This is a genomic window from Blastopirellula sp. SH421 (assembly GCF_057808535.1).
This window is the reverse complement of sequence record NZ_CM173712.1, coordinates 5413732-6336477: the sequence shown is the minus strand read 5'-3', so window position 1 is coordinate 6336477 and position 922746 is coordinate 5413732. Positions and strand designations below refer to the sequence as shown.

754 protein-coding genes, 16 tRNA genes, 3 rRNA genes, 3 pseudogenes and 1 riboswitch (2 of these 777 cut by a window edge) are annotated in these 922746 nt (G+C 55.7%); of the genes and pseudogenes, 383 read left to right on the top strand and 393 right to left on the bottom strand.

Translation table 11 applies throughout. The features are described 5' to 3' along the window. Window positions 1–356 carry the 5' end (the start) of a beta strand repeat-containing protein gene (locus tag SH421x_RS25730; protein WP_488852882.1) on the bottom strand. Its footprint begins 4045 nt before the window's first position, so only the first 356 of its 4401 coding nucleotides appear in the window; it begins with the start codon at window positions 354–356; its stop codon lies off the left edge, out of view. 714 nt (window positions 357–1070) lie between these two features. Between SH421x_RS25730 and SH421x_RS25725 the strand changes: the two genes are divergently transcribed. Next, complete coding sequence (locus SH421x_RS25725; protein ID WP_488852881.1) at window positions 1071–2501, top strand: sulfatase; 1431 nt, start codon at window positions 1071–1073, stop codon at window positions 2499–2501. Window positions 2502–2602: 101 nt separating this feature from the next. Continuing rightward, on the top strand, window positions 2603–3835 hold the full coding sequence (locus SH421x_RS25720; protein WP_488852880.1) for a PQQ-binding-like beta-propeller repeat protein: 1233 nt from the start codon (window positions 2603–2605) through the stop codon (window positions 3833–3835). Between the two features lie 12 nt (window positions 3836–3847). Here the strand turns inward: SH421x_RS25720 and SH421x_RS25715 are convergent, their stop codons facing one another. The 3 genes from SH421x_RS25715 to SH421x_RS25705 all read right to left on the bottom strand — a co-directional run bounded on the left by SH421x_RS25715 (window position 3848) and on the right by SH421x_RS25705 (window position 6803). Further along, window positions 3848–4603 (bottom strand): hypothetical protein, encoded by a 756-nt coding sequence (locus SH421x_RS25715; protein ID WP_488852879.1) that lies wholly within the window; start codon window positions 4601–4603, stop codon window positions 3848–3850. Between the two features lie 142 nt (window positions 4604–4745). Next, the gene (locus SH421x_RS25710; protein ID WP_488852878.1) at window positions 4746–6560 is read right to left on the bottom strand and encodes an alpha-amylase family glycosyl hydrolase; all 1815 of its coding nucleotides are present in this window, start codon (window positions 6558–6560) and stop codon (window positions 4746–4748) included. A 72-nt stretch (window positions 6561–6632) separates the two neighbouring features. Next, entirely contained in the window at window positions 6633–6803 is a 171-nt protein-coding gene (locus SH421x_RS25705) for a DUF1328 domain-containing protein (RefSeq protein WP_488852877.1), read from the bottom strand. A 243-nt stretch (window positions 6804–7046) separates the two neighbouring features. Between SH421x_RS25705 and SH421x_RS25700 the strand changes: the two genes are divergently transcribed. From SH421x_RS25700 to tig, 7 genes are all read left to right on the top strand, one after another. Then, the gene (locus SH421x_RS25700) at window positions 7047–7781 is read left to right on the top strand and encodes an ABC transporter ATP-binding protein (protein ID WP_488852876.1); all 735 of its coding nucleotides are present in this window, start codon (window positions 7047–7049) and stop codon (window positions 7779–7781) included. A 2-nt stretch (window positions 7782–7783) separates the two neighbouring features. Beyond that, window positions 7784–10150 carry an ABC transporter permease gene (locus tag SH421x_RS25695; RefSeq protein ID WP_488856493.1) on the top strand — a complete coding sequence of 789 codons (2367 nt, stop codon included), beginning with the start codon at window positions 7784–7786 and terminating at the stop codon, window positions 10148–10150. Between the two features lie 2 nt (window positions 10151–10152). Beyond that, complete coding sequence (locus SH421x_RS25690; protein ID WP_488852875.1) at window positions 10153–11544, top strand: efflux RND transporter periplasmic adaptor subunit; 1392 nt, start codon at window positions 10153–10155, stop codon at window positions 11542–11544. Window positions 11545–11885: 341 nt separating this feature from the next. Next, window positions 11886–13034, top strand: coding sequence for a GNAT family N-acetyltransferase (locus SH421x_RS25685; RefSeq protein ID WP_488852874.1), 1149 nt, complete (start codon window positions 11886–11888; stop codon window positions 13032–13034). A 310-nt stretch (window positions 13035–13344) separates the two neighbouring features. Then, complete coding sequence (locus SH421x_RS25680) at window positions 13345–14256, top strand: PRC-barrel domain-containing protein (RefSeq protein ID WP_488852873.1); 912 nt, start codon at window positions 13345–13347, stop codon at window positions 14254–14256. A 388-nt stretch (window positions 14257–14644) separates the two neighbouring features. Then, a tRNA-Gly gene (locus SH421x_RS25675) sits at window positions 14645–14717 on the top strand. Between the two features lie 225 nt (window positions 14718–14942). Further along, window positions 14943–16412, top strand: a complete 1470-nt coding sequence (tig, locus tag SH421x_RS25670; RefSeq protein ID WP_488852872.1) for a trigger factor — start codon at window positions 14943–14945, stop codon at window positions 16410–16412. A gap of 93 nt (window positions 16413–16505) precedes the next feature. Here the strand turns inward: tig and SH421x_RS25665 are convergent, their stop codons facing one another. Together SH421x_RS25665 and SH421x_RS25660 are read right to left on the bottom strand one after the other, a co-directional pair. Then, a complete protein-coding gene (locus tag SH421x_RS25665; RefSeq protein WP_488852871.1) occupies window positions 16506–18158 on the bottom strand; it encodes a type VI secretion protein IcmF/TssM N-terminal domain-containing protein in 1653 nt (550 codons plus the stop codon). A gap of 29 nt (window positions 18159–18187) precedes the next feature. Next, window positions 18188–18817 carry a DotU family type IV/VI secretion system protein gene (locus SH421x_RS25660; RefSeq protein ID WP_488852870.1) on the bottom strand — a complete coding sequence of 210 codons (630 nt, stop codon included), beginning with the start codon at window positions 18815–18817 and terminating at the stop codon, window positions 18188–18190. A gap of 479 nt (window positions 18818–19296) precedes the next feature. Here SH421x_RS25660 and tssA point away from each other — a divergent pair, with 479 nt between their 5' ends. The 7 genes from tssA to tssG all read left to right on the top strand — a co-directional run bounded on the left by tssA (window position 19297) and on the right by tssG (window position 26705). After that, window positions 19297–20349, top strand: a complete 1053-nt coding sequence (gene tssA / locus SH421x_RS25655) for a type VI secretion system protein TssA (protein WP_488852869.1) — start codon at window positions 19297–19299, stop codon at window positions 20347–20349. A 96-nt stretch (window positions 20350–20445) separates the two neighbouring features. Continuing rightward, a complete protein-coding gene (gene tssB / locus SH421x_RS25650; protein ID WP_488852868.1) occupies window positions 20446–20955 on the top strand; it encodes a type VI secretion system contractile sheath small subunit in 510 nt (169 codons plus the stop codon). A gap of 56 nt (window positions 20956–21011) precedes the next feature. Then, a complete protein-coding gene (gene tssC, locus SH421x_RS25645; RefSeq protein ID WP_488852867.1) occupies window positions 21012–22484 on the top strand; it encodes a type VI secretion system contractile sheath large subunit in 1473 nt (490 codons plus the stop codon). Between the two features lie 95 nt (window positions 22485–22579). Beyond that, window positions 22580–23095: an Hcp family type VI secretion system effector gene (locus SH421x_RS25640; RefSeq protein ID WP_488852866.1), complete on the top strand. Its 516-nt coding sequence runs from the start codon at window positions 22580–22582 to the stop codon at window positions 23093–23095. Window positions 23096–23254: 159 nt separating this feature from the next. Next, complete coding sequence (tssE, locus tag SH421x_RS25635) at window positions 23255–23737, top strand: type VI secretion system baseplate subunit TssE (protein ID WP_488852865.1); 483 nt, start codon at window positions 23255–23257, stop codon at window positions 23735–23737. Next, on the top strand, window positions 23734–25584 hold the full coding sequence (tssF, locus tag SH421x_RS25630; RefSeq protein WP_488852864.1) for a type VI secretion system baseplate subunit TssF: 1851 nt from the start codon (window positions 23734–23736) through the stop codon (window positions 25582–25584). The genes tssE and tssF overlap by 4 nt, the downstream gene beginning before the upstream one ends. Next, a complete protein-coding gene (gene tssG, locus SH421x_RS25625) occupies window positions 25581–26705 on the top strand; it encodes a type VI secretion system baseplate subunit TssG (RefSeq protein WP_488852863.1) in 1125 nt (374 codons plus the stop codon). Before tssF ends, tssG begins: the two co-directional genes overlap by 4 nt. Window positions 26706–26758: 53 nt before the next feature. Here tssG and SH421x_RS25620 read toward each other — a convergent pair whose 3' ends face one another. Then, a complete protein-coding gene (locus tag SH421x_RS25620; protein ID WP_488852862.1) occupies window positions 26759–28123 on the bottom strand; it encodes an AAA family ATPase in 1365 nt (454 codons plus the stop codon). A gap of 546 nt (window positions 28124–28669) precedes the next feature. Between SH421x_RS25620 and SH421x_RS25615 the strand changes: the two genes are divergently transcribed. Beyond that, complete coding sequence (locus tag SH421x_RS25615) at window positions 28670–29218, top strand: REP-associated tyrosine transposase (RefSeq protein WP_488852861.1); 549 nt, start codon at window positions 28670–28672, stop codon at window positions 29216–29218. A gap of 414 nt (window positions 29219–29632) precedes the next feature. Here the strand turns inward: SH421x_RS25615 and SH421x_RS25610 are convergent, their stop codons facing one another. Together SH421x_RS25610 and SH421x_RS25605 are read right to left on the bottom strand one after the other, a co-directional pair. After that, on the bottom strand, window positions 29633–31486 hold the full coding sequence (locus SH421x_RS25610; protein WP_488852860.1) for a vWA domain-containing protein: 1854 nt from the start codon (window positions 31484–31486) through the stop codon (window positions 29633–29635). A 98-nt stretch (window positions 31487–31584) separates the two neighbouring features. Continuing rightward, on the bottom strand, window positions 31585–33054 hold the full coding sequence (locus SH421x_RS25605) for a sulfatase (protein WP_488852859.1): 1470 nt from the start codon (window positions 33052–33054) through the stop codon (window positions 31585–31587). A gap of 168 nt (window positions 33055–33222) precedes the next feature. Here SH421x_RS25605 and SH421x_RS25600 point away from each other — a divergent pair, with 168 nt between their 5' ends. Beyond that, the gene (locus tag SH421x_RS25600) at window positions 33223–34290 is read left to right on the top strand and encodes a hypothetical protein (protein WP_488852858.1); all 1068 of its coding nucleotides are present in this window, start codon (window positions 33223–33225) and stop codon (window positions 34288–34290) included. 95 nt (window positions 34291–34385) lie between these two features. Here the strand turns inward: SH421x_RS25600 and SH421x_RS25595 are convergent, their stop codons facing one another. Further along, complete coding sequence (locus SH421x_RS25595) at window positions 34386–38591, bottom strand: c-type cytochrome (protein WP_488852857.1); 4206 nt, start codon at window positions 38589–38591, stop codon at window positions 34386–34388. Window positions 38592–38803: 212 nt separating this feature from the next. Between SH421x_RS25595 and SH421x_RS25590 the strand changes: the two genes are divergently transcribed. Next, window positions 38804–40321 (top strand): sulfatase family protein, encoded by a 1518-nt coding sequence (locus tag SH421x_RS25590; protein ID WP_488852856.1) that lies wholly within the window; start codon window positions 38804–38806, stop codon window positions 40319–40321. A gap of 158 nt (window positions 40322–40479) precedes the next feature. On the opposite strand, the gene SH421x_RS25585 is transcribed toward SH421x_RS25590, so the two are convergent. After that, complete coding sequence (locus SH421x_RS25585) at window positions 40480–41694, bottom strand: toxin-antitoxin system YwqK family antitoxin (protein WP_488852855.1); 1215 nt, start codon at window positions 41692–41694, stop codon at window positions 40480–40482. A 379-nt stretch (window positions 41695–42073) separates the two neighbouring features. On the opposite strand from SH421x_RS25585, the gene SH421x_RS25580 reads away from it, so the two are divergent. Continuing rightward, on the top strand, window positions 42074–43849 hold the full coding sequence (locus SH421x_RS25580; RefSeq protein ID WP_488852854.1) for a cytochrome c peroxidase: 1776 nt from the start codon (window positions 42074–42076) through the stop codon (window positions 43847–43849). Window positions 43850–43971: 122 nt separating this feature from the next. Here the strand turns inward: SH421x_RS25580 and SH421x_RS25575 are convergent, their stop codons facing one another. Together SH421x_RS25575 and SH421x_RS25570 are read right to left on the bottom strand one after the other, a co-directional pair. Then, complete coding sequence (locus SH421x_RS25575) at window positions 43972–44385, bottom strand: hypothetical protein (RefSeq protein WP_488852853.1); 414 nt, start codon at window positions 44383–44385, stop codon at window positions 43972–43974. Further along, window positions 44382–45320 carry a DUF1559 family PulG-like putative transporter gene (locus SH421x_RS25570; protein WP_488852852.1) on the bottom strand — a complete coding sequence of 313 codons (939 nt, stop codon included), beginning with the start codon at window positions 45318–45320 and terminating at the stop codon, window positions 44382–44384. Before SH421x_RS25570 ends, SH421x_RS25575 begins: the two co-directional genes overlap by 4 nt. Before the next feature lie 590 nt (window positions 45321–45910). On the opposite strand from SH421x_RS25570, the gene SH421x_RS25565 reads away from it, so the two are divergent. The 4 genes and pseudogenes from SH421x_RS25565 to SH421x_RS25550 all read left to right on the top strand — a co-directional run bounded on the left by SH421x_RS25565 (window position 45911) and on the right by SH421x_RS25550 (window position 52916). Continuing rightward, complete coding sequence (locus tag SH421x_RS25565; protein WP_488852851.1) at window positions 45911–47587, top strand: hypothetical protein; 1677 nt, start codon at window positions 45911–45913, stop codon at window positions 47585–47587. 317 nt (window positions 47588–47904) lie between these two features. Further along, a complete protein-coding gene (locus tag SH421x_RS25560; RefSeq protein ID WP_488852850.1) occupies window positions 47905–49431 on the top strand; it encodes a DUF1080 domain-containing protein in 1527 nt (508 codons plus the stop codon). A gap of 92 nt (window positions 49432–49523) precedes the next feature. Then, window positions 49524–49586, top strand: a pseudogene (locus SH421x_RS25555) (hypothetical protein); the annotation flags it as partial. Between the two features lie 45 nt (window positions 49587–49631). Then, window positions 49632–52916, top strand: coding sequence for a PVC-type heme-binding CxxCH protein (locus tag SH421x_RS25550; RefSeq protein ID WP_488856492.1), 3285 nt, complete (start codon window positions 49632–49634; stop codon window positions 52914–52916). Between the two features lie 66 nt (window positions 52917–52982). Here the strand turns inward: SH421x_RS25550 and SH421x_RS25545 are convergent, their stop codons facing one another. From SH421x_RS25545 to msrA, 6 genes are all read right to left on the bottom strand, one after another. Further along, window positions 52983–53990 (bottom strand): nucleoside hydrolase, encoded by a 1008-nt coding sequence (locus tag SH421x_RS25545; RefSeq protein ID WP_488852849.1) that lies wholly within the window; start codon window positions 53988–53990, stop codon window positions 52983–52985. Between the two features lie 108 nt (window positions 53991–54098). Beyond that, on the bottom strand, window positions 54099–54959 hold the full coding sequence (locus SH421x_RS25540) for a hypothetical protein (protein WP_488852848.1): 861 nt from the start codon (window positions 54957–54959) through the stop codon (window positions 54099–54101). Window positions 54960–54979: 20 nt separating this feature from the next. Then, window positions 54980–55339, bottom strand: coding sequence for a hypothetical protein (locus tag SH421x_RS25535; protein WP_488852846.1), 360 nt, complete (start codon window positions 55337–55339; stop codon window positions 54980–54982). Between the two features lie 214 nt (window positions 55340–55553). After that, window positions 55554–56675, bottom strand: coding sequence for a bifunctional diaminohydroxyphosphoribosylaminopyrimidine deaminase/5-amino-6-(5-phosphoribosylamino)uracil reductase RibD (ribD, locus tag SH421x_RS25530; RefSeq protein ID WP_488852845.1), 1122 nt, complete (start codon window positions 56673–56675; stop codon window positions 55554–55556). A gap of 22 nt (window positions 56676–56697) precedes the next feature. After that, window positions 56698–58854 (bottom strand): hypothetical protein, encoded by a 2157-nt coding sequence (locus tag SH421x_RS25525; protein WP_488852844.1) that lies wholly within the window; start codon window positions 58852–58854, stop codon window positions 56698–56700. A 111-nt stretch (window positions 58855–58965) separates the two neighbouring features. After that, window positions 58966–59505 (bottom strand): peptide-methionine (S)-S-oxide reductase MsrA, encoded by a 540-nt coding sequence (gene msrA / locus SH421x_RS25520; RefSeq protein WP_488852843.1) that lies wholly within the window; start codon window positions 59503–59505, stop codon window positions 58966–58968. A gap of 313 nt (window positions 59506–59818) precedes the next feature. On the opposite strand from msrA, the gene SH421x_RS25515 reads away from it, so the two are divergent. Together SH421x_RS25515 and SH421x_RS25510 are read left to right on the top strand one after the other, a co-directional pair. Continuing rightward, window positions 59819–60772: a DUF1559 family PulG-like putative transporter gene (locus SH421x_RS25515; protein ID WP_488852842.1), complete on the top strand. Its 954-nt coding sequence runs from the start codon at window positions 59819–59821 to the stop codon at window positions 60770–60772. Between the two features lie 74 nt (window positions 60773–60846). Next, window positions 60847–61233 (top strand): hypothetical protein, encoded by a 387-nt coding sequence (locus tag SH421x_RS25510; RefSeq protein WP_488852841.1) that lies wholly within the window; start codon window positions 60847–60849, stop codon window positions 61231–61233. 108 nt (window positions 61234–61341) lie between these two features. On the opposite strand, the gene SH421x_RS25505 is transcribed toward SH421x_RS25510, so the two are convergent. Beyond that, entirely contained in the window at window positions 61342–61995 is a 654-nt protein-coding gene (locus SH421x_RS25505; protein WP_488852840.1) for a sugar-binding protein, read from the bottom strand. A gap of 438 nt (window positions 61996–62433) precedes the next feature. On the opposite strand from SH421x_RS25505, the gene SH421x_RS25500 reads away from it, so the two are divergent. Beyond that, window positions 62434–62988: a glutathione peroxidase gene (locus SH421x_RS25500; protein ID WP_488852839.1), complete on the top strand. Its 555-nt coding sequence runs from the start codon at window positions 62434–62436 to the stop codon at window positions 62986–62988. A 335-nt stretch (window positions 62989–63323) separates the two neighbouring features. Here the strand turns inward: SH421x_RS25500 and SH421x_RS25495 are convergent, their stop codons facing one another. Further along, the gene (locus SH421x_RS25495) at window positions 63324–64025 is read right to left on the bottom strand and encodes a response regulator transcription factor (protein WP_488852838.1); all 702 of its coding nucleotides are present in this window, start codon (window positions 64023–64025) and stop codon (window positions 63324–63326) included. A gap of 341 nt (window positions 64026–64366) precedes the next feature. Between SH421x_RS25495 and SH421x_RS25490 the strand changes: the two genes are divergently transcribed. Continuing rightward, complete coding sequence (locus SH421x_RS25490; RefSeq protein WP_488852837.1) at window positions 64367–66019, top strand: GGDEF domain-containing protein; 1653 nt, start codon at window positions 64367–64369, stop codon at window positions 66017–66019. Window positions 66020–66560: 541 nt separating this feature from the next. On the opposite strand, the gene SH421x_RS25485 is transcribed toward SH421x_RS25490, so the two are convergent. After that, on the bottom strand, window positions 66561–67400 hold the full coding sequence (locus tag SH421x_RS25485) for an undecaprenyl-diphosphate phosphatase (RefSeq protein WP_488852836.1): 840 nt from the start codon (window positions 67398–67400) through the stop codon (window positions 66561–66563). A 197-nt stretch (window positions 67401–67597) separates the two neighbouring features. Between SH421x_RS25485 and SH421x_RS25480 the strand changes: the two genes are divergently transcribed. Next, the gene (locus tag SH421x_RS25480; protein WP_488852835.1) at window positions 67598–70939 is read left to right on the top strand and encodes an efflux RND transporter permease subunit; all 3342 of its coding nucleotides are present in this window, start codon (window positions 67598–67600) and stop codon (window positions 70937–70939) included. Window positions 70940–70975: 36 nt separating this feature from the next. Here SH421x_RS25480 and SH421x_RS25475 read toward each other — a convergent pair whose 3' ends face one another. Further along, window positions 70976–71884, bottom strand: a complete 909-nt coding sequence (locus tag SH421x_RS25475) for a FliM/FliN family flagellar motor switch protein (RefSeq protein ID WP_488852834.1) — start codon at window positions 71882–71884, stop codon at window positions 70976–70978. Window positions 71885–72017: 133 nt separating this feature from the next. Between SH421x_RS25475 and SH421x_RS25470 the strand changes: the two genes are divergently transcribed. Further along, on the top strand, window positions 72018–72362 hold the full coding sequence (locus SH421x_RS25470) for a hypothetical protein (RefSeq protein ID WP_488852833.1): 345 nt from the start codon (window positions 72018–72020) through the stop codon (window positions 72360–72362). On the opposite strand, the gene bcp is transcribed toward SH421x_RS25470, so the two are convergent. Both bcp and SH421x_RS25460 read right to left on the bottom strand, forming a co-directional pair. Then, entirely contained in the window at window positions 72359–72832 is a 474-nt protein-coding gene (gene bcp, locus SH421x_RS25465) for a thioredoxin-dependent thiol peroxidase (RefSeq protein WP_488852832.1), read from the bottom strand. The two genes, SH421x_RS25470 and bcp, sit on opposite strands and share 4 nt — an antisense overlap. A 109-nt stretch (window positions 72833–72941) precedes the next feature. Further along, the gene (locus SH421x_RS25460; protein WP_488852831.1) at window positions 72942–73301 is read right to left on the bottom strand and encodes a DUF4870 domain-containing protein; all 360 of its coding nucleotides are present in this window, start codon (window positions 73299–73301) and stop codon (window positions 72942–72944) included. 151 nt (window positions 73302–73452) lie between these two features. On the opposite strand from SH421x_RS25460, the gene mutY reads away from it, so the two are divergent. After that, window positions 73453–74559 carry an A/G-specific adenine glycosylase gene (gene mutY, locus SH421x_RS25455; RefSeq protein WP_488852830.1) on the top strand — a complete coding sequence of 369 codons (1107 nt, stop codon included), beginning with the start codon at window positions 73453–73455 and terminating at the stop codon, window positions 74557–74559. A 6-nt stretch (window positions 74560–74565) separates the two neighbouring features. Here the strand turns inward: mutY and SH421x_RS25450 are convergent, their stop codons facing one another. Beyond that, window positions 74566–75015, bottom strand: coding sequence for a hypothetical protein (locus SH421x_RS25450; protein WP_488852829.1), 450 nt, complete (start codon window positions 75013–75015; stop codon window positions 74566–74568). Between the two features lie 42 nt (window positions 75016–75057). After that, the gene (locus SH421x_RS25445; protein ID WP_488852828.1) at window positions 75058–76086 is read right to left on the bottom strand and encodes a DUF1559 family PulG-like putative transporter; all 1029 of its coding nucleotides are present in this window, start codon (window positions 76084–76086) and stop codon (window positions 75058–75060) included. 272 nt (window positions 76087–76358) lie between these two features. Between SH421x_RS25445 and SH421x_RS25440 the strand changes: the two genes are divergently transcribed. The 12 genes from SH421x_RS25440 (at window position 76359) to SH421x_RS25385 (ending at window position 88621) form a co-directional block, all read left to right on the top strand. Next, on the top strand, window positions 76359–76898 hold the full coding sequence (locus SH421x_RS25440; protein ID WP_488852827.1) for a sigma-70 family RNA polymerase sigma factor: 540 nt from the start codon (window positions 76359–76361) through the stop codon (window positions 76896–76898). Between the two features lie 75 nt (window positions 76899–76973). Continuing rightward, window positions 76974–78584 carry a LamG domain-containing protein gene (locus SH421x_RS25435; RefSeq protein ID WP_488852826.1) on the top strand — a complete coding sequence of 537 codons (1611 nt, stop codon included), beginning with the start codon at window positions 76974–76976 and terminating at the stop codon, window positions 78582–78584. 22 nt (window positions 78585–78606) lie between these two features. After that, on the top strand, window positions 78607–81048 hold the full coding sequence (locus tag SH421x_RS25430) for a PSD1 and planctomycete cytochrome C domain-containing protein (protein ID WP_488852825.1): 2442 nt from the start codon (window positions 78607–78609) through the stop codon (window positions 81046–81048). Between the two features lie 6 nt (window positions 81049–81054). Further along, window positions 81055–82506: a DUF1501 domain-containing protein gene (locus tag SH421x_RS25425; protein WP_488852824.1), complete on the top strand. Its 1452-nt coding sequence runs from the start codon at window positions 81055–81057 to the stop codon at window positions 82504–82506. A 388-nt stretch (window positions 82507–82894) separates the two neighbouring features. Beyond that, a tRNA-Phe gene (locus SH421x_RS25420) sits at window positions 82895–82966 on the top strand. A gap of 17 nt (window positions 82967–82983) precedes the next feature. After that, entirely contained in the window at window positions 82984–83277 is a 294-nt protein-coding gene (locus tag SH421x_RS25415) for a hypothetical protein (protein WP_488852823.1), read from the top strand. A gap of 113 nt (window positions 83278–83390) precedes the next feature. After that, a tRNA-Gln gene (locus SH421x_RS25410) sits at window positions 83391–83465 on the top strand. A 37-nt stretch (window positions 83466–83502) separates the two neighbouring features. Further along, window positions 83503–83577, top strand: a tRNA-Asp gene (locus SH421x_RS25405). Between the two features lie 19 nt (window positions 83578–83596). Continuing rightward, window positions 83597–83674 (top strand) — tRNA-Leu (locus tag SH421x_RS25400). 1265 nt (window positions 83675–84939) lie between these two features. Continuing rightward, the gene (locus tag SH421x_RS25395) at window positions 84940–86043 is read left to right on the top strand and encodes a slipin family protein (protein WP_488856490.1); all 1104 of its coding nucleotides are present in this window, start codon (window positions 84940–84942) and stop codon (window positions 86041–86043) included. Window positions 86044–86129: 86 nt separating this feature from the next. Further along, the gene (locus SH421x_RS25390) at window positions 86130–86579 is read left to right on the top strand and encodes a hypothetical protein (protein ID WP_488852822.1); all 450 of its coding nucleotides are present in this window, start codon (window positions 86130–86132) and stop codon (window positions 86577–86579) included. Between the two features lie 215 nt (window positions 86580–86794). Beyond that, a complete protein-coding gene (locus tag SH421x_RS25385; protein ID WP_488852821.1) occupies window positions 86795–88621 on the top strand; it encodes an NPCBM/NEW2 domain-containing protein in 1827 nt (608 codons plus the stop codon). Here SH421x_RS25385 and SH421x_RS25380 read toward each other — a convergent pair. From SH421x_RS25380 to SH421x_RS25365, 4 genes are all read right to left on the bottom strand, one after another. Then, window positions 88618–93162, bottom strand: coding sequence for a DUF885 family protein (locus tag SH421x_RS25380; protein WP_488852820.1), 4545 nt, complete (start codon window positions 93160–93162; stop codon window positions 88618–88620). The two genes, SH421x_RS25385 and SH421x_RS25380, sit on opposite strands and share 4 nt — an antisense overlap. A 224-nt stretch (window positions 93163–93386) precedes the next feature. After that, window positions 93387–95369, bottom strand: coding sequence for an SHD1 domain-containing protein (locus SH421x_RS25375; protein ID WP_488852819.1), 1983 nt, complete (start codon window positions 95367–95369; stop codon window positions 93387–93389). An 80-nt stretch (window positions 95370–95449) separates the two neighbouring features. Further along, complete coding sequence (locus SH421x_RS25370; RefSeq protein ID WP_488852818.1) at window positions 95450–97723, bottom strand: hypothetical protein; 2274 nt, start codon at window positions 97721–97723, stop codon at window positions 95450–95452. Between the two features lie 133 nt (window positions 97724–97856). Continuing rightward, complete coding sequence (locus SH421x_RS25365; protein ID WP_488852817.1) at window positions 97857–100043, bottom strand: tetratricopeptide repeat protein; 2187 nt, start codon at window positions 100041–100043, stop codon at window positions 97857–97859. A 741-nt stretch (window positions 100044–100784) separates the two neighbouring features. Here SH421x_RS25365 and SH421x_RS25360 point away from each other — a divergent pair. Together SH421x_RS25360 and SH421x_RS25355 are read left to right on the top strand one after the other, a co-directional pair. Next, window positions 100785–101339 carry a DUF4240 domain-containing protein gene (locus SH421x_RS25360; RefSeq protein WP_488852816.1) on the top strand — a complete coding sequence of 185 codons (555 nt, stop codon included), beginning with the start codon at window positions 100785–100787 and terminating at the stop codon, window positions 101337–101339. A 123-nt stretch (window positions 101340–101462) separates the two neighbouring features. Then, on the top strand, window positions 101463–101903 hold the full coding sequence (locus SH421x_RS25355) for a VOC family protein (protein ID WP_488852815.1): 441 nt from the start codon (window positions 101463–101465) through the stop codon (window positions 101901–101903). A 293-nt stretch (window positions 101904–102196) separates the two neighbouring features. Here SH421x_RS25355 and SH421x_RS25350 read toward each other — a convergent pair whose 3' ends face one another. Further along, entirely contained in the window at window positions 102197–103294 is a 1098-nt protein-coding gene (locus SH421x_RS25350) for a serine hydrolase domain-containing protein (protein WP_488852814.1), read from the bottom strand. A 534-nt stretch (window positions 103295–103828) separates the two neighbouring features. On the opposite strand from SH421x_RS25350, the gene SH421x_RS25345 reads away from it, so the two are divergent. After that, on the top strand, window positions 103829–104290 hold the full coding sequence (locus SH421x_RS25345) for an SRPBCC family protein (RefSeq protein WP_488852813.1): 462 nt from the start codon (window positions 103829–103831) through the stop codon (window positions 104288–104290). A gap of 15 nt (window positions 104291–104305) precedes the next feature. On the opposite strand, the gene SH421x_RS25340 is transcribed toward SH421x_RS25345, so the two are convergent. The 3 genes from SH421x_RS25340 to SH421x_RS25330 form a co-directional block, all read right to left on the bottom strand. Further along, a complete protein-coding gene (locus tag SH421x_RS25340; protein ID WP_488852812.1) occupies window positions 104306–104866 on the bottom strand; it encodes a dihydrofolate reductase family protein in 561 nt (186 codons plus the stop codon). Between the two features lie 103 nt (window positions 104867–104969). Further along, a complete protein-coding gene (locus SH421x_RS25335; RefSeq protein WP_488852811.1) occupies window positions 104970–105818 on the bottom strand; it encodes a SecDF P1 head subdomain-containing protein in 849 nt (282 codons plus the stop codon). Window positions 105819–105874: 56 nt separating this feature from the next. Then, on the bottom strand, window positions 105875–108880 hold the full coding sequence (locus SH421x_RS25330) for a DEAD/DEAH box helicase (RefSeq protein ID WP_488852810.1): 3006 nt from the start codon (window positions 108878–108880) through the stop codon (window positions 105875–105877). 101 nt (window positions 108881–108981) lie between these two features. On the opposite strand from SH421x_RS25330, the gene SH421x_RS25325 reads away from it, so the two are divergent. From SH421x_RS25325 to SH421x_RS25290, 8 genes are all read left to right on the top strand, one after another. Beyond that, window positions 108982–110037 carry a twin-arginine translocation signal domain-containing protein gene (locus SH421x_RS25325; protein WP_488852808.1) on the top strand — a complete coding sequence of 352 codons (1056 nt, stop codon included), beginning with the start codon at window positions 108982–108984 and terminating at the stop codon, window positions 110035–110037. 317 nt (window positions 110038–110354) lie between these two features. Further along, entirely contained in the window at window positions 110355–110831 is a 477-nt protein-coding gene (locus SH421x_RS25320) for a TadE/TadG family type IV pilus assembly protein (protein ID WP_488852807.1), read from the top strand. Between the two features lie 57 nt (window positions 110832–110888). Next, entirely contained in the window at window positions 110889–111368 is a 480-nt protein-coding gene (locus tag SH421x_RS25315; protein ID WP_488852806.1) for a TadE/TadG family type IV pilus assembly protein, read from the top strand. Between the two features lie 56 nt (window positions 111369–111424). Then, the gene (locus SH421x_RS25310) at window positions 111425–113302 is read left to right on the top strand and encodes a pilus assembly protein TadG-related protein (protein ID WP_488852805.1); all 1878 of its coding nucleotides are present in this window, start codon (window positions 111425–111427) and stop codon (window positions 113300–113302) included. A 253-nt stretch (window positions 113303–113555) separates the two neighbouring features. Continuing rightward, window positions 113556–114167 carry a thioredoxin family protein gene (locus SH421x_RS25305; protein WP_488852804.1) on the top strand — a complete coding sequence of 204 codons (612 nt, stop codon included), beginning with the start codon at window positions 113556–113558 and terminating at the stop codon, window positions 114165–114167. Between the two features lie 63 nt (window positions 114168–114230). Next, window positions 114231–115106 (top strand): ThuA domain-containing protein, encoded by an 876-nt coding sequence (locus tag SH421x_RS25300; protein ID WP_488852803.1) that lies wholly within the window; start codon window positions 114231–114233, stop codon window positions 115104–115106. Between the two features lie 209 nt (window positions 115107–115315). After that, complete coding sequence (locus SH421x_RS25295) at window positions 115316–116191, top strand: DUF1559 family PulG-like putative transporter (RefSeq protein ID WP_488852802.1); 876 nt, start codon at window positions 115316–115318, stop codon at window positions 116189–116191. Window positions 116192–116211: 20 nt separating this feature from the next. After that, window positions 116212–116673, top strand: coding sequence for a hypothetical protein (locus SH421x_RS25290; protein WP_488852801.1), 462 nt, complete (start codon window positions 116212–116214; stop codon window positions 116671–116673). Window positions 116674–116691: 18 nt separating this feature from the next. Here SH421x_RS25290 and SH421x_RS25285 read toward each other — a convergent pair whose 3' ends face one another. Genes SH421x_RS25285 through SH421x_RS25260 form a run of 6 tightly spaced genes read right to left on the bottom strand, consistent with a single transcriptional unit; the run spans window position 116692 to window position 122923 of the window. Continuing rightward, complete coding sequence (locus SH421x_RS25285) at window positions 116692–119175, bottom strand: hypothetical protein (RefSeq protein ID WP_488852800.1); 2484 nt, start codon at window positions 119173–119175, stop codon at window positions 116692–116694. Between the two features lie 9 nt (window positions 119176–119184). Further along, window positions 119185–119634 carry an ExbD/TolR family protein gene (locus SH421x_RS25280; protein WP_488852799.1) on the bottom strand — a complete coding sequence of 150 codons (450 nt, stop codon included), beginning with the start codon at window positions 119632–119634 and terminating at the stop codon, window positions 119185–119187. Further along, window positions 119634–120062, bottom strand: a complete 429-nt coding sequence (locus SH421x_RS25275) for an ExbD/TolR family protein (protein ID WP_488852798.1) — start codon at window positions 120060–120062, stop codon at window positions 119634–119636. Before SH421x_RS25275 ends, SH421x_RS25280 begins: the two co-directional genes overlap by 1 nt. Further along, window positions 120059–120898 carry a MotA/TolQ/ExbB proton channel family protein gene (locus SH421x_RS25270; protein WP_488852797.1) on the bottom strand — a complete coding sequence of 280 codons (840 nt, stop codon included), beginning with the start codon at window positions 120896–120898 and terminating at the stop codon, window positions 120059–120061. Before SH421x_RS25270 ends, SH421x_RS25275 begins: the two co-directional genes overlap by 4 nt. Before the next feature lie 10 nt (window positions 120899–120908). After that, complete coding sequence (locus SH421x_RS25265; protein WP_488852796.1) at window positions 120909–121937, bottom strand: tetratricopeptide repeat protein; 1029 nt, start codon at window positions 121935–121937, stop codon at window positions 120909–120911. Continuing rightward, a complete protein-coding gene (locus SH421x_RS25260; protein WP_488852795.1) occupies window positions 121934–122923 on the bottom strand; it encodes a vWA domain-containing protein in 990 nt (329 codons plus the stop codon). Before SH421x_RS25260 ends, SH421x_RS25265 begins: the two co-directional genes overlap by 4 nt. A 460-nt stretch (window positions 122924–123383) precedes the next feature. Here SH421x_RS25260 and def point away from each other — a divergent pair, with 460 nt between their 5' ends. Continuing rightward, window positions 123384–123968: a peptide deformylase gene (def, locus tag SH421x_RS25255; protein WP_488852794.1), complete on the top strand. Its 585-nt coding sequence runs from the start codon at window positions 123384–123386 to the stop codon at window positions 123966–123968. A gap of 169 nt (window positions 123969–124137) precedes the next feature. Here the strand turns inward: def and SH421x_RS25250 are convergent. From SH421x_RS25250 to SH421x_RS25235, 4 genes are all read right to left on the bottom strand, one after another. Next, window positions 124138–124210: transfer RNA gene (locus tag SH421x_RS25250), tRNA-Lys, on the bottom strand. 127 nt (window positions 124211–124337) lie between these two features. After that, a complete protein-coding gene (locus tag SH421x_RS25245; RefSeq protein WP_488852793.1) occupies window positions 124338–125750 on the bottom strand; it encodes a DUF1501 domain-containing protein in 1413 nt (470 codons plus the stop codon). Window positions 125751–125762: 12 nt separating this feature from the next. Then, complete coding sequence (locus SH421x_RS25240; protein ID WP_488852792.1) at window positions 125763–129122, bottom strand: PSD1 and planctomycete cytochrome C domain-containing protein; 3360 nt, start codon at window positions 129120–129122, stop codon at window positions 125763–125765. A 140-nt stretch (window positions 129123–129262) separates the two neighbouring features. Next, on the bottom strand, window positions 129263–129835 hold the full coding sequence (locus tag SH421x_RS25235) for a macro domain-containing protein (RefSeq protein WP_488852791.1): 573 nt from the start codon (window positions 129833–129835) through the stop codon (window positions 129263–129265). A gap of 128 nt (window positions 129836–129963) precedes the next feature. On the opposite strand from SH421x_RS25235, the gene SH421x_RS25230 reads away from it, so the two are divergent. Continuing rightward, the gene (locus SH421x_RS25230) at window positions 129964–130983 is read left to right on the top strand and encodes a right-handed parallel beta-helix repeat-containing protein (RefSeq protein WP_488852790.1); all 1020 of its coding nucleotides are present in this window, start codon (window positions 129964–129966) and stop codon (window positions 130981–130983) included. Window positions 130984–131003: 20 nt separating this feature from the next. Here SH421x_RS25230 and SH421x_RS25225 read toward each other — a convergent pair whose 3' ends face one another. Continuing rightward, a complete protein-coding gene (locus tag SH421x_RS25225; RefSeq protein ID WP_488852789.1) occupies window positions 131004–132071 on the bottom strand; it encodes a lysylphosphatidylglycerol synthase transmembrane domain-containing protein in 1068 nt (355 codons plus the stop codon). Window positions 132072–132274: 203 nt separating this feature from the next. On the opposite strand from SH421x_RS25225, the gene SH421x_RS25220 reads away from it, so the two are divergent. From SH421x_RS25220 to SH421x_RS25195, 6 genes are all read left to right on the top strand, one after another. After that, window positions 132275–132347 (top strand) — tRNA-Ala (locus SH421x_RS25220). A 281-nt stretch (window positions 132348–132628) separates the two neighbouring features. Beyond that, window positions 132629–133345, top strand: coding sequence for a hypothetical protein (locus tag SH421x_RS25215; RefSeq protein WP_488852788.1), 717 nt, complete (start codon window positions 132629–132631; stop codon window positions 133343–133345). Next, window positions 133342–133584: a hypothetical protein gene (locus tag SH421x_RS25210; RefSeq protein WP_488852787.1), complete on the top strand. Its 243-nt coding sequence runs from the start codon at window positions 133342–133344 to the stop codon at window positions 133582–133584. Before SH421x_RS25215 ends, SH421x_RS25210 begins: the two co-directional genes overlap by 4 nt. 33 nt (window positions 133585–133617) lie before the next feature. Continuing rightward, entirely contained in the window at window positions 133618–134229 is a 612-nt protein-coding gene (locus tag SH421x_RS25205; protein ID WP_488852786.1) for a hypothetical protein, read from the top strand. Next, window positions 134226–135083: a hypothetical protein gene (locus tag SH421x_RS25200; RefSeq protein ID WP_488852785.1), complete on the top strand. Its 858-nt coding sequence runs from the start codon at window positions 134226–134228 to the stop codon at window positions 135081–135083. The genes SH421x_RS25205 and SH421x_RS25200 overlap by 4 nt, the downstream gene beginning before the upstream one ends. A 5-nt stretch (window positions 135084–135088) precedes the next feature. Next, on the top strand, window positions 135089–135832 hold the full coding sequence (locus SH421x_RS25195; protein ID WP_488852784.1) for a hypothetical protein: 744 nt from the start codon (window positions 135089–135091) through the stop codon (window positions 135830–135832). An 11-nt stretch (window positions 135833–135843) separates the two neighbouring features. Here SH421x_RS25195 and SH421x_RS25190 read toward each other — a convergent pair whose 3' ends face one another. From SH421x_RS25190 to SH421x_RS25165, 6 genes are all read right to left on the bottom strand, one after another. After that, entirely contained in the window at window positions 135844–136992 is a 1149-nt protein-coding gene (locus SH421x_RS25190) for a GTPase (protein ID WP_488852783.1), read from the bottom strand. After that, entirely contained in the window at window positions 136989–137771 is a 783-nt protein-coding gene (locus tag SH421x_RS25185; RefSeq protein WP_488852782.1) for a type III pantothenate kinase, read from the bottom strand. The genes SH421x_RS25190 and SH421x_RS25185 overlap by 4 nt, the downstream gene beginning before the upstream one ends. Before the next feature lie 20 nt (window positions 137772–137791). Then, window positions 137792–138793 (bottom strand): GTPase ObgE, encoded by a 1002-nt coding sequence (obgE, locus tag SH421x_RS25180; RefSeq protein WP_488852781.1) that lies wholly within the window; start codon window positions 138791–138793, stop codon window positions 137792–137794. Window positions 138794–138894: 101 nt separating this feature from the next. Further along, window positions 138895–139161, bottom strand: a complete 267-nt coding sequence (rpmA, locus tag SH421x_RS25175) for a 50S ribosomal protein L27 (RefSeq protein ID WP_488852780.1) — start codon at window positions 139159–139161, stop codon at window positions 138895–138897. Window positions 139162–139251: 90 nt separating this feature from the next. Next, window positions 139252–140247 (bottom strand): hypothetical protein, encoded by a 996-nt coding sequence (locus SH421x_RS25170; RefSeq protein ID WP_488852779.1) that lies wholly within the window; start codon window positions 140245–140247, stop codon window positions 139252–139254. Window positions 140248–140648: 401 nt separating this feature from the next. Further along, complete coding sequence (locus tag SH421x_RS25165) at window positions 140649–141125, bottom strand: hypothetical protein (RefSeq protein WP_488852778.1); 477 nt, start codon at window positions 141123–141125, stop codon at window positions 140649–140651. 230 nt (window positions 141126–141355) lie between these two features. Between SH421x_RS25165 and SH421x_RS25160 the strand changes: the two genes are divergently transcribed. After that, window positions 141356–141664, top strand: coding sequence for a hypothetical protein (locus SH421x_RS25160; protein WP_488852777.1), 309 nt, complete (start codon window positions 141356–141358; stop codon window positions 141662–141664). A 79-nt stretch (window positions 141665–141743) separates the two neighbouring features. On the opposite strand, the gene SH421x_RS25155 is transcribed toward SH421x_RS25160, so the two are convergent. Together SH421x_RS25155 and SH421x_RS25150 are read right to left on the bottom strand one after the other, a co-directional pair. Continuing rightward, on the bottom strand, window positions 141744–143135 hold the full coding sequence (locus SH421x_RS25155; protein ID WP_488852776.1) for a hypothetical protein: 1392 nt from the start codon (window positions 143133–143135) through the stop codon (window positions 141744–141746). 30 nt (window positions 143136–143165) lie between these two features. Further along, window positions 143166–143408, bottom strand: a complete 243-nt coding sequence (locus SH421x_RS25150; RefSeq protein WP_488852775.1) for a hypothetical protein — start codon at window positions 143406–143408, stop codon at window positions 143166–143168. Window positions 143409–143622: 214 nt separating this feature from the next. Here SH421x_RS25150 and SH421x_RS25145 point away from each other — a divergent pair, with 214 nt between their 5' ends. Continuing rightward, entirely contained in the window at window positions 143623–144708 is a 1086-nt protein-coding gene (locus SH421x_RS25145) for a calcium/sodium antiporter (RefSeq protein WP_488852774.1), read from the top strand. Window positions 144709–144873: 165 nt separating this feature from the next. Here the strand turns inward: SH421x_RS25145 and SH421x_RS25140 are convergent, their stop codons facing one another. The 7 genes from SH421x_RS25140 to SH421x_RS25110 form a co-directional block, all read right to left on the bottom strand. Next, window positions 144874–145884: an exonuclease/endonuclease/phosphatase family protein gene (locus SH421x_RS25140; RefSeq protein WP_488852773.1), complete on the bottom strand. Its 1011-nt coding sequence runs from the start codon at window positions 145882–145884 to the stop codon at window positions 144874–144876. Between the two features lie 128 nt (window positions 145885–146012). Beyond that, window positions 146013–146903, bottom strand: a complete 891-nt coding sequence (locus SH421x_RS25135; RefSeq protein ID WP_488852772.1) for an ABC transporter ATP-binding protein — start codon at window positions 146901–146903, stop codon at window positions 146013–146015. Then, window positions 146896–148656, bottom strand: coding sequence for an ABC transporter permease (locus SH421x_RS25130; protein WP_488852771.1), 1761 nt, complete (start codon window positions 148654–148656; stop codon window positions 146896–146898). The genes SH421x_RS25135 and SH421x_RS25130 overlap by 8 nt, the downstream gene beginning before the upstream one ends. A gap of 10 nt (window positions 148657–148666) precedes the next feature. Then, window positions 148667–150205, bottom strand: a complete 1539-nt coding sequence (lysS, locus tag SH421x_RS25125; RefSeq protein ID WP_488856488.1) for a lysine--tRNA ligase — start codon at window positions 150203–150205, stop codon at window positions 148667–148669. Between the two features lie 857 nt (window positions 150206–151062). After that, window positions 151063–151923 (bottom strand): AraC family transcriptional regulator, encoded by an 861-nt coding sequence (locus SH421x_RS25120; RefSeq protein ID WP_488852770.1) that lies wholly within the window; start codon window positions 151921–151923, stop codon window positions 151063–151065. Window positions 151924–151987: 64 nt separating this feature from the next. After that, window positions 151988–153631, bottom strand: a complete 1644-nt coding sequence (locus SH421x_RS25115) for a DUF3239 domain-containing protein (RefSeq protein WP_488852769.1) — start codon at window positions 153629–153631, stop codon at window positions 151988–151990. 59 nt (window positions 153632–153690) lie between these two features. Continuing rightward, entirely contained in the window at window positions 153691–155298 is a 1608-nt protein-coding gene (locus SH421x_RS25110; protein WP_488852768.1) for a DUF3239 domain-containing protein, read from the bottom strand. Window positions 155299–155554: 256 nt separating this feature from the next. Between SH421x_RS25110 and SH421x_RS25105 the strand changes: the two genes are divergently transcribed. Continuing rightward, window positions 155555–156271 carry a DUF1003 domain-containing protein gene (locus SH421x_RS25105; protein WP_488852767.1) on the top strand — a complete coding sequence of 239 codons (717 nt, stop codon included), beginning with the start codon at window positions 155555–155557 and terminating at the stop codon, window positions 156269–156271. A 31-nt stretch (window positions 156272–156302) separates the two neighbouring features. Next, window positions 156303–158864 (top strand): bifunctional lysylphosphatidylglycerol flippase/synthetase MprF, encoded by a 2562-nt coding sequence (mprF, locus tag SH421x_RS25100; RefSeq protein WP_488852766.1) that lies wholly within the window; start codon window positions 156303–156305, stop codon window positions 158862–158864. A 15-nt stretch (window positions 158865–158879) separates the two neighbouring features. Here the strand turns inward: mprF and SH421x_RS25095 are convergent, their stop codons facing one another. Both SH421x_RS25095 and SH421x_RS25090 read right to left on the bottom strand, forming a co-directional pair. Then, complete coding sequence (locus SH421x_RS25095) at window positions 158880–159698, bottom strand: DUF3037 domain-containing protein (RefSeq protein ID WP_488852765.1); 819 nt, start codon at window positions 159696–159698, stop codon at window positions 158880–158882. Window positions 159699–159712: 14 nt separating this feature from the next. Beyond that, a complete protein-coding gene (locus SH421x_RS25090; RefSeq protein WP_488852764.1) occupies window positions 159713–160561 on the bottom strand; it encodes a HipA family kinase in 849 nt (282 codons plus the stop codon). Window positions 160562–160840: 279 nt separating this feature from the next. On the opposite strand from SH421x_RS25090, the gene ilvN reads away from it, so the two are divergent. Further along, entirely contained in the window at window positions 160841–161329 is a 489-nt protein-coding gene (gene ilvN, locus SH421x_RS25085) for an acetolactate synthase small subunit (protein WP_488852763.1), read from the top strand. Between the two features lie 129 nt (window positions 161330–161458). Further along, window positions 161459–162463, top strand: a complete 1005-nt coding sequence (gene ilvC / locus SH421x_RS25080) for a ketol-acid reductoisomerase (protein ID WP_488852762.1) — start codon at window positions 161459–161461, stop codon at window positions 162461–162463. 82 nt (window positions 162464–162545) lie between these two features. Here ilvC and SH421x_RS25075 read toward each other — a convergent pair whose 3' ends face one another. The 3 genes from SH421x_RS25075 to SH421x_RS25065 are packed head-to-tail and all read right to left on the bottom strand — an operon-like array spanning window position 162546 to window position 165001. Next, entirely contained in the window at window positions 162546–163424 is an 879-nt protein-coding gene (locus SH421x_RS25075; RefSeq protein WP_488852761.1) for a hypothetical protein, read from the bottom strand. A gap of 33 nt (window positions 163425–163457) precedes the next feature. Then, window positions 163458–164066: a hypothetical protein gene (locus SH421x_RS25070; protein ID WP_488852760.1), complete on the bottom strand. Its 609-nt coding sequence runs from the start codon at window positions 164064–164066 to the stop codon at window positions 163458–163460. Window positions 164067–164101: 35 nt separating this feature from the next. Next, window positions 164102–165001 (bottom strand): hypothetical protein, encoded by a 900-nt coding sequence (locus SH421x_RS25065; protein WP_488852759.1) that lies wholly within the window; start codon window positions 164999–165001, stop codon window positions 164102–164104. Between SH421x_RS25065 and queC the strand changes: the two genes are divergently transcribed. Further along, complete coding sequence (queC, locus tag SH421x_RS25060; RefSeq protein WP_488852758.1) at window positions 165000–165782, top strand: 7-cyano-7-deazaguanine synthase QueC; 783 nt, start codon at window positions 165000–165002, stop codon at window positions 165780–165782. The two genes, SH421x_RS25065 and queC, sit on opposite strands and share 2 nt — an antisense overlap. A 20-nt stretch (window positions 165783–165802) precedes the next feature. Here queC and SH421x_RS25055 read toward each other — a convergent pair whose 3' ends face one another. Then, entirely contained in the window at window positions 165803–168124 is a 2322-nt protein-coding gene (locus SH421x_RS25055; RefSeq protein WP_488852757.1) for an alkaline phosphatase D family protein, read from the bottom strand. A 196-nt stretch (window positions 168125–168320) separates the two neighbouring features. Further along, complete coding sequence (gene gap / locus SH421x_RS25050; protein ID WP_488852756.1) at window positions 168321–169340, bottom strand: type I glyceraldehyde-3-phosphate dehydrogenase; 1020 nt, start codon at window positions 169338–169340, stop codon at window positions 168321–168323. A 600-nt stretch (window positions 169341–169940) separates the two neighbouring features. Between gap and SH421x_RS25045 the strand changes: the two genes are divergently transcribed. The 4 genes from SH421x_RS25045 (at window position 169941) to SH421x_RS25030 (ending at window position 172873) form a co-directional block, all read left to right on the top strand. Then, window positions 169941–170405 (top strand): hypothetical protein, encoded by a 465-nt coding sequence (locus SH421x_RS25045; protein WP_488852755.1) that lies wholly within the window; start codon window positions 169941–169943, stop codon window positions 170403–170405. A 76-nt stretch (window positions 170406–170481) separates the two neighbouring features. Continuing rightward, window positions 170482–171399: an MNIO family bufferin maturase gene (bufB, locus tag SH421x_RS25040; protein WP_488852754.1), complete on the top strand. Its 918-nt coding sequence runs from the start codon at window positions 170482–170484 to the stop codon at window positions 171397–171399. After that, window positions 171396–172268, top strand: coding sequence for an HvfC/BufC family peptide modification chaperone (locus tag SH421x_RS25035; protein ID WP_488852753.1), 873 nt, complete (start codon window positions 171396–171398; stop codon window positions 172266–172268). The genes bufB and SH421x_RS25035 overlap by 4 nt, the downstream gene beginning before the upstream one ends. 170 nt (window positions 172269–172438) lie before the next feature. Then, window positions 172439–172873 (top strand): peptidylprolyl isomerase, encoded by a 435-nt coding sequence (locus SH421x_RS25030; RefSeq protein ID WP_488852752.1) that lies wholly within the window; start codon window positions 172439–172441, stop codon window positions 172871–172873. A 97-nt stretch (window positions 172874–172970) separates the two neighbouring features. Here SH421x_RS25030 and SH421x_RS25025 read toward each other — a convergent pair whose 3' ends face one another. Then, entirely contained in the window at window positions 172971–173906 is a 936-nt protein-coding gene (locus tag SH421x_RS25025; protein WP_488852751.1) for a hypothetical protein, read from the bottom strand. Window positions 173907–174163: 257 nt separating this feature from the next. On the opposite strand from SH421x_RS25025, the gene SH421x_RS25020 reads away from it, so the two are divergent. Beyond that, entirely contained in the window at window positions 174164–177733 is a 3570-nt protein-coding gene (locus SH421x_RS25020; RefSeq protein ID WP_488852750.1) for a hypothetical protein, read from the top strand. A 49-nt stretch (window positions 177734–177782) separates the two neighbouring features. On the opposite strand, the gene SH421x_RS25015 is transcribed toward SH421x_RS25020, so the two are convergent. Next, the gene (locus tag SH421x_RS25015; protein WP_488852748.1) at window positions 177783–179102 is read right to left on the bottom strand and encodes a polysaccharide pyruvyl transferase family protein; all 1320 of its coding nucleotides are present in this window, start codon (window positions 179100–179102) and stop codon (window positions 177783–177785) included. A gap of 206 nt (window positions 179103–179308) precedes the next feature. Here SH421x_RS25015 and SH421x_RS25010 point away from each other — a divergent pair, with 206 nt between their 5' ends. The 6 genes from SH421x_RS25010 to SH421x_RS24985 all read left to right on the top strand — a co-directional run bounded on the left by SH421x_RS25010 (window position 179309) and on the right by SH421x_RS24985 (window position 182917). Then, window positions 179309–180190: a uracil-DNA glycosylase gene (locus SH421x_RS25010; RefSeq protein ID WP_488852747.1), complete on the top strand. Its 882-nt coding sequence runs from the start codon at window positions 179309–179311 to the stop codon at window positions 180188–180190. 62 nt (window positions 180191–180252) lie between these two features. Further along, window positions 180253–180315, top strand: a riboswitch (guanidine-III (ykkC-III) riboswitch). Between the two features lie 18 nt (window positions 180316–180333). Next, the gene (locus SH421x_RS25005; RefSeq protein ID WP_488852746.1) at window positions 180334–180654 is read left to right on the top strand and encodes a DMT family transporter; all 321 of its coding nucleotides are present in this window, start codon (window positions 180334–180336) and stop codon (window positions 180652–180654) included. 36 nt (window positions 180655–180690) lie between these two features. After that, entirely contained in the window at window positions 180691–180885 is a 195-nt protein-coding gene (locus SH421x_RS25000) for a CPXCG motif-containing cysteine-rich protein (protein WP_488852745.1), read from the top strand. Window positions 180886–180928: 43 nt separating this feature from the next. After that, the gene (locus tag SH421x_RS24995) at window positions 180929–181546 is read left to right on the top strand and encodes a hypothetical protein (RefSeq protein WP_488852744.1); all 618 of its coding nucleotides are present in this window, start codon (window positions 180929–180931) and stop codon (window positions 181544–181546) included. Window positions 181547–181720: 174 nt separating this feature from the next. Beyond that, window positions 181721–182269, top strand: a complete 549-nt coding sequence (locus SH421x_RS24990) for a hypothetical protein (RefSeq protein WP_488852743.1) — start codon at window positions 181721–181723, stop codon at window positions 182267–182269. A 138-nt stretch (window positions 182270–182407) separates the two neighbouring features. After that, window positions 182408–182917 carry a DUF6960 family protein gene (locus tag SH421x_RS24985; RefSeq protein WP_488852742.1) on the top strand — a complete coding sequence of 170 codons (510 nt, stop codon included), beginning with the start codon at window positions 182408–182410 and terminating at the stop codon, window positions 182915–182917. Between the two features lie 9 nt (window positions 182918–182926). Here the strand turns inward: SH421x_RS24985 and pgi are convergent, their stop codons facing one another. Further along, the gene (gene pgi, locus SH421x_RS24980) at window positions 182927–184561 is read right to left on the bottom strand and encodes a glucose-6-phosphate isomerase (protein WP_488852741.1); all 1635 of its coding nucleotides are present in this window, start codon (window positions 184559–184561) and stop codon (window positions 182927–182929) included. A gap of 277 nt (window positions 184562–184838) precedes the next feature. On the opposite strand from pgi, the gene SH421x_RS24975 reads away from it, so the two are divergent. The 5 genes from SH421x_RS24975 (at window position 184839) to SH421x_RS24955 (ending at window position 192319) form a co-directional block, all read left to right on the top strand. Beyond that, window positions 184839–185738, top strand: coding sequence for an amidohydrolase family protein (locus tag SH421x_RS24975; protein ID WP_488852740.1), 900 nt, complete (start codon window positions 184839–184841; stop codon window positions 185736–185738). 35 nt (window positions 185739–185773) lie between these two features. Further along, a complete protein-coding gene (locus SH421x_RS24970; RefSeq protein WP_488852739.1) occupies window positions 185774–186550 on the top strand; it encodes an amidohydrolase family protein in 777 nt (258 codons plus the stop codon). A 683-nt stretch (window positions 186551–187233) separates the two neighbouring features. Further along, the gene (locus tag SH421x_RS24965; protein WP_488852738.1) at window positions 187234–189609 is read left to right on the top strand and encodes a DUF1592 domain-containing protein; all 2376 of its coding nucleotides are present in this window, start codon (window positions 187234–187236) and stop codon (window positions 189607–189609) included. A gap of 33 nt (window positions 189610–189642) precedes the next feature. Further along, window positions 189643–190932, top strand: coding sequence for a DUF1552 domain-containing protein (locus SH421x_RS24960; protein ID WP_488852737.1), 1290 nt, complete (start codon window positions 189643–189645; stop codon window positions 190930–190932). A 271-nt stretch (window positions 190933–191203) separates the two neighbouring features. After that, window positions 191204–192319: an alpha/beta hydrolase gene (locus SH421x_RS24955; RefSeq protein WP_488852736.1), complete on the top strand. Its 1116-nt coding sequence runs from the start codon at window positions 191204–191206 to the stop codon at window positions 192317–192319. A gap of 80 nt (window positions 192320–192399) precedes the next feature. Here the strand turns inward: SH421x_RS24955 and SH421x_RS24950 are convergent, their stop codons facing one another. After that, window positions 192400–193596 (bottom strand): Gfo/Idh/MocA family protein, encoded by a 1197-nt coding sequence (locus SH421x_RS24950; protein ID WP_488852735.1) that lies wholly within the window; start codon window positions 193594–193596, stop codon window positions 192400–192402. Between the two features lie 346 nt (window positions 193597–193942). Here SH421x_RS24950 and SH421x_RS24945 point away from each other — a divergent pair, with 346 nt between their 5' ends. The 4 genes from SH421x_RS24945 (at window position 193943) to SH421x_RS24930 (ending at window position 198552) form a co-directional block, all read left to right on the top strand. Continuing rightward, window positions 193943–194824 carry a phosphatase PAP2 family protein gene (locus SH421x_RS24945; RefSeq protein ID WP_488852734.1) on the top strand — a complete coding sequence of 294 codons (882 nt, stop codon included), beginning with the start codon at window positions 193943–193945 and terminating at the stop codon, window positions 194822–194824. 11 nt (window positions 194825–194835) lie between these two features. Further along, entirely contained in the window at window positions 194836–195978 is a 1143-nt protein-coding gene (locus tag SH421x_RS24940; protein WP_488852733.1) for an LptF/LptG family permease, read from the top strand. Between the two features lie 13 nt (window positions 195979–195991). Then, entirely contained in the window at window positions 195992–197590 is a 1599-nt protein-coding gene (locus tag SH421x_RS24935; protein WP_488852732.1) for an ArnT family glycosyltransferase, read from the top strand. Window positions 197591–197790: 200 nt separating this feature from the next. Further along, a complete protein-coding gene (locus SH421x_RS24930; protein WP_488852731.1) occupies window positions 197791–198552 on the top strand; it encodes an FkbM family methyltransferase in 762 nt (253 codons plus the stop codon). A gap of 27 nt (window positions 198553–198579) precedes the next feature. Here the strand turns inward: SH421x_RS24930 and lepA are convergent, their stop codons facing one another. Then, window positions 198580–200394: a translation elongation factor 4 gene (gene lepA / locus SH421x_RS24925; RefSeq protein ID WP_488852730.1), complete on the bottom strand. Its 1815-nt coding sequence runs from the start codon at window positions 200392–200394 to the stop codon at window positions 198580–198582. Between the two features lie 331 nt (window positions 200395–200725). Here lepA and SH421x_RS24920 point away from each other — a divergent pair, with 331 nt between their 5' ends. From SH421x_RS24920 to SH421x_RS24890, 7 genes are all read left to right on the top strand, one after another. Further along, a complete protein-coding gene (locus SH421x_RS24920) occupies window positions 200726–202432 on the top strand; it encodes an aspartate:alanine exchanger family transporter (RefSeq protein ID WP_488852729.1) in 1707 nt (568 codons plus the stop codon). A 522-nt stretch (window positions 202433–202954) separates the two neighbouring features. Then, window positions 202955–204361: a hypothetical protein gene (locus SH421x_RS24915; protein ID WP_488852728.1), complete on the top strand. Its 1407-nt coding sequence runs from the start codon at window positions 202955–202957 to the stop codon at window positions 204359–204361. Between the two features lie 157 nt (window positions 204362–204518). Continuing rightward, window positions 204519–205019: a MarR family winged helix-turn-helix transcriptional regulator gene (locus tag SH421x_RS24910; protein WP_488852727.1), complete on the top strand. Its 501-nt coding sequence runs from the start codon at window positions 204519–204521 to the stop codon at window positions 205017–205019. 83 nt (window positions 205020–205102) lie between these two features. Next, a complete protein-coding gene (locus SH421x_RS24905; protein WP_488852726.1) occupies window positions 205103–205432 on the top strand; it encodes a hypothetical protein in 330 nt (109 codons plus the stop codon). A gap of 49 nt (window positions 205433–205481) precedes the next feature. Then, on the top strand, window positions 205482–206261 hold the full coding sequence (locus SH421x_RS24900; protein WP_488852725.1) for a hypothetical protein: 780 nt from the start codon (window positions 205482–205484) through the stop codon (window positions 206259–206261). Between the two features lie 439 nt (window positions 206262–206700). Then, window positions 206701–207585: a DUF1559 family PulG-like putative transporter gene (locus SH421x_RS24895; RefSeq protein WP_488852724.1), complete on the top strand. Its 885-nt coding sequence runs from the start codon at window positions 206701–206703 to the stop codon at window positions 207583–207585. A gap of 56 nt (window positions 207586–207641) precedes the next feature. Beyond that, a complete protein-coding gene (locus tag SH421x_RS24890) occupies window positions 207642–208043 on the top strand; it encodes a hypothetical protein (RefSeq protein WP_488852723.1) in 402 nt (133 codons plus the stop codon). A gap of 106 nt (window positions 208044–208149) precedes the next feature. On the opposite strand, the gene SH421x_RS24885 is transcribed toward SH421x_RS24890, so the two are convergent. The 3 genes from SH421x_RS24885 to dxr are packed head-to-tail and all read right to left on the bottom strand — an operon-like array spanning window position 208150 to window position 212082. Then, complete coding sequence (locus tag SH421x_RS24885) at window positions 208150–208842, bottom strand: HAD-IA family hydrolase (protein WP_488852722.1); 693 nt, start codon at window positions 208840–208842, stop codon at window positions 208150–208152. 7 nt (window positions 208843–208849) lie between these two features. Next, window positions 208850–210934, bottom strand: coding sequence for a site-2 protease family protein (locus SH421x_RS24880; protein WP_488852721.1), 2085 nt, complete (start codon window positions 210932–210934; stop codon window positions 208850–208852). Then, window positions 210916–212082: a 1-deoxy-D-xylulose-5-phosphate reductoisomerase gene (dxr, locus tag SH421x_RS24875; RefSeq protein ID WP_488852719.1), complete on the bottom strand. Its 1167-nt coding sequence runs from the start codon at window positions 212080–212082 to the stop codon at window positions 210916–210918. The genes SH421x_RS24880 and dxr overlap by 19 nt, the downstream gene beginning before the upstream one ends. Window positions 212083–212431: 349 nt before the next feature. Here dxr and ftsH point away from each other — a divergent pair, with 349 nt between their 5' ends. Further along, window positions 212432–214492, top strand: a complete 2061-nt coding sequence (ftsH, locus tag SH421x_RS24870) for an ATP-dependent zinc metalloprotease FtsH (RefSeq protein ID WP_488852718.1) — start codon at window positions 212432–212434, stop codon at window positions 214490–214492. An 85-nt stretch (window positions 214493–214577) separates the two neighbouring features. Next, window positions 214578–215591 (top strand): methionyl-tRNA formyltransferase, encoded by a 1014-nt coding sequence (gene fmt, locus SH421x_RS24865; RefSeq protein WP_488852717.1) that lies wholly within the window; start codon window positions 214578–214580, stop codon window positions 215589–215591. Here fmt and SH421x_RS24860 read toward each other — a convergent pair. Continuing rightward, window positions 215569–216567 carry a quinone oxidoreductase family protein gene (locus SH421x_RS24860; protein ID WP_488852716.1) on the bottom strand — a complete coding sequence of 333 codons (999 nt, stop codon included), beginning with the start codon at window positions 216565–216567 and terminating at the stop codon, window positions 215569–215571. The genes fmt and SH421x_RS24860 overlap by 23 nt on opposite strands. Window positions 216568–217168: 601 nt before the next feature. Here SH421x_RS24860 and metG point away from each other — a divergent pair. Next, window positions 217169–219220, top strand: coding sequence for a methionine--tRNA ligase (gene metG / locus SH421x_RS24855; protein ID WP_488852715.1), 2052 nt, complete (start codon window positions 217169–217171; stop codon window positions 219218–219220). Between the two features lie 103 nt (window positions 219221–219323). Here the strand turns inward: metG and SH421x_RS24850 are convergent, their stop codons facing one another. Then, the gene (locus SH421x_RS24850) at window positions 219324–220070 is read right to left on the bottom strand and encodes an AAA family ATPase (protein WP_488852714.1); all 747 of its coding nucleotides are present in this window, start codon (window positions 220068–220070) and stop codon (window positions 219324–219326) included. 130 nt (window positions 220071–220200) lie between these two features. Between SH421x_RS24850 and SH421x_RS24845 the strand changes: the two genes are divergently transcribed. Next, the gene (locus tag SH421x_RS24845) at window positions 220201–220914 is read left to right on the top strand and encodes a 16S rRNA (uracil(1498)-N(3))-methyltransferase (protein ID WP_488852713.1); all 714 of its coding nucleotides are present in this window, start codon (window positions 220201–220203) and stop codon (window positions 220912–220914) included. Here the strand turns inward: SH421x_RS24845 and SH421x_RS24840 are convergent, their stop codons facing one another. The 5 genes from SH421x_RS24840 to SH421x_RS24820 form a co-directional block, all read right to left on the bottom strand. Next, window positions 220915–221127 carry a hypothetical protein gene (locus SH421x_RS24840; RefSeq protein WP_488852712.1) on the bottom strand — a complete coding sequence of 71 codons (213 nt, stop codon included), beginning with the start codon at window positions 221125–221127 and terminating at the stop codon, window positions 220915–220917. Between the two features lie 128 nt (window positions 221128–221255). Next, window positions 221256–223112, bottom strand: coding sequence for a right-handed parallel beta-helix repeat-containing protein (locus SH421x_RS24835; RefSeq protein ID WP_488852711.1), 1857 nt, complete (start codon window positions 223110–223112; stop codon window positions 221256–221258). A 118-nt stretch (window positions 223113–223230) separates the two neighbouring features. Beyond that, a complete protein-coding gene (locus tag SH421x_RS24830; protein WP_488852710.1) occupies window positions 223231–223659 on the bottom strand; it encodes an RrF2 family transcriptional regulator in 429 nt (142 codons plus the stop codon). A gap of 49 nt (window positions 223660–223708) precedes the next feature. Then, the gene (locus SH421x_RS24825) at window positions 223709–224464 is read right to left on the bottom strand and encodes a phosphoadenylyl-sulfate reductase (RefSeq protein WP_488856487.1); all 756 of its coding nucleotides are present in this window, start codon (window positions 224462–224464) and stop codon (window positions 223709–223711) included. Window positions 224465–224692: 228 nt separating this feature from the next. Then, complete coding sequence (locus SH421x_RS24820; RefSeq protein ID WP_488852709.1) at window positions 224693–226330, bottom strand: cation:proton antiporter domain-containing protein; 1638 nt, start codon at window positions 226328–226330, stop codon at window positions 224693–224695. Between the two features lie 185 nt (window positions 226331–226515). On the opposite strand from SH421x_RS24820, the gene SH421x_RS24815 reads away from it, so the two are divergent. Beyond that, window positions 226516–228009: a rhamnulokinase gene (locus SH421x_RS24815; RefSeq protein WP_488852708.1), complete on the top strand. Its 1494-nt coding sequence runs from the start codon at window positions 226516–226518 to the stop codon at window positions 228007–228009. Window positions 228010–228309: 300 nt separating this feature from the next. Beyond that, the gene (locus SH421x_RS24810; protein WP_488852707.1) at window positions 228310–229353 is read left to right on the top strand and encodes a Gfo/Idh/MocA family protein; all 1044 of its coding nucleotides are present in this window, start codon (window positions 228310–228312) and stop codon (window positions 229351–229353) included. Window positions 229354–229622: 269 nt separating this feature from the next. Here SH421x_RS24810 and SH421x_RS24805 read toward each other — a convergent pair whose 3' ends face one another. Continuing rightward, window positions 229623–230108: a VOC family protein gene (locus SH421x_RS24805; protein ID WP_488852706.1), complete on the bottom strand. Its 486-nt coding sequence runs from the start codon at window positions 230106–230108 to the stop codon at window positions 229623–229625. A 427-nt stretch (window positions 230109–230535) separates the two neighbouring features. Here SH421x_RS24805 and SH421x_RS24800 point away from each other — a divergent pair, with 427 nt between their 5' ends. The 5 genes from SH421x_RS24800 to SH421x_RS24780 all read left to right on the top strand — a co-directional run bounded on the left by SH421x_RS24800 (window position 230536) and on the right by SH421x_RS24780 (window position 235485). Beyond that, window positions 230536–231072 carry an RNA polymerase sigma factor gene (locus SH421x_RS24800; protein WP_488852705.1) on the top strand — a complete coding sequence of 179 codons (537 nt, stop codon included), beginning with the start codon at window positions 230536–230538 and terminating at the stop codon, window positions 231070–231072. Next, on the top strand, window positions 231042–231629 hold the full coding sequence (locus tag SH421x_RS24795; protein ID WP_488852704.1) for a hypothetical protein: 588 nt from the start codon (window positions 231042–231044) through the stop codon (window positions 231627–231629). Before SH421x_RS24800 ends, SH421x_RS24795 begins: the two co-directional genes overlap by 31 nt. A 53-nt stretch (window positions 231630–231682) precedes the next feature. Next, entirely contained in the window at window positions 231683–233164 is a 1482-nt protein-coding gene (locus SH421x_RS24790; protein ID WP_488852703.1) for a hypothetical protein, read from the top strand. A 44-nt stretch (window positions 233165–233208) separates the two neighbouring features. Then, window positions 233209–234834, top strand: coding sequence for a DUF1559 family PulG-like putative transporter (locus tag SH421x_RS24785; RefSeq protein ID WP_488852702.1), 1626 nt, complete (start codon window positions 233209–233211; stop codon window positions 234832–234834). Between the two features lie 243 nt (window positions 234835–235077). Continuing rightward, window positions 235078–235485, top strand: a complete 408-nt coding sequence (locus tag SH421x_RS24780; protein WP_488852701.1) for a DoxX family protein — start codon at window positions 235078–235080, stop codon at window positions 235483–235485. Between the two features lie 177 nt (window positions 235486–235662). Here the strand turns inward: SH421x_RS24780 and SH421x_RS24775 are convergent, their stop codons facing one another. After that, window positions 235663–235917 (bottom strand): hypothetical protein, encoded by a 255-nt coding sequence (locus SH421x_RS24775; protein WP_488852700.1) that lies wholly within the window; start codon window positions 235915–235917, stop codon window positions 235663–235665. Between the two features lie 262 nt (window positions 235918–236179). Here SH421x_RS24775 and SH421x_RS24770 point away from each other — a divergent pair, with 262 nt between their 5' ends. From SH421x_RS24770 to SH421x_RS24755, 4 genes are read left to right on the top strand one after another with little or no spacing between them, the layout of a single operon-like run. Continuing rightward, window positions 236180–236410: a FeoA family protein gene (locus tag SH421x_RS24770; RefSeq protein WP_488852699.1), complete on the top strand. Its 231-nt coding sequence runs from the start codon at window positions 236180–236182 to the stop codon at window positions 236408–236410. Continuing rightward, the gene (locus SH421x_RS24765; protein WP_488852698.1) at window positions 236407–236631 is read left to right on the top strand and encodes a FeoA family protein; all 225 of its coding nucleotides are present in this window, start codon (window positions 236407–236409) and stop codon (window positions 236629–236631) included. Before SH421x_RS24770 ends, SH421x_RS24765 begins: the two co-directional genes overlap by 4 nt. 29 nt (window positions 236632–236660) lie before the next feature. Further along, window positions 236661–238892: a ferrous iron transport protein B gene (gene feoB, locus SH421x_RS24760; RefSeq protein ID WP_488852697.1), complete on the top strand. Its 2232-nt coding sequence runs from the start codon at window positions 236661–236663 to the stop codon at window positions 238890–238892. 38 nt (window positions 238893–238930) lie between these two features. Then, window positions 238931–239137 carry a FeoB-associated Cys-rich membrane protein gene (locus SH421x_RS24755; RefSeq protein WP_488852696.1) on the top strand — a complete coding sequence of 69 codons (207 nt, stop codon included), beginning with the start codon at window positions 238931–238933 and terminating at the stop codon, window positions 239135–239137. Window positions 239138–239167: 30 nt separating this feature from the next. Here the strand turns inward: SH421x_RS24755 and SH421x_RS24750 are convergent, their stop codons facing one another. Continuing rightward, window positions 239168–240484, bottom strand: coding sequence for a DUF1501 domain-containing protein (locus SH421x_RS24750; protein ID WP_488852695.1), 1317 nt, complete (start codon window positions 240482–240484; stop codon window positions 239168–239170). A 56-nt stretch (window positions 240485–240540) separates the two neighbouring features. Continuing rightward, window positions 240541–243897, bottom strand: a complete 3357-nt coding sequence (locus SH421x_RS24745) for a DUF1553 domain-containing protein (RefSeq protein WP_488852694.1) — start codon at window positions 243895–243897, stop codon at window positions 240541–240543. Between the two features lie 247 nt (window positions 243898–244144). On the opposite strand from SH421x_RS24745, the gene purH reads away from it, so the two are divergent. Together purH and trpC are read left to right on the top strand one after the other, a co-directional pair. Then, window positions 244145–245710, top strand: coding sequence for a bifunctional phosphoribosylaminoimidazolecarboxamide formyltransferase/IMP cyclohydrolase (purH, locus tag SH421x_RS24740; protein ID WP_488852693.1), 1566 nt, complete (start codon window positions 244145–244147; stop codon window positions 245708–245710). A gap of 22 nt (window positions 245711–245732) precedes the next feature. Beyond that, the gene (gene trpC / locus SH421x_RS24735; protein WP_488852692.1) at window positions 245733–246521 is read left to right on the top strand and encodes an indole-3-glycerol phosphate synthase TrpC; all 789 of its coding nucleotides are present in this window, start codon (window positions 245733–245735) and stop codon (window positions 246519–246521) included. A 219-nt stretch (window positions 246522–246740) separates the two neighbouring features. Here trpC and SH421x_RS24730 read toward each other — a convergent pair whose 3' ends face one another. Further along, on the bottom strand, window positions 246741–247535 hold the full coding sequence (locus SH421x_RS24730) for a TerC family protein (protein ID WP_488852691.1): 795 nt from the start codon (window positions 247533–247535) through the stop codon (window positions 246741–246743). Between the two features lie 220 nt (window positions 247536–247755). Here SH421x_RS24730 and SH421x_RS24725 point away from each other — a divergent pair, with 220 nt between their 5' ends. Then, the gene (locus SH421x_RS24725; RefSeq protein WP_488852690.1) at window positions 247756–248721 is read left to right on the top strand and encodes a sugar phosphate isomerase/epimerase family protein; all 966 of its coding nucleotides are present in this window, start codon (window positions 247756–247758) and stop codon (window positions 248719–248721) included. A 54-nt stretch (window positions 248722–248775) separates the two neighbouring features. Here SH421x_RS24725 and SH421x_RS24720 read toward each other — a convergent pair whose 3' ends face one another. From SH421x_RS24720 to infC, 7 genes are all read right to left on the bottom strand, one after another. Further along, on the bottom strand, window positions 248776–249492 hold the full coding sequence (locus SH421x_RS24720) for a DUF4190 domain-containing protein (RefSeq protein WP_488852689.1): 717 nt from the start codon (window positions 249490–249492) through the stop codon (window positions 248776–248778). A 27-nt stretch (window positions 249493–249519) separates the two neighbouring features. Beyond that, window positions 249520–250107 (bottom strand): hypothetical protein, encoded by a 588-nt coding sequence (locus tag SH421x_RS24715; RefSeq protein ID WP_488852688.1) that lies wholly within the window; start codon window positions 250105–250107, stop codon window positions 249520–249522. A 39-nt stretch (window positions 250108–250146) separates the two neighbouring features. Continuing rightward, on the bottom strand, window positions 250147–251898 hold the full coding sequence (locus SH421x_RS24710) for an ATPase, T2SS/T4P/T4SS family (protein WP_488852687.1): 1752 nt from the start codon (window positions 251896–251898) through the stop codon (window positions 250147–250149). Beyond that, window positions 251898–253043, bottom strand: a complete 1146-nt coding sequence (locus SH421x_RS24705; RefSeq protein ID WP_488852686.1) for a type IV pilus twitching motility protein PilT — start codon at window positions 253041–253043, stop codon at window positions 251898–251900. The genes SH421x_RS24710 and SH421x_RS24705 overlap by 1 nt, the downstream gene beginning before the upstream one ends. A gap of 23 nt (window positions 253044–253066) precedes the next feature. Next, the gene (hisF, locus tag SH421x_RS24700; protein ID WP_488852685.1) at window positions 253067–253837 is read right to left on the bottom strand and encodes an imidazole glycerol phosphate synthase subunit HisF; all 771 of its coding nucleotides are present in this window, start codon (window positions 253835–253837) and stop codon (window positions 253067–253069) included. Window positions 253838–254133: 296 nt separating this feature from the next. After that, on the bottom strand, window positions 254134–255204 hold the full coding sequence (locus SH421x_RS24695; protein WP_488852684.1) for a DUF1559 family PulG-like putative transporter: 1071 nt from the start codon (window positions 255202–255204) through the stop codon (window positions 254134–254136). Window positions 255205–255880: 676 nt separating this feature from the next. Then, window positions 255881–256420 carry a translation initiation factor IF-3 gene (infC, locus tag SH421x_RS24690; RefSeq protein ID WP_488856486.1) on the bottom strand — a complete coding sequence of 180 codons (540 nt, stop codon included), beginning with the start codon at window positions 256418–256420 and terminating at the stop codon, window positions 255881–255883. A 439-nt stretch (window positions 256421–256859) separates the two neighbouring features. Between infC and SH421x_RS24685 the strand changes: the two genes are divergently transcribed. The 3 genes from SH421x_RS24685 to SH421x_RS24675 all read left to right on the top strand — a co-directional run bounded on the left by SH421x_RS24685 (window position 256860) and on the right by SH421x_RS24675 (window position 262172). Continuing rightward, window positions 256860–258257: a trypsin-like peptidase domain-containing protein gene (locus tag SH421x_RS24685; RefSeq protein WP_488852683.1), complete on the top strand. Its 1398-nt coding sequence runs from the start codon at window positions 256860–256862 to the stop codon at window positions 258255–258257. 190 nt (window positions 258258–258447) lie between these two features. Further along, window positions 258448–259221, top strand: coding sequence for a hypothetical protein (locus tag SH421x_RS24680; RefSeq protein ID WP_488852682.1), 774 nt, complete (start codon window positions 258448–258450; stop codon window positions 259219–259221). Window positions 259222–259484: 263 nt separating this feature from the next. Further along, window positions 259485–262172: a bifunctional acetate--CoA ligase family protein/GNAT family N-acetyltransferase gene (locus SH421x_RS24675; protein ID WP_488852681.1), complete on the top strand. Its 2688-nt coding sequence runs from the start codon at window positions 259485–259487 to the stop codon at window positions 262170–262172. An 85-nt stretch (window positions 262173–262257) separates the two neighbouring features. Here the strand turns inward: SH421x_RS24675 and SH421x_RS24670 are convergent, their stop codons facing one another. Then, the gene (locus SH421x_RS24670) at window positions 262258–262698 is read right to left on the bottom strand and encodes a hypothetical protein (RefSeq protein WP_488852680.1); all 441 of its coding nucleotides are present in this window, start codon (window positions 262696–262698) and stop codon (window positions 262258–262260) included. A 749-nt stretch (window positions 262699–263447) separates the two neighbouring features. On the opposite strand from SH421x_RS24670, the gene SH421x_RS24665 reads away from it, so the two are divergent. Beyond that, on the top strand, window positions 263448–264893 hold the full coding sequence (locus SH421x_RS24665; RefSeq protein WP_488852679.1) for a TonB-dependent receptor: 1446 nt from the start codon (window positions 263448–263450) through the stop codon (window positions 264891–264893). 397 nt (window positions 264894–265290) lie between these two features. Here the strand turns inward: SH421x_RS24665 and SH421x_RS24660 are convergent, their stop codons facing one another. After that, window positions 265291–266901 carry an AAA family ATPase gene (locus SH421x_RS24660; RefSeq protein ID WP_488852678.1) on the bottom strand — a complete coding sequence of 537 codons (1611 nt, stop codon included), beginning with the start codon at window positions 266899–266901 and terminating at the stop codon, window positions 265291–265293. Window positions 266902–267804: 903 nt separating this feature from the next. On the opposite strand from SH421x_RS24660, the gene SH421x_RS24655 reads away from it, so the two are divergent. The 5 genes from SH421x_RS24655 (at window position 267805) to SH421x_RS24635 (ending at window position 272735) form a co-directional block, all read left to right on the top strand. Beyond that, entirely contained in the window at window positions 267805–268563 is a 759-nt protein-coding gene (locus SH421x_RS24655) for a class I SAM-dependent methyltransferase (protein WP_488852677.1), read from the top strand. An 80-nt stretch (window positions 268564–268643) separates the two neighbouring features. After that, a complete protein-coding gene (locus SH421x_RS24650) occupies window positions 268644–269099 on the top strand; it encodes a hypothetical protein (RefSeq protein WP_488852676.1) in 456 nt (151 codons plus the stop codon). Between the two features lie 103 nt (window positions 269100–269202). Beyond that, window positions 269203–271020, top strand: coding sequence for an AAA family ATPase (locus tag SH421x_RS24645; protein ID WP_488852675.1), 1818 nt, complete (start codon window positions 269203–269205; stop codon window positions 271018–271020). 86 nt (window positions 271021–271106) lie between these two features. Next, complete coding sequence (locus SH421x_RS24640) at window positions 271107–271529, top strand: GNAT family N-acetyltransferase (protein ID WP_488852674.1); 423 nt, start codon at window positions 271107–271109, stop codon at window positions 271527–271529. A gap of 129 nt (window positions 271530–271658) precedes the next feature. Continuing rightward, complete coding sequence (locus SH421x_RS24635) at window positions 271659–272735, top strand: class I SAM-dependent methyltransferase (RefSeq protein WP_488852673.1); 1077 nt, start codon at window positions 271659–271661, stop codon at window positions 272733–272735. A 127-nt stretch (window positions 272736–272862) separates the two neighbouring features. On the opposite strand, the gene SH421x_RS24630 is transcribed toward SH421x_RS24635, so the two are convergent. Next, window positions 272863–274527 carry a BAR domain-containing protein gene (locus tag SH421x_RS24630; protein WP_488852672.1) on the bottom strand — a complete coding sequence of 555 codons (1665 nt, stop codon included), beginning with the start codon at window positions 274525–274527 and terminating at the stop codon, window positions 272863–272865. A gap of 231 nt (window positions 274528–274758) precedes the next feature. Here SH421x_RS24630 and SH421x_RS24625 point away from each other — a divergent pair, with 231 nt between their 5' ends. Further along, window positions 274759–275028 carry a hypothetical protein gene (locus SH421x_RS24625; protein ID WP_488852671.1) on the top strand — a complete coding sequence of 90 codons (270 nt, stop codon included), beginning with the start codon at window positions 274759–274761 and terminating at the stop codon, window positions 275026–275028. A 413-nt stretch (window positions 275029–275441) separates the two neighbouring features. Here the strand turns inward: SH421x_RS24625 and ligA are convergent, their stop codons facing one another. Together ligA and SH421x_RS24615 are read right to left on the bottom strand one after the other, a co-directional pair. After that, window positions 275442–277478: an NAD-dependent DNA ligase LigA gene (gene ligA, locus SH421x_RS24620; RefSeq protein WP_488852670.1), complete on the bottom strand. Its 2037-nt coding sequence runs from the start codon at window positions 277476–277478 to the stop codon at window positions 275442–275444. Between the two features lie 49 nt (window positions 277479–277527). Next, window positions 277528–277908: a cupin domain-containing protein gene (locus SH421x_RS24615; RefSeq protein WP_488852669.1), complete on the bottom strand. Its 381-nt coding sequence runs from the start codon at window positions 277906–277908 to the stop codon at window positions 277528–277530. A gap of 483 nt (window positions 277909–278391) precedes the next feature. Here SH421x_RS24615 and uvrA point away from each other — a divergent pair, with 483 nt between their 5' ends. Genes uvrA through SH421x_RS24600 form a run of 3 tightly spaced genes read left to right on the top strand, consistent with a single transcriptional unit; the run spans window position 278392 to window position 283133 of the window. Next, window positions 278392–281241, top strand: a complete 2850-nt coding sequence (gene uvrA / locus SH421x_RS24610) for an excinuclease ABC subunit UvrA (protein ID WP_488852668.1) — start codon at window positions 278392–278394, stop codon at window positions 281239–281241. A gap of 12 nt (window positions 281242–281253) precedes the next feature. Then, entirely contained in the window at window positions 281254–282090 is an 837-nt protein-coding gene (locus SH421x_RS24605; RefSeq protein WP_488852667.1) for a hypothetical protein, read from the top strand. Continuing rightward, entirely contained in the window at window positions 282087–283133 is a 1047-nt protein-coding gene (locus SH421x_RS24600; RefSeq protein WP_488852666.1) for a ThiF family adenylyltransferase, read from the top strand. Before SH421x_RS24605 ends, SH421x_RS24600 begins: the two co-directional genes overlap by 4 nt. A 569-nt stretch (window positions 283134–283702) precedes the next feature. Here the strand turns inward: SH421x_RS24600 and hemA are convergent. Together hemA and ccsA are read right to left on the bottom strand one after the other, a co-directional pair. Then, window positions 283703–284977, bottom strand: a complete 1275-nt coding sequence (gene hemA, locus SH421x_RS24595) for a glutamyl-tRNA reductase (RefSeq protein WP_488852665.1) — start codon at window positions 284975–284977, stop codon at window positions 283703–283705. After that, on the bottom strand, window positions 284974–285870 hold the full coding sequence (gene ccsA / locus SH421x_RS24590) for a cytochrome c biogenesis protein CcsA (RefSeq protein WP_488852664.1): 897 nt from the start codon (window positions 285868–285870) through the stop codon (window positions 284974–284976). The genes hemA and ccsA overlap by 4 nt, the downstream gene beginning before the upstream one ends. 184 nt (window positions 285871–286054) lie before the next feature. On the opposite strand from ccsA, the gene SH421x_RS24585 reads away from it, so the two are divergent. After that, window positions 286055–286471, top strand: a complete 417-nt coding sequence (locus tag SH421x_RS24585) for a VOC family protein (protein WP_488852663.1) — start codon at window positions 286055–286057, stop codon at window positions 286469–286471. 475 nt (window positions 286472–286946) lie between these two features. Here the strand turns inward: SH421x_RS24585 and thyX are convergent, their stop codons facing one another. The 8 genes from thyX to parA all read right to left on the bottom strand — a co-directional run bounded on the left by thyX (window position 286947) and on the right by parA (window position 295265). Then, window positions 286947–287930, bottom strand: coding sequence for an FAD-dependent thymidylate synthase (gene thyX / locus SH421x_RS24580; protein ID WP_488852662.1), 984 nt, complete (start codon window positions 287928–287930; stop codon window positions 286947–286949). Next, complete coding sequence (locus SH421x_RS24575) at window positions 287905–288813, bottom strand: DNA adenine methylase (protein ID WP_488856485.1); 909 nt, start codon at window positions 288811–288813, stop codon at window positions 287905–287907. The genes thyX and SH421x_RS24575 overlap by 26 nt, the downstream gene beginning before the upstream one ends. Window positions 288814–288819: 6 nt before the next feature. Next, on the bottom strand, window positions 288820–289848 hold the full coding sequence (locus tag SH421x_RS24570) for a hypothetical protein (RefSeq protein ID WP_488852661.1): 1029 nt from the start codon (window positions 289846–289848) through the stop codon (window positions 288820–288822). Continuing rightward, window positions 289835–291793, bottom strand: coding sequence for an ORC-CDC6 family AAA ATPase (locus SH421x_RS24565; RefSeq protein WP_488852659.1), 1959 nt, complete (start codon window positions 291791–291793; stop codon window positions 289835–289837). Before SH421x_RS24565 ends, SH421x_RS24570 begins: the two co-directional genes overlap by 14 nt. Further along, window positions 291790–293046 (bottom strand): metallophosphoesterase family protein, encoded by a 1257-nt coding sequence (locus tag SH421x_RS24560; protein WP_488852658.1) that lies wholly within the window; start codon window positions 293044–293046, stop codon window positions 291790–291792. The genes SH421x_RS24565 and SH421x_RS24560 overlap by 4 nt, the downstream gene beginning before the upstream one ends. Window positions 293047–293370: 324 nt before the next feature. Next, window positions 293371–294342, bottom strand: a complete 972-nt coding sequence (locus tag SH421x_RS24555) for a replication protein RepA (RefSeq protein WP_488852657.1) — start codon at window positions 294340–294342, stop codon at window positions 293371–293373. Window positions 294343–294360: 18 nt separating this feature from the next. After that, the gene (locus SH421x_RS24550) at window positions 294361–294639 is read right to left on the bottom strand and encodes a hypothetical protein (protein WP_488852656.1); all 279 of its coding nucleotides are present in this window, start codon (window positions 294637–294639) and stop codon (window positions 294361–294363) included. Continuing rightward, window positions 294636–295265: a ParA family partition ATPase gene (gene parA / locus SH421x_RS24545; protein WP_488852655.1), complete on the bottom strand. Its 630-nt coding sequence runs from the start codon at window positions 295263–295265 to the stop codon at window positions 294636–294638. The genes SH421x_RS24550 and parA overlap by 4 nt, the downstream gene beginning before the upstream one ends. 406 nt (window positions 295266–295671) lie before the next feature. Between parA and SH421x_RS24540 the strand changes: the two genes are divergently transcribed. Continuing rightward, window positions 295672–296070, top strand: a complete 399-nt coding sequence (locus SH421x_RS24540; protein WP_488852654.1) for a hypothetical protein — start codon at window positions 295672–295674, stop codon at window positions 296068–296070. A 10-nt stretch (window positions 296071–296080) separates the two neighbouring features. Here SH421x_RS24540 and SH421x_RS24535 read toward each other — a convergent pair whose 3' ends face one another. From SH421x_RS24535 to SH421x_RS24520, 4 genes are read right to left on the bottom strand one after another with little or no spacing between them, the layout of a single operon-like run. Further along, window positions 296081–296542 (bottom strand): hypothetical protein, encoded by a 462-nt coding sequence (locus tag SH421x_RS24535; protein WP_488852653.1) that lies wholly within the window; start codon window positions 296540–296542, stop codon window positions 296081–296083. Continuing rightward, on the bottom strand, window positions 296539–296874 hold the full coding sequence (locus SH421x_RS24530) for a hypothetical protein (RefSeq protein WP_488852652.1): 336 nt from the start codon (window positions 296872–296874) through the stop codon (window positions 296539–296541). The genes SH421x_RS24535 and SH421x_RS24530 overlap by 4 nt, the downstream gene beginning before the upstream one ends. 11 nt (window positions 296875–296885) lie before the next feature. Further along, window positions 296886–297167, bottom strand: coding sequence for a type I restriction endonuclease subunit M (locus SH421x_RS24525; protein ID WP_488852651.1), 282 nt, complete (start codon window positions 297165–297167; stop codon window positions 296886–296888). 56 nt (window positions 297168–297223) lie between these two features. Next, window positions 297224–297427: a hypothetical protein gene (locus tag SH421x_RS24520; protein WP_488852650.1), complete on the bottom strand. Its 204-nt coding sequence runs from the start codon at window positions 297425–297427 to the stop codon at window positions 297224–297226. Window positions 297428–297973: 546 nt separating this feature from the next. Here SH421x_RS24520 and SH421x_RS24515 point away from each other — a divergent pair. Further along, the gene (locus SH421x_RS24515; protein WP_488852649.1) at window positions 297974–298225 is read left to right on the top strand and encodes an AbrB/MazE/SpoVT family DNA-binding domain-containing protein; all 252 of its coding nucleotides are present in this window, start codon (window positions 297974–297976) and stop codon (window positions 298223–298225) included. Between the two features lies 1 nt (window position 298226). Beyond that, window positions 298227–298610, top strand: coding sequence for a type II toxin-antitoxin system VapC family toxin (locus tag SH421x_RS24510; protein ID WP_488852648.1), 384 nt, complete (start codon window positions 298227–298229; stop codon window positions 298608–298610). A gap of 621 nt (window positions 298611–299231) precedes the next feature. On the opposite strand, the gene SH421x_RS24505 is transcribed toward SH421x_RS24510, so the two are convergent. Then, window positions 299232–303149, bottom strand: coding sequence for a protein kinase domain-containing protein (locus SH421x_RS24505; RefSeq protein ID WP_488852647.1), 3918 nt, complete (start codon window positions 303147–303149; stop codon window positions 299232–299234). A gap of 303 nt (window positions 303150–303452) precedes the next feature. Between SH421x_RS24505 and SH421x_RS24500 the strand changes: the two genes are divergently transcribed. After that, complete coding sequence (locus SH421x_RS24500; RefSeq protein WP_488852646.1) at window positions 303453–303917, top strand: hypothetical protein; 465 nt, start codon at window positions 303453–303455, stop codon at window positions 303915–303917. Here SH421x_RS24500 and SH421x_RS24495 read toward each other — a convergent pair. Next, entirely contained in the window at window positions 303882–304586 is a 705-nt protein-coding gene (locus SH421x_RS24495; protein WP_488852645.1) for an RNA polymerase sigma factor, read from the bottom strand. The genes SH421x_RS24500 and SH421x_RS24495 overlap by 36 nt on opposite strands. Before the next feature lie 563 nt (window positions 304587–305149). Between SH421x_RS24495 and SH421x_RS24490 the strand changes: the two genes are divergently transcribed. Beyond that, window positions 305150–305518, top strand: a complete 369-nt coding sequence (locus SH421x_RS24490) for a hypothetical protein (protein WP_488852644.1) — start codon at window positions 305150–305152, stop codon at window positions 305516–305518. 219 nt (window positions 305519–305737) lie between these two features. Here the strand turns inward: SH421x_RS24490 and SH421x_RS24485 are convergent, their stop codons facing one another. Both SH421x_RS24485 and SH421x_RS24480 read right to left on the bottom strand, forming a co-directional pair. Continuing rightward, on the bottom strand, window positions 305738–306637 hold the full coding sequence (locus tag SH421x_RS24485) for an ArdC family protein (protein WP_488852643.1): 900 nt from the start codon (window positions 306635–306637) through the stop codon (window positions 305738–305740). A gap of 408 nt (window positions 306638–307045) precedes the next feature. Further along, a complete protein-coding gene (locus SH421x_RS24480) occupies window positions 307046–307381 on the bottom strand; it encodes a helix-turn-helix domain-containing protein (RefSeq protein WP_488852642.1) in 336 nt (111 codons plus the stop codon). Window positions 307382–307821: 440 nt separating this feature from the next. Here SH421x_RS24480 and SH421x_RS24475 point away from each other — a divergent pair, with 440 nt between their 5' ends. The 4 genes from SH421x_RS24475 (at window position 307822) to SH421x_RS24460 (ending at window position 311600) form a co-directional block, all read left to right on the top strand. Further along, the gene (locus SH421x_RS24475) at window positions 307822–308049 is read left to right on the top strand and encodes a ribbon-helix-helix domain-containing protein (RefSeq protein WP_488852641.1); all 228 of its coding nucleotides are present in this window, start codon (window positions 307822–307824) and stop codon (window positions 308047–308049) included. 3 nt (window positions 308050–308052) lie between these two features. Beyond that, window positions 308053–308379: a type II toxin-antitoxin system RelE/ParE family toxin gene (locus SH421x_RS24470; protein WP_488852640.1), complete on the top strand. Its 327-nt coding sequence runs from the start codon at window positions 308053–308055 to the stop codon at window positions 308377–308379. 184 nt (window positions 308380–308563) lie between these two features. Then, window positions 308564–311197 carry a MobF family relaxase gene (gene mobF, locus SH421x_RS24465; RefSeq protein WP_488852639.1) on the top strand — a complete coding sequence of 878 codons (2634 nt, stop codon included), beginning with the start codon at window positions 308564–308566 and terminating at the stop codon, window positions 311195–311197. Next, entirely contained in the window at window positions 311187–311600 is a 414-nt protein-coding gene (locus SH421x_RS24460; protein WP_488852638.1) for a hypothetical protein, read from the top strand. The genes mobF and SH421x_RS24460 overlap by 11 nt, the downstream gene beginning before the upstream one ends. Before the next feature lie 9 nt (window positions 311601–311609). Here the strand turns inward: SH421x_RS24460 and SH421x_RS24455 are convergent, their stop codons facing one another. Beyond that, the gene (locus SH421x_RS24455) at window positions 311610–312230 is read right to left on the bottom strand and encodes a DUF1643 domain-containing protein (protein ID WP_488852637.1); all 621 of its coding nucleotides are present in this window, start codon (window positions 312228–312230) and stop codon (window positions 311610–311612) included. Then, window positions 312227–312796, bottom strand: a complete 570-nt coding sequence (locus SH421x_RS24450; RefSeq protein ID WP_488852636.1) for a recombinase family protein — start codon at window positions 312794–312796, stop codon at window positions 312227–312229. The genes SH421x_RS24455 and SH421x_RS24450 overlap by 4 nt, the downstream gene beginning before the upstream one ends. 1133 nt (window positions 312797–313929) lie before the next feature. Between SH421x_RS24450 and SH421x_RS24445 the strand changes: the two genes are divergently transcribed. The 9 genes from SH421x_RS24445 to SH421x_RS24405 all read left to right on the top strand — a co-directional run bounded on the left by SH421x_RS24445 (window position 313930) and on the right by SH421x_RS24405 (window position 318803). Then, entirely contained in the window at window positions 313930–314157 is a 228-nt protein-coding gene (locus SH421x_RS24445; RefSeq protein ID WP_488852635.1) for an RNA polymerase sigma factor, read from the top strand. A 215-nt stretch (window positions 314158–314372) separates the two neighbouring features. Then, window positions 314373–314639: a hypothetical protein gene (locus tag SH421x_RS24440; protein ID WP_488852634.1), complete on the top strand. Its 267-nt coding sequence runs from the start codon at window positions 314373–314375 to the stop codon at window positions 314637–314639. Window positions 314640–314714: 75 nt separating this feature from the next. Continuing rightward, window positions 314715–315062, top strand: coding sequence for a hypothetical protein (locus SH421x_RS24435; RefSeq protein ID WP_488852633.1), 348 nt, complete (start codon window positions 314715–314717; stop codon window positions 315060–315062). A 46-nt stretch (window positions 315063–315108) separates the two neighbouring features. After that, the gene (locus SH421x_RS24430; RefSeq protein ID WP_488852632.1) at window positions 315109–316587 is read left to right on the top strand and encodes a type IV secretory system conjugative DNA transfer family protein; all 1479 of its coding nucleotides are present in this window, start codon (window positions 315109–315111) and stop codon (window positions 316585–316587) included. A gap of 3 nt (window positions 316588–316590) precedes the next feature. After that, window positions 316591–317169, top strand: a complete 579-nt coding sequence (locus tag SH421x_RS24425) for a hypothetical protein (RefSeq protein WP_488852631.1) — start codon at window positions 316591–316593, stop codon at window positions 317167–317169. Window positions 317170–317198: 29 nt separating this feature from the next. Continuing rightward, the gene (locus SH421x_RS24420; protein WP_488852630.1) at window positions 317199–317429 is read left to right on the top strand and encodes a hypothetical protein; all 231 of its coding nucleotides are present in this window, start codon (window positions 317199–317201) and stop codon (window positions 317427–317429) included. A 32-nt stretch (window positions 317430–317461) separates the two neighbouring features. Continuing rightward, on the top strand, window positions 317462–318277 hold the full coding sequence (locus SH421x_RS24415) for a ParB/RepB/Spo0J family partition protein (protein WP_488852629.1): 816 nt from the start codon (window positions 317462–317464) through the stop codon (window positions 318275–318277). A gap of 2 nt (window positions 318278–318279) precedes the next feature. Next, window positions 318280–318495, top strand: a complete 216-nt coding sequence (locus SH421x_RS24410; protein WP_488852628.1) for a helix-turn-helix domain-containing protein — start codon at window positions 318280–318282, stop codon at window positions 318493–318495. A 77-nt stretch (window positions 318496–318572) separates the two neighbouring features. After that, window positions 318573–318803 (top strand): helix-turn-helix domain-containing protein, encoded by a 231-nt coding sequence (locus tag SH421x_RS24405; protein WP_488852627.1) that lies wholly within the window; start codon window positions 318573–318575, stop codon window positions 318801–318803. A 267-nt stretch (window positions 318804–319070) separates the two neighbouring features. On the opposite strand, the gene SH421x_RS24400 is transcribed toward SH421x_RS24405, so the two are convergent. Both SH421x_RS24400 and SH421x_RS24395 read right to left on the bottom strand, forming a co-directional pair. Then, window positions 319071–321176: a hypothetical protein gene (locus SH421x_RS24400; protein ID WP_488852626.1), complete on the bottom strand. Its 2106-nt coding sequence runs from the start codon at window positions 321174–321176 to the stop codon at window positions 319071–319073. Between the two features lie 267 nt (window positions 321177–321443). Then, complete coding sequence (locus tag SH421x_RS24395; RefSeq protein ID WP_488852625.1) at window positions 321444–322592, bottom strand: tyrosine-type recombinase/integrase; 1149 nt, start codon at window positions 322590–322592, stop codon at window positions 321444–321446. Between the two features lie 131 nt (window positions 322593–322723). Between SH421x_RS24395 and SH421x_RS24390 the strand changes: the two genes are divergently transcribed. Continuing rightward, window positions 322724–322796 (top strand) — tRNA-Arg (locus tag SH421x_RS24390). 36 nt (window positions 322797–322832) lie between these two features. Here the strand turns inward: SH421x_RS24390 and SH421x_RS24385 are convergent. The 6 genes from SH421x_RS24385 to SH421x_RS24360 form a co-directional block, all read right to left on the bottom strand. Next, window positions 322833–323363 (bottom strand): GNAT family N-acetyltransferase, encoded by a 531-nt coding sequence (locus SH421x_RS24385; RefSeq protein WP_488852624.1) that lies wholly within the window; start codon window positions 323361–323363, stop codon window positions 322833–322835. Beyond that, window positions 323356–323634, bottom strand: a complete 279-nt coding sequence (locus SH421x_RS24380) for a type II toxin-antitoxin system TacA family antitoxin (protein ID WP_488852623.1) — start codon at window positions 323632–323634, stop codon at window positions 323356–323358. Before SH421x_RS24380 ends, SH421x_RS24385 begins: the two co-directional genes overlap by 8 nt. Window positions 323635–323833: 199 nt before the next feature. Beyond that, a complete protein-coding gene (locus tag SH421x_RS24375) occupies window positions 323834–325225 on the bottom strand; it encodes a sodium:calcium antiporter (RefSeq protein WP_488852622.1) in 1392 nt (463 codons plus the stop codon). A 736-nt stretch (window positions 325226–325961) separates the two neighbouring features. Beyond that, window positions 325962–327194: a beta-ketoacyl-ACP synthase II gene (fabF, locus tag SH421x_RS24370; protein ID WP_488852621.1), complete on the bottom strand. Its 1233-nt coding sequence runs from the start codon at window positions 327192–327194 to the stop codon at window positions 325962–325964. A 61-nt stretch (window positions 327195–327255) separates the two neighbouring features. Beyond that, complete coding sequence (locus SH421x_RS24365) at window positions 327256–327825, bottom strand: winged helix-turn-helix transcriptional regulator (RefSeq protein WP_488852620.1); 570 nt, start codon at window positions 327823–327825, stop codon at window positions 327256–327258. 230 nt (window positions 327826–328055) lie between these two features. After that, the gene (locus SH421x_RS24360; protein ID WP_488852619.1) at window positions 328056–332744 is read right to left on the bottom strand and encodes a PVC-type heme-binding CxxCH protein; all 4689 of its coding nucleotides are present in this window, start codon (window positions 332742–332744) and stop codon (window positions 328056–328058) included. Window positions 332745–333062: 318 nt separating this feature from the next. Here SH421x_RS24360 and SH421x_RS24355 point away from each other — a divergent pair, with 318 nt between their 5' ends. Beyond that, window positions 333063–334478, top strand: a complete 1416-nt coding sequence (locus SH421x_RS24355) for a neutral/alkaline non-lysosomal ceramidase N-terminal domain-containing protein (protein ID WP_488852618.1) — start codon at window positions 333063–333065, stop codon at window positions 334476–334478. A 1-nt stretch (window position 334479) separates the two neighbouring features. Here SH421x_RS24355 and SH421x_RS24350 read toward each other — a convergent pair whose 3' ends face one another. The 5 genes from SH421x_RS24350 to SH421x_RS24330 all read right to left on the bottom strand — a co-directional run bounded on the left by SH421x_RS24350 (window position 334480) and on the right by SH421x_RS24330 (window position 342302). After that, window positions 334480–335538 (bottom strand): HAD family hydrolase, encoded by a 1059-nt coding sequence (locus SH421x_RS24350; RefSeq protein WP_488852617.1) that lies wholly within the window; start codon window positions 335536–335538, stop codon window positions 334480–334482. 13 nt (window positions 335539–335551) lie between these two features. Beyond that, complete coding sequence (locus SH421x_RS24345; RefSeq protein WP_488852616.1) at window positions 335552–337213, bottom strand: arylsulfatase; 1662 nt, start codon at window positions 337211–337213, stop codon at window positions 335552–335554. 221 nt (window positions 337214–337434) lie between these two features. Beyond that, a complete protein-coding gene (gene leuB, locus SH421x_RS24340; protein ID WP_488852615.1) occupies window positions 337435–338520 on the bottom strand; it encodes a 3-isopropylmalate dehydrogenase in 1086 nt (361 codons plus the stop codon). A gap of 162 nt (window positions 338521–338682) precedes the next feature. Then, window positions 338683–340791, bottom strand: coding sequence for a glycoside hydrolase family 32 protein (locus tag SH421x_RS24335; RefSeq protein ID WP_488852614.1), 2109 nt, complete (start codon window positions 340789–340791; stop codon window positions 338683–338685). A 278-nt stretch (window positions 340792–341069) separates the two neighbouring features. Next, window positions 341070–342302, bottom strand: coding sequence for an LL-diaminopimelate aminotransferase (locus SH421x_RS24330; RefSeq protein ID WP_488852612.1), 1233 nt, complete (start codon window positions 342300–342302; stop codon window positions 341070–341072). A gap of 199 nt (window positions 342303–342501) precedes the next feature. Between SH421x_RS24330 and SH421x_RS24325 the strand changes: the two genes are divergently transcribed. Beyond that, window positions 342502–343704, top strand: coding sequence for an SGNH/GDSL hydrolase family protein (locus tag SH421x_RS24325; protein ID WP_488852611.1), 1203 nt, complete (start codon window positions 342502–342504; stop codon window positions 343702–343704). 65 nt (window positions 343705–343769) lie between these two features. Beyond that, entirely contained in the window at window positions 343770–347195 is a 3426-nt protein-coding gene (locus tag SH421x_RS24320) for a PVC-type heme-binding CxxCH protein (RefSeq protein WP_488852610.1), read from the top strand. Window positions 347196–347256: 61 nt separating this feature from the next. Here the strand turns inward: SH421x_RS24320 and SH421x_RS24315 are convergent, their stop codons facing one another. From SH421x_RS24315 to SH421x_RS24285, 7 genes are all read right to left on the bottom strand, one after another. After that, window positions 347257–347988 carry a hypothetical protein gene (locus tag SH421x_RS24315; RefSeq protein WP_488852609.1) on the bottom strand — a complete coding sequence of 244 codons (732 nt, stop codon included), beginning with the start codon at window positions 347986–347988 and terminating at the stop codon, window positions 347257–347259. 65 nt (window positions 347989–348053) lie between these two features. Next, the gene (gene accD, locus SH421x_RS24310; protein ID WP_488852608.1) at window positions 348054–348914 is read right to left on the bottom strand and encodes an acetyl-CoA carboxylase, carboxyltransferase subunit beta; all 861 of its coding nucleotides are present in this window, start codon (window positions 348912–348914) and stop codon (window positions 348054–348056) included. 55 nt (window positions 348915–348969) lie between these two features. Further along, complete coding sequence (locus SH421x_RS24305; RefSeq protein ID WP_488852607.1) at window positions 348970–349554, bottom strand: histidine phosphatase family protein; 585 nt, start codon at window positions 349552–349554, stop codon at window positions 348970–348972. 13 nt (window positions 349555–349567) lie between these two features. After that, window positions 349568–350263 (bottom strand): ribulose-phosphate 3-epimerase, encoded by a 696-nt coding sequence (gene rpe, locus SH421x_RS24300; protein ID WP_488852606.1) that lies wholly within the window; start codon window positions 350261–350263, stop codon window positions 349568–349570. Window positions 350264–350675: 412 nt separating this feature from the next. Next, window positions 350676–356309 (bottom strand): hypothetical protein, encoded by a 5634-nt coding sequence (locus SH421x_RS24295; protein ID WP_488852605.1) that lies wholly within the window; start codon window positions 356307–356309, stop codon window positions 350676–350678. Continuing rightward, window positions 356296–357750 carry a serine/threonine-protein kinase gene (locus SH421x_RS24290; RefSeq protein WP_488852604.1) on the bottom strand — a complete coding sequence of 485 codons (1455 nt, stop codon included), beginning with the start codon at window positions 357748–357750 and terminating at the stop codon, window positions 356296–356298. Before SH421x_RS24290 ends, SH421x_RS24295 begins: the two co-directional genes overlap by 14 nt. Further along, a complete protein-coding gene (locus SH421x_RS24285) occupies window positions 357747–358349 on the bottom strand; it encodes an RNA polymerase sigma factor (protein ID WP_488852603.1) in 603 nt (200 codons plus the stop codon). Before SH421x_RS24285 ends, SH421x_RS24290 begins: the two co-directional genes overlap by 4 nt. 605 nt (window positions 358350–358954) lie before the next feature. Here SH421x_RS24285 and SH421x_RS24280 point away from each other — a divergent pair. Both SH421x_RS24280 and SH421x_RS24275 read left to right on the top strand, forming a co-directional pair. Further along, complete coding sequence (locus SH421x_RS24280; protein WP_488852602.1) at window positions 358955–359992, top strand: DUF1559 family PulG-like putative transporter; 1038 nt, start codon at window positions 358955–358957, stop codon at window positions 359990–359992. Between the two features lie 119 nt (window positions 359993–360111). Beyond that, window positions 360112–360510, top strand: a complete 399-nt coding sequence (locus SH421x_RS24275; RefSeq protein ID WP_488852601.1) for a hypothetical protein — start codon at window positions 360112–360114, stop codon at window positions 360508–360510. 39 nt (window positions 360511–360549) lie between these two features. Here the strand turns inward: SH421x_RS24275 and SH421x_RS24270 are convergent, their stop codons facing one another. From SH421x_RS24270 to SH421x_RS24260, 3 genes are all read right to left on the bottom strand, one after another. Then, a complete protein-coding gene (locus SH421x_RS24270) occupies window positions 360550–361383 on the bottom strand; it encodes a class I SAM-dependent methyltransferase (protein WP_488852600.1) in 834 nt (277 codons plus the stop codon). A 16-nt stretch (window positions 361384–361399) separates the two neighbouring features. Further along, window positions 361400–361912, bottom strand: coding sequence for a hypothetical protein (locus tag SH421x_RS24265; protein WP_488852599.1), 513 nt, complete (start codon window positions 361910–361912; stop codon window positions 361400–361402). A gap of 81 nt (window positions 361913–361993) precedes the next feature. After that, window positions 361994–363553 (bottom strand): sigma-70 family RNA polymerase sigma factor, encoded by a 1560-nt coding sequence (locus SH421x_RS24260; RefSeq protein WP_488852598.1) that lies wholly within the window; start codon window positions 363551–363553, stop codon window positions 361994–361996. A 1195-nt stretch (window positions 363554–364748) separates the two neighbouring features. On the opposite strand from SH421x_RS24260, the gene SH421x_RS24255 reads away from it, so the two are divergent. Beyond that, complete coding sequence (locus SH421x_RS24255; protein ID WP_488852597.1) at window positions 364749–365543, top strand: SDR family NAD(P)-dependent oxidoreductase; 795 nt, start codon at window positions 364749–364751, stop codon at window positions 365541–365543. Between the two features lie 121 nt (window positions 365544–365664). Then, window positions 365665–366213 (top strand): hypothetical protein, encoded by a 549-nt coding sequence (locus SH421x_RS24250; protein WP_488852596.1) that lies wholly within the window; start codon window positions 365665–365667, stop codon window positions 366211–366213. Window positions 366214–366301: 88 nt separating this feature from the next. On the opposite strand, the gene SH421x_RS24245 is transcribed toward SH421x_RS24250, so the two are convergent. Next, a complete protein-coding gene (locus SH421x_RS24245; protein ID WP_488852595.1) occupies window positions 366302–367633 on the bottom strand; it encodes a hypothetical protein in 1332 nt (443 codons plus the stop codon). A gap of 369 nt (window positions 367634–368002) precedes the next feature. Further along, complete coding sequence (gene dprA / locus SH421x_RS24240) at window positions 368003–369133, bottom strand: DNA-processing protein DprA (protein ID WP_488852594.1); 1131 nt, start codon at window positions 369131–369133, stop codon at window positions 368003–368005. A 322-nt stretch (window positions 369134–369455) separates the two neighbouring features. Here dprA and SH421x_RS24235 point away from each other — a divergent pair, with 322 nt between their 5' ends. Beyond that, on the top strand, window positions 369456–372668 hold the full coding sequence (locus SH421x_RS24235) for a PDZ domain-containing protein (RefSeq protein WP_488852593.1): 3213 nt from the start codon (window positions 369456–369458) through the stop codon (window positions 372666–372668). Between the two features lie 11 nt (window positions 372669–372679). Here the strand turns inward: SH421x_RS24235 and SH421x_RS24230 are convergent, their stop codons facing one another. Then, window positions 372680–373852, bottom strand: a complete 1173-nt coding sequence (locus SH421x_RS24230) for an ADP-ribosylation factor-directed GTPase activating protein isoform b (RefSeq protein ID WP_488852592.1) — start codon at window positions 373850–373852, stop codon at window positions 372680–372682. A gap of 304 nt (window positions 373853–374156) precedes the next feature. Between SH421x_RS24230 and SH421x_RS24225 the strand changes: the two genes are divergently transcribed. Continuing rightward, window positions 374157–374834, top strand: a complete 678-nt coding sequence (locus tag SH421x_RS24225; RefSeq protein ID WP_488852591.1) for a zinc metallopeptidase — start codon at window positions 374157–374159, stop codon at window positions 374832–374834. Window positions 374835–374923: 89 nt separating this feature from the next. On the opposite strand, the gene SH421x_RS24220 is transcribed toward SH421x_RS24225, so the two are convergent. The 6 genes from SH421x_RS24220 to SH421x_RS24195 all read right to left on the bottom strand — a co-directional run bounded on the left by SH421x_RS24220 (window position 374924) and on the right by SH421x_RS24195 (window position 379951). Beyond that, the gene (locus SH421x_RS24220) at window positions 374924–375358 is read right to left on the bottom strand and encodes a hypothetical protein (RefSeq protein WP_488852590.1); all 435 of its coding nucleotides are present in this window, start codon (window positions 375356–375358) and stop codon (window positions 374924–374926) included. A 104-nt stretch (window positions 375359–375462) separates the two neighbouring features. Then, complete coding sequence (locus SH421x_RS24215; protein ID WP_488852589.1) at window positions 375463–376428, bottom strand: DUF1559 domain-containing protein; 966 nt, start codon at window positions 376426–376428, stop codon at window positions 375463–375465. Window positions 376429–376845: 417 nt separating this feature from the next. Then, window positions 376846–377277: a hypothetical protein gene (locus SH421x_RS24210; protein WP_488852588.1), complete on the bottom strand. Its 432-nt coding sequence runs from the start codon at window positions 377275–377277 to the stop codon at window positions 376846–376848. Then, a complete protein-coding gene (locus SH421x_RS24205; protein ID WP_488852587.1) occupies window positions 377278–378171 on the bottom strand; it encodes a DUF1559 family PulG-like putative transporter in 894 nt (297 codons plus the stop codon). It lies immediately after the preceding gene. Between the two features lie 428 nt (window positions 378172–378599). Next, window positions 378600–379007, bottom strand: coding sequence for a hypothetical protein (locus SH421x_RS24200; protein WP_488852586.1), 408 nt, complete (start codon window positions 379005–379007; stop codon window positions 378600–378602). Between the two features lie 44 nt (window positions 379008–379051). Beyond that, complete coding sequence (locus tag SH421x_RS24195) at window positions 379052–379951, bottom strand: DUF1559 family PulG-like putative transporter (RefSeq protein ID WP_488852585.1); 900 nt, start codon at window positions 379949–379951, stop codon at window positions 379052–379054. 382 nt (window positions 379952–380333) lie between these two features. Here SH421x_RS24195 and SH421x_RS24190 point away from each other — a divergent pair, with 382 nt between their 5' ends. Then, window positions 380334–380768, top strand: a complete 435-nt coding sequence (locus SH421x_RS24190; RefSeq protein ID WP_488852584.1) for a hypothetical protein — start codon at window positions 380334–380336, stop codon at window positions 380766–380768. Here the strand turns inward: SH421x_RS24190 and SH421x_RS24185 are convergent. Next, on the bottom strand, window positions 380765–381028 hold the full coding sequence (locus tag SH421x_RS24185; protein ID WP_488852583.1) for a hypothetical protein: 264 nt from the start codon (window positions 381026–381028) through the stop codon (window positions 380765–380767). The genes SH421x_RS24190 and SH421x_RS24185 overlap by 4 nt on opposite strands. Window positions 381029–381117: 89 nt before the next feature. Here SH421x_RS24185 and bshB1 point away from each other — a divergent pair, with 89 nt between their 5' ends. From bshB1 to xerC, 4 genes are all read left to right on the top strand, one after another. Continuing rightward, the gene (bshB1, locus tag SH421x_RS24180; RefSeq protein ID WP_488852582.1) at window positions 381118–381810 is read left to right on the top strand and encodes a bacillithiol biosynthesis deacetylase BshB1; all 693 of its coding nucleotides are present in this window, start codon (window positions 381118–381120) and stop codon (window positions 381808–381810) included. A gap of 178 nt (window positions 381811–381988) precedes the next feature. After that, window positions 381989–382969 (top strand): hypothetical protein, encoded by a 981-nt coding sequence (locus SH421x_RS24175; protein ID WP_488852581.1) that lies wholly within the window; start codon window positions 381989–381991, stop codon window positions 382967–382969. A gap of 46 nt (window positions 382970–383015) precedes the next feature. Beyond that, complete coding sequence (locus SH421x_RS24170) at window positions 383016–383315, top strand: hypothetical protein (RefSeq protein ID WP_488852580.1); 300 nt, start codon at window positions 383016–383018, stop codon at window positions 383313–383315. 19 nt (window positions 383316–383334) lie between these two features. Then, complete coding sequence (gene xerC, locus SH421x_RS24165; protein ID WP_488856483.1) at window positions 383335–384237, top strand: tyrosine recombinase XerC; 903 nt, start codon at window positions 383335–383337, stop codon at window positions 384235–384237. A gap of 82 nt (window positions 384238–384319) precedes the next feature. On the opposite strand, the gene SH421x_RS24160 is transcribed toward xerC, so the two are convergent. Beyond that, the gene (locus SH421x_RS24160; RefSeq protein ID WP_488852579.1) at window positions 384320–384682 is read right to left on the bottom strand and encodes a cupin domain-containing protein; all 363 of its coding nucleotides are present in this window, start codon (window positions 384680–384682) and stop codon (window positions 384320–384322) included. Continuing rightward, window positions 384682–386340: a solute:sodium symporter family transporter gene (locus tag SH421x_RS24155; RefSeq protein ID WP_488852578.1), complete on the bottom strand. Its 1659-nt coding sequence runs from the start codon at window positions 386338–386340 to the stop codon at window positions 384682–384684. Before SH421x_RS24155 ends, SH421x_RS24160 begins: the two co-directional genes overlap by 1 nt. Window positions 386341–386562: 222 nt before the next feature. Between SH421x_RS24155 and SH421x_RS24150 the strand changes: the two genes are divergently transcribed. After that, window positions 386563–386895 carry a hypothetical protein gene (locus SH421x_RS24150; protein ID WP_488852577.1) on the top strand — a complete coding sequence of 111 codons (333 nt, stop codon included), beginning with the start codon at window positions 386563–386565 and terminating at the stop codon, window positions 386893–386895. Window positions 386896–386962: 67 nt separating this feature from the next. On the opposite strand, the gene SH421x_RS24145 is transcribed toward SH421x_RS24150, so the two are convergent. Then, window positions 386963–388072 (bottom strand): peptidylprolyl isomerase, encoded by a 1110-nt coding sequence (locus tag SH421x_RS24145; protein WP_488852576.1) that lies wholly within the window; start codon window positions 388070–388072, stop codon window positions 386963–386965. 55 nt (window positions 388073–388127) lie between these two features. Next, a complete protein-coding gene (locus SH421x_RS24140) occupies window positions 388128–389435 on the bottom strand; it encodes a hypothetical protein (protein ID WP_488852575.1) in 1308 nt (435 codons plus the stop codon). A 172-nt stretch (window positions 389436–389607) separates the two neighbouring features. Between SH421x_RS24140 and SH421x_RS24135 the strand changes: the two genes are divergently transcribed. Continuing rightward, window positions 389608–390705 (top strand): DUF1570 domain-containing protein, encoded by a 1098-nt coding sequence (locus SH421x_RS24135; protein WP_488852574.1) that lies wholly within the window; start codon window positions 389608–389610, stop codon window positions 390703–390705. Between the two features lie 82 nt (window positions 390706–390787). Beyond that, entirely contained in the window at window positions 390788–391750 is a 963-nt protein-coding gene (locus tag SH421x_RS24130) for a C-terminal binding protein (protein ID WP_488852573.1), read from the top strand. 41 nt (window positions 391751–391791) lie between these two features. Here SH421x_RS24130 and SH421x_RS24125 read toward each other — a convergent pair whose 3' ends face one another. The 8 genes from SH421x_RS24125 to SH421x_RS24090 form a co-directional block, all read right to left on the bottom strand. After that, entirely contained in the window at window positions 391792–392241 is a 450-nt protein-coding gene (locus SH421x_RS24125; protein ID WP_488852572.1) for a response regulator, read from the bottom strand. 73 nt (window positions 392242–392314) lie between these two features. After that, on the bottom strand, window positions 392315–392737 hold the full coding sequence (locus SH421x_RS24120) for a hypothetical protein (RefSeq protein WP_488852571.1): 423 nt from the start codon (window positions 392735–392737) through the stop codon (window positions 392315–392317). Window positions 392738–393127: 390 nt separating this feature from the next. Beyond that, on the bottom strand, window positions 393128–394531 hold the full coding sequence (locus SH421x_RS24115) for a hypothetical protein (protein WP_488852570.1): 1404 nt from the start codon (window positions 394529–394531) through the stop codon (window positions 393128–393130). Between the two features lie 189 nt (window positions 394532–394720). Beyond that, window positions 394721–395923, bottom strand: a complete 1203-nt coding sequence (locus tag SH421x_RS24110; protein ID WP_488852569.1) for a hypothetical protein — start codon at window positions 395921–395923, stop codon at window positions 394721–394723. Between the two features lie 11 nt (window positions 395924–395934). After that, window positions 395935–397107 (bottom strand): YcxB family protein, encoded by a 1173-nt coding sequence (locus tag SH421x_RS24105; protein ID WP_488852568.1) that lies wholly within the window; start codon window positions 397105–397107, stop codon window positions 395935–395937. Between the two features lie 72 nt (window positions 397108–397179). Then, a complete protein-coding gene (locus SH421x_RS24100; RefSeq protein WP_488852567.1) occupies window positions 397180–398346 on the bottom strand; it encodes a YcxB family protein in 1167 nt (388 codons plus the stop codon). Between the two features lie 12 nt (window positions 398347–398358). Next, complete coding sequence (locus SH421x_RS24095) at window positions 398359–399525, bottom strand: hypothetical protein (RefSeq protein WP_488852566.1); 1167 nt, start codon at window positions 399523–399525, stop codon at window positions 398359–398361. 16 nt (window positions 399526–399541) lie between these two features. After that, a complete protein-coding gene (locus SH421x_RS24090) occupies window positions 399542–401368 on the bottom strand; it encodes a M3 family oligoendopeptidase (protein WP_488852565.1) in 1827 nt (608 codons plus the stop codon). Between the two features lie 105 nt (window positions 401369–401473). Between SH421x_RS24090 and SH421x_RS24085 the strand changes: the two genes are divergently transcribed. The 3 genes from SH421x_RS24085 to SH421x_RS24075 all read left to right on the top strand — a co-directional run bounded on the left by SH421x_RS24085 (window position 401474) and on the right by SH421x_RS24075 (window position 404640). Beyond that, entirely contained in the window at window positions 401474–402406 is a 933-nt protein-coding gene (locus SH421x_RS24085) for a DUF4282 domain-containing protein (RefSeq protein WP_488852564.1), read from the top strand. A 217-nt stretch (window positions 402407–402623) separates the two neighbouring features. Next, window positions 402624–403217 carry a peroxiredoxin gene (locus tag SH421x_RS24080; protein WP_488852563.1) on the top strand — a complete coding sequence of 198 codons (594 nt, stop codon included), beginning with the start codon at window positions 402624–402626 and terminating at the stop codon, window positions 403215–403217. A 184-nt stretch (window positions 403218–403401) separates the two neighbouring features. Further along, on the top strand, window positions 403402–404640 hold the full coding sequence (locus SH421x_RS24075) for a cytochrome-c peroxidase (protein ID WP_488852562.1): 1239 nt from the start codon (window positions 403402–403404) through the stop codon (window positions 404638–404640). Between the two features lie 88 nt (window positions 404641–404728). On the opposite strand, the gene SH421x_RS24070 is transcribed toward SH421x_RS24075, so the two are convergent. The 6 genes from SH421x_RS24070 to SH421x_RS24045 all read right to left on the bottom strand — a co-directional run bounded on the left by SH421x_RS24070 (window position 404729) and on the right by SH421x_RS24045 (window position 411526). Beyond that, the gene (locus SH421x_RS24070; RefSeq protein ID WP_488852561.1) at window positions 404729–405991 is read right to left on the bottom strand and encodes a sialidase family protein; all 1263 of its coding nucleotides are present in this window, start codon (window positions 405989–405991) and stop codon (window positions 404729–404731) included. A 207-nt stretch (window positions 405992–406198) separates the two neighbouring features. Continuing rightward, window positions 406199–406768, bottom strand: coding sequence for an RNA 2',3'-cyclic phosphodiesterase (gene thpR / locus SH421x_RS24065; RefSeq protein ID WP_488852560.1), 570 nt, complete (start codon window positions 406766–406768; stop codon window positions 406199–406201). Window positions 406769–406806: 38 nt separating this feature from the next. Next, window positions 406807–407709 carry a PfkB family carbohydrate kinase gene (locus SH421x_RS24060; RefSeq protein WP_488852559.1) on the bottom strand — a complete coding sequence of 301 codons (903 nt, stop codon included), beginning with the start codon at window positions 407707–407709 and terminating at the stop codon, window positions 406807–406809. Between the two features lie 131 nt (window positions 407710–407840). Continuing rightward, window positions 407841–408602 (bottom strand): DUF3891 family protein, encoded by a 762-nt coding sequence (locus SH421x_RS24055; protein ID WP_488852558.1) that lies wholly within the window; start codon window positions 408600–408602, stop codon window positions 407841–407843. Between the two features lie 107 nt (window positions 408603–408709). Next, on the bottom strand, window positions 408710–410002 hold the full coding sequence (locus SH421x_RS24050) for an MFS transporter (RefSeq protein ID WP_488852557.1): 1293 nt from the start codon (window positions 410000–410002) through the stop codon (window positions 408710–408712). A 192-nt stretch (window positions 410003–410194) separates the two neighbouring features. Further along, the gene (locus SH421x_RS24045) at window positions 410195–411526 is read right to left on the bottom strand and encodes an MFS transporter (RefSeq protein WP_488852556.1); all 1332 of its coding nucleotides are present in this window, start codon (window positions 411524–411526) and stop codon (window positions 410195–410197) included. 404 nt (window positions 411527–411930) lie between these two features. Here SH421x_RS24045 and SH421x_RS24040 point away from each other — a divergent pair, with 404 nt between their 5' ends. The 5 genes from SH421x_RS24040 to SH421x_RS24020 all read left to right on the top strand — a co-directional run bounded on the left by SH421x_RS24040 (window position 411931) and on the right by SH421x_RS24020 (window position 417997). After that, window positions 411931–412872: a DUF1559 family PulG-like putative transporter gene (locus tag SH421x_RS24040; protein ID WP_488852555.1), complete on the top strand. Its 942-nt coding sequence runs from the start codon at window positions 411931–411933 to the stop codon at window positions 412870–412872. Between the two features lie 46 nt (window positions 412873–412918). Next, entirely contained in the window at window positions 412919–413308 is a 390-nt protein-coding gene (locus SH421x_RS24035) for a hypothetical protein (protein ID WP_488852554.1), read from the top strand. Between the two features lie 174 nt (window positions 413309–413482). Then, window positions 413483–415726 carry an alpha/beta hydrolase family protein gene (locus SH421x_RS24030; protein WP_488852553.1) on the top strand — a complete coding sequence of 748 codons (2244 nt, stop codon included), beginning with the start codon at window positions 413483–413485 and terminating at the stop codon, window positions 415724–415726. A 145-nt stretch (window positions 415727–415871) separates the two neighbouring features. After that, window positions 415872–416492 (top strand): hypothetical protein, encoded by a 621-nt coding sequence (locus SH421x_RS24025; protein ID WP_488852552.1) that lies wholly within the window; start codon window positions 415872–415874, stop codon window positions 416490–416492. A gap of 191 nt (window positions 416493–416683) precedes the next feature. After that, window positions 416684–417997 carry a Gfo/Idh/MocA family protein gene (locus SH421x_RS24020; RefSeq protein ID WP_488852551.1) on the top strand — a complete coding sequence of 438 codons (1314 nt, stop codon included), beginning with the start codon at window positions 416684–416686 and terminating at the stop codon, window positions 417995–417997. Between the two features lie 58 nt (window positions 417998–418055). Here the strand turns inward: SH421x_RS24020 and SH421x_RS24015 are convergent, their stop codons facing one another. The 3 genes from SH421x_RS24015 to pepT all read right to left on the bottom strand — a co-directional run bounded on the left by SH421x_RS24015 (window position 418056) and on the right by pepT (window position 421510). After that, on the bottom strand, window positions 418056–418853 hold the full coding sequence (locus tag SH421x_RS24015) for a TrkA C-terminal domain-containing protein (protein WP_488852550.1): 798 nt from the start codon (window positions 418851–418853) through the stop codon (window positions 418056–418058). 356 nt (window positions 418854–419209) lie between these two features. Further along, entirely contained in the window at window positions 419210–420100 is an 891-nt protein-coding gene (locus SH421x_RS24010) for a glycosyltransferase family protein (RefSeq protein ID WP_488852549.1), read from the bottom strand. Between the two features lie 177 nt (window positions 420101–420277). Then, window positions 420278–421510, bottom strand: a complete 1233-nt coding sequence (pepT, locus tag SH421x_RS24005; RefSeq protein ID WP_488852548.1) for a peptidase T — start codon at window positions 421508–421510, stop codon at window positions 420278–420280. Window positions 421511–421707: 197 nt separating this feature from the next. On the opposite strand from pepT, the gene SH421x_RS24000 reads away from it, so the two are divergent. The 4 genes from SH421x_RS24000 to SH421x_RS23985 all read left to right on the top strand — a co-directional run bounded on the left by SH421x_RS24000 (window position 421708) and on the right by SH421x_RS23985 (window position 428255). Then, on the top strand, window positions 421708–422244 hold the full coding sequence (locus SH421x_RS24000) for a class IV adenylate cyclase (protein ID WP_488852547.1): 537 nt from the start codon (window positions 421708–421710) through the stop codon (window positions 422242–422244). 102 nt (window positions 422245–422346) lie between these two features. Beyond that, window positions 422347–423072, top strand: coding sequence for a class I SAM-dependent methyltransferase (locus tag SH421x_RS23995; protein ID WP_488852546.1), 726 nt, complete (start codon window positions 422347–422349; stop codon window positions 423070–423072). Window positions 423073–423156: 84 nt separating this feature from the next. Then, window positions 423157–426294 (top strand): bifunctional [glutamate--ammonia ligase]-adenylyl-L-tyrosine phosphorylase/[glutamate--ammonia-ligase] adenylyltransferase, encoded by a 3138-nt coding sequence (gene glnE, locus SH421x_RS23990; protein WP_488852545.1) that lies wholly within the window; start codon window positions 423157–423159, stop codon window positions 426292–426294. A 263-nt stretch (window positions 426295–426557) separates the two neighbouring features. Further along, window positions 426558–428255: a tetratricopeptide repeat protein gene (locus tag SH421x_RS23985; RefSeq protein WP_488852544.1), complete on the top strand. Its 1698-nt coding sequence runs from the start codon at window positions 426558–426560 to the stop codon at window positions 428253–428255. Window positions 428256–428267: 12 nt separating this feature from the next. Here SH421x_RS23985 and SH421x_RS23980 read toward each other — a convergent pair whose 3' ends face one another. The 11 genes from SH421x_RS23980 to SH421x_RS23930 all read right to left on the bottom strand — a co-directional run bounded on the left by SH421x_RS23980 (window position 428268) and on the right by SH421x_RS23930 (window position 440151). Continuing rightward, entirely contained in the window at window positions 428268–429182 is a 915-nt protein-coding gene (locus SH421x_RS23980; RefSeq protein ID WP_488852543.1) for a cation diffusion facilitator family transporter, read from the bottom strand. A 134-nt stretch (window positions 429183–429316) separates the two neighbouring features. After that, window positions 429317–429760, bottom strand: coding sequence for a hypothetical protein (locus SH421x_RS23975; protein WP_488852542.1), 444 nt, complete (start codon window positions 429758–429760; stop codon window positions 429317–429319). 87 nt (window positions 429761–429847) lie between these two features. Then, window positions 429848–430234, bottom strand: a complete 387-nt coding sequence (locus tag SH421x_RS23970; protein WP_488852541.1) for a hypothetical protein — start codon at window positions 430232–430234, stop codon at window positions 429848–429850. A gap of 105 nt (window positions 430235–430339) precedes the next feature. After that, window positions 430340–431107 carry an ABC transporter permease gene (locus tag SH421x_RS23965; protein WP_488852540.1) on the bottom strand — a complete coding sequence of 256 codons (768 nt, stop codon included), beginning with the start codon at window positions 431105–431107 and terminating at the stop codon, window positions 430340–430342. After that, window positions 431107–431847, bottom strand: coding sequence for an ABC transporter ATP-binding protein (locus SH421x_RS23960; RefSeq protein ID WP_488852539.1), 741 nt, complete (start codon window positions 431845–431847; stop codon window positions 431107–431109). The genes SH421x_RS23965 and SH421x_RS23960 overlap by 1 nt, the downstream gene beginning before the upstream one ends. Window positions 431848–431995: 148 nt before the next feature. Then, on the bottom strand, window positions 431996–432430 hold the full coding sequence (locus SH421x_RS23955; RefSeq protein ID WP_488852538.1) for a hypothetical protein: 435 nt from the start codon (window positions 432428–432430) through the stop codon (window positions 431996–431998). A gap of 56 nt (window positions 432431–432486) precedes the next feature. Beyond that, a complete protein-coding gene (locus SH421x_RS23950; RefSeq protein WP_488852537.1) occupies window positions 432487–435726 on the bottom strand; it encodes an SHD1 domain-containing protein in 3240 nt (1079 codons plus the stop codon). Window positions 435727–435926: 200 nt separating this feature from the next. Further along, a complete protein-coding gene (locus SH421x_RS23945) occupies window positions 435927–436316 on the bottom strand; it encodes a DUF4112 domain-containing protein (protein ID WP_488852536.1) in 390 nt (129 codons plus the stop codon). A 68-nt stretch (window positions 436317–436384) separates the two neighbouring features. Continuing rightward, on the bottom strand, window positions 436385–436522 hold the full coding sequence (locus SH421x_RS23940) for a hypothetical protein (protein ID WP_488852535.1): 138 nt from the start codon (window positions 436520–436522) through the stop codon (window positions 436385–436387). A gap of 289 nt (window positions 436523–436811) precedes the next feature. Next, on the bottom strand, window positions 436812–437753 hold the full coding sequence (gene cysK / locus SH421x_RS23935; protein ID WP_488852534.1) for a cysteine synthase A: 942 nt from the start codon (window positions 437751–437753) through the stop codon (window positions 436812–436814). Between the two features lie 184 nt (window positions 437754–437937). Further along, window positions 437938–440151 (bottom strand): protein kinase domain-containing protein, encoded by a 2214-nt coding sequence (locus SH421x_RS23930; RefSeq protein WP_488852533.1) that lies wholly within the window; start codon window positions 440149–440151, stop codon window positions 437938–437940. Window positions 440152–440334: 183 nt separating this feature from the next. On the opposite strand from SH421x_RS23930, the gene SH421x_RS23925 reads away from it, so the two are divergent. Beyond that, entirely contained in the window at window positions 440335–440805 is a 471-nt protein-coding gene (locus SH421x_RS23925) for an FxsA family protein (RefSeq protein WP_488852532.1), read from the top strand. 165 nt (window positions 440806–440970) lie between these two features. Here the strand turns inward: SH421x_RS23925 and SH421x_RS23920 are convergent, their stop codons facing one another. Continuing rightward, the gene (locus SH421x_RS23920) at window positions 440971–441756 is read right to left on the bottom strand and encodes a hypothetical protein (protein WP_488852531.1); all 786 of its coding nucleotides are present in this window, start codon (window positions 441754–441756) and stop codon (window positions 440971–440973) included. Window positions 441757–442018: 262 nt separating this feature from the next. Between SH421x_RS23920 and SH421x_RS23915 the strand changes: the two genes are divergently transcribed. Then, on the top strand, window positions 442019–442894 hold the full coding sequence (locus tag SH421x_RS23915; RefSeq protein WP_488852530.1) for a YihY/virulence factor BrkB family protein: 876 nt from the start codon (window positions 442019–442021) through the stop codon (window positions 442892–442894). A gap of 1032 nt (window positions 442895–443926) precedes the next feature. Here SH421x_RS23915 and SH421x_RS23910 read toward each other — a convergent pair. Next, window positions 443927–445396, bottom strand: coding sequence for an FHIPEP family type III secretion protein (locus SH421x_RS23910; protein ID WP_488852529.1), 1470 nt, complete (start codon window positions 445394–445396; stop codon window positions 443927–443929). 507 nt (window positions 445397–445903) lie between these two features. On the opposite strand from SH421x_RS23910, the gene SH421x_RS23905 reads away from it, so the two are divergent. From SH421x_RS23905 to SH421x_RS23875, 7 genes are all read left to right on the top strand, one after another. Further along, window positions 445904–447247 (top strand): PhoH family protein, encoded by a 1344-nt coding sequence (locus SH421x_RS23905; protein WP_488852528.1) that lies wholly within the window; start codon window positions 445904–445906, stop codon window positions 447245–447247. A 156-nt stretch (window positions 447248–447403) separates the two neighbouring features. Beyond that, window positions 447404–448675: a glucuronyl esterase domain-containing protein gene (locus tag SH421x_RS23900; protein ID WP_488852527.1), complete on the top strand. Its 1272-nt coding sequence runs from the start codon at window positions 447404–447406 to the stop codon at window positions 448673–448675. A 296-nt stretch (window positions 448676–448971) separates the two neighbouring features. Then, the gene (locus SH421x_RS23895) at window positions 448972–451074 is read left to right on the top strand and encodes an ATP-binding protein (RefSeq protein ID WP_488852526.1); all 2103 of its coding nucleotides are present in this window, start codon (window positions 448972–448974) and stop codon (window positions 451072–451074) included. A gap of 93 nt (window positions 451075–451167) precedes the next feature. Then, a complete protein-coding gene (locus SH421x_RS23890) occupies window positions 451168–452334 on the top strand; it encodes a XylR family transcriptional regulator (RefSeq protein ID WP_488852525.1) in 1167 nt (388 codons plus the stop codon). A gap of 183 nt (window positions 452335–452517) precedes the next feature. Then, window positions 452518–453813 carry a Gfo/Idh/MocA family protein gene (locus SH421x_RS23885; protein ID WP_488852524.1) on the top strand — a complete coding sequence of 432 codons (1296 nt, stop codon included), beginning with the start codon at window positions 452518–452520 and terminating at the stop codon, window positions 453811–453813. Window positions 453814–453849: 36 nt separating this feature from the next. After that, the gene (locus SH421x_RS23880; protein ID WP_488852523.1) at window positions 453850–454797 is read left to right on the top strand and encodes a sugar phosphate isomerase/epimerase family protein; all 948 of its coding nucleotides are present in this window, start codon (window positions 453850–453852) and stop codon (window positions 454795–454797) included. 1 nt (window position 454798) lies between these two features. After that, the gene (locus SH421x_RS23875) at window positions 454799–455404 is read left to right on the top strand and encodes a DJ-1/PfpI family protein (RefSeq protein WP_488852522.1); all 606 of its coding nucleotides are present in this window, start codon (window positions 454799–454801) and stop codon (window positions 455402–455404) included. A gap of 73 nt (window positions 455405–455477) precedes the next feature. Here SH421x_RS23875 and SH421x_RS23870 read toward each other — a convergent pair whose 3' ends face one another. After that, window positions 455478–455981 (bottom strand): DinB family protein, encoded by a 504-nt coding sequence (locus SH421x_RS23870; protein WP_488852521.1) that lies wholly within the window; start codon window positions 455979–455981, stop codon window positions 455478–455480. A 462-nt stretch (window positions 455982–456443) separates the two neighbouring features. On the opposite strand from SH421x_RS23870, the gene SH421x_RS23865 reads away from it, so the two are divergent. Next, on the top strand, window positions 456444–457754 hold the full coding sequence (locus tag SH421x_RS23865; protein ID WP_488852520.1) for an MFS transporter: 1311 nt from the start codon (window positions 456444–456446) through the stop codon (window positions 457752–457754). Between the two features lie 9 nt (window positions 457755–457763). Here SH421x_RS23865 and rsfS read toward each other — a convergent pair whose 3' ends face one another. Beyond that, window positions 457764–458219, bottom strand: a complete 456-nt coding sequence (rsfS, locus tag SH421x_RS23860; protein WP_488852519.1) for a ribosome silencing factor — start codon at window positions 458217–458219, stop codon at window positions 457764–457766. Window positions 458220–458602: 383 nt separating this feature from the next. On the opposite strand from rsfS, the gene rpmI reads away from it, so the two are divergent. The 6 genes from rpmI (at window position 458603) to SH421x_RS23830 (ending at window position 463452) form a co-directional block, all read left to right on the top strand. Further along, window positions 458603–458806: a 50S ribosomal protein L35 gene (gene rpmI, locus SH421x_RS23855; protein ID WP_488852518.1), complete on the top strand. Its 204-nt coding sequence runs from the start codon at window positions 458603–458605 to the stop codon at window positions 458804–458806. 117 nt (window positions 458807–458923) lie between these two features. Continuing rightward, the gene (rplT, locus tag SH421x_RS23850) at window positions 458924–459280 is read left to right on the top strand and encodes a 50S ribosomal protein L20 (RefSeq protein ID WP_002655568.1); all 357 of its coding nucleotides are present in this window, start codon (window positions 458924–458926) and stop codon (window positions 459278–459280) included. Between the two features lie 99 nt (window positions 459281–459379). Then, window positions 459380–460408, top strand: a complete 1029-nt coding sequence (pheS, locus tag SH421x_RS23845) for a phenylalanine--tRNA ligase subunit alpha (protein ID WP_488852517.1) — start codon at window positions 459380–459382, stop codon at window positions 460406–460408. Between the two features lie 21 nt (window positions 460409–460429). Further along, window positions 460430–462451 carry a phenylalanine--tRNA ligase subunit beta gene (gene pheT, locus SH421x_RS23840; RefSeq protein WP_488852516.1) on the top strand — a complete coding sequence of 674 codons (2022 nt, stop codon included), beginning with the start codon at window positions 460430–460432 and terminating at the stop codon, window positions 462449–462451. A 258-nt stretch (window positions 462452–462709) separates the two neighbouring features. Beyond that, window positions 462710–463102, top strand: coding sequence for a type II toxin-antitoxin system RelE/ParE family toxin (locus tag SH421x_RS23835; protein ID WP_488852515.1), 393 nt, complete (start codon window positions 462710–462712; stop codon window positions 463100–463102). Next, on the top strand, window positions 463102–463452 hold the full coding sequence (locus SH421x_RS23830) for a hypothetical protein (RefSeq protein WP_488852514.1): 351 nt from the start codon (window positions 463102–463104) through the stop codon (window positions 463450–463452). The genes SH421x_RS23835 and SH421x_RS23830 overlap by 1 nt, the downstream gene beginning before the upstream one ends. A gap of 124 nt (window positions 463453–463576) precedes the next feature. Here the strand turns inward: SH421x_RS23830 and SH421x_RS23825 are convergent, their stop codons facing one another. The 3 genes from SH421x_RS23825 to SH421x_RS23815 form a co-directional block, all read right to left on the bottom strand. Beyond that, window positions 463577–463915 (bottom strand): zinc ribbon domain-containing protein YjdM, encoded by a 339-nt coding sequence (locus SH421x_RS23825; protein ID WP_488852513.1) that lies wholly within the window; start codon window positions 463913–463915, stop codon window positions 463577–463579. A gap of 121 nt (window positions 463916–464036) precedes the next feature. Continuing rightward, entirely contained in the window at window positions 464037–464990 is a 954-nt protein-coding gene (gene lipA, locus SH421x_RS23820) for a lipoyl synthase (protein WP_488852512.1), read from the bottom strand. Next, on the bottom strand, window positions 464965–465732 hold the full coding sequence (locus SH421x_RS23815) for a lipoyl(octanoyl) transferase LipB (protein WP_488852511.1): 768 nt from the start codon (window positions 465730–465732) through the stop codon (window positions 464965–464967). The genes lipA and SH421x_RS23815 overlap by 26 nt, the downstream gene beginning before the upstream one ends. A gap of 210 nt (window positions 465733–465942) precedes the next feature. Here SH421x_RS23815 and smpB point away from each other — a divergent pair, with 210 nt between their 5' ends. Beyond that, entirely contained in the window at window positions 465943–466437 is a 495-nt protein-coding gene (smpB, locus tag SH421x_RS23810; RefSeq protein WP_488852510.1) for an SsrA-binding protein SmpB, read from the top strand. A gap of 148 nt (window positions 466438–466585) precedes the next feature. On the opposite strand, the gene dgt is transcribed toward smpB, so the two are convergent. Both dgt and SH421x_RS23800 read right to left on the bottom strand, forming a co-directional pair. Next, a complete protein-coding gene (dgt, locus tag SH421x_RS23805) occupies window positions 466586–467977 on the bottom strand; it encodes a dGTP triphosphohydrolase (protein WP_488852509.1) in 1392 nt (463 codons plus the stop codon). A 140-nt stretch (window positions 467978–468117) separates the two neighbouring features. Further along, entirely contained in the window at window positions 468118–469239 is a 1122-nt protein-coding gene (locus tag SH421x_RS23800; protein WP_488852508.1) for a potassium channel family protein, read from the bottom strand. A gap of 289 nt (window positions 469240–469528) precedes the next feature. On the opposite strand from SH421x_RS23800, the gene SH421x_RS23795 reads away from it, so the two are divergent. Further along, entirely contained in the window at window positions 469529–469894 is a 366-nt protein-coding gene (locus tag SH421x_RS23795) for a DUF4259 domain-containing protein (RefSeq protein ID WP_488852507.1), read from the top strand. A gap of 108 nt (window positions 469895–470002) precedes the next feature. Here SH421x_RS23795 and SH421x_RS23790 read toward each other — a convergent pair whose 3' ends face one another. The 4 genes from SH421x_RS23790 to SH421x_RS23775 form a co-directional block, all read right to left on the bottom strand. Next, window positions 470003–470437: a hypothetical protein gene (locus SH421x_RS23790; RefSeq protein ID WP_488852506.1), complete on the bottom strand. Its 435-nt coding sequence runs from the start codon at window positions 470435–470437 to the stop codon at window positions 470003–470005. A gap of 66 nt (window positions 470438–470503) precedes the next feature. Then, complete coding sequence (locus tag SH421x_RS23785) at window positions 470504–471409, bottom strand: DUF1559 family PulG-like putative transporter (protein ID WP_488852505.1); 906 nt, start codon at window positions 471407–471409, stop codon at window positions 470504–470506. 315 nt (window positions 471410–471724) lie between these two features. Beyond that, window positions 471725–472036: a hypothetical protein gene (locus SH421x_RS23780; RefSeq protein WP_488852504.1), complete on the bottom strand. Its 312-nt coding sequence runs from the start codon at window positions 472034–472036 to the stop codon at window positions 471725–471727. After that, window positions 472029–473084, bottom strand: a complete 1056-nt coding sequence (locus SH421x_RS23775) for a DUF1559 family PulG-like putative transporter (protein WP_488852503.1) — start codon at window positions 473082–473084, stop codon at window positions 472029–472031. The genes SH421x_RS23780 and SH421x_RS23775 overlap by 8 nt, the downstream gene beginning before the upstream one ends. A 237-nt stretch (window positions 473085–473321) precedes the next feature. Between SH421x_RS23775 and SH421x_RS23770 the strand changes: the two genes are divergently transcribed. From SH421x_RS23770 to SH421x_RS23755, 4 genes are all read left to right on the top strand, one after another. Next, the gene (locus SH421x_RS23770) at window positions 473322–474377 is read left to right on the top strand and encodes a transaldolase family protein (RefSeq protein WP_488852502.1); all 1056 of its coding nucleotides are present in this window, start codon (window positions 473322–473324) and stop codon (window positions 474375–474377) included. Between the two features lie 821 nt (window positions 474378–475198). Beyond that, entirely contained in the window at window positions 475199–476875 is a 1677-nt protein-coding gene (locus tag SH421x_RS23765) for an AAA family ATPase (protein WP_488852501.1), read from the top strand. Between the two features lie 462 nt (window positions 476876–477337). After that, on the top strand, window positions 477338–478858 hold the full coding sequence (locus SH421x_RS23760; protein WP_488852500.1) for a hypothetical protein: 1521 nt from the start codon (window positions 477338–477340) through the stop codon (window positions 478856–478858). 74 nt (window positions 478859–478932) lie between these two features. Then, window positions 478933–479292, top strand: coding sequence for a hypothetical protein (locus tag SH421x_RS23755; protein WP_488852499.1), 360 nt, complete (start codon window positions 478933–478935; stop codon window positions 479290–479292). Window positions 479293–479295: 3 nt separating this feature from the next. On the opposite strand, the gene SH421x_RS23750 is transcribed toward SH421x_RS23755, so the two are convergent. The 3 genes from SH421x_RS23750 to SH421x_RS23740 are packed head-to-tail and all read right to left on the bottom strand — an operon-like array spanning window position 479296 to window position 482458. Next, on the bottom strand, window positions 479296–480315 hold the full coding sequence (locus tag SH421x_RS23750; protein ID WP_488852498.1) for an NAD-dependent epimerase/dehydratase family protein: 1020 nt from the start codon (window positions 480313–480315) through the stop codon (window positions 479296–479298). 23 nt (window positions 480316–480338) lie between these two features. After that, window positions 480339–481514: an 8-amino-7-oxononanoate synthase gene (gene bioF, locus SH421x_RS23745; RefSeq protein WP_488852497.1), complete on the bottom strand. Its 1176-nt coding sequence runs from the start codon at window positions 481512–481514 to the stop codon at window positions 480339–480341. Further along, entirely contained in the window at window positions 481511–482458 is a 948-nt protein-coding gene (locus SH421x_RS23740; protein ID WP_488852496.1) for a hypothetical protein, read from the bottom strand. The genes bioF and SH421x_RS23740 overlap by 4 nt, the downstream gene beginning before the upstream one ends. 168 nt (window positions 482459–482626) lie before the next feature. Here SH421x_RS23740 and SH421x_RS23735 point away from each other — a divergent pair, with 168 nt between their 5' ends. After that, window positions 482627–483139: an EVE domain-containing protein gene (locus tag SH421x_RS23735; RefSeq protein ID WP_488852495.1), complete on the top strand. Its 513-nt coding sequence runs from the start codon at window positions 482627–482629 to the stop codon at window positions 483137–483139. A gap of 23 nt (window positions 483140–483162) precedes the next feature. On the opposite strand, the gene SH421x_RS23730 is transcribed toward SH421x_RS23735, so the two are convergent. Then, on the bottom strand, window positions 483163–484131 hold the full coding sequence (locus SH421x_RS23730; protein ID WP_488852494.1) for a ribose-phosphate diphosphokinase: 969 nt from the start codon (window positions 484129–484131) through the stop codon (window positions 483163–483165). A gap of 68 nt (window positions 484132–484199) precedes the next feature. Then, window positions 484200–484946 carry a sugar phosphate nucleotidyltransferase gene (locus tag SH421x_RS23725; RefSeq protein WP_488856481.1) on the bottom strand — a complete coding sequence of 249 codons (747 nt, stop codon included), beginning with the start codon at window positions 484944–484946 and terminating at the stop codon, window positions 484200–484202. Between the two features lie 181 nt (window positions 484947–485127). Here SH421x_RS23725 and SH421x_RS23720 point away from each other — a divergent pair, with 181 nt between their 5' ends. The 4 genes from SH421x_RS23720 (at window position 485128) to SH421x_RS23705 (ending at window position 487239) form a co-directional block, all read left to right on the top strand. Further along, window positions 485128–485724, top strand: coding sequence for a hypothetical protein (locus SH421x_RS23720; RefSeq protein ID WP_488852493.1), 597 nt, complete (start codon window positions 485128–485130; stop codon window positions 485722–485724). Window positions 485725–485777: 53 nt separating this feature from the next. After that, entirely contained in the window at window positions 485778–486497 is a 720-nt protein-coding gene (locus SH421x_RS23715) for a hypothetical protein (protein ID WP_488852492.1), read from the top strand. A 254-nt stretch (window positions 486498–486751) separates the two neighbouring features. Continuing rightward, window positions 486752–486883, top strand: coding sequence for a hypothetical protein (locus tag SH421x_RS23710; protein ID WP_488852491.1), 132 nt, complete (start codon window positions 486752–486754; stop codon window positions 486881–486883). A gap of 206 nt (window positions 486884–487089) precedes the next feature. Further along, the gene (locus SH421x_RS23705) at window positions 487090–487239 is read left to right on the top strand and encodes a hypothetical protein (protein ID WP_488852490.1); all 150 of its coding nucleotides are present in this window, start codon (window positions 487090–487092) and stop codon (window positions 487237–487239) included. Window positions 487240–487273: 34 nt separating this feature from the next. Here the strand turns inward: SH421x_RS23705 and SH421x_RS23700 are convergent, their stop codons facing one another. The 3 genes from SH421x_RS23700 to SH421x_RS23690 form a co-directional block, all read right to left on the bottom strand. After that, window positions 487274–488968 (bottom strand): FAD-dependent oxidoreductase, encoded by a 1695-nt coding sequence (locus tag SH421x_RS23700; protein ID WP_488852489.1) that lies wholly within the window; start codon window positions 488966–488968, stop codon window positions 487274–487276. Window positions 488969–489011: 43 nt separating this feature from the next. Continuing rightward, on the bottom strand, window positions 489012–490418 hold the full coding sequence (locus tag SH421x_RS23695) for a sulfatase-like hydrolase/transferase (protein WP_488852488.1): 1407 nt from the start codon (window positions 490416–490418) through the stop codon (window positions 489012–489014). 190 nt (window positions 490419–490608) lie between these two features. Beyond that, complete coding sequence (locus tag SH421x_RS23690) at window positions 490609–491988, bottom strand: sigma-54-dependent transcriptional regulator (RefSeq protein WP_488852487.1); 1380 nt, start codon at window positions 491986–491988, stop codon at window positions 490609–490611. 411 nt (window positions 491989–492399) lie between these two features. Between SH421x_RS23690 and SH421x_RS23685 the strand changes: the two genes are divergently transcribed. Together SH421x_RS23685 and SH421x_RS23680 are read left to right on the top strand one after the other, a co-directional pair. Then, window positions 492400–493032, top strand: a complete 633-nt coding sequence (locus SH421x_RS23685) for a response regulator (protein ID WP_488852486.1) — start codon at window positions 492400–492402, stop codon at window positions 493030–493032. A gap of 167 nt (window positions 493033–493199) precedes the next feature. Continuing rightward, a complete protein-coding gene (locus SH421x_RS23680; RefSeq protein WP_488852485.1) occupies window positions 493200–493679 on the top strand; it encodes a hypothetical protein in 480 nt (159 codons plus the stop codon). 107 nt (window positions 493680–493786) lie between these two features. On the opposite strand, the gene SH421x_RS23675 is transcribed toward SH421x_RS23680, so the two are convergent. From SH421x_RS23675 to SH421x_RS23640, 8 genes are all read right to left on the bottom strand, one after another. Next, window positions 493787–494734, bottom strand: a complete 948-nt coding sequence (locus tag SH421x_RS23675; RefSeq protein ID WP_488852484.1) for a hypothetical protein — start codon at window positions 494732–494734, stop codon at window positions 493787–493789. Window positions 494735–494977: 243 nt separating this feature from the next. Further along, entirely contained in the window at window positions 494978–495184 is a 207-nt protein-coding gene (locus SH421x_RS23670; protein WP_488852483.1) for a CDGSH iron-sulfur domain-containing protein, read from the bottom strand. Window positions 495185–495304: 120 nt separating this feature from the next. After that, a complete protein-coding gene (locus tag SH421x_RS23665) occupies window positions 495305–495877 on the bottom strand; it encodes an RNA polymerase sigma factor (RefSeq protein WP_488852482.1) in 573 nt (190 codons plus the stop codon). 182 nt (window positions 495878–496059) lie between these two features. Next, window positions 496060–496425 carry a hypothetical protein gene (locus SH421x_RS23660; RefSeq protein WP_488852481.1) on the bottom strand — a complete coding sequence of 122 codons (366 nt, stop codon included), beginning with the start codon at window positions 496423–496425 and terminating at the stop codon, window positions 496060–496062. Between the two features lie 38 nt (window positions 496426–496463). Further along, window positions 496464–497798, bottom strand: coding sequence for a prolipoprotein diacylglyceryl transferase family protein (locus SH421x_RS23655; RefSeq protein WP_488852480.1), 1335 nt, complete (start codon window positions 497796–497798; stop codon window positions 496464–496466). 33 nt (window positions 497799–497831) lie between these two features. Further along, window positions 497832–498713, bottom strand: coding sequence for a pantoate--beta-alanine ligase (gene panC / locus SH421x_RS23650; RefSeq protein ID WP_488852479.1), 882 nt, complete (start codon window positions 498711–498713; stop codon window positions 497832–497834). Window positions 498714–498725: 12 nt separating this feature from the next. Beyond that, window positions 498726–499457 (bottom strand): 2-amino-4-hydroxy-6-hydroxymethyldihydropteridine diphosphokinase, encoded by a 732-nt coding sequence (folK, locus tag SH421x_RS23645; protein WP_488852478.1) that lies wholly within the window; start codon window positions 499455–499457, stop codon window positions 498726–498728. 633 nt (window positions 499458–500090) lie between these two features. After that, a complete protein-coding gene (locus SH421x_RS23640) occupies window positions 500091–500900 on the bottom strand; it encodes a carbon-nitrogen hydrolase family protein (protein ID WP_488852477.1) in 810 nt (269 codons plus the stop codon). A 123-nt stretch (window positions 500901–501023) separates the two neighbouring features. On the opposite strand from SH421x_RS23640, the gene SH421x_RS23635 reads away from it, so the two are divergent. Both SH421x_RS23635 and SH421x_RS23630 read left to right on the top strand, forming a co-directional pair. Then, the gene (locus SH421x_RS23635) at window positions 501024–501866 is read left to right on the top strand and encodes a glycosyltransferase family 2 protein (protein ID WP_488852476.1); all 843 of its coding nucleotides are present in this window, start codon (window positions 501024–501026) and stop codon (window positions 501864–501866) included. After that, complete coding sequence (locus tag SH421x_RS23630) at window positions 501866–503350, top strand: oligosaccharide flippase family protein (protein ID WP_488852475.1); 1485 nt, start codon at window positions 501866–501868, stop codon at window positions 503348–503350. The genes SH421x_RS23635 and SH421x_RS23630 overlap by 1 nt, the downstream gene beginning before the upstream one ends. A gap of 30 nt (window positions 503351–503380) precedes the next feature. On the opposite strand, the gene SH421x_RS23625 is transcribed toward SH421x_RS23630, so the two are convergent. Both SH421x_RS23625 and SH421x_RS23620 read right to left on the bottom strand, forming a co-directional pair. Next, entirely contained in the window at window positions 503381–504337 is a 957-nt protein-coding gene (locus SH421x_RS23625; RefSeq protein ID WP_488852474.1) for a hypothetical protein, read from the bottom strand. Window positions 504338–504353: 16 nt separating this feature from the next. Continuing rightward, entirely contained in the window at window positions 504354–507419 is a 3066-nt protein-coding gene (locus tag SH421x_RS23620; RefSeq protein WP_488852473.1) for a YCF48-related protein, read from the bottom strand. Between the two features lie 208 nt (window positions 507420–507627). On the opposite strand from SH421x_RS23620, the gene SH421x_RS23615 reads away from it, so the two are divergent. After that, window positions 507628–508071: a response regulator gene (locus SH421x_RS23615; RefSeq protein WP_488852472.1), complete on the top strand. Its 444-nt coding sequence runs from the start codon at window positions 507628–507630 to the stop codon at window positions 508069–508071. 178 nt (window positions 508072–508249) lie between these two features. Here SH421x_RS23615 and SH421x_RS23610 read toward each other — a convergent pair whose 3' ends face one another. From SH421x_RS23610 to SH421x_RS23525, 18 genes are all read right to left on the bottom strand, one after another. Then, complete coding sequence (locus SH421x_RS23610) at window positions 508250–509641, bottom strand: chemotaxis protein CheW (RefSeq protein WP_488852471.1); 1392 nt, start codon at window positions 509639–509641, stop codon at window positions 508250–508252. 114 nt (window positions 509642–509755) lie between these two features. After that, the gene (locus SH421x_RS23605) at window positions 509756–510232 is read right to left on the bottom strand and encodes a hemerythrin domain-containing protein (RefSeq protein ID WP_488852470.1); all 477 of its coding nucleotides are present in this window, start codon (window positions 510230–510232) and stop codon (window positions 509756–509758) included. Between the two features lie 50 nt (window positions 510233–510282). Then, a complete protein-coding gene (locus SH421x_RS23600) occupies window positions 510283–510720 on the bottom strand; it encodes a universal stress protein (RefSeq protein ID WP_488852469.1) in 438 nt (145 codons plus the stop codon). Between the two features lie 119 nt (window positions 510721–510839). Further along, the gene (locus tag SH421x_RS23595) at window positions 510840–511859 is read right to left on the bottom strand and encodes a rod shape-determining protein (protein ID WP_488852468.1); all 1020 of its coding nucleotides are present in this window, start codon (window positions 511857–511859) and stop codon (window positions 510840–510842) included. A 96-nt stretch (window positions 511860–511955) separates the two neighbouring features. Continuing rightward, window positions 511956–512168, bottom strand: a complete 213-nt coding sequence (locus SH421x_RS23590) for a hypothetical protein (RefSeq protein ID WP_488852467.1) — start codon at window positions 512166–512168, stop codon at window positions 511956–511958. After that, the gene (locus SH421x_RS23585; RefSeq protein ID WP_488852466.1) at window positions 512146–512970 is read right to left on the bottom strand and encodes a hypothetical protein; all 825 of its coding nucleotides are present in this window, start codon (window positions 512968–512970) and stop codon (window positions 512146–512148) included. The genes SH421x_RS23590 and SH421x_RS23585 overlap by 23 nt, the downstream gene beginning before the upstream one ends. Before the next feature lie 446 nt (window positions 512971–513416). After that, window positions 513417–515108, bottom strand: a complete 1692-nt coding sequence (gene lnt / locus SH421x_RS23580; RefSeq protein WP_488852465.1) for an apolipoprotein N-acyltransferase — start codon at window positions 515106–515108, stop codon at window positions 513417–513419. Between the two features lie 84 nt (window positions 515109–515192). Then, a complete protein-coding gene (locus SH421x_RS23575; protein ID WP_488852464.1) occupies window positions 515193–515630 on the bottom strand; it encodes an ester cyclase in 438 nt (145 codons plus the stop codon). Between the two features lie 125 nt (window positions 515631–515755). After that, window positions 515756–516961: a molybdopterin molybdotransferase MoeA gene (locus SH421x_RS23570; protein ID WP_488852463.1), complete on the bottom strand. Its 1206-nt coding sequence runs from the start codon at window positions 516959–516961 to the stop codon at window positions 515756–515758. Between the two features lie 8 nt (window positions 516962–516969). Beyond that, window positions 516970–517569, bottom strand: a complete 600-nt coding sequence (locus tag SH421x_RS23565; RefSeq protein ID WP_488852462.1) for an anthranilate synthase component II — start codon at window positions 517567–517569, stop codon at window positions 516970–516972. A gap of 74 nt (window positions 517570–517643) precedes the next feature. Beyond that, window positions 517644–518597, bottom strand: a complete 954-nt coding sequence (locus tag SH421x_RS23560) for a hypothetical protein (protein WP_488852461.1) — start codon at window positions 518595–518597, stop codon at window positions 517644–517646. Between the two features lie 163 nt (window positions 518598–518760). Further along, the gene (locus SH421x_RS23555) at window positions 518761–520863 is read right to left on the bottom strand and encodes a hypothetical protein (RefSeq protein WP_488852460.1); all 2103 of its coding nucleotides are present in this window, start codon (window positions 520861–520863) and stop codon (window positions 518761–518763) included. A gap of 235 nt (window positions 520864–521098) precedes the next feature. Continuing rightward, window positions 521099–521851, bottom strand: coding sequence for an SMC-Scp complex subunit ScpB (gene scpB / locus SH421x_RS23550; protein ID WP_488852459.1), 753 nt, complete (start codon window positions 521849–521851; stop codon window positions 521099–521101). A gap of 18 nt (window positions 521852–521869) precedes the next feature. After that, window positions 521870–522721 carry a sugar phosphate isomerase/epimerase family protein gene (locus SH421x_RS23545; RefSeq protein WP_488852458.1) on the bottom strand — a complete coding sequence of 284 codons (852 nt, stop codon included), beginning with the start codon at window positions 522719–522721 and terminating at the stop codon, window positions 521870–521872. A 40-nt stretch (window positions 522722–522761) separates the two neighbouring features. Then, window positions 522762–523424, bottom strand: coding sequence for a hypothetical protein (locus SH421x_RS23540; RefSeq protein ID WP_488852457.1), 663 nt, complete (start codon window positions 523422–523424; stop codon window positions 522762–522764). Window positions 523425–523452: 28 nt separating this feature from the next. Continuing rightward, a complete protein-coding gene (locus SH421x_RS23535; protein ID WP_488852456.1) occupies window positions 523453–524487 on the bottom strand; it encodes a site-2 protease family protein in 1035 nt (344 codons plus the stop codon). Between the two features lie 73 nt (window positions 524488–524560). Further along, on the bottom strand, window positions 524561–525001 hold the full coding sequence (locus SH421x_RS23530; protein ID WP_488852455.1) for a hypothetical protein: 441 nt from the start codon (window positions 524999–525001) through the stop codon (window positions 524561–524563). After that, complete coding sequence (locus SH421x_RS23525) at window positions 524979–525458, bottom strand: hypothetical protein (RefSeq protein ID WP_488852454.1); 480 nt, start codon at window positions 525456–525458, stop codon at window positions 524979–524981. Before SH421x_RS23525 ends, SH421x_RS23530 begins: the two co-directional genes overlap by 23 nt. Window positions 525459–525659: 201 nt before the next feature. Between SH421x_RS23525 and SH421x_RS23520 the strand changes: the two genes are divergently transcribed. Next, window positions 525660–526091, top strand: coding sequence for a hypothetical protein (locus SH421x_RS23520; RefSeq protein ID WP_488852453.1), 432 nt, complete (start codon window positions 525660–525662; stop codon window positions 526089–526091). Window positions 526092–526104: 13 nt separating this feature from the next. Here SH421x_RS23520 and SH421x_RS23515 read toward each other — a convergent pair whose 3' ends face one another. Continuing rightward, window positions 526105–527124: an ROK family protein gene (locus tag SH421x_RS23515; protein WP_488852452.1), complete on the bottom strand. Its 1020-nt coding sequence runs from the start codon at window positions 527122–527124 to the stop codon at window positions 526105–526107. A gap of 132 nt (window positions 527125–527256) precedes the next feature. Next, window positions 527257–528432 (bottom strand): hypothetical protein, encoded by a 1176-nt coding sequence (locus SH421x_RS23510; protein ID WP_488852451.1) that lies wholly within the window; start codon window positions 528430–528432, stop codon window positions 527257–527259. Between the two features lie 739 nt (window positions 528433–529171). Between SH421x_RS23510 and SH421x_RS23505 the strand changes: the two genes are divergently transcribed. Next, window positions 529172–529738 carry a hypothetical protein gene (locus tag SH421x_RS23505; protein WP_488852450.1) on the top strand — a complete coding sequence of 189 codons (567 nt, stop codon included), beginning with the start codon at window positions 529172–529174 and terminating at the stop codon, window positions 529736–529738. A gap of 39 nt (window positions 529739–529777) precedes the next feature. On the opposite strand, the gene SH421x_RS23500 is transcribed toward SH421x_RS23505, so the two are convergent. Next, window positions 529778–531187, bottom strand: coding sequence for a hypothetical protein (locus SH421x_RS23500; RefSeq protein ID WP_488852449.1), 1410 nt, complete (start codon window positions 531185–531187; stop codon window positions 529778–529780). 538 nt (window positions 531188–531725) lie between these two features. Here SH421x_RS23500 and SH421x_RS23495 point away from each other — a divergent pair. From SH421x_RS23495 to map, 41 genes are all read left to right on the top strand, one after another. Continuing rightward, on the top strand, window positions 531726–533396 hold the full coding sequence (locus tag SH421x_RS23495) for a sigma-70 family RNA polymerase sigma factor (RefSeq protein WP_488852448.1): 1671 nt from the start codon (window positions 531726–531728) through the stop codon (window positions 533394–533396). A gap of 709 nt (window positions 533397–534105) precedes the next feature. Next, a tRNA-Thr gene (locus SH421x_RS23490) sits at window positions 534106–534178 on the top strand. Between the two features lie 105 nt (window positions 534179–534283). After that, window positions 534284–534365 (top strand) — tRNA-Tyr (locus tag SH421x_RS23485). A 118-nt stretch (window positions 534366–534483) separates the two neighbouring features. Continuing rightward, window positions 534484–534554: transfer RNA gene (locus SH421x_RS23480), tRNA-Gly, on the top strand. Between the two features lie 84 nt (window positions 534555–534638). Then, a tRNA-Thr gene (locus SH421x_RS23475) sits at window positions 534639–534710 on the top strand. A gap of 72 nt (window positions 534711–534782) precedes the next feature. Continuing rightward, window positions 534783–535979, top strand: coding sequence for an elongation factor Tu (gene tuf, locus SH421x_RS23470; RefSeq protein WP_488852447.1), 1197 nt, complete (start codon window positions 534783–534785; stop codon window positions 535977–535979). 62 nt (window positions 535980–536041) lie between these two features. Next, window positions 536042–536114: transfer RNA gene (locus SH421x_RS23465), tRNA-Trp, on the top strand. A 112-nt stretch (window positions 536115–536226) separates the two neighbouring features. After that, a complete protein-coding gene (gene secE, locus SH421x_RS23460) occupies window positions 536227–536682 on the top strand; it encodes a preprotein translocase subunit SecE (RefSeq protein WP_488852446.1) in 456 nt (151 codons plus the stop codon). 46 nt (window positions 536683–536728) lie between these two features. After that, window positions 536729–537568 (top strand): transcription termination/antitermination protein NusG, encoded by an 840-nt coding sequence (gene nusG, locus SH421x_RS23455; RefSeq protein ID WP_488852445.1) that lies wholly within the window; start codon window positions 536729–536731, stop codon window positions 537566–537568. 146 nt (window positions 537569–537714) lie between these two features. Beyond that, window positions 537715–538140: a 50S ribosomal protein L11 gene (gene rplK / locus SH421x_RS23450; protein ID WP_488852444.1), complete on the top strand. Its 426-nt coding sequence runs from the start codon at window positions 537715–537717 to the stop codon at window positions 538138–538140. 71 nt (window positions 538141–538211) lie between these two features. Then, window positions 538212–538889 (top strand): 50S ribosomal protein L1, encoded by a 678-nt coding sequence (gene rplA, locus SH421x_RS23445; protein ID WP_488852443.1) that lies wholly within the window; start codon window positions 538212–538214, stop codon window positions 538887–538889. Window positions 538890–538944: 55 nt separating this feature from the next. Continuing rightward, window positions 538945–539469 (top strand): 50S ribosomal protein L10, encoded by a 525-nt coding sequence (gene rplJ, locus SH421x_RS23440; RefSeq protein ID WP_488852442.1) that lies wholly within the window; start codon window positions 538945–538947, stop codon window positions 539467–539469. 120 nt (window positions 539470–539589) lie between these two features. Beyond that, the gene (rplL, locus tag SH421x_RS23435; protein ID WP_488852441.1) at window positions 539590–539994 is read left to right on the top strand and encodes a 50S ribosomal protein L7/L12; all 405 of its coding nucleotides are present in this window, start codon (window positions 539590–539592) and stop codon (window positions 539992–539994) included. Window positions 539995–540350: 356 nt separating this feature from the next. Continuing rightward, window positions 540351–544094, top strand: a complete 3744-nt coding sequence (gene rpoB, locus SH421x_RS23430; protein ID WP_488852440.1) for a DNA-directed RNA polymerase subunit beta — start codon at window positions 540351–540353, stop codon at window positions 544092–544094. Window positions 544095–544195: 101 nt separating this feature from the next. Beyond that, a complete protein-coding gene (gene rpoC, locus SH421x_RS23425; RefSeq protein WP_488852439.1) occupies window positions 544196–548599 on the top strand; it encodes a DNA-directed RNA polymerase subunit beta' in 4404 nt (1467 codons plus the stop codon). A 299-nt stretch (window positions 548600–548898) separates the two neighbouring features. Beyond that, on the top strand, window positions 548899–549267 hold the full coding sequence (gene rpsL / locus SH421x_RS23420) for a 30S ribosomal protein S12 (protein ID WP_002655479.1): 369 nt from the start codon (window positions 548899–548901) through the stop codon (window positions 549265–549267). Between the two features lie 56 nt (window positions 549268–549323). Beyond that, on the top strand, window positions 549324–549794 hold the full coding sequence (gene rpsG, locus SH421x_RS23415) for a 30S ribosomal protein S7 (protein ID WP_488852438.1): 471 nt from the start codon (window positions 549324–549326) through the stop codon (window positions 549792–549794). A gap of 161 nt (window positions 549795–549955) precedes the next feature. Further along, window positions 549956–552037: an elongation factor G gene (gene fusA / locus SH421x_RS23410; protein WP_488852437.1), complete on the top strand. Its 2082-nt coding sequence runs from the start codon at window positions 549956–549958 to the stop codon at window positions 552035–552037. A 226-nt stretch (window positions 552038–552263) separates the two neighbouring features. After that, entirely contained in the window at window positions 552264–552581 is a 318-nt protein-coding gene (gene rpsJ / locus SH421x_RS23405) for a 30S ribosomal protein S10 (protein WP_002655475.1), read from the top strand. 155 nt (window positions 552582–552736) lie between these two features. Then, window positions 552737–553390 (top strand): 50S ribosomal protein L3, encoded by a 654-nt coding sequence (rplC, locus tag SH421x_RS23400; RefSeq protein ID WP_488856479.1) that lies wholly within the window; start codon window positions 552737–552739, stop codon window positions 553388–553390. A 68-nt stretch (window positions 553391–553458) separates the two neighbouring features. Continuing rightward, the gene (gene rplD, locus SH421x_RS23395) at window positions 553459–554127 is read left to right on the top strand and encodes a 50S ribosomal protein L4 (RefSeq protein WP_488852436.1); all 669 of its coding nucleotides are present in this window, start codon (window positions 553459–553461) and stop codon (window positions 554125–554127) included. A 34-nt stretch (window positions 554128–554161) separates the two neighbouring features. Next, window positions 554162–554473 carry a 50S ribosomal protein L23 gene (gene rplW / locus SH421x_RS23390; protein ID WP_488852434.1) on the top strand — a complete coding sequence of 104 codons (312 nt, stop codon included), beginning with the start codon at window positions 554162–554164 and terminating at the stop codon, window positions 554471–554473. A 61-nt stretch (window positions 554474–554534) separates the two neighbouring features. Further along, complete coding sequence (rplB, locus tag SH421x_RS23385; protein ID WP_488852433.1) at window positions 554535–555395, top strand: 50S ribosomal protein L2; 861 nt, start codon at window positions 554535–554537, stop codon at window positions 555393–555395. 45 nt (window positions 555396–555440) lie between these two features. Next, window positions 555441–555713 carry a 30S ribosomal protein S19 gene (gene rpsS, locus SH421x_RS23380; RefSeq protein ID WP_002655470.1) on the top strand — a complete coding sequence of 91 codons (273 nt, stop codon included), beginning with the start codon at window positions 555441–555443 and terminating at the stop codon, window positions 555711–555713. 52 nt (window positions 555714–555765) lie between these two features. Continuing rightward, window positions 555766–556119, top strand: a complete 354-nt coding sequence (rplV, locus tag SH421x_RS23375) for a 50S ribosomal protein L22 (RefSeq protein ID WP_488852432.1) — start codon at window positions 555766–555768, stop codon at window positions 556117–556119. A 39-nt stretch (window positions 556120–556158) separates the two neighbouring features. Continuing rightward, window positions 556159–556881 (top strand): 30S ribosomal protein S3, encoded by a 723-nt coding sequence (gene rpsC, locus SH421x_RS23370; RefSeq protein ID WP_488852431.1) that lies wholly within the window; start codon window positions 556159–556161, stop codon window positions 556879–556881. Next, on the top strand, window positions 556811–557257 hold the full coding sequence (rplP, locus tag SH421x_RS23365; RefSeq protein ID WP_488852430.1) for a 50S ribosomal protein L16: 447 nt from the start codon (window positions 556811–556813) through the stop codon (window positions 557255–557257). The genes rpsC and rplP overlap by 71 nt, the downstream gene beginning before the upstream one ends. Window positions 557258–557303: 46 nt before the next feature. Then, the gene (rpmC, locus tag SH421x_RS23360) at window positions 557304–557510 is read left to right on the top strand and encodes a 50S ribosomal protein L29 (RefSeq protein ID WP_488852429.1); all 207 of its coding nucleotides are present in this window, start codon (window positions 557304–557306) and stop codon (window positions 557508–557510) included. Between the two features lie 40 nt (window positions 557511–557550). Next, the gene (gene rpsQ, locus SH421x_RS23355; protein WP_488852428.1) at window positions 557551–557862 is read left to right on the top strand and encodes a 30S ribosomal protein S17; all 312 of its coding nucleotides are present in this window, start codon (window positions 557551–557553) and stop codon (window positions 557860–557862) included. 43 nt (window positions 557863–557905) lie between these two features. After that, window positions 557906–558274, top strand: a complete 369-nt coding sequence (gene rplN / locus SH421x_RS23350) for a 50S ribosomal protein L14 (protein ID WP_002655464.1) — start codon at window positions 557906–557908, stop codon at window positions 558272–558274. After that, entirely contained in the window at window positions 558274–558642 is a 369-nt protein-coding gene (gene rplX, locus SH421x_RS23345; RefSeq protein ID WP_488852427.1) for a 50S ribosomal protein L24, read from the top strand. Before rplN ends, rplX begins: the two co-directional genes overlap by 1 nt. Before the next feature lie 58 nt (window positions 558643–558700). Continuing rightward, a complete protein-coding gene (gene rplE / locus SH421x_RS23340) occupies window positions 558701–559291 on the top strand; it encodes a 50S ribosomal protein L5 (protein WP_488852426.1) in 591 nt (196 codons plus the stop codon). Window positions 559292–559339: 48 nt separating this feature from the next. Then, on the top strand, window positions 559340–559525 hold the full coding sequence (locus SH421x_RS23335; RefSeq protein WP_002655461.1) for a type Z 30S ribosomal protein S14: 186 nt from the start codon (window positions 559340–559342) through the stop codon (window positions 559523–559525). Between the two features lie 16 nt (window positions 559526–559541). Then, window positions 559542–559937 carry a 30S ribosomal protein S8 gene (rpsH, locus tag SH421x_RS23330; RefSeq protein ID WP_488852425.1) on the top strand — a complete coding sequence of 132 codons (396 nt, stop codon included), beginning with the start codon at window positions 559542–559544 and terminating at the stop codon, window positions 559935–559937. 70 nt (window positions 559938–560007) lie between these two features. Then, window positions 560008–560553 (top strand): 50S ribosomal protein L6, encoded by a 546-nt coding sequence (gene rplF / locus SH421x_RS23325; RefSeq protein WP_488852424.1) that lies wholly within the window; start codon window positions 560008–560010, stop codon window positions 560551–560553. Window positions 560554–560617: 64 nt separating this feature from the next. Next, the gene (gene rplR / locus SH421x_RS23320) at window positions 560618–560983 is read left to right on the top strand and encodes a 50S ribosomal protein L18 (RefSeq protein ID WP_488852423.1); all 366 of its coding nucleotides are present in this window, start codon (window positions 560618–560620) and stop codon (window positions 560981–560983) included. Between the two features lie 55 nt (window positions 560984–561038). After that, window positions 561039–561548 carry a 30S ribosomal protein S5 gene (rpsE, locus tag SH421x_RS23315; protein ID WP_488852422.1) on the top strand — a complete coding sequence of 170 codons (510 nt, stop codon included), beginning with the start codon at window positions 561039–561041 and terminating at the stop codon, window positions 561546–561548. Continuing rightward, complete coding sequence (gene rplO, locus SH421x_RS23310; RefSeq protein ID WP_488852420.1) at window positions 561548–562048, top strand: 50S ribosomal protein L15; 501 nt, start codon at window positions 561548–561550, stop codon at window positions 562046–562048. The genes rpsE and rplO overlap by 1 nt, the downstream gene beginning before the upstream one ends. Before the next feature lie 120 nt (window positions 562049–562168). Beyond that, window positions 562169–563539: a preprotein translocase subunit SecY gene (gene secY, locus SH421x_RS23305; protein ID WP_488852419.1), complete on the top strand. Its 1371-nt coding sequence runs from the start codon at window positions 562169–562171 to the stop codon at window positions 563537–563539. A 101-nt stretch (window positions 563540–563640) separates the two neighbouring features. Next, window positions 563641–564234, top strand: a complete 594-nt coding sequence (locus SH421x_RS23300) for an adenylate kinase (protein ID WP_488852418.1) — start codon at window positions 563641–563643, stop codon at window positions 564232–564234. 37 nt (window positions 564235–564271) lie between these two features. Next, entirely contained in the window at window positions 564272–565051 is a 780-nt protein-coding gene (gene map / locus SH421x_RS23295; protein ID WP_488852417.1) for a type I methionyl aminopeptidase, read from the top strand. Between the two features lie 36 nt (window positions 565052–565087). On the opposite strand, the gene SH421x_RS23290 is transcribed toward map, so the two are convergent. The 3 genes from SH421x_RS23290 to SH421x_RS23280 all read right to left on the bottom strand — a co-directional run bounded on the left by SH421x_RS23290 (window position 565088) and on the right by SH421x_RS23280 (window position 567548). Further along, complete coding sequence (locus tag SH421x_RS23290) at window positions 565088–565825, bottom strand: class I SAM-dependent methyltransferase (protein WP_488852416.1); 738 nt, start codon at window positions 565823–565825, stop codon at window positions 565088–565090. Window positions 565826–565903: 78 nt separating this feature from the next. After that, window positions 565904–567100: a BtaA family protein gene (locus SH421x_RS23285; RefSeq protein WP_488852415.1), complete on the bottom strand. Its 1197-nt coding sequence runs from the start codon at window positions 567098–567100 to the stop codon at window positions 565904–565906. 235 nt (window positions 567101–567335) lie between these two features. Further along, window positions 567336–567548: a hypothetical protein gene (locus SH421x_RS23280; protein ID WP_488852414.1), complete on the bottom strand. Its 213-nt coding sequence runs from the start codon at window positions 567546–567548 to the stop codon at window positions 567336–567338. A 242-nt stretch (window positions 567549–567790) separates the two neighbouring features. Between SH421x_RS23280 and SH421x_RS23275 the strand changes: the two genes are divergently transcribed. Continuing rightward, window positions 567791–568252, top strand: a complete 462-nt coding sequence (locus tag SH421x_RS23275; protein ID WP_488852413.1) for a YbaN family protein — start codon at window positions 567791–567793, stop codon at window positions 568250–568252. A 677-nt stretch (window positions 568253–568929) separates the two neighbouring features. On the opposite strand, the gene SH421x_RS23270 is transcribed toward SH421x_RS23275, so the two are convergent. The 12 genes from SH421x_RS23270 to SH421x_RS23215 form a co-directional block, all read right to left on the bottom strand. Next, window positions 568930–570234 carry an IS1182 family transposase gene (locus tag SH421x_RS23270; protein WP_488851338.1) on the bottom strand — a complete coding sequence of 435 codons (1305 nt, stop codon included), beginning with the start codon at window positions 570232–570234 and terminating at the stop codon, window positions 568930–568932. 1963 nt (window positions 570235–572197) lie between these two features. Further along, window positions 572198–572581, bottom strand: coding sequence for a hypothetical protein (locus SH421x_RS23265; RefSeq protein ID WP_488852412.1), 384 nt, complete (start codon window positions 572579–572581; stop codon window positions 572198–572200). 363 nt (window positions 572582–572944) lie between these two features. Further along, window positions 572945–574873 (bottom strand): sulfate adenylyltransferase subunit CysN, encoded by a 1929-nt coding sequence (gene cysN, locus SH421x_RS23260; protein ID WP_488852411.1) that lies wholly within the window; start codon window positions 574871–574873, stop codon window positions 572945–572947. A gap of 101 nt (window positions 574874–574974) precedes the next feature. After that, a complete protein-coding gene (gene cysD / locus SH421x_RS23255; RefSeq protein ID WP_488852409.1) occupies window positions 574975–575883 on the bottom strand; it encodes a sulfate adenylyltransferase subunit CysD in 909 nt (302 codons plus the stop codon). A gap of 146 nt (window positions 575884–576029) precedes the next feature. Further along, on the bottom strand, window positions 576030–576563 hold the full coding sequence (locus SH421x_RS23250) for a hypothetical protein (protein WP_488852408.1): 534 nt from the start codon (window positions 576561–576563) through the stop codon (window positions 576030–576032). Between the two features lie 110 nt (window positions 576564–576673). Then, window positions 576674–577564, bottom strand: a complete 891-nt coding sequence (locus SH421x_RS23245; protein ID WP_488852407.1) for a CheR family methyltransferase — start codon at window positions 577562–577564, stop codon at window positions 576674–576676. Between the two features lie 4 nt (window positions 577565–577568). Then, entirely contained in the window at window positions 577569–578699 is a 1131-nt protein-coding gene (locus SH421x_RS23240; RefSeq protein ID WP_488852406.1) for a protein-glutamate methylesterase/protein-glutamine glutaminase, read from the bottom strand. Window positions 578700–578771: 72 nt separating this feature from the next. Next, window positions 578772–579251 carry a chemotaxis protein CheW gene (locus tag SH421x_RS23235; RefSeq protein WP_488852405.1) on the bottom strand — a complete coding sequence of 160 codons (480 nt, stop codon included), beginning with the start codon at window positions 579249–579251 and terminating at the stop codon, window positions 578772–578774. A 2-nt stretch (window positions 579252–579253) separates the two neighbouring features. Then, window positions 579254–581950, bottom strand: coding sequence for a hybrid sensor histidine kinase/response regulator (locus SH421x_RS23230; RefSeq protein WP_488852404.1), 2697 nt, complete (start codon window positions 581948–581950; stop codon window positions 579254–579256). A 26-nt stretch (window positions 581951–581976) separates the two neighbouring features. Further along, window positions 581977–582912 (bottom strand): response regulator, encoded by a 936-nt coding sequence (locus SH421x_RS23225; RefSeq protein WP_488852403.1) that lies wholly within the window; start codon window positions 582910–582912, stop codon window positions 581977–581979. A gap of 199 nt (window positions 582913–583111) precedes the next feature. After that, window positions 583112–584875: an arylsulfatase gene (locus SH421x_RS23220; RefSeq protein ID WP_488852402.1), complete on the bottom strand. Its 1764-nt coding sequence runs from the start codon at window positions 584873–584875 to the stop codon at window positions 583112–583114. Between the two features lie 73 nt (window positions 584876–584948). Then, complete coding sequence (locus tag SH421x_RS23215; protein ID WP_488852401.1) at window positions 584949–586022, bottom strand: transglutaminase-like domain-containing protein; 1074 nt, start codon at window positions 586020–586022, stop codon at window positions 584949–584951. A 693-nt stretch (window positions 586023–586715) separates the two neighbouring features. Between SH421x_RS23215 and SH421x_RS23210 the strand changes: the two genes are divergently transcribed. Both SH421x_RS23210 and SH421x_RS23205 read left to right on the top strand, forming a co-directional pair. Continuing rightward, the gene (locus tag SH421x_RS23210; protein WP_488852400.1) at window positions 586716–590660 is read left to right on the top strand and encodes a type II secretion system protein GspD; all 3945 of its coding nucleotides are present in this window, start codon (window positions 586716–586718) and stop codon (window positions 590658–590660) included. Window positions 590661–590801: 141 nt separating this feature from the next. Further along, window positions 590802–591221: a DUF423 domain-containing protein gene (locus SH421x_RS23205; protein WP_488852399.1), complete on the top strand. Its 420-nt coding sequence runs from the start codon at window positions 590802–590804 to the stop codon at window positions 591219–591221. A 76-nt stretch (window positions 591222–591297) separates the two neighbouring features. Here SH421x_RS23205 and SH421x_RS23200 read toward each other — a convergent pair whose 3' ends face one another. The 4 genes from SH421x_RS23200 to epmA form a co-directional block, all read right to left on the bottom strand. Then, window positions 591298–592044: a hypothetical protein gene (locus SH421x_RS23200; protein WP_488852398.1), complete on the bottom strand. Its 747-nt coding sequence runs from the start codon at window positions 592042–592044 to the stop codon at window positions 591298–591300. Between the two features lie 102 nt (window positions 592045–592146). After that, window positions 592147–593571: a class II fumarate hydratase gene (locus SH421x_RS23195; RefSeq protein ID WP_488852397.1), complete on the bottom strand. Its 1425-nt coding sequence runs from the start codon at window positions 593569–593571 to the stop codon at window positions 592147–592149. A 128-nt stretch (window positions 593572–593699) separates the two neighbouring features. After that, on the bottom strand, window positions 593700–594551 hold the full coding sequence (locus tag SH421x_RS23190; protein ID WP_488852395.1) for a hypothetical protein: 852 nt from the start codon (window positions 594549–594551) through the stop codon (window positions 593700–593702). 17 nt (window positions 594552–594568) lie between these two features. After that, window positions 594569–595567 (bottom strand): EF-P lysine aminoacylase EpmA, encoded by a 999-nt coding sequence (gene epmA, locus SH421x_RS23185; protein ID WP_488852394.1) that lies wholly within the window; start codon window positions 595565–595567, stop codon window positions 594569–594571. Between the two features lie 197 nt (window positions 595568–595764). Here epmA and SH421x_RS23180 point away from each other — a divergent pair, with 197 nt between their 5' ends. Together SH421x_RS23180 and SH421x_RS23175 are read left to right on the top strand one after the other, a co-directional pair. Beyond that, entirely contained in the window at window positions 595765–596763 is a 999-nt protein-coding gene (locus SH421x_RS23180; RefSeq protein WP_488852393.1) for a hypothetical protein, read from the top strand. Window positions 596764–596819: 56 nt separating this feature from the next. After that, window positions 596820–597818 (top strand): hypothetical protein, encoded by a 999-nt coding sequence (locus tag SH421x_RS23175; RefSeq protein WP_488852392.1) that lies wholly within the window; start codon window positions 596820–596822, stop codon window positions 597816–597818. Window position 597819: 1 nt separating this feature from the next. Here the strand turns inward: SH421x_RS23175 and SH421x_RS23170 are convergent, their stop codons facing one another. From SH421x_RS23170 to SH421x_RS23145, 6 genes are all read right to left on the bottom strand, one after another. Continuing rightward, window positions 597820–599091 carry a nickel-dependent lactate racemase family protein gene (locus SH421x_RS23170; protein ID WP_488852391.1) on the bottom strand — a complete coding sequence of 424 codons (1272 nt, stop codon included), beginning with the start codon at window positions 599089–599091 and terminating at the stop codon, window positions 597820–597822. Window positions 599092–599219: 128 nt separating this feature from the next. Then, window positions 599220–599414, bottom strand: coding sequence for a small basic protein (locus SH421x_RS23165; protein WP_488852390.1), 195 nt, complete (start codon window positions 599412–599414; stop codon window positions 599220–599222). Window positions 599415–599548: 134 nt separating this feature from the next. Further along, window positions 599549–600427: a serine/threonine protein kinase gene (locus tag SH421x_RS23160; RefSeq protein WP_488852389.1), complete on the bottom strand. Its 879-nt coding sequence runs from the start codon at window positions 600425–600427 to the stop codon at window positions 599549–599551. 134 nt (window positions 600428–600561) lie between these two features. Then, a complete protein-coding gene (locus SH421x_RS23155) occupies window positions 600562–601728 on the bottom strand; it encodes a tetratricopeptide repeat protein (protein ID WP_488852388.1) in 1167 nt (388 codons plus the stop codon). Between the two features lie 64 nt (window positions 601729–601792). After that, on the bottom strand, window positions 601793–602383 hold the full coding sequence (gene clpP / locus SH421x_RS23150; RefSeq protein WP_488852387.1) for an ATP-dependent Clp endopeptidase proteolytic subunit ClpP: 591 nt from the start codon (window positions 602381–602383) through the stop codon (window positions 601793–601795). 51 nt (window positions 602384–602434) lie between these two features. Beyond that, entirely contained in the window at window positions 602435–603073 is a 639-nt protein-coding gene (locus SH421x_RS23145) for a ClpP family protease (RefSeq protein ID WP_488852386.1), read from the bottom strand. A gap of 257 nt (window positions 603074–603330) precedes the next feature. Here SH421x_RS23145 and SH421x_RS23140 point away from each other — a divergent pair, with 257 nt between their 5' ends. After that, window positions 603331–604185 carry a porin family protein gene (locus SH421x_RS23140; protein WP_488852385.1) on the top strand — a complete coding sequence of 285 codons (855 nt, stop codon included), beginning with the start codon at window positions 603331–603333 and terminating at the stop codon, window positions 604183–604185. Window positions 604186–604579: 394 nt separating this feature from the next. Then, window positions 604580–606694, top strand: a complete 2115-nt coding sequence (locus SH421x_RS23135) for a glutamine synthetase III family protein (protein ID WP_488856477.1) — start codon at window positions 604580–604582, stop codon at window positions 606692–606694. A gap of 68 nt (window positions 606695–606762) precedes the next feature. On the opposite strand, the gene SH421x_RS23130 is transcribed toward SH421x_RS23135, so the two are convergent. From SH421x_RS23130 to SH421x_RS23110, 5 genes are read right to left on the bottom strand one after another with little or no spacing between them, the layout of a single operon-like run. Next, window positions 606763–607926, bottom strand: coding sequence for a YcxB family protein (locus tag SH421x_RS23130; RefSeq protein ID WP_488852384.1), 1164 nt, complete (start codon window positions 607924–607926; stop codon window positions 606763–606765). Window positions 607927–607937: 11 nt separating this feature from the next. After that, complete coding sequence (locus tag SH421x_RS23125; protein WP_488852383.1) at window positions 607938–609062, bottom strand: hypothetical protein; 1125 nt, start codon at window positions 609060–609062, stop codon at window positions 607938–607940. A 9-nt stretch (window positions 609063–609071) separates the two neighbouring features. Next, window positions 609072–610202 (bottom strand): hypothetical protein, encoded by a 1131-nt coding sequence (locus SH421x_RS23120; protein WP_488852382.1) that lies wholly within the window; start codon window positions 610200–610202, stop codon window positions 609072–609074. Next, complete coding sequence (locus SH421x_RS23115; protein WP_488852381.1) at window positions 610203–611345, bottom strand: YcxB family protein; 1143 nt, start codon at window positions 611343–611345, stop codon at window positions 610203–610205. It lies immediately after the preceding gene. A gap of 10 nt (window positions 611346–611355) precedes the next feature. Continuing rightward, window positions 611356–611916 carry a flavodoxin family protein gene (locus SH421x_RS23110; RefSeq protein WP_488852380.1) on the bottom strand — a complete coding sequence of 187 codons (561 nt, stop codon included), beginning with the start codon at window positions 611914–611916 and terminating at the stop codon, window positions 611356–611358. Between the two features lie 161 nt (window positions 611917–612077). Between SH421x_RS23110 and SH421x_RS23105 the strand changes: the two genes are divergently transcribed. Continuing rightward, window positions 612078–612875 carry a hypothetical protein gene (locus SH421x_RS23105; protein ID WP_488852379.1) on the top strand — a complete coding sequence of 266 codons (798 nt, stop codon included), beginning with the start codon at window positions 612078–612080 and terminating at the stop codon, window positions 612873–612875. An 11-nt stretch (window positions 612876–612886) separates the two neighbouring features. Here SH421x_RS23105 and SH421x_RS23100 read toward each other — a convergent pair whose 3' ends face one another. From SH421x_RS23100 to SH421x_RS23065, 8 genes are all read right to left on the bottom strand, one after another. After that, on the bottom strand, window positions 612887–614227 hold the full coding sequence (locus SH421x_RS23100; RefSeq protein WP_488852378.1) for a hypothetical protein: 1341 nt from the start codon (window positions 614225–614227) through the stop codon (window positions 612887–612889). Beyond that, window positions 614208–614522, bottom strand: coding sequence for a 50S ribosomal protein L21 (gene rplU / locus SH421x_RS23095; protein ID WP_488852377.1), 315 nt, complete (start codon window positions 614520–614522; stop codon window positions 614208–614210). The genes SH421x_RS23100 and rplU overlap by 20 nt, the downstream gene beginning before the upstream one ends. Window positions 614523–614728: 206 nt before the next feature. After that, window positions 614729–616480: an Rne/Rng family ribonuclease gene (locus SH421x_RS23090; RefSeq protein WP_488852376.1), complete on the bottom strand. Its 1752-nt coding sequence runs from the start codon at window positions 616478–616480 to the stop codon at window positions 614729–614731. 511 nt (window positions 616481–616991) lie between these two features. Continuing rightward, window positions 616992–618740, bottom strand: coding sequence for a phosphoenolpyruvate--protein phosphotransferase (gene ptsP, locus SH421x_RS23085; RefSeq protein WP_488852375.1), 1749 nt, complete (start codon window positions 618738–618740; stop codon window positions 616992–616994). 14 nt (window positions 618741–618754) lie between these two features. Then, window positions 618755–619057, bottom strand: coding sequence for an HPr family phosphocarrier protein (locus SH421x_RS23080; protein WP_488852374.1), 303 nt, complete (start codon window positions 619055–619057; stop codon window positions 618755–618757). Between the two features lie 128 nt (window positions 619058–619185). Next, window positions 619186–619662, bottom strand: a complete 477-nt coding sequence (locus SH421x_RS23075; protein ID WP_262023680.1) for a PTS sugar transporter subunit IIA — start codon at window positions 619660–619662, stop codon at window positions 619186–619188. A 71-nt stretch (window positions 619663–619733) separates the two neighbouring features. Continuing rightward, complete coding sequence (gene hpf, locus SH421x_RS23070) at window positions 619734–620081, bottom strand: ribosome hibernation-promoting factor, HPF/YfiA family (RefSeq protein ID WP_488852373.1); 348 nt, start codon at window positions 620079–620081, stop codon at window positions 619734–619736. 276 nt (window positions 620082–620357) lie between these two features. Then, window positions 620358–622580: a hypothetical protein gene (locus tag SH421x_RS23065; RefSeq protein ID WP_488852372.1), complete on the bottom strand. Its 2223-nt coding sequence runs from the start codon at window positions 622578–622580 to the stop codon at window positions 620358–620360. 505 nt (window positions 622581–623085) lie between these two features. Between SH421x_RS23065 and SH421x_RS23060 the strand changes: the two genes are divergently transcribed. Then, complete coding sequence (locus SH421x_RS23060; protein ID WP_488852371.1) at window positions 623086–624396, top strand: BBP7 family outer membrane beta-barrel protein; 1311 nt, start codon at window positions 623086–623088, stop codon at window positions 624394–624396. Window positions 624397–624571: 175 nt separating this feature from the next. Here SH421x_RS23060 and sppA read toward each other — a convergent pair whose 3' ends face one another. Continuing rightward, complete coding sequence (gene sppA, locus SH421x_RS23055) at window positions 624572–625621, bottom strand: signal peptide peptidase SppA (RefSeq protein WP_488852370.1); 1050 nt, start codon at window positions 625619–625621, stop codon at window positions 624572–624574. A 431-nt stretch (window positions 625622–626052) separates the two neighbouring features. On the opposite strand from sppA, the gene SH421x_RS23050 reads away from it, so the two are divergent. Then, entirely contained in the window at window positions 626053–626748 is a 696-nt protein-coding gene (locus SH421x_RS23050; protein WP_488852369.1) for a sugar phosphate isomerase/epimerase family protein, read from the top strand. Window positions 626749–626871: 123 nt separating this feature from the next. Here SH421x_RS23050 and SH421x_RS23045 read toward each other — a convergent pair whose 3' ends face one another. From SH421x_RS23045 to SH421x_RS23030, 4 genes are all read right to left on the bottom strand, one after another. Further along, entirely contained in the window at window positions 626872–627606 is a 735-nt protein-coding gene (locus tag SH421x_RS23045) for a GntR family transcriptional regulator (protein WP_488852368.1), read from the bottom strand. 255 nt (window positions 627607–627861) lie between these two features. Further along, window positions 627862–630897: a hypothetical protein gene (locus SH421x_RS23040; RefSeq protein WP_488852367.1), complete on the bottom strand. Its 3036-nt coding sequence runs from the start codon at window positions 630895–630897 to the stop codon at window positions 627862–627864. A gap of 80 nt (window positions 630898–630977) precedes the next feature. Further along, complete coding sequence (locus SH421x_RS23035) at window positions 630978–631493, bottom strand: KdsC family phosphatase (RefSeq protein ID WP_488852366.1); 516 nt, start codon at window positions 631491–631493, stop codon at window positions 630978–630980. Then, window positions 631494–632585: a KpsF/GutQ family sugar-phosphate isomerase gene (locus tag SH421x_RS23030; protein ID WP_488852365.1), complete on the bottom strand. Its 1092-nt coding sequence runs from the start codon at window positions 632583–632585 to the stop codon at window positions 631494–631496. A gap of 416 nt (window positions 632586–633001) precedes the next feature. Here SH421x_RS23030 and SH421x_RS23025 point away from each other — a divergent pair, with 416 nt between their 5' ends. The 4 genes from SH421x_RS23025 to ahr all read left to right on the top strand — a co-directional run bounded on the left by SH421x_RS23025 (window position 633002) and on the right by ahr (window position 639343). Then, on the top strand, window positions 633002–634639 hold the full coding sequence (locus SH421x_RS23025) for a serine/threonine-protein kinase (RefSeq protein ID WP_488852364.1): 1638 nt from the start codon (window positions 633002–633004) through the stop codon (window positions 634637–634639). 281 nt (window positions 634640–634920) lie between these two features. Continuing rightward, complete coding sequence (locus SH421x_RS23020) at window positions 634921–636852, top strand: DUF1588 domain-containing protein (protein WP_488852363.1); 1932 nt, start codon at window positions 634921–634923, stop codon at window positions 636850–636852. Then, entirely contained in the window at window positions 636849–638183 is a 1335-nt protein-coding gene (locus tag SH421x_RS23015) for a DUF1552 domain-containing protein (protein WP_488852362.1), read from the top strand. The genes SH421x_RS23020 and SH421x_RS23015 overlap by 4 nt, the downstream gene beginning before the upstream one ends. A 137-nt stretch (window positions 638184–638320) precedes the next feature. After that, window positions 638321–639343 carry an NADPH-dependent aldehyde reductase Ahr gene (gene ahr / locus SH421x_RS23010; RefSeq protein WP_488852361.1) on the top strand — a complete coding sequence of 341 codons (1023 nt, stop codon included), beginning with the start codon at window positions 638321–638323 and terminating at the stop codon, window positions 639341–639343. Window positions 639344–639597: 254 nt separating this feature from the next. Here ahr and SH421x_RS23005 read toward each other — a convergent pair whose 3' ends face one another. Continuing rightward, the gene (locus SH421x_RS23005) at window positions 639598–642618 is read right to left on the bottom strand and encodes a vitamin B12-dependent ribonucleotide reductase (protein ID WP_488852360.1); all 3021 of its coding nucleotides are present in this window, start codon (window positions 642616–642618) and stop codon (window positions 639598–639600) included. A gap of 226 nt (window positions 642619–642844) precedes the next feature. Here SH421x_RS23005 and SH421x_RS23000 point away from each other — a divergent pair, with 226 nt between their 5' ends. Genes SH421x_RS23000 through SH421x_RS22990 form a run of 3 tightly spaced genes read left to right on the top strand, consistent with a single transcriptional unit; the run spans window position 642845 to window position 646264 of the window. Beyond that, window positions 642845–643627: a hypothetical protein gene (locus tag SH421x_RS23000; RefSeq protein ID WP_488852359.1), complete on the top strand. Its 783-nt coding sequence runs from the start codon at window positions 642845–642847 to the stop codon at window positions 643625–643627. After that, the gene (locus tag SH421x_RS22995) at window positions 643624–645261 is read left to right on the top strand and encodes a hypothetical protein (RefSeq protein WP_488852358.1); all 1638 of its coding nucleotides are present in this window, start codon (window positions 643624–643626) and stop codon (window positions 645259–645261) included. The genes SH421x_RS23000 and SH421x_RS22995 overlap by 4 nt, the downstream gene beginning before the upstream one ends. A gap of 19 nt (window positions 645262–645280) precedes the next feature. Next, window positions 645281–646264 carry a hypothetical protein gene (locus tag SH421x_RS22990; protein ID WP_488852357.1) on the top strand — a complete coding sequence of 328 codons (984 nt, stop codon included), beginning with the start codon at window positions 645281–645283 and terminating at the stop codon, window positions 646262–646264. Window positions 646265–647145: 881 nt separating this feature from the next. Here SH421x_RS22990 and SH421x_RS22985 read toward each other — a convergent pair. The 4 genes from SH421x_RS22985 to SH421x_RS22970 all read right to left on the bottom strand — a co-directional run bounded on the left by SH421x_RS22985 (window position 647146) and on the right by SH421x_RS22970 (window position 650222). Beyond that, window positions 647146–648327: an FIST signal transduction protein gene (locus SH421x_RS22985; protein WP_488852356.1), complete on the bottom strand. Its 1182-nt coding sequence runs from the start codon at window positions 648325–648327 to the stop codon at window positions 647146–647148. A 125-nt stretch (window positions 648328–648452) separates the two neighbouring features. After that, window positions 648453–649319 (bottom strand): thiazole synthase, encoded by an 867-nt coding sequence (locus SH421x_RS22980; protein WP_488852355.1) that lies wholly within the window; start codon window positions 649317–649319, stop codon window positions 648453–648455. After that, complete coding sequence (gene thiS / locus SH421x_RS22975; RefSeq protein WP_488852354.1) at window positions 649319–649519, bottom strand: sulfur carrier protein ThiS; 201 nt, start codon at window positions 649517–649519, stop codon at window positions 649319–649321. The genes SH421x_RS22980 and thiS overlap by 1 nt, the downstream gene beginning before the upstream one ends. Before the next feature lie 154 nt (window positions 649520–649673). Then, entirely contained in the window at window positions 649674–650222 is a 549-nt protein-coding gene (locus SH421x_RS22970; RefSeq protein WP_488852353.1) for a hypothetical protein, read from the bottom strand. A gap of 253 nt (window positions 650223–650475) precedes the next feature. Between SH421x_RS22970 and ggt the strand changes: the two genes are divergently transcribed. Then, window positions 650476–652170 carry a gamma-glutamyltransferase gene (ggt, locus tag SH421x_RS22965; protein ID WP_488852352.1) on the top strand — a complete coding sequence of 565 codons (1695 nt, stop codon included), beginning with the start codon at window positions 650476–650478 and terminating at the stop codon, window positions 652168–652170. Window positions 652171–652307: 137 nt separating this feature from the next. Here ggt and SH421x_RS22960 read toward each other — a convergent pair whose 3' ends face one another. The 3 genes from SH421x_RS22960 to SH421x_RS22950 all read right to left on the bottom strand — a co-directional run bounded on the left by SH421x_RS22960 (window position 652308) and on the right by SH421x_RS22950 (window position 655364). Next, on the bottom strand, window positions 652308–653294 hold the full coding sequence (locus tag SH421x_RS22960; protein WP_488852351.1) for a hypothetical protein: 987 nt from the start codon (window positions 653292–653294) through the stop codon (window positions 652308–652310). 115 nt (window positions 653295–653409) lie between these two features. Next, complete coding sequence (locus tag SH421x_RS22955; RefSeq protein ID WP_488852350.1) at window positions 653410–654513, bottom strand: glycosyltransferase; 1104 nt, start codon at window positions 654511–654513, stop codon at window positions 653410–653412. Window positions 654514–654608: 95 nt separating this feature from the next. Beyond that, the gene (locus SH421x_RS22950) at window positions 654609–655364 is read right to left on the bottom strand and encodes an alpha/beta hydrolase-fold protein (RefSeq protein ID WP_488852349.1); all 756 of its coding nucleotides are present in this window, start codon (window positions 655362–655364) and stop codon (window positions 654609–654611) included. A gap of 128 nt (window positions 655365–655492) precedes the next feature. On the opposite strand from SH421x_RS22950, the gene hpt reads away from it, so the two are divergent. Next, window positions 655493–656026, top strand: a complete 534-nt coding sequence (gene hpt, locus SH421x_RS22945; protein WP_488852348.1) for a hypoxanthine phosphoribosyltransferase — start codon at window positions 655493–655495, stop codon at window positions 656024–656026. Continuing rightward, window positions 656023–657207: a glycosyltransferase family 4 protein gene (locus SH421x_RS22940; RefSeq protein ID WP_488852347.1), complete on the top strand. Its 1185-nt coding sequence runs from the start codon at window positions 656023–656025 to the stop codon at window positions 657205–657207. Before hpt ends, SH421x_RS22940 begins: the two co-directional genes overlap by 4 nt. Window positions 657208–657230: 23 nt before the next feature. On the opposite strand, the gene SH421x_RS22935 is transcribed toward SH421x_RS22940, so the two are convergent. Further along, on the bottom strand, window positions 657231–658034 hold the full coding sequence (locus SH421x_RS22935) for a hypothetical protein (RefSeq protein ID WP_488852346.1): 804 nt from the start codon (window positions 658032–658034) through the stop codon (window positions 657231–657233). A gap of 298 nt (window positions 658035–658332) precedes the next feature. Between SH421x_RS22935 and SH421x_RS22930 the strand changes: the two are divergent. Both SH421x_RS22930 and SH421x_RS22925 read left to right on the top strand, forming a co-directional pair. Continuing rightward, window positions 658333–659283: pseudogene (locus SH421x_RS22930) on the top strand (DUF1559 family PulG-like putative transporter). Between the two features lie 113 nt (window positions 659284–659396). Continuing rightward, on the top strand, window positions 659397–659831 hold the full coding sequence (locus tag SH421x_RS22925) for a carboxypeptidase-like regulatory domain-containing protein (RefSeq protein ID WP_488852345.1): 435 nt from the start codon (window positions 659397–659399) through the stop codon (window positions 659829–659831). 38 nt (window positions 659832–659869) lie between these two features. On the opposite strand, the gene SH421x_RS22920 is transcribed toward SH421x_RS22925, so the two are convergent. Then, entirely contained in the window at window positions 659870–660724 is an 855-nt protein-coding gene (locus SH421x_RS22920; protein WP_488852344.1) for an alpha/beta hydrolase-fold protein, read from the bottom strand. Window positions 660725–660846: 122 nt separating this feature from the next. On the opposite strand from SH421x_RS22920, the gene SH421x_RS22915 reads away from it, so the two are divergent. Continuing rightward, the gene (locus SH421x_RS22915; protein ID WP_488852343.1) at window positions 660847–661617 is read left to right on the top strand and encodes an alpha/beta fold hydrolase; all 771 of its coding nucleotides are present in this window, start codon (window positions 660847–660849) and stop codon (window positions 661615–661617) included. A 25-nt stretch (window positions 661618–661642) separates the two neighbouring features. On the opposite strand, the gene SH421x_RS22910 is transcribed toward SH421x_RS22915, so the two are convergent. Then, a complete protein-coding gene (locus tag SH421x_RS22910) occupies window positions 661643–662110 on the bottom strand; it encodes a hypothetical protein (RefSeq protein WP_488852342.1) in 468 nt (155 codons plus the stop codon). 61 nt (window positions 662111–662171) lie between these two features. Further along, window positions 662172–663101, bottom strand: a complete 930-nt coding sequence (locus tag SH421x_RS22905; RefSeq protein ID WP_488852341.1) for a DUF1559 family PulG-like putative transporter — start codon at window positions 663099–663101, stop codon at window positions 662172–662174. 458 nt (window positions 663102–663559) lie between these two features. Here SH421x_RS22905 and SH421x_RS22900 point away from each other — a divergent pair, with 458 nt between their 5' ends. The 3 genes from SH421x_RS22900 to SH421x_RS22890 all read left to right on the top strand — a co-directional run bounded on the left by SH421x_RS22900 (window position 663560) and on the right by SH421x_RS22890 (window position 664871). Continuing rightward, a complete protein-coding gene (locus SH421x_RS22900; RefSeq protein WP_488852340.1) occupies window positions 663560–664294 on the top strand; it encodes a DUF2071 domain-containing protein in 735 nt (244 codons plus the stop codon). Between the two features lie 45 nt (window positions 664295–664339). Then, window positions 664340–664672: an H-X9-DG-CTERM domain-containing protein gene (locus SH421x_RS22895; RefSeq protein WP_488852339.1), complete on the top strand. Its 333-nt coding sequence runs from the start codon at window positions 664340–664342 to the stop codon at window positions 664670–664672. Between the two features lie 64 nt (window positions 664673–664736). Beyond that, entirely contained in the window at window positions 664737–664871 is a 135-nt protein-coding gene (locus SH421x_RS22890; RefSeq protein ID WP_488852338.1) for a hypothetical protein, read from the top strand. 75 nt (window positions 664872–664946) lie between these two features. Here SH421x_RS22890 and SH421x_RS22885 read toward each other — a convergent pair whose 3' ends face one another. Next, the gene (locus tag SH421x_RS22885; RefSeq protein WP_488852337.1) at window positions 664947–666110 is read right to left on the bottom strand and encodes a hypothetical protein; all 1164 of its coding nucleotides are present in this window, start codon (window positions 666108–666110) and stop codon (window positions 664947–664949) included. 50 nt (window positions 666111–666160) lie between these two features. Further along, entirely contained in the window at window positions 666161–667264 is a 1104-nt protein-coding gene (locus tag SH421x_RS22880) for a hypothetical protein (RefSeq protein WP_488852336.1), read from the bottom strand. Between the two features lie 365 nt (window positions 667265–667629). Here SH421x_RS22880 and SH421x_RS22875 point away from each other — a divergent pair, with 365 nt between their 5' ends. The 5 genes from SH421x_RS22875 (at window position 667630) to SH421x_RS22855 (ending at window position 672892) form a co-directional block, all read left to right on the top strand. Then, complete coding sequence (locus SH421x_RS22875; protein ID WP_488852335.1) at window positions 667630–669501, top strand: 30S ribosomal protein S1; 1872 nt, start codon at window positions 667630–667632, stop codon at window positions 669499–669501. Between the two features lie 232 nt (window positions 669502–669733). Further along, window positions 669734–670624 carry a sigma-70 family RNA polymerase sigma factor gene (locus SH421x_RS22870; RefSeq protein WP_488852334.1) on the top strand — a complete coding sequence of 297 codons (891 nt, stop codon included), beginning with the start codon at window positions 669734–669736 and terminating at the stop codon, window positions 670622–670624. A 111-nt stretch (window positions 670625–670735) separates the two neighbouring features. Continuing rightward, the gene (locus SH421x_RS22865) at window positions 670736–671257 is read left to right on the top strand and encodes an adenine phosphoribosyltransferase (protein ID WP_488852333.1); all 522 of its coding nucleotides are present in this window, start codon (window positions 670736–670738) and stop codon (window positions 671255–671257) included. A 22-nt stretch (window positions 671258–671279) separates the two neighbouring features. Then, the gene (locus SH421x_RS22860; RefSeq protein WP_488852332.1) at window positions 671280–672341 is read left to right on the top strand and encodes a suppressor of fused domain protein; all 1062 of its coding nucleotides are present in this window, start codon (window positions 671280–671282) and stop codon (window positions 672339–672341) included. An 83-nt stretch (window positions 672342–672424) separates the two neighbouring features. Beyond that, window positions 672425–672892, top strand: a complete 468-nt coding sequence (locus tag SH421x_RS22855) for a GNAT family N-acetyltransferase (protein WP_488852331.1) — start codon at window positions 672425–672427, stop codon at window positions 672890–672892. A gap of 26 nt (window positions 672893–672918) precedes the next feature. Here SH421x_RS22855 and SH421x_RS22850 read toward each other — a convergent pair whose 3' ends face one another. The 3 genes from SH421x_RS22850 to SH421x_RS22840 are packed head-to-tail and all read right to left on the bottom strand — an operon-like array spanning window position 672919 to window position 677082. Next, a complete protein-coding gene (locus SH421x_RS22850) occupies window positions 672919–673578 on the bottom strand; it encodes a lysophospholipid acyltransferase family protein (protein ID WP_488852330.1) in 660 nt (219 codons plus the stop codon). A 1-nt stretch (window position 673579) separates the two neighbouring features. Then, complete coding sequence (gene cmk / locus SH421x_RS22845) at window positions 673580–674236, bottom strand: (d)CMP kinase (protein WP_488852329.1); 657 nt, start codon at window positions 674234–674236, stop codon at window positions 673580–673582. Window positions 674237–674241: 5 nt separating this feature from the next. Continuing rightward, window positions 674242–677082 (bottom strand): glycoside hydrolase family 38 N-terminal domain-containing protein, encoded by a 2841-nt coding sequence (locus tag SH421x_RS22840; RefSeq protein ID WP_488852328.1) that lies wholly within the window; start codon window positions 677080–677082, stop codon window positions 674242–674244. Window positions 677083–677563: 481 nt separating this feature from the next. On the opposite strand from SH421x_RS22840, the gene pilM reads away from it, so the two are divergent. The 3 genes from pilM to SH421x_RS22825 all read left to right on the top strand — a co-directional run bounded on the left by pilM (window position 677564) and on the right by SH421x_RS22825 (window position 683745). Then, window positions 677564–679921: a pilus assembly protein PilM gene (pilM, locus tag SH421x_RS22835; RefSeq protein ID WP_488852327.1), complete on the top strand. Its 2358-nt coding sequence runs from the start codon at window positions 677564–677566 to the stop codon at window positions 679919–679921. Window positions 679922–679924: 3 nt separating this feature from the next. Further along, window positions 679925–681490 (top strand): hypothetical protein, encoded by a 1566-nt coding sequence (locus SH421x_RS22830; protein WP_488852326.1) that lies wholly within the window; start codon window positions 679925–679927, stop codon window positions 681488–681490. An 89-nt stretch (window positions 681491–681579) separates the two neighbouring features. Next, a complete protein-coding gene (locus SH421x_RS22825) occupies window positions 681580–683745 on the top strand; it encodes a hypothetical protein (protein ID WP_488852325.1) in 2166 nt (721 codons plus the stop codon). A 306-nt stretch (window positions 683746–684051) separates the two neighbouring features. Here the strand turns inward: SH421x_RS22825 and SH421x_RS22820 are convergent, their stop codons facing one another. Beyond that, complete coding sequence (locus SH421x_RS22820; RefSeq protein WP_488852324.1) at window positions 684052–685035, bottom strand: DUF1559 domain-containing protein; 984 nt, start codon at window positions 685033–685035, stop codon at window positions 684052–684054. Window positions 685036–685392: 357 nt separating this feature from the next. On the opposite strand from SH421x_RS22820, the gene SH421x_RS22815 reads away from it, so the two are divergent. The 5 genes from SH421x_RS22815 (at window position 685393) to rplI (ending at window position 688008) form a co-directional block, all read left to right on the top strand. After that, window positions 685393–685665 carry a hypothetical protein gene (locus SH421x_RS22815; protein WP_488852323.1) on the top strand — a complete coding sequence of 91 codons (273 nt, stop codon included), beginning with the start codon at window positions 685393–685395 and terminating at the stop codon, window positions 685663–685665. Between the two features lie 42 nt (window positions 685666–685707). Next, the gene (pth, locus tag SH421x_RS22810) at window positions 685708–686262 is read left to right on the top strand and encodes an aminoacyl-tRNA hydrolase (RefSeq protein ID WP_488852322.1); all 555 of its coding nucleotides are present in this window, start codon (window positions 685708–685710) and stop codon (window positions 686260–686262) included. A gap of 43 nt (window positions 686263–686305) precedes the next feature. After that, a complete protein-coding gene (gene rpsF, locus SH421x_RS22805; protein WP_488852321.1) occupies window positions 686306–686707 on the top strand; it encodes a 30S ribosomal protein S6 in 402 nt (133 codons plus the stop codon). Between the two features lie 125 nt (window positions 686708–686832). Further along, window positions 686833–687354, top strand: a complete 522-nt coding sequence (gene ssb / locus SH421x_RS22800) for a single-stranded DNA-binding protein (RefSeq protein WP_488852320.1) — start codon at window positions 686833–686835, stop codon at window positions 687352–687354. 123 nt (window positions 687355–687477) lie between these two features. Then, window positions 687478–688008 (top strand): 50S ribosomal protein L9, encoded by a 531-nt coding sequence (gene rplI, locus SH421x_RS22795; protein WP_488852319.1) that lies wholly within the window; start codon window positions 687478–687480, stop codon window positions 688006–688008. A gap of 116 nt (window positions 688009–688124) precedes the next feature. On the opposite strand, the gene SH421x_RS22790 is transcribed toward rplI, so the two are convergent. Beyond that, the gene (locus SH421x_RS22790) at window positions 688125–688259 is read right to left on the bottom strand and encodes a hypothetical protein (RefSeq protein WP_488852318.1); all 135 of its coding nucleotides are present in this window, start codon (window positions 688257–688259) and stop codon (window positions 688125–688127) included. On the opposite strand from SH421x_RS22790, the gene dnaB reads away from it, so the two are divergent. The 4 genes from dnaB (at window position 688258) to SH421x_RS22770 (ending at window position 693899) form a co-directional block, all read left to right on the top strand. Then, window positions 688258–689682 (top strand): replicative DNA helicase, encoded by a 1425-nt coding sequence (dnaB, locus tag SH421x_RS22785; RefSeq protein WP_488852317.1) that lies wholly within the window; start codon window positions 688258–688260, stop codon window positions 689680–689682. The two genes, SH421x_RS22790 and dnaB, sit on opposite strands and share 2 nt — an antisense overlap. Before the next feature lie 40 nt (window positions 689683–689722). Further along, on the top strand, window positions 689723–690439 hold the full coding sequence (locus SH421x_RS22780; RefSeq protein ID WP_488852316.1) for an arginyltransferase: 717 nt from the start codon (window positions 689723–689725) through the stop codon (window positions 690437–690439). Between the two features lie 201 nt (window positions 690440–690640). After that, entirely contained in the window at window positions 690641–692164 is a 1524-nt protein-coding gene (locus SH421x_RS22775; RefSeq protein WP_488852315.1) for a BamA/OMP85 family outer membrane protein, read from the top strand. Window positions 692165–692222: 58 nt separating this feature from the next. Continuing rightward, a complete protein-coding gene (locus SH421x_RS22770; protein ID WP_488852314.1) occupies window positions 692223–693899 on the top strand; it encodes a BamA/OMP85 family outer membrane protein in 1677 nt (558 codons plus the stop codon). Between the two features lie 12 nt (window positions 693900–693911). Here the strand turns inward: SH421x_RS22770 and SH421x_RS22765 are convergent, their stop codons facing one another. The 4 genes from SH421x_RS22765 to SH421x_RS22750 all read right to left on the bottom strand — a co-directional run bounded on the left by SH421x_RS22765 (window position 693912) and on the right by SH421x_RS22750 (window position 697800). Further along, on the bottom strand, window positions 693912–694172 hold the full coding sequence (locus SH421x_RS22765; RefSeq protein ID WP_488852313.1) for a hypothetical protein: 261 nt from the start codon (window positions 694170–694172) through the stop codon (window positions 693912–693914). A 159-nt stretch (window positions 694173–694331) separates the two neighbouring features. Continuing rightward, a complete protein-coding gene (locus SH421x_RS22760) occupies window positions 694332–695198 on the bottom strand; it encodes a methylene-tetrahydromethanopterin dehydrogenase N-terminal domain-containing protein (RefSeq protein WP_488852312.1) in 867 nt (288 codons plus the stop codon). 87 nt (window positions 695199–695285) lie between these two features. Further along, window positions 695286–695783, bottom strand: coding sequence for a formaldehyde-activating enzyme (fae, locus tag SH421x_RS22755; RefSeq protein ID WP_488852311.1), 498 nt, complete (start codon window positions 695781–695783; stop codon window positions 695286–695288). 280 nt (window positions 695784–696063) lie between these two features. Beyond that, entirely contained in the window at window positions 696064–697800 is a 1737-nt protein-coding gene (locus SH421x_RS22750; RefSeq protein WP_488852310.1) for a VWA domain-containing protein, read from the bottom strand. 294 nt (window positions 697801–698094) lie between these two features. Here SH421x_RS22750 and SH421x_RS22745 point away from each other — a divergent pair, with 294 nt between their 5' ends. From SH421x_RS22745 to SH421x_RS22735, 3 genes are all read left to right on the top strand, one after another. Further along, on the top strand, window positions 698095–699216 hold the full coding sequence (locus tag SH421x_RS22745) for an ATP-grasp domain-containing protein (RefSeq protein ID WP_488852309.1): 1122 nt from the start codon (window positions 698095–698097) through the stop codon (window positions 699214–699216). A gap of 133 nt (window positions 699217–699349) precedes the next feature. After that, window positions 699350–700423: a DUF1559 family PulG-like putative transporter gene (locus tag SH421x_RS22740; protein WP_488852308.1), complete on the top strand. Its 1074-nt coding sequence runs from the start codon at window positions 699350–699352 to the stop codon at window positions 700421–700423. 47 nt (window positions 700424–700470) lie between these two features. Further along, window positions 700471–700890 (top strand): hypothetical protein, encoded by a 420-nt coding sequence (locus SH421x_RS22735; protein WP_488852307.1) that lies wholly within the window; start codon window positions 700471–700473, stop codon window positions 700888–700890. On the opposite strand, the gene SH421x_RS22730 is transcribed toward SH421x_RS22735, so the two are convergent. Next, complete coding sequence (locus tag SH421x_RS22730) at window positions 700887–701705, bottom strand: lysophospholipid acyltransferase family protein (protein WP_488852306.1); 819 nt, start codon at window positions 701703–701705, stop codon at window positions 700887–700889. The two genes, SH421x_RS22735 and SH421x_RS22730, sit on opposite strands and share 4 nt — an antisense overlap. Window position 701706: 1 nt before the next feature. On the opposite strand from SH421x_RS22730, the gene SH421x_RS22725 reads away from it, so the two are divergent. Then, complete coding sequence (locus tag SH421x_RS22725; RefSeq protein ID WP_488852305.1) at window positions 701707–702189, top strand: metallophosphoesterase family protein; 483 nt, start codon at window positions 701707–701709, stop codon at window positions 702187–702189. Here SH421x_RS22725 and SH421x_RS22720 read toward each other — a convergent pair. From SH421x_RS22720 to SH421x_RS22695, 6 genes are all read right to left on the bottom strand, one after another. Continuing rightward, a complete protein-coding gene (locus tag SH421x_RS22720; protein ID WP_488852304.1) occupies window positions 702186–702707 on the bottom strand; it encodes a PH domain-containing protein in 522 nt (173 codons plus the stop codon). The two genes, SH421x_RS22725 and SH421x_RS22720, sit on opposite strands and share 4 nt — an antisense overlap. A 106-nt stretch (window positions 702708–702813) precedes the next feature. Beyond that, entirely contained in the window at window positions 702814–702999 is a 186-nt protein-coding gene (locus SH421x_RS22715) for a hypothetical protein (RefSeq protein WP_488852303.1), read from the bottom strand. Between the two features lie 124 nt (window positions 703000–703123). After that, window positions 703124–703420 (bottom strand): hypothetical protein, encoded by a 297-nt coding sequence (locus SH421x_RS22710; RefSeq protein WP_488852302.1) that lies wholly within the window; start codon window positions 703418–703420, stop codon window positions 703124–703126. A gap of 25 nt (window positions 703421–703445) precedes the next feature. Continuing rightward, window positions 703446–705134: an FMN-binding protein gene (locus SH421x_RS22705; RefSeq protein ID WP_488852301.1), complete on the bottom strand. Its 1689-nt coding sequence runs from the start codon at window positions 705132–705134 to the stop codon at window positions 703446–703448. Beyond that, complete coding sequence (locus SH421x_RS22700; protein WP_488856476.1) at window positions 705135–707393, bottom strand: FAD-dependent oxidoreductase; 2259 nt, start codon at window positions 707391–707393, stop codon at window positions 705135–705137. 162 nt (window positions 707394–707555) lie between these two features. Continuing rightward, entirely contained in the window at window positions 707556–708425 is an 870-nt protein-coding gene (locus SH421x_RS22695; RefSeq protein ID WP_488852300.1) for a hypothetical protein, read from the bottom strand. Between the two features lie 407 nt (window positions 708426–708832). On the opposite strand from SH421x_RS22695, the gene SH421x_RS22690 reads away from it, so the two are divergent. From SH421x_RS22690 to SH421x_RS22670, 5 genes are all read left to right on the top strand, one after another. Then, complete coding sequence (locus tag SH421x_RS22690) at window positions 708833–709861, top strand: hypothetical protein (protein WP_488852299.1); 1029 nt, start codon at window positions 708833–708835, stop codon at window positions 709859–709861. Window positions 709862–710036: 175 nt separating this feature from the next. Continuing rightward, a complete protein-coding gene (locus SH421x_RS22685) occupies window positions 710037–711764 on the top strand; it encodes a response regulator (protein WP_488852298.1) in 1728 nt (575 codons plus the stop codon). A 91-nt stretch (window positions 711765–711855) separates the two neighbouring features. Next, a complete protein-coding gene (locus tag SH421x_RS22680) occupies window positions 711856–713037 on the top strand; it encodes a metallophosphoesterase (protein WP_488852297.1) in 1182 nt (393 codons plus the stop codon). 82 nt (window positions 713038–713119) lie between these two features. Further along, window positions 713120–714550 (top strand): protein kinase domain-containing protein, encoded by a 1431-nt coding sequence (locus tag SH421x_RS22675; protein ID WP_488852296.1) that lies wholly within the window; start codon window positions 713120–713122, stop codon window positions 714548–714550. A gap of 12 nt (window positions 714551–714562) precedes the next feature. Continuing rightward, window positions 714563–715258 carry a hypothetical protein gene (locus tag SH421x_RS22670; protein ID WP_488852295.1) on the top strand — a complete coding sequence of 232 codons (696 nt, stop codon included), beginning with the start codon at window positions 714563–714565 and terminating at the stop codon, window positions 715256–715258. Between the two features lie 60 nt (window positions 715259–715318). Here the strand turns inward: SH421x_RS22670 and SH421x_RS22665 are convergent, their stop codons facing one another. The 9 genes from SH421x_RS22665 to SH421x_RS22625 form a co-directional block, all read right to left on the bottom strand. Continuing rightward, window positions 715319–715717 (bottom strand): hypothetical protein, encoded by a 399-nt coding sequence (locus SH421x_RS22665; RefSeq protein ID WP_488852294.1) that lies wholly within the window; start codon window positions 715715–715717, stop codon window positions 715319–715321. A 59-nt stretch (window positions 715718–715776) separates the two neighbouring features. Continuing rightward, a complete protein-coding gene (locus SH421x_RS22660) occupies window positions 715777–716103 on the bottom strand; it encodes a hypothetical protein (RefSeq protein WP_488852293.1) in 327 nt (108 codons plus the stop codon). A 218-nt stretch (window positions 716104–716321) separates the two neighbouring features. Beyond that, the gene (locus tag SH421x_RS22655; RefSeq protein ID WP_488852292.1) at window positions 716322–718292 is read right to left on the bottom strand and encodes a VWA domain-containing protein; all 1971 of its coding nucleotides are present in this window, start codon (window positions 718290–718292) and stop codon (window positions 716322–716324) included. Further along, window positions 718292–719197, bottom strand: a complete 906-nt coding sequence (locus SH421x_RS22650) for a DUF58 domain-containing protein (RefSeq protein WP_488852291.1) — start codon at window positions 719195–719197, stop codon at window positions 718292–718294. Before SH421x_RS22650 ends, SH421x_RS22655 begins: the two co-directional genes overlap by 1 nt. Window positions 719198–719248: 51 nt before the next feature. Continuing rightward, window positions 719249–720283: an AAA family ATPase gene (locus SH421x_RS22645; protein WP_488852290.1), complete on the bottom strand. Its 1035-nt coding sequence runs from the start codon at window positions 720281–720283 to the stop codon at window positions 719249–719251. Window positions 720284–720341: 58 nt separating this feature from the next. After that, complete coding sequence (locus SH421x_RS22640) at window positions 720342–723437, bottom strand: VWA domain-containing protein (protein WP_488852289.1); 3096 nt, start codon at window positions 723435–723437, stop codon at window positions 720342–720344. Window positions 723438–723633: 196 nt separating this feature from the next. Then, entirely contained in the window at window positions 723634–724041 is a 408-nt protein-coding gene (locus SH421x_RS22635; RefSeq protein WP_488852288.1) for a DUF1398 domain-containing protein, read from the bottom strand. A 33-nt stretch (window positions 724042–724074) separates the two neighbouring features. Beyond that, entirely contained in the window at window positions 724075–724536 is a 462-nt protein-coding gene (locus SH421x_RS22630; RefSeq protein WP_488852287.1) for a MarR family winged helix-turn-helix transcriptional regulator, read from the bottom strand. 206 nt (window positions 724537–724742) lie between these two features. Further along, window positions 724743–725672 (bottom strand): NHL repeat-containing protein, encoded by a 930-nt coding sequence (locus tag SH421x_RS22625; protein ID WP_488852286.1) that lies wholly within the window; start codon window positions 725670–725672, stop codon window positions 724743–724745. Window positions 725673–725837: 165 nt separating this feature from the next. Between SH421x_RS22625 and SH421x_RS22620 the strand changes: the two genes are divergently transcribed. Both SH421x_RS22620 and rpiB read left to right on the top strand, forming a co-directional pair. Next, entirely contained in the window at window positions 725838–726980 is a 1143-nt protein-coding gene (locus tag SH421x_RS22620) for an L-threonylcarbamoyladenylate synthase (RefSeq protein ID WP_488852285.1), read from the top strand. 31 nt (window positions 726981–727011) lie between these two features. After that, window positions 727012–727473 (top strand): ribose 5-phosphate isomerase B, encoded by a 462-nt coding sequence (gene rpiB / locus SH421x_RS22615; RefSeq protein ID WP_488852284.1) that lies wholly within the window; start codon window positions 727012–727014, stop codon window positions 727471–727473. 60 nt (window positions 727474–727533) lie between these two features. On the opposite strand, the gene SH421x_RS22610 is transcribed toward rpiB, so the two are convergent. The 5 genes from SH421x_RS22610 to csrA (SH421x_RS22590) form a co-directional block, all read right to left on the bottom strand. Beyond that, window positions 727534–728127: a pyroglutamyl-peptidase I family protein gene (locus SH421x_RS22610; protein ID WP_488852283.1), complete on the bottom strand. Its 594-nt coding sequence runs from the start codon at window positions 728125–728127 to the stop codon at window positions 727534–727536. 12 nt (window positions 728128–728139) lie between these two features. Continuing rightward, on the bottom strand, window positions 728140–729102 hold the full coding sequence (locus SH421x_RS22605; RefSeq protein WP_488852282.1) for an aldo/keto reductase: 963 nt from the start codon (window positions 729100–729102) through the stop codon (window positions 728140–728142). Between the two features lie 6 nt (window positions 729103–729108). Next, a complete protein-coding gene (locus tag SH421x_RS22600; protein ID WP_488852281.1) occupies window positions 729109–730128 on the bottom strand; it encodes a ferrochelatase in 1020 nt (339 codons plus the stop codon). Window positions 730129–730233: 105 nt separating this feature from the next. After that, window positions 730234–730306, bottom strand: a tRNA-Glu gene (locus SH421x_RS22595). A 168-nt stretch (window positions 730307–730474) separates the two neighbouring features. Then, window positions 730475–730684, bottom strand: a complete 210-nt coding sequence (gene csrA, locus SH421x_RS22590) for a carbon storage regulator CsrA (RefSeq protein WP_488852280.1) — start codon at window positions 730682–730684, stop codon at window positions 730475–730477. A 497-nt stretch (window positions 730685–731181) separates the two neighbouring features. On the opposite strand from csrA (SH421x_RS22590), the gene SH421x_RS22585 reads away from it, so the two are divergent. The 14 genes from SH421x_RS22585 to SH421x_RS22520 all read left to right on the top strand — a co-directional run bounded on the left by SH421x_RS22585 (window position 731182) and on the right by SH421x_RS22520 (window position 745499). Then, complete coding sequence (locus tag SH421x_RS22585; protein ID WP_488852279.1) at window positions 731182–731718, top strand: NuoI/complex I 23 kDa subunit family protein; 537 nt, start codon at window positions 731182–731184, stop codon at window positions 731716–731718. A 116-nt stretch (window positions 731719–731834) separates the two neighbouring features. Beyond that, entirely contained in the window at window positions 731835–732278 is a 444-nt protein-coding gene (locus tag SH421x_RS22580; RefSeq protein ID WP_488852278.1) for a DUF2203 domain-containing protein, read from the top strand. Window positions 732279–732458: 180 nt separating this feature from the next. Then, window positions 732459–733088, top strand: a complete 630-nt coding sequence (locus SH421x_RS22575; protein ID WP_488852277.1) for an NADH-quinone oxidoreductase subunit A — start codon at window positions 732459–732461, stop codon at window positions 733086–733088. A gap of 44 nt (window positions 733089–733132) precedes the next feature. Next, on the top strand, window positions 733133–733663 hold the full coding sequence (locus SH421x_RS22570) for an NADH-quinone oxidoreductase subunit C (protein WP_488852276.1): 531 nt from the start codon (window positions 733133–733135) through the stop codon (window positions 733661–733663). Window positions 733664–733729: 66 nt separating this feature from the next. Beyond that, window positions 733730–734935, top strand: coding sequence for an NADH-quinone oxidoreductase subunit D (locus SH421x_RS22565; RefSeq protein ID WP_488852275.1), 1206 nt, complete (start codon window positions 733730–733732; stop codon window positions 734933–734935). A 140-nt stretch (window positions 734936–735075) separates the two neighbouring features. Continuing rightward, window positions 735076–736380, top strand: coding sequence for an NADH-quinone oxidoreductase subunit NuoH (gene nuoH / locus SH421x_RS22560; protein WP_488852274.1), 1305 nt, complete (start codon window positions 735076–735078; stop codon window positions 736378–736380). Continuing rightward, window positions 736377–737114 (top strand): NADH-quinone oxidoreductase subunit J family protein, encoded by a 738-nt coding sequence (locus tag SH421x_RS22555; RefSeq protein WP_488852273.1) that lies wholly within the window; start codon window positions 736377–736379, stop codon window positions 737112–737114. The genes nuoH and SH421x_RS22555 overlap by 4 nt, the downstream gene beginning before the upstream one ends. Further along, window positions 737111–737446 (top strand): NADH-quinone oxidoreductase subunit NuoK, encoded by a 336-nt coding sequence (gene nuoK, locus SH421x_RS22550; protein WP_488852272.1) that lies wholly within the window; start codon window positions 737111–737113, stop codon window positions 737444–737446. The genes SH421x_RS22555 and nuoK overlap by 4 nt, the downstream gene beginning before the upstream one ends. Then, a complete protein-coding gene (locus tag SH421x_RS22545; RefSeq protein ID WP_488852271.1) occupies window positions 737446–739929 on the top strand; it encodes an NADH-quinone oxidoreductase subunit 5 family protein in 2484 nt (827 codons plus the stop codon). The genes nuoK and SH421x_RS22545 overlap by 1 nt, the downstream gene beginning before the upstream one ends. Before the next feature lie 54 nt (window positions 739930–739983). Then, window positions 739984–741795: a complex I subunit 4 family protein gene (locus SH421x_RS22540; RefSeq protein WP_488852270.1), complete on the top strand. Its 1812-nt coding sequence runs from the start codon at window positions 739984–739986 to the stop codon at window positions 741793–741795. 21 nt (window positions 741796–741816) lie between these two features. Next, window positions 741817–743523, top strand: a complete 1707-nt coding sequence (locus tag SH421x_RS22535) for an NADH-quinone oxidoreductase subunit N (protein WP_488852269.1) — start codon at window positions 741817–741819, stop codon at window positions 743521–743523. A gap of 27 nt (window positions 743524–743550) precedes the next feature. Beyond that, window positions 743551–743985, top strand: coding sequence for a hypothetical protein (locus SH421x_RS22530; RefSeq protein WP_488852268.1), 435 nt, complete (start codon window positions 743551–743553; stop codon window positions 743983–743985). A gap of 17 nt (window positions 743986–744002) precedes the next feature. Continuing rightward, entirely contained in the window at window positions 744003–744788 is a 786-nt protein-coding gene (locus SH421x_RS22525) for a TatD family hydrolase (protein ID WP_488852267.1), read from the top strand. Between the two features lie 114 nt (window positions 744789–744902). Then, window positions 744903–745499: a thioredoxin family protein gene (locus SH421x_RS22520; RefSeq protein ID WP_488852266.1), complete on the top strand. Its 597-nt coding sequence runs from the start codon at window positions 744903–744905 to the stop codon at window positions 745497–745499. A gap of 4 nt (window positions 745500–745503) precedes the next feature. On the opposite strand, the gene SH421x_RS22515 is transcribed toward SH421x_RS22520, so the two are convergent. The 20 genes from SH421x_RS22515 to SH421x_RS22420 form a co-directional block, all read right to left on the bottom strand. Beyond that, on the bottom strand, window positions 745504–746640 hold the full coding sequence (locus SH421x_RS22515) for a carboxylate-amine ligase (protein WP_488852265.1): 1137 nt from the start codon (window positions 746638–746640) through the stop codon (window positions 745504–745506). Between the two features lie 44 nt (window positions 746641–746684). Beyond that, a complete protein-coding gene (locus SH421x_RS22510; RefSeq protein WP_488852264.1) occupies window positions 746685–747908 on the bottom strand; it encodes a M20 metallopeptidase family protein in 1224 nt (407 codons plus the stop codon). A 178-nt stretch (window positions 747909–748086) separates the two neighbouring features. After that, window positions 748087–748947 carry an MqnA/MqnD/SBP family protein gene (locus SH421x_RS22505; protein WP_488852263.1) on the bottom strand — a complete coding sequence of 287 codons (861 nt, stop codon included), beginning with the start codon at window positions 748945–748947 and terminating at the stop codon, window positions 748087–748089. 205 nt (window positions 748948–749152) lie between these two features. Then, window positions 749153–749710 carry a flagellar export chaperone FliS gene (locus tag SH421x_RS22500; RefSeq protein ID WP_488852262.1) on the bottom strand — a complete coding sequence of 186 codons (558 nt, stop codon included), beginning with the start codon at window positions 749708–749710 and terminating at the stop codon, window positions 749153–749155. Between the two features lie 105 nt (window positions 749711–749815). Then, entirely contained in the window at window positions 749816–753598 is a 3783-nt protein-coding gene (fliD, locus tag SH421x_RS22495) for a flagellar filament capping protein FliD (protein WP_488852261.1), read from the bottom strand. A gap of 200 nt (window positions 753599–753798) precedes the next feature. After that, window positions 753799–757695 (bottom strand): flagellin N-terminal helical domain-containing protein, encoded by a 3897-nt coding sequence (locus SH421x_RS22490; protein ID WP_488852260.1) that lies wholly within the window; start codon window positions 757693–757695, stop codon window positions 753799–753801. A gap of 507 nt (window positions 757696–758202) precedes the next feature. Then, entirely contained in the window at window positions 758203–758424 is a 222-nt protein-coding gene (csrA, locus tag SH421x_RS22485) for a carbon storage regulator CsrA (RefSeq protein ID WP_105339260.1), read from the bottom strand. A 247-nt stretch (window positions 758425–758671) separates the two neighbouring features. Further along, window positions 758672–759172, bottom strand: coding sequence for a flagellar assembly protein FliW (fliW, locus tag SH421x_RS22480; RefSeq protein WP_488852259.1), 501 nt, complete (start codon window positions 759170–759172; stop codon window positions 758672–758674). A gap of 105 nt (window positions 759173–759277) precedes the next feature. Then, window positions 759278–763009, bottom strand: coding sequence for a flagellar hook-associated protein FlgL (gene flgL / locus SH421x_RS22475; RefSeq protein ID WP_488852258.1), 3732 nt, complete (start codon window positions 763007–763009; stop codon window positions 759278–759280). Between the two features lie 118 nt (window positions 763010–763127). Further along, on the bottom strand, window positions 763128–764831 hold the full coding sequence (flgK, locus tag SH421x_RS22470) for a flagellar hook-associated protein FlgK (protein ID WP_488852257.1): 1704 nt from the start codon (window positions 764829–764831) through the stop codon (window positions 763128–763130). Between the two features lie 37 nt (window positions 764832–764868). Continuing rightward, window positions 764869–765390, bottom strand: a complete 522-nt coding sequence (gene flgN, locus SH421x_RS22465; protein ID WP_488852256.1) for a flagellar export chaperone FlgN — start codon at window positions 765388–765390, stop codon at window positions 764869–764871. Window positions 765391–765431: 41 nt separating this feature from the next. Then, window positions 765432–765851: a rod-binding protein gene (locus SH421x_RS22460; protein WP_488852255.1), complete on the bottom strand. Its 420-nt coding sequence runs from the start codon at window positions 765849–765851 to the stop codon at window positions 765432–765434. A gap of 20 nt (window positions 765852–765871) precedes the next feature. Further along, window positions 765872–767008: a flagellar basal body P-ring protein FlgI gene (locus tag SH421x_RS22455; protein ID WP_488852254.1), complete on the bottom strand. Its 1137-nt coding sequence runs from the start codon at window positions 767006–767008 to the stop codon at window positions 765872–765874. 29 nt (window positions 767009–767037) lie between these two features. Beyond that, window positions 767038–767733: a flagellar basal body L-ring protein FlgH gene (locus tag SH421x_RS22450; protein WP_488852253.1), complete on the bottom strand. Its 696-nt coding sequence runs from the start codon at window positions 767731–767733 to the stop codon at window positions 767038–767040. Next, window positions 767733–768593: a flagellar basal body P-ring formation chaperone FlgA gene (gene flgA, locus SH421x_RS22445; RefSeq protein WP_488852252.1), complete on the bottom strand. Its 861-nt coding sequence runs from the start codon at window positions 768591–768593 to the stop codon at window positions 767733–767735. Before flgA ends, SH421x_RS22450 begins: the two co-directional genes overlap by 1 nt. A 30-nt stretch (window positions 768594–768623) precedes the next feature. Beyond that, a complete protein-coding gene (flgG, locus tag SH421x_RS22440) occupies window positions 768624–769424 on the bottom strand; it encodes a flagellar basal-body rod protein FlgG (RefSeq protein ID WP_488852251.1) in 801 nt (266 codons plus the stop codon). Between the two features lie 37 nt (window positions 769425–769461). Further along, on the bottom strand, window positions 769462–770229 hold the full coding sequence (locus tag SH421x_RS22435) for a flagellar hook-basal body protein (RefSeq protein WP_488852250.1): 768 nt from the start codon (window positions 770227–770229) through the stop codon (window positions 769462–769464). Between the two features lie 258 nt (window positions 770230–770487). Then, window positions 770488–771414 carry a hydroxymethylbilane synthase gene (hemC, locus tag SH421x_RS22430; protein ID WP_488852249.1) on the bottom strand — a complete coding sequence of 309 codons (927 nt, stop codon included), beginning with the start codon at window positions 771412–771414 and terminating at the stop codon, window positions 770488–770490. A 156-nt stretch (window positions 771415–771570) separates the two neighbouring features. Beyond that, window positions 771571–772527, bottom strand: coding sequence for a DUF502 domain-containing protein (locus tag SH421x_RS22425; RefSeq protein ID WP_488852248.1), 957 nt, complete (start codon window positions 772525–772527; stop codon window positions 771571–771573). An 85-nt stretch (window positions 772528–772612) separates the two neighbouring features. After that, complete coding sequence (locus SH421x_RS22420) at window positions 772613–773398, bottom strand: ComF family protein (RefSeq protein ID WP_488852247.1); 786 nt, start codon at window positions 773396–773398, stop codon at window positions 772613–772615. A gap of 117 nt (window positions 773399–773515) precedes the next feature. Between SH421x_RS22420 and SH421x_RS22415 the strand changes: the two genes are divergently transcribed. The 9 genes from SH421x_RS22415 to SH421x_RS22375 all read left to right on the top strand — a co-directional run bounded on the left by SH421x_RS22415 (window position 773516) and on the right by SH421x_RS22375 (window position 780802). After that, window positions 773516–774655: an LptF/LptG family permease gene (locus SH421x_RS22415; protein ID WP_488852246.1), complete on the top strand. Its 1140-nt coding sequence runs from the start codon at window positions 773516–773518 to the stop codon at window positions 774653–774655. A 160-nt stretch (window positions 774656–774815) separates the two neighbouring features. After that, complete coding sequence (locus tag SH421x_RS22410; RefSeq protein WP_488852245.1) at window positions 774816–775400, top strand: peptidylprolyl isomerase; 585 nt, start codon at window positions 774816–774818, stop codon at window positions 775398–775400. Between the two features lie 150 nt (window positions 775401–775550). After that, complete coding sequence (locus SH421x_RS22405; RefSeq protein WP_488852244.1) at window positions 775551–776969, top strand: sulfatase family protein; 1419 nt, start codon at window positions 775551–775553, stop codon at window positions 776967–776969. Between the two features lie 180 nt (window positions 776970–777149). Further along, the gene (gene rpmJ, locus SH421x_RS22400; protein WP_488852243.1) at window positions 777150–777263 is read left to right on the top strand and encodes a 50S ribosomal protein L36; all 114 of its coding nucleotides are present in this window, start codon (window positions 777150–777152) and stop codon (window positions 777261–777263) included. A gap of 165 nt (window positions 777264–777428) precedes the next feature. After that, on the top strand, window positions 777429–777800 hold the full coding sequence (gene rpsM / locus SH421x_RS22395; RefSeq protein WP_002655269.1) for a 30S ribosomal protein S13: 372 nt from the start codon (window positions 777429–777431) through the stop codon (window positions 777798–777800). 75 nt (window positions 777801–777875) lie between these two features. Further along, window positions 777876–778256, top strand: coding sequence for a 30S ribosomal protein S11 (rpsK, locus tag SH421x_RS22390; RefSeq protein WP_002655268.1), 381 nt, complete (start codon window positions 777876–777878; stop codon window positions 778254–778256). A 65-nt stretch (window positions 778257–778321) separates the two neighbouring features. Continuing rightward, window positions 778322–779308 (top strand): DNA-directed RNA polymerase subunit alpha, encoded by a 987-nt coding sequence (locus SH421x_RS22385; protein WP_488852242.1) that lies wholly within the window; start codon window positions 778322–778324, stop codon window positions 779306–779308. Window positions 779309–779372: 64 nt separating this feature from the next. Continuing rightward, complete coding sequence (locus SH421x_RS22380; RefSeq protein WP_488852241.1) at window positions 779373–780020, top strand: bL17 family ribosomal protein; 648 nt, start codon at window positions 779373–779375, stop codon at window positions 780018–780020. A 95-nt stretch (window positions 780021–780115) separates the two neighbouring features. After that, on the top strand, window positions 780116–780802 hold the full coding sequence (locus SH421x_RS22375; RefSeq protein WP_488852240.1) for a putative metallopeptidase: 687 nt from the start codon (window positions 780116–780118) through the stop codon (window positions 780800–780802). Here SH421x_RS22375 and SH421x_RS22370 read toward each other — a convergent pair. Continuing rightward, window positions 780799–781077, bottom strand: a complete 279-nt coding sequence (locus SH421x_RS22370) for a 4Fe-4S binding protein (RefSeq protein WP_488852239.1) — start codon at window positions 781075–781077, stop codon at window positions 780799–780801. The genes SH421x_RS22375 and SH421x_RS22370 overlap by 4 nt on opposite strands. 93 nt (window positions 781078–781170) lie before the next feature. Here SH421x_RS22370 and SH421x_RS22365 point away from each other — a divergent pair, with 93 nt between their 5' ends. Together SH421x_RS22365 and SH421x_RS22360 are read left to right on the top strand one after the other, a co-directional pair. Further along, window positions 781171–781746, top strand: a complete 576-nt coding sequence (locus tag SH421x_RS22365; protein ID WP_488852238.1) for an RNA polymerase sigma factor — start codon at window positions 781171–781173, stop codon at window positions 781744–781746. Window positions 781747–782131: 385 nt separating this feature from the next. Beyond that, a complete protein-coding gene (locus SH421x_RS22360; protein ID WP_488852237.1) occupies window positions 782132–782953 on the top strand; it encodes a serine/threonine protein kinase in 822 nt (273 codons plus the stop codon). Here SH421x_RS22360 and SH421x_RS22355 read toward each other — a convergent pair. The 3 genes from SH421x_RS22355 to nadA all read right to left on the bottom strand — a co-directional run bounded on the left by SH421x_RS22355 (window position 782934) and on the right by nadA (window position 787630). Beyond that, a complete protein-coding gene (locus tag SH421x_RS22355) occupies window positions 782934–785153 on the bottom strand; it encodes an ABC transporter permease (protein ID WP_488852236.1) in 2220 nt (739 codons plus the stop codon). The genes SH421x_RS22360 and SH421x_RS22355 overlap by 20 nt on opposite strands. A 4-nt stretch (window positions 785154–785157) precedes the next feature. Next, entirely contained in the window at window positions 785158–786285 is a 1128-nt protein-coding gene (locus tag SH421x_RS22350; RefSeq protein WP_488852235.1) for an HlyD family secretion protein, read from the bottom strand. Between the two features lie 208 nt (window positions 786286–786493). Further along, complete coding sequence (gene nadA, locus SH421x_RS22345; RefSeq protein ID WP_488852234.1) at window positions 786494–787630, bottom strand: quinolinate synthase NadA; 1137 nt, start codon at window positions 787628–787630, stop codon at window positions 786494–786496. Between the two features lie 422 nt (window positions 787631–788052). Between nadA and SH421x_RS22340 the strand changes: the two genes are divergently transcribed. Continuing rightward, on the top strand, window positions 788053–788913 hold the full coding sequence (locus tag SH421x_RS22340; protein ID WP_488852233.1) for an HAD-IIA family hydrolase: 861 nt from the start codon (window positions 788053–788055) through the stop codon (window positions 788911–788913). A 61-nt stretch (window positions 788914–788974) separates the two neighbouring features. Here the strand turns inward: SH421x_RS22340 and lysA are convergent, their stop codons facing one another. The 5 genes from lysA to SH421x_RS22315 form a co-directional block, all read right to left on the bottom strand. Then, window positions 788975–790246 (bottom strand): diaminopimelate decarboxylase, encoded by a 1272-nt coding sequence (lysA, locus tag SH421x_RS22335; RefSeq protein WP_488852232.1) that lies wholly within the window; start codon window positions 790244–790246, stop codon window positions 788975–788977. Window positions 790247–790355: 109 nt separating this feature from the next. Next, window positions 790356–792413 carry a thioredoxin domain-containing protein gene (locus SH421x_RS22330; RefSeq protein WP_488852231.1) on the bottom strand — a complete coding sequence of 686 codons (2058 nt, stop codon included), beginning with the start codon at window positions 792411–792413 and terminating at the stop codon, window positions 790356–790358. A gap of 56 nt (window positions 792414–792469) precedes the next feature. Next, on the bottom strand, window positions 792470–793279 hold the full coding sequence (panB, locus tag SH421x_RS22325) for a 3-methyl-2-oxobutanoate hydroxymethyltransferase (protein WP_488852230.1): 810 nt from the start codon (window positions 793277–793279) through the stop codon (window positions 792470–792472). 213 nt (window positions 793280–793492) lie between these two features. Beyond that, window positions 793493–794380: an endonuclease/exonuclease/phosphatase family protein gene (locus tag SH421x_RS22320; protein ID WP_488852229.1), complete on the bottom strand. Its 888-nt coding sequence runs from the start codon at window positions 794378–794380 to the stop codon at window positions 793493–793495. A gap of 328 nt (window positions 794381–794708) precedes the next feature. After that, window positions 794709–796219: ribosomal RNA gene (locus SH421x_RS22315) — 16S ribosomal RNA — on the bottom strand. Window positions 796220–796725: 506 nt separating this feature from the next. On the opposite strand from SH421x_RS22315, the gene aroH reads away from it, so the two are divergent. Together aroH and SH421x_RS22305 are read left to right on the top strand one after the other, a co-directional pair. Continuing rightward, complete coding sequence (gene aroH / locus SH421x_RS22310; RefSeq protein WP_488852228.1) at window positions 796726–797157, top strand: chorismate mutase; 432 nt, start codon at window positions 796726–796728, stop codon at window positions 797155–797157. A 348-nt stretch (window positions 797158–797505) separates the two neighbouring features. Then, entirely contained in the window at window positions 797506–798444 is a 939-nt protein-coding gene (locus SH421x_RS22305) for a cysteine peptidase family C39 domain-containing protein (RefSeq protein ID WP_488852227.1), read from the top strand. Here SH421x_RS22305 and SH421x_RS22300 read toward each other — a convergent pair. The 4 genes from SH421x_RS22300 to SH421x_RS22285 form a co-directional block, all read right to left on the bottom strand. Continuing rightward, window positions 798441–799031, bottom strand: coding sequence for a 5-formyltetrahydrofolate cyclo-ligase (locus SH421x_RS22300; RefSeq protein ID WP_488852226.1), 591 nt, complete (start codon window positions 799029–799031; stop codon window positions 798441–798443). The genes SH421x_RS22305 and SH421x_RS22300 overlap by 4 nt on opposite strands. A 25-nt stretch (window positions 799032–799056) precedes the next feature. After that, the gene (locus SH421x_RS22295) at window positions 799057–799629 is read right to left on the bottom strand and encodes a hypothetical protein (RefSeq protein ID WP_488852225.1); all 573 of its coding nucleotides are present in this window, start codon (window positions 799627–799629) and stop codon (window positions 799057–799059) included. 170 nt (window positions 799630–799799) lie between these two features. Beyond that, window positions 799800–801887 carry an elongation factor G gene (gene fusA / locus SH421x_RS22290; protein ID WP_488852224.1) on the bottom strand — a complete coding sequence of 696 codons (2088 nt, stop codon included), beginning with the start codon at window positions 801885–801887 and terminating at the stop codon, window positions 799800–799802. A 472-nt stretch (window positions 801888–802359) separates the two neighbouring features. Then, complete coding sequence (locus SH421x_RS22285; RefSeq protein WP_488852223.1) at window positions 802360–803415, bottom strand: tetratricopeptide repeat protein; 1056 nt, start codon at window positions 803413–803415, stop codon at window positions 802360–802362. A gap of 244 nt (window positions 803416–803659) precedes the next feature. On the opposite strand from SH421x_RS22285, the gene SH421x_RS22280 reads away from it, so the two are divergent. The 5 genes from SH421x_RS22280 (at window position 803660) to SH421x_RS22260 (ending at window position 816462) form a co-directional block, all read left to right on the top strand. Continuing rightward, a complete protein-coding gene (locus SH421x_RS22280) occupies window positions 803660–804091 on the top strand; it encodes a response regulator (RefSeq protein ID WP_488852222.1) in 432 nt (143 codons plus the stop codon). Window positions 804092–804645: 554 nt separating this feature from the next. Next, on the top strand, window positions 804646–808014 hold the full coding sequence (locus SH421x_RS22275) for a hypothetical protein (RefSeq protein ID WP_488852221.1): 3369 nt from the start codon (window positions 804646–804648) through the stop codon (window positions 808012–808014). Between the two features lies 1 nt (window position 808015). Beyond that, window positions 808016–814390 carry a hypothetical protein gene (locus SH421x_RS22270; protein WP_488852220.1) on the top strand — a complete coding sequence of 2125 codons (6375 nt, stop codon included), beginning with the start codon at window positions 808016–808018 and terminating at the stop codon, window positions 814388–814390. A gap of 159 nt (window positions 814391–814549) precedes the next feature. Then, window positions 814550–815065, top strand: coding sequence for a ribosomal protein S18-alanine N-acetyltransferase (rimI, locus tag SH421x_RS22265; RefSeq protein ID WP_488852219.1), 516 nt, complete (start codon window positions 814550–814552; stop codon window positions 815063–815065). Window positions 815066–815466: 401 nt separating this feature from the next. Next, a complete protein-coding gene (locus SH421x_RS22260) occupies window positions 815467–816462 on the top strand; it encodes a GNAT family N-acetyltransferase (protein ID WP_488852218.1) in 996 nt (331 codons plus the stop codon). 61 nt (window positions 816463–816523) lie between these two features. On the opposite strand, the gene SH421x_RS22255 is transcribed toward SH421x_RS22260, so the two are convergent. Next, window positions 816524–817192, bottom strand: coding sequence for a hypothetical protein (locus tag SH421x_RS22255; protein ID WP_488852217.1), 669 nt, complete (start codon window positions 817190–817192; stop codon window positions 816524–816526). After that, window positions 817189–817791, bottom strand: coding sequence for an RNA polymerase sigma factor (locus tag SH421x_RS22250; RefSeq protein WP_488852216.1), 603 nt, complete (start codon window positions 817789–817791; stop codon window positions 817189–817191). The genes SH421x_RS22255 and SH421x_RS22250 overlap by 4 nt, the downstream gene beginning before the upstream one ends. A 212-nt stretch (window positions 817792–818003) precedes the next feature. Here SH421x_RS22250 and SH421x_RS22245 point away from each other — a divergent pair, with 212 nt between their 5' ends. Next, the gene (locus tag SH421x_RS22245; protein ID WP_488852215.1) at window positions 818004–818774 is read left to right on the top strand and encodes a DUF1559 domain-containing protein; all 771 of its coding nucleotides are present in this window, start codon (window positions 818004–818006) and stop codon (window positions 818772–818774) included. A gap of 173 nt (window positions 818775–818947) precedes the next feature. After that, window positions 818948–819437: pseudogene (locus tag SH421x_RS22240) on the top strand (DUF1559 family PulG-like putative transporter). Between the two features lie 3 nt (window positions 819438–819440). On the opposite strand, the gene SH421x_RS22235 reads toward SH421x_RS22240, so the two are convergent. The 3 genes from SH421x_RS22235 to SH421x_RS22225 form a co-directional block, all read right to left on the bottom strand. Then, complete coding sequence (locus tag SH421x_RS22235; protein ID WP_488852214.1) at window positions 819441–819872, bottom strand: universal stress protein; 432 nt, start codon at window positions 819870–819872, stop codon at window positions 819441–819443. 184 nt (window positions 819873–820056) lie between these two features. Continuing rightward, window positions 820057–821322 carry a DUF1501 domain-containing protein gene (locus tag SH421x_RS22230; RefSeq protein ID WP_488852213.1) on the bottom strand — a complete coding sequence of 422 codons (1266 nt, stop codon included), beginning with the start codon at window positions 821320–821322 and terminating at the stop codon, window positions 820057–820059. A gap of 75 nt (window positions 821323–821397) precedes the next feature. Further along, the gene (locus SH421x_RS22225) at window positions 821398–823068 is read right to left on the bottom strand and encodes a DUF1549 domain-containing protein (protein WP_488852212.1); all 1671 of its coding nucleotides are present in this window, start codon (window positions 823066–823068) and stop codon (window positions 821398–821400) included. Window positions 823069–823750: 682 nt separating this feature from the next. On the opposite strand from SH421x_RS22225, the gene SH421x_RS22220 reads away from it, so the two are divergent. From SH421x_RS22220 to SH421x_RS22210, 3 genes are read left to right on the top strand one after another with little or no spacing between them, the layout of a single operon-like run. After that, window positions 823751–824395, top strand: a complete 645-nt coding sequence (locus tag SH421x_RS22220; protein ID WP_488852211.1) for an RNA polymerase sigma factor — start codon at window positions 823751–823753, stop codon at window positions 824393–824395. 11 nt (window positions 824396–824406) lie between these two features. Next, window positions 824407–824919: an anti-sigma factor family protein gene (locus tag SH421x_RS22215; RefSeq protein WP_488852210.1), complete on the top strand. Its 513-nt coding sequence runs from the start codon at window positions 824407–824409 to the stop codon at window positions 824917–824919. Then, window positions 824906–826069 (top strand): hypothetical protein, encoded by a 1164-nt coding sequence (locus tag SH421x_RS22210; RefSeq protein ID WP_488852209.1) that lies wholly within the window; start codon window positions 824906–824908, stop codon window positions 826067–826069. Before SH421x_RS22215 ends, SH421x_RS22210 begins: the two co-directional genes overlap by 14 nt. A gap of 54 nt (window positions 826070–826123) precedes the next feature. On the opposite strand, the gene SH421x_RS22205 is transcribed toward SH421x_RS22210, so the two are convergent. After that, window positions 826124–834340: a tetratricopeptide repeat protein gene (locus tag SH421x_RS22205; RefSeq protein ID WP_488852208.1), complete on the bottom strand. Its 8217-nt coding sequence runs from the start codon at window positions 834338–834340 to the stop codon at window positions 826124–826126. Between the two features lie 317 nt (window positions 834341–834657). Between SH421x_RS22205 and SH421x_RS22200 the strand changes: the two genes are divergently transcribed. Then, the gene (locus tag SH421x_RS22200; RefSeq protein WP_488852207.1) at window positions 834658–836310 is read left to right on the top strand and encodes an alpha/beta hydrolase; all 1653 of its coding nucleotides are present in this window, start codon (window positions 834658–834660) and stop codon (window positions 836308–836310) included. Between the two features lie 5 nt (window positions 836311–836315). Here the strand turns inward: SH421x_RS22200 and SH421x_RS22195 are convergent, their stop codons facing one another. Beyond that, entirely contained in the window at window positions 836316–837131 is an 816-nt protein-coding gene (locus SH421x_RS22195; protein WP_488852206.1) for a transglutaminase-like domain-containing protein, read from the bottom strand. Between the two features lie 188 nt (window positions 837132–837319). Next, entirely contained in the window at window positions 837320–840862 is a 3543-nt protein-coding gene (locus SH421x_RS22190) for a PVC-type heme-binding CxxCH protein (protein WP_488852205.1), read from the bottom strand. 261 nt (window positions 840863–841123) lie between these two features. On the opposite strand from SH421x_RS22190, the gene SH421x_RS22185 reads away from it, so the two are divergent. From SH421x_RS22185 to SH421x_RS22170, 4 genes are all read left to right on the top strand, one after another. Continuing rightward, window positions 841124–842410: a PQQ-binding-like beta-propeller repeat protein gene (locus tag SH421x_RS22185; protein ID WP_488852204.1), complete on the top strand. Its 1287-nt coding sequence runs from the start codon at window positions 841124–841126 to the stop codon at window positions 842408–842410. 172 nt (window positions 842411–842582) lie between these two features. Beyond that, the gene (locus SH421x_RS22180; protein WP_488852203.1) at window positions 842583–843269 is read left to right on the top strand and encodes a CerR family C-terminal domain-containing protein; all 687 of its coding nucleotides are present in this window, start codon (window positions 842583–842585) and stop codon (window positions 843267–843269) included. A 1-nt stretch (window position 843270) separates the two neighbouring features. Continuing rightward, window positions 843271–844713, top strand: coding sequence for an efflux RND transporter periplasmic adaptor subunit (locus SH421x_RS22175; protein ID WP_488852202.1), 1443 nt, complete (start codon window positions 843271–843273; stop codon window positions 844711–844713). A gap of 3 nt (window positions 844714–844716) precedes the next feature. Then, on the top strand, window positions 844717–847974 hold the full coding sequence (locus tag SH421x_RS22170; RefSeq protein ID WP_488852201.1) for an efflux RND transporter permease subunit: 3258 nt from the start codon (window positions 844717–844719) through the stop codon (window positions 847972–847974). A gap of 159 nt (window positions 847975–848133) precedes the next feature. Here SH421x_RS22170 and SH421x_RS22165 read toward each other — a convergent pair. Beyond that, a tRNA-Leu gene (locus SH421x_RS22165) sits at window positions 848134–848218 on the bottom strand. Between the two features lie 215 nt (window positions 848219–848433). Then, the gene (locus tag SH421x_RS22160; RefSeq protein WP_488852200.1) at window positions 848434–848769 is read right to left on the bottom strand and encodes a rhodanese-like domain-containing protein; all 336 of its coding nucleotides are present in this window, start codon (window positions 848767–848769) and stop codon (window positions 848434–848436) included. Window positions 848770–848889: 120 nt separating this feature from the next. Here SH421x_RS22160 and SH421x_RS22155 point away from each other — a divergent pair, with 120 nt between their 5' ends. The 4 genes from SH421x_RS22155 to SH421x_RS22140 all read left to right on the top strand — a co-directional run bounded on the left by SH421x_RS22155 (window position 848890) and on the right by SH421x_RS22140 (window position 851786). Next, on the top strand, window positions 848890–850158 hold the full coding sequence (locus tag SH421x_RS22155) for a CCA tRNA nucleotidyltransferase (RefSeq protein ID WP_488852199.1): 1269 nt from the start codon (window positions 848890–848892) through the stop codon (window positions 850156–850158). An 80-nt stretch (window positions 850159–850238) separates the two neighbouring features. Beyond that, complete coding sequence (locus SH421x_RS22150; protein WP_488852198.1) at window positions 850239–850763, top strand: hypothetical protein; 525 nt, start codon at window positions 850239–850241, stop codon at window positions 850761–850763. Between the two features lie 97 nt (window positions 850764–850860). Next, window positions 850861–851514, top strand: a complete 654-nt coding sequence (locus tag SH421x_RS22145) for a hypothetical protein (protein ID WP_488852197.1) — start codon at window positions 850861–850863, stop codon at window positions 851512–851514. Between the two features lie 101 nt (window positions 851515–851615). Continuing rightward, on the top strand, window positions 851616–851786 hold the full coding sequence (locus SH421x_RS22140) for a hypothetical protein (protein ID WP_488852196.1): 171 nt from the start codon (window positions 851616–851618) through the stop codon (window positions 851784–851786). 163 nt (window positions 851787–851949) lie between these two features. On the opposite strand, the gene SH421x_RS22135 is transcribed toward SH421x_RS22140, so the two are convergent. The 3 genes from SH421x_RS22135 to SH421x_RS22125 all read right to left on the bottom strand — a co-directional run bounded on the left by SH421x_RS22135 (window position 851950) and on the right by SH421x_RS22125 (window position 858851). Next, window positions 851950–852414, bottom strand: coding sequence for an REP-associated tyrosine transposase (locus SH421x_RS22135; protein WP_488852195.1), 465 nt, complete (start codon window positions 852412–852414; stop codon window positions 851950–851952). A gap of 140 nt (window positions 852415–852554) precedes the next feature. Further along, on the bottom strand, window positions 852555–857762 hold the full coding sequence (locus tag SH421x_RS22130; protein ID WP_488852194.1) for an MSCRAMM family protein: 5208 nt from the start codon (window positions 857760–857762) through the stop codon (window positions 852555–852557). A 54-nt stretch (window positions 857763–857816) separates the two neighbouring features. Then, entirely contained in the window at window positions 857817–858851 is a 1035-nt protein-coding gene (locus SH421x_RS22125) for a WD40 repeat domain-containing protein (RefSeq protein ID WP_488852193.1), read from the bottom strand. A 268-nt stretch (window positions 858852–859119) separates the two neighbouring features. Here SH421x_RS22125 and SH421x_RS22120 point away from each other — a divergent pair, with 268 nt between their 5' ends. From SH421x_RS22120 to SH421x_RS22105, 4 genes are all read left to right on the top strand, one after another. Continuing rightward, entirely contained in the window at window positions 859120–859818 is a 699-nt protein-coding gene (locus tag SH421x_RS22120; protein WP_488852192.1) for a metallophosphoesterase, read from the top strand. Window positions 859819–859926: 108 nt separating this feature from the next. After that, on the top strand, window positions 859927–860448 hold the full coding sequence (locus tag SH421x_RS22115; protein WP_488852191.1) for a cation transporter: 522 nt from the start codon (window positions 859927–859929) through the stop codon (window positions 860446–860448). Between the two features lie 5 nt (window positions 860449–860453). After that, window positions 860454–861554, top strand: coding sequence for a M14 family metallopeptidase (locus SH421x_RS22110; protein ID WP_488852190.1), 1101 nt, complete (start codon window positions 860454–860456; stop codon window positions 861552–861554). A 110-nt stretch (window positions 861555–861664) separates the two neighbouring features. Further along, complete coding sequence (locus SH421x_RS22105) at window positions 861665–862972, top strand: Gfo/Idh/MocA family protein (RefSeq protein WP_488852189.1); 1308 nt, start codon at window positions 861665–861667, stop codon at window positions 862970–862972. Between the two features lie 300 nt (window positions 862973–863272). On the opposite strand, the gene SH421x_RS22100 is transcribed toward SH421x_RS22105, so the two are convergent. The 3 genes from SH421x_RS22100 to mfd form a co-directional block, all read right to left on the bottom strand. Then, window positions 863273–864562, bottom strand: coding sequence for a citrate synthase (locus SH421x_RS22100; protein ID WP_488852188.1), 1290 nt, complete (start codon window positions 864560–864562; stop codon window positions 863273–863275). Window positions 864563–864792: 230 nt separating this feature from the next. Beyond that, window positions 864793–866589, bottom strand: a complete 1797-nt coding sequence (locus tag SH421x_RS22095) for a peptidylprolyl isomerase (protein WP_488852187.1) — start codon at window positions 866587–866589, stop codon at window positions 864793–864795. A gap of 95 nt (window positions 866590–866684) precedes the next feature. Continuing rightward, entirely contained in the window at window positions 866685–869918 is a 3234-nt protein-coding gene (gene mfd / locus SH421x_RS22090; protein WP_488852186.1) for a transcription-repair coupling factor, read from the bottom strand. A 147-nt stretch (window positions 869919–870065) separates the two neighbouring features. On the opposite strand from mfd, the gene SH421x_RS22085 reads away from it, so the two are divergent. The 6 genes from SH421x_RS22085 (at window position 870066) to SH421x_RS22060 (ending at window position 878998) form a co-directional block, all read left to right on the top strand. Further along, a complete protein-coding gene (locus SH421x_RS22085) occupies window positions 870066–870737 on the top strand; it encodes a DUF1349 domain-containing protein (RefSeq protein WP_488852185.1) in 672 nt (223 codons plus the stop codon). Between the two features lie 422 nt (window positions 870738–871159). Further along, a complete protein-coding gene (locus SH421x_RS22080; RefSeq protein WP_488852184.1) occupies window positions 871160–871816 on the top strand; it encodes a DUF1349 domain-containing protein in 657 nt (218 codons plus the stop codon). A gap of 723 nt (window positions 871817–872539) precedes the next feature. Continuing rightward, window positions 872540–875416 (top strand): 23S ribosomal RNA (locus SH421x_RS22075). 211 nt (window positions 875417–875627) lie between these two features. Continuing rightward, window positions 875628–875735: ribosomal RNA gene (gene rrf, locus SH421x_RS22070) — 5S ribosomal RNA — on the top strand. A gap of 285 nt (window positions 875736–876020) precedes the next feature. After that, the gene (locus SH421x_RS22065; protein WP_488852183.1) at window positions 876021–876767 is read left to right on the top strand and encodes a hypothetical protein; all 747 of its coding nucleotides are present in this window, start codon (window positions 876021–876023) and stop codon (window positions 876765–876767) included. Next, a complete protein-coding gene (locus tag SH421x_RS22060; protein ID WP_488852182.1) occupies window positions 876764–878998 on the top strand; it encodes a type ISP restriction/modification enzyme in 2235 nt (744 codons plus the stop codon). The genes SH421x_RS22065 and SH421x_RS22060 overlap by 4 nt, the downstream gene beginning before the upstream one ends. Here SH421x_RS22060 and acs read toward each other — a convergent pair. The 3 genes from acs to SH421x_RS22045 form a co-directional block, all read right to left on the bottom strand. Beyond that, entirely contained in the window at window positions 878995–880950 is a 1956-nt protein-coding gene (gene acs / locus SH421x_RS22055; protein WP_488852181.1) for an acetate--CoA ligase, read from the bottom strand. The two genes, SH421x_RS22060 and acs, sit on opposite strands and share 4 nt — an antisense overlap. 94 nt (window positions 880951–881044) lie before the next feature. Then, the gene (locus SH421x_RS22050) at window positions 881045–881806 is read right to left on the bottom strand and encodes a 3-keto-disaccharide hydrolase (protein ID WP_488852180.1); all 762 of its coding nucleotides are present in this window, start codon (window positions 881804–881806) and stop codon (window positions 881045–881047) included. Between the two features lie 13 nt (window positions 881807–881819). Next, window positions 881820–883058, bottom strand: a complete 1239-nt coding sequence (locus tag SH421x_RS22045) for a DUF6807 family protein (RefSeq protein WP_488852179.1) — start codon at window positions 883056–883058, stop codon at window positions 881820–881822. Between the two features lie 959 nt (window positions 883059–884017). On the opposite strand from SH421x_RS22045, the gene SH421x_RS22040 reads away from it, so the two are divergent. Further along, window positions 884018–885799 carry an AAA family ATPase gene (locus SH421x_RS22040; protein WP_488852178.1) on the top strand — a complete coding sequence of 594 codons (1782 nt, stop codon included), beginning with the start codon at window positions 884018–884020 and terminating at the stop codon, window positions 885797–885799. A 289-nt stretch (window positions 885800–886088) separates the two neighbouring features. On the opposite strand, the gene SH421x_RS22035 is transcribed toward SH421x_RS22040, so the two are convergent. Beyond that, window positions 886089–886844: a polyprenol monophosphomannose synthase gene (locus SH421x_RS22035; protein WP_488852177.1), complete on the bottom strand. Its 756-nt coding sequence runs from the start codon at window positions 886842–886844 to the stop codon at window positions 886089–886091. A 105-nt stretch (window positions 886845–886949) separates the two neighbouring features. Here SH421x_RS22035 and SH421x_RS22030 point away from each other — a divergent pair, with 105 nt between their 5' ends. Next, window positions 886950–888269, top strand: coding sequence for an MFS transporter (locus SH421x_RS22030; protein WP_488852176.1), 1320 nt, complete (start codon window positions 886950–886952; stop codon window positions 888267–888269). Here the strand turns inward: SH421x_RS22030 and SH421x_RS22025 are convergent. The 4 genes from SH421x_RS22025 to SH421x_RS22010 form a co-directional block, all read right to left on the bottom strand. Further along, a complete protein-coding gene (locus tag SH421x_RS22025; protein ID WP_488852175.1) occupies window positions 888236–889186 on the bottom strand; it encodes an SDR family oxidoreductase in 951 nt (316 codons plus the stop codon). The genes SH421x_RS22030 and SH421x_RS22025 overlap by 34 nt on opposite strands. A 52-nt stretch (window positions 889187–889238) precedes the next feature. Continuing rightward, window positions 889239–890783 (bottom strand): hypothetical protein, encoded by a 1545-nt coding sequence (locus tag SH421x_RS22020; RefSeq protein WP_488852174.1) that lies wholly within the window; start codon window positions 890781–890783, stop codon window positions 889239–889241. Window positions 890784–890800: 17 nt separating this feature from the next. Further along, on the bottom strand, window positions 890801–892246 hold the full coding sequence (locus SH421x_RS22015; protein WP_488852173.1) for an ExeA family protein: 1446 nt from the start codon (window positions 892244–892246) through the stop codon (window positions 890801–890803). Window positions 892247–892396: 150 nt separating this feature from the next. Then, entirely contained in the window at window positions 892397–893758 is a 1362-nt protein-coding gene (locus SH421x_RS22010) for a hypothetical protein (RefSeq protein ID WP_488852172.1), read from the bottom strand. 175 nt (window positions 893759–893933) lie between these two features. Here SH421x_RS22010 and SH421x_RS22005 point away from each other — a divergent pair, with 175 nt between their 5' ends. The 7 genes from SH421x_RS22005 (at window position 893934) to SH421x_RS21975 (ending at window position 900244) form a co-directional block, all read left to right on the top strand. Continuing rightward, the gene (locus SH421x_RS22005) at window positions 893934–894599 is read left to right on the top strand and encodes a phosphoribosylanthranilate isomerase (RefSeq protein WP_488852171.1); all 666 of its coding nucleotides are present in this window, start codon (window positions 893934–893936) and stop codon (window positions 894597–894599) included. 178 nt (window positions 894600–894777) lie between these two features. Next, a complete protein-coding gene (gene ahcY / locus SH421x_RS22000) occupies window positions 894778–896106 on the top strand; it encodes an adenosylhomocysteinase (protein WP_488852170.1) in 1329 nt (442 codons plus the stop codon). Between the two features lie 121 nt (window positions 896107–896227). Beyond that, a complete protein-coding gene (locus SH421x_RS21995; RefSeq protein WP_488852169.1) occupies window positions 896228–897550 on the top strand; it encodes a DUF1015 domain-containing protein in 1323 nt (440 codons plus the stop codon). 256 nt (window positions 897551–897806) lie between these two features. Next, a complete protein-coding gene (locus SH421x_RS21990; protein WP_488852168.1) occupies window positions 897807–898553 on the top strand; it encodes a ParA family protein in 747 nt (248 codons plus the stop codon). Then, complete coding sequence (locus tag SH421x_RS21985; RefSeq protein ID WP_488852167.1) at window positions 898546–899562, top strand: ParB/RepB/Spo0J family partition protein; 1017 nt, start codon at window positions 898546–898548, stop codon at window positions 899560–899562. Before SH421x_RS21990 ends, SH421x_RS21985 begins: the two co-directional genes overlap by 8 nt. Before the next feature lie 83 nt (window positions 899563–899645). Continuing rightward, window positions 899646–899720: transfer RNA gene (locus SH421x_RS21980), tRNA-Pro, on the top strand. Window positions 899721–899788: 68 nt separating this feature from the next. Then, window positions 899789–900244 carry a four helix bundle protein gene (locus SH421x_RS21975; protein WP_488852166.1) on the top strand — a complete coding sequence of 152 codons (456 nt, stop codon included), beginning with the start codon at window positions 899789–899791 and terminating at the stop codon, window positions 900242–900244. A 197-nt stretch (window positions 900245–900441) separates the two neighbouring features. Here SH421x_RS21975 and SH421x_RS21970 read toward each other — a convergent pair whose 3' ends face one another. After that, window positions 900442–900621 (bottom strand): hypothetical protein, encoded by a 180-nt coding sequence (locus SH421x_RS21970; protein WP_488852165.1) that lies wholly within the window; start codon window positions 900619–900621, stop codon window positions 900442–900444. On the opposite strand from SH421x_RS21970, the gene SH421x_RS21965 reads away from it, so the two are divergent. Both SH421x_RS21965 and SH421x_RS21960 read left to right on the top strand, forming a co-directional pair. Then, on the top strand, window positions 900611–900805 hold the full coding sequence (locus SH421x_RS21965; protein ID WP_488852164.1) for a four helix bundle protein: 195 nt from the start codon (window positions 900611–900613) through the stop codon (window positions 900803–900805). The genes SH421x_RS21970 and SH421x_RS21965 overlap by 11 nt on opposite strands. Before the next feature lie 192 nt (window positions 900806–900997). Further along, window positions 900998–901189, top strand: a complete 192-nt coding sequence (locus tag SH421x_RS21960; protein ID WP_488852163.1) for a hypothetical protein — start codon at window positions 900998–901000, stop codon at window positions 901187–901189. A gap of 173 nt (window positions 901190–901362) precedes the next feature. On the opposite strand, the gene SH421x_RS21955 is transcribed toward SH421x_RS21960, so the two are convergent. Further along, on the bottom strand, window positions 901363–901803 hold the full coding sequence (locus tag SH421x_RS21955) for a TIGR03067 domain-containing protein (RefSeq protein ID WP_488852162.1): 441 nt from the start codon (window positions 901801–901803) through the stop codon (window positions 901363–901365). A gap of 268 nt (window positions 901804–902071) precedes the next feature. Next, window positions 902072–903322, bottom strand: coding sequence for a hypothetical protein (locus SH421x_RS21950; protein ID WP_488852161.1), 1251 nt, complete (start codon window positions 903320–903322; stop codon window positions 902072–902074). A 318-nt stretch (window positions 903323–903640) separates the two neighbouring features. On the opposite strand from SH421x_RS21950, the gene SH421x_RS21945 reads away from it, so the two are divergent. From SH421x_RS21945 to SH421x_RS21930, 4 genes are all read left to right on the top strand, one after another. Then, window positions 903641–905362 (top strand): DUF1559 domain-containing protein, encoded by a 1722-nt coding sequence (locus tag SH421x_RS21945; RefSeq protein ID WP_488852160.1) that lies wholly within the window; start codon window positions 903641–903643, stop codon window positions 905360–905362. A gap of 176 nt (window positions 905363–905538) precedes the next feature. Further along, on the top strand, window positions 905539–905775 hold the full coding sequence (locus tag SH421x_RS21940; RefSeq protein ID WP_488852159.1) for a hypothetical protein: 237 nt from the start codon (window positions 905539–905541) through the stop codon (window positions 905773–905775). Then, window positions 905753–906235 (top strand): hypothetical protein, encoded by a 483-nt coding sequence (locus tag SH421x_RS21935; RefSeq protein ID WP_488852158.1) that lies wholly within the window; start codon window positions 905753–905755, stop codon window positions 906233–906235. Before SH421x_RS21940 ends, SH421x_RS21935 begins: the two co-directional genes overlap by 23 nt. Beyond that, entirely contained in the window at window positions 906232–906825 is a 594-nt protein-coding gene (locus SH421x_RS21930; RefSeq protein WP_488852157.1) for an HNH endonuclease, read from the top strand. Before SH421x_RS21935 ends, SH421x_RS21930 begins: the two co-directional genes overlap by 4 nt. Before the next feature lie 112 nt (window positions 906826–906937). On the opposite strand, the gene SH421x_RS21925 is transcribed toward SH421x_RS21930, so the two are convergent. Together SH421x_RS21925 and SH421x_RS21920 are read right to left on the bottom strand one after the other, a co-directional pair. Continuing rightward, a complete protein-coding gene (locus SH421x_RS21925; RefSeq protein WP_488852156.1) occupies window positions 906938–908317 on the bottom strand; it encodes a Gfo/Idh/MocA family protein in 1380 nt (459 codons plus the stop codon). Window positions 908318–908366: 49 nt separating this feature from the next. Next, window positions 908367–909785: an SUMF1/EgtB/PvdO family nonheme iron enzyme gene (locus SH421x_RS21920; protein WP_488852155.1), complete on the bottom strand. Its 1419-nt coding sequence runs from the start codon at window positions 909783–909785 to the stop codon at window positions 908367–908369. A 772-nt stretch (window positions 909786–910557) separates the two neighbouring features. Between SH421x_RS21920 and SH421x_RS21915 the strand changes: the two genes are divergently transcribed. Beyond that, window positions 910558–911499 (top strand): acyl-CoA desaturase, encoded by a 942-nt coding sequence (locus SH421x_RS21915; RefSeq protein ID WP_488852154.1) that lies wholly within the window; start codon window positions 910558–910560, stop codon window positions 911497–911499. A gap of 78 nt (window positions 911500–911577) precedes the next feature. Here the strand turns inward: SH421x_RS21915 and SH421x_RS21910 are convergent, their stop codons facing one another. Next, the gene (locus tag SH421x_RS21910; protein ID WP_488852153.1) at window positions 911578–912579 is read right to left on the bottom strand and encodes an alpha/beta hydrolase; all 1002 of its coding nucleotides are present in this window, start codon (window positions 912577–912579) and stop codon (window positions 911578–911580) included. A gap of 200 nt (window positions 912580–912779) precedes the next feature. On the opposite strand from SH421x_RS21910, the gene SH421x_RS21905 reads away from it, so the two are divergent. Both SH421x_RS21905 and SH421x_RS21900 read left to right on the top strand, forming a co-directional pair. After that, complete coding sequence (locus tag SH421x_RS21905; RefSeq protein ID WP_488852152.1) at window positions 912780–913835, top strand: glycoside hydrolase family 76 protein; 1056 nt, start codon at window positions 912780–912782, stop codon at window positions 913833–913835. Between the two features lie 41 nt (window positions 913836–913876). Further along, window positions 913877–914818: an SGNH/GDSL hydrolase family protein gene (locus tag SH421x_RS21900; RefSeq protein ID WP_488852151.1), complete on the top strand. Its 942-nt coding sequence runs from the start codon at window positions 913877–913879 to the stop codon at window positions 914816–914818. A gap of 14 nt (window positions 914819–914832) precedes the next feature. Here SH421x_RS21900 and SH421x_RS21895 read toward each other — a convergent pair whose 3' ends face one another. Together SH421x_RS21895 and SH421x_RS21890 are read right to left on the bottom strand one after the other, a co-directional pair. After that, window positions 914833–916167 carry a hypothetical protein gene (locus SH421x_RS21895; RefSeq protein ID WP_488852150.1) on the bottom strand — a complete coding sequence of 445 codons (1335 nt, stop codon included), beginning with the start codon at window positions 916165–916167 and terminating at the stop codon, window positions 914833–914835. A 34-nt stretch (window positions 916168–916201) separates the two neighbouring features. Beyond that, on the bottom strand, window positions 916202–917251 hold the full coding sequence (locus SH421x_RS21890) for an alpha/beta hydrolase (RefSeq protein ID WP_488852149.1): 1050 nt from the start codon (window positions 917249–917251) through the stop codon (window positions 916202–916204). Window positions 917252–917493: 242 nt separating this feature from the next. On the opposite strand from SH421x_RS21890, the gene SH421x_RS21885 reads away from it, so the two are divergent. Further along, window positions 917494–917832 carry an ArsR/SmtB family transcription factor gene (locus SH421x_RS21885; RefSeq protein WP_488852148.1) on the top strand — a complete coding sequence of 113 codons (339 nt, stop codon included), beginning with the start codon at window positions 917494–917496 and terminating at the stop codon, window positions 917830–917832. After that, on the top strand, window positions 917829–918311 hold the full coding sequence (locus SH421x_RS21880) for an SRPBCC family protein (RefSeq protein WP_488852147.1): 483 nt from the start codon (window positions 917829–917831) through the stop codon (window positions 918309–918311). Before SH421x_RS21885 ends, SH421x_RS21880 begins: the two co-directional genes overlap by 4 nt. 8 nt (window positions 918312–918319) lie before the next feature. Here the strand turns inward: SH421x_RS21880 and SH421x_RS21875 are convergent, their stop codons facing one another. Next, window positions 918320–919459 carry an SGNH/GDSL hydrolase family protein gene (locus SH421x_RS21875; protein ID WP_488852146.1) on the bottom strand — a complete coding sequence of 380 codons (1140 nt, stop codon included), beginning with the start codon at window positions 919457–919459 and terminating at the stop codon, window positions 918320–918322. A 185-nt stretch (window positions 919460–919644) separates the two neighbouring features. Here SH421x_RS21875 and SH421x_RS21870 point away from each other — a divergent pair, with 185 nt between their 5' ends. Next, window positions 919645–920355: an MBL fold metallo-hydrolase gene (locus SH421x_RS21870; protein WP_488852145.1), complete on the top strand. Its 711-nt coding sequence runs from the start codon at window positions 919645–919647 to the stop codon at window positions 920353–920355. On the opposite strand, the gene SH421x_RS21865 is transcribed toward SH421x_RS21870, so the two are convergent. From SH421x_RS21865 to SH421x_RS21855, 3 genes are all read right to left on the bottom strand, one after another. Further along, entirely contained in the window at window positions 920352–921164 is an 813-nt protein-coding gene (locus tag SH421x_RS21865) for a substrate-binding periplasmic protein (protein WP_488852144.1), read from the bottom strand. The genes SH421x_RS21870 and SH421x_RS21865 overlap by 4 nt on opposite strands. A gap of 129 nt (window positions 921165–921293) precedes the next feature. After that, window positions 921294–922499, bottom strand: a complete 1206-nt coding sequence (locus SH421x_RS21860; RefSeq protein WP_488852143.1) for a Y-family DNA polymerase — start codon at window positions 922497–922499, stop codon at window positions 921294–921296. Window positions 922500–922604: 105 nt separating this feature from the next. Then, window positions 922605–922746: the final stretch of an HXXEE domain-containing protein gene (locus tag SH421x_RS21855; protein WP_488852142.1), read on the bottom strand. 464 nt of this gene lie beyond the right edge of the window; 142 of the gene's 606 nt are visible here — the last part of the coding sequence; its start codon lies beyond the right edge, outside the window — the gene reads right to left on this strand; it ends in the stop codon at window positions 922605–922607.

Here is a 922746-nt window from a genome sequence, read left to right as displayed (position 1 = left end):
GTGATCTTGGCGCCGGTCGGCGTGTCGGTACCAACATCAGGATCCAACACCAGGCGAATCTGATCGCCGGTCGGAACTCCTTCTGCATCCAGATCGACGACGGTCGCCCCATTGGCGAACAAGTCCATCGAAAACTGCTGTCCCACCACCAGATTGATCTGGGGAACATCCGACAGGTTCAGATCAGGCGCATTATCATTGCCAGGAACGCCTGAAGCGGTCAGCACCACGCGTGGTTCTAAATCTTCTAGCTGCGAGATGCGATTTTTTCCCCGACGGGAAGCAATGCTGCGGCGAGACTTGGAGGAAGCGGCGCGGTCGGGACGCAATGAATTCAGATCACGGCGATTTTGCATAACGATGTTTCTTTAGGGTCTTCGGTAAATCGTGGGGGAGAACGGCTTGCGAACTGATTCCGGCAGGTCAGTCTGGGTAAGTCGCGGAGATTTTAGCAGATAGCAAGGGAAGTCAACTAATCCAATTTCACGCATGCTTTCACAGGAAAATGGCAGCATTGCTGGCGCAAATAGTGTTAATTTTGACGCCTTAGGTAGACAGGGGTGTCTGTGAGGCACAAATTGGGGCACTTATCACCGATCATTCGACTAAATCCCTCTGCTGTTGGTTCCGATCGCGGCCAATTACTTCACCCAAAATCCCAAGATTCTTGAAGATTGCGTATAGGATTTATTCCAGAAAACCTAGGTATCCCTCGCGGAGTGCGCAGCTAGCATCAATCGCCAGACATGCGTATTTCAGCATCGGTTGGTCGAGGTCTCGCTACCTCTTGCAGAAGGCTACAAACGCATCAGTTGGTGGTTATCTATTGGCTGGCCATCGATTCTTCTGTCTGGATTGAAACACCTTTGCTCCCCTAAGGCGCCGGCAAAGTTGGTGTAAAATCGCCAAATAGACAAGCGGTGATGCAGCGAGAGGTGGGCTCCTACTCCACAATCGTGACACATTTCATCCCGGCGGCGTGATTTGCGTCGCATCTCTGATCAAGGAATAATGGCGAAAACCGTATCGCCCCCGCCCTCTTCCTTCGTCTGTTGCGAGAGCCTGCTACTATGCGACACGCCCTCTTTTCGCTTTGTCTCGTAATTGCCGGCGTCGCCTCGGCCGACGCGTCCGAGCGTCCGAACTTTGTCTTCTTCCTGGTCGACGACCTGGGTTGGGCCGATATCGGGGCGAACGGCAGTACCTTTCACGAAACGCCGCATATCGACAAGCTGGCTGGCAGCGGGATGCGATTCACCAATGCTTACGCCGCGTGTCCTGTTTGTTCACCCACGCGAGCCAGCATCATGACTGGCCGGCACCCGGTTCGAGTCGATATCACCGATTGGATCCCCGGGACCAATGCCAAGCAGGTCAAAAATCACCGGTTCGAGCAGATCCATGATCGCGATGGCCTGGCGCTAGAGGAAACAACCTTCGCCGAATCTCTGCGTGACAACGGCTATGCGACCTTCTTCGCCGGCAAGTGGCATTTGGGCGACAAGGGAAACTGGCCGACCGAGCAAGGTTTTGACATCAACATCGGCGGACACGACAAAGGCTCACCTCCCGGCGGTTACTATTCGCCCTGGAAAAATCCGGTGTTAGAAGCGAAACACGATGGCGAATATCTGACCGAACGCTTGACCGCTGAGTCGATTCACTTTTTGGAAACGCGTGATCAGGCTAAACCATTTTTGCTTTACCTGGCGTACTACAACGTCCATACGCCGATTCAGCCCTACAAGAAGCGGGTCGATCACTATCAACAAAAAGCAAAGCAGTTTGTCGGCGAGACGCCCATCCAAAAAGAAGGCGCCGGTAAGTCGCGAATGCGACAAGACAATCCCGAATACGCATCGATGGTCGCTGCGGTGGATGACAGTGTAGGCGCTATCTTAGCGGCGCTGGATCGATTGAGCCTGGCCGACAACACCGTCGTCATTTTCTTTTCGGACAACGGCGGACTTTGCACGACCGGTGGAATCGGACCGACCAGCAACTTACCGCTGCGCTCGGGCAAAGGTTGGTTGTACGAAGGAGGCGTGCGCGAACCGCTGATCATTCGTGCGCCCGGCGTGACCACCGCAGGCGCCGTGTGCGAAACGCCGGTCGTTAGCATGGATTTCTTTCCCACCATGCTGTCGCTTGCCGGACTGCCTGCGCAGCCCCAATTGCATGTGGATGGCCAAAGCCTGGTTCCGCTATTGGCCGGTAAACCATCGGCAGAGGACCGCGCGTTCTATTGGCATTACCCGCACTATCACGGGTCAAAATGGACGCCGGGGGCGTCGATTCGTGATGGAGACTGGAAGCTGATCGAGTTCTACGAAGAGGATCGGATCGAACTGTACAATCTGAAGCAGGATCCCGGCGAACAGCAGGACTTGAGCCAATCGAATCCCCAAAAAGCGACCCAGTTGCGTCAAAAGCTAAAAGCCTGGCAATCCAAAATGAACGCCAAAATGCCGCAGGAGGTTGCCGGTTACAAAAAGGGTTAGCTGACTCACACGTTGCGTAATCCGGCTGAACTATTCTGATAGTGCGGTTATTCTGGGCGAGGTTTCGCCCTGTGCGTTTCACCAATAAATAGAAACACAACATGATAGCGCGACTACTGCTTCTAAGCTTCAGCTTGGCGTTGGTGTCCAACGTACTGCATGCCGGCGACTGGCCTCATTGGCGCGGCCCCTTGGATTTGGGGATCGCCGAGCCGGGACAGAGCCCGCCTGTCAGCTTTGGTGAGAGCGAACAAGTCATCTGGAAAACGCCGGTTCCAGGACGAGGGCACTCGTCGCCGATCGTGATCGGCGACCAAGTCCTGTTAACGACCGCCGATAAAACGCAGCAAACGCAATCGGTCCTCTGCTTCGATCGCGTGACCGGCAAGTCGATCTGGACGACTGTGGTCAACACCGGCGGTCTGCCGCCCGAGATTCATTCTAAGAACACGCACGCTTCGCCGACGATCGCTTGCGACGGCAAGCAATTGTTCGCCGTGTTTAATAACCATGATTCGGTACAAGTTGCGGCGCTCGATCTGAGCGGCAAAATTCTTTGGAAGAAGCAAGGGCCGTTTTTGCCGGAGCGATACAAATTTGGCTATGGACCTTCTCCGTTACTTTACGGCGACCTGGTGATCCTAGCTGCCGAGTACGAACAAGGTTACCTGGTCGCGCTCAACAAGCGAGATGGCGAGATCGCATGGAAGCTGGATCGACCGCAGATCAGTTTCTCGTCGCCGATTGTCGCTAATCTCGCCGGGCGTGATCAACTGCTGCTGAGCGGCTTGAGCAAGGTCTGCAGTTTCGATCCAAAGACGGGCAAGTTGCTCTGGTCGGTCGATGGTCCGGCGGTCGCAACTTGCGGCACGCTGGTTTGGCTGGGCGATACGGTCTTCGCCAGCGGCGGCTATCCCGAGAAAGAAACGCTCGCCGTCAAAGCGGACGGTTCCGGAGAAGTCATATGGCGCCAGCCGGTAAGGTGTTATGAGCAATCGCTGGTCGCCGCCAACGGTTATGTCTACGCGATCAGTGACGACGGCATCGCTTTTTGTTGGAATGCCGAGACTGGTGAAGAGATGTGGAAAAAACGTCTCGGCGGCTCGGTCAGCGCTTCGCCCACGCTGGTCGGAGATACGATCTATGCGTTTAACGAGCGGGGAAAATGCTTCGTCTTCAAAACGAATCCCGAGAAATTTGAGCTACTTGCCGAAAATCAGCTCGGCGACGAAACATTCGCGTCCCCTTCATTTTGCGACGGGCAAATGTTCATGCGAGCCGCTGATTCAAGCAGCGGCGCCCGGCAAGAGACGCTCTATTGCATCGGGCAGTAACGTGCCCGCTTATTATAGCTGGGGCTTGGCCGGATTATCGATCGGCTTCAGGCTGATGCCGCCAGAGGCGCGTAGCTCCAACTCGTACGTTTTCCCTTCCAGCATCTGAATGCTGGCCGCTTCGCCATGCGCAGCGCGGATGCCTTTGTCTTGGGCCGCTTTGGGATCGTTCGCCAGCTTCCAGAAGTCGGACCACAGCTCGTTCTCAAACTCGGTCGCTTCGGGGCTTTGCCCATAGACCAACGGGCGATCTCCGACGGTATCGATATCAGGCACTTCATCTGCCGATTGGGCGTCGCCAAAAATCTTGCGGAAGAGAAAGATCGACGTGTTTCGAAATGGGTCATTTTCTTCCACAAATTTGTCGTCAAATTTGACCACCCAATAGTCAACATACACGACGTTGCCTTTAACCATAAATTCACGTGGAGCGCCGATCATGTCTCCGTTGCGATCGACTTCGACAAATCGAATTTTCGAGGTCTTCTTACCCGTCTCTTCATCGATCGATTGATCGACCACGTAAAACTGGCCGATACGTCGATCTACCTTCAGCAGCTTCAGGCGTACTCCAAGCTTGTTGATCTCTTCATTTTTCAGCAATACTTCAGCGTTGAGTTCTTCTACTTTCGAAGTCGCAACTTGCAGCGCCAGCTCTTTTTCGTGGTAGACGTTATAGGCAAAATAAGAGGCAAAGCCGAGGACAACCGCCACCAACAGCGCCAACAGGGTGCGAATCGTCGTGTTAATCGTGGAAATGGTATCCATCGTTTTGGCTATGCTTTCTCGGTTCTATCTTTCCTACTGCGCCTCTCAGAATTGTACACCACTGCCCACGCCTGCGAAGGCTAAAAGAAGAGGGCCCGCTAGGGGCCCTCTCAATGATTTCGCATTGCCAGGTTTCTGGCGGTTATGTCGGATCTTGCGAGAAGATCTGAAAGCTGTAAGGAGCAAGCGCTACGGTATCCGAGAACTTCTGCCCATCATACGGCGTCGGTTCGGGTTCAATATCTCCAGCGTCATGATCGCCAAAGTCCTCACTATAGACCTTCGCGTCAGAGTTCAGTCGCAAACGCCAGACGCCATCGGCGGGAAACCCGATTTTGTAGTCGTGCAACTCCTGATTGGCGAAGTTCGCCACCACGACAACCCCATCGCCAGGGCCGCCGTCATACCAGCGACGGAACGCAATCACTTTGTTGGCGTCGTCTACGTGAAAGACGTCAATGTTTTGGCCGGTCAAACCGCGGCTAAATCCCTGGCGGTTGAGTCGCAAGTGAATCAGATCGTGATACAGTCGCTTAATACCGCGAAATTGAGTCGCTAATTTCCATGAGAGCGGTTTGTCGTCACGGAACCAACCATCCTGCAAAAACTCTTGTCCCTGAAACAGCATCGGAACGCCAGGCGCCGTAAACATCATTGCGGCGGCCAGCGTAGAACGTCGTTGGGCATAGACGTCATGCGGATGATTCGTACTCACTTCACTCACGACCCGCGCCTTACCGTTGGCGACTTCGTCATGCGACTCGCTATAGATCACGCGTTGAAACGCGTCGCCGTTGTAACGATACATGAGTGAATCGCGGACCACTTCCATCGATCGATCGGAGTCGTTTGGGATAGAGACGACGCTCCGAATCGGATGCACGAATTTGGCGTCCCATTGAGCAAGGAAGCCAGCGCCTCCCTCCTCGGGCGGCTTCGTCAACCACTCGTTGTTTTGCAGATCTTCCGCAATCAGGATCTTGCCCGGAAAACGCTTTCGGATCACATCATTGATCCAACGCGTCATGGACCATCCTTCCGGAAGTTCCGTTCCGCCGTCCACACTGCGGATGAAGAGCGTCATGTCATAGCGGAGTCCATCGACATGGAAATCCTCTAGCCACATGATCGCATTGTCGTGAATGTATTGGCGAACTTCACCGCGGCCGTAATCAGGTCGAGTGTCTCCCCACGGAGTGGTCGATTTCCAATCGTTGTAGAAATAGATCCCCCCTTTGCCATTTTCGCTCCAACCATCGAACTGCCAAATGCTGAGGTCGCTTGGTCCGAAATGGTTGTAAACGACGTCCATGATGACGCCGATCCCGCGCCGATGGGCTTCTTTTACAAAGCGTTTCAGTTCATCGGGTCCGCCGTAAACGCCTTCTACGGCAAAGATATGCGCTGGATTGTAACCCCATGAATAGTCGCCTGCGAATTCGGCCGCCGGCATCAATTCAATCGCATTGATCCCCAGATTTTTCAGATAATCGAGTTTCTCAATCGCATCGGCGAATCCGCCGGGGCCAGTTTCGTCTTGACCATGAAACGTGCCGATGTGCATTTCGTAAATGACAAGCTCGTTATACGACGGCAATTCAAACTGGTCGTCTTCCCAGTCGAAACGATGCGTGTCGTAAATCACGCTATCTCCGACTGAGTTGGTCACTTCTCGTGAATAAGGATCGATTCGCGACAGCTCTTGCTCGCCATTGCGAATCAAATAGCGATAGCGTTGGCCTGGCGTCGCATTGTCAACGTCACCATACCAAAAGCCGCCCTCTTCGTGCTGCATTGGATTCGCATCTGCGTTCCAGTCGTTGAACTCCCCAACGATGGCGACAGAGTCAGCGTTAGGCGCCCAAACGCGAAACGCCGTTCCATGGGCATGCGGGATGGCCCCCATCCCAAGTTGATGTTTGTTCTCTTCAACCGCTTGCTCTGTCGTCATCTTCATCTTGTTCTCCGCGAACCGATCCAAGGAATTAACAACCAGTCCCCAGTAATGTTCTGTTTACCGCACCAGTTATTAGACAACCGGGCGACGTAGTCCACCAACAAGCAGACTAACAATGAACATGATCACGAACACGACTGCCAAAAACTTGGCGATACCTGCCGCCATACCGGCGACGCCGCCAAAACCCAACAAAGCAGCAATCAGTGCAATCACCAGAAATGTAATAGCCCAACCTAACATGACGATCTCCTTGAAAGTGATGGAATTGTTCGCGTTGAAGAGCGAACGGATCTCTTAATAGCACGCGGCGTGCCAAACGCCGTAAGTCTATAAATAGTCTTGTTTTGGGCACATTTGTCCGTGGATATCTGATCGTGCGTCAGCCTAACAGGCTGCAAGTCAGCCGCGCCATGCGAGAAGGGGGGGTAAAGTAGACTAGAATAAAGAGATTTCACCCAACTTTTGCCGCCAGCCTGCGAAATCATGATTTCCGATTCTGACCCCACTGCAGATCGCACGGCGATTGTACGGCTGGACCATGTCGGTCGAGTCTTTACCATGGGCGAAGTGAAGGTCGAAGTGTTGCGAGATTTTTCGCTCGACATTTACGAAGGCGAGTTTCTTGCGGTGGTCGGACCCAGCGGCAGCGGCAAGTCGACCATCTTGAATCTAGTCGGGGGACTCGATCAGCCGACGTCCGGAGAAATTTTGTTTCGGGGGACCGATCTAACCTCTGCTTCCAGTCGCCGGCTCACTTCGTATCGGCGTGAGCATGTCGGCTTTGTGTTTCAGTTCTATAACTTGGCCCCCAATCTCACCGCTCGCGAAAATGTCTTGACCGCCACGGAGATCGCCCCTGCTCCGGCCGACGTCGACGAAGTGCTGGAGATGGTCGGGCTGACAGACCGAGCCGATCACTTCCCCGCGCAGCTCTCCGGCGGCGAACAACAGCGCGTCGCCATCGCGCGCGCTGTCGCCAAAAACCCAGACCTGCTGTTGTGCGACGAACCGACCGGGGCGCTGGACTACGTCACAGGCATCAAAGCATTGCGACTGTTGGTCGACGTAAATCGCCGCTTGGGCACGACAATTGTGTTAATCACCCACAACAGCGCCATCGCTGAGACAGCCGATCGCGTCGTCCATTTGCGGAGCGGACAAATTAGCGAAGTCGTGGTCAACCAGCATCCAATCGCGCCCGAAGAGGTGACTTGGTGAGCATGCTGGATCGCAAGCTTGCGCGAGATCTCATGCAGTCGCGTGGACTGTTGTTGGCGATTGTCAGCATCATCACGCTGGGGATCGGCTTGTTTATCGGGATGCAGTCGACCTATCGCAGTCTGAGCGGCGCCAAGCAAAGGTATTACGCCGATTGCCGCGTCGCCGACTTTTGGATTGATCTCAAGAAGCTGCCGTTAGCCGAGGTCGACGAGGTGCGCCAGATCGAGGGGATTCGCTGGTTGCAGCCGCGGATTCAATTTCCCGCGACAGTCGATTTAGAAAACCAGGTCAAGCCGCTCAATGGACTGGTCATCGCCATGCCTCAGCGGCGGCAACCGGTGCTAAACGACATTCTGATGGTTCGCGGAAGTTACTTTACTGGTCGACGTGACAACGAAGTTGTGATCAACGACAAGTTCGCCGCCGCCAATCGCATCTCGCCTGGCGATTGGATTCACTTGCTGATGAACGATCGTCGACAAGATTTTTTTGTCGTCGGGACAGCGATCAGCGCCGAGTTTACCTATTTGCTGGGGCCTGGAGCGCTGACGCCTGATCCCGAAAATTTTGGCGTCTTTTATGTGCCGCAGCGCTTTGCGGAAGAGGCTTATGACTTCTCTGGCGCCGCCAACCAATTAGTCGGCGCGATTGCCCCTGGGACGGATCTCGATCGCTTGCTGGACGAGATGGAGTTGCGACTTGATTCGTACGGAGTTTTCTCGGCGATCCCGCTGCAAGATTACACGTCCAACTACTATATCTCCAACGAGATCTCGCAGCTTAGCAACTTCGCTACGTTTCTGCCGTCCATATTTCTGGCGGTGGCCGCGCTGGTGCTTAACGTTTTGATGACTCGACTGGCGCGACAACAACGCACCATCGTCGGCACTTTCAAAGCAATCGGCTATAGCGACTGGGCGTTGTTCGCTCACTTTTTAAAGTATGGCGCCGCGGTCGGTCTTGCTGGCGCGCTCGGCGGATCGGCGCTCGGCATGTTGCTTGCGAAAGGGATGACCGCGCAGTACCAAACGTTGTTTCAATTTCCGGATCTGCACGCCGGCTTCTTTCTGACGACTCATTTGACTGGTCTGGTCGTCAGCTTAAGCTGCGCGATCCTCGGTTCGCTGTACGGCGCTCGCTCGGTGCTGATTTTGAAACCGGTCGAAGCGATGCGCAGCGAACCGCCCAAGCATGCCGGCCGAATCTGGTTAGAGCATCTTCCGTGGTTCTGGAACCGACTATCGGCGCCTTGGAGAGCCGCGCTTCGCGGCATGGTGCGCAATCGTGTCCGAACAGCCGTCGCCATCTTCGCGTCGCTGACCGGAGCGTCGATTTTGGTCGCTGGGTTGATGATGTACGAAGCGACCGACTATTTTATTCGCGTTCAATTTGAGGAAATCGTCCGCAGCGATATTGATTTGTCCTTCAAAGATGTGGTGGACCGTTCAGCCATTTCCGAACTACAGCACTTGCCTGGCGCGGATCTGACCGAACCAACATTCAGCGTCGCCTGTACGCTAGAAAACGGAGAACGCCGGCGACGCAGCGCCGTGCTGGGCATTGCCCCCGGCGCCAACTTGACGTCGCCGCGCGATCAGCAAGGTCGGCCGGTGATCGTGCCGGAGGTTGGCCTGACGCTAGACCGGCAGTTGGCCGAGATTCTGGGCGTCCGCCGGGGAGATGTGGTCGTACTGCGTCCCGTGCAAGGAGATCAGACGCCGTTGACTGTGCCGGTCACGCAGATTTGCGATGGCATGTTTGGTTTGAGTTGCTACGCCGATATTGGCTACTTGAACCAATTACGGGGTGAAGAATTTGCCGCCAGCGGCGCTCAACTAAAAATTAATCCAACTCCCGGCGCCCTCGACAAGCTCTATCGTGAATTGAAACAAATGCCGGCGATCGAAGCGGTCAACGCGCGGATCGATATGATCGCCAATATGCGGAAGACATTCGTCCAAGGGCAACTGGTGATGATTCTTTCCCTCGTCCTCTTCGCAGGCATCATCTTTTTCGGCAGCGTGTTGAACGCGACGTTGATCAACTTGGCTGAACGCGAGCGAGAAGCGGCCACGATGGGTGCGTTGGGTTATACGCGATGGGAAATTGGGGCGATGTTTCTGCGCGAAAGCATGCTGGCCAACGTCATCGGCACGCTGCTGGGCTTTCCGCTGGGATATCAGTTAGTCGTCTTAATGACCTATACGATCGATAAAGATCTGATCCGATTTCCGGTGGTCACTGCTGCATGGATCTATGGGGCGGTAAGCGTCGCCTCGGTCGTGTTTGCACTGACGGCGCATGCCGTCGTCCAGCGACGGATTAACAACATGAATCTCATCCAGGCTCTTCAAGTCAAGGAATAGCCATGAACACAGCACGTTCCGGTTCTCGCTGGATTAACCAAGCAACCATCGCGGCGATTGTGATTGCAGCGATCCTGGGCGGTTGGTGGGTATTGGGGCAATCGTCCGGTGTCCCGGTCGAGACCACGCGACCGCACCGCGGCCCCATCGCGCAGTATGTCGACGAGCAAGGTAAAACTCGTTTACCGCGAACTTATGAGATCACCATGCCGCTGGCAGGAAGGATCGAAGCGATCACCCTCGAACCAGGCGACGCGGTCAAAAAGGGCGAAACAGTCGCTCGGCTGGTGCAAAGCGATCTGCAAAACGAATTAGATGAAGCGGCAGCGGCTGTAGAGCGGCTGACGGCGTCGATCGCCGAAAACGCCGATACGTCAGTCGAGGACATTAGCAAAACCCAGGCGTCGCACTTTGTCGAGTCGATGAAGTCAACCGTTGCAGCGGCCAAGTCACGCATGGTCGCCGGCAAATCACGCGTCGATTATGCGCTGACCTATCTAAGTCGCGTCCAAACGCTGATACCCTCTGGCGCCAATACCCAAGATGATTTGGACCAAGCGCAACTGCGCAAGGTCGAAGCCGAGACCGACTACCAGCAGGACGTCCTGATTTATCAAGCGATGAAATCAATCGACGCCGCAACGTTGTTGTTGCCAACCTTGGTGCAACAATATATTGACCGCAAGGATCTGACGATCGAAGTCTTAAAGCAAGAAAAGTTGGAAGCCGAAGCACGGCTGCGTCAGGCGAAAACCAACCTCCAACGCGGCACGATGACTAGTCCGATCGAAGGAGTCGTCCTCGAACGTTCGATCGTGAACGAACAGCAGCTAGCCGCCGGCGCCCCGTTGCTGACAATCGGCGATTTGCGCGATTTAGAAATTGAAGCCGATTTGTTGAGTCAGGATGCGGTGAACCTGCATCACGGCTCCCGCGCCTTGATCTATGGCGCGGCGGTCGGAAGATCCCCTGACGACGGCTTGGAAGGAGTCGTCGAGCGAATTCGACCGGCTGGGTTTACCAAGCGAAGCTCGCTCGGAGTCGACCAGCAACGGGTAAAAGTGATTATTCGGCTGCGCAGCGGCGAACTGGAAAAGGTCGCCGCCGATCGGACGCTGGGAATCGACTATCGCGTTCAGGTTCGTGCAATAGAAGCCGAGAAAGACGATGCTTTGACAATCCCCCGCGCGTCGCTGTTTCGCGCTGCCGACGGCAGTTGGCAAGTGATGGCGGTTCGCGACGGGGTCGCGCGGTTGGTGCGAGTAGAAGTCGGGTTGATCAACGATCGATGGGTAGAGATCACGGCGAATCTAGGACCGGAGGATCTCGTTATTTTGGCTCCTGAGTCGAGCCTCCATGATGGGGACGCCGTGCGCTCGATTGATCCCAGTTGAGGTCGGTTTAGGCAGCGGCAAGAAAAGAAAAAACCCCCACAAACGGGGCAGTGTCTGTGAGGGTCCTCCCGGTCGCAAGCGACCAGGATATGGGATGCCGACTTCAGTGATCGGCCTATCATCTACGAGCTAAAGCTTGATTTATATTCCCGCTAGCATTTGAATTGCAAGGGAGAAATTCCACAGATTGAAAGATTCTATAGTTCGGCTGCGATCGATTATTTTCTTGAAGGGCGGTCGACGAGTGCTCCACATTCTAAGAAGATACGCCGCGTTGACTCTCTCTGTTCGGTCGTAAACGCCGTGTCCCTCGTCGATTACAAAACTTCCGGAACATTCGCATGTCATTAACCGTTGAACCGGTCGAATCGCGCCGCCAGCAAAAACAATTCATGCAACTCGCATGGGATCTCTATCAGGGGGACCCTAACTGGGTTCCGCCGTTGCGGCAGAACCACAAAGAGATGCTCAACTTTGATCCGGATCCCTTCTACGAAACCAACCAAATCCAGTGCTTTCTGGCATTCAAAGATGGCAAGCCGGTCGGTCGCGTCGCGGCGATCATTAACAACGGCCACATCGATCGGTATAAGGAGCGGCGCGGATTTTTCGGTTGGTTTGAATCAATTAACGATCAGGAAGTGACCAATGCGCTGTTCGACGCGGCCCGCGGATGGTTGAAAGAACACGATATTCTGCTGGTTCGCGGTCCTACCAATCCGTCGCTCAATCATGAGTGCGGGCTACTGATCGACGGCTTCGATTCGATGCCGACCTTCATGATGACCTACAACAAGCCTTATTATCCGGAACTGATCGAAGCCTACGGATTTCGGAAAGTCGAAGACCTCTATGCGTTTTGGGGCGATTTGAGCATGCTCGAATCGCTTGACCCAAAGTTAAAGTTTGTAGTCGAGGAAGCGAAGCGGCGCTTTCAACCAGTGCTGCGCCCGATCAATAAACGCCGCTTCACCGAAGAAGTAAAGATGTTCCTTGACATCTATAACAAGTCGTTGGTCGCGACCTGGGGATTCGTGCCGCTCTCGGACGCCGAAGTCGAGCACATGGCGAAAGGCTTAAAGCAATTGGTCGTCCCTGAGATGACTACCATCTGCGAGATCGATGGGAAACCGATTGGCGCCGTGTTTGGTTTGCTTGATTATAATCCTCGCATCAAGAAAATTGACGGGCGGCTCTTCCCGTTTGGTTTCTTGCGACTGCTGTGGAACCGCCGGAAGATCCATCGCGTCCGTCTGATTAGCACCAATGTCTTGCCAGAGTTTCAGCGTTGGGGGATTGGCCTGGTTTTGTTAGAGCGTTTGATCCCCGATAGTTTGAAATTTGGGATCCAAGAAGCGGAGTTCTCTTGGGTGCTGGAAAGCAATCATCTTTCGCGCGCTACCCTTGAGCGCGGCGGCGCCAAAAAGGTGAAGAGCTATCGCCTGTATGACTATGCTCCGACAGAACCGGCGAAGATTGAAGAGAACTAGCAAGCCGTAGTTTTAGGTCTTGCCAAAGCTAGAAAAGAGGGCGCATTTGCGCCCTTTTCGTCGTTTGCGGTGTGTTGACTCTACTACGGCCAGCGCGATCCTTGAACGATCAGGTTGACAGATGCGTCAATTTTGATTCGTCACGGCAAAGCTTCAATAAACGCCGCAATAAGCCGAGATTTGCTCACGTTTCCGCACTTTTTCTCCGCATGGCACGACCCTTGCAAAGGTAGTTATCCCAAGTTGCAGCGTGATCTCGCTGCTGAGGGAATGAACAAGCTACTAAAGGTTCTCTGAAGGAGAAACAACGATGAAACGCTTTTGGATGTCGAGCGGCCTCGCCGCCGCCCTGTTGATGAGTGCTCCGCTGTTGGCTGACGACACGACGCCTGCTACCGAGCCGGGCGGGGTGAATGTCAACGTCGACGCGCAACGAGACACAGACCGCGCTGAAACCGATACCAAGGTTTGCACCGGCGCTGACTTGATTGGCATGACCGTCAAAAACTCAGAAGGTGAAAACCTGGGAACTGTCAACGACGCTGTGGTTGATTTGAACTCGGGCAAGATTCGCTACGTCGCCATTAGTTTCGGCGGGTTTGTCGGAATCGGCGACAAGCTGTTCGCCGTGCCGTTCAAAGCGGTGACCGCGCACAAGGGGGATAGCCCTTACATCGAATTTGACGCTACCGAGAAATCGCTTGAAAACGCCAGCGGTTTTGACGAAGCGCATTGGCCCGATTTCGGCGACACCAAATGGGTGATGACGAATGATCGCTCCTACAACTATGAGCGAGAAAAAGAAGTCCAGAAGGGTGAATTGGCGACTGCTGACACCGATTCGCCGGTTGATGTGACAGCGATGCGTTTGAGCCAGCTCGATGGCATCACGGTCAAAAATCAAAAAGGCGAGACGATCGGTTCGATCCAAGACGCCGCTTTGAATTCGAAGCGTGGTAAGGTCGAGTACGTCGCACTGTCATTTGGCGGGTTTGTCGGTATCGGCGACAAACTGTTCGCAGTACCGCTGGATGCGTTGAAATTCCAGAAAGGCGATAACGAGAACTACCTAGTGATGAACGTCACTGAGAAAGAACTCGAAAATCGTCAAGGCTTCGATCAGTCGAACTGGCCCCATCATGCCGACTCGGCTTGGACCGGTAAACTGATGAAGAAGGATCGTAAGATCAACGTCGACGTCAACATTGACGGCAAGAACTAACTCGCCGTCGCGCTTCGTGGAATTTGATGTCACCCTCAGCAGAGCCGGCGCGTGTTTCGACATGCGTCGGCTCTTGCTATTGGGGGAGCCGGGGATTTTGTTTGATTTGCAGCGATAGCGTCCCTGTTGATAGCACCGCTGGGAGCTATCCTTTGCCCAAAAGATTCGGTTTTCATCCAGAATTGACGGGGGCAAATCGTCGCTTCAGCCCCGTTGACAGTCTCTGGGGAGAGCGACATAATTCGTGATTCCTGTAGGAGAAATGGTCCCATATAAGGGAGATTGTCCTACCGGAGAACATTTTAAACGGATGGCTCAGAGGGCGGTTGATTCATCGCCCAATTGACGTATAATCCGTTGTTTCCGCTGCGTGCGGCGGACTAGTATTGCGGGTGTAGCTCAGTTGGTAGAGCACAACGTTGCCAACGTTGTTGTCGAGGGTTCGAATCCCTTCACCCGCTCTTTTTTTTAAGATTAGCTCGACCTGACCCGATTTTGCTCGGCCATGTAGGGCTTAAGACTCTCAGCAGCCGCAGCGGAAGCGTTTCGATCGTCGCTTCTCTTGGATTGAAACCTGGCCCCAGCGCTCGGCGATCCGCAACTCTGGGCTTCGCAAGCCGCTGACGCTTCGGGCGGGGCTTCTAAGAAAATACATTACGCAACCTCAGTATTTGGCAAGCATTCAGATGACGTCACCGGATGAAACCACGGCGGTCGAAGCCGAACAAACGGAAGAGTCGAAAAAACTGTCACTAGAAGTGAAGGTCGAAAGCCCGAGCTCGTGCCAGCGTCACGTAACGGTGACCGTCTCGCATGAAGACGTCGAGCGTTACTTCGAAAAAGCCTTTGATGACATGGCTCCGACGGCGGCGGTTCCTGGATTTCGTCCGGGTCATGCTCCTCGCAAGCTGGTTGAAAAGCGATTTCGCAAGGATGTCGCCAATCAGGTCAAGGGTTCGATCTTGATGGACAGCATGGCTCAGGCCAGCGACGAGCAAAACTTCTCGGCGATCAGCGAACCGGACTTCAAGTTCGATGCGGTCGAACTTCCTGAAGAAGGCCCGCTGACTTTTGAGTTTGATATCGAAGTGCGTCCTGAGTTTGACCTGCCGAAATGGAAGGGGCTAGAGCTCACCAAGCCGGTCAAAACGTTTGAGAAGGCTGATATCGACAAGCATCTGGCCAAAGTGCTGGATCGCTTCAGCGAAATCGCCCCGATCGATACCCCGGCCGAAATGGACGACTTCCTGACGCTTAATATCGTCAGCAAGTTGGACGGCAAAGAAATCGCGCGAACCGAAGAGGTCAGCGTCCGTCTGCGGGATACGCTCAGCTTCCAGGACGCAAACTGGGAAGAGTTTGGCAAGACGGTTCTGGGCGCCAAAGCTGGCGACAAGAAGTCTGGCAAAGCGACCGTGAGCGAAGAGACCGACAACGACGCGCTGAAGGGCAAAGAGCTCGATCTCGAGATCGAAGTCCTGGAAGTCAAGCGTCTCGAGCTGCCCGAAATGAACAGCGAGTTCCTGAAAAAGATCGGTGACTTCGAAAGCGAAGGCGATCTACGCGACTTTGTTAAAGCCGATATGGAACGTCAGCTCGAGTATCACCAGCAGCAGCGATTGCGGGGCGCGATCACCGAACAGCTGATCAAAGACGCCGACTGGGATCTGCCGCCGGCATTGCTTCGCCGTCAGGCTCGTCGCGAGCTGGAACGTGCGATCCTTGATCTGCGTTCGTATGGATTCGACGAAGACGCGATCCGCGGTTATGAAAACACGCTTCGCCAGAATAGCTTGCAGTCAACCGAAAAGGCGCTGAAGGAACACTTCATTCTGGAGCGTATCGCCGAAGAAGAAACGATCGAAGACGCTCCGGCTGATTACGAACGCGAGATCATGCAGATCGCCGCGCAAAGCAAGCAGTCGCCGCGTAGCGTGCGTGCTCGTCTGGAGAAGCAAGGTCTGATGGACACGCTTCGCAACCAGATCATCGAACGCAAAGTGATCGAGCTGATCACCGGCGAAGCCAAGTTCACCGAAGTTCCGGCCGAAGCTGACGCTCCTGCAAGCGTCTCGCCGATCGAATTCGCCATCACCGGAGCCCCGGTCGAAGGCGCCATTCCGGAAGCTCAAGAAGAAGGTAAGTCGGAAGCCTAAGCAGACGCATAAGCTCTGCTTGGTGATTCATACAAAAAAAGCCGTTGGCGAAAATGCCAACGGCTTTTTTGTTTTCTGGAGCGACTGCGTCGATTACAGCTTGGTGATCGCAATGATCACCAGCGTCAGCACTGCGACTCCCAGTCCGGCGTAGCCGAATGCGGTCAGCCAGTTTCGCATGCGGTCGCGACTGCGTGCGTCTTCGGTCCAGCTGACAAAGTTCTGAGCATTGAAGACCAGTGTCATCACGCCTGGTAAAAAGCCTTGCTGAGTCAGGGGATCGCTGCCGGTTGCGGCCAGATACCAGCCGGTTGGAATCCAGTCGCCGTGATGCTCGGGGTAAAGCCCGCGAGTCAGGATCCGCAGGATCGCATCGCTACGGCGATCCAGCGAACTGACGAACTGATAGAGCTCTCGATTGCTTTCAATCTCGCGGCGTTGATCCCCGTGGAAGCCCTCCCGTTGTGCGAAGATTCGATAGACCAGCGCGGACGCCAGAGAGCGATTGACCCATTGGACTCCGCGGCGCAAGATCTCTTTGATGTTGCTAAAGTCGGCGGCCGGGATATTGGGGAGCTCGACGCCAAAGCGGCGACGGCGATGTTCTTCAGGAAAGCGCCGGAGCAGTTCGTCGCAGCCGCTGATCTGTTCGGCGTCGCAAAAGATCGCGGTGACCGGCCCGGCGACTTCGCTCGCTTGGCGAACTTGTTGCAGGTCGTGCTGCATCAAGACGGCGGTTTGCTGCGCGATCGCCAGGTTCTCGGTCGCATCGCCGGGGACTAACACGATCACGCCGTTGTGCGTGCAATACGGGGCGCGAGCATGGCGAATCAAATCGATCACATAGTCGAGCCGATCGAGCGTCTCGTCGATTTCCTCTTTGGTGATTTCTACGGTCGCTTTACTTTCAGTTCGGGTAGCCGTTCGGACCATCGCTTGGGCGGAAGGTTCGGCGAAAGCGAGCGCTAGATTGGACTCGGCTTCGTCCAGCTTGGATTCTACCGACGCAGCGGTCTTGTCTAGTTTCTTCTGCGTTGACGGCAGCACGGCGACATTGCCGCTATCGCTGTTCAAAAAATCGGCGTAGACCGGTTCATCGTGGGGGTCATTGCCGGAGACAACGACTTCCTGTGAGCTTGACTCTTCCGCCGCACGCGCCAGATCCTGCAACCGCGAGGCCTGCAACCCCAGCAGCGAAGCGTCACGCAGCGAAACAAAGACTCCACGTTCGTCCGCCCAGATACGCAGCGGCGCATCGGCGCCGCGGGGAGTCGGCGGCTGGCTCAGTGAAAGTCCGGCGGAGGAACAAAGATTCGCATCGCCGGCGGTTGTTTGTCCCAGCACCAGGAACAGTGGTTCGTTGACCATCGACACGCCGTTGCGCATCAGCTGGTCGGTCGCTTCGGACCAGGCATGATCCAAATCGGGATAGGGCGAAACGCTAACGCGTTGGCGCAGCAGGCGCATCATCCACCAAACTTGCCAGCCTAGCGCGTAGCCGAGCAAAAACAGAATCGGCAACCAGCTGGAGCGAATGATGGACGAAGGAAAGCGAACCGACTTCTCTAATTCCATATAGTCGTTCAGCCACCACAGCCCGATCAAGATTGCGACGATCGCCAAGCCATGGACCAGCCACAGCAGCAAGCGAACCGTCCCTTGAGCGCGAGCGGTCGCGGCGACTGGAGCTGTGATCAGATTGGCCAGGCTCGCCAACGATTGCCCCATCGAGCTAAGTATTTTCATGAACATTGCGTACGTTCCGATCTTGAGGGTTAGCGGCCGAACCAGTCGACAACGACGAACGTGAGAAACGGAGCAGCGGCTAGCCCGACGACGCACGCGGCGGCGATCATCGTTTGCATGCGGCCTTCTCCTCGCAACGGTCGAGCTTCGCAAGACGGGGGAAGCTCGGCTTCCAGCGCGACTTGCAAATCATCAATCTCACCGACGGCGACTCGCGCTCGCGAGATCCATGACGTCAGCTTCTCAGGTTGGTTACGCATTTCACCCCGAAAGCCAAGCGACACGCAAAGGTAATAGACTTCCAGCGGATCGTGCTCACCGCGACGCAGCGCCATTTCGGCTTCGTGCCAGAAACGCCAAGCGCGATCGTTGGCGCCAAACAGGTGCATCTCGATCTTTTGTTCGTTCCAGGCCGCCGTTGACTGCGGGCAATCGGTGAAGATTTCGTCAAGCCAACAAGCCAGCGCGTATTGCAAATTAACCGCCTGCTCTTCGCGGCGAGTGCTGGCGACAGCTGCGATCGAGTCACGTTGCAGCAAATCCAACAGGATTGCTTGTTCGAACTCAAGATCGACCTTCTGCTGCGACTCAAGTCGACGAAGCAGATCGAGCCCGTAGTCCATTACGGCACGTACGTCTTCAGCCAAGGGAGATTGCATGGCGTGCTTCTCGTCTAGGGGAAAAATGCTTTGTATCCGGCATGCCCAAGTGGGAGGGCAATCCGATCCAATCCCGTTACAAGCGGCGGAGCCGGTTTCGGCGACGGCATCCGCCGTTTGCAACGGATCGCAAGCGCTTCGATCTTCCGGCGTCACTCTTAATCACAAAGTGCGTCGCTTGGGAAGCTTCAATAACGCTACGGCTGCGGTGGGTCTGTGCGTATCGGCATGTGCGCGGCGACAAATCGGCGAGATCGTCCGTGCGCTGCATAGGCGTGAGTTCGTTGCAATATAGGTCGCGGTAACGGATCAGTTATCTCCGATAAAAAATTTCGCGGTTTTTGCTTCCCGCCTTTTTCTAACCTAACTTTGCCGGAACATCGGTCGGTAGCTCCTGCGGGGCAATTGGCCGGCGCCCGCCCGCTAGCCGCCGCTTCCCACCAGCGGCGCTTCCCCCCTTAACCCACCTACCAGCGACAATGGCCGAAGTAGACGTAGCCGAGCTCATTTCGCCCGTCTCCGACGATCGCCCAGCCGGCGATCCGGACGCCTATTCGCATCGTTTACACGATCAATTTCGTGAATTGCGGCGTGAAGAGGATGCGGATGACTTTGACGACATCACGCGTCCGCCGGTGCTCAAGCAGGCCGATTGGGCCGGTATTGTCGATCTTGCGCGAAGTTCGCTTTTGCACGATAGCAAGGATTTGCGAGTTGTCTGTCATTTGATCGAAGGGCTTGCTCGTACCGAAGGGATCCAGGGCGTAGCCGCCGGGCTAGATCTACTGAAAAACTTGATTGAACAGCGTTGGGACATTCTGAACCCGCCGTTGGATTACGGCCCCGAAGCTCGACTTGCTCCGCTGGCCAACTTGCTGGATGACGAAGATCGCGGCGTTCTCTTTCCGCGAACCATCCGCCGTATTCCGCTGCTTTCTAACAGCCAAGGCGTCTTGACCGCAGTCGATTGGCTGCAGTGGCAACAATCCAAAAACCCGGAAGAACAAGCACGTTTGTCGCGTATTTTGGCTGCCGCCACGCGAGAGGATGTGCAGCACGCGGCCGCCGAAACCGAGCGATCACACGCTGCGACTCGCGACATCGCTCGTCTGCTGGACGAACGACTCGGTTGTGATGCGACGGCGCTGTTGAATCTCCAAAAGGCGCTGGACGAATGTCAGCGATTGCTGTCGGCCGAACTGGTCAAACGTCCCGAACCGCGACCGCAATACGATTCCACCACCGAGGAAGGGGCGCAGCGAACTTCGTCCGCTAACCACGGTGGTTACTCCGGCGACGTGGGCGACATTGTCGTTCGCCGCCAAGACTTATATCGGCAGCTCTCGGCGGCAGCCGATCTGCTGGAGCAAATTGAACCGAACAGCCCCGCGCCCTTCCTTGTGCGTCGAGCCGTTCAACTCGGACAGTTGCCATTTCCGCAATTGATGCAAGCGATTGTTCGTGAACCGGCGGTGCTAGACGAACTACAACGTCAAATCGGCGGCTCGCAGACGACTGTGACCGCAAACTAACTCTCTGATTTCGTTTCGACGGCGAATTGACGCTCCGCAGCAACAGACGCGGCGGCGATCAGCTAAGCCGCCACAAACCTTTAAGGAACCTGACTGATGAGCGAAAGCCTGCAACACAAGCTAGATCGCGTGCGTCCTCCGCGCGTGCAAATTACGTATGACGTCGAGACCGGCGGCGCCATGGAAGTCAAAGAGCTTCCCATGGTTGTCGGCGTGATGGCTGATCTGTCGGGTCAGCCGAAGGAAGCTTTGCCGGGTATCAAGCAGCGCAAGTTTGTGCCGATTGATCGCGACAACTTCAATAGCGTTCTAGAAAAGAGCGGCGCCCGCGTTGCGATGCAGGTTCCGAACGTGTTGGAAGACGACAACACCAACCTCAGTGTTGAGCTGAACTTCAAAAACATGACCGACTTCGAGCCGACCAGTGTCGCTCGTCAGGTTCCGGTTTTGGCCAATCTGCTTGAGATGCGTGATCGCCTGAAGCAACTCCTCAGCAAGATGGAAGGCAACGACGCTTTGTGCGGCCTGCTGGACAACACGCTGGGTGACGACACCGCTCGCGATGCAATCAGCAAAGACCTTGGCGTCGCAGCACCGACCGCCTAGTTCCCGTTCCGCAACCAACGCAACTAACGCAACGAAAGTAACAGGAGAGATTCATAATGGCTGTTGAAAACGAAACCAGCGCCGGCGGAGCGGCGACTCTAGAGCTGACCCTGCTGGATCAGATTCTGGAAAACACGCGTCCTCTTGACGACGCTGAAATGGAATTGAACAAGTCGTACATCGAAGAATTCGTGCGTCAGGCCGCCAAAGACCAGAACAAGGTCTCGAAGGACGCCGCCACGAAGATCAACTTCTGGATTGCCGAGCTCGACAAAAAGCTCTCGGCTCAGTTGAACGAAATCATGCACCACGAGAAGTTCCAAGCCCTGGAAAGCAGCTGGCGCGGACTTAGCTTCTTGGTTCACGAATCGGAAACCGGCACGTCGCTCAAGATTCGCGTCATGAACGCGACCAAGCACGACCTGTTGAAGGATCTGGAGACCGCCGTCGAATTCGACCAAAGCGCGATCTTCAAGAAGATCTACGAAGAAGAATACGGCCAACTCGGCGGTCAGCCTTACGGCTTGTTGATTGGCGATTATGAGTTCTCGCGTCGTCCAGAAGATATCAACCTGTTGAAGCTGATGTCGAACGTCGCCGCTGCTGCTCACGCTCCGTTGATCTCGGCCGCTTCGCCGACGCTGTTCAACTTGGATAGCTTCTCGGATCTGCCGAACCCGCGTGATCTGGCCAAGATCTTCGAAGGCGCAACTCACACTTCGTGGCGTTCATTCCGCGATAGCGAAGATTCGCGTTATGTCGCTTTGACGCTGCCGCACGTTCTGTCTCGCTTGCCTTACGGTGAAGAGTTTAAGAAGGTCGAAGAGTTCAACTTTGAAGAAGCGGTCGACGGCAAGGATTACCACAAGTATCTGTGGATGAACGCCGCATGGGCTTACGGTGTTCGCATCACCAATGCCTTCTCGAAGTACGGCTGGTTCGCCAAAGTTCGCGGAGTCGAAGGCGGCGGTAAAGTCGAGAACCTGCCGGTTCATACTTTCCCGACCGATGACGGCGACGTCGCGATGAAGTGCCCGACCGAAATCGCGATCAGCGATCGTCGTGAGTTCGAGTTGTCCAACCTCGGCTTCCTGCCGCTGTTGCACGCCAAGAACACCGATTACGCCGTCTTCATGGGCGCCCAAAGCGCACAGAAGCCGAAGGTGTACTTCGACGATGACGCCAACGCCAACGCCGAACTTTCGTCGCGCATCAACTTCCTGTTGTGCGTCTCGCGTTTCGCCCATTACCTGAAGGTCATGGCTCGCGACAAAATCGGGTCGAACCTGGAAGTCGCCGAAGCCGAACGTTGGCTCAACAGCTGGATCAGCAACTACGTTTGCGATCCCGCCACCGCCGGCGACGAGACCAAAGCCAAGTGCCCGTTGGCCGACGCTCGCGTTGAAGTTCGCGAAGTCAAAGGCAAGCCGGGTTGGTACGAAGCAGTCGCTTGGCTGCGTCCTCACTTCCAGCTCGAAACGCTTGAAGCCTCGATGCGTTTGGTCGCCGAAGTGCCGAAGCAAGGCTAGTCAACCAACGCGGGTCGCGCCGCTTGCGGCGGCGCGCCTGCTTTTTCGTACTCTCAACATCAAACACCAGCTAACTGAAATACGGAGCCAATATCATGGCAGTCGATTACTTTTTGAAGATCTCGGACATTGACGGCGAATCGGGCGACTCGGTACACGCCAAAGAGATCGAGATCTCGGAATTCAATTGGAGCGCTTCGCAGACCGGCACCTTCGCGCAAGGCGCTGGCGGCGGCGCCGGTAAGGTTCGCATGAACGATTTCGAGTTCATGACTCGCACCGGCAAAGCTTCGCCGAAACTGATGCTCGCTTGCGCCAAAGGGGATCACATCCCGCAAGTGACCCTCACCTGTCGCAAGGCGGGCGGCGGTCAGCAAGAGTTCTACATCATCACGATGAAGGACGTCTTGATCGCTCACTATCAAACCGGCAGCCATCGCAACACCGGTTCGACCGAAGAAGGTCAAGGCTACGATGACGGCCTGCCGCGCGACTTTGTGAAGTTGAACTTCGCCAAGATCGAATGCGAATATCGTCCGCAAAAGGACGACGGCAGCTTGGACAACCCGGTCAAAGCCGGCTACGACCTGAAGGCCAACAAGCCTGTCTAAGCGACCTGGTTCGCTTGACGTCAAACTCTCGAAATCAGGCGCTCCGCGCCGCTGAGCGCCTGATTTTCCTGTTTATTGCTCGCCTCGACCGCCGTCCGCTTCTTGACCCGCCGCTGGACGCACCGCCTATTCCTCCGCTCCCCTTCCGGAGGCCCGGACATGCCGAGACCGACCCTCACCCCTGATTTGACGCCATCGATTTATGATCGCCTGGTCGACGCTTGCTTTGAAGTCGAGCCTGACAGTCGTGCGCAAAGCGTGCGCGGATTTGTGCTGGGCATCTGCCGCGATCTCGAAGACCTATTGAACACCTCCGCTTCACGTCCGGCGGAAGAAATTGACGCGCCGGCTGTTCGCGATTCGGTCTATTGTTATGGCGTCCCCGAACTGACGATGCACGATGGCGCGACGCGCGCCGATATGCTGGCTTTAGCAAGTGATATCGAAAACACAATCCGCCGCTTCGAACCTCGTCTCGACACCGTTCGCGTCAACCTTGACATGACGAAACAAAGCGTCTGGAATCGCATTTCGTTTGCGATTGAAGGAACGTCCAAAGCGTTGCCCAATGCAAAAGTTCGCGTTGCTGCGGCGCTCAACCCCACCAATCGTCGCATTGAAGTGACGCCGAACGAATCATGAACGAAACGCTCTTTCCGTACTACGAACGTGAACTGACGCTTGCCCGCGAGCAATCGCAGCAGTTTGCCCGCAAGCACCCAGCAGCCGCGGGACGCTTGCTGTTGGAAGCGAATCGTAGCCGCGACCCGCATGTCGAACGGCTCATCGAATCGTTCGCGCTGATCGCCGGCCGGATTCAAAAGAAACTAGACGATGATTTTCCGGAAGTGACCGACGCGCTGCTCGAAGTGCTCTATCCGCACTACCTGGCGCCGATTCCGTCGCTGGCCACCGTTCAGTTTCAGCCCGATCCAACCAATCCGCAAGCTTCCGGCACCCATATTGCCCGCGGCAGCCAGCTGCGTACGCAACGTGTGGGCGATGGTCCTTGCTTCTTCCGCACTTGTTACGACACGACCGTGTGGCCGATTGAAGTGACGCAAGTGGATACGCATACGCCTCCGTGGAGTACGGCGATCGAAGTTCGTCGCGACGCGATGGCCGCGATTCGGATTCGACTCCGTTGTCAGGCCGACGCCTCGTTTAGCAAGTTGCCGCTCGAATCGTTGCGCTTTCACTTGCACGGCGGCGATCAGGTGACCGCCAAGCTGTACGAATATCTGCTCAATCACTGCAATCGCGTTTCGATCCTTGCGGCGGACGACAAAAAAGGGGAGACGCGGGTTAACTTCGATCCCCAGGCGGTCATTACGCCGGTCGGTTTTCAGGCCGAAGAAGCCCTGTTGCCGTCAGCCGCGCAAGGCCAGGCCGGCTATCAATTGCTTACGGATCTGTTCGCCTATCCGGAGAAGTTCTTGTACTTTGATCTGCATGGTTTTCGCCGCGCCGCGAAGGCGAATTGGCAACGTGAAATCGACGTCTGGTTCTTTTTTGACAACGTCGAACCGATCATTCATGGCGCCGTGCATGCTGAGACTTTTCAGCTTGGCTGCACGCCGGTGATCAACCTGTTTGACAAAATCTGCGAACCGATCTCGATAGATCATCGCCGCAGCGAGTACCGCATTACGCCTGACGTGCAGCGACCCAATGAGGTCGAAATTCATTCGATTCGCAGCGTGACCACCCAAGGCGTTGACGGCGACGTCGAGTTTCGTCCGTTTTACGCCGTCGGTCACCCCAGCCGTTGGAATCCGGCCGCTCCCGACGAAGCCTACTGGCATCTGTCGCGGCGACCTTCTACCCAGCCTGGCGATGAGGGGAACGACGCGTTCCTGCAGTTGGTGGATCTCAACTTCGATCCTTGTCGCCCTGCCGACGCGGTCGCGACGGTCAAAGCTGTGTGCTCGAATCGCGATCTGCCGACCAAGCTGTATAACCAATGGGGAACGGCCGAATTTCAGCTGCAAGTTCCTGCGCCGATCAAAGCGACGCGTTGCCTGCGGCAGCCAACTCCGCCGCTGCGTCCGCCGGTGGATAACGGCAATCGTTGGCGTTTGGTTTCGCACTTGTCGCTCAATCATTTGTCGTTAACTGACAAGCATGGGATCGACAGCCTGCGCGAAATCTTGCGATTGTACGATTTTTCGACCGATGGCAATGGGCACGAACGAGCCATTCGTAACCGCCAAATGATCGAAGGGATTCAAAAGCTGACATCCGAGCGAACTGTCGCACGCGTCGGCAGCTCGCTCAAAGGGGGCTTCTGCCGCGGTCTAGAGATTCGTATCGAACTGGATGATCAAAAGTATCACGGCGTCGGCTCGTTTTTGTTCGCATCGATCCTCGAACGATTCCTGGGGCTCTACGTCAATATCAACTCTTTCACGCAGCTAGTCGCCGTTACCCAACAGCGCGGGCTGCTGAAACGCTTTGAGCCGCGGGCCGGGGATGCGATGCTGCTATGATCGCCACGAATCAACCTCCCGAGTTGCGAGCGCCTGCTGGTTCGGTCTTGGCGCGGCTCTACAAAGATCCGCAGTCGTTTGACTTCTTCCAAGCGGTTCGCTTGTTAGAGCGAAGCAATCAAGCGGTAAAGCACGAAGAGCGACGCCCTTGCGTTCGCTTCCGGGCTCACAATTCGTCGGCGTTTCCTGCGAGCGAAATCTACGATCTAGAACCATCGCCGGACGATCCGCAGGCGTGCGAGATGACGGTGACGTTTTTAGGTTTGACTGGTCCAAGCGGCGTGATGCCGCATCACTATACCGAGATGCTGCTGCGATTGCATCGCGAACTGCGCGGCCATCACAAGTTCGCACTGCGTGACTGGTATGACCTGTTTAACGATCGGCTGACACGGCTCTTCTATCGCGTTTGGGAAAAGAATCGTTTTTGGGTTCCCTATTCGCGCCGCGAGTTCGAGCAAAAAACGCCGGATGCTTTCACCCAAGGGCTGCTCAGCATCGGCGGATTTGGTTTGCCGACGCTGCGCGATCGTTTGCAACGCGAGAGTGATCAAGCCGGTGTCAGCGACTTGGCTTTGCTTCGCTATAGCGGCATGCTGGCCCAACAGCGCCGCTCGGCCGAGAACCTGCGGCGGATGCTGGTCGATTACTTTCAAATCCCGATCGAGGTCAAACCGCTGCAAGGTCAGTGGCTCGCATTGGATCAAAGCCAGCAAACCAAAATTGGCCGCCGTCGACACAATCAGCAGCTTGGCAAAACGGCGGTTCTGGGGCGGCGCGTCTGGGAACTGCAACACAAGTTCCGGCTGCGACTTGGGCCGCTGACGCTCGATCAATTTAATGAGTTCCTCCCTGCTCCGCCCGAAATGGATGTCGCTTCGCATCGCGGAACAGAAGCGTTATGTGGACAAGGTCAATGGTCGCTGGGGCAACTAACACGCGTCTTTGTCGGGCCATCGCTCGACTTTGATGTTCAGCTTGTGTTAAAGAAAGAAGAAGTCCCGCGGACGCAACTCTCGGGTCAGCCGGCCAAAGCCTCTCGGCTGGGTTGGAACGCTTGGATCGGCACGCGTCCCGCAAGCAGCGATCAGGAAAACGCATGTTTTGCGGTCGATAATTAACAGATCGTGAAGTTGTTTAGTAAAGTGGGTGGCCACTCAACTTCGATCCTCTGTCACCGGCGGCGTTTGCCGGTTTTTACGCGGCGTTTGCGTAACTTTCTAGTCGGGTGGTCTGTTTGGATAGAGTGGACTGGATCGGGCGGTGATTCGTTTTCGTATTCTGTTGCTAGAAACGTCTCCAAATCGAACGTTTGGAAGATCTCTGCCGCTCTTTGCTGGAGTGGACTGGATTCGGTTCGTTTTTTTATCTCCGCCAGCGCTGGTTTTGCCAGTGCTGGTTCCACTGGCAATTGAGCCGTTGGCTCTGCGGATGACTCAGAGGAGGAGTGGACTGGACAGCGCGCGTTTTTTTTCTGCGGCGGCTGGGCCAGTTGGTACTGAGGAGCAGCTTGCGACTTAGTGGGGGGGAGAGCGACGATTTCGCCGGCGGCTGCCAGTTGATTCCAGGTGACGCCAAAATTGGCGCCGCTCATGCCGGACCGCTGGCGGATCTTGAGCTTGGTCGAATCCTCTGGATCGAGATCGGTCATCACCGCGCGAAGTTTCTGCTGCAAGCGATCGGCATGCGACTTGGTGGCGAGTTGTGCCGTCTCTTGCTCGATCGCTGCGACCTCGCGGAGCGTGACGTTCCATGTTCGGCCGGTCGCCGCGTCGCTTTCTCCTTCATTAATATCCACTCCCCAGGCGCCGCCTAACGTCAGGGCACTTCCCTGCGTCAGCCACAAGCGATGCTGACCGGTTCCCGGCTCGTACTCTTGGCGACGATTGACCAGCAACCATTGCCGAGCCAGACCGTGACACGCGGCGCTCGCCATGTCAGAGACATGCAGTGGACGCGGCTTCAGTTCTTTGGCGGTCGGACAACAAACGATCGGCGTGGCGCCGGCCTTCAAACAACAGTCAACCAGCACGCGCAGCTGCGCCGCCTGGGCTCGGCGCGAAGTGGTGGTCAGATCGGCGACGTCAAACAACACAACTTCCAGCTGATTCCGCTCGATCCAATCTTGCAGCTGCGGCAAATTGGCGGGGTTCGATAGGTCCGCCACCTGAAGCGACCAGGCAAGTTTGTCGAGATTCAGCAGATCAATTTGGGTCGCCGCGCTCCATCGCTGCGCCAGGTCGTGCAAAGCAGAACGCGCGGCGACGCCGCCGACAAAACCGACCCGAAACGCCCGATCTGCGGCGAACTGACCGAGAAACATGCCGCCGCTCGCCAGCGCGCCGCACAAGTCGACGGCCAGCGAAGTCTTTAGGCTTTTGCTGGGCCCAACAATCACCGCAGGCTCATGCTGCTGCAACATTCCCGGCAACAGCCAAGCCAGCGGAGGCTGCTCATTGACGAGCTGCGCACAGGTCAGTTCAGTAAAACAGGGAACGCGATGTGAGCCCGTCGGGCAACCATTTTCGACCACTTGCATGAGAGACTTTTCCCTTCGTTCGCAGCGCGCACAACAAGACAGTCCACTGCCTGCAGCGACCCCAAAACGTCAACATCAGGCCAGCGTCCCCGGCCGTGTTTGCCTGTACGTAAGTATACTAATGAAGGAAATGAGAAGCAAGCACTTTTATGAGAAAGATAGTAGGGTGGGTGCAGCAAGCGATTAGCGGCAACCAATGGCAAACAACATCGCCGCTTGCGCAACCCACCGATGCCGCGGGATCGTTCAGCGGGGCCGGTGGGTTACGCAAAACCGGTGGCGTTGGTTGATGATGGTTGGATTGGTTTCGGTTTTGCTGCACCCACCCTACGGTGAATTAGTCTAGTAGGGTGGATGGAGCAAGCGATTGACGGCAACCAATGTCAATCGACATCGCCGCTTACGTAACCCACCATTGCCGCGCGATCGTTCGGCGGGTCCGGTGGGTTACGCGAAACCGGTTGTGTTTTTTTTGATGGTTGGATTGGTTTCGGTTTTTGCTACACTCACCCTCCTGGAGATTTCGTGTAACCCATCGATGATGTCATGAGCAAATACCGAAGATCACGAATTGGCCAAGTCTTCTTCTTTACGGTTGTTACCGACCAGCGACAGCCGATTTTGACCACCGATCTAGCACGTCATTGTTTGCGGGAAGCGATACATGACGTTCGAGTGGAACTGCCATTCGAGGCGACCGCCTTCGTCTTGCTCCCCGACCATCTACACACGATATGGACTCTCCCGCTGGGAGACCAAGATTTTTCCACACGCTGGAAGAGGATCAAAACTCTCTTCACGAAACAATGGAACCGTGCAGGTGGTGCATGCCAGGCTCGCAGTCAAAGTCGCGTCGAAAAGGGAGAGCTTGGAGTTTGGCAGCGAAGGTTTTTTGAGCACACCTGCCGTGATGAAGATGATGTTCGTCGCTGTATTGATTACATCCATGTGAACCCTCTAAAGCATGGACTGGTGCAGCAAGTGAGGGATTGGCCCTGGTCCTCCTTTCATCGATACGTACGGGACAGAAAATACGATCGCAATTGGGGGAGTGCGAATGTATGGTATGGGGATGAGTTTCGTGAATTTGAATGATGAGGTTGTTCGGTGGGTTGGTGTAGTAGTGTAATCGTAGGGTGGGTGCAGCAAGCGATTAGCGGCAACCAATGTCAAACAACATCGCCGCTTGCGCAACCCACCGATGCCGCGGGATCATTCGGCGGGTCCGGTGGGTTACGCAAAACCGGTTGTGTTGATTTTCGATGGTTGGATTGGTTTCGGTTTTGCTGCACCCACCCTACTGTGAATTAGTATTGTAGGGTGGGTGCAGCAAGCGATTAGCGGCAACCAATGTCAAACAACATCGCCGCTTGCGCAACCCACCGATGCCGCGGGATCGTTCGGCGGGTCCGGTGGGTTACGCAAAACCGGTTGTGTTGGTTGATGATGGTGAGATTGGTTTCGGTTTTGCTGCACCCACCCTACTGTGACTACTGCGACTCTATTGCTCTATTGCTGCTTTAACTTCTTGGTTGCTTCGACCAGTTTCAGAAACTCACTGCGATAGCTATCGTCGCCAACGTTATTGCTGACTAGTTCGGTGATCTCGTCGAGATTTACTTTGGCGTCTTGATCGCCGCCGCGGAGGAGCATTCCGTACATGGCGACGCCTGCGGCAAATTGGAAGTCACCGCTGGCTTGCGCGAAACGGTTGCCTGCGTCTTGCACTGCGACCGAGATCAGCGAACTTTCGTCTGCGTCGGGCTGTTTGTAGCGCAACTTGAGTGTCAGTAGTTCGTCGCTATCGGCGGCGGGGGTAACGTCGCGCGAGGATTGGTATTTTAGATCGTCGACCTGAGCGGTGGAGACTGGAGACTCGACCGAGGCGGGCACGATCTCGTAGAACGCGGTGACGCAATGTCCGGCGCCAATTTCGCCGGCGTCTTTTTTGTCGTCGTTGAAGTCTTGGTTGGCGAGCAGCCGATTTTCGTAGCCGATCAGGCGATAGCCGGCGACTTTGGTCGGATTGAACTCGATCTGGATTTTCACATCCTTGGCGATGGTGGTCAGCGTGCCGCTCATCTGTTCGACCAGTACTTTTTTCGCTTCGGTGATCGTATCGATAAACGCATAGTTGCCGTTCGCTTTGCCTGACAATTCTTCCATCATCGCGTCATTGTGATTACCGATCCCGAAACCGATCACGCTGAGGAAGACGCCGGCCTTGGCTTGTTCGGCCGCCATGGTAACCAGATCGCTGGTGCTGGTCACGCCGACATTAAAGTCGCCGTCGGTGCAGAGGATCACGCGATTGACGCCTCCTTTGATAAAGTTCTCGATGGCGGTTTGATAGGCGAGCGCGATCCCTTGCGCGCCGTTGGTTGAGCCGCCGGCCTGCAAGCGATCGAGCGCTTCCATGATGGTTGATTTGTTGTCCCCGCCGGTGCTGCTGAGCACCATGCCGGCGGCGCCGGCATAGACGACGATCGCGACCTTGTCATTTTCGCCCAATTGATCGACCAGCAGTTTCATCCCTTGCTTGAGCAGCGGCAGCTTGCGAGCGTCACTCATCGAGCCAGAGACGTCGAGCAAAAAGACCAGATTGCTGGCCGGGCGATCGGCGTTGTTGATCTCTTTTCCTTTAATGCCGATCCGCACCAAGCGATGCGCCGGGTTCCAAGGACAAGCGGCCGCTTCGACATTGGCGGCGAAGGGTTTATCGTCGGTGGGGGTCGCATAGTCGTAGGTGAAGTAGTTAATCAACTCTTCGATACGAACCGATCCTTGCGGCGGCAGTTGGTTGTAGTCGATCAGATAGGAGCGGATTTTGGAGTAAGAAGCGGTATCGACGTCAATCGAGAAGGTCGAAAGAGGCTCGTCGGCGACGGCGCGGAACGGATTATTTTCGAGATGCGCAAACTTGTCGCCGCCGACGCCGGGGCCTTCGCCCTGCCCCGCGACTTGGCCGGGCATAGGATTATGAAGCATCGGCATCGCTTCGCCGGCGATGGGTTGTTTTTTCGTCGCCAATTCGTAGCTTTGGACCGGTTGGCCAGATAGTTTCTCTTGAATCGCAGCGGATCGATCCCGAGCGGACATGGTGACGGGCGCGGCTGCCGGTTGCTCTACGAGGGTGGCCAGATTGCTGCTTGGCTGGGCAGCTTGCTGGTTGGCCTGCCCTGGGGCTTGATAGGCGACGTCGGCCTTCAGCTCTTCGGTGACGATGGCAGACTCGGCGTTGGGGATACTTGTCGATTGCGCTGTCTGGTTAGGGCCGTTGGGAGCACTTTTTTTTGCCTCCGGGGGACGACAACCGCAGACGGCGGCGACGGCTAGCAGCAACATGATTCGCGAAACTTGCATTGGGTTCTCCCTCAGAAAAGCTTAGGCTGCGCCGGCGCTAGGATCTGCTCGGGCAGTGAATGTTTCGATTCTCACCCAGCTAGACGAGAGACCCCGTATTACGGTTTTGCAGTTTTTTCGCGAGCCGCTTTTTGTTTCCGCAGTTCCGCAACCATTGCGGGCTGACTGGCGGCTAGATTTTCGGTGGGATCGTCGGTCTGCCGGAGGTCGTACAGTTCGGTCTGCGGCTGCTTGCCTTGGGTTTGTTTTACGATCAAACGATGTGTTGGCGAACGGACCGAGGTGGCTCCGCCCCAGTAGCTAAGTGAAACGTCATGCACCTGATCGGCTTGGCCAGTTAAAATTGGACGCAGGCTAACTCCATCCAGCGGCTTGGCAGTTTGCGTAAAGCTGGGCTGGCAGAGATCGATGAGCGTCGGATAGAGATCGATCGAGTCGACCAGCGCGTCGCAGACGCTGCCGGGCTGGGTAACGCCGGGAGCGCGGATCAGGAGCGTGCTGCGAAGCGTTCGTTCGTAAGGAGCATGTTTGCCCCACATCGCGTACTCGCCCAGATGCCAGCCATGATCACCCCAGACGATCACGATGGTGTTTTCGGCCAGTCCCAATTGATCGAGCTGGTCTAGCACTTTGCCAATCTGACGGTCGACATAACGAACGCAGGCGAGATAGCCCCGCTTGGCGTTCAGCGCGTCGGCAGTCGCGAGGGGACGGGATTTTACATAAGGCATGTCATACTTGTAGAACTCAGCGCTATTGGACCAAAATGCGGACGGCAATTTCTCCGGCGATGCAGGGGGCGTGATTTCGCGCGTTGCGACGGCTTCCCAATCTTGCTTGGTTGCCACAAACGGTAGATGCGGCTTGATGAAACCGAGTCCCAGGAAGAAGGGTTCGTCTCGTTCTTTTAAATCGCTTAATTTATCGATCGCCGCGTTGGCCAGCATGCCGTCAGGCAAATCTTCGTCGCGGGTCGCGGTAAACTCTAGCAAGTCTTGACGGCCGGTCCCGTCTTCGCGATGGCTGCCCCCTTCGTAACCAAAGAAGACGCCCCAGCCTCGTTTCCAGGGACCGTACGGCGTTGCAAGTTCGTCCCAAGCGCCGGGCATTTCGTCTCGGCCATCGCCGCGGCCGTTGTACTCATACACTTTGCCGTCGGCCGTGTGCGAGATCTTGCCGATGCATACGGTGTGATAACCGCTACGGCGGAAGAGCTCGGGCAATGTCTGAGCGCCGGCGAGCGGCGTGGGGGAAAGTTTATTCTTGCCGGCATAGAAAGCGGTGTTGGCCAGTGCGCTGGTCTGGGCCGGACTGCGGCCGGTTAGCAGGGCGAAGCGAGAAGCGCCGCAGGTCGGCACTTGCACATAGTGCCGCCGAAACAACATTGCCTGCGCGGCCAATTGATCTAAGTGGGGACTTTCGACATCGGGCGATCCATAGCAGCCTAGCTCGGTGCGCAAATCATCGACGGCGATCAGCAGGACGTTGGGCTGCTTGTCAGCGGCGACAACCGTGGCTGCGAGGAAGAGAAAGAATGCCGTGACAACAATTTTTGCGTGTGAGAACATAGCCAGACTCCGCAAGCAGGTGGGGCAGAAGGGTGCTGCTATTTTAGTCAAATTGTCGGCGAATGTCTCTGCGCTGGGGGGGAAGCCTCGGATGACGCTTGTCGAGCAGCGTAAGAGCGCGTAGATTTGAGCGGCGCCTTTGTGTTTTTCGCCGCGAGAATTGAGCTTATGACAAGCAAGTATATCGACTGGTTGATCGCCGACCCGATCCAAAACTACCCTACCGCGACGATCGCCTGTTTTGATCCGACGCGCGGCGAATTGCCGCGGCGTGCACTTGATCCCGAGCGGCTGGTCGCCTATTTAGAGAACATGTCGCATGCCGGCGCTGCGGCCGTGCTGTTGGCCGCATCCACCGGCCAGGGGCACTTGCGGACAGTGGACGAATTGGCGGAGTGGTTTTCTGTCGCGGGCCAGGCCGATGTCGGCGAGATGGTGAGAATGGCTTTGCTGCGTCCCGAAGATGGCGCCGCGGCGAATGCCCGGTTGTTGGACATCATTGTCGAGCAAGAATTTCCGGTCGTCTTTTTGCGTCCTGGCACCGATCTGCCGGCCGGTGCTAGCGATGTTGAAGTGGTCGACAACATGGCCCCGCTGTTAAAGCAAGTCGCCGACGCGGGACGCGCGATCGGCGTTTACTCGATCTCGGATGTCAGCGGGGTTCCCCTAACCGCGGCCGCGACAGAGCACTTGCTTGACCTGCCGGGCGGAGAGCGGATTGTCGCCGCCAAAATTACGGAGGCCGATTACGCTGCCAGCACGCAGCAATATTTGGCGAGCCCGCGACTGAGTCGTTTAAAAATTGTGCAGGGTTGGGATCCGCATCTCCCCCAGGCGCTGCAAGATGGCCCGAAGTATGATGTCGATGGTCGCCAGAGGGTCGGAGTTACGTCCGGGCCGATGTCTTTGGCCGTGTATCAATACAACTTTTTGCTGCAAGCGGCAGCTGAGCAGCGCTGGCACGAATTTGCGCAGTCGCAAGCGGCCGTGGCGACGATATTTGCCTCTTTGCAAGACGATCCGCAAAAGTTTGCCGACCTGCAGCGGGCCAAAGTGATCATGGGCCTGGGACAACCGCTGATCAGCGAAGTGACCGACGAGCAAATCAACCGCGTCTTCACTGCGCTAGAAAGCTTGCCGCGCGCCGAAGACCGCCGCCGCTTGGCGTGGAGTCTCGACCTGATGGGAGATGGGCCGTATCACGAACGGTTGATGTTGTTGGCCGACGCGACGTAAGGTGCGCGGCGACGCGAATGACGAAAGTCCAAGGCCTGATGTCGAAGGCGGACGGGGTTATTCCCGGAGCCAATAGACTGGATCGCGGCGCCTGGCTACTGCTGGGGAATCACATTCAGCGTATAGTACGCGGCAGCCGGAAATAGCTTCTGGCCTTCTCCGGCAACGGTGTCGTCGACGTGCAGTTCGTACACGAACCCAGCGCGGAGTTCTGAGAGTCGTAGGCGGACTTCGGTTTTGTCGGCGCTGACTTCGATGACGTCGATCGTCTCGGGGCGCGAATCGAGATCGTCGCCGCCATAGGCCGGCGTGGATTGTCGGCGATACGAATTGAGCGTATAGCTGCTTGGTTCGGCTGCCGCTGGCGCAGCGATCGGTTGCGTAAAGCGAATCACAAAGCCGTCGCTGGTGGCGCGGACTTCATCAATACCGCTGGGCATGCTTTGCGCTAATGGTCGCATGCGGACTAGCGAGCCGACATTGGCGCCTCCGCCCCAGCCGCCGTCGCGCATGTTGCCGATGACTAGTTCTCCGCTGGGCGAAACGGCGCAGGCGATTGGACCCAGCAGCGCGTTCTTTACTTCGTCGCCGGGGTCATGCGTAAAGGGATAGATGGCTCCTTGGATGGTGTCGCCGACATGGTCCAGACTCATGCGGACCAGACGACGCGTGTCATACTCGCAGCCGATCAGATCGCCTTCAAACGGTCCAAAGTAATCGGCGTCGCTTTGCTTGCGCAGCGCCTGCGGCGTTTCGAGGAAGCAGATCCCGTTGACGCTGCGCGTCCACGGATGCGGGATTGCAATGGATGGCGTGGTCTCGGGAGGAGCAAAGCCTGGCTTGCGATCGATCTTGTTGATAAAGCCGTACCGTCGGCCGGGGACGATATGATTCAGTTCGTTGAACGGGTTGTAGTTTCCTTGATTGTCGGTGACGAATAGTTCGCCGGCTTGGTTACGAGCAATCCCGATCGGAAAGCGATGCCCGGCGGTTAGTTCTTCGATCTTGAAGTAGCTGGGATCTTCGGCTGTCGGCTGGCGCGGGATCAGCTTTAGCACCACGCCGCGCCACTTGGACGCCGCCGCCGATCGTCCGTCTTGTTGACAAGCGGTCGAAACGTAATAGGCGCCATCCGCGTCTTGCGGCAAGCCCATCGCCCAGTCGTGATAGTCGGAGGTATGCCCCCAGCCATCGACCAACGTTTCGACCCGTTCGACATGACCAGCGTCATCATGAAAGATCCGCAGCAGCGAATATTTGTTGATCACATCCAGATAGCCGTCATGTGCGGCCAGGCCAAAGGGCGCCGCCAGCTCGATGTCGAGCGGAATCAGCGTCTCAGGCTTGCCATCGTGATCGGCGTCACGCACGAGCCAGATCCGCCCTTTGAGCGACGCGACCACCATGTCTCCGTTGGGGCTCCAGCCGATCGCCGTCGGCATTAGCTCGACGGTCAGCGGCAACCGCTCGGCGGACCAGCCAGGCGTGATCGTAAGCTCGGCCGCGGCGGCGATCGAGGGTTCTAATTGCGGCTTGGGAGGATAGCGATCTGCCGGCAAGCTAGAGAGATAGCGAGCAGAGAAGTTCGCCTCGTCATTTTGCGGAGTGATTTGCGCAATGCCCGAGGCAAGCAGCTTGGCGTCGCCGGCTAGGGCGATTGACATATTTTGCTTTGCGAGCGTCAGCGTATCGCCGTTGATTTCGGCAGCTGGCGATTGCTTGGAATCGAGCAATCGCAGCGCCAGTTGATAGCCGGTCGGCAGATTGGTGACTTGGAAGCCGCGGACAAAGCCGTGCGCGCCTTGTTGGTCCCAGACCGGGGTGATGGTTTGGCGCACGTGGAGTGTCAGCGGTTTGTCTTGGCCAAAGGTGAGACGATATTCGGCCGCAAGACCGCCGTCGCTGGTGCGCCGCCAACGGTCAAAGCTAGTGATAAATTGCCCGGCGGCTTGCGGAGCGAGCGTCTTTCCGTCTGGCTGCACCAGGGCGAGCTCGGGAGTTTCGTCTGCGATGTTTAGCAACTCGGCGCCGGCCAGTTCCCAAAACCACGATTTGCCTTCGCTGCGCTCGTAGGCGGCGTCTCCCAAGCTCCACGATGCGAGCCGGCCTGACTCGAGGTCAAACAGTACATTGTGCCGATTGGGCAAGCCGATCAACAGCGGCTTGATAAACTGCAAATTGCGATCGACATCACGCAGCACGTCGGTCAACACCAGCGCCGTTTGGTTATCGCTGGCGATGCCGCTGCGCCGCGCTACCCGCACGGGATTGGGTTTGGGCGGTTGAAAGCCAGGCGTATTGAGCACGGTCCAGACGGCGGCCAATTGATCATCGATCTCGTCATGCAGCACGCCGCTGACCGGCACGGTGACGCTGGGCATTTCCATCTGCGGCACAATCCGGGCAGGCTTGCGGACCCAGCGATCAAACCAGTCGCGGCGGATGCGATCTCCCAACATCGAGAGGGTTGGCCCCTTGGCGTTGAGCGGTGCGTCATTGGGGCGCCAATCACCGACTGCATGACAGCTCGTGCAGTTAAAGCCTTCGCCGCCGACCAGTCGCTGGCCGGCAATTGCTAATGCGGCCGGATCGATCTCTGAGGGATGTCCCACCAGGGGATGAGCCGGGATCCGATCTTGTTCGACCAGGTAGTCTTTCACGGCGGCTAACTCGGTTTCGCTTAGCCGGAACCGCGGCATTTGCACTTTCAGCCAAGGGCGATGCACCGGATCTTTGCGGAGGATAATATCGATCAGCGCCTGGTCATGCAGTTTGTCCCCCACGCTATTAAGCGACGGCGGCGTGAGCGTTGGCAGAACCGCGCTAAGTACTGAATCACCGGCTGCCGCTTGCGCAGCAATCGGAGCCAAGCCTTTGCCGATCCCGCGGGCATGACATGACAGGCAATTGCGCTCGCGCATGATTTGCGCTCCAGAAACTGCGCCGGCATTGGCGGCTGCTGCGGGACGTGGGCTGGGCGCCTTGTCGCGCAGATAGGTGCGAATCGCGGCTTGTTCATCTGCCGACAATGCGTAGCCAGGATGTTTCTCAGGCGTCGGCGCCGCGAGACAAGCGTCGTGCCAAAGGTCGCCGGAGGTGAGCGCCGCCAACGGCTTGCGCGCGGGGTCTTTTAAGTCGCCCGGCAAGCGGTGACACGCATCGCAGCGGTTGGCGAGCACCAGTTTGCGCCCTTGCTGGACTTGCAGCGCGTTGGGCTTGGTTTGCGGCGTGGAAGCGAGTTTGCCAGATTCGGTGAGGGTCGCCAGGTAGGCGGCCAAGTGTTTGCGCGAGTCGCCATCGAGTTGATAAACCGGCATCCGATGATCGGCGTTGAGCGCCGCTGGATCTTCTAACCACTTGGCGAAAAAGTGAGGCGGTCGCTTGGCGGCGATATCGCTGAGGTCGCCGCCGCTGAAGGGGCCAGCCGCGCCTAACTCTCCCACGCGATGACAGGCCAAGCAGCCGAGCGACTCGAACATGCGTTTGCCGGTACCGACCGAGCCCCCTTTGTCAGGCTTTCCTTTGGAACCCACCGCATCAGACTCAGCCACCAGATAAGCGGCGATCGCCTCGGCGTCCGCTGTGGGCAAGTTATAGTGGGGCATCTTGCGGGTCGACGTTTCGTTTTCGTTGGCGGCGCTGGTCAGCCGGTCCACAATCCACGGTTGCGATAGATTGCCGGCGACACGGTTGAGCGCTGGCGCTGATAACTCGGTGGCGCGATCGCCGCCATGGCACGCGGCGCAGCGATGCGCACGAACCAGATCACGGCCAGCGTCAAACGGCTGCGCGAAGGTGTCGTCGATTTCGTGGAACAGCCACTCTGGCGTGATCGGCTCTAGCGAGTAGTCTGGTCCCTCCCAATAGAGGGCGATCTGCGCGTCGGCAGCGGTCTTGGTGAACGTGACCTGCAAGGGATGCCAATCAAACTTCAGATTAATCGGTTCGGCCGTCAGCCAAGTGGGGGTCTGGGCTTCGGCGTCGAGGACAACTTTGTCTTCGATCTGGATGCGGACTTTGCCTTGGGCGTACACATGCAGCGTGTAGGGGCCCGGCGTTTTGGTCAGCAGCAACCCATCCCAGTTGGCGGTAAAGTTGCCGCGGCTCACTCTCGCGTCCGGCGCGGCGGCGCCAAATTGAAACGCAATCTGCGGATCAATGCGGCGGCACTTGGTTCCGTCAGATGCGACATAGTCGGCGATCAATCCTGAAGCGAACTCATCTTCAAATTGGGCGAAGGCGATCGAGGCCGAGCCAGTCATCAGCAGACAAACGGCGACGAGAATGCGACAAGCAGGCATGAAAAACCGCAACCAAGGAAGGAATGGGGGGAAGGATCTACGGTGTCTCTAGTTTACTACGCCGCGCCGCCAATTGCACATGATATCTCGTGATATTTAGAACAAAGGATCCGAGGAGTCAGCGGGGGAATTCGCAAACGGATTCCGCTTGGGCTAAACTGACGTGCAACGGTCCGCATTTCCCTCATGACACTTTGCCTAGTGAGCCTGTGATGAAGCACGCCTCTCCGATTCTCGCTTTGCTTGCCGCGGTGTTGTTTTCGAGCGTCGCCGCTGCTGCTGACCAGCCGAACATTCTGTTTATCATGTCAGACGATCACGCCTACAACGCGTTGAGTTGTTACGGCAGCAAGATCAACCAAACGCCGCATCTGGATCGTATCGCCAACGAAGGGATGCGGTTCGAAAATTGCATGGTCACCAATTCGATTTGCGGACCTTGCCGCGCCGTAATCTTGACCGGCAAGTTTAGTCACAAGAATGGTTTTGTCGACAATCACAGCCGTTTTAATGGCAAACAGGTGACCTATCCCAAACTACTGCAAAAGGCTGGCTATCAAACGGCGGTGGTGGGCAAATGGCACCTGGTCAGCGATCCGACCGGCTTTGATTATTGGGAAGTGTTGCAGGGTCAAGGACCTTACTACAACCCGTTGATGCTCTCCAATACCGGCAACCACAAATATACCGGTTACACGACTGACATCATTACGGATCTAGCGCTGAACTGGCTAAAAGAAAGCCGCGATCCCAACAAGCCGTTCTTGCTGGTCTACCAGCACAAAGCGCCGCATCGCAACTGGCAGCCGGGGCCGAAGTACCTGAACATGTATGACGGCGAAACGATCCCAGAGCCGGACACGCTGTTTGATGACTACGAGAATCGGGCGACGCCGGCATCCGAGCAAGAGATGACGATCGCCAAACATATGAACCCGAACGATCTGAAGCTGACCCAGCCCACGGGATTTACGAAAGAGCAACTAGAAGTTTGGAACGCTGCCTACGGACCGAAGAACAAAGCGTTTGAAGAGGCCGACCTGCAGGGGGATGAACTGGTCCGCTGGAAGTACCAGCGCTACATCAAAGATTATCTCCGCTGCGTCGCATCGGTCGATGACAACGTGGGGCGTGTTCTCGACTATTTGGACGAGAGCGGCCTGGCCGAAAACACGATTGTGGTTTACACGTCGGACCAAAGTTTTTACTTGGGTGAACATGGTTGGTACGACAAGCGCTGGATGTACGAAGAATCGTTCCGCACGCCGCTGATGGTGCGTTGGCCGAAGCAGATTAAGGCTGGCTCGACGAATGACGCACTGGTGATGAATCTTGACTTTGCCGAGACGTTTCTGGATGCCGCTGGCGTGGCGATCCCGGCCGAAATGCAAGGTCGCAGCTTTTTGCCGATGCTAGCAGGAAAGTCGATTCCTGATTGGCGGAAGAGCGTCTATTACCACTACTACGAATATCCGCAGCCGCACAAAGTAGCGCCGCACTACGGCGTTCGTACCGATCGCTACAAGCTGATCCACTATTACAAGACGGATGAATGGGAGCTGTTTGATCTAAAGCAGGATCCCCAAGAGCTGAAGAGCGTTTACTCGGATTCAGAGTACGCCGAGGTGAAGAACCAATTGAACGCTGAGCTGAAAAAACTGCGGAAGCAGTATGAAGATGACGACACCGTCGTCCAGTTTGACAAACAGGGAAACGTGAAGCCGTCGTAACGGCAGGTCATGATTCACGCACGACACGTGTTGAATGGACTGCACATACTGCGGACCCTATGGCGCAAACAAAATCCCTCGATCACCATGGCGTGCGATCGAGGGATTTCGCGTTTCAAAGGTTGACGTGCTCGTCGTGTCGCCAAACTTGTATTGAACTATCGTCGCGGTAACGGGTTCAAGATCGGCAGTGATGCTTCCTGCGGATGAAGCAACGACGGTTCCTCAAAATCCTTGGCTTTCAGTTTCACCGGAGCAGGCTCACTGCTGGTCAGCTCTTCCTGTTCGGCGGGCTGCTGCATCGGTTCCCCCTCTTCGTCGGTGATGACGATCATTGGCGGCTGGTCAATGCTGGACAGCGCTTCTTCGGGAGTGTTGGGATAGTCTTGCGAGCTAGCGACGCGGCCGTCTGGGTTCCAGCTCATCCAATTCCCGATTTGTTCCCCTTGCTTGAACGCGCCTTCGGTCTTTTTCAGGCCGTTCTCGTGCCACCACAGCCAGCGTCCATCTTCTTTGCCGGCGATGTAGGAGCCTTGAATCGCTTTTTGACCGTTAGCGAACCACCAGATGAACTTACCGACCGGCACGTCGAACTCGTATTCTCCTTCGACCTGGATTTGGCCGTTGGAGTAATAGGTAATCCATTTGCCATGGCGTTCATCTTTGCCTTGCGGCTGGTAGTCGGCCAGTTGCGCGTCCCACCAGTTATCTTGGGTGTGGGCGACCAGCGGAGCATGCAGGTAGACCCCTTCGCTTTTTTTGCGGCCCCCTTTTTCTTGATCCACTTTCGCCGCCAGCTTGCGACCTTTGATAAAGATCGATCGGCTGGGCGATTTGGCGCCGCGAGCATACTCTAGCACTTCGCCATCCAACAAGCCGTTTACATAGTTGGCTTCTTGCAGCTTGGTGCCGTCAACATTGTAGAAATTTGCTGGGCCTTGGCGTTCGCCATCGACGAAGCTGATTTCCATGATGATGCGTTGGCTGGCGTCATGAATTCCCCACACGCCGTGAAGCGCTCCCTCTTTGAAAGAAGCGGTCGACACAAACGGCGGTTTGAATTGATTAAACGGCGCCGAACGAAACATGTTTGATTCGTTGCCGCGATACCAACGAGACCAGACGCCATCGCGCTGGTTTTGTTGGAACTGGCCTTCGGCGAGCATCGTGCCGCTTTCGTCCAGATGCTTCCAGTAGCCGTGGTTTACATAGTTGCCGGCTTCATCTTGCGTTACTTCACGTTCGATTTTGATCGAGGCGTTGGGGTAACGCTCTTGGATGAGCTCGACGTCGCCCTGCGCGGCTATCGCCGGAGAGCATAACGCGACGCAACCCAACAGGGCCCAAGCAGTCGCGTTCATTGTTCGTCGCATATCGCACTCCTTTGCATTAGATCATTCCAGAAGGGCTCATCCATCGTCGCTTCGCGTTGTTGGCCCTGCAGGCCAACATTTGCGGACGAGACGACCCCTTCGGCGCCCGTCTCTTGAATCCAGTCATCCAGTAGGCATGACCGCCCCATCAAGATTCGTCCTAATAAGTGATTCGACGAGTTCCTCAGGTTTTTTCAGGTTCTTCGGTTCCTGCCGAATGAACGGCAAAAGCGCAAGCCTTCGACTGATCGCTAATGCGATGCTTAAATTGCCTAAATTACGGCAGTAATTGGCGTCATCAAATCAGCGCATGCATCGACCCTGGCAAGCTGTTACGATAGGGATGTCCGTCCTGCCATTTTCCCTCGCGATTCGCCTTATGATTCGTCTATCGATGGTTTGCCCGTTGCTACTGTTGCTGGCAGCGAGTTCTGCTAGCGCTCAATCGTTGTCCGACTATCGCTCGCCGGTCGATGTTGCGCTGGGGCCCCAGGCCGCATGGTTGTTGGCCGCCAACCAAACCTCCGGTACGCTCTCGTTGGTCGATCTGCCGTCAGGTCGCATCCTGGACGAGATCGCCGTTGGCGCCCGGCCCACCTATGTGGTGGTCTGCGGGGATGGTCAAACCGCCCTGGTCAGCGCCGCCGATGCCGGGCTGTTGGTCAAAGTGAAAATTAACGCCGGCAAGCTTCAGAAAACCGCCGAGATTGATGTCGGCTTTGATCCGCACGGGATAGCCGTGTTGAAAGACGGAACCCGAGCCTTTGTCGCGTTGCCTAGCGGACATGCGGTCGCCGTGGTCGACTTGGTGCAAAATCGCTTGATTGAGCGTTCGTATCCCGGTCCCCTGCCCCGCTATCTGGCGCTTAGCCCGGACGATTCGCGGCTGGCCGTGGGGCTGTCTGGCGACGGAACGATCGCCGTGATCGAGACGGTCGGCAATTCGACGTTGTATGCAACGCGGATCAAAGGGCTGAACATCGGCCACATGAAAACGTCGGCCGATGGCAAACAGGTTTACTTTCCGTGGCTCCACTACGGTGAAAACATTCCCTCGCCGGACAACATTCGCCGTGGATGGGTCTTGGGCAATCGGCTGGGACGCGTCGATCTGACTGAAGATGTATTGGATGAGGTGCTATCGCTTGATACCGAAGGAAACGCAGTTGCAGATGCCTTCGGACTTGATTTGACTCCTGACGAGTCGCACGTCGTCATCTCGGCTAGCGGGACGCATGAGCTGCTGTTGCTGCGTCTGACCGATCTGAAGATGTACACGATCGGCTCGACTGAGCATATTGACCAAGAGCTGCTAGACGATTCGGACCGCTTTGCGCGGATCCCGGTCGGTGGACGTCCGATGGGTTTGGAGATCACGCCGGACGGCGAGAGCGTCTACGTCGCCAACTATCTGCTGGACGCGGTGCAACAGATCGATCTGGCGACGCGGACGATTCAACGGACCATTCCGTTGGGGCCGCAGGTCGAAATGTCACTGGCTCGTCAGGGAGAAGTGATCTTCTACGACGGCGATAAAAGTTTTGACCGGTGGTACAGTTGTCATAGTTGTCACTACGACGGCGGCAGCAACGCCGAGATCTTTGATACGCGCAACGATCGCAGCATCGGCACGTACAAAACGGCCCCAGTGCTGTGGAACGTGAGCCAAACAGCGCCTTGGACCTGGCACGGTTGGCAGCAAGATCTACGCAGCGCCATGCAGACGTCGTTTACCGACACGATGCAGGGGAAAAAACTGCCAGAGCATGAGGTGGATGCACTAATCGCCTATTTCGATCAGCAGATTCCCCCGGCGAACCCGCATGCTCGCGCCGCTTCAAGTTCGCCCGCTGTCGCACGCGGCAAAGCGATCTTCTTCAGTGACAAAGCGGCCTGCAGCAGTTGCCACTGCGGTGCGAGCATGACCGACGGTCAGCTGCATGACGTTGGCACCGGCAGCAAACGAGATCGCTATGACGGTTACAACACGCCGTCGCTATTGGGCGTTTACTCGAAAGTGCGGCTGATGCATCACGGCCGAGCCCGTACGTTGCAGGAAGTACTGACCGAATATCACGCACCCGAAAATGTCGCCGGCGAAAAGCTGACCGATCAGGAGACGCGGGATCTGGTGGAGTATTTGCAGACGCTGTAGTCGGAGAGCCACCAAACGCGAGCTCGAATCCTAAAGTTGCAAGAATGCGACAAAAACGCCATCCGACTACATTTTCGGATGGCGTTTTTCTGTTCAATGGTGGAAATCAAGGCGACATAAAATCAGCGCGACTTTGGCTGCAACGGGACATCGAAATCGACAACGGCGCTTCGATTTTCAAAAACGTATTGAGTGTTGTAGGGTTTAAATAACGGCTTGCCTTCCCATGCTCCCTCAATTTGATCGGTGCCGTCAAAGCCGGCGATCATGATGGTGTGAGGCCCGGCGACCACTCCTTTTCCTGTTTTTGTCTGATAGTAGCCATTCTCTATCGTCGCGATGGCGCCGGGGCCCGAGTTGTCTTGCTCCCTGTCCGGCGTAAAGCGAATGACGCCGCGGGGAATTGCTTTTCCCTGATAGGTGACTTGCCCCTGAATCTGGTTGCGACCGTTGTTGCCGCCGCAACCGCAAGATACGACGGCTACTCCGGCAATCACGAGCCCCATGGTCAGACAGGAAAGTTTTCGTTGGATCATAGAGAAGCTCCTCCAACTGGTGCGCCGTCATTGCGGGCGCCCAACTGCTGATAAATATCAAGATTCATGGTTTCGCTCATAAATTGAACAGACCCATCGCACATCGTGAACAATGCTCCGCCTGCGTGCCAGCTGCCAAAGCATCCTGAGGAGCTGTTGCCATTGATGCCGGTATTCAGTGGATAGCGTGTGCTGGTGGTGACGGACGAGAAGCCGCTGTTATTAATGGTAAACGCCGCTGACGCCCAGCCTTCGTTGTAGCGCGTATCGGAATCGGACCAGTTTTGATAGGGGGACTCGCCAACCAAAAAGACGTTGCTGGTTCCATCCACGATGTCGCGGAAAGTGATCGCCGAGTTGAAATAAAGCACGCCGTTGTTGAAAAAAAATCGGGTGCTCGATAGTGAGCTGGTGGCACACCACGGAGTTTCCCCTCCACCTTCGACGCCGCGATAGCTGGTCAAAGGCGCCTTCGGAAAAAAAGCGTCCGAAGGACAGCGGTATTTCTCTAGCGGCAGCTCCCATTGCGCATGATTGGTGGCCGAGCCTTTGCGGTTCACGCTATACGAGGTGAAGTCTTGGCTAAAATTGAACTGGTCGTGACGGTTTGACTCTTCCAATTGCGGCAGAAGCAATACCGTCCATGGAGCTCGCATCGGCGTCGTCGCGGCAAAGTTGCAAGTGCCGCCGGGCGTTGTGATCGGCCCCGACTTTGTCCCTTGTCCTCCCAAGGGGAAACTGCCCAGCGCGTCGTGATAGGTGTGTAGTGCTAAGCCAATCTGTTTCAGATTATTGCCGCACTGCATTCGCCGCGCCGCTTCGCGAGCTTGCTGTACCGCAGGCAGAAGCAATGCGATCAAAACTCCGATGATGGCTATCACCACCAATAACTCAACAAGAGTAAAACCGCGACGCGACACTTGCGATACGTTCATAGAAATGGTTGTCCCCGTTCTGGAGTGTACAGTCAAAAGTCAGAAGCACGCGACCTAGAGCGTTAACCACAAGACTCAGTCACGTAACTCGCGCAGAGACATCAAAACATCGCCGAAGCAAAGTCGAGTTGGTGTGGCTACCGCAGGCACGAGCCATCTCCAATGACTGGAGTGGATGCGAATTCAGATTATTGACATGGATAATGAAGCATCTTCGTAGGCGGGATGAAGAAATAAATAATCTCGCCGAGCCGGCGGAAGCCTGGAACAAATCCGAAAATCTTTGTCCGGTGCGAGTCTTGGTTTGCGATGAGTCTTTCAAGGCTGTTTTCGGCCGATTGACTGCTGTGAATTTGATCCCAATGGCAGGCGGGCTGTGGGACAGATTGCTTGTGCATCTCGCCCCTTTTTCCCAGAGTGATGATGCTCATGGGTCCGGATTGATTCCCTAATGCACTACTATTTAGCGCGCAAGGGATAATAACTTTCCGCAGCTAGTTGACTCCCCAAAAGAGGAGTCTTAGATTGATATTCGCTGCTGCTTCATCTTTTCTGACTGTATCAGTCGACCCAAGGCAAGGAGGATGACGATGCGATCTCACTCACTCATCGCGGCCAGTGCATTGTTGATAGCGACACTTTTCGTGACGCCGACGTTATTGGCGCAAGGGCTGTTTGGCGGATCTGGTAACCAAGGTTCAGGATGGGGCGGCCAGTCGAATCGCGGCGGCTACTATCCAGAGCACGACAATAACAATGGCCTAGAAAAAGCGATCGTCGGCGGGATCTTTGGCGCGATCGAACAAGGAATCAAAGCGAGTAACAATAACAACAACAATGACCGATACGATCGAAATCGGCGGTATTACGACGATGAGTACAATCGGCCGCAACGCCAGCAATATTATCCGCAGCCAAATTACTATCCGACGCCTGCTCCGGCGAAAGTAGTTCCGGCGGCGCCCAAAAATGTAGCGCCGAAGAAGAATCCTGCGCCGGTGAAAAAGGTGGCGGCGGTCAAAAATCAAGTCGTCAACACCGCTAGTTTTTTGAGTCTGACCAATCAAGACATTGAGCGAGCGAATGAAAAGCTGCAAGACCAGCAAGAGGAAGAACTGGACGACATTGAAGAGGATTTGAAGGACCAACTACCTCCCAGCGACACCGATTTGATCACCCAGATGCAGCAAGCAGGCATCATGGATCCCAACATTCAAAAACAAATCTTGGAAGCCAAAAACAAAGGTGACGCGGCAACGGTGCAGATTCTTTACAACGCCAACGCCAATCCCGCTCATGCCGGAGAAGCGATCGATCTGGCGAAAAAAGTGAATCTCCAAAACGATCTGAATGACTTACGCGATCAGAATCAGAACGGCAAACTGACGGAACGTGATATAGATCGCTTCACCGATGACGTGAAAAACCTGCTTCCGCCGGGCAAGGATCGCGATCATTTGCTCGACAATCTGGCTGAGATGGGCCAAACGGCGAAAGTTCAACAGTTGCTTAACGGCGCTATCCCCAATCCCGGCATGAATGGGCTAGGCGGCGGTACGGTCACCGTGATCCACAATCCAAATCTCCCCAACGGAACCGTCATTAACCTGGGCAACGGATCGGTGATGGTCGGCACCGGCGGCAACGGTAATTTAAATGTTAGTACGTCGACGTTGGCCGGAGCGATGGGGTTGCCGGTTGCTCAATCGCTGCCGGTTCCTGAATCGGACGCAACGATTCCGACCAGTGGAGTCGTACTGCGTAACGCATCTGCCAATGGAGAGGAAATCGCCTACGTCATCAACGACAAATATGATTACTCGATGAAAGCCGGCCACCTTCAAGCGCTGGGTGACGGCAAGTGGATTATCACCTACGATCGCGGCGCTTCGTTTGGCGAAGCGAGATACACGCTGACCACCGGCACGTATGAGTTTACTCCCGGCGACAACGGTTGGGCGCTGGTATCCAAAAAGTTTCATGTCGAGATCGACAATTCAGGGAATCCAAATCCATTCAACTATGTCGTCAACAATGCCGCTTCGGTCGTCGGTCCGCATAGCGTGAAAACCCATGACAGCGCGTATCCAATCGAAGTTCGGTTTGATCGCGGTGACGGCAAAGGGGAAGAACGCAAAGTTTTGAATGGGGGAGCCTTTCAGGTTGCCGTCAGCCCCAGTGATAACCTGTGGGACCTCTATTCGACCGACGGTGCACCGGTAATCGCCGGAGACGCCGGCGCCGGGCTCAACCTGTTCGGCAACTAACCGCCGCTTAGAGGAATCAACTCGAGCTCATTGCCGAGAATTGAAATGCTGATGCGTAAAGATTCTCAGGGACGTCCAATTTGGGCGTCCCTTTTCTTTACATGCTGGGAGAAAGCCGGCTGGAAACTCGGCAAAGAGGGAAAAAAATCAGCTTAGCGGCCCGGTTTCTGGTTATCTGATTTAGTTTAGGCTAGACTTACCGTTACATCCTAACATGCGGCGAACCCATCCAGAGTCGCTGCAATTTTGGCGTTATGCACACCTCGCGCCAAAAGCTTCCCCCCGTCTGTTGCATTCAATCCTGAGAGAACGACCCTATGAAGAAATTGCCTGGTCTTCTTCTATTTGCCGCGATCATCGCGACGACCACCTTTGTTTCGGCCGTTCGGGCCGAAGAAGGTTTTAAATCGATCTTTGACGGCAAAACGCTGAAAGGTTGGCGCGGCAAAGAGCAGTTTTGGAGCGTCCAAGATGGGATGATTACGGGACAAACCACGCCCGAGAATCCGACCCAGGGAAACACCTTCCTGATCTGGGATGACGGCAAGGTCGATGACTTTGAATTGAAGTTGAAATACAAAATTGTCGGCGGCAACTCGGGCATACAGTATCGCTCGACCGATCTAGGCGACTACGTTGTCAAGGGTTACCAGGCCGACATCGACAGCGGCGATACCTACAGCGGCATCAACTACGAAGAACGGGGCCGCGGGATCATCGCCAATCGTGGGATCAAAGCGACCATCTTCGACGGCAACAAAGGAAACAAGAACGATCGGTTCGCCGAATCGGCTGACATCCAAGCCAAGATCAATAAAGAAGATTGGAACGAGTACCACATCGTCGCCAAGGGAAACCACCTGACGCATTACATTAACGGCGTCAAGACTTCGGAAGTGATCGACGAAGGCAAAACCGACAATCGTGAGAGCGGGATTCTGGCTTTGCAATTGCACGCCGGTCCGCCGATGGTCGTGCAGTTCAAGGACATTGAGCTGAAACGAACCAAGCTGGAAGACGGCAAAAAAAAAGTAGTCTTCGTACCCGGTAACCCCAGCCATGGCTGGGGACAGCACGAGCACACCGGCGGTTGCCGCTTGTTGATGTTGGCGCTGACCGAAAATGTCTCCGGCTTTCAAGCGGCGATTTATCCCGGCGGCTGGCCACAGGATCCAACCGCTTTTGACAATGCCGATGCAGTCGTCGTCTATTGTGACGGCGGCGGCGGACATCTGCTGAACGCTCACTTGGACCAATTTGACAAATTGATGAAATCAGGCGTCGGTCTGGCCTGTATCCACTACGGCGTCGAAGTTCCCAAGGGTGAGCCCGGCGACAAGTTTGTGGACTGGATCGGCGGCTATTTTGAAACCGACTATAGCGTCAATCCGCACTGGACTGCCGACTTCAAAACCTTCCCTGATCATCCGGTCGCCAACGGCGTGAAGCCGTTTTCGATCAATGACGAGTGGTACTACAACATGCGGTTTCGCAATGACATGAACGGCGTCACGCCGATCTTGTCGGCGGTTCCGCCCAAGTCGACCTTGGATCGACCTGATGGCCCGCATAGCGGCAATCCTGCCGTACGCGCCATGATTGGCCAACCGCAGCATGTTGCCTGGGCGGCTGAACGTCCGGATGGCGGTCGCGGCTTTGGCTTTACGGGCGGCCACTTCCACAACAACTGGGGCAACGAGGACTTCCGCAAGGTCGTGCTGAACGCGATCGTCTGGATCTCTGGTGAAAAAGTTCCGGCCAACGGTGTTGAGTCGAAATCGCTCTCGCAGAATGACCTGGAAGGGCTGCTCGGCCCCAACCCGAACGCGAAAAAAAAAAGCTAGTTGAGGCCCAGGCCCAAGCCGCCAAACAGCCTGCCGCTAAAGTAGATGCTGCGGATAAGGCCAAATTTCAAAGCAAAGTTGTCACCACGCAAACGCCGGGGCACGCGGTCGACGTCGACGTTGACATCACCGGTGCGAAAGAGCTTTATCTGGTGGTGCAGGATGCAGGCGATGGCTTTGCCTGCGACTGGGCCGACTGGATGGAACCGCGTCTGATTGGTCCAGCCGGCGAAAAGAAGCTGACCGAGTTGGATTGGAAATCGGCCACCACGCAGTGGCGCTCGGTCAATCGAAATCGCAACGTGGATGGCGCTCCGCTTCGCGTCAACGGCCAGCCGGTCGAATATGGCATCGGCACGCACGCCAATTCGGTCATCGCCTATGACCTGCCGCCAGGTTTTACCCGTTTCAAAGCGAAAGGGGGCATTGATAACGGCGGCAGCGATCAAGGGCAAACCTCAAGCGTTAGCTTTGCGGTCTATACGCAAAAACCGTCCGCCAAAGCGTTGAGCATTGTCGCGTCAGGCGGAATAACGCGTGAGCCCGAGGAAGCGATTGATGGGCTTGACGTTTATGACGGTCTTGAAGCGACTCTAGCTGCTTCAGAGCCTGCTTTGAAAAGTCTGACCAATCTGGATGTCGATCATCGCGGTCGCGTCTGGGTTTGCGACGTGATGAACTATCGCGGCAACAATGGCTCGCGTCCCGAAGGGGATCGTATCTTGATCTTGGAAGACGCCGATGGAGATGGGGTCTGCGAGCAAGAGAAGCTCTATTATCAAGGTCGCGACATCGATTCGGCGATGGGGATTTGTGTTCTTGGCGACAAGGTGATTGTGTCGGCGGCGCCCAACATCATTGTCTTTACCGATACCGACGGCGACGACAAGCCTGATCAAAAAGAATTGCTGTTCACCAAGACGGGGCAGCAGCAACATGATCACTCGGCTCACTCGTTTCTGTTTGGTCCCGATGGCAAGCTGTACTGGAATGTCGGCAACACCGGCCAGCATGTCTTTGATAAGGATGGTCAGCCGGTCATCGATATCCATGGCCGCGAAGTGGTCGATAACGGGCGCCCTTTCTTTGGCGGAATGCCGTTCCGCTGCAATCTGGACGGGAGCGAATTTGAAGTTCTGGCTCACAACTTCCGTAACAATTACGAAGTGACGGTCGACTCGTTCGGCACGCTGTGGCAAAGTGACAACGACGACGACGGCAACCGCGGCGTCCGCATCAACTATGTCATGGAGCAGGGAAACTTTGGCTATCGCGATGAAATGAACGGATCGAGTTGGCAGACGCCGCGCACCGGGATGAGTGATGAAATTCCGCTGCGGCACTGGCACCTCAATGATCCCGGCGTGGTGCCCAACTTTTTGCAAACCGGCGCCGGCTCGCCGACCGGTATTTGCGTTTACGAAGGTCGCTTGCTGCCACAGGTTTTTTGGGATCAAGTGATCCACTGCGACGCCGGTCCCAACATTGTTCGGGCCTATCCGGCGACCAAAGAGGGCGCCGGCTATAAGGGCGAGATGGTCGATGTTTTGTTTGGCGCGCGAGACAACTGGTTTCGCCCGGCGGACGTTTGCGTCGCTCCTGATGGCTCGCTGTTTGTCACCGACTGGTACGATCCAGGCGTCGGCGGTCATGCTCAACGCGATCTCGATCGCGGGCGTTTGTTTCGCATCGCTCCCAAGGGAGAGCGTTACAACGTGCCAAAGTACGACTACAGTACGGTCGAAGGGGCATTAGCGGCGCTTGAAAACCCTAATCTCTCGGTCCGCTACATGGCCTGGACGTCGCTTCACAACCAAGGAGTGAAAGCGGAAGAGGGCCTGCGGAAGATGTTCGAGACCCATGCCAATCCGCGCGTTCGTGCTCGCGCACTATGGCTACTTGGCAAGATCGAAGGTCGCGGCGAACATTACGTCGCGCAAGCGGTCGCCGACAAAGACGCCGACATTCGGATCACCGGTTTGCGATTGGGCAAAGAACTAAAGTTGCCGATCGAATCGCTGGTTGCAAAATTGGTCAACGATCCTTCGCCGCAAGTTCGTCGCGAAGCGGTGATCTCTTTGCGATTTGCCGATAGTCCTGAGGCCGCAAAGTTGTGGGCGCAGCTCGCCGTGCAGCATGACGGTCAGGACCGTTGGTATCTAGAAGCACTGGGGATTGGCGCGGATCTGAACTGGGACGCTTGCCTGGCTGCTTACATGGGCCAGGTCGGCGACAAGTGGGACACGCCTGCTGGTCGCGACATTGTGTGGCGCAGCCGTGCTGAACAGACGCCGGGCTTATTGGCTGCGATCATTCGCAATCGTGCTACATCGATAGAAATTTTGCCGCGCTACTTTCGCGCGTTTGATTTCCAGGCCGGTAGCGACGCAAAGAGCCAAGTCCTTGCCGACTTGGCATTCTCCGGCGCCGGTGCTGACTCCAAGACGCAATCGCTGATCTTGAGCGAAGCGATTAGTCGGTTGAACGGATTCGACGTTTCGAAGAATCCAGAGCATGCGAACTCATTGAAATCGGCGCTGCAGAAACTAGCCGGCACGCCGGTCTTTGTCGAACTGGTCGACAAGTTCAACGTGACGGATCGATTTGGCGACCTGCTGGCGATCGCTCAGCAGCAACCTTCCGAAGCGACCGGAGTCGCAGCAATGAAGGTGCTGTTGGACAAGGACCAACAAGCGATGGTTAACAATGCGATCAACGACAAAGATCTGGAGAAAGCAATCGCAACTGCTGAAGCGGTTGGCAACTCGGCTGCGGGGCCGGCACTGGGGATCATGCAGACGTTGGTCGACGATCCAGCGAAGGATCTCGCACTGCGCCGCATCGCGGTGAAGGCGCTGGCCGCCAATCGCGGCAGCGCAAACAAGCTGCTGGCGCTGGCCAAATCAGGCAAGCTCGATCCGGCGCTAATGCAAGCTGCCGCCGCTCCGCTGACCGCTTCCACTTGGCAAGAGGTCCGCGAGCAAGCGACGGCGATCTTCCCGGCGCCGCCGAGCAAGGATAACAAGCCTGTGCCGCCGCTGGCCGAACTGATCAAGATGCGTGGCGACGCCGCCAACGGGCAAAAGCTGTTCGCCGGCGAGGCGACCTGCGCCAAGTGCCACATCGTCAACGATCAGGGGAAAGAGGTCGGCCCAAACCTTAGCGAGATCGGCTCGAAACTAAGTCGCGAAGCGATGTTTGAATCGGTCTTATATCCTAGCGCCGGCATCAGCCACAACTATGAGAACTTTGCGGTCTTGCTTGACAACGGCACGGCGATCACCGGGCTACTGGTCAGCGAAACCGATGAAGCGATCACAATCAAGAATCAGGAAGGGCTGGTTCGTTCGTTCTCGCAAGACGAAGTCGAGGAGATGAAAAAACTGTCGACTTCGTTGATGCCCAATGATCTGCAAAAGCTGATGACAGTGCAGGAATTGGTCGATGTGACTGCTTACCTGGAAACGCTGAAAAAGAAGAACTAACGGTACTGCGTTACGTTTCCGATCGACAACATGAAAGTCCTTGCCGGCAGCGGCAAGGACTTTTTTTTATGGCTGCTCGCTCGGCTGATGACGCATCAGCGTCTCCAGCTCGGCGGCAACATCTTGCGCGATCGCTTGCGGCTGTAATGCTGACACAAACTGGTGCAGCCGATTATTCGACTCGGTTTCCCACTGGTGCGTGCCGTTGGCGAAGATGTGATTGCGTCCCTGGGTGACTAGCTTCCAGGGAGTGCCTGTGCCGCGGGCAGCAACCATCACGGCGATCTGATCGGCGCTGTGACGATTGTGCGGCTTGCCACCAAAGTAAAGCTCATAGACCCGACGCACCGGATTTGTCGGCGGCAGTTGTGCCAGCGACTTGCCTGTGGCGACCGCTTCGGCGAAGGCGCCTCCACCGGTGAAAGTGATCTTGGTTGGCCACTGTGTGATTGCGAGTAAGGTCGAATCGGGATCCATTTTGAAGTTGCCCCACGGGTTCGGATCAAGATCGGCCGGATAGCGGCTGCCCATGCAGACCCATTCTTTGACTTTGGCGGCGACTAGCTGGCGACCATCCAGCGGCGAATATTCATCGGCGGCAGTCGCGAGCAAGTAACGCAGGTTAGTCAGATCGCCGACGGTGACGATCACAACGCTGCCATCAGGCTGCGCGGCCAGAATACGGCGATAGAGTGGCACGGCGTCGGGCGCAGCCGCGCCGCTGGAGAAATCATGCGCGAACTCGGCTGCGATCTGGCGGGCGAACTTCGAGCCTTGCCGACTCGCGCCCTTCCCCTTCGAAACGCCGATTGGTAAATCAGGTCGACCAAAATAAGTATTAATTGCATCAACGCAGGCGCCAGACCAGGCATGGCTGGACGAGACCATTGTCCCCAAGATCTCGACTTCGCCGCGATCGGCCAGCGCATGCAAGATTGCCAACGCACCGGCGTCATCGCAGTCGCTGTCCATGTCGGTATCCAACAGGATGCGGACCGGCGGTGTCGCAAAGCTTGGGCTGTACCAGTCGGCAACGAGCAGCAGCACAAGCCAGTAGGCGAAGATCCGATACATTGGGCGATCTCGATCGACAGAACAAGGAATGCACGAACCGGTTAGAAGCAGCAAGTAGTTAACGGTAGTACTCCTTCGCCCTACATGGCGTGATTGGGCGAACAGCTTCTATGGCGATCCCATGTAACCGTCGATCGTCAAAGCTTTTTGAAATGAGCCAGAAATTTTATCTGCCAGCGTCTGACGATCAAACAATGTCGAGTCGACGTGGTACCTCTCGGTCAACAACAGGGCAAGACGTTCACCAATCCGTGAGTTTGTGTGAAGTGCTGTTTCTACTAAGAATCGTTTGACATATTGTAGGTCAAACCGGTCAGGGCTCAGCACTTCGCCGCTTGCAACGTGAGATTTCACCATGAGCGTAAGTCGCCTGGCGTCGGAGTCCGTTAAGACGCCGGTATTGTGCGTAATGTTGTGACGTAATTGCCATAAGATAGCGAGCGTAGTCGCACGCGAGCGCTCTGACGTCGGATTCTGTTTTTCGTTGGGAAACAGAAACTCCCACGGTTCGCCAAAGTGCGGCTTAAGAATGTGGCGAAATCTCTCGTTGATCGTTTGATTGCTGAGCCATGTGTCGGATTCGCACATTGCCTTGCCGACAGATCCGGCGTCGAATTGCGTCGCGAGACTTCCACCGGTCGGCGAGAACTTATCGAAACGATCGTCGATTGTGTAAGGAGCGATTGAGTCCACGCACACGATTGCAGTCTCTTTGACAAACCGTTCAAACGCCTCGACCATGCTGACAAGCACCATCCGACGCAATAAGGACATATGGCGATCGTATACGGCAGCATACACCGATTGCATAGAAACATGATCGTCAATGTACTTGATCAAATTCAGACAAGCGTTGATCCGCTCTTCAAAAGAACGAATCGGCGCATCAAGTCCAGTCGAGAGAGGATCGACATGGGTTAGAAGATCGCGAACCTTTTGATTCAGATCGATCGGCGGGCGCCCCGGCATGCTTGTCCATTCTGTGAGTCTTAGGCGTTTGCAGCTTCGGGATCTTCCGCAAGCAGCCACTGAATGCTTTCACCTTCCCAAGAGAGGAGAAAAGTTCGGGCCTTTGAGTTGTTGTCCGTGTTCGCGAGGTCGTCGATTTTTGGATGCGAAATGGATTCGCCATGGGCATGCGAACCATCGCGAGGATCAAAGATTTTGAGCCCCTCCGAGATGCGACGTAATTCGGTCGATAATTCTTCACTTGGACAAGGGAAATCAACACGCGAAGTGAGGAGCGGATCACCGTCAACCGTCCACCAGGCTTGATTTTGCCTATCCAACCACATCGCCAATTCATCGGCTCTGATCGTAAAGTACGGGAGCTTGAGTGTTTCAGACATAATAAAGGTCAGTCTGTTTTGACAACAATTCTGTACAAAAGACAATTGAGGTGAGTCAGGGACAGCTCAAGTTTATTCTACTCGCATCCGCTTCTTACGGACAACTCTTTGGTCTTGAGACATGTTTTTTTGCCTATTCCCCCAATCGTGTTTCTTTTATGAGATGCTACTGCGTGGCTTTTCTTCGCAATGCGTTTCGCCGGGCCGAAAATCGTTATTGTTTTGTAGAATGCTTACCAGCCAAGCCGTGCATCAGGACGTTATCGCCGAGTGCTTCGATGGACACGTCGCTTAGGGCCAGCGCTTCGCTCATGTCGGACCAGCCGTCGCCGCCGATCGGACTGGGCGCATGACGGCCACCGATAAGCTTGGGAGCGATGAATGCAAAGACTTCGTCAATTTGGGAGATTGCCAGAAACTGCCCGAGTAGTCCAGCGCCCCCTTCAACCAAGATATTGGTGAGCCGGCGTCGCCCCAGTTCCAGCAGCAGCGCGTCGAGTCGTTCAGCACGCTCGGCACCAGCGCAAGCCAAGACTTCGCAGCCTGCTTGCCGCAAAGCGGCGCATTTCGCGGGATCGGCGTCCGCTTTCACGGCGATCAGCACCGGCGTCTCGTTCGCGGTTTGCACCAGTTTGCTGTTCAGCGAAAGGGTTGCATCGCCGTCGACAACAATACGTAGCGGCGTGCGTAAGCCTGGGGGGCGAACTGTGAGTTGCGGATCGTCCAGTTGCGCGGTTCGACTTCCGACTACGATTGCATCCATTCGGCCGCGTAAGCGATGGACGCGTTCGCGAGCCAATTCGTTGGAGATCCAGCGACTGCTTCCCGTCTGGCTGGCCAGCTTGCCATCCAGCGTCATTGCCCATTTGGCGATTACCCAGGGACGCTGCGTAGCAAGCAGCTTGCGATAGGGAGCGCTGAGCCGTTGCGCTTCAGCTTCCAGCAGACCCACTTCGACCTTGATGCCGGCCGCTTGTAGTTGCTTGATACCGCCGCCGTCGACCTGGCCGAAGGGATCTTGCTGCGCGATCACCACGCGAGCGACCTGAGCGGCGATCAATGCGTCACTGCAGGGAGGCGTTTTGCCATGATGGCAACAGGGCTCTAACGTGACATAGGCGGTCGCGCCGCGAACGACTTTGTCACCGCAATTCGCCAGTGCGGCCCGCTCTGCGTGCGGGCCGCCATATTTAGCGTGATAGCCGCGACCGATGACCTGGCCAGCTTGAACGATGACGCAACCGACCATTGGATTGGGTTCGGCGTCGCCTTGTCCGAGCGAGGCCAATTGCAGGGCCTCGCGCATGTATCGCTCATCATCGGCGGAAAATTGCATTATGTCTTCGCCGCTCGCGCGGTTAGTCCATGCCGGGCATCCAAAGTTTCGACTTTTGCTCCTCGCCTGCCGCTGCTGCGGGGGCGGCGCTGGGATTGTCTGGAGTCCAGACTCCACCGCCAGCGGCCGGGGTCGACGCCATCGGAGGCGGGCCGCCGCCTCCCGGCGGCATGCCGGTTGGACGACCATCCGCGCCGATGATCCCAAATTGATAGAGGAGCTGCATCAAGGGGCGGGCTACTTCGGCTTCCTGCATGTGATTCTGCGTGAGGTCATTCAGCAGCATTTGCGACTCTTGAGAGTCGCGGCGCTCTAGGCGTAGGCCGAGTTCGGCCAGCTTCCACATGCCGGGCGACTGACCATCGGCGATGGCCGCCGCTTGGGCTTGCTTCAGGTAGCCGATTGCTTGATCGGAATCGCCGCAGTTTCGTGCGAGTTGTCCAAACAGCTCTCCCTTGTCGATCTGGTTGGCGAGCGACTCACGAGAGAGCAACGCTTCGGCAAAGATCCGGATCGCAGCTCGTTCGGCTGAGATCACCGAGCGGCCATAGGCTTTGACCAGATCGGCATCGTCCAGCGTGGTCGGATCAACACGACAGAGCCGGACGCTAGGCAGCGAATCAATTTCGATTTGCGAGCCAATCAACGTATCGAGCGTCGGCAACTGCAGCTTTGTACGGAGTTCGTTGAAGTCAAACTTCCACTGTTGCTGCTGTCCGGCGTTTTCTAGCACCAACACAGCGGCAGCTAGTTTTACTCGCAAGGCTGCGTCACCGACTGCTTCGCGGGGAGATTTGTCGCCGAGCGCCGGTTGGGGCTGCGCCGTCCAGTTCTCGAGTAACGCCTGACGGCGACGCTCGTGAGTCAACGCTTGTTTTTGAGCGGCCGTGGCCGAATCGGGCAGGCGCCAGCTCCAGGTCAGCACGGCTTCGGCCATTGGAATCTGGCCGAGCTGCTTTTCGGCGCCAATTTCTCCGATCGAGTCGCCGCAGATCTCGCGGAGCGTCGCGATGGTCGCATCAAACTTGTCGTTCTTCATGGTTGACAGTTCGAGCCGCGCTCCACGGTCGGTCTCTTTACCGAAGACCAGCATCTCGCCCAGCACATTTGGAGCGGTCTCGACGGTCATGCCTTCGGCTGACTCAGGTACTGCCCGATCGAGCAGCCAATAGGCGACTTTGGGCGGCGGGTTGTCTCCGTCGGCTAATTGCGAGATATCGACCGGCAGCATGTTGGCGCGATCATCGAGACGTAGCTTCTCCAGCACTGCTTCGAGGTCTTGAACCGAGAAGGGGACAGTTACCATGTCGTATTGCGGGCCGGGATCATCCGACAGCAACTGGGCGAGTGCTTCCGCTTCGACCGCGGCTTCAAAATCGCTCCGCTCGGCGGCGGCGGCGTAAGAATGCAGATAACCGATCGCCGCTGCGTTGTAGCCCAGCGTTGAGGTCAGGACGGCCAGGTTTTCTAGCAGCGCCGTATTACGGGGAGCAGTTGTTCTTAATTGCTCGAATAGGTTGATGGCTTTGCGCCAGCGACCGGCGCCTGCTTCGCCTAGGGCCGCTTCAAATTCTTCCTGCTTCGGAAAATCGCTGGGACATTCGGCCAACGAAGGATCGGTCTTCAGCAGTGAAGGGAGTTCACGCGACGAGTTGATCCGCATCAACAACTGCATCGCCATGTTGTCTTCTTCTGGCGCGATGCTGCTTTGCATCATGAGGTGAGCGCGTGCAGCGGGGATCTTGCTATCCATCAGCAGCGCTTGACCGACGGCGCCCAACGCTTCGTAGACGGCAAAGTGCAGCTGCTGCGGCGATAGTTCGAGCGCCGTTTGTAGTTCCTCAACCGCTTCGCTGGGCTTGCCGGTCGCGGCCAGATGCGAGGCATGCAGTGCGTGCGCAGCCGGGTTGTCAGGATGTTTATCGAGAAATTCGCCAATCGCAGCGGTGATATTCGCTTCTTCACCGAATTGCATTTGCAGAATCGTGCGATAGAAGAGCGGGACCGAATGATCGGGGTAACGTTCGAGCAGCTTCTGCACGACGTCGAGCGCCGCTACCCGTTGCTCGCCAGCCAACATCCGCTCGATCTTCTCCAGATCGGGAATCATCTCCGGGCAGTAGAATTTGATTTTCTTATTCGTTCCGCAGGGGGAGTTCGAATAGGGATCAATCGACATGATGACTCCGCGTATGGGTCTGGTCTCGTTCATCCGGCGCTGGAAGCGACGATCTAAGCTCGAAATGCTAACACACCTTGCGCTCGCTGACGAGCAGCGAATTGGCCGGCGCTAGTCGCCCCCCTGTTTGAGTCTGGCGGCGAACTTTTTCCGGAATTTGTCGACTTTGGGGGCAATAACCGCCGCGCAATAAGACTGGGTGGGGTGACTGTCAAAGTAGTTCTGGTGATAGTTTTCGGCCGGAAAATAGTTGGTGAGGGGAGAAATCTCGGTCACGATTGGCGCGGGAAACGATTTCGCCTGGTCCAACTGCTGGCAAAACTTCTCCGCCGCTTCTTTTTGGGCTAAGTCATGGGTGAAGATGACCGAGCGATATTGCGTGCCGACGTCGGCGCCTTGACGGTTGAGCGTGGTCGGATCGTGGGTCTGAAAAAAGATCTCCAGCAACGACTCGTACTCAATCAGCGCTGGGTCGTACTCAATCCGCAGCACTTCGGCGTGACCGGTGGAGCCGCGGCAGACCGCCTCATAAGTCGGATTGTCGGTGGTTCCGCCAGAGTAGCCTGGCTCGACATGCGTGACCCCTTCAAGGCGTTGAAAAATCGCTTCAGTACACCAAAAACAGCCGCCGCCAAAAGTTGCTTCCGCCATGGAATGAGTGCTCGCTTTGCGTGTCGCACGGGTGGATTGAAATCGCTTGCCTATTTATATCGCGCCCAACCAAGAAAGTAGTCACGCCGTGGCGGCAACGACAGGCGCCCCGCAGCGGGAGGGGTGATAATCGCCGCCTGCAGATGAGGCGGAGTGGGGGTGTTGGATGGTCTGAAAAAGAAATTATATTTTGATATTGTTGATTGACGGCATGATCGATTATTGTCTACAATCACAGTTGCCTCTTCTGTAACGGCAATTATCTCTTCGTCGTTTGTCTTCTTTACATAACTTCTTTTCCGTTGGCACTTTCATGACTATTCCCAAACGCTTCGGCTTTACGCTGGTGGAGCTGCTGGTCGTCATCGCCATCATCGGCGTATTGATCGCCCTGCTGCTACCCGCGGTGCAGCAAGCTCGTGAAGCGGCTCGACGCATGACCTGCTCGAACCACTTAAAACAACTTGGATTGGCGCTGCACAACTATCACGACACCCACCTGGTTTTTCCGCCGGGGGTGCTCGCAAGTGGTTTGAACGCTGCGCTACCGACACCACCACGTTCGATGTCGTGGATGCCGCTCCTCTTGCCATTTCTCGAGCAAGCGCCGCTGCATGATCAGCTTTCGCCTTATATGAAAACTCACAATTCGAATTCGTTCCCTTCGAATTTGATGAACACAAAGATCGAGACTCTAATGTGTCCGTCGGATCCAAATCGAGGTCAAACAGGTGAGGTTCACACGACTGATCCGCTTAATCCAGGGGATAACGATGACGGCTTCCATGGCAACTATCTTCTGTGCCATGGCAGCGAAGAAATCACGACGACGACCGATAATACGGCCAACGGAATGTTCTTCTACCTCTCAAAAACCGATTTTTCAAGTATTACTGATGGAACCTCGAATACGGTGATGGGTGCCGAGATACTGCTAGTTCCCTCTAACATCGCCGGCAAGCGAGATTGGCGCGGACGCTATTATCGCGCAGATCACCTCAGTAGTATTGTCAGTACTCTGCTTCCGCCGAATACCACCGCTACTGACAAATGCCGCACATGCCAAGGGGCTCCTGAAAGTCCGCTCTATGCCCCTTGCGTATGGAGCACTGACACGCAGGTCATTTACGCTCGCAGCCAGCATCCCGGCGGAGTGATGACTTTGTTTGGTGACGCAAGCGTACAATTTATTCCCGAGACGATCGACACGATCACTTGGAATCGGTTAGGGACGCGTGCTGGTGGTGAAGTAACCGGCGATTTTTAAGTCGAGCTTCCAATAGGTCACTTGAAGTTGTGTTTTGTCCTTTTTTCGTGGCCTTCAGCTGTGAGCAAGTCAAAATGAAAGCTTATAAATCACTTGGCTGGGGGATTGCCGTCGGAATTGTGGCATTCAGCATACTTGGCTGCGCAAAGACGGCTCCTAATGTCGCTTCTGGAGTCGTCACTATGAAGGGCGAGATGATCGAAGCCGGCGAAATCATATTTCTCCCAGTCGATGGCAAAGGTTCCGTTGGAGCAGGTCCGATCGTAAACGGCGAGTTCTCCTTCGAGTGCCAGCCAGGCGAAAAGATGGTCAAGGTCACCGCGACCAAAGAAATGGGCGTTGCGCCTGACGGTTTGCCCAACTATGTCTCCTATATACCAAAGCAGTACAACACCGAGACAAAGTTGACCGCCAAGGTCACTGAGGGTGGAGAGAACAAGTTTTCGTTTGATTTAAAGTAGTCAAACTTCGCTGAGAGATGAAAACATCAAGAGGGGAGTTCGGCTGATCCGAGTTCCCCTTTTTTGTTTCGCGATGCTTTGCAGCCGGTTGGGTTTTGGGGACGATGATCAGTCGCGTACTAGCTCACAAACGCCCCAGGTGCTGGGATCTTCGTCAAAGGGAAACTGCGTGCCGACGCTAAAGTTTTGCCAGCCTAGCTCGCGATCCATTACGGCGTAGTAGAAGCCAATGCGATCGTATTCGCTGGGATCATATCCGGTCAGCGCCGTCGCCGGGACGCAGCACTCGAGAAAGTAGCCATCCGCTTTCATTTGGCTGCGTATTCGCAACTCGCCGGGGCGGATCGGCTTGGCGTTTTCGCGGGCACGATTGATCAGCAACTGATCGGCCGCTGGTTCACGCAGGGAGTGTCCTCCCCCAGTCGGCAAAAAGGCGTATCGATGGCAGAACTTGGTCGCGCGGTGCACGTTATTGGTGGCCCGAGTATCGATCCAGATCTGGACTCCGTCGCTTTCAACGGCGCGGCTCTCTCGGCACCAAGCGGCTTGGCGCTTGCCGGAGACGTCGACCGAAAAGGCGATTCCGCGCTCGTTCCAGGCGGCGCGAACATCGGCAAACTGCCGACGTCCCTCGAGATGGCCAAAGGACTGCAGGCGGTATTCTTCTTCAAATGCAAGCGGTTTGTCGCTCCAGATCTTCGCGCGATAGCGGAGCGGCACCGAAAAATGAAACAGAAAGGGGGGAGATAAGACGGCGGACATGCGATTCTGGTCGTTAGTCAAGGAAATGCGAAACCTTCGTTCTACCGGCACACGGCCCTGACGAGAACACCCCCAAAGGGGGCGAGCAGCGGTGCGCGGTACTTTTGACTGTCTAGCGTTGTGTGAGATGCAAAACTTGTAACCCCTTTTTGCTCGGGTAGAATCAGTAGGATTGTGAGTCGCCGCGGCCCTCACCACTCTTAGAGCCTATCCGGAAACTTCAATTTGAACTGGGATCAGCGATTTTCCGCACGCGGCTGCGTTGACCTGCATCGACGAATCTAGAGGATTCGCCTGCTTCGGTCGCCTTGCCGAGCACGAAAAATCGCTGATCCCAGCCGCAAAGCAAGTTTCCGGAGAGACTCTTAGATCCATTCACCCCCTTGTCGCCGACGCTGGTCCTGATCGCGTGCGGCCATTCCTTTGGAGGAAATTGCGATGTTGCGAGTATTGTTTAGCGGCGGAGTCTTTGCCGCAGTTTTCGCGCTGGCTTCGATCGCCTCAGCTTCTGATGCGCTGCTCGAAGGCAAAGTGAAATCGCTCAGCGGCGAGAAAGTTGATCTGTCCAAGTATAAAGGCAAGGTCCTGCTGGTCGTCAATGTCGCCAGCAAGTGCGGCAAGACCAAGCAGTACAAACCTTTGCAAGCGCTGTACGAAAAATACCATGACGAAGGGCTGGAAGTGGTTGGATTTCCGTGCAATCAATTTGGTGGTCAGGAACCGGGCTCCGCGCTAGAAATTCAAGAGTTCTGCACCGACAAGTACAATGTCACATTCGACATGATGGAAAAAATCGATGTGAACGGAGCAGACACGGCCGCTGTATACAAAAAGTTGAAAAGCTTTGAGCAAGATCCAGGCGACGTGAAATGGAATTTCGAAAAATTCTTGATTAATCGCGATGGAGAAGTGGTTGCTCGTTTCCGCACCCCAGTCGAACCCGATTCGCCAGAAGTGGTCGGAGCGATCGAAGCCCAACTGAAAAAAGATTAGTCTTCGCTGTGTCATAGAACGGACCAGCGGCTTCGTCAAAATACGAAGAGCGGTTCCAATCGTTAAGAGTCGCCTTGTGAACTTCGCAAGGCGATTTTTTTGTGCGCTGATCGCAGCAAGAAATAAAGAAACCGCGTCGTCAGCAGGTTCGACGCGGTTTCGCTCGGATGAAGGGGCAGCACACCCGAGATGTTAGTGATTTAGGGTATGAAACGACTATCCGCAACTAAAGTCATCGCAAATGCCGTGTTTTACAGGCAAAAAAGCGCAGAATTTTGACGTATGATCGACTGACGACCATCTATACGGCTTCTACGGTTTCTCAAGTGCGCGTTTTAGGCGCCGCGCTGATGAATCAGTTCTGGATGAGCCAAACCTTCGTTCATCGCGAACATCAGTAATTCGTTGACCGATCGTAGGGCCAGCTTTTCTTTTAGGTCACCGACTTCTTTATTGACGGTCCGTTCGCTCAGATCGAGCGAATCAGCAATTTCCAATTGGGTCTTGCCGGACGCCAGCTCACGTAAAACCGAAATCTCTCGATGCGTCAGGGTCGCGATTCTCGACATCGGCTGTCCCGACTGCAATTCAATCAGTCGATGGGCGAGTTCTGGCGAGAAGTAGGTATTGCCGGCGGCGACATGTCGAATCGCGAGGGCGACATTGCGAATCGACTCTGAATGCTTGGAGACGATGCCAGCCGCTCCGCTGGCGATGCATCGATCCAGATACTGGTCGCGAGCAAAAGCTGTGTAGAAGAGAACCTGGCAATCGCCACCGAGCGCCTGCTGGATTTCGTAACAAGCTAGAAATGGATCGGCGCCTGGCATATGGATGTCCATCAAAACAACATCAGGGCGTTGCTGACATGCGAGAGCGACGCCTGCCTGTGCGTGTCCGGTCTGTCCGACAACTTCAATATCTTCCTCCAGTTCCAATACTCGGCCTACGCAACGCATGATCGCCTCGTCGTCATCGACCAGCACAACTCTGGGACCCCGTAATGGGTTTCCCTGTTTCACTTTGTTCGCGCTCATACTCTGCCCTTTGAGCATCTTCTAAAAACGACTGTGTGTAGCATGGCGTCCCGTGAACGGCGCTACGTAACTTTAAAAAAAATAGGTTGTAAACAAACGCTCTATGACGAATTGCGGTGATACGCAACGAGAGTCGGCAAAACGGATGTTGTCGGTTGTGGCGGATGTAGGGAAGGCGAGATGTCGATCGAGTGAAGTGCCCGGCAATTTGCGGGTATTACAGATTTCACAGTAGGTGCAAATTGACAGTTGCCCGGGGTGAACTAAATAAATGGTGTCACCACTACGCGTCCCCGTGAGACTCGTATGGAGCCCTGCTTGTACTGCACTCGGAAGATCGCATGAGCGTCTTAAATCTCGATATTCTCATAAGCATTGGCTGCACCTTCATCGGTATTGCTTGCGGATGGTTCTTGTTTGGTAATCATCCGCTTTCGCCGATCTGGTTATTGGCCAACGCAGTCGACAAACTTGTCGCCTGCTTGAGTGGACCGAAATCGCCATCTCCAGCGGCGGCGATCGAGATTCCTGCGCTTGTGGAAAAGGTTGAAATTCAAGCCGAAGAGGCGGACGCCAGCGGCGCCGCTAATATTACCGAAAATGAAATGCGACGGTTGTTGGAGCAGGTTCACGAGTTGACGGAGTCGGTTCGTACCGACGTCGGTGAACATACCGATCGGATGGTCAAGATCAATGAAGGGCTCGTCTCCCATTCGACCGAACCGAGTTCGGTGACCGACGCGATCTCGCAGTTGATCGACGCTAACAAGGCGCTCGGAGATCGTTTAAACCAAGCCGAGATGCGACTGCAACAGCAATCTCAGATCATTCAATCGCAAACGGTCGAAGCACGTACGGACGCTTTGACAGGGCTTCCTAATCGTCGTGTTTTTGATCACGAGATGACGCGTCGCATGCAAGAGTTTCAGAAATCGCGTCGACCTACGTCGCTAATCATGCTTGACATCGACCATTTCAAAAAATTCAACGACACCTACGGCCACATCGCTGGGGACGAAGTGCTGAAGTGCGCTGCACGCTCGTTAGAGCGAGTTGCGTCGACCATCGGCGGCGCCGCGATTCGCTTTGGTGGAGAGGAATTCGCGATCGTCCTGCCGGGGGCAAACATCTTCGATTCGCAAATCGCGGCCGCTCGTGTGGTTCGCGCAGTCGCTTCGATGGAAATTGTATTTGAAGGGCAACTGCTGCAGGTCACCACTAGCTGCGGCGTAGCCGAGGTCAACCTTAGTGACGATGAGGCGAGCTTGATCAAGCGGGCCGACTCGGCGTTGTACGCCGCCAAAAATGCAGGCCGTAATCGCGCCTACTGGAATGATGGTGAGAAGTCGCGTCCGGTCCTCAGCGAATCGTTACGTTCTGAACAACCGGCTGAAATGGCTGCGACAGGAATGCCGGCGGCTGAAGAGAAACGAGCTGCTGTTTCGCAAAATGGTGAATTCCGCGGGGACGTTCACCGTCGGTTAAACCAATTCAAACGAGATGCGCTGCCGGTTTCGCTGATCATCTTGGCCGTCGACAATTACGAAGATTTTGTCGCTAACAACAGCCAGCGAATCGTCAAAGCGTTCACGGATACGCTGGAACGAATGTTGCTCGCGGCGATGCGAGACATGGATCACGTGGGACGCATTTCTGACGGACGCTACGGCATCTTGCTGCCGTCCGCCAGCATCAATCGCGCTGCGGCGATTTCGGATCGGCTGCGAAAAACGGTCGAGAGATTCAAGATTCGTAAGGACGATGAGATTAGCCAATTTACGATCTCGTGCGGCGTAACCGAAGCCTTGCGAGGAGATGGTTTGGATCACATTCTGCTGCGAGCCGAAGCCGCTTTGGGGCGATCGATTGAAGCGTCCGGCAACCGCGTCGCGATGTGCGGCAGCGAGTTAGAAATTGACTCTCCCGTGTTGATTCGCCCCACCTCAGGATCCACCGACCGAAGTGAGCCTGGCGCGCCGACGACGTCTCGATAGTTGAGCGGCGGCCGTCTGGCTTGAAGACGCTAGCGAACGTTGCACGTATCCGGTGCAACTTCTTTTTTTCTTGAGGCAAAATCGCACTTGACCCATTTTCTGCGATGGCATATCTTGCCGCCTCACGACGCGGATGACAGCCAGAAAATGTTCTTTGAACCGCTTTGGCAGTGACCCGCTTCGCTTGAGGAAATAGAGTCCAGCATCGGGAATTCTACGCTGTAGTTTTCTGCGGATCGCAAATCAAACTGACTGCACGGATGCGGACAGCGAGGTTTGAGTTTTTCTTAAAGTGTGATCGTTGTGAACCAAAGACCCGCGACTCGGCCACGTCAAGGATGACGTCGGCCAAGTAGCTTCCAATCGCTCCCGGAAGAGCAACGGATCCTAAGCCCCCCTGGGATACCGAGACTTTCCGGGGGCTTTTTTTATGCGCTGACCGCGTCGCTTGCCGCGGAGGTGATCTGCTCACGAATCGTGACTGCCAACGAGATCGGAAATTATGAAAAGCGGAAGCGCTCGCCGAGACGCGGTCTGCAAGCTATCGCGTTGCTAGCCAGATCAGCATGCCGCCCCCCACCAAGAAGCACCACCACGCGAAATAGTGAAGTCTTTTCTTTTCCAGCACGCGGACCAGCAACCCGATCGATCCGTATCCGACGACGGCTGCAATCAGTGCGCCCCCTAGCAGCCAAGTGATGGATAATTGCGGTCCAGGCTGCTGATCGCCGATGCGTTGAAGGACTTCCCACACCGATGCTCCTAAGATCGCCGGCAGCGCCAGCAAAAACGAGAATGTCGCCGCTTGCTGCGGCTTTAGCTTGCATTTCAAGCCGGCCGCGATCGTCGTACCGCTACGCGAAATGCCAGGCAAGATAGCGACCGCTTGGGCAACGCCGATTGTCAACGCCCGCAGCCAGGGTAGTTGGCGGTAATCCGCGTCGCCCCCAATTTGCCGGCTGGTCCACAACAGCATGCCGCCGGTCACCAGCAGACAGCCGGCGGCGACCAGCGGACTTTGCAGCCACTGATCCAAATCGGTTGCTTTTAGGACCAGTGCCGCCGCGACGGCCGGAATGGTTCCCAACACTAAGAGTCCGATCACGCGACGATCTTCGGTAATCAGGCGCACTATTTCGCGCCAGTAATAAGCGACGATGGATGCGAACGTCCCCAAGTGGAGAAAAACGTTCAATTCGACCACATCCAATTGTTCTGGAGTCGCTCCCAGCAGAGTCGCCAAGATCACGACGTGCCCTGATGAGCTGATCGGCAGGAATTCAGCGATTCCTTGGACGATCGCCAAGGCGACAATTTGCCAAAAGGAGGTGTGCATGGCGTCAAGCAAGGTGGGGTTAGGAAGAATAGGAAAACATAGCATCCGCCGGATCGCAAGGAAGGGATCTGTACTCTAGCGCTTGGCATTTACGCACTTCCCGCGAAACATTAGTCTGGAAGGTTTGATAGCGGTGGGAACTTGTGCATCTTTTAAGTCAGATGTCCTGATAGTGCGAAGATCGTTACGATCGTCGCGAACCGTAACTGCCCCGCACCACCGCATCGAACTACTTGGCTTTGATGTCCATGCAAGAACGCCGTCCTACCTTTTTCCAGCGCTATTCGCTAATCATCTTGATGGCGGTCTTCTTCTTGGTGCCGTTCTCGCTCCGTGGTGCGCGGTTGGCGCTGGAGCGGATGAAGAATGACGTCAAGGATTGGCTCCCCAGCGACTTCAAAGAAACGCAAGACCTCGGCTGGTTCCGTGACCACTTTCTGGGCGAGCAGTTCGTCCTGGTTAGCTGGGAAGGTTGCTCTGCGGACGATCAACGTTTGAAGTTTCTGGCCGAGAAGCTTGTTCCGACGGCGCCGACCGACGGTGAGAAAAAATTTGGCGCCAAGGTTGGCGGTCATGCCGACGACTTTGCCGGCGATCGCTATGGTCTTTATCTGACCGGCAATCTCTACGAGAACTGGGGGGGCAAGCAAGAGAAGTGGCTGAAGGGAACCGGCGAAAAGTGGTACTTCATTTTGCCCAACGGCGAAATCCAAAGCTGGAACGGCGGCAGCACCATGCTGGGCGCAACCTATCGCACTTTGGAGCGTATCTTCAGCGGCGCGAATGAACTCTCGGGCGAATACGCCGCGACCGTCGATACCGAATACTACAAACGGCCCGCGACGCTGCAAGCTCACCTGTTTAAATCGGTCGTGACCGGTCCGCAGGTGCTAGCGCAACTTGCCGAGCCCGGCGGTTCGCTCTTGCGTGATCCCGAAGCGGCCGACGCCGCCGACTTGGCCGAAGCGAAACGCATTGCGCACGAGCGGCTGCAAGGCGTCTTGTTTGGTCCAGACGGCAAGCAGACCTGTTTGATCGCTACGCTCAGCGAAGCCGGCAAAGTTGATCTCCGCCGGACGCTGGGCCGAGGCTTTATGGGACGTCCGCTAGGACGGATGCGTCAACTTTGCATCGAAGCAGGCATTCCGAAAGAAGAACTGCATCTCGGTGGTCCGCCGGTCGACAATGTCGCGATTGACGAAGAAGGCGAAATCACCCTGGCACGGTTGGTTTTGTTTGCCGTCGCAGTCGGGGTCGGCTTGTCTTATCTCTGTCTGCGTAGCGTCAAGCTGACAATCATGGTCTTTTTTGTCGGCGGCGTCAGCGCGATCACCAGCATGTCGCTCGTCTATTGGTGCGGCAGTTGGCCTGACGCCATTTTGATGTCGATGCCGGCGGTTGTGTACGTGCTGGGGCTCGCAGGCGCGATCCATATCATTAATTACTACAAAGACGCCGTCGAAGAAGATGGTATCGATGGCGCTGCAGAACTAGCGGTCTCGCACGGTTGGTATCCCTGCTTGATCGCCGCGCTGACCACTGCGATTGGTTTGGGGTCGCTGGCGTTCAGCAACATTGCTCCGATCAAAAAGTTCGGCATCTTCTCGGCGATGGGCGTGTTGGCGACGTTGGTGCTGCTGTTCACCTATCTGCCGGCAGCGCTGCAGCAATGGCCTCCCAAAGCCAAAAGAGCAAAAGATGGCAGCTTGCAGGCGAAGTCGCCGATGACTATCTGGATGGAAAATTTCAGCTTGAAAGTGGCTGACTTTATTATCCTGCGTAGTACGATGGTCGCCACGATCTGCTTTGTTTCATTCATCATCTTTGGCGTTGGTCTGGCCTATATCAAAACATCGGTGCAGTTGCTGAAGATGTTTGACGCCAACTCAGAGATCATTCAAGACTACGGCTGGCTCGAAGAAAAAATTGGCAAGCTTGTCCCGATGGAATTGGTCATTCGGGTCGAACCGCAGTTGATGGGATCGATCGCAGGGGATGAGCCGCGTGCTCCAGAATCGATTGCGCAAGAGAAGTTTCAATACACGTTCCTAGAACGTATGGAGATGGCCGAGCGAGTTCAGCAAGCGGTTGAAGACGTCTTGGGCCCGCAAGGTCGCGACCTGGTTGGCAACGGCATGAGCGTCGCCACGTTCGCTCCGGTGTTGCCGGAGTCTGGCGGCACGACCCGTGATTTCGCCGTACGCGGCGCTTACAATCGCCGATTGGAAGAGCACCGCAACGATTTTCTAAAAACCGACTACCTGCGTGTAGAAGAAGCGTCCGGCGCCGAACTATGGCGCGTTAGTCTGCGCTTGGGCGCATTGCAGAACATCGAGTACGGACGATTTGTCACCGATTTGAAAGAGATCGCCGAACCGGTTATCGCCGCTTATCGCAAGCGAGACGAAATCCTTCGAACGATCGACAAGGCCAACGATGGCAAAGGCTTTGTCACCGAGCGAGTTACGATCTTAGGGCCCAACTTCATGGTCTACGATCAGGAAGAAGCTGCTCGGGACGCAGGCGAACCGGTCGAGTACAAGCTAGATCCCGAGCGAATCTATGCGATGACCTTGCGAGACCTATTGGTCAACGCGCGATTAAGCGTCAATTATTTCGACCCGATCGGCAATGCCGAGCATCCCGAGGGGAACTCTCAGGCGCGGCTCGATGCGTTGCTAAAACGCGATCAGTACTTTGTGGTCGTCTCTGACTCCAACAAGTATGACTTAGCCCAGATTAAAGCGGCTGGCAAAACGATCATCGATGCAACTAGTTATCAATACAGTCCTAGTGCTCCGCAATATTCGGTGGTCGATAAGGACTTGCCCGAACTGACGGTGATTTACACCGGCGTCGTCCCAGTCGTCTATAAAGCCGCTCGCACTCTGTTGTCGAGTTTGGTCGAAAGCACGCTGTGGGCCTTTGTGCTGATCGCACTGGTCATGGCCTGGGTGCTCAAGAGCTTTCGTGCCGGTTTGGTCTCGATGTTACCGAACGTCTTTCCGATCGTCCTGATCTTTGGCTTTATGGGTCTGGCTGGGATCGAAGTTGACATCGGTACGATGATGACTGCTAGCGTCGCGATGGGGGTTGCGGTCGATGATACGATTCACTTCCTTACGTGGTTCCGCTGGGGACTCGATAAAGGTTTAAGCCGGAATGACTCGATTCGCGAAGCGTACCGGCGCTGCGCCGTCGCGATGATGCAGACCACCATTATCGGTGGGATGGGATTAGGGGTGTTCGCCGTCAGTTCGTTTACACCGACGCAGCGGTTCGGTTACCTGATGGTCTCACTCTTAGTGGCCGCTTTGGTTGGCGACTTGGTCTTCTTGCCGTCGTTGTTGGCAGGCCCTCTCGGCGCGATGTTCCGTCCCGCCAAAAAGTCCCACCTCCAGCATGGTCCAGATGGCGCCGCAGAAGAATCGCCTCACGAGGACGACCACGACTCGCCCAGCGTAATTCCGGTCGCGATGCACCGCGGTGAAAGCGGGCAAAACGACAAAGGGCACAGCGATAAAGGACACGGTGACGGAAGCAAGCGATCCGATTCGCACTATCGCAGCGGAAAAAGCGGATAGATGCCGAAGCCGGCAGTCGATATCTCGCCAGCGACATTACCGCACGCGTCGTTTACCTTTGATCGAGATAAATCGTTCTTCCGGTAGCAGAACATTGGTGACTCGCATTCCGAACTTGTCGCCGATTTTGACCGCTTCGCCTTGAGCGATGCGGTGCTCTCCCACTTCCAAGTCGATTGATTCTTCGCAAGACTTGTCAAACTGAATGATCGAGCCGATCCCGAGTTCCGTAATCTCCCGGACTCGCATTTTTTTGGTCGCCAGTGTGACGTTCACTTCGACGGCGATCTTGAGCAAGCTCTTCGCATAGTGCGGCAAGCTGCTGTAGTTTGGTTGAGCGGTTCGTGGCGGCGGCATCACCGGAGCAGCAACTGGCGCCCGCTTTTCTTCCACGGTTAACTTGGGATCATTCTTCGGCGTGTCGGTCGGTTGCTGAGGAGCGGCGGTCGATTTGAAGATCGCATCTCCCTGTGGGGCGGGCCAAATCAACAGCGCCTCGCCTGATCCTTTTTCGCCAGAGAGTGGCAAACTGACGCATGCCGAGTTCTCGGTGCAGCCTGCTTTTTTTAGACCAGCGCGAATGTTATCGATCTTCCCCGCTTTGAAATCGAGCGGCATGAACTCTTCCGGCAGCAGCAGCATCCCCAGCTCTTGGGCTAAGGTCGCCAGCTTGCTTTCACCAGTTGCGTCTGGCTCGGCATACCAAGCAGGCAGCAGTCCGGTGCTAGCTGGGATCAAAACGATCGCCGCTTCCAGATTCACTTTCAGCACGATCGCTAGCCCAGCTTCTTCCGCTGCAACGGCGGCTGAATAGGCGCCGGCTTCACCGACCTCAAGCGTCATCGGGTTGCCCAGCGCTCGACTGAGCGCTTCACTCGCTTCATCTTTGCCAACTTGGCACGCGGCGAGAACTTCGTCTTTCAGTTTTGCGGTGAAATCTGCCATGCAACGGAACTGTTCGATCGATGGAAAGCGGCGTGGTAAAACAATGGGACGTATTCTTTGGATCGGCTGAATGGCCGCCAAGCTTTACCTAATCCTTAAAGTCGCCACAATCCGCTAGCAGTAGAACCTACGCATGGAAGATTTTCCGGGAGAAGATTCAGCAGCTGCGGACCCGTCCTCCGACGTTGCGCCGTCTCGATATCAATTCAGTCTCTGGCAGATCATGCTGCTGACCTTGCTGGTCAGTTTGCTGGCGGCTTGGCTGCGACTGCTTCCCTATCGAGAAGAGCTCGTTTGGTTTTACCTGATCTATTTTGGCGTGTTGGTCGGCTATGTGGTGCTGCGCATCCCCTATGTCGCCAGAGACGTGATCCAGGCCCGGCGGACAGCGGCAAAGAGCAAAGCAGCGGCGATCGCATTTGCGGAAGAAGCTCGCCGCCGCAAGCGGGCCGGCGAGCAAAAACGGCAAACGGATTAGCCGAGCGCGTCAAGCGCCTCGAGCACTTTCGCGTCGTGCCCTTCAACCTGAACCCGTTTCCAGACCTTGGCGACTTTGCCGGTCGAGTCAATTAAGAAAGTACTGCGCTGAATCCCCATCGAGACCTTGCCGTACATGTTCTTCTCGCGCCACGCTCCGTATTTTTCGGCCACTTTGTGGTCGACATCGGCCAGCAGCGGGAAGTTGAGTTGAAACTTGTCACGGAACTTACCATGGCTCTCGACTCCGTCGGGGCTCACGCCAAAGACCTTGGCGCCCCGCTTGGTCAGTTCCTGCTTTTGATCACGGAAGGCGCAGGCTTCTTTGGTGCAGCCCGGCGTGTCATCCTTCGGATAGAAATACAGGACGACCGGCGAGCCAATCAGATCGGCCAGCTTGACCTTGGCGCCGTCATCCGCGGTCAACGTAAACGCCGGAGCTTTTTTGCCCTCTTCAATCCAGTCCGCCATCCCTTTTTCTCCCTGCATGCGTGTCAAATCGTTGATACGGTTTATCGTAGCGATGACCGACGAAATGCACACCCTGGAGCGACGGCAATTTTTTGGGACTGGCCGCCGTTTAAAAGAAACGCATGCAGAAGGGATACTCGTACCAAATCCCTTCGTTCGCTTTCACTGCGGCGATGATCGGCGCTACGATGGCGAATGTACCTAACAGAATTAGCAGCAGAACTCCCAATCCAAACAGGCAGGTCAAAATCCCACAGGGAATCGCATAAATGATCATCGAAAGCTGAAAATTGATCGACTCGCGGCCATGATGATCGACAAATTGCGACTCATCTTTCTTGATCATCCACATCACCAACGGCGCGATGACGTTGACCAGAGGAATCGGAACCACATAGCCAGAGAACGCCAACAAATGGCACAGCATTGCGAGGGTGCGGTGCTCAGAACTGGGGGCTTCTACTTCCATAGCGGCTCTCGAGAGAAAAGTTTGGCTTACGGCTGAGTCATTCGTTGCCAGAGCGAAAATCTTGCGAAAAAAATCAAAGTCAGTTTCCGCTATACTTTATCCTCCAATTCCCTCACCCATCCATTTCGGCCACTTTTGCCGCATACCCTGCATGGACGCTTCCGCTGCTTCTATCCCGGCAATGCCCACCGCCGCTTGGCGGCAGAAATTTCAGCGGCAGATTCTCGCCTGGTACGGGGGCGCTGCGCGGGATCTCCCCTGGCGAGCTAATCGCGATCCCTACCGCGTCTGGATCAGCGAGATCATGCTGCAACAAACGCAGGTCGCGACAGTCCGAGCCTATTTCGAACGTTTCACCGCCGCCTTTCCCACCATCGTTGATCTGGCCGCGGCGGACGAAGCAGAAGTGCTGCGACTGTGGGAAGGGCTTGGCTACTACCGTCGTGCTCGGCAACTGCACGCCGCCGCCCAGGTGATCGCCAGCGACCATGCCGGCCAGTTTCCTCGCGATTTTGACGCGATCTTGGCGCTGCCTGGCATTGGGCGATATACTGCCGGCGCGATCTATTCGATCGCCTACGATCAGCCGGCGCCGATCTTAGAAGCGAATACGATTCGCCTGCATGCGCGGCTGCTCGCCTATCGCGAAGATCCGACCAAATCGGCCGGCCAGCGGTTATTGTGGCAGTTTGCCGAACATATTCTACCGGCGAGTGACATCAGCAGCTTTAACCAGGCGTTGATGGAGCTGGGAAGCGAGATCTGCACTCCCCGCAATCCGCAGTGCGGCATTTGTCCCGTCGCAAAATTATGCCAATCGCGGCTTCAGAACGCGGTCGGCGAGATTCCCGTCGCCAAAAAGAAAATGGCGTACGAAGATCGAACCGAGGTCGCGCTGATCGTTCGTCGTAAACAAGCCGTGCTATTACGACAATGCGGCCCTGACGAACGCTGGGCCGGACTCTGGGACTTTCCCCGGTTTCATGTCGCCAGCGAAGCAGAGCTGCTAAGCGGAGAACTTGCGGCGCAGTTTCAAGTACGAACCGGCCTCTCGGCCGCGATCGGATCGCGGCTAGCGACCATCAAGCACGGCGTCACCAAATATCGGATCACGCTGCACTGTCACGAAGCGGAAACTTCGACCGGAAAACTGCGTAAAGATGCAAATGCCCCGTTGGTTTGGGCGGCGGTCGACAAACTGCAGGACTATGCGCTTAGCACAACCGGGCGAAAAATCGCGCGACTGCTGGCGAAATAAGGCGGACTATTTCAGGTCGATCTCAAAGACGTTGTCTCCTTCTTTGACTTCATACTCCAGCCCGCTGGTCGAGAGTTGGCGATACTTGAAAGCGAACTCGGTCCCTTTTTTCTGGTTCTTGGGGCCTGCCGAATTGTTGAGCATTTCTTCTGCGGAAGGTTGGTTGTCGGTTTCTAGATGCGACTCTGGCGGTTGAATCATGACCCGATAGACGCCGATCGGTAGATTGCCATCGTTGAACGAATCAATCGCAAAGCTCCCGCTCTCATTCGTTCCGCCATAGGCGGCCGTTCCGCTCTGGGAATGCAGGAACACTACCTGCGTTTCCGGCGACAAGCTTTTGCCTTTGCTGGTCAGTACGCCGTTGACGCGGCCGGTCGGTCCTAGGTCATTTTGATTTTCGCATCCCAAAATCACCAAAGTGGCCAGCAAGATAAACAGGCTTCTACCATTCATACAAATCGTGATCCGTTAAAAGAAAGAAGTGGCTGGACCAATCTAGTACTGACCTTGAACCTGACCATCATCACGCGTCGCCAATTGCTTCAATGTTTCTAACTGAACCGTGTTGGCGATAAACTGCACCGATCCGTCCGCTAGACCAACCATGACTCCGCCGGGATGCTCTGAGCTAAGCGGGTTATTGGCGCCAACATTGCTGGCCATGCCTGGAAACAGTTGGTAGGCGAACGGTTGCTGGTTGGGCGAGTAGCGAACAGTATTTGTGTTGAAGCAACGCATGTCGCTACTGTTAGCTCCAGAGTCGAGATTGGGCGGATGCCCGGTGACCCGGTTGCCCATCAACCATCCATGATCCGTGCCGGACGCAGAGGGATAGCTCTTATTGCCATCGGTCCGAAGTAGCCCGCCTGACATTTCTCCCAGGATTAACGTATTGGAGGATCCGTCGGTGCAGCTATGAAAGCCGGTCGAAAAGTTCGGCAACATCATGCCGCCGCCTGAGACCAAAGTCGGTTGTCCCGAAACGGTCACCGTCGAAATGCGACTTTCGGTAAACGAAGTTGGCTCGGCGCAACCCGAAATTCCGGCGTAGTTCGCTTGCGTCTCAAAGCCATTCGAGACCGGCCCGGCGGAAGAAGTGCAACGCATCCCCGAGATCGCGCCGGCGGCCAATACCAGAGCTTTGTTTTGTCCGCCGGCACTGCCGGCGCCTTCGTTGATGTAGCCAGGGGATTCTCCGACCCACACCATCTGGTCATGCAGCGAGCCTTGCTCAAAGAAGGGGAGCAGCATTCCATAAAAGCTAGGACCAAAGCTATTGCCGCTGCCGCCGTCGCGCGGGACCGTCGAGCTGACGCTTCCCGGTGGAAAAACCAAAAACTGATCATGGTAGTTGTGCAGTGCTAGCCCCAACTGCTTCAAATTATTGCTGCACTGCATGCGACGAGCCGCTTCGCGAGCTTGCTGAACGGCGGGTAATAAGAGCGCGATCAAAACGCCGATGATCGCGATAACCACAAGCAATTCGACGAGCGTGAAACCACGACGCGAGAAGTTTCGTTTCATACCGAATCTCCGAACGAAGATAAATGAAAGAAGAGAATCGAGAGGCGCGGCAGGCAAAATTGCTCCTACCCCCTCCTATGTTTCCACCGCTGGCGGAGAAATTCCCCGCAAAAAAAGTTTTTTATCTTTGAGTTGGTGGTTTTCCTCGAAAATAGCTGGTTTTCGTCAATTCTTCGGAAATCCGTTCGGGGAAATTTGGCCTGGAAGGGAGAATAAACAGTAGAGAAGCGTAGTCGTCCCCTTTGATTGGCCTCTCCCCTGACCGACCCTCGATGCCTGAGTTTTCCGCCCCCCAAACCTCCGACCCAACTCCCTTTGTCGAGTTGATCGTTCAGCACGAGCGAGCGTTATTGCGGTACATCCGTTGCATGGTTCCTCGGCTTGAAGATGCTGAAGAGGTGTGGCAAGCATCCGCGATCGTGCTGTGGGAAAAGTTCGCCGAGTATGATACGACGCGAGACTTTCTGCCTTGGGCGCAACGATTCGCCTATTTCGAGGCGCTGAAGTTTCGTCGCACTAAGGCGCGGGATCGCATGGTCTTTTCCGAAGAAGTCATGCAGTCTGTTGCGGAGACGCATGCCGAATCACACAACATCCTGGAGCGACGCATGCAGGCCCTCCAAAGCTGCCTGCAAAAATTGTCAGCCGCTGACTTGAATTTACTGCGATCACGCTACGAGTCCGAGATGACCATCGGCAGCTTGGCGAAAAAATGCAACACGACCGCCAAGTCGCTGTACCGCAAGCTGGATCGCATTCGAGAGCGACTGGCGCAATGCGTGCGGATTCACGCTCCGCTGGCCGAAGAATAGATTGCCTTACTGCGAAATTGCCATCATGCCGCTAGGCGCATCCCGTCGTTTTTTTCGAGACCGATGAATTCTCCCATGTCACAAAAACTGGATCGTGAAGCGCGTCAGGCGATCGACCGCCTGATTGACGGATCCCTTTCTGCAGCGGAGTTTACCGCGCTGGAGCAGCGTCTGCTTAAAGAGGACGCATTTCGTCAGGCTTATGTCGAACAATCGGATTTAGAAGCAGCGCTGGAAACTCAATTTAAATCGTTGCCTGTCGACTGGCCAATGCCAGCGCCGGCCCCTGCTTACTTAAAGTACACGGCGCTAGTTCTCGCAGTCAGCATACTGCTGGTGCTAACCCTCGCGGTCTTGGTTCTGGGACGCGGCCAACCGTTGGCGACCGACTCCCAGCCGCGATCGTTAGAATTCGTCGAGGCTCGCCTGAGCGGTTTGCGCCCTGTCGCGATCGTGACCAAGATAGAAAACGCTAACGAAGCCGAAATATCGGCGCTCAAGCCTGGCGATCGTATGAAGCCCGGCGTCATGAACGTCGAACAGGGAGCGGTGCAAATTGAATTCCTCTCTGGCGTTATCGTTCGGCTTCAGGGACCCGCCGAACTGCACTTGTTGACCGATAGCAGTGCGACCCTGATCAACGGTCAAGCCGCCGCCGTGGTTCCGCCGGGAGTAAAAGCTTTTACGCTGAACGGTCCGATCTCGGCGATCGCTAGCGGCTCTAGCGAATTCACCTATGCAATCCAGCCTTCGAACGCTTGCAGCATCAACGTTTATCAAGGCGAATTGATGGCCTCGCTGTTGGGGGATAGCGGCGATACGCTGCTGAATGAACTGGTGCGCGCCGACGAAACGGCCCAATTTGTGGGCGAGACGATCCATGTCACCGCTGGCGAGTTCGCCCAAGCCGACCGTACAAGCGTCCTGCCGATCGACGAAGCCTCGCTTAGCGCTTCTAACGCCTACGCCGCGGCGATCATCGCAGACCAGCCGCTTGTCTACTGGAGGTTTGAACAAGGCGATCAGCAAGGAGACATGATCCGTAATCAGATGTCGGATCGTTACGCTGGAGTATTGCATACCGACGATCCCCAGGATCTTTATTTAGAGCAGGGAAGTCTCCATTTTGCGGCCAGCAAGCGCTCCCGCTATGTGAAATTGGCCGATCCCATCGAACAACTGAACGCTGGGGATTTTACGGTTGAGTTTTGGGTTCGTCCCCAAAGAATGCATTGGGGGACGCTGTTCGGTTGGTTGCCGCTGCAGCAGTCAGAACTGGATCGAGAAAGTCATCTGTGCGTGATCGAATACGCCAATCAAACAAACTTGGTCCATCGTCCGGCGACGATCCGCTTTCTGCTGCGCTATCCGCCGACAACCTATCAGGGGGGCATTAATGTCTTTAGTGCCGAGAGTTGCATCCCCGGCATGTGGCACCATCTGGTCGCCGTGCGCGATAGCGACGGGATTCGACTTTACTTGAACGGCAAATTGCGTGAAGTGAGCGACAATTTGATGCTGGATGATCTTCAGCCTTATACTGCAATCCTGGGGCAGCTTGATTCGGTCCGCGTAGAGCGACAATTTGATGGTCAGATCGACGAGGTGGCGATTTATCAAAAAGCCCTCTCCGCAGACGACATCAATCGTCACTACAACGTGATCTTCGGTGAGCAGACCTACTAACATTTCCGCCCAATAGATACGCATGAAAAGCATCTCTTCAATCGCAGCCTTGATGTTGACGCTACTTACCGTAGCGTGGCTCAGCTCCCCTGCCCTCGCCCAGAAAAAGCTGGACTACAATCGTGACGTGCGGCCGATCCTGTCGGAGAACTGTTTCTATTGTCACGGTCCCGATGGTGAGCATCGCCAGGCCGATCTTCGTTTGGACGAAGAAGCGGCCGCCAAGGAATACGCGCTGGTCCCCGGCGATCTCGAAGGGAGCGAAGTCTTTCAGCGGATCATTAGCACCGATACGGAAACGGTGATGCCCCCGGCCGAGTCAGGCAAAAAACTGAAGCCGGCCGAGATCGCGGTATTGAAGCGATGGATTGAAGAAGGCGCTGAGTACGATCCGTACTGGGCCTACGCCAAGCCGCAGCCGCATGCAGTTCCTCCCGTTGAGAACCCCGTGTGGTCGCATACCGAGATCGATCGCTTGCTGCTCGAAAAAATGGAATCGGCGGGGCTCACACCGTCGCCAGCCGCCGACAAGGTGACGCTCATTCGCCGTGTCACCTTCGATCTGACTGGGTTACCGCCGACGCCAGCCGAAGTGGCCGCGTTTGTCGCCGACGATTCGCCTGAGGCGCTGGAGAAAGTAGTTGACCGGTTGCTCGCTTCTCCGCAGTATGGCGAACGCATGGCGATTTACTGGCTCGATCTGGTGCGCTACGCCGATACAGTCGGTTATCACGGCGATCAGGACCACAACATCTCACCCTATCGCGACTATGTGCTCGACGCGTTCAACAGCAACCTCCCGTTTGATCGATTTACTCGTGAGCAGCTTGCCGGCGATTTGCTGCCCGGCAGCACCATCGATCAGAAGATCGCCACCGGCTACAACCGGTTGTTGCAGACGACGCATGAAGGGGGACTGCAACAGAAAGAGTATTTAGCGATCTACGCCGCCGATCGCGTCCGCAACGTCTCGCTGGTCTGGATGGGCGCGACGGTTGGTTGTGCTCAGTGCCATGACCACAAGTACGATCCATACACAATCAAAGACTTCTACTCGCTTGGCGCTTTCTTTGCCGATGTCGACGAGGCGAAGCACTTTACGATGGGCTCTAACGCGCTGCCAACCAAACGCCCGCCGGAACTGAAGGTCAACACGCGTCGCGAACGAGCCGAGCTGGCGCGTTTAGAAGCTGAACTCTCGCAGCTACGTCTCAAGTCAGAATCCAAACAGGAAGCAGCGACGACGTCCGAAGTTTCTGTCGAAGATACTGTTGCGAAAGATCAGGATAAACAGTCCGCCGAAGAAAAGCCGGTTTCTGCGGCAGAAAAGAAACTGGTCGCCGCGATCAAGCGGCTGAACGACGCCGCGCGATTGACGATGGTCACCGAGTCAATTGCTCCGCGCGAGATGCGCGTGCTTCCCCGCGGTAATTGGTTGGACGATAGCGGCGAGATCGTCACAGCGGCCGTTCCCCAATTCATGGGCAAGGTAAACACTAGCGGCGATCGCGCTACGCGGTTGGACCTGGCCAATTGGTTTGTGGATCCGGTTGATGGAGCCGGCGGTTTAACCGCAAGGGTGATGGTCAATCGGCTCTGGTATCTCTTTTACGGTGTCGGACTGTCAAAGAGTCTCGATGATTTTGGCGGCCAGGGAGAACCCCCGGTCCATCCTGAATTGCTCGACAACTTGGCGATCGATTTCTATTCGCACGGTTGGGATATCAAGCGCATGGTGAAACAGATGGTGCTGACTGCCGCCTATCAACAGTCGTCGCAGACTACGCCTGAGGTTCGTGCCGTTGATCCTTATAACCGCTACTACAGTCATCAGTCGCGGCATCGCCTTCCGGCCGAGATGGTGCGTGACAACGCGTTGGCGATCAGTGGCCTGCTGAATCTGGAGTATGGCGGACCGAGCGTTAAACCATATCAGCCGGATGGTTACTATCGTCACTTGAACTTTCCGACCCGCAGTTATCACGCGGATAAGAACAATCAACAGTGGCGCCGCGGCGTTTACGTGCATTGGCAGCGTCAATTTTTGCATCCAATGCTCAAAGCGTTTGATGCCCCGAGTCGCGAAGAATGCACTGCCCAGCGACCACAATCCAACACGCCGCTCGCCGCCTTGGTGCTATTGAATGATCCGACATTTGTCGAAGCGGCCAGAGCTTTTGCGACGCGGATTTTGACTGAGGCGCCGAAGGCCGATGCGCAACGGATCACTCACGCCTATCAACTAGCCCTCTCACGCGATCCCGACCCGCAAGAGCTGGAGATCGTGACCACCGTGTTGAATGACAATCGCGAAATTTATCAGGCCGATCCCGAAGCCGCGGCCAAACTGCTGCAGGTCGGCATCCAACCGACCGACAAAAAAGCAGATGTCGCCGAGCTCGCCGCGTGGACGCAAGTGGCCCGCGTGATTTTGAACCTGGACGAGACCATTACCCGAAATTAACTTGCCATGAATCCTAATCCACTCCATCTCTTGGCGGATCAATCGCGCCGCACGTTTCTTTCCAATGTTGGATTCGGCTTGGGCTCGACGGCGCTCGCTTCACTGCTGGCCGGCGATGTGCGGGGCGCTGGTGCGCAGCAGACGGAGGCAGTCGGTGTAGCCGGACAACCGGGGCTTCCGCATTTCGCGCCGCGCATCAAGCGGGTTATTTTCCTCTGCATGTCAGGCGGACCGTCGCAGTTTGAGACGTTCGACAACAAGCCCGAACTGACGCGGATGGATGGCCAGCCGATGCCGGAGTCTTTTACCGCTGGTCAACCCATCGCGCAGCTGCAAGGGCAGGAACTGCGTTGCTTGGGAGCAATGACCAAATTCAAGAAGTATGGCGCCGGTGGAGTTGAGATCAGCGACTTCCTTCCCTGGCACGCCAAGATGGCCGACGATCTATGCGTGATTCGCTCGATGACCACCGAGCAGATCAATCATGATCCGGCCCATACCTTTATGAATACCGGCACCGTCATCAGCGGGCGACCGTCGATGGGAGCGTGGGTGAACTATGGATTGGGCTGCGAAACCAACGAGCTACCGGGCTTTGTCGTCCTTAGCAGCGTCGGCGGACGCAATCCGCAGCCGATCGCCTCGCGCCAATGGGGAACTGGCTTTCTGCCAAGTCGCTACCAAGGAGTCGAGTTCAGCTCGACCGGCGATCCGGTCAGCTACGTCCGCAATCCGCCAGGCGTCTCCGACGGACAACAACGCCAGATTGTTGACGTCGTCGCGCAGCTCAATCGCGGCCGGCTCGACCGCTTGCAAGATCCAGAAATCGCGACCCGCATCTCCGCCTATGAGATGGCCTATCGGATGCAGATGTCGGTGCCGGAGCTCACCGATATGTCTGACGAGCCGCAAAGCGTGCTCGACATGTACGGCGCGAAACCAGGCGACGGCTCGTACGCTTCCAACTGCTTGCTGGCGCGACGTCTGGCCGAGCGCGGCGTCCGATTTATTCACCTGTATCATCGCGGCTGGGATCATCATGGCGATCTGAAAAAGTACATGGGCATCTGCAGCGGTCTGACCGACAAGCCGACCTACGCGCTGGTCCAAGACCTGAAGCAACGCGGCATGCTTGAAGACACGCTGATCGTCTGGGGGGGCGAGTTCGGTCGCACGCCGATGTTCCAAGGCAAGGGAGGCGTCGGCCGCGATCACCACATCAAAGGCTTCAGCATGTGGATGGCCGGCGGCCCAGTCCAAGGAGGAACCACCTATGGCGCGACCGACGAGTTGGGATACAACGCGGCCGAAAATGTTGTCCATGTGCGCGACCTGCACGCGACGATGCTGCACCTGCTGGGCATCGACCACAACCATTTCAGCGTGAAGTTCCAGGGACTGGATATGAAGCTGACCGGCGTCGAACCGGCGCGCGTGGTCAAAGAAGTGCTGACCTAGGGGTAGTGCTATTTATCTGCGGCATCCGCGTTCTATTCTTTCTTCTCTTTAAGAATGTTACTGGACGAGATCACCAGAGAAACGATTGCCCGCAATTTTTTTCTCCCGCCCACGAACCTTTTCGTGACTTGTTCGTCTAGTTCTCTATACCGCTTGTGAGACTGCCGCAAGCCGAGTGCTGAAAGAGAAGCCAACCCTTTACTGAGAAATACTTTCTGCGATGACGTTCACCCTGCAACAACCTGAATCTTATTCAAGCTTGGGCGATTGCCTGATGCGATCTATGACCCTCGATTTTCGCTGGTGACGCGGAGAACTTGCGCGGATGTTCTGCACAAGCCCGGGTCACAACTGACCTGGGCTTTTTTTGTGCTTACATCCAACCGACGGACGGATAGCTGAGAAGGAATAGCGCCTGGCTGAAAACCAGGAGACGGAGATTCGAGCGCTCCCCCGTCCACTTACCGGAGAGAAATAATGAACAGCCAACCCCTATTTCAACAAGCGATCGCGGCCTGTTTTGAAATTCCAAAGCAACCGGCGATCCGCACGGCTCGCATCCGCTTCCGCGGCGACGCTAACCAGCGTTACGCCGTCGTGCTGGGACCACAGGAAGCGGACGAGCCGCAGCGTTATCAGTTTCGCGGCGGCGAAGAAGTGGATGTCGATCTACGGCAAAGCCGCATCGACGGCGCCGCTTTTGAAGTGCGGCTAGGTGGTGGTCGACTGGCATTGGAAGTGTCGGCGGACTACTTCGATGAACTCGATTAAGTGACGCGGCGGCGCGCTCCCATTCTTAAACGGTGGTAGGGGAGCGCGCCGCGGAGTACGACACTCCGCTGACCACCGATTCGCTCTTTGATAATTCGAGTTCCAATTTTTTTTGCGAGAGTTTCGCTGTTGGTAGTGATGCCTGACTTTGAATCAGGTTGTCGCTGGTTCGATTCCAGCTCTCGCAGCCTTAGAAGTATCCGCAGATGCGGACAATTTCGATACGCCCTTGTAGAGCAGTCCGGAGTGCTCGCCGCTTTGTCAGAGCGGAGGTCGCAGGTTCAAATCCCGTCAGGGGCGCTACACAGTTACTTCATGCGGCACGGTACGCAAACCTTGGCAAAGCGGCGAAGCTCAGAACTTCGTGACTTTGTGAGTTCGACTCTCACCCGTGCTACTGTTTTTTTCGCGTCGGCTGGGCATTGGCTAAGCCCCGGTGGCTGTAAACCACTCGTTTTATACTGTGGCGGTTCAATTCCGCGAGCGGCGCACTCCCTGTTTTCCTCGACTCATCATTGCGGACGAGCCGGCGCTCGGTGAAGTCTCATAAGCTTCGCGCAGCGGGTTCAACTCCCGCGTCCGCTTCCAAATTTTTGCCACTAGAGCGTTTTTCACCTAGGTGTATTATTCGCATTCGTCGAGGTCGAAGTGATCTCGTAGGTTGGGTGCAGCGGAGCGAAACCCAACAAGCAGTTTGCAAGCCCAAGGTGGGTTGCGCCAGCGAGTGACGCTCAATCAGCGAAACAACTTTGTCCGCGCTTGCTCCACCCACCCTGCGATTTTTTGCGCTGCTGGTCGGAGAAAAAATGTGTACAGCTAGCTGAAAAAGCGCTCTAGCCTTCAAGCTTGGCTTGCGAGTGTGCCGGATTCGCACGCGACTTTGCGAAGGTCGTAGACCAGGTTCGATTCCTGGGTAAGCCACTTTTTTTAACGATGTTTTTTTGATGCAAGCAACGGGTAACGCGATACTCCGGCGGCGCTGCGGTCTCTTCCACAGATCGATTGGCAGTGTTCCGCGATAACGGGTTCGATGGTCGCGTTTCCTTGTGGTCGTCCAGAGAGGAAGGACGCCGGCGAGAAGCCGGAGATATGGGTTCGATTCCCATCCACTGCTCCAAGGCTATGCCAAAAGCATGGCCGTCAAGTCCGTTAGCTCAATGGTAGAGCACCAGTTTAAGGAACTGGCTGTAGCAAGTTCGAGTCTTGCACGGTACACCAACCGCCGAAAGGGACGTGACTTTCACACGATCAGTTGTCGATGCGGCGTTTTGTCGGTCTGACGCAACTATGCCAATGGGCTTCGGCTCTTTTGGCGGAGCTGCCCAGAATGACACGCGTTGGATCGGCAACACCAGAAGATTGCGGCTTTGCGGGACGACCGGCCCGCATCGAAGGTTCGATTGACTGACCCTTGCGGCAGCGATCCTGTTCGCCCTTTGGGCAAAAGGGTCGTCCAAGCAACAGGTCGCCGATCGTTCGCGATGCGCGCCCACGATCCCCCGTTGCAATAGCTGGGATCGCCGTGATCGCTCGCGTCCTGGACGGCATTTTTTAACGTTGATCCAGTCATAACCGCATGGTTTTACTGAACTGATTTTTTCCCTTTTTACTAGGAGCAGTTTCCGATGCGTTAACCAACGAGCGGAACAGGAGGTGACCAAGATGCTTTACCAGCAAGTTCAAATTCAAACGTACGAAGCAGGTCTGCACTTTGTCGACGGCGAGTTCGTCGGCGTGCTCGCGCCTGGTCGTCATCGCCTGTTCTCATGGCTACGTAAGCAGCACGTGGATATCGTCTCGCGACGTGATCCCTGGTTGCGACACGACAAGCTCGACGTGATCGCGCGAAGCGGCAAACTGGCCGATCAAGCAGTCGTGGTTGACCTGAAGGAGCACGAGCGAGCGATCGTCATGCTGGATGGACGCTTTGACCGAATCTTGAAGCCGGGCTTGTACGTGTACTGGAACGGCTTGCGCCAGGTCGAAATTGAGCGCTACGACGCGCGGGAGGTACGGCTGCAGCGCGATCACCTCTCGCGGATTGCCCGCGAGGTCTCGGTCTGCGCAGCGCTTGACGTCTGCCAGGTGCAGCGTTTTCATCGCGGCGTCTTGTTTTACGACGGCAAGTATGTCGAAACGCTCGAGCCTGGCGTCTACGCTTTCTGGAAAGAAACCGTAGATGCCCGCGTGATCGAGATCGATCTGCGCGAGCAAACGCTCGACGTCGCCGGTCAAGACATCATGACGGCCGACAAGGTGACGCTGCGGCTCAACATGGTCGCGACGTATCGTGTGGTCGATCCGCTACGTGCGACGGCCGCCTCGATTGACGTGCAACAGGCGCTGTACCGTGAAACGCAGCTTGCCGCGCGAGCGGTGATCGGTAGTCGCGAGTTGGACGCATTTTTGTCAGACAAGGAAAACGTGGCGGATGAAATTGCTGCGATCACGCGCCGCCGAGCCGAGACGCTGGGACTGGAGCTGATCACGGTCGGCGTTCGTGACGCGATCTTGCCTGGCGAGATGAAGGAGCTGTTGAACAAGGTGACGGAAGCCAAGAAGGCGGCTGAAGCGAACCTGATCTTCCGCCGTGAAGAGACGGCCGCAATGCGCAGTCAGGCGAACACGGCTCGACTGCTGGCCGATAATCCCACGTTGATGCGGCTGCGTGAGTTGGAGGTCTTGGAAAAGATCGCCGCCCAAGGCAAGCTGAACATCGTCGTGGGCGAAAAAGGCCTGGCTGATCGGATTGTCAACTTGTTGTAAATCTTGAACGCCTCGGAAGCGATAGTTTTCGGGGCGTTTTTTCGTTATCCCCCTCCATCTGCCCTCGCCGTTCACCATGCGGTACGATGAGAGAAATTCTCTCGCGTCACCTTCTGCTCTACAAAAACGTCACCGCCATGCCGACCTTGATGATTGCCCTGCAGCGGGAGATCCCGGATGTTCAGTCGTATGTACATGGGAAAGAATTGTCGGAGCGGGAAGACGAGCTTGAGCTGTTGGCTCGGTCGTTGGGGGTGACGCCGTTGATGGATTTTTTTGGTCAAGGCGCTGACGAAACCGACTTCTTTTTGGAGGACGAGTTGGAGCTGGGCGGCGGCTTTGAATTGCCAAAGCCAACTTGGTTTGCGCCGGCCGAAGGGTTAGTCACCATCGCAGCGCTGCTGGCGCACTTGGAGGCGGAGCCTAAGAGTATTTCGCCAGTCGACGCGATTCGGCGTGAACTACGACAGTGGCAATCGCTACTGCAGACGGCCGACAGACATGAAGTATTATGGCATGTCGCAGTCGATTTCTAGCGAGTAAGCCGCAACCTCTCGAAGTCTGTTTGAGAAACGGAAGCGAAATACGCGCAAATGGTAGCCTAGTGCCGAAGAAGTCGCGATAAACCGTGTCGAGAATCAACTATCAGCGCTGACGCTGTGACGTAAAATAGAATCGGGAGCAGGATCAAAGACTGCCTGCTGTCAGCTCGCCTAAATTCCATCCTCGAATGACGTCAAAAGCCCCCGCTATGCTGCGAACTATTCTTAGTGCGTTTTGCCTGTTGGCTTTCGCTTCGCTGGCCGCTGCCGCCGGTCCGACTCCGCAACAGGAGATCGATCTCCTGGCTCCTCAAGCGATGCAGCTTCTCAAAAGTTGGGAGCAGACCGATCCGGTCGCCGGCAATCGCAGCATGCATGTCGTCTACTGGACCCCTAATGATCGTGAACCGGCGCCCCGCTATCGCGAACGGTTGTCCGAGATTTTGCTCAATATCCAAAGCTTTTATGCCCAAGAGATGACGCGGCTTGGCTTTGGCCCGCGCACGATTCAATTGGATGTTGCAGCGGATGGGCTGCTGAATATTCATTTAGTGACAGGAGAAGGGCCTTACCAACAATACGATGGCCCCGATGGTCGCAAGATTCGCAACGAGTGTCTCCCCACACTGCGCCAAGCTGGTGTTAATGCCGACGAAGAGACGATCGTCATCTTCTGCAACATGGCGAACTGGGATCCTGACAAAGGGGTGATCACGCAAAACAGCCCGTACTATGCCAGCGGTACGCCAACCGGCGGCACGGCTTGGCAAGTTGACTCACCGATTCTTGATTTGCAAAAACTCAGCAACAAAGAAACGCGCGTGCGCGACGGACAGTACGGCGATATTTCGATTGGCAAATACAACTCGATCTTTATCGGCGGCATCTGTCACGAGCTGGGACATGCGTTGGGGCTGCCCCATTGTCGCGAACGACCGGATGAGCAACAGCAGTTGGGCACTGCTTTGATGGGTTCTGGAAATCGCAGCTATGGCGACAATTTTCGGGGCGAGGGTCGCGGCACATTTTTGACGCTCGCGCACGGATTGAAGCTCGCTTCGCATCCGCAGTTCTCTGGCTCGATCAAAGGTTTGAGTTCTAAAAGTGACGCCCAGGCCGACCTGCTCAAGGTCGAGACGGTGGATGGCGCCTTGGAAGTAACGGGACGGGTTACCGGATCACCGCCGGTTTACGCCGTGCTAGGCTATCTAGATCCTGAAGGCGGAAGCAACTACGACGCTTATACGACGGTTGCTGTCCCCAACAACGCAGGCGAGTTCACGTTGCGTTATCGCCCGTTGACCCCTAATTTTCGTGGGCAAATTCGGATTGATCTCTGTCAAGTGAATGGAGCGGCGACCACCTATGCCGGTGATCAGTCGCGATGGGGATTTGAGCTGGTGACCGACGCCAATGGCGAACCGCAGCTCGAAGTGATTCAGCAAAAACTGCAACTGTTGCCGCTGGTCGATGCGCTAAAGTCAAAAGATCAATCCAAGATTGAAGCAGTGAGTAAACGGTTAGCAGCCTCCAAGGATCCGTTGGTAATCGAAGTCGCGCGGCGATTGTCGGCCCCGCCTGAGGCGAAGCGTCCTCACATCTCGCCGCTTTACGTCCCTAAAGAGATCACCGAGGTTCCCTTATCTGACTGCCAACCTGAAACGGCGCACGTCGGCTATGGTCGTCCCGCCTACGATCGGGCGCCAAACGATAGTCCGCTGTTAGAAGTTCGCGGACGCATCTTCCGGCATGGAATTTGGGCGCACGCGCCTGCCCAGCATACCTACGATCTCGGCGGCGCGTGGAAGAACTTCTCCGGTTCGGCCGGAGTTGCCGGGACCAGGGGGCAAGTGATATTTGTGATCAATGCCGACGGCAAAGAGTTATGGCGCAGTCCGAAAACGAAGCCTGGCGAATTGCGTGACTTTTGGGTGGATGTTGATGGGGTTTCGCGACTGGAGCTGGTCGTGGAAGATGGCGGCGACGGCAAAGATGGTGATTGGTCGATTTGGCTAGAGCCCAGCCTAGGGCGCTAATCCTCTTCGGTCGCCGCTGAGTTTTGCAACGGATAATAACGCCAGTCAGGGCGATAGTCGGCGGTCAACTTGGTTTGCATCAAGATATCTCTCAGCAGTGAGACAGGCACAAAATTTTGGTGCATGATGGCATCATGAAATTGGCGCTCTGACATTTCGCCGGAGTCGACCAATTGCTGATGCAGCGCCCGAAACTGCAGTCCTCCCAGCAAGTAGCCTGCCTGGTAAAGGGGCGAATATCCTGTTCCGACCGAGCGACGAACTTCGCCGGCAGCGTTCGCCGGTTCAAATCCAACCCGGGCTACCAGCAGGTCAACGCACTCTTGCGGCGACAGCTTGCCTAAGTGAAATCCAAGCGAGAAGGTGATGCGAGCACAGCGGTGCGATCGCCAAACCAGAAAGCCGATCCGATCCTCCGCCGTCTGTGGAAAGCCCTGGCCGTAGAGCCGCATCTCCCAGTAGAGAGCCCATCCTTCTAGCCAAAATGGCGTACGGAACGATTCGCGATAGGTGCGATAGCGATCGGTCATAAACAGCTGCATATGATGGCCTGGGATCAGCTCGTGATGAACTGTCGCGCGGGCGAAGTGAATGTTATTGCCGCGTAAGCTTTGCAGCTTGTCGTGGTGCGTCATCGTGTCGGTCGGAAACGAAACGCTGATGACTTCGCCTCCGGTAAAGAACGGGTTCACCAATTGTCGTTCCGGAGTCATCATCTCCATGCGCCACGTTTCCTCGGCTAGCGGCGGAACCGTCATCAGATCGTGCTGCTTCAGAAACGCGATTGCTTCGTCCGAAAGAGTTTTGATCAACTGAGGCTGCTCGCCGGGGGCAACATGCATCCGCTTTACTTTTTCGACTGCGGCTCGCCAATCTTCGCCGCAGCCCATTTCTCGGGAAGCTTTCAGCAACTCGGCTTGGCACCACGCGTACTCTTGCTCAGCGATCTCCAACAGTTGCTCAGGCGAGTAAGGAATCATCTCATGCTCTAGCTCCAGCAAGAGCCGCTCGCGTCCCACCGGAATTCCTTTGATCCCACTTTCGTCAGTACTTTCTGAGCCAAGGGTATCGGCGCCACGCTGCTTTAACTGTGAAAGCTTCGCTTGGTAGTCCAGCTCGTTGCGGAAGAGGATATAGTCAATCTGATCGGCATGTGAGAGTGCGGCGAAATCAAGCTTTGTCAGCGCCGCCTGCCAGGCGGCGAAAAACTCGCCGCGTTCGGTTTCGCTGACCTCTTGCTTGCCTTTGCGAAATTGACGACGCGCGTCTTGGCGATAGGTTTGGATCGCCGCTTCCAGGTCGCCAACCGTCGGCGCAAGCAGCAGATCAATCTCCGGCGCATCGTCGGTGGAGGGCGCCGCCACGATCAAAGCTTGAAGCGCTTCATCTTCTATCGCTGGCTGCGCTTCTTGTTTTGCTACTTCTTTCTCTTGGGGTGTGGCCGATTTTAGCAGTTCGACATAGGCGGACAGTTTTGTGTCGGCGTCGGCCATCGGCTGTTTGACCCACCATGTGAATAAGGGGTCATAGCCGTTGTAAAACTGGAACCACTCTTGCATCGCAAGCTGAAGTCGCGTGGCCCGCTCTGCGGCTGCCGCCAGCATTGTTGGATCTTGCGAGGAGAACTCGTCTGCAATCTGCTGGTGAACCGTGTCGACTTGAGCGGCGATTTTCACCACGTTATCGGCGGCCTGCTCGGGATTGATTTTGTCGAACGACTGACGGGCTTCCACCAGTTGGATCACCGTATCGGCAAAAGGGAAGAACGTAGCAAGCGATTGGGTTTGACGTTGATCCTCGGCAACAATGGCCAGTTGCGAGGAGATCTCGCTTTGAAGTTGCTTAAATGACAGCTGTTCAGCCTCAGTCAAGGGTTGCGTGTCATACTGCTTAACCTTCGTCAGCCAATCGGCGTAAAAGCCAAGCATCCGTCGTTGACGCGTGGGAGACTCGCGCAGCGTGTAGCGACGTTGCAAGCTGCCGTTATCGGCGTGAAAACGTTGCGCCAGATGAGTAACACGATTGGCGGAAGCTTTGATCTTGTTCCAGTCGATCTGGTAGTCGGCCGACGAAGCTTTGGGCGGCGCGTTGTGATTCGGCAAATCCGCATCGATTAAATGCTTCACAAAGAATTGATTGCGGCGGCGCCTTCCATAGGCGCCGCCGTCGGAATGTCCCACGCCGGGCAACACCAGCAGTTCAAAGTCTTTATCGGCTTTGATTAGCGCATCGGCAAAACGAAGCGTTGATTCTGGAGGGACGTTGTTGTCCATCTCGCCGACAATCAACATCAGCGCCCCTTGCAAGCGTGCGGCGTTATCAATGTTGGAACACTCGGCGTAGTGCGGGCCGACGGGATAACCCATCCATTGCTCGTTCCACGACGCTTTGTCCATTCGATTGTCGTGACAACCGCACGACGCGACAGCGACCTTGTAAAAGTCAGGATGAAACAGCAAAGCTCCGGCGGCGTTCTGACCACCGGCTGAAGTCCCATAGATGCCGACTCGCGTTAGATCGAGCCCCGGATCTTTGGCGGCCGCCGCTTTCATCCACGCGATCCGGTCGGGGAATCCGGCATCTTTCAGGTTTTGAAAGCAGACGTCGTGGAATGCTTTCGAGCGCCCTGCCGTTCCCATTCCGTCTAGTTTGACGACGACAAACCCTAGGTCATTTAAGTCACGATAACGGTCCCGCGTGCCGAACGATTTAGGAGTATGAAAGTCATGCGGACCGGCGTAGATGTCCTCGATCACCGGGTACTTTTGGCGGGGATCATAATCACGTGGGCGATAGACAACTCCCCAGATATCGGTCTGCCCGTCGCGCCCTTGGGCGGTAAAGACCTCGGGAAGTTGGAATCCGGTTTCGGTGAGGGCAGAGATGTCGGCTGTTTCTAGAGCACAGATCAGCGCGCCATCGCTGGCACGGCGCAGCTCATGCTTCGGTGGCATATCAACGCGTGAGTACCGATCGATCAAATACTTTCTGGCGGGCGAATAAGAAATCGTGTGGTCGCCATTTCCGTCAGTCAGCGCAGTCAGTCCCGTGCCGTCAAAATTGATCCGGTAGAAGTGAACAAGATAGGGATCTTGTTCGGCGTTCATCCCGCTGGCGCGAAACCAAATCTGACGCGTTTGCTCATCGATCCGATCGATGCCGCGGACGACCCACTCACCGCGGGTGATTTGGTTTTTTAACTCGCCCGATTTCGAGTCGTACAGATAGAGATGTCGCCAACCATCTTTCTCTGAGCAAAAGATCAGCTCTTGATTCTCGAGCCACGTAATGTGCGGAACTCCCAATCCTTCATAATGGATCGTCCACAAAAACGTCTTGGATTGCTCATCAATTAAGTTTCGCACGCCGCCGGTACGTAGATTGACCTCGACCAGCCGGAACCGTTGATGCCCTCGATCGACTTGCTCATACGTCGCAGTGTCGGCGTGAAAACGAAAACGAGGAACGCCAAAATCGACCACATCTGCATCGCAGGGGATCGCTTGCTGTTGGGCGACGTCAAACAGATGCAGTTTGAACGCATCAAACTTATCGCCGGGCAACGGGTAATGACCCGTATGCAGCCGCGCGCGTCCTCCATCACGCGGTGATGACTCAACACGATAAACTTCACCGCGATCGCCGGGCGTAATTTTCAGCGCGATCAAGGTTCGCGAATCAGGCGCCCATTCCAAATGGCCATAGGGACTCTGCGAGTCGCCATCGGACGTCAACACCGTTTCCTTGTCGCCATCCACCTTGCGCAAGATCACATTGCCGTCGCGGATCACGGCTGACCAGGCGCCATCCGGAGAGCGATCGCGCGGACCGCGATTGTCGCGGGGGCGCCTCTTCCGCGCAGGTCCTCTATTTTTGTCGATGTTTTCGAGCGGCGTATCGCGGTTTGCGTGGAAGCGGGTGACCACGTCGCCAGCTTTCGTGCGAGCTTCCCATAGGTGACCGTCGTAAGTGTGTTGATTCCGTTTCTCGTGCGGCGCTAGTTGGCCGTAGGAGGTCGCATCGCCGGTTGGATTGACCCAGAACAACTCGACCGGCTCGTCCAATAGATTGTGGAACGTTAACGACATGGAGCCGTCACGATTGGAGGTAAATGTCGACTCGACCGCTTGCTTGTTGTCGAGCTGCGCTGCGTCCACTTCACGCAGCTTGTGGCTCGCCAGATCGTAGCCCCAATGCTTGTCACCGGCGCGAAAGAAGATTTGCTGGGCGTCGTCTTGAAAGCGAAGCTGCTCTAACGGCAGCTTGCCAGGCTTGGCGTTAGGAACTCCGGCGGCAGTTAACGCGGCGGCTAGCTGAGCATGATCAAACGCCGGGCGCCGCTCTGCTTGGGCGACGTCGACCAAGATGTATTCGACATCCCCAGCCGCCAGATCACGCTTGTACCAGCAGTAAGCGTCTTCAGCGAACCAGTGAGGCTCTAGTTCCAGATTGAATGCCGTAGGTCCCTGGGCGAAAGCGGAAGCCGCGAGCAAAAACAGACAGCCGATTGCGACCGGGCGAAAACTTCCTGAATACGACATCCACGCGCTCCTGGGCTTGCGTCAAGGGAACGTGCGAACGCGAGCATGCCTCGCATTCGCCTTATAGAGGCAGCGGCTGAAGTGACTCAGCAACGGATCCTCTTAAGCAATATTGACACGAGAGCGTGCTTTTGTACACAACATAATGCAGAAAAAAAGGGGGAAACGGCGTTAGGCATTTCCTGCAAAGAATCTGCGTTTTTGGGAGGAGCGTCGAACGTTGCTTATTGCAGGCCGTTTACCGTGACCCTCGTCGAGCCAAAATCCTTTCGGTCCGTTGGCCGCACGACTTTGCGCGGCAATACGGCGTGCTCAAACAGGTAATAGTTGGGATGGTTGTGTTGGGCGGCTGCGGCTTGCAGTCCTTCGTTCCGATCGACGTGCAAGATTCCGGGGATGTTGGTGCCGGATGACGCCCAGGCGGTCTTCCCTTGGTAGATGAACTCGAGCTTGGAGAAGTATTCTTGGAAGGTTACTTTGTCGTTGCCTCGTCCCCAGAAGCTGACTTCTTTGGGACCGCGATTTTCGACAGACGCTTTCAGCGTGACCTCGCCTTCGGGATCGACGATATTGCCGTTGGCCTCTAGCTGCTTGAAGAGCGTGGTCAGGATCTCTCCTTTCTTTTGCCCATCGGTGATTCCTTCGACATCCAGCCGGACTTTGACGCCGGGCTCTACCACGAAGAAGCCGGGCTGCTTGGTCGTCGCTTCTAAGTGGGCTGCCAGCGCCTCGCCGGGAAGTTGATGGCAGAGGATCGCCCCGTTGTCTCGGTCTCCCTCTGATTTGTAAAACAGAACCTTGTCGCCCAGATGGGCAATCCGATCACCGCCAGAGAAGGACCAGATCTTGACCTGGTTCTGTAAGTCGCAAAGTTCGCCGTGTGGTGACAAGATGTAACGATCGCTGAGCACGATGATCTCATCGTTGCGGCCGACATGAAACGAAATCGGAAATTGCGTTTCAAGAGCCCCGTTTTGCAAATTAATCCTGGTGATTTGACTGTTGGCCAGACAAACGAGATACTTTCCGGTCGGATCGATCCCCATCACCGGTGCGCCGGTTGCTTCAAACGGCAGCGTGCAGGCAATCTTGCCGGTCGCGACTTCAAGCGCCGCGATATGATTCTGGTGCCAGAATATCGCATACTTTTTGTCTGGGGTGATTACCGCTTTGCTGCTGATGGGGATTTGGTACTGCGGGCGTCCATCCGCGACATTGATCGCCATCATGCGATCATTTCGGCCTACCAAAAGCCGATCGCCGGCGAATTCGGCCCAGCCGATCTCTTTATCAGGCTCCCACTCGGCGTCATCAAAAGGGGTTAAACGAAAACCGCGAGCTAGTGACTTGGGACCGTTAAAGGCCCAGAGCTCCAGATGTCTAGAGTTGCCGTGTCCAAACTTGTTGTTTCGGACGGCGAAGCGGACTCCATCGTCGTGAATCGCCAGCAGCCGATAGGCTTCGCCAACATGATGCGCTTCAGACAATAGCTTGCCGCTGACCGCATCGACCAGCGTCATGTGCAGTACATGCGGTTCTTCCTGGCGGCCTTGATTCGCACGATTTGGATTGGCTGGGATCGCAGGGATGCGAATGTGCCCGACCGCATGTTCTAACTCGCATTCAAAACCAAGGAGCACGCGTCCATTCCCGCTTACTTTCATCGACTCCATTTTGTCGAAAAAATCAAATGTCGGCGGAACCGAAATCGGTTTGGTGCGCAGCTTGATTTCTGGAACAGCGGCCGCTTCGATACCAAAGTCATCTTTTTGCGCCACCAGCTGAACGCTGCGCAACGCTTTGTAATTGATCCGAATTTCTCGCGGCTCTCCGGCGGTTGCTGGTTCGGAGTCCTCGTCCGCATCCTCGTCCTGCATCGCAGCGGAAGCCTCGGGCTGAAACGGGCTTTCTTCGACCGGTTGAAAGGGATTGGCTTCCGCCGACTTCGCGAGTAACTCTTGATCGGTCTTGCTCAGCTTGTCGATCGGAATCGCGACGACCTGGCCATCTGCTTTTTCAATCCGGACCATTTTGCCGTCCTTGGAAGCAAGCTTGCCGACGATCGTGAACTTGCCGGTGATATCGGTCCAGGTGCGAGATTCTTCGGCCAAGCTGATGCCGCCGGTAAATAGCATTGCTAGCAACGCGAGCAAAATGGAACGCGGCAGAAGTCCCCGATCTCCCCGTACGAGATGGGCGGATTGCATGAGTGTGCCTCTCACAGAAAGTAAGGAATCGATGAATTCTTTACTCAATTTAATCACAAATTGAGGGGGACGCTACTTGGCTATTGCCCGCTTGCCGGAAGCGGGATACCGATCGCATTACTAACAACGGCGGTCTCTCCTTTTTTCGACATTGCGGTCAATTGAATCCCCTTCAAAGCAGCGGTTGTTACGCCTGCGGGAAGCTTGATCTCGATCATATATTCACTTTTGTCAGCCGGGACTTCGACCGCTGCAGCAGTCGCGCCGTCGGGCAAACCGCTGACCGAAATAGTAGCGGCGCCTTGGAATCCACCGGCACGCACCAACTTGCCGCTGACGTGATAAGTTGTCTCGCCGGCAAGCTGCAGAAAGATTGGCGAAGCGAGCGAGAAGCGTTGGGCGGAGGTGGTCGCCGTCGCCAGTACGTTTTTCTGATCGGCGGAGAGCAACTCGGCGACGATGGCTAGGTCCCAGCTATGATCGGCAAGGTCGGGCGGAGTAACAATCTGCACGGTCGCCGCCGTTTGATCGGCCGGAATGATGACTTCGGCCGCCAGCCGTAGCGTGCGTTCGATGTCGTCTACTTTGATCTGCTTCTTGGCGTCCTTAGGGTCAGGGACTTCTTTCTGCGGCGTGACTTGCGTGGTCAGCAATTTCAAGCGAACCGGGCCATCGGCTCCTGCGCCGCGAACAATCTGCACCGGCACGCTCAACGTTTCGCCTAGCGAAAGCTTATCACTGGCGAACGCTGTAGTCAGCGCGACGCCAAGCAGGGGTTGGCGATTGACTCCTAAGCCGATTTCAACTTCGTCTGCGGTCACATAGCCTGCGTCCGCTGGTTGGACGACAACATGTTTGACAACTTCGCGGCCGCCGATGTTCGCTTTGCCGATCAGTCGCGCGATCTCAAATTGATCGGCTGTTTTCGCCGTGATCGACAGCAGTGTCGAGGTCGCGCCTGCGGGGATGGTGGTTCCCGCTAACGCAAAGTTCGCGTGATCATCGTCCCAAGCAAGTTCGATGGGACCGCCGTATCCTCGCCGCTTGACGCTGACCGGAAGGGTCAATACTCCATCGGCCGGAACATTCCAAACGTTGGAGTCCGCACTCAAGGTAAAATCGCCGACCGACAGCGGAGTCACTTCAATGCGATAGACAAACTCCGGTCCGTAGCGTCCTTGCAGATCTCGCAGCACGATCAACAGTTTATCCGCATCGCCAGGAGCGTCGACCGTTAGGCCAGGATCTGGGGTGTTGGCTTGATCGTCATTAGAGCCGAGTCCTCCGCCTTGCGATTTGTGAGCCTCCAGCACTCCGTCGACCGGCGTACCCAAACGCTGGGCCAGAACTTCGACTCGATACTTCTTGCCGGGCAGTATGGGGACCAAATACTCGTCTCGCTCGTTTTCGGCAGTGAAGCGTCCGTTGATCGCGACCGGAGCGGACGGCGTTTCCAGGCGTTCGCCCGGTTTCTGACGCGCTTCGACAAACTCGGCGTCTTGGCTAACCAACAGCCGAGGAGCGGCGCCGGTGAAATGGGGCGTAGTGATCTGCGGTGAGACGATCGGTGCAAAATTGGGGAGCGGGGTCGCGGTTAATTTGGCTTCGCTCTGACTTGTGCTCAGCGGCTCGACTTCGGTCGCCGCTTGCCGAGCCACTCCCAGCGGAAACGCGAGGTCGGCGTACTGGAGATCGCCAACCTTCAGCCGAAAGTAGCCGGGCGCAGCACCTTTGTAGAGCGCGTCTTGCAGTTGAATCTCGTATTGTCCATCGTGCGGCAGGATCAGTTCAAGTCGCGCGTCTCCGGCGATCGATTCGTGCTGCGGTGAGAAAGCAATCTGCGAACCGCGTTCGTCGAGCAGACGCACCACTGGGCGCAACTTTCCAGCCAGACGCTGCGCCTCGACATCGACCACCACGCGTTCTCCTTGCTTGCCGGCAAACGATGTTTTGACTAGTTGCGCGCCGGTCAAATTGCCGGTCACAGCGATCGGCAATTGTTCGAGCTTGTCGGTCACTGCGGCTTGTGGCAGATCGTCGACGCCGACTTTGACAGCGGCCGAGATTCCGGTGGCGCTGCCGACCCGCAAGTTGGTAATCCCTGGGGCGACACCCGCCGGCAACGTGACGTCAAACTGCACTTGATTGGGCTTGGCCTCTCCGACGAGCGCCGCAGTGCCGCCCGACGGGAGCAATAATTGCGGTTCGGGCGAGAGCTCTGAGCCGGTAAGGGTGATGCGGGTAACGCCTCCGATTTGCAGCCCGCGCGGCGTGATGTTTTGAATCGCAGGTGCAGCCCAGCAAAGGGTCGCGAATAAAGAGCAAGCGAGCGAAAGCGATGCGGCGCGCAGCATGGTTCGGGGCTCTCTTCGAGAAGGTAGAACGGCGGGAGCTGGGGAGGGAAGTAAAAAAGGACGCCGAAGTCTTTTCGGCGTCCTCTATATTAATCGAATTTTTCCCTTGAGTCCCGCAAATTCTGGGGAAGCTCTAGTTGGCGAAAGGATCGGCAAACGGATCCGAATCATCCGCCGCCGGTTTCGTTTCGACCTTCTTAGGCGCAGTCTTACCAGCCGGCGTCTTAGCAGCCGGAGTTGTCGCCATCGGAGTCTTTACTGCTGGAGCAGCAAACGGATCGTCACCGGCCGGGGCCGCAGCGCCGAACGGATCGTCACTAGCTGGAGTTGCCGGAGCGGCATCCATGGCCGGTTTGGACGGCGCGGCAAACGGATCATCACCGGCCGGTGCCGCAGCGCCGAACGGGTCGTCACTGGCGGGAGTCGCCGGAGCCGCATCCATGGCCGGTTTGGCCGGCGCAGCAAACGGATCGTCACCGGCCGGGGCCGCAGCGCCGAATGGATCGTCACTGGCGGGAGTCGCCGGAGCGGCATCCATGGCCGGTTTAGCTGGAGCAGCAAACGGATCATCACCGGCCGGGGCCGCAGCGCCGAACGGATCGTCACTAGCGGGAGTTGCCGGAGCGGCATCCATGGCCGGTTTGGTCGGCGCGGCAAACGGATCATCACCGGCCGGGGCCGCAGCGCCGAACGGGTCGTCACTAGCGGGAGTTGCCGGAGCGGCATCCATGGCTGGTTTGGCCGGAGCAGCAAACGGATCATCACCGGCCGGTGCCGCAGCGCCGAACGGGTCGTCACTAGCTGGAGTTGCCGGAGCGGCATCCATGGCTGGTTTGGCCGGAGCAGCAAACGGATCATCACCGGCCGGTGCCGCAGCGCCGAACGGGTCGTCACTAGCGGGAGTTGTCGGAGCGGCATCCATGGCCGGTTTAGCCGGAGCAGCAAACGGGTCATCGCTGGCCGGCTCGGTGGTCGGATCGGGAACTAGCGGCATCGTCTTGGTCGGCGGTTCGCCTGCGTCAAACGGATCGTCGGTTGCCGGAGCAGCCGGGGCCGATTCCATCGCCGGTTTAGTTGGCGCGGCGAACGGGTCGTCGCTGGCCGGGGCAGCGCCAAAGGGATCGCCGTTGGCGGGAATCGGCGGAGTCGCTTCGTCTGCTTCCATTTCTGGAATGTTGTTCGGAGCTGGGGTAGTACCCGCTCCGGCGTCAAACGGATCGTCGGTTGCCGGAGCGGCCGGGGCCGATTCCATCGCCGGTTTAGTTGGCGCGGCGAACGGGTCGTCGCTGGCCGGGGCAGCGCCAAAGGGATCGCCATTGGCCGGAATCGGCGGAGTCGCTTCGTCCGCTTCCATTTCTGGAATGTTGTTCGGGGCCGGGGTGGTCCCAGCTCCTGCGTCAAACGGATCGTCGGTCGCGGGTGCGGCCGGGGCTGATTCCATGGCTGGCTTGGTCGGCGCGGCGAACGGGTCCTCGGCCGGAGTCGTCGGAGCGCCAAACGGGTCATCGCTGGCTGGCGCCGGCATTGCCGGTTCGTCGGCTGGTGCGCCAAACGGATCGGACGCCGGGGTCGCTGGCTCAGGAGTAGTCGGAGCAGGTGTCGCCGGTCCGCCAAAGGGATCATCGCTCGCCGGAGCTGGCATCGCCGGTTCGTCGGCTGGAGCGCCAAACGGATCAGACGACGGAGCCGGAGTGGCCGGAGCGCCAAACGGATCGGCACTGGCTGGCGCCGGCATCGCCGGTTCATCAGGCGTGGTCGAGGCGCCTGCTTCTACGGGCTCGGCATCACCAAACGGATCGGTCGGATCGGATGCTTTTGGTTGGACTGGCAAGTCAGCGCTGGCGGTTGCGGCGCCGTCGCCGCGAAGCACGTCTTGTTCGGCCGCTTGCAGCATTTCATAGCGTTGGCGTTCCCACTCTTTGCGAGCGATGAACTCCTGAACGCGGACTTTTTGTCGATAATCTTCTAGTTTCAAGCGCGCTGCGCCTTGGACGCGCTCCAGCGATTTGCCGATCGCGTAAGAGCGATCGGAGGTCAGCTCAAGCTTGGCGCCGGCCTGAAAATCGAGTTCGGCTTGTTCCGGGCGCCCCAAATTCCAGAGGGCGAGCCCGCGGAAGTAATAGGCCCGTGGATCTTTCGAACCTTGGTCGATGGCGGTCGAGAGCGAATTGAACGCCTCCGACATTTCGCCGCGATTGAACTGATGCACGCCTTGGCCGTAAAGCTCGACCACGATCGGCTCTTGAGCCGATACGAAGCAAGGATTTCCGAACCAGAGCAGTGCGGCGACAGCCGACGCCGAGACAACGTTCCTCGTCATCAAACGAATCTCCCTACAGATTCAAACCGAAGCGATTGAAGTGAACTTTTGACAAGAGTAGCTCTGGCACAGTCTTCTTCTGCACCCTCAGCCGGTAGCCGCCAAGCGAGGGACTCATCCTGAGATAAGAGGGGCAAAAATGCCTTACTCTAGCGATCCATTGGCACCTAGCAAAAAGCTGGCAACTTCCAGCGTATATCGTAGTTGCGCTTTTTGGTGAACACAAGCAAACCGAGCCAGTCTCCCAAAATCGAGCCCAGAACCCACCAATCGGGGCATACTGGCCGGCAGGAAGCGTTCAGGCGGAAGCGGGAATTTGGGGGGAAAGCGGACCGGACCGTGCTGTAACTTTCATAGCCCGAAGCGCGAGCGAGGGATAGATGGTCGCAGGTCAACGACCAAAGTCGAACGAGTATCAACTCGGGCAAGTGCGCAGCAAACCATCAACTCGGTCAGCTCCGATAGCCAACCAGCCCTGGCGATTTGCGCGTTGATTCTCACTCTGCTATCGACCCGAAGTCCGTGCGCGGTGTCAAGAGACAATCTTTCGCGGTGAAGAAGAAACCGGGTGTGTGACTCTCCCGGCCATCTCAAAGATGCTGGCGACGATCGCGAGTCAAGGGCTAGAATCGGCGTGCCTGGCTGTTGATGGGATTTTGATTCATAGTTTGGTGGGACGAGAATAGCTGGAAATGGGCCAGGGCCACTCGACGATAATCGCAAACGTTATGCACGGTAGATATGAACGACGAAACCTTTTGGCAAATCTTGGCTGATTCACGAACGGCCGCCTTCACGACGCTTCCCGACTCGCCCAGTGAGGATGCCATCTTGGACGCGCATGTCGCGGCGTTGAAAGTGGAACTATCGAAGCTTGAATTTCACGAGCTTGATGTGTTCACTTCGATATATCAACAAAAGAAGATCGACGCCTACCGCTGGGACCTTTGGGGAGCGGTCTATTGGCTCTTTGGCGGTTGCGGTGATGACAGCTTCAGCGATTTTCGCAGCAATCTCATTAGCCTGGGAAAAAGCGACTACGAGAAGGCGCTGGAAAACCCGGACAATCTTGTCGAAACGATGACTCGCTCCGACCTCCCCTATATGTTGAGCGAGGGATTTCAAGTTGTCGCGACGGAAGTGTACGAAGAACGGAACAGCCCCCCATCCCAACTCGCCGGTCCGAAATACCCAGAAAGGCCAGCAGGCGACGATTTTGATTTTGATGATGCTGAAGAGATCGCACGCAGGTACCCGCGAATCGTAAAAACGTTTCCCGAGCCAGGCGCTTTTTGACGGATATTGCAGAACCACGGACTCTCCCAGCGGGGACAAGGGCCGCTGGCATTTGTTTCGCGACCCCAGAAAATCCTGGTCCACTTTTTTCCATAATGATCTTAGTAGGGACAAGGAGACAACATGACCGTCAAGCGTATGGACAACGTCGGCATCGTGGTAGAAGACATCGATGCCGCGATTGAGTTTTTCACCGAGCTTGGCCTTAACCTCGAAGGCCGCGCTCCAATCGAAGGCGAGTGGGCGGATGGCGTCACCGGGTTGCGGGAGATGCGCGTCGAGATTGCCATGATGTGCACGCCGGATGGTCACAGTCGGCTGGAGTTGTCGAGATTCCTCGCGCCGTCAGTGGTCGCCGATCACCGCAAATCCCCCGTGAACGCTCTCGGTTACCTGCGTGTCATATTCACCGTGGAAGAGATCGACGATACGCTCGCACGGCTCGGCAAATGCGGCGCAGAGCTAGTCGGCGAAGTGGTCCAGTACGAAAACTCCTACCGGCTCTGCTACATTCGAGGCCCTGAAGGAATTCTCATCGGACTCGCCCAAGAGCTTGGGCAGTAGGCTTCTCGCTGAGTTTCTGCACTCTTGCACTTTGTCGCGATGGCGTGGGAAGGTCGCCAGGAAAGATTTTAGCCTAAGTTCCGTTGCCACGTCTTCGTGGCAATGAATGTGCGTGTGGTTGTTATTTACCGGCGCGTTTAATGAGTGGACGCGGATTGTCGCTTGTGAGAGGGTTTGAAATCGGATGGATTCGCCGGCCGCATTCATGGCCACGCAAGGCCGTGGCCATGGCGCCAGGCGCCATGCCCCATTTTATCTCACGTCCCGCTTGCTCTCGAACATCATCCTTGAAATCAACCGTCCATCGCCTTCGCCACGCGACGTGATGCTAGGACATAGGGATGCGGCGTGATTGCTCGGGCGGGTAGCGTTGTCAGGATCACGCATACGGTATCGCTGGTTGGGTCGGCCCAGCAGATGGTGCCTGTTGAGCCGGTGTGGCCGAAGACGTTGTCGCGGGCGGGGCCTTTGAGAGTGCTGCCGAGGTCGAATCCCAGGCCACGCGTTTTTAGGTGGGGTGGATTGTGATTCTGGATCATTAGGCGAGCGGTCTCTGGTTTCAGCATGTTGCCTTGAGGATGCAGAAACGCATCCAGAAACTTCGCCACGTCACCGGACGAGGCAAATGCTCCGCCCCAGGGGGCTCCTAATTCGCGCCAATAATCGCTGTTCCAATCCCAGGACTTGGTGGTGGGGTCGCCTGCGCCTGATTCTGGCGCCGCATGTTCGACCTGACACCGCATCAAGGACGCTTTGTCCAAGCGACCGATTCCCAGCGCCGTGTGCTGAAGCTCTAGCGGCTGAATGACCACTTGGTCCACCAACGCAGAAATGGGCTGTTCCGTGATTCGCTGTGCTACTTCCGTCGCCAGCAGGATGGCCATGCTGGAATAACTGTATTTTGACCCCGGAGTGAATAGCAACGGAGTTCGGATTGCGGCCGAGATGAATTTTGACAACGGCGCATGAGCCGCTCGCAAGCTCGCATTCTCGGGTAACTGATCGGGCAGTCCCGAGTTATGCGTCAACAGCTGTCGCATCGTGATCGCTTCGCGGCCATTGCCTTGGAACTCAGGCAGATATTTCACAACACGATCATCCAGCTTGAACTGGCCGGCATCCAACAGCGACATGACCGCTGTAATCGCGATCGGCTTGGAAATCGACCCCAGCAAAAAACTGGCGTCCATCGTCGCGGCGCCCCCGTATGCCTGAGAGAAGACGTCCTCTTTTTGACGCACGTAGATGGCAGCGGATTCTACTTGGCCCGACGCGGTCGCTTGTCGCAATACGTCAGCGGCAGTTTCAAAACGGCCTGCTTTGACGTCGGCCGAGAGCAAGGATCCCACGGTCAAGCTTAGCCCGGCTTGAAGAATTCGGCGACGGTTCATGCTTCCACTTTCGGAGTGTGATTGACTCGGTCTCTCAGTATACGAGAAGCCTGGGCGGGATGAAACTTTTTGGCCGGGCCTTTGGTCGCGGTTTTGAAGTTGCGCTATTTTAGGAAAGAACCAGAATGGAGCTATTCATTTTCTTAGGCCCGGAGGGCCGAGCTAAAATAGCCCAGGGCGCTCGTCGCGAGAGCGACGGAGCCCTGGGTAAACGTCTACCCGCTCAAACGTCAGCATTTTAGCGCGAGCGCGTTCCCAGGGTTGCGTCGCTGCGCGACTCCGCCCTGGGCTAGGTTCGCACGGCCCTCCGGGCCTAAGAAGCTGGTGCTGACGCACCTTTTTTTCTGACGGTCACCTGCTTTGCTTCACCCCTGGCGTGGCCGTGTTCCACTCTTATTTTGTGCAAATCTCGCAACTTCAAAATGGCCCGCGCTGCGTGCGGGATAGATTGGTGAACCATTTTCGCCGGCCGTCTGTCATCCTGCTTACGGAAGATGATTCGGTCGAAGAGCAAGCGATAGGCTGAGCGAATTTATGCCTGACAACTCGCGGACGTTTGAAGTTCGTGTAACGCGAAACATCGCCGCCGCCCCCGCCGCGGTTTATGACGTGTTCGCCGATTATCGCGTCGCCCATCCCCAGGTCCTTCCGCCCAGCTTCTTTAAGGGGCTGCGGATTGAGCAAGGCGGGTATGGTGCTGGCACGATCGTTTTGGTGGAGGGACGCTTTGGAAAGCCGCGTGTTCTCCGCGGCATCGTGACCGAGCCGGAACCAGGTCGTCTGCTGGTAGAGAGTTATCCAGAGCAGAACATGGTGACCTCGTTTCGTGTCGTTCCAGCCGACGCAAATAGGTCGGAGGTGACCATCTCGACCGTCATCCCGCGGCGGCCAGGCGTTTCGGGCTGGCTCGAGGAACGTGTTGTCCGTTGGTTGCTTCGCCGAGCTTTTGTTCAAGAGTTGCAGCTAGTCGCGGAGTATGTGGCTCGGCCGGTTTAGCACCCGAGCCTGTGTTTACCTGCGCGGCTGGTAGCACATTACCAACGTCCCTGAGCTGAGTTCTCGCTGGCTTACCAGCTCTAGGTCGATCGGCTTCGAGAGGCCTGCGAACAACGTGGGGCCATGGCCGGCTAGGCGGGGGTGCACTACCAATTCGTACTCATCGATTAGATCGAGCTCGGCCAGCGCCAGCGGAAGTGTGACTCCGCCGGTGAGTAGACCATTGCCTGGCTGCTGCTTGAGTTTTTGAACGGCGGTCGCTAAGTCTCCGTGGATCAACTCTGCGTTCCAATCGACCTGCTCCAGGGTGCTCGACACGACATATTTTTTGGTCGCGTTGATCGTCTCGGCGAAGGGGACCATCCACTCGGACATCCAGTCGGGCCGAACTTTGGTCTCGGCGACGGGTCGCCAAGCTTCCTCCATCATTTGATAAACCACACGACCTAACAGCATCCCATCAGCGCGGGCGATGTTCTGAGCATGGTGCTGATGCAACGCTTCGCTTGGGATGCCTGCCTGATGATCACAGCATCCGTCGATGGTCACATTAATGGAATAGCGAAGAGGTCGCATGTGGAGAGAGTCTCTTGGGATGGTTGTGGGGCGTAAGGTTTGTCTGGGCGTTGTCTTGATGACTGCATGCGTCATGGCGCCCGTGCTGGAACAAGACTGGCGATTACTTGGGAGCGATTTGCTCGGCTTCCATCAACTCAAGCGGAGGGATCTCGCCAAAAGTGGCCAGTTTGCTGGTGCGGAGCAGCTTTTTAAGTTCGGCTTCGGTAAAGCGGCCTGTTATGATGCCGCGTTCTGAAATCTTCCCGCGAATCGTGGGAGCCGAGATGATGAGGTGATCGAACACGATTGCTAAATGACGATCAAGATTCGAGCTGGTTAAATACTCCAGCCGTCTTGCCCCTTCGGTGGTCGCCGTAAACTCGAGCGATGGCTGGCCGTTGGGGTCAGGCACCAAGTAAAACGAATCAAAGTGGACCCCTTCGATGTTTCCTGGTTGCTGAATCAAAAGCAGATAACGGGCTCCATCGATCTCGCGTGTTGATTCGGGCAAAATATGGACATCGGACGCACAGCGGGTCCAGATCGCAGTCCTGCCGGCCGGCGTTTTCACCACCAAGTCGTCACTGGCTTCCGCTGCAGTAAACAGCAAGTCATCATGTTCTTTATCGGCCACAATATTCAAACTCAGATGACCCGGGATGGGCAAGCTCGTTTGACATCTCTCCGCACGTTGCTGATCGGAGCCTGGTAGTTCGATCCGAACTAAATCTTTCTCGACTTTGACCTTCACCTCTTCAATAACGCAGTAACCGCGAATCCGAGCCGCGATCCGTTGTTCTAGTTCGTTTGGCGCGAGGTCTGGGTTGTCGTCCGTGATTTTGTAAGTCAGCACATACCCGCCATCTTTGGCCAGCGTGGGCGGTTGTGGCGGTTTGGGCTCGGCGCAGCCTGATAGGATCAGGTTGGCGACAACGGCTAAGCATAGCATTCGCCAAGTAGTGCTGCGCATTGGGCTCTCCGGGGATGGGGAAGTAAACTTTTTTCGTGATACTAGCGGTGGCGACACTAGGAAAAAACTTCTTTTTCGTGATACGAGCCGCGTGGGGTGAGGCCTGCTTTTTCGGCTTCGATGCGTAGCTCTTCTCCTTCGCCGCGGAGCGAGAACATCGCTTGCCCGGGGCTGACGTATTGATTCCAATATTTCTCGTAGATCTCGGCGGTTTCTTTCTTTTTGGCCAGCGCCGTGGGCACCGCGTGCAGCATCATCATTTCGTCATTTTGTTTTTCGAGATATTGGCCCAAAAATTGGGGCAATAATTTTGACCAGAAGGTGGGCGTCGAAAAACGCAACTTCCGCGGCACCACATATCGTGGGCGATGCAGCGGGCCAAGCGACTCTCGCAGCGCCGTCGCGAATAGTTCGCTCTCTTCTTCCGTTGCATCGTCCAAAAACATGCGGACATAACCTCCGGCGCGCGATTTGACCTGCGGTCGGGCAGAAGGCGAAATCTGCTTGGTTTCGGCCAGGGCTGACAAGATCGCGGCGCCGATGCTCATCGCTAGCGATTCGTCGCTCCAGATTTCTCCTTTGGCGGCGAACGGTGGAAAGCCTTGCTGCTCGCGCTCGGCGCGATCGAGTCTTACTTCCAAGGTGGTTCGCGGCTGGCCGTGATACGGTTGGCCGATCTTCCAATGTTCGCGAGCCTGTGCGCGTTGTCCGGCGCGGACCAGCATATCGCTGTTGAGCAGGCGAACCGAGTCTTCTAGAAGTTCGGGCCGCAAATCGGTCAGCGCGGCATGGACGTGGCCGACTCCTTTTTCGATCTCGCCGTCGTCGGTCACTCCGTAGATATTGTCATGCTTTTTGCGGAAGCGAGCATAGTCGTCCAGTCCTTTGCTGAACTCTGGGGCGATGCAGACTACATCCCAGTTGTTGGCGACTTTCTCGGGGACGCCGGGGTCTAGGCGGAACGATCGCCCGCGAAGTTGCCGGACCGACATGCTGGTGGTGACGGTTGTTAAATCGATCAAAACGTTGATCTTGTTGGCGTCCCAACCTTCACCTAAGAGGCCGCGAGTGCCGACCAGACAGCGCGAAACCCCTTGTTGAAACAGCTCGGTAATCATCTCAATATAGACGCGCGGCGACCAGTCAGCGCCTTGCCCGCGAACGACGCAAAAGCCTTCTTCTTCGCCATATTCGAGCTCGACCCGAAACCCTTCCTTCTGCAGCCAGATATGCGCCACATGATCAAACTGCGCTTGGAGATCGTCATCGATCAGCACGCTGGAACCGGTGACCAGAATGGGTTGCAGTCGATCGGTTTGTTCATCTTGCAGCAGCATCCGAAATGCGGCGACGGCGCCGCCGGCTTCTTCGTCAAGCAGATCGGCCGTCTCGGGCATGACCGCGGCGGTTTTCTCGTAGTCAGCGACCACGATGGCGCGAATCGAATCTCCCAAAGCGGCCATCTCGGCATGCAGAATCGGAATGACGGCGCGCGCTTTTTCGCGCGAGTAAGCCAGCACGCGACCAACCGGCGATGCACAGGCCTGGCAGCCGGTTTCGGTTACTTGGACGCCGAGCATCCGCAACCGCGTGATAATATCGCGGCCCAACTTGTGATCGTCGGAATTGGGAGAACGCCGCAGCGCGTGCCGCACGTAGCGATCGAGGACCGGCACCAAGATCGCCATCTCAGGCGCTTCGGCCGACTGATCCCACTCGGCCGGCGGAACATCTGCCGGCAACGCCAGCTCGCGCATTTGTAAGAAGACGCGAGCCGCCGCGGCGAACTCGGGATCGCGACGTTCAAACGAGGACCAAGTGCTGAACTTTTGCGCCGCATGTTTCTTTTCGGCGAGCGAGGCATACAGCCACGCCGGCAGCGGAGCAACGCGCGGAGCGTTGGCGATGGTTGCGGCTTCTTCCGCAGGCTCTTCGATTGGATCGGCGCTGGTTGTGGGATCGGCTTCTGGATCTTCGGAGTACGCCGCTTCGGCTGAACCGACCACTTGCAGCGCTGAGAGGTCCAGCAGTTGGACGGGCGCCTCTGCGGTTGAAGTCTCTTCGACGGAGACAGACTTTACGGCTAGAGCCGGAACCACTTTCGGCGGCGCTGTACTTCCGTCACGCGGGGCGCTGGCCAGATCTACAATTTCGTGCAGCAGGTCGTCGGCGTTGGCGACGTAGCGCAGCTCGGCTTCGCTGGGGCGGACGAAATAGGCCAAGTCTTGGTAGGGCGCCAGAAACCCATCTTTGACCACCGCCGGAACCGGGACGTCATAGTCGATCGGGCCAAAGAAGGTGGAGTATCGCTCGAAGTCCTGTGGCGATTTGTTGTCGGCATCCGGCGGCGTCGCGGTCAGCCCTAGGATGACCGGGTTGTCGAACATCGCCGCTGCGTCGGCCAATACGCGTCCCCAGTGCCCGACCAAGTGATGACATTCGTCCAAGATGATCAGGCCAATCTGCTGCGTCTTGAGTCGATCGAGCGTCGCCAAAGACGAGCGATGCAGCATGTCGAGCGTATCGCCGCGCTGGCTCGCTTCGTCGCGAATTTCTTTGCGATAGGCGGATAGGCGTTGCTCGTAGTAGCTGCGATTGTGCTTTTGCAGATCGCGAATCCAGACGCTGGCCTCGGCGGGATCGCGGGCCGCTTCTTTTTCGATCAGTTTGCTGCGCCACAGATCGAGCGCCGCGTCATCCAACCCGTCGTCGCCGCGACGCGGCAGCGTGACGGATTGATAGGTGAGCGAGGTCAGAAGTCCCGGAGCCCCGGGATCGGTGCTGGCCAACAGACCGCCAGGCGGCATGCAATCAAACAAATCGGTCCGCGCCGCCCATTGCATTTGGATGGCCGAATTGGGAGACAAAACCAGCGCCGGACGCTTGACGCATTCGGCCCAAAGATACAGCCCCAAAACGGTCTTTCCGGATCCCGGGGGAGCCACCACGTAGAGTTGCCGCTCGCCCGCTTCGAGGCTGGTGCGGGCAATCTCCACCGCATCTAGCTGTGAAGGGCGCAATTTGCCGCGAAAACGAACTTGTGGGAATTGGGCGTTGGCCATCAAGCGAGTTCTCGTAAAATGAAGAGATTGCGTACAGAATTTCTGGCTGACCGTAGCCTCATCTGCCCACCTAGTTTAGTCACCAATAAGGTTCCCGCCGTATGGCTTCGCCGACACGCCGACAATTTCTTCAATCGACTGCCGCCGCTGCTGCTACCATAGCCGCATCTCCCTTGCTGCTACGCGCAGAAAACAAATCGGGCTCTGCTCCGGTTCGGGTAGGATCGGGAGAGCATACCTACGAATGTCACCATTATTGGGGCGAACTGCCGAGCAGCGTCCAGTGGGGCGCTACGCACGGCATCGCGATCGATAAGTCAGGCCTTATTTATATCACGCATCAAAACGGTGCAGGCGAGGCGATGGATGCGATCGTCGTATTTGACGCCGATGGCAAGTGCGTTCGTTCCTTCGGCAAAGAGTTTCATGGCGGCGGGCATGGGTTAGAGCTGCGAGCCGAAGGGGGGCAAGAGTTCCTCTATCTGTGCGACGTCAAAAATCGCCAAATCGCCAAGCTGGATCTGCAGGGCGAAGTAGTTTGGAAGAAAGGTTTCCCCGAACAGTCGGGCAAATATAAAGATGCCGGCGGCTATTGTCCGACCAACATCGCACTGGCGCCGAGCGGAGGCTTTTATGTAGGGGACGGTTATGGTTCGCACTATGTTCATCAGTACGACGCTGACGCCAATTGGGTCCGCAGTTGGGGTGGTCGCGGGACCAAGCCGGGCGAGCTGAATTGCCCGCATGGTTTGTATGTGGATACGCGTCCTGGCCGGGAGCCGTCGTTGGCGGTGACGGATCGGGCCAATGATCGCTTGCAGTATTTTACGCTGGATGGCGAGCATTTGAGCTATGTCGATAACCTGGTCTTGCCATCGTCGCTAGACGTGCAAGGCGAAGTGATGCTGGTCGGCGAGTTGAGCTCGCGCCTGACGTTGCTCGACAAAGACAACAAAGTGATTACCTATCTTGATGACGATCCGGCTTGGCGAGATGTGGTCAACGCCAACGGACGCGCCGTGCGGTCGCAGCGCGACAAATGGGTTGACGGCAAGTTTGTGCATCCGCATGATGCGACGTTTGACGCGGATGGCAACATCTACTTGGCGGAATGGGTCGTTGGCGGCCGCGTTTCGTTTTTGAAGAAGGTTGGCTAACGCCGAGCATTGAAAGCATGCTTTCAGCACGCGGCGTCAACCGATTGGTTGGCGCCGTTTTTTGTTTCTTGTCAGCCGAGCCGAGATCGTGAACGATCGAAGCGGCTTTGATGGCTGTGCGGGCCGCATGATCGCTACAACCGGCGCAGGGTGAAATCTGGCGTTGTTTCTTGATTCTTTCGCGACTTTCGCCGGCGTTTTGAACTACGTTTCGGTTGACGGTGAAATTGCCACTGCGGTGAATTGGCCGTCGGCTTCGCACTTGCGGCGGAGTTCTCTTCTCTGGTCCGATCCCTTTTCCTATCAACGCACGCAGTATGCTCCGAGTACGCAAACTACGAACTGCCGAACGCCGGGGGGCGACCTTGGTCGAAACCGCTTTGGTGATGCCGGTATTTTTTGTGTTTGTGTTTGCGATTATGGAGTTTGGCCATGCGACGATGGTCTCGAATGTTCTAAAAAATTCTTGTCGAAATGCGGCCCGCTGGGGCGCGGCGAGCGGAGCGACGACTGAAGAAGTTGTCGCGTACGCACGCAATCAAATGAAATCCGCCGTCAACACGAACGCGGTGACCATCCAGGTCAAAGACGCGAGTTTCTTTGATGATGGCGGTGAGCTTCCGGCGAATTCCAATGAATGGTCCGCGTTGTCCGATATCGAGTTATCGGACGCCGAGTCGCGGCAGATGTTTTTGATTCGTGCGACGGTCCGTTACGGTGACGTGACTATTTTGCCTCAGCCGTGGCTAGGAAATGTAGTGTTGGGGGGGCAATCGATCACGCGGCACGAGTAGCCTGATTGGATCTGATCGCTTGCAGCCCTAGTAATTAAGAAGAGAGGAGAGACGCTAATGTTACGTCGCAATCTAACGCATGCCGCGAATCGTCGCGGAACCGCGACGGTCGAGTTCGCTGTGATTGCGCCTCTCTTTTTGACGATGGTCATCGGCTTACTGCAGGGGAGCAAACTGTTTGACTCACATTCGGTGATGGCGCAGGCGGCGCGAGATGGTGCGCGGCTAGGCGCCATGGATCGCGCCGATTGGGTGTCGCAAGGTATTCGATCCAATGACAAAATCGCCCAAGACGTTCGTAACACGTTGGCAGTCGCTGGATTTGATCCGGACGACGTCGACGTTTTGATTGAGTTTCCTGACGACCCGGGCAACACGTTCGACTTGGATGATCCCGCAAACGATTTCAAGCTTTTTGAACTGCGCATCGAAGTGCCGCTCACGCCGCTAAGCAGTGCGCACAGCGATAATGAAAACCAATTCAAGCTAGTGAGCAAGGTCGTCTTCCGGAATAGCAAGAGCACGATTGTGCAGTGAGCTTGCCGCGATCCCGACCTAATTAAATACGCCGACTTACTGGGGAGAACTTTGCGATGATTCGTTTCGCTTTTAATTCGACTGGCCAACGAGCTGCTCGCAAAGGGATCTTTGTTGTCTTGGCCGCGATTGTGATGGTAGTGCTGTTCGGGTTTATTTCGTTGGGCATCGACACGGGCTTGATATCGCTTGAACAGGCGCGGATGCAGAACGCGGTTGACGCCGCCGCATTGGCCGCATCGCAAGAGATTACGTCGGCGGTAGCGCAGGCCGGCGATACCGGCGGAGACCCAAACTCGATTTCGATTGCTTTCGCCAAACAGATGGCGGTCGAAGTTGCTGCGGCGAACGGCGTATTTCTGAATCCCGATCGGGACGTCGTGTTTGGCAAGCGGACCTACGAGCCTGGCAGCGAAGAGTGGAGCTATGATTGGGGAACCGGGCCGTACAACGTGGTCAAGGTCGAGGCGCATCGCGATCAGCCGAATCTAGAAGCCCCCGATGGCCGTGTGCCGTTGGCGTTTGGCTGGGCGGTTGGCGTCCCTTCGGTGCCGCTGGTGACATCGGCGACCAGCTTTGTCGAAGCTCGCGACTTGGTGGTCGTGCTCGACTTTTCTGGTTCGATGAACGATGACAGTCAATTCAGAGCCATCAATCGATTGGGCAAAGAATCGATCACGCAAAACTTGCGAGACATTTTTACGTCGATGAGTCCCAACGTCGGCAACTTGCCGCTGGAGCCTGCTTATCTGACGGTGGTTGGCGCGGCTCCGACCAATGGTTGCGATTCGCAGATTCAGGTCACGTTTAAAGGGACGGAAGTGTACGTGCAGTCTACGAAGGATCTCTCCAACGTGGTGCTGCAGTTTGACAACGGCAACAGGTATAAGTTTGACAATCTCAGCCAAGGGAAGAAGGGGACCTTTCAAGGGACCGGCTATAACAGCAATCGCGAAATCACCAAGGTGTGGGTCAAGTCAGGCTGCAACGACAGCGGTGAAGGTTCGGGCTATGGCGAACGCTTTGAAGATACGAATAGCGCGGTGAAGCTTGCGTTTGGACTAAACAATCTTGCGTATCCTTATGCGTCAGGCAGCTGGGACGACTACATCAACTATTGCCGCGACGATGGCGATGTCCGCTCGGCCGGCTATCGCAACATGTATGGCGGCATCACGCTGGCCAATTACTGGTTGGCGAGAAAGTACAATTCGTGGCAGACCGAGGATCTCTGGAAGTCGCCCCACTATCCGTTTCACGCGGTGAAAAACGGGTTCACGCTGTTTCTCACTTTTTTGGATGATCTCGACTTTGGTGATGAAGTTGGCGTAATCTCCTATGACGAAAGTAGTCGCGTCGAGCATACGTTGGACGAACATGGCGTCTACGCGTCGCTGGGCGGCAACAACATCAGCGACGAATACGACACGCTAAATCTGATTCAATTTCATAAACAGGCAGGACATTACGGTTCGTACACCGGCATGGGCTACGGCGTGAATGAAGGAAGTCAACTGCTGGCCGAACATTCGCGCCATGGAGCGCGGCCAACGATGGTGCTGATGACCGATGGCCAGGCCAACCGCTATCCTCCCAATTGGAAATTGCCAAGCAACTGGGACTGGGACGACTATACCGACATGAATGGAGATGGTCACGCCGACTATAGCACCAGCGACAAGTCAAAGCAGTATGCCTTTTACGAAGCGATCCAGGCACGCAATCGGGACGTGACGATTCACACGATGAGCGTTGGCTTGGATGCTGATCGATCATTGATGACGGCGATCGCATTTGCTGGCGGCGGCATTCATATCGCAGTTCCCGGCGGAGCGACGGTGGCCGAAATGCAGCAGCAATTGCTGGATGCGTTTGGTCAGATCGCCGCCAAGGTTCCGCCGCCGCAATTGGTTTACGAGATCACGACGGATTAATACGGGACGTGTCCTGCCGGATGGTCGGCGGCGATCTTGATCGCCGTCGGCCATCCACCCTCACACCGCAGAGAAAATAGCTTTGCGATCGGTTGAGTTGTTGCGAGTGTTGCCGTTGCTGACAAAGGCCGTCCTGTCCTGGGGACGGCCTTTGTTTTTCTTGGCGCCCCCGCAGAAGATGAAATCTTGGACGGGGCTCGTTAGACTAAGAGAACCGGTTCGCCCGTTTCGCTCCTCAAAACAGAGCTCGCCCATGTTCTCTTGTCGATTAACCCTTGCCGCACTCTTGCTGCTGACTTCGCTATTAGCCGCAGGCGAGTACAATCCGGTCAAAAGCGTCGGCGACAAAGCGCCCGCCTGGAAAAACTTGCCAGGCGTCGATGGTCAACAACACTCGCTAGCCGACCTGCAAGCTAAGGAAGTGGTGGTGGTGGCGTTCACCTGCAATACCTGTCCATATGCGGTTGACTATGAAGATCGGTTGCAACGTCTGGCCGCTCGCTACACAGCGGCTGACAGTCGTGTCGCCGTGGTTGCGATCAATTGCAACCTGGTCGAAGAGGATTCATTGGAAGCGATGAAAGCCCGCGCCGCCGAGAAAAAGTTTACGTTCGCCTATCTTGCCGATACGTCGCAAGAGAGCGGCAAACAATTTGGCGCGACGCGGACGCCGGAGTTTTTTGTGCTGAACAAAAAACGTGAGATCGTCTACATGGGCGCCTTGGATGATTCGACCGACGCCGAGCAGGCGCAGACCAACTACGTGCAACTAGCGATTGACGCTGCGCTGAATGGTGAACGCCCCGCCAAGACCGAAACGATCGCGATCGGTTGCAACATCCGCTATAAACGCACGCGCCGTTAGGCGACTAGACTATATATTCCCCAAGTTGGCTCTCCCCTCCCCTGCACTTTAGGAGCTTCCCCCATGCGTATGCTTTTCACCTTTTTGTGCCTGTTTGCGTTGGCGATCCCAGGCTTAGCCGCCGAGGCGAAACTAAAAGCGTTGATCATTGATGGTCAGAACAATCACGGCGTCTGGCCCAAGACGACGCAGATGATGAAAGCCGATCTGATTGCGAGCGGCCTATTTAGCGTGGACGTTGCGACGACCCAGCCGAAATCGACCGCGGGATTTGCACCTGCTTTTAAAAACTATGACGTGGTCATCAGCAACTACAACGGTCAGGCTTGGCCGCAAGCGACGCAAGACGCGTTTGTCGACTATGTGAAAAGCGGCGGTGGGCTGGTCGTGATTCATGCGGCTGACAATGCATTTGGCGATTGGGAAGAGTACAACCGCATGATCGGGCTCGGCGGCTGGGGAGGCCGCAACGAGAAGTCTGGCCCCTATGTTTATTACGGGAAAGATGGAGAAGTCGTCCGCAACACCGATCCAGGCTCGGGCGGGCGCCATGGCGCGCAACATCCTTTTCAGATTGTGGTGCGTGACAGCGAGCACCCGATCACCCAAGGGATGCCGAAGGCTTGGATGCATAGCCAAGACGAACTATACGATCAGCTACGCGGCCCCGGCGAAAACATGCAGATCCTAGCGACCGCCTATGCAGAGCCTGGCAAAGGAGGGAGCGGACGACACGAACCGATGCTGATGACGATCCAGTATGGCGAGGGGCGCGTCTTTCACACGCCGATGGGACACGGCGACTACTCGATGGAGTGCGCTGGTTTTATCACCACATTGTGTCGCGGCGCCGAATGGGCGGCGACCGGCGCAGTGACGCAGCCGATCCCAGCAGACTTTCCGACCGCGACCGAGGAAAGCAAACGCGTGGCAAAATAGGTAGTTTCGCAAAGCATCGCACACCACCTTTGACGGGCGCCGGTTTATTCGGCGTCCGTTTTTTTGTGTCCAAAAATACTCCTGGCGGGGTAATTTGTAAGAAAATTAGGGAGTTATGAGTTTTTTGCCTGTCTCAAAACGGCCGGAGTCATAATAATCCCAGCAATATCTGCTTTTCTAAGTTCATATCTTATCCCGTAGGTTCGTTTATGGAAAAAAGACGCGCTTTTACGCTTGTGGAGCTGTTGGTGGTGATCGCCATCATCGGTGTTCTCATCGCTTTGTTGTTGCCTGCCGTCCAGCAAGCGCGCGAAGCGGCTCGTCGTATGTCATGCACAAACAACATCAAACAGCTTGTGCTTTCGCTGCACAACTATGAGTCCTCGTTTAAGGTCTTCCCGACCGGTCGACTGGGCTGTGACGGTGCTTGTAACCCTACGAATGGGCCTGGCACGAGTGGTTTTGTACTGATGTTGCCGCAGCTAGAACAAGGGGCGCTTTATGATCAGTTTGCGCCTTATGGACCGAATAATGCTTTCCCCGGAAATTTACCCAGTACCGTCCTTTCGGCGCGACCCGATGCATTCGTTTGCCCCAGTTCGACCATGCCTGCGATAGTCACGCTAAGCGGCAAAGATTGGGCGACTTCCAGCTACGCTTTTTGCTCTGGGCACTTTGGTCCCGATCAAGGAATCGGCGCCAAAGTGAAGTGGGAAAATAGCGGGTTGTTCGTCTATCGCGACTCCAAAAAAATGGCCGATGTGACCGATGGTTTGACCAATGTCTTTGTCATCGGCGAAGTGGTGGACGGTCATGACGAACGGGGCCGCAACCGTTGGGCGATTGCCGGTCGTTTAGAGGATATGCTCCGTTCGACGCGTAACCCGGTTAACACAATGCCGGGCCAAGGACAAACGACCAGTCCCTATGGAATTCCCTTGAATGCAGCGTTCGCTAGTCGTCATCCCGGCGGCGGCAACTTTGGTTTTGGTGATGGTTCGGTCGCGTTCATCGCAGAGACGATCAACTTGACTGTCTATCGAAACCTTGGACAACGCGCTTCTGGCGTACCCAAGTCTTACTAATAGGATAAGGGTCGAATCCGATGATGCGTTTTTCAACTTGTTTCGCGATCGCACTTGCGCTCGCGACGTGCGGTTGTAGTAAAAAAGGGGACGGCATCGTTCCCGTCTCGGGCAGGGTAATGATTGATGGTCAGCCGTTAGCGGCCGGTGTCGAAGGTTTTATCACGCTCGCGCCTGCCAGCGGTCGACCAGCTATCGGCAAGATCGACGGAGAGACCGGCCGCTTCACCCTGACCACTTATGAAGATGGTGATGGTGCATTGATGGGGCCACACGAAGTCACGGTCACATTGAATGCACTAGGACGCGGCGGAAATCCGGTGTCGTTGATCCCTGAAAAGTATCAAGAATTTCAGACATCGGGGCTGACTACCAAAATTGATGGGCCAACCGATTCGCTCTTGATTGAACTTGAAGGCCCCTTTCAACCCAACATCAAGACGTACGATCCGCGGGCGATGGGCGATGATCCGGGGTTCTGATCCTCTGGGGCAAATCGACTAGCGAATCGAAGCGATCAACTTCTCAAATCTCGGCTTCCACTTGGGGCCACCAAGATCGGGATAGAGCGTTTGTAAGTACTTCAGCAGCTTGGCCGCTTCAGCACTTTCGCCCAATGAAATTTGCAATTGCGCCGTTTCGTACTTCGCTTGATACCAGCGATCGGATTGCGGCTGGCTCATTTTAGCGCCGATCAGCCGCCAGATATTTAGCGCCTCGCGGCGCTCGGCGGCCGATCCTTCGGCGGCCAGCAGTTCGGCTAGTGCGACTTGCATCACCACATCTTTGGGCTGGGATTTGGCGACGGCCCGCATCTCGGCCAACGCCGCTTGGCGATTGCCGGAAGAGGCCAGCGCCTCGGCCTCATACTTTTGTAGTTGTGCTTGTTGCAGCGGCGTTAGCTGCGCCGTACGTGGTTTGAGTTGACCGATCGCTTTCAACTGAAGTTGGGCGAGTTGTGCTTTCGCGTCGCCCACTGCGGTTCGGCTGAGCTGCTGCAGCGCGGCGACCATTTGAAACAGCTTCTCGGGTTCTCCTCCACTGACGTCGGTCAGCGCGACGGCGGCGCCTTGCTGGTCTCCCCCTCCGGCCAGCGCCACGACAAGCAGCGACTGCATTCGGCCGCGCCAATCATTGGGGGCGTCCACATCGGCTTGCAGGGCCAAGCGGATGGTCGATTGGGCCGTTTCATAGGCATCTTGTCGATAAAACAGCAGCAGTTCGGCGAGCGCTTCGGCGGCGGTCCGGCGAGCTTCAGCCGAGGGCGAAGTCAGCGCGTAGGATTCGAGCATCGTTTGCACTTTATCGATGTCGCGCGGCAGCAGGGCGCCAGATACGCTGGCTTGAGCAAAATGCTCGCGAATGGCCGCGGCGGCCAGCACAGCGACTTCGGCGGCTCCAGTAAAATTCGCAGGGACCGTAAGCAATGTTTCGATCGCTTCGCCTGCCTGATCGTGAGCCATCTGGTACTGGGCCAACCAGACTCGCGCTCGCTCGGCCGTATCACTGTTGGGCCATTGCGTTAGATGCTCGCGTAGTAGATTGACATAGGTTTTATCGGTCAGAGCCGGATCAGCCCGCATTGCGAGCGATTGATAGTAGGCGGCTGTCAGATGCGTTTGAGCGGCGGTCGCTTGCGATGGAAACAAGTTGGCGAGTTGCCGCAGCCGTTTGGCGGCTGGAACGTATTGCTGCTGCTTGGCCAAAACCGCCGCGGCCGTTTGGCGAAGTTGAAACTCACGGTCGCCATCTTTCTCTTCCGCCGCAGCGGCAGCCGCGCGATCGTAGGTGGCGACAGCATCGATATATTGTTCGCGGCGAAAATAGCCATCCGCAGTCCGTTGCAGCAGATCAATGTCTTTGGAGCCTGCCGACTGGGCGTTTTGCGTTAGCAGCAATTCGGCGCGGCGTGACCAATAGGCGCCGTAAAGTTGATCGAGATCGCGAATCACCGCCGAGGCTTGCGCTTGCCATTTCGCGCCCTGGGCATCACCGCTTTTGGCGGCAGCTTGCCACAGCGCCACGTAAGTTTGAAAGTAAGCGAAGTCAAGTTCTGGCGAGGTCGCGCCGGCGAGTTGACGACCCTGGGCGATCAGTTTTTTCGCGACGGTTAGTTGGCCAGCATCGAGCGCCAAGAGAATCTGCTCGGCTTTCGCATTCAACAGTACGCTGGCCGGCGGTTTGTCCGCAGCGAGCGTGGTGATTGCGTTCTCTGCCGCTTGGTACTGCTGCAACAGCCGCAGAGCGCGAATTTCGGCCAAGCGGCTAGGCCAGGTAATCGGCGATGAGTCGCCGAGCTTGGTCAGCGGTTCAAGCGTCGACAAGACTTGCGTCAACGAATTGATTCGATCAAGACTTTCTGGCGGATACGTGAGCGCCTGATTCTCGAACGCGCGGGCCAGCTCAAACTGCAAATTGCGTGACAGGCCGGTCAGTTCTTCGCTGCTAAGTCCTGTTGCGTCGCGCTGCGTATCGGCGACGATCGTTAAGCGTTTGGCTTCGGCCAGCAGAGTTTCGAGCCGCGCTATGGACTTGCGCAATAACAATTGAGTCTGTTCGACTGGTTCGGAGCCGGGAGCGCCCAGTTCGGACTCTTGCCGGGTCAGTTCGGCTTGAGTCAGCATCGCCAAGGCGGCTTGCGCTTCGACCACCACTTGGCGTGGATCTCCGCTGAATTGTTTGGCGTATTCCGCTGGAACGCTTTGCGCGGCGTTCCACCAACGGCTCCGCTCGCCAGTGGAGGAGTTCAGCGCATGCGCGGCGAAGGTGCGTATTAATTCGCCGGCCATCACGCTCCGCTGGTCAGCATCTTGGTCGGGCGCCACCAAGCGCTGGGCGGCGTATTTTTCAGCCAGTTCAAACAGTTGCCGTTGCCGTAGGCCGGCGATCAAGCGCACATCCGGCGACTCTTCCGCCGCCAGACGACTGGCGCATAGTAGGAGTATCATTCCTAGCAGAGTGCAGATTGGGCGAATGCGTGACATAGCGAACGATCAGCTTTTCGGATCAACGGCGAATTGAATGTCTTGAAAATTGAGTTCGCGAGCCAGATCGTAAAGATCAATCACGTCGCCCACTCCGACGGCGCCATCGGCGTCAATCACCAGCGGCACGTCGTTTTTGATGCTCGCCAGCACTTGCATCAACTGACGAACCTCGGACAGTTGGTAGCGAGGTTGATCGTTCACCTTCCAGACCAGCCGACCATTTTCCTGGGTCAGACGCACAACCACTTGTTCAAAGTCGGCCAGTTCCGGTGGCGGAGGAGGCATGTTGACGCCGGTTCCCATCTGCGGCGTGATGCTGCTGGGAAGTGAGTACTCGACAACCTGAAAGCTGGCGGTCCACAAAAAGAAGACTAACAGCAGAAACACGACGTCGATCATCGGCGTCATCGAAATTTGCAAACTCTGGCGATCCACATAGGGAGAGTGACGGCGCATTAGCGAGCATCCTTCCCACGGATCACCGCAAAATTGACATTCCAAACACCGGCTTCTGCGGCGGCCAGCATGATCGGTTTGACATACTCGTACGGGACATTGCGATCACAGCGGATGCGGACTTCCAGATCGTCACCGGACTGGCTGCGTTGGAACTGCAGTCGCTGGCCGATTTCGTCCAGCGTGACCGGCTTGCCTGCCAACAAGATGCGACCATCGACTTCGACATTCACTACCACGCGCGGGCGCTGATCGTCGATGATCTCGTTGCCAGTTTCTGCGGTCGGCAGCGGTAGCGGCAATTGACTTTCTTGTTTCGCCAAATGGCTGGAGACAAGAAAGAAAATAATCAACAGAAAGACGACGTCAATCATCGGCGTCATGTTGAACTCGAATTGTCCTGGTCGCAGGTTGGCGTGGACTTTCAAACGCTGCGACCTCCCTGCGTCGCGGCGGCTGCTTGACGACGACGACGCTTGAGCGGCGTAAAGACTTGCTGCGCTTCATAGGCGCACTCGGCGACTAGCTCGTCGACCCAGTTGCGAAAGACCGCGAACGCGCCGAGCGAAGGAATCGCGACCAGTAGGCCGCCGACCGTTGTAACCAACGCTTGATAAATACCTTCCGCTAGATCGGCCGCGCCCGCTGCGCCTTGCGTGCTGGCGACTTGTTGAAAGGCGAATATCATCCCGGTCACTGTCCCCAGCAGACCAACCATCGGCGCGATATTGCCGATGACTGACAGGTACTCGATCTTGCGGAAGAGTCGCGCCGATTGCTCGGCGACAGAGTCTTCCAGCGCTTTTTCGACTCCGCTCCAACCGCTGTCGAGTTCTGAAATGCCGCTAAGCAGGACAAACGCCAGAAAGCTGGGACGCGTATGGCAAGCCTTTTCGGCCTCCTTCACGTTTCCAGCGACCAAGAGTTCGCGGACTTCCTCGGCGAGACCCGGCGGCGCCAACTCTTTGTGGCGAATCGCCATCGCATGTTCAAACACCAGGTAAGCCGCGGTCAACGAGAGCGCCAGCAAAAACAGCATGATCAAGTTGCCGACGATCCCGCCTGAGAGCAGGATGTCGATAAAGCCGGCGCCTTGCGGCGGAGCACTAGTGATGTTGGGTTGCGGGTCAGCAGCGACCGGCGTCGCATTGTCTTGCGCCAACAGCTGGGTTGCAGCGCCTGGTTGTTGCGTGGTGTACCAGTAGCCGCTGCCGATCATCGCCAGCGCGAGGGACCAGATTGTAATGCGGGTCAAATTCGCCAAGTTCGTCTCCTTACGGCGCAGCGCCGCCTGCTTGTTCCATGCGTGCGGCGGCCTCGCGACCGATCGCATTGGCGGCGGGATAGTCAGTAATAATTTCGCGATAGAGACGCTTGGCTTGCACCGGGCGTCCTGAAAGTTCCAGTTGTTTGCCAGCGCGAAGCAGCGCTTCGGCCGCCAACGGTCGATCGAGATTGTCGAGGATCGGAATCCGCAAATACTCAATCACCGCTTGGTCTGACTGTTGATCGCGGGCCAGTGCATCGCCCAGCAAAAGCCGTGGTCCGCTTTGCACGACCAGCGGCAACCGTTCAATCTCTTGACGGCGCAGGCGAAGTTGTTCGGCCGTTTGTGCTGTCGGCGGTTGAGTGCGCCACAACTGCATTGCGGCCAGCAACGCTAGTTCTTGCGGCGCCGATGTTTGTAATCGCTGCAGCGCAGTAATCGCTTGAGAACGCTCGGCGGCGCTCAACAAAAAGCTGGCCCCCATCAGTTGCGCATGGGGAGATTCGGTTTGTCCCAGCCAAGCGATGGCGGCGCGATGCAAATTGACGTCGGGCTCGCCGGTTTTCCAGGCCAGCGGCATTGCATCCAGATACGGCGTATAAGGATCGGTAGCGATCAACGCCAAGAAGGCTTCGCCGGCCGCATCATTTCGTCCGAGATTGCGTCGGCAGCGGGCCATCTCGGCGATTAAGATTCGTTTGACCCAGGGACGCTTTTCGCCGCGATATGCTTCTTGAAATGCGATTTCGGCTTCGGGGAATTTCTTCTCCGCAACCAAGGTTTGCCCCTGTAGCATCGGCTGAGGCCAGTCGGATTCGACCTTGGCCACTTTGGCTGCGGGAATCTCGATCTGGCGACCACTCAGATTCGTCATCGTCAGCGTTTCGCCGGTGTAGTCGTTGACCGTGCCGACCAAGACCTCGGGTCCCCGCGACTCGGCCGAGCGCTGCAGATAAACGCGATCTTCAGCAGCAGCGTTTAGAACGCCGGCCAGCACAACGACTAACACATACGAAATCTGCCCAGGCGAGTTCAACGTCGCGCCCCCAACTTGGAGGTGTCGATGTAAACATGCTGTCCGCCGTTTTCTTCAGCCAGGCGAACCAAAAAATTGCGGCGACCATCCGATGGCCCGACGCCAAATTCGATCGTGTTGATCACGGCGCTGCGATTGCGGCGGCGGATGTCGGCCATCTCTTGTTCGGATGGGGCGCCGTCGGCGTCGGTCAAAAAGAAGATCACTTCGGGGCTGGTCGCCAGCGCCATGTAGAGCGCCTTCAAATGGTCCGTGCCGCCGGTAGCGATGATGCTGCCGATAAATTGTTCGGCGAGCGCTTTCCCTTGCTCATCGGCAAAGACCATCCGTGGTGTTCCGCCCAACGGATTAAACGGACGCGGTTCTTCGTTGTAGAAGATGATTTGAAATTGATGCAGTTTGTCGAGATCACGCAGGCTTGCGAGCAGTTCACTTTTGGCGGCCGCCAAGGGTCGGCCTGCTGAATTGCCCATGCTGCCAGAACGATCAAAGACATATGCGAAGCGGCTGCCGGTCCCTTCGATCCCAAACACGCGGGTCTTGCCGGCGCCTTCGAGCCCGGCTTTGGAGCCACCGCCGCCATCGGTCAAACCGCTGGCGCTGGGGAGGCCGGTCATGTCCGACCCCCTGGTTTCTCCCCCTTCGCCGGTCGGCAAAAAGCCGGCCATGTCTAGCGGCGGTTGGTCGGCCGAGGGCAAGCTCTCTGACATTGCCGCTTCGGCGGTGGAGGGAGCGTTGGCCGCGTCGGCCGCATCGTTTTGATCCCCATCGACATAGTCAGTGCGGCCATCTGAACGCTCGGCCAAGACGATGCCGCCGCTACGACTTGGTTCATTCGCGGCGCCACGTGGCGCCGAGCGAATCGTGATCGCCAGCACAAGGATGACCGACGCATGGACCAGCATCGACATCAACCAAGCCGGCAGCGCAAAGCGACGCTTTGCGACTTCGCTTTCGGACTCTGGCGGATGGGTTGGGGTGATCATTTGGGGCAGTTAGTTGTTGCGTTTATGGGGGGATTAGTCGAAAACGTTCCCATTAGCCAGCAGCGCCAGCGAGGGAATTCGTCCGGCTACGCCCACACGGACTGAAGTAGCATGCCGCATTCCCTCGCTGGCGCTGCGGGCTAGTGTCCAATGTGGTTCCTATCAATGGACGCTCTGCGGCGCGGATTCTAGGGCGACGCGCACTTGGGGTCAACGTTGGATCAGCCGCAGGCAGTCGCTAGCAGTCTGGGGCCTACTCTGCATTATGTCCGGTTTTCGCGATTTGGGGACAATTTTGGCGATCGGCCCCCGCTAGGGACCAGCAAAGGATCAGGGACTGGTCGTTGGATGCCAGAGCTGAGCATCCCTCCCCCGAGCGGAGATTTCCTCTATAATTGAACGATTATCGCCATCCCCTCGGTTCCCACCTGGGAAAGGGGGCTCTTTGAGGAGTCGTCCGTTGTCGCTTGAAGTCGTCCATTATCCGCATCCCACGCTCCGTTACAAATCGAAACCGGTCAAACGGGTCGATGCCGATCTGCGGAAGATCGTCGCCGAAATGTTTGAGCTGATGTACGAGAATCGGGGGATCGGCTTGGCCGCCAATCAGGTTGATCTGCCGATTCGCCTGTTCGTCGCCAATCTGTCAGGGACCAAGGGCGAGGGGGAAGAACTGGTCTTCATCAACCCTGTCATCTCGCGCCCCAAAGGGAACGAAGAAGAGGAAGAAGGCTGTTTGAGCTTGCCGCAGGTCTTTGGCCCGGTCAAGCGTCCAGCCGAGATCCAGTTTGACGCCTACAACCTGCAAGGCGAACTCTTTAGCCAACGCATCGACGGCATGCTGGCCCGCGTCGTCCAACACGAAACCGATCACCTGGACGGGATCATGTTCTTCGACCGAATGCAGCCGGCAGCGATCCAAGAGATCGCCTACGACATCGAAGAATTCGTCATCGACTTCCAAAGCCGCCGCGACGTCGGCGGAATGCCGACGGATGAAGAGATCGCCGAGCGCCGACAGCAGTATGAACAGACGTATTGCTAAGGGGGCTTGGTAGTCGGATCGAACTGCGTGCCACGGCTCTGTGAGCCGTGTCTTGGAACGTTCGACTCCCCGCACTTCGCACGGCTCACAGAGCCGTGGCACGCGAAACTTGACCTGCCCAATCCATAAAAAAAGCCGTAAGTCCAATCTGGACTACGGCTTACTGAAGTGAGGTTGCTGGGGCTCGAACCCAGGACCTACGGATTAAAAGTCCGTTGCTCTACCGACTGAGCTACAACCTCGGGAGGGAAGCATGCCAGTTTTCGCGAAAATGGGCGGACCGTCAAGGGGGCTGACCTCTCCGCTCGGCTGCTGGATAGAGAAATAGCGGGAACTTTGGTTCGCTCGATCTGCGATTTTCGGAAATAGTTACGTCAGGATGTCGTGCACGACGTGGCCGTGGACGTCGGTCAGACGCATATCGCGGCCGCTAAAACGGAAAGTGAGCCGCTCGTGGTCGACCCCCAGTAGGTGGAGCATGGTTGCGTGCAGGTCGTGGATCATCAGGCGGTTCTCGATGGTTTTGTAGCCGAACTCGTCCGATTGACCATAGCGAACGCCCCCTTTAACCCCACCGCCGGCCATCCAGATGGTGAATGCGAACGGGTTGTGATCGCGTCCGTCGGAGCCTTGGGCGAACGGGGTGCGGCCGAACTCGCCGGCAAAGACGACCAGCGTCGAATCGAGTAGTCCCCGTTTCTGCAAGTCAGTCAGCAAACCCGCGATCGGTTTGTCGACCGTCTTGGCGTTCTTCTCGTGTCCATCTTTCAGGTTGCTGTGCTGATCCCAGCGATCGCCGTTGCCGCCGGGACAGGTCAGCTCGACAAAGCGGACGCCGCGTTCGATCAGCCGACGTGCGGTCAGACACTGGCGGCCGTAAACCTTGGTGTTGTTGAACTCGTCGTTCAGACCGTACATCTCCAGCGTCGCCGGCGTCTCGTCGCGGATGTCCATCAGCTCTGGGACGGCGGTTTGCATGCGATAGGCGAGTTCGTAGTTGCGAATCGCCGATTCTAGTTGATCGTCGCCGCCGGCGTGAGCTTGCGCGGCCCGATCCATTTGTTCGATCAGGCCCAGTTTGCGTTTTTGCAACTCGGCGGTGCGATCGGCCGGGCGAATGTTGGCGACCGGCGGATTGCCAGGATTGAAGATCGAACCTTGATAGGCGGCCGGCAGAAATCCGCTGTTGAAATTGTCGATCCCGCCAGGCGGGATCAGTCCGCCGTTCAGTACGACGAAGCCCGGCAGGTCTTGGTTCTCGCTGCCAAGACCATACGTCGTCCAGGCGCCCATGCTGGGCCGACCTTGCAAGCCGCTGCCGGTATGCAAAAAGTAGTTGGCGCTCGTGTGCTCTGGAAACTCCGAGGTCATCGAATGGATCATCGCCAGCTTGTCGGCCTGGGTTCCGAGATGCGGAAAGAGCTCGCTGATCGGCAGCCCGCTCTCGCCGTACTGTTTGAACTTCCAAAGACTGGCCAGCGTCGCGCCATTGTTGTTGAATTGCGTTGGCTCGGTCTTGGTCGGGAACGGCTTGCCGTCGTACTTGGCCAATTCTGGCTTGGGATCGAAGGTATCGACCTGCGAAGGGCCCCCGTCCATGTAGAGGAAGATGACATTTTTGGCTTTCGCCGTATGATGCGGGGCCGAAGAGGCGTCAGACGCGGCGAACGCTTTGTCGCTCAGCAGCGCCTGCAGCGCTACGCCAGCGAACCCGCACGACGCCGACTTGAGCAAAGCGCGACGCGACAGCGGCTGCGGACGATAGCGGTGACAATGCGACATGGCGGGACCGGCTTAACGGATGTAAATGAAGTCTTTGACGTTGAACAGCGCATGGGCCAAGTCGCCCCAGATCTCGGCATTGGCGTCGGCCGCTTCCGGCGCAAGTTGCAGTTGCTCGGCTCGCTCGCTGAAGTACGCGCCGGCGGCTGCGGCTTCTTCAGGGTAAGCAGGTCGACCGAGGGCGGTGACAAACATCGCATCGATCCGTTCGTTACGCGGCGTGCTCGCTTGCGCGACTTTAGCGCCCCAGCGCTGTGCTTCGGCGTAGATCATGGGATCATTCAGCAGGATCAACGCTTGGGCGGGGACGTTTGATTGGTTGCGTTTGCCGACAGTCGACGCCGGTTGCGGCACGTCGAAGGCCAGCATCGTGGGCGACAGGAAGTTGCGGCGGATCGACAGGTAAATGCTGCGGCGACCATCGCCGTCGATCGGACCGCTGCCGGGGCGACCTCGACCTTGCATGAACTCGGTCAGGTAAGTCGGGATGCTAGGGCCATACATCTGCGGATCGATGCGGCCGCTAATCGCAAGGACTTCGTCTCGGATCGCTTCGCCAGTCAACCGACGAATTCGCATCCGGTGAATCAGCTTGTTGTTGGGATCAAGCGTTTCTTCGGGGCCGCCGGGCTCGCTCGACATCGCGTAGGTTTGCGTTAGCACGATGCGGCGAATCATCTGCTTTAGCGACCAATCGTCGGCGATAAATTCGTTGGCGAGATAATCGAGCAGCTCGGGATGCGTCGGCTCTTCGCCCAGCACGCCAAAGTTGTCGACCGAAGCGACAATGCCGCGGCCCAGCAGATGATGCCAGAGCCGATTAACGATCACACGCGACGCGAACGGATTGGTAGGCGACATCATCTCGGTCGCCATTTGCAGGCGACCGCTTCCCAAAGCATCAAACTGGTGACTGCCGCCCAGAGCGACCGGCAAGCCGCGCTGGGCTTCGTCGCCTAGGTTTTTCGTCGCCCCGCGGATCATGACGTGTTCGTTTTCGCCAGAGCCATCCCACATGGCTGGGGCCATGCGTGACTGAAAGCGAATCTGCTGGACCAACTCGGCTTCTTTTGATTGATGCTCGGCCGCGATCTGACGCAGTTTGGTGTCGAGGTCACGATCATGGTCAAAGATCAGGCTGCGGTTTTTGACTAGCCAATCGGCCAGGGCTGCGGCTGCTCGCTCTGTAGGTTTGCTGATCGCCACGGCGAGCGAGTCGGCGAAGGCGAGCGCGATGTTGTCATCGGTCAGCGGTTTGTGTTGATTCAGTTGAACGCCGATCAAGTGATCGGAGGTCGGCGGCTGGTGGGGAGGAGCTGCGGGACCTTCGACGACTTTCAAGATCTCCAGCGGCTCATCCCCTTCGGGGGATAATTCGATGTGGATGCGATGCCCTTGATAGTCACGCAGGTCGTGCGTAATCCATTGCGGTTCGCCGGCGGCGTCGTGCTTCCAGGTATGCAGTGCGGCGCCATGCAGGGGACCGTTGAGCATGCGATGCGAGTCGATCACGGCGAAGGCGCGACCACTGCCGCGGACCAGGTAATAGACGCGGCCATCTTGCAGCTCGAACGTTGGTGTGCGGATGGTGCGCCCGGCTTGATCCCAACTGGCGAGTTTGCCTTGCTCGTGCTGCACGCCTTCGGCGCGACCAAGCTTGTTCCAACGCAGATCGCGGACGGCGGCGCCGTCTTGTCGAACGCCGATAGGCATCCCTTCTGGCGACAGTCGCAACTGGCCGGTCTGCTGCGGGCCAACGCCAAACGCGTACCCATTGGTGCGCCACTCTTGCTCGCTGGTCGCGTCAAAACCGATTATCCAGTGCTGCGGATAAAAATAGATATTATCCAGCGGGGTAAAAGTAAACGAGTCAATCGTCTCGCTTCGCTGGTCGTCGGCCATCGCCGCCAGCTTCCCAAACGGATGCAGCGGATGCTTGGCATCGCCGGCCGCTTGTTGCAGTTCACGCACTAAACCCGAAAGCTGTTCGACAGAAACGTCGTGTTTCTCGGCGATCGCTGCACGATCGGCGTCTGGCGTTTGCAATACTGTGCGAGCGGCTAGATAAAGCGACTTCCACTTGGTTTGATGAGCGCAGGCCGATTCGCGCAGCACTTTCGTCACTGCGGCGCGGGTCTGCTCGTCGAGCTTTGCCAATTGCTGGGCGATGGGGCCGTTATGCTCCATCGTTTCGAAGCGGACTTGGCGATACTCAGAGCTTTGCAAGAACCCAAACTGGCGATAGTAGTCGGCCTGGGAGATCGCGTCGAACTTGTGATCGTGGCACCGCGCACACGCGATGGTGAGCGCCATAAACGACTTGCCCATCACGTCGACCATGTTGTCAAAGCGATCGGCCTCGTCCTTGCGGATATCGACCGGCGAGTGGACCCATTCGCCCAGATGCCAAAAGCCGGTCCCTAGGATCGACTCGTTGAATTGCTCATCCGGATTCAGCCGCGGTTGTTCGAGCAGATCGCCGGCCAGATGCTCGATCACAAGCTTGTTGTACGGCAGATCTTGATTGAGGGCCCTGATTACGTAGTCACGATACTCGTGCACATTGGGGATGTCGTAGTCAAACTCGTGCCCGCGCGATTCGCCGTAGCGCATCAGGTCGAGCCAGTGCCGTGCCCATTTCTCGCCAAACTGGGGCGAAGCGAGCAGGCGGTCAACGACCTTGGCTTGCGCGTCTGCCGACGTGTCGGCCAAGTAGGCGTCGATATCGGCCGGCGACGGCGGCAGTCCGATCAGGTCGAAGTACACGCGGCGGAGCCAGGTGCGCTGATCGGCAGGTTCGTTCGGCGTAATCTCGTTTTGTTCTAGCTTGGCCAAGACAAAGCGGTCGATGTCATCACGGGGCCAGTCGGCGTGCGTGACTTTCGGCGGAAGCGGATGCGACAGAGGTTGCCAGGCCCAATGCGATGACTTGCGCTCGTCGAGGTCAAACACCTTTTTGACAAACGCGGGGCCCTCTTCTTTGGGCCAGGGAGCGCCCAGCTGGACCCACCGCGTCAGCGTTGCGATCTCGGCGTCGGACATCTTGGTTTTCGGGGGCATCTCGTACAGGTCGCCCCAATTGATCGCATCGATCAGCAGGCTTTTGTCAGGCTGCCCCGTTTCGATTGCGGCGCCGCTATCGCCGCCGTGGAGGATTGCCGCGCGGGAGTCGAGCCGCAGATTGCCGGCAGGTTCTTCAGAGTCCGCGCTGTGACACTCGTAGCAATTACGGGCCAAGATCGGGCGGACCTCTTTTTCAAAAAACTCGATGTCGGCTTCGGGGAACTCTTGCGGCTGGTCGGCAGCCCAGCACAGCGTCGCAGTTGACGCTGTGATCAGAACCATCAGCCAAGTTGTCTTTCGACGCGACATGCGGCGACTCGTCAGGCGGGAGGAGGACGAAAAGCATAGAGGTGGGATCAACGGACTGCCGTTGGTCCCCCTCATCCTAGCCGCCTGACCAGACAGGGTCAAAGGATTTTGCAGACAACCACCAGGACACGAAGCTGCTATTAATCCTCAAGTTGCCGACGGGGCTTGCCGCTTTCGCCAGTTAATTCTTCCAGCACATTGGCAAACACGCTATAAGGGCCCTCGCTGAAGAGGACAAAGCGAATTAGTCGCGGCTGGGTGTGATAGGGGATCCACATGATCGATGTCTGCAGTGCGATGTTGGCTGCTTGATCCAGTGGATAACCATACGCGCCGCAACTGAGTGCAGGAAAGGCAATACTGGTTGCGTCATGCGCGGCGGCAAGCTCTAAGCAGCGTAGATAGGCAGCTTCTAGCTGTTTCGCTTCGTTAGCGACGCCCCCTTGCCAGATGGGGCCGACCGCGTGGATGACATAGCGGGCCGAAAGCTTGCCGGCCGAACTAATCACCGCATCGCCGGTGGGGCAGCCATCAGGATAGCGACGGCGCGTTTCTTCCATGATCGCAGGCCCCCCTGCCGCGTGGATGGCGCCATCCACACCCCCGCCGCCGGCGAGCCGACTATTGGCTGCATTCACGACGATGTCAACGTTTTGATCGGTAATGTCACCGATTGCTAGCTCAATCCGCTGGCTTCCCCATCTTCGCTCCATTAAACTTCTCCTGCGCGGGTTGGTCTGATTGCATCAATTTTAAGAGTTAGTTGGGTCGAAGCGAAGTTTCTGCCGATGAGAGAGATGACCCGAAGTAGATTCGCCAGCAGGAAACGAGATATTTCGATATGCGACTTTGTCTGACAACCTTGGTATTTGCGCTGCTTGCTAGCGTCGCGTCTGCCCGCGATATCTTTGTCGATAACCTGCGAGGAGATGATCATCACGCGGGTGCAATGCCTGAGTTGGGATTAAATGCTGACGGCCCGGTCCGTTCCATCACCAAAGCGCTGCGAGTAGCGCGTAAAGGGGATCGGATCGTGCTAAAGAACACCGGCGTGGCCTATCGCGAATCGATCACCTTCCAGGCAGCGCATCATAGCGGATTTCCGGGGACCCCTTTTATCTTGGAAGGAAACGGCGCGACCTTGGATGGCGCAGCGCTGGTGCCGGTCGACGCCTGGGAAGTGGTGGGTGACGATTTGTATCGCTTTAGCCCGTGGCGCAAAGCATTCAACATTTTGTTTATGGATGACAAACCGCTGGTCAAAGCGGCCGTCAGCTCGAAAAAAGATCTCGCCGCGATGCAGCCGCTAGAGTGGGCGCTGTTTGACGACCATATCTATTTCAAGAGCGAGAAGAATCTCGGCCTCGGCGGGTATCGGCTTACCTATACCGGGCTGACCGTGGGGATCACGCTGTACGACGTTCGCTTCTTGAAGATCCAGAACCTGACCGTCCAAGGTTTTCAGCTTGATGGAATCAACGCGCATGACAACGCGTTTGAGGTCCACCTGGATGGGATCACTGCCCGCGGCAACGGCCGAAGCGGGATCTCGATTGGGGGCGCATCGCGGGTCGGAGTCACTCGGGCGTTGATCGGCAACAACGGAGTCGCCCAGCTGCGGAGCGAAGGCTATTGCCAGGTATCGATTGAGCAAAGCGAGTTGCTCGACAACACCGCGCCTTCGATCGACCGTGAAGGAGGCCGAGTGAAAATTGACGGCAAGGTCTATGATCCGCAACCAGCCGCCGAAGTGCAGCAAGCGACCGCCATCGAGGAGATCGCTAGTGAAGAGCTCGACGTTTATGTGCCGGTCAATTACCTCGAAAAGGTGCTGCTGCGTCTGCATGTCAGCACCAAGTAACGACGATATTCATCGCGGCGTTATTTCGCCGTCGTGCATTCGGTCGGGATTTCGACGTAAGCAGGCTCTTTGACCGGGTGGTCGTGCTCTTCTTCCGCTTCGTGCATCAGCACGCCCACTTCTTTGCGGTAGAACCAGTAATAAACGACTCCGACCAGCGCCATCAAAACAGTGATCACGCGATAGCCTAAAGCCACAATCGTACCGATCCCTTCGGCGGCCGGCGGGGTCGGCACATGCTGATACAAGTAGTTCATCGCGAGCTCAAACGTCCCCATCCCGCCGGGAGCGATCGGCAGCGCAGCAAAGACCATCGACAACGGCACAATCACCAGATGCTCGAGGATGGTAGGCGCGTCGGTAAACAGACCATGAGCGATGCAGTAGACCGAGAGCGCGAACAGGCAGTGAATCGACAGGCTCATCACCGCGATCACGGTCAACACCATCGGTTGCCGGCGATATAGCCGAATCGCGTCGATCAAATTACCGATTTTGGAGCCGACTTTCGGTAGGCCACGGAGAAACTCCGACACGCTGCCGCGGGTAAAGCCTGGTAGCAAGATCATTCCCACGCCGAGCCCGCCGACGATGGTCAGACCATAGATGATGTTCAACACCGTCAGCATTGCGGTGTCAGCGATCGAGCGATCGATCGCTAGGGTTGCGAGCGACGTGACGACCAGCAACGCGTAAAGTCCGATCATCCGATCGACCACGACCGTCGCAAACGCAGCGGCTCGATTTTGCGGGTACTCGCGGGCAATAAAGATCGCTTTGAAGAGGTCGCCCCCCACGCTGCCGGCGCCGACAAAGTTAAACAGAAAGCCCAGGAACCCCAATCGCAGCGCATCGGTCACCCGAAACGGCATTTGCAACGTCACCACCAGCAGTCGCCAGCGTAAAAAGGTGCAGATCAGCGCGGTCAACGCCAGCGCAAAGGCCAGCGAGAGGAGCCCCCAATCTTTGGGTGAATCTTGGATTTGCTGTAGTTCGCCGGCGTGATTGACCACTAAATCGCGGATCAAATAAGTTAAAATTCCGGCCGGAACCGCGAACTTCAGCAGGGTGAGGAGGGTCTTCTTCAAGGAAAGTCTGTCCAGGTAACGAGTTAAAAAAATTCGCCAGCGGCAATGTTGATCGGTGGGCGTCCTTGACACTGACCGGATCGGTTGATAATTTTAGTTCTTTGTCGCTGGACTTGTGGCCGACGTGAGGTATTTTCCGAAGTCGCTGCTTTGAAGCATTGATTACAATACTTCAAAACAAAGGGTTCGGCACAAGTATACTCGGGGGATTAGCTCAGCTGGGAGAGCGCTTGCATGGCATGCAAGAGGTCGCAGGTTCGATCCCTGTATCCTCCACTTAAAGGCCGTTTGCGAAAATTCGCAGGCGGCCTTTTTTTATGCGCTTTGCGAAAAATCTTGGCGTAGATGACGATTGTAGAGGTGGGAAGGCCGCACATGGTCCCCTTGAAAGCCGGCTCTCCCTTTCTAAGCAAGTAAACCACCAGCAGCGTCCGCTGGCCCTGTAAGCCTTTTCTGGGCAAATGTGCCTATCCCTCGTTTGCTGGACATTCGCGAGCGGGTCCCGTAGATTCAATCGTGCGCGAACCGTTGGACTCTTCTTTTCGCAAAGCAAATCTATGAATGCTGCTGCGCTGTTGTTGTGTGTGGTGATCGCTGGGGCTGATGTGCGAGAAACGATTACCAATTCCGAACAGCTGTCGGAGTTGCTGCTGCGCGGCTTCCAGAGAACGGGGAACGACGCTTGGGATATCGTCGAGCAGGGCGCTGCTTTGCGGCGAGTTGTCAGCTATGCCGGCGAGCGATTAGAACTACGCGCAGAGCTACGTGTTGTTCCTTGTCCCGAGCATCCGAATCTGATTTTGGTTGGTTATGTAGTTCCGCCGCGAGATGACAATGCGATCAGGCCCGTAAATTTCTTCGCATTGATCGATGTCGATCGCAATCTGGTGGCTCGGCAGCATGGGAAAGTGCTGCATTGTGATCTCCCGCCGCAACAGAGGCGTGAATTGAATGAGCAACTGAAAAAGCTGGGGCAGCAGTACGCCGACCTAGTCACCGCTGAGCCAAAAAAGTACGGTCTGGATGGATTGCAAAACGACTTGAAAGTGCAGTTTATCAATCCGCCGCCGATTGGATTGAAGTGCCAAGTCGATAGCTTCAATTTCGAGAACGGCGAGTTTCAATCCAAGCTGTGGGTCCTAGGAGGCGATCGCTTTACAGGGTCGGAACTTGCGATTCCTCTGCGTGATCTATTAACCAGTGAGTTGGCAATCCCCGCCGAACAATACTTCGCCGCCAAGCCAGTGTCCGCCGCTAAAAAGGAAGCCGAATGAACGCGATCGCATTAGTCCTTTGCAGCGTGATCGCGGGCGCGGATGCGCGGGAGACGATACCAACCTCGCAAAAATTGTATGAGATCCTCAATAAAACCTACGAGATTGACCAGATCCCAGGACTGGCCATCGCACCCGATGGTAATAGCCTGCAAGGATCCGAAGTGCAGGAGTTTGGTTCGGCCGAGGGAGTGACCAAGAAATTTCCGTTGGCTCATTTGCCTCGCCGCTGGACATAGAGGCCGAATTATTTGTTTGGCGAGTTCACGTTGATGGTCGTGTCATCAGAGGATCATCCCAACTTTTTATTAGCCGGTTATGTACGTTCCTGTGAATTCGATTCGATCGTCTCCGAGATTCCATTGAACGATCCTGAGTTGTCAGTCGAATCGTTTCCTAAGTTCGCATTTTGCGTACTGCTTGATACGGATCGCAATATTATCATTCCGTTAGATGATCCAACTCAAAAGCTCTTTCTGAGTGGGAAACAAGCGGCGGAGTTGGGAAATCAAATGGGAGGAATGTGGCGTAGTTATCTCAAGCAATTTGACAAGCAACAGGTCAACTCGGCGTTCTACCGAGAATATAAAGAGCTCTCGCGACAGTTTATTTCGCCCCCACAATTTAGCATCCAGGCGACCGCTGGTTTCCAGACTCGACAAGAGATGATGGGCGGCTCAGGGCATTTGGCGCCCAGCCCCAGTCGCGAATCGCCAATCAATGCGAATGTCACGGTCCACTTCCGAATCTACTACGATGGGCGAGAAGTTCGTTATGACGGTCCGACATCGATGCAAGATCTGCTCACATCAACGCTTGCCGCTACCGCAAAGGAATACTTCGCCGCCAAGCCAATGTCCGCCGCTAAAAAGGAAGCCGAATGAACGCAATCGCACTAGTCCTATGCAGCGTCATCGCTGGAGCTGATGCGCGGGAGACGATACCGACTTCTCGGCGGCTGTTTGAGGTGATTAACAACGTCTATTTGATCGATAGGATCGCGGACATTGACGTTGCGGAGGATGGCGCTAGTTTTCAGACCAAAGGGAGGGCCAATGCGGATGGAACTCCCAGCGATAACCCGTTTGCGACGGTAATCTTGTATCGCGGGAATCAATCGGCAATTTTTGTTGCTGGCAAATATCAATTGAAGGTTGTCCCTTGTCCTGCTCATCCCAACTTTCTGTTGGCCGGATACGTCGCACAGGACCGACGAGACGAATTTGGGCTATCGAGCAATGAGAGCACTACGCATCTGCTCGATTGCTTTTGCGGCTTGATCGATACCGACCGCAACATCGTGATACCGCTGGATCAGATCGAGCAGCGTCTCTATCTCACGGACGAAGAAATAAACGAGGTTCAAACGCAATGCGATTCGCTGTGGACCAGCTATCTGCAGCAGATCGAAAAGCAAACAGGTGATGATCCGTTCTATGGCGAATACCGTGAGTTGCGACGGCAGTTTATCACTCCGCCTCCGTTCGATGCGACGGTTAAATCGTACTTTACCGCCGCTTTTCCTGCTCAAGCTTTCGAGGGTGGATATTCCTCCGCCAACATTAACAAGCCGCCGTTGCGGTTGGCCGGGATGAATGTCCAGCTTCAGCTTTCCGCCGCTGAACGCAAGATTGATTACCAAGGGAAGGTTGAAATCCAAAGGCTCCTCCGAACGACAATCGCGCAGTCAGCTGCGGACTATTTCAAAAAATCCAAGCCAGCCTTGAAGAGTAAATAAATGTCATGAACGCAATTGCATTGATCCTGTGCAGCGTCATCCCCGGCGCCGATGTGCGAGAGACAATTCCCACATCGCGTCAGCTATACGAGATCATCGCGCGAACCACTTCACCGGTCCCGCACTACTACGCGGACTGGCCCAGAATCGTTTCGAATGATGGTGCAAAAATTGAGCTGTTTGGGCCGCTTGAGGACTATCCGGTTTTATCCAAGCTGAAGGAGCAACAGCCGGCTCTGGTCGCCGAATTGGTCGTGGTCCCCTGCCCTGATCGAGCTGACTGCGTGCTAGCCGGGTACTTAACGCGGTCGATCAATACGACTCGCGGCGGCGCTTTGTATACCGAGTCGTGCGTCTTGATTGATGTCACCAACGATCGCGTCTATCCCATTGTCTCTTCCGAGAGTCTGATCCTTCGGCACGGCGTAGTCCCAACTGCCGAGCGTAAGATTAGCGATTCGACGCTGCACGCTTTTGCTGGCTTGTTGGTGACCAACGTCGCCGAATTTCCCAGCCAATATGGTTTCGACAAGCAGTACAACAGATTCTTGGGCCAGTTCGAAGAACGCACCAAAGTGAAGGTCACTTGCGAAGTCGCTCGCATCGATATGGTCCTGGGGCGGGCAACGTTCTACTTGATCTTCTCTGGCGGCGAACAACGAGAGCGAGTTACCTTCACCAAACCGATCGCTGAACTCCTCGCCTCTAAATTTGCCGTTCCGGTTGAGCAGTATCTTCAGAAAGATTGAAAGATCGAGCTCTATGTCACGAGCAACGCCTGGAGCATTGCTTTCGCGGCAGGCTCATTCTTCTCGGCGATCCAACGTGCAATCTGGCGGACTGCTGCGACTTGTTCGGCCGTGAATAGCAGCGGTGATCCTGGCGCCGGCGGCGTTGGCGCCAAAGCGTGACCGATCGTTTCGATCAGCATCGGGATGCCGTCGCCGCGTTGGGCCGACACTTGTAAGCCCGGCGGGCGATGCCCGACGTTGCTGATCGGTAGATCGCACTTGTTGTGGACGACGATTCCATGCGGATATGCGTCAATCAGTTGCTGATCCTCGTCGGTCCAAGCGGCTGCTGCGTCAAACGCCAGCAAGATCAGATCAGCCGCGCTGTGCAGTTGCCGAGCACGCGAGACCCCTTCTCTTTCGATCGCGTCGTCGCTGTCGCGCAGTCCGGCGGTGTCGGCCAGTTCGACCGGCCAGCTGTCAAATGCAGCGGCGGCGGTGACGGCGTCACGCGTTGTGCCGGGCTGATCGAAAACGATCGCGCGTTCGTAGCCGACTAGTGCGTTGATCAGGCTGCTCTTGCCGACATTGGGGCGGCCGGCGATGACAACTTTCCAGGGTTGGATCAAATGCAGGCCAAAGCGCGCGGTCGCGAGCAGCGCTGTAGTGCGGAGTTGGGCGTCACTGGTTTGTTGCGAGTCGAGCAGCGCCGCGATCGACGTGAGCTCGGTTTGCAGTGCGCCGTTGTACTGATCCAGCAAATAACCAGCGGTGCGCGACGTGTGGGCACCGGCCAGCGCGATTCGAGCAGCAGCGCTGATTGGCGACGTTTCACTGCGTTGGGCGTAATCAGTCCATGCGATCTCGCGGCAGCCAGCGGCTTGCAGGTGATCCAGGATGCGGCGCGATGCAGCGATGCCGCCGTGGCAATGAACTTCGATCCGCGCCGGACCGGTGCGACTGACGACCAACTCTTCTCCCTGGCCGGCTGCCGAGTCTCGCCAGTGGCCGACCAGAATGTCGCCCACCGTACTGGCTGAAGCTTGGGTGTTGCCCAGGGGAAAGAAATGAAGATCAACGGCAGGGTCTGCGCCAGGGCCCTCGACGACGATGGTCGCAATTGCGCTGCGCCCGCTGGGGGTGACGAGGGCGGCTATTGTCTCCGCTGCTTGGTTCATCGCGGGGCCTTCGCGTTTCGTGCGGCGATGGCGACTCCGCCCAGCACCAGGTGATCGATGGTGACGCTTTCGATCGGCATCTGCGGGGCCAGTTTGGCGGCGTCGCCGCCTGCGAAGATCACTTGTGGCGATTGTCCGTTCAGTTCGGCGGTAAAGCGCGCGATCAGCTCTCGCACACCGCCGACGGCGCTATAGAAGAGTCCGCTACGCATTGCGGCGAGCGTATCCAGGCCAATCGCCGGCGGGACTTCACCAACGTCAACGGTGATCTCGGGCAGCATGTCGGTTTGCCCAGCCAGTGCTCGGGCCGCCATCTTCATGCCGGGGACGATAGCTCCGCCAAGGAAGCTGCCGTCGCTGGCAACCACGTCGACCGTGATCGCGCTGCCTGCATCGATGATGATCGCCGGGCGCTGGGGATCGCGTATTGCATTGGCTCCGACCGCTGCCGCCAAGCGATCCATGCCGACCTTTTCGGGCGCGGCGACGGTGACTTGCAGCGGCAGATCGCGGTGCGAAAGGACGCGGCATGAATCGTCAGGACGCGTCTTGCTCAGCCAGCTGGCAAAAGCTGCTTGGCCGGGACGATTGACGCTGACGATATGCCAAGTAATCGGCTGAGCAGGCGCAATGCTGGCCAGCGGCGCAAAGTCAGGCTCACGTGAGGCAGTGCTGAACGTGGAGGTCGGCGCAGGCAAAGGACGCGTGTCTGCAGCTGCAAACAGGCCGATGTGGATCGACGTGTTGCCGACGTCGACTGCTCCCCACGCGCCGCTCATGACCTTATCTCGCTCAATAATTAGATCTTTTGTCGTGCTTTGTCTAGCTCGTCGCCGGCGCGGCGCAGCAGCACGTTCAAATTTTCGCCGGTCACGGCGGAGATCAGCAGCACTTCGCCTCCGGTGATTTCGGCCAGTTTGTCGCGGACCTCTTGGCCGTCAGGCAACTCGGCTTTGGTGACGCACAAGATCTCAGGTCGAGCGGCCAGGTCGGCGTCGTACTGCTTCAGCTCATGGCGAATCGCTTTGTAGTTTTCGATCGGATCGGTGCCGTCAACCGGCGCCGGTTCGACCAGATGAATCAAGATACCGGCGCGTTCGACATGGCGGAGGAACTCGTGTCCAAGTCCTACCCCTTCGCTGGCGCCTTCGATCAAACCGGGGATATCAGCCAATACGAAGGTGCGATCGTAGTCGACCTGTACCTGACCGAGGTTCGGGAACTTTGTGGTAAATGGGTAGTCGGCGATCTCGGGTCGTGCTCGAGAGAGACGTGATAGCAGCGTGCTTTTGCCGGCGTTCGGCTTGCCGATCAAGCCGATATCGGCGATCGACTTTAGCTCAAGGATCAGCTTGCGGCGTTCCCCTTTGCCCCCTGGCGTCGACTGGCGCGGCGCGCGATTCGTCGAGTTTTTGAAGCTGAGGTTGCCGCGCCCGCCGGATCCGCCGCGCGCGGCGATCATTTGCTCGCCGGCGACGTTCAGATCTTTCATGACAAAGCCAGCGTCGGCTTCGATCACAACGGTTCCTAGCGGCACTTTAATGGTCACGTCTTCGGCCGACTTGCCGGTGCGATTGGCAGGGCCGCCGTTGTTGCCGCGATGACCGCGCCAATGCTTGGTGTGCGACATCGCCATTAGGCTGTCGACCCCTTCTTCAGCGACCAGGATGATGCTGGAACCACTGCCGCCGTCCCCGCCGTCGGGCCCGCCGTTGGGAACATACTTTTCACGACGAAAGCTCATGCAGCCGTCGCCGCCTGAGCCACCTTCGACTTCGATAACAACGCGATCTACAAACATAGTCTGCCTACGAACGAAAACAGGGATGACCCGAACTGGATCATCCCTGGTATTTTACTGTTTTGCTAGCGCGAAAGCACAATTACATGTGCTGTCGTAGGCTAGTTCGCTTCGACGGCCGCGGGGACCGGAACGATATTGATGCGGCGACCCTCTTGGTCAAACAGCACCGAGCCATCGCAAAGAGCGAACAGCGTCCAGTCTTTGCCGCAACCGACATTCTTGCCGGGGCGCCATTTGGTGCCCAGTTGACGGATAAGAATATTGCCGGCTCGAACCTTTTCGCCGCCAAACTTCTTGACGCCGCGATACTGGGGATTCGAATCGCGACCGTTGCGGCTCGAACCTTGACCTTTCTTATGGGCCATGTCACCTAACTCCTGGTATGTGATTTCCGCCGATGGCGAGAATGTGCAATTTACCTAGCGTCGCCGCAACACCGGGACGAAACTACTTTTTTAACGGTAAACCCACTCGTAGTCAACCTGACCCTGGACGCCGAACCGAATCTCGTCTTCATGTTCGTTATAGCGATCGCCGGGACGCCAAAAATTGAGCTTAAGCATCTTGGTCTGGAACGAGCGATGTGACCCGATTTTCATCGGATCAAGGTCTTCTGGCTGATCGGTCCAACGAAATGCGTTGGTCAGGCCGTCGACATAGATCGAAAAATAGTCGGTGTTGGGGTCAATGTCTTCCCAGATCGCCACGCCCCAGATACCGTTGTCGACTTCTTCGGTACTGACCGGAATATCGAAGCGGCTGATCGAAACCGTGTCGTACAAAGGGGTTCCGCCCATCTCGCGAGCTGCAATCGGCGCCATCGCCACCGGGACGAGCCGGTCGAGATACTCCTTCTTCTGATCGCTCGATTCCAGCAAAAATCGCGGGAACATGCGGATCGGCGTGGTCGAGTCGCTGGCTTGCGTCGCTTCGTAAAGCGTGTCGCCGGTCTCAAATGTGGTTGGCTTTGATTCTAGCGGGTTGCCCATGTTGCGAACGCGGAAGACCATATACCATAACATTTTACGCTGCATTTTGCCGGTCGGCTGCGGCACGTCGACTTCGATCATGCGGATCGGTTTGAACGAGAAATCGAGCCCCCAGATGTTGCGGCGATAAATGACCTTCTCGGCCATGGCCTTCAGAGTCCGCGATTCAGGCAGCGTCTCCGGCGACCAGTCGAGTCCTTGAGCACCTTGAATGAGTTCCAGGATAGGTTCAGGGCCGGTAAAAGTTTCTTCGGACCGCAGGTCCGAGGGAATGTTGGTCAGCACTCCTTCGGCAAAGACCCGGCGAGGCGGATTGTGCGGATTTTTCGGCCCCGCCGGCGCAGGCTGTGCCGCTGTAGCATTGATCGCGACTTCACCGCCGCCAGGCTGTTGAGCAACTGCCAATGGCACAGCAGCAAGGGCAAACAGTAGCAGCGCAGCGGTATTTGTACGACGCAACATGCTGGCGATTCCAGACGGGTAGAGCTATCGAAGACGAGCCAGGGCCACAAAAATGCCGTAACCCAAGCCTTTAAGTATACTTGCCTAAATTGCCCAGGGTCAAGTTTCTGAGCAAAACTGGTGGAAATCCGGAGATAGGTGGTACTTTAGTGGCCATGTGTGGGGGGGGGCTAGGTTTTCGCCGGACAAAGTTCAGGGGTGTCGCCAGATGTAGGGTCCGCTGTGCGGACCACGGGAATCACAAGAAAGCATGCAAGCATTCGAGCAGGGCAGCTGGTCCGCACAGCGGACCCTACTTATCTACTTATCTGAAGTCCCGGAAGCCCGCGTGAGATTTTTCTCATTGGGTTTGTAACAAACCGGCCAGAGTTCCGCTGTGCTAGGTAGAGACGAGACGCAACCTACCTTCCCACCACAACTTGCTCCCAGGACTTTAAGCCATGATCCACTCGACCAAAACCATCGCTGCCCTGATCGCCGTCGCACTTTTGACCTTCGCTGTCAGCGGGGCCGAAGCAGGCAACAACCGCGGTGGGTCCAACCATAAAAAACAGTTCAACAATCACCAGCACAGCCAGCAGCACAAAAACTTTCAACACAAATTCAATCACAACGCCCATATCAACAACTTCAAGCCGACCCAGCACCACAACCAACACCACAACAACTTCCACCCGACCCAGCATCACAACCAACACCACAACAACTTCCACCCGACCCAGCATCACAACCAACACCACAACAACTTCCACCCGACCCAGCATCACAACCAACACCACAACAACTTCCACCCGACCCACCATCACAATCAACACCACAACAATTTCCACCCGACCCAGCATCACAACTCGGGGCACCATCTGCACTTCGATCACCACGTGCTGAACGCGTGGCTCGGCAACTAATGTCTGGTCTACTGCAGTTCACGCCGCTCAGGCTTGCTAAGAGGGCTGCTTTCTCTCGGACTATCCGCGGGAAAGCAGCCCTCTTTTTTTGTTTAATTGCTCAGCGGCGTCACGTATGCTGAGCGAACTGCGTGAATCGTTCGGAGTCACGCCAGCAATCGAGCAGGACCGATGGTCCGATACACTGAGCAGGACCCAACGGCATGGCGATATTCGTAATCGGAGCAGTCGTCGCTGTGGTGATTGCGGCAGCGATGATCCGTCGCTGGTTAGACCTTTGGAAGGTAATTGTGAGCTATGCGATCCTATCACTGATCATGCTGCAGCCAGCCGATATGGGAGAGTGGATCTTGCAAGTCTGGCCACTGACGCTGGTCCTGGCGATCTTGGCCTGTGCGGCAGGTTGGATCGGGCAAAAGGTTGTTAGCCGTGACGACGGCTGGGGATATGCTTTTCGCCTAGCGTTGATTTTCACGCCGCTGCTGTGGGGCGCTGCAAATTGCTGGGATTAGAAGCGGCTGAGGTGCGTGGTTAGTGTGCAAGTTTTCGACTTCGCTGAGCCGATGTACCGCACCGTGGACCCGACTTTCCCTACTCTCCCGGCTGCGTCTCTTCAAACTCTCTCGGTTGGGGAAGCTCAAATTCAATTGGTGGCAGCAAAACGACTAGGTCGCACTCGTCGTACTGCCGGTCGTACCTGTCAGCGACGCGCTGGCCGTCGATAACGCTGCCGTCCGTATCATCTCCGCCGTTGTCGATGCCGTTCAGGAAGTAACTGTAGAGCAAGAAGCCAGACTCGCGGCGAGAGTAGTGCAACAGCTTGCCGGTGAACGGATCGGTGAGCAGAGGGCTCGTTTCGTCGTCGGCAATTGCTTCCAATGATTCGGGGTACTGGCCGTGTTGTAAGCGATATTTTTCGAGCAGGACGCCGGCGCGGATCAAGTGCAGATCGGTGTTGCAGCGAAACTCGCCTCCCAATAGATGAGATGCAAACGGTTTTTCGTATTGGGCAATGAAGTTCCCCAATAATTCGCCGCGCGCCCGTTGGTTGATGGTGGCTGAAAATAGATTCATTGGTTGGGCGCTGTTTTGAAATGCCGCTTCGAGTTCATCGGCTCCGCGAGTTGAAGACTGATAAGCGTCAAGTGAGTTCGGTAGCCGCGCCGCAGCGGCAGCACGGTCGTGCCAGCCATTGAGAGTCGCCATCATCGCATTGCGATCGAAGGGAGCTGAAGTAAGCAGGTCGAACGCAGGCGGAACCGAACCATCATAGAGATCTCGTGTAGCCGATTCGTCACCACGACAGATGCTCTGGCCAATATCAAGCAATTCAAAACGCCAATGATAATCAGTCACATCGGCAGCTTCATGAATTGGTTGCTGCACGGCGAGAAAGGTTTCGATTTCGGTCAACAGTTGCGCATCACATTGCCCACTGTTAAGCAGCGTCCATGTCGCATCATAGGCTCTGTCACGCAGTGCAATCGCGACCAGCAATTGGATGTACGAGGGGGCAGTCGACCGTGCGTCGCTCAGCTGATAGATGGTTTGAATATCGCGCCAAGCAAACTGCGGTTGCTGCTGTCCGATGGAGCGCATCGCGCGGATCGTTAAGCACCGGGAGATGTCTCGGTACATGTAGACGACCGCATCAATGTTGCCAAACCAAGAAACATTTTTCGCATCAAGCAACTTAGTCGAAGGTGAATAAAAGTCGGGCCTTTCACCGACCTGGTGCAATTGATCGAGCTGATGTTGTTGCGAGTCGAGCCAGTCGGATAACAGTGAAAATTGCTCGCTCCGCCAGGGCGAATTGGCCGCCGCCCGAAACGCTTCGTCGGGATCGACAGGGTAATAATTAACATCTTCATCGAGTGAGTCACGACTTAACCAGTCGCGGACTTCCGTTTGAAAAGTCCAGTCATCCAGCGAGCGCCAGCCAGAGTCGGCCGGCGGTTCGATCTGCAGAGCATCGCAAACCAACTGCTGGTGCTCCGGTGAGAGCCCGGCTGGCTAAGTCGCCTGCAGAATGACTACTGCTTTGTTTTGCTCCGGCGGAATGCGTGGTCCCTGCCGCTGTCGGATCGCCGCGACATAGTCCACGTAGCCATCGGCTGTTAGCGGCTCGGTTAGATGGGTCGTCGCTTGGGAGATCATCAACGGCCGGGCCGGACCAAACGCCAACCAAACCAGCAGTAAGAAGATCACACCCAGCGTGGAACCGATTACGAGCAGATAAACTTTCCATTTTTTCATGGCAGTGTCGTCTCAAATCGCGAGGCTACATCGGGTGGGTTGATTGTAGTCGGTGCGGCGATTGCAGGTCACGCCGATTGATGAGAAAGCTTCTTGTTCCAAGATTCTTTGCCCTGCGGCGAATTAACCAGCTAGGCCGCTTGTCGAGCATCGGCTTGACCGCCAAACTGACCCACTGATTGAATTCTTCCTTTTGCTGGAAAGCCGCCGCGCCATGTTGGGGCCTATTGTCTGGATGATTGTCGGGCTGATTGGGCTCGTGGTTGGGGGAGAGTTATTGGTTCGCGGCGCGTCGAAATTGGCGGCGCTGGCCGGGATCTCTCCGTTGATAGTTGGTTTGACGGTAGTTGCGTTTGGTACCAGCGCCCCGGAATTGGCGGTCTCGTTAAGCGCCAGTTTGCAGGGAAATACCGATATCGGCGTCGGCAATATTGTGGGGAGCAATATTTTTAATGTGCTTGCCGTGTTGGGTATGTCGGCGCTGATTGCGCCGCTGGTCGTCTCCAGCCAATTGATCCGCTTGGATGTGCCGCTGATGGTGGCCTTGTCATTTTTGATGCTGGCAATGGGATTGGACGGCCAAATCAGCCGCCTGGATGGCGGCATCTTGTTTGGTATTTTGATCCTCTATATCGGTTGGCTGATCTATCAGAGCCGCAAAGAAAAGCAAGCCGTCCTTGATGAATTCAACGGCGAGTATGGCGCCAAAGGAAAATTGAGTCTCGGCATGTTGCTAGTGCAGTTGGCGCTGATTGCGGCTGGATTGGTCGCGCTGACTTTTAGCGCGCAATGGTTGGTCACCGGCGCTAGTGAGATTGCCCGCTATTATGGGATGAGTGAACTTTTGATTGGACTGACGATCGTCGCCGTTGGAACGTCATTGCCCGAAGCGGCGGCATCGGTGATGGCGAGCATCCGTGGCGAACGCGATATCGCGGTCGGCAACATCGTGGGGAGCAACATCTTCAACATCTGCTGCGTGCTGGGATTATCGGCGCTGGTCCCGGTCAACGGGATTCCCGTTTCGGCAGCCGCACTGCAGTTTGATATCCCCGTGATGATCGCCGTGGCGGTCGCGTGCTTGCCGATCTTTTTTACCGGCTACACGATCGCGCGATGGGAAGGGTTGTTGTTCGTCTTCTATTACATCGCCTACACGACCTATTTGATTCTGGTCGCGGTCGATTCAACGTTGGTTGATCCATTTGGCGTGATGATGCTGGGGTTTGTCTTACCGCTGACGGTGCTCACATTGTTGGTGACGACGTTCCGGGCGCTGCGCAAGCCGGCGAAGGAGTAGAAGAGAGAGCGGAAATCGAAAAGCCGTAGGACAAAGGGAACAAGCGAGGAACGAGCCATTTCACTAATTAGGCGTCGCTCGATGACGTAATCCAGCTTGAACTTGCAAGCCGATTGTTGGGTTTCGCTTCGCTGCACCCAACCTACTAATTACGGTTACACCAGTCTAGCGAACTGGTGCGGCGGCGCCTGCGGCGATAGAAGAGGGGCCGGCTTCGTAGGCGGAGAACTCGCCCCAGACCGGAAAGTGATCCGAGACATCCATCGCTTGATCTTGCGTCAGGCCAAACTCTTGTTGCGTGTCAAAAACGTCGGCTGAGCCGGTGAACTCACGCGTGTCGGCGGCGAGAAAGACGAGATTGTCGTAGCTCGATTTCCGTAGCGTGTTGGTCGTTTGATCGGCGACCGTCCAGGTGATGCCGGGAACTTGCCCTAGAGCGCCGAGATGCTTGTAGTCGACGTTCAGATCACCCAGCAAAATAACGTCATCTTCTGGTCCGCTATAGCGCACCAGTTGATAGACTTCGCCCAGCGCGTCGAGCTCTTCATCGGTTTCGTCCGGATCGGTATGGATGTTGACCAGGGTGAAGCGAAACGGAGCCCGCGAGCGATCCGCGCCGATCGCGCGAAACGAAGCGACCAGTGGTTCGCGATGCAGCAAGTCGCTGGGGTCGTTGATCGTGAAGACCGAGTCGGGCTCGACTGCGATTCGGTTTTTGTCATAGATAAAAACGTACTGCTCTTTGCTATTGGAGCGTCCGAGTCGCGGGCCAACGATCGCATCGTAATTGCGGCCGGTGCTGTTGATCAGTTGCAGAAACCGCGGAATCACGTCTTGTTCGACGCTGCGTAGCTCTTGCACCGCGACCAGATCAAACTTGCGCACGATCTCGACCAACACCTGCATCGCTTCTGGCTTGTTTAGCTTGGACTGCCCGAAGACTTGAATGTTGTACGAGGCGATCCGGATTGTGTCGCCTGACGGAGGCGCAGTCACGCCGCCGGTTGTTGGCGCCTTGCCGGTAGTGACGCCGGTTGTAGGGGCATCGCTCGGCTGGGTTTGCTTTTGTTGCTGCGCGAGTTCGGCGGCGACTTTTTCAAGCTGCTCGACATTGCAGCCTGCAGCGCAGGCCAAGCCGGTGATAAATGCCAAGAACGAGAGAATGGCGGCCCGCATCGCAGCCTCCTTGCTGTGCAGAGAGCGAGAATGGATTAATAGCGCGCGGAGCGTATCAAACCAGCGGCGCCAGCAGCCAGATCAATTTCGCGAGATTTGCGAAATTGTAGTGCGCATGAAACATCGTCTTATTGCTTTTCGACGCGACCGCCGGCCAGGCGAATTACCTCGTGCCCTTGCGCGGCGATCGAGTTGTCATGGGTGACCATGACGATCGTGAGATTTTGCTCGCGATTGAGCCGCTTCAAGATCTCCATGATCTCGCCGCCGGTCTGCTCATCTAGATTGCCGGTCGGTTCATCGGCCAGCAAGATGCGCGGCTTCGCGATCAGCGCTCGTGCGATCGCGGTTCGTTGCATTTCGCCGCCAGAGAGTTCGCGCGGTTTGTGGGTGAGTCGGTGGCTGAGCCCGACCATTTCGATGAGTTCTTCGGCCCGCTTGCGGAACTGTTTGCGCGCCGCCCAATAACGCCAGATGCCGTGAGAGATCATGATCGGCGTCAGAACGTTTTCTAGCGTCGATAGCTCTGGCAACAGGTGGTAGAACTGAAAAATCATGCCAAACGCGCGGCTGCGAAGAGCGTCGCGTTGTCGCGAAGTGAACTTGTCGATCCGCGTATTGGCGAAATGGATTTCGCCGGAATCTGGCGTATCCAGTGTCCCCATTAGGTGCAACAGCGTACTTTTGCCGCTGCCGCTTTGCCCGATGATCGAGGTGATTTTTCCTTCTTCAGCGGCGAAGTCGACTCCGCGAAGAACCGGAATAGTCAGGCGACCTTTGCGGTAGCTTTTGTGAAGATCACGTGTTTCAAGCAACGGTTTCTTCTTTTTTTTGCTTGGCTTTTCGCTCGTCGTCGCTGGCGCACTCGCCGAGGCGGCGACAGCAGGCTGCGCAAATTTTGCCGGACTAATATGCGGGCCGCTTGGTTCTTTGCGGCGTGCTTCATGATCGGGCAACACGCTTTCGCGCTGCAAACGGATTTCGAGAGCGGACATGCCGTGCGATTCTGTGTTACTCATAGCGAAGTGCCTCAACTGGATGAAGTCGCGCGGCTCGCATCGCCGGCAAAACGCTCGCCAAAACGGCGATCAACATCGCGCCGGCGACAACCCAGGCAATGCTCCACGGTTCAACGATGGTCGGAATCTCGCGGAAGTAATAGACCGTCGGATCAAAGACCTCGCGACCGGTGATCCATTCGATCACCTTCGCGATGCGGTTAATATTGACGACAAAGAGCAGGCCGAGCACCATGCCGACGCCGGAGCCGACGATGCCGAGTGACAATCCATAAGCGACAAAGATGCTCATGATGCCGCCGCCTGAGGCGCCCAGCGATTTCAGAACTCCGATGTCTTTGGTCTTTTCGACGACGATCATGTAGAAGGTCGCGAGAATGCCGAATCCGGCGACCCCGATGATCAAAAACAGCAGGATATTGAGGATCGTCTTTTCCATCTCGACTGCTGATAGCAGCGGGCCTTGCAGATCGCGCCACGATTGAATGCGATACGGACTGGCCGAGGGAGGAAACGCGGCACGAAGCTTGTCGGTCGCTTGTTGCAGGTTGACTCCCTCTTTCAACTTAATTTGGATCGTCGAGATTGCAGTGCCATGCTCGGGATGAATCATGCCACGCAATCGCTGCATCTGATCAAGGGGCATGAAGGCGAACGCGGCGTCGTATTCGCTCATCTTGCTTTCATAAAAGTCGGTCACGGTGAACGTTGCGTTCATCGCTTTGGGCGGATTTTCGGCTGTGGGGAAAGTAAGTTTGACGTCATCGCCCGGGAGAACCATGAAGTAATCCTTCACTTCTCCGGTCGCCTGATCGCGATCACGAACGCTGCCGATGGCGATGCCCAGGATTAGCCCCGTTGCTTGGTTGGTCAGCGGATCGTAAGTCGATTCGGCAGGCAAGCCGCGACGCGATGAAAAAGGATCGGCGCCCTTTTTGTTCGGATCATAGAGCTCGGCGTTGGTCATCTTGTTCAGTTCTTCCGGTCGCGCTCCGGGCAGCGGCGGCGCATCGGCGTCGGTCGCGAACGGGGGTAAGACTGCCTTTGCCGGCAGCTCTTCTTCGTGATTGACCAGATCAACCGGGGCAGGTTGGGCGATACGTTTTTGGCGGAGCAGATCTTGATCGGGCCAACGGCCGGTTTCTTCAAATTCACGGAATTGCGACAGCTGCATTTCCAGCTCACGCTCGTACAGCACTTTGCCGCGGCGATGGCCCCAACCGGCGTCACGCAGGGGAGATCCTTCGTCTCCTTCGTAGCCTGACTCTTTCAGCTTGAAGTCGACGTGCTCGCGATTGGCAGGGTGTTTGAGGTATTGGGTAAAGTCGCTAACTTTGGCGTACGACTCGGGATCGATGCCGACCAGCGTCACATGCCGCGGCATCCATTGATCCCGGATCTTCATGCTGAGCATCGCCGGCACATGCCCTGTCATGGTGATGGACTCGATGTCATCGCCGGCCACGGCTTTGACTTTTGCGAGTTCTTCTTCCCAATGATAGAAGCCGTTCAGACTGTGGCTTTCTAAGACGATGTCCGACAGGATGCCATGCAAGCGCGAGTGCATCTCGTGCGAGAAGCCTGACATGACCGAGTTGACGACGATCATCGTAGCCACGCCAAGCGTGACGCTAATGATCGAAGCGAGCGCGATATAGCGCGTTCGCAGATATCGCAGGCAGAGTATCAGCTTGTACATCGCCAGTCCTTCGGCTATCTCGATGGCGGCGGCTTCCTTGCCGACGCGGATCAATCGGCAAGCTCTATTCGTGCGACGCTTCGTGCCGCAGGAGGGGGAATAGAATGATCTCGCGGATCGTTTGCGTATTAGTAAGTAACATGACTAACCGGTCAATCCCAATTCCTAAACCGCCAGCCGGAGGCATGCCGTTTCGCAGCGCTCGGATGAAGTCGTGGTCCATTTTGGCCATCGAGTCTTCGTCTGCCTGACCATCTAGTTGCGTCCGGAATAGCTTGTCCTGCAGGTCAGGATCATTCAGCTCGGTATAGGCGTTGGCGACTTCCATGCCGTTGATAAACAGTTCAAACCGCTCGGCGACCGCTGGATTGTCGGTTTTGCGCTTAGTCAACGGACAGATGCTAGCAGGGTAATCCATCACAAAGATGGGGCCCTTCAACTGATCTTCGACTTTTTCTTCAAAGATCTCGTTGCGGATGACATCGGGATGTTTGCCATCGGTAGCGAGTCCCAGATTGATCGCGTACCGCTTCACGGCCGCGTCGTCGGTCGGATCGATTCCGGTGTTCTCTTGAAACAGTTCGGCGTAGGTGCGACGCTCGAACGGAGGAGCGAAGTTAACCATCGTTTCGCCATACGGCAGGTCAAAACTAGCGCCGATTGCGTTGATCGCACCAGAGATGACCGCTTCGGTCAGATCCATCATCGAGCGATAGTCGCCGTAGGCTTGATAGACCTCGAGCATGGTGAATTCTGGATTGTGCTTGGGGCTGATTCCTTCGTTGCGATACACGCGACCCAGTTCAAAGACCCGCTCCATACCGCCGACCAACAGGCGTTTTAGATGCAGCTCTAGCGCGATCCGCATGTATAGTTCCATGCCCAGCGCGTTGTGGTGCGTGGTGAACGGTCGAGCCGCGGCGCCGCCGGCGATTGCGTGCAACGTTGGGCCTTCGATCTCGATAAAGCCTTGATCGGAGAGGGTTTTGCGGATCGATTTGACGATTTCGGTCCGTTTGACAAAGCGTTCGATCGCTCCATCGGTATGGGCCAGATCGAGATAGCGCATCCGTTGACGCAGTTCGGGATCGGTCAGACCTTTGTGCTTTTCTGGCGGCGGATCGAGGGTCTTGGTCAGAAAATGGAGCTCTTCGACGAAGATCGTCAGCTCGCCGGTCTTGGTTTTGCGCAGTTCGCCATCGATGCCGACGATATCGGCCAGATCGAGACATTGGGCGATTTGCCAATTGCGTTCGCCAACCTGATTTTGGCCGATAAAAATCTGAATTCGCCCGGTTCGGTCACGCAAATCGGCGAAAACCAGCTTGCCTGTCGGCCGCATCAGCACAATTCGACCGGCGATGCGGACCTTGGGGCCGGAGTAGGAGGTGACGTCCTTCCCCTCTTTGGATTCGGTCGTTTCAACGATTTCCGCCTCCCGAGCACGGACCTCGGCAATCGCCATCTGATCGTCAAACCGCTGCCCCCATGGGTCGATCCCCAAGTCGATTAACTGCTGCATCTTTTGGCGGCGAGCCGCTTCAAGCGCTGAGTGATTCGCTTCATCTTCCGTGACTGTCCATGGGCGATCCTTGGCGGTCAGTAGCTTGCCGATGACCCGTGTCAGCAAATCTTTGAAGTCATCTTGCGGCTCGTACATCTCGACGCGACTGGGCTTCAGCCCGGTGGGAAGACGGAGCAAATCATACATTTCGCCGGCGACATCTTCGCGATTGCCGTTGTGGTCATTTCGCATAAACCATACGCACTGAAGCAGTTGCGTCTGCTTGGCGCTCTCCAACACGATGTCTAGTTCATGCTGAGCGGTTTCTTTGGTGTAGGGATTGAGAGCGGTTTCGTTGTCCGATCCCAGACCGATCGTCAGCACAAGGGTCTCTTTGGCCTGCTGTAACAAGTCTTTGGACGGCGCCGCGCCGGGATGACCGTGATCGTCGGTATCAAAGCAGTGGTCGATGATTTCAAAGGTGACGCCAAACTGCGGTTTAGCGACGGTCTTGTTGAACTCTTTGAAAAACTTCCGCACGTCGCGGCATTCCTTGACCGTGTCGTTCGACCAGAGCAGGAAGACGTGGTACTTGGAGGGGCGTTTGGCGGGTGCGGCCATGAAAATTGCCTCAGTTGTCGGGCGAAAATAGCCACGGATCCTGTCCGCGGCGCAATTGCGAAGGATGTAACCTCAAGAACCCCAACATTTTCCAGAGATTTGAGGACGGGTCAATGCGGGCAGATTTCCGCAGGTCCTAGGGAAGAAGGGCCGGGCTGGAAGCTTTGCGGGGGGGATGCACTGCTAGCAGCTGAGCTGCGGTCGTCGGCAGAATTGGCGACATAGCGTAGCGAGGTAATTGAGCAAGGACGGCCAGATCGAGGGTCTAGCGAATCCCCGCATGCATTATCCGTGGTGTTGGTGATCGCGAAACAAAGGTAAATCAGATTGGAGAATCACGTTCCCAACGGCAAGCAGATGTCTGTCAGCCACTCTTCAGGCGGCAATTGACTCGCGTCGTTGACATAGACCTCGTATGCCGGGAAGTCGCCTGGCTCGTGGCCGCTGTCGGGGAGCCAAACCGAGAAGAACCAGCGATAGGCTTCGTGCAGCGTGTCGTAATGTCCTTGATGCCGCAGGATGGCGCATTTGCCGCTGGGGATGGTTTGGACTTGGATGTCGCCGGTTGGTTGAAAGGTGTCGTCGACCGTGAAGCCGACGTCGGCCCGCTGTTTCTCTGGTGCAGTGACCTCGGGATCATCGTGGTAGACGCCAACGCATTCGGTACAGCCGGTCATCAAATTGTTTTCGGTAGCGAATTGTAGGACGCGACCAAACGCAGGATTCAGATTCTCGAAGCCGTAGGCGCCGATAATGCGCTGATAGGCCAGTCGCCGAGCGGGTTGCGTTTCGATACGAACGTCGGAGGAAGCGTATTTGACAGTTGACACGAGATAATCCTTGATTGATGCAGGCGGATGTTCCAGCGACTGATAGTCGCTCGGGGTGACGCCGAATGTTCGAACGAAGACACGAGTAAATGCTTCGTGTGATCCATATCCGGCGTCGAGCGCGATGTCCAAAACCGATCGACGGCGATAACGCAGGGACTGAGCCGCGCGCTCCATTCGCAATCGACGAACGTAGTCATCAGCGCTCTCGCCCACGATACCGCGAAAGATTCGATGAAAATGGCACGGCGAATAGTCAGCCGCTGTGGCCAATTTTTCAAGCGACAGATCTTCGTCCAAGTGGTTTTGGATAAAAAGCTGTACGCGGAGAATCTTGGCTTCGTAGCGTCGGCGGGTCGCGTTCATACGGTCAAATACTAATATCCGGCAACAGAGCGATCTTGATCGTTCTTGCGAAATCGAAATTTTGTTAGGCCCAACCTTTTATCCAGTAGTATCCAAGTTGCTTCGATTGAGGGATTTGTTGCAGGCCTAACGCCAATTCGTGCCAATCCTGGGGGGCAATGGCCGCCAGAGCGTAATCGGCGGCGGCCGGTTCGTCGGTTGCGTATTGGATTGGTACGGGGATGAAATCTTCCCAGCGCGGCTCGCTCGGATCTCCGTAATAATAAGCGGCGGTCGCTACTTTTTGACCGATTCGCGGCGGTTCACCACCAATCTTTTTCAGGTTGTGCGCAATGATCTTGATCACTTTCTGAGAACCGGCTTTGCCGGTCGCCATGTCGGTAAAGACCGCCAGGCGCGGAGGAATTAATGAGACAACGACTGCCGGGCAAAGATTGCCGTCTTGAAACTGACTGCGCCAATGTCGATAGCGCCATGTCGAACCCCCGATGAAGAGGAGGCCAGCGATCAGGATTGCCAGCGGCGAAAATTCGGTAGCTTGAATCGATCCCGGCTTGTCATCGACCAAGACATTGAACAGAAAGACGATCATCGCCATGCTGATCGCAAGTACTGCTGCGATTGGCGTGATCAACTCAGCTGGTTGATGGATTAAGAATGTTCCCAAATTCATGCGAACGCCGGCTGGATGCGACGCTTCGGTGGGGCCTGCACCGGTATGCTGGCTAGAGCAAGGGACATAAACGGGCTCACCGCATTGAACGCACGCGATCGTCGAACCGGCAAGTTCGAGCGGCGCGGACTCTTGCGATCCGCATTTGCAATGCGTTGTTATTCCCTGGCTGACGAAACGCGCTCTTAGCGGCTGATGTTGCTCTTTGCAAACGCTCCGTCGCCGCATGCTAAGCAACTCCCGCGAACTAAACTCGCTGGTCAAACGTTTTAACAATTCTGCGGATCCGAGCGTTTGTTGCAGTTGCAACTCTTCCGCATGCAGCGGCAGCATTGTGAGGAAGCGGATCGAATGCTCGCCCATGGCCAGTTCTCCAACCACGCTGGGGAGCACCAGCGGCGCTATGAAGATCCAGCCAGCCATCAACGTTCTTGGGTGGAACGGTTGCGGTGGGGAGCCATTAGGGAGAGTATCCGATTCGGTCAGAAACTTGTTGTTTTCATGCGGAAAACGTGCTGCGACTTTCATCCAACGGAGCGGCCAATAGTTCGCTTCATTGCGAAGCGCAACGTCTTCGATCGGCCAAGCCTGGGGAAGACAAAGTATCAGCTCCGAATAGGCGCGATCTTTCGCGTCGTCCGGCGGATTCATCGGTTGATCCGCCATGCCGCACGTGACCAGCGAATGAAAGGGACGTCCCACTGACGGTTTCACCCAAAAGATATCGACCTGCTTTTGCTCATTCACTTGATCACGAAACAGACGCGCGATGGGGCCGATGTGGGTCTCGACATGCAGACTAATCGCCATCAAAAGTTGCGGATCGCGTTCGACCATCTTTCGCATCGGCTGGTTGGTCAGCGGCGATTTGTGTTCAAGGCTTGGATCAGCGGCGACAAGGATCGCCATGGTTTGGCCAGGTTCAGGAACCTGAAGCGTCGTTCCGCAAGCTTTGCAAATTGTCTTACGGCCGATATGTTTTTCGTCGACCACAAAGCCCTTACCGCAGACAGCGCAGCGGAACTCAATCGTCATTAGGGAACGCTCGAACTAGGTCGTCGAATGAAAAGGGAACGCTGATCAGCTGCGATCGATTATAGCTCAACGTCATAATTGCCGGGTTGAAACGGGCGAGGAACCTGCTTTAGACCGGCTTGCAATTGTGCCCAAATAGCATCGTCAACTTGGGTCATTGCATGCCGTATGGCGGCAGGCTCGCTGGCGCCATAAGAGATTAGAATTGGGTGAAAGTCTCCCCAGCGTTGGACCCCATCACGATTTTCAGACGCCGTCGCTGCAGTAAAGGATGCAGCCGCTACGGTGCGTTGCCCCAACTTGACTGATGCGCCATCAATCTCGTGCAGGGAGTGCGGCATTATTTTGATCACCAATTGCGGCTCGCCATCCCCGGTCGCATTCATATCGGCCAGCACTGCCAGGAGTCGCGGTTCGAGCGAAACGACAACCGCCCCGCAGGCATCGCCGTCACGGAAGTGATTGCCGATGATCCGGTAGCGTTGAATCGCGAGAGCCAAAAAGATCGGAATCGGAATTAAAAATCCCCAGTGCTGCCACGATCCCAACGCAAGCAGCAGCAAAACCGGGATTAGCCACCACAGCAGCTCCATCGGACAGTACGAATAATAGCGTAGTAAGCGAAAGCGAACCCCAGCCGGATGTGTCGCAGAGGGGCCAGCGGGGCGGTGACCAGAAATTGCGAGCGTAGAACAAGGGACATAAACCGGTTTGCCGCATCGTTGGCAAGGAATGCTTTGGCCGGCTTGTTGAGTTGCGACCTGAAAGCTCTCGCCGCACTGGCAAGTGACGTATATTCCACGCAGAGCCGACCGCTTTTTGCCCACTGCGACCAATTGGCAAAAGCTAGGGCGTTGCATGTCGATCAATTCGATGATGCTGAAATTGTCGGACAGACGATCAATTGCTTCGTCATACCCTTGCTTTAATTTGAATTCCATCTCGTCAAGATGCAGCGGCAGCATGTACAGGAAGTTGACGGTGTGATCCTCGTGCTTCATTTCCCACGACTCTTCGCCAAACATGATCGGCGGTACGAACATCCAGCATCCCATGGGTGAGCTGGCGTCAAACTCTTCAGGCGGATTGCCGCCGGGAATCGTGTGTGAGACGGTAAAGAATGTTTCGTAATCGTGAGGAAAGCGAGCCAGAATTTTCATCCAGCGAATCGGCCAATAGTTTGCTTCCTCTTCAAACGCTTGATCGCTCAGCGGCCAATCTGCCGGTAGGCAAAGGACCAATTCGGCATAGGCGAGCTCTTCAGCGCCAGGCGGCGTCGTCATGGGACGTTCGGCCATGCCTGAGGTGATCAGCGTATGATAGGGGCGATCTTGCGTCGGCTTTACGTGGAAGATGTCGACATGCACCGTATCAGAAATCATTTCGTGAAAAACGGTTTCGATCGGGCCAAAGTGTTGTTCGATATGCTGGCCGACTGCTTCGATCAGAGCTTCGTCACCCGTTGCGAGCTCGAAGCCTTCTTTAATCTTGTTGCTATGATCGTATAGCGTGCTGCCTCCGGTCGTATTGCCGGCGAGTTCGGCTTCGCCCTGATCGGGAACCGTTATCGCTGTGCCGCATGCTCGGCACGTGGTTTGGCGACCTACATGCTTGCTGTCCACTTGGAATCGCTTGCCACAGACTGGGCAAGCAAATTCGATCGGCATGAGAAGACTCCGCAGACTAGCAAAGAAGAGGGAGAGAGGAGATCGACGCCATTTTGTCGCCGCGTCGGTTGATCATACCCCCTGCTCTGTGGCAATGCAAAAAAATCAGGCAGTCGGCGGGGAGGTTCGATTGGTTGCAGTAGAACGCGGCTTATGGTCTGCTTCGAGCACCTCTGTTTTTAATCGTCGGCATGTCGGCTGCGAGGCATTTCTCGCTGCGATTCGGCCGCATTCCTACGGAGCCTGCAAGGTTTGTATGGCGAAATCCCCCAAAGTTGAAATCCGTTGTAATGTCTGCGGCAAGTCATTTCCGGAAGACTCCATTCTGCCAGCCGATTTGGTGCGTACGCCGGTGGTGTTGTTGATACGAAAGGCTTGTCCCGATTGGAATGAAGCGAGTCACATTTGCGTCACAGACCTGAATCGATTTCGGGCTGACTACGTGCAGCAATCGCTGGAGGCCGAGCGTGGCGAACTATCAGTTTTGGAAGATGAAGTTGTCAAAAGCCTGCGACAACACGAGATCTTGGCCGAAAACCCAGATGAAGAATTCGACGAGCACAAATCGGTCGGACAGCGACTTGCGGATCGCGTCGCCAGTTTTGGCGGCAGTTGGACCTTTATTCTCTTGTTTGGGGCGGTGTTGGTTGCGTGGATCGCGGTGAACTCGCTCACGCTGTTGAAGGCGCCGTTTGATCCCTTTCCCTTCATTTTGCTGAATCTGGTGCTATCCTGTCTTGCGGCGATTCAGGCGCCGGTCATCATGATGAGTCAAAATCGTCAAGAAGCGAAAGATCGCTTGCGTGCCGAACATGACTATCGCGTCAATCTGAAAGCCGAGCTCGAAATCCGCCAGCTCCATTCGAAGCTCGATTTGCTGCTGACGCATCAATGGCAACGCTTGCTGGAGATTCAGCAGTTACAAACCGATCTCTTAGAAGAGATCGCGAGTCGCGGAGCGAAAAAAACGTAGTGACACGTCGCTGAAAGTTGGAACAACGGGAATGAAACGTCTGCTTTCACGCTTGACCCCTTTGGCGGCGGTCTTGATTTTTTGCGGCGCCGCTTGGCTGTTGGGACACGAACTGCGCAACTATCATTGGCGCGATATTCGCCAAAGTTTGAATCAGATGCCGCCGCTAAAGATTGCGTTTTGCGCAGGGCTGATGATTCTGAATTATGCCGTCCTGGTTGGTTACGACCTGCTGGCGCTTGCAGCGATTGGCCGGAAGTTGCCGCTGCCGCGAGTGGCTTTCGCATCGTTTACAGGCTTCGCCGCGAGTTACAACTTTGGCGCCACGCTGGGCGGAGTGCCGGTGCGATATCGATCTTACTCGGTGCTCGGGCTCTCTTCGATCGAAATTTTGCAATTGACTTTGATGCTGGGGGGAACGTTTTGGGTTGGCGTCTTTGCAGCGGGAGGTCTGGCATTCATTTTTGATCCGTTTGAGCTTCCCTCTGACCTGCATTTGCCGTTTAAGGCTGTCGATGGGCTCGGCTGGGTGCTGCTGGCGATCGCAGCCGTTTATATGCTGATGACCTGCTTTTGGAAGAAGCCCTTTCTGGTTGCAGGCCATGAGATCCGCTTGCCGGGACCTGGGATCGCATCAGCACAACTCGGTGTTGCGGTGGCCGATATTTTGATCGCTGCCGGTTGCTTGTATGTTCTGCTGCCAGCGGACATCGGCATGAGCTATCCACAGTTTTTGGGTGTCTTTTTGCTGGCTTCGATTGCTGTCGTGTTGACGCATGTACCAGGGGGAGTTGGCGTCTTCGAACTGGTGATCCTCACTTTGACCGCTTCCACGACCAAGGACGACGTTGTCGCAGCGCTGCTGATTTTTCGCGTCATTTATTATCTGTTGCCGCTGTTCGCGGCGATTGTGTTGTTGGGGGGCCAGGAGTACCGCGTTCATCGGCAGCATGTCGATCCTATGGCGCAGCAGGCGCTACGAATCGCAACGGCTGTGCTGCCGACGCTACTTGCGTTTGCAGCATTCATGGCCGGTGTCGTGCTGTTGCTCTCAGGTACAACCCCCGGCGTCCGTGATCGCATCGCAGATCTAAAGCATTTCCTGCCGTTGCCGTTCTTAGAAGCGTCTCATTTTTTGGGAAGCGTGGCCGGCGCTGCGTTGTTGCTAACGGCACGAGGGCTGCAACTCAAGCTGGATTCGGCCTGGTGGGCCGCAAGTTTGTTGTTGATTGCCGGTATCATTACATCGCTGCTGAAAGGTTTTGACTACGAAGCTGCGATCCTATTATCTCTGGTGCTCGCCGCGTTAATCGCCTGCCGGGGGCGGTTTTATCGGAAGGGCTCGCTAGTGCATGAGCGATTCACGCCGGGCTGGATTGGGATGTTCGCGCTGGCGATCATCAGCGCTGTTTGGCTGGGATTTTTCAGTTATCGTCATGTCGACTACCGGAGTGACTTGTGGTGGGATTTCGCATTTCATGCCGACGCTCCTCGGTTCTTGCGGGCGAGCGTCGGTATCGCGGCGGTGATGCTGATCTTCACCGTCTGGAGACTCCTCTCGCGTGCGTCTGGTCCCCGCACGCAACAGCCGACACCAGAAGAGATGGCAATCGTGACAGCGATCGTCGCCCAATCGCCGAGGGTGACTTCAACCTTGGCGCTGCTGGGGGACAAACGGTTTTTGTTCAGCGAAGATCGTACTGCTTTCATTATGTACGCGGTAGAAAAACGATCGTGGATCGCGATGGGGGATCCTGTGGGGCCGGTCGAGCAGTGGAGCGAGTTGATCTGGAAGTATCGCGAACTGTGTGATCACTACGATGGTTGGCCCGTCTTCTATCAGGTTGCGCCAGAGAATCTGTCGATTTATCTCGATCAAGGGTTAACGCTGTTGAAGCTGGGAGAAGATGGCCGCGTACCGGTTCGCGAGTTTTCGATCGCCGGCAATCACTACAAGAGCCTGCGGTCGACTCGCAACAAGTTGCAAAAGTCTGGGTACGCTTTCGAGATCATTCCACGCAGCGAAACCGCCCCACTGATGCCGCGGTTGAAAGAGATCTCCGACGGATGGCTCGCCGAAAAGCATGCAGCGGAAAAAGGCTTTTCGCTGGCTTACTTTGACCAAGCGTATCTCAGCAACTTTGATATCGCCGTGATTCGCAATTCCGACAGCATCGTCGCGTTCGCTAACATTCTGGCAAATCAACCGCGAGAAGAAGCGTCGATTGACCTGATGCGTTACGACTCTTCGATCCCTGGCCTGATGGACTTTCTTTTTATCGAGCTGTTGCTGTGGGCGCAAAAGCAGGGGTTTGAGTGGTTCAACTTTGGGATGGCTCCGCTTTCTGGAATCGAGGATCGTCATCTAGCGCCGCTTTGGAACAAAGTCGCCGGCCTGGTCTATCGCCACGGCGACCACTTCTACAGCTTTGAAGGTTTGCGCGCCTACAAATCAAAGTTCAAACCGATCTGGGCCCCTCGCTATTTGGCGTCGCCAGGGGGCTGGGCGTTGCCGCAAGTTTTGGCCGATACGACCCGTCTAATCGGCCGTCATCGGCCGGTCACAAGCGGGGAAGAAGCCGATTTGGGCTAAACCGGGCAGCGGCGCTCAATTTTCCTTGGGATGATCTTTGCCTGTTCGGCGAATATCGTCGATGAGTGTGGGGATCTCATTAGCTAAGTAGAGTTTGACATTGTTCTCTTCAAGCACACGGCGGACGGCGGAAGGTGATTCCTCATCGCCCGGGAAGAAATGTCCAACGACAACGAGCTTTTGTGCCCCTCGCTGAGCATCATCGTTCTTGTAAATCGAACGTCCTTCAACAGCCCACTTAAAGGCTGTATTCAAAGAAGCGTCTGTATTAGCGCCCTGAAAGCGAACGGGGGTGATTAAATTGAAGCGACCATTTTGGAAGCCAAAGGGAATGTCAATTTCTTTTCTCAGGACAGGGACTTCTACTTTCAACGCATGAACGATCTTATTTCCTATTCCGGCATCTAGAAATTTCTGGTCCAGCTCCTTTTTGAGATTATCACGTTTCTCTCTAAGTGGTCTTTCCCCAAGGAGTTCCGAATACAACGATTTCAATTCGACCTCAGGATTCGTTATGCGAATCGACTTGGGATCAGAGAGCTGAATCGTGTTTGCACGCGTCGCGATGAACTCCTTTAATGCCTCCAATGAGTTTATTTTAGAGCAACCGTCGGTTAGAGATTCTTCTAGGGATTTTTTGATCGAGTTGATTCGTTGCCAATCGTGCCCTGACTTTCCAAAGAACTGCTTGATGCGACGATTGTTTTTGGACATCAGAGCTTGAAGAAATCCGCTCTGTGGACAAAACAATAGAACGCCCACATTGGCCGCTTCGAAACGACCAAGATCAGGACAGTATTGGATAACGCTATAGTAGCCTTTTTCAACTGTCATTTTCTTACGGCTCCTCATTTTTCGTTGTTAAACAGTTTTCCTTGAGGCCAGAAAATGCTTACGGCATTCTCAGCCAAGAAATCAGCACGTCCAACAATTAGATCAATCAGGGCGTCTGCTGCTTGTTTTGATACTTCCCACTCTACAGGTATATCGCCTAGGGACTGACGAACGATATCCTTTTGAATCAACTCCAGATCTGCCGCTGCTTGCTCGACAAGATCTTGCTGCAGGTAATTACTGAATTCAGGGAACCGCCCGAACGGCTTCCGGCTCTTAATTCTATCTATATTTGATAGTTTGGTCGTCCAAGGATGTCCGCAGGAGAAACAGTGAGTGTGATCCATGGTCTTCAGCTGAAACTTCCCCTGGGGGGCGTCTTCGCTGAGGAAAACATTGTCTCTGTTAATTCTCGCTCGTGGAACGGCAGAGTCCACTGATTCAGAATAACGGTCGCAATTCAAAACCCAGGTATCAAACACGACCAATCGCGAAATTGCCTCCGGATTCATGAGCAGCTTCAGTTGGCGTTCTCCACCGCTCCAGGGCACGCCATATTCTTCTCGTGTGATAAATGCGGGTCCTAGTTCCGCATTTCTTTCAAACTCCCCTCTAGGGTTGGAGAATGGTATTTCCGTGAACTCATCAACACGGATAATTGCCCAGTCAAAAACCGGCAACTTAAACCAGGCTGCCAACTGTGTAGCAACTACTTCTGCTGCTAAGGTGTGCGGTCCCTCAGGAGCTCCCATTGCCTTCAGGTATCCACGCCCTTTATCCGTATCGACGAGTGCCGGGCGGGCGCTACTCGAAAAACCGCGTATAAATCTGCGAATTTCCGTTGGCTGCCATGATTGGCTCATTATCAGGTACTTTACGAGATGCTCTGAACACCTTTGGTCACTATGCGCTTTATGCCAACTGATCATACCCCCTATTTAGAGGCAATGCAAAGCCATGAGTTTCTCGTTTTAAGGCGAGTTTCGCCAACCTTAAATCCCGATGAAACCTGACTTTACGTCGACGTAAAGTTGCTGCGAAATGGGGTGAACCTCCCGGGTGTCTGGGGGTCTCGTCTACTTGTTCCCGCTTACAGCGGCAGCTATCATGCGGGTTTATTCTGACTCTACTGGGAGAAACTGATGCGACACGTCCTTTCGGCGGTCGTCCAGAACGTGCCCGGGGTGCTTGCGCACATCTCGGGTATGCTGGCTTCGCGTGGCTACAATATTGATTCGCTGGCGGTAGGGGAAACTGACGTACCCAACCTGTCGCGGATGACCTTTGTAGTCGTAGGCGATGATCAGGTACTAGAACAAGTTCGCAAGCAGCTAGAGAAGATTGTCACCGTTGTTCGCGTTCTTGACGTCAGCTCGCAAGACTTTGTCGAACGGGACTTGATGCTGATCAAGGTTTCGACCGCTGGCGGCAAACGCAGTGAGATTCGCGAACTAGCCGACATCTTCCGCGGTCGCATTGTCGACGTTGGCGCTGAAGAAGTTGTGATCGAAATGTCAGGAACTGAAAACAAGATCATCGCGTTTATCGAAAGCGTGCGACCGTTTGGAATTATCGAGCTGGTTCGCACCGGTCGAATCGCGATCGTCCGTAGCGGTTGCAACATCGAATAAGCCGATCGAATAAACCATCGCCAAGCCGCATCGCGCGTCTTGGCAGTTCTCTTATATGCTCGCAGGGTTCCGGCCTGGGGTCGCCCTGCTTTCCGTCTACCCGTTTTGTTGCGTAACAGGAATTTTTCAATGCCCGCCAAGATTTACTACGACAATGATGCCGACCTTTCCGTCTTGAAGGATAAGACGATCGCTATTTTGGGTTATGGGTCGCAAGGACACGCCCAAGCTCAGAACCTGCGCGATAGCGGCTGCAATGTCGTAATCGGGCAGCGTCCTGGCAGCGCCAACTTTGATCTGGCCAAGAAGCACGGCTTCGAGCCGATGTCGATTGAAGACGCTGTCGCCAAGGCTCAGGTCATCAACATCCTGCTGCCGGACGAAGTCCAAGGCGACATCTACAAAGCCCACATCCGCGACAACCTGAAACCGGGCGACGTGTTGATGTGCTCGCACGGCTTTAACATTCACTTCGGTCAGATCGACCCGCCCAAGGGTGTCGATTGCTTGCTGGTCGCGCCCAAGGGCCCAGGCCACTTGGTCCGTAGCGAATATGTCGCCGGCGGCGGCGTTCCGGCGCTGATCGCACTGGGCGAAGGCGCCAGCGAAACGACTCGCAAGATCGGCTTGGCTTACGCCAAGGGGATCGGCGGTACGCGCGGCGGCGTCATCGAAACCACCTTTGCCGAAGAGACCGAAACCGACTTGTTCGGCGAGCAGGTCGTGCTGTGCGGCGGCGTCAGCGAACTGGTCAAAGCCGGTTTCCAAACGCTAGTCGACGCCGGCTATCAAGAAGAGATGGCCTACTTCGAGTGCATGCACGAACTGAAGTTGATCGTCGACCTGTTCTATCAGGGCGGTCTGAACTACATGCGTTACAGCATCTCGAACACCGCCGAATTTGGCGACTACTCGACCGGCCCGCGGATCATCACGGATGAAACCAAAGCCGAGATGAAGAAGGTGCTGACCGAAATCCAAGACGGCACCTTTGCCCGTAATTGGATCCTGGAAAACCGCGCCGGCGCTCCCCGCTTCAAAGCGATCCGCCGCCGCGAACGCGACCTACAACTAGAGCAGGTCGGCAAGCGTCTCCGCAAGCTGATGACTTGGATTGACTCGAAAGAAGTTTAATCGCTTCGCTCGAGTGATGCAGTAGATACAAAACGCGGTCGTCCTGTTGGGACGGCCGCGTTTTTTTAATGCGCCGGTGTTGCTATTTCTTCTGCTGAGGGAAGTGAGGATCAACGGTTGCCCAATACGTAAGTCGCTGCCCTTTGGAAATTAGAGTGCCTGGCTCTTGCTCGCGAGGCCATTCCTCAAGGAGTTCGATCAGTTCATCGTAGTGGTTGACAATGTCGTCGATGCTACCGATCTGGATGGGGGTCAGTGTCTCAAATGCGCCGCCGCGCCCCAAGCAAAGTAGGCTGGGAATACTGCTAGGCGGAGTAAAGTTGTAGCGGAACTGCCATGGTCCGATTTGGTGGATGTTCATTCGGTCTAGCAAGTCGGACGATTGGCAAGTTTGAAATTCACTGCTGGGCTTGAGTCGGACGAAAGTCTCAGGCCGTCCAGCAAGCGAAAACTGAATTTCATCTACATAAAATGCACCACGAAAATGATGTCCTAGGACAGAGACATTATCGATCGATCGCATCTTCCCCAGGTTGTACAAGTACCGATCACGTTCTTGAAAGTATTCGTTTCGGCTGGCGCCATAAAAGGCGGCTCCGCCCGCGATTATCAGCGTTATGTACAAAATCGCAGCCAGCGGAAACTGCAGTCCCACTAGCGGTGGAGAGTTGTGATAGTAACGACAAAGCACCAGCGTAACGCCGCCCAAAATGCCGGGAACGAAGAACAGCAAGAAGAGTATCGGCTCAACCTGATCGCTTCTCTGCACAAACAAGTAAGTCAGCACGAGGCCCCAGTAAGTACCCGCCGCAAAACACAGCCACCCCAAAATGCGAGCCGCTAACAGGCGTCGTGTCAGCGCCAACAAATTGCCCAGCAACCCAGCCGGCACGCCGATCGCCAGCGACAGCAGCACCACCGGCATATACTGGATGTCGGGAAACAATCTAGCGAGTTGCATGAGGAGCATCCTGCTTGTGGATCGAAATCGTCACTAGCGCTGCGGAGAATAGTCTGGGTCCTTCTCTACCCAATACTCAACGGTTCGATCCTCCAGTTCCAATCGTCCCGGCTTCGCTTTGCGCGGCCATTTCTCGAAGAGCTTCACCAACTCATCGTATTGCGTGACCACATCTTCGACAGACTCGATTTTTATCGGAACGAAATTGGGCATGTTCAGCTCTTCACCAAAATAGAGACAAGAGTGCCCAGAGCCGCTTCCCAAGACAGTCGGGGTGCGGAAAGTGGTTACGCAGTGCAGCCGCAGTTTTCCAATTTGGCAAAGGCCGATGAATGTCAGCTTGTCGCTTGCTTCGCAGCGAGCGAATTGATTGCCGTTTTGCAGGCTGACAAGCGTCTCTGGGCGATCGGCCAGAGAAAAACGGATTTCTTTCACCTCGACACGGTCGAGCTCTTCCTCCAGGACCGTGACTTGCGTAATTCCCCGCATCGACCGAAAGGTCGACAGGATTACGCCGCGATCCGCAGAATGCTCTTGTCCGATGGCTTGGCTGCCGACGACCAATAGTAAAAGCGGTAGTATCCACCGCAGGCATGGAAATCCAGGAAACCTCAGAGACTCTAACATCGATCGTGACTTCATTATTCGTTTGTCTCGCGGGTTATCATTGCCGGTTTCTACGGAGAATAGTCTGGGTCCTTCTCTACCCAGTACTCAATCGTCGTTCCATCTGCGTTCGTATGTTTGCCCGGGTTATCTCGCGGCGGCCACTTCTCCAGAATCGCGACCAGATCATCGTAGTGCGAGATAACGTCGTCGATACTGTTAAGTTTCAGCGGAATCAATTCTCGCAGCGGTGCATTGGAGTCTTTGACGTGCAGGCCGATTACCTCCACAGGGAATGTGCCGTAGCCCCCGATGTTGTTGGACCAATGCCCCTCTACCGTTGCAACGGGAGTTCGGTCGCCGATCCGCTGGATCACCAACGGATACGGAGCATGTCCCCATGATTCGTCCTTGTAGTCATGATAATACTCATCACGCAGCTCTAATCGAATTCGCGTATCCGGACGACCAGCGATCGAGAACTCGACGGCATCCACATTAAAAGTGTCCACACGATCGGTTCCGAGAACGACAACGTTGTCAATCGCTCGATTTTGCTGAAAGTGAGCCAACCAGAGATCTCGATTAAAGAAGTGAATACTCTCTGAAAACTTCATGCAACCGGCGATGCAGGCGACGACGAGCGTCACGTAGAGAATTGCCGGAACTGAAGTTTGAAACCACCGCTTCAAGGGCGGTCGATCCTTGTAATAGTACGCGATCGCCAGCGCCGCTCCGCCAAGGGCTGTTGGGGTCAACGCGACAGCAATGAGGCCTATCCCTTTGATGAAAAAGAGCCGATAGCCCAGCCCCAGTGCGGTAATAATACCTGCGAGCACGCAGAGGATGCCGATAACTTGCGCCGTTTTGGTGTGGCGCAGCAATGCCGCCAAAATTGTCAGCAGTCCGACCAGAATACTAGCGAACAGATAAGAACTCAAGCGTTCCAGGAGATCCATTCTGGGCATCATGCGGGAGAATTCGCCTTCAGGATTGTCGCCAAAAATCAGTCGCGGAAAGTGCCCATGGGTTTGTAGTATACTGCCAAGAGCTTCCATTTCTCAAATTCAAAATAGCTGTCAGAAATCGCACATGTCCAAAGTCGTCGCCGTCGTCTCCGGAGGTATGGACTCCGCCACGCTCCTCTATCACCTGCTCGACGCCGGGCACGACGTCCGGGCCATCTCGATCAACTATGGTCAGCGGCATGTGAAGGAGCTCGAATACGCGCGCCGGCTTTGCGAGCAGGTCAACGTGCCGCAGATCGTCGCCGATCTCTCGGAGATCAATCCGCTGTTTGGCGCCAACAGTTTAAGCGGCCGCGAGATTGAGATTCCGGATGGGCATTACGCCGAAGAGAACATGAAGCTGACGGTTGTCCCCAATCGCAACATGATCCTGCTATCGGTTTCGATCGCCTGGGCGATTAGCCAAGAGTGTATCGCCGTCGCCTATGGCGCCCACAGCGGCGACCATGCGATCTATCCCGACTGCCGGCCCGAGTTTGCCGCGGCGATGGACGAAGCGGCCAAGCTGTGCGACTGGAGCGCCGTCGAGCTCTGGCGCCCCTTTGTCGACATCGACAAAGGAGACATCGCAAAGCGCGGCGCCCAACTCGGCGTCCCGTACCAGCTGACCTGGACCTGCTACAAAGGTCTCGAAGAACACTGTGGCAAGTGCGGCGCCTGCGTCGAGCGCAAAGAAGCGTTCGCCAAGCACGGGTTATTGGACCCGACCAGCTATATGGCGTAGTCAATGTCGCGCGTCAGGCGTTAGCTGATTACGTTCTGCCCTCCGTTTTCATGCTGCTGGATGGTGATCGGCCAGCCGGGGTATTGGTTCGACTCTTTCCCGTCGGTGGCGTCGATCAGAAATTTGAACGCTTCGAGTTTGTAGGTCTTCGCGGCGGTATCGATGGTGACTAGTCCAAAACCGCTTCCCTTTTGGTGCGCCAGTTCGTAGCGGTTTCGTTTTTTGCCCACTTCTGGATTGCCGACGGCGTAGACGTACGCTTTGTTGCCAAAGCCGTCGATGTACTCGCCGGTGTTGGGCAGGCCATGCTTGGGGCGGTTTTGGTGCGGCATCCCGAGTTCATCAGGGCGCCACCAACGGGGATAGCCGACGGCGATCGCCGGTGTGCAAAACGACCAGCAGCTGTCACGTTGTTTTTCGACGCCGTATTGCACAAGGGTTGTCAGGTGCTGATCGCCATTGATGTGAAGCGGCATCGCTTTGCGAAGAAGGTCGACCGTCCGATTGCGGGCCGTTTGCGGCCAACTGCCGCAGTCGAGATCGGCTTTCAAGTAGCCGTCGTAGCTGCCGTGATGCGTAGCGACGCCGGCGAATACCGTTTGGCTGAGCAGGACCTTCAATCCGTGCCCGCGCCAGTCTTCGGCCCACTGCTTCAAGAACTCTTCTTGTCGCTCCCCCAACAAGATGAGCCCTGGCTTATCAAGCACCGACGTATCGAAATCAGGATCCGGTACATGGTCCGGGCGGCCGCTGCCGGTATCGACATGCTCGGGTCCGCTCTTCCACTGACGATCTGCGACCACGGCGAAGCTGACGCCGCCATAGACGACGTCGCCATAATAAACGCTGATATCCTGCAAGCAGGGAGTCCGATCGTAGGGGTCGGGGTGATGCGCAACATTGGTCTTGTGGACGACGTTGACCATTCGCGCCGGTTGAAGATAGCCGCCGGATGTCGAGGTATCCCCTTTGATCATTGGCTTTCCGGCCTCGCCCCACAGATTGCCGTGGAAAACGTCGTGGTCATCCGGCAAGCAAAGGGTGGGACGATCACGCATCGCTTCGCGGAACGCCCAGCCATGTTGATAATATTTGCGCAGGTAGTTGAGGATCGCCGGTCCGGCTGGATCACGAATGATTCCATAGCCGCCGTGATTCTCGTACAGCTGGTCGCCCGAGAAGTAGAGCATGTCGGGATCGAGCGCCAGCAGGTTGTTGCAGACCGGCTCGTAAGGAAACGCGTAATCGTTTTGGCAGGTCAGTGCGCCAACGCGCAGCGGACGACCCACGGGATTAGCTTTGACCGTGCCGGTCCAATCGGATTCGCAGACGCCGCCATCGCGGAGAGACTCGCGATAAACCAGCTTGAACGGCGTCGCTGCCTTTGCGTCCCAGTTGGGAATCCGGAAGGTTGCGACCCAAGCATCTTCGTCCAGATCCGCCGTGCCGAGCGAAGTCCATTGCCCTGCTTTTTGCGCGAGCAACTCGACCGTCTTGTTGTCCTTTTCGCCCAGCGGACCGGTCAAGGCGCTCAGCTTAAGGACAAAGCCTTCGTCGCTGCGTGAATCACTGAGCGAGTACATCGACCAGAGGAGCGGGCCAAACTTGTTTTCCGCCGTTTCGGTGAACGCATCGCCGCTGACATCCCAATTCCAAAAGCGATATCGAGCACCCCGCCGGTTGGCCATCGCTTTGTTGAAGTTGTTGACCAGCGCGACATTGCCAAGGATGGCGTTAGCGGAAACGGTTTCGGTAAGCGTTGCGAGCGGCTTGTCGGAATCAGCCGTCGCGGCGGTGAGGGTCAGTTGGTACCCTTTCTCGCCGGGCTTGCCGGACAGGATCAATTGGATCTCTTGGTTGGCCAGCTGTTCGCCGAGCGGTTTTTTGGCGTTTCCCAGGATCAGCTGGTCAGCGGAGATGCCTGCATCGATTCCGTTTTTGGCGAAGCAGTTGCTGCGATGTTCGTTGATGTCGCTGCGGACGCCGATACGGAAGCCGGTGCCGCCGTCGGCATTGTTGACTTCGACCTGACGCAGCATGACCGATATTTGGAACGCCGCTTGGGCATTGGTCAGTTGGTGGGTCAGCAAATGGACGTTGCGATCACCGCCGGTCGTTTGGCATTCGGCGGCGCCGTCGACGATGCGCCAGTCCTCCATCGGGTTGGCCCAATACTCTGCTCCCAACCAGACGCGGTCATGGCGATTTTCGAGCCGACTGACCGGCGCCGCTGCGTCCGCAGCGGATGGATCGGCAGCGTGGACGTCCGATTTTTGCAGGCTGATCAAAGCAGCGCTTGCCGTAATTGCTTTGATCGCTACGCGTCGAGTGGTTTTCGCCATAGTTCGCTAGACTCCTAGCCGTTGCCTGATCGGGAAGAAAGAAGATTGCTTTTTGGGGGGGGAGAAAAGCTGCCGGGGTGAAAATTGCGACAGCGTCAGCCCTTTCAAACTACCTTAGTTTGAATCCGCGCATAAAAAAACCCTCGTCGCAAGCTGCGATGAGGGCTTTGTGAGTCTTGGATGCAATCGTAATCGATTACATGTTGCCTAGCTTGGCGACCAAGTCGGCGGTGCGGGCCGAGTAGCCAGCTTCGTTGTCGTACCACGAGACGACCTTGACCAGCGAACCGTCGATCACGTCGGTTTGCGGAGCGGCGAAGATCGAGCTGTGCGGGTCACCGATGATGTCCGACGAAACGATCGGGTCTTCGGTGTAGCACAGAATGCCCTTCATCGGGCCATCGGCGGCCGCTTTCATCGCGGCGTTGATTTCTTCCTTGGTGACCGACTTGTCCAGGTTCGCGACCAGGTCGACGACGCTACCGGTCGGAACCGGAACACGCATCGAGATACCGGTCAGCTTGCCCTTGAGGGCCGGAATCACCAGACCGACCGCTTTGGCGGCGCCGGTCGAGGTCGGGATGATGTTGAGGGCTGCGGCGCGAGCACGATAAGGATCGGCGTGCGGCAGGTCCAGCACTTGCTGATCGTTGGTGTAGGCGTGAATCGTGGTCATCAAACCATTCTTCAGGCCGAACGAATCGTTCAGGATTTTGGCGATCGGAGCCAAGCAGTTGGTCGTGCAGCTCGCGTTCGACACGGTCTTCATGTCGGCGGTCAGTTCGTGATCGTTCACGCCCAGCACGCAGGTCAAGTCCGGAGCGTCCTTGGCCGGAGCGCTCAGCACAACCTTCTTGGCGCCAGCGTCCAAGTGCGAGTCATAGCCAGCTTTGGTGTCGGTCTTGCGGCCGGTGAAGACGCCGGTGCTTTCGACAACAACATCGACGCCCATGTCGCCCCACGGCAGCGCGGCCGGATTGCGTTCTTCGAAGACGCGAATCTTTACGCCGTTGACGGTCAAGCCTTCGGCATCGTATTCGACGGTGCCGGGGAAGCGGCGGTGCGTGCTGTCATATTTCAGCAAGTTCGCCAGCATTTTGTTGTCGGTCAGGTCGTTGATCGCGACCACTTCAAATTCTTCGCCGCGTGCGATGAGATTACGAAAGGTCAAACGACCAATGCGGCCAAAACCATTGATTGCAACTCGAACTGCCACTGTCATTTCTCCTTTGAACTTGCGCCGCGGTCTGGGGTGTAATGACCACGTGCGACGCGAACTCGTCTAGTGATGTATCGACTCAAGCGGACATTCAATCGCCGCTTGCAAAAGCTTGGTTGTGCGAAAACGGTGGCAGCGGGTCCGTCGCTACTTTTGATCCGTCGCTGGTTCCGTCGATCGTGGACGAAACCGGGTGCAGAAGAAGGTAATTATACTGCCCTTAAAACAGCATCACAACGGGCGTAAGGAGCGGCCGTAGCAATAGGCCGAAAGACGGATTATTGACGATTGCGGATAACTATCAGCTGGCAAGCGGCAGTTATCGGCGTAGAATTTCACGCACAAAGCAAATTTGATGCGTTCAGTGACCCTCTAAAACCTGCTTCACGAAGAAAAATTCATTTTTAATCCGCGGCGCTCTAGGCAGATGCCCTGCCCTGAAACCGTAGCTCGCAAAAAAATGTAGTTTTATTCACCGTTGTTGATCGCGGCGGTTGCTAGACTTCCCGTGTCGTCACCGGTAGGGTTAGACTCATGAATTGCCCATAAAAGGATGTAGCGTCTAACATTCTACGAATCCCATCAGGACCATTTTTCATGACCACCAGCAACAATCGCAATCTTGATCGTCGTGATTTCAATCGCCTGTCCGCCGCCGCGCTAGGCGGAATGCTGGGAGGGGTCGCGCTTGGCTGTGGTCCGACCAAGACCGACGTCGCCGCAGGCGGAGATGAAGCCGATGGAGCAACGACCCCAGGAGAATGGCATCTGTGCCGCGGTTTGAATGAGTGCAAGGGAAAAGGCAAAGGGGGCGATAACGACTGTGCCGGCGCCGGAGCCTGTGCGACTTTGGAACCGCATAAGTGCGGTGGCCGCAATGAGTGCAAGGGCCAAGGGGGTTGCCACAACCAAGTTGGCACGAACGAGTGCAAGGGCAAAGGGGGCTGTGCGATTCCGTTGATGGAAGGCGCTTGGGATGGAGCACGCGAAAAATTTGAGGCCCGCATGAAAGAAGCTGGCAAGGAAGTGATGCCGGCGCCAGAAGCGAAACCGGCGGAATAGTTCATCACTTGTGGTGAGTTGATATTATCCGGCGCCGCACTTGGCTGCGCCGGCTTTCGTTTACGATGAGAACGCGATGACCGCAGCGCGGCTCGGCCTGCAAAATCTGGGACTCGGCGTCGGTTTACGCGCGACCCACTTTGGCCACATTTTGCAAAATTGGCCGGCGGTCGATTGGTTTGAGATCATTTCAGAGAACTATATCGACACGCAGGGGCGCCCTCGTTATGTGCTGGACCAAATCGCCGAGCGCTACCCAATCGTTATGCACGGCGTCTCACTGTCGATCGGCAGTACTGACCCACTGGATTTTGATTATCTCGCCAAGTTGAAGCGGCTAGCGAGCGAGACCGGCGCACGGTGGATTTCGGATCATCTCTGTTGGACCGGCGTCGCGGGTCGCAACTCGCACGATCTGTTGCCGATCCCCTACAACGAAGAGTCTCTAGCACATGTCGTTGCGCGAATCAAAACAGTGCAGGAGTTCCTGGAGCGTCCGCTGGTGCTGGAAGATCCAAGTTCTTACGTCACCTTCGCCGCATCGACCATGACCGAATGGGAGTTTCTGTCGGTCATGTCCAATGAAGCTGACTGCGGCTTGCTGCTAGATGTGAATAACGTCTACGTCTCCGGCGTCAACCATGACTTTGATCCGGCCGCATATATCCGTGGAGTTCCTCACGAGCGGATCGTGCAGTTTCATCTGGCTGGCCATACCAACATGGGCGACTACTGCATTGATACGCATGACGCCGCAGTCATCGATCCCGTTTGGAGTCTCTACCGCTTGGCCTATGAACTGACCGGCGGCGCGTCGACTTTGTTGGAGTGGGACGCCAATATTCCTCCCTTTGATGTGCTGCATGCCGAAGTACTCAAGGCGCGGGGGCACATTACCCAACAACTGGGCGAACTGCCGGGGCCGACTAATCCGCAAATCGTCGACACTCCTTCTCCGCATCCGCTGCACTTTGTGACGCCGGAGATCGAATGAGCGAGCCGCATCCATTAACTACACTTCAGCGCTGGATGCAAAGCGTGATCACTCATCCCCGCGGAGTCTCTGCCGGAATCGCTGACCCCGCCGCGCGGCAGCACATTGATGTGGCGAGTGAGCAAGTCGAACAAGTGATCGGCCGCAGCCAAAAGCGAACGAGCATCCAGCGTCTGCAAGTGTATGGGAACGCCTATTTCGCACGCCTGGTTGAATGCATGCGCGAGCAATTTCCGGCGCTAAGCGAAACGTTGGGTCAGGAACTGTTTGACGGCTTCGCGCTCGACTATTTGGACAAACGCCCTTCGACCAGCTACACCCTCTCGCGTCTGGCCGATCAGTTTGTTGCTCACTTGGAAGCGACTCGGCCTGCGGCTGCGAGCGAAGCGCTAGGCTGGGCCGACTTTCTAATTGATTTGGCGGCGTTCGAGTGGAGCCTCGCTCAAACGTTTGATGGTCCAGGCGCCGAACAATTGGGCGTCATATCGCCCGACGATCTAGCGCAAGTCTCGCCGGAAACTTGGCCGCAGACCCAGCTGATCGCAGCGCCTTGTCTTTCGTTGCACGCCTATCGTTTTCCGGTCAGTGATTACTTTAGCGACTTTCGGGCAGGGCGACCTTTGTCGCTGCCGGATGCTGCTGCGACTTGGTTGGCGCTTTCGCGACGTGATTACATTGTGCGGAGGATTCCCCTCGAAGAGAGCGAGTTCAAGCTGCTGCAATCGCTGATCGCCGGCAAAAGCGTCAGCGCGGCGATTGAAACGGCTGTCAATGAAACGGCGGATTTTGATGCGTTTGCCCGCAAGCTGCCCCACTGGTTTCGACGCTTCGCGAGTGAAGGGTTTTTTGTGGAACTGGTTACGCCGTAGCTTACAGGAGTGCTTTTTTCTGCCAATTGGACACTTATTGATGGGCGGCACATTCAAGTTTGCCGGCTGATGTTTCGATTGCGACCCGGTTACGCAGCACAGACTGACGGGCTAAAATAGGGGATTCTGCATTTGCCCCAACCGTGTATTTAGCGCATAGAGGAGCCGCGATGAAAGTCGCTTCCATCGAGACCGACAAAGGTACGATCAAAGTTCAGTTGCACGACGACAAGGCGCCGAAGACGGTCGCCAACTTCGAGAAGCTCGCCCAAGACGGCTTCTATGATGGGCTAAAGTTCCATCGTGTGATCAACGACTTCATGGTCCAGACGGGTTGCCCCAACGGCACTGGCACCGGCGGTCCCGGCTACAAATTTGAAGATGAATTTCATCCGGACTTGAAGCATGACGGTCCCGGCGTATTGTCGATGGCCAATTCAGGCCCCAACACCAACGGCTCGCAATTCTTCATCACCCACACGCAGACCGATTGGCTGGATGGCAAGCATGCTGTCTTTGGCAAAGTGGTCGAAGGCCAGGATGTGGTCGATGCGATCAAGCAGGGTGACAAGATGATCAAAGTCACCGTCGAAGAAGCCAAGTAAGGCTTGCGGTGATCCTTGGTGTCGCAGTGATCGTTGGAGTCATTGTAGACAGAGCTCTTGCGACATGCTCGCCGCAAGAGCTACGGCGCTCGACCTGCTAACGATACGGCTTCCACTCTGGAGCGGTCGCCGTGCGTGCGGTCGGAGTCGCAGATTCCTGGGGGGCACCAGCCGGAGAGAGATCGACGGCCGACGGAACATTGATCCGGGGAGCATGCGACATGCGGGGCTGCAAATCTTGCATCGCAGGCGTCCAGCGAGATGAGACGCTCGCCGGCAATTGGACACGAATCTCTTTCTTCTGTTCTAACTTGCGTCCGTCTGGCGTTTCGTAGCGGACGTACAGGACCAGCGTCTCATGTTCGGGATAACCGGCGGTCCAGGGCAACTGCAGGTGAATCCCTTTTCCGAGCAGCGAGCGTTTCATCTTGGCTTGCGCATCCACGGAGTCAAAATCCCACCGGGCAACGTAGGCGTTTTTGCCTTCGAGGGCGGGATCCAGTAAGACCACCGAGAGTTGGCCAGTCTCGTCTACGTATTGTCCGTCGCGATTGCGGGGTTCGATGACAACCATCACGCCTTCATCGCCTGGTTTCTTATCAAAGTCATATCCACCGCTTAAACGGGGGTTGATATGAATCGCTGTGACATGACGATCAACGACCTCCGCCTCCTCGGCGTCGAGGGCAATCCCCAGGTCGATTGTGGGTGCTTGGAGTGCTGGCGAGCGAGAGACGGGGCGCAATGAGGTTGCAGTCAGCAACTCGGGCGTCTCGGGCAAGTCATTTTGCGAGCGAAAGTCATCCTGCAAGTCGGGCAGTCCAAGTCGCTTTCGCAGCGTTTCGTTTTCGCGGCGGATTGAATTGATCTGGGATTCTTTATCCTCGACAACATCCTGCAAAGTGTAGACCTTGTCCTCTAGGTAGCGCAGATCGCGCTCTAGGAGTTCAATGTTCGGATCGCTGCGACAGCCGGAAAGCGCCAGCACGCAAATCAATCCGACGAGCGGAGTTGTCAGACGATATCGAGTCACAAGTTTGCTTGTTCGTGGAAAGCACAAAATGCCGGCGCCATGCCGGCGACCTCAGGTAAATAAAGCAATCGGCGAAGTCTGTCAAACCCAACCCCGGCAACCGCTAAAGAAATCTTTAGCGAAAGCAGAAGGAGAACCAAATATTTGTTTTATTGCTAGCAGTTGCGCTTGGTCTGGCGTCTTAGGGGGGATTGCGGTAGAAGTTTCAGCGCCTAGATCTCATTTTATCGATTGCTTTATATCGCAGGACGCAAGTCATGGCGCTCAAACGGAAATCACGCGACACTGGCCATGAAGATGGTCACGACGACGATATCAAGTCTGATCGTCCGAAGAAGCCTCGCCGTAAAGGCGCCCGCAATTCGAGCGGCGGCAGCTGGCGTTGGTTGCTGTTGGTAGTTGTGCCGGTCGGACTCTACTTGCTGCCGAGCATCATCGCGATGACTCCACTGTTGGGAATCGTCGTCTCCAGCGCAACCAGCGGGATCAACGGCAAGGCGAGTGTCGGCAGCGCTTCACTTGGCTGGATCTCTCCGACCGTCGTCCGCGAAGTCACGCTGTCCGATGCCGAGGGGAACGTTGTCGCTACCGTCGAAGAACTCAAGATTAGTAAATCGCTACTTAGCTTGATCTGGAGTCGAAACGATCTAGGCACGATCGAAATTATGCGACCCAGCGCCGATATCGTTGTCGCCCCGGGTACCAGTAACCTGGAAGCGGTTCTCTTTCCACCAGTGGAGCAGGTTGCTACCGAGGTTGTTGCTGAGTCAACGCCAACGAAGACTCTCCAGTTCGATCTGACGGTTCGAGAAGGGACGATTCGAATTACCGAAACGACCTCTAGCGACAAATGGTCGTTGGAAGATTGCGCTGTCGCTTTTGCGACCACGAAGACCGCCGAAGGAAGCGTCGCCCAAACATTAACGCTGCAAACCTCGGTGAAGCAAGCCGAGCAAACTGGCCGGCTACAAGCCCAAGGAACAATGGCTAGCGGCGAAGCGACAGTCGATGTGATTGCTGAGAGCGTGCCGCTCGGTTTGGTCCAGGCGATTGCGACCCGGCTAGAAACGGAGTTGCGCACCCATGGTCAGCTGGATGGAAAGCTGCGGCTAACGCAATCGACCACAGGAAATTCGGTCTCTGGCGATATGCAAGCGAACATCAGCGGCATCCTGTGGCCCGCGGTTTTGGGACCTGAACCGGCCAGCGGCGGACAGATCGCGTTTCGCGGCAAGATGCTGCACGGCGCGGGACGGCTCAGTGCTGAGCAGGTCGCGGTGATGACCGATTTTGGCGCAAATTTTGTTGCGGACGGAGATGTGCCGATTTCGCAACTGACCAACTTTACCGCGACGCCGATTGCAGCCAGCGATCAAGCTTGGCGCGTAGGAGGCACAATCGACTTAGAAAAACTTGCGGCCCGCTTTCCTCATTTGATGCGTTTGCGCAATGACGCCGTAATTCAATCAGGGCAAGCGGTCTTCAAGCTGTCTCACGATCCGCAGCAACCAGGTTTGATCAGCGCGACCGGCAATGTCACGGATGTTGGCGCTGTGGTGTCAGGTCAACAGGTGACGTGGCGCGATCCGCTCGCGGTGAACCTAACGCTGGTGCAAGGGCCTGCCGGATTACAGTTGCAACATGCCGAAGCGAGTTCCAGTTTTTTGGTTGCAGATGGAACGGGGGATGCGACGGGAGCTCAAATTCATGCGACCGTCGATTTGGCCAAGCTGTCGGCCGAACTGGCGCAGTTCGTAGAGTTGGGAGTCGATCTTTCCGGAGTCGCCGATGGCTTGTTGCAAATCAATCGACAAAGCGCCAACAGCGCCAGCCTCGCTGGTACGTTCCGTGGCGCCAACATGCGGGCTACCCGCGATGGCGTTGACATTTGGAACGACGCCGCCGCCGAAATTAAATTCAATTCTACGATTCGCGATAATGCGGTGATCGAAGCTGGTTCGTTAAGTTGGATCGTCGGCAATGATTTGTTAGTACTAGAGTTGGCGGCCCCACTGGCGATCGGCGGTATCGAGCCCAAGCAGTTAAAGCTGCAACTCAATGGATCGTTGGCCCATTGGCAAGGTCGACTCGCGGGGCTCATCAATCTCGGCAGCATCCGAATCGACGGGGCCACCGCCGCTACCGCGAACGTATCGCTGACCGCCCAGCAAATCGCTGTCTCGAACATTCGCGCCTCACTCAGCAATTTGGCGATCAGTTCGCCGACGCTCAATCTCTTTGAGCCGAATCTCGAACTCGATGGTAATCTGGCGTATGGCTTCGAAGATGGTCGGATCCTTGCTCCCGATTTCACAATGGTTGGCACGACAATTTCAGCTCGTGGCAAGCAGGTGGATTACTTGCCGGCGACTAGTATGCGCAAAGGCGCCGCTGTCGGTAGCATCGCATATCGATTGGATCTGAATCGGACGATGCAATGGAAACGCTGGGCTGCTCCGCCTGCGTTTCGACCTGCCGGCGAATTGGCCGGTAGTTTGAACTTTACGCAAGAGACCGGCGGAGCGACTGCCAGGATTGTCGGCGAGATCAAAGATTTTCAATTGGGCGCTCTGTCGCGCACCACCGCGCCGCAACTGCAGCAAGTAAGCACGCGGACTGATGTCGCCGGCGGATCGCAATACGATGTCATTTGGCGCGAGCCCAGCGTAGGGTTCGAGCTAAACTGTGCAATAGATGCGTCCGATACGGCGACCATCGAAACGATGGAGCTATCAACTGCTGCGGTTCAGGTCACAGCGGCCGGAGTGATTCAGCAGTGGTCGACCGCGCCAGTCGCTAATTTGCAAGGCAACACCGTCTACGACTGGGACCTACTTGCGCCAGTGATTGCGTCCTTTGCGGGGCAAGAGGTCAAGTTGACCGGCAAGCAGAAGTCGCCGTTCCAGCTTGCCGGTCCATTGAACGCCCCCGATTCGCAGTCGATTGCTCCCTTTGCTTGGCTCTCGCCGCTGCTGGCCGCATCTGGTTCGGTGGGCTGGCAAGAAGCAATGATGTACGGAGTGCCGATCGGCTCCGCCAATGTTCAGGCAAAGTTGAGCCAGGGGATCGTCACCGTCGATCCATTGCGATTTGATATCAGCGGCGGAAAGCTGAACGCAGAACCCCGCGTGGCGCTGCTCTCAAATCCGCCGCTGTTGCAATTGCCGCAAAGCCGGCTCGTCGACAACTTGGCGATCACGCCGCAGATGTGCCAAGGCTGGATGAAATACGCCGCGCCGCTGCTGGCCGATTCGACGCGTGCCGAAGGTCGATTCTCGCTCGACGTGCAGCAAGCAGATTTTCCCCTCTTCAATCCCATCAGCGGAGAAGCCGCAGGCACATTGACCATTCATGGCGCCGAAGTCCGGCCTGGCCCGCTCGCGTATCAATACGTTGTGATCGCTAGGCAGATTCAAGCGATCGCCAAAAAACAACTCCCTGGCGCGATCGATCCCAACGAGACGGTGTTGATGCGAATGCCTGAACAGCAAGTGCCGATCCAAATGACCGGCGGTCGCGTCTATCACCAAAATCTGACGATGCAGGTCGACAATGTCCAGATCGTAACTCAAGGATCAGTTGGCATTGATCACTCGATTCAGATGATCGCCAGGATCCCGGTGCAAGAAGCCTGGATTCAAAGCAATCCCACGCTGGCCGGCTTACGCGGTAAAACCCTAGAAGTGCCGATCAGCGGTACGCTGGAAAGTCCGAAGCTGGATGCTCGCGCAATCGAAAGCATCGCCGGTCAGGCGATCGGCGGCGCCGCGCAAGGGCTGATCGAAAAGGGCCTTGAGAGAGGGCTGAACGAGTTATTCAATCGATAGGGGATCTTGCGCTGGGGAGATCCCAGCGCAAGAATTGCCGTTATGCAAACTACGGGGCGCCGCTCTTTTGAAGTGACTCGGCGATCACTTTAAAATTCCGCGCATAGTTGGTTTCGATCCCGGCGACGGCGTCATCGATTCGCTTTTTTGCGGCGGGAAAATCATCGGCGATCTGCACGATGGCGGCGGCGACATCATCGCCAGAAGTTTCCTCGATCGGAAAATACCAGGCGCTCAGGCCAACGTCGCCCCACATGTTGCCTTTGATGCCATCTTCTGGCTCATGCAGATACATGCACGGCGTTCCGACTGAAGCGGCAATGATTGGTGAGTGGCATTCGCAGCTGATCACCGCCGCGGCTTGGGCGTACAGGGTTGCAGCGTCGTCGGTGATCCAATACTTTTCGTGCAGTACGACGTTCTGCTTTACATCGTCGGGCAACGGATCATACAGCAGCGGACGCATAATCTCGACCTGATAGGTCATTTCAGGGCAAAGCACTGCTTTGCCGCCGGTCTTGCGAACCCAGGCAATAATCGCTGCGCGCAGTTTGGCGTGATCTTCTTCGGCGTGAGCCTCGTTCACTGCTTCGCGCCGTGCGATCTCTTTGTCGTTCAACCCTGTCTTGCGAATCTTGTGGTACGGCGTGTAGCGCAGACGCGGCACGCAGACGATAAACTTACGCGGCTCAAGATCATGCTCCTGAATGAACGCTTGCGTCTTTGCCGTTTCTTTCAGCTTCAAATGAAACGTGCCATCGGGAGCAAAGCCCAGGTAAGGTCCTTGGACGCCAGCTTCTTTGACGTTTTGCAGCGAGTTTTTTTCGCGTGTGAAAACAAAGTCGGCGCCTGTGAGCAAGTCGTGCAAGTGCGGCGTCAGCTTTCGACTGGCCGCTTCACCGCTTGCGCTGACCGTTACGCCGAGAATGCCGTAGGGTTTGCCGGTTAGTTTGCGCCACGAATCGATATTGCCGGCGGCGACCACGCTGGGACCTGATCCATGCAGCAAAAAGTCGGCTTGGTCAAACGCTTGCTTCAGTTCTTCTGAAGAGAACTTGCCCTCCTTGCTAACGTTGCCGCTGACAATTTTCAGATTGGGATAGTTGGCCAGCAGCATTTCGCGGACGCCGCGATCGAGCGCGTTGGACCACAGGATTACTTCGACATTGGGCAGATAGTCTTGCATCAATTGCAGTACGCCTGGCGTATGCGCGATGTCGCCGATGTTGACCGTTTGCCAACCGCTACGAAGCAGAACAGTGCAGCGGACGTTTGAGACCGCCTCGGCGGCGAAGGCGGAAGAGATCAGCGGCAGGCTCGACAAAGCGGCAAGTTGCGACAGACAGGTGCGGCGAGAAATATTTTGCATACAGATCAAGGCAGAGGTGGAAAGATTGTCAGGAGATGGGAGCCCCTTTATTCTGCCTGCTAACGCACCGTTTGTAAAATCGCATTGGCTTTGCAGCGACGTTCTCGCCAAAGTTCTCTGGTGGCGGCGTCTTCTCGCAAGGCTTAAATTACCGATAATCGATTACTAACGCATTTCATTCTTCCGACCTTTACAGATGATTCGGCATGTCCGACGATCCGCAAGCTCATCTCCGCCGTGCATTGCTCCAGCAAATGCGCGATTGGCAATCCGCTGGCGTCGAGATCGCGCCACTGGGCCGCAGCCTGGATGTGTCGGAAGAACTGCTGCGCGCCTCTGCACTTGCGGCAGAAGCTGCTATCGCAACACCTCCCCAACCAGTGCAGCCCCCCGTGAGCGAGCCTGCCGCTACTTCGGTAGCGCCGTCGAAAGCGTCTACTCCAGTGTCGCCTGGGGTTCAGCCAACCGCTGTGAAACCGACTGCGGCGTCAGTTCCTGCGGATAAGGGCGACGGGCGACAACAGCAGCTAGACGTCTTGGCGGCCGAGGTCGCCAAGTGCGTGCTGTGCGAAGAACTCGCTTGTTCACGGACGCAAACGGTGTTTGGAGTCGGCAACCCAAATGCAAGGATCTGTTTCTTTGGTGAAGCCCCAGGCGCCGACGAAGACCAGCAAGGCGAGCCGTTTGTCGGTCGCGCCGGCAAGTTGCTGACGCAGATCATCGAGGCCTGTACGTTTCGGCGGGAAGATGTATATATCTTGAACACGCTGAAGTGTCGCCCGCCTGGGAATCGCAATCCCACCGAGGAAGAAAACGCCAACTGTATGCCTTATTTTGAGCAGCAGCTGGCGATCATTCAGCCCGACTACATCGTTTGTCTCGGTACATTCGCCGCGAAAAACTTGCTGAAGACCGAAACCGCAATCGGCAAACTGCGGGGCAAGTTTCATGACTACGGGGGCGCCAAAGTGATTGCGACCTATCATCCCGCTTACCTGCTCCGCAATCCGGCGGCCAAGCGCGATGTGTGGGAAGACATGAAAATGATGCTTCGCGATATGGGCATCCAACTGCCCCAGGCCAAATAGGACCGCGGTCAATCCGACTTGCCGCGAGCGAGATTCCGACTACGATTGTCAAATCTCACAATTTGCTGCTGGCATCCTGCCCCGGACGAGACGCGCCGTACCCGGTTATGTAAAGACGACGCCCTTATTCAAAGGAGCGTCTCATGGCGTGGGTGATTTTGATCGTCGCTGGCCTGTTAGAAATCGGTTGGGCGATCGGCCTGAAATATACGGAGGGTTTCACCAAACCGCTTCCTAGTCTGCTAACCGCGATTGCGATTGTGGCCAGCATGTTTCTACTTTCGGTCGCAGCCCGCACAATTCCGATTGGTTCAGCCTATGCAATCTGGGTTGGGATCGGAGCCAGCGGGGCGGCGCTGCTGGGCGTCTGGCTGTTTGGCGAAAGCTTGACGGTTGCTCGGGGGTTTTTCCTCCTGCTGTTAGTTGCGTCGATCATCGGGTTAAAATTGACCTCTGGTCATTAAGCGGCTTTAGCACTCCTCTCGACCTAGGGAGCAATCATGCAAGAAGATGCAAGCTACGTCTGCGATGCCTGCGGTGAAGAGATCGTCGTGCCGATCGATCTGTCAGAAGGCCATACGCAAACCTATGTCGAAGATTGTCCCGTCTGCTGCCGACCAAGCGTGATCCATGTCGAAGTGGACGAAGAGGGCAATGCTCAAGTTTGGGCAGAGCCGGAACAAGATTACGACTAGGCGTAAAGACTCGCACGAATCTAACCAGTAGAGAGTTTCGGGGGTGTTTACAACTTTACTAGCGCATTTTCGACTTGTGCCGATCTATATGCTTCTGTTTTCTACGACGGATTGCGGCGCAACGCACTGGGTTCGGGGAGATACGGATCATTATAAAGAGGGCATTTTCTTCCTTACCATCTTTCCTTTGATTGGTTGTTTCTTTTGGGGAGTCATCTGGGGAAGTATGCTTCTGAAAAGTGGTCACCGAGAAGAAGAGGCGAAAGAATTAACTGCAGAGGAGCTCGAAGAGGAGGCAAAATGGAAAAAATCGCAACTTTGGGAACGAATCAAGCTGAGCTTAATACTACTTACGCTTGTTTCGATACCCACTGCAGTTAGCTTGATCTTCTCCCGTGCGGAAGTGAATGACCAGCATTATCGACTGGTATTTCAAACCACCGAAGCAAATGGAGTGGAGATCCGCTATGACGAGATCAGCGAGATCCATTTGACCAGCCGCAAGGGCGGTACTTTGGCTTATATCCTGTGCGTTCGCCACGACGGTGAAGAAGTAGAATTTCGGTACTACAACTTCGCCAAAGAGTCGGGCGACAAATTCTTAGAATACGCGCGGGAAAAGGGGATTCCAATCCTGGACAATCGAGCAAAAGAAAACTGACCATTTGCGGAGAGGGTCGGAGTTCACTTTGCCGATCCAAATAGTGGCCAAAATTTATTGGCATGCCCTTGCAGAGGTGGGTACAATCGGCCCCGACGTGTGGTCCGGCGACCTCCCCCTGGTCGCTGAGACGCAGCTTTTCTCTGCTCAACTTGCTCTTCTCGGGAGACTGCAATGCTCGGTTCTGCAAAGTGGAATTCACTGGTCTTGGCCGCCTCGCTGCTGGCGGTCTGTGTGGGGTGTGGAGTCAACGAAAATCTCACGGATGAAGGCGTGTTTTCAGCATCGAAAAGCCCCTTCGAAGCGATCGGCTACTTTTTTGGTGGGATCGCGCTCGCGATCGGTGGTTGGTTCATGACGCAGATCTGGGCGCGTGTCGGATTTGCGATGATCGTTTTCGGCGCGGTCGGTGCGCTCTACATGGCGCCAGCGACGCTATTTGAAAAAGCGATTGCCGATTCTGAGCACTTCGAGTCCTCGCAAGGTTTTATGGGCATGACCCATCATGAAGTGATGATGAACGACATCGACCATATCGAGTTCGTAACAGAAACGCGTCGCGGACGGCGCGGACGTACCAGCTACGACAACTACATGGTCTGTCATTGCAAGTCACGTGAGCCATGCAAAATTCAGGTAGATAGCATGGTTCAGGCGCCAGCCGCCGCCTATTTCTTGCATTTGGCGCAAGATCGAGGAATCCGTATCGACGGGCTCGAATAACCGTTTTCTTCTCGGCGGTTCGCCAAACACATTGGTTTTTCTTAAAATGAAACCCGGCTGCTGACGAATAAGTTGGAGCAGTCAGCCCCAGGTAAAATAACTGCCGACAATCACATCCCTCTCTTCTAAGCCGGAATCATGACCAACCCGCAACGCGACACGCAATACTCCGAGTCGCTGCCGCTCAAGCCGGGCATTACCTACGTGATGCTCTCGCGCTGGCCGCAAGATGGTGACGACTGGATCCATCCCGAGGATCGAGCCATGGCGGCCGGAATGATCCCCAGCGATCGGATCTTTCGTCGCGAGCTGCAAGCGGACGGGTACTACGAGCTTGCATATGGTCCGCGAAAAATTCGCGTACGACCGGCCCTGATGGAAGAAGCTCCACAGCCGGTGTTTGAGATTGGCCAATTGGTCAAAATGAAGCTGGCGTTTGAAGGGGATCAAACCGAAGTCGGTCGCATCTACGCAATTCGATACAGCCAATACCACAACGCGCCGCAGTATTATTTGATCCGCGGCGCGATGAAAAGTCGTACTCCCTATCTGGCCGACGCACTAGAGCCGTACATCAAGGATGGCGGACTCCGTGAAACCGACGAGTTCACTCAATGGAACCCGCCGGGCGAAGCTGGCCCGTCCTAGCTGCAGCGACTATTTACGCTTTAGGCTGCGATAGCGGGTAATCAGCGCGTTGGTCGAACTGTCGTGCTCAAGCTTCGGATCGGATTTTGAAGTTAGCTCAGGCACGATCCGACTGGCCAATACCTTGCCCAGTTCGACGCCCCATTGGTCAAACGAGTTGATTCGCCAAATCGTCCCGAGTGTGAAGACCTTGTGCTCGTATAGCGCGATCAATTTGCCAAGTGCCGCCGGCGTCAGTTTGTCGATTAGCAGCGTATTGGTCGGGCGATTGCCGGGGAATGTGCGGTGCGAAATCTGGAAGTCGGCGACTCCATCCGCTTTGACCTCGGCCGCTGTTTTGCCAAACGCGAGCGCCTCGGGCTGGGCGAAGAAGTTGGCCATCAACTTGTCGTGATGATCGCCCAGCGGGTTCAGTGATTGGCAAAAGCCGATAAAGTCGCACGGGATCAGCTTTGTCCCCTGATGGATCAGCTGGTAATAGGCATGCTGCCCGTTCGTGCCGGGGGTTCCCCAGACGATTGGCCCGGTTTGATAGTCGACCGGTGTGCCGTCCAGGGTAACCCGCTTGCCGTTGCTCTCCATATCCAGCTGCTGCAAGTACATGCTGAACTTGCCGAGGTAGTGATCGTACGGCAGGACCGCTTGCGTTTCGGCGCCAAAAAAGTTGTTGTACCACAGGTTCAACAGCGCCATCAAAACCGGCAAGTTTTGGGCGAGCGGCGCGGTGCGGAAATGCTCGTCCATCTCGTGAAAGCCGGCCAGCATTTCGCGGAAGTGATCGCCGCCCACCGCGATCATTAGCGACAGACCAATTGCCGAGTCAAAGGAATAGCGTCCCCCGACCCAATCCCAAAACTCAAACATATTGGCCGTATCGATCCCAAACTTGGCGACTTCTTTTTCATTGGTCGAGAGCGCCACAAAGTGCTTGGCGATCGCGGCGTCATCTTTCAGCGTTTCCAGACACCAGAGTCGCGCGGTGTGCGCGTTGGTCAGCGTCTCCTGCGTGGTGAACGTCTTGGACGCGATGATGAACAATGTTTCGGTCGGGTCGAGGTCATGCAGCGCCTCGGCCATGTCGGTACCGTCAATGTTCGAAACGAACTTGAACGTCAGATTGCGATCGCTGTAATGCCGCAACGCGTCGTAAGCCATCGCCGGCCCCAGATCAGAACCGCCGATCCCGACGTTGACGATGTTCTTGATCGGCTTACCGGTGTAGCCGCGCCAATCGCCGCCGCGAATCTTGGCGGCGAACGCAGCCATCTTGTCGAGCACCGCATGGACGGCCGGCACCACGTTCTCACCATCGACGTCGATCGTCGCTCCCTGCGGAGCACGCAGCGCGGTATGCAACACGGCGCGATCTTCGGTGACGTTAATCTTATCGCCGCGGAACATCGCATCGATCCGCTCGCGCAGGCCAGACGCTTCGGCCAATTGGACCAGCAGCGACATCGTCTCGGCGGTGACGCGGTTCTTGGAGTAGTCGAGATAGATGCCGGCAGCGTCGAGCGAAAGCTTTTCGCCGCGATCCGCTTCGGTCGCGAATAGTTCGCGAAGCTGGACGTCAGCCAACTGATCGTAATGTGACTGAAGTGCCTGCCAAGCGGCGGTTTGGGGCAAGGATGGCGCTGTCGTCATAATACGTATCTCCCGAAGGTGGCGAGCGAACTCGATGTTTTCTAACTAGCCGGCCCCCCAAAGGACCCGACTCGACAGGCTAGTAGTTTAACGTTCCAGCCGCAGTGGACGTAGCGGGCAAGCAGAAAATCATCTTGCCCGGCGAGTTCTTCCCATTCAGACGGAGGGGACCTTTTCTGGATTTTGATATTTCGATGTATCATGAAGAAAATTCGCGGTAAGCTAGCAACAGCAACTGCGTTTCGACCGATTCCTTCATTTCCCTTTCGAGCTTGCGATGTCCAAGACTTCCGCCCAAGTAGCCCGTCGCGATTTTCTGGCCCTCTCGGCAGCCGGAATCTCCACCGCTGGTCTACTCTCAGGCTCACAGCAACTTCAGGCACAGCAGCCGCAGGCAAACATCTCTCCCTGGGTCGACGTCAACGTCTATCTCTCCCGCTGGCCCTTCCGTCGCTTGCGCTATGACACGCCAGACGCGTTGACGTCGATGCTGCGGAGCAAGGGGATTACCCAGGCCTGGACCGGCAGCTTTGACGGCGTCTTTCATAAAGACATCAGCGCGGTAAATCGGCGGCTGTCAGAATCCTGTGCTAAGCATGGCGACGGACTGTTGATTCCGTTTGGCTCTATCAATCCGCTGCTGCCGCAGTGGCGCGACGAGCTACGTCTGTGTGCCGAGCAATACCGCATGCCGGGGATTCGGCTTCATCCCAGCTACCACGGCTATGACCTGCAAGAGCCCAGCTTTCAGGAACTGTTGAAACAGGCCGCTGAACTCAACTTGATTGTGCAGTTGTGTGCGTGGCTAGAAGACCCGCGGACGCAACATCCGCAGATGCGCGTCGCGACGGTCGACTTGTCGCCGCTGCCAGAACTGGTCGCGGCGATTGATGGTTTGCGGCTGGTGCTGCTGAACGGGGTGAACAGTGTCGCCGGGAAAGCCCAAGCCGATCTGTTGAACCTTCCCAATGTCTATTGCGATATTGCCCAATTGGAAACAAGCGAAGGGATCACGAAGCTGTTGGAGATATCCACAGCCGAGCATTTGCTGTTTGGGTCGTACTCGCCAATGTTTTATTTTGACGCGGCGCGGCTCAAGCTGGCCGAGTCGGTATTGTCGCCGCAGCAAGATCAAGCGATTCGCTTTGGTACGGCGCGGACGTTGTTGCCTGCCTAACGCACATACACTCTCTCGCGATTTGGTTTTGATCGATGAAAATATGGGACATGCACTGCCATCTGCCATCGCCGCAATTGACCGGCGCCAGCTTGATGGAGCAGGCCGAGCAGTTGCTGCAAATCGCCGGGCGCGTCGGGATCAGCAAGCTCTGTCTGTTTTTGGAAGTCGGCAAGCCGCTCGGCCCGTTCTCGGATGATGAGATCGTTCGCGTGCTAGAGCGGTACTACGATCGCTTGTACGGATTTGTCTGGTGCGATTTGCAGAAGACGTCGGAGAGCGTGGGTCTGCTGCAAAAATGGGTCGGTGACGGTCCCATGGTCGGACTCAAGCTCGGCGGCTTCAGCGGCGTTTGCAGCAAGCCCCAATACGCGCCCGTCTTTGAGAAAGCGATCGATCTGCAAGCGGTCATCTTTCAGCACACTTGGCTGAAAGTGACCGGCAATTTACCCAATGAGTCGACGCCGCAAGATGTGGTCGAACTGGCGAAACGCTATCCCGATTACCCATTCATCTGCGGCCATTCTGGCGGCGACTGGGAAGTTGGGATTCGCGCGATCACTGCGGCGCCCAATGTCTCGATCGGCATCGGCGGGTTCTATCCGACCTCAGGTGTTGTTGAGACCGGGGTTCGCCTACTGGGCGCCGAGCGAGTCATTTATGGCAGTGATGCGCCGGGACGCAGTTTCTCGTCACAGCTGGGCAAAGTGCTGGGCGCCGATCTGCCGGACGAGCAAAAGCAGCTCATATTGTATGACAACTTTGATCGGTTGATGCAGCCGATCGCGCGGGCCAAAGGGTGGATCAGCTAAACCCCAGTGTCGCCTTTCGCTCCTGCGAAAGTAGCGTCTTCCGCCGCCGTGCCCACACCGCAATTGACGAGAGCCGTTAGATTGGCGCTGCGAGAGTCAGCGCTCGGCGGTGTAGCAGGTCCTGAGGTGTTCGGCAATTTTGCGTGTATCGCAATGGGGAGTCTGGCTTGACGCTACTTTCGCGAGAGCGAAAGGCGACAAAGGGGAGAACGATCGGCGAAGTTTGTTTCCTGACGATGGGCTACGAATTTGCGTCGACTGGGGGTTGGGTTTGCTGCCGCATGGCGCTGGCATCTTGTTGCTGAAGCAATCCAAACAGTTCTGTACGAACTGCTCGGACCACCCGGGTGTTTGCAAGCTGCCGAATGAATGACGGAGCACGAATGCGAAGTTTGTCATTCGGATTTCGACATTTAAATCCATAGAGGCCGCTTGTCCGCCTTCTGGTAGGTGAAGAACGTGTTTTCTCGATCGTTGGTAGCGCAAAATCTCTCGCTTTGGCTGACAATCTTGTTATGATGAAGGGATAGCGTGGTCGATTGTGGTCGCGCTACCCCACCCCGCCAATTTGCTGTAACCTCAGCCAAGTTCCTACCTTACGGCACTCCTACGCCATGGTGCGTTATAATTTTATTACAGCCGATATGCGCAGATTCGGGTCTTCATTGCCACGATTGGCGGTCGTGCTGTGCCTAAATCTGACGCTAGCAACCACCGGTTCGGCTGCTAAGCCAACTCCGCCAAAGACACCCGAGGCGATCCGTCAGTTTGTCGCGACCAACTGTTTGGACTGCCATCAAGGAGCGGCGTCGGAAGGGGGGCTCGATCTTGAGCAGCTCACCTTCGACTTGAGTGATGACGATGTGCAAGATCGTTGGGTACGGATCTTTGACCGAGTCGAATCGGACGAAATGCCGCCGACCGAATATGGCGAGGCCGACGCCGACGAGAAGCAGAAGTTTCTCGCTGCGACCCGGACTCACCTCCGTCAGCAGCAACTTTCGCAGCATGAAAAATCTGGCCGCGTGCAAGCGCGCCGTTTGACCCGTTTGCAAGTCGAGCGCTCGCTGCACGATCTGCTGGGGATTGATATTCCGTTAACCGATTATCTGCCGGAAGAGTCGCGCCCCAATGGTTTTACGACGGTTGCGGATGGTCAGTCAATGTCGCATTTTCAATTGGCCGCTCATCTGCAAGCGGTCGATGTGGCGCTGGATGAAGCCTTTCGCCGCGCGCTTTCACCGGCAGACGAGGACGTGCGTGATTTTGACGCACAAGGCTTGTGTCGGACCAATCCCAAACGGCGTTGTCGCGAACCAGAAATGCGTAACGGCAAAGCGGTGATCTGGTCATCTGGCTTGATCTACTACGGACGCATTCCGGCGACAACGGCTCGCGAGGATGGCTGGTATCGTTTTCAGGTGACGGTCTCTGGCTTGAAGCTGCCTAAGACCGGAGGCGTCTGGTCGACCGTCAGCACCGGTCTTTGCGTTTCGACTGCACCGTTGCTGCAGAACGTCACCACCTTCGAGGCGCTTGAAAAACCCAAGACGATTGAGTTTCAGGCTTGGCTCCCCAAAGGGCACATGCTTGAGATTCGTCCCGGCGATGGTTCATTGAAAAAGGGACGTTTTGCCGGAGGCCAAGTGGGTGTGGGAGAAGGAGAGCCGCAAGACGTTCCGGGGATCGCTTTCGATCGGATCACGATGGAGCGAATTCACCTGAACGGCGACGACCAGCATGTCCACAATCTGCTGCTGGGAGATCTGCAGACGAAACCCGACAAAGACAAGCGAAAACCGTATCACGTTGTTAGCAAGTCGCCGCGCGAGGATGCCGCTCGGCTGATGCTGGCTTTCGCTCAGCGGGCCTTTCGTCGTCCAACCACGGCCGCCGAGATTGCTCCCTATGTTGAGCAAGTTCAAGCAGCGATCGAGACCGGCGACGACTTTGTCGGTTCGCTGCGAATGGGGTATCGGGCGTTGCTTTGCTCGCCGCGATTCCTTTACTTCTCGGAAGCGCCCGGCCCGCTAGACGACCATGCAATCGCGACGCGGCTCAGCTATTTGCTGACCGGCAGCACCCCCGACCAGCAACTGCGACAACTCGCTGACGCCGGCAAATTGCACGATCAAAAAACGTTGCAAGCCGAAGCGGTTCGTTTGCTGAGCGGCGAGAGTGGCCGTCAGTTTGTCCATGATTTTGCCGCCGAATGGCTCGACCTGGATCAGATCGATTTCACGACGCCAGATCGCAAGCTTTATCCCGCGTTTGATCCAATTGTCCAACAAGCGATGCTCGCAGAGACCGAGACATTTCTGGAGAGGATGCTGCAAGAGAACCTGAGTGTCGACAACTTGATTGACGCCGATTTTACGTTCTTAAACAGTCGGCTGGCTCGGTTCTACAAAATCGACGGAGTCACAGGGGATGAGCTGCGTCGCGTGTCGCTTTCACCAGAGAGTCATCGCGGCGGCCTGATCACGCAAGGCGCCATCCTCAAAGTGACCGCTAACGGCTCCAATACCTCGCCGGTGCTGCGGGGAGTTTGGATGTTGGAGCGAATCCTGGGCGATGCGGTTCCACCTCCGCCGACCAATGTGCCGGCGGTCGAGCCTGATATTCGGGGCGCGACGACAATTCGCGAGCAACTTGCGAAACATCAGTCGCAAGGAGACTGCGCCAGCTGTCATGTGAAAATTGATCCGCCGGGCTTCGCGCTGGAAAACTTTGACCCCGCCGGTCAGTGGCGGGACCGATATGTGCAGTACGCGGGTCCCAAGAAGAAAACAGGTCCGCTGATTGACGCAAGTCATGTATTGGCGGACGGCGGCGAGTTCAAGAATATCGTTGGCTTTCAGAAGCTGACGGCTAGTAAGCCTCGCAAGTTGGCGGGCTGCGTCGCGGAGAAGCTGCTGGTTTATGGAACCGGTGCTCCGATCGCATTCGCTGATCGTGATGCGGTCGAAGCGATTGTGGATGAGACGGCGGCGGAAGATTACGGGTTGCGTTCGATCGTGGAAGCGGTCGTCACCAGCCGGTTGTTCTTAAGCAAGTAATTTTCATTTTCAGTTAGAGAAAGACGGTGACTTATGTCAGGTCAGGTTCATTTCAACTTCGGTAAAAAACTGAGCCGCCGAACCGTACTGCGCAGCGCCGGAATCGCCATGTCGATGCCGTGGCTGAGCGCCATGAGCCAAGCCTTTGCCGGCAGTGACAAGCCGGCCGCGCCCAAACGTTTTGTGGCGATGACGCTAGGCTTGGGATTGCATTCTGAGAACCTCTTTCCGACCACGGCCGGACGCGACTACGAAACGCCGTTGTACCTCAAGCAATTAGAAGATATCCGTGATCGCTATACGGTCGTGTCTGGCGTTTCGCATCCCGGCGTCTCCGGCGGACATCGCGCTGAAGCCAGTCTATTGAGCGCCACGCCGATGGGGAGCGGCGCACAATCGCGGACAACAATCTCGGTCGATCAGTTGCTCGCGAAACACTTGGGTAATCAAACTCGATTCCCCTCGTTGGTTCTTAGCTCAGCCGGTAGCAATAGTCCGTCGTACACCGAAAACGGCTCGATGATTCCGGCCGAAAGCTCGCCGGCGAAGCTCTTCATGCAGTTGTTTGTTACCGACTCGCCGGCCGATCAGAAGAAACAGGTCCATCGTGCTCGACAGGGGCAGAGCATTATGGATCTGGTCGCCGAGGACGCACGAGCGTTGCAGCGCGAGCTGGGCGCCGGCGACAAGGATCGGCTCGACGCCTACTTCACCAGTGTCCGCGAGCTAGAAAAACGGATGGTCGAAGCCGAAGAATGGGCGCATCGACCGAAACCGAAAGTCGACATCTCGAAACCGATTGACATCTCGAATCCCAACGACTTTATCGGGCGGCAGCGTTTGATGAGCGATATGATTCGTTTGGCGCTATCGACCGATTCGACACGCTTCGTCTCGTATCACCTCGGCGGTTCCGGTGGCGTCGTGCCGATCGAAGGAGTCGACGAAGGCTATCACGCGCTCAGCCATCACGGCCGAGACGAAGAAAAGCTGGCGCAATTGGCGCTAGTCGAAGCGGCGATTGTTCGCGCCTGGGGCGACTTCCTTCGCGGTCTCGATAAGACTGAAGAAGATGGCGGCAGCTTGCTCGACAACACGTCGGTCTTAATGACCAGCAACTTGGGCAATGCGTCGAATCACGACAATCGCAACATGCCAGTACTATTTGCTGGCGGCGGATTCCGTCACGGCCAGCATTTGGCGTTCGACCAAAAGAACAACTACCCGCTACCGAACCTCTATCTCTCGATGCTGCAAAAGACCGGCCTAGAGATCGACCAATTTGCGACCAGCACCGGTACGATGACCGGACTAGAGAGCTAATTTTGTTTCTACACTGGCGCAGTAGGTTTTCTCTTGCTGCGCCTTTTTTGTGCGCGCTCCCCTGCTCTGCAGCTACTTCTATAGTTGCATCGTGGATAGCTGTGCTCTCACTCGTCTTGAGTGCGCAGATGCGAAAGAGAATTGCGCAATTACGCATGGCTTGCTTTCTTGGGGCATGTTAACGTCAGTCTGATTCGGAAGATGCGGCCAGACCGCTCACCGGCGCCTTCGACGTTACCTGCCCACTTGCTACGTATACGAGATCCCACCTATGCCTGACCGCCGAATGCCGTCGATTGCCTCGCTCTTTTTGCTCTTGATTCCGTCTTTGACTTTCGCCGAAGAGTCGACCCGCTCGAAAGCAGGCAACAACGTCACCCAAAGCATGCAAAAGCTTGCCGACACGGTGGAGCCTGATTTGGCCTGGAACGCCAGCACGGCGGCAGAGCATGCGGCTTGGCGAAAGCAGATGCACCCGACGATTGTCGGCTTGTTAGGCAAAATGCCCGAGCATGTGCCAATGGAAGTCGAGTGGGCGGAAGAAGTGAAGTTCGACAAGTTTACGCGCTACAAGATCTACATCCGCACCGAGTCGGCCTATTGGGCCCCGGTCTATTACTTTGTGCCGCACCAGCTTCAGCAGAAGGTTCCGGCAATCATTTGTCTTCATGGGCACAGCGGTATTGATCCCTATCTTCGTCTGAAAGAAACGCCGAAACAAAAAAAGAAGACCGATGAGCACGCCCTCGATTACGCCATCTACATGGCCGAACATGGTTATGTGACAGCGGCGATGGTGGTCCGCGGTTGGAACGAGACCTGCGGACGGCAAGATTTTGGCTATTCGCCCGGTCATCTGCGCAGCTGCCATGAAATGAGCATGAACGCGCTTCTGCTGGGGATGACGCCGCAAGGAATTCGCTGTTGGGATGCGATGCGGGTAGTCGACTTTTTGCAAACTCGCGAGGAAGTTAATCCCGATAAAATCGGAGTCTGCGGACTCTCTGGCGGCGGCACCTTGTCGATGTATCTGCCGATCTTGGATGAGCGAATCAAGCTGGCGATGATTGCCGGCGCCTTTTCCGAGTACCGCACTTCGATCTACTCGATCCATCATTGCATTTGCAACTGCCTGCCCGGCGTGATGCGGCATGGAGAAATGGCGGACGTCGTCGCGTTGTTCGCTCCCCGTCCGGTGCTATTGATTAATGGAATCGATGATCCGATCTTTCCGATCGATGGGGCGCGCAACGGTCTGGGCAAACTCAAGCAGGTGTATGGCGTGCTCGGGGTTCCGCAAAACGTGGACGCCGATTTCTTTGACGGTGGTCACGCCTGGTCCAACAACAAGACGCTTAGCTTCTTGCAGCAGCATTTTGGCGAGTAGTTCGCCATTATCACTAGGAGATCGCACACAAAAAAAGCCGCACTCAATAAGTGCGGCTTTTTTTTGATAACAGCGTTCGTCTATCGACGAGCAGCCGGATGCTTTAGCGGCAGCCAGGCGCCATCTTGTTGGCTGCTGGCGACTGACTGTTGGATGAAATACATCCCTTCGACGCCGTCATAAATGTTTGGATAGATCGTGTTCTTCTTCTCGAACGACTGCCCCAAAGCTCGTGCTGACATCGCATCGTAGGTGGCGCGATAGACGTTGGCGAATGCTTCAAAGAATGCTTCAGGATGGCCGCTCGGCAGACGACAGGCTGCGGCGCCAAGTTCGTTCATGTAGGGCGCGTTGGGATCGCGAGTATAAATTTTGTGCGGCTGGCCGTTGGCGCGAACCATCATTTCATTCGGGTTTTCTTGCCGCCATTGAAGCGAGCCTTTGGTGCCGTCGATTTCGATCATGACATCGTTTTCGCGTCCATGACTGATTTGCGAAGCGGTGACCGTTCCTAAGGCTCCATTTTCAAACTTGATGATCGCGGTGCCGTAATCATCCAGGGCGCGCCCTTCGACAAACGTCTTTAGGTGGCAGCTGATCTGCTCCGGCAGCAAGCCTGTCATGTAGCGTCCCAGGTTGTACGCGTGCGTTGCGATGTCGCCAAAGCAACCAGCGGCGCCGCTCTTCGTGGGATCGGTTCGCCAAGCGGCCTGTTTTTGATCACTATCTTCTAGCTTTGAGCGGAGCCAACCTTGGATGTACTGAACGCGAATCGCATTGATCTCGCCCAACTCGCCCTCTTGGATCATCTGTCGAGCCTGACGCACAAGCGGATAGCCGGTGTAGTTGTGCGTGACGGCGAAGACCGCGTTCGAGCCTTCGACCACTTTCAGCAGTTCCTCGGCTTGGGCCAAGTCAAACGTCATCGGCTTGTCGCACATGACATTGAAACCCGCTTCTACCGCCGCTTTGGCGATTTCAAAGTGGGTGAAGTTGGGCGTCGCGACCGAAACAAAGTCAATTCGTTGATCCGGCGGCAGCGCATTCTCTTTTTCGAGCATTTCGGTGACGCTGCCGTAAGCCCGAGCTTCGGGAATGTCATAATCAGGCGCCGAGGCTTTGGCTTTGGCAGGATTGGAGCTGAGCGCTCCTGCAACTAGTGCGGCACGATTGTCGAGAACCGCCGCCGTTGCATGGACGCGACCAATAAACGAGCCAGAGCCGCCGCCGACCAAGGCCATGCGCAGCTTGCGGTTGAGATCTCCGTTGGTTGCCATGCGTGATTTCCTTCGCTTACAAGTTGGGGGACATGTGGAGTGTAGGCGGCGATAGGCCTCGTAAACTGCGTGTTTTATCAGATCGGAAGGCTGCTGTCATTCCGGCAGTCGGATCAGATTTCTGGATGGCTTTAAAACCGATAGTTTGGTAACGATAGAGAATAAAGAGTGCAAGCAGGCGATTCTTTGCTATCTAAGCAGGAGAATCGCCTAGTGAAGTTTCACATTTTCACAATCTATAGCTGACAAAACAATTAACTCCGATTCCCCAGCCAGCCGAGAAGATAAACGAGGAACTACCCAAAGTAATTGGTTTGCTATCACTGCTAGCACCAGCCGGGGGCGCATGTCAAGAATCGAAACCAGTCAGCATAAAGAGACGCTGCCGTTCGCATTCGCCGATTCAAACTCGGGCGCTCCGCAAACCCTGCGCGAGGCGTTCTGGCGTGAGCGCTGGATGTTTCTGGTTCCGTTAGGGATGCTGCTCGCGTTTACGGCCTTCTGCTATCTGCTGCCGATCGACCTCCGATGCTCTCGCCCTTTCTTTTTGGGCGAACGCTCTGGTTGGCAGGGAGATCGGTGGTTTGTGGAAGATCTGTGTTACTCGGCCAGTCCACTTCCCGGTATTGTCCTGGGAATTGGGGCGATTCTCGTGTTGGTGGTCGCTCGCTGGTCGAAAAAAATTGCCGAACGAAAGGCTGCAGCAGCGTTTTTGCTATGCGTATTGCTCGTAGGTCCGTTGCTGCTGGTGAACGGAGTGATCAAACCGGCGATCAGTCGTCCTCGCCCCAATCAATTGGCCATATTTAGTAGCAACTGTGCTGACAATGCACACTACGTTGGCCCCTGGCAACTGTCAGCCGCGCATGGCAATTCGTTTCCCAGCGGTCATGCGTCAATGGGCTTTGTCTGGATGGCGCCAGCATTTTTTTACTGGCGGCGTAAGCCTTGGATCGCCGCCTTGTGGGTAATCGTGGGATTGGCGTATGGGACGGTAATCGGTTTTTTTCGGATCGCGGTCGGAGCGCATTTCCTCAGTGATATTGTCTGGACCTGCGGAATTGTCTATTTTTCCGGCCTTGCTTTGTACCTTGGTCTTGGCCTCTGGCGGACCGAAGCGTCCCAGCTTCAGTCATCAAACCTCCAGCCATCGAACAAGCTAGACGAGATCACGGCCGCATCCGAAGCGGCTGCTCAGGGCCTGCAACCGGAAGCACAAGCGGCGTAGCCCGCACAAATATGAGGACGATCCAAACCTACGTCGTGTGGGAGGTCTTCAAGATCTTCTTTCTCTGCCTGCTGGCCACCGTTCTCTTGATGGTGGTCGGAGGGGGCTTGAATGAAGGTCTGAAAAAAGGTCTGCCTCCCGGCATCATCCTAGGGATGATGCCGTACTTCGTGCCGGAGATGCTTCGGTTTACGATCCCTGGCTGTTTGTTGTTTGCGATCTGCACTGTCTTTGGCCGGATGTCGGCTTCTAACGAGATCGTGGCTCTGAAATCGGCCGGCATCAATCCGATCGAAATCATCCTGCCGGTCTTGGTTGCGACTTACTTGTTGAGCTTCGTCACGTTTGGGCTGTATGACGTCTGCGCCGGTTGGTCGCGGCCCAATATGCACCGGATCATCATTCAATCGCTGGACGATACCGCGTATAGCATGCTGCGGACGCAAAAGTCCTTCAGCATGCAGGGCTTCTCGGTGCGTGTAAAAGCGGTCGATGGTCGTCGCCTGATCGAACCATTCATTACGGTTCAAACGCCCAACGGCGGCCCAGAAGTAACGCTCACCGCCGAAGAAGCGGAGCTGGAGTCGAACCCCGAAACCGGAGCGTTGCAGGTCGTCTGTCGCAACAGCTATATCGAATCAGGCGACGGCACTAGTTTTACGCAGGTCGAGCCATTTGTCCAACAGATCACCCAACTGGGAACTCTCGATCAAGATTTGAACACTGCATCACCGGCCGCGTTGACTCTGCGGCATATCCCCGGGCAAATAGCTCGCGAGATGCAGTTACTGGACGACACGTTAAACGCGCTGCACATGGGGGGAGATCCCGAAGCGATCGCCAGCGCCGCCGCAGGTCATCAAAAACGCCTGTGGCGATTGCAGGCCGAAAAACAACGTCGCTTATCGAACGGTCTCGGCTGTTTTTGCTTTGCCAGCGTTGGTATTCCGGTGGCGATGTGGCGGCGCACCAGCGACAACGTCTCGACATTCTTCCTCTGCTTTCTCCCAATTTTAGGGATTTACTATCCGCTGTTAGTGACCGGCGAAACGATGGCCCGCGATGGAGTGCTGGCCCCGTATTCTGTTTGGTTAGCTGATGTGGTGCTGTTAGGCATCGGCGGATTATTACTGTGGAAATTAAACCGCAACTGAGCGATTTTTTGATATGAGCGCGACGAACATGGATGTTCCGGCGACCGAAGAAAAGCCCTTTCCCTGGCGCTATGCGACCTGGATGCTAATCGCTGGCCTGTTGGTTTTTCGAATTTTGTATACGGCGTTTGTGCCGCTTGATCTGGTTCATGACGAGGCCTACTACTGGGACTGGTCACGCCAGCTGGATTGGGGCTACTACAGCAAACCGCCGATGATCGCGTGGATCATTGCACTTTCGACCAGCATCCTCGGCGACACCGAATTGGCGGTCCGCTTACCGGCCGCGGTGCTCGGCACGTTGGGACTCGGTTTTGTCTTTCTGCTGGCCGATCGGATGTTTGACGCGAAGTGCGGTTTTTTCGCCGTGCTGCTGTCGGCCCTGACGCCTGGCAATGCGGCGCTCGGTTTGTTGATGACGATTGACGCGCCGTTCCTGTTCTTCTGGGTCGCGGCACTTTATTTTCTGTGGCGTGCTTTGGAAGAAGGCTCCAATACATGGATTTGGTTTCCGCTGACCGCGCTAGCGATTGGGCTCGGTTTGCTCTCGAAGCAGACCACCTTTGGTTTTTTGGCGCTCGGCGGCATGTTTATCTTGATCAGCCGCAAAGATCGTGGCCAATTGGTGCGTCCGGGTTTGTGGATTTGCGCCATAACGGCGATCGCCTTTTTGACGCCGGTGATCATTTGGAACTCGCAGCACGACTGGATTACGGCGCAGCATACCAGCGAACATTTTCAGGCCGAACCATTTGGACCTGTCAAGCGAATCTCCTTGGCGCTTGAATTTATCGGCGGGCTGTTTGGCATTGTTTCACCGGTTACCTTCTTCCTGTTTGCATCGCTGTCATTTACCGGATTGCTGTCGATCCGTTCATTGGATCGTCGAGTGCAATACCTGCTTTGCTTTAGCGCTTTGCCGCTGATGTTGATCGTGGTGCTAAGCTTGAAGCAGCGGATCGAATTGAATTGGCCTGCGCCGGTCTTTCCGGCCGGGATCATCCTGTGCGTCGGTTGGGCGCTGCAAAAAGCGGAGATTCCCTTTCCGCTGGCAGCCGGTGCATTTCATCTTCGCCGAGCCGTCGTCGCGGGGGCGATTTTTACGCTAGCAACTTACGCATTGCCGTTCGCGCTAGGGATGTTTGGCCTAGTCGGTAGCAAAGTCGATCCGATCGTTCGTCTGCGCGGCTGGGAGGAGCTAGGGCAAATTGTTGGCGAAGAAATTCGCAAGGCCGGCGTCCAGGATGATGCACTGATCATCACCACCGGGGGACGCGTCTCGACAGCCGAACTCGCGTTCTATCTGCCGAATCAACCGCGCGTCTACAGTTGGAAAGCAGATGACCAGATTTTGTCTCAGTACGACGTTTGGGGCGGACCGACGCAGGTCGTCGGTCGCACGGCGGTCTTGGTGACGCCGGTCTACCAGACGGTACCTCCCGAACTAGCCGCTGCTTTTTCAAGCGTAGAGAAAATCGGCCGCGTTACCGTAGCGATCAACGCTACGCGCAAACACGAGTTCGACCTCTATCGAGCCGAGAACTTCGCTTATTGGCCTGGTCCGCAAAGCCCGACCATGGTAGCCGATCGCGCGGATAGGTCACCCCGCTAACAGCGAGGTTGGTTTTACAGCAAAACTAGAGCCAATCGAAACAGTAGTAGCTGGATCCCTCACGAATTCGGCTGGACGCATCCATCCAATCCTTTTACGATCCGACCTTGTCTCCAAACTTGGGGATCGATCGCGGGCCGCACTTGTCGTGTCCCCCTGAAATACTGGTGTAGGGTCAGTAGAAAATGGAGTCGAATCGAATGACGCTTTACGAACATCTGCACATGCTGGTCCGCTGTTGGCGCTATCGCTTGCGCTCTGAAGCGCCCGACATCGCTCATCTTGCTCAACTAGACCTCCAAGGTCGTACCGCTATCGATATTGGCGCAAATCGCGGTATCTACTGCTATTGGTTTAGCAAGTTTGTTGGTCCGCAAGGAAAAGTGATTGGCTTTGAGTTGCAGCCTGAGCTGCATGACGCGCTGCAAGGCTTCAAGCGACGCAGCTCGATGCGCAACGTAGAGATCGTCATGAAAGGGCTCTCGAATCAAACGGGGCTGGTTCAGATCAAGCGCGATCACGCTGGGTCGACGGGAGCCCGGATTGATGACCACCCGGTGACGGAATTGTCGCAGAAGGTTCCAACTGGTTACGGTCAAATTGCTCGGCTAGATGACTATTGCCGAGAGCACAACGTCCAGAACATCGGCGTCATCAAGTGCGACGTCGAAGGGCACGAACGCCAGGTATTTGAAGGCGCGGAAGAAACGATCCGCAGTCAGAAACCGATCTTGCTATTCGAAGCCTTCAATAACGCAATCCAATCAGATGGTCTGTTTGACTACCTCGAAAGCCTCGGTTATTCCGGCTACTTCTTTAGCGAGGGGAATCGATACGACGCGCAGGATTTCGCGACGGCGCCGTTCCGGAAATCACATTGCGTCCATCGCAACTACTTTTTCGTTCCGGCAGAAAAAGCGGCGGTGCGTCAAGCTTTTCTGGCCGATCTCGTTGCGGCATAGCCGTTTGGCGGCAAAGTTATGCGGCGACTACTTTTGGTCGTCGCCGGTTTCCAGCACCGCCATAAAAGCCTTTTGCGGGATGTCGACTGAGCCGATCGACTTCATCCGCTTCTTGCCTTCTTTCTGCTTGGCCCACAACTTGCGTTTGCGTGAGATATCGCCGCCGTAGCATTTGGCGGTCACATTCTTGCTGAGCGCTTTGACCGTTTCGCGAGCAATAACGCGCGTCCCGATGGCCGCTTGAATTGCGATTTCGAACATGTGGCGATCGATCTCGCTTTTCAACTTCTTGACGACGGCGCGACCCCGACGGTCGGCGTCGGCTCGATTGCAAATGATCGACAAGGCGTCGACCCGTTTGCCGTTGACCAACATATCCAGCCGCACCAGATCGGCCGGCACGTAGTCACGGATTTCGTAATCCATCGTGCCATAGCCGCGTGTTGCGCTCTTTAACTTGTCATGCAAGTCATAGATCACTTCGGCCAGCGGCAGATCGTACACCAACATCGCCCGCGTCGGCGACAAATATTCGGTTCTAACTTGCACGCCACGGCGCTCGGTGCAGAGTTGCATCACCGGGCCGATAAACTCGCTAGGCTGCAATAGGCTGACTCGCACGATCGGCTGCAGAAACTCTTCGATCTCACCAGCGTCCGGAACATCTTGAGGTTTATGGATCTCAATCTCCTGTCCCTTCTTATTGATGATATGGTACGTCACGTTCGGAGCGGTCTGCACCAAGTCCACGTCTGACTCTTGTTCCAGACGTTGCTGCACAATTTCCATATGCAACAAGCCGAGGAATCCGCAGCGGAAACCAAACCCCAATGCGTCGCTCGTCTCTGGCTCAAAAATAAAGCTGGGATCATTGATCCGCAACTTGTTGAGCGCATCACGCAGTTGCTCAAAGTCTTGGCCATCCGAAGGATAGAGCCCGCAAAACACCATCCGCTTCGGCTCTTGATAGCCGGGCAGCGGTTTCGCCGCGTCAGGGCCGGGGATACTGACGGTATCGCCGATGTTGACTAATTCCAGCGACTTGATGTTGCAAATCAAATAACCGACCTGTCCGGCGCACAGTTCGTCAGTTGCACGCGGCGTGGGGATAAACTGACCAACTTCGGTCACGTCATGAGTCGTTTCGCCGCGCAGGAAGCGAATCTTGTCCCCTTTTTTGACCCGGCCGTTCATCACGCGGACGTAGGTAACGGCGCCGCGAAACTTGTCGTAGTGCGAGTCAAAGACCATCGCCTGTAACACATCTTCGCGTGAACCAATGGGGGCGGGCACGGTTTCGATAATTGCGGCCAACAGCTCTTCGACTCCGGCTCCAGTCTTGCCGCTGATTGCTTGCACTTCGTCCGGCATGATCGCGAGCGTTTGCTCCATCTCTTCGATCACTGCCGCCGGCCGCGCATGCATCAGGTCGATCTTGCTGAGGCACGGGATGATTTTTAGATCGTGGTCCATCGCCATGTAGGCGTTGGCGACCGTTTGGGCTTCGACCCCTTGAAACGCATCGGCCAGCAAGACGGCGCCTTCGCAACAACTAAGCGACCGCGAGACTTCGTACTGGAAGTCCACGTGCCCCGGCGTATCGATCAGGTTCAGTTCGTACTCGTGCCCTTTGTACTTGTAGCGCATCGCGACCGCTTTCGCTTTGATCGTGATGCCGCGTTCGCGCTCTAGATCCATCCCGTCAAGCAGCTGTTCTTTCATCTCGCGCAGCGTTACGGTGCCGGTCTTTTCCATCAGACGATCGGCGAGGGTGCTTTTGCCGTGATCGATATGAGCGATGATGCAGAAGTTGCGAATGTATTGTTGTTCGATCGAGGCCATGGATGTTCCGTACGAAACTGAATGCCGCAGCAACCGCAAAGGGAAGCGGCGTCTGTCCTGTGTGCGCCCGGCGAGAGCCGGCCGGCGCATAGCGACCCCAGTGTTATGGGGAGAACGATTCATTATACACGCCAAGTCGCGTTGGCCGATAGGCGGACGTAGAAGCCGCTTCAGACGCCAATCTGACCGCTTAGGCGCGATAGATTGCCCGCAATCCCCCAATAGCGGCGCTGCCTTAGAAAAGCTGGCAGTCCCAACGACATCCGGCGGCTGCACCACTACAGTAGAAGCGATTCGCCGTTTTATTAGCCACCATTCGAGCTGTCCTCTTATGCCTCTGATCTCTAGTCGTCACGGTTTGGTCTGGGCGATTTGCGCGTTGACTGCTGTAAGTTTCGCCAGTCCCTGTCTCGTGTTGGCGGCGACAAGTGAGTCGGGGCGAGGACTGACGCCGGTCGGGATTCCCAGCATTCTGGTTCTGGCCGCTGTGGTCGCCGGCGGTTTGGCGATTGGTCGAATTTCGCTGCTGGGGATATCATTTGGCTCGGCAGGCGTGTTGTTCGTCGGCCTGATCGCCGGTCACTTCCAAATGCAGATCCCTGCCGGAGCCGGTGAGATTGGCCTCGCCGCGTTCGTGTATTGCGTTGGACTGGGGGCTGGTCCCACTTTCTTCCGTTCTTTGGTCCAAGATGGACGCATGCTGGCGTTGTTAGGCGGTGTTATCGTTTTCAGCGGGGCCGCCACTGCGTGGGGTGTCGGCAAGATGCTGGGATTGCCGGCCGAGTTGGCGAGCGGCATCTTCGCCGGGGCGATGACCAGCACTCCAGCGCTGGGCGCATTGACGACGGCGCTGCCTGGAAGTCCTGATGTGGCGGTCGGTTTTGGCGTTGGATATCCCTTTGGGATTATCGCCGTGGTCGCTTTCGTGCAGGTGCTGCCCAAGCTGTTGGGACGCGATTTAAAGTCCGCTGCCGCGGGCGATCCCGCCGCCGCCGCTTCGCAAATCGTTCGTAAGCTGGTCGAGATTCGGAATCCCTCGATCGTCGGCAAGCGTCCCGGCAGCGTACCGATGTTGGAAGCGTCCAATTGCCAAACTCCGCGGGTGCGAGATGGCGACACGCTGCGTCCGACGCCTGCGGACTTTCAGTTTGAACTTGGCCAGCAGGTGATGCTAGTTGGGCCTGAGGGACGCTTGGCGGTTGTGCTAGACACGCTGGGAGTAGAGGTCGAAGGCGCCGACCAATTGCTGCTCGATGCCGAGCGCCAGCGCCGGCAAATTGTCGCGACGTCGCCGAATGTAGTGGGACGCACCTTGAAAGAGCTGCGGTTGCTCTCGACGTATGGGGTGACGATTACGCGGATTTGCCGTCACGAAGTCGAGTTTGTCCCCTCGGCGATGACCAAGATCGAGTATGGCGATCAGCTAACCGCCGTCGGCAAACCAGAAAACTGGCCTGAGGTCGAACGTCTGGCCGGGCATCGTCCCGGGCTGCTTCAGCAATCGAACCTGCTGTCGCTGGCGATCGGCCTGTTGTTGGGGATTGCGCTGGGCATGTTGCCGGTTTCTATCGGCCGCTTCTCGTTGCAGTTGGGCTTGGCCGGAGGGCCGCTGATGGTTGGCTTGATCTTGGGACACTTTGGGCGACTTGGTCCGCTGGTCGGCCATTTGCCGCGACCGGCTCGCACCGTGTTGATGGAGTCAGGGTTGGCGCTCTTTTTAGCCAGCGCTGGAGTTTCGGCAGGCGGCGGTTTTTTGGCGGTGCTGCAAGTGCAGGGCATTTGGTTATGTGTCGGCGCGGCGGCGGTCGCAGTCGTACCGCTAGCGATCGGCTTTGTATTGGCGGAGTACGTGTTGAAGCTGCGTCTGCTGAAATCGCTTGGCGCGATTTGCGGCGGCATGACATCGACGCCGGGCTTGGCGGCGATTACCTCAAGCACCGACGCGGCCGAACCGGTTGTCGCCTACGTGGCCGCCTACCCGATCGCGCTGGGGCTGGTAACGATTCTAGCGCCGCTGCTGGTCGAATTATTGCGGTAGCTCCGCGGTGAGTTTGTTGCCTATTTGCAACATTGCCCAGAGTGATGAACCAATCGATGGGGCAGGTCGCTTTTCGCCGCGAAAGGGGACCTCTCTGATTTCTTGCTTGGTGTCCGGCGCAATCGCTTCGATAGCGCGAACCCATCGCCGGCGTGTTGTGGTTTTTCAACGCGCGATGATTCTGGGAAACATTGTCGATTGGGTTGAGTTGCCTGCGCTGCTATCACAGGCTGCACTGATTGCTCTGAATGTAGCGATAAAGCGCTCGGCAGACAGCTTAGAAAACTTGAAAGAATTTCTAGTCGCGTAAAGCCCGACGACGTATGATTTTCCAGCGATTAGACGACCCGAGCTGCAAAATAATCCGTTTGAATATGGCGCTGAAATCTGGCAATCTCTAGTAACGAGTTGCCTGTACTCAGGCCGCCCGGCGACGGATTTGCCGCGGCTCGTCAAGCGAGAGGGACTTTGCCCAGAGAACCTCTGGTCGTTTTGATGACCCCCGGTTGAGGAACCGAAACCATGAATCAGATTCACTTAAAATTCGTCTTGGCGGCGCCGTTGTTGGCAGCCGCAGCGTCGCCGACCTTCGCCCAAAGCTGTGCGCCTTGTGGTGGACCCTCCTACAAACTTATCCAGCAGACGGTCTATGAAGATCAGCCCGTCACGGTACGCCGCCTGCAGTATCAAAAAGTTGAGATCCCGAAAGAGGTCACGACTTATCGACCTGTCTGGGAGACGGAAATGCGCGAGCGACGCTTTACTGTCGCCAAGCCGATCACCGAAACTAGTGAACGAGAAGAACGCTACAAGGTGATGAGGCCGATCTGGGAAGAAGAGATTCGCGACCAGAGCTTCAATCAGGTGCGCTACGTCGAAGAGACCGAAATGCGAGAGCGCCGTCAGACGGTCATGCGTCCGGTTCAAGAAACGCAATTTCTCGAACAACAAATTCGCGTGCAGCGTCCCGTTACCGAAACCGTGATGCAGACGCAGACCACCGTGCAGTATACTCCCAGCACGACTCTGCAAACGCAGTTTGTTGATCAAGGACAATTCGTCAATCAAACGGTCTACCAGCCGGGGCCTGTTCGAAATCGCCTTCGCTGGGTAGGTGGAACTAGCTACGTTGATCCGGTTACCGGTCGCGCGATGTGGGACCGTGCTGGTTTGCATTGGGTTCCGGAGCAGCGTCCTGGTACTTTCCAGACGCAACAAGCCTTTGTGCCCAACGTCGTCGCCCAACAGGTTCCGGTCACTACCTTCTTGCCGCAACAAGTAACGCAGCAGATTCCGGTGCAACGCACGCGGATGAGCGAAGAGATCCAAGTTCAACGGATTCCGTTTCAGACCACCCGGTACGAAGCGGTCGAGCAGGTTCAGCAGATTCCGGTTACCGTTCGCCGGCCTGTGGTTGAGCGAGTCGAGAACCAAGTGAGAGTTAAGGTTTGCCGCTGGGTTGAGGAAGAACAGGTCCGCAAGGTCCCGATCACCACGACGCGGATGGTTTACGAAGAGAAAGTGGAGCAAACGCCGGTTCGCGTTCAAAAATGGGTCGCCGAAACCAGCACCGTGGTGGAAACCAAGCTAGAGCCGGTCTGGACCGAGCAGCAGATGGTCAAGCGAACTCCTCGTGTCGTCACCATGCGTGTTCCGCTCGACTCGTTTGGGAATGTCGTGGTCGCTGCTCCGGCTCCGGTCATTACCTCCTATGCTCCGGCCTCCCCTTCGGTTGTTACGCAGAAAGCGCCAACCGCCGCTAAGAAGCCGGCGACCACCAAGGAAGAATCGGAAACGCCGATGGAAGACGTCGATCAAGGCGGCCCCATGGCACCGCTGGATGACGCCAAAAAGCCGAGCTTGACCGAAGAAGAATCGCCGAAGGACAGCGATCCGACCGGCACACCTTCGTTGGATCTCCCGCTCTAGTTGCAGGGGATTCGCCAAACTGACCGAGACCGACCGCCTTTGCTTGCGGTCGGTTTTTTATGCGCATCGGCTTGGTCAACAGCCTGGTTGGCTTGACAGAGATGGTTGTGAGAACAATTATTGTTCGTGCGAACACTTCTCTTCGGAAGCCAACGGCGTGTCCAAATCGATCCTCCAGCAACAGTTAAAAAAGTCAGAGCCGTTCGACTCTTTGCCACAGGAGGCGTACCTGAACTTGCTGCGCACCCATAACATGGTCGCCGCCGCGCCCAGTCAGTTGCTAAAGCAGCATGGCCTTTCCAGCGCCCAGTACAACGTCCTGCGCATTTTGGAAGCGGCCGAAGCGCCCGGGCTCCCCTGTCTCGAAATCGTCAGTCGGATGGTGACTCGGGTTCCTGATATCACCCGGCTGATCGACCGATTGAAAGACGCCGGACTGGTCTCGCGAACTCGCTCACAGACCGATCGCCGCGTGATCCGAATCAAGCTCACCAAAAAGGGATCTGCGCTGATCGAGGAATTGTCGGAACCGCTGATCGACATCCACCAGCAAAACCTCGGGCACATGACCAAAGCCGAACTAGTCGAGCTGAATCGCTTGTTAGTAAAAGCCCGCGAAGCGGCAGAAGCCGGCAAAGTAGGGCAGCCCTTGGCCTGATGAAGGCGCGGACAGCGGCGTCATCGTTTAGAATTCGGGAGTCTGACCATCGTGATGTGGCAATGCCGCGAGTTCCGTTTTTCATGCACTCTCGACTTGAACAGCTCGCCCGCCACTGTATCGCGCCAGCGATCTTGATCACGCTATTTCTAATCGTCAGCTATTTCGTCGAGCTATTAACCTTCTCTAACACGCATGCGATCTTTCTGTGGATGCATGACACCGGCGAGTTTGGGTCGGTAGCACATCAGCATCGCTTGGCGCTGCCGATGTGGTCTTTTCCGCTGGCGATCTTGGCGGTTCTGGCGTTGTTGACGTTTCTTAGCTACGGCTTGCTTCGTCGTCGGACACGGGCAGATCCTGCTCTGCACGCCGATTTAGTTCGCACCGAGGATCGCGATTCCCTAAAATAATCAAGGACTTACCTTAGTGCTTGATTGAGCTTCACGGGGGCGCTCTGAAATGAAGACTTTGCTGCTTACGTTAACACTGTTGTGGACGCTGCTCTTCGGTAGTTTCGCGCATGCCCAAGGCTGGGGGACGATCAAAGGGAGATTTATCGTCGATGGCAAAGTCCAAATGCCGGAATCGTTAACTATGATTCCGGCCGGCATCGGAGCACCGATCCGAATCCCCAATCAAAATCTGATTGTTGGACCTGGGGGTGAATTGCAAAACGCCTGCCTTTGGCTGATCGTTCCGCATGGCGACGAATATCCGCAACCGCATCCTGATTACGCCCAAACGGGCCACGACGAAATTGAAATCCAAATCAACGGCTTTGCACTCCAGCCGTATGTGACGCTGCTGAGAACCTCCCAGGTTGCTCGCTTTCACAATCTCGATCCCATCGCTCACCACCTCCGGATTCATGGATTTTTGAATCCTCTCGCAGAACTGGCCGTACCGCCCAGCAAGAAAGTCAAGCAAGCCTTGCCGCTTGAAGAACGCGTGCCGTCGATCATTAACAGTTCCAAAATTCCAGGCATGGAAGGCTTTCTCCTCATCCGCACTTCGCCCTATGCCGCGGTTTCCGATGAAAGTGGCGCCTTCGAGATCGCCAATGTTCCGGCTGGCAGATGGACCTTTCAGTTCTGGCATGCCAGCGGCGGTTACCTGTCACAGCTCACGTTGCTGGGACAAGCTCGAAATGAGAGTCGCGGCAAGCACAAGATCGAAGTCATGGATGGCAAAGTCACCAATCTTGGTGAGATCGTCATCCCAGCAAAAAGCTTGCAGTAGCTTTTGGTGGTCTATACGGCTGCGCCGATGCTGCTGGCGTTAGATCGGCTCTCGCCTTTTGGCGTTGTTTCTAGGCAATGCAAGGTGAATTTCCCCTCCAATGGGAAAGCATCCATGCGGCTAAGTGAAAAAAGATTGAAAAAACGGTATTATTGTGGCAAATTCGCCTAATAAATTTGTCGGCAAATTTGTAAAATAAATCTCCTCTTCATTGCGGCCGTTTACGGGCCAGATGGCCACACAATTAGAAGGTAAGGCTTGATCGGCAAGCATACCGGTAACCCGAAAACCGATTGCTTTCACTGATCGGCAGGTTACTTCCACGCCGATGCTGGTAATTATCACGACTTATCTGCGGTTATTAACGATTGTGACCTGCTCTGGTAGGCGCCGCATTCGTATTTCATTTTCTCTTCTCTTCCGTCACTGAGGTATCTGTATGTCCAGTTCTTGTCAGCCGCACCCCAATCGCCGGACCGGTTTTACGCTGGTCGAATTGCTGGTTGTTATCGCGATTATCGGGGTTTTGATTGCGTTGTTGTTGCCCGCGGTTCAGCAGGCTCGTGAAGCGGCTCGCCGGATGACCTGCTCTAACCATCTGAAGCAGCTTGGCTTAGCACTGCACAACTACCACGACACCAACAACAGCTTTCCCTACGGATCGCGCGGGACCAGTAACGCTGTTGGTTGGCACGTTGCGATCCTGCCGTTTATTGAGCAGGGGAATGTTTACGATCAGATGGACATGACGGTCAACTACGATACCGGCGTAAACGCTCCATTTCGCTCGACTCGGATGGATGCCTTTCTTTGCCCCAGCGGCACCAAAGAAAAAGCGGACGACAACACCGCCTACTTCACCACGCATTATTACGGAGTGATGGGGCCAACCGGAACTAATCCACAGTCTGGCGTCGCCTACAAAGAGAATACCGGCGTCAGTCACGGCGGCTTCTCAAGAGAAGGAATTTGGTACCACGAAGAAGTTCGCAAGATGCGCGATATGCTGGACGGCACCAGCAACACGTTCGCGTTTGGTGAAATTTCCTGGACCGACCGCAACGGCAAGGCGACCCGTTATCGTCCTTGGACGCGCGGCGGCAGGACCAACGAATTTATGGCGCCGTGCAAAAATATTGCTCAGCCAATCAATGCCGACTACACCACGTTGTTTAACGACATGAGCTACGGCAGCAATCACCCCGGCGGTTGCATGTTTGCACAGGGAGACGCGTCGGTTCGCTTTGTTGCCGAGACAGTCAACTATGACACGTTGCTATCGATGGCTAGCTGTGCCGGCGGCGAATCGGCGACGCTCGACTAAGTCTTCGCTACTGCGGCATGGACTTTCTCTCACATTCTTCTCGTTAGAGACCTAATATGATGACTCGCTTTTGCGTCGCCTGTGCGTTGGGTGCGGTGGTGATCCTTTTTTCCAGCGGTTGCGGCTCTTCCGAGCCGTCGGGATTAGTGGCCGCCGGAACCGTCACCTACAAAGGGGCGCCGGTTCCTCGCGGTTCGATCCTGCTTAGCCCTGACTCGTCCAAAGGACATAGCGGTCCGGCGATTTCGACGGACATCGTCAATGGCGCTTTTGATACCGAACTAGCGAAGCAGCGTCTGACCGTTGGCGCTTATCGCGTTCGCATTGACGGCTTTGACGGCAATGCACAGCCCGATCAAGAGCTGCCTTACGGCAAACAGATCTTCGCAGAGTTCACGACTTCGATCGAAGTGACCGATCAGAACGTCAAAAGTATCGAAATCGAAGTGAAGAAATAGTCGGCCGACAACTACAGCGGTTGATCAAAATTTCGATCAAGGGGGATCCTCCAAGCGGAGTTCCCCCTTTTTTTGTAGTGCGTATCGCGGGCTGAGCTTTGCGTCACTACGACAGACGCGTGACTACTTCACTCAGGGATTGGATCACCGCTGCCGGTGCAATGTCATCGGGAGCTTTCGCGTTGCGAGACAGAAAAAGGGCCTGATAGCCGGCCGTTATCGCGCCGTGATAGTCATTGCGGGGATCATCGCCGACCAGCAAGATTTGGTGCGGCTGCAGCTGAAGCACTTTGGCGATGGAGCCAAAATAATGGGGGCTCGGCTTGGCCCAGCCCACTTCAGAAGAGACGAACAGCATCGCTTCGGCGAGGCCGGGCCAATGGCTGGCGATGGCGCGTAACCGCTGGTCAAAGTTAGACGCCAAACCAACTTGGTATCGCTTGCGTAGCTTTTCCAGCGTCGGCAACGCGTCTTCGTAAACGTTCCAATGGCTGGGCTGCGCGAAGTCAGTCCAGATGCGATTCAAGATGGGGCTTGTGTCGCTGGTTTCGACGAAGACATGAGCCACAATCTGTCGCCACCCCTCACGTTCGAGAGCTTCGTCAGTACGCAGGTCGGAGGATACCGCGTGCCGGATCTGCGCTTCGCGAAAACGAGTATGGATCGTCTCGATCGGCAAGTCGCATCCGTTGGCGACGCCTGCCGCCTGATAGACGGCAGCGACGCTGGGGTAAGGATGAATCAACGTCCCCACTGCATCAAACAAGACGCAGCGGATTAAATTAGGAGAATCAAGCACGGCAACCTTATCCCGTAATCAACGGCAAGAAGCGATTGATATCGAGTCCGATGACGCAGATCATTAGCAACAGCACAAACGCGAAGCCAGCGAAGGTGAGTCGCATCATCCACTTTTCGTCGAGCGGTTTGCCACGGATTCCTTCGTACAACAGAAAGACCATGTGCCCGCCGTCGAGCACCGGAATCGGCATGAAGTTAATGACCGCCAAGTTGGCGCTGATCAGCGTCAAGAACAGGAGGAGTCGTCCGACCCCTTGAGACGATTCGCTGGTAGCGACGGCCAAGATTGTGCCGGGGCCACCGAAGCCGGCCAACGGCACTTTGCCCGTCACCAGTTTGCGAAGCATCATAAAGACCTGTCCCATACCGCTGGCTGTCTCCTGAAAGCCAAGTCCAACGGCTTCGCCAATCGATTTGGCGACGTAGATCGGACTTGGAGAGACAAAAACCAAGTAGCGCTGCGCGATAAACTGATCCTGCGAGTCGACCGGAGTAATCAACGCCGTTTGCGTCTCATTGGTTCCTTCACGATTGTAAATCACTTCGACTGGCACGCCGGCAGGCAAGTATTGAAACGCGGCGTCAAACGCATCTTGCCAAGCAAGCTTGTCTTCGATGATTTTGATCGGCTTGTCGTCTTTCGGCCATGAGAAGGCCATCTTTCTTTGCGAGTCGGTCGGTCTTAGCTTGAGAGTCCGAATCTCGTCGCCCGATTCAATTCCGGCTGCTGCGGCAGGGCTATCGGGCAGGATCTGCGCGACCCGATTGGTCAGCGAGTACGTGATGCCCAGCATGTCGATCGCTAGTTCGCTGCCAAAACCGCTTTGCGTGTTGTACTGCTCAGGCTGACGCATCGGGATCAAGAAAGTCTTCTCTTCCCCGTTCCGTAGCACCACTACATCGACCGTTTGTCCGGCGTACTTGGCCGCGCGTGTCGCCAAGGTGTACCCGTCAGCGGCCGGCACATCACCGATCGAGACCAGTTTGTCACCGGTCTTCAGGCCTTGGGTCTCGGCAGGCGAGCCTGTTTGAATGTTCAGGATCGGCGTCAACTCCATCACCAGGCCGGTTTGACGATAGGGAGTCGGCGGCACTTCGATTTCGTAGGTGGTTTTGGTCGCCTGTTCGCCTGCTCCTTCGGAATGCTCGAGCTTGAGCTTTAGCACGTCCGTCGCATGCGTCGCAAGGATGTTTTGCCAGTGGATGAAACTATCGATGGGCTGGCCATCGACTTCGACCAGCAGATCGCCGGTGGTTAGTTTCGACATCCAGTCAGGTTTACCGGCCAGCAATGCGAATTCATCACTAGGTTTGGCCACTTTCAAGGTGTTTTCGGGCGAAATACCAAGCAGCGGAAAGTCGGCCTTGGGAAACGGCTTTTTCGGCGTGACGTCAAAGTCGATCGTCTCGTCACCGCGGCGAATCATAATCGGCATCGGCTTTTCGTCGCCGTTCATCACCACGGCAAGCGTCAAGTCTTTGCGGAAGCGGAGCGTCTCGTTGGGCTCGGCGCCGGGGGTTACCGCCAAAATTTTGTCACCAGGACGGATGCCGGCGATCCAGGCCGGGCCACCGGGCTGAGCATAGGCGACATCGCACGGCATGTAGCTGACGCCGATCATGTAGGCGATCGCGGCAAAGATCACCGCCGAAATCACGTTGAACGTCACCCCTGCCGAGATGATCATCATGCGTTGCGGCACCGACTTGGCCAGATAGCTGCGGGGATCATGCTGACCCGACTCGCCACCTGCTTTGGAACGTGCGATCTCTTCTTCGGAGGCGGCCGGATTGTCATCCTGCCCTAGCATCTTGACATATCCGCCTAGCGGAATGGTGCCGATGCCGTATTCGGTTTCGCCCCACTGCTTTTTCCAGAGTGCGCTAAACTTCCAAGGTCCGATCGAAATCGGTGCGTCAAAACCAACGTAAAATTTTTCGCACTTCACTCCACAGGCCTTCGCGGCCAGAAAGTGCCCGAGCTCGTGAATAAAAATCACCAGCCCAAGTCCAGCGACGCCCATGGCGAAATAGCCGAGGTTGGTCAAAATGCCCAGAAAATTGGTATCGGCTAACAGCACGTAATCCACGCGGAAACCTCCCTACGCGCCCATGTGTCGAGCGCGAGTAGTTGATCAATCGTTGGGGTAGGGTCAAAGTCGTGATTGTCTAAAGCGGCACGACATGCCCTAGGTATATCAGTGAATGAGATCTGGCCATCAAGAAAACTCTGTACGGCCGCTTCGTTCGCGGCGTTCAGGACCGCTCCGGTCGTTCCCCCGCTCTCGGCCGCTTCTTTTCCCAGCAACAGCGCCGGAAAGCGGTCAAAGTCTGGCGGTTCAAATTCCCAGTTGGTCGCGATGCTGAAGTCTAGCCTTCGAGTCGGGCCAGGGAAGCGTTGCGGAAACGACATTGCATATTGTATCGGTAATTTCATGTCCGGGGGGCTCAATTGCGCCACTACCGAACCATCCACAAATTCAACCAGCGAATGTACCACTGATTGGGGGTGGACTACGACTTCAATCTTGTCGGCCGGTAGATCAAACAACCAGCGAGCCTCGATTATCTCTAGCGCCTTATTCATCATGGTCGCTGAGTCGACTGTAATCTTACGCCCCATCTTCCAAGTTGGATGATTTAATGCCTCGGCGATGGTCACTTGTTCCAATTGCGCCAGGCTGTGATGTCGAAATGGACCTCCGGATGCGGTCAAAATGATTCGCGACACCTCATCGGGTTGTCCAGCCTGCAACGCCTGAAAGATGGCGCTATGCTCGCTATCGACCGGCAAAATTTGGGCCTGTCGCTCGGCAGCCAGTCGCATCGCCAATCCGCCGGCCAGGACCAAGGTCTCTTTATTGGCCAGCGCAACTCGCTTGCCTGCTTCGATTGCAGCCCAGGTTCCTTCTAGTCCGGCGCGGCCGACAATTGCGGCTACCACGATGTCGACATCGGCATGACCTACCAGCTCTGCGATCGCTTCGGGGCCGGTCCGCAGTTCGGTTTCTGGCGGCAGATCGGACCAATCGCGGGTTGCCGCGGCGGCCGCATCGGTAGCAACAACATAGCGCGGGACAAACTGTCGCGCTGCGGTGGCCAGCTCATCTAGTTTTTGGTGCGCCGTCAACAGGTAGCAGCTGTAGCGCCCCTGGGAAGCCGCAATCACGTCAAGCGTGCTACGTCCAACGCTGCCGGTAGCGCCAAGCAGGGCAACTGTTTGAGGGTGGGCCGGCATGTCGACGGTTCGATCGGGTGGAATAGGGGGATATTTGGATGGCTGCTAGCGACGCCAAACGCGGCGCATTCGCTACTAGCCGTCTAGGTGGACCAGCGCGAAAAATGCTTGCTGCATTCTATTAAAACCGCTGGATTGCGCCACCTGCGACCAGCGATGCACTCATCTCTTGATGGGGCAAGTACTTGCGATGCACGCGAATTCTAGGAAGAATCGCCTTATGCAGCAAGGCGAGCCGATTTTGTCCCACGCGGCATTTTATTGGCCTGTAACTTGGCGCTGTATAATAGCGGCTGACCTTAATATTTGAATTTCGCCCCACGCTCGGCGCTACTCTAACTGGTTGCTCATGGATAATCACGACGAACCCCCTCGCCGTTCGGGCGATTCTCGCTCGAACAATTCAATTCTCTACATCGTGGTGGCGGTAGTCGTCACGTTTTTTATCGCAATCTACTTTATTCGCCCTTCGCGTGATGTCATTGCTCCGGCCCAATTGGTCGATCTGATTGACGCGCACAAGCTAGACGCTACTGGCAAACCGGTCGGCAGCTTGGCGATCGAAAACTCGAAGGGGAAGAAAATTCTCTACTCGAATTTTCGGAATGCGACCATCAGCAAATCCATGGTCAGCGCCACGGTCGATCGCGAAGACCTGGATGCCGACAACAAAGATATTGCTAACAGCAAACAAAAAGGGGTGCCGCTCGTCTCGTATCTGCCGGGTGACGAACAAAGCCTGAACGAAATCACTGACGCACTCAAGTCGCACGGCTTTAAAGACTATAGCGGCGACCAGGGAGACGGTTTCCTTGAGATCTACGGCGGGCTGTTGTTTATGACGGCTCTGATCGTGCTCCTGTTTTATCTGATGATGCGGCGTCTCGGCGGCGCCGGCAGCGCCATCGCGTTTGGTCGCAGTCGCGGCAAGATGCACATGCAGGACGACTTAAATATTTCGTTTGAGGATGTTGCCGGCATCGAAGAAGCGGTCGAGGAGGTCAAAGAAATCGTCGATTTCCTCCGTTCGCCTGAAAAATACCAAGAGCTCGGCGGTCGCATCCCCAAAGGCGTGCTGCTGGTCGGCCCTCCAGGTACCGGTAAAACGTTGCTCGCCAAAGCAATCGCCGGCGAAGCAGGCGTCACCTTCTTCAGCCTGTCAGGCTCTGACTTTGTCGAGATGTTTGTCGGAGTTGGCGCGGCGCGGGTTCGCGATATGTTCCAACAAGCGGCGGTCAAAAACCCCTGCATTATCTTTATTGATGAACTTGATGCGCTCGGCAAAACCCGCGGCTCAGGCATGGTCGGCGGCCATGACGAACGCGAGCAAACGCTCAACGCGCTGTTGGTTGAGATGGATGGATTTGACTCCAACAGCGGCATTATCATCATCGCGGCGACCAATCGCCCAGAGATGCTTGATCCGGCGCTGCTGCGACCAGGTCGTTTTGATCGCCAAGTGTTGGTCGATCGTCCCGACGCCGCGGGGCGCGCTGACATTTTGAAAGTGCACGTCAAAGCGGTGAAACTGGATGATACGGTTGATGTGAAAAAAGTTGCTTCCATCACCGCCGGGTTCGCCGGCGCCGATCTGGCGAATCTAGTGAACGAAGCGGCGCTGCTCGCTGCTCGTAAAGGAAAAGCCGCGGTCACGATGGAAGAGTTTGACGAAGCAGTCGAACGCGTGACGGCCGGGCTCGAAAAGAAACAACGCGTGATGCAGGAAGAGGAGAAAAACCGGGTCGCCTATCACGAAAGTGGGCACGCGCTAGTCGCCTATTGCTTGCCCAATACCGACCCGGTCCACAAAGTGTCCATCATCCCCCGTGGTCTGGCGGCTCTCGGTTATACGATGCAGCGTCCAACCGAAGATCGCTTTTTGATGACGCAAGGCGAACTAGAAAGCCGCATCCAAGTGCTGCTGGCGGGGACCGTGGCCGAAGAGATGGTCTACGACGAGATCTCTACCGGCGCCCAAAATGACCTAGAACGAGCGACCGAACTGGCGCGCGGGATGGTGACTGACTTTGGCATGAGCCGGCTTGGTCGTGTGAACTATCGCCACAGCGGACGCTCGGCGTTTATTCCAGAAGCTCACGATGAACGGAACCGAACGCATAGCGAAGAGACGACCCGCGAGATCGATATTGAAATCAAGCGGATCTTGGACGAGATGCTGCAAAAGACTCGGTCACTACTGTCGGATCGCCGCGAATCGCTGATCGCGGTGGCCGAGCGGTTGATCGAAGTCGAGTCAGTCGACGGCGAAGAACTACGGCGTGTGATCGAACTCCATTCGCACCGCCCTCGCATTGTGCCGGGGACCGACTCGCCGAAACGACCTCGCCCCGCCGGGGATGCTGAAAAACAAGACGACGGCGATCTGCCAACGGCCGAGGGCGCCAACTAACTTTCGACTCGTTTTAATTTCGCTAAACTAAACAAGTCGCCGGTTTTCATGCCGGCGGCTTTTTTTATCGCTCAAGGAGGCGCAGATGCTACGAATTGTCATGATGGGAACTGGTCCATTTGCCGTACCGACCTTTCGCCGCCTTCTGGACTCGCCGCATGAAGTGCTCGCGCTGCTAACGCAACCGCCGCGCGTGATGCGCGGCAATCGCACTGCGCCTCCCAGTCCGATGCGAGCCGTCGCCGAAGCGGCCAAGCTTCCGGTCCATTGGCCCGAAAGCGTCAATACTCCGGAGGCGCACGAGATTTTGCGGACCTATGCCGCCGATCTATTTGTCGTTTGCGACTATGGGCAAATTCTCTCGGCCGATTCCTTGATGCTCGCCAAGCTGGGTGGAATCAATCTGCATGGTTCGCTGTTGCCCAAGTATCGTGGCGCTGCGCCGGTCAACTGGGCGATGTACCATGGCGACGCGGAGACCGGCGTGACCGTGATACACATGACGCCCAAGCTAGACGGCGGTCCGATTCTCTCAGTCGCTCAAACGCCAATTGACGCCGATGAAGATGCGGTCGAACTAGAAGAACGGCTCTCGCTCATGGGAGTCGATCCGGTCATGGACGCGATTGCATTACTCGAAAAGCATGGTGACAATCCCCCGGGCGCCTTACAGGATCTGGCGCAAGTCACCAAGGCGCGGCGCTTGCGCAAAGAAGATGGCGATCTGCCGTGGGCGCGGACGGCGGCCGAGATCTACAACCAGCATCGCGCGTTTCAACCCTGGCCCGGAACCTTTACGCATTGGCTGCGCGAAGGGGACGAGCCGCTACGGCTGATCATCAAACGGATGACGCCGCTGGCCAGCCAAACGCATGTGGCGCCTGGGCAAGTCGTCTCGGTCGAAGAGGGACGTCTGATCGTCGCGACCGCCAATGGTCAGATCGCTCTTGACGAAATCCAACCGGCCGGCAAACGCGTGATGCAAGCGGCCGAGTTTTTAAATGGCTACGGGCTACGTGCTGGCGATCGATTTGGCTCGTTTGAACCGTTGCCGGGAACGGATAACGTTCCGCCCGCTAGTCCCGGCAGTCGAGCGTAATCTTGCCGAACTGCGTCGAGTGCCGCATCTTCTCGATCGCTTCGTTCACCGCATCCAGTGGAATTGTTTCGTCGACGATCGGTTTAATTTTGTGCTCGTTGACAAAGTGCAGCATCGATGCAAAGTCGTCAGGCGACCCCATCGTTGTGCCGATCAAATGCAACTGTTTCCAAAAGACCTTGAACAGGTCCAGCTTGGGCGGTGGACCGGCGGTCGCACCATAGTTCACGATGCGGCCACCCGGCGCCGCTAGGTCTAATAGGCTGCGATAGCCCGGACCGCCGGCGCTGTCGATGATCAGGTTGACTGGGCCAAACTGCGTGTTGGCTTCACCGACCCAGTCGGTCGCGTTGTAGTCAAAACCATGCTGGGCCCCATGGCGGATTGCCGAGGCAATTTTTTCGCTTGAAGAGGAAGTGACAATCACATCGGCGCCAGCGGCGAAAGCAAACTGCAACGCCAAGGTTGCGACTCCCCCGCCGATCCCGGTAACGAGAACCTTCTCGCCTGGTTGAAGTTTGCCTTGCGTGAAGAGGGCGCGATAGGCCGTTAGCCCTGCCAACGGCAGCGCCGCCGCTTCGACAAAGCTGAGATGGCTTGGCTTTTCGTGCAGATAAGTGACGGGGACTAGCACCTGCGTGGCGAACGTGCCGTTTACAGGCATCCCCAAAATCTTGAATGCATCAGCCTGAGCGTTGGGATTGTTTCCCCAATCCCAACCGGGATTGATGATCACTTCTCGCCCGCGCCAGCTAGTCGCAGCATCGCCTGTCTTGCTGACGACGCCAGCGCCATCCGATCCCAAAATCATTGGCAGTTGGATGCCGGGATACATCCCTTGAGTGATCCAAAAGTCGCGTCGGTTTAGCGCTGCGGCGTTGAGTTGGACGACCACTTCCTGATCCCCCGGGACTAGATCGTCACGCGTCTCCAATACGAGAGGGGATTCCAGTTGATTGAGTACGGCGGCCTTCACAGAGCAGCTCCTCGAGTAGGTATCAACAAATAATGCGGCCTGGATGATGGCGCGCTAAAACTTCGCATCCTGATGCACATCGTTTGGGGGGACAATTTTCATGCCGCTTCTATTTTTGCGTCCAAGATGCGTAAGGAAATGCGTTCGCCCGCAAAGGGCGCTAAGGCTGATTTATTGAACAGTTCTTCTATGCACGAACGAATGCGGAGTGATTCATTCGGTGGCGAATTGATTGGTTGCGCCAGTGCCGAGTTAAAAATCCGATTCTTTTTCGGCTTTCAGGAATAACGGTGAGTCCTCGCGACGAATGGTTTCGTTAGTAGATCATTCGGCGACGCTGTTTTTACGGCGGCGCCGGTCTTCCACAGCCAACGAAGCGCGACGGTCGAAAATGCCATCTTTCGGGATGCTTTTCGACCGTCTCTTTTTCTTGCGACTTTGACAAGGGGCCCCTCTGAACCCCTCTGCATGGCAGTTTGTCTGAATCTGTTAGACTTTGATCCCTGATGGCGGCATCTCGCTGAATGGTTTCAAATTCGTTACAATTCTCGACTCGACTTGCCCTAACTCTTGGCAGGAAAACGACTTCAACGGTTCTTCCATGACTTCGCGACGAATACTAGTAACATCTGCTTTGCCCTACGCCAACGGCCCGATCCACATCGGTCACTTGGTTGAATATATCCAGACCGATATCTGGGTCCGCTTCCAGCGACTTCGCGGCAACGACTGTCGCTACTTCTGCGCGGACGATACGCACGGCACGGCGATCACGATTAGCGCCAAAAAGAACGGGGTCTCCGAAGAAGATTTCATCGCCCAGATGAGCGCCGAGCATCAGGCCGACTTCGCGGGGTTTGATATCGAGTTTGATAACTATGGCTCGACCAATAGTGAAGAAAATCGCGAACTGTGCGCTCAGTTTTGGAAGTCGCTACGTGACGCCGATCTGGTCGTCGAGAAAGAAATCGAACAGCTGTACGATCCTGAGGCGAAGCAATTTCTGGCCGATCGTTTTGTCCGCGGTACGTGTCCCAAATGTGGTCGGACCAATCAGCCCGGCGATAACTGCGAGTGCGGGCACACCTACACGCCAGTTGAGTTAATCGATCCGGTCAGCATCCTCTCTGGCGCGACGCCAGAGCTGCGCAAAGCGACGCATCTGTTTGTCGCGCTCGAAAAGCTGCACCCCTTTTTAGAAGAATGGTCGCAAAACGGCGAACATTTGCAGACCGAAGTCGCCAACTATCTCAAGGGGCACTTCCTACACGAAGAGCTGCGTGACTGGGACATTTCGCGACCTGGTCCCTATTTTGGCTTTGAGATTTCCGACAGCCCCGGCAACTATTGGTACGTCTGGTTCGACGCGCCGATTGGTTACATCGCTTCGACCTGGCAGTGGTGCAAGCGCAACGGTGAGTCGCTCGATAAATGGTGGAAAGACCCCGATACCGAGATCCACCACTTCATCGGCAAAGACATCACCTACTTCCATACGCTCTTCTGGCCCGGCATGTTGCAGACCGCCGGGTTCACGCTTCCGACCAAAGTGCACATCCACGGTTTTTTGACCGTCGGCGGCGAGAAGATGTCAAAGAGCAAAGGAACCTTCGTCAAAGCGGCGAAGTATCTGGAGCATCTCGATCCGGCTTACCTGCGGTATTACTATGCGACCAAGCTCGGCCCGCGATTGGATGATCTCGATCTAAACGTTGCCGAGTTCGCCGAGAAGATCGACAGTGACCTAGTCGGCAAAGTGGTGAACATCGCTAGTCGCTGCGCGAAGTTCGTCCAGGAGACGGGACTTGCTACCGAGTATCCCGACGACGGCGGACTGTTTCGGCACGCGGCCCAAGCCGGCGAAGAGATCGCCGCCGCTTATGAAGTGTGCGACTTCAATCGTGCGATGCGGTTGATTTTGGAATTGGCCGACCGAGCCAATCCCTTTATCGAAACCAACAAAACGTGGGAGCTGCGCAAGGATCCGGCCAACGCCCAGAAGTTGCAAGATGTCTGCTCCATCGGGATCAACCTGTTCCGCCAGATCATCGTTTACTTGTCGCCGGTGTTGCCGAAGTTGGCCGCCGAAGTGGGCTCGCTGCTGAACGATCCGATCACGTCGTGGGACCAGGCGCAAACGCCGTTGGTAGGGACGCAGATCAACAAATTTGAACACTTGATGAAACGAGTCGACACCAAACGAGTTCTAGCCATGATTGACGAAAGCAAAGAAGAATCCGCCGCCAGCGGAACGAGCCCGGCCGACGAAATCGCCGCCAAGTTTAACGACAGCGCCGATGTGCTGGCCGCCGAACCGTTGGCCGAAGAGTGCACGATCGACGACTTTATGAAGGTTGATCTACGCGTTGCCCGCGTGCTGCATGCCGAAGAAGTGCCGGATGCTCGCAAGCTGCTGAAACTAACGCTCAGCCTCGGCGGTGAAGAGCGCCGTCAGGTCTTCGCCGGCATCAAAGCGGCCTACAAGGCGGAAGATCTAATCGGTCGCCTGGTCGTGATGGTCGCCAACCTAAAGCCTCGGCAGATGAAGTTCGGCCTGTCCGAAGGTATGGTCGCCGCCGCCGGAGAGGGTGGTGCTGAAGTCTTTGTTTTAACCGCTGACGAAGGCGCCAAGCCGGGGCACCGCGTTCACTAAACGAACTTCGATGTTCGTGGAGAGCAACCAGCGACGCCGAGGATAAGCCCTCGGCGTTGTTTTTTGGGTGGCGATCCGCTTCATTTCTCAAGCCGGATCTTTCCTACAACACGCCCAGTTCGCCGTACAACCCTTCGATTGTCTCGGCGTCAATCTGCGGCAGATCTTGCGCGGCGCCGGTGGTCAGGCTTAGACGAAGCAGTTGGGCGACGCGACGAGGAGAACCTTCGGCAAGTGCATGAATCCGGGCAATCGCCGCTTCGTCGACTTCCGGGAAATCTTCTTGTTCCAGCAAAGTCGACTCGACAAAGTCCTGCGTCTCCTCGACGGTCCACGGCTCTAGATCTACCCGCAGCTCGCACAGTTCTAGGATCCGGCGATCGATCTGCTTCAGCGATCCTTCCATCGCCGCTAGCACGACGGTCAACTTCACACCTTCATGACCTGGGGCTCGCAGCAATTGCAGCACGATGTTGACGGAGTCCAACGTCATTTCATCAGCGTTGTCCAGAAACAATACCGCTGCCTGGCGTTCGGCCGTCATCACCGCCAGTTGATCGGCCAACGCGATTGTCGGGTATTGGCCCGGTTTCAGACGTCCACCCCAGGCTTCGACCAGCAGCGACGCCAGGTCGTAGGCTGCCAGTCCGGTCGCTGCAATCTGGGCGACGGCCACATGCTTGGCGGCTAACTGTGCGGCATAGCGTGACATCAGCGTCGATTTGCCCACACCGGCCGGCCCAATCACCACCGCGCAGCGGCGGTTCGACTGCCAGATGTAATCCAGCCGCGCCCAGGCTTCGGCAAACGGCGCACTGCGCAGCAATTGCTCGTCGCTGAGTCGCTTCAAAGGATGTTCGTTTAGGGACATCGGCGCAATGGGAGGTGTCGAAGGGGATTCGTCTATCTTGTTTGTTCGGTAAAATCGGCACGTGCCCTGTAGGCATTCTGTTAAACCCTCTCAAGCTAGCAAGCCGCTGATGTCACATCGATTCTTCTTAGAAACTCCGATTACGGGCGAAACCGTCGAAATCGACGGCCCTGAAGCCCATCATCTTTTGCACGTCATGCGAGCAAAAGTTGGCGATCTAGTGACGCTATTCGATGATAGCGGCGCCCAATTCGCCGCCGAAATCATCGCCGTCGGCCGTAAAGCGGCGACTGCCCGGGTTTTGGAACGCCAGGAAGTCAGCCGCGAGTTGCCGATCTCACTGACCATTGCCGCCGCGCTTCCCAAGGGAGATCGCCAGCGGTGGTTAGTCGAAAAATGCGTCGAGCTGGGCGTGACCGAACTGACGCCGCTAGAAACTGAGAGGTCCGTTTCGCTGAAAAAAGAGAAGTCGCTCGACAAACTGCGCGGCTACGTGATCGACGCTAGCAAGCAATGCGAGCGCAATCGCTTGATGCGGATCGCCGACTCTGCCGCGCTGCCAGCATTTTGGCGTAACTCGCCGGCCAGCGCGTTACGTTTGATCGCTGATCCCGCGGCTACCGAATCCGTGGGCGATTTGTTGCCGGCTGAACCGACCGATGTTGTAGTCGCGATCGGTCCCGAAGGAGGCTTTTCGCCCGACGAGTATCAAGCGGCGCTCGCGGCCGGCTGGCAAGGGTTCCGGCTAGGAAAGCGAATCTTGCGAATCGAAACGGCATCGCTGGCGACCGCCGCCGTCATCGCCGCCCGGTATGATCGATAGTCAGATCCCTAAGCGTCCAATCGCTAGGTGCAGAAAATGTCGCGAAGCTTGCCGAGGCGGCGGTTCTGGAGACTGCGAAGCGGTGAGAGCAGGTTTTGCTAGCGTGGTTGGCTCTTTGCGCAGCGCCGCTACATACTGTCGCGTCGTCATTTCGCCGCACGACAGCCCCAAGGATAGCTTCAGGTGGTAGAGATCGACTGCGTGGCGATCCAAGAGAGCCCCCAATAATTGGCTAGCATCGGTAACGATGAACCAACGCCGCAATCTCTAGGTATCGACCATGCCCGGCAGATCAAATGAGCTAAACAGCAGCGTCTGAATTTGCGCCCGCTGCGAGGCTCTTATGGCGATTGGTCAGGCGTCAGATACGAAGGCGTTTGCCGTGGGCCGCAGTTGGCGACCCGTTTTTGGTAGCTCGCCGGGTCAAACTTGTCGGCTGTCAGCACGAGATTGTCCGACTGCTTGACTGTTTCGGCCTTGGTGCTGTTGTAACGTAGCGGCGGCGTCGCGTCGTCACGGCAAACCAATACGTTGTCACGGACAAACATCTCTTCGGCCTTGTGGAACCGGAGCGGCGAGCGATCCAAGTTGTAGATCAAGTTGTTTTCGATTGTGATCTGATCGCTTCCCTCATCCAGAAACATACCGTTTGATTCGGCCCGGCCGGCGTTTAGCGGGATGTCGTGAATGTGATTCTCGGCCAGTCGCGTGCCTGGCTGTCTGCCCAGCGTGTAGATACCGCCGCCGTCACTGAGTCGCTGCATCACATGATGGATGTGATTGGCCGCGACCACGTTCTTTTCGACCGGTGTCGGTGTCGGATTCCATAGCCATCCGACCGAGACGCCGGAATAAGGGAGATCGGTAATTTCGTTATACATCACTTGGGTTTCGGCGGCGAAAGCGACCCAAATGCCGATCGATCCATAAAACTGGCGCCCACAGCGCCGCACCACGCAGTCGTTCACCGCATTGCCGCGGGCAATCTGCTGCGGCGCCGCTTCGCTCCAAGGTTTGCCATCGACGCGCCGCGTTCGATCTTCGCCGATGTTGACGCCGTTGCCGCTGATATCTTCGATCACGCAGCGGTCGATGCGACAGTTTTTGGTTTGCGAACCGAGCCACACGCCGGAGCAACCGATGTTGGCGATGCGCCCGTCGACGATGGCGCAATCCTCGGCCAGTTCAAACAGGATCGCGGCCGGCATGATGCCGCGCGACTTCGATCGCGGAGATGAGTCCCGGGCTTCGTGCATCGTTGCTTGTGACGAGGCGTAACCCTCCGGCGGCAACGCCCAGGCAGCATGCAGAAGCCCGATTCCTTCAAACCGAACGCCGCGAACCGGTTGCTCTTGCGTGCCGCGGACGATCAATAGTTGTTCGGCCAGCGGAGCGAAAACGCGAGTCTTCTCTGGGGTCTCTCCTTCACGCGGCAAATAGGTCAGTAAGCCGGTCGTTTCGTTCAGGTACCATTCGCCGGGCTGATCGAGCAGCGCCGGATGATTTTCGAGAAAGTACCGCGGGTGTTCTTCAAAGTGGTCGATCGCATAATGGGCCGCATTGGGGCCGATCGGAAACTGCGTCTTTAACGTGTTAGTCACCGCATCGATGGACGCGATGTTGATCCGCGACATCGACCAGTCGTGCAGAAACACCAATTCGGCGCCGACCGCTGCGTCCGGCACATCACCGGGCGTAAAGGTGAATCCGCTACGACGATCGGGCAGTGACTTATCGATACGCAAATAACCATCGTTGGGATGGCGTGCCCGCGTCGCTGGAGCGCTGTTGACAAAGAGTTCCCGAAAACGCCAATCGCCGTTTTTCACCGCCGCAATCTGTGTGGTCCAGGCGCCGTTTTCGCCGACCTTTAAACCGGTGATTTCTCGACCGCCGCTAATAGTGGGTCTGGCGCCTTTTGCCGCGCGAAACGTGAGCGTCCCCTCCTGCGGAAGATGCTGCGTCCCCAGTTCGATCGGCTGCTCGATCGCGTAGACGCCGTCATGCAGGATCACTTGCATATCCCCGGCGTCGCGTGATTTTTCTAACTTGCTCAGCACGGCGGTGATGGTTTTCAGCGGCGCGGCGACGGTTCCGGCGGCCGTATCGTCACCATGAGGAGCGAGATGGATCTCGGCGGCTGAAAGCGAGGAGAAGACGCAGCAAAACGCTAGGAAGAGTGAGCTACTAGTTTTCATCGGGCGAGAACTTTGGCAGAGGATGCGCGGTGTGGTTTGCGAACGGGGGGACTCGCATTCTAACACCAATCGCCGGCAACGCCAAAAAATAGGGGAAGAGCCCGATGTAGAATCACCGTTAGATATAAAACATATCTTCGACCGTGCTCCCCGCCTTCTCAGCCATATCGGCCAAGGTCGCGGCCGAGAGGATCTCGCGCTGGGCGATCGCAGCTTCGACGCAAAGCGCCTTCAGCGCTGCCGCGGCCGGAGTTGGCTTTTGCAGCGCTCCGCATGGTTGATCGCTGTCCCCTTCGATCACGCGGTGGATGTCGTAGATCGAGATTTCGTTGGGGTCGCGCGCCAGCCGATACCCGCCGGTGGCGCCACGCGTGCTTTGCACCATGCCGGCTCCTTTGAGCTGCAGCAAGATCTGCGTCAGAAAATGAGCGGGAATACCGTGCGTCGCCGCCAGCTCGCGCACGCGAACCGGTTCGCCCGAGTCATAAAGCGCCGCCAATTCGATCATGGCGACACAAGCGTATTCGGTTTTGGCGGAGATATTCAAAACAATTCCGGCGGCGATTCAAGCCGCGTGTAAAAGACGCAGTGGCCGGTTACTTGTTGGTGTCGTCGTCCAGGGTATGCAGTCCGCACTCGGTCTTTGCAGTCCCGCTCCAGCGGCCGGCGCGTTCATCTTCGCCGGCGGCGACGGCGCGCGTGCAGGGCCAGCAGCCGATGCTGGTATAGCCTTGGTCATGCAACGGATTGTATGGGATGTCGTGGTCAGTGATCATCCGCCAAACCCACGCTTTATCGACGTTGGCCAGCGGATTGATTTTGGCTAGGCCAAATTTTTTGTCCCAGCCAACGATCGACGCTCGAGCTCGATCGGGGCTTTGATCGCGACGGATCGCGCTAATCCAAGCATGTTTCCCTTCGGCGCCGCGCTGCAACACGGTGATCTTGCGATCAAAGCAGCACTGGGTGGGGTTGGTTTTGTAGAGCGGCAATCCACCGGCTTGCGCTTCGTACTCTTCAACCGTCAGGTCCGGTTTCATCAGCTCGACTTCGATCCCCAGCTTTCTGGCGATCTCGTCACGCAGCTCAAGCGTCTCTTTGAACTGGTAACCGGTGTCAAGATTAAAGACCGGCGTCTCGGGAGCAAGCTGTGAGAGCATGTAGAGGATCGTGCAGCCTTCAGGACCAAACGCGGTTCCCATGGTCAGCTTTTGACCGAAACGCTCTGCCGCCCAGGCAATAATTTCTTGCGGTGAGGCCGATTCCAGCTCTTCACTTTTGGCGGCTAATTCGGCCAAAAGCTCTGGGGTCGGCTCTAATTTTCCGGTTTCGGTCAGCACTGGCGTCTTCATGGCTGGCTTTAAAATATCGGAAAGTCGTTTTCTAACAATGGTTTGCGGTGATTTGACGACTGTTTTCGCCACGAGTAGGACTCCACTTCCGTGCTGAGTTCATTCAAATCTAAACCATGTTGACCAACTTAGTCAACAATCCTTCCGATGCCAATGCATTTCATCGGTTACAGACGGGGTGGAACTTCAGATTGGGACGATTTTATCGATTTGCCGACAAAATCAGTCCTAGTTGGGGGACAGATCCAGTGCGTCTACCATCGATAGCAAAGCGCTAGCGACGTGCGACTCTTCGTCGATCGCTAGGTCTGCGCCGGTAGCAAGCAGCCGGGCTCGGGTTTCTAAATACCGGCAGCGAGCCATGATGGTCGCGCTCTTGTTGAGTTTGCGGATGGTTCGCACAATTGCCACCGCTGCTTCATCACTGGGAACCGAGACAAGCACCAGCTGGGCGCGATCGACTTCGGCCTGTTGCAGTGTCTTTAGCTTGGTCGCATCGCCGGTCACGGTGCGAAACCCCATCTGCTCAAGCGGGTAAGTGTTGACAGCGTTCATGTCGACAAAGCATACCGAGATGCCCATCATCTCAAACCGCGACGCTACTTGCTTGGCGATGGGACCAACCCCGATCACCACCGCTTCTTTGACATCGGTTGGCGGTCGCTTCAGCTTTTTGACATGGCGGACCACTTCGGCCAGATGGTCACCGACAGCGCGAATGCCGTAGCTGATCATCGCGGGCGTCAGTAAGAGCGTCGCGATCGCCAGCACCAGCATTTTGTTGTACTGGTCGTCATTGATGAGATCTAATTGCATCCCTTCGGACAGCAGCAAGAAGCTCAATTCGCCAACCTGAGACAAGCCCAGGCCAAAACAAAATGCAACCGGCCAGCGAACTCCCACGGCTCGCAGCGCGACAGCGCCTCCCACGGTTTTAATCGCCAAAATCACCGGTAAGCCGATCAAGATCAGCATGGGGTCCTGCATCGCTTCTTGGATATGAAGCAACCCTCCGAGCGAGATAAAGAAAATCGCCGCAAAGGTTTCTCGGAACGGCAAGATCAATGCGTCCACCTGCTGCGTCAGCCGATTCCCCGACAGAATCAAGCCTGCTGCAAATGCCCCCAATGCCGCCGGCAAACCCAATTCATGGGCCAGAAAACACATCCCGCCTAGCACGGCCAGCGCAAACAGCACCAGCAGTTCGCGACTGCGGAGCCGCTGCAAAATAGGGACGCCGATCCGTTGCACGATCATGCCAGAGATCGGAATGATCGCCATGAACATCAATGAGTAGAGTCCCAGTTTCAGCAAATCCAGCGAAGATTTGTCGTTAGAACCGGTCAACAGCGGGGCCATCAGCATTAGCGGCACGATCGCCATGTCTTGAAAGATGAGGATGCTGATCGACGAGACGCCGGCTGCAGTCGACTGCACGCCCCCCTCTTTTAGCGCGCGGAAGACAAGCACCGTCGAGCTGAGCGCGATCGCCGAGCCGAGCAAAATCGCCGCCGGCCAGTCGAGACCCAGCGCGCGGATCAACAGCGCCGAAGGGACCGACACCAACAACAACTGTGTTGGCCCACCCACAAGCAGGCGAAAAGCGAACTCTCGCACTTCGTCCAGGGAGATTTCCATGCCGATCGAAAACAGCAAGAACAATGCCCCAATCTCGGCCAGATGGGCCAATACTTCGCTTTCACTCGTAAAAAAACCGAGTCCGCCGCTGCCGCAGATGGCGCCAACCAGCAGATAGCCAACCAAGGACGAAATCTGAAAACGGCGGCAAACCGCGCCTGACAGCGCGCCCGCCGTCAAAATCACGATCAGGTCGAGAACGACTTGTTCAATGGTGGTTGGTTGCATGCAAATTCCTTGTGGTCTATCCGTCGCTAATGTAGCATCCACCGCAAAAAATAAACGGGGGCCTAGCTGTAGTGCAAACTGTGCGCACCAGCTTGCCAGGCAAGTTGTGAACACATGAAATAGGCTTTAAACTGAGCCGCCGGAATACTTAGCGACTTTATCACCCCAGCAAAGCGAAGATTCTGATGGCGACGAAAACCTATTTGGCGGTTGATATCGGCGCATCAAGCGGCCGTGTTCTCGGAGGAGTTTTCGACGGGGAACGTCTCCGCCTTGAAGAGCTGCACCGGTTTGATAATGGGCCTACGCATGCTGCCGGCGGTATGTACTGGAATCTGCTGCTCCTCTGGAAGAACGTCAAAGAAGGGCTAAAAGCGGCCAAATCCAAATATGGCGATGATATCGTCAGCATCGGCGTTGACACTTGGGGAGTCGACTTCGCCTTCCTGGGGGATGACGGCGAACTGCTGGGGAATCCGCGGCATTATCGTGATCCACGCACCCAAGGTATTTTTGCCGATGCGTTCGAAATCGCATCGCGAGAAGAAATTTTCGCCGAAACAGGGCTGCAATTTCTAGAATTTAACTCTCTTTACCAGTTGTACGCGATGCGTCGCGCGGACAGCTCGATCTTGGATGCGGCCGAAGATTTTTTGATGATGCCCGATATTTTTCATTGGCTGCTAACCGGTGAAAAAGGGAACGAAGTGACCAACGCGACCACGACGCAGCTTTACAATCCGGTCACCAAAGACTGGTCAAAAAAGCTGATTGAAAAATTTAGTCTCCCCAATGTCTTTCATGAAATCCTGCCGACCGGCACAAACCTCGGCAAGCTCCGTAGCGATGTGATCGCGGCCACCGGAATCCGCTCGGCCGAGGTGATCTTGCCTGGCACGCATGACACGGCCAGTGCCGTCGCAGCCGTGCCGGCGGCTCAATCATCCGGCAAGTCGCCCAATTGGTGCTATATCTCTAGCGGCACGTGGAGCCTGATGGGGGTTGAGACGAACCATCCGGTGATCAATGCCAAATGCGCCGAGTACAACTTCACCAACGAAGGGGGCATCGGCGGCACAACGCGTCTGCTAAAAAACATCGGCGGGCTCTGGCTCGTGCAAGAATGTCGCCGCATCTGGAAAGAAGCAGGCCGCGAGTTTAGCTGGTCCGAGCTAGTGCGCATGTCCGAAGCGGCGACTCCGCTGGCGTCGTTGATTGATCCCGATCATCCCAGCTTCTCGGCCCCGGCCAACATGCCGCAGGCCATCCGCGACTTCTGCACACGCACCGGACAAAAGGCGCCGCAAAGCGAAGGCGAAGTGATCCGCTGTGCCCTCGAAAGTTTGGCGATGCGTTACCGCCTGGTTCATAGTTGGCTGCAAGAGCTAACCGGCGGACAGATCGACACCATTCATATCGTCGGCGGCGGAGCACAAAACACGCTGCTCAGCCAGTTCGCCGCCGATTCGTGCAAATGCCAAGTAATCGCCGGCCCGACCGAAGCGACAGCGGTCGGCAACTTGATGACCCAGGCCGTTTCGCTTGGCGATATCGGAAGCCTCTGGGAAAGCCGCGAAGTAGTCCGCAACAGCTTCGCCGTCACCGAATATCAACCCCGCAATACAACCGCATGGGACGAAGCGTTCGGGCGATTCATGAACCTCATTAACAAGGTGTGAAGTCGCGCTATTGGAGGAAAAGTTAAGAATGGAACGCGGTGAAGCACGGATGAAGTACGGGAAAACACGGTAAGACCTCATTCGAAAAAATCCACACTAGCCCGCAGCGCCAGCGAGGGAATCGGCGCGGCAATTCCAACCGGGATCAAAGTAGCCAGACGGATTCCCTCGCTGGCGCTGCGGGCTAGTGTTCAATCGGTTCGAAATAACGCAACTTCAAAACGAACAAGTAGCGCCGCAACATTTTTCGCGCGGCGCGATCACAATCCATCTACATAAAAGCATCAGGAGCAACAAACTATGATTCGCGTTGGTATCGTCGGAGTCGGTTTCATGGGTTGGATTCACTATCTGGCCTACCAAAAAGTTCGTTCGATGAAACTGGCCGCCGTCAGCTCGCGCGATCCAAAACGCTTGAAGGGTGACTGGCGCGGCATCAAAGGGAACTTCGGGCCGCCCGGCGCCAAGATCGACCTGAGCGGCGTTGCTACTTACACAACCTACGAAGAGATGCTGGCCGACGATTCGATCGATATGGTCGATCTCTGTTTGCCCCCGGCGATTCATGCCGACTTCACCATCAAAGCATTTGAAGCAGGCAAGCACGTCCTGGTCGAAAAGCCGATCGCCGTATCGGTCGCCGACGCCAAACGCATGGTCAAAGCGTCCCAGAAGAGCGGCAAGCTGCTGCTGACCGCCCATTCGCTGCCGTTCTTCCCCGAGTACAATTTCGCACTCAAAGCGGCTCGCAGCGGACAGTATGGCAAACTGCTCGGCGGCAGCTTCAAGCGGACCATCTCGGATCCAACTTGGGTCGACGGTTTTTGGGACGCTGACAAAGTGGGCGGCCCGATGGTCGACCTGCAGATCCATGATTCGCATTGGATTCGCTTGCTCTTCGGCATGCCAACGGCCGTGACCAGCCAAGGACGCATGCGGGGCGACGTGGTTGAATACGTCAGCTCGCAGTTCGAGTTCGCCGACACCAGCTTGGTTGTCAACCTCAACGCCGGCGTGATCGATCAGCCGAGCCGCTCGTTCGCACATGGCTTCGAGATTCACTTTGAAGGAGCGACGCTGCTGTTCGACTTCTGCGTGATCGACGACAAGCCAGTTCTCTCAATGCCGCTGACCGTCATCCCGAAAAAAGGAAAATCAAAGCAGCCCAAATTAGCCGGTGGCGATCCGGTCGAAGCGTTCATTGCCGAAATGAAAGAAGCAGCCGCTTCGATCGAGTCAGGTACGCCGTCCGACATCCTCTCTGGAGAAACCGCCGCCGATGCGTTGGTCCTGTGTCACAAGCAGACCGAAGCGGTGGTTAAAGGGCGGAAGGTGAAGATCTAACGGCAACTATAAAACGGGCGCTATGGCCACAGCGTTGCGTGGCCATAAATGCGCGTGAGCTTAAAGTTGCCCGCGACCTATCTCGTAGAGTGGGGGCTGCAAACCGGCTGCCGCCCACCATCCCCAAAAGTCAAATTCAGATTGCGTAACCCACCAGCAGCGCGTTGGTCAAAGTCACGCGGTGGGTTGCGCAAACGAGTGCAATTGATTTGAATGGTTAAATCAATCGCGTTTGCTCCACCCGCCCTACGCGCTACCCTATGGCCCTCTCACCCCCGGCAGGCCGCTTCGATCGCCGCGACATCGATCTTGGTCATCTGCATCATTGCGTTGAACGCGCGTTGGGCGACCTCGGGATCAGGATCGGCGATTGCTTCGGTTAGCACGGTCGGCGTGATCTGCCATGACAGGCCCCATTTGTCTTTGCACCAACCGCAAGCACTCTCTTGGCCGCCGTTGCCTACGATCGCGTTCCAATAGCGATCAGTTTCGGCTTGGTCAGCGGTGGCGACCTGGAACGATACGGCCTCACTATGTTTGAAGGTCGGGCCGCCGTTAAGGCCGATGCAGGGAATGCCCATCAGGGTGAACCGAACGGTGAGCACGTCCCCTTTTTTTCCAGACGGAAAATCGCCGGGCGCATGGTTCACCGCTCCGACCGATGTATCGGGAAACGTCGCCGCGTAAAACTGCGCCGCCTCCAAAGCGTCGCCGTCGTACCAAAGGAAAAGCGTGTTCTTCGCGTGCTCAGCCATGGGATGTTTCTCTGTTACGAAGTCGGGCTTTGTTCGGTGCGGTGGTAGCAAAAATCACTTTCGCGCCACTGCTGTTCCATGATAAGCTCGGTTGGGGGAACCGACTAGCAGCGCTCATGCAAGCAATGCTGTGAGTTTTGAAGTTGCGCTATGTCGGCTAAATAAGCATGAGTCGAGGCCAAGTCACAGCTGATGGGTGAAAACGCGGCTTCAATCCCTGGACGACTCCCTAAATTTTCCGACCGTGTCCCGCCGCGATTTATCCGTGGCTTTGCTGCGTTCGATTCTTGTTGGGCCGACTAACGCAACTTCAAATCGTCGGAGCAGGCCCAGCTTTTCCCAGCGACAATCTTCGACTTTCCCAAGATTTTGTGGGAAAACCAGCTGTGGGCGGCATCTTGTTTATAAAACTTGTCGGAGCAGTATCTTGTCGGATTCCTTGGGAGAGCAACCAGATCGCCAAGCGGGCATCGCTCGCCAGCTTGCGCTATTGCTTGATCAGTACGCCGGCGCGTTAGTGCTCTACGCTCAGCAACTTTGTCCCGATCCCGAGGACGCCGTGCAATGTGCGTTTGTGAAACTGACCCAACAGTCGACGTTTCCTACCGATTGCGTCGCTTGGCTTTACCGGGTCGTCCGGAATGAAGCGCTGATGCAAAGTCGCGGCGAACGGCGTCGCCGTGATCGTGAACAAACTTTCGCTGCGCTGCGTGTTCCTTGGTTTGAGTCAGCGTCGTCAGGCGACATCAGTGCCGCGGCCGCGACCGACGCGCTATCGCGCTTGCCCCAATCCCAACGCGAGATCGTCATCGCGCGGATCTGGGGCGGACTGACCTTTCGCGAGATCGCGCAGCTCCTTTCGCTGTCGCAGTCGTCCATTCATCGAGAATATCAGCAAGCCCTTGAAATCTTGCAGGCAGAATTGAGCCAACCATGTCCCAATCGCAACCATCCGAAAACCTAAATCCCTTTGAAGCTCGGCTGGCGGAACTGGCGCCGCGCTTGGTCCAAGTCGATCGCGATCAGATCTTGTTCGATGCCGGCCGTCGGTCGGCCCAGCGCGCGCATCGCCGATTGACGCAGCGCTGGTGCGCGGCCTGTGTCGTCTTGGCTTGCATGGTTGGGGGGCAATGGATCTGGCTCGCGGATCGCGCTAAACAAAGCGAGACGCCGGTGATCGCGGATCGATTGCCCTCTGCCGAAGTTCCCGTCAACGCTCCGGCGGCTACTAAATCAGCAACAGACATCGACGCGCCGCTCCATACCACGCCTTTTGCTGACGAATCAACTCTCGCCGCTACCACCGCTGCTCAACCCGATCAAAAGCCATCGCTGTGGACTCAACTCTTTCCACTGCCGACAACCGATCATGCAGCGCCAGCTGTGGCGCAAGAATTATCGGTCGGCTCTTCCGTTCAGGGAACGTTGGCCCAAGCCTACTTGCCCCCGAAGCCTGGCCGTATGCGGTCTCAAGGCCAAACTCCACTGTTGTTGATGCGTCAGACATGGTCGCAAGAATGACACTTCTTGATGCTGTAACTTTGCCATTTCGTCTCGCTCAAGGATCTCTTCGGATGTCGCACCGCAACTTCAACCTTCGCAACTGGCTGTTGCCGACGCTGGCAATCGCGCTGGTGATCGGCACCCAAACGCCGACGACGATGGCGCAGTTTGTGAAGTACAACCACGGCGCCAATTCGGACGTTGTCTATACGTTCGCCATCAGCGCCAAGTCTCCGCAACCGCCGATCATGCAGCATCGGCTTTACCCTGCTTACTCGGAGCAGTTCCCTGGCAACGCGGCGCCGTTGTATCACCGTGCGATTTTGATGATCAGCCAGATGTCGGCCAATCTTGAGGAACCGCAAGAGTATTGGGAACGCATCGATGATTGGCGAGTCCTGCCGTTAGACGAACTGCCGATCACGGAGGTCGAAAAGGTGATCAACTCGCATGCAGGTTCACTGCAAGAAGCCTCGTACGCTGCTCGGCGAACGTATTGCGATTGGGGGCTGCCGATTCGAGAGCATGGATCCGATATTTTCAGCGTGATGTTGCCAGAGATTCAAGAGATGCGCACCGTTGCGCGGCTGCTGGCGCTGCGGATTCGACTGCGTCTGGCGCAAGGGCGATTGGACGAGGCGATCGCCGATCTGCAAACCGGCTATGCGATGGCCCGGCATGTCGGCAATCGCGATTTTATCGTCAACGCACTGGTCGGCGCCGCCATCGGATCAATGATGCACGAACAATTGTTGACGGCGATCTCGGTCGATTCGACTCCCAATCTCTATTGGTCGATTGTCAATCAGCCAACTCCGTTGATTGAGATTCGCAATGCGCTCGACGTCGAGCGCAATAGTATTGTCACGATTTTGCCCGAGCTAACCGAGGCAGAAAGTGAAACCGGCGATCGCGCTTACTGGGATCGAAAACTGACCAGTGTGATTACCAGGATTGAAGAACTGCAAGGGAATCCTCCCAGCCAAACGCCAACGCAATGGGAAGTAGTCGCTCATCGTGCCGTGATCTTTAGTCAGGTCGCCCGAGTGAAACAAGAGCTGGTCGAGCAGATGGGTTACGACCAAGCCTTGGTCGATACGATGCCCGGCAGTCGCGCGCTGCTTTTGTATTCGCTGAATGACTTCCAGCGTTTGCGCGACGAGTATTTCGCACCGCTCGGGCTGCCATACCATCAAGCCCAAAAGTTTTATCCCCCCAAAGATCGATTTTCACCCGGCGTCACCAGTGGCGATCCGCTTGGAATCGCCAAGCTGTTTTTGCCTGCGGTCGTTCATTTTCAAGAAAGCTCTGCGCGCGAAACGCGTTGGTCAGGCATGCTGCAAACGCTGGAAGCAATTCGCGACTATGCGGCCCACCATGGCAAGCTGCCAGAGACGCTTGCTCAAGTCGATCGCTTGCCGTTCCCCCCCAATCCCTTCGACAATCAACCGTTGGATTATCACTGGCAAGCCGACAAACCGCTCACCGCGACGCTGGTAGGCGCTTCGGCGGTTATGTCGCTCCGTTTTCAAATCACCCTGCGAACTCCGTAATGGAACTTGGCGCCGCCATCCCATCCAACCAAGGAACTCTTCTCATGCAAACTCGATCTCTCGTCACGGCCACATTCGCCGCTCTACTGCTGAGCGGAGGCTCGCTCTCTGCTCAAGAGGATATCGGCGCCCAATTTATTCCGCCTCAGGCAGCGGTCGCCGTCGTGATCCAACCCAATGCGATCTACAGCAGCCCGCTGCTGCAAATGGTTCCTTGGGAAATCATCTCGTTTAAAGCGCACGAGTTTAGCGGCGTTGAAGTGCAAAATATCGAGTCAGCGCTGCTGATCGCCTCTCCGCCAGGCGTTGACGGCAAGCCCGAGATCGCGGTGGTGGTCAAGCTGGCCAAAGCGGTCGATCTCAACGACCTCTTTCCCCCGCTCCGTGAAGCTGGTGAGCTGAAACTGCAGCCCTGGAACGGCGGCGACAAGCAATATCTCCAAGGGTCGCCAGAGCTGATGTTTGATGTTTATCCCGTCGACGAACAGACGCTGCTATTGGCGATGCCGCGCGCTTTGCAGGCAATGTTGGCCCAACAGGCAAAGCCTGTCGACAGCCCGCTGGCCCAGCTGGTGCGCAGCGACTATCAACCGGCCGAAGCCCAGGCCTTTCTCGTCGTGAAGCCAATACGCGAGCTATCGCAGTTCCTGCTTTCCGATCCTCAGCTGGTTGACTTTCCCGGCCTGAAAGAATTGCCGCAGCAACTTTCGCATGCACAATTGATTGGCGATCTCGATCTAGAACGGGGAGGTCTGACGTTGAAGCTAACCGCCGCCAACGCCAGCGAAGCCGAACGATTAGAGGCAACCGTGCAAGGCCTGTTAGAATCGGCGGCGAAGCTGGCCCACCGCTTCATGCAGCCAACCGCCCCAGAGAGCGCCGAAGGCAAGGCCATCTTGCAATCTTCAGAGCGAATCGTGAGGACGCTTCGCACCGCGCTAGCGCCAGCACGCACCGACAATCAGGTCATCGTGACCACGGTCGGCAAGCCTGAGACGTCACCACAGGTTGTACTGGCCAGCGGCTCGGCATTCTTGTTGCCGGTGATCGCCGCCGCCCAGGCCAACTCGTATCGCGCGCGGTCGATGAATAATTTGAAACATATCATCCTGGGGATGCACAACTATCATGACAATTACAAAAAGATGCCGAGCGATTCGTACGACGCCAACGGCAAGCCGCTCCTCTCGTGGCGCGTTCACATCCTGCCGTTCATCGAGCAAGCGGCGCTCTACGATCAATTTCACCTGGATGAACCATGGGATAGTGAGCACAACCGCAAACTGAGCGCGATCATGCCGGCTCAATACACGACGCCTGCGGATGAACAGTTGGCCGCTCAAGGAAAGACTCGCTTTCAGCGCCCACTCGGCGAAGGGCTACCGGCAAGCATCGCCGGAGATCTCACATTTCGGGATCTGACCGATGGCACCTCCAACACGTTGGCCGTTGTCGAAACGCCGCCAACTGACGCGTTGCTCTGGACCAAGCCCGGCGATTTCAAAGTAGACCTCACAGCGCCCACTCAATCCTTTCTACCCGGCGAAACCCCAGGCTTCATGGCGTCCCGCTACGACGGCAGCACGCAGTACTTTCAGAGAAAGTTGCTCACCGATGAACAACTGAAAGGCCTGCTGACGCACGCCGGCGGAGAAGTGGTCAACTATTAAAAATCGATGGGGGCAAAGAGTGGGCCTGAGCGTCATTGGATTTAGTGCCCAGCCAGTTTGGTGTGGACGCCATGGCCACGAGCTTGCGTGGCCATGAATGCGGTCCGACAATACGAGCAACAAGGACCATAGGAGCTATTCTCGCCGAAACAATTTACAATCAACCGCGAAGCTCACGCACAAGCATCGTCGCGTCTGTCCGTGACAGCGCCGCCCCGGCTACCGTCATCAACCAGCAGATCCATGTCGCGAATCAAATCGGTCTCGAAGTTTCTGCTGGCGGCTTTGATGATCGCGGCCGGGACGATGCACTTTGTGAATCCCGGCTTCTTCCTGAAAATCATGCCCCCTTACCTGCCGCTGCACGCCGAGTTGGTGATGCTCAGCGGCGCGTTTGAAATCGGACTGGGCATCCTGTTGTTGGTCCCCGCTTGGTCGCGCTGGGCGGCGTGGGGGATCTTCGCCTTGTTGATCGCCGTCTTTCCGGCCAATATCTATCTGTACCAACATCAAGAAATCGTGCCGGCGTCACCGCTCGTGCACCTGCTAAGACTGCTGCTACAAGGCGTTTTCCTGCTCTGGGCCTATTGGCATACAAGACCCACCGAACCAGGACCTTCGACGCGACTCTCTCAGGATCGAAGCGCTTGAAAACGCTTGAAGAACAAATCAACAAGGGTGAACCCGGTATCGATTTGATCCTCGAGTGGACGAAATCGGCGACTAACCACTTTGAGATTCTTCTCCCCTCCGCGTAGTGCGATCAGTTGGTGCGCAACCCGCCGAGCCCATCCGACAATTCACGTACACGCGATTGCGCTGCGATTATCAGGCAGAGTAAGACAACGTCGAAGCCGTGATCGTCCATCCTGATTCGGTTAACTGTATTAGGTAAGTGCCCACCGCACCGTGAGGGCTGGGGCCGTAATAGAACCGAACAACCGCACGCTTCCCATCGCGACTAAAGCCTGCTCGCCAGAACTGCACCAAGCATTTCGCATCGGTCAGCCCCTGCTCTGCTTTCAAATCGAAGAGACCATCATACGACTCAATTTTGCCCTGGACGCACAACCTGCTCATCATGAGCCGCCGCCGCATGGCGCTCGCATGTTGTTGCTAAAGCAATCCAGCCGGTTCTGCACAAACTGGTTGGACCACTCGGGTGGGCGATGGGGTGGGGTTAGGCAAAGGTGAGCAGTCGCCGCCGAAGCTGGCTGTGCCATAAGTTGGGTGAAGCGTGAGCAGGATTGAGATTCAATACCTTGCATCTTAGGGCCCTAACGAGTACAGTTAAGCTTCGCGGCTGAGATTTAATCTCAATACCAGCAAGCCCCCACCAACGATCATGATGCCACTCGATATGCTTCCGATCGGCCAGTCGGCCGAGATCGCCGAAGTTCTGGGAGACCTGAACGACGTCAAACGCTTGGCCGAGATGGGGTTGCGCGCTGGCGTGGTCGTCCAGGCTGTCCAGCAAGGGAGTCCTTGCATCATTCGTGTGGATGGGGCGACCCTCTGTTTTCGTGAGTGCGATCACCTGCAAGTTTTTGTTCAACCGATCGCTTCCCTCGCATGAAGACGCTGTCCGCCGTAAAAGTGGGAGATCGGGTCACGGTCGATTCGATCCAGGGTGACGATGATATCTCGGTTCGCCTGCTCGAGATGGGGTTAGTGCCGGGGGTCGAGCTAACGATCGTCGGTTATGCTCCGCTGGGCGATCCCATCGAGATCGAGCTGATCGGGTATCGGCTGTCGCTGCGAAAGACCGAAGCGTCGCGCGTTCTGCTTACCGATTAATTTTCCTCCGCTAGTCCCGCCTGATTTCTATGTCGCTTGAGCAGCAGACCCAGCCAATCGCCATCGCGTTGATTGGCAATCCGAACACCGGCAAGTCGACGCTGTTTAACGCGCTGTCCGGCGTTCGGCAGCGGACCGGCAACTATCCCGGCGTCACGGTCGAAAAGAAGCATGGGACGTTTCGCGTTGGTGAGAAGGCGATCGAACTGATCGACTTGCCTGGCTCGTACAGTTTAGCGCCGCGCTCGCCGGACGAGATGGTGGCCGTCGACGTGCTGCTGGGACGTTTGCCGGCCGAACGCAAGCCGCAAGCGGTGTTGGTGATCTTGGACGCCGGCAACCTAGAGCGGAATCTGTACATCTTGAGCCAAGTGCTGGAACTGCGTCTGCCGACAATCGTAGCGCTCAACATGATTGACGTTGCTCATGACAAAGGGGTGACTGTCGATGTGCCGCTGCTGGCGCAGCGTCTGGGCGTGCCGGTATTGGAAACCCGGGCAAATCACGGCGCCGGTGTGCAACCACTGCGTGCAGCGCTCGCCAATATTGAAGAGCTGGCTCCGCCTGAATACGTCAGCCCCTTTCCGCCCGCATTTCGGGAAGAAGTCGCCGCGCTGCAAAGCAAGCTGGTTGCACGCGAGGTCTCGACTCCCCGCTATTTGGTCGAGCGTTTACTGCTCGACACGAGCGGGTATCTCGAAACCGAGTTAAAGCTAGGAGGTGACAATTTTCACCAACACATTGAAGAGGCCCGAGCACGCCTGAAAGAATCAGGCGTTCCGGTTCCTGCGGTCGAAGCGATGTCGCGTTATGCGTGGGTGCGTGAAACGCTGGCCGGCGTTGTGCAGCGCAAGCCGGTTGCGCCGCCGCTATCGGATCGAATCGATCGGATCATGACGCACCCGATATTGGGGACCTGCTTTTTTGCGATCTTGATGCTGACAGTCTTTACCGCGGTCTTTAGTGAATACATCGCCGGCGTCCCGATGGCCGGGATTGAATGGGTGTTTGAAACGATCGGCGGACTAGTCGGCGACAGCATGGCGGAGGGCCCGTTTCGCTCGTTGTTGGTGGACGGCGTCATCGCTGGCGTCGGCGGCGTGCTTGTCTTTTTGCCGCAAATCTGCATCTTGTTCTTCTTTATTGCGATCCTGGAAGACTGCGGGTACATGGCTCGCGCTGCGTACCTGATGGACCGTTTGTTCTCCAACGTTGGTCTGAGCGGCAAGTCGTTTATTCCGCTGTTGTCGTCATTCGCGTGTGCGATCCCCGGCGTGATGGCGACCCGCGTGATCGAAAACCGTCGTGATCGCTTGACGACGATGATGATCGCGCCGCTGATGAGCTGCGCAGCGCGGATCCCGGTGTATGTGGTGATGATCGCGGCGTTTGTGCCGCAGTATTCCTTTGCCGGCGGCTTGCTCAACTCGCAGGCATTGACCTTTGCTGGGATGTACCTGGTGGGGATTGTGGCGGCGGTGTTTGTGGCGCTGATTTTGAAAAAGACGTTGCTGCGCGGCGCGACTCCCCCGTTTGTCATGGAGTTGCCGTCGTACAAGTGGCCGTCGCTGACGACCGTGGGGATGCGGGTTGTCGAAAAAGGGTGGTCGTTCATTTATCGCGCTGGCACGTTGATCTTCGCCGCGAGCGTGCTGGTGTGGGCCGCCGCCTACTATCCGCACGATGATTCCGTCATCGCGCCGTGGGCGCCGCGTTTGGCCGAAGTGGAAGCAGAACTAGCCGAGACGACCGATGAAGCGAGAGTCGAGGCGCTGCGGTCCGAGCAGAGTGATCTAGAGCATCACATCGCCGGCGCCCATCTCCGCAACAGCTATCTAGGCCGCGCGGGACAGTGGATCGAACCGGCTGTTCGCCCCTTAGGGTGGGATTGGCGAATCGGCTGTGCGACGATCGCGTCATTTCCGGCACGCGAAGTGATCATCGGCACCCTGGGAGTGATCTACGACTTGGGCGGAGAGGAAGAGGCCGATTCGGTCCCGCTACGCGAGAAACTGCAAGCCGCAACTTGGGATGGAACCGATCGTCCAGTCTTCAATCTGCCGGTCGCTTTGTCAGTAATGGTGTTTTTCGCCCTTTGCGCCCAGTGTGCAGCCACCTTAGCGGTGATCAAACGCGAAACCAACTCTTGGCGATGGCCGATCTTCACATTTGTTTACATGACGGTATTGGCGTACTGTGGCGCCTTTATTGTCTACCGAGTCGCGGCTTTTCTTACCGCTACGCCAATAATCTCCGTATAATGGGGTTGTCCTCATGTCCCATTCTACAAGGCGCTAGCATGTCAGGCATCTTACAGAACGTCGGCGTTTTGCTGTTCATCGCCGGCAGCGGGCTCTACATCGGGATCTTGATGTGGCGCACGGTGCGTGAAGAGAAGAAAGGCTGCGGCAGTAGTTGCGGCGGGTGTTCATCCCGATCCAGCACGCCGCATGTCGGCACAACCCTGATTCAGCTCGACGCCAAGATCGTCGAGCCGAAAAGTTAGTTGCTGCAAAGTTGAACTAGCAAAGCCGAACTAGCTAAATAAATCGGCGATTGGTTGTCCGCCATCGGTGATCGGCACAGGGCGATCGCCGGCGTACAATTCTTCGTGCGGGTTGATACCGAGCGTTTGATAGATCGTCGCAAATAGATCCGGCACCGAAACCTTGCGATCGAGCGCTTTCATCGCGAGTTCGTCGGTCTCGCCAATCGCTTTGCCGGTTTGCAGTCCGCCGCCAGCCAGGACGACCGTGAAGGCGCCGCCGTGGTGACCACGCCCGCCGCCGCCGTCAAACTGGGCAGGGCGTCCGAACTCGGACGAGATGACGATCAACGTCTTATCGAGCAGTTGCTTTTCTTTCAGGTCGGTCACCAAGGTCGAGATCGCACCGTCCAGCTCTTGAATCAGCAAGTGCTGATTCAGTTGACCTTCGTTATGCGTGTCCCAGCCGGTGCCGTTGACGAAATTGAGGTTGTGAGAGACCTCGATAAAACGAACACCGCGTTCGATCAGGCGGCGCGACAGCAAGCAGCGTTGACCGAACTCGCCTCCATACTTGTTTCGTAGATCGTCGGGCTCGTTCTTCAGGTCAAACGCTTTCATGAACTCAGGGCCAGAGAGCCGTAGCGCAGCTTGACCTGCTTCGGCGTAATCTTCAATCAGCTGCTTTTCTTCGGCTTTGCTTAGGTAACGATCGCGGAGCTTGCCCAGCACATTCTCGCGCCGCTCAGCTCGTTGGTCCGAGATATGCGGCATGCGAGCCAGGCCGTTGGGGCCTTGCGCGGTGTCCGTCAGATAGACATAGCCAGCGCCGGCGCCCAGAAAACCGGGACCGCGAGTCACGTTAGGGTATCCGATCAAAATGTAAGCCGGCGCAATGTCACTGGCCGCGCCGCGTTGATAGGCGACTGCCGAACCGATTGACGGATAGACGATCGTGCCTGAGGTATTGCGACCGGTATGCATGCGATTGGTCGCCGCCGCATGCTCGTCGATCACATCATGATGAACGGTGCGAATCGGATTGAAGTGTTCCATCAGCGGCGCACAGCGCTTTAGGTGCTCGCAAACCTTCAGCCCCGGGACAGCCGTATCGATCGAGTCGTAGTAGCTGCCAGCCTTTTTTAACTTGGCGTCACCTTTGGCCTTTGGATCCCACGTATCAATCTGGGCGGCGCCGCCGCCGAGCCAGACCATGATGCAATGCTCGGCTTTGCCCATCGGCACTACCGGCTGTTTATCGTGGGCTTCTTCTGCGAATAGCGGCACGCCGCTGGCCATCGCCATCGCTCCGGCCGCAGCGGCCGATTGCTTCAAGAAGGAGCGACGATCGGTATGAGTATGGGACATCGGGGTAAGCGTCCTTTGAAGGAATCTTGAAGAATGCAAGTGGCTAGTAGCGGCGACTACGGAACGAACACAAACTCAGGCGTATTCAGCAGCGCCCACAGCCCGTCTTCCAATCGCGTGCGCCACTCCGGGGTGAGTCGTTGTGTCGGCAAATCGCCACGACGCACGACCTGTTCTAACTCCAGCACAATCTCGTTAGCGCGGGGATCCAAGTGATTGGTCCACGAGACCAGTCCACGTGGCAATGGTCCTCGTTTTACCAGCGGAGCATCCACGCGCCGCGTTTCAAATCCCGGCGACAACAGTTCACGGAAAATCGCCAACTCTTCAGCGTCTGGCTCGCGAGTCAGGATGCGCAAGTAAAGTCGTCGCACCAAATCATCCAGCTTGATCTCTTCTAGCGCCATCGCCGTGAAGACGCTATCGTCGCTCAGCCGAGTAAAACGTTCGCCCAATTCGCCGTTGGCGAGAATCGCCGGCTGCAGGACGTTCGCCTCTTTGTCTCGTTCGGCAATTGGATTTTGTCGAGAGCCGGTCCAGCCAAACATCTCCATCGCGGTGATAAAGGGCGCCGCGAATGGCAGCGACAAGCTGGGGCGATCTCGTTCGTTCGAGAGCGAGACAAACTCCCACGCTCGAGTCGGCACGCCAAAGTCGGCCGAGCTGCTCGCTTCACGCGAGCCATCCAAGTCAATATTCAGCGGCCCCACGTCGAGCGATTTCTCACACGCCAGGAAGAGTGAGTCGACAATCTGTTCGGCCGTCATCCGCCGCGGCGCGGGGCCGGCGAAGTTGAACCCAAACGGCGATGGTTCGATCGTGGCTCGCTGGTAGGCGTCGGACGAGACAATCTGTCGCGTTAGGTGCTTCAAGTCGTAACCATGCGCGACAAAGTCGCGAGCCAAGTACTCTAACAGCTCTGGATGGGTGGGGTCGGCGTTTTCCCAGTCATCCAGCATCTCCACAAAGCCACGTCCCATCAGACGCTGCCAGACGCGATTGACCATGACCTGGGCGAAGCGGGTATTCTCGGGCGCGGTCATCAGCAGCGCCAATCGCTCGCGTGAATCCTCGGCGTCGTTCAAGTAAGCTTCGTCGGGCTCGCTTTCGAGTTGTTCAAAAGCCCAGTGGGGCGAGATTTTTTCGCCCGGCTGAAGGATTGACTTCACCAGCCCTTCGCGTCCGCCGCCGGGAACCGTGCTCGACTTGGGTACTGAGATCTGGCTGCGGTTGAGCATCGCTCCCATACCAAACAAGTCGGCCTGGGCGATGTCGTGATAAGGCGCGTCATGGCAGCGTGCACACTTCATCTGCACGCCGAGAAACGCTTGACCCAAAACAAATGCTTTGGCCGCCATTGGTGCGTCGTTTTGCGATGCAACCGCGAAACCGGCCGACCCGCCGCCGCGGGTGCTGCCTTCCATCATGACCAGTTCGGTCACCAGGCGATCAAGCGGCTTGTTGTCTTCAAATGACTCATACAAAAACCAGCGGAATGGGCCGGTGTTATTGAGCGTAGGGTTAATAATGTTGGGGTTTTCGGCCAGCGCGTCTTGCCAATACGAAACCCAGTGATCGGCCCAGCCGCTATCAGCAAGCAGGCGGCTAATCGCCCAGTTACGACGCTCAGCGGCTGGTTGTTTTTGATATTGGGCGATCAATTCAGGCGAAGGTATTCGTCCGACAATGTCCAGCGACAGGCGACGTAGGAAGGCCAAGTCGTCAATCTGCGCCGTCGGCAACTCCTCCGCTTCGGCCAGCACGACATTCAAAAAGCGATCAATGTTGTTGTGAACGGCGGCTTGATAAGGGGGCGCCAGTTCGGTCACGGTAGGAACTTCGAGCGCCTCTTGGGCAGCGACATATTCTTTCGCGTGGGCGTGACGTTTGTCCCAGTATGGTTTCGCTGCGTCGATCTCGGCGCGACGTTGGCGGTCAAGTTCGCGATACATCAGCCGCTGCTCGGCGGCAAAGGGGACCCAAGCTTCGTCAGTTACCGCAATCTGCATTTCGTCTCGCGGAGAAAGCAGATGGAAGTCTCCTTCCGGCGTCGCGATACTAACGGACGAGTCGCCGAACGTTTGCCGACGATTGCCCCCGCCGACGAACATCTCGAACGCGACGATATGCTCTTGGCCATCACCGGTAATCGTGATCACTTTCTCTTGATCGCCGCGAGCCAGTGGGCGAATGTTGGGCGCCAACGAGCGATCAGGATCAATCACCGTGCCGTGGGCCGAACTGCTAATGTTGTGAAACGGGGTTTGCACTTTCAACTCGCCGTCAATATAAACGCGTGCCGAGTTGCGCGAGCGAACCAATAAGCGATGCTCACCCTCTGGCAGCGTCACGCGCCCTGCGGCACGCAGCAAATAGGGGCTACTGCGATCGGCGCGAATGGCGTCGCCGTTGTACTTTTGGCGAGCATCCAAAAAGGCGAATGCCGGAATCTCATAGGCTTCGACAAAGCGGGGCTGGCGAAAGTCCCACGATTTGCGGTTCGGAATTCCTTCATACAACTCGATCCGCACTGCGTCACGCGGCAACTGGGCAACGTCAAAGGTCGGTTTCGGGGCATCGTAGCGATAACGTTTTTTGATCGCGGCGGCTGACAGCACATTGCGATAAAGCGCCACTTCATCAATCTGGCCATGGAACGAACTGCCAGCTTGGCCTCCCATCGCCGATCCAATCCACACCTGATCGTCGTCCACCAACGGGGCGGCGCCGGTGTCACCGCCCATGTCCCATTTGCCTTTGACCGGCTGTCCATCGATGTATCCGTGCAACGAACCTTTTTCGCCAAACACATAAGTCAACGCGACATGATGCCAACCATCGCCGACGGCGATTAGCTGTTCGCTATCCCAGCGGTGGTAACTGGCGTTGTCCGCGTCACGGTACAAAAAGCTGATGCCCACCGAATCACCGCCGCACAACCGGAGCGACCAGTTTTGATTGTCTGGAGAGAACCCCGCCCGATGCGTCCGACCCTTGCCGATGATGTAGATGTAGCTGCCGCTGCGATGTTGCGGCGAAACCCAGGCTTCGATCGTAATCGGATCGCCAGCCGCAAAATCGAGCGGGCTCTCGGCGCCGGGATCGTCAATTTCAAAGCGGCCGGGCTGTTGCGATAATTCCAGCGCCCGATTGTCGACATCAAACAACGGATACTGCGGCGCAGCAGCGCCATCCGTCAACTTGATCGACCCATGTTCCGTAGACGAAAGCTTCAGCCCGTCGGGAGCCTCGTTCTGAATTTTGGCCAGATCGTCCGCGTCAAAAGACAAGTACAGGACTGGATTATCGGTTTTGATCAGTTCGCGGTAGGTCGCTCCCTTGGCCCCGGTCGCGGCAAAAGCGATCAGGCAAAGAGAGGTTAAATAGGTAAACGCAGGGCTGCGGTACGGCATAAGTACTGCCTTGATGGTCAGATTCAAAACATTGGTGGGCGTTTAAGGTGGGCATCGCCAATTTGACGATGAAACTCAATTCTATCAAAAATCCTTTCACTTGGCCAAGTAAAATCAATTACAAACAAAAGGAGTTTCCGTCGCTTGGTGCGCTGCTAGCGTCGGGTGGTTGACCCTTGGGCGGCCGAAATCGTACAAAGACGGTTTGACAAACCACTTCCGACGACGAGCAGGGAGCTCTGGAACGTTGAATCCTCCGATCAAAAACGCACTGATTAGTGTCAGCGACAAGCTGGGCTTGGCCGACTTCGCTCGCGGCCTGACTGCCTGCGGGATCACCATTTACTCTACAGGTGGAACCAGAAATCACCTAGAAGGAGAGGGGATCGCCGTCCGCGATGTTTCCGAATACACCGGTTTTGCGGAAATGATGGACGGTCGGCTGAAGACGCTCCACCCGAAAATCTTTGGCGGCATCCTGTGCCGACATGACCGCGAAGATGACATGCGTGCGATCGATCAGCATCGGATCGAACCTTTTGCGTTGGTGGTCGTCAATCTCTACCCGTTTGCCGCGACCATCGCCAAGCCGGGGGTGACCATGGCCGAAGCGATCGAGCAGATCGACATCGGCGGGCCCAGCCTGGTCCGAGCGGCCGCCAAAAACCATGCATTCACCACCATCGCATCCTGCGCCGAGCAGTACGCCGAGATCCTGGCTCAGGTCCAAGAGAGCGGCAGTACAACCTTTGAACTGCGCCAGAAGTTGGCAGGCGAAGCCTTCTCGCATACCGCCGCCTATGACTGCGCGATCTCGGATTACTTTGCGTCCCAGCTGACGCCAGAAGCTTTTCCCGCGACGATGCACATCACGCTGAAGCGGGAAGAGGTGTTGCGCTACGGCGAGAATCCTCATCAGGAAGCGGCCGTTTACAGCAACCCACGTGAAGTGGGCGCCAATCTCGTCACCGCTCAGCAGTTGAACGGCAAAGGCCTGTCGTACAACAATCTGCTGGATCTCGACAGCGCCTTGGCGATTGCTCGCGGTCTGCCCGACTGCGGCGTCAGCGTGGTCAAGCACAACAATCCGTGCGGCGCCGCCTCTAGCGACAATATCGCCGACGCTTGTCGCAAAGCGATGGACGGCGATCCGACGAGCGCCTTTGGCAGCGTCTTGGGCTTCAATCAGCCGGTGGACGCTGCGGCGGCCGAGTATCTCTCGACCCCAGGCCTGTTTGTCGAAGCAATCGCCGCGCCTAGCTTTTCGCCGGAAGCGGTCGAAATTTTGACCACCAAGCCAAAGTGGAAAGCCAATGTCCGCTTGATGCAGGTCGGCGAGTTCACCGATCGGCGCCCTGCCTTGCAGACGCGTTGGATCGAAGGGGGACTGCTGGTTCAGGGGACCGACTTTGGCGACGATCCCGAAGCCGAGTGGACCGTGGCGACCGAAACGAAAGTTTCGCCGCAGCTGTGGGCCGAACTAAAGTTTGCCTGGGCTGTCTGTCGCTACGTGAAGTCGAATGCGATCGTGCTGTGCAAAGATCGCGCCCTGATTGGCGCCGGCGCTGGCCAAATGAGCCGCGTCGACTCGGTCGAAATTGCGATCAAAAAGGCCGCCGAGCGTGGCCCCGGCAGCGTGTTGGCCAGCGATGCGTTTTTCCCCTTCCCCGATTCGATTCATGAAGCGGCCAAAGCAGGCGTCGCCGCGCTGATTCAACCCGGCGGATCGAAGCGAGATCAAGAGGTGATTGATGCGTGCAATCAGCACGGATTGCCGATGATCTTCACTAATCGCCGTCACTTCCGTCACTAAACCACTGCGGAAAGTTTGATTCGTGCCGACAGTTCTCGACAAAATCGTCGCTACCAAACGGGAAGAGATCGCCGTCGCGAAGTTGCAATATCCGGCCGAGCAGCTGCAAAGCATGCTGGCCGCCGCGCCGCCGGTTCGTGACTTTTTTGGAGCGCTGGCCGCGCCGGGCCCGATCAAACTGATCGCAGAAGTAAAAAAAGCGAGCCCGTCGAAAGGGGTCATTCGCGAGCACTTCAACCCGGTCGAGATCGCGTTGGCCTACCAAGCGGCTGGTGCGACCTGCATCAGCTGTTTGACCGACGAAGTCTATTTTCAAGGCTCGCTTGACTACCTGCGTGAGATCCGCCAAGCGGTCGAGATTCCGGTCCTGCGAAAAGACTTTATCCTCGATCCCTATCAGCTGCTAGAAGCGCGCGTCGCCGGCGCTGACGCCGTGTTGCTAATCGCTGAATGTCTCGACGATGAGACGCTCGGTCTGTTGCATCACGACGCGTTGCAGTTGGGGATGACTCCGCTGGTCGAGCTATATGACCCAGAGAATATCTCCCGCGTCCTCGCAGCCGGAGCCAACTTGATCGGGGTCAACAATCGCGATTTGCGGACCTTCGAGATCGACCTGCAACATACGGTTCGTCTGCGTCAGCAAATCCCTAGCGACAAACTGCTGGTCGGCGAAAGCGGGATCTTCACTCACGACGACGTACAACTGTTAGAGCGGGCCGAAGTGAACGCAATCCTGGTAGGCGAAAGTCTGATGCGCCAAGAGGATATCGGCGCCGCCGTGAGGAAGCTTTTGGGGACTGAAGCGTAGTTCCAGTCGTTGTGAGATCGCAACAACAGCCATTGCGTTAGTTTGCTTTGACGTTGCGTTATTTCAAACCGCTTGGACACTAGCCCGCAGCGCAAGCGAGGAAATGCGCCTAGCTACTTCGATCCGGATTGGAGTCGCCCAGCGGATTTCCTCGCTCGCGCTGCGGGCTAGTGTGAACGTTTTCGACTTCTTCCCGGCGGCGTTTTTCTCGTATTTCGGCTATTTTTTCGGTTTCACTCTTGAGCGGATGCTTACCGCTTTCATGCGTAGATTGAGCATCTCGACGATCAACGCAAACGCCATCGCAAAGTAGACGTAGCCTTTGTCAAAGTGGGCGCCGGTTCCTTCGGCGACCAGCATAACGCCGATCAAAATCAAAAAGCTTAACGCCAGCATCTTCAGCGTGGGGTGCCGCTCGACGAAGTTCGAGATCGGATTGGCGAACGCAATCATCACGCCAACCGCGATGATGACCGCGGCAACCATCACGTAAATGCCGGGGATGAAACCGCCGATTTCTCCTTTGACCATCCCGACGGCGGTGATCACGGAGTCGAGCGAAAAGATGATGTCAAGCAGCACAATTTGCGTGATCACTCCGCTGAACGTGATGGCTTTCGGCGTCTCGGATTCGTGTTCTGGCACGTGCTCCAGCTTTTCATGCACCTCATGCACGCTTTTCCAGATCAAAAACAGACCGCCAAAAAAGAGAATCAGGTCTTTGATCGATACGTGATTTAACTCTTCGTGCTCGGTGAGATAATTGAGCTGGATCCCCAGATCGGTCCAACTGAACAAGGGGAAGGTCGCTTTCATCACCCACGAGATCGTCAGCAGCAGCAAGATCCGCATCCCCAGCGCCGCCAACAGGCCCAGCTTGCGCGCTTTGGGGCGTTGCTCTTCGGGCAAACGCCCTGAGATGATCGCGATAAACACGATATTGTCGATGCCCAAGACGACTTCGAGCGCGGTCAGCGTGAGCAAGGCAATCAGAGCTTCAATCCATGCATCCATCGAGCGGCGATCCTGTGTCGGCGAAACAATTTCTCGGGCAGCTGTTCGTCGGCCAGAAGTAGATCCAGGACTGCTTTCGGCACGACTTTCTACACGAAGCGAGTAATCATAGCCGAGACGCTATGCGGCGCATACCAAAGTGGCGAGTTGAATTTAGACCGGCGGCGGTTCAGAATAAAGCGACCCCACCTATCTTTCATCCCTTATGGAATCGCCTGCCATGCCCACTTTGTTCGACCGACGCGACGCTTTTCGTTTGGCTGGCCTGGCCGGAGCCGGTTTTTGGCTGGGGACGGCGGCAACCCACGCGGCGGAGAAAGCGGTGGAGGAAACGGCGACGACCGATGAATTTGGCATTCGCTTTTGCCTAAACATGTCGACGATTCGCGGCCAAGATTTGCCGCTGGATCAAGAAATCGAAATTGCCGCCCAGGCGGGCTACAGCGGCGTAGAGCCCTGGATCAGCAAAATCGTCGCCTACCAGCAGTCAGGGGGCAGTCTGGACGATCTCCGCAAGCGGATTGCGGATCACGGCCTGCGGGTGGAAAGCGCCATCGGTTTCGCCCAGTGGATCGTTGATGACGAAGCGACCCGCAAAAAGGGGCTAGAGGACGCGCGTCGTGACATGCTGCTGGTCAAATCGATTGGCGGCACGCGAATCGCCGCGCCGCCGGCAGGCGCGACCAAGGGGCCCAAGCTGGATCTATTGACCGTCGCCGATCGGTATCGCGCCCTGTGTGAAGTGGGCGAAGAAGTGGGAGTGACTCCCGAGCTAGAGCTCTGGGGGTTCTCGGACAATCTGAGCCGTCTGGGGGAAGTCGCCTGCGTTGCGACCGAAGCGGCCCATCCGCGGGCCTGCATCATGCCGGACGTCTACCATATCTACAAAGGGGGCTCGGATTTCGCCGGTCTGCGCTTCATCAACGGAGCGGCGATGCCGGTCTTTCATATGAACGACTATCCGGCCGAGCCGCCGCGGAGCACGATCAATGACAGCTATCGGGTCTTTCCCGGGGATGGGGTCGCGCCGCTCACGCAGATCATTCGCGATCTGCACGCCGGCGGTTTTCGCGGCGCGTTCTCGTTAGAGCTGTTCAACGCCGCCTATTGGAAACAAGACGCGCTGCAAGTCGCCCAAGAAGGGCTCGCGAAAATGCAGGCAGCGGTCCGCAAGGCGCTGGCTTAACTTAAGCTTGTGGCAATCGCAAAAAGCTGCTGGCCTTCCCCTGCGCTACGTTCCCTACTCTTCGTTGGCGAAGCGGCAGTTGGCGACGTACCATTCGTAGTCAAAGCCGCTCTCTGGTTGGCCCGATAAACGCGCCATTTCGACTGCGATCTCGCGATGCAAATCCCCGGCAGTCGCATCAAAAATGCAAGTGGTAAACGGCTTGCCGCCATCGAAGCGCGTTTGCGACACCCGCAGAAACTTGAAGTGCGGTTGCTGGCTTTTATGTTCGAGCAGCCATTTGATCGGCGGCAGCTCGAGGAAATCGCTGTACTGCTGCAGCGCCTCGGGGTTTTCGCTGTAGTACACATTGAGATTGCCATCGAGCGGAACTCGACCCGGCGAAGAAATCGAGAGCTGATGGGCTTCCTGGGGGGATTTGACCACCAGCGGCAGCCAAGCCTTGGCGAACGTGACCGCGTTGCCTTCGATCGCCTGGGCGGTGATCACGTGGTTTGCGACGCTGGCTGCTCCGAGTACGGCGGAGAGAATCAAGCCAACCGTGGCGACTCCCTTGCCGGTCATGTGATCGCTGAAGGCAATTTTGCGCAGCGCGATCAACGCGACAATCACGCCGATGATCGGCACAAACCAGAAGATCTGGTTGGAGATCGCTAGTACGGATGCGAACCCCAAAATTAACGCGACGATCGCTGCACGACTCGGTTCGCGATAATTGACGAGATCTTCGTTGCCGGCGGTTAGTTCAGGAGAGGAGAATTCAGTCATCATTTCACAATACAGAGAGTGCACGAAAAGCTACGGGGCGACGAACAATCCTTCTTTGTTTTTCAACGCAGCGTTCCGCTCGATACGCGAATCGACATAGTTGGTGACATCAAAAGGCTGGCCGAGCAAGCCCATCCCAAAGTAGGAGGGAGCGCCAACATACCAACCGCCGAAAAACATGCCGCTAGCGCGAGTAGAGAAGTGGTTGGAGACCAGGTTCTGGAACCCATCGGCGGCGATCGGCGCCGAAAAGAGCGTAAAGCAAGTCCAGGCCAGAAAGACGTTGGTCGCCCAGACGCAAAACAAATAGTTAAGCACCGTTTCTCGACCACCGCCCCCAATCCGCACCGGCACCGGCGACAGCTTGTCAGTAATCGCGCGCGTGATGGCGAAAAAGATCAGGAACAACACCCAGATCGAGAGAAACTCGGCAAAGTAATAGAGACCGTCGTACAGACTGATCAGAAAATTGGCCAACGGGGCTGCGTAGTTAAACGCCATGATCCCGGCAAACACGATGTTAAACATCATCAGGCAGCAAGTCCAAAAACCTTGCTGGAACGTTAAGGCGAAAAACGCCATTGAAAGCAAGACCAAACCGACGACGTTCATATCCATGGCGAAATCGCCTTTCTGAGCTCGGAGCTCTAGGTAACTTTATTCTTTGAGTGCGCGACCAACTTCTTCCAAAGAGGTGACCCCGCTGACGGCCAGCAGGATCCCTTCTTCTTGCATCGTGCGATTGCCGGCCTGTTTGGCGACAGCTCGTAGCGTCTCAAGTCGCGGCTGCGATACCAGCGCCTTGCGGAAGTTGGCGTCTACTTTGACAAGTTCAAAGATCCCGACGCGACCGTAAAAACCAATGCCGCCGCACTTGGTGCAGATCGACTTGGGATCTTCGGGATCAGGCTTTCCGGCGCGATACAGCGTATCGACTCGGCCGGCCGGAATCCCCAGTTTTTGCAGCATCTGCGGAGTCGGCTGAAATGGCTCGCGACATTTGTCGCACAAGCGGCGACACAAACGCATGTTGAGCGACGCGATCACCGCTTTGGCGAATTCTTTCGGCTCTGAACCGATCGCCAGCACGCGCAAAATCGCTTCGACCGCTTCTTTGGCCCGCGTCGTCGTAAAGACCAGGTTCTTTTCCTGGGCCCGCTCGATCATGATTTCCATCGTCACCGCGTTGTCGATCTCGCGCATCACGATCACGTCGGGCTGCTTACGGAGCAACGTGGGGAGCAAATTCTCTTGCTGCTCTTTGGCTGGATCGTACTTGACCAGCATGACATTCAGAATGTCAGGCTCGGTAGACGTCGTTTTCTCGAGACCAGTAAAGTCGCGCACCAGACGATCGGTCGAGCCCAGACCCAGCGAGTAAAGGGTCGAGAGTCCTCCCTCAGGGCGTGCCGAAAAGATGAAGAGGCCGTGCGGTTCTAGCATCAGCTGCTTCACCTCTTCCGCCAGCTTCTCGCGCATTCCCAGGTCGATCAACGTCGCGAGCTTCGGATCATTGCCAGAGAACTCTAGCAACACGCGTTCGCCGGTCGGCACGCCTTGGCTGGAGACCTTGCAAACATACTTGATCTTGTTGTAGTTCGCGCCAAATGTCCCTTGCTGCCGCGAGCGGCGATCTTCGGGCTTCAGGCCAGCGATCAGTTTCATCACGGCCAGCAAGAGATCGCTGGACTCGCGATCGCGAGATTCGCCGGGATGCCAAACGCCGTCAATGAAATATTTCATCACGACGGTTTCTTTGCCGTAGTCCATCAAGATTTTGTTGGCATGCCGCGCGTGCATATCGGCGATCAGCTCTTTCAGCCAGACGTAGGCGTCAGGAGCTTTGCGGGCTTTGTAGAGATTCGCGTTGTTCGCTTCGCTGTCTCCCCCTTTAGCGATCAACTCGACATTGGGGCCCAGTTGCCAAGGCTCCTTGCGTTCGGCGTCGACCTTTCCGCCGGTCAATTGCGAGAAGACAAACCGGATATGATCCGGCGTCATGACGCGCAAGTGGGGATCAAGCATCGCGTTCCGTTTGTTGATATAGATCGCTAACGGCACCACGTAAATCGCTACGGCAAACAGAAAGCCGAGGAAAAACGGGACCAGCGCGACAAATCCCCAAGCGAGCATGAAGAACGGCCAGAAATTAAGCGAGACCCAACCGGCCTGCGACAATTTCATTTTTTCAGAGTCTTCGCTGACCCAGGTCGTTGAATAGACCCAGCAGAGATAGAGCCCCCAGACCATCAACAGCATGACGGGATTGACGAACCCATATTCGCCCGACTCGCCGATGGTTGGTGAGGTCGCCGCTGCCGCAGCATCCTGAGCCCAAGCGTAGACCGGCGTCAAAGTTACGACGGCCCATGCCGCCGCAATGGAGAGGAGTGAAGAGGTGCGCTGCATTAGACCATACCAGGTTGCGAAACATTGATACCTTTGAGCGACATCTTCAACGCTTCTAGATTCGGCGCGACGGCGAAAGCCGTTTCGCGATCGATCAGTTCATCTTCGATCAACTTTTTCAGGCTCATCGTAAAGTCCTGCATGCCGTCGTCTTTGCCGATTCGGATCGCGTCGGGCAGCTTGCTGTCTTTGCCTTCCAAAATCAGCTTTTGCACCATCGGCGTCATGGTCATGATTTCGACGGTCGGCACGCGACCAACGCCAGGCTTGATCGATTTTAAGAGCTTCTGAGCGACGATGCCGCGCATGTTAAACGCCATGGCGCTGCGAATCGAACCATGCATTTCTTCGGGGAACAAGTCGAGAATACGGCCAATGGTGCTCGGCGCGCTAGAAGCGTGAATCGTACCAAACACCAAGTGCCCTGTTTCCGCCGCGTGAATCGCCGTGAGGAACGTTTCTTGATCACGCATTTCGCCGATGAGGATGATATCGGGATCTTCACGCACCGCGTGCCCCATCGCAATCTCAAAGTTCTTTACGTCTTGTCCAATCTCGCGCTGATTGATCAGGCACTTGTCTTCGGAATAGACAAATTCAATCGGGTCTTCCAGCGTCAGAATATGCTTGGAGTAGTTGGCGTTGATCCAGTTCAGCATGGACGCAATCGTCGTACTCTTGCCTGATCCGGTCACGCCGGCCAGCAGCACCATCCCTTGGTCAAACTTGCAGAGCGATTCCATGATCGGCGGTAGATTTAAACCGTCAAACTTGGGAATCCAGTTATTGATGCGCCGCGCGACCAAGCCCAGGTTGCCCAACTGGGTCAGCATGTTCACACGAAACCGCCACCGCACGCCGTCGACCTGAATCTGATGGGCGAAGTCGGCGCCCCCGTTCTCTTCAAGAATTCGCTTGTTGCGTTCATCCAGCAGCGGCAACAGCAAGCGAACCATCTCTTCGGCTTCGACCGGCCCGCGATTCAATTCGCGCAGGGTGCCGCTGATCCGCACGATCGGCGGTCGTCCGACTTTCATGTGCAAGTCAGAGCCTTCTAGCTTGACGCAGGCCTTGAAGATCTTGTCGACCTCCAATTCTTCGCGCTTCTGCAGGTATTTGCTGGTGAGTTCTTCAGGGGTAGACATCTGCTCGTTCTCCGTCCTGTCCGTTAGATCCGTACTGCGACACCGCGCTGGGCCATGATCCGCTTGGTTTCTGCAATCGTATATTCGCCGAAATGAAAGATGCTCGCCGCGAGCGCCGCGTCTGCTTTGCCCAGTTGGATCGCATCCGCAAGATGTTCGGGCTTGCCGGCGCCGCCGCTGGCGACAACCGGAATCGACACCGCTTGACTGACCGCTTTGGTAACTTCGAGATCGTAGCCATCCTTGGCGCCGTCACGGTCCATGCTGGTCAGCACAATCTCTCCTGCGCCCAACTCTTCGACTGCTTGCGCCCAGGAGACCGCTTCGAGCCCGGTTGGCGTCCGCCCGCCGTTGATGTGAACTTCCCAGATCTCTTCGCCCTCTGCATTGGTGACCCGTTTAGGGTCGATGTTGACCACGATGCACTGGCTGCCGAAGCGCCGCGCCGCTTCGCGAACAAACTCTGGATTTTTACAGGCGGCCGAATTGATCGAGACTTTGTCGCTGCCGGCGTTGAGCAAGGCGCGAATGTCGTCGATCGTGCGAATGCCGCCGCCGACCGTCAGCGGCATAAAGACTTGCTCGGCAGTGCGCCGCACCACATCCAGCATGATGGCGCGTTCTTCATGGCTGGCGCAGATGTCGAGAAAAACGAGTTCGTCGGCGCCTTCTTGCTCATAACGTGAAGCAACTTGCACAGGATCGCCGGCGTCGCGCAGGTTGACGAAATTGGTTCCTTTGACGACGCGACCACGATCGACGTCGAGACAGGGAATCACGCGATGAGCCAGCATCGGCGACTTTCGAGTTAAATAGTTGCGTAAACGGGAGTTCCGGCCAGTCGCTAGCAGAAGTTTGGCGACCGAAGAGGTGCAAATCTACTGTAAGCCGCGCAGGGGAGAGGGTCAACTAACCCAGCCCCGTTCTTGCCGATTTGCTGGGCTTTGTCTGCCGAAAGACCGGCTGTGCGGCGCTGCGGCGTTCTCCAGCGTCAAGGACAAAAAAAGCCCGCGAACACCCAGTGGCGCTCGCGAGCTAAGTTTCGCTATCTCTGGTATCGCTAACCCCACAGGGCGAGCGAATTCATCGATTAATATTCGCCGATGACTTGACCGTCGTTGCGAATGCCTAGGCGTTGGTAGATGCCCAGGGATGTCGGCGTGGCGATCGAAACTGCATCTCCAGATCCAGCGCCTTCCATCCAGCTTGCCGTGGTGATGCCGGTAACGTTGAAGTCAATCGTTTCCGCAATGAACTTCACCGAACCGTCACCCAGGGTGAACTGCGTGCCGCCGGGATGGGTGCTGCTGAAGCCGTCCCAGATGGTGTTCGCGGGCAGGCTAAGCGGGGCTGGGCCTGCATTTTGGCTCTTGTAGTTCGGCGGAACACTGACCTTGCCCAAAGCATTAGCGCTCGTAGCGGTAGCGTTTGCATTAATGGCCGCATTGCCAGTCCAGGTGCCAACACCTTGATACTCAGCACGCTCTCCCATGAGGATCGTGTTGCTCGTACCGTCGGTCATCGACTGAAATCCAGTCTTGCTTTGCGGGTACATCACGCCGTTGTTGTTGTAAACCTGGGTGTCAAAGACGCCAGCACAAGCAACATAGTTGGTGGTGCTAGTTTGGTAACCGCCGCTCGAATAAGCGCGAACCGCAGTTCCTGTGGGGCAGCCGGTTTGTGGTGCTCCACCAACCGGGTTTTTGACATTGCGGCAGCTGGGCAAGACAGACGCCGTGTCGCTGGGGCAACGAAATGCACTGATTTCCGTCTCCATCTGAGTCTTCAAATTCGGGTAGGTCCCGGTATTGAGTCCGTTCGTGAAGGCAACCGTCAACGTGTTCTTGGAAACTCCCATCGCGTCGTACAGGTTGTTCTGTTCGAGTTGCGGAAGAATCAAGGCGCCCCACGCCCAGTTGTTTGTGGCGACGGTTCCACTGAGCAGACCACCGCTGGGGAAGGTCTTGAAGGTGTCGGCATAAGTATGGCAAGCCAGGCCGAGCTGCTTCAGATTGTTAGTGCAGGACATGCGGCGAGCCGCTTCACGGGCTTGCTGAACGGCCGGCAGAAGTAGTGCGATCAACACGCCGATAATGGCGATAACGACCAAAAGCTCGACGAGGGTAAAACCTCGACGGCGAGAACCAAGAGCGATAGACATTGCCTCTCCAAAAGATAGCGAAGGGAAGTACTGTTCCGAGTGTGCTTAGATGCTCAACGACGAGAATCGTTATAGGCTCCGCTTGACCTTTAGAGCTGCGCAAGGCGGGTCCTACGAGATTCATTCAAGATTTGAACGGCATGAATGTCAAGCTATCGGTTTGAAAATTAATAAACTAGCAAACCGTTCAGAATATAAAAATACCAGAGAATTTTTGTTGACACTGCTTGCGACTGAACGGCCGGTGTAATTTTGCCGAAAAAATGACAGGAAATCACCTCTAACCCCTCTCAAGCTGCCAACTGTCCGTAGTATCTGGCCATCAGCGAAGACGAATTACGGGAAACCGAGGAGGGGAAGTTTTTTTTCATTTGACATTCTTCGGGGGGGGCTTTGGGCGGTGTTTTCCCCCGTATGCCGATTGGCCGATGAATGGTGCGGAGCGCGGGATGTGGTGCTGCTCTCGGGATGTCGTGTGGACGAAATCAGCATCGCCGCGGGGCACGCCGACAAGTCCGAACCAGCTCGTTGGTGTGGTCACAGCCGGCGCAGATTGCAGGGTTCTTCGCCGTATTGTTTGTCGGTGCGGCAGCGCGCATGAAAAACGCCTGACAAGGTCTCGTCAGGCGTTTTTCATGATTGCAGTCTTGCCAAAAGCGGGCATTTGCCGGCGGGATTAGCTCGTCTTGGGTGCGATTGTGCACATCATGCGGCGTCCCATCTGCTTCGGCGTCGATTCGACCTTGCCAAACTCTTCCAGCAATTCGATGACTTGCTTCATGACGCGATGGCCTTCGTCGACGTGGGCCATTTCGCGACCGCGAAACTGGATCGATACCTGGACTTTGTCTTTGTGCTTGAGAAAGGTGATCGCCTGCTTCACTTTGAATTCGATATCGTGATCCCCGGTTTTGGGGCGCAGGCGAATCTCTTTGGTTTTCGCGTGATGCGAGTGAGATTTGTGCTGTTTTTTGTTTTGCTGATACTTGAATTTGCCGTAGTCCATGATTCGACATACGGGGGGATTGGCCAGGGGAGCAACTTCCACAAGGTCTAATCCAACAGCGCGCGCTTTGGTGAGCGCTTCTTCGGTGGGAATGATTCCGAGTTGTTCTCCCTCCTCGTCAATGACGCGCACCGGAGATTTACGTATTCTCTCGTTAATGCGTGTCTGATCGCGTTCACGTTCGCGATCCCGTGAATTCCGGTCTAAGATGGTAGTTGATCCTTCTTCGGGGATTGAAACTGGTGAGTACAGGCGCAGCATCAGCTGCGAGTTTTGATTGAGTCTAGCATTGTAGCTATTTTCGGAACAGTTTGCCTGTTGTTTTTCAACTCCCCCAAAAATAACGATTTTTTCGACCATTCCTAGGGGTTGGGTAGGCCGAGTTTTAGGGGGCCGGTTGAGGGCGTTTCAAGGCCGCTTCGCCGGCTGTGGCTGGAGATGTCGGTCGATTGCCGCACGCTGCATGAGGAAATCTTGGCGAATCGCCGCCGAATTCTGAAAAATGAGCGCGATTGCTCTTGTCGCACTTGGCTTGGCAGTCGACATTGGTCCGACCTCGCGAACGATCGAGGCAAGGATGCTATCACGTTCGCGCAGTTTTGTTTCGCATTGGGCGCCCTGTTCGCCCCACGCTCCAGGGAGGGACGCGATGAACGCAGTCTCCGCGCTATTGTTCACGGTCGCGCTGTCGGCCGCTCCGGCCGCCAATCCGCAATCGCCTGTTCTCTACTATGTGACCGCCGATTGGTGCGTCTATTGTCGTGAAATGAAGCCGGCCATCGAACGGCTCCAAGCGGCCGGATACCCCGTGGTGGTCGTCGACCAGACTCGCGATCCAGACATGGCCCAACGACTTGGGGTTCGCGGACTTCCCGCCTATCGCATGGTGCACCAAGGTCAAATCGTCGCCCAGTCCGAAGGACGGACCAGCTATGACGCGTTGGTCGCGATGTTTCCCCAACAATCAACCAACCCACCACGCGATGCTCGCAGCGCTGCGCCGCAGCAAACATCTTCGCCAGTCGTTCGCGGTCAATCGCCGGGCGGAGCGATGCAAAGCGGCAATCCTGCGGCGGCTCGGCAAAAGGCATTAGCCGCTACGGTGCGCCTGAAGGTGATCGATCCCGATGGCTACTCTTACGGCACCGGCACCATTGTCCATTCTCATCAGGGCGAAACGCTGATCCTGACATGCGGGCATTTGTTCCGCGATTCGCAAGGCCGCGGCGAGATCGAAATCGAATCGTTTGCCCCCGGCGCCGCAGGTGCTGCTCCTGGTCGTTTATTAAGCTATGACCTAGACCGCGACGTGGCCCTGGTGACGTTTAAGCCAAGCGTACCGGTCGAAGCCGTGCCGGTCCGCAGCCCCGAAATACCGGTTTCAGTTGGTGAAAAAGCGTTTACGGTGGGTTGCGATCAAGGCGCCGACGCCACGATTCGAGAAAGCCGCATTAATAGCCTAAACCGCTATCAAGGCCCCGATAATCTTCAAGCGGCAGGCGCGCCGATCGACGGACGCAGCGGCGGCGGATTGTTTAATGACGCAGGAGAATTGATCGGCGTCTGCAACGCGGCTGATCCTGAATACGACGAAGGCTATTACGCCGCCGGCAAAACGATCTTCGCCATGCTGGAAGAAAAGAAAATCGCTCACCTCTTTATTGCTCCGGCTCAATCGCAGTCGGCCCAATCCCAAATGGCCCAAAACGCGCCAAGTCGCATGCCGGCGTCGCCAGCCATGGCAGATATGCCCCGGGCTGAACCGGTCTCGAATCTTGCCTCGCGTGGGGCGCCGGCGATGCCCTCAGGCGGCGCGCTGCCTGGCGGCAACGACTTGTCGCCGCGTGAGCGAGAAGTGCTTGAATACCTGCGCCGCCATGGGGATGAAGCCAACATCACGCTGTTGTTTCACTCCAAATCGAATCCCGATGCCCAACCGGCGGCATTTACGCTGCCTGGGCGCCCTTCCCCTCAGTTTCTAGAGCGTGTTCTGGGGGCCGCAGCTGGGCAGAATGGCGCGATGGTCGTACGTGGGCAAAGTCAGTAAAACCGCTATTTTGATGCCCTAAATGTGCATTTGTTTGCGCATAAGTGCTAATTGTTGCGATCCTCTGCCGGCTTGTGGGGGAGCGGCTTCCCGTATTGCGCAAATTCACGAAATCCCGCGTTGACGAGCTATATTTCCTTCGCAACCTACGAAAGTAGCCGAATTGAAATCGTCGTCAAAAGGATTTCCGTTGTTTCTATTTGCAATAATCTCGGTCTTAAATCTGGTCCTGGGCTTTGCCGCGGCTGTGCTGTTGGGATATGGTCCGCGCCCCTGGTGGGCAATTTTCGCGGCGACGACGACTTCTGGAACGGTGCGGATTGAAAAGCTTGAAGATGAGATTCCAGAGTCCGAGGAACTGACGGACGAGCAAGACGAGAGCGACCTCAACGACGAGTATGACGAAGAAGAGAACGAGGACGAAGAAGAAGAGGACTCGATCGCCGAGTCAAACCGCTTGCAAGAGATCAATGCCGATAAACTGGCCAAACGTTTGGAAGCAGAACGCCGTACTTTGGCCAGCGATGCGAAAAAGAACGCGATGAAAGCGAAAGCCGCCGCTCTGCAGTCGACCGAACCCGAAGCAGAGGAAGCCGGCCTAGCGGAAGCAGAACCAGAGGCAGAGGAGCTCGATGTCTCAGGCATTATCAATGATGACGATTTATCATCGCTGGTTGGCGAAGATCCGCCAGAAGCAGCGGCTAACCAAGTAGTCGAGAGTTTGCTCACTGCCGCGATGCCTGTCGATGAGTCACTGGACGAGATTGAGTCGCTCTTGAAAGCTGCTGGCCAACTCGAAGCAGAAACGCCGCCAGCCGCCGCTGTCGAATCGGATGCGGAAGAAGCGCAGTCGCTTGAGCCGGAACCTCCCGCCGAGGCGGCGTCCGCAACGGCGGAAGCCGATCCAGCAGAGCCTGCCGATCGCGAGTTGACCGCCGCCGAAATTGAAGCGATGTTCAAATAGCAGGGCGCACTCTCCGCTGCGGATTCATTTCGTCGTTAGCGAATCTGTGCGATTTCTCTTTTAAAAACTGAGCGGCGTTCTACCTTTTGCGGCGACCCGATCTGCGCGCAACACTCGGGAAAACAAGCGCCGCCCTCCCAAGTTCGGCTTTAATCGCCGTGATCGTCATATTTCAACCGCGGCGTAATACGAGTAGTTTAGTACGCGCCCCGGTTAGTCCTCTTTCTCCGAAAAGCCTCCTTGCAAGACGAGGTCCAAGCGGCATGGCGATACGCAATCTCTCCAAGATCTTCCATCCGAAATCGGTCACGGTGATCGGTGCTAGCCGCACCGAGGGGAGTGTCGGCAATACGGTTATCAAAAATCTGCTCAGCGGCGGCTTTCAGGGGAAGATCTATCCGATCAACCCAAAGTACGACACGATCGAAAACCTGCCGGCATTCGGCAAAATCGCCGATCTGCCAGAGACCCCCGATCTCGCGGTGATCTGCATCCCGGCCGCCGGCGTTCCGAGCCTGATCGAAGAGATCGGCGCCAAGGGAACGCGCGGCGTCGTCATCATTTCGGCCGGCTTCCGCGAAACCGGCCCCGCCGGCATCCAGCTAGAAAAACAGATCCAAGCCGCCGCCGCCAAGTTTGATGGGTTGCGGATCATCGGGCCCAACTGCCTGGGCGTGATGTCGACTTCGGTCCATCTCAACGCCAGCTTTGCGGCCAGCAGTCCGCGTCCAGGTCGCGTTGGGTTTATCTCGCAGTCGGGGGCGCTTTGCACGTCGGTGCTCGACTGGTCGCTGCAAAAGAATATCGGCTTTTCGCACTTTATCTCGGTCGGCAACATGCTGGACGTGCAGATCGGCGACTTGATCGACTACATGGCCAGCGATCCGCATACCGATTCGATCATCATGTATGTCGAGTCGATCAGCGAATCGCGCGAGTTCATGTCGGCTGCCCGGGCTTTCGCACGCCAAAAACCGATCATCGCCTACAAAGCAGGCCGCTTCGCCGAGTCGGCCCAAGCCGCCGCATCTCATACCGGGGCGCTCGCCGGCGTTGACGCCGTGTATGAGGCGGCGTTCAAGCGGGCAGGCATCGTGCGGGTCTTTGATAGCGACAACTTGTTCATCTGTGCTGAGTTGCTCGCCAGCAAAAAGATGCCCACCGGCGACCGCTTGGCGATCGTCACCAATGCTGGCGGTCCCGGCGTGATGGCGTCCGACATGCTGCTTGACAAGAACGGCCGCTTGGCCAAGCTCTCGACCGAAACGATCGAAGCGCTCACCGCGTTTTTGCCTGCCGCCTGGTCGCATAACAATCCGGTTGATATTCTCGGCGACGCTGATGCGTTGCGCTACGCCCAAGCGCTGAAGGTCACCCTGGCCGACAAAGCGGTTGACGCCGCGCTGGTGATCCTAACTCCGCAAGCGATGACCGATCCGCTGGGGACCGCGCGAGAAGTCGCCCAGATCGTGCAACAAAGTCCGAAGCCGGTGCTGTGCGTTTGGATGGGGGGCGAAATGATTCGCGCGGCGGTCAATCATCTCGACGAACAAGGGGTCCCCACCTTCACGTCGCCAGAGCTGGCGGTTCGCTCGTTCATGCACTTGGTCTCCTACGCGCGAAATCGTGAAATCCTGTACGAGACGCCGCGTGACATGCCGGTCAAGTTTCCGCTCGATCGGGTCAAGCTGCGCGCCGTCTTCAACACGATCCTCAGCGAAGGCCGCGAAGTGCTGTCCGAAAGCACGTCGAAGGCGCTGCTGGAAGCGTATGAGATCCCCGTCACCAAGCCGCATGTCGCTTGGTCGAAAGAAGATGCGGTGACCTTGGCCGAACGGCTCGGCTATCCGGTAGTGATGAAGATCTTCTCGCCGCAGATCACGCACAAGACCGACGTCGACGGCGTAAAGCTGAACCTGTCGAACGCAGGCCGCGTGGAAGCGGCGTTTGATGCGATGATTGCATCGGCCAAAGAGAAACGTCCTGACGCGATGATCGAAGGAGTAACGATCCAAAAAATGATCTCAGCGCCCAACGCCCACGAGCTGATCGTTGGCGCCAAACGCGATGATGTCTTTGGCACAGTGTTAATGGTCGGCGCTGGCGGCATTGCGGCCGAGATCTTCCGCGATCGCGCGCTCGAACTTCCGCCAGTCAACGAGCGTCTGGCGCGACGCATGTTAGAGTCGCTCCGCAGTTGGCCGCTGCTGCAAGGCTATCGGGGGCGCAAGGGAGTGAACGTCGACCGCTTGATCGAAACGTTGATGCGGATCTCGTACTTGGTCGCCGACTATCCCGAGATCAAAGAGCTGGACATCAATCCGCTGCTCGCGACTGAAGACGATGTGGTGGCGCTCGACGCGCGGATCATCCTTGATCGCAAAGCGTTCCTCAATCCGCCGCGACCTTACTCGCACCTGGCGATTCGCCCTTATCCCGAAGAGCTGACCCGCACCGCCTACCTCAGCGACGGCGCCGAGATCTTGCTACGCGCGATCAAGCCCGAGGACGAACCGCTGTGGATTGACCTGCACAATAACTGTAGCGAACAGACCATCTGGTTCCGTTTTCGCTATCTCTTCAAAGAGACGACGCACGAGATGGCGTCGCGGTTTTGCTATATCGACTACGATCGCGAAATGGCGCTGGTCGCCGAGATCCTGGTGAACGGGGAACGCAAACTGATCGGCACATCACGCTTGGTCGCCGATCCCGATCGCCGCGAAGCTGACTACGGCGTCCTCGTCTCCGACGCCTACCAAGGCCGCGGACTCGGTTCGATCCTGACCAATTATTCTCTCAAGATCTGCAAAGACTGGGGGATGAAAGAAATGGTCGCCGAAACGACGCCCGACAATAACCGCATGATCGAGATCTTCCGGAAGTGGAAGTTTGAATTGGACTTCAAGACAGCGGACGATGCAGTGTTGGCGCGGAAGTTGATTGTGTAAATAGAGTTCTCGCCCGGGTGCCATGCTCTTACCGCGTCTTCGCGGAAAGAGCATGTCTTCGCACAGCTTGAACCGAGCCTCGCAATTACTCGCGAGAAGCTCGATCTCTCACCATCCTAAGCGCATTGTAAGTGCTGTTGCGCGCAAGTTGTTTGGCCGATGTCGGCGTTTCAATTGCGATCTGCTCATTCGACCACGATGGGTGATGCAGAAGCAGCACGACCGCACGCTCTTTCGTCGTCAATTTCGGATCAGCCCCAGGCCGCGACCTCTGAAAGGCTCGCTTGAAAAACGGAGCCATCAAGGAGATCGTATATCGGCTGAATGGAATACTTGCAGCTGCGCCATTAGTCTCCTCGACAACGTATTCACGTGCATTGTCGACGAATTCATTGTCCCAGAGTGTAAATTGATCCGAATCGGTCAGCTTGCTTAGGTAATAGCGGACTGCCCCCTCCTCTCCGATCAACTTGATTTTGCACATCTCTTCGCGAAACGCTGCGTGCTCGGCACTATCCTCCGGCATTGCCAACAACCGTGAGATTTGGCTGTTGGGATCGCTCCGATGTCGCAAAAGATGTAGATCACCGCTTTGCCCCGGCTTGATTTCCGGTCTGTGTTCGCCGCAATATGGATGCTTCGTGGAAGTCGATATGGATTGCATCTCAACTGTGGCCGGTAACCCGCAATTTTCACAGGTTAGGTTTTCAGGAGTGAGTTTCATCGTGTGTGACTAATTGAGCATTTCAGGAGAAACAGGTTCTGACTTCCAATCAAATTCAAGCACCACGCATATCTTTATCCCAACCATACCAATTAAAACGCCCCCCAAATTTACCCCGTCGCACGCTTAATCCGTAATCCGCAAATTCGGCTCATTCTTGATGCCGCCGCATGTCGAGTATCGCTTTACGGGACGATTCGACTTCCGCTTGGCGGCTAGCGGATTGCAATTTCTATGAGCAGGTTTTTGCCTGAATTCATGCAATTGCGACGCATGGGCTGCCCGAAAGTTGTGGCCGTGTCGAGCTAGCGGCGTTTCAACGCACATTGGCATATCGTTTGCTTTCTTCTACCCCCAGAAGAAGTCGGCTCAGCCGGTGTGTGGCGAAATTGGTTTCGTTCAGCAGATCCTGTCAGGAACTTCACCAAGCTGTCCCTTGACATGGATTGCGGTCTAACCGCTACACTGACGATGGCTGATTCGCTCAGCGAGAAGCTCGGTTTCCTCTCCGCAATTCATTACGAACCAAAGCACTCAACTTGCAAAAAAGCATGATCGAATCGTCAACCGTGCGAACAATTGAAACTCGCCAGAAGGCGCTCAGCGTCAATCTTGATACGCGACGATACGGCACCTTTGCCGAGATCGGCGCCGGCCAGGAAGTGGTCCGTTGGTTTTTTCGCGTGGGCGCCGCCGCCGGCACGATCGCCAAAAGTATGTCGGCCTACGACATGCAGGTGAGCGATGCGATCTATGGTCGCGCCGGTCGCTATGTTTGCCGTGAGCGGTTGCAGGCCATGCTGGACCAAGAACATCAGCTGAACCTAAACCGGCTGACCGAGATCCGCGGCGAGACCAGCACCTTCTTTGCGTTTGCCGACACCGTCGCCGCGCGCGGCTACAAAGGTGGCAGCGAGTGTCACGGCTGGATGGGGATCAAGTTTCAGGCCCATCCGCGCGACGAAGACAGCCAAGTCATCATCCACGTGCGGATGCTTGATCAAGAGATGGCCCTCCAACAAGAGGCGCTCGGCATTGTCGGCGTGAACTTGGTTTATGGCGCTTTCGCTTTCAATCATGAGCCGGAGATGCTGGTCGATTCGCTGCTGGATGGGCTGTCGACCTCGCGCATCGAGATCGACATGATCGAGTTCTCCGGCATCGCATTTCGCCGAGTCGACAATCGCCTGATGAGCTTGAAGCTGGTCGAGTTGGGGCTGAGCGGGGCCGCGATGTTCGCCGCCGATGGCGAAGTGTTGCAACCCTCCGAGTTCCTCTATCGCAAGCCGATTTTGGTTGAGCGCGGCAGTTTTCGCCCGGTCTGTAACGTCAATCTCGACATGCTGAAGTGTGCTCACGAAAAGTTCTCGGAGTTGCCTGATGTCAAAGGGAAAGAGGTCGCGCAGATCATGGAGATCACCATGCGCAACCTAAAAGCCCAAGGCGAAATCGATCGCCGCGACTTTTTGGCCCGCGTCGATATTATGGCCGCGTGCGGGATGAACGTGTTGATCTCGGATTATTTTGAATACTATCGCTTGGCCGCTTACCTTTCGCAGTGCACCAAAGAAAAAATCGCGATCACCATGGGCGCCGGCAGTCTGCGCGAGCTATTTGAAGAGAAGTACTACACCGAACTGGCCGGGGGCATTCTCGAATCGTTTGGACGCTTGTTCAAAAACGATTTAAAGCTTTTCGTGTATCCGCTGCTCGACAACTTAAATGGCGGCGAACTCACCACTTGCGAAAACCTAGAAATCAAGCCCGATCTCCAGCCGCTGTACAGCTACCTCTTGGGACGCGGCGGGATCAACAACCTCGACAATTACGATCCTGACTGCTTAGGAATCTTCTCGCGCGAAGTCCTCCGCAAGATCGGCGTTTGCGACACCAGCTGGGAAAAAATGGTCCCGGCGTCGGTCGCCCGCGTGATCAAAGATCGCAAGTTCTTTGATTATCAATGCCCCGAAGTCGAGAACTGCGCCCTGCCCAAATAGTTGGGCGGCGATTTTTTTGTTGAACCAAACACAAGCCGGCATCGCCAGTTTTTTGAGGTGCTGCGATTTGGTCGTTCGGTAAGAAATAGAACACGGACACCACGGATAAATCACGGGTGAACACGGTCAGAAAAAGCTCGGCCGTCGTGGCCACGGCCTTGCGTGGTCATGATTGCGGTCGGTAATCCAAACGCCGGTTTAGCATCCCAGAGGAAGCATGATCCCCGTCCCCGTTGTTTGACGATCTATATTTAGCGTCCCCATTGTTTCTTCAGGCCCAACGGGCCGACCTAAAATAGCCCAGGGCGCTCGTCGCAGCAGCGACGGAGCCCTGGGTAAACATCCACCAACGCAACGTTGACGTTGGATGGAACCCGGGGAACTGCCGACTCAAACGTCACCATTCTTTGGGGTCGCGTGGACCCAGGGCTGCGTCGCTAAAAGCGACTGACCCAGGGCTAGAATAGGTCGCCCCGATGGGGCTGTTTTGATCGGGCGTTTGCGACTGCGTTTGTGACTGTAACTGCGTTTGCGACTGGGACTGGGACTGCGACGCTCTGGACTGCTGAATTGGTTCAAATTGCTTTGAATTTGCTGGGCGGACCCCTCCGTCCCCTTTATTGGCAGATTCATGGAATGGCTCCGCCAGGTGATAACAAAGCTCTAACCGGTTTTGCCCTGTCGTATCACTATTGATCGGCGCGATTTCTCCGTCTTCAATCATTTGATCCCACGCAAACCCAAATTTGGCGCTGCTGATTCCGCTGAGTTGGCGGATTTTAGACTTGGTCGTGTTGTGGGGTGCGAGTTGTCTCAGCGCGGCGCGAATTTTTCCGCGGCGCCGTTGTTGTTGCGATTGGGCTTCTAACTCCGGCACCTCATCTTGCAGCGACTCGGCAGCGTGCAGCGTGACATTCCACTTGCGGCCGCTCGCGTCTGCCAGGCGACCTTCATCGATATCAACGCCCCAGACTGCGTCTTGGCCAGCGTTGCCGCCGACCGTTAACCACAGGCGATGCTGTCCGCTGCCTGACTCGTACGCGCGGCGACGATTCACCAAGAGCCATTGCTGGGCAAAATCATGCTCGGCGTCGTTGAGATCGGCGATATTCATCGCGCGTTTCGAAGTCGATTTGCGCGTTGCGCTGCAAACAATCGGCGTCGCCCCAGCTTCCAGACAACATTGGACCAACTGGCGAATTTGCGATATTAGCGAGGTCCGCGATGCGGAGAGTTGCAACGGATCGATCAACACGACTTCTAATTGATGACGTTCAATCCAATCGCGCAGCTCCACCAGGTTCTCTTCAAAGCTGGCCGGATTGGCGGCAGCGGCCATGGTCAACGCCCAAACCAAGTTGGGAAGTTTCTCGGTATCGACGCCGGTGGCGGCGCTCCAGCGTCGCGCGAGATCATGCAGCACGGCTCGGCCTGCTGCGCCGCAGAGGAAGCCAACGCGATAAGCACGCTGCGCGGCGAACTCGCCCAGAAATTTGCCCCCGCTCGCTAATGCGCCGCACAAATCGACCGCCAGCGACGTCTTCATACTCTTACTCGGCCCCAAAATCACCGCCGCTTCGTCTCGCGCCAGCACGCCAGGCAACAGCCATTCACGCGGCGGTTGCTCACGCAGCAGTTCTGAGGTGGTGAGCTCTTGAAACCAGCAACTGCGCTGCGCGCCAGGCTGAGACTGCGAGGTCGCCGCGACAGGGTCAGTTTGCCTAGATTCAGGCTGGATTGTTTCAGAATCTTCCAAGTCCTGATTGTCCATTGCGTCACCAATGTCACATATCTTCCCAACTAATTCCATCGTCTGCGGGTACTGATAACCCAGGGCAGCCATCCGATCAATCACCTGCGGCAGATCGCTGATCGAGATCCCTGCGTCATCCATTTCTGAAAACACGAATTTCAGGTCATCAAAGCCTTCGGTTTGAAACAAATCGGTCAACAGCAGATCTGGAGATAGGAAACCGGAGGGATCTGAATTGTCATTTATTCCCGGCATTTCAGTGGTTTTTGGCGTCGGATTAGCGTTTTCCTCCGGTGTATTCCGGGCCGCTTGGCGATTGCGCAGTGTTAGACGTTTCCGAGCGGCTTTGGTTTTTCGCGATCGCGATTTTTTGGATGGACGTGGTTTGGATCCCATGGGATATGTTTCCTGCTGGTGAGACGAGAAGTTGATGCGATATTTGGGTGGTTGGCTTTGGGTTTCCGAAGAACGCGGATGGTTTAAGATAGAGCAAGAGATTGTTTAATGCGGATATCCTAAGCAAGTCCTAAGACTTTGTCAATGGTGAAATTCCTGGGGATTCTCTGTGGTTGGCTTTTATGGCGCAAAGAATCGCAGCCTAGAGGGGGCGAGGGGAAGACGCTGCTTTCGCGGGAGCGAAAGGCGACTCTGGGGGGCTGCTGGCTCAAACGTCAGCATTTTTGTGGGCGGCGTTGACCCAGGGCTGCGTCGCTAGAAGCGACTTACCCCGGGCTAGGTTAGGTCGCCCCGGTGGGGCTTTGGGGATTTTTTGGGGGTGTTTTTTGTTGGGTGGTGCTGATGCAGGTAATTCTGATGCAGGTGGTGGAGGTGATGCTGCTGGTAGTGGTAGTGGTGGGGGATCGAAGGGGGCTGTGGTCAGGCAAAATTTCGATCCCATCTGAGCTGGGGCTCTCTGCTCGCATGGATCTTGCTTTCTTGTCCTGTTCTCCGTGATTTCTCCGTAATTTCGCCGTGGCCGCTTTGTTCTAATCTTTCTGATTTGTTGATTGCGCGATGTCACTACTTCGGCGTCGGGTTTTGAATTGCAGAACTGCTTTATCGTGCACGGCTATAAACGTACCCAGCCTAAGCCTACAATTGCTCGCATTCTTGGCGCACTCTTTTTCTGATCGATCGGCCATACGCAAAGAGCCTCCTATGTCGCAGCGAGTCAACGCTTTTCTCTCTGATACTGACGCCTACCGCGTCGCCTTTGAGACCTTCCTCGCCCATACCGATCAGAAGGTGAAGGCGCGGCGGTGGATGGATGCGCAGATCAAGCAGTTGGACCATACCGACGTACTGATCGATGCTGGCGCCGGCAACGGTGAGTTGACCAAATATCTCGTCGATCAGTTTGAGGCGGTAATCGCGATCGAGCCGAATCCCTATCTGCTAGAAGATTTGAAAGCCGATTGTCCGCAGGTGAAGACGATCGCCGCTGGCATTACCGAAGCGGAGGTTCCGCCGCAAACAGCGAGCTTGGTGGTTTGCTCGCACGTCTTCTATTACATCCCGCCTCAGGATTGGCAGGCCAATCTGCAGCAGATTGCATCGTGGCTGTGCGTTGGCGGCAAAGCTTGGATTATTTTGCAGGCCCCCGATACCGACTGCATGCAGATGCGGCAATATTTTGGAGAACCAACCTTTTCACTACTGCCGGCGTCCGAAGCGTTTCTCGCCGAGCAAAGCGACCAGTTTTCGGGCAACTTGCATACGATCGAGAGTTGGATCACGACCAAAAAATTAAAAGAGGCTTATACAATTGCCGAGTTCATGCTGAACATGCTGCCGCTCGAGTCGCCGCCTCTGAGGTCTGATCTAGAAGCCTACGTCGAGCAGTACTTTGCCGACTCGCCGACGAGCTATCGGTTTTCGTGCACGCAAAACGTGTTGGAATTGACGCGAAAAGTTTGACGTTCGCAGTCCACTCACTTTAGCAGAGATGTCTGACGAGATCTCCTTCTCACATTCAAGACAACTTCGGTAGACCCATCATGACCTTAGAGAAACGTGACAAATATTGGTACGGCGACGATCATCAGGATATTCGCGCCGAATTGACTCGCTATAGCGTGCAGGCCAACGATCCCATCGATGCGCTGGTCGACATCTACTGTCCCTGCGGCGGGGACACGTTTCGACTTCTTTCGGACGAAGACGAAGGCGCCGCCCAGCGGCGTTGCCTGAAGTGCGGCGTAGAGCATCTGATGGGCGATAGTGAAGAGAATCTTGAATACGCTGAGTTGCGACTCCACGAGTGCCTTTGCGAGCAGGGCGAATTTCAACTTTCGGTCGGCGTGCATCGCTTCCGCCATGAAGACGATTCCCTGACCAATAAGGTTCGCTGGGTCTACATTGGCTGTCGTTGCCTGGCCTGTGGATTGATCGGTTGTTATGCCGACTGGGAGAACGACTACAAAGATTATCAAGAGTTGCTCCGCAAGATGTAATTGGAGCTTGTCGCACACAAATCCAGATGTCGCTACGCAGTGGCCGTGCAAACAATTACAATAGCGAAGTCAAATCCCCTTCGCCGCAATACCCGATAACTGCATGCTCGATTCTTGGAAACAGATTGACGATGACTTCAATCGTTTGATTCGCTCGTTGACGGCCGCGCTAAGTGATCCACAGACGGAAAAAATCGTCGGTATCACCATGGAAGCGTTGGGGACGGATTGGAGCGAGCTGACGCAACCGTTTCGCGGATTGCCGACCTATCCTCAGAACCTGGTGCGCGTTTCGCTGGCGAGTGACATCTTGACGGTGATGTCGTCGGCGGTTGTCTCTGACGGACAGATCGACGCGGACGAGATGCAGACGTCGTTCAGTTTGTCGCGGTATTTGGTGCTGTATCTCTCAGCGCTGGAACGCTATCGTCGCTACGCCGATTTGACGTATGACGATGTTCGCCCGTTTATGGAAACCTTTCAAAAGGACGCGGCGCCATTTGGGGGCCGCGGCGACGGGCCGACGTTTTTGTTTAGTGCGCGTTTGGCGATGGCAGTGGCCAGTGCGACCGGCGAGCGCTCGCACATGCAGACGTTTGAAACGCTGATCCAGACGATCTTGAGCCTTGTTTTTGGCGGCATTCCGCGTTGCCCGGCCGAGGTGGAGTTTATCTCCAAGATCGAGAAGATGTTTGCGACCTTGCAAGGGGTTAAGATCACCACCAAGTCAGGTGCGAACACGACCACGACCACAACGTCTTGGGTTTCTGGCCAAAAATCAGGCGTTGATGAAGGTTTCGCCAATTTAATCCCCGAGAAGCCAACCGGGGCGACGCATGAATCAGAACTGACGCCGGATGCAGCGCTGCAAGCGGCGATGAGCGAGTTGGATGCGCTGGTCGGATTGCCTGGCGTAAAGGCCGAAGTTCGCCGGCTGACTGCGTTTCTAAAAATTCAACAACAGCGGCGCAAGTATGGATTGCGGACGTCGTCGCAAACGTTGCACTTTGTCTTTACCGGCAATCCCGGAACCGGCAAAACGACGGTGGCCCGGATCGTGGGCAAAATTTTGTACGGCTTTGAACTGCTGAAAAGCACTAGCGTGGTCGAATGCAGTCGCGCCGATTTGGTAGGGGGCTATGTCGGGCAGACCGCGATGAAAACGCAGGCCAAGATTGAGTCTGCGCTGGACGGCGTGTTGTTTATCGACGAAGCCTATACGCTGTCTAGCGGCGCCAAGCATGAACGGGGCGATTCGTTTGGATCGGAGGCGATCAACACCATGCTAAAGATGATGGAAGATCATCGCGAGCGATTGGTGGTGATCGTCGCCGGCTACCCGCAGTTGATGCAGGAGTTTATCGAAACCAATCCCGGGCTGCAAAGTCGCTTTACGCGGTACATTCACTTTGAAGATTTTGGCGTCGCCGATTTGTGCCGGATCTTCGAGCTATTTTGCACCAAAGCCGAGTACATGCTCTCGCCCCAGTCGCGGGCGGTAGCCAGCATCTTGTTTACGCTGGCCTACGAGCAGCGTGACGAGCGGTTTGGGAACGCGCGGTTCATTCGTAACGTCTTTGAACAAGCGATTGGCCTGCACTCGGAACGGGTTCATCAGTTGCCGGCCGATCAGATCAATCGCGAAGTTTTGATGCAGTTGGACGACGCTGATATCGGGTTTGAGTCGCAGCGCGGATTTGATCGAACGGCCCTCGATCTCTCGGCCGCACGCTGGCACGGCGCGTGTGAAAAGTGCCAAGCTGCAAGCAGTTGTCGAGTTGAATTTTTAGGCCAACGCGTTACTTGTCGCAAATGCCAAAATGCGTTTGTCTTTCCGTGGTGGAATCTGGTTGCTGGAACAGCTGCCGGGGTTCGCGGCGGTTGGACGCCAACCGCCGGTGAAGAGGATTCTACCCCTTAGTCCGCCAGGATCGCGAACCTCCGCGTCGGTTTTGGGCTCTGGTCGAAGTCGCCGACTTCTTCCATTTCTCTCGGTAGGATAAACCAATGTCGATCCGTCAGGTCAGCGCCCTCAGCGAGGCGCACCTCGTTCAATTGACGACCCTTTTTCAAGATCTGTGGTGGACGCCAGGGCGGCAGCTTGACGATGTTCGTGTCGCTATCGAAAACTCGTCGGTCGTGATCGGGCTGGTGGACGAGGAGTCTGGCGACCAACTGATCGGCTTTTGCCGCGTTCTGACTGATTTTGTTTTTCGAGCGATGCTACACGATGTAGTCATCGACCCCAACTATCGCGGGCAGAAGTTGGGACGACAGTTGATCGATGCGGTGCTAGAGCATCCGCGGCTCAAGAACGTCAACGCCATCTCGCTGGCCTGTGCCGCCGACTTGATCCCCTTCTACCAGCAATTTGGCTTCGATCCGCAACCGTCCGACGTCATTACGATGGTTCGCAAAAAAAGTTGGTAACATTCGCCGCATTTCTCCGCTTCGCCTAGAGTCCCACTGTTTTTTGGGGATCAATTTGAAGGGCCATGACGACTGGGCCAGCGTCGCTGTGGTCCGTGAATACACCTTATTTGCGAAGTGGAGAGTCCGATGTCGACTGCAATGGAATTGGATCCGGCCAAAATGGAGGCCTTCGGCGACCGCTTTCTGGAAGCGATGAACGGCGCCGCGATGATGCTGATGTCTTCAATCGGTCATCGAACCGGGTTATTTGACGCAATGGCCGACTTACCGGCGGCGACCAGCGAAGAAGTCGCCGCGGCCGCCGGACTGAACGAGCGTTACGTCCGCGAATGGCTCAACGCGTTGGTGGCGGCCCAAGTGATCGATTACGATCCGGCGACCCAATCCTACCGGTTGCCGGCTGAACATGCGGCGCTGCTAACCCGGGCCGCGACGCCGTCCAACCTGGCGTCGGTCGCACAATGGATTGCGGTGCTGGGATATGTTGAGACGGAGATCGTCGACAAATTTTCGCACGGCGGAGGCGTCTGTTATCACGAATTTCATCGCTTCCATGACGTGATGGCCGACGAGAGCACGCAAACAACGGTTTCGGCGCTGATCGACCATATACTGCCGTTGGTCGACGGATTGATCGATCGGCTGGAGCAAGGGATCGACGTGCTGGATGTCGGCTGCGGATCGGCTCAGGCGCTGATCTTCCTTGCCGAACGTTTCCCCCGCAGCCGATTTTGCGGGCACGACTTGTGCGCAGACGCGATCGACACGGGTCGTCGCTTGGCCAATGAGCGAGATCTGCCAAATTTGACGCTCAAGGTGCGGGACGTATCAGAGCTGATGGACCGCGATCGGTTTGATCTGATCACCGCGTTTGACGCGATCCATGACCAGGCCTATCCCGATCAGGTGCTGCGAAATATCTCCAACGCATTACGCCGTGACGGCCTCTTTTTGATGCAAGACATCCATGCTTCGAGCTATGTCGAAAAGAACATTGATCAGCCGCTAGGAGCATTCATTTACACAATCTCTTGCATGCACTGCATGAGCGTATCGCTCGCCCAAGGAGGCATGGGCCTAGGCGCCGCTTGGGGTGAAGAAATGGCCCAGGAGATGTTGATCGCCGCAGGCTTCGCGCAGGTTGATCTTCGCCGGTTGGATCATGACATTATCAATAATTACTATCTTGCACGCCTGGGATAAATCTCGGCACGGCGGAAGACGCTTGATGGAGAGATCATAAAAAAGGGAGTTCTCTTGGGAGAAGAGAACTCCCTTTTACGGCAGTAGAGCGTGACCTCCGACCGCCGCCTGGGATTGGACAGAACGTTTATCGCAAGATTGCTCCGGAAAGCTGGCGAGCGATCACTTGCGATTGTTGGTCTAGCGAATGCTCGGCCATTCGCTGCAACTCATGCTGGCGAATCGGGACGATCACGCTGGTGCTGCTGACCATGGCGCCGCCGACCACTTGGGCGAAGCGGAAGAAGCCGCTTGGCTGGGGATGCGACGCTTGTTGCACTTGGCTGGCGAGGGTCTGCAGCTGACGTAGCGAAGCGAGGGCCGACTTACCATCTAGACGCCCTGCCGACAGATCGCTACGAAGCGAGACCAGCTCGTCCAGGGTTTCGCGAGCTTCGCGGCTGTCGCCGGCTTGGCAGATCAGCTCGGCTTCGATCTGCATCATGTCGCTTGCGACTTGGCGAGCTCGGCGGGTCAACGGGGCCGCTTGGACCAATTCTTGTTGCAGAGCGAAGATGTTCTGCTGGGCGATTCCGGCAGCGACAGCGTTGGTGCGCGAGTTGACGAGCTCGTCTTGCAGGTGCAGCATGTTGCCCATCACGACGTCGGCTTGGCGCGCTTGCGGGACGTTGTCGATCAGTTGGTCCTGCATGCCGAGAAGGTTTTGCAGGACATTGTCAGCACGACGCGATTGCGACGTCACGGTCAGCAGCTCACCCTGAAGCCCCAGCATGTTGCTGAGCACCATATCGGCCTGACGAGCTTCAGTAGCCGACAAGATGATCTCGTCTTGGCGAGCGAGCATGTTGTCAAGCAACAGATCGGCGTGACGGGCCTGGGACTTGGAAGCCAGAACTTTGTCGAGCAGCTGGGTCAACGATCCCAGGTTGTGCTGTAGGTTGGTGACATAAGAGTGACGCGAGACCTTGGCTAGTTCGGCCGGGATCGCCAAGACGTTATCTAGCAGCATGTCGGCCTGCCGGATGTCAGCGGTGCTGCTGAGCGTTTTGTCTTGCAGACGCAATAGCCCTGTGACGGCGCGGTCGGTCGCCGGCAGATCGCGTTCGGCCCGGGCGATTTGCGCTTGGGTGTTGAGCAGTTGATTGAGCGTTTGCTCGGCAGCGAGCGCCGCGGGATATTGATCCTGCATGCGACGATGGAGCGAAGCGACCCGGTCCAGCGTCACTTCGGTGCGAGCCAGATCTTGCTCGACACGCTGGGCTTTACTGCGGAGATTATCGGCGTTGGTCAGTGCCGCGATCGCGTCGAGTGTGAGCGCGTCTTGCTCTAGCAGGGTACGGTGTACGTAGTCGATGTTTTCGACTACGCGGACGGACGCGGCGGCGGCTTGGGCTTGATCATTTAAGCGTTGCTGCAGGCGATCAAGCCGCGACAGAGCGGCCTCCACTTGTCGAAAATCAGTTTGGCTAGCGGCCAACTCACAGCGGATGTTCTCTAGCGAGTCCAGCGAAGTCCGAGCGGCGGCAAATTGCTCGGCTTGCTGTTGGAGCAATGACATTAAGTCATTTGTCTCTCCGACGCTCGTCTTGAAGGCGACCAATTCCTTCAGCGTGCGATCGAGTCGCGAGATCCGCAGTTGGAGGGCCTGCGCATCGTTTTGCGCCGGGCGCACAATCACGATATAGAGCAAGACCAGCCCAAAAATGATTCCGAACGAAAAGGCGCCCCACGAAAAAGGCTCCTGTTGGTTGACACGCTCTCTATGTCGTCCTGCCTTGTTTTCCGCCGCCACGTTCCGTCTCCTACCGGTAGATACCTGTTGCGCATCTCTACGCAAACTTCCATGCCTACCTTATCGTCCCATCGCTCCCAATTTTCCACCCTTTCTTATTTGTTCAAGCCGCTGCTAGCAAAATGGGACGATCATTGCATGACGGACAATTCGTCTGGACGGCCCCGCGAGAGCTTGTTACTCTCCCGAACCGACCGGATCTCGGGCTACTTTGCAAACAAGGAAGCGAGCATGACGACAAACAATTTCAATTTCTTTCAGTGGATGCGCGACGGCGTCAAACAGGCGGTCTTGCTCGGCGTGAACGACGCAGTCGAGCAGATCGGGATGCCGACGGAACAAGAGCAAGGGAAGAGCGACTTCCTTGGTCTGATGGGCAATGTCGGTGAGACAGCCGCCGCGCGCAAATCGCTGGGCTCTAGCGCGACCGCTACTAGCGCGGGTCCTCGCACCAAGCGTTTGGGTCGTAGTCTTAAAGACATCAACACGGACAGCAAATAAGAATCTGTCCGCAAGAAACGAAATGGGCGCCGCAGCTCTACGACGCCCTCTTCGCAATTCAGAACAGCGCTGAACTTCCCCTAGTTCTGTGACGGCGGTTGTCGCTCTAAAGGATGGACAATCGCAATCTCATCGTCTTCGTCCAGGTGCTGTCCACACTGGTCGCAATGAAAGTGACTGGTAGGTGGTTGCATCGCTGCGACAACCGTCTGGCATTGATGGCACCGATACCACGCGGTCGATCGCTCCCGCATGTTGAAAGATAAAATTCGCATGCCCTGTTCCCCAAAAGAGCCATAAGAATGGATGTGATATGCTGGCTGTAAGCTGGCCTACCTACCTAAGCGAATTCCTTGCGAATTGGCGGACAAAAAAATCAGCGAGAAGAAGAAATGTTACGAATTTATATAAAATCAGTCGACTTGGGGGGGGTGTTTATCGGCTAGAAGAGCGTCGAGATCGGCCTCACTTAGCACCATGACCCCCAGTTGCTGGGCTTTATCCAGCTTGCTGCCTGCTTTTTCACCGGCAACGAGATAGTCGGTCTTCTTGGAAACGCTGGAGGTTGCTTTGCCTCCATGCTTTTCGATCAGCGCTTGAATTTCGTCCCGACCATATTTCTGGAGCGTTCCGGTGACGACGAACGTTTTGCCGGCTAACGCTCCCCCCGTTTCGCGGGATGCAATGACCTGGGGCTGATCTTCGGTTAGCTTCAGCCCCAACAGGCGAAGGTCTTCGATTGTCTGTTGGCCAAATTCACTGGCGAAATAGTGATGGACGCTAGCGGCGATGATCGGGCCAATTTCGTTGATCGCGGCGATCTCTTCTTCACTGGCGCCGAGCAGCGCATCGACTGTCCCAAAATGACGCGCCAGCAGTTGGGCGACGCGATTTCCTACATGGCGAATCGAGAGCGCATTCAATAGTCGAGCAAGTCCGCGGTCTTTGCTGCCGATGATTGCGGCGACGAGATTTTCGCTCGACTTCTTTCCCATCCGCTCTAGCTGCGTCAATTGCTCGGCTGTCAACCGATAGATATCGCCGTAGCTTTTGACCAATTCGTCGGCGACCAGTTGGTCGACAAGCTTGTCTCCTAAACCTTCGATATCCATTGCATTGCGCGAGGCAAAGTAGCCGATCCGCTCTTTTAACTGCGCTGGGCAAGTCTCGCGATTGGGGCAGCGAATATAGACGCCCCCTTCGTCTTTGACGAGCGGCGTCTGGCAGATCGGACACTCGGTCGGAAACTCGAACTTCGGCAGTTCGGTCTGGCGCTCGTGCATCTCGACGCGGACAATGTGCGGAATGATCTTGCCCGCCTTCTCGACCACCACCACATCGCCAACGCGGATATCGAGCCGCTCGATTTGCTCCGCATTGTGCAAACTAGAACGCGAGACGGTGGTGCCGGCCAGCTCGACCGGCTCCAGTTCGGCGATCGGAGTGATCGTGCCGGTTTTGCCCACCTGGACGCGAATCTCATTCAGCCGCGTGATCGCTTCGTACTTCTCAAACTTGTAGGCGATAATCCAACGCGGGCTCTTGGTGGTGCTCCCTAATCTTTCGCGTTGCTCAAATCGATTGACCTTTAGCACGAGGCCGTCGACTTCAAACGGCAGGTCTTGCAGCGTTTCGATCAATCTTTCGCAATGCGCGACGGCGGCGTCAAAGTCGGCGAACGCTTCTACCTTGGGCGTTGGAGACAGTCCGTATTGTTTCAGCTCGTGCAAAAAGTTGATGTGCGAATCGCTCTTTAACCCCTCGGCGAAGCCGACGCCGTGCGTGAACATCCGTAGGTTGCGCTCGGCGCAGATTCGCGGATCAAGCAAGCGAATGCTGCCGGCCGTCACATTGCGGGTGTTCTTGTAAAGCGCTTCTCCCGCTGCGGCTAGACGCTCGTTGATGCGCGACAGCTCTTCGTTGGTCATGTAGATTTCGCCGCGAACTTCTAGCACCGGTGGAACATCGTCTCCGGCCAGTTGCAGCGGGATATCTTTGATCGTGCGAATATTGTGCGTGATGTCGTCGCCCACCTGACCGTTGCCGCGCGTCACGCCGCGGACTAGTTTCCCTTGCTCGTACAGCAGCGAAGCGGCGACTCCATCGATCTTCAGCTCAACGACCCATTCGATCTTCTCGTCAGGCAGCAGCTTTTGAATGCGTTCGCCGTACGCTTTTAGTTCTTCTAAGCTGTAGGTGTTGTCAATCGACAACATCGGCACGCGATGCGCTACCTGATTCAGATGCTCGACCGGTTGATCGCCGATCCGCTGAGTCGGGCTGTCAGGCGTGATTAGCTGCGGGTTCTCGGCCTCAAGATGCTTCAGCCGATCGAGCAGTTTGTCATACGCAAGATCGGTCAGCTCTGGTTTCGCTTCGACATAGTACATCCGGTCATGGCGGCGGATCTCGGCCCGCAGTTGATCGATCTCAGCTTGAACGGCTGCCATTCGTAATCCCTCGCGAAATGAAGTCGAGCGAAACCAGCGGTCGCGGCGCTTACTCGGCGCATTCTGGCTTGGCGACAAACTGCGCGTTGTTGGCCGAGTTGGGCACCAAGCACAAAAATTTCAGCGGAGTTTCGCCGACGTTCTGAAACTGATGCACTTCGTCCGGCGCTACATAGATGACGTCGCCTGCTTGGATCTCGCGCGGCTGATCCCCTTCTAGCACGACGCCGGAGCCGGCGATGACGTAGACCTCATGCTCATAGGGATGATGGTGCTTGGGGGTGTGCCCGCCGGGCTCTACTTCAAACTGACGCATCGCAAAATTTGGAGCGCCATCCTTGTCATTGATCAATTGCCGAACCTGGCAGCCGGTCGCACCTTCCATCTTGACGGGATTGGCGGCTGACTGCTCAAAGTGCTGAACTTTCATGGACTTTCTCGTTGGTTATCGTCCAAGGTAAGGACTTGGTCGCGGAATTTGGTTCCTGATTAACGACTGCTGGAGCGCGCAATCGCTGGCCTCCGTCGTCATCCGTCATGATCGCCTTGGCGCTGGAACTCGCCAAGACGCCCAGTTTGACCCCGAAAAACGGACTCGCTGGGGGTAACAGAAATTGTCCATTACGTCCCCATGTCCACTCCGACCAGAGCCCCGATCGTGATGGGATCAACAGCCGCAAGCAGTGATGGTGAAAGCGGTTCCAGCGATCCGCAGCGTGATCCGCAATCGCAGGAATAGGTTCAATAACTCGGCTCACGGCGATACCCTATTTGCGACACTCTATCGGACTGCCGGGGGGCAGGCAAGATGCGGGCCCCCTTGCTACTATCTTGTCCGCTGGACCGGGGGTAAGATGAAGGATTCTACGGCCGTCGCCAGCGTGCGTGGAGAGGAAGTGGGGAGGAGCCAGCGTTGCCCAATACGTCGATTCAACTCCGAGGCGTCGAAGTCCATAACTTGAAAAAGGTGGATCTCGATCTCGATCATCGCAAGCTGATTGTCTTCTGCGGCGTAAGCGGCAGCGGCAAGACCAGTATGGCGCTCGATACGCTGTATGCCGAAGGGCAGCGACGCTACATCGAGAGCTTCTCCGCTTATACGCGGCAATTTCTGGAGCGTCTAGAAAAACCGGCCGCCGAATCGATCGAAGGCATCCCACCTGCTTTGGCGGTGACGCGCGGCAATGACTCGCGTTCGAATCGCTCGACCGTCGGTACGGCGACCGAAACGACCGACTACCTGCGTTTGCTGTTCGCCAAAATCGGCGAGATTATCTGTCCCGGTTGCGGCGCCAAGATCCAGCGTGACACTCCGCAGGATGTCGCCCAGCGCATTCTAGAGATGAACGCGCCAGGCCGGATGATGCTGACCTTTCCGGTCGCTCCCGATCAAGAAGAAACGTGGGACCAGGTCGTCGCCGATTTGCGCGAGGATGGTTTTGTCCGCGTCATCGCTGGCCAACAAACGCTTAACCTGGCGACAGACTCTCAGCAACTGAACGGCGGACCGGTGCAAGCGATCGCCGATCGACTCTCTGGCGAAGGGCTGAAAGCGGATCGCTTGCAAGAATCGCTCGAAACGGCCTTCCTGCATGGCGAAGGAGTTTGCCAGCTACTGGTCGAGTCCGAAGAGCTGAACGGCGCCAACGACCAGGGAGTTTTGCAGCAGATCGATGGCCGTAGTTGGCGGCGTCACGTCTACAGTAATCAACTTCACTGCGATACATGCAATCTCGATTTCATTGAGCCTGAGCCGCGACTCTTCAATTTCAACAGTCCGTTGGGCGCGTGTCAGTCCTGCGAAGGCTTTGGCAATGTCATCGACATGGATATGGACCTGATTGTCCCGGACGTCAGCAAAACGCTGGCCGACGGAGCGATCGCTCCTTGGAATACGCCTGCCTACCATCACGAGCTGGAAGAGCTGCTAAAGCTGGCCCCTGATTACAATTTGCCAACCAACGTCCCCTTTCGGGAATTGACCGAAGAGCAGCTTCGTCTGATTCGCGAGGGTGTGCCGGAGCGTGAATTTGGCGGGCTCAAAGGCTTCTTTCAATGGCTAGAGCGGCGTAAATACAAGATGCACCTGCGCGTCTTCCTCAGCCGATGGCGCAGCTTCCGCGATTGCGAAGCGTGTCACGGCAAACGACTGCGTCCTGAGTCGCTGGCGGTGCGCATCGGTGGTAAGAACATCGCCGAAGTCTCGACGATGAAAATTCGCGACTCGTACGAATTTTTCAAATCACTGAAAATTGATCCCCGCCATCAGGCGATCGCTCGGCAGGTATTGTCACAATTGCTGGATCGGTTGAAATACCTGAACGTCGTCGGGCTTGGCTATCTGGCCCTCGATCGGACGATCCGCACATTGAGCGGCGGCGAAGCGCAGCGCGTCGCGCTGACCAGCACGCTGGGCTCAAGCTTGGTAAATATGCTCTACGTCTTCGATGAGCCGTCGGTCGGTTTGCACCCGGCGGATGTAGAACGCTTGGCCGGTGCGATTCGGGATCTGAACAAACGTGGCAATACAGTCGTGCTGGTCGAGCACGAAGAGTCGATGATTCGCCGCGCCGACGAGATCATCGAATTTGGTCCCGGCGCCGGCGAACGCGGCGGCGAGATCATCTTTCAGGGAACGCCGCAAGAGCTGCTCACCTCTGAAGAAACCTTGACCGGCGATTACCTGATGGGACGCCGCAAGGTGATCCATCTAGAGAAACGCCGCGAAACGACGCATGGGCGCGTTCGGATAAAAGGAGCGCGCGGCAACAATCTGAAAAACATCGAAGTCGAGTTTCCGCTCGGCGTTTTGTGTGTTGTGACCGGAGTCAGCGGCGCCGGCAAAAGTACGCTGGTCGATAACACGCTCTACCCGGCCCTCTGTCGCCGCAAGCGGAAAGAAGCCCCCAAGGCGCTCGACTGCGACGACGTCTTTGGCGATGGCCAGATTGACGATGTCGTGTTGGTCGATCAAAGCCCGATCGGTCGCTCGCCCCGGTCAAACCCAGTCACCTACATCAAAGCGTTTGACGAAATCCGAACCGTCTTTGCGGCGACCGTCCAAGCACGCACGCACAACTTCACCGCCAGCCACTTTAGTTTTAATGTCAACGGCGGACGCTGCGACGCGTGTGATGGCGACGGCCATATCGCGATCGACATGCAGTTTCTGGCCGACGTCTATATGAAGTGCCCAGAGTGCAAAGGACGGCGTTACAAAAAAGATGTCCTAGAAGTTCTGTATCGCGGCAAAAACATCGCCGAAGTGCTGAACATGACGATTCGCGAAGCGTTCGTCTTTTTCCGCGGCCAACCGAAAGTTCAGTCCAAGCTGCAGCGACTGATCGACGTCGGGCTCGACTACTTACGTCTCGGCCAACCGGCCAACACGCTCTCAGCAGGTGAAGCGCAGCGTTTGAAACTGGCCGGTTACTTGGCGTCATCCAAGCGAGGAAGGACTCTCTTTTTGCTGGACGAACCGACCACCGGTCTGCACTTTGCTGACATCGCCCAGCTGCTCGATTGCTTCAATTCGCTGCTGCAAGTTGGGCACTCACTGATCGTGGTCGAGCACAATCTGCATATGATGATGGCTGCCGACTACATCATTGACATGGGCCCCGGCGCCGCCGATGAAGGTGGCCAGGTCGTCGCGACCGGCACCCCAGAAGAGATCGCGCAGAATCCAAACTCGCGCACAGGTCGCTCGTTGGCCGAAGCATTGTTGTCACGCTCCGGCGTGCGGCTAGCCCCCAAAGAATAGAATTGAGTCGCGATGACTCCTGATCCGCTCGCCAATCCCTGGACCATTCGCCAAGGCGCTACCAGCGAGGCCCGTGTCGAGTTGTGGATCGATGGGCCTGTCGATAGCGAAACCCAGATCGTAGGGCCGACCAACAATTTTGCGCAAACGCTGACCGCCAAGTATCGGGTCGAAAAGTTCTCCGGTGGTCCTGCCCCCTACCGGGCCGTATTGCCAGAGCCCAACTTTTGGACGCCGCGAGCTCCTTCGTGCTATCGCATTGGCGGCGCACCGCTGCCCTTTGGGATTCGTGACTTACATGTACGCGGGCTCAACCTTTGGCTCGAAGATCATCGCTTTGTCCTCAGAGCGGCCGCCGCGACTCATGCTGAAGTGGCCGACTTCACCCCCTGGCGAACCGCCGGCTTGGCGGCGATCATCGCGATTCCTACTCAAGAGATTTGCGAACGCGCGCTTCACTCCGGCGTCTACCTGATCGCCGATCTCTCGGACGCTCACCCCAATAACATCGCCGCCGAAGTCGCCCGCCTGGCCGCCTGGGCGTCTGTCGCGATCGCAATCTTGCCCGGCCGGATTGATCTACAAAACGCCAAGCAGTTTGCTCCCCATTTGTCGCTGGCTTGTCTCGGCGAAGAGGCGACGCCTAACTGGGCGGATGTCGTGATCAACTGCTTGGAAGAAAGCATCGCGCTGGTCACGCCCACTGCCGCCATTCCCGAAATCTTATGGCGCTGTCAATCTGCATCGGCCGTGACACCAGCCGAGTTGCGTCAAGAATGTGATCGACTGCAAGCCGAAGTGGTCGGCGCGTCCAACTTTAGCGGCCTGTGGGTCGGGAGCGTGCGATGAACCAGGACGCCGCAAAAACCGAGGATCGCTATGCTCGCCAGGTCTCGTACCACGCAATCGGCGCCTCCGGTCAGGCAAAGCTCGCGTCCAGCAAGGCGCTGGTGGTTGGACTTGGCGCGCTGGGAAGCGTGATCGCCGAAACATTGGCTCGCGCCGGTGTCGGATATTTGCGAATCGTCGACCGCGATTTTCTAGAATGGAACAATCTCCAGCGTCAGGTTCTGTACACCGAACAAGATGTCCGCGATCGGCTTCCCAAAGCGATTGCCGCCGAGAAGCAACTGCACGCGATCAACTCTGAAATCACCATCGATGCCCACGTGACCGACGTCGACTATCAAAACATCGAAGATCTGGCCGCCGGCGTTGATGTGATCGTGGATGGAACCGATAACTTTGGCGTTCGGTTCTTGCTGAATGACGCGTCGCTGAAGCTCAGTATTCCTTGGATCTACGGCGGCTGCGTTGGCGCCGAAGGGCGAATGATGGTGATCTTGCCCGGCGAAACTCCCTGCTTCCGCTGCTTGATGCCTGAGCCTCCGCCTGCCGAGATGACTCCTACCTGCGACACCGCAGGCGTCGTCGCGCCGATCGTCAACGTGATTGCGTCACTCGAAGCGCTCGAAGCGATCAAACTGCTCTCTGGCAATCGCGAGGCGATCCAACGAGAGCTGGTAGTTGTTGATCTTTGGGAAAATCGCTGGCGACAAATCAAGCTCGATAACCTCCGCGACAACACCGATTGCCCCGCCTGCGGACAACACAAGTACGAATGGCTCAGCGGCGAACTGGGCGGACACTCAACCGTGCTCTGCGGACGCAACGCGGTGCAGATCAGCTTCCCCGATCGCCCTGCCGTTTCGTTACAGTCGCTGGCGAACAAGCTGTCTGGCGTAGGTCGAGTTGAGCAGAACCCGTATCTGCTACGACTGCATGTTGATCCGTACGTGCTAACCATCTTCTCTGACGGCCGCGCGATCATCGCCGGCACAACCGAGCCTGCCGTGGCCCGCACGCTGTACGCACGTTATGTCGGCGGGTAGCTCATAGTTCTTTTCAAGCACCATGCCAAGGCGCAGGTTTTGAAGTTGCGCTATTGGAGGACATAGAAAGAATGGAACACGGATACCGCGGATAAATCACGGTGTTTCACGGTCAGAAATCGTTGTTTGTGCAGCAAGCAGACATTTTCAAATTGGCTTGGTGAGTAAACAAATTTGACGTGATGGGAAATAGCAAATCTCCCCTCTTACTGTGTAATTCCGTGACTGATCCGTGTCCTCCGCGTTCTATTTCTTACGAACCCTGCTGAAGATCGCGAACAAAGAATGGAACACGGATACCGCGGATTAATCACGGCGTTTCACGGTCAGAAATGGTTGTTTGTGCAGCAAGCTGGCATTTTCAAATTGGCTTGGTTAGTAAACAAATTTGACGTGATGGGAAATAGCAAATCTTCCCTCTTACCGTGTAAATCCGTGACTGATCCGTGTCCTCCGCGTTCTATTTCTTACGAACCTGCTGAAGAGCGCAACCTCAAAACGGGCGCTGCAGGCTAAAGCTATTGTTCCGTCAGTCAATAACTTGACTAACGAAGTGTGGCTCGCAGGTTCTAGTCGTATAAACGGAAGAGACGTTTGAGCGCGTCCAGCAAGCTATCGGACGAGGAACTGCCAGCTTCGTCACGCAAGGATTCTAGCGGCGGATGCAACAACTTGTTCACCAAACGATCAAACGACCGCGTGATTTCGTCGGCGATGCGCGGATCGATTTCTCCCAGTTTGTTGAGCAGGCGTTTTAATTCCTCCTCTTTCAACTGATCGGACCGTTGTTTCAGGCGGCGAATGGTAGGCGCGGTGGCGCGATGATTGAGATCGGCCATAAACTTGGCGGTTTCATCTTCGATGATCCGCTCGGCCTTGGGCCATTCTCGCTCGCGGGCTGCCCGATTTTTATCGCACGTCTGTTTCAAATCGTCGATCGAAAAGAGATAGACGCCGACGCGCTCAGAAATTCGCGGATCAAAGTCACGCGGAATCGCTAAGTCCAGCACAAACAACGTCCGTTGAAAACGGGCCGCTTCAAGCAGCTTGTACTCTTCCAAACGAATAATCGGCTCGGTCGCGCCGGTAGTCGAAACGATCAAATCAGCGTCTACGATCGCCGCGTGCAGATGGTCCCAGTGCAGCGCCTTGCCTGCAAAAGTCGCCGCCAAGCGTTCGGCTCTTTCTAGGCTGCGATTAACGACCGTAAACTCTTTGGCGCCGACATCCAGCAAATAGCGAGCGGTCTCTTCGGCCATTTCGCCGGCGCCGATGATCAGCACATTTTTATCATCAAACCGATCGAACACATTGCTGGCGAAATCACTGACCGCGACGCTCGGGATACTGACCCGCTTCTTGTGGATCGTCGTCTCGTTGCTGACCCGCTTGGCGACACGGATCGCCGCTTGAAAACAACTATGCGTCAACGTGCCGGCGCTGTCGATCTGCGTCGACAGATCGTACGCCTGTTTCACTTGCGAAAGAATCTGCGCTTCGCCCACCACCATGCTGTCGAGACTTGCCGCGACGGTAAACAAATGCCGGACGACATCTTCGCCGGTGCGTTCCAACACGTTATCGAAAACGTCTTTCGCTTCCAACTGGTGAAACTCGGCCCAAAACTGCACCATGTCGTGATGCGTAGGACAAGTGTTGCCGTCAATCGTCGCCGTGTAGATCTCGGTCCGATTGCAGGTCGAAAGTAGAACCGTTTCAATCTCCGGAAATCGACTGCGAAATGTTTTCAGCGCCTCTTGAGCCTGGTCAGGACTAAACGCCAGACGCTCGCGAACTTCGACCGATGCATTGTGATGGCTCAGCCCAATCATCTGCAACTTCATCGCTCCCCCTCATCGCTTTGAGCGATCTGCAGGTTGGGCGAGTAGGCACGCATCAGACTAGCCTGGGACGACCGAGCATGCTGCGTCGGTCCAAACAAGATCAGTGCTAGGACCAAGCCGAGAAACATAAAGTTGGCCAGCGTCAGATAGGCGATCTTTTGTCCTTGCCTCGCCGGTTTGTAGATCAGTTCAAACAGCGTCGCCGCGACTAACCACAGGAACAAGATTCCCGAGCTCCAGACAACAGGATCGCTCCACGGAAAGCTGTTGCTTTGCCGATCGATTTTCAGCAGAACGCCGGCAAGTAGCCCGCCGGCCAGCAAACAGGTCGATACGATCAGCGTGCGGCGGTTAAAGTTTTGCAGCCATTCCAGACTCGGCAGCTTGAATCCTTCGCGCTGCAGCATCTTGTGCTTGAGCCGATACGATTGAATCAAATACATGATCCCGGTTGCAAACCCCAGAAAGACCGCCGCCGTACCCGCCAACAACAACACTCCGTGAATAATTTGCAGCGGACGAACGCGATTGTTGGGATCAAACGGCGCAACCTGATCCATCCAATACGCCATTCCCAGCAACAGCAACACCGGCGGAATCATAAACAGCCCGAGCGCTGTTTGGGGATGCGTTAGCGACATCGTCAAATAGGTAATCGCCAACACCCAGGCCACGATCAGGCACCAGTGATGCCAAGACGAAATTGGCCCTGAGTCGACCAGCCCGTTTTGCTCGCCGACCAAGTAGATCGTATGTGCGATCAGCCCTGCCGCCATGAATCCGGTCGAGAGGAAAGCTCGAACCTGCGCGCGGAAAAAGAGCCGCACGATTTCGAGCAATAGTGCGACGCCGTAGCTGGCGGAAAAGCAGAAGATGGTAATGCCAGAAAGCATTGGGGGGGAGGTCACTCGCAGGTTGGGTCGACAGTATCATTCGCCGCCGAACTAAGATCGGCAACCGGACGAGGCCGACTAGCGTAGGCTTTTGATTCTAAGGATAATCCGGGCCAAGGCTTACGTCAGGCGGCATTGGCCGCAATTTCCCCCAGCCCAGTGGAGATTTTTGATGCAACCCCGCATGAGTATTGTTTGTCTAGGCGTTCGCGACTTTGCCCAATCGTACCAGTTTTATAGCGCTCTGGGGTTCAAAACGACGGCCCAGCCGACCGATCCGATCGCATTTTTCTCGGCCGGAGGAGTGGTCCTCTCGATTTTTCCGCTTGACCAACTGGCCGCCGACATCGGCCCCCAAACCCCCGTTCCGCAACCCGGCTTCGGCGGCATCACCCTGGCCCACAACACCCGAGAAAAAGCGGAAGTCGACCAAGTCATGACCCTCGCCCAACAGTGCGGCGCCCAAATCGTCAAACCACCGCACGAGACCGACTGGGGCGGCTATAGCGGTTATTTCACCGATCCCGACGGCTACCACTGGGAAGTCGCCCACGGCGCAATGTGGAAATTCGACGACCGCGGCAGCCTAATTCTGGAGTAATCCCGCCAACGCAATCCACAATCCAACCGACCTTTCGCCGGAAAAGCATGCGAACCTGGCTCCCTCTTTTTAGAACCACCCCCTAACATTACGATAGAAACGACTTTGGTCCTCGTAGCTCAGTGGGTCGCTATTCTCGCGACGCGTTTCGAGCGAAAACGCCCTGTTTTTCAGGGTTTTCTTGAGGTGTTAGGGTTGAGGGCGATGACCAAGAATGGCCTGTTTTGCCCCTCTTTTACCCGATTCTAGTGCCGCATTTGGTGCCACGATGATTTTGCAGCTAACCCGGGTTCTGCCGGTGTTATTTCATCGACCATAAGCCTAGCTTTGGGATAGGGTGAAGTAAAGACTTCAACTTGGTTGCGACTATCGGCCACTTCGCTTGGCGGCCGCGTGCCAACACTCTGCTGGGCTGATGATTATTAAGGAAAGACGGCGTGGCACTGGAATGCCGACCTGCTTCAACAAACCATCGCTAGGTTTCGTCACCAAGCCAAGGAATTTGCATTTGAAGTTTCTGAAGCTTTGCCTCGCATTCATTTCTTTCGCGATTTCGTCGTAATCCGTCAGAACTCCTTTCCAGCCATCCGAAAGAAGCAGCCTTTGCTATCGCACCTTCACGGTCTCCTGACGCAAGATGTCCTACCACCTCAGTTTCCAGTCGCGACAACGACACGCTATTCGATCTGTAGTCAAGAAAGGCTTCCCATGTGGCAGGAACCCAGCGACTTACAATTTGATTGCCAATAACTTCGGCATAGGCTCGGATTTCATTTTGCGCATGCAGATCCATTCGCAATGAAAGAAAGTGCAAGAGGTTGTGAAGATCAATCTTCCAGTATGCTTCCGTGTAGGTTGATAGCGGCAAATCCTTCCTCGCTTGCTCCCGAGCGACTCCTAGTTTCAGGCGTTCTTCGTATACCTCACGAGCAATTGCATGCAGTTGAGCCTCCTTGATGCTCAGGCCTTCACCAGCTTCTGACGGGAAATTGTCCTCACTTCCCTGCCGATTCGACATCGCTTGCAATCGCCACTCTGTCGGCTTCGTGGTTTGACATGCATCAATTGCTTCCGAATATCGTGTTGAGTACTCATTCACATTTGCTGTACGGTGCCGAATCCATTGACGCCAGCAGTCCATTGGAACGCGGACATGAAACTTGATTTCGCACATCTCGAATGGAGTGGTGTGCCGATGCCTCATAAGGTATCTGACTAAATTGCGGTCTTCATTTACTTTTTTCGTTCCGGCCCCATACGAAATTCGGGCAGCTTGAACAATTGAGTCATCCGATCCCATATAGTCGATCAAGCGGACGAAGCCAGAATCAAGAACAGGAATCGTTTTGCCAATCATTTCTTCAATGGCCGGAACGACGGGTCTTGCGGTGTGTTCTTTCTCGGCATTCATTTGGGAATTTATCCAGTTTTGCTTATTTGCTGAACGAACGGTCGTCATGCATCGGTATCGAAGCGATGTATTTTTCCGATAGTCGCACGCTTAATTGTCCGGCTTGCGTACAACGTGGACGACGACTCATGATAAGAACTTCGTTAAAACGTCCTCGCTTTGATGGATCACGCGAAACACAAGACATGCGCGAGAAGGGGATCATCCACCAGTTTGCATATAAAGCGAGAACGTCCCGGTGCTCGACCCCGCTTATTGCGACAAAAACTCCACGTCTGCGTGCTGACCTTGCGGCTTCTGCCAATCTTCTCTGGTCTTCCCAGCTGAACAGGCACTCGTTGTATCGTACGAATCCATTGTATTGACCTCGGCTAGTGTATGGTGGATCCGCATAGATAACATCGCCGGAATCGGCATCAAGAAAACTCTTCTCGAAATCACCCGTCTCTAGTTGGGCTGTAAGAAACGCTCGGGAGACTTCTATCACACTCGATTTGCAGCAGATTTTCCGCCCACTGTCTCCAAAGGGAACATTGAACTCGCCCTTTTGATTGAGCCGGTACACGCCTCCCCAGCATGTGCGATTTAGATATAAGAACCTTGCGGCCCAAGTGATCTCCGTTTGGGGATTGCTGGCCCTGACGCGGTAGTAGCAGTCTCGCGTGTTCGTCAGGCGCCAAGTTGCAGCGACAATAGCTTCTGGCTCCTTTCTGCATATTCTCAAGAACCGAATCAAATCGATGTTGATGTCAGCGAGAACTGGGCGGTCTGGCTGGAATTGCAGAAAGACAGCACCTGCCCCCAAGAATGGTTCGAAATATCGTCCCTTAAGTTCGGGAGATAGAATACTGGCGATTTGGCGACTCACCCACCGTTTTCCTCCGGGCCATTTGAGAAATGGATCTATGCCCTTTTTTGGGGGCGACGCCATCGACATCTATTCATTCTTTCCAACAAGAGACGAAGCGTCACGAATATCGAATCGCCAAAAAGTGCCACTTTCAGACACATCTACAACGCGATGTCGATCTGGAGAGATGTACAGTACGGCTATTTGCGGATTCGTTAGGCCGTAAAGTGCCAGGCCCAAAGAATGTGCTTTTGTTCCACAGCATACGGCTATGACGTTTTCCTGCAAGTTAGTTGTCGAAAGGGCGTCTTCGACCGCTTGCCATGCTTTGACAGCATCGCCAGCATCGGCACGAATGAGTTGATCATGCGTCACGCCAAATTTGTCGAAAAAGGCGCCGTTTCTTTCCAGCGTACGTTGCTCGTATCCCGGATAAACGGGGGGATCAGGAAAGAGTACGGAAACACAGTCCGGCTCGGCTTTTGAAACGAGCCGAAGTGTCTTAGAGCCCTCGAATCCAACGGAAACTAAATATCGAATTCGTTTCGTTGGATCCCAATCTCCCAGCATTCCAGGGATGGGTAGGGATTGCCACCCTCCTCGGGTAAACATCTCGTGTTGGTCATGCTCGGAGGTCTCAGGTGGATAGATTCCTTCTGCGTAGCAGAATACCAGCGTTCGAGCGAGCCCAGTTTCGACACAGTGCGCTAGGGCACCGAGCGAATAATAACGAGGGCATGTTGAAAGGTCGACGAAGATAGATAGAGCATGCCCCTTTTCTTGGTACGCTTCAAGGAATATAGCTTTGGTCTGATCCCATAGGCTATCGAAATCGTCAACCGCACCGCAAAGTTCGACTGTGCGTGTACAGGTAGCTTCGATGAATTCCCTCAGTTGTGCGTCATGTTTCTTACTTTGTTCAAGGCTGTCATCGTTTGTAAATCTATAGAGCACGCCTATGCCGCCCTTTAGTTGCGATGATCTGGCGACGGCAACGCTTCGACTGTCCCAGCTGGAGGAAAGCAAAAGGACATCAAATGTTCCTGCGAAGGCATCGTCAACGGAATTGCTCTTTCGTGATTCCGCTGCAATGAAGCCGCTTCTATGTGATGCCATGCTCGTCCTCGTCATCAACGATGGGTGGTAAAACTTGTCGGAATAGGTCGAGTTGCTTGGCATCGCTCTCGGATTCGCTTATTCGCCGCGCGATATGGCTTGCCTTTTTCTTGAGATCTGCTTCGGACTTGCATTCCAAGAATCCATAAAGGTCTTCTCGGGAAATTGTGACTGGATAGTAGGACCCGCGATATGAAAACCCAAAGGCTGGGGCAAGGGAAGAATGGACACGAATACCCTGAATTGTGTCCGTGCCCTTTTCAAGTCGCAGAAATCCAGAATCTGCTGCGTCCTGAATAAGATCAAATAATTCTAGATCGAGACCCGAATTTGATAAGTAAGGGCTAAGTCTAAAACGTCCACGCTCACTCGCACGTAAGTGCTGATAGCCTCTCCCGTCTCCTTTGTGGAGAATTGCCGTCAACTCTGCAACGCCACTAACCAGCTTGTCGACATGCACGGGCTGAGCAACTTCCGATCTGGGAATGTTCAGCTTCTTTTGTTCACTCGCACGACGGATAGCGGTGGTCTGAACATTCGCCGGCACGCGCGAGCTAATGAACTTTTCGAGGTCGGCGTTATACTCGGAAAAGATTTGATGAATCTGTGAGAGATAGTCACGAACGCAGCTATCGCTGATTCGAAATACCATGTCACTGGATGAGTACGGAATTTTCGTAACGCCTAGTTCGCGACAAATTGAGAGATAGGCGGCCACGATTTTTTTGCGAAATTCGGCACTTTCCTGCCGCCGCCGCTCTTTATTTTCACCCAAGTCTGGAGGGCGGAGTTCTAGCGCAGAAGCTATATACGACTCGATATAAGGTAGCCGACCTTTTCCCGCTCTTTTGTGCATCCAGGCGGAGGATGTGAATTGCCTCGCCATCGTTTCAAGCCTAGCGGCTGCTTTACTCTCGGCTCGCTCAACTAGGCTTCCAATCAGCCCATTTAGATCGAGCTCACCGAGAATAGATTTGGTCGTAAACGAGATTTTGTCATGACCAAGCTCTGCTTTGACACGGACAGCCGCAACCCCATCGCAGAGATCTTCAAATTGCTTCCTTGTGAGTCTATCGAGATCAACAATATTTCGGTCAGCTTTCTGCAGCGTGAGGGTGTCATAAAGTGTAGACGAAATGTCGTTGGGCCAGCCTACGTGTGAAAAGATATACGAGACCGGAGACCTCGATACACGAATTAGCGTGTTAACGGCCTTTTGCTGATGCTCTGTCAATACCTCGGCCTCATCAAAACAAATTTTGAAGTGCAGTTCGGCTAGTTGCTGACATTCGAGATTGCTGGGCAGGCGTTTTAGCGTGTCGCCAAGGGAGCGTGACAGTTCACCGACTTCTGGGATGAGTAGACGATCATGTAGCGCCTCAATCGGTGTACGGCGTTGTGCAAGATGTTCCACTTGCCTGCGAACAGCCTTGAATGTCGCGTGGCTTTGCCAAATAGTGCTTGGGGCTTTCGTATCTGACCAATTTAGCATGGCCAGATAATCGGAAAAAAAATCAACTATCGCACTTGACTCGCTATCTGGGTCGACCAGCCATTCAGCTCTCGCAATGAGGCTTCCAACTGCGTGGGAGATCATCTCCACGGAAATAAGGTCAATGTAAAAAGCAAAGATGGAGCACTTGTCCATCTCGGATGCATTTGAAAGCCAGCTATCGAGCGCCCTCACCTTTATATTGGGAAGCTTGATGTAGCATGCGACAAAGTTGCCTCGAAAAGGATCGTCTCCAAGTGCGTTTCGAAGCCATTTGTTTTCAAGACGTTCTTGCCAGTGGAGAGACTTGAGCAACGTTGTCTTTCCACTTCCACGAGATCCAATCATGTAGGTGGGTTTGGAATCTTCCAATTGCGATATAATCGCTTCAGGAAGGAAGTAGATATGATGTGGAATGTGCTCAAAGCGATCCTTTGAGAAGGGCGATTTCATGTCCGAACTATCCAATGACTATAGGCTGAATCGCGGTCGTGGATCTCAATCATTCCTCTCCATTCTGCCTCAAGCAGAATATCTCCAACTGTCTTGCGATTCGCATTATTCGACCGCTTAGCGTTGAAATTGTTGCGAATCTCGTCGAAACGAAGTGAGCGGGAGGTTGAGAAAAGCGAGGCCAATATCGCGAAATCTGGATCAATGAGCGGCGTTGGCGAGATTGGACATAGTGAAATTCTGCGAGATCCTTCCAGCTCAACTACGCCGCCTGGCTGCATTCGATATTCTTCTACAACAAGACCAAGCGGCTGGTGCCTCGAAGAGAAATACACATGGAGAACGTTAAATCCTTTAGTAATCTCTGGTGCAGAGACTGAAATTAATTGGCTTCGCGAGCGTTTAGCGTCGCGTACGATTTCGATGGGATCGGAGTGAATATGTCCATGGCAATAAATGACTGGACGATTAATGTTCGTTAGCGTCGTTCTCAACGGGCCGCTGTTGATAAGCTCCGTATAAATCTCGACCCGCTGAAGCGCTTGAGGAAGTAGGTTATGATGCGCCAAGATTATTGGGAGGACTTCAGGAGGCATGTCTGCGAGCTGCGAGTGAAGTTCCTGGACATTTTCGTGGAGCACCATCGGCGTATCGAGTTGTTCCCATGCGATCTCTGCATCCACTCCATCGATGGCTGAATCGATAGCACTTTTCATTTGGTCTCTCACGCTGCTGGGGAATGTCCGCCATTCGCCGCAGCCAATGCAAGAGTTGAGAGAAAACAACTGGATCTGACATTTATCGACTGCGACGTTGGACCATCGAAGTGTATCTTTCGGAAGAACGTCGATACCGGCATCGGCCCATGCTCGTTGGAGAGGCGCAAATTTCTCCAAGCTTAGATTCTCTCGGTCGCCGCAGAGCGCCCTGTCGACATCATGGTTTCCTGGGACAGCATGGACGCTCGCCGCATTCAGATTGGCGAGTTGGAGTAGCTCGACGAGCAGGTTAACGCAACGCTTGTATTCATCGTTCTTTCCTTTTGAGGATAGATCGCCGCAGATGAGAATGCACGGGTCACACAGCGATAATTGGATCTTTGCTATTTTTCGCAATACGATTTGAAGCGTAGGGAGCACCAAGTCGTGAGTCAGGCCATGCGATACGCCTTGGTCCTTCAGGTCGACACTGCGAAGGTTCTCATTGTCAGGCAGATGGACATCGCCTATCTGGATGATCGATATTTTGCTCACGGCTGGCTAATCAAATGGGCAGAGAGAAGGATCCGCGATGGATGGATGATCATGTGAAAGGATTCTAGCATTTCACTTCCCTTGCTGCGCTGGCCATCCCAAGAATTATCCTGATTAGGTTTCGGGATGAATCATGGCCGGGTTAAAACGGCCAATCGACTCAGAGATTACCCAAAACCAAGGATCATCACGTTCCAACTACAGGAAGAAATCTATAGGTAATTAAACTATAGGTTTCGGGGGGGCGATTCAGCGCAGAATTGACCGTCTCGCGGGGGAGTGATTCAGCGCACGGCCGGGGGTGATTCAGCGTGGATAACTTGGTCAGTCCCCAGGCTTATCCACAGCCATCAGGTTTTGCTGGATGCCTGCGAAGCTAATCTTGGTTTTGCTAATCGGCGGCGGCGAATGGTAGATCCTTACTCCGCCGATGATCTCCTCGATCCGAGCAGTTGGGTAAACCAGCCGCACCTGTCGCAAGGCGTTGCGGAATTCCCGTTTGAAGTCCCTTGAGTCCGAATACTCTTGGCCAAACTGCTCGCGCAGATTCGTCCAACTGAGCATCGATCCCTGCGGCTGCTTGATACGGCAGAGCCGATGAGCCAGCCAGGTGTAAACGTCCAGAGCCAACGCGGAATGCTTTAATGCCGAGAGGGCTCGGTAATCGAGCGGGACGGCATGGTCCTTCAGCGTTTCGTAGAACTCCATCGAGAGTTCCAGTACACCGGGCCAGAGCGTCTGCTGCGTCCCTTCCGTTTGCAGCCAAGCCTCGAATCGTTTGATCGGCTTGGCGTCGACCGTGACCGCTTTCCCCTCGGCGTACATGCCGATTAACAGCCGGCACGCGGCTAAGGCGTTCATCTGCTTACGAAACATGGTATATCCGCCCCGCTCGCCGCCTGTGGTGGGAATGCCGAGCGTTTCCAGAAACTGCCGCATGCTGTCTCCCAACTCGACGCTCCGGTTGCGGGTGCGGATCGCCTCGGAGCTGAGATGGACCATTACAAGTCGCGGAATCGTGCCGTATGGCAATCCTTGCGGTTGCCATTCTTTGCCGGTCCAAAGCTGGCCCGCTTCGAGCATGACGCTAAATGGCCCGTTACGTCGCTCGAACACCTTCGCCTCCGTCGACCGACGCGGCATCCCAACCTGGCACATGACGGTATGCAGAAAGTCGGATCGATCAGGCGGCTCAGAAACGATCTTGTCATGGGCTTCGACCAGCCGATCGGAAACAGGCCGGCGGACAAGTTGCCGCACGGCGTCCTGCCGGGGTTCGTGCTCCTGCTCGGTCATGATCGGATTTGCAGAAAGTTACAGAGTCGTATTTCTGTTTTCATTTGCATCTTCCCCTGCCCCCTGCTTCGAATGCTCCTCGCCGAACCGTTCTTCAAGCAGTTTTCGCACCACGTCGGCCATCTTCTCTCCTTGCAGGGCGCATTGGCTTTTGACTCGTTGATGGAGAGAGACGGGAATGTCAATCGTCAGTCGTTTGACCGGCTCCATTGACTGGCCACGATTGGTCACCCATTGATCGAGCGCGGCTGCATTGTCGCGGCTGGCAGGCTTGCCAGAAAACGGAACTTTTTTCATATGGCGATCTCCATGATTTCGTGAATGAGGGCCTCGATTTCTTTACTGGCAGGATTTTCCGGCGCGGTCTCGAATACCGTTTGTCCTTGAGCGGCCGATTCCGCCAAGGCGACCCGCTGGCAGATCGCCGACTTGAGCACCGGAAATTGATAATCGGCCAATGCGTTGACGACATCTCTGCCGAGCGCCGTATTTACGATTTTGCGATTAATCACAAATGCGGATTTCAGGTTCGGTTTGTAAATCGACGTTTCGTGAATCAGGTCGACAATTTCCTTCGCCGCCCAAACGTCATAGGGAGATGGCTGCACCGGAATCAGCACGAGGTCGCTGGCCGAGATTGCCGAGCGGGCCACGTCATAGACACGCGGCGGTCCATCGATAATGACCACGTCATAGCCAGCAGCCAAACGAGGCAATTCTTTATGGATCGAAGGTCTGGGCAGCCCGGCGACCGGAAAGAGGGGCTCCCCGCTTCGTACGGCCGCCCAGTCGAGAGCCGAGCCCTGCGGATCAGCGTCGACGAGAAGAACTCGCTTCTTTTGCCGGGCAAGGCCATCGGCGATGTGAACGGCAAGCGTCGTCTTGCCGACGCCCCCTTTTTGATTGAGTAACCCAATAATCATAGTCCTCCTGAAATGCTGATTTACGGAATTGCGATTTTCCGGATATCACCATTTGCGGAGAACGTCAAACACGGAATTGCGACGAAGCGGATTTACGATTTTGCAGACGTGCGGAAACACGCTTTTCCGCATTTTCCCGGGGAAAATGCTCCTATGCACTGCATAGGGAAGATGTCTGAAGAAAAATCATCTTGGCAGGGGCGACGAAAGAAAGGATGGCAGGCGGACTTGGTTAGTTGACTGACGCGCCGGTTAGAACGGTATTTTAGACCCCGGTCGCAATCCATATTAATTAATCGACAAGTTCAGCTACCAGCGTGAGTCGCTCTTGACCGCCACATGCGCTTGCGATATTCAAAGCACGCCCATGCGGGCTTCGCAATTGCTCTGCTGTCCGGATACCGCCATGAATTTCCCCAGCGTTTCAAATGGCCATTTTTATCAGTATCTCATGACATTGGGGGCGTTCGTCATGATCGTCTCCTGTTACTCACTAGCGGTTGTCGCTGAAACGCATGATGCCAAGGTGTTGAACGGCGTTAGTCATCTGCTAAACAAGCAGGAGGACGAACAGTCCCGACAGTTTTGGCAGGCCTACCTTGAAGGTAGGAAGAAAGACACGGGACTGGCAATCCAGGGATTGCTGGTGGGGGCAACGATCGGTTTCGTGATGACCGCGGTCGGCAGCTACTTTTGGTACCACCGCGTCCAGAAGTATGAAGATAGGAAGCGGCTTCTTGACGATAAGCAATTGGAGCATGAAGTCGATTCCAAGACTGGCCGCAATAAGCTCCAAATACCATGAACGTGCCGACTCATCGTCGGCCGCGAATTCGTGTCAGAATTTCCTCCGCCTGTTCACGGGTCTTAAAGTCGCCGATGCACTCGACGCCTGCTCCGGGGATGTGCCCGTAGAGGCTCCAGAACTGGGCTTCGCTATCTTGAACTTGCTCGCAGTAACGACTCTTGCCACGACCGAACTCGCGAACGCCATGAATTTCGTAGTCATCAAACGGAGTGACTTTGGGCAAGGAAGCCCCTGCGGTCTCCGCCTCGTAATGATTGCGTGCTCGGGTGAGCGCCGCTTCAAAGTCTTGACCGCATCGGTCGGCCCAATGCATCAGATCGGCGATTAAATCGGGCAGCGTATTTTCGTCTTCGGTTCCGGTGACGCTTTGAAAGGCGACCAGAGCATATTCAGCCCACATCGCCCGATCGTCATTCATGCCTTCAGGATCGGCTGGAAGTTTTGGATTTTTATGGAGGCGACGGTTCATGACTCGTTCCCTCCCTTTGAATCTTGCTTGTCAAACATCCAGTCGGCGACAACTTCCAGCGTGAGCCAGTTGATGCCGATGTTCGCGTCATGCTGTAGCTCAACGGCTTGCAGTACCTCCCAGGCCTGCTCCTCCGTTAAATCGGGTCGTACTTCCAAGACATCCTCGATAGACCAGATCGATGCGATTTGGCGATATTCCGCCAGTAAGTCATGAACGCTTAGCCCGTGAAGCTCGCAGAAGCCATTGAGCCAGCGGATGACTTCAGCGGGATTGGAGCTCGACCCTTTCTCAATGAGGTTCTGAAACGGATTGGTTGTGGTGATTTCCATCGCCGCCTCCCTTAATAATCGGAGGGAAGCAGGATAGTCGTCGCCGAGCGATCCGCTTCGGTGATGATCCAGAATCGTCGATCACCGTCACCATAGGCCGACAATAGGCGGCTTCCATCACCCAGAGCGGTCTGATTGACCTGCGCATCGTGAGGATCGATATTGCCCCAGTCACCGGACGCATGCCGCCGTAGCCCATCGGCGATTTCTTCGGGCGGCAGGTGGTCCAGGGCATTGCGGGTGGCGACAAGCTGGCCGAGTGGAAAGAGGGGATTCGTTGGAATAACAATCATGACTTAAGTCCTTCTAAGATAAGAAGGCGGGCATCCCTGCCCGCCCCGGTGGTTGATTACTTCTGTTCTTTGACATCACGCAGGGTGATGCGGCCATCAAGCGGCACGCAGTCGAGCTGGATACTAAATCCATTGCCGTCAGCATGTGCCCAGGCGGATCCGATACGGGTCCAGAAAGCTTTTTTGCCCTCGCGTTCGCGAACCTGGTAGGCGGCATGGCTGGGAGCCTTGCTGGTGCTGTTGGTGTTCGTGTCAGACATGGTCTTACTCCTCTTATTTATGTTTCCGGCCACGCCCATCGCGGCCTGATGGCCACGTTCAAAGCAGCCGGATCAGCCGGGCGCAGCGCACCGGGCAAGGGGAAAAATTGGGGGCGACCTTCAGGGGGAGCCGATTTTTCTCCCTTGCGCGGACGGCGAAGGCTGCGATAAGTGCCATGCCAAGGACGCAAAGGGAGCTGGCCAGCAAACAGGAAGAGGAGGGGGCAAGTCACGATCAGCCAAACGGAAAACAGCGATCTGCCTGATGCCGCCCAGCTCAACGTCGCGCGGGCCATCGCTTCAATCCCGCAGCCAGCCTTGCAATCGCAATTACGATTTGGCGACTTTCTGTGTTTGCGACGCTGGCCTTCATGCCTTCGGCGTGATGGAAACGATGCTGTGATTGCAAACCACCGGGGCTGCATGGCGCCTTCCCTCACGCAGCTTTGAAGTTGGGCATGATTGGCATTTCAGCTTTGATTGACAATTCAGTCTGATTGTGGCACGGTCAAAGAAGGAGCCATCAAGGCCGCTCAGGGATAGATCATGGACAGTGTCATTCATACGAAGATCGGGCAAGGAAGGCGTGTCGCCATTCCGGCGGATCTGTGCGAGCAATATGGCATTGAGCCTGGCGATCCTGTCGTGCTGGAAGGGACGAACACGGGGATTTTTGTCAGGCCGCTGAAAGCCGTGATTCAGGAAGTACAAAACTTCTTTGCCGATGCGGCTCCTACCGGCGTCCTGTTGTCCGAAGAACTGTCAGCAGAACGCAGGCGGGAAGCCAGTCAGGAATAGCATGGTTGACGCTGTCCTGGACGCGTCCGCGCTGATTGCTTTTCTTCGCAGCGAACCGGGAAGCGACCGCGTTGCGACGGTCCTGGATAAGGCGTGCATTTCATCCGTCAATCTTGCCGAGACCTACAGCAAGCTGATCGAGTATGGAAAGCCGTTGGAGGCGGTGATCTTTCATGTCAAGCGTCTGCAAATCCCAGTCGTGGCATTCGATGAGTTGCAAGCCGAGATCGCCGCATCCTTCTGGAAGCAATCGCGTGCGGTCGGGATGTCGCTTGGTGATCGGGCCTGTTTGTCACTCGCCATGAAGCTGTCGGTTCCGGCATTGACGACCGAACAGGTTTGGGACAAATGCGATCTGGGGGCGACGATCATCAAAATTCGCTAGTTCACAGATCGCCCGACACAGAATTACGATTCTCCGTATTTGCGGAATTACGCTTTATCCGATCGAAGGGCCGTCACATCCAATCTGGAACTGTCGCCACTGCGCAAGAATCTCCGGGGCAAGATTGACGACCGGGATGTCGGCATATTCCGTACGAATTCGGCGGTCAGTATCGCAGACAATCCCGGCGGCGATCAGAGCGGTCAGCCCGATGAAGTTGTTACAAGCTGGTCAAGTGCGGCATCATCTGATCCAACGAAGCATCCCGAAACTGAACTTGAAACCGCTCCGGCCGCTTCACGCGCACCCGAGAAACGTCTGGTTGTGAGATTGAATTATCCATCCCCCCGTTTTAGCGCCGCGATTTTGTGTCGCCAAGCCGGGTTGGAAAAAATCACAGCCTCACTGCGATTCTTTTTACCCAACCCGAACTCTCATAACGAGTGGACCAGAAAATGGGGGCATTCCAGGGTGACCTTCATGGGAGCCGATTTTCGACTTGAGCGGCCGGCGACGGCTGCATAGCGCCATCCAAAAGGCCGCGTGTGTGTGCGGTGGAATACCAGAGAGGGGATAATATCGGCAGCAATCCGAGGACCAGTAAGATGCGAGCCTGTCGAATTAGAAGTAATAAACCTGCTGAATAGCTTCCGCATTTTTTATTGACTCGCGCGAGAGGAGTTCATCGCAAGATGCGATAAGTGCAGCTCCTTCATCGCCGCCCAAAAGCCGCCCAAGGCGGCGGTTGGCTGTCGCGGCGCAAATCTGAAATCCGATCTGCTGAAATCCGTCTGCCGCCTTTCTTAGCTCCAGAGTTGCTGCGTCAAGTTCGTTCAGCGAATCGTAAATCGCCGCCGATAACCTGTCGGCTATTGGGCGCACCCAGCAACCAACCTCTCGCCTAAGTCGGACGAGATCGCCTCGAGCTATCGCTAGCAGTTGTCGGTCCGCGCGGTTACGAAAGGCGAGCAGTGCACTGCGTGCCCGCAGTTCAACCATCGATACTCTAGCCAACTGATTGTGCAGTTGCATCGATCGGCGCAGGCTTGGCCACGTTTTTCGAAAGCGATTGAGCGTACTAATTCCGTCGCCGCGATAAAAATCAATGTTGGCTTGCGAATATAGGATTGAAACATGTTGTTGCTGAAATTGCTCGTACGGCGATCTGCGTAGCAACTCTTTTATCCTCTGCTGTGCCTCGCTTGGTAAATCATCAGCCAGAAGCGTCTGCGGGCGTCCGGCTCCGTGGATACTTGAAAGGAGAAAATAGTCTCCTCGATCTTCTGCGTCTTGTTCGTAGCTAGAAAGCCGTTCTCGGAGTTCGTTGAATTGCCCCAAATGCATATGAGCCCAAATGAGCAACGACCGTGCGGTGGTCAATTCCCACCATGGCTTTGGACTTACGTCGGCGAACAGCCTCTCTGCCTCCTTGAGGGGAGCTACAGCTTCTGGCATTTTGACTTGCAAAAAAGCTGCTCCCCCTTCGCCAAGTCGCAACATGCCTTGAGAAATTGGTTTGATTGCTTCGGGTTCCAGATTTCGAGCTTCCGCTAGTAGACTTTCCACCAAACGACGATTGCGTCGACCGGGAGCAGCCGAGAAGACTGCTTCCAGCGACAACGCCCTAATCAATCGCTGAGGTTCCCCTGCTTTAAGGGCAAGCATGAGTCCGCGAGTATGGAGCGAAGCCATCGCGAAAGGCTCTTGGAACGCCAATGCGGACGCAGCGTCAAGGGTCAAGTCGATCTCGTTCAGAAGTAAGGGCGCTATTTCATGGGTTTCTTTAAGTTTGAACTTTCGTCCCCGCCATTTCAGTCGCAATCGTTGTAATAGTAGCGAGCACAAAATCAACAATGGCTTCGAGTGCAAGCGAATTCCGCTTGTCACGAGGACCCGACGTAATAGATTTCTTCCTTCATCCGATCGTCCTCCGATGCAGTATTGCCGGGCGGCCATACGTAGCAATTGGTGGGCGCTCTCCTCGGGTGCACACGCCGCGGCCGCCTCGAGTGTCCTTCCTGCCTCGCTTCCGCGGCCAGCGTGACCATACGCTTCTCCAAGCTTTTGAAGAATCGAGTACGATTCCGGGGAGGGTGTTAGATCTGAGACTCGCCGATAAAACGCAATCGCATCTTCAAATGCAAATACCTTTTCCGCAGATGATGCGGCTAGTTCATAATAGTTTCTCGCGTGACGGGTTTCACCCGCTCCGTCGAAATGCCGGGCGATTGTCGCTGGCTCAGTTTCCCCCGCCGCCTCCATCGCTTTTGCTAAGCTTAGATGAAGTTCTCTACATCGGCTCGGCAAAAGCCGATCCACAATCGCTGTACGGATTCTGTCATGGAATGTCGTTACAGAATCATCCCATTCTGTTCCCACGTTTCTTAGAAATCGCCCAATCCGAAGCTGGGCAAACACACGCAAGTCAAACGGTCCAGCATTACTTATTGCGCATGCGATATCAAGTTTGAGCGGATGCCCCGCTACTGCGACGACCTCGATCAACGCTCGCGCTGAGTCCGGCAAAAGCTGCGTTCGTCTCCAGATGACGTCATCCAATTCAAGCTTGAATCGCAATGCGGTCTCATAGCTATTATCGACTCGATTTAGCAGAATCGATTCAGGCGATTTCAGATAGCGAACTAGCTCAAAGATAAAGTAGGGAAGCCCTCTTGATTCCGTTGCGATTGCGGACTCTGCAGTACTTTCTTGAACTTTGTCGGCGACCGTTGCGAAATGATTTCCCAGGAGTCGACGTGCAAGTTGAAGTGACTCAACTTGCGTTAAAGGTAAAATATTGACAAAGACTTTTTGAAATCGAACCAAGTGTATCGCCTCCGCACTTCCCAATCGTGAGAAGGGATCTATTTCGTCTAACTTAAGCAACTGCAGAGTGTCGCTAGAGTCGCTTTGGTCAGAGCGAAACGAGACAATCAACAGCATTGGGGGAGCCAGTCCGTGAATCAAGTTCGCTAGGATGGCGGCGCCTGCTTGGTCCCCCCACTGCAAATCGTCAATGAACAATACCAGCGAAGTTTCACGAGCGACTCGCATTATTAATTGCCGGAGCGCTTCCATCCCTCGCCGCCGAACCATAGCGAAGTCTTCGAGCAAGTCGGACTGTAGATCGTGCGGCATGGACGCGTCAGCTACCACGCGAATCGTATTCAAGACAGGAAACAATTGGGCAAGTAACTTGGTGTCATCAGGGAGCAATTTGCTGACCTCTGATGAATCCAATTGCTTCAAATATTTGCTGAGAGAATCGATCAGCGAATCGAGTGACTTGTAGGAAACAGATTCCTGTTCATGGCACCGCCCTCTTAGCACAACAGTGCCTTCTTTCTTCTCCAGCACATTAAGGAATTGCTCGACAAGCGTCGTTTTTCCAACTCCAGACTCACCAAAAACGCTGACAAGTAAAGGTGCTCCATGAGTCATTGCATCATAGGAATCCTGCAACTGCTTGAACTCCATTTCGCGTCCCACAAATATATTTGCCTCGGACTCAACAATTGAATTGACTTCAAGTGGAGCAATCCCGTCGGAGGAAGTGCGCGAAAGAATCGCCTCAATGCGATGTATCCGGTCTAGGATTTGTCGCCCGCTTGGTCTGTGCTTGGGCAGCCTTGATAACATGTCGCGACAGAGGTCATTCCAGTGACGGGGGATGCGCGGCTCGAGATCCGTGACCAAAGGAGACGCGCAACACTGTTTAGCCAATAATGCCGTCGATCCCTCAAATGGCAGCTTGCTCGTAAGTACATGGAAGAGCAATACCCCCAGGCTATACCAGTCCGACGATGGCGATAGCGTCTGGCATGCCGCCTGTTCTGGTGACATGTACTCCATAGTGCCGGCCAATTCGTTCAGCTGACCGAATTGGCCAAAACTACTCTCAAATTCTACCGCCAAGCCAAAGTCGACCACGACTACCCTGTCTTCAGGGGTTACCATGACATTGGATGGCTTTAAGTCCCGGTGGAGCAAGCCTCTCTGGTGAAGGGCTTCTATGCCAAGCACGACCTGGCGAAGCAGGTGGCTTAGCCTTTTCTCATCAAGGAATGAATGGGAATTTCGATTTGAGCGAAACGCGTGCAGGAAATCGACTCCATCGACAAGTTCCATGGTAAAGCACCATGAGGATTTGTGCTGAAACAGCTGATCCAACAACACTAGGTTGTTGTGCGAAATTCCAGCCATCAAGCGAAACTCCTGCTTGAATCGCTGTACTCCACCTGGATCTGTTGTCTTTAGGACTTTGAGCGCCAATCGCATATCCCGAGCAGCATCGTGGACTTCGTAGACGGCGCCCATAGCGCCTGCCCCGATTCTCCGCACTATCTCAAATCTATCCACAAATGCATCGCCAAGCACATTGGCGCGATTGTCTGCGGAATCCAAATCACTGGTTTGGGATGCAGAAGTATTACTAGAGAGACACGACGGCCGAAATATCTCATTCAACAATTCGACACATCCTCGAGCGGCAAGAAAACGTTCAAACTCGAGAGGAGGAAGATTGTCTTCAATAAACACACTAAGTGTTGCGGGCGGCGTCCCGGCCCTAAGTATGGAATCAAATGTGATTAGGAGCGATGCTAGGCCATCTTCCGATTTGCAGTCTTCAGCATTACTTCGATCCGGGATTGTCATTTTTCGAAAAGCCGACAGAACAAACTGCACAAAATACGTGTCGCCATATTTAGCCTTTGCGTGACAGTAAAATCCAGCGAAATCTGCATGGCACTGGCAAATCTTTCGATATACACTTACATCGAACATTACGTCCTGCGAATCCGAAGCCAAACCCAACAGACAACTTAAGCGAGCAACTTAACAATGATTACATTTCTATCGTTATCATTGTTATTTGGCGTGTTCGTAAACCTCACTGGCAGTTGGAAATTCTTGTTTTCCCCCGGTAATGCTGCGGCGGATCTCGGATTGCCTGTTATTTCGAATGACGCTCCAAACGAGTCACGATCTGCAGAAATCTTGCTACGACTTATTGCTGTCTGCCTTGTGGCGCTGGCCATATTCTATTTTGTTACGGCGCTTGGCCCGCTACAGCAGCCAACAAATGTTTTGGTAGCGATTATTGCCCGTTTATTGGGAGTTGTGTTTTACGCGACCGTCCTCATTAAGACGGGTGGACCTGCACCATTCAGAAAATACTTAATGCTTAATCTTGGCCTCGCCGTATCGCATGCCTTAGGCATTTGCCTGGCACCAGGCGGACTTGCAGCGTTAGCCAAGGAGTGGAATTCCCTAGATTGGATCGAGTTCCTGAACGGGCACGGGTAACCCCTTTGGGGTCAAACCATCCTGCGAAACCTCGCTATCTTTTAGTAATTGCGCCAGCGACTCTATCGCCTTCGTCCAACGTCGTCTTACTGCATATCTTGACAGGCTCAATCTCTTGCCGATGTCCTCGAAACCTAGGTTTTCGAGGTATCTCAGTTGTACAACCACTCGCGACTCCTCATCGAGCGACATGATCGCGTCAATTACACGCGACGCATCTTCATGAGCAACCGCGATTTTGCTAGGAGTCGTTGAGTCTGCTGCGACTAACTCCGACGCCATCTCCTCACGACCGCCATTTCGTTTACGCGCAGCGAATTCTCGCTGACGATCAATCAAATGATTCGCGAATAAAGTGCGTAACCAAGCACGAAACTCCGCTTCTGTATTGCCAGAAAATTCCATGAATGCAATCGCAGCCTGAATGAGCGAGCCCTGCACTACGTCGGACTCGCCAATGCGTGGCCGAATCCAAGGGGCCAACTTGCGACCGGCGAGTTTCAACAACCAGGGGCGATATTTCTCCAGCAATTCCCCCAGAGCTTGTGTGTTGCCAGCACGTGAATCTGCAAGTCGCTCAGAAAAATCAACAAATTCTTCCATCCGTTCGCCCATTCTGGAAAGGTTTTTCGTCTTAATAACTCGGAAGGCAAAAGACTGGCGATTCAAAAGTAATAGTCTTTGCTTGCCTGAGTCACCTTCAAGATACCGATATCGTCAATCACCTTTGTTTCAACCAGAAAGAATTAGAATGCCTACGACGTTCGAAGAAATGAAACGCGAAATAGAGAGCGACGGCTGGAATGTTCTCTGGTCGGAGTCATATGGACCAGGGGATGCTGTTGCGGTAGTTGCTTGCACGTATTTTGGTTGTCTTCAGGCTCACTTGCAATACAAGTTGGAGTGATTGAAGAAAAAGGTCGGAAAGGATTTTTTAGACCAGGTGATGAGAAACAAGGGACAGGTATTAACCAGTCCGGACGATCTTGAGGTTCAAGCTGGGGATGCGTCCTGGATCACTTACAACAACATTTAGAACCCCGTCAAGTGGCGCCATGAAAGGGTAACCACGGAAAAATACGTCCGCTATCGACACAAGGGTGGTGGGCCGGCTGGAGTAGATGGAAAACTAATAATATTGCAGGCGGCAAACTAAAGAAACCGCGTCCGTGGTCCTAAAATTGGGGTCCACTTCATACCTGTGTCTCACCATATCCCAAAGGAGAATCGCAATGGAATCTAAAGTAGTAACAAATCTAGTTTCGTCGACACTCTTGTTCGTCAGAATCCCGTGGCGACAAGATGGTCGCCACGTCGTTGAAATCACCGGCAATTTTCAGTCAGGCCAGGGTGTCGAGCTTCACGCTCACAACCCCCACAATGCTGAGATTAGTCGCGTCCGTGAGTTGAGTCTCACCGACAATCGCTTCCGCTTTGAAGATCTCAATTTAAATCAGACGGGATACGACTTCTACATCTGGCTAAATAACACGAACTACACCGTCGTCGAAGCAACTCCGGAGACTTACTTCCAAGTCGTCACTCGCGAATTTGTTGCCGCCGATAGTCCAGCTTTTAAGCCGATGTTTGAGAATCCATAATCGCTCGCCGAACAAACGCGGTGAACCCGAGCGGCGGATCGGGCGTTTTCTGAAATCAGAGTCACGCGGCCGCCGCCGGGTTACCTTTGCCGTTCGCTGCTTAGGAGGGCGTGTCCTGGGTTTGAAAGCGGTTGTTTCTTGCGAACAGCTTGAGCCATGACCTATTTGGCATCAAGCCAGGCCGCCAGTTGGCAGTCTGGCCGATTTTAACCACCGGTATCAAGCTTCCGGTATCGGCTGCAATCCATACAAAAACTCCACCGCCTTACTGGCATGCGAAGCCGCCGAAAAAATCGCCCGCTTGTCATCCTTCAGCGCTTTCAGCCAACTAGCGATATAGCCCGCGTGATCTTCTCGCACCTCCGGCGTGATTGAAAGATCCGCACAGAGAAACGCCGACCCCAATTCAGCAACCAATTCTTCCATGGCGTAACCTTCATCGCCCCAGCGTTTCCGGCCAAATTCCCGGTTCAGCCGCGAAGCGGGCCGCGTCCAATGGGTCAGCTCATGGGCAAGAGTGGTCGCGTGCGATTCAGCGTCCCGAAAACATTCAAACGGCGGCATGCGGATAAAATCTTCGCTGACGACGTAGCAAGCCTGATTGCCGCCAGTGCGGATATCGGCCCCAGTGGCGGCAAAAAAAGCATCCGCCTTCGTGATCCGCTCCAGCGTTTCTTTCGGCGGCTGGGCCAACTCATAAAACCGCTCGGGCAAGCCCTCCACCTGACAGGCGTTAAAAACAGCGTACTGCTTCAAAAATGGGATCTCCGCTTCGATCTCCTGACCCTCTTCGCTCGCTGCCGTTTTTTTGAAGGTGCTGGCGTAGACGACCGGCGAACTTTTTTCGCCTTTGCGGACATGCCCGCCTAATTGCTTCGCCTGCTGAAAGGTGAGCCAGTAAGGGCAATGAAACCCGGCCAATTCGGCCGACGCCCAGAGCATCAACACGTTGATTCCCTGATACGGCGTCCCATTGTGACGCAGCGGTCGCGTAATGCGTCCCGCTGCATGCTCGGCGTTCCATGGTTTGAACCACGGGCGGACGCCCCGTTCTAGCTCCGCCACAATTTGGGTGGTGACTTGCTCGTAAATGTCGACTCGTTGGGTAGTTGCGGCCATTGGTAAAACCTCCGTCAGAAATGAAAAGCACCCCGTGCCAAAGCAGCACATGCTTTTGGGCGCGGGGGACGAAGGTCCCAAAGTCCGGGGGGAGGGAGGTCAAGGACGCCGGGGAGGGAAGGCGCCGCTCTGCACAAGCGAGAGCAGCGAACGCGGAAGAGGGGAAGGAATCTGTCCCGGGCGCCAGGCCCGATCCTTGACGGCCCGGGGGGAAGCCCCCAATTCCCAGGAACTCCAGCCGCGCATCGACGATTAAAGGCCTTGCTAAAAAAGGCCGACCGCATCAGTGGCCTGGAGGGGCGAAGTTGTCGCGCGAGCGACCGAGCATCCGCGAAGCCTGGAATGGGCGCGACGGCGGCAGCCGGGATGCCCGACACTGCTTGCAATCAACGATGACAGAATCGTGACCTATCCGATCTCCGGCAAGTCGGCCAAAAATTGCGTAACAAGCCGGCGCACATGTCGCCGCGCTGACGGCATCAACTGCAAATAGTTCTGAAAGAAATGCCACTCCGCCAGATCTTCATGCGAAAAATCGATCAGCGGAATTGCCAAGGGGATATTGAGCGTTTGAGAAAAGCGACCAAGAAAATAGGTCGGCACCGAAGCCAGGCCAAACTCATAATCATGCAAATCCTGCTCATGGATTGGGGGACCGAGGAAAGAGGCGAGTTGCTGCCTCGTCAGTCCCCGCTGTTCGCGGAATAGCCGCAGCAGGAGCCCCAGTCGTTGATCAAATTCCATTCTGGTATCGCATTGCCACATAGGTCGCTCCATCCGTTGTTGATGGAGCTTCCGGTGGCGCCGGGAGGTTTAGACAGCCAAGAACTGGCTCGTGGCGTATTTCCGCACGCGGTATTCTATTCCGCCACCCTCCCAACCAACTGGGAGGCTTTCGGATGAACACGAAGCCAAAATCGTAAGTTCTTGGAGGTCTAACGCTCCATCATCGCTCGATCCGTAGCAGTAACGGCCCGTCCTGTAAATGAAATTGTGCGTGGGAGCATCCCGTAAAGATCGTGGAGCGATTCCGGAAAGGATCCGCTTACTCAAGTCGATGGCCTTGCCGGCGGTCGATTCCGCGTGACAATTCCAGAGCCGCCTGCTACTCTCAAAGTTAAGAAATGAAGCGAAAAAGCGGCGAATCAGCGGCCGCCAAGCAGGCTTGAAAGGAAAACCTTGTGATGCATGAATTTCCCGCGGATCTGGAACTGCAGATCCAAGAACAAATGATAGCCGGCAGTTACGGCTCGGAAAGTGATCTGATTCGCGACGCCCTGGCTGCCCTGAAGCGGCAGAACGATGATCTGGTCGCGATTCAGGCGGGACTGGATGATCTGGAGCAGGGCTTTGTCCGTCCCTTGGAAGACGTCGCCGCCGAGATTCGCCAGCGTCACGGTTGGTCGCAGTAACCGATGATCTTTCAAGTCGTTCTGACGCGACAGGCGGAGCGAGAACTGAACAACGCCGCCGACTGGATCGCGGAGCAGTCGAAAAACGTCGGCATTGCCCAAAAGTGGTTCAACGGCTTTGTTGAAAGATTGCAGTCGCTGCAACATCATCCGACTCGCTGCGGACTCGCCCGCGAAAACAAACGCTTTCCCGATGAACTGCGGCAGCTTCTCTACGGTCGCAAAAGAACTTACCGGGCGTTGTTCCTGATCGAAAGCGACCGGGTGGTCGTGCTCTGCATTCGACACACGGCGCAAGCCGATCTGACGCCAAGCGACATCGGGTATTAATAGCCAGCGGCACTATTAATTGCTTTCTCGATTGCCGTTGGCGTGAGCGTCGGACGGCTCTTCTTAAGCGATCGCCGCGCCAGTTTGTCGTGACACAGTCGTCCCAAACCGGGATCGCCCTGCAATAGCAATACGGCGTACGAATTCTACTGCCCCGCGAAGCAAATAGCGCTATAGTGGGGACATGCTTCGCATCATCCAGAACCGATCGTCCGCCAGCGCCCAGAGTTACTACTCGAAGGCGGATTATTACACGGAAGGGCAAGAGTTAGCAGGCGTTTGGCAAGGCCAAGGCGCAGCGCGTTTGGGGCTGGCGGGTCTGATCCGCCAGGAAGATTTCAACGCGCTCTGTGAGAACAAAATTCCCGGCACAGAGGAGCGACTGACTCCCCGCACGCGATCCGATCGAACAGTCGGGTACGACATGAATTTTCATGTTCCCAAGGGCGTGTCGCTCTCCTATATGCTGGGCGGCGATGAAACCATTCTCGACGCCTTCCGCAGCGCCGTCCGCGACACGATGCAAGAGATCGAGCAAGACGCTAAAACGCGGATTCGCCTGCGTGGTCGTGACGACGAACGAACGACCGGCAATTTAACCTGGGCTGAATTCATCCACTTTACCGCTAGGCCGGTCGGCGGCGTGCCGGATCCGCATCTGCATGCCCATTGCTTCGTCTTCAATCAGACGTTTGACACAATAGAAGATCGCTGGAAAGCGGCGCAGTTTCGCGATATCAAACGAGACGCTCCTTACTACCAGGCGGCGTTCAACGCGCGGCTCGCTGGCAACCTCCAGGATCTCGGCTATGGCGTCACGCGACAAGGCAAGAGTTGGGATCTGAGCGGCATTTCCAAGCCGTTGGCTAAAAAATTCTCGCGGCGCACCGAGCAGATTGAAGAGCACGCCGCAAAGAAAGGCGTGATCGATCCGCATACCAAAGATTCGCTCGGCGCTAAAACCCGTGAAAAGAAAGATTCGGAATTGTCACTGCCGCAGCTGCGTGAGCTGTGGCGCGAGCGACTGACCGAGGATGAAGCGGCGACCCTAGAGCAGATTGCGGCAGCGGAACCAGGCGAGCGGTTGCGAGATCCGACAGCGATCAAGCGAGCCGCCCGGCATGCCATTGGGCATTGCCTAGAACGAAAATCGGTCATACCGCTGCGCGAACTGCTGGCCGAGGCGCTGAATTATGGGCTGGGCGACATCGATGGGAAGAACATCCAGCGCGAACTCCAGTCGCAAGGCGTGTTGGTCCGCAGCTGGCAAGGTCGCGCGATGGCTACGACGAAGGAAGTCTTGGCCGAAGAGGAGGCGATGCTGGCCTATGCCAAAAATGGCCGTGGGCTGGCAGAGCGTTTAAATGCCGATTGGACGATCGAACGCCAATGGCTGAACACCGGCCAGCAAGCGGCGGTGCAGCATGTCCTGACGAGCCGCGATGCCGTGATGATGATCAAAGGGATGGCGGGCACTGGGAAAACGAGCCTCATGCAAGAGGCGGTGGCCGGAATCGAAGCAGGTGGCAAACGCGTTTTTGCTTTCGCGCCGTCGGCTGAGGCGAGTCGCGGCGTCCTACGCTCCGAAGGATTCGCGGAGGCGACAACAGTCGCGGAGTTATTGCTTAATGAAAAACTGCAACAAGCGGCGCAAGGAGAAGTTTGGTGGATCGATGAGGCGGGGCTGCTGGGCACGCGGCAAATAAAGCAAGTCTTTGATCTGGCGGAGCGGTTGGACGCCCGGGTGATTCTCTCGGGTGATTGGCGGCAGCATGGCTCGGTCGAACGGGGTGCCGCCATGCGGCTGCTTCAGCAAGAGGCGGGCATCAAGCCGGCTGTCGTCAACTCAATCCAGCGGCAGCAAGGCGTCTACCGGGAGGCGGTGTCCCACCTCGCGCATGGCAGAGCTGGTGCCGGCTTCGAGCTACTTGATGAACTTGGTTGGATTCGAGAGCTGGATGACCAGTCGCGGCTGCAGGCGATCGCCCAGGAATATGCCGAAACGCTTGTCCAAGATCAAAAGGCGCCGCTGGTGATTTCGCCGACGCATTCTGAGGCGGAGAAAATTACTCGGGCAATTCGCCAGGAGTTAAAAGATCGCTGCCTGCTTGGTGCAACGGAGCATTCACTGCCGCGACTTGTTACGAAGGGACTAACCGCAGCGGAGCGGGCCGACCCGGCGATGATCGAACCGGGGGATGTGATCGTTTTTACGCAAAACGCTCCGGGCCATCGCAAAGGGGAGCGGATCGTCGTTACGGAGGCTCTCAATCCTGAACTGGCGAAATATTCCGATCGGTATCAAGTGGCGAAACTCCGCGAAGAAAATTTCGCCGCCGGCGATCCGATTCGCTTCACCGCGAACGGCACGACAAAAGATCAAAAACATCGGCTGAACAATGGAGCGATCTATCGCATTGCCGGCTTCACGCAAGAAGGGGACATCCGGCTGGAAAATAATTGGATCGTTGCCCAGAACCACGCCTTTATCGCACCCGGCTATGTCGTGACAAGCCATGCCTCACAAGGCAAAACCTACGACAAGGTTTTGATCGCCGAATCTTCCGAATCGTTTCCGGCGGCGAGCCAGGAACAGCTTTATGTTTCGGTCTCGCGTGGCAAACGCCAAGCGTTGATTTTTACGGATGATAAGGCGAATTTCAGGGACGCGGTCGCGAGATCGACCCCGAGGTTGGCTGCGACGGAACTCTTGAAACGGGCCACGCGGAACCGAGTTATCCAGCGAACCAGTGATCTGACCATCTGCCGTCAGGACGATCGTCCTCATAAACGGGAGCAACTTGCTTATGGATACTGAAAGTCGAATATTGCGTTCCGTTCTAGAAAAGCCGAGCCGAACAAGCGGCGAGACGGGCGTTCGCAGTAGTGAAGAGCAGGAGGCGGAGTATTCTGCTTATGCTCAGGGGCGGATCAGTCGGCATCCGCAACTGTGTCTTGTAATGCGTCAAGCAGATGGCTCGGCGCAGGCCTTCGCTTATTCTTATTTCTACTGTGCGTCGGCCAATGATCCTGCGTTAGGATTCACGCTCGATTTCACGCAGCACAAATTAAAGGTGCAGGGGCGGAATTTACAAATCCTCTTCCGCCTGATCTGCCAGCACCGCGTCGCCGAGATTCGCGTCGCCAATCGATCTCAGAGCTTTGAAGTTGATGAGGGAGAGCCGCTGGTGGAGGCCATTGACGTTGAAATGATAAAATGAGCAAAGGCTTCAAGATATCAAAGACCCAATGGCAGCTTTGACTTGAGGTATCAGGCCGTTAAGTTTCCAGTGCTTTGGATGCTTGGGATTGCCGGATAAGCATATAAGTTTTTGCGGGACTTCTACTGCAGGAACGTGGTTGAATATTTTTCGGATTTGTGCGATACGTTTTTGCACGGCGTCTCGGAAGGGGGCATTTTGTCGTCCGTTTTGACCTGCGTCTCCATAGGCGAACAGAATTGCCTTTAGAGGTAAATCACATAGCTGTTGGATTTGGAAATTAGTGCAGTCGCGTTGCTCCCAATTTGCAAACAATTGTTTTGGCATGCCGGCAAAAGTGAATAGATTCATGACCAGTGCTGCTGTCGAGTCCGGCATTGCACTTCGGACAATTCGCAAGGTATCGTCGCTAGACAATTTATCCCCATTTCCGGTGAGACTACCGGGATTAAACATCACTATGCCGGCTAGATGCTTGGCGTTGTCCTTGCTCTGGTGACACCACAGGCGATGTAATTCGTGGGACTCCCACGAGACTTGCCAGCCTTCATAATTCCTGGCCCGAAAGTCGCCTCCGAACAAGGCTTGGGTACCGATGCTGGCAATTTTCACTCTTGGCATCAGGATCATTCCTTGGCTTCGGTCGTCTTTTCCCGAATGTAAGCGTAAAGTGTTGGTTTTGAGATATTGTACTCCCTGCAAATCTGTTGGATCGAATGCTTCTTTAGCCAATAAAGATCGACCGCCATTTCTCTCTCTAAGGCATTGAGCGCTTTTCGTCTCCCGCCCAGCTGTCCTCTTGCACGAGCGGCTTCGAGCCCTGCTTTTGTCCGCTCTTGGATTAGACTGCGCTCGAATTCCGCCAAAGCGGCAAATAAGTGGAAGGTAAGCTTGCCACCTGGCGTTGTGGTGTCGATCGCCTCTTGCAGGCTCAAGAAGCCGATCCCGTCCTCTTCCAGTTTGCCGATCAGCTCGATCAGGTGCTTGAGTGATCGCCCCAGACGGTCAAGTCTCCATACGACGAGCAAGTCACCTCGGCGAAGGATCGTTCGCAATTGCTCCAACCCGGGCCGATCCGAATTTTTACCGCTGGCCACGTCCGTGACAATCTTCTCGCACCCGGCTTCCAATAAAAATTTTCGTTGCATTTCCAGATTTTGTACGACAGTCGAAATTCTAGCGTAGCCAATTTTCATTAATCCTCCATCAATTCGTAAAGAAACTCATTGCAACTGGCTGCAAGATTACCGTTGATTTCTTTACGTAGTTGTTTTACTGCTATTTGCAAGTAAAACCTGCTCACGATCGCCCGAGCCTTAGGCGTCAAGAAAACGACCGTTTTCTTGACCAATTCCTGTGACCGCCAGGGAAACAGATGCTGAACAGGTTGAATCCCTTTCTCCATGCCTCCAAACCCAGGCGAGGACACTTGCAGTCGTATCTCGATGCCGGAACAGATTTACTTGGGCTTGGGGCGTCGACATTACCTTTGGTCGAAGCGTATTACGCGGGCGTACCATTCGTTACTCCTCGATCGACGAAGTGACTGCAAAGTCAGAGTGAGAAGAGTCCTCCGCCGTCGTTCCACCGCCTCACGGCGAAGTGGGACGAATCATCATCTCTTCGACTTGCGTGATCCGCATCTTTGTCTCTCTGTAATGAGCTAGAGATTTCCCGGCCATTCTCATAGCCGCCCCAGATAAGTAGGGCTGCAAGTTTTTCAAGCGATCCTTGTTTTTAAGAAAAATCTACAAACGGACCGCCGTTAGCGTTTGCTGGCTTTCAGGCAGTTTTGCCCTTTTTTTCAGAGTCAAAACGGCCGCCTGTTTGTCTTTTCTACAAATCCACTGCATGCATGCAGTGAGTTTATGTACACCAGGCGACCGCTAGCACAAGGCACGGAAGAACCGTCTGGAGATCTCATATGAAAATTCATCGCAAACGTACCAAGAAAGCCAAATCGGGACATATTTGGGAGGCATTGGAAATCGACTTTCAGCAGATCTTGGTCTTACGTAAGAGGCGATCGGCCGAGTGGCATCAACTCCTAGAAACTAGATTCGGTGGCAAAGATAGCCCGCCGCTATTAGCCGCACGCAGGATTCTCCGCCGTCGCGGACAATGCAATTTTTATGAGGATGCTTTCGACGTTTGCCAAATGTGGCATGCGACGATGATTGAGCGGGGATTTGAAACTTGCGACGACAGGCCACTGCACCCTTACGCCTATCAGGCCTTACAGAATCTTTGCGCACAGCATTGCCGGAGTTGCAACAGGCAATTATTTCTCACTGATTCGTTTGAAATTGTCGACGCAAGCCGACACACCGTGGACGCCGTCGAAGCGCAGGAGGTAATTCTGAAAGTAAGACGTGGCATCGATTCGCTGCCTACGTCGCTACGCCATGCGGTAATCGGACAATACGACGAAGAACTTTCTTCAGAGGAGGCGGCCGCTCGAGAAGGAATCACGCGTCAGGCCATGGATAGTCGGCGGTTTCGGGGGCGGCAAAAGCTGAAAGAAGAATTGAATGACTATATCAACTCTGAAAACTAATCTGCGAAATTCGTTGTCTCAAGGTGAAAGATATCCGAAGTCTGCGTCAATAGTTACTTGGAAGGAGCGACAGTGGAATCAAAGAGGACCACCACTCGACACGCGAAGTAGTTCATAGATGCTTCGCACTTACAAAGGCCAACTTGTTTCCCCAATAGCTATTTCTTTTAGCCCGAATGTAACACTTCGAAACACCATAAAAAACCGAGTTCACCATGCATTCTCATCAGTTGCTTCACGAAGGTCTGAAGGCCGCCAAAAATGGTCCTCCTGTAAAACCAGGAAAAAGCGCTGGCGTTGCCTTTCTCGCAGGCGTGCTTTTCGGCCCTATTGGAACGGGTCTATACCTCGAAAGCTGGTCGGACTTCTTCGTCCCGCTCGTAATTCTGCTCGCTGCTTCCTTCTTTACCGCAGGATTCGCCGCGCCGATCGCTTGGCTATTCTGCGGCGTGTATGGAGCAATGCGGGTCAATGGGGAATAGGGGGCCTATGGCGACGGTTTTCCAGGTCCGGGATCAGTAGAGACCGGACCTGGCGACCGTTTCAGGAGATGACGCATGAGCAATTTCATCTGGAACAAGTTCACGCCCAGCCTGGGTTGGCTGATCTTCGTGATCGTCACGGCCAATCAGGCGATGTACTACGGAAACCGCTGGACGTTCGGCCGTTACGGCATGCCGGAATCGCTCGTGGCAGAAGACGGCTGGCACTATGCCGACGGAACGCCGATCGACGGGATTTCGTTGCAACTGATCCATTCTGGCCGTGAAGCGGAATACTTCCTGGCGATGACGGGCATCATGGTCGCCTGTGCGATCGGCGCGATTTGGCTGACGGTCGACACGGCGAGACGAAAGAAAGAGCTGCTGGCAATTTCGCAGGGAACGAAAGCGCAAAGTCACTAGAAAAATTTCGTCATTCCGAAATGCAAATTTGAGGAAAGGGACTGTCATGTGGTGGAATCAACCAAGCACGCTCACGTTAGAACGCTGGTCGCTCGATCTGCCATTGGGCGCCTTCAGTCGACGTGACTATTTCCGCTTGTCCGACGCGGTCATGGGAACGCTGATCCTCGGCTCAACCGGCAGCGGTAAATCCTCGGGCGCTGCGCGCCGTCTTATGCATTGGATGTTGAAGGCTGGCTTTGGCGGCCTTGTACTCTGCGTGAAGCCCGGCGACCGTACCGAAGTGGAGAACTACGCCAAGCAATGCGGTCGTGAAAGCGACTTGGTCATCTTTGGCCCGAATGAGCCGCATCGCTTGAATCTGCTCGACTTTGAATTGTCGCATGGCGGCGATACCAAGACGAGCCGCTTGGAAAATGTCATTCAGCTATTCGGGATCATTTTGGAGATCGCCGAAAAAGATCGGTCGAACGGCGGCGGCTCCGGCGAGAATAAATACTTCGAGCGGGCAGCTTTGCAACTATTGCGTTCCGCCCTGCTTCCACTCGTGCTGGCGGACGAGCCCGTGACGCTGGAAAACCTCCATCGTTTCGTAATGTCGGCGCCGAGATCGGCGGAAGAGGTGTACGATGTCGGCTGGCGTGAGAAATCGTATTGCTATCAGATGCTCTGTCGCGCCGACGATCGGCATTTATCCGCGAGTCAAACTAAAGATTTTGAGCTTTCGCTACTCTATTGGACGCGCGAATACGCTGGGATGGATGGGAAACCCCGAAGCAGCATCGTCAGCACCTATACGACGATGGTCGATCTGTTTCAGCGGGGAGCGATTCGCGACACGTTTTTCAGTGATACGACGATCACGCCAGATACTTGTCGCGAGGGCAAGATTTTTGTCCTCGACTTCCCCACGCTCCGCTGGAATGAAATTGGCCGGATCATCCAGGCAGCCTTCAAATTCGTCTGGCAGCGCGCAGCCGAACGGAATGACGTCGCCGTGAGCCCGCGTCCCATCTTTTTGTTCAGCGATGAGGCTCAGCAGTTTTTGACGAGCTTCGATGCGCCGTTCCAAGCGACAGCTCGCAGCAGTCGCGTGGCGACTGTTTACGTTACGCAAAACCTGCCGGGCATGTACGAAGCTGTAGGCGGCGAGACCGGCCGGCATGTTATCGATTCGCTGCTCGGAAATTTACGCCTCAAGCTGTTTCATGCCCAAGACGATCCCGTCACTTGCCAGTGGCAAAGCGAACTGATTGGGCAAACGAAGCGGCTGATGTTCAACAGCAATAGCCAATCGTCACCGGACCAAGCGTTCGATTTCTTCAATCCGCGAAAAAATCAGTCGGCCGGTTTCAGCGAATCTTGGGAACCTGAAATTCAGCCCTGGGAATGGTCCAGTGGACTACGCAGCGGCGGCGCCGCCAATAACTTTCTCGTGGACGCCGTCGCCTTTCAAGGTGGCCGCGTCTGGAACGCCAACGGCAAAACTTATCTTCCTGTCACTTTCGATCAACGCAAGGAGTAACGCATGCAAATGCAAGATCAATCGCAAAAGTCGGACGGCTTTTCGCTATCCGACACCATCACGTTGGTTTACTGGGGGGCGTTCATCTGGGCGCTTCCCTGGGAACTGCTGTTGCGTCGTGGTTTTGGCCGGAAGTATTTCGGCATCACACTTATCTTGGCGGCGATCTGGCCGATGCTGTTCGCCAGTTTTGTCTGTCCTGAGTACGACATGACGTGGACGATCGTCCTGTTTGGGGGAATCCTCGCGCTCACGGTTTATCAGCGGGGCGTCTCACTGTGGTACGACAACCAGGGGCAAATCCGGCATTCGATGTATAGCGGCGATTCCGTGCTGTGCAGCTTCTTTCAACTCGACGAACAGAAGTGGAAGGGGCGCTGCGAAGTGAACGCCATGCTCGTGCTCACGTTTCTCGGATTTGTCATCAGTCCGCCGATGGGCATTTTTCTGCTAGGCGGCATCGCTGCCGTCATCGTGAAGATGGCGATTTCCGAGACCTATCAGAAGGAAGAGGTGTCGGCGCTGCACGATGCCTATGTCGAGCAACAAAATCTGGCGGAACGTTTCCGCAAGCATCGTTAACGAGCCGCATTGTGAGGAGAAATTGATCCATGTCAGATTCACCGAAGATCGGCGCGGGCCACGCGTCCGCCATGTTACGGCTCGGCCTACGCGAGGTGCGCAATGCGATGAATCCCTCGCGTGAGAGCATCGCCGACACCGAGATGGGGCTGTACGGCACGCGGACGCCAGGCGAAGTGGCCGATATTCGCAATCCCGACACGCAGACCGTTGGTTACGAGCAGGAACAAACGATGCCTGCTCCTGAACTGGAACGCTGATACCTTTTCCAATCCTTTGCAGGAGTCATTTCATGAACGTGAGATTGATACTGATCGAAAAAATCGTTCCCGATCCCAACAATCCCCGTCAAGATTTGCGGCCAGATGATGTCGAGGAGTTGGCCAGTTCGCTCGCGCTGCACGGAGTGCAGGTTCCTTTGATCGGTTTTACCGTCGGAGACCAGGTTTTGCTCTGCGATGGGCATTGTCGGTTGCAAGCGGCGCGATCCATCGGACTCAGCGAATTGCCGGTTCATTTGCTGGAGAAACGGCCGACCGAAGCAGAATTGCTGGCGGCGCAGCTGACAATAAATTGCCACCGAAAAGGCATCAACCCAATGGATCAGTTCTTGGCTTTCGAGCGACTCCGTCGGCTAAATAGCTGGACTCCTTCGGAGCTGGCGAAAGGCTTGGCGATCAGCAATGCCGCCGTGACCAAAATCTTGTCGATCGGCAAGTTAACCGACGAGGAGCAGCAGCTTGTTCGCACAGGCAAAATCCCTCCCTCATCCGCCTATGCCCTGTCGCGCGTCGAGGGGGAGCAGCGCAAGGCGTTGATCCGCAAGACGGTTGCCGGCGAAATAACTCGGGACGAGATCCAAGCCCGCGTCCGTAAAAAGGCCAAGACCGTGGAGAAAAAGACGCAGCGACTGAGCTGCCAACTGGCCTGCGGCGCCATCTCCGTCAAATCGGCGATCGGGCTCAACTTGGAATCGTTAATCGGCATGCTTGAGGAATTGATCCGTGAGTGCCGCAAAGCGCGCGGTCAAGGCCTCGATGTTTCCACGGTCGCTCGGATCCTGCAGGACCGGGCTCGCGTTCAGTCGGTCGAGAACTCAGGAGCCTAGTCATGTCGGACATAGAAAAGGAATGGTTCAGCCCGGCGGAGGTCGCCGCGATGGTCGGACGTGCAACCTACACCGTGCGGGAATGGTGCCGAACCCAACGGTTGGTTGCCCGGAAGCGGCCTTGCGGTCGCGGTCGTTCGCAGGAATGGATAGTCCATGCGAACGAAATCGTCCGCTTTAAGAATTTCGGCCTGCTTCCCTCACCCTATGCCAAATAAGTCAACGGCTCTGGATGCCAGCCTTTACCTTGCACCACGGATGGTTTTTCGGCTCTGACATTGTTGAGCGAAAACGCATGATGATGACGATCAAACAGGCCGCAGACTACCTCGGCTATTCGGTATCCGGTCTGCGGAAATTAGTGGCCCAAGGGATCATTCGCTACTTCCAACCAAAGAAAGGAGCGACCCTGCGATTCCGCCAGGAATGGCTGGACGACTTTGTGGAAGCGAACGTCAAGCCGCAGGAGCAAAAGAGGGCCGCCCAGCGCAAGGCTCCTCGTATTGATCCAAACGTTTGGAGCTGATCGCCCCAGTCGTCGACGCCGACTCCAACGACAAATTTCAATCGCCTTTTCTCATCAAACTGCGGCTGCCACTTGGTTTCCACTTCGGACGAAAAAGATGCAGCAAGATAGCTGATCTTGTTTCTGTGATTGCATCTCATTTCGAAGGAGTTTTCACCATATCGAGTGTTGGTCACAATCCGCACTGAGGTGGTGCCCGAAGTGGAGACGCGCGGGGGGCTTTTTTTGTGCTTGGCAAGGAGTGCCAATGCATGTAGCCTCTTGTACCTATTTCACTCTTTTGAGGAATTCCTCAACTTGTTTAGACAATTTGTGTTGGCGCAATTCATGCCACGTGGTGCCAAGGACTTTCGAAAGCACGCCCGCATCAACGTAGTAAAACTTAGTATCCATGTAGAGTACTTTTTCCTTTAGCAGCTGTCCGAGAACGTTCTCACCTATCGTGCCTCTCAGGACTCGCTCATGGTCGATCTTAGCCCGATACTTGGCAAGTCCCCCTTTGCTGTGAGACGCGAACTCCGACAATATGCGTCGCAGCCTACGAAATTTTTCTGCTAACTGAGGATCTGCAATTACTTTATCCGACTTTTGAACGTACTTCGCGAGCGGAAAAGCAAGTCCGTGTTGAACGCAAGCGATTTCCAAGCTGCCGCCTCTGATCGTGACGGTACCGGCATGGCCTTGAGCTTCCATGACGTCTAAGTACAAACCCGATTCACTGCCTTCCGTCGTTTCGCCTTTTGAAATGCCGCGGATGATAAGGTCTGGAGTTTCTATCTGGGCTCGTTTTGCTATTATTTGGCAGATTCCAATACATTCGACGGCCGGAATACCAACAATAGCGACTTCACATGGCAAAGTGATGGTCGCATTAGCGAGGAACGGGCCAAGCGGGACGATGTCGGTGTCGGATATCGATCCAATAAAGTTGAAAATCCGTTGTTGATTAGTTTTAGGAATTGAGATCGAAATCTCCAACTCAGCAGGAGAGATAGCAGGCAGATCTGGCTCTTCCCAGGAGAGCCCATTGATTTCGACCTGAATCTCGTGGCCGTTGCTTACGAAATCGGAGCATGCTTGTATTAATGTATTGAAAAATGGCAAGTCGACTTCAGCATCTGACACCAGTTGCTTCATGATATAGAGCAGGTGATAGGTCGGGCGATGGCTCGCAACATAATCTAAGGCGAGCACCTGGTACTCGGGAATGTTACTTAGTGCGCAGCGAGTAACTGCGACGGCTGCGAATACAGCATTTCTAACGCGTTTGTCATCAAGGAACGGGTGGTCCGGGCACCATATAGTCAATGCTTTCTCGTAGTCTTCATTTAGCGCCACATCCGAAACAACGCGCCGAGGGAAGTCTCGAGCAAGTGCTCGGGCCAGGACTCGAGCACATTGCTCGTCTTCATTGTAGAGAACGTGTCGCAGTTCCTCAGCGAATGCCGCATCCGCTTTACCCACGATATCTTCAATGAAATTCGGTAGAGCCTTTTCCTCACGTTCTCGACGTAGTAGAAAATCAGCAATCCGAATGAGCAATTTTACTTCTAGGTCCTCGTTCGCATCACTGTTCAGTTCTTGCTGAATCCGATGATAGTTTGGTTCAGTGCGTAGAAGCGTTGCGATTGCGTCAAGCACAGGCGGGTAGCCAAGGAATGAAAGAAATGCGTCCTCTCGATCATCAGGTGCGGTAAATGCAACCCCAAGTTTTTCTAGGACTGAATCTCGGGCATTTTCGTACATTGCATGTTGACTTGTGTTCGTTTGTACTGTGTAAGCGTCAATATAACACTTGGCTTGATCCAAACTAAACGGATCAATTCGAACTAAACCAACGTCTGCCTCGTTTGCCGCGAGATAGCACCAAGTGCTGAGGAGCACTTGACTGCGACCGAGAACGATAATAGTCGTAGAACTCGCCCCCTTTGATCGCTCAATAAGATCGTCCAGAAAAGCTTCAAACGCCTCTTCCGTAGTCTTGGAACGCCCCTCATCGATGCCGTCAATGATGACGCCACATGAGCCAGAACGCAGTCCTTCGAGCACCGTCCCAATCTCCTCAATCGGATACGCGGAGGTGAGGATGCCTGTAAGTGTGTTGTCTCCGACTGGTTTATGCTTGGCTAAATCGAGAATGGGCAGGCCCGTATCAAAAGCGAGGGCATGTGCAGTTGTGGACTTTCCGGAAGCGCCTACAGCCGAAACGAGCATAATAGCAGGCTTCTCGGTCTTGTATTCTTCCTTGCTAAATGTCGGCTCGACGTATGGAGCTACTCGAACAGACTTCGTGTAGAACGACTCAGATTGGGATTTCAACGCAATTGTTTTCTTTTGCGACGCCAGAATGGATTTAAGCCCGTAATACTGCATGTCGGATTTATCCTTTGCTTAGTCGAATAATTAGTATTGCTGTAATGAGCTGCATGCATCGTTGGCTGAATTGCTTTTGGTTCGTTTCCGTTTTACAGTTCGATGATTGAGCGAAACTCAATTGCCAGAACCATATCTATGTGGTCTTGCTTAAAGCCCACGCACGGGAAGTGCGACACAAAAGCCTTGAAATCTACCCACAAGAGCGATTCAAGTCGGAGCTTTGCCAGATGTTTCCCTGAATTCGGAATGACGCCCAAAGATATATTAACACGCAGCCCAAAGCTGATCAGTATAACGCTGATCCCATGCCAAGTAATGCTCCCGACAAATCTCGACAGAATTTCCCATTAGCTTTGATAGCGTTTCCACGCTGATCGGCTTTTGAGTCCAATAGCCATCCAGGCAACGTTTGGCATAGGTGTGTCGAAAGGCGTAAACGCAGGCGTCCTTGTCGAGTTCGATCCCCTGCTTCTTCAATCGACCTTTGGCGAGATCAAATGCGGCGCGGAGCCCTTCCATGGTCCAAGGATTGTCGCGAGTGTTGCGGAATAGTGGTCCGCTGGGATGCTTTTGAAGCTGGCGGCGGACGATCGCCATCACGGTTGGGTCGGTTACATAGATGATCCGCGTCCGGCCCGTCTTCGACTCTTCCGCTTTAAAAACCCACTCCATCTTGTCACCGTGGTCGGTGACATTCGCTGCCGTCAGGCTGGCATATTCGATGCCTGGCCTGGCTCCTGTCCGGATGAGCACTCGGATGGCTTCGCCGAATGTAGAATTGGTGTGCTCGATCATCGCCTCTTCCTGCTCCGGCGAAATGTAAGTAACGCGGCCGTTTCCCTTGGGAGCCTTGAAGCCCTTGATCGGATTCGTTTCGATCATCCCTTGCTTGGCGGCATAGTTAAAGGCTCGCTTGAGCCCTTGGATGTGGGATCGTTTCGAGCCATTCCAGCCGGGATGGGCTTGCAGCCAGCGGTCGACGTGGATTGGTTTCAGGTCATCCACCAGCATGTTTCCGAAGCCGGCGTGAATTCGATCGGCTGGATTCCGTTTGCGTCCATTGCGATACTTCCCGGGGAAGCCAGTACAAAAGTCAAACAAGCTGGTCGAACGCATCACGAAAGTCGCCGGCGAATTGTTCGCCTTGCAGTTGGCGAGATACGCCTCGCAGACCTCCTGAACGGTGACGCCAGTCAGCACGCGGGCTAAGGACTGCTTCTCGGCCGCGACGTAGCGAGCGTAGGCCTTCTTAATGACGGTCTCGGGGAGACCCTGGTCCTTCAACCGCACCCCCTTTTCGTCGGTCAGCGGCGCGAACCTTCCTCCCTCTTTTGTGTACCAACCCCTACCGGTACGATAGAAATATCCTTTGTTTCGACTTCCCCGTTTTCGGCCGATCTTGGAACGAGCCATGGCGATCTCCTCTGGGACTACCCCAGTGCGAAGAAAAAAGGCACAGTTTGCGAATTGTTGTTCGCAAAAAAGTGCCAGGAATTAGTGCCAAGGCGCCAAAAAGTGGCTTAAACTCGGGAAAAATAACCCTTGTCCTCGTAGCTCAGTGGATAGAGCAGCGGTTTCCTAAACCGCGTGTCGGTGGTTCGATTCCACCCGGGGGCACTCGACTTACGTCGATTTGGACTGATCGGCTTAACGTTACAACGGCGGCAAGTTCAGCTTGCGGATTACCTGAATCGACAGGAACAGGTGACGCGGGTTGTCCTTCAAAGCAACGAATCCATACTTCTCATAAAAGCTCCGGGCACTTTCGTTGATGGCGTCGACCTCGACGGCTCGGATTCCGATTTTTTGGGCGAGATATTCCGCTCGGCGGAGAGCGTCGATTAGTAAGTGCTCTCCCATGCCTTTTCCCTGCATCGAGAGATCAACTGCCAGTCGACCGATCAGTACCACAGGCACGCTGATCCTGGGCAAGCCCTTTGCCTGGTCTTCCGGCAGGGCGTCATAGGTGACTGCATGATTCGAGAGGGCGTAGTAGCCTTTCACGGTCGCCTGGTTCTCTTCCACCAGCACGTAAGTCCGGGCCAGGTCTTTCTTCTCGAATTGGCTGACCTTAGTAGTTAGCCAGTCGTTGAGCTGAGGGACGCCGCAATCAAACTGGGTGCGATCATGCCGAGTGCGGTCGAACGGCTCGATGCTCCACTTGGGTTGGGGGCTCTTAGCCACGTCGTTTTCCGTATCGCCGAGCTGCTGCTTTGAGAGCAGCGTTGGGCTTCGCATCGGCGTCTTCAAGGGCGGCCAAGAAACGGTCCCGATCTCGTTGAGATAATTGTGTGACCTGAGCCGCCTGCAGGATCTGGCGAGCTTCCTGGACGACGGTCGAGATGGTGAACTCGCTTACCGTTTGGCCGAGAGCGGCAGCGGCCTCTTCGATGGTTTGCTTCAGTTCGCTGGAGAGACGGACATTGATCCGAGCATCCGCTTTCGTGGCAGTCATGATTCATCTCCCGAAATACCTGTGTGGCAATCTGCTGTACATTGTACTCTGTTTTTATTGTGAGTCAAATTGCCACTTCGTGGTCCTGCTGCGTTCCGTCTCAAGGAATTGCACCTATCTGAAATCGCTAGCAAACCACCTGAATCGACAGGAACAGGTGATGAGGGTTGTCTTTTAACGAGTGGAATCCATCACACAATTAAAGTCCAATTGCTCCGAGCATGCCGAGTGATCCCAGGACGGCATACGCGATGAACAGGCCGTATAGTCCGCAGAGCACCAGGGCCTTGCGGAAGGTGAGCTGTCGGTTGTGCCACATGATCGCCAGCGTGATGCCGGTGAGCACGAATAAGCTAATGCGTAATCCGACCAAGCCAGCGATCGGTTCGCCATCTTGCGTTAACGACACCGGCCCCCAGTCCACCAAGTAAGAGTTCAACATTAACGGCACTGACAGACAGATGCAGATGTCGAAAATGTTTGACCCAAATGCGTTGGAGACGGCGCCTGAGTCGTCGCCCCGCATCGCGGAACCAATCGACAAAAAAGTATCCGGGACGCTAGAAGCGGCGGCAGCGAGAATTACCGCCACAAAAAAGGTCGGAACCCCCAACGCGACCGCGGTATGGCGGGTCGCTTCGACCAAAAAGTAACACGCGACAATCGCGATTACGGTACTCACGCCGATGATCAACCAGGCAGTCATTTGGTTCAAAGGGATTTCTGCAAAACCGAACAACGCGCCAGCTCCTTCTGGGGCATCTTCTTCTCCCTCCTCCTCATTTTCATCGAAGCTGCCAGACTTGATTTCACCGCGGATTTTGTCAACCAACAAGTAATGCACTTTGACATTTTGAGCGGCAAGCTCCGAAACGACCGTGGCGGTCGGCGTGTCGACTCCCTTGGCGGTGAAATACTCGCTCAATGCATGCAGTCGCCGACGATAGATAAGCGTGTCGCGATAAAGTTGAAAGATGTAGACAACGTACATGCCGATCAGTATTAGTCCCATCCACCAGTACATTTTGTTCTGGAAGAGGAAAAACAATAACGCAATTTCGCACATCAAGAACCAGATGCCGTCGCGGGCCAGAACTTCGTCTTCCACATCAATCGTAGGACGACTACGGCGATAATAGGCAATGGTCAACGTTACAATGGCCGGAATCAAAATCATGTTGTAGACGGCGCTTCCGGCGCAGGTAGCAATGGTCGCCCCAAATCCTTCTGCCCCTGCCGCTTCCATCGCGGCAGGATCGTCTCGCTGGACAGCGCTGACGGCGAGCACGACAAAAAATATGCCGCTGAAAAGTTCAGGCATCGAGCTGGCGATTGCGTCGAGCGTGGCTCCTCGAACCGAGCCTGGAATGCCTAGCTTTGTCCCTATCCATTGCGCCGCGTCAGCAAACGGGTCACAGGCTTGCCAGATCACAATGGAGATCACGACGACAGACGTCAACAGAAACGCCAATTGCCACGACATCAGCCAAAAAGCCCCTAGCGCAGCGGCCGAGGCAATCGCTACGCCTAAACCAATCCAATCTCCCCCGTCACTCTCTGCGAGATTGTCTTGCTGCTCACCAGAAGCCATTTGTGTACCCCGTTGCTACAACCATTAGACCGGATTTGTGATCTGCGGGACGCATTATAGGGGGGGCATTCGGCGCTCACAAGCGAACAGGATTGGGAAATCATTCCCCCCTATCCAGCCACGGCCAGACAAACGCAGCTGGTCAACGACTACGCCGCGCCAAAGCGCCCACGAAAGCCTTCTCCCAAAGTTGCCCAACTTCCACGACCAAGCACCGCCAAACCGAAGCCGATAGATCGCACGGCGCACTGAAATGTGCAAAGAAATAGCAACACAACCCTAAGACTTTGTCAAAAGGCAATCAACCAATCGCTCAAAACTCTGCGAGGTCCTTACCATTCCCACAGCTTGGAAATCGTCGCGGTCAAACTTTCTCTGTACGCCCAGAAGCAAGCAGACAAACGAAGCCTGCAGCCGATTCAAATATGGAATGAAAGACTTGCGCCTTCTTCCTTACGCATCATCCATCGACGCGATCGCCACCACTCCGGCCAACAGCAACCTCCAGCGTATCGACCGAACGAGGGCGGCCTCCTTTTTTGCCTGTCGCGAACATGGGATCAAGCCTTCACCTAACTAACACTGCAGGTCGGTCAAATCGCTCGGGTTTTGTTTTCGGTCTTCGTCGGACATCCTATGCTCCACTGGTTGATGAAGCAGACACAAGTCTTTCCAAAACCGAGGTTTCAAGAAATCGCGGTTTTCGGATAGGCGCTAAGCCAAAAATTGCGGCCTCTTAGACGCGCGATAGCACCAGGGACGAGTTGTGACCGCCGAAGCCGAAGTTGTTGACCATGGCGCTGCGGACCTGCATCTCCCGAGCTTGGTTGGGCGTAATGTCCAGCTTGATCTCGGGATCGATGTTGTCGCAGTTGATTGTGGGGTGGATCGTGCTGTGATGGATCGAGAGGGCGGCGGCGATCGTGGCGATTCCACCGCTTCCCCCGCACAAATGGCCGACCATGCTTTTGGTGCAACTGACGGCAAGCTTGTCGGCGTGGGCGCCGAACACCTTGTGGATCGAGTTGGCTTCGGCCAGATCTCCTAGATGGGTGCTGGTCGCATGCGCGTTGATATAGTCGATCTCATCGGGGTTGCGCTGGGCGTCAGAAATTGCGATTCGCATGGCGCTGATTGCACCGGCGCCATACGGATCAGGAGCAGTGATGTGATGGGCGTCGGACGACTGGCCACAGCCGGTGATTTCGCAGTAGATGTTTGCGCCGCGCCGCCGAGCGTGTTCGTATTCTTCGACGACGATCACTCCGGCGCCTTCGCCGAGCACAAATCCATCGCGATCACGGTCAAACGGTCTGCTTGCAAGTTGCGGCGCATCGTTGCGCTCTGACAGCGATCGCGCGGCGCAAAAGCCGCCCAGTCCCATCGGAGTGATCGCCGCTTCGGCGCCGCCGGTGATGATGGCGTCTCCGCGGCCGGCCAAGATTAAATCGCGGGCCATTGCGATCGCATCAGCGGCCGAAGCACAGGCCGACGAGACGCTAAACGTGGGGCCGCGCAAGCCAAAGTGGATCGAAATCGCGGCGGTCGCTCCGTTGGGCATCATGCGGGGGATCATGAACGGGCTGATTTTGCTGGGCCCTTTGTCTTGGTATTTGTCACACTCTTCTTCAAAGGTCCGCATGCCGCCGATGCCGGTCCCAAGGATGACGCCGATCCGAAACGGATCTTCTGACTCCAGCGCTAGCTGCGAGTCCTCCAGCGCTTCGATCGCAGCCGCCAGGGCGAACTGCGAATAGCGATCAAGTCGACGCGCCATTTTGACGCCGAACAATTGGTCCGGATTGAAGTTCTTTAGCTCTGCGGCAATTTGCGTACGAAACGCACCGGCGTCAAATTGAGTGATTTGCCCTACGCCAGAGTCTCCGTTACAAAGTCCGGCCCAGGTATCCGCCACGTTATTCGCCAAAGGATTGACCGTCCCTAGGCCTGTGATCACTGCTCGTCGCACGAAGTTATCCTTGTTCAGGCAATCTTGCAATTATGGAGGTTAGTTGCAGAGCGTTATCGCTTTAGCGGCGAGTTGAGCGCGGCTGCTTGTTGGTTGGTTTGTTCGCGGCGGTCGAGTTGCCGTTCGTATGGTTAGGGTCCTGGCGCTGCCGGCGGATCCGGTCGAGACGCTGACGAATCGCAGGGTCGGCGTTGGGTCCGCTGACGAGTTCAAAATTGTCGGAGAGAATCGGCTGGTTCGTTTTACGATCCACCAAGATCGGTTCGGCAATCTCGCCGGTGGTTGTGTGGACAAATTGCACGCTAGCGCCTTCCGGCGAGCAATGCTTATTTCCCCAGGTCAGCATCGACAAGAGCACCATTTGAAAGTCATCGGCTCGTTCGGTGCAAACGTATTCAAACCGCGGCGGATGTTCGTTATACAGCCGCCGCTGCAACAGGCCTGCTTTTACCAGTGAATTTAGGCGACGCGTCAGCATGTTTGGTGCAATATCAAGGCTGGTTTGAAACTCGTCGAATTTGGAAAGACCGGCCAGCGCATCACGAAGGATGAGTATACTCCACCACTCGCCAACTTGCTCAAGACTGCGTGCAATCGGACATCCCATGTCCTGAAAGCTCTTTCGTTTCATGCCGCATCCTGCTGTCTTTGTCGCTACGGCTGCTGACTTGCAGCCTGGGAATTGAAGGCCGCTGATTTATTGGATGTAACTATCTTTATGAAAGTTACGCGGAAAGACAAGCCAGGGCAGCCTTGCCGGAGCAATCGATCCAGCTTGCCGAGAGTCACGATTTTACGCGGCGGCCAGAGTTATTGCCCAAGTGATCTGCGTGGCGGGGGTGGAGTGATAGTAGATCACCACTAGTTGTCACCGCTAGTGGTCGCACCGGCGACATAGGCGATCAGGTCCGCCAGGGCTTGTTGATCGAGTACGCGCTCGAGACCTTCCGGCATCAGCGAGCGGCCTGTACTGCGCAGTTCTTCAAGTTCCTCCCGCAAAATCGATTGCTCTTTGCCTTCTGGACCGCGGAGTGTGATGTTAGCGCCGGTCTCGGCGGCCAGCATGCCGGTAAATGTGCGACCGCCGGTGGTGAACGCCGCGTATTCGATAAACTTGTCTTCTACGGCCCGATTGGGATCGAGAATCGCGATCGACAACGCTTCGGCCGATTTGTTAGTGAGGCCGGTCAAGTCGGGGCCAACGCGATGCCCTGCTCCTTCGAGCTGATGGCAGTTGCTGCACTCTTTACGGAAGATCGCTTTGCCGCGCTCGCGATCTCCGGCGATTGCGAGCGACGCTTGGTACGACTCCATCACATCGCGACGGGATGAGCTTGCCGCTGTTGCGAACAGCGACTTGGCGCGTTGGGCAATTTTCGGATCAAAGTGCTCCACCAATTTTTGGCGTGCTGAAGCATTGATCTGGTTGGCCGCGAGTCGTTCGGTTTCAATTTCGGTGAGAAAAGCGGCGCACCAATCAGGTCGAGTCAGCAGGGCCTGGGTCACAAACGTCCGCACGCTGGGGGTATATCGCATCCAGCCCTTGATAAGAATCAGAGGAATCGCGTCAGAATCGATCGAGGCCAACTGCTCGACCGCTTCTTGTTGCAAGACGAGCGTGAATTGCGGATCAAGTAATCCGGTCAGCAATTGCAGATCGGCGCTGCCGGGGGTCGCAACCCGGGCGATCAGTCGCACCGCTTGCAGTTGCGCTGCTTCCTGCGTGTCTGCTGCTTGGATCTGGTCACGTGCTAGGTTCAGCGTTGCGTCAAACCGAGCCTGAGCCGCCGTATCAAGGAACATGGATGGCGTTAAATTGCGTTTCTCAAGCGCTGCCAGCAGCTGCGTTAGCGCTGCAATCTGCCAAGGTGTGGCGGTTTCGTGCTGGGCGGGGAGCAAATTTTCGAACAGCGGAGATAAAATCCGCGGCGTTTCGGCAGCGGCCGCTATTCGTAGGAGCTCGCTCAGCAGTGCAGATGGGCGCCCGGTTTTGTTTTCTGCTGCGAGAACTGTTTGCAGCGCTGCGGCAAGATTCGCAGCATGCAACGACGTCAGCGCCGCAGAGGTGACGTAGGGATCGTCTTGATTCGCGAAGGCAAGTTGTGCGAGCAAGACGCCAGATGACGCGTCGCGCCACTCGCCGATCGAGTAAGCTAACTGCAATCGGACCTGTGCATTTTCGTCGTTGATACGTCCGGCAATCTTTTGTTGAAGCAGTAGCGAGTCGTTCAGCAGCGGCTCACCCAGGCGAATCGCGTGTCGACGGACTGCCGGATGGGGGTCTTCGATCGCCGTGGCGACGATCTCTGGCCGTAGTTGGCCTAATCCTTCGAGCGCGCCAAGGGCGTGCAGCCGCGATTGAGCACGTTCGCTGTGCAGGGCCAGTTCTTCTAGGAGAGACGCAACTTCTTTCGCTTGGCGCTGAATCAACAGGTGCTGCGCCATGTCGCGTCGCCAGCCGTTGGAACTGCGCAGCTGCTCGACCAGTTCTGCGCTGGTCAGCGCGTCAAAACGCGGGATCGGGCGACTTGGCTGTCTGACCGGAGTCACGCGATAGATGCGGCCGCGCTCATGTCCCGCGCGCAGATCAATTCTCTTTTCTTCCTCGTCGTCGATCCATTGCGGATGTTCGAGCACTAAGCGATACATATCGGCGATCCAGATCGCACCGTCTGGTCCGGTTCGAATCGCGGCGGGGCGGAACCAAGAGTCGGAGGAGGCCAAAAACTCGGACTTCTCTTCTCCGGCGGCGCTGGCGGCGGAATAGCTGAGATCGCTAGGCGTTAGCACCGTGCGATGGACCAAGTTGTGGACCGGCTCGCTGGTGAATACGTTTTGCTCAAAGAGGGGGCCGAAGAGATCATCGCGATAGATGGTGATGCCGTTGGCTGACGTCAGTCGACTTGGCTCGCCCGGCGGAGGAGGTTGATAGCCAGACCAGTGGCTCAGGATGCGACTACGGGGATAGATCGGCGTATTGGCGACGCTGGAGATCATGTGGTACGGATCCGGCGCAGCCACATTCGGATTGCGAAGGTGGTAACGATCTTCGACCAAGTAATGATAGGCGGCCGCCGAGTTGTTGCATCCAAACCAATTGCCCCAATCGTCGGTGGCGCGGCCAAACTGGCTTTGGCCGGCGACCGCTTCCAGCGCTCCTGTATCGGGTCGAATGCGGAGATCTCGCCCGCCGATGGCGATTGTTTTGCCGGTCTTGGTCGATCGAACGGTTCCGCCGCTATCGCCGTTGGCGACATAGATCCAATTGTCGACGCCGCGCCAAAAGCCGTTGACGCGGTGTTGCTGATTGCCTTCGCCAAAGCCGGTATACAGCACCTCACGGTGATCGGCCAAGCCGTCGCCGTCGGTGTCTGCGGCATAGAGGATATCGGGCGCCGCTGAAATTAACACGCCTTGGCCCCAAGGCAGTACTCCGGTTGGGAAGTTCAGCTCGTCGAGAAACAGCACCGACTTGTCATATTGGCCATCGCCGTCGGTATCTTGCAGATAACGAACTCTTCCGCCTGGCTTGCCGTCGATGCCGAGTGGGTAGTCGGCCATCTCCACCACCCAAAACTTGCCATCGGGGCCCCAGTCAAACGAGACCGGATCCATCACCAGCGGCTCGGCCGCGGCCAGTGTGACCTGGTAGCCGGGCTGCACGCGGAGCGTCGCTTGCGATGCGTTGGGTGACTTGGGTTCAGTATCAATCGGTCGCAGCATCTCCACAAAGGAGAGCCGATCGACTCCATCCGGCAGCCGCGCCGTCTCTTCGTTTTGCACCCAGAGAAAGTTGTTGGCGAACCAGGCGCCGTTGTTGGTTCCAACTCGAGAGATCATCGGGATGGCGTCAGGATCTTGACGTAAACCGGCCGAAACTTTGCGGGACCAGCCTTGTTCGATCGAGTGAAACAAATGGAGCGAATAGCGAATCTCATCCGAGAAGATGACGTCGTCAAAGCCATCTTCATCAATATCGAAAAAACGGAGACCAGCGTCGAGTCCGGCGCCAAAGACAATCTCGGTTTGGGCAGGCAGCGTGAAGGGGAGCAATTGCCACGTTTTTTGCGAGGCGCTCCAGCGAAATATGGCCTGATCGCCGTGGGCGCCGGCGATCAACTCGCAGTTGCCATCTTGGTCGAGATCACGCAGGCGCACGCCGGCGTCGATTCCGGCGTGGGCCAATGCGAGCGGTTGACCGGCCAGTGTTAAGCCTTGCAGCAACTGGTCATCGGCTTGCCAAACGTCGCCGGTAAATCGCCAGGCGCCGGTCTGGTGTTCGTCGTGGGCGATTGCGATCACTTGATCCTCCAGAATGCCAAAGCGCACGCCGCAGGTATGACGTGACTGCTGCGCAGCGATGCTGACAAGCTTCGCCGGGAAGGGGAACTCTTTCCAGCTACGCGTCTTGGGGTTCCAGATACGAGTAAGTTGCAGTTGATCATTGCCGATCACTACATCCATGTATCCATCCGCGTTCAGGTCTAGCAGCCGCACCCCGTTGTCGCCGCCATCGGCCGCACGCAGTGATTGTCCGGCAAGTAGATGCTGGTTCATTCGGTCCAAACAATCATGAAAATTGAGGAACGCGATCCGCGGACCATGCTTTTCGACGGCGTGATCAATGATCTCGACCATCTGGTCCGAGCGAATCCAGTTTCCGGTATGAAACACAAAGCTAGCGGCGCCTTGTTTGATAACGGTCGCGTCGAGCGCCGCTTTCCAGTCGGCGATGGTTTGGGGATTCTTCGCGCCTTGTAGATTGAAGCCTTGCCAGTCGTCGGGGACCGTGCAGGGAAATTCCCAGATCTTGTCGCCCACCACGTAGGGATAAGGATAGTTTTCGATCTTGTTTACAAACGACGGAAAGGGAAGGTACTTCGCCAACCGGCCTCGCCCATCGGGATCGACGACCAACTCTCGAGGCAACGCCGGATCGTCGGCAGTTAGCAGCGCTACGACCGACGTGTCGATTTGCAGGAAGTTGCCTTGTGCGGTCGTTTGGTTGAGAATCTCCGCAAATGCTCGCGGGCTGGGCGTATTTTGCGAGTCCATGCAAGGAAAACGAAACGCCGTCGGGCTGTTGTTAGGAATCGTAGCCAGCATGTCCACACAGCGCTCGTAGGTGCTTTTGGCCGCGGCGAAGTTGCCGCCTTGCAGGCAGGGACAAGGATGATCAGCCGTATGTGCGTCGAGATTGACCCCTTCGGCGATCCACTGCTGAAGTCGCTGGTCGTTGGGGTCAACCCAATTGGTCATGATGCTAACAGACGCTTGACCATTGATTTTTTTTAAGCGTTCAAAAATGGGACGCAAGTACGACTCGAAATGGCCGATGTCGCGCAAGTCATCAACAGCCAGCACGACCACGGCTTCTGCCTGGGGATCACCAATCCATTGAGGAGTGGTTAACTTGGCGAAGGCTTGATGCGGGTAGTAGGGTGAGTTGTCATCTAGGTAGGTCAGACGATTAGCGTCTGCTGCCAGCGCAGGAGCGACGCAGGCAACAGAGAAGAGAAGGAAGACTTGACAAATCAAGGACGTATTCATTGCGAATGCTCGTGAATTCTAAGACCGCGGCGCAGCGGCCGCTTGCAGATGGTTCGGCACTCTCAAGGTGACCAAGCATATCGCGTTATATCGATGCAAAATGCCTTTGCAATAGTTGGCAGCTAGAATTGACGCAAAAATGCCGCTATCAGGCGTTCGTTTTCGATCTCGCCGCAGCATTTTGATTTTCGCGATGCAGAACATGAAGAAGTTTGCGAAGCCGTGGGCGATTCAGTACGATACGGCGTCCGTGCAATCATGATTTGGATGCGGATTCGATTTCCTGCCTTACTCCCTCCTCATTGAGATGCCAATCTGATGTCGCATTCGGCACGCAACTTGTGGGATCGTCGATCCTTTCTGCAACAAACGTTGAGCGGAGTCGCTGGGCTCGGCTTGACCGGCGCTGCCGTTCCCTTGTTTGCTTCGTCCACTTCGCCTGACTTCGCGGTGGGCGAAGGAGTTGTTGATACGACACCACCCAGCGGCGTTGAGTTAGCCGGTTTCCATCGCCCTCCAGGCAGCGAGCGTGTCGCCACCGGCGTTCGCCAGGCCACGACGTCGCGAGCCATCGTGATTCGTAGTGGCGAATCAAAGTTTGCCTTAGTCTCGTTGGAGGTGATCTGCGTTCCTCGAGATTTCACTCAGCGGGTTGCGGCGCGCGTTAGCAAAGAGATAGGGATTCCCTCGCAAAATGTGCATATCACCGCGACTCATAGCCACTCGACTCCGACCTTTGTCTATTTAAGACAGTGGGGCAAGATTCCGACCGACTACATGGCCAAGACCGAAGACTCTGTGGTGAAGTCAATCGTCATGGCAAACCAAGATCTCGCGCCGGCAGAGTTGTTCTACGGCAAAGCCCAAGCAGTCGGGGCAAACTTCAATCGCACCTCCAAGACCTACAAAACCGACGCTGATTTTGCTTCCGGTTCAACCGACGACCAGCGCTGGCTGGATACGTTGATGCAGACGCTGCGCTTTCAGCGAAGCGGTGGAAAGCCTGACATTATTTGGTATCACTTTTCTTCTCATCCGGTTTGCTATGCCGATTCGCTCTCTGGTCCTGACTGGGTCGGCATAGTGCGACAGCAGGTGAAAGAGTCGGAAGGGGTAGAGCCTGGTTTTTTGCAAGGGCATGCAGGCGACGTAAATCCAGGCGATGGAACTAAGTGGATTGGCGGTCCCGAGCAATCGGCCGCAGCCACCTATGCAGCAGTGAAAAGTGCGTTGGGGGCATCGGTGTCGGTTCCTGTGAAATCAATCAAAGGGATCGCCGGCACTTGCGATCTTCCTTTGGACGCCCAGCGGCTGAAGCGTGACGTCGATGCCTATCGTCAGGACCCTGCTGCTTGCAGCAGCGGCGTGTGGGTGGATCCGCCGTTTGCCGCCGCATGGTATGCCGCCGCCAAAGACTGGCCGCTGACGAAGCCTGCACTAGACATGCCGATGTCCTGCCTGGCATTAGGGCCGATCGGACTGCTCTTCCATTCCGCAGAACTCTACAGTTTTTACGGATTGCAGATTCGTCACGCGTCGCCGTTCGAGCAGACGTTGGTCGTCGGTTACACCGATCATAGTGTCGGCTACGTGACTGACCCGGCTGCTTATCAAGCCCAGGAATACGCGGCGATCGTCGTGCCTAAAATTCTGGACTTGCCTTATTTCACGCCGAACGCTGGGCGAGAGTTAGCCGCTTCCGCCGGCGAAATGTTGCAGCAACTGGCCAAGTAGCTCACTTCGCCGCTTTTTTCTCAGAATTGATCTTGCGCCAGTTGTTGTCCTGGGGATAGATCTTATTCCAATCATTTTTCATATCGACGATCAGCCAGCCACGCTGCGGCGCTTGATCGAGCGCCTTGTCGAGCTGGCCGATGTGCGAATCGCGATCGTACGCCCATTCGCGTTGGGCGTCGGTATGGTGAACGATTAATCCCAAGCTCGGCCTTTTATCGGCTGTGTTGCGAGGAATCGTCGTGTACTGCAGCATCTGCATGTCACCGTCCGAGTTGCCGGCCGCAAAGATCGGGCGTCGGCCGATATGCTGATAGATGCCAACCGGCTTGCCCACCTTGTCGTCGATAAAGTCAAGCTTCTCAAGCTTCAGAATCGTCGGCACGCCGTCGATCAGCTCAAACTTGGCGTCAAGCGAGGATCCCACCACTTGTTCTGGCGGAATGCCATAGGTCTTTTCGGAAAGGACTCGCACAAAATCGATGCCGCCACCGGTCACGATATAAACCTTGAAGTCATTGGCGCGCAGATAGTCGAGCAGTTCCAACATCGGTTGAAACACCATCTCGGTAAAAGGCTTGCCGGTTTGCGGGTGTTTGGCGGTCGCCAGCCAATCGCGGACCGAGCTCTGAAATGCATCACTGTCGACGTTCGCATGAGAAGCGAAGATGATTTTCGCAAGTCCCGGCATTCCGGCGGCCATGACACCCTTCATGTCCCCCTTCAAAACGCTCGCGAAAGGTTCGGTGGTGCTCCACTCAGGATGCTTGGGCGCCAGTTTGCGGACCTGATCTAGCGCATAGAACCCTTGGAAGTAAATCGCCTGTTCGCTCCAGAGCGTGCCATCGTTGTCAAACGTCGCAATCCGCTCGGCCGCCGGCACAAAGTCAGGCGAGTTCTTGTCGGTGACGCGCTCCACAAATTGAAGGATCGCGGTCTTGGACTTCCCCTCGTTCCAAGAGGGGAGCGGATCAGCCGGAGTCGCCGGCTGCGCAAGTGCGCTGCCGGTGACTGTGATGATCATGATGCCGGTAAGAAGCGAAATATGTTGCGATCGCAAGATCCGCTCTCCTTTAGTTGCCGGTTGGGAGAGGAATATTGACGCCGTCTTTCTCGAGCTGTTCTCTTGCCCATTGGAACCGCTCGTAATTGGAGAGCGTGATTGGGCCGGTGTAAACTTCGCTCTGCATTTTACGCGGCGGATACTTGACATAGGTCTTCATCTTTTCTTCCACGGCCGCGCTGATCGTGACCAATGTCCAGGTACGCTCTGTGTAGTTATTCATGAAGATGTCGTAGCGTTCCTGCGGATCGGCCCAGAGGTCGAAGATTTGAGGAACGGTGGCGACATACTTCTCGGGGCCTTTCCAGCCAAGGTTCGAGTCGACCGCGAGGCCGCCAGTCGCTTGGCCGTTATCACCACGCAGGTTGAAGAGTGCCTTGTAGTTGCCAACACGAGCCGCTCCTGGAGAAAGTTCGTTCTCGGTAAAGTAGAACCAGGAATCGCGTTTGCTTTTGCCAGCGCCGGTCAGCACAGGCGTCATGTCGTAACTATCAAACATCATTGGTTCGCCTTCGCGATCCTTCTCGGGAAGTTCCACGCCGGCCACTGCGGCGAAAGTCGCCATGAGGTCGAGCCCACCGAGGATATCGTGATTTCTCACACCCGGCTTGATCTTGCCTGGCCAAATCGCGATGGCTGGAACGCGATTACCACCTTCACGAACGGTCCCTTTAGTCCCGCGGAACGGCGTGTAGCCTGCATCTGGATAGACGTCTTGCCAAGCTCCATTGTCGGTGGTGTAGAAGACCAGCGTATTCTTATCCATTCCGAGTTCTTTGAGCTTGTCCATGATTCGACCGATGCGCGTATCTAGCTCGACGATCGAGTCGGCAAATTTCGACTTCGAGAGCGATTTGTGCTCGAACTCAGGCGCCGGGAGGTTCGGCTGATGGACCTTCATAAAGTTGACGTTGATAAAGAACGGTTCGCTCTTGTCCTTGGCCGCTTCGTCGAGAAACTCGATCGCAGCCTTCTCGACGTAGCTGTCAAAGTAAGGGATTCCGACGACGCCGTTGGGATAGTTGACGCCGTGCAACGTGACATTCTCGTCAGGTTTGTCAACGTATTGGCCGTTGATCTTGAAGTCTTCAACCGGCTTCTCGCCTGCTTTGCCAGAGAGTGCGCCCATTGTCACCTTTTGGAACATGGCTCGCAGCTTGGGATCCATATCGGGGAACCAAGTCGGATCGGCATACGTGTATGCGTTGAGGTGGTACAAACCACAGTATTTCATCTCATCGTAGCCATGAGCGTTCGGCAATGCGTAATCCGACTCGCCAAGATGCCACTTGCCGGTGAAGTAGGTCTTGTACCCTCCCTTCTTTAGAACAGACGCAAGCGTCCACTCTGCTTTGGGCAGTCCCCCGCCCTGTCCCTGGAAGGCGACAGTCGTCATGCCGCTGCGATTGGGGATGCGTCCAGTTTGCATCGCTGCTCGACCAGGGGTGCAGCTGGGCTGTGCATAGAAGGAGAAAAAAGTCATCCCCTCCGCAGCCATCTTATCAATGCTGGGAGTCGGCATGCCGCGGCCTTCACCGCCGCCGTAAGGGCCAAGATCACCGTACCCAGTGTCATCAGAAACGATAAATAGAATGTTGGGCTTATCCGCTGCGGAGGCGAAAGAGACGCCTATGAAAGCCAGAATTACTACTACGGGACAATGCTTTATCATTGGTAATTCATCCCTCTGTTAGTCTGCGGATGAGATGCAGAAAAGTTGATGTGACACTATCGAATGTCGTCGCAACCCTCAAAAGTATAGACCATATTCAGACAAAGAAAACGAAATAATGGTGAGTTAGTTGCTCGATTGCGGATTGAAATTTGGGCAAAAAAAAAGGCCGCTGTTGCGGCCTTTTTAAGTTGATTGACGATACATCTAGCGCATCACGATTAGCGTGCGAGCGCCTTAATGACCGCGTCGCCCATTTCGACTGTCGTCACTTTATGGCAACCTTCGACCATGATGTCGGCCGTTCGTAGGCCTTGGGCCAAAACGGTTTGCACTGCCGCTTCAATCTGTTCGCCCAGTGCGACCGATTCGAGCGAGTACTTCAGCAGCATTGCGAAGCTGAGGATTGTCGCCAGTGGATTGGCAATTCCTTGACCAGCGATGTCAGGCGCCGAACCATGGACCGGTTCGTACAAACCGGGCGAGCCTGGGGCGCCGAGCGCCGCCGAAGGCAACATTCCTAGCGATCCGGTCAGCATCGCCGCTTCGTCCGATAGGATATCGCCAAACAGGTTGTCGGTGACAATCACATCAAACTGCGATGGACGACGGCAGAGCTGCATCGCGGCGTTGTCGGCGTACATATGCTCGAGAGTAACATCGGTATAGTTTTCGGCATGCAGACGTGTCATCTCTTCGCGCCAGAGCTTGCCAGACTCCATCACGTTCGCCTTTTCGCAAGACGTGACCTTCCCTTGGCGCTTCCGAGCGATCTCAAAGGCGACCTTGCCGACGCGGCGAATTTCGGACGTGGTGTAAACCTGCGTGTTGACTCCGCGGCGTTCGCCGTTGCCCAGGTCTTCGATCCCGCGCGGCTCACCAAAGTAAACGCCGCCGGTCAGCTCGCGGACGATCAAGATATCAAGACCCTTGACGATCTCTGGCTTTAGAGACGAAGCGTCAATCAACGCGTCAAACACGATCGCCGGGCGAAGGTTAGCGAACAAGTCCAGCTGCTTGCGAATCTTCAGCAGCCCTGCTTCGGGTCGAATGTTGTAATCGACATTGTCCCATTTTGGACCGCCGACGGCGCCCATCAAAATGGCGTCCGACTTGCGAGCCGCCGCTAAGGTCTCGTCACGCAGCGGAACCCCATAGGCGTCGATCGCCGCGCCGCCAAAATAATCTTCCTCAGTCTCGATCCTCAGGTCGGTGTGATCATTGATCCAAGAGATCAACTTGCGAACCTCGGCGATAATTTCAGGACCAATCCCGTCACCGGGAAGCAGGAGGAGTTTTTTGTTCATGGTAGTTCTAAGGTGGGCAGCGTAGATAACGGACCGATCAGCAATCCCCCAGCTTACCTTCTTGCCGGTGGTCGGCGAAGGTGGGGGGTGTTTTTGTTGACGGTGGACTGCTCTAGAAAGGGGGGATTATACGGCCTCGGGGGAGGTGGAACCTTTACTTGGCTACGGTTGTTGCCAGGCGGATTCCAGTTCGCGGATTGAAAGATCTACCAACTTCGCCGCTCCTCCTTCTGCGAATGCCTTCACCGTGGCGACGTTTCCCTTGACCAAGCGGTCTTGGCTGATTGTCACCGCGCCATCATTGCCCCAGACTTCTAGCTGAGATCGATCCAGCAAAATCCGGACCTTGACGCGCCCGTCTTGTGCCGCCGATGGTGCGCCTTCCCAGGCTTGCTGCGCGACCTCATAGGTCACCAAGTTTCCGCCGATGTCGAGCCCGACGACCTTGGCGGCTTCAAGTTCAAATGTCGCTTCGATATCCAAGAGTTGCCCAGCGACTGGAATTTCTTGCGGTGCGTCTGGGATCAGAGGAGCGTCGGCCACGTGATGTCGCTTGCGATAAAGTTTTTCAATCTCTCGCACCGGAGCGGCGAACATTCGGAGTCCTTCCGCAGTGTTACGCAAGCTTAGCTCATGCGGAAAGGAAAACGCTTGGTTGAACGGCATGCCTGGCATCGCGACTTGCATCCAGGCAATCTGAATTCGTCGTCCATCCGGCGCATTATCAAAGGTCTGTGAGGCATAGAACTTGCCATAGTGCAGCTGACGCTTCTCGGTTTGATCCGGCGTAAAAGTCAGGCCGTCAAATTTGCCGAGCACATATTTGCCGTCTGCGGCGAATGTGACCCAGCGTGATTCGTCCGCGGCGTCTTCGATGGCTAGCTCAAACAGTTCGGGGCATTCAAAGTAGCCGGGAAGGTGGCTTTGTCGCTTCCAGTCTTTCAAGTTGGTGGACGTGTAAAACGACGTGTTTTGGCCCAGCTCCTTTGACTCATCATAAACAACCATCACCCAATGTCCTCCGTGCGATTTTGCCGTCTCATTCAGTGGGGTAACGTGCTGGTCATAGGCGTACCAGATCACCTTGGGGTCGCGCCCTTGGTGCCGAACAACAGGGTTATGTTCGTACCAGGTGAACGTGCGCCCCTGGTCGTTGCTATAGGCGATTGCTTCGCCGCTGCCGGTGTCGGTAAGGAACGCGACCAGCACGTCACTGTCGCCGGATTTGAAGCCAGAACTGTTTTGGTGATCGATCACGGCGCCGCCTGAGAAGCAGGCTCCCTTTGCCATCGTGCCGGGGAACAACACGTTGGGCAGCTGGCGCCAGTGAACCAGATCGCTACTAACGGCATGGCCCCAGGTCATGTTTCCCCACTCGATGCCGACCGGATTGTGTTGAAAGTAGAGATGCCATTGGCCGTCCAGATAGACCATGCCGTTGGGATCGTTGATCCAACCGACTAATTGCGAAAAATGAAACTGCGGCCGCAACGCTTCGTCATAATTTTGCGAGCTGGCGGGGATGCTGGGCGCTTGGCGAATTAGTTTAAACGCCTCTTCGTCGGCGCGGGAAGCTGCGATCGTTGCATTTTGGCCGTGGTAGTCAGCAATCGTAAAATAGGCGTACCAATCCACCGCAGCGGAATCGGTGGCCAATTCAGTCGTATAGCGGCGCACCGGTTTGCCGGCAACTTTTAATTCGACGGCAACTTTGGGGGCGCCGTTTTGGATGGGTAGCAGCAGATAGGTTTGGTCGACCGTGAAGTCGCGTGACTGCGGGCGGATCTCGAGGTCCTGGTCAGACTGGACGATCTGATCCACGCTGATATGCCCCCATCCGCCGGTTGCGTTGTCCACGATTACCAACACGGCGTCGCGCCCACGAAATTCATGGACATCCCAGGATAACGGCGCGAGCGCCTCGCTGCCGCCGGGTTCGACATTGGGGCCGACCGCTTGGCGTACTTCTGTCCCGTCGACAAGCAACTTCAGACAAGTCCGATCGGCATATCCTCCGCCGCCGATCAAAAATTTGAGGTAATCGCGTTCGATCGCAAATTTAGGGGAGGTCAAAGTACCGGTCGCCGCATCGCCGCCGTTGAATGAATTCACTAACCGCTTGCCGGTGAAGCCGGTCACGTCCATTTGGCCATTCAGCGTGCCAACTGCTGGGCCCGCGCCAAAGGCATTGCCGGTCGATCGCCAATCGCCGTAGGTCTCTGCTTCAAAATCAGCAACTAACAAATCGGGGTTCAAATCAGCAGCAGTCACAGATCCTGAAGCGTTAAGCAGGCACACAAACAAGCACAGCGAAGCAATGAGGCGCATGGGAGGCTCGAAGCAATAAGTGAGAAAAAGAGGAGGCGTCGCACTGAGCGATTTAAACAAGTCTAGCACAACGCTCACCAACTCCAACGATTCAAAAGCTAAGTTCCAGTCCTACCCTCACTCGCATCGCAAGCTAGTATCTGAGGTTTCTCTGGACGCAAAAAAAGAGCGGCCGATTGTGTTTCGGCCGCTCTCTGTTGGGTTATCGCTAACAAGCTTAGTTAGAACTGCAGTTGAATCTCTTTCAACCGCGATTCGGTCTCGGCCATCAGCGCATCTTCGGCTGCTTCGTCGGCGGCGACGTAGGTGACCGAGAAGCGGAGGAAGGCGCCGGCGTCATCCCAGGGTACCGTGCAGATCGAGTGCTCGGTGATTAGGTATTGCGACGCCGCTTCGGCCGAATCAAACGACTGTCCGCCAACCAGGCCCTTGGGGCTTTTGGTGTACAGGAAGTAGGTGCCGCCGGGCATTTCGCATTCAAAGCCGCAGCGCTTTAGCATGCTGACTAACTTGGTCAGGCGGCGATGGTACTTGGCTTTGGTGTGACCGGGGATCGACTCATCGTCGAGCGCCGCGGCGGCCGCTTTTTGCACGGCGATAAACTGGCCCGAGTCGCAGTTGTCTTTGACGTCCGAGAAGGCTTGCACCAGCAAGGGGTTGCCGCAGACCCAGCCGATGCGCCAGCCGATCATGTCGAACCCTTTGGAAAGGGAGTGGATCTCGACGCCGACATCTTTGGCGCCGGGAACCGACAAGAAGCTGAGCGGCTCACCTTCGTAAGTCAGCACGGTATGCGCGGCGTCTTGAATCACGACGATGTTGTTCTTTTTGGCGAACTCGACCACTTGGGCGTAGAACTCTTGGGTCGCTACTTTGCCGGTCGGGCTGTTCGGATAGTTCAGCACCAGCAACTTGGTGCGGCGGAGGATATCCTCCGGAATCGCCGCGAAGTCGGGCAAGAAGTCATTCTCGGCCAGTAGCGGCAAGCGGAAGACTTCGCCGCCGTAATAACGTGTATGCGTCCCCGCGACCGGATAGCCGGGTACCGTCATCAACGTCACATCACCGGGATTGATAAAGCAGGCCGGGATCATCGCCAGCGCGGTCTTGGACCCGATGCAGTGGTTGATCTCGGTCGTGGCGTCCAACTTGACGCCAAACATCCGCTGCATGAACCGCGCGACAGCCGTTTTGAATTCGGCGATCCCGTTGTCAGCATAGCCGCGGTTCTCGGTCTTGTTGATCTCGGCGGCCATCACTTGGCGAACCGACTCCGGCGCCATTTCATCGTTTTCGCCGATGCCAAAATCGATGAGCTTCCGTTCGGGATGATCGGCGAGGGCTTTTCGCTTGGCCCGCTTGATCTTCTCGAACTTGTAAATCTCGGTCCCTTTGCCATAGTTGACGCCGCCAATGCGGTCGGCGAACAGCTGCTGAAAGTACGGATCGCTCATCGTTTTGCAGTTAATACAGGGGGAAACGGGCTGGATAAAGGTAACCGATAACCTACCTCATCCGCCGTAGATCCGACAACCTCCCCGCAGGTTCGCAATTCGCTGATGGCGGTCAGCGTTTTCGCAAGTTAAACTAAAATATCTCCACTTTCCTGCCTTTTGCTCTGCCCCCCCGTCTCGCAAAACCGAGGATCTGTCTGTGACTTACTTCCGCAAACTTATCGGCGCTGCCTTCGGGTGCGTCCTGCTGCTGGCGACCGTAACTTCGGCTGCGGCCGAAGATTTAACATCGCTGGAACTTTGGAAGGATGGCCTGGTCGACGGCGAACGGGTCGTCTTGCTGGGCAATACCTTCATCGAACGTGAGCAGCACGAAGGCTATATCGAAACGGCGCTCACCGCCCAGTATCCCGATCGCAACATCACTTTCCGGAACCTCGGCTGGAGCGGTGACGATGTCTACGGTCGCTCACGGGCCCGGTTTGGCAATGCCGACGAAGGTTGGAACCATCTCAACAATTCGCTCGATCTGGTCAAACCGACTGCCGCGATCGTTTGCTATGGCTCGAACGCGGCATTTGAAGGCGAAGCGGGCCTTGAGAAGTTTCGCGCTGGCTACACGCGTTTGCTGCAAGCGGTCGAGCGTCACACCAAAAAGATCGTGCTGATCTCGCCGCCTCCGATCGAAGATCTAGGGAGCCCGTTGCCCAATCCAAAACAGCACAACGCGATGCTGGCCAAGTACCGTGACATCATCAAAGAGCTCGCGTACGAACATCAATATGGCTGTATCGATCTGACCGCCCAACTGGGCGAAAAGTTCACACCGCACATCACCGGCAAAGCAACATTGACCAGCAACGGCGTGCACCTGACCGAGTATGGCTATTGGGAAGGGGCGCAAGCGGTCAGCGCCGCAATGGGCGGGACGACGCCTGCCGTCAGCCTGAAAGATCTGGCGCAGACGACCAGCGTTCCGCTGACCACATCGTCGCCGTTGCCGAAAAACAGCGTCAGCTACCACGACGAGGTGAGTGACGTCGCCGCGGATATGATGGTGCAGACCGAAACCGAACGATCAGGTTCGTTCGCATTGACTGCCGGAGGAGAGCAACTAGGAACCGTCTCTGGTGAACAATTGCAAAAGGGCATCGGCGTCAACGTGCCGAAGCTGGCCGATGCGGCGGAGAAGCTCCGTAAAGTGATCGTCGCCAAGAACGAGCTGTTTTTCCATCGTTTCCGTCCTCAGAACGAAACATATCTCTTTCTCTTCCGCAAGCATGAGCAGGGGAACAACGCGGTCGAAATTCCCCAGTTCGATCCGCTGATCGAGGCCAAAGAACGCGAGATCGCGCAGCTGCGTCAGCCGGTGTCGCTCGACATTCAGTTGACGCCGCAATAGTAACGCTCGCGCTCGCCTCATCCTTTCCTACACACCCGCCCACGTCGTTTTAAGACGCGAATCCTATGAAATCGATTGCCCCGCTACTTACGCTATTGTCGGCCTTATTGCTGACCGCTCCTGTCTTCGCCCAGCGCGATTTGAAAGATATCCCCGATCCCGATCCGGCTAAAGAGCTGGAAACGTTTTTGATCGCCGATGGCTTTGAGGTCAATCTCTACGCTTCGGACCCCGCAATCGCCAAGCCGATTCAAATGAACTTTGACGCATTGGGCCGTCTGTGGGTCGCGTCAAGCAGCATCTATCCGCAGATCGAACCTGGCCAAGTCGCCGACGACAAGATCATTGTCCTGGAAGATAAAGACGGCGATGGAGTCGCCGAAACCAACACCGTCTTCGCCGATGGACTGTTGATCCCGACCGGCGTGCTGCCGGGGGATGGCGGCGTGTACGTCGCCAATAGTACAGAGCTGCTGCATCTGAGCGATACCGACGGTGACGGCAAAGCCGATCAAAAGCGGGTGGTTCTCTCGGGCTTTGGCACCGAAGATACCCACCACATCCTCCATACGCTGCGGTGGGGCCACGATGGCAACATGTACTTCAATCAATCGATCTACATCCATAGCCACGTCGAAACCCCGTACGGGGTACGTCGGCTCGACGGGGGCGGCATCTGGCGTTTTCGTCCCGAGACGATGGAGCTGGACGTCCTCAGTAAAGGCTTCGTCAACACTTGGGGGCATCACTTCAATCGCTATGGCGCCAACTTCGCCACCGACGGCGCCTACATGGAAGGGATCAACTACGTCTTTCCGGATTCGGTCTTTGTGTCGTCTCCCAACGCGCGGCGATTGGTCAACGGTTTGAACCCCGGCAGCCCCAAGCATTGCGGCCTAGAGATCCTCAGCGGCGGCGCGCTGCCGAACGATTGGCAAGGCAACTGCATCACCAACGACTTTCGCGCCCATCGCGTCTGCCGTTTCATTTTGGACGAAGAGGGTTCAGGCTACTCAAGCCGCCAGGGTGAAGAGCTGATCAAAACTTCCCACGTCGCATTTCGTCCGGTCGACGTCAAAATGGGGCCCGATGGCGCCATCTACATCGCCGACTGGTACAACCCGATCATTCAGCATGGCGAAGTCGATTTTCGTGACGATCGCCGCGATCAAACGCACGGCCGCATCTGGCGCGTAACGCGAAAAGACATGACTCCGCTGCAGCGCCAAGAGATTCTCGGCGCTTCAGAGCCCGAGTTGTTCGAGCTGCTAACTGCCCAGGAAGAATGGGTTCGTCTGTGGGCGAAGCTAACGCTGAAAGCACGGGGCGCAGCCGTTGTTCTGCCGGAGCTAGAACCGTGGGAAGCGAATCTCGATGGCAATGATCCGCTGTACCTGCAAAAGAAGCTAGAAGCTCTGTGGATCTACCAAAACCTGAACCTGCCCAACGAACGTCTCCTCGCCGAACTGTTGGTTTGCGATGACCACAACATCCGGGCTGCGGCCGTGCGTGTGTTGTCGCAATGGTCGGATCGCATCGCCGAGCCGTTGTTGCTGCTGGAAGTTGCGGTTACAGACAAGCACCCGCGGGTTCGCTTGGAAGCAGTGTGCGCTTTGTCGCGGCTAAACAGTCTGCCGGCGGCCGAAGTCGCGCTGCTCGCGCTCGATCAGCCGATGGATCGGTTCCTGGATTTTGCGTTGTGGAGCACGCTCAACGAGCTCTCGCCAGCTTGGCTTCCGAAGGCGGTCAAAGGCGAGATCGCGCTTGAGAAGTCCCCCGAGAAATGGCTTTACGCATTTGCTGCGGTGGAGTCAGGCGACGTGGTCGCCCCTGCGTTATCACTGCTCAACCTGCCCATGCTTCCCGACTCGGCTCGGCGACAGACGCTAGATTTGGCGGCCCAACGCGGCAATCCGGATCAGTTGCGGATGCTGCTTGACATCGTCTTGGATGACACCGCCAACGCTGACGCAGCGCGCCGCGCCGAGCTGTTGACCACACTTTCCTCAGCGTTTGAAAAGCGCAAGGTCAAACCATCCGGAGATCTGACCGAAGTGGGCGAGTTGCTTGACGCGCATAACGATGCCGTCGCGATCGCCGCGGCCAAAGCGGTCGGCGAATGGCAAGTTGCCGACCTGCGGGATGAATTGGCCGCCCTGGCGACCACCAACGTACCGGCGATCCAAGCGGCCGCGCTTAACGCCTTGGCTCAGTTGAAAGCAAAAGCTGATTTGATCGCGTTGGCCGACAAGGCCCAAGAGGCTCCGCTGCGTGAAGCAGCGACCGCCGCGTTGGTTGGCGTCGCGCCCAACGAGGCCGCAAAAAGAACCGTGGCTCTACTAGGCTCTGCCAAAGGCCCGGCTGCCGCGAATTTGATTGCTCCTTACCTGATGCGTAAAGGGGGTCAAGCAACTCTCGCCGCCGCGCTCAACGACGCCAAGCTGAACGCGGACGTCGCCAAGTTGGCGATCCGCGCGGTTCGCACCAGCCCTCAGCCAGAGCAAGACTTGATCAACGCGCTCGGCAAGTCGGGCGGCGTTGGCCAAGGAGAAGCGAAAGTCTGGACCGACGAAGAACTGGCGACCATCACCAAGGCGCTTGCCGGCGGCGATCCGGTTCACGGCGAAGCGATCTTCCGCCGCACCGAGCTAAGCTGCTTGAAGTGTCACGCGATCGGCCCAGCCGGTGGTTTGGTCGGCCCGAATTTGATTAGCCTCGGCGCCAGTGCTCAGCCAGACTACGTGGTCGAGTCGCTACTGCGTCCCAGCGCCAAGCTGAAGGAGAACTACAACTCGCTAATCCTACTGTTGGATGATGGCCGCGTTGTTAGCGGTATTCCGGTTCGCCGCACTGCGGAAGAGCTGTTCCTGCGTGATGCCGAAGACAAAGAGATCGCCGTCCCGCTGGAAGCCATCGAAGAGCAAAAGGATGGCCAGTCGTTAATGCCTGCAGGGGCCGTCGATGCGCTCACCACTGACGAGATCGTCGATCTCGCCGCATTCCTCGCGCAGCTCGGTAAGGTAGGCCCTTACGCGATTAGTCCGGCGCCAATCGTGCGTCGCTGGGAAACGCTAGAGCTGACTCCCGAAGGGCAAAGCCGCTTAAACCGCACCAGCAGCGACACTGCAGCGACTGACGACGCCGCGTTGACCTGGACTTCGCGATATAGCCAAGTGAGCGGTGCGTTGCCGCTAGAGGAGCTGCCGCAACTGCAGCCGCATAGCATCAGCCCCCATCTGTCGTTCGTTCGCTTCACGCTGAACGTCGCCAAAGCAGGTAAGATCACGCTCGACTTTGGCGACGTCACCGGGCTCAAGCTTTGGGACGGCGAAAGCCCGCAACCGATCGAAAAGCAAATGACCTTCGATTGGCCTGCCGGCGAAAAGCGGATCACGCTCGAGATCGACCGTGACGCCAGAACCGCTCCACTGAAAGTCGAAGTCATTGAAGCCGATTCGACCGGCCGCGCCGAACCGATCGGTGGGAAGTAGGTAGAAAAGCGGAAAGCTGAAAGTAATCCAGGCGTGCCGTCGTCGCTTGATCGGCGGCATGCTACGGTTGGTTCTCGGCGGCCTGATAGGCTGCAGTTAGTGACTGTTCTAGCGTCTCCAGCGTACCGGCTAGGATTTCGCATTGCCGCAGTTTGGCGCAATGCTTGGAGGCGTATTTGACGTTTTGAACTTCAGGCGCCTGGTATTCCCCTGCGACGCGTATCCCGATGACTTGCTGCGATATTGGAAAACGGGTCACGGTGAAGAGCGTGCTTGGAAATGAGTAGGGCGCTTGGCTGCCGTTAAAAATATCGGGGTCTGGCTCTTCTGGTTTCTGCGTCGCATCGGGATCGTAAGTCTCACCCTCAAAGAGCCAGCCTCCTTGCAACAGCAGCAGCTGATTGTTTGTCACCTGAAATACGAGCGCCGGCTCATCCATCGCCGCCATGCCGATCTCGACCGAGGCGGCTTCGACGACCAGCAGTTCTTCGACCAAGTTATGCTGCAGATCCGCGAGCGCCAGTTCGCTGCGTTGCCGCTGGCTGGTCATATACGCGAGCGTCGCCAAGACTGACAGCCCGATCGCGATGCAGATGCCGATCCCGGCGCCAATCTGTGCTTCGAGCGGCCCTAGTCGCTGGCCAATACGAAAACACAACACCGCAAGAAACCCGCCGCCCAAAAACAGACTAAGCAGCACGATCGACACGTAACCGATCATCCGCACCCGCGTCTGCGATTCTAACAGTTCACGCTCGGCGGGGCTCATTGGTCGCGTGGTGATTTCGATCATCGCGTTGGTTGGGCGGACAATGCTTGTTGTTCACCGCTTGCGGTTCGCCCAGCGGACCCTACGGCCTACTTGCCGCAGTAGTCAATCGCGCGGGCGATTTCGCTCTTTAATCGCGAACGTGAGACGATGCGATCGACGAAGCCATGTTCCAGCAAAAACTCGCTGGTCTGGAATCCGTCCGGCAGTTCGATGCGGATGGTTGCTTTGATCGTTCGCGGGCCGGCGAAGCCGATCAGCGCTTTGGGTTCGGCGAAGATCAAGTCGCCCAGCGATGCAAAGCTGGCCGCGACTCCGCCCATCGTGGGATTGGTCAGGACCGAGATGAACAGGCCACCCATCTCGTGATAGCGGGCCAACGCCGCGGTTACTTTGGCCATCTGCATCAGCGAGAGAATCCCCTCGTGCATTCGAGCTCCACCGCCTGAGCCGCTGATCACGATCAGCGGCAGGTTTTGGTCGGCGGCGCGTTCGATCAGCCGGGCCAAGCGTTCGCCGACGACCGAGCCCATGCTTCCCATGATAAATGCAGAGTCCGTCACGCCGATCGCGACGCGTCGAGCGCGAATCATGCCGCAACCGGTTAGTGCGGCGTCACGCAGGCCGGTTCGTTTTTGTTCGGCGACCAAGCGATCGGCGTACTTTTTTTGGTCGGCAAATTGTAGCGGGTCGGTCGGCATCAGCTCGCCGTCCCACTCTTCGAAGGTGCCGCTGTCGAGAACTTGCTCAATCCGATCGGTGGCCGAGACGTACCAGTGATGTTCGCATTCGGGACAGACAGACAGCAGCTCTTCCGCTTGTTTACGGAAGATCACCGCCTGGCAACCGGGACAGCGCTGCCACAGTCCTTCAGGCACTCCGCGTTTGGCTCGTTTGACCCCTTCGGCGGTAGCCGCTGCGGCAGCGAACTCAGGCGTAGTCGATGACATGCGATTTCCTTCTGGCTTTGAACCCACCGTCTGGGGCGATTCGTTCTATCTTAATCTAACGAAGAGCAGGTTGCGGGGAGATTTCGATCAATTCCCAACCGCCGCAGTTACCTTCTTCGGCTTTCCAAAGGTCGCCGATCACGTGATGCAGCAATTCGCAGCGAATCACCGAAGCGATCGGCTCTGGCGTCACAATGGCCGCGACCTTGGTAGAGTTTTGGTATTTTTTGCAAATCTTGTCGAGCGCACTTCGTACGCGGGTGCGTGCGTCCGCTAGCATCTCTCCCTGAGGGGGGCAAATGCTATCGGGATTTTCTTGCCACTGACGGTAAACCTTGGGTTGGTTTTGTTTGACCTCAGTGATCAATTTGCCTTGCCAGAGACCGGCGTCCAAGTTGCGAAACTTATCGATTCGCTTGACTTTGGCCATGTGGATCTTGGCGATAATCTCCGCCGTTTGCTGTGCCGGCTGGCAAGGGCCGCAATAGACGACATCGATCGAAAGATCGGCCATCTCGTGCGCCGAATGTTGGACCTGTTCGACCCCGCGGTCGCTCAGCGGCACGTTTAACGTGCCACGGATTCGGCCTTGAAGGTCGTAATCGGTACAGCCGGGACGAATGAGCGCTACGCGCAACATATAAAAGCTACACCTATGCAGTTCTAGAGGCGGTCGCGGCCAGATTCAGGTCGCGGACTGCCGGGGCGTAATCGGGTTTGCCAAAAATGGCCGACCCCACTACTAACAAATCTGCGCCTGCTTCCGTGCAGCGCCCAATAGTATCCAAATTGACGCCGCCATCAATCTCAATCAATATGTCCGGCGCTAACCGGCGTACTTCTCGGATTTTGTCGAGGGCGACTGGGTTAAATTTTTGTCCGCCAAAGCCGGCGTTGACGCTCATCATCAAAGCGACGTCCGCTTCGGGCAGTGCAGCCGCAATCACCTCGACCGGAGTCTCAGGGTTAATCGCAACTCCAGCGCCGGCGCCCAGCGATTTGATCTCACGCAAGATGCTAGCGACGTCATCAACAGCTTCGGCGTGAATGGTCATCACGTCGGCGCCGGCCTCATGGAATTGTCGGATGTAGTCATGCGGCTTCTGGATCATCAAATGAACGTCGAGCGGCAGATCGGTCAATTTTCGAAACGCTTCGACAATCGGCATCCCGTAGGTAATGTTTGGGACAAATATGCCGTCCATCACATCTAGATGCAGTGCTTTCACACCGGCCGCTAGCAAACGCTCGACCTCACGCTCTAAGTTGGCGAAGTCGCACAACAAGAGCGAGGGGAGAATAACAGGCGCAGCTTCACGAAGCTGAGCGAGGTGATCGCGACGTGACATGGAGTTCGAGGCTAGTGCGTCAGGATGATGTTTGTAATCTTCATTCGCCGAAGGTGACGAAACCGGTGCGTAGGCCTGGGACGCTCGTAAAGATGTAAGGTGTCGGCCAAAGGGCCGCGGGAATTGAAAGCCTACGCTACTTGGGACATTTCCAGTCTGCGCAATTGTATCAACGGCTACAGACAGAGTCAGCACCCAACGTGAGCCAATGTCGTAACCCGCAGCGGCGCAAGAGGTTAAAACTCGCAAATTATCCCGAATCTTGGCCCATTTGGGGGTCTGGGCGAAACAATGCGCCGTTAGTTTCCCTCGTGGCCCTACGGGATCACAGCCACGATTCCTCTCCGGCTCAAGAAACGACGACGCCGGCTTCTATCAGAAACCGGCGTTGACGACGGGGATTTTTTTCAATCTAGCGCGATGGAAACTCTAGCCCCTGGGCCTGTTTCTCTAGCAGCTGCAGTTGCAGGTCAATGATCTCTTCCTTGGCTTTTTCACGCGCATCATACTGATCACGCAGCTTTTTGACCCGCGACTCGATCTCTTTCGCTTGCTTGTCGCGCTGCTTCATATCGGTGGTAAAGATGTCGGCCAGCACTTTTTTCAAGTCTTCGCGAGCCTTGTTTTTTTCGTCGTCGGTTTTGGCGTTCTGCAGCATTGTGAACTCGCGTTGGATCTTCTGATACATCTGCGACGGCTGGGCCTGGATCGGTGGATTAGAATAGGCTGTACCTGCCGGGGCGTACCACGGTTGACCAGCTACCGATGCTTGCGGTGGAGCCGGAAGGTAGGCAGGAGATGGCGAAGCCGGGACTGCATACGTCGCCGGGATCTGAGGCGGCGTTTCGGGGGAGGGCATTCGGTTTTCTTCGGGGGCGTAATACTCAGTAGTCGCACGCGCCGGAATTGAGAAGTTGCCGCTGTTGGGTTGCGGGGCGGCATCTCGAGGTTCATCCCTCCACCACACCAATGGCTCACTAGGTGTCGGCGTCAAAGAATTAGGGCTCGCCATTGCTGGAACTGTTCTAGGAGAGAAGTAGATTTCTTGAGTACCAAGCTGCCCCCTAGGAATGTCCACTCGCGGCGGAACCGACCCCATGCCGAGACCGTTAGTTGTTTGCGGCGCTTGCTCAGTCGTCTCGATAATCTCGGCCCGGAATTTGACCCTTTGCTTGATCAGGCTATCGACCAGTTGTTGACTAATCTTGCGGTTGACCGGATGCGCGGCGTCTTGGGGGATCGCCCAAGTGATCGGCGAATCGTCACTTTCTTTGGGCACAATCACGCAATCAAGGGCCAGCGGTAGGAAGGCGTTCTGGTCGTTGTCGATTTTGATGACATAGCGCTCGCTGTTATCCCCTTTGGGCACGAAATCTTTGATATCGATCGGATCGGTCGGGACTTGGATGATCGCGTAGAAAGTGGGATCCTTAGACGACGCAGCAGCAGCGACAATCGGCGGCGACGCAGGATCGAAAAACGGCGGATTTTTGGGATCGATTAGTCCTTCCAAGCGAAAGCGGGCGCCCGATTCTTGCTGCTTGTCGATGTACTCTTGCGTGATCGGGGCAGGGCCGGGCATCGCGCGGTCGGCGTTCACCTCCAGTACAGCAACACGGTGAGCAGTGAATGCTTTTGGTTCTGTCGGATGTGGCGAACCGACTACTTTCACCTCGATTAAACGGCAGTTATTGGCCAAGTAATGGCCAACCTCTATTGTTGGTTCCACTGAGGTGTGATTCAACGTCTTGGTGGCCATTAACAGCCCAATCGCTTGATTGCCGATATTCGCCTCCAATACTTCGTCCGAAGCTCCTTTGGGATCCAACCACACTTCGACGGTCGCCCGCTTCCCTATTTCGTCTCGTTTCGTCTGAAAGTTACCTTCCAGCGAAAACTGATATCCAAGATGCCTCAGCGTTTCGATCTTCCCTCGCAGGAGCCTGGCGATGTTGGAATCAGGCGCGTCTAACGGCGCTCGAAATGATATCAGCGTCCGAGTCTCACGAGGGCTGGTCGACAACGTAGAGGCGTAGCAAAACTCACACTGCTGGGCGACCGTGAAACTATCGTCCGGCTTGCCTTCTTCATGTTTCGTCGCGACCAGCGAGAATCGCTGCGCGAGGAGATTCGTGTAGAGAAACGAGAGGGGATAACGATCGCAATCGAGAAAAGCGAGCAGCCGATTGCCCATCGAGCCGGCGTTCACCATCGTCGTCGGACCGCGACGCGGCGCCTTCGCGATCGGCGTGGTCCACAGTTCAAACAAATCCATCGCATGATCACGGGCAGTCCCGTCGATGGTCGCCTGCGTGAACCAGTTGTTCTCCGGCGTCACCGGCATCTCGACTACCACTTCCAGCGCCGCTTGGATGTCGAGCGGACTCTGTCGAGGACGCAAGACCTTTTTTACACTTCGTACCAAGCAATCGCTGGCAATTTCGATCCGTTTCGGGCCTGCCGCTGTCATCAGAGGGCCGATCAGATGAAATCGCTGCGCTGACGGCTCGAACGGATCTTTCAGTCCGTTCATCGATGGGTCGACGTAGAGGGTCAGTGTTCTGGTTGCAGCGTTGTCCTTTGCGGTCACTTCGGCTGGAGCGGCATCGACAACATTCGCCGGGCGATGTGCAGCCATTGCGGCAGTCACAGGTTCACCCAGCGGAACCAAGCCTTGCAACAGGAAGCGAAATTTCTTGGCACGCAGCTCTTCGATTTTTTTCTGAAGTTTTGTGCTGTCGAAATTCGTCGGTCCATTGTTATAGCCTGGAGCGGATCCTGGAATCGATTCTAGGCGAACCACATTGATTCCCCCGCCGGGCGATTCAGGGGTCGTGCTGCGAATCGTGAAGTAGCCGCCGATCGAAAAATTGCCAACCGACTCTTTGGTGATGCCGGTCCCTTCGGCGATCACCGTAAGCCGGCGGTTGCCCTTGTTGTGCAGCAGCCAATCGCTGGGATAGGAGTTTGCTTCTAAGGGGACTTGGATGGTGGCCGCTGTGTTGGCTGGGGCTGGCACGTTAGAGTCGGTTGTTGTCGGAACCATTGGCTTCAACACAAATGGTCCCTTGATCGAGTCAATCCGTTTTTGAGTGACGCCCTTCTGCTCTCCCACTTGGGGGACGATCAGTCTGGCCTCCAGATAGCGTTCGCCATCCAGCATGATCCCTTCGAACCACTCCAAGAAGCACATTTCAGCTACCAGTTGGCCGGAACTTGCGACCGACAAACGCAGGTCGCCATGTTTGCTATCGCGAGCACGCTCCAGGGTGAATTGGTCGTGCTGCTTCGGATCGAGCCGGACCTTAACGACGGCGTACGGCCACAGCGCGTACTGCGGGGAATCGCCATACTTGGGCAACGGATCCAGATAGCCATGGGGAGTGATCCGCCTTGTCGATAGTGCAAAGCCCTGCTTGGCAGCCAGCATCGCGTCGATCTGCGTTTGATCAATGCCGGCGCTGGCGGGAACATCCACGACGACCTGCACGCATTTTTGATCGTCCGCCAAAAAGAAAGTTCCGTCTGGTTTCGCCTCTTTCACGCCGCGGAAGATGCAATCGTGCGCTAGTTCTCGCCAGCTAAACGAAGCATATTGGTTGTGAGTGTAGAGGAAAAAACGCTCGGACGATGGGACGTCTAGAAACATTTCGACCGGGTGAGACTGCGCATTGACGAGCAGCGTCAAAGTCTTTGTCTCCGCACCAGCGGGCTGAGCGGTGATTTCTTCACTTGTATTCTCAGGCATGGCTGCCGCGGTCGCCGGTTGATCTTCCTTCGGCTCATCAGTCGCCGCGACTGTCGTATCCGCTTCCCAGCTAATATCAACGGGTTCGCCCAAGGGTGTGAGTCCCTTCAGCACAAAGCGAAAGTTCTTCGCCAGAAGATCATCGATTTGCGGCTGAAGCATTTCGTTGGCAACTGATATATTTCTCAGCTGCACCAATTGGCTGGTATTTCCTGGCGACTGGATTCTCCAATTGCAGATCATGAAGTAGCCGCCGATCGTTTTCTCGGTGAATCCTTCTTTCGTTGTCTCTGTGGCTTCGGCGACTAGCATTAGGCGCGTGTTCCCCAGGTTGTGTGCTAACAGGTCGGCGGGAAACACGCTGACTTCGAGTGGTACAGAGACAGTCGGCAACTTCGGCTGCTTTGTAACGGACTGCAAGTTCGGCTGATTTGTGACGGACTGCAACCTGAGCCGAATCTGAGCGTTCTGCAGATCATCAATAAATTGTTGGAGCCCCTGGACATTTTTCGCGGCTTCCCCTGTGTTGTCCACGATTTCTACTTCAATGACCTGCTCGTCGGTGGCGGGTTCAGTTTTGATGCGGAGCAGGTAGGGAAAGTTGAAATCGCTAATGCCGTATGGAATCGCGGTGTACAACCGGAAAAATTCGCTTCCCTGCCGGTCGTCATTCTTCGTTTCACGCTCGATCCTGGTATCCGCAGGAAGTTTGATCGTCGCGCCTATGGGATGGGCTGATGCTGCATCTTCAGTTGCCGATACTTCGGTACTCTCGGGCAAAATATTTGGATCAATTTCCTTTGGCGTCGATACCGTCAACACGAAATGAATGCCGGCTTCAAGCGACTGATCGATCACTTTTTGGTTGATGCGGTCAGCCAACAGCGGCGAGTCAGGACCATAAGGAATCGATAGAGTAACGAAGCTAGAGACCGACTCCGGTTGCGGCTCAACCTTAAGCGTTGTGCAATCGATTGCAATGTTGAAAGTAGAAGGGAATTTTCCATGTGCTCTTAGATTGCACTTGGGGTACGGCGGCGGACCCGGAATAAAATCGACAAGGACGCGCAATGTTTTCTCGCCTTGTTGGTCAGGCAGCCATCCAATCGCTTCAGCTACCGGTTCTCGCACCCTGAATTGGAATCTTTTCGCCGTGAGATCATCGACTACTTTCTGATTAAACTCCCCCGGTTTCCACACCCCTCCGATACGGTCAACTTCCACTTCGGTAACATGAAATTTCTCGCCACTGCGATCGATCATTTCGCCAACGATCCGAGTTATTCTGGCGTTATCGACAAGCGGTTGATAAAGGGAAACAGCTTCGGTATTGAATCCCACCGGAACATAGGTGAAGGAAACTCGCTCTCCAATTTTCAGCGTTAGTTTGGCAAGCGGGTACGTATCTGCCGCCAACGGAATGCGGAGCGTCATCTTGGGTGCAAAAGCCGTAGATGGCGTAAGTCCGTATCTGAGCTCGAAGTAGCGTTCATCAATCGTGCGGCTGCTCGTCGCCGGTGCGCCCAATGGAACCAACCCTTTCAGTTCAAACCGAAAGTTTTTCGCCAGCAGATCATCGATCTGAGGCTGAACCTTGTCGCGGTCGAGGTCGGCTGGCCAGATTCTCAGTTTAACTAGATGGACGCCGTTCTCGGGCGCCTGCGTCGTCCATTCACGAATCATGAATTGGGCGGGAATCGTTTGCTCGACGTTCGCTTCTTGCGTCGCCTCCGTGGGAACGGCGACCAGTGTCAGTCCGGAATTTCCCCAGTTGTGCGCCAGCAACGCGCCGGGATACGCTTTCGCGTCCAATGGAGCCTGGACGTAGCGCTGTTCATAGCGGCTGAATAGGGGAGCTTCGCGGAGACGCACTTTGATCTGAGCCGCATGTACGTCATCGATATATTGTTGGTGTCCTAGCACGTTTCTCGCCGCTTTGCCCGTGTCGTCGATAATTTCCATTTCGACAAACTGAAATTTGGAATCAGCGGCGGCTGGTTCCCAACTCTTGATGCGGACCGGATACGGAAAACCAAAACTCCCCGCACCGCCATTGAGCTGCATCTCCAACTGGAGGAGGCGGTCTTCGTACTTTTCTGCGCTCCCTCCCTGGCCGTAGTGGCTGGTTTCTAGCGGAACACGAATTGTTGCATAGGTCGGTTTCCCTTCTGGCCTTTCCAACTCGCCGTCTGTCGCCGCTTCTTCCTCTCCCCACGCGTAGCGCACTACCCCAACGCCCACCAACGAAACCGCCAGCAGCGCCGTCGCCAAATATGCAGTCAATTTACTTTTGAGCATCACTGCGTTCCTTCAAATCAGCTTCGGGGAATGGGGTCACTTCCAATGTGAGCAATTCGTGCTGCAAGCGATCGAAATCGGCTTGCTGGGGGCCTTCTAGCGATTGCAGGCGAGCCTGGATCGATTCGATGCTAGAGTCGTTGGCCGCTGGTCGTGTGATCGGTGTCGGCGTTTCTTGTTTGGGAGCAGGAGTCATCCAGAGATAGACTCCACCTACCACCAACGCCATTTCGCACAGCCCGATTGCGGCGATCCACCAAGTGCGATGGGGCTTGCCGCGGCGCGACAGACGCAGCTTGCCTTGTTGAAAATCGGACAGTACGCGTTCTAGTTTCTTTTGCAGTTCCAGCGCGCTGGCGAAACGACGATCGGGTTGTTTTTCTAGCAGCCGATCGATGATGTCCGACAGTTCGTCCGGGATCTCGGCGTTCGACTCCCATGCTGGGCGATGCGGGTCGTGACAGGTTCGTTTGAGCACCGCCATCGGGCGTTCGGCCCGAAACGGAGGATGACCGGTCGCCATGAAATAGAGGACCGAGCCGAGGCTGAAGAGGTCAGAGCGATGGTCGAGTGCTCGCCCATCGGCTTGCTCGGGAGACATATAGTGCGGCGTGCCGGATACGACGCCTGTATAGGTCAAGCTGGCGTCATCCGACGCGCGGGCCAAACCAAAATCGGTTAGGTAGGCCCGGTCGACATCGTTCTCTAGCAAGATGTTGGCCGGTTTCACGTCGCGATGGACCAGGCCTTGGGCGTGAGCGGCTGCGAGTCCCGAGGCGGCTTGCACGCCGATCCGCAGGATCTCGGACACGGCGAGCGGCCCGGCGTGATCGACGCGCGCTTGCAGCGATTCGCCGGGGATGAACTGCATTACCAGAAAAGGGTTTTCATGATTTGATTCGACGTTGTGAATCGAGACGACATGCTCATGCACAACGGCGGCGGCAGCGCGGGCTTCGCGGGCAAATCGCTGTCGCGCGGCGCCGATCCGCGAAAGATGAGGCGCAAGCAGCTTGATTGCGACAGGACGGTTGAGCTCGGTATCTAATCCCTTGAGCACGATCCCCATGCCGCCGACGCCGATGATGCGCTCGACTTCGTAGCGACCGAGTCGACCGAGCAGCTCGGGATGGGACGGCGCCGCAAGCAGGCCACGGACCATGGTCTCGTCGACGCTACGACGCTGGGCGACAAGCGTTTCGGTCGAGCGATACCGATAGAACTGGCCGGACGCTGGCTCGTCATCAGCGACCGGGGTTAGCAGTTCACGCTGCGTTTGCCAAAAGGGTTGATCGCCAGAGAGCTGAGTCAGACGCTGCTGGCACGCGGCGCAGCTGTCGATATGGGCGGCCGCTTGTTGAAAATCGGCCGAGGTTTCGTCTCCTTCAAGCAGCACGCGTAGCGGTTGGTCGGAGCACGGCTGGGAAGAGCGGATCGTCATCGAGCTTGCTCCTCAAGGGTTTGTATTTTTTCGCGGATCTGTTTGGTGATCCGGCTGCGGGCAATATAGACGACGCCGACGCTGACTCCCTGCTCCGCCGCGACCTGGGCGATCGGTTGCGCTTCGATGCTGGTTTTCCAAAATAGTTGCCACTGTTGCGGGCTCACCTGAAGGCGAACTTGCTCGGCCGCCCAGCGAAAAAGTTCGCGGCGATATTCGAGCGAAAAGATCTGCGTCGATTGACCATTGGGATCAGGATGCTGGGCGAGTAGCCCGGCGATCTGGCTGTCTCCAGAGCCAAGCCGCTGATGTTGGGGCCGGGTCAGAAAGTTGATCGCCAAGTTCTGAGCGATCCGAAACAGCCAGGCCTGAAAGGGGCCGCGGCTCTCGTTGTCGACCCAGCGGCCGACCGCTTTGGCGACGCTGGCTAGTACCTCTTGAACGAAATCCTCGGCATCGGCCTGCTGAAAGCCTTTGCTGCGAGCAAGCCGAAACAATAGCGGCTCATAAATCTCGACAAATGCGTCCCACGCTTCCACGTCAGCCGCATCCGGTAACCGGCGGATCAGCGTTTCGCGCGTATCTGGAAGAGGTGGCAAGGTTTAGGTCGCTTCATGCGTGTCCAAAAAAACGGGTCAGGCGATAACCCTTCTATGGTAAGACACACGAGCGGCGAAAACCTTTCGGTTTTGGGAAAAGATTTTTGGAAACGGGGAATGGTCTTAAGAGCCCGAGGTGCGAGCCGAGGGAAAACAGCCGCTTTTTCTAATGACGAATGTCTAAATCCTAATGTCTAAAAAGATCGTAAGAGCTTCTCGCCCAAGATTTATCCGGCGGTCGTCTTCTACCTGTTTGGTAGCCAGATTGCGCCGCGGCTTTCTTGCTTGGCGGTTTGACCAACTCGGCGGGCTTTGATCCCGATGTCGATTGGCAGACTAGTCGGCAACTACCAAGTTCTAGGAGTTGCAAAGAAAGCGTGAGAGAGCGAGGGAGTGGCTGTTTGCGCAGGGTCGAGAATCTTCTGCGCAAACCAATGTGTTTTGCATGCAAACAAATAGCTGAATAGCAAACATAACGGTACAATTACCATTCTATGGCTTCTATGGCGCCGAGGTTTTTCTTCTTTCATTGATTTAATTTGGGCTACACCCGGCCGCTAAAACTGCGATTTACTCATCCAGGTCTCAATTGCTCGGAGTTTATTATGCGTCAATATTTAAATCGTCGCGGCTTTACACTGGTCGAGTTATTGGTCGTTATTGCGATTATTGGCGTCTTGATCGCGTTGCTGTTGCCAGCCGTTCAGCAGGCTCGCGAAGCGGCCCGCCGGATGCAATGCACCAATCGTCTGAAGCAGGTCGGTTTGGCCGTTCACAACTTTGCCGATACGCACAACGGACTTCCGCCGGCGACGATTGGTTATGAGCTCGCCAACGGAGGTCATCAGCCACGGGCGTCGTTTTTCATTTTGATTTTGCCCTATATGGAGCAAACGAATGCTTACGATTTGATTTCGTCCAAGACCAACAATCTGGCGAATGTCGTGACCAATAATGGTTTTTGGAACACGCTTACGGCCGCGCAACAAGAGTCATTAAACTTCTCTGAGTTTTTGTGTCCTTCTCGACGCGGCAGTGCTGATGTGATGCCCAATGGACCGAATACGACGCAAGGAAGCATTCATGGCCCGCGCGGCGATTATGCCATTGTGCAAGGTTTGCTAAATCGGCACTGGTCGCAATGGGTGACCAACTACGAGGCGACCGGCGTACCAAATCAACGCGGTCCGTTTCGAGCTGCCAAGTGGACAGGGGGAAATGCGGGGAATTGGCGTCCTCGTGATACGTTTGCCTGGATGTCTGATGGCACTAGCAATCAAATTTTGGTGGGCGAAAAGCATATCCAAAAAGATGATATCCATCTTTGCTCGGCGAGTCCCGGCAGCGCAGCCGAATCGCGAGCAGAGCAAGCTGATTGCTCGATTATTTCGTCCGGCGACTGGGGGACCATTCCGACGGCTCGATCGTTCAATGCGGGGTTTGCTCGCAATTCTGCCGAACTTGTGGCCTTCACCGAAGCCGGTGCGCAGTGGGGCAGCAATCACCCAGGGGTCTGCAATTTTGTGCTCGGTGATGGATCGGTGCGTTCGATCTCGATTACGCTTCCGACAGGCGATGGTCCGACATTTATTCTGTCGGCGCTAGGCAACGTGAATGATGGCAACGTCGCATCGATTCCTTAAATCACGACATATTTGGACTCGAGCTGTGCTGAACCGATCACGACGCCGCGCGTATTGTGCGCGCGGCGCAATCTCTTTGGCCGGCTTGCTTTTGCCCGCATCTTAAATTCGGAACCCACATGAACAAAATAATCATCGGACTATCCATTGTCGCCTGTCTGGGCGCGATTGGCTGCGGAGGTTCGTTGGAAGACCTCCGCGGAACCGTGAAGTTTGAAGATGGCTCCCCGCTTAACCTTGGATCCGTTTGTTTTCTTAAAGATGGATATCTGGCGAGCGGACTCATTCAGCCGGACGGAAGCTATGTAGTCGGTTCGATCCAAGACGACGACGGTCTTCCCGAAGGAGAATATCAAGTCTATATCGATGGCGCAGTCGTCGAAGACCTGCGCGCACGGACTGGTGTGAGGGCCGTCATCGCCGAAGAAATGACGAAACCCGAAACGTCCGGTCTGACCTGCGAAGTGCCAGTCCAGGGAGGCCGGTTCGATATCGTCGTGAAAAAACCGAAACAGTAGCTTCAGCATCGATGGGCGCCAACCGCGGGCATTCGTAAACTAGCCTGGCAACCAGATTGCGCCGCGGCTTTCTTGTTGGGCGGTTTGGCCGCTGCGGCGGGCTTTGATGCGGACGTAGGGGGCGACGTAGCGACTGCGATCGGCGAAGGAATCGGGTTCGGCGTCTTCTTTGGCGTGCAGCGGTTCGACTAGGTCTTCGATGACAAAGCCGCTGCGGCACATGAGCCCGACCAGATCTTCCCAGCGATGTAGGTACTCGAGCGTTCCTTCTTCGCGATGCCGACTGCCGACAACCGGCGGCAGCGGGCCATGACGGTAGTAGGGCTCGATCAGTTCGTATCCGCCGGGGCTGCGCTGGATGTCGGTTTGCAGGCTGGTTGGCGTTTTGTGTTGACTGATGTAAAGTCCGCCGTCGCCGAGCAACCGCGCGACTTCGGCATAAACGGGACGCAGGTCCGGCACATAGCAGGTACTGACTGGCTGGATAATCACGTCAAAATCGGCGGCGCCGAGCATCGAGAGATCGTCCATTGACGCTTCGACGGTGGTTAGTGTTAACCGCCGTTCAGCCGCAACTTGACGATCCAGTTCTAGCTGGGCCGGGCTGATATCGACCACGGTGACGATGGCGCCCGCCGCGGCGTAAAGCGGTCCTTGGCGCCCTCCACCGGCGCCCAGGCAAAGAATGCGTTGGCCGACAACGCTGCCGCCGAGCCAACCCCATCGATCGACCAAGGCCAGCGGATCTTTGAAGTCAGCGTCGTTGGCGGGGCGCGCAAAACGATCGCGCTGCCTTACCTTGCGATCCCAGGCGGTTCGATTTTGATCCAGGGAATAGGCGTTGGAGTCGAGGGGAGCTTCGTCAGTCGACAACGGGATATTCCTTGCTTTACCAGCGAAAGTCACACTGCCGGCAGCGGACTTCGATTTGCAGAATGTCGAGTCCACGCGGGCGATCGGCGCCGCAGCGTGGACAGATAAAACCAAAATAGGCTCGCGCGGCCGCTCGGCCAAGCTCCCAATAGAGCAAAGCGCACAGCAGCGTGTTGACGCCTGCATAGGCGGCGGGCCAACCATTGCCGATGGCGAGCGATCCCAGACAAAAAAGCGCCGACGAGACGGTGGCGAACGCCAAGTAATATCGGGCCGACGCCCAGACGGCGCGACCGCCGAACCACAGTCCGACTGCCAAAATCAACGGCAGATAGGGAAACAGCATCACGGCTTGAGCACGATCTTGCGCGTTCACGGCCAGGGCCACGGCGACGCAAAGTTGAAACAGCGTGAGCAGTGCCGAAAAGAGAAAGACGAGCGCCACCGAGGGAGGAGTCGCCGACACGGCCTCGGACGAGCCGCTATCGTCAGGCGAGCGAAACGGATTGGGAGGCTCGCCAGTGGACATGGGTTGATTCCATAAAAAAAGCCGACGTCGCCCAGTGCGGCCGTCGGCTTATCGATTGTTAGATCGAAGAAGCAGGCAAGCTTAGTCGAGGAACCCGACCAGCTCTTGGCTGCGACTTGGCTGCTGCAGTTTGCGAACCGCTTTGGCTTCGATCTGGCGGATACGTTCGCGGGTCACTTTGAAAATGTGTCCCACTTCTTCCAGCGTGTAGCTGTAACCGTCGCCCAGACCGTAACGGAGCTTGATGATCTCGCGTTCACGATAGCTAAGGGTTTTCAGCACGCGGCTGATGCGGGTCCGGAGCATTTCTTGGGCGGCGCCGATCGCAGGACTTTCGGCTTCGCCATCGGGCAGCAGATCGCCAAACTGGCTATCTTCGCTGTTGCCGACAGGACGATCGAGCGAAATTGGGTAGCGGCTCATCGCGAGTACGCGACGCGCCTCTTCGACGGTCGTGCCGGCGCGACGGGCCGTTTCTTCGAGGGTAGGCTCGCGTCCTTTTTCCTGCAGCAATTGGCGAGCGACGTTGCGAACGCGCGACATCGTTTCGACCATGTGGACCGGAATCCGGATCGTACGGCTTTGGTCGGCTACGGCGCGAGTGATCGCCTGACGAATCCACCAAGTGGCGTACGTACAGAACTTGAACCCGCGACGGTATTCAAACTTGTCGACCGCTCGCATCAGGCCGGCGTTGCCTTCTTGGATCAGGTCCAGGAAGCTCAAACCGCGATTGCGATACTTTTTGGCGATCGAGACCACCAAACGCAGGTTCCCTTCCGACAGCTCGCGTTTGGCTTGCTGATATTCAGAGTAGATGACCTTAAGCTGGTTGACGCGACGGCGCAAGCTGGTCGGCGTTTCTTGGGTTGCAACCAGGATGTTGCGATATTCGGCGACCCAGTCGGCCCGTTCAGCCTCGGGAGCTTTGGCCTGCTTGCTGGCGTCGATGCGAATTTTCAGGTCGTCAATGCGACGCGAGAAATCTTCGAGCGTGCCGATCTTCGATTCGATGCGTTGGGTGCGCAGACCGAGTTCTTCGACCAGTTTGACCGAGCGACGACGACGACGGCCGAGTCGAACCCAAGCTTCAGCGCGTTGGCTTTCGCTCCGCGATTTGCTGGTGGCGATCCGGTAGTCGCGATAATTGCGCTTCAGCAGGGTCTCGAGCGTTTTGAGATTGTGGGGCAATCGACCGAGAATCTGCTCTTTCTCTAAACGATCGGTGACCGAGACCTGCACGGTGCGATCGAACGGCAGTTCGCCATCCTGAACGCGACGCAAGACTTTGATCGCGTCTTGAATGACGTAATCGCATTCCAGCAGCATGCCGCGGAACTTGGCCCGAGTCAGCTCGATCTTGCGGGCGAGAAAGATTTCTTCCTGACGGGTCAACAACGGGATTTCGCCCATCTGCGTCAGATACATGCGGACCGGGTCATCCGACCAAGTTTCGCCATCATCGCCTAGGAATTCGTCGGACGAATCATCAGCGCTGTCGTTGCTTTCGGCATCGACATCCAGCAATGGAGTGTCGTCGCTGTCCCCATCCAACACTTCGACCGAAGCGTCAAAATCTCGGGGGCTGCGAACGCGAGCGTCATCGTCTTCAAAATCATCAATCAGGGCGTCGTACAACATTGCACTCCTTCACTCGCCAAAACGTGAGTTGGGATTTCCGAGTCGAGGAAACTCCAAGCAAGATTCATCGTCATTCCACCCAATTTGATCGCGTCCGACGCCGAGGTAACGCGGCAAGGCGTTGCGTACGGAAATTGCGATCCACCTAGTGATAAGGCGGCGAAAAGGATCAATCTCAACTCAGTGCTTCACTCGTTTGTTTTTCGCGGCGGCTTGGCATCAAACCAAGCAAGTCTACCACCGAACTAGTAACGTATTGCCGTCCGTGGACATTTGGTAAGAGATTAGACATACACGTGTTACGACCTCGATCCATTTATCGCAATCACGCCGCTTCCCCAAGACGCCGTATTTTTCCTACGTGCTACGTCCGCCAATTCTTGAGTCATGCGTCGGCATCCTGCCCATCCAATTTGACAAATGGAAATTGAACCGCTTGTTCAACTTCACGAATGCCAATCAGACATTGCCCAATCATCTCAAATTCGCCATTCGTTGGTTCCGTTTACAAACCCCGCTCGAATGACAAAATTTGTTCTTCTGTATACCGCTCAACCGATATCCCCCATCCGCTGCACGGAATATTAAGGAATCGGTTATGCGTTCTATTCTAATCAAACGTATTGTTCGGTTTCCATGAGTTTTCCTCGCGCCAATCGCGCATTGCCCACCCTTTAAGGGGTAATTGACAACGAAACACACTTCCGTTGCCTCTTTTGGTGCGAATGCGGCGACTCTGGAAGACGCGATCTACTGCGGTGAACCGAATGCGAATCAGCAATTCCCCCGTGCTTGCCTATTTAGCGGCCCTTGGTATTCCATCTTCGGATTTGAGCGTCTTCCTCAATCCATCGCCGCGGCGGTAAGATGTCGCTAAGGGAGCAAACGGGAACTGTTTTGCGCTGGCCTACTTCCTCTGTTCAAATTTGCAGTCTCTAAATTTTAACTAGGGGGACCGCTCGGTCTAGAGTTTAGTTTGGATTTCCTGCTGCGGCAGGTCGTGATTTTTACTTCGACTGAAATTACCCAGATTTCCTAGGCGTTGTGATTTCTCATCCAGGCGACAATCGGCAACATTACCGTTGATATTTCGCGCTATCTCGCGCGTTTGGTCCCTGCTAGTTGTTTGCTGCATTTGGGCTCGATAGCATAGACGCCCCCCCTTAATTTTCTCGACACTCGGGAGTTGCAACGGATGAATTCGCAAAATCTGGCCGGAAAAGCGGCTCTGGTTACTGGAGCCAGCATCGGAATTGGTCGCGCCGCCGCAATCGCGCTGGCCAAACGTGGGGCCAGTGTTGCCGTCAATTATCGTTCACAGCCTGAAAAAGCGGCGGAAGTGGTGGAGACGATTCAGCAGCTAGGGGGCCAAGCGATCGCCGTGCAAGGCGACGTCTCTAGTCTCGAAGCGGTCCAACAGATGGTCCAACAGACGGTCGACGCGTTCGGCAGTTTGGACGTGGCCGTCAGCAACGCCGCCTACAGCGATCGTCAGCGCTATTTTGAGGCCGATCTCGAAGGTTTTCATCGTACGATCAACGTCACCATGTGGGGTGCATTTCACTTGCTGCATGCCGCGACGCAGCAAATGCTCAAGCAAGGCAACGGTGGAGCGATCACGTTTGTCAGCTCGCCCCACGCGTTTATTCCGGCGCCCAGAGCGATGGCCTACAACATGTCCAAAGCGGCGATCGACCACATGGCCAAGACGGCGGCGATTGAAGTCGCTGAATTTGGCATTCGCGTCAATATTTGCCAGCCTGGTTGGACCGACACTCCTGGCGAGCGAAAATTCGCCTCCGAAGAGACGCTAGAGTCTGGAGGCTCCAAGATCCCGCTCGGACGACTGGGAACGCCTGAAGAGATGGGGGAAGCGATCGCCTACATGTGCGACCCGGCCAACAGCTACATGACCGGTGCAACGCTGCTGGTCGACGGTGGAATCAGCTTGCCGTGGTGGGGAAATCGTGGATCGGCGGCGCCGGGGTAAAGAATTTACGAAAAACCAGATTCCCGCCGTTTGAGCGACGCATGCCTGCGAATTTCGATTTAAGATAGAAGTTTGGCTGCGTACTTTTCGATTTTGTCTTCTCGCTAGTCTGCACGGATCTATGCTGAAATATCTGCTTACGACCGACGAAGGTGAGCAAGTTGTCGTCAACTCGACCCAAGCGGGGGAGCTCATTCAAACCCCGAGTGGTCGCACGGTAGAAGTTCCGCCGCTGCGCGAGCTGCGAGCTTTGCCGCTGTACGAAGCAAATTTGCAGGGCCAGCCGGTCGCTGCTACCGGCGAATGGAACCGCGCCGCAGGGCTGCTCTTCGCGATCGGATTCGTCACGATAGTGCTGGGAGTTGGGATGGGCGCCTACATCCTGATTTGGTGGTTGCCGGAAGCGGCGGTTGTGGAAGAATTTCCCCAGGATCTGGTCGAAACTGAATTCCAAAAACTGCCGGCCGGGCAATTGGTTGAGATGTGGGGCGAATTCTCCGAGCCAGGTTATCTGGAGAAAGTGCGAGACTTCCGCACGCACAACGAGACGATCAATCTAATCCGAGCCGGCCAAATCAAAAAAGCGGCGGCTAGTTTTGGACTAGGATTGCTGGGGGTCGCAATCGTCGCCTTTGCGGCCATCATGGGGGCCAAAAGCAAGCGAGGATAGGTTGATCCATTCGCCAGCGCTATGGGCTCGAACAGGCGCTGCCATTCGCCAATGCGACTGCTCAAACAGGCGCCGCCATTCAACAGTGCTATTGCTCGAATAGGCGTCGCCATTCGACGTCGGGCAGTGGACGCCAGCGACCGACTACTTTGGTTCGCTCTTCGGCTTGGCGCGGCTGCAACGTGTCTAGATCAAGCGTTAAGCGGATCTCGTTCCACCAGCCGCTGGCCCTCAACACATACGCGTCTTGCGACTCTCCCAAACGCCAGCTTCCCCAGGGATCCAGCCCAGGATAAACATCCAAAATGCGGGCCATGGTCGGATCATCTTTGCTGATCGAACGCAAGTTGCGACAAACGCGACAGACACCGCCGCGCAGCGCTCTCGGAGAAACCTGTTGTCCACAAGTGCTGCAGCTTTGCAATTCGTCCGTCAGCAAGCGATCGCCGCTGACCGGACAACTGGTGAATTGATCCTTGCAGCCCCGTTTTCCACTGACGACAGAGGTCTCAAGTTCTGACTCCAGCACGCGGCGTCCTGTCAATTCACACGTTGCGATCGACTCGATCGGAGCGATCTGCCCGTTGTCAGTTGCGGCCAGATGATAAGAGAGTTGCCCGGTCGCTTGGTCGTCGAAACGCGGAGGCGAAATATCGCCGGAGACGTAATGCCGAGCCCATCCTTCAAACGGCAAGCTGGCCGCCGCGTCGCCGATCAAAAAATCGATCTTGCCGATCGCATACTTGCACCAGACGATGGTCGCAAGTTGACGCTCTCCTTGTTCCGCCGCCAGGATACGCTCGTACGATTGCTCAAGCAGGACCTGCACGTTCGCACGGGCGTCACGCGTATAGGCCAAGTGCGGCTTGAGTTGCTTGAGCCCAAAGGCGCGGATCTCATGGCTGCTCAACTGTTCTCCTGTGCGCCAATAAAACTGGTGTCGCACCGGCGAGCCATCTGCCGGAATCGTCGTCATTCGCAGCAGCGGGCGTTCTTCGAGACGGCAGCCGCCCAGTTGGCACTTTCCTCCGTCGACCAGATACGGAGCGAACAACGCTTCGGCCAATTCGGGGACACCGGTCGGTTCGTCGCGTGGCGCGGATTGCGGCGCTGGCTCTAACTGCTGAAGTCGGCGGAGAATGTCTTCCCAGAAGGTTCCGCCGGGACTGATGACCACCGCATCATGGTCGGCTTCTTCCCCCTGCGATCCAATCCGAAACCGAAACTCAGCCGGCAGCCAATCCGACTGGTGGTTGGTGACGGTCGCCAATGAGAAGCCATCCCCCTGGTCAACGACGGCAATGCCCAACTGCGCAAGCGACCAAGCGACGAAGGTCGCGAAGTCCTCTTGGATCGCGGCGGGGTCGTTCATAACAGGGGGCAAGTTGGGTGGCAGATCAGAAAATGGCAAATTATCCATTCATTTCATCGGCCGCTGCTTGTCGCAAACGTGCGGCGAACTGCCGGCGTGGCGCGGCCAGCACAAAACGATCTTGCTTGATCAGTATAGTCGGCAAAACCCTCAACGTCGCAGACCCTCCTGCGCTCTTCCAGCGGTAGAAATTGAACTTGTTGCGGAAGTGAATCGCCGAGGGGTGACAGCTAGCTGACATCCCTCGCGGCTACATTGGGGGGCATGAACAAAAAACCGCCCGAACAGTACGTTTTCGTCATCACAATTAGTGAATCTCCCCCACCAAAGTCCGATCAGGCAAAGCTCAGCCTGCCCAAATCAGCCCGATCAAAGCCAGCGAAATCGCAGAGGGCTCAGACGACGCAGGCGAACCAATCAGACGGCGCGTTGGACGGTGACTCCGCTCAAGCGCCGGACGAGCCGCCGCATCTCCAGGACACAGATCGTGGATAGCACATTGTGGATCGGCAGCCCGCTGCGGCTTACGACCGAGTCCATGTCGGTTGGTTGGCCGTCGGCCAGGGCCTGCATGATCGCGGTTTCCATCTCGTTCAGTTGCATTTCGATCGGAGCATGGATCGTTTTTCCATCTTCGGTATGGGCGGGACGAGTCAGTGGGCCAAGTTCATCAAGCACGTCGTCAATCGATTCGACCAGCTTCGCTCCATCTTTTAGCAAGCGATGACAACCACGAGCATTGGCGTTGTCGATGCGGCCGGGGATTGCGAAGACTTCGCGTCCCTGCTCCATCGCGCAGCGCGCCGAGATCAACGCTCCGCTGCGCGTCGCCGCTTCGACGACGATCACGCCGAGACTCATGCCGGTGATAAGGCGATTGCGCTGCGGAAAAGCGCCGCTAAGCGGTTTGGCCAACGGCGGCGATTCGCTGAGTAAAGCTCCTTGTTCGGCGACTTCGTCGGCTAGCGTTTCATGTTCAGGTGGATAGATGCTGCGTAACCCGCTGGCGAGAAAAGCGATGGTGCGTCCCCCGGCTCGCAGCGCTCCACGATGAGCGGCGGCATCGATGCCGCGGGCCAGTCCGCTGACGACGGTAAAGCCGGCTTTCGCTAGTTCGTAACCAAAACGTTCGGCTTGGGCCAGTCCATAGCTAGAAGCATGTCGCGTGCCGACGATCGCGACCGACATGGCGTCGGCCGGCAAAAGATCACCACGCAAAAACATGATGCTGGGCGGATCGGGGATCTCAGTTAACAAGTGAGGATAACGATCATCGCCGAGCGCCAGGATGTCGACATCAAAGTCGACGCAGAGCGAGATCTCGCGATCGATATCAATCTCGCCGGCCGACACGATCTTTTTGCTAAGAATGGGGCCGACGCCGGAGACCCGCTCTAGTTCGCTACGCGATGCGGACAGCACCGCGGCATGCGTGCCGAATCTCTCAAGCAGCAGCTGTGAAGTTCGCGGACCGACGCCGGAGACGAGTGCAAGCCGTAACTTGGCGCGAAACGCCGGATCGGCGAACTGGTCGGGGATATCACTCATCAAAGTAGCTTGGCTCGATCTGGGTAGCTTGGCTCGGTCTGGCGGGGGATTTTTGACGCCCATTGTAGCGGGGGCGGGGCCGAGATGCCAGAATTTTGGCGAAGCCAGACAAAACTCCCGGTTTCTCCCTCGCCAGGGTCGTAACCATTGACAGGCGGCGCACATACGTAGCTGATAGACTGGGTTTCATCACTCCACTTTTTTCGGCCACTTAAGGCATACTGCTGCCTCATCGCAGGCCCCGTAAAAGCCTAGCGCTCGAAAATTGTCGCGAGACAGAACGCTAGTCCTTGGATGCACCTTCCCTGATCCCCATTTGCTTATGAATTTTTTGATCCGCTGGACGCTCTCGATCTGTTGGGTTCTCGTCGGGGCTGCGCTGTTGTTGGCTGCTGATGAGCCTGCGAAGCGCTATTTAGCCAAGCTGGAGAACGGCGAGCGATTGGTTGATGAGCAGATCCGCAACTGGTACTCGAACAACGCTCTGCCGCAACTTGCGGGACGAAATCTCATCGACGGCGACAATTCGATGCGTTGGCTGTTGGATCGCTCGTTACAACCGAGCGAGACGCCTGACGCTTATGTCGAGCTGGTGAGCGGCGATCGATTGCCGGGTGATGTGACGCGTTTTGTTCCCACTACCGCCGCTGCAGGCGTGATTGTTCCGGCCCATTTTTTGGTGCAACCGACGATCGATATTCGCCGTCCCGGCGATGAACGCATCGATTATTCGGTCCGCGTCTTGGAGCGTTTCGTAAAAAAGATCGTCTGGAAACGAGGGGGCCCGATCGATCGTTACGAACCTGCGACGATCTCTTATCGCGACGGCCGCAAGGTGAGCTTTCGCGCGATTCGCTTGGTCGATGGCGACGCGCATCTGTTGTTGGCTAATGGGAGACGCGTTGCTCGGTTCGACGAACTATCCGAGTTGCACATGCCAGAGGCGAGCAGTTGGGATCTCTACCTTGACGAGCTGGGCATGCTGCTGCCGGATGGTTTTAGTGATCTGCGTCTGGCTCGACTGCTGCAATGGGAATCGATGGACGGTTTGATTGCGACCACTTCTCTGCAGCGGTTCGACGCCGATTCGCAAGGGGATAACAATCAAGGAGATCGCTGGGTGCATGCGATGCAGCCTGCTTGGTCGCTGGATGTCTTGTGGATTCCGAACGCACGCAGTTATTTGCGTCGCAGTTTTGCTCCGGATCGCCCGCCGCTGGTTCGCTTTGCTTATAGCGAAGATCGCACCGGCGCCTACTTCTCTGAGAATGGTTGGCCTGCACGTAGCAACCGTAGCGTTGTTGGCGGTCCGCTGCGAACCGGCGACGAGCTATTTGGCTGGGGCGTCGGCGTGTTGGCGGCCAGCAAGATTAGCGTGCCGTTGTCACCGTTGGTGCGTGGTTTTCAAACGCGGATCGGCTTGGATTACGCGGCCCGCGACGGCGGCTGCGTGCAAGCTCGCATCTATTTGGATGACGAGCAACTTTTCGAGAGCCCGCTGATTGTCGGCTCGCAAAAGGTGATTGATAGCGGCCTGCTTTCTTGGCCGGCGGATAAACAAGCAAAACAACTTCGCTTGGAAGTCGATCCAGCGCACGACAATCGACCTACAGGGGCCGATCCGTTTGACATCCGTGACATGACCGACTGGTTGGAGCCGCAGTTTCAACTGGATCGCGAGCTGTTGGAAAAAGAAGTGCGGCAGCACGCGATTCAACAAATCACCGCCTGGGATGGTTGGACGGTAGTTCCGCAGCCGGAAGGGGAAATCCAAATTATCAACCTGCGGCGCGATGTCGATCGCGCCCCGATTGAGTGGCGGCTCACCGCTTTGGCAATCAACAAGCCGTTTGAATTGCGGCGCACGCTGGATCTTTCTGCCGAGGATCGCTGGCTGACGATCACGACCGATCGCTGGGGAAATTTTGGCGCGCCGCCACGGCTAGAAGTTTTGCTTGACGGCGCTACGGCGCTTGAAAGCGAGCTGCCTGAAAGCCAGCGGTATGAATCAGGACAAACGCCCCGCTATGTTTCGCTGGGCGGACGAAGTGGACCGGTCGAAGTGGTCATTCGCCAGTTTCCATCCGATGCACGCATGCCGCTCGACTGGCGCGAAATCAGCGTCGGCCCCGAGCGAACCACGTTGATTACCTTGCTGGAGGATCCGACCACCGCCGAGGTCGCCGAGATGAAAACGCTCTCCGGCGATCCAGCCAATGTGGAGCTAGTCGATTCTCCTAGCATGATCGGCGCGCCGGCGATCCGGATCGCGCCAGGCGACTTTGTCGAAGTCGCCAAGTTTGATCCCCCGTTGGAGATTACCGAGCGATCGAGTTTGGGCGAACTTCGCTTTCTCCGCTTCGCCTATCGCAAAGAAGGAGGAGGGCAGATTGAGATTCGTTTCTTACACGAGGATGATCAAGCAGCGCCGGCCGTTTATCGTTTAGGCAAAGGAGCGAAAAAAGAGCCTGGTTTTGTCGTGCTGGAAGGGAGCGAGCTGAAAGCAGAGTGGAAGGTAGGGTTTGCTGATCTCTTCGCCAATTTTGGCGAGATCCAAGTGACTGGCATCGCCGTGCGAGTTGTCGACGGCGGGCCCTGCTTGTTCGACCACTTTTATCTCGCTCGTCGGCATTCGGATTATGAGTTGGTGATCGCGCCGAGTCCTGATCGCAACAACTGGGAAAAATGGGATGATCGGCGGGAGAAAAATTTGCCGCAGGCCCTCGCTGCTACAGTAACCATTGAATACGACGATGGAGAGCAGGGAAGCGGGTTTATTATTCACGAGCAGGAAGGTTGGGTCGTTTCGCCTGGGCATCAGGTCTTTCCCGCAGAGCGCGAAGTGAAGATCACCACGGCGGACGGGCAGACTTTTGCGGGCAAGACGTTTGGTGTTGACCGTGAGCATGACTTGGGTTTGTTGCAGATTACCGACAAACCGCCCAACGATAATCGTTGGCCCTGGATTGATCTGACCTATCGCGAAAACTTTGAACGCCAGCAGATCCTGTTGGCGGTCGGCGTGGACGGCCAGCAAAAGCCAGCGGCGGAGGTGATACGCAAAGAAGGGGATTACTTTGGCGCGATTTGGACCCAGCCGCCTAGCTTTCCGTTTGGCGTCGGGCAAGGTGCGATTGAGATCGAGCAGCGGCTCGGCGGGCTTTGTATCGAGACGCTGAGCGGCGGTTCGCCGCTGATCGTCAATGTGTATCCCATACGCAAGCAGATGGACCGATTGAAACGAAACGAAGTCTTAGGCGCTTGGTTGATCGGCGTGGGACCCCAGCTAGGCATGACGGTTCGTCAAGCAGCGGATGGAGTGGAAGTGACTGACGTTCGCGCGGGTGGACCAGCAGCCGAAATTGGCTTTCGAGTGGGTGATTTGCTGACCAAGGTAAATGGCCAAGAGGTACGCAGTCGCGGCGACGTGCTGGCGGCCGTCGCAGCACTCAATCCCGGCGACGAGGTGGAGGTCGAATATCGACGTCTTGCGGATCGCAGCACCAAACGATTAAAGCTTGGCCGCCGCGACTGACAAAATTCAGCTTACTTGGCCACGACCTCTTCGGTTGCTTCCCCAGGCGCCGTCAACTCAAACTTGTACTCGCGCGGCCCAAACATCCGTTGACGATAAAGCACCAAGCCGTGAGCCGCGTGATACAGGGCTCCGCATTCTAGCGGCGCACCTTCGGTTTGCTCGAAGATCTTGCACATGTGCTGTGCTGCGCGAGCAACCCAAGGTTCTCGCAGCTCTTCCTCGGTCAATGAGAGCGAAAGAAATTCGAGCGTGTGCCCTGTGGTGCCGATATCTTCGGCCAGGTCAGGCGAACTGCCTGAGCGGAGGAAGTAATTGCTGCTAAGCGAACCATTCGAGTTTTGAAACTGACGCGCCTTGGTGATCGCTTCCTGAATGCGTTCATCCGCGGCGACCCACTCCGGCGTCATCTCGCCCCCTTGCGCCGTGTGACGATTTAGGGCCATCGACAATCCAATCAACCGGTGTGTTCCCCCGCAGGCGCCGCTGCCAAAGCCTTGATCGACTTCGGACTGGACTAGGCCGGGGATGCTCCATTTTTTGCCGGTTGAATCAACCCATGAGGCCGTGGTCGGCAAATAGGCGGTTAGCGAGATCAACGTCCAGCTATATTCGCGATCAAAATTGCGAGACAAGTCGAGCTGCACCTGACCGACGAAATCGCTCATCGTGTACTCGTTGCCTTCAAACTGAATGATAGTTTCCGGCGGTAGGTCACACTGAGACAAAATCGCGAGCCATTGATCGTTATGCCCTTGGCCCGTTTTTGTCCCTTGTTCCAACAGCGCACGCAGCCCATATCGCTTTTCACCATCGGCGCCGACAAACGGCAGCGGCGATCCGCGCTCGACCGTCCAGCCTGTCATCTTGCCACCCTGAAGCAGATGGTCGACGGCGGAAACAAACTTCCCTTCGTGCTCTACCGGAAAGACCGACTGATAGGCGAGCGCGCCATGCAAGATCTGCCAGGCGGCGTGATCTTTGGTGTTTAGCTTGCGCTGCGCCAGCGTGTAATCGAGAACCGCGTCGATCCGATCACGCAGTTTGTCCATATCGATGTCGGTTGTCGCCGTCGGAAGGGGTTGGCCTGCCGGAGGAGCAAGCGACGGACGGCAACCGGAGCCGGCCAAGACAAGCGACAAAATCAACGCCAAGCAATAACCGGAATACCGCACCGAGGACATAAAAGCTGCTCAAAGGTAGAAGGTTGGGAACGAAAGCCCGGACATCTCGTTATAGCATGCACATTTGGGAGAAACTAGCGAATGCGTAATTTAGGCAATTTGACGATTGTCGGTCCGCCAGCAGAATCGGCAGCCTAATTTGGAACGGGACTTGCATCTAACGGTGAAAAGGAGCTGTTCCTGCCATTTTGAAGGCCTATAATTCTGAGCGGCCTTCGGCGAATAGCTTTCAGCCACAGCAAAACGCCTGTCGTAGGGGCTGCTGTGCTCCTTCCATCAACGCTAGTGAGGCGAGAAAGACGTTATGTTCTTCGACCCGATGTATTTTCTGATTATCGCTCCGGCCCTGATCCTGGCGTTTATCGCCCAGATCTGGCTGAAGTCGACTTATGCGTCGGCGATGAAAAAGCCGGCGCCGCTGTCAGGCGCTGCGGCGGCCCGACACATTTTGGACTCGGCTGGATTGACCGACGTAGGGATTGAGCAGATCCCCGGGCAACTTTCGGATCATTACGATCCCCGAGCCAAAGTCCTGCGGCTAAGCCCTGACGTTTATCAATCGCGATCACTGGGAGCGGTTGGTATCGCCGCGCACGAAGCAGGCCATGCGATTCAAGACGCCAAGCATTATGCGCCACTCGTGCTCCGCAACCTGGCGGTTCCGACCGCCAGTTTTGGTAGCAGCGCTAGTTGGATCTTGCTAATTATCGGCATGATCTTTAATTTCAAATTTTTGATCCTGGCGGGCATTGTGCTGTTTGGCTGCGTCGTGGTGTTTCAGTTGATCAACTTGCCGGTCGAGTTTGACGCAAGTGCTCGCGCCAAGCGGGTCTTGGTCGATCTCAACATTGTGCCGCAAGAAGATATGCACGTCGTCCGCAACATGCTGTACGCCGCGGCATTGACCTATGTCGCCGCGACGCTGCAAGCGGTGCTGACATTGCTGTACTACATCATGATCTACATGGGCCGCCGCGATTAAGTGATCGATCCAGATGAAAAAATTAAGACCGCGGCGAAACCATTTCGCCGCGGTCTGTCTATTTCTTGCAAAGGATCGTTGACGCAAGCTTAGCGTCTGGCTTTGACTTTACTCGACAACTCAAAGTTAAGATCGTCCTGGGCGCCTTGGATGCTGGCGGTCAGCGGCGTCAGATGATCTGCGTTATACTCTGGAGGGGTTACTTTTTCGTACTTGTCACGCGTTGGGCTATCAGGCGTATCGTACAGTTTTTCTTTGCCGACCAATTTGTTGCCGAGGACCAGCACCTTTTTTTCGCCGGGCGCGACAAACGCGACATACGTCCCGTCTTTGATATTGCCGCCGCCGGTTGGGGTTGCCCCATCGGCGGAGACGAACGAAACAGAGCCGATTTCGATCGGTTGTCCGTCGATGGTCACCGTGCCGCTTACTTTGACTTCGTTCGACTTGACGCCGCTACTGCATCCAATCGACAGCAGCGAGATAGTAGCAACCACAGTGGTCACAAGTGTTGAGATTTGCATAAGACTGCCTTGCAGATGGAGATTGAGTCAATCGCCAACCCAGGGGCGCGAAACCCCATTGGTCTGCGCCACGCCGCTGATTGGCGAACGTACTGGACGAAATCCTACGGAAGTTGAGCCACTTCGCCGCCGCGTCCCGACATCACTCCTTGCCAGACTGATTGCGAGATTGTCTCACCCACAAACCGGACCGAACCGTCGCACATGCTGATGACCACTCCGCCGGGATGACGACTGCGTGCCGCGATTTGCATCTCGGCATTGTTGGCGGCGATGGTGCAAGGAATCGAGCGGTAGTCATTGTGGCTGGTATTCATGGACGACGCTTTGCATTGTCGGCATTGATCGGGGCTTGAAGAGTTGGGCGTCAAGATTGACATGAAACCGGGGCTTCCTTCGTCATTCATGATGTCTCCACGGTTGTCATCAATGGCGTTGGCGGATGCGATGATGATCTCTGAGAAGCAAGCAGTGTTGGACGTGCCGTCAATCATTTGGCTCATGCGATAGGTATGGCGAACGCCAAACGGAGAGCCGTTGAAGATCGCCTGATCGGCCGCGTTTTGATGCAAGTGGGTGTTTCCCATGTTGCCCACGTAGTTTCCCATGGCGCGCCAGTAAGTTGGATCCGCCGTGGCCCCTTGAATCGCTCCGACCTGGTCTGAAGGACAGTAATAAGCGTTCACCGGCACGCGCAGTTGATTGATGTTAGTCGCGGTGTGGAACGGCTGCGTGACGTCATAGTTGTCATATAACGCGGACTGCTCGATAAAGGGCCAGAGCAGGATGTGCCAAGTAATACGCTCGTAAGTTTGCCCCGTCTCGACTTTGCCATTGCTGTTCATCGCCCCCAACGGAAACCAGTCGGGATACGTATCAATGTGCATGTGAGCCGCTAGGGTCAACTGCTTTAGATTATTGGTGCATTGAGCACGCCGCGCCGCTTCGCGGGCTTGCTGCACCGCAGGCAGTAACAAGGCGATCAAAACGCCGATGATCGCGATTACGACCAGCAATTCTACGAGGGTAAAACCACGCCGCCGCGCAGCAGAAGAAGAGAGAAGAGTCATCAGGAACCTCCCGAAAAATCGGAAAAAATGAAGAGGAGAACGCCGGCCCAATAACAGAGGCAAATAAGTTAAAAAGCCTGGTTTAAAAATAAGGCAGAGCCTAAGGGCTGAAAATGCCCTAAATAGCGGTTAGTGACGCACTATGTCTCGTTGCTGCACAGCTTGTTGTTTTTCCGCAAGACGGAATCAAACAGAATTTCAAAAATTGAAGAACAAAGATACTCCTTGTGGGTGAGGGAATGGGGCTGGCAGATGTTTTGGCCATGTTTTTTTGCGGCTAAGTGGACTGCCAACCCATGCAGGGACGTGAATGACTTGGAAAGAATTTCGAGAATTCGAAATAAAAAAAGGATCCGTCTGGCGGAATCTTGCGCTGTTATAGATTGGCAATCAAGCGGAAAGCAGAGCGGCGTGCTCCTATTTCAGCGCGTCCGCCATTTCAATCTCTATCTCTACATCAGCGTGCGGGAAGTCGAAGGCTTGGATGCAGCTTTTACCTTTGCCAATCGGTGTTCCGTAGGGAGCGAAGTCTTCATTGACAACTTCGCCGTCAAAGCCCTGGATGGTCACTAACTGGGGACCACCGACAAATCCACTGCCGCTGGTCGCGGAGTCGAACTTGCCGTCGACGATCGCCGCAGAGCCTGCGGCGCCGCTGTTTCCATTTCTCGTGTCAGGCTCAAACATGATGGTGCCGACCGGAACCGGTTGGCCTTGATAGGTCACCACGCCAGAAAAGCGATATCGAGAGGTATCGGACTTGCTGCAGCCTCCGATGACAAGAGTTATCGCCAGACAAGGCAGAACAATCGATCCAAGCAATCGCGAATGGTGATGTATTGCGCCCATTTATAACCCGGCGACTTCGCCAGCTCCTCGGCTTGCGGATGCTCGATAGACAGTCATGTCAACCGTCTCGGCGATGTAACGAACCGAACCATCCATCATGCTAAAATTTGCGCCCCCAGGATGTTCGCTGCCGTATCCGCCGTTGTTAAACGTCATAGAAAAGGCGCCGCTTTTGGCGGCATTGATCGGCCATTTATGATTTTTGGTCGAAAGCAACGCGCCCCCCCCCGACCAATACAGGCCGCGCGTCCAGGCTCGATAGAAGGGATATTTGTTGTACGAAATTTCTCCGATGCCGATGGTGTTGGTTGAACCGTCGGTAATATCGCGAAACGAAAGATTGCTGCGCAGATTAAAAATTCCTTCGGTCGCATATTCTCCAAAGGAACTGTTTTCACGCGAAGTGTCGCGGGTGTATTGTCCGCCGCTAATTGGATTGGTCCCGATCGGACCAGCATTGCCGTAGTAGTGGGTCGTATGAGCGCCAGGCTCATCCGTGCGCGGCGAAAGCTCTGTCATTCCACTCGGGCAGAGAAAGCCTTCAATGCGATTCCTGGCAAGAGGCACATTGGTGAGATAGTTCCCGTCATAGCGAATTTGGTCGTAGATATTTTGCTGTTCAATAAATGGGAGAAGTCGTACGAGGTAGCCGACTTTCCCGCCTCCGTCGACATCCGATGGTGGGAACTTTTGATAGACATCATGGTAATTGTGCAGCGAGAGCGTCAATTGTTTCAGATTGTTAGTGCATTGCATACGCCGAGCCGCTTCGCGCGCTTGTTGCACAGCCGGCAGAAGTAATGCGATCAAAACTCCGATGATCGCGATCACGACCAACAGTTCGACCAGCGTAAAGGCACGCTTTCGTGCGGCGGACGAAGAGAGCTGAGACATGAAGAACCTCCCGAAGAACCGAAAAATGAAGAGGAGAGCATTGCCCGCAATAGATCAGGCGAGAACAACCGATCGATAAGGCGAAAATACTTATTTAAAATTAAAGCACCATGCGATTACTGAAAACACCCTCATTTGTCGTAGTGAACTATCAAATCTCATTGGTCTACAGCTTGCTAATACATCGCAAGACCGAATCAAACAGAACCTGAAAAAATGAAAAACGGATCTACTCCCAACGGGTGCTAGATTGTGGCCAGGGAATGTTTTAGATGTGTTTTTTTGCGGCAAAAGGGACTATTAACTCATGAAACGCTGTTTATGGACCAAAAAGAATTTCGAGAATTCGAAATAAAAAAAGGATCCGACTGGCGAATCCTTGTGCTGCTCTGAGTTGAAATCGAGATGAAAAGCGGATCGGCTTGTGATTACTTCACCACCTCGGTTATCTCGAAGTCCTGAACAGTATCTCCTGAGGGGAAGTCGAACTTTTTGATGTAGTTTTTTCGCTTGGTCAGTGACGCGCCTTGCGGTGCATACTCGTTGGTGCTGACGCCGTCGAACGCTTCAATCCTTACGACATGCGGGCCACCGATAAAACCAATCCCATCGGCGGCGGTGTCAAACTTGCCCTCTTTGATTTGGGCGTACGACGGAGCTCCGGAGTTTCCTTGCGACGCGTCAGGTTCAAAGAAAATCGCGCCGGTTGGAACCGGTTTGCCTTGATAGGTGACCGTGCCGGAGAGTCGATGACGAGTGATCTCGTCTCGCTGGCAACCGCTGATCAATAGACTAGCGACCAGGATTGCGCCGAGTAAGCAGATAGATTGTCGCATGATGTCCCTTGGGTTCTGAATCGCAGGCTGCGTTCTCGGATCCATTATTCCGACGAACTCACTTCGCCCCCGGCGCGACTTGCGAGTCCACGGTAAATGTTCATGTCGATCGCCTGAGAAATAAATCGGACCGACCCATCCATCATGCCAAAGTTGGCTCCACCGGGATGCTCGCTGCCGTAGCCGCCGGCGTTGAACGGCATCGAGGCGCCGTTTTTTCCGTAGTTGATCGGTTGGGTATGCGTTTTTGCTCCAAGCAAGGCCACGTTGGTCGCGTCGTATTGAAGCGAACCGCGCGTCCAGGCGCGGTAGTTGATGTACTTGCCAAAAGAGAGTTCGCCAAATCCGATCGTATTGCTGGTTCCATCCAAAAGATCGCGGAAAGAATAGCTCTTGTAAGGATAGAAGACCCCTTCACGACCGACCGGCCCAAAAGAGCCAGCATCTTGTTGATAGGCGGCCCCGGTCAGCGTGTTGGTTCCGATGGGGCCTGCGTTACCGTAGTAGTGGGTTGTGTAGGCGCCTAGTTCGTCACCGGTGCCGGTCGCGCGGGCCGAAAGTTCGACCGTTCCGCTGGGGCACAGGAAACCGTCGATGCGCGTATTGGCCAGGTCGATGTTTGCGTGGTAGTCGTTGGTGTAGTCGACTTGGTCGTACAGATTTTGCTGTTCGATGAAGGGAAGCAGGCGGAACTGCAAACTAATTCGTCCACTGCTGGATGCCGCCGTCAACGGGAAATTCTGATGGATGTCGTGGTAATTATGCAGCGCTAACGCTAATTGCTTGAGGTTGTTGGTGCATTGCATCCGCCGAGCCGCTTCGCGAGCTTGCTGCACCGCCGGCAATAACAGAGCGATCAACACGCCGATAATCGCGATCACGACAAGTAATTCAACCAGCGTGAAGCCCGATGGTTTGCCGGATCTTGAGTGGTAACGCCGCATACATGTCATCCTGAATGAAAACTAAATCGCGCAGAATTTTGGAAGAGAGCAAGCTGATCAACTCAAAACCCTCCTTAAGGTTATCGGTAGATTGGCTGAAAGGCAATTCGTCTTATGGGCTTTATGGGTGGCATTTCAGCAAAAGAGCCCTGTAGCGGTATCGAAAGCTATGTTATTAGGACGTCGAAAATTGGGGGTTGTGCCGGGGAGGTTTAGTTATTCAAGGAAAGAAGAGCGATTTGCCGCGAGGTTTTTACAAAATAGAGTACGCAAATAATTGCATCTGCGGCTTGCCGTAGTTTAACTTGACTAGAGTAAACCTCCGGAAATCTGAAAAACTCAACTGTGGTTACTCAGTTGGAGAAAGAGCAGGGGTGAGGGGATGAAAGACGAGGACTTCATCGAGTTTGTCGGCGACTATATTTCGGTAGTTGCAACCGGCAGTGATTCCTATGCGCGGGCAATGACTTTGTGGAAGAGCATCGCCGCCGCTTGTGAGCAATATGATTGCTACAACATCCTTGGGCAGTCGCGCACAGTTGGTGAACTGTCAACGATGGACAGTTTTAAGCACATTGATATCTTCCGCGAGGCCGGCATCACCTGGAAACATCGAATCGCCTGGGTTGCGGTCGACCCTGACAAATATGAGCAGATCAAATTTGTCGAGACGGTGCTGAAGAATCGTGCGCTGGTGAACGGAGGGCTGTTCCGAACGGTCGAAGAAGCCCGTAGTTGGCTGCTGGCAGATGCAACGAGCGAAGATCACTCCCGCGAAGCGTCAGAATCATCGAACAAATGCTCGAAAGGCTGTTAGAAGCCAAGCCGACTTTCAATATCCCGCGAGCGATTGCTCAAGCCGGTCCCTTGATCGTCGCTGCTTTTGCCTCGAAAGGCTTGAGAGAACCCAGAGACTTCGGTGGTAACCGAGTCCATCGAGGTTTTCGCCTCTTTTTCGTCGGACGATTCTAGTTCTGTCGGTTCGGCGGTTGTTTTTTTGTTCCAAGGACGCCAAGTTTGGCATCCAACCCAGAAGTTGGCGGACATCAATAACAACAACAGGATTGTACGGTTCATAATTAGTGGTTCAGCATCGAGTTCGCTGGAATCAAGGATCGGAGTCTGTCAAATCGCCCCCCCTGCCGCTAGAGCAACTTGGATAAGAAATGAAGCTGGATGTACTAGTCGTCGCGCCCCACCCCGATGACGCCGAGTTGGGGATGGCCGGAGCAATCTTGAAGTTCAAATCGGAAGGATTGCGCGTCGGCGTCCTCGATTTAACCAGCGGTGAGCCGACTCCTTTCGGATCGCTCGAAAAGCGAGCCGCCGAAACAGCTGCTGCGACCAAGATTTTGGGTCTCGACTGGCGCGAGAATCTGGGCTTGCCCAATCGAAGTCTCGAACCAACGCTAGCAGCTCGGGAGCAGATCGCCACGGTCTTCCGCCGCGTTCGCCCGCGTTGGCTGTTTGCTCCTTATTGGGAAGACGCACATCCTGATCATTTGGCGGCGACGCAACTCGTCGATGCGGCCCGGTTTTGGTCGAAGCTCTCCAAAACCGAAATGCCCGGCGAGCCGTTTCATCCTGAACGGATCTACAACTATTACTGCGTGCACCTAAAGATGGCCATCCAACCAGCTTTCATTCTCGACATCAGTGATCAGTGGGAACAGAAAGCGGCGTCGATCGCATGCTATCACAGTCAATTTGTGGAAGGTCGCCCACCAGAGCCGCCGACCTTTCTGGATAAGCTGCGGGACGAAGCGTCGTACTGGGGCAAGGTGATCGGCACAAAATATGGCGAACCGTTCACCAGTCGCGAACCGATCGGACTGGCTAGCATGCAGTCGCTGGTTTAGCTGACACGAGAAGCGTGCCCAACTTTGAATATCACTGGTGCAATTTCTTTCACAAATCGTCCAGTCCGACTAAAGCGATTGCGTTGACTTTGCCGATTGCTGACCAATGACAAGTTTGTCCGCGCGTCAGCGTGGGTGATTGTCGTGCAGGGGGGCCTGCAAGTAACCCAAGATTCCAATGCGTTGGCTCTGGTTGATTTTGCTAGCTGGACTCCTTTGCCTGGGATGCACTGCATTTCCCGAGGTGAAGCATCAGCCGCAATATCACAATCCATTTCCGCAGCTCAGCAAAGTCGCGATTATTCCTTTCAATAATCAGAGCGACGCTCCTACGCTGAACGCCGACGATGTAACGATCGCCTACTACGGTCAGTTGCAGCGAATTCGTGGTTTCGAAGTGGTTCCGGTCGGCGTCATCATTCGCGCCATGGAAGCGACCGGGATCCGCGGTCGTGACGCTACTGAAATCCGCAAACTGGGCGAAGCGCTCGGCGTGGATGTCGTGGTAGTTGGTTCTATTACCGACTATACGCCCTACTATCCCAAGCGTATGACACTGGCCGTCAACTGGTACTCGGTCAATCCAGGCTTCCATGCGATCCCGGCAGGCTATGGTCTGCCGTGGGGGACCGCTGACGAAGAATACATTCCTGAGTCCCACGTCTGGGAAGCGGAATTCGCGCTCGCCAAAGCGCAGCTAGAAACGCAAACTCCAGACCCCCATCCGCCGACCGATCCTATGGCGGCGCAAATGGGACCGACGCCTAAGCCGCAGGTCAACGGCAGTGCTAGCATTACGGATCCGCTAGCAGATGGTGGAGTTCCCCCTGAGCAACCGCAATTGCCGGCAGGCTGGCCTGATCCGCGCGGGTTTGTTCCGCCACCTCCCAGCCTGAACCGCCCGCCGCTGCTTCCGTACGACGGGCCGATTATCTCACAGATTCGTAGTTATGACGAAAACGACAGTGATCTCACCGCATTGGCAGAATCGCACTATGACTTTTTGGACGATGCCCGCATCGGCGGGTGGCAAGGCTATTTGGATCGTAGCGAAGATTTCATTCGATTCTGTTGCTACACGCATATTACCGAGATGCTCTCCCTTCGAGGCGGCGCCGGAAAATCGAAAGTGGCGTTGAGGTGGCCCGAAAGCCGATAACGCTTATTGCCATCCGTTCCCGAAGCGTCTGGAAAGAGAGCCGCACGTGACTGAAGAGATTAACGTACTAGCATTGGTTAAAGGCGCAGAGCGCTATGTCTTCATGTTTAACGACAGTCGACGCGCTGAAACGTTGCGCATGCTCGGTCGATATGCTTCCAACCCGGAACTTAGTTTTTCGTGGTACGATGCAGCGGTGCTGAGTCAAAAGATTCGCGCCCAAGCGCCAGCTGACAAAAACGCTGCTGTTGCTAGCTCGGCCGTCAAGCCGCGCTTCGAGTTCCCCGCCAAGGGAGCGATCGATATCAGCAGCGTCGATCATCTCGACTTTGACGAATTCGAATAAGGAGATTGCGGCCGTGGAAATGCGAGCCGCCGCCGACCGCTTCCTGCGCTACCTTCAGGTCGAACGCAACGCGTCGGACCTGACGATCAAGAGCTATGGCGAAGACCTGGAAGCGCTGGTCGACTATCTTGAAGAACTTTACGCCGCTCCCGCGACGACCGGCGAAGTGTCAACCCTTGACCTGCGAGGCTACGTAGCTGCCGTCTCGGACGCCGGCTACGCCGAGACCACCGTCTCGCGCCGCTTGGCGTCGATGCGTTCGTTCTTTCGTTTCGCCCAGCGTGAAGAACTGATCGAGCGCAGCCCGGCCAAACCGCTCCGCAATCCACGTCGCAAGCGTAAGCTGCCACACTTTTTGACTGGAGAAGAGATCAGCAAACTGCTGTCGGCTCCACCAGCCAACACTGCGGCTGGTCTGCGCGACCGCGCGATCTTTGAGACCACCTACAGCGCCGGTCTTCGTGTCAGCGAACTCGTCGGTCTAAACGATAGTGATATCGATGCCGAACAAGGATTGATTCGCGTTCGCGGGAAAGGAAAGCGAGAACGGCTTGGACCGCTTGGCAGCTTCGCGACCCAGGCGCTCGACGATTGGCTAAGCAAACGCACGCTCAGTGCTCGCGCCGCAGCGGCCAAAGAAAAGCCGGTCTTCACCAACAAGTTTGGCAATCGTCTGACCACGCGCAGCGTTGGCCGGATGTTGGAAAAGTATATCGCGATCACGGGGCTCGACACGCGGACCTCGCCGCACACGTTGCGACATAGCTTCGCCACGCATTTGCTGGATGCCGGCGCTGACATCCGCAGCGTACAAGAGTTGCTAGGGCATAAGAGTCTCGTGACGACGCAAATCTATACGCACGTCAGCACAACCCGGTTGAAAGAAGCGTACGAAAAGGCGCACCCGCGTGCCCGAGTGTAAGGGATTGTCGATATTGGGAGGCGGGCATGAGTCTTATCCCCGCAACCAATTTCATACAACACTACCCTGATTGACCCCAGCGTTATTCCAGCAAGATCGTATCGTGGTCTTCGTAGGGAGGCGCACAACAGCACAGCAGGCGTAGTTCGACCGCGCCAATGTTGGTGATCTGATGCGTCGCCCCCGGCGGGATCGCGATGGCGTCGCCCACGGTTACGTTGCGGACTTCGCCGTCGATCTTCATCTCGGCCGTCCCTTGCGTGATGAAGTAGATCTCTTCGGTCTGCTTGTGATAATGGGCAATCGTCTGTCGCCCGATCGGGATCCGCGCTTCCGCCAAACTTTGCAGGCGAATCGCCGAATTGCGATGCGCGAGCAGCTCGCGAATCTCGGAGCCATCTTTGGTTGTGAAGGCCGGAACTTCGTCTAGATTGTAGATATCCATCAGTTACTCGCAGCTGTCCAAAGCACGCTGAAATCAGCAAAATAGCCGTAAATCGCCAGCACGATCATGATCAGTGCAATCCCCACCGGCCAAGCCAGCGGCCAACTGGTCATATCGACCGCGCCGCTATCCTTTTGCTCGTATGGCACGGCCATCGGCTTGATCGCGCCGATGATTAACATCATCACGATCAGCGACGCGAAAACTACCCCCAGAAAGTGAAATTCACGAAATGGCCCGGCCAACAGATTGGCCAGCGTCGGCACAAAATAGCCAAGCGCAATTACGATAAACCCGACCACTAACGCGATATTCGCGGCGATCGCCGGCACCCGCTTGGTCAGCAGGCCGATTAACACGACCGAGAAAATCGGGATGAAGTAAAGCCCGTTCATCTTTTGCAGATAGCCGAAGATGCTGTCTTGCCCGGCCAGCAGCGGCGCGAAGGTCATCGACGTCAACGCGATGATCGTGCCGAACCACTTGCCTGAGCTGATTACCTCTTCTTCCGACGCGCTCGGCCGGATCATGTGCTGATAGACGCCCAAACTGAAGAGGGTCGCGGTGCTGTTGAGTGCCGAGTTGAATGAGCTGAGAATCGCCCCCATGATTGCCGCGGCGAAAAAGCCGGCCAGCGGAACCGGCAGCACCTTTTGCACTAACTTGCCGTAGGCCAGGTCTTTGGACTCCATCGGCAGCGTTTCGTGAAACAGGTGATAGGCGATGATGCCGGGGAGCACGAGGATCAGTGGAGCCAGGATCTTCAAGAAGCCGGCGAGCAGCACCCCTTTTTGCCCTTCTTTCAAGCTCGACGCGCCAAAGGTTCGCTGAATGATTTGCTGGTTGGTGCTCCAGTAAAACAAGTTGAGCAGCAGCACGCCGGTAAACAACGTGGAGAACGGTACCGAGCTATCGGGACCGCCGATCGAGTTGAACTTTTGCGGTTCAGCTGACTTCAACGTTTCTAAAGCCGTGAACGGATTACTGTCAATCGCCGCCAGACCATACCAAACAATTAACGCGCCACCGACTAACAGCCCAAAACCGTTGAGCGTGTCCGAAACCGCGACGGTCCGGAGACCGCCGAAGATCGCATAGATCGAGCCGATGATCCCGATCAACCAGACGACAACCCACAGCAGAAACCAATCAGTCGACATCCCGAGCACAGTGGTCACATCCGCTAGCCCGAGCATGTTTTGCAGATCGAGGATTCCGATCATCCCGGTCGCGCCAGTGTAAAGAATGATCGGCAGCAGAATACCGGCGTAGGCGACAATGAAGATAAACGACGTGATCGAACGCGTGCGTTCATCAAAGCGGGTTTCCAGGAATTCAGGAATCGTCGCGATGCCGCTTTTCAGATAGCGGGGCAAAAAGAAGAGGGCCATGATCACCAACGACAACGCGGCGACCACTTCCCACGCCATGACGCAAATGCCGTCTTTATAGGCCGCGCCGTTCAGACCGACCAATTGCTCGGTTGACAAGTTGGTCAGCATCAGCGAGCCGGCGATGTACCCGCCGGTCAGCGTGCGGCCAGCCAAAAAGTACCCGGCCGACGTGCCATGCTGATCGCCGCGAGTAAGCCACCAAGTGATGACGCCGACCAGCGCGGTGAAGAAGACGAAAGAAGCGATCGTGATCGACGTATCCATGGGGGCGGACGCTCTGAAGCAAAAGACGGGGCGGGGGCAAACGCTTTAGCGTAATAAATCCCCCGCCGCCGACAAGGAGTTTTTCCTAGGCGTTATTGAGAAATTTTGCTCGACTTCCGCTGAAAGAACCACCGGTTGGCGAGCTTGCGATTTTGTTTTTTTGCGGGCTTTTTGCCGACGGAAGGTCGAAGCATTTGGTCTCAGGCCGCTCGTCAGGGTACAATGCGAACTCGATCGCGTCGCGGACTCTCCGCGAACGCGACTTCTCGCTTCGCTCCTCGTTTGCCGCATAAACCGCCGATGATCTCGCGAATCCGACTGACTTGGACCTTTTTGACCGCACTAATCGTGATGTCGCCGACGGCGATGTTACTGGCCCAGGAAGCTGCCGAAGGCGAAGAAGCCTCCGGCCCTAGCTGGGTGCTGAACTACATTCTGGTCTCGCTGTTCATCGTCTTAGGGGTGATGGCCGTCTGTTTTGCGACCACTCGTTTCGAAGAAGAGCTACGCCGCAAAGAATTGCGTGAGCTGCAAGAGAAGAACAAAGCAGGCTAAGGCTGGCCTGCGAAGCGAAAAGCGAGAATCCGCTCTGAATCAGGCAAGCCCTCTGGCAGGCCTGCGTTTACATGCCGCCTGGATGTTTGCCGGTGGTTGTCGGCGCCATCCTCCCCGGTTCTGGATAGGGTGACATAAAGTCCCGAAATTCTTCGGGATACTCATACGAGTTTCGATACTTCACTTCGGCCTGAGCGCGACCTCGATCAGCGGTATAGGTAAACAGGTACCGCTCCGCCGCTTTGCGAACTTCGTGTTTGACCTCTTCCCAAGGAATCTCGCCCGACTTCTCTTCGGTGACGCAGATCAAGTGAATGCCAAATGCCGTTTGAATTGGTCCCCCGATTTCGTCCAGCGGCACATCGAACGCGGCGTTATGAATCTCTTCAGGCAGTTGGTTGTGGCGACCGATCCAACCGACAACTCCCCCTTGCTCGCTTGAAGGGGCATTGGAATAGCGCCGCGCAGCTTCGGCAAATTCGATTTCTCCCCGTTTGATTTGCACGCGCAGACGAGCCCCAATATCACGCTGGCGTTCAAGTACATGACTTGGTTCGCTGTCGTCAGTCGTCAGGAGGATCTGGGAGAGTTTGCGTTGGGTACCGTCAAAGTCGCGACGATGCTGGTCAAAATAGCGGCGCAGGTTGTCATCGGTCAGGCTCGCGTCGGCATATCGCGGCCAGGCGATGTTCCACGCCACGCGTCGCCGCAGCATTCGCATGTCGGTATGATTCTCGGTCAGGTAGGCTTCCAGCGATTTGCCGCGTGCTTCTAGTTCTTGCTTCAAACGGCTGATCTCTCGATTGATCTCTGAAGTCGAAGGGCGATAGTCGGTGGTGTCGATAAACTGCAGCGCCAACTCGCGATCAATCAGACGATTGAGCACCGATGATTTCAGCCCGAATGGCAGGTCCAGGTCCCCTTTGCTGGCAGAGCCAAATGCAATGGAGGCCGAGCGCTCGACATCGACATCATAGATCGGAATGTTGTTGACGAACGCTTCGATCTCGACGCCGGGAGGGCGATCCATCGCTTCAAACCGAGGGTCCATGTAGCCCGTCTCCTCGTCAATTCCCCCGCCGAAATGTCCTGACCTGCCGAGGGTATCGGCGCAAATTAGCAGCCCGAATACGACTGCCAGCTGCACCAGGTGACTCGGCCAGATTTGGAATGTCATAGGGAAGACTCTCGCAACGCAGCGTGGAGTAGGAAGGTAAAGGCAGCGTAGCGTGTTAGGGGAGCGGGATGTCGTCGAGCTGGAAATCAACCGGCAGCGACACAATCGAACCAGGCGTCTTATAGACAAGCGTAAAATCGCCTGGCTCACGCTCATCGAGGATAAATTTATAGGCGATGCCGATTGCATCGGCGTCCTCTTGAAAGCGTTCAATCCCGGCATGCTCTAGCCGTTCGCCGGCGGCCGTCTCTAGGTAAACTTCGTTTGAGTCGACCCAGCCCAAATGAGATTGCAGCGCTTCGGATCCGCCGGGAAACCGCACGACAATTCGTGCGTCATACAGGTCACGGTTTTTCCGAAATTGTTCGAGCGCAACTTGCACACCACCTTTTTCTTGACGCAATCCGCGGGCATTGGTCAGGCGATCAAAACGAAACGTTTCGACACGTCCCGGAACCAGAGCAATAAACTTGCCTTGCAGTTTTTCGATGGCTTGCGACCCACGCGGCGCCAAGTTCAGCGGGATCACAAAATCGACAGAGGTCTGTCCGCTATCGACCGCGACATCGTACGAAACGGGGCCATCCGACAGTTTCAGGTTGGTCGCTTGATCGTCTGTAGAGACCAGTGCATCGAACGGAAACTTGATCAAAATCGGGGTAACATGCGGCTCCCAGGTTACCTGCAAGTTGATTCGCATCCCGTCCGAGATCGGCGGAGTCAGATTGCGATGCATCTCAATCCGCGTCGGCTCGACTCGGAAGACGCCGGTGTAGCTGGCCAGGTTCAGCGGCAAGCCGGGAGCATCCCGATTGACGAAGGCCAACGCGTTTTTCTCGCCTGCGTAAGGATAGGCGGCGAGATCTACATCAGCAAAGACGCGATCAATTGCTTGCCAGAAGAGAAGTTTCTCGCACTGGATCGAGATCTTGGGATCGGTCGATTGTTGACCAAACTTGGGGCGGAAATCGACAATGCGATTCCCCGATTGTTTTTCGATCGCAGCCAAAACTTCGCTGAGCGGCGCCTGTTGGAAATCAAGCGTAACTAGCTGCGGCTGCGTGATGCTATCGGCTTGCTGCTTTTGTAGAACCACAGTGATTCGTTCGAGCCGCGCTTTGACTTCGGCCGGCGTGCGATCAGTGATCTCGGGCAAATGGTCTAGAACATTGGGACCTAGCTCGGTCAAAGACGCTTCCGCCTCGTCGCGCTCGGCCAAGCTGCCTGCATCCAGCTGACGAATGAAATAGGCGACCTGTTTCGAAAGGTTCGCATCGGATTCATGCGGGGAAGCAGCGTCCTGAGCCTGCGCAAAGGTAGCGCAGGTGATTAGGATTGCGAGCGCTAACAGTATACTGCGCACTAAGTTAAGTCCGAATAGGGATAGAAGAGAAGGGTGCCGCAGAAGAGGTGTCTGCCACGCATTATACCGGTGTTAAGTTGATTCTCCAGCAGTTTTTCAAGACTCCGTTCGAGGGGGTGTTTTGCATTCTACATTTGTAAGGTGATTCTTCGAGTCCATTAAGCCAGAATTCATGAAAAAACTTCTCCCCCATAAGTGGCCATTGATGCTTTTGGCGCCAATCGTCTGCTGGACGGCGATTAGCACGGCCCAAGCCCAGGGCTGGACTCTGCGGCTTGATCTTGATGGTCAGGAGATCGTAGGGACCTCCTTATTCAACTCCCCGGAACAGGTCTTGATGCTGGCGACCGATGGCCAAATCTGGGAGTTTGCGCCGAGCGAGGCCGAAAACTTTGCGAAAGTCGCCGATGGTTTCACTCCCTTAAGTCAGTCGCAGGTGCGCGGCGAATTGCTCCGCGAGTTCGGCAATCAATACGAAGTCACCGGCACCGGGCACTATCTCGTTGTTCATCCTCCCGGTCAGCGAGACCAATGGGCCAATCGCTTTGAAGAGCTTCACCGCTCATTCCAGGGATATTTCACCAGTCGCGGCTTTCGGGTTGCTCCGGCCCAGTTTCCGCTGGTCGCCGTCGTCTTTCCTAATTTTGCAGAGTACGCCAAGCACTCGGCCAAGCTGGGTGTGCGTGTTTCACCGGGGATGGTCGGCTACTACTCCTCGCGCACCAATCGCGTTTTGATGTATGACGTCTCGGCAGGCCGCGCCGATGACGCTTTTTGGGAAGAGAACGCCGCGACCATGGTGCATGAGGCGACGCATCAGACGGCGTTTAATGCCGGCATACATAGTCGCACCGCCGAGCAGCCCAAGTGGATTGTCGAAGGGCTCGCGACCATGTTTGAAGCCCCCGGCGTTTGGAACTCGGCGGTCTATCGCCGCGCCAGCGATCGGATCAATCGAGGGCGACTCGATTGGTTTCAGGACTACGCCGCCAAGTCGCGTCCCAGCGGCTCGCTGCAAACGTTGATTGCCTCCGACGGCGTCTTCGCCAAGCGGGCCGATGTCGCCTACAGCGAATCGTGGGCGTTCTGCTTTTATCTGGTCGAGACCGATCCGCGACGATTCTCCCAATATCTGGCGACAATCGCCGCGCGGCCAGCAGCGGCCGAATACCCTGCCGCCCAGCGAATCGCCGATTTTGAGACTGTTTTTGGCAGCGACTGGAACATGCTGGAGGCCCGCTTCTTACGCTATATCCAAGCGTTGAAGTAAGCGACGCGGGCGTAGGACCGGCCGCGTAGATTCGTTAGAATACTGCCGTATTCTCCGCCGCCTTCTTTGTGACGCCCCACCGATGCCAAAATTCAAAGCGCTGCTGACCGATTTCGCCTGGCAAGATCTTGAAATCGAGCACGAGACCCTCGACAAAGCGGGAGTCGAGCTCATCGTCGCAACGCATACCGATGAGAACTCGCTGGCGGTTCTGGCTGCCGAGCATCAAGTAGACGCGATCCTCACCAACTGGGCCAAAGTCACTGCCAAAGTGATCGCCGCTTCGCCCCAGCTAAAGATCGTCGCGCGGCTGGGGATCGGACTCGACAACATCGATGTCGCTTACTGCACGCAGCAAAAGATTGTGGTCACCAATGTGCCCGACTATTGTGTGATCGAAGTCGCCGAGCATACGCTTGCGTTGTTGATGGCGTGTGCCCGAAAGATCGCGATGTACCATCACGCAACGCAGAGCGGCACTTACGATCTGCAGGCGGGCCCGTTGATGCGGCGCATCAGCGGCCAAACGCTGGGCATAGTCGGACTTGGACAAATCGGCGTGTTGCTGGCCGAGCGAGCGTTGGCGCTCGGTTTGAAAGTAATCGCGACCAGCCGCAGCGGTAAAACGATGCCCGGCGTCGAGACGGTCGATCTAGAGCGCGTCTTAAGCGAGTCTGACTATATCTCGCTATTAATTCCGGCGACCGCCGAAACGCGACACATGTTTGGGGCCGAAGAATTTCAAAAAATGAAGCCGACCGCTTATCTAATTAACACGGCCCGCGGCGCGCTGGTCGATCAAGAGGCGCTCGCCGCCGCATTGGAGGCCAATCAACTAGCCGGCGCCGCGCTCGACGTGCAAGACCCCGAGCCGCCAGACTTGACGCGGCCGCCGATGAACGACCCCCGCGTGATCGTCACGCCGCACGCTGCATTTGTGTCGGTCGAGTCGCTCGAAAATCTACGCGGCCGAGCGACTCGCCAGGTAGTCGACTATTTGGAGGGACGCACACCAGAGAACGTCCGGAATCCGGAAGTACTGTAGGCGGCGTTTGCCGCGTTCAGTGTTGATCTGGCTCTGGCGGCTTACTGGTCGTGGCCGGATTCGGTTTCCATGTCGGCGATGTACCGCCGAAGTCGCTCGTTTTCGTCTTGCATATCTTTGATGCGGAGCATGTTCGATACGCGTTTGAGCAACTCGACTTTGTTGACGGGTTTCGAAAGAAAATCGTCCGTTCCGGCAGTAACTGCACGTTCGATGTCTCCCAGTTCGTTGAGCGCCGTCACCATCAGGATCATGATCCGTGAGGTCGCAGGATCGCTCTTTAGTTTTTGGCAAACTTCAAAACCGCTCAGCTTGGGCATCATCACGTCGAGCAAAATCAAATCAGGCTTAAACGAGGCTGCTTTGTCGAGCGCGTCCTGCCCGTTGACGGCGATTTCGGTCTCGCAGTCCACTCCGGCAAGATAGGCTTCCAATAGTTCGACGTTGGCTTGATTGTCGTCGGCGATCAGGATTTTATTAGTCTCGGCCATCGGCCCCTTTCCGTAGGCGAATATCACGTCTCCTACGGAATTATAGGGGGAATCTCGACAGACGAGAATGACGCTAGTTCGAAGCAACTCTGCGCCGCGCCGGAATCGATTGGCTCAGCTCTTGCCGGTATTCGATCGGCAGCACTTCTCGTTCCAGCACCTCGGGATCGTAAGTGGTCCACGTTTCCTTGACGCGGCTCGCATAAACGCGTCGCATCACGTGCATGTCACGCCAGTAGCTGACATAGGCGTCTTTGCTCCAATCGCGTTGCGGCATTTGGCCGGGACTTTTGATCAATCGCCAGGCGCGAACCTGGAAGCGGCCGTGTGAACTGTCCCAGTCATAAAAGATGAGCTGGTCGATCACGTGCCGCCCTTGTTGGTCGTAAAGGTGGTTGACCTCGATCAGGTCAACCTTGTCGATAGCCGCAATTTCCTGGGGAGCGGCGCCAGCAATCGCGAGCGTCAGAATGCTCGCAGCGATGAGACTAGTCATGCTCGGTGTCCTTTCATCCATCCTTGGTTGAGGGATATACCCCTCGCCCTGTTCCGATAGCGGCGAAGGGTCGGCGAGTTGCATGCGACGTAATGCTGCATGCGGAGCAGCCTATGGCGAAATCTATGCCAAATCGCCGGCGGGATTCCGCAGAGTAGACGTTACCTGCTGGCAGGTAATACGTTGCGAAAAATAAGAAATCCAGAACCTAGCCCCATGGCACTATTGGTGATTTTGATAATGCGCACATTTTTCGCGGTTCCTCAGGGAAAATGCCTAAGCGCTGCGCATTAACAAATAAGCCAATGCCTATGTGAGTTCCGGTTATACCAATAAAAAAAGGAGAGCCGTAAACGGCTCTCCTCTCAACTTTATGGTTTGCGGTCTGCCTTACGATTTTGACGCATCTTCATCCGGCATTCGGACCATTTCGACCTGCTCACTTTGGCCACTTGCATAATGAACGAGCACCGGAGTTTCCGCTTTGGTCAAACTTTCTAGGTCAGTCTGGAAAGTCACGCTGGTGTTGTCACCGATCTGCCAGGCAACTTGCTGCGTCTTCAGATCAACGGCGCCGTGGACTGTTTGGCTGTTGCCGGTCTGGGCGTGATAGTAGGTCCCGGCCAGATTGCCCGACTTGCTAACCGCCAATTGCAGCAGCATTTTGGACGAAGTCGCGTCTTGTCCGTCGACGATCGCATAAACGCCGAGCGGCATCCATTGCTCGCCGTCATCGGCGGTCGGCAGCGGAGCGGACGAAGCCAACTGCGACGCGTCGGTCGCTTGCTGGGCGGCGTAAGCCTGTTGGTCGTCAACCGTCGTTCCGGCGGGGTAGTAGTACGAGTTGCTGTAGACATAGCTTGTCGGAGTGGCCGAAGCTCCGATCATCCAACCGGCCACGGCGCCATAGCTAGCAGCCGCCCAGGCGTTGCCGCCGGGATAGCGATAGTTCCAAGCGCCGGGATGAGCCCCATACCAGCCGTTGGAGAAGGGACGGGGTCCGTTGTTCCAATAGCCGTTCATGTTGTTGTAGATCTGACCGCCGCGAGCATCGACATTCACGTGGTTGTTGTTCACGTTGACATTGTTGATGTTCTTGTTGTTCAAGATGTTCGTATTGTTTTGGCGAACATCAACGTTGCGATTGTCCAGATTGCGGTTGTCCAGATTGCGGTTGTCAATATTACGATTGTCGATATTGCGATCGTCCAGGTTGCGATCGTCGACATTCAAATTTCGATCAGTTAGATCACGGTTATTTAAATCGCGATTCATAGGATTGGCATCACGTTGGGCCGGATCAACGTTGCCGCGTCCGCCGTCGATACCCAAAAAGCTGTTCAGCTGGCCGTTGTTCGGGCGACCATTGCCGATTGCATTACGATCGCCGGCCTGACCGTTGCCTCCAAACTTGTCGAGATTGCCTCCTTCTAAGGCGCTCGACAGACGTGAGTTGCCGCCAAAGCCTTGCTGGCCGCGATCTCCACCACCAAACTGGCCGTCGCGTCCCATCGCTCCACTGGCTGCAGGACCATTCCCACCGCCGGAGCGATCGCCCAGGTTTTGCCCGCCGCTGAAATTTCCCCCGCCAAAATTACCACCACCAAAGTTTCCGCCGCCGCCCATGTTAGGGCGAGCGCCACCGCCACCGCCGCCAGCCCCGCGAGCACCACCTGCACCTCCTCCAGCACCGCCGCGACCACCACCACCACCGCGGGGACCTGCTTCCAGGGTCATAGGAGCGATCAGTAACAAAGCCAGGGTAACGGTCGAGAGCGATATGAGACGCGACATAGCGGCGAATTCTCCAATGCGAAGCAGATAGTTCGGGACGTCCTGATGCGGACATCTTCCACCTTCAACATGGCACGCAAATCGTGTCATCGCGGAGAGGAACCGGGCGAAGCGTCGTCGCCTGAGGTATTTGAAGAGGCTGGCTTGCTGCAATCGGGGTAATCGTTACGACCGCTCTCAAGGGGCCAATCAGATTCTAGGCGAGCGAAAGGGATTGTCTGCGTCCAGCTCAGTCGGATGGGTATCGTCGACGACCTCGGCGTCGATCGATTTGAAGTTGCTCTCATCGCTGGCTGCCTGACATGCGATCGCTTGCCAAACGCGCAGCTCTTCAAAGAAGGATTCTGCTATTTCAGGACTTGGGAACGCCGACAGCGGAATTGTTGCGGCAGTCATTCCGCGCGTGTTACCAAGGTAGATCGATTGAGAGTCGTACATGACCTCTCCCAGCGCTCTCCAGCGAATTGCCTGAATCGCGAGTCGCCAGCGTACAACGATTCCCCCCGGCGAGATCGTCAGCATGCGGGGTTCTAGCAAAGTTGTTGGCACGCGCCAGCGATTGGCGAACTCGCGCAATTGAGCAAGCAGCGTTGCATTGACAAGCACGGCGGCCAGTGCAGCAGAGGTCACAATCAAGCTATGGAGCCAGGGATTGAACGCCTCATACGCATCCTCCAAAAAACGAAATCCAAAAGTAGCTTGAAGTAAGACGAAGTTGAAGAAGACCCATGAGGTGAGCGTGGCGAGAAAGCTGGCAAGAGTTATTCGCGTGCCGAGCAGGTTTTGGCTGATCGTGATCGCCCAATCCGCGCGAGTATTCTGATACGAAATCGAACCGCGGTCATCCTGGGTCCATGCCGGCAGGAACGTTTCTCCTTCCTCCGTTAGTTCAACTGCCGCCGAATGACTACGAGCCGCCCGATAATATGCAAGCGCAGTTTGATAGAACTGCTCGGCCGCTGTTGGCGATTCAAAGTGTCGATCGGCGATAATCAATGCTTCATCCATGGGCAACAACAGGACGATCGCGTCGCTGGTTCGCTCGACCGAGGTGATGTAAGCCCAGGCCTGTCGCCGGTGGTAATCGGCATGTTCTGATTCGACAAAATGGGGAGTGATGCGAATGCGAACAGGTCCTGGCCAACTAGGCGCCGCGCGTAAATGCTGTCGTGTTGCCCAAAGAGATTTGACGATGTACGTCGTCGCCGCCACGACCAGCAAGCCGCCCAATGCGATATTGCCTGATACCGCCAAACTAAACAGGACAGGAGTCGTCGTCAGTAAGATGATGATCGGATAAGTGACATACCATTCGGCGATGGTCCACCATGGCGAGGCCTGCACCATGTACTGAATATCTGCAGGTTCGTTTTCAACAACGACTTCTCGCATGATTACTTGCTTTAGGCGTGCGGCGAGCGATAGGGATTGTCGCCGTCGACCAACTCGGCTTCGATCACATCATGGTTGGGGCCAATGTCGATCGTGTCGAGCGATGCTCGGTACCATTCGACCATTTGTTCTGCAAACTGTTCGGCAGCTGCGGGATCAGGGAACGCTGCTTTAGGAATCACATAGGCGACCACCGGCAAGGTATCGCTGATATAAATCGCGTCAGGGTTGTGCACGATTTGATCCAAGGCCGACCAGCGGATCGCTATGATGACCAACCGACTGCGGACGAGCGCTGCTTGCGGCCCGATCTCAATCGTCTTCGGCAGCAGTGCGGTAGGCGAAATCCGCCAGCGATTAATCAGCTCACGCACTTTAAAAAAAGTCGAAAAGTTAATGGCCACGACCAGCAGAGTCACGAAGGCTAAGAGGCTGCTTTCGAGCCAGGGATCAAGCAGAATCGACGGTACCCCGATCCCGTTCGTACTGCCGGCAAAATAGGCCAACACAACATTGGCGACGCCGCACGAAAAGATCGATCCAAGATATCCGCGGACAGTGGTTCGAGGCTGGGTGGCGGTCGGAATGACCATGTTGACCACTTCAGCGATCGTATTCTGAAAAGCAATCGAGTATCGCAGGTCCTGAGTCCAGTCAGGCAGAAAAGTTTCGAGATTGTCCGTCAGATCGACAGTAGGCTGAGCGAGCGCGGCGGCATGATAGGCCTGCGCTAGTTGATAGAAGCGCTCCGCCGACTCGGGCGAGTCAAATTCGCGATCCGGAATAATATTGGCGCGGTTCATCGGACGCTGCAAGACGATCGCGCCAGCGACACGCTGCACCGAGATTAAATAATTCCATGCTTGTCGCGAGCGATATTCGGGGTGCTCGGCTTCGACGTAATCAGGCGTAATCCGCAGCCGAATTCGCCCCGGTTTGACCGGGATCCTGCGAAAATAGTGCAGCATCTGCCAGAGAAATCTGCCGGCAAGCAACAACGCCGATACCAATAGCAAGCCGCCGAGTACCAAATGCCCCGCCGAGAGCAAAATCAACGTTGCCGGCGCCGCCGCAATCAGCACCGAGCCGGCCCCTGTCAGGATCGACTCAGCGATGGTCCACCGTGACATGGTTCGAACGAGGTACCGAATATCTTCAGGTACGTTTTCGCATTCGATTTCCATGAAGTGTGCCTGCGTGAGATTGTGGCCTTGGTCCAGCACGTGGAGCCATTGTGGCCCAGATCACTTCGCGTCTCAAGCTTGCGGCGAGCGATAGTAGTTATCGCCGTCGTCTAATTCTGCTTCGCTAGCCTCGAAGGCCGCTGCTTCCTCGGCGGCAGCCAGCGCTGAGGCGTGCCACTGCGATGCCTCATGCGCGAAATGCTCGGCTTGGCCGTAAGTTGGGAACGATCGCTTGGGCAGTATGTAGTTGATCTGTCCGGTGTTATCGATCAGGTAGATAAAGCCAGTGTTCTGTAGCACACCGGAAAACGCACGCCAAGTTGCACAGTGAATTGCATACGGGGTCAACCGAATCACGCCGATTGGAGACAGAAAAAGGGTTTGGCGATCGAGCCAACGCTGCGGCACTGCGTTTGCCCGGCTCTGTTCTTTGGCAAGGAGCAGCAGCGAAATTATACCGACATACCAAAAGACAGCCGAAGCAACCAACGCAAACGCCGCAAAGCCGATGTGCCGAATGTTAAACGCCATGAAGGTCATCCCCGCGCAGAGTAACAGAAAGACAATGTTTTTGGTAATGCGCGAACTCATGCTGAGCCACGGATACTCGGTCGCCCCTTTCTCCAGCGCATAAGCCCAATCGGCGCGTGCGTTTTGATACTCGACGCTCAATCCAGCATCACGCGTCCAGGCAGCGAAAAAATCATCGTCGTACAGACCGATCTCTGGCAACGTGGTCTGCTGTGCGGCGACCCGGTAGTGTTCGGCCTGTTGCGCAAAACGCCGCATCTGCTCCGCTCCCGCAAAGGCGCGACAAGGAACAACGATGGCCTGAACCGGGTCGGGATAAATTAGTAGGAACTCTGCGGAATCGACCACTCGATCGATGTGAGACCAGGCGATCCGCTGGCGCCTTTGTGGACCAAGCGTCTCCAGATAATGCGGGGTCAATCGCAGGCGAATCAATCCCTGCTCGAATGCGATCGCTGGATTGTCGCGAAACAAATACTGCGCATAGCGATATAAGCAGCTGTAGTAGACGATCGCAATCATCCCGGCTACCCAGCGATATTCCAGCAGCAATGCCGGAATCACGCCAGGCAACCCAATCAACACGCCGCCGCCAATCAACAGCAGCTTGTTGCGCAGCGCCCGGCGAGGCGTCTGCAGCGGAGGAAATACGGCTGCATCTTCGTCGCCGTTTTCAAATTCAACACTGTTTTCAAACTCAACTTCCATGACGCCTATCAATTATGCGCGTGGGGATCGGTAGGGATTCTCGCCGTCAGCCGTTTCAGCGTGAATAACGTCGTCAGCAGAACTAGGCTCGTGTTGTAGTTTCGCTTCCTCCCACCAGAGCAGCGCCACGTCGGCAAAGTCGGCAGCGGCGGCTGAGTCGGCGAACGCTCTTTTAGGAATCAAACTGATTAATTGTTGGTCTTGATTCTTGAACCCAATGAATTCTTCGTTTTGTTCGATCATCCCGACGAAATCCCAGCGAATGCAAGCGGTCGTGTGTAACGCAGAACTCACATAGCCTTGGGGAGCGATCGTCAAGCGATGCGACGCCAGCAAAAGCGGCGAAATCCAACGTTGATCGAGCCATTGTACGATCAGGGTCGCCGCGTAAGTTGCACTAGCAAACCAGACAAGTGATGAAAGATACATCAGCCAGCAGATGACATCATGCAAGGGAACTTGGGAATCGGCTCCCGTCCAATAGTGGGCCATCCCCAGAAGCGGCGCGATCAGTGAGAGTGCGAGCCAGGTCAGCACGTTTAGCACACTCGCGTACATGGGGGGGCGTTTGCCGCGGAGGATTCCGTGGCGAACATAGGCCAATTCGTGGACTTCGATATCGAACCCGATCGATAAGCTTGCGGCTTTCGCCCATGGTGGAAAAATCTCGTCATCATCCAGCGGCAAGTTGACGAGCGGCTGACCGATCGCAGCCTGACGATAGTGCTCGGCCAGTTCGATAAAGCGAGCCAACTCCGTATCGTCGGCGAAGGCGCGTGTTGGGATGCATACGCACCAATTCGTCCGTAAGCGAATACGCAAATAAAGGTCGTGCATTTGGATGCTTTCGACCATTCCCCAGGCGATCCGCGTCAGGACGTATGGTTCGCGTTCTTCAAGATAGTCTGGCTGCAGGCGAATGCCGACCGTGTCTTGGGCGGTTTTAGACTTGGGCCATGCGGCGCAGTAGGCCATCCACAGCCACAGGGCTGCGAATAAGGCCAGAAATATCGTGCCAGCGACGTACTGAGCTGTCAAAAAGTAAGGAACAAACGCCGGTCCTGCAAGGACTGAAAAAGAGGCGTAGTAGATCACCCATTGCTTCCAAGCAGGCAGCACCTCTGCGGCTTGAAGATGGGCCTGCTTGTCTTCGGCGGTACTTTCAAACGCAATTTCCATCGCCCTCGCCGGGGGATTACAGCTTCAAATACTCGCGGGCCTGTTGGACCACTTCTTTCAAGCTGCCGGGTTTGAAGGGGTTCTTTAGGCCGGCGCTGTCGACCAGGCCCGAGAACGGCATCGTGCCGCCTCGTTTGCAGAGTTCGACATAGTCCTGCATCGCCGTGGCGAAGTCGCGCTGCGATCGAACCCAGAACTGCAGCGCACAGCATTGGGCTAGCGTGTAGTCGATGTAGTAGAACGGCGACATATAAATGTGCCGCTTTTGTTGCCAACGGCCGCCGGTCGAAACATGCGGCAAGTCGCCGTAGTTGGTGTCGGGCAGATAGAGCCGTTCCATCTCTTGCCAGATCGCGTGACGGCGCTCTGGCGTCGCGTCGGGTTCGGCGAAGATCGCATGTTGGAAGTGATCGACCGCGACCCCATACGGCAGAAACAGTAGAGACGTCAGCAAGTGGATGCGACGAAAACGCTCGGCCGCTTCGCCAAAGAAGAGTTCCATGTGTGGCCACGTGAGAAACTCAAGACTCATCGAGTGAATCTCGCATGCTTCATAGGTCGGCCAGACATGCTCTAGCAGCGCCGCGCCGTCAAAGCTGCTGTAACACTGGAACGCGTGTCCCATCTCGTGCGTGAAGACTTCGACGTCTCCCTTGCTGCCGTTGAAATTGGCGAAGATAAATGGCATCTCTTCGCTGGGCAGACTTGAGCAAAAACCGCCGCCTGCTTTCCAGGGGCGAATCTTCAGGTCGAGCAGGTTTTTGTCACACATCACCTGAAAAAACTTGCCCAGGTCGACGTTCATATCATTGAACATCTGCTGCGCGAGTTCGATCTGCTTTTCGTAAGAACCTTGCGGAGTCGGGTTGCCGGCGCTGTCGAACAGCCCTTCGTCCCAGAACATCAAGTCCTCAAGATTCAAGGTGTCTTCTTGCGTGCGATGGATCTCGCGGCACAGCGGCACCACATGCTCGCGCACTTCATCGCGATAGCGCGCGACGTCTTCTGACCCGTAGTCGGTGCGCGACATGCGGCGATAGGCGAGCTCGACAAAGCTGTCGTAGCCTAGCTTTTGCGCGATGCCATGTCGCAGCGTGACCAACTCGCCGTAGATCTGATCGAGTTCGGCCCGATTGGCGGCGAACCACTGCCACATAGCGCGGGCAGCGCCATAACGGACGTCGCGATCAGCGTGCTCTTCAAACTTGGCGATGCTGGAGAGATTGAACTCTTCTCCCTGGAAGTCCACTTTGGCAGCGGCGGTCAGCTCGTTGTAACGCGAGACCAGCTTCGACTCTTGCACCAGGTCGTCATGGATGCAGGGATCAAACGTGCTGTTCTGCACTTCCCACAGCTTGAACGCATGCGCGCCGAAGATTTCTTCAAGCCGGGGACGAAGCGGCGTTTCGACCAGCTTCTTTTGAATCCGGACGTTTAGTTCGGTCAGCTTGGGCGCGATTTCGTCGCGATAGTCTTGCGCCGCTTTGAAGTCAGGGTCGTGCGTCTCCTGGTTGAAACGAATTTCGACCAAGTTGCTCCACGATTCTAGCCGCCGCCGGACGCGATCCCATTTGCCAACCACCGCACGCAGCGCATCCTCCGAAGTATCGGGACGCGCCAGTGCAAGGTCCAGCTCTTGTTCGAGCACTACATACTCTGCCGTCACCTCATCCAGGCTGGGATTGGGAAGGCAGTAATTCGAAAAATCATCCATGGTCGAAAACTGGGGGAGGTAGGTCGGCTCGCGGAATCTTCTCACGCTCGGCTCAACGTAACCGCCGACCGGGAGTGCGTCTAGCGGCGAAGAGCAGATCTGCCATGGTGATTCCCCCCGCGATCGCATCCATTGTTTCGTTGACTTGACGCAGCTCGGCGTTCAAGATGGATGGACGGCACAGAGTAGGCGCTCCGGCTTTCTGACCGTGAATGACCCACCCCGAGAAATCTCATGGCCGAAGAATTCTACCTGAAAGCAAACGAAAATGCGCCGGAGACAGGCCCCTTTTCGTCGAAGAAGATGCGGCAACTTGCCGCCGTGGGTCAGATTTCGCCCGAGACCCTTGTGCGGCGGGGGGATAGCTCCTGGGTTCATGCTTCCAGTGTTCGTGGGCTAGAGTTCACCTCGAGCGGTGCTCCGACACCTGCTTTACCGCTGACAGATGCTCCGATCCCGATGGGAATACCTGTAAATCACGCCGATGAACAGGTCAGCGGATCGCCAACGGAGGGGACTAAAGGCCATTCTATTTCGCTATCTCCGCGAATGGCCGATCCCACGGGCGCTACGGGAGAAGCCCAGGTTCAAGCTCCCTCGGACGAACCTCGCCCGTTTGATGAAGCGGCGCCGACCCCGCCGTCGATTGTCGCACCCCCGCCTCCTCCCCCGATTCCGCCAGCCGCTCCCGTCGTGGAAACGAAACAGAAGCAGAAATCGGCGACGGCTGAAATCTCGGAAATGATTTCTGTCACTCCCAGTGACAAAACGGAAGGAAAAGGGAAAAAGAAAAAGGGGAAATCGCGTTCTGATCGAGCAACGTCAGGCCTTGGAAAATCAAGCGGTGGAATTGGCGCGCTATTTAGCTTCGACACCATGATCGCGCCCGCGGTCGCCAAAGTGATCTACTACGTTTGGCTATTGTTGATTTTGTTCGCCTGGCTGGGGGGGACTTTGGCCTCCCTAATCATGGGAATGATGACCGCGGAGGGAACGACGGGGATCATCACAGCGCTGATATCGTCTGGCTTTTTGTTAATCGGCGGCGGCGTCCTTGCGTTACTTTATATCTTGGGGCTGCGGATCGCGATCGAAGTGGTGATTGCCTTTTTCCGCGCAACCGATGATCTGGCCGCGATTCGAGCTCAAAACGAAGAAAAGCTGTAGACGTCCACGCGTAGTACGCTCTGCCGAAAGCGGGTCGGCGGAGCCAACTCATACGCCGCCATAACCAAAAGTTATCGCAGACATTACCCTTTCGGCACTTGCCGGATGGGTCGGCCAGGCGTCATGATAATAGGGAATAGTACTGAGCCTGTCCCGACTCGACGTAGCGAGCTGGGCCCCGCGAATAGCAGAATTTCGGATACGGAGAACAAGATCCATGAGCGTATTGGTTACGAAGGAAGCGCCTGATTTCACCGCCACCGCGGTTACCGAAACCGGCGATTTTAAGCAAATTAGCCTGTCGGATTACAAAGGCCAGTATGTTTTGCTGTTCTTCTATCCGCTCGACTTCACCTTCGTTTGCCCGACCGAGATCATCGCGTTCTCGGATCGTATCGAAGACTTTAAAGCACTCGGCGTGCAGGTCTTGGGCTGCTCGATCGATAGCCATTTCTCGCACTTGGCCTGGCGCAACACGCCTCGCGGCGAAGGAGGAATCGGCGACATTCAATATCCGATCCTGGCCGACCTTGATAAGAGCATCGCAACCAAATACGACGTCTTACTGCCAGGCGGCATCGCTCTCCGCGGCTTGTTCCTGATTGACACCAAGGGTGTCGTTCGACATCAGGTCGTAAACGATCTGCCGCTGGGTCGCAGCGTGGATGAAGCGCTTCGGATGGTCAAAGCCCTGCAGTTCCATGAAGTGAACGGCGAAGTTTGCCCCGCCAACTGGAAAGAGGGCGCCCGCACGATCAAGCCGACCCCGACCGACTCGAAAGAATTCTTCGGTGCCGAATACGCTGGTTAGTTCGGTCGCACCGCGCAGCAGTGCGGACGATTCGACGTATCGGTTACGGATGAACCACGAAAAAGGCGTCGGAATTTGCTCCGACGCCTTTTTTTACCTCTATCCTTGTAGTGACTTGTCGCTCTCGGATACTCCGAAACTCCCTCCCCACCTGTCCTCTCATTTGCTGCCTAGGAGAATATCGATGAAACGCCATCTATCGGGCGCACTGTTGATCGCGCTGGTCGCCAGCGGCGCTGGCCTGCTTGCAGCTGAACCGGCTGCAAAATCGAACAAAGTGACGTTGGGCGATCCGGCGCTCACCTCCGGCATCCCAGGCGAAGGTCCCATTGAAATCGCCGAACTTAAAAAATGGCTCGCCGACCCGGCCAACCATGAGCCGTTGGAAGTAGAGCTCCCCTATGGCATCGCTGCTCAGGCAGGCAACATCGTCGGGCTCGACAAAAACCCAATGACCCGCGCCAAGATCGAGCTCGGTCGTCAACTCTACTTCGACAAACGTCTCTCGTACGATCAAACGATCAGCTGTGCCGATTGTCATCATCCGAGCAGCGGCTGGGCCAAAGAAACGCAGTTTGGCGTCGGCGTGCAGGGCCAAGAAGGCAATCGCAACTCGCCGGTCAGCTTCAATCGCATTCTCAGTGGGCCGCAGTTTTGGGATGGCCGCGCCGCAACGCTAGAAGATCAAGCGATTGGTCCGATCGCCAATCCGATCGAAATGGGGCATACGCATGACGCTTGCGTCTTGTGCCTGAACGAAGTTCCCGGCTATGAACTGCAATTCAAGCAAATCTTTGGCGACGAGAAGATCACGATCGAAAGCGTCGGCAAAGCGCTCGCAACCTTTGAACGAGCCATCGTCACCGGACCGGCGCCGTACGACTATTACGAAGTGCAACGTAACTTCGAGAATCAGCTAGGGGACGAGATCAAGTTCCTAGAAGAAGATGATCCCGATCTCTACGAGAAATACACCGCCGCCGTCAAAGGGGCGAAAGACATGTCTGAGTCGGCTCGTCGTGGTCGCGAGATCTTCTTTAGCGAAAAAGGAAACTGCACCGCGTGTCACGCCGGCGCCAACTTCACCGACGAGCAGTATCACAACCTAGGCGTCGGAATGGATGCCAAGAAGCCGGACCTCGGCCGTTATGAAGTCACCAAAGACGAGAAAGACAAAGGAGCCTTCAAAACGCCAACGCTGAGAAACATCGCTCAGACCGGTCCGTACATGCATGACGGTAGCCAGAAGACGCTGAAAGAAGTGGTGGAGTGGTACGCCAAAGGTGGACACCCGAATCCGCACCTGAGTGATAAGATGAAGAAGCTCAACCTAACCGAGCAGGATAAAGAAGACCTGGTCGCGTTCATGGAAGCGTTGACCGGCGAATTTCCGGCGGTCGAAACCAATCGATTGCCAAAGTAGTTAGCTGCGGTGGACAAGTTGAATCAGAAAAGCCTGCTCAGTAACGAGCAGGCTTTTTTTGTCTTCGTATCCTGTCGCTCAAGCGGATCTACTTTTCAGCTTTCTTTTTACCGAGTGGTTTGCTGATGAGCATTTTTAGCTGCGACCTTTCGTCAACCAGTTTGCCGGCGGCGATGTCGGCTTCGGTGAACTTGGCCAGCAGGATCTCGCCATCGGCTGCTCGGTTGCGATCGTAGGAGATGTAGATGCGACCATCGGGCGCCTGAAATCCATCGGGATAGCTGACCCCTTTACGCTCATCCAGCACCAGACCACCGCTCCAGGTGTTTCCCTCGTCGTCAGACAGCCAGGCCGAAAGCTGTACGCGTCCGGTGTGAGCGTCGATCTTGTCGCCGTGCTTGATTAACAAGATCTTGCCCGAGTCCAAGCGTCGCACATGAAACCGCGCGTTGGGCTGCTGGATGCCGGCCGGTGCTGTCGGTTTGGACCAAGTTTTGCCACCGTCGGTCGAGGTCGTCTGCATGATCCCTTTCGCAGTGCGGGCCAACATCCACAGCGAGCCATCTTTCCGCTCGACGATCATGTGCTCGTGCCAATCGGGATTGGGAAACGTCACAGCGCCGCGGCGTTGCCAGGTTTGGCCTTGATCACTGGAGACGAAAACATTCGCGCCGCGCAGCGGATCAAGTTCGGTAAAGCAACCTTTGAATTGTCGGAAGCCTGTCCGCTGATCGAGCGAGATCGGCAACATCCACTCGCCGGTCGACAACACCGTCGGTTTATTGAGCGTCACGCCGTGCCAAATCCTACGCGGCTTCGACCAAGTCGGCTCGTCCGCATCGGGGTTCTCACAAACGGTCGCCCAGACCCCTGCTCTGCCGTCGAACATATCCATCGACTGATCAAAGATCAGCCAAAGCCGCCCCATTGGATCGGTCCAAAGATTACCAACCAATACGCTGCGATCAAGCGGCAAGTTGGGCGAATGCGAATCAACCACCAACCGCGGCGGCGACCAGGTCTCGCCGTCATCATCACTGCTGGCCAACACAAAGAACGCTTTGGGGCTATCACCGCCGGCGACCCAGCAAGCCCACAAGCGACCTTTCGGCGTTCGCTCAATCCCGATCGTCATTCCATAGTCGAGCTTGTCCAGTCCATACTCGGGCAGCGGCTTGGTATTGAGCGTCGGCGGAATCAGTGCGAGATCAGCGACTTTCTCCATCACTTCGATTTCGAATGCCCGGGCTTGTTCTGGCGTCATCGACGCGAAATCTTTTTCCTCCCCGCGAGCGAAGGAGAGTGAGGAGAAGGCAATCAGTGCGCATAGCAGCAGGCGAGAAACTTGCATGGGGTGGTCTCGTCAGGCGGATGGGGGAACATGGTGGGGGCGAGATGCCGATGCTATTCTAGTGCAGACCCGGGAAGAATGCACACAATTCCGCTTCGCTTTCGGGCGTCACCGCTCCATGCGTCATGCCTTAAAATCCTTGACTCCTCCTGCACTTCCCACAGCTCACAGAGTCGTAGAGCCCAACCATTGTGCAACAGTAGGCGATTAACCCAGCTCCGCTCGCCCAATCAACGTGTACCGCGCCCCGCGACGTTCCAGAGCACTCGCATAGATACAAGCTTCCATCGCCGGCGAGACCCCAGCTTCAAACTGGGCGTGTTCCTCTAAAAGTTCTGTCAATCGCTCGACGTGCGAAGAGTGCCGTTTGATCCGGCCTAGCGAGAGATGGGGGTGATACTTGCGGGCTGTTTCGGGATAGCCGATGGCGGCTAGTTCTTCGGCGATCGCATGTTGCATTTGGCAAAACGCTTCGTTGCCGTGCGTCATCCCCAGCCACATCGTGCGTGGACGCGAGATATCAGGAAACGCACCCGCGCCGGCCATCGTGAAGTCAAACGACGGGACCGACGCTGCGCCGCGCATCGCCGCGCGGCTGACGTCAATTGTTTCTTCTGGCGTGATGTCACCGAGGAAGCTGAGCGTGATATGCATGTTATCAGGCTCCACCCACTTTACGTCGGCGTTGCTCGTGGCCAGCTTATCAATCAGATTCTGGGCGCGGCGTTTGACTTCGTCGGTGACGGCAATTGCGATAAAGCAGCGCGTTACATTCATCGTGGTTCTCTCGGCTGCTTGATCTTAACGAGGCTTCGTTAGAAGCTCAGCATCTGGCGATATTCTTTGAATCGGGCGTCAACGTCGGCCCGTTCGATCTTCTTCATCTTTTCAAGGCTGAAGTCTTCGACGTTGAAGCTGGCGACCACCGTGCCGTAGGCCATCGCCTCTTTCAGAGTTGCCGGGGAGAAGTCATTCTTCTCGGCCAAGTAGCCCATCATGCCGCCTGCAAAGCTGTCACCGGCGCCGGTCGGATCAATGACGTGTTCGGTCGGATAGGCGGGCATGACATACGTCTCATGCTCGGAGAAGAACATCGCGCCATGCTCTCCCTTTTTCAGAACGACAAACTTCGGTCCCATCTCCAGCACTTTGCGGCCCGCTTTGACCAAGTTCTCTTCTTCGGTCAGCTTCTTCGCTTCGCTGTCATTGAGGACCAAGCCATCAACCTTCTTTAGCATCGCTTCGAGATCGTCGCGGGCAATCTCGATCCACAGGTCCATCGTGTCGGCAACCACCAGCCGGGGGCCAGTCATCTGCTCCAGCACTTTCATCTGGGTCGACGGTGCGCCGTTGGCCAGAAATAAGAAAGGAGAGCGACAAAAATCTGCCGGTAAGGTAGGGCTGAAGTCTTCCAGCACATTCAGATGAACTTCTAACGTGTCGCGGTCGTTCATGTTCGATTGATACTTGCCGGTCCAGCGAAAGGTCTCGCCGCCGGCAACAATTTCTAGGCCGGCCGTATCCACATTGCGGCTCTTCAGCATCGCTGTGTGTTCGCTCGGCCAATCTTCGCCGACCACGCCGACTAGTTTAACGCCGGTGAAATAGCTAGCCGCATACGAGAAGTAGACCGCCGAACCGCCGAGAACATCTTCGCGGGCTTCGGTAGGAGTATGAACGCTATCCAGGGCGATAGAACCGACGACAAGCAAAGGCATAACAGCGGCTTCCGGGGAAAGACTGACGACGTTGATCGGGCCCGCTCTGATCGCAGACGCCCAGCAAAGGGGCTAATTATAAAGAAAGTAGGGCCGTCTCGTCGACCGGACCTCTTTCGGGTCTTGAGAGTTCAGGGGGCCGGCGTCAGTTCCCAGTGGAGGGTCGTGATTCGCCCCTGTTCGGCTTGCAACTCTTCATCGCTGGCGTATTGCTTGGCCGGAATCTCGCGGGCCATGATCGACAGATCGATTTCACTTACCTTCCAGGGCCAGGGTGAGATTTGAAATCCGCCAGCTCCTAGCGGGGTAATCTGCAGGGGAATTTTGTCAGGCGTCGCCATTTGATAGGGCTCGGTCCGCTCGGCTATGCAGAACCAGAGGCTGAGCCAGTCGAAGAAGCGGAGTTCCTCCAGTGCGCGTTGGGCGCGGGCTTGGGTCCGATCGCGGTCGCTGACCATCCATTGGGCGAGCCAGAACTCGCATCTTTGCTCGTAGTGCCGCAAGAAGATCACCCCACCCGGCGTATGCGCCGATTCGCTTTCAGATCGGAGGATCGAAAAATGTCGCGCCACCATATATTGCGCCAGCGGTCCCCAAGGAGCGACCGCATCAATCGAATGTCGCCAGATTGATTCGGCCTCGGCATGCGGCATATCAAGAAACGACATCGGCCGCCCTGTCTGACGATCGACACGCGGTAACGGATCCCATTGGTCCCAGCCATCGTCGTGATGATAAATGGCCGGCAACGCGTTTTGACGACAGGGGAGATCAATAAAGGGCCCGGCGCCCCAGGCTTCAGCAAGTCTGCCTGAGACGTGCGCGTGCGCCGTCTGAAAGATCAGTTGATAGACCGGCTCACCGGCTTTGTTGATAGCATTGCGTACAATCATGGGACAACTCCATGACTAATTTTACCCGATCAGCGCGTGGTTGTGAAAATTGGCGCGCAGTGGGGAGCAACTTTTCGGTCGCTTCGAGCACGATCTGGCGCCAAAAATTAGACGACTCGCTCCGGCGGAATTTGCAGTTCGCTGCTCGATTCCAGGGCTTCGGCGACTGCCGGCAAGACGCCGGTCCTCCGGTAGATGGGGGTGACATGTTTTCGTAATCGGGGCAATACGCAAGAGAAGCTGATGGCGCCTACCAAGCAGCAGGCTCCGCTGATGAAGATCGCAGTCGAAGTCCCGTAGCGATTGGCGATCGCACCAGCGATTAAGCTGCCGATTGGCGCCGTCCCCATAATCGCCATCGTATAGAGGCTCATCACGCGGCCTCGTTTGTCTTCGTCGACAATCGTTTGCAGCAACGTGTTGCCGCCGGCCAGTTGCAGCATTAACGTAAAGCCCGTGACCATCAGCAGTCCTATCGACAACGGCACGCTGCGCGAAAAAGCGAACACGATCATCGCCGCCGCGTAGACGATACCTGCCAACGCCATTCGTTTGCCCAGACCTAGTACGGTCCGGCGCGAAGCGAGATAGATTGCGGCGCCCAGCGCTCCGGCGCCGGCAGCGCCGGTCAGCAGGCCAAACAGTTCAGGACCACCTTGTAGCACATCACTGGCGACAGCCGGCAGCAAGACCGCCATCGGCATTCCCATCATGCTGATTAGCCCCATCATCAGCAGCAATGCACAAATCGGCGGGAAGCCAAACGCGTAGCGGAATCCTGCGACGATCCCAGCGCCCAGTTTGGAGCCCGGCACGCGACGCAACTGCGGCAAATCGCGCATCGCCACATAGGCGCCGATGACGGCTATATAGCTAATCGCATTGAACAAAAAACAGGGGACCGCGCCAAAAGTGGCCAATAGCAGACCGGCGGCGAACGGACCGACCAAGCGCGTTCCGGTGACGATCGATGAGTTCAGGGCAATCGCATTTGGCAAATCCTCACGCTGCGGAACCATGTCCACCAGAAAGGCTTGGCGGGTGGGCATGTCAAACGCGTTGGTCATGCCCAAAATCAAATTCAGCAGAATGATCTGCCAGACTTCGATATGGCCGGTCAACATCAATGCTGCGAGTGTGGCCGCTTGTGTCATCGCAATTGATTGCGTCAGTAGCAGCGTACGGCGACGGCTAAATTGATCCGATAACGCTCCGGCGACCGGCGCCAAAAAGAAAGTCGGTATTTGACCGGCAAAAGCGACGACACCTAGCAGCAGCGGCGAGTTGGTCATCTCGTAGACCAGCCAAGCCAGGGCCGTTTGCTGCACCCACGTACCGATCAGCGAGACGCTTTGCCCCAACAGGAATAATCGATAGTTGCGATGAGCCAGGGCGCGCACAATCGACCTAGGCCTCGTTGAGACGCTTTGGGCAGGATTGAAGTGGCGTGCCATTTAGCTGCGAATTCTGAAGGACTAGCAGTGCTGCATCTTTCAACAATGATTCGCACGCAAAGAATATCCGGCAAGAGCGCCTGCATGAACATTCATTCATCTGCCGCCTGCAATTTGGCCACTCGTGGGAATCTGACGCTATTGTTTTTTGCTAAGCTTTGAGACTTGCTCGGCCCTGATATCGAGAGCGTCGACCGGCGGCAACTCCCCATTCGGCGGCAACTTGGGCGCCGCCAGCTTTTGCAAATTGGGTAGCATCCAACCCAGCGCTACACTGCCAGCCAAGCAGCATGCGCCACTGACCATGATCGAGGTCATTGGTCCATAAAATTGAGCGATTGTCCCCGCGATCAAACTGCCGGCCGGCGCCGTGCCGAGTACGGCCATCGTGTACAAGCTCATTACGCGGCCGCGCATCTCTTCGTCGACGATCGATTGCAGCACGATATTACCGCCGGCTTTGACCAGCATTAGCGAGAAGCCGGTGATTGCCAAGATCCCGATCATTCCTAAGGGGCCGGATGCCCAGGTAAACAGCAGCATCCCGCCCCCGTAGATCATTCCTGCAATCACAATCCGAATCCCTAGGCCAGAGATTGACTTGAGCGAGGCCAAATAGATCCCCGCGAAGATCGCGCCAACTCCGGTTGCGCCGGTCATCGCACCGTATAGATCAGGCCCGGCATGTACCAAGTCATCAACCACCGCCGGTAAGACGACCGAGCCTTGCATCCCCATGACGCTGACCAGGCACATAAACAATAGCAGCGCGTAGATCGGCGGAAATCCAACTGCATAGCGAAAACCGGCCAGTATTCCATCGCGCAGCTGAATGGCGGGTGCCGCCGCTTGTTGCGGGATGTTTTTCATCATGTACAGCCCCGCGATCACCGGCAGAAAGGTTAACGCATTGATGAAAAAGCAGAAGGCTTCTCCCATCGCCGCTAAGAGGACGCCGCCCACAAAGGGGCCAACCAAGCGGGCTCCATTCATGATCGACGAGTTAATCGCGATCGCGCTCGGCAGCGTGTCGCGGTCGTCAATCATATCGACCAGAAAGGCATGCCGCAGCGGGACTTCGAATGCGTTGATCACTCCCAGCACCAGGCTGAATGCAATTATTTCCCATTGATTGATCTGCCGGGCCCAAACCATCCCCGACAACGCCGCAGCTTGCAACAGTCCCAGATATTGCAATAGCAGGAGAACGCGGCGGCGATTGAAACGGTCAGAAAGAACGCCTGCGACCGGCGCTAGAAAAAAAGTGGGGATCTGACCAGCGAACGCCACCAAACCAAGGACGATAGTCGAATGGCCCAGTTCGTAGGTGAGCCAGGCCATCGCGGTGTACTGCATCCAGGTACCGGTCTGAGAGATAGCCTGACCGCCGACGAAAAGGCGGAAATTGCGATCGTACAGCGCAGAACTGATTGGGGAACGCGGCGATTGCGAGTCATTATCACGAGGCATGTGCGCACGAATCTGGCGGTAACGGGGCGAAGCTTTAGCCCGAATGTTACTCGCTGCGTACCCCGGCCGGCTACGACGAAGAGCAAGATTTTCACCGCAGGCCGTACCCCTAGAAGGGCCGCAAGGCAGGCCACTGCTTTGATGTTAAGGGAAAATGCAAGCTTATTTACGAGTTGTCGCACAGAAATGAGGATTCCTGGCACAGGGCCGCGCAGCCTCATGCTCGAGGGCAGCTAGACTGTGGTTAGATCGGTGATGTTACGAGATATCGACAAGCAACATCTCCAAGAAATTCATCCATAGCCGCTGCTCGCCAGTCTCTCCATCTTGCGCGCCTTAATCGCGTAAACGCGATCCTGGTATTTAGCTCTGGTTTTATTAATCTTTTTTTCAAGGAGCGATAGATGCATGTACGCAAATCGAGCGGCTTTACGCTCGTCGAACTTTTGGTCGTGATCGCGATCATCGGGGTTTTGATCGCACTCTTGCTGCCTGCAGTGCAGCAAGCTCGTGAAGCGGCGCGTCGCATGAGTTGCAGCAATAAGCAAAAACAGCTTGGTTTGGCGCTGCACAACTACCACGACACATTTCAAGTTTTTCCGTATGGCTATCAAGACCAAGGAGTCTTCCACAGTCGCGGGACTTGGATGCAGCTGATGCTGCCGTTTATGGAACAGAGCAACGTCTACGATCAATACATGTCGGCCAATGTCGCTTACGTGATGGACGTGCCCAAGGCAATTAAAGCTTTGCAGTTAGATGGGCTGCGCTGTCCCTCTGAGTCGGAGAGTCAAGCCGAAGGCGGGAACGGCGACCTTCGTCCGACGGCCGATCCAACCTATGGATTTCAAGGCAACTACATCGCCTGTACCGGCGACGACCTAATGCTCTACTCCAACGCCAACAGTCAAAGCAGCACCTACATGAAAGGCGCCTTTTTCAATTTGTCAAAAACGAAGATGGCGTCCTTTATCGACGGCACATCCAACACGCTGGTCTTTAGTGAATCCATCTGTCGACCAGGAACAGGAACCAGTTGGGGAGACGCTGGTGGATATTGGGGCGGAGCGCCGCACGGTTCATACGGTTTCACCACCATGGAAGGCCCCAACACCAGTCTGCCGGACGAAATCTATCAGTGTAAGAGCACTACTTTCATCAAGTCGCCGTGCGCTTCGATCTCTACCACCAACACCAAGGTCAACTTCGCTCGTAGCTACCATCCCGGCGGCGTAATGGCGACCTCTGGAGACGGCTCGGTCTCCTTCTTCAGCGATACGATCACGCTGTCGCTTTGGCAAGCGCTCGGTACGTGCCGCGGCGGTGAAATCAATATCGGCTCATAACAGATTGACTCAAATGAGCAGCATCTTTACAAAATTAAATCCAACCATGAACAAGCACTTATTTCCAATCCTTCTGTTTGCCGCATGCGTCGGTTGCAGTGGGGGGCAACCAAAGTCATATCATTTGCAAGGCGACGTAACCTACGATGGAAAGCCGATCGAAGAGGGAGCGATTATCCTGCGTGACGCCGAGCGACAAGGTCCAAGCTTTCGTGGCGAAATCATCAATGGTCAGTTCAGCATAGATGCTGCACCTGGCAAAAAAATCGTCCAGTTTCGCGCTCTGCGCAAGACGGGTCGCACCATCGAAGCCAATCCCGGCGAAGTGATTGACGAAACGGCGGAGTACATTCCGCGCAAGCACAACTTCGAGTCGACCTTAGAAATCGAAGTCACCAGCGATCAAAAAGATCTAAGCTTCGAGCTCGCAAAATAGTTGGATTGTCCACTTAAATGGCCAATGTCAGGCGATTCGCAGCGTGCGGGTCGCCTGGCTTTTTGCGCTGCGTAAACTAACGAGAATTTCAAGGGGTATCGTCGCGATCCCTTCTTGTCGGAACGTGAATCGCTTCGGATGTTCAGAGCTCTAGCGTAAGAAAGAGACGCCGCGATGTGGACCCAAGTAATCGTTGCTGGACTGTGTATGTCGCTAGTTGTTGGAATCGCCTTTCCCGCCAGTGCTGACACCTATCCCGGCACAGAACCGCTGACCCAGCAAGGCGACATCGCCGCGCAAATGATCGCCGGGATCGATCGATTTCTGCTAAATAAAATCGACGCTTCGATCGCCAACCGCGCGCAGCGTTGGCAGTGGGACTTTTCTTCGCCGCAGCAGCATGAGCAAGCAATCGCCGCAAACCGAGGTCGCTTGGCGCACTTGTTGGGAGTGCGAGAGTCTCGCGTGCCGTTTGACGCCCCTAGTTTGCTGGCGACGACCGAGCGCTCGGCGCTGGTCGCTCAAGGAAACGGATTTGATGTTTACGCTGTTCGGTGGCCGGTTTTGAAGAACATCCACGGCGAAGGATTACTGCTTGTGCCGGTCAATCGCAAAGTGGTTGCCGACATCATTGCGATTCCCGACGCCGATCAGACCCCGGAACAAATCGCCGGTCTGGCGGACGGTATCCCGGCGGAATCGCAATTTGCCCGCCGCTTGGCCGAAAGTGGTTGCCGCGTGATCATTCCAACTTTGGTCAGTCGTGAAATGTCAAAATGGGGCGGTCGAGCGAATCTTTCAAATCGCGAGTACATTTATCGCTCGTCGTTCGTGCAGGGACGGCATGTCATCGGCTTCGAGATCCAAAAGATCTTGGCCTGCGTCGACTGGTTCGCCAGCGCGCAAGAGGATACCGAAATCGGCGTCATTGGCTACGGCGAAGGGGGAATGCTCGCTTTATACAGCACGGCCCTCGACAGTCGAATCGATCGAGTGTACGTCAGTGGTTATATCGCGCCGCGTGAAAAGATCTGGCAAGAGCCGATCGCTAGGAACGTCTTCGCACGGCTCGAGCGTTACGGCGACGCCGAATTGTTGAGCATGATCTGGCCGCGCACCTGCGTGGTAGAACGTGCTGCGCATCCGGCCGTTACGCTGCCCGGTGAAGGAGGCGCTCCGGGCGAGATTACGACTCCATCCGACCAAGCGGTTGATCACGAACTGGCCCGAGTTGCGATCGCCGATCACCTGATCATCGGTCCGGCCGAAGGCGACAGCGCTAGTCGTCCTTTCGGCCGCATGTTGGCTTCGTTCCTGCCCAATACCGCGACGCTGGCGGCAGATGGCGCAGCGCTCAAGCCAACGCAAACGCTCGACGTCGCTGCGCGACAGCAGCGGCAAATCACAGAGATGAATGATTTTGATCAAGCGTTGATTCGTGAAAATGATGTTCGCCGCAAGGAGTTTCTGAAGGATCTGAAAACCTCGTCGGTTGACGCCTATGTGGAAAGCGTGAAGCCGTATCGCGAGTTATTTTATGACGATGTGATCGGGCGCTTTGATCAACCGCTGCTCCCGTTTAACGCCAAGTCACGCAAAACGTGGGATGAAGAAAAATGGGTGGGCTACGAAGTGACGCTCGATGTTTTTCCGGATGTCTTCGCCTACGGCGTCTTGCTACTGCCGAAAGATCTACAGCCGGGTCAACAGCGACCCGTGGTCGTTTGCCAGCATGGTCTAGAAGGTCGCCCCACCGATCTGTTTGATGGCTCGAACAAAGCGTACGCTAACTTTGCGGCGACCCTGTGCGAGCAAGGGTATATTGTCTTTGCACCCCAAAATCCGTATATCCACCAGGATCAATTTCGCACGCTGCAGCGCAAGTCAAACGCGTTAGGCAAGACGTTATTCTCGACAATCGTGCCGCAGCATCAGCAGATCGTCAATTGGCTGAAAGCCCAGCCGAATGTCGATCCAGAGCGAATCGCTTTTTATGGGCTCAGCTACGGCGGCAAGTCGGCCATGCGGATTCCGGCGCTGGTGCCAGACTACTGCTTGTCTATTTGCTCTGGCGATTTCAATGACTGGGTGCTAAAGACAGCAACGACGCAACACAAGTTTAGCTATGTCTGGACCGGCGAATACGAGATCTATGAGTTTGATCTCGGCGGCACGTTTAACTACGCCGAAATGGCGGCGTTGATTTGTCCGCGCCCTTTCATGGTCGAACGAGGTCACTTTGATGGCTGCGGCGATGACGAATGGATTGGTTACGAGTTCGCCAAAGTCCGCAATCTGTATCAGGCGAAACTCCATCTGACCGATCGCGCCGAGATCGAGTGGTTTATCGGCGGTCACGAGATTCATAGCCAAGGAACGTTTGCATTTTTGAGCAAACATCTAAACTGGCCGCATTAGCCATCGTTTCTAGCGAGAACTCGCCTGGGTTTAGCGGCGAATCCCTCTCGGGGTTCGCCTTGTTTTTTGCGCTGACCTTGTTCTGCGTTAAGATAGAGGGCTTTGTTTCACCGCTTCTGTTTTCCCTCTTACTTGGACCAGCGGCATGGGCAGCTTTGTCATCATCACCGAAGAACCATACGAGCCAGGCTGGCTTGCGCGCACCCTGTTTGGCGCGACTCCTCGTCCGCGCCCACCGCGACCGGCCGAGACGCTTGATTTGACTGCTACTGCCGACAAGATTGTCACTGCTTTTGTCGAACATGATTACTTGCACACACCGCTTGCGCCGCCGCTCCACTCGCCAGCAGAGACTCACGCGACGCGGACGTTATTTGTCGATAGTGGAGATCGGCGGGTTTGGGCTGATCCTGGTCTTGAGTGGCTGCATCTCGCGTTTGAGCCGCGCTGCTTGCGGACCGATATCGACTCATTGCTGAAGCCGGTGACCCACGCCGATGTCTGGCCTGATGCAGAAATGCCTGATTCGATCGACCCGGATGAAATCGTTGCGCCAACGCTCGATATTCATCTCTTTTCACGTCCGATCGAACTAGTCGATCAGACCTATGACGCGAAAGTGGGGCATCCTTGGGCAATGATCGAATTCCACTATGGTGATTTATTTCACGAAGGTCGTCCTCGGCGTTGGAGCGAAGAGCAACCGCTGGCCATGGATCTCGCAAAAATTTTCGGTTGCCGAGTCGAAGCGCGGCTGCTGACCTAACGCGGCGAATTTTAGGCGCAGAATTGCCGATTCTTACCGAAGCCTCGCCGGTTTTATCGAAAAGTCTGGAGAATCATTTCTTTTCCAGTAGAATCGAAAGCTGTCGTCTCGTTGCCGGAACTTGCCAACGGTGTACAAGCGACGATCCCCCTGCCCCTTCCAGCCAACTCCTTCCCTTAGGAACATGCCTCATGGCTTTGCCTGACAAATCAACACGACGTGATTTTCTCGTCGCTTCCACCGCGACTGCGACCGCCGCATCGCTGGCGACTATCGTGCCGTCGACCGTGTTTGCCGCCGATGGCCAGGTTGCCGCAAACGACAAAATTACCCTCGGCGTGATCGGCATCGGGCCGCGTTGCACCTACGACCTGAAGTCGATGCTGCCGTTTCGGGATGTGCATTGCGTTGCGATTGCTGATGTCCAGGCCAGTCGCCGCGACGCCGGCAAGACGTTGGTTGACTCGCACTATGGCAACACCGACTGCGTGTTGTATCAAGACTTTCGCGAACTGCTCGAACGCAAAGATATCGACGCCGTCCTGATCGCGACCGGCGATCGTTGGCATTCGGCCGCATCGATCTTGGCGGCCGAAGCAGGCAAAGATGTTTACAGCGAAAAGCCGTGCGGCATCACCATCGCCGATTGCCAGAAGCTGGCCGATACGATGCATCGCGAGAAGCGAGTCTTCCAGGCCGGCACCCAGCGCCGCAGCGTTGCGAACTACGCCAAAGCGGTCGAGATCGCACACTCCGGCAAGCTCGGCAAGCTACACACGCTGCATGCTTCGGTTTACAAGCCGGTGCTTGAAAACAGTTGGCTGCCGGCCGAAACAGAGCCGACCCAAGAGGTCTGCGATTGGAACCTTTGGCTTGGCCCGGCCGCTTGGCGTCCCTTCAATCAGGGCTACGTCAACGGCAAATGGCGCGGCCAATGGGACTTCGATTCTGGCGCGCGACTACTCGACTGGGGCGCTCATACCGTCGACCTGTGCCAATGGGCCAATCAATCGGACGACACGATGCCGATCGAGTATGTGCCGAGCGAGCAAAACATCGTTTGCACCTACGCCAACGGCGTGAAGCTGATCCTCGACTTCCTACCAGAGCCGTTCGGCAAACGCGAGCCGTTCTACATTACGCGCTTGGGCACTTGTCCGGTCCGTTTTGTCGGCGATCAAGGCTGGGTCGAAACCGGCGATAGCGGCGAAATTGTCATCTCGCCCGAGTCACTGCAGAAAGAGCTGCCCGACGCGACGAAGCGAGTCAACGGGCTTGACGTTTCGACGCATGCTCGCAACTTCTTTGATTGCATTCGCACGCGAGAAATGACCGCCGCCAACCAAGATGTGATGCGCCGTTCGCACATCGCAAGCCACGCGGCGGCACTGGCTTGGATTTTGCGACGCAAGCTAACGCTTGATCCAGTCAAAGAAGAATTCGTCAACGATGACGAAGCCAATCTGTTACGCTCGCGCGGAACCCGCGACTGGGCGATGTCGTAACATCAAACGGCGTGTGGACTAGGCCTTGGCCTGGCAATCCGCTTGTTATGATTTTGATTCACAAAGAAGCAGGCTGCGTTTCTGCTGCCTGCTTCTTTTCTTCTACCTGCTGCTTGATCTGCTTGTCGACAGCGCGGTGATGATCCCAGTTTCCGTCAGCACCCGCTCGGCGCTGGTCTAGATTCGCCAAAATCTCGCTTGGTCCGTACATTATTACCACATCTCCAGCTTGTAGACGGGCATCGCCGCGAGGTGTGCCTAGATATTCGCCGCTGGTCCGTTCGACGCCTAGGACCAGCACTCCTTCTTCTGATAGACGCAAACCGCCCAATTCTTTATGGGTGAGCCAATCATCCGGCTCGACCTTCATCTCGATCACCGTATAGCCGTGCGCTAGATGCAGCAGATTGGAGTAGTCACGAATCTCCAGATTGGTCCAGCGGCGCAGCGCCCATTCGACTAGACGGTTGATCGACCGATCAACCCAGATGCTTTGCGAAAGGAACCAGAGCGCCCCCATACCGCCTATCAGCACTCCTCCGCGGACCCACAAACTGCTACCGGGGCCATTATGTTGACCGATAAACGAGAGCATCAACGACGAAACCGCGGTGACGATTCCCGCGTTACCCAGCAACATCAGCAGCATGATGATTCGCCGCCGGACTGGATGCTGCGTCACCTTATCCGATTCTGAAGTCGTGAACCCGGCGCCGGTGAACGCCGATCGCGCCTGAAACTGTGCCAACTGATGCGATATCCCAGTTAGCACCAGCGCCAGAGTCGCGATCCGCACGACCATCAATGAGATGACGATAACCAACAGCAAGGAGATGATCGGGAATAATGACGCCATGAGAGCCCCTCTCCTCAAAAGTCTTAACAGCACAGACAACTACTGTTAAACAATGCAAACCGGGCGCCAACCGGATCAAACCGGTAATAGGAGCGGTATCCGCCAGAACTTGCTTGAATATCAACCGCATTGAACGCAATACGCCCAGGCAAACGAGTTACAATCGCTAGCGTGTTGAATTCGACCGAATCACTCGCCGATCAATCCCGATGCCACTGCTCCAATCGTATTGGGATCACCATACGGATTCCCTCGCTCGCGCTGCGGGCTATGAAGAGGATTCCCCTCCGCGCATAAAAAAACCTGCGTGCGGACGCAGGTGGGTCTCTGGGGATTGCTCGGGTAGTGTCGCCGCTTTAGGCGGCGGCGCGATCGCTGTGCGATTGCGCGATGGGACGCTGCGGCATGCGGATCGATGCCGCGGATTCGTGACGGTCAATCTCGGCTGGCTGCAGTACGACAGGGCGTTCGCCGCGAGCGCCGCTGAGGTGCCCCATTAGCACGCCGATTGCTTTGGGACTGGGCAGCGCCTTTAATGTTTGAGCCAACACTTGGTTCCAATAGCCGGCCGTTTCTAGCTGTTGCGGATGGCGGGCTCGTAACCGTTCGGCGGCTGCAGCCGCGGCATAGTCACGATCTTGCTGCAGCGCTTCAGCTTTAATGATCAGCTGCGACGCCGTGGTAGGACGGCTAAGCAGGCCTTGCGACTTCAACGAGTACGCGATGTCGAGATCGGCTGCTTGATCGCCCAAGGCTGCGGCGGCTGGAAGTAGCGGCTCTAGCCAACTACGGCGATAAAACGCGGCTAGGCGACTTGGACCAACCAGCGATTTTCCCTCTTCCAGCCGCAAGTAACGCCGATAGCCCAGCGAATCGGCGGCGACGCCGATCGACGCGATCGTATCGTCACAGCGTAGCGCTGGAGACACGGCGGCAACCGCTGGATCGGCGAACATCGACCGTACGCTGTCTGCCCAGCCCGCCGTGGCGACCACGCCAGATGCGAGTAGATGGACGATCTCGCCGCTGGATGCAGCAGCACCAATCATCCAGCACTCAGCGTCACTGATGGCGCTGCGGGCCTCGACGAATTTGACTTCGCCAGACAATTCGTAGGGGTCGGTGTAAAAACCGGTGTGAACGACAACGACGTCGGCGAAAGCGGGGCGATTTTCTAGCACCGACAGCATCGTCTCTTCAAGCAACGCTGCGTCATGCAGCGCCGGGATGATGATCGAGAGTCGCACAGATTTTCTTTCCTTCCGGCTTCGACGCTTAGCGTCGCATAATCAGGGGTGTGACCGTAAGCATTGCCGGCATGCTCACGTCAAGAATCTTCGGAACCGAAGGGCTCGCGAGTTTACCTGTTTCCCCTAAAAACGCTGGAGGCGCCAGAATCGCTGCTAGTTGTGCTAGCGGCGCCGTCACTTCTCTGCCCAAACCCCTAACAGAGAGATTAAAACCTCCACGCTCTTCTCCATTTCATCCAGGCAAGCCCATTCTAGCGGCGAATGTGGATTGTGCTGACCTGTCGAAAGATTAGGGGTCGGCAAGCCATGCTCGGTCAGGATCGAACCATCAGTGCCGCCGCGGATCACTTCCAGCCTGGGGGTTCGCGAAAGTCGTTGGTGGGCCTCGATCGCATAGGCGAGCGCACGCGGCTCCTTCTCCAGCCCTTCCCGCATGTTACGGTACTGCGGCGAAGTGACTACCACCAACTTGCACCCGGGCAAATCGGCTTCGACACTGCGCGCGGTCGATCTCAAAAGATCGGCCTGCTTGGAGAGTTCAGCGGTCTCGAACGAGCGGAGGATAAACTGAATTTCGACTTCAGCGACACCCCCTTTTACGTGGACCGGATGCACAAACCCATCGCGGCCTGCAGTGGTCTCTGGGGACATCATGTCGCGTGGCAGTCGATCCAGAAACATGCCGGCCGCTTTCAGCGCGTTCACCATCCGCCCTTTGGCGATGGAAGGATGGATATTCACACCGTGAACCGAGACGACCGCCATGTCGGCCGAGAAGGTTTCGGCATTGATTTCGTCGGCGCCGCCGCCATCTAGCGTATAGCAAACATCAGCCGCCAACCGCTGCAAATCAACATGATCGACGCCGTGACCAATTTCCTCATCGCAGGTCAGCAAGATTTTCACGGGGCCATGCGGGATCTGCGGATCGGCCAATAGCCGTTCGGCCATTTCCAAGATCACCGCGATCCCTGCTTTGTCATCCCCCCCCAGCAGCGTCGTGCCATCAGTCGTGATCAGCGTACATCCATGTAGATCGGCCAGTTCTGGATTCTCGCCTTCGCGGATCACTTTGCTGGGATCGCCCGGTAATACGATATCACCCCCCTCGTAATTCTGGATGACCTGAGGTTTCACGCCGGCGCCGGTAGTCTCAGGCGAAGTATCCATATGGGCGCAAAACGCGACAGTCGGTGCGTCAGCAACGTTGCCAGGTAGTTCGGCGTAGATAATGCCAAAATCGTCTTGTTCGGCGTTGGTGATCCCAAACGTTCGCATCTCGTTCGCCAGCAACTTCCCGAGCGCTAATTGTCCTTTCGAGCTCGGATATTCAGCGCCGGGAACTCCAGCCGTCGTATCGACTTGAACATAGCGGAGAAAGCGATCGAGAAGTCGTTTGCGGGTCATTCGGCCAAATCTCACACATTAGGTAACAAAGCGGGCGCTAGCTGTTCTATTTCACTCGCCCCAGCGACAAAAGACAACCTGGCAACTGCAAAGCGACGGGACTCTAGATATCGGTTTATCGCGGGCAAACGCCCCGTATAATACAGCAGTACCCGATTTGCGATGCTGCACGGTCCAGATCGGACAAGGAACGACAGATGGCTCGGAACGTAGAAATCAAAGCGCGTGTGGCCGATATGCCGCGGTTGCGTCATCTTGCCTCAGAGATCGCGAACCAAGGCCCCTGGACGTTGCATCAGGTCGACATCTTTTTTCACTCAGCCAGCGGCCGGCTGAAATTGCGGACGATCAACGAGACAGAATCTGAATTGATCTACTATCACCGCGCCGATCAAGCCGGGCCGAAGGCTTCGACCTATGTCCGCACGCCGACGACGGATCCTGCAGGCCTACGTTTTGTCCTGTCGGCGGTGCTAGGAGAACTGGGAGAGGTCCGCAAGCAGCGCACGCTTTATCTGGTCGGCCAGACGCGGATTCACCTGGACGAAGTTATTGGTCTTGGGAACTTCATGGAACTAGAAGTGGTGCTGAGCGACGATCAATCCGAGCCAGAAGGAGAGCAGATCGCGACCGATTTGATGGCGCGACTGGGGATTCGGCCTGCCGATCTGTGTGATGGGGCTTATTTGGACTTGTTCGGTACATCGCAAATTCGCCGGGCAGCGGACGAATAGCGTTCGATCGCGCATGCCGATTCCGTTTTGTTCGACTCGGGCCGACTGCCGCACTATGCTAGAGGGTATCTCCTGCCGTTTCGCTTTCCTGCTGAGATTCCTATGCCGCCTCGCTATCTCGCTTTGCTCTTGCTGTTCATATCGTGGCTTACTCCTCTTCAGGCCGAAGAAATTCCGCCGGCATTGGAAGAGTACAAAGGCCGGACGATCGCCCAGACGATGCACTATTTGGGAGCCCCTTGGCTGATCCGCGAATCGCGTGAACGAGAAGAAGACTGCACGACGATGGTCAAACAGCTAGGTCTGAAACCGGGAATGACCGCGTGTGACATGGGCTGTGGCAACGGCTTTTATACGCTGAAGATGGCCCAAAAGGTGGGCGATGATGGCAAAGTCTTGGCGGTCGACATTCAGCCCGAGATGTTGCGTCTGCTGCAAGCGCGAGCCGAAGAAGCCGAAATTAAAAACGTCGACCGAATCTTGGGTGATGTCCACGATCCGAAACTGCCTGTGGGAGAAGTTGACCTGATTTTGTGCATCGACGTCTATCACGAGTTTTCGCATCCCGTTCAAATGCTGGCCGCCATGCGCAAGTCACTAAAACCATCGGGTCGTCTGGTGCTGGTTGAATTTCGCGCTGAGGACGAAAACGTGCCGATCAAGCCGCTGCACAAAATGAGCAAAGACCAAGTCAACAAAGAGTTGACCGCCAACGGATTTCGCCTGGCTCGGCAGTTCGACGGCCTGCCGTGGCAGCATATGATGTTTTTCGCGCGGGATGACGCCCCGGCAGAGCCCCCCACAGAGACGGAACCTGCTTCTGAGTAAAGATTTACGTCGCGACTACCACGCTGGGCGGCTGTCACCTAGAATAGAGTTTTGCGCCTCCAATTGCCGTCGTCGCCTGACTCTATGGAAATTGATCAACTTTCCGACTTGCTTGAGAAAGACGCCGTCTCGGCCTCTTGGCTCCAACAACTGCGCATCGCCGATATTTCGCGTGGTCGCGAAAATATCCGAAGTCTGTCGCGACATGCGATTACTTCGGATCTGCTCACATTTCTGTTGAGCCAACTGGAGCGTCTGCTGCCGATTTCGAGCGATCCCGATATGGCGCTCAACAATCTCGAGCGACTGTTTCATAGCAGCCGCAGTCCGCTGTCGTTGGCCGCATTGTTTGAACGCGATCTTCGCTCGCTCGAGACGTTACTACGGATCTTCGCGACCAGTCAAGCGCTCGCCGACCAACTAATCAATGATCCCGAGAGTTTTGAACTTCTGCGGATTACGGATGGTCAGCCAATCGCACGACAAATGCTGGTCGATGATGTCGTCTACGAAGTCAAATCGCTGCAGGATGAAAAAGCGATCATGACGGCGCTGCGCCGCTTCAAGCGTCGAGAAACGCTGCGTATCGCCTATGGCGACGTGATCCGCGAACAGACAATCAGCGTGGTGACTCGGCAAATTTCGTATCTCGCCGATGCACTGCTCGAAGCAGCGGTCGCTGCTGCGTTTCGCCTGATGAAACCACGCTATGGTCGTCCGACGGTCAAAGCGGCTGGTCCCGGCGGTCGTCGCCCGGCACGATTTGTGGTGCTGGCGCTGGGCAAACTGGGCGGGGTCGAACTGAACTATTCTAGCGACGTCGATTTAATCTTTGTCTATGACGAAAATGGACAAACCGACGGTGAGAAGAAAATCACTAACGGCGAATTCTTCGACCGACTCTCGCAACGCGTTTTAAAGCTCCTAGCGGAGCCGACCGAACTGGGCGCTCCGTATCGCGTTGACATGCGTCTACGGCCGGAAGGAAGTCGCGGGCCATTGGTCGTGAGTCTAGAATCTGCGCTGCACTACTACGACGTGATGGGGCGAACCTGGGAACGTCAGGCGTTTGTTAAAGCGCGCAGCGTCGCCGGCAATCATGACCTTGGCGAAGAACTGCTGACCCAACTTGAACCGTGGGTCTATCGTCGCTATCTCAGTCGAGCCGACATCACCGGTATCAAAGCGCTAAAACGCCGCATCGAGAAGCTGGCGGAGCGCGAAACCTCGGACGACACCAACGTAAAAACGGGTCGCGGCGGGATTCGTGATATTGAATTTGTGATCCAGTTTTTGCAATTGCTCAACGGCGGCGACTTGCCCGGCATTCGAACCGGTAACACCCTAGAAGCGATCGCCGCACTCGAAGGCGCTGGTTGTCTGACGCAGCAAGAGCGAACCATTCTGGAAGAGAATTACGCCTTCCTACGCAAGCTGGAACATCGTCTACAAATCATGTTTGATCTGCAGACGCATACGATGCCGAGTGATGAGAAAGAGCTGACGAAAGTTGCGCTGCGCATGGGCTATGAGCATCGCGAAGGACAATCCGCACTCGTCGCATTTCAGCATGACTACGCCGAAAAGACAGAGCTCAATCGTAAGATCCTTGATCATTTGCTGCATGATGCTTTTCCCGGCGATGACGAGATGGCGCCGACCGTCGACTTGGTTCTCGATCCTGAGCCGGGTGATGAGACGATCGACGAAGTCTTGACCGCTTATGGATTTCACCATCCAAAAAATGCTTACGACAATCTGATGGCGTTGACGACCGAGAAGGTTCGATTTTTGTCGACGCGGCGCTGTCGGCACTTTCTCGCCGCGATCAGTGCGCAGCTGTTAGAAGCGATTTCGACCACGCCAGATCCTGACTCCACGCTGATCAATCTAGCGCAAGTGAGCGACTCGCTAGGCGGCAAGGGGATCTTGTGGGAACTGTTTAGCGCTAATCCCGCAACACTCAATCTGTACGTCCGACTTTGCGCTGGCAGTCCTTATCTCTCGAGTATCTTGATAAGCCACCCCGGGATGATCGACGAGTTGATGGACTCGTTGATGCTCGACAAACTGCCGACAAGAGATACGCTGGATCAGATTTTATCCGAGCTTTGTCGCGGCGCCGAAGACATCACCCCGATATTGCACAGCTTCAAAAACTTAATGCACTTGCGGGTCGGCGTGCTCGACGTCTTGGGAAAGAAAGATCTGCAAGCACGGCTAGAGACGCTGGCCGATATCGCCGAAATCTGCTTGAAACGAATTGTCGAACGAGAATACGATCACCTGAGCCAGCGCTTTGGCGAACCATGGTTGCCCGAAGATCGTCGCTGCGAAATGACGATCGTCGCTCTCGGAAAGTTAGGGGGTCGCGAACCGAATTATCACAGCGACCTCGACTTGATCTTTCTCTACGAAGGGGAAGGGCAAACGCATCCCGCCAACGGCAAAGGACGTCCCGGCAGCGCCACAAGTAACCAACATTTCTTTGGCCAACTAGCGCAGCGGATTTTGAAAGCGGTCAGCGAACTTGGCCCTTATGGACGTCTGTACGAAACCGACGCGCGCCTCCGGCCGGCCGGTAAAAATGGTCCGCTGGCCGTCTCGTTGGACGAGTTCTATCGATACCATGTCGAAGGTTCAGGACAGCTTTGGGAACGCCAATCGCTGTGCAAGGCACGTGCGATCTATGGCTCGGCAGATGCATGTCAGAATGTGGAGAAATGCATCCGCGACCTGATTTTGGCCAAGCCCTGGCGACCAGAAAACGCCTTGGAGATTCGCGATATGCGCCGCCGCATGGAAGAAACGGCGACCAATGCCAACTTAAAACGTGGACCAGGCGGAACCGTCGACATTGAGTTTGTCGTGCAAATGCTGCAACTAGCCTCCGCAGCAGAGCATCCCGAAACGCTTCGCTCCAATACGATTGACGCGCTCAAAGCCCTGCACGAAGTGGGGCGTCTGGCCGAAGATGACTTTGCTCATTTTCACGAAGCTTATATCTTCCTTCGAATTGTCGAAGCACGATTGCGTTTGATGAACACCACCGCGCGGCACGATCTGCCCAAAGAACGGCTAGAAGTCGCCAAACTCGCCTATCTACTGGGCGATATGAACGGCGCCCAACTGTTGCGCGAGTGTCGTAAACTGGCACGCGAAACGCGCCGCCGGTTTGAGCGCATCTTTAGCGAAGCAGCCCAGTTGGCGCCAGCGTCCTAGGTTTCCACTCGGATATCGCTTTGGCTGCAAACAATTCGCATAGAGGGCTAGAGACCTCCTCGATACTTATCGTTTGAAATGAAAGAAATTCGCGAACCTAGCGGCGTGCATTTCGCTCACATCTTTCGATTCTTTGCTCCTTAACGAAGGCGTTTGTCCTTTTGAATTGCTTTACGCACCGCTGCTTTGCGCCGCATACTAAGCGGATGCATGATTTTGCTTGTTCTCCTTGGTTGGAGCGCACTAAAAATTAGGAGACGCTAGTGACTCGTTCTATTTTTTGGTTGACTCTGTTGGCCGGTGTGTGTTCCCCCTTCTCTTTTGGAGCAGCTGCAGAACCTCAGCCCGACCAGGAAATTCCCGCTTCCGCGGATCCTCCCCTTCAACTGTATGATGGCTTTCAAGGCTATGAACGAGGCGTAACTACCAACTCGGCCGCAGCGCAGCAGTGGTTCAACCAAGGGATTCAGCTGCTGTACGGCTTTAATCATGACGAGGCGATTCGTTCGTTCGAAAAAGCCGCCGCGATTGATCCCTCTTGTGCGATGGCCTGGTGGGGATCCGCCTATGCTCGTGGGCTGCATATCAACAATCCGCAGATGAATGTTGAGCAAAGTAAGCTGGCCGCTGCAGCGGCCGCCAAAGCGATTGCGGCGCTCGATCAAGAATCGCCGGTCGAACAAGCATTGGTTCGTGCGATCCAGACGCGATACGCCATGCCGGTTCCCGAGGATCGCCGCAAGCTTGATGAAGCGTACGCCCAAGCGATGAACGAAGTCTGGCGGCAGTTTCCTGACGATGCTGACGTCGGTGCGCTGTATGCAGAGTCGCTGATGAACTTACAGCCTTGGGACTTGTGGACCGCCGAGGCGGCGCCCAAGGGGCGCGTGTTTGAAATCTTAGCGGTCCTTGAGGATACGCTCGCGAAGGCCCCACAGCATCCCGGCGCCAATCATTTTTATATTCATGCGATCGAAGCTTCGCCGTGGCCGGAGAAAGGCTTAGATGCCGCGACGCGATTGAGCAAGCTGATTCCCGGTTCGGGCCATCTGGTCCACATGCCATCGCATATTTACATTCGGACCGGAAAGTATGCCGCCGCGACTGACGCGAACACCGCTGCGATCGCAGCCGACGAAGCTTATTTCGCCAAAGCGCCGAAGCCTGATTTCTATAGTCTTTACTTCATGCATAACGTCCACTTCCTTGCTTATGCGGCGATGATGGATGGTCGCTATCAAACCGCGATCAACGCCGCGCGAAAGATTGAACAGGTCATCCCGCCTGAGTTTTTGAAAAACTATGTGGTGATGGCAGACGGCTTTATGCCGACTACGCTGCATGTCATGATTCGTTTTGGAAAATGGCAAGAGATTCTCGCAGAGCCAGAGCCAGAAGCGTGGCGAATGTTCAGCCGCGCCGAACGTCACTTTGCGCGCTCTATCGCCTATTCGGCCCTGGGTAAGACCGACAAGGCGCAGCAGGAGATCGATCAACTGGATCAGGTCGCCAGCGAAATGGGTGAAGAGTGGAAAATGGAAAATAACTCGGCGGAAGATGTGCTGGCGATCGCGCGAAAGATGGCGGTCGGAGAACTCGCATTTCGTGAAGGTCGCACCGATCAGGCGTTCGCCGAACTGCGCGACGCGGTCGAATTGGAAGAGCAGTTGACCTATGACGAGCCGCCTGGTTGGATGCAACCGGTCCGTCACGCTTTGGGGGCGTTGCTGCTGGCTGATGGACGCGCGGCGGAAGCGGAAGAAGTGTATCAAGCTGATCTAGTAGATCATCCCAACAATGCTTGGTCGTTACTTGGGCTGCAACAGTCCATTGGCCGCCAAGGTCGGGTCGAAGAAGCCGATGCAATGAACGAACAAGTTCAAGCAGCGTGGGCCCGCGCCGACGTGAAGCCGGTTGCAAGTTGCTATTGCCATCCCGACGCTCGGGCGCAAAGCGAGTAGCATCCCTTTTCTCTACGAAGGCTCGTGCGGATAGGGCTCTAGATGGACCAGCACGTCGCGCAGTTGGGCGAACTGCTGAATCAGCTTGTCCTTGACTTGATGGCCGATTCGATGGCCTGCTTCGACCGTTAATTGAGCGTCAACTTCGATATGGATATCGGCTAGAAACTCGATGCCCGATTTGCGAACCCAGAGCTTTTCAACAGCACAAACGCCTGGGACGGTTTCGGCCGCGTTTCGAATCTCTTGAATCAATTCTTCGTCCGCTTGCGGATCTAAGAGTTCGCTGGTGCTTTGCAGAAATATTTGACTCGTGTTGAACAAGATGGCCAGGACGACAACCAGCGCGGCTCCTTCATCCGCCCAGACGTAGGACGCTCCTCCCCAACGAACGATCGCCAGTCCAATCAGCACCGCCAAGGAACAAAGCGCGTCACTGCGATGATCCCAAGCATTCGCGGCGATTGACATCGATTTTGTTTGACGACTGACCGCCAGATTGTACCAATAGAGCGACTCTTTGATCACGATATTGATCGCCGCGATCCACATGGTCCAAACCGGCGGCTTCAAATGATCCACACCCAATCGGTTGATCGCTTCCCAGCCGACAAAAATGGCGGAAATCATAATCAACATTGAAACATTCGACGCCGCAACCGCTTCCGCTCGGGTATGCCCATACGGATGCTCGTCATCGGCAGGGCGCTGCGCGAACCATAGCCCGAAGATAACAACAATTGACGTCAGCGAATCGCCCAGCGAATTGACAGCATCCGAGATCAGTGCGAACGAACTTCCCATCACGCCGCCGACCAGCTTCACAATTCCCAGTGACAGGTTCACGGCTAACCCCAACCAAGCGGCGCGTGTGGCGCTGCGGTATAAGTGGGTTGCGGAGAAATCAGGCGGATTACTTGAATTCATGCGTCATTCGGACGATACGTCCTGGGGGCCAGCGGAACAGGGTTCGTCTATCGTCGCGTAGCCCATGCCAAAAGAAAAGGCCGGCGGATCGCTTTTTACGAATCCGTCGGCCATCACTTTGCAGCGTCTCAACGTTACGGCGAAAGCTGATGCTTGCCGCCTGCGAACTTGTTGTGACAGCTATTGCACTTAGTCAACATCGCTTTGTAGTGCGTCACCGCCACTGCATAATCTTTTTTCTGAGCGGCGCGATAGAGTTCGCCTCCCAGATCACGGACTGCGACAGAGTCTTCGTTCCAAGCCGCCGCATCTTTTTCGGGGGCACGGATGAGCAGCAAGTTGCCCCCCTCGGCCAAGATCAACGAAGTGGATTTGATCTCTTTCCACGCTGCGTTGTCTTTCGGTTCGCTCGCCATCGCCGGCTTCAATCGCTTGTAAGTCGGCTGAAACACATATTCCATAAATTCATGCATGTCCTCTTCAACCGGCTTGGGTTCGGCAGCAGATGCGCTGGCCAAAGAGAACGAAACGGCGGTCAATGCGACCAGGCTCAGCAGTAGTTGTGTTCGAAATTTCATTCAAGGATTCTCCTAGCAAGAAAACAAGTTCCCCGGCGTTCGCGCAGCAGCGAGCGCCGATAACAGCAGATCAAGTACGTCGCCGATTTAGAGCAACAGCGACTGGTAACAGAGAAAGAGAGGGAGCGGCGGCGAAAGCTCCCCGCGCAGGCAATCACGCAGTACGCCTGGAAGTCGCTTGGCGCCAAAGCGGTTTGGGCGATTTGTCAGAAGTTGGTCGCAAGAGTCGAAATCTTCCCCGGCAAACTCGGTTTCAACTCGGCCTTCCAATGCAGGGGCAAGCAGTTGCATCGCCGATCGATGAACGTGCCAGCCTGGGGGAATTTGGGTCGCCGGAGTCCCGCCGTGGTACTGCCGCAAATGGACCGCAAGCTCTTGCGGCGAAAGCGACTCATGACGATGCGCCCACGCTGGGGTCAACTGCGTGCTAAACAGCAGCAGACTGACAAGCGTGATGTGAAGCAATCGATGCATGCGGCTCAGTGAAGAAAACACAATAGACGCGACTTGCGGACAACTTTCTAACCTTAGTTCTCTCGCTGGCGACTGTCAATAAAGGGAGGGACAGCCCCCCAATTTCTACGATTCAGTCCACCGTCGCAGCACGTAATGTTCCAGCAAGTTGATCGAGACAAAGACGACCACCCCTAACAACGTGCAACAAATCATCGCCGCGAACAGTTCGTCCGTCTTTAGATTGTCGCTCGAGCTACGAATGTAATAGCCCAGCCCATGTTGTTTACCGCTATAGCCGACAAAGAACTCGCCGACGATCGCGCCAACCACCGCCAACCCGCTGCTCGCTTTCATCCCGGTCACCAGATAACGGATCGAAGCCGGGAATTGCAGTTTCCACAGCATCTGCCAGCGTGAGGCGCGGTGCAGACGAAATAGTTCGACCAGGCTACGATCGACCGATAGCAGGCCCGTCGTCACGCTGGTGATGATCGGAAACAGACTGATAATGGTGGCCACGACAATGACGCTCGGCAAGCCATAGCCGGTCAGAGTGACAATCCAAGGGGCGATCGCGACGATCGGCACTGTCTGAAAAAAGATCGCATAAGGATATCCACTCAGTCGAATCAGTCGCGACTGCGAGAACACCAAGGCGACCAGCGTTCCTAAGACAACCGCCGACGCGAACCCGACCAACGCGCCAACCCCTGTCACCAACGTTCCGCTCCATAAAGCAGAACCTTTGCGAAGAAACGAGTCGCCAACAGCCGCAGGGCTTGGCAACAAATAGGGAGGAATCTTTGCCTGCGTCACTAGTGTTTGCCAGATCGCGAGTGCAATCAGCAACGTTGCAGCCGGCAGTAGGACTCGCGGCAGGGTCTCGCGCATCACACGACTCCTTGTCGCAAGTGCTGCGAGATCACGCCGCACTGCGCTGCGAACTCGCCGGTGGCGCGCAAATTGGCAGTCCGCGGCGCTTCAAAAACGATCGGCACATCGGCGACAATCTGACCCGGTTGAGCCGACATGACCAACACCCGCTGGCTGAGAAAAACGGCTTCGGCGACGTTGTGCGTGATAAAGACGCCGGTCCATTGCCGCTGTTTCCAGATCGCTAACAACTCTTCGTTCAATTGCTGTCGCAAGATGTCATCGAGCGCGGCGAACGGTTCGTCCAGCAGCAGCACTTGCGGCTGGGTCACCAGGGCCCGAGCCAGCGATACTCGCATCCGCATGCCGCCCGAGAGCATCCGCGGCAGCTTGCCGGCATCTTCCTGCCGCAGCCCAACCAATTGGATCGCTTCGGGGATTCTCGCCAACTGCGGCGATTGAGTGCGGCGGAGCAGTTCTAGCGGCAAACGGATATTGTCGTAAGTCGTTCGCCAAGGCAACAAGGTTGGATCTTGAAACACAAACGCCGTCTCTGTTTTGGGCGGCGCTTGCTGGTCGATCATGACCTGACCACTGGTGGCCGACTCGAGCCCGGCGATTAGCCGCAAGAGGGTCGACTTGCCGCAGCCAGAAGGCCCCACCAACGAGACAAACTGTCCACGCTCGATCTTCAGATCGGTAGCGGCGATCACCTGCTGATCGGCAAACGATTTGGTGACCGCAGAAAGTTGGATCATAGAGCGGGACGAACGTGGAGTTATGTACTGGAGTCTCTCCTAGTGTAGGTTAGTCGCAACAACTGGCGAGGGGGATTAACTCATTTTCAGAGGCCCTCTACCGGTTGCAGCTTCCTTTTTTGGCGGACTCCCCCGCTGGCGATACTGTTTACTGAATATGCGAAAATGAATAAAAGGGAGCGGCGACAGCAAAGAACATGATTGCCATCAACAGGATCGCCAGCAGCAGACATCCGTGCGAATAAACCGACGCGAGCCGCAGACGAGGCGAACAGAGAAACGTCAAAATCGCCAGAAAAAATGCGTCTACCACCATCAACAAAGGCAAGACCAGGTAGGAATAGTTCGCCAAGAAGGTCGAAGTGGTCAGTAACAGTTGGGTTGGAGGCGGAAGTAAGGTTTCATAACGATCGTAGCACAACCCAATGTAAGGCACCTGAGTGATGAACAGGGCGCCAATGATCAGCAGGACAAAAAAATGCAGCCCCAACGTCAAAAAATAGCGAATAACCCGCAACCAGATCGCTTCATCAACAGACTTGTTCCGCGGTTGTTCTGCTGGTGCAGATTCTGCTTGCGTCATACGGTTGTGCTCTGATTTTTTGTTTTGTCAGAGGGAAATGCTCATCTGATCGGACACTAGATTGCTTTGTCCATCGGTTCGTCCTGCGGCGGAACCATCGTCTTGCGGACATCCACTCCCTCTGGCGTGAGGATCGAAATCCCCGCGCCGTCTATCCCACTCGACGCATAGATGGTTGCCGGGATCGGCGTTTTAAACAGCCATTCAACGACGCTGCGCCACTGCTGCAGACGCAGGAAATCGGCGACCTTCATGCCACGCGGGATACCCCGACGGACCAGATCGGTATTCGTCTTCTGACTAAGCTCTTGGGTCCAGACGACTTTGCCGTTGCGATCGGCCAAGTGGAGCCGACCGGTGACTTCGGTGACCTGGATCGACTCGACGTACAACTGACCAAGCACGCGAAGACGCAAAGTGTCTGGAGTCAGCTTTTCTTGCACTTCCACCTTCAAGATGTACTCAGCTTCCGGATCGGGCTGATAGCCAGCCACCAGGGCCTTTGCGACAAATGCGTCTTGCAGTTCTTTGGACAAGTCTTTGCGCTCTAAATCGAGCGTAGGGGCTTCGGCGTCCACGAGAATCGCGATCGCATCACCGCGGGTCAAAATGGGGGTGAGCGGCTTCAGATCTCGGAAGCTCTCTTGCTCGTCCTGCTGCGGCAACAGAGCGGCTCGCAAGGTTGAGTCAGAACGGGTCAGTTCTCCGGCGACATACCACTGTCGACCATCCGAGCCATGATACCCAAATGCGCCGTGTGGCAGCAAATAATTCCAGACGATCCGCTCTGAAGGCAAGTGAACCGCGACCAAATGACTTGATACAATCAACTTGGTATTGAGCGGCATAACGCGGATCAACAGCACATCTTTCGAGCCCCACGCAACTCCCATCGGCTTGTGGGGAAACTCAAACGTTTTCTCGACGCTGTTTTGGACGAGATCCCAAAGAATCACATGCTGCGGTCCCGTGGCGGAATAGCGAGCAGACGCTAATTGAAGTCCATCTTCAGAGAACGCAACTTGGCCATAGCCACTGATCTGCTCGTCCGTGGGACTCGCCAGCGTGCCGAGCATCTCGCCTGAATCGGCGTCCAGCAACTCTAGTTGTCGTGTCGCCATCACGCACAACGAGCGACCACTGGGCGAGGATTGCAGGCGGGTCGTTCGACCATAGGTGCGTCTTCCTACGGCGCGGCATTCCGGCAGCTTCCACTGCGTCAATTCGCCAGCGTCCGATAAGACCCACAGACGCGTGCGATCCGAACCAAACGCCATTGCTTCGATCTTATCGCTGGCGCTTTGCAAAGGGCGAAACGCCAGCACCGGTTTGCCGGTCGTCAGATCAAAAAGATCGACGCGATCTTTCCCCTCCTTCGTGGTGAATGCCGCCCAGTCACCGGTAGGCGCTGTGGCCATCAAACGAGCCGCAAAAGGGAGCGACGTCCGCTGAAGCGGCTTACCGGCCGCCAGATCGATCAAGTCAAAGTATTGATCCTCAATGTTGGTGAGCCCATTCAGACGCCGACTCTCATCTGGTTCGCGCAGTCCAAGCACGGCGCGATTCGACGAACGGCATTGATACATGTGCCCCAATTGCAGTTGGTTCGCCGGGATCTTCGCGCCATCGGTTAGCGTTTCTATCGGAACCTGAGGCGCAGCGTCAGGCTGGTATGTCCACTGGATGTTCGTCGCGATTTCTTTGACATCCTCTGTGACGATCGGCGTCAGCGGCGGCAATCCTTGATCTGCGGCAGTCGCTCCGGCTGCGACCAACACTTTGATCGCAGCAATCTCTTCGTCCGAGATCGACTTAAGCGACATCACCATCCGGTTGTCGTCGGTACGCGAAAAAACCAGGAGGCGATTGTTGTCGACAAACCGACGTGCCTCACGCAGATCAGAACCACCAAGTTGCGCTGAATCGATCCAGATAACGTCGGTTGAGCCATGTTCGACCATCACGCCGCCCGAGATTAACCAACTGCTGCGATCGGGACGCCACTCCAGGGGACGACCCCGGTACGAAAAACTGCGGGGGAGCATTTTTGCAGGGTCATCCGGGAAGTTCAGATCAACCAACCGCTCGCCGTTTCGCATATTCCACGAACCCAGATGACGGCCCGATCCCGATCTCGAAAAGAGCAACAATTCTTCCCCATCCGGAGAGAAGCTGATTTCTTCCAAGTTTGCCGAGGAAGGTATCTGCGTCTTGCCGCCAATGACACCGGCTTCGACGCCGGTGCGCAGATCGATTAACCGAGCGTTTTTTTCCAGCGGAGCATACAACGCGGCGTAGGTTCCGCCGGGACTGATGGCGATCGATTTGTCGTTGGAGAACAAGGGGAGCGCCGCCTCACTGATTTTGCGCCCCGTCGCTATCTCAAAACAGGCGACCACATTATCGCTCGATCTGGCAATGACAATGCGATCCGAGCCGGCGAAGCTGACCGAGGAAATATAAGTCGACGAGCTGCCTGGGGTGAACGAGCGTACGAGCTTGCGGGTGACAAATGACCAGACCTGCACTTCCTGCGCATTCGTCGTGTCGTTTCGTGCGGTAACCGTCAGGTAACGGCCGTCTACACTAAACGCGACATGCTGCAAGCCATACGACTCAAACTTAAGCCCGCTAACCAGCTTTTGCGTGGGGAGATGGAAAGCGTAAAAGGTCTTGGAACTCTCTTCAAAGAAGACAAAGTGGCTCGGGTGTTCTGAGAAGACCGGATGCAACGAATAGGCTCCTTTCGGAGCGCTGGCGTTTACCTGGACCGTTTCTGGCAATGTGTAGTCATAGGGGCTGGGATCAGGCGCCGCTTGCCATTCCAGTAGCGGAGAATTAACGATCGGCGGCGCTTTAACCGTGCGGGCCGGCATGCTGGGATAGTCGTCTAAACTGGCGGGGGTCGCTGACGTCGTCAGTGGAGGAGGATCCATCGGCGACATCGTGGTTGTCGGCGGCGAAGACGCGGCGTTGCTGGCCGTCGGAGCACGTGGAGGAGCGAACGAAGGGGACGCAGTCGCGGGGCTCATTTCGATCGGAGCCGTTCCTTTGATTGCATTCGTCAGGCGAGCCAATTCGGCATGGACAAACCGGACGTCATCGAGACTCAGCTTGTCGAGCGGAACCGCGATCTCTTGGCCGTTATCGTCACGTTTTAAGATCACTGAGCCGTCACGAAGATCGAGCAGTTCGGCTTTGACCGAAAAGCCCCCTTCGCGAGCATGCCACTGGCGCGCTAACCCAGGCGAAGCAAAGCCGATCACTAACAGCGAGACAAGGAAGTATCGCAACACTGCTAAAGCCCCAGATGAGAGAAGAGAAGGAGTCGCCGCAGCCCTAGGCTACGCTTATCCGTCATCGATCGTAACCCATGGATGCGACTGGGTCAAAATGAGGGGCTTCAGGTCCGATAGCAAAAAAGCCGCCTCTGTGGGCGGCTTCGCTATCATGAAGAGCAGCTAGTGCTCGTTATTGTCGAGATTTGTGGGTCTTCTTAGTGAGATTTCGCAGCGTCAGAGCGTTTTAAAAAATTGGGCACATTCAACCGACTTGCCGGATTTACCGTGTTATCGCCGTGCTCATTAATATGGTCTTCGATCATTTTCAAAATTCGCGTGTTCGATTTGTAGGCGACATCAAACAGATCACCTACCAGCGGCACCACGCCGATCAGCATGTCAAAGAAGATATAGCCCACCATCTTGGAGCGTTTAGTAAAGGACATGCCTAAACGTCGCGCTTCCCACAGTAATACAAAAGCCGCCGTCGCGGTGACTAAGTCGCCAACACCTGGAATGATCCCCAACAACGCGTCGAGGCCAATGCGGTATCGCGTGCCGGGTATGCGAACCGCATTCTCCATGATGTCAACAAATCGTCGCATGCGTTGCATCCGCGACGACGGTGGCTTCATTGATTGATTGGGTTCAGCGGGCATGGCAAGCCGCCTATTTAAAACAAAAGGATCATGACAAACATCAAAACCAACAACAGTCCAAATACGCCTGACGGAATGCGCCAGCTTGAAGATTCAGGAATCACGCCCAATAGCGTCAAGCCAAGAGCTGTCAGCATCATTAAATGAACCATGCTATGCCTCCCTGCGAAATTTGCTTTCCTTATGAAAGACCTTTATGCAGTCGGCATGCCACTCGACGAGATTTCGCCCTATTTGGTTGTAACCCGTTTCTCTGACGAGGCTTACAGAGATTCTTGCCATGCTGGCGTTGGGGCGGCAACGACTTTCCAGAGTGGTCGAGGCCCGCGCAACGGGATCCTTGCACGGCCAATCAACGCAACGATCAAGACAAACCAAGAGCCGCGATCTTGATCGCGGCTCTTGGTGGATTGTTGCTTGCAGACTTAAAGCGAACGCAGGCTAACCGTCGAGGCCGCCAAACAGCGGTGTCGAGATATAGCGCTCGCCGAGGCTCGCCATGATGACGGCGATCCGTTTCCCTTTCATTTCAGGACGTGCGGCCAGTTGGGCGGCGGCCCACATCGTGGCGCCGCTGCTGATGCCGGCGACGATTCCTTCTTTCATCGCGAGTTGACGGCCCCACTCAAAGGCATCTTCATCATCGACTTTGATGACTTCATCTAAGACCGAAGTATCCAGGTTCTTCGGGACGAAGCCGGCGCCGATTCCTTGAATGCGATGCTTGCCCGGCGCTCCTCCGCTGATGACCGCCGAGTTGGTTGGTTCGACAGCGATCGCTTTGAAGTCGGGATTTTTGGACTTAATGTAGCGCGCGACTCCGGTGATGGTTCCGCCGGTGCCGACGCCAGCCACGATGGCGTCGATATTTTCGCCAGAGTCTTCCCAGATTTCGGGACCGGTCGTCTTTTCGTGAATCGCCGGATTCGCCGGATTATCAAACTGCCCCGGCAGCCAAGCGCCCGACTCTTTTTCGACCATTTCGTAGGCGGTGTTGATCGCCCCTTTCATTCCTTCGGCAGCCGGTGTCAGCACCAGATTGGCGCCCATCACGCGCAGCAACGCGCGACGCTCAAGCGACATCGACTCGGGCATGGTCAGCGTCAGCTTATAACCCTTGGCGGCGCAGACAAACGCCAGCGCGATCCCCGTGTTGCCGCTGGTCGGTTCGATGATGTGCGTGTACTGGTTAATTTTGCCGCTCTTTTCAGCGTCCTCGATCATGGCGTAGCCAATCCGATCTTTGACACTGTTCAGCGGATTGAAGAACTCGCATTTCGCAAAGACCGTCGCATGTCCCTCAGGGACCAAGCGATTAATCTTGATCATCGGGGTATCACCGATGGCGGAGCAAGCATCGTTATAAGACTTGCCGCGTGGCATGACTTTTCCTTCCAAACAATTTCGACGGTAATGTTTTAATCGTGCAGAATTGCCGGCCGGGCTTTGCTGCAATCTGGTTGACGTATCTTCCGCGAGTTGGAAGACCCCGGCAGCTGAGTAGAGAACCGCTCAAACTACGAGAATCGCGTAGTTGTGTCAACCTGGACAATTTAAGGCCAGATTGTTAGCCTTTCTTGGGCAACACGACGGTCGCTTGATCATGAATCGGGGTGGCGCTCGCTCCGCTGCCGAAAAAGGCGCCACTGGCGCCGCGTGAGCCGCTTCTCAGCACGAAGACCCACATCGCACCGGCGAGCGACACAATAATCGCCATCGCGGTGGCGCCGGCGATCGCCAGCTTCTTGCCAAGCGAATGTATCGGACCAACGGCCGCTGCTTGCTTCTCTTGCACCAAAACCACCAAGCCGGTCGAACGCGAATCGCTTTCGTTGCCTGGGGTTATCCGCACTGACTGGATCGCGGCGATCCACGGTCCCGCCAAGTCGGCGCCAGCCGGGTCGTGCGATAAAGGATCGATGTAGTCGTACACTTCCCCTGTCCCCATCGACTTGAAGTCGACTCGCATGTTCGGATCTTCGCAAAACTGATCCGGCAAACGAGACTCGTGATTTAGCAGCTTATCAAACAGCGGATGCTGCAAAATCATCCCACTTTTCTCGCCCGGACGCTCATCGACCAGTACTGCAAACTGCTCTGGCGAACCCTCAAAGCGGGGAAACTTGCCGACGTCGATCGTCAGAGATGCGACCGCAATCGTTTCTCCGTTCGCGCGAATCGGCGCCGAAATGGCGCACTTCCACGTGTTACTGGCCGTGCTCAAAAAGACCGCCGAGAGATGCGGTTTATCGGTCGCCGTCGGATAAATCCCATCCGGCGGCGGGATCGAAGCATGAAACCGAGAGTCGATCGCCGGGTGGGCAAAGTCCTCTTCGCCGCCATGAAAGTAAGAGCGATATCCGTAGTATCCGCCGACCGGCGAGTCGATCGATTTGCCAGCCGAAGAAGCGATGTGGAACCCATATTTGTCGAGCAAAAACCAGCTTGCGTAGCGTCCATTTCCGGCGGCCCAGCGATCGGTGATTAACTCTTGCAACGGTTCGCGGGCTGAATGTTCCTGAAATGCATGGATCAGTTTGGCGCGCTCGCTTAGCTCCAGATTCGGATTACGCAACTGCGCCAACAACTGATTGAGCTCGGGACTATCCAGCGTTGCTTGCAGCGTCGCCAGCAAATCTGGACGTTTAGAGAAACGTTCTGTATCAGCAAACAGCGACTCGATATCGTGCGCCACATTGGTCGCCGCCAGCTCGGCGGCAAACTGATTGCTGACCCAGCTTTTCGACGCCAACGCTTTGGCCGAGTCGTTAACCGCCGCCGAATAGCCCCAAAATCCAAACGCTAGCATGATCCCCAGCAATACCGCCGGAGCGATGATTCCTAACCAAACCAAAGGGCGGCGTTCGCGATTCTTCTGGCGCAATTGCAACGCATCCAGCACTGCCTGCGTGTTGGGGTAGCGGCGTCGGGGATTGACGGCTAACTGCCGGTCAACAATGTCGATTAGCTCGCGATCGACGCCTGGCACGTCTCGATGCGCGACCGGCATCTCCGCGCGATGGATAATTTGGCGATACCGATCCAAACGCGAAGTCAGTCCCGCCGCCGAGTCAATCTCGCCGATGGCGCCAGCACTGCGAAACGGGGGATCGCCGGTCAGCATCGTGTACAAGATTGAGCCCAGCGCGTAGACGTCCCAGCTTACATCAGGGACGGCGCTCAACTCGGCTTGTTCCGGCGCCATGTAAAATAACGTGCCCAACGCCGGTTTCTGCTCGTGGGAAAGCCGCGATTGTCCAAAGTCGGCCAACCGGGCTTTGCCGTCTTGATCCAGCAAGATGTTCGCCGGCTTCAAGTCGCAGTGCAAAATACCTTTCGCATGCGCATGCAGTAAGCCGACGACGATATCGATGAAAATTTCGACCGCACGTTCAACAGGCAACGGGCCACTTTTTTTCAGCAGATCCTCTAGTGATCCACTCTCGACGTACTCCATCACATAATAAGGAGGATCAGAGTCCCAGCCCACATCCAGCAACTGCACCACGTAGCGGTCGGCCGAAAGAAAAACGAGCTTTTCGACCTCGCGGGCGATCAAACTGTCCTCCAGCGAAGCTCGATGATTGTAGAATTTAATTGCCACGCGTCGGCCGGTGTTGGCCGCTATGGCAAACCAGACCTCTCCGTAGGCTCCGGCGCCCAGAAAACGCTCGATTGAGTAGCCAGGGATTTCCCGCGGGGGGCGAGTGCGTCGGAGGCTGAGTTCCTCCGATGCTCTGAGATCGCCGTCGTTTTGCAGTTCGGTCCGTTCTAAATTCATCCGATAGTCGCGTCGGTGGGGGCGAAAGATCAGGCCGTTAGCAGCGAATTCATTCTAGGGGGCCGTGGCGTGCGAGTGAACTCACCACGGCAAATTACCCCTTTTCTGGGACAGATCTAAAACCAAGCATTAGGCTGTCAAATTTAGACAGAAACGAAGTTTCAATTTATTGCGAGAAAACGCGTGCTGGGAATTTTACTGTTATTATTCATTCTGATTCCGACAGTCGAGTTAGCGCTGCTGCTGTTTTTGGCTAGCGTAACCGATCCGTTGTTTACCTTGGCGCTAGTGGTGGTCACCGGCGTAATCGGGTCGATGCTAGCACGAAGTCAAGGGTTCGCGACCTACCGCCGCATCCAAGGCGAATTTGCCCAGGGGCGGATGCCGACCGATTCGCTGTTTGATGCGATCCTGATCTCGCTGGCAGGCGTGCTCTTGATAACCCCCGGTATTTTGACCGATCTGACCGGTTTCGCCCTGCTGGTCCCCTTCCTACGAAAGTCAATCAAGGCTTGGCTGATCGTCTGGGGAAAAAAACACTTTCAACTGAAGACCACCTCAACCGTCGACGGGTTCACAACCACCAACGCGCCCCCTCCCACTAGCGAGATCATCGACGCACAGGTGATCGAAGCTCGCCAAGACAAAAAGTAAACACGCAGCCAAGCAGATTTTACTCCGCGAGCCTTACCCCGCATCATCACTCTTCGCGTTCCGCACAATTCACTGCTGACGACGTGCTGGTTTTTAAAAATAAAAAAAGCCCCTGCGGCTTGTGACGGCGGGGGCTTCCTTGTTTTGTGAATTAGCGAGCGAAGACTAAATCGCGTCGTCATCACTGTCGTTGTTGTTACCGCCGCGTTGAGGGCGTTGGCCACGCGGTTGTCCACCTTGACCGCGCTGACCACGCATTTGCGAACGATCGAGTTCAAAGTCAATTGCGGTCAGCTTTTCGATCTTGGCAAGTTGCTCGGCATTCAATTCTGCTTTGACTTTGGCGGTCGCGGCGGCGCGAGCTTCGGTCATTTTCGCCATCATTTCTCGGCGTTCTTCCTGCGAAGCGTCGCGCATGCCTTGGAATGATCCGCGCATTTCTTCGTTGGCGGCTTCACGAGCTGCGGCGATCTGCTTGGCTTGTGCTTCGGAGATGTCTAGTTCGGCCTGGACCATTGAGTCACCCAGCGCGCCGCTCAAATCGGTTTTCAGCAAAATACCGACCAGTTGCGACTTTTGCGGATCGGTCAAAACGCTGGAGACCTTTGTCGAAGTTTCGGCGGACAGCTTGGTCATCTTCTCACGCATCGCGGCACGATCGGTGTTCTCTCCACCCCCTTGGAACAGTTCTCGCATCGAGGCGCGTGACTGGTCGGCGATCGTCTTGATCTCTTCTTTTTGTTCGTCGGTCAGCTTCAGCAAGGTCTGAACTTGCTCAGAGCCGAGCAGCATCGCAGAGTTCGCCCCGCCGCCAAAACCACCGCCGCCAAAACCACCGGCGCCGCGACCGCCGCGGCCGCCAGGACCTTGAGCAACGCTAATTTGGGCCATTGCCGCAATCAGGCAAACTGCGGCCAAAGAGGCCAAGCATTGATTTTTCCACAAGTTCATGTTCGATTCCTAAATAATTGGTAGCAAAGGAAAAGGGAGGGGAGGCGCTTGCGTGAGCTGGGAGCGCCGATCGTTTTGATCAGAAAGATCGCATGCGTGGTGACCGTTCAAATGCACCGCTAGCCGCGACGATTTAGTTAAACCCGGTACCTTTGGCGAAGTTACGCCAAGTTTTTGGAAAATTACCTCCAACGACGCTGTCTGCCGCGTCCCGTATAATGCGATCCGCCCAAACCCAATTTTCGCCGACTACGGGGGAAGTGTGATTCGTCGTTTTGCTAAACGCTGGGGTGTTCGGTTTTGGAACGCCGTCCAGCATTCAACCAACCGAGACGCGGACGTATATGCTTCCTGTATCGCATTTTACGTCTATATGTGGATGCTGCTCGCCGGAATTGTATTCTTTGCGACCGCCCGATCGTTAGTGCGCGAATCCATTACAGAGCAAGATTTGCGTGGAGAACTTCGCAACTGGATCGCCGCAGAAAGTTCGGAGGAAACCGCGACTGCTTTTATGAATTTCATCCGCGAAGGCGCCCAAAGCGATACCGCGATCATTGGGTTTGGATTGGTGGGGCTGCTGCTGGTCGGCGCGACGGCATTCGCCTGGCTAGAGCGGGCCTTTTCTCGAATTTTCGATCTCGACTATCCTGTCAGCGAAACATGGCGGCAATTGCTGTGGAGGATTGTCTGTTACCGGCTAAGAGCCTATCTGTTTGTGACGGGGCTGGGCTTTGTGGGCGTTGTCACGTTGGCCCTGCTTTTTGCCTGGAAGCAGTTTCTATTAAGCAGCGGGTCTACCTGGGGGCTGACGATCTTGCTGCCGACTCAATATGGGGCCAGCTTTTTGTTTAACTGGCTGTTGATCACGCTCATCTTTTGGCAGCTTCCGCGCACCGATGTTGCTTTTTGGAATGCGCTGCGGGGGGCGCTGCTTTGCACGATCCTGTGGGAGATCTGCCGCATCCCGATCGACCTCTTTGTGGTGTCTGGCAAGATGTCGTCGTTTGGGATGGTTGGCTTTTTGATCGCCAGCATGCTGTGGCTGTACTACGCGATCTGGATCATTTTGGTCGGCTGCGCATACGTACGGTTTCTTGAAGATCCGTTGCCGCCGGCGCCAGAGAAGGTGACATAAAAAAGGGCGCCCTGATCCGCAGAGCAGGGCGCCAATGTTAAATTAATTAGCTGCGATCACCGCACCTAAGACTAGATCGCACATTCGCAAGCGGTGCATTCGCACGTCTGGCAGGTGCAATCGTCACCGGTGCAGCAAGTGCAACCAGCTTCGCAATCGCATGCCGTCTGGCATGCGCACGCGGCCTGCGAACTGTCTGCCCCTGCATTCGCGGTGGTCGCTGCAGTCTGGTCACTGCAACCGCATTTCTCACAAAGGCACGTTTCGCACGTGCAGGTCACGCCATCGCAATCAGGGCAAGCGCAGTTGACGCATTCACACTGCTTGGCGGGAGGCGCAGAGTCGGCTGAAGCCAACGTGATCATGCCCAACGAAAGTGAGAAAATCGCAGCCAAAACCATGAGACTTTTCATGGGAGTATCTCCAATAGAAATCGTAAAAACTGAAATAAAATCGATGTTATCGCCGTAGCGATCGATTTAAATCAGCCAGCGACAATGGAGTAATTGGAAAGAAATAAACCGTCCCGAGCAAAGCTCTTCTTGCTCGAAGGGGAAGCGAGCCTGAACAGCAAGCTCGGAAGGTCGTCGAGTGGACCAAGTCAGCAAATCGACCGGCAGGGGGATCTCATTAACCGACGCAGGAACGATAGGCTCCTCGATCGGCTTGGCGCAACAGGAGCAATCATCACAGGAGGGAGAAGTGAGGGCCGACGCTGAAGAGGATTGGCTACAGCAACTTCCCGAGACCCCGCTGCAGCAGGTAAGCGCGATTGCGTTCGCTCCAGTCGCACTGCAACAAGCAACAGATGCGGCTTTCGCGCAACTACAGGCCGTTTCTCCCGGCCCCGCACAAAGCGGAGCTGAAAACACCACGCCTGTCATGGAGCCCATCGCGAGCGCCAAAATGAGCATCAATGTGGTGGCGAAACGAACCATACAGATCCCAGAGGAAACAGACGCACTAATAGCGACAACTGAATCCTACGCACTTTCTCGTGTGAGGGCAATTCAGAATTTACGGCTGCCACGGTCAGCGCGGCTGTCGCGGCATTGTCTCTCCCAATTTCTCCATCAGGTGAGCCGCTTTGTTATACGGCTTGGCCCCAGCGTTGGTTCGCGCTCCATTTTCGGGCAAGCCAATATCGTCGGGAGCAATTCGCATTTCCCAGTAAATCTCGGTATTGCGTGGGATCTCGGCAAAGCTCAGGACCGCTACTCGCGGCAGTTGCGCGGCGATCATCCGCCACAAATTGCTGCGCAAATCGATCGACGTCACCAACGCGGTTGGCTGTTGCTGTTCTTCGAGCTGTTGAAAACTGTCAGCCAGATTGTCGATCAAGCGTTCGACCCAAGCTCGGGCTTTGCGGCCTGCTCCGGCGTCGTTGAGTTCCAGCAACCGTTCTTCTAGCTCTGGCTCGAGACCAATCGCGTGGACCCGACCATCTCGGTCAAGAAAACGCTGGCAAATTTGACGTCCCAAGCGTACCCGCACGGCGGTCACCAGCAGTTCGATCTCGCCGGTGCGCGCTCCTTGGCGAACCAGGGTTTCGAGCACGCGGGAGAAGTTTTTGATCGAGACTCCCTCTTCCAACAGCCGGGCCAACACGGCATGAATGGTCGACAACGACAACGGGCTCGAACGCAGTTCTTCGACCTCCGCCGCCTGGTCATCGCGCTGCATGTCGATCAACCGCCGAACGTCATCCAGCGTCAGCATCTCGTGGGCATAACGGCGCAATGTTTCTTGCAGGTGAGTGACCAACAGCATGCCCGGTTCGATCACCAGGTAGCCAGATTTCTCGGCTTCGCGCTGCTGCTCGGCTCGAATCCAGATTCCGGGACCGCCAAAGGTTGGATCGACGCCGGGGGTACCGTCCAAAGTTTCGGTCGCGGTTCCCATATCGAGCGCGATATACCGGCCGGGTCCGAAGCGCGAGCGGGCCACCTCGTTTTCATCAATCAAGATCCGATACTCGTTTTCGCCCAGCTGGCGACTGTCACGCAACCGGATCTTGGGGACGATGATCCCCAGCGAATCGGCCAGCTGACAACGGACGGCGGTCATCCGATCAAAAAAATCTTTCGACTCAGGGGAAATGATGGAGACGAGCGATTGCCCGACTTCGAGCGCAAGTCGATCGATGTACAAGTACCCCCGCCACGGCTCGGTCGATTCGGGGGCGACCGCTTCGACCTGCTGTTCTGGCTCAGCGTACCAAGCTGGCTTGCCGCCATCCGCGATGACGGGAATATCAAGCAGATCTTCGTCCGCGCAACTGATCGAGACGATATGGTGAAAATGGACGAGCGCTTCTTGTCCGTGGTGCTGGGCGTCCAAGTTCCAAGCGGTGTCGTCCGTTTCGCCCTGCGAGCTGGCGTTGATCAGGCGGACGCAATCTTCATAGATTGCAGCGACTTCTCCCTTCAGTTTGATATGACCAAAGGTGGAAACGCAGACTTCTCTGCCGATGTATCGTGAAAGAATCGAGGAGTAATCCATCGATGCGCCCCTACCTATTCCGAGGAGAATTCAGCTCTCCGCCTGGCGAACGAAATGTTAATACTGATTCTAGTTAGAAGTCGCACGCACCGACAACCTTTTGCTTGAGCCAAAACCGGGGGGCATGGTGAGAAACAAGAATATCGTGTTCCGAATACGACGATTTCGACGACCAGCATGGTTAAAAAAGATACAAAGAATTTTCTCGGTTCGTATGGACAATTGCCTGGGGATCGATTTAGAACAATGTCGTCCAGCCGAAGTCCGTAAGTGATCCGGCTTTCCGCCGATAGCTTGCAGCTTTGCTGATGCTGGCGCCTTTAATTGCAGTCAACCAGGACCGCCTTCACAGGCCTGAGCTTGGGTGTGCGGCCCGCATGGAAGTAGCGTCGTCTGCAAGACGCTGAAGGGAGGCGAAATGGACATCCTGCGACTGTCCGGGTGAACCCGGCAAGATTGGACTGTCTCTAGACCTGTCAATCTTGTTTCGCTCAGGATCAAAACCGCATGATTGATCACGTGGGCCAGCAGCTTCCGAAGCTGTTTGTGCTGGACACCAACGTCCTTCTTCACGACGCCAAGAGTTTCCGCAATTTTGAAGACAACGATGTAGTGATTCCGATCACGGTCCTAGAAGAGCTGGACCGATTTAAAAAAGGAAACGAAGACATTCATTTCCAAGCTCGCGAATTTCTCCGCCAAATTGATCTCTTAACCGGCGACATTCTTTCAGAAGCCGGCGCTTCGCTCGGCGACGACCACGGGAAGTTGCGAGTGGTTTTCTGCCATGATCAAGACGCTCGGCTGAACCGCGTCTTTATTTCTGATTCCCCCGACAATCGTATTCTTAACACCGGCCTGTTTTTGCAACGCACCTCGCCGGAGCGGCGCGTGATCTTAATCTCCAAAGACACTAACCTGCGCATGAAAGCAAAAAGCCTGGGGCTGCAGGCTCAGGACTATATCAACGACAAGATTGAGAGTTTTGACAAGCTCTATACAGGGCGGCGGATCGTCGAAAACATCTCGACCGAGCAGATCGATCGTTTCTTCCAAAATGGCGGCGTAGTCAACGCCGTCGATTTTCCGGAGGTGCACCAGCCGACCGCCAATGAAAATTTTGTGCTCCGCAACGGTTCCAAATCGGTGCTGGCGACGTTTAACGCCGGCAATCAACACTTGCAACGCGTCGAGAAATACGCTCCCTACGGCATCAAACCGCGCAACGCCGAACAGTTGTTCGCGATCAAAGCGCTGTTGGATGACGAAATAAAACTGGTCACGTTGGCCGGTAAAGCCGGCACCGGCAAAACATTGCTGGCGCTGGCTTCGGCGCTGGAGTGTTCTTCCAACTATCGGCAGATCCTGTTGGCGCGACCGGTCGTGCCGCTGTCAAACAAAGATCTTGGTTACTTGCCCGGCGACATTTCGGCCAAGTTGGATCCATATATGCAGCCGCTGTTCGACAACCTTTCGGTCATCCGACATCAGTTTGGCGAGAACGACAAACAAGCGCAAAAGATCAATCGGATGCTAGAAATGGAAAAACTGGTCATCACGCCGCTGGCTTACATCCGCGGTCGCAGCTTGCAGCGGATGTACATGATTGTGGACGAAGCGCAAAACCTGACTCCGCACGAAGTGAAAACCATCATCACCCGCGCCGGTGAAGGAACCAAGGTTATTTTGACCGGCGATATTCAACAGATTGATCATCCTTACCTCGATTCGCTGTCCAACGGGTTGTCTTATTTGATCAACCGGATGGTTGGCCAACCCCTGTACGCGCATATCAGTCTCGAGAAGGGAGAACGCTCTGAGCTGGCCGATTTAGCGAGCGAACTACTCTAAAATTCTAGTCGAATCCGTGGTTGTTTGAGTAAAATTTCTGCGCAGCATTGGGTGGTTTGAGGCCGATTTTTCGACTATCTTGAAGCTGTGTGGGGTAACTTCCGGTTACCCTACGCAGCTCTTTTTCTTTCCTGCCCAGTCCCCTGAGACCCTCCGATGCGACTACTTACTTCGCTCTTTTTTGCGATTGTGCTTGCCATGCCGATGTTTGGCCAAGATATCAAAGCTCTGTATAACGAAGCGGACCTCCCTCAGTTCACACTTCCCGATCCGTTGATCGCCGCGGATGGAACCAAGATCAACTCGGCCGAAGCTTGGCGAAAAATTCGGCGACCTGAGTTGCTTTCGATGTTTGAATCCGAGGTCTACGGCAAGGCTCCGGCGCCGCTGCCGATCACAAGTCGCGTGCTGGAAGAAGGAGAAGTGTTTGGCGGCAAAGCGATTCGCCGGCAGGTCCGCATCTTTTTGACCGGTAAAGAGACCGGCCCCCATGTGGATCTGCTGCTGTACTTACCCCACAGCAGTTCCCCGGTTCCCGTCGTCCTGGCCCTTAATTTTAAAGGGAACCATTCACTCAGCGACGATCCAGAAATTTTGTTGCCTCAGTCTTGGATGCGTTCTAACGACGCCGACGGCATCAAAAATCATAAGGCGACCGAGGAATCACGCGGCGCGGCCAAATCACGCTGGCCGATCGAGCGGATCATTGATCGCGGTTACGCGTTGGCGGTCGCCTATTACGGCGACATCGATCCCGATTTTGACGACGGTTTTCAAAACGGAATTCATCCTGCGTTTTATGCTCAAGGACAAACCAAGCCGGCCGCCGACGAATGGGGAAGTATCGCTGCTTGGGCGTTTGGCTTGTCGCGGATCGTCGATTATCTAGAGCAACAAGACGCGATCGATCATGATCGCATAATCGTGATGGGACATTCGCGGCTCGGCAAAACTTCGCTGTGGGCCGGCGCGACCGACGAACGTTTTGCGCTGGTGATCTCCAACTGTTCAGGCTGCGGCGGAGCGGCGCTTAGCCGGCGTCGATTCGGAGAATCGGTGCGCCGGATCAACACGTCATTTCCTCATTGGTTTTGTGACAACTTTGTCAAATACAATGACAACGAAGATGCTTGCCCGGTCGATCAGCATGAGTTAATCGCATTGATCGCCCCCCGCCCCGTCTTGATCTGCAGCGCCGAAGAAGATCGTTGGGCCGATCCTTATGGCGAGTTCCTTTCTGGCAAGTACGCCGATCCGGTCTATCGCTTGTTGGGAACCGATGGCCTGGCGGTCACAGAGATGCCGCCGCTCGAGCAATTGGTCAACAGCCGGATCAGTTATCGGATTCGACCTGGCAAACATGACGTGTTGCCCAGCGATTGGGAAGCGTATCTCGACTTCGCCGACAAGCAACTGGCGGGCAAATAGTCGCCTCTTGAAAAATGCTTAGGCCGCCGAATGCTACTTTCGGCGGCTTTTTTTGTGCTCTGGCTCTCTGCTTGTGGCTGCGTCTCCCCATCGATCAGGTATCTCTCGCTACAAGCGGCACAACCGGCGAAAGCGACAGGAAAGGTTTCTGGTGCGATACGCGTCTCCGTATATTCGCATTCTATGCTTGCAGATACGCACGAGCTCGCAGGTTTCGACAATCGCGAGCGTTCGTCCAGAAATGCCGTCCACAGATCGTTGCGATCGGATGCAGCGGAGCAGCAAGGTTGCGCACCATGTCTTTCCTCACCAATTCGCTCTACCTCACATCGCTGGGCATCGCATTGATCGCAATGTTTTCGATGTTTGGCTGGATCCTCTGTCGAAAAGGGAGGTCGGTCGCATCCCAGCTCTCGCTGCTGTTAACGCGAGGAATCAGCTGCACGGATCATCAGTGTCGGGAAGAACATCTCGCTGCGCTACGGAAAACCTCTGATGCAGTCCGGGCCGAAAAGCGACAAAGTCAGCGGAAGTCGAGTCTGCTTGCCTTTGTCGCGGATCTGCAAAAGTCCTTCATTTCCGGCGACAATCCCCAGCAGTTGTCCGATCAATTGCTGCAATTTGTGCTGGAACTTACCGAAAGCACGTTCGGCGTGGTTGGCGAGGTCCTGCAATCCGAAGCAGGCCAACCAAATCTGCGAATCGATAGCATCGCCAGCACTGCTTGGGATGCGGATGCTCGTGCGCGGCTAGAACCGGAGTTGAAGCAAAGTTTCGATCCGAACTCATGGAACAACTTTTACGGCACGGCGATTTATAGTCGAGAGATCGTCATGTCAAACGCGCCGGCGACCGACCCGCGTCGCGGCGAGCTTCCGCCGGGGCATCCGGCGCTGACCTCGTTTTTAGCAGTGCCGTTGATTAGCGGTGATTTTGTGGTGGGGCTCATCTGCGTCGCCAATCGCTCAGGCGGGTATGACACCTCGCTGATCGACGAGCTGCGTCCGCTGCTGACGACAGTTGCTCAATTGATAGTCGCGACCAAAAACGAACGTTCGCGTCTGGCGACCGAAGAGCGTTTGTGGGACACGCTAGACGAACTGGTCGAACAGCGAAGTCGGGTTCAAGAGTATGCGGTTGAACTGGAAAACAAAAATCGCGAATTGGAAGAATCTCGCCGTCGCGCCGAGGCGAGCAACCTAGCGAAGAGCGAATTTTTGGCGAACATGAGTCACGAAATCCGCACCCCCATGACCGCGATGCTGGGTTTTGCCGATGTCCTGCTCGAAGATGGCGATATCGAAAAAGCCCCGCCGAGTCGTGTGGAAGTGATCCGGACGATCCAGCGCAACGGCGCCCACTTGCTGGGACTGATTAATGACATTTTGGACATTTCCAAAATCGAAGCCGGCAAGCTGGCTGTCGAACAGGTCACCTGTCGTCCAGCCGCGATCGTTAAAGAAGTTCTTGAGCTGATGCGAGTCCGCGTCGAGCAGCGACAGATCAATTTGAATCTCCGTTATGAGAGCGATACGCCGCACGAAATCCTTTCTGACCCCACGCGCATTCGACAAATCTTGATGAACTTGCTCGGCAACGCAATCAAATTTACCGAAACAGGCGAGGTCACGCTGGTGGTGCGGTTTGTCGAGGAGCGCGACAAACCGCGGCTAGAGTTTGACGTCATCGATACCGGAATCGGCATGACTCTTGAGCAACAGCAACTGCTGTTTCAACCCTTTTCACAAGCCGACTCATCGATGTCGCGTCGCTTTGGGGGAAGCGGATTAGGATTGGCGATTAGTCTTCGCCTGGCCGATCTGCTTGGCGGCAGCATTTCACTGCTCTGGTCGGAGCTGGGGATTGGCAGCGCTTTTCAATTTCGGATCAGCGCCAAACCGCTGGAGAGCACCGCCATGGTCGATCCGCAAGACGCCTGCGACGAGTCCAATGGGAGACTGATCCCCGAGACCAAGGAGAACGCTTTGCTTTGCTTGCAAGGTTGTCGTATCTTGGTCGCTGAGGATGGCCCAGACAATCAACGTTTGATTCGCTACTTTCTTGAAAAGGCAGGCGCAGACGTCACCATGGTTGAGAATGGCCAGTTGGCGTTTGACGATGCGCTAGCCGCTGAGGAACGCAACCATTTTTATCATGTCGTGCTGACCGACATTCAGATGCCGGTGCTCGACGGCTATGAAGCGACTGCCCGCCTGCGAGCCGCCGGATATACTCGTCCCATTATTGCGCTGACGGCGCATGCGATGGAGGGCGAACGCGACAAATGCCTCGCGGTAGGCTGTGACGACTTTGCTTCTAAGCCGATCCAACGGACCCAGCTGATTTCGCAGATCGAGCAACATTATCGCGCCTCCTGCGAATCTTCGCAGCCAGTCTAGCGGCGATTTGCCGCTTCCCGATTTCAATTCGCGCAGCGCGAAACTAGAATCAAACGCTTCTTCGCCGCACTGCGTTCCGCACCCCTAGGTTTTATGCCGCCCCGGGCTTCCTCTCCGCATGTCGCCCTGTTGATCGAAACGTCGCGTACGTATGGACGCGAGTTGCTGCATGGGGTGCGTCAATACGTCGCCGAGCATGGCCCCTGGTCGCTGTTGGTCGAATCTCGCTCGTTGGAGTCTCCTCCCCCGCCGTGGCTGCCTGCTTGGAAGGGGAACGGCATTCTAACTCGGAGCGGCTCGCAAGCGATGGCCGATGCGGTCAGTCGCGCCAAGCTGCCGACGGTCGAGCTGCGTTCGACGCGGCTGAAGCATTCGTTTCCGTTTGTTGGCGTTGATAATCGCTTGCTGGGAAAATCAGTCGCAGAACACTTTTTAAGTCGCGGCTTTCGGCACTTTGCGGTTTATCAATTGGGCGCCGAAGAATACTTTCAGCAGCGCTGCGAAAACTTTGTTCAAACCATCGCCAATCATGGATTCGAAGCGGCCCGCTATCATCCCCGCAATCGCCGCGAACAGCCGACCGAGTGGGAGCAGGCGCAGCAGGAATTGGCCGACTGGGTCGCTCAACTTCCCAAACCGGTCGGCGTCATGGCCTGTACGGATCAACTTGGCTTTTGGCTGCTTGACGCATGTAAGCGCTGTGGCGCGATCGTGCCGGAAGAAGTCGCCGTCGTCGGCGTTGAGAATGACGCATCCCTGTGCAACATGGCCAGTACGCCGCTGTCGAGCGTCGAGCTAAACGGCGTCGCGATCGGTTATCGCGCGGCCGAGCTGCTCGAGCATCTGATGCGCGGCGGCAAGCCGCCCAAGCAGCCGATCCTGGTCGAACCGCTAGGGATTGTGACGCGACTTTCGTCCGACATCATCGCGGTCGACGAACCGGAGCTCGCCGCCGCCCTCTTATTCATGCGCGAACATGCTTGCGAGGGGATCTCGGTCGCTGACGTATTGCGTGCGGTCGCGATCTCGCGCAGTTCGCTCGAACGAAGTTTGCGAAAGCTGCTGGGACGTTCCCCCAACCAAGAACTGCTGCGGCTCAAGCTCAATCGGGCCGAAGAGCTGCTGACGCATACCGATCTCACCCTAGCGACAATCGCCGAGAAAAGCGGTTTTCGCCGCACGCAACATCTGGCCGAAACGTTCCGCGCCCATTTCGGTACGCCTCCAGGGCAATTCCGTCGCGAACGGCGGAAAGCCTAATCCCTGCTCTGCTGGAAGACAAAATAACGGAAGAACTCTACGCATTTGCGGATTGATCAGGCCTCCCTCTGCTAGGAGGATAAGGGAGTTGCGCCGGCCGACTGCCGCAACGTGACTGCATGCCCCATCCCTGTCCGGCTGCATTGGTTGCTCACGCCCTACTCGCCTCTTCGGAGTTTAATCATGCCCCCATACCATCTCCATCGTCGTGATTGGATCACGCAAGTCTCCGCCGCCGCATCAACGGCGCTGGTCTTTGGCGGACTCTCGCCGGCCTCGGCAGACGAAAAGCCGCGTGACGCCAACTCACGCATCGGCATCGGCGCCATCGGGCTGCGTTATCAAGGCTCGGTCATCACCGAAAAATCAGCCGCTCACGGCGATATCGTCGCATTGGCCGACGTCGATCGAGAGATCCTCGAAAAAGCGAACTCGCAGTTCGGAGGCAAATCGGCCCTGATGGAAGACTATCACGATCTTCTCTCGCGCGACGATGTAGATGTAGTGATGATCGGCACACCGGACCATTGGCACTCGAAAATGGTGATCGACGCTTGTCGCGCCGGAAAAGACGTCTACTGCGAAAAGCCGCTAACGTTGACGATTGACGAAGGCAAGAAGATTCGTGATGTCGTGCGTGAAACAGGCCGCGTCGTCCAGGTCGGATCTTGGCAGCGTAGTGATAATCGGTTTCGAACCGCCGCCGAAATGGTTCGCCAAGGTCGAGTCGGCAAGTTGCAACAGGTCGATATCGTCCTCGGCAAAAACGAAACTGGCGGACCATTCGCTCAGAAGCCGACGCCAAAGTATTTCAACTGGGATATGTGGCAAGGGCAAACGCCGGACGTCGCCTACATCCCCGAACGTTCGCACTACACCTTCCGCTGGTGGTACGAATATAGCGGCGGTCAAATGACCGACTGGGGCGCTCACCATATCGACATCGGCCAATGGGGCGCCGGCGGGTTGCCAGTCGAAATCGAAGGTGTCGCCAAGATGCCTAACGTGACCGATGGTTATAATGTGGCGGTCGACTATCACGTTCGTTACCAGCTAGATAACGGCGTCGTAATGACGGTGGCGGACAACGGCCGCAACGGCATCATGTTTACCGGTGACAAAGGCCGGATTTTCGTCAATCGCGGCACACTAGACGGAGCCCCGACCGAAAAGCCGCTGCCGCGCGAAGATTTTGTGCTGTACGACTTTGACAATCGCGAACGTCCTGAACGAGCCGGCAAGCTCGACGCGATCATCAACCACATGGGCAACTTCTTTGACTGCGTCGCTGCTCGCAAAACGCCGATCTCGGACGTCGAAGGTCAGCATCGCAGCGTCAGCACTTGCCATTTGGGAAACATTTCGATGAAACTAGGTCGCAAGCTATCTTGGGATCCAAAGAGCGAAAAGTTTGTCGGCGACGACGAAGCGAACCAGCATCTCAGCCGCGAGCAACGCGCGGGTTACGAAGTGGTTTAGTTTTTCGCACCTTGCGTCTTTCATCGAGAGCCAATCATGACCGATTCACCGCGACTTAGTCGCCGTACGTTTCACGCTTTGGCAGCCGGCGCACTTAGCGCCGGCTGGTCAGGCGTCACCCATGCCAAGCCAGCCAGCGATAGCTTTCAGCTGAACTACATGCTTCCCTCCTGCATGTATGGTTATGCCAAACTAGCGGAGATTTTGCCGGAAGCAAAAAAGATTGGCGCGACGCACATTGACGTCTGGCCGAAAGTCCACGGCGATCAGCGCGAACAGATCGATGCCTTGGGGGAAGAGAAATTTGCCGAGTTGCTAAAGCAAAACAATGTCCAGCTAGGCTGCATCACGCAGTACAAGCTGGGTCCCTTTGGGATCCAGGATGAAATGCGCCTGGCTCAGCGATTTGGCTGCCAATTGATGGTGACCGGCGGCGCGGGTCCCAAAGGCCTGCAGGGCGCCGAGCTGAAAAAAGCGGTCGCCGATTTCGTCGAAAAGATGAAACCCCATTTGGAAGTCGCTGAGGAAACCGGCGTCACGATTGCGATCGAAAACCATGCCAATAATCTGATCGAATCGCCAGACTCATTGCGATGGCTGCTAGAACTTCGTCCCTCGAAACATTTGGCGATCGCGTTAGCCCCTTATCATTTGCCGCAGGATGAAAAGCTGCTCGCCCAGCTGATTCACGAGCTCGCCCCTGGGATGGAGATGTTTTACGCTTGGCAGCATGGGGATGGATCCAATGCGCCCCTCTCAACCCAGCAGCAACTACGGCAGATGCCAGGTCGCGGGCCGCTTGATTTCCAACCATTGGTCGCCGCGCTGGCTGCGGTACAATACCAGGGTTGGACCGAAGTCTTTATGCACCCTGTTCCGCGCGGCGTGCCGATTTTGCCAACGGTTTCGGGCACGACCGCCGAAATAGCCCGCGGTCGCAATTATCTCGATCAATTCGTCGCCCAACTGGCCAAAGGAAACTAACGTGTCGAACAAAGTTTTGATTATCATCGGCGACGCGTCCGAGACGCTGGACACGCTTTACCCCTACTATCGCTTGCAAGAGGGTGGGTACGAGCCGGTAGTCGCCGCGCCCGAAAAACGGCTTTATCAGATGGTGATGCACGAAGTAAAGCCCGGCTGGACCATCACCAAAGAGTGGGAAGGGTACACGCTGAAAGCGGAGATCGCGTTCGCCGACATCATTCCCGAAGAATACGCCGGTATCATGCTAAGCGGCGGCCGTGCGCCAGAATACATTCGCTACGATCAGCACCTAATCAAAGCGACGCGGTACTTTGTCGAGTCAGGCAAGCCAGTCGCATCCGTTTGTCACGGGGTCGAAATCTTGGCCTATGCCGATTGTGTCCGCGGCCGCCGGATGGCGACCGTTCCCAAGTGTAAATTTGATCTCGAAGTCTGCGGCGGCACTTTTGTCGACGAGGCGTGCGTCGTCGATGGAAATATCGTCAGCGGACGAACGTTTCATGACAATGGACGCTACTTTGGCGCCTTCATGAAGCAACTGGACGATGCTCGGGATGCAGCCGAACAAGAGTCGAAATTGGTGGCTAACGGCGTTCATTCGTAACCCGCTATTTGAGCCACATGCAGTCTTAAAACGCCAGCTTGATTTGCTGGCGTTTTGCCATTCTTGAAGTGGTCTACGATTCGTCGCCTGATGGACCATAAACGCCGGGGACCGCGATGTCATTCAAGCGCAGGTAAACGCGAACCGTCGCGCGGTGGTGGATCATGTGGCTGAGCGCCCATTTGCGGAGCGTGGCCCCTTTGGTCATTTTGAACATGACTTGGCCGCCCATCATGAAGGCCCAGTCTTGCGAGAAAACTTCGTCCGGCGCGCCGGCCAACGCCGCGCGAGCCGTCTTCACGTTCTGGTCAAACAGCGCCAGGATCTCGTCGATCGAATCCAAGCTGGGTGATTTCCAAGCCGGGCCATCGACCGGTGCGACGTCGAGCGAATCATGATTCAGCATGAACTCGATCCAGCCTGGGATATCGGCCAGATGGTTCGCATTCCAACCAATCGTGTTCGACTTGGGATGCGGCTTATAAGCGAGCTTATCGTCAGGAATCGCTTCCAGCGTCTTACGAGTCAGCGACATCTCTTCGTCAAATTCCGGCAACAGCGTCTCGGCAATCGTCATGGATTTACTCTCTCGGCAAGATAGGTTGAATTGAGTTGAAAGCAGCGGTTCACGGGACTTGGCAAACCGACACGCGTGCTAGTGTACAAATTTCCAGATTCCATGCCAATGCAGTGCGAAGCCAACTGCTAGCGAAATCCTCGCCGCAGCCGGTGGCTGCTTGCTCGTTTTCCTGCTAGGAGAAAAGCACCTGCGAAGAACGCCAGATGGGGACCGGATTCTGACCATCTCCGCGACGTCGCGGATCTGCCGGCAAAGAGCGCAAGAGAAATATGCCCCCTTATTTTGCGATATCTTGTGAGGATTGACGCAATTCTCTCCGTAGCGGCAAAAACTCAACTTGTCGACTTCGTTTGCTCTGGAGAGAATTTGCTTGTCCTGACTCGCCGTGATTCGCTCCGATTTTGCTTGGCCGCTGGCCTGCTGAGCCGCTTCCCCCTATTACCTTGAAACTCTGGTCGTATGATCGACGCGTCCGCAGCCGCTGCCTTTGAATCCACCATTAGTCCTAGCGGTGAATCGCCTCGCAATTCTGGTCCCGCCTTGTTGGCGCTTTGCATGGGCGCCTTCGCGATTGGCACGACCGAGTTTCTGCCGGTCGCGCTGCTGCCAACCATTGGAGCTGACCTGCAGGTATCGCTGCCGGCCGCTGGCCTGTTGGTCTCTGGCTATGCGCTGGGGGTCACCCTGCTAACGCCGATCTTATCGGCGCTGTTCTCAGGCTTGCCGCGCAAAGGGATGCTCATCAGTTTGATGGGGCTCTTTTTTGTAACGAATCTGTTGTGCTCGCTGGCTCCCAACTACGGCTTCTTGCTGGGCGTTCGATTTTTTACCGCGATCTCACACGGCGTCTTCTTGGCTGCGGCGACAACCGTTGCGACATCGCTGGTCGCCAAAGGACGCGAAGCCCATGCGATCGGCGTCATCTTTGCGGGGCTCTCGGTCGCGATGGCGACGATTGTTCCGCTGGGATCCTTGTTGGGGCAAACCTTGGGCTGGCGAGTTGCGTTTGCAGGCACCGCTTTCTTGGGCTTGTTCGCGATGCTCGCGCAAGCTCGCTATCTGCCAAAGCTACCGGCGCCAACCAAGCGACTGACGCTGGCCGGCCAAGCGATGGTGCTCAAGCAACCGCGTGTCTTGCTCGCACTGGGGATGACGGCGCTTGGCTATGCCGGGACCTTCGCCACGTTTACTTACCTGACGGCGATTCTCGAAGAAATCTCCGGCTTTCGACCGGTCGCGGTTACTTTAATTCTAGGCGTCCTCGGCGTTTGCATTACGATCGGCAACATCATCGGCGGTAAAGCGGCCGATCGAAAAATCTACCCGGCATTGGCCGGATTGTTTGCATTGGTCGTCGTCGCGATGCTGGGCCTCTGGCTCGCGGCGCCGTTCAAGATCGCGATGGTCGTTGCCGTGATCTTCTTTGGGATCTTTATGTTCAGCCCTGGTGCGGGCCTCCAAATGCTGGCCGTCAATCAAGCTCGGCGCTGGCAGCCAGGCGCCGTCGACGTCGCCGCAGGTCTTAATCAATCGGCCTTCAACCTCGGGATTGCGCTGGGCGCCGTGATCGGCGGCCAAGTAGTCGCTTCGCCGTTGGGGCTGGCGACAACACCGCTGGTTAGTGCCGGCGTCGTCGTGCTGGCGATCGGCTTGATCGCAATTGGTTGGCGCATGGATCGCCAGGCGGATAAGACGCCTAGCGATTTGATCGGCGAAGCCAAGCCGCATACGCAGCTGGTGTTAGAACCGAAGCCTCAAGTGATGCTTTAAAATATCGCGCTAGAATTGTCCATCCGACGGAGCCGCCGTTTTGGAGGCTTCGTTAGCGGCATGGTCGTGCAGCACTTTGCTAAGATCCAGACGTGGCGCTTCGGCCCATAGCTCTTCTAACGAAAAGTAATCGCGCGTTACATCATCAAAGATATGAATCACGACGTCGCCGTAATCGAGCAGAATCCAGCGTGAGTCATCGTAGCCTTCGCGGCCGAGCCGCGTATCGCCCAGTTCTTTTTCAAACTTGTTGTCGATTTCGTCGCTGATTGCGTGCAACTGTCGGCGGCTGGCGCCGGTCACAATCACAAAGTAATCGAACGCGGCCGTCAGCTTGCGCATGTCGAGAACGACGATATTCTTACCGCGATTATCTTCCGCAACCTGGGCTGCGGCGTGCGCCAGTTCAAGACTGCTGGCGGTCGTCTGTCGATCGCGTTTGTGGGGGGAAGTCGTCTCCGACACGTAATTCCTCAGTGCTAATTAAATCGGTGCTGAAGCGGAAAGGCTTCTAACTAAAAACGACCGGTTTGCTTCGATCGCGGCGTTTCCGTGACACTGCATTCTACTGGCGATCGCCGGGGAGGCTAGACGCGACCCGCCAGGGAAAGGCGCAGCCCGCAGTCGTCAGGTTCACGATAATGCTCGTGATCGTCCAATCCGATCGATCACGCCCAATCAGCAAAAGAAGCGTAAGTAGCTGCTACTAATGAACTTGCGGCATTTTATGGATTTCCGTCCGGGGCGCTGGTTTTTTTAGGATCCCCCTTACGAACTCGCAAAGAAGGGCGTACAATCTTGGGTTTTCGACCGTTTCCAAACCTTCCATAGAGAAAGTGGGTCTAAAGATGCCAAAGATGAAGACGCACAAAGGAACGAAGAAACGGTTCCGACTGACTGCCAACGGACACATCAAGCACCGCCAATGCGGTACCAGTCACTTGGCTACTCGCCTGAGCACGAAGCGTGTTCGCAACTTACGCGGTACCCGCGTGCTGGCTGAAGTAGACGAAGTGATGCTGACCAAAGCGCTTAATGGATACAGCTACTAGTTAGCGATATCCTCGTCGGAATTGTGGATTCTAGCTTGATTTATTCCCAGTGCACGGGCAAAAACGCTTCGCCAGACGATTCGGCGAGGGGCCTAGTGGACGAAACGAGGTGACAAGATGAGAACGACTTACGGCGCCGCACGGCACAAGTCGAAGAAGCGACTGTTCAAAAAAGCCCGCGGTTTCCGCGGCGGTCGCGGCAAATTGCTGCGAACGGTCAAAGAAACGTTGATTCGGGCCGGCGTTTACGCTTATCGCGACCGCAAGGTGCGCAAGCGTGAATTCCGCAAGCTGTGGATCGTCCGTTTGAACGCCGCTGCACGTCAGCGCGGTATCCGCTACAGCCAGTTCATCTATGGACTGCGTAAAGCGGGTCTCGAGCTCGATCGGAAGACGCTATCAGAAATGGCGATCCATGATCCCCGTGCTTTTGACGAAGTGACCGAGCTGGTGAAAACCGCCCTGGCCGCCTAAGACGCACGCAAAGTGCAATCGATGTCGAAACAACATGAGCCGCCGGGACTTCTCGGCGGCTTTTTTCCATTCTAGGAAGTGCCCGCGAGCGAGAGAGCGATGTCGCTGAACGATTTCATTCGCGAATTAGATACCTTGGTCGACTCGGCTGTCGAACGCTTCAATGAAGCGGTCGATAGGTTCGACGGCGATGTGCTGGAAGCGGCCCGCGTCGAGTTTCTGGGCGCCAAAAGCGGCAAGCTAAAGTCGGCCCAAAAGGGGCTCGGCAAAGTCGACAAAGACGACAAGCCAGCCGCCGGCAAGCGCTTTAACGAAGTAAAGCAGCGGATCGAAGAGTTGTTTGAGACGGCGGTCGCCAAGCTGACTCAGTCCAGCGACAGCAGCCAATCGTCCGAAGCGTTCGACGTCAGCTTGCCGGGAACGCTGCTACAGCCTGGCCACGTCCACCCGATCACGCAGACGATCGAAGAGCTGAAAGATATCATGGGCCGGCTCGGCTTCTCGGCGGTCGAAGGCCCCGAGATCGAGGATGACTGGCACAACTTCGAGGCGCTCAACATTCCACTAGAGCACCCGGCGCGCGACCCTCTCGACAATTTCTATCTGCATGCGGCGGCCAAAGCGGCTGGCGGCGACATGCTGCTGCGAAGCCAAACCAGCACGGTGCAGATTCGCGTGATGGAAGAAACGCAGCCGCCGGTGCGGATTGTTTCGCTCGGCCGCGTTTATCGTCCTGACGAGATCGACGCGACTCACTACGCGATGTTCCATCAGATCGAAGGTCTGATGATTGACACCGACGTCACGATGGCTGACCTAAAGAGCGTGCTCCATCTGTTCGCGAAAACTTACTTAGGGCAGGACGTCGAGATTCGTTTTCGTCCGTCGTTCTTCCCGTTCACTGAACCGAGCGTCGAAGTCGACATGCGATGGAACGATACTTGGCTCGAGTTCGGCGGCGCCGGCATGGTCGATCCCAACGTGCTTCGCGCGGTCGGCTACGATCCTGAAGTCGTGACCGGTTTCGCCTTTGGGCTGGGGGTCGAACGACTCTGCATGCGGCGCCATGGGGTGAACGATATTCGGCATTTATACAACAACAATGTGCGATTCTTGTCGCAGTTCTAAGAGCGGAGAGTCTAGGGCGCCATGTTAGTTTCTTGGAAGTGGCTCAACGATTATCTGCAGCTTGACGTTTCGGAAGCGGAATTCTGCGACCGTGTCACGATGGCGGGCCTCAACTACGACGGTTCCGAGTCGGTCGGCGACGATCGTCAGTTGGACCTGGAAGTCACCAGCAATCGCCCTGATTGGCTGGGCCATATTGGGATTGCGCGCGAAGCGTCAGTGCTGTTCGATCTTGACCTGCAAATCCCGCCGGCCATCATCACCGAGTCCGAAACCGGCCCCGCGATCCGCGACTATCTAAGCGTCACGATCGAGGACGAATCGTTCTGCCCGCGCTACATCGCTCGGACGATCAAAGGGGTTAAGGTTGGTCCTAGTCCCGAATGGCTCGCGCGCCGACTCAATACGCTCGGAATCAATGTCGTCAACAACATCGTTGACATCACCAACTATGTATTGATGGAAATTGGCCAACCGCTCCACGCGTTTGACCTGGCCAAAATTGATGGCGCTGGAGTCACCGTGCGCAAGGCCTTCGCCGGCGAAAAGTTTATGGCGATCGATCACAAGACGTACGACCTGGAGCTGGGCGACTACGTGATCGCCGACGAAGTGGGCGCCGTCGCCATCGCAGGCGTCATGGGGGGAGCCGACTCCGAAGTGACTGAAGCGACCACTGATCTGCTGATCGAAGCGGCGCAGTTCGCCGCTTTACCGGTTCGTACGACTTCGCGCCGCTTGAAGCTAAAGAGCGACTCCTCCTACCGTTTCGAGCGCGGCGTTGACCCGGAGATGATCGATTGGGCCAGCCGACGCTGCTGCGAGCTGATCCTGGACTTGGCCGGTGGCGAACTCGCCGCAGGCTCTATCTACGCCGGCAGTCAGCCGCAACCACGCAAGTCGGTCACGCTGCGACTGGGTCAGCTGAAGCGAATCTTGGGGATCGAAGTTCCGGCCGACGAAGTTCAGCGGATTTTGTCGCGTTTGGGCAATCAGATCGAATCGGCCGCCAGCCAAAAAATCACCGTCATTCCGCCCAGCTGGCGCCGCGATCTCGATCGCGAGGTCGATCTGGTCGAAGAAGTGGCCCGCATTCATGGCTACGACAAAATCCCGCAAGATGCCGCGGTGAAAATGTCGGCTTCACATCGCAGCGATGCCGATCGAGTTCGCTCGCGCGTTCGCTCGCTAATGATCGCCGCCGGCATGAATGAAGCCGTAACACGGAGCGTTGTCAGCAGCGAATGGTCCGCCGCGTTCCATGGCTGGAGCCAGTCGGCGGCGTTGACCGTCACCATTCCGATGGTCCGCGGCGAAGATTGCTTGCGGCTAAGCGTGCTGCCAAGCTTGTTGGGCGCCCGACGGATGAACGAAAAGTTCGACAACTCGCCGATCGAGCTCTATGAGATCGCCAAGGTTTATCTGCCGCGCGCAGGGGATCTACCGGACGAACGCTATGTGGTCAGCATGACCAGTGGCCGTGATTTTCGCGGGCTCAAAGGAGTGATCGAGTCGCTCGTTCAATCACTGAATCCGGCGGTTCGCGTGACTGCGTCACGGTTCTCGGACTCGCTGCTCGATGTCGAGCAGGCCTGCGAGTTGAAGGTCAACGGCAAGACGCTTGGCTTCCTTGGTCTGCTAAGCGCCTCGGCGCAAAAGCAGTTCGAGCTGCAACAGTCGGCGACCGTCGCCGAGCTAGACTTGGGCGTCTTAGAAGAGCTGACCGTCCTGATTCCGCAGCACTACGACTTTAGCACCTACCCGGTGATGACGCGCGATCTCAATCTGATTGTCGACGAGACTCTGACATGGGATCAGCTAGAAGCGACCGTCAGCGCCTCGGCCGGTGAACTACTAGAGAAAGTCGAATTCCGTGAGATCTTCCGCGACACGCAAAAGGATGGCGCCGGCAAAAAACGCGTGCTATTCACCATTACTCTGCGAGCCGCCGATCGCACGCTAACCGGCGACGAAGCCGATGCCGTGCGAGACAGCATCGTCGCGGCGTGCCAGAAACAACTCGACGCCAAGCTGCTGGGTTAACGCCCAAAGAATAGGTTCACGCTTACCATTTAGGCGCACTCTCAGATCGCCAGCAAAGGGCGTGGTGAAGCTGGGTAAACTGTCACCACGCCCATCGCTGGCGCCCGGCTGAATTTCTTGTCCCAGCTGGGGCAATCTCTCTCCTGTAGAAGCTCGCGTTTGGCATTTCCCAAAACGGCAGGTGTTGAAATCGATGCGGCCGTAGTCGCTAGTCCTGACTCGATAATTTGACAATGGTAACGCATAGGTTACCATTCAATGATGGCCAAAGTCACCCAGTACGAGACTGAAGAGGGCAAAGTCCCGTTTGCCGAGTGGTTTGATTCCCTTGGGGCTAAGGCTGCTACAAAAGTGACTGCGGCTACTGCGAGAATGGAGCTAGGCAACTTTGGCGATCACAAATCGGTAGGAGGCGGCGTCTGGGAGCGTCGCATCAATTTTGAGCAGGGCTATCGTATTTACTACGCTCAGGATGGTGAGGAGCTCGTTCTGCTCTTTTGCGGCGGAACGAAATCCCAACAACAGGCCGATATCGACGAGGCCAAGCAATACTGGAAGAACTACAAGCAGCGGAAGGCAAAGCAACAGAAACTAGCCGAGAAGGCGAAGTTGAAGCAGCCGATAAAGAAGCAGCCAAGGAAGAAAAGATAATGGCCCTAACTCGAAGTTTTAAAGCGACCGTCAAAGCTCGTGCAGACCGCGATCCAGAGTTTCGCGATGAGCTGTTGACGGAGGCCTTGGGAGCGATTGTCAGCGGTGAAGTCGAGTTAGCGAAGGTGCTGATCCGTGACTACATCAATGCCACCGTTGGCTTCGAAACTCTTGGCAAAGGAGTTGATAAGGATCCCAAGAGTCTGATGCGAATGCTAAGCGCTAGAGGGAATCCAAATGTCAAGAATCTGCTCGACGTCACCCGATTCTTGCAAAAGAAAGCAGGCGTCGAGTTTAAAGTTGTCGCTTCAAAGTCGACAAATAAAAAGAAACGAGCGGCTGTCCATTAACGGAGAACTGCAGTCTTTGTAGTGCAGCAACTCGGCAGCCCTGCTTTTGCTGCCGAAAATCGACCGAGACAAGCGAGCGCAAGAAGTTCGAAACAGAGTCGTGTGGCGAACCGCCCGACGCGGCTTACGCCTTCTTCACAAACTCCGACTTCAACTGCATCGCGCCAATACCATCGATCTTGCAGTCAATGTCGTGATCGCCGTCGACGATGCGGATGTTTTTGACCTTGGTCCCTACTTTGACGACCAAGGACGAGCCCTTTACCTTCAGGTCTTTGATGACGGTGACCGTATCGCCATCTTTCAGCTCATTGCCGTTGGCGTCACGGATGATCGCAGCGTCGGCCGCTTCGGCTGCGGCGGCTTTGGTCCACTCGTGTCCGCAAGAAGGGCAGATCAACAAGTCGCGATCTTCGTAAGTGAAATCTGCTGCACATTCGGGGCAGTTCGGCAAATCGCTCATCTCGTCTCCTGTGGGATCCGCGGTGCGGACCAGATATCGATAGCGCTTCCCTCGGTCCGCACAGAGGACCTTACGCCGTTGACCTTAGACATTCGCTCTTAGAAATTTAGGCATTTGCGCCTTAGTACGCTTCGGCCATGTCGCGCGCGTGATAGCTACTGCGAACAAACGGTCCGCTGGCGACCTGCTTGAAACCCAGTTCTTTCGACTTGCGGCCGAGCATCTCGAATTCTTCCGGCGGAATGTAGCGTTCGACCTTCAGAAAGCGTTGTTCGTCAGGCTGCAGATACTGGCCCAGCGTCAAAAAGTCGACGTCGTTGGCGCGCAGATCTTCGAGCACGGCGAAGACCTCTTCGTGCGTTTCGCCCAGCCCCAGCATCAGACCGCTTTTGGTTTTGACCTTGGGGTTCAGCTCTTTGACTCGCTTCAGCAGGCCAAGCGTCCAAGCATATTCTGACTTTGGACCGCGGACCCGTTTGTAAAGCCGCGGGACCGTTTCGGTATTGTGATTGAACACGTCCGGCGAAGCCTCGACGATGATCCGATCGAGTGACTCTTTGCTGTGGATAAAGTCAGGCGTCAGCACTTCGACCGTTGCCCCAGTCCGCTCGCGGACCGCTTCGATACAACGGATATAGTGCAGCGCGCCCCCATCCGGCAGGTCATCGCGGGTAACCGAAGTGATAACCACATGCTTCAGCCCCAAGCGATAGGCGGCTTCGGCCAACCGCTCTGGCTCGTCACTCGATAGCTCTTCTGGCTTACCACGCGGGACCGAGCAGAAGCTGCACGCGCGGGTGCAGATGTTGCCCAAGATCATGAAGGTCGCAGTTTTTTGCGAATAGCACTCCATGCGGTTGGGACACTTGGCGCTGTCGCAGACCGTCTCCAGCTTGAGCTCGGCCAGCAGCTCTTGCGTAAAGTGGTTGGCGTTCCCTAGCGGGACGTTGCGCTTTAGCCACTTGGGCAGGCGTTGTTTGGGGTGGGAACTTGCCGCCGGCGCGTCGATGATCGGCAGTTCGACGATCGGGAGTTCGACAACCGGAAGTTCAACCAACTCGTGCGAGTCGCTCACGTTGATGCTCGGAGATTTCAAATAGCAAAGGATGCCCTTCGTGCCAGCGTCGGTCGACGCAGTCGAAGGAATCAGCCAGCCGTCGCGCTGCGATTCGGGCCACAGTCTCAATTCTAGCTGGTCGATCCGTTTCTGACAGCAGGCTCCCCATAATGGGTGAGTCGCCGGGCGCGGCTAGTTCCGGGGGATTGGCTTCGACAAAAGACTGGGAGTCGCCGCTGGCATGAATATTGAGAAACGCGCCGTGGCTGGTGATCCAGTTCTGTACGGCGGCGCCAACAGCGGCCAGCAAGCCGCTTTTTCCCCAGACGCCATAGCGCCCCGGTCGCGTGTAGGCCGGAACGCCCAGCGAAACTGCCGAAGTCACCAGCGCTTGCTGCAATCGCTCCAAATATTCGCCGACGGTCCAATTTCGGCCCCGTAGCGGTACAATGGGATAGATCGCCAGTTGGCCAGGGCCATGCAGCACGCAACCGCCCCCCCGGCTAACCCAGCGAACTTGCCAGCGGAGCGAATTGAGTTCGTCCTGCGTCAAGCGGATATGTTGCCGCGAACCTGCTCGGCCAACGGTGATCATAGTCGTATGTTGGCACAACAGGACGGTGATGCGCTCGTCATCACGGCCGCCGGCTTCATAAACCAAGCGGCGCTGTAAAGCGAGGCACAGGTCAAAGTCGATCATTCCCAAGTAGTGGAAGTCGACGCCTGTCGAATCGTAGTGGTCATTTGTACGAGCAGACACGGATTATAGTCACCGCAAGAGGCTAATTTCTGGCTGCGATCAAGGACGGGGAGAGTAGCAATTCCCTCGGCCGGGGAAAAGGCCAGCCGAGATGCAGACAGCAGCTAACTCCCTGGTAAATAACGACTAGCAGTCGAAGCGGCGATTTTCCGCTTCGCAAGATCAATTCAAAAAATTGCGCACGCCGCTAGCGGCCCATGCGAAAGCACCATGGCGAAAAAAAAAGATTCCAAAGAAGACGAGAAGAAGAAGCTCGAACGCCCGATCGGCGAAAACCGCAAAGCGCGACATGATTACGAAATCATCGACACGCTCGAATGCGGCATCCAACTGGTCGGCAGCGAAGTAAAGAGCCTGCGCGACGGCAAACTTTCGCTAACCGAAGCGTTTGCCCGCGTGCTGCGCGGCGAAGTCTTTTTGGTGAACTGCGAGATCGCTGAGTATCGCAACACCAGCATGTTCCTCAATCACGAGCCGAAGCGCCCCCGCAAGCTGCTGCTGAAGAAGACCGAAATCCTCAAATTCGCCGCCAAAAGCGAAGACAAAGGACTGAGCCTGGTTCCGCTGAAGATGTACTTCAAGCAAGGGAAAGTAAAAGTCCTGCTCGGAATCGGCCGCGGTCGCAAGCAACACGACAAACGCGACAAGCTGAAGTCGCAAGACGCCAAACGGGATATTGCCCGGGTGATGCGCAGCCGGGATTAAAACCCCGCAAGGCGCCATGTTCTTATCGCGTCTTCGCGAGAAGAGCATGTCTTCCCACCGTGGCCCAATCAAGTCTCTAGGCAATCCGCATTGAAGACATGCTCTTCCGTCGAAGACGCCGTAAGGGCATGGCGCCAAAACAGTGGAGCTACGCTTCAAACGCCAACCCATCCAACTCACGCGACAACCGCGTCGCGTAGTTGTCCGTCATCCCGCTGACAAAATCGAGCGCCTGGCCCAGCCACCAGCGATGGCCGTTCGCTAGGTTCTGTTCGACGTATTCTTTGCTCCATGCTAGCTCGGCGCAGTTCTTGGCCAGAAAGTGCAGCTCTTCGTAACGGCTCGCTTGGCTGATTTCCTCCACCGTTTTTAGCAGCGTCTTTAAGATCCGCCCTAGCACATGGTAGGCGCCTAGTTCGGTCACGATCTTTTTCCGGTGCCCGAAGATTTCTTCGTACATCTCACCGACCATCTCCAGGTACTCTTTAAACTGGTCAGGCAGGGACGATTTCAGATCCTCGACCCGCTCTCCCCGCATGATCCTGGCATAGTCGCTCTCAAAGACATTCCAGAACTCGTCGACCAAACGCTCGATCACTTCTCCCCGCAGCTGAGAGATGCCCATGGGGGCGTTATCGGGATTGCCCGACATCTGGAGCATCAGTGCGTGCACTTTTTGCTTCTCGAAGATGTGCATCGCGACGGCATCTTCAAGGTCGAGGATCCGATAGCAAATGTCATCGGCAGCTTCGGTCAAAAACGACAGCGGGTGCCGACAGTAAAGTCCGTCCGAGCGGACCAAGCCCAGCGTTTGAAAGACGTCGTGAAAAACCGACGTCTCTAGCGAATGGAAATTGTGCTTTCGTTTGCGCGCCGTCCGCTCGTCGGTCGAGCCCCACGGATATTTCACCACGCTCCCCAGCGTGGCATAAGTCAAACGCAAGTAACCGGCCTGGGGATTGTCGGCGCGCGAAGCAATCCGAAAGCCCTGGGCGTTTCCTTCAAAGTATTCCCAATCGGCCAGACTCGACAGGATCTCTAACTGCTCACTCTCGCGCATACGAGCGCGAATCGACTCGGGCAACAGATAGCTGCGGTGCTTGGCCGACCAGGTCCGAATCACCTCTTCGCCAGCATGCCCAAATGGTGGATTGCCAATGTCATGAATCAGGCAAGCCGACTGCACAATCCAGTCGATCGAGGTCAGCTGCTCTGGCGTCACGTCGCTGGTTTGGGAGATCAGCTCGGCAGCGCGGCGGGCGAAAGATCTCGCGACGCTAGCAACTTCGATCGAGTGGGTCAGACGATTGTGAATATGATCGTTTTGCGCCAGCGGGTGAACCTGCGTCTTTTTGGCCAATCGGCGAAACGGCAGCGAAAAGACGATGCGATCATAGTCGCGCTCAAACGAAGTCCGTTTATCAACGCGCCGGGGCGCGGTCGCAGTCGACGCTACGGTATCTTTGCGCCAAGGGGCCCGCGCAGCAGATAGCAGTGTTGTCCAGTTCAGAGGGGTTGTCCCGTTTAAGGAGATTTCCATTTCTGTCCGCCAATCTCGTGTGCAAATCTGCACAGCTTCCAACGTCAAAATCTAGTTGCAGAAATTCTTTGGAAGTATAGCGGAAAGCGGAGTCCAGAAAATCAATGCTGGCATCGCGGCAGGCATTGTCGGGTTTGCTTTTAGTCGGCATCAGTCATCGCGCCGCGATACATGATTTTTCTTTTGGTGCTGCTGAAGCGTTCGGCCAGTTGCGGAATATCGTCATCATGCCCAAGGACAATCACGATGTCACCGGCGGCCAAGATGGTCTCGGACGGCGGGTTGAGCATGGTCGAGCCGTCCAACCGGCGGATGCCGACGATCAGGAACCCGTGGTTGCTGCGCAGCTCAATATCGCCCAGTTGCTTGTTGACCAGCGGCGAACCTTCGGCAACTTGCAGCTCATCAAACTGCAGCCCGATTCGCCCCAGCTCTTCGTTCATATCGCTGCGATGGGTCAGCTGTTCGAGCATGTTCTCGGCCGAGGGGCGAATAATCAGCTGGGCCAGCTTCTTGGCGCCGATCGCGGTCGGCAGCACCACCTTGTTGGCGCCGCAGCCGATCAACTTTTTCTCGGTTCGCGGATTTTCGCCGCGCGCGATAATCATCAGTTCGGGGTTCATCTCGCGCGCGGTGACCGTCACAAAGACATTGATCGCGTCGGCGGAAAGGACCGTCGCCAAGACCGCCGCGTGGCGAATCCCGGCTTGCTCCAGCACGTATTCTTCGGTCGCGTCCCCTTTGACAATCAAATAGCCCATCGCTTCGGCCGCTTGCAGTCGCGTCTCTTCAGAATCAATGACGACAAACGGTTTCCCTTCGGCATGCAGTTCGCGAGCCAAGATCGAGCCCATCCGTCCGACGCCGCACAAAATAGTGTGACCGCGCAACTTTTCAATGTCTTTTGTCATTCGTCTTGACCTTAGCGCCTTTTGCAATTCACCATCCACAACCATTTGCATGAAACCGCCGACGGTATAGATCACCGCTCCATACCCGGCGATGATCACGACGATCGTCAATCCGCGCAGCGCAAGCGACTCGACCGGCTGCACTTCTCCATAGCCCACGCCAAAGATGGTGATGACCACCATATAAATCGAATCGGCCAGTTCCCAGCCTGCCGAGACATACCCAACCACGGCGACAACGCAGATCAATACAAACAACACGCCGCCGGTGACCATCTTGCGGATGGGGGCCGACAACGGACTCGGACGTTTGGGGTCGACCTGATGGTCGAAACGATCGTCAGTTTGCACAGAGCGATAGTCGCGGACAGAGAGAGGTTAGTAAAAACGCAGGAAAGAAAGGCCCCTCCACGCGTCTTGCCTGACGTGTGCAACGGCTATTGGGGTTGCTGGTAAGTAGTCCGCCTGCGTAAACCAGCATTTTTTCAGTTTAGCACTGGGCTTGCAAAAAAGCGAATAGGAAGTCGCCGGGTTGAATTTGTCGCGGTGGCTCGGCAGAATCAGTCCCTTCGATTCGTCAGCAGCCAAGCGGACAAATCTGCACCCAATAGAAACCTTCAACCCCAAGGCGGAGCCTGACATGGGAACGTTCGATACCGGCATCTTTGATAATGACGGCGCACTCGACTTTGTCTGCGAATTGGTAGGCAAACTGACCGATCAGATCAACACGCTGCTCGCAGCAGGGGGAGCCGATCTCGATGAAGAGGGAGACGCCGTCTTGCTTCCCAGCGTCGCGATCATCAGCATGTTAGTAAAAAACTGCCATGCTGCTCCGCCAGAGCTGGAAGTGATCGATGCGTGGCGCGATCAGTTTCTGGTGATCTACGACCAGCAGATCGATGACCTGGAGCCAGAGCCTGCGTATAGGGTGGAACGTCGCCAGGTAATTGAAGCGACGTTTGACGAACTAGCGACGCTGGCAAAGTTGTTTGCAGAAGATTAGGGGCAAGCTCATTGGCGATCGACCGCTATTGGATACAGAGATCAAGAGAAGTGGAGCAGCGTGAGGAGCGCATCGCAATTCGATTCTGATACTCTCCAGCTGGACCGACTACGGCGCCGATAGTTCGATCCGAATCGGCTTGTCGGCCATCAGGTCGTCTTTCAATTCCGTTCTCGTATTGTACTTGGCCGGAATCACTTGCTTGATCTCTGCTTCCTGAGTGCCGGGCGCCATCCCGGCGATCATGCGTCCTGTCTTTTGATACGAAAGGATTTCGACACGACAAGGGCCAGGAGAAGGGCCCACTTGCCGAGCGATTTCGAATTTGCCGTCATGAATTTCACCGCTCGCGGCAGTTCCAGTGTCGACAGGGATGAATGTAATCAGTCCAGACTGAAGTGAATTACCCTTCCAGAGGACTTCTCCAGAAACCGAAATTCGATTTGGTCCGCTTTCTTGGCAGCCGACCAGCACGGCCAAGCTGATGGCCAGTCCCAGCCAAGGCCAAGCCTGTTTTTTTAACTGCAGATCACATTCCATCATCGTTCGGCTCCGTCAAATTCTCTGCAATCAGAGAGCAGTCGTTTGTAGGGTGAATGCGAGCACGATTTATAGTTCGCCGACAACTTCGCCGCCGTTCATGCTGCCCAAAGCATGCCAAGCGTCGCGATTGATGGTTTCTGCGATAAACCGGACCGAGCCATCGAAGAGTAGCATGCTGACGCCTCCGGGATGTTGGCTGCGAGCGGTCAAGCGATGGGGGCCTTCGGAGCCGCCAGAAATGCAAGGGATATCGAGCTTGGTGACACAACGTTCGGTAACGTCATTTACCAGCTCATTAGGAACGTAGTCATGCGTGTACTGCACCGTTCCAGAGTCGGCAAACAACGCGCCACGCGAATCATTTTCGCCTACCTTACGGATTTCGGTCACTGCGGCGGTCAGTGATGAGCCGTCGCTGAGGTCGGCGAAGCGTGCTGAATAATTATGGGTGAAGGGCCCACGTACGGTCAGTTGATCTTGCTCGGCAGGGCGATACTCTCGCTTGTACATCCCCAGTCCCGTGTTGCCGGCGTAGTTCCCCCGAAAACCAAAATCATACGCCGTATTAAAAATTTCGGCTTCGATGTCGGAGGGACACACGAATTGCTCGACTTTAATTCCCCGTACGGTTTGATTTCCCGGCGCCCACCATGCCGAGTTGTGATCGAAAGTGTCATAGACGCTGCCTTGCTCGACAAAGGGCAATATGGCTTTGATCCATGAACCATGCAATTCAGTGTTCGCCGACGAAGTTTTTCCCATCGAGTGTCCTAGCGGAAACGCCAGGAAAGTGTCGTGATAGTTGTGCAGCGCCAATCCAATCTGTTTGACTTGATTGGTGCAATGCATGCGCCGCGCTGCTTCGCGCGCTTGTTGGACCGCCGGCAATAAAAGAGCGATCAGGACGCCGATGATTGCAATGACAACCAACAGCTCAACCAAAGTGAAGGCATGTCGAAAAGAGGAACGCATCGTAACCTCCAGCATTGGAGAAGGATGAGCGATAGGAGGAGACTGAGGGTCACCCGTTGTCTCAAGCATCGATCTGACAATCGCTGCTTGTCCCTCTCGGAAGGGATTCTCACATGCTATCGAATTGAAGGGGGATGGCAATAATAAAATAAGGAAAGGCAACAAAAAATAGCATTCACCAAAGACGCCCAGGCTGTTCCCTAAGTTGTCAACTCTCGTCCAGCTTTGCGGAGGTCGCGACGCAATAGAATTCAGGCGATGCTTAATAGGTTGCGCCCAGCATCGCCTCTACACTCCTGCAGCGCCGTGCCTGATCTACCTCCCCGCTTGATCCAGCATCAACTGCCGCGCCTCCAACTCGGCCGCTTGCCAATCGCCGGCTGCGGCCATGTCGGCGATCCGCGTCAGCATCGCATGCTCGCTTTCGCTCAACTGGTTCGCTTCCAGTCGATCGCTAATCAAGACGCGATACTCTTTGAGTTGCGCGGCGTTTTGCAGATTGCAGACGGTCGACAACGTCTCGGCCATTTCATAAGCTTCGCCGCTGACTTCCGGATAGCGCGAGCAACCAATCGTCAGCACCAGCAGCAGTACGCCGGCCAGGATGCGCTGAGCATGCTTATTCATGGGACACCACTTCTCCTTCGGCGATGCTGGTCATCGCGGCGAACAACGGGCGACTGATGACCTCTGAAATGAAGCGGACCGAACCGTCCCCCAACAACACGTTGGCGCCGCCGAGATGTTCAGACTGCATCTGACCGACGTGCAGCGTCGGAAAATTGGGGGGATGAATGATCGGATTGCCCAGCGCGTCTTGCTCACCAATCGCTGGTCCACTATGAACAAGCACCAGCGTGGCGGCCGACTCGGCGCCGTTATCGGGCGAGCTAATCCGCGGATGCACAAAGGCTCCCGGTACGACTCCCACCCAGGTTTTGTCACTCAGCCGCGAGGTATGCTCGCCGCAAAAAACAGTGTTCGAGAGTCCATCCAGAACATCACGAAAGCGAACCTGTGAGTTTCGATAGAAAGGACCATCGGCAATCTTACCAGCGTCGCCGTTGTAACCGCCGCTAGGGCCGCTGGCGTCTCCCCAGCATTCTTCCTGACCATGACTCGCGACATAGTGAGAGCGCCCGAGATAGATCGAGCCAGCCCCCTTATCCAGCGCGGCGCCAGCGCTATCGACCACCAACAGCGGATCGGTCGGGCCTGCCGAGGAAGGACAGAGAAACATATCGAGCGTGGTTTGCGCCGCAGTTTGATGCGCTGCATCCCAGACCTTGCGCCGATTGTCGAGCGCAGCGGCGAGATTTGCTTGTTCTACAAACGGCAGGATCAATTTTCCCCAGCTCCAGCCGGGCGCTGCATCCCAAGTCGTTGCATCATAGTCGCCGCTGGGCAAGCTGCTGATCGAGCTGTACTGCTTGTACGAAACATAGCCAGCCGGAAGCGAACCAAGTGCATCATGGTAATTGTGCAGACCAACGCCGATCTGCTTCAAGTTATTGGTGCATTGCATCCGCCGAGCCGCTTCCCGAGCTTGCTGCACAGCCGGTAATAACAAGGCAATCAGCACGCCGATAATCGCAATCACCACCAGCAGCTCGACCAGCGTAAAGCCAAAGCGCCTGAGCGGTGAGGAAGTAAAGTTCTTTAAATAATGATTCACTGCGGCTCCTTTTGTGCAATCGCTATGCAATGTTTTGAGCAATCAAAATAACGGATTGGGTGCAGCAAATCAATGCGACGCCAAATATTTACAGAAGAACCGGTTAACGGCGGTCATCTGTCCGCATGTGAGCTTTTTTTGAGCAGTTGCGCCCCGCTAGGCATTGCTACCCTCGCCTCAGGAATGCGTTAGAATGACGCAACTGCTTCCGCCAACACAAAATCAAAGGAGGGCGTTGTGGCCTCACCGCTTGAATCGCTAATCGCTGCTGGAACCAAACTGTGGCTCGACTCGATCGATCCAGATCTGGTTCGCTCAAACTTTGCCCTCGGCGCCACCGGGGCGACCTCAAATCCCGTGATCGTCTCTGACTTGATCAAGACAGGCCGTTTTGACGGCAAGATCTCGACGCTACTGGAACAAGGTCTCTCAGACAGCGACTTGGCCTGGAAACTGACCAACGATCTGGTTTCTGACGCTCAAAGCGTCTTTCTGCCGGTCTGGGAAAAGACCGCCGGCAACGATGGCTATGTCAGCTTCGAGCTCGATCCGCTGCTCGAAGATCCGACAGCCGACATGCCGCACGCTGATCGAGTCGCCCAGTACATCGAGCTAGGCAAAAAGTGGGCCCAAGGGCAGAAGAATCGGATGATCAAGGTTCCGGCCACTCCGGCAGGTCTCGACGCCTTAGAAGAACTGTGCGCCGCCGGCATCACGCTGAACGTGACATTGATCTTTACCGAGCGTCAGTACGAAGCGGCTCGCGACGCCGTTTGGCGCGGAGCACAGCGCCGGGCAAACCTGGACAACTTCAAGAGCGTTTACTCGATCTTCGTGTCACGCGTTGACGTCTATACCGAGCAGCATTTGCCGCAACTAACCGACGCCGCCCAAGGACAACTGGGAATCGTCAACGCCAAACGCATTTGGCAGGCCAACAAAGCGTTCTGGAGCGACAAGCCGGTCAAGTTGCAGCAAGAAATGATCTTTGCTTCGACCGGCACCAAAAAGCCGGAAGACCCCGCCTGGAAGTACGTCGCCGCATTCGCCGGCAGCGACATCGAAACCAATCCGCCAGGCACCAACGACAAGGTTCAGCAGAGCGGCAAGGAGATCACCAGCGAAATTAACGAGATGCCCAGCTCCGCCGTGCTGGCCGATCTCGACAAGCATGTCGACTATGCGCATCTTGAAAAGACGCTGATGGAAGAAGGCATCTCCAAGTTCGCCAATCCGCAAAAAGAGCTGCTGAAACTGATCGGCGAAAAGCGTGCTGCGATCAAGACTGGCTAAATGTCGTGTAGATTTGAATTCCAACCAAGACGCTGGCCCAGCAAATGGCCAGCGTCTGTTCGTTTCTTGACAGGAATTCGCAGCAGAGGAACCGGCAATGCCGCCCGAGCAAGCACCGCAGACACAGGGTGAAGATCGATGCTGGGGGAAATGTCTAATTTCTAATGACGAATGTCTAATGCAAAGTGAAGTCAACAAAACTTTGCAACCGCATAAAGCAGACACCTTGCTGCAGCCGCATTCCGGCCAGTCATGAGCAGCCTGCCCAGGCAAAACCAGCATCAGCACCACCCCAAAAAAAAACAAAAAAATCCCACAGCCCCACCGGGGCGACCTAACCTAGCCTAGGGTAAGTCGCTTCTAGCGACGCAGCCCTGGGTCAACGCCGCCCACAAAAATGCTGACGTTTGAGCCAGCAGCCCCCCAGAGTCGCCTTTCGCTCCCGCGAAAGTAGCGTCTTCCTCTCGCCCCCTCTAGGCTGCGATTCTTTGGCGTCGTAAAAGCCAGCCACAGAGAATCCCCAGAAATTTCACTATTGACAAAGTCTTAGGACTTGCTTAGGATATCCGCATTAAACAATCGCTTGCTCTATCTTAAACCATCCGCGTTCTGCGGAAAACCAAAGCCAACCACCCAAATATCGCACCAATTTCTCGTCTCACCAGCAGGAAACATATCCCATGGGATCCAAACCACGTCCATCCAAAAAATCGCGATCGCGAAAAACCAAAGCCGCTCGGAAACGTCTAACACTGCGCAATCGCCAAGCGGCCCGGAATACACCGGAGGAAAACGCTAATCCGACGCCAAAAACCACTGAAATGCCGGGAATAAATGACAATTCAGATCCCTCCGGTTTCCTATCTCCAGATCTGCTGTTGACCGATTTGTTTCAAACCGAAGGCTTTGATGACCTGAAATTCGTGTTTTCAGAAATGGATGACGCAGGGATCTCGATCAGCGATCTGCCGCAGGTGATTGATCGGATGGCTGCCCTGGGTTATCAGTACCCGCAGACGATGGAATTAGTTGGGAAGATATGTGACATTGGTGACGCAATGGACAATCAGGACTTGGAAGATTCTGAAACAATCCAGCCTGAATCTAGGCAAACTGACCCTGTCGCGGCGACCTCGCAGTCTCAGCCTGGCGCGCAGCGCAGTTGCTGGTTTCAAGAGCTCACCACCTCAGAACTGCTGCGTGAGCAACCGCCGCGTGAATGGCTGTTGCCTGGCATGCTGGCGCGAGACGAAGCGGCGGTGATTTTGGGGCCGAGTAAGAGTATGAAGACGTCGCTGGCGGTCGATTTATGCGGCGCATTAGCGAGTGGGGGCAAATTTTTGGGCGAGTTCGCCGCGCAGCGTGCTTATCGGGTCGGCTTCCTCAGCGGCGCAGCAGGCCGAGCCGTGCTGCACGATCTCGCGCGACGCTGGAGCGCCGCCACCGGCGTTGATACTGAAAAGCTTCCCAACCTAGTCTGGGCGTTGACCATGCCCGCTGCCGCCAATCCGGCCAGTTTTGAAGAGAACGTGGCGGAGCTGCGTGATTGGATTCAGCGTCATCAATTAGAAGTGGTGTTGATCGATCCGTTGCAATGGACCTCGACGCGCGCTGCTTCGCAAAAATCGCAAATTCGCCAATTGGTCCGCTGCTGTCTTGAAGCTGGGGCGACGCCGATTGTCTGCTGCGCAACGCGCAAATCGACGTCGAAGCGTGCGCTGAATATCGCCGATCTCAACGACGCCGAACATGATTTTGCCCAGCAATGGTTACTGGTGAATCGTCGCCGCGCGTACGAGTCAGGCAGCGGACAGCATCGCCTGTGGCTAACGGTCGGCGGAAACGCCGGACAGGACGCGGTCTGGGGAGTTGATATCGATGAAGGTCGCCTGACAGACGCCAGCGGCCGTAAGTGGAATGTCACGCTGCACGCTGCCGAGTCGCTGCAAGATGAAGCGCCGGAGCTAGAAGCCCAATCGCAACAACAACGGCGCCGCGGAAAAATTCGCGCAGCGCTGCGACAACTTGCAGCTCAGAATGCGACCAAGTCAAAAATAGGCCAACTCAGCGGAATCAGCAGCGCCAAATTTGGGTTTGCGTGGGATCAAATGATCGACGACGGGGAAATCTCGCCGACCAATATTGATACGACAGGGCAGAACCGGTTAGAGCTTTGTTATCACCTGGCGGAGTCAGCACCGCCAGAGGCTGTAGTGTCCGATGAATCTGCCAATAAAGGGGACGGAGGGGACAGCACAGCAAAGTCGAACCAATTCGAATCAATTCGCCAATTTGGTCCCATTCGCCAATTCGATCCAATTCAGCAGTCCAGAGCGTCGCAGTCCCAGTCGCAAACGCAGTCGCAGTCGCAGTCACAAACACAACCGCAGTCGCAACCGCCCGATCAAATCAGCCCCAACGGGGCGACCTATTCTAGCCCTGGGTCAGTCGCTTTTAGCGACGCAGCCCTGGGTCCACGCGACCCCAAAGAATGGTGACGTTTGAGTCGGCAGTTCCCCGGGTTCCATCCAACGTCAACGTTGCGTTGGTGGATGATTACCCCAGGGCTCCGTCGCTGCTGCGACGAGCGCCCTGGGCTATTTTAGGTCGGCCCGTTGGGCCTGAAGAAACAACGGGGACGCTAAATAAAGAGCGCCAAATAACAGGGACGGGGATCATGCTTCCTCTGGGAACCAAACCGGCTCTTGGATTGCCGACCGCAATCATGACCACGCAAGGCCGTGGCCATAGCGGCCGAGCTTTTTCTGTCCGTGTTCATCCGTGACTTATCCGTGGCATCCGTGTTCTATTTCTTACCGAACGACCAAATCGCGGCACTTCAAATCTTGCACAGCAGGCAACGGTGGCGGTTTCCATTTGCATATTTGCGCTGCAGAAGAGATAAAGAAGAGATCGAATCGTGCGCGGATCCCAGGCAAAACAGATAGGAGGCGGAGCACATGTTCGGCAAACAATCGCGGCGTGGATTTCTTCAAGCCGGCGCTCTCGTTGGGTTGGGTAACTTAGCTTTTTTGCAGGGACTGCGTCCCGTTTCGGCGAAGGAGGCGAATGTCAATCTCGCTCACGTACATCTGCAGCCAGAGATTGAGCCGCTGGTGAAGTTGATCGAAGAGACGCCGCGCGATCGCTTGCTGGAAGAAATTGGCACGCGGATCAACGCCGGGCTCAGCTATCGCGATCTGTTAGCGGCGCTGTTGCTAGTCGGGGTAAAAAACGTCGAGCCGCGACCTTCGGTGGGGCACAAATTTCATGCGGTGCTTGTGGTCAACTCGGCCCATCTGGCCAGCATCGCATCTCCTCCGCAGCAGCGTTGGCTGCCGATTTTCTGGGCGCTCGATTATTACAAATCAGCTGCCGCACGCGATGTGCAAGAGCGCGGCGATTGGATGATGCCGGCGGTCGCCGAGGGAAAGATGCCGCGACCGCATGCGGCGGGGCGAACATTTGCAGACGCGATGGATAATTGGGATGAAGCGGCCGCCGATACCGCGGTCGCCGCGTTGGCCCGCACCGCCGGCATGAACGAGATTTACGAACAGTTCTATCGCTATGGCGCGCGCGATTTTCGTTCGATCGGTCACAAGGCGATCTTTGTCGCAAACAGCCAGCGCACGTTGCAGTTTGTTGGTCGCGAGCATGCGGAGCCCGTTTTGCGATCCTTGGCTTATGCACTGCTGATGCACGAAGGGAGCAACCCTGCCCAGGGTGATGATGAGGCGGATCGTCCCTATCGCCGCAACCGAGAGTTGGCGGGAAAAATACGAACGGAGTGGCAAGATGGTCCATTGAACAAAGCCGCGACCGAAGAGTTGATTGTCGCGATGCGCAGCGCCTCGAACGATGACGCCTGTGATTTGGCGGTAGATCTGCTGAACCGCGGCGCTGCTCCGCAGTCGATCTGGGACGCGCTGCATCTGACCGCTGGCGAGATGTTGATGCAGCAGCCGGGGATCGTGGCGCTGCATGCGATGACCTCGACCAACGCGTTGCACTATGCTTATCAAACCTCTGGCGACGATCAGACGCGGCGGCTGATGTTGCTGCAAAACGTCGCGTTTTTGCCGATGTTTCGCGGCGCGATGCAAAGTCGCGGCAAGGTAAAGGAGATCACGATCGACGATGTGACGGCCGCGCAGCTGGATCCCGGTTCGGCGGCAACCGAGCAAATATTCGCCGATCTCAGTCGTGATCCACTGACCGCCGCGCGCAAAACTCGCGGCTATTTGGCCAACTCGGGGGCTTCCGGCGCCAGCCAACTGATGGATGCGGCTCGCGTGTTGGTATTTTTGAAGGGGAATGACGCGCATGACTACAAGTTTAGCTCGGCGGTCTTGGAGGACTATTATCACGTTTCGCCGGAGTGGCGCGATCTTTATTTGGGGTTAAGCATGTTTAACCTGCCGGGCTCTGGCGATCGGGATAACAGCCTGGTCGAGAGAACGCGGGCCGCGTTGGCGTAACGGCATAGCGGATGGCAGTGTGAGCGGTAGAATAAAGCGATCCCCCGCTCCTGCTTCCCAACCGGTCTGTTCGCATGCAATTCGCCGCTTACTTGAGAGATGCGACCGGCAAGATCGAACGTCTTGAGGTGGATGCCAAAGACGAGCAAGCGGCCCGAGCGCAATTAGAAAAATCAGACGCGACGATTGTTGAGTTGCGAGAGTTGCCGTCGATCGAGGAAGTACATCGCCGAGTCGATGGCTGGAAGACGACTTGCATCGTGCTCTCGGTGACCACGTTTGGGCTCGGCGTTCTTACCGCCGGCGCGATCCTGTTCATCCGGGTTCATCCGCCGGTGATGATGCTCTTTTTTGGTTGGATGCTGCTGGGGATCGGCTTTGCTAGTTTGGCGAATCAGCGGAGCTTGCTTAGCGAGTTGCGGCGGAAACGCTGATAACTACAGCCAGCCAGCTTCACGATACCAGTCGGCGGTCTGTCGCAAGCGATCTTGTAGCGAGAGGGTAGGTGCAAAACCGAGTTGCTCTTCGGTATTGGCGACGTTGCAAACCCAATCGCCGGCGGTCGCTTCGCGGATCTTATCGCGATTGAAAATGTTCGCCTGGCCGATCACTCTGCCGGTTAATTCAGAGACAGTCGCCGAAGTCCAGAGGATCGGCTTGGGCATCTCGAAGGTGTGGACGTGTTGAACTCCGACTGCTTCGGCCAACATCTCGCCCAGTTCTTCGTAGGTTGGTTGCTCTCGATCAGCGGCGAAATAATAGCCGACGCCATCAAATTTTGACTGAGCATCTTGGCGACCACCGATTCGTTTTCCGTTGGATACCGCGCTGATGAGCAAATCGACCAAGTCGCTGACATAGATTAACGAGACGCGCAAATCGGCTGCGACCATGGGGTGAATGCCGAATCGATGAATCGGTTGAAACATCGGCAGCATCTCTCGGTTTCCTTCGCCAAAGATGATGCCGGGACGAACAATCGTGACCGGAACACGATCTGCAACCAATTCAAACTGGCGTTCGCCCGCGCGTTTGCTGCGACCATAGTTGGAGATCGGTTTCGGAAAGTCCTCGGGGCGTTTTGCGCGTTCAGGACGTGATGGCCCTACGGCGGCCAAGCTAGAGACATAAATCAAAGTCGGTGGATTTTCTGCAGCGGCCGCTGCTTCAGCAAGCCGGCGTGCTCCGTCTCGATTGACGTGAAACAGTTTTTCTGGCGTCGTGGCGCAGGTGACGCCTGCGACATGATAGATCACGTCACAGCCAGCGAAGGCTTGTTGCAAGTCGCTGGGTTCACTGAGATCGATTTCGATCAGTTCGGCGCCTAGTTCCCGCAGTTGTTTGGTATCGGATGATTTGCGAACGGCGCAGCGCAGCGAATGTCCGTCGGCGGCCAAGCGTCGACAAAGATGAGTTCCTACAAAGCCGGTTGCACCGGTTACAAAATAGTTCGCCATAGATGCCTGAGGGGAGTGTTGATTTAAAGTCGTCGCTGGCTCCGGAGGTCATTCAATGCGCTGACCAGCCGTTCCAGATGTTCAGGAGTGTGGGCAAAGCTGAGACTGATCCGCAGCAGCGATTCTCCGCTGGGAACCGTGGGAGGTCGAATGCCTGGCACGAACAAACCTTGCTCGCGCAACCGGAGTGACGCCTGGATGGTTGGCTCGGGTTCGCCGAGCAGGATGGGGATGATCTGGCTCTCACCGCCGACTTGCCAGCCTTGGGAGCGCAGGTCGCTGCGCAGTTTGGCGGCGCGCGCTAACAACAGTTGGCGGCGGTGTGGTTCGTCACGCACGATTTGCAGCGCGGCGATCATGGCAGCGGCCGAGGCCATTGGCGCCGCCGTGGAGAAGACGTAGCTGCGAGCTCGATTCAATAACCAGTCAATCAGCGTCTGACTGCCGACAACAAAGCCGCCATGTCCGCCGAGCGCCTTGCTGAACGTGCCGACGCGGACGTCGACGCGGTCTTCAAGCGCTAGATGTTCGCAAACTCCACGTCCTTGCTGGCCGAACACGCCGGTCGCATGCGCTTCGTCGACTAGCAGCATCGCATCGTAACGTTCGGCCAATTGCGTCAGTTCGACCAGCGGCGCAAAGTCGCCGTCCATGCTGAACAGCGAGTCAGTCACGATCAATCGGCGGCGAAAGGAGGCTGCTTGGGCGATTAGCTTTTCAAGATGATCGACGTCGCAATGTTGATAAATCTGGGGGCGAGCGCCCGAGAGTCGCACCCCGTCGATAATGCTGGCGTGGTTCTTGGCGTCACTGAAGATGACATCCCCTTTGCCGGCTAGCGCCGTGATTGCGCCGACATTGGCGGCGAAACCAGAGGAAAACAATAGTGCGGCTGCTGTACCTTCGAAGTGGGCGACCTCTGCTTCGAGGGCTGCGTGCGAGTGGCCATGTCCGGTTACCAGCGGACTGGCGCCGGAGCCCCAGCCTTCGGTTTGAACCGAGTCGATCGCGGCCGCTGCGATGCGTGGATCAGCGGCCAGGCCAAGATAGTCATTACCACCAAAGTTGATCAGCGATTGACCATTGACCGAAATCTCGGCGGATTGCGGACCGGTATGCGTGCGCAGTTGGCGCCGCAGCTGGAGTTGATCGAGCGTTTGCAGTTCTTCGGCTAACCAAGCGAGTGGTCTTCGGGTCATGATTCGGCCGCTTCCGTATCTTCAACCGGCGCGGCTGGCGCTGTGTGTGGCGGCTTGAGCGATGATTTGTGATCGAGACGTGTGCGCAGCTCCGAGATCTGATGGCGGATTTTTTCGATCTCATTTTCCTTTTCAGAAACCAATGCTTCCAACAGGTCGATCTGTCGCTGCGGGTCAAGTCGCATCAGTCTCGACAACACATCAAGCGCCACAATGCCGCGCCAGACGCGGAGCGAAAGACCTCGTAATCGATAGATGCGAGTTGCTTTGGTAACTTGCTGTAATCGTAGCAGTCGCGAAAACTGCAACATTCTCAGGAAGGCGACTAGCGGTAGGCAGATGATCAAGAGATCGACCCAATGTTTTTTGACGTAATGCAATTTCTTGTCTACCAGCGAAAACATCACGATAAACTCGGCGGTAAACGCGAGCCAGGTGATGCTATAGCCGGTTTCGATGACGACTTGGATCCACGGATAGTCATTGATGTCAAAGCGGAATTGCGACATGAAATCGAGACATAGTAGCGGTAAGATCATGATCGCCACGACGATCATGGGACCGCTAAAAGCACGCTCGACTTCTTCGTGCAGATCATCATCAACCTCTTGCCAACCCAGCAAAGGGAGCCACATCGTGCTGCCGGTATCATGATCTCGAGCCGCTAATCGCAACGGCGGCAGGCACGCATGCTTGAGGGCGACTTTCCAGCGAGAACTGCCGAGCCGATAGTGGGCGATCGCTTCCCCAAGAAACAGCGGAAACATCGCGAGCGTGCAGCCAAAGAAAAAAGTGCTGATTTCGTTGGATTGATAACTGGAGTCCGGGTTTCGCGTTTGCACGGCGGCGGCGACAAAGACCAAAAACAGCAACGACGCGCAGAACATCGGCACGGCCAGAAACTGGTCAAGCTGAATCGTTTTGCTGGGCGTTGGCTGGTGCATTGAATCGGTAGGTTATTCGTAAAAGCTGCGTGCGGATTGGGGGAAACTGGCCGCCGAATTTAGGGCTGTGTTTGTTTCCCTCCCTTGCGGCATGTAGCTGATTTTAGATGATGAAACAGATCTCTCCCAACCCGATTTCGGGCATGTTATCGCCGAAAGTTGTATGTCGTGGCCAAAAAAGCAGCAAAGTCAAGCTCTGTCAAGCGTTACTGGTTGATGAAAACCGAGCCTGAGTCGTACTCGATTGATGACCTGGCGAACGAAAAAAAGCAGACGACTTTTTGGAGCGGCGTCCGCAATTATCAAGCGCGTAACTACATGCGCGACGAGATGAAAATTGGGGACGAGCTGTTTTTCTACCACAGCAATGCAAATCCTCCGGCGATTGTGGGGACGGCGAAGATCGTCAAAGAAAGTTATCCCGACCATACTTCGTGGGACAAAACGAATCATCACTTTGACGAGAAGAGCACGCCGGAGGCTCCTCGCTGGTTTATGGTCGACATTCAATTGACAGAGATCTTTGCCGAGGCGCTGGGCCGCGACCAGCTGGCCGGCGTCGCGGCGCTGGCCGAAATGGAACTGATGCGCAAAGGGTCGCGGCTCTCGGTCCAACCGGTGAAAAAGTCAGAGTGGGACGCGATCCTGAAATTGGCGAAGCGGACGAAGCAGACCAAGTAGTCTGCTTTGTTCCGTCCCATCGATTATCCTTGAAAAGCGCCAAAATCTTCTCGGAAGATCGCGCTGATCGACTCATCATTGTGGATGCGTTTGATCGCTTCGCCCAACAAAGGCGCGACGGTCAAGATCTTGGTATTGGGAAGCAGGTGACCTGACTGGTGCGGAATGGTGTCCGTCAAAATGATCTCTTTGATGGGCGCCGCTTGCAGTCGCGCGATCGCATCTCCGCACAACACGCCGTGCGTGGCGGCGATATAGATCTCTTTGGCGCCGGCTTCAAACGTGGTTTTGGCGGCGCCGCAGATCGAGCCGGCGGTGCTAATCATGTCGTCAAAGATGATCGCGGTGCGACCTTCGACCGGTCCGCCGATAATGTTCTCTTGCGTGGTGTCGCTGGCGCTGTGGCGGCGTTTGTCGCAAATCGCCAGTCGGCCTCCCAAGCGGCGATGATGACTGACCGCACGTTTGATGCTGCCGGCGTCGGGACTGACGATTACCAATTGGTCTTCGGGGATGTTCAGTGCTTGGAAGTACTGATTTAAAACTGGCGCGGCGTACAAGTGATCAACCGGCACGTTGAAAAAGCCCTGGATCTGGGCGGCGTGCAGGTCCATGGTTAGCACGCGATCGGCGCCGGCCGCGGTGATGACGTCTGAGACCAGTTTGGCGGTGATCGGGACGCGACCTTCGTCTTTGCGGTCCTGTCGTGCGTAGCCAAAGTAGGGGATCACCGCGGTGATTCGTTCGGCGCTGGCGCGACGACAACTGTCGATCATGATCAACAACTCCATGATGTTGTTGTTGACCGGTGGACAGGTCGGCTGGATCAAGAAGACGTCGCGACCGCGCACATCTTCTTCGATCTTGCAGGCATTTTCGCCATCGGGGAACTCGCCCAGCGTGATTCGCCCGAGCGGTATGTTCAGGAATTTACAGATGTCGCCGGCCAGGCGCGGATTTGCGCGACCGCTAAAGATTTTGATCTCTCTCATTTTCGAAGCGGAATGCACGTTCTAAACCGAGGGGGCGTCAGGTACAGGCAGCAAGGGCCGAGCGAGAATTACTTAGTGTAACCGAGACGGCTCATCTCATCTTCCACCAAACGCAAATCCTCGATCGAATTCACGCTGAGCGCCTCGCAAGGTTCCAGAACCGCCGATGCGTCGACCGGCAGCCCCATTTCTCGCAAAATAGCGGGGCAATCGGTGATGTAGTACTCGCTTTGCTGGTTGTTGTTGGTTAATTTCGCGAGCGCAGACAGCATATTTTGACAATCGAAGACGTAGGTGCTCATATTCACCTCCCGGATTTGCCGCTGCTGCTCGGTCGCATCTTTTTCTTCGACAATGCCGGTAAATCTCCCCTCGGCATCGCGAACGATCCGTCCCAAACCAGTTGGATTTTCTTTTTCGAGCGTTCCTAGCAAGCAGGCCATTTTTTCCTGCTCGAACCGATTTAGCAGCTTTTCGAGCGAACTGGTCTGCACCAGCGGCGAATCGCCGGTCAAAACGACGACTGTGCCGTCAAAATCGGACAATTCGTCGCGGCAAACCATCACGGCGTGTCCAGTTCCCAGTTGCTCGATTTGCTCCACAAAGCGAACTTCAGGGCGATTGGCCAAGGTTTCGCGAACCAAATCGGCGCGATGTCCGACGACGACCAAGATCTGTTCGACACCGACTTTTACCAGAGCGTCAAGCACAAATTCGATCATCGGGCGACCCAACGCGGGTACCAGAACCTTGGGGAGCTCCGATTTCATGCGTGTGCCTTTGCCGGCGGCAAGTACGACTGCAAGTCTTTTCATCATCGGCTCTTAGGGGGGCATTGGTGCAAGTCGATAATATCTCACGAAGCGCGTCTGGATTCTAGCCCGCGACCGGTTCCCTGTCAGGCGAATCCTAGTAGTGGTTCCCACCGCTGAATCGCGATAAAATGGTAGCAGTAATGGAATCCTCTCCTCTGCATGCAAGTTGCGAAGGCGCATCGTGAATCAATCATCTAATCACCCGCAGCATTCTCACCACAACGAATCCGCTCGGTTCAAAACCATGTTGGATGCGATGTTTGTCCCCAAGAACCAAGAGCTGTGGGAGAAATTGTGGGAACAGATTCAAACTGAAGAGCAGATTGCAGCGCTGCAAAAGGCGACGGGAATCACTGACGCAACGCTTTTGCAACACTTTGTTGATATCGGGGTGACTGCCGAAAACCTGACCGCGATGGCGCTGTACCCTTTGATGGCGGTTGCCTGGTCAGATGGGATCATGCAGGTTGAAGAGAAAGCGGCGATTTTGCAGGCCGCTTTGGAGCTGCATGTCGAAAAAGGGCACCCTAGCTACGAAGTGCTAGAGAATTGGCTCGAAAAGCCGCCGCAAGAGAAGAGCATGGAAGTTTGGCAAGCTTACGTCCGTGCAATTCGCGAAAGTCTGTCGCCTGAGCAGGATAAATCGTTTCATGACGAAACAATCGGACGCGCACGCAAAGTTGCTGAAGCAACTGGCGGAATCTTAGGACGATTTGGCAATCGAATCTCCGATAAAGAAGAGAAGGTGCTACAAGAGTTAGAGACTGCATTCCAATAGGGGGGCAGTCTGTCGCAAGCTCTTGGCTGCCGGTAATGTTGGGCTCAAGAGCTATGCGAGTTAACAATTTTCACCATTCCTGGCGACTCCCAATCGCGGTCGCCCTGTTGAACTTGGCGAGTTCAATCGCGATTTTGTGGGCTGTGACAGGCCATTTCTATTGGCTATTTCCCCTCAGCATGTCAATTTTGCTGGGGGGCGCCATCTCTATTGGCGGGCAGATTCGCAGTCGGTTGGCTGATGAGCAACGTTTTCACATCTCTCTGACAGAGATGATTGTGCTATCGACCTGCATTGCGCTCTTTTTTGGCGCCGCCCAATATGATCGAAAATTACAGATCAATAATCATCGGGCCGGGATTTTGGGAAATATCGAACGGCTGGGGGGATCCTACCGATATGAAGGAAATGGGCTGCAGATTGTGATCGACAATCCACAGTTCAGCGATCATGATTTGCCGAAATTGGCCGCCTACCTAAGGATGGCCAGCGACGCGCAGATCCCCATCCAACGCCTCGAAATTTATCGCCATGCGATGACGGGACGCTCGCGACTGCTGCTGCTGGATATGCAACTGCCGCACGAGGCTCATATCGAGGGCTTGCCGGAACGGTGGGAAATGGAGTTTCGCGATGCTCATCCGCAGACCCTGGTCGAATTTGTTCCGGCGGTAGTGGAAGACGAGCGAATTCTGACCACTGCGGACGTCATTGATGCCGCCGAACTGGATCCAGAAGTCAATGCGCCGAGCCATGATCCGGCCACGCTGTAGCAGAAATTTTACGGCTGTGATTTTCTTTTAGCCTGTTTCCGTCCCGATTTCGCCTCTCTTAGTGCCAGGCGAAACAACTCTATTCGTGGGACGGGAAACCTTATGAGCCTTTGGACGAAACAGACCACGCGGCGGATCGCCCTGTTGATTGTCGACGGCATCGTCTGGAAATTCGCGGCATCGGCTACGGCGGTGGCCTGCTGCAGTGGGCTGATTTCCTAATTCTGGTGCTTCCTGCTAAGTGAGAAACCGAGATGAGCAATGATTCAAAGCAACCGCTTATCGAGCCGCTGGAGTCGAAGGCCTGGCGAATCGCGCTGGTGTTGACCTGCGGGTTTGCGGCTTGTAGCGCAGGGCTGATGCTTGTGAATTGCTGGCTGGGTTAGGCAACCGCTAACTTCCTGCAAGCCTGGTAGCCATTTTGAGGGCATCGCAAAAACGGAGACCGTGATGAAGTTAGGAAAATACAAGCTTTCAGCACGACAGGTGATTGCCGTGATCGTGTTGGGCATGATTTGGAAAGCGGGCGTGATCGCGGTGATGCTAATCGCGTCGCGCTGAACTGCTGAACCCTTGTTTAGAAAGTGGTTGGATGAAACACAACTGGGAATCGACAGTCACGATCGGCAATACGGTCCTGTGGGGCGCGACTCTGGCGATCGGCGGCCTCGCTGCTTACGCTTTATTTTGGGTGACATTGTGGTTGCAGATCGCGGCAGAAACGCTGCTTGCTGTTATTTAGTCTTCTCGGCAAGCCTGGGATGTCCCGCTTCGGATCAGCTCCAAGCGAGCTCGATCCCTTCGGCGGTTAGTGAACGTTGGAAGTCGGCCAGCTTGTCAGCCGTGTTGCGGATGGCGCGCGGCGTCAACTTTTTCTCCAGCGCAAAACTGGCCAAACAACCGGCCGCTTCGCCGATCCCCCACTCGACCGGATGCAAGCGATAACAGCCGTTGGTCAGATGGGTCGTGCCGATGTTCTTGCAAGCGGGAATTAGATTTTCGACGCGCTGCGGAATCATCGCTCCCAGCGGAATTTGAAACGGTAGCGAAGCAAAGTCGATGTAGTTGTCGCCGCCGCTGCTGGGGTGCAGATCGATGTGGTAAGAGCCCACGCCGACCGAATCGGCGAACGTCTTGGCTTTTAGTTGTTTGCCTGATTGCCCCGTAATCTCCGCACGCTGTGCGGCGCCGACATGCAACTCAGTGATGGTGAGTTCGGCCAGGATGCGTCGTGATTCACGCACGTAGGGATACTTGGCCAAGCCATCGCTGGTTCCGGTCATCTCCGGCAGCAGGCGTAGTCCCGGGAAGCCGGCGCCTCCATCTTTGCGGGGACATTCAGTTTGCAGCCAGTAGCAGAGAGCGAGACTTAGCTGCTTGGCCTGAGAGATATGCTGTTGCTTTTCGGCCGGGGAAACGTCGATCAGATTGCCTAGTACGTAGTCGTTTTGCGGCCAGTTGACCAGCGTGACGCTGCCTGGATACGATCCGGGGAGAAAGTTCGCCGCGTTCACAATCCGGCGATAAAGCCAAAGATTGAGCGAGCCAGGCGTCGCGGCGCCGGTCGGATCAAAGCCCAGCTTCTTTGGCTTCAAATCGCGAGGCGACGAATAGTGGAGATCAAGCAACTTGCCAGACCACGCCGGCGTCAGCGCTGGAACATAGTCACGCCAAAAATCATAGTCGGTCGGCTTCTCGCCGACAAAATCTTGGCCGGCGACGTACTGCAAAGGGAAGCAGACGGTAAACGCTTGCTGATTGGCCGGGTTGGCGACATCCGCGGCGTGCAGTTCGTGCGTGTCGGCTTTGGCTTCGGCGCCGGTGATGTACTCGGTTCCGGTCAGCGGAAGCAGATCGCCCAGTTCGGTCGCGTCAATAAAGTAAGGTGCAGTCAGCGTTTGCTCGCCTCCATCTTTTAGCGAGCGCACGCTAACGCTGGAGATGCGATCTGCGTGCATATCGGCTTGCACCGGGACATGTTCTAGCAGCAGGGTCAACTTGCCGCTTTGCAGATAGGGGGCCAATGTTGCAGTCAGGACGGCCACGGCGACGCGCGGCTCATGACATAGCCGCGATACGCTGCCGCCGCCGGGGTTCAAAGTCGGATTGTTTTTCGCCGCGTCTGTCAGGGGATAGTGATCACGATAGTAGTCGCGGATCTCGTTGCGAAACTGGCGATACGACGCATTTGCGCCGCGGGTTTCGATCGAGCCATGTTCGTCAGGCGGAACGATTTGCGATGTCAGTTGCCCCCCGATCCAATCGGTCTCTTCGGTCATGACAACGGATAGTCCGCGTCGTAAAGCGGCGATCGCCGCAGCGCAACCTCCTAGACTTCCGCCGATGATCGCGACGTCCGCGGCAAGCTCGCCTTTGAGACCAGCTTTATCCGCCAATAGCCATGGGGTAAACGAGACCGCGCCAGCTATTCCGCTGGCGGTACGAAGAAAAGTGCGTCGATCGAGTGTCATCAATTTGAATCCAGAGGAGCGGTAGAGGATGCAGCAGAAGGGACTAGAAATTCCGGAAGGGGCCACGCGGTTCGGCAGCTTCCATCTCCACCGTCCACGCGGCGAAGCGTTGTTTCAAGCGGGCGAGCACTTCGGGACGCTCTTGGGAGAGATCTTGTTGCTCGCCGATGTCCTTAGTCAGATTGAACAAGCCGCTACCGGCGGCGCTGTCGACCCATTTCCAATTGCCGACGCGGGCAGCGAGATCGCCTTGGCGCTTCCAGAACATCTCCTTTCGAGGCGAGCTGGCGCCATTTAAAACCGGCAGCAAATCAAATCCGTCATAGATGACGTCGTTGGGCAACTTGGCGCCGACTGCCGCCACCGCGGTGGGAAATATTTCGAGAGAAGTCAGAAACGCGTCGCTGACCTGGCCAGCCGGAACTTTGCCGGGCCAGCGAATAATGCACGGCACGCGATTGCCCCCCTCAAACATCTTGGCTTTGCCGCCGCGTAGAGGTGAATTGTCAGAGCCCCCTCCTCCGCCGTTGTCCGAGAGGAAGATGATCAGCGTGTTGTCAGCGATCTGATGGTGTTGGAGTTGATCAAAGACTTTTCCGATCGCTTCGTCCATGCGTTCGACGGCGGCGAGATAGGCTTGGCGACGTTTCTGAGGCTTGGTGTCGCCGGCCGGAAAATGATCGAGATATTCTTGCGGCGCTTGGGCGAGACCACGGATCGAGCGATCTAGATTCGAGGCGCTATGCGGAGCGTTGAATGGTAAGTAGAGAAAGAAAGGACGCTCGTGATTCTCGTCAATAAAGCGAAGCGCCTCGCGTTCAAAGAGCTCGGTCAGATAGGTTCCCTTGTCTGCTTCGGTCGGCTGGTTGTCGCGAAACATCGACGGCACGCCGTACCGCTCGTGGGTATAGTAATCGACACCGGTGTTCGCGAATCCGTAGAATTGATCAAAACCTCGCTGCAACGGCAAATAGCGTTTGAGTTGGCCCCCATCCCATTTGCCAAAGACGGCGCTCGTATAGCCCGATTGTTTTAATACGTCGGCCAGAAAGACTTCTTGGGTGTCAGTCCCCAGGATGTGCTCGGCGGTGACCGCGTATTCTTCCGGCTTGTAAAGATGGTCATAGTCGGGCGCCTCGTTGCGGATCATGTCGTAGGTGCCGTTGCGCTGGGGATAGCGGCCCGTCATCAGCGATGCGCGCGACGGAGTACATGCTGGCCACGAAACATAAAAACTGGTGAGCCGCGTTCCCTGGGCGGCCAATTGATCCAAGCGAGGAGTCTTTACACCATTGTCTGCGATGCAACTCAGATCGGCGAAGCCTTGATCGTCGGAAACAATCAACACAATGTTGGGCGGTTGTGCGTTGCCTTCGGCGGCAGGGCTGTTGCTGGCCAGCGACAAAAGTGTCAGCGCACAGGCGAGAGGGATCAGGCGAATCGAAAGCATGGCGAATATTTTGGTGACAAAAAGAGAATACGGCGAGTGAAAGAACCTGCATGATATCACGGAACATCAGGCAAGTTCAAGAAAATCGTGTTTGCGGCGCCGCCCGCTCAAATTGACCAGTTTCAGCAAGAAACAAACCAGGCCGCAATGCTGCGGCCTGGTTTCGATTCTTACGGCAAATTACGTACGCTTATTGATGCATGCCGGCCAAGTCTTCGAGACCGAGTCGTTTCATCTTTTTGTAGAGCGTCGTGCGGTTGATCCCTAACTCGTCGGCGGTCAGGTTCCGATTCCAACCGTTCGATTCGAGCGTTTCCAGAATGATCTGACGTTCCGGAGCTTCCAATGCTTCTTTCAAAGTCCGGCCGTTGGTTCGTTGGACCGAAACCGGAGCGCCCGAGGCAATCGCGGCCGGCAGTTCGGCGGGACCAATCATCTCGCTCTTCGAGAGCAGGACCGAACGTTCGACGACGTTTTGCAACTCGCGAACGTTGCCGGGCCATTGATAGCGCTGCAGGGCCGAGATCGCTTCTTCGGTGAAGCCGCGGATTTGACGTCCGGTGTCTTGGCGAACTTCTTCGAGGAAGTGATTCGCCAGACGGGGAATGTCGGTCATGCGTTGACGCAACGGCGGCAGCTCTAGGTTGATGACGTTCACGCGATAGAACAAGTCTTGGCGGAACTCACCTCGTTCGACCAGGGTCGACAGATTTTCGTTGGTCGCCAGGATGACGCGGGTGTCAATCGTAATCGTTTTCGTGCCGCCGACCGGCTCGAACTGCAGCTCTTGCAGCACGCGGAGCAATTTGACCTGCATGCTTTGCGGCGCCGTGCCGATTTCATCGAGGAAAATCGAGCCGGTATCGGCTTGTTTGAACTTGCCGAGCTTCTCGTTGGTCGCGCCGGTGAAAGATCCAGCGACGTGGCCAAACAATTCGCTTTCGAGCAAGGTCTCGGGCAACGCACCGCAGGCGACTTCGACAAACGGTTTTTCACGACGGTTGCTACGACGATGGATCGCACGCGCCAGCAGCGATTTACCGGTTCCACTTTCGCCGGTAATCAGGATTGTGGCGCGAGTATCGGCGACGCTGTCGACCATGTCGAAGATCTTCAACATGCGATGGTCGTGGCCGATGATGTTTTCTAGTCCGTATCGCAGATCGAGTTGTTCTTTCAATTTTTCGTTTTCGGCAAGCACTTGGCGTTGGGAGAGGGCGCGGCTAATCGCCATTTCCAATTCGCGATCGATGAGCGGCTTGGTCAACATGTCGAACGCGCCGAGACGGATCGCTTCGACCGCATCGTCGGCGGTGCCGTAACCAGTAATCAAGATGACCGTTAATTCGGGCTTCGTCTTGCGAATGTGCCGCAATAATTCGAATCCATCCCCATCCTGCAGGCGAACGTCTGCTAGCACCAAGTCGAACTTATTTTCGGCCAGTTGAGCGACGGCGTCGTGATACCCGGGAGAGGTGGTGACCGTATAGCCGATCTCGCGCAGCCACATACCCATCGAATCGAGCACGTGACGATCGTCGTCAACCAAAAGTAAGTGGGGCTGGCTCATGTGATTTCACTTTGATATTTGGCGGGGGAGATGGCGACCGGGGCGTTGGCTAACAAGGCTTCTTTGCGGATGGGGCCGCCAAAGATATCTAGGTCACGCCTTGCCGGAAGTCAACGCAGCGGTGTGAAAACGCAACACTGCGGCAATCCCCACCGATGCGGGTTGGACGCAAAAAGGCCGCTTTTATCGGCATTTACCTCTTTTTAATGGCGTGGGAGCCCGCAAATTGTGCACAACACCCGCCATAAGCACTAGCTATTTCTAGGCATGGCGGTAAGATAGGTTGTAGTTAGCCAACTAATGTTTGATTGGGCATTCGCGGACTTGTCGCCCAATCCTAGAAACTTCCCGCACTTCGCGGGCTGGTTTACTTGAAGTTGCATCGCACGTAAAAGTTCTGGAGTAGAAAACATGGGAATTAACGTCATTGTTGCGGACGATCATGAAGTGGTTCGCAGCGGATTGGCTAGTCTGCTCAAGGGTACTGAGATCAGCATCGTGGACGAAGCTTCTACCGGTAGCGAAGCGGTCGAGAAGGCGTTGGCCCATCAACCTGACGTTGTGTTAATGGACATTCGCATGCCTGACACGGATGGTTTAGCCGCGTTAGAGAAGATCAAAAAAGAATCGCCTAACACGCGTGTCGTAATGCTCTCGACCTACGACAACCCGACCTACATCGCACGCGGTGTTGCTTTGGGCGCCTATGATTACGTGCTTAAAGGTTCGTCACGTGAAACAATCGTCACGGCGATCGAAAATGCTGCGTCTGATAGCCCGATCGCTGAAGATAGCCTGATGAATCGCGTCCGCAACGCGATGGCCAAACGTCAGGAAGCGAAGCATAGCGACATTCCGTTGACCAATCGCGAAATGCAAGTGCTGCGTCACTTGGCCCTGGGGCTGAGCAACCGCGAAATCGGCCGCTCGCTAAGCATCAGCATTGAAACGGTCAAAGAACACGTGCAAAACATCTTGCGCAAGATCGATGTAACCGATCGCACGCAAGCCGCCGTGTGGGCTGTTCGCCGCGGCTTGGTCTAATCGTCTGCACCAAGCGGAGCAAAATAAAGAGAGACCGCCTGCTTTCAGGCGGTCTTTACTTTTGCGCGTTGCTAGAGCGTGACAAAAGGTTCAAAATGGAAAACGAGCTCTCTGCCGTAAGCTATTTCCGCATCCAACCTCTGTGCCCCACTCGAGAGACGCACGTCATGAATCGTTTTTTTGCCCTGCTACTTTGCCTGGCTGTAGAAATTGCCGTGTTCTCTCCCGCGTTCGCTGGTGCCGAAGAGCAGAAGCCAGATCAGAAAGCGTTGTTTGCGAAGTTCTCCGAGACGCTGACCGGCGCAACCTTGGTCGGCAAGTTTACGGTGGTAGGGCGTGACATGGCTCCGAAAGAAGAACGCTATGAAATTAAGACCGTCTACAAACTGGAAGAGGGAGATCTGTGGCTGTTTAACGCGCGGGTAAAATATGGCGATCATGACACGGTGATCCCGATGCCGTTAGAGGTCAAATGGGCCGGTAAAACGCCGGTGATCACGCTCGAAGATGTGGCGCTCCCAGGACTGGGAACCTTTGATGCGCATGTGGTGATCGATGGAGACAAGTACGCCGGCACCTGGAAGCATGGCGAAGTGAGCGGGCATCTGTTTGGCCGGATCGAAAAGCCCAAGCCAGCTGCCGAATAAGTGGGTTGCATCTGCGCAGCAAAAGAGGCGATTCCTGGAGGAATCGCCTCTGGGGGGTTGGGCTTGCTCCGAGTTGGAGCTATTCGACCAAGTTCTTCGACCGCGAGTTATTCGGCTGCGGCAGGCGTTTCGCTGGGGCGCGGCTTGGATACCGGGTCCCCGCTCGGTGCGCTGGCCAGAACTTTCAGCGACTCGATGCAGCTGATCATTTCTTCCAGCTTGATCTCAGACCAGCCGGCCGCTTTGTGGCGGATGATAGCCAGCTTCATCGCGTCAAACGCATCGAGCACGTCTTCAGGAAGTTGGCCAATCTCGGTAAACGGTTTGACCAGCGCCGGTTGTTCTTCCAACTCCGCTTCGCCCTCTTCTCCGTTTTGAGATAGCTCACGCGGAACTGCGCCGGGACCATCTTCATCGCCGAAGTCGGGCCCTTCAGGGACCGGCATTCCATCATGCGGCTCAATGTCGCCCAGGCTTCCCTTGAGTTCCGAATCGCCTCCTTCGGCGTGCGGCTCAAAGTCTTCGTCCAATTCAGTGACGACAACGTCTTCGTCCCGGGGGCGTTCTCCTTCGAGACTTCCCATCGTCTCCCAGCGTTGGTTGCGCATCGATGCGACCGACCAGCCATTTTGGACGGCGCCTTCCAGCCACATCTCGGCATCTTCCCAGTCGAGAGAAGCCTGGAAATGGCTCCAGTAGAGTTTCTCGAACTTTTCATGGACATCGCCAAAACGTTCGTAAACGCGACGCAGACGGCCGACGTGTTGGCCTGTGACCGAACCGACGCGGCTCGCCCAGGCTTCGTCCGAGTATTCGGTCGCGGGGGCTTTTTGCTCGGCCAGCGATTGGCGCCACTGTCCGATGATCCGGCCTTTCTCCCAATTGGTCGTCGAGACCAAGGAGTTCCATTGACCCACATAAGGCTGCGAAGCTGTATTCAAGCGAGCGATATCCTCCGAAGAAATCTCAACTTCCGAAGAGATTTCCTGATCGTTAATGTCTGCTGCCGAAGCTTCGATCGAATCCAATTGGGATTCGGGCGATTGTTCTTCCATGCCCTGAGATTCCTCGGTTAAAAGACTGCGAGCGCCGCCTTGGAGGCGGTTGATCCATTGAAGCGGGATGGATTCTAGGCGCCAGGCGATAGCTAGAGAACGGGGCAAGCGTCGAGATTGTTCGCCAAAACAATGGGCGGCGACGACAAACCGTGTTGAGGACACGGTTTCGAGAAACAGAAATCGCGCTGAAGTTGTCGTCGACGTCGGGGATAAGTTGTCGACCAAGCGTCGACTTCGCGATTACTTTACGACCCGCTCGTTCGATTCGAAGCCGCAGCCCTTGTGAGCGCCATCGCAAAACGGACGATTGGCCGATTGGCCGCAGCGGCAGAGCGCAATGGTCGGTTTGTCGATTGTGTAGCTATTGCCGTCCGCGTCTTCAAGCGTGATCGGTCCTTCCACCAAAAACGGACCATTATCACGCACGCGAATCTTGGTTTCTGACATAATCGCTACCCTCGAAAGACGAGACCTATTCCTAGCAGGCCTTAAGCTGCTCAACTCTAACGCAACTTGGCTAGACTGTCTGCGCGACGCACGATTTATCGTCGGCTATCGAATCGGGCGCTAGGGCAACATTTCGCGTTGGTCTTCAGGAATCAGAGTATGCAGATGATCCCGAAGTTGAGCCCGGGCGCGATGCAGCCGGCTGCGCACGGTGCCGATGGGGGTGTTGAGGACTTCAGCGATCTGGTCGTACTCTAGTCCTTCTAGTTCACGTAGCACCAAGACTGAGCGATGTTCTTCGCTTAGCGTTTCGAGCGCTGCGCGGACTTGCTCGACATTTTCGTGTCGCTGCATGCGTTGATCGGGGCCGGCTCCGCCGTCCACTGGTTCACTGCCGGCAAGTTCGCGTCCCAGGTCGACCGAATAAACCGGCTTGCGGCGACGGCGATGGCTGACGGCGACATTAAACGCGATGCGATAGAGCCAGGTATAAAACAGGCTGTTTCCTTGAAAGGTGGCCAGTTTCAAGTAAGCCTGAACGAACGACTCTTGCACGATGTCTTCGGCATCTTCGCGCGAGCCGAGAAAGTGCAGCAGCGTGTTGAACAGTCGGTCTTGGTATTTGCGCACCAGTTGCGCATACGACCCGGTGTCGCCGGAAAGAATTTGCTCGATAAGCTGGCTATCGTCCACGAATGATGCGCAAGGGGTGAGCGGATCGAGAAGGGAGGTCGCGGAATGTGGCGGTGTTTGAAGCCGCTGTGACGAGTATTCGGAAAGGCCCCATAAACGCTTTGGCAATGCTGCGCGAAGCGTACTGCCCATCGTATTCCAAACCAACCGACAATACGAGGAGTTCGTCGCTCCGCCGCCGGTTACTCTGGTTGGCGATGGGCGGTGTCAGACGAAAATGGGAGGAAACAGACCGCAACGTCCCGCACGCCGTGAATGTCAGGCGTCGAATCCCGGACCCACGATCCCGCCGAGACGATGCCGGGCTGCCTGGTTAGAACGGTTGTACTGCCGGGAGAGGTTTCGACTTGCAATTGGCCGGCCAAAACAACCGAATATTCGTCAAATTCAGGCTTCCGCCCAGGCTTGATCCAGCCGCAGGGGCTGGTTAAGCGTGCAATGCGAATTACGGAGATTTTAGAATTAACTTGGCCGCTGAATTCTGCATTTTTTTTCGGCTTGTTGCCTGCCGCGGCGATTGCGCTCGGCGACTCGATCAAACGGGGCATTTGATGGGCTCTTCGGCAGATAAGAAACAAGTTTCTAGCTACGCACGAGCCGCTTTGCCGCTGCTCGCTGGTTGGCTTGATTGTAGCGGCCAGACCGTCTTGGGTGGGGAGCGGCGGAGGTAAATTAACATCAACAGCGCTAAACCAAAGACCCCTAAGCTGACGTTTTGCGAGATCGTCAGGCCGGTCCCGGCAAACGAGAGTTCGTCGGTGCGAATCAGCTCGAGCAAGTAGCGGGTAATCGCATAGATTCCGAGCGTCATCGCAATCACTTCGCCGTCATGTCGACGCGAAGGATAGAAGAGCGCAGCGAGAGAAAAGAGCAATAGTGCGTTCAGGCTGGCGTAGATCTGCGTCGGATGGACCGGGATGCTCCACGTGGGAGCTTTGGGCAGGAAAATGCGGACGATCGTGCCATCCGCTTTTTGCAGTCTTAGCACTCCTTCGCGTGAAGCTTCCAAAAGCTGCCGCTGCGCGGCGACAAGCAGCGGGACGACTTCGCCGCGGCTATCAGTTTTCACGGCCGGTTCGACGCCGTTGATCTTTGCAACGACGTCCCCCACGCTAAGCAGTTGCCCCTTGGCGGGCGAGTCGGATCGGATGCGTCCGATGACAATTTCGCCGCGATGGTTCTCGGCCAAGCGAACGCCAAAAAAATCACCGGTCTCTAATTGTCGCTCGTACGGCGGACTTCCCTGGGGGAAAGGGATCGCCCAGGGATATTCACAAACGCCGCCATAGCAGCAGCCGTTTAGGAGGCAGCCAATTCTTCCCAAGCAAAGCCCCAGCATCAAACTAGGAGCGATCAAGTCGGCCAATGCCAACGCCGGTAAACGATTGCGATAGCAAAACAGAGCGAAACCAATCGCCGCGCCGATCAACGACCCGTAAACAACGAGGCCCCCTTCGGTAAAGTTGATCGCGTTGAGAAAGGTCGCTTTCCAGTTGCCGGCGACATAGAAGTACTGATCCCAATATTCGGCGACAAAAAATAGGCGAGCGCCGAGAATGCCGGGAATAAACATCCAAAATGCGAGCGCATAAATTGCATCCGGATGCAGCCCCATTTTTTGCGCACGATGCGCCGCGAAACTGACCCCGGCGACGACAGCCGCCAACAGCATCACTCCATAACCACGAATCGGAATCCCATCATGGGCCGCGACAAACATCGGCAAGCCGAATGCGATGACAACCGCGACGATCAAGATCATCGGCAAATAACTAGCGGTATCCTTGTTCCAGCCCTGCTTGCGAAAGAGGATCGCCAGCAGCACCGCGGATAGGAGGAACCACACAATTAACAGCCAGCCGAAACCTGCCAGCGGCAGTCCGAACAGCTCTTTCGGGATTAGAAATAGAGTTTGGCGCACGTGGCCGATTCTCTCTCGCGGCGGAAGGATGTACTAATTGGTCGGCGAGAGACTCACGACGCAATTGTCGATCAGACGCGTTCCGCCGACGCGTGCAGCAATCAGAATAACGACTGTATCGGTCGCTGTCTGTAGCGTTTCTAACGTCTGTGGATTGGCCAGTATTGCATAATCAATCTCACGAATCCCGGCTGCCTGCATTTCGGCCCGCATTCCTGCGGCGATCGATTCGGCGTTCCGGTCTCCGGCCTCCAATCGTTCGGTCGCCACACGCAAGCTGCGCGAGATCGATAACGCGGCCGTTCGTTCCGCCGGCGAGAGATAGCGGTTGCGTGAGCTCATCGCCAGGCCATCTTCATCACGCACGATGGGGCAAACCGCAATCCGGGTTGCGACATCCAGATCAATCACCATTTGCCGAATGACGCTTGCTTGCTGAAAATCTTTTTGGCCGAAATAAGCGACATCTGCCGGAACCATGTTCAGCAGTTTTAGCACGATGGTCGCAACGCCGGCAAAATGGGTCGGTCGCGAGATCCCTTCGAGCGGCAACGCAACTGCGGGCGGCGTCACCACCGTCGTCATCCCCGGCGGATACATATCAGCCGCTTCCGGCGCGAAAACCCAGACCGGGTGATATTGTGACAGTAGTTTGATATCACTCTCGAGCGTGCGTGGATATTTTGAAAAGTCCTCGTTTGGTCCAAACTGCGTTGGATTGACGAAGATGCTGACCACCGTAAAGTCGCACTCAGCCGCCGCGCGGCCGACCAGGCTAAGGTGCCCTTCGTGCAACGCACCCATGGTCGGTACAAAGCCGACGGTGAGCCCGCTTTTGTGCGCGGCGTCCACCTTGGCCCGAATTTCTTTGGGCGAGTGAATTAATTCTGGCGTCGGTAGCGGCGATGGGTTCATCACAAATTTTGCTTAGGTCGGTTTGAGAGCAGCGATCGCCGCACTGATTTCAGTCGCAGCCGCTGCTAGGTCAGCGCCAGGAATCGGCAGGTAAGGACCATGCGGTCGTCGTTGTCGACAAATATCGGCTGGCGTTCCCCAAAAGACAAGCAGTCGCGGCTCGGGTTGGACCGCCGGATGGGTATCGGGGAGAATGGGGAAATCGGTGGTTTGGCGAACTCGCTTGATCAACTCGGCGATCGCCGCATGATCCTTGGCGATGATGCGCACCACCGGCTGAGCGGCGTTCAGTTGTTCCAGTAATTCGCCGAGCGTCCGCTGGCAAATAGGATGCCGCATGTCGGCCGCGACTTCAACCGCGGGCTCCAAGACAAACCGCCGGAAGGTCATCCGCGGATGAGGAACTTCGAGCGATTCGGTATCGATCTGCTGCTGGTCAAACAGGAGAAGATCGAGGTCCAGCCGGCGCGCTCCCCAGCGTTCGATGCGGACGCGTCCATGCGCTTGTTCGATCTCGATCAGCCGCGCGTGAACCTGCTCGACCGAAAGTTGAGTTGAAAGCCGGACGGCGGCGTTGAGGAACTCAGGCTGTGCGTCGGGGCCGCCGATCGGCTGCGTGCCGTGGTAGCTGCTGACTTGTAGATGGATGACTCCAGGCGTCTCGCGCAGCATCTCGACAGCGCTATCGAGCGTCTGTTGTCGATCGCCAAGGTTGGCGCCCAAAGCAATCAAAGAGTCAGGCATGCGCCGCTCATCCAGATCAAGGCTTGGAGGAAAACTCCAATAATACCGCGCGGCGGAGCTGGCGCTTGGCGATCAATCAAAGAAAAAGCATAAAGGGGGCATCCGTTCCACACTGAAGTCGACTATTGTTCCAGTCAGTCGTCGCCCTTCACGCCGTATCGTGCAACCAGCTGATGCGTCTTGTCGCGGAGATTCCATTCGCCAGACGCGGCTGGGGCAGTACAAATTGAAGTGGTTGTTAATTAGTAGGTAGCGAAGTTGTGGGCTAGGTTTTGTTTCGATATCAGCGCGCAAAACCGCTACGATTGGATTCGCGATTTACGCTGCGAGGATAAATGCGTCAGAGCGACTGTGAGGAGATTCAGTGAGTCGTTTAGCAGCAAATCGAAAGGAAAACAAACAACATCCGCAAAAGGTTTCAGTCATCACAAGGCACCATTTTCTGGAGGCGAGACGAATTGTCAAGCAACCTAGCCAATGTTTTTTTGAAGGGCTGCAAAATGGTCGCATCGCAAGCAACAAACCGCTTGATTTGTGAAGCAAAACCTGCAATCAATTCTGAAGCCGATCGCAAGTGCGCGCCAAACTTGTCAACAGATCATGACAGATTTTGCGGGAGTTGAGCCAACTGATTTACAATCGCCGATGACTTAGCGCCGGCATTTGCTCTCGGACCTTCTGCAACTTTTCTAGCGAGATTTCTGCAGTGATCACCTCTTCGGAGTCGCCGCCAGCTTCGGCTAAAATGGTTCCCCAGGGATCGATGATTAGCGAGTGCCCGTAGCATTGGACGCCGCTGGTCGAATGACCAAATTGATTGGCGGCGATCACAAATAACTGATTCTCGATGGCGCGAGATCGCAACAAAATTTCCCAATGTGCAGCGCCGGTTTTGGCAGTGAAAGCGGCCGGCAGCGCTAAACATGCAACTTTTTTGAGATCGTAATTTCGGACAAGTTCGGGGAACCGTAGGTCGTAACAGATCGCCTGCGCGACTCCTCCGAGCGATGTCTCACATGTTGAAAGCTGATCGCCTGGGGCGACAAAGTCCGACTCTTGCACATGCACATCCGGCAAGTGGATGTCAAACAGATGGATCTTGCGATAGATGCCGATTTGCGTTCCTTGCGGATCAAAAATCAGGCTCGTGTTGAAGACCCGGTTTTCTGCTGGCTGCTTTTCGGCGAAGCTGCCTGCAACTAGGTAAATTTGGTGCTTCTGGGCGGCTTGCCGCATGCGATTGGCGGTTGGTCCGGTGATCGCTTCTGCCTGTTCGGCGAGGTTTTCTAAGCGGCCCAAATAGTTGCACAATTCAGGCAAAACGACCAGCCGCGCACCTTGCTCGGCGGCTTGGGCGATCAGTCTCTCGGCGGTTTGCAAATTCCGCTCTTTGTCCTCGCCGGCGTTCATTTGAACCGCCGCGGCAATCCACGTATCGGACATCGATGAAATTCCTCAAAAAAGGGGGCAAGTGCGTGAGAAGAACGATTTCCGCCCCGCGCCGATCAGCAGTCGCGTGTTATACTTAAATTAACCCCGAATCCAACGAAGGAAAGCCTGCGCCGCATGAGCACTTCTTCTCAGTCGCCTGCGACGGCCGATAATGGTCCGGTGCGCGAATTGCTCGAATCGCTTTGCGAAAATGAAGACGTTCGGGTTGATTTTTTGACGCAACTTTTGGGGCGAGCCGCTTGCCGTCAGTTGGCGATCTACCGTCTGCCGGTCGATTTTGTCCTGTCTGTTGTCGTGCCGGTCTACAACGAAGTCGAGACCCTGCCCAAATTGATCGCTGCAATTCGTGACAGCGGAGTGCGCTGCGAGATCATTTTGGTTGACGATGGCAGTCAAGACGGGACGCGAGAGATGCTGGACACGTGGCGCGACCAGGCCGACTTGAAGATCATCTTTCACGCACAAAATCAAGGCAAAGGCGCCGCGCTGCGAACCGGCTTTGTCGAAGCGACCGGCGACGCCGTGATCATTCAAGACGCGGATCTTGAGTATTCGCCGGACGACTATCGCGCCTTGCTGCAGCCGATCGTGATGGAAGGCGCCGATGTCGTTTACGGCAGTCGGTTTATCGCGGGCGCTCGCAACGTGCCGCGGTTGCGACACTTCATTCCGAACAAAGTGCTGACTTGGTGGTCGAACCTGTTCACCAACTTTCTGCTGACCGACATGGAAACTTGCTACAAAGTTTTCCGCCGCGAGATTATTCAGCAAATCGGACCAACCTTGCGCGAAAAGCGATTTGGCATTGAGCCTGAGTTGACCGCCAAGCTGTCGCGTATCAAGGGACTCAAACTGCGTGAGGTCCCCATTCGCTATTTCCCTCGCACTTATGCCGAAGGAAAGAAGATTGGTTGGCGTGACGGAATTCGTGCTCTGTGGTGCGTGATCCGATATTGATGAATCAGCCCGACGAACTTTCGCAACAAGTCCGTCGCGGCGCCCGCGCGATCATCGGCTTGCAATTAGCAGGACAGGTCGTTTCGATCGCCGTCTTGGCGATGCTCTATCGTCTGGTTGATCCCAGCCAGTTTGGTTTGCTTGGCATGATCTTGCCGGTGACCTTGCTGCTGCGGACTTGTGGAACGTTTGGATTGAATATCGCTGCGGTGCAGCAGCGAGATCTTACGCAGCCGCAAGCTTCCGCACTGTTTTGGCTGCAGATCGCCGCAGGAGTTGTGCTGACGTTGCTCGCCGCGGCGCTGGCTCCGGTACTGACTTACTTTTACGAGGCGCCGGCCTTGCTGGCGCCGGCCCTGGCGATGTCAGGCACCGCACTCGCCGCTAATCTTTTTACGCAACATCAAGCAATGGCCGAAAAGCGATTGCGGTTGCGCGAGTTGGCGATTGCCCGATTTGTGGCGCAGTTGCTCGCAGGCGTCGTCGCCGTCTTGATTGCGTTAGGGGGAGGACGGATTTGGGCGTTGGTGGCGCAGCAGTACGTCGAACTACTGTTGTTGACGATTTGCGTATGGTGGATCGAACCTTGGCGGCCTGACGCTCCGCGACGCGAAGCGAGTTTGTCGCACCTGTTGCACTTTGGCGGCTACTTTACGTTGAGTGGGCTGCTATTTGCTTCCGCTCAGAACCTCGACAAAGTCTTGCTGGCGCTGCTTGTTGGTCAAAGCGAAGCAGGGCAGCGTCTGATTGGCTACTACAGTCAGGCTTACAATCAGATGATGAAGCCGGTTTTTCTGTCGACGGTACCGTTAGGAGCGGCGATGTTGCCGGCGCTGGCCGCAACCCGCGACAAACCGAATCAGTTCCGCGATACTGCGGCAGAATGTTATCGTTTTGCGTCGGTCGTGTTGGCGCCGTGCGCCGCTGGATTGGCGGTTGTCGGACAGAACGCAATGCTCACGCTCGGCGGTCCCGAATGGGAGCTGACCGGCGTATTGCTCTCGATCATGGCGCTCGCCGCACTCGCGCAAGGTCTGATCAACCTTTGCAGCAGTTTGTTGGCGGCCGTAGGTCAGGCGAAACGCTTGGCGTTTGGCGCAGCAGCAGTTGGATTGATGATGGCGATTTGCTACGCGATCGCGATTGCCGTTGCGCGACAGTTTAACGGAGAACTCGCCGAGGCATTCAGCCTGGCGATCGCTTATGCCGCCGGGACCTTGCTGCTGACGCCGATCTATCTGGCGTATTGCTTTATGGTCAGTGACGCCGATGGGAAACGCATCACGCAAGGCATGCTGCCGTCAATTTTCGCGGCGATCGGAATGGGGCTGCTGACCTGGGGACTACAGACGCTGATTAACCGTTATACCGAATTCCCACCGCTGGTTACGTTGGCCGTAACCATCGGGTTTGGCGTGATCGCCTACATGACGCTGGCTCGAGGGGAAGTTCGTTGGTTGTTGCGTCGCATGCAGGTCGACTGAGGATCACTTAGAGCCTATCCGGAGAGACTCTTACTTCTGTCGCCAAAGCAAGTCATCATCCATCTGTAGTTTTGCTCGCAGGGCGATGGTCTCTTGCAGAAACCGTTTAGCGTCAACCGGATAGCCGGCTGTGGGGCGAAGTTGCAAGTCATGCGAGCGCCAGTAGGCGTTGAACGCCATCATCGCCAACTCACGCATGTATTTGGCTGTCATCGATGCAAGCGCCGCTGGTAGAAATTCTTCTCCCCCCTGGCGAAACTCAATCCGACAGCGTCCCTGTTCACGTCGCCAGTCATAAGAACTGCGCTTGCGCGACTCTTCTTTGACGGTCACGAGATTCTCGCCGAAGGTTGCTTGGAGCAGCGCCGCATAGCAATCACGCCCTCCATGTTTGTCGCAAACAATGGTTACGTCGCCGGCTTCCTGCGGAAGCAGGTCGCGCACGAGTTCTAGCGTTGTTGTGGACAACAGGTGACTTTTGTTACTGCTGGCAAGCCGCTGATTGAATTCGCCGGCGAAGAGGAGTGCGGCCCGCACATCGACGAGCCGGACCCCCATTTTTTCAAACGCTGCGTGCAGTTGTGCGGCGATCGTATCTATTTCGGCAGGCGAAATCGCCGTGGGCAAAGGAACATCAAACTCGGCGAACCAAGGGATCGACGCTAGGCGGTCCGTTCCAGCCTGGCCGATCTCAGAGAAGATCGCTCGCCAAGAGCTGACGTCGCGGTGAAGTAATTGGGCGGCGGAGTGAACCGCTCGCTCCAAAGGCGCAAGCGATTTTTTAGCCGTGAACAACTTCTTGGAGTCGGCGATCAGCAATCGTGCGTCGCGCGAAGTAGACTTGGCGACGGCAATCACCTCGCCGAGCGCCTCGTAAAGATCTTCGCCAGAGAGTGAGTCTGGCGTTTCCCAGACCGTCGCGGCGATGACCAGCGGTCCCAAGTTGGGGCCGTAGCCTGCTTCATCGACTCCGATCAGCCATGCCATGGGATTTGCTCGGGGACTATTGGAAACGGAGCAAGCCAAAACCGGCTGGCATCACTTCGGGCTGCGACGGAATCGTCCACGATTGAAAACCGCTGCCGGTCGCGATCCGTTGCAATCCAATGCTCCACGTGTCGCCGGGAGCCGGAGGCGTTTTCGCCAGGTCTGTCAGCAGGATTGCTCCTTCGATAGTCCAGATACCGGCGACGTCATCTGCTTGAACGTACCACTGCGGATCCCAGGTCGGATCGCCAAAGCTCGATTCGTTGGTCCAGCCACACCAGTCGACGGTGAGCTGATGATAGGAAGCATAGTCGCGATCAATGTCCAACAGCAACTCGACACGGTCTCGCTTCGAGAGATCGGCGTCACGCTGGCGACGGCCGCTCGGCTTGTTCGTATAGTTTGAGCCGGGCGCATGCTTGGCGCGAATCGCGAAATAAAGGTACTCACGATCATAAGCCAAAAAGAGAGCGGCCGGCCATTTTGAGTCGTCCCGCTTGGGACTAACGAGATCAAACGGTTTGCAGTGCCGCCAGGTTTCGTCATCCAGTCGTCCATCCAGATTAGGCGGAGAATCGGTGCGAATACACATCGCGATCGGCTTAGGAGGAATGCCGGCGTTGCGCCCCAACACAAACTCAGATTGGGCGCAAGCGCTCCAGGGATCGTTCTCGCCGCGACCAGCCAAACGATGCAGTAGGTTTTCGGAAGCGTGCCCAGAGGCTTCGCTGCTCAGGGCACGCGAGACTGTAAAGGCAACTTCGGGGCGAGCGATCACTTGAGGATATCGACGGGTATACTCTTGAGCCAGTTCGGCGGCAGTGCGAGCATAGTTTCGCCCGATCGAGACGCCCGGCGTGGTCGCCACCAAGCCGGGTTTCGCGGTCTGGTTGGAGGGCAAAAAAGCAGCGGCGGGGGTTACCGAAGTGGGACGAATCTCTGCCGCCAAAGTCACCGCTTCTGAGGTTGAATCGGCCGTCGCAAAACGGTCGGCGACTTCCCGACTGCCGTAGAAGATCAACAACCAAGCGACTGCTTTTTCGGTAAGCGGATGATCCGGAAAGCGATCAATCATCGCTGACAAGACTTCGGCCGCCATCGGGCCATTTCCACCGGCGTGTTGCTGCATCGCCAATTGGTAGAGGGTTTGCGGTCCGGTGTCGCCAGGCAGGTCGCTGGTCAGATCGCCGAGTTGCGCGAGCCACGCGGCGCCGCCGTTGGGACGCAATCGCGCCGAAGCGACAATCCGCTGCACATTGTGCCGGCGCTGCGCCAAGCGTCGGAGTTCTTCGAGATTGGTCGAAGCGAGCGAACGCTCGGCGCGACGAGAAACTCCGCCGGAGTCGAGGGGGATTCCGGAGAAGAAATCGCGATCTCCAAATTCGTTGGGTAACGTGTTGCGATTTAGTTCAAATGAGATCGCCGCCGGCGTCAAAGCTTCGTCCTCATGCAGCAAGCTGCGTGCGGCGGCGGCATGTTCATTGAAGGACATCGCCAATTGCGGCGCGATCTGCGTGCCGGTAATCGTGATCGCGCCATCTTGTCCTGGGGGGAGGGTCGCAAAGACTTTTTTTACCATCCACGGCGTCAGGCGAAGTGATTCGAGTTGTTCAGGATAGGCGTTGGCGTCCCCCGCTTTTTCGACCGCAGAAAGGACAATTTGATTGATCAAGTAGCCGGTCGCATCGGTTCCGCGAGGATCGGCATATTCCGTCACCACAACATGTGGACGCCAACAGCGCAGTTGACGCACCATCCGTTCTTCCGCTCGCTGTAGCGCAGCACCGTCATTCGCTTGATTCCAAAGCTCAACAATCTTGCGGCCATCGAGTCCCAGCTTGTCACTGGGAAGCGGAAAACTAGCGGCGTAGTCAGAGTGACTGATCCCCAGCAGTAAGCAGGCGGCCCGAATCTGATCGGTATATTGAAGTTCGATCGCCGACGTCATTTCGGGGCGACCAATGATTTCGATTGCGGTCAAATATCCATCGGCGGCCGAGAGGCGACTAAACGCTTCGCAGGGTAGTTTCGCTCCGCTGCGAAACGCGCCAAATAAGGCTGCTTGTTCACCACCGCGGCGCTGCGGAAACCAACTAGCGCCACCATCGTTGGTGGTGAGAATGACGCCGAGCGCTCCGACCGCCCAACCGTGAGTCGGATTGACAAAGGTCACTGCGTTGAGCGGCGTGCGAATTCCGGTGGGCGCAGTTTCCCAGTGATCGCCTCCATCGTGCGAGGTCAGCGCAATCGAACCAGGCGAGCCGACAATCGTGATGCGATCTCCGGTGACCGTAACGCCGCGCGCGTCAAATTGTCGCCCCACGGCGCCCGGCAAGTCGCTGCTTCGCGAAGTCCACGAGATGCCGCGGTCGTCGCTTGACATTACTAGTCCGGCGTCGCCGACCAGGGCAGTGGAGCCTTGGGGATCGATCGCCACTTGATGGGTGCGGCGATTTTTGTCGGCGGGAATCGATTCTCGATAGACCCCTTCGTCAAACCAGGCTGTTGCGCCGTCGGCAGCGGTCAGCAAGACGCCGCGACCAGGAAGCAGCGCCAGCGAGCGCCAGGGGTGAGGCTTTTCGATGGTCAGCGGTCGCCAGCTGCGGCCTCCGTCACGTGTCTCGAACAAACCAGTCGGATAGACGGGTGATGGATCCGCGACAGCGTACCCATGGTTGGAATCGGCGAAAACGACGTCATGCAGACACGGGAGTCCTAAGTTCGCAATTTCGCGCCACGAGCGGCCGCCATCGATGGTGCGTAAAACTACCCCACGCGAGATCCGGCTATAAGGATTGATTCGACCGCCGGCGATCCAACCCCGCTGATCGTCGGAAAAATGGATCGCCTGCAACGGCACATCGACGCCGGAGGGGATTTGCTCCCAATGGTTGCCGCCATCTTGCGTGCCCCAGATCACGCCGTGATCTCCGACGGCGAAACCACTTTGAGGGTTCAGGAAGTGAACGTCGTGCAGGGCCGCGTCCCCCGAATAATTTTCTGCCGCCCACCCCGGCGTGGCGAAACAAACTGCCACGATTGATACTAACCAACCAGAAGCTCGGCGATGTCGAATGTCCATCCTTGGACTCTCAATGCTAGCAGGAGAAACGGAGAAATCGCCGTCAGTTTAGAGGATGCCAAGAAACGGGACCATACTGACTGTAACGATTCCCCGGGGCAACGATTGGTGATTGAGCCGCAACTTGGAGATTATCGCGAGTTTGGGGAAAAAGTCTGTCCTACCTTTGTAAAGAACCATTCCTTACCAGTATCGGTAGTGATTGAAAATGAATACTCCATCCGTTCGTAAGTTGAATGTCGTGATCGTTGATGACGATCCAAGCATGAAACGATTGCTGATTCAGGTTCTTCGTAATCGTTTCGAGGATGATTTAAATCTCTGGGGATTCACCGATCCTTTGGAAGCGCAGCAATGGATGGATCAAAACTGCTGCGATCTGCTGATTAGTGATATCGAGATGCCTGCGATCGACGGCATGGGAATGCTAGTATTCGCCAAGCGTCGCAATGCTTGGACGCAGGTGATATTTTTGACCGGGCACTCTTCCTGGGATCGCGTTACCGAAGCAATCGAGAATGGCGCCTCTGATTTTCTGCTGAAACCGCTGAACAAAGAGGAGTTGGTTAAGCTGGTCGGGCAAGAGCTTGAACGGTTTGTCCGTTGGCAAACGGCGCTGCGGGGTCGCAAGAAGACAGCCTTCGCCAACTAGATTGAATCCTGCTCAGGATCTACCGCAGAGACGATTTGTCGTCTCTGTTTTTTTGCGCGCTTGATATAATATGCGGGTAGAGTGAAGCTCTTTACGGCTCACAAAATATCGACCTGCGTTGCTAGTTTGGGCTCGCATCCCTGCGATTCAGCAATCGGTCGAGATAATGAACCGGCTGCTAAGCGTTGCTTGTCGCAGTGAATACGGGGCCAGCACTGATCAGCTTGGCGAATCGGCGGCGATCTTGCGCAAGATCGTGTAGCCAATCTGTCAAATCCGAGAGCGGACCGACAACGGCTGCGAGCTCTTGCTTGCTGTTGAGGACCAGTTCTTCCATCTGATGGATTGCATAGCTGATCTCGTGAACCGGAACGACCTGGGCAGCCGATTTGATGCTGTGCAGCGTACGTAAGAGCGAACGATCCTCCTGCGATTCTTGGGCGAGCCAAGCACGCAGTTCCTCGATTCGTTCACCGAGTTCAACGCGAAAGGTTTCCAGTAAACCGGCTGAGGGAATATGCAGCTCTGGGGGCTCTGGCGTCGCCGCCAAGTGCGGAGCAGCCGTTGCCGGCGACTGAGCGAGAGGAGGAACCGCTGTCGTGGTTGGGGGCGGCGAATTTTTGGGCGTAGATTTCGCAGCTACGAAGCCGCGTCCAAGGATCAAGTCATCGGCGATCGCAACGACTCGATGCAGTTCTGGTTTCGAGATCTGTGCGTCGGCTCCGACTGCCTCCCCTTTCTTCGCATTGTCTGGAGTAACGATGGAAGAATAGAGCAGCACCGGCAATTGTCCGAGGCCTGGATGGTCTTTCACCCGTTTGGTGAGATGAAAACCATCGATCTGCGGCATCTCGACATCGCTGATCAGCAAGTCGGCGATCTCCGCTAGATTTTGTTTTGAATTCCACTGCGATTCGAGCCATTCCCAGCAGAGGCGCCCGTTCTCGAATGCGTGAACTTGCGTGTAGCCGCTGCCAGAAAGCATTGCAATCATTGCCTGACGGACGGTGACCGAGTCATCGGCGACGACGATGCGAAGTTGTTCACGCGGCAGTTGGTGCGGGTTGGCGACGGCATCTTCGCGCAAGATTTTCTCGGTAACTTGATCGGCGATCATCTCAAAGTCGAGCATCGACACCAGTTGGCCGTCGATCCGAGCTACTGCGGTGACAGGGGTTGTGCCGGTCGCCATAATCGCAGGCACCGCCAAAATCGTTGACCAACTGACGCGGTGAATTCTGGCTACTGCATCGACGGTAAACGCCGTCTGCATCCGATTGAAATCGGTCAAAATGATCTGCTGATCGCTTCCCGGATCGTCCTCGATCTGCAAATGCTTGCGGAGCGAAACGCAGGGTACCACGGTATTTCGCAGTTGAAAAACGCCGAGCACCGAAGGATGGGCTTGCGGCAGCCAAGTCATTTCCTGACGAGGTAAGACTTCGCGCACTTTGGCGACGTTAATGCCAAAGGTGAACCTGCCGACGCGAAAAACGAGAATCTCTAGCTCGTTTGTGCCGCTTTCCAGCAAGATTTCTTTCTGCAGCAGGATATTGCTAAGCTTTGGCATCGGCGTTCGGTCGTTGGAGTGTACGGAGGAACGGTTTTCCTTCGTCACGTATCGACCTACTACTGCTAGCAGGCTGACAAAAATTCGCCAGCCTGCCTAACCGGTAGGGTTGGACTAATCATCTTCTCCAAAGCCGCCGACGCCGCGCCGAATCAACGCATCTTCGCGCAGTTCATGGCGTCGCAAATTCTCGGCAAACGCATTGAGCCGAACTTTGGCAACTTGCAGCGTCGTTTCCTGCGGAGGTGCGTCGTCCAGAAACGCGATTAGCCCGTCCAGTTCGTCCAGCAGTTCGGGATGTTCACGTTCGATTTCCCGGGCTTCCGGCCCCAGGGTGGCTCTTCGCGAGACCGCCTCGTCAAGGCATAAACCTGCTTCCTCTCCACGGAAGTGTTGGGCCATGTTATCGCGCAGGCGATGGACTCGCTCGCGAATTTTTTTCCAGTCCGTCTGCGTATCGCAGTCGTGTCGCTCGCCCAGGCAGCAAGCGAAGAGTTTATCCAGTTCCGCGTTAAGCAGACGATGCTCTTCGCGAATATGGCGACGAATGCCCTCGTCGCTGCAATTGAGATAAGAATTGCCCGTCATCATACACCTCCTTGACTCGTCGCAATGACCAGCAGTGGGCGGCGAGCGAATGACTACTCCGCTACTTTGTCAGGTTGGCGGAAAGTAAGTACCGGGCATTTCGCTTTGCGAACGATCGTTTCAGCGTTACTGCCCATCAGTAAATGCAAAAAACCTGTCCGTCCATGAGTTCCCATCACAATCAAGTCGGCCTGCTCTTCTTCGGCCATTCTCAGAATGGCATGAGGCGGATCGCCGCTGACCAAGCGATGAACGCATGGTACGGCAGCATCCGTAGGCCGCACTTCCTGCAGCATCTTTTTGACTTCCTCGAGCGATGGCTCAAGCATGCCGTAGTACATCTCGCCGCCGCCATAAGAGGTGGGCGGTTCTTCAACATGGACAATGATGATCGTGGATCCAAAGTCCTTGGCGATCGCCGTCGCCAACCGCATCGCGGCGTCGCCGCAGTGCGAAAAATCGGTCGGAAAGAGAATCTTGTTCATTTTCATCGTTGCACCCTCCTTCTCTCTATACTGTACGCCGATTGCGTCGCAAACGTAAGCAATTTTTGTGCGACAAATTGACGCACCAGCTGTAGACGCCGGATAATCAATTCCCGCAGCGTATTCTACAGCAAAATTCCTTGCCAGCGATCAGAATCGGCGGCGACAATCGCAGCGCCCAACGCCGCCGACTCGCGCGGCATGCTCGCCACGCGGCAAGGGATTCCCAGGGTTCGAGTAAAGAATGCGGCGATACCCGGCGTCAGCGCGAGACCGCCGCAGAGCAAGACGCCTTGTTGGGCGAGATCGCCGGCCAGCTGCGGTGCTAGCGGTTGAATCAGTTCACGAATCCCCTGGGCAATTTCCGTGAGCGGTTGTTGAATCGCTTCACGCAACTGCGGCGTCGTAATCTGGGCGGTGCGAGGCGCTCCGGTGATCCCATCCGAGCCATGGATTTCGAGCGCCGCTTCCTCTTCGCGCGAAGATGCAGATCCATATTCGATGCGCAAGGTGGTCGCCTGACTGAGCCCAATGCGGAGGTTGAAGTCGGTGCGAACTGCGGCGACGATCGCTTGGTCCAACATAGCGCCGCCGATCGGTAAACGGCGTTCGGCCACCACTTCGCCAAGGCAGGTCGCGACAACATCGGTTTGCACCGAGCCCATCTCGCATGTGCAAGCTGCGGTCGCCTCCAAGACTGGCGCGCCTCCGCCGATCGCCGCTGCCACGCTGCGTAAGATCAATCGAACCTGCGCCGCGCCTGCGCCCCGGAGTGTCGAGATCAATGCCGCGCGTTCAACCAGGGTTGTCCCGCTCGGAACCGTGCAAAGGACTTGGGGACCAAAGAACGAACGGTGTTTTGCGCACTTTTGCAAAAACTGTCGCAGCATCGCTTGGCAGATGCCCGGATCGGCGATGCGCCCGGTTGCAAGCGGATAGGAGACAGAGACTTCGCTGGGAGTTCGGTCCAGCAGCGCCTGTGCGAGCCGCCCGACGGCAGCGCCTTGGTGTAAGATTCGCCCGGTGCTGGTTTGAACGGCGGCGGCAGTTGGTTCGTCGAGGATTACACCTTCGTCGCTGCGACAGATAATCGTGCTGGCCGGGCCCAGATCGATCGCCAGACTTTCGCGCGAGAGCCGAAGCATGCCCGAATCCTTTCAGCGCAAGAAAAAAGGCTGGTCCAGATGGACCAGCCTTGATAGCTTACGAAATTTAGCGAGCAGCGCCAGCGCCAAACTAACCTAACCGATTGCAGACGGCATGCACGCAGCCGGTGCGATCGCCGTCACTGACGTAGCTTGCGAAACCTTCCACTGCGGGAAAGTGCCGAATCGATTCAGTTCGATAAACATCAGGATCGAGCCGATCAGTAACGCGATAAACGACAGGATCAACAACATCGTGTAGATGTTAATCTTTTGTTTAGGGGGATTACCCGAGCTTTGTGGAGACATAATCACCCTTCTTGATCTCGCCCTTGCGATATTCACGTTGGATTTCACCAACCGAACGATCGGGGCTCACTTTGCGAATAATAACCCGTCCGAGATACTGGTCGCCACGGAAAATGTCGAGCGTGTTTCCGACGCTCAGACCATCATCTTTGCCGATCGAAACTTCAATGAAGTTGTTGGCGCCGATGCTGGTCACGCGTCCATCCAACTTGGGCGGCACGCCATCCACGTTGGTAAACTCTGTCAGCCCGTTGGCATTGAGAACGCGCGTTGTCCGAGCGAGTTGAGCGGCTAGTTGGCCTTCACGTTCTTTCAGGCGATCTTCGTTGGTTTGCAGCGATTGGACGCGGTCACTGGTCGAAACGACGTTGGCGAACATCGCGTCACGATTTTGCAGCGCTGTTTGCAGCTTGGTTTCCAGCTCGGTATTACGCTTTTCAGCGGCATCGGCGATTTTGCTGGCTTGATCGAGCGCGGCGCTCTTTTGGTCCAGTTCTTTCACCTTTTGATCGAGCGAAGCTTGTTGAGTCGCCAACTGACGCTCAAGCTGCGAGCTGCGAACTTGGACGGCTGTCAGCGCAAAGCGACGAGCGGCCCGCTCTTGTTCAAGCTTTTGAACGGTTTCAGCCAACTGCTGTTCCAGCTCGGTTCGCTGTGACGACAGGGCTTGATTGGTGGTGGTCAGCGTTTTCGCTTCTTCCTTCCAGTTCTTGTGCGAGGCGTACACGGCGACTGAGAACGCCATGAACACGAGACTCATCACAAAGATGAGGACCGTGAAGATCTTGCCGATGAGGTTCATCGAATTCGACTCCTTTGTGGCTCACGCCCAACCCGAAAAAGGCCGCTTCGGGACGCGCCGCAGGCGCTACGAAAAGTGGAAGGGAACAACGACCGAAGAGCTTGACTGACGTTCAGCTGCAACTGCCGCAAAGGCATACGCCAAACGAGGATAAGCAATGCGGAAGTTGGGGAGATTACGCAAGTTGCAAGCCCAGTATAATTGTGGCCGTTCTCAAGTGTCAACAAAATCGACGCTGATCTTTAAACTAACAAGCCTGAAAATCAGATTTTGACTCTCAGGTCGGCGATTTGCCGTTCGATTTCGTGATAACTATAGATTACAACTCACCTTGCGGTCGGGCATTCTCTTGCTTCCCGCCGCCAAGTCACGGCATTCCGCCAGATCTTGCGGAATCTGACGTTGTAAAACAACCTTCTTTCGGAGACCGGCACCACCAACAAGGACTATTTTTGGCCGCTTCGCCGCCAGCGACCGAGGATGCCAATGCTCAGCAGGATCAAGGTCAACGCGCCGCAAGTTCCTGCCAACAGGTCTCCAAAACGCTGATAGATGGTTGGGGGAGCCGTATCGAGCGGAAGATCGACGACCAGCACTTTGGTTTGTTGCCGCGGCCCGATCGCCAAGGGGCGACCGTCACGATCGATCCAGGCCGAAAATCCGGTATTCGCCGCGATCAGCATCGGTTTCCGTAGCTCGGCTGAGCGAAACTGGGCGCTCAGCAAGTGGAGGTCCAAGATGCTCGATCCCCAAAACCAACCGTCATTCGTCAATGTCACCAGGATCTCGGTCTTGGTGGGATCGGCCACCGCCGCCGCATGCCGCCGTACCAGATGCGGCACCGTATTTTCAAAGCAGATGCAGGGAATCAAGCGAACTTGCTGGCCGACGTCGATCGCGACTGGACCAGCGCCCGGCGTTAAACCGCCGTGCATCGGCGTCAGTTGGTAAATCCAAGGGAAGACATTTCCCAGCGGCACGTACTCACCAAACATCACAGGATGCGTTTTGTCATAGCGCAGCTGCGGCGCCTGATCCAGCGGCACATAGAGTGCTGAATTAAAGACTTGCATCCCGTGCTGGCCAAAGCGAAGCGTCGAAGTCCCTAGCACCAACGGCGTTTGCCAGCGACGATTGGCCAATTCGTCGAGCATCCGAAGATAGTCGTCTCGAGAGCGGATCAGACGCTCGCGGTAAGCTTCGGCAGAAATATCCGCGCCTGGCGGAGCCGCGACCGCACCGTCAACTTCGATAAGCGCGTAGTTCCCCATGGTCGTTTCGGGCCACAAAATCAAATCAAGGTCGTCGCGCTCGCGGGTGACTTCGTCGGTGAGTTGAACGTATTGCTCAAACGTGCGCTGCGCCTGCGTTGGATCTTCAAACGACGTATCGATGGAACCTTGCACGAGCGCTACGGTCAGCGTTTCAGACGCCGGGCTTGCAGCAGTCCCAAGTTGTCGCCAACCATAGATCAGCGTTGCGATCAGCAGAATCGTCGCCGCCGTGATGCTCAGCAGTCGGTAGGAAAGTGAGGCGCCTGTCGGAGTCGGTCGTATCCAACGATCCAACATGCCGGCGTCCACAATCGCAGCCGCCAACAGTACGACGACAAAGCTGACGCCGTATGCTCCGACCAAATTAGAGATCTGAATCAGGGATAGTTGTGCTGCTTGCGTCTGTCCGATCATCCCCACAGCAAAGCCGGTCGCAAAGTGAGCACGGACGAACTCCCAGCCGACCCAGCAAGCTGGGGCGGCGATTGTCAGCGGTAGCTTGCAGCAATGGATCGCAGTTCGACAAGTTACAACAAACAGCGGCGTATACACGGCCAGGTAGCAGGACAGCACCGGCCAGCCAAACAGCCGCGTCGCCCAATGCGAGTTGCCGACTCCATAGAGCAGCGCTAGCCAAAAAATGGCGCCAGAGAGATAAAGCATTGCGTAGGCGCGACGCGGCAACCGTTGGACGCGAACGGCTGCGAGCCAGCCTACCGGCGCGATCCACGCCAACGGCCAAAGTCCGGCCGGCGGAAAGGCGAGATACAGGGTGATCGCGCTGAACATACTCCAACCGGCGACGCAGCGCAGTGACATCCCGGACGAAGCTGGTTTGTCGCTTGACTGTGCAGAATCATTCACGTGGCGGCCATCGTCAAAAGGAAGCAGCGGCAGAAGAGAGATAAGATAAAGGCTAGGCCGCCTGTTCGCTATGTCGGAGTGGGGTCAAGTTGCTCGATAAGCAACGTTTGACGCTGAATCGACGCCGATCATGCGCTGAAACATCGCGCTTTGATTCCAGCTATCCCAGGCTTCGATGATCTTGCCATCCGCGAAGCGAAACCAGGTGAGCCCGCGAGCTTGGATCTCGAGCCCGGTCGGTTTGAAACCAAAGCCATCGCCGTGATGATTGCCGACAAAATTCCAGCGAACGACTGTGGATTCACCTTCGACAATAATTTCCTCGATTTCAAGTTTCATATCGGGGAGTGCGGCCAAGAGATTATCACGGAACGACTTGAAAAGCTCCGCACTATTGATGTCGACACCAGATTCCAGGTGCCCAATTGCGTTCTCCGCCGCCAACTCAAAAATTGTATCATCGCGGCGCTGGTTCCAAACTTCTTCAAACCATCGATGCGCAAGCGCCTTGAGCTGTTCCATCTGCTTTCGCCCCCCAAGCTATGTCGATTTCAGAGAATCCTGCCAAAAAATTGCAGGTCTTTCCTCCAATACAGGCAATCGTACCACCACATTAGCCTGGCGGAACCTGCCTTTAGGGGAGTCTGCTAGAAAACTAGTCCAGCGACCCGATCCCCGGGCAGGTATTCGGCGTCACCCCCAGGAAATTGGAGTAATAAATCGGCTTCGGCCATGGCGGCGAGATCTGCAGAGCCTTGCCAGGCTAAGGGCGCGGCGGTTTGTTGGGCCACATTTACCCAGCGTGCGGGGAATAGCGTCGGGCGATCGCCGCGATGGAAAAAAGGTTCAGCGAGTTTCACTTCGATACTGCGAAGTTCGTTTTCGGTTCGGCCCGCTAGCCGTCCAATCGCGCGGCGAACAAATAATTCAAAGCAGACCAGACTGCTGACCGGATTACCCGGCAAGCCAAAAACTAACGTCGTCTTGCCGTTGTTGATTCGTTTACCAAACCAAATCGGTTTGCCCGGTTTCAATTGCACTTTGTGGAAGATTTGAACAACTTGCTGCTCGTCCAGAATTGACGGAACCAGATCAAGCACGCCGGCCGATACTCCGCCTGACAGGACCAGGATATCGGCTTCCAAGCCACTGGCGATCTTGTAGGTCAGTTCAGCATGGTCATCACGGGCGATGCCGAGATTAACCGAAGTTCCCCCCGCGGCCGCGATCTGTGCGATCAGCATCGGACCGTTGCTGTTCCGGATTCGCCCTGGTCCGGGGATTTCTGTCACATCGACTAGCTCATCTCCGGTGGAGAGAACTGCAACGCGAGGTGGAGGAATGACTGCAACCTGGTCGCGACCCACCTCAGCTAGAATGCCAACATCCAGCGGACGCAGACGCTTGCCGGCAGAGAGCACCTTTGCGCCGCGAGCAAGCGAACTTGCCTTGGGCATGATGTTCTTGCCTGGCGTGACGCCGGTTGCTTCGATCCGTACACGCGCCGCGTGGATCAACTTCGATTGCTCGATCATCACCACGGCGTCGGCGCCTGGGGGGATCGGAGCACCGGTCATGATTCGCGCCGCTTGAGCAGTACTGATTTGTTTGGTGGGGACTTTGCCGGCGGTAATTTCTTCGACGATCTCGAACTCGGCGACGCCAGAGACCAGATCGGCGGAAACAATCGCGTAGCCGTCCATCATCGCTTTGTCATGCGGAGGCGAGTCAATATCGCTGGCGACATCTTCGGCCAGCAAACAGCCGATGGCGTCGAGAGTCGCGAGTTGTTTGGCGGGAAGCGCGGTGGCGTTTTGATCGATCCGATCCAACGCTTCAGTGATCGAGAGCATTGCATCCCCTATGCCGCTTGCGGAGAAGTCATCTGCAAAAAGCGTTCGAGCATCTCGGTCCCCGTTTGGCTGAGAAAGCTTTCTGGGTGAAACTGCAGCCCTTCCATCGGCCAATCGCGATGACGAATCCCCATGATTTCTTTTTCGCCGTTGGGAAGAATACTCCAGGCCGATACCTCGAAGCCTGCCGGAAGCGTGTCAGGACGAATCACTAGGCTGTGATAGCGGGTTGCAATAAACGGGTTGGGCATCCCGGCGAACAAACCGTGGTTGTCATGGTGGATTTCGTCGGTCTTGCCGTGCATCAGTCGTTCGGCTCTGACAATAACTCCGCCAAACGCCTGTCCCATCGATTGATGCCCAAGACAGACGCCCAAGATCGGCAGCTTGCCTGCGAAATGCTGGATCGATTCGACCGAGATGCCTGCTTCCGTCGGCGTACAGGGACCTGGGGAGACAATTAGATGACTGGGCGCGAGCGCTTCGATTTCGGCAATCGTGATTTTGTCATTGCGGACGACGCGCAAATCAAGACCTGGGTCAATTTCCCCGAGTCGTTGAACCAGGTTGTAGGTAAACGAGTCGTAGTTGTCGATCAGCAAAATCATGGGCGCGTCGGTCGTAAGGGCGAATAAATCAGCGAGAAGCTGCCCGCCATTTTACGGCAATTGGCCAGAACCGACTACGCGTCGCGCTGGCGGCAGAAAGCGAGGATTTCGGCGGTGGTTGTCGGCAAACCGCTGGCCGGCGACTTGCCGGCTGCGGGCGGCGTTGCGTTCTGCGGGGTAACGGATGGTTCTTCCGTAGTGGAAACAGGCGGCGCAGACGCGGCCTTGTTCGCTCGGGCGGCAGCCAAAATGTCGGCGGTGCTTACCGGTTTAGGAGTCGGCTTCGCTTCGGCAGGTTCACTGCTTTCCTGTCGTTTGCCGCGTGCGGCGGCCAAAATATCGGCCGTGCTGGTCGGATTCGCCGGTTTCTTCGCTTCCGGCTGGGTGGTAGGAGCGGCCTCTTTTTTGCCACGCGCTGCGGCAAGGATATCGGCCGTGCTTGGCGCTGCTTGTTTTTTGGCGCGAGCCGCAGCCAGGATATCGGCTGTACTTGTGCTTGGCGCCGGTTGCTTCATTTCCGGTTGGGCGGGGGCAGCTGCTTTTTTAGCACGTGCTGCGGCTAAGATATCGGCGGTGTTTGGCGTCGCTTCTTTTTTTGCGCGAGCAGCGGCCAGGATATCGGCTGTGCTAGAACTTGGCGCCGGTTTCTTCGCTTCCGGCTGGGCGGAAGCGTCTCCCTTTTTGGCTCGTGCGGCGGCAAGAATATCAGCCGCGCTGGCGCCAGACTTGGCTGCAGAGTTGGGGACAGATTTCTTTGCGACCGGTTTTTTCTCGGTGGTCGGCTGGGGAAGTGGTTTGGGGACTACTTTCAGAAAATCGACATTGATGTCGTACCAGCCGATGTTATTCAGGCCATCGAATTCGACCAGCGCTCGCCCACTCATGTTCACCGTCCGAACGACGCCGGTCATGTTGGCGAAACGTTTCAATTCGGGGAGATCACGATCAACGACAACATACTTGTCCGTATATTCTCGTTTCAGTTTTTCGATGTGCTCAAAAACCATGGTCGAAGCGGGAACATTCATTCCATGGTGCAATTGGGCCATGGAGCGATAGGGCGGAACGACGATAACGCGGGGGGAATTTTACCAGTTTGCCAAAACAAACGGCACATCCATGATACGGCATCGCCGGATTGGCCGGAAGTAGATTTGAGCCGCGCCTGGCCAGGCAGCGACAACCAGCGGTCTATCGTCGCGGATTCGCTTCGGCGGCCGGCTGGGGGAGTTTTGCCAACTTGCCGGCGTATTCGGCTTGTTTGGCGGCATTCCCCTGGCTTTCGTACATCGTCACCAAGTTAGCGTAGGGAGCGGACAACGAGTCGATCTGGTTCTCACCGGCGTCCACTCCTTGTTTCAGGAGATTTGCGCCTTGTTCGGTTAGCGCCACACCCTGCTCTTGGCGACCCGATTCCCAGTACGAAACGGCCATGCTGGCGAGCGCTTCGCCCCGTTGCCCCATCGCGACTTTGGCGAGATCGGCATGGGTGAATTGTTTCTCGGCGTCGATGTACCAACGGATGGCTTCGTCATGGTCGGCTTTGCTGACCACCTGGGCGGCTCCGACGCGAAAGTAGAAATTGCCTAACATCATCCGGTCTGAAATCGACAGCTGACGTGTTTGAGTCGCATGTTCCAGCAGTGCCGCAGTCTCGCGAGCAATCCGCATCGCATCGTCAAAATTGCCTCGGTTTTGTTCGATTGTCGCCGCTTGAATCAGCGCCCCGCTCATTTCCCACTCGATCACGGTTTGATACGAAGGATCACGCGTCTGTGACAATAGCTGACGGCCAATGCTTAAGATTGCGTCGACCGATTCCGTGGTGTCGTAATCCGATTCAAAGTAGTTGTGGGCGGCGATCGCTTTTTGCAAGCGAGCGAGTTCCACTTCACGCGTAAAGCCTTCTTGGTTGACTAGGTTGGCGACAAAGGCGTCGGTGCTGTCGATCCATTTAGGGACGGTTGACTCCCGGTTTTGCCATTGACCGGCCGCCAGATCGGACGCCACAGCGAGGTGAGCGTCGACCAAAGTCAACTTCGCCGCGCGACGTACTTCATCCAGTGGATTGCGAATTTCTTCCGCCGCCAGTTTGATCGCCATCTGATGATGGCCCAGCGCGGTGCGGACATTCTCACTAGGGCCGCGAGCAACCAAATCGCCCCATTGGCAATAGGCCCGCGCACGCACCTCTTTCGGTAGCGACACTTGTTCGGCCAGCGATTGGGTGACGTTTAACGCGTCTTCATACTGACCTAGTTCGGCCTGAATCAAAGCACGCGTGAGACGATATTCCGGTTTGGCGCCTACGCCCGACGCGGCGGTTTGCGCCGCGGCAAACGCGTCAGATAGTTGCCCCAGACGTCGCTTGAGGAGGGCGATCTCGTGCCAAGCCGAGGCGTTAAACGGTTCAAGTTTAACAGCGCTATTCAAGTCGGTCAGCTTCGCTTCCATCCGATCCGCCGGGTATCCTTTGGCGCGAATCAGATAAGCTTCGGCCGTCGGGCGTTGAATGACAACGCTTTCGACCAGGAACTGCCGCTCTTGCGGGGCGTAGCTGAACAGTGATCCCCGTTCGGGATAAACCAGACCGAGTAGTACGCCGAACTCGTCATGGACTTTCGCCCCTTCGCTCTCGACGATTTCCAATTGTTGGCGCACCTGATCGGCCGGCGTCGGTTTTGCTAGCACAAGAAAGAGCGTCTCGAGCGTGTCGTTTTGAAAAGTTGCTTCCGCTCGTTCAAATCCAACCGTGTTGAAGACCAGTAGTTTGCGCCCTTCCACAATCGATTGACTGATCGGCTCTCCCCACAACTCCACCAGTCGGCTCAGTTTCGTCTCGCCGGCGACCAAAGAGTTAATTCTGCTGGTCGGCATTGCGGCGGCCTTGGGCTCTGCTTGGGGCATTGCCGGCGCAGGCTGAACTGGGGCAACAACGGCAGGCTCGACTGGCTTTTCTGGTTGCGGAGCTGGCTTGGGCTTTACTTCATTGCCATCGAGAATCCGCGAGATTTTGAGCGGGCCGTCACTTTGCGGCTGTTTCTTCTTGGTGTCTGGGTATTTAGTTAACGGCGTTTTGATTCGCAGTTCTGACTCACCGCTGGTCGAAGCCTGCGGCAAGCGAGTGGGCGTGCTGAAGACGCTGGGAACTGGAGTCGGCGCAATATCTTCTTGATCCGAAGTGGTCGGCGCAGCAGCAGGCGTAGCTTCTTCGCTGCGCAAAGGCAACGAGAAATACGTCATAATAATCGCGAAACAAATAAGGCCGACTAGGCGGGTTTTCGCCGTGGACATGTCGAACTGTCCTCTAATGCAACTTTGGTCAATTCGCCCGTAACGGCTGGCGCACGCGACCGCCGGACGAGGAATAAAGCGGCGCGGAGTATACCTAGTCCCCCGCATTCGCCAAGATCAATTCCTGGCGGTGCTAGCAATTGCTCCAATGCCTGAAATTCTGCCTAGAGTGGCTGGGAGAAGAAATGAAGGTCCTCCACGAGGCTCGCGATCAAGACGCGACTCGTCGGCTGGACTAATCTTCTAGATCCAATCCCTGCGGCTGTGGCAGATCGTCAAGTGCGCTGAGACGGAACATCTCTAGAAAGCGATCGGTCGTCGCATAGGTCTTTTGCTTCTCTTTCCCTTTGCCGGTTCGCTCAAGCTTCAGCAGTTCGCGGCGTACTAATTGATTCAGCAGCGGACCGCTTGGTTTCCCTCGTAGCTTGTCGACTTCTTCGCGGGTGACGTTTTGGTTGTAGGCGACCAGCGCCAGCACATCGACCGCCGGCTGCGAGAGTTTCGCTTCTCGAACTTTGCCGTAGAACTTTTCTCGCAGCCGATTAAACTCGTCGCGCAAAGTCATCCGAAATCCGCCGCCCGAAGCGACAATTTCGTAGGGACAGCCCTCTTCTCGGTAGGCCTGGTTCAGCTCTTCGACCAGGTCAGCGATCTCATCAACCGCGACTCCCCGCATGCGAGCCGCCCCTTTTTCAGGGGACAAAGGAGCATTGTCGGGACTGCCGACAAACAGCATCGCTTCGAGAATCGTGCGGGGGGAAAGTTCGCACTCGTCCGGCTCTTCTTCGGTTGCTAGGACGCGTGCTACCGCGTCTTCGGACGACTCTTGCTCGGAGGCCGTTTGCGTCGTCTCTTCTTGGTCACCCCCCGCGTATGGCTCATCGCCCCCCATGGCGGCGGCGAAGGCGGCGCTTAGTTTCTCCAGCGACAACCCTTCGTCCAGGTCGTCGCCGAATTGCTCGTCGTCAGATTCGGGTTCGTTGCTCATCTGCGACTCTTGTGGCGGTTAGCCCCAACGCTTGGCGACTTCGCTCTTCATAAATGCCAAACTGTTACGAGCCAAATCAAGCTCGGTCGAAAACATCTTGCGCCAGATCTTCGTCGCTGCGGCGATTTCGGGCAAGGCGAGTCCAAAAGCTTCGACCACCATCCAGCCATCGTAGCCAACTTCTTTGAGCGCATCGAAGTTTGTATCCCAGTGGATATGCCCTTCGCCTGGCGTGCTGCGATCATTTTCCGAGATATGGACATGCGTCAGCATGTCGCTGCAATCGCGAATCGCTTGGGCGATATCTTTTTCTTCGATGTTTGAGTGGAACGTGTCGTACATCACTTTGCAGTTCGGGTGGTTCACTTCTCGTGCGAAGCGAGCCGAATCGCCGTGCGTGTTAAGCAGGTAGCATTCAAAGCGGTTGAGCGCTTCGACGCCCAGCATCACGTTCACATTGCCAGCATGCTCGGCGACCTGTCGCATCGAATCGACGCCCCACTTCCATTCGTCGGCGGAAGGACCATTGCCGCTGAACAGACCGATTGCCGAATGATACGGACCAACAAGCGTCTCGGCGCCCAGCGCCTGACAGCAATCAAGCGTCTGCTTATTCAGGCGAACCCCTTCGGCCCGGACTTTCGGGTCGGAGCTGATCGGGTTGTCTCCTTCGTTGCGGACGGTCACCGCAGTACAAGCCAGACCGAGATCTTTGATTTTCTCGCCGTACTTGCCCCACTTATCGACATCAAGATTGAAGAGCGGAATTTCCACACCATCGAAGCCCATCTCTTTCAAATTTTCGATCACCGGCAAGAGGCTCTCATCGGGATCGCCGGACCACAACAGCAGATTCATGCCGAACTTCATGGGTGTTCTCCAAGGACTTATCAAGACAAACGGGGCGGATCTAGGCAGAAGAGTCAGCAGCCGGGGAAAGCAGATCTTCAAAATGATCCGCAACGGCCGATCTCATCGCCGGTAATAGCGGCGCAAAGCCGCTCGGCAGTGCCGGTAGTTTGACGCGCTGCAGAACCTGATTCAAGCGGAGAGTCAGCTTTTCATCCTCTGCATAGTCTTCCAGGAAGCGGACTTCGAGAAATCGCTCGATGAACCAGGCCAAGCGGTCGCTACTGCGGGTCGCAATCTGATTGACGGCCGTTTCGACCTTCTGCGGCTCGATCTGCGCCAATGCGTCATAGTAGGCAGGCAGCAAGCCGGGATTGCGCTGCGCCAGTTCTGCGTCCAGGAGCAACTCGACCAAGATGTGCCCCAAAAAGCTGGGACGCAGGCCGTCGTCAGCGCCAACCTGGTCGCGAATCCAAATTGTGAAACGCCAAGAGAGCTCACCAAAAGCTTGCGTGCGATGGAACCAATCGTCGTCATGATGATGCTGCATCACACCGCGGGCTACTTCGGCAGTACAGCGGTCTTCGGCGTCGCAAAGTGGAAGCGCCCCTTTGGACCGGGCTCGCATTTTGCGATCCACGACGTTCAGCCAATCTGGGACGGCCGTGCCAGCCAGAAAGTAGGGCCGATCAAGAAACAAGCGGCCATGTGCGAAATAGTTCATACGCTGCTTCCTGTTCGCCCAGGCGAAGTTACGTGATGATCGCTTGCGGCGGAAAGCAGAGAATCGGAATTACCAAGGACGTAAAACCGACGATCCAGCGGACCGCGCCGATCTTAACGCGATCATCCGCGGTCGGCGGATGATTGGGGCCGATCAACAGCACCAGAATAAGCATCAAGATCCAGGTATAGCCGGCCCCCAAAGCCATCGCTGCCACCGCAGCGAAGATCACGCCCCAAGCCAGCACGCGCGACCATTTGCCAAACAGCGTGTAGGCGACATGGCCTCCATCCAGCTGGCTGATGGGTAGCATATTCAAGCCGGTTACCAATAAGCCAACCCAGCCAGCCATAAAAAAAGGATTGAGCTGCGACTGCGCCACGGGATCGCCAAAGGAATAACCGGGGACATGAAACCACGACATCGCCCAGGCCAAGCCAAGTGGAATATCCAGCGAATAGGGCGAGGGCGCCGTCTTGGTCAAATCGAGCTGCAGGATGCCGACATACAGCACCGGGATGGCGATAATCAAACCAGCGAGAGGGCCGGCCAGGCCAATATCAAACAACTGCCGGCGATTCGCCTTTAAACCGTCCATGCCGATCACGGCGCCCATGGTGCCGATGGGCGAGATGGGAATAGGGATAAAGTAGGGATAGCTGGCGTGGATCCGATAACGAACCGTCATCAGAAAATGCCCCATCTCGTGGGCGAACAAGATCGCCAGCAGACAGGCCATGTAGATCAAGCCGTCGCTGATACTCACATGTCGCAGCACCAGACGGATCCCTTCGACCAGCGGGTCTGAAAGGAGCGGATCATACTCGGCGTCAACCATTCCCCCCAGCAGCATCGTCGGTTGCCAGCGGGTCCAGCCGACAAAGAATGTCGAAAAGCAAGTCGCCACAAACAGTAAGATCGGCAGCACGACTCGACGCGGTCGAACAGGGCGCGACGACGCCGTCGCAGCTTCAGCGCGCGAAATCGCCGGGGTAGGCGTCACAGAATCATACGAGTCGAGCGTCTCGCGCTGAGTCGGTTCAGGGGGGGAGCTTTCGGTCATCACTGACATCTTAGCAAACTCGTCCGCCGCGGCGAGTGATCGATACCACCAAACTAGCGAGAGAAGTCATTCTCTAGCGCGTCTTGACCCAGTATCGGTCGAGAAATAGCTCTTGGAAGTACTTTTCGCCCAGCTCGCGATTGACCTCTAGCAGCATTCGTTTGCGAAACATGACCAATTCGGGATCTTCCAGTTCGACCGAATTCGCTTCGCGCGCCGTTCGCAGCACGCGGTCGCGCAGCCGTCTCTCACGGGCAGCGATCGCCGCTTGTGCCGCCGACAACTGCTCTGCTGATACCAGTCCGTATAGCGCAAAGTTGAACTTGGTCGTCGTGCCGGCTGTCGGGTCGGACATGCGGAAGCGGAAATCACCGATCTCTAGCTCAACCGGTGGAGCATCGGGGGGCTCGGCCTGGGCGACTTCGATCGGAGTTTCTTTCGCGCAACCAGAAACTAACGCCAACGCTGCGCAGCCAATCAACAGCAGATGTTTAATAGCGTTCGAGCGTAACATTGGTGAAAACGAACCTCTTGATCAAACTTGGCCCAATCAACTGATCCGAGAAGTCACGCAGTTGAGCTCGGACGAGCCGCAGTTCGGGGTCCGCCAGGTCAATCAAATTGGCGTTGCGGCACGTGCGAATCACTTCGTCCGATAGGCGCCCTTTTTTGGACTCTAAAATCTCGGTCACTTTTTCTCCATCGCTGGGATCCACCAAACAGTGCAAGTTGAAGTGGATTGCGACGCTGTTTTGATATTCATCCAAGTCGGGCATTCGAGTCGGATCATCCGCCGCCAGGACGGTGATTGAAAACTCACCCAACTCAATTTCGTCCCAGTTCACTTTCGCTTCGATCCAAGGTTCGAAGGTCGTGGGGCCGGGCTTACTCGATCCGCAACCAAATGCCGAAGCCAAAGCGGCTAGGCACCCGATCAGCCATAACAAATTGTGCAGCGAAAAGCTAAGCATGACGTTCTTTAGCAAAGAGAAGAGAGAAGAGATGCTACGAATGTCGACATCGAAATATGGATCGTAATTTGGTGATGGGAAATAGAAATTTCTGAAAAGGAGCGTTTGTGCCGATTGTTCTGGTTGCATCGTCCAGCGTTACGCTAACAGCGTTCTACATTAGAAAGGTAGTACGTAGTTCCTTGATGTTTGGGCGAAGACATGACACGAAGTGGAATCAAGATCGCCGCGATCTGTTGGCTGTTGGTCGCGCTCGGGTGCGGTGAAGTGCCGATGCAGTTTCGTGACGTTGAGAACCTGCCGAAGCCAACCGATCCGGCCGAGTTTGATTTGGGCACTTTCGATATCACGATTCCGCAAGACAAGACCAACAGCACGATCATGCTCGACTTTCACGCCTACGTGATTATGCCCAAGTATCAGCTCGAGCAATTTCAAGCCGAGTTCGCCCAGAAGCAGCACCGCATGCGCAATGGAATCATCCTCAAAATCCGTGAGTTCACTCGCTCGCAGTTAAACGAACCAGAGTTAGAGTCCGTGCGCAACGCGATCACAACCGGCGTTACCGAAGCGATCGCCGAACCGAAGATCAGCAACGTTGGCTTTTACCACTTCCGATTTTTGGAAGAGTAATCGCATTTACCGGCTACGAGGTAACCGGGGCTTGTTGATCGCGCAGATAGGCTTGACGCGCTAGCCCGCAAGCGCCCAGATAGCCGGCGTCAGCGCTGAGCGAAGCAAAGCGAATTGCCGTTTTTTTGGCCGGGACCGGAAATGCGCGACGCTTTACTTCTTCACGCACGCGTTCGATAAACATCGTACCTAGCGGCGAGTCGGCGCCGCCAAAATTGACCGCTCCTCCCAACACAACAACGCCCGGGTCGATGGTGTGCATCAGAGAGACGACGCCGATCCCGAGATAACGCGCCGTCTCCATGACGATGAACAGCGACAGTTCGTCGCCACGTTCAGCTTCTTCAGCAACCATCAGCGGAGTCAGCTTTTCACCTTTGTTCATTCTGGCCGTGAGCGAGCTTTGTTCCCCCATCGCCAGCGCTTCTTCCGTTCGTTTTACGATCGCCGTGCCGCTGGCGTACGCTTCCAAATGGCCGCGCTGACCCGTGGGGATTTGTCGAGCGTCTTCATTGAAGTCGATGATGATGTGGCCGCATTCCGACCCAAAGCTGTGGTCTCCTTCCACCAACACGTCATTGACGATGATGCCGCCGCCGACGCCTGTGCCCAGGGTCAGCAGAATCATGCTTTTGCATTCTCTTCCTGATCCCAGCCAGTATTCGCCAAACGCGGCCGCATTGGCGTCGTTGACCAGTACGACTGTCGAGCCAGTCTCTTCTTCCAAAGCATGCCGAATCGGAAAATGAAACCAGTGCGGCAGGTTGTGCGGCTCCATCGTCCGGCCGTTGACAATGTCGATCATGCCCGGCAAAGCCAAGCCGATCGAAGCGACGTCCGACATTGTGTGGCCGATATCAAACAGCATCGTCCGTAATTCGCTCGCGACACGCTGAATGGCCGCAGCCGGTCCATGCGATTCTTCGGTGGCAATTTTGTGATAGGCCAGCGTGCGGCCTTCATCGTCCACGAGGCCGATCTTGATATTGGTTCCACCAATATCCACGCCAAAGAAAAAAGGAGGAGTCGTCACGGAAGGGAATCGTCCAGATATGCTATTGCGAATTTGTCTTTAGGGACCGCAGCGGTCACCCTGTGGGACAAAATAACTATAGGCAAGCGGACGGCTGGTCACAATCGACAAAAAAAGAATCGAGAAAAGAGCTTAACCCAGCTCACTCATGCGCCGTCGAATCTCCGTGGAGGAAATGTCTGCCCTAAACAGCTCTGAGCTGACACCATCGCATAGTCTGCGCAAAGCCGTGGGAAGTTCGATCTGTTCAAGCGTGGTGAACTCCCCTTTCATTTGCCGTGGAAAGACGAGAAAGCGACAGTTTTGCTCGTTAAATTCACGGATCGCCGCATCCCGTTTTTTTTCTGAATCGTTGTAATACCGCGTGTCCGCGATCCGCACGATCGTATCGGCGCCCACCACAAAGGTCGCTTCGGGGAAGATTCTCGCTTTTTCTAAGAAGGTCGGCGCACGCGTCAACCAGCAGCGCTGGGGAGGTTCAAATTGTTCGACTCGCTCGGCCATTTCGCCAAAATCGAGCGGCGGCTTTTCGACGTTTTCGATCGAGATTTCATACTCGACCGGATGTCCCAAAATCTGTTCGGCGACTGCCGCCATCTCAAGATGACCTTCGTGCAGCGGATTAAACGCGCCCGGCATCACGGCGCCGGAGCCTGTGCTGGGAGATCCAGGCTCACCGGATCCGACGCAGGCGCGAATATCGCCCTGCAGCAGTTCTCTCCAGCTTGGCTGGGCCCGATAGACGGTTTCGTCGATCTGCTCTCCCGGCAGTAGGCTCAGTCGCAGCGTTTCGGTCAGACCAGCCGCCGCGGCCAGTCGATCCAAGATTAACTCTGCCGTCAGTTTTTCTTCTTCATCGCGCGTCCGGGCTTCTTTGGTAAGCACCAGATTGGCCACGGTGGTCGCTTCCGGCGTTTGGATCGCCAGATGAACCCGATGCGGACCTTTCTTCGCTTGATGCGATTTCAGGCTGGCGGTGCAGCCGACACCCATCAACGGCGGTTTTTCGCCGGTGGCCAGGCCAGAGTCCGCCGCTTTTTGCCACAGCTTTCGCGCTCGCAGAAAAGCACTAACCGCCATCGCGCGGGCGGTCTCTTCGCTGCAGTATTGATCGGGCGCACGCTTCAGCAGGTCCGACAAGGCGATCGCAGAATAGGGAACGGTCGCTTCTAGCAAGGTTTGCGACGCACCGGGAACTTGCAGCAAACGGCTGATCGCCTCGCTGCCGCCGCCGGTGACCGCGATCACCAGTTGATTGGGGGCGAGATGTAGCTGACGAATTAGTTGGGTGGGCTGAACGTAGGGCACAACGCTGGCTGCCTGGGGCGCGAGATGAATGATCTCTCTTTTATCTATCGTAAGATGCGAAGCGTGCGATCGCCAACCCAGGTTCTGTGGTTTGCAGCGCGAAATATCACTCCCCTATCTTGGTTCCGCTCGCTGAACGCATTGTTGGGCGACAGATAGAGAGTCAGGCAATGCGTCTCTAGTCTTCATGTATCGTCCCTCGGATATCGGGTAGCGGTGTACATTTTGCAAGCAATCTCTCTCACCCAGGAGGCAATTCAATTTGGAGAGCCGCAGCCCGAATTCAGACGGCGGTTGGGCAAAAATTTGTCGCACCTCAGGATAAGTTGTCGCGAATTGGATTCCCGCAGTGCTTTCCGTGCTTGGCTCGATCACTCCCCACCTTTTGAAATCGAGCATGGGGGGCATGCAAGCAAACGAGAAAATGATTCTTGAAAAATTAGAGCATCCGCACCGTACGCCCAGCGGTCGACCGCTAGCACTGGCAAGTCCAGTTATTCTTGCAAAAATCTTTTGAACAGACACCGAATTTCGGCCGGTTAAAACGGTTGTAACAGGAAAGCTGTCGGGATTGTAACGATCGCACACGTCGCGTTCTCAGAACTGCTGGAAATCTGCCCCGGCAACCGCACTCGAAATCTTGAAGCAAAATCGGTTGTTGTTAAAGTCATGAAGAACGTGCAACACGAAGCGTTTTAATTGAAGTTCGCCTGGCTGTTTTGATGAAGGCCTGCCCACTGTGAGAATTCGCCGCCCGCACCCGGATGAAGTCGACCAACTGCTCCTCAACGCGCAGCTGCGTGATGAGTTGGAGCCGTATTTCGATGAGTCGATCGCGTGCCTTGATAACGGACGCGTTCCGTTGCATGTAGAAAACGAATTCCTGACCGCAATCTTGGCTTGGGAACGTGCTCCGATATTGCCGCTAGGCGAGTGGTTTTCCCCTCCCCTACAGCTCCATTCGCCTGAATCGCTATCCGATGAAGAAATTCATACGCTGCTGTGGAATGCGATTCAAACGCTAGCATCCAAGCGAATCTATCTCGACTTCACCGATCACCTCAGCGATCGGCAGCTCTATTGCATCTTGAAACGCGACATTTTGACGTCGTACGAAAAGATGGTTGACTTGCCGTCTCACACGCTCTCGTTCAATTGTGCTCCGCCCGACGATGATCCAGAAGTTTGGCTGCGGTACTACGCCAGCGAAGAAGAACGCAGCGGTTGGGAAGAAGAGACTGGGCAGTCGCTCCCTCCCTTGCAGTCTTCGCCGTTTCCGCGAAAACTGCCGAAGAGTTCCGCCTAGCTAGCAGCCTGTTGATTTTCTCAACCGTCTGCTACCCGATTACTTCTTTAGGATGCTTGATTCTGGCGCCGTCGCCGCACGAATTGTCGGCGTCTCAGCCGCTTCGTTAGCAGCTGTCGCCTTGGGTTCGGGAAGCGAGAGCATCTCGAATCCCGAGGCAAAATTGCGATCGGCTTCAGCGAACTTCTCGGCTAGGCTGGTTTCAAGCGTGAAGACGATCGAATAGCGACGTCCCGAGTCATCCGAGAACAAGTAGTAGATCCACTCGATCGGCATGCTTTCGGCAACGCCGGTGGCGGTCACGCGTAGTCGACGCAGTCCGTTAGAGGTAACCCCTTCCGACGCATCGGCGAACTGGGCGAAGTTCTTGCCAAGCGACGTCTGCACTTCTTGCTGAAAGGCTTCGAGCGTCATCTGTTCGCCGGCCTTCATGTCACTAATCCGAGTGACATTGCACTGAGCGATCAGGTCTCCCTGCTTCACGAGGCGGAAGATCGATTGCTTGGCCGTTTGGCTCATCATGGTCCAGTCTCGTTCCAGCAGCAACGCGAAGCCGGCCTCTTTTGACTCGAAGTCCAGCAGCATTTTGCCGGCGTTGGGGGTCAGGTCGAGTTCAGCCAGCTTGGCGTCTTCAAGGGAACTGACCGGCGACTCAACCGGTTGCGCCAGCATTCGGATGACGGCTTTGACTTTGAAGCCAGGTGCGTTGTGTGCGATGGCACGATTCTCATCGATGGCCGCGGCGACCCATTCGACCATCTTGCTTTGGAGGTTGAAGTTGACCTTGGCTTTGATCGTCAGATCGGTCGCGACACCGCCAGCAGCGCCAGCAATGGTGCCGCTAATATCCATCTTGGCCTGGGTGTCGGTGATCTGAATAAGCTTGCCTTTGACATCGTTTTGCGAAACGGCGTCAAGCAAAAATAGTTCTGCCAAACGATCGTTGCTGAAAGTCCATTCGTCTCCGACTTTGACCTGCTCTTTGGGCAGGAAGTGCGATGCTAGCAAACTGCTGCACTGGACATTGATCAGATCGCATTCGGCTCGATTGAAATATCCTTCGGGAAGAAACAGATTCTGGCGTCCTCCGTCAAGATCGGAGGCAACCAAGGATTTGGAAGCAGGGAGAGTCGTCCGCTCAGCTTGGCCGTTCAGCTTCATGTCGGCCCACGCTTCGTCATACTTGCGGATAGCCGTAATTGGGGAGTCTGCCCCCAGGATTCGCTCGTCATATTGAAGGGTGCCGGTGAGAGCCATGGGAAATTCGCGGACTTTTGTTCCGTCAGAATTAACGCGAACGGTTCCCTCGACCTCCATAACTACTTTGACGACATGGTTTTGGGCGTCGGGACTCACCTTCATCAAGACGCTTTGTTCGGCGGCTGCACAAAATGCCGGGACAAAAAAGGAAAGCGAAACGAATAGTGCGTGTCGTGCATCGAAGTTCATGTAACGAGATCCCAATGGTCGCGCGAGAAAAACGGCTTCTTCGGAAAGATCGTCAAAATCGGGCTTCCAAGTCCAGCCGATTGGGAGGGATGTTGGGGTTGAAGCTACGGTTGACCGAAATGGAGCTGTGAGATAGCCAACCAACACAAAGTCCGAAATTGACGTAAAGTTAATTCAGGCGATTGTTTAGCGGTTGTTGCCTTCACGGCTCTTTTCTCGGGTTTCCCATATCCCAATCGCGAACTTGAAAAAAAAGGCGAACAATTAAGCAACCTTTTTGCACCTATCTGCGTATAAACCAATGAACTATTAGCAGACGAATAGTCTTGGGGTTCACTAATAAAAACAGGGTGAATTTTCAATTCTTTTTAGCTGCGGCAAGCATTTCGACAGAAAGAGGCCCCTGCTTTGCAGGTTTTCAGTCCCAGTGCTTGAGTGACGTGCGTCCGGGAAGGACGCTGCACCCCCAAAGTCCGACGCGTGCGAGTTATTCGCAGGGATAGTCGCCGTTGGCACAGCTCACCTAGTGAGGGACACCGTGAATACGAACTACAAATCTGAAAGCATGCGGCGTTTTCGCGACCAACAGGTTCGATTCGCCCCGCGCGACAAAAAGATGGATCAGGCCAATCGGGCCGAACGCCTACTCGGCGAAATCGATCCGACAAAAACCTATCCCTACGAATATCTCTATTTCCGGATTACTGATTTCCGACCGGATGACAATCCCAAGGGAACCGTTGAAGGAAAAGAGACGGCGCACGATCTGCGGCTGTTCGTTGAAGATCTCTCTGACTCGGCTGACATTCCAGTTGAATTAGCGGGAGAAGAAGTTCTGACAGTCGAAGAGCTAAGCCGTAAGTTTAACGTCTCGACCAAGACGATCTCTCGTTGGCGACAACAGGGGCTCGTGAGCCGTCGGTTTTTGTTTGAAGGTCGCAAGCGAGTCGGCTTTTTGAAAAGCAGCGTCGACCGTTTCGTTCGGACTAACGCCGATCGGATCGAGCGTGGGCGCCAATTTAGCCAGCTCACCGATGGCGAAAAAGACGAGATCATCGAGCGTGCCCGACGACTGGCTCGAGCCGGCGGTGGGCCTTCGGAAGTGGCTCGCCGCATCGCTTCGCGGATGAATCGCAGCGTCGAAACGATTCGATACACCTTGAAGAACTACGACGAAAAGAATGCCGAAACGGCCGTTTTTCCTCGCTCGACTGGACCGCTCAGCGACGACGCCAAGGAAGGAATTTTCCAAGCGTTTCGCGATGGGGCTTCTGTTGATCGTTTGGCCGAACGCTATCATCGCACCAAGAACAGCGTGTATCGCGTTGTGAATGAAGTGCGGGCCAGCCACATCGAAGAACTGCCGCTAGACTGCATCTACAACGAAGTGTTCGACGATTCGAGCATGGAAGAAACGATCCTGGGTCCACTGCCGGTGGCCGAAACGGCGACTCGCCGTACCCGACCACCAGCCGGATTGCCATCTTACTTGGCCTCGCTGTACGAAGCTCCGTTGTTGACTCGCGAGCAGGAATATCACCTGTTCCGTAAGTTCAACTACCTCAAGCATCAAGCGGCTAAGCTGCGTGAGACGATTGAAACCAGCAAGGCCAAGGCGAGCGTGATGGACGAGATTGAGCGCTTGTACGACAGTGCGGTCGAGGTGAAAAACCAGATCGTGCAGTCGAACCTGCGTTTGGTCGTCTCAATCGCTAAGCGTCACTTGGGCGCCGCCGATGAGTTCTTTGAACTGGTCAGCGATGGCAATATGTCGCTCATTCGAGCTGTGGAAAAGTTCGATTACTCGCGTGGGAACAAGTTTAGCACGTACTGCAGTTGGGCGATTATGAAGAACTTCGCACGGACGATCCCGGTCGAGTTCAAGCATCGCGATCGATTCCGCACCAGCTTGGACGAACTGTTTCAAGGGCGGGTCGACACTCGCAGTGATCAGTACGAGCAGGAAGCGATGCAGCAGCAACGCGAGCGTCAGATTCAGCGGATTTTGAATCGGCTTGATGAGCGAGAGCAGAAAATCATCATTCGCCGATATGGCCTTGACCATGATCACGAACCGCAAACGCTTAAAGAGGTGGGCGCCGAGTTGGGCGTTACCAAAGAGCGGATTCGCCAGATCGAAGCCAGGGCGCTCAACAAGCTGCGAGTCGCCGCCCAGGAAGCGAAGCTTGATATTCCTGAAGTGAACTAACGTCATCGACGGATTCACTTTCGGTAGACAAAAAAGCCAGAGATTTCGATCTCTGGCTTTTTTTATGATAAATCAATGGCCTGAGTTGGCGTTAATTGCGGGGGCGAAATTTGGACCGGCTCGATTTCAATCAATGAAAAAGGTGGATTTAGGCTGCTGGTATAGCAAATTCCCAAGAGCTGCGCCGACAATGCTCACTTCATCGTAAGCCGGCGAAAAGCATGAAAACATCATCTGTTTGCGACACGTAGACAATCCATTTTTTGTAAAATTCTCTTCCAGAGGCTGCACGTATCGGGCGAGATAGCGAAATATGCCGAGACATGCGCCAGGCAAGCTGTGTCGCTGAGCGAGAGGGTTTTCTCAGGATTCGCCTGGCAAGGCAAGAAGGACGATCAGAGCTTTGCTGGAGAGGTGGTCAGCAATGCAAGTTGGCCGGTAAGAAACGGTAAATTACGGCGACTCCTTGGAGATTGGTCCAAAGCGTCGATTTAGTTGGATTCGAATGAACCTCCCGCAGAGAGAATTTCTCTGGTAGAAGGAGGGGTTAAAATGGACTGTGAGATTGCCGATTTGGTAAAGCAGGAAGGCTGAAATGCGGTTGCGAGGATTTCCTCGTGATTTTTTGGTGACGAGCAGCCATAGGCGACTTGCGGGCTTGGCCCGAGTCGGTATATTAGTCTGTTTTCGATTATAGCCCGACTAACGGGCTGGCGTAGCTCAATTGGCAGAGCAGCTGATTTGTAATCAGCAGGTTGTGGGTTCGACTCCCTCCGCTAGCTTCCGCGATGCGGCTTTTGTACTCATGCGAATCCTCGCCGGCCTTCGGGCGGGCGATTGTTGTGGTAAAAAGCAGCGATAAAAGCGTGAGGTGTAGTGTTAAGTGCGGGGGGTTTCCCGAGCGGTCAAAGGGGACAGACTGTAAATCTGTTGGCTATGCCTTCACAGGTTCGAATCCTGTACCCCCCACTTACAAAAAAATGGCGTCAAACGGCTTATGCCCGCTGGCGGAATGTGGTTGTAAAAGGTGACAATGGCGAGGATCCCAACTGTCGAAAGATAAGCGGGGGTATCGTCGAGAAAGATTGCGGGTGTAGCTCAATGGTAGAGCAACAGCCTTCCAAGCTGAAGACGAGGGTTCGATTCCCTTCACCCGCTTGGGCGGCGCCTAGCCGCAGTTCAGAGAGGACGCGTAGTTCTCTTTGGAAAACCTGTGGCGATCATGCGCACACCGCGTATGTCGCTGCTGTAGCTCAGTGGTAGAGCACTTCATTGGTAATGAAGAGGTCATGGGTTCAAGTCCCATCAGCAGCTCTTCGCTAGTTGTTTATTTCCGCTCGCTCCAAGTTTGCACTGATTCAGTGGGGATTACGAAAGACAAAGAACATGGCCAAGGACGTATTTCAAAGAACTAAGCCGCACGTCAACGTCGGCACCATCGGCCACATTGACCATGGCAAGACCACCACGACCGGCGCTATTCTCGCCGTTCAGGCGGCCAAGGGTTTGGCGAAGAACAAAGCGTACTCCGAAATCGCCAAAGGCGGTACGGTTCGTGACGCGACCAAGACCGTGACCATTGCGGTCGCGCACGTCGAATATGAAACCCCGAATCGTCACTACGCCCACATTGACTGCCCGGGCCACGCTGACTTTGTGAAGAACATGATCACCGGCGCCGCCCAGATGGACGGAGCGATCCTGGTCGTTTCGGCTGCAGACGGTCCGATGCCGCAGACGAAGGAGCACGTTCTGCTGGCTCGTCAGGTCGGCGTGCCGTACGTCTGTGTGTTCTTGAACAAGTGTGACTTGGTCGACGATGAAGAGTTGTTGGACCTGGTCGAGTTGGAAGTCCGCGAACTGCTCAGCAAGTATGAATTTCCTGGCGACGATTGCCCGGTCATTCGTGGCGCCTCGCTGCCGGCTTACAACAATCCGACCGATCCGGCTGCCAGCAAGTGCATCACAGAGCTGATGGAAGCTCTGGATAGCTACATTCCGGAACCGACTCGCGAAGCCGATAAGCCGTTCCTGATGGCGATCGAAGACGTGTTCTCGATCGAAGGTCGTGGAACGGTTGCCACTGGTCGTATCGAACGCGGTATGGTCAAGGTTGGCGAAGAAGTGCTGATCATCGGTTTGAACGACGCCCCGACCAAGACCACGGTCACCGGCATCGAAATGTTCAATAAGATCCTGCAGGAAGGTCATGCGGGCGACAACGTCGGCTGCTTGCTCCGCGGCGTGAAGCGTGAAGATATTTCACGCGGCCAGGTGCTTGCCAAGCCGGGTACGATCACCCCGCACACCAAGTTTGAAGCCGAAATTTACTGCTTGTCGAAGGAAGAAGGGGGCCGTCATACGCCGTTCTTCTCTGGGTATCGCCCGCAGTTTTACTTCCGCACCACGGACGTGACCGGCACCGCCAACTTGATCGGCGCCGAAATGTGCATGCCTGGTGACAATGTTCGCATCGAAGTCGAGCTGCACAAGCCGATTGCGATGGACGACGGCGTACGCTTCGCAATTCGCGAAGGCGGCCGTACCGTTGGTTCGGGCGTTGTTACCAAGATCCTCGCCTAAGAGGCTAGGGTAAAGATTTTGCGGTGCCCGGCCCGGAATCATGGGTCGGGTAACCGCTGTTTAGGGGCGTAGCTCAATTGGCAGAGCGCTGGTCTCCAAAACCAGAGGTTGAGAGTTCGATTCCCTCCGCCCCTGCTTTCGTCGGTTGATTTTCGGCCTACCGCCTTTGATCGATTCGTCGTTCCACTAAATCAAGTCATCGTCGCTGGCTCGGCCAGTGACGTTTTAGGAAGAAAGTCACGCAGCGATGGCAAAAGAGAGAGCCGCCGCTACCGCCGGAAACTTCGTCCAAGAGTTGGCTCAGACCGGACGCTATAAGCGTTCGCAAGGTCGGACCGCTCGGCAGGCGACAATGCTCGCAATGTGGGCCTTGGTCGGCGTTGCAGCATGGCAGTTGTTCGACGTGTTGCGCAACCAGGGTCAAGAACGCTGGGTGCAAGTTGGCGTACCTGCCGCTTTGGTGATTGCTGGATTGTGGATTGCTTATCGCATGATCAACTGGCCGGTGTTTGCCGACTTTCTGATCGCGGTCGAGGCGGAAATGAATAAGGTGTCTTGGCCTTCACGGGCTGAGTTGATTCGTGCCAGTATCGTGGTGATCCTTTTTGTGTTCGCCCTGGCGGCCGTGCTGTTTGCGTATGACGTGTTTTGGCAGTATGTGCTGAAGCATTGGATCTCATTCCTGCGTTATGCATTTAACTAGGGTGTTACGCACTTAACTAGCGTGGCGATAGGCCAAGGATTTAGCTGTGGATAACGAGTCGAAAAACGAGAACGAAATGCCCGCTGAGGACGTGACCGCCGACGGCGCAGCGCCGGAAGCGGCAGAGTCGTCCGACGCGCCGCAGTCTGAGCATGCAGAAAACTTGTCCGACGATCCCTCTCGATCTGATTCCTCGGAAGCCGACATGGCTGAAGTGGTCGTTGGTGGGGAAGCGTCGGAAGAAGCAGTCGTAGAAGAGCCGCAGAAACCCGTTCGTCCAAAAAAAGGACGCAACCGTGGTCCGCTCGAGCTGATTGAAGAAGAGGAAGAGGCGGCGGTCGAAGTTGGCGAGATGGATTGGTACATCCTGAAGGTGCAGAGCAATCGCGAAAAGTCGATTTGCGCAAACCTTTGGAGACGCGTCAAAATGGCCGGGCTAGAGCCCTTTTTTGACGAGATTATGGTTCCGACCGAGGATATCGTCGAGTTCAAAAACGGCAAAAAGAAGATTACCAAGCGTAAGCTGTACCCCGGTTACATTGTTGTCCACATGGCGATCAACGATGATACTTGGTTTTTGGTACGCGAGACCGGCGGAATCGGCGACTTTACTGGCGCCGCAGGAAGACCGACTCCGATGCTGGCGCACGAAGTAGAGCGAATCACGAAGAAGGTTGAAGACGAAGAAGCGGGCGAAGAGCCGGTCAAAACCAACATCCGCTTCAAGTTGGGAGACCATGTTCGGATCACCGAAGGAACCTTCGAGAACTTCGAAGGCGATGTCGATGGAATCGACGAAACGAATGGCCGCGTCACGGTCATGATCAATATCTTCGGTCGGACGACTCCGGTCGAGATGGAACACTGGCAAATGGAGCCGGTGTAACCATTGCGAGTCGTTGGCCTGTCGACTTCTCCAACTAGTCGTGTCGCCATCGTGCGATCGATCCGTTGTTGAACTCGACCACCGAATACCCAAAGTAATTCAGCAATCCACGGTGAACTAAACGTTCGCCGCCGAGGAAAAGAGACATGGCGAAGGAACTGGTTGGTAAAGCGAAATTTCAAGTGCCCGGCGGCAAGGCCACTCCGGCTCCTCCTGTAGGTACGTCGCTTGGTAAGTTCGGCGTAAACCTGGGGCAATTCGTTACTCAGTTCAACGATAAGACCAAGGAATTCAACGGCATGCCGATCCCGGTTGTCGTCAGCGTCTACAACGACCGAACCTTTGAGTTTATTTGCAAGAGTCCTCCCGCGGCCGCGTTGCTCAAGCAGGCGGCTGGGATTGCCAGCGGCGCCGGACGACCTCATGTCGACAAGGTTGGCAAAGTGACGATGGACCAGGTTGATGAAATCTGTAAGCAAAAGATGGACGACCTCAACGCAAGCGATCTAGAGCATGCTCGCCGGATGATCACCGGAACCGCACGCAGCATGGGTATTGAAGTTACCGAATAAGCGTCAGAGCGATTTCGTTCCGCGCAGCACACCAATACAAGACCACGCACAGAAGAACAAAGAGTCCGACGATGGTAAAGCAATCCAAGCGATATCGCGCCCTTGCCGCGAAAGCGACCGAAGAAACGATGCCGCTCGAAAAGGCGGTTGAGATCCTCAAGGGTTACAACACGACCAAATTTGATCAAACCGTCGACTGCGCCATGCGTTTGGGGATCGACCCGAAGCAGGCTGACCAACTGGTCCGCGGCGCCATCGTCCTGCCTCACGGGATCGGCAAAGAGCTGCGAGTGGTTGTCTTCGCCAAAGGGGACAACGTTCGTCTAGCCGAGGAAGCCGGAGCCGACGCTGTCGGAGCGGATGACCTGGCTAAGAAGATCAAAGATGGTTGGCTCGATTTCGACGCGTGCATTGCGACGCCTGACATGATGGGCTTGGTGGGTCCGTTGGGACGCGTCCTAGGCCCCCGCGGTTTGATGCCTTCGCCGCGTGCTGGTACGGTCACGCCGGACGTGGCTCGCGTCGTCAAGGAATACAAAGCAGGTAAGGTCGAATTCCGCAACGACTCCACCGGCATTGTTCACGCGGTTGTTGGGAAGGTCAGCTTCGAACAAGAGAAGCTGGTCGACAACATTCGTGCCTTCATGAATCAAATACTCAGCATGAAGCCCGCCGCCGCCAAGGGTATTTATGTGAAGAGCATTGCGATTGCTGCGACAATGAGTCCCAGTGTTCGCGTCTCCATGTAAGCCAAGTCAATCCAAGCGTCCGTCCGTTGCGGATATATCTTAAAGCAGAACAGTTATGAGCAAATTCGTAAAAGAGTTGATGACGAAAGAGATTTCGCAACGTCTCGACGGCGTGAATGATCTCTTGGTAGTCGACGTCGCCGGTCTCGATGCGAACTCGACCGTCGCCGTCCGCCGCAACTTCCGTAGCAACAACATTAACCTGTTGGTGGTGAAGAAGACCTTGGCTCGTCGTGCTTGTGAGGGCACGTCACTGGGCCCAGCCTTCTCTGACATCGAAGGAAGTGCCGCGATCGTCTGGGGCGGTGAGGATATTGTCGATCTAGCGAAAGCGATCGTCAAACTGCACGAAGACAAAAAGATGCCGAGGTTCACCGCCAAGGGTGGCGTGATGGACGGAGAGGCATTGACCGCTGAAAAGGTGGTCGCAGTTAGCAAATGGCCCAATCGATCCGAGCAACTCAGTCTGTTGGTCGGTCAGATTCTTGGGCCGGGACGCACTCTCGCCGGCCAGGTCAAGGGACCAGGTGCGAAGCTCGCCAGTCAAATCAAAAAGTTGGGCGAAGGGGACGACGAATAGCTCGTCACCGCGTCCAACAATCCGCTCATGGCTGTTACGCCAAACCCGTTACGAAATAAACATATAGATTTTTATGCTCGGCCCTGGCCGAGCACTTGATGAGAAAGGATCGACACGAAGATGTCCGAAGAAACTGCCACGATCGAAATTTCGGAAGAACTGAAGACCCTCGGCGACAAAATTGCCACTTTGACGCTGAAGCAAGCTGTCGAACTGGGCGGCTACCTGAAAGACGCTCACGGTATCGAAGCGGCGGCCGGCGGCGGCGTGATGATGGCTGGCCCAGCGGCTCCGGCCGAAGAAGCCGCTGTCCAGACCGAGTTCAACGTCATTATGACCAGCTTCGGTGGAAACAAGATTTCGGTGATTAAAGCCATCCGCGGCATCACCGGCTTGGGTCTGAAGGAAGCCAAAGAGCTGACCGAAGGCGTTCCGAGCAAGGTCAAAGAAGGCGTGTCGAAAGAAGACGCCGAAAAGGTCAAGGCCGAATTGGTCGATGCAGGCGCCGAAGTCGAAATCAAGTAGTCGGATTCCGACTTCTTGAGACGATTTGACGGATTACCTGTATTCACTTCGACGTCGCCTCCCTTATACTAAGAGGCGACGTCGCGAGGTGTGGACTTGAATTTAACCGGTTTCTCTACTTTTCTCCTGCGCATGGACGATTCCCAGGGAGTGGTGCGCGCAGTGAACGGCAGGGAGGGGATTATCTCCCAAGATGGGCGATGCCTTATCCACTCGTTATTTCTTGTCTACACATGCGTCTTTCACTCCCCCTTTGCTCGCTCGCACGTCTGTCGCCAGAGTTTTTTCTCTGTGCGCCGCACTGCTAGCAGCGCAGTCGTTCGATCTCCGAACTTGCCCAGGAGTAGCAGCGTCCAATGGCTACATCGTACAAGCGACGTCTTGAAACTACGGAAGTTCGTCGTTTCGGTAGCGGGTCGATTTATATGTCGCCCCCCGATCTCACGACAATTCAAACGCACAGCTATACCAAGTTTCTCCAGGAGGAATTAGATTCCGACGCGAGAGACCCAGAAATTGGTATTGAAAGCGTGCTGCGCGAGATCTTCCCGATCAACAGCTATGACGGCACCGTCCAGTTGGACTATGTTCGTTATGAGCTTGGTAAACCGCGATATACGCCACAAGAGTGCAAACAGCTTCGTTTGACGTATGGCCTGCCCTTCCGGATTTGGCTTCGCCTGAATAAGGATGAGCCGATTGAGGAAGAAGTTTACCTCGGCGATATGCCGGTGATGCTCGGTGGTGGTGAATTCATCATCAACGGCGCCGAGCGGGTTGTTGTAAGCCAGTTGCATCGCAGCCCCGGCGTCGACTTCGTCGAGGAAGCCGAAACAACCTCCGATCGTCGACTGCCAAGCTGCCGCATCATTCCAGAGCGCGGCAGTTGGATCGAGATCAATATCACAAAGAAGGATTCGTTCACGGTCCGTATCGATCAGAGCGGAAAGTTTGCAGCAACAACCTTGCTGCGAGCGATGGATCCCGCTTTAAGTGACGATGCCGGGTTGATTCGCGCCTTCTACGACACGACCAAAGTGCACGTCAAGGATGGTCGCAGTATTACCAAGATCGAAGGCAAAATCGCCGTCGATGATATTGTCTACCCGATCGATAGCGATCGCGGGGGCGAGATCATCGTCGAGGCGGGCCAGAAGATCAGCCGTAACACAGCTGAATTGATCTGCTCGGTAGGTATTACCGAAGAGATCGAAGTGATGGACGCGCCGAAGATTCCGATCATCTTCAACACGTTGGTCGAAGACAATACGTCCAGCCATGAAGAAGCGTTGCTTCGCATTTACCAGCGTCTGCGACCGGGCAACCCGCCGCAGTTGGAAAAAGCGAAGACCTTGTTCGACGAAAAATTCTTCGACGAGAACCGCTACCGCTTGGGTCGCGTAGGCCGCTTCCGTATGAACCGGAAGTTGGGCATTGAAGTCAATGAAGGAGTGCAGACGCTTCGCCCGAGCGACCTGATCAACTCGATCAAGTACGTCATGTCAATTCTCGACGGTGATGGTACGGCTCGCAAAGACGATATCGATCACCTTGGTAATCGACGTTTGCGTACGATTGACGAATTGGCTTGTGATGAATTGCGTAAGGGTTTCTTGAAGCTCCGCCGCACAGTCCAAGAACGGATGAGCCTGAAGGATGCCGAGGACATGACTCCTCGCAACCTGATCAATCCGAAATCGATTTCGGCCGCGATTGAGTACTTCTTTGGCCGCGGCGAATTGTCGCAGGTCGTCGATCAAACCAATCCGTTGTCGATGCTGACGCACGAACGTCGTCTCTCGGCTCTTGGCCCGGGCGGTTTGAATCGTAAGCGTGCCGGTTTTGAAGTTCGCGACGTTCATATTTCGCACTATGGTCGTATCTGCCCGATTGAAACGCCGGAAGGTACGAACATCGGTTTGATTTCGAGTCTGGCGATCTACTCGGCAGTCGATGAATACGGCTTCTTGATCACTCCGTACCGGGTGATTCGTGATGGCAAGATCGCCGACGAAATCGTCTGGTTGCGTGCCGACGAAGAGTCGGATGCGTATGTGGCTCCGGCCGATACCCCTACCGATGCGAAGGGGCAATTGCTGGGCGATATGATCATTGCTCGTTACCGTTCAGACTTTGACCTGGTCGAGCCCAAGACGGTTCAGTACATCGACGTGGCGCCTTGCCAGATGGTGGGCGTTTCGGCGAGTCTGATCCCGTTCCTAGAGCATGACGATGCGAACCGCGCACTCATGGGCTCTAACATGCAGCGTCAAGCGGTGCCGCTGTTGATTGCGGAACCCCCGATTGTCTGTACCGGTTTAGAAACGGAAGTTGCTCGAAATTCGAGCATGATGATCCGAGCCAAACGAGCTGGCGTGATCGAATACGTCGATGCCGAACGGATTGTCGTCAAGACGACCGAAGGACGGACGGACAACTACACCCTGCGGAAGTTTGTCGGACTCAACGAGCGTACCTGCTTGAACCAGCGTCCGATCATTTCGGTCGGTCAAGCGGTGGAAGTCGGTACCGTGTTGGCGGATGGCGCCGCTACGCACAATGGTCAACTGGCTTTGGGGCGTAACGTGTTGGTCGGCTTTATGTCGTTTGACGGATACAACTATGAGGACGCGATCATCCTCAGCGAAGAGTTGGTCAAACAAGACGTTTACACGTCTCTACATATCGAAGAATTCGACGTCGAAATTCGCGAAACCAAACTCGGCCGTGAAGACTTCACTCGCGACATCCCCAATGTCAGCGAAAAGATGCTTCGTAATTTGGACGAAGGGGGCGTGGTTCAGGTTGGAACTTTTGTGAAGCCTGGCGATATTCTCGTCGGTAAGGTTTCGCCCAAGTCGAAAACTGAGCTAACGCCAGAAGAGAAATTGCTGCACGCGATTTTCGGTCGTGCCGGCGAAGATGTGAAGAACGACTCGCTGGAAGTTCCTTCTGGGATTGAAGGGATTGTGATCCATACCGACAAGTTTGCACGTCGTATGAGCTTGTCGGACGACGAGCGAAAGGCCTTCGAGAAGCGTCTGAAGGAAGTAGAAACCGAAGGCAACGCCAAGATTGCAGATGCTTTTGCTGCGATGATCCTCACATTCGAGGGAATTCTTGGCAAGCCGCTAACGGATGACGACGGTACGCCGCTGACGCAAGATCAGGATCCGAAGTTCCTCGCAGAGCAAGCTCAACAATTTCGCTTGAAGAAGGTTCTGGAGTCCCTGCGAAGCGAAGAGCGGATTCAACAGATTCGCGAAGCGTATGCAACCAGTTGGCCCTTGGTCGAAGCGGCGCTCGACGTCCGTGATCGTCTGCTCAATAGCATGAAGCGGGGTGATGAGCTTCGCAGCGGCGTGTTGCAAATGGTCAAGATTTATATCGCGACCAAGCGATGCATTTCGGTCGGCGACAAGATGGCCGGACGCCACGGTAACAAGGGTGTGATCGCGAAGATCCTACCGGTTGAAGACATGCCGTTTTTGCCCGATGGAACTCCGATTCAGATCATGCTCAATCCGCTGGGCGTGCCTAGCCGTATGAACGTCGGTCAGATTCTAGAGACGCACTTGGGTTGGGCTGGCGCCCGGCTCGGGTTCCAGTCGATCACCCCGGTGTTTGACGGCGCCTCCGAAGAAGACATCAACAATTGTTTAGAAGAAGCGGGACTTCCGCGTCACGGCAAGATTCGATTGAAAGACGGCCGTACCGGAGAATTGATGCACCAAGAGACTACGGTTGGCTACATCTATATGTTGAAGCTGCACCACTTGGTCGACGACAAGGTGCATGCCCGCAGCACGGGACCATACTCGCTCATTACCCAGCAGCCGCTGGGCGGCAAGGCCCGCTTTGGCGGTCAGCGGTTTGGAGAAATGGAAGTCTGGGCGCTTGAAGCTTACGGCGCCGCTTACATCCTCCAGGAATTGTTGACGGTGAAGAGTGACGACGTCGAAGGGCGAACCAAGATTTACGAAGCGATGGTCAAAGGCGAAAACACATTGGAAGCCGGCACCCCTGCCAGTTTCGACGTGTTGACCAACGAAATTCGTGGTCTCGGTTTGAACATGCAGCTCGAAAAGCGTCGCATGTAATGGCGTCCGGTCGAAGGCCGCTGCGAATTGCCGCAGTGGCCTCCCCCCCCTGAATTATCCAGCGCCGCGGTTGCGGCGATCACATCAAGGAGCACAGGCACATGAGCATTCTTGAAGGCTCGTATGATCGGATTAACGACTACACCGCGGTAAAGATCAGCCTGGCGCGTCCGCACGACATCCGCAGCTGGTCGTTCGGCGAAGTGAAGAAGCCGGAAACGATCAATTACCGCACTTACCGTCCTGAAAAAGACGGGCTATTTTGCGAACGCATCTTCGGCCCAGAAAAAGACTGGGAGTGCTCGTGCGGCAAGTACCGCGGCATGAAGTACAAGGGGATGATCTGCGATCGCTGTGGTGTGAAAATCACCCACAGCCGCGTGCGTCGCAAGCGCATGGGCCATATTGAGCTGGCCGCACCGATCGTTCACATTTGGTTCTTCAAGGCGATGCCGAGCCGGCTGGGTAACCTGTTGGCGATGAAGACCTCGAGCTTGGAAAAGGTGATCTATTTTCAAGACTATGTCGTCATCGATCCCGGTACGACTGAACTAGCCAAGTTTCAAACTCTGACCGAAGAAGAATTTCGTCAGGCCCGCGAGCAATATGGCGAAGGATCGTTCGATGCCGATATGGGCGCCGAAGCGGTTCGCAAGCTGCTAGGCTCTCTCGATTTGGTTCAGCTCTCGATTGATCTCCGCAAAGAGATGATTGAGACAGGTTCCAAGCAAAAGAAAAAAGATCTCACCAATCGATTGAAGATTGTCGAGTCGATTCGAGACAGCGACAACAAGCCTGAGTGGATGGTGCTGGACGTGATTCCGGTCATTCCGCCCGACTTGCGTCCCTTGGTGTTGCTCGATTCGGGCAACTTCGCAACCAGCGACTTGAACGATCTTTACCGCCGCATCATCAATCGCAACAACCGTTTGCGGAAGTTGGTCGACCTGAATGCGCCTGAAGTCATCATTCGCAACGAAAAGCGAATGTTGCAGCAATCCGTCGACGCGCTGTTTGACAATAACCGCTGTAAACGCCCGGTGCTCGGCAGCAGCAATCGTCCGCTGAAATCGCTGACGGACATGATCAAGGGTAAGCAGGGACGCTTCCGCGAAAACCTGCTCGGCAAACGCGTTGACTACTCGGCTCGAAGCGTGATCGTGGTTGGTCCGCGGATGAAGCTGCATCAATGCGGACTGCCCAAGAAGATCGCGCTGGAACTTTACCAACCGTTCATCATCCGCAAGTTGAAAGTGCTCGGTCATGCCGACACGATCAAGAGCGCCAAAAAGATGCTCGAGCGGAAGGACGAAGAAGTATGGGATATCTTGGAATCGGTGATTCAGAATCACCCGGTCATGCTGAACCGTGCTCCCACGTTGCACCGCATGGGGATTCAGGCGTTTGAGCCGATTCTTGTCGAAGGCAACGCGATTCACCTGCATCCGCTGGTTTGCAAGGGCTTTAACGCCGACTTCGACGGTGACCAGATGGCGGTGCACTTGCCGCTCTCGATCGAAGCTCAAGTCGAAGCGCACACCTTGATGTTGTCGACCAACAACATTTTCGCGCCCTCGAATGGCAAGCCGATCATGAGCCCTTCGCAGGACGTCGTGATGGGTTGTAACTTCATCACGATTACGCTTCCCAATCGTCCCGGCGAAGGAATGTCGTTCTCGTCGACGGCGGAAGCGGACTACGCTTTCAGCCAAGGTGTTATCGATCTACACGCCAAAATCAAAGTACGCCTGCCGAAAGGACAACGTCTGAAGTCGGAAGATGAAGACGGCAAGCACGGCAGCCAAATCGAAACGACCTACGGTCGCATTTTGTTTAACGACATGCTGCCGAACGGGATGGACTTCTACAATTATTCGCTCGGATCGAGTGAACTGTCGAAGGTGATCTCGGATTGTTATCAGCGTCTTGGACGTCGCGCTACGATCGAACTGTTGGACGATATGAATCAGCTTGGGTTCCGCGAAAGCACCCGTAGCGGTTTGTCATTCGCGACGGACGACTTGGTGACGCCAGATTCGAAGCCGAAAATTATCGCCGAAGCCGATAAGAAGGCGGCGAAGTTTAAGAAGCAATACGATCGCGGTATCATCACCGACAAAGAGCGCAAGAATCAGGTGCTCGACGCATGGACTCATGCCCGAGAGCAGATTACTGCCGAGATGATGGAAGCGATGAAGAACGATGACCGCGGCGGTCTCGGCTACATCAACCCGGTGTATCTGATGGCCGACTCTGGTGCTCGTGGTGGTACGGAACAAATTCGTCAGCTTTCCGGGATGCGTGGTTTGATGGCCAAGCCGTCAGGCGAAATCATCGAAACCCCAATTAAGTCCAATTTCCGCGAAGGTTTGACGGTACTAGAGTACTTCTCTTCGACGCACGGCGCCCGAAAGGGTTTGGCCGATACGGCGTTGAAGACGGCGGACTCTGGTTACCTGACCCGTAAGCTGGCGGACGTCGCACAAAACGTCGTGATCACGATGGACGACTGCGAAACGACCCAGGGCATTACCAAGGGCGTGATTTATCGTGGGGAAAAGGTGGAAGTCTCTTTGGCTGATGCGATCAATGGTCGCGTTAGTCGTCAGAGCATTGTTCACCCGATTACCGACGAACTGATCGTTCGTGAAAACGAAATGATCTCGCTCGAAACAGCTCGCCGGATCGAAAAGCTTGGCCTGGAGAAAATTCAGGTTCGCAGCCCAATGACCTGCGATGCGTTCCTCGGTACTTGTAAAGCTTGTTACGGCATGGACATGTCGTCAGGTTCGATGGTCGAGGAAGGTATGGCTGTAGGTATCATCGCTGCCCAGTCGATTGGTGAACCGGGTACGCAGTTGACGATGCGTACGTTCCATATCGGTGGTGTGGCGGTTACCGATACGGAAGAACACGAAAAGCGTTCGACCCGCGGCGGTATCGTCAAGTTCACACGTCTCCGCTTGGCGAAAAACGACGAAGGTAAAAACGTCGTGCTGACTCGCAATGGTGAAATCGCGATCGTCGACAACAAGGGGCGTGAAATCGAGAGCCACTCGGTTCCAACCGGCGCCATCTTGGATGTTGAAGAAAACGACGAAGTCGCTACAGGCGCCATCCTTTGTACTTGGAACCCGCACGCGATTCCGATCTTGTCGGAAGTGAGTGGTAAAGTCCGGTACGAAGACATCGTCGAAGGCGAAACGATGCGTCTGGACCGCGATACCAGCGGTACGATTCGTCGTACGATCACCGAGCATAAGGGTGATTTGCATCCGCAGTTGGTGGTCGAAGATGAAGACGGCAAGCCGCTCGACGTTTACTACATGCCAGAGAAGGCGAACATCGAAGTCGACGAAGGTCGCGTGATCACCGCCGGTACGGTGATTGCGAATACGCCACGCGAATCAGGTGGTATTAAAGACATCACCGGCGGTCTGCCGCGAGTCACCGAAATTTTCGAAGCTCGCAAGCCGAAAGATCCGGCCGTTATGGCCGAAATCGACGGCGTCGTCGAAATCCTCGGTGAAAAGAAACGTGGAAAACGTACGATCATCGTTCGCAACGAGACCGGGGTTGAACGTGAACACTTGGTTCCGCACGGTAAGCGTTTTCTGGTTCACACCGGCGACATTGTCCGTGCTGGTCAATCGCTGATTGACGGCCCGCTTGTGCCGCACGATATTTTGCGGATCTCTGGCGAAGAAGCGGTGCAACAGTACCTGCTTCACGAAATCCAAGGGGTTTATCGCAGCCAGCGGGTCGAAATCAATGACAAGCACATCGAAATCATCGTCGCACGCATGCTGCGTAAGGTGATGGTCGATAAGCCTGGCGACACGACCTTGCTACCGGGGTTGGTGATGGACAAGGTCGACTTCCGCTCGGCCAATGAACATCTCGCCAAATGCTTGAAGGTCAGCGATCCCGGCGACAGCCAGCAGTTTGGCGAAGGCATGATCGTGCCAAAGGATGCATTGGAGCAAGAGAACGCACAGATCGAAGCTCTCGGCGGCAAGCCAGCCAAGGGCTCACGGCCGAAACCGGCAACTGCGGCGACGCAGCTGCTCGGGATCACCAAGGCGTCTGTACAGAGCTCCAGCTTTATCTCGGCGGCGAGCTTCCAGGAAACGACCAAGGTTTTGACCGAGGCCGCTCTGGGGGGCAAGGTCGACCATTTGGTCGGGTTGAAGGAAAATGTGATCCTGGGGCACTTGATCCCAGCAGGTACCGGTTTCCGCAGCTTCCAAGAGGCCGAAGTTCGCATCAATCCAGAAGCGTTGGCCGAAATGGCTCAAAACTTCCGACGCGAACAAACCCGCGAAGAGAGCTTCCCACTGCTGATGGACGAAGGCGCCGCCAATACGCCATCAGCGTTGGACAACCTCCTGGGGGGAGGTCAGCTTCCGCCGAGCAACCCAAGCCCGAGTCCAGGTCCGGTCCCCGCCGAGCCGACAATTTTCGATCCGTCCGATTTGGGCGGTGATGAGAATCTCGACGACTAAGCAGGTTGGTTAAAAAGTAAACCGCATGATTCGCCGATTTCTGGCGGATCATGCAAATTAGAGACGAGGGGGAAAATCGCGCGTCGCGACTTTCTCATTTTGCCAATCAAAGAAAACAGCTTTGGTGCATGCAGTTAGATTACCTTCTAGCAAGCGTGCCGATCCTTTTTTGACCGATCCTGCGGCTTTTGAACGAACTGTTTGGTCTCTCACGGCTTGACAGTCGCCGTCAATTCGGTATTTTGATTGGTTTCCACTGCACTCAATTGCTCAAATAGTAGCAGCCATACGGACTTTCGATGCCCACGATTAATCAGTTGATTCGGCGGCCGCGCAAAAAGAAGCGCAAGTTCTCGAAGTCGCCGGTGCTTGAAAAGTGCCCGCAAAAGCGAGGCGTTTGCCTTCAGGTACGCACGATGACCCCGAAGAAGCCCAACTCGGCTCTTCGCAAAATTTGCCGCGTTCGCTTGTCGAACGGCAAAGAAGTCACCGTGTACATTCCGGGCGAAGGTCATAGCCTGCAGGAGCACTCGATCGTGCTCGTGCGTGGTGGACGTGTCCGCGACTTGCCGGGCGTTCGTTACCAAGTTGTCCGCGGCTCGCTCGACGCCCTGGGCGTGAACGGTCGTAAGCAGTCTCGCAGCCGTTACGGCGCCAAGAAGAGCTAACGCTCTACAGTCCACACCGAGGGCTACGGCCCCGTACATACGCTTAGGAAAGAAACATGGCCCGGATTACCGCCAGCCGCGAAACATTGAAGCCCGATCCGCGATACGGGTCGCTGCTGGCCAGCAAGTTCATCAATTGCTTGATGCACGATGGCAAAAAAACCGTCGCTCAGAACGTGTTTTACAATGCTCTCGAAGAACTGAAGAAGAAGGCTCCCGATGTCGAGCCGCTAGATATCTTCACGCAGGCAATCGAGAATGTGAAGCCGCATATCGAAGTCCGTTCGAAGCGAGTTGGTGGCGCCGCCTACCAGGTGCCGATGCAGGTCAATCGCACTCGCCAGCAATCGCTCGCGATTCGCTGGTTGCTGCTGGCCGTTCGCGACAAGAAGGGTCGTCCGACTCACTTGAAGCTCGCGGATGAACTGTTCGCTGCGTACAACCGCGAAGGCGCTGCGGTTACGCGTCGTGAAAACGTCCATCGCATGGCTGACGCTAACAAGGCTTTCGCCCACTTCGCTTGGTAATTGCGACTTAATATTCAAAACCGCGCCGGTTATGATCGGCGCGGTTTTTTTTATGCGCGCAGCGAACCCCTCTTCTTTGCGTGAAAGGGGGTAGCCGTTCGCCGTCGCGAAGTCAAAAATGACTGATTCTCCACGATACGCGCTGCCCAGAGACAAGAGACATGAACCGCAAGCTTGAGACAATTCGCAACATCGGGGTGATTGCCCATATCGATGCGGGCAAGACGACCGTTACTGAGCGGATGCTCTACTACTCCGGCGAGTCGCATCGCGTCGGTGCAGTGGATAAGGGGACGACCACCACGGACTTTGACGAAGAAGAGCAGGAGCGTGGGATCACGATCTACTCGGCGTGCGTTACATTTCAGTGGAAAGGGCACGTCGTCAACTTGATCGACACCCCAGGTCACGTCGATTTCACCGCAGAGGTGGAGCGCTGTCTTCGCGTTCTCGATGGCGGTGTGGTCGTATTCAGTGCGCGTGAAGGAGTCGAAGCGCAGAGCGAAACTGTTTGGCGTCAGGCGAATCGCTATAAGGTTCCTCGGTTTGCATTCATCAACAAAATGGATCGTGAGGGCGCCAATTTTGAGGGAACCCTCGCCGAGATTAAAAATCGCCTGAAAGCGAATCCCGTAGCAATTCAGATTCCGATTGGCAGCGGACCTCCCCATTTGGCCAACGCATTTCGCGGCGTGATCGATCTCGTCGAGATGAAGCTTCTGACGTTCGACAATGATGTCTCGCCTCCGCGGGTGCAGTTGGCGGAGATTCCAGAAGATCAGATCGAACGCGCGCAAGAGTGGCGCGATAAAATGCTGGAGCCGCTCTACGATCTAAGTGAAGAGCTGATGGAGTTGAGCTTGGCGGAAGAGCCGATACCGGCCGCTCTGATACGCAAGACCTTGCGTCAGGCGACATTGGCCCGATTGATTCAGCCCGTCTTGTGCGGCTCGGCTCTGGATGGAATCGGCGTGCAGCCTGTGCTCGACGCAGTCACTTATTATCTACCAAGTCCGCAAGACATTCCTCCGGTTGAAGGGACGAACCCCAGCAAGAAAGATGCAAAGGAGTCGCGTAAACCGGAGCCGGATGAGCCATTTTGCGGCTTGGTCTTCAAGATTTTGCCTGCCAAGCATGGCGACATGACGTGGGTGCGAATTTACTCCGGCACGCTCAAGCAAAACTCGCGGTTGCTGAATCCAGGGCAAGATCTCAAAGAGAACTGCGCTCAGCTCTGGCATATTCAGGCATCACGTAAAGACCAGGTCGAGACTGCCGGAGCTGGCGATATTGTCGGCGTGATTGGGCTGCGTCATTCGGTGACCGGCGATACGTTGTGCGATACGAAGTCCCCGATTTTGCTAGAGTCGATCGAGTTTCCAGAGACCGTGATCGCGATGGCGATTGAGCCTGAGTCTTCGGCCGAACGTGACAAGCTGCACGACACGCTAGAGATGATGAAGCGGCAAGATCCGACCTTCCGCGCGACTGAGAGCGCCGACACCGGCCAAACGATTATCAGCGGCATGGGCGAGCTTCATTTGGAGGTGATTCGTCATCGTTTGCTGCGTGATTTCAAGCTCAATGTGAAAGTCCACAAGCCCCGCGTTAGTTACCGTGAGACAGTGGGTGGAACGGCGAAAGTGACCGGCGAATGTCATCGCATGATCGGCGGGCAGCAGTTGTTCGCCAAGGTGACGATTCAGCTAGAGCACGTGGATGGCTCGTCGCAGCCGGTGGTGGTGGTGAATAAGTGTAATCCAGATAACGTGCCAAACAGCATGGTCGAAGCCGCCATGGAGGAGCTGCGGCAGCGCGGCGCTGGCGGCGGGATTATCGGCGGATTTCCTCTCGGCGACATTCGGATCACGGTTCTAGGGGGCGAAGCGGCCGAGGTTGGATCCACCGAGACGGCGTTCGCAATTGCGGCCGGCGATGCTTTCGAAAAAGCGATGAGAATGGCCAAGCCGGTGCTGTTGGAGCCAATTATGAAGCTTCAAATCATCACGCCGGAGGAAAATTTGGGAGATTTTGTCGGCGATATTATGAAACGCCGCGGAGAAATCGCAAAAACGGAAAACCGCAGCGGTGAGGCGCTGATTGAGGCACATGCTCCGCTGGCTGAATTGTTTGGATATTCAAGCGCCATGCGGAGTTTAAGCCAAGGTCGGGCTAGTTCTTCGATGGAGCCGCTCAAATATGCGGCCGCTCCCCAGGAAGTCGCCAACACGTTTTTGATGTAGTTTAGGGCCCCATCAGGGCTGTGTTAGTCGTCGCTAGCGACGAGATTTCCCCAGTGGGAAGATGAGTTTTTGCTTTTCGGATGAAATTCATCGCCAAACCGCTCGCCGCCCATTGACGACGAGCCCCGCAATTTTTAAGATTGGCGGTTTCCCAGTTACTCGCTGGGATGCTTAAAGAGAGATTCACTCGACGAGAGTCGAGCTTTGCAGCGAAGGAAATGGTTCCGTGGCCCAAGAAGTTATTCGCATTCGGATGGAAGCCTACGACCACTCGATCCTTGATCAGAGTGCTCTAGAAATCGTAGATACCGCCAAGCGAACGCATTCCGAAGTACATGGACCGATTCCGTTGCCGACACGCATTGAGCGCTACACCGTTCTGTCGGGTCCGCACGTTGATAAGAAGGCTCGTCAGCAGTTTGAGATTCGCACGCACAAGCGTCTGATTGATATTGTGCAAGCGACGGCTAAGACGATCGAAGCTTTGAACAAGCTGAATCTTCCGGCTGGTGTCGATATCAAGATTAAAGCTACCTCGCGATAGTTGCGATGGTTTCCATTCATATTTTTACCTGGATGTATCTGCATGGCTGGAAGCCTCTCGGGTAATCGACCGACAGGTCGATCCTGGCAGGCAAGGCGACAGACCACATAGAGATACGAAAAATGACAAAAGGCATACTCGGCCGTAAGGTCGGGATGACCCAGATTTTTGATGAATCTGGCAACATCATCCCGGTGACGGTTATTGAAGCAGGTCCGTGTCACGTGCTCCAGCTGAAAACGCAGGAGCGCGATGGCTACGAAGCAGTGCAGTTGGGCTTTGATGATAAGCCTCGCCGTCTTGCCAATCGTAGCGAACGTGGTCAAATCGCCGCTCTCTCCAGTAAACGCGCCAAAAAGCTCGCTGCCGCCGGTGTCGAGCCGGCCGCCAAGCCGGACTGTGAGCCCAAGCGATTCGTTCGCGAATTGCGTGGTTCGACCGATGGTTTTGAGATCGGCCAAGAAGTGAAGGTTGGCGTGTTGGCGGAAGTGAAGGCCGTTGATATCGTCGGCACCAGCAAGGGTCGCGGTTATGCGGGTGTGATGAAGCGTCACAACTTTGCTGGTCAGCGAGCTACGCACGGCGTAAAGAAAGTACATCGTCACACCGGCGGTACTGGTTGTTCTGCTTACCCAAGTCGCACGTTCAAAGGTTTGAACATGTCGGGTCAGTATGGCAACGCAAAAGTTACACAGCGGAACGTGAAGGTCGTGAAGGTAGACGAAGAGAACAATCTGATTCTCGTCTACGGTGCGGCGCCTGGTCCGAACGGCGGCTTTGTCGTCGTCAAAGCAACGAACATGGTTTAAGTTTCCGGTCGCGTTACCGGCTAAGATCAGCCGACGAGATCCAGCGAAACCTAGAAGAGTCACGAGACATGCCAAGTTTGCCCATTTATGATACTGCTGGCGAAAAAGTCGGTAGCTACGACATCGAGCTAACCGATATCGCCCCGCGAATCAGCAAGCAATTGCTGCACGACGCGGTAGTGATGTACCAGGCTAACCTGCGACAGGGTACGCATCGATCGAAAACCCGCGGCGAAGTCGCTGGTTCGACGAAAAAGATGTATCGTCAAAAGGGAACCGGTAATGCACGTGCTGGTCACAAGCGTAGCGGCGTGCGACGCGGCGGCGGTCACATTCATGCGAAGCGTCCTCGTGACTATTCGTACCGATTGAATCGCAAAGCGTTGCAGTTGGCTACTCGCATGGCCTTCGCCTCGAAGATTCAAAGCGGGCAAGTGCTGATTTTAAACGAGTTGGCTCTGGCTGAGGTGAAAACCAAAGCAATGGCCAACACGCTGAAGGCCTTGAAGGTTTACGGCGGATCGACCCTGATCACGATCGCGAGCTTGGACGAAAAGGTCTACAAGAGCGCACGCAATATTGAAAAAGTAACGGTCAGCCCTGTTTCGGAGCTGAACGCATTGAAGATCCTGTCCCCGAAGCGTTTGGTGATTACCAAGTCCGCCTTGGATGCGATCAAAGAGAAGGCTGCCCAGGCGAAAGCCGCCAAAGCGTCAAGTGACGATTCAGCCGAGTAACAAGATTCAGCTTCGTTAGCACGCAGAGGCCGCAATGGCTACGACCACGAACAATTCAAAACTGACGTTGGATCCACATCAGGTCCTCATTCGTCCGCTCGTCACCGAAAAAGGTGTTGAGTGTTCGACAGAACAGAATCAATACACGTTTGAAGTGAGTCCTCAGGCGACCAAAGAAGACATTCGACATGCCGTCGAAACGCTCTTTGAAGTGAAGGTCGCTAAGGTCCGCACGCAAACGCGAAAAGGAAAGACTCGCCGTTACAAATTTCGTAACGGCATGACGAAGGCCTGGAAGAAGGCTTTGGTGACGCTCGACGACGAGCATCGTATCGACTTCTTCTAAACCGTTCATCATGACGAGCGACATGGCTTTCAAGCCTGTTCAGCCAACGAGATAAAAGACAATGGGAATTCGCAAATACAAACCGACCTCTGCTGGACGCCGAAACGCGTCGGTCAGTGACTTCGCCGAATTGACGAAGGGCGCCCAGCCAGAGAAAAGCCTGCTTCGCAAATTGACGAAGAATGGCGGTCGCAACAATCAAGGCAAGATCACGGTTCGTCATCGTGGTGGTGGTCATAAGCGACGTTATCGCGTGATTGACTTCCGCCGCTCCAAAGATGGCGTCGCCGCCAAGGTCGATTCGGTTCAATACGATCCGAACCGCTCGGGACGTATTGCCTTGTTGCATTACACTGACGGTGAAAAGCGTTATATCCTCGCTCCAGATGGTTTGGTCGCTGGCCAAATGGTGATGAGCGGGCCGCAAGCGCCTCCGACCGTTGGCAATTGCCTGCCGATGAACAAAATTCCGGCCGGTACAACCGTTCACAATATCGAGATGGCGCCAGGTAGCGGCGGTACGATGTGCCGCAGTGCTGGTTCCAGCGCCACTTTGATGGCGTGCGAAGCCGATTGGGCACAGTTATCTTTGCCCAGCGGTGAAATTCGTCGCGTTCCGGCCGGATGCCGCGCCACGATCGGGAAGGTTAGCAATCCGGAACACGAAAAAGTCGTGCTCGGGAAAGCTGGCCGTAAACGTTGGTTGGGTCGTCGTCCGCACGTTCGCGGTACTGCGATGAACCCGGTCGATCACCCGCACGGTGGTGGTGAAGGTCGAACCAAGGGTGGACGTCACCCGGTGACGCCGCAAGGCAAGCCGACCAAGGGTGGCCACACACGTCACAAGAAAAAGGCTTCGAACAAGGCGATCATTCGTCGCCGTCGTTCTCGTCGGTACGGCGTCTTGAAGTTGATCAAGTAAGCTGTGCAGATCGCGAAAGCAGATATCGCCTAACGAGACCTACATATGAGTCGATCACAGAAAAAAGGCCCCTACGTCGAACCGAAGCTGTACTTCAAAGTGCAGAAGATGGAAGACACCGGCCGCAAAGACCCCATCAAGACTTGGGCTCGAGCCTGCACGATTGTGCCGGAGTTTATCGGGCACACCTTCATGGTTCACAATGGCAAGGCGCACTTGAAGGTATACGTGACGGAAGACATGGTCGGCCACAAGTTGGGTGAATTTAGCCCGACTCGTACCTTCCGTGGTCACGGTTCTGACAAGAAGAAGAAATAACACGTAGACCAGTGCAAACTTCGCAAAGGCGAAGGTTTTTCGGAGAATCGTCATGGCATTTAAAGCATCCCACCGGCTGGCTCGCATCAGCGCCCGCAAGGTGCGTCCGCTCGCGGACCTGGTGCGGGGCAAGTTTGCCGATGAGGCGCTCGACATCCTGCGTTATCAACCGCACCGCGGAGCACGGATGTTAGAGAAGGTCATTCAAAGCGCCCTGGGTAACGCTCAGGACGTCAGTCAGAGTCGCGGTCAGTCGCTGAAGCAAGACAACTTGATTGTTGCTGAAGCACGAGTTGACGGCGGGCCGATTATTAAACGCTTTCGCCCTCGGGCACGCGGAACGGCCTACCCGATTCTGAAGCGTACCAGTCATATTCACGTCACCTTGGAGGAGATCGAAATCTAAGCGGCTCGCCGTTTAAGTTTTCGACCAGGATATTGACGCATGGGTCAAAAAGTTAATCCGATTTGTTTCCGTACAGGCGTGATGCAGGGGTGGAAAAGCCGCTGGTTCGCGTCCAAAAAGGACTATGCTGATTTGCTGTTTGAAGATCAGCGAATTCGCAAGTTCATCGGCGGTCACCCGGATGAAAAAATTCGGCTGAAATACCGAAACGCAGGGATCGATCGGATCGAGATTGATCGAACTCGCGACGAAGTCAAAGTTACGTTGTTTGTGGCTCGGCCTGGTCTGATCATTGGTCAGAAGGGGCAAGAAGTCGAGAAGCTGCAGGAAGAACTGCAGAATCTCGTCGGCCGCCGCATCAACATGAAGATCGAGGAAATCGGTCGCCCCGAGCTGCGTGCTCAACTGGTGGCGGAAGATATAGCCGATCAGCTTGCGAAGCGTTCGAGCTTCCGCCGCACGATGAAACGTGCTTTGGAATCGACGATGGAAGCTGGCGCCCGAGGCATTAAGGTGCAACTGGCAGGTCGCTTAGGCGGGGCTGAAATGGCCCGTCGCGAAAAAGCGATCCAAGGCTCGATTCCGTTGTCGACGATCCGTGCGAAGATCGACTATGGCTTCACCGAAGCAAAAACAGCGCAGGGACACATCGGGGTCCAGGTTTGGATAAACAACGGTTTTTACGAGGAGAATGAATCCGATGTCGCGAATGCCGCGGAGGGTCAAGCACCGAAAAAGTCAAAGAAGGCGTATAAGAGGTAACGCTACCCGCGGTAACACCGTGGAGCTAGGCGATTACGGTCTTCAGACGACTCAAGCTGGGTATATTAAAGCTGCCACGATCGAAGCCGGTCGTATCGCTGCTCAACAATATGTTCGCGGTATCGGTCGCTTGTTTATTCGGATTTTTCCGCAAAAGTCAGTAACTTCAACGCCTCTCGAAACTCGTATGGGTAAGGGTAAGGGCGAAGTCGATTACTGGGCTGCCGTCGTAAAGCCAGGCACCGTTTTGTACGAGTTGTCCGGCGTAACTGAAGAGCAAGCGCGCATTTGTTTGGCTCGCGTGGCTCACAAGATGCCTGTTCGTTGTCGCTTCGTTCGGAAGCGTCCGGACTTGACGACTGCCGGCGACGCCTAGTTTGGCTCCAGCTAAAGACCTTTAGCTAACCATAGAGTAGAGAACGATGAAAGCGAACGAACTGCGGGAAATGAGCGACGATCAATTGGAAGCGACCTTGAAGGACGCGGCCGAATCGATCTTTCGCTTAAGGATGCAGGCTCAGACCGAACGACTAGACGCTCCCACCGAGTTGCTTCGTCGCCGTCGCCTGATCGCCCGTATTAAAACGATTCAAAACGAACGAACTCGATCCGCCGCATCGGCGAGCTAGTGTTCGGGTCGTCAACCATTCAGCTTCGGAATTAGATACGATGCCCAAAAAAGTTTTGGCAGGGAAAGTGACCAGCGACAAGATGGATAAGACGCGTCGCGTCGAAATCACTCGTCGTTTGCGTCATCCGTTGTACGGAAAGTACTACTCCCGCCGCATGGTCTGTCATGTCCACGACGAGAACAACGAGTCGGGTATGGGCGACATGGTCGAAATTATCGAGAGCCGGCCGCTGTCGAAGACAAAGCGTTGGGCGCTCGTTCGTATCATTGAAAAGAGCCGAGACGTCGATGTCGCCGCCCTGAAAGCTGCCCGAGAGCAAGCGGCTGAAAATCTGGCGAGCGATTCGTAAGGCATAGCTGCCGCAAGCAAGCGGGTAGTAGGACGAAACAGTCATGATCCAACAAGAAACCAGACTTTCTGTCGCTGACAATACCGGCGCCAAGCAAGTGATGTGCATTAAGGTTCTGGGTGGAACGCGTAAGCGGACCGCTGGCCTAGGTGATGTCATCATTTGCTCGGTGAAGGAAGTGATTGCCGGCGCCGACGTAAAGAAAAAGGCGGTAGTGCGAGCCGTAATCGTACGCGTCAAAAAACCGACGCGTCGCGCTGACGGCAGCTACATCCGCTTTGATAGCAACGCGGTGGTGATCGTCGATAAAGACGGTAACCCACGTGGTACTCGCATCTTCGGAGCGGTTGCCCGTGAACTGCGAGAAAAGAAATTCATGCGTATCGTCAGCCTGGCAAACGAGGTGCTGTAATGCTTATTAAAGTGAATGATCGAGTTGAGATCATCTCCGGCGAACATCGCTCGAAGCCAGCCAAAGGCGCAGAATACGTACGCCAAGGTAAAGTGCTGAAGGTGCTTCCCTCGACTGGCAAGCTAGTCGTCGAAGGCATCAATAAAATGTACAAGCACGTGAAGCCTTCGCCACGCAATCCGCAAGGTGGTCGGCTGCTGCGAGAAGCTCCGATTCAGATGTCAAACGTTATGTACGTTTGTAACGCTTGCGGACAACGTTCGCGTTTGGGAGTCAAGCAGCTTGATTCCGGCGTTAAAGTTCGCTTCTGTAAGAAGTGTAACGCCGACCAGGGCGAAATCGCCCCGGCCCGGAAACCAGCTAGTTAGTCGTAAATTTATCCACTGATACATGTGCCTTCGCAGCCGCGAAGGGAAAGAGTAAACGATGAAACCCCGTTTACAAGAAAAGTTCGAGAACGAAGTGCTAGAAGCACTTGCGGAGAAGCTTGGTCGCACCAATCGACTGTCGCTTCCCCGGTTGCAGAAGATCGTCGTCAATATGGGCGTCGGTACTGCCGTCTCGGAAAAGAAGCACGTCGACGAGGCAGTCTCGGCGATGGCCGAATTTACTGGCCAGCGTCCGTTGATTTGTCGAGCTCGTAAAAGCATCGCAAACTTTCGCCTCCGCGAAGGAATGCCAATTGGGTGCAAGGTTACCTTGCGTCGCCAACGAATGTACGAATTTTTGGACCGCCTGATTTCCTTGGCTCTTCCACAGGTTCGCGACTTTCGCGGCATCAGCCCAAAATGCTTTGACGGCAATGGAAACTACACAATGGGCATCAGTGAACAACTGGTGTTCCCGGAATTGAACCCGGACAAGTACACGCGTCCGCAAGGAATGGACATTACTTTCGTCTGTTCGACGAAGAGTGATGAAGAATCTCTGGAGCTGTTATCGCTCTTGGGACTTCCGTTCTCGAAAGAAGCGAAGCGTAAAACCAAGAAGAAGTCGAAGCAAGGCGTTCGTCGCTAAGGTTTCGGAAATCGAAAAAGATATTTTCATCCACACAGGTAGAGTACCGTGGCGAGCAAATCCAAAATCGCAAAAGCGAAGCGGGAGCCTAAGTTCTCCTCGCGTAGCGAACGGCGTTGCAATCTGTGCGGCCGGCCGCGCGCCGTCTATCGCAAGTTTGGGGTCTGCCGTATTTGCATCCGCAAATTGGCCGACCGCGGCTTGATTCCTGGACTCCGCAAGGCGAGCTGGTAAAGGGGACCCATAGACGATGATGACTGACCCGATCGCCGACATGCTAACACGTATCCGCAATGCGGTTCGCGTTGAACACCCGCACGTCGAAATGCCTTCTTCGAAGGTCAAACAAGGTGTGGCTGACGTGCTGAAGCGCGAAGGCTACATTTGGGACTGGGAAGAGGTTGAGGCCGAACCGGCCAATCAAATCCGGCTCGAGTTAAAATATGGTCCGAACGGTGAACGCGTGATCCAAACGATCAAACGCGTTAGCAAGCCGGGGCGACGTATTTATACGAAGAGCCGCGACCTGCGACCCGTCCTCGACGGCCTAGGCATCAGTGTAATTAGCACGAGCCAAGGCGTAATAAGCGATCGCGAAGCCCGACAAAAGAATGTCGGCGGCGAAATTTTATGTGAGATTTGGTAAGCGACGCGCTGCCAACTTCAGGGTCACCCGTATTAGCGGGACCCACTGACGAAACAGGATTATCCTTCCGATGTCACGACTCGGCAAAAAACCAGTTGCGATTCCCGAGAAAGTAACCATCTCGGTTACCGATCGCGTAATCAACGTAGAAGGCCCGTTGGGTAAGCTCTCTTATGAGCATCGTCCCGAGGTGTCCGTTACGGTCAATTCCGATAACAACGATGTTGTTGTCGCAGCTGTTGGCGATTCGCGCGAATCGAAGGCCTTCCATGGTCTGACCCGCGCCTTGGTCGCTAATATGCTTGAAGGCGTCTCCAAAGGTTACGAGAAGCGTCTCGAAATCGTGGGCGTCGGCTATTTGGCCGCAATCGCAGGGGACGTTCTGCAAATGCGGGTAGGTTACGCCAACGAGATCCATAAAAAGATCCCGACCGATTTGACAGTAACCTGTCCGGATCAGACTCATATTCTGGTTAAAGGAATTGATAAGCAGCGCGTTGGGCAGTTCGCCGCCGAATGCCGCTCGGCACGCAAGCCAGAGCCTTACAAGGGCAAAGGCGTGCGATACCAAGGCGAGCAAATCAAGTTGAAGCCTGGTAAGGCTGCTTCCAAATAATTAACGCGTTTATGATCGCATGGCCTGCCGCAGGGCTTGGTCCCAGCGAGGAGAGAAACGTAGCGTGAATCACGAAAAATTCATTAATAAGCAACGACTTCGTCGTCGTCGTCACAATCGAAAAAAAGTCCGCGGAACGGCTGAACGCCCCCGCTTGTCTGTGTTTCGTAGTAACATGCACATCTACTGTCAGCTGATTGACGATGAGCGTGGCGTGACGTTGGCTTCGGCTTCGACTCGTGACACCGAACTGCGAAGCGACGCAGCAGGCGGTAACTGTGATGCAGCCGCTTCGGTTGGCAAAGCAATCGCTGGCCGTGCTGCGGCCGCCGGTGTCACACAAGTCTGCTTTGATCGCGGACATTTTCGATACATTGGTCGCTTAGCAGCGCTGGCCGACGCCGCGCGTGAAGCTGGCCTGCAGTTCTAACAATTCAGATACAGATCGACTCCCTGAGTGATTCTCAGGCGATAAGGAGCCAATCGTGGCGAAAGACAATCGACGCGGCGGAGATAGCAAAGGTGGCCGTCAAAGCGCCTTTGTAGAAAAGGTCGTCAAGATCAAGCGTTGTGCCGCCGTGGTCAAAGGTGGTCGCCGATTTAGCTTCGCCGCCATGGTTGTCTGTGGCGACGGTAAAGGCAAAGTCGGTTGCGGGTACGGTAAGGCGAATGAAGTTCCGCCGAGCGTCGAAAAAGCGGTAAAGCAAGCCGAACGCTCACTAGCGGCTGTCAATATCGTCAACGGCTCAATCCCTCACAAGGTGATTGGTCGTTATGGCGCCGCGAAGGTAGTGATGGTTCCGGCTCGTCCTGGTACCGGTATCATTGCTGGTGCTTCGGTTCGCGCGGTCTGTGAAGCTGTAGGAATCCACGACGTACTAACCAAAAGCTTCGGCTCGACCAACCCGGTCATTCTGGTGAAAGCCACGATCGAAGGTCTGAAGCAGTTGCGCACTCGAGACGACATTCAACGCCTGCGAGGAGTCGCCCTCTAATGGAATTCAACGAAGTTCACAGCGGTATCCAAAAGAACCGCAAACGTAAGCGGATTGGTCGCGGACCAGGCTCAGGCCATGGCAAGACCTCCGGTCGCGGTCATAAGGGCGCCAAAAGTCGTGCCGGTTACTCTCGCAATCCGATCTTCCAGGGCGGTACCATGCCGCTTGTGCGTCGGGTTCCGAAACGGGGCTTCTTTAACAAGTTCGCTCTGACGGTCGCCGCGATCAACATATCGGATCTTGAACGCGAGTTCAGCGCCGGCGAAGAAGTCACGCTGGAAGCTCTGCGGACCAAAGGCCTGGCCAAGCGTCGTTATGACGAGATCAAGGTTCTTGGTAACGGCGACTTAACGAAGAAGTTGACGGTGTCAGCACATCGTTTTAGTGCTTCCGCCAAAGAGAAAATTGAAGCTGTTGGCGGCTCGTGCGTGATCATCCCAGGTAAAGTGCCTGTGGAAGATAAAAAGAAAGCGGCTCGCGAAGCGAAAAAGAAGTAACCTATCGCCGATGCGAGTCGGCGACGTATACTGCTGTCTTTCATTGCAATTGCATCGCACGGAACTACGGCGGAAAACGCATTTTCCCGATCATGGTTCCGTTGAAATGGATACGGAACCATGTGGGAAAAGATCCGCGTCATATTCACTGTTCCGGAACTTCGCAAGCGAATTCTGCTCACCCTCTTTTTGCTCGCGATTTATCGCGTTGGGTGGCAGATTACTTTGCCGATGGTCGACGCAGAAGCGATCGCCCGGCAAAGTGCTGAGCAGAACGACACTTTTTCGCAGTTTTTGCAACAAGTGTCGGTGTTCAGCGCAAGCAGTCTTCAACAGATGACGATTTTCGGTCTAGGGATCATGCCGTATATTTCGGCATCGATTATCTTCCAGCTGCTAGGGACGGTTTATAAACCGATTGAAGACCTGCAGAAGGAAGGAGAAACTGGCCGGAAAAAGATCAATGAGTATACGCGTTATGCAACCGTGGTGCTCTGTCTCATCCAAAGCTTTGTCTACGTACGAATGATGCTGTTGCCCGACGCAGGCGGAGACACCATCGTTAACTCTGCGTTCTGGACAAGTCCAGACAATCCAACGCTCACCTTAGGCTGGCAATTTGTCGCGGTCATGATCATGACCTGCGGCACGATCTTCCTGATGTGGCTGGGCGAACAGATCGACGAGTACGGGATTGGCAACGGGATTAGTCTTTTGATTATGGCTGGTATCGTCGCCCAAATGCCGATGGCCGGGCTCGACCTCTTGCAGAACTCGACGTTTGAGCTGAACAATTTCTCTCCAGAGAAATACGGGTTAGAAACCATCATCACCCTGGTGGTCCTATTTGTTGCAGTAGTCGGGGGCGTGGTCTTCATTACGCAGGCTCAACGCAAGATCCCAACTCAGAGCGCCAAGCATGTTCGTGGTCGTAAGGTTTACGGCGGCACCAAGCAGTTCCTGCCGCTACGCATCAATCAGGCAGGCGTGATGCCGATCATCTTCGCCAGCAGCTTGTTGATGTTTCCGCAGATCCTCTTCCAAGGGCTCGCAAGCTGGACTGGGAACTCGCTCTATGATGAACTGGCTCGGAGCTTTGGCTCGGGCTCTTCGTTCCTCTACAATTTCTGCTACATCGTGATGATTTACTTCTTCTGCTACTTCTGGACTGCGATCACCTTCAATCCGAAAGATGTCTCCGACAATCTGCGTAACTTCGGTTCGTTCATCCCGGGCTATCGTCCAGGTCGTCGAACTGCGGAATATTTGGAAAAAGTGATGGTTCGCATTACTTATGTTGGCGCCAGCTTTCTGGTTGTGATTGCAATTATTCCGACGCTAATCTCTTCTGGGATGGGCGTTAGTCCGATGGTTGCAAGTTTCTACGGCGGCACCGGGCTCCTTATCGCGGTGAGCGTCGCATTTGATCTCGTGCAAAAGATTGACAGTCACCTTGTCATGAGAAACTATAAGGGCTTGTTGGAAGCGTGATTTGGGGCTTTGCGGCTTCGGCCGGGCCCTGTTAACCGCCTTCCTATTACGCCGCGCCTTGCCCGGCCTGCCATCGAGTCGATCACGTCAATGATGCAATAATGCGGTTAATCTTTATTGGACCTCCTGGCGTTGGCAAAGGCACCCAGTCTCAGAACTTGGTCGAATACTTAAATATCCCTCACGTTGCTACGGGGGATATGTTACGAGACGCCAAGCGACGCGGGACCGAACTGGGGAAGCTTGCATCCCTACACATGGATCATGGCCAGTTGGTGCCCGATCCGATTGTGGTGCAAATTGTGGGTGAGCGACTGGATCGCTCTGATTGTCAGCGTGGTTGTCTACTGGATGGTTTCCCACGAACCATCGGTCAGGCGATGGCGCTGGATGATTATCTGCATCAGCAAAACAAAGATCTCAACCTTGTGCTGACTCTGGACGTCAACCAAGAAGAGCTATTTCGTCGGTTGCTGGATCGCTCGGTGAAGGAAGGTCGTGTTGACGATACGCCGGATACGATCCGCAAACGAATGCGGATCTATTTTGATCGAACTTCGCCGCTGCTTGATTACTACGAGCAAAAAGGAATCCTCCGTCATGTTGACGGCATGGGAACACCGGCTGAAGTTTTCGCGCGAATCAAGGCCATTGTTGACGGCGTTGGTGATAGCCAGGATGCTGGCAGCGCCTAATTAGCACAGCGTTTCTTCAATCCGTCTCGGCTTCTTCATGTCTGCAATTACTCTGAAATCTGCCCGCGAGATCGCTTTGATGCGAACCGCAGGGCTTGTGGTCTGGGAAGCTCATCAGGCCGCCGCAGCGGTTATTCAACCCGGCGTCACAACTGCCGAGATCGACGCAGCCGTGGAGAGCGTCTTCGTCAAGCATGACGCGATCCCGCTTTTCAAGGGGGTTCCGGGCGTCATTCCTTTTCCGGCGGCTACCTGCGTCTCGATCAACCATGAAGTGGTCCACGGAATGCCGGGCTCTCGACAGTTGGTTGAAGGAGACATCGTCAGTATCGATACTGGTTGCAAAGTCAACGGTTGGTGCGGCGATGCGGCGGTGACGCGTGCGGTTGGTAAGGTTTCGCCGGTCGCGGCGAAACTGCTTGAGATCACGCAAGGCGCTCTGCAGATCGCGATCGAGCAGATGTCGCAAAAAAGTCGCTGGAGCGAAGTTGCTCGCGAGATGCAGGAGTATGTGGAAGCGGCTAATTTTTCGGTAGTGACTGAATTTGTAGGACACGGCATTGGCCGCGAGATGCACGAGTCTCCCCAAGTGCCGAACTACTTCTCGAAGCGGTTCCAGAAAGAGGGAGACTTCCCGCTGAGGACCGGCCTGGTGTTGGCGGTCGAGCCGATGGTCAATGTCGGCAAACGAGAAGCCAAAGTAACCAAAGATCACTGGACCGTCGTTACTTGTGATGGTTCGCTAAGCGCCCACTTTGAGCATACTTTGGCGCTGACTTCGGATGGGGTTGAGGTTCTTACTGGCCCGCCGAGCTAACTTGTGATGGCGATTCATCGAGTCGCATCGCCGAGTCTACGCGACAGGTTTGCGGCCGATAAAGTAGTAATACGGCGTGCGGACGAGCGGCAGATAGGGGACTTTGGCTCGGCATTCTTCGAGCGTGATCGTTTCAAATTGCCGCTGCAGATAGGGCAAATGGTCGGCCGATGGATGGACGTTGTCGGACGAAAACCAGACCGGCCAAAAGTTGCGATTGAACCAGCCGTGTTGCGTTCGGCCTTCGTGCGGATACTTTCGCGAAACATAGAAGTCGACGACGCCGATCACGCCGCCAGGCTTCAGGATGCGCAGCGCGTTATCCATCGCGGCGAACCAATCGGGGATCATCGTCAGCGAGTACGAAAACGTGACGACGTCGGCCAGTCCTTCTTCAGGAGTGAACTTGGTCGCGTCGGCTTCTACGGTCTTGGCCGCCGCATCCCAGCCGCGAGCTTTGATCCGCTCGTCGCAAACTTTGAGTAATGACGAGGCGAGATCTACGACGTAAACGCTCTTCATCTTGGGGATGTCATCCCCGCGATATTCAAGGTTCGATCCGGTCCCTCCGCCCATATCGACCCAGACGCCTCCCGCGGGCAGCTCGAGCGCTGCGTACATCTCCTGGCGCCCCTTGAGCAGGCGTTTGCGGAAGTCGTCGTACGCTTCGGCCTGACCGCCGTAGAAGCTTTCTAGCCGTTCGGCATGGCTTGCGCCGCGAACCGGTTTGACCGCCAGGTGATACAGAACTTTGAGGTCGGAGGCGATGCCCATGGCGCTACGTCAAAAAGGCTGTACGATCGCTCCAAAATGGCGGAACGATCGTGCTGGGGAAATGAAGAGAACAGAGTTCTAGGCGGCAAGATCCGCAATGCGGAAGACGCCGTACGTGTGAACTCGGTCCTTCAAATGAAGGCTATCCGCGGTTTCGTGGTGGTATTGCAAGAGTTCGCCCACTTCCCGTTTCTGGCCGTCGACGGTTACCTGAATATCGTTCACAAATTGCGTGTCCATTCCGCCGCTGCGCCACAGGATGCGGGCGCCATGTTCGCGGGTCGTATCCAAAATCGCTTGCCATTCCGAGACGAGGTATGGATGCAGCGAACCAGTCAGCCAATCCATGTGGTCCAGCAAAACCAGCCGGTGAATCGGCGTGCCGTCATGCTTTCGCAGGAAATGCTCGACAGAGTCGGTGTGCGTGCTGACGCGATGGATCACATCGTCTTTCAGCCGCTGGAAGTTTTCGGGCTTCAGGTACTCTGGACAGCATTTGGCCGTATATTCGCCGGTGATATAGACTCGCCAGAAATAGTTATCCTGGATCGGCAGTTCGGCAAAGACGGCCCGCATGTTCTCTTGGACGAAATCGACGATGCCGTTTTCGTAATGTTGCTCTAGGTACTCGCGTTGGGCGCGGGGGACGCCGACCAGCGACCAGGTCGTATCGCGGCTCATCGCAAACTTCAGCGACTTGGTCCAGAGGCGTTTGTGCACTCTTTCGTAGATCTCTTTTTGTTCTTCGATGTTGGCCGCGTCCAGCAGCTCTAGCACCTGCGGCTTCAGACGTAACACCCGATCGATGTAGATGTTCATCATGCGGGCGAACGAGCCCGAGGTTCCGCGGAAGTAGAAGCTTCGCTTTTTACGGGGGCGGAAGTAGCGGATCTTGCGATTCCAGTACGACTGCGACCATTCTGGCAACGCATGCCGCAGCTTTCGTTCGTAAACGTCCTGGAAGTTCGGCAAGCGGCCCGTGCCAAACATCTGGAAGAAATCTTCATACTCCAGCTCGCGAATTGCCGCCTTTTTCAGGTCCAGCAGCGCGTTCTGGCGTGGGTTCATATCGACCGCATAGACATGGTTGGCGCCTGCCAACGCATAGTCCAGCGCGTTGCACCCAGCCGACGTGATGACCATCACGTTATGGTGCGGCTCCAGCTCGAGAGCAACGCGATCAAGTCGCGGATCTTCCCAGCAAGTGTTGTAAACAAGGTTATTTTGATGGACCAGGTTAAAAACGCGTCCCCGGACCCAATTCAAGAGCGCCATGATTTTTTCCGTGCGAGATGCCGCCCAATCCGCCGATTGCAGCTACCGCCGGTGCGGTAGAAGTTCCCTAAAGATGGGAATGGCGCTTCAAAATGTCGACCTAATTCTAGCGGAGAGCGGACGGCGATCACAAGCCGCAGGACGCCGCAAACCGCCTAGAATTCCCGCTTGTTACGCAACATTTACTTGAAGATTGCGGGGATCTGCTGGCTAGGCAATTCGATTGCTGTTCGAATTAGCGGGGAGCTGTCTCAATCATGCCGCTCAGAACTCCAATCTGGGCGAGTCCAAAACCAATCAACGCGAGCCCCAACAAGCACGAGAATACTCCGATCAGCATGGCGAAAATGCCGGTGATCTCAAAGCCGGGAGCTAACGGCAGCCCCGATTTGGTGAACCCTTTGAATCCAATACCGAGAGCGGCGCAGCCAAGCAAAATTGTTAACATAAGAAGGGCTCGTAAGGTGAAAGTTGCAGTCCTCTCACAATAACGATCCCCCCGCTGTCGAGGAAGTACTTTTGGGGGTTACATTCGTGATAACGCTAGCAGTCGATTGTTTTCCCTGAACGTGCAGCTTTTCCTGCTCGTGACCGATGCAAGATAATGTCGTTTTCCTATTTTAGGGGCGACCTACAATAAAAGCAGGACGCGGTATTGAGCTCGGGCAGGGCAGGCCACGGAAATTCAGTATGGAATCGGTCAAAGCTACCACGAATCGCCGCTTGCGAATCCACGGGGGCTCGGCGCCTCTAGCGACGCCGCGACCGGTGGTTGCCGCCGTGGGGCTGCGTAGGGTGATGTTTATTGCCGGCGCCATCTTCTTTTTGACGCTTGGAATCTTGGGAGCGATCTTGCCGGTCCTTCCCTGCACGCCGTTTCTGCTGTTGGCCAGTTACTTCGCCGCGCGCAGCTCGCCCCGGCTGAATGCGGCGATCCTTCGCAGTCGTCTGATCGGCCCGATTTTGCGCGACTGGAACGAGCACCGCGGAGTCCGCCGCAACGTTAAAATCAAAGCGATGCTGCTGGTCGGAATTTGCGTCACGCTGACCCTGTTGCTGATGCAACCGGCGCCTCTGGTCATGGCGGCGATCGCGTGCCTCTCCACGATCGGCATCCTCGTGGTGGCGAAACTGCCAGAGATTAGGTTGTAGTTTTCGCCGCGCCCGGACTCTGGTGAAATGTCGAATGTCGAAATCGGAATGTCGAAGGAATGACGAAGCTTGAAGAACTAAGCTCGAATAACGAAGTTCCTCAATGGAGATTGGGCCTGCATTCCTTCCCCAGCAGGACAGCGGACTGGACCGTGTTACTTTTTTTGTATGTCTCCAATCTTCGTAGCCCGAATGCGCGAGCGAGGGAAATGTGGGTGTAATTAAATGACTAATGTCGAAATCCTAATGTCTAATAAAGAGTGATTTGGTGATCCACCGGACCGGACTCGGCGTCATTTTTTTCAGAGCGACTGGACTGTGGACTGGACCGGACCGTGTTACTTTTTTGCATGTCTCCAATTCTTCATAGCCCGAATGCGCGAGCGAGGGAAATGTGGGTGTAAGTAAATGACTAATGTCGAAATCCTAATGTCTAATAAAGAGTGAATTGGTGATCCACCGGACCGGACTCGGCGTCATTTTTTTCTGAGCGACTGGACTGTGGACTGAGGTTGTGAGTTTATCCAACGCCGTCACCATCGCCTTTCGCCTCGCGGGCGTTTTTCGTTTTTTAGCGGCTGGTTGGGCGCTCGATTTTCGGTTGCTATTTTCTGGAGTGGATGGCGGCGGTCCGTTCGGGGCGGGTCGCTTGGTTCCGCTCTGCTTGGGTCTCCTTTTTAGGCCGGTTTTAGGATTCCCAGACTCAGCATCCTCATGAAGTTGTAGGTGATGACGTACCATAGCGTCGCCGTTTTCACTTTTTTTAGGCTGCGAACCCGAAACTGCTGCAGGCCCCGGTTGCGGCATTCGGCGTTGGGGAATTCAGCGATCGAGGGGCGTTGTTTTAGCCGGGCCTGAGCCTCTTCCGTTTTCATTCGTTCGCGGAACGCGGCCATTTCGTTGTTGTCCTCTTTGCGGCGTGCGTACGGGTCGCCCCCTCGCTTTTCGATCTGCTCGACATAAGTCATCGGAGCCGTCACTTGACTGCCGGCTTGCTCGACCGCCGTGATTCCTCCCCGGGTCGCGAACCCGCCGTCGACGATGTAATGCTGGGGAGTTTTGTCATAACGCTCGCAGAGGTTTTCATGCATCGGCTGCATCTGATGACCATCGCTGCCGTTGTTGCTAACGTCGACGCCAACGATCAGACGCGTCTCGGCATCGGTCGCGAATTGCACGTTATAAGCCGGACGAAATCCGCCACCGCCCATCTTCATGTTGCGTGCTTCCGGGTCGGTCGTACTGCAACGCGCCTCTTTGCGCTTCTTTTTATTCTGCTGATCTTTTTGTTTCTGCAGTTCCGGCAATTCTTCCAAGGCTTTGTTCACCCGGTCCAAAAGTTCGCGCGCCGCCCGCTCTTGCGCCGCCTTGCGGCGAGCGTCGCTAACGCCGTTATCCGAATTGTCGTCGCTTTCGTCACGCAACTTTTTTACTTGCGCTGCCGCTTCTTCGCGGCATTTTTCCAGCGTCTGCTGACGAAAGAACGAGCTGGTGCCGGCGCTGGCCCGCACTCGCATGCCGTCTTGAGCAACCGTTTCCAGCGTGACAATATTCTGGTGCAGCAGCGTCGCAATCGTGTCGGTCAACAGTTCATCGAGGAACTCGCCATGCATCGTACGAAAGTCTGCCAGCAGGTGATAATTGACGCCGACATCGCCGCAAATCCACAAGTAAGCCAAGTCGCGCGTACACAGTCGCGCCACATGTCGAGCGCTGCTGATCCCTTCAATAATCGCGAACATCCACAACGCCATCAAGATTTTTGGATCAACGGCATCGCGTCCGGCCGATCCTTCGACGACGCGAATCTTCTGATATAGCGGCGTCAGATCGAGCGAATCGACATACGCCCAAACCGCCCGGACGCGATGATCCCGCGGAATCATCTGATCCAACGAAGCATCCCGAAACTGAACTTGAAACCGCTCCGGCCGCTTCACGCGCACCCGAGAAACGTCTGGTTGTGAGTTTGAATTATCCATCCCCCCGTTTTAGCGCCGCGATTTTGTGTCGCCAAGCGGGGTTGGAAAAAATCACAGCCTCACTGGACTGGACCGTGTTACTTTTTTTGTATGTCTCCAATTCTTCGTAGCCCGAATGCGCGAGCGAGGGAAAATCGCTTGCAAGTCAACGACGACGCACGAAAACCGCACATCGTCGCTAGGGATTTTCTGAGTCAGTCATTGGTCCTTAGACATTCGCCCCGATGGGACAGGACCGAGCTCGAAGGCCAGGACAGAGGCCCGGACCGGACAGCAGCGTTTTTTTGTCGTGGACGTTTCTGATCCGAATCTGACCACCATTGTCCGCGGCGGATCTGCAACCAACGCGTTGCATTTGCTCGGTCAATCGCGACCTCTCCCCAGGTGCGCACCTTTAGCGCCCGGCCGATTTGCCGTACCTCCAACTCAAAAACCAGCCAGCGCAGCAGACTAACCTCTCGCGAAGTTGCCGACCTTCAATGACAAGGCGCCGCCAAACTGAAACCAGTGCGTCGCACGGCGCGTTTAAAAGTGTGAATAAATTGTAGCAAAACACTAAGACTTTGTCAAGGTGCAATCTTAGTCAACCGACCATGGGCCCGAAGCGGACGACTGTCCCCTTTCGCTCCGCCGAAAGTAGTTTCCCCACCTGATTCACCGCAGAACACCCAGCGACTTTGGGTCGCGAACCTCTCCCGGTCGACTAGCGTTCTAACTTCATCGGCAGCAGCAGCCGGGCGCGGCCATCCATCGCCCCCTACGATTGAAGTCATGACCATTCCCACAGCTTGGAAAATGTCGCGGTCAAACTTTCCCTGCATGGCGATGCGCAAGACGATAAAATAACCGTGCAGCCGGTTCAAAAGTCTTGAGCCTTCTTTCTCTGCGAAGCAGGAGGGAGAACGAGAAGACACTGGCTGTGGGCCAGTGCCACACAGCCTGTGGCTTCAATGGAGGAAGGAACACAATCTGGCGGCATCCAGCAACAGGTGAAGAGATTCACATTTCACCTAAGGGAGACTTGAATGCTCCTGCTGGATCAAGAGACGCGGCTCCACATGCAAGCAAATATAGGCCTAGCAATACTCACAATCGCCCGCGAAACGATTTGAATCAGCCAATTATGCAAGATCCCGACCAGGACAGACGAGTTTCATATTCCCTTGAATCCATAGTCCGGTCGAGCAAATTGATCTTAAATCAATCCAGATTAAGGATAGTTTCGCGATGTCAAAGTCCCCCAGTATCGGCGAACTTCTTTATGGAAAAGCGATCTACGATATCGAATGGTGTCCATTTGACCGGGAGGTCAAAATCGTTTTCGATCAAGGCGAAGACTCCGTAAAAGTTCGGTTAACCGGAGTGCATTTACTCTGTTTTCGCCAGAGCTTACTCGATTCAGGTCGGCGATTCGGGAGCGAATGCCCTTTGTATCTCTTCGAGGTGCCGGAAAAAAGCGAGTTCTTGGAGTCGTTCCTGCATGGAGGCATGAAATTCTCAAGTAGTGTAAGTGTGTTTGACACAATCGGAAACGCCCAGAATGACAAATCATTTTGTAAGCCGCGACACGTTATCATTGTATGTGGCCGTGGTCATCTAGACGCAATTTGTGAAGAGATTTCAATCTGCAGGTAACACCGTCTTTAGGCAAGAGTCTGATATTTAGTTTAGGCCAGTACGGGCGTACTGCTGACGGATACTTGCGACGCTGGCAATAACTAGACCGATTCTCAGGCTTGCTGCGGCCGTACCACGTTCAAGTACGACGCCGACGGCAACCAAGCCGAGATCGAAAGAACCGGTGCCGTTGCCACGTCTTCGTGGCCTTGAATGCGGCCGGCAATTAAGTTGATGTAAATCACCAGAAGACGCGACCAATCGACGAAGATCCGTATTGGCGAATCCCAGAAGTAAAACTCGCGCACCATCATCGTCACGCGAGGCCGTGGCAACGGCACCCAGGCTATCCAATCCTCTTCTCTCGCAGCATTCGCAGATAGATCCGGCGAACGTGGTACAGAATGCCCAGCAGGATCGCCACGCTCAGTGGCGCTAGGCTCCCGACCAATAAGCTAATGATTCTGTCGCCATCGCGAAGTCCATTGTGCGCTAGAATTAAGAACACGAAAACGAGCGGCAACGCCGCGACCCAGAGCAGAATGACGCCTAGCCAGAAGCAAACAAAGCAAAGCAGATCAAACGGGGGCGGTGACGGCAGGACTTCGATTTTTGAGATCAAGACTCCCTGGGCCTTCGCTTGCACTTCGGCCGTCAGTTGATCTGGGGCTTCGACCTTATAGTCGTAATAGAAGTCGAATTTGTCTTTGCCTTGAATGCGAAACTTCATAGCGATCCTGCGGGCGTGACGAATGCCGCTATCGTAGGTTGTCAGAGTCTGAGGGGCAATAAAAAAGTGCATGGCGCCTCGGCTTGGCTTTTATTCGCTCTCGAATTTCTGCGCGAATTTCTCACGCTGGCGCATTTTGAAGTTGCGCTACTTTGAACCGATTGAACGTTTTTGACATTGTTTTTACCCTGTTTTGCGTTCCTCATCCGTGATATCCGCGTTCCATTCTTTCTTTGTCCTCAAATAGCGCAACTTCAGAACTGGCGCAGCGGGTTATTTAGAGAAAGCCCCGGCCGCGCGCAAAAAAACAGAGGCGCCTTGGTGGGGCGTCTCTGTTGTGTTTGCTGGGTGGAGTGAGCGGGGCTAGATTACTTTTCGCTCTTTTAGCAGCGCGATGATCTTGTCGACCGATTCGCTCACTTCTAGTTCGTGCGTCGGCAGTACTAGGTCGGGGTTGGTTGGTGGTTCGAATTCGTAGCTGACGCCGGGGAAGTTAGAGATTTCGCCGGAGTCTGCTTTTTCGTACAGGCCACTATCATCGCGTTGGCGGCAGACCTCGATGGGCGCCGACAAGTGAACGACGACAAAGCGATCGTTGCCGACAACTTCGGCCGCCTTTTGGCGAACATCTTCGTTCGGTGCAGTGAATGCACAGATACAGATCATGCCGGCGCCGTTCATTAGCGCGGCGATTTCGCTGCCGCGACGGAGATTCTCGGAGCGTTCGTCGGCGGTAAAGCCGAGATCTCGGCTGACGCCGCTGCGCAGGTTTTGACCATCCAGCACGACGCAGGCTCGGCCCTGGTCAAACAGGCGGCGTTCGAGGGCGTAGGCGATGGTGGTTTTGCCGGCGCCTGTCAAACCGGTCAGCAGTAGCGTGGTCGGCTGTTGGCCAAACCGGGCTTCACGCTGCTCGGCCGTGACGCTGGCGATTCCTTCGCCTGCGGGACCCGAGATTGGTTCGTCGTCCCAGTGGGCGACTTTCTTTTCTTTGCGGTCGATGATCATGCCGGCGGCGACGGTCCGGTTGGTCATCCGGTCGATCACGATAAACGCGCCGGTCGTCCGATTCTTGGGGTAAGGATCAAACGCGATGGGACGATTCAGGCGGACTTCGCAGCGGCCAATTTCGTTCAAGGCCAGCGTTGGCGCATCTTTGCGGTGCAGCGTATTGACGTCAATCTGGTAACGCAGGGTCGAGATTGTGCCGGGGGTCAGCGTCGTCGTATGTTTCACCAGGTACGACTTGCCGGGAACCATCGGGTCTTCGTCCATCCAAACGACCATCGCATCAAAGCGATCGTCGACCAGCGGTTGATTGCCGGGGCGAACCAGCATGTCACCGCGGCTGACGTCGATTTCGTCTTCGAGCGTGATCGTGACGGCCAGCGGCGGGCAGGCTTCTTCCTGATCGCCGTCCATGGTGACGATCGCTTTGACGCGGCTCGTTTTCTTGGAAGGCAGGGCCATCACTTCTTCGCCGGGGCGAATGGTGCCGGAGGCGATCGTGCCGCAAAAGCCGCGAAAATTGAGATTGGGGCGATTGACCAGCTGGACCGGAAAGCGGAAGTCTTGCAGGTTGCGGTCTGATGCGATGTAGACGTTTTCTAGCAAGTGCATCAGCGTGCTGCCGTCATACCACGGCATGTTCGGACTGGCGGCGACGAGGTTGTCACCCTTGAGCGCCGACAATGGAATGAAGTGGACGTCTTCCGCCGCCATTTTTGCGGCGAACTCGACGTAGTCCGATTTGATCTGCTCGAACTTTTCCTGGCTGAAACCGACCAGGTCCATCTTGTTGATCGCGACGACGATATGCTTGATGCCCAGCAGCGATGTGATAAAGCTGTGCCGTTTGGTCTGCGTCATCACGCCGTGCCGCGCGTCGATCAAGATGATCGCCAGGTCGGCGGTCGACGCGCCGGTCGCCATGTTGCGGGTGTATTGCTCGTGCCCCGGCGTGTCGGCGATGATGAATTTGCGTTTGGCGGTCGAAAAATAGCGATAGGCGACGTCAATCGTGATCCCTTGTTCGCGCTCGTCTTTCAGCCCATCCATTAGCAGGGCTGGGTCGAGCTCGCCGCCGACGGTGCCGTGGGTGGCCGAATCGCGTTCGATCGCCGCGAGTTGGTCCTCGAAGGTCGCTTTGGCTTCGATCAGCAATTTGCCGATCAGCGTACTTTTGCCATCGTCGACGCTGCCGCACGTGATAAAGCGGAGCAACTCTTTTCGCTCGTGCTGAGCAAGATAAGCGTTGATGTCGGTGGCGATCAGGTCGGATTGGTGCGACATGGATGTTGCGTTGGGCTAGTCGACAAATCCGGACGTACGCAAGCGGCAGTCCGGCGAGTGGCGGAGAGATTCACAGCAGGGCGCAAGTGCGCCGAGCCGCGTTAGAAGTAACCTTCGATCTTCTTCTTTTCCATCGAAGCGCCTTGATCCTTGTCGATCGCGCGCCCCTGACGTTCGGAAGTCGTGGTTAACAACATTTCTTGAATGATGTCCGGCAGCGTGGTCGCGGATGATTCGACGGCGCCGGTTAGCGGATAGCAGCCGAGCGTCCGGAACCGGACCATCTTCTCTTCTACTTTTTCGCCGGGCTGCAGTTCTAAACGCTCGTCGTCGACCAAAATCCACATGTCGTTCCGCCAGACTACAGGCCGTTTGGCCGAGTAATAGAGGGGGACAATCGGGATTTGTTCGAGATGAATGTACTGCCAAACGTCGAGCTCGGTCCAGTTCGACAGCGGGAAAACGCGGATGCTTTCCCCTTTGTTGACCCGGGTATTGAAGAGGTTCCAGAGCTCGGGCCGTTGGTTTTTCGGGTCCCAGCGATGATTTTTGTCGCGGAACGAGAAGATCCGCTCTTTGGCGCGCGACTTCTCTTCGTCGCGGCGAGCTCCGCCGAACGCGGCGTCAAACTTGTGTTTGTTCAGCGCTTGCTTCAGACCCTCGGTCTTCATCAGGTCGGTGTGACGAACGCTGTCTTCAAACGGATCGATGCCGACGGCTCGACCTTCTTCGTTGATGTGGACGATCAGATCCAGGCCCAGCTCTTTGCGGGCGTAATCTTCGCGAAATTGGATCATTTCGCGGAATTTCCACGTCGTATCGACGTGCATCAGCGGAAACGGCGGCTTGGCCGGATAGAACGCTTTGAGCGCGAGTTGCACCATCACCGACGAGTCTTTGCCGACGGAGTAGAGCATCACTGGGTTTTCAAACTCAGCGGCGACCTCACGTAAAACGTGAATACTTTCCGCTTCCAACTGTCGTAAGTGAGTTATGTTGTAGCCCGACATACCCTCGATTGCTCGTAAGACGCTAGAATCGTCACAAAGAGAACGATCGTAAATAGTTACGAATTCCGGATTATAGCGCCAGTCCGCTATCCGAACAATGCCGTTGGTCGCCGGAGATTGGCCGCAGATTACTTAAATGCGGGGGATCAACGCAGTTGCGTCGCTTTTTGCGCTCTTAACTTCGCGAGTTGATCAAGCTGATCAGCGAGTTCACGGCACTTTTGGGCCGCTGCTTGCAACTGCTCGGCTTCTTTCGCTGAAATGTCAGCTTTGCGAACTGCCAACGAATCTGTGACGGCGGGCGAGGAGAGTGACTTCAGGTCGGACTCGGCGAGCGAGAGGAACCGAACTGCTCTTTCGAGGGAGGGCGGGGTTGTGCTTAAATAAAAGCTGCTAGCAGGGGAGCATGCGTCGGCTAGATCGGATTCGACCGCTGACTTCTCGGCAGCTGCCTGGTCAGCGGCAGGAGCCATAGTTGGAAGTTCGTCACTGAACATTTTCGACGCGATCCGAAACTCTGGCCCCAGGGCGGCGCGGATCTTTTCGATATCTCTCCGCTCTTCTTCCGATGGCTGGACAGCGGCGTCCACCGCAGTTGTAGAGAGAGGTTCTTCCGCCGTGGATGCGGTCCACAGCAAAGCGAGAAAGAGGAGCGAGCTAGCAACTGATGGGACGCGCATGACGGATCCTTCCGTGAAATGTGAGCGATTTCTCCGATTCTACGCGCAGCTTGCGGATGGCAAAAGGTCGATTGCTGTTGAAGTTGCGGGCTTCCCTGCCTCACTGCTCGCTACCGAGTGGCGGCCAGCGTGGAGGTTGCGCTTTGCCCCACTTTGTTGGCCAGGATAAAGCCGGGCAATTGACGATTCGGTTGATAAAAGACCGACTTGCAGTGGTGCTGTGGCTGGAACTTTGGTCCCAGGTCGATCAATGATTCGGACGATCCAACAAACAAATAGCCGTTATCCGTCACTTGGTTCGCGAGGTTCAAGTAAGTGCGACGTCGGTCCTCGGCATTGAAATAAATGATCGCATTGCGGCAAAAAACGATATCGAATCGCCCTAGATGGGTGAAGCTTTGCAGCAAATTGACCTTCTCGAACGAGACCAGCGCGCGAACTTCGTCTTTGATGCGGTGCCCGCCATCTTGCGGCGTGAAGTATTTGTGGAGGTACCGCGGTTCAAGCCCGCGTGACGTTTCTAACGGCGGATACAGCCCGCGGCTGGCGCGCTCAATCGCGTCGTCAGAAATGTCGGTAGCGAGGATCGAGATATTCCAGTTGCGATAATCGGGCAACGTTTCCATCAGCGTCATCGCGATGCTATACGGCTCTTGTCCGGTGCTGCAAGCGGCTGACCAGATGCGGATTCGCTTGTCGTAGGGGGACTTTGACTTTTCGTCGGCGAGTTCTGGGATCGCTTTGAACATCAATGCTTCGAAGGGGGATTTGTCGCGAAAGAAGAGGGTCTCACGCGTTGTGATCGCATTGACCACATCTTTTTTTAGCTCGGCGCCAGAGGTGCGAGCGCGAGCGGCGAAGTCCACATAGTTGGCGCACCCTTCGCGTTTGACGAGTTCGGCTAAGCGACTCTCGATCAAATAGTCTTTGGAGCTATCCAGAGCGATTCCGCACAGGTCGTAAACAAGTCCGCAAATCGCGTCAATATCTTGAGGCGTCATGTTCCTAACTCCGGCTCCGTTTGACGCAATTGACGATTTCACGTCCGACGTCGTTGAGTGGACAAATCAGATCGGCCAAATCGGCCTCGACGATGCTCCGCGGCATCCCGTAAACAACCGAGCTTTCTTCATTTTGGGCGATGATATTCGCCCCGTGACGCTTTAACAATTTGCAGCCAATTGTGCCGTCGTCGCCCATGCCGGTCATGATTACGCCCAGCGTAGAACCGCCATAGACGTTTGCGACTGAGCGAAACAGGTAATCGACCGACGGTCGGCAATTTCGTTCGTGGGGATCTTCATTGATGCGAATTCGCGTTTGCGCGCCGTCTCGTTCCACCTTCATCTGGCGAGCGCCAGGCGCGATGTAGATCTTGCCAGCGCGAACTTCGTCACCATCGGCCGCTTCCACCACTTCGGTCTGGCAGCGGCGATTGAGATCGTCGGCTAACGATTTGGTGAAAATTGGCGGCATATGTTGAACGACGAAAATGGGAACCGGAAAATCTTGGGGGATGACTGGCAACTGCGAGGTGAGCGCTGGCGGGCCACCGGTTGAAATGCCAATTGCGACGGCGTCGATCGGAAATCGAAACGACAAGTCGCGCGCGGTTTTTAGCGACGAGGGATGCGGCGGCTTCGGCGGTTCGCTTGGTTTGGACGAAAATTCGGATTGACTCAACGCCGCTCCGGCGGTGACCAATTTGGGCGTCCGTACGACGCGCCGCAAATAAGTGTCGACGCTTTGCCGCAGCAATTCGGTCAATGTAGCCGTGCTGGCTTCCACGTTGAGGCCGGTCGGCTTGAGAACAAAGTCAAATGCGCCTAGCTGCAGCGCCGCCATCGTCGCTTTGGCGCCAGCTCCAGTCAGCGCGCTCAACATGATCACGCCGGGTGGATTGGGGAAGCGCTTCATCTGTTGGAGCACGCCGAGACCGTCGATCGTGGGCATTTCGACATCGAGCGTGAGCAAGTCGGGGCGCAGGTATTCGATCTTGTCGAGCGCGATTTTTCCATCGGCTGCGACGCCAACGACTTCTACCTGGGGGATTTGCGCTAGGATGTCTCGAACTAACTTGCGGTACAGCGCTGAGTCGTCGACAACGAGGACGCGAATCCGATCTTCATCACTCATGAATTGCTGCTCCGCTCCTCCTGGCCGCCGAGACGGTGCAGACCGCAGGCCGCGGTCCGCACGTGTGTGGCGTTAATTGGCTAGTGCTGCGTACTCGCTGGTTTCGTGCAGCATTTCATCAATATTCAGCAAGACGACGATGTCCGCTTCACGTTGATGAACGCCGACAAAATAGCGCCCTTCGATCCCTTTGAGATTCGCCGGCGGAGCCGAGACGTCGTCAGCCGTTAGCGTCAAAATGTCAGACACTTTGTCGACGACCAGACCGACCGCTTCGCCTTGCGAGTTGATGATCAGGTTGCGGCTCTCGCGCGACTCTGCGACCGGGTCAAGTTTCAGGATTTGGCGTGGGTCGACGACGGTGACAACTTCGCCACGCAAGTTGACGACGCCGCAGACATGCGGCGGCGCTTGCGGCGCCGGCGTGCATTCTAATTGGCGGTTGATCTCTTGGACGCATCCAATCGGAATCGCCATCAGCAACTCGCCCAGGTAAAACGTGACGAACTGCTGTTCTCCGTCGATGATGCTTTTCTTTTCGTTCTTGGTCATGATTAGACTCCTGCGGTTGACAGTTCTCGAGTAACACCCCCACGCATCGCCTGGCGGCGAAGCGTTTCTACGTCGGTCCGCGTCAAGCGAGCCACCGATGACAACAAGCGTTCGCGATCCATCTTGATTTGATAGTCACTGATCCCTGCCGCTTCCCCTTCGTTACGATGTTCGTCGGAAGCGAGTGAGGTCAAAGCGATGATCGGAATTTCTTTCCATTTGTCCGAGGCACGGACCTTGCGTGAAAGTTCAAATCCATTCATGCGCGGCATTTCGATGTCTGTCACGATCAGGTCGTAGGCGAATTCGCCGCGGAGCAGCGTTTCCCAGGCGATTTGGCCATCTTCGGCGTCAATCACTTGGAAGCCGGCTTCTTCGAGGAAGCCCTTGACCTGGCGACGGAAGAAGTCAGAGTCTTCGGCCAGCAAGACGATCGGATCGTGCGAACGAGTTTCGGCGGCGACCTTGTGATGTTCGAACCACTCGGGACGATGCTTCTCGACGATCTTGAAGACGTCCAGCAAGCGAATCGTCTGATTGTCGAGCACAAATGAGCCGCAGACGCCTGTCTCGCGGAAAGTTGTCGCGTCGATGTTCATCGCGACATTTTGGATATCTTTCAACTGCGGCGCGATCAAGCCAACTTCGTAGCCATTGATCTCGAAGATCACGACAAAGACGCTTTCGAGATCTGCGGGAGCAGGGCGCGCGTTGATGTTGTTCTCCAAACGCATCACCGGCAGTGAAGTTCCGCGATATTGCAGCACTTCTAAGCCGCCGACCGTATCGATCTGATCGGCTCGAATGCGTTCGACGCGAAGCACGACTCCCATCGGGATCGCGAAGTTCTCTTGGGGATGATTGGTGAACATGAGCAGCGATTGCGATTCTTCGGCGGCGTGCAATTCTTCCTGAATTCGTTTCGCTTCAAGGTCGCTTTGATCGGTCAAGTCGAGTTTCGCTTCGGCCCCGATGCCTGAAACGTCCAAGATCAACGCGATGTGCCCATCCCCTAGGATTGTGGCGCCCGAGAGACACTTGCAGCTGCGCAGATGACGTCCTAAGGGCTTCACAACGATTTCTTCAGAATCGTGAAGACAATCGACCGCGAGTCCGTAGCGAGCGCGGCCTGTCTCGACGACGATGATGCTGCTGGTCGTTGTCGCCGCTTCCTTGTTCTGTAGTTGCAGGATTTGCTGCATGCGGACGATCGGCAACAGCGAGCCGCGCAGGCGGAGCATTTCGGCGCCTTTAACGCGGGTCAAACGTTGTTCGTCGTCGGCTCGAATACGAACCAGCTCTGAGATGTTGGCTTGCGGAATGGCGTAGCGATTTCCGCAGGTTTCGACAATCAACGATGGGATGATCGCCAAAGTTAATGGCAACGTGATCAAGATGCTGGTTCCGCTACCGACCTTTGAATCGACGTCGACGGTTCCGCCTAGTTTCTCGATGTTGCTGCGAACCACGTCCATGCCGACGCCGCGTCCGCTGACGTCGGTGAGCTTTTCCGCCGTCGAAAATCCTGCGTGGAAGATCAAGCGAACCGCATCGCGATCGCTCATCTGATCCGCTTGGTCTTGCGTGATCACCCCTTTGATGACCGCTTTTTCTTTCAAGATTATCGGGTTGATGCCTTGGCCGTCATCTTCGATCTCGATCCGGACTTTGCCGGCCTGATGGTAGGCGCGGAGATTGATTTGCCCGGTCGGGCTCTTGCCGGCGGCGACCCGTTTTTCAGGCGTTTCTAGACCATGATCCATCGAGTTGCGGATCAAGTGGGTCATCGGATCGCCGATCGCTTCAATGATCGACTTGTCGACTTCGACTTCCTTGCCGTCGATATGCAGATTACTTTCTTTGCCCAACTTAGCTCCTAGATCGCGAACGACCCGGATGAAGCGATTGAAAACCGAACCGATTGGCTGCATGCGTGTTTGCATGACGGCGTCTTGCAGTTCGCTGGTAACTTGGTCAAGACCTGAAGCGACCGCTTCGAGCCCGGAGTCATTCTTGCACGAGATTGCCTGAATGACCTGGTTGCGGCAAAGCACGAGCTCGCCGGTCAGGTTCATCAAACGATCGAGCACGCTCACCGGAACGCGAATGTTCGCTTCGACGCTGGCCGCGGCCTCGGGGCGATTTTCTTCGCCAGCACTTTTGGGGGCTTGCGCGGCGACTTCTACCGGCGCGGAGACGGTGGGTGTTTCGCTGGCCGGAGGCGGAGATTCAATCTCGCTTGCCGGCGCCGCTGCGCTAACCGCGACGGGCGTCACTTCTTGAGCCGGAGCCGGAGTCGGAGCCGTTGGCGCGACGCCTGCGGCAATTTCGTCAAGCTGAGTGACGAAATTGGCGATCTGCATCGACTCGGAGTTGTCGATATTATTGATCATCGATCGCAGTTGATCCGACGCACGTAGCATGACGTCGATCATCGGCGAATTTGGAATGAGTTCTTTGTTGCGCAGCTTGTTTAGTACGTTCTCAAGGCTGTGCGACAAGTCATTGATGTTGCGCAGTCCCAAAAATCCAGCAGCTCCTTTGATGGAGTGAATCGCGCGAAAGACCGTATTCACCAGGTCGACGTCGATGTTGGCGCCGGCTGCTTCGATGGCAAGCAGTTGCGATTCGACATTTGCGAGATGCTCGTTCGCTTCGATCACAAATTCGGCAACTAGTTCATTGTCTTCGTACATCATTTTCGTTTGCTCCTGAACCGTCTGGACTAGGACGTTGCCGTGGCTGGGTGGTGAAGGTCGGCCGTCTCTGGCAACAGAATCGGCCCTTGGGAATACGTTTCGATATCGCGCAAGTAATCCGCCAAATAGCGATTTAGATTAGCCGGAGTCATTGCTCCGACCGTGAATATCGCTTCTTGCCGGGTAGTGGAAAAATGCTGTTGAGTGTCAAGCAATTCTTGAACCTGTTCGCTGGTCAGCAAGCCAAGTTCAATCGCAGTTTCTCCAAACAAAGCCATGGTGTCGGCTTGACGTTCGAGAATGTGCATCAGTTCTGCGACCCCTAGCATCCGATTTTGTAGGGCGATCTGGCCGATTGGTTTGACCGACCGGGAGTACGCAGTGCGGGCTGCCTGAAGTTGTATTGGCGACATCGCGCCGCGAGAAACGAGGTAATCCTCGAAACTGCTCCACTCAAACGTGGCCGGCAATTGCCCGACCAGCGAGTGAGAGCCAGAATCACTGAAGGTAGATTCGGATTTCAATTCTGAAGCTTGCTTCAGCGTTCGGACTTGATGCACGGCGTGGGACGCGGCGCTACGCCAGTGGTTGATACGGTAGAAGGAAGCTTCGAGTGCTTCGATCATCGGATTCAAATCGACGGCCGGCTTAAACAGGCAGTACTCCGCCCCATAGCTCAGCGCCTCAAGCACCAAATTCATTTTCAGGTTGCTGGTCAACATGATGACCGCAACGCCGATATCGAATTGTTTGATTTGTTGCAGCACCTCGATACCGCTTAGCAGCGGCATTTCGATGTCAAGAATGACCACGCGATATCCGCCGTTGACTAGCGCGCCGCGCCAGCAGGCCGGGTCATTCAATTCATCGACAACGTAGCCATGCTGGGCAAGGCGTACCTGCATTATCCCGGTGACTGCCGGATCATCGTCAATATGAAGGATGCGGTGTTTTTTGTTCATGCCGATTCTGCCCCAGATGAATAAATTCACCTATTTCTCGGATCTCAAAGCTCGGCAAATATAGATCCCGGTTTGTAACTTGCAACGCGAACGAATGCAGGGGAATCTGCGCAAATAGAGATGGTCGTTTCGATTGCTACGACCAGGAGGGTCACGCATGCGACCCAAGAAAGTTAAAGTTCGCGGAACTCCGCGAATATTACGGAATTCGGCGCAGCAATAGCATTCGAATCTCGGGCCCTTGATGAGAGCTTAATTCGGGAGCAGAGAGAGTCAGCTCTCCCGCTGCTTGAGGCAGCTGAATGACTCCCAAAGAGAGCGGAGCGAAGTCTTTTACCGGGGATTCGCTGCCGCGCGACGCCCGATCCAGCTCTGGACCATAGGCAGGCGGATCATGCGGACTGGTGATCTCGCGCTGCGTCGATTGATCGGCGAAGCTCAACTGAAGTTTGGTTCCGACCACGCTTTGGGGGGCTGCATAGTAGACAATCGGCTCGTATTGGCCGGCTTGACCGATTTCAATATCCCAAGTGATTTTATCATTCGCACTCTTCCATCCGGTGAAATACGAACAATTGGGCGCCGGCGCGCTACGGCGAATATTTCCGTGCGGGTTCCCGTCTCTGGCTGGTAACTGCGTGAGATCCGCATAGCCGACCGTAAACGGACGGTCCTGGGCTTGCATTTGCGTGGCAATTTCGCGGCGGAACTGGTCGGCGGCTTGAGTTAGTTCCCTCACGAGATCCGGGTATTGCGCCGCAACATTTTTTTGTTGCCCAACGTCCTTGGCGATCTCGTAAAGATGCCCAGCTGCATCCAGCCGGAATCGCTGAGAGCGCACGCTGACCTGTTTCCATTTGTTGATTTGGATCGAAAAGAGCAGACGTTCTGGCAACGCTGACTGTTGTCCCAACAGCACCGGTGCAAGACTGCGGCCATCCAGCGGCTTTTGGGGTTGAAATTGGATGTCTGCCAGGCTGGCCAACGTGGGGCCCAGATCGACCGCGCCGGCGAGCTGCTCGAGCTTGACACCGGCGGGGATGTGACCGGGCCAGCGAATAAAGAGGGGAGAGCGAACGCCTCCCTCATCGATCGAACCCTTACGTCCCTTCATGCCGCCGTTCCAACGCCAGCTATTGGGACCGTTGTCGGAGAAGTAGATCACGATGGTGTCATCGGCAAGTTTCAGTTGGTCAAGCTTTTTCAGCACGCGGCCGACGTTCCAGTCGATGTTCTCGCACATCGCCAACGCGGCGCGGGTCATCGCCAGGTCTTCCTTCTGGGGATCACGATTTCGCATTTCGACGTCGACATCGGCGAATTTGTTGTAAAACCGGTCGGGAACTTGCATCGGCGAATGTGGCGTATTGAACGGCACGTAACATAAAAACGGCTTGTCCCGATTTTGCTCGATAAACGCAATCGCTCGATCGGTTAGATCGTCCACGATAAAGCCCTCGCCGCGAATCAAATTGTTATTGTGCTCGAGCCAGGGATCAAAATAGTTGCCCCAATGTCCGGAGCAAAACCCGCAGAATTCGTCAAAGCCGCGCGCGTTAGGATGGTAGGGAAACTGCGTGCCGTTGTGCCATTTGCCGAATGCGGCGGTCGCGTAACCGGCGTTTCGAAATGCTTCCACAAAGGTTTGTTCATCCAAGTTCAGCCGTTCCCGGCCGGTCGATACGCCGCGGACCCCGCCGCGAGCATGAAATCGCGCCGTCAAGAACTCGGCACGTGTGGGAGCGCACAAACTGCAGACGTAGAACCAGTCGAACGAGGCTCCTTGCTGGGCGATCTCGTCAATGTGGGGAGTCGCTAGATTTTGATTGCCTTGAAAGCTCAGATCTCCCCAGCCTTGGTCGTCGGCTAAAAAGATGACGACGTTTGGACGCCGCTCGGCGTAGCTCCACGAAGTAAACGTCAGCAAGAGGGCCAACGTCGCAAAGATCAGGCGTGCATTCATCAGGCGTCAATCCAAAGGGGCGGTGGGCGGACACGCTTAGTTTAACCCGAATCGCACGCCGATGCACGCTGCGCTAGTGGATGTAGTCGGCTAGCGACGCACGATCTTTAAACGCATTAGTGATCGGGCGATCAGCGATGTACTTGTGAATCGTCATCCAGGCGAATTCCTGCTTATCAGGATTGGCCGGATCTGGCTCTGGCAGCGCAACTCCGTCTGCTTCGACATAGGCGGTGCGAATTACCGGCACGCGTTGGCTAGCTTTGGGCGCCAAGTCATAGTCAGTTCCTTGAGTTTGCAGCAACCATGTGTTTTCGCGAAATCCGCTCAGCAGTCGTGCTTTGGCGCCTTGGATTTGACGATCGCGGTCGGCTTGGCTTAAGCCTTCTGTCTGCGCGATGGCTTCTAACAGCTTTTGCGTTTCGGAAACATCAAAACTGACCCAGCCGTAAGGAGGCAAGTATGTTTCGAGCTTGCAGTGCGATGGCGAATTCTTCGGAAAAAGAGAAATCCCATAGGTGACGCGCGTCGGATAGCCTAGCGCTCTTCCTAGCGAGGCGCAAAATCCATGGTAGTCGCTACAGTGGCCATGGTGATTGGTCAACGCATGCAGCGAGCTGGCTTGCAGAGAAGCGTCGACATGATCGTACTTGAAATCGCGAATCACGTAGTCCATGACCGAACCCATGTTCACTAAGGGATTGCCTGGCTCTGGAACCAGCTGGGCGGCGAGTTCGCTGAATTGTTGATTCACAACAACCGCTTGAGTTTCACCAGCGCGATAGGGAGCAAAGGCAGTTGGCCAGGAAGCCACAGAGCGAATCCGTGAAGGCTCAAGCTTCCAGTCCAACTGCCAGACCTTTACTTGGAAGCGATGCCGAATAATCTGCGCGCCCTGGGGATCGTCAAATTCAAAGTAGGCGAATTGATTGCCATATTTCGCTTCGACATGCATGGTCGGCGTGACCTGTAGTGGAAACGTAGTCCAATCGCTTTGCTGAACTTCTTGTCCATGATTGGAGGGGGGAACCGGAACCCAGACTTTCAACTTGTGCGTGTGGTAGGGAGGCGTGACGACAATCGAGAAATCGACCTCGAATTGAACCGGTTGGCTCCGCTCGGCTTGGTAGGTTTGAGAGGGATCCAAGTCCGCAGCCGCAGCCGTTGGAGTTTGGGCCGCGACGGTAGAAACTGTGAAGAAGCAGAGAGCAAAAGTTCGCAAAAATTGCCGCATGCGGTAGGGCTCTGAATAGTGGCCGGATAAAGAAACGCTCAAACGATTATTGTAATCTTTGTGTGAACGTACTTCAAATCACCAAAGTTCGCAGGGAAGCGGCTGCCCTGTTCGGAGTATGCCAGCGGCCTCTTTTTGAAAAATGCGTGAGAATTGGCCTTGCGTCGTACGCCGGATCGCCGGTATTTACCTGCGGTGAACTTTGGGAGTCAGATTTCGATCCCCAAAATTTTCTAGCAACTTCGTCGACAACTGCGCGGGAATTTTCCTGAATGCGCAGAAGTTGAGCTTGACGTAGTTTGTGAGAATCCGTATTTAACCCCACCGCTACCTAAGGCCCGTACGGAGACGTTCCGTCGGTCGTCGAGATCCGTGTGGATCCGCGACGGTGGGAATTGGGCCGATTTGCCGGATGTTGCGGGACGGAAAGCAAGTCGCAGTAGGGGGAATGAGATAAACAAGATGGAAAATGGAATTCCTCAGATGATTTGGCGGGCGGCAGAACGCCCCAATCATTTCAATCAGACAAGGAGAGTCGCGTTGAATTCCGCCGTGAAATCGTTGACGTACTGCCTAGTGGCAACCGCATTGATGTGGTCAAGCGCTATGGCGCAGGATTTCGGCAATCAAGCTGACCTGCGAAAACAGCAAGACATGCTTCGCGATGCTCGTCAAGCGATGCGACGCGGCGATCTGGATCAAGCGGAGTCGTTGATCAACAACGCATCGCAATTCCAAACGCCGAACGATCCTTTGTATGACAAATTTCGCGACACGCCGGAAAAAGCGAAAGCCGCGCTCGAGGAGCTGCGATTCGCCAAACTACCCGGCCAAAACGAATTGACGGCCGCCATGCGAGGCAATCCGCAATTGGATGCGGAGACCTTAATCGGTCAGGCTCGTACGGCATTGGCCAATGGCCAATCGTTGGCTGCGGTCGAACTGTATCACAAGGCTTGCAAGCTGAACGTGCAGTTGGCTCCCGGCGCCTACAACACCGAGCGTCTTCGCGAAGATCTGATCACCTCCGGTATTCAGCCCAGCATGCTGATGCCGCAAAGTGCTCCGACGCGAACGCCTCCGGTCGCCGATCCTGCGGCGGTGAACAATCCGTACGCCAGTCAATTTGGACAAAGCAGCTATCAAGCGGCGAACCCCGACTCGGCAAGAAAGCTGATGTTGGATGCACGGCTCGAACTAGCTCGCAGCAATATGGCGGTCGCACATCGTCTGGTAGAGCAAGCTCGCAGCATGGGAGTTGTCTTTCCTGCTGGCCAGGATTCTCCAGAAAAGATTGACGATCTGATTCGTCGAACCGATGCGGTGTTTCGTACGCCTCCAGGGCCACAGGCGGGCAAGATGTTTGCCGCCGTCATGCTAGAGCAAGCGGCTGGATTGATCGCCTACGATCAACTGGGTGACGCCGAACGATTGATTCGCCAGGCTGAGCAGTTGGGTGGCGATTACAGCGAAGCTCGCTTTACCCCCGATCAACTGAAGGGAGAAATCGCTCGTCGTTCGCAAAATGTCGGCGCTGCTCCGGCTAGAAATCTTCCGGCAGCCAATTTGCCGGCAGGAGCTTCGTCACACGATCAACAGCAAGCAGTTTTAGCTCAGGCCAAAGCAGCGATGGAAGGCGGCAACATGGCCGCCGCCGAAATGTACTTTGAGCAAGCTAAGAATATTCAAGTCAATCCTCGTGAATACGTCGCTGGCGATTTGCGTCCTGAAATCATGATGATGGAACTCGATCGTGCCCGCGGCGGCGTTCGCCAGGCCTCGGGAGAAGCGACCGCTGGATTCGCCGGTTCACAAAGCATCTATCAGCCTGAGTATGACGACTCTCGCAACGTTCCGGCCGGCGCCAATATGAACGCCGAGTGGAACGCAGGTGGAGAGAACCCCGGCTTCCAAATGCTGGAAGACGGCGAACTCGCGCTGAAGATGGGAGACAAGGTTCGTGCTCGTCAGATGTTCGAGGCGGCCTGGAAAAACAAAGATTCGCTCGATCCTCAAAGCCGTCAACGGCTGCAAGACTATCTGCGTTACAGCACTCAGCCGCTCGGTCAGGAAGTTCAGCAAACCAGCAACGCTCCTTCACCTCTGGAAGCTGTCGACGCTGAACAGTTGGTTCTGCAACGTCAGCTGTTCGCCGAGGTGACTCGTGAGCAATCGAGTGCTGACCGGATGCGAGAAAGCGATCCGCGGGGCGCTTTGGATTTGTTGATGCAAGTTCGCCAACGCGTCGCTGATTCGACAGTTGATTCCAAGGTGAAAGATCAGTTGCTTGCTCGGATCGATCGCAGCTCGGAAGGGCTGAAGAATTACATCGAGATCAACAAAGCTCAAATCGAACTGGATGAGCAGAATCGCGCGATCGATGAATCGATCCGCGAGAAACGCCAGGTCAATCTTGAAATCGAATCGCGGTTGGTCAAGATCACCGATCAGTTCAACGAGCTGATGGATCAATTGCGTTGGGAAGAAGCGGAAGTCTTGGCTCGCCAGGCTCGCGAGATCGCTCCCAACGAGCCGATCGTGCAAAACATGTTGTGGAAAGCCAAGACGGCTCGTCGAATGCACAACAACATGATTTTGGCGGACAAAAAAGAATCTGGCTTTATCAACACGATGATGAGCGTTGAGGATTCGTCCATTCCGTACGATGATCGTAACCCGATTACCTACTCAGATGCTACCCAATGGGCTCAGCTGACGAAGTCGCGTAAGAAGTACGACGCTCGTACGATGCAAATCTCAGATGATGAGCAGCGGATTCGCAGTGCTCTAAAATCTCCCGTCGATTTGAAGTTCAACAAGCAGTCGCTGCAAACGGTCATCGACACGCTGGCCAGCGTGGTTGGGATCAATATTATCATCGATGAAGCGGGTCTGCGCAGCGAAGGGGTGACCCCGAGCCAAGAGATCACAATTAGTATGAACACGCCGGTTCGCCTGGAGAGTGCGCTACTGCATATCCTGCAGCCGCTTCGCTTGGCGTACGTGATCGAAGGGGAAGCCTTGAAGATCACGGGCGAATCGTTCCGCAGTCGCAAAATGATCAACCTGACCTATCAGGTCGCTGACTTGGTGATTCCGATCCCGAACTTCATGCCTAGCTACAACCTTGGTTTGGCGGGAGCTTTGAAGTCGGCCTACGAAACCATTGGTTATGGTGGCGTTCAATCGTTGCCGGCCGCCAACGGGATGGGAGCCTTCGCCGGTGGCGGAGCCGCGAATTCGAACGGTTCGGTCCTGGGACAAAATCTGCCGCCGGGATTGATTCCGGGCGTCGGTATGGGAAGCGGTCAGGTTCAGTCAGGTACTCCGCAGGGTGGAAACTTCGGTCTCCCCGGCATGGGTGGACCTGGCGGCATGGGTGGCGGCGTTCAGCCTGACTTTGACTCTCTGATTCAGCTAATTACGACGACGATCGAACCAGAATCGTGGGAAGAATTGGGTGGCCCCGGCGCCGTTCAACCTTTCGCGACCAACCTCAGTCTAGTGGTTAGCCAGACGCAGGAAGTTCATGACAAGATTGCTGACTTGTTGGAGCAATTGCGACGTCTGCAAGACTTGCAGGTCACGATCGAAGTTCGCTTCATCACGCTCAACGACAACTTCTTTGAACGTATCGGTATCGACTTTGACCTTACGATCAAAGACAACACTCAGGGGCTGAATGGCCGAGGTGACAGTGGTAGCCCGAGCATTACGATCGGTTTGGATCAAGCGGGTAATCCGACCTCCAACCTCGACTTGTCATTCGCCCAGAATACCTTTGCCAATACGGTGCCTGCGGTTGGTGGTCTAGGAGCCGCAGCAGGTTCGATCGGTGGTACGTTTGGTTTCGCGATGTTGAGCGACATTGAAGCGTACTTCGTCATGCAGGCCGCTCAAAGCGACTTGCGATCGAACGTGATGCAAGCCCCTAAGGTTACCTTGTTCAACGGTCAAACCGCGTTCGTCACCGACTCGACGCAGCGTCCGTTTGTGACCAGCGTTACGCCGGTGGTGGGCGACTTTGCCGCGGCTCAGCAGCCGGTGATCGTGGTGCTTAACGAAGGTACTTCACTTACCGTCCAAGCGGTTGTTTCCGCCGATCGTCGATTTGTCCGTTTGACGCTGGTTCCGATGTTCAGCCAAATCGGTGATGTCGAGACGTTCACCTTTGAGGGAACTTCAACCTCGCGAACCGATTCGTCGGTCACTGACCCGGATGCGGCGGACGGCGGTTCAACCACCGACAACGAGGAAGAACAAACGACCGGCACCACGGTCCAACAGCCTGAGTTCTCGATCATCACGGTGACCACCACGGTCAGCGTACCGGATGGCGGGACCGTGCTCTTGGGCGGTATCAAGCGTCTGAGCGAAGAACGCCGCGAAGTGGGCGTGCCGATTGTGAGCAAACTGCCTTACATCAACCGTTTGTTCCGCAACGTCGGCATCGGCCGCACGACGCAAAGCCTGATGATGATGGTGACTCCACGAATCATCATTCAGGAAGAAGAAGAAGAAAAACTCGGCTTGAGTGATCTCAACAACTAGCCGACTGCAGATTGTAAGTAGCGTGACCTCCGGCCGCCGTCAGTCGCACTCTTGTAGTGCGACTACGGCGGCGTCTTTTTGCGCCCACCAAATTTGGTGTAAACTGAGGCCAGGCAGTTTATCACTTCAAAGGGCGGAATCATGGCGAAGCTTGTACTCGTTTTGGCGGCAATCTGCGGTCTCACCGGCGTCGCAGCCGGCGCACTCGGCGACCACTCGCTGCAAAAGTATCTCGAAGAGAATCAAATCATCGATGTCGAGAAGCCGCGCGAGAGATTAGAAATCGGCGTTCGCTACCAAATGTTTCACGCCGTGGCGCTGCTCGGCATTGGTGCGTTGTTGTTGGCCAGTGATCGCGGAAGAGCCGCCGCGATGATCTCGGCGTTTTTCTTCTTTGCCGGGATTTTGGCGTTCTCTGGCACGCTTTACGCGCTCGCGTTCACGCAAAATGAATCATTGGCGATGATCGTGCCGTTTGGCGGCACCGCTTTTTTGATCGGCTGGGGAGCGTTGATCATTGCTGGGCTCCAGGCTCGCCCGCATGGAATGGACGTCGAGTAGCTAATCGAAGTCCCATTCCCCAGTGCAGTAATGCAGTAACGTCAACGGAATACTGATGGTTAAGCGGTGCGTCGGCTTAGAACTGCTCGCGCACCCAGTGTTCTAGATCGAACTTCAAATGTCCTTTGGCGATCTCCTTGTCGAGTGATTGATTCGCTTTCTCGACCAGTTTCGGTTCATACCCTTCGATCTTCTCGGCGACTTCGTCCTTCAATTCGTGTCCCAGTTTTTCGATCAACTGTCCATTGGCCAAGCCGACACGCTGCAGCTCAAAGTGCAGCATCTGAAGATCGGCCGAGACGACATGCGGCTGTAATTCTCCAGAGACGAGGAGCCCGAGCGTGTTCCAGCGAACTTGGGTTTCGCAGTCAAGCGACATCCGGATCGTCGCGTCGGCGACCGCCGAGATTCCCATGATGCGAACGCCGCGGCTCCACTCTTGCAGTTCGGCTTCGGCCGTCACTTTCAACGTGACATTCAGCCGCGTCGTGATTTTGTCTGCTTGGACGGCGAGCGACTCGACTTCGACTTGAATGTCATCGTTGGGGTTGACGATCTGTACGTGGTACCGTTTCCAGGTGCCGTTGTTCTCTGGTTGTTTGCGGCGCTCGACCCGAAAGTCCTTGAAACTGCCCCGGAATTTCACCCCCTTGGTGAAATCCTTTTGGCCACCCCATTTTCGCTCGTCACTGTAGGAGGCAGGGATATTTTCGAGAGCGATCCATTTCGCGACGCCAGAGAGAAATGCGTTGGGTGCTGCGTAGACCGGCGCCGCCGCTAGCAATAGCGTCAAGAGAGCGGCCAGTTGTCGCAAACACGGCATAAAAAACGTCCCGATACGGCGGAGTAACACTACTCACTACCGTATGTCGGGACGTTTGGTTCGACAAATCGAGCGAGATCTCGATTTCGAAGAGACTAACGATTATTCGTGTGGGAAGGTCATTCGCCACGGATCGAGCGCCTTGGTCAGATCGGTTTCGGCGATCTCACCCTGCTCTTTCGCCAGTTCGCGAATCGTTTTGCCTGATTTGAAAGCATCTTTCGCCATCTTGGCCGCTTTGTCGTAGCCGATTAGTGGGTTCAAGCTGGTGCACATCGACAGGCTTTGCTCGACCGATGCGTTGCAGGCTTCTTCGTTCGCCTCCAGCCCATCACTGCAGAACTCCACAAACGCGTCGCAGGACGAAGCCAATAAGCGGATGCTTTCCAGCGTCGTTTGTCCCATGACCGGCATCATGATGTTTAACTGGAAGTTGCCGCCGGTCGCGCCGCTCATGGTGATCGTGGTGTCATTGCCGATCACTCGGGCACAAACCTGCATCATGCTTTCACACATCACTGGGTTCACCTTGCCCGGCATGATCGAGCTGCCGGGCTGACGATCGGGCAGGACTACCTCGAAGAATCCGCAGCGTGGTCCGCTGCCGAGCCAACGAATGTTGTTGGAGACGTTAAACAGCGTGTTGGCGATCGTCTTTAAGATTCCATGACATTGCACCAAGCCGTCACGCTGGGCGTTGGCTTCAAAGTGATTGATCGCTTCGACAAACGGAATGCCGGTGCCGGTCGCCAATTCGGCGGCGACACGTTTGGCGAACTCGGGATGGGTATTGATGCCGGTGCCGACCGCCGTGCCGCCGACCGGAAGTTCCAACACCGCGTCTTGGGCGACGCGAGCGCGTTCGATCGATAGTTCGATCTGACGTGCGAAGCCGCCGAACTCTTGACCCAGGCGAAGCGGAGTCGCGTCCATCAAGTGAGTGCGACCGATCTTGATAATCTTGTCCCACTCCATCGCCTTTTTGGAGAGCGACTCGTGCAGTTTTTCGAGCGCCGGCAGCAGGTGATTCTCGATCTGCATCGCGACGGCGACATGGATCGCGGTGGGGAACGTGTCGTTGGTGCTTTGGCCCATGTTCACATGGTCGTTGGGATGCACCGGCTTTTGTTGCTCAAAGCGGTCGCCGCCGAGGATCTCAATCGCACGGTTGCTGATCACCTCGTTGACGTTCATGTTGCTAGAGGTGCCGGAGCCGGTCTGGAAGACGTCGATCGGGAACTCGCCATCGAACTTCCCTTCGCGGACTTCGATCGCAGCGTTGAGCAGCGCTTCGACCTGCTGGTCGCTAAGCGGGTTTTTGCCGCTGCCGGTTAGCTTGCCCAGGTCGCGATTGGCGACGGCGCACGCATGTTTGACCCAACCCATCGCATGGATCAAAGCTGGCGGCAGCTCCCAGCCCGAGATCGGAAAGTTCTCGACGGCTCGCTGCGTTTGGGCGCCATAGTAGGCCTTGGCGGGGACCTTAACGTCACCCATCGAGTCTTTTTCGAGGCGATATTCAGACATGGCGGCAGATTTCCAAGAGATGGGGGGAGTGCTAGGAACGCCGGGTGACAGCAAAACTCGGCTTGGTCCCCGTCATCTTACCTTTGGCGACCGAAGCCGAAAACCGGCGCCAGAGCGGTGAGGACCCGTTAATTGGGGCGGGCTCCGTACACGATCGCGGTTTTGGTAGCGGCGAGGGGGCGGACCCAGGTCGAAAGTTGCGCTGTCGCTTCAAAAAAATCTTTCGCCATCGCGGCGGCGGCCGCTGGATACCGTTCGCGCCGATCGCCATAGCGGAACGAAAACTCGGCCGCAGTGACCTCCCCTGCTCTGCCGGCGGTCCAGAGGATGACGGCGACCTCCGCTTTGACACGTTCCCCCTTTTTGTCGCCAAAGATGAACTCGGCCCCGCGATAGACGCGCTCGTGGGGACGAAAGTCGTTTACCACGCACAGGGGGACCTGTTTTCGCTTCTTTTCGCTCCAAGAGAGTTGCTTGAGCCCGGGGAACAAACGGGCCGCGCCAGCGACGTCAACCGGCGTGTTGCGACTGCTTTTGACCGTTGCCGTGCAGCTATGTGAAAAGCGACTATGTTGGACCAGCGATTTTCCCTGGTCGTAAGATAGCAACAGGAGATCTTCTTCCAACTTTTGTTTTTGCGTCAATCTTTTGGCTGCGGAGACATTCGCACCGGCAGCGACGTAGCGATCCGCATCGCGCAGCTTCAGCGTATACTCGGCCATTTTACTGCCGCACGTTTGGCGGCGGCGAAACGTCATCCCATGATTTAGCCGCAGCTCATGTTCAGGCGAGTCGAGAAAGACGATCTCCCGCTCTTCCAGCAATCGCAACGGCGAGGCTTGCACAGCATCGCGCGAATTACCGTGTGCGAAAAAGCACAGATCGACCCAAAACTCGGTCACGGCATCGTCGAGATCCCCGAACTTTTTTGGTTCGAGCATCACTTTGTATTCACGAGAGACGATCAGTAGTTTTTTCATGAAGGGCGACCTAGAGCTTACGCGCGTTCGATCGGAAATGCCAACACATCGGCCAGCGTCGTTGCGCCAGTCTTGATCATCAACAAGCGATCCATGCCCAGAGCCGTGCCGCTGCAAGCTGGCAGGCCATACTCCATAGCGTCTAATAGGCGGCTAGATTCTGGCAGCAAATTTTTGCCGTCTTCGCTTCGAGCCTGGTTGTTCACTTGATTTCGCTGACGCATTACATCTGCGTCAAGCAGTTCATGATAACCGTTGGCCAACTCGATCCCCTGCACGTACAGCTCAAATCTTTCGGCGACCGGCGGATCGGTGTCGCTGACTTGCGCCAGTGCGGCTTGTGACGCTGGGTAGTCATACAGAATGGTCGGCGCATTTACACCCAGGTTGGGCTCGATCAGTTCGGTCAGCAGCAGCTCAAGCAGCAGATCGCGATCCGATCCGTCATACGACTCCGGCAGTGGAACCTGCTGCTCCCGCGCAACGCTCAGTAATTCGGCCCCGGTAGCGTGATGCGGATCAATTTCGACATGCCGCTCAAACGCGTCGGAGTAGGTGAGCAGCTCCACTTTGGCGCCCAGGATCTGACCGGCCAGATCAGCCAGCAGTTGGCGCCCGGCGGCATAATCATCGCCCACACGATACCACTCGAGCATTGTGAACTCGACATTATGTCGCTGTCCGACTTCGCCGCCGCGGAAGGCTTTGCAGATCTGAAAGATCGAGGTCGCGCCGGCCGCCAACAGCCGCTTCATCTCAAACTCGGGCGACGTCTGCAGCCAAAGCTTTTGGCCCACGTCGGGACGACGAGGATCTGCGAATAGCGTCACGCCCAGCGGATCCAAATGGCGGTCGATCACGCTATCGTGCGAGAGGAGCGGGGTTTCGACTTCTAGAAAGTCGCGAGTCAGAAAGAATCCGCGGACTTGTTGCAGAAGTTCGCTCCGCGCGCGGAGCATCTTTAACGAACAGGTTGGTCGCCAATCTTGAGCAGCGGCGGAAGCGTCAGGCGTCATCGGCGGTTACACTGGTGGCGAAGAAAAAAGCGGTTTACCGGCTTTAGTTTACCGTAAATGTTCGGTGCAAACTGGGGTCAAAGAAACGAAGGCCGCGAGCGAACAATTAGTAGTGGTCGCAGGCACTCCGTTTCCCGCAGGTTGAGCAATTACCAGCGTGTGTCAAACCGATTATCACAGTTTCGGAGGGAAACTTCATGCCTGAATGCCGATTGCCTCCGCTCCGTGATAACTGGCGGCGTCATCGTACCTGGGTGCGGATCGGGGCGATTTTTGTCGGCTGTACGGCTATTCCGTTGATGGTCTTCCCGGTTTGGTTTCCGGCTGCAAAGACTGTAGCCGGTTTGCTCTTACTTCCGGAATCGGTGCTGGGGTGCATCTGTTTCATGCTGTTTTGGGACAAGGGAAATTACCTTTTTGGCTGCGATGGCCAATTGCTTATCCGCCGTGGAGATCAGATCGAACGTGTCGCAAAGGATCGGGTCGCTGAGATCTATTGGCGTCATGAGCAATCTTTGCCGCACGCGATCTATCTGGATAACGGCGAGCGGATCTTTTGCAGCAGTCCCCATAATTCGCCACAGGCTTACGAATGGATTCATTTTTTCCAGGAGGAATTTCCTGAAGCTGCCCAAGAGGGCTGGCCCAAATATTGCCAGAAGCGATTGTTGAGACGACGCAATTATTTGCAGCCTGATCGATTGCCCAGTGCAAACGAAATACGTCTGACTCGTGCCGGCATTGATCGGAAGATATTCTGGTTGCTATTGATTCTCGTCGCAGATGCCGTCTGTGTCGCCTGGTTGATTGGCGCTGCGAATATGGATGTTGGATTACTGTGCCCCGTCTGCTTTTTCGTGATTCCCCTATTCGGGTTGCGATTTCTCATCCCTGCCGGCGGCACGATTGTGTATGGCAAGAAGACGTCGCTTTACTGGATCTTGATTCCGTTAATCACCAGCCAAATTATGATGGTCGCGATCTGCGTGTTAATTTTGGGGCTTCGCCAGCAGAATGCGCAACTTGTCGAATGGGGCGAACTTGTTGCACTCGCTTCGCTTTCTGCCGCTCTCGCCGTGACATTGATATTGTTGGCTCGGAATTCGGCCGTTTCCCGCTCCATCACGCCCGAAGAAGCAGTGGCCGAGTGGGAACGCCTGGATGAAAAGATGTTGATCAAAGAGGAAACGGACTAGGCAAGCGGATTGCAAAGTCGCGACCGATCTAGGTACGCTTCCCATTGGAGACTCGCGTGATCACATCCAAAAAGAAGGAACTGCACGATCCGCGATCTGGCGAACTCGCGATTTTGCGATGGGCGTTTTGCATCGTGCCCATGACTACTGTCAGTGCATTGCTTGTCGCCGCCTATTACGGCGAAATGGAACGAGTTCTACCGCTGGTCCTTTTGATGGGCGGGTGCTTGTTCAGCTTTTGTCTGGTATGCCATTTCGTCAGCCAGCATTGGGCGATTATCGATTTTGATCGAGACGCACTTTTGGTAGTGCGCGAAAAAAAGGAAATTCGCATACCGACATCTTCCGTCGTGCGATTGGATTGGTCGTACTGGGAGAATGTCGTGCTCTGGACGGATGATGGCCGACAACTTCACCTGGGAAGAACTACGGATGGCGAGCGGCGTTTACGTTTCTATCACTTTTTGCGGGCCTGCATTCCCGAAGAAATCCAGCAGCACTGGCCGCAGTTTTGCAAACGAAGTCTCCATTGGCGCGACCAATGGCAGCGGCAAAACCGAGAACCAAAACAGGGCGAGTTTTTAGCGACGCGGCGTCAGTTCGATCGGAATTGGCTTTGGGTGGTTCCTCTGGCGCTGCTCGACGGCGTACTCGCTGCCGTAGTCACTCAGCAATGGGACGTTGCCTTGGCGATTCCGCTGGCGATTGTTGTCTTGTTGTGGATAGCCAGAATGGTCATTCCGCCCGGTGGAGAAGTACGGCAGAAGAACAGAGTTGCAAATTCATGGTTGCCCATTTTTATGTTGTTGCTGAATCTGATCGGCGACGTCGTACTGGCTGCGATCGTCGCGATCCGATCGAATGAGCCTAGCTATGTGACAACTGGTGAGACCGCCTTGCTCGTGATCGGGATCGTCGGAAGCGTTCTTCTTTTATTGGCCCTGTTTCTGGCCGTTTGGATTGCTGGTTCCCGTCCGATCCATCAAGCGGTTGAGCAGTGGGCGGCATTGGATGAAGAGTTGCGCAGCGCAGAGACCTATTCCAAAGGGGACTAGGTTACGCCAGCGTCGCCAACACATACGGCCCTTTCGGAATCACCGCGATCGAAGCATCATCGCCATGCTCGGCCAGCGCACTGGCGATCGCCGCTTCCACGCTGGTCGCCGGTTCGACAAAGAGTTCGCTCAGTCGCTCGGCGGGGATGCCGTCGGAGACCATGACGATCTTCGCCTGGCGCACCGCTTTGGCCAGTTCTTCTAATTGCCATTGGTCCATCACAAAGCAATCGGGATCAAGGATCGCCGTCATGAACGCGTCGAGACTGTCGTACTGACTGAACAGCGACGTAAACGGCGGGCTGCCGATTCCTTCGGTCAGACTGGCGGCGACGATGATCGTGCCCCCTTTCTTTACAACCTTGGCGGCGGCGACCATTGCCTTTACGGATTGATAGAAGGTCGTATCCAGCGGATAGCCGGCGCTGCTGGTGATGACGATATCGGCCGGCTTATCAAGCGTGTCAACGACGACTTCACGAACGAACTCGACGCCAGCTTCGAAGGCTTGGATCATGTCGCCGGCAACAAATTTTAACGGACGACGATGCGCGTCGATCACCACGTTGATGATAAAGTCGCAGCCAGCGGTTTGGGCGATTGATGTGTTCTCGAAGTGAACCGGGTTGTCCACTAAACAGCCCATCGTCGCGTTTTCATGTTCCAGAAAGCGGGGCGAATGCCAGGCTCGGATTGTGTCGATGTGGGCGATGCCGGGACAGATCAACTTGCGCCCCCCAGAGAAACCGGCCATGAAGTGAGGCTCGATCAAACCGACGGTAATTTTTAGATCCGCTTCGACATAGCGTTTGTCGATCCAGATCGGCACGCCGTTGGGACTTTCGCCCAAGTAAACGTGCTCCTCGCGGTTCTCGCCGTAATGATTTTCGATCCGGTAATGATCGAAGATGTATTGGCCGACCATCTCGACCAACTCTTCGCCATGATTGGGGCGATGCAGTCCGGTCGCATTGAGGATCACAATCTTGTTGCGGGGGATTCCCGCCGCTTCGAGGATCTCTAGCGTCGGCCGCAAGATGATCTCGTTGGGGACGGGACGCGTAATATCGCAAATCACGATGCAGGCATCTTTTTTCCCTTGGGCCAGTTTAGCCAGCGGCGCGGTTCCTAGCGGTTTCTCCAGGACTTCAAGCAGCACCGCGTTGGGGTCGGCCAGCGGCGGCGCGTCTTTGTAAGAGAGCGTGCGGACATTGCCATTGTCAGGGATCTCAGCGACGAGACCACTACGACCATACTCCAACTTGACCTTCATGCGGGCTCTATCCGGGGGCGGGATCGAGAAACGGGGACGCCAGAATTCTACCAGCTTTTGTGTGGCGCACAAAAAAAGCCCAGACACGGCGGTCCAGGCTTTTTTGTGTGGGATTGTCGCAGCAAAGACTATTCGTCTTTGGTCTTCTTCTTTTTCTTCATCGAGATCTTGATGACGCGCGTCTTCGGAATGCCGATCGGCGAGTCGGTCTCGGGGTTGAATTTGCCGGCTTCACGCATCTTTTCGAGGCGTTCGACGCGGGTCAGGACGCTGCGAGACGAAATGCCGCCGCGCTTGATTTTCAGGCTGCTGTCAATGGTCACGGTTCTATCTCCGGTATAGGAAACGGCCCGAATCATCTTCTAGAGCCGTCAGTTGGTCGCGTGGAAACCTCCCAGTTTATCGATTTCTGCGGCTGAGACAAGGGCCAATCGCTGCGGATTGTACTTGCTGGCATTTACCGGGTATCGATCTCTTTGATCCCTGCAATCATTGTCAAAAAGTCTCGCATCGTTTGAGGGCGATCCTTAGGATTGACCTGGATGCAGCTCAAAATCGCTTTCGCCAGCCGGGGATCGATATAAGGGCGCAGTTTGAAGATATCTTGCGGCGCGATGGTATCGTGCTGCAACGCATCTTTGCCGGTGCCGGTATGGGCCAGCCAGGGAAGTTCGTAAGTGCATAAACGAAATGCAGTTACGCCAAACGCAAAGATGTCAGACCGTTGATCGGTCGTTCTCCGACGAACGATCTCGGGGGACATATAGTTGGGAGTTCCGGTACGGTTGCCGGCGGCCATAAATTCAGGCTTGGCGGGCAAGCTGAGACCAAAATCGATCAGTTTCACCGTTTTGCCGTCGCGCGAAACAATAAAATTGCGACTGCAAATATCGCGGTGAATGTATCCCTGATCGTGGACATAAGCCAAACCTTCGGCCATTTGCCGCAACAGATTGAGCTGTTCCCCTTCTAAATGCGGGTCATGGTCGTTGCACATCGCCTGCAGGCCGCGGCCGTCAACCATTTCCATCAGCACGTACTGCTGTCCGTTGACCAACAGGCCATGCTCGTACGCTTCGGCGACGTTGGGATGCTTCATACTGCACGCGATGACTCCTTCGCAGGGCCGTTTTAGCCCAGAAAAACGAGAGTCAAAGAATTCCTGCTTCTCTTTGTCGAGAATTTTTAGGCCATAGGTGCGACCAGTCGAATGCTCGCGCACGACCATAAACTCGCTCATCGTGCCGGTGATCGACTCCCGTACTCGCTCAAAACGAGCCGGAATATCGAGTCGATTCGACTTGAAAAGCGCCGCCAACTTGTCGAGTAGCTTCATGGGGGCAATGCCTAAGAGCGGCGATAGGATAGCAGCGCCCGAGGAGTGCGACCGCTGGCCTGGTCGCCGTGCGCCTATTGTCTGTTCCATTTACCACTTTAAGTGGGGAATGGCCCGGGGGCAAGATTCCTGATCTATGGCTGCGCAGCAAGTCGCTCGACCGCCTCATCCTGAAGCGTGTCATCCGGCGCCAAAAAGCGGCAGGCTTCCCAGTGTGGCAGCGCTTCGCGGTTGCGACCCATTTGGTCAAGCAAGCGGGCCAAGTGGTACTGGGCGTCAAAATAATCAGGATAAATCGCGATGGCCGCCTGAAATTGGGTCGTCGCTTCGTCAAGTTTGCCCAATTCGACCAGCGTGCAGGCCAGATTGCTACGCGCCTCCACAAAATCAGGTTCTAGGTCAATTGCGGCGGCGTACCGTTCGACAGCTTGTTCTGGCTTGCCGCTGCGGTAATAGAGCTCCGCCAATTGAAAATAAAGTTCAGACGATTCGGCCATGTCGGCGGCGGCCGCTTCCAGCGCTTCGACGGCGGCGTCAAACCGGCCGGCGTCTTCATACTCGGCCGCCAGGTCCACCAAGGCTGCTGGAGTTCGGCGTGGAGCGGATGGGGCGTTTTCTGGTAATTCGGGGAGCCAGTCGGGCTCGAGCTTTTCAAAATCAATCCGCATCTGGCCGCCGGGTTCGATCAGCCCCTCACCTTGGCGGAGTAAAATGTTGCGACCTTCAACGATGATCGAAAGTTGCTCGAGAGGGCGATCGACGCAACTTGACAGGCTTTGCAAAGCGGCAAGTTGGCGTTCGATATGATCGGCCGACGTGCCTGCGGCCAGCAGTTGGGCAAGGCGCTGCGCGGTGGCGACTTCGCGAATGTCGAAATAGGGAAGTTTGCGAACTTCACGGACCGGCTGGATCAGACCGCGACGTTGCCAGCGGCGGATGATCGCTTTGGAGACGCCAAGCAGATCGGCCAGCATCGCCGGGGTATAAAGCCGTTGGATGCGGTGCTGCGTTTCCAGCAAGCCGAGCCGCTCCCACAGCGTCGTCTCTTGGATGATCTCAATTCGTCCATCGGCCGCCGCCTGTTGGATCGCGGTCGAGGGAAAATCGATTTCTCCGAAGATCGGTAGATCATTTTCACCGATCACCAGCAGATCAATATCGGCAGTCGGACGCTCGACTGCTTTGGCGCCGGCGGCGGCCAAGAGCGCTGCGGCGTCTTTGCGAGACATGCCGGCCAACTTGCCAAGAAACGCCACGCGGCGACCAGAAAACGTCGCCGCGGTGTCGTGCAATTGCGTCATGGGTGGACTCGGTTGGCCGATAGTTGTCGGCCATGAAGGCCATTTTCCAAGTCGAATGCTGGAGCTATTTGCCCGGCATTTTTTCAATGACATGATCGATCAGACCATATTCACGCGACTCTTCAGCCGACATGAAGCGATCGCGATCGGTGTCCTTCTCGATCCGGTCGATGGTGTGACCGGTATGCTTGATCAGGATTTCATTCAAGCGATGTTTAATCCGCTTGAATTCGGTCGCATGGATCAAAATTTCTTCCGCAGTTCCCTGCATGCCGGCTAGCGGTTGGTGAATCATAACGCGCGCATTGGGCAACGCATGGCGTTTGCCGGCAGCGCCGGCGGTTAGTAACACGGCGCCCATCGATGCGGCTTGCCCAATACAGTAGGTCGCCACATCGCAGGTGATAAACTGCATCGTGTCGTAAATCGCCATGCCGGCGCTGACGCTGCCGCCGGGCGAGTTGACATAGAGATGAATGTCGGCAGCCGGGTCTTCGGACTGCAGAAACAGCATCTGGGCCACAATACAATTGGCCATATCATCATTGACCTGGGTTCCCAGGAAGATGATCCGGTCTTTCAGCAGCCGGCTATAGATATCGTAGACGCGTTCTTCGCGTCCACTTTTTTCAACGACGTAAGGAATCAAAGGCATCGTAGGGAAACTCCGTTCGGGATGACTGGATAAAAGCCGTGGCGGTTGCGATTACTTCTCGTCTTCTTCTTCGTCGCTACCTCCGCCGGGCGGCTTGGTCAAAATTTCGTCGACGATGCCGTATGCCTTCGCGGCTTTGGCGTCCAAGTAAAAGTCGCGATCGGTATCTTTCGCGATTTTTTCAATCGGTTGATTGCAGTGATCGGCCAACACTTGATTCAAGACGTCGCGGGTCTTGAGAATTTCATCGGCCTGAATCTCGATATCCGAAATCTGACCGCCAACTCCGCCGTGGGGTTGGTGAATCATCACTTTGGCGTGCGGCAGAATGAAGCGTTTGCCTGCTTCGCCACCAGCCAACAGCACGGCCCCGCCTGAGGCGGCCAAGCCGACGCAATAGGTTGCGACCGGGCACGAGATCACTTTCATCGTATCGTAGATGGCCATCGTCGAAGTGACGCTGCCGCCAGGCGAGTTGATGTAGAAGTGAATCGGCTTCCGGCGATTCTCGCTCTGTAGATACAGAAGCTTCATCACCAGTTCGTTGGCGTTGCCGTCATAGATTTCGCCTTGCAGAAAGACGATCCGGTTTTCTAGCAGTAAGTCGCCTAGCGTCATTTGACGCTGACGTTGGTACTCGGCGTAAGCCATGGCCGATGGGGAGCGAAAATCCGAAAACGGCGTGTTCATTGCACAAAGATCCTTCTCAAGAGACGGGCCGCTCCCCGCCGATCGACACGAGCGTCGCGGGGCTGATTTCTATTTTCTCGAAGTCGCGTCGCAAGACAACCGTGGGATGCTCCCAAGGATGCCGCCAGCTTACGCATTTTCACAATGCGGGTCGGCGTAACCGGCAGTCTCTTCGCAGTCGCGCCACCTACTTCATCTTGACGCAGGCCGGAGAAATTATCACAATCCCCCGCCCTTTTGGTGAATAAACAAAGTCTATGCGCCGACGCTTCCAATTTGCCGTCCATCCGCTAGTGATTGCGATTTTTTTCGTAATCTCGGCCATTTCGTGCGCGCAAGAAGTGGTTTCGCAAGTAGCGGAAGCTCCAGCCGACGCGGAGACTTTTGAACCCCAAGGGCACGATTTCACCCAATTTGGGAGTTTTCAGAAGACTCCCACCGAACCCGCAGGCGCCGCGCTTCCTTGGATTCATGACGGCGAACTTCCGCGGACCCAGATCTACGAGAGATTTGGTTTTTATCATTCCAATCCCGATGATCCGGCTCGACATCAAGGAGTTGGGCTTCCTCTGCATGGGACAAGTTGGCGAAATCGTCCCTATCACTTCGATTATTTATTTGGGGTGGTCGAGACCAACGATTTAGAGCGAGATCAGATTTTATTTCGCAGCACCATCATTCAGGGGGTCCGTTTGGGCTACGATTTTGATCATTACTGGGGAACCGAAGTTCGGTTCGCGTTTGGGGACGGAAAGTTGGCCTACGCCGAGAATCCACTGCTCGACGGCAGCGCTCAACTGATGATGTTTGACACCAATCTGCTGTACTACCCGTGGGGAGACTCGACCTGGCGCCCTTATGCAACGTTGGGGCTGGGAGCGACTTACTATGGATATGACGATGTGAACGGCGTAAATCGAGATCAAACCAACTTTTCTTTACCTATTGGAATTGGTTTGAAGCATTATTTTCGCCCTTGGCTCGCTTTTCGCTGCGAACTGATGGACAACATCGCGTTTGGCTCAGGCAGCATCCCGACAACGCACAATTTCTCGTTTACTACCGGAATCGAATATCGTTTTGGCGGTAGCCGCTGGAGCTATACCAAATAGGCGGCAAGTGCGTTTTTTCTAGGCAACGGATGCGCGCGATTTCGGCGTTTTCACAGGGCCGATTTGCCCGAATCACGGAAAACAACGACTTGCTAGCTCTGGCGCAAAATTTGCTGCTTCTTGGCAGATAAAGATTATTGGTAGATCCCTGCTCGACGAGCAGGTTTGTGCCGGTTCCAATTTTTTTGCAAAATCGACTGCGGGGCGCCTCGTTTGTTATCGCCTAGCCCCTAACCCTCTCTCTCCTAATTAAAGGCAATTTGTAGTGAGCAGCACGTCTAAAGAAAAATCTAGCGGCAGTTACGCCGTCTCCGGCAGCTCGGTGACAATCGGCGGTTCCCCCCGCATGGCGGCGATTTCGGCGGTCACCAACTATAAGCCCGCCAATCCCCCGATGAACTTCATCGAGACGACCACTCAGCAGATCTACGGCGCGAATGTCTTTGATAAAGCCGAGATGAAGTCCCGGTTGCCGAAGCCGATTTTCAAGTCGGTCATGAAGACGATGGAAGCAGGCCAGAAGCTTGATCCGGCTGCTGCTGACATTGTCGCATCGGCGATGAAGGATTGGGCGATCGAAAAGGGTGCGACTCACTACGCTCACGTCTTTTATCCGTTGACCGGCGCAACCGCTGAAAAGCACGATAGCTTTCTGACGCCGGATGGCGAAGGCAGCGCCGTCGCCGAATTCAGCGGCGCACAGCTGATCCAGGGTGAACCGGATGGTTCCAGCTTTCCGACCGGTGGTATCCGCGCCACGTTTGAAGCTCGCGGTTACACCATCTGGGACGTCACGAGCCCAGCTTATATTCTCGAAAATGACAATGGTACGACTCTCTGCATTCCGACCGCGTTCGTCTCGTGGACCGGCGAAGCGCTCGATAAGAAGACGCCGGTTCTGCGTTCGATGCAGGCGTTGAACGTCCAAGCTCAGCGCGTTTTGAAGCTGTTTGGTTACGAAGATGGCGCGTTGGTCTCGTCGACGGCCGGTCCCGAACAGGAATACTTCCTGATCGATCGTAACTTCTTCTTCGCTCGTCCTGACCTACTGAACGCTGGTCGTACGCTGTTTGGCGCCAAGCCGCCGAAGGGCCAAGAGTTTGACGATCACTACTTTGGCGCTATTCCGGATCGCGTTCTTGCGTTCATGTTGGAAGTCGAACGTGAACTGTTCAAGCTGGGCGTACCGGTCAAGACGCGTCACAACGAAGTCGCGCCGTCGCAGTACGAAATCGCGCCGATGTTTGAATTCGCCAACGTTGCGACCGACCATCAGCAACTGACGATGACCATGATGCGTCGCGTCGCCGAGAAGTACGGCATGACCTGCTTGATGCACGAGAAGCCGTTTGCCGGCGTCAACGGTTCAGGCAAGCACGTCAACTGGTCGATGGGGAGCAAAACCCAAGGCAACTTGCTCGATCCGGGCGATACCCCGCACGAAAACGCCAAGTTCCTGTTGTTCTGTGCGGCGGTGATCCGCGGCGTTCACAAGTTCCAAGGTCTACTGCGTGCCGTCGTTGCGACCGCGAGCAACGATCATCGCTTGGGCGCCAACGAAGCTCCTCCGGCGATCATCTCGATCTTCCTTGGCGATCAGCTGATGGACGTCTTTGACCAGATTAAACAGGGTGGCGCGAGCAGCTCGATTCCGAGGGGTACATTAACCGTCGGCGTCGATACGTTACCGCCGCTGCCGAAAGATGCTGGCGATCGTAACCGCACCAGTCCTTTCGCCTTTACCGGTAATCGGTTTGAGTTCCGTGCGGTTGGTTCGGGACAGTCGATCGCAGGCCCGCTGGTCGCGATGAACACGATTGTGGCAGAGTCGCTTGACTACTGCGCTACCAAGCTAGAAGAAGCGACCGGCGGTGATCCGGCCAAGCTGAACTCTGCGTTGCAGAAGCTGTTGACCGATATCATCACCGACCATGGCGCGGTTGTGTTTAACGGCGACGGCTACTCGGCCGAATGGCACGCCGAAGCCGAGAAACGTGGTTTGCTGAACCGTAAGACTTCGGCTGACGCACTGCCGGGTCTGGAAGCTCCGGAAGTCAAAGCCCTGTTCTCCAAGTACAACGTTCTGAGCGAACGCGAACTGGAAAGCCGGATGGAGACCTACCTAGAGCAGTACTGCAAGTCGATCGCCGTCGAAGGCGCATTGATGATCGAGATGGCTCGCACGCTGATCTTCCCGGCTGCGGTCCGCTACCAGGGCGAACTTGCTTCGACCTGTGCGAACCTCAAGATGTTGGGATATGAGTTTGACACCAACACGCTCGACAAGGTGACCGGCCTGGTCAAGGCGCTCCAAGATGGCACTTGCGATCTCGAAGCGAAGTTGGCCAAGCATGGCTTTGCAGACCTCAAAGAGGAATCGCGTTACCTGTGCGACACCGTCTTGCCGGCGATGCTAACCTTGCGAGCGGCGGCGGACGAACTGGAAGGTTATGTGGCCGACGATATCTGGCCGCTGCCGACCTACCAAGAAATGCTGTTCATCAAGTAAGCGAAGCTTTCGCTTACTGCGAGATAAATCGAAAGCCGGCCGCGGGAGCAATCCTGCGGCCGGCTTTTTTAGTGTTTGGCGCGAGCCCACTCAATCAATTGCCGCCAATCTTCGTCGGATGCGAAGAAGCGTCGCGGCAAGCATATCGGCTGTTGATTCAAGTGAATTAATAACAACTTCGCGGGCTTCTCGACTACTTTCGAGATGTTTCGCCAGGCGAACGTTTGCCGATTTTTGTTGGTTACGCACGTCAGACTCTCCTTGCAGATGATCCAGCGCACCAAGCGTCCATTGAAATCATCTTGATAGACTCGCCGGTTATGGAGGATCCGTCGTCGCATTTGAAACGCAAGGCCCGCGGAAAGTGTGAAGCAGAGGAAAGAACCTGCCAGAATTATACTGAAACCGGTTGTCAGCATGTCGCCGATTTCGCTCGGGAGCCGAGACCAAAACAACGCGAGCCCGAGCCAGAAGACTCCACAGCAGCCTAGCATCAGACTTGCAATCCCCAAAATGTAATACTGCGACGCTGGCGACTGCCGGTGAGCGATCGCCAGCTCTCTCGCTTGCAAGTGCCCCGCTCCGCAAATCGCTTCTGCTTCACTCGCGATAGCGCGAGTTGCTGCCCCGGCGTCTGCATGCAGTTCCCCAACTGAGATGCTGGGGAACTGAAGGTGCTGACCAATTTTCAACGCCAGTCGTTGAAAGGTTGATGGGTTCTCGCAGAAACGAGCAGGGATCATGAGGATCTCACCCGTCTTCAAGATCAGCACGATGATTTTATTGTTGGCCAGCACCTGGGAGAATTGTTCCCATGCGAAATGAGTTGTCCTGGCTGTGGAGTCTAAGTGAACTCCGGAGTCGGAAAAGAGCAGCCGAAGTTGCTGAGGCCCTTGATGGATCAGCAACCGCTTGGATCTCCAGAAAGGATGCACATAGTACGCGAGCCAGTACAGGATGAGCAAGTAAACGCTTCCACTGCACAAGAACAGAAGCGGCGGCAACCATCCCCACGATCCCAGTCCAGAGATTTGATACAGCAAGCCGCCGAAAAGTAGCACCACGACCATGCCGCCGATCGTGCGCCAGTTGATGCAATAGACGTTGTAAGCAGCGGCCAAATCTTTGGTGGTTAGTGCGCCTTCGACGGCAATACTGGGGCCGGCTAGCTCATTTTCAATCAACGGCGCCGTCGGCGATTGAAACGGATTTTCGTTGGTGGTTGGCTCCAACTGGCTCTTCCTTAGTTTCGCTGTTGCGATTGCTGAGCCCACTCAGTCACTTGCCGCCAATCTTCATCCGAGGCAAAAAAGCGTCGCGGCAGCACGAATGTCTCGGTATTTCCATACCTCAAAAAGACTCGCTCGGTTTGAACAAGCGTACGGATCACGTCATCCCAGGCAAACTGTTGAGAAAATCGGGGCGAACGGATGTTTAGCATCTTCTCGTCCATCGTCCAGCAAACCGGATCAGGCGTCCCTGACGGTATATCTCGACGTCGCAGATTTCTGAAATAGAACCAGCAGAAGCCGCCGATGATGCCTAGTGGCGCCAAGATAACGAACCAGGGCAAATCAGAGCCCGCTGGGCCACGGAGAGACCAGCGCAGGATGGCGTAAAAGTCGAGTCCTAGCAACAGGCCGATTGTTAACGCTGCGAGGATCATTCGAAGTCGCAAGCATTCCCATTGGGCGAGCAGGAGATCGCTCCAATGAATGCGTCCCTCGCCGGTGATCGCTGCTGCTGAAAAAGAATATCCGCTTTGAAGCTGCGGGCTCCTGGGAACGATCGGCACGGTTGGATCAGCCGTATTGATCCACTCGCGAATGTTTCGCTGGGCAATTTGCAGCTCGAGCTCCCCAGCAAAAAAATGGTAGGGGATCATCATCGTGCGTCCCGAAACTGTTTGCATTAGCAACATGCGCGACTTGCTCGTCAGACGTGTGATCTGCGTCCAAGGGGTATCGATGACCAGCGAGTTCGTCTCGATGCGAACTCCTTCATCCGACAAGAGAACTTGCTGCTCTTCAGCCGTGCGAAGCAACTGCCGCCGTCGGCTTCCCCAAAACAAACCAAATCGAAATCGCAACCAAAACGTCCAGACGCCGGACTGCAATATCAAAGCGATGAAAAAGGGAGCCGTCGTACTGCCGTTGATGCTTTCAATCGTCAAGTAATAGATCAAGTAGCTCTCTGCACCCAAGATAGGAATCAGCATCCAGCCAAACGTTTGCGCCCGGAATGCGGCCTCCAGATCTTTGACCGTAAATGTTCCTTCCAGTTGAATCGCTTCGAAGGAAGCGTCGCTCGCGCTATCGAGATCGGCGCTCGGCGATTGAAACGGATTATCGCTGGTTGTCGGTTCCAAATGGCTTTCCTAGTTCCGATGTTGTGATTGCTGCGCCCACTCAATCACTTGCCGCCAATCTTCGTCGGACGCAAAATAACGTCGCGGTAACGAAAAGGCCTGCGACTTTTGGTAGATGATCACCAGCAACTGGTCGCGCAGTACGGTCCGGCTGACGTCTTCCCACGGCAGACTGATCGTGAAGGTGGGAGACGAAGCGACTAGTTTCTCCGGCGTAATGCTCCAGCGGACGCGAACATGCTGCGTCAAGTTAGTGTACGTGGTGCGTTGCGCAGACCAATACCGCCACCAGCGGACCGAAAAGAGAGCCGCGGCGATCAGCGGCATCAGGGTGACCGGCAATTCCTGAATTCGATTTGCAGAGTAGTATGCCAGCGCCATGGAGAGGGAAATGCCGATCAGGGCCAAGATCATCCCCAGCGAAATGAGTGCGTTGCGTCGTACCAATATCCAGCCGGTGTAGTAAAACTCTCCGCGCGTGAGCGTCCCTTCACCGATGATCGCGCCGGGAATGACGGCGTCGACATATTCTTCTGCGGGGCTAGGATCTGCTGTAGACGCGGTTGTGCCTTTGTTTCTTAGATGTTGACGAATGCAAAGTTCAGCCGCCGCAAACGCGTCACGACTTTCAAAGTAGTGGGCCGGCAAAGCGACCCAGCCAAACGGCTGAGTCATCAGAACCAACATGCGACGTCGGGCAAATAAACGACTGAATCGCGACCAAGGCAGCGTCACGGACATCTGTTTTGTTTTGAGGTGAACTCCTTGGTCATCGAGTAAAATCCGCTGCTGTTCTGGCTCAGCGGCTAACTTCTTCGATTGCAGCCGCCAATACGATTGATAGTAAAAGCGAGATTCTAGCAATCCAAAGACAGGTACCAGACCGCCGAGAGGATAAACAAAAGCGCCTATTAGCCAATATTCTCCCATGAAACGACTGAGCGTCGTACTGAAAAATAGCATCAAAAGGCCAATCATCAACGCGATTAGTCGCCAGTTGTAGACCATCGTGTGATAGGTCATCAGCAGATCGCGCTGCGTGAACGTCCCTTCAGCAACAATCGCATCCCCCAGCGGCGCGATCAGCTCGTGTTCGGGCGTTGGTGATTGAAACGGGTTGTCGCTGGCGGCTCGATCCACTTAATCTGCCTGTTTACGTTGCTGGGATTGTTGAGCCCACTGCACCACATGTCGCCAATCGGCTTCTGACTCGAAATAACGCTTGGCCAATGATACAGCGTAGAAACGCTGAAAGTTGATCGCGATATATTCGTTTCGAATCACCATCCGATCGGCGTATTTCCAGGGGAACACCTGTGAAACGAAGGTTGTTGTACTCCGTAGCTCTTCTTTCGTGACTGTCCAGGTTACCAACTGGCCGCGAATTCGCGAGCGATACTGGGAGCGGATGTCCTGTAGTTTCCGTACGGTGTCAAATAGAACCCAGCAGCCGAAGATGAATGCAGCGACGCCAAGGATTATGAGCACTTCACTGCTCTGACTGCTGCCCGCGAGGAGAATGCAGACAATGAGGACACAGAACAAGCTGGCGGTGATCCACCACCATATCGATAATGGCAGCCAGCCTAGTTGCGACATCGCAGCGTAAAACTCTTTCCATTGGGCGCCGCCGGCGCCGACGATCGCGCCCTGTGGAGGAACCGCAAGCGGAAGTGGAGATACAGTGATTTCCGGCGCTCGAATCCGGCAACTAACATGATCGAAATATTTTTTGCGGGCCAATTTTTTGACGGCCAAATAATCTTCTTCGGTTGAGAAGAACCGGATGGGAAGCGTGATAAATAGAAAGGGCTGGAACACAAAGGTGAGCCCCGTCTTGTCGAAGTAGGTGTCGGTGATGCTGCTCCAGGGGACGATCGCGGAGAGGTTAGGCGACTGAAATTCAACGAATTCTTCGGTGACTCTGATCAACTGCTGTGGCGTATCGCGGACCCTACTGCGCACCGATTGCCAAGCCGGATTGCGTTGATAGCGAATTTGGCAAATAGCAACGTAAGCGAAGTAAAGCAGAATGGGGACACCGGTCAACATGAGCGCCAGGAGGATCGAATCTTGGGCTCCCAGCGCTGCGAACAGAATTAAAATGGCAAAGCCGATCCAGGTAGCCAAAGATGGCCAAAACGAATGGACCATTCGAAAAGCAGCGTCAATGTCAGCGAAGGTGAGCGTCCCTTGGGCGATGACATCATGCTCCCATGCGTCCAGCGACGCTTGCGGCGCTTCCGGCGATTGAAACGGGTTCTCGCTGGTCGGACTGCTCATCGGCGCGGCTCTACTTCAAATGTTCAAAGCGATCATAGGCTTGCCGCAGCGGGTGTTGATCTTGTTGGCCGTGAAAGAAAACAGCGACCCATTCGGCCAAGCGGCGGCCTAGTCGCCGACAGCCGGCGATTTCTTTTTCCTGGCGCGGTGAGCCTGCTTGAATCGCTCCGTAATGCAGCGTGTGCTGCGGGCCGGTTAGATCGGTGACGCCAAACACCAGATAACCGTAGTTCATCAAGATCGCATTCAGCGTCATGCAGGTCAGCTCTTGGCCGCCTCCCCAGGATGCGGCCGAGCTGAATGCGCAGCCGATCCGGCCATCGCGCTGCCCCCAGTTTTCGAGCGGCTGATTGTCCCACCACTGCTTCATTTGCCAGCTGAGGGTGCCATAGTTGGTGGGGCTACCGACGGCGATCCCTTCGCACCAGTCGAGATCGGCGGTGGTCGCTTGATCGATCGAGAGCAGGCGGACCTCGGCGTTTGGCACTTCCATAGCGCCAGCGGCGACTTCGGTCGCCATCTGAGCCGTATTGCCGCTGTTGCTGTGGTAAAGAATGAGGATTTTACTCAATCGCCGTCTCCTGAATCACGAGAAAAGTCAGGGGTTATCTTCGAGGAGCCGAGGGGGCGAGTCAACCAAGACACGTCAGAAGTTGCGGGGAGACTCTGTTCGAGTTACTCGGTGATGACTACGCTGGATTTTTGCGAAAACTTAGAAGAGGAGCTTGACCGATGATCCGTCTCATTTCTCTTTCGATGATGCTTTCCTGCTGTTTGCCGCTTGCCTTGTTCGCAGACGATTTGGAATTGCTGAACATAGGCTGGCTCAAAACCAATGTGTTGGCGGCGCCAGAAGCACGGCAAGCCGCGGCGGCAGACGAGAAGTTTGTTTACGCGATTGATAACCGGGTGATCGCGAAGTACGATCGCGCCAGCGGCAAGCTGGTCAGCCGCAGCCAAGGTGATGCACATCATTTGAATAGCGGGTTTTTCTACCAAGGCAAACTCTACTGTGCTCACTCCAATTATCCACAGAAGCCGGAACGGAGTGAGATCAAACAACTCGATCCGCAGACGATGCAGCTGAGCGACTTTCATTCGTTTGGCGCCTCGCCGCATGGAAGCTTGACCGTTGTGTTACGCGAAGGGGACGCGTGGTGGTGCGTCTTTGCAGTTTATGGCAAGGGAGAAAACGGCCGTACGGCACTTGTAAAATTCGCCGACGATTGGCGCGAGCTGGGCGCCTGGAAGTTTCCTGATAGCGTCGTAGCGGATTTGGGAGCGTCCAGCATCTCTGGCGGGATTTGGCTGGATGGCGTCTTACTGGCGACAGGACATGACAAGCGAGCGATCTATCGCTTGAAACTGCCGGAAGAGGGCGAAGTGTTGAAAGAAATCGAGACCGTGAGCACGCCGTTTCCAGGGCAAGGGATCGCCGTTGATCCAGTCACCGGCGGACTGGTGGGGATTGATCGCCAGCGGCGCGAGGTGGTGTTTGCCAAGACGGTAAAGAGAGTTGGTAGGCCGTAGTTGTAGGCTGGTTATTGACCTGACGATGCGGCGGCAAGCGTGGCCTGTCCTACGGTCTGTCGCCAATCGTTGTCGTTGGCAAAGAATCGCCGAGGCAACGCCAGGAAGATTTGTCTGGCGAAGAACAGGTAGAGCACTTCGCCGCGCACCGCGGCGCTTTGCACCTCGCTCCAGCGGCGGGTGACTGAGAAGGCCGCCGAAGAGCAGTTTAGCGAGTCGGCGGTGATCGTCCAGTGAAGCGACCTCGTGGCGAATTTGAGTTTGAACCATGCGCTAAATTGCAAATAGGTGCATCCCAAGATCCCAGCGTTCGCCACCACAAGGAAGAAAGAATAGGCGACACCCAAGAAGAGGATCTTTGGCGGGTAGGTTATGTAAAGCAGGGTCAGGGCCAGGCAAATCAATCCGCCCCAGCCAAGTATCGTACTGAGCAGGTAACCCCACGCTTGCCACGGTTGCTGGCAAAGATGTGCGATGAAGACTTCGCGCCGGCTAAGTTCTCCCTGCGCGATGATTGCATCCTCAGCAAACAGAGGAAACGGCGCGACTGGTGATGGAAAGGGAGGAATCGCTTCGCCGCGTTTCGTAATCTGCCAGCCGGTGAAAGTGATTTGCCATGCGGCTTGAAACGCGTCCTCACTTTCAAAGAAGTGGGACGGGATCACCAAGCAGCGATTGTGACGGAGTAGGTCCAAGCCGTTGCTGAATCTCAGAACCAGCGATTTGTTTGCGGCGGGGCCTGCGTGCCAGAAGAGATTCCATGGGTATTGGACGACTGAAGTCTGGGACGCAACCGTGACGCCGGACCTGCAAAAGGTGAAGGTTCGCCAGACTGGTTCCTGCTCTTTGATGGGAGGTCGAATAATCAGCGCCCAGAGCTGCGGGACATAATGTACCAGCAAAATGAGACCCAGCAGGATCGGCATCGCAAGCATGCCGACGTGCTGAAGCAACGTTGGAGTGGGGCGAGAAAACCACAGGAAAAGGAAGACTATAAGAAAGAAAGCTACCGCTATTGCCAGCGTGTCGCGCCGTGGCTTCTCGATGGCGGCGTCGTAATCGTGCTGTGTGTAAAACCCTTCAGCGACGAAGGTTGGGTCTTCGCTGCTTTGACCGGGATCGGCAAAAGGCCAGGGTGTGACGGGTTGGATGCTTGAGTCGACGTCCATTCGCTGCTCCAGAATGCGTGGAACAGCATCATCATCCGATAGTCTCGCCGGGGCGTCAAATTTTTCCGGCAGCGCATGCAAAACGCCAAAGCTAATTTCAGCTTTGGCGTTTGCGAGATATTTTGGATTTTGATCGCCAGCAGGGGTGACGATCAACGTCGGCTTAGATAGAGATCTTGCCAATCTTTACTTTGGTGTAAAGTTGACGATGGCCCGTCTTGCGACGCGAGTTCTTGCGGCGGCGGAACTTTTGAATGACCAGCTTCGGGCCTTGGACTACACCGACCACTTCGGCCGTGACCGTGGCGCCGTCGAGCATCGGCTTGCCGAGCTGAACGCCGTCTTCGCCTGAAATGCACAGAACTGACCCAAAGGTCAATTCGTCGCCGGCAGCGGCGTCGGCGCGGTAGTCGAGGCGCAGTTCCTGGCCTTCTTCAACTTTGATCTGCTTGCCGTCTTCTTTGATGATCGCGTACATGGCCGGAACCTGAGAACTTGCCAAATCAGTGATTTGCTGGTGATGACGAGATCGGCGACTACCAAGAGACGCCAAACCCGTTTGGGGAAACCTTCAAAGATAGGAAAATCAGAGCCGCTTGTCGAGGCCCTATCCGCCCCGCTGCGTCAAATTGTGTGACCAGCGGGGCAAGTTGCCGAGGGACCCCTCCAGATGGTGGAGGGTGATTAGTGGCGAGCACCGCTGTTCGGTCGGTCTTCAAAGTGAAGCTTACGGCCATCAGCGTCGACGCATTCGACTTCTAAATGCTCTGGATAGAACGATTCGCTACCGTAGATTTGGACCACGATATCCGTGTCTTCTTCAATCCGAGCCAGTTCACGCCGTTTTTTGTTGTTCAGATAGGTCGCGACTTCGTCGTTGACCCGAATCGTCACATGCGAAGCCCCGTCATGATGTGCGGCGGCCAGCAGCGTGCGCACCACTTCGATCGCCATGCTTTCGGCCGATTTGACCACGCCGCGCCCTTTGCAACAGGGGCAATCTTTGTAGACGCTCCGCTTTAGGCTGGGGCGAATCCGTTGGCGGGTCATCTCGATCAGGCCAAACGGGCTGGTCTTCAGGATCTTGGTGCGCGCCCGATCTCGCTTGACTGAGTCACGCAGGGCCCGCTCGACATTGCGGCGATGCTTTTCGCGCCGCATGTCAATAAAGTCATTGACCACCACACCGCCGAGATCGCGGAGCCGCAATTGCCGTGCGATTTCTTTGGCGGCCATCATGTTCAGTTGGTAGGCCGCTTCTTCCGCCGTGCCGTCATAGCGGAAGTTGCCGCTGTTGACGTCGATCGCGACCAACGCTTCGGTCTGATCGATCACAATCGAGCCCCCGCGGCGTAGCGGGACTTCTCGCTGGTTGATCCGGGCGATTTCTTCATCCAAGCGATACTTGTGGAAGAGCGGATCTTTGCTTTCGTACTTTTTCAAGCGATTGACGTGCCGCGGCATCACTAGCTGCAGAAACTCTTTGGCCCGCTCGTAGGCTGGCTCGCTGTCGACGTAAATCGAGTCGACGTCGGACGAGAAGATGTCTCGAATCGTCCGAATGATCATGTCACTTTCTTCGTAGATGTCACACGGACCGGTTGTGTTTTTCAACCGACGGACGATCACCTTCCACAGTCGCAGCAGATAGGCCATGTCGCGCGACAGTTCTTTTTTGTTGCGCTCTTGGCCAGCGGTCCGAACGATAAAGCCCAGGCCTTTCGGCGGGCTGAGTTCGAGCAGGGTCGAACGCAAACGGCGGCGAACTTGATCGTCTTCGATCTTGCGCGAGACGCCGACGCGGCCCAAAGCCGGCATCAGCACCAAGTAGCGGCCGGGGATGCTGATGTAGGTTGAGAGGGTCGGCCCTTTGCTGCCGATTCCTTCTTTGATGACCTGGACCAGAACTTCGTCGCCGCGCTTGAAGATATCTTGAATCGGCGGTTTGACGCGCGGTCGCATGCCGGGACGTTGACGGCGTTGGGGAGGGCGACGTTGGCCGCGACCGCGACTTTGCGGCGCCTTGGGAGCGTCGTCGTCGTCATGGTCACTGTCATCCGCATCGTCACTGTCTTCGTCGTTATCCGAGTTGCTGACGGTTTCGTCCTCTTCATCGCTGAAGTCCGCCGCGGTGGCGCCGCCGTAGCTGCCGCCAAAGTCATCATCCAGTTGTTCCGCCGGGTCATAGCCCCCTTGGCGGAAGTACTGGGGTTCGACGTCGCTGATGTGGAGAAAGCCATTTTTTCCCACGCCGAAATCGACGAAGGCGGCTTGGATGCTGGGCTCGAGATTGACGACAACGCCTTTGTAGATGTTGCCAACGTAGTTGTCTTGGCTGGTTCGTTCGAGATAGAACTCTTCGAGGATTCCGTCCTCGACGATCGCAATCCGGCATTCTTCCGGCTGCGATACGTTAATCAGCATTTCCTTCTTCATCGTGCTCGGTCTTTCGTGAGTTGCGTTTCACGACCGACCTTCCGCGCAGAGAAACCGCTCTTGCAGAATCGGAGCCGACAAGAATCGGCCGATCGGCTGCAATGAGCAGGTTAGCAGAAGCAGCGACGTTAGCGGAAAAGAAACGTTAATAAGCAGGCAGTCAGGCGCCGACATCTGCATGGATGGGGGGCCGTGTGACTATCGTGCTGTGACGAATTCTATGCGGGACTCTCTGTCGGTAAGCAACTGCAAAGCGGCGTCAAATGGCCGGGACGTGGCATTGGCGTTTCATCTACAGAAACTGCCGCTGGCGCGTCGCAAGGATCTCAGAATCGGCTGTTTGGCGTCATGATCGATGGGCCCGTCTTGTGGAACTTGCCCAGAGTCGCGAAGGGTCGCGTCGGTCTGCCTGGCGGTGCGTTATTTCCCGCTGCGTCGTTACTCTATATCTGCGTCGAATGGTCGTGAAACTAAGTGTGGTATTCGGTTATCGCGGAAGTGTTGTTCCGCATTACATCATTAATTCGGGTACCGCCCTGCGGACTTCCTCACGCAGGTAGCGTTTGATCTCTCGAGCGTTCTCCATTTCCCGAACGCGGCGGGCGACTTCTTCGCATTGGGCGAGAGAAACGCTCCGGCACACCTTTTTAATCTCGGGAATTGCACTCGGGGTGATACTTAAGCTACGCAAACCGAGCCCAATCAGCAACATGGCATAGATTGGATTTCCCCCCATTTGGCCGCAAAGGGTCGTCTTAATGTCGGCTTCTTTCGCCAGACGGACCGTCATTTCGATCAAACGGAGGACGGCAGGGTCGCAATTGTTGTACAGCGCAGCGACTTCTTTGTTGCTACGATCGACCGCCAAGGTGTATTGGACCAAGTCGTTCGTGCCGATGCTGATAAAATCGACCTCTTTGGCGAAATGATCGAGCATGATCACTGAAGATGGGACTTCGACCATCATGCCGATTTTCAGGTTCCGGTCGTACGGAATCCCCTCTTCGTCCAGGTCTTCCATGATATCAGTTAGCAGCATCTTTGCCTGCCGCAATTCGTGCAGGGTGCTGACTAAGGGGAACATCACATGGATTTCCCCGATCATGCTAGCTCGCAAAATCGCTCGTAACTGCGTACGGAATAAGGAGATATTGCGCAGCGACAGCCGAATGCTGCGTAGTCCTAAAAAGGGGTTCGCTTCGGCGACACGGCTTTCGTTGGGCGAGCGGGCAATCTTGTCGGCGCCCAAATCAAGCGTACGGATGACAACCGGCGCCCCGCCCATGTCTTGAACTACTTTGGCGTAAACTTGGTAGTGGTCCTCTTCGGTCGGCTCCTGATCTTGCCCTAAATAGAGGAATTCAGTCCGGTAAAGTCCGATTCCTTCCGCCCCGCGTTGCTGACAAGCGTCTACTTCATGCGGGAACTCGATATTGGCGTACAAGTGAATCTTTTCGCCGCTCAGCAATTCTGAGGGCAAATCTCGCAGCAAATCGAGCCGCGCGGCGAGGCTGCGGTGCTCTTCGACCTCTTGTTCGTAACGAGCAATCGTCTCGTCATCCGGCTGGAAAATAACCCGGCCTTGGTCGCCATCGACGATCACCAGATCCCCGCCAGAGATCTCGTTGAGAAAATCGCCAACACCGACGACAGCCGGTATTTCGAGCGCTTCGGCCACGATCGCCGTATGCCCACCGGGGCCGCCGACTTCGGTGACGAATCCCAGGACCATTTCACGGTTTAGATTGGCTGTTTCGCTGGGAGTTAGATTGTTCGCGAGTACGATGACCGGCGATTTGATCTCTTCGAGCGCATCACGACGATTGCCGATCAATTCGCCCATTAATCGCCGTTCGATGTCATGAACGTCGTTCGCTCGTTCACGCATGTAGGTGTTGGGCAAATTCTCAAAGAACTTGCTGTATTTGCCGAGAGCCCTGGTGATTGCGTATTCGGCTGAATAGTGGCGTTGCTTGACCAAATGGTCGATCTCGGTCCGCAGTTTGGCGTCCTGCAACATTTGCAGGTGAGCTGAAAAAATCGCGCCGTATTGCGAGCCTAGTTCGCTGGTGATTTCATCGCGGCTTTGCTCAATCTGCTTGCCAACGGCGACAAAAGCCTTTTCGAGCCGCTGCATTTCGCCTTCGACGGCGCCGCGCGCGATAAATCGCCGAGGAATGCGATACCCTTTGTCATCAATGACAACGGCCTCGCCGATGGCGACTCCTGGCGAAACGGCGATGCCTTGAAGGATGCGCATTGGACCGAGCGGGTTCAGTCAGGTTGAGGATCAGGCTGTTCGTCTTCTTCGACGAAGGTGTCGACCAACGCAGCTAGGGCGTCAGCCGCTGCTTCGGCATCGGGCCCATCCGCGATAATGGTCAGTTGCACGCCTTGTTCTGCGATCAGCGTAAGCAGGTCAAGGATGCTTTTTCCATTGACGCGCAGGGTCTCGCGTTCAATTTCGATAGTTGATTGAAACTGATTCGCCAATTTGACGAATGCGTCAGCAGGACGCGCGTGCAGCCCCTGCTGGTTTTTGATCACAATTCGACGAGTCGCGTGCTGATGGGTCATTTCGCCAACAGAAAGTGTTCGCTGGAGCCGGCAATGGCTGGATCAATCGTAATTAGGGTGCGCCGCCGTTGGCGGCGACCTCCTCTACGCGCTGGCGCGTCTCCCTGCGGGGGGACGCGCTGCGGGACTTACGAGCCGAATTGGTTATTGTCGGCTTCTTCCAGCAGTTGCTGGATGTCGGCGACGGTCTTCGACTGTTTCAGGAATTTGCAGAACATGTCGTCTCGCAATTGACGCGAGATATTTTCAAGCGCTCGCAAGTGATCGCCGGGGCGATCCGGGGGCGAAACCAGCAAGAAGAAGAGATGAACCTTTTCCCCGTCCAGGCTGCTGAACTCGACGCCTTCGGTGCTCACTCCGACGGTGCCTACCAGCGTTTCTACACTGGGATGCTTGGTGTGAGGCACGGCGATTCCGCGGCCGATGCCTGTGCTGCCTAGCTCTTCGCGCTTCATGATCGCTTTGATGATGCCGTCGACGTTCTCGGCTTGAATCGCTCCTGCCGCGACAAGACTTTCCGCGAGTTCGCGGATAACGCCTTCTTTGTCCAGAGCGTTCAGTTCGGGTTTGATCCCGTTGACGCAAATGAAGTCAGCAAACTTCACGTTTCGGTCCTTTCCTCGGATCGGTGCTGCGACTGCGTAATTTGGCAGTCGGTTGCCGACGGTGCGTGTATTTAGGCTTCGGAATCAGGGCTGTTGGCGGCGGCTTGGTCTTTTAAGCCGGGACCGCGGTGATCTTTCAGCCGCTCTTTGTGTTTGCGGAGTTGCTGTTCCATCTTGTGGATTGAGTTGTCCAACGCACCGAGCAAGCTCGAGCAGCTATCGGCAGCGACGAAATCGTCGGTTCGCTCGGCCGTTACACGCAATTCCACGCTGGGCTTGTCGTTGTGCTCAAGATCTACGGTCACATCGACCGAAGTGATCCGCTCAAACAAGCGGGTCAACTTTTGCACTTTCTCAGTTATCGTCTCTTGCGAGTCAGCGCTTAAGTGGCCATGTCGCGTAGAAATGTTGACTTGCACGACGAAAACTCCTTCGAAACGGGGACCTGCGAGTCCGGCTCAAATGAACCTACTCGCCAGGGAGAGGCGAAAGCAAAGATGGAAACAGGTTATTCTATCGACAATTATGCGTCGTGACAAAGCCCATTCAACCGGGCTAAGCGTAGGAAACAGAGAAGCGAGGTAAGATTGGGGCCAGTCGTAGCGATGCTAACTGGCCGAATAAGGTACTAGGGAAGGGTTCGACTGTTAGATTGCCATTTGGGTGACGTCGACTGCCGTAGTCGGAAAAATGCCTTATTTCGGAGTTCTCGTCGCTTTCCGTCCGCTCAATTGGCCAGCACTAAGTCTTTCCCACCAGCGACTTATCGGACCTTCTCGCTCTAGCTCAGACATATCGGGGCGATACAAAAGCGTATAACCGGTCATTCGTTCCAAGCTTTCAAACGCAAACAAACGCATCGACATCTCGTGATGCCCTAGGTTTAAGATTAGCTCGACGGCTTCCGGTTTTGTCAGTTCTTCGCGCCAATAAGAATTGAGCATCTGGATTAACGAATCCGCAAACTCAGGGCTCAACCTCCGTAGAGCTGCTTCTAACTCCGGCTTTTCATTCGGTTCGGCGCGGGCCCAAATTTCTGCCAAATCCAGAAAATGAGCCGACCAGAACTGGCTCAGCGTTGGATCATCGAAGGATTGAACCAGCGGATCGTATTTGCCTGCCGCGGCCGCTAGACGCATTGCTTCGCTCCGAACGCCAGGAGAGTCGCTGGAGACTGCGATCCGCTGCAACATGGCCAGCGGCTCGACCCCCTGTTTTGCTCCCTCATCCAATTTCACACGCACGTAGTCCGCAGCGGGGGATGGGTAAAGAACGCTCCAAGATGGAGGCTGTACGCGGTGATTCAGGACCGGGTCGCTATTTGTAAGCATCGTCAACTCGTCTGACGGCAGCAGTTGCAGCGTGACGTCTCCGACGGCAATTTCGCATTGGCCGGCGCTGTAGATTTTCATCCAGCCTTGCGATGTAGGGGGCTGTGCGTTCGAAAGATAGCGGTCGACCTCTAGATTTACTTCGCTACCGGCCGTGATGTTTTTCAGCGTGGCTCTGAGCCCGCCCACCACTTCGATCGTGATCGGCTTGTCATTGGCGGGGATCGAAATTTGCCCGTAGTTCAGCATCACGCGGCCATCGGCCGTAAGCAACAGATCGGCCGGCCCGACCACGATCATTTCGCCGGCGTCTTCAGGAGTGGTGGCGAAATAGCCGCCGGGAGCGACGATCAATCGCTGAAACGGCCGCAGGATCGCGCCTTGCGGCGGCGAGATAAATTTTCCACTAGTGATGTCATGGATCAGGAATACGCCGCGCCGCCCTGGCTCTAGCAAGGCCGGGTCGATGTTTTCTGGGTTGACCGCTGCGGCTGCTTGATCGCCAGGCGGTGAGGTTGGAATGTTAGTAAACGGCATATCGGCCATCGGCGTGCGGGTCGCGTTGGGATCTGCCGCGGCGGGATCAGAAGTCTCTGGCAGGTTCATCGCCGGAGGCTTCGTAGACGCATTGTCAGCGATCGCGGCCGTTTGTGGTGGCTGCGCAGGTTGTGTGGAACCATTGGGTTGGGCCTCATTTCCAGGCTGCATCGGGATGTCAGCGAGCGAGTTGACTGTCTCGCGAGAAATTCCCGCAGCATCTGGATTGGCGGTTTCGGTCGGCGATTGTGCCGTTGTTGATGTCGCAGCTGGATCGTCTGATTGTGTCGATGAATCGGCGACTTGTTGCCCGTTTTGGCCGGTCAGCCAGTTAGGCGGAGCAATCCATCCGCTTGCCGCAATCAACCAACCGGCAGCGAGTGCAAGTACAACCACCAGGGCCAAGCTCCAGCTTTTGGAGACAAACGAGCCGCCGCCAGCAGTCGCTAGTTCTTCGTCGGTTTCCTCGTCTTCCGCTGATTCGTCGTCGTCCTCATCCGGCAGCACCAGCGCGACCGGCAATTCGGCTGTCGCCTGATGACGATCCTCTTCTTCGGTGTCATCGCTGCTATCAAGAGGAACGTCGCCTAGATTGCTCCAGCGTTCATCGTCCGGCGTCAGCACCGCGTTGAGATCGCTAGAAGAATCGGTTTTCAGCAACATCGAGTTGCCGAGTTGCCCATACACTCGTTTGCGAAGCGAGGACGAAACATGGGCCGGCGTACCCAGCACCATGGTCAAAATCTGATGTGACGACGCGACTTCCGCTAGGTGCCGATCCGACTCGAAGCACAGTAATTCAAGCTGAGCGACCTGCTGCGGATCGAGCTTGTGATCCAGGTACTCGGCTACCGTATTCGCGTCGCGACCAATTCCGTCCCCTTCCACGGCCAGTGCTGACAATTCTTTACGCATTACCCGTGTGCGGATGTGCGTGATCAGCTTTTGGGCGAACTCACTCTCGGCCAGCTTTTTGTCCATAGCAGCCGCGTCGGCTTCGCTAAGAATGCCATGCATGTAAGCCAGCAGCAGGCGTAAAGTAAGTCGCATCGGTATATTTTGATCGGTTGGGGGTGGAGGGGAGAAATTCGGGCTTTGAGGTAATAGTGCCGCTTCGCGCGGGGATCCGTACCGTTGGGGAAAAATAATTGGACAAAAAGTTGCTTCCACCCAATTTGCGTCCTATCTTCCGGCTTACTGGTCGGCGGCAAGCTCAAAGGCTCTTTTTGCGGAGAATTCTCTGGTTTTATGGGTTCTTCAGGCGATCTAGGCCTGGCTCGCTAGCTGGTTTTGCTGGCTATTCCAGCTAGCACGTTACGGCGTTCAGATTTTTTCTTTGCTCACGCAGAAATCACGATGAAGCATTGCTAGCGACGTCGATGCATGCTTATAGCGAAGGTCGCATGGAGTGACCAATCGCATTGTGGCTGACGGATTTTGCCCTCGTCAGCAAGTTCGGAACGGATGTCCGACTCCACCTGACACACGGCCAACGGAAATACACGTCTGCAATATGGAGGCAGCGTGTGGGCCAAATACTGAAGGAGTTCCGGCGATGTTAATTTCTCGTTTTCCTGCCGCGCTTGCACTGACGCTATCGGCGTCGGGCCTATTTGCAGCGCCTGTCAATCTAGATCAACCCAGTTCGCTTGATCGTCCGAGCTATTTTGCTCCCGAGAAAAGCCCCGCTCAATTGTGGCGTCAGAATAATCAGCCTGTCTCTCTGATGGAAGACGCGCCCGTCCCGGCTGCCGACAAGCAGTACGCCGAATCGCTAGAGCCCGGCATGATGCCGACTCCGGCTTACAGTGATTCGTATGGAAGCGGTTGCGCCTCGGACGAGAGCTGCTTTGACGAATGCTTCCAAGATTGCTTCTGCCCGACATGGTTCGCCTATGCCGGCGCTTTGGCGATGACCCGCGACAATAGCAACGAAGTTTGGCTCTCCAATGATAGCGGCGACTACGCGACTCGCGTGATGGGATCCAATGCCGCCGGAATGGGTTGGCAGCCTGGTTATGAGATTCGTCTTGGTCGTCACTTCGGCTGCAACAACTGGGCTTGGGAAGTCGATTACTGGGCGGTTCGCGGCACTGCGGAACACACGGTCACCAACCAAGGTTTGGTCGGTCAATTGGATACTCCGCTGGATGCGAACTTCCAGGGTTTGACTTATAACGGCAGCAATGTTGACGATTACTACAACAACGCTCAGGCTCATCGTCTGCAACGCAGCTACGACTTCTACAATGTTGAGCTGAACTTCTTCCAAGATCCTGGTCTGTACACGGCCAATTGTGGCGGCGGTTGCTTCCAGTTTGGCGCCCTTGCTGGCCTGCGTTACTTCAAGTTCCGCGAAGCGTTAGATTTCGCGACCGACCCGAGCGACTACTATTACACGGGATCGAATGACGAGTTGCACTACAATATCGATGTGGACAATAACTTGATCGGCGCCCAACTCGGCATGATCATGAACTACAACTTCGATCGCTTGAATTTGTACGCCAAGACCAAGTTTGGCATTTACGGCAACGCGATCGATCAAAAGTCGCAGATGTACGGCGCCCTGGGAGACGCTTATATCGACAACGCGTTAAGCCCGAATAACGGACGTAACTACAACGTTTCGGCCACCAAGGGACGTGTCAGCTTCCTGGGCGAATTTGATCTTGGCGCCGGCTACCAAGTGACCAAACGATTCTCGATCAACGGCGGCTACCGCGTGGTTGCTGTCTCGGGAGTCGCCTTGGCGACCGAGCAGATTCCCCAAAACTTTGAAGACCTGGACATCGTCGCCAGCACGCCTTCTAACGGCGACCTGCTGTTACACGGTGGATACCTCGGCGGCCAGTTTATCTGGTAAGCCGCACGAAGCAGGATGAATTTCTGCGAAAAGCCGGCTCGCAATTGCGAGTCGGCTTTTCTGCTTTCTTGCCGCCAAACCAAGCCCCTGCAAATTTACTTTGGCCAAGCAACAAAAAAAGCCGCCTGGCAGAATACCAGGCGGCTTTCTTATTGAGCACGAAAAACCTGCCGCGTTACTGAGCGGAAGCAATGCCAGCGGCCAGTGACGGTAAGCTGGAGTTCAGGTAATACGCTTTGGGCGTGGTCGAGCTGAGGACCGCTTTCATCAGCGATTCGGTCGGGTTGGCCGCTGTCGCCGATCCGAAGCTGAAGAGCGAAACTGGCCTTCGATAGGCGACAACGCGCGTCTTCTTCTCGTCGATTTTCGCCAGTTCGGCGGCGCGGGCGATCGCTTCTTCAATAAATCCGACTTTGTCGACCAGACCAAGCTGGATCGCTTCATCGGTTAGGTAAATTTCTCCGGTCGCCAACTCGTCCAGCTTAGCGGGATCTTTGACATATGCGGGTCGGCCTGTCTTCACCACGTCTTTGAATCGCGTGAACATGTCGTTGACCAAATCCTGCACTAGTTCGCGCTGATCTTCTGGCATCGTGCGGGTCATGCTCAGCATCTGCTTCCGCTCGTGACTGGCGATCGAGTCATCTTTGATGTGGTACTCGGCCATGAGACCGGTCACATCGTAATGCGGAATAATCACGCCGATCGATCCGGTGATTGTCGTCGGTTCAGCAAAGATGACATCTTTTTGATCGCCGACCGCCATCGAGACGTAATACCCGCCGCTAGTGGCGGACGAGCCCATGCTGACGACCAGCGGAATTTTGCGATCCTCACGCAACTCATTTAGGTGGTGATAGATATAGTCCGATGCGCTGACCGATCCGCCAGGCGAGTCGACTCGCAAGACGATCGCTTTGACGTTTTTGTCTTTGCGGGCCAGATCGATCTGATTGCGAATATAACCTTCCCCTTGCATGATCAAGCCTTCGACGCGGATCAACGCGATCTTGTCGGTGGCCAGCTTGTCGCCGGAATGGAAATGTTCACTAACTCCATCCGCTTCGTTGAAGTACTGGGCCGTTGCGGCAAGCTGAACAAGGATGATCAGACCGGCGAACATCAGGCCCAACCAGCCAAGAAAGGCGACAATTCGCAGGAACCAGCCGTTTCCGTGTTTGATGATGATCGGCTGTGGAGAGGAAGGGTTTTGTCCGTTGCTCATCGAGTTACCTTTTACTGGGGATATCGCTTGGTGCGGGCTGGGCCCGCGAAGCTGGTGATTCAAGCAGCAATGCTTGAAGGATAAGACGCGAGTTACGCCTGAGGGGGAAAGTAGGCGTCGGGGGTGAGTTGAGGGCTCCCATGGACGACGGCTACGCCATATTTTAGGATTTTGACGGCTGGAAGCAATTCGCCATAGGGTGGCGAATATCGCGCCTGATGTGCTAGCAGCGTCAAAAACGTTGCTGTTGTCCTCGGTCGCCCTGCTCGGTAAGCTTCCCGCTTGCGCCGTGGATCTCAAACCGCGGCCGCAGAGTATTAGGCGTATAGGCGACCCAATGTCGTGTCGCACCTGTTTTCGACCGGAAGGAGCTTCTCGTGTTCGTCTCGGCTTCTAGCGAGTGTTTTCCTGATCTACCCATGCGCGAATGCATGGAAAAGCTCGTTGACCTTGAATTCAGCAACGTCGATCTCACAATCAGCGAGAAAAGCAAACATTTAAAACCATCTTTCGTGTTAAACGATCCGGATGGCGCCCTCGAAGTCTGTCGTGATACCCAACGATTAAACATCTCGAATTTTCGCATCTTGATTGATGCGGTCAAAGATGAGCACTATCGCCAGTTCGAAGCAATCTGCAAATTGGCCAAAGCGGTTAAAGTGTCATCCCTGACCGTTCCCTCAGGCGAGATTGGCACCCCATTCAACGAAGAGGTCGAGCACCTGCGAGAACTGGTCGCAATTGCCGCGGTCGAAGGGATTGTTGTCAGCATGCACACTCATGTTGGTTGCATGTCGGAAGACGCCGACACGATCAAAGTGCTGTGCGACAACGTGAAAGGCTTGGGGGTCACGCTCGATCCAAGTCACTTCATCTGCCGCGAAGATAGCCCGGCCAACTACGAAAAGATCCTCAGCTACGTCCGTCACGTTTATTTGCGTGATACAACCAAGGCCGAGATGCAAGTTCGCGTTGGCCAAGGTGAAGTCGAATACGGCAAAGTGATTTCGCAGCTAGAATCGGTCAACTACAAGCGAGCTTTGACGATTCACATGCCGCCGCTACCGGACGTCGATCAGATGGCCGAGATGCGCAAGATGCGGTTGTTGATGGAAAGCTTGCTGTAAGAAAGCAAAGCCGGAAGATCCGCGACTTCTCTGACCTCTATCCAGTATAGCGATTGCTCATCGGGCGTCGCTTTTTGGGGGACGCCTCTTGAACGAGAGAGTGTAACAACGCTGCGCTGCTTCCTAAGAAACGGCTTGACGGGTCAGGAACGACTCACGGCGATCTGCCGCGATCTGCTGAGGATCAAACAAGTCGGCGATCAGGGCTTTGATCGAGGTTTCGATGTGAAATGCCATCGCGGCGACCGCTTTGTCCGGGTCGCCGGTCGACATCGCACGGACGATCGCTAAATGCTCAGCATTCTCGTTCATTTCGGCGTAATTATCGCGTGACGAACGATGCAAGTGACGTGCGTCACGCAGCGTGCGGATCAAGACTTTGTAACGCCCGATTTCGTATGCCAGACGTTCGCTGCCGCAGCGTTCGGCGATCAGTTCGTGTAATTGCGTATCTTGTTCACGTGTTTTTTGCGACCAGCGTTTGTTTCGCTTGGCGGCGTCAAGTTCGACGAATTGCGACTCCAGAAGTTCTAGCTCAAACGGCGCGATGCGGCCGCAAACCGAACGCACCGCTTCGCATTCGAGAATGCGACGAACCTGGCAGATCTCTTCTACTTGACGCGGACCAAAGGGGCGCAGCACTGCTCCGCGATTGGGTTGAAGCTCAACAACGCCGATTCCGGCCAACTCGACCAGCGCTTCCCGGACAGGCGTAACGCTGACTTGAAATTGCTCGGCCAGATGTTCAAGTCGCAGACGTTGACCTGGGGCAAACTTCCCTTCAAAAAGCACGAGCAGAATTTCACTGACTAATTTTTGTCGGCGTGCCCCATGCTGGACTTCGGTTGCGCTTGCCATGAGGGGTTTCCATGCTGTTGTAGAAGAGGAATCGTCAAATCGAGACGAGAATAGCAAGATCAATTGTATACAATCGCTGGAGTGGTTCAACCGTTTCACGAAAAAACGGCGGTATTTCGCTTATCGATTGAATGCAGCTTACCGCCCAATATCGCCAATATGGCATAAAAGGGGAGTGGTCATCGCAACTAGAGCGTCACTTTTTTGATCTCTGCGGTTTCCAGCAAATCCGCGGTGGTAAATCTGTCCGCTATTTCAATTCGGCAAATTAGAGACTTCGATCGATCGACCGTTGCTGGCCTCAAAGCGGTGTTCTTTGGGCCAGAACATAATCGTACCAGCCGAGGCCGTTTGTCGCGGTGCACCAGGTTGCTGTTGATAAGAGAGCTGCGCTGCGGAGCGTCCGCTGCCATGAAGGACGATCATCTCTTTTGAATTGGAGTAGGTAAAGCGTTCGCCGGTCGCCGAGTAGAGTCGCCCTCGTACATTTGCGTTGCCGATCGCCATTAGCTCGACCGTTTGAGCCGAACTGCCTGGGGATGCGATTTGCGCGATGGTCAACTCTTCGCAAGTCAGCTCGACATCCGTTTCACGCAGTCCTTGCAACCCGTTGGCTGCGATCACATCACCCCAATTGCTGACCGGTCCATAGACCGCCGGATGGACATCACGGAAAGCGATTTGACGCTGGTGAATATTGCCGCGAACTCCTTGGCGAAAGTTGACTTCAATAAAGGTCAGCATGTCGGTGGGCGCCGCCGGAGCGTTATTGGGCTGCAGAGTGGTTTCAAAGCCGCGAAAGCCCGCTCGCGTACTGCGCGCGGATCCGGCTCCGCTGACCAAGATTTCTCCTGATTGTTGATCGATGCTTAAGTTGTCAGCGCGCATTTCATCCAAACTGAGCAGCTGCCCCTGCTGGACGGTTGGATTGTAAGCGTTGAACCCTTGCTTGCATTCAATGCGACGAACGCTGGGATTGCGTTTGTCGGCGCCTAGCTGACGGAAGTCGACTTGTTGATCGAGCACCACTTCTAGGCGACCGGTATTCAGCTGACGCTGTTCGGTCACCATTCCGAGCCGTCCTTTTTGAAACTGCATCGGCCGCCCGCGAACCGCCACGTTGCGATCGAAGATGATTCGATCGCCGATTACTTCGAGGCTCCCCTGCCAGGTCACGGTATAAATCTCTGGCAGGGCCAGTTTACGTCCTTCAAAATCACGATCCATCGGCAATAGTAACTCGCCGGGCCCTTCAGAGAAAACTCGGTTACGAGCCTGGTCCATCTGCAAGTGATTGCTGAAGAGTTGGATGCCGCGACCAGAGATCATGCCTGGCGCGCCCACTACATGCGCGTATGCATTGGGGGAAGATGCGTGTTCGATCTGAATGACGTCGCCGGTGATCACCAACGGCGGCTTGGTGGGTTCGGTCGAAAGGGTCTCTTTCACTTCCACATGACCCGAGATGGTCGCATTTTCGACCAGCATATTCTCCGCCATCCGCATGAAGACCAACTGAATCAGATCGCCGGTCATGTCAAATTGCGTGGTCGGTTTTTTGGTCGGCGCGACTTGTCCGGTGACCGCAAGCGATTGCAGCGGCGATGGTTGCGGCGTGCGTCCTAGCGAGACTTGCATGCCAGATTGGGTTGGGATCGCGGTATTGGGCTCTCCCCGAGCGATCGCCATGGTTTGCGAGTTCGGCTGGTCAAGCGAAAGCGCCTGATTGAGCTCTGGATATTGGAACCAAGCTTTCAGCTCTTTGGTTTTGCCGTTGAGCTGTGGCGAGCGAATGTCAACTTGACCGCTGGCGTGCATGCGATCGGCGAGCAACTGTTTGTCACGTTTGCCGGGAATGCCGAGCGAACGGATCCAGATGTACAGATTTTCGGCTTGCATCTGACCTCGCCCTTCGACTCCGGCCGAAACGTCTCCGGCCAACGTCATCACATGTTCGCCGGATTCGTTCGGTTCAACGCGCAATTGATCGCGCCAGCCGACCATCACGGTGTCGCCCGATTTTTTGTCTTTGCCTAACTGACCGCTGAACGTGCCGGGGCCGGCCGCCCATAATCGCCCCAGCTCTCGACTGTTTTCCGACATTTCGTACTGAACGTTGGGAGAGCGAACGACCCATTGGTCTTTAGCGAGTTCCGTGTTTTGATCGCCGCTAGCTTCGATGCGTCGACGGACGACGTCATAAATAAACTGTTTGGCGGACGCTCTCGCACCTGCACTGGGCGCTTGCAACGTCGCAGGCGCGCCAACGGCAACCAGTCGCTGCACTTTCAGCTTACCCATCGACTCGGATTTGTCGGTCGTCGCAGGGGCGCCAGCAACCGGGTCCGCTTCGGTGAAATAGACTTCGATTAAATCGCCGCGTAATTGATCGGGGGTAGTCGCCGCCGTCGGGCGCGTGACCACGACCCGATCACGAAAACTAGCAATCTTAAGCGCCGCATCAAACAAAAAAGGCCCATTGCAAGTGATTTCAAGCGGCGGTGTGGCTTCGTTGTCGGTCCTGGGGTTACCCCCGATCGACTCGCTCAATCCGCTTTGCAATGCAATCTGAACGCGATCGACTTGGTTCAATTGCAACGACTGCAAGCCGCCGATGGCCGAAGCTCCTTTGCCGGGCTTCTTGTTCGATTCGTCGAGCTTGGCGATTAGATGTCGGCCGCTGCCGGAACTGCCGCCGTAGCGAAACTGAATCGGCGCTTTCGTTTCGATCCAGCCGGGATGCAAATCGACATCACGCGTTTTGATCGCGACCCCGTCCATTGCTTTGGCGTGGGAGGCTTCGCGGCGAATGGTGACTAAGCCGGTCAATTTGCCGCCGAGAAGTTCGCCGATTTTGCCGAACGAGAGGTTTAATTCGCTGAACTGCAGCAGCGCTTCTTCACCTTCCAAGATGAGTGGCGGTTGATTCAAACGCTCTTGTCGATCATCCGTCGCAAAAACCAGAATCGTGACCGGTTCTAGCTTGAGACGATTGGATTGATTTTTCGATTTGTCGGCCGCCTCGACCTCTTTAAAATCTCGCATCAAGAGCATGATGCTCTTGCTCTCTAAGACCTTGGTGCGACCAAGCTGCCAAGAACCGGGCGGAAAGAAATTGGTGAGAAACTCTTTTTGTTGTCCGACAATATCCGGCGTGGTGTAGGGTTGGTCGCCGCTAGCACTACGACGTAGATTAGGCTCTATCCACGGTACGACTAGCACCGTGTACAAAAAGTACGCGCTGACAACCACGGCGGTGCTGATGGCGATTCGCTTGATTTTATTCCACATCGCGCTGTCGCCGTCTTACGTCGAAATGGTGATAGGGGAAATTGAAAAAATACGATAAAAGCAGCGCTGATTCGCCGGACTTAAAAACTGCGAACAATATCGGCCCAACGCCCTTGCGCTTTAAGAATCAACTCAATCAGTTCGCGTACCGCGCCTCGTCCGCCGGGTGCATGTGTGACATAGTTGGCCGCTTCTCGCAGTTCGGCGGCGGCGTCTTGAACCGCGACACCAAGTCCGGCCATGCGAACCACCGGCAGATCGGGCAAATCGTCGCCGATGTAAGCCAATTGCTGGCTCGTCAGGCCAAACTGCTCTAGCAGATCGTTGGCGACCGACAGTTTGTCTTCGATCCCTTGTCGTACGACATCGATACCGAGTTCGGACGAGCGCAAGCGGACGGTCTGCGAATTTCGCCCGGTGATAATCCCGAAGCGAAAGCCTGCTTTTCGCCAAACTTTAACGCCTAGTCCGTCGCGAATGTGGTACTGCTTCGCTTCGATTCCCTCGTTGTCTAGCAGGACGCCGCCGTCGGTCAGCACGCCGTCTACGTCCGAGACAATCAGCTCAATGGATTTGCAGCGTTCTTCCAGTTTCATCTACGCATTACTTCCGTTCTGGTTCGGAAAGGGGACGGTCCATGGGGGTTCTGGTTCATCCGGCGTCGTTTCGCCGTCACTCTTGGTCTGAGTCAAGTCGACCAAGTCGGTGATATCCAGCATGCCGATCGGTTCGCCTGATGTGTTGATGACCGGCAACTCGCTAATTTTGGACTTTGCGATCGCGGTCAGCGCCTCTTGCACACGGACGCCGCAAGTTACTGTTTTGGGGGAGACAGTCATCACGCTCGAAATGGGGTGATCCAGCAATTCGGTGCGACCCGTCTCAAAAATACGAGCCAGATCACTATCGGTGAACAGGCCTGTCAATTTGCCTTGTTCGTCGATTAGCATGATGGCCCCGGTGCGCCGACCAGGTCGGCAGGCGCGTACAAACACGTCGCGCACTCGCTGATCTCCGCTGGCAATGCGACATTCGGAGAGCGGTCGCATCACTTCTTCGACCAGCGCCAGCTTGCGGCCCAGGCTGCCGCCCGGATGATACCGAGCAAAATCTTCAGGACGGAAACCGCGGCGCCAACTGCAAGTCAGCGCCAGTGCGTCGCCGATGGCCAACATCGCGGCAGTACTGGTGCTGGGCGCCAGACGATTGGCGCCGGCTTCGACGATCGGACCCAACGGCAATACGACCTTTGCTGCGCGAGCGAGCGTGTTAGTTTCGTGGGCGGTGACTGCTACGATTTGGGCGCCCAAGGACTTCAGCGATGGGAGCAACCGCACTATTTCTTCGGTTTCACCGCTTTGCGAAAATGCCAAGACGATGTCATTTTCGTCCACACGGCCGAGGTCGCCGTGAATCGCTTCGGCTGGATGGAGGAAATGGCTAGGAGTTCCGGTCGATGCAAACGTCGCCGCTATTTTTTGGCCAATCAGTCCAGCTTTGCCCATCCCAGTCACGATGATGTCGCCGGGACATTGCATCACTAAGTCAAGCGCCAGGCAAAAGCGGGCGTCAAGCCGCTCGGCGATCCCCGCCAGCGCGTCTGCTTCTTGTTGGACAATAGTTCGACCAAACCGCAAGATTTCGTCGTGCGGAGTCTCGGCTATCAGTCGTAGGGCGGCGCCATCCATGGCAATTTCCCAACGAGTTAAAGGATTTTTTAGAATTCTTCCGCAACTTGCGCGGAGGTGAGCGGGTTGATTCTAGGGAGGTTTCGCGAACAGAGCAACGTCGAAGCGTGTCTCAATAAGAGACGTTTTTCTCATTTCGAGTCGCATCCCAGCGATTTACTAACCATAATTAACGGAGTTACTGCTAAATTCCTCCGAATTGGAAGAATTGGCCCGAATTTCGCAACGCGAGTGCTGTTTGCAGCGTCCTAACTCTAGCGGCTAGACGTCTGTCACCTGAACATCCAGCTTGATACTGTACACCCGGCGCCGGCTTGCGAAGGATCGTAAAGGGGGGAAGCCCCCCGGCGCCATGAGGTTGCCTCCAAAGCGCAATGACCCTACCGATGATCGGCGGGGAGAGGTTGAAGAAAACGATGGTAACACTCTCTCGACTCGGTCCTTTCGCGCTAGAGAACCGTCTTGACCGTCGCCATGACACCGAGATCTTTCGGGCCGTCCATTTGAAACAGCATCGCCAAGCGGCGATTCAAATCTTGCCGGCCCGGTATGCGGCCGATCCCGTGGGCCGCAAGCAATTGCAGGCTCGTAGCGAACTGCTTCGCAAGCTAAATCATCCGAATATTGTCCGTTGCTATGGTGCAGGCATCGACGAATCGACTGCATTTTTGGCGATGGAGTTAGTCGAAGGGGAATCGCTCGCGCAGTACATGGATGACCGGATGTCGCTGCTGTGGGGTGTCGCCCTCGACATTGCCCAGCAGATCTGCGCTGCGATGGAATTTGCACATTCGCGCGGCGTCTGTCATTTGCGTCTCAATCCCTGTTGCGTGCTATTGGCCGGCGAAGGCTTGAAGCATCCCGATCTGCCGCTAGAAGTAAAGCTGACCAATTTTTGGGCCGGCGTCGCTTGGCGGAAAGAACCGATGGCCGAGCCGACTCTCGAAAACCAGCAATATCTCGCGCCAGAGCAGTATGATTCGCAAGCGAATTTGGATGCACGCACCGACATTTTCTCGTTGGGATGTATTCTCTATCGCTCCTTGTCAGGGAAATTTCCGTTTCCCCTTGCTGAAGGCGAAGCAAGCGGCTCTGTCGATCGATTCACGATCCAGCCTCCGCGTGTGGCGACTTTGGCCCTTGATTGCCCGATCTGGCTTGATCGTATCATCATGCAAATGATCGAGCTGGATCCTGCGAAGCGAATCGCTTCGATGGAAGCGGTCGCATCCGCGCTGCGCGAAACCCGCTCGGCCGTCGCGGCCGGAACAAGCTCGCTAGAACATGCGGTCGTCGGCAACGCCGGACGCAACAGCAATATCGAAACCGGCGTCGCCAAAGCGGACGCCAAACGCTTGCTTAAGCAAAAGCCGGTTCGCGGCCCATTGGGCCCGGTCTACGAACGCCCCTGGTTTTTGCTGATTTGCTTACTGTTTGTCATTGGTGCAATTGGTTTTGCCTTTCTGCCGATGTCTGAACAGCAGCTGTATACTCGCGGTGCGGCGCTGATGAAATCCGAAAACGAGACCGACTGGAAGCAGGCCGAAGAAACCTACTTATTGCCGCTAATCCAAAAATACCCCAATAGCGAACATGCCGCAGAAGCTCAAGCGTTTGTCGATCAGATCTGGATCAAAAACGCTGAGGCGCGATTGCGAAATAAAGAGCGCAGCGGGCGAGACTACAGCAGCACCGGTGAAGAAAAGCTCGCAGCGGCTCGCAACTTAGAAAAGCTCGGCAGTCATTTAGGCGCCTGGGCTCATTACGAAACGATGGTTGCGCAGCTTCATCCTTCGTCACAGGAAGAACGTCCTTACTATCTGATCGCGAAACAAGAGCTGGAAGAGTTGCGTCAACGCAAAGTAGAAGGAGACGTGATGATCTCGTCGGTCAACGATTATCTGCTCCGTGCTCAGACGGCGATGGACAAAGGAGACAAGGCTCAAGCACGCTTGATCTATCACCGCATCCTCTCACTTTACGATCTGAATCCGCAGCTGAAAGAAGAGATTCAATCCGCTAAAGATGGATTGGCGCTACTTGGCCCTTCGTAGTCGCATCGATCGCTTGGTTCGTCGGTCGGGCAGCTGGGAGAAAAGTCAGTCTGGTTCGCCTTCTGCGAGCTTTCGCTGATCGTCTTAAACCCAACGCTTGGGGTCACCATCGATGATATTGCCCCCTGCTGGGGGTGTGTGAAACTATTGACTCCAAACCAACTAAGCGGACAATAGAGTTACCTACCTTCCGCTATGATTTTCTCACTTGATGCTGCTGACCCGCCTCTGTCTTGTGAGGATTGCAAAACCTTGCGATTCTCACCACCAAAGACCTGCCCATGCACTTCGTTTCTTTCCAATTCGCGTTTGGAGTTGGCGCGGTTCGCGTCGCGCTTTTTGCTGCGCTGCTGCTGCCAGCTTGCGCTATGCTTCAAGCGGCGGAAACGCCAAGCATCGACTTTGCCGCCGCACAAAAGTTGTTAGAGACGTCTTGTGCGGACTGTCACGGCGGAACCGAAGGGGAGGGGGGCTTTTCGCTGAGCAAGCTTGCGGATGCTGGCGCAGTTGGGCAGCATTATGACGAGTGGATGAAGTTGCGACAGCGTCTGGCCGATCACACCATGCCGCCAAATGACGTCGAACCGATGGACAACGTCGCACGGCTGCAACTGGTCGATTGGATCAAACAAGCGACGCGTGAAGCGATTCGCCAGCAAGGAGAATTGGCGGGACCACCCCTGTTTCGGCGGATGGCGGCTCACGAGTATTCCAACACGGTGCGTGATTTGTTGGGGATTCATTTCGACGCCGGGAATGGACTGCCGCAAGATCCCGCGGGAGGTGAAGGCTTTAACAATGCCAGCGAAACGCTGATCATCTCGCCGATCCATGCCGAGAAGTATGTCGAAGCGGCGACGGCGGCGCTCGATTACGCCGCACATGATTCTCGCGCACGACAACGCTTGTTGCGTCATCGACCCGACGCAAAAACGTCGGAACCGGAAGCGGCGAGGCGCAATTTAACAGAGTTCGCGCATCGCGCGTTTCGTCGACCTGCCGCCGAAGCGGAAATCGCCGCGATTGTCAAAACCTACGACGAAGCCCGAGCAGCGGGGCTCGATTTTGATTCGGCCTGTTTTTATGCGCTGCGCGGCGTGTTGATCTCTCCCAATTTTTTGTTCCTGATCGAAGACGCTCCGAGCGAGCCCAATAAATCGGTTCCGCTTTCTGATCATGAGCTGGCGTCGCGGCTGAGCTATTTTCTGTGGGCGACGATGCCAGATCCCAAGCTGCGCGAAGCGGCTGACGCCGGCAAGTTGCAAGATCCCGCCGAGTTGAAGCGTCAGGCCTTGCGAATGATCCAAGAGCGCGGGACCAATCTCAACGATTCGCTTACGCACTTTGTGGGGCAATGGTTGGGAACCGCTGACTTAGGACGCTCCAAGCAAATCGATCTAGAGTTGCATCCCAATTTGAAAGACGAGCAAGTCGCATCGTTGCGTGATCAGCCGGTCTACGTCTTTGAGTCCATGTTGAAAGAGAATAATAGTCTGATCAGTCTGATCGACGCCGATTGGACTTTTCTGAATACGGAACTCCGGTACCACTACTCGATTGACGGCAGCAAGCTTCAAGGAGATTTGAACCAGCGATTGCAACGCTATGCACTGCCAGAGGAATATCGCAATCGCGGCGGCCTGCTTGGGCAAGGAGGAGTGCTGGCCGTCGCATCGTATCCGCGTCGCAGCAGTCCAGTGCTGCGTGGAGTCTGGGTATTGGACAAAATGTTGGGGGTCGAACTGCCTCCTCCGCCACCCAACATTCCCCCCTTGGAAGAATCCAAAACAGTTGCCCACTCGCTGACACTGCGAGCTCGGTTAGAACAGCATCGCGCCAATCCGTCGTGCGCGACTTGCCACGATCGCATCGATCCGATCGGTTTCGCCCTCGAGAACTTTAACGAGGTGGGGCACTGGCGCGACAGCGATGACGGCGGCAAGATTGATGCGGTCGCGGTTTTGCCCGATGGCACGCAAATTGACGGCCAAGCCGGCCTCAAGCAGTACCTGCTCGAAAATAAAGAGCAGTTCGTCCGACACTTGACCCAAAAGATGCTGGGCTACGCTTTGGCTCGCGGACTACAAGCGAGCGATGTTGCAACCGTTGAGTCGATCATCGAGCGACTTCAGGCCAACGACTATCATTCCCAAGAATTGGTGCTCGCGATCGTAACAAGCGAGCCCTTTCGTCATAAGAGAATTTCCCCATGAAGACGCCCAAGATAACTCGTCGAACCGTGTTGCGTGGGGCCGGAGCCGCTTTGGCGTTGCCTTGGCTCGAAGCGATGAGCGGTGCACATGCCGGCAGTGATCCGGCGGCGGACAGTCCGCGCCGCTTTGCCGCTCTCTTCTTTCCGAACGGCGTGCGCCAAGAAGTTTGGACGCCGGCAGAGACCGGCCTAGGCTACTCGCTGCCGCGCCAGTTAGAGCCGTTGGCCAGTGTGAAAGACGACGTCTCGGTCATCTCTGGCTTATGGAACCAAGCTTGTAAAGCTGGCGATGGTCACTATGTGAAAGACGCCGCCTGGCTGACCGGCACGACAATCACCAAGACGACCGGCGTTAATCTCAACAGCGGCGGACGATCAGCCGATCAAATCGCCGCCGATCTGTTGGGCAAATACACGCCGCTGCCGTCGATGGAATTAGGGACCGAACCAGTTAGCTCTGGGGTCGATGGCACCGTCGGCTATACCCGCGTCTATGGCGCGCACATCGCTTGGCGGACGCCGACTCAACCGCTCGCCAAAGAGATCAATCCACGTCTCGCGTTTGATCGTATGACGTTGATTGCCAACGGCAAAGCGGACGGGCATTCAAATCGCCCGCTCTTGGATCGCGTCAGCGCCGAGGCCAACGCGCTGCGTAACAAACTTGGGAGCAACGATCGGCATCGCTTGGAGCAATATCTAGAGTCGGTCCGCTCGCTGGAGAAGCGGTTAGAGATGATCGAATCCCCCTCGCAAAACTCGTGGCGATCCAAGGTCGACTTCTCCAGTCGGACGGCGCCGGCCAATGATCCCAAGGACCATGCCGAGCGAACTCGGCTGATGCTCGACATGATCGCGTTGTCGTTTGAAGCCGATATTACGCGTGTCTGTACGTTTATGTTTGGCAACTCCGTTAGTTCGATCAACTTCTCATTTTTGGACGGAGTCGAAGGATCACATCACGAGCTGTCGCATCATCAAGGCAAAGAAGCCAATTTGGCGCAGTACGAGCTAATCGCCAAATGGCACGTCGCCCAGTATGTCTATCTGTTGGAAAAGCTGCGGGCCCTGCCAGAAGGAGAAGGGAACGTACTCGACAGCAGCGCCATTTTGTTTGGTTCGGCATTGCGTGACGGCAATTCGCATAGCCCCCATGATCTGCCGCTGTTGGTGGGCGGCAAGGCCGGCGGTCGCTTGCAGCAAGGGCAACACATCGCCGCGACCCGCGATAATCCGATGGCCAACTTGCTGCTGACCATGCTTCAGGCAGTCGGATCGCCGGCCAAGCACTTTGCCGATTCCTCTGGCCCGATTGAGCAACTTTTGGCGTAATCCTGGTTAATGACTGGGGATTGTCCGGCGTCTACGCTAAAGTGAACATCCAAGCTTGTCGCACTACGTCAGTAACTTTCGGCGTTTTGCGGCATCTAGTTTGAATTCGCCCTTAGTCGACCTGGAGGGAATTCCTGATGTCAAATGTGATTCATGCTTACGCCGCTTCTTCGTCTGGAGCTGCACTCGAACCGTTTGAGTACGATCCTGGTCCGCTGCTTGACAATCAGGTCGAAGTCGCCGTCACCCATTGCGGGATCTGCCACTCTGACTTGTCGATGCTCGATAACGATTGGGGAATGACGACTTACCCATTCGTCCCAGGTCATGAAGCCTCGGGAGTTGTGAGCGCGATCGGCTCGCAGGTCAAAGGGTTAAGTATCGGCCAGCGCGTCGGCGTCGGTTGGCAATCAGGCAGTTGCATGTCGTGCCCACAGTGCATGGGAGGCGATCATAACTTGTGTTCTCAATCGTCGGCGACGATTGTTGGTCGTCACGGCGGCTTCGCCGACCGCGTTCGCTGCGATTGGCAGTTCGCCGTACCGCTTCCCGATTCGTTGGATGCGGTGGATGTGGGCCCCCTGTTTTGCGGCGGCGTGACGGTCTTTAATCCGATGTTGCAATACGGCTTGCTGCCGCTGCATCGAATCGGCGTAATCGGGATCGGCGGTCTGGGCCACATGGCGCTGCAGTTCGCCAACAAATGGGGCTGTGAAGTAACGGCGTTCACCTCCAGCGATTCGAAGCGTGACGAAGCGTTGAAATTGGGCGCGCATCATGTCGTCAATTCACGTGATTCGGATGCGATGGCGAAGCTATCCGGATCGCTCGATTATGTCCTCTCGACCGTCAACGTGGCGCTCGATTGGCCGGTGATCTTAAATACGCTGAAGCCCAAGGGCAATCTGATGATTGTCGGCGCCGTTCTCGAGCCAATTCCGGTTCCGGCGATGTCTCTGATCGGAGCCCAGCGAGCGGTCAGCGGATCGCCGATCGGCAGTCCCGCAACCATCGCCAAGATGCTCGATTTTTGCGCACGTCACCAGATCGCACCGCAGACCGAGATATTTCCGATGTCCAAGGTGAATGAGGCGATGCAGCATTTGAAGGCCGGCAAAGCGCGTTACCGCATCGTGCTCGAAAACGATATCGCGTCGTAACGCCAGCTATCCACAAGTTATCCCCCAATCCGTGTGAAAATAGCCCAAAATCACACGGTTGCTTCACGGTTTGCTAACTTGCAGCGCATAAAAAACGGATGTCGTCGGGACTGCATTCCGGCGACATCCGCTAATTTTTGCGTGGCATGCTCGAGGCGTCGTTTCCCCAGTTGACCCTTACGGATCGAAAAACGCGTACGTTCTCATTCACGCTTGACGAACTTGTTGGATCGGGACGTCCACCCAAAATTCCGTTACGAGCATCCCAAGCTATTCCCGCAGTTACGGCAGACGTAACAGGTTCCGCTAGGAACCGTCAAACCGCCGCAACGATCACAAATAGGAGCGTCTGAAGGCGACTCCGCGCTGGGCCTAATGATCGGCGGTCGACTTGCGACCTTCGATCGATTGACGAGCCACGTTTCGCCCCCCATTGTCTTGGCTGATTCCTGGTCAACTTGCGGCGCCGTCATTGTCCCATCCACTGGGTCGGCATCCGCTTTCCTTGCCCTCGGGTACAACGCCGGCATCTCCGTGTCCGACGCGATATCGCTCCTATCGGCCGTTCCCTGACCATGTTGACCGACGTTCATCCCGACGCCGGACCACTGCTGCAAACCATGCTTCGCTTGTGACTCATCAACCGTTTGGATTGAAGAGTCCTCACGCTTCGTTGTTACGAAGTCGTTACCATACCCACTTCGAAATCGTTTGGCTAGCCATTGAAAGATGTAATCCACAACGCTTGCGGCAATTGGCGTTTCACGATCCGAGGTGATCCCCATCGGTTCAAATCGAACGTGCGAATACTTGCTGATTAACACATCCAGCGGCACGCCGTATTGCAGCGCGATCGAGCACGCAATGCCAAAACAATCAATCAACCCGCCGATCGTGCTTCCTTCTTTCGCCATCGTAATAAACAGTTCGCCTGGACGACCATCGGGATAAAGACCGACCGTCAAATAACCTTCATGGCCCGCGACGTTAAACTTGTGCGTCAGCGAACTGCGCGTATCAGGCAAACGCTCACGTTGGGGACGCGCAGCATTCGCTGCAGTTGCTGATTTTACAACGCTGCTGCGAAGCGGTTGGCTTTGTTTTGAGTTGTCGCGATAGATCGAAAGTGACTTCAAGCCCAGCTTCCAACCCCACATATACGCTTCCGCAATCTCGCCAGGCGTCGCCGCCTGCGGCATGTTCACCGTCTTGGAGATCGCCCCCGATAAAAACGGCTGCGCGGCGGCCATCATCTGCACATGCGCTTGCCACGAGATCGATCGTCCGCCGGGTTCCGCCGGAAACGCGCAGTCAAACGTCGGCAGGTCGCTCTCGCGCAAGTGCGGCGCATCGGTCAGCGATCCGGTTCGGGCTAAATGCTCGGCGATTTCGTCGATTTGCAACGCCGAATAACCAAGTTTCTCAAGCCCCAGTTTTACCGTGCGATTGGCGATTTGCAGCGAACCGCCGCCGGCCAGACGCTTGGTTTTAACCAGTGCCAACTCGGGCTCAATGCCGGTCGTATCGCAGTCCATAAAAAAGCTGATCGTACCGGTCGGCGCCAAGACCGTCGCTTGAGCATTGCGAAAGCCGTCGCGCTGACCGGCGATCTGCACGCGACCCCATAAATCCCGAGCAAACGCTAGCAAATCGGCCGGAGCGTGCTGCACTTCTTCTAGTGCTGCAGCATGCTTTTCGATCACCACCAACATCGATTTTCGGTTTTCGGCGAAGCCTGCGAACGCTCCGCGCGAAGCGGCAATTTCGCTGCTGGTCCGCAGCGCCGCGCCATGCAAAATTGCGGTAATCGCTGCGCACGTTCCGCAGGCCGCATCGCTGTCGTACGGCAAGCCGCCGGCCAACAACAGCGAACCAAGATTCGTATAGCCCAAACCAATCGGGCGAAAGCGATGGCTCTGCTCGGCGATCCGGGCTGTGGGGTAGCCTGCTCGATCGACCAAGATCTCTTGCGCCAAAAATAGCAAGCGACAAGCGGCGGCGAACCGCGGCGCATCAAGCGTTCCATTCGCCGCGCGAAAACGCATCAGATTCAGACTCGCCAGATTACAAGCCGAGTCATCCAAAAACATATACTCCGAGCAAGGATTGCTCGCGTTGATTCGTCCTGACTGCGGACAAGTATGCCAAGCGTTGATCGTCGTATCGTACTGCACGCCGGGGTCGCCACAATGCCAGGCCGATTCGGCCATTTGCGTCAGCAGTTCGCGCGCCGGATAGTGCGGGCCTTCGCGCTCGGGCTGGGTCACCCAGTGCGTTGTCCAGGTCTGGTCCTGTTCGACCGCAGTCATAAACGCGTCGCTAACGCGGACCGAGAGATTGGCGTTTTGAAACAGGATCGAGTTATACGCTTCGCCGTTGAAGTCGGCGTCATAACCGCCATGCTCGATCAAGATGCGGGCCTTCGCTTCTTCTTTGGCTTTGCACTGAATAAAGTCGAGGATGTCGGGATGCTCGATCTTCAGCGATTGCATCTTCGCCGCGCGGCGGGTCTTGCCGCCAGACTTGACGACGCCTGCGACTTGGTCGTAGACCCGCATGAACGACAGCGGCCCCGAAGGCTTGCCGCCGCCAGAGAGAATCTCGCGCCGCGAACGCAATGTTGAGAGATCGGAGCCAGACCCGCTGCCGTATTTGAACAACAGCGCTTCGGACGCGGCCAACGACATGATCGATTGCATGTCATCCTGCACCCCTTGGATGAAGCAGGCCGATGCTTGTGGATAAGCATACGCGTCGGCATCACAGGTTGCTTGGTCGGCGGCTGGATTCCAGCGCCAGACATTACGATCACCGCTAACTCCATAAGCGGCATGCAGCCCCACATTAAACCACACCGGCGAGTTGAACGCCGCCGCCTGATCCAGACAAAGCCAGACCAAGTCGCGATAGAAGATTTCGCTCCCTGCCGGTGTAAGATATCCATCAGCTACGCCCCAGTCCGCGATCGTGCGCACGACCCGCTCGACCAATTGCCGCAAACTATTTTCCCGGGCAGCGGTTCCTTGCTCGCCAAAGAAGTATTTACTCGCGACAATGTTGACGGCCGTTTGGCTCCAGTGTTCGGGAAACTCAACGCCCGCCTGCTCAAACACGATTTCGCCGTCCGCCGCCTGAATCAGCGCATCGCGACGACTCCACGCAAACGCGTTGTAAGGCGAGTCGACATCGACCGGGCAGAACGACGGAGTGACCTGCAGCGGCGTGGGAACCGGGGCTTCTGAATGAGCAGATTGGGGCTGAGGTTGGCGAATCATAGATAACTCCAGTTTCAATATATGGTGCCTGGGGTTTGCCGGCAACACAATATGTGGTGATTCTGGGGACGGATTGCGGCAAGTCTTGACTGTCTGGGTAAGCGGGGAAAGTGTGTCAAACCAATCGACGACAGACATATCGGCGGCTGGGGATCGGTTAAGGGGGTTAGCAGATCGCGGTCCGCAGCGTCTTGCGTCGTGGCGATACTTTGCGTCGATCTCTGCGATGGCGGTGATCTGGGGTTTGTTGTTGTGGATCGCTTGGGATGGGAAGCCCGGGCTAATTCTCGCGATCTTGATGGTCTATTCGGCGCCGTTTGCCGCGATCAGTCAATTGGCGCTGCTGGTCACTCTGCCGTTGCTATCGTCGGTGATTCGTGTGCCGATTAGTTTGGCGTTGTTGTCGGTCGTCGTCTGTCTCACGCTCTTCTATTTTGAGCTCTTCAGCTCAGGCGAACTTCCGCTTTGGTTGACGTTGATCGTATTTCAGTTTGCGCTGGTCGTGATTGCTGGCCTAGTTGCTGCACGCATCAGCATTGTGCGTTCTAGCGGCTGGCCTCATTTTTCGCTCTGGACATTGATTTTGACGGTCACGGTCGTTTGCGTCAGTTTGGGATTAGTGCGCGCGATTGCCGCGGTGCTGGGGATCCGTGGAGATAGTTTTATCGCCAGTCGCGTGTTGAGTTTTCTGTCGTACGCATTGATCAACGCGACCGCCGCCATCGGACCCTTAACGGCGCTGGCGACTCGCCGAGTCTTGTTTCGAATGTTGTTGCTGATCGCCGGCGTGCCGCAGGCTGTCCTACTTTCGCTGGCGATTGTGGCTTTGTATCAGTGGGCGATACCAGCAGGAGAATCGCTGAACTTCACCGAGGTGGCGATCTTTTCCGGTATTCAAGCGATTGCCGTTTCGTTGAGCATGTTGCCGATCTTCCTGGCCCCGGCAATCTCAGCGACAAGCGCGCGTATAGATCCGCCCCCAGCCAGCGTGTTACAACAAGAACCATGACCAGCATCGACCTTGCCGCCTCCGAGCAGAAGCCAGACCAACGGTCGTCGCAAGTCGACGATTCTTCGCCCACGATAACGTCTCAATTATGCTGGGGGCTCTTTCTGCAGTTGTTGGCGATTGGGTTGCTCGCCATCGCTGCGGTCGGGATTCATTTTGAAGGCAATGCTGATCAGCGAATGTGGTTTGCCGCGGTGAGTTCTTTGGCCAACTTTAGCGGCGCCGTGCTGGTGCTGCCGGAACTATCTCGTTGGTGGCGCTGCGGAATCAGCGGCGTTGCTTTCGTTGGGGCAATTGCAGTGATCTGCTTGGCCACGCTTATTGAAGAGGGGATGATTTTCCCCCACGATTTGATCAGCGTTGTTGTTCCACTTTTCTTACAAGCTGCGATCGTGGTGGTATTGGGGACCGCGATTCGAGTCGGTGTTTTCTTTCTTCGTCGCCCACGACCTGTGGCGCACGCTCATTTTTCGTTGCGAACGCTGATGCTAATCATTTCAGGCATCGCTTTACTGCTGGGATGTGCGCGCCTTATTTTTCCGGCAATGGGATGGGACAGTCCTGAAACGATCCTCTACTGGATGTTGCTCTTTTCGATCGTTTCTGGGGGAGGCGCGATTGCGGGAATTATTCCTTGGGCGGCGACCTGTTGGCAGTCGCGTCGGATTCGCGGGGGGATTGTGCTTGCCGGGATTCTTCTGATCCCCGGCATCGCATTTATCTGTAGCTTCTTACTCGATTATGCAACCGGAGGAGCCTCCCCGCTGACGACGTTTACTTGGAGCTTCTATCTAGAGATTCAGACGGTGCTCACGACCGTGGGATTGGGGCCACTGCTCTTCGGCGGCCGCAGCGCTGCGTCGCCCGCAATTTCCTGGAACCGCCGCTATGCGATTGCGATCTGTTTGCCGATGATCAGTACTGCCGTCGCCTTTGGGATGGTCGACGATTCGAAACTGGGCGACTACGACTATTTTCCGTTGTCAGAGAGTTTGGCGATAGCGACGATCAGCATTCTAGCGATCGTGATGACGATGAATACCGGCAATGGTTGGGTTCGCGTGCCGGTTTGTCTGGGGTTATTCGTCGGGGGAACGTTGGGGTACGCGTGGATGAGCTTTACGAATGCTGAAGGCGGCAGGGTAGAGCTTTGGCTGGCGATGGCGCTATTGCAGTTTTTCGTGGTGTCGGCGATTCATCACGGCATTCGCGTATGGCTCCGCAATGAGCCTGTGAGTGACCAGCGTTTTCGCTTACGAGTTTGGACGGCAATTTTAGCCTTCGTCTTATGGCTGGGCGGTTACTTGGTGCTGGAGGATGCTTGGACTCTGTTCAATGCCCGCATCGTCCTGCTGGGCGCGGCTGCCGCAATCTTGCCGATGATTGCGCTCAACGCACATTCACCGCACATCCGCCGCTGGGCATTGTTCGCAACGTTACCAGCGGCGATCGTGTTGATCCTGACGTACTATGGGGCCATGGTCAGTGCTAGTGAAGTATTGATCTATCGTGGACGCGCCGACGCGAAAATGGTCGCGGCCGCAATCTCTGGCCAAACGGTGATTCTGACAATCGCGATATTGCCGCTGATCTTTTTGCCGAAGGGGAAGAGGGTGAGAGGAGCCCGGAAATGAATAGCCAACAGGAAGAAGCATGAATTTGACAGATGCGGCGGTGGGCGAAGCGAACGCTAATAAAATAGCGGTCGGCACGTCGTGGTGGTCCACGTCGATAACGCTACGATTTTTTGGCTCGTTGTTGCTTTTGTTTACTGGGGTCATCGTTGTTTGGGTTGCTTGCAATCTACTGATTGCGATTTACGACCAAGGAGGACCGCCGCGGCTCTATCCTAGGGAGCCGAGTTGGATCGCTGAATTCGCAAAAATGATGGGGATCGTGAGCAGGCGAACACCAATCACTTGGGCGGCAATTTTATTGGTGCTGCCGATCGGCAAGTTTTATATCCGGGTGCCTTTCTGTTTGCTGCTGGCGGTCGTGACCGGCATGATGGTAAAAACGACTGATCCTTGGAACATCCCGTTTGGGGCTGACGGACGGGTGGTAAACGCTACCAACCTCGCGACTCAATTTGCAGTTGTATTGCTTGCGACATTGATCGGAAGGTTCTGTGTTTTTACGCCGTCAGCAAGTCGGAGAACCGACTGGCGAAACTATTCGTTGCGAGGAATATTTGTGGTGACATTTTGCGTCGCCTGCTATCTGGGCGTCGCGAAGGCGAACGCGCTCGTCGCCGAGCAAGCTCTATCCGAGTTGGACGGGATGAACGTAATGGGCCAAATGATGGCATCCTCTTTCGTCATTTGGAACAGTCTGATGAGTTTGCTCTCCGCCTCTGCACTGGTTTTCATGTTTTTCCGCCGTGATGTCACCGCCAATCGTTTCGTCATCTTCGCTGCTTTGATTGTTTGGCCACTGGTTGCTTTTGCTCTAACGTATCTCGCGTACAGAGGCATTGGAAATCTGCTAATTCTTAAATGGCCATTGGTTTTGGTTGCGATCGAAGTCCAAACGGTGATTCTGGTCGTCAGTTGGTTACCGCTGATCTACATGCCACCCAATGTGAACAAAAATATCTCAAGCGCCGTCGACGAAGGCTGCGAGGAACTGGAGGCATGAGGCAAAGCGAGCAATCATTTCGACAGGATCCCTCTCGCGCGTTTCGTTGGCGCGATCGACTAGCTTTGCCGACAGCACGGTGCATGCTCTCGCTCGGTTTATTGCTAAGCATTTCCCCGGTCTATTGGGGGCTGGGAGCGATCCTGCAAGCGTACGTTGGAGATGCGACCCCCGGTGCCCCAACTCTTTCGTAGGCTCTAGCGGCGATGTTTTTTGTAAAGCATTGGCCGAGAGAATTTTATTTAGCTTGGCTTGCGATCGTCATCGTGCTTCCAATCGGTTCGGCCGCTGTGCGAGTGCCGCTTTGCGTCGTTGCAATGGCCGGAGTCATATCGGTGTTCGCCTACAGGTGGATTAATTCAGCCAACGCTCAATATTTAAGTCCCATCCCGGCAGTTCTGCAAATCCTGCTTGGAGTCGCTTGCATCTCGCTTTTGACTGGGATCGCGCGAGGATTCGCTCGGCTCTACTTTGGTGGCTCACAATTCTCGATGCGAACGCTATTCCTCGTGGTTACTGCCGCAGCCGGCTTGCTGGGATCGTTCGCTTTCTCGGAATCACGGATGCGTGGTTCAGCGAGATGCTCTCAGCTTCAGGACAACTTTTTGGGATTGCCTATCATCTGGTTCGACAAATCACAATCATGTGGGGTGTCATCGCAGCGGTGGCGTTTGCCGGAACCCGAATTGGCTGGATTATCTGGTGGTCGTCTGTGCCGATAACTCTGGTAGGCGCGACAATTCTCCATCGGCTAACCGAAAGCTATTTTAGCGCTACATCCATGGGAGCGACCCTACTTTACTGCGGGATGCTTTCGAAAGGACTTTCGCTTGTGCTCTTGCCGTTGGTCTGGCTCCCTTGGCGTCGATCAGCAATTACTCCTACTCCAACTCTTCAAACAGCGCCAAGCTTGCCGTAAAGCCGTGCATAAAATTCTGCCCCGCGATCGGCCCTAGTTCGCCCATCGCAAAGATCCCGGCTGCGGGGATATCGCCGTAGGCCGATTGCAGAGATTCGGCGTCGTGGTTGGGGGTCGAGAAGAGACGCGTGCCGCGGCCGTTGCAGGTGAAGACTAGTGCGCCCAAAGGGTGTCCGCTGGACGCTTTGGCCAGCAGTTGTTTGAGGTCGGCGTCGGCGGAGTTTTCGTCACGGACGTGAAACTGAATCGTTTGTCCCGGGCGAACATAGTCGCCCACCGCGATGGCGCCGTTCTCTCGATTCACGCCGATTACATTGCGGATCACAAAATCGCCGGGCTCAAACTTCTCGCGATATTCGTCGACGACCTGGCCGATGTGAAGCCCGCGATTGACAAGCTGTTGATCGCTGGTCGGCAGTTGGGCGAAGATCTCGCGGATGATCTCTAGCGGAGGTCGGCCGCCGAGCAAGTGGATTTCGTTCCGTTCGCTTTTGGTGATCACCATCGGCTGACCGATCGGTCGACAGCCTTGCGAGACGACGCTCTGAACGCGGACTGCGCCATGCAGGTAGATCGCGCTGGCTCCGCTCTGTTTCACTTCAGGGCCGTGCACCAACAGATTTTCGCCGGGCGCATGTCCGCCGCTGGCCATGCCGCCGATGATCGGCACGCCGGGCTGGTCTTCGTTCATGCGGGCCAACAGGGCGTCGGCTGGAAAGCTGAATGGTTCACCCATCAGCAGCAGGGTCGCAGCTGGGGGCCATTGCAGCGGCAATGTATCGCTCCAGCCGATAAAGGATCCGCCATCCGGGGTGCGCTGAAATTCTAGATACATCGTCGTGACTTCGACGCCAGGCAAGTGAGCGAGCCACAGCGAAATTGCCGGAGCATGCTCGATCTCGCGACCAACGCCGACGATTGCTTCGCCGGTTCCGCCAAACAGCTTCTCGGTCCCTAGCAGTTTGCAGAGCTGGGCGGCGATCGTATCGAGCTTGTCCGCATGGTGCGGTGAGACAAAAACAAACGCTAAGTCGACCGGAGCTGCGAGTTGCTCTAGCGCCTCGCGAACCACTTGGGCGACCGCGTCTTCGGTCGCGGCGTGGGTGGAGAGCGCCGCGGCGAATTTTAACTTGGTTGCTGACATCGAGTAACTTTCGCCGCAGAGGAGTATTTTCGGGTGTCACGGCTCTGGGAGCTGTGTAGAGCACCGCATGATTCGAACGATTAAAAAAACAGAGCTCACAGAGCCGTGGCGCCCGAGAGATGGTCTTAGTCGTGGGCCGCTTCCCAGCGTGGCGCTGGTTTCTGACCGATCACGCCTTCTTCGGGGCTGCTGGCCGATGCGTAGAGCCGTTTGGGGATGCGTCCGGCCAGATAGGACATGCGGCCTGCTTCGATGCCGCACTTCATCGCGACGGCCATGCGGAGCGGATCTTCGGCATGGGCGATCGCCGTATTGAGCAGCACGCCGTCAACTCCAAGCTCCATCGCGATCGCGACGTCGCTGGCTGAGCCAACGCCTGCGTCCACGATCACCGGGTAATCGGGATCGCCGTCTTTTAGGTATTCGAGACAGATGCGGATGTTATTGGGGTTTAAGATCCCCTGCCCTGACCCGATGGGACTGCCGGCCGGCATGACGGCCGCGGCGCCCAGATCTTTTAAGCGGCGCGCGATGACCGGATCGTCGGTTGTATAGCAGAGGACCTGAAAGCCCTCTTTGACCAGTTGCTCGCACGCGTCGAGCGTTTCGACCGGATGCGGCAGCAACGTCTTAGTGTCGGCCAAGCATTCGAGCTTCACCCAGTCAGAGCCAGGGTTCTCGAGGCCTTCGAGGATCTCACGTCCCAGGCGCGCGGTGCGGACGGCGTCACGCGCGTTGTAACAGCCGGCGGTATTGGGAAGCAACGTGTAGCGGTCGAGATCGATGTAGTCGAGGATGTTGCGGCCATGCGGATCGTACAACCGTTCGCGGCGGATCGCGACGGTCAGGCAATCGGCTCCAGAGAGTTCGAGCGCCTGCTGCATCACTTCAAATGTTTCGTACTTGCCGGTGCCGACGATTAGCCGCGACTTGAGCAGATGCGTGCCGATCTTGAGCGGACGGTCAAAGGGAGTTGTCTCGGTGATGTTCATTAGCCCCCTCCTACCAACGTGACGATTTCGATTTCGTCCCCTGCGGTCAACCGGATCTCGGCGTGCCGCGTACGAGGAGCGAGTTGCTGATTCAGTTCGACCGCGACAAACTTGGGATTTATCCCAAGCTGGGCGATCAGGTCGGCCACGGTCGCATCTTGGGGCGCTTCGTGGTCGGCGGCGTTCACGCGGATCTTCATGTCTTACTTGCGAAGCGGAGAAAGAGGGGAATCTCGTTTATTGTACGGCTGAGGGGAAAAGATCGACAACCACCGCTACTGCGACTGCGGCGCAACAAAAAACCCCGCGCCGAGACGCGAGGTTAGCTGTGTTGGCGTTTGCTTCGCAGAATGCTTATGGTTCGCGAATCATCACATTGCGGGCCGAACCCGAAACGAACGGGATCAACGCTCCGGTTTGGGCGCCGCCGCGCGAAGCGGTGTTTTCCTGCCAAGGGACGGAATAACCGACAAAATTGCCGCTGACCGAGTCGATCACGTAGGCGACCGAATTCGCAGGGCGTGCGCCGCCGGTACGGCCACCTTGGAACATCGCGCGGCCGACCAGCAGCATAAACTGCGGTTTGGTAGTGGGATCGATCTTCAGGTCGCCCATCACATTCGCGCGAAACAGGCTATGCGGGCCGCTTGGGTTGCGAGTATTGAGTACAAAGCATTGAAGATCGCCGGTTAAAAAATCGAGCGTGAACAGCCCATCGGCGTTGGAGTCGATATCGCCGGTCGCCGTGGCCATGGTGTCGGTCCGCGTGGCGCTGGCTTGGACGGGGATCTCAAACACCGGCTGCGAAGGTTGCGACAATAGCATGCCGGCTATCGCAGCGACGCCGCAGAGCCCGCCCATGGCGAAACCAATCCAAAGGCCGGAAAGACGTGATTTACGCATAACGAGAAGGGTCCTGTAGAGGAATTCAGAGGGGCAGCAGAAGTCGCCGGCGCTGGCACGAAGCGACTCCAGTCTTCCTCAATCGTAAAATCTTTCACCAAACGACGCCAGAGAGAATGCCAGAATCCCGAAAATCCTGCTTCAAGCAGCAAAAGATTGCCGGAGCAAGTATGATGAAGGGACCCCAATCATCCCTTATTTACGCCTCTTCCGCTTGATTCACACCAACTTTTCGACAGGGAAGAACTCGCCGATGTCGCGACTTGCCGTGCTACCGCTTTCGTTTTTGATGCTGCTCTCTTCCACCTGGTTGGCTTGGGGGGGGAACGATCCGACGCTTGTGCGTCAGGCGCTGGTCGTCTCGCAAAGCGAAATCGCATCACAGGTAGGGTCCGATGTGATGAAAGAGGGGGGAAATGCCGTCGATGCGGCGGTAGCGACCGCTTTTGCGATGGCGGTGACCCATCCGACCGCAGGCAACATCGGCGGCGGCGGCTTCTTGGTCTTCCGACCTGCGAACGGCGAGCCGACTGCATTTGACTTTCGCGAGCAGGCTCCGGCCGCCGCGCATCCCCAGATGTGGCTGGATGAAAAGGGGGAGTACGACTACCAGCGGCATCACGAAAGCCATCAGGCGGTTGGCGTGCCCGGTACGGTCGCCGGTCTGCATCTTGCGTGGAAAACGCATGGCAAACTCCCCTGGAAACGCCTAGTAGAGCCGGCAGTTAAACTAGCCGCGGACGGGTTTGAGGTGGGCGCAGGACTTGAGAGCTCGTTACGAGGAGAGATTCCGCGATTCAAAAAATACCCGGCGTCGCTGGCGCAGTTTACCAAAGCGGGCCAACCCTACTTGGCCGGTGAGATTTTGAAGCAGCCTGACTTGGCGAAAACGTTGGAGCGGATTCGCGATCAGGGAGCGGCCGGATTTTACGAAGGCGAAACTGCCGAGCTGTTGGTCAAAGCGATGGAGGTCAACAATGGGCTGATCACGCTAGAGGATCTGAAAAAGTATCAGGCCAAACAGCGGACTCCGCTGGTCGGGACCTATCGTGGTTACGAGGTGATTGGGATGCCGCCGCCCAGCTCTGGCGGTGTCGGCGTGATTCAGATGCTGAACATCTTAGAAGGGTTTGACCTGCGCGGCGCTGGCTCGGGTTCGGCCATCAATCTGCATCGCATGGCCGAGGCGATGCGTCGCAGCTACGCCGATCGGGCACAGTACTTGGGAGATCCGGACTTCAATCCAGACATGCCGGTCGCCAAGCTGATCTCAAAAACGCATGCCGACAAACTGCGTGAAACTATTGACGAGACCGCCGCGTCGATCTCGACACCGGAGAGCTTTGTTTGGCCTTACGAGAGTGACGAGACGACCCATTTCTCGGTGGTCGACGCCGATCGCAACGCGGTGTCGATGACCTACACGCTGGAGTATGCGTATGGCTCGGCGATTGTTGTGCCTGGCGCTGGATTTATTTTGAACAACGAGATGGGGGATTTTAATGCGGCGCCGGGTCTGACGACCGAAGGGGGTTTGATCGGCACCAAGCCCAACTTGGCGCTGCCGCACAAGCGGATGCTTTCGAGCATGTCTCCCACAATCCTGGCCAAAGATGGCGAGCTGTTTATGGTGACCGGCAGCCCCGGTGGGCGCACGATTATCAACACGGTGCTGCAGACGGTGCTGAACGTGGTCGATCATCAGATGAACGCCCAAGAAGCGGTCGACGCCGGGCGCATCCATCACCAATGGTTGCCGTCGCGCATTCAATACGAGCGGCAAGGATTCTCCCCAGACACGCTGGCGATCTTGCGCGGCCTAGGACACGAGCTCTACCCGATCGACAAACAAGGCTCGGCCGAAGTAATCGTCGTCAATCCCAAGACCGGAAAGCTAGAAGGAGGCGTGGATCGCCGACGAGCCGATGGGGGAGCGGTGGGATACTGAAGAAAAGCGAAACCCGTGCGGCGGAAACGAGTTGGTTGAAATGCCGCCTCGGGTACGAAGTACTGAATGTCTAAATCCTAATGTCTAATTCCGAGGGGAAGCGATGGTGTTTCCCCTGCTTGGCCCTTTCGCATGTGTCATTTCTCCGCCGGATCTAACGAAACTGGGGCGCGGCGTTTGACTGGCTCTGGGGCTTCTTTCTGAGGGAGCTCTGCGCCAATGGGGCCAATCTCGGCGGTGAGTTGGGATAGCTCTGTGACGAGCTTGGCGTCAACCTTGGGGCTTGGTTTTACCACGATGGGTTCGGCCGGCGGGGGCACAAAGTCGGACTGACCAAGCTGCGGCGGAGGAGCGTCGCCGCGGTTTTTGGCTTCGTTGAACGCGGCGCCCAAGCTGGTCATGCTGTCGTCGACGGCGGCGTTGACGGGATCGTCCTCCGCAGGTTTGGCTGGTGCTGGTTGGTTGCCGCGCTGGTTATCGACTTTTGGCTGGGATGACTTTTTTTCTGCCTGCGGGGCTTTGGTTGTCGCGTCTGATTTTTGGGTGGTGTTCTCGGTGGCTGTATTCTCTGTGGCAGTGTTATTCGGATCTGTATGCTTTGTAGCCGCGGATCGCATTTCCTCGGTCCACAGTTCTTCTGGCACCGCGAAATAGGTAGAGGCCGGCATGAACTGCACGATGTGCAAATAGTCGGTGTTCTTGAGCCACATCACTGCATAGAGTGCGATGAGAATGCCAAACACGCCGCCGCCGACCACTTTGAACGCTTCCCAAAGCGGGTTGGTCGTTGATTTGGGAGGGCGCCGGGTTGCTGCGGTCGAGCGACCTTCGATCCTGGCCAACGGCACGGGCGAGCTTGATCCGGTCCCTTCCGACTCTTTGAAGTTGAAATCGGGTACCGCCGCACCGGCTAACTCATATTCCGATTCGCCATCGGGTACCAGGACGATGTTGGCCTGGCTGCCGGGCCCTTCCAGCACTTCGACCAGCGGCGGCAGATGTTCGAAAACATCGGCCAGCAGATAGGTCTCTTCACACCAGGGACAACGGACGCGCGACGAAGCCGCGGCGGCGCCAGGGATGCGGATCGGTTCAGAACAGTGCGGGCAACTGGCGATGAGCATGCAGCTCTCCCAAGTCCTTCTCGGGTGGGGAAATAATCAAATCAGCAGATTAGGTAGTGTAACTCGAAAAAGCCTGCGGCGCCGCAATTGGGAAAATCATGCCATTGCCGGGGGGTTAATCAGATGTAACTTCGTTATAGAGGGCAATATGGCGGTCGATCATCTGCGGAATCGAAAACTCGGCGGCGATGCGAGCTTGGCCGGCCTGACCCAGCCGCTGTCGCAGGTCGTTGTCTTCTAACACGCGGTTGATTCCGCGAGCGTACTCAGCTCTTTGCCCCAACGGGATCAGAAAGCCGGTTTTCTCGGGGATTACCAAGTCTCGATTGCCGGGGATATCGCTGACAATTGCCGGAACGCCGGCGACCATCGCTTCCATCAGCGCGTTCGATTGTCCTTCATAGCCGCTGGCTAGCAAAAAGCAGTCCGCATGGGCCAGCAACTGCGGAACATCATCGCGCGGACCCAGAAAATGGACATGGTCCTGCGTATCGGTTTGCCGAGAGAATTTCACCAAGCGGTCGCGCTGCGGGCCATCGCCCACGATCAGCAAATGGACATCATTGCGAATGCGATTCAGAATATCGATCGACCAGATCAGATCTTTCAACCGCTTTTGCGGCCAGAGCCTGCCGACTGCGACCAGCAGTCGCGAATCGTAAGGGAGATTCAATCGCCGGAGAAGTTGCTCGCGCGAGACAGTTGGCGAGGGCGGCGTTGCGTCTATCCCGTTGGGAATGACTACAAACTTCTCGGCGGACCGACCCTTTTCAATATAAAACTGCTGAATGCCGCTGCTGTTGACGGCGATTTTGTCGGTCTTGCGATCGAGATAGCGATCGATCGCTATCTCGTAGCCTTGTTTCCAAGGATCAACGCAACGTTCCCCGCAGATGATATGCGGAACTTTGACCGTTTGCGCGGCGGAGCGCCCGTACGAATTGGCGGCGAAAATCCAGGTATGCACGATCTCAGGACGAAGTCGCTTGATCTCTTTTTTCAAGCGGAGATAGGCCAACGGATCCAGCTTGCGACGTTTGCGGATTTCGACAATCGGAATATCCTGAGCACGCAACGTCTCTTCGAGCGGACCCGAACGCGTCAGCAAGCAGACATGCACGTCAAACTGATCGCGCGGCAAGCCGGTCGCCAACAGGGTCAGTTGTTTTTCGGCGCCCCCTCGATCAAGCGTGGGAATGATCAGCAACAATCGCTTCATGCAGCTCGGGCTTTCTAGAAGTTCATCGTGATATCGCAGCATCCCTAACGATATCACAATCGCTGGGGAGCGCGTAACCAGCGTCTGCGGTGGTTTCAAGCAATGCGGCGGCGTTCTTTCTCTAGACTTTCGTAAACAAACTGGATCACGCGCGGCGCCATCATTCCATAGTAGGCAAATCCATGTCCGCCGCCGCACAGCTCCAGCTCGCAGGTGTGCGGGACCCCCAATGAGTAGAGCTTCATCCGTAGCCGTTCGGCGCTTTCCCACCAATCGACATCTTCGGCGCAGCAGCAGAAGAATTGATTGCGGGGCCAGTTGAGCGGGTGAATATGGAGCGTCGCTGAATCTTGCCGAGCTGCTTCCGGCGTGTCGTATTGCAGCCAAAGCGGATCCTCCTCGTCTCGGCGCATCCGCTCTTGATAATCAATCGCCGGGCTGATCGCGGCGACCACTGGAAACTTGTCCGGAAATTTATAAGCCAAACGAAGCGCCCCTTGGCCTCCCATGCTGGTCCCAAATAGGCCGATCTGCGGTGGTCGCGCGTTGTATTGATCGGCAATAAACGGCAGAACGTTCTCGATCAAATGTTGCTGGGCCGAGATCTGCGGATCAAACTCGTCGCAGATGCGGTCGGTCCACCAACTGCGCTGCGTGACCGGGATCACAACCGGTAGCCCGTACTTCTCGAACTGTGATACGAACTCGATTTTGTCTTGCAGCCGGCCCAGATGGACGCCGTGCAGATAGATCCCGACGTACCCGTGCGGATTCCGCTGCTGAGGTTCAAACAGATAGCAGGGATGTCCGGCGATCGTCGTTTCGCTCCAATTTCCGATATCGGTGGTCATCGCAGGCAAGGCTTTCGCAGGAGATAGCGGAAAGGGCGTTACTGTTTTGTTTCGGCTCGCTTACAATAGCGATCGGTCGCGGCGGTTGCGGCCCAAGCGGACCTTACTTCGGCCTATTGTAATCGATCGTGCGCACTCTCATCTCCCAGTCCGAATTGGAAGCCGGCGTTCGCAAATTGGCGGCCCAGTTAAATCGCGAGTACGCCGATCGACCGCTGACCGTCCTCGGCATCTTGACCGGCAGCGTCGTCTTGCTGGCCGACTTAATTCGTCAACTAGAAATGCCGCTACGGGTTGGCGTGCTACAGGCTCGTAGTTACCGAGACACTGCAACCGTACCTGGTGAGTTAGTCGTCAATCTCGATTTGATGCCGGCTGTCGCCGGGCGTGACGTGCTGTTGTTGGATGACATCTTTGACACCGGGCGCACGTTGGACGCGTTATCGCGGCGGATGCACGCATGCGGCGCGTCGTCGGTCCGTTCGATGGTGTTGTTGACCAAGGTGGGACGCTGCGAAGTGGAGTATCGTCCTGACTATTCGGCGTTCGAGATCCCTAACGAGTTTGTGATTGGCTACGGGCTCGACTACCAGGATCATTATCGCAATCTTCCCTATGTCGCGGCGCTCGATCCGGATGAGATCGCCGCCGGACCGCTATGAGCGGTCCTCGTATCGCGATGGTGACCCGCCGCTTTTGGCCGCTGGTCGGTGGCGCTGAAAAGATCATGGCCACTCTATCGCAAGAGCTGCGCCGCCAAGCGGCACATGTGAGAATAGTGACCGCTCGTTGGCACAAAACCTGGCCGGAGCGAATCGTCCATCGCGAGATCCCCATTGTGCGATTGCCCAATCCGCCGCTGCACGGCTGGGGAACGCTGCGCTACATGATGTCGCTGGGAAAGTATCTGCAACAACATCAAGCAGAACTAGACGTCGTTTATGTTTCGAAGCTCAAACATAGCGCCTACATGGCGGTTAACCGGCTAAAGAATACGGCGACGCCGATCATCCTGCGAGCCGAAGGGGAGGGGAAGAACGGCGATTGTCATTGGCAATCCGAAGCGAACTTTGGGCTGCGGATTCGCGCTGTCTGTCAGCAAGCCGATGCAATCGTCGCGCCGAGCGCCGCGATCATGCAAGAGTTACGCGCCGCCGGTTATGACGAAGCAAAGTTGCACCTCATCCCCAACGGTGTTTCGATTCCGGCAGCTCGTAGTCGCCAACGCCGGATTAACGCGCGAATGGCGCTACAAAGCGCCCAGCCATTGTTTTCATTTCATAACGACATGCCGCTGGGCGTTTATATCGGTCGGCTGCATTCCCAAAAAGGGTTGCTGACTGCGGTTGACGCTTGGTCGCAAGTCTTGTCACGATTTCCTGAAGCCAAGCTGATGCTGGTCGGCGAAGGGCCGCAAGAGCCGCAACTGCGCGAACGGATCGTGTCGCTTGGGTTGCAGGATCGGATCTTTTTGCCCGGCGTCTTTGATGATGTCTCGGACTTGCTGGATGCGGCCGACTTCTTTGTGTTGCCCACGCACGAAGCAGAAATCTCGCTGTCGCTGCTCGAAGCAATGGCCGCCGGACTGCCGGTGCTCGCGACCGATCTTCCCGGCAATCGCCAGCTTGTCGAGTCAGGCCGCACCGGACTCCTTATTCCGGTCGGCGACGTGGCCGCGCTGCAAGCGACGATCAGCGGCGTGATCCATCAGCCGACGGCAGCCAATCAATTGGGAGCAGCAGCTCGGGCCGAGGTGACCGAAAAATATAGCCTTGCCGCAGCGGCGACCAGGCATTTAGATTTGTTTGCAATGTTGCGTGAACAGAAGCGAGCTGCAATCTAGTTTTGGCAGCTACGATGGGCTGCTTATTGCTCGGCCGGTTTGGCGTCTTCGGCAGCGGGGGCATCGGCGGGTTCTGCTTTGGGCGATTCACCTTTGCGAGCTCGTTCGGCTTCTTCGCGAGCGCGGATGCGAGCTTTTTTGGGGTCTTCAGGCGCCGTAAATGGTTGGGCTTCGACCAGGAACTTGCCGGAGACGATCCCCTGCCCTTTTTGGAAGTACCAACCATCGGCTTCAAATTTATCGCCGGGACGAATTAGGCGGGGGTCAGAGACGACGACCTTTACTTCGGCATCCTCGGCCAGTTCTACCGAAACCTTCATGCCGCCGGCGACGACGTTTAACTTGCCATCGCGAGCCACACCTGCGACGCGACCATTGACCAGATAGGTCGAAATTTCATCGGCCGCCTTCTTTTTGGGCTTGGCTTCGCCGCCGTCATTGCCAAACAAGCTGCCGGCGTCGCCGAGCGTTGTTTCTTCGGACACGCCCAGCGGTGTTCCCTCGCGCGGAGTGAAGACCGTCACTTCAGCAACCGGCTCTTGCGAGTTCCCGCGTCCATCAAACTTGCCGGTAAAGCTGACAAACATCCCCGGAGCGATCCACCCTTTCTCGGCGGTCCCAGAAAGCTGCATATCTTCCGGCTTCATTTCCACCTTCAACAACCAGGGGGTGCCGTCCGCCGCTTTGGCTTGCAGCAGCGGCCCCTGCATACCGACGATTTCGCCTTTGAGGGTGAATTTTTGACGTTCAGGCTTGGGCTGAGCCAAAACGACGCTCGATGCACAAAATACTAGTGCCATGGTCAATAAGGGGGCGGAGCGAAGCATATGCAAACTGCCTACGGTGGGAAACGAATTTTGGAAGGGACTCGCAAGCCCTCAACATAACGCGTTGCGGAACGAAAAGCCAATATTGGGGAAAAGTGGAGCTTTATGCGACGAACTTACGACGGAATCGCCACACCGTTTCAACCATCAAAAGACTCGGATCGGGCTAAGTTACCAAGCGATGAAAGGTGAGAATCATTTTATATAATACAGAGATTCCTGGCTGACTTTTGTGGGGCATCACTAGGTAGAATAGGGGGGGCTCTGCGTTATCGTTTCTTTTCGCTGAGGATTTTACATGGTTGCTCTCCGCTGGACCAAACGCGGGTTCACTTTGGTGGAGCGGTTGTTAGTCATCGCCATTATCGGCGTATTGATCGCGCTTTTGTTGCCCGCAGTGCAATAGGCCCGAGAAGCGGATCGTCGGATGCAATGCATCAATAATCTCAAACAGATTGGGCTCGCTTTGCACAACTACCACAACACGTACAACAGTTTGCCTCCTGCGGCGATTAATCCGGTTGGCGATCCTGACGATACCGGCGCCGGGTGGCCGCAGTCTGCTGTTGAGATTGAAAGTTGGAGTTGGTCGGCGCTGATATTGCCCTTCGTAGAGCAAAATAATTTGTATGAGGCAGGGGGGATTGGACGAGGCGAACTACTGGAAAATCATCTTGATGTCGTCGCGAAAGCGGTGCTGCCTGCGTACCGATGCCCATCAGATGTCGGCGCTTCGGTCGATGACCCAGCTCAACGATTTATGAATGGCGCTGGATCCAACTATGCCGTATTTAACCATTCACGTTCCGCCCGATTTCTCCTGTCATACGGCCCCGACGGCGGCTTTTATTTGGATGGGGGACGAAAATTTCGTGATGTGACTGATGGTTTAAGCAATACGCTGGCGGTAGGTGAAAGCTGCAGCAAGCTGAAAGGCCAGACGATGAGCTTGAAGAGTTGGGCTGGATGTTTGCACGGTAAAGATGGCAACTGTCTTGATGAAATTGGGCTTTCTGGCCGGTGGCCGATGAACGATGCGACTGGAAACATTGATCAAAAAGGGGAAGCGTTGAGCAGCTTGCATCCAGGCGGCGCCGAAACGTTACGATTCGATGGCAGCGTTCAATTTCTCTCTGAGAATGTTCAGTTTTTGCGAAGCGCAGCACCAGCCAATAATGACAGCGCGCTCGACAGTCTTTACGAATATTTGATTGCGATCAATGACGGCAACGTTGTCGCTGAGAACTAGTCGAAATGACTCCAGATGGTAAGAGTCGGAGGCAGCTCAAAGCTGCCACTGGCTCGGCCGCACGATAGATTTCTCCTGCTTCGCTCAGTCCAGCCCCAAGAGATGTTGAAGTTATGAGTTTCCGATTTGTGGTTCCCGCGGTTTGTTTTCAGTTTCTGGCGATGTTGATCATGTTGTCGACAATCGGTTGTGGCGGATATCGCGCCAGCGATTTGCCAGAATTGGGTCAAGTGAGCGGAACCGTAACGCTTGATGGCAAGCCGCTTCCCGAAGCGACGGTCTCGTTTCAATCGGTCGAAGCTGGTCGGATGGCGTCTGGAATGACCGATTTCGACGGAAAATACCAACTCGTGCTACTGAATGACATCACCGGCGCCCCTGTGGGTAAAAACGACGTCTATATCACCACCGCCAGGCCGGCTGATGACTCGATTCCCGGTAGCGGCAGAAAGGAAAAGTTACCGGCCATCTACCACGCCAAATCAAACCTGTCCGAAGAAGTAAAGCCCGGTGACAACACATTCAACTTTGATTTGAAATCCAAGTAAGGCAGCTTGTATCTACCGAACGGGATAATCCCTGTCTCTCATTCCTGCTGCAGCAACAGCTCCACCGCTTCCGACACCCATCCGCTGCTCCAATCGTGCTTGCGGGCTGGTCCATCGCGGTACGTATACGAGATTTTTAATTGGTTCAGCCGTTGGTGAGCTTGTTGGAGATGCGCTCGAAAATTGCCATAGCCAGTCAAAATCAATCGCGGTTCAGCGCGTAATTTCTCGGCATTCGCAGAGAGTAGATCGCGAATGCGGTAGGCGACGAAGTTCTCTTGTGTGGCGAAAATGTCGCGGTTTCCAAATTGGCCAATTTCCGTCATCATCAACGGAGCGTCCCAAGCTGCGGCCTTGCCGAATAGGTCGGGATGCCGCAGCAGCAAGCTCCATGCTCCCCAGCCTGACTTGCTAAAGCCAAGCAGCAGCCGATCTTGCCGCTGCGGCGAGACCGGATAGCTTTGCTCGATAAAGGGAAGCACTGCCTGGAGTAGATGCGATTCTTGGCGGATCGTTGGGTCGGTTGGATGATCGGCGTACCACGGCAATTGCGAAAAAGTGGGAGCGACGAAGATTGCCTGATGCTTGTTGTGAAGATCGAGCGCTTGCACTTCTAGGATTGCGTCGCCGTATCGAGTTTCGCGCCGCGGCTCGACCGGCAGTAGGTAGATCACCGGGTACTGGGCGCCTGGTTTCAACGGACTCGGCAGCAGCACCCGAATTTGCGTTGGTCCTGACTGGTACGGCGAGACAACCGCGTGCAGCAGCAACCCCTGCCCATTGCGCGACGCGGCCGAGATCTCTGCTGTTGGCGCTGTGTTGCCGTCAGCGATCAGCGGCAGCGTCACCGTCAGCACAATCAGGTAGCCGCACCAAGCAGATCCTCGATTCATGAGTTTGCCTCTTGGTTGGGGAGAGTCTTATCTGTAATAAAGTAGAGCAGTTCGGCGCTGTTTGCAGCAGTCAGCCCCCAACTTTGCGCCCCATTTAAATGTTAACTCTCTCGAGGATCGGTATGTCGTCCAACGTCCAGCATCGCTTCCTTCGCGTTGGCAGCAAGAAGACGCAGCTCATCACCTTGGGCGAAGGTCCGCCGCTGGTTTATTTGCATTCGGCCGGCGGAGAAACCGAGCCGACCCCGTTTCATCACCAGCTGGCTCAGCACTACACTGTGTACGTTCCTGCCCATCCCGGATTTGCGCTCAGCGAAGGCTTGAACAGTATCCTCGACATTCACGACTTGGCTTGGCACTACGTCGATTTGTTCGCCGCGCTAGAGCTAGAAAACGTGCCGGTGATCGGCTATTCGCTCGGCGCCTGGTTGGCCGTCGAACTTGCGATTCTGAGGCCGCAGCTAATCAGCCGACTCGGACTGATTTCGGCGGCAGGGCTGCATATCGAAGGATCACCAATGGGCGAGCTGTTTATTGACGACTTTGACAAATTACGCGAGCTGATCTTCTTTGATCCGACAAGCGCTGCGGCATTGGAGACAACTCCCAGCTCGCCGGATGATTCGCAGATGCTAATGTGGCTGCGAGCACGCGAAGCGACCGCCCGGGTCGGCTGGAATCCGTATCTGCACGATCCAAAGCTTCCGCATCATTTGCACCGCATCCAACAACCGACCACCCTGGTCTGGGGACGGCACGACAAAATGGTTCCCTTGGCCCACGGTGAGTACTACGCCGCGCATTTACCCAACGCAGCGCTGCATATCCTCGAAGAGTGCGGGCACGGCGTACCGTGGGAAAAGTGTGCACAGGCAGCGGCGCTGCTGGTCTGAGTAGAGAGCCTGAGTGAAAGCCACGTTACGATCCCCCTTGCGCCTTCTTCCGCTGTTGATCGGCCGTGGAAGGTTTATGCGGCGTCAGTTCGTCCCCCTGCAGATCGAGCGTCAGCGTGTTGCCTTGCACATCTTTTTGCAACGTCGACGCCGTGTTGAACTCAGGTGGAATGTACTGAAAGAGAATGGGCTCAGGAGTTGGGATTCGCTCGGTAGGCGCAGTTTCGCCGATCTTTTTCTGGGCCGTGACTTTTACTTGCCGCAGCCCTGGCGTTGTTCGTAGCGTGAACTTCCCCTCTTTGATTTCGGCGCTGGCGAACTGTCCGACTCCGGCTACCGGCGCCAGTTCGATGTAGCCTGATTCAATGGGTTGGCCGTTCCAAGTGGCGACTCCTTCGATCTGCGTCTTGCCGTCTCCGCTGCATCCCAGGGGTGCAGCGAGCAGCAAGATGGCAACGCAAGTCGAAATCCGCGCTGGGGTAGTGATCGCCATCGTAGGTGGCTCCTCAAGAGAGAGACAAAGCAGGGTGGCTCTGAGCGAAGAAGGGGGCATATTAAAAATCGCTGACGACTTGACCGTCGCTGCGACCGCCGAGACTTCGCCAAGTGGTGACGTTGATCGTCTCTGGGATAAACCGCACCGAGCCATCCGCCAACGCCGCGTTAACGCCGCCGGTGTGCCAACTGCGCGCGGCGACGACATTGGCGCCCCAATCCCAGTCCGCATGTTGCGTACACTTGGCGCCTAGGGCGCCGCCGAGATTGGTATGGCAGCGATTGGTCCGATCGTTTGCGTCTGCATTGGGAGTCAAATAAGTGGTGAAACCGGCCCCCATCGCAACTTGCGTCCGCCCCATCGAACTCCACGTATCTTGCTGCGTCGGAGTGATGATTTCTGAGACGAGCAGCGTGTTCGATAAGCCATCGGTCGCATCGCGCAGCTTGGCTCGCTTCTCTGGGACAAACATGCCGGCGGTGCCGGTGTAACCATCGACCACGTTCCAAGGAGTTCCACTGTTGTAGTTGGAGTCGCCGTAACAAACCACATAGTTGTGCAGTGCGTTGCGCCACTGGGGAACGCTCTCTTCCTGAATGTTCGTGTCGTCCGAAGGGCAGATCATGCTGTCCAACAGATCGATCCGGGCGCTTCCGCCCCAGCCAACGTTGCCGTTGATTTTGTTGGTGAAATCAATCTGTTCATACATCGCCGTCTCTTCGATAAACGGCAGCAGAAAGCAGTAATACGAATAAGAGTCACGACCCCAGGGGTTGTTCCCCTGACTACCAGGAGGAAGTTCGCGATAAGTGTCGTGAAAATTGTGCGCCGCCAGCGCGAGCTGCCGCATCTGATTGGTGCACTGCATGCGCCGAGCCGCTTCTCGCGCTTGCTGAACCGCAGGCAGCAACAACGCGATCAACACGCCGATGATCGCAATGACGACCAGCAGTTCCACCAGCGTGAAGCCGCGTCGACGGGGCGACATCGTTTGAATAGAGAATGAAAGTTTCATAAGGCACCAATATAAAAGATGAGAATGAACCGCGCGACATCCTCCTAGAAATCAAACAATGACTTCAGAAGAGAGATCGAATCAAGAGTTGGCAGGTCAAGGAAAAGCGACGAGAACGAGCTAATGGATGAATTTGCAAGTTGTCGCCGTTATTCTTTTTTAAGGGGAGCGATTTTTGAAGCCAGCCGTTTTGAACGAAACATGCGCCAAGCTATTTCCCTAGGATATCAGCGCAAAACCAGTGAAGTCCATGAACAATTGCGCTGCGGGCCTTTGATATTTCACATGCTCTGTTCAAGCCGATCTCATAACATAGATCCGCATGCCACCGTAGAAGAGAATTATCGTTGCTGTAATCTGTTACGCAATTTGGTCTTGTACGGTTGTCGGGTGCCGGGATCCCCGGTTAGAGGAGGAAAGGAGCAATCGTGATGAAATTACCCACCATTCAAGGCCTGATCGATCGTCGAATTCTGGTCAACTTTCGCATCGATGCCGACGTCCTAAAGCGTCAGTTGCCATTTCCGTTTCGCCCTCAGCTTGTGGGAGAAATGGGAATCGCCGGCATCTGTTTGATTCGGCTGAAACAGGTTCGTCCGCTGGGGATCCCCCGATTCCTGGGGCTTGCCTCTGAAAATGCGGCGCATCGAATCGCGGTCGAATGGGATGAACAAGGTCAGGCAAGGCAAGGAGTTTTTGTTCCACGGCGAGATACCTCGTCGCGGCTGAATGCTTGGGTAGGAGGGAGACTATTTCCCGGAGAGCATCATCACGCTCATTTTGAAGTCGCAGAGCAGGGGAGTAGTTATCGCGTCAAGATGACCAGCGATGACGGCGCCTCGCATGTTGCGGTCCAGGGGCGATTAGTCGACGCTCTGCCGGCGAACTCGATCTTTGGCTCGCTGGCACAAGCGTCGGCGTTCTTTCAAGCAGGCTCGCTCGGCTATTCGCCCTCTTCGACGCCAAAGCAGTACGACGGGCTCGAGTTGCAGACCTACGACTGGGATGTCACGCCGCTATTGTTAGGGCAGCACCAGTCAAGTTTCTTCGACAATCCCGCGATCTTCCCGCCAGGCTCCGTCGAACTAGATCACGCGCTGCTGATGCGAAACATTCCCCATCGTTGGCATGGCCGCTCCGCAGTCTGCGGGGCGGTAGATACATGACTTTTTGGCAGCCGTAATCTAATGGTTAACGCGTGAGCGAATCAGGTGCCCCGATCGAGTAAGCGCTCGAAGTCAGCCCGCCAAACCCTAGAAAATTTAGCTGGGGGCGATCCCTATGCCGATCCAGCTGGTGCCGAAAAAACTGCCGATGGTTGGTTCAACAAGACCGGCAACAACCCGCACTACTTTACCCCTTCCTACATCGCCTATCGCCATGTCAACAACGACTACCAAGGCCCCAGCAGTTTCCATCCCGGCATTGTGACTTGCCTGATGGGAGACGCCTCGGTGACGACGATTCCCGAAACGACCGATTACGGCACCTATCTGTGTCTGAACGCTTTGGCCGATGGCCATGTTCGCTCGTTGTCCAATTAACGGATTGCGTCGCAAAGTCGCGATTCAATTTCTTGCTAACTATTCAATCCTGAAAGGCGCCGATATGCGTTTCCTCGCTTCTATGATGTTGATGCTGACGATTTGCTTGGTCTTGGGCTGCGGAGAGAAAAAGCCTGAGCCGACGGTCGATACCAGCAATCCAGATATGGCCGATAGTCCAGCGGCGCCCGGCCGCTAAGATCGCTGCCGAGAATTAGCAATATGACAGCAGCCGAATGAACTTGTTCGGCTGCTGTTTTGTTTCTTGACGCTCTTAGTGAATGCCGACAAGACGCGCCAGTCGACTCAGTAAGCTGGGCTGCGACCAACTGACGTCATCGGCCGGTGGCAAGTCATAGGCATCGAGAAAAAGATCGGACAGTCCATAGCTGAAGTCGTGAATATCGCTCTGTTTGCCGCCGTGATCAACGCCGTACGTGTCACGGCCGTACAAGTGGAAGTCACTTTTATGGCGGCGGTAAGAAAATGGAAGCGGTTTCACCTCGTGCGGGTCACTGGGGATCTCTGATAGATAGAGCGGTGTAAGTTCGCGCAGCCGGCGAGGATAGTGCAGGTGATCTGCATGGTAGGCAAGTAAGGCCAACTCCATTCGAAGCAGCCGCAATAAGGCGACGTTACGAAGGTCCGCCTCTTGCATGTGCCGGCGATTCATCCAGGCAAGCTGTTCCGGCGTGCCGTTGTACAGCATGTGGAGTTTGGCGTCGCGCGCCGCTTGTCTGGCCTGATCGGCTGGGCTTGGTTTTGTTTCGATTTGCTCGATGTCATCAAAATCAAATAGGGATGGGGGCGCCTCATATTCTTCGGACGAATCGTCGTTGACGCTTGGATTGGCCGCGACCCAGGCTTCGTCGCGATCGGCGATATCGTCGTACGGCTCGCGCTGCGATTCGTGCAATTCGAGCGTAACGATTAATTCACGCTGTAAATCGATCGGTATTTTGCGGCGGTTTCTAGTCAGACAGAGGGTTACGTGTCCTTCGATGCTGCAAGCGACAAGGTATTCAATGATCAGGCCCTCCCGGCGCATCGCCAACGAGAGCCGAAAGCAATTTTCGAAGTCAGTGATCGCAGCGCGCCAGTCACCGGCTGCTGCAGCTGCCAGCCCCGATCGAGCAAGCACTCCTCCCAGATGCCCCGCTGCCTGTTGTTTCCAGGGTTCGTTTCGCCAAGCTTCGACCGTAGGAGGAACAGAATTTTCGCCAGGCTGACGAATCAATTTTCGAGCGGCATCAATGACCGCGGCATGCTTGGCCAAGTAAATGGGGGACTCGACGGCGATTTGCGCATCAATCTCGTCATCGGTTGGCCATTGATCGCGGGGCGTTTCAAGGACTTTCGAGAGCCACGCGTCCCAAGGGTAGGCGGGCAGCTGGTGAGCGATTTCGAGGAGTTGCGAGAAGTGGTTAATCGCGTCCATTGTCGCCTTCCATGCAAAAATTGAATGGACCATCGCAGGGGAATCTAAAGCTACTGCGGAAGATCGTACTCTGGGAAATGATCGGCGAAGAATTTGATAAAGCGCTCTGGGAGTTGGGTTTCTTCGAATTGCGGTAAGTCTAACTCTTCGTAGTCGTCGTAATCGAGAAAGTGGTCGGCCACACCGCAGTGGATGCTGAGGACGCCTCCGCGTTGTCCGCCGCGATCGGTCCTCTGGGGGTTGAGGCCATACAGGACGTAGTCATCTCCTGCACGGCGATACTGGTAGTGCTGACCCTGGATGGGATCGTAGGGCAGGGAGGTTAAATAGTTTGGCGCAAGCCAACTAATTTGGTCCGGATACGTTGCATGTTCATTCCGCCAAACAAGCAGCGCCAGTTCGATACGCAGCAGTCGCTGCTGCGTCAGAATACGATGCTCTGCAGCTTGGCCTTGTTCATGCCGATTTGCGGCGATTTCTTCCGGCGCTGTGGGCTTGATCGCCTGTTGTATGGTTCTGAGATCGGCGAGCATTGCGACGAATTCTTGCCGCGTTTCTTCGTCGAAGTCGAACTCTCCGATCCAAGCTTCGTTGGAAGAATCGCACTCTGGTTCACTCCCGATGGTTGCTTCCCACTGAGCGTCACGATCCATAATTATGTCGTAGGACTCACGCATCGATTCTTGGTTCTCCAAAAACGAAATCAGAGCTCGCAGACTACGGGGAGGCAGCTGGTGTCGCAATTCGCGAAAACGAGAGAGCCCGGTTCCTTCAATCGCCAGCGAAACCAAGTAGTCAGTCATGAGACCGCCGGTTCGGATGGCTGTCGCCAATTGGAAGCAGTGCTTGGCCTCTTGGATGGCGCCGTCCAAGTCGCCGCGTTGTTCCAAGGCCAGAGAGGAGCGGCGAAAGATGCGGGCCAAAGCGCGAACGCTGCCGATTTTCTCGAAAGCGGTTCGCCAAGCGGTGCGATCCACCGGCAGTGGATTGCGGCAGGGCTGCTGCAAAATATCCCGAATTGCTTGGAGTGAGGCGGAATGAGCAGCAAGATAGGCGTCGATTTCTTCGCTAGTCGGTTCGTCCAGCGAGGGCTCGATCTCGGGAAGCTGAACAGCGATTTCCACCAATTGCGGAAAATGGTTCAACGCGTCCATAACTGGTAGTTCCTGCTGCGAGAACGATTGATATCACCGCCAATTTTAACGCTGAGCGTAAATAAATTCGAGAAAAATGGGGGAGATGCGTAGCTGCTAGCAGCTGCTTAGGGCCTGGGAATCGCTCTAGCCGCTCTATTTTATTGTCACTTGGAGCGGTTTCGTAATCTGAGTGGGGGTAGCGCAGTTGATTGGACTTGACAAATTTGCTATTTTTTCCTGTTCTCGCTCGATTGTTGACGGTTGATATATAGGCGCCGTGCGGCGTCGCCCCAATCGGGTACGTAGTTCATTAACTTTTGGAGCCGAACAAGCGGCAGGCCGGGTTGCCCGCAAGTTTTAGGCTAGGTATTTCCCTTTTTCGCATGGTAAATCGTAATCTCATTCGTAATTTGGAAGGCGACGATACGTTAACGTCGCTGATCGATAGCTGGGTTCTCGATGCTGAGGCGAATGTCTTCGGCACATTTGAAGAAGAAGAATCCGTAGAACTGAACAAAATCGTCGACGGGACCATTCTGCGGGTCGACGACGAGTTCGTGATGATTGATGTCGGCGGCAAGAGCGAAGGCAGCATTCCCCGCGACGAGTGGGATGAAGAAGAAGACCCGCCGAAAATTGGCGAAAAAATCAAAGTCCTCGTTGAGGATATCGAAGACGAGTTCGGTCGCACCGATGATCCGCACGGCATGATCACGCTGAGCAAGCGAAAAGCTCAGAAGATCATCGAGTGGGACACCACGATGTCTTCGATCGAAGAAGGCAACGTGGTCGAAGGTACTGTCGTCCGCAAAATCAAGGGCGGTTTGTTGGTCGATATCGGTGTGAACGTCTTCCTGCCGGCGAGCCAGGTCGATATCCGCCGTCCGTCCGACATTGCCGACTACATCGGCAAGAAGGTCGAGTGCGAAGTGCTGAAGATCGACGAAGAACGCCGCAATATTGTGGTGAGCCGTCGATCGCTGATCGAGAAGAAACGCCAGAAAGACCGCGATTCGCTGCTGCAAGAGTTGGAAATCGGCCAACGTCGCAAAGGCGTGGTCAAGAATATCGCCGACTTTGGTGCGTTCGTCGACCTGGGTGGCATCGATGGTCTGTTGCACATCACCGACATGAGCTGGGGCCGCATTGGTCACCCGACCGAAGTGGTGAAGATTGACGACGAAGTCGAAGTTCAGATTTTGAATATCGATCACGAACGTCAGAAGATCGCCCTCGGTATGAAGCAGATGCAGCCGAGCCCGTGGGACGGGGTGGAAGCCAAGTACCCGGTCGGTGCAAAGGTTCGCGGTCAGGTCGTCAACGTGATGAGCTACGGCGCCTTTGTGAAGCTAGAAGAGGGGATTGAAGGTCTGGTTCACATCAGCGAAATGTCGTGGACCAAGCGGATCAGCCATCCAAGCGAAGTGGTCAACATCAGCGACGAAATTGATGTCGTCGTGTTGGGCATCAACAAAGAGAAGCAAGAGATCTCGCTCGGCATGAAGCAGACCCAGTCGAATCCCTGGGAAAACATCAAAGAGCGTTATCCGGTCGAATCGATCGTCAAAGGCAAAGTTCGCAACCTTACCAATTATGGCGCTTTTGTCGAATTGGAAGAGGGGATCGACGGCCTGTTGCACGTTTCGGACATGTCGTGGACCCGCAAGATTGGTCACCCCAGCGAAATGCTGGAAAAGGGCCAAGAAGTGGAATGCAAGGTTCTCAACATCGAAGAAGACCGTCGCCGCATCGCGCTGGGGCTGAAGCAAATGGATCTCGATCCGTGGGCCAGCAGCATTCCGGATAAGTACCAACCCAACCAGTTGGTTAAAGGCAAAGTCACCAAGATCACCAACTTTGGCGTCTTTGTCGGGCTGGAAGATGGCTTGGAAGGTTTGCTCCACATCTCGGAATTGGCCGACGAAAAGGTCGAGAACCCCGAAGACGTGGTCAAAGTTGGCGACGACATCGAAGTGAAGATCTTGCGAGTCGACACCGACGAACGCAAGATTGGCCTATCTCGCAAACGCGTTCAATGGGCTGCTGAAGATGAAGCCGCCGCCGCGGCCGCCGAAGCGACTGCCGAGACGGCTCAGCAAGAGCTGAAGGGTGGTCTGGGATCATCGGGTCCGCTGTTTAGCGCCAGTGCTCCGGCCGAAGAAGCGGAAGCAGAAGCCAAGCCGGAAGTGGAAGCAGAAGCTCAGCCGGAAGCTGAAGGCGAAACCAAGCCCGAAGCGAAGTCGGAAGAGGGTTAATCCCAGAGCTTCCAGCTTGTTGATCGCCTTCGAGTGGGGCGATAATCGGCAAAACTATCACGACCCCAACGAGTCAATCGTTGGGGTCGTTTTTTTTGCGCCTGCCCGAACCTCCGGCACATCCGATGCACCTGCGCCGTTTTGTGCGGAGGTTGAGAATTGAGTGCATGATCGACGATAGCATCCTAAGTGCCAGCAACGCCCTCCCCCGCACCGTGAGCTATCGGACGATATGGCGACTCAACAGAATAAAGAACTCAAGGAAGAATCGGTCCAGAGCCCGCTGGAGACGTACCTGCGTGAGATCAACGAAACGGCCCTCTTGTCCGCCAAAGACGAGAAGGACCTAGCCAAGTTGATCGGTGAAGGCGACGTCAATGCGCGGGACCGTATGGTTCGGGCGAATCTGCGATTGGTGGTGAACATCGCTCGTGGATATACCGGCAAAGGTCTCGGTCTGCAGGATCTGATCGAAGAAGGCAATCTGGGACTGCTGCGAGCGGTCGAAGGTTTTGATCCGGCGATGGGGACGCGCTTTAGCACGTACGCCAGCTACTGGATCAAGCAGTCGATCAAACGGGCGTTGATCAACTGCGCCAAGACGATCCGCATCCCGGCCTATATGGTCGAGCTGCTGTCGAAATGGCGTCGTGCGACCAATCGCTTGACCGAGGAGCTCGGCCGCACGCCGACTCCAGAAGAGATTGCTCGCGTGCTCGGACTGCCAAAGAAGAAGCTGCCGATCATCAAAAAGGCGATCAAGATCTACAACTCGACTCCGCAGACCGATCAAGCCGACAGCGGTTGGTCACTGGGCGAGATGGTGATGGATGATCGCTTGAAGAACCCCGAAGACGAGATGGTTGAGCATGACGACCTGAAGAACGTCATGCAGATGCTGAAGACGATGGATGCTCGTGAAGCGACCGTTCTGCGGATGCGTTTCGGCCTGGAAGGGATGGACCCGCACACGCTGAAAGAGATCGGCGAGAAGCTGGGTCTAACGCGTGAACGCGTTCGACAGATCGAGACCGAGGCGCTCGGCAAATTGGCCGAGGGGCTGCAAGATCCTCGCGAACGAGAGCTGGAAGGCCCGTTCCGCCGTCGTCTGGTTCGCCGCTAGTCCTGCTCGCAGCCAGGGGGCCCTGACTTTCGCCCTCTGGCCAAACCGCGTATATTCACCACCTGAGCGCTCTTCATTTAGGTGGTCTTTTTTTGCGCGCAGTGAGTATCGATGAATTCTATCCAGCTCGAAGATTACATCCGCGATATCCCCGACTTCCCCAAGCCGGGCATCTTGTTCAAAGACATTACTCCCCTGTTGGCCGATCCCACGGCGTTTGAAGCGGCGATCGACAAGATGGCGGCTCACTACCAGGGGAAGCAGATCGACGTGATCGTCGCGGCCGAAGCTCGCGGCTTTATCTTCGCCGCACCGCTCGCGCTGAAGCTGGGCGTTGGCTTCGTTCCGGTGCGCAAGCCGGGCAAGTTGCCGTTTAACACGCATTCATTCCAGTACGAACTAGAGTACGGCACCGACACGCTTGAGATCCATATCGACGGCGTCGCCAAAGGCCAGAACGTGCTGTTGGTTGACGATCTATTAGCGACCGGCGGCACGATTAAAGCCTGTGCGAACCTGGTCGAAACGATCGGCGCCACGGTGGCCGGTTGCTGCTTTCTGATCGAACTGAAGTTTTTGGAAGGGGCTGCGAAAGTCGCTCCGCACGAATGCTTTAGCTTGATCGAGTACTAGTCTGCAGATAGGAGAGCGACGGATGAAAGATTCGGTGATCCTCCGCGAGCAGCCGAACTTGTTCGAGACGAGAGTCGCGATCCTAGAGGCGGATGCGGACAACGACAGCATTTATCTGTATGTCTTTCCTCCGCAAAATCCCCGCGAAATCCATGCGGTGTGGGTCGCCAACAGCTCGGACCGTGACGCTGCCCAAATCGAAGAGCAGATGAACGCCGCGTTGCCGCCTCGCTTGCCGCACGCTCAGGTCAATTCCTCCGCCGTGATCACCGATCTAGAGCCGGAAAACTGGGATGTTCGCTGGAGTCTCGATCAGCAGAGCGTCGCTGTTTGGCATTTGGACAAGATCGTTGCGATCATGCCGGGCTGGGGACCGGCCAATCGCTTTGCCGGCTTTTCTCGTGGATGTGCGGCCGAAACATCGGTCGCTTGGCCTTTGACAGAACAGAACGTACTGCTACAGCGATTTGCCGCAGAAGACGCCTTTTTGCGTGACTGGAGCGAATCAAGCTGGAAGACAATTCAGCAAGCGACGCTCGATAGCTATAAGTCGCTGCATCGCGGTGAACTACGGTACTTTGCCGCCGATCAAGGCAAGTGGCCTCCGCTGGCGGTTACGCTCTCTAGCAGTGTAGGCCGCAGCTTTATGGCGACCGCCGGAATGGCGATACTGCCGATGCCAGGCGCCGAGAGCGTCGAGGCAGAGTCCCCATCTCGACGCATCGAACTGGGAGTACTGTGGGAAACGACCGACGCTGATCGCACGATCTGCGGTCAGCTTTCAAGCTGGGCCCGCTATCCGTGGCGCTACGCAACGCACTTCGATCATGGGCACACGATTTCGACCGAAGCCTTTCAGCAAGTCGCACCCCGCTTTACACATATGACGATCGTCGAGCAGGCGAGCTTTTTGCCGCCGATTCGTCTGCCGCAAATAGCGGGTGAACAGCCGCGGTTTTTCTATCTCATCCCGATCACCGCCGCCGAGCAGAAGATGGCCGAAAACCGTGGGACAGCTCAGTTGCTAGAACTGCTCGAGGCCTTCCCTGCCCCGCTCTCTTTGCAGCGCGACGCAGTCGTGTAGCCTATAAGCGAAAGCGAACTATTCCGTCCCGCGGAGTGTCACACTGCGTAGTCGCGATACTTTGTGAGCGAGCAGGAGCTTGTATGGAACTCGGATACTTAGCTGATTATCCCGACGAGATACCGGTAGTTGCTCGTTGGTACTTTGACCAATGGGGAAGCAAGACGCCGGGCAATTCTTATGAAGCAACTCTTGAGCGTATTCACGAGAAACTGAATCGAGATCGAATCCCGCTGCAAATTGTCGCCGTAGAAAGTGGAAAACTGCTAGGTACGGCGGAATTGAAGTTAAGAGAGATGGACATCTATCCAGAAAAAGAGCACTGGCTTGGTGGTGTCTATGTTGCGACGGAGGCTCGCGGGCGGGGTGTTGCGTGCCAGCTTGCGGAAAGGGTTGCCGTGATCGCGAAGTCCTTGGGAGTCCAGACGATCTATCTGCAAACCGAGAAGCTGAGCGGCGGTGGTCTTTATGCCAAGCTGGGATGGACTCCAATCGAGCAAGTGCAATATCGCGGCTATGACGTCTTGGTCATGCAACGGCGGTTGTTGTAATTAGGCGGAGACCCAAAAGGCAAATATCACGCTCGTTCACGCGAATCTTGAATCGCAGAGAACGCCTTATCCAAGCGATGATTCAATTCGTCCAGCAACTCTTCATCCGTCATCGTTTGCAGCAGTTCATGCGAGATTGGCGGCGCTATACGGACATGGATGACGCTGCGCCGCGGCAGCTTCGCATGTTTGGGCCACGCGTCGAAGGCGCCGTCGACAGCAATCGGGATGATCGGCACTCCACCGCGTCGCGCAAGCGGGATGAAGCCCGGCTTCAAGGGACCGATTTCGCCATTGGGGGTTCGTGTGCCTTCCGGAAAGATCAGGACTAGCTCGCCTCGCTTCAGCCGCTTCAACGTTTCCTTCAAGCCTGCGAGTCCCGACCCGTCGCGATCGACGGGAATCGAATCCAGAGATTGCAAGATCCAGCCGAGTGGAAAACTAAACAGCGTTTGGCGCGCCAGAAAGTTGAGTCGTCGGTCGCAAGTCAGTCCGATCAACAGCGGATCGAGATAGCTTTGATGATTGGGGCAGACCAAGCCTCCGCCGTCGCTTGGCCAGTTTTCTCGGCCGTAGACTCGAATGCGGAACAGACAGACTCCGCTGACTCGCGCGAATACGCGGAGTGCGTCATACCAAAGTCGTTTTGCGAGCGAACGCCCGGTCTTGGATGCATCCTTGCTCATCTTAAAGGGATACTCGCCGCTGCTGGACAATATTGATCAGCCGCTGGATCACTTCCTCCGGCGTCATGCCGTCGGTGCACAGTTCGATCGCATCGTCCGCTTTGCGCAGCGGTCCGACGGTTCGACTAGAGTCCTCATCGTCACGGCGATTTTGCTGCGCAAGGATCTCGTCATATTCGGCCGATACGCCGCGCGAAGCCAGATCTGCGACACGGCGTCGTGCACGTTCTTCTGGCGACGCGGTCAGATAGATCTTGCACTCGGCATGCGGAAAGACGACGGTCCCTTGATCCCGCCCTTCGGTCACCAAATCTTTTTCACGACCGAACTGTTGTTGCAGCTGCACCAGATGCTTACGCACGTCGACGTTTGCCGCGGCATAGCGAGTAGCCTGGGTGACCTCGGGCGAGCGGATGTCGTTGGTTGCGTCGGCGCCATCGACCAGCACGCGTCCGCCGTCGAGATCAATCCGAATCCTTTTCGCGACATCGGCGACGACCGACTCATTCTGTAAATCGCGTGCTTGGCGGATCACCGCCCACGCGACGGCGCGATACATCGCGCCAGTATCGAGAAACTCGAAACCAAGTTGCTCGGCTACCTGACGCGAGATGGAGCTTTTTCCGGCTCCGGCGGGCCCATCAATGGTGACGATCATCGTTTCTAGCCCTTCGTCTCTTCTTCCCAGTAGACATCGAACTGTCGCCACTGGCTGGGTTGCAGTTCAAACTGGACGCGATCTCCATTGGTCTTGGCGATACCGGTTGATTCTCCGTTGAACTCCATCAAGACTGCTCGGCCAACATTGCGGAAACATCGCAGATTTCCTTTGCCCGGGCGTCCTTCGGTCTCCAGTAGTCGAGCTGAGAACCCTACGACATGCTCTCCTTGGGTCAGCGGCTTCAGACCGGTGATGACGACGTTCTTTGCGTCGATATGCAGCGCCCAAGAGGTGTCGCCGGGCGTAGGCGACGGAGCATTCTCTGGTCTCGGTGGCGGCGTGTAAGTCAGTCTCCGTGCGTCTTGCAGCGGATACGGCAGGTCGATTCCGATGCCGAGTCGGAATGAGCGGGCTGCCTCGCCGCGCGGGATCAAGATGGTATCGAGCATTCGCCCGCGAACATGCTGATGAAACGGCACGCCGCCGGTCAGAATCTGCGTATGCGCTTTGCCGTTTTCAATTTCGACATAGTTCGGGGCTTCGATCCGCTTGGTGTCGACTCGGCGTCGCTGCCAATGTTGATCGCGATAGAGGAACGCCGAGCCATCGCTCCACGCGAAGCGGGCGCAAAAATAAGAGTTCCAGGGTTCGGTCTTCGGATCTTCATGCGGGGTCAGATCGATGTCAATCTGCAGTACGCGGCTTGATCGCCACAGGGTATAGACTTGCTCGTATTGAGCGAGCGTGTGTCCGGCGGTGTTGAGCAGTCGCCCGGCGACTTTGATCTCACCTTTGGCGGCGGTATTAGAGATCACCTCGATCGAGTCGGCCGCCATCACCGAATAGATCGCGGTTTCGTCGGGATCTACATACTTGGAGCCTGTCGCTGCCCGTTCGCCCGGCATGCGCAGTGCAAGCTGTTGCGACAAGCGATTCCCGCGACTTTTGTAGTCGTAGATGGATTGCAATGCGCCGGTGATCGGATCGAAATGGACTTCCATGTACTCGTTCCGCAGCACGCCATCTTTGATCATGGTTTGCGACTTGCCGCTGGTCGGAGAACCGCCGTCAGGAAGCCAAGCATAGCCGCACGAGGGGGCCTCCCAGACCGCATGTCGACCACTTTTATCTTCGGCCGCTATCAACACCGCTTTGCCGCCGGGCAGAGATGACAGCTGATCGGTATTGCCACCGCTGACCGCGGTAAAGCTGAACGGATTGGCGACCAACAAGCTGGGTGAGGGCGAATCGCTTCGCCGCGGCAGTTTGGCGGCGAAGTCGGTCATGGCCGCTTCGACGACGGTATCGGCGTTGTTTACTGAGTCACGGTTCACCGAAGCATCGTTCCCTGTGGCCTGAGCTTCGGCCGGCTCTTGCCAATTGCGATGCGATTCATGTCTCGGACCTGCCCGACCGGTGACTAGCGCGGTCATCGCTTCGATACTGCTGGCCGCGTCGTACTTGGCGTTTTCTACGGCTCGATCACGATGCATCGAAATCGGCCCCTGATGACGGCGAATGACGGCCTGCTTGTGAAACGGAGAGTTGTAGCGTGCGTCTTTGAAGGAATCGTGATAGGGGGGAAGCTCCGTTTCGGCGAAGTAACGATCAATCGTCAGAAAGCTGCCAAGTCCCTTGGAGTAATGTGCGATCCGGCGGAGATCGTCGTACCAAGGAGAAGTGCGCCCCGGCCAATGTGCGAAACAGATCGTCGCGACATGGTCAGAGTCCATCGCTTCGCTGAGACGTTGAAACAGCGCGATAAAACTGTCGGGCGTGCTGGCGTCGAGCGGCGGTCGCGCGATCGCGTCAATCGTGCAGCCATCGTTTCCCTGCCAGGCGACTTTGGTTTGGCTCGAATGGGTGAACTTGCCGTCATCCATCGTCGCATGAATCGCCCCATGAAAACCAAGACTTTTCAGCACCTGCGGCAAGAACGAAGAGAGCCCAAAGCGGCGGCGTCCATACACAACCGGACGCTGCCCTAGATGCTGTTCGTAGGCGGCCAGCCCTTCATGAAAGTTGGCGAGTAGCGTTTCAGGGTCATACAAAGGCAACGGGCCTTCGCGGTATTCGCCGCCGATCAAGCCGCACTTTTTGGCTTTCAACAGATCATGCAATTGCGTTACGGTGTCGGGATGCGACTCTGCCATTTGGGCCACAACTTCACCGCTGACGATCACATTGCAAGGCTGCGCGTTTTGTAGTTCACGTGACAACGCGCCCAGCGTGGTCGAGGCGCACAAGGTCAGGTCGAGAAAGTAGGAATCAACCGGATAGAAGCTATTCCGTTCTTCCGCGAGCACGTCAAAGCAGGTTTGCAGCAGTATGCGGCTGGCTTCGGCTTCGCCGATCACGGCTGACTGGGCCGCGGCGACCAGCTTCTCGCTGAAGTAGACTTCATCCAGATTGCTGGAATATCGCATCTGGCGCGTCAGTAGCTCGGTCTGCAGATAACAGTAGCCGAGCGCCACAAAGTCTTTGGCCAGTTCTTCGTCAAGATTAGCCGGCTTTTCGAGCCCTTCAAGAGCGGCGGCGATCACTTCGTCGCGGTCCACCAGTTTGCGAATGACTTTGGCGCCAGATTCTTTAGCGCGGCGAGCAAATCCGGCCTGCATCTCTTGTTCGCTGACCAGCGGGATCAGCAGTAATCGATCGGCCAGCTCGTCCGGTGGTGAATCAATCCGGGCCCAAGCCGGCATTTTACCGGTTCCGGCGATTAATTCTGGTCGCCACATCGCCGACCAGCAAGCGAGCAGACTGGCCGCTTCATCGCCGCGATGGTGTGTGGGGAAATCCTCAAAACTATGGCAGGGGACCAGAATGAATACTTCTTGGTACATCGGCGAGGCGGCTCTACAGAGAAGACGAAGCGACTAGCACAGAAGGACGAATCGGCATTATAGCCGACTTTGGGTGGTAGATAACATCCGCCGTAGCTGGTGTTTTGGCCGGAAGTTATTGTCGTTAAAGATGTTACATCACGAACAGGGGTTCGTGCTCCAGAGCGATTTCACCAAAGCAAATTCTTGAAAATTCGAGCTGTGGGGCGAGAGAAATGCATCTTATCTCTTTTGTTGATAATGCTTTACGCGTTTTTTTGTCACACGCAAATTCATTGACACTTCCGCCGCGATCACATTAGAATGGGTGATGCTGCCGCCCAGTATTACTGCGGCGATAGCTCTCATCTTTTGATCTAATTATCCTTTTCGCAAACGGCACATTGCGGCTGGCATTTCTGGCACGGGGGCAAACTCCGTGAGACTTCGCTATATTACCGCTCAGTCTCTGCGCAAATTTAGTGTTATTTGAGGACCCAACATGGCTGCTGGGAAAGGCGTTTGGAGCATCGATATCGGGCACGCCGCAATTAAGGCGCTCCGTTGCACGGTGCATGATGATGGTTTCTGGCTCGTCGCCGACGCCTTTGACTACATCGAATATCCCAAGCTATTGACGCTGCCGGATGCAAACCCAGAGCAAATGATTCGGGATGCGCTGAAGGAATTTCTCTCGCGCAACGAACTGAAAAACGACAAGGTCGCGATCTCGGTTCCTGGCCAAGCCGGTCTCGCACGCTTCTTCAAAGCGCCGCCGGTCGAAGCGAAACGCATACCTGACATTGTTAAATACGAAGCGAAACAGCAGATCCCGTTCCCGCTGGACGAAGTCGTTTGGGACTTTCAGGCGATGCCGGGCGCTCATGTCGAAGAAGGGATCTCACTTGAGACCGAAATCGGCATCTTCGCGATGAAACGGGACCAAGTCTTCCGTTCGTTGCAGCCATTTTTGGACGCTGGGATCGACGTCGACACCGTCCAGCTATCTCCGGTGTCGCTCTACAACTTCGTCTCGCACGACTTGTTGACGGTCAATCCGCTGAAGGAAGAGTACGATCCAGCCAATCAGCCTGAGTCGTTCGTGATCCTCTCGATGGGTACGGAAACCACCGACCTGGTGATTACCAATGGTTTTCGCGTTTGGCAGCGTAGTTTGCCGATCGGCGGTAACCACTTTACCAAACAACTGACCAAAGACCTGAAGCTGACCTTCGCCAAGGCCGAGCATCTGAAGCGTCACGCGCGGGAAGCGGATGACGCCAAGCTGATTTTTCAATCGATGCGGCCGAAGTTCAATGAACTGGTCACCGATATTCAGCGTTCGATCGGCTTTTTTCAGACGTTGGATCGCAAAGCGAAAATCTCGAAAATAGTGCCGGTTGGCAACGCGATGAAGTTGCCAGGGCTGGTCTCGTATCTCTCGAAAAATTTGGGATACGAAGCGATCGAAATTGACGGATTCCAAAAGCTGACAGGCTCTGAGGTCACCTCGGCGGCGGCGTTCCGCGACAACATTATGTCGTTCGCGGCTTGCTACGGTATGTGCTTGCAGGGGCTGCGCAAGTCATGTCTGCAAACCAATCTGCTGCCGCAAGAGATCTTGGTCGATCGTTTGATCCGCGAGAAGAAGCCATGGGCGGTCGCCGCAGTCGCAGCGCTGTTGTTGGCTTGCACGGTCAACTTCTTCTTCCACTGGAAGGCTTGGAATACCGCCGATCCTGAGAAGTTCGCCAGCGCGATAAGTGCGGTCACCGCGGCCGAGCAAACCAGCAGTTCGCACAAATCGACCGACGATCAGCTTATGACCGACGCCGAGAATCTGAAGACGATCGGCAACTATGTTGTCGGAAACGAAGAGAACCGACGCCTCTGGCCAGAACTCTTGCGCGCAGTAACCGCTTCGCTGCCGGCCTTTGAAGGCAAGCCAGAAGATGTTTGGAAAACGCCGATCGAAGAACGTCCTTTTCTGTATATCGAGAGCGTCGAATCAAAATATTACCCTGACGTCGCGATGTGGTACACCGAAGCAGTGAAGGCCAAATACGCCGACACGATTTACAATCGAAAACGCTTGGAAGAAGCGGCGGTGGAAGGGCTGACGCCGGAAGATCTTGATGAGGCAGGGGTCGCGCCCACCGGTGAAGATGGCCAACCAGTCGCAGGAGCCAAGCCTGCGGCTGCAAAGGTTCCTGCAACCGCTGAGACTCCAGCGGACCCGACTGCGACAGACGCCGCTCCAGCCGAAGCCACAGAAGTGGGCATGGCTGAGGGAGAAGCGGCCATGGAAGCGGTTGGGGAGGATGGCGAAGTCATCGACGAATTGGCGGGACCGACCGAAAGCGGCTGGATCATTCAGCTGAAAGGAAAGCACTATCACAATAGTGATAAGGCCCGGCAAAACTCGGGTCCGCAATATGTCCGCAACACGCTGATTCATCAGCTGGATACCGGCACGATCTTGCTGGATGATGGTAGCGGCCAGATGATCGAGATCAGCATGAAAGAGTTGGGCATCTCGCATCCGGTGATTGTGCTCGACAGCGTGCAAAAGAAAGTTTTCTTAGACAATCCTGAATACGATGCGGCGACGATGGGTCAAAACGGCAGCGAGATGCTTGGCCCCGGAATGCAAACTGGTGGGCCGATGGGTCCCATGGGGCCAGTGGGTGCGGACGGGGAAATTATTCAAGCGAAAATTCCTGTCAAAGTTTATGAGTTCACGGTGCAGTTTTGCTGGCAAGAAACACCGGTGAGCAAACGGATTGAAAACAAAAAACTACAAGCCGAGGCTGACGCAGAAGCGGCAGCCGCGGCGGCCGCACTAGGCGAGGAGAATTAAGCCATGGATAAGATTCGCGTTTTTCTCGCAGTGATGAGCAAATACCGATTCTGGGTTCTATCCGGAGCGGTGGTTTGCGTGACGCTAGGGGTCTGGGTCTACTCGACAATGACGATCGCCGCCGACTTGGCCGATAATAAATCGGCGATCGAGGCCAAGAAAAATTCGGCGCAGACGATCGCTTCTACCGCCGAGCATCCGAACGAAAAGTTCGCAGCCGGAATGGAAGAATGGCTGAATCGATATCGCCAAGACATCGCCAAAAGCTGGCAATATCAATGGGATTCGCAGCAAAAAGAATTGGTCTGGCCGAAAGAACTGAACGCGGGTCGCATTGATTATGCCGCCACGGTCAATTCGGTCCTGCAAAATCGTCCGATCGAAGCAGTCCCCGACGAAGAGCTGGTCAAGGGAAAGACCGGTCTGACAACGCAAATGTGCGAACTCTACCGCGACTATATCAAGGAAGAGTTGCCCAAACTGGCCGAAATCATCGGCGCCGAGTGGAACGCTCAGGAAGGCGCTGCCGGCGGTATGCCTTCCTATTCTGGCGGCGGTGACTTCGCCATGGAAGGTGGCGGAGCCCCAGGCATGGGAATGGGGCTGGGGGGATTGATGAAGAAACGTCCTGTGGTGGAGTGGGATCCGGCGAATCAGCAGATGATTCAGTCCAAAAATTTCGACTGGTCGAAACGTCCCAACAATCGCCCCACGCCGCGCGAAGTTTTGTACGCCCAGGAAGATCTGTGGGTGCTCGAAAACCTGATGCGCATCATTAAAGCGGTTAACGGTGACACGACAGAGCACCATCTCGCGGCGATTAAAAAGATCGAAGCGATCGAACTGGGGAAAAGTGTGGCGACCCTCCGCATCCAGCTTGAACAGCCCCCGATGCTCGCCGCAACCGGGGAAGATGGCATGATGGGAATGGATGGCATGGGCGGGATGGAGCCTGGAATGATGGACGGGATGGAAGGCATGGAGGGTATGGAAGGCATGGACGGGATGGGGATGGAAGGAATGGGCATGGAGGGCATGGGAGGCGTAATGGCGCCGGTTGACCCTGCCCAGTTCCGCTATGTCGATAAAGACTACAAAAAGATTGACGCCGAAACCTTGAAGACGGCGATGACGGCTCCGACCTCCGAAGATTACTATCTGGCGGTCGCTAAGCGGCTGCCGGTGCGGATGCGAATGACGATCGATCAACGCAAAATTGACAAGCTGTTGGTCGAATGTGGCAACGCAGACTTAATGCTGGAAGTTCGCCAACTTCGCTTGAATCCGACCGCTGGAACCAGCGGCGGCGGCATGGGTGGTTATGGCGGATATGGGGGCGGCTTCGAGGGAGGGGGCGGATACGCAGCCGAATCCCCCATGGGGATGCCTGGCGCTGGCGGAGAGCAAAAGCTTGACAATCGGTACGATGTGCCGATCGAGGTTTACGGCATTTTGTACATTTACAATCCTGTGAACAAAGAGCTGCTGGGAATTACCAGCGAAAGCGAATCAGAAGCTGGTGCTGCGCCCCTTGATGAGGCCAACAGACGGTCCACGACGGTGCGTTAGTTGGCGAGAGTTTGACGCGGCGGATGATGGCGGATGTAAGTTACGGAACACGTGGGAAGCGGCTTCCCAAAAGGTGAGGGAACTACGACATGCAAAAATTAGATTTGCAAAACGGCGGCATGAAATCAAAGCTGATCTTGCACGTCGAGAAGATCGTCTTCGGCGTAGCGGTGTTGCTGGTTGTGGCGTTCGTTTACTTCGGCGCCCAGCGTGAAGGAATCACCGTAACTCCTGAGCAGGTGAAGCAAGTCGCTGAACGTGCTACCGCGAACATCAACAGTTCGGAGTGGACTCCGGTCGAAAAGAAACGCTGGACTGAACCGGTCTTTGAGCAGCGTGCAGAATTAGCGCAGAGCCCGATCAACATCAGCAACTATGCGGCGCTCAGTGAATTTGGTCCGCCCATGTACCAGTCGATCCAAAAACGAGTGGATCCCAAAGTGCTAACGGTTGATAAACTAGAAGCGATCGCCGGTTTCGCACCATTTGTGTACGACGACCTGCGAAGGGGCGGTCTTGGCGCCGGCAACAGCGGTATGATGGAAGGCCCTGGCTACGGTGGTGGAGCTTATCCCGGTGGTGCGATGGCCGAATACGGTGGTCCCGGTGGAGCCCAGGCGAAAGATATGCCTCCGGTTCTTTCTCCGGAGCAACAAAAGCGATTTGGACCAGCTCGCGCGACGGCCGGAACCCGAATTGAAGGCAGGCACTTTGTCGTAATCACCGGCTTGATCCCGTTTGAAAAGCAATGGGATGAGTTTGACGCCGCTTTGCTGGACGCAGCTGGCTACGACCCGCAACGTGACGTCCCCAAATACATCGGCTTCGGCGTTCGGCGTCGCGAGATGCGGCCTGATGGAACTTGGACCGAATACAAAGATCTTGTGCCGCAATTGGCCTTTGCCGATGCGATGAAATGGGCCTTCCGGCCCGAGGAAGTGGTCCCTCCGCAATATGTTCATCCGCTGCTTACCTTCCCGATCGCGCCAATGCTATTGGTCGACCCAGCCGAATACGCACGCCACTCAGAAATCCCAAAATTGACGCCTGCGATGATGAACGGAATGATGGGTGAAGGGGGCGGTTATCCCGGCATGGGCGGTATGCCCGGCATGCCCGGCATGGAGACCGCAGAAGGAGTCGACGCGATGACTCCGAAAATGCCCGACTTCAATGCCGACTCGACATTCTTCGGGTTTGGCAACCAGGGGGGGGCCAACGGCATGATGGGTGAAGGCGGCGGCTATCCTGGTATGGGCGGCATGCCAGGTATGGGCGGTATGCCCGGCATGGAAAATTACGGCGGTCCCGGCAGTGGTGGAATGATGGAAGGCCGCGGCGTAGGTCGACGCGGCATGGGCGGTCGCGGAACGATGAATTACGAAGGCATGGGCGGAATGGGGGGAACATCCGCTTACTCGAAAGAGAAGATGTTTCGCTTTTACGACACCACCGTCAAAGGAAATGTTCAATACCAATATCAAGTCAATCTGTGGCTCGAAGACCCGAACAATCCATCCGTAATGGTAGGTGCTAACCAAGGTCCCGCCATGGCTCCGGTTTCGATGACGCTTAGCCGCGAAACTCTGGATCGGATCGCATTAAAGCGACAGGAAGCGGGCAAAGATCCGGTGAAACTGAGCAAGGCCTCGCGATTGGAAACGGAGTACTCGGAACCAAGTCCTATCGTGAAGACGGCGATCGAGTCGACCGTGGTCGCCGGCAGTGTGAAGACAGGGCGTGAGCAAACCACGACCGATTCCAAAGGCTATGTCCGCTTATTGAGTTCGCATGAGCCCAAGGCGACGGTTTTAGGTGTCGCCTGGGATGAAGCGGAAGGAATTTTGTCGACCAAGAAAATGGCGGTCGAGCGGGGTGACTCGGTGAACGCCGTTGAAGACATGTGGACCCTGAATCCAGGGACTTTGATGTTCGACAAGAAAGAAGATTACGAGCTGAAGACGAATGCGGTGGTGCTCGATATGCGCGGAGGCGACACGTTGCCGGGCCGATATCGTGACCCTGCCGAAAACGAAGCATTGATGAGCCCAGGTGAAATCCTGGTGATGGATGCGAAGGGGAACATCAAGATTCACAAAGAATTGAAAGAACGCAAGGAATTCTCGCTGTTTGACTTCACTCCGCCTGAAGTGAAAAAGACAACGGCATCTTCCGAAGATCCTTACGGCGGTTACGGCAGCGAATCAACAGAGATGGAAGGTGGTCGCAGGGGTCGAGGCCGCGGCCGAGAGTAGACTGCGCTCAACCGTGTAAAACGTAAATGCGATTCGGAGCGTCGCCCCTAGTGGGTGGCGCTCTTTTTTTATGCGCACATCCATTGGAGAACCGCTGGATGATTATTGCCATTTGCCAAATCGCACAGAATTCGGATCGACTGAGGGTTCGATTCGAGCTTGCGAATGTCGAATGAGAAAGTTCGTCACTCGAGCTTCATCATTCATTCGCAATTCAGATTTAGGCATTCGACATTTGCAGGTAAGGCCCGCATTTACTCGAAGACTCGCTGGATAGGCGACGAATTTCCGCGATCTAGTCCCGTCTTATTCAAGACTGACCGGATTGCCATCGCTGCGAGCGCCGAGATTGGCGAACGTTGTCATGTCGATGGTGAACGGAAGGAAGCGGACGCTGCCGTCAAGAAGAAGTGCCGTCAGGCCGCCGGGATGGGAGGAGCCAAAACGTTGTTGGCCAGCTTCACCCGTTTTATCCGGCAAGGGATTGAGAGTGGTTGATCGCACCGTGGCAAAGGTCGAGGAGGTCCCTGCGCCATCCCAGCCAGTGACATAGCCCAACTTGTCGCCGTATGCGACCGAGCCTGGCGCTTCGTTCGTCGCATCATCCAACGCTACCTTTTTCTCCCCAACAAGGAGGGTATTGCTTGTTCCGTCCGTTACGTCGGCGAATCGTAGTAAGTTTTTTTTGATCCCTAGACCGGGGGTCCCGCAACTGAATGCGCCATTCCAGGTTCGAGACAATACTCCGGTCCCTTCCTGGTTGGCGGCGGCGTAATCAATCAGGCCACGTTTGATAGGAGCGAACGTCGGACTTTGGGCTATTACGCCAGTTGAAGTCAGGCGACAAAAAACGTCATTGGATGGCCCCCTGGCAAGTGGAGCACGTCGCGTCGGACAGAAGTAACCAGGGACCGTCGCGCTCGTGGCGAAAGTCGCTCGCTCTTGGTCCGTGGCGCCGGGGCCGCCATCGTGTATCGCCTGTTGTTCCAGATAGGGCAAAATCTGAAATGCCCAACTTGCTCCCTGTCGCTCGCCGACTTCGGCTTGTCCATTAGAGAAAGTCGGATGGATCGAACTGGAATAGCCGCCGGTTGGCAGGTATTTGAAAGTGTCGTGATGGTTGTGCCAGCCGAGGCCGATTTGCTTTAGCTGATTGGTGCATTGCATCCGGCGAGCCGCTTCGCGGGCCATCTGAACGGCGGGAAGCAGCAGCGCAATCAAGATCGCGATGATCGCAATTACGACCAAAAGCTCGACCAGCGTAAAAGCTGCACGGCCGCGAGCGATCACGTTTTCCCCTCGAAATGGTGCAATGTTCCGGCTACTTTCAGTTTAGCCTATCCCTGAGCGTGGTTCGAGGCAAATGAGAAGTTACCGGAGGCAAGATTTTCGGTAAATCCAGCGGTAAACTGGGGCATCTGGCCCGAGGCTTTGCGACGGGAATCCCCTTCCCTTTTTGCATATCTGCGGTAGTTCGACCCCGTTTTCCCACGTCCGGCGCTTGTTTGGGCTTGTAAACCCCAAAACATCTGGCAAAATAACGTGTTTCCGATTCTCTCAAGAGTCGCAAGAGAAGCTCCTGACTCCGCCGAAGCTGTGAAATGCGGCGGAATATCCATATAAGACAATTGAGTTTTGAGGGTTCCGATGGCCGAAGTGCTGAACGTGAAAAAGCGTGAGCTGACGGGCAAGCTTAACAACCGCCGCCTGCGTAATGCTGGCAAAATCCCGGCCGTCCTGTACGGTAACGGGAAAGAATCGGTTGCGTTAGAGGTATGTGCCGTTGAGTTTGCGGCGATCGTTCGCCACAAAACGAAGAACATTGAATTGGCAGGCGACGTCACGGGCAACGTGGTGATGCGCGACATTCAATGGGACACGTTCGGCATCGACGTCCAGCACATCGATTTTTACCACTAGTTCCAGAATTCATGCGAAGCGCAAGCAAAGCTGAGCAGCGGCATGAAATTGGTAGTAGGGCTGGGCAATCCCGGGCCTAAATATGAAAAAACACGGCATAACGTCGGATTCGAGACGCTGGATCGCATCGCCGCCGAGTCAGGCGTAACGCCGAGAGCCAAGTTCAACGGAAATATCCTGGAACTTGGCGTGGGGGATGAGAAGACGATTCTTCTTTATCCTCACACTTTTATGAACAACAGCGGGACCAGCGTCCGGGCTGCCTTGGATTTTTTCAAGCTGCCTAGCGAGTCAGTGCTGGTCGTTTGTGACGACTTCAACTTGCCTATTGGTACGCTGAGGTTTCGCAGCGGAGGTTCGGCCGGCGGCCAAAAAGGGCTGGCGGACATCCTTCGCAAAATGGGGACAAACGATGTGCCCCGGTTGCGGATCGGGATTGGCCCGTTGCCGCAATCGAGAGATGTCACCAGTTTTGTCCTGGGGAAATATACTCCCCAAGAGCGGGCCGAGATCGACTTTACGCTGGATCGCGCAGTACGCGGCGTAGCGGACTGGATCGCTCATGACCTCAAGTACTGCATGAACCAATACAACTAACGCCGACTTCGGTTAGCAACAACACAGTTTTAGGAGATCGACTTTGGCGGCCAACGTATATGAAGGGCTGTTTATCCTGGATTCCAATCGGTACGCTCGCGATCCCGGCGGCGTGGCTGGACAGATTCAGGAACACGTCGAGAAACTCGGCGGCGAAATCTTGGTGAGCCGGATGTGGATTGAGCAGCGGCTTGCCTATCCGATCAATGGTCATCGCAAGGGGACCTACTGGTTGACCTATTTCCGTTTGGAAAGCACCAAGCTGACCGAGCTGACCTACCAGTGCAACATCAACGATAACTTTCTGCGTTTCATGTTTGTGAAGCATGATCCACGAATTATCGACATGTTGGTCGCTCATGCCGATGGTTCGGCCGAAGAAGCTCCCAGCGATGAAGAGAACAACTCGGAAGCTGACGAGCCGGCCACGGTAGAAGCTGAATAAGACGCTATTTTTTTTATGCGGGAGCAAGTCGCAAGACGCTCGCCGATTTGGTACGCTTGCAGTTGACAAGCGTTCACCACTTTGGTGATGACTCCAACCGATTCAGCTTCTGAGGAGATCGACACATGGCAAGCTTTAACCGGGTGATCCTGGTCGGCAACGTGACGCGAGACATCGAGATTCGCTATATCCAAAGCGGATCGGCGGTCGCGGAAATCGGACTAGCCGTCAATGATCGACGCAAGACCGCTTCGGGCGAATGGGTTGACGAAACAACTTTCGTTGACGTGACGCTTTGGGGCCGGACCGCGGAGATTGCAGGCGAATACCTAAGCAAAGGTTCGCCGGTGCTGATCGAAGGCCGATTGAAGCTCGATACCTGGGAAACCGACGGGCAAAAACGCTCGAAACTGCGTGTCGTCGGCGAAAAGATGCAAATGCTCAGCGCTCGCACACCCGGCAGCGGCGGAGGTGGCCAGTCCGCTCCTTCAGGCGGTGGACAGCGACGCCAACCGCAACAGTCGTCGCCTAATCGCGGCGGCAGTGGTGGCGGCAACAACGATTCAAGCGGCGACATGGGCAACTATGGCGGCGGCGATGATTACGATTCGTTCGGCGGTTCGTCAGCAGACGACATCCCGTTTTAATACAGACGCAAAACCACAATCACACAACTAAAGCACTGATCAGACGCCCCGCACAGCAGACGCCATTTATGGGTGATTTGCCGATTCGCGAGGCCGAGTGAAAAGCGAGAGGAACAGCGAGCAATGGCGACCACGAAAGCCGAAAAGCATAGCGAGCGTGTTTGGAAGCGTCTTCCCAAAGGGAAGAACGGCGGCATCGAATTGCTGCTTATTCAATCGGTGGATCATCTAGGCAAGCAAGGGGACGTTGTCGAAGTTCGTCCCGGCTACGCCAACAATTTTCTGATTCCGCAAGGTCTGGCGACCATCGCGACCCCGCATCACAAGCGAATGGTCGACAAGCATCGCGCCAAATTGCTGGAAATCGAGAAATCGCGTTTGGCCGGTCTTCGGGCTATCGCCGATCTGCTTAACCGTCAGAGCGTCACGATCGAAGCGAACGCCAACGACGAAGGTCATCTGTACGGCAGCGTTGGCCCCGCCGATATCGTTACGGCCCTCAAAGAGCAGAACTTCACGATCACCGCCGATCAGGTTCGCCTCGAAGGTCCGCTGAAGGAACTCGGTCTCTACACCGTCAAGATTCACCTGCATGCAGAGATCGAATCGGAACTCAAAGTGTGGGTCGTGCCGACCGTTTCTGGCGACGAATAATAGCCGCGTTCGGTCTGTTTTTTACGCCGCACAAAAATGTGATATCAAGAGCCGTCCCGCAAAGGACGGCTCTTTTTTTGACAAGTTATGCACCCCGTTTTTTTTGCGGGGAAGCGTTACCCCGCTAAGACTTGCGGCGTGACTTTGTCGTTGAGCGGCTGCGTTTGATTGCTGTAGCAAGTCGCGTCGCTATGATGAAGCCCGCGGTCAGCGGTCACGTTGCTTGACGATTCAGCAAGGAAGTTTCTCATGAAGTCCAAATTCAAACGCGTCGATCAGCCGGAACGTCCGACTGCAGAGATCCTCGATCGGCAGCCGCCGTGCAATCTAGAAGCCGAGATGGGCGTGCTCGGCAGCATCTTTCTACTGCCTGATTGTGCTGACGAAGTGGTGATGATCGTTCGTGCTGACGACTTCTACGACGAAGCGAACAAAAAGCTGTATGAGCACATGGTTCGCTTACACGACAGTGGTCGCAAGGTCGATCTGACGTTGTTAGCCGAACAACTCAAAACCGACGGCGACTACGAGTTTATTGGGGGCGCGGCTTACTTGGCTCGCGTGCTCAATAGTGTGCCGAATGCGGCGCATGCCGAGCATTACGCGCAGATCGTTGCGGCGAAAGCGATCAATCGCAACCTGATCTCGGCCGCGACCGAGATTTTGCGGGACGCCTATGACGAGAACGACAAATCCGAGCGGTTGGTGAGCAGCGCCGAAGAAAAGATCTTTGCGATCAACGATAGTCGCAGCTCGAGCTCGATGTTGAGCATGAGCGAGATCGTCACCGCGTCGATGGAGCGAATCGATGCACGGCTTCGCGGAGAGCACCTGGATGACGGCGTCGCGACCGGCTATACCGACCTGGATGGGCTAACCGGCGGGTTTCATGGTCAGGAGCTTTTGATTTTGGCGGCTCGTCCTTCGATGGGCAAAACGGCGTTTGCGATGAATATCGCCGAGAACGTGGCGGTGCACGGCAAAACCCCGGTGCTATTTATCAGTCTCGAAATGGGTTCGACTGAGCTTTGCGATCGTTTGTTGTGCTCTGTCGCCCGCGTGAATGGACATCGTCTGCGAAACGGGACCATCTCGGCGGATGATCGCCGGCGGCTGGTCGAGAAGTCGGCGCTGGTCGCTGAGTCGCCGCTGTTTGTCGACGATTCGCCGACGCGTACGGTGTCACAAATTGCGGCAGGCGCTCGTCGCATCAAACGTCGACACGGGCGGTTAGGGATGATTGTGATCGACTATTTGCAGCTAATCGAGCCTGATAATTCTAGCGATCCTCGCCAAGAGCAAGTCGCGAAGATTGCGCGACGTTTGAAGGGGATGGCTCGCGAAATGGATGTGCCGATCTTGTGTTTGGCTCAGTTGAATCGTCAAGCGGAAGCGTCGAAAGACAATCGACCCAAGTTGAGCCACCTGCGTGAATCGGGGGCTATCGAACAAGATGCCGACGTCGTGATGTTCGTTCACCGTGAAGAGTACTATCATCATGGAGAGGAGCGGGATCAGTTTGCCGGCAAGGCCGAGATCATTATCTCGAAACAGCGTAACGGCCCGATCGGAGATGTACAATTAACTTGGCTCCGTGACTTCACTCGCTTTGAAAACGCTTTCGAGCGGGAGCCGGACGACTTTTCGGCTTTCAATGGGGGAGCCGAGTTTTAGCGCGGATCCCCTTGGGCTCTTCACAGCATCGAACGGCTGCATGGATCAAATTCTCGGTTTTAAGGTTTGGGATCACGAAGAAAAGTGTCCCTATTTGGCGGGACGCCGCGCACGGCTACCGCTCTATTATCCCTTGACCGTGATGTCCGGCGCCGACCTTGATCTCGCGCTCTCGCAAGGAGCGCGCCGTGCTGGAGTTTATCTTTATCACGTTAGCTGTCGGGCTTGTCGCGCTTGTGAACCGATCCGTTTGGATGTGCAGAAGTTTGAGCCGCGCCGGCGACATCGTCGGGTGCTAGCAAAAGGGGATGCCCAGCTGCGGACAGTGATTGGTCCGCCGGTCGCTGACCAAGCGCGCGCGCAGATTTACAATATTCACAAATCGGGGCGCGGATTAGAAGATGAGGCGCACTCGGCGATCAATGCAGAGCAGTATCGTGAGTTCCTCGTCGATTCGTGCTGCCAAACTGTCGAGTTTGGATATTTTTTGCAGGACCGGCTGGTCGCTTCGGCAATCGCCGATTTGGGGGAGAACTCTTTATCGGCAGTCTACTGCAGTTATGACCCGGCGGAGAGTAACTTGTCATTGGGGACCTATTCGGTTCTGAAGCAGTGGGAGTTTTGTCGCGAAAGCGGTCGACGTTATCTCTATCTCGGCTTCTATATCGCCGAATCTCCCCACATGAACTACAAGGCTTTCTTCTTGCCGCATCAACGGCGAATCGCCGGCATCTGGAATGACTATCCTGCAAGCTAGCAGCGGAAGTTGCGAACGTGGCCGAACGGAATGGTTCTTGGCTGCGTAACGTATCGCATTGCTGATAGTTGCGCAAACCGGACTGAATCCGTCTTGCCGTGACGTCGCTGTTTCAGTATCTCTACCCAACCGCTTACTTAGGCTTCGCTGCCTGACGCCGCGCATGGATTGCGAGGCGGGCCAAAATTCAAGGATGAAACTGTGCGAAATTGCCGCCAACGAACTGCTTTCACGCTCTGCTTGGGGTGTGGATTGTTGCTGTTGCTAGCAAACAGCAAAGTCAGCTACGGTCAAGAATTTGATCCGTCGACGATTGATCCCGCGCTATTAGCGACATCGCCTGCGGCGCCTGGGATGACGCCGACTCGACCACTGATCGTCGACTTGCGGATCACCGGCAATCAACAAACTCAGGAAGCGAAAATTCGCTCGATGATTCGATCTCGTGCCGATCGTGAGTTTGATCCCGAGATGATCCAATCAGACGTTCGTAAGCTGGCCGAGTCAGGCCTGTTTAAAGATGTCAAAATTCTTACGCAACAATCGGCCGAAGGTGTCGTCGTTACGTTTCAAGTGTTCGAACGCCCGGCGATTCGCTACGTCAAGTTTCTAGGCAACGAATCGGCGACCGAGAAGGCGCTGTTGAAAAAATCAGGTTTGAAGGTCGGTGACGCGCTGAATCGATTTGTGGTCGAAGACGCGCGACGTCGCCTCGAAGAATACTATCGCACGCGCGGGCACGGCATGGCGACCGTCACCATCGCCGAAGGAATCGAGGCCGACTCGGCAGGGGTCGCGTTCATGATTCACGAAGGGCCTTTGGCGCGGGTGCTTTCGACAGAATTTGTCGGCAACTCGATCGCTACGGGTGGGCGTCTGAAAACACAAGTGAAATCGAAGCCAGGCATTTTGTGGTACATCCGCGGCAAAGTCGACTACGACCAAGTCGAGTCAGACGTTGAAGCATTGACGTCGTATTATCGCGGGCTGGGGTACTTCAAAGCTCAAATCAATCGGATCATGGAATACACCGAATCTGGGCTGTGGGTGAACATAACGTTTGTCGTGGACGAGGGACCCCGATACGAAGTGCGGAGCGTCGCGTTCGTAGGACAAACCAAGTTCACCGCCGAGCAGTTGGCGACGCAAGTCAAGCTCATGGAAGGTCAGTACTTTGACCAGAAGAAGATGAACACCGACCTGGCGAGTTTGACCGACCTATACGGCGCCCAAGGCTACATTCACGCAGACGTGCAAGCAGAGCCACGTTTCCTGGAAGAACCGGGGCAACTTGACTTGGTGTACGACATCCGTGAAGGAGATCAATATCGGGTCGGTAAGATCGACGTAAAGATCGATGGCGACTATCCGCATACGCAACGTGACGTCGTTCTGAATCGGTTGGATCTGGTGCCCGGCGATATCATCGATATCCGGAAAATTCGTGATAGTGAACGGCGTTTAAAGTCTTCGCAACTATTTGTGCACGAACCGCAACGCGGCATCAGTCCGACGATTCAAGTGAAACCGCCGGAGGTCAGCGATATCGCCGATCAACGTTCAAGCTCCGGTCCGACTTATCGAGGGCAAAGTCCTGAACCGACTGTTCAGCCTGCCAACTACTATCCGCCGCAAGCGCCGACAGTCCAGCTGGGTCATCAAGTGGCTCCGCCCGACTCGCGCCCGTCTCGGTACTCGGCGTATCCTGCCGCTGCACCTTGGTAACTATGAAGTCAGCGACCTAGATTGAGGCGACCTCCCCCCGGTCGAGAAGGATTTGTTCGTGCGAGATAGCTGTAAACCGAAGAGCCTGATGCTGCTAACAGCCACAGCCATCCTTGCGATGGTTGGCTGCACCGCGCCTGGCGCTCACGTCGCGGCGATACCATCGACGTTCAACGCCGAGCCTGATAGTCGGGCGTTGGTCGCCGTTGCGAAGCCGCCGATCGTCCGGGCGCAAGACGCGCCGCTCGCCGCAGACGTCAACGCGGTACGACAGGCATCGCCAGGCAACGAAAGTCAATACCGCGCGGGTATGCCTGCTTCGGGTCAGCCGGTCCAACAAGTCCAATACGATGCGCCGCCGTTGCCGCAAGCTCCAGCCAATGGCCAGCTGGCTCCTCCGGCCGGTTACGCCGCAGCGCCGCAAGCCAATCCCTATCCGCCGTCGAACGTTGTTGGCGCCGCGCCGTACAATCCCAACGCATACGAGCAAGCGGTGAGCAACGGCTACGTCCAGCCGCAACAACTTCCGCCGCCTGCTTCGATTCAGCCGCTGGGACGTCCGATGGGCGGAGCTCCGATGTTTAGCCCGCCGCTGGGGCCGGATGCGATCATTGGTCCCAATCCGATGTATGATCCCGGTCGACAACAATACATCCCCGGTCGGACTGCGGATATTTTGGTGAACGCGCAAGAAGCCCAGACCGGTCGCTTTCAGTTTGGCGTCGGGATCAACTCCGATGCCGGCGTGACCGGCTCGATCGTGATTGACGAACGTAACTTTGACTATGCGGCGGTCCCGACCAGTTGGGATGACGTCTGGAATGGTCGAGCATTTCGCGGAGCAGGGCAGGGGCTACGTTTGGAAGCATTGCCCGGTACGCAGGTGCAGCGCTATATGGCGACCTTCACCGAACCGTATCTGTTTCGCACCAACGTCAGCATGAATCTAAGCGCCTACTACTTTGATCGCATCTATCGCGACTGGAACGAAAACCGAGTTGGTGGTCGCGTCGGTTTAGGCTATCGCTTGACTCCCGACATGTCGATTGGCGCCAACATTCGCATGGAAAACGTTGATATCTCTGATCCCAGCTCCAACGGCTCGCCGGATTTGAATGCATCTCTAGGCAGTCATAACTTGTTTAGCGGTCAGTTGACGGTGACTCATGACACGCGCGATCAGGCTTTCGCGCCAACCGAAGGTCACTTGATTGAGTTTAGCTTTGAGCAAGCCTTTGGCGACTACAGTTTTCCGCGTGCCGAAGTCGACATGCGTCGCTACTTTTTGTTGCGTGAACGTGCCGACGGCTCAGGACGACATACCCTGGGCTTTTCGGGACGCGCCGGGTTCTCAGGATCGGATACGCCGATCTTTGAGAACTACTTTGCAGGCGGTTACTCGACGTTGCGTGGTTTTGACTTCCGCGGCGTCGGCCCGGTCCAAGGGGGTATCTATACCGGTGGTCCGTTCCGCGTTCTCGGCTCGGTCGAATACATGTTTCCGATCACCGCAGATGATATGTTGAAGGGGGTGATCTTCACCGACTTCGGTACGGTGCAGGAATCGACAAAAATTGTCGCCGACGAATTTGACATCGCACCGGGTTTCGGTCTTCGCGTTTCGGTTCCGGCGCTTGGCCAAGCTCCGATCGCGCTCGACTTCGCCTTCCCGATAAACAAAGCCGACTCCGACCGGACCCAGATCTTCAGCTTCTTTATTGGATACGCTCGCTAGCAGATCAGCACTTTAGTAGGTCCGCCATTCAAAGTACTGCTGGTGGTAGCCGGTGTGGCCTGTCCAATGGTTGCGAGTCGCACAAGTGCCGAAATAGCCATAGCTATAGGCTGGTGTGCTGACCGCGTATCCGTACCCTTGGTTGTAGTGTCCGTAGAAGGGGGCCACGTTGGACTTTTGCGGCGTCAGAATCAAATAAGATGGGGGAGCGGCCTGGCTGATCGCAACCATGGCGATACTAAGCGTCAGTGATGCCAAGAGCGTGCGGATCATAGGTAGCTGCCTTGCTGCGGTAGAAAACGTTGCGCTGGTGCAACTTTCCTATGCATCGGCAATTACGGCATGAGCGGCTGATCGATGCTTGCTTTGTTGTTTGGATTTTCATCCGCTTGGTCGGTTTGGTTCGATTTTGCCGATTATTCCAGTGCTTGCTTACTCGAGTGAACGTCCGATCGCATAGACTTCCTCTGCATTGAGAACTAGGTCATTTTGCTCAAACAGCCGCGCGAGCGCTCGCTTGTGGATCTTCATCTTGGTTCCGCCGACGCCGATAGCGCCATAACAAATCCGACCATCGCGATCCTTCCCCTTGTCCATCGGATCCACTCCTTCCAGTCCGACCGGCGGAGCGGCGTTCAAATCAATCAGCACTTGCAGGGCGGACGCTTGTTTCCACGTCGCGTGATCGGCAAGCCGCACCTTGGCGGCGCCGGCTGCGATGACAACCGCCGCCCCTTGCAGCGCCGCGGCCAAACTCTCGTCGTTGTCGATGACGAACGGTTGGAAGGCGCCCTTGGTGACATCGGCCTGCAGGGTCTGACAGACGGCTGTCGCTTTTTCCAGCTTGCGCGAAGCGATGCGTACGTTGGCGCCCTGTCCTGCCAGCAGCCGCGCTGCGCGCTGTCCTACCGGTCCTGTTCCGGCCAAAACCAGGGCTTCGGCTTTGTCGAGCGCAAGATGCCTACCAGCGGCTAGCACGGCCGCCGCTGCGGTCGTATTGGCGCCATTGGGATCAAACAGCACCGAGACTCGCAGCGGTCCAAAGAAGCTCTCGACTGCCGCAGCGAGTAAGGTCTCGGCCAAAGCGACATCGCTGCCGCCGATAAAGATCGCCGAGTTTTTTAGCTCAGCAGGCGAGCGTGTGAAGATCAGCCCGTACACCAGATCGCGAACCTGGGACGCGATGACGCCACCGTGACGAAAGAGTTGATCCACGCCGGAGTCGACCGCGACTACGCTGTCGAAGGTACTGATTTGCGAGTCAGGATCGAGCTGCAACAGAACTTTGGAGGTCGACATAGGGGAGAGCTCACCGGGCAAAAAAGAAAACCGCCCGGGAAGGGACGGTTTTCTGAAATTGTCGAAAGAACAAACGCATCAGACGACTTAGAAGCCGCGGAACGGATGGGCCGCTTTGTCTTTGCCGGCCAAGACTTCGTCGATGGTCGGTTTGCCGGCCATGGCTCCGGCGATCGCCGCTTTGGTCGCTTCGTAGTTATAGTCGAAGATTTTCTTGTCGTCGTCTGCTTCCCAGTGAATGAAGACGCCGCACACGATCACGAGATCTTCGCATTGATCTTTGGGGATGACGCCAGCTTCGACCGAGTCAGCAACCGCTTTGGCGACAGCTGCTTGGGCCGGGCCAAACATTTGAGTCGCTTGCTTGGCGCCTTTGATGGTGACTTTGGTGATCGTGACGGTCGCCGGTTTGACCAACAGATTGGGTTCGAGCACGGCAAGCAGGTTGGAATGCCCTGCGGTTTGGGTCGACAAGGCGCTGGCGAATGCAGCGCCAACGGGACCGCTTTTGGAACCGATCATGAGATCAATGTGGGCGATTTCGTTACCATCGCCGGCGAGCGCTTCGCCAATGAACATCGACATGCGTAGTTTCTCCCAGAAGTGAAATGAGGATGGAGCGTCCCGAAGGGGGGCGGCCACTTGGGGAAAGGCTCTCGGGGCGGCATCCCTAGCAGCGCACAATCGCGATAAAAAGAGCGCGAAACGCATCGGGTCGGGGCGATTGCCGTAGAGCAAACTTATCAAACCCCCACGCGATTGCAACCATGGAAGCACGGCGGGGCAAGACGCGCATAAAAGACCGCCGCGGGGCAAATGCCACGCGGCGGCGCGTGCAACGGCTGTGCAGAAGCAAAGGCGAACGCTACTTCACCAGTTTCAAGGGACGGTGCCCAGCCACTTGACGGAAGATCTCAGTAAGATCCTCCGAGTATTCTTCGACCGATTGACCGCCGGGAACGTTAAAGTGGCGCCCACCGGTGATTTCGGCGACCTGATCCATTAACGCCTTATCGGCTCCGGCGCCGAGACTGATGGTGAGGATGATGTAGCCTTGATCCGCACACAGGTAAGCTTCATTCAGCACATACTGCTTGGCTGCGTTGTTATTGACGCCGCCGTTTATCCAGTTCGCTTGACCATCGGTCAGCAGCACAATCATCTTGACGGCCCCTTTGCGACCACGAGCTTGCAATTCCTCGCGGCCAACGGTCATTCCGCCACCGATGTTGGTGTAGTTGTGATAGTGTCCCGCTTGGCGTTGTCGAGCCTGGGTCATGATGAACGGCAAGTTATCGGTCAGGGTCGATTCGAGCAGTCCATCGCCGTCCGGCGCGTTGTAAACCGCCAGCCCAATTCGGTCTTTTCCATCCCCTTCTTGCATAAAGTGAATGAACAGATCGACCGAGTTCTTGACCGCAGTGATCGGCTGAGCGCTGGCTTTCCATAAATCAGGGGTCGAGTCGTGCGAATACTGTCGCTCTAGCAGGTAATTGATCCAGTTGAAGTAGCCAAAACGATAGCGATAGCCGGCATTGTTGTTTTGACCTGTTCCCAGGCAATAGTTGATGTAGTCGTTCCAGCTTCCGCCGGGATAGGGATACGAGACGTTATCGAGCCCTAGCGCCGTGCGAAACGTGTTGATTCGTTGACCGTCAAAGTCAAACGTTTGCACTTGGTCCGAGTTGTTGGCGTTTTTACCGCTTGTTACCCAAACGTAGCGGACCTCTCGTCCAGGATTGGCCGTATAGTTCTGAGACGTACCGGGATTATAGGTGTAGGTCGATCCATTGCTGGTTTTGACCCTAATCTCCTTGATTGACTTGCTAGATTTGACGATGACCGAATTGCCGCGGTAGGTGACCGAAGCATTGGCTTGTCCGCTTGACTGCGGCTCTGGCCCTTGGACCACGGCGTACTCTGGTTCAAACTGCAAATTTCCAAACTGGGGCGATCCCAAATCGCCGTACATCTGCAAAGAGTTGCTGCGTACATGATCGTAGCCCAGTTTGCTGATCGCATTGAATTCGCTGTCGTCATTCATCGAGCCGGACAAGTCAAGCACTAGCATGATGTCGCGAGTCTGATAGGTGGCGATCGACTCAGCGGTGATATTAAAAGAGTCGCGACCGAGCAAATGGCCAAAAAAGAAAGGCATATTCTCGTAGCTCATCCGAACACTGACCGTCGACGGGTTCTTTTCGGTGGCGACCATCTGCTGCGTGCTATCGTTCCATTCGCCAATGGTTAACTGCAGGCCATCGCCATACTTGGTCAGAAAGTGTTCGACGTTGTCCGATGTGTTTCCTTCCGTAAATTCCTGCCATTGGAGACCGACAGGATTGTGCGTCAGATATTCGTGCACCGTATTGGTGGCGATCTCTTCGCCCTCAATCAATGAGCCGGCGCCGGCGAGCGCTGCGGCGTCGACCGATCGTTGCAACTGCGATTGCATCGTAAACATGTAGCCTACGTCCACACTGAGGGCCATAAAGCCCATCATCACAATCATCAGTACGGCGGCTAATACGACGATTACCCCGCGCCTTGGCGTAGGACGTACGCCCGAGGGTTTTTCTTGATCGCTACGCTGGGACGACATTTCGACTCTCCTGCAAGTGGTTGGGCGAATGGGCGCAGCAGCCGACAATCCGGCGCTGACGCGGGTATCATGAATAAACTCGTGGGGAGAGTTTTGGCTTCGAGACGCTTCGTGCGGTTTCGTCGCTTTATAGGAACGGAAGGCTCGCGCCTGCCGCAGCAATGAGAACGTAGAAAAGGAATAGCCGGTCGAAATGGAAGCAACAGTGTCCTTGCCCAATGGAAACCATAGCTCGAAAACGGATCGTGGGTCGCCGCGGAGAAAAAAAATCGTAAAAATCGTCGCGAACCTCCCATGACCTCCCCTCCCCTGCCCTTGCGGATCGCCGTTGTGGGAGCGAGTTGTCGTGCGGCCGTCGCCTGTTTGCAACGCGGCGGTTTTGACGCAGTCGCCGCCGATCAATTTGCGGACTCCGACCTACGGCAAATGGCCCCGACCACGCAATTGGGCCGCTATCCCGACGAGATTCCCACGTGGTTAGCCAGTACCGATGCGACCCATTGGATCTATGTTGGAGGGCTCGAAAATCATCCAGAGGTCCTCTCCGCCGCCGCCGCGATCCGCCCTTTGCTAGGCGTTAGCTCCCCTGCTCTGCCGGCGATTCGTGATCCTTTGATCTTGCAGGCGCAGCTTCAAACTGCCGGGTTTCAATTTCCTCTGACCCAAGTCGATCCTCACGGCGAAGGTCGTTGGTTGGTGAAACCACGGAGTTCGGCCGGCGGATTGAATATTCGTGTCTACTCGCAGCCAGTGCGAGATGCGGACGTGGTTTACCAACGATTTATCTCGGGCCGCTGCTTTGGCGCTGCGTTTGTCGCATCCGCAGGAAAGGCGCACTGCCTGGGCGTGACGCGGCAATTGATCGGAAAAAAATGGGGCGCACCGCAGCCGTTTCAGTACGCAGGCTCCGTCGGGGGTATCCAGCTACCGCCCTCGCAGCAACAACAGCTTCAACAGCTTGCCGATCACTTGGTCGAAACGACGCAACTTCGCGGGCTATTCGGCATCGACTTTATCATCCGTGCCGAGCAGCTCTGGCTGTTAGAGATCAATCCTCGGTTTACGGCCGCCATGGAGCTGTTGCCGGCCGACGTGATGCGTCTGCATCTGGCGGCTTGGTTGCCGGAGGTAGGCGGCACAGAGCTAGTATCGGCGACTGATTCTACCAGTGGCGCACGAGGAAAGTTGTTCGTTTTCGCGCCGTGCGACATTGTCTGGACATCAGCTCTCGAAAGCTCGCTGCTTCGATCCGCGGCGGAAATGTCCGTGGAAATCGCCGATATACCGCTGCCAGGAACGCCCATTCCACACTCGGCGCCGGTAATGACGTTGCTCGGCTGCGGCTCTAACCCAAGCGAGCTAGCGAGTCGACTTGGTCAAGCAAGGAAGCAACTACTCTTTAGGGCTGTTCGATAGCAGTCTGGCGAGGATGTAGGCAAAAAATATCTTATACAAAAAACTTTAGACTGGATCGGGAGCTCCCTTACATGATATTCTGTGGTTTCGTAACACCCGTTGCTATCCTTGGATACTTCTTAAGAGGTGGAAAATGCGGAGTTCTAGAAAACATAAGGCCTTCACGTTGGTCGAGCTGTTGGTGGTCATTGCGATCATCGGCGTCTTGATCGCATTGCTGCTCCCAGCAGTCCAGCAAGCTCGCGAGGCGGCACGTCGCTCGAGCTGCACCAACAACATGCGGCAATTGGGATTGGCGCTCCACACATTTCACGACACCTACAGTCGCTTTCCACCGGGAGGTTCCGATGATCGGCGCCCCTTTGGTAATCGTGATACTGGAGGCGGTTGGGGGCCATCCTGGTTAGTTTTTCTCTTGCCGGGAGTTGAGCAGAGCGTGCTCTTCGACAAGCTGCGACTTGACCAAGGAAACTCGGGCTGGGGTAACGTCAACAACGTCGATCAGATGAAAGGGGCGAAGCTGAATGCCTATATCTGCCCTTCAGTTCCGTACGAACCGATCGCCGCTAACCCCGGTTCATTTACCGCAGGCGTCGTGGGGGATGTCACCTCACCCTCTTACGTTGGCATCTCGGGTGCGATCAACGGTCTGATCACCGGTTACAACGAAACTCGCACTAACGCAGGCACATCTGGCACCGAAGGGTGTTGTTCTGGTGGAATCGTGAGCGGCGGCGGGATGTTGTTTCCGTTTGGCAAACTGACGATGGCGTCCGTTCAAGATGGAACCAGCAACGTGGCGATCGTCGGCGAACATGGCGACTATCTGATTGCGAAAGATAACTCGAAGAAAACTTGGCGTGGAGGAATGCCGCATGGGTTTTTCATCGGCGCCCATGGGGATGGTACGACAGATCGCAAGCCGCCGAATTATTATTCCAACGGTGATGCTCGGACGTTCAATCAAACGACGGTGCGTTACAAGCTGAATCAGAAAACGGGCTGGGATAACGGCGACGGAACCTGCATGTCGACCGGCGTCTGCAGCAACTTTGGAAACAACATCCCGCTGAACTCTTCGCATCCCGGCGGATTAATGATGCTGTACGTCGATGGTTCGGTCCATTTCGCCGCCGATACGATGGCGCTGCAAGAAGTCGCCAAGATCGTCACACGCGATGATGGTTTGGTCCTCTCGGGGACTTGATTTTGATTTAGCTCAGAACAGATTCACGAACCTTGGGGATCATGCGGATGACCTTTCGAACCAATCTAACTTTACTCAACAGTATCGTACTCCTGATCGTCTTCGGCATCGGTGGATGTAGCCCAGCCGGCGATTCCACCGTGCAAATCGGCGGTCAGGTGACGTTGGACAATGCTCCTTTAGAGAGTGGAACGGTCTATTTGCGGCGCAAGGATGGAGAGTTCTTCAGCGTCGATGTCAAAGATGGCAAATTTGTCGGCGAGGCGATGCCGGGAGAATACCGCGTTGAGATTTCGGCGATTCGAGAAGAAAAGCCTGATGCAAACGCGGTAGCCATGTATGGAGCCGATGCGCCTCGGCGGCAGATGAATTATATTCCGGCCAAGTACAATACCGATTCGACGCTCACCGCGACCATTGATGCGCAGGGAACGAAAGATTTGAGTTTTGAGCTAGAAGGGAATTAACCTCGCCGTTTTCGCTCTTCGGCCTCGGCCATCGCTGCTTCTAGCTCAGCCTTGGTCGGTTTCCAATTACGACCGGCGTGCTGTGGCTGAAAGTCCTCGACTTCAGCCAGACGCGCCATTTCGCGGGTTGCCTTTTCCATGATCTCTTGCGGTGAGCCGATCGAAGTATCGATCGGCTCACCGATTTTGACGATCACGCGAGCCGTCATCATGAAGGCGCTTTGCGGCGTGCGATCGTAGGGGGCGCCGATGATATAGATCGGCACGATCGGTACGCCTGCATGCTGGGCGATCATCGCAGCGCCGGGCCGAACCGGCAGCAAAAATTGATCGGTCATGTTGATTCGCCCTTCGGGCAGCACGCCGACCAATTCGCCAGCTTTTAGCAAATCGATCGCCGCCCGAATCGCTTTGGTGTCGCGCCCTCCACGATTGGCGCCGATTGCGCCCGATTGTCGTAAAAACCACGACAGGGCGGGGTGTTCGACAAACTCTCTCGCGACCATCCAGTGGACGACGCGATGCGCCGCAACTTGAATGAAAAATGGGTCGGCGCTGCTACGATGGTTCGCGATCAAAACGGCGCCTTGGCCGATCGGAATGGGCAAATTAGGCGGAATGGATGTCCTCCACCAGCAGCGGGAAAAGGCAATGTTGATGCAAGCAAGGATGTAGCGCGGAAATGTATAGACGCGCCGCGACCAGCCGGCCAGCCACCAAGCGGCTGGGATCGCCAGGATCGAGATCAAAAACAGAGCTGAGATAATGTCGCGAGCCAACGCGGCGTGTCCGATTCGAATAGGAACAGAAATCAAAATGCAGATTGGAATTGTGAGCGATACGCACGGTCAGGTCGAGTTCACTCGTGCGGCAATTCGAATGTTGGATTCATTTGAGGTGACGCAGGTGATCCATTGCGGCGACATCGGCGGGGTCGCAATCGTCGAATTTTTCACGAAATGGCCGACACATTACGTCTTGGGGAACGTCGACAGCGACTTCGAGCAGCTCCAGGCGAAGATCGAATCAACCGGGCAAAATTTTTGCGGAATGTTTGGCCAACTGACGATCGTCGGCCGAAAAATCGCCTTTTTGCATGGACATGACCAGAACCGGCTTCAGTCGACCATCGAGTCAGGCGTGTACGATCTGGTTTGTCATGGTCATACGCATCAGGCCGCCGACTATTGGGTTGGCAAGACGCGCGTGCTAAATCCCGGTGCGTTGTACCGCGCCCGCCGTCATTCGATTGCGATTGTCGATTTGCCGGAGATCGAAGTGAACATCATCCCTGTTTAAGCACGCGCCCCGGCACGATGATCTGCTTCGCGCTGCAGTGCTTGGCGTACGCCGACATACGTTTGATGGGCTTTCATGCAGGCTGCGCGAAATGCTTCGGGGCGGCTGACCCCTTGCAGACGGAAAGTCTCGATCTTATCGAGATAAAAGATCAAATCGCCGCCGTGGTACCAGGCCTGACCAGGGCAGACTTCGATGTCGATCCGATTGAAGCGATCGAGTTCGATCCAGCGATCCGGTTTGCCGTCCAGGCCTTTCTCGATGATCACACGGCGATTAGTCAAGCGATAGTGCGTACCGACGATAGGCGCTGCGTGCCACAGATAAATTGCGGCGCCGAGCGGACTGGTCGCCAGCGCTAGCAGATTGCCGACGGTGACAAAGCTGAAGCCTTTGTCAATTTCGTACAAGCGGCCGAGCGTACGCCCCAGATTAGTGGCTCCATTGGACGGCCAAACCGTCATAACGCTGGATTCCGATCCGGCGCTGGGAGCAACTCCGGCGATGGCCTGGGACATCAGCGATCTTTCTAGGGAATGCAGGGGGGGGGACGCTGGATTAACTTTGCCTAGTCTATCAGACAAGGCCCAGGAGCGACCAGTAGATTTGACGGTCGAAGGGGGCTTAAATCCGCCTTTGGAGGACGTGCCAGGCGACGCCGCTGAAAGTGAATATCGATCCGAAGGCGATGACGCCGATCAGCAGCGGCATGTTGATCCCGCCGTCCCCGCTAAAGACGACGCAGTAGAGGACGCCGAGTACTTCGATGACACCGCCGAAAGCGATTAGCAGTAGAGAAAGTGGATTCATCAGAGTGTCTAGTAATGGGGTGGAGATTGCGTTTCTAGGTGATTCGTGAACTTCAGAGAAATCTTGCTGGAAAATGCGAAGCATCGTTTGTTCCAAGAACGGAGCGAGGAGGTTGCGATTCGGCTCACTTTGTCTTCAAGAGGATCCCGTGCCCAATCAAGATGCCGCCAACTGACAACAAACACCAACCGACCCAACTTTTGGGTCGAATCATGTGCCGCTGGTCGGTGTTCTCGACGATCATGCTTTGCAGCGCACCTTCGGTCGTAGCGGTAGACGGTCCCGCATGCCGAGACAGCAATCGTGTTGCAGCCGGAGTCAGTGTGAACGATTCGACCGATTTCACCGTGACGCCGGCCAGCAGCAAGATTATGCCGAGATAGATCGCATGCAGCGGCCAATCGCCTCCTTTGTGCGCCACGTACTCCTCCTGATATTGCTTGCTTTTAGAACAACAACGCAACCGCGCCTAGCGCGAGCAGACCCACAGCAACCCAATCGCGCCGCGTCCAAAACTCGCTCTTGCCATTGTAGCGAACGTAGTCGAGCAGCGCGCCGGTCGGACAACCGAAGCGGCAATAGGCCATCGGCGTGAAGAGCGACACGACCAGTCCGACGATCGCCACGGCAATCGTTCCCCAGCCGGCGATATGCCAAACATAGGCGTCAAACGGTTCGATATCGACCAAGCTAAAGGACCAGCGAGCGGCAGCCACCAAGACCACCCATGCTAGCAACACGCTGGGAATCGCTTTCAACCAGGGGAGGAGTTTTTGCGACGGTTTCCATTGCCACTTGAGCCGCCGCTTGGTCCATTGCTGCACAATGCCGTGAGGACAGAGATGGCTGCAATAGACGTTGGTGCGCGTAAAGATCGGCAGCGCCAACGCAGCGCCGACCAGCAGCACCAAACCGACTGCCGACTTCCACGGCACTCCGTTTTGCGCCCAACCGACTAACAGCGCCTGCGACACAAAGTCGCCGTTGGCGAAACCGAGATAGACAAAGACCACGATCTGAAATGGAATCCGCGCCCAAGGTTTGCCGCGCCACGGACTAAACGCCAATAGCACGCCGATGATCACCACGGCGATTGTTTTGTAGTCGCGTTCATGCAGGCGAATCTGGTTTTTCTCGGCGGCCGCCACCTGCGTCTGGCGTGATTTTAAATACGAGTCGGCGGCCGCAATTACGCCGCCGCCAACCGCTGTGCTAGTCATCGTCGCGCCCGATACGCCTTCGATCTGATCGGCAACGAGATCAACTCCTGCGAGCTCTTCCAGCGATTTGCCGTTGAACAGACCCAGGAAGTAATCGTCCTCGCGTACATAGTCGACGTACGGCTCATTGTCATAACTGCGCGTCATCACCAAGCCGCTCACTTTGTCTTCCGCATCGAGGCCGATCAGCATCTCGGTCGGACCTTGATAACCGACCAAGTTATCGGCCGCTGGCGACGTCCGCAACAATTTGCTCGACGGCGTTGAGCCAGAGTTCTTTACGATCAGCAGCGACGGATAGCTTGCATCCGGCTCTACCGATTCGGCCTGCGGAAACAGCTTGTGGACGACCTCTAACGGCGGCAGATCGGGGAACTTCAATGACTTTTGCCCACCGCCGAGACGCCGCTGCACCGCTTCGATCATCGCCAGACTGGTCAACGTTGCCCCTGATACGCCGTCGATGTTGGTATGGGCAATGGCTTGGTCGCGGGTCAAACCGTCAAGAAGATGCAGGAATTTTTCATTGCGTTCGACCTCGCGAGCATGTTCGCGCGTGTCGCGGCTTGAAAGGATCGCTAAGCCGATGATCGTATCATCCGGCGAAAAGCCGATCAGCACATTGGTGGGCCCCGAAAAGCCAATCGCTACATCACCGGCCGGAGAAGTTTGAAGCACGCGGCCGAGTGAAGTGCCGGCGGCATTTTGTACGGCGCCTTCGTCCGTCACCAGAGCAGCGGTGGGAAAGATCTGTTGGACCTTGCCGATCTCTAGCACCGGCGCCGGACCATTCTCGGCAGGCGCATGCAGCGTCGCCGCCAAGTGAATGATCAGCGCGATGGCGACCAAAATCAGCACGCGCCCGGCATGGACGATAGGTCGCCAGGCCGGGCGTCGCGATTGCGGCTCGGTCATTTACTTCTTGGCAGGTACTAGCTGGACCGCGTCGGCATGAACGTTTCCGCCTGCACCGGCTGTTGCGACGACGATGGTAACGACTTCCCCTTTGTCGAGCTTCAGTTCGCCCAGGGAAAGAAAGCCCCCTTCAATGGGCGGAGCTTTTTGCTGGTTGATTTTGACTTCCAAGCGTTCGTTTTTCGTTTCGACCAACACCGGAACCGTTTTGCCGCGGTTCTCATGCGGTTGGTAGGCGAAGCGAACGTCATAGAGGCCGGTCTTGGGAGCTTCGACAGCAAAGCGAACCGCTCCGCCGCTGTCGCCGCTGGCATATAAGTAGCCGTAACCAACATATCCTTTCAGTCCGGTGCCGACGGTCCAATTGCCGATCCGTTCTGCTTCGACGTCATCAACCACTGTGCCGGCCAGCTTGCTGGGATCCAGACCGGTGGGCGGGCCATTGGGGCCGGCCAGGGCAGGGATATCATCGGGGATCTCAATCTCGTCGTTCAAATCGGCGCGATGGGCTTTGCCGGGAAGCTTGAGCAGCGTGTCCATCTCGGGCCAATACCGTTCGTACACTTCTCGCGGCGTGCAATTATAGGTGGCGCAAATGCTGGCTGCTTTGCCGACCACTTCGCCCATCATGCCGCAGGTTTTCATCACGCGGACAGTCCCCAACGCTTCATGGTCAACGCTGATGCAGCGACCTGCCATGAAGAGGTTGTCGATGTTGCGTGAGTAGAAGCAGCGATACGGAACCGGATAGCCAAAGTTGCGATCGACTCGCTGGTCGTGAACGGCGATCGAGATGAACGGGTTATCGGGGAACTTTTCGGCGTACTGCTTTTTCGGGTAGTGGAGATCAATCGACCAAGTGCTGGGCACGCAGCCGTCCGAGAAATCACGCTTGCTGATGATGTCGTCTTGATTCAACACGACGTCTCCTTGCAGCAGTCGCGATTCACGTGGCCCGCCGACATAGGCGATCCAGGTCAGATAGGCCGGTTTGTGCTGGGCGGCGCCATCTTTGTTTTTCATCGCGTTAAACGCGCCAAAGACGGCGCGGAGGTTCCAGTCACGAATGCCTTCGGCGTCTCCGAGAGCGTCTTTGTCAAAACCGCTTTCCCAGAACCACTGTCCGTGATGGTCACGCGGATAAGGGAAGTCTTTCATGGTCAGGTCCAGCGCCCACGGCGTATCCGGAAACTCACGCGGTTGTTCGGCTTCGTCCCAGGCCCACATGTTGCTCATGCCCATGCGCCCCTTCTCGGCCATGTCAAAATCAGCGCCAGCGAGAAAGCCAATCGTGCCGTGACCGGTGCAATCGACGTACAACTTGCCGGTGAATCGTTTTTGCTCGCTGGTGCGCGTATCAAAGGCGTAAACGCCGGCGATCTTCTTTTCGCCGTCCATATCCACTTGATAGGCGTGATGATTCAGAAAGAGATCGATGTTGGGCTCAGCGCGAACGATCGCTTCCTTCTTGGCGTCGCCGAATTCTTCGTAGGTGCCCGGCGATTTTTTCGCGTGGTCGCTGAACTCTTCGATGATCTCACCCACGCGAGGGAATTTGCCGCGACGGATGTTGCCCATCGCCCAAACGCGAACTTCGCTCGAACCATTGCCCCCTAAGACGGGGCGATCTTGAATCAGCGCGACTTTACAACCCATGCGAGCCGCCGAGATTGCGGCGCCCATGCCAGCATAGCCGCCTCCGACCACCACCAAGTCGTATCCGCTCTTTTCGGTCGGCTTTTCCTCTAGGCCCAGCAAGCGACTGCGCCAAGCCGGCAAGATTGCGTCTTCGTTCGGAGGGGGCGCGTCTTCTTTCGTAAAGTAGATCGCGTCGCAACGTCCGTCGAAGCCGGTCAAATCATGCAGCTTCAACTCAACTTCTTTCGCATCGACCGTTACCGTTCCGCCGGCTTGCCAGGCCCAGTCGGCGCCTTGCGTGCCAAAGGTCTCGCTCAACGGTTTGTTATTGACCAATAGTTGAAATCGACCCGGCGTGCCGGGGGCATTCCAACGAGCGACCCAGTCTTTGGTCCGCACAAAGACCTTGTACTCGCCGGTCTCAGGAAAGGTGATCTGCGCCGTCGCGTCTTTTACCGGAGTACCAAGTCCATGAGCGAGCAGATAGGGCGAACCCATCTCGCGAATGAACTGCGTATCCAGTTTCCAGCCGCCGGGCTGATCAAAGCTCTCAGCTTCGATCAATACTGATTGGCCGAACGCCGGAGCGACTAATGCGAACAACAAGAGAGCGGGAAGCAGTCGGCGCACGACGGATTCTCCAGATGCAAAGGAGGAGAGGCGGGATTCTACGAAATGTGAAGGCCGTAAGATATTACAGCCTAGATCCCAATTTTACACTGACATCTCGTCCCAAGATACTTCTCTTGCTGATTTTCGTGCGTCTCTTTCGCGATCGGGTTGCTAGAAGCGGGGATGAGGAGCGGCTGGGAGCGTTCCTGAGTCGAAGGGAACCGTAACATCGGGCGATTCAAGGGACAGCAGTTGCTCAACCATTGTTTGCGTGTCGTCAGCGTAGTTCGAGATCCGTAATTCCCATAAAGGGCGAATCACCCCGGTTGAATCAAATAATTCTGGCCCGAAGCACGACATAATTGCCGCTGTGATCTGTTGATTCAAATGGGGATGAGCCGGCGTGTCGATTGTGCTGCTGCGAAACGCATCCAATGCCGAAGCAAGCAGCAACGGCCAGCCGGCGCTGTGCGAGCCATCGCGGGCTTGTTCGCGAATGTCACGCGAAAACTCTTGGACGCGATCGTTATCGAAACCCATATTTTTGACGTCGGTCTCCACGGTCACATAACCCAGCAGCATGTCCGTCCAGCGTTCGGTCCGACGTCGCAGCCGATTAAGTTTGACCGCTAGATCGGCGTCGAGACCGCGACCGTAAACCATCAGATTGAGCGCCCGGTTGCGGGCCTCCAAGTGACCGATAAAGACGCTGCGAACGGTTGCTTCGGACGATTCGTTCTGGTGAATCCGGTCAAAGGCGATACACAACGCGGTCCAAACACGGGTCAGCACATCGCTAATCAAGATTTCTTCCAGAATGGGACGGATCGTATCCCAATGTCCCGGTAACTTGGCGGTAGGAGCCTCTTTGACGCTGTCTGAATGCTCTTTGAGCAAACGTCCCCAGCGATCCAGCCGTGCTTTGGAATGGGTCCAGTATTGTTCAAGCCCCTTCGGCGAAATCTGGTTCATCGTGCGAATTTGAAGCGGAGCGTGGGTCGCCAGCAGGGCAGCCAACTGGACTTGATCTCGTGCGTGCATTCGTTCGGTTCTTCGGCTTCAGGCGGTGAGAGAGGGCAGATGAAAATGAGTCGCGAGAGCCCGAGGGGACAAGGGCTCTCGCGACAAGCAGCAGGGCCTGGGTGGGGAAGGGGAGAAGCGTCAGGCGATCGAAAGAAGCAATTGCACTTGCTGGGCCAAAACGTGGGGAGAAACGGGGGAATCTGCGCAAGTCGTCGCTAATAAAAGGGTTGTGAATGCCGGCTTTTGGATGATCCTCGCGCCGGTGTGGCTTTTTAGAATCATTTCGAAATGCCGCATGTTGTTACGGTGCAACAACGTAGCGTTAGATCATCGTAGAAACATGTGTTGTCTTGTTTGCGTTTTTAGCGCGACTACGGCATGATGAAGATCTCTTATCCCAACTCCCATCCGTTCAGGGCGATTCCTTGCCTCGATTCGTTGGTTACCTGGCGCTCGCCATGCTGCTGCATACGGTAGTTCCCTTGCTTGCGCAAGAGGAAGGGCCGTCCCCATGGGAGCAACAGGGGTTGGTGAAATATGGCAAACGCTGGATCTTGCCGACGGAAACTAACTTGGCCCCCGAGCTGCGTCAGCTTGATTCGCTGGAGCAACAACTCAGCTTCTTTCAGCGGCAAGTCAATCTGGCCAAGGATGACAATGCCAAGCAGTGGAAAAAGCAACAAGAGACGCTGGCCGGCATTGATCGCCTGGCCAAGCACTTGAAACAACATGCTGTCGGCAGCGATCAGGAAAAAGAACTGGCTCACGAAATCGATCGACTTCGTAATATGGCCCGCAGCGCTGGCCACGCCGTCGAGCCGACCAAGTTAGCCGCTCAACCTAATGTTCGCGAATTGTTGATGCAACAATCGCAATTGTTAGCGACCCTGGCGACACGCACCTTTCAACTGCGTGCGGCCATGGTAGAGCTCGATCAGCGTTACGCGCTGATTCGGGCCGAACTGCCCCAAGCAGAACAAGAGGCGATGGGGCCGTTAGAGCCGCTGGCTCGTCGCTTGGGACGCGTAGCGCGGTTTGAAAAACTGGCCAACCAAGACCAGCTTCCGATCTTTCTGCAAAATGGACAACCGCGGGTTGCCGCGGTGCTAGATCAAGACAATCCACAATTCTTTACCTGGATTCCGCAAGGACAAGAAATAGTTTTGACCGCCAACATGGCCCAGAGTTCGGGTGTTCGATGCACGCCAGAAGAGGGATTCGAGGTCGTGCTGGACCGCCAAAAAGTGAAGGTCCGACGTGGTCGAATTGCCGCGCTGCGAGTAGGGCCGGTATTGCTGCAGGATGTGGCTGTGTCGATCTTGCCTCCAGAGCAAGAGCATAGAGGCGGATTTCTGGGCGGTAAATTGTTTCAGAATTTTCAGCCCCACTTGTCTTTAGAAGACCTTGCGCTGCGGTTTGATACAGGGGCGATGGAAGCGACGGCCGATCACTAAGGTTGGCGGACTCGGAAAACTTTTCCGATTCTAACCGTCAGGTAAAGCATTCTCAGGTTTGCGGGCGTCGCTTCCGACCTTAGTATGAAGGGAAACGCCCAGGCGATGACGTTGTTTCAGATTTAACTGAGCTTATAATTACTACGTCAAGGTGTTTCGGTAGGAGAAATGCGGGTTGGCCGGTAAACCCAAGATCCTCTGTTTGTGCGCTCCAGGTGGACAACACTCTGTGCTGGAGCAATTGCGCACTGACTATGACATCACGGAAGCGCAAACTCCGTTGCGCACCTTCGCGCTTTTGAAAAATCAAGAGTTCGACGGCGTTTATATCTGTACGGACTACTTTGATGACTCTGCTCGCATCGGCAACTTGCTGCAAAACGAGCGGATCCTTGAGGGGATGCCCGACGGCGTCACGATGCTTGATCGTGACAATACTGTCCTCTGGGCCAATAGTTGTCTGCAACGTTGGGCCGGCGGCGAAGATGTCGTAGGCCGCAACTTTTACAGCGCCCTCAATAGCCCTGAAATACTTGGTCCTGACTTTTGCCCGTTCCATACGGCGCTGACATCCGGACGACCAAGCACTTCGACGTTGCGTACCGAAGAGAATCAGTATTACCAGGTGCATGCCGCGCCGGTCATTACTACCAACGCACCGCCGAAGAACTTGATCGTCACGATCCGCGACGTCACCGAAGAAGTCCTCCAGCGGCAAAAGCTGGAAGCGATTCATAAGGCCGGCATCGAACTGGCCGATCTGACGACTGAAGAGATCTTCAATATGGAGGTCTCGGAGCGGATCGAACTGCTCAAGTCCAACATTCTGCATTACACCAAAGACCTGCTCAACTTTGATGTGATCGAGATTCGGTTGCTCGATCAACGCACCGGTGAGCTTGTCCCCCTCCTTTCGGTCGGTATCGACAAAGAAGCGGCCGAGCGAGAACTGTACGCCCAATCGACCAATAACGGCGTGACCGGCTTTGTCGCTTCCACCGGCAAAAGCTATCTGTGCGAAGATACGCAGTCTGATCCGTTGTACCTGGAAGGTTTTAAAGGCGCCAAAAGCTCGCTGACCGTGCCGCTGATCTTGCATGACGCGGTCATCGGCTCGTTTAATGTCGAAAGTCCCGAACCCCGGGCCTTTACCGAAAGCGACCTCCAGTTCCTTGAGATCTTCTGTCGCGATCTGGCTTTGGCGCTGAACACGCTGGAGCTGCTGTCCGCCCAACAGGCCAATACCGCCCAGGCCAGTGTCGAAGCGATCCACAGCGCTGTCGCATTGCCGGTGGATGAAATCCTGAACGACGCCGTCAACGTTATGGAGCGTTACATCGGCCATGATGAGGAAGTTGTCGATCGTCTTCGCCGCATCATTCAAAACGGTCGCGACATCAAACGCGTGATCCAAAAAGTGGGCGAACGGATGACTCCCAGCAAAGCGGTTCCGGCGTCGGTGCAGCCGGAGGTTCGTCCGCGCTTGCGAGGAGCTCGCGTACTGGTCGTCGACGAAGACGAATCGGTCCGCAGCGCCGCTCATGCGCTGTTGGATCGCTATGGCTGCGATATCGAAACCGCCCATGACGGGGCCGAAGCGCTTTGCATGGTGCGTGCCGGTCTACATGGAATCGGCTACGACGTGATCATTTGCGACGTTCACTTGCCAGACATGTCCGGCAATCGCTTGTATCAACGGCTCAAGGATGTTGTCACGCCGGTGCCAATGATTTTGATGACCGGATTTGGTTACGATCCCGGCCACTCGATTGTCAAAGCTCGTCAGACCGGACTGCTGCCGAACGCCGTTCTCTACAAACCGTTCCGCTTGGATGACTTGCTGGCGACCGTCGAACGAATCATCGAAGCGTACGCAAATCAGCCCCAAGTCGCCTCGCAATAATCCTGCTTGGCGATTTAGCTGGTGCAAACGTCCTCGGGCAGAGTTTCGGTTGTCCGGCAACATTCGCCGTTGACCCAAGTGACCCCGCCTGATGCACCCTCTCCTAGTTTGGTTGTTGATTTCGCTTGCTGTGGCCGGGCATCTGGCGTTGTGGACTCGCATCCATTGCTACTTCCATTCGCTGCCTTGGAAGCAAACAGTGATCGACTGGATCGAATTGGCGATCATGTTCATCACCGTCGCCACGCCGTTTGGATTCGCGGCCTATTTTCTGTGGGGGCCGCCGCTTAATTGGAATAGTTTCGCCGTCTGGACCGAATTGCCGCTCCTTTACTTTTGGGCCTGTTGGACAGGACTGATCGTTGCGTGCGGATTGTGGGTTCAGCATCGATATGACGAACTACACGCCGCGAACTACTTTACCGGCCAGACGCTCGCCCGGGTCGATCTGGCTCGTGAGTTTGGCATTGCTGAACTTTTGGTCCCCAAGTTACGACTTGCTCAGCGCTTTCCCGGCAATCAAATCTTGCAATATGTCGTGATTGAGAAGCAGTTATTTCTCCCACGATTGCCGGCGGCGCTCGATGGCTATACCATCACCCACCTTTCGGATTTGCATCTGACCGGCAAGTTTCTCCCGTCGTTCTATCAGCACGCATTTGAGGCCGCCAATCAACTGCAGTCTGAGCTGATGGTGATCAGCGGCGATATTTTTGATGTGGATCGTTGCATTTCTTGGAGCGAGTCGACGCTCGCTCAATTGTCGGCGCCAGATGGCGTCCATTTTGTGTTGGGAAATCATGACACGCGCCTCACGAACATCGATCTGGCCCGCGCAGAACTTACGAGCCACGGCTTGGTGGATCTAGGGGGACGTTGGTTAAAAACGACGGTCCGCGATACGCCGATCATCTTGGCCGGCGACGAGGCCCCATGGTTATCGACGGTACAGGCCATAGACGTTTGCCCGGTTGAGGAAAATGGCGAGCGAATTTTTCGCTTGCTTGTTGCGCATACGCCTGACCGTTTGCATTGGGGCGCCACGCACGATTTTGATTTGATCCTGGCCGGCCACAATCACGGCGGTCAGATTCGTTTACCGGTGATTGGCCCGTTGATCAGTCCCAGCCTTTACGGGGTGCGGTATGCCAGCGGCATCTTCTACCAACCTCCTTCTGTGATGCACGTCTCCCGGGGGCTCTGTGGTACCTTCCCCCTCAGATTTCGCTGCCCTCCCGAAATCACCCGGCTCATCCTGCGCCGCAAAATGTAGGTCCGGCCTCGGCCTGATGCAGCACTAGACCGCCGCCCATTTTATAATCTAATTGCATGCACCGAACCGCGAAGGATCCGACATGACCCTACCCAGCTGCGTTGTCGGGACGAACGCGCCAGAATTCCATCTGCCGGCGGTCACGCCCGATCTGCGTCACACGCAGATCCAGTCTGCCGACTATCGCGGACGCTGGCTGGCGCTGTTGTTTTATCCGCGTGACTTTTCGTTCGTCTGTCCGACCGAACTGACCGGGTTTAGCGCAGAAAAATCGCTGTTTGACCAGCGCAATTGCGAGCTGTTGGGGATCAGCATCGACACGATCGAGTCGCATCTTGCCTGGCTGCAAACGCCTGCCGGAGAAGGAGGAGTCGCAGGCCTGCAGTTTCCTCTAGCTTCTGACTTGCAGGGTGAACTGTGCAAGCGGTTTGGGATCTGGCGCGACCAAGACCAACTTCCTAATCGCGGATTGTTCCTGATTGATCCGAGCGGAATGCTGCGCTACGCGGCCAGTTATGATCTGAGTGTCGGCCGCAATGTCGAGGATGTCCTACGGGCCTTAGACGCACTTCAAGCCGGCGGCGTTTGCCCGGCCAATTGGAAACGGGCCGACGGTCTTCTGGATGTCGCGGCGCTGCTGCAGCCAGGCCGCGTCTTGGGGCATTACCGCATCGACCGCGAGTTGGGCCGCGGCGCCTTCGGTCAGGTTCTAGCGGCAGAGGATCTACGTCTGCAACGCAAGGTCGCACTCAAGGTGATCTCGCAACAAGATAGCCAAACCGAAACCAAACTCCTGCGCGAGGCCCGCTCGGCCGCAGGCATCAATCACCCGAACGTCTGCACGGTTTACTCGGCCGATACGATTGATACGCTGCCGACGATCGTGATGGAGTATCTAGAAGGGCGTCCACTGGTCGACGTGATTGGCCAGGGATTCGACCAACGCAACTTCCGGCAGATGGCCCACAAAATCGCGCTAGGCTTGGCCGCTGCTCACGCCCAAGGAGTCGTCCACGGCGACCTGAAACCGGCCAACATTTTGCTGCGCGGCGCCAACGAACCGGTCCTCGTCGATTTCGGCCTCGCCCAGTCGCTACGCCACACCGCTACGCATCCCACGCCGACAACAGAAGTCGCGCCAAATAGTAGTAAGTCGCCACACAATCCAGACGAGACCCTTGAGTTTGCCGAGGTGACCGCCACCGCTTCCCAAGCAGGCGGAATCTCCGGTACGCCAGCCTATATGTCGCCGGAACAAGCCAGCGGCCAGCGCCTGAGCGAATCGAGCGACATCTTCTCGCTGGGCCTAATCTTCACGCACATGCTCAGCGGCACAGCGCCAATGAGCGACCTCTCGGTGCTGGAGATCATCACTTCCTTGCAGCAAAGCGATTTCGTCGAGTCGCTGGTGGAGAAAATCCCTCACGCCTATCGAACCGATTTGATCGACATGCTGGCGATGAACCCGGATGAGAGGCCAAGTGCGGAGGATGTTTGCCAGCGGATGGGGTAGCGGGAAGTGCGAGTGCCCAAGAAGGAAGGCTTGTTTGCATTATGTGTTATTAAATTCGAGGATGGACAAATGAAGCTCCTGGGCTATTGGATTACCGCACTCGACGATGAGGATTACTTGTTGCCGCAAGAGTTCGTCGGCGATTACGATCCGCGGACTCGACGAGCGATCGCTGACTATCTTGACTCCGCACAAGTCTTCGACGTCTGTCGAGGCTATTCATGGTGCCGGTTCGGTTGTGAAATTGGAGATGCCATCGGGCACCGCGAAATGACCGATGGTCATTGGATCTGGCCCGAGGGACTTTCGCACTACGTATTTGATCACGGCGTAATGCTGCCGGATGTATTTGTGGCGAGAGCTTGCGGAGGTGTACTGGAGACTTCCGTTACCTCAAGCGATTCCTGGGAGAAAACCGTAGATAGTTCGTTCTGGAAACAGTGGTGCGCCGTAAATCGATCTGGCGAGTTTGCCTCACGAATTAGCGCAGCTCGCAAGCTAGCCGATACACAAGCCGCTCAGGCGAGAGCTAAGGAAATCGCTGCAGAAATCGCTCGTCTGGGACTTTCTGATACTCGCTGCCAAATGCGTGGCTGCGATCATTTTGCCTTGAATGGCATCGTGTTCTGCGGCGAGTGCGATTCTAAGAATTCCGGCCAGTGGAGATCGCGAGAATTCTACGATATCGGTCCATTAATACGTGAGTGATTCTGTACATGGTGTTGTACTGATTGGTTGTTCCGGCAAGAACGTGTCACGGATTTCGAGTCAGTTTTTGATTCTCCGCGAATCGAAAGCAGGTGATCCCATTTTCGCAGCAATGAAGTTGCGTATCGTCAGTGAAATCAACGCCAATGACAATCCTATCGCCATGCCTAATAAACAGAATACCGGAGTGGAAAGGTTGGGGCTCCATATAGAAAGCAAGAGTCCCAGCAAAGCTGTCGGTACGATCACGGTTGCATAGACCAAGCTGATTTTGCTAGCCCCGCTGATTTTTCTCGCGGCGTAAGCACTTAAGGCGACCCCCAAGAGCACAAACCCATCTCCGCGAAATGGATGCGCGAACAGCCGATTGGCTGCGCAAATTATCAGCCCACACAGCAAGCCAACGACGACAACACTGAGATCGTCGCCGGAGAGCCATTTTTTCAGTTCGTTCTTCATTTCAAATCGATGCCGGAATATCTATTTGATTTTTGGTCACGCTGGATCGCTGCGACTATTTAAGCCATCTCGCGGCGTTTGGTTGCTTTGGCAATCCAATGAACAAACAATACCGCCGCCGCTCCCATCGCAAGCGGCGCGACAAGAATCATGCCAAGCATCGCTTGAATTCGGGTCAGATCAGGCAAAATTGCTTGCAGTGCGTCGGCGAGCGGTACAGCGGGGCAAATCTCGAAGCCGGGCATAGCCAACAGCAGCATCATGATCACCGGCGCACCGATCGCGGTCTTCGCAGCAAGTTTGTAACGAGTATAAAACAGAAAGTAATAGGCGCCGTTTAAATAGGCCGTGAACAGAATGATGCAGGCAAGATCAAAAGCGGTCATTTGATGCGTCTCCTGCGATGAACAACGGCGGGCGGGCTCTACAGATTATAGTAAACTCGGCCTGCTCTGCCCGGAGTTTTGGTGTGACTGAACACTAGCCCGCAGCGCCAGCGAGGGAAAGCGGTTGGCCACTTCAGATCATGTTCGTATCGCCAACCGTATTCCCTCGCTGGCGCTGCGGGCTAGTGTTGCGATTGTCTGGGATAGTGACGCTTTCGCTACAAATAAACGCGCCGGTTATAAATCCACCACTCCACCAACAGCACCACAATTGCAGCGGCGACGATCCATTTCCAGAAGTCGACGCGGACCGGTTCCCAGCTGCTTTGGCCGGCGATCGGTTCGCCCCAGTCGGTGGCTATCGCGTCGGCCGGCAGGATGTTGGATTCTTGGGCGTCGAAGATGTTGACCGAGAAGCTTTGCGTGACGTCGGGGCCGGAGCCTTCGCGGACGTTGTAGGTGCCTAGCTGGTCCGTTTCGCTAAAGCTGAACAGGTTTTGGCCCTCGCGCAGGATCGTGCGAACGCGGCCGGTGGGGGGCGAGATTTTTAGGTCGGCGACCGGGGTCGATGTGCGTAGTTCGACCGGCAGCCCGGGGCGGACGGAGAGATCAGCCGCGCCTTGTCGGACGTCCCCCAGATATTCGATCACGTTTTTGACAAAGACCGGAAAGCTTTGCCGTTTGGGCCATTCGGTGTTGTAGAGGGTCGAGCCATCTTTCTCGATCAAAAAGTTAAATCCAAGGACGGCGTCTTCAAACCCTTTGCGCGGTGCGATCGCCAACAGCGGACCAAACTGCGAATCGATCAGCGTCGCGCCTCCTTCGACTTCGACCGGATTGGCGTAGCCGATCATCACGTTGGTCATCTCGATAAAGTTCATCATCGGATGCGAATGGGCGATGTCGATCACTTGCGGCACGGTGACTTCTTCGCCCAGCTTCCACTGATCGCCTGGCGGGACGGCGCCCAGAAAGAGCGTGCTTGACTCGGGCATCACCTCCGGCGAGCAGTTGTCGTAGATGATCAGGTCATAGACGCCGGTCGCCGCTTCTTGCTTGTATTGGTCTCCTTGCAGGTAGCTAGGCTCGACCATGGTGGTGCGGGCCAAGCGTGTGATTGCTTCGGTCGCCATCGCGATGCGAAAGTAGTCGTTGCCGGGGGTGACCATCAGCACGTTGGCTTTGCGCGGGGGATTGATCGCGGCGTAGGCGATGTTGTCATTAGGAAGGACGTCGTCAACGTCGATCTGCAGACGCAGTTGCCCGGCATCTAGCTTGCCCAGTTCAAACTGAATCCCGGCGGCGCCTTCCTCAGGCAGTTTGACCGTTTGGGCGTCGAGCAGGTCATCGTTGTAATAGAGATTCGCCGTTAGCTCATCCGGCGCCGCGCCAAAGCGTTCGATGCGGGCATAGGCTTGTAGCTCATCGTTGCGATCGGGATTGCGCTGCGTGCTAAACGCGACAATGCCGACGTTGCCGCTGAGGGGGTCGCCGATCGGCACGTAGACCGGGGCCAGATTGCCAAACGTAAAGTCGGCGATCGGCGGGAATTGTCCATCGCTAAAGATGTAGAGAGTCGCTGGTTTGGCTTCGGCGACGCCTGCGTCACCTTCGCTAAACGCGGTTTGCCCTGGATTGGCCAAGCCTGAGGCCACACGCAACGCTTCGCTGATGTCGCTGACCCGATTGGTCGGTTCGATCGCGGTTAGCTTGCGCTGCAAGATGCGGCGATCGTCAGTAAAGGCCTGCTCGATTTTGGCTCGATCGGCAAAGCTGACCAGCATCGCAACGTCGCCTGATTGCATCTGATCGATCATCTCGGCGATGCGGCGTTTCGCTTCGGCCAAGCGGTCCTTTTGTCCGGCGACATCGGTCGAGCTCATGCTAGCCGAGTTGTCGACGAGAAAGACAAACCGATCGCCGATCAGCTTTTGTCCCTGGACGCCGGGGCGCAGACAGGCCAAGATCAACAACAGCACAAACAGCAATTGCAGCAGCAGCAAGATGCTTTGCCGCAGCCGCTGCCAAAGACTGTTGACGTGCAGATCCTCGATCGTGCGGCTCCAAAGATAGGTGCTGGGCACTTCGATCGGCTGACGACGGAGCTTTAAAAAATAGAGGGCGACAATCGCGATCGGCACGATGGCCAACAGCGTCCAACCCAACCAACCTAGCGTCGGTAAAAACATTAGCGAACGAGCCCCCGCTGACGCAGATACGAGGAGACGACTTGATCGGCAGGGGTTTCGGTATTGGCCAAGATGTAGGTCATGCCCCGTTTGGTGCAGTACGATCGGGCGCCGTCGACAAACGCGTTGAGCGTTTTTTTGTATTTCTCCAGCAGCGGCCGACTGACGGTGATCTCGGCGGCGTCGGCATCTTCACTGTCGACCAGTCGCAGATCTCCTTTGATTTGCTCTTCAGGATTCAGCTCGACCGACGACATGGTATGGATGACGTAAACGTCCATCTGCTGCGCGGTGAGAAAGCGGAATGCGGCCTCGTAGCCTGACTTGTCCATCAGATCGGTCAGGATGACCAACACTCCTTTGCCCTGGTTGCGTAGGCAGAACGACTTGACCGCTTCGAGCAGCGGGACATTTTCGCCGGGCGCGATCTGATTGATGTGATCGATCATCCGCATCAGGCTGTGCCGCCCTCGCAGCGTAGGCCCCGGCTTGCGAAGCGGCGTGCCGAACGATTCGCACTTGACCCGGTCAGCGCGACAGAGCCCGATGTAGCCAAGGGCCGCCGCCATCTGTTTGGCGAAGTGCAGCTTGGTCGGCTCGCCGAAGTCCATCGAAGTGCTGGCGTCGATCAGCGTAAAGAAGTGGAGGTCTTCTTCTTCGAGAAAGAGTTTGAGGAACAGCTTGTCGAGCCGGGCGTAGGTGTTCCAGTCGATAAACCGCAGGTCGTCGCCGTGAACGTAGTTGCGGAAGTCGGCGAACTCGACGCTTTGCCCTTTGCGCTTGCTACGGCGTTCGCCTTTCATGCGGCCACGAAAAATCTTCCGACTGACCAGCTCGAGACGTTCGAGCTGGGCCAGCAGTTTGGGCGAGAGCAATTCGGTCGGCGAAGTCGTCGTTACAGGCATACGCGTCAGTGCGTCCTCTTGCTTAGGGCGGCAAAGCGAGACAGGCGAGAGTTAGCGATTGGCGACGCGGGCCACGATCGGCTCGTCGTCGCTCTTCTCGGGAAGTTTCTCCAAGATCTCGAGCAGCACATGGTCGGTGTCGAGTCCTTCGGCCTGAGCTTCGAAGTTCAGGATCACGCGGTGACGCATCGCCGGCAAGTAAACGCGGCGGACATCCTCGAAGCTGACGTTGTATCGCCCGTCAAGCAACGCGCGAACCTTCGCCGCCAGCGCCAACGTTTGGGCGCCACGCGGGCTGCTGCCCCAACGCAAGTATTGATTGGTGACCGGCAAGGCCATGGGACCATCGGGATGGGTCGCCAGCGTTAGTCTCACGATGTAGTCCTGCACATGCTTGGCCAGGATTACTTCGCGGATTAGGCGTTGCCATTTCATGATCTCTTCGCCGTCCATTACCTTTTCGGGGACGGCGAAGGTGCCTTTGGTGGTGCGGTCGATGATGGTCGCGAGATCTTCGGCAGTGGAGTAGCCGACGACTAGTTTGAAGAAGAAGCGGTCAAGCTGCGCTTCGGGCAGGGGATACGTTCCCTCTTGCTCGATCGGGTTTTGCGTTGCGAGGACGAAGAAGGGTTTCTTCAGTTCGTAGCGATGACCGCCGACGGTGACGCAAAACTCTTGCATCGTCTCCAGCATCGCTGATTGGGTCTTGGGCGTGGCGCGATTGATTTCGTCCGCCAAACAGATCTGGGTGAAGATCGGGCCTTTTTGGAACTCGAAGATGCGGCGACCTTCGGGGGTTTCCATCACCATATTGGTCCCCAGAATATCGGCCGGCATCAAGTCCGGGGTGTACTGGATGCGATTGAACGGCAGGTCGAGGGTCTCGGCCAGCGTGCGAACTAGTAAGGTTTTACCGAGTCCCGGCACCCCTTCTAGCAAGCAGTGCCCGCCGACAAACATGCAGGTCAGCACGCCGTGGACGATTTCGTCGTGCCCGACGATCACGCGACCGATCTGCTCTCGCACTGCGTTATATCGATTGCGGAACTCTTCCGCTTGTTGCTGCATCGTCTCGCCGACGCTCATGTCGTTTTCCTCAAAGTAGATGGATGACGAGTGATCTTCTGATTCGGTAGGATCCGCCCTACTCTTGCTTGGGCGGGTCGGGCGAATCTCCCGGTCGCGCCTGTTGGCGGCGAGCTTTTTGCTTCGCCTTTAACAAGCGGGACGTGTAGTTGTCTTCTTCGCTCTGCTCGGGTTTGGCTTGGGATTGGGTCCGGCGTTCGGTACGCGGCGCAGTTGCCGACAGTTCTTCGGCCACAGCGTCGCCGGCTGCCGGAGCCGTTGCGTCGGACTCAAAACGGGTGCTGGCCCGTCGCTGATCGATGTCGGAAGCAACTTTTTCTTTGCTCATCCGCAATCGCTCGAGCCGATCATCCTGCTTCTCTTCTTTCCCAAAGCCAAGCAAGCGACCGACATACTGAACCGCCGGCCGCATCCACTGTAATCCTATCGTAACCCGACGGATGAAAACGTCGTGAAAAAAAGCAATCGCACAGATTACCACCAACAGGGGCCAGATCGGCTGACTGCTGACCGCTTTGGCCAGGTTATGGCGGAACGTGTCAACTTCTAGCAGGTCATCAACGCGACCGAGCGCCATTTTGCCTTGGATCAACTCTCCTTTGGCTCCCCCTGTTGGTTCTAGTTCGACCAACGATTCAAGCAAGTTGTAATTGGTGAATTGCTGGCGAAATTCGGCCGAGTAGGGAACGTTGACGCCGGTTCGCAGCGGAGCTTCGCCTGGGCCGGGGACGAGTGATAAAAAGTAGCTGCCCGATTCATCGGCGTCGAACTCGCCGACATAGCGGCCTGGAGCAACTTGCTCGAGCCGGAAGTCGTGCGTTTCCATCCGCGGATCAACGGCGTTGCCAGAGATATTTAAGAAGTTGAGGTACTCGTCTTCCTGATCGATCGCCGTAACGACAACACGGACTTTGCCATCTTTCGCCTCGCTGGCGATCGTGTATTTGCCTTCGTTGCCACTGGGACGCATCGCCCAGCGAATCATCTGCGTATAGAACTTGTCGTAACCCTCCCAACCGGTCCATTGGTTGGTCCAGCGATGACCAGCGTCGCTGGTGAAGACGACCGAACGACCAAGTCCATAGGTCCAGGTCGCCAGCAGAGTCGCGTTCTCGGGGTGTTGCGCCGGATCGGGGGCAATCAACGCGACGTCGACCAACGGGTTGTCTTTGACTGATGTCATCACATACCCGTCAAACGACGGAAACCCGTTGATGCCGGTCGTGATCTCGTGCGGATAACGTTCTAGCGGCAGCATGCCGGGATGATCTTTAACCAACGGCTGCGCGATGCGTCGCGCTTCGCGTTGATAGATCCGCGGCAGCGCTTTGGGATTGGTTACTTCGTAATACTTTCCGCCGGTCGCAGTCGCAATTTTTTTCAGCTCTAAGCTATTCGCCGGACCGTGGGTGCCGATCGCGACGGTGGTAACTTTGATACCGGCTCTGGCGATAGCGGCCAGCGTCAACGGATTCGCGGGAGAAGGGTCACCATCGCTGATGATGATCATGTGCTTCACGGCGACTTCATTGGGGGGGAGTTGGTTGAACGCACGCAGCGCCATTTGAAGCGACGGATCAAACTGCGGCATGTCGCCGGGCGTCATCCGCGACATCTTCGCCAACATCCCAGGACGATTAGGGCCGACGCGAATTAGTCCGCTGCCGTTGCTGGTCCAGAGCCATTGGTCGGTGTTGCCGTAATGGATCAGACCGCAATAGTCGGAATTGCCGAGGGCCTGCAGCGCCTCGCGGCCGATCACTTTTTGCCAGTAATTGCCTTGCGGTAACTCAGAAGCATGCATCAACATCGCCAGCGCGCCGACCGGAACCACTTTGGCGTCTTTGATCGTAAAGTCGACCGGCATCGCTTTTTCGAGATCGGTATTGGCCCAACCGCCGGCGCCAAAAGCTTGCGGGCCACCCAGCATCACCAGGCCGCAGCCCATCTGCTGGGTGTTGCGGACCAGCACTTCGATCTGTTGATCGCTAAAGCTGGCCAGATCGCCTGCATCGGCGCCGCTAGAACGGGGCGTGCCTGCGAGGATGACGCAGTCATAGCGCTGCAGTTCGGCCAGCGACGTGAACAGCTCGTTGGTCGGCATCACGTCGACCTCGATATTGTTCGCTTTCAGGCGATCGACCAGCACGCTGTACTCGCCGGGCGTTGTCCAGTCTTCAATCAGCAGCACGCTGCCCTTGCCGCGAACATGCGTAAAAGCCGTCGCGACGTTGTTTTGCGGCATCGAGTCGTCGGTGCGCTCGTCAGGCAAAAAGCGGGCTTCGTACGTATAGAAGTCAGGACGATCGATCACATGCTCAAAGGTTAGCACCTTCTTGCCGGGCGCCACTTCGATCGGTTGTTCGGCCAGCACTTCTTCTTGCTTTCCCACTTTTCGCAGCACAACCAGCTTGCCGCGAACGACGCCGTCATTCTCGGCGGTCGGCTCGGTCATGTTGTTGATCACGACCGAAGTCCGAATCGGCTCTCCTTTGCGAATATCATCCGGCAGCGTCACCTTTTCGACGGCGACTTCGGAGCGGCTCGAAAGTTCGATCGGAGCAACATCAACGCCGATTCCGCTGGCGGCTAAGGCGCGGGCGATCGGCTGGGCATCTCCCAGCGTTTGATTGCCGTCGGTCACGACGACAATGCGTTTCGCTTCATCTTCACTGAACGACGCTTGGGCTAGTTTGAGTGCTGCTTCTAGATTGGTCGCGTCTTGTTTGATGTGATCCAAGCCGATCAGGCGGCGGCGTCCGATCGGGACGTCATCTTCATACGGGGGAACTTCGATCGCTCCCTCGCGGCCAAAGACGATCACGCCTGCCCGATCGCCGCGCGCAGGTTGGCGATGCTTTTTGACTTCTTTCGAGACGTACTGCGCCATCGCGGCACGTTGGTCTTCTGGAATGCTGAGCGACTGATCCAGAACATAGATCACCGTCAACCGCTGACTGACGCGTAAGAACTGGGCCTCGGCCAGGGCAAAGATCAGCATTACCAACACCGCCGAACGCAAACCAAGCGCCATCAAGCGGCGGACAGGACCGAGACCGGCCAGACTGCGATAGCTGAAAAACCAAAGCAGCGGCAAAGTCGCCAGCAGCCAAAGCCAAGCCGGTTTGTTGAACGCAATGTCGATCCCGAACATGAAGCGCCCACTAGGCTGGATAAGGTAACGAAATCGCCGCGCCACACAGCCCAGGCTGCGCTTTCAGCGCGTCGCGGAAGATGACAGAAAAGGTGGTCGACTCTTCCCCCTATGGTACCGCTTAGAAATGCGCAAAGCGATAGTAGATTGGGGGTTTCGATCCGGCGGCGGAACCTGCCTAAAATTGGCAATCCGATTAGGAGGAAGCCGGCTGGGGGAATCGCTCGACATGACAGTCCCCATTTCTGCCGAAATAGATGGCGCGCTGGCCGGCAATTTGGACAAAATATCCGACGCACCCGGCGGTCATTGTTTTGCGCAGAAAATCGACATAGCGATGAGCGCCGGTTTGGCTCTGGCGAATCGCGGCCTCGACCTGATTGGCGAAAAAAGTGGCTCCAATCAAGTGCTGTGGATGCGGCGTCGCAACGACCAGCGATTCTCCGTTGACAAGATAATAGGTGGTCTCGGCTCGGCAATAGTCGGCGTGATAACGTTCGACACCGATAGCAGCAAGTCGCCCGATAACCTCGGGGAAGTCGATTTCTCCGGCCAGCGATTGAGCTGCGCAGCTTTGGATCGCAGTGACGGTTTCAGGATTCATGGTGATTCTGCTTGGGAGGAAAGGAAATAGGAGTTAAGTAACCGGCAAATCTTTCCAGCCTTGTTTGCGAACAATCTCTTGCATGATTTCGATCAGGCTGGCTCTTTGCTGCGGCATTAGATGGCCGAAGAACTGCTGATCATTCTCGTCTGCTAGTGCCGCCAGCTTGGGGACCAGCTTTTTTCCGGCGGTTGTGAGTCGAACTAGCTGGAAGCGACGGTCTTTTTCGGTCACGGTTCGCACCGCCAAGGACTTGCGGCACAAGCGTTCGATGAGTTTTGAAATCGCGCCGCGTGTCATGCCGAGTTCTTCGGCAAGTTGGCTGGGATTCGTCGTCCTCAGTCGCAGCAGTTCACGCATCACTACCCACTCGGCGACGGTGACTCCACAGGCTTCCATTTTTTGCTCAAAGGCATGCGAGACATGATTGGAGACGTAGCGAATCCAGTAGCCGGCATGCTCACCAAGATCGCTGATTGGATTTGAATTTGACATGGGTGGCTCTTTTGGTTTCCTAGGAAACTATATTGCCGAGAATTCGTTCTGTCAATTCAAATGTCTGCCGGCTTGAAGATGGCCCCAAGGCTCGCCTTTAGGTGTGATGGTCACCCTTTTTAATTTCCCCTGTAAATCCATTAGAGGAGTCGGAATGGGCGCCGCATTCCCATCGCTGCCGCTTCAGGCTGCCTAGAGATTGCTGGCTACAGCTCCACGCGCTGAACCCGGTGGTTGTTCGAGTCAATCACATGCACGCGGCCTTGGCTGTCGAGCACTAGCGACCAGGGGCAGAACAATTGTCCCGGCTGACGGCCATTGCTGCCCCAGATGCCGAGGCTTTCGCCGTCGAGGGTGAATTTTTGTAGGCGATGGTTGCCAAACTCGATGATGTAAACGTGACCTTGGCCATCGAGCGCCAGATCGTAGGGATAACTGAGTTCGCCGGGTTTCTCGCCGTGGAGGCCCCACATTTTTACGAGGACCGCTTGGTCGCCGGTCGCGTCAAAGACTTGGATGCGGTGGTTGCAGGCATCGGCGACCCAGATTTGATCGTCGGCGTCGATCGCTAGGTTCTGCGGGCGAACAAATTGTCCCGGCTGATCGCCGTGGCCTCCCCATTCAAACAGATACCTACCGTCAGCAGAAAACTTTTGGATTCGATCGTACTGACCATATTCGGCGATGTAGTAGTTGCCGTGCGAGTCTTGCACGGCGTCGGTCACAAAGCCAAATTCGCCGGGGGCGTGGCCTTCGACTCCGCCGATTGTTTGCTCGTCTAGTTTGCGGCCATCGGCCGTGTAGACCAGCATCCGGTTGTAATGGGTGTCGGCGACCAGCAAGTCGCCGGCATTGTTGAACGACAGGCCTGAGGGGCGACCGCGATAGTATTCCGGAATTTGCCAAGCACGCAAGAAAGACCCGTTGCGATCAAAAACCTGAATCCGCGCCGTCATATCGACGATGTACAACTGGTCGTCGGCATCAATCGCCGCGGCTCTTGGCTTTTCGAATTTACCGTCCGAGATTCCCCGCTCTCCCCAGACCGCTTCTAGACCCCCCGGCGAATCGAGACCGGGAACGCAGCCGCAGAGCGGCGCGAAACAGAGTGCGATGAGGAGGAGTTGACGGGTCATAGGGCCTATTATTTCGTGAAAAGGCCTGTAAGGGAAACGGTTCGGCCATAAATAACTAGATTTAGGGCTTCCACTTGTTTGTTGTGGTCCGAATTCCGTATAGTTAACTTTTGACAAGACAATAACTTCGGGCAATCAGCCCCTAGCGGAGCACAAGCGGCGAGCATGACAGTTCGGGTTATCGACGTAAAGGCGGCGGAAGACCGTCGCGACGTCATTCACCGTGCGGTTCAGGCGCTCGCCGAAGGGCAAGTCGTCGCGTTTCCGACTGAAACCGTGTATGGCGTCGCCGTCTCGGCGCTAAACAGCGGCGCAGTCGATCGTTTGATGGAGGCGAAAGGTCGACCCAAAAACCAGCCATTTGCGCTGGCGATTCGCAGCAAAGACGAATTACTCGACTATGTCCCGCAGGCCACACCGCTGATGAAGCGGCTGGCGACGCGTTGCTGGCCAGGCCCCGTGACACTGGTGTTACCATGTGACGATCCTCGCAGCGTCGTGAATCGGTTGCCTGCGAGCGTGATTCCGTCGATTGCCCCTAGCGGTTTTGTAGGGCTGCGGCTCCCCGCACACGACCTAATACAAGAGGCGATGCGGTTGTTGCCGGGGCCATTGGCGCTGACCAGCGCCAATCGCTCGGGTCAGCCGGACGCCGTTCGGGGGGCGGAAGTCACCGAAGCGTTGGGCGATGCGCTGGGTTTGGTGTTAGACTGCGGAAAATGTCGCTACGCGCAACCATCGACGGTGGTCCGCGTGGTGGGAAATAAAGTAGAGATTTTGCGTTCTGGCGTTGTCTCGGAGAAGATCTTGAAGCGTCTTAGCAGCTACTGCGTCTTATTTGTCTGTACAGGCAATACTTGCCGCAGTCCCATGGCCGAAGTCCTGATGCAAAAGCATGCCGCCGCGCGATTTGGGTGCAAGCTCGAAGAGCTCGATGGACGCGGCTTTATTGTCGCGTCAGCCGGTTTGGCGGCATTCCCCGGCGGTCTCGCCGCTCCAGAAGCGATCAAAGTCATGGGAGAGCGAGGGCTCGATCTGTCGGCGCATGCCAGCCAGCCGCTGAGCGATCGCTTGGTGGAACATGCCGATTTGATTCTGACGATGACTAGCAGCCACCGAGACGCCATACTAGCGCAGTGGCCCGATGCTGCAGACTACACCCATAATTTATGCTTGGACGGTTTCGACGTGGCTGATCCAATCGGACATCCTGAAGCTGTCTACCAACAGTGCGCCGACCAGATCGAGGCGGAAATCATCGCTCGTGTGAGAGCGATTGATCTTGATCACTTGCCGGCGACCTCCTGAAATTTTGCAAAATGGGGAGGGGACCAGTCCTATGCGTATCGCCATCGGCAGTGATCATCGCGGCGTTGCCGTAAGGCACAGCATTATCGAGTTGCTAAAGCGACTAGGGCACGAAGTGCAAGACGTGGGGGCTTTCGACTGTGGAAGCGTCGATTATCCCGATATCGCGGCAACGGTCAGTCAAAGCGTGGCCGCTGGCGAAGTCGACCGCGGCATTTTGATCTGCGGCAGCGGGATCGGCATGGCGATAGTCGCCAACAAGGTGCCCGGCGTACTTGCCGCGACCTGTCATGACGACCTGACCGCCGAAATGAGCCGGCGCCACAACAATGTAAACGTGTTGTGTTTGTCTGCCGATATGCTGGGCGAACGGCTTATCGATCGAATGGTCGAAATCTGGCTGACGACCGAATTTGAAGGAGGGCGTCATGCTCGTCGGATCGAGAAGATCAGCGAGTTTGAAAAACGACTGCACGAGCAGAAGTCTCCTTAATTGACTCTCGGCATGTCTGCGATTTGGCGGTCTTGCGTCCGCCGTCTCTTGTTTACAACGTCAGGCGACTTGATCCGCTAGCCAGATCAATGTCGCCGACATCATCGCGCGGATCCGCACAACGGGCCATTTTCCACAGGCACTAGGACCTTGCTCGGCAGCCAAGGGGACATGCACAAAGAGAACCTGGCCGGGGTTGCCAGTTTCGGCGCTTTGTTGCAGACTCCAATAGTAGACCGCGTTGCATAGATAAGTGCCTGCGTGAAAGCTGGCGACTCCTTCAATGCCGATAGACTGCATCGCGAGCAGCCAGCGAGAGTGATCTAGGTTGGTGCGATAGGCCTGAGTGCCGTGATCGACAAGTGGCCCTGGATTGTCGCTGTCGGTTTGTTTCCAGTTGATTGCGAACAGCTCGAACTCGGCGTTGCGAGCCATTCCGGATTGCCCAAAGTGGAGCGTCGCTGCGTACGATTTTTCACGGTAGAGAGCATCTAGTTGCTGCTTCGCGGCGTCATAATCGACCGGCAGAATGATTTGTTCGACCAACAAGTCGGGCGTTCGATTGGCCAGCGTTAACTCGCGCAGCGCAAGTTCGGTGCAATTATCGGAGAGTTCGCCAAAGGGCTCAAAACCAGTGACCAGGATGCGTTTCATCGGTAAGCCTACTTATTCGGTGGCGACCACATAAGGAACGCCGCGGTCGCGCAGCAGCAATGCGATCTCGGCTTGTTCGCCCAAAGTTAATTCCCAGCCGAGGGCGCCTGCGTTGTCGGTCAATTGGTCGACTCGTTTGGCTCCGCAGAGGGCCGCCGTGATGCCGGGCTGATCCAGTGTCCAGCGAATGACCAACTGCGAGACGGTGCAGCCCATGCGATCGGCCATGGCGCGCAGCTTTTCGACCAGCTCCAGGTTCTTGGCGTACTCTTCACCGCGAAAACAAGGATACTTTGGGCGACTATCGTGCGGGGCAAACTGTTGATCGATCCGCAGTTTGCCGGCCAGCAGCCCTTTCATCAGCGGCCAATAGCAGGCGACGGCGATGTTGTGCTCACGGCACCAGGGGACGAGATCGACCTCGGCGCCGCGAAAGAGCATGTTGTAAGGAGGCTGAACGATTTGAATTGGGCAGACCTCGTGAAACTCCATGGTTTCGCTGAGCGTCAGATTCGATACGCCGATTGCAATCGCGGCGCCTGATTGTTGCATCTCACGAAAGGTTGCGGCCGTTTCGGCGATCGGCGTGCTCCGATCGGGCGCATGCAAATACAGGATTTCGACGTGATTTGTTTGCAGTCGTTGCAAGCTTTCGGCGACTTCGCGGCGGATAGTAGCCGGACGAGCGTCGCGGTGCTGCGAGCCATTTTCCCAGTGCAAGCCGGCCTTGGTTGCGACGACGTATTCGTCTCGGTTTTCGGCGAGAACTTGGGCGATGTAGCGTTCGCTTTCGCCAGTGGCTCCGTAGGCGTAGGCGGTATCAAAAAAGTTGATCCCCAGATCGAGCGCTGCTGCAATTGTCGCCCGACTATCGGTTTCGCTCACGTCAGGGCTGGTCATCCCGGTCAGCGGCCAACAGCCGAGCGCTACCGGTGAGACATGCAAGGCAGTGTCGGCGATTTGTCGGCGTTCCATGGGCGTTTATCCAGGGCGGGGCCGCTGCGGCGTGTAAAGGCAGCAATCGACAGGACAAAAGTCGTGCGAAGGTCCCAGAGGTCCAAGAGATAGCTTGGGTTGGTCGGGGTTGAGACGTTCTTCGATCAGCTCACGAATCATCTGGATGAATCGGGGGCGAATCCCAGCGGTTCCGCTGCGAATGAAGTTGAGTCCGGCTGCGGCGGCGGCATCTTTGGCTTCGGTGTCTAGATCGAATAAGACTTCCATATGATCCGAGACGAAACCAATCGGTGAAACGATCACGTCGGTCGCGCCCGAGGCGCCCAGATCGCGAATCACGTCGCAAACGTCAGGCTCTAGCCAGGGTTGTGTTGGCGGGCCGCTGCGGCTTTGGTAGACCAGTCGCCAATTGGCATGCTGCGTCGCTTCGCTCACTAACCGACAACTTTCATTGAGCTGTTTCACGTAGTTGCAGTTGTCCGACATGCCGAGCGGAATGCTGTGGGCGGTGAAGATCAGCTCGGCGCGCTGACGCCGATCAGATGGAATTTGATCGAGCGACTCCCGCACGCAGGCTGACATTGTTTCGATGTAGCCGGGGTGATTGAAGTAGGTCCGAATCTTGTCACAGCGAGGAGCAGGTTCGCCGACTTCGACCTGCGCTTTGGTGATGTCTTCGCGATATTGGCGACAACCTGAATAGGAACTGAAGACCGAAGTAACAAAGACAAGCGCGGTTTCAATCCCATCGGACTTCATCTGCGACATGGTATCGGCCAGATAGGGTTGCCAGTTTCGATTTCCCCAATAGATCGGGAGATCGATGTTGTGGGCAGCCAATTCGGCCTGAAGTGCTGCGATCAGTTCACGATTTTGCTGGTTGATCGGGCTGACGCCGCCGAAGTGTTGATAATGCTCGGCAACTTCCAGCAGTCGCTCGTGGGGTACATTTCGGCCGCGGAGGACATTTTCCAGAAACGGAATGACGTCATCAGGTCCTTCTGGGCCGCCGAACGACTGAACGAGAATGGCGTCGTATTTCATGGGTATATCCGTGGGGCTACGAAAGGGATGGACCTCGAAGTGATTGAGTTGTAGCCGCTCAGCGCAAAAAAATAGCCCCTCTCATGGAGAGGGGCTATTTCAAAGTGACCCCAACGGGGTTCGAACCCGTGTTGCCGGCGTGAAAGGCCGGAGTCCTAGGCCTCTAGACGATGGGGCCCTAGGTTGAAAACACTAAAATAACGTCACTGCCCGGATATGTGAAGGCGGGAGACGGTCTCATCTGCTTAGGAGACGAAAAAAATCGAATGGTTCGGGCAAGAAACAGGAAAAACACGGCACAATGTGCAGTTTCGCGACGGAAAATTATGACGCAAGCATCATCGAACTAGCCCTCGGCAGTGGGCGTATCAGCGCCCGCTTTTTCCTGAGACTCGTTACGAAGAATCGCGTCATAAACCTCGCGACGGTGCACAGGGACTTCTTTGGGAGCTTCCACGCCCAAGCGTACCTTGTCGCCGCGAATTTCCACGACCACGATCGTAATGTCATTGTTAATGACAATACTTTCGTTCTTTTTCCTTGAGAGAACCAACATTTCCTACTTCTCCACTGTCGCCTGTTGATACACCGGGGAGCGAACTTTTTGGCGACTGGGTTTTGTCGGGCGCTTGATGGGCAATCCCAACTGCGTTAAAGTACCTGAATCAAAGGGCGCCAAAGCGATCTTCTCAGGCGTCGCACGACCTGTGCGCATACACGCTTCCCCTTCACTCTACGTGCTAAAAGTGCGTCGTCAAGCGACGACAACCGTCCAGCTTGAGGAAAACCTGGAATCTTTTTCAGGGAAAAAGCACATCTAGCGCAACTCTCCATGTTTCTCTGGTTCGCCTAGTCCGGCTAGGCCGTAAAGTGCTAACTCATTGCTGCAAAAGGTGTTGCGGGTGTGTCGAGTTCACTACAAAGCAATTTGGATGCGAAGTAATACAGGTTGGCTAGTCTGTTTATTTTCTCGGATCTAAGCGTGACAGTCGGTTAAAATCGCGATATCTTGATGGCGCGCACTTCGGACTTGGGTAGGGAGACACATCAGCAATGTTGACTTGGATACGAAACGTCTACGCGGCGGTGGTGACCGTAGCGGAAGGTCTTTCGATCACAATTCGTTATTGGTTCAGTACTTACGATAAGAGCCGCAAGGCATTTACGGAGCACTACGAATATCCGGAATTGCCGGTGCATGTCTCTCCCAGGTATCGGGGGTTTCATCGCTTTGACCTGACTACGTGCATCGCTTGTGATCAGTGCGCCAAGGCTTGCCCCGTCGATTGCATCTATATTGGCAAAGAGCGAGTCGAAGGCGCCAAAGGCTTTGCCGTCACTGGATTTACGATCGACTACACCAAGTGCATGTTCTGCGCACTGTGCGTGGAGCCATGTCCGGTTGACTGTATTTTTATGGGGGGGACGCTCGATTTGAGCAGCTATAGCCGAGATGGAGCGATCGTCGACTTCTCGCGTCTGCCGGTCGACATCGCGTGGGGGCGGAGTTCGCTCAATCCCACGGCCGTCGCCGAATCGAAAGTGCTTGTCGAAACGGTCCACGGCGGGCCCAATCAGCCTAACGAGTAGATCTGTCTGGTTCGGCGATCGGCTCAAGAAACCGAGGTAGGTCGCTTTTCAATTGCGTGAGTCAGGCTTAGACTTGGATTAGTAAGTCTTGTCTTGAACAGCGATCAGGTTAATCGATGACTTCATCTTCCGCTCAGTCGGTTCGCGTTTTTACCGTCGCTCAGGCGAACGCGATGTTGCCGCTTGTCTCGGCAATCGTGGCGGATATCGTCGAGCTTTCGCGTGATGTGATCTCGCGCCGCGAACGGCTTGTCGATCTCGAACGCCGCGCGAACTATGACAGCGCACCACGCGTTTATGCAGAAGAGCTGCACCTGGTGAAAGAAGAATTGCAGAGTGATTCGCAGCGTCTGCAAGCGTATGTCGAAGAGCTGCGTGAGCTGGGTGTTGAACCAAAGAGTGGTCCCGAAGGGCTGGTCGACTTTCCCGCCAGCATCAACGGCAAGACCGTCTATCTGTGCTGGAAATTGGGAGAGCCGGACGTCACCCATTGGCACGAAATGGACGCTGGTTTTGCAGGTCGTCAACCGATTACGCCGGATACCAGTTTTCAGAATTAATCCAATGGTTTACAGGGTATCTGTTGGCGTTGACCGGCAGCTGGTTGCATTGAATCCCCGTAGATTTACAATCCGGGGTTGATTGCTTCTAACAGCCTTAATTGAACCAGCCGCCAGGTATTGTCAGGGCTGGGACGCCGGTCGCGGCAAGGTTTTCCTCTCGCCAATGCAGGGATCGCTATGACACTTTCTACGACGATCGTCGGCTACCTATTGCTGTTCGGCGGCGTCGGCGTGGGATTTGTGTTCATTAATATCTTGTTGGGCATGTTGTTGCGGCCCAATAATCCCAGCGAAGAGAAGTTAGAGATCTATGAATGCGGCGAGCCAACGATTGGCTCTAGCTTTGTGCAGTTTGACCTTCGTTTTTACGTAGTTGCGCTGCTGTTTATCATCTTTGATGTTGAAGTTGCCTTCTTCTTTCCGTGGGCGGTCGTGTTTGGCAAGTCAGCCCAATTGTCCGACCCTGGTACGCCGATCGTGATTGAGAGTGTCGAAGGAACGGTCGCGCTTTCACCGGCTGTTGCGGGGCTGCATCGCGAATTTGGTTTGCCCGAGTCGTTAAACCATCAGGTCCTCTCCGGCGCTGTGACTCCTGCGCAAGTTCGCGACGGCGCGAGTTCGCTGCTTTGGACCTGCATTGCCGATATCGGCGTCTTCTTTGCGGTCTTGCTAATCGGGTTTGCCTACGTCTGGAAACGGGGAGATCTCGATTGGGTGCGGGCAATCACACGCGAAGCGCGCGCTGGGCCCGGTTTGTCGGTTCCTGTGACGCCCAAGCGTCCTGTGCAATTGGCCGAATCACGATAATTGCCTGGTTCACTTCTGAGACGACAACCTGAGCGGCGAGCAGTATGAGCGGAAAACAATGGATCGAGCGACTCGAAAAACGCTTCGGCGATTTGGTCGTACACGTGGAAGTGGAAGCGATCGATCCCTGGGTCGAAGTCACGCCGGCCGGCTTGGTCGAACTATGTCGATACTTGCGCGATGCCGAAGACCTGCGGTTTAACTACTGCAATTCGATTTGCGTTGTCGACTACTTTGAGCCAGATGCGAAGAAGGCCGCCAAAAATGCTTGGCAGCCTCATCTGGAAGTGGTTTATCACCTTTCCAGCATTCAGCACAAAACGACCACGGTAGTCAAGGTGATGCTGCCGCGTTGGAAAGACAACATGCCGGGGCGATTGCCGGAAGTTCCCAGCGTCTCAGGCGTCTGGAGCACTGCCGATTGGCACGAGCGCGAAGCGTATGACCTGTCTGGGGTTTGGTTCACCGGGCATCCCAACTTGCAGCGGATCCTGTGTCCTGAAGATTGGGTTGGTTATCCTTTGCGGAAAGATTATGAGATGCCGCTGGAGTACCACGGTATTCGCGGTCGCTAGTCGCGGCGCGAGCATTGGCTAGGCGGTTCGAGATCCTTTTTGACATCAGCAGAACGAAGCGGTTATATGGCGACGTCACCTACTTCCGGCATCGTAGAGCTCGACGTCCGAACTGACGAAATGCTGGTCAATATGGGCCCGCAGCATCCCAGCACGCACGGCGTTTTGCGGTTGGTGCTGCGAACCGATGGAGAAGTGGTTTCGGAAGCGACGCCACACATTGGTTATCTGCATCGCTGCGCCGAGAAAATCGGCGAGAATCTGACGCCGCGGCAATGGATTCCATACACCGACCGAATGGACTATCTGGCCGCGATGAATATGAATCTCGGCTGGGCGCTGGCAGTCGAAAAGCTGCTTGATTACGACCTGCCAGAGAAAGCTCGCCATTTGCGGGTAATCATCGCCGAGTTGAACCGCATCGCGAGTCATTTGGTGGGGATGGGAACCTATGGGCTCGATTTAGGGACGTTTAGTCCGTTTTTGTATGCGTTTCGCGAGCGAGAGCGGATTCTTGATCTCCTGGAGGATGCGTGCGGCGCGCGATTGACCTACAGCTATCTCACGCCGGGCGGGTCCACGGCTGATTTGCCGCCGGGTTGGTTGCAAAAGTTGACGGCGTTTCTGGATCAATTTGAGCCAGTGATTCTCGACTATCACGCGCTGCTGACCACGAATGCGATTTTCATCAAGCGGACCGCGCAGATCGGCTTGTTGTCGGCAGAGATGGCGATTGACTATGGGTGTTCGGGCCCGGTTTTACGCGGATCGGGCGTCGATTATGACCTCCGTCGCGACGGCGAAGAGCGATATACCTCGCTGTACGCTGGCTATAAGTTTGAAGTAATCGTCGAGAAAAACGGCAGCTACCCTCGCGATCATGATTATCCGCCGGTGCCGGGCGAAGCGATTCTGGGCGATTGCTGGCATCGGTTTTACGTCCGCATGCTAGAAGTAATCCAGGCAATCGAAATGCTGCGGCAAGGGATCGAAAAATATAGCCAAGCGTCGGGAGACTGGGGAACGCCGATCAAATTGGCGACCAAATTGCCCAAGGGTGAGGCCTATCTAGAGACGGAGTGCCCGCGCGGCCAGATGGGTTTCTACATTGTGAGCGATGGCAGCGGATCGATTCCGCTGCGAGCACGAGCGCGGAGCAGTTGTTTCAGCAATCTATCGGTCGCCCCAGAGCTGTGCCGCGACTGTTTGATTGCCGACGTCCCGGCGATCATCGGCTCGCTCGATATTGTGATGGGTGAGATCGATCGCTAGATTCTCAAGGGGGATCGTCCATTATTTTCAGCGCCTAAGTAGTTTCGAGCTAGGGCGTTGAGCGTTATGATATCCGCATTCAATTACTCACGAATTTACTTTCCCCCCTCTCACGGCATACGGTAAAGGACCGCCAGCGAATGGCCGACTATTTTTCAACCTGGCTGCCACAAGGTTGGGATTGGCTCGGCTGGCTGATGGCTGCAAGCATCCAGGCCGTTTTGCTGCTGCATGTGATTGCGGTTGGCGCGGTCGTCTTTATCTGGCTAGAGCGAAAGGTTGCCGGCCGGATTCAAGATCGCCTTGGCCCGACGCGCACCGGGGGCAAGTTTGGTTGGCTGCAAACGTTGGCCGACGGGTTGAAGCTGCTGAGCAAAGAAGACCTGATGCCGCGGGACGCCGATCCCCTGCTCTTCAAGCTGGCTCCTTATATTTCGTTGGCGGCCTGTTTTACGGCGTTTCTGGCGTTGCCGTTTGCGAGCGGATGGGTTGGGGTGCGCCTGAACATTGCGCTCTTTTTTGTGATCGCCGTCTTGGGATTAGAAGTCTTTGGCGTGATTTTGGCCGGTTACGGTTCTGGCTCAAAGTGGTCGCTGTTTGGCGGCATGCGACAGGCGGCGCAGGTGGTCAGCTACGAAGTGCCGCTTGGCATCTGTGTGGTCGTGCCGGTTTTGATCAGCGGCACGATGGACCTGGTGACGATCGCAGATCAGCAATCAGGGCTCTTTAGCAATTGGCTTTTCTTTCATGATCCCTTTTGCATGATCCTGTTTTGGGTTTATTTCACCTGCGGCATCGCCAGCGTGAATCGCGCTCCATTTGACTTGGCTGAAGCCGAAAGCGAATTGGTCTCTGGTTTTTTGACCGAATACTCAGGCATCCGCTGGAGCCTGTTTTTTATGGCCGAATATGGTTCGATGTTTTTGGTCAGCGGCCTGGCGGCGATCTTATTCTTTGGCGGCTGGAATGGGCCGATCCCGATTTTCTTTTGGGTGCCGGAAGACAGCTTTGCGCTTGAAACGTTGGCCAATCTGGTGGGGCTGGCCAACTTTATGCTCAAAGCGGCTCTTGGTGTGATCGTGATGATGTGGGTTCGCTGGACGCTTCCCCGTTTGCGGATCGATCAGGTTATCTCGATGTGTTTGAAGTATTGCGTGCCGATCGCCGCGTTTTGCTTTCTCGGTTCGACCCTGTGGACAGCTGCTCATCTTCCTTTTCTGAATGACTTGTTGCCGATGCAGCGGCGCGGCGAAGTTCGCGAAGGCTGGGTGCAAAGCATCGATTACGAGATGCAACAGCTGGAGCAACGCTTGGCGACAGAAGCCTACCAGTTGAATTCGGCGGTTGAAGGGGGCCCGCAGCAGGAGGCGCAAGCTTCGCAAGAGGATGACGCGGCACAGCGTCTGGCGTCGATCCGAGCGTCGCAACCGGAGGGGGCGAGATGACCAACTTTCCGATGTTGCTGGCGGCCGAAATCAATTGGCACACCGTTTTTTTCTATGTGACGTCGCTGATTGCGTGCGGTTTTGCCCTGGCGATGGTCGTATCGAGCAACGTGGTGCGGATGGCCTTCTTTTTGGTGTTGAGCCTAGCTGCAACCAGCGGTTTGATCTTTTTGACCGGCGCTCATTTTGTTGGCGCGATGCAGTTGATGATCTATGTCGGCGGAACGGTGGTGCTGTTGGTCTTTGGGGTGATGCTGACCGCCCAGCAAGCGTTTATCAACATGCAGACCAAAGCCGGCGACTGGGTTCTGGCGCTGATTGTCGGCGGATCGCTGTTGGCCTTGCTGACTCAGATTGCGTTTAGCATTCCCGCTTGGCAAAGCAGCGACTACCAGGCTCGTCTGATGGCTGAACTGACCACCACCGAAGCAGAAGTTATCGCCGCGATGGCGGCCGACAATCGAACCGAGTTGACGCCGGAGGAAGCAGCAAAACTGCGACCGCTGTTGGCGAAAGTGAAATATGGCCAGCCTGAGTTGACCTCGCAGATTGGCTTGGGCTTGGTCGGAGTTCGAGCAGACAAGCCAGAAGTCGATTCGGTTGGCTTCGCTGGCTACTTGCTTCCGTTTGAAATTGTTTCGTTCCATTTGCTGGTCGTGCTGATCGGCGCCGCCTATCTGGCGCGCTCAAAAAGAAGTGCAGAGTCGCAGCGGACTGCCGGAGGGGACCGATGAACTTTTTGACCGAGCCGGTGGGGCTCTCGCATTTTCTGGCGGTCGGCGCATTTTTGTTTGTGACCGGAATCGTTTGCATGGCGACCAAACGTAACACGCTGGGAATCCTGATGGGGGTCGAGCTGGTTCTGAACGGCGCGAATATCAATTTTGTTGCGTTCGCCAGCCCTTATTTTCGTGAAGAGAATCTGGGGCTAGAAGGTAACCTGCTTGCGCTGTTTGTCATCGTGTTGGCGGCGGCGGAAGCGGCGGTCGCGCTGGCGATCGCACTGAACTATTACAACAACCACTCCACGATCGACGTCGACAAGGCGAATGAGTTGAAGGGCTGATGCTGACCCCCGAAGACAGTCTGCCAACGCTGCTCGGACTCGCGGTATTGCTGCCGCTAGTTTCGTTCTTCGTGATATTCTTGTTCGGCAAATGGCTCGAACGCCTGGGGGCGTATATTGCGACCGGAGCGATCGCCGCCGCGGCGATGTGTTCGTTGACGGCCGCTGTGATCTGGATGACTCAGCATACTCCTCCGCCGCTGCACGCGGCTCATCATGCCGAGTCGCATGCGATCTCGACTTCTCCGGTTCAGCCCGGCGGCTTAGTTCACGGCGAGCAGGACGTGCATGCCGCCGACGCGTATTTCATCCCGCCGGTCTACACCGGACATTGGTACTCGCTGGGACGCTTCTACGGTTCCGAAATTGCGATCAATTATTACATAGACGCGTTGACGATTGTGATGTTTTGCGTCGTGACCTTTATTGCGACCTGTATTCACTTTTACGCCAGCGGTTATATGCATGACGAACTGCATGTGGTGACCGATCACGAAGTGGTCATGGCCGACGGGAAGCATTTGAAGCGGCCTGGCCGCTATCCCCGGTTCTTCCAGTATCTGTCGCTCTTTTGCTTTAGCATGCTGGGATTGGTGATCGCTGGTAACATTGCAATGACCTTTGTCTTTTGGGAGCTGGTCGGCGCATGCAGTTACTTTTTGATCGGCTTTTACTGCGAACGACACAGCGCTTCGACCGCAGCGAATAAAGCGTTTATCGTCAATCGTGTCGGCGACTTTGGGATGCTGATCGGTCTGATGGCGATTTGGGCGAGTCTGGCGACCTTCAATTTTGGCGATGTCGACCGCAACGTTGACGGTACGATTGATTCGCACGAATACGGTCTATTCTCATTGCTGCGTCCTGCCGGTGAACATGGTCTGCACGAGTTGCACGTGCCGGATGGCATGGTGTTGCAAGGCGCAAGCGACAGAGTCAAAGAGCTGATCGTCGCCGCGAAGCCGGGGACGAAGACAACCGAGCTAGAGTCGCAAATTTTGGCCCAGGTTCCGCTGTGGCGCGACGGTCAAGTAGAAGGGGATACGACGCACTATGGTTACTGGCTGTTGGTGATCGCTGGAATCGGTATCTTCTGCGGTTGCGTCGGCAAGAGCGCTCAGTTTCCGCTGCATGTTTGGTTGCCTGACGCGATGGAAGGGCCGACTCCGGTTTCGGCCTTGGTGCACTCGGCGACGATGGTTGCGGCTGGCGTCTTTTTAGTCGCCCGGTTTTATCCGGTCTTTGCCCCTGAGGTTTTGCTGGTTATCGCTTGGACCGGATGCATCACGTTGTTGATCGGCGGTTCGATCGCGATTGTCGCTACCGACATCAAGCGCGTGCTGGCCTATTCGACCGTGAGCCAGCTCGGCTATATGATGTTGGCGTTGGGCGTCGGCGGTTGGACGGCTGGGGTGATGCACTTGGTGACGCACGCTTTTTTCAAAAGCTTACTCTTTATGTGTTCTGGGTCGGTGATTCACGCCGTTCACACCAACCAGATGACAGAGATGGGCGGTCTGCGGAAAAAGATGCCGTACACGGCTTACACGATGCTGATCGGCTGTTTGGCGATTGCCGGCGTCGGCGTACCGTCGGCGCTGGGTATTCCGTTTGGTTTCTCGGGGTATTACTCAAAAGACCTGATGCTGGAGCAGGCCTATCTGTTTCGATCGGCGAATCCGCTGATGGGGTCGATCTTCTTTTACGCCGCTACCGGCGGCGCCGCGATCACGGCGTTTTACATGTTCCGCATGTGGTACTTAACATTTGCTGGCGAGCCGCGTGATGAACATCGATATGAACACGCCCGTGAGTCGCCGCGCGTGATGTATGTACCGTTAGTCGTGTTGTCAGTGATGGCGATCATGATTGCGTGGCCGATTTTTGGCGACTATGGATTGACCAATCTGATTGAACAAGGTCGCCCGGTGGGGCTGTGGTCGGACATGGCGAGTCTGGACGGAGGCTATGTCTGGCTGCACGAATCGAAAAGTCATGTCGACGAGATTCGGACGCCGGTCGGATTGATGGCGTTTGGCGCCGCGATGGCGGGGATCTTTTTGGCGAGCGTCATGTATTTGTGGCGGACGCTTGATCCGGCCGACGCGCGGCGCACGTTTGCCCCGATCTACAAAGCATTGATCCACAAATGGTGGTTCGATGAAGCGTATGACCTACTGTTTGTGCGACCTGCGAAAAGAATCGCCGCTTGTGCCGCTTGGTTGGATCGGCAGTGCATTGATCGTTTATTACACGGGCTTGCTTGGGCGGTGCGACAGATCGCGCGTTGGGGTGAAACTTGGATCGATCAAGCTGCGATAGATGGAGCCGTCAACTGGTTGGCGGCGAAGACCTATTTCACTGGTAATTCGCTACGAAGTTTGCAGACCGGAAGTCTGCGGCAATACGTGATGTTGATTGTCGTCGGCACGCTGGCGTTGTTTGTGCTAATGAGTTTTTGGTCGTACGGTTTTGCTCGCTAGTTGTTTACGTTAGGCAACCTGTACCGAGGTTTGTGAACCGCGGGAAATGGAACTATGGATCTCGTTACTTGCTCCATGTCGGCCCTCATCTTCTTTCCGTTGGCCGCCGCTGCGCTGATTGCGCTGATGCCTGGGGATCAGAAGCACGTGATCCGCTTTACCACGCTGTTAGCGACGCTGGTGATGTTTGGGATCGTGTTGTTGGGGATGGCGCTGCCGACGAACGAATCGATCAGCTTCGACATCGAGACCGCCGGCATGCAGAATGTCGTCAGTATTCCGTGGATTCCGTCGTTCAATATCGACTACTTCTTGGGCTTTGACGGGATCAGCTTTCCGCTGGTCGTGCTGACCGCGCTGATCAGCGCTTTGGCGATGGGGGCGAGCTGGACGATCGACAAGCATGTCAAAGGTTATTGCGTCCTGTACCTGGTGTTGTTGACCGGGATGATGGGGGTCTTTATCTCGCTTGACTTCTTCCTGTTTTACATCTTCTGGGAAGTGATGCTGCTGCCGATGTACTTTTTGATCGGCGTCTGGGGAGGCCCGCGGAAAGAATACGCGGCGATCAAATTCTTCCTCTACACGTTGTTTGGCAGCGTGTTGATGTTGATCGCAATCTTGATAATTTACTTCAATAGTGATTTGCGTCAGCTGTCGCCACAGCAATTGGTCGATAGTCATGTTCGTTTGATCGGCGTCGAAGGTCTTGGTTCGGCCGACGATCCCTTGGCCGCAGCGACCAAGTATCACGAGACAATTTCCGCCGCTGAAACTCCGGTTCACACGTTTAACCTCTTGGCGCTGCAGCAACTGGGTCAGCACTCAGAAGTCTTTGACAAAAAGCTATTGTTTGACAAATCGTTGCAGTGGTGGGCTTTTGTGCTGCTGTTTATCGGATTTGCGATCAAAGTTCCGTTGGTCCCGTTCCATACGTGGTTGCCCGATGCGCACGTCGAAGCACCGACGCCGATCTCGATGATTTTGGCGGGCGTGTTGTTAAAAATGGGAGGCTACGGCATCCTGCGGATCTGTTATCCAATTTGCCCTGACGCCGGTTACGACCTGGCTTGGGTCGTCTGCTTTATCGGCGTGCTGAGTATGATTTATGGCGCCTTCGCGGCGCTCGCCCAGACCGATTTCAAACGGATGGTCGCCTATAGTTCAGTCAGTCACATGGGATACGTCGTGCTGGGATTGGGCGTTTGGAGCGCAACTGTGGTTGGCGATCCGGTTTCATGGAACATGGGCGTCAAAGGGGCGATGTTCCAGATGATCGGGCACGGCATCAGTTCGGCTGGCATGTTCTTTATGGTCGGCGTGATTTATGACCGGGTCCATCATCGTAATCTGAACGAATTTGGCGGCCTGTTCGGCAAAATGCCGGTCTATACGTCGTTAGCTATTATCGTTTTCTTCGCCGGTCTCGGGTTGCCTGGATTGTGCGGCTTCATCGGTGAAGCCTTTGTGGTGTTGTCGGTCTGGAAGTTTAGTGCAGCCCTGGCTGTCGCCGGCGCGTTTGTCGTGATTTTGACAGCTGGCTATATCTTGTGGGCGGTGCAACGCGTCTATCTTGGCGCCGAGTACAAAGGTCCGCACGCCGAAGCGCTGATCGACCTCAACCTGCGCGAGCTGGCGATTGCGGTTCCACTATGCGTGTTGGCCGTCTTATTTGGCGTGCTGCCGCACACGGTCTTCCGCTACATGGACGCGACGATCGACCAACAAGTGCAAGATCTGGCGACTTGGACCAAAGAAACCAAGATCCCGCGACTGCAAGCGGAGCAGACTGAAAAAGAAGCGACTGCCGCCATTGCACCGGTTATTGCAGTACCGGCTGTCGCCGCAGCGGCAGGCGAAATTTAACGACCTCAAGGCCCAGCGCTGATGTTTTACGAACTGATCGAGCAACTCCGAATCGATACGCTGCAGCAAAGCTTGCCTTTGTTCGGCGCCGAATTGACGTTGGTGGTTGCGATCGTCCTCATACTGCTTTGTCGGATGCTGCCGGTCCTGGAAAAGGTCGACTCGGTCTGGCTCGCGATTGTCGGCGTGATCGCCGCACTGATCGCGCTACGTCCGTTTCAGCCATGGTCGGTTGGCGTCGATGGGCCGGTGGCGATCACAATGGGACAATTGCAGCCGACCGAAATTTTTACCGGTATGCTGACCTACGACGGTTTCGCCATCGCGATCAAAGCGCTGCTGCTCTTTTTTTTACTCTTCTTCTTTTTGCTCACGAAGATTACGAAGCTTTCGTCTCGCTTTGACAGCGCCGATTTTGTGGTGTTGGTTCTCGGGGCGACGTTGGGGATGTTTATTATGGCGTCCGCCAACCACATGCTGATGATCTTTATGGGCGTCGAGATGGCGAGCGTGCCGTCGTATGCTTTGGTCGCGCTGCAGCGGCGCAGTAAGAAGGGATCGGAAGCGGCGCTAAAATATGTCGTCTATGGCGCTGGCGCCGCAGGCGTAATGCTATACGGCATCAGTTTGTTGTGCGGCGTTTTAAATTCGGCTCACTTGCCAACGATGGCGACCCGGCTTGGTGAGCTATTCGCGTCGCAGCCGAGCGGATCCGAGACGTTGGTTTTGGCGCTCGGTGGCTTGCTGTTGGGCGTTGGGCTCTCGTTCAAGCTTTCGGCTTTTCCATTTCATTTTTGGTGCCCTGACGTGTTTGAAGGGGCTTCGGCCGAAGTCGATGCGTTTCTTTCGGTCGCGTCGAAGACCGCTGCATTGGCCTTATTGGTGCGAGTCGCCGTCGGTTTTACGACGCTGCCGGTTCAGCCCGAACAAGTTGCCGCTGTGGCTCCGACGATTCAACAAGTTGCATTTGTCGATGCCGAAGCCGCGCCAGAAAAAGTGACCAGCACCGATCCTATGGCGCCGGCTCGCAATTTTGTCGTCTTGCTGACCGGTGTCGTTGCGGTGGTCACGTGCACGTTTGGCAATCTGGCAGCTTATGCTCAAACCAACATCAAACGCTTGCTCGCCTATTCGACGATCGCGCACGCCGGTTACATGATGATGGCGGTTCCGGCTGCAATCGCTGTGGCGGAGTTTGACCAAAATGCGGCCCGACAAGCGATCGCCTATCTGGCTCTGTACGCAGTGATCTATCTCTTCATGAACTTGGGCGCTTTTGCGGCGATTGCGTTTGTGCGCGAGGCAGTCGGCAGTGAAGAGATCAAGGATTACGCCGGCATGTTAAAGCGAGGGCCGACGCTAGCGATTTGCTTGACGTTGATTCTGGTCAGTCTGGTTGGCTTGCCGCCGCTGGCAGGTTTTTTGGGTAAGTTTGCGGTGTTTGCCGCGATTGCTCAGGCCTGGAATCTGACCTCGTCTCCGTTTTTGATGTTCCTGTTAGTCGTTGGTGGTTTGAACACGGCGCTTAGCCTGTTTTATTATCTGCGAATCGCCAAAGTGATGACCATCGATCGCGAGTCTGACGAGACGGCCCCAATGCAGCAGCCGATTGGCATCATCCAAAATGGCTACCTGGTGCTGGTTACATCGCCGCTGGTGCTGCTGATGTTTAATTGGGATTTTCTCAATGCTTGGCTGCTGGAAGCTGTTTCGCAAATTATTACCTAGTCGCCTTCCACCTGAAGTTCCTCTCGCATGACTTCTTCGCCTGCCGCATTGCTGTTGAACCAACTTGCGGTAATTCATCGTACGTCGCTGCCTGCCTATCTTCGCTATACGCGTCCGTGGGCTGCAGAGGGAGATGAGGACGCCGTCTCCATGCTGCGGCAAATCGCCGTCGATCATCAGTATGTGGTCGACAAGGTAACGACGCTGTTGGAGGCGGAAGGGTTGGAACCCCAGCGGGGAGACTTTCCGATGGAGTTTACCGGATTGCACGATCTGTCGATCGAATATTTGGTGCAGCGAACCCTGCAGTATCAAGAGAGCTTTATCGAGCGACTCGAATACCTAATCGACGCGCTGCCGGATGAAGCTTTCCCCCGCGCAATCGCCGAAGAGTCATGGGGAATGGCCAAGGGTCATCTGAAAAATCTACAAGAAGCCGCCGCTGAGCGGACTCGGCGCTAATCAAGAGTCTTTCAATCATGATGCTGTTTGATACCCACGCTCATCTGTTTGACGAAACGCTGATCTCTCTGATTGATGAGGTGGTCACTCGCGCCAGAGAAGCCGGGGTTTCGCAAATGTTGGTGGTTGGGACGACAGCTGAAGATAGCGTGAAGGCGATAGAATTGGCCGAACGCTTTGCCGAGATTCATGCGGCGGTTGGCATTCAACCTAACAACTGCGCTGCTGCGATGCCTGGCGATTGGGAACGCGTGATTGAAATGCTCGATCATCCCAAAGTGGTTGCGCTGGGCGAGACGGGACTCGATCGCTATTGGGACTACGCGCCGTTTGAACTTCAGCAAGTTTATTTCGATCGGCATTTGCGACTCTCGCAAGAGCGTGATTTTCCTTTCATTGTGCATATGCGCGACTGCGGCGAGGATATTGTCACGATGTTGCAAGCGGCGGCTCAGCGAGGACCGCTGCGCGGGGTGATGCATTCGTTCACCGGCGATGCAGCCCTGCTGCAGCAATGTCTTGAGCTTGATATGTACATCAGCTTCGCCGGCATGGTGACGTTCAAAAAAAGCGATGACTTACGTGATGTCGCCAAGTTAGTCCCCGCCGATCGTATTTTGATCGAAACCGATGCACCTTATTTGAGTCCTGAACCGGTACGTGGAAAAAGGACGAATGAGCCGGGCAATGTAGCGCATACGGCGGCTTGCGTCGCCGCTGCACGCGGCGAATCGCTTGAGGAGTTCGCCTATCAAACGACTACCAATGCACGGCGTTTGTTTCAGCGCATCGGCCAAGTTTGAGCGCAGCGCACAGCGCGGTCGGTTTCCTGGCTGATTCGATTGCGCTACAATACGGGACAAACTACATCGCCCGTTACGAAATAGCTGTCTCGAAAAAATAGAGGAGTTCAATCTATGGTCAAAACCGCCAGCACGATGTTGCCGCTGGGCACTCCAGCGCCCGATTTTTCGCTGATCAATGTTGATGGCTCGACTGTCTCGCTTGGCGATTTCGCTGGCGCTCCGGCGTTGGTGGTCATCTTCATGTGCAATCATTGTCCGTTTGTTAAACATCTGGCCGATGATCTGGCGAGCTTCGCTAGCGAGTACCAAGCTAAGGGCGCGGCAATTGTCGGGATCAGTCCGAATGACGCCGCTAACTATCCGGCCGATTCGCCAGAGCAGATGGTCGCCGAAGCAGAATCGCGGGGCTACACGTTCCCCTATCTTTACGATGAATCGCAAGATGTCGCCAAAGCGTACAAAGCGGCTTGCACGCCTGATTTTTTTGTCTTCGACAAGGATCAGAAGCTTGCTTATCGCGGGCAATTTGACTCAAGCCGTCCCGGTGGTGAGATTGCGATCACCGGCGAAGACCTCCGCAAAGCCGTCGATACGATTTTAGCCGGCGACAAACCGAGTGAAGATCAAGCTCCGAGCATCGGTTGCAACATCAAGTGGATTCCCGGCGCTGAGCCTGACTATTTCAAGCCGCAAGGGATTAACTCGTAGTCTGCTACTGGGCGGCGGCAGAGGTTTCGATGCGGGATTGTTCGGTCATGCGTCGGACAATCTCTGTAGGATCGCCGGTCTCTTGCATAATCATTCGTTGCCGATCGGCCCAGGTAGGTCGGTCGGCAATTGCTTGCGCCCGCTGCAAATATTGCTCGCAGCCCAGTTCAATTGCCGACGCCATTAGGCGTTCGACCAATCGGGCGGTGATCGTGCTAAGCGATTCGACCTGATAGGTGTACGAGTTGACCAGTTTGGCGTCTGAGCCAAACCGGCAAGCGCGCCATTTGTTTTGCCGCACCATCATCGGATGGCAATCATGTTGATAGGCGCCATGGTCAATTTCGTCGGAGAGCTGTTTGACTAGGCACTGGATCATTGCCGCAATGGTCATCGCGTCTTCTAGGTTGCCCGGCATGTCGCAGACGCGGACTTCGACCGTACCAAAGTTGTGATGCGGGCGAACGTCCCACCAGATCTCGCGAATGGAATTAATAAATCCAGTGTCAACCATATGATTGACTAGCCAGACGTATTCGCTCCAATTGCGCATCAGCGGCGGTAGTCCTGCGGTTGGCAGCCCTTCCATGATCTTGCTGCGATGTGAAGCGAGACCGGTATCGTGCCCTTCCCAATACGGACTGCTGGCTGACAACGCCAACAGCACCGGCAGATACTGCATGATGCGATCGCAGATCATCACCGCTTTGTCGCCTGATTCAACCCCGACATGCACATGCAAGCCGTTGGTGACCAAACGTCGCGCCATCTCTTGCAGCAGGTCGACCAGATTGAGATAGCGCTCGTTCTGCGTCACTTTTTGCTCACACCAATGCGAAAAGGGATGTGTCGAGCCCCACCATAGTCGCAGACCTAAATCGTCAGTCAAAGTTTGCACGGCCAGTAGTTTACGGCGGAGATCGCTTTCGGCCTCGTGGATGGTCGAGCAGATCTCGGTGTTGAGCTCTAAACAGCACTGCATCAACTCGGGCTTCATTTGCGCCGCGAGTTCGGGAGATGCAGCATCCAGTAGTTGTTGCATTGAACTGGATAACGCCATCGTTTGTGAGTCAACGATCCCTAGTTCTAGTTCAATGCCGACCGTAAACGTGTCGTTGGTGGTGAAGATTAATTTGCTCATAGCAGGGGTATCCATCCGGCGGAATCAAACAAACAACACGCAAATTAGGAGGCTTCGGGAGGTTCAAATGCATGAATGACGGTGCTCGCTAACATGCGTGCCCCGATCGCTAACACCGCTTCGTCGAGATCAAACAGCGGGCTATGCAGCAGCGGCGCGCGCTCGACAGCCGGCGGGCGACAGCCGAGTCGCGCCATCGCTCCTGGAACATGCTCCAAATAGAACGCGAAATCTTCGCCCCCCATACTGGCTCGGGGAATCTCGTAGATCGCTTCATGGCCGAAGGACTCGACGATCGCCCCTTTGAGTCGAGATATCGCCGCTACTTGGTTGATGACGGCGCTGGTGCCGACCTCAAAGCGTACCTCAATCGTCGTATTGGTCGTTTGTTCGATCCCGGCAGCTACCCGATGAATATGATCAATTGTGCGCTGGCGGACATTGATGTCCAGTGTGCGCAGTGTGCCGAGTAATTCGACTTGTTCCGGAATCACGTTGAGATTCTCTCCGCCGTGAATTCGCCCAAAACTGAGCACGACCGCATCTTGGCTGTCAGTTACGCGCGGGATCGATAAGTAGAGTGCATTGATCAGTTGGGCCGCCGCGGCGATCGGATCGCGAGACTCGTGCGGACGAGCCCCATGACCTCCTTGCCCCTGGATCAAGATATGAACCGCATCGCATCCGGCGGTCAACGCACCGACGCGCAAGCCAATGCGACCTGTTGGTAGCGTGGGATCGACATGCGTCGCGTAGATTTCACTCACATCTTTCAAAGCGCCAACCGAAATCATCTCTAACGCGCCGGTGCAGGTTTCTTCCGCCGGCTGAAAGATGGAGCGCAATCGGATAGGCCAGGGGAGTGCGCCAGCACGATCCAGTTGAACGACTAGCGCCGTCGCCCAAAGCGTGATCGTCGCATGAGCGTCATGCCCACAAGCATGCATCAAACCTGGGGATTGGCTGTGATAAGAAACACTTTTTTGATCATGAATCCGTAATGCGTCGATATCGCCGCGAATCGCGACCGCTTTGCCGAGTTGAGCACGATGTGGAGTTTGCCAGTCGGCCAGCACTCCACGTCCCTCAGGACCCATGCGTAGATCGATCCCCAGCGAGTTCAGCTCTTGATAGATCGCTAGACTTGTTTGGTATTCGTGCCCTGAGGGCTCAGGCGTTTGATGCAATTGTCGCCGAAAGTCGATCCACTTTGCTTCTTGGGCCAAGATCATCGCGGCGAGTTCGGATTGCCAGGCTCGTTCAATCATGCTTTAAGAGTACGCGGTAGAGAGCTAAAAGTTAATCATGGTTGGGTAACTCTAGCATTTTGGGGGGGCGGATTGATCGCTACAATCATGGCAAAACGCGCATAAAAAAAGACTCCCGAGGGAGTCTTTTAGGAACTGGGCAGTTTTGCGAAGCGCTTTGGCTTGACGATCAAATCGATTAGACAAATTCTGGTTCGATCAACGTCGGGATCAGGCCAGCTTCGTATCCCATTTTCAGGAATAGGCGAACGGCTTCGCGGCCTTTCTCGCCAAAGTCAACGGTCCAATCGTTGACATACATGCCGACAAATTGATCGGCCAGTTGGTTGTCGAGTCCGCGACCAAATTGCAGCGCGTAATCGAGCGCCTCTTGGCGATGCTCAAGCCCAAAGACGATGCTCTCTTTGAGCAGACGGGTGACTTCACGAATGTTGTCGGGGCCCATGTCTTTCCGAATTCCGTTGGCGCCCAACGGCAGCGGCAAACCGCCGGTCAGATCATGCCACCAAACGCCGAGATCAACGATCAGTTCTAGCTTTTCGCGCCCGAAGGTGAGTTGTCCTTCGTGAATGATCAAGCCTGCGTCGATCGGTTGGCCTTCAAATTCGCCAGCGGCGACTGTTTCGATGATTTGATCAAACGGGACGACAACATGCTTGAAGTCAGCCCCTAGGCAGAGACGCAAGCCGAGGAATGCCGAAGTCAGCGTCCCAGGAACGGCGATCGTTTTGGATTTTAGCTCTTCGAGCGAGCAAGCCTGCTTTGCAACAACCATCGGGCCATAGTTGTCTCCCATGCTGGCGCCGCACGAGCAGATCGCGTACTGATCGGCCAGGAAAGCGTAAGCATGAATGCTGATCGCGGTCAGCTCCAACTCTCCCTGGAACGCACGGCGGTTGAGGGTCTCGATATCGACTAACTCATGCTCAAAGCGGTATTCGCCGGTATCAATTTTGTCAGCGGCGAGCGCATAAAACATGAAAGCGTCATCTGGATCGGGACTATGACCGACGCGAATCAGTTGAGTCGAAGTGGACAAGGGAAGATCTCCGGAACAAAATCGCAAAATGCAGGCTAATCTAACAATCGTCGCCGATCTTCCCATGACACGCAACCGGGTCACAGGGGGAAGAAAGACGACCTTATTAGGTCAACCGCAGAGATCTGACGCGCGCAACCCATTTTACCAAGTTACGAGTCAAGATCGGAACTTGGCGGGATCACGCCGGCTGGACGAGGATGGACTAGGCGTCCAGCGAGAATCCAGAGCCTTGGCCGGCTTGGTATTGGCCAGCAGAATGGGAGTGCGAATTTGATCCCCAATGGGCTCCGCTAGGGGCAGAGCCTCCGTGGTTGAGATTTGTGTTCATCGGTTGCGAGTTGGCGGCGGTGATTTCTTTCACCTCTTCAAACGGACGCGCGGGCGCTTCCGGCATCATTTCGCACAATTGTCGCCAGGTTTCGCGTTCTTCTTCTAGAACCGGCAGCAGGTCGGTAATCTTCTCGTATTGATTTGTAATTTGGATATCCGACAGCTCGCGAAATAAGAACAGATAGATCCCTGCTACCTGACTTGCGATCGGCGCAATCTCTGGCTTGAGGTTGATCAGAATCTCGGTAACGATGCCTCGACAGCGCAGCAGCGCTTCCCAGGCCGCTTCATCCTGACCAGCACTCTTCAAGTGCACCGCTTGCTGTCCAAAACGAATAGCACCGCTGATTAATAGCAATTGCAGTTTTTGCGGCGTGGCAGTTAGAACTTCCGTCTCGAGGTAGGAATTACTTGCGCCGTATTCGAACATGATTGCTGCTGGGTTAAGTCGCGAGGGATTGCGAATTGTCTGCGGGACGTTTCGCGTTCTTCTATTCCTCTATCGGTAGAAGTTGCCCAAAAGCTTTGGGGGATTCTAGCTCCCATCAATCGAGATCGGCTCAATTGAACTAATCGCGGTCAAGTTGGCTTGCAGGTTAGAAATCGTCGTTTCCAAGGTATAGAACTGTTTCAGGAGAGCCGCTTGCTTGCGATCAAGTCGCTCCTGCCAGACATCAATCCGTTCCGTGTTGGAATCGACCTTGGATTGCAACGCCTGAATGCGACTAACCAGCAGCGATCTTCCGGCGCCGGCGAACGATTCCATCAGCTTGTCGAATCGGGCGGCGAAGCCCACTTTTGTCGATACGCCGCCTGAGGTTTGTGATTTTGTGAAAAAATCCTCGACTGCCTGCGGATCCGAATTGTAGGACTCCGTCAGCTTCGCTTCATCTAGCGCAAGTTGGCCACTTTCCGAAAAGCTAAAGCCTAGCTGTTGTAGAGATTGATATTTTCCTAGACCGGGGTATCGCCGTGTGAGCATTTCGCTCAATTCGGACTCGATTCGGTGTGCTTCGTTGGAGCCGAATAGAATGCCGGTTGAAAAGTCCGTTTCACTGAAGGTTGTGTAACCATCCAATTTGTCTCGCAACAAGTTGTATTGTTCGACAAAAGCTTTGGCGGATGAAATCAGCGAAGTGGTGGAAGACTCAACATTGATATTCACCGGCGTCGTTGAAGCTTCTTTGATCGTCAAACTCAGCCCTTCGACAACGTTTGCAAAGGTATTATTCGACGAGGTAGTCAGAACGCCGGCGGAAGATGCCGTGTTGGAGCCAAATAACAACAGCGCATCCTGTCCTTTGACAATTTCGTCAAAGCGAAAACTGGAGGCAAGTGAGTCAATCTGAAACCCTCCAGCGGCGCCTGAAGTATCGGAGGTGAGTGAAATGCGAAATCGCTCGCTGCCGCTTCCAAAGTCGAAACTGCTGGCCGAAATTCCCACATCCAGGGCGTTGATCTTGGAAATCACGTCACTAATTGTTTCGCCTGCTTCAATTTTGACAACCTTATTAAACGATCCGCTGACGCTTTGTTTTGTATCACCAGCGGCGATGACGCCGGATCCTGCGATCCCCAAGGAAGTAGCAGTGGTCGAACTTCCCGAGTTGGCGACCAGTAAAGTCCCGCTGCCGCCAGCTAGATCGGTAAACTTCAATCCGTCGCCATTGTCATTAATTTCGGCTTTGACCTTTAGCTTCGTCTGGCTGTTGATCAGCTCAATCAGGTCCCCTAGAGTCTGTAGAGTGTCGCCGCTCGTGTCGAAAATGAGGCCATTGCCGGCACTGTCTCGAATCAGGAATTTGCCACGATCAATACCCTTACCGCCGTTCAGCGAGTCTAGCGAAGACTGCTCACTGATGAATTGGGCGTGCAGCGAGCCTGATTCGATCTTCGTTTGTGATGTCGACGCGGTGATTTTTAGCAGGTCGGCCGAGTTGGTTGCGCCGGTATTTTCGACCTTGAAATTGCTAAAAAATTGACCGGTTGTATCACGCAGCGTGATGCCGTTGCCGGCTTCGTTTACTTCGGCTTTGACGCCGAGGCCTGCGTCATTTACGGCACGCAGAATATCATCGACGGTTTCGGCTCCAGATAAGTCAATCGTGGCCGAAGCTCCGCTACGGTCGGTGATTTGGATCGATCCCAAATCGAGTCCATTCCCGCCGTTCAGCGAACTGATTAGCCGCGACTTCAGTCCGCCGATGTAACGACCACTTTCGATGGAATCCCCACTAGTCGAAACCGCGATACCGAGATCTTCCGCCGCATTCCCATCACCAAAACTACTGACCGAGAATGAGCCGCCGTTATCGGCGGAAATATCAATCAATTCTATCCGGTCACCATCGGCGGCGATTTGCGCCTGGAGTCGAGTTGGATCGACTTCGTTCAAAATCGTAAGCAGGTCGCCTAGCGTGTTAGGACTGCGAGCTTCTTGGGCGGCGCCGCCAGTTGTCGTCGCCGTACTCCCAACATCAACGATTCGATCACCAGTCCCACCGGACGCGGTAGCTGCGGTGAACAACGCAGAAGCGGTCGGATCGCTGCTGATCGCTGCGATCACATCATCGGCGGTCGTCTGACCGGCGGCAATCCGCACGGTCAAAGTCTTGTTGTTCGGATCGCTTTCGTCGTATTCGACCGTTTCATTTCCGGCGGTGACCAAAGGGTCATTCACATACCGGAGCGTCACGTTGTCGAAGTCGCCGCCTAGTTGTTTCGCCGTCAATTTAACGACGCTGTCGACGGCATGTGCGGTCGAAATACCGATCGCGTCTTGATCGCCGCCAGCAGTAATTCCGCTATCGGTCAAGTCGATCAAGCCAGCGCCAGTGCTTCCCGAAGCGTTGGCCGCGCTAAAGAGTACGCTGACGATGGGGTCACCCCCTATCGCCGTGATAACATCTCCAGCGGTGCTTTCGCCCGCTTTGATATGAACGGTTAATGTCTTGTTAAAAGGGTCGGAATCGTCATAGATGACAGTTTCGTTACCCTGGGTTACGCCGGGATCATCGACAAACAGGATTTGAACGTCGTCGTAATCGCCGCCGGGGTTGATCGCGCTAATTTCGATCCCGGCATTGACGTTGGCTGCGGTAGTAACGGCCGTGGAGAGCGCCGTTCCGCCGCTAGTGATCGCGGTGTCGTTGGGATCAATCAGGCCGTTTCCGCTTCCGCCGTCGACTGTCTGCGCGAGGAAATACGGACTGGCGGTTACATCGTTGTTGATCGCGCTGATGATATCCGCAGCAGTCGTCGAACCCGCGGCGATCTGCACGGTAATTGTCTTCGCCAAGTCATCATAGAGGACGGTTTCATTACCTTGCGTGATGCTGGCATTGTCCTGAAAAATGACGGCGACCCCATCGTATGCGGCGCCGGCGTTTTTGGCGGTAATGCTGAACTTTGAGTCGTAGGATTCACTCAGCGCAACAGCGAATCCTTCGGGTTTAGCAATCTGCCGAAGTCCGACATTTTGGGTCGATCCGTCCCGAAAAGTAATCGTCAGGTCATCCAGGTCTTTGCTTAGACGAACACCTGCGCCGTCATTAAGGGCGCTGATTCGCGTTCCGCTATAAAGCGAAAGGAGATCATTTCCGACAACGCTGTCTGCGGCGACGTTTGTTCCATCGATGCCCAGGTCTGCGGCGGTCGAACCTCCATCGAGACTCTTGACGATTAGATTACTCAAGGTTTTGCCGGTGTTATCAACCAGCTTGAGCCGATCCCCTGCAATCGATGCTGTAACATCAAGCACATCGCTTGAATTGATTGCAGTTAAAACGTCGTCGATGGTCGTCGCGTAGCGCAGATCGATGGTATCGCTAGCACCGCTGCGATCCGTGATGCGAATTTTGCCTCGTTGAACTCCTTCGCCGGCGTTGAGTTCGGTTAGCGCGAGACCTTTGTCGATGCGAGGAGCGGAGCTAAGGGTTATTTGACCCGCCGAAAGCGGGCTCGTCAGCGAGTCCACGCCTGAACTTAGATACTGCTGCGATTGTGCTGTACGAATCGGAGTAAATTGCGTAGAGCCGAGTCGAGGAGTCCCGGTAATCGTCGCGGTTAAAGCGCTGCTATTACTGCTGCTAGCAGTTCGCGCATTGAAAGTCGCCGGTAGGGCGAATTTTGCTGCGGAGAATTGAAGTCCCAACACCGAAGCGGTCAACTGACTGAGCGCATCTTGCTCGTCAGTGAATGTTTTGGTGCGCGTGACCAGGCGATCGCGTGGCTGCGCTTCAAATGCCATCAATTGCTTCACTGTGCCGGCAATATCAATGCCGGTTACCAATCCAGTGCTGCTGCTAATCCCAACCATGGAAGTAGGTGTCGCTTTCTCTGACGGCCCGCGCGGCCTGATTTAACGTCAATTTTTAGACAGCGTCATTATCTTTTGTCGACCAAGCCGCGGTAAAATCTCCAGCTTATTCCGATTAGGTAGTTAGAGCCGCCAAACCAAAAAAAAGCCTCCGCCAAATTGGCGGAGGCTTTCGTAGCTTGGCGTATTCAGCCCGATTGTTATCGGAGTAGGCTGAGCACGTTTTGCGGATTCTGTTTGGCGATACCCAACACCGAGGTACCCGACTGAACGAGAATCTGAGCTCGCGTCAGTTTGGCCGATTCGGCGGCGAAGTCAGCGTCACGGATCGAGCTTTCGGCTTCGGTCAGGTTGGCCAACGTATCGTTCAACGAGTAAATATTCGAGTCCAAGGTCGTCTTCTGGAAAGCGCCCAATCGACCGCGAAGCGATGTCACCACCGAGATGACTTCGTCCACAACCTTGGCCGCTCCACCGACGTCGGCCGACAGGCTCTTGCTGCCGCCCGAGCGAAGCTCGAACAAACGTCCGCTGACGCCACCCAAGGTGGCGGTGCTGACGCTCTGGATACCAAGACGGGCTTGCTGGTTGCTGACCACGTCCGGACCCAGCTGGAACAACGTTCCGCCGCCGACAATCTCAAAGTCAAAGCTCGAATCGTCGGTGACGTTTTCACCGAGCGAGAAGCTCAGGTCGAGCGAGGAAGTATTGATCGAGGCCTTCAAACCGTCGCCGATCGCTTGGATACCGTTGATGCGAAGATCAACGTCGGTTCCAGAGACGCGATCGACATTGGCATTGCCACTCTGGTCTGTCAGGCTGAAAGTTCCGCTAAGGGCTTTCACACTGACAAACGCATCGGAGCCAAAGTTTGTCGCTCGGAAGGTCAATCCGGTGTTTTCCAGATCAGCGTTGCCCAGCAACGCAGCTCCTTCGACCGAGCCGGTATCGACCACGCCGCCGGTCAGCGTCGCGGTATCAGCAGTGGTGATAACTCCAGCGCCGGTGCCGTCTGCGGATCCGCTAAACAGCAATGCCAGGGCTGCGTCATAATTGCCGTCCGAAGAAGTGAAGATATCTTCAATGTCTGCGGCCGTCGTGACCCCTTCTTCAATGTAGAAGGTCAAGGTCTTGCTGGCTGCGTCGTACTCGCCGCGTTCGTCCGTACCGGCCGTCACGGTGGCGTCATTGACGAAGTTCACAGTGACGTTGTCGTACTCATCGCCCGAGTTGATCGCCGTGAAGGTCAGCTGGGCGTTGACGCCGTTCACAGAGAACGTGGTACCCTCCGCCTGAGCGTCTTCCAGTTGGGTGCCGCTGGTGGCGAAGGTAATATCGGTGCTGGTCGTTTCTAGGATGCCGCTGCCATCGCTGCCGCTGACATTGGTCACACTAATGCCGCGATCTTGCAAGTAAGTTAGCGCGGCGGCAGCATCGCCAGAGTCCGAGATAAAGGTGCTGGGGTTATCGAAGAAGGCGATCAAATCATTGGCCGTCGTCTTGACATTGCCATCAGAGTCCGTTTCCAGATTGACGATCAACGTCCCTTCACTGACCAAGCCGCCGGTGGTGCCGGCAGGAACGGTCAAGTCGGCGATTGTCACAGCGTCAGTTCCGTCACTGGAGCCGAAGTTCTCTGCTTTGAAGAAGTCGCTGACGTATTCATCATTGTTGATCGCGTTGAGAATATTCTCAGCGGTCGAAACGCCATCCGAGATATGAAGGACGAGCGTCTTGGCTTCTTTGTCAAGCTCAGCAAATTCGTCCCCACCGCCGGTCAGATCCGTGTCATCCACAAAGCTGATCGTGTAACCGTCGTAGTCGGTTCCCTTGAGCTTCGCGGTGATCGAGAAGGTGCCGTTGGCGTCTGCGTTCTGGATGATCGCTTGGGACAGACCTTCGACGCGCGGATCGGTCGTCGTGTCAATGCTCAGGCCGGTGCCGGGAGTCGAGACGTACCGAATGTTCGGCGAATCATCGGGCGCCAGGAATTGAACACTGGTATTCTTCTCGGCAAGGCCGTTATAGGCGTAGCTGGTGAACTCGGTGACCGTGTCGTGGCCGTCGTTGCCAGCGGAAAGCGACGCGGTGACTTTGTTGTTGCCCGTAGCGGCGTTGATCGCAGCGATGACATCATTCGCGGTGGCGGTAATTTCGCCCCCTTTGACGCCGCCTGCGGAGGTCGTTGCATAAAGACCGGTGGCCGAAACAACGCCAGCGCCGGCGCCATAACCTGTGGTTTCAATCACGGCAGCGGTGAACAGTTCAGTCGTCTTTTGACGATCCCCGCCCAAAAACAGCGTGCTTGCGGTCGTATCGGCAACAAGGATGGTGCCTGTGCCGTCGCTGCCTAGAGCAGCTCGGGCATCGAACGAGCCGGTCGCGTCAATGGCCGTAATGACCTGATTGGCGGTCGATGCAGCATTGACCTGAACGGTCAGGGTCTTCGCGTCAGCGTCATAAGTCGCCGTTTCAGCACCGGCGAGCACACCGCCAGAGGTCGAATAGATGACTTGAACGCCGTCGACGTCCGTACCGCCACCCAGGGCGCGAACATGGATCGAAGCGTCGGCGTTGCCAGATTCAATCAGAACCGAGGCTGCCGAGCGAGAAACCGTCGTACCGCCGCCGAAGGTTGAACTGCCCGCAATGTCTGCGACATTCACGACCGCGGCGCCAGTACCGGCGCCGGTATAGGCGGCGGAGAACAAATCCCCGATTTGCGAGTTAATCGCATCGCGGATTTCAGTACCAGTCGAGACGCCGTCGTCAATCTGGATCACCAACTTATTGTTGGTTTCGTCAAACGAGACGAGTGCTCCACCCGTCAGCGCGGCGTTGTCGACATATTCGATTCCGACGCTGTTGGTGTCACTGCCGAGAATTTTCGAGGTCAGCGTGAGCGAAGCATTCGCGACACCGCCCGTGACGAATGTGGCCGCGGTCTGTTCCGTGGCGTTGTTAATCGCGGCGACAATCGCATCGGCGTTAGATGCAGCGTTCTTCGTAATCGTCAAGGTTTTCGACGACGCGTCATACGAGGCCGATTCGTCACCGAGCTCGGCGCCATCCGCGAAGACAACCTTGGTGCCGTTGTAGTCGGTGCCCGCTTCATTGGCGGTAATCGAGAAGGCGTTATTATCTCCAGCCGTATCAACGATCAACGTCGATGATTCGTATGCCGAAACGCCCAGCGTTACTTCCAGCTTGCCAGGATCGGCGCCGACTGGAGCTGTGTAGCTCGCGGTGGTGGCGGTGCCTGTTCCCTTGCTGTACTTAATACGAACGTCGCCCGGATCGAAACCGGCTTCGTTGGCGGTCAGGGTGATGTCGTTGTCCGTACCAAAGCTGCTGACGGTCAACGTGCCCTTGGTGGCGGCGGTTTCGACAACTGCTTCAACGCCAGTGGCGTCTGACACCAGGTTCACAGCCGAAGCGATTTCTTCGATCGTCGAACCCTTGGCGAAATTAAACGCTTCGGTGCCGTTGGCGCCGCCGATTTCCAAGACCAAGTCGTCGGCGACAGCGCCGAAACCGTAGCTCAGTTCACCGCGGGTCGCTTGCTTGACGACGTTGACTTTCACGCCGATCGAGCTTTGTGTGCCGAAGTTGGCCTGATCGATACGGAGACCTTCGATCGCCGAGCTGTTGACGTTCTGCGTGATGAAGTCCAAGTTGCCGTCGAGCAGACGTTTGCCCTGGAACGAGGTCACCTGGGCGATACGGTCAATAGCTTCGAGCGACGAGTCGATCTGCAGCTGATTCGCCGCAATCTGTTCATCGCTGAGAGCACCAGTATTCGCCGCTTCTGAGATTAGGCCGCGAATGTCGTTCAGCAGCGAGCTGACCTGACCAAGTGCGCTATCGGCCGTCGCGATGAGCTGATTGGCGCGTTCACTATTGGTGATCGCTTTTTCGACGCTGGTAATATCGCTGCGAAGAGATTCGCTGGCGATCAAACCGGCCGGATCGTCTTTACCGCTGTTGATGCGGAGACCGGTGCTAAGCCGCGTCAGAGTTGTGTTGAGGTCCGCGTTAGAGCGGTTAAGGTTCTTCTGAGCAACAAGAGAGCTAACGTTTGTATTAATGCGGGTCATTGGGAGTCACCCCTCCTAAATCCAGGGACTACTTTGAAGCCCGTCCGACGCCTGGGGAGTCTGTAGATCGGGACGGTCGGCTGCAAACGCAGCCCTATTCAAACCTATGTGCTTGTCATTTCAGGAGGCTTCCTGCCCCTGCAGGACTTCCTGCAACTTCGCTCTGGTGAAAGCCAGTTCTCTCCAGCGCTCGACCGATCCTATGCACGATCATCTATCGAGGACTATCGGATATGTTTAGTTGCACGCATTAGGTGATTGGAGATGTTTTCCTCATGGGATTAGGGTCCCTAGTAGGCTTACGCCGCATGACCGTTACAGGCCGTTAAAAACAGGGATTTTGCCTGGTTTAACTGCGCCTATCCGCAACGCAATTCGCGCACTTTTTGGGGCGTTATGTGGTCGCAGCAGCGACAAAGAAAGGCGCCGGGCCGGGCGCCATTGAGCGGATTACGATAGGTAGGACGATTATGAGGAATGGTTCAGTGCGCAGCAATTGCGCCAGAACTATTTCGTCTTACGGAGTGCGGCGGCTTCGTTCGGCTGCAGACGGGCCGCTTGTTGATTCTCCCGTTGAATCGCTTCGTACACCTCTTGGCGATGTACGGGGATGTCTTGGGGGGCGGCGATGCCAAGACGGACTTTATCGCCGCGTATATCGACGATCGTGATCACGATGTTATCGCCGATCATGATGCTTTCGTCACGATGCCTCGACAAGACGAGCATATCAGGCTCCTTCCTCGGTGCGCTGTTCTAATCCGTTTGGCGGCGACGCCGGAGAACGGTAGGGCGAATTCAATTTAGCGGTAGTCAGCTAGCGGCCCAAGCGTGGGATAGCATCGCTGTCGCGGCGCCGGCCGCAGTAGCATCTATCGGACTTTGATTGGCCACCAATCAATATCCGCCGCAAGGGTCGACTTCTGTCGGCGGAATCGAATGTACCGCCGATCTTTCGCCAGCAAATTCGAACGAATTAGGCGCTCTTGCGATAATACGCAGCGCCGCCCTGAATTTCGTATTGCAACGGCTGATCATCGGACGTCACAATTTGCCGTCCCAGTTGCTTGGTCAGGTTGATCACGACGGGGGCGCGAAGATTGATCGTGAGCGTATCTGCATGCTTGCTAACGATCGTCAGGACGAATACTTCGTCATCGGCAGTCAAACGGATCGGCGATACTTCCTCTTTATCGAGGCGTACGCGGTATTCCGGGGCATATCGACGCGGGCTAACGACGGCCAGCGCCACTTCAGGTTGCTCGAGAGATTGCAACCAACCGAGATCTTCTGATTTTTCGTCGGACAGCAGAATCCAGTTGACCAGGCTTTCGAAGCCGATCAAGCCGTCCGCGAATAGGATGACATCTTCATCCGCGATTTCGAGCTTTCCGAAGCGAGCCGTGTAGATATCCATGATTCGAAACATCTCGATCAGTGATGCGATGCTGGCATTATCGCTCTGATGGCGACCCAAGTTCTAATATTCTGATTTATCGGCGGATGTGCCCGCGAGAATCCATAAAATCCGAACATCCGTCGCAGAACGTTGAGAGTAGCACATTCTTGCCCACTAGCTGCGTTAGATGTAGTCGAGCAGCGAGAGTTGATAAATCTGGCCGATCGCTTGCAGCGACGCTTGATAGGAAGCCTGTTGCGCCGAGAAATCGGAGGCTGCTTTAACGAAATCGACATTGATTTCGGTCGATAAGTTTGCGTCGAGTTCGACCATATCGTCTTCGAGTCGGATTTTCAACAAATCGATGTTTTGCGAGCGAGCGCCCAACTCGCCGCGCGAAAAGCTGAGTCGAGAAAAGTCTCGATCCAAAGAGTCGACAAGGCGACTGATCTGCACGTAATCGCGTGAAACGATGGCATCGTTCAATTTGATTAACGTGTTGAAAACGCTCTGGGTTTCTCGCCGATTGACATCTTGGCCCGAGAGCACTTCGGCAGTCCCGCCAGATGTGACGCCGACGGTTCCGGTCGCGACGACTGCCCCTGATCCGTCATTCGTCAGATCCAAACTGCGATCCAAGTCGGCGTGGAAGGTGCCTTCGAGATTAATCGCATTCACGATCTCGGAAGTGGTGGTCACTCCGGCTTCGATCGAGAGGGTGAGCGTTCTGGCGCCAGAGTTGTAAACGGCGGTTGGGGATCCAGAGGTTAGCGTATCATTGAAGACGATGCGGACATCGTTTTTGGCCGTACCAGGATACAGCGATTCTAGCGTGAAAGCAGTATTCAAGTTGTTGGGGGGCTCGAAAGAGACCGACGCAGTCGCCGGTTCGGCGTCAGCGACCGGCGTTCCACCATTGGTCGAAGCGAGGACGCCGGTATCGATGATCAAACCGGAGCCGTTGTTGGTCGGGTCAGATTCAAGTGACGTGTCCGCCGAAAAAGTTCCCTCAGCATTGATCGCAGCGATTACCGTATTCGCGGTGGTCATCGACGGATCGACATCAATCGTCAATTTCTTTGTGTTGGGGTCAAAGCTCACGATGGCCTGATCGCCGACAGCGCTCGAGTTGATGAACTCGACTTGGACATTATTAAAGGTGGTGCCGGGGAGATTGGCTGTGATCTGAATCGCGTTGTTGACATTGCTGGGGGGCGAAAGCTCGACAACCGCAGTCGCTGCGGTCGCAGAGGGAGAGTCGGACGCAGTACTGACCGTTTGTCCTGCCGGCATGAGGCCGAGGTCTACCACTGCCGAACTCAGGATGTCGCGTTCGAGCGTGAGTCGACCGATTCCATCGGGATTATCGTCGACTAGTTCGATTCCGTTGCCGAAATCAGTGAGGCGCGCGACGACAGGGCTACCATCCTGGTTGTCGGGATGGTTATTGATCAAATTCAGCACATCCCCCACCGTCTTGGCGCTCGAAAGATCGATCTCCAGCTGTTTCCCATCATTGCGAGTGATCGTAAAGTCGGTCCCTGTCGTCGTGTTAACGCCCAGACCGAAGTTGAGCGAAGAGAGCGGCGTCGATTCGCTGAACGTGCGGAGACCCAACTGAGTTGCGGTCGTGCCTCCATTTTCGCCGATTGTGAAATCGCCGCCGCTCACCACTGAGCGAACGTTGATGCCGTTGCCGGCGGCGTTGATTTCGGCCAAGACTCCTAATCCGGCGCCATTAAAGGTGTTAAGAAGATCCTCGATGGTATTTGCGCCGTCAAAAGTTAGGACCTGCGTAGCGCCACCGTTGGTGATCTGCAGTCCAGACGTTTTGTCAAAATCGGCTCCACTACCGCCTTGTAGCTCTCCAACTACCGTCAAATCGACAACGCCAGATCCGCTTTGGTAGTCAGAAATGCTGTCGTGCTCGTCAATCTCGGCCGAATACAGCTCACTGAATTTTGCATTGTTATTTAGCGCAGCAACAAGTTGGTTCGCATTGGTGCGGTCTGCGTCAACACGGACAAATACCGTTTTGGCGTCGCCCCCGCTGTTGCCTGTGTTACCGATGGGTCCGTCATCGGCCGCCGAGACGAAGGAGCCGGGATTGAAGGAATTGCCATTCGAGCTATCAGGGCGAACCGAAAAGCTTCCTTCGGCGATGATTGCATTCATCAGTGTCTGTAAAGATGTCTCGTCACTATCGTCAATCGCTAGCGTCAACGTGCGATTCGTCCCGTCGTCGCTATAGGTCGCAGTCGCCGCATCACCAAGGTTGCCGGATGCGTCGATCACAATATTGACATTATTGAAATCAAAGCCGGCTTGATTTGCGGTTAAGATCAAATCGTTGTTGCCGCCGGAGAGCGGCAGGGCCGCTCGCGCTTTGACGCCGTCCTGTGTCACATAGGTCGTATAGGCGTTATTGCTGTTGCTGGCGAGAACCGAACTGGTTGGATTGAACGTTTCTCCGGTTGATTTATCAAAACCTACTGAGAAACGCCCATCGGCGACGAAAGCGTCTGTTAAGGACTGCAGCGAGGTTTCGTCCGTGTCGTCAATCTGAACAGTGATTGTCTTCACTCCGTTGACCACCGTGGTCGGACCGATCACCGCGGTGTCGCCTATATCCCCGGAAGAATCAAAGATAATTCGTGCGCCGTCGAGACTGTCACCCGTTGAGTTCGCCGTCAGTAACAAACTGTTGCCGGCCCCATCTAGATCGAGCGTTGTCTGCGGTCGCAGCAGATCTTCGGCTAGCGTGACGACTTCGTTTCCTTTGGTTAAACCCGGTTTAGCTTGTAACAGATCATCATTGACTAATTGCAGTTTGACGCCGTTGGCGTCGGTCCCGTTGTTCTTTGCGTTCAGGATGATGTCGTTATTAACGCCGCCGTAAGAGATCACCGCCTGAGCTTTCGACCCTAACAGATCCGACAGTTTGGTGGTCGCCGTGATGATCGGGTTCAGGTCGGCGCCTTCGATTGGGTTAACGCCGTTGCCGTTGGTTGTCAGGATTCCCAGTTGAGCCGCGACGCGACTTCCGCCTGTTTCGCGGATGGTGAGGTTGCCGCCACCTGCGTCGTCGATATCGATGATCAGGCTATTATTGTCAATCCTCGCAGTGATTTTTCGCCCTGGCGGAGGATTCTTCTCGATCAAGGCGATCACATCACCAACCGTTTCGGCGGAGCGAATATCGATGGTAACCGGATTGGAACCGTCAGAAATTACGAAGCTGCCGGACGCAATTCCAGCACCGCCGCGCAAATTGGCGAGCTTCGTATTCGTGGTCAAAACGGGATTCAGATCGATCTGACTTTTGACTTCCGGCGAGATCGCTCCAAAAGCGGCGTCACCGTTGACGGTGGTGTCAAATAGCAAGTCGATATCAGCGAAGCTATTGAGGCTATTCGTATTGCCGTTGTAGGTGACTAGGCCATCCTTAATAGAAAAGGGAGGCGTCGTCGTGTTGGATCCGCCAAAGAGGTAGCGACCACGGAATTGGCGATTTCCAATATCGATGAATTGTTGCAATGCGTTTTGCATCGACTGACTCGCAGCCGCTACTTCCGAATCGGTCGCCGTCGAGTCGACCATGGTGACCGCCAGTCCGCGCATTTCAGCCAACAAATCGGCGGCTCCTGCCATCGCCGTGTCGGTTGCAGCCAGATACGACTGGCTGGTTGTGAGGTTCGTGCTGATCTGAGTTTTTCGCTCAATCAGGGATTGCAGCGTGATGCCGCGAATCGCGGCGGGCGCATCGTCGCTCGGAGCCAGCAAGCGACGACCGGTGCTGAGCTGGTTTTGGATACTAAAGAGGTTGGCCTGACTCGCCGCCAATTGCGACAGCAAACGAGACTGCAAATTGCCGTCGCTTACGCGAGTAGTCGGTACCGGTACGATTCGAGTCATGACGATAGGCGCTGTGGGCAGCGATAGGAAATGTGAATGTACGAAAATCAGAGCTTAGCTGGCGAGTTATCGACAGCTTCGCTCGAATCGAAACTACTGCGAATTCCGATGCTTCAAGCTATATATTGACCAGTACGTCTAGCAGCTCGTCGATAACCGAAATCACACGCGATGCTGCTTGAAATTGACGTTGATAGGTCATTAAGTTGACTGCTTCTTCATCCAGGCTGACGCCGCTCAGACCTTGCTTTTGTCCATCCAGCGTCTCTTTAAAGACGCGATACCCTTCGGCGACCGCTTTGGCGACTGAGGCCGATTGTGTGACGTTACCAACCAGTTGACCGTAGATATTGTCCAGCGTCTGTCCGCTCTTGCTATCCAAGGGGCGATCGAGAAATCCTGCCAACTCAATCGCATTGTCGGTGTCGACGCCGATGCCATTTTTGCTAGCGGCAAATTTGGAAGGATCCGTCTTGATCGCCTGTTGAATGCCGATGGTGCTAGCCGACGTTCCCGTGAAGAATGTGCCGAGACCCAGTGCCGCCAGTGCGCCGCTAGTATCACTGCCAAAGGCGAACTCGACATTCTCCGAGTCGCTTTGAATCTGCAGATGGCCATCCAGCGAGAGACTTGCCGTCAGCCCGTCAACCTCGTTGATCGCGTCGGCGAGACTTTGCAACGACGTGTCATCAGGCAGGCCGTTGAGTTTGACCGAGATATCCGTCGTGTTGGTCAGGCCCGTTTGCAGGTTCTGGGTGTAGATCTTGAATGAGCCGTTTGTCGGCGTATAAGTCAGGCCGGCCTGATCCAAGGGCTGGTCGGCCGCCGCTTCGTCTACCGCAAACTCGCTGGTCATCGCCTGATAACCGGTTTGACCTTGGCCGCTCGAGAAAACCTTATTGAACTCAAAGGTCAGTGTCTGGGCGAAGTCATCTAGATTGTTCATAAAGTCGCCGATGATCGCATCCCGCGACGTAATCATGCCCGCCAACTTGCCAGAGTACGCAAGAATCGGCGAGTCTGTGCCGGCCAGCGTTAAGTTCACATTGCTCAAGCCGTTTTCTGCGACGGTTTTTGTATCGACCTGTCGTGCGATGCCGTCAATTACTAGGTATTCGCCGCCGAGAAAGACCGACACAGACCCATTCTCTTGCTCGACCCCTTTGATGTCGATGATGCCGGCCAATTCGGTCAGTTTGCGTTGACGTTGATCGCGAAGACCGATTGCATCGCTTTTGGTGATGGGACCTGCTTCCAGCGTCGTAATCTTGACATTCAGATCAGCAATGTCTTTTAGACGAGAATTGATGTCTGTGGCCGACTGTTTGATCTGCTTGTTGAGGTCGGCATGAACTTCTTTCGCGCGGTCGTACAATCGACTGATGTCGTTTGCTAGGGTTTGACCGCGGAGCACCGATAAGTTTCGCACGCTAACATCCTCAGGCTGATTGAGAATGTCATTGATGCTTCCTAGAAAATCATTCAGAGAGGTGCTGATATCAGTATTGCTAAGTTCGCCGATTAGCGCCTCAAGCTGCAAATAGGTGCTCTCTTGCGACTCGCCGTTCGCTAGATCGCTGATCGAATTTCGTAGCCGTTCTTCTAGGAAATGATCGACCTGCTGAACGACTCCTTCGACCTGTACGCCCATCCCGAGACGCAGGTTGCCGTTCACTTGGGTCGGCGCAGGAGTATAGATGACTCGTTCGCGCAGATAGTCGGGCGTATTGACGTTGGCAATATTGTTGCCCGTCACCTGAATCCCGATCTGAGCGGCGAGCAGCGCATTTTTCGATTGCTGCAGCGATGTAAATAGAGTCATCCTTGACTATGCTCCGTGGCCTTTCGCCTGGTCACTGTTAGGCTTCATGGTCCACAAGAGTCCCTCCCCGGTGTGCGGAGTTCTCCTGTTCATAAGTCGGCTGAAGTTTGCCGCCGGTCGCGATGATTTGCAAAATCTGCGACAAATGTAGTACGCTACGTTGGGCTAGCACAAAGTTTACTAGCGTTTCGTTTTGGATGGTCCGCATGCGGAGCTTCGCTGAGCTTGCTATCTCTCGCAGCTTCGCGCCTTCTGCACCTTCTGCAAGCACGGCTAGCGATTCGATGCTGTCGCTGGGTAGACCCTGCTGGTGGGCAGATTGCAACAAGTCATGGCGCGCGTCGCGCAGTTGCTCAAGTCTTTGAATCAGTTCAAGTTCGCGCAGTTGGGTCGTTTCCATTCCAGGAATGTCGCGGGCAACCATCTGGCGTCTTTTGATCCCCAGGACTTCGATCAGTTCATCCTGCACGCTGGTCAGTTCTTGAAGAACTTCGGCGGTGGACGATTCCCAGGTGACGGCCGTTGCTTCTGAGGCGTCAACTGCGGGCGTAAAAGGCATAGCGAAAACCTTGCTTTAGCGGCTTGCGATGAATTCGGTGATTACGCCAAAGCGTCCAATAATGGAGCGCTCGGTTGATCGTTCAACGTCTGCACCGCTTGAATCAGACTGACCTGCTTCCAGTGGGGCGAGCGTTGCGACAACTCAGCGGAATTTGAACTTGAATTCGATTCGGGGCTAAGATTCGACTGTGTCATAAATTGTTCAAACATGGGACCTGACAGCTCCTGGGCACTGGCCTCGGATAGTTTTTCTACAAGCAATTGATCGAGTTGCGATTGGAAGACTTCTTCGCCGCGACCACCATGAAAATAAGCGGGCTTTCCGACCGACTTTCGCATCGACTTCAACATCTGACCGAACAGAGACTCGCCGACAAACTGGTCGAACTGTTTCCGCAGATCCGACTGCTGGGCAGTCGGAGCGGCGGAAGTCAAATTGGCGAGTGCGCTGGTTCCCATTGATTTACTTTCGGCGTTTCTTAGTTCACAAAGATCAATTCGCCATACAACTTGCCCTGGTGATGGATCGCCACGATGATGTCGATCACGTCATCCGCAGGGACTTTCAGCGTGTTCAATGCGTCGACCAAGTCTTTCAAACGAGTCGCGTAAGCCGGCTGCGTGCTGAGCGGCACAAATTTGGTGGACTCTGGATCAATCGTTTCAATCTTGACCCCGTTGTGGGTGACCACATCGGGACCGATTTCAACGTCCGACCCGACGACGATCACGCCTCGGGCTTTATTGATGACCACCTTGTTGTTGAGCTGTTTGTCGACGATCGGCGTATCCATGAGGATCGAGACAAAGAAGACCGGATCCGATTGATATTGCGACGGAATCTGCACTTCGATCGTCTTCTGGTCGAGTGCCCGAGCGATTTGCACGTTGCTGGAAGATCCTTGGCCGATTTGCAGTAGATTGCTCACGCTGAAGACGATCTCTTGAGCCATTTGCCAATCTTTGTAGCCATCGTTGAGGACCAGATAAACCTTATTGTCCGATGTCACAAACGCGTTGCGAATCGACTTTTCGATGCGACAACCGGCTTTGATGCGAGCATTAGTCGGAACCGCTTTGCTGAAGGTTTCCAGGTTGCCTGTCGCCATCGCCCAGACCGTCTTATCGTGCGGGTTGGGCCCTTGCAGTGTGCTGATCGCCAGTGATCCCCCTTCCAGGCTTTTGGCGCCCAGCGAGCTGACTTCGCAATCGATCATGTCACCTTCTTCGGCGCCTTCGGCCGGCACGCGAGCTCGCACAATCACTAGCGCGGTATTGGTGACGGTCTTGAGCGTTTCGGGCAGATACTCGCCATCAGGGCCTGAGCCTGAGTTGCTGCCAAGATGCTTCAACACCAGCGATAACGCTTTGTGTGTCGGGGTCAGGGCCTTGTCGCCGGTTCCTTTTAGGCCGACCACGAGGCCGATCCCTTGCAGGTAGTTTTCTTCCTGTCCTTTCACGCGGACAAAGGTCGACAACGGCTGCGTGATTTGAAAACGCTCAGCGACCAAAGGTTGCGGCGGAGATTGCGGCGGGGATTGCGGTTGCGGTTGCGCTTCAGCGACGGCCGAGAAGCCGGCGATGAAAGCGAACATTAGCATGGCGGTGGTTTTCATGGCGATTTTAATCGGTTTCGTTTTCATACTTAGAACCACTTCCAACCGTCCCAGATTTTCAGCATCCAGCCCCGTTTGTACGAATCGCGAATGTTGCCGGTCTCTTTCTTCGTAATGCTGAGATTGGCCAGGCGTTCGCTCAAGACGACGTTGTTGGGATCGATGTCTTCGACGCGGCAAACTCCACGCAGGTAATAGGTCCAGATTTCGTTGTTCACTTGGATCTCTTTTTGAGCCTCGATCTTTAACGTGCCGTTGGGCATTATTTCTGAGACAGTCGATGCGACTCGGAAACGAACTTCCTCCAAGGTCTCCAAAGTTCCTTGCGTGCGATAACGACTATTCAACTGACCCGTGATCCGCGGCGAGCCTTCGGTCTGCTGATCGGGCACAATCGCTTTCAGATTTTCGAGGTGAACCCAGTTCGCCAGCAACGCGTCAAAGTTGGCTTGCTTGCGGCGATTTAGGTTGCCTTCAGATTCCATTTCCGCCGCTTCGTCGACACGAATATGGATAATGTCTTTGACTTGAATCTTGCGCGGTGGCGGCAGTTCGCGGTAATACCAACTGAGATCGCGGATTGCTCCGTCGACTTGCTCGCCGGGGACCGAGGGGTCGCCTGGCAAGCTGCGCTGAGCCAGGCTCGAAGTCGGGCCTTGTGCGGCGGCCAGCGAAGTCGCGGCGATGATCAACACCAGGGAGTAAAGGTTGATGTTGTGGTTCATTATCGAGTTCCCTTTTGAACGGTGACGGTCGTAGGGCGGCGTTGGTCGCTATTCAAGGTCATCGCCTGGCCTGGGCCATACGCGCGAACCTGAAACATTTCGCCCCGTTCTTGACCTCGCTTGGAGTCGGGAGAAATCGCTTGCACCATCACCAGGTCGCCGATGGCGGCGTCGCTGGCGGCGATCGCATCGCGGCGAATGATGAGTCCGCCGATTTGAGCGATGACAGTGACAACGTCGTTTTGTTGAATAACGATGGGTTCACGGATCAAGCCTGATTCAATCGGCCGCTGGGCCGGCAGCGAGCGAATCGCTTCTTTGCCAACCAGCGAATCAATCTGAGTCTCATAGTCCCCATCGGCCCGAACCAGATTAAGCGGTTGTACGGTCAGGTCTTTGGCTTGAATCACTTCGCCGCGCCGAATCGGTCGAACGGTGTAAACAACCAGTGATTCTCCTTCGGCCAACGGTCCGCCGCTCCAACTTGTTTGTTGAATCTCCGGCGTTTCAGAGGGAAGCACTGAGCTAAGTGGAGCGGAGCTGTCAGTGCGAGCAACTCGCGTGCGGCTGGCACCCGTAAAGAAGAGATCAGCGTCATGAAAACCGCGCGCGCTTAGTTGGGCGCGAATGTCATTGATGGTGACAAAGCGGGAGCGATTCATACTGGGCGCCGGAAACAATTCCAATTGTTGCAGCTCTTGGACGAAACGTTGCGAAGGTCCGTCGATCTCGGCCAGATCCCCCAATCGCACAATGGAATCAACAACGACCGCTTCGCGGCGCAGGACGACATCGTAGCCTTGGACGACGCTGGTCAGGCCGGCCAATAGCAGAGCGAATGTGGTGAAGTGACGAAGCATAGGAATGACTCTTTTTAAATATTAAGACGATTAGCGACGCAGGTTCGAGACGAGCTGCAGGATTTGGTCACCGGCTTGTACGGTTTGTGAGTTCAACTCAAAGGCGCGTTGCGTCGTAATCAGATCGACCAACTCTTGCACCGGTTCGACATTCGATGCTTCCAGAAATCCTTTTTCGACACTGCCAAGGCCATCGACGTTAGGATTGCCGATGACTGCGGCGCTGGAAGAGTTCGTTTCGGCGTACAGATTGTCGCCCAGTTTCAGCAAACCTTCTGGATTGATGAACGAGGCGAGTTGAATCTGCCCCACTTCTTCCAACGTTTGAAGGCCGGGACGTTGCACGGAGACGATCCCGTCCGACGAGACTTCAATGCCGGTCGTGTCTTCCGGAATCGTGATAGCCGGTTCGAGTGGACGCCCAACGCCTGCCGAACCGGTGACGATATCGCCGTTGGCGTTCACCGAGAAGTTGCCGGCTCGGGTGTAGTAGGTTTGGCCGCTTGGATCGAGGACTTGAAAAAAGCCTTTGCCGCGAATCGTCCAGTCGAGCGAACGATTGGTTTCTTTAAAGGCGCCTTGTTGGAAGTCGGTCTGCGTGCTTTGAATGCGAACGCCCAAGCCGATATGCGTACCGGTCGGAGTCGGATTTGAGGCGGCGTCCAGTTTGCCTGGCAAAACGCGATTGTCGTAAAACAGATCTTCGAAGTTCGCGCGGTCTTTTTTGAACGCGGTCGTATTAACGTTCGCCAGATTATTGGAGATCACATCGAGCTTGGTCTGCAAAGATTGCATCCCGGTCGCGGCGGTGTAGAGTGTTTGAACGCTCATGTTGGCTACTTATCCAATGGGGGAAAGACGCAGGCGATTAGCCTTGGCGGAGAACGCGATTTACCAAGTTTCCGAGCATCTCATCGTGATTCTTGATCAGGTTTACATTTGCTTCGTAGGCGCGTTGGGCTTCGATCATCGTCATCATTTCCGTGATCGAATTAACGCCTGAACCTTCTAGATAACCGGCGCGTGTTTGTCGTTCTTCCAGGGCTAGCGGTTCGACCGGAGCCAGCGGAAAAAATGCGTTGTCACCATATTTGGCCAGGTCGCTATCCGATTTCGGATTGACGATGGCCAGCGGCACAACATCACCCCCCACCGTGCAAAAGCCGTTTTCGTCGAAGTATGAGCCAATGTGGTTGACCAGGGCTTCTGGATCGACTTGAACCGGGATACCTTCCGCGTCCAGAACGGCATGGCCGGCCGGAGTGACCAGGGCGCCTTCGGCGGTGAAGTTAAAATTGCCCGCTCGCGTCAGGTAGGTCTCACCATCAATGTCGATTTGGAAGAAGCCGTCGCCGGCGATTGCCAGATCGGTCGGAACGCCAGTCGGTTTGAGAGCGCCGCGTGAGTAATCGGTAACTTGCTCACTGACGTAGACGCCGCCGCCGACATCGTTGATCGACCCAGAATTTGGATAGTCCGTACCGTTTTCAATGGCCTGGGAGAAGCGTGCTTGCAGAACGGCCAGATCGCGCTTGAAGCCGGTCGTGTCGACGTTCGCGATGTTATTCGCGATGACTTCGACCCGTTGGGCTTGGGCTTGGGCGCCTTCTGCGGCGATGTACAGACCGTATGGCATTGATACGTTTCGTTGATGATTCGCCCCCCCAGGCGTCTCTCAATCAATGCAACGAGCGTGCCGAAACCTGCGCAGCGGAGTCAGCGCGACCAAAAGAATGTCGCCAACCCCGTAATTTGTCGGAGAAGCGGTGGCCGAATTATTCGCAGCCGCGAAGATCGGAGAGACGAATCCTACGCGCAGAAGTTGCCGAAGTCGCAGCCCTTGCCTGACGCTAGCAGAAAGAGTTGCCGCAAGCGTCGTGACTTGCTGGTCGATTTAGCTGCCGGTCGCCCTAGCGAATGCGATCAGTCGCTCAGCTCCTTGGATGGCTAATTGATCGGCGACTTGACGGCCGATATCTTCGGCGCGATTGGGGGGACCACAAGCAGAGGCCGTGATCTTATGATGTCCGTCGCCGCTGACAACGACTCCATCGAGAAACAGCAATTGTTTTGCCTGGTCGATTCGTCCCCAAGCTCCGACCGGAGCTAAACAACCGCCGCGAAGATTCCGCAGCATCGAACGTTCGGCAAGTACCGAGTAGTGCGAAGCAGCGTCATTGAGCGGCGCCAGCATTGCTGCCGTGGAAGTATCTTTGTCGCGGATCTCTAGACCCAGCGCCCCTTGCCCCACCGCAGGTAGCATCTGAGCTTTAGGGATCACATGTCGAATCCGCTCGATTAGTTCGAGCCGGCGGAGACCTGCTTCGGCCAGAATGATTGCGTCATACAGGCCATCGTCCAGTTTTCTCAATCGGGTATCTAGATTGCCACGAATGTCGCGGATCTGGAGATCACGGCGCAAATGGAGCAACTGTGCTTTGCGGCGCATGCTACCGGTGCCGATGATCGCCTCTGGAGGGAGGCTTAACACATCACTCGCCTTGCCAGAGATTAGTACGTCTCCGTCCGCACCGCGTAAGGGAACGGCTGCGAGGTGGAGCCCGGCTACAACTTCGGTCGGCAGGTCCTTCAAGCTATGGACAGCGACATCGATCCGATTATCCAACAGGGCCGCTTGGATTTCGGTCGTGAAGACGCCGCGACCACCGATCGAATCGAGTGGGCCCTGCGTTACGTCCCCTTGGGTGGCGATGTGAATGATTTCGACATGATTGCCGGTGGCGCGAAGTTGCTCGGCGACCCAATTGGCCTGCCACTGTGCGAGCTGACTGCCCCGCGTTCCGATCCGAATTGCTGGCATAATTTTCAAGGAATCTAGGAAAGCCAATGAAGTTGCGAACGGCCTCGTAATCGTCCCCAAATCGAGGTGGTCCGCTTAATATTGTGAACAGCGTATCCCCCGACAGAATACCGGAAGCGATGAAGATAAGCGAGACTTGGCCACAAAAGGAGGGGGCTATTTCTGGACAAATGGGGGAGACGCCTCGCTTGGCTCGTCCCTTCCCTGCATTTGAGCCTCGGAGATTTGCGCCGAAATCCGGTTGGCCGCTTCACGAGTCATCTGGTGATCCGGCACGACCACGCCGCAGCTCACAATAAATTGCAGGGCCTGATCCAGCGTGATATTAAGATCGACGGTCTCACTTTTTTTGACGTTGACCGTAAATCCGGTCGCCGGCATCGGCGATGTCGGAATCAAGACGGTGATGACCGGCTCGTTGGCGACGCTCCGGATATCCAGCATGCTTTCGCTAGTTACAAAGCCGAGCGACCAGATCCCTTTGCGGGGATATTCGACCGCGACAACCCGGGTAAATTCTAATTCGCGATCATTTAGCAGGAAGTCGGTCACTTGTTTGACCGAGGAATAGACGTTTCGCACGACCGGCAAGCGGTGCAGGATCTGGCGTTCTGACGCCGTCCACAAGATGCGACCGACCCCGATCGCAACAAATTTGCCAGAGAAATACAGAATTAGGACAAAGATGCAAAGCAGCGCCGGAATGGTGATTTGGCGTTGGAGAAAGCGAATCTGGACATATTCCTGATAGAAAGCGGTGCCAGAATAGGGGAGCGGCTGATCGTGCAGGTTCTCGGTCACGCGATAGTAGACCGCTTGAGGAATCCAGTCTCCATTGGGCGTGCGGTGATACTCCTGATTGTTCAGCATCCCGACCTGGTCGCCCGGTTGTGTATCTGGGATTGTGCGGTGGACATCGCGAATCGCCATCGAAACAACGTATCGGGCCGTTGATTCGACCGGAGTCAGGACATAGTTCTGAACCGTGGTGAGAACCCAAATCAGGATCAACACCGTTAACAGCGGTGGCAATACCAAACCCAGTCCACGCAGCAGCGCACGACGAAAGGCCTGGAATCCGCTCGGTTGGGTAGGTTTCTCTTCCGAATTCATATCTTGCCGCAGGGGGTTGCTAGCAGTGCGCAGGACTGCTCGAACTTCTTCGACTTGGGAGAGCCGCTGGAGTGATCCAGAAACGTTAGTTTCCAGTTTCGCCGCGTGGCGCACGTGCGGCGACCGTCACGATTACACGTTTAGCGCCGTATTTACGCATTTTACTGCTTATTTCGGCCGCCGTAGCGCCGCTGGTCATCACGTCGTCGACCAACAAGACGGTTGCGTCTGTTAACAAATGCGGAGTTCGAACCTTAAATCCATCTCGAACGTTGGCGCGTCGCGCGGTCAGCCGTAATTCGGATTGCTTACGCATTATTCGCGAAACTTGGAGCAAGTGAGGACAAAATTTGACGTTTAGACTTCGCGCTACGGCCGCCCCTAGTCGCTCAGCCGGGTTCACTCCGCGACGAATCCTGCGCAGCCAATAAATCGGCGTCGGCGCCACTAGATCGACGTGATCCAGCCAATCGGTGGCGGCGACTCTTGCAGCCAATAGCTGAGCCATTGCCGCGGCGACGGGCGCTCCACTCGCTTGTTTTGCCGCAATTACCGCTTGCTGCAGCAGTCCCTCATGGTCCCCTAAGGTGATCACTCCGTCCCATTTCAAGCGTTGGTTGCGGCAGACATCGCAGTCTTCGCTGCTTGCGGCGTGACCACGGGGAAGTCGATTTCCGCAACGGCGACAGCGCGCGTCATTGCTAACCATTTGTTCGCGGCAGTCAGCGCAATATTCGGCCCTATTTCCCACACCTGAAGGAAGCGAATTGAGGCAAAGTGGACAGACAGGTGGGAGGATCAGGCTACGCCAAGGCCAAGTTGCCCAGTCTGATATTTTCCCCCAATCGATAGTTTTCGGCCTAGTTGTCATGCGCCCCAGTATAGGGGAACTCCATCGCCGATTCACCTTTGGAAAACAAAGCAGACCGAGTATAACTCCAGGCGATTTTCCCCCTGTAAAACCACTTTCGTCGAGATTGCTCCGGCTGTGTATATCATCGACCGCTATCTATTGACGCAGTTTCTGAAGTCGTTTTTGATCTTCTTCATCAGCTTTACTGGGCTGTATGTCGTGATCGATTCGTTCAACAACCTGGACGAATTTTTACGCTATGGTGAGCAAACGGGCCGCGGCGTGTTTCCCATTCTGCTGGACTATTACACGCCGCGGGTATTTACCTTTTTTAACATGACCGGCGGCATTTTGACGCTGATCGCCGCGATGTTTACGGTCACCTGGCTGCAGAGACACAACGAAATGACCGCGCTGATGGCGGCCGGCATTACCAAAGAACGAATCGTCCGCCCGGTGATTATCGCAGTTGGCTTGATCGCAGTGCTGGGAGCGCTGAATCGTGAATTTGTCGTTCCTGAGTACTCTGACGCTTTAAGCCGCAACGCGCAAGATTGGCTCGGAGAGTCCGCAAAACAACTTCAGCCGAAATATGACAACCTGACCGATGTACTGATCAGCGGAAATCATACGTTCGCCAACGAGGCGCGGATTGAGTCCCCCAAGTTTCGACTACCGCGATCTCAGCCGGGGATGGGAACAAAACTCAACGCCGAAAATGCCTTCTACAAGCCGGCCGAAGCCGATCGACCCAGCGGATATTTGCTGGATCAGGTGACCGAGCCTGAGAGCCTGGCGGAGATTCCATCACTAATCGATCGCGATGGCAACGTCTTTGTCTTGATGCCGCAAGACAATCCCTGGCTCGCTCCCAATCAATGCTTTGTGGTCAGCGATTTGACATTTGAGCAACTGACCGCAAGTCGCGAATGGCGCAGCAGCGCTTCGACCTGGGCATTGGCCTCCGCGCTGCGGAATCGCTCGCTCGACTTTGGCGCCGACGTACGGGTAGAGATCCATAGCCGATTGACGCAACCGTTTCTCGATCTGACGCTGTTGCTGCTTGGATTGCCGTTGGTGCTGAAAAACGACAATCGCAACGTCTTTGTGGCGATCGGCCTGTGCGGCGCTGTTGTCGTCCTGTTCTTCGGCATCACGATGGCCAGCCGCGGCCTGGGCTCGAACTACATGATTAGCCCTGCCCTGGCGGCTTGGTTGCCGCTGATGTTGTTCGTGCCGTTTGCGACGTATATGTCAGAATCGATGCGAACCTAAAGAAGTCGCTCTGTCATTTCTCTGCTCAGCGGCTCGCAGATGGACTCGCTCTTTTCGGCCCTAAACCCCAAATTCAGGTTCGTCTGGAACTATTTGGTGAAAACGGGCAAAATGTAGGTCTGCCTATTGGATTCACCACCATTTCTCCCCGGAGTTGTTCATGTTGCGCTCGGCGATGATTCTTGCGTTTTCGGTTCTGTCCGCTGCTTCGTTGTGTGCGGCTCCTGCCTCGCAGGGCAAAGTGACCGACAAAGTCTTTATGGAAATCGACGTCAACGGCAAACCGGCCGGTCGGATTGTGATTGGTCTGTTTGGTGACACTGTGCCGAAGACGGCCGCCAATTTTCGCGCACTATGTACCGGCGAAAAAGGCAATGGCCTGACCTATAAAGGAAGCTCGTTCCATCGCATTATCCCGCAGTTCATGCTGCAAGGAGGCGATTTTACCAACGGTAACGGCACCGGTGGTAAAAGCATCTACGGCGCCAAATTCGCCGACGAGAACTTCCAAATCACCCACGATGGCCCCGGCGTGTTGAGCATGGCGAATTCTGGACCGAATACCAACGGTTCGCAGTTCTTTATCACCACGGCAAAAACCGATTGGCTCGACGGAAAGCATGTCGTCTTCGGCCGCGTGGTCGAAGGAATGGAAGTTGTCAAAATGATCGAATCGCTCGGTTCGCAAAGTGGTAAACCTCGCGCGACCGTCACGATCGTCAACTGCGGCGTCTACAACAAATAGTTGTTGCGGATTGCAAGAACACTGAATAATCCAGAAACGCCGGCCTGATTGGTCGGCGTTTTCTTTTTGCTCAGTAGAGACTCGGGCGGTTATAAAGGAAGTCACCCATAGATAGCTTCCCCCATCCCAATCCCCGCCAAAGTGCCTGATATGCCCAGATTCGTTGCGCTATTGCTCGTCATGTTCGCGACGACGCACACCCAAGCCGCCGACAAGCCGAATATCATCTTTCTCTTCGCCGACGACTACAGCTACGAATGTGTAGGCGCCTACGGGCATCCGGTGGTGCAGACCCCTAACTTGGATCAGTTGGCCAAACAGAGCACGCGATTTACACACGCGTATAACATGGGCTCGTGGAGCGGAGCCGTGTGTGTCGCTAGCCGGACCATGTTGAACACAGGGCGGTTTGTCTGGCACGCCGAATCGGTCTACAAAACGGCCGAAAAAGAACGCGCTGCTGGTCGGTTTTGGTCGGAATACATGAAGCAGGCAGGCTACGACACCTATATGACCGGCAAATGGCACGTGCCGGCCAACGCGGCCAAAGCCTTTGATACAACTGCCCACATTCGCGGCGGCATGCCAAAGGATACCGACCATGGATACAATCGCCCGCCGGCGGTAGGAGAGGATCCTTGGTCGCCGTCTGACCCGCAATTTGGCGGGTTTTGGACCGGCGGCAAGCATTGGAGCGAGGTGGTTGCCGACGATGCGATCGATTTTCTCGATACGGCGGCGAAAAAGGAGAACCCCTTCTTCATGTACCTGGCGTTCAACGCCGTCCACGATCCGCGGCAATCGCCGCAAGAATATGTGGATCGGTATCCTGCTGAAAAAGTTGACGTGCCTGACGACTTTCAGCCGCTCTATCCCGAACGCGAAGCGATGGGCGCCGGCAAATCGCTCCGCGATGAGAAACTAGCGCCGTTTCCGCGAACTCCCCACGCGATTCAAGTCCATCGCAGCGAGTATTACGCGATTATCGAGCACATGGATGTTCAAATCGGCCGAATCCTTGCTGCGCTCCAACAAAGCGGCAAAGCTGACAACACCTATGTCTTCTTCACGGGCGATCACGGCTTAGCGGTTGGTCACCACGGACTGCTGGGAAAACAAAATATGTATGACCACAGCGTGCGCGTGCCGCTTCTGGTCGCAGGACCCGGCTTGCCGCAAGGAAAAGTGTGCGAAACGCCGGTTTATTTGCAGGATATTATGGCGACAACTTTAGAATTGGCAGGGCTCGAAAAGCCGGATCATGTCGAATTTAGGAGCTTGTTACCGGTGATTCTTGGTGAGCGGGATGTCCAGTATGACGCAATCTATGGGGCCTACTTGGATCGTCAGAGAATGATCACGGTCGATGGGTACAAGCTGATTCTCTACCCGACGATCGGAAAAATAAAGCTGTTCGATTTGAGGGATGATCCGCACGAAATGCATGATTTAGCGTCAAATCCAGAACATCGCCAACGAATTCAAGAATTATTTAATCGCCTGTTCCGGTTGCAAGCCGAGGTCGGCGACCCGTTGGATTTGAAAAAAACATATCCGGATTGGCAATAAATCCACTGAAATCACCGGCAAATGAGATGATATCTTCTCAAAAATTGCCATTTGCCAGGCAGCTCGGATTTGGGGTAGACGCCCAGGTTACTTTTCCTGTGTGGAGGCCTTGCAGACCGGTCGCGAGGAGCGTTATACTGGCTCGCTTCCACCATAAGCATTGATTGGAAGCTGTAGGCGATGAAAGTTCGAGCCAGCGTTAAACGCATCTGCGATAAGTGCAAAGTAGTCCGCCGCCGCGGGAAGATTTTCGTGATCTGCGAAAATGCCCGTCACAAGCAACGTCAAGGTTAAACCGCAAGGTTTGGCTTCGATGGCGACTCGGTTTGGTTGCAGCAACGGATTCCTAAGGGAAACCGAAGCGGACTTCTCCAGTGCACGCAAACCGTTCATTTTTAAGCACATAGAGTAATTTCGACGCTACGGCGTCTTGGCAGGAGTAGAGTTATGCCCCGTTTGATGGGTGTCGACATTCCGAACGACAAACCGACCTGGATCTCGCTCACGTACTTGTACGGGGTTGGTCCGCGCACCGCTCGTGAGCTATGTGTGAAGGTTGGTATCTCGCAGGAACGCAAAGCGGGCGAGCTGCACGAAGATGAGCTAAGCCGCATCGCCGGGCTGCTGGAAACGGAATACACCGTCGAAGGTCCCCTCCGCCGACAAATCGCTCAAAACATTCAGCGTTTGAATCGCATTGTTTGCTATCGCGGCATGCGTCATCGTCGCGGTCTGCCGGTTCGCGGTCAGCGAACTCGCACTAACGCCCGAACTCGCAAGGGACCGAAGAAGACGGTCGCCGGCAAGAAGGGCGTGAAGGATCTGCGATAATTTTGCAGGTTAGTTGTTCCCATTTGGGAATAGCGAGAGACAAGCGAACATTCACCTTTCAGGAGTATTGGCGCAGTGGCCAAGGCAGCAAAGAAGAAGATTCGTCGCAACGTTTTGCAGGCGGTCGTGCATATCAAAGCGACCTTCAACAACACGCAAGTGACGATTACCGACGCCAAAGGGGATTCGCTATGCTGGGCCAGTGCCGGCACTTGCGGTTTCAAGGGTAGTCGCAAAAGCACTCCGTTCGCCGGCCAATGCGCCGCCCAACAGGCTGCTGAAAAAGCGCTGAAGTTCGGCGTGAAGGAAGTGGAAGTTCGCGTGAAGGGTCCAGGTTCGGGCCGTGAAAGCGCCATCACCGCTCTGGCCGCCGCAGGCCTGAACGTTCGGTCGATCGAAGATTGCACTCCGATCCCGCACAATGGTTGCCGTCCGCCGAAGAAACGCCGCGTCTAATCACGCAGTAGCGATTCGGTTATCCCCCCACAGCTGTTTCGAAGTTCGTCGAACGGAGAGAATCAATGCATATTCGCTGGCGCGGTCTAGAACTGCCGAGCGTCGTTAATTGCGATGCCGAAACCCTCTCGCCGACCTTTGGCAAGTTTATCGCCGAACCGTTTGAACGCGGTTTTGGTACGACGATTGGCAATAGCCTGCGACGTATCTTGCTGTCGAGCCTTGAAGGCGCCGCAGTTACGCAGATTAAGGTCCGCGGAGCGCAGCATGAGTTCACCTCGATCCCGGGTGTCGTCGAAGACATGACCGAGATTGTCTTGAACACCAAGGCGATCGTCGTCAAAAAACATTCCGAGATGACAAAAGTTGTCACGATCGAAAAGCAGGGACCCTGCACGATTACCGGCGCCGATATTCAGTGCGATCCGGAAGTCGAGATCATCAACAAAGACATTCACATTTGCACGATCACCGGCGACATTCCGTTCATGATGGAAATGGTTGTCGAATCGGGCCGCGGGTACGTTCCGGCTACCGAGCATAGCACTGCAGAACACGAGATCGGCATTATTCCGGTCGACGCCGTGTACAGCCCGGTGATTCGTGTTCGCTATGAAGTCGAAGAAACCCGTGTTGGTCAGAAAACTAACTACGACAAGCTGACCCTGGAAATTTGGACCGATGGTTCAATTCATCCTGAGTATTCGCTAGTCGAAGCGGCGAAGATTCTTCGCAAGCACCTGAATCCGTTCGTTCAATACAACGAACTCGGTTCAAAAATCAGCATCCCCAGCCGTACTCAATCAAGCGGTCTGGATCCGGTGCTGGAATCGAAGCTGAACATGAGCCTGGCCGAAATGCATTTGTCGGTTCGCGCTAGCAACTGTTTGGAATCAGAGAACATCAATACGGTCCGCGACTTGGTTCGCCGTACCGAAGATCAGTTGATGGAAGTTCGTAACTTTGGCGAAACGACGCTGACCGAAGTGCGTGAAAAGCTCAAAGAGCTTGGCCTGCACTTGGGGATGCGAGTTACACCGGCGCCGCGCTAACGAACTACATTAACAACCGTCATTTGCAATTCACACGCTTATAGTTTTTTAAGACTTTAGTAGCATGCGACATCGAAAAAAAGGCCGTGTTCTCGGACGTTCGTCCAGCCATCGCAAAGCGATGATGCGGAACATGGCGAGCAGCCTGCTTCTTTCGCTCCGTAGCGACGACGTGAACGAGTCGGGTTACGAGTATCTTCCGACCGATACGCCTGAGTCAGGTCGTAACGTGCCAAAGGTGAAGGGCCGGATCGTAACCACGATCACCAAGGCGAAAGAAATTCGCCCGTACATTGAAAAGGTCATCACCATCGCCCGCAAGGCGTTGCCGCACCTTCGCGCCGCTGAAAAGTTGGCGACGAAGCTTGCGAAGTATGACTCCAACGGCAAGGCCAACGAAGCCTATCGCGAATGGCGCAAGAGCGATGAATATGTCGCTTGGAACAACGCTCAGGCGCCGGCTTTGGCTCTACGTCGTCGTGCTGTTTCGATGTTGGGCAATCACCAAGCGGTTGACCTGCTATTCAACGAAATTGCACCGAAGTTTGAAGATCGCGAAGGGGGTTATACCCGGATTTTGCGTCTAGCTACGCCCCGTTTGGGCGACGCTGGTACGCGTGCGATCATCGAATTTGTCGGTAACGATCGTGATCGTACGAGCGAAGCTGCAGAGCGTCCTGCCTTTGAAGGCGAAGCCGCCTCGGCTGAGTAAGTAGATTCGCAGTTTTTTTACCTGCGATTCGCTTTGCTTGAATCAATCGGAAGCCGTTATACTCCCAACTTGGAGCATAACGGCTTTTTTCATGGATGGACGATCTGCGTATGCGACCTTCGGCGACGACCGCGCGGCGGGCAATTTCTTTAGTGAAGCGTAACCCACAGCCGGGTTTCGATTTCTCTTGGCACATGCGGCAATTGGTTGCTGATATGATCGCGCGTTCGCCCGAGCTAAAACATATTGATCTTAGCCGGATCGCGGTTGTCGTTGCCCAAGCCCGCAAAGATGTCTCTTACGGCGTATTCGCTTCGCTAACTCCGCTTCGCTTTGAAGGGGGATCGCCGACCACAAAGCGTAGAGGGCGCACCTATCGCGTGCAGCGTCTGGCCGATGAGCGTGGTCGCGAGATGCTCTATATCCTGACGTTCTATCTTCCGCGGTTTATGGATATGTCCTTCCAAGAGAAGCTCATCACCATCTTCCACGAGCTCTGGCACGTGAGTCCCAAGTTTGATGGGGACATACGCCGCTTGCCTGGCCGCTGTTACGCTCATTCGCACTCGCAAAAAGAATACGACGAGCAGATGGGAGTCTTGGCCAACAAATATCTGATGACTGCCCCGCTAAGGACGCTTTACCAGTTTCTAGAACTCGACTTCACGCAATTACACCAACAATTCGGCCGCGTCTACGGGGTAAAAATCCCGCGGCCGAAGATGGAATTAGTCGAACCGGCGCCTACGAAAACGAAGAACCGCCGCCGCAAAACGGGTTAATCAGGCGCCAGAGGCTCTTTTTTCTCAGTGATCTGTGGCAGAATCTGCGACATCTCGGCATTCAGCGCAATGAATTTCTTCCACTCAGCCGGGATATCTTCGTCATAGAAAATTGCCTCGACGGGGCATTCTGGAGCACAAGCGCCGCAATCGATGCACTCTTCAGGATCGATATACAGCATCTTGTCCCCTTCGTGAAAGCAATCCGTCGGGCAAACGACGACGCAATCGGTATACTTGCAGCCAAAGCACGGAGCGGTAACGACAAAAGCCATAGTGAGCCTTTCTGCGTAGGTAATTGTCTGAATCGAAGTACTCTCCCCATACATCCGATCTTCCTTGCCCCGCGGACAGAGATTCTGAGAAAAATGGAGCAGCCCGCCGACAGTTCGGAGACTCGTCTGCTACTAGATCGAATGATCGGCGGTGACGATCAGGCTGCCGAGGAGATCTTTCAGCGGTATTTCGAGTCGCTCTACACATTCACACGTCAGCGTATCTCCGTTCGACTGCAGTCGCGATTTGATGCGGATGATGTGGTTAACTCGGCCTATCGCACCTTCTTTGCGCATGCCCGAAATCAAGAGTTCGTGATCGCTCGCAGCGGCGATCTTTGGCGACTTTTGATCGCCATCACGCATCGCAAATTGCTCGGTCAGATCGAATATCACTCGGCCCGGAAACGAGATCATCGCAGAGAGCTTGGTGATGAGTCGTCCAACCATTCCAATGCGTTTGATCCACTAGCAGAGTCGCTAGCGCTTGAAGAATCGCTCGCACAATTATTAGTGAAGCTTGCGCCGTCCGATCGTGAATTGATCATCCAGAGACTGCAAGGAGAATCGACGATGACAATCGCCGAACGTATGGGAATAACGGAACGTTCTGTGCGTAGGAAACTTCAAACGCTTCGACAGCAATTTGAAGCCGAGTTGCTCGAGTAGGCGTCGCAACTGAGAGTCGGTTCACTTGGAATCAAACCTATCCACCTCTGAGCAACAGATCGTCGCCAGCTTTGAAACGATGCGTCAGCGTAGCAGCGCGGCTTTACGCGAACTTCTGCCGCAGGATGCGAGCATTTCGTTACTGGAGGAGCTTGCGCTGATTGATTTCGAGCTACGCTGGCGCAAGTGCAATCGCCGATTTGCCAAGACTCAACCACCACTTTTCGCAGACTCAGTCAGGTTGCTGAACGAATCCGGGTTTCACATCGATGTCAGCGATTCATTGATAGCCGATGCGTTCTATACCGTATCACTCTTTGGGAGTGCGCAGGATGCGGCATCATTTCTAACGCCATTGAATGAACGCCAACAGCTGGAATTGTTGATGATTCAACAATCGGCAGAGCGAGAGCGGGTCGTAGGTCAAGCAACGCCAACAACGAAGCCCTTCGAAATCGATTATCACGAGTTAGTCTTTGAACGAATGATCGGTCGCGGCAGTAGCGGCCGCGTCTACCAAGCAAGATGGAGTCGCCAACCCACCAAAATCGCAATCAAAGCACTCTATCGAAAACTTCAACACGATCCCCTAGCAATGGCGATGTTCGAGCATGAGGCGGCAGTCTTGCAGCGCTGCATCCATCCAAACATCGTCGGCTGCTACGGCTGGGGACGATTTCCCTCAGGAGGTAGATTTTTAGTACTAGAGTACGTGGATGGCGGGACGCTTGAGCAGGCAATTCGTCAAAGCATGATGGATCCGTCTCGGCGACGAAATCTCTTCTTAAAGATTGCCGCTGCCGTTGAACATGCACACCAAATTGGCGTTATCCATTGCGATCTCAAACCGCAAAACATTCTATTAACGGAATCCGGTGACGTCCGAATTGCGGATTTCGGACTCGCACAATTGGTCGAGGGTGAGCTTCCGATCTTTCGCGGAGGTACTGTAGGTTACATGCCGCCAGAGCAGTCGGAAGAAGAGTACTTTCGGCGGCCTACGACGGACATTTATGCCCTAGGCGGCATTCTCTACTTCGCTGTAACCGGTAGAGAGCCTGCAGAGAATACGCTGCCTGGACTATCTGAAGAATCAGGGACTACTCCAATCATTCGACGTTGCCGCGAAGCGGATCCCACTCGGCGATATCCATCGGTCGCTGCACTCACGGCAGCGATTGCGGCGACTAATCCAACTGCTTTCTAAATCGGGCAATACTCGCCGACAGGATCAGCAGGCAGCAGCTTGACAGTCCGACGATCGATGGGATCAGGTCGATGAAGTCGGCATCGCGTAAGACGATGCCGCGGAGGATCTCGATGAAGTAAGTCACCGGGATGGCGAAGGTCAGCAGATAGATCGGCAGCGGCATCTCGCTGCGAGGGAACATGAAGCCAGAGAGTAGTACCGACGGCAACATGATTAGAAACGCGAACTGCAGTGCCGCAACTTGCGTTTTAGCCAACGTCGAAACTAATAGCCCCAGACCTAGAGAGCAAACGATAAACAGTGACGACAATACGATCAGCAAGAGCAAGTTGCCGCGGATTGGTACGTCGAAGACGTAAACCATCACGGTCAGCACTAACAGCATTTCGATTAAGCCGATGATGGAGTAAGGGACTAACTTGCCCAATACCAGCCCCGCGCGACCGACTGGCGTTACGAACAATTGCTCCAGTGTTCCTAATTCTCGTTCGCGGACGATTGCAAACGCCGTTAGAAACAGGGTTACCAGCTGTAAGATAATACCGACTAGACCGGGGACAAAAAATCGAGCGCTTTCCAGGTCGGGGTTGTAGAGCAGTCGCGGGCGAACTTCGATGGGCAGCGCCAATTCGCCCCATGGATCACGAGCGGGCGCTCGTTGTACGTCCGCCGCTTCTGCTTTGGCGCGGCCAATCGAAAGATTCAAGCCCAGCAGCGCAACCGCGTTTTGTGCTGTTGTTGCAACCTGTGAATCACTGCCATCAATTAAGACTTGCACTTGTGCCTGACGACCTTGCGCCAAGCTGTCGCTGTAGTTAGGTGGGATCAAGACGCCCACTTTTGCTCGCCCCGAGGTAAGCGAGCGCTGGAAGCTATCCTCGTCATACACCTTACCGATCAATTTCAATTTGCGCGTATTGACCAGTGCATCAATCAATCGCTGGCTATCTTGCCGACCATCCAAATCATAAACAACCATCGGGATATTTTCGATTTGGATATCGATCGCATAGCCAAAGATCAGTACCTGCATGACCGGCACAACAAACATGAAGAAGAGTGTGCTCGGCTGACGGCGAATGTGTGACATCTCTTTGATAAAGACAGCGAGCAAGCCGTCAGTGGAACGTCCGGTGAGTGTAGTTGCTTGTTGCTTTCGCAGAGCAGGGGAGGGCGTTGAGTCCGCTTTGGCTCTCTGCTCGTCAGCCGCGGCCACTGAATCTAATCGAATCGTCTCCGTTAACTCGCCATTCTTGTGACGTTCTTCGGCATTCTTGGTCAGCGTGACAAATACATCTTCCAACGTTGGTGCGATTTCACGGATTGGCAGCTTGTCGACTGTTGTTTCCAGATCGGCAGCTAGTTGCTCGTGCGTGTACGACTCGTCCACCAGCGCATGAATCATCTCGCCAAACAGGGTAGCATCCCGGACCTGTTCGACATGAATCAATTTGGTGAGCCCGGCTGAAGGGTTCTGAGCGTCAATTTCGATCCGCATTGTCCCCTGCGGCGTAACATCGGGAAGTTGCTTTAATTCTTCGCCACGTCCCAGGACCAGCAGTTTGGACATGAAGATATAACCGACGTCGGTGCAACGTTCCGCTTCGTCCATGTAGTGGGTCGTGACAAACAGGGTGACTCCCTGCGCAGCCAACTCAAACAGCAAATCCCATAACTGACGCCTCGCGACTGGATCGATACCTGCGGTCGGCTCATCTAGGAACAGAACATCTGGCTCATGAATCAATGCACACGCCAGCGCCAATCGCTGTTTCCAACCGCCAGAGAGGGTGCCCGACAGCTGATCGATGCGATCCCCCAGACTTGTCAATTCGAGCACGGCTTGGCGGCGTTCTTTCTGTCGCTCATCGGTCAGACCATAGATTCGTCCATAGAAGTCGAGATTCTCCCGAACCGACAGATCGCTATAGAGACTGAACTTTTGCGACATATAGCCAATGCGACGTTTGATCTCTTCAGGATCTTTGTGGACGTCAAAGCCAAGTACGGAAGCATCGCCAGAAGTCGGCTCTAGCACGCCGCACAGCATCCGAATAATTGTCGACTTGCCGCTCCCATTCGGTCCCAGCAGTCCAAAGATAGCTCCGCGACGGACATCAAAGCTGACGTCATCCACGGCGATCAGATCACCAAACGATCGAGAGAGTCCGGTGACTCGGATTACGGGCTCGCTCATGAGATTACTTATTTCTCGGTTCGAGCCAAACGTCGGCGGCCATACCAGATCGCAACTTGTCGAGGCCGTCAAGCAACGTTACTTTGATCCGAAATACTTGCTTGGAGCGTTCCTCCGGCGTTTGTACATTGTTGGGTGTGAACTCCGCGTTTCGTGCGATGAAGGTGATCTCTCCTTGAAACTCACTATCGAAGCTATCCACGGTGATCGGCAGCTTCTGCCCAATTTTGATGTTCAGATGGTTTTCGGGGACATAAGCTCGCACCCACAATTTGTTCGGATCAATCAACGTCAACATTGGTGCATTGGGCGCCATTAGGTCGCCAGGCTCCAGTTCGAGCGCTTCGACGATCGAGTCACTAGGAGCTCTGATATCTAGCTCTTCGATTCGCGTTTGAATTGCCGCAACATTGGCTGTGGCCGCGGCGACAGCTGCGGAGGCCTGGGCGATATCTTCCGCTCGATAGCCAGACTTCATCAGTTCGTACTGCTGAGTTGCCTCGTCAAGCGCCGCACGTGCTTCCGCAATCTCTTCCTTGCGTGTCCCTTCAACTAATAGTGAAAGGTTATTTTCTTTCACTATCGAATTGTTCTCGGCTTCATGTAAAAGATCCGCGACGCGATCTATATTCTCTTGCGTGCTGGCGCCTTTTTTGAAGACCTCTTGTTCGCGTTTAAAGTTTGCTTGGGCCAGCTCCAACTGCGAAGAGGCCATTTTCAGTTCTGCCCGCGAAGCTTCAAGTTCTTGCTTACGTGGACCATCGACCAGTTTCTTTAGTCGTGCGGTCAACTGATCGACCTGGGCTTTTGCTTGCGCGACTTCTTCTACGCGGAATCCAGACTTTAGCTTCGAGAGCACCGCTTGCTTGTCATCTTGTTCGGCTTTTGCGGCTGCGAGTTGTTCATTAAGATCGAACGGCTCTAAGCGGACGAGCACCTGACCTTTTTTGACGCGGTCCCCTTCATCGGCCAATACTTCGGCGATGCGTCCGCCTACGCGCGAACCGAGTCGGATATCTTCGGCTTCGATATAGCCTGAGACTTTCAGTGGTTCGTGCCGCAGTTGGCTATATGCCAACAGCGATCCAAATACCAAAACCAAGACAGCGATGACGGCGACACGGAGCATCATAGCTACACTTACCTGGCGAGGTGATAGTTGCCATTCGGCCTGGGCGCCGAGACGAGAAACGTCGGCAACTTTAACACTGGACTGCAGATCAGCCTGCGAGCAAAAACGCAATGTAATCGAAGCGGCGAAGGTTTGCGTCGTCCTATAGACGCTTTATGCCGATTGTACGAATTCTATGCTTCCAAGCTCGGTAGCGCCAGCGCGTGAACTATTTGACGCTCAGCATTCTTTCGAGCGCCGTCAGTGACCATTTCGACGTTTCTTCGTCGACGCGGACGATATTGACCGGGCTGCCTGCGTCCAAATTTTCTAAGCTCCAGCAAAGATGGGCCAAGTCGATGCGATACATCGTGGCGCACATGCATACCACCGGCGAAAGAAAATGAATCTCTTGCTCGGGATGTTCCTGTTTTAGGCGATTCACAAGATGCAATTCAGTGCCGATCGCCCATTTGGTTCCGGCCGGAGCGTTGCGAACTGTTTCAATAATTTTTCCGGTCGAACCAGACACGTCTGCAATCTCGTTCACTTCTTGCATGCATTCGGGATGGACCAAAATTTGAATGCCGGGGATATCACGTCGCAGTGCGGCGACATGTTCTTGCTTGAACATTTGATGGACGCTGCAGTGTCCCTTCCACAGGATCACCTTTGAGTTGCGGATCGCCTCTGAAGTATTGCCGCCAAGCTCTGCTTCGTAGGGATTCCAAACTGGCATCTGCTCGTTGGTGATTCCCATCGTCAACGCCGTGTTGCGGCCAAGATGCTGATCCGGGAAGAAGAGGACGCGACTGGTTCGGGCAAATGCCCATTTTAAAACCGCCGCAGCATTACTCGAAGTACAGACGATCCCTCCGTGTCGGCCGACGAATGATTTTAAACTGGCGGCCGAATTGATGTAGGTGACCGGCGTGATGTCATTCGTATCGATCAGTTCGCCCAGATCTTCCCATGCATTCTCAACCTGATCAATTGCCGCCATATCGGCCATCGAGCAACCGGCCGCCATGTCGGGCAGCACCACATCCACGCGCTGTCCGTCACGGGCAGCGATTTTATCGGGATGATTCGCCAGGATATCGGCGGTTTCCGCCATAAAATGAACGCCACAGAAGACGATACTTCGACACTCACCGCTTTCGGCCGCCATCTTGCTGAGCTGATAACTGTCGCCGCGCAAATCCGACAACGCAATCACTTCATCCTGTTGATAGTGATGCCCCAAGATCATCAGGCGACTACCTTGCTTGCGGCGGACCGCGTTGATGCGCTCGGTCAGTTCTTCGTTGCTGAGCGAACGATAGGGGGCAAAGTCGAATGCCGGAGTCTCAAGCGTCGTGGTCATGGCGCTAAATGCTTTTCTGCCGATAGTAAAAAGGAAACGGCCAATTATACCCCTCGAAGTCTATAGGCTGTAGAGCCGGACCTGTCAGGAATCACTTCCGGAAGTTCTGCGATAGTTCAAGCCGATTTTTATAGGCCAAATCGGCCAACTTTGCACAACGCAGCAGTCAGGGCGCAATGAAATGCAATGTACCTGCGCGCAGTGAGCTAAATCGGACGCTAGCTCGGATTGGCATAACGTGTATCTCGCCCCCGTCAGCACTGCACAGGAATTAAGCAGTGTCCAAGATCTTCACCTAAACCAATCCGTTAGATGGTAATTAGGTGGAGAGCGGTCGCCTTGTTGGTTTGGCATATCAATTGCCTAACATCGTCTAGTCCGACCTTTTAAGTACCGGTTTGACTTCACAAGGAAAGAGAACGATGAGCCTTGGATTTTTGATTGACATGGATGGCGTAATTTATCGCGGCAGTCAGCTAATTGACGGCTCTGATCGCTTTATCGCAACTCTGAAAAAGAAGCAGATCCCCTTTTTATTCCTGACCAACAATAGCCAGCGTACGCGTCGTGATGTCGCGGCCAAGTTAAATCGGATGGGAATCGATGTCGAAGAAGATCGCATCTTTACTTGTGCGATGGCGACTGCTCGATTTCTCGCCAAGCAAAAGCCCGGCGGCACTGCGTTCGTGATTGGTGAAGGGGGGCTGCACAATGCGCTGCATCGTAATGGCTACGCGATCGTCGATCATGCACCAGATTATGTGGTTGTGGGCGAAGCGCGTTCGATCACGCTCGAGATGCTTGATGCGGCGGTGCAGATGGTTCTGGATGGCGCGCAATTGATCGCGACCAATCTCGATCCGAATTGCCCAACCAAATCTGGTACGCGCAGCGGCTGCGGCGCGACAGTATCGTTTATCGAAAAAGCAACCGGCAAAACAGCCTTCAGCGTCGGCAAACCGAGTCCAGTGATGATGCGTTCGGCCCAGTGGGAGCTCGGAGTTCGCTCATGGGAAACCGTAATGATCGGTGACACGATGGAAACCGATATACTGGGCGCCGTGCAGATGGGATATTACGCCACATTGACGTTGAGCGGCGGTTCGCGCGCCGAAGATTTGCCCTCCTATGCATTTCGTCCCGACCGCGTGATTAACTCCGTCGTGGATTTGATCGAGGACATCGAAAATGATGCGATGCTCCCAGCTTGGGATCACAGCAGCATGTCGCATCCACTGGAAGAGAGTGAACGTTCGATGTACGCAGCTGCCCGCGGCGCATAAACGACCTTCGCAAAACAGGGGCAGGCCTTTGCCTGCCCTCCAGTGCGGACGTCAAGCGAAACTAGCCAGGAATATGCTCGCCTGCGATCAGATCCTCAAACGTCTGGCGCTCGCGGATCAGATGGGTTTGGCCATCTTGAATCAGAACCTCGGCGGCCAAAGGCTTTGAGTTGTAATTCGAACCCATCACAAAACCGTAGGCGCCTGCACATTCGATGACCAGGAAGTCTCCGATTGCTGCGGCAGGCAAACTGCGCGTGCCAACAAAGCCACCTTCTTCCTGCGTGAAGATATCGCCCGACTCGCAGAGCGGTCCACCGACGACTACGTCTAGGTGGGGACGCTCATCACTATCGCCGCTTGCCAGAGCAATCGACATCGGATGATAGGAGCCGTACAGAATTGGTCGAGCCAAGTTGTTGAAGCCTGCGTCGACTACGTAAAACTTGTTTTCGCCCATCGATTTAATGGCGCGAATTTCGGCCAGCAAATATCCAGCTTCTGCAGAGAGGTAACGACCTGGTTCAATTTCCAGCGAAATCGAATGTCCGAACGAATCTTGCAGGCGATTGCGGACACCGTCCCATAGCTCAAAATATTGCGCGAGGTCGACGTAGGATTGCGACGCATTATAAGGAATCGGCAAGCCGCCTCCAGCGCTGATGGTGGTGATGGTCCGACCCACTTCGAGCGCCGCTTTCTCCATCGCGCCGCACACCTGGGCTAAATGTTCGAGATCGGTTCCTGAGCCAATGTGCATGTGCAGACCGGTTACGCGAACACCGTGTTGATCAGCGATGATCAAACATTCGTTCAGCTGTTCGTGCCAGATACCGTGCTTCGATTGCTGGCCGCCGGTATTGGTCTTTTGACTGTGCCCATGTCCAAAGCCCGGATTGATTCGCAGGGTGATTTCGCTGCCCGGCGCCGCTTCGCCTAGTTGGGCGATCATGTCAGGCGAACCGCAATTGACGTGGAGTCCATGTTCGACGCACAGGGCCAGCGCTTCGTGGTCAAAAATATCGGCGGTGTAGACGATCGGCGCCGGTTCTCCCTTGGCGCCATAACCGGCGGCCAGAGCGCGACGGATTTCCCAGGCACTGACCGCATCGACCATCACCCCATTTTTCCGCATGAGATCAAGAATCGCGAGATTCGAGCAGGCTTTTTGCGCATAACGAATGACATCAAATGCGCGGAGGTCGTTGATCCGTTCGATGATTTTTGCGGCATCGTAGATAAAAGCAGGAGTGCCATATTTTGCCGCCAGATCGAGAACCGAGACTCCGGCGATTTCGGTGCGAAGCGTCTTGAATTGCGGCACGGTCGGCATATCTGGTCTACCTGTTAGCATCAAAGGAGGTAAGGAAGCAGAGAGAATAGGTCATTTTAGATTCTGAGCCTCAATCGGGACACGCCCCATTGAGAGCGGTTCGCCGGACTTAGGCCAGTAATTCCGCGATCGCTTCTGCCGCAGTCACCGGTCTTTGGCAGGCGAAATTCTCGCATATAAAGACGGTTCCATCGGCATGGGGCAAAGGAGCCTTCCCCGCAAGGATCGGGTGCAGCGGTGAGTCCTTTGCGATCGTGGTTGTGGGAGAAATGCAGGCGACAACACCATTGGGGGTGTAACTGCGACGCAGCTCTTTCAGGAATTGGCTCGTCGTCCCGGAGTTCGGATCTCCCAAAATCACAACTTCTCGGGCAGGGCCCAGATAGCGATCGACCGCAGCCAGCATCTGACCAGTCGCGGTGGGATGTTTTTTCATCAAGGGGGCGGCGACGCGCATCGCCGTCTGGGCTTCGCTAAGTAGCTTGGCGTCTCCCAACAGGGCGCCCAATCGCAACAGGACGACAGCCGCCATCGAATTTCCGCTGGGGACGCTGTTGTCGTACAGGTCTTTGTTTCGCGCGATCAGTTGTTCGTGATCATCTGCCGTAAAGTAAAAGCCGCCGCCGACCGAGTCGCTAAAATGACGAATCATGAGATTTGTGAGATCGATAGCTCGCTGCAACCACCGTGCATCAAAGCTCGCTTCATAGAGCGAAACGCACGCATTAGCGAGATTCGCATAGTCGTCCAGATAGGCGGCCAATTTGGCGATACCATGACGATAAGAGTGAAGCAAACGACCCTCATCGTCAAACATCTGGTCGAACACAAAGTTGGCTGCTCGCTCGGCCGCAATCAGATATTTAGGCTCGTTCAACGCGCCTGCCGCTTTGGCCAGGCTGTCGATCATTAGGCCATTCCAACTGACCAGGACTTTATCGTCTTTGGCGGGACGAATTCGCTGGTCGCGAACCTTCAATAGTTTTTCGCGGGCAACGTCCAGTTCGCTCCGCAGTTGCATGAGATCTAGATTTTTCTGGCCACCCCAATCTTCGATCGACTGCGGCAGGTTCAAAATGCTTTTGCCTTCGAAGTTTCCAGACTGGCTGACGTCATAGATCTCGCAAAAACGGCGCCCCTCCTCTTCTCCGAGGATTTCGATGATTTCCTGTGGAGACCAAACGTAGAACTTGCCTTCCTCCCCTTCGCTGTCAGCGTCCTCGGTGCTTTGGAAGCCGCCAGCTTCGTCGGTCAGATAGTGAAGGACATAATCGCACGTTTGACGGGCGACACGGGCAAAGTCTTCGCGACCGGTGGCGCGAAAGCCGTCTATATAAATTCCGGCAAGCAACGCATTATCGTAAAGCATCTTTTCAAAGTGAGGAACCAGCCAGCGTTCGTCCACCGAGTAACGCGCAAAGCCGCCGCCGAGATGATCATAGATTCCTCCACGCGCCATTTGATCCAAATTGTGGACCGCCATTTCCAGAGCACGACTGTGGGGTTCGCGGCGACTATAACGTAGGCAAACCTCGATATCCATCGTGTGCGGAAACTTTGGCGATCCGCCAAATCCGCCGTTGCGAAAATCGTAGATCGATTCGAGATACTTGTACGCGTCGTCTAGCAAACTCATGCCGATCGTTTCGCCAGAGTCTTCGGCCTGCCCAATCTCTTGCAATCTCTCGGCGAATTTTTCGGATTGCTCCAGGGCGATTGCGCGGCGATTGTCCCACGCATCTATGACGGCTCTTATTACCTGATCAAACCCGGGCATCCCGCCGCGCGAAGTCGGCGGCCAGTAGGTTCCGCCGAAGAACGGTTTGAGCTGCGGCGTCAAAAAAACCGACATCGGCCAGCCGCCGCGACCGGTCAGCATTTGCACCGCGTTCATGTAGATCTGATCCAGATCCGGACGCTCTTCGCGGTCTACCTTGATCGCAATGAAGTGCTGGTTGAGATATTCAGCGATTTGCTGATTCTCAAAACTTTCATGCTCCATCACATGACACCAGTGACAGGCCGAATAGCCGATTGAAAGAAAGATCGGCTTGTCCGCTTCTACCGCTTCGGCGAGTGCTGCTTGATCCCAAGGGCGCCAATCCACCGGATTGGCGGCATGTTGCAAAAGATATGGACTCGATTCTGATGCGAGACGATTCGCCATTTGGATCTCCGGTGACGCCGTTAACGCCGAGTTCAGGTGGTCTGCGAAAGCGGAAGTTACTTGAAGCTATGCTCTGCGGACGGAAAGTCGCCGTCGCGAACTTCTTCGCAGTATTGCTTGGCGGCAGTCGTGATTTGCTCGCGTAAGTTGGAGTAGGCTTTGACAAATTTCGGAACATAGCCGCCGGTCAGTCCAAGCATGTCATTGACGACTAGGACTTGACCATCGCAGCCGACGCCAGCGCCAATGCCGATCGTGGGGATTGTCAGTTCCGCCGTAATTTTCGCCGCAGCACTCTGGGGAACGCATTCCAGTACTAGGCCAAAAGCTCCGGCGTTCTGCGCCGCCAGTGCATCGGCCATCAGTTGTTCTTCGTCTCGCTGGACTTTGTACCCCCCCATTTGCATAACCAATTGGGGGCGAAGGCCGACATGGGCCATGACCGGAATGCCTGCCGAAACGAGTCCGGCAATGACTTCGGCCTGCTCGACTCCCCCTTCTAGTTTGACCGCCTGAGCGCCAGTTTCTTTCAAAATGCGCCCCGCACTTTCGATGGCGCTATAGACGCCGAGATGAAAACTGGGAAACGGCAAGTCGACAATAACCAAGGCGCGACGGACCGCGCGGGCCACCATTTTGGCGTGATAGATCATTTCGTCGAGAGTGACCGGCAAGGTGGTGTCATGTCCTTGCACGACCATCGAAAGACTATCCCCGACTAGCAACGAGTCGACGCCAGCCTCGTCCAATAGTTGCGCCATTGTGTGATCATAAGCGGTCAGCATCGAGATTTTTTTGCCGTCCCGTTTCATCGCAACAAATTTTGGAACGGTGACGCGATCCGACGCAGGTTTGTGAGAGGACATCAGCGGGCCATCTGGGGGGATAGGGGTAAGTGAAGCGAATCAGTGCGTCATGCTTCGATTGTCGCGGTGAGCCCTTTCGCAGGCAACCGCCGCCCTAGCAGGAGAAAGGTGATTGACGCAAAGTTCACGGGCGAAACGGCCTGCAAAGTTGAAATATCACCCGGTAGTTCGTCTCTGTAGGGAGAAGAAAGTAGCAGCGGCTGGTCGAAGCATCTATTTGCTTGCCTTGGGTACGGCTATCCCCAGGTCAAAGACTGCTAATTGAGGCAAATGGTCGCTGAGAGAAAATGCTTTTTCGTCCAAGCTATTTAGTAGGAAAGCACCTTCGGAGAGTGCTCGAGATTCTACGATTTGGTTGGCGAGCGGTCCATGCGCCATGACGTAATCAATTCGCCGTTGATGACCGACCGGCTGGAAGGTTATCCCATCGTGTTTGCCAGCTTTTGCAAATGTGTCGATCCAGCCAGCGTCGAGCCAAAGTTGGTATTCTTCTGACTCGGGAGGATGGTTGAGATCGCCCAGCAGCAACATCGAATGGCCAGCATCCAGATCTTTTTGCATCGCGGCCAGCATCGCTTTGATTTCTAGAAGGCGAACCGTCGGATCGGAGACCGGATAGAGATGGGCAGAGTGAACAATCAAGGGTTGGCCGCTAGAAAGCTTGATAGTGGCCCGGCCCCAGTGCCGCGTAAAAAGTTGGTTGGGGCGCGGATGGCCAAGCGGGACGTTTTGTGAAGCGGAAATCTCAAAGCGCGTGAGGAGAGTGCCTGGCCAATTGCCGCCGCTGGGAAAGCGAACATGATTCATCCCCAAATGTTGAGCGATCTCCTGGGTTATCGATTCACGCGGTGATTCAGAAAAGGTGATGATATCTGGATCGTGTAAAGCGAGTTCGATTGCGAAACGCTTCGCCATTTGCTCCAATTTCACCGCTTTTTTGGCAAGTGATCGATCGTGTGGCCAGCCTTTGCCAGCGTAGATATTGTAGGCGATTACTCGTAGTGGTTGCGATTTATGATCCGTCGCATATGCAGGCAACTCGGTAGCGAAAAGACCTGTTGCGCTCATCGCAGCGCAAAAGCCGCGTCGTGAAATCTTCATGGCCGAGTTTTCTCTGTGTTTTGAGATTTTGCGATAAAACAGGTCTATTGTCGCACGAAGGCTTGCGAAGTTCTATTGCAACGGCAAGAAGAGTCGCTGGAAGTGATTGCAGGAGACACGTTTAGCGCACGAAAAAAAGCTCGTGATAGATATCTCTATCACGAGCTTCGTATAAAAATGGTTGTGACCCAGTTAAGCGTTATGAGGCTGTCCCACCGTTAGATGTCTATTGTACAGGCGAAGATCTTTCGATCGTCGCTGCTTACCGGAGTAAGCGACGCTAGAAGGAAGTGTGAGTCTTCCTGAGTCATCTAACAGTTTTCCTTAGAAAGGAGGTGATCCAGCCGCAGGTTCCCCTACGGCTACCTTGTTACGACTTAGTCCCAATCGCAGAGTTCACGTTCGGCGCCTGCCTCTCTTGCGAGTTAGCTTAGCGACTTCGCGTGCACCCCACTTTCGTGGCTTGACGGGCGGTGTGTACAAGGCTCAGGAACATATTCACCGCGGTATGCTGACCCGCGATTACTAGCGATTCCGGCTTCATGCAGGCGAGTTGCAGCCTGCAATCCGAACTGAGGCGCGTTTTCTGGGATTTGCTTACTCTCGCGAGTTTGCGTCCCTTTGTTCGCACCATTGTAGGACGTGTGCAGCCCTAGTCATAAAGGCCATGAGGACTTGACGTCATCCCCGCCTTCCTCCGGTTTCACACCGGCAGTCTCTCTAGAGTCCCCGACATTACTCGCTGGCAACTAGAGATAGGGGTTTCGCTCGTTAAGGGACTTAACCCGACATCTCACGACACGAGCTGACGACAGCCATGCAGCACCTGTGCAAAAGCTCTCCGAAGAGCACTCTCCCCTTTCAGGGAGATTCTTAAACATGTCAAGACTAGGATAAGGTTCTTCGCGTAGCCTCGAATTAAGCCACATCCTCCACCGCTTGTGTGAGCCCCCGTCAATTTCTTTGAGTTTCAGCCTTGCGACCATACTCCCCAGGCGGAGCACTTAACACTTTCGCTACGACCGAGAAGATGTGGGAGTCCCCTCGATCCAGTGCTCATCGTTTACAGCTAGGACTACCGGGGTATCTAATCCCGTTCGCTCCCCTAGCTTTCGTGCCTCAGCGTCAGTAGAGACCCAGTGAGCCGCCTTCGCCGCCGGTGTTCCTGATGATATCAACGCATTTCACCGCTCCACCATCAGTTCCGCTCACCCCTATCTCCCTCAAGCCCTACAGTTTCAGGCGCAGTTCCACGGTTGAGCCGTGGGATTTCACACCTGACTTGTAGGGCCGCCTACGCACCCTTTAAGCCCAGTAATTCCGAATAACGTTCGGACGGTTCGTCTTACCGCGGCTGCTGGCACGAACTTAGCCCGTCCTTCCTCTGAGGATCAGTCAAAATTTCTTCCCCTCTGACAGCGGTTTACAACCCGAAGGCCTTAATCCCGCACGCGGCATCGCTTGGTCAGGCTTGCGCCCATTGCCAAAGATTCTCGACTGCAGCCACCCGTAGGTGTCTGGGCAGTATCTCAGTCCCAGTGAGACGGGCCACGCTCTCACGCCCGCTAACCATCGTAGCCTTGGTGGGCCATTACCCCGCCAACAAGCTAATAGTGAGCAGTCTCATCCCCGGGCGCCGGAACTTTGATCCGTAGATGTTATTTGGTATTACTGCCAGTTTCCCGACACTATCCCAAACCCGAGGGTAGATAAACCACCTGTTACTCTCCCTTTCGCCGCTGTCCCCTCGAAAGCAAGCTTTCTCAGTTATCGCGCGACTTGCATGCCTAATCCATGCCGCCAACGTTCATTCTGAGCCAGAATCAAACCCTTCAATTGTTATATGCTTTTACGACTTACCGAAGTAAATCGCTTATGAGCAACAGTTAAAGTGTTTGAACTGCTCTTTGCAAAACAATTCAAATACAGTTCATCGTGATTTTAGCCTCGCAAAGACATCCTCAAGCCGAAGCCTGAATCGATCTTTGTGAAGCACAGCCTCACGCCGAACTTAACAGAGGTCACAACCAAATTGTCAAAGATCAAAGCTCGAGAAACGTGGTCTCTCGTTTTTTGTTTTCCTCACTGTCAGGGCCAATGCCCTCAGGTGAGACGGTCTATCCTATAGGATTGGCGCTGGGCGTCAACAGGCCCAACACGTTTTTGCGCAGATTTCATGAACATACGTCGAAAACCCCGAGAAAACAGGCGTTTTGGCCGCGTAAATTTTGAAAGATCCGTCGTTTGGGACGCCGCTGGATTGACATCTTTGCGGCTTTCATGAGGCTCGATTCAGGAGTATGCTTGACCCTTGTTCCGTTTGATTCCTTCTTGAAGCGTTTTTCATGTTGACTGCCTGCCGAGGTGTTCGCGGTGCTACCACCGTTGAAAACAATGATCGTGGTGAGATCTTGCGTGCAACGCGAGAATTGTTGGCCCTCATGATTCGGCAAAACGGAATCGAAGGGCAAGATGTCGGCAGTGCGATCTTTACCATCACCAGTGACCTAAACGCTGAGTTTCCGGCTTTGGCTGCACGGCAACTCGGCTGGATGGATGTGCCCCTGATCTGCACCCACGAAATCAGCGTGCCAGGCTCGCTGCCGATGTGCATCCGAATCATGCTCAACTGGAATACAACCAAGTGTCAAAAGGAAATTCAGCACGTCTACATTAAACAAGCGGTGCGGCTGCGCCCTGACCTTTCGGATTTGCCTCCGGTCGATTGGAAGGCGTTGGATGCTTGGATCGAAGCGCAGATGACTAGCATTAAATAGGCGACGCGACTCGCAGTTCTTTGTTGCTCGAGTTGCGTAAGTCCATTGTTGTTAAGGGGATACGGCAGGTATGTCTGAGAGGGCTTCAGCCCATTTTGCTTCTTCGCCCAGTGTGGGCACGACTGCCGCATGCCATTCTTGGGCGGCTGAGTAGAAGCTAGTTGCCGTCTGAGTCGGAAGCGGCATCGTCAGTTAGGGGGCAGGGTTCGCCCTAGTTTGTCTCAGCGGATGGCGACTTTCTTGCCATCTAATTTGCGATTAATTTCGCTTAACGATATCCTCCAATAAGACCGTTCCCGATTTCGCACGTCGATAATTCGCCCTCTGGTGGTTTAAGCGTGGATGGGGATGTCGATTCTGGCAGGAGGCGATGCCGTGACGGATATGTATGTCGCGTATGCGATTGTCGCTGGACTCTCGATTGCAGCATTCTTTGCTGTCCGCTCAGTTTCTAGAGATTGGTCGTACGGCTCACTAAACTTTCTCGCTGTCTTCATCGTCCTGGCTATCTCAGGGTATTCCTGGTTTCTGTGGGACAACGAAGTGATGACCTATTGGCTTCCCTTCTCAGCGCTATTGGTGCTGGGAAACTGGTTCCCGATCGGGGCGGCCGCGATGGCCGCCGTTGTCTCGAATCGGCTGCAAGATCAGGGATCACGACGAGCGTTGCCGATGGCGGCGATGTTGTGCGTGGGCGGTTTTGCGGCCGTTTATATGGTTCTCGGCAGCCCGCCCCGTTGTGGCAACTTGTGGAGTAGCGACGGAATTTGCTTTCAAACAACGCAAAAGACATGTTCCGCCGCGTGCGCCGCGACTCTGTTAGGACAATACGGCCTTTCGGCTTCGGAGCAGGAAATGGCCGAGCTTTGCTTTACCCGCAAGGGAACGTCCTGGAAGGGGGTTTACCGCGGTTTAAAGCTCAAGACGGCCAACGCAAATTTGCATGTTTCGGCTGAAAGAATCGATTTTGATCAACTTGCCCAGTTAAAACGACCTGTTTTGCTTCAGGTCGGTATTCCGCAATGGCAATCGCAGAACAATGCAAATGGGCTTGAGCAGGAAGAGGGGTGGAAGCCAGGAGCGATGCACTCGGTGATTTGTCTGGGGGTGCTTAACGAAAATCAGGTGTTAGTCGCCGATCCAAATCCAAGCATCGGCGTTGAAGTCTGGCCACGTGAATCTCTGCAACGTCTCTGGCGCGGCAACGCAATCTATTTGACGCCGGAGGCGTCCAGCCAAGCCGGGCTAATTGAAAACAACCTGCGGGCTCAGTACGCCTTCCACTAAGGGGCGGCAATGGTCTGAATCAAGCGTTCTTCCGTGATCAGAACCTCGATCCGTAGGTCGTGCGGCTCTACTGGTATCTCGTTCGCAAGTTGGCATTCAAACGCCAGGGCAGAGATCGTCGTCTGCGATGGCATTTCGCCCAGCAAGCGATCGAAGTATCCCTTACCATATCCGAGCCGATTGCCGCGTAGGTCAAAAGCGACGCCCGGCAAGATCGCCGTCTCGATTTCAAGCGGTGAAATCGCTTTCGAATCTCGAAGTTCAATGCGTGGTTCTAAGACACCAAAACGGCCTTGGGTAAGTTCCGCAAGATCGCTGAGCAGGAAGAGCCCCAAGCGTTCGTCGTCTAGGCAGTAGGGAACGACAACGCGTTGACTGCTGCCGAGCAGCTTTGTCAATAGCGGTCGCGTCTCTACTTCGCTACGTGCACTGACGTAGCATAAAACGGTGGTGGCCGATTGCAGAGTCAACCACTCGGTGATTCGCGAAAGGATCTTAGCGTTCTTTTCAGCTCGATCGAGCAGCGCGTCTCGGTCGGCTAGATGGCGTTGTCGGAGGATCTGTTTAAGTCGAATTACGTCGGGCACAGCAGGGATTTATTTGAGGCAGAGGTTAGGGAGCCAAGGGTGGGAACAGCGGCTGGCCGAAGAAGTAAAGGTGCAGCACCGCGCTGGAGCGTATTGCTGCGACCAGCAGCAGAAACATCGCCAAGATCAGCAGGAACCAGGCTTGGCGAGCGGGGGTTGCACCAGCACGCCAAATAATGATGCCGACGGCAAATATGGCGAGCGGAGCCCCAGCGATCGATACCAGGCAAAGCAGCGCACCCAAGCCGCCGGTCCCCAACGCAAGCGGAAGCCAGGGGACTGCTCGCTGAGAGCTTGGAGTTTCATCCACCATGCGAAAGGGAGAGTCCAGCCGAAGCGGGGGACTGGGAACCAGTTCGGCCGCGATGATCTCATCCTCTGTGGCGTCGTCTTGGCTGATTGCTGTCGTGATGTCATTCGGCTGCGGCGCAGAATTCGTGGTCGTCGGGGGAGAATGGAGATACTCTGGGAGGATCTGCATTCGTCTCACCGGCGGAATGTCTGCGAGCGCATCGATTTCAAATTCTCTGCCGCAGCGCCAGCAGCGGTTCACAGCGCCGATGAGCTCTTCTCCGCAATTGCTGCAAATTGTCGACACGGGGATGGTCCGCCTTTGGAAGGCTAGTGGATCTGAATCGTCCTAGATCGTAGCGTAATCGATCTGGAGCACGATCGCGAGAGAATGCGATGGGTGTTGGGTTCGAAGCAGAAAAAGCCCCGTTCGCAGTCGGCGAACAGGGCTCTTTGTTGATCAAAACCAGGCGAAGGCTATTTCGCTTTGGCTTCTTTTTCTTTCTTGCGATCGGCGACGACCTCTTCTTGGATGTTCGACGGAGTCGGCTTGTAGCTGTCGAACTCCATGCTGAACGTGCCTTGGCCTTGCGTCATGCTTCGCAGGATCGTCGAGTAACCGAACATGCAGGAGAGCGGAATTTCGGCCGTGATGACCGAAGTTTCGCCGTTCGAGTCGGTGCTGGTCACCATACCGCGTTTGGCGATCGCATCGCCGGTAACGGGGCCTTGGTACGCTTCCGGCACCTCGATTTCGACCTTCATAATCGGCTCAAGCAAAGTCGGCTTCATCTTCATGAAGTTCTCGCGGAAACAGCCCTGGGCACAAATGCGGAAGGCCATTTCAGACGAGTCGACGTCATGGTACGAACCGTCCTGCAAGACCACCTTCAGGCCTACCACCGGAAATTCAGCGACCGGACCCTTGAGTAGTACGTCTTCAAAGCCCTTTTGGACCGCTGGGATGTACTCTTTGGGAATACGCCCCTGCGAGACCTTGTCTTCAAACACAAAGCCGTCGCCACCGTCATCCAGGGGTTCCATCACGCCGACAATGTGAGCGTATTGGCCTGAACCACCGGTTTGCTTTTTGTGCTTGTAGTTGAATTCAGCGGCCTTGGTCGGGGCTTCGCGATACGAAACCTTCGGTGGGCCGGTGACAACTTCCACTTTGTACTCGCGTTTGATCCGCTCGACGTACACTTCAAGGTGCAGTTCGCCCATGCCAGCGATCAGCGTTTCCTTGGTTTCTTCGTCGGTAAAGACGTGGAAGGTCGGATCTTCCTTGCGGAAGCGCTGGAGGGCTTTGCCCAATTTGTCGCTGTCGTCTCGGCTTTTTGGCGCGACCGAAATCTTGATCACCGGAGCTGGCACAAAAATGCTTTCCAGTGAGCAGTAGTTGCGGTCCGAGGCGTAGGTATCGCCTGATGCGCAGTCGATACCCATCACGGCGACGATGTCACCAGCGGTCGCGAAATCAATTTCTTCTCGTTTATCAGAGTGCATCCGCACAATCCGCGAGAAGCGATCGGTTTTGCCGGTACGCTGATTAACGTAGCCTTTGCCCTTTTCGATCTTGCCTTGGTAAATCCGCATGAAGGTCAACTGGCCATACGGATCTTCCACGATCTTGAACGCCATGCCGACAAGCGGCGCGTCGTTGTCGCACGAGAGCGGGATCAGGATGGTCGGATCGGTTACATCCTTCGCCTTGTATTCAATTTCTAGCGGCGAGGGTAAGTAGCGGGTGACTGCATCCAGCAACGGCTGAACGCACTTGTTCTTATAGGCGGAGCCCATGAAGACCGGCGTAATGTTCAGGCCGATGACCGCATCGTGGGTCACCTTGTGAATCAGCTCGGACGATGGTTCTTCTTCGGCGAGCAGCAATTCCATCAACTCGTCGCTATAGAGCGAGAGCGATTCGAGCATGTGCTGACGAGCGTCCTTCGCCTTTTCCAGCAGATTGGCCGGGATTTCTTCCGTGCGGATGATTTCTCCCTGAGCACCATCGTTGTAGTAGGCTTTCATTTCGACCAAGTCGACAACGCCTTCCAGCTTGTCTTCCAGTCCGATCGGAATCTGGAAAGCGATCGCGTCGACGTTCAGCTTGTCGCGCATCTGCTGGATGACTTTGTCGGGGTTGGCTCCGGTGCGGTCCATCTTGTTGATGAACGCCAGACGCGGCACTTTGTAACGCTTCATCTGGCGATCGACCGTCAACGATTGGGCTTGAACGCCACCGACCGAGCACAGCACGAGCACGGCGCCGTCCAATACGCGGAGACTACGCTCAACTTCGACCGTAAAGTCGACGTGGCCGGGGGTGTCGATCAGGTTGATCGGGTGCCCTTTCCATTCGACGCTGGTTGCTGCGCTGGTAATAGTAATACCGCGCTCTTTTTCGAGCTCCATGTGGTCCATGGTAGCGCCGTCGCCGCCGCCGCGGACGTCTTCGATCTTATGGATACGACCGCTGTAAAACAGAATGCGCTCACTTAGAGTCGTTTTTCCCGAGTCGATATGAGCGGAGATGCCGATGTTTCGCAGTTTGGCGAGGTTCATAGTAAAGAGTTCAAAAAAGGTAGAGGTTGTGAAGGAAAGCAACTCAAGCGCGAGCGCTTTGTATAGTTTTGGGAACCGACGCAGGTCGGGGGAGAGAGATCCCTAGAAAGGGAGCCGTTGCGAAGAACCTGCGCGAGACAATCTTAATGGATTGGGCGAAACGGACTAGGTCACTTCATTGGTCCGCTTGCTGCGCACGTTAAACGCCTGGCTAGGCGCGAATTCCTGGACCGACCGTGATAGGGCGGCGTTTCGGCAGTCGTATTTCCACTACAGAAAACATGGAATCGCGTCTCGCAAATTCATAAGTGCTTTAGAGGTATGGCTTTAGCCAGAGATGCCACCGCTTCTTAGGTCGGCAGCCGTCTACGGCATGCTTCCAATCATTATCACGGTCTCATCCGCAAAGTCTAGCCACGAAGTATCCGTCGCGGTAGACAAAATTCATTTACTTTTTATTCAGAAGCGGGAATTACCTTGTGGGTTCGCGAAAAGGCTGCTTCGATTGGTAAAGTTTTAGCCGCTCTTCGATCTGTTCCGCATGCGTTGCAGTCGCGATCGTTTTGGCTTCCTCCGCCGTCTTTGCTGCTTGGTCAAATTGGCCAAAATTTGCCTGCGCGGCCGCTAAAGTATCGAGATAGCGAGCGTCTGGAGTTTCGAGTGCGGCAGCTGCTTCGGCTGCGTAGCGTAGCGCTGCTTCGGGGTCGCGTACATTCGATTGAGGGCAAGTAGCTAGCACCCAGGCCATGCCTTGCTTGGCTCGAGCCAGATTGGGGTCGAGTTCAATCGCCATTTGGTAATCCTGTAGGCCGCGCTCCCAGTATCCCAGGTCGCTATAAGCGTCAGCGCGATTGGCGTAGCCGAGCGGATCTCGCGGAGCCAGGCGGATCGCTTGGCCAAAATCGGCCAGCGCCGCCTGGTAGTTTTCGGCCAGATACTGAGCATTTCCGCGACTATTGAAGGCTCCCGCGTCGCTCGGCTTCAGTTGAATTGCTCGACTGTAGTCGCTGATCGCCTGACGCATGCGGCCTGACTGGTAGTGGAGTTCGCCACGATTGAACCACGAATTGGCGTACTTGGGGTTGAGCTCAATCGCGAGGTCAAAATCTTTGATTGCTGCCTCACTTTCCCCTGCGGCGGCCAAGCTGACGCCGCGATTGTGCACGGCGGTAGCCAGCTTGGGCTGAAGCTGGACAGCGGCGTTAAAGTCAGCCAGCGCCGCTTCTTCTAGCTTGGTGATATCGGCAGGGTCAGTCGCTGCGGCAGCTTTGTCGGCCAAGCTTTCGCCCCGTTTATTGAGAGCCCAGGCCTGAAGTTGATCGAAATATTTTTGGTGTTCTGGGGGGAGTGTCAGGTTTTGTGCTTCTTCACAGATCGCGATGATCTCAGCATATTCTTCGCCGCTTTTGGCGGTTTTGCTCTGCTCTGCAGCGGAGCGGACAAGGACATTGATTTGGGCTGCATCGTCCGCTGTCGCGAGTGATAGGCAGGCGAGCAGCAAAGGAAACGCAAGGATGGAGGGCAGCATGAGCGCGCGCATGATTCGTTACGGGACCTAAGGAATTTTGCGAAGAGGGTTTTGGGGCTTTCTCTTCCAGGTTATCGAGAAAATTGCCCGCATTCTAGTTCGACTGCAAGGATTTCAACGATTACGCGAGCCTCCAAGCTGCTGGGCGACACGAATGTTTCTTTTTCCCAACAGTTTCTTTTTGACAGCATGAAGTCCTGGTGTACGGTTAACCGTCGCGTGAGCTACATCAGGGGGTAATGCAATGATTATGGAGAATATTCCGCAGTTAGAATCAATTTCTGACAGTGGGCATTCGCGAGGACGCGTGCTGGTTTGTGATGACGACACGATGCAGCGTGAAGTGCTAACGCACGTCTTGCAAAAGAACGGGTTTGAGACGATCGACACCGGCCTGGGGCGCGAATGCCTTCGTTTTGCGGCGAGTGAGTCGATCTCGGCGCTGCTGCTCGACATTGATCTGCCGGATGCGAGCGGGCTCGATATCTGCGAAGAGCTTTCTGACGCACAACGAACCCATCATTTGCCCATTATCTTGGTCAGCGGCATGCACCGATCGGACTTGGTTCGCTCGGCTCGACGGCGTGGTGCGCGATTTTTTCTCCAAAAACCATACGACCCCGCAGCGATAATTGCCCTGCTAGAGCGAGCTTTGGACGAAACATCTCCCTGGTAATTGCGTTTAGGTGGTTGAAAAGGGGGTAGGTAGTTTGATATCCTATCCTCCTTCCACTCAACATTAAGTTTTGCAGAGGGACCTCCCAAGGTCCTTTGACGTCCGGAGAAGTTCGTGGGAACTAAGAAAACGGGAAAAGGTCGGCGGAAAATTGGTCGTAAAAAGCGACGTATGCGTGCGAAGATCCGTCATCGCAAGAAGTGATTCATTCGCCGAATCAACTTTCTAAAAGATCAAAAGAATACGCCGAAAGCGACGGCCTCTAGGTCGTCGCTTTGTGCTGCGCAGGTTGGAGATTTAGTCGCTTTTCTTCCCTCTTGAGGAGGGAGAGCCGCTTCTGTTTTTTTCTCTCCTGGGCCTCGTCGAAAGATCGCCCGGAACGCCCCAACTGCTATAATCTAACTAGTCGTCAGGGGTTTCTTTACCGTTTCGCTTCCTCAGCGAAAATCATGGGACCACGCGGGGAAGAACTGAATAAATTGTAAAAGGCGTCGCATCCTTGCTTGTCTAGGCGTCGTTCTGATCTCCTCGCTTTTCGTAGAACTTGATTGTCCATGTTTCGACTTCCCGCTAGGCCGCCGCGCGCCGAGTTGGTCGCATTCATTGCAGCCTTCGCCTGCTTTATGCATGCGGGTATCACCGCCGCGCAGATGACCCCGCCAGCCGGAACAACACGGGCCACCGTCGAAGAGGACACGGGGCAAAAGTTCTACTATCTGAAAGATGCGAACAACGAATACAGGTTTGTTGGAGAATCCCTGTACGAGGAGTACCAGCAGTGGTACGACGAGTTTCGCAACAAGGGGGGAGGCACCAATCTTCCGAAGTACGTAATCAACCGGATCGACGTTGTCGGTAAAGCGGCTGACGGATTTGTCGATCTTGATCTCACCTACAAGATCGAATTGGAGAAGGAGGGCTGGTTCAAAGTTTCGTTGGGCCTTGCCGGAGCGGCGCTTCGATCGCCGCCGACGTTGTCCGATACGTCTCCGTTCGTAATCGGGTCCGATCTGAACACAGGAAAATACGTCCTCTGGCTGAAAAACGATTCGGGCCGGTCAGAGCATCAGGTCGAAGTGCGGCTACAAGCGGCTGTTCGGACCGAAACCAATGGAGATCAAGTTCGGTTCAATTTGAATGTTTCGTCAACGGCGTTGTTTCAGGTGAAATTGTCACTTCCGCCGGACGTGGAAGCGACCGCGGCAGGAAACGCGTTTGTCACGTCGAGCGAGCAGCAAGCGGACGCGACTGTCGTTACGGTCGAATCACCCGGCAGCAGCAGCACGCTACAGCTGACTTGGGGGCCGCGACGCCGCACGATGCAAGACGATGTGGCCATCTTGCGCGCCACCGGCGATATCGTGGCGACCATTGAAGATGATTTGCAATTGAAGACGACCGCTAGTTTGCGGATGACCTCGCTCAACGGAGTTCCAATCGAATCGTTCGATATTCGCATTGCCGACGGCGCAGAGTGGGTTCAGCCGTCGCAGACGGTCGATTATCAGATGCGCGAGGTCCTATTGCCGCAAGGGGAAGGGATTGAGCAGCGTTTTATTCGCGTGCAACTCAACAACAAGTCTTCTAGTTGCGAGATTGAACTGAAAACAACTCAAGCGGGAGGCTCTGATTCGCGGGAAAGCCGGTTCACGGCAGGGTTGTTTGACGTCTGGCAAGCAAAGGAGCAAGAAGGCAAGCTTCGGCTTAAATACAGCGAAAACGTGATCGCCAGTTGGAACATGCGCAACTATCGTCGCGAAACGGTCGACGATTCAAGCGATGAGCACTCCGCGTTTTCTTACGCTGCGCAGCCTGCCGAATTAAATATCAAAGCGACGACGAATCAGCCGACGCTCCAAGCGACCAGCGCCGCGTTTCAGTTTGTAATCAATGAGTCCGTAGCGCAAGTTGACGCCGACTTTATCTTTTCGGTCCCCAAGTCGTACAGCGAATCGATTGCTTTTGACATGCACGGCTGGCAAAACGTCGTGAAGTTTAAAGAAAGTGATGTCGATTGGGCGCAAGTCGAAACCGTGGACGACGAATGGATCGCGCCGCTCCTGGCGACCGGTATGGAACGTACGACGTCAGCGCGGCTGGCGCGAGTTTCGTTCACGGCCTCATTTCCGCTGCCGAAGGACGAAATGGGAGTGGTGACGCTGCCGATGATTCGCCCGCAGATCGCATCTCCCTCGGCCGCGTCAATCACCGTTCGCACCGCGCCGAATCTGAAAGCTGTCCCGGACCTGGGAACGGACTCGCCTTTTCAAATCGACGTGCTCGCACAAGACGACAATCCGAACGCCCAGCGGCTTCATTTGCGGATGATTCCAACCGATGCAATGCCGCCACTTCGTTTAGAGTTAGAGAAGATTGAGCCGCAGTTATTCGTCACACCACGAGCCTCTATTGATATTGAACCTCCACTGCAAGCGTTGGAGTCCGCGCCGCTCGATTCACGCTGCCAGGTCGTTCAAACTTTCAAGCTGCATGCGTTTTACGGTGAGATCGGCAGTTTGCTGTTGCATGGGGCTCCACGCTCAGCGCTGGCCGATCTGGTGATTCGTTTGGATGGCGAGGAAGTTGGCTACGCACAGTTGCAGGCGCCTTCTGACGGAACGGAGCCCGCTTTGCGAATCGATGTTTTAGGGCGACCGATCGAAGCCGAATTAACGCTCGAATACAAAGTCAGTTCCCCGGCGGCTGTGCTAGCTAGTTCTGGCGAATTAGCGCCGATGATAACGACCATTCCGCTGATCTCGCTGGCAGCTGAGCAGTCGTCATCGGCTCCCATTCAGGTGGTGATCCGACCGACCGAACTCTCGATATCATCGCATACGGGGATCCAAGTGGTTGCCCCTGATCCGGCTTGGACCCAAGTGCGTAGCACCGACCCCAGTGTGTTGCTGAAGTTAGAATCGGTTTCGACCAGCGAAAGCGCAGCGCCGACTGCGGTAACTCTAGAGTTCTCCAAGCGTCCCGGCGGCATCGGTGATTTGCGAACGCGAGTGAAACGTTGTTGGATCCAAGAGGCGCTGACATCCGACCGTCGACGTACCCGAGTTAGCTTTCTGTTGCAGACGCGGCAACCGTCACTGACATTGCACTTGCCTGCCGACGCGAAAACGATCGAAACCAACTGGAAGAATCGGCAGATTGTCAGTGATGATCATGACGGGATCACGCTGCAAATTGATCCGTCAGAACTCTCTCGCACGACCGCGATGGATACGCTGGAAATTTGGTACGAGAATGAAGATCGGGGACTCGAAAGTTCGGCGCCTCTGGAAGCTCCAGTATTGGACGACGCGGTTTATCTTGAGCCGGTTTACTATCAACTGGCCTGCCCCAGCGATTGGTTTTGCCTGTCGGCGCCTGGCTTGACCGAAGAGATGGATTGGGAATGGGACGGCTTAAGCTACATTCCGGTCGAACGAATGCATCAGGATCGACTCGAAACCTGGGCAAACGCTAGCACCCAAGGTGCTTTCCCGCCGGGGATGAGTCAGTATCTTTACAGCTCGATCGGCGCTCCAAAATCGATCCAGCCTTGGTTTGTTCGCCGTCGTAGTTTGATGCTCGCGTTTGGGGGCGTCACGCTGGCGGTCGGGCTTGGGCTCTTCTATCTACCACATCTGCGTCGCGCGTCGGTCGTCGGCGTGTTGGTCGCGATCATGGCGGCGATGGCGATATTTTATCCCCATCATGCGGTGTTGCTGGGCGGGATGGCTTCTATCGGTCTCGCCTGCAGTCTGTTTTCGATCATCTTGTATTTCGCTTTGGGGCCGCGTCGACCAGCGCGAACCGTGGTTCGTCGGGCAGGTTCGGAATCGCAAATGCGCGCCTTGCCAACTGAACCGCAAGAACCTGTCTCGACGACTGCCGGTTCTGCGCTGCTAAAGTCCACATCGGCGGAGGCGTAGCATGTCCCGATTGACTTTGGTTCTAGCCGCATTTTTCATGACAGCGGTGGGCGGATCGTTCGCTTGGTGTGACGACGCCGTTACGCCGATCGAGTTTCGTCGGCTTTACGTTCCAGTCGGGCAGGAAAAGATTTGGCCGCGCAACGGATTCATCTACGCGCCGGTCATCCGACTCAGTGACTTCGAAAGCGGCATCCAGGCCATCCGAGCGACTCGCGGCGGCCCAGGCGACGTCGCGCGGATTCGCACCACCGAATTGGTGGGCCGCGTCAGCGAAAGCATGATCGAAGGGGAAGCAAGTTTCGAGTTGTCACTAGCGCAGGAAGATTTTGATCAAGCACAACAGTTCATTTCGTTCCAAGGAACCAACCTCGAATTCTCGCCACTCGAATTGTTAGCTCCTGCTTCGATTTCGAATCAAACATCGGCTACTCGTCCAGGCTTTAGCAATGGCGAAGTCGGTATCTGGGTAGCGGAGGTCGCGCCAAAGTTGCGCTGGCGTGCCGTCGCAGCGGAATCGGGAGAGTTTTCGCTCCGCTTGCCTCCGGCTGCCGCTTCCAGTTTGCGACTTTTTCTGGGCGCGGACCAGCAGATTCAGTCCGACATCGGCATCGTGCAAGAAATCTCGTCGATGGGCGCTGAAAGCGGAGAGTGGCTGTTGCTTCCCGACGCTTTAGGTCAAATCGATTTTCGCATTGTCGACCGTCGCGACGCCAATTCGGCTTCGCCGCTGCATGTCGCCCAACATGCGGACTACAAAGTGGGGGCCGCAAGCATCTCTGTCGCGACTCGATTCATTTGCGTATCAACCGCCGAGCCGCTGCGCAAGTTTGAACTATCGAGCGACGCTCGCTTGATTTTGTCTAGCGTTTATCTGGTTGATCGTCAGCAACGTCGTCGCGATGTCGCTTGGGAGCAGTCGCCCCCAAACGAAGCAGGCAAGCGAAGACTTACTGTACGCATTCCCGAAAATGAAGATCCACTTTCGGAGTTTGAATTTATCGGAGTAGTTCCGGTTGAACATTCGCCTTCCACTTTCATAGCGCCTCTGTTGTCCGCCGATCCGGCTGTGTGGCAAGAGGGAGAGTTGAGGGTCTCGCTCGATGATGCTTGGCGCATGACTACCTTGGGAGTGCGCAGTGGAAAACAGATTCGCTTTGATGACCCTAGTGATGGGAGTAACGTGACGGCACATTTTGTGCTGTTTTCCCCGACTGCTGCGGTTGATTTCTCTCTCACCCGCGTCGAGCCTCGCTTGCGTTATCAAGTCGGTAACTCCGTTCAGATTGAGCCAACAAAGATTGTGACGCAGACCACTGCGATCATTACAGCGGACCAAGGGGAGACGCTGGATCTCAGTTTTGGTCTCTTGGACAACGGCTGGAGCGTCGATGCGCTGACGACCGACTTGGATGGGTCGACCGAAACGTCTCTGGATCGGTGGTATGTCGCTGACGATGGTCGATTGAACGTCCGGCTCAAACGGCCGATCACTGCTACCGGATCGGTCACACTGCACGCCAAGTTTTCGCGGCCGCGTCGTGAAACCGAAATAGGCTATGACACCCAAAAATTAAAACCGTTGCAGTTTGACGGCCAAGTGCTCGCAGACTGGATACGCATTTCTGCCGATGAAACGCTAGAGCTTCGCCCTTCGCCTGAGTCTGCTGAATTGCTTGTCGATCCAGCCACGTTACCCCAAACCGCGAGTCCGCTGCTGCCCGGCGAAACAACGCAGCCCAATGCGTTGGTTTTCGCCACACGCTCCCCTCGCTACGGCGATCCCGTCGTGCTGGCGACTCCGAAACGAGGCGGATATCGCGTGGTAATCCGCTGCGATGTATTGCTGCGAGATAAAGAGATGAAAGAACGCGTCACGATTCGGCTTGATGGCGCTGGCGATTTCAGTGAGCCGTTGCTTTTGCAGGCGACAGAACCGATCGAGGAACTGCAAAAATGGAGGCTAAATGACGGAATCGTCGTAAACAGTACTCCAGTGCACGCCCAAGGCGCAGACGCTTCGAAGCTGGCGATCTACGAATTGCGTTTGCCGCCGGGAACGACTTTGCCGGTGACTTTGACGGCCGACTTCTCGCGGCCGATCTCGACAACTGTTTCTCCTGTTTTGTTGGTGACTCCGCAAGTTGCAACGCAGACCAATCAGTTGGATATCGCCGCCCCTCGCTTGTGGCGACTCTCGGTGAGCGAAGCGTTTCCCCTGTCGCCGATCTATGAAATTGCCGCACCTGCTGACGGGCCCTTACAAAATCGCCAGTATCGCTATCGAGCTAGTGATGTCTCACGTGCAAACGAATTAGAAGGTCGCCCGGAGCTATCGATTGAAAAGCAGCCGGTGGAGCTTGCCCCCTATGCGGAGTCGGCCAGCTATCGCTACTCGCTTCGCCACGATTCGGTCCTGGCTGACGCAGACTATTGCTTAGTCGCTTCCGATACTGGCGTTCTAAAATTTCAATTCCCGACGAATTGTCGATTGCTGGCTGCCAAGTTAGATGGCCAATCGGTTGTCGCGCGTGCGTTGGGGGACGATCGGTATGAGGTCGAAATTCAGGGCAGCGCTCGCAGTCAGATTTGCTCTATTCGCTATGAATCGGCGCCCCCCAGTTTTCCGTTGTTGCGACCATTCGCTCTGGCTCGCCCTCAGACCAGCTTTGACATCTTGCAAGCTACAATCAGCGTTGAGACCTCGCAGCTGACTTTTTTTTCCTGGGATAAATTGTTGTCTTCGCACTTGCGAAGCATGTTTCTTCATGGACTGCACGGTTCCGGCGAAGACGCTGCACATCGCCAAAAAATGGAAATGGACGATTCGGCGATATCAGTTTGGGCAGTCGATCCGCAGCAGGTGCAATCGCTCGGTTACGCAATGTTGGGGATCGCGTTTTTGGCTGGTTGGCTGACTCCTAGCCGGAGAATCGGATTGCTGATTGCGGCGCTCGTAATCTCCTTTGCGTCTGTCTTGCTCCCGACGACGTTGGCGCCGATCACGGCTGGGTTGTTACAGGGACTGGCGGCAGGCGTCATTGTGCGTTGGTTTGCGGCGTCATGGCGCGAATCAGGCTCTGGCAGTGATTCACGCAGTCTGACTTCAACCGCTGGGTATTTGCTGGCCTTTGTTTTCCTCTTCCCCGCAACATCGCTGCTTGCCCAACAACCGGCAGCCTCCGAAGCGAAATCGGTGATCTATCCCATTTGGATTCCGATCGATGAAGAGAAGAAGCCCACCGGCGATGTCTACTTACCCCAAACTTTGTACGACTATTTGTTTTCGGCAGCGAAGAACCCGATCTACATGTCGCAGCGGGTCGATGTGACTTCCGCTTCATGGCGAATTTCACCGCCAACGACCAGTATGCCAGATACGTTTAGCGTCGCTGGGCTGTTTGACGTCACTTCTCTGGTCAACGGGACTTCCTGGACATTTCCACTAAGTAGCGAGTTTCTAGCGGGGATACAATCGGTTTTGGTCGACGAGATCCCAATGTCGATGGCCGATTTTGCAGAGAAGAGTGAGCTGACGATCACTTTTGACGATGCCGGAGATCATCGCGTCAAAATCGTTGCGCAGCTTCCCGCTGATCAACGCGTGCTCTGGCAGACTCCTCCCTGCTTGAATGCAGAGTTACGGTATGAGTCGATCGCCAGCAAGCCGATCGCAGAGATCACAGCGGATGGAAAACCGTTGCCGTTTCTTTCGCTTTCAACATTTACCAGCGTTCCGTTAGGTGCGATCAGCCAACTCGGCTGGATCCCTACCGCCGATGCGCAGGATGGGCGGTTTCATGCCAGGCAGATCGATCTGTTCCAGATCGGACAACCTTCGCCGACAATGATCAGCCGCATCCAGATCACCCCGATCAGCGGTTTGATCAAAACTTGCAGGCTCCAATTCGATCCCCGCTTGCGCTGGAACAAAGTGAAATTGCCCGGCACAGAAATCGCAACTTCTGAGGGGGAATTGGCAGTGACGTTTGATCCGCCGATCGCCCAACCGGTTGCGTTGGAATTTTCGTTCACGCTGGACAAATCGAGTGGATTGGGATCGTTCGATCTTCCTCGCGTGACCGTGGCGGACGCCGAGACCAAAGTTCGTTGGACTGCGATCGCGGCGCCTGCAAACGTCGAAACCACTTGGCGAAAAGAGGCAAGCGCACTAGCGACCGTCGCAACGCCTGACTTTACGACGGAATGGCCTGTTCCGATCGAAGGCTTACGTCGAGCGTTTGAACTAAGCAACGAGTCGACGACTCCAGCGATTGTCGAGGTCCAGCCGATTGAGTCGCGCCTGTTTATCACCGCAAATCAGTTCGTGCATGTTGGTTCACAGAATTCGAACTATCGACTTGATCTGCAGTTAGAGGCGTTGGCTGGCGAGCCGACTTCCCTCTTAATGGAGATGAACAAGGGTTGGCTCGTGGATGATGTTGCTTTTATTTCAGATGGCGTCGTTCGCGATGTCGATTGGCAGTATGACGAACCAACGTCGCGACTGTCGTTGTTCTTCGCCGCTCCACTTAAAGCATTGGCCGAGTTACGAATCGAAGGGCGCTTTGCGACCGATTTGGCTATAGCGCTGGAAATCAAATCGCCGCGAATCGTCGATGCGCAGATTGATTCGTCCTACTTACACATTTCGCATGATCCAGATGTTCGACTGCGACGCTTGCCCGAAATTGGCGCACCGATGTTCGACACCGCCGCCAGCGAAGCGGCGCAGCCGTTGCAATCGGGCCAAGGTCAATCGTTTGGCAGCTATCGTGTGCTTGATCCCTTCGGCGTAATGCAGCTGACCGTGCAACGTAACAATATGGAACTCGGCGGCGAAATGCTCCTCTCCGCCAAGGGGGGCGAAGAAGGCTGGACCGTGCGGGTCGATTGTCGCCTGCGGCTGAAAAGAATTGTCCCCGATCAGCTCGAGTTTCTAGCTCCGGCCAACTACAAGCTGAAAACAACGTCGTTGCTCGGTTTTGATATCACCCAACGCTCTCTGGGCGATGCTGGTGTCATCTGGCAGTTGCGTCCAGTACGGCCGCTTCCTGAAGAATTTCAGATCAGCTTGATCGCCGATGTCGAAACTCCCAACACCGGCGATTTAGTGCTGAAACCGGTTCGCTTGCTGGGGCACTATCCGCCTCAATATCTGGCGGTTCCTCGGTCCTTCAATTCACAGCAAATCATTTGGGGAATGCGCGAGTTGCAGTCGGTTGGGTTTCCAGATAGCTGGTTCGCGATGCATGTTCCGCCCGGCAGCTTGGTCTATCAGTCGCTCTCAGGCAGCTACCAGTGCCGCGTCGATGGTTTGCTGCCGACCGAAGAGATGCCCCGCATCTTGTCGCTGCGTCATGATGTGAAAGTCGCCGACAAGTCGGCATACTTGACGACCACATCGATGTATCTGTCACCAGAGGGAAGCGATCAGCTGTTGTTGCAATTGCCCGCCGAGGCAAAATTGCTTTCGGTCTCGATCGAAGGAAAAGTGGTTTCTCCAACGATCGATAGTAACGGCGGCGTGACGATTCCGTTCTTGTCACGATCCCTACCGCAAAAACTGCAGGTTACCTACGTTTATCAGTCGGCGACGACAGAGTCGGGGCCGCTCGAGGTGCTCACTATCGATTCCCGAGTGACAACTCCGACGCCGCTGTGGCGCATCGAGAGTCAACACCCGCTGCAAAGCGATTTTTCTTCGTTCTCCGTCGTCGAGTGGCGAACAGATCGATTTGCCGAAGCTTGGCGACGTTGGAAGCGTGGAGTTCGCGATAGTGACGCATCCAGCCCGGAACTAGCCGCATGGAAGCAGCAGCGCTTGCTAGAGGTTGACAACGCTTGGCGCTCGTTGGCTACTCTGCTCACCGAATTGCAGGGAGATCGCTTCGATCCGCAGCGTCAGTTTCGTGACATTACTTCTGGCGATGAGTTAGCCACACTGCAGGCGGAAGTCACCAAAGCTGGTCTCTCGTCGCAAGCGACTCCGGCAACTTGGAGTCACGTTTTGTACGGCAAGGCAGATTTCGTTCGGCTGGATCAAAAAAAATCGAATTGGGGCTTCGATTGGCGGCGGCCGCTACTTGTTGTTTGCGGCGTGCTAGCGTCGCTCGCGCTGTTTGGCCTGCTCTGGCGACAGCCCGAATGGATCGATATTTCGGCAGCGTGGATGTCTCGTTGGCCGCACGCGCTTGGCGCCGCTGCTGGGATCGCGTGGGGGCTATTTTTGCAACCGGCGTTCATGGGTTGGATCGTCGCCGCCGTATTTGTCTTGGCGGCTTCTCCGCTTCGATTGGGCCGCAGCGTTGCGAGTGAATCAGGACGATCTTTTCTGGGTAAGCTCGAACGCAGCGTCCACAAAACGCGACGCTAGCATTCGCTTGCCGTAAAAACAGCAGATCAAATGTTGCTCGGGCCAATTCTTCATCTTGGCGAATTGCAGCCGATTTGTTACCGTACCTGCTCGACATTCTTCGCGGGGCGAAATGATATCGCCTCCAGGTTCTGCTGGCTAACATGGAAGGAAGCCGGAATGATTCTCTCTGGACTACGAGACCTGCCGGTGCATATTCGTTGGATGATCCGTCGTGACATGACGGAAGTGTTGCAGATTGAGCGGGCCAGCTTTGAATTCCCCTGGGGCGAGGATGATTTCATCCAATGCCTGCGTCAGCGCAACTGTATCGGCATGGTGGCCGAGCATGACGAGCGCATTGTCGGCTTCATGATCTATCAACTGCATCGCACGCGTTTGCACGTAATGAACTTTGCGGTTGATCCCAATTGCCGGCGCATGGCGATTGGATCACAGATGATCGCCAAACTGGCCAGCAAGCTTTCGCCCCAACGGCGGTCGCAAATCTTGTTAGAAGTGCGTGAAACGAATCTCGATGCGCAACTCTTCTTCCGCAAAGAAGGCTTCAAAGCGATCTCGGTCTTGCGTGACTTCTACGAAGACACGACCGAAGACGCCTATTTGATGCAGTATCGGTTTTTGCAACCGGTCGAGACCGAAACTGGTTCGCAAGTCGCTCGCTTGGCTAGCTAAGCGTCATTTCCCAAATCATCAACAAAGACGCGTCAACTTTACGCGTCTTTGTTCGTTTCTTGACGTCATCTGCCGGGCTCACAAAATGGAGTCCGCCAATGTTGAATATAGGCGACAGACCGAGAGAATGGATTAGTCCGATTGGAGACGGCGAAAACGGAGGAATCGTGTTACGGAGCTCCGCATTCGCGGTTTTTGGGGCGTAGATTATTAGTATCCATCGCCTCAAATCGCCCAGTCCAAAATTCATGTTCCGCGTAGTCGAAATCAACGAAATCGACGCCCTATCAACGATCCGGTCGAATTGGCGTAAGTTGTGGCAGGAAACGCCTTACGCTAGTTTTTTTCAGACCCTTGATTGGCTTCGCATCTACTGGCGCCACTTTGGCCGTGATCAACGTTTGCGCGTTCTGATAGTGCTGGAAGCGGAACGCATCATCGGCATTGTCCCGTTGACCGTGGTTACTGAACAAACGCGAATTGGCTCGGTGCGCGTCTTGACCTATCCGTTGTCAGAATGGGGGAGTTACTACGGACCGCTTGGCTTTGATCGCAGTCTGGTCTTAAACGCGGCGTGCCGCCATATTCGTGAAACGGCGCGCGACTGGGATCTGTTCGATCTCCGGTGGATCTCCACGGATGACATGGAAGAGGATCATTCATTCAGTGCGATGACCTCGGGCGGGCTTGCTGCACACCGGGGCGTTTGGAACGAAACGTCTTTGATCGATCTTCCCGAAAGTTGGGACAAATACATGGCGACTCGCAGTCCCAAGTTTCGGAGCGAGATTCGTCGGAAGACACGCTGCATCCAGCGTCAGGGACAGATGGAAATGTTACGCTACCGGCCTGCGGGCCTGGCGTTGGGTGATGGAGATCCACGCTGGGATCTCTTTAGTCAGGCCTACCACATCGCTCTGTCAAGTTGGCAAGGCTCGGCCGTCTATGGGAATACGCTGTCGCATCCCGAGGTGAGCGGATTTTTCCGCGAGACGCATAAGGCGGCGGCGGAATTGGGGATGCTTGACCTCTGTTTAATCTATCTAGACGGTCGGCCATCAGCGTTCCTTTACAACTACCATCGTGATGGGGAAGTCTATGGATTGCGTCGCGGCAGTTTGCCAGAGATTCATGATCAGGGGATCGGAACCGTGGCAACCGCGGTCACGATCGAAGACTCTTGTCGCCGCGGCGATCGCGTGGTTGACTTGGGCGCCGGTTCGATGCATGCCAAAAGAAGCTGGCTAACGCGACTTGCGCCTATCGGGCGCGTGACGCATTATCCCTCGTTTGAGCCCAAGAGCCAAATGTTGCGTCTCACCCACTGGTGGAAAAACGGACGACCAACCCGTGACGCCGATCGAACTCGCTTGCAGCAAACGGCCAATCAAAAGTAGTCGACATCCATGGTCTAAAGTCCGAGACGTCGCTTCAAAACCGCTCTGACTTTCGCAACATCTACGGCGTATGACAAGCCTGGCAACTATTGGCGGCAGCCACGACCGCCGCTGGTGATGGCGTGGCCGTCGCCGGTTGCTCCTTGCTAGCACGATGATGGCACTCGCTACAGCAGGTCAAATTTGCGAGCGCCGACGCATTCAGCGGTATGACCGCCTGAGCGACCATTTCGGTTGATCGAGCATGTTTTTGTGGCTGACAAACCGCCGGCAACGAAAGATTGACCAGGTAGCGTTCGGCATCCAGTTGCACGTTGGCTAACGTGCGGCCATCGAATCCGCTCGGCGATTTCTGGCCGACCGATCCCCAGTAGGTCGCAATTACCAGCAGCGCGACCAATCCGGCTAGCATCGGGACAGCGACGTTTAACCAAGGGGAACTCGTTTGAGCTTGATTTGCCGGGGGATTTCGCCAGTCAGATTGGGCGTTTTGCCAATAGTCGCCGTCAACTTGGGGCAAGCACTTCGCCTCTGCGGGCAATGTTTCGGACAATTCAGTGGTTGCGGGACGCAAGGCTTCGGCTAGAGATCGGCAATCATGGCAGCAGCGCACGTGCATTCCGATAGCGGCATCCAACGCCTGATCGCCGCTCGGAAAGGGCGCCCTGGTGAGAACGTCAAACACGTCATCGCACGTAACACTGCGAAATCTGTCGGAACGACTTATCATCGAAGTTGATCTCCCATTCGACCGGCGGAAATTGCCTTGGCCGCCAGCAATTCGGTCAATCGGATCATTCCCTTACGAACTCGGGCCTTGGCGGCCGGAAGGCTGCATCCCAACGAATCAGCAATCTCTTGAAACTTCATCTGTCCAAAAAATCTTAGGCGCACCGCCTCGGCTTGCGATGGAGTCAAATTCTCCAACAGGCGTTGGACGTGCTCGCGGCGCTCGGCCGAAATCATCATTGCTAGCGGTTCGGTCGCTGCGTCATCGGCTTGCAGCTCGAATACTGGACTGTCGCCTATCGCGGTTTCGGCCCGTCGGGCGGTCCGTTGATGGAGCCGATTGCAGTTATTGATCAAAATCGTCCAGAGCCAAGTCCGAAAACTGTATCGCGAGTCATAAGTATCCAACCAGCGAAACGCGTTTAAGAAGGTCTGCTGGACAGCATCCTCCGCTTCTTGCTGGCGCCCGAGCCGGCTCATCGCCAGTCTTAGCAGCGGCGATTGATAACGCTGCACAATCACGGCAAATTTTTCTCGTTGGCCAGACAAAACGGCAGTCAGCAATTCGCCGTCTGTCGGTGTTTCTGGCGTGAAAGTCATGGTGTTGGGGGGAAGGTGCCGGCAGGGCTTTTTTTCGGGCGTGGATTGGTCTCAATCTTTAGATAGCGCCCGCCGCAGCAAGTGGATACCTTACATTCTTTACGAACGAGGGAGAATCATCAATGGAAACCCCACCAAAAACCATTTTCAACCCCTCATTGATACGGTAAGATCAAGCTTCATGTCTTTTGACGCCGCTTAGGATCTTAGTGATGACTCGATATCTAACTTCTCGCTTATGTCGTCGCGCTGGAGCATCAAATGTGCCTGTCGTGATGGTGGTTGTGATTGTGCTCTGTTCTGTTTTCGCGGTTTTATTGGTCTGCGGTGGAGTCTTGGTCGCTTTGCTGTTGCCAGCCGTCCAACAAGCCCGCACCGCCGCCCGGCGGATGCAGTCGACCAACAACATGAAGCAAATCGGCCTGGCGCTGCACAATTACGCGGATACCTATGGTTCGTTCCCGCCGGCGTATGTAGCGGATGAAAATGGCAAGCCAATGCATTCGTGGCGCGTGTTGATTTTGCCGTATCTTGAGCAGAGTTTGCTGTACAGCCAATACAATTTTGATGAGCCATGGGATGGCCCCAACAACCGCTTGCTGATGGCACAAATGCCAGAAGCCTATGACGATCCGTCGGTCACGAGTCCCAACGAGGGCGCGACTGCATACCAGGCGATCGCCGACACCAATACAATTTTGAGCGGGGCGACGACAACAAAGTTTCAGGATATCACGGACGGAACTTCGAACACCGCGCTAGTGGTCGAGAACACCGGCGTTTTGGTCCCCTGGCTGAAACCAGATGACACCGATATCGCAGCCTTCGCCCAAGGGATTCCCTTTGAAAACGGTTCGCCCGGCGGGACCAACGTGTTGATGGGGGATGGCTCGGTCCGGTTTATCCACGAAAACACGGCGAAGCAAGTCCTTCACGATATTTCGACGCGGAACGGTGGTGAAGATATTCCCTACGACTATTAACAACGTGACGGCAAAGTGAGGGCCGGCAGTTCATGCCAATTTTTCACGAATCGAAGAACGCCGCTCCTTCACGTTAGCCATGGATCTCGTGCGGGATCACGGCGTTGTTGCTGGGCGTGTTTTTTTACGTCACTTGGCAGGGCGTTTCGCATCCGCGCGACGCCTCACGCTTTATGACAGCCGCGAATTGTTTGAAGCAAATCGCTTGGGGGATGCACAACTATCACGATCGGGATGGATCGTTGCCGCCGCAGTATTTTGCGGATGAAAACGGAACTTCGATGCACTGTTGGCGCGTTGCTGTTACCGTTTCTTGAACAAACGGCGCTCTACGACCAATATGATTTTGACGAACCATGGGATGGTCCCAGCAACCGCATGCTGATGTCGCAGGTCTATCAAGATCCGACAGTGCTTGGTTCCCATGGCGGCGGCACCGCGGATCAAGCGATCGCCGACACCGATACTCTCTTGAATGGTGCAGTAGCGGTAAAGTTTAGCGGCATTACCGATGGAATGTCCAAGACCGCGGTAGTGATCGAGAACACAGCCGTCCACGTCCCTTGGCTTTGCCCCAAGGACACGCAACTCGATCCGTTCACCCCAAGGGATTCCTTGCGAGGCTGGCGAAGTCACGCCTCGTTTTTAACGGGAGCCCCTTAACGACTAAGTCTTCGGCTTCTCAGGTCGCAGCACTAGAACTGGGCAATGTGCCAACCGAACGACTCGATCGGTGACCGAGCCCAGCAGGACTCGCATGATTCCGCTGCGACCGTGCGACGGCATGATGATCAGCTTGGCGCTAATCTGATCGGCATAGTCGGCGATCTGGTGCCCGGCGTCGCCAAACAAGATTTTGATCGTCACATCATTGCCAAGTTCCTTAATGATCGCGTCGGTCGCATGCTTGGTTCGCGAGGCATGGTCGACGGTGTGCCACATTTCGCCTGGCTCACCGGGGGAAAGCTCTCCCAGCACGTGGATCACATGGACCCCACTTGGATCGCCGATCAAGCCAATGGCCCGGCCAACCGCTTCTTTCGAAGCTGGCGAAAAATCAAACGGCACAACAATCGGCGGGTGAGCGAGCCAGGTCATGGGAAGTTCCTTGTTGCGTCGGGCAAAGTAATAGCTTGCCGCAAGATTTTACCCAGAAACCTGCGCATAAAAAAAGCCGGCGTCTTTCAAAAGACGCCGGCTTGGTTGCGAAATGCGAATGCTGGCTCGTGGGGCTCTTTTTGCAGCGCCGTCCGTCCATGAGCGCTCGTGCTTTGATCTTGGCTTAGGCGATCAGTTCTTTGATCACTTTGCCGCCGTTGGCGATTTTCATCGGCCGGCCATTCTTGCTGGTGAACGTCGTTTCGAGCGAAATGCCCATCGCTCGGCACACGGTCGCCATCATGTCTTCGGCCGAGTAAGGTTCGGTCTCAACGCGAGTTCCGTCGTCACTGGTCTTGCCCACGGCGATGCCGCCGTTGATGCCGCCGCCGCCGACCACGGTGCTCCAGCTGCGGGCCCAGTGATCACGGCCGGTGTTGCCGTTGATCCGCGGGGTGCGGCTAAATTCGCCCATCCAAACGATGGTGGTGTCTTTCAGCAGACCGCGTTGTTCCAGGTCAGTCACCAGAGCTGACATCGCTTGATCCATGCCTGGCAGTTTGGTGTCAGCCAAGGTATTGAAGATGTTGGCGTGGTTGTCCCAACCGCCCAGGTCGACTTCGATGAAGGGTACGCCCGCTTCGACCAGACGACGAGCGAGCAAGCAGCCTTGGCCGAAGCCGTTGGTGCCGTACATCTCTTTCATCGCTTCTGGTTCTTCGGCGACGCGGAACGCTTTCATTTGTTCGCTGGTCATCAGGTTGACCGTCTTGTTCAAGATCTTGGCGTGATCTTCGGCGGCTGGGCCACGACGTTGGCTGATGAAACCGTTTTCGACCAGCTTCAACATTTCGAGTCGCTTGGCGAGAGTTCCTTCGCCCATGCCAGACATCTTCAGGTTGCGGACTTGGCCGTTGCTGCTAACGGTGAACGGCGCCCAGCTCATACCGAGGAAGCCTGGTCCAACGCTGCCGCCGCCGACCGAAACGAACGGCGGAATTTCTAGGTACGGACGTTGGTCGAACAACTCGTGCGCGACCACTGAACCATAGCCGGGGTGCTCGATGTTGGGATTCGGGACGTAGCCGGTGTGCATGTAATAGCGACCACGATTGTGATCGGCTTCGCGCGTGCTCATCGATCGAACGACCGACAGGTGCTTCATTATCTTGGCGGTCTTGGGCAGGTGTTCGCAGATTTGCAAATCGCCGGTGGTCGAGATCGGCTTGAACGGCCCGCCGGTGGTTTGTCCGGGCTTCAGATCCCAGAGATCCATGGTGCTGGGACCGCCACCCATCCACAGCATGATGCAGCTTTTGCCGCGACTGGTCAGATCGGCGGCGTTGGTGCGGATGGCGTTGCCCATCATCATCGCCGGAGCGACCATGGCCGAGGCGCCCGCCATGTGCTTCATAAAGTGACGTCGCGACATCCCGGTGGGAATGGACATGATGATTTCCTTGTTGTGATTAACGTTGATAGCTTTTGGAATATTGGTATTCACGCGAGGGCAGAAGCCATCGGTTTAGTGATTCAAAATGAACTCGTTGCTGTTGAGCAGAGCCCAGAAAACGTCTTGCAACGCCGCTGCGATGTTTCCTTTGTGGCTAGCGACCAGGATGCCAGCGGCTTGCATTTCGTTCTTGGTTGGTCGTCTGGCGACCGTCGCCATGTAGAGGTGCTGGATCGCTTCTTTGCCGTCGTCGCCATTGGCGGCCAACGTAGCGATAAAGCTGCCTGGTTTGACGCTTGTCGCTTCTTGGATCAAGTCACCATTAAACATCATCAACGCTTGCGGAATGGTGCCGTTAAAAGTGGTCGCTTCGTCCCCTTCGTCCGTTCCGAACGCAATGGTGAACTGCTGCATCCACATGCTCTTCAGCCGCTCTTGTTCGGCGTAGTCCGCACGAGTTTTATGAGCCTGGGTTGCGACAATCAACGATTCATACAGTTGCTCAGCATCCATCTGACGCAGATAAAAGTGGCTGAACTTGGGTGATTCGCCGATGGTCGGATCATCGATTTCGTTGCCTTTGGTGATTTTGCTCGACAGGCTATAGGGCTGGCTTAACACAATCCACTTGATCAGCTCTTTGACGTTGAAGCTGGCTCCGCGGAATTCTTCACCGAGATAGGTGAGCAATTCTGGATGCGAAGCGCGGTTGTGAGGGCCCATGTCGTCGATCGGTTTGGTAAAGCCGTTACCAAAGAAATGTCCCCAGGTGCGATTGACAATTGCTTCCTGCATTTCTTTCGAGTCGGTGACGAACTTCGACAGTTCTTCACGACGATTGACTTGCGAGACCATCCCGTTGGGGTTGACGTTGGTGCCGTCGATAAACGTTGGGTAAGCGACTTCGATCAGGCCGTTACGTAGTTCGTAGTAAATTTCGGCTTGCGAGGGATTGCCGCTTTCGCCACGGAAGTCGACGTTCTTCAGGCTCATCGCCATTCCCATCGCGTTGTTTGCGGCCATATCGCGATCACGCTGAGCACGGGTTTGGCGGAAGAAGGCGTTCAACTCCCAAAACTTGTCTTGTTTCCAGCTATTGAAAGGGTGGTTGTGGCACTGCGTGCACTGCACTTGAACTCCGAGGAAGATTTGAGCCGTTTTGGCGGTCGCCTGGACGCCATCTTCCTCAAGTTTATCCATGTAAAAGTTGACAGCGCCATTGAAGTTGGGCATTCCTGGGGCGTTAGAGCCTTCGGAAGTGATTACTTCGCGAACCAACTGGTCATAGGGCTTGTTGCGGGCAAAGCTGTCGCGGAGATACTTTTGCATCCCTTCGCGACTGACCTGCGAGTTGTTGTCGAGACCGCCGTTACGACCGATCAGGACGTTGGTCCAGATCGTGGTCCAGTTACGGGCATACTCTTCGGTGTAGGTCGTATCGTTCAGCAGCTTCTCGACCAAGTTCTTTTTGCGATCCTTGCCGCGATCACGTTGGAATTCTTCGAGCTCGGCGACTGACGGAACACGTCCGATGATGTCGAGATAAACGCGGCGGACCCATTCAAAATCTTGCGCTTCGGGCGCTGGGGTGATGCCGTAGTCCTTCCATACCGCGCTGATCTCTTCGTTGATCTTGGCTACTTGCGGGATGCCGTAGTCGTCCGAAGGCCGAGCAGCCATCGAAAAGCTGACCCAGCTCACCGTGAGACAAATAGCCAAGCCGAAACGAGAAAAAGTCGCCATGGGGAAGTGCCTTGAGTTGCTGACAGGAAAAGTGGAGGTTAATCCGTGTCGAAGAATGAGACGGATGTCTCAATCGAGCGAGCAATCTAATAGTACAAACGTCTAGTTTAAACGTGAGTACTCAGAATTTGCAGAGAAAAGATGAGAATCCAGAGAGCATTCCGCCCAGAAGAGCGGCTTATGAAGCGTAATTGGGATAGGTCGAAGTGTTGCACAATCGAGCAGTGTATGATTTTGATGCACGCAAAATAAAACAGGCGAGCTGGCCTCATCGACCAGCTCGCCTAGTTTTGTTGAAAGCGGAAACCACCGTTAAGTCATTTCCGTTTGCCTCTTTCATGTCCCAAAGAAAGCCATAAAGCGTTAAACAGCAATGTTTTTCGCTTTATGGACCGGATCGCCTCTTCACAACGCCGGCCCCTTAATCGTGGTCCTCTTCTCTGTTCCGACCCAATCAAGTTAGCTTCTTCTCATCCCTAGGACAAATAACATAGTTGCAATAGGCGTGCCAAAATCGGGCATCAAGCAAATAATTCTTTAGGCGAGGAAACTTTTTCTAGAGCCTGGGGTTACAATAGGCGAGAAGCAAATTGGTCCCGCTGGCGTCCCTGGATTGACCCAAGCGGCGCTATCTTCTCGAAACCGCCAGCGAAATAACCGCCGAACAGGCCAGGAGCGCCGCTTGTCGATCTCGGAGTCGACCGCCAAACGCTACGAATTGCAAGATCCGGACGTCCGGCTCATGCTTGAGGTGCGCGATGACAGTGCGGCAGCTTTTGAAGAGCTGATGCTGCGCTACCAAAATCGGTTGATCAATCTCATGCATCATTTGATGGGTCGCCGAGATCAGGCAGAAGACTTGGCGCAAGAGGTTTTCCTACGCGTGTACCGTGCACGAAAGTCGTACAAGCCAGGCTCTAAGTTTTCGACCTGGCTTTACACGATTGCTAATAACGTGGCCAGTAATGCTCGCCGCAGCATGGCTCGCCGCAAAGAGATCCAAGTTGACGGCAGCGGCGATCCCGAAATGGGGACTTCCAATCCGTTGGAACGCTTAGCCAAAGCGGCCAGCGGCCAGATGCCGACGCGCGTGATCGATCGGGCCGAAATGGGGGAAGTGGTCCGATTGGCAATGGAGAGCCTCAACGATCGCCAACGGATGGCGGTCCTCCTATCGAAGTTTGAGGAAATGAGTTACGCCGATATCGCCACTACGATGGGGATGTCGGTCGAAGCGATCAAATCTTTGCTCTCCCGGGCTCGAGCCAACTTGAAAATAGCCCTCGAACCTTACCTGGAGCAAGGCTCCAGACCGCCAGCCGAGTGAGCGCCAGTCCTATGAACATGCCGCAAGACAACAATCTGGTTCCCGTAGAAGACGCCGAGCAGCAGCTTGTCGCCTATCTGGACGGCGAACTTTCGGAAGACGAGCGAATCGTCGTCGAGGCCCGTCTGGCCGACGATTACGACTATCGTCTGCGCTTGCAACGGCTGGAACGAGCTTGGGATATGCTCGACTCGCTGCCGCGGATCGAAGCGAGCGATTCGTTTGTGCAGACGACCGTCGAAATGATCTCAGTCGCCGCTTCGCAAGAGCTCGAAACGATTCAAGTGCGACAGAAGTCACGTTCCTGGCGAATCTTGGCGATTACCGCCGCGACGGCGATGGCCGCGGCAGTGTTAGGTTTTGTGTGGATTAGTCAATCGGCGAGCCGCGAAAATGAAAAGCTCCTGACCGAAATGCCGTTGATCGAAAATATGGATCGCTACCAGAAGGTGGATGAGGTCGAGTTTTTGGAGCAGCTACGAAAAGAAGGGCTGTTTGTCTCGGAGGTGAATGATGGCGTTTAAGCGATTTACGCTGCCAATCTGTTTGCTGCTGATGATCGCCGCAGTTGCCCTGGGAGATGACGACTTGGCCGAGCGCCGGGCGCGGATCGAGCAGATGTCGCAGGCCGAAAAGGAAGAGCTGCTGTCGAGCCAACAGCGTTGGGAGCGGCTTTCGAAGGAAGGACGCGAACATTGTCAAGAGATTCATACGGCGCTGGAAACGCGCGACGATGGCCAAGAGCTGCGTGAAGTGATGAATCGGTATTACGAATGGCTGAAAACGCTCGATCCGGTTAAACGGGCCGAAATTGAAAAACTGCCGATTGAAAGGCGAGTCGCTACGATCAAGTCTGAATTGGAAGAAGAGTCGCGGCGGCGTCGGTTTGGGATGATGCGCGACGCGTTGCGCGGCGCCAGTGAACAAGACATGCCCAAGATTTGGGCCTGGCTGGTCGACTTTATGCAAAAGAATCGACAGCCGATTGAAAAGTACATGGATGCGCAGTTCAGTGAGGATTCGCGCCAGCGCCAGCGTCTTGAGGAATTGCCGCTCGAACAGCGGCTTTTCTGGGTGTGGGTGAAAATGAACTTCGAACGGAACATTGAAGCTCCACTTCCCGGTCCCCAAGACATTCAACGACTCGCGGCCGATCTGACTCCACAAACGCGGCAAATGCTCGAGAAGCTGCCGATCGATGGACAGCGAGAACTGTTGCGACAGTTAATTTTTAAAGCGTTCCATTCTCAAATGTTAGAAAACGCCAGCGAAGAGGATGTGCGGAAGTACTTCGAGCAATTGCCGGCCGAACGGCGCAGCCATTTGGCCTCGCTACCGAAAGAAGCATTTGAACGGGATCTGAAAGAAGAATATTCACGTCACCTGATGTTCAACTTCTTTGGTCGCTCGTCCGGAGGACCGCGTCCCCCAGATCGATTCGGTCGCGGAGATGGACCTGCTGGTTTCGAGAAAGGGCCGCACGGAGATGGGCCACGCGGCGAAGGCCCCGGTCCTGGTCGGCGCGGAGACTGGAATGGACCAGGCGGCCCCGGTAGTCGTGGTCTAGACGAACGGGGCGGTGATCCTCGCGATCGCAAGCGGGACGAAGAGGATCGCCCGCCGCTGCCGATGAAGCCGCCGTTAGAGCCGAAAACGACCGAAGAATCTACCTAACGGACTCCTGCAACTGTTGGCGCCGCCCACGACTGGGCGGCGCGCTAGACCTCTTTAGAACTTGAAGTTCTGGATTCCCTCTTTGACATCATTTCGATAGTAGTTGTCCAAGTTCTTGCGTTGCTCTTCTTGGATCATGCCGTTACCGGCGCGAATCCCGCGGAGCAGTTCGTCGTTAAGCTTCGCTTTGGTGTTGCCTCCTTGTTGGCCGCCGTAGCCTTGCGGAGTCGGAGCATTTGGCGATTGCGGTTTGTCCGCAGGCTCTGGTGCATTGCCGAGCGATTTTTCACCGCGGTAGAACGCGTACTCTCCAGCTGCGGCTTCCGCCAAAATTGTCGAGCGGCCTTGGATGCCGTCAGCGACAAAAACCCCGCGCAGGTCGGTATCGCCAGAGGTGAACTCGTTGTTGGCCGAGCCGATCACTTTAACGTGAACATCGGCGACGTAGGCGTCGGTTTTGACGTTGCGAATCGTCGCACGGACACGGCCTGACTCGACTTCTTCCTGAACTTCGACTTTAAGAGGCGAGATCAGCACGAGCCCGCTGGCATGTAGGTTATCGCCGCGGCAGACCACCAAGTAGGCGCCCTCTTCCTTGAGCGGCAGCTTCAGCTCTTTGGTCCGATCCCGGTAATCTTTGCCGTCTCCCAGCTCAATTTGTTCCTCGTGATAGGGGCGGATTCCGGCTAAATTGATCGCGGTGATCTCTTGTAGGTTCCGCCGCAACAGCCCGAATTTCATCAGATCGATGCGATAAACGTTGACGTCGCACGCCGCGATATTGCGGAACTGCAGCTTCACGTTGACCGCTTCCCCCGGCGTGAAAGTAGTCACGTCATCCATCGCAATTTGTTTATGCAGGAAGTAGTCAATCGACTGGGCGGCATCGATAAAACGATCCTTCACTTTCTCATAGTCGGTGATCGCGGCGGCGGCCTGACCCAGTGCGTGATGAATCTGTCCCATGATATAGACGGCGCGCCACTTGTTTTCTTCGGCAAGTTGGCGGCTACCAGAAAGGGTCGCCGGGCGCTTGTACTGGGCGACCTGATCACACATTTGCAGCGCTTTCTCATGCTCGCCGAGGGCAAAGTGGCAGAAGCCGGTGATGTACCAATAGCTGCTGAGGAAGTTGCTGTCTGGGTAACGGCGAGTATAGTCTCCGCAGACGGTAATTGCCTGTTGGTAGGCGTCCAGTTCAATCAATCCAGTCGCCAGCGAAAAGGCGGCTTGGTCGGCCGAGGGATCTTCGGGATGAGCCGTGAGGAAGTTCTCTAGCATCCCCAAGGAACGCCGGACGAGCGTCACGCGGTTGATCTGCTTCTCGCGCAGCTGCGGATCTTGAGCGGCGTCTGGCGCTTTGGCGAAAACTTGCTGCGCCAACGCGTAGTCGGCTGTCGCCACGTACGGCTCTGGCGGCGAGTTTTGTAAGAGCGTGGTCATCACTTCCACGCTGCGGAGAAACTCTTGCTGATCTTGTAGGAAGCCTGCGACCTGGCTTTCGACCATAAAGCTGGCTTCGACCGTGGCGCGATACACCAGATAACTTCGTTCGTACTCGCCGATTTCGTGATACGCTTTGGCGATCTTCATCAGCTTGGCGAAAGGAATCTCGAGTTCTGGATATTTCTCAATCACGATCTCGAAATAGCGGACTGCTTCGGCCGAATTGCCTTGCTCAAGACTGATGTCGAGCAGCATGCGAATCGTCTGCTGGAAGTAATTGGTTTGCAGATTCCAGTTGCTAAAGAGCTCGGTCAAATTTTGCTGAGCTCCAGCGAAATCATGCTGTTCAAACTTCAAGCGGCCCAACTCGTACAATTCGAGCGGCGTCAGGCGGTACTTGTCTGCACTCGCGCTGCCCAGCGGCAAGACCTTCAACGATTGCGACTTGGCGATCGCCATGTTGTCGAGGTGATAGGCGTCGCGCAGCACGGTTGGAAGGCCTTGGTAGTCGCCGGGGATGGAACCGATAATATCAAAGTTAATCGATCCTAAACCGCGATTGCCGCCGAGATAAAACAGGATGCCGCCGGGCTGGATTTCAAATCGCTCAAACTGACCGGTCACCGTTTTTTCGTCGACGCGGACGCCTGATGGCAGCGGTTCAAACGCGATCAAATACGGCAATTGCTGATCGCGTGAGTTGTTTTGCACGCCGCTGCGCCACATTTCGAGGGTGACATGTCCTTTTTTGGCGGTGGGAAGTTGCGTCATGCTGTTGCGGAAGCTGGAATAGCTGCCGCTCAGCAAGCCGAACCCACTCGGGATCGGTCGTCCGTCAAATTCCAATGGGGCCGGCGTATAGTAGCGGCGAACCGTCCAATCGTTGACCGTGCTCTCTAGCTTGTCGGCCGCGACGAAACCGGCCAATACGCACTCGTAGGAAAATTCACCACGGCCGTTGAGCTCGAATCGAATTGTTTCTTTCTCGTTGTTGGTCAAGGACTCGACCGGAACTTCCAAAGTTTGCGTTGTTGAATTGGCGTCAAACTTCAACGTTTGCAACGGCTTCTCGTTGACGATCACCGTCAACTCATAGGCCTCCGCGGCCAATTGCTTGGTGGTGTTATAACCGCAGATCCCTAACATGATGGGGCCGACTGCTTTCTCTGGCGCCCAGCGTGAACCGCTGCGATGTTGCATCAACCATTCGACTTCTTTCCGCAAATCTTCTTGCTGCGGCGAAAGCTTGTACAAGCACAACGCATAGAGACCGCGGGTCTCCACTTCGGCCGCGTTCCACGACAGCGGAGTCACGTCGCCGCCGCTCAGCTTTTGCTTCGCCAACGCCAGGATCTCACTGGCGGTCTCTTTGCGATTCATGTCGGCGAAAGTCAGGGCCAGATAGGAGAGCCCTGCCGTCGAGAGCGAGTTGCGATTGCGGTACAGTTGATTGGCCAACGGGAAATCTTCGTTGCCGGCGACTGTCAACGCATGCAACAGGATGGTGCGGCTTTCGTAATCGCCCACTTCCAATTGCGTCAGTTGATTTTTTAGATAGTGAACCCCGCGATCAAACACCCCGTTATCGACGCGATATCCGGCCGTGCGAGCTAGGGCTAGGCTCCACATCGCGCGGGACGAGGTATACGCGTTACTTGCGCCGGATGGGCCTCCCCAGTTCCAGGCGCCGTCCTCTTTTTGGGCGGCGACGATGGCTCGCAGTTGTCGGCGGATCGTTTGATCCAGTGATTGCATTTGGGGATTGGCCGCGTCGCGCCCTTTGCTCATCAATTGCTGCAGCGCAACAGCAGCCAGCAAATCACTGGTGCTGGTGTCCATGCCAGAGGCATAGCGTTGACTGTCGAGTTGACGCAACGTTGGATTGGCGTAGAGCACGTCAAGCAGCGTTTGTTGAACCGTCGGACCGATCACAATCTGCATCCGCGGGCTGGTCCAGGGCATCTTTTGCGGACGCTGGACGAAGGCCGATGTACTGCTGGCGGACGTGCCCGAAGCGATTGCATAGACCGGCATCCCGGCCGGCAGCAGCGGCACGATCGCCAGCTGTTGATCGACTGTTTCGGCGGCTGAGACTTGTAGCAAGAATTCGATTTTGGCGCCGGGCTCGGCATCTGTCTTGCCAGCGATCGGCAGTGCGAATTGAATCGGGAACGCGAGTTCGACAATACCCTTCTTCGTGACATTCAGCGTCTTGGTTTCGGTCTGCGTTTTCGCGCCGATTTTGGTTTTTAAGGTAACAGTGATTTCGCCCTTGTCGAGCAGATCGTTGTGCACGATGACCGGAATCTGGGCCAAGTCGCCGTCAACAAAAGCGGCCGCCGTCTTTAGTTCACCGAACAGCGATTTACTGACCGCTAATTCGGTTTCCGCTTCGCCGGCAAGCGTATCTATCGTCACGCCTCGAGATTTCAGCAGCCAAGCGGTAGAGCGTTCTGGCAGCGTCACCTCGACAGTCGCTTGGCCTTGTTTGTCAGTCAGGACCGCCGGATCCCAAAATCCGGTCTCTTGGTCCGGTATCCCGACCAAAATTCTTTCACCATTGGCGATCGCTTTTTTCAAACGTTCTCCAGCGACGTTGCTATTCCAGCTTTTGCCTAACTCCGTCGAAAAATTGAGATTGGAATAGCGGCCGTCGACCCCCAGCATTTGGACCTCTCGCTGGGAGCTCAGATCGGCCCAAGCTTGAGGATTCGTGAACTCGATTTGTTGCTGGGCATCTCCTCCGTGCAGGAGGGGCGTCGCGTCGTAGAAATAGTGTTCGGCCTGCTTCTTTTCGCCACTTTGGCGTCGTGCTGCCAGGTTGGCTTGATTGCCAGATTGTTGAAGCTGACGATCTTTGAGTGCGGGGCGAGCTAGGTCCATCATCGGCTCGTTGGCGCTGTAACCTGCGTTAGGAGCAAGGCCGAAGCCGCCGCTACCGCCAAAGCCGCCACCGCCAAAACCTCCTCCGCCGCCGGCTCCAAAGTATCCTCCCATCCCTGCCGCAGATTCTTCCGCAGGGATCCCTAATTCCATTCTGTTCCTCGCGATGCCGTCAAAATCACGATCACTTAGTTCGGACAAAGATTCCGCTTCGCGGGCCAGCGTTTCTAGGCGTTCTTCTTCGGCCAGCAGCAGGTGATCAATCGAACTGGTTTGCGGGTGGTAGCAGAACTCGATCGTCGACGAAGTTCGCATCGCAAAGGTGCGTGATGCGCCGCGAAAAAATTGCTGAATCGCCGAGATACGCTCGGGAAAACGTTCGTAGAGCGCCTTCTCGACCAACGCGAGACTCAGCTCCGCCGGAACGGGTTGTCCAGCGGCGTTGGACGTGGTGATCTCGACTTTCACTTTGTCGCCGGGCTTGTGACCTTCGCCCGCGATCTTCAATGCAATTTGCAGGTCCCGTTCGACCTGGAAAGGACTGGACGCCGTGTGGAAACGGAGCGGAGCTTCGTCAGCTTGTTGCTCCTCGTTCGGATCGACCATGACGGCCAGCGACATTTGGAAATTGGGCGCCAGCTTGGACGAAACGGCGATCGCCAGCTCGTTGTCGCCGTGCTTCAAGGGGATCAGACGGTATTCCAAGATTTTGGCGCCTTCCAGCGTCAACAGCGCCAATGCCGGCTTTTCGCGCCAATGGACTTTAACGTTTGCTGTTTCGCCTGCTTTCAAGGTGTGATGATCGGCCAAGATGCGGAGCCGGGTTGTATCTTCGTCGCCTGATATTTTTACGGCGACTTCACCCGACACGACATTGTCGAAGCGGTCGACGCCTTCCAGGCGAACGCGATAATCGCCCCCAGCAGCCAATTGCAGCGTTTTGCGGATGACGCCGGTCTTGTCGTCACTCTTGACGGCAAACTCTTCGAGCAGCTTTTCTTGTTTTTCGTCGGTCCCTTGGGCGTCAATCAGTTGGAGGACCTTCAGGGTCAAGTCTTGGGCGATCGGTTTTCCTTCAGCGTCCTTGACGGTCGCATCGACTTCAAACGTTTCGCCCACCAAATAAACCGGACGAACCGTGTTGGCGACGATCGTAAAGCCTTGCGCAGATAGGAAGAAGTTCTGCTGCGTTGCGGTCGAATGGGCCGGAAGTTGTACCGCTAGGCTCACTGTTTGGGATTGGCGGAAGTCGCGAGTTTCAAACTCGAACTTCACTTCCCCCTTATCGTCGGTCGTGCCGGTCAGCGTTCGATCGCCGTTGAGCGAATAGGAGATCTCTGCGCCTGCGACCGGGGCGCCGTAATAGTAGGCTGCTTTGATCGTGCCGGAGATTTTTTCACCGCGGTAGTAGACGTTGCGATCGGTCTCAACCGTCAAAAAGACGGATGGTAGTTGATATTCGTGGACAACGAACGAGCCTTCGTATTGAAGCTTCTCATGCGAGACGACCATCCGGTAGTCGCCGACCGCGGAGGCTGCCGGCAATAGTAAATGCGCATGGAATGATCCATAGTCGTTCAACTTGACCTCTTCTTCCATAACTAGCCGGTTGCGGCCGTCATAGACTTCTAGCTTGTAGTCTCGCTCGGTCGGTACAACGTAAATGTCATTCACGGCATCGCGAATAATCCCCTTTATGTGAACCAACTGGCCGGGGCGATAAGCAGGGCGATCGGTATAGAGATAGCCGGCGCGAGTGATCCCTTGTGAGACGCCTAGCCCGTTGAGATTGACAACACTTGACGCAATATGGCCATCCGTGATCGCGAAGACGCGCAGGTCGGCTGGATCACGCAGTTCTTTGCGGTCGGCTTGGTAGACGCCGTCAGCGCCGGTTTCGACTTCGGCGAATACTTCGCTGCCGTTGGACAGGAGCAACTTGACGCCGGGCCACGGTTTACCCGTTCGCATGTTCTGCGTGAAAATGAAAACTTCGTCCCGCGAGCTTTTCACAATCATGTCGAGATCGCTTTGCAGCACCAGCGTGGTCGATTCCTGGGTTTTGCCGCTGACGGTGATCGCCATCACGCCGGCTTGGACCTTGTTTTCGCTGGGAAGGGGGACATCGACCTGCCCTGAGAATAATCGGTATTTTTCGTAGTCGGCTATCTTATGCTCGAACTGCGAATCAGGGTCGATCAGCGCGATATCCAAAGACTCAACGCCGGTCGCCAAGTGCATCTTACGAAAATAGGTCTCCAGATCGACTTTATAAATCTGCACATTGACCGACTCTAGATTGCGGGTCTTCAAACCAATGCGGGGAGTTTCGTTGCTACGATAGACGCGCACCGTGCTGATCGCGAGAGACTTATTAGAGAGAAGAGCGATTTGCTGCTGTGCTAAGCCGGCCTGAGATCCCCAGGTCAGCTTTTTGTACTCGTCCATCGCATCGGCCAGACGATTTAGTTTACCGGCTAGCGTTTGGGCGATGCGATATTGGGCGATCGAAGCCTCTTCGGTTTGTGGGTACTTTGAGACGACCTGCCGCCAGGCGGAGATCGCTTCTTCATACTTTTCCTGGGCGAACAGAATCTCGGCGAAACTGTTTTGGATCGACCGATTACGATCGTCGATTGGGTACTTCACCAAAAATTCGCCCCAAGCGGCGCGTGCGGCGTCGTAATCCTTACGCGTGAGGGCATCAAGTCCTTTGGCGTACTCAGCATTGATGATTTGACGTTGAGCTTCGCTCCAGTATCCGTGGGTGGGATACTGTTGCAGATAGGTGCGCCAGGCGACGATCGCGTCCTCAAACTTCTTTTGCCGAGCCAGCGCGAGCCCTTTTAGATAGAGGGCTGATGCGTATTCGTCGGTTTTCGTTAGGTTTTCCTGTTTCAGGAAGTTGTCGACCGCGGCAAGTGCATCGTCTGTTCGGCCTTGATGCAGATAGCTCTGCACGATACGCAACTGGGCGGTCGCCACTTTTTCATGCTCGGGATAGCTGGTCAAAAACTTCTTGAGGCTCGCGACTCCTAGCTCCAGGTCATCTTTGTCGCCGGGGTTGGGGATACCATAGGTTTCAGACAGTCGGAAGGCGGCCAGCGGAATCAGCTCTGATTTGGCCGAACCATGCAACGAGAGCAGATCCTCCCAGGTTCGCCGCGCTTCGATCCGGTTGCCCGACTGCAGAAACGCTTCGCCCAACTCATAGCGTGCCGGCAAAAGCAATACATCATCTTCATTGGCTTTGATAAATACTTGATACAGTTGGATTGCTTGACCGGGATTATTTAGCTGTTTGTAACAACGCGCGATTTGCAATTGGATCCGCGTATTGGTTTCGCGCAGCGGACCGATCTCGGCCGCTTTTTGATAGAAAGCCAGCGCCCGTTGATAGTCGGGCTGCTTGTCGTTTGCCTGGGGAGCGAAGAAGGCGTCGGCAAACTCTAGGTAGATCGCGGCGATCTCTTCTTTCCGCTGGTTCGAGAGCAGGTATTCGGCTTCGGCTTGGTAGGCGAGTTCGGCAGCGCGATAATCGCCGGCTCGCGCATATGCGACGCCGATCGCAAAGCGGGCCTTTCGCGTCCAATCGCTCTCAGGAAATCGCTTCGTCAACTCCGTCAGCACCGCGATCGATTCTTTGTACCGCTTGGCGAAGAAGTGGGCTCGGCCCTTTAGGTAAGTCAGATAAGCCGGGTCTCCCTGCTCGTCATGGATTGCTTGATCGATGGCGGCGATCGCGCGATCGTAGTCGCGATTTTGCATCGCTTCGCGAACCGCTTTCGGGACCGAAAGTAGGCTCGATTGCCCAGTCGGCCCAGTTTCTGCTGCGGGAGCTTCGCTAGCGGGTTTCTTATCGTCTCCGTTCTCTTGGGCGAACAAAATTGCCGGGGAGAAAAGCAGCACCCAAACAGCGGGGAGAAAAGTCCAGCGTTGCATGATGAGATTCCTGGCGCTCGGCGATCGGGCGCATCGGTGGATGTAGGAGCAGTGGTGGTTCCGCCAACCTAGACGAGCATGGGGGGGCGGCGGTTTTTCGATCGTAGTCGAATTTGTCAATTTATCCCAGCAATTCGTACTGCAGAACCGAGAATCGATTTGCGTGCTAAGTATCAACACGATTTGGCTTTACAAGCGGACCGGTGAATCTCCTCAACTCATCTGGCAAGCAGAGGGGGAAGCATCTATGATCCTCGCCCCAACGTCTCTTTTTCAAAGATACGTCAAGCGAGGAAGTGAAGAAGGAGCTTTGCAGGATGAATGGACGAACGATCGTAGCAATCGGCGGAACTGGTTTGGGGTTGTTAGCGCTGGGACTAACGACGATGAACCTTTCGGATTCGGCGCCTGAGATGAACCAGACGGCGCAAGCTCCCGAATATTCGCAAACGATGCCGGCAGACGCTTCGCAGGCTGGTCCTCCGCCCATTCTTCAGCCGGCCGAGGTCGAAGTGCCGCGCAAGCGGATCACTGCGCTGGATGAATCACCGGCAGAAATGAGTCCAACGCCCGAGACCGCTGCGCCTAGCATGATGCGATCGTCGGCAGAGCCAGCGCCGCGCGCGAGGATGATGCAGGCGCCTGAGAACTTGGCGGCGCGTGCTCCCGAGACGACTATGCCGGATGAAGCGATCGCTCCCCAGCGGATGATGTCGGCGCCGATGATGGTGCCTGAGAGCATTCCAGACGAGACGCCGGGCTACGAAGTGGTGGAAGTTCTCTACGGCACCGACCGCGATCTAGTCGGTTCCAGCGGTATGCTGGGGCATTTTTATCCGGCGATCTTGTTGTCGCTGGGGGGACTGGTGCTGTTTGGGGTGCTGTGGAAATACCAGATGGCCCGCGTCGGCGGCGTGCTAGCAGTTGTTGGGGTTTGTCTGGGGTTGTTTCTCGCTCGCGATGCGGGGCTCGATTATCAAAAAGAGTTGCGCGCAGCGGCCAGCGGCAGCGCCATGTTTGCCGGAGGGCGAGGAGATTTGCAGTTTGGCGCTTGCCGGATCAGCATTCCTGAAGTTCATGAGGTTGGCCAGTTAGAAGGCCCCTCGGTCTTGCGGTTAGAGCTGGTCGAGCGTCCTGAAAAGCATGTCATGTTGTTGGATGTCCTCTCGAAGGAGGAAGAAGCGTTCTTTGCAGATCTGCGGGAGAAAGTTGCGCAGTCGCCGAGACATGAAGTTTTGATTTTCGTCCATGGATTCAATGTCTCGTTTGAAGACGCTGCGCGGCGGACCGCCCAGATGTCATACGATTTGAAGTTCACCGGCGTGCCGATGTTTTTTAGCTGGCCGTCGCAGGCGGACCTGTTTGGTTATACGACCGATCGCGATAATTCGCTCTGGACCGTTTCGCATCTGAAAGAGTTCTTGCTAAAGGTCGCTCGACAAAGCGACGCCGAGTCGATCAATCTGATCGCTCACAGCATGGGGAATCGCGCGATGGGGACCGCCCTAGAGCAGATTGCCGCGGAGATGAAGGACGAAACGAAACTGTTTAATCAAGTGGTGCTTGCAGCGCCGGATGTTGACGCCGATGTTTTTCGTAAAGAAATCGCTCCGCAGATTGTGCGGGCCTCGAAGCAAGTGACACTGTACGCTTCGGCGAATGATCTAGCGCTATTGGCGTCCAAAAATGTGAACGGATACCCCCGCGCCGGCGATATTCGCCCAGAAGTTGTCATCGTACCGGGTGTGGAAACGATTGACGTTTCGGCGATTGACACCAGCCTGATCGGACACGCTTACTACGGCGATAACGACTCGATCATCTGCGATATCTTCACGCTGCTGCATCAGCCGGCTCCTGCTTCGCAGCGGCAATGGCTCCGTTCAACTTCGGGAGTTGAAGGGATGTACTGGGTGTTTGAGCCAACCGGCCGCGGAGTCGCAAATGCTGGTGGAACCGTTCCGCGGTAGGCGAATCAGGTTCCGGTAACGTCGGTGGTCCAGACGCGAAAGGACTTCAGTTCGTTCTGGCCAAAGGTCGTGGTCAGCGCGACATCGGCGGCATCGCGGCCGCGAGCCATCAGCACGCGACCAATCCGCGGCTTATTGTTTCGCGCGTCAAACGCGTACCACTGTCCACCCAGAAAAACTTCGAACCAGGCGCTAAAGTCCATTGGCGCCGCGTTGGGCGGCACGCCGATGTCTCCCAAATAACCAGTGCAGTAGCGCGCCGGAATGTTGCAGTTCCGGCAAAAAGTGACGGCCAAGTGCATGAAGTCACGGCACACGCCGACTCGTTCGCGATACGCTTCCAGCGCGGTGCGAGTCGCGCGAGCCTGCGTGTAATCAAAACGAATATGGTTGTGCACATAATCGCAAATTGCCTGCACGCGTGCCCAGCCGGGCGTGGTTTTTCCAAAGAGTGACCACGCGAGGTCTTTCAGCTCACTGTCAACCTCGCAGTAGCGACTGGCCAACAGATAGACCAGCACATCCGAGGGCAAGTCTTGCACTTGGGCTTGCATCGCTTGCGGCGCCTGAAGATCAGGCAAACCGCAATCTTCGACGAGCACCTGATTGCGCAACACGATACGTCCGGCAGGCGCTACCAAGCGACCGCAACGATTGCCGTAGAGATCGTAGTACTCGGAGATCGGCAGACGAGGGGTCACCACCAAACGATCAGGCTGCCGCGTTGTAAGCTCTCGTGATGGATGCAGGTAAAGCATCAAAAGCATCGGCGCGGGTTGCGGCGATTCAAAAGCGATCTCGAAGCCAGCTTGAATCAGCATGGGTTGCAGTCAGTTGTTGATGCAGTGCGATTGGCTCGCGATTTGCACCAACAAATCGACCCGTCAACGCACAAAGGATCGCCTCACGATGCATTGTACCGCTGCGAGCTGGAGTTTCGTGGGAATTCTGGTCAGGTTCTGTGATTGGAACAAAATGCTCGCAAAATCAGGGGCAAAAATCTTTAAGCTCATTGGTCTTCTTTCACAATCCTTACATCACCTGGCGCCGAGCCCACAAACCATGATACGCCTGGTTCGCCGCGAAAGTGAACGCTGCGCAGCGGCGATTTTTCGTCTGGGCTGTAGAGACTGACTCGAAAACCATCGATCGTGGTTTCTACCGAGCCGGGGGCGCCCCAGACGTAGCGACCATGGTTGTACCAACCGCCGACCCCGCGATCGAGCAAACGCCACTGATCGCCGCTGCGAACTTCGATCTTCCAGCCAGTTTGCGGCTGCGGCTGATTGGGATAGACGCCAGAGAGGGTGATCAAATTGATCGTAATTGGCGACTTCCACTCGGCCTGATAGTAAACTGGTTCCGCTGCGGAGACGATGCCGAGATCAGCGCCGCCGGCGACTCCTACTTCGTGCCACTGTGAACTTTTTAGAAACTCGTTTTTCTCAGGAAGATAGACCAGATCTGTCGCGGCGCCGCGAGCCCCTTGGCCGAGCTCCGTCATGTTGCTAGTCAGATCGGCGCGGGCCAATTGGTTGACCAGTGACGCCGGCAGATGCAGACGATCGACATCGATAAGCTCGGCGCCGGGGATATATTCGGCTTGAGGATCGCCGGGCGGCCGCGTCAGCGAGAGGTAGGCGAATAGGTCGATCAGCTCTTGTTTGCTCAGTTGCTTCTCGACTCCTTCCGGCATCAATGACAGCTTGCTGATGCGGATCGCGTCGACATCATCACGCGGAATTGTTTCGAGCTTGCCTCCTTGCAGTTTGAGCACGACGCGTTGGTCATTGTCTTCGACCATTAATCCAGTCAGCGTGCGACCATCGGCGGTTAGCACCATCCGACCTTGGTAGTCGGGACCAATTACCAGGCTGGGATCGAAGACGCTAGAGAGCAGTTGCTCGAACGAGCCGCGACCATTGGTCGTGATATCAGGACCTACCTCCTGACCTTGACCGTAAATCTTGTGGCACTGTCCGCACAGCTTTTGAAAAGCGGCGGCGCCGGCATGAGGGTCTCCATCGCGACCACGGACGAGACTCCGCATGTCAGCGATCACCAGTTCTCGCTCAGGATTGCGCTCGGTTCGAACTTGTCCCCAAAGCTTGATCGCGGAGGCGACTATTTCGTTGTCGGGGCTCTCTTGTAGCTTGCGGATTTGGTTGACGTTGAGTGAGTCTTTTGAGATGCCGCCGCCAGCGACTGTTTCCAGCAGTTGTTTGCTCCAAGTAGCCCGTTGTGTTAGAAGTTCGATCACTTTGGGCTGAAGATCCGCTGCAAGTTGCCGGTAATTCAACAGCAGCATCGTCGCGACCTGGGGGTGGTCAAGTTTGCCAAGGGCAGCGATCGAATCCGCTAGCAGTTGCTGGGACGATCCCTGCGGATGGACAAGCAATTCTCCCACCACTGCTACAATCTGATCGTCACCAAAAGCAACCAGCGCCGCCAAAGCAGCCGAACGTTTTGCCGCCGGCGCCGCTTGGTCTTGATAGACCGAGCGAACCGCAGCCTGAGCGTCAGCGTTCTTCCAGGTCACGGCCAGCAATGCGGCGTCAAAATACGCAGTATTCTTCGGGCCGCTGGTCAAAATCGGATGAATCACCGCTTCAAGCTGCGATCGCAGTTTGCTCAGCCGTTCGTCAGAGATTTCGCCAGATTGAACTCGAGCAGCGAGCGTCTCCAGCGAACTGTTGAGCGCAGGTCGCAGCGCCGGCGTCTGGGCCACCAATTTTACAAGTTGGACGATGCTATCTGTTTCGACATTTGCAGCGGCCAGAATTCGATCGATAATGCGCGGCAATAGCGCTGCGACGTTCGGATTGCTGGCAAACTTGGGATTCTCGAGCAGTGCGAACAGTTGTCCACTTTCTGTCTCAAGCCGGGGGTGCAGATTTTGCCAGACGATTTGTGGGATCAGCTTGTCATCGCCGGCGCTGGCCAACACGGCGGCAAGTGTCGGAATGGTCGGTACTTGATCGATCTTACCGGCAGCGATCGCTACTTGCAGCAACACATCGGGGCTGCTGTCCTCGGTCATCGAGACGATCTTTTGCGTGAGTTCTGGTGAGATCTTTTTTTGATTGCCGGCGATGCGGACGCCCCAGGCGCGAAACGTGGGATCGGCGTCCGCCAGCAATGAGGTCACCAATTCTTCCGACGGCTGTTGGCTGCCGGCGATCGCCCAAACCGCATGCAGGCGAGTTTTGCGCGGCGCGGTTAGGGTGATGGCCAGCTTGGCCAATTGGGCCATTGTCGCGGGATCACTGCGTTCGCTTAACAGACGTTGAGCTCGGTCGCGATAGAAGCGATTGCTGCTATGAAGCCGTTCGACCAGTTGTGAATCGCTCTCATTGGCCAGGTTGAACGGCGAAGCGCGGGGAGTCGCTTCATATCGAATGCGATAGAGTCGACCCTTCAGCCGATCGACCTCGGCCGGGTGCGCCATCGCATCTTGATAACAATGAAACCGGTCGTACCAATCCAGCACATAGAGACAACCGTCGGGGCCCAGCTTCTGATCGACCGGCATGTGCCAAACATCGTTTGCAGTGACGAAGTCAGGATGAGGCTTGCCGAAATAGGTTGAGCCGGCGCGGGTTACTTCGTCGACGTTGATGCAATTGCCGTGGATGTTGCCCATGTACAAGCGATCGCGATAGGCGGCGGGATAGGCGTCGCTGTCCAAGTATTCGAGGCCGCAATAGGCGGCCATTTGATGCTTGTGCTGCACGATCGATTCAAGCTTCCATGTGTGCGGCGGATAGGGTCCCCCTTGGCGATGGTAATAGCCGGTCTCTGTGAGATGCCAGAGATGATCGATCACGCAGGCGCTGATAAAGGCGCTCCCCTCGGGGTCAAATGCGATGCCCCACGGATTGCTGGTTCCTTCGCAAAAGAGTGAAAACTCTTCGGTACGCGGATCAATCCGAAACATCGCGCAGGTGAAGTCGAACGTTTTTCCGTGCTGCGTGATGTGCGACGGATTGAACACGCCGTTGAGTCCATAGAGGGCGCCATCAGGGCCCCAGGTCAGTGAGTTGGGAAGCTCGTGCGTGTCAGAACGCCCAAAGCCGGTGACAACGACGCGCTGTTTGTCCGCTTTCAAATCGCCGTCGGTATCTTCCAAGAACAGCAAGTCGGGCGCGTTGGCGACCCAGACTCCGCCGTAGCCGACTGCAATTCCCGACGGGATGTTTAGCCCGTCGGCAAAGATCGTCGTCTTGTCGATGCGGCCATCGTGGTCGGTATCTTCCAGCACTTTGATCCGATCGCGACCTGGCCCCGGCGCATGCCGCGGATACTCAAGTGACTCAGTGACCCAGATGCGTCCTTGATCGTCAAAAGTCATTGCGACCGGATTTACCAAGTCTGGTTCGGCCGCCACGACTTCGACGCTGAAGCCCGGTGGAACCGTCATCTTGGCGGCGGCCTCGGACGGCGAGAGCGCAGGACCAGGAATAGTCGCTTGCCGACGAGGTAGAAAAGGTTCGTCCGCCAACAGTTGCGAAGGGACAAATGCGATTAGCAGGAGCAGTAATAAACGTCGCAAAGGAAAATGCATGACGGCCGACCGGACGAGGGGGAGGGAATCTGACAGGGCTTTGTTCGATTGTTAAGGGGGCCGGAGTGAGATGCAATCGTGAAAAATCTACAATGAGGGAAGTTTTTTAACCACAAGAGGCTCGGTTAGCCAAGCTTGCCATCGGCTTACTTGCCGCTTAGACTCACATCGCCCGGGATTTTTTCGACGTAATCTTGGCTGTTCCCTTCCGTTTCGCATTCCCCCCTTCTGTCTGCTGGGAGATCTTGCATGAAATCTGTACACATTTTCGCACTCGCCGCCGTGGCGATCCTTGGTTCGTCCGCAATTGCGGCCAAACCAGAAGACGCCAACTGGTTGCAGTGGCGCGGTCCTCAGCGTGAAGGAAAAGCGACTTCGACCGGCTTGTTGAAAGATTGGGACGCCCAGCAGCCAAAATTGCTTGCAATGGTGGAAGGTCTCGGCGGTGGTTTCGCGAGTGTCTCGATCGTGGATGACATGCTGTACACGACCGGAAACTTTGACAAATCGCAGGGAGTCGTGGCGGTTGATTTGACGACCAATCAGATTGCCTGGAAAACGCCGGTCACCGAATCAATCCCAGAGCATGGGTACGGCGGCTCGCGATCAACGCCGACGATTGATGGCAATGTCTTGTATGTAGTGTTGTCGGACGGCACGGTCGCTTGCTTGGATCGCAGAAACGGCAAAATTCTCTGGACGCGTAGCTTTGAGAAGGAATACGGGGCCAAGCGTCCTAGTTGGGGATTTGCCGAATCGCCGCTGGTGGATGGCAATCTCTTGATCTGTACGCCGGGTTCGGATCAGGCGCTGCTGCTCGCGCTTAACAAAAAGACAGGCAAAGAAGTCTGGGCGACCAAGAATGCCCAACTGGGGAGCAAAGGGAAGGGAGAGGCCGGCTACTCGTCGATCGTCATCGGAAACGGCGCCGGCGTAAAGCAGTACGTCCAGATGACCGGCCGAGGTTTGGTTGGCGTCCGGGCCAAAGATGGCAAGTTCCTCTACAACTACAATGAAGTCGCCAATGACGTCGCGGTGATTCCGACTCCGATTGTGGATGGCGATTATGTCTTCGCTTCTTCTGGCTATCAAACCGGCGCCGGTCTGGTGAAACTGTCCAAGGATGGAGCAGGTGTCAAAGCCGAAGAGGTTTACTTCCTTGAACCGAAGGTCTTCCAGAATCATCATGGCGGCATGGTCAAATTGGGGGATTACATCTATGCCGGCACCAAGCATAACGAGGGTTTCCCCATTTGTATCCAGATGAAGACCGGCGAAGTGCAGTGGGGAGGAGACATTCGCGGCGAAGGCAAAGGGTCGGCGGCGGTTTTGTACGCCGATGGTAACTTTATCTTCCGCTATCAATCGGGTGAGTTGGCTTTGGTTGAAGCGACCCCCAAAGCGTATGTCCTGAAAGGGAAGTTCATGCCCGAGTACCAGGAGCGGGAAAGCTGGGCCCACCCCGTGGTAGCGGGGGGCAAGTTGTACCTACGAGAGCAAGACAAGTTGATGGTCTACGATTTGACTCAGAACTGATGTCAAATTGATATGACTGTCAGTGTGCTCATGAAAAGGCCCGTTCAACCGGGCCTTTTTTTCGTTCTTGGTGGCGAAAATCGGAAAATTTTACCCAGTTGCCCTTTTTGCTGAAACAATTGTTTCATACGCTTGTTTTAATTAGTAAGGATACCATTAGCGGAGCCAGTCGGTGGGAAATGATGATCCAGCCAGCAAGATCCTAGCTGCGGCGCTCGAAGAGTTCTCTGAAAAGGGTTTTCGAGCGGCGACGATCCGGGACATTTGCGCCAAAGCAGGCGTGAACCTGGCGGCCGTAAATTACTACTTTGGAGACAAGAAGAAGCTCTATTCGGCGGTCTTCAAGCAAGCGCATATCGCCACGCATGAAGCCTATCCGATGCCGAGTTGGGACAAAGACGAAAGCCCCGAGACTCGCTTGCGCGACTTTATCCGAGTTTCGTTGCTACGAATGCGTTCGAATACCGACAGCAACGCGTGCCATCGGTTGATGATGCGTGAGTTCTCTCAGCCGACCGGAGTGGTGAAAGAGTTGGTGGAGGAGTTTTTTCGACCTCATCACAAACTGCTGATTTCGATCATGCAAGAGATCGTCGGTCCCCGGGTCCCAGAGTTTCGATTGCATCAACTAGCATTCAGCATGATAGGCCAATGTCTGTTTTACCGGTTCAACCAACCGGTGCTGCAGATGTTGATTCCACCAACGATGTTGGACGAACATTTTGGCACAGAAGATTTGGCGGAATACATCTACCGATTTGTCCTCGCCGCGCTACAACATGGCGGGTGGGACGCTCCGTTTGAGAGTCAGGCTTTGGCGCCCGATTCGACGGCAGATAGCGTAAAGGGAAACCATTGAGATGAGTGATAAGTCCTCTTCGCCACTAAGCATTTTAACGCGAGTCGTGACTCCGCTGGCGATCCTCGGCGCATCGGCGGCGATCATTTTTGTGATTTTCCAGATGCGTAAACCTCCGGAAAAGCAGGAGGTCGAACGCCCGGTGTTGATGGTCTCGACGGCGCCTATCGTCCGGAACGAGGACGGATTGACGTTTCATGTCGACGGTGTTGTCGTTCCCTATCGCGAGATCAACCTCTCTTCCGAAATCGCCGGCCGCATCACTTTTCGTGATGATAAGTTGCGTGCAGGCTCCTACGTCTCCAAGGGGCAGCCGCTATTGGAAATCGATCCGCGCAAGTACGCGTTGGAAGTCGAACGTCTTTCGAAAGAAGTTGACCAAGCCGATGTCGCGATTCGTGAGACAGATGTCGATGTCGAAAACACGCAAGAGCTGATCGTCTTGTCGAAACAAAATCTCGAACTGCAGAAGAAGCAGTTGGCCCGCATGGAATCCCTGTTGGCCCGCAATGCGACTACTCCTTCGCAGTACGAAAGCGAACAGCAAGCTTTGATTACCGCGCAAAATCAATTGCTGCAGCTTGAGAATCAGATCCGCAGCATTGCGTTGCGTAAGCAAGGCCTGGAGCGCGCCAAAGAGTTGGCTCAGGCACGCCTAGAGCAGGCGAAACTTGACTTTGAGCACACGAAAGTGGTTTCGCCGGTAAATGGCGTGATCATCAGTGACGAGGTAGAACAAGACTCCTACGTCCAAGTCGGCACGAACCTCTTTAAGATCGAAGATACCAGCGCCGCGGAGGTTCGCTGCAGCCTACGAATGGACGAACTCGCTTGGCTGTGGCGCAAGCAATTAGGCAAAACGGTTGATCCGCTCGCAACGCGTGGCAGCGAAGATTATCGCTTGCCGCAAGTCCCGGTCGACGTCTCGTATGAGTTGGCCGGACGGCGCTATCAATGGGACGGCGTGCTCTCACGATTTGATGGTTTAGGTCTCGACGAACGAACGCGAACGGCGCCGGTTTTGATTCGCGTCGCCAATCCTGATCAGGTCAAGATGGATGGTCAACTGATCAAGACGCGTGGGCCCTCTGCTTTGTTACGTGGGATGTTTGTTGATGTCAAAGTGCAAGTTCAACCCGAAATGCCGATTTGGCGCGTTCCGGAATCGGCGTTGTCGCTTTATTCGGCCAAAGCGTTGCAAGAATCAATGACTGCCGGCCAAGTCGCCAAGACGCGTACCCACATGGATGAATCGCGTCCGCGCTTTGTATTGTGGTTGGTGCGTGACGGCAAGTTAGAGATTGAGCATGTCGAAGTGTTGGTCATTCAGGACGACTACGCGCTAATCAACGGCGACAATGTCGATCTTCGCGCTGATGACCAGATCGTAATTACTCCGATGGGCTATCCCCGTGTCGGTCTCCCCGTGAAAGTGGAAGGCTAAGTTATGCGAGATTTAGTTCGCTGGGCGATTCGCAATACGCCTGCGATGAATACGATCATGATCAGCGTGATCGGGGTTGGCGTCCTCAGCTTTTTCCTGCTGCGCCGCGAGACCTTCCCTGAGTTTGAGTTAGAAATCGTCTTGGTGACCGTTCCCTATCCCGGCGCGAGCCCGGAGGAGGTCGAGAGCGGCATCTGCGAGAAGATCGAAGAAGCAGTCAAAGATACGGTTGGCATCAAAAAGATGACCTCGGTCGCGAACAACGACTATGGCGCGGTCATTTTGGAATTGAACGCCGACGTCGACGCGCAGCGGGTCTTGAACGAAGTCCGCGGCGACGTCGAACGCATCCCCAGCTTCCCGCTACTAGCCGAAGACCCCGAGGTGCAGCAGATTACGCTCCGCGAATCGGCGATCACGGTCGGCGTTCTAGCGCCTAATGTTGAGAATCCCAGCGCCGAGATGGAATGGCGATTGCGTGAACTGGCCGAGGAAATCCGAGTCGAACTGTTGGCGTTGCCGAACGTCTCGCAAGCCGAGATCTCAGGCGCCAAAGACTATCAGATCGACATTGAGATCGAAGAAGAGACCCTTCGCCGATTTGGGCTGACGCTGAAACAAGTCTCGGAAATTGTGCGGGACGAAAACCTGGAAATGCCTGGTGGATTGATTCGCACCGCATCGCAGGAAGTGTTGGTCCGCGGAGAAAATAAACGGGATATCGGCCGAGAAATCGCCAAGTTACCGCTGATCAAAACGCCAGATGGAGTCGTGCTAACTGTCGGGGATTTGGCGACTGTCCGAGATGACTTTGATGACGTCACGTCGTTCCAGCGCGTGAATGATCGTCCGGCGATTGCGATTTCGGTCAATCGAACTTCTAAAGAAGACCTGATCGTCATCACGGACGAAGTGAAAAAATTTGTCAAAGAGCATGCTGATACGATCCCTGAAGGTTACAGCATGGTGACCTGGGGCGATCAGTCCGAAGAGGTTCGCGATCGTCTCAACACGCTTACAACCAATGGTTGGCAAGGGCTGGTCTTGGTGCTGGTTATTCTGGCGCTCTTCATGAATACGCGCTTGGCGTTTTGGGTCGCGATGGGGATTCCGATCTCGATGCTCGGCGCTTGCGCGGTCTTGCTCTATTTTGGTCAGACGCTCAATATGCTGACGATGTTTTCATTCCTCATGGCGTTGGGGATTGTGGTCGATGACGCGATTGTGATCGGCGAAAACATCTATGCGCATCGTGAGATGGGGAAAAGCTTTCATCGCGCGGCGGTGGATGGAACCGCCGAAGTGTTGCCCTCGGTCGTGATGTCGATTGCGACGACGATATTGGCTTTTGTGCCGATGTTTTTTGTCGCCGGCGTGATGGGCAAGTTTATGGCGGTCATGCCGCTGGCGATGATCGCAATTTTGGTGATCTCACTACTGGAAGCGGCATTCATTTTGCCGTGTCACTTGGCGCACGATAATGATTCGGGAGACTTGATCAACAACCTGATCGACTTTTTCGCCTACCCTTTCCGCCCAATCGGCGCCGCGTTCAATCGCGTGGGGGACTGGACTTCGGCGAGGCTCGATTGGGTGATCGAGAATATTTACCAGCCTGGCTTAAAGTACTCGCTGGCGAATCCTGTCACGATTGTGGCGCTGGCGGTCTCGATCATGGCGATTTCAATTGCGGTAGTTTGGGCAGGATTTGTACCGCTCAATTTGTTTCCTTCGATGGACAGCAAAACGATTGTCGCCAATGTAGGCTTCCCAGACGGAACGCCGGCAGTTTTGGCCGACGAAGCGACCAAAAAGATGGAGGCCGCGATTCGTGCGGTGAATGCCAAGCACGAGGAGCAAGGGGAGACCGTCGTCGAGCTGATCCGGCGCAATGTCGGCTTTGCCCAATTGCGACAAGGTCCGGGACAAACATCGGACCAATTTGGTAGTCATTTAGGAGCAGTCGTCGTTCGTCTCACTTCGCCCGGCTTACGCACGATCAGCAGTTCGCAGCTGATTGAAGAATGGCGCCAAGCGACCGGGCCGATCGTTGGTTCTGACGTGCTGGTTTTCGATTCGCAAGATATCGGGCCAGGCGGTAAACAGATCGAATTCAAACTGTTGACCAGCCCGGCGAATATGCCTCGCTTGGAAGCAGCGGTCGAAGACGCTAAAGCCGAGTTGGCCAAGTCCGCAGGCGTTTACGATATCGAGGACGACTCGTCCCCCGGTAAGATGGAATTGCGTTTGCGGCTGAAGGAAAACGCCCAAGCGATGAACGTCACCGAACGCGATCTCGCCGAAACCATTCGCGCCACTTATTACGGTGACGAGGTGATGCGTTTGCAGCGTGGGCGTCATGAGGTGAAGCTGATGGTCCGCTACCCGCGAGAAGATCGCCGCTCACTGGCCGAGTTCGATCAGATCCGCGTCCGGACCGGCGATGGATCGGAGAGACCGATTACCGAACTCGCGGAAGTGGAAATCGTTCGCCCGCTCAGCGAAATCAATCGCTTGGATCAAAAGCGTTCGATCACGGTCTCAGCCAATGTGAATCAGCGAGTCGCAAACTCCAATGCGATCATCGAAAATCTAAAAAAAGAATACGTGCCAGCGATGATGAAGAAATTTCCTGGCGTGACGATACGCTGGGAAGGTCAGAAAGAACAGCAAAGCGAATCGCTCGGCAGTTTATTTATCGGCACTGGAGTCGCCATGGCGGCGATGTTTGTTTTATTGACGATCGAGTTTAACTCGTACTTTCAACCGTTGATCGTGATGATCGCGATTCCGTTTGGTTTGATTGGCGCGATTGTGGGCCATCTGTTACTGGGACTAGAGTTGACTCTTTTCAGCTTTTTTGGCCTGGTTGCATTATGCGGCGTGGTGGTGAACGACTCGATTGTGCTGGTCGACTTTATTAACCATCGCCTGAACGACGGGCTCCCAATTTATGAGGCGCTGATAGACACCGGCCGCCGCCGCTTCCGTCCGGTGCTGCTGACGTCAATCACCACGATCGCCGGCCTGACGCCGCTGCTGTTTGAGACTTCGCTGCAAGCGCAAGTCTTGATCCCCATGGCGGTCAGTCTCTGCTTTGGCTTGATGGCTTCGACTTTCCTGGTGTTGTACTTAGTCCCGGTCCTCTATTTGATCTACGCCCTGTTGGGAGGCCAAGTCTCTAAGCACGACAAGATCGAATCGACCGAGGAACGCCGGGAGATTGAGAAAGAAAAACTGCTTACGGCCGATGTCAGCTGAACCCGGGCTGAGGGGAATTGAGGTAAGAAGCTCTCCTTTCGCTTGCGAAATGGGAGCTTATATAGCAAGATTTTGAACCTGAACCGGCTCCGTTAGCAAGCTGTATTGATTGGTGTGGCGCATAAAAAAAGGCGACCAAAATGGTCGCCTTTTCAAAAGTGCCGAAGAGAGGACTTGAACCTCCACGGGATTTACTCCCACTAGGACCTGAACCTAGCGCGTCTGCCAATTCCGCCACTTCGGCGTTTTTGGGTCTTGGGATAATCTCCCAAAGACCGCAATACGCTCTACTTGGCTCGTGAGGAGCCGTTGGCAAGGTGTGAATTATAATCAACGATCCCCAAGGGGAAAGGGCCCATGGCGAAAAGGACCCCTCGGGAGAGATTCAGGTTCGCCGCGGCTGTTCTCCGCTAGCTGGCTTTTTTGCCGGTGAACCCCCGTCGCTGGGCCGCTCACCTACTAATAGGTCGGCACGGTGGGGTCGATTTCTGCACTCCACTGCGTGATTCCGCCGGTCATGTTTTGGGTTTGGGCGAAACCGTTTTGGCGCAGCCAGTGGGTGACTCGCAGACTTCGTCCTCCCAGGTGACAATGGACGATGATCGGCAGCTCACGAAAAGGCTCAATTTCTGCGATTCGCTCCGGTAACTCGTTCATCGGGATCAGCACCGCTCCGGCGATCTGGGCAAACTGGTGCTCGTCCGGTTGGCGGCAGTCGAGCAGCAGAAACTTGTCGCCGGAGTCGAGCTTTTGTTTGACCTCGCTGACAGAAACTTCGATTGGGGTGTCGGTCATCGGGCGATCGCCTCCAAAGTATCGAATCAAAACAGATCTCCGATGGTAGTCGGACCGGCCAATGTTCGTCCAGTCCTGCCGCCGGCCCTCCAATGCAACGTGACAAGAGGAAAACGCCCCTTGAACGGCTCTGAGCGAGAATTTTCGTTAGAAGTAGTCCGCACTCTCAAATCGCATGGTCATCAGGCATTGTGGGCCGGCGGTTGCGTGCGCGACATGCTGCTGGGCCGAGAGCCGCAAGACTTTGATGTCGCGACCGATGCGCCGCCGCAGCGAGTGCGTGACATCTTTGGCGAAAAGCGAACGCTGGCGATCGGGGCCGCGTTTGGCGTGATCACCGTCCAAGGAGGCAAGCAGCGCGGACAGATCGAAGTCGCAACTTTCCGGCAAGATGTCGGCTACAGCGATGGTCGTCGCCCTGATGAGGTGCGGTTCACCTCCGCTGCTGAAGACGCCCAACGCCGCGACTTTACGATCAACGGCATCTTTTACGATCCTGACGCCGCCGCGATCTACGACTTTGTCGGCGGCCAGATCGATCTGCGCGATCGCCTAGTCCGCGCAATCGGCGATCCCAATCAACGATTTGACGAAGACAAGCTACGGATGCTGCGGGCCATTCGCTTCTCATCGACCTTTCAGTTTGATCTCGAAATGAACACAATGCGGGCAATCCAGCGTCACGCCCGCAATATCGCCGTCGTTAGTGCAGAGCGAATCGCGGTGGAGATGCGCAAGATGCTCTGCTCGCTGCGACGTGTGACAGCGGTCGTGTTGCTCCGCGATTCGTGGCTCTTTCCCGAGGTCTTGCCTGAGCTGCGTAGTGTCATCGATCACGCGCCGCGGTGGACCGAAACGCTGCGGACCCTACAGTTTTTAACAGGCAATGATTTTGCGACAGCGCTGGCGGCTTTGTTGCGATTTTCGGCGGCACGCCAGCTCCAAAACGGCGATCCATGGAAGCCGATTCCGCTACTTCTTGAAGTTTGTCAGCGGTGGAAGCTGACCAATGACGAAACGAAAGACGTGCAATGGCTGTTGCGTCAGGTCGATGTGCTGCAAACGGCGAAAGCTCAGCCTTGGCCGAGGCTGCAACGTATCTTAGTCGATCCCCGGATTGAAAAATTATTGGATCTAGCGGCGGCGATCACGGAGGCGCGGTTGGAATCATCGGAGCACCTCGATTTTGTTCGTGAGCGACTCCGTTGGCCCCAAGAGCGTCTGAATCCAGCGCCAGTCGCGACCGGAGATGATTTGATCCGGGCCGGACTAAAACCAGGTCGGCATTTTCAGGGATTGCTCGAAGAGATTCGCGATGCACAGCTCCAGGGAGAGATCACCACGCTGGACGAAGCGCTTGATCTGGCCAGAAATCGCCAGCCTACGTAGGTAGCCAATTGAGCCCGAGCGGCTATCATAGCGACGTCGGCAGGCACGTATCCGTATTATCCCGCACGAGAGGCGACTCCATGAGTTTTGCGATTGAATTGCTGCTGCGTTGGGCCCATATCGTTCCGGCGACCATTTTGGTGGGTGGAGCGGTCTATGCCCGATTTGCGCTGGCGCCGTCCGTCGATCCGTTGGCGAATGAGCAAAAAGAATTGCTGAAAGCCGGCGTTCGCGCTCGCTGGATGAAGTGGGTGATGATCTGCGCTTTTCTGCTGCTAGTCAGCGGGATCATCAACGTGGTGCTGATCGCGACCGAGTTCAGTTTTCCGCAAAAGTACTATCATCCGGTCGTCGGCGTCAAAATGTTGGTGGCGATGGTTGTCTTTTACATCGCCAGCATGCTGACTGGGCGCAGCGAAAATGCGGCTCGTTTTCGGCAGAATGAACGCTTTTGGCTGTCGATGAACGCCGGCCTGGCGATCTCGATTGTGCTGATGGGTGGGGCATTGAAAGTGGCCGACCGAATCCCCAAAGCAGCCGCAGAATCGGTTCGAACAGAAGAACCGGAAGTCGCTTCCCCCTCTGCGGTAGAAAATGGTTCGTAGCAGCGGATGGTTTGAGTAAGGTAGAGAATGTGCCAACGCAGGGAGGCTGGCGGATCGTACTGGTCAATTTCTCTTGAAACTTACCTGATGACGCGCCATGAACCGACCGGCTGACGCTCTCTCGATTTTGAAGCAGGCTCGCGAAGCGTTGATCGCGCGTCTGCGGCAGCGTGTGATCGAGGACGCCGAAGATATCTTGTCTGATGCCCGCGGTGAATCGTTCCTAAGCGATATCGAGACGATCTACGACCAGATCGCGACACGCTTAATGCACGTCAATCAGATGATATCCAGCCTACCGCCGGAAATCGCCGGCTTCGAGACCGAAGAAACCTATTCGCTGGATGATGCGACAATCGCGCTAAACGAAAGTTCGTTTCTGTCAGAGCCAGGCCCGCACCTTCCACAGCAGCAAGCGGAGTACAGTCCCAGCGTCCTTAGTGCGCCGGCGCCTGCTTCGCCAGCAAACTTTCAACTGTTTGTCCAGGCGATCGAGTCGGGAGACGTCTCAGCTGCCGGACGATTCTTGTCCGAGTTGTTGCAAGTCGAACCAGAGCGCGGCGAGCAATGCTCGCGGGTTTTTCGGCAGGGCTATCTACAGGACCCAGCGATCCTCTCGAAAGCGATGCAACTGCGCAAAGAGCTGATGGCAAACAATTTCAACAACGCCATCATGCTGCTTTACGAGTGCTTTGGGCTGCAAGGGATGGAGTCGATCGCCGCAATGCAAGCGCTGCGGTCGATACTCTGAGGCTGCGAAGCGGATACTCCCGTTAGAAGACGCAAACCACTACACTGAAGCGAAAAGAACTGAAGCGAAAAGATTTTATCTCGCAGGCACGGGTAGCAACGATGGACAAAAAGGCGAAAAAACGGATCGAAGTGCTGAATAAGAAGATCCAAAAACTGACACAGCAGTTAGCAGGCTCCAAAGAACAATCAGACGACGCCAGAGAAACCGAAAACTTCGAGCAAGAAATGGCCGCCGCCAAAGCAGAAATTGAAAAGCTAAAAGCTAGTTAATCAAAGGGTGGCCCGGGCAGTCTGTCCAAGACTGGCCGGGTTGCTTCAGCAACAAGATGTCGCGCCATTCGCGTCGATCTCACGTTCCAACGACAAACTCATCATCCGTCTCCAAATCCGGCGGCCAGCGAATCGGCAAGCCAACCGATTTCCCCGAGAAATACTAACCTGCGGAACTCCACTTCCAGCGTTCGGCCTGCTCGACAAGTCCGGCGCGTTCGGGATTCCGGTGCATGTAGACAAGTTTCTCTTCGGCCTTCTGTCGCGACCAGATATTAAAGTCGTAGTAGCGGGGCTGCCAAATCGGATCCGATTCGTCAATCTGTTCCCAGTACTTCGGATACTGAGTACGGTAGAGTTGCTTTATCTGATGCGAGGACTGATCTTTCCACTTGTCCATAAACAAGCTGAGTCGGCCATTCTCGGGAAACCAGATGAGCACATGCACATGATCCGGCATGACCACAAACCCTGTGCAAAGACCATCGTGTCGCGCCAACCAACTTCCGAGTTGACCGATCACGATTCGTTTGGCCTGATCCTGCTGGAGAAATGCTCGACGCTTGTAGCAGGAATAAGTTACGAAGTGGAGATGCTTTTGGCTGTCGTAAACCTTTCGATTGACCACAGGGGAGAGCCTGTTTACGAATGGGTAATTTGACTCGTTTTGCAACCGGATGATAAAGCATCTTGTTGCTAAAGCAACCCGGCCAGTCTTGAACAGACTGGCCGGGCCACCCAAATCTCAGTTATCCACGTTTCGTTGCTCTAGCGTCTTGCTGAACCCGGTGCTTCGCTAACGCGGGCTTCGGTGATGCCGTGGTAGACGCCGACTTCGTCGTAGCCGTCGCCGTCCCAGTCGCCAACCGTTGGCAGGTCGTCAGCGTCGCCCAGCATGAAGACCTTGTCGGTGTCATCCTGGTGATGGTTGTTATCGTTATCTAGGATCCACTCGCCGCCGCGATAGACGCCGATTTCATCGATCCCGTCGCCGTTCCAGTCGCCGACAACCGGCACGTCGCCTGCTTGGCCGTAACGAATGCGTGAGTCGACTTCGTCATTCCAGCGACCGTTGCCATCTTCATCCAGGCGCCATTCACCATCTTGGAAGACGCCGATCGTCTGGATGCCGTCACCGTCCCAGTCGCCAACCACCGGATAATTACCAGCGGTGCCGAAGTGGAAGACGTGGTCAATCAAGTCCGAGCGGACCTTGCCGGTCGACGTTAGCTTCATGACGCGGCTTCCCAGGGTCGCTTCATCGGGTTTCGGCGGCAAGTTCTTCGAGACGCCTGTGGTGACGTTGTTCGGAACCGGCAAACCTGGGTCGCTGGCGATCGCTCGAGGATCTCCTGACCAGGCCTTGCCAAAAATTCCGATGTCGTCTTTGCCGTCGCCATCCCAGTCACCAACCACCGGCAAGTCGCCGTCATAGCCAAGCTTGGCCCACAAGTCACCTTCGTCCCAGACGCCGTTGCCGTTGACGTCGACGTACCAGTGACCTTTGTAGTAGATGCCAAAGTCAGTGACCCCGTCGCCGTTGAAGTCGCCCGATACCGGACGTGCGCCCGGCATGCCAAACAACTTGGTGAGGATTTGCTCTGGATCGTTGTCTCCGGCCGATTGCAGTTGCAGCTTCCACTCGGCCTGTTGCAGATCGTTCCCTTCCCAAGGGAGGATCGAGTCGCTAGCCGCCGTGAACCAAACTCCCGGCTCAACGAAGGCGATTTGATCTTTGCTGCGCGGCAAGCCGGCGTTTACTACGCTCAAGTGCCAAGTGACGCCGGTAGCCCCGCCGCTAGAGCTTTGCAGCAGAGGTTGAACAATAAACAACGCCGCTGGCGGAATCAAATCGGCAGGCGCCGGCGCGACCGGTGTGACCAGCGGAGCAAGCGTACCAGCCGGTGGGGCTGGAACCGGAGGTAAAAACGGGGGATTGGGTTGCGCCTTCAACTCGCTGAAGTTATTTTCTTGTGAGTTGGCGCCAATCGGCAGATCGATTAACGCGATCATGTCGTTCAGCGGATCGATCAACAACGTACCGACGCTGACTCCATTCCCTTGATTGAACGAGACGCCTGCGGTGGTGCCGGCGTTGTCGTTACCGTCCGCGTACCCTTCGGGATGGATTTGAAACACGCCGTAAAAGCCAGATTTCAGACCAGCAAAGTGGTAGTAGCCGTTGGCGTCGGTCACCACGCGGATTGGTCCATTGCCATAGGTTCCGCCTAAGATCCGCGGATCGTTCCCCATGATCGGCAAACCGGTGACGCCGTCTCGCAGTTCCAGCGTAACGCCGGCAATCGGCGTGTCATCTGATGTCCGCGTGCCATCTCGTTGCGACAATGCGTCCGCGGGCAAATTGCCATCACTGGTCGTAAAGGTCGCTCCGTCCTGATAAACGTAACCAGAGATCGTCGACGGCGGCAGTTCGCAGAAGTTATGATTGTCGAGATCGAGACCTGAGGTGATGTTAATTCGCGAGATCGTGTCCTGCACCGAGTCATCGGCCAGGCCGTTCAGATCCATTTGATGTCCTTGGAAGTAGCCGGCAGGTTGCGTTTCAACCACCGTATACAAACCAGGCAGCAAGTTGTTGAACTGATAATGACCGTTGGAGTCCGTCACGGTCGTCGCGATGACGTTTCCGCCAGCGTCGATCAGTTTGATCAACACGTTGGAGATCGGCGTTTCGTTCGCGTCAAACAAGCAGTCGTCGTCCGTGTCAGACCAGACATAGCCGCCGATGCTGCCGGGCTTAATTTCACCAAACTTATAGTTGATGCCCGAATCGCCCCACTTCAATTCGATCGATTTGATCTCGTCGCCGGGGTTGGTTGCGGCGCCCACCACAGAGCCAAGGATCGTACCTGCGGCATCTTTACCGTCGAGGTAGCCGTTGGGCTGTTGCTCGACGATGCGGTACGTATCAGCCCGCAAATTGGTGAACAGATAAGTACCATCCGCCGCTGTTGTCTGCGTACCGACCAGCGCGCCGGAGCTGTCGTACAGGTAAACGATTGCTCCGCCGATTCCCTCTTCACCCGGATCCATAGCGCCATCATTGTTCCGGTCGTGATAGACGAAACCGCCGATCTGGGCCGGTAAGTGTTCGCAGAAGTCGTAGTTGATGCCGTGATCGCCCGAGCGGATGATGATCGAGGCCAGCGTATCGTTGACCGTTTTTTGGCCAACCGCGACGCCGTTGATCGTGCCGACATGGTCGCCGCCGTCAATCAAGCCGGGCGGAGTGACTTCGACCACAGTGTAAGTGCCAGGCAATAATCCATTGAAGAAATAGTCGCCGTTGGCGTCGGTCGTCGTTTCGGCGACTAGGTTTCCTTGCGAATCATAGAGCTTCACAACAGCGCCTTCGATCGGCGAGTTGTACGCTTCTTCGCTAAAACAATTCCCGTCGCGATCCGTCAGATGAACCTTACCGGAGATCGATCCCGGCAAGATCTCGCCAAAGTTGTAATTGATGCCGGTATCACCGCTCACCAACGTGATGCCGTCGATTTCATCGCCGGGATTGTCGGCGGCGCCGCGTGTTGATCCACCAACCGTACCGGCGGCGTCTTTGCCGTCGGTATACGGAACCGGTTGCGTTTCGACGATGCGATAGGTGCCTGGGGGCAAACCGACAACTTCGTAGTAGCCATTGTTGTCGGTCGTTACAGAGAAGACTTGGTTGGTGATCGAGTTGATCACTTGAACCGAAACTCCGCCAATCCCCTCTTCGCCTGCTTCCTTCAAGCCGTCGTTGTCGAGGTCATGGTAAACATAACCGCTGATGCTGACCGGTTTGATTTCGCCAAAGTTATAGTTGATGCCGTCATCGCCCCACTTCAGCTCAATCGAATTGATCTTGTCGCCGGGATTGGTCGCGCTGCCGATGGTGATTCCGCCGATGGTGCCGGCAGCGTCCAGCCCGTCTAGATAGTTGGTTGGCTGCGTCTCGACAATTTGATAATTGCCAGCGCGAAGTCCGGTAAAGCTGTACGAGCCGTCCGCATTGGTAGTGGCGGTCCCGACTTGAACGCCGTTGACGTCCAGCAGCACCACGGTCACGCCGCCGATACCTTCTTCGCCTGCATCTTTGATGCCGTCGTTGTCACGGTCGTGATAGACGTAGCCCGCGATGGTCGCCGCTTCGTGCTCGCAGAAGTTATAGTTAACCCCGTCGTCGCCTGACATCAAAACGATGTTAGACAACAAGTCGTTAACGGGGTTAGTTCCTACTTTGATCCCATCGATCTTGCCGACGTGATCGCCGCCGTCAATCAGCCCTGTCGGCGTATATTCACGGACCGAATAGGTGCCCGGCAGCAAGTTGTCAAAGGAGTATTTGCCGTCGGCGTCGGTGGTCGTCGTTTCGATGACGTTGCCGGCAGCGTCCAGGAGTTCGATTTTAACTCCGGCCAACGGCGGAGTAATAATCGTCACGCCGTCGTAACAATTGCCGTCGCGATCGGTCAAGTGGACCGAACCGCTGATCGACGCCGGTTTGATTTCGCCAAAGTTGTAGTTGATGCCTGCCTCGCCGCCCAGCAGCAAGATGCTGACCAGCTTGTCGCCAGGGTTATTGGCCGATCCCATTGTCGACCCGTTGACGGTGCCGGCGGCGTCGATGCCGTCGATATAGGTCGCAGGCTGAACCGTTTCGGTCACGGTGTACATGCCCGGCGGCAACATGGTCGCTTCGTAATAACCGACCGCGTTTGTCGTGACATTGAAGGTGTGCGTTACGCCGTCGACGTCGATGCCGGTGATGGTAATCGCGACGTTGGCAATTCCTTCTTCGCCTGCTTCTTTGACGCCGTCGTTATCGCGGTCGTGATAAACATAACCGCTGATCGCCGCAGGCAACGCTTCGGCGAAATCGTAGTGAATCGCCGAAGTCCCGCCGTTGGTGATCGTAATCTCCGTCAGCATGTCTTTGTTGCCGGAGACGATTTCGCCGATTCCAGCTCCTTCGACGGTACCAGGAATCGCGCCGACGCTAAAATAGCCTGAAGGCTGCGTTTCGCGAATCTGATAGGTGCCTGGCTGCAGGTTGAGACTCGCGCCAAACTCATAGTCGCCTTGGGCGTTGGTAGTGGTTGTGAATCCGGTATTCACATACACTCCGTTGACCTTTTGCCACAGCGAGAGCGATACGCCTGACAGGCCAACTTCGCCGGCTTCCTGAGTCAGGCTAAGGTTGACGTCATGATAGACGCGACCTGAGATGGTGACCGGCAATGGTTGTTGGATCACGCTGCCAAAGGCGCCGTCGGTACGATCCCTGTGACCGGTGGCGTTATCGGACGGCAGATCTAAGCCTGACGCGTTGAGCTTCGCATCGTAGTTGTCATAGTAAATCGTGCTAATTGTCGCGTTGTGATAGTGATCGGCTTTGAACGTACCGATGAACTGAGTTCCTTGAAACTCAGCGCCTGAAGTAACCGGATCGATTAGCTCGACATCGGGATTATTGGGGTCATGAATGATGATTTCGTCCACATCGATCGTGAAGACGAACTCTTCTCCCGCATTGAAACCATCGAAGTCGATAACCAGTTTGGTGCCACCATCGGCCACCGTTACTTTGAAGCTGTCGATCCCGTTGGCCGAGATCAGTTTGAACGGAAACGCACCATCCGCGCCAAGTCCGCCGAGCGCCGTATCAAAAATAACGTCCCCGTTGCTCAATCCCGGCAGATTGCCGAAGTTGCCGATTTGATCCCCATCAATGATGATCTGGGTGAGCTCGGTTCCCGCGGCGCCGCCAGTAAATTTGATCCGGAAGGTATCACCATGGTCGTCGCCGCCCGAGGCGTCTTCTTCCACATAGGTGCCGCCCAATTGAATCGGATCGGCGTCAAAGACGCGTCGATCTTCTAGCGTCTCGACGCTACTGCTACGGAGCGTAGGTCGAGCAGGGCCCTTACGGTTGCGGCCCTTCAGAAGCGAATTAAACATTCGGCGAAGCATTTAGCGCCTCCATGCGTGCGTCATAAGCGGCCATCCTGGCCACAATCGTCGAACTTATTTCGTAAACAAGCTGCCCTGGGGGGATTGTGCGGTTCGTTCCCCCGATTCGATCTTCCAGATCCGAACCGTGGTGTCGAAGCCGCCAGAGACGATCACGTCGTTATAGACGTCGATCGCCGTTACGCTGCCCGAATGCCCTTCGAGCTTGGCGATTTCTTGATGTGTAGCCAGGTCCCACAATCGCAAGCGATTGTCGCTACCGGCCGATATCAACGTCGTGTCATTGATCAACGTCAATGCCATCACTTTCGCCGGTGCGCTGGTCATCGCGGCGATTTCTTTATTGGGTCCCAACTCGGTAACTTTGATCAACCGGTCTTCACTGCAAGAGATCAGTTGGGATGAATCGCCGGAGAAGACCAGCGAGTGAATCCGTTGTCGATGCGATTTGAAATCACCCAGCAGGCGCCCCGTTTGCGTGTCCCAAGTCCGAATCACGCCGTTACGCCCAGCGGCCGCAACGATTGCGCCATCCGGCGAAAAACTAACGCAACGCATATCGTTAATCGGCGCTTCCAATTCGTGCAGCTTTTGTCCCGTAATCGGATCGTGGATCGCAATGGTCGGTCCAAACCCGACAATCGCGAGCATCGTACCGGCTTTGTTAAACGCTAAGTCGGCGACAGCATGCGGAAACTCGCCCATCGATCGTAGTTGGGCTCGTCGTTCGACGTCCCAGAGAATGATGCGGCGGTCATTGCCGGCAGTTGCGAGCGTAGCGCCATCGGGAGAGAACTTGACGGCTCGTACCCAGTCCGTGTGCTCTTCCAGACGATAAATTTCGTTGCCAGAGTTCATCTCGAACACGCGGACGATATGGTCATCGCCGGCGGCGGCGAAGATCCCACCAGTCGGGTGAATCGAAATATCGGAAATCACCGGCGGATGAAGTCGGCCAGGTTCAGGTCGCAACTGAATCGTGCGGTCGAGCTTGACGGTCGGTTCTTGCGCCGAAGCGACGCCTACGATCAAGGCCGCTAGCAAGATTGCGGCGAAGATTCGGATAGACGGAACACGATCCATGCTCATCTTTACCATCCCTCTGAAGTCCAGTTGCTCTGCGCGCAGATGACAGCGCGATCCGTTATCATGTATCGGCACTATTCAGCGTCTGACCGCAGGGGAATGCGTGAAATTATTTCGAACAAGTAAGCCGCGATCATTTATCCAGTCATTCGGATCATCGGTTTTACCTACTTTGCGATGCTGCTAGCTGGGAAATCAAACTGCTGGAAGCGGTCAACCGATAATCTTGATGCAGCGTTCTTGTGACTCATTCGACCAACAGGAAATCCTCATGCAGTCACGAACCATCGCCATCGCCGACATTCATGGATGCGTGCACGCACTCGATGCAGTGCTGGAAAGGATTGTGCCGAACCAGCAAGACACAATTGTCGTTTTGGGGGATTACATCGATCAGGGGTGGGAAGTAAAGCAGACCATCGAGCGTTTGCTGCTTCTAGAGAACGAAACCAATCTGATTCACCTGCTTGGGAATCACGAGGAATTGTTGCTCGCTGGGTTAACTTGCAAAAAGACTCGCACGTATTGGGAGAACAGCGGCGGTACCCGCACGATCAACTCGTACCGTTTCGGCGGTTCGATCGATGATATTCCCGCTGCCCATCTAGAGTTCATCCGCCGCTCTCGTCCCTATTATGAGACAGACAGCTGCCTGTTCGCCCATGCCGGGGTAGAGCCTGAACTACCGCTGGACCAACAGCCCGAGTATTCGTTGCGCTGGAAAGTACTGGAGGTAGACGCCTACGAGTGCCATCACTCTGGCAAGACGTTGTTTGTTGGTCATACCGAACAAAGTAGCGGTGAAGTGCTCAATCTGGGGTGCGTTCACGCTATCGACACTGCTTGTTGGCGCAACGGATGGCTGACCGCGATTGACGTTGACTCGCATCAACTCTGGCAAGCAAGTCGCTTTGGCCAGCTAAGAGAAGGGAAAGAGCTGCCCCCCTCCCCCCCAATGTCTGCCAAGTAAACGGAATAAAGCAGTCGGTTTTCGCTTTGCGGGCGACATTGAACGAGTGTTAGAATTGGGGGCTTACACAAATGGTGCTGACTTGCCCCCTTCGCTCGGAGAGATTTCATGTTGCGACTTGCCCTCACGTTGTTTTTTTCTGTCGCCCTCTTTTGCTCAGCAGCTCAAGCGGAAACGAAAGTCACGCTCACCAAGATGCACCTCTGTTGCGGAATGTGCGTCAAAGCCGTAACGGCCGCTGTCAAAGATCTGCCCGGCGTAAAAGTGGATGTGACTGCGAAAGAGGGGAAGACGGTGGTGACCGCCGCCGATGACAAATCGGCCCAAGCCGCGCTCGACGCGATCTCGGCAGCCGGCTTCCACGCCGCTACCGACAGTAAAGAACTGAAGATGAAAGATGATTCCGGAGTCAAAGAAGGAGTCGTCAAACGTCTAGAGTTAACCGGTCTGCATAACTGCTGCGGGGCCTGTACCAAGTCAATCAAAACAGCGGTCGCCACCGTTGACGGCGTGAAAGCAAATACCGCCAAGCCCAATCAAGAGACGATGGTTGTCGAAGGAAATTTCGACGCCGCCGACCTAGTCGCTGCGTTGTTGGACGCCGGATTTCATGTCAAAGTGAAGCCTTAAGCCGCGTGACCATTCAGCCAGGCATTTGGTTTCCGCGTGATTACTTCGATTCACGCGACAAATTTCGAGCCGTCGGCGATCAGCTCGGCGGCGCGTTGGAATCGCACGCGATTACCTCGGTTGGTCCGCAGGGAGAATCTCTCACGATCGATCTACTGACGCTGGGTGAGCCAAATGCGACTGGCTGTCTTGTCCTCTCAAGTGGCCTGCATGGGTTAGAAGCCCCCTTGGGGGCGGCGATTCAACTCCATTGGATGCAGCGTTTGCTGCGTGAGGGAATACCTGCTCGCGTGCGCATTGTGCTACTGCATGCGATGAATCCTTATGGATTTACGTATCAACGCCGTAATGACGCCGAGAACTGTGACCTGAATCGCTCCTTCTTGCGGCGCGGCGAAGAGCATCGCGGAGCGCCGCGGCTGTATGCGACTCTCGACTCTTTTTTGAATCCCGAATCGCCGCCAGGCGGCTGGGATTGCTTTCGTCTCCGAGCGGCGGCGACTTTAGCCCGCTATGGAATGAACGGCGTCAAGCAGGCGATCGCTGGCGGGCAATATGAATTTCCTCGCGGCATGTTTTACGGGGGCAAGGGACCGAGCGAAACCGAGCGCCTACTAACGCCGCACTGGAAGGCCTGGTTAGGAACAAGTCGCCGCGTGATTCACCTGGATATTCATACCGGACTCGGACGCTGGGCCGAATTGACGCTGCTATCCGTTCCCAGACTTGATTCTGCCTGGCAGCTTCAAGTCGGTCAGGCACTAGGTGGATCCAATTTTGATCGGCACAGCGAGAACGAGGTCGCCTATGAGGCTCGGGGTGATCTTGGTCTCTGGTGCGCAGATCAAGCCGGCGAAATCGACTACGCCTATTACTGCGCCGAGTTTGGAACCTATTCCGCCGTTCATGTCCTGCAAAAGCTGCGGAGCGAAAATCAGGCTCATTTCTGGGGTGACCAAAATAGTCGAGCCTATGCAACCGCAAAGCATGCGGCGGCCGAAGCGTTTTGCCCGCAAAACTCGGCCTGGCGAGAACGGACCGTCCTACGAGGCGAAGCGATTTGTCTGACCGCGGTCGCAAAACTTCAAGAAATGGAGGTTTTGTGATACCGTCGTTGCGAAATTGCCGGAAGTTTGTGCGCAGTTTTGCATCGCTGCGGGAAGTCTGATTCAATTGGATAGTTCCCGCTTATTTTCCCACCTCGGAGATCCACGTCATGTCGCTGCGAACTTCTCGTCGTCGGTTCTTAGTCGCTACTTCGGCCGCACTTTCAGGCATCGGTTTCTATTCGCAACTTCCCGCCGCCGAATCAAAGTCCCCTAACGAAAAACTAAACCTGGCCGGCATCGGCGTGGCAAATCGCGCCAGTGCGAACCTGTCTGGTTGCTCCAGCGAAAACTTTGTCGCCTTGGCCGACATCGATTCAGGCTATTTAGAGCAAGCGACCAAGCAGTTTGGCGCCAAGGGATATGCCGACTATCGCATCATGCTGGAGAAAGAAGCGGACAACATTGACGCCGTTGTCGTTAGCACCGCCGATCATAGTCACGCACCGGCCACCGCGATGGCGATGCGGTTGAAAAAACATGCCTACTGCGAAAAGCCGCTCGCGCACACCGTGTTTGAAGCCCGCACCCTCTCGAATCTGGCGAAAGAAAACAAGCTGGTCACCCAGATGGGGACGCAGATTCACGCAACCGACAACTATCGTCGCGTCGTCGAATTGCTGAACTCCGGCATCATCGGTGACGTCACCAAGGCTCATGTCTGGGTCGGCAAAGGCTGGGGCGACGGCAAATTCTCGTTTGGCAAGCCCGCCCCCAAAAATTTGAACTGGGATCTGTTTCTCGGGTCTGCCCCACAGCGTCCCTACAGCGAAAATGTTCATCCGGCCAATTGGCGCCGTTTCTGGGACTATGGAACCGGCACGTTTGGCGATATGGCTTGCCATTATGTCGATCTGGCATACTGGGCGCTCGACCTGAAGCATCCCGCAAGCGTCTCCGCCACGGGGCCTGAGGTTGACCCGGTCGGCTGTCCTAGCTGGTGCGTCGCCGAGTATCACTTTCCGGCTCGTGGCCAAAAGCCGGCGCTCGATCTCACTTGGTACGACGGTGGCAAGCGACCAGCAGAACTAGCTCAGCTTGCCGACAAAGAGGGCAAACCGCTGAACTGGGGAAGTGGCCAGTTGTTTATCGGCGACAAAGGAATGGTTTTGTCTGATTACGGCCGGCATTACGTGTTCCAAGAGGGCAAGATGGTCGACTTTACGCCGCCAGAGCAGTCGATCCCGGCCTCGATCGGGCATCACCAGGAATGGCTCCAAGCGATCCGCACCGGCGGCCCAACGACCTGCAACTTTGATTATTCAGGTGCATTGAGCGAAGCAGTGTTGCTAGGCACCGTCGCCTATCGCAGCGGCGAAGCGATTCAGTGGGACGCCGAAAATCTAAAGGTCACCAACAACAACCCGCAGGCCCAGGATCTGATCCACAAAGAATATCGCAAAGGCTGGACGCTGTAATCCAGCACAATCTACCCATCGTGAACACGGCGGTTTCGGAGCAATCGGAAGCCGCCGTTTTTTTGTTTGCCGCCCAGGCATAGAAAGGGTAATCTGACACTTCCAAACCCCCACTGGGGGAGTTTAGGCAAGCTGCTGCTCGTCAGCATCGCGCTGGGCGTCCTCATCATGATTGTCGGCGCAGGCGCAAGCGCCAGCGGCGAACAGTAGAGAGCCAATCCAAATTTAGGCACACGCACAAAAAAACGCCAAGCGTTAAAGCTTGGCGTGATAACTTGCAAGGTGATTGAGCGCTAAAACTTAGCCTCGTTTTTCGAGCGGAACAAACTCTCGCTCGGTGGCGCCGGTATAGATCTGACGTGGCCGGCAGATGCGTTTGGTCGGCGAGCCTTGCATTTCTTTCCAGTGGGCGATCCAGCCGGGAAGACGTCCAATCGCAAATAGTACGGTAAACATCTGCACCGGAATGCCGATCGCGCGATAGATGACGCCTGAGTAGAAGTCGACGTTGGGGTACAGCTTCCGTTCGATGAAGTATTCATCGTTCAGAGCTGCAGTCTCTAGCCGTTGGGCGACTTCAAAGATTGGGTCTTTGATCTCCAACTTCGCCAGCAGCGTATCGCACGCTTTTTTGATGATCGTGGCCCGCGGGTCAAAGTTCTTATAGACGCGGTGACCAAATCCCATCAGGCGGAACTTGCTGGTTTTGTCCTTGGCCAGCTTGACGTATTTTTCGACGTTCATGTCGTCGGCGATGATCTTTTCGAGCATCGACACGACCGCTTCGTTGGCGCCGCCGTGTAGCGGACCCCACAAAGCGCTAATCCCGGCCGAAATCGACGCAAACAAGTTGGCGTCAGCCGATCCCACCATCCGAACCGTCGACGTGCTGCAGTTTTGCTCATGATCGGCGTGCACAATCAGCAGCAGATTCAGCGCGCTGACAAAGTCCGGATCCACGTGGAACGGCTCGCTCGGAACCGCAAACATCATCTGTAGAAAGTTTTCGCAGTACGACAGATCATTTTGCGGATAAATGAACGGCTGACCGACCGACTTTTTGAAGCTATAGGCGGCGATCGTCGGCAGTTTGGCTAACAAGCGGTGGATCGATACTTCGACTTGCCGCGGGTCGTGCGGATCAAGCGAATCTTGATAAAACGTCGATAGCCCGCTGACCACTGAGCTGAGAATCGCCATCGGATGCGCGTCACGCGGAAAGCCATCGTAAAACGAACGCATGTCCTCGTGCAGCATCGTGTGTCGGCGAATCGACTTGCGGAAGTCCATAATCTGCTCTTCACTCGGCAATTCGCCGTAGATCAGCAGATACATGACTTCGACAAAATCGCAATTGCCGGCCAGTTGTTCAATCGGATAGCCGCGGTACCGCAAGATGCCCGCCTCGCCGTCGAGATACGTAATCTTGCTAGTGGTCGATCCTGTGTTGACGTAACCGTCGTCCAGCGTGATGAAGCCGGTTTCAGCGCGCAATTTGCTGATGTCGACGGCAGTCTCTTGCTCTGTCCCTTCGACGATCGGTAATTCGATCTCGGTATCGCGGACACGTAGATGGGCGACCTCTGGCATCGACGGCTCCTCCTCGTCCTCAAGTACGACGTACGAAGCGTAAAATAGCGTCGCACGGATGTGAAAGCATGGGTGAGAGATACTCTACCCGATGAATGCGGTCGGCAAAATAGCCGAAGGCGGAATTCACCGCCGCAGCCAGTCGCACAATCACCGATTATACTGCCCAGAGCCGGCTGAGAGGAGGTCCGCCGGTCTAAACCGATATTAGCAGAGCTTATGCTGCTAAATTAACGTCGCTCTTCCGAAGAATCGGATGACGCAGTTTGCGTCTGCTTTTCCTCATCGAAGATCGTCCAGATTGGGGTTCGCTTTCGCACGTCAGCAATATATTCGCTTTGCGCCTGGTTGGCCCGTTGACGTTTAATCTTTTCTTTAATTTCTAATTGCGTGTCCCGAAATGGCTTCACAGAGGCATCCTCTCGCTCGATGACACGGACAATATGGTATCCTTCCGCCGATTCAATAATCTGGCTAAGCCGGTTGGTCGGAAGCGTAAAGATCGCCTGATCGATGGTTTCGTTTTTCAGGCTATTTTGGGTGGTCCAGTCATATAGCCCCCCCTCAGAAGCACGGAAACATTGCGATTCCTTCTTGGCGACAGCATCCAGAGGAGCGCCTCGTAGGACCTGGTTTCCCATTTCGGCGATCGCTTGTTCCGCTTCTGCTTTGCTCGAAAACTTATCAAAGCGGACCATCAATTGCTCCCATTTAGCACGGGCGGGGCTCTCGTAGTCGGCTATATGCTCGTGGTAATAGTCCAACATTTGCTGGTGGGTAACTTCCGTGTCCGGTTTGACGTGCGTCTTCAATTGTTGTGACGCGACAATCTGTTCCAGAAAAAGCCGCTTCTTCTTTTCCAGCGAAGAGCCTTCTTTGCGGAGTACGATATCCAGTTCGGCCGGCGTTTGGACCTCAAATTGCTCCAGATCGTTTTGCATCTGGTACTCCGCGTATTGCGAATCGAGATGCCCTTGCATCTCTTTCAGCTTGTCGCGCGGGATCGTTCTAATGAAATCAAGATAGATCATTTTGGTGTCAATCAAGCCCGGCAGCAGTTCTCGCAGCGCCATTTGGCGTTGCTCTTCGAGGACTTCGTCGGTGACCTGCTTGCGCTGCTCTTCTGGTAGTTCTGCGATCCGTTTGAGCAACGCTTGATTCACTGGTCCCAGAATATCGCCTGCCAAAATCGGCTGGCCACCAACCAACGCAATAATCTTCGCAGGCGTAAATACCTTGTCATCGTTGACACGCGCCGTGACCGGTCCTCTGGCCTGTGCTGCGGCAGGATCTGTGACCGGATCTGCGGCCGGCAAATTCTCGATAATCGCTGATTGTGGCGGTAGATATTGATTGGCGACCGGCGGCGCATAACCGCCAGGCGCATAGCGATTGGTCGAGACCGAGGGCGCCGCCTGGCCGTATTGACTTGCCGCAGGTTGATCTGGTCCCGTTGATATTGGTTGCCTTGCAGGCGGATAGGCACTCGCCGGCGGCGAATTGGTTACGATCGGCGGCGTTGGATTCGCCGAAGGTTGATTCGACCAGGCCGCCGCGCCTTGTTGATATTGCGGCGCCTGCCAGGGCTGCGTAGTCCCGTTGATGGAACCGCCAGAATAGGCCGGCGCTGAATAGGCCGGCATTGTGTTGGCTTGTGGCGTGTGATTCGCCGAAGACGGTTCGTCGCCGATATACGTCGGCTGAGCCCGCTTTGTTTGCTGTTGCGTGTAGCCCGGTGCGCCATAGGGATTGCTCGGATAGGGGAGCGGCGTCGTGGGCGCCGTCGTCATGGGCGCAGCAGCGCCGGGGGCCGCGGCAACGCGATACTCAGGGGCCGCAGAGCCTCCACGGTTCTTGAACGGATCAACCGGCGCAGCATCGTTCGATTTGCGGCTCCAGGGGAGCCATGAACGGAACGTACTTCCCTGCGCATGCAATTGTGCAGGCTGCGCGCACCAAGGAGCCGAGCCGAACGTTGACAATGCGAACGCCGTGAAGAAAACGAAAATCGAACTGCGGCGGATCAAGGAACCCTCCGTGCAGGCAGCTATCAGGCCCGAGCGAGTTTGGCTGGCAAATCTCAATAGCGAATCTATTGAGGGGGCGCGATAATAGAAAGAGATCAACTCGACCGCAAGATAGATTTCGTTTGTTCAATGATAGCGTCGGGCTCCAGCCCATCCGATTTCAGCGGTACATAGATGCTTTTGTCATCCACGATCCTGAAATTTTTCCCTCGCAGCCGAGCTAGCTGGTCGGCGCGACCTCGATCGGAATACTGGAAAACCAGGTAATCATCTTCGAGATAGACCGTGTTGATCTGCCAGAATGCAGCGTCCAACTTGATCTCGGTCAAGCGCAACATCCGCTCGACCGGATCGGGAAACGGCCCAAATCGATCGAGCATCTCTTCCTTCAGATTGGTCAGATCCTCGTCGCTAGCAACCCGTGTCATGCGGCGATAAAGATCAATCTTCTGTCGCATGTCATTGACGTAATCATCCGGAAGATACGCTTCACCCGGCAGGTCGACATCGACGTCAATCGTCAATTTTGGAGGCATCCGCTTGATGCGCCGCACAGCCGTTTCTAGTAATTGACAGTAAAGTTCGTAACCAACAATCGCGATATGGCCGCTTTGTTGCGTACCAAGAATGTTGCCTGCGCCACGGATTTCTAAGTCGCGCATCGAGATCGCGAACCCCGCGCCCATATGACTAAATTCTTCGATCGCATGCAGACGTTTTGCGGCTACCGGGCTGAGATGCTTGCCGGGCTGCAGCAGCATGTAGCAATAGGCTCGATGCTTGTAACGCCCGACGCGACCACGCAGCTGATGCAGTTCGGACAGGCCATAGCGATTCGCCTCGTCAATAAAAATCGTGTTTGCGTTCGGGATATCGAGCCCGCTTTCGACGATGGTGGTCGCTAGCAGCAGGTCAAATTTTCCGGCGATGAAATCGGTCATCACCTTTTCGAGGGCCCCTTCTCCCATTTGACCGTGCCCGATCCGGATCTTGGCTTCCGGCACGATTCGCTGCAATTTTGCGGCGATCAGCTCGATATCCTGGACCCGATTGTGGACGAAATAAACTTGCCCGCCACGCGAGAGCTCGCGCAGTACGGCATGCCGAATCAGCTCGTCTCCCCATCGCGAAACCTTCGTCTCGACCGCCACGCGATCTAGCGGCGCTGTTTCGAGATTCGAAATATCGCGGACGCCGACCAGCGACATATGCAGGGTGCGCGGAATCGGTGTTGCGGTCATGGTCAGCACATCGACCGTCGTTCGCAGTTGCTTCAGCCGCTCTTTAATCTCTACGCCAAAGCGTTGTTCTTCATCGATGACGACCAGGCCGAGGTTTTGAAAGCTGACGTCTTTGGATGCAAGTCGGTGCGTTCCCACCACAATGTCGATCGTGCCGGCTTTTAGCCCTTTCACCACGTCTCGCTGCTCTTTGGCCGAAGCAAATCGACTAAGCCGTGCGATGGTAAACGGAAACTCGGCCATCCGTTCGCGCAGGCTTTTGTAGTGCTGTTCGGCCAGGATCGTCGTCGGCACCAGGATTGCAACCTGATAACCGTTGTCGACCGCTTTGAACGCGCCCCGCATTGCGACTTCTGTTTTGCCAAACCCAACGTCGCCGCAAAGCAGGCGATCCATCGGCCGCGGCTGCTCCATGTCAAACTTGATATTACCGATCGCCGTCAGCTGATCGGCCGTTTCTTCATACGGAAACGACATGTCAAATTCGCGTTGCCACAGCGTATCGGCCGAGAACGCAATGCCCGGGCGACTGCGGCGGCTCGCTTGAACTTCTAGCAGCTCGCCAGCCAAGTCGTGGATCGCCTGTTCGACCGACTTCTTCTGTTTCTGCCAGGTAAGACCGCCGATTTTGGCCAGCGGAGGTCGCGACTTCGTGCCGCCGACATACTTTTGCACCAAATCCACTTTTGAGGCAGGGACATAGACTTTTGTCCCGCCGTGAAACTCGATTTCGAGATGCTCTTCGACCTGCCGCTGCTTCTCGATCTTTTTCAGCCCGCGATAGCGACCGATGCCGTGCGCCAGATGAACGACCAAGTCTCCCTTGCGAAGATCCAGGAAGCTGTCGATCACTTTGCCCAGCTTGCGAGCGGCAGGGCGTTGGCGACGAATCCGGTGAAACAACTGATCGCCGCTGACCAGCACGACGCTCTCTTCGCGATAGCGAAAACCTTGCGGCAAGCGTCCCAAGGCAAAATAGAGCCGGCCGCTCCGCTGAAGTTCGCCTCCCTCGAATACCTCGCTCAATCGCTCGATTTCGGCCTCTGTCTGGCAGATGATGTACACATCTTGGCCGTTGCTCAACGCTTCCAGTTCACCTCGCACGCGTTCGATGTCGCCGCTAAATTGCTCGACCGATTCAAAGTGCATCACCAAACTTGCGTCCAGGTGACCGCTCGCGACGCCTGACAGGCTCAGCGTTCCCAGCGGCTGGAGCTTCTGAAGCGTATCTTGCAGGCTAAATTTGTCTTCGACCTTTTCCAGCCGATCCAGATACTGCTCGGCCGAGTCTTTCATCCGCTCCAGCTCAATCAGCACGCAAGCGGACGCCGAGGGGAGATAGTCCGAAAAGTGCCCCGTCTGTCCTTTGCCGTAACGCAGCACGGTGATCTCTACCGTCTGAAGCGCGTGCAGACTGCGCTGCGTACCAATCTCGAACTGGCGAATCGATTCAATCTCGTCCCCAAACAATTCGATCCGAGCCGGCTGCTCCCAGTCGGGCGCAAACACGTCAAGGATGCCGCCGCGAAGCGAGAATTCGCCAGGCAGTTCGACGGCGCTAGTTGAGTGAAACTTGTGCCGAACCAGCCATTGAGCCAGTTCTTCTACATCCAGCTGGTCACCGACAGCAACGCGGCGACTGTTGGCTGAGACATTCGCCTCACTGGGAACCGGCTGTAGCAGACTTTCGATGCTGGTGACAATGATCGCCGGCGCCGGTCCATGCGTCAGTTGCTTGAGCACTCGCAGACGGTGGCCGTAAATCTCGTCATGCAGCAGGCGTTCGCTGCGATCGGATTCCCAAGCGGGGAACTGCACAATGTCAACGCTGCTAAACGTCCGTAGAGCGTCACAAACGTCATCAATTTCCGCCAAGCTCGGACAGACCACCAAGAGCGGCCCAGCGATATCGGGGACCAACGCTGCGGTGACTAGCGCGCACGCCGATCCCCAGACTCCCTCGATCGTCCCCTTTCGCCCGGCAGCGATGTGGGCGACGACTTCCCGGAACTCTGTTCGTTCGGCTAATCCTTGCGACAGGCTGCGCAGTTGTGCGGCTGCCGACTCTAAGGTGGTCCCTGTTGCCATGCGATTGAGCAAAATTCTACGACCTAGAGCCCAACTTCGCAAAGTGCGAATCAACTTTCGCTTTGCCGAACTCCACAGGTTACAACTACAGTACACGATCAAGAAGCTGCCGGTTAGGCAGACTTCGCCACAGAAAGGGGCTGGAGGATGCTGTTTGTGAAACCGTTGGCAGGACTTTTGGTTTGGGCTCTGTTGGTGAGCCCGCTACTGGCGGAAATTGCCGACTGGGGACAAGCAGAGGACCCCAGGGGAGATTGCCCGATCGAAGAAAACAACGGGCAGCTTGATTTTCACGTTCCGCCAGGCGTTCACTATCTCAACCCAAAGGTTGGGGATACGACGGCGCCGCGGGTTTGGCGCGAAGTCGAGGGGGATTTTGTGATCGAAGCCAAAGTGCTTCCCTTCTCACTGCCGCCAGAGCCGGAGAAGAACGGAGATTCACGCATCAGCCATATAGCCGCAGGTTTATTGGTCTGGCAGGACCAGAAGAATTTTCTCCGCTGGTCCCACTTCGCTGCAGGCGAAGTGCAGGCGGTTTACGCGGGAGGTGAGATTTTTGAAGAAGGAGAACGAAGGGGAGAATTCCAATTTTCAACGTTGAACACGAAGAAAAAGCCAATGTGGCTGCGTCTTGAGCGCCGCGAGGATTGGATCCATTGCTGGTGTAGCGAAGATGGAAAAGTGTGGAGACGTACGTCGTCGGTTCCGGTTAAGCTGCCTGCCCGAGTCAAAGTGGGCGTGTTTGCATTGAATTTCTCCAAGCAAGTGTTCTCAGCCAGCTTTAGCGACTTCTATCTGCTGGAATCAGCCGCCAAGTAAGCGAAATACATCGCTGGTGATGATGATCGCCGGTTACGGCCCATACGTCAGTTGCTTTAGCACTCGTAGACGGCGTCCGTAGATCTCGTCATGCATCAGCCGTTCGCTGCGATTCGATTCACAGGCGGGGAACTGGATGATTTCGGAGCTGCTAAACGTGCGGAGCGCATCGCAAAGTTCATCGATTTCCGCCAAGGCCGGACAGGCCACCAATTACGGACCGGCAAGCTACGCAGTTGAGCGGCTGCCGACTCTAAGGTGGTCCCTGTTGCCATGCGATTGAGCAAAATTCTACGACCTAGAGTCCAACTTCGCAAAGTGAGAATCAACTTTCGCTTTGCCGAACTGCCGGGGGTAGAATTGCGTACACCAACGAGAAGCCGCTGATTCACGCTCACTTCGCCCCATCAAGGATATCTCGGATGCTGTTTGCGAAACTATGGGCAGGACTTCTGGTGTGGGCGGTGATGGGGAGCCCGCTAATGGCGGAAATTGCCGACTGGGGAAAGCCCGTAGATCCCCAGGGAGATTGCCCGATCGAAGAGGCCAAGGGGCAACTTCAGTTTCATGTCCCGCCGGGGATTCATAACCTCAATCCGGTGATTGGGGATACATCGGCCCCCCGTGTGTGGCGTGACGTCACTGGGGATTTTGTCATCGAAGCCCGCGTGCTCGATTTCCCCATTCCTGCTGAAAACATCGGCACGATCCGTTCTAGCTATGTCGCGGCTGGCTTGGTGGTTTGGCAGGACGACCAGAACTTTCTGCGGTGGACACGGTCGGCCACCGGTGAAGCCAAAGCCACCTTCGCCTCGGCAGAAATCTATGAGCAGGGGAAATTAGCGGGCGCACTCACCATCCCCTGGAACGGTGAGCCGATGTGGCTGCGACTGGAACGTCGTGACGACCGTGTTTTCCTCTGGCTAAGTCCCGACGGGCTGAAATGGAAACGCCATACATCGCTGCGAATGCCGTTTCTGCCTGCGGTGAAAGTTGGGGTGTTTGCACTAAACTCCACCAAAAAGGAGTTCTCCGCCAGCTTTAGTGACTTCTATCTACTGGAATCAGTCGCCAAGTAGGCGAAAGAACCTCGGATCTCCATCGATCCGAAGGCGGAAAAGCGACATCATCCAAAAGGTTCGATTTCGAACCCTCAATTTCGTCCCGAGCTTGGGACGCAGTGATTGCAAAAGGGACCGTTTACGGAATCCAGCGGGAAGATCTTCTAAAATATTTCACAATCGCCAAATCAGCGATTGTGCCGAGAAATTCCGAGTGAAACGCATTTGCGGACCAAGTCGCTGGCAATTCTTTTTTGAACTCTTCATGAAAACGGCGCTGCCCCCGTTTGACACCGGCTTCGGTTTGTCATAAATTCCCTTCTTCTCGTTGAGGGCAATTCTTCAACAGGGAAACGCTGCTCCGAAAAGTTGTGGCGGAAAAGAGTTCTTTGACAATTTGGCAAATGAAGTAGATGGCATTCATCACGTCTTGAAGATGTGGTTTGCGATTGAAACATGACTTCCTGGCGGAAACGACTTTGCATGCAAGTGCAGGGAAGTGGAGGCTGAGGAGTTGGTTCAGTTTGCGGCCGCGGAATTAAGTCGTGAAGATATAGAGAATGCAAAAGTAACCGGACCCCCGGTTCTACAAGCTGGGGGTTAATTTTAAGGTGAAATTCTCGAGCGAATAATCGTTAAATAAGATCGGATATCTAAACTGGCCGCCGCCGTGAGGCGTCGGAAAGACTTAGGTCCGGTAGTTTGAAAGATGTTCTTTGCTGAAGAGCTTTGAATATTTGTGGTCAAGCTATTAAGGGCGTATGGGGGATGTCTTGGTATCAGAAGGCGATGAAGGGCGTGGAAGACTGCGATAAGCCTGGGGGAGTTGTCAAACGAACGTTGATCCCGGGATTCCTGAATGACTTACGTTGAATACATAGGCGTAAGTGGCTAACCCAGAGAACTGAAACATCTCAGTACCTGGAGGAAGAGAAAGAAAACTCGATTTCGTAAGTAGCGGCGAGCGAAAGCGAAATAGCCCAAACCGTGGGGATTTTCTTCACGGGGTTGTAGGGTCTCTCACATGGGAGTTACAAAGTAATCTGCTAGTTGAACGACATGGAAAGGTCGGCCATAGACGGTGACAGCCCGGTAAACGAAAGCGGCATTATCTCCCGAGAGATACCTGAGTAGGTTCAGGCACGTGAAACCTGGACTGAATCCACGGGGACCATCCCGTAAGGCTAAATACTCTCTGATAACCGATAGTGAACTCAGTATGGCGACTGAAAGATGAGAAGAACCCCTGTTAGGGGAGGTATGTGAACCTGAAACCATACGCTTACAAGCGGTCGGAGCCCGATTTATGGGTGACGGCGTGCCTTTTGCATAATGATCCGGCGAGTTACGGTCTGCGGCAGGTTAAAGTCTTACGGACTGAAGCCAGAGGGAAACCGAGTCTGAATAGGGCGTTAGTCGTAGGCTGTAGACGCGAAACCAAGTGATCTACCCATGAGCAGGTTGAAGCGCGGGTAATACCACGTGGAGGACCGAACCCACTTGGGTTGAAAACCGAGGGGATGACTTGTGGGGAGGAGTGAAAGTCTAATCAAACTTGGAGATATCTCGTTCTCTCCGAAATAGCTTTAGGGCTAGCCTTGAGCCACTACGCACCGGGGGTAGAGAGACTGAATCGATTTGGGGCCCCTTCCCGGGGTACCCTATTGAACCAAACTCCGAATACCGGGGCGACTATCTCAGGAGTCAGTCCACGAGGGATAAGCTTCGTGGTCGAGAGGGAAACAACCCAGACCGTCTGTTAAGGTCCCGAAGAGACGCTCAGTCACTAAGGAGGTTGAATTACTGTGACAACCAGGATGTTGGCTTAGAAGCAGCCACCATTTAAAAAGTGCGTAACAGCTTACTGGTCGAGTAATTCTGCGCCGATAATGATCGGGAGTAAGCGTCTCACCGAAGCAGCGGACGAAAGTGGTAGGAGAGCGCCGATAGTCAGATACGAGCCGTACCGAAAGGAGCGGTGTTGGGGCTATCGGGTGATTATGCCGGAATGAGTAACGATTAAACAGGTGAGAATCCTGTTCGCCGAATACCTAAGGTTTCCTGGGGAAGGCAATTCCGCCCAGGGTTAGCCGGTACCTTAGTCGAGGCCGAAAGGCGTAGACGATGGATAGCAGGTTAATATTCCTGCGCTAGAACGTTGGACCGATGGAGGGACGGCGTCCGAAAGGTGATCGGGCTGGTGGAACAGCCCGTGATTTGCAGCAAGTTGGGGAGATTGGAAAATCCGCTCCCGGAATACAAGCTGTCGATCTGACTCGATTAGAGGTAATCATCGGTAGGACGTCCAAGAAAAGCTTCTAAGGGATGAAGACGTTTTAACCGTACTAAAACTGACACAGGTAGGTAGGTCGAGTAGACCAAGGCGCTCGGGAGAACAGTGGTTAAGGAACTCTGCAAAATGACCCCGTAAGTTCGCGATAAGGGGTGCCCCTGATGGTGCAAGCTGTTGGGGGCCACAGAAAATCGGCTCTGGCGACTGTTTATCAAAAACACAGGACCCTGCTAACTCGCAAGAGGATGTATAGGGTCTGACGCCTGCCCGGTGCCGGTAGGTTAAGGAAGAGGGTGCAAGCTCGCGACCGAAGCCCCGGTAAACGGCGGCCGTAACTATGACGGTCCTAAGGTAGCGAAGTTCCTTGTCGGGTAAGTTCCGACCTGCATGAAAGGCGTAACGACTGGAGCACTGTCTCAACCACTGACCCGGTGAAATTGTAGTTGTGGTGAAGATGCCACATACCCGCAGTTAGACGGAAAGACCCCGTGAACCTTTACTGTAGGCTGATATTGGTCTGAGATATGTTCTGTGTAGGATAGGTGGGAGGCTTTGATCTCGGTGCGCCAGCATCGAAGGAGCCGTCCTTGAAATACCACCCTGAATATGTTTTAGCTCTAACCCTGAATATCCGTGAATCCGGACAGGGAACAGTGTCAGTTGGGCAGTTTGACTGGGGCGGTCTCCTCCCAAAGAGTAACGGAGGAGTGCAATGGTACCCTCAGCCTGGTTGGCCATCAGGCAAAGAGCGCAATGGTAAAAGGGTGCTTGACTGCGAGACTTATCGGTCGAGCAGGTACGAAAGTAGGTCATAGTGATCCGGTAGTCCCGTATGGAAGGGCTATCGCTCATCAGATAAAAGGTACTCCGGGGATAACAGGCTTATCGCATCCGAGCGTCCATAGCGGCGATGCGGTTTGGCACCTCGATGTCGGCTCATCACATCCTGGGGGTGAAGAAGCTCCCAAGGGTTCGGCTGTTCGCCGATTAAAGTGGTACGTGAGCTGGGTTCAGACCGTCGTGAGACAGGTCGGTCCCTATCTGCTGTGGGCGTACGAATTTTGAGGAGGTTCTTCTTTAGTACGAGAGGATTTGGAAGGACGACCCTCTGGTGTCCCAGTTGTCATGCCAGTGGCACGGCTGGATAGCTATGGTCGGAAAGGATAAACGCTGAAAGCATCTAAGCGTGAAGCCCGCTCCAAGATTAGAATTCGTAAGCACTTTAGTGCGAGAGTCCCCTGGAAGACGACCAGGTTGATAGGCTGGATGTGTAAGCACAGTAATGTGTTCAGCTAACCAGTACTAACGGACGAAAGCTTGACCACATATATTCAACGCTTTTCACTCGAGAAAAGCATTCTCTAGACAATCAACTTCGGTCGCATGCTCCAAGTTCATTCCGATGAACGAGACACACAAAGCTTCAATGCTTTCGGCATGCGACGGATGGCCACTACGCTGCGGACTGCTAACCCAGTCCGCCGTTTGCCATGAGTCATTAGGCTCGCGTCAGCCCTCACGTTGACGCTTGCCTTTTCCGGTGACCATATCGAAAAGGTTATACCTGTTCCCATTCCGAACACAGCCGTCAAGCTTTTCGAGCCGATGATAGTACCAAAAGTGCGAAAGTAGGTATCGCCGGATTTCATACAACAAAAAGGCCCCAGCTAAACCGCTGGGGCCTTTTTTTATGCGCACTCCGGATCTCTCGCGTAGGGCAGGCCGTGCTTGTCGCTCTTTGGATGGTCTGGTGTTTGATAGCGCCTCGGTTGCTTCTTGTGTCAAACGCACCCTTCGCCAAGCTTGGCCTGCCCTAGTTGTTTTCTCGCCATTTTTGGTTGGCAAATTTCACTTTTCAATTCGCGATGCAAAGCTAGGCCCGTTATACTCTTCGCATCATCAGGCCTCTCTGTGAGTTGAGTGATAAACATGAGCAATGAAGAACGCTTTTCTGCCGAAGATCACTATACGGCCCGTCCGTCAAAAAAACAAAAGTCGGGTGCAGGCTGGGTCTTTGGCATTTCGGGTTGCATCTTCATTGCGATCGTTTCTCCCTTTCTGCTCGTTTGCGGCTGCTGCGGTGGGATCTTGCAGTGGACGATGAACGAAGAGGCCAGTTCGATTGCTGCCGCAGTTCAGGCAGACGAAACAATCCAAGCGGAGATCGGCGAAGTCTCGTCTTCCTCGATCAATTGGATCGCTTCCTCCCAGGCGGGAGAGGACATCATGGTCTTCGATATTTCCGGCGATAAAGGAAGCGGTCAGCTTTACGTCTATGAAGAGGGTGACTACCCCGAAAGAATTGTCCTCCATAAAGAGGGGCAAGAGTGGGAGCTGAAATTTGATCCCTTGGATTTAGCCACTCCGTCGGTGGATGCTGATTTAATGGGCGCGTTTGGCAGCGATCCCACGATTCAAACCGAGATTGGTGACATCCAACATTTAGAAATGAATTGGACGGCATCGATGGACGAAGAGGACGAGTCTATCTACATCTATGACATTTCTGGCGACAAAGGGAAGGGGGAAATCGTGCTCGAGTTTGATGCGGATGACGATACGAAAGTAATCTGGGCCAAACTGAAAAAAGAGGGACGCGAGTTGGATCTAATCATCTCGCCATCCCATTCCTCGGCACAGCCAGCAACAGTAGTCAACCAGCCAGACGCTGAATGAGCTCTGGTAGCGGTCAGCCATCACCGGGCGACAATTTTGAATCGCGTTTGGCGCAGTCGGATGATTGGCTCCGACGACGGCGCGGCGTCTACTATACGCCGCCTAGCGTTGCTGCGGCAATGATCGCTGCTGTTGATCAACAATTACGAGCCGATTTTGCTTTGCCGCTGGGATTGGCGGATGATTCGCCGCGTTCAGGCACAAATTTGCCGTGGGTGACGATCTTAGATCCTGCCTGCGGCGACGGCGTCTTCTTGGGAGCGGTCCTGCAGCAGATCCGGCAAACCTATTGGGCGACAGGCAAGCAGCACATTTGGCGCACCGCGGTCCACCAAAGCATTCTCCCGCGGCTGTTTGGCTGTGAGATCTTCGCCGAAGCGGCGGCCGACGCCAAACAGCGGTTGATCCGACAACTTGCCGAGACCGGCGTAACCGACGTTTCGCCCGACCAAATCCAAATTCGCGTTGGTGATGCGCTGTCCGAGGCTACTTGGTCGCCCCGCGACAGTTTTTCGGTCGTTGTCGGCAATCCCCCTTATTCCGCCGCGGCCGCCAGCCATGGCGATTGGATCAAATCGCTAATGTCCGGCGCTGACGATCCTGCCCGCAACTACTACCAAGTGGATGGCGCGCCGCTACGTGAAAAAAAATTATGGCTGCATGACGACTATGTCCAATTCTTTCGACTCGCGCAGTGGCATCTCGATCGCAACGGCGTCGGCATCCTCGCTTTTCTGACCAATCATGGCTATCTCGACAATCCCACCTTCCGCGGCATGCGGTGGGAGCTGCTACGCGGGTTCGACCAGATTTACCTGATCGATCTGCATGGAAACGTCAAAAAGAAGGAAAAGAGCGCCGCACAACCGCAGGATGAAAATCTATTTGCGATCGAACAAGGGGTAGCCATCGGCCTGTTCACAAAAACCGGCCCGCAAACCCAACCAGCGACGCTGCGCCGGGGTGATCTCTGGGGAACACGCGCAGCGAAACTCGAACAACTGGCTAAGCGATCAATCACCGAAATTGCGGCGACCGAGATCGCCCCCTCCGCGCCGTATTACTTCTTCATGGCGCGAGACGAATCGCGAGCCAGTGAATATGCGCGCGGCTTGCCGATTCTAGAGCTTTTCGCCAAGTATGCGTCGGCCGTGGTGACCGCGCGGGATAAGATTGTGATCGACACCGATCGCGAGGCGTTGCTCCAGCGGATCAAAGAATTCCGCGACGCGAACCAATCAGACGAAGAACTCCGAGAGCACTACTTCGCGCGCAGTCGCGGCGCCAAGTATCAATCAGGCGATACGCGCTCTTGGAAACTTGCCGCAGCTCGCGCAGCGCTCCGCGACGACGCCCATTGGCGCGAACGTCCGCTCCGCTGTCTCTATCGTCCTTTCGACTATCGCTGGATCTATTGGACGCCAGCGATGATTGACTGGCCGCGCAGAGAGATCATGGACTCACTCGCCCAAGCGGGAACGCTGGCGCTGATTGTGCGGCGGCAGATGCCGACCGGCCAAGAGTGCAATTATTTTGGCGTGACCGATGCGATTACGCTCGATGGAATTCTCCGGAGTGACAATCGCGGGAACGAGTCGATTTTGCCAATCGCGATTGCGCAGCAAAGCAATCTGCATCTCCAGCAACTAGCAGTCCATCTGCAGCGCTGGCAGGCAACCTGGTCCGCTGCGCCCCGTCAGCAGGCTCGCACGATCACGCCGCAAAGCATTGCTGCGCTGCTCTACGCGATATTTCATGCCGCGTCCTATCGCCAGCGCTACGCCGATCATTTGCGGATCGACTATCCACGGCTCTTCTTTCCGCAGGGCTGGCCCTTGGCCGAGCAACTGATCCAACTTGGCCAGCAACTGATCGCCGCGCATTTGCTGCGTGAGAAGTCGCCCAGCAAAGAGGGGGCGCCCCTGGTCAAGGTTGGTCGCGGCTTTCCTAAATATCTCGACGGTCAAATCTTCGTCGCCACTGACCAAGCGATCGCCGCAGCAGAAGTCGAAGTCTGGGAATACCGCTTCGGCGTCCATCAAGTGCTAGAGAAGTGGCTCAAAGATCGCCGGGGGCAAGAACTGTCGGCCCATGATGTGCAGACTTACCGGCAGATCATCTCCGCCGTGCAGCAGACAATTCGCGTGCGCGCCGAAATTGATCACGCCATCGATCGCTCCGGCGGCTGGGCCGCCGCGATGGTTGATCGCGACGGCCGGGCGCTGGGTTAATCTTTTTCTTCTAGCTGCGTAAGGGCCGCAACATCTTCTAGAGTCGACATGTCGCCGTGCGATGCTTTGCCAGAAGCGATGTCACGCAACAATCGTCGCATGATCTTGCCGCTTCGCGTTTTCGGCAGCACCGCCGTAAAGCGAATGTCATCCGGCACGGCCAACGCGCCAATTTCTTTTCGCACGTGCAGCTTCAGCGCCGCTTTCAGTTCTTCGGAGGGCTCCGCGTCACGTAGCGTGACAAAGGCGGCGATGGCCTGGCCTTTGATATCGTGCGGGCGGCCAACCACGGCTGATTCAGCGACGTTGGGATGGGTGATCAGGGCGCTTTCCACTTCGATGGTCGACAAGCGATGCCCCGAGACGTTGATCACGTCATCAATGCGTCCCATGATCCAGTAATAGCCATCGTCATCAATGCGTGCATTGTCGCCTGCCAAGTAGCAGTGCGGAACAGTGCTCCAGTACTGTTGCTTGTACCGGGCCTCATCTCCCCAGATGCCGCGCAGCATGCCGGGCCAGGGATAGGTAATGGTCAGCTTGCCCCCTTGGTTCTTTTCGCAAGGTTCATTCTGCTCATCAAAGATCCCCGGCATGATGCCGGGCAGCGGCTTGGTGCAACTACCAGGCTTGGTCGCAATGGCGCCCGGCAGCGGCGACATCATGATCCCGCCGGTTTCGGTTTGCCACCACGTATCCACGATCGGGCAGCGACCGGCGCCGATCTTCTCGTGGTACCACATCCAGGCCTCCGGATTGATCCCTTCGCCCACCGTTCCCAGCAATCGCAAGCTAGAAATGTCATGCTTGTCGACCCATTCGTCACCCCATTTGATAAACGCGCGAATCGCAGTCGGCGCGGTGTATAGGATCGTGACTTTGTACTTCTCGATCAGATTCCAAAAGCGACCTTCATCCGGAAAATTCGGAGCCCCTTCATACATCAGGCAAGTTGCGCCTGCCGCAAGCGGACCATACACCACATAGCTGTGACCGGTGATCCAGCCGCAGTCAGCGGTGCACCAATAGATGTCGTCGTCGCGATGATCGAAGACCCATTCAAACGTCTGCTTGGCGAACAGATTGTAGCCAGCCGTCGTATGCTTGATCCCCTTGGGTTTGCCGGTCGATCCGCTGGTGTACAGGATAAACAGCGGGGTCTCGCTGTCGAACGGTTCGGCCGGACAATCGTCGTTGACCGACTCGATCAGGTCATGCCACCAGATGTCGCGACCCGGCTGCATGTTGACCTCGTTGCCAACCCGTTTGAGCACAATGCACTTCTCGACGGTCGGCGACTTGGCCAGCGCTTCGTCCACAGTCGCTTTCAGCGAAAGCTGTTTGCCGCGCCGCCAGGCGCCATCCGACGTCAGCACCACGCGTGCGCTGGCGTCATGATTGCGATCAGCGATCGCTTCGGCAGAGAACCCGGCGAAGATCACCGAGTGAATCGCGCCGATCCGCGCACAGGCCAACATCGCGATCGCCAGCTCGGGCGTCATCGGCATGTAGATCGAGACAACGTCTCCTTGCTGTATCCCCAGACTCTTCAGCCCATTGGCGAAGCGGCAGACTTCACTATGCAGCTCGGCATAGGTCAGCGTTCGCGTATCCCCTGGCTCCCCTTCCCAGATGATCGCCGGTTTATCACGACGCGCCGTCGTCAGATGACGGTCCAGGCAGTTGTACGAAGCGTTGGTCTTGCCATCGACAAACCATTTGGCGAACGGCTCGTTCCATTCCAAGGTTTTGCGGTACGGCTCAAACCAATGAAGTTCGGTCTTGGCAATTTTGTCCCAGAATGCGGGGGGATCCGACTTCGCTTCATCCCACAATTGCTGGTATTGCTCCAACGAGCTAATGGAAGCTTGGGCCTGGAATTCCGGGGTAGGGGGGAACACACGGGCCTCATGCATCACATTGTCGATGCGACCGGTCGATTCATTTGCCATTTGCAGACTTTCCGCGAGATTACAGCATCTCTAAGTTGAAAACTAAGGGGAAGGAGCCGATTTTAGATGCGCTGCCTAGGGTAGTCAACGAACCTTAGCGAAGCGACGAATTTAGCTCACGCACCGATTCGTCCAGCGGCTCAACAAGCACGTTGCGAAAATAAAGTGGCGCCGGGCCTGCACCCAGCGTAATCGGTCCTGCCAATTCGGTCGAAAGCTTGCCTGAACTCGCCACGCGACGTCCGTTGAGCCAGACTTCGATCTGCTTGCGGCCGACGTGGATCACCATTTGATTCCACTCCCCCAGCGGTTGATCCGCACAGTGCATCGGTTTGGCGATCCGTCGGCAGTCTTGGTAGATCACGCCAGAAGCGCGGCTCTGATCTTCACCATCGCTGTGAGCGTCCCCAATCGCAACGTGCAAACCGCCGGGAAGCCCCACCTGGGCCATCGAGCAAGCCTCGCATTTCCATTGGAAGGAGAGCCGACACGGGCCAAAGTGTTGCTCTGTCTCGATTGGTTTGCCTGCTCCGTCGTACTGCAAGATGCCGAACGCCGCTTGCCAATGGACGCTCATATCTTGGGCAGCCAGTTCCGCCAATATTTCCTGCTCTTGCGCAGTCAGCTGCTTCGCATCACAGCCGATTTTTGGCCGCCAACCTTGTAGGTCGCGTTCATTAAACAGCTGCGTCGGCTCAGTCAGAGCAGTCAGCTCAATCGTGTTCGGCCCAGTCGTAGACCGTCCCGTCGCGTTGGGCGGACTGTCGCCCCAGACCGAGGAGCAGACCGTCGCCAGAAGCAACGCCCAGAGCAGCGTCATCGTGCGGAGTCGCAATGCAAACTTGCCCGTCTGCATTCGCGTGCAGTACTTACTCAACGATCGATACTTGCGGCGGATGATTGAAGCTGGCGTAAGACTCGGTAATCGCTTCCGGAGCGATTTCCCCTTCCGTCAGATAAACGCGGTAGTTGACCTCCAGCGGATCGCCTTGCTTAACGTCGGTTGCAAAGTACGAACCAAAGCGGCCATAGTCCCGCTCACTAAACCGAGCCGGTTTCGGGTTGGTCGGCTGATCGAGATAACAGACCGAGTAAGTCTTGTCGAACGCCTCGAACACGAGCACGTTCCACGGCAGGTCGACATGCTCTTTTTGTCCTGGCCAATTGCGAAACGCGCCCGGCTTCCCTGGGCCATCAGGGCGAATATAGAACGTCTTTTTGGCTGTCTGATCCGGCACAAACTGCGTCGCGCGAAACTGGAAACCAGCATGCTGCGGGTCGCCGTCCAGTTTCAAATCCTCGACTTGGCTGGTGAGACGCGAAGCAAATTCGATCAGGCGCCCTTCCGGCGTGTGATAGACGGTCAGCTCACGCTCTTCTTCGGCAAACGCTTTCCCGTCACGACCGCGCCACTCGACTTGCAACAATTGGCGACCCAGCACCGGGCCTGCTTCAAGCTGCAGCACTGTTATGTGGGCTTGCGATTCGCCGTGATTGCAATGCCAAACGTCGGCGGTTTGTTTCTTGCCGTCGGCCGAATAGCTGATCTTATTAAAACCGTAAAACAGGCCGCGATGATGGGGGAAAAGTCCGCCGGGCCCCTTGGTCAGCAGATTCTCGCCGTCCATGTCAAAGACATGGTGATAAACCTTGAAGGTCTCCTGGCGACGACCGGCCGAAGAGTCGTCGAGCGCTTCATACATATAACGCAGCACCGGCTTGTCGCCGTACCGTAGCTCCATCGATTTGCCCGGCGTGTCTTTCCAGCTGAATTGTTCGCCGCTCGCGCCCCCTCCAAAATCAACCGTCGCGGTCAACTTGGCGCCAGCTTCCAATCGCGGGATGACAAACGTCAGCTCACGCTCTTTGGCGGCATCGGCCTTCGACAGCAATCGCGGCGCGGTCAGCTGACCAACGAGCGTCGTTCCGTTCGAGAGCGAAACGGTCGCAACCTGAGCATCGCCAGTGGTCGCAGTCGGAATCGCGAGGGAGACCGGCAAGTTGATCTCCGCTTGATCCGAAGCGGTAATCTGGAGCTTTAAAGTCGCGGCAGTGGCCGCATGGCAGAAGACCAAGGTCAGCGCCATCGCAATCAGCGAGCGGGACATCTGGCAACCTCTCGGGGGGATGGATAGGCGAGATAGCTCCCTCCAGATTAAGGCGCTGGCCTCCATTGTTCAACCTAGGCGACCGCGGCGAAGGCCGGAAAAGCCAGCTTAAGGGAGGGGATACGCCGATTGGAGAGTCTTCGCAGGGAAAAATTCTCCGGGAAGTCGCATTGGCGCTCGCCGCTGGGGGAAATGTCTAATTTCTAATGACGAATGTCTAATGCAAAGTGAGGTCAACAAAACTGCGCAACCGCATAACGCAGACACCTTGCTGCAGCCGCAATCCGGCCAGTCATGAGCAGACTGCCCAGGCAAAACCAGCATCAGCACCACCCAACAAAAATCACCCCAAAAAAAATCCCCACAGCCCCACCGGGGCGACCTAACCTAGCCCGGGGTAAGTCGCTTCTAGCGACGCAGCCCTGGGTCAACGCCGCCCACAAAAATGCTGATGTTTGAGCCAGCAGCCCCCCAGAGTCGCCTTTTTGAGGTTGCGCTATTTCGAACCGCTAGGACACTAGCCCGCCAGCGCCAGCGAGGGAATCCGGTCGCTAGTTCAGACCGAGTTGGCATCGCCAAGCGGATTCCCTCGCTGGCGCTGCGGGCTAGTGTGAACGTTTTCGACTTAGTTCCTACCGCGTTTTTCCGTTCTTTCTTCGTGGCTTTACCGCGTTCCATTTTTTTGGGGTCGAATAGCGCAACTTCAAAAGTCGCCTTTCGCTCCCGCGAAAGTAGCGTCTTCCTCTCGCCCCCTCTAGGCCGCAATTCTCCCATCCTCAAAAAATCCCTCCACAGAAATTTTACAGACAATTTTCTATTGACAATGTCTCAGGACTTGCTTATACTTTTATCGTTGTTCTCTTTGGGAATGTTTCGCATGTTACGCCCGCGGCGAAAAACCCAACCCAACCCCCCAAATTATCCCAACAACATCTACGCTCCAACAGGAAACGCCTCCCATGGGATCCGAATCACGTCAATCGAAAAAATTGCAATCACGCCGAGCCAAGGCCTCTCGGAAACGCCGAGCGCTGCGCAACCGTCTGCTGGCGGCCCGGAATAAATCGGCCGAAACCGCGGATTTAACGCCAGAAACCGCCGAAGTCGGGTGGTTGGATGGCAATTCCGATCCTCCCTGCATCCTGGCTCCAGATCCCCCATCGACCGATTTCTTTCAAACCCAAGCCTTTGATGATCTGCAAGCCGTGATTTCGGAGATGCAAGCCGCCGGGATCCCGATCAGTGATCTGCCGCGGGTGTTCGACGGGATGCTCGCCCTCGGTTATTCACTACAACAGACCGAGGAAATCCTCAATAAGGTCATTGCAATCGAAGAAGAAATGTTCGGTTCTCATGACGAAAGTCCTGGCGAAGACTCTCCTGAATCCAGTCAAATTAACCAGTCGGAAGAGACCTCGCAGCCCCAGTCCAGCGCACGGCGCAGTGGCTGGTTTCAAGAGCTAACCACTGCCGAACTACTCCATGAACAACCACCGCGTGAATGGCTGTTGCCTGGCGTGCTGGCTCGCAATGAAGCAGGAGTAATTTTAGGGCCGAGCAAGAGCATGAAAACCTCGCTGGCGGTTGATTTGTGCGCTGCATTAGCCAGCGGGGGCAAATTTTTAGGAGAGTTCGCCGCTCCACGCGCTTATCGAGTCGGGTTTCTCAGCGGCGCAGCAGGCCGAGCCGTGCTGCACGATCTCGCGCGACGCTGGAGCGCCGCCACCGGCGTTGATACCGAGAAACTTCCCAACCTGGTCTGGGCGCTGACCATGCCCTCGGCCGCCAAGACGGCCAGTTTTGAAGAGAACGTGGCGGAGCTGCGTGATTGGATTCAGCGTCATCAATTAGAAGTGGTGTTGATCGATCCGTTGCAATGGACCTCGGCGCGCGCTGCTTCGCAAAAATCGCAAATTCGCCAATTGGTCCGCTGCTGTCTCGAAGCTGGCGCCACGCCGATTGTTTGCAGCGCAACGCGCAAATCGACTTCGAAACGCGCGATGAATATCGCCGATCTCAACGACGCCGAACATGATTTTGCCCAGCAATGGTTACTGGTAAACCGTCGCCGCGCGTACGAGTCAGGCAGCGGACAGCATCGCCTGTGGTTATCCGTCGGCGGAAACGCTGGCCAAGACGCGGTCTGGGGAGTCGATATTGACGAAGGTCATCTCGCAGACGCCAACGGCCGCAAGTGGAACGTCGCGCTGCACGCTGCCGAGTCGTTGCAAGATGAGGCGCCGGAGCTAGAAGCCCAATCGCAACAACAACGCCGCCGCGGAAAAATCCGGGCCGCAGTGCGACAACTCGCACCTCAGAATGCGACCAAATCAAAAATCCGCCAACTCAGCGGAATCAGCGCCGCCAAGTTTGGACTTGCGTGGGATCAAATGATCGACGACGGAGAAATCGCGCCGACCAATAGTGATACGACAGGGCAGAACCGGTTAGAGCTTTGTTATCACCTGGCGAAGTCATTCCATGAATCTGCCAATAAAGGGGACGGAGGTGGCAGCCCAGCAAATTTGAACCAATTTGAATCATTTGGCCAGTTTGGTCCCATTCGCCAATTCGATCCCATTCAGCAGCCCAGAGCGTCGCAGTCGCAACCGCAGTCACAAACGCAAACGCAGTCGCAAACGCCCGATCAAATCAGCCCCAACGGGGCGACCTATTCTAGCCCAGGGTTAGTCGCTTTTAGCGACGCAGCCCTGGGTCAACACGATCCCAAAGAATGGTGACGTTTGAGTCGGCAGTTCCCCGGGTTCCATCCAACGTCAACGTTGCGCTTGTGGATGATTACCCAGGGCTCCGTCGCTGCTGCGACGAGCGCCCTGGGCTATTTTAGGTCGGCCCGTTGGGCCTGAAGAAACAACGGGGACGGGGATCATGCATCCTTTGGGAACCAAACCGGCGCTTGGATTGTTGACCGCAATCATGCGATGAAACGAACTGACCCCGGTGTTCCCAATGTGTGCGAACGGGTGTTCTCTATGTGTGCGGTCTGTACACTGTGCGGACGCTACTTTGCTACTTGGGTGCAGGTCGGCGGGTGAAGAGGGAGCCGATGCCGAGTCTTCCGATCAGATAGATCGCGCGAACTGCTTCGCGCCAGTTGATTTTTGAGTAGCCTCGTTCACGTTCGACGTAGATATAAGGGACTTCTTGAAACGAGGCTCCCTGCAAGTGAAGTCGCCACAAGATTTCTTCAAAGAAGGAATAACCCTTGGAAACGATCGAGTCGAAGTCCAACAAGCGAAGCGTGGCGACACGATAACAACGAAAAGATCCGCTGCAATCGCGAACCGGCAGACGCAGTAAAAGTCGCGTGTAAAGGTTGATGCAGCGACTCATAATCCGACGGTGCAGGGGCCAACCTTCGACTCCACCGCCGGGGATATAACGCGAGCCGACAATCACATCGACATCGGTTGTGTACGCGACGGCCAACAGATCGATGATTTTTTTGGGGGTATGACTAAAATCGGCGTCGAGATTGACCAGCAGATCATAATTTTGTTCGATCCCATATTTCATGGCTGCAATGACCGCTGTTCCCAGTCCGGCGCCGCGCGAACGATGCAGCGAGCGAAGACGCGGCTGGTTGACGGCGAACTCTTGGCACCACCGGCCGGTACCATCGGGGGAGTCGTCATCAACAACCAAAATGTCGGCGGTGGGAACGGCCTCCAGAATTTCGGCGACCAATAGCGGCAGATTGTCGATCTCGTTGAACGTCGCGACCGCAATCAACACGGTGGGAGCGGATGGGCGGTCGGTGGACATGGGAGAGAAAGAATAGGGCAAGGGGAAGTCGGTCCGCTGGTCACGGGGGATAGGCCCGTATAATAGCGGGAATTCCCTTTCCTGTTTACCAGCCTTTAAGATTCCATGTCCGCGGCGATCGACACTATTTCTGACGAAAATCCTTACAATCGAGACTTCTGGCTAAGCTATTTCGCCAATTTGGCGCTGGTTGTCGGGACGAGCAGTTTGTTTCGATATGCTGATTTTATCGCCTACCTCGGAGGCGGGCCTTATCAATTGGGGCTGATCACCGGCTGCGGGATGACCGGCGGTTTACTCGGTAGATTTTTGCAAGGGCGGTTGATTGATCGACTGGGGCCGCGGACGGTCTGGCTTTGCTCACTTTTGGCGATGGCCTTGTTTGTGCTGTTGAATCTGACCGTGACGCAGCTTGACTCGGCTTGGATTTATCTGCTGCGAATCGGGATGATGATCAGCTTGGCCGGCGCCTTTGGCGCGTCGTTGACTTCGGTCTCGCTGAAAGCGCCGCCGGGAAGAACGGCCGAAATGGTGGGCGTGCTGGGCTCGTCGGGGTTCATCGGCCTGGCGATTGGGCCCGTCATTGGCGACTGGATTTTTCGTGGTGATGAGATCACCGCCGGTCCGATTCGGGCGATGTTTGTGTTGTCGGCGGCGATGTTTGGCGTGTCAATGGTGTTAGCCTATTTGTCGACGCGGCGCGATTTGAGGGCTCCGCATCAAGAGCATCCTTCGGCTTGGGCGCTGGTGCGACAGTTTCAGCCTGGCTGGTTGTTGGTGATGGGAGTGATGGTTGGCGCCGGAGTGCTGATGCCGCAGGTCTTTTTGCGGAGCTATGCAGACTCATTGCAGATCAATCAGATTCGTTTCTTCTTTCTCGCTTACGCGCTGACGGCGTTTTCGGTGCGGATCGCGACACGCCAGTTTACGGATCGCTATGGAGTCAAGAATACAGTCATCCTGGGGATGATTTTTTTGATTGCGTCGATGCTCGCCTATTTGCCGGTCAGCACCGCGTGGATGTTGCCGTTACCGGCGATCTTTGGAGGTGCGGCGCATGCGTTTCTCTTTCCAGCAGTGGTAGCCGGAGGAGCGACGGTGTTTCCGCGGCGACATCGGGGAACGGGCGCAAGCTTGATGTTGGCTTCGCTCGACTTTGGATCGTTGGTCGGTTTTCCCTTGGAAGGAGCGATCGTCACCAAAGCGGACAAGCTGGGCTGGCCCGGCTATCCGACGATGTTTGTCATGATGGCAGTCAGCTTTGCAGTGACTACTCTCATGTACTGGATGTGGGGAAGAAAAGAGATCGGCGAGGAATACTACGAAGAGCCGCTACAGAGCGAATCGCCGCCGATCCACGCAGCAGCGCCACCCAGCGCTGAAGGAACGGATCAGGCCGATCGCGAAGCGACCAGCTGCCGGTAGTAGTCGATGGACATTTGCAGCCCTGTCTCGAAATCGATCTCGACTTCGTAGTTGAGCAGAGTGCGGGCCAACGTGTTGTCGGCCATGCTGTCGCGCACGTCCCCCACACGCGGCGGATCGTGCTGGGGCTGAACCTGGGTGCCGAGCTCGCGGTTGAGCAGTTCGATTAAACGCAACAGCGAAGTGCTGCGACCGTTGGCGACGTTGATGATCCGACCAGCGACTTGGGGAGCATCCGCCGCAGCTAGATTGGCCAACGCCACATTTTTGACAAAGGTGAAGTCGCGTGATTGTTCTCCGTCCCCGTAAATCACCGGGCGATCCCCTTGCAGCAGAAGCGTGATAAAGATCGGAATCACGGCCGAGTAGGGGCTATCGGGATCTTGCCGCGGCCCGAAGACGTTGAAGTACCGCAGCCCGACGGTCTCGATGCCGTAGGTGTGATAAAAGGCTTGCAGATAGTACTCGGCGGCCAACTTGGCTGCGGCGTAAGGAGAAAGGGGGTTGGGCAGATCGGTCTCGCGTTTGGCCAAGGTCGGCGCGTCGCCGTAGGCGCTGCTGGATGCGGCGTAGATGACGCGGCGCACGTCGGCCTGGCGGGCCTCGTTCAGCAGATTGACGGTGGCCGTGACGCAATGCGCATGCGTGTCGAGCGGCCGTTCGACGCTGAGAGGGACCGAGGCGAGGGCCGCTTGATGAAAGATGACATCGATGCCGCGAACGGCGTCCGCGACGACGGCGCTATCGGTCAGGCAACCTTCGACAAACTCGATCCGCTTGGCGATGTGGTCGAGGTTGCTGCGTTTGCCGGTGCTGAGGTTATCGATCACGCGGACCTGATCGCCGCGTGCGACAAGCGCCTCGGCGATGTGCGAACCAATAAAGCCTGCGCCGCCGGTAACAAGATACTTGGCCATAATTCGCCTGCTATGACGCTGGATAGGGGGAAAGGAGCGGCCAGGTCGAGCGTTAGTTCAACTTGGCGTTCATCGCAACGGCCGCCTCGATACGACTGCCGATTGCGGCGATCCGTTTCGAGGCGGACTTTACGTCATCTTTTGTGGCGCGTCCCAAACAGGCCGTCAAGTAGATCGACTGGCACAAGACGCCGTAGAGTTCGGTCGAAACGGCGCCTGGGTGCTCACCGACCAGGATAATCAGCGGCCAGATATCGTTCAGTTCGCGCCAGACGGCTTGGGCCGATTCGAGGTCGCTCCGAGATACCGTGTAGAGACTACGTCCGGCAGGCAAGAAGTCAACTTCACCGCAGCGAAGTCCGACAATTCGCTCGGACCATTTTGTTTCGCGACGAATTACCTCGTAAAACCCCAGACTATCACGCATGCCAAGCCGCTGCGAAAGCTGTTTGCCATGCACGTCGCCGTCAATGATCAGAACGCGATGGTCCTCACGTCCTGCCGCCAGAGCGGTGTGGAAACCGGCTTGATGCGCGTCATCGCCCCCATCGGCCGACAGAAACAGCAGCGAAGCTGGCTGGGATGCGACCTGCGCAAGACGCTCATAGCGCTCACGGATTCGCGAATCCTGCAATTCGGCCATCGCTTGTTCTTCGTACGAGACGATTTGGGGGCGCGCGCTTGCCGCCGAAAAGCTACGCAGCAAGTGCGGCGGCTCTGGCCGGGAGATCGGCGGCTTGCTGAGCGCGGCGGCTGGCTCAGGCTCAATGGGCTGCGGAGCAGTGGGCTGCGGAGCGATAGGTTGCGGAGCAAGCGGCTCTGGCGGCGGTTGATCCGACGCAGCGGCGCGAGACTTTTCAAGCTTCGCTTTTTCTTCTGCGCGAAGGCGAACGATCTCGGCCAGGTCGGTTTGTTGTTGTTCGACCAAGCGAAGCGCTGCGGCCAACTCGGCGGCCAGTTGCGTCTCTTTTCGGGCAAACGCTTCCGCTTGCTGGGTTAGCTCGTCGCTCAAGCTGGCGCGTAGCGATTGCTCGTCGACGGCCGGAGTTGCTTGCATCGCCTGCTGGAGCTGTTGCAGTTCGGCTTCTTTCATCTCCAACTGATGCGAAAGCGAGGTCGCCTTATCGGCCAGATCTTGATGCGATCCGCTCAACTCTTGCAGACGAGATGCGAGTTTGGCCTGATCTTCCAGAAAGCGAGCTTCATCTTGTTCGCGCAGCTTCTGGGATTCGGTCTGATGCTGCTTGAGTTCTGCTTCAAGCTGAGCCCGCAGCTCTGCATGCGACGCCGAATCGGTTTGATGCGACTCGACCTGCGATTGAAGTTGGGCAAGTTGCCGCTGAAGCCGCTTTTTCTCGACTTCGAGCGTTGCTTCTAACTGCTGACGCTGTTTGGCGAGTTCCTGCTGTTGGGCGGCGGCTTGCTGAGCGTACTCGGCCCGCAAACGCTGCTCGGTCTCGGCAACCGCTTGATCGACCGCCGACGCGACTTCGCGCACGGTGTCGATCTGACCCGCGGTATTGTTGATCGTCGGCAGCGCCGCCGGGGCTGCACCCTGCGCCTGGAGACGTTTCAACGCGTCGAGCATCTTCGACATAGGAAAACCTTCGGCTATCAGGCATGTTCGCGGCGAAGCGAACTGAAGAGCCGGCGGAATTCGCGGCGACGGCTGCGAGTCGGCGTGGTTTCGGCGACGGCGTCCTCGATGATCAAAATGTCTCGATCATCGGCCGGAGTTGGCGCTACAGCAGCTTCTCGCAAATATCGCGAGACGATCTCCTCATCTCGAGCATAGGGAGGCATCACCACATCGACCGCAGCGACCTCGCCAGGCTGCGCTTCGACCAGCATCGGCATCGGTTCCAACAGCGAAGCGATCTCGACCCCTTCCCGGCTTTGGACCTGTTTCAGCACGCCGCGGGCTTCACTGAGACTGGCGTAGCGATCCAGGATGATCTCTTCGTTGTCAAACGACTCGTCAAACGGATCTTTGACGGCGCTGATGAACTCCAGCTCTGCTTCTGGCTGAAAAAGCGACTCGGGAGAGAACTCCTGCTCGGCGATATCCATCCGCAGCGTCGCTGCCGCGTTGGCGTCCATGGCTCCCCGCACTTGTTTAGGAGGCTGCATGATTCGCGAGGGGAATTTCACCGAATGAGGCATTTCTCCCTCTTCTTCCAACGAACCAAATTCCAGCACGCCGCTTTCGCTGGTCGGCGCCGAGAACTCTTGCTGGCTGGTCGACCACGGTCCAGGCATCTGTTGCAGGTCAGCCCAAGCTTCCTCGATCCCGCTGGCGTCAACCCGCTTGTGCGATCCCAGCGAAGCCAAGACCAGCACATGGTCGCACAGTTGATTGATCAAGCGAGGGACACCGCCGGTGACTTGGCTGATTGCCGCCAGGGCGTCGTCAGCAAACAGAGAGCGTTGGGCGCCTGATTCTTCAAGTTGGAATTTGACGAAGTCGGCGGTCTCGGCCTTCGAGAAGGTTTCGAGATAGCAGCGCCCGGCGACGCGTTGATTGAAGGAAGCCAGCCGCGGCGAGGCGAAACGCTCTTCAAGCGTGAGCCCACCGGCCAAGACCATGCCGACCAACGAATTGCCATTGGACGAGATGTTGGTCAACAGGCGAAGTTCGTCCAGCAGTCGGGTTGGCAAGGTGTCGGCTTCATCAATGAAGACCAGCAACCCTTGGCGATCATCTTTCGCCGAACGGAGAAAGTCGACCAGCGACAACCGCAGCTCCCCTTCTTCCATGCCGCGATAGGGGAGACCTAGCTCGTACAACAAAGCTTGCAGCAGCGCGCGACGTGAGCAGACGCGGCCACACTGCAAAAACGAGATATGACGTTCGGCTTTCAAGTCCTGCGCGAGAACCTTTAGCAGCAGCGACTTGCCCAAACCGGGCCCGCCGATGAGCAGCGCCGGGCCTTCGCCGCGATGCAGACAACGGCGTAGCGTGCTACGCGCTGACTCAGCAGCGGCCGAAGGGAAATAATAGGGGGCGTCGGCGGCGGCAGGGAAGGGACGCCGCGTAAGCTGATAAAACGATTCGTACATTGCGTATTCTTCCTAGGCTGTGCAGGCTTCCGTTCAAGACTGCAAGCCGAGTAATCAAAGTGATTTGCGCTGCGCGGGGTGCATTTCAACCATCGGCAAAAATGGGGGACGATCTCCACCGTGAGCGCGGCGGAATCTGAATGCTGTCCGTTAATGCGCAAACTTCCACAGTTGGTGTTGAGCGTTATATAAAGCAGTAAAGGGTTCGTGCGTAAAAGTCCGCGTGAACTCTGGGTCAACCAGCAGCGCGACCAGGATCAAACCAACCAGCGCCACCAGGGAGTACTCGCTAGCAACGATGGCGAATCGCGCGGCGACGCGAGTCACCGTTCGTTTATGCGGAATAGCTGGGCCACCGGCAAGCGGCAGCTCGGCCGCGACCGAGACCCCGGCCGCGGCGGCGATCTCTTGGGCGCTGGCCAAGATCGCTTCTTGCTCAGCGGTCGGCACGCACAGCGCGGCGAACCCGCCCAGCAGCGTTGCGATCGCGAGCAACATCCCCACGCGCGTTATCGGAAAGTTGCCGCCGATCATGCCGGCGATCCGCGGCGTTTGGTCCGATTCGACCCGGATCGACGTATAAAACCGGTGGCCATTTGCGGCGATCTCATGTTTGCCGCCGATTGCCTGAACCGACATTTTCGCTTGGTAGACCGCTTGCTTCAGCCGTTCGTGTTTCGCTTGGATCTCCGCCACATCGACCGGGGGCAACTGCGCCGCAGGGACCGAAGGAGGCGGGTTCGAGAACCGCGGAACCTGTTGCAACTGAGCTTGGAGACTGGCGATTTTGGTTTTGACATTGATCACCATGGGATGCTCGTCGGTCCGCTGCGATAGCAGTGCGGCCAATTCGCTTTCCTGATTCGAGATCTGGCGATGGAGCTCTTGCCACTGCTCGTTTTCCTGAATCTCCGGCGCCGTGACGCTGACAAACGGCTGTCGACCGTCAAGCGTATCTTGATTCTCTTGGATAAACGCATCCAATTGTTGTTGCGACTCTTGCAGCGTGCTGCGTGCAGTTTGGTCGAGCTGGATCGCTGCGTCGCCGATTCTCCCCGCTTGATGCTCGGCGTGTTCCGTAAGCTCGCGTTGATAGATTTTGCCGACCTGCTGGGCCAGTTCCAACGCTTCGCTGGTCGTGGGGGCGGTCGTCAGGATCGAGATGTCAGCTTGCCGACCTTCGGGACGAGCGACAATGTTGATCTGGATGTTATCGCGTAACTTGGCGGCGGCGTCGGCTTCGCCTGCCGAAGTTTGCGGAAGTCCCTCAGCGATCGACAACAAAGGGACTGCGGCCAACGTATTGGTCTTGGCCTCTTGGGCGACGCTCAGCAACGACGCTTCATCCGCCAGATCGGCGGAGACCAGCATTCCCTGCTGCGCGACAACCGATTGAACCGGAGTTCGACAGAAATAAAGTCCAATCGCAACGACTGCCAGCGCCGTCACGATGAATGCGTAGGCGCGACACGCAGCGCTAGATCGCAACTGACGCGTTGCCGAATCTTCCACTTGCTACTCCTCCTTGGGGCCGGCCAATGCTAGCTGTCCATGCCAACACGATGCCGTTGTCTTATTCATCGGCGCCTGATGCGCCGCGCTTCATTGGAATCGCCTAGTTCGCAGTCGGAAATTTACGGGGTAAAATAAACGATCGTTCATGGATAGCCCCAGCAGGAGACGCAATTTGTTCAAGCGGAAGATCTGCGGAATCACCACAGCCGAAGACGCCACGGCGATGATCGCCGCCGGCGCTGATGCGTTGGGGCTCAACTTCTATCCGCACAGCAAGCGTTTTCTGCCGGCGGAGATCGCCGCGGACGTTCGCGCCGCCATCTCCCGCGATGCCGTCGCGGTTGGGCTATTTGTCAACGCAGATGTGGTGGATGTCGCCGCCGCGGCCCAGCGCCTGGCGCTCGATTGGGTTCAGTTGCATGGGGATGAGTCGCCTGACTATCTCGCGCGGCTGCGGCATCTCGGAGCTCCGCCCGTGCTCAAGGCATTCCGCTGCGCCCCCGATTGGCGGAAAGACTTGATTGAGTTTCTGGCGCGCTGTGCGGCGCGAGACTGCTCGCCAACAGCGATCTTGATTGATGGATTTCAGGCGGACGCGTATGGGGGAACCGGCAAAGCGGCCGATTGGCAGTTGCTCGCTGATTGGAGCCGCTGGATCCCTTGCGAGCATTTGGTTCTGGCGGGGGGGCTGTCGCCGAGCAATGTTGCGGCGGCGATTTCCGCGGTTCAGCCCAGCGCGGTGGATACGGCCAGCGGGGTCGAGCTGCAGCCAGGACGGAAAGACCCACAGCTGGCGACGCAATTTTGCCAAAACGCCAAAACCGCGATGGGCGTGTAAAAGCCCTGTAAAACCCGCGTTTGCTAGCGTTTGGGCATTTACGGCTTTACTGAAGATGGGCTACATTAACGGTTCCCTGGTAGCCGGGTCTGACGGCGCCGTTGCGCATGCTGGTTGAAATGCGGTGTAACGGGAATTGCCGATTCTGATTTTCCAATTCATTGAAGGAGTACTCTCCGTGTCGCAAGTCGAAAAGCTCCCCTACAAAGTTAAAGACATTAGCTTAGCCGCGTGGGGGCGAAAAGAGATTCAACTAGCCGAGGTAGAAATGCCTGGCCTGATGACTCTCCGCGAACGGTATGGCAAGGACAAGCCGCTCAAGGGAGCCCGCATCGCTGGCTGCCTGCACATGACGGTTCAGACCGCGGTCTTGATCGAGACGCTGATCGAACTCGGCGCCGAAGTGACCTGGAGCAGCTGTAACATCTTCTCTACCCAAGATCACGCCGCCGCCGCCGTCGCCGAACGCGGCGTGCCGGTCTACGCTTGGAAGAACATGTCCGAAGAAGAGTTCGATTGGTGCATCGACCAAACGATCTTCTTCCCCGATGGCAAACCGCTGAACATGATCTTGGATGACGGCGGCGACTTGACCGTCATGGTCCATCAGAAGTACCCGGAACTGTGCGAAGGCATTCGCGGACTTTCGGAAGAAACCACCACAGGCGTCCATCGCTTGTATCAGATGTTGAAGAAGGGCGAGCTGAAGATGCCCGCGATCAACGTCAACGATTCGGTCACCAAGAGCAAGTTTGACAACTTGTACGGTTGCCGTGAGTCGCTGGCCGACGGCATCAAACGCGCCACCGACATTATGGTCGCCGGCAAAGTGGTTGTCGTCTGCGGTTACGGTGACGTCGGCAAGGGCTGTGCCCAGTCGATGCGTGGTTTTGGCGCTCGCGTCATCATCACCGAGATCGATCCGATCAACGCGTTGCAAGCGGCGATGGAAGGTTACCAGGTCACCACGGTTGAGGAAGTCGTTGGCTCCGCCGACATCTTTGTCACCACGACCGGCAACCGCGACATCATCACCGGCGCTCACATGGAGCAAATGAAGAACGACGCGATCGTCTGCAACATCGGTCACTTTGATCTTGAGGTCGACATGGCCTACTTGACCAAGACGCCCGGCATCAAGCGTGACACGATCAAAGGCGCCAACGTTCCCGGCGGTCCGCTCGATCGCTTTACGTTCGCCGATGGTCACTCGATCCTGATCCTGGCCGAAGGCCGCTTGGTCAACCTGGGCTGCGCCACCGGTCACCCGTCATTCGTCATGTCTAGCTCGTTCACCAACCAGGTGATCGCCCAGCTCGAACTATGGCAGAACTCTGACGAGTATCCGATCGGCGTGCATGTCTTGCCGAAGCATCTAGACGAAGAAGTCGCCCGGTTGCATCTCGAAAAGCTCGGCGTCAAGCTGACCAAGATGACGCAAACGCAGGCCGACTACTTCGGCTTCCCGATCGATGGTCCTTACAAGCCGGATCACTATCGCTACTAAACCGAACGATCGACTCAGCCCTGCTTTGGCCGGTGAGTCGACCTGAGATACGCTTGGGGGCTGCGACGGAATGGTCGCGGCCCCTTTTCTTTTTATTCGCACGCACCAAAGTAAGCATCGCATGCCACAGATTCAAGCAATTCGCGGACTCCGCTACGACCTGGGCCATGTTGGCTCGCTCAGTGATGTTGTCGCGCCCCCGTACGATGTGATCGGACCAGAGCTTCAAGACAAGCTTTACAAACAGCATCCCGCCAACACGGTGCGGTTGATCTTGAACCGCGAAGAGCCGGGCGATGACGAGACCCACAATCGCTACACGCGGGCCGCACGGTTTCTGAAAGATTGGGTTCGCGAAGGGATCCTCAGCCAAGAGTCCGACCCGGCGATCTATGTCTATCAGCAAGAGTTTGAAGTCGATGGAACGCACTATGTTCGCCGCGGCTTCATGGCCGGGGTCAAGCTGGTCCGCTTCGGGGAAGGAAATATCTACCCGCACGAAGAGACCCACTCTGCGGCCAAAGCCGATCGCCTGAAACTGTTCAATGCAACCAAAACCAATCTCAGTCAGATCTTTGGGCTCTATCCCGATCCAAGCAATCAGACGCAGAAGATATTGGACGACTATGTAATTGACAAAACTCCGCTGGTCGCGACCGATCACTTGGGCGTTGTTCATCGCTTGTGGCCGATTAGTGACCTGATGTTGATCTCTGAGGTCAGCGCCGCAATCGCCGCTGCACCGATGTATGTCGCCGATGGGCATCATCGTTACGAGACCGCCTGCAATTACAAAGATCAGCTGGCCGAGTCGGGCGAGCTGACCAACGTTCATCCGGCCAACTATGTGTTGACGATGCTGGTCAGCATGAGTGATGAAGGAATGATCGTTCTGCCAACCCATCGACTGTTCCGCGGCTTGCCGGCGATGAAGTCCGACGAGCTGGTCGCCAAGTTGGGCAAATACTTTGACATCACCATCGTCGGCCAAGGCGCCGAACTGGCCGACACGATCTGGACCGACATTGCTACCGGCGACGAACAAGGCAAGCTCGGCTTCTACTGTCCGGTCGACGATACCTGGGTGATGGCCAACTTCAATGAAGAAGGTCAAGCCAAGATGGCCGAGATCGCCTCCGACCATAGCGCCGACTGGCAAGAGCTTGGCGTTTCGATCCTGCATCGCTTGGTGATCGAGACGTTGCTTGAAGCCAAGGATCTGCCGAAAGCCAACTACGTTCATCAGGTCAGCGAAGTCATCGAGGGAATCCAGCAGGGCGATCCCGAGAACGGTGGCCAACCTTATCCGTTGGCGGCGATCGTCATGCCGGCGACCATCGACCACATCCGCACCATCAGCGAACAGGGCGAGCGGATGCCGGCCAAGAGCACCTACTTCTATCCCAAGCTGCTTAGCGGGCTCGTCTTCAATCCGCTTAGCTAAGCCAATCGTTACCGTTTCACGTGAAACAAGGCTCTAACCAAGGGCGTTTCGGACAATCGTTCGGAACGCCCTTTTTGCGTAGTTTGGGCGTTTCACGTGAAACAGGCGACTTTGAACCGTCTGTGCGTTTCACGTGAAACATCCTGATTTCTGTTTTTCGCGGGGGAAATGACATTCCGCGTTTGCGCGCTTCCTCGCTAGAATCCCTTCCCCGCACATCGTCATGGGGACAGTGCGAACAAGAACAAGGCGCAACGTGGCTCGAATCATCTGCATCGCGAATCAAAAGGGAGGCGTCGGCAAGACGACCACGGCTATCAATCTAGCCGTCGCGTTGGCCAAAGCGGCCCAGCGAACGTTGCTGATCGATCTCGACCCACAGTGCAATGCGACGACCGGGTTGAACCTAGAGCCGACCGATCGCCATCCGTTGGTGCTGCAGCAATCGCTGCGTGAAGCAATCCAGCCAACGGCGATCGAGGGTCTCGACTTGCTGCCGGGCAGTCGCAGCTTTCAGGATGTCGAGAGTCTTGCATCGGACGATCAACCCCAAGCCGCCGTCCTGCAGTCGCACTTAGAACGCGGCATGGCGGGCTATGACTTTGTACTGATCGACTGCCCGCCGTCAGTCGGCAAGCTAACGCAAACAGCGCTTGCCGCATCGACCGAGGTGCTGATGCCGATCCAGTGCGAGTACTTTGCGATGGAAGGTTTGACGCAGATGATCCAGGTCATCCGCGGCGTGATGCAGCAGAAGCCTGATCGCCTGGCGTTTGGTGGGATCGTGCTGACGATGCACGATCCGAGATTAGAGTTAACCGCCGAAGTCGAGGAAGAGGTCCGCGACTTCTTTGGTGAAGTAGTGTTTGACACCGTGGTTCCGCGGGATGTCCTCGTCAGCGAGGCGCCTAGCCACGGTCGGTCTGTGATTGATCATGCGCCTCGCTCAAGAGGAGCGCGCGCTTACATTGAACTATGCATGGAGGTACTCGAGCGTGACTAAGCAAAAACGGCTGGGGCGTGGATTGGCGGCGCTGTTAGGCGGGCCGATGGATGAGACCGGCGGTATGATCGAAGCCCCGATCGAAGCAGGTGCGCCTCGGGTTTACAATCCCGATCACAGCGAACAAGCAAACGCCAGCGCCGCACCGGTCGTGAGCAACACACCGGCCCCGGAAGCTTTTTCCGGCGAACGCTTGATCAAGCTTTCGGTTGAAGAGATCGAAGCGAATCCCTATCAGCCGCGCCAAGAGTTCAATGATGACGAAATCGCCGAACTAGCACAAAGCCTGGCTCAGCACGACATGCTGCAGCCGATTGCGGTCCGTCAGATCGATGGGCGTTATCAGTTGATCTCCGGCGAACGTCGCCTGAGAGCCGCGATTGTCGCCGGCTGGGATCACGTGCCGGTTCGCGTCTTTGAAGCCGACGACCAAACCGTCGCCGAGTTGGCGATTGTCGAGAACTTGCAGCGGAAGGATCTGAACGCGATTGAAAAGGCGATGTCGTTTGAGCGCTACATGCACGAGAACGGTTGCTCGCAAAGCGAACTGGCTGAGCGGATCGGGATTGATCGTTCGACGGTGGCCAACCTGGTTCGCCTGCTGGAACTGCCCGAGCCGGTGCTGACCGCCGTGATGACAGGCGAGCTGACCGCCGGTCATGCCCGGGCGTTGTTGCCGCTGGGTGAAGAAGGAATCCAAGTCGAGTTCGCCCGCCGGATCTTTGACGGCGGTTGGAGCGTCCGGGCTGCCGAAGAAGCGGTGCAAGACTTCATTCACGCAGAGGATGGCCCGGCGACGATAAAAAAACCGACAAAAAAATCGCGAACCGCCAGCGACCAGATTGCGTCCCTAGAACAGGAATTTCGCATGGCGATGGGAACCAAGGTCGACATCAAACAGTCGGCCCGCGGAGGCAAGATCGTCCTACATTTCAAGGGAAATGACGAATTTGATCGCCTGCGAGACCATTTACTGGGTGGTCAGGTCGAATTACGCAAAGCGGGCTAAAAAAAATCCGGTTTGTGTAAGCATGTATAGTACAGGTATCATTGTCAGGTCCCCGCTCGGCGGATAAGATCGGGGACTTCACTCGGGGTGTGGCGCAGCCTGGCTAGCGCATCTGCTTTGGGAGCAGAGGGTCGCAGGTTCGAATCCTGTCACCCCGACTGAGGCGAAGCCTCAGTAGAGAGTAGAGGGGAGAAAGTAGAGAGGAGAGCGTCGAAGGCCTAGCCGTTTGGCAAAGGGGGACGATCCTCACCACCACTCAACTTTCTCCCTCTCTACTCGGTCTACTTTCTCCTTTCTACTCTCTTCTTCGAGTAGCCGGATGAGCTTCGCATTCGAGAAACTTCTCGTCTATCAAAAATCGGTTGACTTTGCGGATACCGTTTTCGGACTCACCGAACAATTCCCCCGCGGCTACGGCTTCCTCGTCGATCAACTCAACCGCGCCGCCCTCTCGATCGCCGCCAACATCGCCGAAGGCAACGGGCGATTCACCAAAGCCGACCGCAGGAACTTCTTCATCATTGCCCGAGGCTCGGTCCAAGAATGTGTGCCCCTTTTAGAGTTGGCTCGCCGCAGAAATCTCATTAACGATGAAAAGCATGCCGATTTGAAGCTAAAACTGGAAGAAGTTGCCAGAATGCTATCGGGACTGATTAAAGGACTTGAAAATCGCGAGCTATAAACTCAGATTTTTGGATACCAGCCAAAAAAAGTTCAATGGCCGTTCCGTCACCCCGACTTGCCGAAGGCAAGTAGAGAGTAGAGGGGAGAAAGTAGAGCAGTAGAGGGAGCAGGTCTCGGCTCAAATGCCGTGGCCGCAACCAAATCTTGCCGCTCACCTTTCTCCCTCTCTACTCGGTCTACTGCTCTACTTTCTACTCACTTCTGCGGAGTAGCCAAGTGACGTTCCAGTTCGAGAAACTGCTCGTCTACCAAAAGTCCATCGACTTCGCCGATCAAATCTGCTAGGCCACCGAACAATTCCCCCGCGGCTACGGGTTCCTCGTCGACCAACTCAACCGCGCCGCCCTCTCGATCGCCGCCAACATTGCGGGGCAACGGACGCTTCGCCAAACCCGATCGGAAGAATTTCTTCCTCATTGCCTGCGGATCGGTCCAAGAATGCGTGCCGTTGTCGGAGTTGGCGCGGCGGCGCAGGCTGATCGTGGACGTTTCGGATGGTGAGCTGAAAGCCAGGCTAGAAGAGATTGCTAAGATGCTGTCGGGTTTGATTAACGGGTAGAGAAATAACCGGTCCGATGAAACCTCAAAGCCGACGTTCGGTTGCCCCTTTTCGATAGAGGACTCGACGATTCAATTGGACCCTGAGCAATATGATCGCGGCCGCCAAGCGGCGGAGCTCGACTTTGTGAACGGTACGAGAAGGCTATACGTACAAACACGTGGTGCTTGGGGGAAGTTTCTATTTGAACGCATGCGAGATCGCTACGGAATCTTTGTAGAGCACGTCAGCGATATCACGGATTCTGAGAAGCTCTCCTACGAACGGGGATACAATTCAGTTGCTCGGGAGTACGTCGAAAGTCTCGACGGCGAAGGAGCGTTCGATCGCATTTATGCCGAGGTCGATGCTTTTCGCGCTGAGTACTATCGCCGGCTGGGGTGATGGAGCGGCAATCGTACCGTCGGCATGGTCACTACATGTTGAGATGCCGATCGCTCTTGTCTGCCGAATTGCAGTGACGAGCAAGCTTGGTGTCCTCCTGCTCCGATCTCAACAAAAAGAGCCGCGAAGTCTTTCGCGGCTCTTAGCTTGAATTGTTGAGAAGATGGCTTCAACTACTGCACCCGCTTCCAAACGTGCATCCACTGCCCACTACTGGGAGCCGTTTCAAATTTGGTGGGGCGAGCTTCTCCGGCGGGGGCAAAGATCACGCGAAATTCATCGCCAGTGACTTGGTAGATGCCCAGCAGGTGCTTCTGCTTTTCGTCTTTCATTCCGACGGTTGCGTCGATGGTTTTGAGGTTCCCTTGCACGCCTAACTTTTGGGTCCCCTCAAACTTGTCGTCCCCGGCCATGGTGATTGTGTAGTGGTCTCCGCTGATTTTCAACTTGCCATCTTTGAGCTCGGCCTGGGAGAGCGGATTGCCATCGGCTTCGCCGCTGATCAACCACCAGGTTCCTTGCAACGCGTCATCGCTGGCCGTTTGGTCGGCCTGGGTGGTGTTGGTGCAAAACAACAGACCGGCAGCCAACAACAGCATCATAGGGAAGCGCATGGGAGAGTCTCCAGAAGATCGCACATGAAATAGATCACTATGCTGGTAGCCTAGAATCGCTTTACCGGCTGGGAAAAAAAATTTGATCCAACCGCAAGAATTGCTAAGGAAGTGCTAGCATCGGCAACGGCAATACCGATTGGGAGTGTCACGGGGCTTGCGTTGGTCGGCGACGTGTAGCTTTTTCACCACATCCTGCGGCACGATATTCTGCGGCACGATGCGACTTCGATGATCGGTGGTGAATCCGCGGGGGCAGGATCTAGCGTCACTTTACTTCCGGCAACGCATACGCCGCACATTCGGCGAAGAAAAACGTCGCCATGTGAAGCTTCGAATAGTCATAGTGTTTGATCGCCGCTTCAATCGCGAGCCGATCCGTGGGATCACCAGCCAACGCGATAATCGCCGCCGCGGCCAACGGGTTTTGCATCGTGCGTTGCTCGTACGATTTGCGTTCGCCCCGTTTGCTGGGGTCGCCGGTGCGGGAAAGTCGCTCGGCGTCGGCCTGAGTCGGTTGGGGGAACCAGGTCGAATAGACCGCACGCCAATCGGCGTTGCCAAAGACTTTGGTGTCTTGATTGTCGAACAATTTGTAAGCTTCAAGAGAGACGCGCGCTGCTTGGGCGTTGAGCGCGAGCCCTATGCGATAGTGAGTAAGTAGAGAGTCGTCCGTTTCCAGCTCAATCAGTTTTGCGAGTGATACCTGGGCGCCGACATAGATCCAAAGTTGGTGCGAATCAATGTGGCGAATCGCCTCGCGATCTCTGGCGTAACCTTCGGCACAGATCTCAGCGCGGGTTTGGTTGGCATGCTCCGGAGTCTCGGCCTGGGCTGTTTGATAGCGATCCAACCAGACTTGCTCGCCGGTGATGTCGTACATGGCTCGGAGTAGATAAAGATAGCGAGCGGCGTCGCGAAACAGGTGTCCTTGGTAGCCGCCGCGGAACTGGCCCTTAAATGCTCCATCGCACGGACAGCGCCAACCGGTTGACTCCAACACATTTGCAACCGTGACCATTTTGGCGACAATCGCAAGACGTTCTTCCGGGGTCGGTAGGTCGCTCATGACATAGGCATGCAAACCCAGAAACCAAGGATGCGTTTGATCGTCCGAGCCAAGCGGATAATGGCAAACGCCGTCGGCGCCGACGCCGCGAACGATCATGCCTGTTACGTCTGACACCGAAGCACATTTCATTAGCCCCGCAGCCAAACGACGCGCCTGCTCTAGGTCGGCAGGATCGCCAGAACGCCGAGCCCGCTCGCACATCGCAGGCAGATACAATCCGGTGAACATCGGCCCATCTTCGATCGGGCTCCACCAACCGATGGCGTTTGGCTTGCCCAATCGGCAATCTTCTGGCGTAGGGAGATCGCCGACAAAGTCGCGAATGACGCCGTGGGAATCGACGAATTTTGACCAGAGCTGAGCGTGGGCTTGCTCAAGGTCGTTGGCTTGCAGCACGCCAACTGGAATCAGCCACAACATAATCAGGAGGTTTGCGGCCTGTTTCATTCAATCATCCCAATAGCAGATCTGGCGTAGGCCTTGTCGCTGCACCTTGCGACCTTGGTTGTGTGGATCGCACACTGGTTGAATATAGTCAGAAATCGCCGCGACGAGAAATCCGCAGGCGTATCTTGGGGAGGGGGCAAGTTCGTTTTTCGAATGACCTGGATTTCGCTGGTGATAGATTCAGAGGGGACAGCTATTTACTCGCCAAACTTTATCGCAGTAAATGCTCGACCCCTCCTCCCTCTGTTGGCTATAATCTCTAGCTGCTGACCCAGCTATCTCATCCAACTCTCCAGGTCTCATCAAGGCAAGCGACACATGACTTCCCACTTCAAGACAATCCTGATCGGTTTTCTGATCGCGACCATGGCCTGCTCGCCGCAGTGGGCGTTGATGGCTCAAGAGGCTGCTGCCGTAAAGCAGACGATGCCGGGGTTGGAATATATTCCGGCGAATGCGGTCGGCGTTGGTTATTTGCGGGCCGATCAGATTTTGACTTCTCCCCTGGTGAAAAATTATCCCGTCGAAGTGGCGCAGGCGTTTGGCGAGAAGTATCTTGGCTTTGATCCGATGACGATCACTTCGATCTCGTTTTTTGTGACTCCGCCGACGCCTGAGAGTCCAGCGCCGGATGTGGTGGTGGTCGTAAAAACATCCCAGACGCTGGATCCTGAAACGTTCTTCGCCAACATCGGCGAGTTGGTCGATGATGACGCCGACGAAGAGACGGTCACGGACGAATTTCCGGACTTACAAGGAAAAGCGTTTTATACCGAGTTGAACCCGATTGATTATACCGTGGCGCATCGACTGGATGCGAACACCTTTATGCTGGGCTCGCTAACCACCGTGGCCGAGATTGTTGCTGCTGGCCCCAGTGCGAAGCTGACTCAGCCAGCGCAAATGTTGGTCGACGCTGGTGGTGACGCCGACGCCGTGGCGATTTTCAACATGGCGCCGGTGCGCGATCAAATTAACGGGGCTGTCTCGCAGGTGCAGATTCCGTTTCCGTTTACGGTCTACAAGCAGATTCCTGATTCGACCAAATCGATCACATTGAGCGGGCATTTCACCAGCAAGATGGCTTTGGCGCTGAAGATTGAAGCGGTCGATGCAGAAGCGGCCAAAAAGCTGGAATATATGGCCGGCTTTTCCATGGATATGGCCAAAGAGGCGATGCTGGGCGAAGCCCAAAAGCTGGCCGACAGTGACGACACTGTAGAAGCTGCGATGGGGAAATATCAAACCCGCATGGCGGAAAGGATGATCGCTCTGTTGGCGCCCCAGCGAGAGGGCAATTCTCTGGTCATCCAACTTGAGCAAGACAAAGAGAATGCGGCCGCTGCCAATGTCGCCGTTGTAGGAATCCTCATCGCGCTGTTGCTGCCGGCAGTGCAATCCGCACGGGATGCGGCGCGGAGGATGCACTCGACCAACAATCTTAAACAAATCGCGCTGTCGATGCACAATTTCCATGACACCTTCGGCTCGTTTCCTCCGCAGGCGATCACGGACAAGGAAGGCAAGAAGCTGCTCTCATGGCGCGTGATGCTTCTGCCGTTCCTCGAAGAGGGTGCGCTTTACGAGCAGTTCCATCTCGACGAACCGTGGGATAGTGAGCATAACCAAAAACTGATTGCGCAGATGCCAGAAATCTATCGGAATCCCCGCAGCATGGCGCCTGAAGGTTATACGACGTACCTGAGTTCGCTTGGGAAAGGGATGTTTTTTGAAGAGCCGGCCGCAAAGCCGGAGGGGAGGTCATTCGCCCAAGGACTCGGTTTCGGAAGCATTACAGACGGAACCTCCAACACCATCATGTGCGTCGAAGCCAACGACGACGCCGCCGTCATCTGGACGCAGCCGAGCGATCTGGAAGTTGACCTGATGAACGTTTGGAACAACTTGGGGAAGGCGCAAGTAGGTGGATTCAACGCCGCCTTCTGCGACGGCAGCGTCCGGTTCATCAGTGCTGAAGCGGCCGCCAAGACGCTTCAGCTGATGTTGCAGCGCAATGATGGTCAGGTGATTCCGGAGTAGTTGGGGTAGCAAAAAGGGTAGGTCAGGCCTGGGGTCTGACCTATCGCGATGCAAGGATTTTGCCTCCGCTGCAAGCCAGCGAGCGAACGCTAGCTGGAGGCGGTCGCTCAACTGACATTTTCCGCTGGAGCCCTCAGCGGTAAACTACGTTCCTATTTCAGGACATGGAGGTTGTCATGGATCCAGAAGGATCGATTCAAATCCAGGCCGAGGCGGCCCAAGCTTTGGCTGAGTGGAAGGCCTTTTTTGCCGAGCAGGTTGTCACCAAAGCAAAGGAATTGGCGAAAGAAGCCACTTCGCCAGGTCTTGTTACGCTTCAGCACTATCGCGTGGCTGCTAAGCATGCATTGCTAGCGTTAGCGAGCTCCGTGGAGGAAACAGATCGAAGAAATGGCCATCAAGAAGCCGCATAATTCTGACGCTGGAGAATTATCTGAAACGGTTGAGGACTGGTTTCGGCAATTTTTGAAGCAGCTGGAATTTAACCTGATCGAAGTAGGGCAAACACTGCCTCCAGATTTGAATACCGCAGCTTACTCTCTTGCTGCGATGCGAGCCGTGAATCATACGTTGCTCGACTCTGGCGTGGATGAAGACGAGCTGTTCAATCTATTTGGGCAAGTCGCATTCGAATCGATGCACCCTCATGTCGACCTCAAATGGGGGCCCGATCGCAACAAGCGACGTTTCGACTTGATCGACAAAGATATTCAAGGCTCGATAAGTCCTGCCGAAAGGCTCGAATTAGCAGGCTTAACGTTGGTCATGCGTGAGCACGTCGATGCTGAGGAGAATTTACCGCTTGAAGGGGCTAGGAAACTTCACCGACATCTTTTGGATATAAAATCCGAGACAACAGGCTCGCAGCAGTGATTTTTGATTATCCGGAGTCGCAGTCCGATCGCATTCATGGACCTGCCGGTTATTCATCGTACCATTCATTCCGTTCCTGGTTGCGTGACGAATTCACCTTCCGTTGCGTTTACTGCTTGAAGCGAGAAACGTGGGGACAAGTTACCGGTGAGTTTGATCTAGACCACTTTCAGCCGCAATCGCTTGCTCCGCATCTTCGCTTCGACTACAGCAATCTGGTCTATGCTTGCCGGCGATGCAATGCTGTAAAACTCGATGAGTCCATCGAAGATCCGCTGACGATTTTCTCGTCAGAATCGACAGTTGTATTTCCGGATGGACTTATCGCAAGTGATCAAGCGAATGCAACACGACTTATTCGACAGCTTGATTTGAATTCGCCAAGCATGCGAAAATGGCGAGTCATGTGGATGCGGATTGTTGATCTCGCAAAGGATCGAGATGGCGATCTATATCAGCAGCTACTTGGTTTTCCGGATGATTTGCCAAATCTTCGTCGGCTGAGACCACCCAGTAATTCACGCCCCGATAGTGTCGAAATTAGCTGGTATGCAAAAAGGCAACGAGGGTTGCTTCCTGAGACGTACTGAGTAGCCTGATTCCTTTCCAGTTACATGGACGTAGACCATTCATAAGCAAAAAGCCGGGCGTCTGAAAAGTCAGACGCCCGGCTTTGTTGTTTTACGGATCGCAGTCCAACGACTAGCTGAACTCAACGTCGCGGTTCTTGCCGGGCATCGGTACGGCGTAGCGGCCGTTTTCGTCGGGCATGATCGGCGCCGGGCCGTCGACGGTTAGTTTGTCGACGTTCGGTGCGAACTCGTGCTCGCAGTTCAGCATTTGGTCATAGGTGATTTCCTGACCGGTGTGAGCCGCCATCCGACCCATGCTGGTGACCAGGCTCGCTTCGACGCCGCGTGGGACTTCGTTGTACGGCTTGTTGTTGACAATCGCGTCAATGAAGTCGTTCCATTCCAATTGGTACGGATTTTCTTCTGGTTGCGGGAAAGCCCACGTTACTTCGCGGCGATTTTGGTTTTGACCGCTGAAGGTGCGAACCTTGCCTGGGGTGTGCCCCGAGGTGCTGACAATCGCCGAACCCTTGCTGCCGTGCACCGTGCTCGACATGTCGTTACGGCAACCGAGCATCGTGCGGCCATCAAAGAAAAGCTTCGATCCGTCGTCGTAGGTGTACTCGACAGCGTAGGAGTCAAAGTTTTGGTCGATGAAATCATCGCGATGATGACGTCCGCCCAGCGCTTGGGCTTTGACCGGCCACGAGTTCTTCATCCATGACGTTTCGTCAATCTGGTGGATGTAGAAGTCACTAAAGCAGCCGCCGCTGGCCCACAGGAAGCTATGGAAGCGTTCAATCTGGAACATCACTTCCGGAGTTTCGGCCGGTTTGCGGGTCGAGAAGGCCGAAGCGACCGGGCCATGCATGCGATAGGCGCGCATCATGATGATGTCGCCGATCTCGCCATCTTGAATGCGCTTGTGCAACTCTTGGCGACCGCGGCAGTGACGAACCATCAGGCCGACCGCTGATTTCAGGTTTTTCTCGTCCGCTTTTTCGGAGAGTGCGAGCATTCGCTTGGCGCTAGGACCATCGGCGATGACCGGCTTTTCCATGAAGACGTTCAAACCCTTGTCGATCGCGTAGGTGTAATGCACCCAGCGGAACGCCAGCGGAGTCGCCAGGATCACGACGTCGCCCGGGTTGAGAGCGTCCATCGCATCTTTGTAGGCTTCAAACCCGACGAACTGACGTTCTTTCGGGACGTCCACTTTTTCTTTGTTGGATTGGAACGAGCGATCGAGCGATTGATAGCTGCCGTCCAGGCGATGCTGAAAGACGTCCGCCAACGCGACCAGTTTGGTGCGGCCGCCGGGAACATTCAAGCAATCGGCCGCGGCGCCAGATCCACGACCACCACAGCCAACCAAAGCGACTTGGATCGTGTTGATTTCTTTTTCTTCGGCATGGACATGGGGAACGGCGAAGGCGGCTAGTGCCGAAGCGGTTCCGGCAACTTTGATAAAGTTGCGGCGGTTTTCTGTCTGTTCGATTCGTTCGCTCATTATCGATCCTGTCATAATGGGAAGGGTGGGAGGTGAAAAGAGAGAGGGGCTAGTAAACGTCGCGGGCACTGTTCCAGTAAAAGTACATTTCTTCCGGAGAAGGAACCTTCACAGGACGTACGATTCGAAATCCCAGTTGGGTCGCGTTGGTGTGATACCAAACGCTTTTCGGCAACTGCGGATCTTGTTGCTTCCACGAGGGGTCCGATCCGCGCCGCGCCGCCGATCGAAGTCGATCTGGATCATCGTCCCAGCCGCCGCCGCGTGCGGTACGCGGATATAGGGAGACCGGTTTGATGTACGGATTGTGGGTGTGAGCTTTGATTTTTTCAAAGTAGTCGGGCAAATATTGGTCGGCCGTCCATTCCATCACGTTGCCGTGCATGTCATGCAGCCCCCAAGGATTGGGCTTCTTGAGGCCCACCTTTTGATATTTTTCGTTGGAGTTGTCGTAGAACCAGCCATATTGTTTCAACTGGTCTGGGTCGTCGCCAAATGAGTAGGCGGTGTTGGTCCCGGCGCGGCAAGCGCACTCCCACTCGGCTTCAGTCGGCAGACGATAGAAGTGCCCTGTTTGGGCGCTCAGCCATTGGCAATATTTGTTGGCCGCGTGCTGCGTCATGCTGATCGCCGGATAGCCGTGCTGACCCATGCCAAAGCTCATCTCGGTATAGGGAGGAGTTGGCTGGCTGACCGCATCCACGATCGTATGCGCCTTCGCGTCATAGTCAATTCGCCCGCCATCTTTGCGACGGTCAATTTGGGTGATCATGAACGGTTCGTACTCGTCCCAGGTCACTTCACATTTGCCAATCCAAAAAGGATCGACTTTCACTTTGGTCTGCGGCCCCTCGTCGGCATGACGAAGCTCTTCGCTGTCGGGGCTGCCCATCAGAAACTCGCCGCCGGGCGTTGCGACCATGAGATATTCCACTTCGGTCAGCGGAATCTTCTTGGCGTAATCTTGCGGTTCGCCTGCTTCCGCTTTGGCCTGAGCAACGATTTTGGCGTGAATCTTTTTGACCAAGTCAAAGTCGTCTGCCGAAACAAAATTGCCAGCCGGTTTCGGTTTTGCGGTCAGGGTCGTACCTGCGGGCCACTCGGCGCCTTCGGTGATCCATTGACGTAGCAACTGAATGCTCTCTTTGGGCAGCGGTCCCCCAGAATGCAGCGGCGGCATCAGTTGATCGTCGGTGCGGTCGAGAACCGTCAACGTGTAGACCATGCTCTCGTCAGGAGCAGCGTCGACTAGCGCCTCGTCATAGCTGGTCTCGTTGGCCAGCTCTTTGGTCGTCAGATCGAAGTCCCCTTCGGGGGCGTCGCCTGAGTGACAAGAGACGCAGTTGGTCTCCAAGATGGGGGCGATCTGCTTGAGGAAATCGACTTTGTCGGCAGATGCCGAAATGCCTAGCCCAGCAATCGAGAGGAAACTACAAAGCTGGATGCTAATCTTGAAATAGCTGATCAATCGTCCGTTCCTATAATTCACAACGGCAGGCAACACTGGCAGGACTTTGGCGCCTTGCAGGAAGAAAGTACTCGGATCGCCCAACGCAATCGAGTACGACTCTTGGCGAACAAATCATTACCTACGGGGACACTCATTCTAGATAGTTCGCGTCAGGCAATCTCTCTTTTTCCACCGCTTAAGATCGCATAGGCAAAGTTTTTTTTGAAAAAACGCAACCGATGTCAGCTTGCCTGTTACTCTTCACGGCTTGGCGCTTCTCTAGCAAATAGCGGCAGATCCGGCGAGGTTACGTTCCAACTAGGGAGGCGAGTCACAAATACAGGGCCAGACTGCTTCAATACCCTGCCGACGCCATCGGTGCGAAGCTTCGTGTATTCCACCCATACTGACTACTGCTGCAAAGCCCTGATGGGAATCGATCGCAAACTGGGGGGTAGGGCTCGAGCTGCCAGTTTGCTTCGAATACCGATAAATAACCCGGTATATTTGCCTAATCCGCACAGATTCTACGACGGGACCCCCAGAAAGTAGATTAAGCTGGGCGTGCGATATTCCCCCAACAGATCTAGCTTCGTTAATCTTGCTAGACCTCCCTGGGTTCTTAGGTTAACGAATCTGGCCCAGTTTCAGACGATTTCTGTCTAGGCAAGATTGCCTGATTTTGTCAAAAGATGTCGATATTCCGTTAAAAACGCGGGATCACTACAATCTCCCCCTCAGACGTCCGGCATCCGTCGCGGATATTTATCCCATATTGGAAGAAACTGTCGTGCTTAAGATCGCATCTCCTCACAAACGAGAACGCCTTGATAAACCAGCAGGCGTCTATCCCATTCGCATTTGGTGGGAGTATGTAGGAGTCATCGGCGTCATTCATCTAGTGGCGTTATTGGCGTTTTGGCCTTGGCTGTTCAGTTGGACCGGTGTGATCTCGATCTTGGTGGGGCATCATCTGTTTGGCATGTTTGGGATGACGATCGGTTATCACCGATTGCTCACGCATCGCAGCTTTCAGTGTCCCTTGTGGCTAGAACATACCTTCGCGATCCTGGGCGTCTGTTGTCTGCAAGATACTCCGGCTCGTTGGGTCGCAACGCATCGCGTGCATCACCAGCACTCAGACGAGCAAGAAGATCCGCACACGCCGCTGGTCACCTTTCTCTGGAGCCAGATGGGCTGGTTGATGGTAAAGGATCGCAACTTCGGCAAGATGAACCACCTGGATCGATATGCGCGTGATATTGTTCGCGATCCGTTTTATCTGTGGCTTGAACGTGGACAGAATGGCCTGCTGATTTATTTAGCCCATGCGATTGCGATTACTTTGCTGGGCGGCGCAATTGGTTTTTTCACCGGCGGCTGGAGCGAAGCCTGGCGAATGAGCATGAGCCTATTGGTCTGGGGTGTCGCCGTTCGCACGGTCGTCGTGTGGCACATTACCTGGGCGGTGAACTCGGTCACGCATTTGTGGGGCTATCGCACCTATCAAACCAGTGATGACAGCCGAAACAATTGGTTGATTGGTTTGTTGTCGCACGGCGAAGGCTGGCACAACAATCATCACGCTTTGCCGACCTCCGCCGCGCATGGGCGACGTTGGTGGGAACTGGATCTTTCGTATCGCGTGATTTGGCTGATGGAAAAAGCAGGCTTGGCCTGGAATGTGGCGCGTCCTGATCAGAAGACGGCGACAAAAGTGAAGGCCGCCTAAACGGGCCTACGGTTGTTGACTTAAACGAAAAAAGCTCGTCGCACTGCGACGAGCTTTTTTCATGCGTGAATGACTTGTCTAGCTCTTCGACTTCTTCGCATAGGCGGCGACGTCGGCCGCTGCTTTGGTGGGCGTGCCGGGCTTGTTGAGGAAGCCGAGATCATTCAGCCACTCAACGTAGCGCGCGGTCCAAGTTCCAAACGGAATGCCGCCGCGATCTTTCAAGCCGCCGCCGTGCCCGCCGTTGCCGTAGATGTGCATCTCTAGATTTGGCGCGCCTGCTTTGAGCATGGCCGTAAAATAGTCGGTCGCCCACAACGCATGAACCTTGTCGCCTGATCCGGCCGACGCGATGAAGCTGGGGGGAACATCACGGGGAATGCGCGTCTCGGGATGGGCCGTAAACGGAGTTGGGCCGGGATAGATCACGCCGACAAAATCAGGTCGCGCCGAAATCTGGGCCAGCGCAGCTTGGTCGTCGCGATGCTCCCGCTCAAATTTTTCGTACAGCACGGCAGTCGGCGCCGAGAGTTCGGCGCCGGCCGAAAAGCCCATGATCCCGATCTTGGCTGGATCCAATTTCCACTCGGCCGCATGTGCCCGGACCAGACGAATCGCCTGAAACGCATCGTTCACTGCGTCGACTTCCGCGACATAGCCATCCACGCGCAAGCGATTGCGTAGGATGATGGTTGAGACTCCCTGCTTTTGGAAAAAAGCAACGCAATCAGCCCCTTCAGGCCCGACCCACAAAATCTTGTGGCCGCCGCCCGGCGCGACGATCACGGCTGTGCCTGTATTGTTCGGCTGGTCAGTCGCTAAATGGACTTCGATCGATGGGTTGTGAATGTTAATTACGTTGAGAATGTTTGCTGGTTTGTTCTCAAACGTCGAGTTGTAATTCTCCGCTTCGTGCACGCGAGCTTGATTCAATTGCGGTGAATCCGCCGGATAAAGCGGCAACACGATTCCGCCAGGCAAGATGGGCTGCGGTTGAAATGGTTCGGCTGCGGAAACGAGCGCAGGGAGGGCGACGAACAAAGCAGCCAACACAAATCGCGGAGCAATATCGACTCTCATAAACAGAGTTCCTAGGGGGGTAAATAGCGAAGGAGCAGGCAGGGCTTGGCGGTAAGTGCAGCGCTGCACCGCGGTCTGACGTCTCGTCGGCGGCAAAGCGGTGAACTATCATGATAGCTTGCGGCGTGTTACAAAGCCACGTTCCCCGGCGTTAATGATCCCTATTGCGGCCTTGCTCCACCAATGCGAAAAGATGTCCTATGACCAAACTGGTAACGATCGCCCTGCTGCTGACAATCACTAGCGCCGGATCTGCCGCTGAACCCAATCAATATGCGCAGCAGGCCGAAGAAGTCACCAGCCATATTCAGAAGACCTTCTTTGACGCGAAGAGCGGCGTTTACTTCAAAACGGTGAAACACGACCGGCTTGATTACGTCTGGCTGCAAAGTGTGATGTTCGCCAATCTAACCGCCGCCGCGCGGATCGAGCCAGCGAAGTATGGCGCGCAGCTAGACGCATACTTCAAGGCGCTTGACGGCTATTGGGATAGCCAGGCGAAGGTGCCCGGCTACGAAGCGGCGCCAACCCGCGGCAATGGAAACGACAAGTATTATGACGATAACGCTTGGTTGGTGATTACTTTTTTAGAAGCGTACGCAACGAACCACGATGCGCGGTACTTGAAGCGCGCCGACGAGACGCAAAAGTTTGTCTTAAGTGGTTGGGATGATGAGATCGGCGGTGGAATCTGGTGGCACGAACGTCACAAGGACGGCACCAAAAATACCTGCGCCAACGGCCCGGCCGCGGTCGGTTGTTTGCAATTGGCGAAGGTTGATACAGCGCAAGCTCCGGCTTTGATTGCCAAGGCGCGGGAGATCGTCGCATGGACCAACTCGGCGCTGCAGGATGATGATGGCCTGTTTGATGATCGCAAAGTGGTCGCCACCGGCGAAATCAAGCGAGGAAAATTAACCTACAACAGTGCACTGATGTTGCGAGCCAACTTGGGACTGTATCATGCCACCGGCGAGCAAGCGTATCTGGACGAAGCGAAGCGAATTGGGAAAGCGGCCGATTGGTTCTTGGATCAGCAGACCGGAGTTTATCGAGACGCCGTCCGCTACTCGCATTTCATGATCGAAGCCGATCTCGAACTTTATCGCGAAACGCACGAGCCTTACTTGCTAGAAAGGGCCCAGCGCAACGTTGACGCGATTTACGCCAACTGGAAAGCGAACCCGCCCGAAGACATGATGTCGAGCGCCTGCATCGCGCGCGTGTTGTGGCTGATGTCGGAAGCGAAGTCGTAGGGGAGAGCGTAGCTGACATTACTCCCAAGAATGGAAGGTTGATGATGAAGCTGCGAAGCAAGCGACTCGCGGTGATCTCGGTAGCAGGGCTGCTGTTGGTCGCTGGTGCTGTTTTCTATGTGAAATACTTCATGTTGCGCGCCATCGGCAGTGGTCCCGCAGGCCCCGAGGTGGCGGCGGCGCCATTTGCCGAAGTTTGGACGGATCAGCCTGTCCGCTTGGTCGGAATCGGCGACAGCGTCACAGCCGGATTGGGCGCCGACTCGGCGAGTCATTCTTACTTCAATCGGTTGCTTACCAATCCTGACGATGAGTTTCCCGAGATGCAGGGGCTTTGCCTGACGCGGGTGTTGCCGAATCTGACGCACGATAATTTTGCGATCTCTGGATCGACTTCCCGCGATCATCTGCAAGTGATCGAAGATCGCTTGGCGCCGCATGACCCGGCAGAGTTTGGCCTGGTGGTGATGACCACCGGCGGCAATGATTTGATCCACAGCTACGGGCGATCGCCTGCTCGCGAGTGCGCGATGTACGGCGCGACGCTTGCCCAGGCGAAGCCTTGGATCGATGCGTTTCGAGATCGCTTGGGAGAAATGCTGGTCAAAATCGAGGCCAGCTTTCCCGGTGGCTGCGAGATTTATCTCGCCGACATTTACGATCCGACCGACGGAGTTGGCGATGCGCCAAGCGTCTATCTTCCCGATTGGCCCGACGGCTTGGCGATTCATTCCCAGTACAACGAAGTGATCAACGAGGTCGCCGCATCGCATCCCAACGTGCACATCGTGCCGATGCACAAGACTTTCCTGGGACATGGCGCTCACAGCAGTCAGTTCTGGCGATCGACCTATGTCGCCGATGATCCGCATTATTGGTTCTTTGAAAACATCGAAGACCCCAACGACCGTGGTTACGACGCGATCCGCCGCGTGTTTCTTAATACGATCGTAGAGAAGTCCTCGCTGCGAGGCTCGAAATAGCACGACGAGTATTGCTAAGGTGTTGGCGTCAAGGTCGCCTCGACGGCTTCGATACGATCCAAAGGGATCGGAATACACTGCCCCCACGCGGCGCAGTTGTAGCCGAAACAAGCGTAAGTAATTCTCGACCGCGACGGACTTCCCACCGCCGTTTTTCCTGTCTGAGAATCAATGTAGCGAAACAAAAACGAATGCTTCGGAATTCCGTAGATATGGCAGGAGAGGGTCGTCGCTTCCTCGATACCCTGCGGTTCGGCGCGTAGAGTTAGACTTGCGAAGGTGCTATTCGAGAAGCTTCCTCCTAGGCAATCTCCTTTCTGAACAGTCAGACGTATTTTTAAAGGGTCGAACTCCGGCAGGGTTAGCTCGGTTTCGGTTTGCGCGATGGGAATTTTGACAACCGGCGCTGCTGCGAAGGCTCCGCCACCGGTTTTGGGGACTTCGACCGCTTCGTAGAAGAATCTCTGACGTTGCTGATAGGGCCTAATCTCCAAGTGATCAATTTCCGATAGTCGAAAATTGAATCTCACGATATCGCGACGTGGCTCAGTAGCGCCGAACGCAAGCCAGCGATTGGGAAACTGCTTTTGTCCGTTCTTCGCGACTGCCGTCAGGTGAAATCGCCCCCGTCTCTCATTAGGGCTCATGTCAAGAATCAATGCAGTCGTGCCTAGATGCTCGTCTGACACCGGATAGAAACCGGTCCCTGAACTCCAGCCGGCGAAACCATCTTGGATTTCGGTGATGGTAATTGTGCCTGTCCGAAAAAAAACGGATGTATTCGCCGTAGGGGGCAGCTTATGCCAACTGGCGTTTTCCCAAAAGCTGTGTACGCAAAGCCAGACATCTAGTTGCTGCGGAATCTCTTTGCCAAGTCCATAAATCTGAATGAGATTTGGTTCCAAAAGTCGCCAGCCAAAGGACTGGTCCATTTCTGAGAGCAGCACTCGCGATTGATGATCAAAGACTTTAACCTCCACAATCTCGCAAAGGTCCGGCCCTGGCGCGATTTCCAACTGAACCACGTCGAGCCAAGCGGCGCAGGAGGTCATCGTGCTTACATCCGGCGCGAGACCAATTAAAGGTGTGCCATCACCCGACTGAATGACGACCGATCCGTCACGGCGGTTGCGCGCCATCGAACGGATGGTGATTGTGTTGGAGCCGATGCGGTAAGTTTGCGAGCGGGTCGATGACGCTTTCTCGTATAGCGCAATCCCATAGGTTGGCGACCTGTAGATGCAGATCTTCCAGATCCCCAGAGCAACGGCAGAAAAGGCAATTAGCCCGAACAGAAAGCGGAGCGAGAACCGCTTTCGGTTGGAACTAGTTTTGTTCTCCGCTTCCATGCTTCACCAATGCTTCAGAGTCCGTATGCGGCGTTTAGTCAGCGTGATAACCGCGCCACATCCATATCAGCGTATCGGCCAGGGTGGCTTCAAAGACTTTACCGTCGCAGTGGCGCGTCGCTTTGCTGTAGACGTAGCGATAGTCGTAGCCTTTTGCTTTTAGCGCGGCGGCGGTTCGCTCGTTGGCCATCACCCAGTTGTGATAGGTCTCGGCCGGGTCCTTGGCGCGATTGTCGAACTCGGAGACGTGGGTGAAGATTCGCAGCGGTTTCTTTTCGCTGGTTTCGATTAGTTTTTTGCCCGAGTGATATTCCCACGCTCCCAGCGGGTACTCAATCTCTTCCGCCGCATCGTTGTCTTGCTGATCGACGAAGGTGCCAGAGTAGGTGATCAAGCGGCGGAACAGGTCAGGGCGAAACCAACCGGCGGTTAGCGCCGCGGCGCCGCCAGAGCTGCAGCCCATGATCGCTTTGCCCCACGGATTGTCGGTGAACGCGATGTGCGGATAAGCGGCTTTGATCTGAGGATCGTTCAAAACGGCTGGCAGCACTTCGTCGTTAATGAACTGAGCAAACCGGCCTGACATGGTGTCGTACTCCAGGCCTCGCTGACTTCCGTAGCTATCGTTGCCGCCGTTTTCGACCGCGATCGCGATGAAAGCCGGGATGCGTCGTGCGGGATCTTTGGCGATCGTCAGATTGTCGAGCGCGTTACGGACCAGGTTAAGCCGACTGGGACCATCGAGCGTGACCAAGATCGGCGCTTTGGTTCCATCTTTGTAGGTGGCGGGAATGTAAACAAAGATCTTGCGCGCGACGCGAACCGGTTTGTTGGGATCGAGCGTCTTGTCATCGCCGCGATAGATCTTGCTCTCGGCCAGCGGCATGCTGAACTCAAAATATTTGCCTTGGGGGTTTCCTTGGTCGGTCAGGTCGGGATCGATTTTGTAATCAGGACCGATGATGTAGTTGCCGTTTCCGCTCTCGCCAGGCGTCTCGGTGTAGGTTTCGGCGGCGGAAGCCAGCGATGCCGCGGTGATCATGACGAGCGCGAAAAGCGTGAGTAAGTGGTTTTTCCAAAGCATGGTGGGACCATCGAGGGTGAGAGAGCCGGGGTTGGGTCTCCTTCATCCTAGCACGCCGGAAGTCGGTTTTCCTGCCTAGGAGTTCACTGCGGAGAACTCTTTCTCCGTCAAAAATGTTGATCCCCATATAATAGTTAGGTATTGACCTAAGTAATGTGGGAAGTTAAAAAAAGAGAGGCTTAGGGTGAAGCGGCGCTACAAGCCTGCGGAACCTCGGCCGATTGGGGACAAGGTCTAAACGCATGGTGAAGAAATCAGCTTCGATTGACAGCGTCTTTCGCGCGTTGTCCGATCCGACGCGTCGTCAGGTGCTGCAACGGCTGAGTCGCGGACCGGCCACGGTCAGCGAATTGGCTGAGCCGTTCGAGATGGCGCTGCCATCGTTCGTGCAACATTTGGGAATTTTGGAGAAGTGCGATCTTGTTCGTTCGACCAAATCAGGTCGCGTTCGGACGTTCCGGCTAATTCCGCAATCGTTGCAGATCGCCGAGGATTGGCTGGGCCAACAGCGCAGCCTGTGGGAACGCCGCTTGGATCAGTTGGATGACTACCTTTTAACACTCAAGGAAAAGCAATCATGAATCGCGCGTTCACTATTGAGCCTGATCCGAATCTCGACCTCGTGCTGGAGCGTGTCATCGATGTTCCTCGCGAATTAGTCTGGACTGCTTGGACGACGCCAGAGCATGTTTGCAAATGGTTTTGTCCGCGCCCCTGGACGGTGACCGACTGTGAGATCGACCTGCGTCCCGGCGGGATCTTTCGGACGACGATGTGCTCGCCGGAAGGAGAGGAACATCCGAACATCGGCTGTTATTTGGAAGTAATCCCCGGTGAACGCCTGATCTGGACCGACATGCTGTTGCCCGGCTTTCGTCCTGCCGAGCAAGGCTTCATGACGGCGATTCTGACGCTGGAGTCCGTGGAAGGGGGAACACGCTACAAAGCCGTCGCGCTGCATCGCGACGAAGCGACGCGCAAGCAGCACGAGGAGATGGGTTTCCACGAAGGCTGGAGCACGGTGCTGGATCAACTGGTCGAAGTGGTGAAGTCTTGGTGAAGCGTGTATTAGGCGTCGCTCAAGATCTTCTGCAGCGCCGGAACATACGCGTCGGCATACCGCATCATGCCCAGGTCGTTGGGATGCGAGCCATCGGTCGCCGCTTCGCCGTCGCTGCCTAACAGATCGTCGCCGGGCAGGTAGTGCAGGTTTTTGATGCCTGCGGTTTGCAGATTGTCAAAGGCGGTGCGGAATGCGGCGCGACTGTCGGCATGTCGCTGTCGCGAGGACTGACGGAACGGGGCGAACGTGTAAGTGCGATCTTCGACCAGCAAGATTGGCGTCTGGGGATAGGCTTTGCGCAGTTGCCGGACCAGCGGTTCGGTCTTTTCAGCGACGACAGGACCATCGACATTCGGCAGGCAGTCAATGATAAAGACGGCCGGGTCGAGTTCGCACAAAAACTCGCCCACTTCCGATTCTAAACGTCCGTTGCCGGAGAAGCCGAGATTGATCACCGGGCGATTCATGCGACGGCCTACGATTCCGGTGATCGACATGCCGGGACGTGACGCACACGCGCCGTGCATGATCGACGTTCCATAGAAGACGAGCGGTTTTTCGGTACGCGGAGCGACCCCGGCAAAGTCGCTGCCGGTCGGGACGCCGATTTCCAATGAATCGATGCCGTTATAGAGCGGCAAGTAAAGGGTGTAAAGTCGTCGCTGGCCGCTGGGCAGCGGATCAATCTCATTGGTCAGCAACGCGTCGACCGTTTGCGCAGTTGGCTTCGAAACCGCCAGCCAGCGGTCCTGCCCTTCTTCGTTGCGTGCGTACAAGTCAACGCCGCTGACACCGGTCGCAGGCATATGCGGCATGGCCAGATTGCTGCTGAGCAGCTTGTAGCGAGCATGAACCGCCGGAGCGTCGGTTTCAAAGCGAACGAGCATGCCTGCCGAGTGTCGGCTGAGGCTCCAGACGGCGGCGCGAACTTTGCCTTCGGCGCGACTCGGCAAGCGATCGAAGTACCGAGCTGTATCGTCCCAACCTTTGCCTTCGACTCCCCACTCTTGCACGTTGTACCAGTCGACTCCATCAGCGACTTCCGGCTTCAACTCTTTGGCCTGCAACAGGCCCGGCAGTGTAGAGGCTGCAGCAGTCGCAGCAGAAAGGGCCAAGAAGCGGCGGCGATTTAACGGGTAAGTCATGGTATTGGCTCAAGGGGAGGTGATGCTGGAGGAGCGTCTGGCAAGATCGTACAATCGGCTTTCCACAGGTTGTGGGCACTGTAGTATAACCTGCGAGCGAAGGTTGATCCAAACAGCCTCGCTGCAGGCGATCGGCTATGGTAGGTCCGCCGCTTTGACCTGAAACGATAGATTGAGCCACTCTTATGAATCTCTCAGTCACGGGGCAGATTCTGCAAGTTCGCGCTCCGGCGATTAATTTCTACGTCCTGCGTGATCACGAAGCTCTTTATCTGATTGACGCAGGTTTTATCGGCGGATTGCGACTGATGAAGCGTGCTTTGGCGCGGCGTAGTTGGGGGCACTTGCCGATTCGCGGCATCCTGGTGACGCATGGACACCTTGATCATATCTTGAATGTGCAATTAATCGCGCGGCGCTATGGGGCATGGATCGCTGCGCCTCGACTGGATGCAGAGCAGTATGTCGGACGCTCTGACTATCCGGGCAAAGCTCGCGTGGCAAAGTGGCTAGAAAGAATCGGCCGACCAATCCTTGGATTTCAACGGTTCACGCCGGATCGTCTCTTAAATCACGGCGATGTGCTGGATGTCTGGCAAGGACTTCAGGTGGTTCACTTGCCGGGACATACCGCGGGGCATATGGGCTACTACTGTGCGCAGCGAAGACTTTTGTTTAGCGGCGACCTGTTTGTCAGTTATCGCGGCGCGGCTCGCTTGCCGCCGGATATTTTTAACTCTCAGCCAGAGCAAATTCCTGGCAGCGTCGCAGCGGCGCTGCAATACGATCTAAAGGGAGTTTTGCCGAACCACGGTGATCACTCGCCGCCAGCTGAACACTTGCGGCGGTTGCGCGCTTTGGACGCGAGACTGGCCGCTCGCAAGGAAAGCGATTAGTGATCCGCAACGGGCTCATCGCAAGGAGATTGCGGCAGATGGACATGGTATTTATCCAAGAGCTTCGCGTACTCTCCGTTGCGGCATAACTCTTTCAGCTGCTTGTTAAACGCATCACGCATCATTTCACTCGCGAATCCCACTTTGAAATTGGTGACGCCGGGGAACAGCTTGATCTCGCGAACCTCATCCAGCGAATACCCGAGCGACTGCGAAAAATGATCGAAGATGTTGCGATCGATCACGATGACCGCATTCTCCGCTTTCCAGAACAGCTCGACTTGCTGCTTTTGATCAGCAACTTCCTTGTACTTGGCGCGATCGGGGCCGTCGGGGGCGAACATCTGCTTGAACTGGTCTCCGAGTTCGGTGTACGCGTTTTGCCAGGTCAGCACTTCGTACTTGCCGAGATCACTGACGGAGTCGATTTGCACGTCCGCCGACTTCTTTACGATCGCAACATTCTCGAAAGCGATAAAATCACTGGAGTCGAACTCGTTGTCGTTCACTTGCCGAATGCCGACCGAAATGTCCGCTTTCTTACTCGGTACGGCCGATTCCAGTTCTGCATACGGCATCTGGATGTAAGTCAGTTTAAGCCCCAGAAACGCCGCATTCATCAGATCAACCTCCAGCCCGCTGGTCGCTTTGTCTAGCACATACGGCGGAATGTCGGGTGAGATCGCTACGGTGATTTTTTTCTGTTTGGATGGTGCATCATGAGCCTGGTCGGCAGGCGTACAACCGATCCCCCAAATCATCGCAGCGAGACTGGCGTTGAATAGTGTACGAGCCAATGAGAACTTCATGGGGATTTACTCGATCACAAGAAGAGCCGCAGAGCGAAAATAAGATTGAATTGAGACTCTGATTCTAACCCGTTTGGATGTGCTTTGCACGTTGCAAAAAGGATTCTGGAGTCGAGCCAGTTGCTGTGATCAATCACGATTCTCAGGAATACGTCCAAACGCGATCTTTTCTTCCATCGCATGTTGATGATGATGCACCGATCCGAAAAAGAGGGCCGATGGCCCCCAGCGATCGGTGATCTCATCAAGCACTGCCGACAATTTGCACGGCTGCTCAAGTTCTTCGAACAGCGATCGCGTTACTTGCGACGCCAAGCGTAGATCGCTGACGCAAACGTCCACTTTTAACAGGGGCAGCCCATGACGCGGGCGCCCCTTCCAAAGCTTTTCAAACTGTAAGAGCAGCGACGGCGTATCTTGCAGGCAAGGGATCGGTGACTTGGTCTCGTAGCGACCCCCGCGAACATCCCTGACCGAGAGCTGCAGTACGTTGGCGAAATAGCCAGAGCGACGTAGTCGCTGCGCCAGTTTGCAGATCAGTTTGACCAGGATGCAGTGAGCGCCTTCGTCGTTGCGAAACTGCGGGGCAAGAACGTTGCCGTGGCTCATTGATTGGCGTCGTGTCGGCGGCTCAGGTTCATCGACTCCATGCAGACCGGCCCAATATCGGGCTCCCGAGATCGAACCCCAGGCCTGGGTCATCTGGTCACGGCTGAGGTTCCAGAGTTGGCGAATATTGGTCACGCCATGTTGTCGCAACCGCCCTTCGATCCCGACGTTGATGCCGTTCAGCTTGGTCAGCGGCAAATGCTCAATCCGATCGGGCAAAACTTCCTGAGGCAGCGCAGTAAATCCATGCGGCTTTTCTAGACCGGTGGCAATTTTGGCCAGTAGTCGCGTTGCAGCGATCCCGATAGAGCAAGACATCCAGAGCCCGATCTCCTGGGCTACTTGCCGCTTGATGCGAAATGCCAAGCGGCGAGCTTGCGGAAACTGCTGATCCGCGCCACGTAGCCGAATCGTCCACTCATCGATTGAGTAGACGCGCTCGATCGGGGCGCACTTCTCAACGCTGGCCAGCAGACGGTGGTGCATCTTTACGTAAACGTCAGGGCGAGCTTTGACCAGTTGGATGTCGGGGCAAAGTCGTCGCGCGTCGTGGACCTTGGTCCCCACTTTTACGCCAAATCGTTTGGCGTCATAACTGGCCGCAATGATGCTGGTATGATCTGTATCCAGCGGGATCACGCCAACCGGCCGCTTTCGCAGCTCGGGCCGCAATTGCTGTTCGACCGAGGCGAAATAGGAATTCATATCCATCCAAAGCCAGTTCATGGCTTCCATGGCGCTTGCCTTTTAAACCGATAGTGTTCAGGTGTTCACTTTGTATCGGTTTTTGAATTGCGCCGCAAGAGACTTTTTTTCTCCCGCGCTATTCGACTACGCCGTTTGCATCAGCAGTGCATGTCGATGCAGTCGGACATTGACGACGATGCCGATATGAATCACCAGCGCAGTCGCCAGGCCGACGATGTGAGCCATCATCCCTAGCCCATTGCTTTCGCTCAGGATGATCCAGGTA

What these genes read in the sequence shown, in the direction of transcription:
- SH421x_RS25725 (WP_488852881.1), top strand. Translation starts at nt 1,071, where the DNA reads ATGCGACACGCCCTCTTTTCGCTTTGTCTCGTAATTGCCGGCGTCGCC.
- SH421x_RS25720 (WP_488852880.1), top strand. Translation starts at nt 2,603, where the DNA reads ATGATAGCGCGACTACTGCTTCTAAGCTTCAGCTTGGCGTTGGTGTCC.
- SH421x_RS25715 (WP_488852879.1), bottom strand. Translation starts at nt 4,603, where the DNA reads ATGGATACCATTTCCACGATTAACACGACGATTCGCACCCTGTTGGCG.
- SH421x_RS25710 (WP_488852878.1), bottom strand. Translation starts at nt 6,560, where the DNA reads ATGAAGATGACGACAGAGCAAGCGGTTGAAGAGAACAAACATCAACTT.
- SH421x_RS25705 (WP_488852877.1), bottom strand. Translation starts at nt 6,803, where the DNA reads ATGTTAGGTTGGGCTATTACATTTCTGGTGATTGCACTGATTGCTGCT.
- SH421x_RS25700 (WP_488852876.1), top strand. Translation starts at nt 7,047, where the DNA reads ATGATTTCCGATTCTGACCCCACTGCAGATCGCACGGCGATTGTACGG.
- SH421x_RS25695 (WP_488856493.1), top strand. Translation starts at nt 7,784, where the DNA reads ATGCTGGATCGCAAGCTTGCGCGAGATCTCATGCAGTCGCGTGGACTG.
- SH421x_RS25690 (WP_488852875.1), top strand. Translation starts at nt 10,153, where the DNA reads ATGAACACAGCACGTTCCGGTTCTCGCTGGATTAACCAAGCAACCATC.
- SH421x_RS25685 (WP_488852874.1), top strand. Translation starts at nt 11,886, where the DNA reads ATGTCATTAACCGTTGAACCGGTCGAATCGCGCCGCCAGCAAAAACAA.
- SH421x_RS25680 (WP_488852873.1), top strand. Translation starts at nt 13,345, where the DNA reads ATGAAACGCTTTTGGATGTCGAGCGGCCTCGCCGCCGCCCTGTTGATG.
- tig (WP_488852872.1), top strand. Translation starts at nt 14,943, where the DNA reads ATGACGTCACCGGATGAAACCACGGCGGTCGAAGCCGAACAAACGGAA.
- SH421x_RS25665 (WP_488852871.1), bottom strand. Translation starts at nt 18,158, where the DNA reads ATGAAAATACTTAGCTCGATGGGGCAATCGTTGGCGAGCCTGGCCAAT.
- SH421x_RS25660 (WP_488852870.1), bottom strand. Translation starts at nt 18,817, where the DNA reads ATGCAATCTCCCTTGGCTGAAGACGTACGTGCCGTAATGGACTACGGG.
- tssA (WP_488852869.1), top strand. Translation starts at nt 19,297, where the DNA reads ATGGCCGAAGTAGACGTAGCCGAGCTCATTTCGCCCGTCTCCGACGAT.
- tssB (WP_488852868.1), top strand. Translation starts at nt 20,446, where the DNA reads ATGAGCGAAAGCCTGCAACACAAGCTAGATCGCGTGCGTCCTCCGCGC.
- tssC (WP_488852867.1), top strand. Translation starts at nt 21,012, where the DNA reads ATGGCTGTTGAAAACGAAACCAGCGCCGGCGGAGCGGCGACTCTAGAG.
- SH421x_RS25640 (WP_488852866.1), top strand. Translation starts at nt 22,580, where the DNA reads ATGGCAGTCGATTACTTTTTGAAGATCTCGGACATTGACGGCGAATCG.
- tssE (WP_488852865.1), top strand. Translation starts at nt 23,255, where the DNA reads ATGCCGAGACCGACCCTCACCCCTGATTTGACGCCATCGATTTATGAT.
- tssF (WP_488852864.1), top strand. Translation starts at nt 23,734, where the DNA reads ATGAACGAAACGCTCTTTCCGTACTACGAACGTGAACTGACGCTTGCC.
- tssG (WP_488852863.1), top strand. Translation starts at nt 25,581, where the DNA reads ATGATCGCCACGAATCAACCTCCCGAGTTGCGAGCGCCTGCTGGTTCG.
- SH421x_RS25620 (WP_488852862.1), bottom strand. Translation starts at nt 28,123, where the DNA reads ATGCAAGTGGTCGAAAATGGTTGCCCGACGGGCTCACATCGCGTTCCC.
- SH421x_RS25615 (WP_488852861.1), top strand. Translation starts at nt 28,670, where the DNA reads ATGAGCAAATACCGAAGATCACGAATTGGCCAAGTCTTCTTCTTTACG.
- SH421x_RS25610 (WP_488852860.1), bottom strand. Translation starts at nt 31,486, where the DNA reads ATGCAAGTTTCGCGAATCATGTTGCTGCTAGCCGTCGCCGCCGTCTGC.
- SH421x_RS25605 (WP_488852859.1), bottom strand. Translation starts at nt 33,054, where the DNA reads ATGTTCTCACACGCAAAAATTGTTGTCACGGCATTCTTTCTCTTCCTC.
- SH421x_RS25600 (WP_488852858.1), top strand. Translation starts at nt 33,223, where the DNA reads ATGACAAGCAAGTATATCGACTGGTTGATCGCCGACCCGATCCAAAAC.
- SH421x_RS25595 (WP_488852857.1), bottom strand. Translation starts at nt 38,591, where the DNA reads ATGCCTGCTTGTCGCATTCTCGTCGCCGTTTGTCTGCTGATGACTGGC.
- SH421x_RS25590 (WP_488852856.1), top strand. Translation starts at nt 38,804, where the DNA reads ATGAAGCACGCCTCTCCGATTCTCGCTTTGCTTGCCGCGGTGTTGTTT.
- SH421x_RS25585 (WP_488852855.1), bottom strand. Translation starts at nt 41,694, where the DNA reads ATGCGACGAACAATGAACGCGACTGCTTGGGCCCTGTTGGGTTGCGTC.
- SH421x_RS25580 (WP_488852854.1), top strand. Translation starts at nt 42,074, where the DNA reads ATGATTCGTCTATCGATGGTTTGCCCGTTGCTACTGTTGCTGGCAGCG.
- SH421x_RS25575 (WP_488852853.1), bottom strand. Translation starts at nt 44,385, where the DNA reads ATGATCCAACGAAAACTTTCCTGTCTGACCATGGGGCTCGTGATTGCC.
- SH421x_RS25570 (WP_488852852.1), bottom strand. Translation starts at nt 45,320, where the DNA reads ATGAACGTATCGCAAGTGTCGCGTCGCGGTTTTACTCTTGTTGAGTTA.
- SH421x_RS25565 (WP_488852851.1), top strand. Translation starts at nt 45,911, where the DNA reads ATGCGATCTCACTCACTCATCGCGGCCAGTGCATTGTTGATAGCGACA.
- SH421x_RS25560 (WP_488852850.1), top strand. Translation starts at nt 47,905, where the DNA reads ATGAAGAAATTGCCTGGTCTTCTTCTATTTGCCGCGATCATCGCGACG.
- SH421x_RS25550 (WP_488856492.1), top strand. Translation starts at nt 49,632, where the DNA reads ATGGAACCGCGTCTGATTGGTCCAGCCGGCGAAAAGAAGCTGACCGAG.
- SH421x_RS25545 (WP_488852849.1), bottom strand. Translation starts at nt 53,990, where the DNA reads ATGTATCGGATCTTCGCCTACTGGCTTGTGCTGCTGCTCGTTGCCGAC.
- SH421x_RS25540 (WP_488852848.1), bottom strand. Translation starts at nt 54,959, where the DNA reads ATGCCGGGGCGCCCGCCGATCGATCTGAATCAAAAGGTTCGCGATCTT.
- SH421x_RS25535 (WP_488852846.1), bottom strand. Translation starts at nt 55,339, where the DNA reads ATGTCTGAAACACTCAAGCTCCCGTACTTTACGATCAGAGCCGATGAA.
- ribD (WP_488852845.1), bottom strand. Translation starts at nt 56,675, where the DNA reads ATGCAATTTTCCGCCGATGATGAGCGATACATGCGCGAGGCCCTGCAA.
- SH421x_RS25525 (WP_488852844.1), bottom strand. Translation starts at nt 58,854, where the DNA reads ATGTCGATTGATCCCTATTCGAACTCCCCCTGCGGAACGAATAAGAAA.
- msrA (WP_488852843.1), bottom strand. Translation starts at nt 59,505, where the DNA reads ATGGCGGAAGCAACTTTTGGCGGCGGCTGTTTTTGGTGTACTGAAGCG.
- SH421x_RS25515 (WP_488852842.1), top strand. Translation starts at nt 59,819, where the DNA reads ATGACTATTCCCAAACGCTTCGGCTTTACGCTGGTGGAGCTGCTGGTC.
- SH421x_RS25510 (WP_488852841.1), top strand. Translation starts at nt 60,847, where the DNA reads ATGAAAGCTTATAAATCACTTGGCTGGGGGATTGCCGTCGGAATTGTG.
- SH421x_RS25505 (WP_488852840.1), bottom strand. Translation starts at nt 61,995, where the DNA reads ATGTCCGCCGTCTTATCTCCCCCCTTTCTGTTTCATTTTTCGGTGCCG.
- SH421x_RS25500 (WP_488852839.1), top strand. Translation starts at nt 62,434, where the DNA reads ATGTTGCGAGTATTGTTTAGCGGCGGAGTCTTTGCCGCAGTTTTCGCG.
- SH421x_RS25495 (WP_488852838.1), bottom strand. Translation starts at nt 64,025, where the DNA reads ATGAGCGCGAACAAAGTGAAACAGGGAAACCCATTACGGGGTCCCAGA.
- SH421x_RS25490 (WP_488852837.1), top strand. Translation starts at nt 64,367, where the DNA reads ATGAGCGTCTTAAATCTCGATATTCTCATAAGCATTGGCTGCACCTTC.
- SH421x_RS25485 (WP_488852836.1), bottom strand. Translation starts at nt 67,400, where the DNA reads ATGCTATGTTTTCCTATTCTTCCTAACCCCACCTTGCTTGACGCCATG.
- SH421x_RS25480 (WP_488852835.1), top strand. Translation starts at nt 67,598, where the DNA reads ATGTCCATGCAAGAACGCCGTCCTACCTTTTTCCAGCGCTATTCGCTA.
- SH421x_RS25475 (WP_488852834.1), bottom strand. Translation starts at nt 71,884, where the DNA reads ATGGCAGATTTCACCGCAAAACTGAAAGACGAAGTTCTCGCCGCGTGC.
- SH421x_RS25470 (WP_488852833.1), top strand. Translation starts at nt 72,018, where the DNA reads ATGGAAGATTTTCCGGGAGAAGATTCAGCAGCTGCGGACCCGTCCTCC.
- bcp (WP_488852832.1), bottom strand. Translation starts at nt 72,832, where the DNA reads ATGGCGGACTGGATTGAAGAGGGCAAAAAAGCTCCGGCGTTTACGTTG.
- SH421x_RS25460 (WP_488852831.1), bottom strand. Translation starts at nt 73,301, where the DNA reads ATGGAAGTAGAAGCCCCCAGTTCTGAGCACCGCACCCTCGCAATGCTG.
- mutY (WP_488852830.1), top strand. Translation starts at nt 73,453, where the DNA reads ATGGACGCTTCCGCTGCTTCTATCCCGGCAATGCCCACCGCCGCTTGG.
- SH421x_RS25450 (WP_488852829.1), bottom strand. Translation starts at nt 75,015, where the DNA reads ATGAATGGTAGAAGCCTGTTTATCTTGCTGGCCACTTTGGTGATTTTG.
- SH421x_RS25445 (WP_488852828.1), bottom strand. Translation starts at nt 76,086, where the DNA reads ATGAAACGAAACTTCTCGCGTCGTGGTTTCACGCTCGTCGAATTGCTT.
- SH421x_RS25440 (WP_488852827.1), top strand. Translation starts at nt 76,359, where the DNA reads ATGCCTGAGTTTTCCGCCCCCCAAACCTCCGACCCAACTCCCTTTGTC.
- SH421x_RS25435 (WP_488852826.1), top strand. Translation starts at nt 76,974, where the DNA reads ATGTCACAAAAACTGGATCGTGAAGCGCGTCAGGCGATCGACCGCCTG.
- SH421x_RS25430 (WP_488852825.1), top strand. Translation starts at nt 78,607, where the DNA reads ATGAAAAGCATCTCTTCAATCGCAGCCTTGATGTTGACGCTACTTACC.
- SH421x_RS25425 (WP_488852824.1), top strand. Translation starts at nt 81,055, where the DNA reads ATGAATCCTAATCCACTCCATCTCTTGGCGGATCAATCGCGCCGCACG.
- SH421x_RS25415 (WP_488852823.1), top strand. Translation starts at nt 82,984, where the DNA reads ATGAACAGCCAACCCCTATTTCAACAAGCGATCGCGGCCTGTTTTGAA.
- SH421x_RS25395 (WP_488856490.1), top strand. Translation starts at nt 84,940, where the DNA reads ATGCTTTACCAGCAAGTTCAAATTCAAACGTACGAAGCAGGTCTGCAC.
- SH421x_RS25390 (WP_488852822.1), top strand. Translation starts at nt 86,130, where the DNA reads ATGAGAGAAATTCTCTCGCGTCACCTTCTGCTCTACAAAAACGTCACC.
- SH421x_RS25385 (WP_488852821.1), top strand. Translation starts at nt 86,795, where the DNA reads ATGCTGCGAACTATTCTTAGTGCGTTTTGCCTGTTGGCTTTCGCTTCG.
- SH421x_RS25380 (WP_488852820.1), bottom strand. Translation starts at nt 93,162, where the DNA reads ATGTCGTATTCAGGAAGTTTTCGCCCGGTCGCAATCGGCTGTCTGTTT.
- SH421x_RS25375 (WP_488852819.1), bottom strand. Translation starts at nt 95,369, where the DNA reads ATGCAATCCGCCCATCTCGTACGGGGAGATCGGGGACTTCTGCCGCGT.
- SH421x_RS25370 (WP_488852818.1), bottom strand. Translation starts at nt 97,723, where the DNA reads ATGCTGCGCGCCGCATCGCTTTCGCTCGCTTGCTCTTTATTCGCGACC.
- SH421x_RS25365 (WP_488852817.1), bottom strand. Translation starts at nt 100,043, where the DNA reads ATGACGAGGAACGTTGTCTCGGCGTCGGCTGTCGCCGCACTGCTCTGG.
- SH421x_RS25360 (WP_488852816.1), top strand. Translation starts at nt 100,785, where the DNA reads ATGAACGACGAAACCTTTTGGCAAATCTTGGCTGATTCACGAACGGCC.
- SH421x_RS25355 (WP_488852815.1), top strand. Translation starts at nt 101,463, where the DNA reads ATGACCGTCAAGCGTATGGACAACGTCGGCATCGTGGTAGAAGACATC.
- SH421x_RS25350 (WP_488852814.1), bottom strand. Translation starts at nt 103,294, where the DNA reads ATGAACCGTCGCCGAATTCTTCAAGCCGGGCTAAGCTTGACCGTGGGA.
- SH421x_RS25345 (WP_488852813.1), top strand. Translation starts at nt 103,829, where the DNA reads ATGCCTGACAACTCGCGGACGTTTGAAGTTCGTGTAACGCGAAACATC.
- SH421x_RS25340 (WP_488852812.1), bottom strand. Translation starts at nt 104,866, where the DNA reads ATGCGACCTCTTCGCTATTCCATTAATGTGACCATCGACGGATGCTGT.
- SH421x_RS25335 (WP_488852811.1), bottom strand. Translation starts at nt 105,818, where the DNA reads ATGCGCAGCACTACTTGGCGAATGCTATGCTTAGCCGTTGTCGCCAAC.
- SH421x_RS25330 (WP_488852810.1), bottom strand. Translation starts at nt 108,880, where the DNA reads ATGGCCAACGCCCAATTCCCACAAGTTCGTTTTCGCGGCAAATTGCGC.
- SH421x_RS25325 (WP_488852808.1), top strand. Translation starts at nt 108,982, where the DNA reads ATGGCTTCGCCGACACGCCGACAATTTCTTCAATCGACTGCCGCCGCT.
- SH421x_RS25320 (WP_488852807.1), top strand. Translation starts at nt 110,355, where the DNA reads ATGCTCCGAGTACGCAAACTACGAACTGCCGAACGCCGGGGGGCGACC.
- SH421x_RS25315 (WP_488852806.1), top strand. Translation starts at nt 110,889, where the DNA reads ATGTTACGTCGCAATCTAACGCATGCCGCGAATCGTCGCGGAACCGCG.
- SH421x_RS25310 (WP_488852805.1), top strand. Translation starts at nt 111,425, where the DNA reads ATGATTCGTTTCGCTTTTAATTCGACTGGCCAACGAGCTGCTCGCAAA.
- SH421x_RS25305 (WP_488852804.1), top strand. Translation starts at nt 113,556, where the DNA reads ATGTTCTCTTGTCGATTAACCCTTGCCGCACTCTTGCTGCTGACTTCG.
- SH421x_RS25300 (WP_488852803.1), top strand. Translation starts at nt 114,231, where the DNA reads ATGCGTATGCTTTTCACCTTTTTGTGCCTGTTTGCGTTGGCGATCCCA.
- SH421x_RS25295 (WP_488852802.1), top strand. Translation starts at nt 115,316, where the DNA reads ATGGAAAAAAGACGCGCTTTTACGCTTGTGGAGCTGTTGGTGGTGATC.
- SH421x_RS25290 (WP_488852801.1), top strand. Translation starts at nt 116,212, where the DNA reads ATGATGCGTTTTTCAACTTGTTTCGCGATCGCACTTGCGCTCGCGACG.
- SH421x_RS25285 (WP_488852800.1), bottom strand. Translation starts at nt 119,175, where the DNA reads ATGTCACGCATTCGCCCAATCTGCACTCTGCTAGGAATGATACTCCTA.
- SH421x_RS25280 (WP_488852799.1), bottom strand. Translation starts at nt 119,634, where the DNA reads ATGCGCCGTCACTCTCCCTATGTGGATCGCCAGAGTTTGCAAATTTCG.
- SH421x_RS25260 (WP_488852795.1), bottom strand. Translation starts at nt 122,923, where the DNA reads ATGATCACCCCAACCCATCCGCCAGAGTCCGAAAGCGAAGTCGCAAAG.
- SH421x_RS25245 (WP_488852793.1), bottom strand. Translation starts at nt 125,750, where the DNA reads ATGTCGCATTGTCACCGCTATCGTCCGCAGCCGCTGTCGCGTCGCGCT.
- SH421x_RS25240 (WP_488852792.1), bottom strand. Translation starts at nt 129,122, where the DNA reads ATGTCGCGTCGAAAGACAACTTGGCTGATGGTTCTGATCACAGCGTCA.
- SH421x_RS25235 (WP_488852791.1), bottom strand. Translation starts at nt 129,835, where the DNA reads ATGGAGCGAAGATGGGGAAGCCAGCGGATTGAGCTAGCAATCGGTGAC.
- SH421x_RS25230 (WP_488852790.1), top strand. Translation starts at nt 129,964, where the DNA reads ATGCGACTTTGTCTGACAACCTTGGTATTTGCGCTGCTTGCTAGCGTC.
- SH421x_RS25215 (WP_488852788.1), top strand. Translation starts at nt 132,629, where the DNA reads ATGAATGCTGCTGCGCTGTTGTTGTGTGTGGTGATCGCTGGGGCTGAT.
- SH421x_RS25210 (WP_488852787.1), top strand. Translation starts at nt 133,342, where the DNA reads ATGAACGCGATCGCATTAGTCCTTTGCAGCGTGATCGCGGGCGCGGAT.
- SH421x_RS25205 (WP_488852786.1), top strand. Translation starts at nt 133,618, where the DNA reads ATGGTCGTGTCATCAGAGGATCATCCCAACTTTTTATTAGCCGGTTAT.
- SH421x_RS25200 (WP_488852785.1), top strand. Translation starts at nt 134,226, where the DNA reads ATGAACGCAATCGCACTAGTCCTATGCAGCGTCATCGCTGGAGCTGAT.
- SH421x_RS25195 (WP_488852784.1), top strand. Translation starts at nt 135,089, where the DNA reads ATGAACGCAATTGCATTGATCCTGTGCAGCGTCATCCCCGGCGCCGAT.
- SH421x_RS25190 (WP_488852783.1), bottom strand. Translation starts at nt 136,992, where the DNA reads ATGAACCAAGCAGCGGAGACAATAGCCGCCCTCGTCACCCCCAGCGGG.
- SH421x_RS25185 (WP_488852782.1), bottom strand. Translation starts at nt 137,771, where the DNA reads ATGAGCGGCGCGTGGGGAGCAGTCGACGTCGGCAACACGTCGATCCAC.
- obgE (WP_488852781.1), bottom strand. Translation starts at nt 138,793, where the DNA reads ATGTTTGTAGATCGCGTTGTTATCGAAGTCGAAGGTGGCTCAGGCGGC.
- rpmA (WP_488852780.1), bottom strand. Translation starts at nt 139,161, where the DNA reads ATGGCCCATAAGAAAGGTCAAGGTTCGAGCCGCAACGGTCGCGATTCG.
- SH421x_RS25170 (WP_488852779.1), bottom strand. Translation starts at nt 140,247, where the DNA reads ATGTTGCGTCGTACAAATACCGCTGCGCTGCTACTGTTTGCCCTTGCT.
- SH421x_RS25160 (WP_488852777.1), top strand. Translation starts at nt 141,356, where the DNA reads ATGGCGATATTCGTAATCGGAGCAGTCGTCGCTGTGGTGATTGCGGCA.
- SH421x_RS25150 (WP_488852775.1), bottom strand. Translation starts at nt 143,408, where the DNA reads ATGAAAAAATGGAAAGTTTATCTGCTCGTAATCGGTTCCACGCTGGGT.
- SH421x_RS25145 (WP_488852774.1), top strand. Translation starts at nt 143,623, where the DNA reads ATGTTGGGGCCTATTGTCTGGATGATTGTCGGGCTGATTGGGCTCGTG.
- SH421x_RS25140 (WP_488852773.1), bottom strand. Translation starts at nt 145,884, where the DNA reads ATGCGGGCCGCCATTCTCTCGTTCTTGGCATTTATCACCGGCTTGGCC.
- SH421x_RS25135 (WP_488852772.1), bottom strand. Translation starts at nt 146,903, where the DNA reads ATGAGTAACACAGAATCGCACGGCATGTCCGCTCTCGAAATCCGTTTG.
- SH421x_RS25120 (WP_488852770.1), bottom strand. Translation starts at nt 151,923, where the DNA reads ATGAACGCGACCCGCCGACGCTACGAAGCCAAGATTCTCCGCGTACAG.
- SH421x_RS25115 (WP_488852769.1), bottom strand. Translation starts at nt 153,631, where the DNA reads ATGACGATTGAGTTCCGCTGCGCTGTCTGCGGTAAGGGCTTTGTGGTC.
- SH421x_RS25110 (WP_488852768.1), bottom strand. Translation starts at nt 155,298, where the DNA reads ATGCCGATCGAATTTGCTTGCCCAGTCTGTGGCAAGCGATTCCAAGTG.
- SH421x_RS25105 (WP_488852767.1), top strand. Translation starts at nt 155,555, where the DNA reads ATGGCGAAATCCCCCAAAGTTGAAATCCGTTGTAATGTCTGCGGCAAG.
- mprF (WP_488852766.1), top strand. Translation starts at nt 156,303, where the DNA reads ATGAAACGTCTGCTTTCACGCTTGACCCCTTTGGCGGCGGTCTTGATT.
- SH421x_RS25095 (WP_488852765.1), bottom strand. Translation starts at nt 159,698, where the DNA reads ATGACAGTTGAAAAAGGCTACTATAGCGTTATCCAATACTGTCCTGAT.
- SH421x_RS25090 (WP_488852764.1), bottom strand. Translation starts at nt 160,561, where the DNA reads ATGAGCCAATCATGGCAGCCAACGGAAATTCGCAGATTTATACGCGGT.
- ilvN (WP_488852763.1), top strand. Translation starts at nt 160,841, where the DNA reads ATGCGACACGTCCTTTCGGCGGTCGTCCAGAACGTGCCCGGGGTGCTT.
- ilvC (WP_488852762.1), top strand. Translation starts at nt 161,459, where the DNA reads ATGCCCGCCAAGATTTACTACGACAATGATGCCGACCTTTCCGTCTTG.
- SH421x_RS25075 (WP_488852761.1), bottom strand. Translation starts at nt 163,424, where the DNA reads ATGCAACTCGCTAGATTGTTTCCCGACATCCAGTATATGCCGGTGGTG.
- SH421x_RS25070 (WP_488852760.1), bottom strand. Translation starts at nt 164,066, where the DNA reads ATGAAGTCACGATCGATGTTAGAGTCTCTGAGGTTTCCTGGATTTCCA.
- queC (WP_488852758.1), top strand. Translation starts at nt 165,000, where the DNA reads ATGCGGGAGAATTCGCCTTCAGGATTGTCGCCAAAAATCAGTCGCGGA.
- SH421x_RS25065 (WP_488852759.1), bottom strand. Translation starts at nt 165,001, where the DNA reads ATGATGCCCAGAATGGATCTCCTGGAACGCTTGAGTTCTTATCTGTTC.
- SH421x_RS25055 (WP_488852757.1), bottom strand. Translation starts at nt 168,124, where the DNA reads ATGGCGAAAACCACTCGACGCGTAGCGATCAAAGCAATTACGGCAAGC.
- SH421x_RS25045 (WP_488852755.1), top strand. Translation starts at nt 169,941, where the DNA reads ATGACCACCAGCAACAATCGCAATCTTGATCGTCGTGATTTCAATCGC.
- bufB (WP_488852754.1), top strand. Translation starts at nt 170,482, where the DNA reads ATGACCGCAGCGCGGCTCGGCCTGCAAAATCTGGGACTCGGCGTCGGT.
- SH421x_RS25035 (WP_488852753.1), top strand. Translation starts at nt 171,396, where the DNA reads ATGAGCGAGCCGCATCCATTAACTACACTTCAGCGCTGGATGCAAAGC.
- SH421x_RS25030 (WP_488852752.1), top strand. Translation starts at nt 172,439, where the DNA reads ATGAAAGTCGCTTCCATCGAGACCGACAAAGGTACGATCAAAGTTCAG.
- SH421x_RS25020 (WP_488852750.1), top strand. Translation starts at nt 174,164, where the DNA reads ATGGCGCTCAAACGGAAATCACGCGACACTGGCCATGAAGATGGTCAC.
- SH421x_RS25015 (WP_488852748.1), bottom strand. Translation starts at nt 179,102, where the DNA reads ATGCAAAATATTTCTCGCCGCACCTGTCTGTCGCAACTTGCCGCTTTG.
- SH421x_RS25010 (WP_488852747.1), top strand. Translation starts at nt 179,309, where the DNA reads ATGTCCGACGATCCGCAAGCTCATCTCCGCCGTGCATTGCTCCAGCAA.
- SH421x_RS25005 (WP_488852746.1), top strand. Translation starts at nt 180,334, where the DNA reads ATGGCGTGGGTGATTTTGATCGTCGCTGGCCTGTTAGAAATCGGTTGG.
- SH421x_RS25000 (WP_488852745.1), top strand. Translation starts at nt 180,691, where the DNA reads ATGCAAGAAGATGCAAGCTACGTCTGCGATGCCTGCGGTGAAGAGATC.
- SH421x_RS24990 (WP_488852743.1), top strand. Translation starts at nt 181,721, where the DNA reads ATGCTCGGTTCTGCAAAGTGGAATTCACTGGTCTTGGCCGCCTCGCTG.
- SH421x_RS24985 (WP_488852742.1), top strand. Translation starts at nt 182,408, where the DNA reads ATGACCAACCCGCAACGCGACACGCAATACTCCGAGTCGCTGCCGCTC.
- pgi (WP_488852741.1), bottom strand. Translation starts at nt 184,561, where the DNA reads ATGACGACAGCGCCATCCTTGCCCCAAACCGCCGCTTGGCAGGCACTT.
- SH421x_RS24975 (WP_488852740.1), top strand. Translation starts at nt 184,839, where the DNA reads ATGTCCAAGACTTCCGCCCAAGTAGCCCGTCGCGATTTTCTGGCCCTC.
- SH421x_RS24970 (WP_488852739.1), top strand. Translation starts at nt 185,774, where the DNA reads ATGAAAATATGGGACATGCACTGCCATCTGCCATCGCCGCAATTGACC.
- SH421x_RS24960 (WP_488852737.1), top strand. Translation starts at nt 189,643, where the DNA reads ATGTCAGGTCAGGTTCATTTCAACTTCGGTAAAAAACTGAGCCGCCGA.
- SH421x_RS24955 (WP_488852736.1), top strand. Translation starts at nt 191,204, where the DNA reads ATGCCTGACCGCCGAATGCCGTCGATTGCCTCGCTCTTTTTGCTCTTG.
- SH421x_RS24950 (WP_488852735.1), bottom strand. Translation starts at nt 193,596, where the DNA reads ATGGCAACCAACGGAGATCTCAACCGCAAGCTGCGCATGGCCTTGGTC.
- SH421x_RS24945 (WP_488852734.1), top strand. Translation starts at nt 193,943, where the DNA reads ATGTCAAGAATCGAAACCAGTCAGCATAAAGAGACGCTGCCGTTCGCA.
- SH421x_RS24940 (WP_488852733.1), top strand. Translation starts at nt 194,836, where the DNA reads ATGAGGACGATCCAAACCTACGTCGTGTGGGAGGTCTTCAAGATCTTC.
- SH421x_RS24935 (WP_488852732.1), top strand. Translation starts at nt 195,992, where the DNA reads ATGAGCGCGACGAACATGGATGTTCCGGCGACCGAAGAAAAGCCCTTT.
- SH421x_RS24930 (WP_488852731.1), top strand. Translation starts at nt 197,791, where the DNA reads ATGACGCTTTACGAACATCTGCACATGCTGGTCCGCTGTTGGCGCTAT.
- lepA (WP_488852730.1), bottom strand. Translation starts at nt 200,394, where the DNA reads ATGGCCTCGATCGAACAACAATACATTCGCAACTTCTGCATCATCGCT.
- SH421x_RS24920 (WP_488852729.1), top strand. Translation starts at nt 200,726, where the DNA reads ATGCCTCTGATCTCTAGTCGTCACGGTTTGGTCTGGGCGATTTGCGCG.
- SH421x_RS24915 (WP_488852728.1), top strand. Translation starts at nt 202,955, where the DNA reads ATGAATCAGATTCACTTAAAATTCGTCTTGGCGGCGCCGTTGTTGGCA.
- SH421x_RS24905 (WP_488852726.1), top strand. Translation starts at nt 205,103, where the DNA reads ATGCACTCTCGACTTGAACAGCTCGCCCGCCACTGTATCGCGCCAGCG.
- SH421x_RS24900 (WP_488852725.1), top strand. Translation starts at nt 205,482, where the DNA reads ATGAAGACTTTGCTGCTTACGTTAACACTGTTGTGGACGCTGCTCTTC.
- SH421x_RS24895 (WP_488852724.1), top strand. Translation starts at nt 206,701, where the DNA reads ATGTCCAGTTCTTGTCAGCCGCACCCCAATCGCCGGACCGGTTTTACG.
- SH421x_RS24890 (WP_488852723.1), top strand. Translation starts at nt 207,642, where the DNA reads ATGATGACTCGCTTTTGCGTCGCCTGTGCGTTGGGTGCGGTGGTGATC.
- dxr (WP_488852719.1), bottom strand. Translation starts at nt 212,082, where the DNA reads ATGCCGGCCCACCCTCAAACAGTTGCCCTGCTTGGCGCTACCGGCAGC.
- ftsH (WP_488852718.1), top strand. Translation starts at nt 212,432, where the DNA reads ATGGATAATCACGACGAACCCCCTCGCCGTTCGGGCGATTCTCGCTCG.
- fmt (WP_488852717.1), top strand. Translation starts at nt 214,578, where the DNA reads ATGCTACGAATTGTCATGATGGGAACTGGTCCATTTGCCGTACCGACC.
- metG (WP_488852715.1), top strand. Translation starts at nt 217,169, where the DNA reads ATGACTTCGCGACGAATACTAGTAACATCTGCTTTGCCCTACGCCAAC.
- SH421x_RS24845 (WP_488852713.1), top strand. Translation starts at nt 220,201, where the DNA reads ATGTCACATCGATTCTTCTTAGAAACTCCGATTACGGGCGAAACCGTC.
- SH421x_RS24835 (WP_488852711.1), bottom strand. Translation starts at nt 223,112, where the DNA reads ATGAAAACTAGTAGCTCACTCTTCCTAGCGTTTTGCTGCGTCTTCTCC.
- SH421x_RS24825 (WP_488856487.1), bottom strand. Translation starts at nt 224,464, where the DNA reads ATGAAGACGCCAGTGCTGACCGAAACCGGAAAATTAGAGCCGACCCCA.
- SH421x_RS24820 (WP_488852709.1), bottom strand. Translation starts at nt 226,330, where the DNA reads ATGCAACCAACCACCATTGAACAAGTCGTTCTCGACCTGATCGTGATT.
- SH421x_RS24815 (WP_488852708.1), top strand. Translation starts at nt 226,516, where the DNA reads ATGGCGACGAAAACCTATTTGGCGGTTGATATCGGCGCATCAAGCGGC.
- SH421x_RS24810 (WP_488852707.1), top strand. Translation starts at nt 228,310, where the DNA reads ATGATTCGCGTTGGTATCGTCGGAGTCGGTTTCATGGGTTGGATTCAC.
- SH421x_RS24805 (WP_488852706.1), bottom strand. Translation starts at nt 230,108, where the DNA reads ATGGCTGAGCACGCGAAGAACACGCTTTTCCTTTGGTACGACGGCGAC.
- SH421x_RS24795 (WP_488852704.1), top strand. Translation starts at nt 231,042, where the DNA reads ATGTCCCAATCGCAACCATCCGAAAACCTAAATCCCTTTGAAGCTCGG.
- SH421x_RS24790 (WP_488852703.1), top strand. Translation starts at nt 231,683, where the DNA reads ATGTCGCACCGCAACTTCAACCTTCGCAACTGGCTGTTGCCGACGCTG.
- SH421x_RS24785 (WP_488852702.1), top strand. Translation starts at nt 233,209, where the DNA reads ATGCAAACTCGATCTCTCGTCACGGCCACATTCGCCGCTCTACTGCTG.
- SH421x_RS24780 (WP_488852701.1), top strand. Translation starts at nt 235,078, where the DNA reads ATGTCGCGAATCAAATCGGTCTCGAAGTTTCTGCTGGCGGCTTTGATG.
- SH421x_RS24775 (WP_488852700.1), bottom strand. Translation starts at nt 235,917, where the DNA reads ATGATGAGCAGGTTGTGCGTCCAGGGCAAAATTGAGTCGTATGATGGT.
- SH421x_RS24770 (WP_488852699.1), top strand. Translation starts at nt 236,180, where the DNA reads ATGATGCCACTCGATATGCTTCCGATCGGCCAGTCGGCCGAGATCGCC.
- SH421x_RS24765 (WP_488852698.1), top strand. Translation starts at nt 236,407, where the DNA reads ATGAAGACGCTGTCCGCCGTAAAAGTGGGAGATCGGGTCACGGTCGAT.
- feoB (WP_488852697.1), top strand. Translation starts at nt 236,661, where the DNA reads ATGTCGCTTGAGCAGCAGACCCAGCCAATCGCCATCGCGTTGATTGGC.
- SH421x_RS24755 (WP_488852696.1), top strand. Translation starts at nt 238,931, where the DNA reads ATGTCAGGCATCTTACAGAACGTCGGCGTTTTGCTGTTCATCGCCGGC.
- SH421x_RS24750 (WP_488852695.1), bottom strand. Translation starts at nt 240,484, where the DNA reads ATGTCCCATACTCATACCGATCGTCGCTCCTTCTTGAAGCAATCGGCC.
- SH421x_RS24745 (WP_488852694.1), bottom strand. Translation starts at nt 243,897, where the DNA reads ATGCCGTACCGCAGCCCTGCGTTTACCTATTTAACCTCTCTTTGCCTG.
- SH421x_RS24730 (WP_488852691.1), bottom strand. Translation starts at nt 247,535, where the DNA reads ATGGATGCATGGATTGAAGCTCTGATTGCCTTGCTCACGCTGACCGCG.
- SH421x_RS24725 (WP_488852690.1), top strand. Translation starts at nt 247,756, where the DNA reads ATGCCCACTTTGTTCGACCGACGCGACGCTTTTCGTTTGGCTGGCCTG.
- SH421x_RS24720 (WP_488852689.1), bottom strand. Translation starts at nt 249,492, where the DNA reads ATGATGACTGAATTCTCCTCTCCTGAACTAACCGCCGGCAACGAAGAT.
- SH421x_RS24715 (WP_488852688.1), bottom strand. Translation starts at nt 250,107, where the DNA reads ATGGATATGAACGTCGTCGGTTTGGTCTTGCTTTCAATGGCGTTTTTC.
- SH421x_RS24710 (WP_488852687.1), bottom strand. Translation starts at nt 251,898, where the DNA reads ATGCAGCGCACCTCTTCACTCCTCTCCATTGCGGCGGCATGGGCCGTC.
- SH421x_RS24705 (WP_488852686.1), bottom strand. Translation starts at nt 253,043, where the DNA reads ATGTCTACCCCTGAAGAACTCACCAGCAAATACCTGCAGAAGCGCGAA.
- hisF (WP_488852685.1), bottom strand. Translation starts at nt 253,837, where the DNA reads ATGCTGGCTCATCGCGTGATTCCCTGTCTCGACGTCGATCGTGGTCGC.
- SH421x_RS24695 (WP_488852684.1), bottom strand. Translation starts at nt 255,204, where the DNA reads ATGTCTATCGCTCTTGGTTCTCGCCGTCGAGGTTTTACCCTCGTCGAG.
- SH421x_RS24685 (WP_488852683.1), top strand. Translation starts at nt 256,860, where the DNA reads ATGAACGCAGTCTCCGCGCTATTGTTCACGGTCGCGCTGTCGGCCGCT.
- SH421x_RS24675 (WP_488852681.1), top strand. Translation starts at nt 259,485, where the DNA reads ATGGCGATACGCAATCTCTCCAAGATCTTCCATCCGAAATCGGTCACG.
- SH421x_RS24670 (WP_488852680.1), bottom strand. Translation starts at nt 262,698, where the DNA reads ATGCCGGAGGATAGTGCCGAGCACGCAGCGTTTCGCGAAGAGATGTGC.
- SH421x_RS24665 (WP_488852679.1), top strand. Translation starts at nt 263,448, where the DNA reads ATGATCGAATCGTCAACCGTGCGAACAATTGAAACTCGCCAGAAGGCG.
- SH421x_RS24660 (WP_488852678.1), bottom strand. Translation starts at nt 266,901, where the DNA reads ATGCCGGGAATAAATGACAATTCAGATCCCTCCGGTTTCCTATCTCCA.
- SH421x_RS24655 (WP_488852677.1), top strand. Translation starts at nt 267,805, where the DNA reads ATGTCGCAGCGAGTCAACGCTTTTCTCTCTGATACTGACGCCTACCGC.
- SH421x_RS24650 (WP_488852676.1), top strand. Translation starts at nt 268,644, where the DNA reads ATGACCTTAGAGAAACGTGACAAATATTGGTACGGCGACGATCATCAG.
- SH421x_RS24645 (WP_488852675.1), top strand. Translation starts at nt 269,203, where the DNA reads ATGCTCGATTCTTGGAAACAGATTGACGATGACTTCAATCGTTTGATT.
- SH421x_RS24640 (WP_488852674.1), top strand. Translation starts at nt 271,107, where the DNA reads ATGTCGATCCGTCAGGTCAGCGCCCTCAGCGAGGCGCACCTCGTTCAA.
- SH421x_RS24635 (WP_488852673.1), top strand. Translation starts at nt 271,659, where the DNA reads ATGTCGACTGCAATGGAATTGGATCCGGCCAAAATGGAGGCCTTCGGC.
- SH421x_RS24625 (WP_488852671.1), top strand. Translation starts at nt 274,759, where the DNA reads ATGACGACAAACAATTTCAATTTCTTTCAGTGGATGCGCGACGGCGTC.
- ligA (WP_488852670.1), bottom strand. Translation starts at nt 277,478, where the DNA reads ATGGCAGCCGTTCAAGCTGAGATCGATCAACTGCGGGCCGAGATCCGC.
- SH421x_RS24615 (WP_488852669.1), bottom strand. Translation starts at nt 277,908, where the DNA reads ATGAAAGTTCAGCACTTTGAGCAGTCAGCCGCCAATCCCGTCAAGATG.
- SH421x_RS24605 (WP_488852667.1), top strand. Translation starts at nt 281,254, where the DNA reads ATGACTCCTGATCCGCTCGCCAATCCCTGGACCATTCGCCAAGGCGCT.
- SH421x_RS24600 (WP_488852666.1), top strand. Translation starts at nt 282,087, where the DNA reads ATGAACCAGGACGCCGCAAAAACCGAGGATCGCTATGCTCGCCAGGTC.
- hemA (WP_488852665.1), bottom strand. Translation starts at nt 284,977, where the DNA reads ATGAAGTTGCAGATGATTGGGCTGAGCCATCACAATGCATCGGTCGAA.
- ccsA (WP_488852664.1), bottom strand. Translation starts at nt 285,870, where the DNA reads ATGCTTTCTGGCATTACCATCTTCTGCTTTTCCGCCAGCTACGGCGTC.
- SH421x_RS24585 (WP_488852663.1), top strand. Translation starts at nt 286,055, where the DNA reads ATGAGTATTGTTTGTCTAGGCGTTCGCGACTTTGCCCAATCGTACCAG.
- thyX (WP_488852662.1), bottom strand. Translation starts at nt 287,930, where the DNA reads ATGACGACCGTTCGTTCAGCAAATAAGCAAAACTGGATAAATTCCCAA.
- SH421x_RS24575 (WP_488856485.1), bottom strand. Translation starts at nt 288,813, where the DNA reads ATGGCGTCGCCCCCAAAAAAGGGCATAGATCCATTTCTCAAATGGCCC.
- SH421x_RS24570 (WP_488852661.1), bottom strand. Translation starts at nt 289,848, where the DNA reads ATGGCATCACATAGAAGCGGCTTCATTGCAGCGGAATCACGAAAGAGC.
- SH421x_RS24565 (WP_488852659.1), bottom strand. Translation starts at nt 291,793, where the DNA reads ATGAAATCGCCCTTCTCAAAGGATCGCTTTGAGCACATTCCACATCAT.
- SH421x_RS24555 (WP_488852657.1), bottom strand. Translation starts at nt 294,342, where the DNA reads ATGACCGAGCAGGAGCACGAACCCCGGCAGGACGCCGTGCGGCAACTT.
- SH421x_RS24550 (WP_488852656.1), bottom strand. Translation starts at nt 294,639, where the DNA reads ATGAAAAAAGTTCCGTTTTCTGGCAAGCCTGCCAGCCGCGACAATGCA.
- parA (WP_488852655.1), bottom strand. Translation starts at nt 295,265, where the DNA reads ATGATTATTGGGTTACTCAATCAAAAAGGGGGCGTCGGCAAGACGACG.
- SH421x_RS24540 (WP_488852654.1), top strand. Translation starts at nt 295,672, where the DNA reads ATGAATTTCCCCAGCGTTTCAAATGGCCATTTTTATCAGTATCTCATG.
- SH421x_RS24535 (WP_488852653.1), bottom strand. Translation starts at nt 296,542, where the DNA reads ATGAACCGTCGCCTCCATAAAAATCCAAAACTTCCAGCCGATCCTGAA.
- SH421x_RS24530 (WP_488852652.1), bottom strand. Translation starts at nt 296,874, where the DNA reads ATGGAAATCACCACAACCAATCCGTTTCAGAACCTCATTGAGAAAGGG.
- SH421x_RS24525 (WP_488852651.1), bottom strand. Translation starts at nt 297,167, where the DNA reads ATGATTGTTATTCCAACGAATCCCCTCTTTCCACTCGGCCAGCTTGTC.
- SH421x_RS24520 (WP_488852650.1), bottom strand. Translation starts at nt 297,427, where the DNA reads ATGTCTGACACGAACACCAACAGCACCAGCAAGGCTCCCAGCCATGCC.
- SH421x_RS24515 (WP_488852649.1), top strand. Translation starts at nt 297,974, where the DNA reads ATGGACAGTGTCATTCATACGAAGATCGGGCAAGGAAGGCGTGTCGCC.
- SH421x_RS24510 (WP_488852648.1), top strand. Translation starts at nt 298,227, where the DNA reads ATGGTTGACGCTGTCCTGGACGCGTCCGCGCTGATTGCTTTTCTTCGC.
- SH421x_RS24500 (WP_488852646.1), top strand. Translation starts at nt 303,453, where the DNA reads ATGATTACATTTCTATCGTTATCATTGTTATTTGGCGTGTTCGTAAAC.
- SH421x_RS24490 (WP_488852644.1), top strand. Translation starts at nt 305,150, where the DNA reads ATGGAATCTAAAGTAGTAACAAATCTAGTTTCGTCGACACTCTTGTTC.
- SH421x_RS24485 (WP_488852643.1), bottom strand. Translation starts at nt 306,637, where the DNA reads ATGGCCGCAACTACCCAACGAGTCGACATTTACGAGCAAGTCACCACC.
- SH421x_RS24480 (WP_488852642.1), bottom strand. Translation starts at nt 307,381, where the DNA reads ATGGAATTTGATCAACGACTGGGGCTCCTGCTGCGGCTATTCCGCGAA.
- SH421x_RS24475 (WP_488852641.1), top strand. Translation starts at nt 307,822, where the DNA reads ATGCATGAATTTCCCGCGGATCTGGAACTGCAGATCCAAGAACAAATG.
- SH421x_RS24470 (WP_488852640.1), top strand. Translation starts at nt 308,053, where the DNA reads ATGATCTTTCAAGTCGTTCTGACGCGACAGGCGGAGCGAGAACTGAAC.
- mobF (WP_488852639.1), top strand. Translation starts at nt 308,564, where the DNA reads ATGCTTCGCATCATCCAGAACCGATCGTCCGCCAGCGCCCAGAGTTAC.
- SH421x_RS24460 (WP_488852638.1), top strand. Translation starts at nt 311,187, where the DNA reads ATGGATACTGAAAGTCGAATATTGCGTTCCGTTCTAGAAAAGCCGAGC.
- SH421x_RS24455 (WP_488852637.1), bottom strand. Translation starts at nt 312,230, where the DNA reads ATGATCCTGATGCCAAGAGTGAAAATTGCCAGCATCGGTACCCAAGCC.
- SH421x_RS24450 (WP_488852636.1), bottom strand. Translation starts at nt 312,796, where the DNA reads ATGAAAATTGGCTACGCTAGAATTTCGACTGTCGTACAAAATCTGGAA.
- SH421x_RS24440 (WP_488852634.1), top strand. Translation starts at nt 314,373, where the DNA reads ATGCATTCTCATCAGTTGCTTCACGAAGGTCTGAAGGCCGCCAAAAAT.
- SH421x_RS24435 (WP_488852633.1), top strand. Translation starts at nt 314,715, where the DNA reads ATGAGCAATTTCATCTGGAACAAGTTCACGCCCAGCCTGGGTTGGCTG.
- SH421x_RS24430 (WP_488852632.1), top strand. Translation starts at nt 315,109, where the DNA reads ATGTGGTGGAATCAACCAAGCACGCTCACGTTAGAACGCTGGTCGCTC.
- SH421x_RS24425 (WP_488852631.1), top strand. Translation starts at nt 316,591, where the DNA reads ATGCAAATGCAAGATCAATCGCAAAAGTCGGACGGCTTTTCGCTATCC.
- SH421x_RS24420 (WP_488852630.1), top strand. Translation starts at nt 317,199, where the DNA reads ATGTCAGATTCACCGAAGATCGGCGCGGGCCACGCGTCCGCCATGTTA.
- SH421x_RS24415 (WP_488852629.1), top strand. Translation starts at nt 317,462, where the DNA reads ATGAACGTGAGATTGATACTGATCGAAAAAATCGTTCCCGATCCCAAC.
- SH421x_RS24410 (WP_488852628.1), top strand. Translation starts at nt 318,280, where the DNA reads ATGTCGGACATAGAAAAGGAATGGTTCAGCCCGGCGGAGGTCGCCGCG.
- SH421x_RS24405 (WP_488852627.1), top strand. Translation starts at nt 318,573, where the DNA reads ATGATGATGACGATCAAACAGGCCGCAGACTACCTCGGCTATTCGGTA.
- SH421x_RS24400 (WP_488852626.1), bottom strand. Translation starts at nt 321,176, where the DNA reads ATGCAGTATTACGGGCTTAAATCCATTCTGGCGTCGCAAAAGAAAACA.
- SH421x_RS24395 (WP_488852625.1), bottom strand. Translation starts at nt 322,592, where the DNA reads ATGGCTCGTTCCAAGATCGGCCGAAAACGGGGAAGTCGAAACAAAGGA.
- SH421x_RS24380 (WP_488852623.1), bottom strand. Translation starts at nt 323,634, where the DNA reads ATGACTGCCACGAAAGCGGATGCTCGGATCAATGTCCGTCTCTCCAGC.
- SH421x_RS24375 (WP_488852622.1), bottom strand. Translation starts at nt 325,225, where the DNA reads ATGGCTTCTGGTGAGCAGCAAGACAATCTCGCAGAGAGTGACGGGGGA.
- SH421x_RS24365 (WP_488852620.1), bottom strand. Translation starts at nt 327,825, where the DNA reads ATGAAACGAAAGAGCTTTCAGGACATGGGATGTCCGATTGCACGCAGT.
- SH421x_RS24360 (WP_488852619.1), bottom strand. Translation starts at nt 332,744, where the DNA reads ATGAATACGTCCTTGATTTGTCAAGTCTTCCTTCTCTTCTCTGTTGCC.
- SH421x_RS24355 (WP_488852618.1), top strand. Translation starts at nt 333,063, where the DNA reads ATGTCGCATTCGGCACGCAACTTGTGGGATCGTCGATCCTTTCTGCAA.
- SH421x_RS24345 (WP_488852616.1), bottom strand. Translation starts at nt 337,213, where the DNA reads ATGATAAAGCATTGTCCCGTAGTAGTAATTCTGGCTTTCATAGGCGTC.
- leuB (WP_488852615.1), bottom strand. Translation starts at nt 338,520, where the DNA reads ATGAACAAAAAACTCCTCCTGCTTCCCGGTGACGGGATTGGTCCTGAA.
- SH421x_RS24330 (WP_488852612.1), bottom strand. Translation starts at nt 342,302, where the DNA reads ATGAGCGATCCGTACTTTCAGCAGCTGTTCGCCGACCGCATTGGCGGC.
- SH421x_RS24320 (WP_488852610.1), top strand. Translation starts at nt 343,770, where the DNA reads ATGAAATCGATTGCCCCGCTACTTACGCTATTGTCGGCCTTATTGCTG.
- SH421x_RS24315 (WP_488852609.1), bottom strand. Translation starts at nt 347,988, where the DNA reads ATGATCGAAATCACCACGCGACCAATGAGCCCCGCCGAGCGTGAACTG.
- accD (WP_488852608.1), bottom strand. Translation starts at nt 348,914, where the DNA reads ATGTCATCGACTACGCCTGAGTTCGCTGCCGCAGCGGCTACCGCCGAA.
- SH421x_RS24305 (WP_488852607.1), bottom strand. Translation starts at nt 349,554, where the DNA reads ATGTTGCGCGTAGCGCTCATTCGTCCCGGCTGTACCGATTACGACCTT.
- rpe (WP_488852606.1), bottom strand. Translation starts at nt 350,263, where the DNA reads ATGTCACGTCGCGATCACCTCGCTCAGCTTCGTGAAGCTGCGCCTGTT.
- SH421x_RS24295 (WP_488852605.1), bottom strand. Translation starts at nt 356,309, where the DNA reads ATGCTCAAAAGTAAATTGACTGCATATTTGGCGACGGCGCTGCTGGCG.
- SH421x_RS24290 (WP_488852604.1), bottom strand. Translation starts at nt 357,750, where the DNA reads ATGACGATCCGCTCTTCCCAGCCGTGCTCCGACCAACCGCTACGCGTG.
- SH421x_RS24280 (WP_488852602.1), top strand. Translation starts at nt 358,955, where the DNA reads ATGCGTCAATATTTAAATCGTCGCGGCTTTACACTGGTCGAGTTATTG.
- SH421x_RS24275 (WP_488852601.1), top strand. Translation starts at nt 360,112, where the DNA reads ATGAACAAAATAATCATCGGACTATCCATTGTCGCCTGTCTGGGCGCG.
- SH421x_RS24265 (WP_488852599.1), bottom strand. Translation starts at nt 361,912, where the DNA reads ATGTCCACTGGCGAGCCTCCCAATCCGTTTCGCTCGCCTGACGATAGC.
- SH421x_RS24260 (WP_488852598.1), bottom strand. Translation starts at nt 363,553, where the DNA reads ATGTTGTACGACGCCCTGATTGATGATTTTGAAGACGATGACGCTCGC.
- SH421x_RS24255 (WP_488852597.1), top strand. Translation starts at nt 364,749, where the DNA reads ATGAATTCGCAAAATCTGGCCGGAAAAGCGGCTCTGGTTACTGGAGCC.
- SH421x_RS24250 (WP_488852596.1), top strand. Translation starts at nt 365,665, where the DNA reads ATGCTGAAATATCTGCTTACGACCGACGAAGGTGAGCAAGTTGTCGTC.
- SH421x_RS24245 (WP_488852595.1), bottom strand. Translation starts at nt 367,633, where the DNA reads ATGGATAATTTGCCATTTTCTGATCTGCCACCCAACTTGCCCCCTGTT.
- dprA (WP_488852594.1), bottom strand. Translation starts at nt 369,133, where the DNA reads ATGAGTGATATCCCCGACCAGTTCGCCGATCCGGCGTTTCGCGCCAAG.
- SH421x_RS24235 (WP_488852593.1), top strand. Translation starts at nt 369,456, where the DNA reads ATGAATTTTTTGATCCGCTGGACGCTCTCGATCTGTTGGGTTCTCGTC.
- SH421x_RS24230 (WP_488852592.1), bottom strand. Translation starts at nt 373,852, where the DNA reads ATGTCCTCGGTGCGGTATTCCGGTTATTGCTTGGCGTTGATTTTGTCG.
- SH421x_RS24225 (WP_488852591.1), top strand. Translation starts at nt 374,157, where the DNA reads ATGTTCTTCGACCCGATGTATTTTCTGATTATCGCTCCGGCCCTGATC.
- SH421x_RS24220 (WP_488852590.1), bottom strand. Translation starts at nt 375,358, where the DNA reads ATGCAAATCTCAACACTTGTGACCACTGTGGTTGCTACTATCTCGCTG.
- SH421x_RS24215 (WP_488852589.1), bottom strand. Translation starts at nt 376,428, where the DNA reads ATGACTCTTCTCTCTTCTTCTGCTGCGCGGCGGCGTGGTTTTACCCTC.
- SH421x_RS24210 (WP_488852588.1), bottom strand. Translation starts at nt 377,277, where the DNA reads ATGGGCGCAATACATCACCATTCGCGATTGCTTGGATCGATTGTTCTG.
- SH421x_RS24205 (WP_488852587.1), bottom strand. Translation starts at nt 378,171, where the DNA reads ATGTCTCAGCTCTCTTCGTCCGCCGCACGAAAGCGTGCCTTTACGCTG.
- SH421x_RS24200 (WP_488852586.1), bottom strand. Translation starts at nt 379,007, where the DNA reads ATGCGACAATCTATCTGCTTACTCGGCGCAATCCTGGTCGCTAGTCTA.
- SH421x_RS24195 (WP_488852585.1), bottom strand. Translation starts at nt 379,951, where the DNA reads ATGCGGCGTTACCACTCAAGATCCGGCAAACCATCGGGCTTCACGCTG.
- SH421x_RS24190 (WP_488852584.1), top strand. Translation starts at nt 380,334, where the DNA reads ATGAAAGACGAGGACTTCATCGAGTTTGTCGGCGACTATATTTCGGTA.
- SH421x_RS24185 (WP_488852583.1), bottom strand. Translation starts at nt 381,028, where the DNA reads ATGAACCGTACAATCCTGTTGTTGTTATTGATGTCCGCCAACTTCTGG.
- bshB1 (WP_488852582.1), top strand. Translation starts at nt 381,118, where the DNA reads ATGAAGCTGGATGTACTAGTCGTCGCGCCCCACCCCGATGACGCCGAG.
- SH421x_RS24175 (WP_488852581.1), top strand. Translation starts at nt 381,989, where the DNA reads ATGCGTTGGCTCTGGTTGATTTTGCTAGCTGGACTCCTTTGCCTGGGA.
- xerC (WP_488856483.1), top strand. Translation starts at nt 383,335, where the DNA reads ATGCGAGCCGCCGCCGACCGCTTCCTGCGCTACCTTCAGGTCGAACGC.
- SH421x_RS24160 (WP_488852579.1), bottom strand. Translation starts at nt 384,682, where the DNA reads ATGGATATCTACAATCTAGACGAAGTTCCGGCCTTCACAACCAAAGAT.
- SH421x_RS24155 (WP_488852578.1), bottom strand. Translation starts at nt 386,340, where the DNA reads ATGGATACGTCGATCACGATCGCTTCTTTCGTCTTCTTCACCGCGCTG.
- SH421x_RS24150 (WP_488852577.1), top strand. Translation starts at nt 386,563, where the DNA reads ATGCGAACTCGATCGCGTCGCGGACTCTCCGCGAACGCGACTTCTCGC.
- SH421x_RS24145 (WP_488852576.1), bottom strand. Translation starts at nt 388,072, where the DNA reads ATGACATTCCAAATCTGGCCGAGTCACCTGGTGCAGCTGGCAGTCGTA.
- SH421x_RS24135 (WP_488852574.1), top strand. Translation starts at nt 389,608, where the DNA reads ATGAAAAAACTTCTCCCCCATAAGTGGCCATTGATGCTTTTGGCGCCA.
- SH421x_RS24130 (WP_488852573.1), top strand. Translation starts at nt 390,788, where the DNA reads ATGCCAAAATTCAAAGCGCTGCTGACCGATTTCGCCTGGCAAGATCTT.
- SH421x_RS24125 (WP_488852572.1), bottom strand. Translation starts at nt 392,241, where the DNA reads ATGGCCGAGACTAATAAAATCCTGATCGCCGACGACAATCAAGCCAAC.
- SH421x_RS24120 (WP_488852571.1), bottom strand. Translation starts at nt 392,737, where the DNA reads ATGACTAGTCTCATCGCTGCGAGCATTCTGACGCTCGCGATTGCTGGC.
- SH421x_RS24115 (WP_488852570.1), bottom strand. Translation starts at nt 394,531, where the DNA reads ATGTCGCGTCTCATATCGCTCTCGACCGTTACCCTGGCTTTGTTACTG.
- SH421x_RS24110 (WP_488852569.1), bottom strand. Translation starts at nt 395,923, where the DNA reads ATGCGAGAAGTCGTTGTTGAAAACGAACCTGCAGATATTCAGTACATG.
- SH421x_RS24105 (WP_488852568.1), bottom strand. Translation starts at nt 397,107, where the DNA reads ATGGAAATCGAATGCGAAAACGTACCTGAAGATATTCGGTACCTCGTT.
- SH421x_RS24100 (WP_488852567.1), bottom strand. Translation starts at nt 398,346, where the DNA reads ATGGAAGTTGAGTTTGAAAACAGTGTTGAATTTGAAAACGGCGACGAA.
- SH421x_RS24095 (WP_488852566.1), bottom strand. Translation starts at nt 399,525, where the DNA reads ATGGAAATTGCGTTTGAAAGTACCGCCGAAGACAAGCAGGCCCATCTT.
- SH421x_RS24090 (WP_488852565.1), bottom strand. Translation starts at nt 401,368, where the DNA reads ATGCGATCGCGGGGGGAATCACCATGGCAGATCTGCTCTTCGCCGCTA.
- SH421x_RS24085 (WP_488852564.1), top strand. Translation starts at nt 401,474, where the DNA reads ATGGCCGAAGAATTCTACCTGAAAGCAAACGAAAATGCGCCGGAGACA.
- SH421x_RS24080 (WP_488852563.1), top strand. Translation starts at nt 402,624, where the DNA reads ATGAGCGTATTGGTTACGAAGGAAGCGCCTGATTTCACCGCCACCGCG.
- SH421x_RS24075 (WP_488852562.1), top strand. Translation starts at nt 403,402, where the DNA reads ATGAAACGCCATCTATCGGGCGCACTGTTGATCGCGCTGGTCGCCAGC.
- SH421x_RS24070 (WP_488852561.1), bottom strand. Translation starts at nt 405,991, where the DNA reads ATGCAAGTTTCTCGCCTGCTGCTATGCGCACTGATTGCCTTCTCCTCA.
- thpR (WP_488852560.1), bottom strand. Translation starts at nt 406,768, where the DNA reads ATGAATGTAACGCGCTGCTTTATCGCAATTGCCGTCACCGACGAAGTC.
- SH421x_RS24060 (WP_488852559.1), bottom strand. Translation starts at nt 407,709, where the DNA reads ATGCCTTTGCTTGTCGTCGGTTCTATCGCCCTGGATAGCGTTCATACT.
- SH421x_RS24055 (WP_488852558.1), bottom strand. Translation starts at nt 408,602, where the DNA reads ATGATTGTACGCAATGCTATCAACAAAGCCGGTGAGCCGGTCTATCAA.
- SH421x_RS24045 (WP_488852556.1), bottom strand. Translation starts at nt 411,526, where the DNA reads ATGCCTCGTGATAATGACTCGCAATCGCCGCGTTCCCCAATCAGTTCT.
- SH421x_RS24040 (WP_488852555.1), top strand. Translation starts at nt 411,931, where the DNA reads ATGCATGTACGCAAATCGAGCGGCTTTACGCTCGTCGAACTTTTGGTC.
- SH421x_RS24035 (WP_488852554.1), top strand. Translation starts at nt 412,919, where the DNA reads ATGAACAAGCACTTATTTCCAATCCTTCTGTTTGCCGCATGCGTCGGT.
- SH421x_RS24030 (WP_488852553.1), top strand. Translation starts at nt 413,483, where the DNA reads ATGTGGACCCAAGTAATCGTTGCTGGACTGTGTATGTCGCTAGTTGTT.
- SH421x_RS24025 (WP_488852552.1), top strand. Translation starts at nt 415,872, where the DNA reads ATGGGCAGCTTTGTCATCATCACCGAAGAACCATACGAGCCAGGCTGG.
- SH421x_RS24020 (WP_488852551.1), top strand. Translation starts at nt 416,684, where the DNA reads ATGGCTTTGCCTGACAAATCAACACGACGTGATTTTCTCGTCGCTTCC.
- SH421x_RS24015 (WP_488852550.1), bottom strand. Translation starts at nt 418,853, where the DNA reads ATGGCGTCATTATTCCCGATCATCTCCTTGCTGTTGGTTATCGTCATC.
- pepT (WP_488852548.1), bottom strand. Translation starts at nt 421,510, where the DNA reads ATGACCCGCAAACGACTTCTCGATCGCTTTCTCCGCTATGTTCAAGTC.
- SH421x_RS24000 (WP_488852547.1), top strand. Translation starts at nt 421,708, where the DNA reads ATGGCTCGGAACGTAGAAATCAAAGCGCGTGTGGCCGATATGCCGCGG.
- SH421x_RS23995 (WP_488852546.1), top strand. Translation starts at nt 422,347, where the DNA reads ATGCCGCCTCGCTATCTCGCTTTGCTCTTGCTGTTCATATCGTGGCTT.
- glnE (WP_488852545.1), top strand. Translation starts at nt 423,157, where the DNA reads ATGGAAATTGATCAACTTTCCGACTTGCTTGAGAAAGACGCCGTCTCG.
- SH421x_RS23980 (WP_488852543.1), bottom strand. Translation starts at nt 429,182, where the DNA reads ATGAATTCAAGTAATCCGCCTGATTTCTCCGCAACCCACTTATACCGC.
- SH421x_RS23975 (WP_488852542.1), bottom strand. Translation starts at nt 429,760, where the DNA reads ATGAAATTTCGAACACAACTACTGCTGAGCCTGGTCGCATTGACCGCC.
- SH421x_RS23970 (WP_488852541.1), bottom strand. Translation starts at nt 430,234, where the DNA reads ATGCATCGATTGCTTCACATCACGCTTGTCAGTCTGCTGCTGTTTAGC.
- SH421x_RS23965 (WP_488852540.1), bottom strand. Translation starts at nt 431,107, where the DNA reads ATGCGCGAGACCCTGCCGCGAGTCCTACTGCCGGCTGCAACGTTGCTG.
- SH421x_RS23960 (WP_488852539.1), bottom strand. Translation starts at nt 431,847, where the DNA reads ATGATCCAACTTTCTGCGGTCACCAAATCGTTTGCCGATCAGCAGGTG.
- SH421x_RS23955 (WP_488852538.1), bottom strand. Translation starts at nt 432,430, where the DNA reads ATGACGCAAGCAGAATCTGCACCAGCAGAACAACCGCGGAACAAGTCT.
- SH421x_RS23945 (WP_488852536.1), bottom strand. Translation starts at nt 436,316, where the DNA reads ATGCGACGATTTGTTGACATCATGGAGAATGCGGTTCGCATACCCGGC.
- SH421x_RS23940 (WP_488852535.1), bottom strand. Translation starts at nt 436,522, where the DNA reads ATGGTTCATTTAATGATGCTGACAGCTCTTGGCTTGACGCTATTGGGC.
- cysK (WP_488852534.1), bottom strand. Translation starts at nt 437,753, where the DNA reads ATGCCACGCGGCAAGTCTTATAACGATGCTTGCTCCGCCATCGGTGAT.
- SH421x_RS23930 (WP_488852533.1), bottom strand. Translation starts at nt 440,151, where the DNA reads ATGAATTTAGAACGGACCGAACTGCAAAACGACGGCGATCTCAGAGCA.
- SH421x_RS23920 (WP_488852531.1), bottom strand. Translation starts at nt 441,756, where the DNA reads ATGAACTTGTGGAAAAATCAATGCTTGGCCTCTTTGGCCGCAGTTTGC.
- SH421x_RS23910 (WP_488852529.1), bottom strand. Translation starts at nt 445,396, where the DNA reads ATGGATTACTCCTCGATTCTTTCACGATACATCGGCAGAGAAGTCTGC.
- SH421x_RS23905 (WP_488852528.1), top strand. Translation starts at nt 445,904, where the DNA reads ATGATTGATCACGTGGGCCAGCAGCTTCCGAAGCTGTTTGTGCTGGAC.
- SH421x_RS23900 (WP_488852527.1), top strand. Translation starts at nt 447,404, where the DNA reads ATGCGACTACTTACTTCGCTCTTTTTTGCGATTGTGCTTGCCATGCCG.
- SH421x_RS23895 (WP_488852526.1), top strand. Translation starts at nt 448,972, where the DNA reads ATGTCTTTCCTCACCAATTCGCTCTACCTCACATCGCTGGGCATCGCA.
- SH421x_RS23890 (WP_488852525.1), top strand. Translation starts at nt 451,168, where the DNA reads ATGCCGCCCCGGGCTTCCTCTCCGCATGTCGCCCTGTTGATCGAAACG.
- SH421x_RS23885 (WP_488852524.1), top strand. Translation starts at nt 452,518, where the DNA reads ATGCCCCCATACCATCTCCATCGTCGTGATTGGATCACGCAAGTCTCC.
- SH421x_RS23880 (WP_488852523.1), top strand. Translation starts at nt 453,850, where the DNA reads ATGACCGATTCACCGCGACTTAGTCGCCGTACGTTTCACGCTTTGGCA.
- SH421x_RS23870 (WP_488852521.1), bottom strand. Translation starts at nt 455,981, where the DNA reads ATGACGATTGCCGAGACGCTGTTGCCGGAATTTGACGAAGAGATGTCG.
- SH421x_RS23865 (WP_488852520.1), top strand. Translation starts at nt 456,444, where the DNA reads ATGATCGACGCGTCCGCAGCCGCTGCCTTTGAATCCACCATTAGTCCT.
- rpmI (WP_488852518.1), top strand. Translation starts at nt 458,603, where the DNA reads ATGCCAAAGATGAAGACGCACAAAGGAACGAAGAAACGGTTCCGACTG.
- rplT (WP_002655568.1), top strand. Translation starts at nt 458,924, where the DNA reads ATGAGAACGACTTACGGCGCCGCACGGCACAAGTCGAAGAAGCGACTG.
- pheS (WP_488852517.1), top strand. Translation starts at nt 459,380, where the DNA reads ATGTCGCTGAACGATTTCATTCGCGAATTAGATACCTTGGTCGACTCG.
- pheT (WP_488852516.1), top strand. Translation starts at nt 460,430, where the DNA reads ATGTTAGTTTCTTGGAAGTGGCTCAACGATTATCTGCAGCTTGACGTT.
- SH421x_RS23835 (WP_488852515.1), top strand. Translation starts at nt 462,710, where the DNA reads ATGATGGCCAAAGTCACCCAGTACGAGACTGAAGAGGGCAAAGTCCCG.
- SH421x_RS23830 (WP_488852514.1), top strand. Translation starts at nt 463,102, where the DNA reads ATGGCCCTAACTCGAAGTTTTAAAGCGACCGTCAAAGCTCGTGCAGAC.
- SH421x_RS23825 (WP_488852513.1), bottom strand. Translation starts at nt 463,915, where the DNA reads ATGAGCGATTTGCCGAACTGCCCCGAATGTGCAGCAGATTTCACTTAC.
- smpB (WP_488852510.1), top strand. Translation starts at nt 465,943, where the DNA reads ATGGCGAAAAAAAAAGATTCCAAAGAAGACGAGAAGAAGAAGCTCGAA.
- dgt (WP_488852509.1), bottom strand. Translation starts at nt 467,977, where the DNA reads ATGGAAATCTCCTTAAACGGGACAACCCCTCTGAACTGGACAACACTG.
- SH421x_RS23795 (WP_488852507.1), top strand. Translation starts at nt 469,529, where the DNA reads ATGGGAACGTTCGATACCGGCATCTTTGATAATGACGGCGCACTCGAC.
- SH421x_RS23790 (WP_488852506.1), bottom strand. Translation starts at nt 470,437, where the DNA reads ATGATGGAATGTGATCTGCAGTTAAAAAAACAGGCTTGGCCTTGGCTG.
- SH421x_RS23785 (WP_488852505.1), bottom strand. Translation starts at nt 471,409, where the DNA reads ATGCGTTCCTCTTTTCGACATGCCTTCACTTTGGTTGAGCTGTTGGTT.
- SH421x_RS23780 (WP_488852504.1), bottom strand. Translation starts at nt 472,036, where the DNA reads ATGAATAAGCATGCTCAGCGCATCCTGGCCGGCGTACTGCTGCTGGTG.
- SH421x_RS23765 (WP_488852501.1), top strand. Translation starts at nt 475,199, where the DNA reads ATGCCGGGAATAAATGACAATTCAGATCCCTCCGGTTTCCTATCTCCA.
- SH421x_RS23760 (WP_488852500.1), top strand. Translation starts at nt 477,338, where the DNA reads ATGTTCGGCAAACAATCGCGGCGTGGATTTCTTCAAGCCGGCGCTCTC.
- SH421x_RS23755 (WP_488852499.1), top strand. Translation starts at nt 478,933, where the DNA reads ATGCAATTCGCCGCTTACTTGAGAGATGCGACCGGCAAGATCGAACGT.
- SH421x_RS23750 (WP_488852498.1), bottom strand. Translation starts at nt 480,315, where the DNA reads ATGGCGAACTATTTTGTAACCGGTGCAACCGGCTTTGTAGGAACTCAT.
- bioF (WP_488852497.1), bottom strand. Translation starts at nt 481,514, where the DNA reads ATGACCCGAAGACCACTCGCTTGGTTAGCCGAAGAACTGCAAACGCTC.
- SH421x_RS23740 (WP_488852496.1), bottom strand. Translation starts at nt 482,458, where the DNA reads ATGCACCAGCCAACGCCCAGCAAAACGATTCAGCTTGACCAGTTTCTG.
- SH421x_RS23730 (WP_488852494.1), bottom strand. Translation starts at nt 484,131, where the DNA reads ATGAGAGAGATCAAAATCTTTAGCGGTCGCGCAAATCCGCGCCTGGCC.
- SH421x_RS23725 (WP_488856481.1), bottom strand. Translation starts at nt 484,946, where the DNA reads ATGAAAAGACTTGCAGTCGTACTTGCCGCCGGCAAAGGCACACGCATG.
- SH421x_RS23715 (WP_488852492.1), top strand. Translation starts at nt 485,778, where the DNA reads ATGCGAGTTAACAATTTTCACCATTCCTGGCGACTCCCAATCGCGGTC.
- SH421x_RS23710 (WP_488852491.1), top strand. Translation starts at nt 486,752, where the DNA reads ATGAGCAATGATTCAAAGCAACCGCTTATCGAGCCGCTGGAGTCGAAG.
- SH421x_RS23705 (WP_488852490.1), top strand. Translation starts at nt 487,090, where the DNA reads ATGAAACACAACTGGGAATCGACAGTCACGATCGGCAATACGGTCCTG.
- SH421x_RS23700 (WP_488852489.1), bottom strand. Translation starts at nt 488,968, where the DNA reads ATGACACTCGATCGACGCACTTTTCTTCGTACCGCCAGCGGAATAGCT.
- SH421x_RS23695 (WP_488852488.1), bottom strand. Translation starts at nt 490,418, where the DNA reads ATGCTTTCGATTCGCCTGATCCCTCTCGCCTGTGCGCTGACACTTTTG.
- SH421x_RS23690 (WP_488852487.1), bottom strand. Translation starts at nt 491,988, where the DNA reads ATGAGCCAGCCCCACTTACTTTTGGTTGACGACGATCGTCACGTGCTC.
- SH421x_RS23685 (WP_488852486.1), top strand. Translation starts at nt 492,400, where the DNA reads ATGGGAATTAACGTCATTGTTGCGGACGATCATGAAGTGGTTCGCAGC.
- SH421x_RS23680 (WP_488852485.1), top strand. Translation starts at nt 493,200, where the DNA reads ATGAATCGTTTTTTTGCCCTGCTACTTTGCCTGGCTGTAGAAATTGCC.
- SH421x_RS23675 (WP_488852484.1), bottom strand. Translation starts at nt 494,734, where the DNA reads ATGGAAGAACAATCGCCCGAATCCCAATTGGATTCGATCGAAGCTTCG.
- SH421x_RS23670 (WP_488852483.1), bottom strand. Translation starts at nt 495,184, where the DNA reads ATGTCAGAAACCAAGATTCGCGTGCGTGATAATGGTCCGTTTTTGGTG.
- SH421x_RS23660 (WP_488852481.1), bottom strand. Translation starts at nt 496,425, where the DNA reads ATGCCCCGTTTGATCGAGTCGCCGAGCGCAATCGCCGCGGCAGGCAAC.
- panC (WP_488852479.1), bottom strand. Translation starts at nt 498,713, where the DNA reads ATGAACCCATCGCCGCTACCGACGCCAGAATTAATTCACTCGCCCAAA.
- folK (WP_488852478.1), bottom strand. Translation starts at nt 499,457, where the DNA reads ATGCCTGACTCTTTGATTGCTTTGGGCGCCAACCTTGGCGATCGACAA.
- SH421x_RS23640 (WP_488852477.1), bottom strand. Translation starts at nt 500,900, where the DNA reads ATGTCCGATACGTGGATTGCCGCGGCGGTTCAAATGAACGCCGGCGAG.
- SH421x_RS23635 (WP_488852476.1), top strand. Translation starts at nt 501,024, where the DNA reads ATGAGCACTTCTTCTCAGTCGCCTGCGACGGCCGATAATGGTCCGGTG.
- SH421x_RS23630 (WP_488852475.1), top strand. Translation starts at nt 501,866, where the DNA reads ATGAATCAGCCCGACGAACTTTCGCAACAAGTCCGTCGCGGCGCCCGC.
- SH421x_RS23625 (WP_488852474.1), bottom strand. Translation starts at nt 504,337, where the DNA reads ATGGCATGGCTGATCGGAGTCGATGAAGCAGGCTACGGCCCCAACTTG.
- SH421x_RS23620 (WP_488852473.1), bottom strand. Translation starts at nt 507,419, where the DNA reads ATGGACATTCGACATCGCCGAGCTTCTGGTTGGTTAGTATCAATCGTG.
- SH421x_RS23615 (WP_488852472.1), top strand. Translation starts at nt 507,628, where the DNA reads ATGAATACTCCATCCGTTCGTAAGTTGAATGTCGTGATCGTTGATGAC.
- SH421x_RS23610 (WP_488852471.1), bottom strand. Translation starts at nt 509,641, where the DNA reads ATGCCAAAGCTTAGCAATATCCTGCTGCAGAAAGAAATCTTGCTGGAA.
- SH421x_RS23605 (WP_488852470.1), bottom strand. Translation starts at nt 510,232, where the DNA reads ATGATGACGGGCAATTCTTATCTCAATTGCAGCGACGAGGGCATTCGT.
- SH421x_RS23600 (WP_488852469.1), bottom strand. Translation starts at nt 510,720, where the DNA reads ATGAAAATGAACAAGATTCTCTTTCCGACCGATTTTTCGCACTGCGGC.
- SH421x_RS23595 (WP_488852468.1), bottom strand. Translation starts at nt 511,859, where the DNA reads ATGCTTCGGCTCTCGCGCGAAAGTCTGGCGATCGATCTGGGCCCGGCC.
- SH421x_RS23590 (WP_488852467.1), bottom strand. Translation starts at nt 512,168, where the DNA reads ATGTCTCCACAAAGCTCGGGTAATCCCCCTAAACAAAAGATTAACATC.
- SH421x_RS23585 (WP_488852466.1), bottom strand. Translation starts at nt 512,970, where the DNA reads ATGAACCTCATCGGCAAGATCTTCACGGTCCTCATCTTTGTGATGAGT.
- SH421x_RS23575 (WP_488852464.1), bottom strand. Translation starts at nt 515,630, where the DNA reads ATGGAACAGCTCAAGGCGCTTGCGCATCGATGGTTTGAAGAAGTTTGG.
- SH421x_RS23570 (WP_488852463.1), bottom strand. Translation starts at nt 516,961, where the DNA reads ATGCTCTCGATCACTGAAGCGTTGGATCGGATCGATCAAAACGCCACC.
- SH421x_RS23565 (WP_488852462.1), bottom strand. Translation starts at nt 517,569, where the DNA reads ATGATTTTGCTGATCGACAACTACGACTCGTTTACCTACAACCTGGTT.
- SH421x_RS23560 (WP_488852461.1), bottom strand. Translation starts at nt 518,597, where the DNA reads ATGAATGTTCCCGCTTCGACCATGGTTTTTGAGCACATCGAAAAACTG.
- SH421x_RS23555 (WP_488852460.1), bottom strand. Translation starts at nt 520,863, where the DNA reads ATGTCCACGGCGAAAACCCGCCTAGTCGGCCTTATTTGTTTCGCGATT.
- scpB (WP_488852459.1), bottom strand. Translation starts at nt 521,851, where the DNA reads ATGAGCAACGAACCCGAATCTGACGACGAGCAATTCGGCGACGACCTG.
- SH421x_RS23545 (WP_488852458.1), bottom strand. Translation starts at nt 522,721, where the DNA reads ATGAAGTTCGGCATGAATCTGCTGTTGTGGTCCGGCGATCCCGATGAG.
- SH421x_RS23540 (WP_488852457.1), bottom strand. Translation starts at nt 523,424, where the DNA reads ATGAACTATTTCGCACATGGCCGCTTGTTTCTTGATCGGCCCTACTTT.
- SH421x_RS23535 (WP_488852456.1), bottom strand. Translation starts at nt 524,487, where the DNA reads ATGACCGAAAGCTCCCCCCCTGAACCGACTCAGCGCGAGACGCTCGAC.
- SH421x_RS23530 (WP_488852455.1), bottom strand. Translation starts at nt 525,001, where the DNA reads ATGTTACGCTCGAACGCTATTAAACATCTGCTGTTGATTGGCTGCGCA.
- SH421x_RS23525 (WP_488852454.1), bottom strand. Translation starts at nt 525,458, where the DNA reads ATGCTTAGCTTTTCGCTGCACAATTTGTTATGGCTGATCGGGTGCCTA.
- SH421x_RS23520 (WP_488852453.1), top strand. Translation starts at nt 525,660, where the DNA reads ATGACACGAAGTGGAATCAAGATCGCCGCGATCTGTTGGCTGTTGGTC.
- SH421x_RS23500 (WP_488852449.1), bottom strand. Translation starts at nt 531,187, where the DNA reads ATGAACTTCGATGCACGACACGCACTATTCGTTTCGCTTTCCTTTTTT.
- tuf (WP_488852447.1), top strand. Translation starts at nt 534,783, where the DNA reads ATGGCCAAGGACGTATTTCAAAGAACTAAGCCGCACGTCAACGTCGGC.
- secE (WP_488852446.1), top strand. Translation starts at nt 536,227, where the DNA reads ATGGCAAAAGAGAGAGCCGCCGCTACCGCCGGAAACTTCGTCCAAGAG.
- rplK (WP_488852444.1), top strand. Translation starts at nt 537,715, where the DNA reads ATGGCGAAGGAACTGGTTGGTAAAGCGAAATTTCAAGTGCCCGGCGGC.
- rplA (WP_488852443.1), top strand. Translation starts at nt 538,212, where the DNA reads ATGGTAAAGCAATCCAAGCGATATCGCGCCCTTGCCGCGAAAGCGACC.
- rplJ (WP_488852442.1), top strand. Translation starts at nt 538,945, where the DNA reads ATGAGCAAATTCGTAAAAGAGTTGATGACGAAAGAGATTTCGCAACGT.
- rplL (WP_488852441.1), top strand. Translation starts at nt 539,590, where the DNA reads ATGTCCGAAGAAACTGCCACGATCGAAATTTCGGAAGAACTGAAGACC.
- rpoB (WP_488852440.1), top strand. Translation starts at nt 540,351, where the DNA reads ATGGCTACATCGTACAAGCGACGTCTTGAAACTACGGAAGTTCGTCGT.
- rpoC (WP_488852439.1), top strand. Translation starts at nt 544,196, where the DNA reads ATGAGCATTCTTGAAGGCTCGTATGATCGGATTAACGACTACACCGCG.
- rpsL (WP_002655479.1), top strand. Translation starts at nt 548,899, where the DNA reads ATGCCCACGATTAATCAGTTGATTCGGCGGCCGCGCAAAAAGAAGCGC.
- rpsG (WP_488852438.1), top strand. Translation starts at nt 549,324, where the DNA reads ATGGCCCGGATTACCGCCAGCCGCGAAACATTGAAGCCCGATCCGCGA.
- fusA (WP_488852437.1), top strand. Translation starts at nt 549,956, where the DNA reads ATGAACCGCAAGCTTGAGACAATTCGCAACATCGGGGTGATTGCCCAT.
- rplC (WP_488856479.1), top strand. Translation starts at nt 552,737, where the DNA reads ATGACCCAGATTTTTGATGAATCTGGCAACATCATCCCGGTGACGGTT.
- rplD (WP_488852436.1), top strand. Translation starts at nt 553,459, where the DNA reads ATGCCAAGTTTGCCCATTTATGATACTGCTGGCGAAAAAGTCGGTAGC.
- rplW (WP_488852434.1), top strand. Translation starts at nt 554,162, where the DNA reads ATGGCTACGACCACGAACAATTCAAAACTGACGTTGGATCCACATCAG.
- rplB (WP_488852433.1), top strand. Translation starts at nt 554,535, where the DNA reads ATGGGAATTCGCAAATACAAACCGACCTCTGCTGGACGCCGAAACGCG.
- rpsS (WP_002655470.1), top strand. Translation starts at nt 555,441, where the DNA reads ATGAGTCGATCACAGAAAAAAGGCCCCTACGTCGAACCGAAGCTGTAC.
- rplV (WP_488852432.1), top strand. Translation starts at nt 555,766, where the DNA reads ATGGCATTTAAAGCATCCCACCGGCTGGCTCGCATCAGCGCCCGCAAG.
- rpsC (WP_488852431.1), top strand. Translation starts at nt 556,159, where the DNA reads ATGGGTCAAAAAGTTAATCCGATTTGTTTCCGTACAGGCGTGATGCAG.
- rplP (WP_488852430.1), top strand. Translation starts at nt 556,811, where the DNA reads ATGAATCCGATGTCGCGAATGCCGCGGAGGGTCAAGCACCGAAAAAGT.
- rpmC (WP_488852429.1), top strand. Translation starts at nt 557,304, where the DNA reads ATGAAAGCGAACGAACTGCGGGAAATGAGCGACGATCAATTGGAAGCG.
- rpsQ (WP_488852428.1), top strand. Translation starts at nt 557,551, where the DNA reads ATGCCCAAAAAAGTTTTGGCAGGGAAAGTGACCAGCGACAAGATGGAT.
- rplN (WP_002655464.1), top strand. Translation starts at nt 557,906, where the DNA reads ATGATCCAACAAGAAACCAGACTTTCTGTCGCTGACAATACCGGCGCC.
- rplX (WP_488852427.1), top strand. Translation starts at nt 558,274, where the DNA reads ATGCTTATTAAAGTGAATGATCGAGTTGAGATCATCTCCGGCGAACAT.
- rplE (WP_488852426.1), top strand. Translation starts at nt 558,701, where the DNA reads ATGAAACCCCGTTTACAAGAAAAGTTCGAGAACGAAGTGCTAGAAGCA.
- rpsH (WP_488852425.1), top strand. Translation starts at nt 559,542, where the DNA reads ATGATGACTGACCCGATCGCCGACATGCTAACACGTATCCGCAATGCG.
- rplF (WP_488852424.1), top strand. Translation starts at nt 560,008, where the DNA reads ATGTCACGACTCGGCAAAAAACCAGTTGCGATTCCCGAGAAAGTAACC.
- rplO (WP_488852420.1), top strand. Translation starts at nt 561,548, where the DNA reads ATGGAATTCAACGAAGTTCACAGCGGTATCCAAAAGAACCGCAAACGT.
- secY (WP_488852419.1), top strand. Translation starts at nt 562,169, where the DNA reads ATGTGGGAAAAGATCCGCGTCATATTCACTGTTCCGGAACTTCGCAAG.
- SH421x_RS23300 (WP_488852418.1), top strand. Translation starts at nt 563,641, where the DNA reads ATGCGGTTAATCTTTATTGGACCTCCTGGCGTTGGCAAAGGCACCCAG.
- map (WP_488852417.1), top strand. Translation starts at nt 564,272, where the DNA reads ATGTCTGCAATTACTCTGAAATCTGCCCGCGAGATCGCTTTGATGCGA.
- SH421x_RS23290 (WP_488852416.1), bottom strand. Translation starts at nt 565,825, where the DNA reads ATGGGCATCGCCTCCGACCTCAAAGTTCTGTATCACCTGGCGGTCAAA.
- SH421x_RS23285 (WP_488852415.1), bottom strand. Translation starts at nt 567,100, where the DNA reads ATGGCGCTCTTGAATTGGGTCCGGGGACGCGTTTTTAACCTGGTCCAT.
- SH421x_RS23280 (WP_488852414.1), bottom strand. Translation starts at nt 567,548, where the DNA reads ATGTTAACAATTTTGCTTGGCTGCGCCGCTCTCGGTATTGGATTCAAA.
- SH421x_RS23275 (WP_488852413.1), top strand. Translation starts at nt 567,791, where the DNA reads ATGGAATCGGTCAAAGCTACCACGAATCGCCGCTTGCGAATCCACGGG.
- SH421x_RS23270 (WP_488851338.1), bottom strand. Translation starts at nt 570,234, where the DNA reads ATGGATAATTCAAACTCACAACCAGACGTTTCTCGGGTGCGCGTGAAG.
- SH421x_RS23265 (WP_488852412.1), bottom strand. Translation starts at nt 572,581, where the DNA reads ATGAAGTTTCGCATTCAAGGCAAAGACAAATTCGACTTCTATTACGAC.
- cysN (WP_488852411.1), bottom strand. Translation starts at nt 574,873, where the DNA reads ATGTCGCACCAATCCGACCTGATCGCCACCGACATCAACGCTTATCTT.
- cysD (WP_488852409.1), bottom strand. Translation starts at nt 575,883, where the DNA reads ATGTCGGGCTACAACATAACTCACTTACGACAGTTGGAAGCGGAAAGT.
- SH421x_RS23250 (WP_488852408.1), bottom strand. Translation starts at nt 576,563, where the DNA reads ATGCGCGTCCCATCAGTTGCTAGCTCGCTCCTCTTTCTCGCTTTGCTG.
- SH421x_RS23245 (WP_488852407.1), bottom strand. Translation starts at nt 577,564, where the DNA reads ATGACGCCTCAAGATATTGACGCGATTTGCGGACTTGTTTACGACCTG.
- SH421x_RS23240 (WP_488852406.1), bottom strand. Translation starts at nt 578,699, where the DNA reads ATGAGTGATGAAGATCGGATTCGCGTCCTCGTTGTCGACGACTCAGCG.
- SH421x_RS23235 (WP_488852405.1), bottom strand. Translation starts at nt 579,251, where the DNA reads ATGACCAAGAACGAAAAGAAAAGCATCATCGACGGAGAACAGCAGTTC.
- SH421x_RS23230 (WP_488852404.1), bottom strand. Translation starts at nt 581,950, where the DNA reads ATGATGTACGAAGACAATGAACTAGTTGCCGAATTTGTGATCGAAGCG.
- SH421x_RS23225 (WP_488852403.1), bottom strand. Translation starts at nt 582,912, where the DNA reads ATGAACAAAAAACACCGCATCCTTCATATTGACGATGATCCGGCAGTC.
- SH421x_RS23220 (WP_488852402.1), bottom strand. Translation starts at nt 584,875, where the DNA reads ATGAATGCACGCCTGATCTTTGCGACGTTGGCCCTCTTGCTGACGTTT.
- SH421x_RS23210 (WP_488852400.1), top strand. Translation starts at nt 586,716, where the DNA reads ATGGCGCAGGATTTCGGCAATCAAGCTGACCTGCGAAAACAGCAAGAC.
- SH421x_RS23205 (WP_488852399.1), top strand. Translation starts at nt 590,802, where the DNA reads ATGGCGAAGCTTGTACTCGTTTTGGCGGCAATCTGCGGTCTCACCGGC.
- SH421x_RS23200 (WP_488852398.1), bottom strand. Translation starts at nt 592,044, where the DNA reads ATGCCGTGTTTGCGACAACTGGCCGCTCTCTTGACGCTATTGCTAGCG.
- SH421x_RS23195 (WP_488852397.1), bottom strand. Translation starts at nt 593,571, where the DNA reads ATGTCTGAATATCGCCTCGAAAAAGACTCGATGGGTGACGTTAAGGTC.
- SH421x_RS23190 (WP_488852395.1), bottom strand. Translation starts at nt 594,551, where the DNA reads ATGAAAAAACTACTGATCGTCTCTCGTGAATACAAAGTGATGCTCGAA.
- epmA (WP_488852394.1), bottom strand. Translation starts at nt 595,567, where the DNA reads ATGACGCCTGACGCTTCCGCCGCTGCTCAAGATTGGCGACCAACCTGT.
- SH421x_RS23180 (WP_488852393.1), top strand. Translation starts at nt 595,765, where the DNA reads ATGCCTGAATGCCGATTGCCTCCGCTCCGTGATAACTGGCGGCGTCAT.
- SH421x_RS23170 (WP_488852391.1), bottom strand. Translation starts at nt 599,091, where the DNA reads ATGAAGGTCAAGTTGGAGTATGGTCGTAGTGGTCTCGTCGCTGAGATC.
- SH421x_RS23160 (WP_488852389.1), bottom strand. Translation starts at nt 600,427, where the DNA reads ATGAAGCTACTCGACAAGTTGGCGGCGCTTTTCAAGTCGAATCGACTC.
- SH421x_RS23155 (WP_488852388.1), bottom strand. Translation starts at nt 601,728, where the DNA reads ATGACGCAATTGCACGACACCGCGGCGACGTTTTCTGGTCGCCGCGTG.
- clpP (WP_488852387.1), bottom strand. Translation starts at nt 602,383, where the DNA reads ATGCCTTTGATTCCTTACGTCGTTGAAAAAAGTGGACGCGAAGAACGC.
- SH421x_RS23145 (WP_488852386.1), bottom strand. Translation starts at nt 603,073, where the DNA reads ATGAACACGCCGTTTTCGGATTTTCGCTCCCCATCGGCCATGGCTTAC.
- SH421x_RS23140 (WP_488852385.1), top strand. Translation starts at nt 603,331, where the DNA reads ATGCGCCGACGCTTCCAATTTGCCGTCCATCCGCTAGTGATTGCGATT.
- SH421x_RS23135 (WP_488856477.1), top strand. Translation starts at nt 604,580, where the DNA reads ATGAACTTCATCGAGACGACCACTCAGCAGATCTACGGCGCGAATGTC.
- SH421x_RS23115 (WP_488852381.1), bottom strand. Translation starts at nt 611,345, where the DNA reads ATGAGCAGTCCGACCAGCGAGAACCCGTTTCAATCGCCGGAAGCGCCG.
- SH421x_RS23105 (WP_488852379.1), top strand. Translation starts at nt 612,078, where the DNA reads ATGATCCGTCTCATTTCTCTTTCGATGATGCTTTCCTGCTGTTTGCCG.
- rplU (WP_488852377.1), bottom strand. Translation starts at nt 614,522, where the DNA reads ATGTACGCGATCATCAAAGAAGACGGCAAGCAGATCAAAGTTGAAGAA.
- SH421x_RS23090 (WP_488852376.1), bottom strand. Translation starts at nt 616,480, where the DNA reads ATGAAGAAGGAAATGCTGATTAACGTATCGCAGCCGGAAGAATGCCGG.
- ptsP (WP_488852375.1), bottom strand. Translation starts at nt 618,740, where the DNA reads ATGCGCATCCTTCAAGGCATCGCCGTTTCGCCAGGAGTCGCCATCGGC.
- SH421x_RS23080 (WP_488852374.1), bottom strand. Translation starts at nt 619,057, where the DNA reads ATGACCCATCAGCACGCGACTCGTCGAATTGTGATCAAAAACCAGCAG.
- SH421x_RS23065 (WP_488852372.1), bottom strand. Translation starts at nt 622,580, where the DNA reads ATGCGACTTACTTTACGCCTGCTGCTGGCTTACATGCATGGCATTCTT.
- SH421x_RS23060 (WP_488852371.1), top strand. Translation starts at nt 623,086, where the DNA reads ATGTTAATTTCTCGTTTTCCTGCCGCGCTTGCACTGACGCTATCGGCG.
- sppA (WP_488852370.1), bottom strand. Translation starts at nt 625,621, where the DNA reads ATGAGCAACGGACAAAACCCTTCCTCTCCACAGCCGATCATCATCAAA.
- SH421x_RS23050 (WP_488852369.1), top strand. Translation starts at nt 626,053, where the DNA reads ATGGAAAAGCTCGTTGACCTTGAATTCAGCAACGTCGATCTCACAATC.
- SH421x_RS23045 (WP_488852368.1), bottom strand. Translation starts at nt 627,606, where the DNA reads ATGGCAAGCGCAACCGAAGTCCAGCATGGGGCACGCCGACAAAAATTA.
- SH421x_RS23040 (WP_488852367.1), bottom strand. Translation starts at nt 630,897, where the DNA reads ATGTGGAATAAAATCAAGCGAATCGCCATCAGCACCGCCGTGGTTGTC.
- SH421x_RS23035 (WP_488852366.1), bottom strand. Translation starts at nt 631,493, where the DNA reads ATGAAACTGGAAGAACGCTGCAAATCCATTGAGCTGATTGTCTCGGAC.
- SH421x_RS23030 (WP_488852365.1), bottom strand. Translation starts at nt 632,585, where the DNA reads ATGGATGGCGCCGCCCTACGACTGATAGCCGAGACTCCGCACGACGAA.
- SH421x_RS23025 (WP_488852364.1), top strand. Translation starts at nt 633,002, where the DNA reads ATGGTAACACTCTCTCGACTCGGTCCTTTCGCGCTAGAGAACCGTCTT.
- SH421x_RS23020 (WP_488852363.1), top strand. Translation starts at nt 634,921, where the DNA reads ATGCACTTCGTTTCTTTCCAATTCGCGTTTGGAGTTGGCGCGGTTCGC.
- SH421x_RS23015 (WP_488852362.1), top strand. Translation starts at nt 636,849, where the DNA reads ATGAAGACGCCCAAGATAACTCGTCGAACCGTGTTGCGTGGGGCCGGA.
- ahr (WP_488852361.1), top strand. Translation starts at nt 638,321, where the DNA reads ATGTCAAATGTGATTCATGCTTACGCCGCTTCTTCGTCTGGAGCTGCA.
- SH421x_RS23005 (WP_488852360.1), bottom strand. Translation starts at nt 642,618, where the DNA reads ATGATTCGCCAACCTCAGCCCCAATCTGCTCATTCAGAAGCCCCGGTT.
- SH421x_RS23000 (WP_488852359.1), top strand. Translation starts at nt 642,845, where the DNA reads ATGGCGGTGATCTGGGGTTTGTTGTTGTGGATCGCTTGGGATGGGAAG.
- SH421x_RS22995 (WP_488852358.1), top strand. Translation starts at nt 643,624, where the DNA reads ATGACCAGCATCGACCTTGCCGCCTCCGAGCAGAAGCCAGACCAACGG.
- SH421x_RS22990 (WP_488852357.1), top strand. Translation starts at nt 645,281, where the DNA reads ATGAATTTGACAGATGCGGCGGTGGGCGAAGCGAACGCTAATAAAATA.
- SH421x_RS22985 (WP_488852356.1), bottom strand. Translation starts at nt 648,327, where the DNA reads ATGTCAGCAACCAAGTTAAAATTCGCCGCGGCGCTCTCCACCCACGCC.
- SH421x_RS22980 (WP_488852355.1), bottom strand. Translation starts at nt 649,319, where the DNA reads ATGAACATCACCGAGACAACTCCCTTTGACCGTCCGCTCAAGATCGGC.
- thiS (WP_488852354.1), bottom strand. Translation starts at nt 649,519, where the DNA reads ATGAAGATCCGCGTGAACGCCGCCGACCACGAAGCGCCCCAAGATGCG.
- SH421x_RS22970 (WP_488852353.1), bottom strand. Translation starts at nt 650,222, where the DNA reads ATGCGTAAATCACGTCTTTCCGGCCTTTGGATTGGTTTCGCCATGGGC.
- ggt (WP_488852352.1), top strand. Translation starts at nt 650,476, where the DNA reads ATGTCGCGACTTGCCGTGCTACCGCTTTCGTTTTTGATGCTGCTCTCT.
- SH421x_RS22960 (WP_488852351.1), bottom strand. Translation starts at nt 653,294, where the DNA reads ATGCTCATCGCCAGTTGCCCGCACTGTTCTGAACCGATCCGCATCCCT.
- SH421x_RS22955 (WP_488852350.1), bottom strand. Translation starts at nt 654,513, where the DNA reads ATGAAGCGATTGTTGCTGATCATTCCCACGCTTGATCGAGGGGGCGCC.
- SH421x_RS22950 (WP_488852349.1), bottom strand. Translation starts at nt 655,364, where the DNA reads ATGACCACCGATATCGGAAATTGGAGCGAAACGACGATCGCCGGACAT.
- SH421x_RS22940 (WP_488852347.1), top strand. Translation starts at nt 656,023, where the DNA reads ATGAGCGGTCCTCGTATCGCGATGGTGACCCGCCGCTTTTGGCCGCTG.
- SH421x_RS22935 (WP_488852346.1), bottom strand. Translation starts at nt 658,034, where the DNA reads ATGCTTCGCTCCGCCCCCTTATTGACCATGGCACTAGTATTTTGTGCA.
- SH421x_RS22925 (WP_488852345.1), top strand. Translation starts at nt 659,397, where the DNA reads ATGAGTTTCCGATTTGTGGTTCCCGCGGTTTGTTTTCAGTTTCTGGCG.
- SH421x_RS22920 (WP_488852344.1), bottom strand. Translation starts at nt 660,724, where the DNA reads ATGAATCGAGGATCTGCTTGGTGCGGCTACCTGATTGTGCTGACGGTG.
- SH421x_RS22915 (WP_488852343.1), top strand. Translation starts at nt 660,847, where the DNA reads ATGTCGTCCAACGTCCAGCATCGCTTCCTTCGCGTTGGCAGCAAGAAG.
- SH421x_RS22910 (WP_488852342.1), bottom strand. Translation starts at nt 662,110, where the DNA reads ATGGCGATCACTACCCCAGCGCGGATTTCGACTTGCGTTGCCATCTTG.
- SH421x_RS22905 (WP_488852341.1), bottom strand. Translation starts at nt 663,101, where the DNA reads ATGTCGCCCCGTCGACGCGGCTTCACGCTGGTGGAACTGCTGGTCGTC.
- SH421x_RS22900 (WP_488852340.1), top strand. Translation starts at nt 663,560, where the DNA reads ATGAAATTACCCACCATTCAAGGCCTGATCGATCGTCGAATTCTGGTC.
- SH421x_RS22890 (WP_488852338.1), top strand. Translation starts at nt 664,737, where the DNA reads ATGCGTTTCCTCGCTTCTATGATGTTGATGCTGACGATTTGCTTGGTC.
- SH421x_RS22885 (WP_488852337.1), bottom strand. Translation starts at nt 666,110, where the DNA reads ATGGACGCGATTAACCACTTCTCGCAACTCCTCGAAATCGCTCACCAG.
- SH421x_RS22880 (WP_488852336.1), bottom strand. Translation starts at nt 667,264, where the DNA reads ATGGACGCGTTGAACCATTTTCCGCAATTGGTGGAAATCGCTGTTCAG.
- SH421x_RS22875 (WP_488852335.1), top strand. Translation starts at nt 667,630, where the DNA reads ATGGTAAATCGTAATCTCATTCGTAATTTGGAAGGCGACGATACGTTA.
- SH421x_RS22870 (WP_488852334.1), top strand. Translation starts at nt 669,734, where the DNA reads ATGGCGACTCAACAGAATAAAGAACTCAAGGAAGAATCGGTCCAGAGC.
- SH421x_RS22865 (WP_488852333.1), top strand. Translation starts at nt 670,736, where the DNA reads ATGAATTCTATCCAGCTCGAAGATTACATCCGCGATATCCCCGACTTC.
- SH421x_RS22860 (WP_488852332.1), top strand. Translation starts at nt 671,280, where the DNA reads ATGAAAGATTCGGTGATCCTCCGCGAGCAGCCGAACTTGTTCGAGACG.
- SH421x_RS22855 (WP_488852331.1), top strand. Translation starts at nt 672,425, where the DNA reads ATGGAACTCGGATACTTAGCTGATTATCCCGACGAGATACCGGTAGTT.
- SH421x_RS22850 (WP_488852330.1), bottom strand. Translation starts at nt 673,578, where the DNA reads ATGAGCAAGGATGCATCCAAGACCGGGCGTTCGCTCGCAAAACGACTT.
- cmk (WP_488852329.1), bottom strand. Translation starts at nt 674,236, where the DNA reads ATGATCGTCACCATTGATGGGCCCGCCGGAGCCGGAAAAAGCTCCATC.
- SH421x_RS22840 (WP_488852328.1), bottom strand. Translation starts at nt 677,082, where the DNA reads ATGTACCAAGAAGTATTCATTCTGGTCCCCTGCCATAGTTTTGAGGAT.
- pilM (WP_488852327.1), top strand. Translation starts at nt 677,564, where the DNA reads ATGGCTGCTGGGAAAGGCGTTTGGAGCATCGATATCGGGCACGCCGCA.
- SH421x_RS22830 (WP_488852326.1), top strand. Translation starts at nt 679,925, where the DNA reads ATGGATAAGATTCGCGTTTTTCTCGCAGTGATGAGCAAATACCGATTC.
- SH421x_RS22825 (WP_488852325.1), top strand. Translation starts at nt 681,580, where the DNA reads ATGCAAAAATTAGATTTGCAAAACGGCGGCATGAAATCAAAGCTGATC.
- SH421x_RS22815 (WP_488852323.1), top strand. Translation starts at nt 685,393, where the DNA reads ATGGCCGAAGTGCTGAACGTGAAAAAGCGTGAGCTGACGGGCAAGCTT.
- pth (WP_488852322.1), top strand. Translation starts at nt 685,708, where the DNA reads ATGAAATTGGTAGTAGGGCTGGGCAATCCCGGGCCTAAATATGAAAAA.
- ssb (WP_488852320.1), top strand. Translation starts at nt 686,833, where the DNA reads ATGGCAAGCTTTAACCGGGTGATCCTGGTCGGCAACGTGACGCGAGAC.
- rplI (WP_488852319.1), top strand. Translation starts at nt 687,478, where the DNA reads ATGGCGACCACGAAAGCCGAAAAGCATAGCGAGCGTGTTTGGAAGCGT.
- dnaB (WP_488852317.1), top strand. Translation starts at nt 688,258, where the DNA reads ATGAAGTCCAAATTCAAACGCGTCGATCAGCCGGAACGTCCGACTGCA.
- SH421x_RS22790 (WP_488852318.1), bottom strand. Translation starts at nt 688,259, where the DNA reads ATGAGAAACTTCCTTGCTGAATCGTCAAGCAACGTGACCGCTGACCGC.
- SH421x_RS22780 (WP_488852316.1), top strand. Translation starts at nt 689,723, where the DNA reads ATGGATCAAATTCTCGGTTTTAAGGTTTGGGATCACGAAGAAAAGTGT.
- SH421x_RS22765 (WP_488852313.1), bottom strand. Translation starts at nt 694,172, where the DNA reads ATGATCCGCACGCTCTTGGCATCACTGACGCTTAGTATCGCCATGGTT.
- SH421x_RS22760 (WP_488852312.1), bottom strand. Translation starts at nt 695,198, where the DNA reads ATGTCGACCTCCAAAGTTCTGTTGCAGCTCGATCCTGACTCGCAAATC.
- fae (WP_488852311.1), bottom strand. Translation starts at nt 695,783, where the DNA reads ATGTCGATGTTCATTGGCGAAGCGCTCGCCGGCGATGGTAACGAAATC.
- SH421x_RS22750 (WP_488852310.1), bottom strand. Translation starts at nt 697,800, where the DNA reads ATGTCGTCCCAGCGTAGCGATCAAGAAAAACCCTCGGGCGTACGTCCT.
- SH421x_RS22745 (WP_488852309.1), top strand. Translation starts at nt 698,095, where the DNA reads ATGACCTCCCCTCCCCTGCCCTTGCGGATCGCCGTTGTGGGAGCGAGT.
- SH421x_RS22740 (WP_488852308.1), top strand. Translation starts at nt 699,350, where the DNA reads ATGCGGAGTTCTAGAAAACATAAGGCCTTCACGTTGGTCGAGCTGTTG.
- SH421x_RS22735 (WP_488852307.1), top strand. Translation starts at nt 700,471, where the DNA reads ATGACCTTTCGAACCAATCTAACTTTACTCAACAGTATCGTACTCCTG.
- SH421x_RS22725 (WP_488852305.1), top strand. Translation starts at nt 701,707, where the DNA reads ATGCAGATTGGAATTGTGAGCGATACGCACGGTCAGGTCGAGTTCACT.
- SH421x_RS22720 (WP_488852304.1), bottom strand. Translation starts at nt 702,707, where the DNA reads ATGTCCCAGGCCATCGCCGGAGTTGCTCCCAGCGCCGGATCGGAATCC.
- SH421x_RS22715 (WP_488852303.1), bottom strand. Translation starts at nt 702,999, where the DNA reads ATGAATCCACTTTCTCTACTGCTAATCGCTTTCGGCGGTGTCATCGAA.
- SH421x_RS22705 (WP_488852301.1), bottom strand. Translation starts at nt 705,134, where the DNA reads ATGACCGAGCCGCAATCGCGACGCCCGGCCTGGCGACCTATCGTCCAT.
- SH421x_RS22695 (WP_488852300.1), bottom strand. Translation starts at nt 708,425, where the DNA reads ATGCACGCACGAGATCAAGTCCAGTTGGCTGCCCTGCTGGCGACCCAC.
- SH421x_RS22680 (WP_488852297.1), top strand. Translation starts at nt 711,856, where the DNA reads ATGCACCCTCTCCTAGTTTGGTTGTTGATTTCGCTTGCTGTGGCCGGG.
- SH421x_RS22675 (WP_488852296.1), top strand. Translation starts at nt 713,120, where the DNA reads ATGACCCTACCCAGCTGCGTTGTCGGGACGAACGCGCCAGAATTCCAT.
- SH421x_RS22665 (WP_488852294.1), bottom strand. Translation starts at nt 715,717, where the DNA reads ATGAAGAACGAACTGAAAAAATGGCTCTCCGGCGACGATCTCAGTGTT.
- SH421x_RS22660 (WP_488852293.1), bottom strand. Translation starts at nt 716,103, where the DNA reads ATGACCGCTTTTGATCTTGCCTGCATCATTCTGTTCACGGCCTATTTA.
- SH421x_RS22655 (WP_488852292.1), bottom strand. Translation starts at nt 718,292, where the DNA reads ATGTTTTTACCGACGCTAGGTTGGTTGGGTTGGACGCTGTTGGCCATC.
- SH421x_RS22650 (WP_488852291.1), bottom strand. Translation starts at nt 719,197, where the DNA reads ATGCCTGTAACGACGACTTCGCCGACCGAATTGCTCTCGCCCAAACTG.
- SH421x_RS22645 (WP_488852290.1), bottom strand. Translation starts at nt 720,283, where the DNA reads ATGAGCGTCGGCGAGACGATGCAGCAACAAGCGGAAGAGTTCCGCAAT.
- SH421x_RS22640 (WP_488852289.1), bottom strand. Translation starts at nt 723,437, where the DNA reads ATGTTCGGGATCGACATTGCGTTCAACAAACCGGCTTGGCTTTGGCTG.
- SH421x_RS22635 (WP_488852288.1), bottom strand. Translation starts at nt 724,041, where the DNA reads ATGAATCCTGAAACCGTCACTGCGATCCAAAGCTGCGCAGCTCAATCG.
- SH421x_RS22630 (WP_488852287.1), bottom strand. Translation starts at nt 724,536, where the DNA reads ATGTCAAATTCAAATCCAATCAGCGATCTTGGTGAGCATGCCGGCTAC.
- SH421x_RS22625 (WP_488852286.1), bottom strand. Translation starts at nt 725,672, where the DNA reads ATGACCCGTCAACTCCTCCTCATCGCACTCTGTTTCGCGCCGCTCTGC.
- SH421x_RS22620 (WP_488852285.1), top strand. Translation starts at nt 725,838, where the DNA reads ATGACAGTTCGGGTTATCGACGTAAAGGCGGCGGAAGACCGTCGCGAC.
- rpiB (WP_488852284.1), top strand. Translation starts at nt 727,012, where the DNA reads ATGCGTATCGCCATCGGCAGTGATCATCGCGGCGTTGCCGTAAGGCAC.
- SH421x_RS22610 (WP_488852283.1), bottom strand. Translation starts at nt 728,127, where the DNA reads ATGAAACGCATCCTGGTCACTGGTTTTGAGCCCTTTGGCGAACTCTCC.
- SH421x_RS22605 (WP_488852282.1), bottom strand. Translation starts at nt 729,102, where the DNA reads ATGGAACGCCGACAAATCGCCGACACTGCCTTGCATGTCTCACCGGTA.
- SH421x_RS22600 (WP_488852281.1), bottom strand. Translation starts at nt 730,128, where the DNA reads ATGAAATACGACGCCATTCTCGTTCAGTCGTTCGGCGGCCCAGAAGGA.
- csrA (WP_488852280.1), bottom strand. Translation starts at nt 730,684, where the DNA reads ATGTTGGTTCTCTCAAGGAAAAAGAACGAAAGTATTGTCATTAACAAT.
- SH421x_RS22585 (WP_488852279.1), top strand. Translation starts at nt 731,182, where the DNA reads ATGTTGACTTGGATACGAAACGTCTACGCGGCGGTGGTGACCGTAGCG.
- SH421x_RS22580 (WP_488852278.1), top strand. Translation starts at nt 731,835, where the DNA reads ATGACTTCATCTTCCGCTCAGTCGGTTCGCGTTTTTACCGTCGCTCAG.
- SH421x_RS22575 (WP_488852277.1), top strand. Translation starts at nt 732,459, where the DNA reads ATGACACTTTCTACGACGATCGTCGGCTACCTATTGCTGTTCGGCGGC.
- SH421x_RS22570 (WP_488852276.1), top strand. Translation starts at nt 733,133, where the DNA reads ATGAGCGGAAAACAATGGATCGAGCGACTCGAAAAACGCTTCGGCGAT.
- SH421x_RS22565 (WP_488852275.1), top strand. Translation starts at nt 733,730, where the DNA reads ATGGCGACGTCACCTACTTCCGGCATCGTAGAGCTCGACGTCCGAACT.
- nuoH (WP_488852274.1), top strand. Translation starts at nt 735,076, where the DNA reads ATGGCCGACTATTTTTCAACCTGGCTGCCACAAGGTTGGGATTGGCTC.
- SH421x_RS22555 (WP_488852273.1), top strand. Translation starts at nt 736,377, where the DNA reads ATGACCAACTTTCCGATGTTGCTGGCGGCCGAAATCAATTGGCACACC.
- nuoK (WP_488852272.1), top strand. Translation starts at nt 737,111, where the DNA reads ATGAACTTTTTGACCGAGCCGGTGGGGCTCTCGCATTTTCTGGCGGTC.
- SH421x_RS22545 (WP_488852271.1), top strand. Translation starts at nt 737,446, where the DNA reads ATGCTGACCCCCGAAGACAGTCTGCCAACGCTGCTCGGACTCGCGGTA.
- SH421x_RS22540 (WP_488852270.1), top strand. Translation starts at nt 739,984, where the DNA reads ATGGATCTCGTTACTTGCTCCATGTCGGCCCTCATCTTCTTTCCGTTG.
- SH421x_RS22535 (WP_488852269.1), top strand. Translation starts at nt 741,817, where the DNA reads ATGTTTTACGAACTGATCGAGCAACTCCGAATCGATACGCTGCAGCAA.
- SH421x_RS22530 (WP_488852268.1), top strand. Translation starts at nt 743,551, where the DNA reads ATGACTTCTTCGCCTGCCGCATTGCTGTTGAACCAACTTGCGGTAATT.
- SH421x_RS22525 (WP_488852267.1), top strand. Translation starts at nt 744,003, where the DNA reads ATGATGCTGTTTGATACCCACGCTCATCTGTTTGACGAAACGCTGATC.
- SH421x_RS22520 (WP_488852266.1), top strand. Translation starts at nt 744,903, where the DNA reads ATGGTCAAAACCGCCAGCACGATGTTGCCGCTGGGCACTCCAGCGCCC.
- SH421x_RS22515 (WP_488852265.1), bottom strand. Translation starts at nt 746,640, where the DNA reads ATGAGCAAATTAATCTTCACCACCAACGACACGTTTACGGTCGGCATT.
- SH421x_RS22510 (WP_488852264.1), bottom strand. Translation starts at nt 747,908, where the DNA reads ATGATTGAACGAGCCTGGCAATCCGAACTCGCCGCGATGATCTTGGCC.
- SH421x_RS22500 (WP_488852262.1), bottom strand. Translation starts at nt 749,710, where the DNA reads ATGTTCGAATACGGCGCAAGTAATTCCTACCTCGAGACGGAAGTTCTA.
- fliD (WP_488852261.1), bottom strand. Translation starts at nt 753,598, where the DNA reads ATGGTTGGGATTAGCAGCAGCACTGGATTGGTAACCGGCATTGATATT.
- SH421x_RS22490 (WP_488852260.1), bottom strand. Translation starts at nt 757,695, where the DNA reads ATGACCCGCATTAATACAAACGTTAGCTCTCTTGTTGCTCAGAAGAAC.
- csrA (WP_105339260.1), bottom strand. Translation starts at nt 758,424, where the DNA reads ATGCTCGTCTTGTCGAGGCATCGTGACGAAAGCATCATGATCGGCGAT.
- flgL (WP_488852258.1), bottom strand. Translation starts at nt 763,009, where the DNA reads ATGACTCGAATCGTACCGGTACCGACTACTCGCGTAAGCGACGGCAAT.
- flgK (WP_488852257.1), bottom strand. Translation starts at nt 764,831, where the DNA reads ATGACTCTATTTACATCGCTGCAGCAATCGAAAAATGCGCTGCTCGCC.
- flgN (WP_488852256.1), bottom strand. Translation starts at nt 765,390, where the DNA reads ATGCCTTTTACGCCCGCAGTTGACGCCTCAGAAGCAACGGCCGTCACC.
- SH421x_RS22460 (WP_488852255.1), bottom strand. Translation starts at nt 765,851, where the DNA reads ATGGGAACCAGCGCACTCGCCAATTTGACTTCCGCCGCTCCGACTGCC.
- SH421x_RS22455 (WP_488852254.1), bottom strand. Translation starts at nt 767,008, where the DNA reads ATGAAAACCACCGCCATGCTAATGTTCGCTTTCATCGCCGGCTTCTCG.
- SH421x_RS22450 (WP_488852253.1), bottom strand. Translation starts at nt 767,733, where the DNA reads ATGAACCACAACATCAACCTTTACTCCCTGGTGTTGATCATCGCCGCG.
- flgA (WP_488852252.1), bottom strand. Translation starts at nt 768,593, where the DNA reads ATGCTTCGTCACTTCACCACATTCGCTCTGCTATTGGCCGGCCTGACC.
- flgG (WP_488852251.1), bottom strand. Translation starts at nt 769,424, where the DNA reads ATGAGCGTTCAAACACTCTACACCGCCGCGACCGGGATGCAATCTTTG.
- SH421x_RS22435 (WP_488852250.1), bottom strand. Translation starts at nt 770,229, where the DNA reads ATGCCATACGGTCTGTACATCGCCGCAGAAGGCGCCCAAGCCCAAGCC.
- hemC (WP_488852249.1), bottom strand. Translation starts at nt 771,414, where the DNA reads ATGCCAGCAATTCGGATCGGAACGCGGGGCAGTCAGCTCGCACAGTGG.
- SH421x_RS22425 (WP_488852248.1), bottom strand. Translation starts at nt 772,527, where the DNA reads ATGAATTCGGAAGAGAAACCTACCCAACCGAGCGGATTCCAGGCCTTT.
- SH421x_RS22420 (WP_488852247.1), bottom strand. Translation starts at nt 773,398, where the DNA reads ATGACAACTAGGCCGAAAACTATCGATTGGGGGAAAATATCAGACTGG.
- SH421x_RS22410 (WP_488852245.1), top strand. Translation starts at nt 774,816, where the DNA reads ATGTTGCGCTCGGCGATGATTCTTGCGTTTTCGGTTCTGTCCGCTGCT.
- SH421x_RS22405 (WP_488852244.1), top strand. Translation starts at nt 775,551, where the DNA reads ATGCCCAGATTCGTTGCGCTATTGCTCGTCATGTTCGCGACGACGCAC.
- rpmJ (WP_488852243.1), top strand. Translation starts at nt 777,150, where the DNA reads ATGAAAGTTCGAGCCAGCGTTAAACGCATCTGCGATAAGTGCAAAGTA.
- rpsM (WP_002655269.1), top strand. Translation starts at nt 777,429, where the DNA reads ATGGGTGTCGACATTCCGAACGACAAACCGACCTGGATCTCGCTCACG.
- SH421x_RS22385 (WP_488852242.1), top strand. Translation starts at nt 778,322, where the DNA reads ATGCATATTCGCTGGCGCGGTCTAGAACTGCCGAGCGTCGTTAATTGC.
- SH421x_RS22380 (WP_488852241.1), top strand. Translation starts at nt 779,373, where the DNA reads ATGCGACATCGAAAAAAAGGCCGTGTTCTCGGACGTTCGTCCAGCCAT.
- SH421x_RS22375 (WP_488852240.1), top strand. Translation starts at nt 780,116, where the DNA reads ATGGACGATCTGCGTATGCGACCTTCGGCGACGACCGCGCGGCGGGCA.
- SH421x_RS22370 (WP_488852239.1), bottom strand. Translation starts at nt 781,077, where the DNA reads ATGGCTTTTGTCGTTACCGCTCCGTGCTTTGGCTGCAAGTATACCGAT.
- SH421x_RS22365 (WP_488852238.1), top strand. Translation starts at nt 781,171, where the DNA reads ATGGAGCAGCCCGCCGACAGTTCGGAGACTCGTCTGCTACTAGATCGA.
- SH421x_RS22360 (WP_488852237.1), top strand. Translation starts at nt 782,132, where the DNA reads ATGATTCAACAATCGGCAGAGCGAGAGCGGGTCGTAGGTCAAGCAACG.
- SH421x_RS22355 (WP_488852236.1), bottom strand. Translation starts at nt 785,153, where the DNA reads ATGAGCGAGCCCGTAATCCGAGTCACCGGACTCTCTCGATCGTTTGGT.
- SH421x_RS22350 (WP_488852235.1), bottom strand. Translation starts at nt 786,285, where the DNA reads ATGATGCTCCGTGTCGCCGTCATCGCTGTCTTGGTTTTGGTATTTGGA.
- nadA (WP_488852234.1), bottom strand. Translation starts at nt 787,630, where the DNA reads ATGACCACGACGCTTGAGACTCCGGCATTCGACTTTGCCCCCTATCGT.
- SH421x_RS22340 (WP_488852233.1), top strand. Translation starts at nt 788,053, where the DNA reads ATGAGCCTTGGATTTTTGATTGACATGGATGGCGTAATTTATCGCGGC.
- lysA (WP_488852232.1), bottom strand. Translation starts at nt 790,246, where the DNA reads ATGCCGACCGTGCCGCAATTCAAGACGCTTCGCACCGAAATCGCCGGA.
- SH421x_RS22330 (WP_488852231.1), bottom strand. Translation starts at nt 792,413, where the DNA reads ATGGCGAATCGTCTCGCATCAGAATCGAGTCCATATCTTTTGCAACAT.
- panB (WP_488852230.1), bottom strand. Translation starts at nt 793,279, where the DNA reads ATGTCCTCTCACAAACCTGCGTCGGATCGCGTCACCGTTCCAAAATTT.
- SH421x_RS22320 (WP_488852229.1), bottom strand. Translation starts at nt 794,380, where the DNA reads ATGAAGATTTCACGACGCGGCTTTTGCGCTGCGATGAGCGCAACAGGT.
- aroH (WP_488852228.1), top strand. Translation starts at nt 796,726, where the DNA reads ATGTTGACTGCCTGCCGAGGTGTTCGCGGTGCTACCACCGTTGAAAAC.
- SH421x_RS22305 (WP_488852227.1), top strand. Translation starts at nt 797,506, where the DNA reads ATGTCGATTCTGGCAGGAGGCGATGCCGTGACGGATATGTATGTCGCG.
- fusA (WP_488852224.1), bottom strand. Translation starts at nt 801,887, where the DNA reads ATGAACCTCGCCAAACTGCGAAACATCGGCATCTCCGCTCATATCGAC.
- SH421x_RS22285 (WP_488852223.1), bottom strand. Translation starts at nt 803,415, where the DNA reads ATGCTGCCCTCCATCCTTGCGTTTCCTTTGCTGCTCGCCTGCCTATCA.
- SH421x_RS22280 (WP_488852222.1), top strand. Translation starts at nt 803,660, where the DNA reads ATGATTATGGAGAATATTCCGCAGTTAGAATCAATTTCTGACAGTGGG.
- SH421x_RS22275 (WP_488852221.1), top strand. Translation starts at nt 804,646, where the DNA reads ATGTTTCGACTTCCCGCTAGGCCGCCGCGCGCCGAGTTGGTCGCATTC.
- SH421x_RS22270 (WP_488852220.1), top strand. Translation starts at nt 808,016, where the DNA reads ATGTCCCGATTGACTTTGGTTCTAGCCGCATTTTTCATGACAGCGGTG.
- rimI (WP_488852219.1), top strand. Translation starts at nt 814,550, where the DNA reads ATGATTCTCTCTGGACTACGAGACCTGCCGGTGCATATTCGTTGGATG.
- SH421x_RS22255 (WP_488852217.1), bottom strand. Translation starts at nt 817,192, where the DNA reads ATGATAAGTCGTTCCGACAGATTTCGCAGTGTTACGTGCGATGACGTG.
- SH421x_RS22250 (WP_488852216.1), bottom strand. Translation starts at nt 817,791, where the DNA reads ATGACTTTCACGCCAGAAACACCGACAGACGGCGAATTGCTGACTGCC.
- SH421x_RS22245 (WP_488852215.1), top strand. Translation starts at nt 818,004, where the DNA reads ATGACTCGATATCTAACTTCTCGCTTATGTCGTCGCGCTGGAGCATCA.
- SH421x_RS22235 (WP_488852214.1), bottom strand. Translation starts at nt 819,872, where the DNA reads ATGACCTGGCTCGCTCACCCGCCGATTGTTGTGCCGTTTGATTTTTCG.
- SH421x_RS22230 (WP_488852213.1), bottom strand. Translation starts at nt 821,322, where the DNA reads ATGTCCATTCCCACCGGGATGTCGCGACGTCACTTTATGAAGCACATG.
- SH421x_RS22225 (WP_488852212.1), bottom strand. Translation starts at nt 823,068, where the DNA reads ATGGCGACTTTTTCTCGTTTCGGCTTGGCTATTTGTCTCACGGTGAGC.
- SH421x_RS22215 (WP_488852210.1), top strand. Translation starts at nt 824,407, where the DNA reads ATGAACATGCCGCAAGACAACAATCTGGTTCCCGTAGAAGACGCCGAG.
- SH421x_RS22210 (WP_488852209.1), top strand. Translation starts at nt 824,906, where the DNA reads ATGATGGCGTTTAAGCGATTTACGCTGCCAATCTGTTTGCTGCTGATG.
- SH421x_RS22205 (WP_488852208.1), bottom strand. Translation starts at nt 834,340, where the DNA reads ATGCAACGCTGGACTTTTCTCCCCGCTGTTTGGGTGCTGCTTTTCTCC.
- SH421x_RS22200 (WP_488852207.1), top strand. Translation starts at nt 834,658, where the DNA reads ATGAATGGACGAACGATCGTAGCAATCGGCGGAACTGGTTTGGGGTTG.
- SH421x_RS22195 (WP_488852206.1), bottom strand. Translation starts at nt 837,131, where the DNA reads ATGCTGATTCAAGCTGGCTTCGAGATCGCTTTTGAATCGCCGCAACCC.
- SH421x_RS22185 (WP_488852204.1), top strand. Translation starts at nt 841,124, where the DNA reads ATGAAATCTGTACACATTTTCGCACTCGCCGCCGTGGCGATCCTTGGT.
- SH421x_RS22175 (WP_488852202.1), top strand. Translation starts at nt 843,271, where the DNA reads ATGAGTGATAAGTCCTCTTCGCCACTAAGCATTTTAACGCGAGTCGTG.
- SH421x_RS22170 (WP_488852201.1), top strand. Translation starts at nt 844,717, where the DNA reads ATGCGAGATTTAGTTCGCTGGGCGATTCGCAATACGCCTGCGATGAAT.
- SH421x_RS22160 (WP_488852200.1), bottom strand. Translation starts at nt 848,769, where the DNA reads ATGACCGACACCCCAATCGAAGTTTCTGTCAGCGAGGTCAAACAAAAG.
- SH421x_RS22150 (WP_488852198.1), top strand. Translation starts at nt 850,239, where the DNA reads ATGAGTTTTGCGATTGAATTGCTGCTGCGTTGGGCCCATATCGTTCCG.
- SH421x_RS22145 (WP_488852197.1), top strand. Translation starts at nt 850,861, where the DNA reads ATGAACCGACCGGCTGACGCTCTCTCGATTTTGAAGCAGGCTCGCGAA.
- SH421x_RS22140 (WP_488852196.1), top strand. Translation starts at nt 851,616, where the DNA reads ATGGACAAAAAGGCGAAAAAACGGATCGAAGTGCTGAATAAGAAGATC.
- SH421x_RS22130 (WP_488852194.1), bottom strand. Translation starts at nt 857,762, where the DNA reads ATGCTTCGCCGAATGTTTAATTCGCTTCTGAAGGGCCGCAACCGTAAG.
- SH421x_RS22125 (WP_488852193.1), bottom strand. Translation starts at nt 858,851, where the DNA reads ATGAGCATGGATCGTGTTCCGTCTATCCGAATCTTCGCCGCAATCTTG.
- SH421x_RS22120 (WP_488852192.1), top strand. Translation starts at nt 859,120, where the DNA reads ATGCAGTCACGAACCATCGCCATCGCCGACATTCATGGATGCGTGCAC.
- SH421x_RS22115 (WP_488852191.1), top strand. Translation starts at nt 859,927, where the DNA reads ATGTTGCGACTTGCCCTCACGTTGTTTTTTTCTGTCGCCCTCTTTTGC.
- SH421x_RS22105 (WP_488852189.1), top strand. Translation starts at nt 861,665, where the DNA reads ATGTCGCTGCGAACTTCTCGTCGTCGGTTCTTAGTCGCTACTTCGGCC.
- SH421x_RS22100 (WP_488852188.1), bottom strand. Translation starts at nt 864,562, where the DNA reads ATGCCAGAGGTCGCCCATCTACGTGTCCGCGATACCGAGATCGAATTA.
- mfd (WP_488852186.1), bottom strand. Translation starts at nt 869,918, where the DNA reads ATGGCAACAGGGACCACCTTAGAGTCGGCAGCCGCACAACTGCGCAGC.
- SH421x_RS22085 (WP_488852185.1), top strand. Translation starts at nt 870,066, where the DNA reads ATGCTGTTTGTGAAACCGTTGGCAGGACTTTTGGTTTGGGCTCTGTTG.
- SH421x_RS22080 (WP_488852184.1), top strand. Translation starts at nt 871,160, where the DNA reads ATGCTGTTTGCGAAACTATGGGCAGGACTTCTGGTGTGGGCGGTGATG.
- SH421x_RS22065 (WP_488852183.1), top strand. Translation starts at nt 876,021, where the DNA reads ATGAGCAATGAAGAACGCTTTTCTGCCGAAGATCACTATACGGCCCGT.
- SH421x_RS22060 (WP_488852182.1), top strand. Translation starts at nt 876,764, where the DNA reads ATGAGCTCTGGTAGCGGTCAGCCATCACCGGGCGACAATTTTGAATCG.
- acs (WP_488852181.1), bottom strand. Translation starts at nt 880,950, where the DNA reads ATGGCAAATGAATCGACCGGTCGCATCGACAATGTGATGCATGAGGCC.
- SH421x_RS22050 (WP_488852180.1), bottom strand. Translation starts at nt 881,806, where the DNA reads ATGCAGACGGGCAAGTTTGCATTGCGACTCCGCACGATGACGCTGCTC.
- SH421x_RS22045 (WP_488852179.1), bottom strand. Translation starts at nt 883,058, where the DNA reads ATGTCCCGCTCGCTGATTGCGATGGCGCTGACCTTGGTCTTCTGCCAT.
- SH421x_RS22040 (WP_488852178.1), top strand. Translation starts at nt 884,018, where the DNA reads ATGGGATCCGAATCACGTCAATCGAAAAAATTGCAATCACGCCGAGCC.
- SH421x_RS22035 (WP_488852177.1), bottom strand. Translation starts at nt 886,844, where the DNA reads ATGTCCACCGACCGCCCATCCGCTCCCACCGTGTTGATTGCGGTCGCG.
- SH421x_RS22030 (WP_488852176.1), top strand. Translation starts at nt 886,950, where the DNA reads ATGTCCGCGGCGATCGACACTATTTCTGACGAAAATCCTTACAATCGA.
- SH421x_RS22025 (WP_488852175.1), bottom strand. Translation starts at nt 889,186, where the DNA reads ATGGCCAAGTATCTTGTTACCGGCGGCGCAGGCTTTATTGGTTCGCAC.
- SH421x_RS22020 (WP_488852174.1), bottom strand. Translation starts at nt 890,783, where the DNA reads ATGTCGAAGATGCTCGACGCGTTGAAACGTCTCCAGGCGCAGGGTGCA.
- SH421x_RS22015 (WP_488852173.1), bottom strand. Translation starts at nt 892,246, where the DNA reads ATGTACGAATCGTTTTATCAGCTTACGCGGCGTCCCTTCCCTGCCGCC.
- SH421x_RS21995 (WP_488852169.1), top strand. Translation starts at nt 896,228, where the DNA reads ATGCCACAGATTCAAGCAATTCGCGGACTCCGCTACGACCTGGGCCAT.
- SH421x_RS21960 (WP_488852163.1), top strand. Translation starts at nt 900,998, where the DNA reads ATGCGAGATCGCTACGGAATCTTTGTAGAGCACGTCAGCGATATCACG.
- SH421x_RS21955 (WP_488852162.1), bottom strand. Translation starts at nt 901,803, where the DNA reads ATGCGCTTCCCTATGATGCTGTTGTTGGCTGCCGGTCTGTTGTTTTGC.
- SH421x_RS21950 (WP_488852161.1), bottom strand. Translation starts at nt 903,322, where the DNA reads ATGAAACAGGCCGCAAACCTCCTGATTATGTTGTGGCTGATTCCAGTT.
- SH421x_RS21945 (WP_488852160.1), top strand. Translation starts at nt 903,641, where the DNA reads ATGACTTCCCACTTCAAGACAATCCTGATCGGTTTTCTGATCGCGACC.
- SH421x_RS21940 (WP_488852159.1), top strand. Translation starts at nt 905,539, where the DNA reads ATGGATCCAGAAGGATCGATTCAAATCCAGGCCGAGGCGGCCCAAGCT.
- SH421x_RS21935 (WP_488852158.1), top strand. Translation starts at nt 905,753, where the DNA reads ATGGCCATCAAGAAGCCGCATAATTCTGACGCTGGAGAATTATCTGAA.
- SH421x_RS21925 (WP_488852156.1), bottom strand. Translation starts at nt 908,317, where the DNA reads ATGAGCGAACGAATCGAACAGACAGAAAACCGCCGCAACTTTATCAAA.
- SH421x_RS21910 (WP_488852153.1), bottom strand. Translation starts at nt 912,579, where the DNA reads ATGAGAGTCGATATTGCTCCGCGATTTGTGTTGGCTGCTTTGTTCGTC.
- SH421x_RS21905 (WP_488852152.1), top strand. Translation starts at nt 912,780, where the DNA reads ATGACCAAACTGGTAACGATCGCCCTGCTGCTGACAATCACTAGCGCC.
- SH421x_RS21900 (WP_488852151.1), top strand. Translation starts at nt 913,877, where the DNA reads ATGATGAAGCTGCGAAGCAAGCGACTCGCGGTGATCTCGGTAGCAGGG.
- SH421x_RS21895 (WP_488852150.1), bottom strand. Translation starts at nt 916,167, where the DNA reads ATGGAAGCGGAGAACAAAACTAGTTCCAACCGAAAGCGGTTCTCGCTC.
- SH421x_RS21890 (WP_488852149.1), bottom strand. Translation starts at nt 917,251, where the DNA reads ATGCTTTGGAAAAACCACTTACTCACGCTTTTCGCGCTCGTCATGATC.
- SH421x_RS21885 (WP_488852148.1), top strand. Translation starts at nt 917,494, where the DNA reads ATGGTGAAGAAATCAGCTTCGATTGACAGCGTCTTTCGCGCGTTGTCC.
- SH421x_RS21880 (WP_488852147.1), top strand. Translation starts at nt 917,829, where the DNA reads ATGAATCGCGCGTTCACTATTGAGCCTGATCCGAATCTCGACCTCGTG.
- SH421x_RS21875 (WP_488852146.1), bottom strand. Translation starts at nt 919,459, where the DNA reads ATGACTTACCCGTTAAATCGCCGCCGCTTCTTGGCCCTTTCTGCTGCG.
- SH421x_RS21870 (WP_488852145.1), top strand. Translation starts at nt 919,645, where the DNA reads ATGAATCTCTCAGTCACGGGGCAGATTCTGCAAGTTCGCGCTCCGGCG.
- SH421x_RS21865 (WP_488852144.1), bottom strand. Translation starts at nt 921,164, where the DNA reads ATGAAGTTCTCATTGGCTCGTACACTATTCAACGCCAGTCTCGCTGCG.
- SH421x_RS21860 (WP_488852143.1), bottom strand. Translation starts at nt 922,499, where the DNA reads ATGAACTGGCTTTGGATGGATATGAATTCCTATTTCGCCTCGGTCGAA.